Source organism: Cobetia sp. MM1IDA2H-1 (genome assembly GCF_002916775.2).
GTDB classification, from domain to species: Bacteria; Pseudomonadota; Gammaproteobacteria; order Pseudomonadales; family Halomonadaceae; genus Cobetia; species Cobetia marina.
On record NZ_CM133225.1, the window covers coordinates 2761255 to 3684000 of the forward strand.

723 protein-coding genes, 28 tRNA genes, 3 rRNA genes, 1 other RNA gene, 3 pseudogenes and 2 riboswitches (1 of these 760 only partly in view) are annotated in these 922746 nt (G+C 63.0%); of the genes and pseudogenes, 302 read left to right on the plus strand and 456 right to left on the minus strand.

Translation table 11 applies throughout. The annotated features are described in order from the left end of the window. The 4 genes from parC to pgi (BOH68_RS11680) all read right to left on the minus strand — a co-directional run. Window positions 1-452: the beginning of a DNA topoisomerase IV subunit A gene (gene parC, locus BOH68_RS11665; protein WP_077374245.1), read on the minus strand. 1825 nt of this gene lie to the left of the window's left edge; the window shows 452 of its 2277 coding nt (coding positions 1-452); the start codon lies at window positions 450-452; its stop codon lies beyond the left edge, outside the window. 161 nt (window positions 453-613) lie between these two features. Continuing rightward, window positions 614-2494, minus strand: a complete 1881-nt coding sequence (gene parE / locus BOH68_RS11670) for a DNA topoisomerase IV subunit B (RefSeq protein WP_077374248.1) — start codon at window positions 2492-2494, stop codon at window positions 614-616. A 154-nt stretch (window positions 2495-2648) separates the two neighbouring features. Next, window positions 2649-3395, minus strand: a complete 747-nt coding sequence (locus tag BOH68_RS11675) for a YqiA/YcfP family alpha/beta fold hydrolase (RefSeq protein WP_077374251.1) — start codon at window positions 3393-3395, stop codon at window positions 2649-2651. 139 nt (window positions 3396-3534) lie between these two features. Beyond that, entirely contained in the window at window positions 3535-5238 is a 1704-nt protein-coding gene (gene pgi, locus BOH68_RS11680; protein WP_077374254.1) for a glucose-6-phosphate isomerase, read from the minus strand. A 204-nt stretch (window positions 5239-5442) separates the two neighbouring features. Between pgi (BOH68_RS11680) and cmoA the strand changes: the two genes are divergently transcribed. Beyond that, window positions 5443-6189 (plus strand): carboxy-S-adenosyl-L-methionine synthase CmoA, encoded by a 747-nt coding sequence (cmoA, locus tag BOH68_RS11685; protein WP_077374257.1) that lies wholly within the window; start codon window positions 5443-5445, stop codon window positions 6187-6189. Window positions 6190-6220: 31 nt separating this feature from the next. Further along, a complete protein-coding gene (cmoB, locus tag BOH68_RS11690) occupies window positions 6221-7249 on the plus strand; it encodes a tRNA 5-methoxyuridine(34)/uridine 5-oxyacetic acid(34) synthase CmoB (protein WP_077374260.1) in 1029 nt (342 codons plus the stop codon). A gap of 469 nt (window positions 7250-7718) precedes the next feature. On the opposite strand, the pseudogene BOH68_RS11695 reads toward cmoB, so the two are convergent. Then, window positions 7719-8849 (minus strand): annotated as a pseudogene (locus tag BOH68_RS11695) (sigma 54-interacting transcriptional regulator); the annotation flags it as partial. A gap of 530 nt (window positions 8850-9379) precedes the next feature. Here BOH68_RS11695 and BOH68_RS11700 point away from each other — a divergent pair. Further along, the gene (locus BOH68_RS11700) at window positions 9380-10597 is read left to right on the plus strand and encodes a globin domain-containing protein (protein ID WP_077374267.1); all 1218 of its coding nucleotides are present in this window, start codon (window positions 9380-9382) and stop codon (window positions 10595-10597) included. Window positions 10598-10842: 245 nt separating this feature from the next. Here BOH68_RS11700 and cysN read toward each other — a convergent pair whose 3' ends face one another. The 6 genes from cysN to BOH68_RS11730 form a co-directional block, all read right to left on the minus strand. Next, complete coding sequence (cysN, locus tag BOH68_RS11705; protein ID WP_077374270.1) at window positions 10843-12294, minus strand: sulfate adenylyltransferase subunit CysN; 1452 nt, start codon at window positions 12292-12294, stop codon at window positions 10843-10845. Between the two features lie 178 nt (window positions 12295-12472). Further along, window positions 12473-13384, minus strand: a complete 912-nt coding sequence (cysD, locus tag BOH68_RS11710) for a sulfate adenylyltransferase subunit CysD (RefSeq protein ID WP_077374273.1) — start codon at window positions 13382-13384, stop codon at window positions 12473-12475. Between the two features lie 278 nt (window positions 13385-13662). Further along, complete coding sequence (locus tag BOH68_RS11715; RefSeq protein WP_077374276.1) at window positions 13663-14397, minus strand: metallophosphoesterase; 735 nt, start codon at window positions 14395-14397, stop codon at window positions 13663-13665. A 220-nt stretch (window positions 14398-14617) separates the two neighbouring features. Beyond that, a complete protein-coding gene (locus BOH68_RS11720) occupies window positions 14618-15064 on the minus strand; it encodes a DUF1249 domain-containing protein (protein ID WP_077374279.1) in 447 nt (148 codons plus the stop codon). A 268-nt stretch (window positions 15065-15332) separates the two neighbouring features. Next, window positions 15333-15971, minus strand: coding sequence for an NUDIX domain-containing protein (locus BOH68_RS11725; RefSeq protein ID WP_077374282.1), 639 nt, complete (start codon window positions 15969-15971; stop codon window positions 15333-15335). A gap of 152 nt (window positions 15972-16123) precedes the next feature. After that, window positions 16124-16813 carry a tetratricopeptide repeat protein gene (locus BOH68_RS11730; RefSeq protein ID WP_077374285.1) on the minus strand — a complete coding sequence of 230 codons (690 nt, stop codon included), beginning with the start codon at window positions 16811-16813 and terminating at the stop codon, window positions 16124-16126. A 242-nt stretch (window positions 16814-17055) separates the two neighbouring features. On the opposite strand from BOH68_RS11730, the gene BOH68_RS11735 reads away from it, so the two are divergent. After that, complete coding sequence (locus tag BOH68_RS11735) at window positions 17056-17595, plus strand: GreA/GreB family elongation factor (protein WP_077374288.1); 540 nt, start codon at window positions 17056-17058, stop codon at window positions 17593-17595. Window positions 17596-17640: 45 nt separating this feature from the next. Here BOH68_RS11735 and BOH68_RS11740 read toward each other — a convergent pair whose 3' ends face one another. Further along, complete coding sequence (locus tag BOH68_RS11740) at window positions 17641-18696, minus strand: methyltransferase (RefSeq protein WP_077374291.1); 1056 nt, start codon at window positions 18694-18696, stop codon at window positions 17641-17643. A 72-nt stretch (window positions 18697-18768) separates the two neighbouring features. Further along, a complete protein-coding gene (locus tag BOH68_RS11745; RefSeq protein WP_077375576.1) occupies window positions 18769-19626 on the minus strand; it encodes a methyltransferase domain-containing protein in 858 nt (285 codons plus the stop codon). A 326-nt stretch (window positions 19627-19952) separates the two neighbouring features. On the opposite strand from BOH68_RS11745, the gene BOH68_RS11750 reads away from it, so the two are divergent. The 4 genes from BOH68_RS11750 (at window position 19953) to BOH68_RS11765 (ending at window position 25930) form a co-directional block, all read left to right on the plus strand. Next, window positions 19953-21122: a glycosyltransferase gene (locus BOH68_RS11750; protein ID WP_164850279.1), complete on the plus strand. Its 1170-nt coding sequence runs from the start codon at window positions 19953-19955 to the stop codon at window positions 21120-21122. 873 nt (window positions 21123-21995) lie between these two features. Next, complete coding sequence (locus BOH68_RS11755) at window positions 21996-22361, plus strand: nucleotide pyrophosphohydrolase (RefSeq protein ID WP_077374298.1); 366 nt, start codon at window positions 21996-21998, stop codon at window positions 22359-22361. Between the two features lie 104 nt (window positions 22362-22465). Next, window positions 22466-24238, plus strand: coding sequence for a DNA/RNA helicase domain-containing protein (locus BOH68_RS11760; RefSeq protein WP_077374301.1), 1773 nt, complete (start codon window positions 22466-22468; stop codon window positions 24236-24238). Between the two features lie 324 nt (window positions 24239-24562). Beyond that, a complete protein-coding gene (locus tag BOH68_RS11765) occupies window positions 24563-25930 on the plus strand; it encodes a PIN-like domain-containing protein (protein ID WP_103751401.1) in 1368 nt (455 codons plus the stop codon). 104 nt (window positions 25931-26034) lie between these two features. On the opposite strand, the gene BOH68_RS11770 is transcribed toward BOH68_RS11765, so the two are convergent. After that, the gene (locus tag BOH68_RS11770) at window positions 26035-26256 is read right to left on the minus strand and encodes a hypothetical protein (protein ID WP_077374307.1); all 222 of its coding nucleotides are present in this window, start codon (window positions 26254-26256) and stop codon (window positions 26035-26037) included. Window positions 26257-26451: 195 nt separating this feature from the next. On the opposite strand from BOH68_RS11770, the gene BOH68_RS11775 reads away from it, so the two are divergent. Further along, window positions 26452-27333 (plus strand): DUF2971 domain-containing protein, encoded by an 882-nt coding sequence (locus BOH68_RS11775; RefSeq protein ID WP_077374311.1) that lies wholly within the window; start codon window positions 26452-26454, stop codon window positions 27331-27333. A 115-nt stretch (window positions 27334-27448) separates the two neighbouring features. Here the strand turns inward: BOH68_RS11775 and BOH68_RS11780 are convergent, their stop codons facing one another. The 19 genes from BOH68_RS11780 to BOH68_RS11870 form a co-directional block, all read right to left on the minus strand. Next, window positions 27449-29515, minus strand: a complete 2067-nt coding sequence (locus tag BOH68_RS11780; protein ID WP_077374314.1) for a hypothetical protein — start codon at window positions 29513-29515, stop codon at window positions 27449-27451. 23 nt (window positions 29516-29538) lie between these two features. Next, the gene (locus tag BOH68_RS11785) at window positions 29539-29940 is read right to left on the minus strand and encodes a hypothetical protein (RefSeq protein WP_077374317.1); all 402 of its coding nucleotides are present in this window, start codon (window positions 29938-29940) and stop codon (window positions 29539-29541) included. Then, entirely contained in the window at window positions 29937-30419 is a 483-nt protein-coding gene (locus BOH68_RS11790) for a carboxypeptidase-like regulatory domain-containing protein (RefSeq protein WP_103751402.1), read from the minus strand. Before BOH68_RS11790 ends, BOH68_RS11785 begins: the two co-directional genes overlap by 4 nt. Further along, window positions 30416-31660, minus strand: coding sequence for a hypothetical protein (locus BOH68_RS11795; RefSeq protein ID WP_077374323.1), 1245 nt, complete (start codon window positions 31658-31660; stop codon window positions 30416-30418). Before BOH68_RS11795 ends, BOH68_RS11790 begins: the two co-directional genes overlap by 4 nt. 86 nt (window positions 31661-31746) lie before the next feature. After that, complete coding sequence (locus BOH68_RS11800) at window positions 31747-35124, minus strand: hypothetical protein (protein WP_077374326.1); 3378 nt, start codon at window positions 35122-35124, stop codon at window positions 31747-31749. Window positions 35125-35153: 29 nt separating this feature from the next. Continuing rightward, complete coding sequence (locus BOH68_RS11805) at window positions 35154-35552, minus strand: hypothetical protein (RefSeq protein WP_077374329.1); 399 nt, start codon at window positions 35550-35552, stop codon at window positions 35154-35156. 25 nt (window positions 35553-35577) lie between these two features. Continuing rightward, complete coding sequence (locus BOH68_RS11810) at window positions 35578-39060, minus strand: hypothetical protein (protein ID WP_077374332.1); 3483 nt, start codon at window positions 39058-39060, stop codon at window positions 35578-35580. A 51-nt stretch (window positions 39061-39111) separates the two neighbouring features. Then, window positions 39112-39804 carry a hypothetical protein gene (locus BOH68_RS11815; protein ID WP_077374335.1) on the minus strand — a complete coding sequence of 231 codons (693 nt, stop codon included), beginning with the start codon at window positions 39802-39804 and terminating at the stop codon, window positions 39112-39114. 60 nt (window positions 39805-39864) lie between these two features. After that, complete coding sequence (locus BOH68_RS11820; RefSeq protein WP_077374338.1) at window positions 39865-40617, minus strand: phage tail tube protein; 753 nt, start codon at window positions 40615-40617, stop codon at window positions 39865-39867. Between the two features lie 52 nt (window positions 40618-40669). Further along, window positions 40670-41164 (minus strand): hypothetical protein, encoded by a 495-nt coding sequence (locus BOH68_RS11825; protein ID WP_077374341.1) that lies wholly within the window; start codon window positions 41162-41164, stop codon window positions 40670-40672. 30 nt (window positions 41165-41194) lie between these two features. After that, complete coding sequence (locus tag BOH68_RS11830; RefSeq protein WP_077374343.1) at window positions 41195-41797, minus strand: phage tail protein; 603 nt, start codon at window positions 41795-41797, stop codon at window positions 41195-41197. A 3-nt stretch (window positions 41798-41800) separates the two neighbouring features. Further along, the gene (locus BOH68_RS11835; protein WP_077374346.1) at window positions 41801-42118 is read right to left on the minus strand and encodes a hypothetical protein; all 318 of its coding nucleotides are present in this window, start codon (window positions 42116-42118) and stop codon (window positions 41801-41803) included. Window positions 42119-42122: 4 nt separating this feature from the next. Then, a complete protein-coding gene (locus BOH68_RS11840) occupies window positions 42123-43118 on the minus strand; it encodes a major capsid protein (RefSeq protein ID WP_077374349.1) in 996 nt (331 codons plus the stop codon). Window positions 43119-43217: 99 nt separating this feature from the next. Then, complete coding sequence (locus BOH68_RS11845) at window positions 43218-43649, minus strand: head decoration protein (protein ID WP_077374352.1); 432 nt, start codon at window positions 43647-43649, stop codon at window positions 43218-43220. Window positions 43650-43670: 21 nt separating this feature from the next. After that, a complete protein-coding gene (locus BOH68_RS11850) occupies window positions 43671-44729 on the minus strand; it encodes a head maturation protease, ClpP-related (protein WP_077374355.1) in 1059 nt (352 codons plus the stop codon). A 9-nt stretch (window positions 44730-44738) separates the two neighbouring features. Then, entirely contained in the window at window positions 44739-46226 is a 1488-nt protein-coding gene (locus BOH68_RS11855; RefSeq protein WP_077374359.1) for a phage portal protein, read from the minus strand. A 1-nt stretch (window position 46227) separates the two neighbouring features. After that, entirely contained in the window at window positions 46228-46467 is a 240-nt protein-coding gene (locus tag BOH68_RS11860; protein WP_077374362.1) for a phage tail protein, read from the minus strand. A gap of 32 nt (window positions 46468-46499) precedes the next feature. Beyond that, entirely contained in the window at window positions 46500-48563 is a 2064-nt protein-coding gene (locus BOH68_RS11865; protein ID WP_077374365.1) for a phage terminase large subunit family protein, read from the minus strand. Further along, complete coding sequence (locus BOH68_RS11870) at window positions 48556-49056, minus strand: DUF1441 family protein (RefSeq protein WP_077374368.1); 501 nt, start codon at window positions 49054-49056, stop codon at window positions 48556-48558. Before BOH68_RS11870 ends, BOH68_RS11865 begins: the two co-directional genes overlap by 8 nt. 297 nt (window positions 49057-49353) lie before the next feature. On the opposite strand from BOH68_RS11870, the gene BOH68_RS11875 reads away from it, so the two are divergent. Then, on the plus strand, window positions 49354-50001 hold the full coding sequence (locus BOH68_RS11875) for a hypothetical protein (RefSeq protein ID WP_139345444.1): 648 nt from the start codon (window positions 49354-49356) through the stop codon (window positions 49999-50001). A gap of 171 nt (window positions 50002-50172) precedes the next feature. On the opposite strand, the gene BOH68_RS11880 is transcribed toward BOH68_RS11875, so the two are convergent. The 6 genes from BOH68_RS11880 to BOH68_RS11905 form a co-directional block, all read right to left on the minus strand. Next, window positions 50173-50598 carry a hypothetical protein gene (locus BOH68_RS11880; protein ID WP_077374371.1) on the minus strand — a complete coding sequence of 142 codons (426 nt, stop codon included), beginning with the start codon at window positions 50596-50598 and terminating at the stop codon, window positions 50173-50175. Further along, complete coding sequence (locus BOH68_RS11885) at window positions 50586-50939, minus strand: phage holin, lambda family (protein ID WP_077374374.1); 354 nt, start codon at window positions 50937-50939, stop codon at window positions 50586-50588. Before BOH68_RS11885 ends, BOH68_RS11880 begins: the two co-directional genes overlap by 13 nt. Window positions 50940-50983: 44 nt before the next feature. Then, window positions 50984-51514 (minus strand): glycoside hydrolase family 24 protein, encoded by a 531-nt coding sequence (locus BOH68_RS11890; protein ID WP_077374377.1) that lies wholly within the window; start codon window positions 51512-51514, stop codon window positions 50984-50986. 676 nt (window positions 51515-52190) lie between these two features. Further along, a complete protein-coding gene (locus BOH68_RS11895) occupies window positions 52191-52748 on the minus strand; it encodes a hypothetical protein (RefSeq protein WP_077374380.1) in 558 nt (185 codons plus the stop codon). A 35-nt stretch (window positions 52749-52783) separates the two neighbouring features. Beyond that, entirely contained in the window at window positions 52784-53320 is a 537-nt protein-coding gene (locus BOH68_RS11900; RefSeq protein ID WP_077374383.1) for a VRR-NUC domain-containing protein, read from the minus strand. Further along, window positions 53317-53601 (minus strand): hypothetical protein, encoded by a 285-nt coding sequence (locus BOH68_RS11905; RefSeq protein ID WP_077374385.1) that lies wholly within the window; start codon window positions 53599-53601, stop codon window positions 53317-53319. The genes BOH68_RS11900 and BOH68_RS11905 overlap by 4 nt, the downstream gene beginning before the upstream one ends. 247 nt (window positions 53602-53848) lie before the next feature. Here BOH68_RS11905 and BOH68_RS11910 point away from each other — a divergent pair, with 247 nt between their 5' ends. Further along, on the plus strand, window positions 53849-54001 hold the full coding sequence (locus BOH68_RS11910) for a hypothetical protein (protein WP_170877384.1): 153 nt from the start codon (window positions 53849-53851) through the stop codon (window positions 53999-54001). 130 nt (window positions 54002-54131) lie between these two features. Here BOH68_RS11910 and BOH68_RS11915 read toward each other — a convergent pair whose 3' ends face one another. The 6 genes from BOH68_RS11915 to BOH68_RS11940 form a co-directional block, all read right to left on the minus strand. Continuing rightward, a complete protein-coding gene (locus BOH68_RS11915; RefSeq protein ID WP_077374391.1) occupies window positions 54132-54833 on the minus strand; it encodes a replication protein P in 702 nt (233 codons plus the stop codon). Continuing rightward, window positions 54817-55707: a DnaT-like ssDNA-binding domain-containing protein gene (locus BOH68_RS11920; RefSeq protein ID WP_077374394.1), complete on the minus strand. Its 891-nt coding sequence runs from the start codon at window positions 55705-55707 to the stop codon at window positions 54817-54819. Before BOH68_RS11920 ends, BOH68_RS11915 begins: the two co-directional genes overlap by 17 nt. Next, window positions 55704-55964: a hypothetical protein gene (locus tag BOH68_RS11925; protein ID WP_139345445.1), complete on the minus strand. Its 261-nt coding sequence runs from the start codon at window positions 55962-55964 to the stop codon at window positions 55704-55706. Before BOH68_RS11925 ends, BOH68_RS11920 begins: the two co-directional genes overlap by 4 nt. After that, on the minus strand, window positions 55961-56281 hold the full coding sequence (locus tag BOH68_RS11930; protein ID WP_077374400.1) for a hypothetical protein: 321 nt from the start codon (window positions 56279-56281) through the stop codon (window positions 55961-55963). Before BOH68_RS11930 ends, BOH68_RS11925 begins: the two co-directional genes overlap by 4 nt. 78 nt (window positions 56282-56359) lie before the next feature. Beyond that, a complete protein-coding gene (locus BOH68_RS11935; RefSeq protein ID WP_077374403.1) occupies window positions 56360-56824 on the minus strand; it encodes a phage regulatory CII family protein in 465 nt (154 codons plus the stop codon). A gap of 92 nt (window positions 56825-56916) precedes the next feature. Continuing rightward, window positions 56917-57147: a Cro/CI family transcriptional regulator gene (locus BOH68_RS11940; protein WP_077375579.1), complete on the minus strand. Its 231-nt coding sequence runs from the start codon at window positions 57145-57147 to the stop codon at window positions 56917-56919. Here BOH68_RS11940 and BOH68_RS11945 point away from each other — a divergent pair. From BOH68_RS11945 to BOH68_RS11955, 3 genes are all read left to right on the plus strand, one after another. After that, window positions 57037-57945 carry an XRE family transcriptional regulator gene (locus tag BOH68_RS11945; RefSeq protein WP_258038214.1) on the plus strand — a complete coding sequence of 303 codons (909 nt, stop codon included), beginning with the start codon at window positions 57037-57039 and terminating at the stop codon, window positions 57943-57945. The genes BOH68_RS11940 and BOH68_RS11945 overlap by 111 nt on opposite strands. Before the next feature lie 258 nt (window positions 57946-58203). Then, the gene (locus tag BOH68_RS11950; RefSeq protein WP_077374412.1) at window positions 58204-58668 is read left to right on the plus strand and encodes a hypothetical protein; all 465 of its coding nucleotides are present in this window, start codon (window positions 58204-58206) and stop codon (window positions 58666-58668) included. 180 nt (window positions 58669-58848) lie between these two features. Continuing rightward, window positions 58849-59124: a hypothetical protein gene (locus BOH68_RS11955; protein WP_077374415.1), complete on the plus strand. Its 276-nt coding sequence runs from the start codon at window positions 58849-58851 to the stop codon at window positions 59122-59124. 360 nt (window positions 59125-59484) lie between these two features. On the opposite strand, the gene BOH68_RS11960 is transcribed toward BOH68_RS11955, so the two are convergent. Next, window positions 59485-60375, minus strand: coding sequence for a DUF6694 family lipoprotein (locus tag BOH68_RS11960; RefSeq protein WP_077374418.1), 891 nt, complete (start codon window positions 60373-60375; stop codon window positions 59485-59487). A 689-nt stretch (window positions 60376-61064) separates the two neighbouring features. On the opposite strand from BOH68_RS11960, the gene BOH68_RS11965 reads away from it, so the two are divergent. The 4 genes from BOH68_RS11965 (at window position 61065) to BOH68_RS11980 (ending at window position 63168) form a co-directional block, all read left to right on the plus strand. Continuing rightward, window positions 61065-61676, plus strand: a complete 612-nt coding sequence (locus tag BOH68_RS11965) for a hypothetical protein (RefSeq protein WP_077374421.1) — start codon at window positions 61065-61067, stop codon at window positions 61674-61676. Next, window positions 61673-62587, plus strand: a complete 915-nt coding sequence (locus BOH68_RS11970) for a DNA cytosine methyltransferase (RefSeq protein WP_077374423.1) — start codon at window positions 61673-61675, stop codon at window positions 62585-62587. The genes BOH68_RS11965 and BOH68_RS11970 overlap by 4 nt, the downstream gene beginning before the upstream one ends. A 184-nt stretch (window positions 62588-62771) precedes the next feature. After that, entirely contained in the window at window positions 62772-62921 is a 150-nt protein-coding gene (locus BOH68_RS11975) for a hypothetical protein (protein ID WP_170877385.1), read from the plus strand. A gap of 13 nt (window positions 62922-62934) precedes the next feature. Further along, the gene (locus BOH68_RS11980) at window positions 62935-63168 is read left to right on the plus strand and encodes a helix-turn-helix transcriptional regulator (protein ID WP_165873902.1); all 234 of its coding nucleotides are present in this window, start codon (window positions 62935-62937) and stop codon (window positions 63166-63168) included. Here BOH68_RS11980 and BOH68_RS11985 read toward each other — a convergent pair. The 5 genes from BOH68_RS11985 to trpB form a co-directional block, all read right to left on the minus strand. Next, window positions 63137-64381, minus strand: coding sequence for a tyrosine-type recombinase/integrase (locus BOH68_RS11985; RefSeq protein WP_054555156.1), 1245 nt, complete (start codon window positions 64379-64381; stop codon window positions 63137-63139). The genes BOH68_RS11980 and BOH68_RS11985 overlap by 32 nt on opposite strands. A 161-nt stretch (window positions 64382-64542) precedes the next feature. Then, window positions 64543-64619, minus strand: a tRNA-Arg gene (locus BOH68_RS11990). Between the two features lie 96 nt (window positions 64620-64715). Beyond that, entirely contained in the window at window positions 64716-67091 is a 2376-nt protein-coding gene (locus tag BOH68_RS11995; protein WP_170877386.1) for a sensor domain-containing protein, read from the minus strand. 470 nt (window positions 67092-67561) lie between these two features. After that, the gene (gene trpA / locus BOH68_RS12000) at window positions 67562-68401 is read right to left on the minus strand and encodes a tryptophan synthase subunit alpha (RefSeq protein ID WP_077374432.1); all 840 of its coding nucleotides are present in this window, start codon (window positions 68399-68401) and stop codon (window positions 67562-67564) included. 125 nt (window positions 68402-68526) lie between these two features. Next, window positions 68527-69762, minus strand: coding sequence for a tryptophan synthase subunit beta (trpB, locus tag BOH68_RS12005; protein WP_077374435.1), 1236 nt, complete (start codon window positions 69760-69762; stop codon window positions 68527-68529). 181 nt (window positions 69763-69943) lie between these two features. Here trpB and BOH68_RS12010 point away from each other — a divergent pair, with 181 nt between their 5' ends. Beyond that, entirely contained in the window at window positions 69944-70912 is a 969-nt protein-coding gene (locus tag BOH68_RS12010) for a LysR family transcriptional regulator (RefSeq protein WP_077374533.1), read from the plus strand. 117 nt (window positions 70913-71029) lie between these two features. Here BOH68_RS12010 and purU read toward each other — a convergent pair whose 3' ends face one another. Continuing rightward, window positions 71030-71884 carry a formyltetrahydrofolate deformylase gene (gene purU, locus BOH68_RS12015; protein WP_077374535.1) on the minus strand — a complete coding sequence of 285 codons (855 nt, stop codon included), beginning with the start codon at window positions 71882-71884 and terminating at the stop codon, window positions 71030-71032. Window positions 71885-72247: 363 nt separating this feature from the next. Here purU and BOH68_RS12020 point away from each other — a divergent pair, with 363 nt between their 5' ends. Further along, window positions 72248-73828 (plus strand): ribonuclease J, encoded by a 1581-nt coding sequence (locus tag BOH68_RS12020; RefSeq protein ID WP_077375582.1) that lies wholly within the window; start codon window positions 72248-72250, stop codon window positions 73826-73828. Between the two features lie 214 nt (window positions 73829-74042). On the opposite strand, the gene BOH68_RS12025 is transcribed toward BOH68_RS12020, so the two are convergent. The 10 genes from BOH68_RS12025 to BOH68_RS12070 all read right to left on the minus strand — a co-directional run bounded on the left by BOH68_RS12025 (window position 74043) and on the right by BOH68_RS12070 (window position 82959). Continuing rightward, window positions 74043-74330, minus strand: coding sequence for an H-NS family histone-like protein (locus BOH68_RS12025; RefSeq protein WP_077374537.1), 288 nt, complete (start codon window positions 74328-74330; stop codon window positions 74043-74045). A 238-nt stretch (window positions 74331-74568) separates the two neighbouring features. Then, window positions 74569-75555: a GTP 3',8-cyclase MoaA gene (moaA, locus tag BOH68_RS12030; protein WP_169477207.1), complete on the minus strand. Its 987-nt coding sequence runs from the start codon at window positions 75553-75555 to the stop codon at window positions 74569-74571. Beyond that, a complete protein-coding gene (locus BOH68_RS12035) occupies window positions 75555-76118 on the minus strand; it encodes a molybdenum cofactor biosynthesis protein MoaE (RefSeq protein ID WP_077374541.1) in 564 nt (187 codons plus the stop codon). Before BOH68_RS12035 ends, moaA begins: the two co-directional genes overlap by 1 nt. Before the next feature lies 1 nt (window position 76119). After that, window positions 76120-76935, minus strand: coding sequence for a cyclic pyranopterin monophosphate synthase MoaC (moaC, locus tag BOH68_RS12040; RefSeq protein WP_077374543.1), 816 nt, complete (start codon window positions 76933-76935; stop codon window positions 76120-76122). A gap of 167 nt (window positions 76936-77102) precedes the next feature. Further along, window positions 77103-78473 (minus strand): molybdopterin molybdotransferase MoeA, encoded by a 1371-nt coding sequence (moeA, locus tag BOH68_RS12045; protein WP_258038215.1) that lies wholly within the window; start codon window positions 78471-78473, stop codon window positions 77103-77105. A gap of 35 nt (window positions 78474-78508) precedes the next feature. Beyond that, window positions 78509-79132, minus strand: coding sequence for a molybdopterin-guanine dinucleotide biosynthesis protein B (gene mobB / locus BOH68_RS12050; protein ID WP_077375585.1), 624 nt, complete (start codon window positions 79130-79132; stop codon window positions 78509-78511). 470 nt (window positions 79133-79602) lie between these two features. Further along, entirely contained in the window at window positions 79603-80352 is a 750-nt protein-coding gene (mobA, locus tag BOH68_RS12055; RefSeq protein ID WP_077374547.1) for a molybdenum cofactor guanylyltransferase MobA, read from the minus strand. Window positions 80353-80447: 95 nt separating this feature from the next. Further along, window positions 80448-81140, minus strand: a complete 693-nt coding sequence (locus BOH68_RS12060; RefSeq protein ID WP_170877387.1) for an ABC transporter ATP-binding protein — start codon at window positions 81138-81140, stop codon at window positions 80448-80450. 188 nt (window positions 81141-81328) lie between these two features. Then, window positions 81329-82003 (minus strand): ABC transporter permease, encoded by a 675-nt coding sequence (locus tag BOH68_RS12065; protein ID WP_205632739.1) that lies wholly within the window; start codon window positions 82001-82003, stop codon window positions 81329-81331. A 26-nt stretch (window positions 82004-82029) separates the two neighbouring features. Beyond that, a complete protein-coding gene (locus BOH68_RS12070) occupies window positions 82030-82959 on the minus strand; it encodes a substrate-binding domain-containing protein (RefSeq protein ID WP_077374553.1) in 930 nt (309 codons plus the stop codon). 546 nt (window positions 82960-83505) lie between these two features. On the opposite strand from BOH68_RS12070, the gene BOH68_RS12075 reads away from it, so the two are divergent. The 3 genes from BOH68_RS12075 to BOH68_RS12085 are packed head-to-tail and all read left to right on the plus strand — an operon-like array spanning window position 83506 to window position 88023. After that, complete coding sequence (locus BOH68_RS12075) at window positions 83506-85038, plus strand: sigma-54-dependent transcriptional regulator (protein ID WP_077374557.1); 1533 nt, start codon at window positions 83506-83508, stop codon at window positions 85036-85038. Then, window positions 85035-87296 (plus strand): HAMP domain-containing histidine kinase, encoded by a 2262-nt coding sequence (locus BOH68_RS12080; RefSeq protein ID WP_077374559.1) that lies wholly within the window; start codon window positions 85035-85037, stop codon window positions 87294-87296. The genes BOH68_RS12075 and BOH68_RS12080 overlap by 4 nt, the downstream gene beginning before the upstream one ends. Before the next feature lie 40 nt (window positions 87297-87336). Continuing rightward, on the plus strand, window positions 87337-88023 hold the full coding sequence (locus BOH68_RS12085) for a helix-turn-helix domain-containing protein (protein ID WP_077374561.1): 687 nt from the start codon (window positions 87337-87339) through the stop codon (window positions 88021-88023). A gap of 145 nt (window positions 88024-88168) precedes the next feature. On the opposite strand, the gene BOH68_RS12090 is transcribed toward BOH68_RS12085, so the two are convergent. From BOH68_RS12090 to BOH68_RS12105, 4 genes are all read right to left on the minus strand, one after another. After that, a complete protein-coding gene (locus tag BOH68_RS12090) occupies window positions 88169-89449 on the minus strand; it encodes a uracil-xanthine permease family protein (protein WP_077374563.1) in 1281 nt (426 codons plus the stop codon). A gap of 122 nt (window positions 89450-89571) precedes the next feature. Next, complete coding sequence (gene upp, locus BOH68_RS12095) at window positions 89572-90201, minus strand: uracil phosphoribosyltransferase (RefSeq protein WP_077374565.1); 630 nt, start codon at window positions 90199-90201, stop codon at window positions 89572-89574. Between the two features lie 124 nt (window positions 90202-90325). After that, window positions 90326-91534, minus strand: a complete 1209-nt coding sequence (locus BOH68_RS12100) for a glycosyltransferase family 4 protein (protein WP_077374567.1) — start codon at window positions 91532-91534, stop codon at window positions 90326-90328. A 148-nt stretch (window positions 91535-91682) separates the two neighbouring features. Then, window positions 91683-92303, minus strand: a complete 621-nt coding sequence (locus BOH68_RS12105; protein ID WP_170877388.1) for a sulfotransferase family 2 domain-containing protein — start codon at window positions 92301-92303, stop codon at window positions 91683-91685. A gap of 165 nt (window positions 92304-92468) precedes the next feature. On the opposite strand from BOH68_RS12105, the gene BOH68_RS12110 reads away from it, so the two are divergent. After that, complete coding sequence (locus tag BOH68_RS12110) at window positions 92469-93404, plus strand: glycosyltransferase family 8 protein (RefSeq protein WP_077374571.1); 936 nt, start codon at window positions 92469-92471, stop codon at window positions 93402-93404. A gap of 63 nt (window positions 93405-93467) precedes the next feature. On the opposite strand, the gene BOH68_RS12115 is transcribed toward BOH68_RS12110, so the two are convergent. The 6 genes from BOH68_RS12115 to BOH68_RS12140 all read right to left on the minus strand — a co-directional run bounded on the left by BOH68_RS12115 (window position 93468) and on the right by BOH68_RS12140 (window position 98837). Beyond that, window positions 93468-94658, minus strand: coding sequence for a glycosyltransferase family 4 protein (locus BOH68_RS12115; protein WP_077374574.1), 1191 nt, complete (start codon window positions 94656-94658; stop codon window positions 93468-93470). Between the two features lie 36 nt (window positions 94659-94694). Continuing rightward, window positions 94695-95408, minus strand: a complete 714-nt coding sequence (gene ung, locus BOH68_RS12120; RefSeq protein ID WP_077374577.1) for a uracil-DNA glycosylase — start codon at window positions 95406-95408, stop codon at window positions 94695-94697. Between the two features lies 1 nt (window position 95409). Next, on the minus strand, window positions 95410-95907 hold the full coding sequence (gpt, locus tag BOH68_RS12125; protein WP_077374580.1) for a xanthine phosphoribosyltransferase: 498 nt from the start codon (window positions 95905-95907) through the stop codon (window positions 95410-95412). Window positions 95908-96078: 171 nt separating this feature from the next. Then, window positions 96079-96624 (minus strand): adenine phosphoribosyltransferase, encoded by a 546-nt coding sequence (locus BOH68_RS12130; RefSeq protein ID WP_077374582.1) that lies wholly within the window; start codon window positions 96622-96624, stop codon window positions 96079-96081. Continuing rightward, complete coding sequence (locus tag BOH68_RS12135) at window positions 96624-97925, minus strand: NCS2 family permease (RefSeq protein ID WP_077374584.1); 1302 nt, start codon at window positions 97923-97925, stop codon at window positions 96624-96626. Before BOH68_RS12135 ends, BOH68_RS12130 begins: the two co-directional genes overlap by 1 nt. 300 nt (window positions 97926-98225) lie before the next feature. Further along, window positions 98226-98837: a riboflavin synthase subunit alpha gene (locus BOH68_RS12140; protein ID WP_077374587.1), complete on the minus strand. Its 612-nt coding sequence runs from the start codon at window positions 98835-98837 to the stop codon at window positions 98226-98228. A gap of 633 nt (window positions 98838-99470) precedes the next feature. Between BOH68_RS12140 and BOH68_RS12145 the strand changes: the two genes are divergently transcribed. From BOH68_RS12145 to BOH68_RS12165, 5 genes are all read left to right on the plus strand, one after another. Beyond that, window positions 99471-100514 carry a methionine ABC transporter ATP-binding protein gene (locus BOH68_RS12145; protein WP_077374589.1) on the plus strand — a complete coding sequence of 348 codons (1044 nt, stop codon included), beginning with the start codon at window positions 99471-99473 and terminating at the stop codon, window positions 100512-100514. Further along, window positions 100495-101148: a methionine ABC transporter permease gene (locus BOH68_RS12150; protein WP_077374591.1), complete on the plus strand. Its 654-nt coding sequence runs from the start codon at window positions 100495-100497 to the stop codon at window positions 101146-101148. The genes BOH68_RS12145 and BOH68_RS12150 overlap by 20 nt, the downstream gene beginning before the upstream one ends. 160 nt (window positions 101149-101308) lie before the next feature. Further along, window positions 101309-102127 (plus strand): MetQ/NlpA family ABC transporter substrate-binding protein, encoded by an 819-nt coding sequence (locus BOH68_RS12155; protein ID WP_077375588.1) that lies wholly within the window; start codon window positions 101309-101311, stop codon window positions 102125-102127. A 204-nt stretch (window positions 102128-102331) separates the two neighbouring features. Further along, the gene (locus tag BOH68_RS12160) at window positions 102332-102820 is read left to right on the plus strand and encodes a GAF domain-containing protein (RefSeq protein ID WP_077374593.1); all 489 of its coding nucleotides are present in this window, start codon (window positions 102332-102334) and stop codon (window positions 102818-102820) included. A 183-nt stretch (window positions 102821-103003) separates the two neighbouring features. Next, on the plus strand, window positions 103004-104035 hold the full coding sequence (locus BOH68_RS12165; protein ID WP_077374595.1) for an alpha/beta hydrolase: 1032 nt from the start codon (window positions 103004-103006) through the stop codon (window positions 104033-104035). Between the two features lie 90 nt (window positions 104036-104125). On the opposite strand, the gene BOH68_RS12170 is transcribed toward BOH68_RS12165, so the two are convergent. The 7 genes from BOH68_RS12170 to glpT form a co-directional block, all read right to left on the minus strand. Beyond that, a tRNA-Val gene (locus BOH68_RS12170) sits at window positions 104126-104202 on the minus strand. Between the two features lie 40 nt (window positions 104203-104242). After that, window positions 104243-104319: transfer RNA gene (locus tag BOH68_RS12175), tRNA-Val, on the minus strand. Window positions 104320-104356: 37 nt separating this feature from the next. Next, window positions 104357-104433, minus strand: a tRNA-Val gene (locus BOH68_RS12180). Between the two features lie 302 nt (window positions 104434-104735). Then, window positions 104736-105458, minus strand: a complete 723-nt coding sequence (locus BOH68_RS12185; protein WP_077374597.1) for an MIP/aquaporin family protein — start codon at window positions 105456-105458, stop codon at window positions 104736-104738. Window positions 105459-105656: 198 nt separating this feature from the next. Then, window positions 105657-106379, minus strand: coding sequence for an MIP/aquaporin family protein (locus BOH68_RS12190; protein WP_077374599.1), 723 nt, complete (start codon window positions 106377-106379; stop codon window positions 105657-105659). 1 nt (window position 106380) lies between these two features. Then, a complete protein-coding gene (gene glpK, locus BOH68_RS12195) occupies window positions 106381-107874 on the minus strand; it encodes a glycerol kinase GlpK (protein ID WP_077374601.1) in 1494 nt (497 codons plus the stop codon). Window positions 107875-107962: 88 nt separating this feature from the next. Beyond that, window positions 107963-109306 (minus strand): glycerol-3-phosphate transporter, encoded by a 1344-nt coding sequence (gene glpT, locus BOH68_RS12200; RefSeq protein WP_077374603.1) that lies wholly within the window; start codon window positions 109304-109306, stop codon window positions 107963-107965. A gap of 419 nt (window positions 109307-109725) precedes the next feature. Between glpT and BOH68_RS12205 the strand changes: the two genes are divergently transcribed. Then, on the plus strand, window positions 109726-110508 hold the full coding sequence (locus BOH68_RS12205; protein ID WP_077374605.1) for a DeoR/GlpR family transcriptional regulator: 783 nt from the start codon (window positions 109726-109728) through the stop codon (window positions 110506-110508). 92 nt (window positions 110509-110600) lie between these two features. Here the strand turns inward: BOH68_RS12205 and BOH68_RS12210 are convergent, their stop codons facing one another. Further along, window positions 110601-110888, minus strand: a complete 288-nt coding sequence (locus tag BOH68_RS12210; protein WP_077374607.1) for a hypothetical protein — start codon at window positions 110886-110888, stop codon at window positions 110601-110603. A gap of 187 nt (window positions 110889-111075) precedes the next feature. Here BOH68_RS12210 and glpD point away from each other — a divergent pair, with 187 nt between their 5' ends. Continuing rightward, window positions 111076-112578 carry a glycerol-3-phosphate dehydrogenase gene (gene glpD, locus BOH68_RS12215; RefSeq protein WP_077374609.1) on the plus strand — a complete coding sequence of 501 codons (1503 nt, stop codon included), beginning with the start codon at window positions 111076-111078 and terminating at the stop codon, window positions 112576-112578. Window positions 112579-112732: 154 nt separating this feature from the next. Here glpD and BOH68_RS12220 read toward each other — a convergent pair whose 3' ends face one another. Continuing rightward, on the minus strand, window positions 112733-114130 hold the full coding sequence (locus tag BOH68_RS12220; protein ID WP_077374611.1) for a class II fumarate hydratase: 1398 nt from the start codon (window positions 114128-114130) through the stop codon (window positions 112733-112735). A 440-nt stretch (window positions 114131-114570) separates the two neighbouring features. Between BOH68_RS12220 and BOH68_RS12225 the strand changes: the two genes are divergently transcribed. After that, entirely contained in the window at window positions 114571-115839 is a 1269-nt protein-coding gene (locus BOH68_RS12225; RefSeq protein ID WP_077374613.1) for an FUSC family protein, read from the plus strand. Continuing rightward, window positions 115836-117569: an L-aspartate oxidase gene (gene nadB, locus BOH68_RS12230; protein WP_077374615.1), complete on the plus strand. Its 1734-nt coding sequence runs from the start codon at window positions 115836-115838 to the stop codon at window positions 117567-117569. Before BOH68_RS12225 ends, nadB begins: the two co-directional genes overlap by 4 nt. On the opposite strand, the gene BOH68_RS12235 is transcribed toward nadB, so the two are convergent. Together BOH68_RS12235 and BOH68_RS12240 are read right to left on the minus strand one after the other, a co-directional pair. Beyond that, a complete protein-coding gene (locus BOH68_RS12235) occupies window positions 117570-118364 on the minus strand; it encodes a hypothetical protein (protein ID WP_077374617.1) in 795 nt (264 codons plus the stop codon). Next, window positions 118324-118599 (minus strand): FAD assembly factor SdhE, encoded by a 276-nt coding sequence (locus BOH68_RS12240; protein WP_077374619.1) that lies wholly within the window; start codon window positions 118597-118599, stop codon window positions 118324-118326. The genes BOH68_RS12235 and BOH68_RS12240 overlap by 41 nt, the downstream gene beginning before the upstream one ends. Window positions 118600-118867: 268 nt before the next feature. Between BOH68_RS12240 and BOH68_RS12245 the strand changes: the two genes are divergently transcribed. The 3 genes from BOH68_RS12245 to lapB all read left to right on the plus strand — a co-directional run bounded on the left by BOH68_RS12245 (window position 118868) and on the right by lapB (window position 120768). Further along, the gene (locus BOH68_RS12245; protein WP_077374621.1) at window positions 118868-119164 is read left to right on the plus strand and encodes an integration host factor subunit beta; all 297 of its coding nucleotides are present in this window, start codon (window positions 118868-118870) and stop codon (window positions 119162-119164) included. A gap of 119 nt (window positions 119165-119283) precedes the next feature. Then, a complete protein-coding gene (locus BOH68_RS12250; RefSeq protein WP_077374623.1) occupies window positions 119284-119589 on the plus strand; it encodes a lipopolysaccharide assembly protein LapA domain-containing protein in 306 nt (101 codons plus the stop codon). Then, complete coding sequence (gene lapB / locus BOH68_RS12255) at window positions 119590-120768, plus strand: lipopolysaccharide assembly protein LapB (protein WP_077374625.1); 1179 nt, start codon at window positions 119590-119592, stop codon at window positions 120766-120768. It abuts the gene before it with no gap. Between the two features lie 169 nt (window positions 120769-120937). Here lapB and BOH68_RS12260 read toward each other — a convergent pair whose 3' ends face one another. Then, window positions 120938-122395, minus strand: a complete 1458-nt coding sequence (locus BOH68_RS12260; RefSeq protein WP_077374627.1) for a sodium-dependent transporter — start codon at window positions 122393-122395, stop codon at window positions 120938-120940. A gap of 408 nt (window positions 122396-122803) precedes the next feature. Between BOH68_RS12260 and BOH68_RS12265 the strand changes: the two genes are divergently transcribed. After that, window positions 122804-123457, plus strand: coding sequence for a potassium channel family protein (locus BOH68_RS12265; protein WP_077374629.1), 654 nt, complete (start codon window positions 122804-122806; stop codon window positions 123455-123457). Then, the gene (locus BOH68_RS12270; protein ID WP_077374631.1) at window positions 123454-124848 is read left to right on the plus strand and encodes a TrkH family potassium uptake protein; all 1395 of its coding nucleotides are present in this window, start codon (window positions 123454-123456) and stop codon (window positions 124846-124848) included. Before BOH68_RS12265 ends, BOH68_RS12270 begins: the two co-directional genes overlap by 4 nt. A 138-nt stretch (window positions 124849-124986) precedes the next feature. On the opposite strand, the gene ihfA is transcribed toward BOH68_RS12270, so the two are convergent. From ihfA to galE, 15 genes are all read right to left on the minus strand, one after another. Then, window positions 124987-125349 (minus strand): integration host factor subunit alpha, encoded by a 363-nt coding sequence (gene ihfA, locus BOH68_RS12275; RefSeq protein WP_103751403.1) that lies wholly within the window; start codon window positions 125347-125349, stop codon window positions 124987-124989. Between the two features lie 26 nt (window positions 125350-125375). Next, window positions 125376-127760: a phenylalanine--tRNA ligase subunit beta gene (gene pheT, locus BOH68_RS12280; RefSeq protein WP_077374633.1), complete on the minus strand. Its 2385-nt coding sequence runs from the start codon at window positions 127758-127760 to the stop codon at window positions 125376-125378. A gap of 56 nt (window positions 127761-127816) precedes the next feature. After that, entirely contained in the window at window positions 127817-128836 is a 1020-nt protein-coding gene (gene pheS / locus BOH68_RS12285) for a phenylalanine--tRNA ligase subunit alpha (RefSeq protein WP_077374636.1), read from the minus strand. A 358-nt stretch (window positions 128837-129194) separates the two neighbouring features. Further along, complete coding sequence (gene rplT / locus BOH68_RS12290) at window positions 129195-129548, minus strand: 50S ribosomal protein L20 (RefSeq protein WP_043335644.1); 354 nt, start codon at window positions 129546-129548, stop codon at window positions 129195-129197. Between the two features lie 45 nt (window positions 129549-129593). Then, window positions 129594-129788, minus strand: a complete 195-nt coding sequence (gene rpmI / locus BOH68_RS12295) for a 50S ribosomal protein L35 (RefSeq protein WP_043335648.1) — start codon at window positions 129786-129788, stop codon at window positions 129594-129596. Window positions 129789-129888: 100 nt separating this feature from the next. Beyond that, the gene (infC, locus tag BOH68_RS12300) at window positions 129889-130428 is read right to left on the minus strand and encodes a translation initiation factor IF-3 (protein WP_077374638.1); all 540 of its coding nucleotides are present in this window, start codon (window positions 130426-130428) and stop codon (window positions 129889-129891) included. A 34-nt stretch (window positions 130429-130462) separates the two neighbouring features. Next, window positions 130463-132361 carry a threonine--tRNA ligase gene (thrS, locus tag BOH68_RS12305; protein WP_077374640.1) on the minus strand — a complete coding sequence of 633 codons (1899 nt, stop codon included), beginning with the start codon at window positions 132359-132361 and terminating at the stop codon, window positions 130463-130465. Window positions 132362-132706: 345 nt separating this feature from the next. Then, window positions 132707-133582, minus strand: a complete 876-nt coding sequence (locus BOH68_RS12310; protein ID WP_065392602.1) for an OmpA family protein — start codon at window positions 133580-133582, stop codon at window positions 132707-132709. Between the two features lie 278 nt (window positions 133583-133860). Further along, window positions 133861-135015 (minus strand): amidohydrolase, encoded by a 1155-nt coding sequence (locus BOH68_RS12315; protein WP_077374642.1) that lies wholly within the window; start codon window positions 135013-135015, stop codon window positions 133861-133863. A 111-nt stretch (window positions 135016-135126) separates the two neighbouring features. Further along, entirely contained in the window at window positions 135127-135639 is a 513-nt protein-coding gene (locus tag BOH68_RS12320) for a DUF2489 domain-containing protein (protein WP_077374644.1), read from the minus strand. Between the two features lie 155 nt (window positions 135640-135794). Further along, complete coding sequence (locus tag BOH68_RS12325) at window positions 135795-136937, minus strand: glycosyltransferase family 4 protein (RefSeq protein ID WP_077374646.1); 1143 nt, start codon at window positions 136935-136937, stop codon at window positions 135795-135797. Continuing rightward, a complete protein-coding gene (locus tag BOH68_RS12330) occupies window positions 136934-138286 on the minus strand; it encodes a UDP-glucose dehydrogenase family protein (RefSeq protein ID WP_077374648.1) in 1353 nt (450 codons plus the stop codon). The genes BOH68_RS12325 and BOH68_RS12330 overlap by 4 nt, the downstream gene beginning before the upstream one ends. Window position 138287: 1 nt before the next feature. Further along, complete coding sequence (locus BOH68_RS12335) at window positions 138288-140183, minus strand: phosphoethanolamine transferase (RefSeq protein WP_077374654.1); 1896 nt, start codon at window positions 140181-140183, stop codon at window positions 138288-138290. 25 nt (window positions 140184-140208) lie between these two features. Beyond that, window positions 140209-141039, minus strand: coding sequence for a 3'(2'),5'-bisphosphate nucleotidase CysQ (cysQ, locus tag BOH68_RS12340; protein WP_077374657.1), 831 nt, complete (start codon window positions 141037-141039; stop codon window positions 140209-140211). Between the two features lie 167 nt (window positions 141040-141206). Beyond that, window positions 141207-142226: a UDP-glucose 4-epimerase GalE gene (galE, locus tag BOH68_RS12345; RefSeq protein ID WP_077374660.1), complete on the minus strand. Its 1020-nt coding sequence runs from the start codon at window positions 142224-142226 to the stop codon at window positions 141207-141209. 526 nt (window positions 142227-142752) lie between these two features. Between galE and BOH68_RS12350 the strand changes: the two genes are divergently transcribed. Continuing rightward, a complete protein-coding gene (locus BOH68_RS12350; protein WP_077374662.1) occupies window positions 142753-144249 on the plus strand; it encodes an SLC13 family permease in 1497 nt (498 codons plus the stop codon). Between the two features lie 144 nt (window positions 144250-144393). Here the strand turns inward: BOH68_RS12350 and gltS are convergent, their stop codons facing one another. Beyond that, window positions 144394-145584, minus strand: coding sequence for a sodium/glutamate symporter (gltS, locus tag BOH68_RS12355; protein WP_077374665.1), 1191 nt, complete (start codon window positions 145582-145584; stop codon window positions 144394-144396). Window positions 145585-146042: 458 nt separating this feature from the next. After that, window positions 146043-147767 carry a 2-isopropylmalate synthase gene (leuA, locus tag BOH68_RS12360; protein WP_077374668.1) on the minus strand — a complete coding sequence of 575 codons (1725 nt, stop codon included), beginning with the start codon at window positions 147765-147767 and terminating at the stop codon, window positions 146043-146045. Window positions 147768-148278: 511 nt separating this feature from the next. Here leuA and BOH68_RS12365 point away from each other — a divergent pair. Further along, window positions 148279-148764 (plus strand): Lrp/AsnC family transcriptional regulator, encoded by a 486-nt coding sequence (locus BOH68_RS12365; RefSeq protein WP_077374671.1) that lies wholly within the window; start codon window positions 148279-148281, stop codon window positions 148762-148764. 170 nt (window positions 148765-148934) lie between these two features. On the opposite strand, the gene hppD is transcribed toward BOH68_RS12365, so the two are convergent. Further along, window positions 148935-150017, minus strand: coding sequence for a 4-hydroxyphenylpyruvate dioxygenase (gene hppD / locus BOH68_RS12370; protein WP_077374674.1), 1083 nt, complete (start codon window positions 150015-150017; stop codon window positions 148935-148937). Window positions 150018-150372: 355 nt separating this feature from the next. Further along, window positions 150373-150978: a LysE/ArgO family amino acid transporter gene (locus BOH68_RS12375; protein ID WP_077374677.1), complete on the minus strand. Its 606-nt coding sequence runs from the start codon at window positions 150976-150978 to the stop codon at window positions 150373-150375. 161 nt (window positions 150979-151139) lie between these two features. On the opposite strand from BOH68_RS12375, the gene BOH68_RS12380 reads away from it, so the two are divergent. Next, window positions 151140-152078 carry a LysR family transcriptional regulator ArgP gene (locus tag BOH68_RS12380; protein ID WP_077374680.1) on the plus strand — a complete coding sequence of 313 codons (939 nt, stop codon included), beginning with the start codon at window positions 151140-151142 and terminating at the stop codon, window positions 152076-152078. Window positions 152079-152124: 46 nt separating this feature from the next. Here the strand turns inward: BOH68_RS12380 and argE (BOH68_RS12385) are convergent, their stop codons facing one another. Then, window positions 152125-153363, minus strand: coding sequence for an acetylornithine deacetylase (argE, locus tag BOH68_RS12385; protein WP_308457328.1), 1239 nt, complete (start codon window positions 153361-153363; stop codon window positions 152125-152127). 140 nt (window positions 153364-153503) lie between these two features. Beyond that, window positions 153504-154382 (minus strand): EamA family transporter, encoded by an 879-nt coding sequence (locus BOH68_RS12390; protein ID WP_077374683.1) that lies wholly within the window; start codon window positions 154380-154382, stop codon window positions 153504-153506. 166 nt (window positions 154383-154548) lie between these two features. Between BOH68_RS12390 and BOH68_RS12395 the strand changes: the two genes are divergently transcribed. Continuing rightward, entirely contained in the window at window positions 154549-155925 is a 1377-nt protein-coding gene (locus BOH68_RS12395; RefSeq protein WP_077374686.1) for an aminotransferase-like domain-containing protein, read from the plus strand. 126 nt (window positions 155926-156051) lie between these two features. Here the strand turns inward: BOH68_RS12395 and fdhA are convergent, their stop codons facing one another. Then, complete coding sequence (gene fdhA / locus BOH68_RS12400) at window positions 156052-157260, minus strand: formaldehyde dehydrogenase, glutathione-independent (RefSeq protein ID WP_077374689.1); 1209 nt, start codon at window positions 157258-157260, stop codon at window positions 156052-156054. Between the two features lie 419 nt (window positions 157261-157679). On the opposite strand from fdhA, the gene BOH68_RS12405 reads away from it, so the two are divergent. Both BOH68_RS12405 and cfa read left to right on the plus strand, forming a co-directional pair. Continuing rightward, on the plus strand, window positions 157680-158057 hold the full coding sequence (locus BOH68_RS12405; RefSeq protein ID WP_077374692.1) for a hypothetical protein: 378 nt from the start codon (window positions 157680-157682) through the stop codon (window positions 158055-158057). Window positions 158058-158507: 450 nt separating this feature from the next. Further along, window positions 158508-159686: a cyclopropane fatty acyl phospholipid synthase gene (gene cfa / locus BOH68_RS12410; protein ID WP_077374696.1), complete on the plus strand. Its 1179-nt coding sequence runs from the start codon at window positions 158508-158510 to the stop codon at window positions 159684-159686. 92 nt (window positions 159687-159778) lie between these two features. Here the strand turns inward: cfa and BOH68_RS12415 are convergent, their stop codons facing one another. Further along, window positions 159779-160378, minus strand: a complete 600-nt coding sequence (locus tag BOH68_RS12415; protein ID WP_258038216.1) for a MarR family transcriptional regulator — start codon at window positions 160376-160378, stop codon at window positions 159779-159781. Between the two features lie 232 nt (window positions 160379-160610). After that, a complete protein-coding gene (locus BOH68_RS12420) occupies window positions 160611-162170 on the minus strand; it encodes a sigma-54-dependent transcriptional regulator (RefSeq protein ID WP_077374699.1) in 1560 nt (519 codons plus the stop codon). 462 nt (window positions 162171-162632) lie between these two features. Between BOH68_RS12420 and phhA the strand changes: the two genes are divergently transcribed. The 3 genes from phhA (at window position 162633) to BOH68_RS12435 (ending at window position 165114) form a co-directional block, all read left to right on the plus strand. Next, window positions 162633-163514, plus strand: coding sequence for a phenylalanine 4-monooxygenase (gene phhA, locus BOH68_RS12425; RefSeq protein ID WP_077374701.1), 882 nt, complete (start codon window positions 162633-162635; stop codon window positions 163512-163514). Window positions 163515-163580: 66 nt separating this feature from the next. Further along, on the plus strand, window positions 163581-163919 hold the full coding sequence (locus BOH68_RS12430) for a 4a-hydroxytetrahydrobiopterin dehydratase (protein WP_077374704.1): 339 nt from the start codon (window positions 163581-163583) through the stop codon (window positions 163917-163919). A gap of 1 nt (window position 163920) precedes the next feature. Then, window positions 163921-165114: an amino acid aminotransferase gene (locus BOH68_RS12435; RefSeq protein WP_077374706.1), complete on the plus strand. Its 1194-nt coding sequence runs from the start codon at window positions 163921-163923 to the stop codon at window positions 165112-165114. Window positions 165115-165230: 116 nt separating this feature from the next. Here BOH68_RS12435 and BOH68_RS12440 read toward each other — a convergent pair whose 3' ends face one another. The 4 genes from BOH68_RS12440 to BOH68_RS12455 form a co-directional block, all read right to left on the minus strand. After that, window positions 165231-166481: a LysR family transcriptional regulator gene (locus tag BOH68_RS12440; RefSeq protein WP_077374709.1), complete on the minus strand. Its 1251-nt coding sequence runs from the start codon at window positions 166479-166481 to the stop codon at window positions 165231-165233. 262 nt (window positions 166482-166743) lie between these two features. Further along, the gene (locus BOH68_RS12445) at window positions 166744-167127 is read right to left on the minus strand and encodes a RidA family protein (RefSeq protein ID WP_077374712.1); all 384 of its coding nucleotides are present in this window, start codon (window positions 167125-167127) and stop codon (window positions 166744-166746) included. Between the two features lie 160 nt (window positions 167128-167287). Continuing rightward, window positions 167288-168547 carry a D-amino acid dehydrogenase gene (locus BOH68_RS12450; RefSeq protein WP_077374715.1) on the minus strand — a complete coding sequence of 420 codons (1260 nt, stop codon included), beginning with the start codon at window positions 168545-168547 and terminating at the stop codon, window positions 167288-167290. Window positions 168548-168869: 322 nt separating this feature from the next. Continuing rightward, complete coding sequence (locus BOH68_RS12455) at window positions 168870-170201, minus strand: MATE family efflux transporter (protein ID WP_103751404.1); 1332 nt, start codon at window positions 170199-170201, stop codon at window positions 168870-168872. A 436-nt stretch (window positions 170202-170637) separates the two neighbouring features. On the opposite strand from BOH68_RS12455, the gene BOH68_RS12460 reads away from it, so the two are divergent. Next, window positions 170638-171597 (plus strand): LysR family transcriptional regulator, encoded by a 960-nt coding sequence (locus tag BOH68_RS12460; protein ID WP_077374722.1) that lies wholly within the window; start codon window positions 170638-170640, stop codon window positions 171595-171597. 131 nt (window positions 171598-171728) lie between these two features. On the opposite strand, the gene BOH68_RS12465 is transcribed toward BOH68_RS12460, so the two are convergent. Beyond that, window positions 171729-173453 (minus strand): putative bifunctional diguanylate cyclase/phosphodiesterase, encoded by a 1725-nt coding sequence (locus BOH68_RS12465; RefSeq protein ID WP_139345447.1) that lies wholly within the window; start codon window positions 173451-173453, stop codon window positions 171729-171731. A 442-nt stretch (window positions 173454-173895) separates the two neighbouring features. Between BOH68_RS12465 and queC the strand changes: the two genes are divergently transcribed. The 4 genes from queC to BOH68_RS12485 are packed head-to-tail and all read left to right on the plus strand — an operon-like array spanning window position 173896 to window position 176523. After that, window positions 173896-174639: a 7-cyano-7-deazaguanine synthase QueC gene (gene queC / locus BOH68_RS12470; protein WP_077374729.1), complete on the plus strand. Its 744-nt coding sequence runs from the start codon at window positions 173896-173898 to the stop codon at window positions 174637-174639. Next, entirely contained in the window at window positions 174639-175331 is a 693-nt protein-coding gene (queE, locus tag BOH68_RS12475; protein WP_077374732.1) for a 7-carboxy-7-deazaguanine synthase, read from the plus strand. The genes queC and queE overlap by 1 nt, the downstream gene beginning before the upstream one ends. Before the next feature lie 8 nt (window positions 175332-175339). Next, window positions 175340-176239 carry a 6-carboxytetrahydropterin synthase gene (locus tag BOH68_RS12480; RefSeq protein ID WP_077374735.1) on the plus strand — a complete coding sequence of 300 codons (900 nt, stop codon included), beginning with the start codon at window positions 175340-175342 and terminating at the stop codon, window positions 176237-176239. Next, complete coding sequence (locus BOH68_RS12485; RefSeq protein ID WP_077374738.1) at window positions 176236-176523, plus strand: YkgJ family cysteine cluster protein; 288 nt, start codon at window positions 176236-176238, stop codon at window positions 176521-176523. Before BOH68_RS12480 ends, BOH68_RS12485 begins: the two co-directional genes overlap by 4 nt. 29 nt (window positions 176524-176552) lie before the next feature. Here BOH68_RS12485 and BOH68_RS12490 read toward each other — a convergent pair whose 3' ends face one another. The 3 genes from BOH68_RS12490 to BOH68_RS12500 all read right to left on the minus strand — a co-directional run bounded on the left by BOH68_RS12490 (window position 176553) and on the right by BOH68_RS12500 (window position 180552). Then, on the minus strand, window positions 176553-177809 hold the full coding sequence (locus tag BOH68_RS12490; protein ID WP_077374741.1) for a CobW family GTP-binding protein: 1257 nt from the start codon (window positions 177807-177809) through the stop codon (window positions 176553-176555). 212 nt (window positions 177810-178021) lie between these two features. Next, entirely contained in the window at window positions 178022-179173 is a 1152-nt protein-coding gene (locus tag BOH68_RS12495) for an iron-containing alcohol dehydrogenase (protein WP_077374744.1), read from the minus strand. 380 nt (window positions 179174-179553) lie between these two features. Continuing rightward, window positions 179554-180552, minus strand: a complete 999-nt coding sequence (locus BOH68_RS12500) for an NADP-dependent oxidoreductase (protein WP_077374747.1) — start codon at window positions 180550-180552, stop codon at window positions 179554-179556. A 263-nt stretch (window positions 180553-180815) separates the two neighbouring features. Between BOH68_RS12500 and BOH68_RS12505 the strand changes: the two genes are divergently transcribed. Further along, window positions 180816-181772 (plus strand): LysR family transcriptional regulator, encoded by a 957-nt coding sequence (locus tag BOH68_RS12505; protein WP_167592974.1) that lies wholly within the window; start codon window positions 180816-180818, stop codon window positions 181770-181772. Between the two features lie 191 nt (window positions 181773-181963). Here the strand turns inward: BOH68_RS12505 and BOH68_RS12510 are convergent, their stop codons facing one another. The 11 genes from BOH68_RS12510 to BOH68_RS12560 all read right to left on the minus strand — a co-directional run bounded on the left by BOH68_RS12510 (window position 181964) and on the right by BOH68_RS12560 (window position 191853). Next, complete coding sequence (locus tag BOH68_RS12510) at window positions 181964-183778, minus strand: SurA N-terminal domain-containing protein (RefSeq protein ID WP_077374753.1); 1815 nt, start codon at window positions 183776-183778, stop codon at window positions 181964-181966. Window positions 183779-184037: 259 nt separating this feature from the next. Next, a complete protein-coding gene (locus BOH68_RS12515) occupies window positions 184038-184310 on the minus strand; it encodes an HU family DNA-binding protein (RefSeq protein WP_065392603.1) in 273 nt (90 codons plus the stop codon). A gap of 178 nt (window positions 184311-184488) precedes the next feature. Next, window positions 184489-186897 (minus strand): endopeptidase La, encoded by a 2409-nt coding sequence (gene lon / locus BOH68_RS12520; protein ID WP_077374759.1) that lies wholly within the window; start codon window positions 186895-186897, stop codon window positions 184489-184491. A 234-nt stretch (window positions 186898-187131) separates the two neighbouring features. Beyond that, entirely contained in the window at window positions 187132-188424 is a 1293-nt protein-coding gene (gene clpX, locus BOH68_RS12525; RefSeq protein WP_077374762.1) for an ATP-dependent Clp protease ATP-binding subunit ClpX, read from the minus strand. Window positions 188425-188508: 84 nt separating this feature from the next. Beyond that, on the minus strand, window positions 188509-189129 hold the full coding sequence (gene clpP / locus BOH68_RS12530) for an ATP-dependent Clp endopeptidase proteolytic subunit ClpP (protein ID WP_065392597.1): 621 nt from the start codon (window positions 189127-189129) through the stop codon (window positions 188509-188511). Window positions 189130-189265: 136 nt separating this feature from the next. Next, a complete protein-coding gene (gene tig / locus BOH68_RS12535; protein ID WP_077374765.1) occupies window positions 189266-190615 on the minus strand; it encodes a trigger factor in 1350 nt (449 codons plus the stop codon). A 314-nt stretch (window positions 190616-190929) separates the two neighbouring features. Next, window positions 190930-191004: transfer RNA gene (locus BOH68_RS12540), tRNA-His, on the minus strand. Between the two features lie 68 nt (window positions 191005-191072). Further along, window positions 191073-191147: transfer RNA gene (locus BOH68_RS12545), tRNA-His, on the minus strand. A 93-nt stretch (window positions 191148-191240) separates the two neighbouring features. Next, a tRNA-Arg gene (locus BOH68_RS12550) sits at window positions 191241-191317 on the minus strand. Between the two features lie 87 nt (window positions 191318-191404). Continuing rightward, a tRNA-Pro gene (locus tag BOH68_RS12555) sits at window positions 191405-191481 on the minus strand. A 228-nt stretch (window positions 191482-191709) separates the two neighbouring features. Then, window positions 191710-191853 (minus strand): hypothetical protein, encoded by a 144-nt coding sequence (locus BOH68_RS12560; protein WP_456821150.1) that lies wholly within the window; start codon window positions 191851-191853, stop codon window positions 191710-191712. Between the two features lie 376 nt (window positions 191854-192229). Here BOH68_RS12560 and folD point away from each other — a divergent pair, with 376 nt between their 5' ends. Together folD and mtnN are read left to right on the plus strand one after the other, a co-directional pair. Further along, a complete protein-coding gene (gene folD, locus BOH68_RS12565; RefSeq protein ID WP_077374768.1) occupies window positions 192230-193099 on the plus strand; it encodes a bifunctional methylenetetrahydrofolate dehydrogenase/methenyltetrahydrofolate cyclohydrolase FolD in 870 nt (289 codons plus the stop codon). Between the two features lie 79 nt (window positions 193100-193178). After that, on the plus strand, window positions 193179-193889 hold the full coding sequence (gene mtnN, locus BOH68_RS12570) for a 5'-methylthioadenosine/S-adenosylhomocysteine nucleosidase (RefSeq protein WP_077375597.1): 711 nt from the start codon (window positions 193179-193181) through the stop codon (window positions 193887-193889). Between the two features lie 104 nt (window positions 193890-193993). On the opposite strand, the gene cysS is transcribed toward mtnN, so the two are convergent. Beyond that, a complete protein-coding gene (cysS, locus tag BOH68_RS12575) occupies window positions 193994-195376 on the minus strand; it encodes a cysteine--tRNA ligase (protein WP_077375600.1) in 1383 nt (460 codons plus the stop codon). A 202-nt stretch (window positions 195377-195578) separates the two neighbouring features. Further along, window positions 195579-197258: a glutamine--tRNA ligase/YqeY domain fusion protein gene (locus BOH68_RS12580; RefSeq protein ID WP_077374771.1), complete on the minus strand. Its 1680-nt coding sequence runs from the start codon at window positions 197256-197258 to the stop codon at window positions 195579-195581. A 236-nt stretch (window positions 197259-197494) separates the two neighbouring features. Here BOH68_RS12580 and BOH68_RS12585 point away from each other — a divergent pair, with 236 nt between their 5' ends. Together BOH68_RS12585 and BOH68_RS12590 are read left to right on the plus strand one after the other, a co-directional pair. Continuing rightward, window positions 197495-197989: a peptidylprolyl isomerase gene (locus BOH68_RS12585; RefSeq protein WP_043331309.1), complete on the plus strand. Its 495-nt coding sequence runs from the start codon at window positions 197495-197497 to the stop codon at window positions 197987-197989. A gap of 156 nt (window positions 197990-198145) precedes the next feature. Beyond that, window positions 198146-198913, plus strand: coding sequence for a UDP-2,3-diacylglucosamine diphosphatase (locus BOH68_RS12590; protein WP_077375603.1), 768 nt, complete (start codon window positions 198146-198148; stop codon window positions 198911-198913). Window positions 198914-199044: 131 nt separating this feature from the next. Here the strand turns inward: BOH68_RS12590 and BOH68_RS12595 are convergent, their stop codons facing one another. The 3 genes from BOH68_RS12595 to BOH68_RS12605 form a co-directional block, all read right to left on the minus strand. Beyond that, window positions 199045-202959 carry an AAA family ATPase gene (locus BOH68_RS12595; RefSeq protein WP_077374774.1) on the minus strand — a complete coding sequence of 1305 codons (3915 nt, stop codon included), beginning with the start codon at window positions 202957-202959 and terminating at the stop codon, window positions 199045-199047. Between the two features lie 94 nt (window positions 202960-203053). Next, window positions 203054-203755, minus strand: a complete 702-nt coding sequence (miaE, locus tag BOH68_RS12600; RefSeq protein WP_077375606.1) for a tRNA-(ms[2]io[6]A)-hydroxylase — start codon at window positions 203753-203755, stop codon at window positions 203054-203056. A gap of 70 nt (window positions 203756-203825) precedes the next feature. After that, a complete protein-coding gene (locus BOH68_RS12605; protein WP_077374777.1) occupies window positions 203826-204314 on the minus strand; it encodes a DUF1289 domain-containing protein in 489 nt (162 codons plus the stop codon). Window positions 204315-204719: 405 nt separating this feature from the next. Here BOH68_RS12605 and acnB point away from each other — a divergent pair, with 405 nt between their 5' ends. Continuing rightward, window positions 204720-207323 (plus strand): bifunctional aconitate hydratase 2/2-methylisocitrate dehydratase, encoded by a 2604-nt coding sequence (gene acnB / locus BOH68_RS12610; protein WP_077375609.1) that lies wholly within the window; start codon window positions 204720-204722, stop codon window positions 207321-207323. Window positions 207324-207495: 172 nt separating this feature from the next. Here acnB and BOH68_RS12615 read toward each other — a convergent pair whose 3' ends face one another. After that, a complete protein-coding gene (locus BOH68_RS12615; protein WP_077374780.1) occupies window positions 207496-208116 on the minus strand; it encodes a porin family protein in 621 nt (206 codons plus the stop codon). Window positions 208117-208448: 332 nt separating this feature from the next. On the opposite strand from BOH68_RS12615, the gene rraA reads away from it, so the two are divergent. Continuing rightward, a complete protein-coding gene (gene rraA / locus BOH68_RS12620) occupies window positions 208449-208949 on the plus strand; it encodes a ribonuclease E activity regulator RraA (RefSeq protein ID WP_077374783.1) in 501 nt (166 codons plus the stop codon). 99 nt (window positions 208950-209048) lie between these two features. On the opposite strand, the gene BOH68_RS12625 is transcribed toward rraA, so the two are convergent. Together BOH68_RS12625 and ppsA are read right to left on the minus strand one after the other, a co-directional pair. Continuing rightward, window positions 209049-210314: a dicarboxylate/amino acid:cation symporter gene (locus BOH68_RS12625; protein WP_205632738.1), complete on the minus strand. Its 1266-nt coding sequence runs from the start codon at window positions 210312-210314 to the stop codon at window positions 209049-209051. Between the two features lie 445 nt (window positions 210315-210759). Next, window positions 210760-213147 (minus strand): phosphoenolpyruvate synthase, encoded by a 2388-nt coding sequence (gene ppsA, locus BOH68_RS12630; protein ID WP_258038219.1) that lies wholly within the window; start codon window positions 213145-213147, stop codon window positions 210760-210762. 394 nt (window positions 213148-213541) lie between these two features. Between ppsA and ppsR the strand changes: the two genes are divergently transcribed. Then, window positions 213542-214375: a posphoenolpyruvate synthetase regulatory kinase/phosphorylase PpsR gene (gene ppsR, locus BOH68_RS12635; RefSeq protein WP_077374789.1), complete on the plus strand. Its 834-nt coding sequence runs from the start codon at window positions 213542-213544 to the stop codon at window positions 214373-214375. A 77-nt stretch (window positions 214376-214452) separates the two neighbouring features. After that, entirely contained in the window at window positions 214453-214740 is a 288-nt protein-coding gene (ppnP, locus tag BOH68_RS12640; RefSeq protein ID WP_077374792.1) for a pyrimidine/purine nucleoside phosphorylase, read from the plus strand. A 110-nt stretch (window positions 214741-214850) separates the two neighbouring features. On the opposite strand, the gene BOH68_RS12645 is transcribed toward ppnP, so the two are convergent. From BOH68_RS12645 to BOH68_RS12675, 7 genes are all read right to left on the minus strand, one after another. Beyond that, on the minus strand, window positions 214851-216242 hold the full coding sequence (locus BOH68_RS12645) for an MATE family efflux transporter (RefSeq protein ID WP_077374795.1): 1392 nt from the start codon (window positions 216240-216242) through the stop codon (window positions 214851-214853). A gap of 167 nt (window positions 216243-216409) precedes the next feature. After that, window positions 216410-216823: a rhodanese-like domain-containing protein gene (locus BOH68_RS12650; protein ID WP_077375616.1), complete on the minus strand. Its 414-nt coding sequence runs from the start codon at window positions 216821-216823 to the stop codon at window positions 216410-216412. A gap of 63 nt (window positions 216824-216886) precedes the next feature. After that, on the minus strand, window positions 216887-217801 hold the full coding sequence (gene mmsB, locus BOH68_RS12655; RefSeq protein WP_077374798.1) for a 3-hydroxyisobutyrate dehydrogenase: 915 nt from the start codon (window positions 217799-217801) through the stop codon (window positions 216887-216889). A gap of 85 nt (window positions 217802-217886) precedes the next feature. Continuing rightward, window positions 217887-219071 carry an enoyl-CoA hydratase/isomerase family protein gene (locus BOH68_RS12660; RefSeq protein ID WP_077374801.1) on the minus strand — a complete coding sequence of 395 codons (1185 nt, stop codon included), beginning with the start codon at window positions 219069-219071 and terminating at the stop codon, window positions 217887-217889. Beyond that, a complete protein-coding gene (locus tag BOH68_RS12665; protein WP_077374805.1) occupies window positions 219068-219886 on the minus strand; it encodes an enoyl-CoA hydratase in 819 nt (272 codons plus the stop codon). The genes BOH68_RS12660 and BOH68_RS12665 overlap by 4 nt, the downstream gene beginning before the upstream one ends. A 53-nt stretch (window positions 219887-219939) precedes the next feature. Beyond that, window positions 219940-221106 (minus strand): acyl-CoA dehydrogenase family protein, encoded by a 1167-nt coding sequence (locus BOH68_RS12670; protein ID WP_077374808.1) that lies wholly within the window; start codon window positions 221104-221106, stop codon window positions 219940-219942. Between the two features lie 136 nt (window positions 221107-221242). Beyond that, on the minus strand, window positions 221243-222823 hold the full coding sequence (locus BOH68_RS12675) for a CoA-acylating methylmalonate-semialdehyde dehydrogenase (protein WP_077374811.1): 1581 nt from the start codon (window positions 222821-222823) through the stop codon (window positions 221243-221245). Between the two features lie 355 nt (window positions 222824-223178). Between BOH68_RS12675 and BOH68_RS12680 the strand changes: the two genes are divergently transcribed. The 3 genes from BOH68_RS12680 to BOH68_RS12690 all read left to right on the plus strand — a co-directional run bounded on the left by BOH68_RS12680 (window position 223179) and on the right by BOH68_RS12690 (window position 226516). Beyond that, the gene (locus BOH68_RS12680; protein ID WP_077375619.1) at window positions 223179-223616 is read left to right on the plus strand and encodes a MerR family transcriptional regulator; all 438 of its coding nucleotides are present in this window, start codon (window positions 223179-223181) and stop codon (window positions 223614-223616) included. 181 nt (window positions 223617-223797) lie between these two features. After that, the gene (locus BOH68_RS12685) at window positions 223798-225507 is read left to right on the plus strand and encodes an AMP-binding protein (protein WP_077374814.1); all 1710 of its coding nucleotides are present in this window, start codon (window positions 223798-223800) and stop codon (window positions 225505-225507) included. A gap of 34 nt (window positions 225508-225541) precedes the next feature. Then, on the plus strand, window positions 225542-226516 hold the full coding sequence (locus BOH68_RS12690) for an SAM-dependent methyltransferase (RefSeq protein ID WP_077374817.1): 975 nt from the start codon (window positions 225542-225544) through the stop codon (window positions 226514-226516). A 482-nt stretch (window positions 226517-226998) separates the two neighbouring features. On the opposite strand, the gene BOH68_RS12695 is transcribed toward BOH68_RS12690, so the two are convergent. From BOH68_RS12695 to BOH68_RS12705, 3 genes are read right to left on the minus strand one after another with little or no spacing between them, the layout of a single operon-like run. Next, window positions 226999-227964 carry a 5-oxoprolinase subunit C family protein gene (locus tag BOH68_RS12695; protein ID WP_218015148.1) on the minus strand — a complete coding sequence of 322 codons (966 nt, stop codon included), beginning with the start codon at window positions 227962-227964 and terminating at the stop codon, window positions 226999-227001. Next, window positions 227961-228707, minus strand: coding sequence for a 5-oxoprolinase subunit B family protein (locus BOH68_RS12700; RefSeq protein ID WP_077374820.1), 747 nt, complete (start codon window positions 228705-228707; stop codon window positions 227961-227963). Before BOH68_RS12700 ends, BOH68_RS12695 begins: the two co-directional genes overlap by 4 nt. Further along, window positions 228707-229474 carry a 5-oxoprolinase subunit PxpA gene (locus BOH68_RS12705; protein ID WP_077374824.1) on the minus strand — a complete coding sequence of 256 codons (768 nt, stop codon included), beginning with the start codon at window positions 229472-229474 and terminating at the stop codon, window positions 228707-228709. Before BOH68_RS12705 ends, BOH68_RS12700 begins: the two co-directional genes overlap by 1 nt. 290 nt (window positions 229475-229764) lie before the next feature. Between BOH68_RS12705 and BOH68_RS12710 the strand changes: the two genes are divergently transcribed. The 7 genes from BOH68_RS12710 (at window position 229765) to BOH68_RS12740 (ending at window position 236651) form a co-directional block, all read left to right on the plus strand. Further along, entirely contained in the window at window positions 229765-230205 is a 441-nt protein-coding gene (locus tag BOH68_RS12710; protein WP_077374827.1) for a VOC family protein, read from the plus strand. 109 nt (window positions 230206-230314) lie between these two features. After that, window positions 230315-231226, plus strand: a complete 912-nt coding sequence (locus tag BOH68_RS12715; RefSeq protein ID WP_077374830.1) for a LysR family transcriptional regulator — start codon at window positions 230315-230317, stop codon at window positions 231224-231226. 213 nt (window positions 231227-231439) lie between these two features. Beyond that, the gene (locus BOH68_RS12720; protein WP_077374833.1) at window positions 231440-232459 is read left to right on the plus strand and encodes a TRAP transporter substrate-binding protein; all 1020 of its coding nucleotides are present in this window, start codon (window positions 231440-231442) and stop codon (window positions 232457-232459) included. A gap of 185 nt (window positions 232460-232644) precedes the next feature. After that, window positions 232645-233202 carry a TRAP transporter small permease gene (locus BOH68_RS12725; protein ID WP_077374836.1) on the plus strand — a complete coding sequence of 186 codons (558 nt, stop codon included), beginning with the start codon at window positions 232645-232647 and terminating at the stop codon, window positions 233200-233202. A 1-nt stretch (window position 233203) separates the two neighbouring features. Next, on the plus strand, window positions 233204-234508 hold the full coding sequence (locus BOH68_RS12730) for a TRAP transporter large permease (protein ID WP_077374839.1): 1305 nt from the start codon (window positions 233204-233206) through the stop codon (window positions 234506-234508). 197 nt (window positions 234509-234705) lie between these two features. Beyond that, window positions 234706-235797: a FecCD family ABC transporter permease gene (locus tag BOH68_RS12735; protein WP_170877390.1), complete on the plus strand. Its 1092-nt coding sequence runs from the start codon at window positions 234706-234708 to the stop codon at window positions 235795-235797. Beyond that, a complete protein-coding gene (locus BOH68_RS12740) occupies window positions 235794-236651 on the plus strand; it encodes an ABC transporter ATP-binding protein (RefSeq protein ID WP_077374842.1) in 858 nt (285 codons plus the stop codon). Before BOH68_RS12735 ends, BOH68_RS12740 begins: the two co-directional genes overlap by 4 nt. Before the next feature lie 125 nt (window positions 236652-236776). Here BOH68_RS12740 and BOH68_RS12745 read toward each other — a convergent pair whose 3' ends face one another. The 3 genes from BOH68_RS12745 to BOH68_RS12755 form a co-directional block, all read right to left on the minus strand. Then, window positions 236777-236941 carry a hypothetical protein gene (locus BOH68_RS12745; RefSeq protein WP_167592973.1) on the minus strand — a complete coding sequence of 55 codons (165 nt, stop codon included), beginning with the start codon at window positions 236939-236941 and terminating at the stop codon, window positions 236777-236779. A 181-nt stretch (window positions 236942-237122) separates the two neighbouring features. Beyond that, window positions 237123-238700, minus strand: a complete 1578-nt coding sequence (locus tag BOH68_RS12750) for a glycine betaine ABC transporter substrate-binding protein (RefSeq protein ID WP_219815781.1) — start codon at window positions 238698-238700, stop codon at window positions 237123-237125. Then, window positions 238697-239437: an ATP-binding cassette domain-containing protein gene (locus BOH68_RS12755; RefSeq protein WP_077374845.1), complete on the minus strand. Its 741-nt coding sequence runs from the start codon at window positions 239435-239437 to the stop codon at window positions 238697-238699. The genes BOH68_RS12750 and BOH68_RS12755 overlap by 4 nt, the downstream gene beginning before the upstream one ends. A 419-nt stretch (window positions 239438-239856) precedes the next feature. Here BOH68_RS12755 and BOH68_RS12760 point away from each other — a divergent pair, with 419 nt between their 5' ends. The 6 genes from BOH68_RS12760 (at window position 239857) to BOH68_RS12785 (ending at window position 247413) form a co-directional block, all read left to right on the plus strand. Further along, the gene (locus BOH68_RS12760) at window positions 239857-241026 is read left to right on the plus strand and encodes an isovaleryl-CoA dehydrogenase (RefSeq protein WP_077374848.1); all 1170 of its coding nucleotides are present in this window, start codon (window positions 239857-239859) and stop codon (window positions 241024-241026) included. 42 nt (window positions 241027-241068) lie between these two features. Then, complete coding sequence (locus BOH68_RS12765) at window positions 241069-242676, plus strand: carboxyl transferase domain-containing protein (RefSeq protein WP_077374851.1); 1608 nt, start codon at window positions 241069-241071, stop codon at window positions 242674-242676. An 83-nt stretch (window positions 242677-242759) separates the two neighbouring features. Further along, complete coding sequence (locus BOH68_RS12770; RefSeq protein WP_077374854.1) at window positions 242760-243578, plus strand: enoyl-CoA hydratase-related protein; 819 nt, start codon at window positions 242760-242762, stop codon at window positions 243576-243578. A 106-nt stretch (window positions 243579-243684) separates the two neighbouring features. Further along, on the plus strand, window positions 243685-245946 hold the full coding sequence (locus BOH68_RS12775) for an acetyl/propionyl/methylcrotonyl-CoA carboxylase subunit alpha (protein WP_077374857.1): 2262 nt from the start codon (window positions 243685-243687) through the stop codon (window positions 245944-245946). 6 nt (window positions 245947-245952) lie between these two features. Beyond that, entirely contained in the window at window positions 245953-246864 is a 912-nt protein-coding gene (locus BOH68_RS12780) for a hydroxymethylglutaryl-CoA lyase (RefSeq protein ID WP_077374860.1), read from the plus strand. A 213-nt stretch (window positions 246865-247077) separates the two neighbouring features. Continuing rightward, window positions 247078-247413, plus strand: a complete 336-nt coding sequence (locus BOH68_RS12785; RefSeq protein WP_077374863.1) for a zinc ribbon domain-containing protein YjdM — start codon at window positions 247078-247080, stop codon at window positions 247411-247413. A 150-nt stretch (window positions 247414-247563) separates the two neighbouring features. Here BOH68_RS12785 and BOH68_RS12790 read toward each other — a convergent pair whose 3' ends face one another. Beyond that, the gene (locus BOH68_RS12790; protein WP_077374866.1) at window positions 247564-247929 is read right to left on the minus strand and encodes a hypothetical protein; all 366 of its coding nucleotides are present in this window, start codon (window positions 247927-247929) and stop codon (window positions 247564-247566) included. 467 nt (window positions 247930-248396) lie between these two features. Here BOH68_RS12790 and BOH68_RS12795 point away from each other — a divergent pair, with 467 nt between their 5' ends. Beyond that, window positions 248397-249167 carry an SDR family oxidoreductase gene (locus BOH68_RS12795; RefSeq protein WP_077374869.1) on the plus strand — a complete coding sequence of 257 codons (771 nt, stop codon included), beginning with the start codon at window positions 248397-248399 and terminating at the stop codon, window positions 249165-249167. Between the two features lie 123 nt (window positions 249168-249290). Here BOH68_RS12795 and trxC read toward each other — a convergent pair whose 3' ends face one another. The 3 genes from trxC to BOH68_RS12810 form a co-directional block, all read right to left on the minus strand. After that, window positions 249291-249728 (minus strand): thioredoxin TrxC, encoded by a 438-nt coding sequence (gene trxC / locus BOH68_RS12800; RefSeq protein WP_077374872.1) that lies wholly within the window; start codon window positions 249726-249728, stop codon window positions 249291-249293. A 256-nt stretch (window positions 249729-249984) separates the two neighbouring features. Further along, a complete protein-coding gene (locus BOH68_RS12805; RefSeq protein WP_255303127.1) occupies window positions 249985-250974 on the minus strand; it encodes a YeiH family protein in 990 nt (329 codons plus the stop codon). Window positions 250975-251129: 155 nt separating this feature from the next. Beyond that, a complete protein-coding gene (locus BOH68_RS12810; protein ID WP_077374875.1) occupies window positions 251130-252773 on the minus strand; it encodes a GMC family oxidoreductase in 1644 nt (547 codons plus the stop codon). Window positions 252774-253212: 439 nt separating this feature from the next. On the opposite strand from BOH68_RS12810, the gene BOH68_RS12815 reads away from it, so the two are divergent. From BOH68_RS12815 to BOH68_RS12830, 4 genes are all read left to right on the plus strand, one after another. Continuing rightward, window positions 253213-254439 (plus strand): TRAP transporter substrate-binding protein, encoded by a 1227-nt coding sequence (locus BOH68_RS12815; RefSeq protein ID WP_170877391.1) that lies wholly within the window; start codon window positions 253213-253215, stop codon window positions 254437-254439. Then, window positions 254439-255020, plus strand: a complete 582-nt coding sequence (locus BOH68_RS12820; protein WP_077374878.1) for a TRAP transporter small permease — start codon at window positions 254439-254441, stop codon at window positions 255018-255020. The genes BOH68_RS12815 and BOH68_RS12820 overlap by 1 nt, the downstream gene beginning before the upstream one ends. Window positions 255021-255030: 10 nt before the next feature. Continuing rightward, on the plus strand, window positions 255031-256308 hold the full coding sequence (locus BOH68_RS12825) for a TRAP transporter large permease (protein ID WP_077374881.1): 1278 nt from the start codon (window positions 255031-255033) through the stop codon (window positions 256306-256308). 181 nt (window positions 256309-256489) lie between these two features. Further along, window positions 256490-257248 carry an IclR family transcriptional regulator gene (locus BOH68_RS12830; RefSeq protein WP_077374884.1) on the plus strand — a complete coding sequence of 253 codons (759 nt, stop codon included), beginning with the start codon at window positions 256490-256492 and terminating at the stop codon, window positions 257246-257248. 244 nt (window positions 257249-257492) lie between these two features. Here the strand turns inward: BOH68_RS12830 and BOH68_RS12835 are convergent, their stop codons facing one another. From BOH68_RS12835 to BOH68_RS12850, 4 genes are all read right to left on the minus strand, one after another. After that, on the minus strand, window positions 257493-257969 hold the full coding sequence (locus BOH68_RS12835) for a universal stress protein (protein ID WP_077374887.1): 477 nt from the start codon (window positions 257967-257969) through the stop codon (window positions 257493-257495). Window positions 257970-258017: 48 nt separating this feature from the next. Further along, window positions 258018-259361: a TRAP transporter large permease gene (locus BOH68_RS12840; RefSeq protein WP_205632734.1), complete on the minus strand. Its 1344-nt coding sequence runs from the start codon at window positions 259359-259361 to the stop codon at window positions 258018-258020. Beyond that, entirely contained in the window at window positions 259358-259924 is a 567-nt protein-coding gene (locus BOH68_RS12845) for a TRAP transporter small permease (protein ID WP_077374890.1), read from the minus strand. The genes BOH68_RS12840 and BOH68_RS12845 overlap by 4 nt, the downstream gene beginning before the upstream one ends. Window positions 259925-260042: 118 nt before the next feature. Continuing rightward, the gene (locus BOH68_RS12850) at window positions 260043-261107 is read right to left on the minus strand and encodes a TRAP transporter substrate-binding protein (RefSeq protein WP_254696541.1); all 1065 of its coding nucleotides are present in this window, start codon (window positions 261105-261107) and stop codon (window positions 260043-260045) included. Window positions 261108-261558: 451 nt separating this feature from the next. On the opposite strand from BOH68_RS12850, the gene pdxR reads away from it, so the two are divergent. After that, the gene (pdxR, locus tag BOH68_RS12855; protein WP_077374893.1) at window positions 261559-263061 is read left to right on the plus strand and encodes a MocR-like pyridoxine biosynthesis transcription factor PdxR; all 1503 of its coding nucleotides are present in this window, start codon (window positions 261559-261561) and stop codon (window positions 263059-263061) included. Window positions 263062-263180: 119 nt separating this feature from the next. Here the strand turns inward: pdxR and BOH68_RS12860 are convergent, their stop codons facing one another. The 3 genes from BOH68_RS12860 to thiO form a co-directional block, all read right to left on the minus strand. After that, on the minus strand, window positions 263181-264644 hold the full coding sequence (locus BOH68_RS12860; RefSeq protein WP_077374895.1) for an NAD(P)/FAD-dependent oxidoreductase: 1464 nt from the start codon (window positions 264642-264644) through the stop codon (window positions 263181-263183). A gap of 117 nt (window positions 264645-264761) precedes the next feature. Next, a complete protein-coding gene (locus BOH68_RS12865; RefSeq protein WP_077374898.1) occupies window positions 264762-265148 on the minus strand; it encodes a nuclear transport factor 2 family protein in 387 nt (128 codons plus the stop codon). A gap of 219 nt (window positions 265149-265367) precedes the next feature. Then, window positions 265368-266507 carry a glycine oxidase ThiO gene (gene thiO, locus BOH68_RS12870; RefSeq protein ID WP_077374901.1) on the minus strand — a complete coding sequence of 380 codons (1140 nt, stop codon included), beginning with the start codon at window positions 266505-266507 and terminating at the stop codon, window positions 265368-265370. Window positions 266508-266701: 194 nt separating this feature from the next. On the opposite strand from thiO, the gene BOH68_RS12875 reads away from it, so the two are divergent. Continuing rightward, the gene (locus BOH68_RS12875) at window positions 266702-267787 is read left to right on the plus strand and encodes an AAA family ATPase (RefSeq protein ID WP_258038220.1); all 1086 of its coding nucleotides are present in this window, start codon (window positions 266702-266704) and stop codon (window positions 267785-267787) included. Further along, window positions 267784-269532, plus strand: a complete 1749-nt coding sequence (locus tag BOH68_RS12880) for a cobaltochelatase CobT-related protein (RefSeq protein WP_077374904.1) — start codon at window positions 267784-267786, stop codon at window positions 269530-269532. Before BOH68_RS12875 ends, BOH68_RS12880 begins: the two co-directional genes overlap by 4 nt. 16 nt (window positions 269533-269548) lie before the next feature. Here BOH68_RS12880 and BOH68_RS12885 read toward each other — a convergent pair whose 3' ends face one another. From BOH68_RS12885 to xsc, 4 genes are all read right to left on the minus strand, one after another. After that, complete coding sequence (locus BOH68_RS12885; RefSeq protein ID WP_139345448.1) at window positions 269549-270394, minus strand: hypothetical protein; 846 nt, start codon at window positions 270392-270394, stop codon at window positions 269549-269551. Between the two features lie 17 nt (window positions 270395-270411). Then, on the minus strand, window positions 270412-271344 hold the full coding sequence (locus BOH68_RS12890; protein WP_077374907.1) for a 5'-nucleotidase: 933 nt from the start codon (window positions 271342-271344) through the stop codon (window positions 270412-270414). A 146-nt stretch (window positions 271345-271490) separates the two neighbouring features. Then, the gene (gene pta, locus BOH68_RS12895; RefSeq protein ID WP_077374911.1) at window positions 271491-272510 is read right to left on the minus strand and encodes a phosphate acetyltransferase; all 1020 of its coding nucleotides are present in this window, start codon (window positions 272508-272510) and stop codon (window positions 271491-271493) included. Window positions 272511-272663: 153 nt separating this feature from the next. After that, on the minus strand, window positions 272664-274484 hold the full coding sequence (xsc, locus tag BOH68_RS12900) for a sulfoacetaldehyde acetyltransferase (RefSeq protein WP_233593319.1): 1821 nt from the start codon (window positions 274482-274484) through the stop codon (window positions 272664-272666). Window positions 274485-274737: 253 nt separating this feature from the next. On the opposite strand from xsc, the gene BOH68_RS12905 reads away from it, so the two are divergent. Then, complete coding sequence (locus BOH68_RS12905) at window positions 274738-275589, plus strand: IclR family transcriptional regulator (RefSeq protein WP_077374914.1); 852 nt, start codon at window positions 274738-274740, stop codon at window positions 275587-275589. Window positions 275590-275741: 152 nt separating this feature from the next. Continuing rightward, window positions 275742-276626, plus strand: coding sequence for a DMT family transporter (locus BOH68_RS12910; RefSeq protein WP_077374917.1), 885 nt, complete (start codon window positions 275742-275744; stop codon window positions 276624-276626). Between the two features lie 119 nt (window positions 276627-276745). Here the strand turns inward: BOH68_RS12910 and BOH68_RS12915 are convergent, their stop codons facing one another. From BOH68_RS12915 to BOH68_RS12935, 5 genes are all read right to left on the minus strand, one after another. Continuing rightward, entirely contained in the window at window positions 276746-278635 is a 1890-nt protein-coding gene (locus BOH68_RS12915; RefSeq protein ID WP_077374920.1) for a dihydroxyacetone kinase subunit DhaK, read from the minus strand. Between the two features lie 253 nt (window positions 278636-278888). After that, a complete protein-coding gene (locus BOH68_RS12920; protein WP_077374923.1) occupies window positions 278889-280076 on the minus strand; it encodes a diguanylate cyclase domain-containing protein in 1188 nt (395 codons plus the stop codon). Between the two features lie 260 nt (window positions 280077-280336). Further along, window positions 280337-281041, minus strand: a complete 705-nt coding sequence (locus BOH68_RS12925; protein ID WP_077374926.1) for a glutathione S-transferase — start codon at window positions 281039-281041, stop codon at window positions 280337-280339. An 85-nt stretch (window positions 281042-281126) separates the two neighbouring features. Continuing rightward, window positions 281127-281414 (minus strand): HlyU family transcriptional regulator, encoded by a 288-nt coding sequence (locus BOH68_RS12930; RefSeq protein WP_307722815.1) that lies wholly within the window; start codon window positions 281412-281414, stop codon window positions 281127-281129. A 342-nt stretch (window positions 281415-281756) separates the two neighbouring features. Then, window positions 281757-283019, minus strand: a complete 1263-nt coding sequence (locus tag BOH68_RS12935; protein ID WP_255303132.1) for an argininosuccinate synthase — start codon at window positions 283017-283019, stop codon at window positions 281757-281759. 302 nt (window positions 283020-283321) lie between these two features. Here BOH68_RS12935 and rnt point away from each other — a divergent pair, with 302 nt between their 5' ends. Then, window positions 283322-284017, plus strand: coding sequence for a ribonuclease T (rnt, locus tag BOH68_RS12940; RefSeq protein WP_077375652.1), 696 nt, complete (start codon window positions 283322-283324; stop codon window positions 284015-284017). 142 nt (window positions 284018-284159) lie between these two features. On the opposite strand, the gene grxD is transcribed toward rnt, so the two are convergent. Further along, window positions 284160-284492, minus strand: coding sequence for a Grx4 family monothiol glutaredoxin (gene grxD, locus BOH68_RS12945; RefSeq protein WP_077374932.1), 333 nt, complete (start codon window positions 284490-284492; stop codon window positions 284160-284162). A 350-nt stretch (window positions 284493-284842) separates the two neighbouring features. Between grxD and argF the strand changes: the two genes are divergently transcribed. Together argF and BOH68_RS12955 are read left to right on the plus strand one after the other, a co-directional pair. After that, complete coding sequence (argF, locus tag BOH68_RS12950) at window positions 284843-285760, plus strand: ornithine carbamoyltransferase (RefSeq protein WP_077374935.1); 918 nt, start codon at window positions 284843-284845, stop codon at window positions 285758-285760. 149 nt (window positions 285761-285909) lie between these two features. Beyond that, window positions 285910-286989 (plus strand): ABC transporter ATP-binding protein, encoded by a 1080-nt coding sequence (locus BOH68_RS12955; protein WP_219815783.1) that lies wholly within the window; start codon window positions 285910-285912, stop codon window positions 286987-286989. Between the two features lie 170 nt (window positions 286990-287159). Here the strand turns inward: BOH68_RS12955 and BOH68_RS12960 are convergent. Beyond that, window positions 287160-287235, minus strand: a tRNA-Ala gene (locus BOH68_RS12960). A gap of 73 nt (window positions 287236-287308) precedes the next feature. Further along, window positions 287309-287384, minus strand: a tRNA-Ala gene (locus BOH68_RS12965). 221 nt (window positions 287385-287605) lie between these two features. On the opposite strand from BOH68_RS12965, the gene uvrY reads away from it, so the two are divergent. The 8 genes from uvrY (at window position 287606) to BOH68_RS13005 (ending at window position 294130) form a co-directional block, all read left to right on the plus strand. Then, complete coding sequence (gene uvrY / locus BOH68_RS12970) at window positions 287606-288271, plus strand: UvrY/SirA/GacA family response regulator transcription factor (RefSeq protein ID WP_077374938.1); 666 nt, start codon at window positions 287606-287608, stop codon at window positions 288269-288271. 427 nt (window positions 288272-288698) lie between these two features. After that, window positions 288699-290651 carry an excinuclease ABC subunit UvrC gene (uvrC, locus tag BOH68_RS12975; RefSeq protein WP_077374942.1) on the plus strand — a complete coding sequence of 651 codons (1953 nt, stop codon included), beginning with the start codon at window positions 288699-288701 and terminating at the stop codon, window positions 290649-290651. Window positions 290652-290895: 244 nt separating this feature from the next. After that, window positions 290896-291444: a CDP-diacylglycerol--glycerol-3-phosphate 3-phosphatidyltransferase gene (gene pgsA, locus BOH68_RS12980; protein ID WP_077374945.1), complete on the plus strand. Its 549-nt coding sequence runs from the start codon at window positions 290896-290898 to the stop codon at window positions 291442-291444. Between the two features lie 221 nt (window positions 291445-291665). Further along, window positions 291666-291740, plus strand: a tRNA-Gly gene (locus tag BOH68_RS12985). 109 nt (window positions 291741-291849) lie between these two features. Continuing rightward, a tRNA-Cys gene (locus BOH68_RS12990) sits at window positions 291850-291923 on the plus strand. Window positions 291924-292308: 385 nt separating this feature from the next. Next, window positions 292309-292393, plus strand: a tRNA-Leu gene (locus tag BOH68_RS12995). A 316-nt stretch (window positions 292394-292709) separates the two neighbouring features. Beyond that, the gene (locus BOH68_RS13000; RefSeq protein WP_170877392.1) at window positions 292710-293540 is read left to right on the plus strand and encodes a formate/nitrite transporter family protein; all 831 of its coding nucleotides are present in this window, start codon (window positions 292710-292712) and stop codon (window positions 293538-293540) included. 158 nt (window positions 293541-293698) lie between these two features. Next, a complete protein-coding gene (locus BOH68_RS13005) occupies window positions 293699-294130 on the plus strand; it encodes a SpoIIAA family protein (protein ID WP_170877393.1) in 432 nt (143 codons plus the stop codon). Between the two features lie 40 nt (window positions 294131-294170). Here BOH68_RS13005 and BOH68_RS13010 read toward each other — a convergent pair whose 3' ends face one another. Then, complete coding sequence (locus BOH68_RS13010; protein WP_077374954.1) at window positions 294171-295601, minus strand: Dol-P-Glc:Glc(2)Man(9)GlcNAc(2)-PP-Dol alpha-1,2-glucosyltransferase; 1431 nt, start codon at window positions 295599-295601, stop codon at window positions 294171-294173. 293 nt (window positions 295602-295894) lie between these two features. Here BOH68_RS13010 and BOH68_RS13015 point away from each other — a divergent pair, with 293 nt between their 5' ends. Together BOH68_RS13015 and BOH68_RS13020 are read left to right on the plus strand one after the other, a co-directional pair. Continuing rightward, entirely contained in the window at window positions 295895-297625 is a 1731-nt protein-coding gene (locus BOH68_RS13015; RefSeq protein ID WP_077374956.1) for a proline--tRNA ligase, read from the plus strand. 166 nt (window positions 297626-297791) lie between these two features. Then, window positions 297792-298661 (plus strand): lytic transglycosylase domain-containing protein, encoded by an 870-nt coding sequence (locus tag BOH68_RS13020; protein ID WP_308457329.1) that lies wholly within the window; start codon window positions 297792-297794, stop codon window positions 298659-298661. A gap of 121 nt (window positions 298662-298782) precedes the next feature. Here the strand turns inward: BOH68_RS13020 and BOH68_RS13025 are convergent, their stop codons facing one another. The 4 genes from BOH68_RS13025 to BOH68_RS13040 form a co-directional block, all read right to left on the minus strand. Continuing rightward, window positions 298783-300342, minus strand: coding sequence for a phosphoenolpyruvate carboxykinase (locus BOH68_RS13025; protein WP_077374959.1), 1560 nt, complete (start codon window positions 300340-300342; stop codon window positions 298783-298785). 502 nt (window positions 300343-300844) lie between these two features. Further along, window positions 300845-301771: an Hsp33 family molecular chaperone HslO gene (hslO, locus tag BOH68_RS13030; RefSeq protein ID WP_077375661.1), complete on the minus strand. Its 927-nt coding sequence runs from the start codon at window positions 301769-301771 to the stop codon at window positions 300845-300847. 210 nt (window positions 301772-301981) lie between these two features. Next, complete coding sequence (locus BOH68_RS13035) at window positions 301982-302374, minus strand: RNA-binding S4 domain-containing protein (RefSeq protein WP_077374962.1); 393 nt, start codon at window positions 302372-302374, stop codon at window positions 301982-301984. Continuing rightward, window positions 302374-303063, minus strand: coding sequence for an HAD-IA family hydrolase (locus BOH68_RS13040; RefSeq protein WP_077374965.1), 690 nt, complete (start codon window positions 303061-303063; stop codon window positions 302374-302376). The genes BOH68_RS13035 and BOH68_RS13040 overlap by 1 nt, the downstream gene beginning before the upstream one ends. Before the next feature lie 215 nt (window positions 303064-303278). Here BOH68_RS13040 and nudE point away from each other — a divergent pair, with 215 nt between their 5' ends. After that, a complete protein-coding gene (nudE, locus tag BOH68_RS13045) occupies window positions 303279-303908 on the plus strand; it encodes an ADP compounds hydrolase NudE (protein WP_077374968.1) in 630 nt (209 codons plus the stop codon). A gap of 181 nt (window positions 303909-304089) precedes the next feature. Here the strand turns inward: nudE and BOH68_RS13050 are convergent, their stop codons facing one another. Beyond that, window positions 304090-304449 (minus strand): hypothetical protein, encoded by a 360-nt coding sequence (locus tag BOH68_RS13050; RefSeq protein WP_065392586.1) that lies wholly within the window; start codon window positions 304447-304449, stop codon window positions 304090-304092. A 637-nt stretch (window positions 304450-305086) separates the two neighbouring features. On the opposite strand from BOH68_RS13050, the gene BOH68_RS13055 reads away from it, so the two are divergent. Continuing rightward, entirely contained in the window at window positions 305087-306682 is a 1596-nt protein-coding gene (locus tag BOH68_RS13055; protein WP_077374971.1) for a helicase HerA-like domain-containing protein, read from the plus strand. A 650-nt stretch (window positions 306683-307332) separates the two neighbouring features. Further along, a complete protein-coding gene (locus tag BOH68_RS13060) occupies window positions 307333-308898 on the plus strand; it encodes a sensor domain-containing diguanylate cyclase (protein ID WP_077374974.1) in 1566 nt (521 codons plus the stop codon). Between the two features lie 191 nt (window positions 308899-309089). On the opposite strand, the gene ilvD is transcribed toward BOH68_RS13060, so the two are convergent. Then, window positions 309090-310934, minus strand: coding sequence for a dihydroxy-acid dehydratase (ilvD, locus tag BOH68_RS13065; protein WP_077374977.1), 1845 nt, complete (start codon window positions 310932-310934; stop codon window positions 309090-309092). Window positions 310935-311336: 402 nt separating this feature from the next. On the opposite strand from ilvD, the gene BOH68_RS13070 reads away from it, so the two are divergent. After that, on the plus strand, window positions 311337-311678 hold the full coding sequence (locus tag BOH68_RS13070; protein WP_077374980.1) for a YegP family protein: 342 nt from the start codon (window positions 311337-311339) through the stop codon (window positions 311676-311678). A gap of 119 nt (window positions 311679-311797) precedes the next feature. On the opposite strand, the gene lon (BOH68_RS13075) is transcribed toward BOH68_RS13070, so the two are convergent. From lon (BOH68_RS13075) to nrdR, 9 genes are all read right to left on the minus strand, one after another. Continuing rightward, a complete protein-coding gene (gene lon, locus BOH68_RS13075; protein WP_077374983.1) occupies window positions 311798-314248 on the minus strand; it encodes an endopeptidase La in 2451 nt (816 codons plus the stop codon). Window positions 314249-314555: 307 nt separating this feature from the next. Next, complete coding sequence (locus tag BOH68_RS13080; protein WP_077374986.1) at window positions 314556-315836, minus strand: DUF945 family protein; 1281 nt, start codon at window positions 315834-315836, stop codon at window positions 314556-314558. Window positions 315837-315901: 65 nt separating this feature from the next. Beyond that, entirely contained in the window at window positions 315902-316375 is a 474-nt protein-coding gene (locus tag BOH68_RS13085) for a phosphatidylglycerophosphatase A family protein (protein ID WP_077374989.1), read from the minus strand. Next, on the minus strand, window positions 316372-317400 hold the full coding sequence (thiL, locus tag BOH68_RS13090) for a thiamine-phosphate kinase (protein WP_077374992.1): 1029 nt from the start codon (window positions 317398-317400) through the stop codon (window positions 316372-316374). Before thiL ends, BOH68_RS13085 begins: the two co-directional genes overlap by 4 nt. A 1-nt stretch (window position 317401) precedes the next feature. Continuing rightward, window positions 317402-317917 (minus strand): transcription antitermination factor NusB, encoded by a 516-nt coding sequence (gene nusB, locus BOH68_RS13095; protein ID WP_077374995.1) that lies wholly within the window; start codon window positions 317915-317917, stop codon window positions 317402-317404. Beyond that, complete coding sequence (ribH, locus tag BOH68_RS13100) at window positions 317914-318396, minus strand: 6,7-dimethyl-8-ribityllumazine synthase (protein WP_043331374.1); 483 nt, start codon at window positions 318394-318396, stop codon at window positions 317914-317916. Before ribH ends, nusB begins: the two co-directional genes overlap by 4 nt. Window positions 318397-318507: 111 nt before the next feature. Beyond that, on the minus strand, window positions 318508-319656 hold the full coding sequence (gene ribBA, locus BOH68_RS13105; protein ID WP_077374998.1) for a bifunctional 3,4-dihydroxy-2-butanone-4-phosphate synthase/GTP cyclohydrolase II: 1149 nt from the start codon (window positions 319654-319656) through the stop codon (window positions 318508-318510). Between the two features lie 169 nt (window positions 319657-319825). Further along, the gene (gene ribD, locus BOH68_RS13110; protein ID WP_077375001.1) at window positions 319826-321028 is read right to left on the minus strand and encodes a bifunctional diaminohydroxyphosphoribosylaminopyrimidine deaminase/5-amino-6-(5-phosphoribosylamino)uracil reductase RibD; all 1203 of its coding nucleotides are present in this window, start codon (window positions 321026-321028) and stop codon (window positions 319826-319828) included. A gap of 77 nt (window positions 321029-321105) precedes the next feature. Further along, the gene (gene nrdR / locus BOH68_RS13115) at window positions 321106-321594 is read right to left on the minus strand and encodes a transcriptional regulator NrdR (protein ID WP_077375003.1); all 489 of its coding nucleotides are present in this window, start codon (window positions 321592-321594) and stop codon (window positions 321106-321108) included. Window positions 321595-321900: 306 nt separating this feature from the next. On the opposite strand from nrdR, the gene BOH68_RS13120 reads away from it, so the two are divergent. Both BOH68_RS13120 and BOH68_RS13125 read left to right on the plus strand, forming a co-directional pair. Further along, entirely contained in the window at window positions 321901-322149 is a 249-nt protein-coding gene (locus BOH68_RS13120; protein ID WP_077375006.1) for a GlsB/YeaQ/YmgE family stress response membrane protein, read from the plus strand. A 218-nt stretch (window positions 322150-322367) separates the two neighbouring features. Then, the gene (locus tag BOH68_RS13125; RefSeq protein WP_254696543.1) at window positions 322368-324242 is read left to right on the plus strand and encodes a sugar phosphorylase; all 1875 of its coding nucleotides are present in this window, start codon (window positions 322368-322370) and stop codon (window positions 324240-324242) included. Window positions 324243-324360: 118 nt separating this feature from the next. Here BOH68_RS13125 and BOH68_RS13130 read toward each other — a convergent pair whose 3' ends face one another. From BOH68_RS13130 to BOH68_RS13175, 10 genes are all read right to left on the minus strand, one after another. Next, complete coding sequence (locus BOH68_RS13130; RefSeq protein ID WP_077375009.1) at window positions 324361-325572, minus strand: glycosyltransferase family protein; 1212 nt, start codon at window positions 325570-325572, stop codon at window positions 324361-324363. Window positions 325573-325613: 41 nt separating this feature from the next. Next, window positions 325614-326510: an HAD-IIB family hydrolase gene (locus BOH68_RS13135; protein WP_170877394.1), complete on the minus strand. Its 897-nt coding sequence runs from the start codon at window positions 326508-326510 to the stop codon at window positions 325614-325616. Between the two features lie 303 nt (window positions 326511-326813). Further along, window positions 326814-328115 carry a TRAP transporter large permease gene (locus tag BOH68_RS13140; protein ID WP_077375014.1) on the minus strand — a complete coding sequence of 434 codons (1302 nt, stop codon included), beginning with the start codon at window positions 328113-328115 and terminating at the stop codon, window positions 326814-326816. Then, window positions 328115-328756: a TRAP transporter small permease subunit gene (locus tag BOH68_RS13145; protein ID WP_077375017.1), complete on the minus strand. Its 642-nt coding sequence runs from the start codon at window positions 328754-328756 to the stop codon at window positions 328115-328117. The genes BOH68_RS13140 and BOH68_RS13145 overlap by 1 nt, the downstream gene beginning before the upstream one ends. Before the next feature lie 155 nt (window positions 328757-328911). Then, complete coding sequence (locus BOH68_RS13150) at window positions 328912-329976, minus strand: TRAP transporter substrate-binding protein (protein WP_077375020.1); 1065 nt, start codon at window positions 329974-329976, stop codon at window positions 328912-328914. A gap of 99 nt (window positions 329977-330075) precedes the next feature. Next, window positions 330076-330963, minus strand: coding sequence for a FadR/GntR family transcriptional regulator (locus BOH68_RS13155; RefSeq protein ID WP_077375023.1), 888 nt, complete (start codon window positions 330961-330963; stop codon window positions 330076-330078). A gap of 221 nt (window positions 330964-331184) precedes the next feature. After that, window positions 331185-331478, minus strand: coding sequence for a hypothetical protein (locus tag BOH68_RS13160; protein ID WP_077375026.1), 294 nt, complete (start codon window positions 331476-331478; stop codon window positions 331185-331187). 252 nt (window positions 331479-331730) lie between these two features. Next, window positions 331731-332993: a serine hydroxymethyltransferase gene (gene glyA, locus BOH68_RS13165; protein ID WP_077375029.1), complete on the minus strand. Its 1263-nt coding sequence runs from the start codon at window positions 332991-332993 to the stop codon at window positions 331731-331733. Between the two features lie 219 nt (window positions 332994-333212). Further along, complete coding sequence (locus tag BOH68_RS13170; protein ID WP_456821151.1) at window positions 333213-335987, minus strand: ABC transporter permease; 2775 nt, start codon at window positions 335985-335987, stop codon at window positions 333213-333215. Continuing rightward, the gene (locus BOH68_RS13175) at window positions 335980-336792 is read right to left on the minus strand and encodes an ABC transporter ATP-binding protein (protein WP_077375032.1); all 813 of its coding nucleotides are present in this window, start codon (window positions 336790-336792) and stop codon (window positions 335980-335982) included. Before BOH68_RS13175 ends, BOH68_RS13170 begins: the two co-directional genes overlap by 8 nt. 92 nt (window positions 336793-336884) lie before the next feature. On the opposite strand from BOH68_RS13175, the gene BOH68_RS13180 reads away from it, so the two are divergent. Both BOH68_RS13180 and ppk2 read left to right on the plus strand, forming a co-directional pair. Next, a complete protein-coding gene (locus BOH68_RS13180; RefSeq protein WP_077375035.1) occupies window positions 336885-337628 on the plus strand; it encodes an arylesterase in 744 nt (247 codons plus the stop codon). A gap of 232 nt (window positions 337629-337860) precedes the next feature. Beyond that, window positions 337861-338760, plus strand: coding sequence for a polyphosphate kinase 2 (ppk2, locus tag BOH68_RS13185; protein ID WP_077375038.1), 900 nt, complete (start codon window positions 337861-337863; stop codon window positions 338758-338760). 36 nt (window positions 338761-338796) lie between these two features. On the opposite strand, the gene BOH68_RS13190 is transcribed toward ppk2, so the two are convergent. Beyond that, window positions 338797-339717, minus strand: a complete 921-nt coding sequence (locus tag BOH68_RS13190) for a DMT family transporter (RefSeq protein WP_077375041.1) — start codon at window positions 339715-339717, stop codon at window positions 338797-338799. Window positions 339718-339856: 139 nt separating this feature from the next. On the opposite strand from BOH68_RS13190, the gene BOH68_RS13195 reads away from it, so the two are divergent. Further along, a complete protein-coding gene (locus BOH68_RS13195) occupies window positions 339857-340876 on the plus strand; it encodes a zinc transporter ZntB (RefSeq protein ID WP_077375044.1) in 1020 nt (339 codons plus the stop codon). Between the two features lie 18 nt (window positions 340877-340894). On the opposite strand, the gene BOH68_RS13200 is transcribed toward BOH68_RS13195, so the two are convergent. After that, complete coding sequence (locus BOH68_RS13200) at window positions 340895-341227, minus strand: SelT/SelW/SelH family protein (protein ID WP_077375047.1); 333 nt, start codon at window positions 341225-341227, stop codon at window positions 340895-340897. Window positions 341228-341599: 372 nt separating this feature from the next. Here BOH68_RS13200 and BOH68_RS13205 point away from each other — a divergent pair, with 372 nt between their 5' ends. From BOH68_RS13205 to BOH68_RS13225, 5 genes are all read left to right on the plus strand, one after another. After that, window positions 341600-342901 carry an MFS transporter gene (locus tag BOH68_RS13205; RefSeq protein WP_077375050.1) on the plus strand — a complete coding sequence of 434 codons (1302 nt, stop codon included), beginning with the start codon at window positions 341600-341602 and terminating at the stop codon, window positions 342899-342901. Between the two features lie 219 nt (window positions 342902-343120). Next, on the plus strand, window positions 343121-343561 hold the full coding sequence (locus BOH68_RS13210; RefSeq protein ID WP_077375053.1) for a PAS domain-containing protein: 441 nt from the start codon (window positions 343121-343123) through the stop codon (window positions 343559-343561). 244 nt (window positions 343562-343805) lie between these two features. After that, the gene (locus tag BOH68_RS13215) at window positions 343806-344051 is read left to right on the plus strand and encodes a PA3496 family putative envelope integrity protein (RefSeq protein WP_077375056.1); all 246 of its coding nucleotides are present in this window, start codon (window positions 343806-343808) and stop codon (window positions 344049-344051) included. 213 nt (window positions 344052-344264) lie between these two features. Next, window positions 344265-345926 carry an energy-dependent translational throttle protein EttA gene (ettA, locus tag BOH68_RS13220; RefSeq protein WP_077375059.1) on the plus strand — a complete coding sequence of 554 codons (1662 nt, stop codon included), beginning with the start codon at window positions 344265-344267 and terminating at the stop codon, window positions 345924-345926. A 217-nt stretch (window positions 345927-346143) separates the two neighbouring features. Continuing rightward, window positions 346144-347520: a DUF2254 domain-containing protein gene (locus BOH68_RS13225; protein ID WP_127734649.1), complete on the plus strand. Its 1377-nt coding sequence runs from the start codon at window positions 346144-346146 to the stop codon at window positions 347518-347520. Window positions 347521-347670: 150 nt separating this feature from the next. Here BOH68_RS13225 and BOH68_RS13230 read toward each other — a convergent pair whose 3' ends face one another. The 14 genes from BOH68_RS13230 to ftsB form a co-directional block, all read right to left on the minus strand. Next, complete coding sequence (locus BOH68_RS13230) at window positions 347671-347832, minus strand: DUF1328 domain-containing protein (RefSeq protein WP_077375065.1); 162 nt, start codon at window positions 347830-347832, stop codon at window positions 347671-347673. A 472-nt stretch (window positions 347833-348304) separates the two neighbouring features. Then, window positions 348305-348688, minus strand: a complete 384-nt coding sequence (locus BOH68_RS13235) for a TlpA family protein disulfide reductase (protein WP_077375069.1) — start codon at window positions 348686-348688, stop codon at window positions 348305-348307. 8 nt (window positions 348689-348696) lie between these two features. Continuing rightward, window positions 348697-349614: an LpxL/LpxP family Kdo(2)-lipid IV(A) lauroyl/palmitoleoyl acyltransferase gene (gene lpxL, locus BOH68_RS13240; RefSeq protein WP_077375072.1), complete on the minus strand. Its 918-nt coding sequence runs from the start codon at window positions 349612-349614 to the stop codon at window positions 348697-348699. A 60-nt stretch (window positions 349615-349674) separates the two neighbouring features. After that, the gene (gene alr / locus BOH68_RS13245) at window positions 349675-350808 is read right to left on the minus strand and encodes an alanine racemase (RefSeq protein WP_077375075.1); all 1134 of its coding nucleotides are present in this window, start codon (window positions 350806-350808) and stop codon (window positions 349675-349677) included. 378 nt (window positions 350809-351186) lie between these two features. Next, window positions 351187-352557, minus strand: coding sequence for a TolC family outer membrane protein (locus tag BOH68_RS13250; RefSeq protein WP_077375077.1), 1371 nt, complete (start codon window positions 352555-352557; stop codon window positions 351187-351189). Window positions 352558-352991: 434 nt separating this feature from the next. After that, a complete protein-coding gene (gene rpoS, locus BOH68_RS13255) occupies window positions 352992-353966 on the minus strand; it encodes an RNA polymerase sigma factor RpoS (RefSeq protein WP_077375080.1) in 975 nt (324 codons plus the stop codon). A 61-nt stretch (window positions 353967-354027) separates the two neighbouring features. Next, window positions 354028-355275 (minus strand): peptidoglycan DD-metalloendopeptidase family protein, encoded by a 1248-nt coding sequence (locus BOH68_RS13260; RefSeq protein ID WP_258038224.1) that lies wholly within the window; start codon window positions 355273-355275, stop codon window positions 354028-354030. Beyond that, window positions 355268-356221 carry a DUF368 domain-containing protein gene (locus BOH68_RS13265; protein WP_240499669.1) on the minus strand — a complete coding sequence of 318 codons (954 nt, stop codon included), beginning with the start codon at window positions 356219-356221 and terminating at the stop codon, window positions 355268-355270. Before BOH68_RS13265 ends, BOH68_RS13260 begins: the two co-directional genes overlap by 8 nt. Continuing rightward, entirely contained in the window at window positions 356218-356952 is a 735-nt protein-coding gene (locus BOH68_RS13270) for a protein-L-isoaspartate(D-aspartate) O-methyltransferase (RefSeq protein ID WP_077375673.1), read from the minus strand. Before BOH68_RS13270 ends, BOH68_RS13265 begins: the two co-directional genes overlap by 4 nt. A 194-nt stretch (window positions 356953-357146) precedes the next feature. Continuing rightward, the gene (gene surE, locus BOH68_RS13275; RefSeq protein WP_077375086.1) at window positions 357147-357893 is read right to left on the minus strand and encodes a 5'/3'-nucleotidase SurE; all 747 of its coding nucleotides are present in this window, start codon (window positions 357891-357893) and stop codon (window positions 357147-357149) included. 58 nt (window positions 357894-357951) lie between these two features. Then, on the minus strand, window positions 357952-359127 hold the full coding sequence (gene truD, locus BOH68_RS13280; protein ID WP_308457330.1) for a tRNA pseudouridine(13) synthase TruD: 1176 nt from the start codon (window positions 359125-359127) through the stop codon (window positions 357952-357954). Beyond that, on the minus strand, window positions 359120-359626 hold the full coding sequence (gene ispF / locus BOH68_RS13285) for a 2-C-methyl-D-erythritol 2,4-cyclodiphosphate synthase (protein ID WP_169477230.1): 507 nt from the start codon (window positions 359624-359626) through the stop codon (window positions 359120-359122). The genes truD and ispF overlap by 8 nt, the downstream gene beginning before the upstream one ends. A gap of 73 nt (window positions 359627-359699) precedes the next feature. Next, complete coding sequence (gene ispD, locus BOH68_RS13290; protein ID WP_077375089.1) at window positions 359700-360482, minus strand: 2-C-methyl-D-erythritol 4-phosphate cytidylyltransferase; 783 nt, start codon at window positions 360480-360482, stop codon at window positions 359700-359702. After that, window positions 360479-360853 carry a cell division protein FtsB gene (gene ftsB, locus BOH68_RS13295; protein WP_077375092.1) on the minus strand — a complete coding sequence of 125 codons (375 nt, stop codon included), beginning with the start codon at window positions 360851-360853 and terminating at the stop codon, window positions 360479-360481. Before ftsB ends, ispD begins: the two co-directional genes overlap by 4 nt. A gap of 160 nt (window positions 360854-361013) precedes the next feature. Here ftsB and BOH68_RS13300 point away from each other — a divergent pair, with 160 nt between their 5' ends. Next, window positions 361014-361325, plus strand: a complete 312-nt coding sequence (locus BOH68_RS13300; RefSeq protein ID WP_077375094.1) for an NGG1p interacting factor NIF3 — start codon at window positions 361014-361016, stop codon at window positions 361323-361325. A 72-nt stretch (window positions 361326-361397) separates the two neighbouring features. On the opposite strand, the gene BOH68_RS13305 is transcribed toward BOH68_RS13300, so the two are convergent. Further along, window positions 361398-361982: an NUDIX hydrolase gene (locus tag BOH68_RS13305; protein ID WP_077375096.1), complete on the minus strand. Its 585-nt coding sequence runs from the start codon at window positions 361980-361982 to the stop codon at window positions 361398-361400. A gap of 140 nt (window positions 361983-362122) precedes the next feature. On the opposite strand from BOH68_RS13305, the gene BOH68_RS13310 reads away from it, so the two are divergent. Beyond that, window positions 362123-362752 carry a CoA pyrophosphatase gene (locus tag BOH68_RS13310; protein WP_077375099.1) on the plus strand — a complete coding sequence of 210 codons (630 nt, stop codon included), beginning with the start codon at window positions 362123-362125 and terminating at the stop codon, window positions 362750-362752. Between the two features lie 132 nt (window positions 362753-362884). Then, the gene (locus tag BOH68_RS13315) at window positions 362885-363544 is read left to right on the plus strand and encodes a 2OG-Fe(II) oxygenase (RefSeq protein ID WP_077375102.1); all 660 of its coding nucleotides are present in this window, start codon (window positions 362885-362887) and stop codon (window positions 363542-363544) included. 69 nt (window positions 363545-363613) lie between these two features. Here the strand turns inward: BOH68_RS13315 and BOH68_RS13320 are convergent, their stop codons facing one another. Together BOH68_RS13320 and BOH68_RS13325 are read right to left on the minus strand one after the other, a co-directional pair. Further along, entirely contained in the window at window positions 363614-365044 is a 1431-nt protein-coding gene (locus BOH68_RS13320; RefSeq protein WP_077375105.1) for an MFS transporter, read from the minus strand. A gap of 287 nt (window positions 365045-365331) precedes the next feature. Continuing rightward, complete coding sequence (locus BOH68_RS13325; protein ID WP_077375108.1) at window positions 365332-366078, minus strand: class I SAM-dependent methyltransferase; 747 nt, start codon at window positions 366076-366078, stop codon at window positions 365332-365334. A 401-nt stretch (window positions 366079-366479) separates the two neighbouring features. Between BOH68_RS13325 and BOH68_RS13330 the strand changes: the two genes are divergently transcribed. The 6 genes from BOH68_RS13330 (at window position 366480) to thiC (ending at window position 374193) form a co-directional block, all read left to right on the plus strand. Beyond that, a complete protein-coding gene (locus tag BOH68_RS13330) occupies window positions 366480-367514 on the plus strand; it encodes a lysophospholipid acyltransferase family protein (protein WP_258038225.1) in 1035 nt (344 codons plus the stop codon). A 125-nt stretch (window positions 367515-367639) separates the two neighbouring features. After that, window positions 367640-368944, plus strand: a complete 1305-nt coding sequence (locus BOH68_RS13335) for a PQQ-dependent sugar dehydrogenase (RefSeq protein ID WP_103751406.1) — start codon at window positions 367640-367642, stop codon at window positions 368942-368944. Window positions 368945-369086: 142 nt separating this feature from the next. Continuing rightward, entirely contained in the window at window positions 369087-369896 is an 810-nt protein-coding gene (locus tag BOH68_RS13340; RefSeq protein WP_077375114.1) for a TIGR04283 family arsenosugar biosynthesis glycosyltransferase, read from the plus strand. A gap of 43 nt (window positions 369897-369939) precedes the next feature. After that, window positions 369940-370632 carry a TIGR04282 family arsenosugar biosynthesis glycosyltransferase gene (locus BOH68_RS13345; RefSeq protein ID WP_170877395.1) on the plus strand — a complete coding sequence of 231 codons (693 nt, stop codon included), beginning with the start codon at window positions 369940-369942 and terminating at the stop codon, window positions 370630-370632. A gap of 152 nt (window positions 370633-370784) precedes the next feature. Continuing rightward, window positions 370785-370923: riboswitch (TPP riboswitch) on the plus strand. 143 nt (window positions 370924-371066) lie between these two features. Next, window positions 371067-371726 carry a thiaminase II gene (gene tenA, locus BOH68_RS13350; RefSeq protein ID WP_077375119.1) on the plus strand — a complete coding sequence of 220 codons (660 nt, stop codon included), beginning with the start codon at window positions 371067-371069 and terminating at the stop codon, window positions 371724-371726. A gap of 190 nt (window positions 371727-371916) precedes the next feature. After that, window positions 371917-372057: riboswitch (TPP riboswitch) on the plus strand. Window positions 372058-372183: 126 nt separating this feature from the next. Beyond that, entirely contained in the window at window positions 372184-374193 is a 2010-nt protein-coding gene (gene thiC, locus BOH68_RS13355; RefSeq protein WP_077375122.1) for a phosphomethylpyrimidine synthase ThiC, read from the plus strand. A 130-nt stretch (window positions 374194-374323) separates the two neighbouring features. On the opposite strand, the gene BOH68_RS13360 is transcribed toward thiC, so the two are convergent. The 5 genes from BOH68_RS13360 to BOH68_RS13380 all read right to left on the minus strand — a co-directional run bounded on the left by BOH68_RS13360 (window position 374324) and on the right by BOH68_RS13380 (window position 378983). After that, complete coding sequence (locus BOH68_RS13360) at window positions 374324-374602, minus strand: peptidylprolyl isomerase (protein WP_043331408.1); 279 nt, start codon at window positions 374600-374602, stop codon at window positions 374324-374326. Window positions 374603-374689: 87 nt separating this feature from the next. Continuing rightward, window positions 374690-375196 carry a hypothetical protein gene (locus tag BOH68_RS13365; RefSeq protein ID WP_139345449.1) on the minus strand — a complete coding sequence of 169 codons (507 nt, stop codon included), beginning with the start codon at window positions 375194-375196 and terminating at the stop codon, window positions 374690-374692. Between the two features lie 321 nt (window positions 375197-375517). Beyond that, the gene (locus tag BOH68_RS13370; RefSeq protein ID WP_077375127.1) at window positions 375518-375886 is read right to left on the minus strand and encodes a phasin family protein; all 369 of its coding nucleotides are present in this window, start codon (window positions 375884-375886) and stop codon (window positions 375518-375520) included. Window positions 375887-376168: 282 nt separating this feature from the next. Next, entirely contained in the window at window positions 376169-377506 is a 1338-nt protein-coding gene (locus BOH68_RS13375; RefSeq protein WP_077375130.1) for a nuclease-related domain-containing protein, read from the minus strand. A gap of 187 nt (window positions 377507-377693) precedes the next feature. Continuing rightward, the gene (locus tag BOH68_RS13380; RefSeq protein WP_258038226.1) at window positions 377694-378983 is read right to left on the minus strand and encodes a GNAT family N-acetyltransferase; all 1290 of its coding nucleotides are present in this window, start codon (window positions 378981-378983) and stop codon (window positions 377694-377696) included. A 101-nt stretch (window positions 378984-379084) separates the two neighbouring features. Between BOH68_RS13380 and BOH68_RS13385 the strand changes: the two genes are divergently transcribed. Both BOH68_RS13385 and pncB read left to right on the plus strand, forming a co-directional pair. Beyond that, a complete protein-coding gene (locus tag BOH68_RS13385) occupies window positions 379085-379441 on the plus strand; it encodes a DUF4190 domain-containing protein (protein ID WP_240499666.1) in 357 nt (118 codons plus the stop codon). A gap of 132 nt (window positions 379442-379573) precedes the next feature. Then, window positions 379574-380758, plus strand: coding sequence for a nicotinate phosphoribosyltransferase (gene pncB / locus BOH68_RS13390; protein ID WP_077375136.1), 1185 nt, complete (start codon window positions 379574-379576; stop codon window positions 380756-380758). A gap of 107 nt (window positions 380759-380865) precedes the next feature. Here pncB and BOH68_RS13395 read toward each other — a convergent pair whose 3' ends face one another. From BOH68_RS13395 to gap, 4 genes are all read right to left on the minus strand, one after another. Beyond that, window positions 380866-381732 (minus strand): dienelactone hydrolase family protein, encoded by an 867-nt coding sequence (locus BOH68_RS13395; RefSeq protein ID WP_136938791.1) that lies wholly within the window; start codon window positions 381730-381732, stop codon window positions 380866-380868. Between the two features lie 65 nt (window positions 381733-381797). After that, window positions 381798-384218 carry a diguanylate cyclase gene (locus tag BOH68_RS13400; RefSeq protein WP_077375139.1) on the minus strand — a complete coding sequence of 807 codons (2421 nt, stop codon included), beginning with the start codon at window positions 384216-384218 and terminating at the stop codon, window positions 381798-381800. 213 nt (window positions 384219-384431) lie between these two features. Further along, window positions 384432-384830: a hypothetical protein gene (locus BOH68_RS13405; protein ID WP_077375142.1), complete on the minus strand. Its 399-nt coding sequence runs from the start codon at window positions 384828-384830 to the stop codon at window positions 384432-384434. A 696-nt stretch (window positions 384831-385526) separates the two neighbouring features. Then, entirely contained in the window at window positions 385527-386531 is a 1005-nt protein-coding gene (gene gap, locus BOH68_RS13410) for a type I glyceraldehyde-3-phosphate dehydrogenase (RefSeq protein ID WP_077375144.1), read from the minus strand. 376 nt (window positions 386532-386907) lie between these two features. Here gap and edd point away from each other — a divergent pair, with 376 nt between their 5' ends. The 5 genes from edd to BOH68_RS13435 all read left to right on the plus strand — a co-directional run bounded on the left by edd (window position 386908) and on the right by BOH68_RS13435 (window position 393610). Further along, window positions 386908-388764 carry a phosphogluconate dehydratase gene (edd, locus tag BOH68_RS13415; protein ID WP_077375147.1) on the plus strand — a complete coding sequence of 619 codons (1857 nt, stop codon included), beginning with the start codon at window positions 386908-386910 and terminating at the stop codon, window positions 388762-388764. A gap of 33 nt (window positions 388765-388797) precedes the next feature. Further along, the gene (glk, locus tag BOH68_RS13420) at window positions 388798-389814 is read left to right on the plus strand and encodes a glucokinase (RefSeq protein WP_077375150.1); all 1017 of its coding nucleotides are present in this window, start codon (window positions 388798-388800) and stop codon (window positions 389812-389814) included. 45 nt (window positions 389815-389859) lie between these two features. Continuing rightward, the gene (locus BOH68_RS13425) at window positions 389860-390729 is read left to right on the plus strand and encodes a D-hexose-6-phosphate mutarotase (RefSeq protein WP_077375153.1); all 870 of its coding nucleotides are present in this window, start codon (window positions 389860-389862) and stop codon (window positions 390727-390729) included. Between the two features lie 215 nt (window positions 390730-390944). Then, window positions 390945-392627 (plus strand): glucose-6-phosphate isomerase, encoded by a 1683-nt coding sequence (pgi, locus tag BOH68_RS13430; RefSeq protein WP_077375156.1) that lies wholly within the window; start codon window positions 390945-390947, stop codon window positions 392625-392627. Further along, window positions 392627-393610 (plus strand): carbohydrate kinase family protein, encoded by a 984-nt coding sequence (locus BOH68_RS13435; protein ID WP_077375159.1) that lies wholly within the window; start codon window positions 392627-392629, stop codon window positions 393608-393610. The genes pgi (BOH68_RS13430) and BOH68_RS13435 overlap by 1 nt, the downstream gene beginning before the upstream one ends. Before the next feature lie 354 nt (window positions 393611-393964). Here BOH68_RS13435 and BOH68_RS13440 read toward each other — a convergent pair whose 3' ends face one another. The 10 genes from BOH68_RS13440 to BOH68_RS13485 form a co-directional block, all read right to left on the minus strand. Then, window positions 393965-394993: a porin gene (locus tag BOH68_RS13440; protein ID WP_065392466.1), complete on the minus strand. Its 1029-nt coding sequence runs from the start codon at window positions 394991-394993 to the stop codon at window positions 393965-393967. A 753-nt stretch (window positions 394994-395746) separates the two neighbouring features. Beyond that, window positions 395747-397132: a TRAP transporter large permease gene (locus tag BOH68_RS13445; RefSeq protein WP_077375166.1), complete on the minus strand. Its 1386-nt coding sequence runs from the start codon at window positions 397130-397132 to the stop codon at window positions 395747-395749. Continuing rightward, on the minus strand, window positions 397129-397722 hold the full coding sequence (locus BOH68_RS13450) for a TRAP transporter small permease (protein WP_077375691.1): 594 nt from the start codon (window positions 397720-397722) through the stop codon (window positions 397129-397131). Before BOH68_RS13450 ends, BOH68_RS13445 begins: the two co-directional genes overlap by 4 nt. 97 nt (window positions 397723-397819) lie before the next feature. After that, window positions 397820-398809, minus strand: a complete 990-nt coding sequence (locus tag BOH68_RS13455) for a TRAP transporter substrate-binding protein (protein ID WP_077375169.1) — start codon at window positions 398807-398809, stop codon at window positions 397820-397822. A gap of 378 nt (window positions 398810-399187) precedes the next feature. After that, a complete protein-coding gene (locus tag BOH68_RS13460; RefSeq protein ID WP_077375172.1) occupies window positions 399188-400003 on the minus strand; it encodes a ProQ/FINO family protein in 816 nt (271 codons plus the stop codon). A gap of 103 nt (window positions 400004-400106) precedes the next feature. After that, window positions 400107-400658 carry a dihydrofolate reductase gene (locus tag BOH68_RS13465; RefSeq protein ID WP_077375174.1) on the minus strand — a complete coding sequence of 184 codons (552 nt, stop codon included), beginning with the start codon at window positions 400656-400658 and terminating at the stop codon, window positions 400107-400109. Then, on the minus strand, window positions 400655-401449 hold the full coding sequence (locus BOH68_RS13470) for a thymidylate synthase (RefSeq protein WP_077375177.1): 795 nt from the start codon (window positions 401447-401449) through the stop codon (window positions 400655-400657). Before BOH68_RS13470 ends, BOH68_RS13465 begins: the two co-directional genes overlap by 4 nt. Window positions 401450-401666: 217 nt before the next feature. After that, entirely contained in the window at window positions 401667-402470 is an 804-nt protein-coding gene (lgt, locus tag BOH68_RS13475) for a prolipoprotein diacylglyceryl transferase (RefSeq protein WP_077375180.1), read from the minus strand. 157 nt (window positions 402471-402627) lie between these two features. Beyond that, window positions 402628-403410 (minus strand): sulfite exporter TauE/SafE family protein, encoded by a 783-nt coding sequence (locus BOH68_RS13480; protein ID WP_077375183.1) that lies wholly within the window; start codon window positions 403408-403410, stop codon window positions 402628-402630. 93 nt (window positions 403411-403503) lie between these two features. Further along, window positions 403504-406389 carry a response regulator gene (locus BOH68_RS13485; RefSeq protein ID WP_170877396.1) on the minus strand — a complete coding sequence of 962 codons (2886 nt, stop codon included), beginning with the start codon at window positions 406387-406389 and terminating at the stop codon, window positions 403504-403506. A 269-nt stretch (window positions 406390-406658) separates the two neighbouring features. Between BOH68_RS13485 and BOH68_RS13490 the strand changes: the two genes are divergently transcribed. Next, window positions 406659-407552 (plus strand): NRDE family protein, encoded by an 894-nt coding sequence (locus tag BOH68_RS13490; protein ID WP_077375189.1) that lies wholly within the window; start codon window positions 406659-406661, stop codon window positions 407550-407552. Between the two features lie 91 nt (window positions 407553-407643). On the opposite strand, the gene ptsP (BOH68_RS13495) is transcribed toward BOH68_RS13490, so the two are convergent. Then, complete coding sequence (ptsP, locus tag BOH68_RS13495) at window positions 407644-409947, minus strand: phosphoenolpyruvate--protein phosphotransferase (protein ID WP_077375192.1); 2304 nt, start codon at window positions 409945-409947, stop codon at window positions 407644-407646. A gap of 193 nt (window positions 409948-410140) precedes the next feature. After that, window positions 410141-410614: pseudogene (locus BOH68_RS13500) on the minus strand (RNA pyrophosphohydrolase); the annotation flags it as partial. Window positions 410615-410873: 259 nt separating this feature from the next. Between BOH68_RS13500 and BOH68_RS13505 the strand changes: the two are divergent. Then, window positions 410874-411530, plus strand: a complete 657-nt coding sequence (locus BOH68_RS13505) for a histidinol-phosphatase (RefSeq protein WP_077375196.1) — start codon at window positions 410874-410876, stop codon at window positions 411528-411530. Between the two features lie 254 nt (window positions 411531-411784). Beyond that, the gene (locus BOH68_RS13510) at window positions 411785-413176 is read left to right on the plus strand and encodes an FAD-dependent oxidoreductase (RefSeq protein WP_077375199.1); all 1392 of its coding nucleotides are present in this window, start codon (window positions 411785-411787) and stop codon (window positions 413174-413176) included. Between the two features lie 196 nt (window positions 413177-413372). On the opposite strand, the gene rsd is transcribed toward BOH68_RS13510, so the two are convergent. From rsd to BOH68_RS13540, 6 genes are all read right to left on the minus strand, one after another. Beyond that, window positions 413373-413867, minus strand: a complete 495-nt coding sequence (gene rsd / locus BOH68_RS13515; protein WP_077375202.1) for a sigma D regulator — start codon at window positions 413865-413867, stop codon at window positions 413373-413375. A gap of 125 nt (window positions 413868-413992) precedes the next feature. Beyond that, window positions 413993-414553 (minus strand): disulfide bond formation protein B, encoded by a 561-nt coding sequence (locus tag BOH68_RS13520; protein WP_077375205.1) that lies wholly within the window; start codon window positions 414551-414553, stop codon window positions 413993-413995. 260 nt (window positions 414554-414813) lie between these two features. Beyond that, complete coding sequence (gshA, locus tag BOH68_RS13525; protein ID WP_077375208.1) at window positions 414814-416412, minus strand: glutamate--cysteine ligase; 1599 nt, start codon at window positions 416410-416412, stop codon at window positions 414814-414816. 163 nt (window positions 416413-416575) lie between these two features. Then, window positions 416576-418999, minus strand: a complete 2424-nt coding sequence (locus BOH68_RS13530) for a Tex family protein (RefSeq protein ID WP_077375211.1) — start codon at window positions 418997-418999, stop codon at window positions 416576-416578. 139 nt (window positions 419000-419138) lie between these two features. Further along, the gene (gene msrB / locus BOH68_RS13535) at window positions 419139-419636 is read right to left on the minus strand and encodes a peptide-methionine (R)-S-oxide reductase MsrB (RefSeq protein ID WP_077375214.1); all 498 of its coding nucleotides are present in this window, start codon (window positions 419634-419636) and stop codon (window positions 419139-419141) included. A gap of 195 nt (window positions 419637-419831) precedes the next feature. After that, complete coding sequence (locus tag BOH68_RS13540; protein WP_077375217.1) at window positions 419832-420593, minus strand: SDR family oxidoreductase; 762 nt, start codon at window positions 420591-420593, stop codon at window positions 419832-419834. 565 nt (window positions 420594-421158) lie between these two features. On the opposite strand from BOH68_RS13540, the gene BOH68_RS13545 reads away from it, so the two are divergent. The 5 genes from BOH68_RS13545 to BOH68_RS13565 all read left to right on the plus strand — a co-directional run bounded on the left by BOH68_RS13545 (window position 421159) and on the right by BOH68_RS13565 (window position 425864). Further along, on the plus strand, window positions 421159-421701 hold the full coding sequence (locus tag BOH68_RS13545) for an FxsA family protein (protein ID WP_077375219.1): 543 nt from the start codon (window positions 421159-421161) through the stop codon (window positions 421699-421701). A 496-nt stretch (window positions 421702-422197) separates the two neighbouring features. Further along, on the plus strand, window positions 422198-422491 hold the full coding sequence (locus BOH68_RS13550) for a co-chaperone GroES (protein WP_043331438.1): 294 nt from the start codon (window positions 422198-422200) through the stop codon (window positions 422489-422491). Window positions 422492-422547: 56 nt separating this feature from the next. Then, a complete protein-coding gene (groL, locus tag BOH68_RS13555; protein ID WP_065392449.1) occupies window positions 422548-424197 on the plus strand; it encodes a chaperonin GroEL in 1650 nt (549 codons plus the stop codon). Window positions 424198-424510: 313 nt separating this feature from the next. After that, window positions 424511-425320 carry an RNA methyltransferase gene (locus tag BOH68_RS13560; protein WP_077375224.1) on the plus strand — a complete coding sequence of 270 codons (810 nt, stop codon included), beginning with the start codon at window positions 424511-424513 and terminating at the stop codon, window positions 425318-425320. Between the two features lie 334 nt (window positions 425321-425654). Beyond that, window positions 425655-425864, plus strand: coding sequence for a hypothetical protein (locus tag BOH68_RS13565; protein ID WP_077375227.1), 210 nt, complete (start codon window positions 425655-425657; stop codon window positions 425862-425864). A 276-nt stretch (window positions 425865-426140) separates the two neighbouring features. On the opposite strand, the gene rpsA is transcribed toward BOH68_RS13565, so the two are convergent. The 8 genes from rpsA to BOH68_RS13605 form a co-directional block, all read right to left on the minus strand. Further along, complete coding sequence (gene rpsA / locus BOH68_RS13570; protein ID WP_077375230.1) at window positions 426141-427820, minus strand: 30S ribosomal protein S1; 1680 nt, start codon at window positions 427818-427820, stop codon at window positions 426141-426143. A 334-nt stretch (window positions 427821-428154) separates the two neighbouring features. After that, a complete protein-coding gene (gene cmk, locus BOH68_RS13575; protein WP_077375232.1) occupies window positions 428155-428874 on the minus strand; it encodes a (d)CMP kinase in 720 nt (239 codons plus the stop codon). Further along, window positions 428871-431120 carry a bifunctional prephenate dehydrogenase/3-phosphoshikimate 1-carboxyvinyltransferase gene (locus tag BOH68_RS13580; RefSeq protein ID WP_077375235.1) on the minus strand — a complete coding sequence of 750 codons (2250 nt, stop codon included), beginning with the start codon at window positions 431118-431120 and terminating at the stop codon, window positions 428871-428873. Before BOH68_RS13580 ends, cmk begins: the two co-directional genes overlap by 4 nt. A 38-nt stretch (window positions 431121-431158) precedes the next feature. Beyond that, window positions 431159-432298: a prephenate dehydratase gene (gene pheA, locus BOH68_RS13585; RefSeq protein ID WP_371861094.1), complete on the minus strand. Its 1140-nt coding sequence runs from the start codon at window positions 432296-432298 to the stop codon at window positions 431159-431161. Window positions 432299-432310: 12 nt separating this feature from the next. Then, window positions 432311-433405 carry a 3-phosphoserine/phosphohydroxythreonine transaminase gene (gene serC, locus BOH68_RS13590; RefSeq protein ID WP_077375238.1) on the minus strand — a complete coding sequence of 365 codons (1095 nt, stop codon included), beginning with the start codon at window positions 433403-433405 and terminating at the stop codon, window positions 432311-432313. Window positions 433406-433463: 58 nt separating this feature from the next. Continuing rightward, the gene (gene gyrA / locus BOH68_RS13595) at window positions 433464-436277 is read right to left on the minus strand and encodes a DNA gyrase subunit A (protein ID WP_077375241.1); all 2814 of its coding nucleotides are present in this window, start codon (window positions 436275-436277) and stop codon (window positions 433464-433466) included. Between the two features lie 282 nt (window positions 436278-436559). Beyond that, window positions 436560-437051, minus strand: coding sequence for an acyl-CoA thioesterase (locus BOH68_RS13600; RefSeq protein WP_077375244.1), 492 nt, complete (start codon window positions 437049-437051; stop codon window positions 436560-436562). Window positions 437052-437231: 180 nt separating this feature from the next. Then, window positions 437232-438359 carry a YHYH protein gene (locus BOH68_RS13605; protein ID WP_170877397.1) on the minus strand — a complete coding sequence of 376 codons (1128 nt, stop codon included), beginning with the start codon at window positions 438357-438359 and terminating at the stop codon, window positions 437232-437234. A gap of 330 nt (window positions 438360-438689) precedes the next feature. On the opposite strand from BOH68_RS13605, the gene BOH68_RS13610 reads away from it, so the two are divergent. Both BOH68_RS13610 and BOH68_RS13615 read left to right on the plus strand, forming a co-directional pair. Then, window positions 438690-439610: a recombination-associated protein RdgC gene (locus BOH68_RS13610; protein ID WP_077375250.1), complete on the plus strand. Its 921-nt coding sequence runs from the start codon at window positions 438690-438692 to the stop codon at window positions 439608-439610. 54 nt (window positions 439611-439664) lie between these two features. Then, the gene (locus BOH68_RS13615) at window positions 439665-440921 is read left to right on the plus strand and encodes a 1-acyl-sn-glycerol-3-phosphate acyltransferase (RefSeq protein WP_077375253.1); all 1257 of its coding nucleotides are present in this window, start codon (window positions 439665-439667) and stop codon (window positions 440919-440921) included. Between the two features lie 102 nt (window positions 440922-441023). Here the strand turns inward: BOH68_RS13615 and BOH68_RS13620 are convergent, their stop codons facing one another. Continuing rightward, window positions 441024-442487 (minus strand): TrkH family potassium uptake protein, encoded by a 1464-nt coding sequence (locus BOH68_RS13620; protein WP_103751408.1) that lies wholly within the window; start codon window positions 442485-442487, stop codon window positions 441024-441026. Between the two features lie 429 nt (window positions 442488-442916). Between BOH68_RS13620 and BOH68_RS13625 the strand changes: the two genes are divergently transcribed. The 18 genes from BOH68_RS13625 to BOH68_RS13710 all read left to right on the plus strand — a co-directional run bounded on the left by BOH68_RS13625 (window position 442917) and on the right by BOH68_RS13710 (window position 461994). Then, window positions 442917-443624, plus strand: a complete 708-nt coding sequence (locus tag BOH68_RS13625) for a beta-ketoacyl synthase chain length factor (protein WP_170877398.1) — start codon at window positions 442917-442919, stop codon at window positions 443622-443624. Then, a complete protein-coding gene (locus tag BOH68_RS13630) occupies window positions 443624-444469 on the plus strand; it encodes a lysophospholipid acyltransferase family protein (protein ID WP_077375260.1) in 846 nt (281 codons plus the stop codon). Before BOH68_RS13625 ends, BOH68_RS13630 begins: the two co-directional genes overlap by 1 nt. A 160-nt stretch (window positions 444470-444629) precedes the next feature. Then, entirely contained in the window at window positions 444630-444899 is a 270-nt protein-coding gene (locus BOH68_RS13635; protein WP_077375262.1) for a phosphopantetheine-binding protein, read from the plus strand. Next, entirely contained in the window at window positions 444889-445161 is a 273-nt protein-coding gene (locus tag BOH68_RS13640; RefSeq protein ID WP_240499665.1) for an acyl carrier protein, read from the plus strand. The genes BOH68_RS13635 and BOH68_RS13640 overlap by 11 nt, the downstream gene beginning before the upstream one ends. Beyond that, window positions 445158-445769: a COG4648 family protein gene (locus tag BOH68_RS13645; RefSeq protein ID WP_077375266.1), complete on the plus strand. Its 612-nt coding sequence runs from the start codon at window positions 445158-445160 to the stop codon at window positions 445767-445769. The genes BOH68_RS13640 and BOH68_RS13645 overlap by 4 nt, the downstream gene beginning before the upstream one ends. Further along, complete coding sequence (locus BOH68_RS13650; protein WP_170877399.1) at window positions 445769-447760, plus strand: AMP-binding protein; 1992 nt, start codon at window positions 445769-445771, stop codon at window positions 447758-447760. Before BOH68_RS13645 ends, BOH68_RS13650 begins: the two co-directional genes overlap by 1 nt. After that, the gene (locus tag BOH68_RS13655) at window positions 447757-449706 is read left to right on the plus strand and encodes a glycosyltransferase family 2 protein (RefSeq protein WP_077375268.1); all 1950 of its coding nucleotides are present in this window, start codon (window positions 447757-447759) and stop codon (window positions 449704-449706) included. Before BOH68_RS13650 ends, BOH68_RS13655 begins: the two co-directional genes overlap by 4 nt. Window positions 449707-449837: 131 nt before the next feature. Further along, the gene (locus BOH68_RS13660; protein ID WP_077375270.1) at window positions 449838-451445 is read left to right on the plus strand and encodes an HAL/PAL/TAL family ammonia-lyase; all 1608 of its coding nucleotides are present in this window, start codon (window positions 449838-449840) and stop codon (window positions 451443-451445) included. Next, window positions 451442-451990, plus strand: coding sequence for an acyl-CoA thioesterase (locus BOH68_RS13665; RefSeq protein ID WP_258038228.1), 549 nt, complete (start codon window positions 451442-451444; stop codon window positions 451988-451990). Before BOH68_RS13660 ends, BOH68_RS13665 begins: the two co-directional genes overlap by 4 nt. Then, window positions 451990-452565: a LolA family protein gene (locus BOH68_RS13670; protein WP_077375274.1), complete on the plus strand. Its 576-nt coding sequence runs from the start codon at window positions 451990-451992 to the stop codon at window positions 452563-452565. Before BOH68_RS13665 ends, BOH68_RS13670 begins: the two co-directional genes overlap by 1 nt. Beyond that, on the plus strand, window positions 452562-455021 hold the full coding sequence (locus tag BOH68_RS13675; protein ID WP_456821160.1) for an MMPL family transporter: 2460 nt from the start codon (window positions 452562-452564) through the stop codon (window positions 455019-455021). Before BOH68_RS13670 ends, BOH68_RS13675 begins: the two co-directional genes overlap by 4 nt. An 84-nt stretch (window positions 455022-455105) precedes the next feature. Beyond that, entirely contained in the window at window positions 455106-456506 is a 1401-nt protein-coding gene (locus tag BOH68_RS13680; RefSeq protein ID WP_077375280.1) for an NAD(P)/FAD-dependent oxidoreductase, read from the plus strand. Window positions 456507-456694: 188 nt separating this feature from the next. After that, a complete protein-coding gene (locus BOH68_RS13685) occupies window positions 456695-457237 on the plus strand; it encodes a DUF3261 domain-containing protein (protein ID WP_170877400.1) in 543 nt (180 codons plus the stop codon). Between the two features lie 23 nt (window positions 457238-457260). Then, a complete protein-coding gene (locus BOH68_RS13690) occupies window positions 457261-458562 on the plus strand; it encodes a beta-ketoacyl-ACP synthase (protein WP_077375286.1) in 1302 nt (433 codons plus the stop codon). After that, window positions 458556-459212, plus strand: a complete 657-nt coding sequence (locus BOH68_RS13695; RefSeq protein WP_181013919.1) for an ApeP family dehydratase — start codon at window positions 458556-458558, stop codon at window positions 459210-459212. Before BOH68_RS13690 ends, BOH68_RS13695 begins: the two co-directional genes overlap by 7 nt. Next, on the plus strand, window positions 459212-460006 hold the full coding sequence (gene fabG, locus BOH68_RS13700) for a 3-oxoacyl-ACP reductase FabG (RefSeq protein ID WP_077375288.1): 795 nt from the start codon (window positions 459212-459214) through the stop codon (window positions 460004-460006). The genes BOH68_RS13695 and fabG overlap by 1 nt, the downstream gene beginning before the upstream one ends. Continuing rightward, a complete protein-coding gene (locus BOH68_RS13705) occupies window positions 460006-461262 on the plus strand; it encodes a beta-ketoacyl-ACP synthase (RefSeq protein ID WP_077375291.1) in 1257 nt (418 codons plus the stop codon). Before fabG ends, BOH68_RS13705 begins: the two co-directional genes overlap by 1 nt. Window positions 461263-461454: 192 nt before the next feature. Beyond that, the gene (locus tag BOH68_RS13710; protein WP_255303144.1) at window positions 461455-461994 is read left to right on the plus strand and encodes a heavy metal-binding domain-containing protein; all 540 of its coding nucleotides are present in this window, start codon (window positions 461455-461457) and stop codon (window positions 461992-461994) included. Between the two features lie 7 nt (window positions 461995-462001). Here the strand turns inward: BOH68_RS13710 and BOH68_RS13715 are convergent, their stop codons facing one another. Next, complete coding sequence (locus BOH68_RS13715) at window positions 462002-462250, minus strand: hypothetical protein (RefSeq protein ID WP_181013920.1); 249 nt, start codon at window positions 462248-462250, stop codon at window positions 462002-462004. Between the two features lie 26 nt (window positions 462251-462276). On the opposite strand from BOH68_RS13715, the gene BOH68_RS13720 reads away from it, so the two are divergent. Then, entirely contained in the window at window positions 462277-462963 is a 687-nt protein-coding gene (locus tag BOH68_RS13720; protein ID WP_181013921.1) for a 4'-phosphopantetheinyl transferase family protein, read from the plus strand. 11 nt (window positions 462964-462974) lie between these two features. On the opposite strand, the gene BOH68_RS13725 is transcribed toward BOH68_RS13720, so the two are convergent. The 12 genes from BOH68_RS13725 to BOH68_RS13780 form a co-directional block, all read right to left on the minus strand. Further along, the gene (locus BOH68_RS13725; RefSeq protein WP_139345451.1) at window positions 462975-464210 is read right to left on the minus strand and encodes a radical SAM family protein; all 1236 of its coding nucleotides are present in this window, start codon (window positions 464208-464210) and stop codon (window positions 462975-462977) included. Next, on the minus strand, window positions 464197-464919 hold the full coding sequence (locus BOH68_RS13730; RefSeq protein WP_139345452.1) for a hypothetical protein: 723 nt from the start codon (window positions 464917-464919) through the stop codon (window positions 464197-464199). Before BOH68_RS13730 ends, BOH68_RS13725 begins: the two co-directional genes overlap by 14 nt. Before the next feature lie 137 nt (window positions 464920-465056). Beyond that, entirely contained in the window at window positions 465057-465416 is a 360-nt protein-coding gene (locus tag BOH68_RS13735; protein WP_077375298.1) for a RidA family protein, read from the minus strand. Window positions 465417-465704: 288 nt separating this feature from the next. Next, on the minus strand, window positions 465705-466595 hold the full coding sequence (locus BOH68_RS13740) for a universal stress protein (RefSeq protein WP_077375301.1): 891 nt from the start codon (window positions 466593-466595) through the stop codon (window positions 465705-465707). A 244-nt stretch (window positions 466596-466839) separates the two neighbouring features. Further along, window positions 466840-468327 carry a SulP family inorganic anion transporter gene (locus BOH68_RS13745; RefSeq protein ID WP_077375304.1) on the minus strand — a complete coding sequence of 496 codons (1488 nt, stop codon included), beginning with the start codon at window positions 468325-468327 and terminating at the stop codon, window positions 466840-466842. A 264-nt stretch (window positions 468328-468591) separates the two neighbouring features. Further along, complete coding sequence (locus tag BOH68_RS13750; RefSeq protein ID WP_077375307.1) at window positions 468592-469602, minus strand: DMT family transporter; 1011 nt, start codon at window positions 469600-469602, stop codon at window positions 468592-468594. Between the two features lie 4 nt (window positions 469603-469606). Further along, entirely contained in the window at window positions 469607-470470 is an 864-nt protein-coding gene (locus BOH68_RS13755) for an HAD family hydrolase (RefSeq protein WP_077375310.1), read from the minus strand. 156 nt (window positions 470471-470626) lie between these two features. Continuing rightward, window positions 470627-471616: a cyclodeaminase gene (locus BOH68_RS13760; RefSeq protein WP_240704243.1), complete on the minus strand. Its 990-nt coding sequence runs from the start codon at window positions 471614-471616 to the stop codon at window positions 470627-470629. A gap of 135 nt (window positions 471617-471751) precedes the next feature. Further along, on the minus strand, window positions 471752-472876 hold the full coding sequence (locus BOH68_RS13765; RefSeq protein WP_077375313.1) for a pyridoxal-phosphate dependent enzyme: 1125 nt from the start codon (window positions 472874-472876) through the stop codon (window positions 471752-471754). 3 nt (window positions 472877-472879) lie between these two features. Then, a complete protein-coding gene (locus BOH68_RS13770) occupies window positions 472880-474370 on the minus strand; it encodes an aminotransferase (protein ID WP_077375316.1) in 1491 nt (496 codons plus the stop codon). Window positions 474371-474445: 75 nt separating this feature from the next. Beyond that, window positions 474446-475963: an NAD-dependent succinate-semialdehyde dehydrogenase gene (locus BOH68_RS13775; protein WP_373996122.1), complete on the minus strand. Its 1518-nt coding sequence runs from the start codon at window positions 475961-475963 to the stop codon at window positions 474446-474448. Window positions 475964-476289: 326 nt separating this feature from the next. Next, window positions 476290-476838: a hemerythrin domain-containing protein gene (locus tag BOH68_RS13780; RefSeq protein ID WP_077375707.1), complete on the minus strand. Its 549-nt coding sequence runs from the start codon at window positions 476836-476838 to the stop codon at window positions 476290-476292. Window positions 476839-477150: 312 nt separating this feature from the next. Here BOH68_RS13780 and BOH68_RS13785 point away from each other — a divergent pair, with 312 nt between their 5' ends. Further along, the gene (locus tag BOH68_RS13785) at window positions 477151-478518 is read left to right on the plus strand and encodes a replication-associated recombination protein A (RefSeq protein ID WP_077375319.1); all 1368 of its coding nucleotides are present in this window, start codon (window positions 477151-477153) and stop codon (window positions 478516-478518) included. 73 nt (window positions 478519-478591) lie between these two features. On the opposite strand, the gene lolA is transcribed toward BOH68_RS13785, so the two are convergent. Beyond that, entirely contained in the window at window positions 478592-479260 is a 669-nt protein-coding gene (lolA, locus tag BOH68_RS13790; RefSeq protein ID WP_077375322.1) for an outer membrane lipoprotein chaperone LolA, read from the minus strand. Between the two features lie 196 nt (window positions 479261-479456). Further along, on the minus strand, window positions 479457-483227 hold the full coding sequence (locus tag BOH68_RS13795; RefSeq protein WP_170877401.1) for a DNA translocase FtsK: 3771 nt from the start codon (window positions 483225-483227) through the stop codon (window positions 479457-479459). A gap of 400 nt (window positions 483228-483627) precedes the next feature. Here BOH68_RS13795 and aat point away from each other — a divergent pair, with 400 nt between their 5' ends. The 3 genes from aat to infA all read left to right on the plus strand — a co-directional run bounded on the left by aat (window position 483628) and on the right by infA (window position 485843). Continuing rightward, window positions 483628-484350, plus strand: a complete 723-nt coding sequence (gene aat / locus BOH68_RS13800; protein WP_077375328.1) for a leucyl/phenylalanyl-tRNA--protein transferase — start codon at window positions 483628-483630, stop codon at window positions 484348-484350. A 120-nt stretch (window positions 484351-484470) separates the two neighbouring features. Further along, window positions 484471-485274, plus strand: a complete 804-nt coding sequence (locus BOH68_RS13805; RefSeq protein ID WP_077375331.1) for an arginyltransferase — start codon at window positions 484471-484473, stop codon at window positions 485272-485274. Window positions 485275-485624: 350 nt separating this feature from the next. Further along, window positions 485625-485843, plus strand: coding sequence for a translation initiation factor IF-1 (gene infA, locus BOH68_RS13810; RefSeq protein ID WP_024953359.1), 219 nt, complete (start codon window positions 485625-485627; stop codon window positions 485841-485843). A gap of 658 nt (window positions 485844-486501) precedes the next feature. On the opposite strand, the gene clpA is transcribed toward infA, so the two are convergent. The 3 genes from clpA to icd form a co-directional block, all read right to left on the minus strand. Next, window positions 486502-488766 carry an ATP-dependent Clp protease ATP-binding subunit ClpA gene (gene clpA, locus BOH68_RS13815; protein WP_077375333.1) on the minus strand — a complete coding sequence of 755 codons (2265 nt, stop codon included), beginning with the start codon at window positions 488764-488766 and terminating at the stop codon, window positions 486502-486504. A 33-nt stretch (window positions 488767-488799) separates the two neighbouring features. Beyond that, complete coding sequence (clpS, locus tag BOH68_RS13820; protein ID WP_077375336.1) at window positions 488800-489201, minus strand: ATP-dependent Clp protease adapter ClpS; 402 nt, start codon at window positions 489199-489201, stop codon at window positions 488800-488802. A 316-nt stretch (window positions 489202-489517) separates the two neighbouring features. Further along, window positions 489518-490780, minus strand: a complete 1263-nt coding sequence (gene icd / locus BOH68_RS13825; protein WP_065392420.1) for an NADP-dependent isocitrate dehydrogenase — start codon at window positions 490778-490780, stop codon at window positions 489518-489520. A gap of 100 nt (window positions 490781-490880) precedes the next feature. Here icd and BOH68_RS13830 point away from each other — a divergent pair. The 11 genes and pseudogenes from BOH68_RS13830 to BOH68_RS13880 form a co-directional block, all read left to right on the plus strand. Then, window positions 490881-491468: pseudogene (locus BOH68_RS13830) on the plus strand (pseudouridine synthase); the annotation flags it as partial. A 218-nt stretch (window positions 491469-491686) separates the two neighbouring features. Continuing rightward, on the plus strand, window positions 491687-492136 hold the full coding sequence (locus BOH68_RS13835) for an NUDIX hydrolase (RefSeq protein WP_077375342.1): 450 nt from the start codon (window positions 491687-491689) through the stop codon (window positions 492134-492136). Window positions 492137-492309: 173 nt separating this feature from the next. After that, the gene (gene mnmA, locus BOH68_RS13840) at window positions 492310-493491 is read left to right on the plus strand and encodes a tRNA 2-thiouridine(34) synthase MnmA (RefSeq protein WP_077375345.1); all 1182 of its coding nucleotides are present in this window, start codon (window positions 492310-492312) and stop codon (window positions 493489-493491) included. Continuing rightward, window positions 493488-494123, plus strand: a complete 636-nt coding sequence (hflD, locus tag BOH68_RS13845) for a high frequency lysogenization protein HflD (RefSeq protein WP_077375348.1) — start codon at window positions 493488-493490, stop codon at window positions 494121-494123. The genes mnmA and hflD overlap by 4 nt, the downstream gene beginning before the upstream one ends. A 149-nt stretch (window positions 494124-494272) precedes the next feature. Then, complete coding sequence (gene purB, locus BOH68_RS13850) at window positions 494273-495640, plus strand: adenylosuccinate lyase (protein ID WP_077375351.1); 1368 nt, start codon at window positions 494273-494275, stop codon at window positions 495638-495640. 334 nt (window positions 495641-495974) lie between these two features. Continuing rightward, complete coding sequence (locus tag BOH68_RS13855; protein ID WP_077375354.1) at window positions 495975-497228, plus strand: cupin domain-containing protein; 1254 nt, start codon at window positions 495975-495977, stop codon at window positions 497226-497228. Continuing rightward, the gene (locus BOH68_RS13860; protein ID WP_077375356.1) at window positions 497225-497656 is read left to right on the plus strand and encodes a GNAT family N-acetyltransferase; all 432 of its coding nucleotides are present in this window, start codon (window positions 497225-497227) and stop codon (window positions 497654-497656) included. The genes BOH68_RS13855 and BOH68_RS13860 overlap by 4 nt, the downstream gene beginning before the upstream one ends. Before the next feature lie 365 nt (window positions 497657-498021). Continuing rightward, window positions 498022-498795, plus strand: coding sequence for a hypothetical protein (locus tag BOH68_RS13865; RefSeq protein WP_077375359.1), 774 nt, complete (start codon window positions 498022-498024; stop codon window positions 498793-498795). Between the two features lie 192 nt (window positions 498796-498987). After that, the gene (aceA, locus tag BOH68_RS13870; protein ID WP_077375362.1) at window positions 498988-500298 is read left to right on the plus strand and encodes an isocitrate lyase; all 1311 of its coding nucleotides are present in this window, start codon (window positions 498988-498990) and stop codon (window positions 500296-500298) included. Window positions 500299-500693: 395 nt separating this feature from the next. Next, a complete protein-coding gene (locus BOH68_RS13875) occupies window positions 500694-501206 on the plus strand; it encodes an outer membrane lipoprotein (RefSeq protein WP_077375365.1) in 513 nt (170 codons plus the stop codon). A gap of 532 nt (window positions 501207-501738) precedes the next feature. Further along, on the plus strand, window positions 501739-502749 hold the full coding sequence (locus tag BOH68_RS13880) for a lipid A deacylase LpxR family protein (RefSeq protein WP_077375368.1): 1011 nt from the start codon (window positions 501739-501741) through the stop codon (window positions 502747-502749). Between the two features lie 138 nt (window positions 502750-502887). On the opposite strand, the gene BOH68_RS13885 is transcribed toward BOH68_RS13880, so the two are convergent. Further along, window positions 502888-503172, minus strand: coding sequence for a hypothetical protein (locus tag BOH68_RS13885; RefSeq protein ID WP_077375371.1), 285 nt, complete (start codon window positions 503170-503172; stop codon window positions 502888-502890). A gap of 624 nt (window positions 503173-503796) precedes the next feature. On the opposite strand from BOH68_RS13885, the gene BOH68_RS13890 reads away from it, so the two are divergent. Further along, complete coding sequence (locus BOH68_RS13890) at window positions 503797-504279, plus strand: FKBP-type peptidyl-prolyl cis-trans isomerase (RefSeq protein WP_065392558.1); 483 nt, start codon at window positions 503797-503799, stop codon at window positions 504277-504279. A gap of 219 nt (window positions 504280-504498) precedes the next feature. Here BOH68_RS13890 and BOH68_RS13895 read toward each other — a convergent pair whose 3' ends face one another. The 5 genes from BOH68_RS13895 to BOH68_RS13915 all read right to left on the minus strand — a co-directional run bounded on the left by BOH68_RS13895 (window position 504499) and on the right by BOH68_RS13915 (window position 511277). Further along, complete coding sequence (locus tag BOH68_RS13895) at window positions 504499-505197, minus strand: DUF3047 domain-containing protein (protein ID WP_258038231.1); 699 nt, start codon at window positions 505195-505197, stop codon at window positions 504499-504501. Between the two features lie 89 nt (window positions 505198-505286). Then, a complete protein-coding gene (locus BOH68_RS13900; protein ID WP_077375377.1) occupies window positions 505287-505934 on the minus strand; it encodes a CDP-alcohol phosphatidyltransferase family protein in 648 nt (215 codons plus the stop codon). 44 nt (window positions 505935-505978) lie between these two features. Continuing rightward, complete coding sequence (locus tag BOH68_RS13905) at window positions 505979-507730, minus strand: ABC transporter permease (RefSeq protein ID WP_077375380.1); 1752 nt, start codon at window positions 507728-507730, stop codon at window positions 505979-505981. Beyond that, a complete protein-coding gene (locus BOH68_RS13910) occupies window positions 507706-508989 on the minus strand; it encodes an ABC transporter substrate-binding protein (protein WP_258038232.1) in 1284 nt (427 codons plus the stop codon). The genes BOH68_RS13905 and BOH68_RS13910 overlap by 25 nt, the downstream gene beginning before the upstream one ends. A 65-nt stretch (window positions 508990-509054) precedes the next feature. Further along, a complete protein-coding gene (locus BOH68_RS13915; RefSeq protein ID WP_077375383.1) occupies window positions 509055-511277 on the minus strand; it encodes an FAD-dependent oxidoreductase in 2223 nt (740 codons plus the stop codon). Between the two features lie 299 nt (window positions 511278-511576). On the opposite strand from BOH68_RS13915, the gene msrA reads away from it, so the two are divergent. Then, the gene (msrA, locus tag BOH68_RS13920; protein WP_077375386.1) at window positions 511577-512254 is read left to right on the plus strand and encodes a peptide-methionine (S)-S-oxide reductase MsrA; all 678 of its coding nucleotides are present in this window, start codon (window positions 511577-511579) and stop codon (window positions 512252-512254) included. A 96-nt stretch (window positions 512255-512350) separates the two neighbouring features. Here the strand turns inward: msrA and BOH68_RS13925 are convergent, their stop codons facing one another. Continuing rightward, window positions 512351-513691 carry an MFS transporter gene (locus BOH68_RS13925; protein WP_077375389.1) on the minus strand — a complete coding sequence of 447 codons (1341 nt, stop codon included), beginning with the start codon at window positions 513689-513691 and terminating at the stop codon, window positions 512351-512353. 265 nt (window positions 513692-513956) lie between these two features. On the opposite strand from BOH68_RS13925, the gene BOH68_RS13930 reads away from it, so the two are divergent. Further along, entirely contained in the window at window positions 513957-514874 is a 918-nt protein-coding gene (locus BOH68_RS13930; protein ID WP_077375392.1) for a LysR family transcriptional regulator, read from the plus strand. Between the two features lie 94 nt (window positions 514875-514968). Here BOH68_RS13930 and BOH68_RS13935 read toward each other — a convergent pair whose 3' ends face one another. The 13 genes from BOH68_RS13935 to BOH68_RS13995 all read right to left on the minus strand — a co-directional run bounded on the left by BOH68_RS13935 (window position 514969) and on the right by BOH68_RS13995 (window position 531457). Continuing rightward, window positions 514969-515484 (minus strand): C40 family peptidase, encoded by a 516-nt coding sequence (locus tag BOH68_RS13935; RefSeq protein ID WP_205632728.1) that lies wholly within the window; start codon window positions 515482-515484, stop codon window positions 514969-514971. 354 nt (window positions 515485-515838) lie between these two features. Further along, the gene (locus BOH68_RS13940) at window positions 515839-518469 is read right to left on the minus strand and encodes a DUF1266 domain-containing protein (RefSeq protein ID WP_077375417.1); all 2631 of its coding nucleotides are present in this window, start codon (window positions 518467-518469) and stop codon (window positions 515839-515841) included. A 236-nt stretch (window positions 518470-518705) separates the two neighbouring features. Beyond that, window positions 518706-521783, minus strand: coding sequence for an efflux RND transporter permease subunit (locus BOH68_RS13945; RefSeq protein ID WP_077375420.1), 3078 nt, complete (start codon window positions 521781-521783; stop codon window positions 518706-518708). A gap of 3 nt (window positions 521784-521786) precedes the next feature. Beyond that, entirely contained in the window at window positions 521787-522995 is a 1209-nt protein-coding gene (locus tag BOH68_RS13950; RefSeq protein ID WP_077375422.1) for an efflux RND transporter periplasmic adaptor subunit, read from the minus strand. 80 nt (window positions 522996-523075) lie between these two features. Further along, window positions 523076-523714: a TetR/AcrR family transcriptional regulator gene (locus tag BOH68_RS13955; RefSeq protein ID WP_077375426.1), complete on the minus strand. Its 639-nt coding sequence runs from the start codon at window positions 523712-523714 to the stop codon at window positions 523076-523078. Window positions 523715-523980: 266 nt separating this feature from the next. Then, entirely contained in the window at window positions 523981-524460 is a 480-nt protein-coding gene (locus BOH68_RS13960; protein WP_077375429.1) for a YcgN family cysteine cluster protein, read from the minus strand. A gap of 67 nt (window positions 524461-524527) precedes the next feature. Next, window positions 524528-524824, minus strand: coding sequence for a YcgL domain-containing protein (locus tag BOH68_RS13965; protein ID WP_077375431.1), 297 nt, complete (start codon window positions 524822-524824; stop codon window positions 524528-524530). Between the two features lie 124 nt (window positions 524825-524948). Beyond that, window positions 524949-526136, minus strand: coding sequence for a ribonuclease D (rnd, locus tag BOH68_RS13970; protein ID WP_077375434.1), 1188 nt, complete (start codon window positions 526134-526136; stop codon window positions 524949-524951). A 207-nt stretch (window positions 526137-526343) separates the two neighbouring features. Further along, window positions 526344-526970 (minus strand): recombination mediator RecR, encoded by a 627-nt coding sequence (gene recR / locus BOH68_RS13975; protein WP_077375437.1) that lies wholly within the window; start codon window positions 526968-526970, stop codon window positions 526344-526346. After that, a complete protein-coding gene (locus BOH68_RS13980; protein ID WP_077375440.1) occupies window positions 526970-527302 on the minus strand; it encodes a YbaB/EbfC family nucleoid-associated protein in 333 nt (110 codons plus the stop codon). Before BOH68_RS13980 ends, recR begins: the two co-directional genes overlap by 1 nt. 157 nt (window positions 527303-527459) lie before the next feature. Next, window positions 527460-529673, minus strand: a complete 2214-nt coding sequence (gene dnaX / locus BOH68_RS13985; protein ID WP_077375443.1) for a DNA polymerase III subunit gamma/tau — start codon at window positions 529671-529673, stop codon at window positions 527460-527462. A gap of 496 nt (window positions 529674-530169) precedes the next feature. Beyond that, an RNA gene (ffs, locus tag BOH68_RS13990) (signal recognition particle sRNA small type) lies at window positions 530170-530266 on the minus strand. A 129-nt stretch (window positions 530267-530395) separates the two neighbouring features. Next, window positions 530396-531457: an AbrB family transcriptional regulator gene (locus BOH68_RS13995; RefSeq protein WP_258038233.1), complete on the minus strand. Its 1062-nt coding sequence runs from the start codon at window positions 531455-531457 to the stop codon at window positions 530396-530398. A 196-nt stretch (window positions 531458-531653) separates the two neighbouring features. Between BOH68_RS13995 and BOH68_RS14000 the strand changes: the two genes are divergently transcribed. From BOH68_RS14000 to BOH68_RS14010, 3 genes are read left to right on the plus strand one after another with little or no spacing between them, the layout of a single operon-like run. After that, window positions 531654-532427, plus strand: coding sequence for a response regulator transcription factor (locus tag BOH68_RS14000; protein WP_077375448.1), 774 nt, complete (start codon window positions 531654-531656; stop codon window positions 532425-532427). Continuing rightward, on the plus strand, window positions 532424-534091 hold the full coding sequence (locus BOH68_RS14005) for a sensor histidine kinase (protein ID WP_077375451.1): 1668 nt from the start codon (window positions 532424-532426) through the stop codon (window positions 534089-534091). Before BOH68_RS14000 ends, BOH68_RS14005 begins: the two co-directional genes overlap by 4 nt. Next, complete coding sequence (locus tag BOH68_RS14010) at window positions 534085-535320, plus strand: ABC transporter substrate-binding protein (RefSeq protein WP_077375454.1); 1236 nt, start codon at window positions 534085-534087, stop codon at window positions 535318-535320. The genes BOH68_RS14005 and BOH68_RS14010 overlap by 7 nt, the downstream gene beginning before the upstream one ends. A gap of 56 nt (window positions 535321-535376) precedes the next feature. Here BOH68_RS14010 and mscK read toward each other — a convergent pair whose 3' ends face one another. After that, the gene (gene mscK / locus BOH68_RS14015) at window positions 535377-538913 is read right to left on the minus strand and encodes a mechanosensitive channel MscK (protein WP_077375713.1); all 3537 of its coding nucleotides are present in this window, start codon (window positions 538911-538913) and stop codon (window positions 535377-535379) included. Window positions 538914-539189: 276 nt separating this feature from the next. Here mscK and BOH68_RS14020 point away from each other — a divergent pair, with 276 nt between their 5' ends. From BOH68_RS14020 to BOH68_RS14035, 4 genes are all read left to right on the plus strand, one after another. Then, window positions 539190-540335 carry a phospholipase A gene (locus tag BOH68_RS14020; protein ID WP_240499659.1) on the plus strand — a complete coding sequence of 382 codons (1146 nt, stop codon included), beginning with the start codon at window positions 539190-539192 and terminating at the stop codon, window positions 540333-540335. A 381-nt stretch (window positions 540336-540716) separates the two neighbouring features. After that, window positions 540717-541058 (plus strand): DUF883 family protein, encoded by a 342-nt coding sequence (locus tag BOH68_RS14025; RefSeq protein WP_065392495.1) that lies wholly within the window; start codon window positions 540717-540719, stop codon window positions 541056-541058. Then, a complete protein-coding gene (locus BOH68_RS14030) occupies window positions 541058-541480 on the plus strand; it encodes a phage holin family protein (protein WP_077375460.1) in 423 nt (140 codons plus the stop codon). Before BOH68_RS14025 ends, BOH68_RS14030 begins: the two co-directional genes overlap by 1 nt. Window positions 541481-541516: 36 nt before the next feature. Continuing rightward, window positions 541517-541867 carry a YqjK-like family protein gene (locus BOH68_RS14035; RefSeq protein ID WP_077375463.1) on the plus strand — a complete coding sequence of 117 codons (351 nt, stop codon included), beginning with the start codon at window positions 541517-541519 and terminating at the stop codon, window positions 541865-541867. 101 nt (window positions 541868-541968) lie between these two features. Here the strand turns inward: BOH68_RS14035 and BOH68_RS14040 are convergent, their stop codons facing one another. Continuing rightward, window positions 541969-543165 carry an MFS transporter gene (locus BOH68_RS14040; protein WP_077375466.1) on the minus strand — a complete coding sequence of 399 codons (1197 nt, stop codon included), beginning with the start codon at window positions 543163-543165 and terminating at the stop codon, window positions 541969-541971. Window positions 543166-543383: 218 nt separating this feature from the next. Between BOH68_RS14040 and BOH68_RS14045 the strand changes: the two genes are divergently transcribed. Beyond that, the gene (locus tag BOH68_RS14045) at window positions 543384-544292 is read left to right on the plus strand and encodes a LysR family transcriptional regulator (protein WP_170877402.1); all 909 of its coding nucleotides are present in this window, start codon (window positions 543384-543386) and stop codon (window positions 544290-544292) included. A gap of 28 nt (window positions 544293-544320) precedes the next feature. On the opposite strand, the gene BOH68_RS14050 is transcribed toward BOH68_RS14045, so the two are convergent. The 5 genes from BOH68_RS14050 to BOH68_RS14070 form a co-directional block, all read right to left on the minus strand. After that, window positions 544321-545517, minus strand: a complete 1197-nt coding sequence (locus BOH68_RS14050) for a BaiN/RdsA family NAD(P)/FAD-dependent oxidoreductase (protein WP_077375472.1) — start codon at window positions 545515-545517, stop codon at window positions 544321-544323. A gap of 340 nt (window positions 545518-545857) precedes the next feature. Further along, window positions 545858-546856 (minus strand): PepSY domain-containing protein, encoded by a 999-nt coding sequence (locus BOH68_RS14055; RefSeq protein WP_077375476.1) that lies wholly within the window; start codon window positions 546854-546856, stop codon window positions 545858-545860. A 241-nt stretch (window positions 546857-547097) separates the two neighbouring features. Further along, the gene (locus tag BOH68_RS14060) at window positions 547098-548687 is read right to left on the minus strand and encodes an ABC-F family ATPase (protein WP_077375479.1); all 1590 of its coding nucleotides are present in this window, start codon (window positions 548685-548687) and stop codon (window positions 547098-547100) included. A gap of 95 nt (window positions 548688-548782) precedes the next feature. Beyond that, window positions 548783-549064: a peptidylprolyl isomerase gene (locus BOH68_RS14065; protein ID WP_077375482.1), complete on the minus strand. Its 282-nt coding sequence runs from the start codon at window positions 549062-549064 to the stop codon at window positions 548783-548785. Window positions 549065-549563: 499 nt separating this feature from the next. Further along, window positions 549564-563174 (minus strand): carbohydrate-binding protein, encoded by a 13611-nt coding sequence (locus BOH68_RS14070; RefSeq protein ID WP_258038235.1) that lies wholly within the window; start codon window positions 563172-563174, stop codon window positions 549564-549566. An 859-nt stretch (window positions 563175-564033) separates the two neighbouring features. Here BOH68_RS14070 and BOH68_RS14075 point away from each other — a divergent pair. After that, a complete protein-coding gene (locus tag BOH68_RS14075; protein ID WP_077375485.1) occupies window positions 564034-565815 on the plus strand; it encodes a type I secretion system permease/ATPase in 1782 nt (593 codons plus the stop codon). Next, window positions 565812-567140, plus strand: a complete 1329-nt coding sequence (locus BOH68_RS14080; protein ID WP_077375488.1) for an HlyD family type I secretion periplasmic adaptor subunit — start codon at window positions 565812-565814, stop codon at window positions 567138-567140. The genes BOH68_RS14075 and BOH68_RS14080 overlap by 4 nt, the downstream gene beginning before the upstream one ends. Before the next feature lie 127 nt (window positions 567141-567267). Here BOH68_RS14080 and BOH68_RS14085 read toward each other — a convergent pair. From BOH68_RS14085 to BOH68_RS14150, 14 genes are all read right to left on the minus strand, one after another. Then, window positions 567268-567355 (minus strand) — tRNA-Ser (locus tag BOH68_RS14085). A gap of 176 nt (window positions 567356-567531) precedes the next feature. Next, complete coding sequence (locus tag BOH68_RS14090) at window positions 567532-568107, minus strand: YiiD C-terminal domain-containing protein (protein WP_077375491.1); 576 nt, start codon at window positions 568105-568107, stop codon at window positions 567532-567534. 8 nt (window positions 568108-568115) lie between these two features. Next, the gene (locus tag BOH68_RS14095) at window positions 568116-568676 is read right to left on the minus strand and encodes an NAD(P)H nitroreductase (RefSeq protein WP_077375494.1); all 561 of its coding nucleotides are present in this window, start codon (window positions 568674-568676) and stop codon (window positions 568116-568118) included. 128 nt (window positions 568677-568804) lie between these two features. Continuing rightward, on the minus strand, window positions 568805-569683 hold the full coding sequence (queF, locus tag BOH68_RS14100; protein WP_077375497.1) for an NADPH-dependent 7-cyano-7-deazaguanine reductase QueF: 879 nt from the start codon (window positions 569681-569683) through the stop codon (window positions 568805-568807). A 133-nt stretch (window positions 569684-569816) separates the two neighbouring features. Further along, window positions 569817-570590 carry an ABC transporter permease gene (locus BOH68_RS14105; protein WP_077375500.1) on the minus strand — a complete coding sequence of 258 codons (774 nt, stop codon included), beginning with the start codon at window positions 570588-570590 and terminating at the stop codon, window positions 569817-569819. Continuing rightward, the gene (locus BOH68_RS14110) at window positions 570587-571555 is read right to left on the minus strand and encodes an ABC transporter ATP-binding protein (RefSeq protein WP_077375503.1); all 969 of its coding nucleotides are present in this window, start codon (window positions 571553-571555) and stop codon (window positions 570587-570589) included. Before BOH68_RS14110 ends, BOH68_RS14105 begins: the two co-directional genes overlap by 4 nt. Window positions 571556-572006: 451 nt before the next feature. Continuing rightward, a tRNA-Gly gene (locus BOH68_RS14115) sits at window positions 572007-572081 on the minus strand. A 34-nt stretch (window positions 572082-572115) separates the two neighbouring features. Further along, window positions 572116-572191 (minus strand) — tRNA-Glu (locus tag BOH68_RS14120). 142 nt (window positions 572192-572333) lie between these two features. Continuing rightward, window positions 572334-572408 (minus strand) — tRNA-Gly (locus BOH68_RS14125). A gap of 70 nt (window positions 572409-572478) precedes the next feature. Continuing rightward, a tRNA-Glu gene (locus BOH68_RS14130) sits at window positions 572479-572554 on the minus strand. A 4-nt stretch (window positions 572555-572558) separates the two neighbouring features. Then, window positions 572559-572633, minus strand: a tRNA-Gly gene (locus BOH68_RS14135). Between the two features lie 37 nt (window positions 572634-572670). Then, window positions 572671-572746, minus strand: a tRNA-Glu gene (locus BOH68_RS14140). Between the two features lie 73 nt (window positions 572747-572819). After that, window positions 572820-572894 (minus strand) — tRNA-Gly (locus tag BOH68_RS14145). Window positions 572895-572919: 25 nt separating this feature from the next. Further along, window positions 572920-572995: transfer RNA gene (locus BOH68_RS14150), tRNA-Glu, on the minus strand. 264 nt (window positions 572996-573259) lie between these two features. On the opposite strand from BOH68_RS14150, the gene msrB (BOH68_RS14155) reads away from it, so the two are divergent. The 5 genes from msrB (BOH68_RS14155) to argE (BOH68_RS14175) all read left to right on the plus strand — a co-directional run bounded on the left by msrB (BOH68_RS14155) (window position 573260) and on the right by argE (BOH68_RS14175) (window position 578910). Then, the gene (gene msrB, locus BOH68_RS14155) at window positions 573260-573682 is read left to right on the plus strand and encodes a peptide-methionine (R)-S-oxide reductase MsrB (protein ID WP_077378468.1); all 423 of its coding nucleotides are present in this window, start codon (window positions 573260-573262) and stop codon (window positions 573680-573682) included. Window positions 573683-573887: 205 nt separating this feature from the next. Next, a complete protein-coding gene (ylqF, locus tag BOH68_RS14160) occupies window positions 573888-574874 on the plus strand; it encodes a ribosome biogenesis GTPase YlqF (RefSeq protein WP_077378465.1) in 987 nt (328 codons plus the stop codon). A gap of 238 nt (window positions 574875-575112) precedes the next feature. Then, window positions 575113-576351 (plus strand): pyridoxal phosphate-dependent aminotransferase, encoded by a 1239-nt coding sequence (locus BOH68_RS14165; RefSeq protein WP_077378462.1) that lies wholly within the window; start codon window positions 575113-575115, stop codon window positions 576349-576351. Between the two features lie 225 nt (window positions 576352-576576). Then, on the plus strand, window positions 576577-577476 hold the full coding sequence (gene htpX / locus BOH68_RS14170; protein WP_077378460.1) for a protease HtpX: 900 nt from the start codon (window positions 576577-576579) through the stop codon (window positions 577474-577476). 279 nt (window positions 577477-577755) lie between these two features. After that, window positions 577756-578910: an acetylornithine deacetylase gene (gene argE / locus BOH68_RS14175; RefSeq protein WP_219815846.1), complete on the plus strand. Its 1155-nt coding sequence runs from the start codon at window positions 577756-577758 to the stop codon at window positions 578908-578910. Between the two features lie 90 nt (window positions 578911-579000). On the opposite strand, the gene nhaC is transcribed toward argE (BOH68_RS14175), so the two are convergent. Next, window positions 579001-580557, minus strand: coding sequence for a Na+/H+ antiporter NhaC (gene nhaC / locus BOH68_RS14180; RefSeq protein WP_077378455.1), 1557 nt, complete (start codon window positions 580555-580557; stop codon window positions 579001-579003). 372 nt (window positions 580558-580929) lie between these two features. Continuing rightward, complete coding sequence (gene pdxB, locus BOH68_RS14185) at window positions 580930-582108, minus strand: 4-phosphoerythronate dehydrogenase PdxB (protein WP_077378452.1); 1179 nt, start codon at window positions 582106-582108, stop codon at window positions 580930-580932. Window positions 582109-582332: 224 nt separating this feature from the next. Here pdxB and BOH68_RS14190 point away from each other — a divergent pair, with 224 nt between their 5' ends. After that, window positions 582333-582611 carry a WGR domain-containing protein gene (locus BOH68_RS14190; RefSeq protein ID WP_077378449.1) on the plus strand — a complete coding sequence of 93 codons (279 nt, stop codon included), beginning with the start codon at window positions 582333-582335 and terminating at the stop codon, window positions 582609-582611. An 85-nt stretch (window positions 582612-582696) separates the two neighbouring features. Here the strand turns inward: BOH68_RS14190 and BOH68_RS14195 are convergent, their stop codons facing one another. Together BOH68_RS14195 and rlmKL are read right to left on the minus strand one after the other, a co-directional pair. Then, a complete protein-coding gene (locus BOH68_RS14195; RefSeq protein WP_077378446.1) occupies window positions 582697-583035 on the minus strand; it encodes a glutaredoxin family protein in 339 nt (112 codons plus the stop codon). A gap of 3 nt (window positions 583036-583038) precedes the next feature. Further along, complete coding sequence (rlmKL, locus tag BOH68_RS14200) at window positions 583039-585255, minus strand: bifunctional 23S rRNA (guanine(2069)-N(7))-methyltransferase RlmK/23S rRNA (guanine(2445)-N(2))-methyltransferase RlmL (RefSeq protein WP_077378443.1); 2217 nt, start codon at window positions 585253-585255, stop codon at window positions 583039-583041. A gap of 529 nt (window positions 585256-585784) precedes the next feature. Here rlmKL and rmf point away from each other — a divergent pair. Next, entirely contained in the window at window positions 585785-585994 is a 210-nt protein-coding gene (gene rmf / locus BOH68_RS14205) for a ribosome modulation factor (RefSeq protein WP_043334308.1), read from the plus strand. 781 nt (window positions 585995-586775) lie between these two features. Here rmf and BOH68_RS14210 read toward each other — a convergent pair. The 8 genes from BOH68_RS14210 to doeA form a co-directional block, all read right to left on the minus strand. Beyond that, window positions 586776-587819 (minus strand): quinone-dependent dihydroorotate dehydrogenase, encoded by a 1044-nt coding sequence (locus BOH68_RS14210; protein WP_077378440.1) that lies wholly within the window; start codon window positions 587817-587819, stop codon window positions 586776-586778. Window positions 587820-588074: 255 nt separating this feature from the next. Continuing rightward, window positions 588075-589208: a hypothetical protein gene (locus BOH68_RS14215; protein ID WP_077378437.1), complete on the minus strand. Its 1134-nt coding sequence runs from the start codon at window positions 589206-589208 to the stop codon at window positions 588075-588077. A 260-nt stretch (window positions 589209-589468) separates the two neighbouring features. Then, window positions 589469-594307 (minus strand): NAD-glutamate dehydrogenase, encoded by a 4839-nt coding sequence (locus BOH68_RS14220; protein ID WP_077378435.1) that lies wholly within the window; start codon window positions 594305-594307, stop codon window positions 589469-589471. A 385-nt stretch (window positions 594308-594692) separates the two neighbouring features. Then, on the minus strand, window positions 594693-595823 hold the full coding sequence (gene trmA / locus BOH68_RS14225) for a tRNA (uridine(54)-C5)-methyltransferase TrmA (RefSeq protein WP_077378432.1): 1131 nt from the start codon (window positions 595821-595823) through the stop codon (window positions 594693-594695). Between the two features lie 173 nt (window positions 595824-595996). Continuing rightward, entirely contained in the window at window positions 595997-596926 is a 930-nt protein-coding gene (gene murI / locus BOH68_RS14230; RefSeq protein ID WP_077378429.1) for a glutamate racemase, read from the minus strand. Between the two features lie 50 nt (window positions 596927-596976). Continuing rightward, entirely contained in the window at window positions 596977-597477 is a 501-nt protein-coding gene (locus tag BOH68_RS14235) for an Lrp/AsnC family transcriptional regulator (protein WP_255303153.1), read from the minus strand. Further along, window positions 597474-598559 carry a N(2)-acetyl-L-2,4-diaminobutanoate deacetylase DoeB gene (gene doeB, locus BOH68_RS14240; protein ID WP_077378423.1) on the minus strand — a complete coding sequence of 362 codons (1086 nt, stop codon included), beginning with the start codon at window positions 598557-598559 and terminating at the stop codon, window positions 597474-597476. The genes BOH68_RS14235 and doeB overlap by 4 nt, the downstream gene beginning before the upstream one ends. A 76-nt stretch (window positions 598560-598635) precedes the next feature. Further along, window positions 598636-599862: an ectoine hydrolase DoeA gene (gene doeA, locus BOH68_RS14245; RefSeq protein ID WP_077378504.1), complete on the minus strand. Its 1227-nt coding sequence runs from the start codon at window positions 599860-599862 to the stop codon at window positions 598636-598638. 341 nt (window positions 599863-600203) lie between these two features. On the opposite strand from doeA, the gene BOH68_RS14250 reads away from it, so the two are divergent. Continuing rightward, window positions 600204-601160 (plus strand): 2-hydroxyacid dehydrogenase, encoded by a 957-nt coding sequence (locus BOH68_RS14250; protein WP_308457346.1) that lies wholly within the window; start codon window positions 600204-600206, stop codon window positions 601158-601160. Between the two features lie 10 nt (window positions 601161-601170). On the opposite strand, the gene BOH68_RS14255 is transcribed toward BOH68_RS14250, so the two are convergent. Further along, the gene (locus tag BOH68_RS14255) at window positions 601171-601638 is read right to left on the minus strand and encodes an Lrp/AsnC family transcriptional regulator (RefSeq protein WP_077378421.1); all 468 of its coding nucleotides are present in this window, start codon (window positions 601636-601638) and stop codon (window positions 601171-601173) included. A gap of 119 nt (window positions 601639-601757) precedes the next feature. On the opposite strand from BOH68_RS14255, the gene BOH68_RS14260 reads away from it, so the two are divergent. Then, window positions 601758-602987, plus strand: a complete 1230-nt coding sequence (locus BOH68_RS14260; RefSeq protein ID WP_077378418.1) for a PLP-dependent cysteine synthase family protein — start codon at window positions 601758-601760, stop codon at window positions 602985-602987. A gap of 122 nt (window positions 602988-603109) precedes the next feature. Here BOH68_RS14260 and BOH68_RS14265 read toward each other — a convergent pair whose 3' ends face one another. Further along, on the minus strand, window positions 603110-603670 hold the full coding sequence (locus BOH68_RS14265) for a DJ-1/PfpI family protein (RefSeq protein WP_077378415.1): 561 nt from the start codon (window positions 603668-603670) through the stop codon (window positions 603110-603112). Window positions 603671-604021: 351 nt separating this feature from the next. On the opposite strand from BOH68_RS14265, the gene BOH68_RS14270 reads away from it, so the two are divergent. From BOH68_RS14270 to BOH68_RS14280, 3 genes are all read left to right on the plus strand, one after another. Beyond that, complete coding sequence (locus BOH68_RS14270; RefSeq protein WP_139345491.1) at window positions 604022-604819, plus strand: hypothetical protein; 798 nt, start codon at window positions 604022-604024, stop codon at window positions 604817-604819. A gap of 225 nt (window positions 604820-605044) precedes the next feature. After that, window positions 605045-605971, plus strand: coding sequence for a lysine exporter LysO family protein (locus tag BOH68_RS14275; protein ID WP_077378410.1), 927 nt, complete (start codon window positions 605045-605047; stop codon window positions 605969-605971). A 73-nt stretch (window positions 605972-606044) separates the two neighbouring features. Beyond that, window positions 606045-607085 carry a LacI family DNA-binding transcriptional regulator gene (locus BOH68_RS14280; RefSeq protein ID WP_077378407.1) on the plus strand — a complete coding sequence of 347 codons (1041 nt, stop codon included), beginning with the start codon at window positions 606045-606047 and terminating at the stop codon, window positions 607083-607085. Here the strand turns inward: BOH68_RS14280 and BOH68_RS14285 are convergent. After that, entirely contained in the window at window positions 607048-607698 is a 651-nt protein-coding gene (locus tag BOH68_RS14285; RefSeq protein WP_308457345.1) for a gluconokinase, read from the minus strand. The genes BOH68_RS14280 and BOH68_RS14285 overlap by 38 nt on opposite strands. A gap of 387 nt (window positions 607699-608085) precedes the next feature. On the opposite strand from BOH68_RS14285, the gene BOH68_RS14290 reads away from it, so the two are divergent. The 8 genes from BOH68_RS14290 to betT all read left to right on the plus strand — a co-directional run bounded on the left by BOH68_RS14290 (window position 608086) and on the right by betT (window position 621343). Next, window positions 608086-609444 (plus strand): GntT/GntP/DsdX family permease, encoded by a 1359-nt coding sequence (locus BOH68_RS14290; RefSeq protein ID WP_077378405.1) that lies wholly within the window; start codon window positions 608086-608088, stop codon window positions 609442-609444. Between the two features lie 260 nt (window positions 609445-609704). Then, window positions 609705-611105 (plus strand): efflux RND transporter periplasmic adaptor subunit, encoded by a 1401-nt coding sequence (locus BOH68_RS14295; RefSeq protein ID WP_077378402.1) that lies wholly within the window; start codon window positions 609705-609707, stop codon window positions 611103-611105. Beyond that, window positions 611102-614227, plus strand: coding sequence for an efflux RND transporter permease subunit (locus BOH68_RS14300; RefSeq protein ID WP_077378399.1), 3126 nt, complete (start codon window positions 611102-611104; stop codon window positions 614225-614227). Before BOH68_RS14295 ends, BOH68_RS14300 begins: the two co-directional genes overlap by 4 nt. Beyond that, on the plus strand, window positions 614224-615786 hold the full coding sequence (locus BOH68_RS14305) for a HAMP domain-containing histidine kinase (RefSeq protein WP_077378395.1): 1563 nt from the start codon (window positions 614224-614226) through the stop codon (window positions 615784-615786). Before BOH68_RS14300 ends, BOH68_RS14305 begins: the two co-directional genes overlap by 4 nt. 35 nt (window positions 615787-615821) lie before the next feature. After that, window positions 615822-616565: a response regulator gene (locus BOH68_RS14310; RefSeq protein ID WP_077378392.1), complete on the plus strand. Its 744-nt coding sequence runs from the start codon at window positions 615822-615824 to the stop codon at window positions 616563-616565. 200 nt (window positions 616566-616765) lie between these two features. Beyond that, entirely contained in the window at window positions 616766-617143 is a 378-nt protein-coding gene (locus BOH68_RS14315) for a hypothetical protein (RefSeq protein WP_077378389.1), read from the plus strand. Window positions 617144-617298: 155 nt separating this feature from the next. Then, window positions 617299-618429, plus strand: coding sequence for a Spy/CpxP family protein refolding chaperone (locus BOH68_RS14320; RefSeq protein WP_077378386.1), 1131 nt, complete (start codon window positions 617299-617301; stop codon window positions 618427-618429). Window positions 618430-619300: 871 nt separating this feature from the next. After that, a complete protein-coding gene (gene betT, locus BOH68_RS14325; RefSeq protein WP_077378383.1) occupies window positions 619301-621343 on the plus strand; it encodes a choline BCCT transporter BetT in 2043 nt (680 codons plus the stop codon). Between the two features lie 120 nt (window positions 621344-621463). Here betT and BOH68_RS14330 read toward each other — a convergent pair whose 3' ends face one another. Genes BOH68_RS14330 through ptsP (BOH68_RS14340) form a run of 3 tightly spaced genes read right to left on the minus strand, consistent with a single transcriptional unit; the run spans window position 621464 to window position 627263 of the window. Beyond that, the gene (locus tag BOH68_RS14330; protein WP_077378380.1) at window positions 621464-623245 is read right to left on the minus strand and encodes a PTS fructose-like transporter subunit IIB; all 1782 of its coding nucleotides are present in this window, start codon (window positions 623243-623245) and stop codon (window positions 621464-621466) included. Next, window positions 623242-624294, minus strand: coding sequence for a 1-phosphofructokinase family hexose kinase (locus BOH68_RS14335; RefSeq protein ID WP_077378377.1), 1053 nt, complete (start codon window positions 624292-624294; stop codon window positions 623242-623244). The genes BOH68_RS14330 and BOH68_RS14335 overlap by 4 nt, the downstream gene beginning before the upstream one ends. Beyond that, window positions 624294-627263 (minus strand): phosphoenolpyruvate--protein phosphotransferase, encoded by a 2970-nt coding sequence (gene ptsP / locus BOH68_RS14340; protein ID WP_077378373.1) that lies wholly within the window; start codon window positions 627261-627263, stop codon window positions 624294-624296. The genes BOH68_RS14335 and ptsP (BOH68_RS14340) overlap by 1 nt, the downstream gene beginning before the upstream one ends. A 387-nt stretch (window positions 627264-627650) precedes the next feature. Here ptsP (BOH68_RS14340) and cra point away from each other — a divergent pair, with 387 nt between their 5' ends. Continuing rightward, entirely contained in the window at window positions 627651-628643 is a 993-nt protein-coding gene (cra, locus tag BOH68_RS14345; RefSeq protein WP_077378370.1) for a catabolite repressor/activator, read from the plus strand. A gap of 38 nt (window positions 628644-628681) precedes the next feature. Here the strand turns inward: cra and BOH68_RS14350 are convergent, their stop codons facing one another. Both BOH68_RS14350 and BOH68_RS14355 read right to left on the minus strand, forming a co-directional pair. Next, complete coding sequence (locus tag BOH68_RS14350) at window positions 628682-631195, minus strand: hybrid sensor histidine kinase/response regulator (RefSeq protein ID WP_139345490.1); 2514 nt, start codon at window positions 631193-631195, stop codon at window positions 628682-628684. A gap of 118 nt (window positions 631196-631313) precedes the next feature. Next, a complete protein-coding gene (locus BOH68_RS14355) occupies window positions 631314-631985 on the minus strand; it encodes a molybdopterin-dependent oxidoreductase (RefSeq protein ID WP_219815845.1) in 672 nt (223 codons plus the stop codon). 321 nt (window positions 631986-632306) lie between these two features. Here BOH68_RS14355 and BOH68_RS14360 point away from each other — a divergent pair, with 321 nt between their 5' ends. Next, the gene (locus BOH68_RS14360) at window positions 632307-634334 is read left to right on the plus strand and encodes a metallophosphoesterase family protein (RefSeq protein ID WP_255303155.1); all 2028 of its coding nucleotides are present in this window, start codon (window positions 632307-632309) and stop codon (window positions 634332-634334) included. Continuing rightward, the gene (locus BOH68_RS14365; RefSeq protein ID WP_258038323.1) at window positions 634318-635292 is read left to right on the plus strand and encodes a histone deacetylase family protein; all 975 of its coding nucleotides are present in this window, start codon (window positions 634318-634320) and stop codon (window positions 635290-635292) included. Before BOH68_RS14360 ends, BOH68_RS14365 begins: the two co-directional genes overlap by 17 nt. Before the next feature lie 37 nt (window positions 635293-635329). Here BOH68_RS14365 and BOH68_RS14370 read toward each other — a convergent pair whose 3' ends face one another. The 4 genes from BOH68_RS14370 to modA form a co-directional block, all read right to left on the minus strand. Further along, a complete protein-coding gene (locus BOH68_RS14370) occupies window positions 635330-636145 on the minus strand; it encodes an MOSC domain-containing protein (RefSeq protein WP_258038322.1) in 816 nt (271 codons plus the stop codon). A 90-nt stretch (window positions 636146-636235) separates the two neighbouring features. Next, window positions 636236-637408 (minus strand): molybdenum ABC transporter ATP-binding protein, encoded by a 1173-nt coding sequence (gene modC / locus BOH68_RS14375; RefSeq protein WP_077378352.1) that lies wholly within the window; start codon window positions 637406-637408, stop codon window positions 636236-636238. Continuing rightward, a complete protein-coding gene (modB, locus tag BOH68_RS14380; RefSeq protein ID WP_077378349.1) occupies window positions 637401-638093 on the minus strand; it encodes a molybdate ABC transporter permease subunit in 693 nt (230 codons plus the stop codon). The genes modC and modB overlap by 8 nt, the downstream gene beginning before the upstream one ends. Window positions 638094-638281: 188 nt before the next feature. Beyond that, window positions 638282-639184, minus strand: a complete 903-nt coding sequence (gene modA, locus BOH68_RS14385; protein WP_258038321.1) for a molybdate ABC transporter substrate-binding protein — start codon at window positions 639182-639184, stop codon at window positions 638282-638284. Window positions 639185-639538: 354 nt separating this feature from the next. Between modA and BOH68_RS14390 the strand changes: the two genes are divergently transcribed. After that, a complete protein-coding gene (locus tag BOH68_RS14390) occupies window positions 639539-640456 on the plus strand; it encodes a LysR family transcriptional regulator (RefSeq protein WP_077378346.1) in 918 nt (305 codons plus the stop codon). 28 nt (window positions 640457-640484) lie between these two features. Here the strand turns inward: BOH68_RS14390 and BOH68_RS14395 are convergent, their stop codons facing one another. Then, complete coding sequence (locus BOH68_RS14395; protein WP_077378343.1) at window positions 640485-641174, minus strand: glutathione S-transferase C-terminal domain-containing protein; 690 nt, start codon at window positions 641172-641174, stop codon at window positions 640485-640487. A gap of 92 nt (window positions 641175-641266) precedes the next feature. Continuing rightward, the gene (locus BOH68_RS14400) at window positions 641267-641986 is read right to left on the minus strand and encodes a glutathione S-transferase N-terminal domain-containing protein (protein WP_077378486.1); all 720 of its coding nucleotides are present in this window, start codon (window positions 641984-641986) and stop codon (window positions 641267-641269) included. Between the two features lie 338 nt (window positions 641987-642324). Between BOH68_RS14400 and BOH68_RS14405 the strand changes: the two genes are divergently transcribed. Continuing rightward, on the plus strand, window positions 642325-643884 hold the full coding sequence (locus BOH68_RS14405; protein WP_077378340.1) for a carbon-nitrogen hydrolase family protein: 1560 nt from the start codon (window positions 642325-642327) through the stop codon (window positions 643882-643884). A gap of 4 nt (window positions 643885-643888) precedes the next feature. Continuing rightward, complete coding sequence (locus BOH68_RS14410) at window positions 643889-644716, plus strand: M90 family metallopeptidase (protein WP_077378337.1); 828 nt, start codon at window positions 643889-643891, stop codon at window positions 644714-644716. 99 nt (window positions 644717-644815) lie between these two features. Here BOH68_RS14410 and BOH68_RS14415 read toward each other — a convergent pair whose 3' ends face one another. After that, window positions 644816-645823 carry a LysR substrate-binding domain-containing protein gene (locus BOH68_RS14415; RefSeq protein ID WP_077378334.1) on the minus strand — a complete coding sequence of 336 codons (1008 nt, stop codon included), beginning with the start codon at window positions 645821-645823 and terminating at the stop codon, window positions 644816-644818. A gap of 160 nt (window positions 645824-645983) precedes the next feature. Between BOH68_RS14415 and BOH68_RS14420 the strand changes: the two genes are divergently transcribed. The 13 genes from BOH68_RS14420 (at window position 645984) to BOH68_RS14480 (ending at window position 661523) form a co-directional block, all read left to right on the plus strand. Continuing rightward, a complete protein-coding gene (locus BOH68_RS14420) occupies window positions 645984-647300 on the plus strand; it encodes a TauD/TfdA family dioxygenase (protein ID WP_077378331.1) in 1317 nt (438 codons plus the stop codon). 106 nt (window positions 647301-647406) lie between these two features. After that, on the plus strand, window positions 647407-648582 hold the full coding sequence (locus tag BOH68_RS14425; RefSeq protein ID WP_141392307.1) for a GGDEF domain-containing protein: 1176 nt from the start codon (window positions 647407-647409) through the stop codon (window positions 648580-648582). Window positions 648583-648723: 141 nt separating this feature from the next. Continuing rightward, entirely contained in the window at window positions 648724-649278 is a 555-nt protein-coding gene (locus BOH68_RS14430) for a lipocalin family protein (RefSeq protein ID WP_077378325.1), read from the plus strand. Window positions 649279-649539: 261 nt separating this feature from the next. Continuing rightward, window positions 649540-650388, plus strand: coding sequence for a DUF1338 domain-containing protein (locus BOH68_RS14435; RefSeq protein WP_077378322.1), 849 nt, complete (start codon window positions 649540-649542; stop codon window positions 650386-650388). Further along, the gene (locus tag BOH68_RS14440) at window positions 650385-651446 is read left to right on the plus strand and encodes a succinylglutamate desuccinylase (protein ID WP_077378319.1); all 1062 of its coding nucleotides are present in this window, start codon (window positions 650385-650387) and stop codon (window positions 651444-651446) included. The genes BOH68_RS14435 and BOH68_RS14440 overlap by 4 nt, the downstream gene beginning before the upstream one ends. A 453-nt stretch (window positions 651447-651899) precedes the next feature. Next, window positions 651900-652700 (plus strand): ABC transporter ATP-binding protein, encoded by an 801-nt coding sequence (locus tag BOH68_RS14445; RefSeq protein ID WP_077378316.1) that lies wholly within the window; start codon window positions 651900-651902, stop codon window positions 652698-652700. A 164-nt stretch (window positions 652701-652864) separates the two neighbouring features. Beyond that, window positions 652865-653683 carry a transporter substrate-binding domain-containing protein gene (locus BOH68_RS14450; protein WP_077378313.1) on the plus strand — a complete coding sequence of 273 codons (819 nt, stop codon included), beginning with the start codon at window positions 652865-652867 and terminating at the stop codon, window positions 653681-653683. A 41-nt stretch (window positions 653684-653724) separates the two neighbouring features. Beyond that, the gene (locus BOH68_RS14455; protein WP_077378310.1) at window positions 653725-654441 is read left to right on the plus strand and encodes an ABC transporter permease; all 717 of its coding nucleotides are present in this window, start codon (window positions 653725-653727) and stop codon (window positions 654439-654441) included. A gap of 41 nt (window positions 654442-654482) precedes the next feature. Further along, window positions 654483-655235 (plus strand): ABC transporter permease, encoded by a 753-nt coding sequence (locus BOH68_RS14460; protein ID WP_077378483.1) that lies wholly within the window; start codon window positions 654483-654485, stop codon window positions 655233-655235. 251 nt (window positions 655236-655486) lie between these two features. Then, entirely contained in the window at window positions 655487-656251 is a 765-nt protein-coding gene (locus BOH68_RS14465; protein ID WP_077378307.1) for a transporter substrate-binding domain-containing protein, read from the plus strand. 310 nt (window positions 656252-656561) lie between these two features. Beyond that, entirely contained in the window at window positions 656562-657848 is a 1287-nt protein-coding gene (locus BOH68_RS14470; RefSeq protein ID WP_077378304.1) for an efflux RND transporter periplasmic adaptor subunit, read from the plus strand. Beyond that, window positions 657845-660982 (plus strand): efflux RND transporter permease subunit, encoded by a 3138-nt coding sequence (locus BOH68_RS14475; RefSeq protein ID WP_077378301.1) that lies wholly within the window; start codon window positions 657845-657847, stop codon window positions 660980-660982. Before BOH68_RS14470 ends, BOH68_RS14475 begins: the two co-directional genes overlap by 4 nt. A 130-nt stretch (window positions 660983-661112) precedes the next feature. Next, window positions 661113-661523: a hypothetical protein gene (locus BOH68_RS14480; RefSeq protein WP_077378298.1), complete on the plus strand. Its 411-nt coding sequence runs from the start codon at window positions 661113-661115 to the stop codon at window positions 661521-661523. 92 nt (window positions 661524-661615) lie between these two features. Here the strand turns inward: BOH68_RS14480 and BOH68_RS14485 are convergent, their stop codons facing one another. The 4 genes from BOH68_RS14485 to BOH68_RS14500 form a co-directional block, all read right to left on the minus strand. Then, the gene (locus BOH68_RS14485; RefSeq protein ID WP_077378295.1) at window positions 661616-662251 is read right to left on the minus strand and encodes a nucleotidyltransferase family protein; all 636 of its coding nucleotides are present in this window, start codon (window positions 662249-662251) and stop codon (window positions 661616-661618) included. An 8-nt stretch (window positions 662252-662259) separates the two neighbouring features. Next, complete coding sequence (locus BOH68_RS14490; RefSeq protein WP_077378292.1) at window positions 662260-663285, minus strand: XdhC family protein; 1026 nt, start codon at window positions 663283-663285, stop codon at window positions 662260-662262. A gap of 103 nt (window positions 663286-663388) precedes the next feature. Further along, window positions 663389-665770: a xanthine dehydrogenase family protein molybdopterin-binding subunit gene (locus tag BOH68_RS14495; RefSeq protein ID WP_077378289.1), complete on the minus strand. Its 2382-nt coding sequence runs from the start codon at window positions 665768-665770 to the stop codon at window positions 663389-663391. Further along, complete coding sequence (locus BOH68_RS14500; protein WP_103751465.1) at window positions 665757-666350, minus strand: (2Fe-2S)-binding protein; 594 nt, start codon at window positions 666348-666350, stop codon at window positions 665757-665759. The genes BOH68_RS14495 and BOH68_RS14500 overlap by 14 nt, the downstream gene beginning before the upstream one ends. Window positions 666351-666946: 596 nt before the next feature. Between BOH68_RS14500 and BOH68_RS14505 the strand changes: the two genes are divergently transcribed. Then, window positions 666947-668137 (plus strand): MFS transporter, encoded by a 1191-nt coding sequence (locus BOH68_RS14505; protein WP_077378283.1) that lies wholly within the window; start codon window positions 666947-666949, stop codon window positions 668135-668137. Between the two features lie 109 nt (window positions 668138-668246). Here the strand turns inward: BOH68_RS14505 and astB are convergent, their stop codons facing one another. The 7 genes from astB to fabV form a co-directional block, all read right to left on the minus strand. Next, complete coding sequence (gene astB, locus BOH68_RS14510) at window positions 668247-669593, minus strand: N-succinylarginine dihydrolase (RefSeq protein ID WP_077378280.1); 1347 nt, start codon at window positions 669591-669593, stop codon at window positions 668247-668249. A gap of 100 nt (window positions 669594-669693) precedes the next feature. Then, entirely contained in the window at window positions 669694-671193 is a 1500-nt protein-coding gene (astD, locus tag BOH68_RS14515) for a succinylglutamate-semialdehyde dehydrogenase (RefSeq protein WP_077378277.1), read from the minus strand. A 152-nt stretch (window positions 671194-671345) separates the two neighbouring features. After that, complete coding sequence (gene astA / locus BOH68_RS14520) at window positions 671346-672377, minus strand: arginine N-succinyltransferase (RefSeq protein WP_077378274.1); 1032 nt, start codon at window positions 672375-672377, stop codon at window positions 671346-671348. Further along, window positions 672377-673438 (minus strand): arginine N-succinyltransferase, encoded by a 1062-nt coding sequence (locus tag BOH68_RS14525; RefSeq protein WP_077378480.1) that lies wholly within the window; start codon window positions 673436-673438, stop codon window positions 672377-672379. Before BOH68_RS14525 ends, astA begins: the two co-directional genes overlap by 1 nt. 23 nt (window positions 673439-673461) lie before the next feature. After that, on the minus strand, window positions 673462-674682 hold the full coding sequence (locus BOH68_RS14530) for an aspartate aminotransferase family protein (RefSeq protein ID WP_077378271.1): 1221 nt from the start codon (window positions 674680-674682) through the stop codon (window positions 673462-673464). A gap of 155 nt (window positions 674683-674837) precedes the next feature. After that, the gene (locus tag BOH68_RS14535) at window positions 674838-675839 is read right to left on the minus strand and encodes a GlxA family transcriptional regulator (protein ID WP_169477227.1); all 1002 of its coding nucleotides are present in this window, start codon (window positions 675837-675839) and stop codon (window positions 674838-674840) included. A 219-nt stretch (window positions 675840-676058) separates the two neighbouring features. Beyond that, the gene (gene fabV, locus BOH68_RS14540) at window positions 676059-677261 is read right to left on the minus strand and encodes an enoyl-ACP reductase FabV (RefSeq protein WP_077378268.1); all 1203 of its coding nucleotides are present in this window, start codon (window positions 677259-677261) and stop codon (window positions 676059-676061) included. A 363-nt stretch (window positions 677262-677624) separates the two neighbouring features. Between fabV and BOH68_RS14545 the strand changes: the two genes are divergently transcribed. After that, entirely contained in the window at window positions 677625-678038 is a 414-nt protein-coding gene (locus tag BOH68_RS14545; RefSeq protein ID WP_077378265.1) for a DUF7079 family protein, read from the plus strand. Window positions 678039-678139: 101 nt separating this feature from the next. Here BOH68_RS14545 and BOH68_RS14550 read toward each other — a convergent pair whose 3' ends face one another. From BOH68_RS14550 to BOH68_RS14595, 10 genes are all read right to left on the minus strand, one after another. Beyond that, on the minus strand, window positions 678140-678808 hold the full coding sequence (locus tag BOH68_RS14550; protein ID WP_077378262.1) for a transglutaminase-like cysteine peptidase: 669 nt from the start codon (window positions 678806-678808) through the stop codon (window positions 678140-678142). 23 nt (window positions 678809-678831) lie between these two features. Beyond that, a complete protein-coding gene (locus tag BOH68_RS14555) occupies window positions 678832-680757 on the minus strand; it encodes a bifunctional diguanylate cyclase/phosphodiesterase (protein ID WP_077378259.1) in 1926 nt (641 codons plus the stop codon). 63 nt (window positions 680758-680820) lie between these two features. Next, a complete protein-coding gene (locus BOH68_RS14560; protein WP_077378256.1) occupies window positions 680821-682125 on the minus strand; it encodes a TolC family outer membrane protein in 1305 nt (434 codons plus the stop codon). A 33-nt stretch (window positions 682126-682158) separates the two neighbouring features. Further along, window positions 682159-683541, minus strand: coding sequence for an HlyD family type I secretion periplasmic adaptor subunit (locus tag BOH68_RS14565; RefSeq protein WP_077378253.1), 1383 nt, complete (start codon window positions 683539-683541; stop codon window positions 682159-682161). Further along, a complete protein-coding gene (locus tag BOH68_RS14570) occupies window positions 683534-685708 on the minus strand; it encodes a type I secretion system permease/ATPase (RefSeq protein WP_258038320.1) in 2175 nt (724 codons plus the stop codon). The genes BOH68_RS14565 and BOH68_RS14570 overlap by 8 nt, the downstream gene beginning before the upstream one ends. A 97-nt stretch (window positions 685709-685805) precedes the next feature. Next, window positions 685806-713309, minus strand: coding sequence for a VCBS domain-containing protein (locus BOH68_RS14575; protein ID WP_456821152.1), 27504 nt, complete (start codon window positions 713307-713309; stop codon window positions 685806-685808). A 295-nt stretch (window positions 713310-713604) separates the two neighbouring features. After that, the gene (locus tag BOH68_RS14580) at window positions 713605-715683 is read right to left on the minus strand and encodes a transglutaminase TgpA family protein (protein WP_077380027.1); all 2079 of its coding nucleotides are present in this window, start codon (window positions 715681-715683) and stop codon (window positions 713605-713607) included. After that, window positions 715680-716678 carry a DUF58 domain-containing protein gene (locus BOH68_RS14585; protein ID WP_077380029.1) on the minus strand — a complete coding sequence of 333 codons (999 nt, stop codon included), beginning with the start codon at window positions 716676-716678 and terminating at the stop codon, window positions 715680-715682. Before BOH68_RS14585 ends, BOH68_RS14580 begins: the two co-directional genes overlap by 4 nt. After that, a complete protein-coding gene (locus BOH68_RS14590) occupies window positions 716675-717604 on the minus strand; it encodes an AAA family ATPase (RefSeq protein WP_077380031.1) in 930 nt (309 codons plus the stop codon). Before BOH68_RS14590 ends, BOH68_RS14585 begins: the two co-directional genes overlap by 4 nt. Window positions 717605-717704: 100 nt before the next feature. After that, window positions 717705-718217, minus strand: a complete 513-nt coding sequence (locus BOH68_RS14595; RefSeq protein ID WP_254696562.1) for an NUDIX hydrolase — start codon at window positions 718215-718217, stop codon at window positions 717705-717707. A 153-nt stretch (window positions 718218-718370) separates the two neighbouring features. Between BOH68_RS14595 and BOH68_RS14600 the strand changes: the two genes are divergently transcribed. Beyond that, the gene (locus BOH68_RS14600; RefSeq protein ID WP_077380033.1) at window positions 718371-720065 is read left to right on the plus strand and encodes an acyl-CoA dehydrogenase family protein; all 1695 of its coding nucleotides are present in this window, start codon (window positions 718371-718373) and stop codon (window positions 720063-720065) included. A 22-nt stretch (window positions 720066-720087) separates the two neighbouring features. Beyond that, window positions 720088-720597: a copper chaperone PCu(A)C gene (locus BOH68_RS14605; protein WP_170877500.1), complete on the plus strand. Its 510-nt coding sequence runs from the start codon at window positions 720088-720090 to the stop codon at window positions 720595-720597. A gap of 124 nt (window positions 720598-720721) precedes the next feature. Here the strand turns inward: BOH68_RS14605 and BOH68_RS14610 are convergent, their stop codons facing one another. Both BOH68_RS14610 and BOH68_RS14615 read right to left on the minus strand, forming a co-directional pair. Continuing rightward, window positions 720722-721333: a LysE family translocator gene (locus tag BOH68_RS14610; protein ID WP_077380202.1), complete on the minus strand. Its 612-nt coding sequence runs from the start codon at window positions 721331-721333 to the stop codon at window positions 720722-720724. A 1182-nt stretch (window positions 721334-722515) separates the two neighbouring features. Continuing rightward, a tRNA-Leu gene (locus BOH68_RS14615) sits at window positions 722516-722601 on the minus strand. A gap of 334 nt (window positions 722602-722935) precedes the next feature. Between BOH68_RS14615 and queA the strand changes: the two genes are divergently transcribed. From queA to secF, 5 genes are all read left to right on the plus strand, one after another. Further along, the gene (gene queA, locus BOH68_RS14620) at window positions 722936-724027 is read left to right on the plus strand and encodes a tRNA preQ1(34) S-adenosylmethionine ribosyltransferase-isomerase QueA (RefSeq protein ID WP_077380204.1); all 1092 of its coding nucleotides are present in this window, start codon (window positions 722936-722938) and stop codon (window positions 724025-724027) included. A 130-nt stretch (window positions 724028-724157) separates the two neighbouring features. Then, window positions 724158-725276 carry a tRNA guanosine(34) transglycosylase Tgt gene (gene tgt / locus BOH68_RS14625; RefSeq protein ID WP_441303119.1) on the plus strand — a complete coding sequence of 373 codons (1119 nt, stop codon included), beginning with the start codon at window positions 724158-724160 and terminating at the stop codon, window positions 725274-725276. A 131-nt stretch (window positions 725277-725407) separates the two neighbouring features. Next, on the plus strand, window positions 725408-725743 hold the full coding sequence (yajC, locus tag BOH68_RS14630) for a preprotein translocase subunit YajC (protein ID WP_077380041.1): 336 nt from the start codon (window positions 725408-725410) through the stop codon (window positions 725741-725743). Between the two features lie 73 nt (window positions 725744-725816). Next, complete coding sequence (gene secD / locus BOH68_RS14635; RefSeq protein WP_077380043.1) at window positions 725817-727667, plus strand: protein translocase subunit SecD; 1851 nt, start codon at window positions 725817-725819, stop codon at window positions 727665-727667. Between the two features lie 12 nt (window positions 727668-727679). Continuing rightward, window positions 727680-728585: a protein translocase subunit SecF gene (secF, locus tag BOH68_RS14640; protein ID WP_077380045.1), complete on the plus strand. Its 906-nt coding sequence runs from the start codon at window positions 727680-727682 to the stop codon at window positions 728583-728585. Window positions 728586-728707: 122 nt separating this feature from the next. Here the strand turns inward: secF and BOH68_RS14645 are convergent, their stop codons facing one another. After that, a complete protein-coding gene (locus tag BOH68_RS14645) occupies window positions 728708-729502 on the minus strand; it encodes an inositol monophosphatase family protein (RefSeq protein ID WP_077380047.1) in 795 nt (264 codons plus the stop codon). A 363-nt stretch (window positions 729503-729865) separates the two neighbouring features. Here BOH68_RS14645 and trmJ point away from each other — a divergent pair, with 363 nt between their 5' ends. The 14 genes from trmJ to der all read left to right on the plus strand — a co-directional run bounded on the left by trmJ (window position 729866) and on the right by der (window position 744584). Further along, window positions 729866-730663 carry a tRNA (cytosine(32)/uridine(32)-2'-O)-methyltransferase TrmJ gene (trmJ, locus tag BOH68_RS14650; protein ID WP_077380049.1) on the plus strand — a complete coding sequence of 266 codons (798 nt, stop codon included), beginning with the start codon at window positions 729866-729868 and terminating at the stop codon, window positions 730661-730663. A gap of 9 nt (window positions 730664-730672) precedes the next feature. Beyond that, on the plus strand, window positions 730673-731569 hold the full coding sequence (cysE, locus tag BOH68_RS14655; protein WP_077380051.1) for a serine O-acetyltransferase: 897 nt from the start codon (window positions 730673-730675) through the stop codon (window positions 731567-731569). Window positions 731570-731711: 142 nt separating this feature from the next. Next, a complete protein-coding gene (gene iscR, locus BOH68_RS14660) occupies window positions 731712-732185 on the plus strand; it encodes a Fe-S cluster assembly transcriptional regulator IscR (RefSeq protein WP_077380053.1) in 474 nt (157 codons plus the stop codon). Window positions 732186-732215: 30 nt separating this feature from the next. Further along, window positions 732216-733364 carry an aminotransferase class V-fold PLP-dependent enzyme gene (locus BOH68_RS14665; protein WP_077380055.1) on the plus strand — a complete coding sequence of 383 codons (1149 nt, stop codon included), beginning with the start codon at window positions 732216-732218 and terminating at the stop codon, window positions 733362-733364. 15 nt (window positions 733365-733379) lie between these two features. Beyond that, window positions 733380-733706 (plus strand): HesB/IscA family protein, encoded by a 327-nt coding sequence (locus BOH68_RS14670; protein WP_077380057.1) that lies wholly within the window; start codon window positions 733380-733382, stop codon window positions 733704-733706. Between the two features lie 242 nt (window positions 733707-733948). Next, window positions 733949-734374 carry a nucleoside-diphosphate kinase gene (gene ndk / locus BOH68_RS14675; RefSeq protein ID WP_043333812.1) on the plus strand — a complete coding sequence of 142 codons (426 nt, stop codon included), beginning with the start codon at window positions 733949-733951 and terminating at the stop codon, window positions 734372-734374. Window positions 734375-734731: 357 nt separating this feature from the next. Next, window positions 734732-735889 (plus strand): 23S rRNA (adenine(2503)-C(2))-methyltransferase RlmN, encoded by a 1158-nt coding sequence (gene rlmN / locus BOH68_RS14680; protein WP_077380059.1) that lies wholly within the window; start codon window positions 734732-734734, stop codon window positions 735887-735889. Between the two features lie 269 nt (window positions 735890-736158). Then, window positions 736159-736968 carry a type IV pilus biogenesis/stability protein PilW gene (pilW, locus tag BOH68_RS14685; protein WP_077380061.1) on the plus strand — a complete coding sequence of 270 codons (810 nt, stop codon included), beginning with the start codon at window positions 736159-736161 and terminating at the stop codon, window positions 736966-736968. Window positions 736969-737330: 362 nt separating this feature from the next. After that, on the plus strand, window positions 737331-738335 hold the full coding sequence (locus BOH68_RS14690; protein ID WP_077380063.1) for a RodZ domain-containing protein: 1005 nt from the start codon (window positions 737331-737333) through the stop codon (window positions 738333-738335). Between the two features lie 11 nt (window positions 738336-738346). After that, window positions 738347-739462, plus strand: coding sequence for a flavodoxin-dependent (E)-4-hydroxy-3-methylbut-2-enyl-diphosphate synthase (gene ispG / locus BOH68_RS14695; protein WP_077380065.1), 1116 nt, complete (start codon window positions 738347-738349; stop codon window positions 739460-739462). A 113-nt stretch (window positions 739463-739575) separates the two neighbouring features. Beyond that, a complete protein-coding gene (gene hisS, locus BOH68_RS14700; protein WP_258038383.1) occupies window positions 739576-740859 on the plus strand; it encodes a histidine--tRNA ligase in 1284 nt (427 codons plus the stop codon). Between the two features lie 87 nt (window positions 740860-740946). Then, the gene (locus BOH68_RS14705) at window positions 740947-741603 is read left to right on the plus strand and encodes a YfgM family protein (RefSeq protein ID WP_077380069.1); all 657 of its coding nucleotides are present in this window, start codon (window positions 740947-740949) and stop codon (window positions 741601-741603) included. Further along, window positions 741600-742760, plus strand: coding sequence for an outer membrane protein assembly factor BamB (bamB, locus tag BOH68_RS14710; protein ID WP_077380072.1), 1161 nt, complete (start codon window positions 741600-741602; stop codon window positions 742758-742760). The genes BOH68_RS14705 and bamB overlap by 4 nt, the downstream gene beginning before the upstream one ends. A gap of 399 nt (window positions 742761-743159) precedes the next feature. Then, window positions 743160-744584 carry a ribosome biogenesis GTPase Der gene (gene der, locus BOH68_RS14715; protein ID WP_077380074.1) on the plus strand — a complete coding sequence of 475 codons (1425 nt, stop codon included), beginning with the start codon at window positions 743160-743162 and terminating at the stop codon, window positions 744582-744584. A 142-nt stretch (window positions 744585-744726) separates the two neighbouring features. Here the strand turns inward: der and BOH68_RS14720 are convergent, their stop codons facing one another. Further along, window positions 744727-745590 (minus strand): ATP-binding protein, encoded by an 864-nt coding sequence (locus tag BOH68_RS14720; protein ID WP_077380076.1) that lies wholly within the window; start codon window positions 745588-745590, stop codon window positions 744727-744729. Between the two features lie 239 nt (window positions 745591-745829). Between BOH68_RS14720 and BOH68_RS14725 the strand changes: the two genes are divergently transcribed. Both BOH68_RS14725 and BOH68_RS14730 read left to right on the plus strand, forming a co-directional pair. Then, window positions 745830-746669 carry a M48 family metallopeptidase gene (locus BOH68_RS14725; protein WP_170877501.1) on the plus strand — a complete coding sequence of 280 codons (840 nt, stop codon included), beginning with the start codon at window positions 745830-745832 and terminating at the stop codon, window positions 746667-746669. A gap of 284 nt (window positions 746670-746953) precedes the next feature. Then, on the plus strand, window positions 746954-748141 hold the full coding sequence (locus BOH68_RS14730) for an EAL domain-containing response regulator (protein WP_164850252.1): 1188 nt from the start codon (window positions 746954-746956) through the stop codon (window positions 748139-748141). 240 nt (window positions 748142-748381) lie between these two features. Here the strand turns inward: BOH68_RS14730 and BOH68_RS14735 are convergent, their stop codons facing one another. Then, entirely contained in the window at window positions 748382-750793 is a 2412-nt protein-coding gene (locus tag BOH68_RS14735) for an ATP-binding protein (protein WP_077380080.1), read from the minus strand. 48 nt (window positions 750794-750841) lie between these two features. Next, entirely contained in the window at window positions 750842-751381 is a 540-nt protein-coding gene (locus BOH68_RS14740; protein ID WP_258038384.1) for a hypothetical protein, read from the minus strand. Between the two features lie 230 nt (window positions 751382-751611). On the opposite strand from BOH68_RS14740, the gene BOH68_RS14745 reads away from it, so the two are divergent. Beyond that, a complete protein-coding gene (locus BOH68_RS14745; protein ID WP_077380082.1) occupies window positions 751612-752337 on the plus strand; it encodes a response regulator transcription factor in 726 nt (241 codons plus the stop codon). A gap of 144 nt (window positions 752338-752481) precedes the next feature. Here BOH68_RS14745 and aroE read toward each other — a convergent pair whose 3' ends face one another. The 3 genes from aroE to BOH68_RS14760 all read right to left on the minus strand — a co-directional run bounded on the left by aroE (window position 752482) and on the right by BOH68_RS14760 (window position 755017). Continuing rightward, window positions 752482-753315, minus strand: a complete 834-nt coding sequence (gene aroE / locus BOH68_RS14750) for a shikimate dehydrogenase (RefSeq protein WP_103751502.1) — start codon at window positions 753313-753315, stop codon at window positions 752482-752484. A gap of 45 nt (window positions 753316-753360) precedes the next feature. After that, window positions 753361-754281 (minus strand): oxygen-dependent coproporphyrinogen oxidase, encoded by a 921-nt coding sequence (gene hemF, locus BOH68_RS14755; RefSeq protein ID WP_077380086.1) that lies wholly within the window; start codon window positions 754279-754281, stop codon window positions 753361-753363. 154 nt (window positions 754282-754435) lie between these two features. Then, a complete protein-coding gene (locus BOH68_RS14760) occupies window positions 754436-755017 on the minus strand; it encodes an L-threonylcarbamoyladenylate synthase (protein ID WP_077380089.1) in 582 nt (193 codons plus the stop codon). A 255-nt stretch (window positions 755018-755272) separates the two neighbouring features. Here BOH68_RS14760 and BOH68_RS14765 point away from each other — a divergent pair, with 255 nt between their 5' ends. Further along, complete coding sequence (locus BOH68_RS14765; protein WP_170877502.1) at window positions 755273-756166, plus strand: 5'-nucleotidase, lipoprotein e(P4) family; 894 nt, start codon at window positions 755273-755275, stop codon at window positions 756164-756166. A gap of 190 nt (window positions 756167-756356) precedes the next feature. Here the strand turns inward: BOH68_RS14765 and dprA are convergent, their stop codons facing one another. Both dprA and BOH68_RS14775 read right to left on the minus strand, forming a co-directional pair. Beyond that, window positions 756357-757616 carry a DNA-processing protein DprA gene (gene dprA / locus BOH68_RS14770; protein ID WP_258038385.1) on the minus strand — a complete coding sequence of 420 codons (1260 nt, stop codon included), beginning with the start codon at window positions 757614-757616 and terminating at the stop codon, window positions 756357-756359. A gap of 56 nt (window positions 757617-757672) precedes the next feature. After that, on the minus strand, window positions 757673-758725 hold the full coding sequence (locus BOH68_RS14775) for a LysM peptidoglycan-binding domain-containing protein (protein WP_218015102.1): 1053 nt from the start codon (window positions 758723-758725) through the stop codon (window positions 757673-757675). Between the two features lie 239 nt (window positions 758726-758964). On the opposite strand from BOH68_RS14775, the gene def reads away from it, so the two are divergent. From def to BOH68_RS14800, 5 genes are all read left to right on the plus strand, one after another. After that, window positions 758965-759474 carry a peptide deformylase gene (gene def, locus BOH68_RS14780; protein ID WP_077380095.1) on the plus strand — a complete coding sequence of 170 codons (510 nt, stop codon included), beginning with the start codon at window positions 758965-758967 and terminating at the stop codon, window positions 759472-759474. A gap of 175 nt (window positions 759475-759649) precedes the next feature. After that, window positions 759650-760654, plus strand: coding sequence for a methionyl-tRNA formyltransferase (fmt, locus tag BOH68_RS14785; RefSeq protein ID WP_077380097.1), 1005 nt, complete (start codon window positions 759650-759652; stop codon window positions 760652-760654). Further along, window positions 760651-762102, plus strand: coding sequence for a 16S rRNA (cytosine(967)-C(5))-methyltransferase RsmB (rsmB, locus tag BOH68_RS14790; protein WP_077380099.1), 1452 nt, complete (start codon window positions 760651-760653; stop codon window positions 762100-762102). Before fmt ends, rsmB begins: the two co-directional genes overlap by 4 nt. A 160-nt stretch (window positions 762103-762262) precedes the next feature. Next, window positions 762263-763636 carry a Trk system potassium transporter TrkA gene (gene trkA / locus BOH68_RS14795; RefSeq protein ID WP_077380101.1) on the plus strand — a complete coding sequence of 458 codons (1374 nt, stop codon included), beginning with the start codon at window positions 762263-762265 and terminating at the stop codon, window positions 763634-763636. Between the two features lie 82 nt (window positions 763637-763718). Further along, the gene (locus BOH68_RS14800; RefSeq protein WP_077380103.1) at window positions 763719-765167 is read left to right on the plus strand and encodes a TrkH family potassium uptake protein; all 1449 of its coding nucleotides are present in this window, start codon (window positions 763719-763721) and stop codon (window positions 765165-765167) included. 106 nt (window positions 765168-765273) lie between these two features. Here BOH68_RS14800 and BOH68_RS14805 read toward each other — a convergent pair whose 3' ends face one another. The 10 genes from BOH68_RS14805 to BOH68_RS14850 form a co-directional block, all read right to left on the minus strand. Further along, window positions 765274-766146, minus strand: a complete 873-nt coding sequence (locus tag BOH68_RS14805; RefSeq protein ID WP_077380105.1) for a tRNA-uridine aminocarboxypropyltransferase — start codon at window positions 766144-766146, stop codon at window positions 765274-765276. 110 nt (window positions 766147-766256) lie between these two features. Continuing rightward, window positions 766257-767201: a bile acid:sodium symporter family protein gene (locus BOH68_RS14810; RefSeq protein ID WP_077380107.1), complete on the minus strand. Its 945-nt coding sequence runs from the start codon at window positions 767199-767201 to the stop codon at window positions 766257-766259. An 80-nt stretch (window positions 767202-767281) separates the two neighbouring features. Further along, window positions 767282-768031, minus strand: a complete 750-nt coding sequence (locus tag BOH68_RS14815; RefSeq protein WP_077380110.1) for an SIR2 family NAD-dependent protein deacylase — start codon at window positions 768029-768031, stop codon at window positions 767282-767284. 81 nt (window positions 768032-768112) lie between these two features. Beyond that, window positions 768113-769885 carry a bifunctional isocitrate dehydrogenase kinase/phosphatase gene (aceK, locus tag BOH68_RS14820; RefSeq protein WP_077380112.1) on the minus strand — a complete coding sequence of 591 codons (1773 nt, stop codon included), beginning with the start codon at window positions 769883-769885 and terminating at the stop codon, window positions 768113-768115. 231 nt (window positions 769886-770116) lie between these two features. Beyond that, window positions 770117-771082, minus strand: coding sequence for a tRNA 2-thiocytidine(32) synthetase TtcA (ttcA, locus tag BOH68_RS14825; protein ID WP_077380114.1), 966 nt, complete (start codon window positions 771080-771082; stop codon window positions 770117-770119). 143 nt (window positions 771083-771225) lie between these two features. Continuing rightward, entirely contained in the window at window positions 771226-771447 is a 222-nt protein-coding gene (locus BOH68_RS14830) for a hypothetical protein (RefSeq protein ID WP_077380116.1), read from the minus strand. 546 nt (window positions 771448-771993) lie between these two features. Further along, window positions 771994-772650 carry a 3'-5' exonuclease gene (locus tag BOH68_RS14835; RefSeq protein ID WP_077380118.1) on the minus strand — a complete coding sequence of 219 codons (657 nt, stop codon included), beginning with the start codon at window positions 772648-772650 and terminating at the stop codon, window positions 771994-771996. 29 nt (window positions 772651-772679) lie between these two features. Next, a complete protein-coding gene (locus tag BOH68_RS14840; protein WP_077380120.1) occupies window positions 772680-774635 on the minus strand; it encodes a DUF294 nucleotidyltransferase-like domain-containing protein in 1956 nt (651 codons plus the stop codon). A 147-nt stretch (window positions 774636-774782) separates the two neighbouring features. Beyond that, a complete protein-coding gene (locus tag BOH68_RS14845; RefSeq protein ID WP_077380122.1) occupies window positions 774783-776585 on the minus strand; it encodes a sodium:solute symporter family protein in 1803 nt (600 codons plus the stop codon). Window positions 776586-776714: 129 nt separating this feature from the next. Continuing rightward, on the minus strand, window positions 776715-776972 hold the full coding sequence (locus BOH68_RS14850) for a DUF4212 domain-containing protein (RefSeq protein WP_077380124.1): 258 nt from the start codon (window positions 776970-776972) through the stop codon (window positions 776715-776717). Between the two features lie 550 nt (window positions 776973-777522). Between BOH68_RS14850 and BOH68_RS14855 the strand changes: the two genes are divergently transcribed. Beyond that, window positions 777523-781521 carry a hybrid sensor histidine kinase/response regulator gene (locus BOH68_RS14855; protein ID WP_077380126.1) on the plus strand — a complete coding sequence of 1333 codons (3999 nt, stop codon included), beginning with the start codon at window positions 777523-777525 and terminating at the stop codon, window positions 781519-781521. Between the two features lie 148 nt (window positions 781522-781669). On the opposite strand, the gene BOH68_RS14860 is transcribed toward BOH68_RS14855, so the two are convergent. The 4 genes from BOH68_RS14860 to BOH68_RS14875 form a co-directional block, all read right to left on the minus strand. Continuing rightward, a complete protein-coding gene (locus tag BOH68_RS14860) occupies window positions 781670-782332 on the minus strand; it encodes a response regulator (protein WP_077380128.1) in 663 nt (220 codons plus the stop codon). Between the two features lie 228 nt (window positions 782333-782560). Further along, window positions 782561-783523, minus strand: coding sequence for a DMT family transporter (locus BOH68_RS14865; RefSeq protein WP_258038386.1), 963 nt, complete (start codon window positions 783521-783523; stop codon window positions 782561-782563). Window positions 783524-783798: 275 nt separating this feature from the next. After that, window positions 783799-785745 carry an acetate--CoA ligase gene (gene acs / locus BOH68_RS14870; RefSeq protein WP_077380130.1) on the minus strand — a complete coding sequence of 649 codons (1947 nt, stop codon included), beginning with the start codon at window positions 785743-785745 and terminating at the stop codon, window positions 783799-783801. A 294-nt stretch (window positions 785746-786039) separates the two neighbouring features. After that, a complete protein-coding gene (locus BOH68_RS14875) occupies window positions 786040-786690 on the minus strand; it encodes a SprT family zinc-dependent metalloprotease (RefSeq protein WP_170877503.1) in 651 nt (216 codons plus the stop codon). Between the two features lie 181 nt (window positions 786691-786871). Between BOH68_RS14875 and BOH68_RS14880 the strand changes: the two genes are divergently transcribed. Then, window positions 786872-787603, plus strand: coding sequence for a YecA/YgfB family protein (locus BOH68_RS14880; protein WP_077380132.1), 732 nt, complete (start codon window positions 786872-786874; stop codon window positions 787601-787603). Window positions 787604-787719: 116 nt separating this feature from the next. Here BOH68_RS14880 and BOH68_RS14885 read toward each other — a convergent pair whose 3' ends face one another. After that, window positions 787720-788844, minus strand: a complete 1125-nt coding sequence (locus tag BOH68_RS14885) for a phospholipase D-like domain-containing protein (protein ID WP_077380134.1) — start codon at window positions 788842-788844, stop codon at window positions 787720-787722. A gap of 212 nt (window positions 788845-789056) precedes the next feature. On the opposite strand from BOH68_RS14885, the gene plsB reads away from it, so the two are divergent. After that, on the plus strand, window positions 789057-791588 hold the full coding sequence (gene plsB, locus BOH68_RS14890; RefSeq protein ID WP_077380136.1) for a glycerol-3-phosphate 1-O-acyltransferase PlsB: 2532 nt from the start codon (window positions 789057-789059) through the stop codon (window positions 791586-791588). Window positions 791589-791709: 121 nt separating this feature from the next. On the opposite strand, the gene BOH68_RS14895 is transcribed toward plsB, so the two are convergent. From BOH68_RS14895 to ampD, 8 genes are all read right to left on the minus strand, one after another. Beyond that, the gene (locus BOH68_RS14895; RefSeq protein ID WP_077380216.1) at window positions 791710-792453 is read right to left on the minus strand and encodes a class I SAM-dependent methyltransferase; all 744 of its coding nucleotides are present in this window, start codon (window positions 792451-792453) and stop codon (window positions 791710-791712) included. Window positions 792454-792704: 251 nt separating this feature from the next. Continuing rightward, window positions 792705-793520 carry an undecaprenyl-diphosphate phosphatase gene (locus BOH68_RS14900; protein ID WP_077380138.1) on the minus strand — a complete coding sequence of 272 codons (816 nt, stop codon included), beginning with the start codon at window positions 793518-793520 and terminating at the stop codon, window positions 792705-792707. A 208-nt stretch (window positions 793521-793728) separates the two neighbouring features. After that, window positions 793729-794424: a tRNA (adenosine(37)-N6)-threonylcarbamoyltransferase complex dimerization subunit type 1 TsaB gene (tsaB, locus tag BOH68_RS14905; protein ID WP_077380140.1), complete on the minus strand. Its 696-nt coding sequence runs from the start codon at window positions 794422-794424 to the stop codon at window positions 793729-793731. Window positions 794425-794712: 288 nt separating this feature from the next. Beyond that, complete coding sequence (adk, locus tag BOH68_RS14910; RefSeq protein ID WP_077380142.1) at window positions 794713-795369, minus strand: adenylate kinase; 657 nt, start codon at window positions 795367-795369, stop codon at window positions 794713-794715. Window positions 795370-795906: 537 nt separating this feature from the next. Next, complete coding sequence (locus tag BOH68_RS14915) at window positions 795907-796668, minus strand: TerC family protein (RefSeq protein ID WP_077380144.1); 762 nt, start codon at window positions 796666-796668, stop codon at window positions 795907-795909. A gap of 224 nt (window positions 796669-796892) precedes the next feature. Continuing rightward, a complete protein-coding gene (gene aceF / locus BOH68_RS14920; protein ID WP_077380146.1) occupies window positions 796893-798953 on the minus strand; it encodes a dihydrolipoyllysine-residue acetyltransferase in 2061 nt (686 codons plus the stop codon). Between the two features lie 105 nt (window positions 798954-799058). Next, window positions 799059-801734 (minus strand): pyruvate dehydrogenase (acetyl-transferring), homodimeric type, encoded by a 2676-nt coding sequence (gene aceE / locus BOH68_RS14925; protein WP_077380148.1) that lies wholly within the window; start codon window positions 801732-801734, stop codon window positions 799059-799061. A gap of 447 nt (window positions 801735-802181) precedes the next feature. Next, entirely contained in the window at window positions 802182-802793 is a 612-nt protein-coding gene (gene ampD, locus BOH68_RS14930; protein WP_077380150.1) for a 1,6-anhydro-N-acetylmuramyl-L-alanine amidase AmpD, read from the minus strand. A gap of 254 nt (window positions 802794-803047) precedes the next feature. Between ampD and nadC the strand changes: the two genes are divergently transcribed. The 3 genes from nadC (at window position 803048) to BOH68_RS14945 (ending at window position 805636) form a co-directional block, all read left to right on the plus strand. Next, a complete protein-coding gene (gene nadC / locus BOH68_RS14935; RefSeq protein ID WP_077380152.1) occupies window positions 803048-803911 on the plus strand; it encodes a carboxylating nicotinate-nucleotide diphosphorylase in 864 nt (287 codons plus the stop codon). A 110-nt stretch (window positions 803912-804021) separates the two neighbouring features. Continuing rightward, a complete protein-coding gene (locus BOH68_RS14940) occupies window positions 804022-804681 on the plus strand; it encodes a class I SAM-dependent methyltransferase (RefSeq protein WP_077380154.1) in 660 nt (219 codons plus the stop codon). A 160-nt stretch (window positions 804682-804841) separates the two neighbouring features. After that, window positions 804842-805636: an SDR family NAD(P)-dependent oxidoreductase gene (locus BOH68_RS14945; RefSeq protein ID WP_077380156.1), complete on the plus strand. Its 795-nt coding sequence runs from the start codon at window positions 804842-804844 to the stop codon at window positions 805634-805636. Between the two features lie 96 nt (window positions 805637-805732). Here the strand turns inward: BOH68_RS14945 and BOH68_RS14950 are convergent, their stop codons facing one another. The 4 genes from BOH68_RS14950 to BOH68_RS14965 all read right to left on the minus strand — a co-directional run bounded on the left by BOH68_RS14950 (window position 805733) and on the right by BOH68_RS14965 (window position 808297). After that, complete coding sequence (locus BOH68_RS14950) at window positions 805733-806251, minus strand: GNAT family N-acetyltransferase (RefSeq protein WP_240499645.1); 519 nt, start codon at window positions 806249-806251, stop codon at window positions 805733-805735. 107 nt (window positions 806252-806358) lie between these two features. Next, window positions 806359-807039 carry an acireductone synthase gene (mtnC, locus tag BOH68_RS14955; RefSeq protein WP_077380158.1) on the minus strand — a complete coding sequence of 227 codons (681 nt, stop codon included), beginning with the start codon at window positions 807037-807039 and terminating at the stop codon, window positions 806359-806361. Further along, on the minus strand, window positions 807036-807632 hold the full coding sequence (locus BOH68_RS14960) for a 1,2-dihydroxy-3-keto-5-methylthiopentene dioxygenase (RefSeq protein WP_077380160.1): 597 nt from the start codon (window positions 807630-807632) through the stop codon (window positions 807036-807038). The genes mtnC and BOH68_RS14960 overlap by 4 nt, the downstream gene beginning before the upstream one ends. After that, window positions 807629-808297, minus strand: coding sequence for a methylthioribulose 1-phosphate dehydratase (locus BOH68_RS14965; RefSeq protein WP_077380220.1), 669 nt, complete (start codon window positions 808295-808297; stop codon window positions 807629-807631). Before BOH68_RS14965 ends, BOH68_RS14960 begins: the two co-directional genes overlap by 4 nt. 215 nt (window positions 808298-808512) lie before the next feature. Here BOH68_RS14965 and tsaA point away from each other — a divergent pair, with 215 nt between their 5' ends. Together tsaA and BOH68_RS14975 are read left to right on the plus strand one after the other, a co-directional pair. Beyond that, window positions 808513-809361, plus strand: coding sequence for a tRNA (N6-threonylcarbamoyladenosine(37)-N6)-methyltransferase TrmO (gene tsaA, locus BOH68_RS14970; RefSeq protein ID WP_374700438.1), 849 nt, complete (start codon window positions 808513-808515; stop codon window positions 809359-809361). 118 nt (window positions 809362-809479) lie between these two features. Then, window positions 809480-810058, plus strand: coding sequence for an NADPH-dependent FMN reductase (locus tag BOH68_RS14975; protein WP_077380162.1), 579 nt, complete (start codon window positions 809480-809482; stop codon window positions 810056-810058). 141 nt (window positions 810059-810199) lie between these two features. Here BOH68_RS14975 and purC read toward each other — a convergent pair whose 3' ends face one another. From purC to dapA, 4 genes are all read right to left on the minus strand, one after another. Then, a complete protein-coding gene (purC, locus tag BOH68_RS14980; RefSeq protein WP_077380164.1) occupies window positions 810200-810916 on the minus strand; it encodes a phosphoribosylaminoimidazolesuccinocarboxamide synthase in 717 nt (238 codons plus the stop codon). A 194-nt stretch (window positions 810917-811110) separates the two neighbouring features. Then, a complete protein-coding gene (locus BOH68_RS14985) occupies window positions 811111-811893 on the minus strand; it encodes an MBL fold metallo-hydrolase (protein ID WP_077380224.1) in 783 nt (260 codons plus the stop codon). An 86-nt stretch (window positions 811894-811979) separates the two neighbouring features. After that, window positions 811980-812918: a hypothetical protein gene (locus BOH68_RS14990; RefSeq protein ID WP_077380166.1), complete on the minus strand. Its 939-nt coding sequence runs from the start codon at window positions 812916-812918 to the stop codon at window positions 811980-811982. Then, complete coding sequence (dapA, locus tag BOH68_RS14995; RefSeq protein ID WP_077380168.1) at window positions 812918-813802, minus strand: 4-hydroxy-tetrahydrodipicolinate synthase; 885 nt, start codon at window positions 813800-813802, stop codon at window positions 812918-812920. The genes BOH68_RS14990 and dapA overlap by 1 nt, the downstream gene beginning before the upstream one ends. 447 nt (window positions 813803-814249) lie before the next feature. Between dapA and BOH68_RS15000 the strand changes: the two genes are divergently transcribed. Then, the gene (locus BOH68_RS15000) at window positions 814250-814726 is read left to right on the plus strand and encodes a peroxiredoxin (protein ID WP_077380170.1); all 477 of its coding nucleotides are present in this window, start codon (window positions 814250-814252) and stop codon (window positions 814724-814726) included. Window positions 814727-814892: 166 nt separating this feature from the next. Here BOH68_RS15000 and BOH68_RS15005 read toward each other — a convergent pair whose 3' ends face one another. Beyond that, window positions 814893-815987, minus strand: coding sequence for an AI-2E family transporter (locus BOH68_RS15005; RefSeq protein ID WP_077380172.1), 1095 nt, complete (start codon window positions 815985-815987; stop codon window positions 814893-814895). Further along, a complete protein-coding gene (locus BOH68_RS15010; protein ID WP_077380174.1) occupies window positions 815984-816289 on the minus strand; it encodes a sulfurtransferase TusA family protein in 306 nt (101 codons plus the stop codon). The genes BOH68_RS15005 and BOH68_RS15010 overlap by 4 nt, the downstream gene beginning before the upstream one ends. A gap of 199 nt (window positions 816290-816488) precedes the next feature. Between BOH68_RS15010 and BOH68_RS15015 the strand changes: the two genes are divergently transcribed. Further along, window positions 816489-817991 carry a M48 family metalloprotease gene (locus tag BOH68_RS15015; RefSeq protein WP_077380176.1) on the plus strand — a complete coding sequence of 501 codons (1503 nt, stop codon included), beginning with the start codon at window positions 816489-816491 and terminating at the stop codon, window positions 817989-817991. A 111-nt stretch (window positions 817992-818102) separates the two neighbouring features. On the opposite strand, the gene nadA is transcribed toward BOH68_RS15015, so the two are convergent. The 12 genes from nadA to purL all read right to left on the minus strand — a co-directional run bounded on the left by nadA (window position 818103) and on the right by purL (window position 833759). Next, window positions 818103-819161: a quinolinate synthase NadA gene (gene nadA, locus BOH68_RS15020; RefSeq protein ID WP_077380226.1), complete on the minus strand. Its 1059-nt coding sequence runs from the start codon at window positions 819159-819161 to the stop codon at window positions 818103-818105. A gap of 360 nt (window positions 819162-819521) precedes the next feature. Continuing rightward, window positions 819522-819596: transfer RNA gene (locus BOH68_RS15025), tRNA-Lys, on the minus strand. Between the two features lie 16 nt (window positions 819597-819612). Beyond that, window positions 819613-819687: transfer RNA gene (locus BOH68_RS15030), tRNA-Lys, on the minus strand. 36 nt (window positions 819688-819723) lie between these two features. Continuing rightward, window positions 819724-819798 (minus strand) — tRNA-Lys (locus BOH68_RS15035). Between the two features lie 258 nt (window positions 819799-820056). After that, on the minus strand, window positions 820057-820917 hold the full coding sequence (rluB, locus tag BOH68_RS15040) for a 23S rRNA pseudouridine(2605) synthase RluB (protein WP_240499734.1): 861 nt from the start codon (window positions 820915-820917) through the stop codon (window positions 820057-820059). Between the two features lie 290 nt (window positions 820918-821207). After that, window positions 821208-822266, minus strand: coding sequence for an SMC-Scp complex subunit ScpB (scpB, locus tag BOH68_RS15045; RefSeq protein ID WP_077380178.1), 1059 nt, complete (start codon window positions 822264-822266; stop codon window positions 821208-821210). Then, window positions 822263-823315 carry a segregation and condensation protein A gene (locus BOH68_RS15050; RefSeq protein ID WP_077380180.1) on the minus strand — a complete coding sequence of 351 codons (1053 nt, stop codon included), beginning with the start codon at window positions 823313-823315 and terminating at the stop codon, window positions 822263-822265. The genes scpB and BOH68_RS15050 overlap by 4 nt, the downstream gene beginning before the upstream one ends. Before the next feature lie 251 nt (window positions 823316-823566). Continuing rightward, a complete protein-coding gene (locus BOH68_RS15055; protein ID WP_169477286.1) occupies window positions 823567-824781 on the minus strand; it encodes a nucleotidyl transferase family protein in 1215 nt (404 codons plus the stop codon). 120 nt (window positions 824782-824901) lie between these two features. Then, window positions 824902-826677, minus strand: coding sequence for a DEAD/DEAH box helicase (locus BOH68_RS15060; protein ID WP_077380184.1), 1776 nt, complete (start codon window positions 826675-826677; stop codon window positions 824902-824904). A gap of 234 nt (window positions 826678-826911) precedes the next feature. After that, window positions 826912-827733, minus strand: coding sequence for a crotonase/enoyl-CoA hydratase family protein (locus BOH68_RS15065; RefSeq protein ID WP_077380186.1), 822 nt, complete (start codon window positions 827731-827733; stop codon window positions 826912-826914). Between the two features lie 225 nt (window positions 827734-827958). After that, complete coding sequence (locus tag BOH68_RS15070; protein ID WP_077380188.1) at window positions 827959-829605, minus strand: FMN-binding glutamate synthase family protein; 1647 nt, start codon at window positions 829603-829605, stop codon at window positions 827959-827961. A gap of 239 nt (window positions 829606-829844) precedes the next feature. Next, window positions 829845-833759, minus strand: coding sequence for a phosphoribosylformylglycinamidine synthase (gene purL, locus BOH68_RS15075; protein WP_077380230.1), 3915 nt, complete (start codon window positions 833757-833759; stop codon window positions 829845-829847). 172 nt (window positions 833760-833931) lie between these two features. Here purL and mltF point away from each other — a divergent pair, with 172 nt between their 5' ends. Both mltF and BOH68_RS15085 read left to right on the plus strand, forming a co-directional pair. Then, entirely contained in the window at window positions 833932-835425 is a 1494-nt protein-coding gene (mltF, locus tag BOH68_RS15080) for a membrane-bound lytic murein transglycosylase MltF (RefSeq protein WP_077380190.1), read from the plus strand. Between the two features lie 97 nt (window positions 835426-835522). Continuing rightward, window positions 835523-837478, plus strand: coding sequence for a GGDEF domain-containing protein (locus BOH68_RS15085; protein WP_077380192.1), 1956 nt, complete (start codon window positions 835523-835525; stop codon window positions 837476-837478). A gap of 56 nt (window positions 837479-837534) precedes the next feature. Here BOH68_RS15085 and tadA read toward each other — a convergent pair whose 3' ends face one another. After that, window positions 837535-838020 carry a tRNA adenosine(34) deaminase TadA gene (tadA, locus tag BOH68_RS15090; protein WP_083730713.1) on the minus strand — a complete coding sequence of 162 codons (486 nt, stop codon included), beginning with the start codon at window positions 838018-838020 and terminating at the stop codon, window positions 837535-837537. A gap of 154 nt (window positions 838021-838174) precedes the next feature. On the opposite strand from tadA, the gene BOH68_RS15095 reads away from it, so the two are divergent. Continuing rightward, complete coding sequence (locus BOH68_RS15095) at window positions 838175-839020, plus strand: acyl-CoA thioesterase (RefSeq protein WP_077380196.1); 846 nt, start codon at window positions 838175-838177, stop codon at window positions 839018-839020. 115 nt (window positions 839021-839135) lie between these two features. On the opposite strand, the gene BOH68_RS15100 is transcribed toward BOH68_RS15095, so the two are convergent. From BOH68_RS15100 to BOH68_RS15135, 8 genes are all read right to left on the minus strand, one after another. Continuing rightward, window positions 839136-839414 carry a hypothetical protein gene (locus BOH68_RS15100; RefSeq protein ID WP_077380198.1) on the minus strand — a complete coding sequence of 93 codons (279 nt, stop codon included), beginning with the start codon at window positions 839412-839414 and terminating at the stop codon, window positions 839136-839138. A gap of 342 nt (window positions 839415-839756) precedes the next feature. Further along, a 5S ribosomal RNA gene (rrf, locus tag BOH68_RS15105) occupies window positions 839757-839872 on the minus strand. Window positions 839873-840010: 138 nt separating this feature from the next. Beyond that, window positions 840011-842899, minus strand: a 23S ribosomal RNA gene (locus BOH68_RS15110). A 231-nt stretch (window positions 842900-843130) separates the two neighbouring features. Continuing rightward, window positions 843131-843206 (minus strand) — tRNA-Ala (locus tag BOH68_RS15115). A gap of 39 nt (window positions 843207-843245) precedes the next feature. Continuing rightward, window positions 843246-843322: transfer RNA gene (locus BOH68_RS15120), tRNA-Ile, on the minus strand. Window positions 843323-843398: 76 nt separating this feature from the next. Further along, a 16S ribosomal RNA gene (locus tag BOH68_RS15125) occupies window positions 843399-844939 on the minus strand. Together the 16S, 23S and 5S rRNA genes with 2 tRNA genes alongside form the textbook arrangement of a ribosomal RNA operon. A gap of 547 nt (window positions 844940-845486) precedes the next feature. Beyond that, window positions 845487-846455, minus strand: a complete 969-nt coding sequence (gene cobA / locus BOH68_RS15130; protein WP_258038317.1) for a uroporphyrinogen-III C-methyltransferase — start codon at window positions 846453-846455, stop codon at window positions 845487-845489. Beyond that, window positions 846424-849273: a nitrate reductase gene (locus BOH68_RS15135; RefSeq protein WP_077378153.1), complete on the minus strand. Its 2850-nt coding sequence runs from the start codon at window positions 849271-849273 to the stop codon at window positions 846424-846426. Before BOH68_RS15135 ends, cobA begins: the two co-directional genes overlap by 32 nt. A gap of 791 nt (window positions 849274-850064) precedes the next feature. On the opposite strand from BOH68_RS15135, the gene BOH68_RS15140 reads away from it, so the two are divergent. From BOH68_RS15140 to nirD, 3 genes are read left to right on the plus strand one after another with little or no spacing between them, the layout of a single operon-like run. Beyond that, entirely contained in the window at window positions 850065-851477 is a 1413-nt protein-coding gene (locus BOH68_RS15140; protein ID WP_077378150.1) for an NAD(P)/FAD-dependent oxidoreductase, read from the plus strand. After that, window positions 851474-854128, plus strand: a complete 2655-nt coding sequence (gene nirB / locus BOH68_RS15145; RefSeq protein WP_077378147.1) for a nitrite reductase large subunit NirB — start codon at window positions 851474-851476, stop codon at window positions 854126-854128. The genes BOH68_RS15140 and nirB overlap by 4 nt, the downstream gene beginning before the upstream one ends. Further along, window positions 854125-854571 carry a nitrite reductase small subunit NirD gene (nirD, locus tag BOH68_RS15150; RefSeq protein ID WP_077378144.1) on the plus strand — a complete coding sequence of 149 codons (447 nt, stop codon included), beginning with the start codon at window positions 854125-854127 and terminating at the stop codon, window positions 854569-854571. Before nirB ends, nirD begins: the two co-directional genes overlap by 4 nt. 462 nt (window positions 854572-855033) lie before the next feature. Here the strand turns inward: nirD and BOH68_RS15155 are convergent, their stop codons facing one another. From BOH68_RS15155 to BOH68_RS15180, 6 genes are all read right to left on the minus strand, one after another. Next, on the minus strand, window positions 855034-855963 hold the full coding sequence (locus BOH68_RS15155) for a branched-chain amino acid ABC transporter permease (protein WP_219815839.1): 930 nt from the start codon (window positions 855961-855963) through the stop codon (window positions 855034-855036). A gap of 73 nt (window positions 855964-856036) precedes the next feature. Beyond that, complete coding sequence (locus BOH68_RS15160) at window positions 856037-856924, minus strand: branched-chain amino acid ABC transporter permease (protein WP_077378138.1); 888 nt, start codon at window positions 856922-856924, stop codon at window positions 856037-856039. 107 nt (window positions 856925-857031) lie between these two features. Continuing rightward, complete coding sequence (locus tag BOH68_RS15165; protein WP_103751461.1) at window positions 857032-858213, minus strand: ABC transporter substrate-binding protein; 1182 nt, start codon at window positions 858211-858213, stop codon at window positions 857032-857034. Window positions 858214-858441: 228 nt separating this feature from the next. Further along, window positions 858442-859257 (minus strand): ABC transporter ATP-binding protein, encoded by an 816-nt coding sequence (locus tag BOH68_RS15170; RefSeq protein ID WP_077378131.1) that lies wholly within the window; start codon window positions 859255-859257, stop codon window positions 858442-858444. Continuing rightward, complete coding sequence (locus BOH68_RS15175) at window positions 859254-860087, minus strand: ABC transporter ATP-binding protein (protein ID WP_077378128.1); 834 nt, start codon at window positions 860085-860087, stop codon at window positions 859254-859256. The genes BOH68_RS15170 and BOH68_RS15175 overlap by 4 nt, the downstream gene beginning before the upstream one ends. A 478-nt stretch (window positions 860088-860565) precedes the next feature. Continuing rightward, window positions 860566-861948, minus strand: a complete 1383-nt coding sequence (locus tag BOH68_RS15180) for an L-serine ammonia-lyase (protein WP_077378125.1) — start codon at window positions 861946-861948, stop codon at window positions 860566-860568. A 216-nt stretch (window positions 861949-862164) separates the two neighbouring features. On the opposite strand from BOH68_RS15180, the gene BOH68_RS15185 reads away from it, so the two are divergent. The 3 genes from BOH68_RS15185 (at window position 862165) to BOH68_RS15195 (ending at window position 864623) form a co-directional block, all read left to right on the plus strand. After that, the gene (locus tag BOH68_RS15185) at window positions 862165-863139 is read left to right on the plus strand and encodes a LysR substrate-binding domain-containing protein (RefSeq protein WP_077378122.1); all 975 of its coding nucleotides are present in this window, start codon (window positions 862165-862167) and stop codon (window positions 863137-863139) included. Window positions 863140-863286: 147 nt separating this feature from the next. Beyond that, on the plus strand, window positions 863287-864021 hold the full coding sequence (locus BOH68_RS15190) for a hypothetical protein (RefSeq protein ID WP_103751455.1): 735 nt from the start codon (window positions 863287-863289) through the stop codon (window positions 864019-864021). A 275-nt stretch (window positions 864022-864296) separates the two neighbouring features. Then, a complete protein-coding gene (locus BOH68_RS15195) occupies window positions 864297-864623 on the plus strand; it encodes a S24/S26 family peptidase (RefSeq protein WP_077378119.1) in 327 nt (108 codons plus the stop codon). A gap of 162 nt (window positions 864624-864785) precedes the next feature. Here the strand turns inward: BOH68_RS15195 and rpoD are convergent, their stop codons facing one another. The 3 genes from rpoD to rpsU form a co-directional block, all read right to left on the minus strand. Next, entirely contained in the window at window positions 864786-866624 is a 1839-nt protein-coding gene (gene rpoD / locus BOH68_RS15200; RefSeq protein ID WP_077378116.1) for an RNA polymerase sigma factor RpoD, read from the minus strand. A gap of 309 nt (window positions 866625-866933) precedes the next feature. Beyond that, window positions 866934-868988, minus strand: coding sequence for a DNA primase (dnaG, locus tag BOH68_RS15205; protein WP_077378113.1), 2055 nt, complete (start codon window positions 868986-868988; stop codon window positions 866934-866936). 245 nt (window positions 868989-869233) lie between these two features. Next, on the minus strand, window positions 869234-869449 hold the full coding sequence (rpsU, locus tag BOH68_RS15210; protein ID WP_024951433.1) for a 30S ribosomal protein S21: 216 nt from the start codon (window positions 869447-869449) through the stop codon (window positions 869234-869236). 425 nt (window positions 869450-869874) lie between these two features. On the opposite strand from rpsU, the gene tsaD reads away from it, so the two are divergent. Continuing rightward, complete coding sequence (tsaD, locus tag BOH68_RS15215) at window positions 869875-870915, plus strand: tRNA (adenosine(37)-N6)-threonylcarbamoyltransferase complex transferase subunit TsaD (protein ID WP_077378110.1); 1041 nt, start codon at window positions 869875-869877, stop codon at window positions 870913-870915. Window positions 870916-871111: 196 nt separating this feature from the next. On the opposite strand, the gene folK is transcribed toward tsaD, so the two are convergent. Beyond that, window positions 871112-871651: a 2-amino-4-hydroxy-6-hydroxymethyldihydropteridine diphosphokinase gene (gene folK, locus BOH68_RS15220; RefSeq protein WP_077378107.1), complete on the minus strand. Its 540-nt coding sequence runs from the start codon at window positions 871649-871651 to the stop codon at window positions 871112-871114. After that, window positions 871648-872016, minus strand: a complete 369-nt coding sequence (folB, locus tag BOH68_RS15225) for a dihydroneopterin aldolase (RefSeq protein WP_077378104.1) — start codon at window positions 872014-872016, stop codon at window positions 871648-871650. The genes folK and folB overlap by 4 nt, the downstream gene beginning before the upstream one ends. 115 nt (window positions 872017-872131) lie before the next feature. Between folB and BOH68_RS15230 the strand changes: the two genes are divergently transcribed. Continuing rightward, entirely contained in the window at window positions 872132-872812 is a 681-nt protein-coding gene (locus BOH68_RS15230; RefSeq protein WP_240499643.1) for a glycerol-3-phosphate acyltransferase, read from the plus strand. A 46-nt stretch (window positions 872813-872858) separates the two neighbouring features. Here BOH68_RS15230 and BOH68_RS15235 read toward each other — a convergent pair whose 3' ends face one another. The 8 genes from BOH68_RS15235 to BOH68_RS15270 all read right to left on the minus strand — a co-directional run bounded on the left by BOH68_RS15235 (window position 872859) and on the right by BOH68_RS15270 (window position 881758). Next, on the minus strand, window positions 872859-874103 hold the full coding sequence (locus BOH68_RS15235) for a polynucleotide adenylyltransferase (RefSeq protein ID WP_077378101.1): 1245 nt from the start codon (window positions 874101-874103) through the stop codon (window positions 872859-872861). Between the two features lie 48 nt (window positions 874104-874151). Next, window positions 874152-874478, minus strand: coding sequence for a thiosulfate sulfurtransferase GlpE (gene glpE, locus BOH68_RS15240; RefSeq protein WP_077378098.1), 327 nt, complete (start codon window positions 874476-874478; stop codon window positions 874152-874154). A 67-nt stretch (window positions 874479-874545) separates the two neighbouring features. Further along, a complete protein-coding gene (locus BOH68_RS15245; RefSeq protein ID WP_077378095.1) occupies window positions 874546-875388 on the minus strand; it encodes a symmetrical bis(5'-nucleosyl)-tetraphosphatase in 843 nt (280 codons plus the stop codon). 115 nt (window positions 875389-875503) lie between these two features. Continuing rightward, a complete protein-coding gene (gene apaG, locus BOH68_RS15250) occupies window positions 875504-875884 on the minus strand; it encodes a Co2+/Mg2+ efflux protein ApaG (RefSeq protein ID WP_077378092.1) in 381 nt (126 codons plus the stop codon). Beyond that, window positions 875881-876789: a 16S rRNA (adenine(1518)-N(6)/adenine(1519)-N(6))-dimethyltransferase RsmA gene (gene rsmA / locus BOH68_RS15255; RefSeq protein WP_077378089.1), complete on the minus strand. Its 909-nt coding sequence runs from the start codon at window positions 876787-876789 to the stop codon at window positions 875881-875883. Before rsmA ends, apaG begins: the two co-directional genes overlap by 4 nt. Before the next feature lie 210 nt (window positions 876790-876999). After that, window positions 877000-877998 carry a 4-hydroxythreonine-4-phosphate dehydrogenase PdxA gene (pdxA, locus tag BOH68_RS15260; RefSeq protein ID WP_077378086.1) on the minus strand — a complete coding sequence of 333 codons (999 nt, stop codon included), beginning with the start codon at window positions 877996-877998 and terminating at the stop codon, window positions 877000-877002. 7 nt (window positions 877999-878005) lie between these two features. Then, window positions 878006-879289: a peptidylprolyl isomerase gene (locus BOH68_RS15265; RefSeq protein WP_077378083.1), complete on the minus strand. Its 1284-nt coding sequence runs from the start codon at window positions 879287-879289 to the stop codon at window positions 878006-878008. A gap of 84 nt (window positions 879290-879373) precedes the next feature. Next, window positions 879374-881758, minus strand: a complete 2385-nt coding sequence (locus BOH68_RS15270) for an LPS-assembly protein LptD (protein WP_077378215.1) — start codon at window positions 881756-881758, stop codon at window positions 879374-879376. Between the two features lie 360 nt (window positions 881759-882118). On the opposite strand from BOH68_RS15270, the gene BOH68_RS15275 reads away from it, so the two are divergent. The 4 genes from BOH68_RS15275 to speD all read left to right on the plus strand — a co-directional run bounded on the left by BOH68_RS15275 (window position 882119) and on the right by speD (window position 885823). Then, window positions 882119-883318 (plus strand): aminoglycoside phosphotransferase family protein, encoded by a 1200-nt coding sequence (locus tag BOH68_RS15275; protein WP_077378080.1) that lies wholly within the window; start codon window positions 882119-882121, stop codon window positions 883316-883318. Continuing rightward, a complete protein-coding gene (locus BOH68_RS15280; protein ID WP_077378077.1) occupies window positions 883318-884151 on the plus strand; it encodes a nucleotidyltransferase family protein in 834 nt (277 codons plus the stop codon). Before BOH68_RS15275 ends, BOH68_RS15280 begins: the two co-directional genes overlap by 1 nt. A 146-nt stretch (window positions 884152-884297) precedes the next feature. After that, window positions 884298-884723, plus strand: a complete 426-nt coding sequence (locus BOH68_RS15285) for an OsmC family protein (protein WP_077378074.1) — start codon at window positions 884298-884300, stop codon at window positions 884721-884723. A gap of 305 nt (window positions 884724-885028) precedes the next feature. Continuing rightward, window positions 885029-885823 carry an adenosylmethionine decarboxylase gene (speD, locus tag BOH68_RS15290; RefSeq protein WP_077378071.1) on the plus strand — a complete coding sequence of 265 codons (795 nt, stop codon included), beginning with the start codon at window positions 885029-885031 and terminating at the stop codon, window positions 885821-885823. 77 nt (window positions 885824-885900) lie between these two features. Here speD and BOH68_RS15295 read toward each other — a convergent pair whose 3' ends face one another. The 4 genes from BOH68_RS15295 to BOH68_RS15310 all read right to left on the minus strand — a co-directional run bounded on the left by BOH68_RS15295 (window position 885901) and on the right by BOH68_RS15310 (window position 891475). Beyond that, window positions 885901-886800: an ion transporter gene (locus tag BOH68_RS15295; protein ID WP_077378068.1), complete on the minus strand. Its 900-nt coding sequence runs from the start codon at window positions 886798-886800 to the stop codon at window positions 885901-885903. A gap of 214 nt (window positions 886801-887014) precedes the next feature. Next, window positions 887015-887785, minus strand: coding sequence for a hypothetical protein (locus BOH68_RS15300; protein WP_077378065.1), 771 nt, complete (start codon window positions 887783-887785; stop codon window positions 887015-887017). 148 nt (window positions 887786-887933) lie between these two features. After that, window positions 887934-891023, minus strand: a complete 3090-nt coding sequence (glnE, locus tag BOH68_RS15305; RefSeq protein WP_077378062.1) for a bifunctional [glutamate--ammonia ligase]-adenylyl-L-tyrosine phosphorylase/[glutamate--ammonia-ligase] adenylyltransferase — start codon at window positions 891021-891023, stop codon at window positions 887934-887936. Between the two features lie 80 nt (window positions 891024-891103). Further along, on the minus strand, window positions 891104-891475 hold the full coding sequence (locus BOH68_RS15310) for a diacylglycerol kinase (protein ID WP_077378057.1): 372 nt from the start codon (window positions 891473-891475) through the stop codon (window positions 891104-891106). A 292-nt stretch (window positions 891476-891767) separates the two neighbouring features. Here BOH68_RS15310 and nhaB point away from each other — a divergent pair, with 292 nt between their 5' ends. Together nhaB and BOH68_RS15320 are read left to right on the plus strand one after the other, a co-directional pair. Continuing rightward, entirely contained in the window at window positions 891768-893300 is a 1533-nt protein-coding gene (nhaB, locus tag BOH68_RS15315) for a sodium/proton antiporter NhaB (protein WP_077378054.1), read from the plus strand. A gap of 163 nt (window positions 893301-893463) precedes the next feature. After that, on the plus strand, window positions 893464-894441 hold the full coding sequence (locus BOH68_RS15320; protein WP_077378051.1) for an MDR family oxidoreductase: 978 nt from the start codon (window positions 893464-893466) through the stop codon (window positions 894439-894441). A 316-nt stretch (window positions 894442-894757) separates the two neighbouring features. Here the strand turns inward: BOH68_RS15320 and dacB are convergent, their stop codons facing one another. The 3 genes from dacB to BOH68_RS15335 form a co-directional block, all read right to left on the minus strand. Continuing rightward, window positions 894758-896212 (minus strand): D-alanyl-D-alanine carboxypeptidase/D-alanyl-D-alanine endopeptidase, encoded by a 1455-nt coding sequence (gene dacB / locus BOH68_RS15325; protein WP_077378049.1) that lies wholly within the window; start codon window positions 896210-896212, stop codon window positions 894758-894760. 179 nt (window positions 896213-896391) lie between these two features. Continuing rightward, on the minus strand, window positions 896392-896721 hold the full coding sequence (locus tag BOH68_RS15330; RefSeq protein ID WP_077378046.1) for a DMT family transporter: 330 nt from the start codon (window positions 896719-896721) through the stop codon (window positions 896392-896394). A gap of 4 nt (window positions 896722-896725) precedes the next feature. Continuing rightward, window positions 896726-897178, minus strand: a complete 453-nt coding sequence (locus BOH68_RS15335) for a PACE efflux transporter (RefSeq protein WP_077378043.1) — start codon at window positions 897176-897178, stop codon at window positions 896726-896728. 142 nt (window positions 897179-897320) lie between these two features. On the opposite strand from BOH68_RS15335, the gene BOH68_RS15340 reads away from it, so the two are divergent. Further along, complete coding sequence (locus tag BOH68_RS15340) at window positions 897321-898247, plus strand: LysR family transcriptional regulator (protein WP_077378039.1); 927 nt, start codon at window positions 897321-897323, stop codon at window positions 898245-898247. A 6-nt stretch (window positions 898248-898253) separates the two neighbouring features. On the opposite strand, the gene trmB is transcribed toward BOH68_RS15340, so the two are convergent. Then, entirely contained in the window at window positions 898254-898943 is a 690-nt protein-coding gene (gene trmB / locus BOH68_RS15345) for a tRNA (guanine(46)-N(7))-methyltransferase TrmB (protein ID WP_077378036.1), read from the minus strand. A gap of 466 nt (window positions 898944-899409) precedes the next feature. On the opposite strand from trmB, the gene BOH68_RS15350 reads away from it, so the two are divergent. The 4 genes from BOH68_RS15350 (at window position 899410) to BOH68_RS15365 (ending at window position 905663) form a co-directional block, all read left to right on the plus strand. Beyond that, window positions 899410-901284, plus strand: coding sequence for a beta-ketoacyl synthase (locus BOH68_RS15350; RefSeq protein ID WP_077378033.1), 1875 nt, complete (start codon window positions 899410-899412; stop codon window positions 901282-901284). Between the two features lie 209 nt (window positions 901285-901493). Continuing rightward, a complete protein-coding gene (gene coaD, locus BOH68_RS15355) occupies window positions 901494-902003 on the plus strand; it encodes a pantetheine-phosphate adenylyltransferase (RefSeq protein ID WP_077378212.1) in 510 nt (169 codons plus the stop codon). Between the two features lie 10 nt (window positions 902004-902013). Beyond that, the gene (locus tag BOH68_RS15360) at window positions 902014-902271 is read left to right on the plus strand and encodes a YfhL family 4Fe-4S dicluster ferredoxin (protein ID WP_077378030.1); all 258 of its coding nucleotides are present in this window, start codon (window positions 902014-902016) and stop codon (window positions 902269-902271) included. A gap of 461 nt (window positions 902272-902732) precedes the next feature. Next, window positions 902733-905663, plus strand: coding sequence for a sensor domain-containing diguanylate cyclase (locus BOH68_RS15365; protein ID WP_170877462.1), 2931 nt, complete (start codon window positions 902733-902735; stop codon window positions 905661-905663). A gap of 143 nt (window positions 905664-905806) precedes the next feature. Here the strand turns inward: BOH68_RS15365 and BOH68_RS15370 are convergent, their stop codons facing one another. Next, complete coding sequence (locus BOH68_RS15370) at window positions 905807-906139, minus strand: hypothetical protein (RefSeq protein ID WP_205700539.1); 333 nt, start codon at window positions 906137-906139, stop codon at window positions 905807-905809. Window positions 906140-906409: 270 nt separating this feature from the next. Here BOH68_RS15370 and BOH68_RS15375 point away from each other — a divergent pair, with 270 nt between their 5' ends. From BOH68_RS15375 to BOH68_RS15395, 5 genes are all read left to right on the plus strand, one after another. After that, window positions 906410-907003 carry an outer membrane beta-barrel protein gene (locus BOH68_RS15375; protein ID WP_077378025.1) on the plus strand — a complete coding sequence of 198 codons (594 nt, stop codon included), beginning with the start codon at window positions 906410-906412 and terminating at the stop codon, window positions 907001-907003. Window positions 907004-907158: 155 nt separating this feature from the next. Beyond that, window positions 907159-908505, plus strand: coding sequence for an MATE family efflux transporter (locus tag BOH68_RS15380; protein ID WP_077378022.1), 1347 nt, complete (start codon window positions 907159-907161; stop codon window positions 908503-908505). Between the two features lie 169 nt (window positions 908506-908674). Then, on the plus strand, window positions 908675-909985 hold the full coding sequence (locus BOH68_RS15385) for a short-chain fatty acid transporter (protein ID WP_077378019.1): 1311 nt from the start codon (window positions 908675-908677) through the stop codon (window positions 909983-909985). Window positions 909986-910247: 262 nt separating this feature from the next. Further along, window positions 910248-910772 carry an acyl-CoA thioesterase gene (locus BOH68_RS15390; RefSeq protein ID WP_077378016.1) on the plus strand — a complete coding sequence of 175 codons (525 nt, stop codon included), beginning with the start codon at window positions 910248-910250 and terminating at the stop codon, window positions 910770-910772. A 93-nt stretch (window positions 910773-910865) separates the two neighbouring features. Further along, window positions 910866-912002 carry a bifunctional transcriptional activator/DNA repair enzyme AdaA gene (locus BOH68_RS15395; protein WP_077378013.1) on the plus strand — a complete coding sequence of 379 codons (1137 nt, stop codon included), beginning with the start codon at window positions 910866-910868 and terminating at the stop codon, window positions 912000-912002. Window positions 912003-912022: 20 nt separating this feature from the next. On the opposite strand, the gene BOH68_RS15400 is transcribed toward BOH68_RS15395, so the two are convergent. Continuing rightward, window positions 912023-913474, minus strand: coding sequence for an aminotransferase-like domain-containing protein (locus BOH68_RS15400; RefSeq protein ID WP_077378010.1), 1452 nt, complete (start codon window positions 913472-913474; stop codon window positions 912023-912025). 157 nt (window positions 913475-913631) lie between these two features. Here BOH68_RS15400 and BOH68_RS15405 point away from each other — a divergent pair, with 157 nt between their 5' ends. From BOH68_RS15405 to BOH68_RS15430, 6 genes are all read left to right on the plus strand, one after another. Continuing rightward, entirely contained in the window at window positions 913632-914234 is a 603-nt protein-coding gene (locus BOH68_RS15405; protein WP_077378007.1) for a LysE family translocator, read from the plus strand. 131 nt (window positions 914235-914365) lie between these two features. Next, window positions 914366-914971: a glutathione S-transferase family protein gene (locus tag BOH68_RS15410; protein WP_077378004.1), complete on the plus strand. Its 606-nt coding sequence runs from the start codon at window positions 914366-914368 to the stop codon at window positions 914969-914971. Between the two features lie 60 nt (window positions 914972-915031). Then, window positions 915032-915475: a GNAT family N-acetyltransferase gene (locus tag BOH68_RS15415; RefSeq protein WP_205632723.1), complete on the plus strand. Its 444-nt coding sequence runs from the start codon at window positions 915032-915034 to the stop codon at window positions 915473-915475. 48 nt (window positions 915476-915523) lie between these two features. Further along, a complete protein-coding gene (locus BOH68_RS15420) occupies window positions 915524-915928 on the plus strand; it encodes a DoxX family protein (RefSeq protein WP_077378001.1) in 405 nt (134 codons plus the stop codon). Then, the gene (locus BOH68_RS15425) at window positions 915928-916512 is read left to right on the plus strand and encodes a DNA-3-methyladenine glycosylase I (RefSeq protein ID WP_077377998.1); all 585 of its coding nucleotides are present in this window, start codon (window positions 915928-915930) and stop codon (window positions 916510-916512) included. The genes BOH68_RS15420 and BOH68_RS15425 overlap by 1 nt, the downstream gene beginning before the upstream one ends. A gap of 50 nt (window positions 916513-916562) precedes the next feature. After that, a complete protein-coding gene (locus BOH68_RS15430) occupies window positions 916563-917678 on the plus strand; it encodes a metal-dependent hydrolase (RefSeq protein WP_077377995.1) in 1116 nt (371 codons plus the stop codon). An 85-nt stretch (window positions 917679-917763) separates the two neighbouring features. Here BOH68_RS15430 and BOH68_RS15435 read toward each other — a convergent pair whose 3' ends face one another. The 3 genes from BOH68_RS15435 to BOH68_RS15445 form a co-directional block, all read right to left on the minus strand. After that, window positions 917764-919083 (minus strand): sodium ion-translocating decarboxylase subunit beta, encoded by a 1320-nt coding sequence (locus tag BOH68_RS15435; RefSeq protein WP_077377992.1) that lies wholly within the window; start codon window positions 919081-919083, stop codon window positions 917764-917766. Window positions 919084-919153: 70 nt separating this feature from the next. Beyond that, window positions 919154-920983 (minus strand): sodium-extruding oxaloacetate decarboxylase subunit alpha, encoded by a 1830-nt coding sequence (gene oadA, locus BOH68_RS15440; RefSeq protein ID WP_077377989.1) that lies wholly within the window; start codon window positions 920981-920983, stop codon window positions 919154-919156. A 204-nt stretch (window positions 920984-921187) separates the two neighbouring features. Continuing rightward, complete coding sequence (locus BOH68_RS15445; RefSeq protein ID WP_077377985.1) at window positions 921188-921454, minus strand: OadG family protein; 267 nt, start codon at window positions 921452-921454, stop codon at window positions 921188-921190. A 254-nt stretch (window positions 921455-921708) separates the two neighbouring features. Between BOH68_RS15445 and BOH68_RS15450 the strand changes: the two genes are divergently transcribed. After that, complete coding sequence (locus BOH68_RS15450) at window positions 921709-922731, plus strand: tRNA dihydrouridine synthase (protein WP_077378204.1); 1023 nt, start codon at window positions 921709-921711, stop codon at window positions 922729-922731. Window positions 922732-922746 lie beyond the last annotated feature (15 nt).

The window sequence follows — 922746 nt, forward strand, 5'->3', positions numbered from 1 at the left end:
ACCCAGTCGACGGTGCCCTGGGAGAGCTCGGACAGCAGCACCTCGGAATATTTCGACAGACGCGATTCGGTGTAACGCATGGCCGCGAAGGACTTAGGGTCATCCTGGCTACCCCAGTTGCCCTGTCCATCCACCAGCGGATAGCGATAGCTGAACGGCTGCGCCATCAGCACCATGGCCTCGTAACAGGCGCTGTCACCATGCGGGTGGAACTTGCCCAGCACATCGCCGACGGTACGCGCCGACTTCTTGTACTTGGCGTTGGCCGTCAGGGACAGCTCGCGCATGGCGTAGACGATGCGGCGCTGTACCGGCTTCATGCCATCACCGACATGCGGCAGGGCGCGGTCGAGAATCACGTACATCGAGTAGTCGAGGTACGCCTTTTCGGTGTAGTCACGCAGGGCCAGACGTTCGACGTCACCCTCCGCGACCTGGATATCCATGCTCATGGGCACTTGACCTTGATTACGAGCGTAAAACCGGGGAGCGCCTGACTGTGGCGCTCCCGAAAGAATGCTGTCGCGCAGCTTGTCTGGCTTTCGAAGTTCAACTGCTATCGAAGCCCAGTTGGCTTTCGAAGTTCAAATGGCTGTGAAAGCTCAACCGATGATCAGACCTCGATGTCAGCCATGTTGCCGTAGTCCTCGAGCCAGCTCTTGCGATCACTGGCGCGCTTCTTGGCCAGCAGCATGTCGAGCATCTCGTGGGTGCCGTCATCCGCACTGCGCGTCAGCTGCACCAGGCGGCGAGTGTCCGGTGCCATGGTGGTCTCGCGCAGCTGCAGCGGGTTCATCTCACCCAGCCCCTTGAAGCGCTGCACGTTGGGCGTGCCACGCTTGCTCTCGAGCTGCTTGAGGATGTGCGCCTTCTCGCTCTCGTCCAGGGCGTAATGGACTTCCTTGCCCAGGTCGATGCGATACAGCGGCGGCATGGCGACGAAGACGCGCCCGGCATCCACCAGCGCCGGGAAGTGCCGCACGAACAGCGCGCACAGCAGCGTGGCGATGTGCAGGCCATCGGAGTCGGCATCCGCCAGGATGCAGACCTTGTGGTAGCGCAGCTTGGTGAGGTCATCCGAGCCCGGGTCCAGCCCGATGGCGACCGCGATGTCGTGGACTTCCTGGGAGGAGTAGATGTCATGCGACTCGACTTCCCAGGTATTGAGGATCTTGCCGCGCAGCGGCAGGATCGCCTGTGTCTCGCGGTTGCGACCCTGCTTGGCACTGCCGCCAGCCGAGTCCCCCTCGACCAGAAACAGCTCACTGTCGGCGGGGTCGGAGCTAGAGCAGTCCGAGAGCTTGCCCGGTAGCGCAGGCCCGGAAGTGACCTTCTTGCGCGCGACCTTCTTGGCGCTTTTCAGACGGCGCTGGGCCGCCGAGATCACCAGTTCCGCCAGCGCTTCGGCCTGGTCGACATGATGATTGAGCCACAGCGAGAAGGCGTCCTTGACCACGCCGGAGACGAAGGCCGCGACACTGCGCGAGGACAGGCGCTCCTTGGTCTGACCGGCGAACTGTGGATCGAGCATCTTCACCGACAGCACGAAGGCGGCGCGCTCCCACAGGTCATCCGCACTCAGCTTGACGCCACGCGGCAGCAGACTGCGGTAGTCACAGAATTCCTTGAGCGCCTCGAGCAGGCCGGAACGCAGGCCATTGACGTGGGTGCCGCCCAGCGGCGTGGGGATCAGATTGACGTAGGGCTCCTGCACCAGCTCGCCGCCTTCCGGCAGCCACTGGATGGCCCAGTCGACGCCATGCTCCTCATCCTCGAAATGACCGACGAACGGCGATTCCGGCAGTCGCTCGAAACCATCGGTGGCACCGAGCAGATAGTCGCGCAGGCCATCCTCGTAGTGCCAGGCCGTCTCGCTGCCATCCGTCTCGGTCAGCACGACCTTGAGCCCCGGGCACAATACCGCCTTGGCGCGCAGCAGGTGACGCAGGCGTGCCATCGCCAGACGCGGACTGTCGAAGTAGCTCTCGTCCGGCCAGAAACGTACCAGAGTGCCGGTATTGCGCTTGCCGACGGTACCGATCTGACTCAGCTCCTCGACCTTCTCGCCATTCTCGAAGGCAATGCGCTGACGCAGACCCTCACGGCAGACTTCCACCTCAAGGCGTGTCGACAGGGCGTTGACCACCGAGACCCCCACGCCGTGCAGGCCGCCCGAGAAGCGATAGCTGTCCTGGGAGAACTTGCCCCCCGCGTGCAGCTTGGTGAGGATCAGCTCGATCCCGGTCACACCATGCTCGGGGTGGATGTCAGTGGGCATGCCACGACCATCATCCGCCACCTCGATACCGCCGTCTTCCAGCAGCTTCACGCGTACTTCCTTCGCGTGACCCGCCAGCGCCTCATCGACGGAGTTGTCGATGACTTCCTGGACCAGGTGGTTGGGCCGAGTGGTATCGGTATACATGCCGGGCCGCTTGCGGACCGGTTCGAGGCCGGAGAGAACCTCGATGGAACTGGCGCTGTACTGACTCATCGCAGCCTTGTGTCCTTGGTGTTGACGTCCGGCAGACGCATCACGGATGGCGATGCCTCTGCCTGATTTTCTGAAGAGAGTCGCCGCTGGCCGAACGATCCGATGACGGATTCATCTTCCTGTCCGGCCCGCACGCCCAACCGTCCTCGACACGTTAGCAGGGTGCGACGTGGAAGGATGTCGCAAGCGACGGGGCCAGACGATGGCCGGCATGCGCCATGATGGCAGGCAGGTACTCCGCCAGTCTGGCAAATCCATGATCCCCTCCCGGCGTGAGGATCAGCCGGCAATCCTGATAGAGGCTTGCGGCATCGTTGACGTCCAATGTCTCGTCCGCCGTGGCAAGCAGCACGAGGGTGCGCTGCGGCGTGACGGGGATCGCTTCCAGTGCGGCCAGCGCCGGACCGAATGCTTCGGTGACGGTGAAGGACTCGCCGGTATAGGGGTTGGCGTGGGTCGACCCCAGCCATGCCGTGACAAGCCTGACCGGGCGCACGGCTGGATTGATCAATACCGTGCGCGGCCCCTGACGCCATACGCTCTGCTCGCGGCCCTGGGGTCCATCGAGTCGCGCAGCCTCACGCGCGGCAAGCCAGGTGCTCAGAAAGCCACCCATGGAGCTGCCGATCACCACGATGGCGTCGTCACAGGCAGGGTCAGCCGGGTCGAGATCCAACTGCGCGCAGAGCGCCTGGTAGGCCTCCTCCACCACCGCCTGCCCGGCAGCGGGTTGAGGTGGGATGTCAGGCGCGACGCAGGGCAGACCGAATTCGGCGGCCGCACGCTTCATCAACTGCGCCTTGGGCGAGCAACTGGCCGAGTTGAAACCATGCAGGTACAACACGCCCCTGACCGGAGGAACGACAACGCCTGCCTGCGCAGGGTAATGGGGACGGCTCATCAGCGCTCCCGACACGCGCGAACCGAACGGCTCACGCTCGGTTCGCGGCAAGGTGTCTAGTGTAAACGATTGATTCCCATATAGGATAGCGAGAATACTGTATAAATCAACAGAGGATGATCGCCTGCGTGATCCCCCGTCAGCGCGGGTCCTGCCCCTGGGCGGCCCACACGGACTCGATCAAGGCACGACTGGAAGCGTCCAGCTGCTCGAAGCCTTCTCCCGTGGTCATGGTCGCTTCCGTCGCGGTGGCGATCTGCTTGCCCAGCTCCACGCCCCACTGATCGAACGGATTGATGTCCCAGATGGTGGCCTGGACGAAGACCTTCTGCTCGTAGAGCGCGATCAGGGCCCCCAGGGTTTCCGGCGTCAGCGCTTCCAGCAGCAAGGTGGTCGAGGGCTGATTGCCACGATAACGCTTGTGATTCGGCTGGGCCTCGTCACCCGGTATCGCGTCATCGCCCAGCATCAGCACGCGCGACTGGGCAAAGCAGTTGGCCAGTGTCAGACGGTGCTGCGCCTTGAGGTGGGCACGGGTCTCGGCGTCCTCGACATGGTCATAGCGACGCATCGGCGCGATGAAGTCACATTCCACTGCCTGGGTACCCTGATGCAGCAGCTGATAGAAGGCATGCTGGGCGTTCGGGCCCAGCTGGCCCCACAGCACCGGGCAGGTGGAGTAATCGACCATCTCGCCATCGTTGGTGACCGACTTGCCGTTGGATTCCATTTCCAGCTGCTCGAGGTAGCTGGCGAAGTATTCCAGGCGGCCGTCGTAGGGCAGGATGGAGTGGGCGCGAATATCGAGGAAGTTGTTGTTCCAGATACCCGCCAGCGCCAGCAATACCGGCAGATTGTCTTCCAGCGGTGCGGTGCGGAAATGCTCATCCAACTCATGCGCCCCCGCCAGCAGGCGACGGAAGTTGTCCATGCCGACATTGAGCGCGATGGGCAGTCCGATGGTGCCCCACAGCGAGTAGCGCCCGCCGACCCAGTCCCAGAACAGCAGCTGATGTTCCGGCGCGATCCCCCACTCGCTCATCTTCTCCGGCTTGGCGGATGCGCCGATGAAGTGCTGGCGATTGATCAGTCCTTCCAGACGGCCTTGCGGGTCAAGGCGCGACTTCAGCCAGTCACGCGCGGTGCGCGCATTGGAGAGCGTGTCGATGGTGGAGAATGACTTGGACGACAGGATGAACAAGGTGGTTTCCGGACTGAATGACTGCAGGTAGTCCGCCAGCTGTGAGCCATCCATGGTCGAGGCGAAGTGTACGCCGACCTCATGGACACCCTTGGGACGACAATCGCTCAGCGCGCTCGAGACCATCAGCGGCCCCAGGTCCGAGCCACCGACCCCCAGATTGACCACATCGGTGATCGGCTTTCCGGTGGCACCACGCCACTGCCCGCTATGGAAGGTCTCGACCATCTCGGCGAGCCGCTCGAGGCTCTCGTGGATGGCAGGTACCACATCCTCGCCATCCACCTCGAGACTTGCTGAGCGTGGCAGACGCAGGGCCGCGTGCAGGGCCGGGCGATCTTCCGAGCGATTGACGTGCTCACCGGCCAGCAGACGCTTGATGCCCTGCTCGACACCGGTTTCCCGCGCCAGCTCCAGCAGCAGCTCCAGGGTCTCCTGCTTGAGCCGCTGCTTGGAGAGATCCAGGCGCAGGCCCGCGGCAGAACGGGTGAAGGTCGTCACTCGATCGCGCCCTTGCGCCGCATTTTCGGCGAACAGGTCCTTCAGGTGCACATCGGCCATCTGCTCCTGATGATGACGCGCGAGGGCCTGCCAGGCCTGACTGTTACGGCGGGCAGAACGTGCAGACGATGGAGTGGACATGGCCACCTCTCTCCTTGAAGTGTCGCGACCGGCCCTGCGTGGCCCGGTCAGAAATCGGTTGATGGAGGCATCATCGGTAAGCCGCGGCGGGTGCGTCAGGCACCTCGAATGCGTAGAATGGCGGGCCCAGCAGGGCACTCAGCCCAGCCGCTCCCCGGCCAATGGCATGTCGCCCAGGCCCTCTGCCCGATGAAGCCTTGATCCATGAGTGATGCATCTTACCGTGACGCGATATTTACGACACCCCTTGACCGTGTTGCCAGCTTCTCCTTCGACGAACAGGTCGTCAGCTGCTTCCCGGACATGCTGCGCCGTTCGGTGCCGGGGTACGGTCAGATCATCGCCATGCTGGGGCTGATGGCCCGCGCTCACCTGCGCCCTGGCGCACGCGTCTATGATCTGGGCTGCTCGCTGGGGGCTGCCAGCATGGCATTGGCACGTGAGATGGCGGCCCAGGACATCGAGATCGAAGCCGTCGATCTGTCCCGGCCGATGGTCGAGCGCGCCAGCCGCGAGCTCGCCGACGCCTTCCCGGACCATCGCATCAACGTCAGTGAAGCCGATATCCGCACCCTGGAGTACCAGCCTGCCGGAATGATCGTGGTCAACTTCACCCTGCAGTTTCTGCCGCCGCAGGACCGCGACGCCGTGATCGACAAGCTGTTTGCGGCGCTGGAGCCCGGCGGCGTGCTGATCCTGTCCGAGAAGATCATCAGCGACGACCCGGTCGAGAACGCCTGGTTGATCGAGCGCTATCACGACTTCAAGCGCGCCAACGGCTACTCCGACCTCGAGATCTCGCAGAAACGCGAAGCGCTGGAGGACGTGATGAAGCCCGACAGTCTCACCACTCACCATGCGCGCCTGGCACGCGCCGGCTTCGCGCGCAGCCACACCTGGCTGCAATACCTGAACTTTGCCTCGATGGTCGCTTTCAAAGCCGCCGAATGACCGCTACGCCTGCACGGACCCGACCCAGCGCATGAGCATTTCCCCCTACGATCGTGATCTTTACCGCGCCTTCACCGAGCTTGCCTGTGAGCCAGGCGCCGTCGGTGACGGCTTCGCCCGCTGGCTGGGCGCCCTGCCCGAGCAACTGGCCAAGGGTCTGGACCGCAAGCGCCATGCTGACCTCAAGGCCTGGCATGGCGCGCTGGAGAAGCTGCCGACGCTACCTGACGAGCGCGAGGTGCAGCTGGACGCCGACCGTGTGGGCGCTCGCTTCCCGACAGGCCTGAGCACGGGCCAGCAACGCCAGAGCGAGAATCTGCTGCGTGCGATGATGCCGTGGCGCAAGGGCCCCTATCAGCTCGACGAGATCCATATCGATACCGAATGGCGCTCCGACTGGAAGTGGCAGCGCCTCGCGCCGCATCTGTCGGATCTCACTCACCGTCGCGTGCTGGATGTCGGGGGCGGCAATGGTTACCACGGCTGGCGCATGGTCGGCGCTGGTGCCGCCTTCACGCTGGTGATCGACCCTTCCCCGCGCTTCTACTGCCAGTTCCATGCCGTGCGTCACTTCATCGGCGCGGATCACCCTCAGGGGCGCAATCTGCACTTCCTGCCGGTGGGCATCGAGGACGTCCCCGCGAAGATGGCCGCCTTCGACACCGTGTTCTCGATGGGGGTGCTCTATCATCGCCCCTCGCCGATGGACCACCTCTTCCAGCTGCGCGATGCCCTGCGCCCCGGCGGCGAACTGGTGCTGGAAACCCTGGTGGTGGAAGGTGACGTGACGATGGTACTGATGCCCGGCGAGCGCTACGCCGCGATGCCCAACGTCTACTTCCTGCCGTCCTCCCGGGCGCTGGCCCACTGGTGTGAGCGCGCCGGTTTCAAGGACGTGCGCATCGTCGATGAAGCGGTGACCACGCTGGATGAGCAACGCTCGACCGACTGGATGACCTATCACTCGCTGAGCGACTTCCTCGACCCTGACGACCCACGCCTGACCCGTGAAGGCCATCCGGCACCACGGCGTGCGGTGCTGATCGCCACGCGCGCCTGATCTGCGCAGCACCTTCTCTCCCAGCGGTGTCTGCGCCGGGGCAGACAAAGACGGCGGCGCTCATCGAGCACCGCCGTCTTCGTCTCTCGTGTCATACGATGCCCAACCGCCGGGCCTGTCGATACAGATTGCCGCGATCGACCTTGAGCCTGCGCGCGGCCTCTGCCCAGTTGCGATCACTCGCCAGCCAGACCCGCGAGATGTGCTCGCGCTGAAACGCCTCGGTGGCATCACGCAGCCCCAGCGCTTCATCGATGTCCTGCAGGACATGACGCTGCGCCGGGTTCGCTCTCCCCGCCTGAATCGTGCCATGCCCCTCCTGTGCGGCGTGGAGGGCAATGCCACCGGCCTGCTCGTGCGCCACCTCGGCACTCGCCTCCAGCCCCAGCAACTCCGGCGTGATCACCACCAGCTGACGCCCATCGGCGCGCAGGCGCGTCGGATGAGCCCCCTGCGCCAGCCGCGCATGCAGGGCGGCACGACTCAGGCAGTGCTCCAGCTCACGCACGTTGCCGGGCCACGGGTAGTCACACAGCAGACGCTCCGCCGCCGGCGTCAGGCGCAGGTTGCCCAGCCCGAGGCGCGTGCGGTTGTGCTCGAGAAAGGTTCCCGCCAGCGCCAGCAGATCCGCTCGTCCGCGCTCACGCAGCGGCGGTACCCTGAGCGGATAGACGCTCAGGCGGTGGTAGAGATCTTCGCGGAAATGCCCGGCGGCGACTTCGGCCTCGAGGTCACGATTGGTCGCCGCGATGACGCGCACGTCCACGCTGACCACGCGATCGCTGCCCAACGGCTGCAATTCACCTTCCTGCAGCACCCGCAGCAGCTTGGGCTGTAACGCCAGTGGCAGCTCACCGATCTCGTCCAGCAGCAGGGTGCCGCCATCGGCCATCACGAAATGACCACGGTGATCATGGGACGCACCGGAGAAGGCCCCTCGCCGATGCCCGAACAGCGCACTCTCGACCAGTTCCGGTGCCAGCGCGGCACAGTTGATGCGCACCAGAGGCCGACTGGCGCGACGCGACGCATCGTGCAACCGCTGGACCACGCCCTCCTTGCCCACCCCGGTCTCGCCCGTCACCAGCACCGTCATGTCGGTATCGGCTACCGCTTCCAGCTGTGCCTCCAGTCTCGCCATCGCTGGCCCGCGCTGCGGACAGGTCCTCTGGGCCTGCGGTGTCATGCCCGGCGCAAGCGCTGCCATGCCGGTCAGCGGAGCGGCCCCACGCTCAAGCCGTGATGCCAGCGCCAGACAGCAGGTGGGCAGCGTCAGCAGGTCATGAAGCTCCTGATGCTCCTGATGCTCCTGATGCTCCTGATGCTCCTGATGCTCCTGATGCTCCTGCGCCAGGACGTCTGCCAGCTCGGCATCGCCGACCTGCCGTACCTCCAGCGCTTCCAGCGGGGCCAACACGCCGGGTGTCAGCGCATCGAAGGTCATCACGCCCAGCAACCTGTCCCCTTCGCGCAGCGCGATACCCGCACAGTCGTGCACCAGCAGATCCGGCCCATGCACTTCCCCCAACAGGCCATCGAAGGGGTCCGGCAGGTCACTGTCCACCGCGAAGCGATAGACACCGGTGTGCTCGGCAATCGCCTTGAGCCGCGGATGCTCTGACAACGCAAAGCGCCGGCCGCGCACCTCGGCAGGTAGCCCATGCGTGGCCAGCGGCAGCAACTCGTCACGCTCCGGCAGATAGCGCATCAGCGTCGCGGCCTCGCCGGGCAGACGCTGCATGATCACGGCCAGCAGACGGGTCCATGGCAAGGCACGCCGCTTGCCGCCCTCCTCTTCCGTCAACCAGGCAGCAAGCCAGGCGTTCAGGGCGGCAAGGGGCGTATCATTGCGTGGCAAGGGAGTCTCGGGCATGCGGGATTCCTGACGTCAGTCAACCGGAAATGGCGGGCGAGGTACTGGATGATGAGCACGCGGCTCACGCGACGGCGTGTCGCAAGACATCGTCATGGTGACAGATGATGTCATCATGACACGCAAGATGTCATCTTGACACATTCTCACGTCGTGTATTTTTCACATCACCGCTCTCGAGGGCGCATGGATACTGGCCTGACGAGTTGGCATGGCCCTTGCTATCTTCATGGCGACATTCATCACGAGGTATCGTCATGCTGACCAACGCCCAGGAAGACCTGATCGCCGCCACCGCTCCCGTCGTCGCCGAGCACCTCAACGCCATTACCGCGCGCTTCTATCCGCTGATGTTCGAGCGCTATCCCGAAGTGAAGCCGCTGTTCAATCAGACGCACCAGGCCAGTGGTGGTCAAGCCCGTGCACTGGCCGGCGCCGTGCTCGCCTATGTCGGCGCACGCCACTCGCGTGAAGCGGTGGACCGCCTGCTCGCGCCCGTGGTCAGCAAGCACGTCTCGCTCAATATCCTGCCCGAGCACTACCCCATCGTCGGCGAGTGCCTGATGGCCGCCATCGGTGAGGTGCTGGGAGACGCCGTCACGCCGGAGATCGCCGACGCCTGGGGCGCCCTCTACGGAGAGCTGGCCGCCGTGCTGATCGCCGCCGAGCAGGGCCGCTACGACAGCTTCGCTGCCACCCGCGGCGGCTGGCAGGGGCTGCGCCGCTTTCGCATCGTGCGCACGGAGGACGAGAGCCGCGAGATTCGCTCGCTGTACCTGGCGCCAGTGGAAGGTCCGATGTTCTCCTTCCTGCCGGGCCAGTACATCGGCATGCGCCTGACGACACCGCAGGGCGTGATCCACCGTCATTACAGCCTGTCACACGCGCCGGACGAGCGCTTCTGCCGCATCTCGGTCAAGCGTGAAGACCACGGCCAGTCCAGCCAGTATCTGCATGCGCTGAATGTGGGTGACGAGATCGATCTGCTGCCGCCGGCCGGCGAGCTGACCTTCGAGCATGCCGCGCCCCAGAGCCCCGAGGCCCCGGTACTGCTGCTGTCTGCCGGCGTCGGCCAGACACCGATGCTCTCGCTGCTGGAGGCAGCGCTCGCGGCGGGCCGTCAGGTGATCTATCTGCATGCGGCCCGCAATCCCGAGGTACATGCCTTCGACACCACGCTGCAATCACTGGTCGCGCAGTATCCCGAGCAGCTGCATTATCAGGTCTGCTACGAGAAGGCTGACACTCTGCCGACGCATGCGCACCTGGGCATCATCGAGCGCGACTGGCTGGCACGTCAGATTGCCGCGACAGGTGCCAGTGCCGAGTCCCTGCAGGCCTTCGTGATCGGTCCGCATGGCTTCATGCAGAGCATGATCCAGCACCTCAATCGCATCGGCGTACCGCTCACCCAGTGCCATCATGAGCACTTCGGCCCCTCCACACCGCTTGCCATCGACGCCGCTGCCGCCTGATGCGCTGACGTGACCCGCACCATGCAAAAAGCCCCCATCGCCTTGCGGCCATGGGGGCTTCTGCGTTCTCCGGCTTCATATCCAGCAGGCCGTGTTGTTATCGCGTGTCCAGCGTTGTTGTTATCGGGTCATGCGACGGAGTCGACCGTGCCGGCTCGACTCCGTTACCGCGACTCATGTTGCCAAGGCTCAGTTGCCACGGCTCAGTTGCCAAGACTCTGTTGCAAAGGCTCTGTTGCAAAGACTCAGCTGCCACGGCCCAGCAGCTCACGCACGTCGCGGGCTTCCCAGTGCGGGAAGTGCTTGCGTACCAGCGCGTTGAGATCGGCTTCAAACGCGGCCCAATCGGTCTGCTGCGTGGTTGCCTGCGTGCCGGAGCGGCCCACGCCACGAATCATGCCCGCGCCGACGGTCACGTTGCTCAGACGATCGATGACGATGAAGCTGCCGGTGCCCGGGCTTGAACGGTAGTCGTCCACCGGCACCGACTGGGTCAGCTCGAGCTGGACGCGGCCGATGGCGTTCAGTGCCAGGCTGTCGCCCTCGTGATGTTCCAGCGTGTTGACGTCGTAGAGGTAATCGATGGCACTGACCTGCCCGGTCAGATCACGGGTCGCCAGCTTGATATCGTACTGACGGCCCGGTTGCAGCGGCTTCTCGTGCATCCAGACGACATCTGCTTCCAGCGCATTGGAGAGCGGCAGTTCGGCGTCTGCCGCCACCAGCCAGTCACCGCGCGAGATGTCGATCTCGTCGTCAAGCGTCAGCGTGATGGCCTGGCCCGGATAGGCGATCTCGAGGTCGCCATCGAAGGTGACGATGCGCTCGATGGTCGAGATCTTGCCGGACGGCAGCACCTTGACGCTGTCACCCGGACGCACGACACCGGCCGCCAGCGTGCCGCAGTAGCCACGGAAATCCAGATTGGGACGATTGACGTACTGCACCGGGAAGCGCAGATCGCTGAGGTTCTGATCGCGAGTCAGCTCGACGGTTTCCAGCACCTCCAGCAGCGACGGTCCGGCCTGACCATCGACGGTGTACCAGTCAAGTGACGGGCTGCGATTGACGACGTTGTCGCCCTTGAGCGCGGACATCGGCACGAAGCGGATATCCGGTGCATTCAACTTGTCGGCGAATTCCTGATACTCGGCGACGATCTCGTTGAAGCGCGCCTCGGAGTAGTCGACCAGATCCATCTTGTTGACCGCGATCACCAGATGCTGGATCCCCAGCAGGTCGGCGATGAAGCTGTGACGACGGGTCTGGGTCTGCACGCCGTAGCGCGCATCGATCAGAATGATCGCCAGGCTCGCGGACGAGGCACCGGTGGCCATGTTGCGGGTGTACTGCTCATGCCCCGGGGTATCGGCGATGATGAACTTGCGCTTGTCGGTCGAGAAGAAGCGATAGGCGACATCGATGGTGATGCCCTGCTCGCGCTCGGACTGCAGGCCATCGACCAGCAGGGCCAGATCGACTTCATCACCGGTGGTGCCACTGGTCTTGGAGGCCTGGGTGATGGAGGCCAGCTGATCTTCATAGATCAGCTTGGAATCGAACAGCAGACGACCGATCAGGGTCGACTTGCCGTCATCGACGCTACCGCAGGTGATGAAGCGCAGCAGGTCCTTGCGCTCGTGTTCTTGCAGGTAGGCTTCGATATCCGCGGAAATCTTGTCTGACGCGTGGGACACACTCTTCTCCTTGCCGCTGTCATGGGCCTGATGAGCTGGCGAGCCAGTATCACGAGCCAGTGCCTCGTGAGGCTGCGAGCCGATTCATCAGGCGAATTGTTCGTTCAGGTCATCAAGCACGAGGCGGAATCAACAGGATGGGGCCTCGTGAGGAAATGGGCCTAGCGAGAATTGGCGACTAGAAATACCCTTCGCGCTTCTTCTTCTCCATCGAGCCTGCCTGATCGTGATCGATGGCACGCCCAGAGCGCTCGCTGGTACGGGTCAGCAGCATTTCCTGGATGATTTCCGGCAGGGTCGCGGCGGTGGATTCCACGGCGCCGGTCAGCGGGTAGCACCCCAGGGTGCGGAAGCGCACGGACTTCATCTCCGGCACTTCGCCTTCCTTGAGCGGCAGACGGTCGTCGTCGACCATGATGTCGAGGCCATCACGCTTCACCACCGGACGCACGGCAGAGTAGTAGAGCGGCACGATCTTGATGGACTCGAGGTAGATGTACTGCCAGATGTCCAGCTCGGTCCAGTTGGAGAGCGGGAAGACGCGGATGGACTCGCCCTTGTTGATCTTGGAGTTGTAGATGTTCCACAGCTCCGGACGCTGATTCTTGGGGTCCCAGCGGTGGTACTGGTCACGGAAGGAGTAGACGCGTTCCTTGGCCCGCGAGGCTTCCTCGTCACGACGCGCACCGCCGAAGGCCGCATCGAAACCATGCTTGTCCAGCGCCTGCTTCAGCGACTGGGTCTTCATGATGTCGGTGTACTTGGCGCTGCCGTGCTCGAACGGATTGATGTTCGCCTCGACGCCTTCCTGATTGATGTGCTCGATCAGTTCCATGCCGACTTCCGCGGCCATCTCATCGCGGAACTTGATCATCTCCTGGAATTTCCAGGTGGTGTTGACGTGCATCAGGGGGAACGGCGGCACGCCCGGCGCGAAGGCCTTGCGCGCCAGATGCAGCATCACGGCGGAGTCCTTGCCGATGGAGTAGAGCATGACCGGATTGGAGAACTCGGCCGCCACTTCACGAATGATGTGGATGGACTCGGCCTCGAGCTGCTTGAGGTGGGTCTGACGTTCGGGGGTAAGCATCGCGTGCGGCAACCTCGTGAGCGCTGGGAGTCGCCCTGGAAGGCGGCCCGTGACAATCAGTGGGCGTGCCCGCGGGTCGTGTCGATCGAGATGACTCTCACTCTCTCACCCCCCACGGAGCATGCTGGATACCGATACGGTACCCGCGCCGCCTTGATAACGTCAAAGAATCAGAAAATATCTTTTAAGATCAAAAATGAATACCTGACTCCCGCAGCCCCGGGACACGTCAGCCCCACGCCGATGGCGAAACGCCGCGAGCGGGAGCGCGAAGGCGCTCACAGGCTGACACGCTCCACCCAGGTCTCGAGGCACTCTCCGTCGAGATCCACGACCCTGAAGCCTGGCCGCGCCGCTTCATCGACGGCGAAATCATGGCTGAGCGGCGCGAACTGGTCTGACGTGGAGGGCACGCCATAGACGGCGACACTGCCCTGCCCGCTCGGGCGCCGGGTGGCGAAAGCCTGATGGATATGGCCGCACAGGATGGCCCGCACCTGCGAGTGATGACTCAGGGTGTCCCACAGGGCATCACGGTCGGCCAGGCCCAGCTGATCCATCCAGTCCGAGTCGATCGGCACTGGATGATGATGCATCGCCAGCAGCGTCGGCCTCGTATCCTCCTCGAGCGACAGCGACAGCGCCGCCAGCTGCTCGCGGCCAAGCTCGCCCCCTGCCTGTCCAGAGATGCGCGAGTCCAGACACAGCAGACGCCAGTCACCAAGATCAAGCTCTTGATGGAAAGGACGCAGCTCCTGCATGAAATCCGGGTGGTCATGATTGCCGGCGAACCAGAACCACGGACACCCCAGGGCATCGAACAGCTCCCCCGCCAGACGGTAGGAGGCAGGGCTCTCATCCTGGCTGACATCCCCGGTCACCAGCAGGATGTCGGGACGCAGGCTTGAGGCGTGCGCCATCACGGCCTCCAGCTGACGCAAGGGGAAGCCCAGTCGTGAGCGCGCGTCAGGGTCGGCACGCAGATGACAGTCACTTATCTGGATCAGTCGCATGGGTCTCTCGAACAGCGGAAAAAAGAACAGAACCGCGATGGCCGGGCCATCGCGGTTCTTTCAGGCAGTCAAGCGGACAGCCGGTCAGGTGTGGAATCCGCAACGCGAATTCTCTTTCTGATCATGACGCTGGCGCTGCCCTCACTCCCCCATCCCGGCGGGCCTCACGACAGCCTCGTCACGGCAATCGCGTCACGGCAGCCTCGTCACGAGAACCTCGTCATGGCAACTCGGGCACATCGGCTTGCCCGAAAGCCTGAGCATGGCTCAACCACTCGCCGAGAAAACGATTGAGCTGAAGCTTTTCATCCGGCTGGTGCATGCGAGGGTTCGGATAGCGGTTGCGCCCCGAGAAATGCCGTTGACGCTGGAAGTCGGTGACTTCGGCCATGCGTACATCGTGATAGAGATGCACGCTCATCCGCGGGGAATCGATGATGTGATCCAGCACGCCAGTCTGGGCAACCGTGACCATGGTGGTATAGGGCGCGCACTCGACCACCTCGAGCAACAGGGTACCGAAGTGGCCCTGATTGCCCGCCAGGGGAAAGGCGAAGCTGTCCCCCGCCTCGGCCTTGCCGAGGATGCGCGTGAGGCGCAGATAATTGGACCCGCACTCGGCATGGAGTGCTTTTAGGTCGGCCACATAGGCTTTCTTGACCTGCATGGGCAAACTCCTTGCGAATCTCAGAACATTGGCGTGCTGTCTAGCAGGGCACACCCTGTATCGTGCATGGCATGATGCGGGCAAAGCGCGACAGATCAAGCGCCGTGAGAGCGCCCGGCAGCGGGGTTTCGGCGCTCGGCACTGACGCAGGCATTGATCGACTGCCGGCCTGCCGGTGGCAGCAAGCCTCTAGAATAGCAGTTCTGGTGGGCAGGTTGAGGAACCCTGCGTGAGCCACGGGGGATTGCCAAGCAACGCCTTCGCTGTCTCAGGCGTGCATCACCCGCAGTGCAGCACGCTCCCGCAACAGCCACTGCATGGCCATGATCGCCATGGCATTGCCAAGCCTGCCCTGCTCCAGAAGCGACAGGGCCGCCTGGAAATCGAGCACATGCACGCGAATATCCTCGTTCTCTTCTGCCAGCCCATGCACCCCGCCCAGTCCGCTGCTGTCGCATAGCCCGATGAACAGGGTGACCTCTTCGGTGCAGGCGCCGGGGCTGGGGTAATAGCGGTAGAGCTCGATCAGCTCCTTCAACTCGCAACCGGCCTCCTCGACCGCCTCACGCCGCGCGACCTCCGCCGCACTTTCCTGCTTGTCCACCAGGCCGGCGATGGGCTCCAGACTCCAGGGGGTGCGCTCGTCCTCGAGCATGCCGGCCCGGATCTGCTCGACGAAGACCACACGATCCGTCACCGGGTCATAGGGCAGCACACCGACGGCATCATGGCGAACATGCACCTCGCGCTGGATCACATCACTCCAGCCACCGTTGAAACGCCGATGGCGAAGCTCGCGCTGCTCCAGGCGAAAGAAACCGTCCTGCAGCACCCTGGTCTCGACCCGTTCGACATCGTCATGCGCAAAGACCTGCTGCCCTGCCACGTGCTCTGGTGTATCGCTCATGCATCCTCCTTGGCTGAAGTCGCATTATCCCGACCTCGCCCTGCGCTGGCCAGCCCGCCCACTGGACGTGAAAGCGGCACTGTCCGAAGGAAGTGCCCCTCGTCCAGTGCCGCCGAACGGTCACCGTTGTCCTGAAGCCGCGTGCGCGACACTCACTCCAGTCGTGTGATCAGTGCCTTGATCTCGCGCTTCAGCTCCTGATCGGCCAGCTCACGATTGGGCCGAGCCGGGCCCTTGAGCGCGAGCCGTGCATGCTTGAGTGCCTCGGCCTTCCTGCCCTCGGAGGCCAGATAGTCGGCATAGTAGAAATTGGTATCCATGCCCTGAGGATTGACGGCCAGCCCCTGACGCAGCACCTCCCCCGCCTTGTCATCATCGCCAAAGCCGACCGGCCAACCCGGCGCCTTGTCATACAGCGCCCCGAGCGTCACGTAGGCAGAGGCATTGTCGCCCCGGGGGTCAAGCTTGATGGCCTGCTCCAGGGTGGCCTTGGCTTCCTTGGCCAGATCCAGCGCTCCCAGTCCCCCTCGCGCCTTGGCCCACGACGCCAGGATGATACCCTCCCAGGTCAGCACATGGGCGTTGTCCGGGTATTGGTCCGCCAGCGCGCGCACTTCCTTGCCCAAGGCCTCCATGCCGGTTTCCTGAGCGTCCCCGGAGGATTGATAGTTGACCTGGGCCCAGCGTTTCATGAGTCCGAAGACGGCATCATCTCCTTCGGCGGCCTGGACGCCGGTCATGCCGGCCAGCGTGATGCCCAGCGCCATGCCTCCTGAGAGCATCAGCTGGTAGACACGATGCGTGGCGCGACGAGTACGGCGTAGCGATGACGGGATTGGCATGGACAGCTCCCTGAAATTCATTATTGTTGGCGGGATGATACGGCAATGCCCTTGAGACCTGCGCCTTGGCAGGCGTGCTGGTGAATTGCCGCAATGGCGATATCACGAGAACGTGAACGGCATGCCAAGACTGTAACGAACGTTTGAATCTGCCGCCAACCCCCCTTGGTCGCAGGCCTCAACGCAAGACAGCGCCCTTTGCGGGCGCTTGCCCTTCATTTTCGCAGGCTGTGGAGAAAGACATGCAAGGTCGTAACATGACGCGCTGGCGCGATCCCAAGACCGATCCTCGTCAGGAAAAGAAGAGCAACGTGATCACCCCGCAGGGCCACGCGAAGATGAAGGCGCTGGCCGACCACCTGAGGCGCGTCAGGCGACCGGAGCTGTCGCGCAAGACGGGCGAGGCCGCCGCCATGGGGGATCGCAGCGAGAATGCGGATTACACCTACAACAAGAAGGCACTGAATCAGACCATCGCCAAGATCGCCTATCTGGAAAAGCGTCTGGATGAACTGACCATCGTCGACCGCCTGCCCGCGGATCTGGAGCGCGTGTATTTCGCGGCCTTCGTGACGCTGGAGGATGAACAGGGAGAGGAGATGGAGATACGCATCGTCGGCCCTGATGAGACCGACAACGCGCGCCGCTGGATCAGCGTCGATGCCCCCCTCGCCCGGGCACTGCTGGGCAAGGGGCTGGATGATGACGTGAGCGTGGCAGCGCCGGGCGGCGAGACCACCTACATCATCACGGCCATCCGCTATCAGTCGCCGGAGGCGTAAGCGGCGGGCTGGGCATCAGGTCGCAGGGAATCAGTCCACAGAGGATCAGCGCGCCTTGCGTGCACGATAGACCTTGAACTGGCGCGTTTCGGCCAGCACCTCGAATTCGCCGAAGGCCGCCTGCAACAGATCCGGATAGGGCAGGAAGGCATTGGCCACCAGCGTCAGGGTACCGCCCGGCACCAGGTGATCCGGCGCCTGGCTGATCAGACGCGCCGCCGGTCCGTAATCGATATCGCGCTCATGATGGAACGGCGGATTGGCCACGATGGCCTCGAACCGCTCGCCCTCGAACGCCGCGAAGACATCGCTCAGGCGTACGTCCGCCTCAAGCCCGTTGAGCGCCAGACTGCGACGGGTCGCCTCCACCGCGAAGGCACTGACATCGCCTGCCATCACGCGCGCACCGTGACGCGCCAGCCAGCAGCTGATGATGCCGTCGCCCGCCCCGATATCCAGCGCCCGCTTGTAGCCACGGGTCGGCAGGTTCTCCAGCAGCAGCGCGGTACCCGGATCCAGCTTGGCATTGCCGTAAAGGCCCGGATGGCTGGTCAGGCGCAGCTCCAGCGCCTCGAATTCGCCCCAGCCTTCTGTCCATTCTCCAGCCACTGCCAGTGGCGATTCACTGCTGGCGGCCTGTTCGGCCGTCAACTCACGCGTGGCGGATGACCACAGCTGGCAACGACGCGCGGTATCGTCCTTGCGGGCCGTCATTCCCAGTGCCTTGAGGATGCGCTCAGCGCGCTTGATGCCACCGTTGACCTCGCCCACCACCTTGATCGGCGTACCTGTCGGCAATACATGGCACAGCGCCACCAGCCACCACTCGCCCAGCGCATGCGCCTTGGGCCAGAACAGCAAGGCACCCGCCGCCTCGCCAATCGTGGTATCCGCGCGGGCTTCGGCAAAGGCCACCGCATGGCTGACCCGGTGCCCGGCCTCCCGCGCGGCATTCACGATGCCGGTGTCATGCCCCCAGACACGCCGCTGGCGGTCCGATGACAGCCACCAGTCATCACGCGGTGCAGCGACCCACAGCCAATCACGGAAATCACTGTCCTGGCGTTCAAGCAACTGGCAGGCGGGGGTTTGAGCAGACATGAAGACTCCGAAAAGATAGGAAACGGCAGATGATGAACAGCAAGACGGCGCAGAAGCCTGCGCCGTGACACCTCAGGCAGGGCGCACCAGCTCATAGTGCAGATAGCGTCCGAGATGGACGAAGGGGGGCGTGCGCCAGTGCTGGCACTCGAGGGCCAGCAGTTTCTGCATGTCCCCCTCACTCAGCGGGTCGCGCGAGCGCAGATAATCATGGAAGACTCGCAGCCCTGTCAGCTCGCGCACCTCAAGCCCGGCCTCCTCGGCCCACTGGCGAATCTCGACATCACGCAGCGGCGAGATGGGCGTCAGACGCTTGCCCGTCCCCCATCCGGCCAACCGCCCGTCCAGCACCTTGTCGAAGTTGCCCTTGGTGACGTTGGAGAATGCCAGCGCGTCGCGATTGAAGACGCTCAATGACATCACGCCACCCGGTGCCAGCAGCTGTGCCAACAGCAGAAACCCTTCACGCGGAGAGACCAGCCATTCAAGAACGGCATGGCAGACCACCACCGGCCATTGTCGGTGGGCCGCGGCGGCGAACCCCTGCAGATCACGTCCATCCCAGGTCAGGCGCTCTGTCAGGGTGGCCTGCGTCAGCGGGGCCGCATCCTCCTCTGGAGAGGACAGTCGCTGCATGGCGCGCTCACGCATCTCACCGGAAGGCTCGACCAGCGTCAGCTGATGGCCACGCGACAACCACCAGTGCGCCATCTGACCAAGTCCGGCCCCGATCTCGAGCACCTGGGTGGCCGGCAGATGGGCGAAACGCTCCTCCATCAACTGGCGAGTCAGCGCCAGACGCACCCTGCCACGCTCGGTGGTATAGAAACCGCGCTCGAACTTTTCCGCCAGCCCATCGAAATGACGATCCGCCGTGGCACGACGGACACGGGACTCCCCTCGGAAAGGCGGGTTGGAAGCATCAGACATGGCAGACAGGATCTCGAACGTGAAGGAATCGGAGGTCACGACTGGACGACAGTCGGCAGTGCAGACGCCGAAAGGCGCCGCGCGGGACAAGGCGGCAGGTAGGCTACTCCATCAAAGCCAGAATGCAAGCAGACTGCGGCGCAGAGCCCTGACATCCGGCCGGGCAGGCGGCATTCCCCCGCTCATTGAATCCACGTAACATGGCACCCTCCGCTCATCCCGCTCCCCTTGCCTCAGACCGAGCGCCGGATCCCCGGCAGTCTTCCGTCACTGGCACCGCTGGGAGTTGATGGCTCATCCCACATCTTTACGGACAGATGGCCACCATGAAACAACGCGTCCTGCTTGTGGTACGCAAGCTCAACATCGGCGGGATCCAGCGAAACACCGTCAATCTGGCCAATGTCCTGTGCCGCGAAGGTCACGAGGTGCATGTGCTCGTGCTCAAGGGTGAACTCGAACTCATCCCGGACCCGGGCGTACATGTCCACCAGATCGACTTCGACAAGGCATTCCGCAAGACCGGCATTGGCCTGGTGTATGACCTCTTCACCCGCGCAGTGCTCAACCCTCTGATCAAGGGCTCTGGATTCGTCTGGCGCGGCTATTACGGTGGCGCCTACCTGCGGCGATTCATCCGTACCCTGGAAACACGCCATGGCCCCGTCGACCGGGTGATCATGCGCGGCCAGGGCGCCTTCGAGACGGTCTGGTCACTCAAGGACCCGCGCCTGTGGCAGGTCACCGTGTCCTGGCCCGGTGACATCCGCCAGGGCTGGCGTCAGAAATTCCTGCTCAAGCGCCTGTACGCCGACAAGCAGATCATCTGCAATACCGACAATGTCCGCGAGCAACTCGAGCGACTGCTCTCGCAACACGCTGTCACGCCTCGACGCCTCGCCACCATCGGCAACGTCTGCGATCTCGATGCCATCGCGCAGATGGCGGATGAGCCCGTGGAGCTGCCATCACGTCCCTATGTCGTGCAGGTATGTCGCCTGTCGGACGTGAAGCGCCAGGATGTCCTGATCAAGGCCTATCTCGCCGCGGATATCGAGGAAGACCTGGTCATCGTCGGCGATGGGCCCAAGCGCGAGAGTGTGGAGAACCTGATTCGCGAGCTCGGGGTGGGCGACCGGGTCCATCTCATCGGCAGCCGGGTCAATCCCTACCCTTGGATGAAGCATGCCCGTCTGTTCATTCTCAGCTCGCGCAGTGAAGCCTTCGGAATCGTGCTGGTGGAAAGCATGTGCTGCGGCACGCCATGCGTCGCGCCGGATGTCCCCGGTGGGGTCCGCAATGTGCTGATCCATGATCAGGCGCGGCTGATCTCCGAGAACAGCATTGAAGGCCTGGCAGCCAAGATCCGCGAAGGGCTCGAGAACCCGCCGTCACTCGCCGAGGATCCGGAGTTGATCGAACGTTTCCGCGACACCCGTATCATGCAGGAATTTCTGGCCCTGCCAACGGATGCCGAGGCAGCACATCGCGACTGAACACAACGCGATGGAATGACGAGATGCCCTGCCCCGCCCGGCACGACTGCCATTCTCCGGGCAACAGGTCAGGGCATCATAAATGACGTGCCATGCATGAGGCGCCGTGCTGCTCAAGCCGGGGTCCGGCTCACCCTGAAAGCTGCTGGCGCATGGGCGCGCAGGATGTGACCCGGCCCGGAAGCCAGAGGGCAGGCAAGCGAGAGACAGCAGAAAGACACCCTGTACAGAGAGTGACGAGAGATGCAGGAAAGAATGATGCGGGGATGAATGAAGGGCTGGCGCCCCCTGCAGGAGTCTAATAGCCCAGATACCACAGGGCCTAGGAGGATATTATTGCTCCTACCATACACGCCACCATACAAAAAAATTGATTCTGGAATAGGTTTCGATGGTACGCCACCGAGAGAAGGTAAGCGCACCAATTTAGGAACCACGGTCACCACATCTCGATCACCGCCAGTAAGCTCGGTGCCTCGCCGATGATCTGCCCTCTCCACCTAGACCAAGCAGCCCACCTCGACATTGCTTAGGCAGATACGCTCTTTATCGCCGATGAGACCAGTATGCATGCCCGTCCCGGGACTTCCGATCACCTCGCCTTCCCTACCCCCATTAGTGGGAGCATATTGCCCGACCTGACATCTCGACTTTCTTGAGACAGCCCACCTTTCGAGCCAGCGATATAACTCATTCGATTGACGGCTACTGACACATGGAAGGCTTCGGAGCTTTCCATTGCACTGCAACTATTCTAACTGTTATTCAGACCAGATCAGCAAAAATGACTTTTCACTCTTAACTTAGGTAGTCGCGAGGCATAGAATCATCATACTTCTTGTTATCCACTACCCAAGAGCAGGTGAGTTCGTCATGTCAGACCCGTTCAAGCAACTACACGATGCCATGAATAAGTTCTCCATCGAGCGTGACTGGGACCAATTTCACTCGCCCAAGAACCTTGCCATGGCACTGACCGTTGAGTCAGCAGAGCTGCAAGAGTGCTTCCAGTGGCTGACAGAGACACAGTCCCAAGAGCTGGATGAGAAACAACTGGCAGCCGTTCGCGATGAAATAGCTGACATTCAGCTCTACCTGGTGCGCTTGGCTGGAAAGCTGAACGTGGACATCGAATCGGCTTGCTTGGCAAAGATGGAGAAAAATGCGGAAAAATACCCTGTCAAACAAGTGAAAGGAAGCGCGAAAAAGTACACACAATATGAGGATAGAGAAACCTAGTACTGGAATGTACTACAGGAGAAAAACAACGAACACAGTGATTTATCCTGATACAAGATCACTGTTTGGATTACATCGATCGACTGAAAAAAAGGAATGTAAAAATGTCGGGAATGCTTCAAATGCCTCTGCGAGAATTCCGAAAACAAGCTGAAACAGATCAGTTGAAGAATAGGCTCGAGCAGGCGTACATAGAGCGTTTCCCGGATGATATCTTGAATGACTCGGAACGGTCATCTTGGCGCAAGTCTCTGTGTGCCTTGGCAAGATTTCTAGAATATATCGATGCTCCTCTTGAGTGCGATATCCTTATCGAATATCTCATGCCGATTGGTAACAGACGCGCCGACTGTATTCTCGTTGGTGAAGATAAATCTTCACCTCACATCATTATCATCGAGCTGAAGCAGTGGTCTGCGGATAGAGTAGACTACGATGAGATATATGGGTCCGGGTGGCTGAGAGTCAATGACGGTCGCAAAGGTTATCTATCTGAACATCCCTGCCAGCAGATACGGGAATATCATAGACTTCTCTCAGGTGCGCTTGATTTTGGTGAAGAGACTCCAAGAATTTCGACGATGGTGTTCCTGCATAATTATATCGAAGCTACGTCGAATGATATTCTTCGGGACGAATCCTATAAAGAGTTCTTGTCAGACACATTACTTGTCACCAGGCATAATGGTCACAAGCAAGCTAAAGAACTTCTATCCACGCTGCTCGCACCATCTATATCGATAGTAAATCATCTACAAAACCCTGTACTGCGCTACTCAGACTCGTTCATCACTTCTTTCAGAAATGGGTTGCAAGCTAGTAGACTTTTCAAAGCCTCAAGTGAGCAGGAAAAAGCGTTCAAGGGCATGCTTGGACATATCAATCAAGCTACTGGTAAGCCAACCTGTGTAATCGTTGAAGGCATTGTTGGAACAGGGAAAACTGTACTGGCAATGAAACTTGTAGACTTCCTGATGCAGCAGAAAAAAAACCCTGCTTACTTTGTCAGATCCAAGGCTATCGGGAATTGTGTTGACCATCTCGGGTTTTGCAAAATTGCGATAGGACGTACATCCCACGCTGTAGTAGATGAAGCACACCGTCTTCTTCCAGGCTCTCTATCGGGATATTTCAAGAATAAAGAGTTGGTGGTTTTCTTCATCGACGACAATCAGTGGCTTCTCCCTCATGAAACCTGTCGAGTGGAAACTTTGGAGAACGAAGCGAAACGGCATGGTCTTCAGTTGGTGCATCTTAGCTTGACTGAACAATTGCGCTGCCAAGGAGCTTCTGCATACATGACCTGGGTAGATGACATTTTATTTAAGCATAAGGCTCCTAGACTTGAGCCGTCCGAGCAATTCACTGTCACTGTCGTTGATGATCCTACTGAGATGGAAAGTGATCTCCGAAAATATGCCGAGAAGGAGCGTGTCACAACACGTATCGTTGCTGGATTCTGTTGGGATTGGGCGACACGAAATACTCCCAGCGGAGGTTCTGACATTACCATCGGCTCATGGTCTGCTCGCTGGAACAGCTTTGGAAAATACCGGGAGTGGAACGAAGCATCGGGGTTTTACGATGAAGTTGGTGCCATCTATACCGTTCAAGGTTTCGAGTATGGTTACGTTGGAGTGTTACTGGGCCCTGACCTGAAGCTACATGATGGCCGTCTGGTAGTAAGTACTGACGAATGTGTTGATCCGGGCCTTAAAAAGCACATAAAGGGGCAGAATAATGATGCATCAAGCGCATATATGGTCGATCAGGCCATCAGAAATATTTACTACATTTTGATGACACGTGCAAAATATGGGGTTTATCTTTATGCATTTGACCCTGAAGTTCAGCGCTGGCTAAAATCACTTATTTAAAAACATCGCGAGAGCAGCAGTTTTTCCTTCAGTTGCATGATGTATCGCTTGGTAAAAACATTGGGATAACACTACTCTTGATCTTCCGAAGATTGACTGATGAACTTATAGGCTTTGACAGTGAATTCAACAGCTAAACGTCTAATTTTCTCTGCATCTATAGAAACAAGCTATTAGCTTGATTAAAATCGTAAAATATATTAAACGACAACCAAGGCGTGTTAAAGCTCAAAAACCATAGCACTTGATATTTATCCATCTTTCTCCTAGTATAGGATAGTTAGCAAAATAATTTTATAAACAAATAGTAACCAAGGAAGATTTATGAGAAAGTTGTTCCCCGGCTATTTTAAAACTAGCAAAGAGGTAATCAAGGAAGATTGGAACAATTTTATTTTTGTCTTTGACACTAATGTACTCTTAAATATATATCGCTACTCAGAATCTACTCAAGTTGAGTACCTACGCCTACTAGACAAAATAAAAGACCGTTCTTGGTTGCCTAACAGAGTAGTTGAAGAATACTTAGAGAATAGGCTTCCAACTATTGAAAAACAAGAAAAAGCTTATGATGACATGCTAAATAGTATAAGTTCATTAAAGACAAAACTTGATAATAGTAGGCAGCACCCGTTCGCCAGTCAAGAAACAATGGCATCTGTAGATACTGCTTTTGATAAGCTAACAGCTGAATTTACCAAAAACAAAAGTTCTTATACTAAGAAAATTCATGATGACGATATACAAGAAAAATATTTAAATATGTACGACGAGCGTGTAGGGGAATCATTTGATCTTGAAGAACTGAAAGCTATATTTACCGAGGGTGAAGAAAGATATAAAAACCTCGTTCCGCCTGGCTATAAGGATACAAAAAAACAAGGTACCGAAGGAAGAGTTGTTGATTTTAAGAGAAAATTTGGTGATTTAATTATTTGGAAGGAGGTACTTAATTACTCTTCATCAAATGACAAAGGTATAATTTTTGTTACTGATGACAGAAAAGAGGACTGGTGGAATATATTTAATGGGAAAACTATAGGTCCAAGATTCGAACTGATTAAAGAGTTCGAGGAAGTCACAAACAACAGAATTCATATTTATACATCTGATAGATTTTTAGAATTAGCAAGAACAAATTTAGGTCAAACAGTTAGCTCATCTATTTTGGATGAGATACGAGAGTCCCATATCCAAGAAACAATTAATAATGTTCAATTCAATCTCAAGGATATCGATCATCAAGACATACCCCATCAAGATATATTATATAATAAATTTGATACGCTGACAGAAAATGAACTCGATACATTGATTGAAAATAATTTTGAAGAGCTGTCAGATAAGGGGGGTAATGATATAAATCAGAACATAACTTATACCTCTTATCCAAATTATTCAATAAATGAACAATTATACTTACTATGCAATGAATTAATGAAAGAAAAGAAAATCAATAAAGAAATATACTGGAAAAAACAAGAAGCTATAGACAACAACAATGAACTAGAAAACAAATACAAAAGCGAGGGTATCAAAAATCTTGCCAGATTAACCAGCAAAAACCGCATCAAACAATTACACATCCAAGATGCTACAAATAAAGCAAAAATCAATGCTTTGCAGGAAGAAATAATCGCACTCAAAAATACAAAAAAACATCTTGATGAAATAAGAGATATTAATAATTAACCACTATCCATTCGATTGTATAATGCTTGCCGTCACAAAACGGCAAGCATTATATCAGCATCTAACAAAAATATTAACTACACAAGCATATATAAATAGTAAGGCTATATTTCGACCACCACCACCGGCAGGCTCGGAGCCTCACCGACTATATGATCTCCCTCCACGTAGACCATGCCACCCACCTGGGCATCGCCCTGGCAGGTGCGCACCCCACCCCCTACCAGATCCACGCGAACGCGCGAGCCGCTGGCGCTGATCACCTCGCCTACTTGGCGCGGCGTGGTCGGCAGCAACGCCAGCAGGCGGCGATATGGATTGGCCATGCTAATTTCTCCTTATTTATATATTAAGAGATATATTTATAGAACACCCTTCATTATAATCCTGAAAAGATGTCGCTCTAACATTTATACTTAAAAAAATCATGGCAAGATTCAGCTAAATATAATACTTTTGAATAATTTACTATACGATAAAAATACAACAACATCTGATCCTTTGATAACCAAGAGATATTTATGAACATAAACGAGATAATAATCGAAAAGTTACTACCAGTAAAAAGACCACAAGAAGAAGATATAGAAAAATCTTTCACCTTCAAAGATGTTAATTTACCGACGCACATATATAGATACACCAATCTCAATAAAATTGAGAGGGTAATAAATGACTTAGAGAGACAAAGAATTCACATTACCAAACCTACTGAGTTCAACGACCCTTATGATAGTATTTGCAAAATAAACTTACTATCATTGACGATAAACTCAAATCAAATGCATAAACTTACATACGTAAAGAGATACAACTCATCATTCAACAGCATCACCTTATGCAAGAGGAATATTATATCTCCTGTTTGGCCATACTCATTTCAAAGCAATAAAGACCAAAAAAACCAGAGAATTATCAGTGGGCTAAATAATTTCAGGCATTGTATTAAAGTAGCATGTTTTACTGAGAACCCAGGGTCTGTATTAATGTGGGCCCATTACACTGGGAATCATACTGGAATCTGCATAGAGTATGAAATTTCAGAAATAGAAAAAAGCAATAACTTTCGTCGCGACCTATACCCAGTCATATACAACAGCCAAACAGCTGATTTAACTTCAATATTCTCTTTATCTATTGAAGGGGCTCCTTACAACAATTTATTTCCTATCAAGAGTGCCGTTTACAAAAATCCTGAATGGCAATACGAGCAGGAGTGGCGCATAATCATGCATAATTTCAAGCCTGAGTATATTTCTACGCCAAAACCGAAGAGGATACTTCTAGGAACTAAAATCAGCAACGAAAATGAAGACATGGTAAAAAGCTTTTGCCGCAACAGGGGCATAGATGTTTTTAAAGTAAAGCATTCAAAATACAAACATGAAATAATAACATCCTAGTTGACTCCATGAAAATATCATCAATGGTCATTAACATAAATTAAGTGCTGATAGGCCCAATATCAGCAGCTAATTGCAATAATTGGCTCTCGTCATCTAATACCCATCTCGCACCTCACAGATGGAATCTCTGCAGCTCGATAGACTGGCGCACGCTCAGGGCACGCCCCTGCAGGCTGGCGCTGACGCTCACGCCACGCGAGACACCACGCCAGTCATCGCACTCGATCATCATGCCAGGCAGCAGCAGGCCGCCCAGAGAGGCCGCCAGGGGCATCTGCAGGCTCTCGGTGCTCTGGCGTAGGGTAGCGGCCAGCTCAGCGATCCCGCGTGCCTGCGCCGGTGCCTGATCGGTGATCAGGGCATCCACCACGGTGGGCGCAAGCTGATCGCCGGCGGTGCCCTGTCGGATGATCTGGGCCTGGATGCCGCCAGTGTCGCCATGCAGCCAGATGCCATTGCGGGCATCACCTGGCTGCTGATCGCTGCCCAGCTGGGTGATGATGTCACGCGGCACCGCCAGATCAGCCTCGACCTCAGCCCAGCGCCAGGGCGCTGCCTCGAAGCGGGGCGCGACGATGATGGTCTGATACCGCTGGTGGGCCTGTACATAGCCGCCGGCCGCTTGGGCGATCCGCGAGATGGCATCGATGGGCGCGAGGCTGTCATAACTCCACACACCTGCAGGCACCACCCAGTCAGTCATGCGCCAGTCCAGTGACCAGCCCTCTGGCAGCTCAGCACGGGCGAGCTGCGAGGCGGTGGCCTGGCTGTCCTCGGTGTAGCTGCGCGCGGTGGCGTAGGGAGCGCCCAGGTACGCCGCAAGCGAGCGCCCGCTGATGGTCACGCTATGGCTCTGCCAGCTCTCGGAGCGGCGCCAGCCATCCACCAGGCACCGCCACTGCTGCCCGTTGATCTCGGCCATCACCTCCACCGGCTGGCCATCGGTGCCGGTCACCAGCGCTTGAGCGTCACGCCCAGCCAGGCCGGCAGAGAATGACCATGCCCAGCTGTCAGCATCGATGCTGAGCGTCATCTGGGTGGCCGGCAGCTCCAGGCCATCGGATAGGCGCACCAGGCGCGCGGAGTTTTGCACGATATAGAGCCTTTTGACGGGAATGGTCGGGGTGGGTATCTCACACGTCAGACCGAACTGCAGCACCCACGGGGCGCTCGGCATGGTGTGGCAGAATTGCAGGGTGGTGCTGCCCTCCACCGGCTCGAGCACCGGCGGCTCGAGTGACGGCGGCAAGTCGATGCCAGGCGGTGGCCAGCGGGCTTGCTCCCAGGGCACCAGCCAATCATCGCCAGTGGTACGCCCCTGCTGATAGGGCACATCCGTCGTCACCGGCTCGAGGGTGCGGGCCTCCTCATAGCGCGAGCGCCGGCGGGTATCATTGCGGGGCGGATGCTGGTAGCCGCTCGAGCGCGCGGCGGCGATGCCCTGCCCTTGCTCCCATACCGGCCGAGATGCGCGGCGGACACGCGGCAGCTGCAGCCACTGGCTCCCGCTGAGGGTGCCCAGGATGCGCTCGGCCTGCTCCCACCGCGAGCCACTGATGGCATCGGTGCGAGGGCGTGCCGACCACTGGCCGCCCTGGCTGGCCGCAAGCATTGCCCCCTGCTCGAAGCCTGACGCGGTGGCCCCATAGGGTCGTGACGGCCGCTGCCAGCGGGCACAGCCCTGGGCCTCGAGCGGGACCGCGTTCTCGAAACGCGAGGCGGCATTATCGGCAGGACCACGAAACACGTTGATCGCGCGGGTCAGCGCGACATCGACTACCGCTGGCGCACCCAGCGTGGCCACCAGCGAGATGTCGATGCCGTGCTCGACGCGGATCTCTGCCGTCACCGGCGGTGCGATCACCTCCAGGCTGAGCGACTGGATCAGCTCGAGCTGCGCACGCACGGTAGCCACTGGCATCACCAGGCTGGCCGCGATCTCGATGGCGCCACCCTGGGCGAGTCGTGCATCGACAGTCGGCGGCGGCAGCTGAGCATCGAGCACCAGCTCGCGCGGCAGCTCCACCACCTCAGTGGCACCCCCGAAGCCAAGCACGACATTGCCACCCGCCGGCGGTGCATAGTCACCGGCGAACAGCAGCAGCAAACCAGGATCACCCCCCAGGCGCAGCTCGAGCGCGCGCGCATTCCAGGGCGCGAGCCCCTGGACAAACTGCAACCTGATCTCTCTCACGGTGCCCCCTAGCCCTCAGCGAATACCATGCGGCTGATCCGCGTCAGTATCCCGCGATAAATCGTTGTCGAGCTGATGGTCACGTCAGCGCCTGAGCCCTCGATGCCGACATCCAGATCCATCACCCAGGCACCGGCGCCATCGACCAGACGCGACCAGGTAGCCTCGCCATCGGCATCGGCCATCACCTCCTCAAAGGCTGCCCCCGTCAGGACACCACCGGCGAGATCCGCGGCGAATGGCTGGGGCACCTCCAGCGTGGCCAGGGCCACCTGATCGGTGACGGCAGCACCAGGTGATGGGCGGGTGCCGGAGTACACAACGAATGACGCCGGCGAATCGCCGGCATCAATCGCACCGGCGATGGCCGCCAGGCGCGCATTTTTCACGCTTGTCGAGAAGCTGATCACGGGGTGTCCTCCACCTCAGAATGCACATTGTCGGAAACGACAGCGTTTTGCTGCAGGGTGTGATCGAAGGCCATCACGTAGAACGCGCGGCGCGGGTCGAGGTCCGTGAAACGGTATTTGCCATCGGCATCGCTCCACGTCTCGCGCACGATGTGGCCAGTGGTGCGATCATGCACTCGCACCCGCCGGCTGACGGGCTGGGCCTGGATGTCCAGCACGGTGCCGGCAATGACGCCCATGCGGGCCTTGTCGCGCAAAGTCCCTTTTGTGGTGCCGTTATAGCCAGAGCCATACATCTGATCGAAGGCAAACAGATCGAAGGTGGCGGAGTGCGTGGCGACAACATGGCCGCTAGTGCCGGTGACAGTGTTGGCGATATTGTGGAGGGCTGGCGTCAATGCGCCGCCTTCTCGATAAACAGGCGGGCGCTGCGTAAACGGGATGATAAAAACAGGGTTGCCATCAGGGGTGTCGCTCACTGGTATGCCCTCCACATATCAAGACGGAATCCCAGCAGGCCAGCACCATTCACCGACTCATGAGTGTTATACCCGCCCTCATCATCATAAGCGCTAAGCCATAGCAGCACCGGCACGCCCTCCAGGCCAGGCAAGTCATCTAGCAGTGCCTTGTGATAGACCAGAGCCGTCTGTAGCGGCTGCACGAATCCAGGCAGATACCCGCGCAGCATATTGCCGCTGCCCTCGATTTCCTCCTCCACCATGATCGGTCCACTATGTACATAGAACCCGTAACTAGCTGGATTGGGGTATTGATGCATGATGCCAAAGGCATACCCTAGCCCGCGTTTGCTCCATAGCGTTTCAGCATCGGTGGGCATCTGGTGATAAGGACGTGCGAGATAATGATCCTTCGTGTCTCCAAACCTGGCGAACTCTGCATAGTTGTCATCGTTGTAATCGTCCCAGTCAGCTCTGGTGCCGTAGGGTATGCCCTGCAGAACGGTGCCAAAAGCATCGCCCTCGATCACGCTATCGAACTCCCCGAATGTCACAGTTGAACGCTGATTCTGCCTGGCATAGCGGCTGGTGTAATAGAACAGGCGGTCATCCCCCACCAGTGACCACTCTCGCCCATCTGGCGCATAATCCCAGCCAATCGGCCAGCGAGCCTCAGCCAGCGCGAGATAAGTGTCGATGTCTATATGCTCGGTAACAATCTTTACCTTTGCCCCGCGCTGAGGATAGCTGCTGCCCGATGCATCACTCCAGTTGTCATAAGGACCATCATCCCAGTGGTCATTTTGAACATGAAGCATCAGCCCATTGCTGCGCGGGTTGGTCGAACGCAGCATGATGCGGTTGCGCTCGCTGTCCTCGATCACTACCTCCCACCCACCAATCGGGGCGGCTTTGATCTCGATCAGATTCCCAGTGGCGGTGGCCGAGATGGGCGCGGCATCGGGAGCAAAAGTCGCCCAGGTGCTGCCCACCTCAGTGATGCGAAACTCGCCATTGAACTGATTCTGATCAGCACCGCTTATGCTGATCACCTGATGTTTCAGGAAGCCATGCCCCTGGCCGATCTCAGCGGTCACCAGGCCGGTGCTGCTATCGAAGGCGAGCGAGATCAGCGGCGAGGTATTGAATCCAGTGATCAAGCACGCCTTGAGCAGATCAATCAACGCACCAGCGTCATCGCTACCGCTCGGGCTGCCGCCCATGTCACTGCTGAACCACTTCACGGGAAAATCGGCCATCTTGAACGTCTCCAGAAACAAGGCCGCCCAGCGAGTGGCTGGGCGGTTGAGGGATAGGGGTAGAGGGTTGCGCCAGCCGCATGCGGTCAGGCGTTGGCGTTGCCACGGATCTGCAGCCTAAAGCTGTCTTGCTGGCCGCTGGCCGGCCCCTGCAGGATCACGCGCGCCAGCCACATCGGGAAGGATGCGCCGATGGTCGAGAAGCGAATCACGTTGCCATTCACCCAGCCGGCCCCGAAGCCGCCCGCCTTGAGCGTCCAATAGGGTACGCTTTGATTCGGGTTGGTAGGCGAGGTGTCTTCATTGATGCTACCCACGCCGATCTCGCCCACGGTGCGGCCGATGATGCGGAACGTGCTTGAGCTGGTGAAGATCAGTGCCCAATCCTCAGTGATGGCCCCACGGTTGGTGATGATCGGCGGGTAGGTGGTCACGTTGTACTCGGCCAGCGTGCCATCTGCGCCACCGTTGTCGTCTTTACTCCAGTCTCGATCCCAGCTCGAGAGATCGAAAAAGTCCGCCACGCGCGCTTGCAGATCGCCGGCCACCATCGCGGCGCTGACCAGCGTATCGCCGGCGGGGTAGTCATGGCTCAAATTGCCCTTGAGGGTCAGCGCTCCCGACAGATCCACATCACCCACCAGCAGCATGTCCTCGACGCGGTGCAAGGCATACCAGGGCTCGGGGTGGGTGGCCGTGTCAGGCGCGGCGAGCTGCACGGTGCCGGCATCGAGGTCTGCACTGTACTGGGTGGCCGGCACCTCCTCGCCGGTGGCGTCCTCCACCACCAGGCTCGCCAGCCGCGAGCGGCCGACATCCAGCGTGGTGCCACCACCAATCCCCAACGGGAACGGGGCGCGGCCGGTGTGATGCACCACCACCACGCCGCCGGCGCGATAGATGGGCACGCGGCCATCGCTGGGCAGACGCACGGGGTCGATGCCGATCAGCTCGGCCTCGAGCGGCAGCGTGGTCAGAATGACAGCATTGAAACGCGCAGTGCTCGGGATCACCTGGGTGGGCCGCCAGATCATGCCGGCGTCATCCACGGCAGTGGCGTCGTACCAGGATTCGGCGCGCTCGGCAGAGCTCAGGCTGTCATTGCTGACCAGCTGGCCAAAGGTCACGCGCACCACCCCCGTCTCGAAGCTGGCAGAGCCCGACATCTCGTCACCCTCGATCTCGCCAGAGAGTGCCGCCTGGCCGGTGATCGAGCGGCCGTCGAGCGTCGTGGCCTGGATCAGTAGACCACCCACCTGCAGCGGCGAGCCTGGCGTGCGGAAAAATGCCTCATCGAGTGTCCAGGTGCCGAAGGTGCTCACCAGCGTTTTGACGGTGATCGTGGCGCTGGTGCCGCTCGGCCAGTCAGTGATGCGAGCATCGCCGGTGCCATAGTCGATGGTCCCCGCGAGAACGCCGGCCCCGTTGCTGGCGACGCTGCGATAGAGACTCCCCTGGCGGTCGATGAACGTATCACCTCGGAAAATGAAACTGAGGGTGCCTGGCACGACGCTATCTTGCAGCAGGGGCATCAGCTCGACATCGAGCGGGGCGAGATCCTGGGTGATGGTGTGGGTGGTCGGGGCGGCGCTGTCCAGCTGACTGGTCAGCCAGACACTCGAGCCATTATCGAAAACATCGCGTTTCTCCTTGGTGCCCCAGTCCCGCCCCTGGGGGCGGTCATCATCCCACTCCTTGACCTCGCGGACCTTCTCGACCTCGAAGGTCACGGCGCCGGTGGCATAGTCGATGCTGCCCTCCCATCCACCATTGAAGCCGCCACGGCCGTCATCGGTGATGGTGTAGGTGACATCTGCCTCGCCCCCGTTCTGCTCCACCCATTCGACGGTGCCGGTGCGGGCACTGGTGCGCGACTCGCTCTCGCTGCTCGACCAGGTGCGCACCACCGACCAGGTGATGGCCACGCTACCAGGACGCACCGGCGAGTCACTGATGCTGAGGCTGACCAGGCCGGCCCCATTGGCGGACGGCAGGAATTGCTCGATTTTCGGAGCCCCGTAGTCATATGCGATCTCGACCTGGGTGCTGGCATCTGGGAAGGCATCGCCATTGAACTCGATATAAGCCTCGCCAGGCTGAGGCGTGCCACTGCCGTCGGCATAGCCATAGACCACACGGCCGGTGGCTGCGCCGCTGAGACTCCCCAGCCCATCATCGGTGGCCGTCTTCTCGCTGCCGCCAGAGATCCAGCGCACGGTAACGCTGCCAGGCATCACGCCGGCATGGTCCAGCACGAACGTCATCCAGGGTTTGTCGATGGTGGCCTGGCCGGCGCGGTCCTCATAGTGGGCCGGCGTGCCCCAGCTGAACAGCACCGAACTGCCGACATCGGGCAGGCCACCCAGCGTCACGCTGACGGAGCCGGTGGCGTAGTCCACGCGCCCCGCACCGCTGCCACTGAGATCGCCATTGGCGTCATCGTCGCGCAGCTCATACCACTTGCCCAGCGAGCGATAAGCGATCACCACGCTGCCAGGTGCCGGCAGCGGGTCCAGGCGGCTGACATAGGTGAAGCCGCGATTATTCAGCTCGACAGCGATCTGGGTGGTGCTGGCGATCTGCGCCACCTCGAAGGTCGAGCCGGCGCTGCTGACGCTGATGGTGGCAGTGCCGCCCACCTGCACATCGGTCACCGCCTGCTCGGTGGTGGTCGCCGGCACAAGCGGCGCATAGGTGCTGGCCACGGTGACGCCATTGGCCCCGAAGGCGGCCGGCTGGGTCAGGGTGCTGACGCCATAGTAACGGGCGGCATCCGTGCTCTGCCCCTCGCGTATCACGGTGTTAGGGGTGACGCTGCCAGGCTTGGGCTGCACGCCATAGACGCGCTGGCGCAGCGCGGTCGAGATCCCCAGCGTCAGCACGCGGCGCTCGAACGTCTGCACGCTGCTGCCATTCATGTACTCGAATGCGCGGATCTCGTGATCGATCTCTGAGATGCGCACATATTGAACCTCGCCGGCGGCATCGCCATGCTCGGTCATCATCGCCAACACATCGCCCAGGTCGGGCAGCGGAGCCTCTGGCATCTGGAAAGTGATGATGCTGCGCTGGCCGGCCAGCTGATCGCCCAGCAGCGTCATGCGCGAGGTCGCGCCGGCGGTCACATAGCTCTCGACATAATCGCGGGACTCGGCACGCTCATCAGATGGCGAGCCGGTATCGAACATCACCACGCTGACATTAGGATCAGCCGGCACCTGGTCAATGATCGCGTGCGCGCCGAAATACTGGGCGGTGTTGTCGGTCAGCACGCCGGTCCCCACCTTGCGCAGCGAGGTGCGCCCCGCTGCACGATCGAGGTCAGAGATGTCATCAAAGATGTCATTGCTCGCGCCATCGACCACGGGGCGGCCAGTCAGCCGGCCACCGCCATCGGCGTTGTCGGTCATGCGCTCGGACTGCAGGATGCGGATGTCGCCGCTATGGATTGTTTCGTCGGCCATTGGGCTGGCTCCAGCAAGGTGATGGGATGTCAGATGGTGATCAGGCGCAGGGTGATGGTGTAAGGGTGATCAGCATTCTGGCGGCCAGCCGCAAGGCGCAGCACCTCAGTCGCTGACACCGCCTCGCCGGCGGCATGATCGAACACGCAATCGAAGGTCCGGCCATCACCCCACACCAGCACCATCGGGGTGTCATCAGGGCGCGGCGTGGCGGCCAGCTCGGATAGTGCCAGCACGGTGGAGCGCGTCACCCAGGCGCCGCCACCGCTGGCCAGCGTGATGGATCTGCCGGCTGCCTGGGCGCTCTCCTCGACCACCAGCGCGCCGGTCAGCGTTGGGGTCTGCACTTGCCCCACCCCGTGGCTGACCATCTCGTCAGTCCACTGGATGTCATCAGGCAGGGTGATGCCCTCTAGTATCACCGGCATGGGTGTCTCTCTCGGTTATGGGTGGTCATCTGACGGCGGTGCGCGAGGCGCGCGAGAGGGTGTCGAGGAAAGCATCAGCCTCGCTCTCGTCCACCCCGTTGAGCGTCACCTGCTGGCCGCCGATATTGAGATCCACGGCGACACGGCGCTGAGCCTGCAGAGAGGTGGTCAGCTGAGTGGTGCGCCCCTGGGCGCTGGTGTTGTTCTCGCGCTGCGTGACCTCATTGGCCTGCACCTGACGCTGCAGATCCGCCTCAGCCTGCAGAGCCTCCTGGCGTTCCTGCTCGGTCTGGGTCTGGATGTCTGCCAGGCGAAGGTCGTGCGCTTGCGACGCGAGGCGCAATGCCTCCTGGGCATCGCTGATCGTCTGGGCGTCACCCAGTGCGCGCGCTTGGTTGAGAGAGGTCTGCAGCTCGAGCTGCTGCTCTTGATAGCGCAGCGCCTCCACCTGGGTGCTGTCACCCTGCAGGCTGGCCAGCTCAGAGCGCAGGCTAGAGAGCGTGTCGCTCACGCTGTCAGAGAGCGAGTCCACCTGGCTGCGCACTGACTGGATGGCGCTTTCGAGACTGGAAAACGATGCGTCATCGAGCAGGTCAAACTGCCGGCGCAGATCCTCGCTCGACATCCTCAGCAGCTGGGTGGCGCTGACAGCCTGGCCGGTGTCGTTTGCCAGATTGCGCAGGCCAGCACCCGGGTCGCTGCTGGATACCTTGCCCAGCGCCTCGACCAGCTCAGTGGCCGCAAGCTGCTGCTTGCGGAATTGCAGCTCGACTAGCCCACTATTTGCCGCCACCTTGGCCAGATACTTATTGACACCCATCGGGTCAGCGCGGGTTTTCCATGCCACAAAGGCATTGCCCACGGACTCCTCGAGCTGAGCGATCTTGTCGCGCAGCAGATCCACGGTGCCGGTGACGCCACTGCTGCCGGTCATGGCGGACTTGAACGCTGAGCCCGCGCGAGCGCTGAGCGCCTGGGTGGCGTTGGCCGCCTTGTTATAGATGGCAGCCAGCCCGCCGCCGATGACACTGGCGCGAGCCTCCACATTGCTGACGGCCGACTGGGTGGCAGCCGCATCCTCTGCCTGGGCTGCCTGCCGCGCGTTCTGGATGATGCGCAGATTCTTGACTGCCTCGGCCTGGGTCGCGGCATCCTGGGCGCGCTGCTCCTCGAGCGCGATGGTCGTTTGGTCAATGCTCGCCTTGTACTCGGTCCAGACGCCGCGCAGAGCACCCGCCCCCGTGACGCCATCAGCCACCAAGCCGGTCAGCGTATCGCGGATGGCATCGAGCGCCTTGTCGCCATCCAGCTGCGTCAGTGCCTCGCCCAGCGCCTCAGCCAGCTGCTTGCCGGTCAGATCACCCTGACGCGCCAGGGTGTCGAAGGATGCGATCACCTTGGTCTCAGCCTTGCTGATGCCGGTGGTCAGATCCTCCAGCGAGAGGCCCAGTGCATCAGCGGCAGCCTGGCCGGTCAGCTTGAGGCGCTGCTCGAGCAATTCGGCACCGGCGACACCGGAACTGACCAGCTCATCGAGTAGCGCACGGAACGCCGCCAGCCCCTTCTCTGAGCTGATCTCGCCCATGGCTGCCTCGAAGGCAGTCGCCACCTGGCCGGCACTGACCTGAGAGTTATTGGCGAGGCGGTCGAACGCATCGATTGCCTCAGCCTCGCTGTCGCTGATGCCGGTGCTCAGCTCATTGAGCGAGGTGCCCAATGCCTCGGCGGCTGCCTCTGCTGCCTTGCCTTGAGCGCGGGTCGCATCAGCCTGGCGCTGCTGGGTTTCGGTCAGCGATAGCATCTTGCCATCGACAACATCGGCACCCTCTGCCAGCTTGTCGAGCTGATCGGCAGTGATGCCGGCCGCCTTGGCTTGCTCCTCCACCGCCTCGGTGGAGTTATCAAAGGCGTTGGCCGCTGCCTTGCCGGCCTCCTTGGCTTGATTGAAATAGCGCGCCGCGTCTGCGTTGAGGTCGGCCAGCGTGGCCTCTGCCGCCTGGGCCTTGGCCTGAGCGTTGGCAACCTCCTGATCAGATGCAATGCCGACTTTATTCAGCAGCTCGAGCGACTTGGCGTTGAGCTGCAGAATGCCAGTGCCCAGCGCCGCGACACCGGCGGTCACGCCAGCGGCGGCTGACTGCACCAGCCGGAACGATGCGACCAGGCCATTGCCCATCAGCTGGCCAACATCGATCAGCGATTGCATCGAGGCCGCGATCTGCTCGCGGTTGTCGATAAAGCTGCGCGCCCAGTCGGTGCCGATCTTGATCAGCCCAGTGATGGCGGTGGCCATCTCATCGACCAATCCAGAGTTATCGCCCAGCGCGTCATCGAAGGCATCGGCCATGTCCTCCACGGCCGGCGAGAGTTTCGAGAGCAGCTGAGTCGAGATGCCCTGCAGGCGGGTCTGCAGCCCGTTGATAGCCTCGTCAGTCTTGAGCAGATTCGCGATCTGCTCGGGCGACATGATCAGCCCCAGCTCGCTGGCCTGATCGCCCAGCTGGCGCAGCATCTCGGCATTGTTGGCGAGCAGCGGTTGCAAGCGCGAGGCGTTGCTGGCCAGAGACTCGAGGAATGTGATCTGGCTCGCCTGGGGTAGATCCTTCATGGCGGCCGCCAGGCGCAGAAACATCTCATCAGGGGCGAGGCCGATCAGATCCTGGGCTGCCACACCAACGCGGTCGAGCGCATCCATGGCGTCGCCGCCGCCATTCTCGAAGGCGTCGCCAATCTTGTCGGCCACGTCTTGGAAGATGTCGCCGGCTTCGTCAGCATCCAGCCCCGCGCGCTCGAAGGCGTAGCGGTACTTTTGCAGGGCAACGATACCCACGCCGGTGCGCTGACTTACGTTGTCCAGCTCGCGCGCCAGCTCAGATTGCTGGGCGGTCAGGCGTGCAGCGAATCCGACTACCAGCGCACTGCCGGCAACAGCGGCACCGGCGGCTGCCTTGCTCCAATCGTTGAGCGCCTGGCGGGCACGCTGCAGTCCCGTGCTGCCCTCCTCTGCCTGATCGCCTGCCTGGGCGGCTGAGCTGCCCATGCCATTGAGTGCGTTCTGGGCCTCGCGGGCCTCACGCGCCAGCCGCAGCTGCTCCTCGGAGAGATTGCCGGTATCGATGCCGGCGTCAGTCAGGCTCTGCCCCAGCTGCGCCGCTTGGGCCGCTTGCTGCGCGTAGGCGTCACCGGCGCGCGTGGCAACAGCACGGGCAGCCTCGAGGCGATTCTGCTGCGCGATGCTCGCCTGGCCACTGGCCTCGATCTCCTGCTCGAGCGCGCGCACCTTGTCGGTGGCTTTGTCCCACTCCTTTTGCGCCTTGCCGGTGGCAGTGGTGGCCTGCTCGAAGGCACGCACCAGGGCGCGCTGATCCTCGAGCTGATCCAGCGTATCTCGCAACGCGGCAGCCTCTGCCGAGAGGTTGCCGACACTATCGGCCGCTGCATCGGTGCTCGGAGAAATCAGGTTTTTTGCCTTGAGCACCAGCTCGGCGGCGAGATCCGATAGAGCCATAGTTTTCTCCAGGCGTAAAAAAACCCGCCAAGACGGGTTATTTAATTTTTATCAAGCTAGGTTTTTGTGTTTTATCGAGGTACTCATCAATAAAATCTTATGCGTATAACATACTGAAGCTAACACCAAAAAAAACAATGCCGTAGAGAATCTTGGAGCTCCGTCAATATTAAAAAACAGTCCAACCAAGGAACAAATAATAACCAACATGGCTGTATAAGTAGCATAAAGCATATTGCCGTAGAAAACCTTCTTATATTTAGTATATATACTCTCTCTACGGAACATATACAATTGACTCTTACCTGCAATATTTTCTTTTCTACTATACAACGCTTCTGCTGCATAGACCGCGGCTACTAGTGCGGCTCCAAGAGTGGTGCAAGCTACATAAAAATTGCTTAGATCTATTTCTATCCTGATCGCCAGAATATTAGATATAAAGCCTGCGAGCCAAGACGTACCGAGAGGTTTTAAAAAATATGTCAATATATTATTTTCCCGAATTATATCAACAAAAACATAAATCACAATCATAACAAACAATCGGGTAGATGGTTTATCATCAATAGCAACAAGCTTATCTTTTACTAACTTATAAAATATACTCATCTTGTGCCGAACCAACTTCAAAAACCATTGGAATTCTGGGTGCGACAAAAACAATAATACAATAAGAATCTCAATATATACAAATAAAAAAACAACCCACTCAGAAGTTAATAAGCTTAATAAGCAGTCCATATAGACGTCCTTGTCCGCATGTTTTTTAATAACAAATGGTTTATTCTATATATACAGGCTTTATCTTGCCATGGCGACCTTGAAGTAGCGCGACACGCCGGCACCGACCTTGCCAGAATCGACCAGCAGGCTGCCATCGAGCGACAGATCACCAAAGTCATCACCGATCAGCGCCAGCCCAGTGGTCGGGCTGAACTTGACGCGGTGCGCGGTGACGGTCACGGGGCGGTCGCTCTCGGCTTCGTTCAAACCATCGAACACCAATTCGTATTCGTCGCCGCTGCCGGTCATGGCCTCGATCACGTCCGCCATGGCGCTGGTGTAGTCGATGGCCACCACGTCGCCCTCAGAGATGGCACCGCCCTCGGTCACATAGACGCCCGCGCCGGTGATCTCGTAATCGACATCCTTGATGGCCTCATCACCCGCACCATCAGGGTCGATAGTGACGGTGATGCTCTGGGTGCGGTCAGGCGTCTTGCTGAGTGCCAGCAGGGTGCCAGGGTAGGCGGTGTGACGCTCGCCGGTGACGGGTGCGCTCTGCACCTCGGAGCGAGTGCCGCGCAGCGCCATCGCCACGTTTTCGGGGCGCAGCTCCAGCATGGTGATGCTGGCGCCCACGCTGCTGACACGCTGGATCTCATTGGCGTTGCCGCCACCGGCCTGGGTGTAGTCGGCCTGGGTCAGCGTATCCGTCTCGACAGAGAACTCGAGGGCGCTGCAGTTGCCCACTTGCTTGAGGCCGCCACCGCTTGAGCGGTTGCGCAGATACACCATGCCTTTGCCGAGATAGCTATAGGTTTTCGTGGCCATGTTGTGGCTCTCCAAATATGCGGGGTGGTGGGTGTCGTGCGGTGATGCGCGATCAGGTGTACTGCTCGACGCACTCCATGGTCACTGGCATGGATGCCAGGGCGTAGCGGGAATCCTCGGCCAGTGCGTACTCGGCCGCGCCCAGGGTCATGCCGTTGTGCTTGAGCACGCGCGTCAGATCATCGCTTTGATCCATCAGCAGGCACCGGCGCAGATCGGCCAGCCCTGCCTCGATTGCCGTCTCGCCGGCGGTCGCATCATCCTCAGTGCGCGGCAGTGCATCGACCACCAGCACCAGGCGCGCGTCAGTGCTGAGCTTGGCGCGATTTTGCCGCGTGTCGGTGGGACGCTCGGTATCGGACTGCAGCGCCAGAATCGGCACATGCTGGCGAGCACTCAGCGCCAGAATCCAGAATCCCCGCCAGATGCTCAGGCCGAGATCGGTGTGATAGCCATTGGCGCGCGTGATACTGGCCAGCCTGGCCTGCAGCGCGCGCATGGCTTGTGTGGTGATGGGCAGCTCTGGCGCTGCCAGTGATTCGGGCATGGTGGCCTCGCGAGATGGTAGGGGCGGTGATCAGATCAAGCGGTCGAATTGGCGGATAAACTCGGTGCGGGCATGCTCCATCGCCTCGGGGGCAATAGTGTTGCGCACGTCAGACCACACCTGATGCACACTGGGGCCGTGCATCACGCGGTAGTCGCTGCGCCCATCGCCGGTACGCACTGCCGGTGCCCACTGGCCGGTGCCGGCCAGGCGGACCCAGAACGCGCCCTCGATTCGCTTGGTGCTGCTGCCAGCCTTCATCCTGACGCCCTTCACGCCGGCTGCCTTGCGACCTGCAGCGATGCCCCGTGCTGGGTCACCCTTGAGGCCGCGCCGGCTGGTGGCAGCCACGGTGCGCATCTTGGCCCCGTAGCGCGTCAGCAGGACTGCGCGAGGATTGGCCGCGATTCGCGTTGTGAGATCGCTCGAGGTGGCAAAGCTGCGCACCTTGAGATTGTCGTTTACATAGGTGGCAGAGAGCGCCACCTGCTGCCGGACCGCAGCGCTGCCCAAAGTGCGGGCCCGCCGCGCCGCTGAATTGAGCGCAAGCTGCGTGGCCTTTTGCGCTGCCTGGGGTGCCAAGCGAAAGGCATCAGCGACTTGCTGCAGGTCGTGCAGATCAGTACTCGCCATGAGTCAGATCCTCGTGGCCGTCCAGCGTTGCTCGAATCCGTCATCGCCTATTGGCTCGATCAACATCCAGCGGTCATCGGGTTTGCCGGTATCGATCACGGCGCCTCGCTCCACCCGCCCCACCGCCTCGGTCAGCACGCCCACCTCACACCGCGATTCCAGCACGATGCCGTAATCGTCGGTGATGGTGGCGTCACGATCGATGATGATGCTGGTAGAGATAGACGTGCCGCCACGCGGGGTAACGGTGGCGGGCACGCTGAGGCCGCCGACACCGAACAGCCGCCGGTTGGCGGCTGCCTCGATCTCGTCGATACTCATTGGCTCAGGCCGTCTCGACCAAACGGATGCACGCGCCCGGGCGAGTGTTGAGAATGATCGGGTTTGACTGCGCCTCCAGCTCCACACCCTTGCCGTGCTTGAGGCGGTCGGTGCTGGAGTAGAACGGCAGGCCGATGGTGTTCACAGCCTCGACATAATCGGCCGGCGCGTAGTGCGCGATGAACATATCCGGCACGCCCATCGGGATCACGACAGCCTCGCCGGTGGCGACAAAGGGCTGGCCGGCGACATTGCCCACGGCGCGCTCCCAGGTGATGCCACCAAACTCGAAGGCGTCGCGGCCATCGCCGCGCAGCTTCTCGCTCTGCTGGTTGAGATACGCCTCACGCACGCTTGCATTGCTGATCAGCTTGCGCCAGAAGCTGCGCCCACAGAACGCATGCGCGCCGGTGAAAGGCAGCATCTTGAGTGAGTCCTCGACGCCCTCGAGCACGTCCAGCGCCTTGCCCTGCACGCTGGTGCTGTCAGAGTTGAGCGCCATTTTCACGGTCTTTTGCTGGATGCCGAATGCACCATAGAGATCCGTGATCACGGTGCTGCCGTCAGCGTCCAGAATCTTGCCTTTCAGAGCACCCATGCGCTGCCACTCGAGGGTCGCGTCGATGCGGCGCGCCATCTTGCCCAGCTTCTTATCGACCACCTGCTGCACGCCCTCGAGCTGATCCTCGCTGCCGAAGGCGCGCACGTTCTGCACCTCGTCTGCGAGGATGGTTTCAGTCACCGGAAGGTGAACGGCATTGAAGGTGACGCCGGTGCGCTTGTTGCGTCCCAGCGGGGTGGCCGGTGCGCCACGCTCGCCAGCCGGCACCAGCGCCAGGGTGTCGCCATCCTTCTCGACGGTGGCGCTGGTAGTGGCAATGCCGGTTTCTTCAAAGATGCCCAGTTGGCCCAGGCGGGACGGCACATAATCGGCCTCGTTGATCGAGGCCGTCAGGCTGCCGATAGAGAAGATGTCAGAGGAGAAAATATCAGCGGGCATGTCGCCCTCCTTGAGATATCGGGTACGGTCGGGGTCGTGCGTTAGAAACGACAACGCCGCCCAGTGGGCGGCGCATTAGACGGTGTGAGTGCGGATCAGTTATTCGTCGGGAATGTCATCAAGGTCGCCAATATCAATCATCGTTCCCACCGGCAGCTCAACGCCACGCAGGATGATGCCGATAGCGGAAAGATCAGCGGCCATGTCAGCCAGCTGCCCATCATTCATTCCCTCTGCCCAGGTGACGGCAGTGCCATTCACCTCGCAATCGCGCACATGCGCGACAGCAGGCACCGGCCCCTTGGTGGCGTCTGCCGGTCCATAGAGAATGCCAGCAGCGATGCCAGTCGAGCCATCGTCCTCGGGGTCGTGGGCGACATAATTGCCGAGATGGTTTTTAGCCAGCACGGTGCCGGCGGCCAATACCGCGCCGGCGGCAATCCAGATCGACTCGCGCGAGCGGGAGCCGGCAGCCTCGGACAGTACGTGCTCGCCGGTGCGGGCCGGCTCGGTGTGTTGAATCGGGGTCATGATGCTCTCCAGGTAGTGCGGTTAGGATGCGCTGCGCGCGCGGCGGCGGGCATAGATGCCCTGGGTGTCGATGCCGGCACGCTGGCCACCCTCGGGCGAGTGGCTGGAATGCACGCCGGCGCTCGAGGCAGCAGCCACGTCGAAAACGTATTCGCGGGCGGTGTCGGTCTGCATGTCGCTGCCGACCAGCTTGGCGAGCAGCTGGTGCTGGCCAGTGGTGGTGCAGGTGTCGATGATGGCGACCACGCGCTCGCGCTCAGCCGCGACAGCCTCGCGCTGCAGGGCAGCGGTATCGGCGGCCGGCGCGGTGGCCGGCTTGTCACGCCAGGCGAGGATCTGATCGCCCAGCTCAGCGGCGCGGGCCTCGGCCTGCTCGGGCTCGATACCAAAGGCCAGCGCCAACACATCGGCGGCGCTCATGGCGCTGGGTGCAGACTGCGCCGGTGCGCGCTGCTGCTCGAGGTGATGCTGGGCAGAGCGGCCGGCAGCGGCCAGGGCGCGGGAGTAATCGCCAATCGAGGCGGCCGCCTTGAGGTCAGTATCCACGGCGTCGATCAATCCCAGCGCCATGGCGTCCTCGCCGGTCATCCAGGTTTCTGCGCGCATCGCCTCTTGGATCTCGACGCGGCGCGGCTCGCCGGCACGCGCGACGAATAGCTCAAGGATGCCATTGCGGATGGTGTCGAGATCATCCGCGAGCTTGCGCATCTCGGTGGCGTTGCCCATGGCGACGGTCCACGGGTCGTGGATCATCAGCAGCGAGCCGGTGGCCATCTCGCGGCGGTCACCGCCCATGGCGATGGTCGCGGCGATAGAGGCAGCGATGCCCTCCACGCGCGTGGTCACCTGGGCCTTGTGGCCGCGCAGATAATTGGCGATGGCGATGCCATCGGCCACGTCGCCGCCTGGCGAGTTGATATGCACGGTCAGTGCCTCGACATCGCCCAGCGACGCGATGGCGTTGATAAACGCGCTGGCCGTGGTGCCGTCACCACTCCACCAGTCGATGCCGATCTGGTCATTGATCCACACGTCAGCGTGACGGCCATCGTCGGCCGCCTGTACTTCAAACCATTTCATGGTGATTCCTCATTGGTCGGGGTCGGCGTCAGGGTCTGGGTCGTTCGCTTGCGCGGTGCCATTCTTGGCCACGCGGCGCGGGTCGGAATCGAGCACCAGCCCCTGGTCATCTGCGCTCACGTTGCCGCGCGCGATCTCCTTGTCGAGCTGATCGAGCGACCAGCCGCGCTCTGCTGCCGCCTCGCCGCGAGGCTTGAAGCCGGCGCGCACCTCCATCAGATCGGCGGTGACCTCCTTCACGGGGTCCACCCATTGCCACTTGGGCGCGATCCAGTCGATGGCCAGCAGATCCGCGCGGCGGCGTGCGTAGTCAGGAATGACCAGCGCCCCGCTGCTCACGGCCGTGTCGAGCCACTTGGCCGCGATGGGGCGGCACCACTTGTGGATCACCAGATCGGCCTGCAGCATCTCAGCCCGCCGGCGGAACTCCAGCAGCCCCGCGCGTATCGAGGAATAGTTGACGCCCTGCAGATCGCCGGTCAGCTGCTCATGCGTCAGGCCGGCGCCGCGTGCCACCGCGTGCATCTCGGTGCGCAGCCAGTTGGTGTAGCTGCTGCCAATGTCGGGCGGGTCGGAGAATGTCACCTCCTCGCCATCCTCCAGGTAGTGGATGCCACCTGGCGAAAACTCCTCCAGTCCCTCGCCAGGCTCGCCGCCCTCCACATGAGTGCCAAAGAATGGCACGTCCTCCTCGGGGTCAGCGTCAGCCTTGCGCTTGACGAATGCCCCGAACAGCTGCGCCAGTTTCTGGCGTGCCAAGGTGGCATCCTGCATGGCGTCGATTTCATAGAGCCGCACGATCACGCTGGTCAGCTCAGGCACCCCGCGCAGCTGACCAGGGCGGGTGCGCCGGTAAAGGTGCAGCACCTGATCGGCCGGCACTGGCACGCGAGCATTGATCTGCGCGGTCAGCTTCTCAGCGGGGTGGTAGCGCCAGAGATGGTAGGCGCGACGCTGGCCAATGCCGTCCATCTCGATGCCCATTTTGATCACGCGGCCGGTCATCGTGGTGGAATAGCTGGCGTCCAGATGATCGGCCTCGAGCACCTGCAGCTGCAGCGGAACGCTCAGCCCATCGGTCAGGCGGCGATAGCGGAAGCGCCCCAGCACCTCGCCGGCCTCGAACTGACTGCCCAGCGCAAGCGCCTGCAGGCCATAGAAGCTATCCATGCCATCGGCGTCTGCCTCGCCTGCCCAGCGATCCCACAGTGTCTGGATCTCGGGATCAGCCCACTGGGGTCTGATACCGGTGCCCACCAGATTGGCCACGTAGCTCTCGCGCGCGCCGCTGGCGTATGCGTTATTGCGCACCGCGTGGCGACTGCGCGACTTGAGCAGCGGCAGCGAGTGGGCGATGGCGGCATTGGGGCCGGTGGTGGTCACGCCACGCCCTGCCATACGCCGGCCTTGGCTGGCGCCTTCATAGGCGCTCGCCTTGATCCCCATGCTCGAGGCAGCGCGGCGCATGCCTCGCGATAGGCTGCTGATCAATCCCATGTCACAGCCCCTTTGATGTCGTGGTGTAGCGGGTGCGAGAGCGCGGGCGGCGACCTACGCGCGAGGCAGCCAGCACATCGGCGGAGATGGTGCGTTCCAGCTCGCGTAGCTTGTCGATGTCGGCATCTGCATAGCTCAGCGTTTTACCGTTGGCCGTGCGAAACGATGTCACCCGCTGGCCGGTGGCCAGGTCGAGCACCGCCTGGCGAACGCGGGCGAGATCAGCGGCGGTATATGCCATGGGGAAAGCTCCAGGATTGCAGCCGGCCAAGTTTACAGGCGCGACTTGACCACCCGCCGGCGCTTGCGCGCGGCCGGTGGCTTGGGTTGTGTGGCGGCGGGTGGGGCGTCTGGCGACTGTGAGATCAGCGCGTTGTCATCCCAGGCGGCTGCCCAGGGCGGCGGCGCGCTCCATTCGATGCGCTCGCCTTTCATCAGGATGAACAGCGCCAGGTTGTACACGCACAGATCAAATGCCTCATTGGGGCGCTTGCCTGGTTTGCGCCATTTGCCGCTCGCGGGGTCGCGGATCTCATACGTCAATTCGTCGTACCACCAGCGCCCCAGCCAGCTGGGTGTATGCAGGTAGCCCGCGCCGGCGTTGTCGCGGTCCATCATGGCGGCGACGGCATCTTTCAGCAGATCGGTGCCCAGCAGGTAGAGCGGGACATCACCGCGCGCGGTGGATTGGCGCGACTTGCGGCTAGTGTTGTCCGGCCATGTCTTGCGCACCCGCGAGCTGCCGCGCGTGCTCGAGCCTTTGACCAGGAACGCGCGGGACTGCAGGCCATCGCGGCGCAGCCGCCGGTGCCAGTCATACGCCTGGCTTGTCACGCTCTCCTCGCCATCACCCTCGCCGCCGGTGTCCACCGCGATGGATGCCACGGGCATGCGCCGGCCGCTGCCATCGTCGAGCTTGTAGCTGCGCAGCAGCACGTCACGGGTCAACAGATCCCAATCCTCTGGCTGGGTGGCCGGCGAGATGGGGCGCGGCGCCTGATCGTTGTCGGGGCCGCGATCCTCCTTGATGTTGAAACGGTCGATCACCCAACACTCGCGGTGCGCGCCCCAGCCCTGGATCTGCACGACAAAGCGGCGATCCTTGCCGCCCTGTACATCCACGGCGGCGGTCAGGAAGCGCACGCCCTGGGGTACGGTGCGGCGCTGGTAATCCTCGGAGCGATCAGCCAGACGCTCGCTCGAGCGTTGCGTGGCTGCGCGCCGGCGCAGATAGGGCCGGCCCCAATCGGTATTTATCACCGCCTTGAGCGTTTCCTGGCTGTCAGTCTGCTGGTAAGTCTCCTCGGCACGCCGGAGCTTTTCATTCAGCGACGCCCAGGACTGGAAGGCCGCGGCCGGCCCCTCCATCCAGAATGAGGCGATACGCGAGCGCCGCGGGGTGCCGATCATCTCGCCGGCCTCATCGAGCTGGGCACCCTCGGGCACCCAGCGGCCGGCCAGGTTTAACTGACGCTTTGCCGCGGGGTCGATCTCGGTGCCGCAATGCGGGCAGAACACGCACCCCGCCTGCCGCGAGAAATTGTCCATCACCGGCGGGAACCACTGCCGGCAGTGCGCCTCGGGGCATTGCCAGTACCAGATCCGGCGGTCACCGGCGTTATAGAGATCCAGAATGCCGGTGGTTGGTGGGGCCATGTGCGGCGCGTCATCTGGCCTGCGCCAGTCGGGGTCGGTGATCTCTCGTCCCGGCGAAGACTCGGCCAGCGTCATGCCGGTGGAGCCGAATGTCTGAGTTCGCTTGCTGGCGAGCAGGAACGCACTACCCTCTCCATCCACGTCATCGGGAAGGCGGTCGAAATCGGTGATCAGTACGAACTGGTAATCACTCGAGGCGAGAACGTTCTTTGATGGCCATTTGATGCCCAGGTAGTTACCGGCACGGAACGTCTTGTCATGCACGTTGTTATCGTGCCCGCGCGGACTCATGCGGCCGACCAGACGAGGCGAGTTGACCAGCATGCGATCGATGCGCTTCTTGCTGAACTCGCGCGCCTTCTCCTCACTGATCTGAACGATCAAGCCGTCGCCGGGGTCGCACTCGATCTTGTAGGCGACGTAACCATCCACCAAGGCGTTGGTCTTGCCGGTACGCGCGGGACCGACAAAGATCACGGCGTCGTACAGCCGTGATCCCATGCAATCCAGCGGCTCACGCATATACGGGGTGGTGTCGGCGCTCCAATCGCGCACGGTGCCATCACCGCTGACCACCTTCATCGCCTCGGCCGCTGCCTCACTGGGCTGGATGCGGCGCGGCGGGCGAATCAGCTCGGCCACATCACGCCGGATAGAAGCGGCACTGGCGGTGCTAGTCATCGTCGGCCTCTCCGTCGTCAGCGATCACGGCCTGATACATCTGCTCGCGCAGCGCATCGGTCACCTGCTCCACCAGCTGGATGCTCTCGGGCGCCAGGCCGGCGTCGCGCTCCAGCATGTCGGCCAGCGAATCCAGGCCACTGGCCACCGCCTTGGCGAGCCGGCTCATCTCGCGGTGCGCATCCTCCACCGGCACCAGCAGGCGCAGCTGCTGCTCGAGCTTCACGCGCTCGGTTTCAGACTGATACCACGCCTTGCGATCCTGGGGCGGCAGATCATCGGGGTCAGTGCCGGCCGCCCCGATCATGTCGGAGTAAAGCGCGGGGCCGACATCCGCCAGGGCGTAGACACTGGCCCCGCCACGCTGGCCGGCCGGCACTACGCCAGCGGCGCGCAGCCGCTTGCGCACGGTGTCGCGGTGTAATCCGAAGGCGTCAGCAATGCGGGTGATATTCCAGTGGTACGCCTCTTGTAGTGCGCTGATGTCTGCCATGCGCTGGCCACCCTCTGCTGATCACGTCACTGCCGAAGCATCGGCACCATCGGCACCTCGAAAGTCAATAGCCATGCGGGATTGCATGAGGTGCTGCTGCCGACGCTAGAAACTCGAAAAAATGCCGAGATCCGCGAGTCTGCGCCCCCGTGGTCACTCTGGAAGCTCTCAAAAGGACCCAGTAATTACTTCGACGAAAATAACTGATACCCTATTATCGTAAAATTAACATCCTTGATGTTGATGTTATTTAAATATCGCATTACTAGTACAACAAGTGAAAGGAAGATTTAGGAAATGGAATTCATATCTTTTACCTGTCAATTCATACTGCCCCTCTTAGCACTATGTGCCACGGTAAAATATGGTAGTCATCAAAGGAGAAAATCTTCTAGAGAAGATCTTAGAGATTTATTCTCTCTAATCAACATCAACAGCAACACAAGAACTACCGAAGAACTAGATTTAATAAAAAATCAATTTACATACATATTTAACTTTGAGATCAGAACAGAAACACTGGATCTCATCACAGTAAAGAAAAATGACTATAAATTTCTTAACTATTGTCTAAAAAACAAAAAATTATTGAGAACCTCTGACTGCCTGATAACATTCTCAAACATTGAATATAAAACTAGAGCCTCTGTTTTTATATGGCTTGCAATTTTAACATTGAATTATATAGTCTTTGCAATATTATCTTCCAGCTTAAAGTCTGAAACAGTAGAAATAGTTACTAAATTATTATCATTACAGGCTTCCTCCGAATTCCTAAAATCAATAGTTTTCTTTTCTGCGATGGTAGTAGCCTATATAGTTGGTCGAAAAATAATAAAAGCCACGTTTTACAGACAGCTTTTACTTCGAAAAAAATACATCGATACCCCTGTAGTATCTCAAGTTGAAAGAAATAAAATATTGAAAGAAATCAAAAAGTTCTAAAGTCACTCGTTAATGATACTACTCAAGTAAAGTCGATCGCGATTAAAATGCCTGCGCTGTGATTCATAGTCGGCCAGCAAGCTAAGCAGATCACGATTGGTTGTCACCAACCGATCAGGGGCGGGTAGTGGATCGAGCAGATAGCTCGGCACCTCAAGTGTGCACTGCCACTCAGTGGGCATCACCACTGACTTGCTCTCGAAGGCGCTGCAGCCACTCAGCAGCAGCGTCAGGCACAGGCCGGTCAGCCCACTCAGCAGTCGTCGCATCGTCTCTCTCCATCCGGCCAGCAGCTGCTCGGGCAGCCATGATTGAACGATCATCGAAGGCGCGACGGGCTTCGCGTGCCTCCAGTGCGACGGACAATCGCTTCATCTGATTGCCGTAGTGCAGCGCCATCATCTCGAGGCCGCGGTTGACCGCCTTCTCGGTGGATAGCTCAGCCTTGAGATCATTGGCATGCTGCTCGGCCTTGGTCGCCTCATAGGTCTTCATCGCACCCCAGCCCAGCACCACCGCCATCAGGATGACCTCGATCTTCACGCCTGATATCAGCTTGCGGCCCCATGCCCATGCGGTCGTGATCAACGCAACCATCGCCCCACCACCTTGTCGAATAAGGCATCAGACTTGGCACGCAGCCACTCGACACCGAGGAAAGCAATCGCAGCCCCGATGGCCACGGCCATGTCCTGATCCAAGCCACCCCAGTCCAGCAGCGGCTTGAGTGCCAATGTCAGGCCACCCACCAAGGTCGCCTCGAGCAATGACTTGTAGAAGCGGCCGCCGGCATGCAGGCCGCGCAGTAGCGCGATCACGAATGACAGCCCCGCTGCATAGAGGTTGGCTTGATACGGCTGCAGCCACTCCAACAGCATCTGCCATGTGGATGGATCGCGGTGTGGCATATCGGCGGGCTCGTGGTCGTCATTCTGCATATGGCCTCCTGAGTCGGTAGGCCCTGCGTAGTTCGTTATTATCGTTATGCGATGTGGCCGCCAGCACGCACGTACACGCCCAGCAGCTCATCGGTATCAAGCTCACGCTGCCCATATCCTGCACCTGGCAGGCTCGCCCAGATGCGCCGACACGCATGGATGGCCTCAGCGATGCGGCCGTCATACACCATGCCCAATGCCCGACACTGCCGGATCAACTGCTTGGCAGCCTCATCCTGCGAGGCAGGCGAGAAGTCCGGCAGGTGGAAGCGGTTGGCCAGGTCATCCCAGGTACGCACGAGGAACTGATACCGGCCCGCCGCTGTACTGTGGATGTTGTACGACTTCAGCCATACCGACTGGCGGGGATGATCATCGAAGCCGTCGAAGGTATTGCCGCCCACCAGCACGTCATAGCCCTCAATCGAACTGAAACGCGGCGTGCCCTCGGCATAGGCAATAGTGTCCAGGAAGGCCGCCAGATTGCTGGCATCGTCAGCCGCCGGATCAACAGGCGCATCGAAGCCCACCAGCTCGACCTCATCGAGCCAGTGCGCGGGGGCATGTGCAGGCATGGGCATCACCGGTAGTCAGATACGAAAAAGCCCCGCCGGATGGCAGGGCTCGCAAATCACATGGAACACACTACGAATATCGTCTGCGGGAACGACCGTGAATCAGTGATGCTTCAGCAAGTTCATGTGTAAGCCGTGTGAACTCGCTTTCATCGAGCATTATTCACTCCATGAGGCTTGAGGCGGGGAAAGCGCGTTCGGAGAATCTGCTATTGGAGAATACACTTCTCAGCGTCTGACGGGCCTCCAAGTGCTTCTGATTTTGACGTTCTCTATTACACGCCCGCAAGGCCAGCTCACGTGTGAGACCTTGATGTCGGAAACGCTCGACAAGCTCACGAAGAGTCAAGTGCTCAACCTCTATGACTCGATTGAGCGCTTGCCCTAGTTGCAAAACACCACCTTTTTCCCCATTTGAGATTAGCTCTCGAGTGATATTTCTCATGACATTTGTGTCCATTCGGTAATTTTCGTAAAAAATGTATCTACACAGTAGCGTTTACGATTCAACGGAACGGAATCCTGTCATTGTTGATTCTTAGTCAATTTCATGAGCCCACAACCAAAAAGCCCCGCCAGATGGCAGGGCCTTGAAATGAGTGGTGATCCAGAGACGCAAGAATCACACAATAGCTGGATCGTACCCTCTCGCGGCCACTTTTGCAACATGTGGTAGTCAGGCGGCCATTTCTGCCTGAGAAAGTACCATATACAGTAGCGAGTCACGGCCGTGCGCTGCTGCTTTTCGAAGCGATGTAGATGACTTGAACGGCTCCACCTTCACTGCCCCGGGTACCCATCCCAGTCGCGCCAGAATCGCCACCTGAGCCGCCACGGCCTGCGATTGGGTCATCATGCGCGGTGACTGGCAATGCTGTACCGGCGGGATCGCATAGGCCGCCAGCAGTACCGCCATGCGCTGACGATCGGTCAGGCGTGACAGCAGCGCCGCTGCCATCGTTCGCCACTGGCTTTCCTGCTGATAGCGCTCTGCTGCCTTGCCGACGTGATCCACCAACCCTGTGCAATCGCCACGCCCTTCTCCCATGCCGCCCACCGATGATACTTGATGCCACCCGGCATTCTGATGGCGCAGCCCGGTGCGATACTCGATCTCCTCCTCGAGCAGCTCATCCAGAGCATGTGCCAATGCCTGCTGACGCCTCACGCCCTCCGGCAGCTTCTCGATCAGGCGGAAGACCTCCGCCAGCCCCATATCCTCGATCCGCTGCATGTCCTGCCCTCCTGCTCCGGGTTACTACGTGAGCGCTATGCCGTTGCCTTGCGCCACTCACTGCCATGCGGCATCACCTCCGGCTCGCCGGCCACCACCGTCTCGGGCCAGCTTGCATAGGCCACCAGCACCGCCTTGGCCTCATCCACGCCCTTGGCCAGCACTGCCAGATAGCCATTGCCCTCCATCTTCTCAAGCCATTCGCGCTGGCTGGCCGAAAAATCGGCATTGTGAGGCGGTGCTGCTTTGAACTCGATATAGAGGCCATGCCACCCGCCTCGCGCTGAGGCAACCACTAGATCACTGACACCGGCACGAACGCCCTGGGCCTTGAGGTCGGCAGCCGTTTTCTTGTTGCGCTTGCCGCCATTGGGGATGTGATAGGTGACATCCTCTAGCAGCACCCCCACCTGCTCCCCGCGTCGCTGCTCGCCTTTGAGCCAACGGATCAGTACCTTTTGCTCGTTGCCCTCGCGGTCGATGCGTGGCGCCGACTTGCGGGCTTGGCCGGCGGTACGGTTCGGCGACTTGCGGGCCGCCATCTTGGCGGAAGGATGTGTTGCCCAACTCATTCAGGTCTCCTTTGCGCTGACTGCCAACGTCGGAAGTTGGCGATGATTCGTGGCAGCATCTGGCCAGATCGCTTGCTCTTGTCCATCTCGGCCAGGGACGTAACACCACACGCCTTACAGAGGAAATCCACGCCATCCTCATATTGATGAGTCCCATCCGGAATGGTGTTCTCGTCAAGCTTGTAGCGATGCCGTTTGGCGTGATCCAGAAACATCAAGAACCCCTCAGCAGCCAACAGCATCTCGGCCATCTGGGCATACTTACCCTCTATGCTTGCCATCACTCTGCTCCCCCTATCCGGCCACCCTTGGCGTTGTAGTGTGGCCTACCCAGGGCAATGCAGTGCTTGCACGTCCCCAGGCATCCCGCCAGTTGATGGACGGTCACGCGCCTGCCGCAAGCAAAGCAGAGACGCAGGGCTGAACGATTCGGGCGCTTGAAGCTGCCAGCGGGGCGATAGCTCACTGCAACATCCCCAACATATCCGGCTGACCTCTCACCGGCGCCAAGCGGATCAGGCGGTATTCATGCGCAGCACTGTCTCCACGTCGGCGGCTCTCCACGATCAATCCATGCTGGCGACGCAGATCTCGCAAGCGCGCACTGATGGCAGCTTCACTATCCAGACGGTCGAAGCGGGCAAGGATCTCCGCGGCCAGCTCATGCAGCATCAGCCATGAGCGCGATTCACTGAGCGCTAGATAGGTACGACCTAACTGACTTGCGGGATTGTCCAGCGTCGCCCGTCGTGGCCGTGGGGCTCCGCCAACATTGGCACCGGTAGTGGTTGTGAGTGCTTGATGCTCATGATTACCCATGCGCTAACCCTCCCCGCATCATCTTCAGTGCTTGTATCGGTGTGATGCCTGCCAGATCTCCCGCTGCTTGGCGTGCTTTGTCTTCCCCCGCCATGACGGCACGTTCCGCTGGTGACAGTTGGCCGTCATGACCAATAGCAGCTTGCAGCTTGAGGTCTTCGCCGCGGGCAAAGCGCTCTACCACCTGCTGGTAGTACACACGAAAGGCACGTTCGTGCTTGTCCATACGCTGATAGGTGGCAAACGCCATACCGTGAAGATCCATGTGCTCACCTGCCGCGGCGATAGCTTCATGCGAATACGGCTTGCCGGTGAAGGCGTGATCCTGCAGTGCCTGCCACGCGGTATCGAAGTCCGGCAACCCAAGCCCCTCGGGGGTCATCTGACATAGCTCGGCAAACTGCATGGCACTATCCGGCGGGAAGGCGTTGCCGCGCTGCCGAAGCGACTTGGCCGTGCGGGCCTTCTCGGCCTGCAAGCCACAGCGCAAGTGCTGGGCGCTTAAGTGGCTCAGGGCTGCCAGCCACTCACCTTCCGCATCACAGCTCACCCACTGACCATTCTCTTCAGTGCCCCACCCCATCTCACGGCAGCGGCGGTGCCAATGGGCGCCATGCAGTTGGGCCAAGCGATCGAACAGCGCATCCACCGCCTTCTGGCTCACCCGTGGCAGGTCATCACAACCACTCGCCATCGATGAGGTCGCCGGACGGCGGCTGGCCTTCGGCTTGCTCGCGGCGGCGCTTCTCAATGAGTGCACGCCCTTCAGCGGCCGAGAGCCTCGAGTTACGGATTGGACCAGTTGAGCAATGGCTTCCATAGATGCCTCCAGCGTTGCGAGTATTGTTGTTCGATGAAGTGTTGGTGTTCTGGCTCATGCGGGCCTGACGGGACGCTTCTCGCTTGCGGTTATCACTCACCCAGCGCACGAACTTGGCGCACCAGGCATGAAGCGAGTACGTCCGGCCCGGCTGATCCGCAAAGTGCGCGGTGAAGTCCGCCAGCTCGCCCTGATCCCATGTCAGACTCGGGTCACCGCGGCGTAGTGCTTCTGCCTGCCAATGGGTGGCATCCGGCCGCCAATCCAACGTCATTGATATCTGGCGAGCCGTAGCAATCGCTTGCGGCTCGCCGCTGTCAGTCTGCTGAGCGACATTGGCAAAGATCGGGTGCTCAGCAATGGCGGCAGCAGGCCTGGCAGACACTTCTTCTTCATCACTACCGGCCATCAGTGCCTCAAGCTCTTCCGGTGACGGCTCATCGGCGGCTTGCTGTTGCTGAGTCACGCCCATGGCGAGACGGTAGAAATTCGAGGTCTGGCGGCCGGTCTTCGTCTGACGTGGCACCACTTCCATCAATTCCTGCTCGACCAACGCCTCAATCGAGCGCTGCACCGTACGCATCGAGCACGCCATCTCGGCTGACAGCCGACGGATGGACGGCCAGCACACACCCTGCTCATTCGCGTAATCAGCCATCAGCATCAGCAATAATCGTGGCCCCGCCTTGATCGCTACCGGCAGCGTGGGCATCGCCTCGCGAGCCCATGCCATCGCTTGAAGACTCATGCCCCACCTCCTGCCAACTTCACGTGACGTGCCGCATGCGCCCGATGCCACTTCATGCCGCCCAGCTCATCGCCCTTGTCCCCGCGGCGGGCAGCGAGAATGGCATTGCACTTGTGCCAAGTGGCATAAGCTTCGTGATACTCACGGGCCCGCACCGGCTGCTCATGACGGATATCTTCACGCTGAGCGATATGACGACCCGCGCGAGCCATCTCGGCTTCAATACGTACCGTGCTCATGCTTGTCGTTATGGTCATGCCGTTACCTCGTCACCCTTGGCAGCCATCCCCAGCGACAAACGCTCAAAGCGTCCTGCCTCGCTCATGTGGTGGTCGATCGACAGGGTCCGGCGAGCATCTGCATTGGTCGTCTCACCCTGCCCCTTGCCACACTCCAGCAGGGCCACCACAGCCAGGTGGTGTTGCATGCTCATGCGCAAATCAAGCACGCCACCCACACGCTCACGTTTCTCTATGGCCACCGCCAGTCGATAGGTTTCCTGCCTGAGTTCCTCGCAGCTCCAATCTCGATAGCTCAGTAACATGCCTCTGGCTTCACTCGTCTTGATCGTCATGCCATACTTCCTTGGCGTAGTTGAGATGCCCCGTCATGGTTTGGTCGCCGTCGGGGCTTCTTTGCATCTATCGTTTCGTTACTTGCCTACCACCTTCAGCGGCTTGCGCATCGCCTGTAGTTGGCCCATCAAGGTGCTCATCTGCTGCTCGATGGCCTTATGCTGCGCTTCCAGCTGTGCAGCCTCTTTGTCATCTATCTCATCGTCCGCAATCGCCGCCTGAATCAGCGCCGCCATCGCGCCCTGGCCCTGCTGTGCCTTCAGCACAGACGCGAACACGTCCCCACGACTCACCTCGCCATGCGCACAACGCGGCACCGCAACCACCCCCAAGCAATCCAGAAACGGGGCGAGCAGACGCATCTGATGCTCGCGGTCCACGTTCCAGAAGATCCCCACGAAATCGATCAAGCGCATCGGCATCGGGTCGTCTTCTGCCAAGCGGCGATATAGCGACTTCACCGACATGCCGATATCACTCGCCAGCGTCTTCGGATGGCAATCGAAGGCCACGTCATGTACCGCGTCCAGATAGGTATCCATGTCCCGCTCAGGGACTGTATGGCTATCCATGGTGAATCTCTCCGTGTTCGTTCCGTTTAGGCCGTGATGGGCGGCGGCCTATGCTGTGATTGTCAGGCGGTCTTCTTGTTAGCGGTTCGCAAGCAGTGGCCCAGCGACGGGCATAGCTTCTTAGCCTTGAACTTGCCCCTAGTTAATTTCTCTGCACGGAGAGCCAGAACTGGAGACATCCCATGCTTTCCGCGAACCCATCCAGAAACAGTCCCTTGGTAGACCCCAAGCTCCTCAGCAGCCTTGGCCTGAGTCCCAAAGTGATCGACCAAACGTTCGAATATATTCTTCATAGCGCCGCTCCATACGGGTATACCCGTAATCATAAATACGGGAATATCCATTTGCAAGAGTATGGGTGCGCCCATGATAATTACTCTATGGAATTCAAAGATCGCCTTAAAGCCGCCCGAAAATACGCCAAGCTCACCCAAGTGCAGCTTGCTGAACGAGTGGGCATAGATCAGACCAGCGTTTCCGACCTTGAACGGGGTAAGTCCCGCAAGACTGGGTATGCGGCTGAAATTGCTCATGTACTAGGTGTGAGTGCGAGGTGGCTTACGACTGGCGAAGGCGAGATGCTTGAATCAGGGCCTGTCCACCGTGGCGATGCCAGCGAGCTGGTGCTACATGAAACTGAGGTCGTGGACGGGGATGAGCCTCTGAGAGATGACGAGGTCGAGATCCCATATTTCCGCGAGGTCGAGATGGCAGCGGGCGATGGTCGCACTCAAGTCATCGAGAACCACGGCGCCTACATGCGCTTCAGTCTGCCGCGATTGATGAAGGCCGGTGTAGACCCATCGCTTGCGGCATGCGCCACCGTTACTGGCGACTCGATGGAGCCGGTAATAGTAGATGGCTCACCAATCGGCATCGACAAGGGGTGCCGACAGATTCTGGACGGCAAGGTCTACGCACTGGACCATTGCGGTATGCTGCGCGTGAAGCGTCTCTACCGACTTCCGCCGGGGCGCATGCGTGTGGTCAGCGATAACCACATCGAGTATCCGGAAGAGATCTACACCCTGGGCGACCCGGATGCCCCGAAGATCATCGGACGCGTCTTCTGGTGGGAAACATTTGCCTGACGAAATCCTCGCGCCCGTGTATCCAGAGAGAGGGGATCTAATAGGTAGGTTCTAGGCATGACACTGGTGTCACCCTCCCCCTGCCACTGATGTCGCTCTCCCCCTGACACCGATGTCACCCTCCCTAATTTTTCAGGACAGCCAACCTTCATTAAAAACCCGCCCATAGTGGCGGGTTTTTAGTGCTTTCACCGTCTACCAACAGTGCTAGTCTTAGCAAACCTCATCACTCTGCATGACTCGCAAGGAGGCGAACTCATGTCTGCTGCATTGATAATTTTTTTGACGCTTTCCGTTTTCCTGCTGCCCTGGCTAGCCGTAATGCATGCCGCGTACTACAAGGGGGTAGATGTCCTCTCGGCGGGCGCAGTGGGATTCTTCGGCACACCGTTGATGGGCATCCTCTATGTTATCGCTATGCCGGCAGACCCAGCGAAGCTCAAGCGCCGCCGTCTGCGTAGCGCCAAGGCCACTGACAAGGAATGCCCGCACTGCCTCTCACTTATCCCCAAGCAGGCCAGTATCTGCCACCAATGTGGACGCAATAGCGCCCTGACCGCCAGCAAGCCCGCGCACGGTGTGGAACCCTCAATTACTCCCCAACCACAAACGCGGGGGCCAGCCCCCATACCGGCCGGTAGCTTCGATTACGCTGAACACGGCGGCACGGATACTCAGGCCGCCGAGGCGTATAAACGGCGCATCGAGAACACCGACCACTAAGCGTCCTGCAAGCCGTCTAACCCGCCCACAGTGGCGGGTTTTTTATTGCCTACAACATGGGCGGAAATGTCTAATCTTGAAAAATACGGGCAAAACCTTGACCAGAGATACGGACATACCCATAATTATCTGCGCAGAGACGGCACATCGCCATCGTCACTAAGTGGATTGGAGCAGCCCATGACCGACACAGCCCGCAAGCATCGCTCAGCCATCACCCTCGCCGTCATCGTCGGCGGTCTGGTCACGCTCGCCAGCCTCACTCAGCAGAACGATGGCACCCGCCAGCTGTCCGCCAGCGAAGCCGAATACTGCGAAATGACTGCCATGTGGCAGGAAGATGCCAAGGCCGGCTTCGTCGAATCCCAGCGCCGCGGCTGGCCGGACTTCCATGGCAATGCCGCCAGCCTCTGCTCCCCTCAGATTACGCATGGTCAGCAGCTTGCCAGTCGCTGATCGGACCTCGCCCCAAGGCCAGCAGGTGGTGCTAGTGGGATTGCGAGCATAACCACCCGCAGGTAAGGCGCCGGTGCCAACCCTTCACTAGCGGCCTTACCCCCGACACCTGGGCGAGTGGTGTGACAGCTGGAGAGACAGCGCTTATCAGAGGGCATCGGCACTGCCGGTATCGCCTGATGAGCCAACCAAGCCGCTGGTATAGGTGGCCGACGCGATGACCAGGCGAAGGAGCCTGAGAGCCGAGGGCGAACTGGACATGACGCCAGTAGCCGAGCCGACGATATACCTCTTAATGAGAGGGCACCGTCAAGCCTTTATCTAGCATGATGGCTTGACGGTGTCTTTTAAAAAGCATGATCATTCAGAGAATTCAATATCTACAACCTGAGCTACGGCTTTACCTTCAGCCCAATCAGTTAAAGGTGTATCAAGAGTATAGTACTTATCTTGCTCCATTTCTTTTACATAACCTGCTTTCAAAGGCTTGTTGCTATCTCCATATGAATATTTACTCACCAAAACAGGATTGTATTCCTCTTCGAAAATAGTAACTCCTTTTTCATTTTTAAAATAGACCACTATTTTTACACGATCTAAGCTCTTATTTCCTGTGTTTTTGATAGACAACCTCACAGCGGGCACACTTTTTTTAGTGTAAGTGTCAATTCTTTTGGCTTCAAACTCAGTTATTACGACTTTATCCATGTAGTTATTTTTCTCGGTAAATTCATGCATTTCTTCCTTAACATTTTCAATTCCAGCCTGCGCATACCTCACACCGGCAGGCACTTGGTTCATTTCTTCATATTTTTCTAATGCTTTCTTGAATTTTCTACTATCGAGTAGCTGCTCGGCCTCTTTTTTTAACGCAGAAACTTTTCTTTCTTCCTGCTTTCGCTTTTCATCAATAATCTTATCTCTTTCAATTTCGGCTTGGTGTTTAGAGATAACCTCATCCCCAGTCAATCCATCGATAACTTGCAGATTTAGATTAAACTGAGCCTCATTTGACATACCAACAGCATCGCCGCTAAATGCTCTTTTCATAATAGAAGAAATACCAGACTTTCCGCCAATGCTAAAGTACATCAGAGCTTTCTGAAACTCCTTCTTTTTTCCAGATGAGAGCTCTTGCATTATCTCTTGCGAGGACTCTTTGATTGTATTTTCATTAGTTGCATCAAACTTCTCAGGACCAAAGCACCCAGAGAGAAAGACAAGCAAAGAGAGAACAATGATTTTTTTCATAAACACCTCTTCCTTAAAATTTTAACCTATTTACAACACTTAATTTATCAGAATCCAACTTCACTATATAAGGAAAGGCTAGCAAATCAAACAAGTTATTTCCCGTAAAAATATTACCTAATGCTCCCCTACAGCGCTTATCGCTTCCCATCACTTCCATGACGGAGCCTTTTGGCACACTCCTTTTTCATCGTGTCTCTCAGCACGCCTTGCTCACCCCAACCGGTGAGCCTTTTTGTGCTCACACGCCAGTCTCTTCTAGGGGCTGACCTGTGCGCTCAATCATTACTTGTCAGGAGGTCTTCATGCAGCTTTGTCTTCGGTCCCGGGTCACCATCGATGGCATCACCGCGACGATGGCTGAACATGCAGAGCGGCGCGGTATCGGCCAGGGCACGCTCCTGTCACGCATGACGCGAGCAGGACGGCATGACGCCCTGCTACTGCTGGAACCAGCAACAAAGTCTCGCAAACCAGTACCGGCTCCCAGTCGGCAAGAAGTCATCAGGGACTTGATGCGCACCCCTGCCGGCCTGTTGGCAACTGCCAAGCGGCTGGGCGACTACGCATCACTGACACAGACATCGCCATGATTCTCCCGCTACTCATCGCCGCCACTTGCCTGGCGGATTTCTTTTGCCTGCTCACCGGTGGCTGGCTCGACACATTGCTCACCAAGGATGACTGATATGACCCGCGATCAACTGATGGACAGCCTGCTACATCTCCCTCATCCGTGGCCGCGGCCCGAGACGGACTGCAACCTGCCGACCGAGAACGCCCACGGTGACTTCGAGGGATGGATCAAGGGCCCGACCAACAACGAATGGCATTACGCATGGATAGGCGCCCATGAGCGACGCATCGTCATTACCCGGGAACAATGGGAAGAGGCGCTGCTGGCACACGTCCAACATCCCGAGCGACCAGTCAGCGATACAGTCGCAGCCACCTCAGCAGATGAAGTCGATCCAAGGGCTTGGAACGGCGAAGGCCTGCCACCGGTGGGGAGCAAAGTGACGCTCGATTCAGATCACGGCGGACACGCAGAAGTCAGAGTGATCGGCCATACACTGCGCGGCGACAATGTCGTGATCGAAGGCAAGCGTCGTGGCGTTGAAGTCTGCGCTCGGTCTGAGCTACACCCCATCCGCTCCGATCGAGAGAAGGCGATTGGGGACATGAAGGAGATAACCAAGGCCGCTGCTGACGCTCATAAGCGTGAGCTGCACGGGGCACTGCCGGAAGAGTACCTGCTGGGTGCGCTCTACGACGCAGGCCATCGCAAGGTGAAGTCATGAACGTCATCGACCTATTCGCCGGCGCAGGTGGATTCAGCACCGGTGCCAGCATGGCAGGCTGCAACGTGGCCTGGGCAGCCAACCACTGGCCGGATGCTGTCGAATGGCACAGCCGCAACCATCCGGACGCAGCGCACATCTGCCAGGACCTGCATCAGGCGGATTGGAGTCAGGTGCCCGCTCATGACCTGATGCTGGCGTCACCCTGCTGTCAGGGCCATAGCAAGGCGCGAGGCAAGGCCAGTGGAAACCCTCAGCACGATGCCAGCCGCTCGACTGCTTGGGCAGTGGTATCAGCTGCCGAGTATCACCGACCACCAGCCATCCTCGTGGAGAACGTCCCCGAGTTCCTCGATTGGCAGCTCTACCGCCCCTGGGTGCTGGCCATGCAGGCGCTGGGCTATGCCGTCAGCCCGCATGTAGTAGACGCCGCGGATCTCGGCGCCCCGCAGAACCGCATCCGCATGTTCCTGGTGCTCACCCAGTCCGCTCAGCCGCTCAAGCTGAACCTGCCGACACTCGATCACCTGCCGGCCGACAGCTTCATCGACTTTGAGGCAGGCCGTTGGCAGCCCATCGAAAAACCCGGGCGAGCCGCCGCCACTCTGGAGCGAGTCCGCGCTGGACGAGCCACCCACGGGGACCGCTTCCTGATCAGCTACTACGGCAACACCAAGACAGGGCGCTCGCTGGATCGCCCTGTCGGAACCATCACCACGCGCGACCGCTGGGCCATTGTCGATGGCGACCGCATGCGCATGCTCAGCCGGTGGGAATGTCGATCGGCCATGAGCTTCCCCGACACCTATCAGCTACCGGATAACCACCGACTGGCCGTGCATCTGCTCGGCAACGCGGTCTGCCCTACCCCGGTCAGCCACATCATCAAGGCGCTGCAGAAGGCAGCATGAGTATGAGGAGTCTATGCGCCAGGTATCGCAATCAACGTGGGTGCCGCCAGCACATGGTTCGTGCCCGCAATGCGGTGGCAGCGGCACATTTCGAGGCGTCTTCCATACCTCCCCATGCGCCCATTGTCACGGTACCGGGTACGCCGCAGAGGATGGTGAATCACTGCCACTGGAAGACCTGATCGTGATGATCAGCCAACGACGAGATCACTGGCGCCGCAAGTACACATTGATGATGCAGGTGCCCGGTGTGCAAGACGCGATGGCCAATCATGCCGCCGTACAAGAAGAGCAGGCCCTGGGCTACAGCTCGGGCCGTTATCAAGGTGACTAGACAGGAGATGACCATGACAGACACAGCCACTCATCAGCCGCTGCGCTTCCTCCGCACCCGTGAAGTCTGCGAGAAGATAGGCCGCAGCCGCTCATCACTCGAGAAGCTGCTGGTAAAAGACCCCAACTTTCCGCGCCCAATCAAGGATGGCATTGGCCGGGCATCGACCAACTATTGGTACGAACACGAGATTGAAGCATGGATGAGCCAATGGGCTATGCAGTTACGTCCCGCTGACGACGCTTGAACTTGTCTCGCTTGGCCTTGGTCATGCCGACTTCCAATGCCTCAAGGTAGTCGGCATACCACTGCATCATCTTCCGCCTCTGCTCAAGGTACGACGCCTGGTTGTACACGCCCTCCAACCCGATCGGCTTGTGCGCAAGCTGCATCTCCGTCCACTGTAACGGCCACCCATGCTCACTCAGCAGTGTCTTGGCCGTATGACGGGCTCCATGCCCCGTCATCCTCTCCTTATAGCCTGCATTCGAGAAGCAGCGATTGATCGCAGCATCCGACAGGACAGGTAGCTTTGCCCCCTCCCCAGTGAATACATACCTCGACCGTCCAGAAAGAGGACGCATCTCTTCAAGCGCTTGCAGTGCTTGACGGCAAAGTGGCACGACATGATCGCGGCGCATCTTCATCTTCTCCGCGGGGATGTGCCACGACTTGCCCTTGATCTCGCTCCACTCCATCCATCGCACCATGCCTGGCCGCGAGGCTGTCCACACGACCATCCAAGCAGCCAAGCGAGTAGACCGGCGGCTGGTTGTCATACGCAGTGCACGCAGAAAGTCTGGTAGATCTTCTTCCAGTAGATGAGGGCGAGGCTTGGAGACAGGTGCCGGCGCCGCAACGTCCAGCAGGTTCGAAGCTGGGTTGTTCTCGCAATAGCCGTGAGCAATGGCGAAGTCGAAGATCCGGCGCAGAAAAGCCCGGGACTTCTCGGCAATATTGAAAGCCTTGCGGGCCTCAATACCTTTCTGAACGCGCACGCAGTCAGCCCGTGACACATCAGCAACTGCCATATCTCCCAGTGCAGGCAACGCATCATTATCGAGCCAATGCCTCATCTTGGTCAGCGTCTTAGCTGACCTCCCCTGCATCTGCTTGTGCTCGTACCACTGCTCCGCGACCACCCCAAAGGTCCGGACACCACCGCCCCCTCTAAGATGCTCCCGGGGATCAATGCCGTCGGCTACCAGCTCGGCAATCTGGATAGCTTGAGCTCGCGCTTTCTTGGCCTTGGTGTCCGGGTAACCCCCTACTCCCATGAACGACCACTTTTGCGTGATCGGGTGTTTGTAGCGAACCTCCCAGCGCTTGCGGCCAGTTGGCGACACGACGAAGTAGAGACGGTCCAGGCCATAGGCCTCGCGATACTCACGCGCTTCTGGCTCGAGGGTAGACAACACGGTGTCTGCAAGCGGTCGCCGCTTGATAGCATCACGCTTCATGTATGGTGCCCATGTATGGTGGAACCTCACCATACACCACACCATACATGGGCCTCTAGAGTGAATGCATGTATAAATATACAGTATTATGGACGCAAGAAAGGTAAAACAAGGAGTTACGAGAATATAAGAGGAGGGTAAAGCAGGGAAAAAGAGGGGCTTGGTGCCCCCTGCAGGAGTCGAACCTGCGACCTGCCCCTTAGGAGGGGGCCGCTCTATCCAGCTGAGCTAAGGGGGCGTAGCGCTGCGCAGTATAAGCCATTGAAGTGGCAAGATAAACCCGTTCGGCCCGCGCGTGCCGCCCTCCTCACGCCAGGCAAGAGCATCATCGGCCTCATGCGCCGAGCACTCCGGCTTCGATCTCATCGAGCACGTCCTTCATGGGACGGGGGCGCCCCAACAGATAGCCCTGGACACGCTGACAGCCCAGCTGACGCAGCACCTCGAACTGCTCGGAGGTCTCCACTCCCTCGGCCACCACTTCCAGCGACAGGGCACGCGCCATCACCAGCATCGCACGCACGATCTCGTTGGCATGGCAGACTTCCTGTCCGGGAGTCTCGCCAGGTGCAGGCGCTGTCAGCCCGTCGTCATCGATGAGACGCAGATCCTTGATGAAGCTGCGGTCGATCTTCAGCTCACTGAGCGGCATGCGGCGCAGGCGTGCAAGATTGGAGTAGCCGATCCCGAAATCGTCGATGGAGAACGTCAGCCCCAGCGCCGCCAGCTGGTCGACCTTCTCCAACATGTCGGCCTCATCTTCCGCCGCCAGGCTCTCGGTGATCTCCATGCGCAACATGTCCGGCGCGAAGGCATGGCGCTTGAGCAGGGCTGCGACCTGCGGCACGAATTCCGCGCTGCGAAACTGTACCTGACTGACATTCACCGCGATCGGCAGCTGATGTCCGCGTGTCGCCATGTCTTCCAACACCGCACAGGCTTGCCCCAGCACCCAATGGCCCAGCTCGACGATCAGCCCTGATTCTTCCGCGATCGGGATGAAGGTCGCGGGCGAGACATTCCCCAGCAGCGGGTCATTCCAGCGCAGCAACGCCTCAAGACCACAGAGCCTGGGCAGCTGATGCTCAAGCGAGGCATCCGACTGCAGGGAGAATTGCGGTTGGAGATGGACTTCCAGATGCTGACGGGAAAGCGCACTGCGCAGGGATTGCTCCATCTGGGTGGCGGCGATGATGCGATTGCGCATGTCCGGTGAGAAGAAGCACATGCGTGCACGCCCGGCCCCCTTGCTCTCATAGAGCGCGATGTCCGCCTCGTGCAGCAGATGGCCCCAATCGTCTCCCTCGTCTTCTGCCGCCCCGGAAAGCGTCTGATACCCCTCGTCCGCCTCATCCGGACGCGGATACAGCGTGATGCCCAGTGAGCCGGACAGCTGATGCGCACGCCCTTCCAGCTCAACCGGTACCCGCAGACGTGCCAGCAATCCCTCGCCGACGTGCATCGCTCGGGCCCTGGCGTCCTCCATGCCACCGAAGCGAGGCGCCAGCAGCACGATGAACTCATCCCCGCCCTGGCGCGCGAGCACATCGCCCGGCTCCAGCAACTGCTCCAGCCGGGCGGCGATCTGGATCAGGGCACGATCTCCCGCGTCATGCCCCAGTACATCGTTCAGGCGCTTGAAATGATCCAGATCCAGGAACATCAACGCCCCGACGCGCGCTTCTTCCAGAGCGAGGTCCGCGAAGGCTGCGAGCTTGCGACGCAACAGCCGACGATTGGGCAGGCCCGTCAATGCATCATGCAGCGCCTGATAGGTGAGCTGCTCATCACGCCGATGGCGTTCGATCGCCAATCGAGCCACGTTGACGGCGACCTTCAGCAAGCCGAGATGGCTATCGTTGAAGACATCGCCGGACGTGGCATAGAAGGCGAAACTTCCCAGCGGATTGCCTGCATCATCGAGGATGGGCATGGAGAGACAGGCATCCAGTCCCAGCGCGTGGGGATGCTGACGGAAGCCCTCCCAGGCGGGGTCCTCGCCGATGGCGGGGGTCAGCACCTGCTCACGCCGCCACATCGCCGTACCACAGGTGCCCACCCCCTCCCCGATACGCAGGCCGGAGGTGAACTGCATGAAGCTGGGGGGCAGGCTCGGCGCCTTCCCTCCGATGATTCGTGTGCCTGTCTCATCCAGAAGCAGCAGCGAGGAACGCACGCGAGTCGCGACGGCCTCGATGGCCTGACACAGGTCCAGCAGGGTCTTGTCCAGCGGCTGGCCAGCCGTGACGGACTCAAGCAATCTGAGCTGGGAATGGCTGAGCTCCAGCGCCAGATGCGCCTGGGTCACATCGGTATGCACGCCGAGATAACCGGTCAGGGTGCCGTCGGCGGCCATGAGCGGTATGCAGCGCAGACGAAGGCGCAGCGGTCGTCCATTCGCATCGTGATGGAGCAGCTCCTCGTCACTGGGCTCACCCAGCTCGCACTGCTGATGCATTCTGGCGATCACCGTCCTGTCGGAATCCTCACCCGTCAGAAATTCACTGAGCACCTGACCGGCCAGGTCTTCTGCCCGGTATCCCGTCAGCTCCTCGAAGGCCGGATTGACCCACTGCACACGCCCTTGAAGGTCGTATCCACACACTCCATTGGAAGTATGCTGCAACAGCTGATGCAAGCAATTGCTGCCTTCCAGGCCGTCAACTGAAGCAGCGGAGGTGGCCGCGGCGGAGGACGCTGATGGATTCATGGACATGTCGTTTCAATCTCCCTGCCGATGCTACCTGAAGGTTCATGGCTTCTGGCACAGTCAGCATGTCGGTCGCACTCGATCTTTCCTTCCTGAAGTGCCGGGCGCCTTGGCACCGACTCCCCTCTCATCCTGCTGGTCAAGTGTCACTTGTCCTTGAGTATAAGTAACCCTCAATCTGCGTTGAATGAAGGCAAAATCTCACGAATCCTCTGCCTCGAGCGCGAGGCAGGCACTGCCATGTCGAGCCTTCGCGGCAGGATGGTCTTCTCTGGCGTGGTGGGATCCGAGAGCGCGCGAGACCCTCCCGCGCAATGCTCGAAGGACAGCACAACGTGATGACACAGCCGGACAGATACGACCGAACGAAAACAGACGAACGAAAACAGCCACGCCCCGACCAGAGGTCGAGGCGTGGCTGTGTCACTACCCGAGGGCAAGAGGCGAGCTGGCTACCCCTGAGCGAATCCTCAGTGGCGCGCCGTCTTCAGCGCATCCGCCAGTTCACGGGTCAAGGCATGTACCGCTTGGGTGCCCTGCTCCGGTGTCTCGGCGTTGGCCTGCAGATCGATCAGGGCCGAGCCGACCACGACTCCATCGGCGAAACGACCGATACGCGCCGCCTGCTCTGCGGTACGGATACCGAAACCGACCGCGACGGGAATCTCGGTGTGCTCCCGGATACGGCCCACTTCGGCCTCGACCTTCTCGGCCGTCGGTGCAGCGCCACCGGTCACGCCATTGCTGGAGACGTAGTAGAGGAAGCCTGAGGTATTGGCCAGCACGCCCGGCAGGCGCGCGCTGTCAGTCGTCGGTGTCGCGAGGCGAATGAAGCTGATACCGGCAGCATTGGCCGGCTCACACAGCTCATCGTCGTGCTCCGGCGGCAGGTCGACCACGATCAGGCCATCGACACCGGCCTGGCTTGCCTGCTCGAGGAAGGTGGCCACACCGCGACGATAGATCGGGTTGTAGTAACCCATCAGCACGATGGGCGTGTCCTGGTCGCGCTTGCGGAATTCCGTGACCATCGCCAGGGTACGGTCCATCGTCTGGCCGGCCTTCAGGGCACGCTGGGTGGCATGCTGGATCGCCAGACCATCGGCCATCGGGTCGGTGAACGGCATGCCCAGCTCGATGACATCGGCACCGGCCTCGGCCATGCCGAGGAAGGTCGCGAGGCTGGCATCATAGCCGGGGTCACCCGCGGTGATGTAGGTCACCAGCGCTGCGCGATTCTCGCTGCGTACGGCAGCGAAACGGCGGTCAAGACGGCTGCTGTAAGTGGTGTCAGTAGCGGAAGTGCTCATCAATAGACTCCGAATTTGCTGACCTGCAGGCAGCGATTCACCTGCAGGCGAAGAAGACATGGGGCGGATGGACCCGGTCAGCGTCTGACCCCTCCATCGCCGGGCATTGCGCGACAGGCGCGGCGTTACTCGCCGTCAGGATTCAGGCCCAGCTCGTCCGCCAGATGATGGGTAACGGTGGCCATGTCCTTGTCACCGCGGCCGCTCAGATTGACCACCATCAGATGGTCCTTCGGCAGGCCCGGTGCACGCTTGATGACTTCCGCCAGCGCGTGGGAAGACTCCAGCGCCGGAATGATGCCTTCCAGGCGACACAGCATCTTGAAGGCGTCCAGTGCTTCCTGGTCGGTCGCGGCGACATACTCGGCACGCTTGATGTCGTGCAACCAGGCGTGTTCCGGGCCGATACCCGGATAGTCGAGCCCTGCGGAGATGGAGTGCGCATCACCGATCTGCCCCTCGTCATCCTGCAGCAGGAAGGTGCGGTTACCGTGCAGCACGCCCGGCAGGCCACCCTTGAGACTGGCGGCGTGGCGCGGCGTGTCCAGACCTTCACCGGCAGCCTCGACCCCGATGATCTCGACGCTTTGCTCGTCCAGGAACGGATGGAACAACCCCATGGCGTTGGACCCCCCGCCGATGCAGGCGACCAGCGAGTCCGGCAGACGGCCTTCCTTCTCCTGCAGCTGGACGCGGGTTTCCTGACCGATGATGGACTGGAAGTCACGCACCAGCTGCGGATACGGATGTGGGCCCGCGACAGTACCGATGATGTAGAAGGTATCGTCGACGTTGGTGACCCAGTCACGCAGCGCCTCGTTCATGGCATCCTTCAACGTGCCATCACCGGCAGTGACTGGGATCACCTTGGCGCCCAGCAACTGCATGCGCTGAACGTTGGGCTGCTGACGGTGAATGTCGGTGGAGCCCATGTAGATCACGCAGTCCAGACCGAAACGCGCCGCCACGGTGGCCGTCGCCACGCCGTGCATGCCGGCACCGGTCTCGGCGATGATGCGCTGCTTGCCCATGCGGCGTGCCAGCAGCACCTGGCCCAACGCATTGTTGATCTTGTGAGCGCCGGTGTGCATCAGATCTTCCCGCTTGAGATAGACCTTGGCACCTCCGAGATGCTCAGTCAGACGCTCGGCGTAATACAGCGGGCTCTGACGCCCGACATAATCCGCGGAGAGACCGGCCAGTTCCTCGGCGAAGGCCGGATCCTGCTTGGCGGCTTCATACTCGCGCTGCAGGTGCAGAATCAGCGGCATCAGCGTCTCGGCGACGAATCGGCCGCCGAAGTCACCAAAGAAGCCCTTGGCATCCGGGCCTTGACGCAGGGTAGCAGTCGACTGGCTCATGCAAATCTCCTCGAAGTCATGTCAGTGGCGGGGCACGCTGGTGCGGCGTCTGCGTTCTTGGCCTGCGTGGTGCACCCGACAGTATGCTGACCATCCTAGCGCTCGGCACGCGGGATGAAAAACGATATATTCGCCAAGATGTGTGAGTTTATCTCACAGGACACTCAGCAGGAGACATCCGATGGCCCGCCTGACTCCGCCCGATTCATCCTCTCCCGCCTCTCTGGAGGCATTGCCCTCGCTGAATGCCTTGCGCGCCTTCGATGTGGCGGCTCGCTTCGAGAGCGCGTCGCGTGCCGCCGAGGCGCTGCACGTGACCCACGGCGCCGTCAGTCGTCAGATTCGCCAGCTTGAGGAAACGCTGGGGACACAGCTGTTCGACCGTGCTGGCCGCGGGCTGAAGCTGACGCCGGCGGGTCATGAGCTGGCGGCCGCCACACGCCATCACTTGAGCGGCCTGGCACGGGTCTGTGCGGACCTTTCCCGCAGTGATGCCCGCGCGCCCTTCGTGCTCAGCTGCCCGGGCTCCTTCCTCGCCCGCTGGTTCATTCCGCGGCTGGGTGCCCTCAAGGCAGCCCTTCCGGAGCTTGAACTGCATCTGACTGCCAGTGACGACAACGAAGGCCTGCGCTCTGGCGTGGATGGCGTACTGCGCTTTCAGACTCCCCCCTTCACCCAGGCTGAGCATCAGGAAACGCGAATTCTCGGCACGGAGCGCATCGGCCCGGTGCTGCGTCCGGACACTGACTGGCTGGGCGAGACCACCGCGACTCCCGCACCACAGACTCTGCTGACCTTGCCGCTGCTGCACACCCGCTCGCGCCCGCAGGCCTGGCCGGACTGGTGCTCACGCCAGGGCCTGTCCAGCGATCAACTGCACTACGCGCAAGGCTTCGAGCACCTCAACTATCTGCTGGAAGCGACGCTGGTGGGATTGGGCGTGGGCATCACGCCGGATTATCTGGTCGAGGAGGACCTGCGCAGCAGACGCCTGATCGCGCCGTGGGGCTTCGTCGAGACACGCGCCTGCCTGACGCTGACGCTGCCCGAGAGCGGTCGCACACGGGCACGACACCCTCATGCAAAAGCCCTCGCCGACTGGCTGGCACGGGAGCTGAATACTCCGCCTGTCACCTCTCGCAACCCATGACAGGCACCTGCGCCACGCCGTCCTGCGGGCAGGCGCAGGAAACAAGAAGACCGGCACCCTTTCAGGTACCGGTCTCGGTTCAGCCGCTTGGCTCAGGCAGTCAGCCCAGAGCGCGGATCAGGCAAAGACGATGGTCTTGTTGCCATGGATCAGCACGCGGTCTTCCAGGTGCCAGCGCAGGCCACGCGACAGTACCTTCTGCTCCACGTCACGCCCGATGCGCACCAGGTCTTCCGCGGTGTGGCAATGGGTGACTCGATGGATGTCCTGCTCGATGATCGGGCCGGCATCCAGCTCCTCGGTCACGTAGTGACAGGTAGCGCCGATCAGCTTCACGCCGCGGCCGAAGGCCTGATGGTACGGCTTGGCACCGATGAAGGACGGCAGGAAGCTGTGGTGGATGTTGATCAGGCGGCCGGCATAGCGCTCGCAGAGGCTCGGCGGGATGATCTGCATGTAACGCGCCAACACGATGCTGTCGGCCTCGGCCTCTTCCACCAGTCGTTCGACCTCGGCAAATGCCGGCGCCTTGTCATTCTTGTCCACCGGCACATGGTGGAACGGAATGCCGTGCCATTCGACCAGTGAGCGCATGTCTTCGTGATTGGAGATGACACAGGGGATATCGCATTCCAGATCCCCCGACTGCCAGCGGTGCAACAGGTCCACCAGGCAATGGGAATCCTTGGACACCATCAGCACGACCCGCTTGCGAGCGGCCGTGTCATGCACCCGCCACTCCATTCCGAACTCTTCCCCGATCGGCGCGAAGCGCTTGCTGAGTTCAGCGGCGCTGAGGCCGATGGACTCGGGGTTGATCTCATAGCGCATGAAGAATCGACCCGCACCCAGATCGGAATGCTGATTGGCTTCGGTGATCCAACCGCCTTGCTCGGCGATGAAGGTAGAGACTCGGGCAACAATTCCCACCTGATCAGGGCAGGACACCACCAGGCGATAGGCGTGTGACATCGTATGTTCAACCATTGTGAAAGCGGGGAATGATATTCAGCCGGTAACGACTACCGACACGCTCGGGAGTCCGGCCATCGACGCCATGGCTCCCGGCAAAAGGTGCGCCATTGTAGCCGATCACACGCGACGAAGCAGCGCCCTTCAACGAGAGTGAATGAATTGTCAATTCGACCTCGGTTTCGCCCCTCGGGGTGGCCGACGAGAAGTGCCGTCATTTGTGGCGCTTTGCGGGATTCCCGTATAGTTGAGTGACATTTTACTGATGGCATGACATCCATGTTGAAACCCCGCGTTCAAGTCCGTCAGAGACAACGTCCACCGCTGCATCTTCTGCCGCTGGGCGGCTGTGGCGAGATCGGCATGAATCTGACGCTATATGGTTACCAGGATCACTGGATCGCCGTGGATTGCGGCATGATGATTCGCCAGGATCTTCCTGAAGGCCCCTTGCAGGTACCCGACACCGAATCGCTGGCAAGCCTGGGCATCTGCCCGGAGATGCTGGTGATTACCCATGGTCACGAAGACCATATCGGTGCCGTTGCCTGGCTGTGGCCGAAATGGCGCTGTCCGATCATCGCCACACCACTGGCCGCGGGCCTGCTGCGGGCCAAGTTCGCGGAACGCGAACTCGAGACGTCCAGCCTGCAGATCATCGAGGTCGATGAAGGCTTCGAGTCCGGGCCCTTCGCCTTGCGCCTGCTGCCGTTGACCCACTCGATACCCGAGAGCTGCTCGCTGCTGATCGTCACGCCGGAATATCGCGTGATGCACACCGGTGACTGGAAGCTGGACCCGGAGCCGCTGATCGGTGAACCCACTGACCCGGAGCGCTATCAGGCGCTGGCGCCGGTCGATCTCGTGGTCGGCGACTCCACCAATGCCCCTCTGCCCGGCCACTCACGCAGTGAGGGCGAGGTGGCGCGTGCACTGGAGAAGACGCTGGCCGGCTGCCGTGGGCGGGTCGTGGTGACCTGCTTCGCGAGCAACCTGGCGCGCATCCTGGCACTGGGTCGTGCGGCGGCTCGCAATGGCCGTCGGGTCACGCTGCTGGGCCGCTCGATGGAACGCATGGTGCGGGTGGCACGCGGACTGGGCTATCTGGAAGATTTCCCGCCGCTGGTGCCGGTAAAGGACCTGGGCTATCTGCCGCCGGAAGAGGTGATGGTGATCGCGACCGGCAGCCAGGGCGAGCCACGCGCGGCACTCTCACGCCTGGCCAACTCGCGCCACCCTGATTTCGAGCTGGCGGCGGGCGACACGGTCATCTTCTCCTCCAAGGCCATACCCGGCAATGAACTGGCGATCGGCAAGCTGCACAATGCCCTGACTCGCCTGGGCGTCGGCATCATGGAAGAGAAGCAGTTCCCGGATCTGCATGCCTCAGGCCATCCCGCCCAAGAGGAGCTGCGCACCTTCTACGGCTGGCTGAAACCCACGCGGTTGCTGCCGGTGCACGGCGAATACCGTCACCAGCTGGCGCACACCCAGGTAGCACAGTCCCTGGGCATCGAGGCACCGCTGATTCCCGTCAATGGTGACGTGATTCGTCTCGATGCTCAGGGGCTGTCCGTGGAAAAGCGTCTGACGTTGCAGGAGCGGATCATCGAGCACGACAAGGTGCGGCCACTTGACTCGATGGACCGTCGTGCACGAGCGCGTCTCGGACGCCATGGCAGCGTATCGCTCGCCTTGCCCCTGACGCTGCAGGAAGCCGGTTGGGTGCGTATCGGCCGCCTGATGCTGGACGTCAGTGGTACGGCCAGACTATATGAAGACAGCTTCGCCGAGTGGCTCGATGACACCCTGGCCGGACTCGAGACCACCGACATCGACACCGTGAAACAGCAATTGAACAGCAGAATCAATCGCTGGCTACGCAATCATCTGCGTCACGAGCCGGTGCTCTTTCTGCATGTGATGACCATGGGTGACAGCTGAAGACGCCATGACAGGCAAGCCTGTCAGGCTACTGCGATTCCCCCGGCCTTTCACCTGCCTTGAAGCATGAAAAAGCCCGATCGAAAAAATACCGATCGGGCTTTTTCATGCCTGAATGCACGCTGGAACATCCATCAGCAGAGATGTCCCACTCTACCGTCATGACCGCCAGTGCGATCCACCTCATCCACTGGGGCCCCGTGCCGGGCTACGCTTACTGTGCTGACTTGTTCTTCGGCGGACGACCGCGACGCTTCGGCTGGTCACTGACCAGATCATCGACGGAAAGACCCGCTTCGATCATCGCATCACGAATCTCGGCAAGCTTGCGCTCCTTGGCGATTTCTTCTTCGCGACGCTGTTCATCTTCCTCGGCTTTCTGCTCAATGACTTCATTGATGACTTCAGAAAGCTTGTGCAGTTGTTCCATGGACAACTGGCGTGCCGCTGCACGTGCGACATTCTTGTTGCGAGCGATCTTTTCCAGGGATTCTGCGGTCATCTTGCTACCTCCACCATGCGGGCGAAACTGGAATCCAATGAGGGACACGATAGTTGATTGGATGTTGCAGCAAAGTATAAGCCTTAATTGAAAGCTGACAAGCCTTGTCAAAAGCAAGGCAGTGTTGCCACAGCACCGCCCAACAAGAACCCTGCTCGAAGGCAGGGTTCTGGTGAAGGTTCATCGTGTTGTCGAGTGGATATCCCAAGCCAGCCAAGAGATTCAGATGGCGATTTCGTCAGCCACCGGTCATGTTCATGAAGCGAACGATCTGGACATCACCATCGGTCGTGAAGTGGTGACGCTCCGGCTTGAGATGCATCGCCTCGATGATGGCCGCCTTGAGAGGTTCGATATTGCCGGGGTCGCGGCGCATGATGGCACGCAGATCCAGCGAGTGCTCATTGCCCAGACATAGCAGCAGACGCCCTTCTACCGTCACTCGAACACGATTGCAGGTCGAGCAGAAGTTGTGACTGTGCGGCGAGATGAAGCCTACGCGCGTTTCACTGTCTGCCATGCGGAAATACCGGGCCGGTCCCAGACTGTCTTCCAGCGTCGGTATGAGCGCGTGATGCTCCTCTATCCGTGCCTGCACTTCATCGCTGGAACAGAACGTCTCCTCACGCCCGTGATCGGACACCTGCCCAAGCGGCATTTCCTCGATGAAGCTGATATCCAGCCCTTCCTGGCGCGCGAAGTCGACCAGAGAAACGACCTCATGATCATTGCGCCCCTTGAGCACGACAGCATTGAGCTTGATGCGAAAGCCTTCTGCCCGCGCGGCCCGGATACCGGCGATCACCTTGTCGAGATCCCCCGTACGCGTCAGGGCCTTGAAGCGCTCAGGGTCCAGAGAATCAAGACTGATGTTGAGGCGCTGCATGCCGGCGGCCTTGAGACGAGCGGCATGCTTGACCAGGCCCGCCCCATTGGTGGTCATGGAGAAATCCTTCAGCCCGTCAAGCGCGCCGATATCTTCCACCAGAGTACCGATATCGCGTCTGACCAATGGCTCACCACCGGTCAGGCGAATCTTTTCGACCCCAAGCTCCACGAAGGCGCGTGCCAGCAGGGCGATTTCCTCGAGACTCAATACCTCGTCTCGCGGTAGAAATGTCATCTCCTCGCTCATGCAATAGACACAGCGAAAGTCACAGCGATCCGTCACGGAGAGACGCACATAGCGAATGCGACGCCCGAAATCATCGACCAGGGTTTCCATCAACCATCTCCCAGGGTCTGAGGTGTCACAGGAGTCAGGGAATCCTGCTTGGCAGAGTGTGTCCGAGCGCCTTCTGCCGAAGAGTGCCAGCGCTCCAGAGCATCGCGATCACTGGAGCGCTCCTGCACCCAGTAATCGCCAGAGGCGGTATGCTCCTTTTTCCAGAAAGGCGCACGCGACTTGAGGTTGTCCATCAGAAAGTCACAACCGGCAAAGGCGGCCTGACGATGCGCGCTCGCCACCAGCACCAGCACGATATTGTCCATGGGCGCCAGGCGCCCGATGCGATGGATGATACGCGCCCCTGTCAGCGCGAAACGTTCCTGCGCTTCCACCAGCAACGCCTGCAAGCTGCGCTCCGTCATGCCGGGATAATGCTCCAGTGTCAGTGCCTGGACATCGGGGCGTTCATTGAAATCACGCACCAGCCCGGTAAAGGTCACCACCGCACCGATATCCCCCCGAGCATGGGTGAGGGCCGCCTGCTCGGCGCGAATATCGAAATCCGCTGACTGGATGCTGACCGAAAAGGCCCGATCGGCAGTCGCAAGGGGTGTCGTCATCTCAGCCTCCCGTGACGGGCGGGAAGAAAGCGACTTCATCACCGGCCTTCAGAGGATGATCATCACGCACCATGTCCTGGTTCACGGCGCACAGCACGCGCGAGTCATTGAGCGCTTCCAGCTGCGGATCACGCAGTGCCAGGGTGCGCTTGAGCCCACCGACCGTGGCATCGGCCAGGGTGGCAGGGTTGAGCGAGAGTGACTCAAGGTCGAGACGCTCACGCAGCTCGGCCAGAAACAGGATGCGCAGATTGCCGTTCACCGCCGTGACAGGCGACACGTCCTCGGATGCGACTGCCAGGGCGGCCGGCACTCCCGTCGGGGCTGGCGCCTCCTCCTGCATGGCCTCACGCTGCCAGTCACCGCTCTTGCCACCCGTCTTGGTTTCCAGCTGGATGTCGCCGATCACGATGCCCTTGTCCACCGCCTTGCACATGTCATACAGGGTCAGTGCTGCCACGGAGGCAGCCGTCAGCGCTTCCATCTCGACACCTGTGCGCCCGTTGAGGCGACAGAACACCTGTATCTCGACACAGCTGTTCACTTCATCCAGCGTGAAATCGACCGTGACTTTGGAGAGCATCAAGGCATGGCAGAGCGGGATCAGCTCATGGGTGCGCTTGGCTGCCTGGATGCCGGCGATACGCGCCGTGGCCAGCACATCTCCCTTGGGCAGGCCGCCCTCCGCCAACAAGGCCAGCGTGGCAGGCAGCATGCTGACCCGCGCACTGGCACGGGCCTCGCGCCGGGTTTCCTGCTTGTCCGCGACATCGACCATATGGGCTTCGCCGCGGGCGTTGAGATGGGTAAGGCTCATTAGCTGTCTCGTATCCGTATCAGGTCCGCCGGGGGTGGCGGTTACCTCTGTAAGCATGGGCGGTCGTCACGACAGCCCGGTAGATCCTGTTCCGTGGTCTGTCGGCGGCCCGAGGATGTCGGACGACGCGCCGAACTCTGCGTTCGATCGCTCGGCCTGGCAGGCCATCAGGACAGGCCACGCGTCCCCAGCCATTGCACCATGACCGGGTCGCCGGTCTGAAGGGAGGCGCAGCCTGCCGGGATCTCGATCAGACACTGCGCGGCCAGCATCGAAGTCAGAATCCCCGATCCCTGACGGCCAGTGGTAGTCACGACCTGACGCCCCTGGTCATCGAGCGTCACCCGGCCGCGATGATAATCGACTCGTTCAGGGCGTGAGCGCAGCGTCTCGCCTGCCACCATCTGCAGACGCGGTGACTGCCAGCATGCCAGGGTCCCCGGATGGTCTGCCGGTGCCGGGCTCAGCGGCCCCAGCCCCCCCAGCATGCGCAACGCCGGCAGCACGAACTGCAGATAGGTCACCATGGTGGCGACCGGATTGCCGGGCAGACCGAAGAACGGCACCTGCCGGCCTTCCTCTGCCGCAAGTGCGCCAAAGGCCAGAGGGCGCCCAGGACGCATGGCAATCCGCCACAGCGCCAGCTGGCCACAGGCCTCCAGCGCGCTGCGCACATGATCTGCCTCGCCGACCGACACGCCGCCGGAAGTGATCACCAGATCCGCCCGCGCCGCGGCATCTCGCAGGGCAATGCTCAACGCCTCGCGCTGGTCACGCAGAATGCCGAGATCCAGCACCTCGACTCCCTCGGCATGCAAGGCAGCCGTGAGGCTGAAACGGTTGGCATCATAGATGCCGCCGGCCGGCAAGGGCTCTCCCGGCGCCGTCACTTCATCACCGGTCGAGAAGATCGCCACACGCAGCGGACGATGAACGGTGAGTTCGGCCAGCCCCAGCGATGCAAGTACCCCGATGGCCGCCGGCGACAGCCATTGCCCCGCCGAGATCACGTCACTACCACGGGCGATATCCTCGCCGGCCTGACGCACATTCTGCCCTGCGCGAACGCTGCTGGCGCCGTCAATCACGACCTGCTCGGCAGTCTCGGCGTCACCCGCCTGGCTATCGGCATCAAGCATTGAATCAGGCGAGGCGTCGGGCGTGAAATAGTCGAGCTGCTCCTGCATGACCACACTGTCAGCCCCCGCCGGCATGGCCGCACCGGTCGTGATGCGCAATGCCTCCCCCGGAGCCAGGGCACGCCCCGTCCAGGGGTGCCCTGCCAGCGAGCTGCCGATGACTCGGAGCTGGCATCGATCCCCCTCATCCAGCGCGCCGGCAGCCAGCGACGCGTGGGCCAGCGCGATACCGTCCATCGCGGCATTTGTCTGGGCAGGCACGTCCAATGGCGATATCACCGGCTCAGCCAGAACATGTCCAACGGCCTGGGCGAGTGGCACGCGCTGGGTGGGCCGTGTCGCCGCGAGCTTCGCCAGACTGCCTCCCAGCACTGCAAGCGCCTCGTCGACACTCAGCATCCGCTCACCGAATCTTGGGTCAAAGCACGACAGACTCAAGAGGCCACCTCCTGACGGGGCTGGCCGCCATTCAATCGCCATTGCACCGGCCAGGCCGCCACCCAGGCCGCCAAGGCATCGATATCATCGAGGTCCAGCCGCGTCAGATCCGCGGGAAGCGCCACCGGGAACTCGCCATCGGGCTCATCAACTGGCTCATCCATTGAACCTGGCACGGCAAGTACCCGTATCCAGGGATCATGCAAGGCCCGCAGCGGCTTGCCGACGGCCGCGCGATGCAGCTCAAGCTTGGGCAATGGCCACTGCTTGAACCCCTCGACGAGAATCAGATCCACCGCCAGCCCATCGAGCTGCGCGACAAGCTGCTCCAGATCTGCCTCCTCTTGATCGGGCGTCTCCATCATCAGCGCAAAGCGCCGGGCAGAGGCAACCAGCATGGGAGTTGCCCCCGCCGAGCGCAGGCGATGACTGTCCTTGCCCGGCGTATCCACATCAAAGGCATGATGAGCGTGCTTGATGACGGCGACTCGCAGACCACGCTCACGCAAGGCCGGCAGCAACTGTTCCAGCAAGGTGGTCTTGCCCGTGCCGCTCCAGGCGGCGATGCCCAGCAGCGGACAGGCCGAGGCGGCAAGTCTCGCCGCCCAACCGGGTGACATCGTCTCGCCGCCGGTATCAGCGGAAGAGCAAGAATGAGAGACAGTGGACGCTTCGCGCCCCATGGCATCAGTGGGCAACTCGGGCATGACGATTCTCTTGAGGTTTCCGGCGTGCTCACGACGTGATGGCCGATACGATTCGATGATTCTGATGGCATCGACCCACATGTCGGGCCCTTTTCTCTCAGCGCCGCTCATGAGGAGCGCTGGCGACATGATGAAAAAAGGGTGGCCTGCCACAACAGGCTTGCCTGTAAATCTGCAAGTCCAAGGCCAGGCATGCCTGCCGCGGCAGGACAATACGCCGCTGAATTCCAACATGTACGGCAGGTGAGCACTGACCGTGGATCATTATGACTCGCCTGGCCAGCGGAGTGGGGTCGGATGACACGCCTTGAATGTCCTGCGGCTCAGGCTCAGGCTCAGGCTCGGCAGCGGCCGCGCCGCAATGGCAATCGATGTGGGCAGTCTCAGCGGGGACCGGATTCCATCGCTCTGCACTCATCCAGCGTATTGAGATTGGCGAAGTCTTCGGCCTTGCCCGCTTGCACCGTCAGCCAGACATGTTGCGCGAACCAGCGGTCGATCTTGCGCTCACCTGCCGCCAGAGCGGCTTCCAGTGATGGCAAAAGGCCACGGTGCAGGAGGCAGATGACGGGGTGATAGCGCTCGTCATCGGCGGCCACCGCCAGCAGCGCCGGCTCAGCCGAGGTGTCATCTCCCTGCACACGGTAGCCGGCCAGCCTGTCACCGTTGGCGTGATCTATCAGCGCCACGCTCAGGGTATCCACGAGGTCATTGGGCAGATGCGGCACGTCGCAGGCCACCACCATCACCCACTCGGTATGCGCGGCGGCCAGCGCACTGGCCATGCCCATCAGAGGGCCGTGATAGCCCGCCTCACGGTCTTCCACCAGCGGATGACCATAGGCGGCATATTCCTGATGCGAGCGATTGGCATTGATCAGCAGCTCACCGACCTGGGGTGTGAGGCGTGCCAGCACATGCGCGATCAAGGGCACCTCATTGAGCATGACCAGCCCCTTGTCGACACCGCCCATGCGCCGGGCCTGGCCGCCGGCCAGGATCACACCGGTGATGTTGGCCGGCGTCAGCGAGGCCGCCAGCTGTTCACCACTGGCCGGCAGAGGTGTCACGCCGGGATTGGTTTGGCCATCACGAGAGGGGCCGGAGTTGGCATCAGAGTGGGGTCTGGACATGCGAGAGGGTCTCGATGCAGGCGCGGCGGACGCGCGAGAAAATTCCTCTGATCACGCAAGACACGGGAACCGACGATACCTTTCCCGTGTCGGGCTCAACCAGGCATGCGCTCAGTGTGCAGGCTAGCTTCCGCCAACGTCCAGCGTGCCGTACAGCCATGACTCAGCGCGTTGTCCTGATGCGAGGACAGAATCACCGCGCAGCCCGCCTGGGACATCTGCTCGAGACGGATGGCCAGCTGCTCCACGGCGGCCTGGTCGAGATTGGCCGCTGGCTCATCCAGCAGCAGGACGGGAGGACGCGACAGCCAGGCGCGCGCCAGTGCCAGACGTGCACGCTCGCCACCGGACAGCGAGCGTGCCGGCTGACGGGCATGCTCGCTCAGACCGCTCCACTCCAGCATGGCCTCGACCTGATCGCGCTGCTCGCCGGCAGAGCGCCGTTGCGGCTGCCAGCGCGCCGCCAGCACCAGGTTGCCGGCCACGCTGGTATCAAAGAGATAGGGTTGCTGGTGCAGATAGCGTATCTGGCCGGCGGCCCCCTTCTGCCAGCGAAGCTCTCCACCACTGGCAGGCTGCATGCCGGCCAGCACCCTGAGCAAGGTGGTCTTGCCACTGCCATTGTCTCCGCTCAGATGCACCCAGCCGCGCCCCGGGTCTGGCGTCCACTCCAGAGAGGGTACCTGCCACAGCAAGCGGCCAGGGCTCGTGGGAGCGTCAGGCAGACGATACTGCAGGTCACGCACCCACAGCAGGCTTTCCTCGGCGACGGCTCGGGGCTCTGACATAGGCTCTGGCACAGACTCTGCCACGGGTTCTGGCATAGCGTCTGGCACAGCGTCTGACGACGAGGTCAGCACGGCCTCATGGGGAGATTCGCCCGGCGAGGAGGATGAGGGCGAAGAGTTGAGGGGGGACATCGAAACTCCAGACGACAATTCAGACTTGCGCGATGCGGTGATCCACGGCACGCCACTCAGACCTGTACGGCCAGCTGACCACGGCCACGCAGCAGCCCCAGCAGCAGATTGAGCACCAGGGCCAATACCAGCAGCACCATGCCCAGGGCGACCCCCTGAGCGTATTCTCCCTTGAGGGTCTCCAGGGCGATCGCGGTCGTGATGTTGCGGGTAAAGCCGGCAATGTTACCACCCACCATCATGGCGCAACCCACTTCCGCGATGATTCTACCAAACGCCGCCACCAACGCGGCCATCACCCCGAAGCGCGCCTCCATCACCAACCGCCACAACGCCGCAGGCCGGGATGCCCCCAGTTGCAATGCGGTTTCCCAGGCACGCCTGTCCACGCCAGCCAGTGCTGCATGCAGCATCACCACCAATATCGGCAGCGCCAGCAGAATCTGGCCCAGAATCATCGCTGGCTGGGTGAACAGCAGATGCCAATCCCCCAGAGGGCCTGCCCGTGACAGCAGAATGAACAGCAGCAGCCCCACCACCACGGTGGGCACGGCCATCAGGGTATTCACCAGCGAGATCAACAGCCAGCGCCCCGGGAAGGCGCAACGCACCAGCACGAAGGCGATCAGCAGAGCCGGCGGTACAGCCACCAGCATGGCCATCAGCGAGACCCGGAAAGAGACGCCGATGATTTCCCAGAGTGCGGCGTCCATGCTCAGCAGGAGGCCCATGGCCTCCTGCGTGGTATGCCAGAGCGTCACGAACGCGGCGCCGCCTGCTGGGTGGCAGTCTCACCGCCGGCTGCCTGACCTGCACCACTGCCATCCGCTGTCTTCTGGGCATCGAAACCGGTTTCACCGTGGCTGGCATGGAACAGCGCCTGCCCCTTGAGACGGAAGTCATCGATCGCCTGCTGACCCTCACGGGAAATCAGCCACTGAGCCAGCGCACGGGCGCCTTCGGTGTTCAGACCTTCATGATTGGCCGGGTTGACCAGAATCACCTGGTAGGGATTGAACAGGCGCGCATCTCCCTCCACCAGCACGGAAAGGTCGAGCTTGTCCTGCATGGCAAGCCAGGTGCCGCGGTCACTCAGGGTGTAATCCTGCAGCTCGCTGGCCATGCTCAGCACCTTGCCCATCCCCTGCCCCACGGCCTTGTATGCCGAGAAATCGGGGACGACATCGGCGCTCGCCCACAGCGACAACTCCTTCTTGTGAGTCCCGGAGTCATCACCGCGTGACACGAAGCCGGCATTGCTCTCGGCAATTCTGGCCAGGGCCGCGTCCACGTCGGACATTCCCTCGACATTGGCCGGATCCGCCTTGGGCCCCAGCAGCACGAAGTCGTTGTACATCACGCCATGTGGCTCAATGCCATACCCGGCATCGACGAACTTGCGCTCCGCGCCCGGCGCATGCGTCATCACCAGATCCACATCGCCATCCTGCCCCATGCGCAATGCCTTGCCGGTCCCTACGGCGATCACCTGGACAGTGACATCGTTGGCCTGTTCGTATGCCGGCAACAGATTGTCCAGCAGGCCGGAATTGTAGGTACTGGTGGTGGTCGCGAGGCGGATGATGTCATCCGCGGCCTGAGCGGGCTGCAGGCTCAGCGCGCCGAGAGACAGACCGGCGATGGCACCCAGCAGATGGCGGGCGGAGAGGATGTGGCGATGCGGCATGAGGTAGCTCCCTGGCGTGTCATTATCGGGGTGATTCACGAGGGAGATGATCCTCCAGCGATGGCTGGCCATCTCCCCGCGGCAAGACATTGCAAGCAGCGTGCCCGCAAGGCCACGCTCTCGCCATTCACCTGGTTGCTTGTCCTGCACATGGCCCGCTGGCAATGCCTGGATGCCCGGGTGAGCGCCGGCGAGAATACTGACAGGATATCGCCGCCCTGCCACAAGCGGGTCATCTTGACCCACCCGTGCGCCTGCGCGGGACGACACGATACACTGTTCCTTCGCGCTGGCCACCCGCTCGCGGCCCTGACTCTCGCTGCTGCGATGGCGCCATGCGCGGGCTTCTGAACCTCGCTTCACCCGGCTCCGTGGTGACTGTGCCCGCGCCGGGCGGAAGCGAATGCCGAGAGAATGGCGAGATCGAGAGAATGGCTAGATAAAGTACCGTGCGCCGCGCGACAATGAGCGAACGAACGCCACCCTGACACGCCATACCCGAATGACCATCGCCCCGATGCACGCCACGCATGATAGAGGAACGCCATGACCGTCCACGCCACCTCTCCCGCACGGGAGGCGCGTCGCGCCACGCACGACCAGGCTTTGCCGACCGCATCGGTCCTGATCGTCGATGACGAGCCGGGCATGCGGCGTTACCTGAAAAAGGCGCTGGCATCCCGCTTCGCGATGATCGAAGCCGTCGAAAGCGTCGAGCAGGCCGAGTCGCTGCGCTCGCGCCTGCATTTTGATCTCATCCTGCTCGACATCCGCCTGCCGGGACGTGATGGCCTTGAGTGGGAGGAAGCCCTGTCACCGTCATCGGTCAGCGACGTCATCTTCATGACGGCCTATGCCGATCTCGATACCGCCGTACGTGCCCTGCGCGCAGGTGCCAGTGATTTCATCATCAAGCCGTTCCGCCTCGAACAGCTGCACGCCGCGATAGACCGCTGCCTCGAACGCCGCCAGCTGGCACGTGAGAACTTCCTGCTGCGTCGTGACAATGCACGCCACCAGGGTGAGGAGGCCAGCCTGCAGGGCGAGACCCCCGGCATGCAGGAACTCGCGCAGATCATCGCGCGCGTCGCGCCGGCCCCCTCTCCCGTGCTGATACTCGGGGAATCCGGCACCGGCAAGGAGCTGGCGGCACGCGACCTGCACCGCCTCTCCGGACGGCGCGGTGCCTTCGTACCGGTCAACTGTGGCGCCATCAGTCCGGAACTTCTGGAGAGCGAGCTTTTCGGTCACCTCAAGGGGGCCTTCACCGGCGCCCACCGCGGACGTGATGGGCTGTTCAGCTTCGCCGATGGCGGCACCCTGTTCCTGGATGAAATCGGCGAGATGCCGCTGACCATGCAGTCCAGGCTGTTGCGGGTACTGGAAACCCGACGCGTGCGCCCAGTGGGCGGTGAGCAGGAGCAGGCCGTCGATGTGCGCATCGTGGCCGCCACCCATCGCACGCTCGAGACGGAGGTCGCGGCGGGTCGCTTCCGGGAAGACCTCTACTACCGCTTGAACGTGCTCAGCTTGCGGCTGCCGGCGCTGCGGGATCGCCCCGCGGACATTCCTGCCCTGGCCCTGCATTTCTCTCGACAGCTGTCGCGCGAACTGGGACTGCCCGAGGTCCCCTGGGATCACACCGACCTTGCACGCCTGTGTCGCTATGCCTGGCCCGGCAACGTGCGTGAATTGAAGAATGTCATCGAGCGCGCGCTGCTGCTGGGACGCCTGCCCGGCGATGCCCTCCCGGCCTCCGGCACCTCTCTCACATCTGGCCATGCCGCGATGCCCGGCGCTTCGGATGCACCAGGCGACGCTGCAGCTCCCCATGCGGGGGGGGAGGCCGACAGCGAGGCTTCACACGGCTATCCGCTGGTGTGGTCGCTGGATCGTGTGGAGCAAGCGCATCTGCGTGCAGTACTGGAGCATCACGCCAACAACAAGTCCGCTGCCGCACGTCAGCTGGGCATCTCGCGCAAGACGCTGGATCGCAAGCTGACCCACTGGCGCGCCGAGGCCGAGAGCGCCATGCCTGACCGCGACTCGTCTCACCGCTCGGCTGATGACCCTGCATGATCCAGCGCCTGCGCCATTACCTTGCCGGCTCGCTGCGCCGCCGCTTGCTGGTGCTGACGCTGGCCCCGCTGCTGCTGTTGCTGCTGGCGCTGGTCGGCCTGACCGCCTATTGGACCACCGCCTACACCGACCGCCAGCTGTACATGAACGTGCGCAGCGACCTCGATGTGGCAAGCCGCACGCTGCAACGTCAGCACCAGCGACTTCGTGACGGCCTGGAAACCCTGCGCCGCAACCTGCGCCAGTCCACCACGCTGCCAGGCTCGACCTCACCATCGACCGAGACACTGGCGCCTCGTCTGAAGGCGCTGCGTGAGACCCTCAACGCCGATTGGCTCCGCTGGCTGCCAGCGGAGCAGCTCGGACAGACGCCCGGTGTCGCCGCCCTGGTTCCGCGCCTTCGCCAGGGCGAGAGCCTGGATGGCCTCGACATGCTCAGCGCCGATTCACTGGCATCCCTCGACCCCTTGCTGGCAGAGCGGGCCCGCCTGGCCCTGCGCCGGACCCCCCATGCACAACCCAGCGCGCGGCGTGAGGAAACGCGCGGCATGCTGCTGCGTGCGCTGGTGCCGATCATGGATTCACGCGGGACGCTCGTGGGCGTGCTTGATGCCGGGCGGCTGCTCAATCGTGACCCGAACCTGGTGGATGAGATCCGCGATCTCCTCTACGGCCCGGGGACGCTGCCGCTGGATGGCACAGGCACCATCACCCTGTTTCTGGACGATGTCCGAATTGCCACCAACGTGACTGACAGCACCGGTGAACGCGCACTCGGCACGCAGGCCTCGCTCGAAGTGACCCGTCAGGTCATCGGTGAGGGGCAGCGCTACGTCAATCGCGCCTTCGTGGTACGCGACTGGTTCGTTGCCGCCTATGCGCCTCTGGATTCTCTGGACGGCCAGCGGATCGGCATGATCTACGCAGGCTACCCCCAGGCACCCTATGTGCGACTCTACCGGGAGACATTGGTCCACATCAGTCTGGTACTGCTGGCGGTCAGCCTGTTGGGAGTTCTGCTGGTCTGGGGCGGGGTCGAGCGCCTGATGCGCCCCATTCGCCAGATACGCCATGTGGTGCATGCCGTTCGCGATGCACCCTCCAGTGATGGGCTGCGCATCGGGCCGCTTGCCTCGCTTGGGCCAGAACAGCGTCGTGGTGATGAGCTGGATGAGCTGGCGCAGGAATTCGATACCATGCTGGCGCGGCTGGAGGCGCACCGCAGCGAGATTCAGGCGGCCGCCAATACCCTGGAAGCCCAGGTCGAGGACCGCACGCGTGACTTGAGCGCACAGACGAACACGCTGCGCGAGCGCAGCCAGGCACTGGAGGAGCATGTCCGCCTGTTGCGCGAAGCACGCGCGAAGCTGTTGACCCGCGAGAAGCTGGCAGCACTCGGGGAACTCACGGCAGGCATCGGGCATGAGATCAACAATCCCGCCGCCGTCATCCTCGGGCATGTCGAGTTGATCGAAGTCATTCTCGGCGACCAGGCAGACCCCGTACGCGAGGAAATCGCGACCATCATCCATCAGGTGGAACGGATTCGCGCGCTGGTCGACAACCTGCGCCAATATGCACGTGACCCACATCAGGCGAGCCACCACGGCGCACAGGCAGAGTTGCCTGACCTGCCGGGCGAGACGCTCCCCACCACGCTGAGCCCCCCGAACCTCAGCCAGATTCATCCAGATGAGGCCATCCATAGCGTCGAAGTACTGGTACGCCATGCGCTGGATCATCACGGACACAGCTTGACGCATGAGCTCTCGGCGACACGTCAGATCGAGGCCGACCGCGCCCAGCTGACACAGGTGCTGGTCAACCTGCTCATCAATGCCATCGAGATGGCACCCGGACAGGACACGCTATGCATCACCAGCGCTGATCGCGACGCGACGCTCGCCGGTGTGGAGGAGGATCATTCGCCGGTGATGACAGGAGACCCCGGCGGTGAGGTCGTGGCCGGCATCGAGATCCGGATCATCGATCACGGCAATGGCGTCCCGGAACACCTCAGGGAGCGCATCTTCATCCCTTTCTTCACCACGCGCGCCAACGGCTCCGGCATCGGTCTGTCGGTCTCGTCCGGGTTGATCACGCAACTGGGCGGACGACTGTGGCTGGAAGAGACGCCCGGGGGCGGCGCGACCTTCTGCCTGTGGCTGCCTTGCATCGCGCGGCGTCACCACGAAGACAACCAGGGCCGACACCTGCTCGAGACCCTGAGCGCCGGTGGCAGCAGCCGTGCCAGTTGATCCCCCTGCCCTGCCATCCACTGACCGGAGCCTTTGCCATATGCCATCGGCCAATTCGACTCCCTCTCCAGCCCGCCAGACCTCGACGGCATCCCCCGATGAGCCACAAGCCCGTCACGCGAACACCTCGCCGACGCTTGGCCAGCGCCTGCGCATCCTGCGCACCCGCCACGGCCTGTCTCAACGCGAACTCGCCAAGCGCGCCAACGTGACCAACTCGACCATTTCCCAGGTCGAACAGGATGCCGTCAGCCCCTCTGTCAGCTCGCTCAACAAGATACTCGATGTCTTCCCCGTCTCGCTCAGTCACTTCTTCAGCGACGAGATCCCCGAGGCGCCTGCGCGAGTGCTGCGCCGTGAGGAGCATGCACCATGCGAGGAAAGCCCCGCTGACACGCGACTGCGCAAGATTCCCGACTGGCCTGATGCCTCAGGGCAGCGTCGTCAGAAACCGCAGGTCACGCTGGGGAGGCTTGAAGTCCAGGACAGCGTCAGCCTGCAGGCAAGCCATGACAGCCTCTTGCTCGTCACCCGCGGGCGACTGCGCATCGAGCTGCCGGCAGAAGCGCTCGATATCCACCTCAGATCCGGAGATGCCGTGCGGCTGCAGGCCGGAGAGCGCTACCGACTCCACCATGCCCAGGCGCAAGATGCTGATGGGTCTGAACCACTGGACGAGGAAACCCTGACAGCCTGTCACTGGTCATGCATCGCCAGCGCGGGATAAACCGAAGGAGCCCCCTTTCTTCCCAGCGAGCCACGCATCAATCAAGAATGCCCCTCTTTCCTGCCAGTACCGCGACACGAAAGAGGGGCATTCATCAGAACCGCGATTCACCTGGGCGTCCGCTCACTCGACAGGCCGAGAGGGTTCACTCCCCCTCTTTCGCCGGGGGCAGCACCAGATTGAGCACGATCCCCAGAATGGCCGCCAGGCTGACGCCCTGCAGCGTGAACTGGCCACCACCAACCTGCATGCCGCCAATCCCGAAGACCAGAATCAAGGACGCGATCACCAGATTGCGCGGCGCGGTAAGCGAATCACCGGCACGCACCAGGGTGTTCATCCCCACCACGGCGATCGACCCGAACAGCAGGCACATGATGCCACCCATGACAGGGGTGGGAATCGTCTGCAGTACCGCCCCCACCTTGCCGATGAAGGCAAGCGAGATGGCCACGCAGGCCGCGACGGTCATGACACGCGGATTGAAATTGCGCGTCAGCATGACGGCGCCCGTCACTTCCGAGTATGTCGTGTTGGGCGGTCCACCGAACAATGAGGCCGCGCTGGTGGCCAGGCCATCTCCCAGCAGTGTCCGATGCAGCCCCGGCTTCTTCAGATAGTTCTGACGCGTCACGGAGCCGATGGCCACCATGTCACCGATATGCTCCACGGCCGGCGCGATGGCGACCGGAATCATGAACAGGATGGCGGAGAACTCGAAGGTAGGAGCGGTGAAGCTTGGCAAGGCCAGCCACGCCGCCTCCGCCACAGGCGACAGGTCGATCACCCCCATGGCCAGTCCCAGCAGATAGCCGGTGATGATCCCGCCGAGAATCGGGATGAGGCGCCACAGTCCGTGACCGAAGATCGACAGTACCAGGGTGACGGCAAGACTCACCAGCGAGAGGGTCAGTGCCTGCCCATGAGAAATGGTGTCACTGAATTCCCCCGTGGCCATCTGGACGGCGGTCGGTGCCAGCGCCAGTCCGATCACCATGATGACAGGCCCCACCACCACGGCAGGCAACAGGCGATGCACGATGCCGACGCCCTTGAGACGAATGCACTGCGCCAGCAGCACATAGACCAGTCCGGCAACGAACAATCCCCCCATGGTGGCGGGAATGCCGAAGTTGGCGACCGAACTCTGGATGGGAGCGATGAAGGCGAATGACGAGGCGAGGAAAACCGGCACGCTCGCCTTGGTGACGCTCTGGAAGACCAGCGTCCCGACCCCTGCCGTGAACAGCGCGACGTTGGGATCAAGGCCAGTCAGCAACGGCACCAGCACCAGCGCACCGAAGGCCACGAAGAGCATCTGTGCTCCCGTGATCAGCGTCGCCAGCGTGAAAGGCTCCTTCTCAGGAATCTGGTGAGCATCGTGAGAGGCAGAGGAAGCGGAGTCCGGGGCTTGAGAAGACGACATGGCGGAAGATTCTATTCAATGAACTGACGAAGGAAGGCCTCAACCTGACTGCTCAGACAGGTAAGGCAGATACAAAAACGCCCCACGCAAGGCGTAGGGCGTCGAGAGCTCAGGCGAGGCGCTTAGCGCGTGCCGAAGATCTTGTCACCGGCGTCACCAAGACCCGGGACGATGTAGCCATTCTCATCAAGACGATCATCGACGGAAGCCGTGAAGATCTCGATGTCAGGATAGGACTCCTGCACCTTGGCGATGCCTTCCGGTGCCGCGACCAGCACGATCACCTTGATCTGCTGGCAGCCCTTGGCCTTCAGCATGTCCAGCGTGGCGATCATGGAACCGCCTGTCGCCAGCATCGGGTCGATGACGATCGCCAGACGCTCATCGAGATCCGAGACGAACTTCTCGAAGTACGGTACCGGCTCGAGGGTTTCCTCATCACGGTACAGTCCCACCACGCTGATGCGCGCGCTGGGAATCAGGTCCGTCACCCCTTCCAGCATGCCGAGACCGGCACGCAGGATCGGCACGATGGTCACTTTCTTGCCCTTGATGCTCTGGACGTCCAGCTCGTTGCCGCTCCAGGCGTCAATGGTGGTAGTTTCCAGCTCAAGGTCCTGGGTTGCCTCATAGGTCAACAGCTTGGCGACCTCACTGGCCAGCTCACGGAAGCTCTTGGTGCTGATGCCTGCTGCACGCATCAGGCCGAGCTTGTGCTGGACCAGTGGATGATTGATGGCATGGACGCTCATGGAAATACCTCTTGGGACAGAAGATGGTGCTCATGATTGCGCAGCACTACCCCGCCAGCGAGGGACGATGGCAGGCAGAGAGGCTGGCAAATTGGGCGTATTCTAGCCGAGCAGGACTTTGATGTTAAGCGCACCCGACATCGTCACGGGCGAGGCGGTCAAGAAAATCGCCGACGGCTGAACAGTAATCAGGGTAATCGAAGCGCTCAGCCAGAATCTGACGCGCACGTCGGCCCATTTCACACCGAAGCTCAGGACTGGCGATCCATTTATCAAGCACTTCTGCTGCTGCCACTGGCGATATCACCCTGGCCGCAACGATGGCATCCTCGTCAGGCGAATAGACCCTGACCTCTGGCCCGACGAAAGCGAGATCATGCTCTGCAAGTTCACCTATGGATCTGATGGTGGGAAGCACGGCGCCATTCTCTCCCGCGATGACCTGCTCCGGCAGCCCATCGACATTGCCGACGATGGTCGGCACGCCATGCGCCAAGGCTTCCTGCACCACGTTACCGAATGGCTCACGCCAGGAAGGGCAGATGAAAGCATCCAGCGTGCAATAGAATTCCGACATCTCCTTGACCGCGCCATGAAACGTCACGACATCGGCCAGCCCCCACCTTGTCACCAGTGCTTGCAAGGGGGGTCGCAAAGGCCCGTCTCCCGCGATATGCAGCTCCACATTCGCATGGGTTTCCCGCAGCAATCTGATGGTCTCGAGCGCCACGACAGGCGCCTTGAGTGCCGTCAGCCGACCGGCAAACCCCAACCGGAAGACGTCGCCGTCATGGGTTGCCGTCACCTGCGGTAGCGACATGGCATTGCGTGCCACAAGCGCCGGGCACTCCTCTGATAGACCTAGCTTCAGCTGGAGCATGCGCAGTGATGCATGGGAATTGCAGATGACGCCGGACCAGCGTTCCACGTAGCGCTGGATATCGGGAGCCGGCTCGATGAACCAGGCGCTGCCTCTCTCGAAATGCACGATGGGTACGTCATTTGGGAGAGCAATGGGGAAGTTGCGATATTTATTCCAGATGACCAACTGCTCAAGCGTCAATGATTTCAGCAATTTCCGCTGATACGTAGAACGCAACCATGGAATCTGCCTGGGAAGATTGATGCCACGAGGTCCCTTGACGGAATGAATTCGCCAGAAATGATCACTCAATTCTTCTTGTACGATAGGGTGGATTCGATCGGTTATCGGAAGGACATGATAATCATTTCCGGCTTCCAGCATGGTAGTGAAGAAGCGTGAAAAGTGACGTTCCACTCCGCCCAGATTTCTCAGGCTGACGAGATGACCTATCTTCGGCTGACTTCCCATGGCGCTCCTTCTATGTGAATGCGTCCCTATCGGAAGCCAACATTATCACAACGGAAACATCAGCACCGCGCCATGCCTGACATCCCCGATGACTCACCTGCCCTCTCATGAGAGGATGAGTCCACACCCAACCTCCGACAATCATTGCTCAAGAAGGATACCCAAAATTGGCAAAGTCCTGTGCATATAGGATGGCCAACTTCTCTCGCGTGGCAGACGCCATACTTTCCTGAGCCACACGACAGCGGACATCCCCCTTGTTGCGATGAGCAATGGAGGAATCGATACCCAGCTTCTCAGCGACAATCTTGAAGTCCTGATCCAGCGTCTCGAAATGTCCCAGGAAATCCACCATCAACCTGTCATCTGCCGACATGATGAAAGAAGATTGAGAGTGGAATAACAGATGACTGCGAAAAGCACCTTGCCAGAGCCCGTTTTCCACAAAGTCATCAAAGCCACGATACTTTGCGAGTGAGGCTGCCACGCGACTGTCCTCAGGCCCCTGATTCCCACCCTTCAATATATAATGGTATGCGGAAAAAGCGCGATCATAGGGATTTCGCACAAAGGAGAACTTGAAGTAATTATTGAATTTCTTGCTATCTACTTTTTTATAAGTTTGCCAGGAAACATGATCTCGGCCTTTTTCACTCTTCTTTCCCAATGCGGCTAGAACCGAGGTCCCGGCGGCCTTGGGAATATGTATGAAAATACATTTGTTGCGATCAAAGTGTTTACGATAAGGGAATTCGTGCTTCAACCACATGACAAGCCTCATACATAGATTGCGAATGATCCATCACCTTGCCGCAAGAGTAGGCAAACAATACGCATTTTTCGTGTACATACCGTCAAAAAAAGGAAGAAGTAGATCATGCGCCAGCGCAATGTTACAGTACATGGAAATAGACTTACGGTGTAACCATCAGCCATGCTCCATATTTTTATATCGTGCGATGAAAACTATGCGCCTCATCTAGCCACGACTATCATGTCCATACTTGATAACTGTCAAAAGCCAGAAGCGCTGAGCTTCATCATTGGTGATGGAGGACTGTCGTCCGACACCATTTCCAGATTGCACGCAATGATCGCGCCCTACCAGTCACAGATCACCTTTACTTACCTGCACGAGAGCAAGTTTGAAGGACTGGAGGTCAAACGTTACGGGCTTTCCATCTATTTCAGATTATATCTGAGTGAGGTCATCGACCCTTCCATTCAACATATCGTATGCATTGATTGCGATACTATCGTCGTGGGCGATATCACGACGATCATGGATGACCTGCCGACTCAGGACTTCACGCTGGCCGCTGTGGAGAATATTGGCCGATCTCCTTATAAATCATTGGGCCTGGAGAAAGGCAAATACTTCAACTGCGGCTTGATGTTGATCAACATGCCTCGCTGGAAGGAATATAATATTGGCGAGAGGGCATTATATTTCTTGAGAAAACACCCCGAACTCTGTCTATATCCTGAACAATCCGCACTGAATAAAATTCTCGACGGCCAATGGACACAATTACCGTTGGTCTGGAATGCTCAACGTCCTGCTTACAAGATTCTTGAGAAAAGAATGGATGAACAGCATAGAGCGGAACATGAATTCCTGGAGTCCATCGAGAAACCCAAGATGATTCACTACATGGGAAAAGGCAGCAAGCCTTGGGAATATGGCTCACTGCATCCATTGAAGGATGTTTACTTTTATTATAGAGCCAAGACGCCATGGGCCTCTGGCAATATCGTCAACAACAAGACACTCAAGAAATCCATTCTGTCTTATATTGAATTGCAGAAGTTATACAAGTACCACAAGAGAAGATCCATGAGCCAGGAGTTGCTTGACGCTCATCGATAACGATTTCCTTGAATGGCATCTCTCGGAGATGCCATTCAATTCATCATCATGGCCGCCTCTTGATTACCGCTTGTCCACTACCTCGGCAATGAAGTCACCAATCCCCTGGCAGTACCGTTGCTGACAGAAATCTCGTGCGATGATCTCGCGGGCGACCGTCCCCATCTCTCTCCGCTGCTCCGGGCTTTCCGCCCAACGCTGCAGGACATCGGCAATGGCGGCCGAGTCCAGGACATGCGCCTGCACGATGGCATCGCGCTCGGGTGAATAGACTCTGTCCGGCCCCTGGACGAAGTCTTCTCCATAACGGGCGAGCTCACCCTTCGGGCGTCCGGGTGTCAGCACCTCACCATTGAGGCCGGAGGTGATCTGCTCCGGCAATCCATCGACATTGCCGACGATCGCAGGCACTCCATGCGCCAGGGCTTCCTGCACCACATTGCCGAACGGCTCGCGCCAGGAAGGACAGATGAAGGCATCGAGGGAAGAATAGAATTCACTCATGTCACTGAGCAGGCCACAGAAGCGGACACTATCTTCAAGCCCCCACTCGATGACCAATGACTTGAGAGCCGCCTCCAGCGTCCCCGTACCAGCGATCCAAAGCTCAGCATGGGGCACACTGACCTTGAGATCTCGCAGCGCCTCGATGGCAATCACTGGCGCCTTGAGGCCGGTCAGGCGTCCTGCAAAACCGATTCTGAATCGCGAAGCCGGATGCGTGGAGGCCTTCTCGGGCAGCACGATGGAATTGCGCACCACCTTGCAGGGCAAGGTGTCACGGATGCCGAGCGACAATTTCAACATGCGACTGGCGGCATGGGAGTTGCAGATGATGCCATCGAGCCTCGAGAGGTAATCCTCGACCTCGGGGGTAGGCTCCACGAACCAGGCAGCGCCATGCTCGTAATGGATGAGGCTGATGTGCTCAGGAAAATGCAGAGGATGGTGACGCAACTTGTTCCACACCACGATTGCCTGCATCTCTTCATCATCGAGCAATCGCGCCTGGCAGTTATCCCGCAGCCAGGGGAGCTGACGCGGGATCTTGATACCGAGATAGCGCTTTATATCGTGCACGCGACCTGGGAAGTCCGCATAGACGGACTGCAGCATCGGATGAATCTCGGGGGTCTGCAACAGCACATGATGATCACGCTCATTGGCGGCCATGCGATAGAAATTGGTGAAGGTGCGCTCGGCCCCTCCCAGGTTCTTGAGACTGATCAGATGACCCGCGCGAGGTCCTTGCAATGTCGGATGCGTCAATGTGGTTTCTCGTCTTCACTCTCAGGTATCAAGCAGTGGCAGCTGCCAATCTATCGGCACATCGCCACGTGCCTCCAGCCAGGCATTGGCCTGTGAGAAGTGACGAGAACCGAAGAATCCGCGGTGCGCTGCGAGAGGCGACGGATGCGGAGCGTGGAGTACCAGATGCTTCTGGCGATCCACGGCCCCCGCCTTCTTCTGGGCATGACTGCCCCAGAGCAGGAAGACGACACCCTCGCAGTGCTGGTTGATCACGTCGATGGCGCGGTCGGTGAACTGCTCCCAACCTTGCTTCTGATGCGAGGCGGCCTTGCCCTGCTCGACCGTCAGCACGCTATTGAGCAGCAACACCCCTTGCTCCGCCCAGCTTTCGAGGAAGCCGTGATCCACGGGTTCGACCCCGACATCGACAGCCAGTTCCTTGTAGATGTTCTTCAGTGAGGGCGGCGGGCGCACGCCGGGGCGTACCGAGAAGCACAGACCATGTGCCTGGTCCGGCCCGTGATAGGGGTCCTGCCCCAGGATCACGACCTTGACGTTGCTCAGCGGGGTCAGCCAGAAGGCGCGAAACCAGTCCTGCGAGTGCGGGTAGATCACCTTGCCGGCATCTTTCTCGACGCGCAGGAAGGCCTTGAGCCGCTGCATGTACTCGGCATGGAATTCCTGCCCGAGATGCGCCTGCCAGTCGGCAGGCAGCACCTGGGAGCTACCGGAGGTGGCAGTCTCCAACGGCATGTCAGCTGTCGCTCTCTTGCTTCTTGAGCTGCTCGGAGATCGGTTCGACGTAGGCGATTCCCATGTCCCACGGGAACTGGATCCAGCAGTTCTGCGGCACTTCGGTGATGAAATCATCGACCAGCGGACGGCCTTCCGGCTTGGCGTAGACGGTCACGAAATGGGCCTTGGGCAACATGTCGCGCACGGCACGTGCGGTGTTGCCGGTGTCGACGAGGTCATCGACCAGCAGCCAGCCGTCACCGTCATGATCGACGCCCTTGACCACTTCCAGACCACCCTGCTCCATGTGGTCGTGGTAGCTCTTGATGCACACGGTGTCGATATGGCGGATGCCCAGCTCACGGGCGATCAGGCCAGCCGGGATCAACCCACCACGGGTGATGGCGATGATGCCCTTGTAGTCACGACCGATCAGGTCATGACAGAGCGCGCGCACGTCGCGGTGCAGCTGGTCCCAGGAGACGATGAAATGGTCGTGATAGCGTTCGGAAGACATGTGGGTCACTCGCAATGACGGAACAGGAACAAAGCATGGTGGCTGGCGTGCCACCCTACAAGGGACAGATCGCGCCGGTGTGAAACGACACTGCCGGCGACGACGATATCGGACGTTGTCTGCAACGACGATGGCCCTGCCAGAAGACAGGGCCATCGTCGTTGCGCAGGCTTACTCGGCTTCGGTAAAGCTGCAGGCGGCGAAGACGCTGTGGCCTTCTTCGCGGATCTTGGCGGAACCGCCCAGCTCCGGCAGGTCGATGATCGCGGCGGTCTCCACCACGATACCGCCGGTGCGCTCGATCAGCTTGCAGGCCGCCAGCATGGTGCCACCGGTGGCGATCAGGTCATCCATCACCAGAATGCGATCGCCTTCACGGAAGGCATCGGAATGCAGTTCGACGGTGGACTCACCGTATTCCAGCGTGTAGGTCTCGCTGATGGTCTTGAACGGCAGCTTGCCCTTCTTGCGCACCGGCACGAAGCTGCAGCCCAGCTCATAGGCCAGCGGTGCACCGATGATGAAGCCGCGTGCATCGATGGCGGCGATGGCATCGATCTCCATCTCCTGATAGCGGTGCACGAAGGAGTCGATCAGCTTGCGGAACGCGGCGGAATTCTGCAGCACCGGCGTGATGTCGCGGAAGTTGACACCCGGCTGGGGCCAATCCGGCACGGTGCGGATGACAGACTTGATGTAGTCGCTGTAGATGCTCATTAAAGGGCTCCGTCGAGGAACAGGTATTTGCAGGCGAACAGGACGGCGAGAATCACCAGCCCCGGGCTCAGATCACGATAGCGGCCAGAGAACAGCTTGATCACGGCGTAGCTGATGAAGCCCAGTGCGATCCCGTTGGCAATCGAGTAGGTCAGTGGCATCACCAGGGTGGCAATCACCACTGGCGCGGCTTCGGTAATGTCATTCCAGTCGATGCGCGCCAGGCCACCTGTCATCAGGCAGGCGACATAGAGCAGCGCACCCGCGGTGGCAAAGGCGGGGATGGAGGTGGCCAGCGGTGACAGGAACAGGCTGACGAGAAACAGTCCCGCCACGACCACCGCGGTCAGTCCTGTGCGTCCGCCTGCCGCCACACCGGTGGCAGATTCGATATAGCTGGTGACATTCGAGGTCCCCATCACCGAACCGGCCATGGTCGCGCTGGAGTCTGCCATCAGGGCACGGCCGAGACGCGGCAGGTGGCCACGCTCGTTGGTGAGTCCCGCCTGCTGGGACACGGCGATCAACGTGCCCGAGGTATCGAACAGATCGACGAACAGGAACGCGAAGATGATCGACACCATGCCCAGGTTGAAGGCGCCGGCGATGTCGAGCTGTGAGAATGTCGGCAGCATGCTCGGCGGCATCGAGGCAAGACCATGGAAGTCATTGTTGCCGGTCAGGGTCGCCAGCAGCGTCACCACCAGGATGCCGATCATCACGGCGCCGATCACCTTGCGGTAGGACAGCGCGACGATCAGGAAGAATGACAGCAGCGCATACAGGGCTGCCGGCGAGGACAGATCACCCAACGTGACCAGGGTGCCCGGTGCATCAACGACGATGCCGCTGCCCTGCAGCGCGATGATCGCCATGAACAGGCCGATGCCCGCGGCGATGCCCGTCTTCAGTGAGGCCGGAATGGCGTTGATGATCCACTCCCGGATCTTGAAGGCGGAGAGCAGGAAGAAACTCACCCCGGACAGGAAAACCGCACCCAGCGCGATCTGCCAGGGAACGCCCATTTGCCCCGCCACCGTATAGGTGAAGAAGGCCGTCAGGCCCATGCCGGGTGCCAGCGCGATCGGGTAGTTGGCGTAGAGCCCCATGATCAGGCAGCCAAGAGCAGCTGCCAGACAGGTCGCCACGAAGACAGCGCCGTGATCCATGCCGGTGGAGGCCAGCATCGAGGGGGCAACGAAGATGATATAGGCCATCGCCAGGAAGGAAGTGAATCCGGCGATGACTTCGGTACGCACATTGGTACCGTGCTCCGAGAGCTTGAAGAGACGTTCCAGCATGAGGGAAACCCTTATCCTTGAGCAGTGCCTGTCCGGCAAGCCGCAGTGGTCAATGACGTTCGGGAACAGCGGATCAACACGAACTCACTCGGACAGGTATGCTGCACAGGGGTCAACCATGGCTTCCCCCTCGTTCAGCCTGCCTGAACCACGATGCCCTGCCGGTGGCAGGGCATCGAAAGGCGCAACATGGTACCCAAAGGTCTGCAGCGAATCGAGCATTGCAGGCATATTTCCTGACCGGTCAGACGGGTTCTGGCGTCCTGCCAGCGAATTGACCCCGCAGGAAGCCTGCAAGCCTCATGCCAGCCGTGAGGCCATGACTCGCTCCACCGTCTCGACGATGGCCTGGGTCTGGGGGTCCACCTCGAGATTGACCCGATCCCCCACCGCGCGCTCACCCATCAGGGTGCGCTCAAGGGTTTCCGGTATCAGATTGACGCAGAAACGCGTGCCCTGGACCTCCCCGATGGTCAGACTGACACCGTCAAGTCCCACATAGCCCTTGTCGAACAGGAAACGCATCAGCTCAGCGGGAGCCTGGAACCAGATCCGGCGATTGTCAGCCGTGGCTTCAATGGCATCGAGGGTGACCATCGCCATGACGTGACCGGACATGGAGTGGCCACCGATTTCATCCCCGAAGCGCGCTGCCCGCTCGATGTTGACCCGACTGCCCACCTTGAGCTCGCCGAGGTTGGTCAGTCGCAGTGTCTCACGCATCAGATCGAAACTGGCCAGCTGACCCTCGAGTGCCGTCACGGTCAGGCAGCAACCGTTGTGCGCCACTGACGCCCCGGTTTCCAGCCCCTGCTCCGACCCCTGCGGCAACCGGACCTGATGGGTACGAAACTCCGGACGCTCTTCAATGGCGACCACTTCCGCCATGCCTTGCACGATACCGGTGAACATGCGCTTCCTTATCCTTGCACTGCTTCCCGCAGAGCGGGAACCCATGAATATGATGACAGGCCATGACACCCGGGCACTGATGACACCACGAGATCCGACATGCCGATGGGAAATCCTAGCATGCCGGACTCGATGCCGGCAGCCATCACGCCTCCTTCACGCCTCCTTCACGCCATCGAGCGAAGAGAAGATGAGCAGGCCTGCTGTCAAGGGTTGGCCTTGCGCCACGGGGCTGGCAAGGCACCCCGCGTGTAAGACATCTCTGACAGCGAGTATCGGCAAATTGCCATATCGAACGCCAGTTCGAATAAACCGTCAACGCCAGACCAAAGTCGTTGACACCCCGAGGGTGACTGATAGAATGCGCCTCAAATCTGTTTGGCGCCGATTTGTACCCGGATTGCGGGCGCCCACTTCGAGAGTCTGTCTCCCGGGGTGCAAGTTCTGCTAAAAGGGTGTGTCCAGCGTTGATGGCCACCCATCTTGGGTGGTCTTTTTTTCCTCTCTGGATCACTCTCCTCTTGCCAGGCGTGCCTTGCCCTTCTCGGCGCAGTGCACGACACACGCAGAACAGGCGGCTTGCCGCAGACCTTCGCCCGCATTCCGGTTGGTGCCTTAACCATTCGGACCCCCATGATCACACTCAAGAACGTCTCCAAGACTTACGGCAGTGGTGACAAGGCCGTGGTCGCGCTCAAGGATGCCAGTCTCACGGTTCCCCAGGGCGCCATTACCGGTGTCATCGGCCTGTCCGGTGCCGGAAAATCGACCCTGATTCGCTGCGTCAATCTGCTCGAACGCCCCACCGAGGGCAGTGTCGTGGTCGATGGTCAGGAGCTGACCGCACTCGACGACAGCGCCCTGCGTCGTGCTCGCCACCAGATCGGCATGATCTTCCAGCACTTCAACCTGCTGTCCTCGCGCACCGTCTTCGCCAACGTGGCCTTGCCACTGGAACTGGCCGGAATCTCCAAGGCCGAGATCAGCCAGCGCGTCGAGCCACTGCTGGAACTGACCGGCCTGAGCGACAAGGCAAGCCAGTATCCTGCCCAGCTGTCCGGCGGACAGAAGCAGCGCGTTGCCATCGCTCGCGCACTCGCCAGCCGCCCCAAGGTGCTGCTGTGCGATGAAGCCACCTCGGCGCTCGACCCCCAGACCACTGCCTCCATTCTCGAGCTGCTCAAGGACATCAATGCCAAGCTGGGCCTGACCATCCTGCTGATCACCCATGAAATGGAAGTGGTCAAGAGCATCTGTGATCAGGTCGCATTGATCAGCGGCGGCGAGCTGGTGGAAGTGGCAGCGGTCGGCGACTTCTTCACTGCCCCGCAGACCCGCCTGGGCCGCGAATTCCTCAATGAATTCCTGGAACTCGAACCACCGCGCGCACTGGTCGAGCGCCTGGAGGCGACTCCCGGCCCGCACACCCATCCAGTGGTCCGTCTGGCCTTCAGTGGCGACGCCGTCTCCACGCCGCTGATCTCGCGCCTTGCGCGTGAGTGTCAGGTGGACGTCAGCATCCTGCAGGCCAAGGTGGAATCCATTCAGGACCGCACTCTGGGCCTGATGATCGCCGAACTGATGGGCGACAGCGCCCAGACCCAGCAGGCGCTGGACTATCTCGAATCCCACGACCTGAAAGTGGAGGTGCTCGGCCATGTCACCCGCACTGCTTGAACTCGTCCTGTCTTCCACCCTCGAGACCCTCTACATGGTCGCGGTGGCAGGCCTGATCTCCGCGGCACTCGGTATTCCGCTGGGCGTGGCACTCTACACCTCGCGCCCGGGCCAGATTCTCGCGCGCCCGGTACTCAACAGCGTGCTGAGCATCATCACCAACATCGGCCGCTCGGTGCCCTTCATCATCCTGATGGTGGCGATCATCCCGCTGACACGCCTGATCGCCGGCAGCTCGATCGGCACCAATGCCGCCATCGTGCCGCTGACCATCGCCTCGATTCCCTTCGTCGCCCGTCTGATCGAAGGCGCCTTGAACGAAGTCGGCCCGGGGCTGGTCGAGGCCGCACAGGCCATGGGTGCCACGCCGATGCAGATCATCACCAAGGTCCTGCTGCCGGAAGCACGTGGCGGCATCATCAATGGTCTGACCATCACCGTGGTCACCTTGATCAGCTATTCCGCCATGGCCGGTACCGTCGGTGGCGGCGGCCTGGGGGATCTCGGCATCCGCTACGGCTACAACCGCTTCGACCCGATGGTGATGCTGGTGACCGTGGTCATCCTCGTCGTCATGGTGCAAGGCTTCCAGAGCCTGGGCGACCATCTGGTGCGCAAGTCGAACCACAAGTAAGCCTCGCTCCATGAGCGGCGACTGATCCACCAGGGGCGTTCGATCTACAAATCACACGGCTTTCGGTATCGTGACGGCTCATCACAATGAGCCGTCACTCATAACATCCCGCGGACCCCGCCGGTCACGTCGGATCACAAGGAGAACATCGATGCGCAACATGCTGACCACGCTTTCTTCCCCGCTGCGCCTTGCCGGTGCTGCCACCCTGCTCGGCGCCACCCTGCTGGCAGGCTGCGGCAACGACGCGTCCGACGAGAACACCCTCAAGATGGGTACCGTCGCAGGTCCGGAAACCGAGGTGATGAAGGTCGCGGCCGAGATCGCCAAGGAAAAGTACGACCTGAACGTCGAGATCACCGAGTTCACCGACTACGTGTCTCCCAACGCCGCTCTGGCCGATGGCTCGCTGGATGCCAACGCCTACCAGCACCAGCCGTACATGGAATCCATGGTGCGTGAGCGCGGCTACAAGTTCGCCAGCGCCGGCAAGACCTTCGTGTACCCGATCGGTGCCTATTCCGAGAAGTACGAAGACATCAGCGAACTGCCGGACGGCGCGACCATCGCACTGCCGAACGATCCGTCCAACGAAGGCCGCTCCCTGATCCTGATGCACGACCTGGGCATGATCGAGCTGACCGACAAGGACAACCTCGAAGCGACCCCGATCGACGTCGCCAAGAACCCGCATGACTACCAGTTCAAGGAAATCGAGGCTGCCCAGCTGCCGCGCATCCTGCCGGACGTCGACCTGGCCTTCATCAACAACACCTTCGCTCAGCCGGCTGGCCTGAAACCGGAAGACGCCCTGATCCGTGAAGGCGCCGAGTCCCCGTACGTCAACCTGATCGTCGTGCGCCAGGGCGATGAAGACAGCGAGAAGGTGCAGAAGCTGGTCAAGGCCTACCAGACACCGGAAGTCGAAGCCAAGGCCGAAGAGCTGTTCAAGGGCGCTGCGGTACCGGGCTGGAAATAAGCCTTCGAGCGCAAGCTGACAGCCGCATGACGCAAAGCGCCGACCCTGAGGTCGGCGCTTTTGCATCTGATTGATGAATCCCCCCATCACGTCCAGATGCCGACGCGGCGCAAGAGCGCGCGCGCAGGGCGTGCTTGAAACAGGCGACCCGCGACCGCATCCCTGCGTCACCGGCATCAACCCGCCATCCACTCAGGAGCCAACATGGCCACTCGTCCCGACTACTCACTGCTGGCCCGCCAGCTGGACGCCACGCTCGACACTCGCGACTGGCTGACCAACGCCTCCCAGACGGCTGCCTTCATCAACATGACGGTGGCGGACCTCAACTGGGCAGGCTTCTATGTGCAACGTCAGCCGCAGATCCTGCACCTGGGACCATTCCAGGGTCAGCCGGCCTGCCACCCGATCCCCTTCACCAAGGGCGTGTGTGGCGCCGCCGCGACCCAGCGCACCACTCAGCGCATCGCGGATGTGCATGCCTTCCCGGGCCATATCGCCTGTGACGCCGCGTCGCGCAGCGAGCTGGTCATCCCCGTTCTCATCGAGCAGAACGGCCAGCAAGTGCTGTGGGGCGTGCTGGACCTGGATAGCCCCAGCCCCGAGCGCTTCGATGAAGAGGATCAAGCCGGCATCGAACGCCTGGTCGAGATCTTCATCGCCTCCAGCGATTTCGACAGCGTGCCCGCCTGATACGCCCATCAGGTGCTGACATCATGTCCTGCCGCCCGCCATGCCTCCTGCATGGCGGGCGGTCTGCGTTGCGGCGGGTCAGGCCTTTCTTGCATAGCCCTCGCACAGCCCCTTGCAAAGCCCCTTGCACAGCCCCTGGCGAGATGACACGTTAAGAGCTCTCTGACCCGACAGGAGCAGAACATGTCATCCCAGTCAACATCACATGACGCGTCTTCCTCAGCGCCTTCCTCATCTTCATCGACCGCTCATCCTGCCCCGCATGCGCAAGGCTCTCTCCAGAATCACGATGACGCCCACGCAGGGCTCGAGCAGGTCATCGCGCATCTCGAGCGCCTCAAGGCCTTCACGGCACGTACCGGCAATGACCTGGGCGCCAAGCGCACCCTGCTGGAAGGCTACTTCGCCGCCGATGCCAGCATTCTCGACACCGGCGTGACGCCACGCCTCGAGATGCTGCCGGGAGGAAACGGCGAGCGCCTCTGTGAGGTATTGCCCGCACCAGACGGCGCACCGACACCTGCTCGCCGCCTGCTGTACGTGCATGGGGGTAGCTGGATCGCCGGCTCCCCCGCCGGCCATCGCCCGCTGGCCAGTCGTCTGGGCCGCACGGCGCGCGCCGAGACCTACACGCTGGATTATCGCCTCGCCCCTGAGGCGCCCTTCCCGGCAGGCCTGGAAGACGTATTGGCCGCATGGCACTGGCTGTGCCGCGAGTTTCCGGATGACCACCTGCTGCTGGCCGGAGACAGCGCGGGCGGCAACCTCACGCTCTCGACCCTCAACGCGCTCAAGAGCGCAGGCGAGCGACTGCCGGACGCGGTGATCGCCTTCTCGCCCGCCACTGACCTCAGCTGGGGCAGCGCCTCGCTGTCGCGCAAGGCCGAGGTAGACCCGATCCTCGACCCCAATCTGCTGCCCTTCGTGAGCATGGCCTATGTGCAGGACGGTACCGACATGAGCGATCCACGCATCTCGCCGCTGGAGGGGAATCTGTTTGACCTGCCACCGACGCTGATCCAATGCGGCGAGGCGGAAATCCTGCTCGATGACAGTCGTCGCTACGCCGCGCAGGCACAGGATTGCGGCTCACCTGTCACGCTCAGCCTGTGGCCGGACATGCCGCATGTGTTCGTCGGCTTCGCACCGCTGCTCAGCGCTGCCAACGCCGCCCTCAAGGAAGCCGGTGACTTCCTCGACACCACGCTTGCCTGACAGCACGGCCAGCGCCAGCGCTTCTCGACAGGCGTGTCTGACGCGCACACGAAAACGCCCGACTCGATGAGCCGGGCGTTTTCTGGAATCTGGTAGGACCAGGCGGATTTGAACCGCCGACCTCCACGATGTCAACGTGGCGCTCTAACCAACTGAGCTATGGTCCTGGATGAGGCTGATGGATCACTGTCACTTGAAGTTTCTGCTTGGTAGGACCAGGCGGATTTGAACCGCCGACCTCCACGATGTCAACGTGGCGCTCTAACCAACTGAGCTATGGTCCTGTATCAAGTGGCGCGATGTTGCCATCGATGCCGATGCTGGTAGGACCAGGCGGATTTGAACCGCCGACCTCCACGATGTCAACGTGGCGCTCTAACCAACTGAGCTATGGTCCTGTGTCAGCAGCTGAATGAGGGAAGCGTTTGTGGTGCGAAGCGCTTTGCCCTGTCAGCGAGGACGTATTCTACTTATCTTCCGTTTTGATGCAACCCCCTGATGATAAAAAAATTTCTCGCCTGAGTAGCATCGCGATACTCGCCGTATGCGCCTTCTTTCAGGCGTCTCACCGGGGTCACCGATCCTCCCCCGAGAACGCGCGAGGCGGTGCCAGCCCATGCCGGCACCGCCTCACTTCTTTACGCCCTCACGTCTTCACGCCCTCAGCGCCGCGCAAGCGACATCACAAGGCAACGGGGCGTCAAAACAATACCCATCGCAGTCCCGCGGCCACAGCCGCCCCCAGCAAGGGGCCGGCGATCGGCACCCAGGCATACCCCCAGTCAGAACTGCCCTTGCCCGGAATCGGCAGAAGCCAATGCGCGACACGTGGCGCAAGATCGCGCGCCGGGTTCATCGCATTGCCGGTCGGGCCACCCAGTGACAGACCGATGGCCCATACCAGCGCCCCGATGAGATACGGCAATACCCGGTCAGTGATCAGCTCGCTGTTGACCATGCTGCCGATCGCGAAGACGAGTACCACCGTCGCGATCGCCTCACTGACGACATTTGCCAATCGGGAATCGACTGCCGGATCGGTACAGAAGACCGCACGCTTGCGCAGCGGGTCACGGGTCACCTTCCAGTGGGGATAATACGCCGCCCACACCAGCACGGCCCCGGTGAAGCATCCCAGCATCTCCGCCAGCATCATCTTGGCCACCTCGAGCACGCTTGCATGCACGCCCAGCAGATACTTGGCGAGGGTGACCGCTGGATTGAGATCTCCGTAGGGAGAGCCTGTCGAGGTCGACACCAGCACCCCGACCATCACCGCAAAGCCCCAGCCGGCATTTATCATCAACCAGCTGGAACCGGCTCCCTTGGTCTTGCGCAGCATCGCATTGGCGACGACTCCGCCGCCCAGCAGGATCATGAGCGTGGTACCCAGAAATTCGCCCGTCATGACGTCAGTCCACATGCCAGATGACCTCCGTCACTTGTCCCCATCCACCACCCACTGTGTCTTCCAGCCCCGAGAGAGGTCGCGGCATCGCTCCCCCAGACAGGAATGTCGGCACACGGGCACAAAGACTTCGCCCCGTCGAGTGACGGGGCGAAGGAGGCGTTACATTGCCACAGCTGACGAGGTGGCTCCAGCCACTTGCGACAGAAGGGCTTACAGCAGCAGATTCCACATGCTGGCCGCGATCAATGCCCCCGCCAGCGGGCCGGCGATGGGCACCCAGGCATATCCCCACCCGGAGGCACCCTTGCCATGGATCGGCAGCAGCGAGTGCGCGATGCGAGGACCAAGATCACGTGCCGGATTGATGGCATAGCCAGTGGCGCCACCCAGCGACAGACCGATGGCCCACACCAGCATGCCGACCAGATATGGCAGCAGGCCGGCACTGATCTTGCCGGAGCCGACGATGGCGCCGATACCGAAGATCAGCACCACGGTGCCGATCACCTCACTGAGCATGTTGCCCAACCGGCACTCGACCGCGGGGTCAGTACAGAACACCGCACGCTTGAGGCCAGCATCGCCGGTACGCTTCCAATGCGGCAGATAGGCCAGCCACACCATCACCGCACCGGCGAAGCAGCCCAGCATCTGGGCGATGACATGACGCGCCACATCGATGAGGGTGGCATGCACCCCGAGCAGGTACTTGGCGAGGGTCACCGCCGGATTGAGGTCCGCCTGGGGCGAGCCGGTGGAAACGGCCACGAACACGCCGATCATCACCGCAAATCCCCAGCCGGTGGTGATCACGATCCACCCGGAGCCGTTGCCCTTGGTATCCGCGAGTACCACGTTGGCGACCACACCGCCGCCGAAGAGGATCAGGAACAGGCAACCGAGAAACTCGCCCGTCATGACGTCAGTCCACATGTCAGTGACCTCCGTCGCTCTTCACCCGTTCGACGGCTTCCAGCCAACCGGCATAGAGGCGCTCACGCTGCTCTTCCGCCATCTCCGGCGCGAAGGTGCGCTCGCAGTGCCACAGCTCGCTGATCTCCTCCAGGCTTTCATACCAACCGATATGCAGGCCGGCCAGATACGCCACACCCAGCGCCGTGGTTTCCAGCACGCGCGGGCGATCCACCTTCACGCCCAGCATGTCGGAGAGGAACTGCATCACCCAGTTGTTGCTGACCATGCCGCCATCCACGCGCAGATTCGCGCAATTGATGGTGACGTCATCCAGCATGCACTCCTGCAGATCTCGGGTCTGATAGCACACCGATTGCAGGCCGGCCGCGACGATGTCGGTGATGCCGGTACCTCGGGTCAGCCCCAGTATCGCGCCGCGTGCCTGCGGGTCCCAGTGTGGCGCTCCCAGGCCGGTGAAGGCCGGCACCATGTAGACGCCGTGATCGGCGCTGGCCGCACGTGCCAGCGGCTCGGTCTCGGAGGCGTCGGAGAACAGCTTCAGGCCATCACGCAGCCACTGCACGGTGGCGCCGGCCACGAAGATGCTGCCTTCCATGGCGAAGGTCGGCTTGCCGTTGAGGCGATAACCGACGGTGGTGAGCAGACGGTTCCTGGACAGCTCCATCTTCTCGCCGGTGTTCATGATCATGAAGCAGCCCGTGCCATAGGTGCTCTTGCTCATGCCCGGCGTGAAACAGGCCTGCCCGACCAGCGCCGCCTGCTGATCGCCCGCCACGCCACGGATCGGCATTGCCGCCCCGAACAGCTGCGGATCGGTGGTGCCAAAATCATCACTGGAATCCAGCACTTCCGGCAGCAGGCATTCCGGGATGCCGAACAGCGCCAGAAGCTCGCTATCCCAGCACTGATCAACGATGTTGAACAGGCAGGTGCGCGAGGCATTGGTGGCATCGGTCACGTGACGGGCCCCACCGGTCAGCTTCCAGATCAGATAGCTGTCGACGGTTCCGAAGGCCAGTTCGCCCTTCTCGGCGCGCGCACGCACGCCTTCTACGTTCTCGAGAATCCAGCGCAGCTTGGTCGCGGAGAAGTACGGGTCAATCAGCAGGCCGGTCTTGCGCTGAATCATCTCGCCATGGCCGGCATCGGAAAGCTCACGGCAGTACTCGTGGGTCCGGCGGTCCTGCCAGACGATGGCGTTGTAGACCGGCACGCCGGTCTTGCGGTCCCAGACGATCGTGGTCTCACGCTGGTTGGTGATCCCGATGGCCGCGACCTGCTCAGCGCCGATATTGGTATTGATCAGCGCCTGATGCACGGTGCGCTTCACCGATCCCCAGATATCATCGACGTGATGCTCGACCCAGCCGCTGTTCGGAAAGTGTTGCGCAAATTCTTCTTGTGCCAGTCCGGTCACCGCGCCTTCACGATCGAAGAGGATGGCGCGCGAGCTGGTGGTTCCCTGGTCAATGGACAGAATGTGGTTGGTCATCGTCAATATCTCCCGGTAGTCCGTTACATGATGGCCCGCCCATGCCACGTTCAGCGGGCCATTTGAATGATCATGTTTCCGCTGGGAATCAGCTGGCGGTGCGTGCCGACATGCGAGCGCTCTCGAAGATCGTCAATGACAACAGGACGACCGCCATCACGCACGAGCCAATCAACAACATGAAACCACCATCCCATCCATAGGCATCTACCGTATAGCCTACCAAGGCACTGGCAGCGACAGAGCCGCCCAGGTAACCGAACAGGCCGGTGAAGCCAGCCGCGGTCCCTGCCGCCTTCTTGGGTACCAGCTCAAGCGCCTGCAGACCGATCAGCATGACCGGGCCATAGATCAGGAAGCCGATGGCGACCAGACACAGCATGTCGATTCCCGGATTACCGGCAGGATTCAACCAATAGACAGTGGTGAAGACGGCGACCAGCGCCATGAAACACACCCCTGTCGCACCGCGGTTGCCCCGGAACAGCTTGTCGGACAACCAACCACACAGCAGCGTGCCGGGAATACCGGCCCACTCATACAGGAAATACGCCCAGGAGGACTTGTCGACGCTGAAGCTCTTGGCTTCCTGCAGGTAGGTCGGCGCCCAGTCGAGGACCCCGTAACGCAGCAGATACACGAAGACATTCGCCAGCGCGATGTACCAGAGCATGCGATTCTTGAACACGTACTTGACCAGGATCTCCCGCGTGGAGAATTCCTGCTCGTGGCTTTCATCGTATCCCGGCGGATAGTCATTCTTGTGCTTCTCGATGGGAGGCAAACCACAGCTCTGCGGCGTGTCTCGCATGGTCAGCAGGGCGAAGATCGCCACGAAGACGGCCAGCGCGGCAGGCACATAGAACGCGGACTGCCAGTCGTTGAACCAGGCCATGCCAAGAATGAACAGCGGACCGACAAGACCGCCGCCGACGTTATGGGCCACGTTCCACACCGAGACGATCTGGCCACGCTCACTCTGTGACCACCAGTGCACCATGGTGCGACCGCAGGGCGGCCATCCCATGCCCTGCACCCACCCATTGAGGAACAGCAGCACGAACATGATGCCGATGCTGGAGGTTGCCCAGTCAGTGAAACCGAACAGGAACATGATGCCGGCAGACATCAGAAGACCGGCAGGAAGGAAGTAACGCGGGTTGGAGCGGTCAGAGACAGCCCCCATCACGAACTTGGAGATACCATAGGCGATCGACACGCCGGCAAAGGCCAGACCAAGATCACCACGGGAATAGCCCTGCTCCACCAGGGAAGGCATGGCCAGGGAGAAGTTCTTGCGTACCAGATAGTAGCCGGCATAGCCTAGAAAGATACCGAGAAAGATCTGCCATCTCAGTCGCTTATAGGTGTCGTCTACCTTGGCGTCGTGAAGCGGTGTGGCGTGCACCGCGGATTTGAATAAACCGTACATTCTGCTGCTCGCTCCTGATTTTACGACACCGACCTCTACACGGGCATAGCGACGCCTTGACAGACGCGCTTGGTGTTCGAATGCGAAAGTACAGGCTTCACATCGGTGTCACAATGCGAAAAGCACCGATATTCGCTAGACCTTTGTCTACACGAGCATGACAATCCTTGCTATTCAGTAAGTTATGCATGATTTCGTATAACTTCAACGGCTTGCGCCCACCAGGTCAATCAGTGCGACCACTGGCGTCACCGCGAGCATGTATCAAAAAGAACATCAAACGAACATTCTGGATGGCACACTGCCCCGCCTCACCATCACGGGGCACCTGGTCGAGCAGCAACCGCACGCAGGATCACGTTGCCTGCGCGACGGTTCAGAGCAGACGTCTTTTCACCGGACATGAGCAAGAGGACAGGATGATGCAGTCCAAGCGCCACCGCGCCATCGTCGAACTGATCACGCGTCAGGGCTATGCCTCCATCGAGCAGCTGGCGAGTCACTTCAAGGTCACGCCGCAGACCATTCGCCGTGATCTCAACCAGCTCTCGGAAGCCGGTGCCCTAAAGCGTGTCCATGGGGGGGCGGGACTTGAATCCAGCACGGTGAACACTGCCTACAGCACGCGCAAGACCCTGAACCTGGAAGCCAAGCGGCGCATCGCTCGCACCCTCGCCAACGAGATACCGGATCACGCCTCGCTGTTCATCAACATCGGCACCAGCAATGAGATGGTCGCCGAGGCGCTGTGTGATCATCACGGACTGGAAGTCATCACCAACAACCTCAACGTGGCAGCCATTCTCCAGCACAAGGAGGATTTCAATGTCATCGTCGCCGGTGGCATGGTGCGCTCCCGCGATGGCGGCATCATCGGCGAGGCCACCATCGACTTCATCAATCAGTTCAAGGTGGATTACGGCATCATCGGCATCAGCGGCATCGATGAAGATGGCTCGCTGCTGGAGTTCGACTATCAGGAAGTGCGTGTCGCCCAGGCGATCATCCACAACTCGCGCCAGGTATTCCTGATCGCGGATCACTCCAAGTTCCAGCGCAATGCCGTGGTGCGTCAGGGCAACCTGAGCCAGCTGGATGCGCTGTTCACGGATATCCAGCCTCCGGAAAACATTATGAGACTGATGCACCAGCATGAAGTGGCCCTGCATGTTGCGGTATCCGACGAGGCCGGGAACGCCTGATCCACGGCGCAGAGCGCCCAGCCACGCGGAACGCCTGTCGTCTCGCCATCCCCTTCCTCATCGTTGAGTCATTTCCCACGTCAAGCCGTGCGTCATGCCGTGGCGTGGGTTGCCGCTCTTCTTCTCTTCTTCTCTTCTTCTCTTCTTCTCTTCTTCTCTTCTTCTCTTCTTCTAGCCTCCTCCTCGGCTCTCTTCTCATCCTCCTGCTCAGCAAGCTCCCCTTGCATCGGGCATCTCGCCTTGCGGTGCGCCGGCAGGCTGCAGAAACCCCCGTCGGTCAGTGCCCCGAGCGCATGGGCGAAGAGGCAGATCTTCATCCGACTGTCATATCCCGCCTCGACACTGTGAAAAATGTTCAGGCAGGACAACAGGTTGAACATGGTGCAATGCCGGGTCGCTTGTTCGAGCCCATTATGCGCACTTTCGAAAATCGAGATGCCACAAGAATCACCTTGATGTTCGACTTTCACTAAGCTATGTTCACTTTCGAAACTTATCACGCGCACCGAACCGGTGCCGCCCCATCTCGATCTCCCCGGTAGCGCCGGGCACGTGCAGGAGCAGCCCATGTCCCGCGACAACGACGCACTTATCGACCTCTTCATCATCGGCGGTGGCATCAATGGTGCCGGTATCGCCAATGACGCCAGCGGGCGCGGCCTGAGCGTGGCACTGTGCGAGCAGAATGATCTGGCCAGCGCCACCTCTTCCGCCAGCAGCAAGCTGATCCATGGCGGCCTGCGCTACCTGGAACACTACGAGTTCCGGCTGGTACGTGAAGCCCTGCAGGAGCGTGAAGTGCTGCTCAAGAAGGCACCGCACATCATCTGGCCCCTGCGCTTCATCCTGCCGCACCAGCCACATCTGCGTCCGGCCTGGATGATCCGCGCCGGCCTGTTCCTGTATGACCACATCGGCAAGCGCGAGACCCTGCCAGCCTCCAAGGGGCTCAAGTTCGGTGAGCAGAGCCCCTTGGTCAGCGAGATCACCCAGGGCTTCGAATATTCCGACTGCTGGGTGGATGATGCGCGTCTGGTCATCACCAACGCGCTTCAGGCTCAGGAGCAAGGCGCGGAGATCATGACGCGCACTCGCTGCGTCGGGGCACGCGACGTGAACGGGCATTGGGAGCTGACGCTGGAGAACATCGACAGCGGTGAGACCTTCACCCGCCACGCCCGCACATTGGTGAATGCCGCCGGACCGTGGGTGGAGTCCTTCATCAAGGGTGCCACCGAGCGCACGCCGCGCTACGGCATCCGCATGATCCAGGGCAGCCACCTGATCGTGCCGCGCCTCAATACCGATGATCGCGCCTTCATCCTGCAGAACAAGGACAAGCGCATCGTCTTCGTGCTGCCCTATCAGGAAGACTTCAGCCTGGTCGGCACTACGGACGTGCGCTACAAGGGAGACCCCTCCGAGGTGGCCTGCTCCAGCGATGAAACCGACTACATGCTCGAGGTGGTCAACCATCACTTCAAGCGCAAGCTGAGCCGCGATGACGTCATCTCCTCCTTCTCCGGCGTACGCCCGCTGTGTGATGACGAGTCAGCCGACCCGTCAGCGATGACCCGCGACTACACCTTGCACCTGGATGACAGCGGCGCGCCGATGCTGTCCATCTTCGGTGGCAAGATCACCACCTATCGCAAGCTGGCCGAATCCGCGCTGGAAGATCTGAAGCCGCTGCTGCCCAACATGGGTGAGCCTTGGACCCACGAGAAGGCCTTGCCGGGGGGAGACATCGAGAGCCGCGCAGCCTTCACTCGCCAGCTGATCCGCGACTTCCCGTTCCTGGGAGAGGCTCGCGCCAGACGCCTGGCTTCCAGCTATGGCAGCCTGTGCCTGCACTTCCTCGAGGGCAAGAAGAGCGAAGCCGAGCTTGGCGAAGACTTCGGTGCCGGCCTGAGCGCCGCCGAGATCGATTACTTGGTCGAGCGTGAGTGGGCACATGAGGTACAGGATGTAGTGTGGCGGCGTACCAAGCTGACCCTGCGCCTGAGCGATGAGCAGAAGGCCCGTATCGGCGAGTACCTCAAGGAACGCCTGATGGCGCACGCCGCCTGACGCTTCGCTGATCCATCTGCTCGCGACATCAGAAAGCCCGCCCTCCTGACTGGAGGGCGGGCTTTCTGTCGTTTACTCGCAGACTCTTGCGTGCTGTCTCTTGCCTGCTGTCTCTTGCCTGCTGACGCTTGCTGTCAGCCTTGCGGGGGCACGCTTACTGGATGCCGCCCTCGGTCAGCTTGGCCGGGTCCAGCAGACGCTCCAGCGTCTCACGGTCGAGATCCGTCTCCTCCTCGGCCACCTCGAGGATCGGCCGGCCGGCCTGATAGGCCACCTTGGCGATACGTGCGGCCTCGTTGTAACCGATCACCGGATTGAGTGCCGTGACCAGAATAGGGTTCCTGGCCAGCGGCGCTTCGATGTTGTCCCGCCGCACCGTGAAGGTGGCAATGGCCTTGTCCGCCAGCAGGCGGCTGACATTGGCGCTCAGCGTGATCGAGGACAGCAGATTGTTGGCGATCAACGGCAGCATGACATTGAGCTGGAAGTTGCCGCTCTGACCGGCGATGCCGATGGTGGCATCGTTGCCCATCACCTGGGCAGCCACCTGGGCGGCGGCTTCCGGAATCACCGGATTGACCTTGCCCGGCATGATGGAGCTGCCCGGCTGCAAGGCCTCAAGCTCGATCTCGCCCAGCCCGGCCAGCGGCCCGGAGTTCATCCAGCGCAGGTCATTGCTGATCTTCATCATCGCCACGGCGTAGGTCCGCAGGTGGCCGGAAAGCTCGACCGCGGAATCCTGACAAGACAGCGCCGCGAAGAAGCTGTCGGCCGGACGGAAGGCGTGCCCGGTCTGAAGCGAAAGGCGCTTGGCCATGCGTTCGGCAAACTCGGGATGCGCATTGATGCCACTGCCGACGGCCGTGCCGCCCTGGGCGAGACGCTCGAGACGCGGCAGCGACTCCTCGATGCGCTCGATGGCCTGTGCCACCTGGGATTGCCATGCCCCCAGCTCCTGACTCAGACGAATCGGCATCGCGTCCATCAGGTGAGTGCGGCCGGTCTTGACGACATCATCGACCTCCGCCGCCTTGCTCGCGATCACGTCATGCAGATGACGCAGCGCAGGCAGCAAGGTATCGGTGACGGCAATGACCGCCGACAGGTGAATCGCCGTCGGGATGACATCGTTGCTGGACTGCCCCATGTTGACGTGATCATTGGCGCCGACCTTGAGGTCGCTGTTCTCGCTTTCCAGCTGGGCATTGGCCAGATGCGTCAGCACTTCATTGACGTTCATGTTGGTCGAGGTGCCGGAACCGGTCTGGAAGACATCGACCGGGAACTGATCCGCATGCTCGCCATCGATGATCTGGCGCGCCGCCTTGACGATGGCGCCGGCACGCGCCTCATCCAGCAACTCGAGGTCGAGATTGACCTCTGCCGCGGCAAGCTTGATGCGCGCCACCGCCTGGATGAACGGTGCCGGCAAGGGCTGGCCGCTGACCGGGAAGTTGTCCACCGCACGCTGGGTCTGCGCCCCGTAGAGTGCACTGACCGGCACCTCGAGTTCGCCCATGCTGTCCTGTTCGCGACGGGTCTGGCTGCTCATGCAATGACTCCCTGTGATGACACCAGGCAGCGGCTCGTGTGACTGGCGCTGCCGGTAGGCGTGAATGGATTGCCCCCATGATCACGTGGGGCCTTGGGGGAATCCAATCAAGCCACTTGATGGTAGTGATTATCAATAACAATCATCAGATTTCCGCGTTGCCCTTCACGACCCGCCACTAACCTGCTGATGACAACGTGATTCTGGCATGCCAAGCGCTGTGACGAGCTCGTGGGGGTCGGTTACACTGTGCGGCGATTCGGTGGTCCGCCGCGCCCTGCCTGCACCGGTGCGCGGCGGCATCGCTCACGACATCCTCTTCCATTCTCTGTCGACGGAATCTCCTGGCACCCGATGTCCACTTCTCTGCTGCTGATGCCCGCCATGTCTGCGACTCGCCTGCTCACTCCCGGTCTTGTCATTCGCGAGGGGGAATCGGCATGAACTGGCTATCGCACAATCCCTACTTCACCTATCTGCACCGCCAGCGCCTGCATATCCTGCGGGTCACCGTCGCCCTGACGCTCTGTTTCAGCATCATCGAGCTGTTCGATCTGCCGCACAGCTCCTGGGCACTGGTCAGCACCGTGATGGTGATGGGCAATCTGCCCCACGTCGGCGGCGTGCTCGACAAGGGCTCGCAGCGCCTGCTCGGCACGCTGCTGGGGGGACTCTGGGGGCTGATCCTGATACTGGTCGCGGACCCGCTGCCCGGCGTGGTGCCCATCTGGAGCATGGTCGGCATCGCGCTGGCGCTCAATGCCACCTTCAGCAATCGCTATGGCTACAGCTCGCTGCTGTTCTGCGTCACCCTGCTGATGGTGGTGGGCGATGGCAATCATGATCTCGGTATCGCCCTGTGGCGCGTCTTCAACGTGGTACTGGGCACCTTGATCAGTATTGTGGTCAGCCTGGTCCTGCTGCCCCAGAAGGCGACGGATGTCTTCCGCTTCCTGCTGGCCGACAACCTCGACAAGCTGGCGCGGCTCTATCACAACCACACCAATGCAGAGCGTTCCAGCATCGAGGAAACGCTCAATCTGGTGCGCGCCACCTCCGCCCAGCTGGTCAAGCAGCGTGGACTGGTGGATGCCGTGGTGCGTGAAGGCCGGATCCAGCGCGGTGATATCGAGGAGATCCTGTCGTTCGAGCGGCGCATGATCTCGACCATCGAGCTGCTGCAGGAAACCCACTGGAACACGCGAGAAGGTCATGAGTTCATCGAAGGACTCGAGGGCCTGCGCGATGCCCAGCACCGACTGGCTCGTGCCCTCGGCACGCTGGCCTTCCAGGTGCGTACCGGCCAGCACATCGAGCTGACGGTCACCCCGTTCGACCTGCAGCGCTATGCCGAGGTACGCAATGTCGAGAGCCGCAAAGGACGTGCCCTGTTCAGTCCGGCAGGCTATCTGTGGCTGAATCGTGAACTCGCGCGCCTGACGGAAGCCCTCGGGGAGCGGCTGTCCCTGCTGGAACGTCTGCCCAGCGAGCGCCTGCAACGGCGCCTGCCGGGCCATGGCCTGATCAGTGATGCCCGCCGGATCTTCCTGCCGGAGGACCCGACCCCGGGCGAGACAGCCGTCCCCAAGGACTCTGACAGCGACGGCACGCCCCCGACACCCGAGGCGAAGTCACCTGACACCCGGGATGACGCTCATTCCCGCTCGCCCTCAGCCACGCCCGGTGACACGCCAAGGAAAGACGCATGAGCACAGCGCATGACATCACTGCCACCAGTGACCACGATGTCCTGATCGTGGGCGGCGGTGCGGCCGGCCTGACCCTTGCGCTCAGCCTGGCCAATCAGCCCTCATCCGCGTCGCGCTCGCGCCGCGTGACGCTGCTGCGTCCGGCGCGGGAGGCCCAGGGGGCCAGCCGCTGGGCTCAGGGCGGCATCGCGGCGGTACTGGCCCCGGAGGATGACGTGGAATCGCATGTCGCCGATACGCTGATCGCGGGGGACGGCCTGTGCAACGAGCGAGCGGTGCGCTTTACCGTCGGACATTCCCGCGAGGCCATCGAGTGGTTGATCGGGCTTGGCGTCCCCTTCACGCCAGCCGAAGCCGATGCCAGCTATCCCTATCACCTCACCCGGGAAGGCGGCCACGGCCGGCGACGCATCATCCATGCGGCCGACGCCACGGGGCGGGCGCTGCTGGATACGCTCAGTCAGCATGTCGAGTCACATCCTGCCATCGAGGTGCTCGATGACCTGCTCGCCGTGGACATCGAGGTGAAGGGGGCCCAGGTCGCGGGACTGCGGGTCATCGATGGCACCGGCCAGCAACGCTTGCTGACGGTACGCGACCTGGTATTGGCCACGGGCGGTGCCAGCGGCCTGTTTGCGCATGCCACCAGCCCCAGCGCCAGCGTCGGGGATGGCATGGCGATGGCCGTGCGTGCCGGTGCCAGCCTGATGAATCTGGAGTTCCAGCAGTTTCACCCCACCTGTCTGTACGACCCGGCCGGAACGCCGTTCCTGATCTCGGAAGCCGTGCGCGGCGAAGGTGGCCTGTTGAAGCGCCCCGATGGCCATCGCTTCATGCTGGATCACGACCCTCGCCTGGAGCTGGCACCACGCGACGTGGTGGCGCGCGCCATCCTCGCCGAGATGCGCGCTCACGGGCTGGATCACGTCCATCTCGATATCAATGCGCTGGGATCCGCGGCCATCCATCATCACTTCCCGACCATCCTGGCGCATTGCCGGGAGCGTGGCATCGACATCACCCGAGCCCCGATTCCCGTGGTACCGGCAGCACATTACAGCTGCGGCGGAATCGCCACCGAATTGAATGGCGCGAGTGATCTGGCAGGACTGTGGGCCATCGGCGAAGTGGCCTGTACAGGGCTTCACGGGGCCAACCGCATGGCCAGCAACTCATTGCTGGAATGCCTGGTGCAGGCGCGCGCCTGCGGCGAGGCGCTCACCGAGCGCGAATCGGCGCCCGACACCTGGCCAGTGGCGCAGGCGCTCACAACGAGCATGCTGCCTGAACGAGGACAGGTGCCTCCCCGCCAGCAGGCACTATTGACCCGGCTGAAAGACAGGCATGCACTCTGGCAGCACGTGATGTGCCTGGAGAATCGCGAAGCGGATGAGTGGCTCACGGCGTTGCGGCGCCTGATGAGCCTGCAGGCGGGCATCGAGCGTAGCCAGCAGGGACTGGAAGCGGCACTGGATCAGATGGCGGCCTGGCTGGCCTGTGAGCCCCCTCATTCGTCAGAGCGCGCTCATTCCTCTGAACTCTCCCGGCAAGGCAGGCACTCAGGGGCCAGCGCAGGTGTCACTCACCTGGCCCTGTATCAGGCGCTGACTCTGGCGCCGCTGTTGTTGATCAGCGCTCACCAACGTCATGAATCACGCGGGCTCCACTTCGTGCGCGATTACCCCATGCCGGCACCGCGCGCGCGTGACAGCGTGATTCACCTCAGATGATCATTGGCGGCGATCAGTCGCGATACGGGCCATCAGCGGCTCGATGGCAGGCGGCTGTCGTGGCATGTCGTGGGCGAGAGGTGGCCACAGCAGCCACAGTCGCAGCCGATGCAGCTGGGCTGGAGGTGCGCTGTCTGGCCATAGCCACAGAGTACGTGAGCGCTCACCGGGGCACGTGAGGCGCAGGCCCACCAGTCGCGGCGAACACCACAGGCGCGTGACGCCGACTCGCTGCCAGCCACCGGAGTTCGCGTCCGCCCACCACCAGCAAAGGCGCATCTCGGGGTGCCGCCTGCGCGTCTCGTCGAGTGATGCCGGTGAGCGAGGACTTTCCTCTTCGGCTTCGTCGTGCGCCAGTTCGCCCTCCTCACCTGTCTCCGTCTCTGCCTCTGCCTCTGGCATGGCGGCCAGCCCCGAGCGCTCCGCCCCTTCCCCCACGGGCTCCGCCCCGAGCGCCAGCCACCATACCTCCCGATGCCGGTCACGGCGATGCCACCACCACCAGGCTTCCACCCCCTGCAAGACCCCGCCTGTGGTCAGCATGGCCATGACGGCCGAATGGATGTTCAAAGGCGGCATCATGCCCCAGAAAGCACAATGCTCCGCCTCGAAAGGCAGAGCATCATGGGTGCGGCAGGCCCACCAGGCATCCAGGCCGGAAGGTCCTGCCAGGCGAGCGAACAGCCACGTCATCAGCACGAGGCTGCACGCCAGCAGTATCAGGCGCAGAATCGCCTGAGCATGCAGGGCCTGTTCAGAGGCCCTTGAACTGATCGCGTTCGCCATGTTCTGCATTGGCGATCACCATGTCGATCAGGCGCTGATAGTCCTCATTGCCACACGGATCCCGCTTCATCAGCCACACGAAGAGATCCTGATCCTCTTCCGCGAGCAGTTCCACGTAGAGGGCCTTGTCCTGCTCACTCAACGCATCGAAGCGCTGCTCGAGAAAAGGCAACAGCAGCAGATCGAGTTCCCACATGCCGCGGCGGGAGTGCCAGTGAAGGCGCTTGCGAATCATCTCATCCATTGCCCGAACCTCAGTCGTCACATCAATGCCGGCAGTATACCCGAGGGGGAGTCTGACAGCATCCGTTGACCCTTTGCCACGACAGGAATTGGCAATCCATGTCGTGATGGGCAATGATGTTCGTAGTGCGTTGTTTTCTCAGGATTTGCCCATTATGCTGAGGAGATAACAATCACGAGGATGCGGGGGTCCGTCAGACGACAAGAGGTCATCTGACAGCCGCATCACGATCACCCTTCCCGCAAGGGTGCAGGCATGGAGAGATCCGATGACCAAGTCCGAGCTGATCGAACAGATAGCCATGCGACAGCCTGAGTTGTCGCTCAAGGATGTAGAAGCCGCCGTTCGCATCATCCTCGATGATGTCACTGATGCGCTGGCCCACGGGGGGCGCGTGGAGATTCGGGGGTTCGGCAGCTTCTCGCTGCACTACCGTGAGCCGCGTCTGGGACGCAACCCGAAGACCGGAGAGCCCGTCCAGCTGGACGGCAAGTTCGTCCCGCACTTCAAACCGGGCAAGGAACTGCGCGAACAGGTCGATGCCAGCCGCGCGCTCGGCTACTGAGCCCACAAGGCATCGGCCTGGCCTCAGGCCGCACGGCTGACGTCGAGACTCACGGCTTGCCCGGTGATACACTCGCCAAGCGATGATTCACGACTGCATTTCATGACAAGGAAACCGTTATGCGCTGGCTAAAAGGTCTCGTTCTGGCCGTGATCCTGCTGATCGTTCTGCTGGTCGGCATCCTGTTTGCCGTTCACAACCAGCAAACCGTGCCTCTCGACCTCATCTGGCTCGAGCTGCCGGCTGCCTCACTTTCCATGTGGCTGCTGTTTTCACTGGCCATCGGCGTCGTGCTCGGCATGATCGCCATGACCGGCATGTATCTGCGCCTGCGCACGCTGTTGACCCGCGCGCAGCGCCGCAACCAGCAGCAACGCAAGGAACTGGACCAGCTGCGCATCCAGGAGATCAAGGAAGTGGCATAAATGCCTGACCTGATACTGCTGGGACTGCTGATGGCCGCCATTGCCATCGGGTTCTGGCTGGGGCGACGTGATCGTCGCCCCATTACGCAAACTCCCGCCCCTGCCACCTTGTCCCGCGACTATTTCGTTGGCCTCAATCATCTGCTCAACGAGCAGCCTGATCGCGCCATCGAAACCTTCGTACAGGCCTTGGAAGTCAACAGCGACACGGTCGATACCCACATCGCGCTGGGTAACCTGTACCGCAGTCGCGGGGAGGTCGACCGCGCCGTCAAGATCCACCAGAATCTGCTGGCACGCCCGGCCCTCGACAGCGAGCAGGGCGAACGCGTACAGCTGGAACTGGCCCGCGACTTCATGCGCAGCGGTGTCTACGACCGCGCCGAGAAGCTGCTGGAAACCCTCCTCAAGCAGGCCCAGCACGATGACCATCGTCGCGCTGGCCGACGCCTCCTGATCGATCTGCTCGAGCGTGAGCGAGAATGGGAGGCTGCCCTCGAGGTCGCGCACCCCATCCTGCGTCAGGAAGGTGGCATCCGACGCGCCGCCGCCCACTGGCACTGCGAACTGGCGGCCCTCGATATCCTCGAAGGCAGTCAGGCGGTGGCGCGCAAGCGCCTCAAGCAGGCACTCTCCACGGATGAGAAGTGTGTGCGCGCCAACTGGATGCTGGCCGAGATCGAATACGAGCATGCCAACTACAAGCAGAGCATTCGCCTGCTGCAGCGCATTCCGCGTCAGGACACCGGTTTCACTCCCATCATTCTCGAACCGCTCGGCAAGGCATTCCACATGCTGGACGACGAAAGCGGACTGGTGCGCTATCTGCAGCAGGAAGTCGAGCGCGGCCCCTATACCACCACGGTGGTCAGTCTCGCCCAGTTGATCGAGCGCCGGGAAGGAGTCGAGGCCGCCGTCAGCTTCGCCAGCGAGCAATTGCATCGTCACCCCAGCCTGCGGGGTGTCGACTATCTGCTCGACCTGTACCTGCTGGATGCCGATGAGCGCGAGACCCAGCGCTTCAGCCTGCTCAAGCGCCATACCCAGCAGCTGATCGAGGCACGCCCTCGCCATCGCTGCCACCGCTGCGGATTCGAGGCCTCGATGCTGCTGTGGCAATGCCCGAAATGTCGCCACTGGGGTACCGTCAAGCCGATCACCGGACTGGAGGGCGAATGAGCCCCCGCATTCCGTGACTCGCTCATCTGGACCAGCCCGTCAGCTCAGCCCGTCAGACCAAGCACGCCAGACCAAGTGCGCCCGAGCAGAAGGCAAGACGCCCCCGCCGCTTTCGCGACGGGGGCGTCTCGTCATTCCAGGGCCTGAAAGCCCTCGACTCTCCAGCTTGTCAGGCGACGCGAGGCCCACGCAGACGCGGTGACAGCGTCTCTCCCGCCCCGCAGGCCAGCACGATGGCCCCCAGGAAATACGGCCAGTCCTCTAGACTCAGGGCCGCCACGCCAAGCGCATCAATGAAGATCGCCACGATGCAGATCGGGCTGACATAGCGAATCATGAACAGCCAGATACGGTAGCCTCCCTCACTCAGATCCAGCTCATCGCGCAACATGCTGCTCTTGAAGACGAAGCCGGCCAGCAGCGCCATGGCGATGCCACCGATCGGCATCATCCAGCGCGAGGTCAGGTAATCCAGCCAGTCGAAGAAGTGCTTGCCGGCCAGGGTCCAGTCCGCGCCCAGATTGAAGGACAGCATCGCGAACATCGCGACCAGCCACAACACGCTTCCGGCAAGCCACGATGCCTTGGTGCGACTCATGTTGCGGTTCTCGCTCAGCCAGGCGACGGTGGCCTCGATCATCGAGATCGCGGACGTCAAGGCGGCAATGGAGAGCATGGCGAAGAACAGTACCCCGAACAGCTGACCGAAGGGCATCTGGTTGAAGGCCACCGGCAGGCTCATGAAGATCAGCCCCGGACCGGAGGACGGGTCCATGCCATTGGCGAAGATGATCGGGAAGATCGCGAGTCCCGCCATCAGCGCCACCAGCGTATCGGCGATCGCGACCGTGAAGGTGGTGCGAGCGATGGAGGTCCCTGACGGCAGATAGGAGCCGTAGGTCAGGATGGCGCCGGAGGCCAGCGACAGGGTGAAGAAGGCATGCCCCAGCGCGGCCAGCACGCCCTCACTGCTCAATCGGGAGACATCGAAGTCGAACAGGAAGTGGAAGCCTGCCGAGAAGTTGCCGGAGGTCAGGGCGTAGCCGATCATGATCAACAGCATGATCACCATGCCCGGCATCATCCAGCGCACGCTCTTCTCGACCCCCTCCTGCACGCCACGCCCGACGATCAGCATCGTCACTACCGTCACCAGCGTCGCCCAGCCACCCAGTGCCCAGGGATTGGCGTTGCCAGCCTCGAAGATACCGCCCAGCTCAGCGACGCCATGTCCGGACAGCGACCCGCTGGCCATCTTCCACAGGTAGCTGAAGGACCACCCCGCGACCACGACATAGAACGACAGGATCATGAAGCCGGCCAGCATCGCCATCCAACCGAAGACCTTCCACAGCGGGCTGGCCCCCGCTTCCCGGGCCAGGTTGGCGATCGCCTCGATGGGGCTGCCGCGACCACGACGCCCGAAGGCGATCTCCGCCATCATCACGGGCACGCCCACGGCGAGAATGCAGGCCAGATACACCAGCACGAAGGCGCCTCCGCCATATTCACCGGTGATATAGGGAAACTTCCAGATATTGCCCAGCCCTACCGCGGAACCGGTAGCTGCAAGGATGAACCCCCAGCGACTGATCCAGAGATTCTTGGGTTGCTGTCTTGCCGTCATGGAATACCTTACGAGTTATTGTTGTGAGCCAGTGGTGATCGATGCAACGCCTTGCCGTCTCGGGTGCTCACGCAGACCATTTTACTGATAAGAAGGATGTTCGTCCGCGATTCCTGTGGAAAATCCCCACACGCACCTCGCAAAACGTCTGCGATAGCGCCATTACCAAGCGACGCCATTCACTCTACATCAGCCACTGCTAATTGGTAACATTTGAAACGACCATCAGAGCAGGCGCTTGGCAAGGGAAATCCCTGTCGGGCGAGGTTCGGTGCGGAAGCCGACATCGACGAGTCACTGGAGTAAGCTCATCCATGAGCGCACCTGAAAGCGCTAGCGGCAGAGCCTCGGAATTCGCTGAGCTGACAGGTCTCTCGCCCTCTCAAGCAGCGCAGACAAGGAGTCGTCATGCATCGTCAATTCGCGGTGATCGGACTGGGGTATTTCGGCAGTACCGTCGCGCGGGAGCTCAGGCGCCACGACCATGAAGTGCTCGGCGTGGATCTCGATGAGAAACGTCTCAATGCCATGGCGGACCTGCTCAATCAGGCCGTCATTGCCGACCCGACCGATGAGCATGCCCTGCGTGAGCTTGGCCTCGAACAGTTCGACGCCGTGTTGATCGATCTGGCCGACTCGATGGAGCAGAGCCTGATCTGCGCGCTGCTGGCCAAGGAACTCGGTGCCAGGGAACTGTGGGTCAAGGCGACCTCGGATGCGCATCACAAGCTGCTCAGCCGTCTGGGCGTGGATCACATCGTGCACCCGGAGTACGACCTGGGCGTGCGGGTGGCGGAAAGCCTCGCCTATCACGCCATGGTCGACTTCATCCACCTGGGCGATCACCAGTTCGTGGTCGAGCTGGAGGTCAGCGAGCGTCTGTGCGATGACTGCCAACAGCTCGATCAGCTCCCCATCGATGAGGACATCAGCGTGATCGCCTTGCGCAAGGGCGCGACACTCGATCGCAAGCCTTCCGGCAGTACGCAGTTGTCCGCTGGCGATCATCTGGTACTGATCGGCGAACTGAGCGCGCTGCGCAAGCTGGGGGCGCATCTGTGAGGCAGCGCTACAGACGCTATCTTCGCCCCCTGACCCGTGGCCCACGCGGACCCATCATCCACCTGTCGCCTCCGGAGATCCTGCTGGGCGGCTTTCTGGGACTCAGCATGCTGGGGGCCTGCCTGCTGAAACTGCCAGGCATGCATCAGGAGGGCCTCAGCTGGCTGTCGGCACTGTTTACCGCCACCTCGGCGGTGACCGTCACCGGGCTTTCCGTCACCCCGCTCAGCGAGTTCACCTTCGCCGGGCAGGCCGTCGTGCTGGTATTGATCCAGCTTGGCGGCCTCGGTTTCATGACCATCGCCGCCCTGTCACTGGTGATGCTGGGGCAACGACTGCCGATGCATCAGACCAGCCTGCTGCGTGAAGCGCTCAACCGCAGCAGCTCACGCGAGATCGGCCGACTGCTCAGGGTCATCACCGCCTTTGCGGTGACACTTGAACTGGGCGGCGCTCTGCTGCTGGCGCTCGAATGGGTGCCACGCCATGGTTGGGGACGCGGCATGTGGCTGAGCCTCTTCCACTCGGTCTCGGCCTTCAACAATGCCGGCTTCACCCTGTGGCCGGACAGCCTGTTGCGCGAATCCCGCAACCCGCTGGTCGCAAGCGTCATCAGCCTGCTCTTCATGACGGGTGGCATCGGCTTTGCCGTGATCGGCGAACTGCGCGAGCGCAGGCGTGAGCATGGGTGGCGCGTGCTGCTGCACCCCTCACGCTTCTCCGTACAGACACGCCTGGTGCTGGAAGCCACCATCGCACTCAACCTGTTGAGCCTGGTGGTGATACTGGCGCTTGAATGGGGCAACCCCGATACCCTGGCAGGCATGCGTGAACATGGCGAACGCTTCATCTCGGCAGCCTTCATGGCAGTGACGCCCCGTACCGCCGGCTTCAGCATGTTCGATACCTCCGCGATGACACAGGCCTCGACCCTCTGGACCATGGCGATGATGTTCATCGGTGGCGGGAGTGGCTCGACGGCCAGTGGCATCAAGATCACCACCTTCGTGGTGCTGCTGCTGACCACTCGCGCCTTCCTGCGCCAGAGACACTCACCGACCCTGCATGGCCGCCGTATCGGAGACGAGACTGTCTTCAAGGCCATCGCCGTGGCCTTGGCCGGCATGCTGTTGATCTTCAGCATGCTGTTCGGGCTGACCATCACCGACCCCGACCACGACTTCCGGTCGTTGGCCTTCGAGACGGTCTCGGCGTTCGGCACCGTGGGACTGAGCCTGGGGGTGACGCCGGAGCTTTCCGCTCCCGGACAGTGGTTGATCATCATCACCATGTTGCTGGGACGCACCGGCCCGCTGGCACTGGGTTACCTGCTGGCGACCCGCAGCCGTCCCGGCGTCAGCTATGCACGCACCGAACTCTCCATCGGCTAGGCAGCACGACTTGTCTGACGCACTTTCTCTCCCCCTGAACGACGAAAGCCCCGATGCAGGGCATCGGGGCTTTTCACTCGAACGACAGGAGCGGCGAAGCTGTCAATGGCTCAACGGCAACGGCTTCGACCAGCGACCTCAGTGATCATCGTCATCATGATGATCATCGTGGTCGTCATGCTCCTCAAGGCGCTGATGGGTATGGCCTTCGCCATCGTACTCATCCACCCGAGCCTTGAGTTTCTGGCCAGGACGGAAGGTCACCACGCGACGCGCGGAGATCGGAATCTCCTCGCCTGTCTTGGGATTGCGCCCCGGACGCTCGCGTTTGTCACGCAGATCGAAGTTGCCGAAACCGGACAGCTTCACCTGTTCGTTCTCACGCAGGCAGCCACGAATCTCATCGAAGAAGACTTCGACCATCGACTTGGCTTCGCGCTTGGACATGCCAAGCTCTGCATGGAGATGCTCGGCGAGTTCCGCCTTGGTCAACGCTCCCATGTCCGCTCCCTCGTTCAAGTGGCGACTCATGCTCTCAGCGCCGCCCCGAAACGTGTGTGGCCATCGGCGACGATCGCATCGACTAACTGATTGATTTCCTCATCATTCAGCGTGCGCGAAGGATGCTGCCAGGTCAAGCCCAGAGCGAGCGACTTGTGACCATCGGCTACCCCCTGGCCCTGATAGACGTCAAACAGGCGCAGATCCGTCAGCCATTCCCCGGCTTGCGAGCGGATGGCGTCGAGCAGCGATTGCACGTGCACGCCCTCTTCGACCACGAAGGCCAGGTCACGACGCACTTCCGGATACCTGGAGAGCGGTGTAAAGCGCGGCAGACGGCCCGCACAGGCAGCGGCCAGCGTGATCTCGAACACGAACACCTCGACCTTCAGGCCGAGTTCGGCACGCGCCGCCGGGTGCAAAGCCCCCATCCAGCCTGCCGGCTCGCCGTTGTAGAACAGCTGAGCGGACTGACCCGGATGAAGCGCCGGATGCTCGGCAGCCTCGAAACGCCAGGCATCCAGGTTGCCGCCCAGTGCCAGCAGTGCCTCGACATCGCCCTTGAGATCGAAGAAGTCGACCTTGTCACGACCGCCATTCCAGCCTTCCGGCAGACGTGCACCGGTGATCAGGCCACCGATCATCGGTGTCTGCTCGAGGGAGTCCAGCTCACCACGGAACACAAGCCCGGTCTCGAACAGGCGCACGCGCGACTGCTGACGATTGAGGTTGTGACTCAGTGCCTTGACCAGCCCCGGCAGCAGCGAGCTGCGCATCACGGCCATGTCGCTGGAAATCGGGTTGGCCAGTGCCGGCGCGACTCCGTGCGGGTCCAGCGTCTTCTGCAGCTCAGGCGCCACGAAGCTGTAGCTGATCGCTTCCTGATAGCCCCGCGCCACCAGCTGACGACGCAGGCTGGTCAGCGGCTGGGTGGTCTCATTGGCCACGGCCGGTGCCAGGCGCGCGTTCGGGCGGCTGACCGGCAGATTGTTGTAGCCATGGATGCGCGCCAGCTCCTCGATCAGGTCAGCCTCGATGCTGACATCGAAACGCCAGCTCGGCACCGTCACCTGCCACTGGCTCTCGCCATCGGCCACGACCTGCATGCCCAGACGCTCGAGGATCTCGACGATCTCGGCATCCGGCAATGCCATGCCCAGCGTGCGCTCGACACTGGCGCCGCTCAGGCTGACGACGGCGGCCTTGGGCAGCGCTGCGTCGCTTGCGACCTCGATGATCGGGCCCGGCTTGCCACCGGTGATCTCGAGCAGCAGAGCCGTCGCCCGCTCGATGGCATCACGCTGCAGCTGCGCGTCCACACCCCGCTCGAAACGATGCGAGCTGTCGGTGTGCAGGCCATAGCTGCGCGCCTTGCCAGCCACGCTCAACGGCGCGAAGAAGGCCGACTCGAAGAAGATGTCGCGCGTCTCGCCGTTCACGCCACTGCCTTCGCCGCCCATCACGCCAGCGATGGCCAGCGGGCCCTTCTCGTCGGCGATGACCAGGGTGTCGTCACGTAGCGCGACTTCCTGACCGTCGAGCAGCGTCAGCGGCTCTTCAGCGGCCGCCATGCGCACCTCGATGCCACCGTTCAGGCGCGCCAGATCGAAGGCGTGCATTGGCTGGCCGAGCTCGAGCAGCACATAGTTGGTCACGTCGACGACGGGGTCGATGCTGCGGATACCACTGCGACGTAGACGCTCTTCAAGCCACAGCGGAGAGGTCGCGGCAACATTGACGTCACGCACGACCCGCCCCAGATAGCGAGGGCACGCCTGGGAGGCGCTGACGGTGACAGGGAAGGTATCGTCGATCTGGGCGGCGACCGGCTCGATGCTCGGCGCCGTGACGGCCAGACGGTTGAGCACGCCGACTTCGCGCGCCAGACCCTTGACGCTCAGGCAGTCGCCACGGTTCGGGGTCAGATCGACCTCGATGGCATTGTCATCAAGGTTGAGGAAGGCGCGAGCATCGTCACCGACCGGAGCATCAGCAGCCAGCACCATGATGCCGTCAGAGGCTTCGGCTTCCAGACCCAACTCGGAGGCACCGCAGATCATGCCGCGGGATTCGACACCGCGCAGCTTGGCCTTGCGAATCTTGAAGTCGCCCGGAAGCTTCGCGCCGACTCGAGCGAAAAGCACCTTCTGGCCGGCGGCAACGTTCGGCGCGCCACACACGACCTGCACCAGCTCACCAGAGCCATCATCCACCTGGCAGACATTGAGGCGATCAGCCTCCGGATGCGGTTGCTTGTCCTTGACCTCGGCCACGACCACACCGGTGAACTCACCGGCAACCGGCTCGATACCATCGACTTCCAGACCGGCCATGGTGACCTGATCGGCCAGCTGCTGGGTGTTCAGTTCCGGCGACACCCACTCACGCAGCCACTGTTCGGAAAATTTCATCTTGCTGTCCTGTTCCGTAAGTTCACGCCCTCACGGCGCGATACGTGAATGAGTGCCTAGCTGAACTGGCGAAGGAAACGCAGGTCATTCTCGAAGAACAACCGCAGGTCATTGACGCCATAACGCAGCATCGCCAGACGCTCCACGCCCATGCCGAAGGCGAAGCCGCGGAAGCGTTCGCTATCGATACCGGAGTGACGGAAGACTTCCGGATGCACCATGCCGCAGCCCATCACCTCGAGCCAGCCGGTGTGGGAGCAGACACGACAGCCGTCACCGGCACACATCACGCACTGGATGTCGACTTCGGCAGACGGCTCGGTGAACGGGAAGTAGGACGGACGGAAACGGACTTCCAGATCATCGCGCTCGAAGAAGGCATGCAGGAACTCTTCGACGGTGCCCTTGAGGTCAGCGAAGCTGACGTTCTCATCTACCAGCAGACCCTCGACCTGATGGAACATCGGGGTATGGGTCAGGTCAGAGTCGCAGCGATAGACACGACCCGGGCAGACGATGCGCAGCGGCGGTTCACTGGCCTTCATGCTGCGCACCTGCACCGGCGAGGTATGCGTACGCAGCAGACGCGTGGCGTCGAAGTAGAACGTATCGTGCATCGCACGTGCCGGGTGATGCGACGGGATGTTCAGCGCTTCGAAGTTGTGGTGGTCATCTTCGATCTCCGGGCCTTCGGCAACCCCGTAGCCGATGTGCGCGAAGAAGCTCTCGATGCGCTCAAGCGTGCGCGTCACCGGGTGCAGGCCACCCACTGGTTCGCCGCGTCCCGGCAAGGTGACGTCGACGCGTTCAGCAGCCAGTCGTGCATTGAGCGCTGCCGTTTCCAGCGTATTGCGACGTGCATCCAACTCGCCACTCAGCAGCTGCTTGGCTTCGTTGATGGTCTCACCGGCCTTGGGACGCTCTTCGGGGGACAGCTTGCCGAGGCCCTTGAGCAGTGCGGTGATCTCGCCCTTCTTGCCGAGAAAACGTACCCGTACCTCGTCGAGGGTCTGGACGTCTTCGGCCGCCTGGATCGCGGTGCGTGCTTCGTCCACCAGGGTGGAAAGATGTTCCATCCGTTCAGCTCCGATCGCTTGAGTCACTGGCGCGGCAATGTCCGCCACCAATGGAAGTCGCGCCGACCCGAGGGTCGGCAGGGAGAGCGCTCCGCCTGCGGTGAGTCACACAGACGGTCGCGCCCTTGCCAGAGACCGGCCCACAACGCGGCCAATCCCGTTCATGTCACTGCTGACCCACCGCCGATTCTCTGACGGCAGGCCAAACAAAAACAGGGGAAGAGCGGCTGCTCTTCCCCTGTGACGTAACACGTCATCTCGATACCGCCTGAGTTGCCCAATGCAAGCATTCGACAGTCACGCCTCGACTCACCACTCGCGTGGCTGGCCGGTGCCGGGCGACATCTGATCCGGTCACTTACTGAGCAGCCTTGGCCTTCTCGACGATGGCAGCAAAGGCAGCTTTTTCGTGAACCGCGATATCGGCGAGGACCTTGCGGTCGATCTCGATATTGGCCTTCTTCAGGCCAGCGATGAAGCGGCTGTAAGACATGCCATTGATGCGGGCCGCAGCGTTGATACGCGCGATCCACAGGGCACGGAACTGACGCTTGCGGACACGACGGTCACGGTAAGCGTACTGGCCGGCCTTGATGACAGCCTGCTTGGCTACGCGGAAGACGCGTGAACGCGCTCCGTAGTAACCCTTGGCCTGCTTCATGATCTTCTTGTGACGGCGACGTGCGACGACGCCACGCTTGACGCGGGACATAGCGTACTCCTGATATTAAGAAAGTTGGACCGAGGTAAGGACGGCTTACAGGTTCGGCAGCATGCGCTGGATCAGCGCCTTGTCTGCAGCGTGAACCTGCTTCATGCCACGCAGCTGACGCTTACGCTTGGTCGACTTCTTGGTCAGGATGTGGCTACGGAAGGACTGCTTGTGCTTGAAGCCGTTGGCAGTCTTCTTGAAGCGCTTGGCAGCGCCGCGGTTAGTCTTGATCTTCGGCATGAGTATTAACTCCGCTCGGTTTCTTGAGAAAATCCAAGGCCGACAAAAAGAGCCACGCCCGCAAGCGTGACCCTGATATGTCCGTTCTACTGCCTGTGGATCACTTCTTTTTCGGCGCGAGAATCATGATCATCTGACGGCCTTCCATTTTCGGGAAGGACTCGACGGTCACGAGTTCACCGAGGTCGCCGGCGATACGTTCCATCAGCTTGCGGCCGATGTCCTGATGCGCCATTTCACGACCACGGAAGCGCAAGGTAACCTTGCCCTTGTCTCCGCCTTCGATGAAGCGAGTCAGGTTACGCAGCTTGACCTGATAATCGCCTTCATCGGTACCAGGACGGAATTTGACTTCCTTGACCTGGATTTGCTTCTGCTTCTTCTTCTGAAGATTCTTCTGTTTCTTCTCATCGAAAAGAAACTTGCCGTAATCCATGATCTTGCAGACGATGGGATCGGCATTGGAAATCTGGACGAGGTCGAGCCCTGCCTCTTCGGCCTTGGTGAGCGCTTCTTTCGTCGGCACTACGCCGACCTGCTCTCCATCTGCGTCGATGAGGCGGACTTCGTCCGCACGAATACGGTCATTGATGGGAGCCCGCTTTTCCTGGGGGCGTCCGCGCTGATTATTCCGCTTGATCGTTGCGTCTCCGTTTGGCTGAAATTCGTTACTGTCAGACCTGTTCTTCCTTCAGGCGTTCCATGAATTCTGAAACTTTCATGGTGCCGAGGTCTTCACCGGAACGGGTTCTGACAGCTACTGCATCAGCTTCCACTTCCTTGTCGCCGACGACGATGAGGTAAGGAACCTTCTGCAGAGTATGCTCACGGATTTTAAAGCCGATCTTCTCGTTCCTCAAGTCTGCTTTGACACGGATGTCATGTTTCTCGAGGCGAGAGACCAGATCCTTGGCATATTCTGCCTGGGAATCCGTGATGTTCATCACGACAATCTGCTCCGGGGCGAGCCAGAAAGGCATCGCGCCAGCGTGGTGCTCGATCAGTATGCCGAGGAAGCGCTCGAAGGAGCCGAGAATCGCACGGTGCAACATGACCGGAGTGCGACGCTCACCGCTTTCATCGACGAACTGGGCACTGAGACGCTCAGGCAGATTGAAGTCGAGCTGTAGCGTACCACATTGCCAGACACGATTCAGGCAATCTCGCAGGGAGAATTCAATCTTTGGTCCATAGAAGGCGCCTTCGCCCGGCTGAAGCTCCCACGACAGGCCGGTCGCATCCAGTGCCGCCTGCAGGCCAGCCTCGGCCTTGTCCCAGGCTTCCGGCTCACCGATGAACGACTCGGGGCGTGTCGAGAGCTTGAGCTCGACATCCTCGAAGCCGAACTGACGATAGACTTCCAGCGTCAGTCGGATGAAGTCTTCCGCCTCGGACTGCACCTGATCATCGGTACAGAAGATGTGAGCATCGTCCTGAGTGAAACCACGCACACGCATCAGGCCGTGCAGAGAGCCTGAAGGCTCGTTGCGATGACAGGAGCCGAACTCGGCCAGACGCAGCGGCAGATCGCGGTAGCTCTTGAGCCCCTGATTGAAGACCTGGACGTGGCACGGGCAGTTCATCGGTTTGACGGCGTACTCACGCTTCTCGGACTCGGTGGTGAACATCAGCTCGTTGTAATGCCCCCAGTGCCCGGACTTCTTCCAGAGCGAAAGATCGACGACCTGAGGGGTCTTGATCTCCTGATAGCCGTTGGCTCGCTGTATCCGGCGCATGTACTGCTCGAGCACCTGATACATGGTCCAGCCATTCGGGTGCCAGAACACCATGCCCGGTGCCTCTTCCTGCATGTGGAAGAGATCCAGCTTCTTGGCCAGCTTGCGGTGGTCGCGCTTCTCGGCTTCCTCGAGACGCTTGAGGTAGGCCTTGAGCTGCTTCTTGTCCGGCCAGGCGGTGCCATAGATACGCGTCAGCATTGGCTTGGTGGAATCACCACGCCAGTAGGCACCTGCCAGCTTGAGCAGCTGGAAGTGCTTCAGGTGACGCGTGTTCGGCACGTGCGGGCCACGGCACATGTCGGTGTATTCTTCATGGTGATACAGGCGGATGGTATCGCTCTCACCGATGCCTTCGATGATTTCCTGCTTGTACGGCTCTTCACGCTTCTCGAAAGCGGCCATGGCCTCGTCACGCGAGACGTACTCGCGGACCACGTCGTACTCGCTGTCGATCAGCTGCTTCATGCGCTTCTCGATGGACTCGAGGTCTTCCGGCGTCACGGAGCGACCGAAATCGATGTCGTAATAGAAACCGTCATCGATGACCGGACCGATGGCCATCTTGGCATCCGGATAGAGCTGCTTGACGGCATGACCGATCAAGTGGGCGCAGGAGTGACGGATCACGTCCAGGCCTTCGGCATCACGGGCCGTGAGAATGGCGACGTCAGCATCTTCGGTGATCATGTCGGCGGCATCGACTTCGACGCCGTTGATCTTGCCGGCGACACACGCCTTGGCAAGGCCGGGACCGATGGATTCGGCCAGCTGCATCACGGAAATCGGAGTATCGAAGGTACGCTGGCTGCCGTCAGGCAGGGTAACGATAGGCATGAAGGAGTCCTTGCATTCAGTGGTGGCCCTTACCAAGGGTCACGTGAAGCGAATTTAGCCGAGCGCCTGGGGCGTCGGCTCGATGGGGTGGTACGGATCATGGACGGAACGGTTGCCGTCCCCGGCCTACGATGCCAGGGGAAGCTGCCGTGATGGCGCAGAGCGCTGACGCGCCGGCCACACATCACGGACGCACGGACCGATGGCCCATGATCGAGACAAGACCTTAGCAGCCCACTCAAATAGCGTAAAGACACACCCATGAGCAGGTACATGAACCTGAAGGGGGAAACGCAGACGGGGCGCCCGAAGGCGCCCCGTCTGATTCAGCTTACCGCGATGGGCTTACTTGACTTCAGCAAGCTCGACGCGACGGTTTTCAGCACGACCTGCAGCGGTGTCGTTGCTGGCAACCGGCTGCTCTTCACCGTAACCCATGGTTTCCATGCGGTTGGAACCGACACCTTCAGAGGCCAGGTACGCCTTGACGGAGTCAGCACGCTTCTGGGAGAGCTGCTTGTTGTAGGAGTCAGAACCCACGGAATCAGTGTGACCTTCGATACGGACACGAACGTTCTCGTTGGACACCAGCTTGGCAGCCACACCGTTCAGCACTTGCTCAGCGCCGGAGGTCAGCTTGGCGGAGTCGAACTCGAAGTTCACGTCGCGCAGCACGAGGTCAGCGACACAGCCCAGGGCGTTGACCTTGGCACCTGCCGGAGTGTTCGGGCACTGGTCCTGGTAGTCCGGCACGCCGTCACCATCGGAATCCAGCGGGCAGCCTTTCGCGTCAACAGTGACGCCGGCCGGGGTACCCGGGCACTGGTCCTTGTAGTCAGCAACGCCGTCACCGTCGGTGTCCAGCGGGCAGCCTTTCGCATCGACTGCGACGCCTGCCGGAGTACCCGGGCATTCGTCACGATCGTTCGGCACGCCATCGCCGTCGTCGTCCATGGACTTCGGAGCGTCGTCAGCACACAGCAGTGCACCGGCAGTCGCGCCGCCCACGGCACCCAGAGAAGCGCCGGTGTCTTCGTCGCTGTCGCCAGAGACGCCGTAACCAATCCCCCCACCGATCAGGCCACCGGCCAGACCGCAGACGAACGGCTGGCTGTACCACGGCTTCTCAGCGGATGAGGACTGGGAAGCAGAGCTTGCACAGCCAGACAGGCCAACAACCAATGCAGACCCCAGAACCAGGCCAGTCGTAGATCTTTTCATGTAAGACTCCTTCTTTACACAGCGCTATTTGTAACGGGGTGTTACGCAGCGGCTCCGAGTATAAGAGCCGAACTCGTTACGGTGAAAGGAATTTTATATACCTCATCCCTTTAGAAGAAAGCACATCTGAGTGCGTCCTTCCAGCTCTGATCGGGTCTGTTTCCCTTGAAAACGGTACCGATCCTCATGCATACGTTGAAGGAAAACAGTGTTTTTTGCAACGTCGAAAAACTTTGACACTACCTGTATCATTTAAGAGACGCTGTAAAAGTCACGATTCATGCACCGTTCAGGTGGTGACGAACCAGTCCCTCGAAGAGCGCGACACCCGGCATGATCAGGTCATCCGGGAAATCATAGCGGGGATGATGGAGTCCCGGGAGCGCTTCACCGGCCCCCAGCGTGAACATGGCGGCATGGCATTCTCGCCCCAGCACTCCGAAATCTTCCGACCAACGATGTGCCTGATCCAGCTCATGACAGGGCTGCCCCACCTGCGCCGCCACGCGACGAATCACCGCGTTCGCCTCAGCCGAATTCCAGGTCGCCTCAAAGGCATCGCACCAGTCCACCTCGATGCCGAGATGATCCTCCTCCGCCTCACTGCGAGCCAATGAGACCGCCGCCTCGGCGAGGGCCTTCATCATGTCGTTGCTTTCCGTGCGCAGGGTCGCCATCACCTCAGCATCCCCCGGCGCGGTGCCGAAGGCGACCTCCCCCAGCCGCGCGTGCACCAGAGTGACCATGGCAAGCCCCGTCTCGTCCGCGAACTGCAGCGACAGTCGAGAGAGTCCCTGCATGATGCGACACATGGCCATGGCGGGACTGCGCCCATTCTCGGGATGGGCTGCATGGGCGCACAGTCCGGAAAGCCGCACGATCATGCCCCGCGAGGCACAGGTGAAGGCGTCATCACGGACGCTGACCTCTCCCAGCGGCCGCCCCGGCAGATTGTGGCAGGCATAGAGGAAATCCGGCTTGATGGTCTCGAAGGCCTTGGTGCGTACCACCGCACGCGCACCCTCTCCCGTCTCCTCGGCGGGCTGGAACAGCAATACCACCTCGCCCCTGGCTACCGGGCGCCTGGCCAGGCGCTGCGCCACTCCCAGCAGCCACGTCATGTGCCCATCGTGACCACAGAGATGGCCGACATGCTGATGACAGGATGACCAGTCTCCCCGCGGCACCTCATCGATGGGCAACGCATCGAGCTCACAGCGCAACATGACCCGCGGACCGGGCGCGGCGCCGCGGAAGATGGCCGCCAGGCCATGCCCTCCCAATCCCGTGACCACCTCGGCGCCTGCCTCTTCCATCCAGCCGGCGATCAGGGCCGAGGTAGCTTCCTCCTGCCCGGACAGCTCCGGTGCCCGATGCAGCGCATGGCGCAGCTCGATCAGTTCAGTTCCCAGCAGCGGGAGCGTATTGTTCATGCCAGCCTCTCAATGGCCTGATACCACCCGAATTCACACGATGCCTTGCGGCTCGTGACCCGCGGGTCCGAAGCGAATGCTCTCCCCGCCCGTGCGCAGCACCCGATGCCGCTATAGCGCCTGACCCAGATCCGTCGGTGCCACGGGCCGTTCACGTCCCAGGTACTCGCGATACCACACCGGCATGCTTTCCAGCACGCATTGCGCTGCCTGCTGAAGAGGCTTGGCCATCTCTTCCTCGACGGCGATGCGCTCCTTGTCCTCTGCCAGCCGCTCACGCGGGCTCAGTGCCTTGCGTGCCGAGTGGGTATGCAGGTGGGACACTCGCCCGTGCAGGGTGCCAAAGGCCCCCAGGACGTCATCCTCTGCCAGCGAGGTATCCAGTATCTCGATCAACACCTTGCAGCGCAGCCCCCCTTCCACGAGGTCCACCTGGCCGGCCTGCATGGCACGGGCAATCGCTTCAAGACTCTCCAGGCAATTGGCGCGTGCACGCGTCAACTCCTCTGCACGCAACGCCTCGCGCTTCCTCACCTCACGGCGCAACTTGAGCGCATACGCCGTCAGACCGGCGATGATGATGAGTGCAATGACGATCAGAATGATGCTGGTACTCAGGGACATGCGATTCTCCTGCCGAAATCAAGTGACGAGTATAGGGACTGCGGACGGGACACCCAAGGCGGCGCGATGCCCCAGGGACCCCCGCGCGATGCCTGACAGAAAAAAAGCCCCGTATCCAGCGGAATACAGGGCTTTCTGATCAGCAGGTGATTCGCTCAGCGCCCCGCCATCAATGCCTCGAAACTGGCCTTGAGCTTGAGGTTCTGGGCCTGATGGGAGTAGCCCGTGGCAAGTGCGGCCAGGGTTCTGCTCAGCGCATCGGAGTCGCTCTCCAGCAGATGGGTACAGCGCTCGGCCCACTGCGTCGGGCTGGATTGCGCGGCCATCACCAGCGAGGGGTGATCGTCGAGCAACTCGGCCGAGCCGACACGCGCATTGAGCAGTACCGGCGTACCACAGGCCATGGCTTCCAGCGCGACACGTCCGAATTCCTCGATATGTGCCGGCAGAACGAACAGGTCCAGCGCACCATAGAGCGTTTCGACCTCGGCGATGGTCGAACGCCAGATCATGCGCTCAGCCACGCCGGCCACCTGCGCCTGCTGCTGGTAGGGCGCAGCATCATCCTTGCCCACCACCAGAAAACGATAGCGTCCGGGGCTGGCCTGCTCCATCAGCGCGGCCATGGCGACGAATCCGGCCACATTGCGCTTGGTGAAGTTCCCTGAGGTCACCAGCCCGATCAACTGCTCTTCCCCACTGACGCCAAGCGCCTCACGCTGGGCTTCACGGCCGGCACGTGCACGCTCGGGCGTGAACTGCACCGGGTCATAGCCCGGGTAGCTGATCTCGATCTTGTCCGGCGAGATCGCGTAGCGCTCGACGAGATCATCGCCCATCATGCGCGAATTGACCGCCACCTGACGGAACTTGCCACCGTTGAGCACGTGATCATGGATCGCGGCCACTTCATGATTCTCAGGCAGATCACGGCCATGGATGCACTGTGACGCCAGATGCACGCAGTTGTGCAGATAGACGGTATCCGGGCTCTCGCAATCCCCATGGCTGACCAGCAGGTCCGGCGTGTGGCGACGGGCCCATGCCTGAACCCGACGATTGAACCAGAAGCGCCGATAGGCCCCCTTGAACGGCCAGCGCCACAGACGCACCAGCTCCGCGCCATGCTCCCGCGCCAGCTCAGGCTTGCCACGTTCGGCGAGAATCACCACGCGATACCCCAGCGCGGTCAGGGCGTCCGCCTGCTCGAAGGCGTTGCGACTGGCACCGGTGCTCTTCTCGACCTGACGAATGGCAATCGCGGCCAGCTTTTCTGACCTCGCGAGACCCGCGCTCACGAGGCCTCCGGAGCTTGATGCATGGAATCACCACGGCCGACCGCGTAATACATCAGGCCGGCAGACTTCATGGCGGACGGCTCGAAGAGGTTGCGGCCATCCACCACCACCGGGAAGGCCAGCTGCTGCTTCAACCACTCGCCATCCAGCGTGCGGAATTCCTTCCACTCGGTGCACACCACCAGCGCATCCGCACCCTTGACCGCCTGGATGCGATCCGCGACCAGCACCAGGTCATCGCGCTCACCGTAGATACGACGGCATTCCTTCATCGCTTCCGGGTCATAGGCCTGCACCTTGGCACCCGCCGCCCACAGCGCTTCCATCAGCGTGCGGCTCGGCGCATCGCGCATGTCATCGGTGTTCGGCTTGAAGGCCAGCCCCCAGACGGCGATGGTCTTGCCGGCGAGATCGCCATCGAAGGCGCGTGACAGCTTCTCGAACAGCGTGACCTTCTGACGCTTGTTGACGGATTCCACCGCGGTGAGCAGCTCGGCCTCATAGCCTACCTGACTGGCGGTACGTGCCAGTGCCTGGACATCCTTCGGGAAGCAGGAGCCACCGTAGCCACAGCCCGGGTAGATGAAGTGGTAGCCGATGCGCGGATCACTGCCGATCCCGCGGCGCACTTCCTCGATATCCGCGCCCAGGCGCTCGGCCAGGTTGGAGATCTCGTTCATGAAGCTGATCTTGGTGGCCAGCATCGCGTTGGCGGCGTACTTGGTCAGCTCGGCGGCGCGCACATCCATGAACATCAGCTTTTCATGGTTGCGGTTGTAGGGGGCGTAGCATTCGCGCATGCGCTCGCGCACCGCCTCGGAATCGGTGCCGACCACGATGCGGGCACCGCGCGTGAAGTCCTCCAGCGCCGCGCCCTCCTTGAGGAATTCCGGGTTGGAGCAGACATCGAACGCAACACTCACGCCGCGGTGCTTGAGCACCTCTGCCACGCGGGCATGTACGCGATCCGCGGTGCCCACCGGCACGGTGGACTTGTCGATGATGACCTTGTAGTCATCCATGTGCTCACCGATGGTGCCCGCCACGGCCAGCACGTACTTGAGATCGGCACTGCCGTCTTCATCCGGCGGCGTGCCCACGGCGATGAACTGCAGCACGCCGTGCGCGACGGCCTCGCGGGCGTCGGTGGTGAAGTTGAGACGCCCTGCCTCCACGTTGCGCGTCACCATGCTCTCGAGCCCCGGCTCGAAGATGGGGATCTCACCCTGCTTGAGGCGCTCGATCTTGGCGGCGTCCACGTCCATGCAGATCACGTCATGGCCAACATCCGCCAGACAGGTGCCGGTGACCAGACCTACGTAACCTGTTCCGAAGACAGTGATTTTCATGTCAGTCCTTGGGTGTCTCTGAGGGTAGTGAAGGGGGTGACAGGGTGATCGGCGCGGAGGTTTCCCTCGCCGTCACGCCAGAAGATTGTGCACGAGCGGATGACGCGCCATCCGAAGCGCTGTCGAGCAAGCCATCCGGACTTTCCAGCAGACGCGTCGTGGCCTCCACGGCCTCTTCCAGTTCTTCGGCACCGGGGGCCAGCGGCCGGGCAAGAAAGTCCGACGGCAGATCCTCGAAGAAGTTCAGACGCCCCAGTTGATCCAGCACCGGATGGCGCTCGCGCGGCTGATAGCAGGCCGACCAGGGTGACAGACATGGCTTGTCCCCCGAGAAGTGGATTCCCATCCAGTCACTGGCCAGATAGGGAAGATCAAAACTGGCGAACGGCTGACGGGCATGCTCGCGCAGATGCACCATCTCACGCTCGGGATTGGGACCACGCCCCGCCTGCCACAGCCACAGGGGAATGCGATAAGGCGCCTGGCTGGGGCGATCACCGCCATGCACGTAAGCATCGCTGAGCGGATCATGCTCAAGACCATGATCGGAAAGGTAGAGCACGCCGGCATGGCGACCCTCGAGACGTTGGAAGACGCCCTCCAGCACCTGGTCCGTGAAGCGGATACTGTCGTCATAGGCATCGGTCAGCGGCGAGGTACTGTCCGGTGTCAGGAAGTAACGCAGCGAGTCGGGGTACTGCAGGCTGGCCGGCGGATGGCTGCCGTACAGATGCAGCACGATCAGTCGCGGCCCCTTGACCTTGCGCGCCAGTGCCTCATCGAGTGCATCCAGCAGTCCGTCGTCGTACTCCGTCATGATGGTTCTGGCGACGTCGGCACGCTGGGCGATGGCGGTGATCCAGGTGCGCTCGGAGGTGATATCGAGCCCCTGACGCGACAGCCACTCCGTATGCATGCCGGCCTGATTGGCCAGTGAAATCAGGTTGGCATCCAGATAGCGCGGCGAGAAGGTGCGCGGGTCCATCAGACTGGAAAGCATCGGCACCGCCAGCACCGTCTGCGGCGCCGGCGCGATGGCCTGGTCAAAGACCACCAGCTGATCACGACGGGCGTCGAGATTGGGCGTGGTCGGACGCGAATACCCGTAGAGCGACAGCTGATCACGCCGCTGGGACTCACCGATCACCAGCACGAAGACCGCATCATCCGGCACTTCAGGGCTGAGCGTGACCTTGCCGAAATCGTAGTCATCCGCCATCAGTGCCTTGAAACGCTCCTTTTCCCACCAGGCATGTGAGGTGGTGGCCAGGTTCCAGCCCGGCGATACCGACAGCGTGGTGATGGCCAGCGGCACGCTGGCACGCCCCCACTGCCAGCTACCTGCCAGCAGCATCAGCATCCAGAGCACGAAGGCGATTCCGCTGCGCCCCCCCAGCCGGGCGCGAGCCAACCCCGCCCCATGGCGATTGGCCAATGACAGGGCCAGCAGGAAGAACCCCAGCGGCACGATGAGTGCCAGCGGGAACTTGAACAGCATCGCCATCGACTCGCTGCGACTGGTATCCAGCGAACTCAGCGCGAAGGCCAGGCCATAGCGCGAATCGTAATAGACGGCGCTGACCACACTGGCCGAGAGATTGACGCCCAGTGCGGCCATCAGACCAAGTGCCGGCCAGCGCCAGCGTGGGCGATGGGCTGCCGCCAGCAGACACGGCCACAGCAGCAGGTTGCCGATAAGGATCAGACCGCCCTCGAGCAGCCCGTGGTAGATCAATGGCACCAGACTGGCCAGCGATGACAGCAGCACGGCGCTGATCAGCCCACCGGCGACACCGCCATCGGCGCGTCTGGCAAAGAGAGCACGCCCCGCGCGGCGCAGCATGCCTTCGCCACCACCGGCCCCGGGCCGCTCATTGTCATGGGTTTCACGCATCATGAGTCATCTCGCTCAGGCGCAAGCGTCAGCACTCCAGCACCTGGCGCCAGCGGCCGTCAGACTGGCCACAGGCAATGAAGAAAGGATTTCTGAGGGTGTCACGCGCGTTGTAACGCAGGACATCCGGCTGACCATCGGTCAGGCTCTGCGCATCGAAGACACACCCGCCCGCCGCTTCCAGCACGGCCTGCGCCGCGGCGGTGTCCCACTCGCAGGTCGGGGCATAGCGCGGGTAGAGATCCGCGTCGCCTTCCGCGATACGACAGAATTTCAGCGAACTGCCGCAGCTGACGGTCTCGACCGGCGTCAGACGCTCGATCAGCGCCGCCGTCTGCGCATCGAGATGCGACTTGCTGGCCACGACTCTCAACACCTCGGGCTCCGGGCTGACGCGAATGGCCGTTCGTCCATTGGCATCCTCGCGAAACGCGCCCACGCCATCAAGCCCGCTCCAGGTCGCCCTGAGCACCGGCGCATCCACCACGCCCAGCACGCTGCGCGTCCCCTGGATCAAGGCGACATTGACGGTGTATTCGCCACTGCCGTTGACGAACTCGCGGGTGCCATCCAGCGGGTCCACCAGCCAGAAGGTCTGCCAGTCACGGCGCGCCACGATATCCGCCTTGTCGCTTTCCTCGGAGAGCACCGGAATCTGCGGCGTCAGGCGGGCCAGCCCCTCCACCAGCACACGGTGTGCCGCAAGATCCGCGGCCGTCACCGGACTGTCATCGGCCTTGGCGCGTGTCTCGAGATCGCCGCCCTGCGCAACGGCGAGTATCGCCTGCCCCGCTTCACGGCAGAGCGTCTCGATGGCCGTCAGAAGTTCAAGATCAGGGGTGACATCAGACTGATTCATGGAAGTCTCGCAGATAATTCAAGGGAGTCAGCACGCGGCTTTCAGCTCGGGGCCATCATACGCAAAAGCGGCCGCGGATTCTGCCCACGGCCGCTTCCAGGAAGCCATTGATGACGGGGTGCGAGCTTACTCGCACGCCCATCTCAATCGGTGCTGCTATGCCTGCTTCAGTTGCTGCGATAGCCATTGGGGTTGCGTGACTGCCAACGCCAGCTGTCAGCCATCATGCGATCCAGCCCCAGCTCCGCCTTCCACTTCAATTCCTTGAAGGCCTTGTCCGGCTCCGCCCAGCATTCGGCGATATCACCGGAACGCCGCGGCGCGATGCGATAAGGCACCGGGCGACCGCTGGCCTTCTCGAAGGCCTTGACCATGTCCAGCACGCTATAGCCAGTGCCGGTGCCCAGGTTGTAGGTGTGGACGCCATCACGCGCTTCACCGGCCAGATAGTCCAGCGCCTTGAGGTGGCCATCGGCCAGGTCGACGACGTGGATGTAGTCACGCACCCCGGTGCCATCCGGCGTCGGATAGTCATCGCCGAACACGGCCAGCTCTTCAAGGCGACCCACCGCCACCTGGCTGATATAGGGCACCAGGTTGTTAGGGATGCCGTTGGGGTCCTCACCGATGGTACCGGACTCGTGGGCACCCACCGGATTGAAATAGCGCAGCAGCGCGATGCGCCAGCTGTCATCTGCCACGGACAGGTCACGCAGCACTTCCTCGACCATCAGCTTGGAGCGGCCGTAGGGGTTGGTCGCGGACGTAGGGAAGTCTTCACGGATCGGCGTGGACGCCGGATCGCCATACACGGTGGCGGAGGAAGAGAACACGATACGCTTGACGCCGGCCCGCGCCATGGCATCACACAGCACCAGGGTGCCATTGACGTTGTTGTCGTAGTAGGCCAGCGGCTTGGCGACGCTCTCGCCCACCGCCTTGAGCCCGGCGAAGTGGACCACGGCCTCGATATCATGACGCTCGAACAGGCTGTCGAGCAGCGCGCCGTTGCGGATATCCCCTTCGACGAACGGCACTTCGCGTCCGGCAAGCGTCGCCACACGCGCGAGGGAGGCTTCGCTGGCATTGGACAGGTTGTCCAGCACCAGCACCTGATGGCCGGCCTCCATGAGCGCCAATACCGTATGAGACCCGATGTAGCCTGCACCACCCGTGACCAGAATCATCCATCATCTTCCTTGTGAAAGTAACGCGACAGTGGGCCGCGCAGTTGACCTGCGCCGGCCCCGTTCATGGCTGCTAACCCTACCTTCCAGCCCTTGCGCTCACAAGTCCACAGCCAACGACAGCGTCTGTCGCCAGACAGCAACCTGACCCGTGCAGGATGGCGTCACGCAAGGCCTCGCACGCGACCTGAGCGCCTCGGATCGAGCGTCGCGCTTGCGCGGCGTCAAGGTTTCACCCACGGGAGTTTCGAAACAGGCAATGAAGGCTATTGAGCCGTGGCGCAATGCTGAGACAATGGCGCCGCCTGCCGGCCCGAAAGCCCCACCTGACCGACTCTCGGCGGCGATCGACCGACGCAGGCAGCATGACACGACGTGCATGACCTCCCGTTCAGGAACGAATGCATGCCGTGCAGTGAACAACGCCAACACGACAACGTGCCATCACCTACCATGACCCATACCAACAACACGATGACCAACATGATGAGGAAGCCTGTCGCCAGCGGGCTTCTCTGGAGTCGACATGCCTGAGCAACCTACCGATCACGTCGTTGATCAATCCTCCACGCCGCCACAAGCGCCACTTGCGGCGCGTATCGGTCTGATACTCGGTCCGCTCCTGCTGCTGCTGACCTGGCTGACCCCTGCCCCGGGCGACATGCCGGACACCGCCTGGCTTTGCGTGGGCCTGGCGCTGTTGATGGCGACCTGGTGGGCCACCGAAGCATTGCCGATACCGGTGACATCGCTGTTGCCCATCGTGCTGGTGCCCGCACTTGGCATCGACGACATCAAGAGCACCACGGCAGCCTATGCCAATCCGACTATCTACCTGTTCCTCGGTGGCTTCCTGCTCGGGATCGCCATGCAGCGCTGGGACCTGCATCGCCGCGTGGCCCTGCATACGCTGAAGCTTGCCGGCCATTCACCCCGCCGTCAGATCGCCGGTTTCATGATCGCCACCGGCTTCATCAGCATGTGGGTATCCAATACCGCGACCAGCATCATGATGCTGCCCATCGGCATGTCAGTGGTCAGCCTGATGTCCAGTGGCCGGGATGAGCGCGACAGCGACGACCCGGAGCTGAAGCGCTACGCCGCCGCCCTGCTGCTGGCCATCGCCTACTCCGCCAGCCTTGGCGGTATCGCGACACTGATCGGTACGCCGCCGAATGCCCTGCTGGCGGGTTACCTGTCCAGTGACCAGGGCATCGAGATCGGCTTCGCCCAGTGGATGGTCGTCGGCCTGCCGGTGGCCATCGCGATGTGCACCATCACCTGGTGGTGGTTGACGCGCACGCCCTTCTCCTTCGCATCCGAGACTTCGGACAGTGGCGAGATGATAAAGCGTGAGCTCAAGGCACTGGGTGTCATGAGCAGCGCCGAGAAACGTGTCGGCATCGCCTTCCTGGTAGCCGCCCTGCTGTGGATGTTCCGCCCGCTGATCAATCAGAGCGGCCTTGAGTGGCTGTCGGATACCGGCATCGCCATGGCCATCGGCGTCGGACTGTTCGCGATTCCCTCCGGCACCTCACGCGGTCGTCGCCTGCTGGTGTGGGAAGACGCGCGTGACCTGCCCTGGGGCGTATTGCTGCTGTTCGGGGGGGGACTGGCACTGGCGGGCGTCATCAAGAGCTCGGGTCTGGCGGAGTGGATCGCCGGACAGCTGTCGATGTTCAGCGTGCTGCCGCTCATCGGGCTCGTGGGCATCGTGGTACTGGTGATCATCTTCCTGACCGAGGTCACATCCAATACCGCGACGGCCGCCGCCTTCCTGCCCCTGCTGGGCGCGCTTGCGCTGTCGCTGGACATCGACCCGCTGCTGATCACCGTGCCGGCGGCCATCGCGGCCAGCTGCGCCTTCATGATGCCGGTGGCCACGCCACCCAATGCCATCGTGTTCGCCACCGGGCACCTCAAGATCCAGACCATGATGCGCGCCGGCTTCTTCCTGAACCTGGCAGGCACCGTGGTGGTCACGCTGCTGGCCTATGGCCTGATCGTGGCACTGTGGAGCTGATTCCCTGACAGCGTGACGTGACCCATCACTCGCGCCGCAAGGGGGATTCCCCGAAACGACAACGCCGGACTCCCATGGAGTCCGGCGTTGTCGTTCATGCCAGGCAGATTCTGCGACATCTCATCATGACACCTGCTGTCATGTTCAGAAGAAGCCGAGGAAGCCCTTGATGATCAGCGAGTTGGCGATATCGATCAGGAAGCCACCCACCACCGGCACGATGATGAAGGCCAGACGCGACGGCCCGTGGTGCTGCGTGACCGCCTGCATGTTGGCGATCGCCGTCGGCGTGGCGCCCATGCCGAAACCACAGTTACCCGCGACCAGCACCGCAGCGTCGTAGTTCTTGCCCATCAGGCGGAAGGTGACCTGGGTGGTGTAGAGGAACACCAGCGCGACCTGTGCCAGCAGGATGGCCAGAATCGGCAGTGCCAGATTGGCCAGATCCCAGAGCTTGAGCGTCATCAGTGCCAGTGCCAGGAAGATGGACAGACTGATGTTGCCCAGCACATCCACGGCATGGGTATTGAGGTGCTTGTCGCCGAAGGCGCGCACCACGTTGCCGATGACGATACAGCTGAACAGCACCCACACGAAGGTCGGCAGCGAGAAGGCCGTATCCGCCGTGAGTGCCTGCAGCTGCTGACCGCTGACGACCCCGAGCAGCAACATGAAGAGCGTTTTCAGAGCATTGGCAGTATTCAGCGGGTGCTGGACTTCCGTCTCGTCATACTCGGAATCGCTGACCTGGGCATTGATGTCCTGTCCTTCACGCTTCATGCGATTGATCAGGAAACGTGCCGTCGGCCCACCGATCAGCGACCCGAACACCAGCCCGAAGGTGGCACAGGCCATCGCGACTTCCATCGCGCCATTGATGCCATATTCGTCGGCGAAGACGTTGGCCCAGGCAGCCCCTGTACCGTGACCACCGGACATGGTGATGGAACCGCCGAGCAGCCCCAGTACCGGGTCGAGGCCAAACAGGCTGGCAACACCGACACCCAGCAGGTTCTGCAGGATGAGCAGGCCGATGACCAGCACGAGGAACAGGATCAGCTTGCTGCCGCCGGCACGAATCATGCGGACGTCCGCCGACAGGCCGACCGAGCCGAAGAACAGCAACATGAAGGGGGTCTGGAGACCGGCGAAGAACTGGAACTCGTAGCCCAGGCCACGCAGGCCGGTGACGATGAGGGTGGCGATGAGACCGCCGACCACAGGTTCGGGGATGTTGAACTCGCGCAGCACGCGTACGCGCTCGACAATCAGATGACCGACGACGAGGACAAGCGCCGCCAGCAGCAGGGTAGTGATAGCATCAAGTTGAATCATGCGATACCGATGAGTAGTTGTGGGTTGTTCTAGCGGACCTCCTGAACGAGAGGTGCACCGGCGAATCCCGACCGACGAGGGGATGGGGACACATCCATTGTCTCGTCACTCAGGGGGGTTGCCCTTGCACCGCTTGGAATTGTTGTGCTCTCGAATCCGTTGTACCACCAGATCGTTATCATTTACGCGGATGCAGCGATGATACGCAGGGATGGCACCGGTGCAAGTCCGGATATTGACTCGTCAGACAACTTCCGACAAAAGTCTATATCCGCTCGCCATGCCAAGGCCGGGGTTATCAGCTACTGACATTGCGCTCATCCCTTGCCATGACTGGGCTGGGGAGTGATCGGCCTTGAGAAACGACGAAGCCCTCGCCGCAAGGGGCGAGGGCTTCGTGGACCGTCACTGCAAGCAGGATTTCCGCCTTTCGTGGACGCTCGTGTCGCTCATTGCCGTCAGACGGCGACGGGACCCGCCTCTTCGGCACGTTCCGCTTCACTGCGTGCACTGCTTTCCAGGCCGCGATTGACCGCCGACAGCACCGCCTTGAGTGACGCGCTCACGGTGTCACCATCCTCGGCCATGCCGCAGACGCGCTTGCCATCGAGATTGAGCATCACGAAGGCCACCGCTACGGCGTCACTGCCTTCCCCGAGCGCATGCTCGCCGTAGTCCACCACGCTGACGGTGGCACCGGTGTGACGCTGCCAGGCATCCATGAAGGCGGAGATGGCACCGTTGCCTTCACCGGCCAGGGCAATCTGCTCACCCTTCTCGTCAATCAGTGTCGCGGTGAGCTGCTCGGCCCCCTCACGATCCAGTCGATAGCCCTTGAGACTCAGCGGTGCCTCGCGCTTGAAGCTGGCATCGAGAATCGCGCGGATCTGGTTGCTGGACAGCTCACCACTGACCTGCTCGCTGGCCTTCTGCACGTGCGGGGCGAGCTCGAGGCTCATCCAGCGCGGCAGGCTGATGCCGTGATCGCGTTCGAGCAGGAAGGCCATGCCGCCCTTGCCGGACTGGCTGTTGACGCGAATCACCGCCTGGAAGTCGCGACCCAGATCCTGCGGGTCGATGGGCAGATAGGCGACCTGCCACGGCTCGTCCGCCTGCTGCTTCTTGAGGCACTTGCGAATCGCGTCCTGATGGCTGCCGGAGAAGGCGGTGTAGACCAGCTCCCCGACCCACGGGTGGCGCGGATGCACCGGCAGGTTGGTGCACTCGGTATAGACCTGGATGATCTCGTCCGGGTTGGAGAGATCCAGCTCCGGGTCGATCCCCTGGCTGTAGAGATTCATCGCCAGGGTGATCAGGTCCATGTTGCCGGTACGCTCACCATTGCCCAGCAAGGTCCCTTCGATGCGGTCCGCCCCGGCCAGCAGGCCGAGCTCGGCAGCGGCAGCGGCACCGCCCCGGTCATTGTGGGTATGCAGCGAGATGATCGCGCAGTCACGACGGCTCAAGTGCTTGATGAAGTACTCGACCTGATCCGCGAAGTGATTGGGCGGGCCCACTTCCACCGTGGCCGGCAGGTTGAGGATGCAGCGATTGTCCGGTGTCGGCTGCCAGACATCCATCACCGCTTCACAGACCTCGACGGCGTAATCCATCTCGGTGGAAGTGAAGCTCTCCGGCGAGTACTGGAACACCCAGTGGGTGTCCGGGTAACGCGCAGCGTAGTCCTTGACCAGCTGCGCACCTTCGACGGCGATGGCCTTGATGCCCTCACGATCCATCTCGAACACCCGCTCGCGCTGAACGGTGGAGGTGGAGTTGTAGACGTGCACCACGGCATCGCGCGCCCCGACCAGTGACTCGAAGGTACGGGCGATCAAGTGCTCACGCGCCTGCACCAGCACCTGGATGCTGACACCCTCCGGCACCTGGTCTTCCTCGATCAACCAGCGCACGAAGTCGAAATCGAGCTGACTGGCGGACGGGAAACCGACTTCGATCTCCTTGAGGCCGATCTTGACCAGCAGCTTCCACATCAGCTTCTTCTGCTCGACCGTCATCGGCTCAAGCAGCGCCTGGTTGCCATCGCGCAGGTCGACACTGGCCCATAGCGGCGCCTGGGTCACGGTACGCGACGGCCATTGGCGGTCGGTCAGCGCGACAGGCGTGACGGGGCGATATTTGGTGTGGTCGAAGGCAGCACTTGGCGTGGATGCAGCAGTCATGGTCGTGTCCTTGGCGTGGTGGGCGTGGAAAGCAACGTTCGACATCCGGAGGCGGATTCGATGGCACCTTTCCCGCTCAACAGTGTCCCAATCGGGGCGCCTGAGTAAATGTGAGATGACGAGGGCATCAAGGCCCTCGCATCCGAAAGCTTGCCGCCAGCGCGACAGGCAAGCAAGTCGGAGGTAGAGAACATGGCCGCTACCTGCGACAGGACGTGGCTCCGGATCACGGTTGCCAGCGCGGAAGGAGAGATCGCGGGATCACCGTCGAATGCCTCTCAGCGGCCTCGCATCGATCAGAAGCGAGCCGGGTTCCGCAGGAAGCGGGCTGGACAGGGTGGCCAGTCCACCTGCTCGCACGACCCTGATGGTCGAACATCTGAATCGCTGAACAGTGATTACAGTATATGCTTCATATCGGGGCGCATGATTGCGAAAAACCCACTAAACCGCCATCTTGAAAGCATTTTATTTCATAATTCACACCTTCACCGCCAATGGATTGCGAAAAATGAGCCAGAACATTTCTCTCCCGACACTGGACCGCTTCGATCGACGGATTCTTGACGAACTCCAGCAGTCGGGACGCATCAGCAATCAGGAGCTCGCCGAGCGCATTGGCCTGTCACCGTCACCTTGCCTGCGCCGGGTACGTGCCCTGGAAGAAAGCGGCATGATCACGGGGTATCGGGCACAGGTCGATGCCCGCAAGCTGGGCCTGAGCCTGATGGCGCTGCTGCATATCTCGATGGACCGCCATACCCCGGAGCGCTTCGCCAACTTCGAGGAAACCATCGCGGCGCTGCCCCAGGTGATGGAGTGCCTGCTGATCACCGGTCAGGAAGCCGACTACCAGCTCAAGGTGGTCGTCAATGACATGGATGACTATCACGACCTGCTGCTCAAGCAGATCACCCGTATCGAGGGCGTCACCGGCGTGCATTCAAGCTTCGTGCTGCGTCAGGTGATCGACCATCAGCGCGTGCCGACGATGTGATGACGCCATGAAGGCCAGTTGACCAAACGACGACGCCCCGCCGAATCTCGGCGGGGCGTCGTCGTTTCAAGGCGGAAGGTTCATCAGGCGGAAGGTTCAGGCTGACGGCCACGCTAGCTGGTCACTCCGGCGGGCCAGCTCTGGTGAGCGCCCGCTGCTCGCGATGAAGCTCACCGCTCGCCCTCCAGCACCCCGCGACGAATCTGGTCTTCCTCGATGGATTCGAACAGCGCCTTGAAATTACCTTCACCGAAACCGTCATTGCCCTTGCGCTGGATGATCTCGAAGAAGATCGGCCCGATCACCGTCTCGGTGAAGATCTGCAACAGGATTCCTTCACCCGGTGCGCCATCCACCAGCAGGCTCAAGGCCTTGAGATCCTCGACGTTCTCTTCATGGTTGGGCACCCGTGCATCAACCTTTTCATAATAGGGTTCGGGTGTGGTCAGGAACTTGACGCCATTGGCCTTGAGCGCCTTGACGGTGGCATAGATGTCATCCGTCGCCATCGCCAGATGCTGGATGCCTTCCCCGTTGTAATCCCGGATGAATTCCGCGATCTGGGAGTTGTCGTCGGCGGACTCGTTGATGGGGATGTGCATCTTGCCGCAGGGCGCTGTCATGGCTCGCGAGAAGAGCCCGGTCATCTTGCCCTCGATATCGAAATAACGGATCTCGCGGAAGTTGGCGATACGGGCATAGAAGTCCGCCCACACATCCATCTGGCCGCGTCCGACATTGTGCGTCAGATGATCCAGCGTATGCAGGCCGACGCTGTTGGCATTCTCCACCGCCCCCTCGATGGCGACGAAGTCGGTGTCGTAGATCGAGCGTTCCCGGTGATGATCCACGAAATACAGCACCGAGCCGCCAATCCCCTCCACCGCCGGGATACCGACCTCGCCCGGGCCGACAGGGTGCTCGACACTGCGTGCGCCGTGCGCCAGCGCGTAGCGATGCGCCTGCTCGGCATCTGCCACGCGCCAGGCCATCGCACAGGCACTCGGGCCATGAATCGCCGCGAAGCGTGCCGCGGGGCTGTTCGGCTCGGCGTTGAGCACCACATTGATGCCATGCTGCTGGAACAGGAACACCTGCTTGGAGCGATGACGCCGCATCTCGGTAAAGCCAAGCTGGCAGAACAGCCCACGCAGGGCAGCGATCCCGGCGGCATCCGGTGCCGTGAACTCGACGAACTCGAAGCCGTCCGTGCCGATGGGATTGTGCTGTTCGATACGCGCCGGTGCGTTCATGAGGTACTCCTGAGTCAGGCTGCCGACAAGGCAGGCAAGGTAGAGAAAGGCGGGCGACATCCTTCATGACAGGCGAACGCGCCGCACATCACCTGTGATGTCCCGATTCCGTTATCGGGAATCTATGCCTTGCCTGCCGCCCTGCCCATGCACCTTGCGCCCTCATTGGTGCCGTATCCTGCCTCCCCCCACGCCAGACATGTAACGAAACTCTGCCATAGTGCTGACGGCCATCTCGACACTGCTCACCCGGGGCGCTCTCACTGCCGCGAGCGCCTGACACTGCGTCATGCTTTCTTTACACCTATCGGCGCGTCGCGCCTGCGACTGCCACATGCCCGTCTTGCGTTGGCCGCTAGAGCCAGGCGCCACTGCCCAGCTGCCAGGCGACGGCCAGCAGAATGGCCGCGATGAAGGCTTCGATGACCTGCCAGGCACGCGGACTGGTCAGGCGGGGTGCCAGCCAGCCAGCACAGGCCACCAGCCCGAAGAACCAGACCATCGAGGCCAGGCTGGCTCCGGCGATGAAGCCCGCCGGCGAGCTCTGTTGTGCCCCGATGGCACCCAGCATCACCAGGGTATCCAGATAGACCTGCGGATTGAGCAAGGTCACCGCCAGCGTCGCCATCAGCACCTTGCCAAGGCTCGCCTTGAGCGCCGTACTCGCCGTGAGCTGCCCACCACTGCGCATGCGCCCCAGCGCCTTGACCGCTTGCCAGAGCAGGAAGGCGACACCTCCCCAACGCGCGATGCTCATCAACATGGGGGATTGCTGCATCAAGGCCCCCAGCCCCAAGACCCCCGCCACGATCAGCAGCCAATCACACAGCGCACAGAGCCCCGCGACCCACCATTGATGTTCGCGCTTGAGCCCCTGACCCAGCACGAAGGCATTCTGGGCGCCGATGGCGATGATCAGCCCGGCCCCGACACCTGCTCCATTGAACACTGACCACCACATGACACTGCCCTTCCCTTGCATGATTCTCGGATTCAGCGCGTTGCGCCCCTGTCTGTCTTCGGCGCGCTTCCGGACTTCCCGGCGCTGCAGCCGCAGGCAGAGTACGCTAGGATGAATACATCATGGAAATTGATTCAGGGAATGGCTCATAAGGATTTCTGATGCTGGACTACAAACTGCTGGAGGCGCTGGCCGCCGTCATCGACCAGGCAGGTTTCGAGCGCGGGGCACGCGCGCTGGGCCTGACACAATCAGCGGTCTCGCAGCGCATCAAGCTGCTGGAGGCCCGTCTGGGCCAGCCGGTACTGGTGCGCACGCCACGCCTGGGGCCGACTCCGCTGGGGCGGCGTCTGCTCAATCATGTGCAGCAGGTGCGCCTGCTGGAGCATGACCTGCTGGATCAGATTCCCGCTCTCGGTGACAGCGAGCAGCGCCTGCGCATCGCCATCAATGCCGACTCGCTGGCCACCTGGTGGCCACAGGTCACCGGTGCCTTCTGTCAGACGCACGAGCTGCTGCTGGACATGCTGGTGGAAGATCAGGAGGTCGCCCTCAAGCGCATGCGCGATGGCGAGGTGGCGGGCTGCATCTGCTCGACCCCACGCCCGGTCCAGGGGGCTCGCTCACATCCGCTGGGCAGCATGCGGTATCGCGCATTGGCCAGCCCGGATTTCGTGCGCCGCCACATCGCCGGAGAGGATGGCGTCATCCCGTCACGTCTGCCTGCCGAGAAACTGCGCAGCATGCCCGCCATCGTCTATGGCCGGGATGACCGTCTGCAGCATCGGCTACTGGCCGAGATGGGCTTCGACGAGCCTTTCCCGCATCACCTCTGTCCCTCCTCAGAAGGCTTCGTTCACCTGGCCTTGAGTGGCATGGGCTATGGGATGATTCCCGAGCAGCAGGCGCGCCACCTGCTGGACAGCGGTGAACTGGTCGATATCGCGCCGGACCACGCGCTGGACATCCCGCTCTACTGGCATCACTGGCGCCATGGCGGCAGCACCCTCGAACAGCTCACTGATCACCTGCTGCGTCACTGCAGCGCCATGCTGCTGCCCATACCGGAGCAGCAACCGCCACGCCCGGGGACCCTGTGATCCTGTGAGCTCATGACCCTGTCCGCATCACGCCAGCCCCTCGCACTCAGCTCGTCTGCTGCTCACGCACCAGCTGAGCGAGAAAGCGATCACAGGCCGCCAGCTGGCGGATGTCGATGTACTCGTTGGCCTGATGGGCCACGCTGATGGAGCCGGGCCCGCAGACCACCGTCGGCCAGCCTTCGCGCTGGAACTGGCCCGCTTCGGTGGCATAGGTCACCGCCTGACTGGCACGCGCCTCCCCCAGCAGACGCTGACAGAGATGGATCGCCGGATCACGTTCGCCCTGCCCCAGCGCCGGCACCGTCTCCACCGTGCGCTCACTGTGAATCGCCACCTCGGGCGCCCGCTCGCGATAGGGCACGAGCAGACGCTCCGCGTAGGCATCGATCTCCGCCAGCATCGCCTCGACATCCTCGCCCGGCAGATGGCGCAACTCCCAATCGAAGATGCACTGCCCTGCGGTGATGTTGACGGCCGTGCCGCCTTCGATGCGCCCGACATGCAGGCTGGCATGCGGCACCTCGAAACGCTCGTCGAGTTGCCCACAATCGATGCGCGCCTGCATGCGGTCCTCGATGAAGGTGACCATGCGTGCCGCCAGATGAATCGCGCTGACCCCCAGATTGACCTGACTGGAATGCGACGGCTTGCCGGTCACCGTGGTGCGGATGACCGTGATGCCCTTGTGGGCATCGACGACGCTCATCAAGGTCGGCTCCCCCACCAGCACCGCCGCCGGGCGCGGCAGGCGATCACGCAGACGCGCAATCATGCGCGGCGCGCCGAGACAGCCGATTTCTTCATCATACGAGAAGGCGAAAATCACAGGCCTTTCAAGCTTGCCATCACGCGCTGCACTCACCAGCGCCGGCACCGCCGCCATGCAGCAGGCGATGAAGCCCTTCATGTCGGATGAGCCCCGCCCATACAGGCGGCCATCGGCCTCGCGCAGCGTGAAGGGATCACTGTCCCAGGCCTGCCCCTCCACCGGCACCACATCGGTATGCCCGGACAGCACCACACCGCCCTCCACGTCAGGGCCGATCACCGCGAGCAGATTGGCCTTGTCACCGCCATCATCATGAATGATCTCGGCGCTGACACCGGCCACTTCCAGAGCATCACGCAGGCAATGGATCAACGCCAGATTCGAGTCACGTGACACGGTCGCGAAATGGATCAGATGCGCCAGCCATTCACGGCTGTTCGGCCAATCGGAGAAGTCGGCGTGCTGAGGCATCAGGCTGGCGGTATCGACGGCGCTGGTGGCGGAAGCGTGCATGGGGGCATTCCTGTTCGGGGACATCTGAGCGGAGAGCACCATGCGCAACGCGCTGGCCTCATGTGCTCACCGGTATAGCGCAGCGCACCTTTGACAACAAGCGCCAGGCCACGACAGAAACCGGGCCAGGAGTGCCGCGATCAGCCACAGGCCGCAAGCGCCTTGCGACGCGGGGGATAGAGCACCAGCGCGATCCCGAACAGGAAGATGCTGCACGAGAGCCACTGTGCCAGCGACAACTGCTCATCAAAGATGGCGTAACCACTGAGCAACGCGAACACCGAGACCAGCAAGGTCATGGGGGCCAGTTGACTCATCGGATACTTGAGCAGCATCCGGTTCCAGACCCAGTAACCAAAGAGGGTCGTCGGATAGGCCTGGAACAGCACCGAGACCCAGGCATCCATCCCCCACTGTTGATAGGTGGCACTCAGCACCCCCCAGCCATTCATCGCGACGCTCAACGCCATCAGCGGTAGCGGCGCAAACAGCATGCCCCAGAGGTTGAAGGCGAAAGGTGTGCGCGTGCCGGAGCTGCGCAGAATCACGCCAGCCAGGGGCCAGCAGATCGCCGCCAGCAGGATGAAGGCAAGTCCCGCCAGGGTCACGTTGCCGTTGGTGGTGAAGACGGAGACCACCAGCCCCACCAGCGAGACCAGAATGCCTGCCGCCATGCGCGGCGAGATGATCTCCCGGTAGAGCAGCACGCCGACCAGCACCGTGGTCAGCACATCGGTCTGCAACAGGACCGCCGCCATGCCAGAGGACAGCCCGAAGGTGATCGAGCATGAGGCCATGCCCCAGATACCGGTACCGAACACCAGCCCGTAGGCCATCAGGTAGCGCCACGGCACCTGCGGCTTGCGGATGAAGAAGATGAGCGGAAAGGTGGCACACGCGAAGCGCGCCGCGGCGATCAGCAAGGGATCCATGTCACTGACCCCCAGCTTGATCATCGAGAAGTTGAAGCCCCAGATTGCCATCACGCTGGTGATGAGCAATAGATCGCGTCCCTGCATGGCGTGTCTCCTGATCGAGGTTCCCTTGACGACGGGCAATGACCGCCGCTGTCCACGACCGTGGAACATCACGGTAATGACGTGCGGCATACGAGGGCCAGTCTCGCTTGCCGCACCATGGCCGTACAGATACAGTTTCTGGACATTCCACCAGTACAGTTCGCTCATGGCACGCTATCGACAGCTGGCAGAGAAGTGCATTCAGGATATTCAGGCCGGCAGACTCAGCACCGGGGATCGCATGCTGTCGCTGCGCCAGTTTGCTCGCCAGCACGGCATCAGCGTGTCGACGGCGGTCAGCTGTTATGCGGAGCTGGAATCGCAGGGCTGGCTGATGGCTCGCCCACAATCGGGGTTCTTCATCGCCGAGCCCTCACGTGTCATGCCCGCGCCCACCTGGCAGTCCTTCGAGAGCCGAGTCATCACGCCCGCCACGCATCGCCATCGCACGCAGAGGTGGTGCGGGCCGCTGGGCACTGCGCATCTGGCGCTGGACAAGGCGACCCGGCAGGCACTGGATCGCAGCCTGCGCCGCGCCATGAAGCGGGCCGTGCATACCCTCACCCAGTATCCCGCCGCGCAAGGCGAACCCGCACTGTTGAGCGCCCTGGCGAGCCATTTCACCCAGGCCGGCTTTGTGCTGGGCAGTGAGGAGCTGGTCATCACTCACGGCTGCATGGATGCGGTCAGGACGGCGCTTGAGGTCTGCACGCAACCCGGCGACACGGTGGCAGTCAGCTCACCGTGCTACAACGGCCTGCTGGATCTACTCTCGCAGCTATCCCTCGACGTGATCGAGATTCCCTCGAGTGCACAAGGCATCGATCTCGATCAGTTCGAACAGCATCTCGCCAACGGTCAGCTGCAGGCCGGGCTGTTCTGCACCACTCACATGAATCCCCAGGGCATCACCCTCACTCCCGCGCAGAAACAGCGCCTGGCCAGGCTTGCCAATCACTACCGCGTGCCGGTGATCGAGGATGATGTCTATCTCGAGCTCACCCATCGCGAAGCGCCGCCACTGCCAACGGCCTGCCACGACGAAGGCGGCTTCGTCATCTGGTGTGGTTCGGTCTCCAAGACCCTGTCACCGAGCTACCGACTGGGCTGGTGTCGGCCCGGCCGATTCCTTCCGCCGTATCTCAAGCGCGCGCGGGGCGTGCCGACGCTGGTACAGTGCGCCGTCGCGGACTTCATCGATTCCGGCGCCTATGCCAGTCACCTGAAACGTGTCCGTCACCAGCTCAGCCAGCACAAGGCCCACTACCTCAACTATCTGAGTCAGCATCTGCCCGAGGGCAGTCGCGTGACGCAACCACAAGGTGGCCTGGTGCTGTGGATCGAGGTGCCCGGCCTCGATGCCAGGGCCCTCGGCAAGGCCGCCGAGCAGGCACAGCTTGATATCCGGATCGGCCCCTGGTTTACCGAATCTGCGCGCTATCGCAATTGTCTGCGTCTCAATATCGGCCTTGCACCGGATGAGCGGATCGAGCAGGAACTCGCCCGCCTGATGACGTTGATCGCGAATCACTGCAAACGCTGAAGGTTGTCGTGCTCACATGCGCCTGTCAGACAATGCAGACGACGCTGCCACGCCCCGGTCAACAGGGCGTGGCAGCGTCGTCTGTAGCGAAAGCCTCCTGTCACGAAGGGTCTCTCATGCCCGATATCAGGCAGCGCGCCCGTTGCGCACCATGGCATGGGGGTCGATGACGAATTTCTTGGCAGCGCCACCGTCGAAGTCCGCGTAGCCCTGCGGCGCTTCTTCCAGACTGATGACCTGCACGTTGACCGCATCCGCGATATTGACGCGCCCGAACAGGATCGCCTGCATCAGCGGGCGGTGATACTTCATCACCGGACACTGCCCCGTGTGCAACGAGTGAGACTTGGCCCAGCCCAGTCCGAAGCGCATGGAGAGTGCACCGACCTTGGCGGCCTCATCCTCGGCGCCCGGGTCTTCGGTGACATAGAGGCCGGGAATGCCGATCTGGCCGCCGGCACGCGTCAACGCCATTGCCGAGTTGAGCACCGTCGCCGGCTGCTCACGTCCATGATCACACCCACAGCCATGCGCCTCGAAGCCGACACAATCGACGAAGCAATCCACTTCGCGCTCGCCGAGAATCGCCTCGACCTTGTCCTCCATCGAGCCTTCCTGACGCAGGTCGATGGTCTCGCAGCCGAAGCTCTCGGCCTGCTGCAAACGCTCGGGAATCATGTCGCCGACGATGACGCAGGCCGCCCCCAGCAGCTGGGCAGACACCGCCGCCGTCAGCCCGACCGGCCCGGCACCCGCGATGTAGACCGTGGCGCCCGGCCCGACCCCTGCAGTCACGCAGCCATGGAAGCCTGTCGGGAAGATGTCGGAGAGCAGCGTCAGGTCACGGATCTTCTCCATCGCCTGATCGGCATCCGGGAACTTGAGCAGGTTGAAGTCGGCATACGGCACCATGACGTAATCCGTCTGACCGCCAGTCCAGCCGCCCATGTCGACATAGCCATAGGCTGCGCCGGGACGCGCCGGATTGACGTTCAGACAGATCCCCGTCTTGCCTTCCTTGCAGTTGCGGCAGCGCCCGCAAGCGATGTTGAACGGGACCGAGACGATGTCGCCGACCTTGATGAATTCCACGTCGCGGCCAGCCTCGACGACCAGTCCGGTGATCTCATGGCCCAGCACCAGGCCCTGGGGTGCCGTGGTCCGGCCACGCACCATGTGCTGATCGCTACCACAGATATTGGTCGAGACGACCTTGAGAATGACGCCGTGTTCACACTTGCGATTTCCCAGCGCCAGGGTCGGATAGTCCAGTGATTCGACACTCACCTTCCCCGCTCCCTGGTAGACGACTCCGCGATTGGCATTGGCTGACATGACGTGCTCCTGCTGGCATGGAATTTGGTGCATGGACGGCGTCAGACAGGCACGCTGACGACATCTCCCGTCACTTGCCGATACGCCGACCACCCGCCCCCTGTCGGTGGCGTCCGACCTGAAGGGCCCCTGCAGACTAGGCCACTTGCCACGGGTGAGCTGTCCAGATGAGGCATCGACATGCCCATGCGAGACATGCCACGACCAAAGTGGCAGTGCGCATGACCGAGGTCGTCGCGCCTGGCCGACAGGATGCGTCGATGCATCGCCACACTTGAAGCCAGTGACACTGCCCCCACGTCAATCAGCAGAGCACGATGGGTAACCCATTTCGCCATGGCAATCGCTCGCGCCAGCCCTCGCTCCGTGAGCGGCGTCTCGCTGCGAGCCATTGGCCTGATTCATTCCAAGGAGAGACCATGACCATGACATCCAACGCCCTGCGCACCGCCTGCATGACCGTCGCCATCGCCGGAACCGCCTTCATTGCGGGCTGTGGCAACACCAGCGTGATCGAGAAGCAGGACACGCGTTACGAGGTCAGCGCCGTCGATGAGGACCGTGACGATGCCATCGCTCAGGTCAAGGAACGCGCTCTGGAAGTCTGCGAGGAGCAGGATCGCGACAAGTACGACGTGCTTGATTCCCGTGTCTTCGGCCCGCAGGACAGCATGTCCAAGGCAGCCGAAGGCAACGATCAGCTGGAAGGCGGCACCATCAATGAAGATACCGAAATGGCCGCCGCCACCCACGAAGGTGAAGGCTACAAGGTCGCCTGGACCATCCGCTGCCGCTGAGGCGCCTTCCCGTCAGCCAGCCCGAGCTGACAGCAAGGCCATGTGCATGAATGCAAGAGCGCATGAGCACAAGAGCGCATGAACGCAAGAAAGCCGCCCCTGAGGGCGGCTTTCTTGCGTTCATGCATCACGAAACCCCGGAGACGGACGGCCGTTCGGAACGCGCAACCTCGGGTTGCCGCCCACGACGGGATATTGCAGCGCCGCATTAGACGACTCTTGACTATGCTGAGACGAAAGCGCTCGCCAGTTCGGCGCCTGCCATCCCCCCAGGACAGCGCAGCACGCGGGAGCGGAGGCGAAGCTTTTGCGTACCAGACAGCCGTGACACCCGAGCATTGCCATGCGAGACGCTCGACTACCCAACGCCCGGGGCGGTCGATCACTGCCATTTGCCATGACGAATCCATCAGGACTCTACGCGCCCAGCGCCGTCAAGGAGGCTTTTCCATGAGTATCGAACAACGCCTGGCCCCCGTTGCACTACCCGAAAACCGTCAACGACAGATCGTCGAGCGCCTGCTCTCTGGCTCCGGGGTCAGTCTGAATGGCCCTGACCCCTGGGATATCTGCGTCCGCCATCCGGATCTGTTCCGGCGGGTGCTGAATCAGGGCAGTCTGGGGCTGGGTGAGGCTTACATGGAAGGCTGGTGGGATTGCGAACGGATCGACGAGATGATCCATCGCCTGCTCAAGCATGGGCTGGGGGAGCGAGCCCACACCTTTGGTGAGCGCATCGCCTACCGCCTCCAGGCGGGAGTCATCAATCTGCAGAGCCGTCGTCGTGCCGAGGTGGTGGGCAAGGTGCATTACGACTTCGGCAATGACCTCTTCACCCGCATGCTGGACCCGACCCTGTGCTACAGCTGCGGATACTGGAAAGGATTGCCGATCGCGCCGGAGAACCTGGAGCAGGCCCAGCAGGCCAAGCTGGATCTCGCCTGTCGCAAGCTCGGGCTGACACCCGGCATGCGCGTGCTGGACATCGGCTGTGGCTGGGGAAGCTTCGCCGCCTACGCCGCGCGCCACTATGGCGTGGAAGTCGTCGGCATCACCATTTCCGCCGAGCAGGCGGCGCTGGCGCGGGAACATTGCCATGGCCTGCCAGTGGAGATCCTGCTCAAGGATTACCGTGACGAGCAATTCCGTCACGAGGTCGGCACCTTCGATGCCATCGTGTCCATCGGCATGTTCGAGCACGTCGGCCACAAGAACTACGCGACCTACTTCACCCGTGTCGCGCAGCTGCTGCGCCCCGGCGGACGCTTCGTGCTGCACACCATCGGCTCCAACCTGAGCGACATCTCCGCGGACCCCTGGGTCAATCGCTACATCTTCCCCAACGGCGTGCTGCCCAGTGCCAGTCAACTGATCCAGGCCAGCGAGCATCACCTGATCATGGAGGACTGGCAGAATTTCGGTGCCGACTACGACCCGACGCTGATGGCATGGCGTGCCAACCTCGATGCCAGATGGCATGAACTGGCCGACACCTACACGACGCGGGACAAGCGCATGTTCGAGTATTATCTGGGTGCCTGTGCCGGGGCCTTCCGCGCCCGCCAGCTTCAGCTCTGGCAGGTGGTCTTCACCCACGGCAATCCGGGGCGTTACGACGCACCACGCTGATCCGCTTGCGCCCTCCGTGCGCCTGGCACTCTCCAGCCGTGCCAGGCGTCCGGCAAGGCGACTCACCAGGGGACGACTCGCCCCTTGATGACTCATGACTCACGATGCGTCGCCGGTGACCGGGAGCGCGTCCCTCTGGCACCTGTCCGTGATGCCGGGGCATTGCCTGCCGACTCGGCCTGCGAGCGGGAGATGCTGTGCCTGGCATTGCGCTCCAGCGCCTGAAGCATGCCGGCCAGCTGATCCAGCGATTCATCCTCGAAGCCGACATACAGCTCCGCGCGGACTCGCGCGATGCGCTCACCCAATTGCACAAGGCATTCATAGCCCGCCTCGGTGAACCACAGACAGCGAGCACGACGATCCGTGGCATGGGGTTCGCGACGAATCAGCTGCTGACACTCGAGCTGATTGAGCGTGCGCGTCAACGACGGCATCTCGATTCCCAGCTCGCTGGCCAGCATCTGCTGGGTACAGCCCTCGCCAAGCTTCTCCAGATGCACCATCACCGTCCAGCGGGCTTCCGTCATCCCCAATGGCTCGACCGCGGTCGTGATCGAGGTACGCCACAGGCGGTGGACACGCCCGAGCAGGCCTCCCAGGGAGGGCTTGATGGTCTCGTGAAGGGGTTGAGCATCATCACAAGCTTTCATCGCCTGCAGCGCCACTTCGTCGTCAGTGCCTTGTTGCATGATGATTCTCCGTCTCCACGCCACGGGGCTCACCCCCTGGATGAGCCCCGCGATGCCAACGTCAATTTAGCTTGCTAATGAATGGCGGAATCATACGCTTTATTAGCGGGCAAATCAAAACACGCGTGACGGGACGCGCTCGGCAGCATCCTGCCACTCCCCTTTCCGATGGCGCGCTGGCCTGTTTGCGTGCCTGAGCGCCCGCGTGAGCGTTCGCGTGATCCTCGCGCGGCTAGTCCGCCTCCGAGCCGATCCCGTGGCGCTTGAGCTTGTTGGCAATGGTGGTGTGCGAGACGCCAAGACGCTTGGCCAGCAGTCGGCTGGAGGGGAACTCCGGATAAAGACGCGCCAGCACGCGCCGCTCCACCTCGTCGTGGATATCGCCGAGGCTGCCTGCCAGATCGATGCTGTCCAGACCTTCATCGCGCACCTCGCCAATCAGGCGCAGATGCTGCGCCTCGATCACCTCGCCCTCGCACAGCGAGACCGCCTGGAACAGCACGTTTTCCAGCTGGCGCACGTTGCCGGGCCAGTGATAGCCGCGCAGGCGTGCCATCGCCTCCGGTGAGAGAGTGCGAACACGCGCTCCGATCTGGCGCACGGCACGTTCGAGAAAGTGATGTGCCAGCTCCTCCAGTCCATCCAGGCATTCCCTGAGTGGCGGAATCTGCACGCACAGCACATTGAGACGATGGAAGAGGTCGTGGCGGAAGCGCCCTTCGCTGCTCAGCGCCGGCAGGTCCTGCTGGGTCGCGCAGATGACGCGCACATCCAGAAAGGTCTCTTCATCGCTGCCGACACGCCTGAAGCCACCATCCTGCAGAAAGCGCAGCAGCTTGACCTGCATGCGCGGGCTCATCTCGCCGACCTCATCGAGGAAGATGGTGCCACCACTGGTCAGCTCCAGCAGACCCAGCTTGCCTTCCGGCCGTGCCCCCTCGAAGGCGCCCGGGGCATAACCGAACAGCTCCGTCTCGGCCATTGACTCCGGCAGGCCCGCACAGTTGAGCGCCATGAACGGTGCCTGCCCGCGTGGACTGGCCAGATGGCAGGCGCGCGCCAGCAATTCCTTGCCGGTGCCGGTCTCGCCCTCGATCAACAGCGGAGCATCCAGCGGCGCCATGCGCCTGGCCTCCTTGACCACGGCGGACAGCTGACGGCTTGCCTGGAAGATGGCCTCGAACCCCCGCACCTCGGTACGCTGGATCTGATAGATACGCGAGCCCAGACGGTCCGCACGATGCAGGGTGACCACGGCCCCCGCCAGCGAGGCCACGTCCTCGTTCTCGGTATGCAGCGGCGCGATGTCGGCCAGGAAGGTTTCCTCTCCGACACGCAGACGCAGGCCGTTGACGCGGGCATTGTTGCGCCGGATCAGCTCCGGCAGGTCGACATCCTGGATGTGACGCGTCAGTGCCAGCCCCGGCACCTCATCGATGCGGACGCCCAAGAGCTTGCCGGCCGCACGATTGGCCGCCACCACGCGTCCCTCCATGTCGATGGACATCACCGGATCAGACAGTGATGACAACAGCGCATTGAGCTCCAGATGACGCCGCTCGGTGGGCATCAGGCTGACCCGGGTGACCTTGAAGACCCCGGGAATTTCCTCCAGTGCTGGCTTCAGGGTGGAGAGCTGCATACGCAGCATGTTGGGAACATGCAGATAGATGGAATTGTTGGCCTCCCCACCGACCTCACCACGCAACACGTTGAGGCCGTAATCGGCAAAGAGGGCCAGGATGTCGCGCAGAATCCCGATCCGGTTCTGACAGGTCAGTTTGAGGCGCATGGCATTCTCGGCATTGTCGTTGGCATATCGCCGCTGTCAGAGTGGCTCTGACGGCACGGCTCTGAGGGTCAGGCGCTTGAGGATCACAAGCGTGTAGGGGAAACGCTGATGACCCGAGGACATCATTCGGGCTACCGCAGGGCAATGCGGCCCATTGAATGACGTTAACGTAAGCGTTATCAAAAACCTCGTAAAGCATTCCTTACAATAGACGGTATTGCCGGCACGCAAAACTGCCCGAATGGCACTGATCGAGGCCATCAGCCGCACAGGTGTCAGGATTATGTGACAAGAGACGGGGCATCGCACCGCTATCTGCCGCGCAAAAGCAGGCCGTGGCACTGGTCAAGGCTGTCCGACAAGGCCTAGCGTAGTCATCGACATGCAGGGACTGACATGTCCGCCATGATGACAATACGGCAGCCTGCCCACGCAGCGCCGCCATACCGTTCGGGAGGTTGCATGAACGCACCGCAGGGTCGTGACTGGCCACAGGCATCCCAGGTATCTGCGCCCGGCTCGCAGGCTCAGGCCAAGGGCACCCGCTACGTGGCGCATGAACCGGATAGCCGGGGCAGGATCCGTTACAGCGATCAGGAGCACGCCACCTGGCAGACGCTGATGACGCGCCAGCTGGCGCTGGTCGAGGGACGTGTCTGCCGCGAGTACCTGCAAGGGCTTGAACATCTTGACCTGCCCCGGGATCGCATCCCCCAGCTGGATGAGATCGACCGGGTGCTCGAGGCGGCCACCGGCTGGCGAACCGCACGAGTACCAGCCTTGATCCCCTTCACCCGCTTCTTCGAACTGCTCGCCGAGCGGCGCTTCCCGGTTGCCACCTTCATTCGCCGTCCCGAAGAACTCGATTACCTGCAGGAACCGGACATCTTCCACGAGATCTTCGGTCACTGCCCGATGCTTACCCACCCCGCCTTCGCGGAATTCACCGCCACCTACGGTCGACTCGGTCTCGCCGCCAGCAAGGAAGAGCGCGTCTACCTGGCCCGCCTCTACTGGATGACGGTGGAATTCGGCATGCTGCGCGAGGTTCAACCCGATGGCAGTCGTGCGCTGCGCCTCTACGGCGGCGGCATCATTTCCTCGCCACGCGAGACCTGCTATGCACTGGGCGAGCTCGAAGACAGTCTCGAGCGCCCCGAGCACCTGCCCTTCGATGCCGTCGAGGCACTGCGCACCCCGTATCGCATCGACATCCTGCAGCCGCTCTACTATGTCCTGGAGTCACTGGACGATCTGCATGAACTCGCCAGTCGCGACATCATGGCGCTGGTGCACGAGGCCATGGCGCTCGGTCTCAAGACGCCGCGCTTCGCACCACGCTGATCGCACCGGCGCCTTGCGCTTCTTTTCACCCGCCCCACCCTCTTTCCTCAAGCCGGAGATAGTGACATGACCGAACTCGCCAGACAGTCCTGTGAAGCCTGCAGTTTCGATGCCCCCAAGGTCAGCGACAGCGACATCGAGACGCTCAAGACCGCCATTCCCGAGTGGCAGTTGCTCAATCGCGATGGCATCATGCAATTGGAGCGATGCTTTAAGTTCCGCAACTTCAAGCAGGCACTGGCATTCACCAATCGCGTAGGCGAGATTGCCGAGGACGTCGGGCATCACCCGGCACTTCTCACCGAGTGGGGCAAGGTCACCGTGACCTGGTGGTCCCACGAGATGAAGGGTCTGCACAAGAACGATTTCATCATGGCCGCCAGAACCGACGAGGTAGCGAAATAAGATGTTCGAGCAGATTGCGCGTGTACCCGGGGATGCCATCCTCGGCCTGATCGAAGCCTTCAACAAGGACACCAACCCGCAGAAGGTCGACCTCGGCGTGGGCGTCTATCGCGATGCCAACGGCAATACGCCGGTCATGCGTGCGGTCAAGCAGGCCGAGGACCGCCTGGTCGAGAGCGAAGTCACCAAGACCTACATCGGCTCCCACGGTGACCCGCGCTTCGGCAAGGTCGTGCTGCCGATGGTGCTGGGCGCCGAGTCGCCGGTGCTGGCTGCCAACCGTGCCAGCGCCACTCAGGCGCCCGGCGGTACCGGTGCCCTGCGTCTGGCGGCAGACTTCATCGCCAGCAACCTCAAGGGCCGTGATATCTGGCTGTCCACTCCGACCTGGCCGAATCACCTGGGCATCTTCGATGCCGCAGGCGTGACGCGTCACAGCTACCCGTATGTCGACGAGAACAATCGCCTCGACTTCGACGGCATGCTGGCGACCCTCAAGACGATTCCGGAAGGCGATGTGGTGCTACTGCACGCCTGCTGCCACAACCCGACCGGGTTCGACCTGAGCCGCGAGCAGTGGGACCAGGTGCTGGAAGTCGTCCAGTCACGCAAGCTGCTGCCGCTGATCGACTTCGCCTATCAGGGCTTCGGTGATGGTCTGGAAGAAGATGCCTACGGCGTGCGCCTGCTGGCCGAGAATGTCGATGAAGCCATCATCACCAGCTCCTGCTCCAAGAACTTCGGCATCTACTGCGAGCGTACCGGCTGCCTGATCCTGATAGCCAAGGACGAGGACAGCATGCTGGACGTGCGCTCCCAGGCCGCGATCACCGCGCGTGAGAACTACTCCAATCCGCCGGCACATGGCGGTGCGGTAGTCATCGACATTCTCGAGGACGAGACGCTGCGCGCGGAGTGGAAGAGCGAGCTGACCGAGATGCGCGAGCGCATCAATGGCCTGCGTCGTGAGTTCGTCGAGGCGCTCAAGCCGTATGGCCTGGATGAGCAGTTCGCCTTCATCGCCGAGCAGCGCGGCATGTTCTCCTACACCGGCCTGACACCGGAGCAGGTCGATCGCCTGCGTGACGAGTTCGGCATCTACATGGTGCGCTCCGGACGCGCCAACGTGGCCGGCTTCTCCAGCGAGAATCTGCCCTACGTCGCCAAGGCCATCGCGACCGTCGTCAAGGGCTGAGCCTGACCGAACGCTTCGTGAAAGATGAAAAACCCGCCGATTGGCGGGTTTTTCATTGCTGGAACGAGACATTGTCAGGCGCCCTCAGTCGGTAGCCTTCGCTGTCACCGCGACCGTCATTCCTCGCGCTCGACAGGCAGCGTCGCGAGACTCGCCGCCACCGCCTCTTCCAGCAGGCTGACCAGCAAGGCCTGCACCTCATGCAGCGGTTCATCGTCCTGCGCTGCCTGCCACTGCCACTTGAGCGCCAGATAGCGCTCGCTGCGCATCGAGAGCGGCATGCCGATCAGGTCGCCTCCGGCATCCTCGAGTACCTGATGCGCCGACAGGGCATCGATGATGGTGGCAGCACTGCCTGAGCGCGCCAGACGCCCGGCGCTGGCAGGCGTGGCCACCTCCACCAGACTCGCCGGCGTCACGCGCTCTCGCTTGAGAAGTCCACGGACCAGCCGCCCCTGACTGCTGCTTTCCGGCAGCTCCACGAACGGCCGCTCATTGAGGCGTTCCACCGTCAGCGGCTTGTCGAGCAGTGGCCAGCGTGAAGGCCACAGCAATATCAGTGGCAGCTTGAGCGCAGTCTGGCCTGCAGCGTCGCGCTGCTCGTCGGCAGCCTCGACGGGAGGCTGTGCCGCCGCTGTCGTGTCGTCCAGAGAGGACAGCAGATCATCCTGGCGAGTGATACCGACCTCCGACAATGCGGCATCGTCTCCCAGCTCCGGCATGCCTGAGGAGATGCCCTGCGCCGCAGGGATGCCGGCGCCCTCCTCGGCGCCCTCCACCAGCACGGTCTCCTCACGGGCCCGTGCGCGCAGACTCTGCTTGAGTTCGCGCGCGCGTGCGGCCGCTGTCCTGGCACGCTTGCCGCCCTGAGGCTCCTCCGGCGCTTCCAGCGTGACGGCCATGTGTATCCGCCCCTCGGCCAGCGCCGCGGCATGCGTCGAGGCTTCCATCACCTCAAGGCTCGGCAGCCAATCACTCAACGACTCGCTGGCCGCGATGCGCTCAAGCCATCCGGTGCTGAAGGCTTCCAGAGACGGCGTCACTGCCAGTACCAGGCGCGGGCGCTTGCCACTGCCCGGCCCGAAGGCCAGTCGCCTGAGCTCGGACTGCGCGGTGAACATCCGGGCCAGTGACGGGGTCAGGCGTTCGGCTTCCGGCGTGGGCACCAGCCGGCCACCTTCACGCAGGAACAACGAATAGCCCAGCGTCTGCTCAAGCTGTGCCAAGCCCCGCGAGACCACCGGCACGCTGATGCCCAGCTGCGCCGCGCCACCCTTCATCGATCCGCACTCGATCACCGCCCACAGCATTTCCAGCTGACGCAGCCGTATGCCGGGTTCACGTGTGCCTGTGTCTGACTGCGCCATGATATTGCTCCTTGAAGGGGTTCGTCCGCGATGCTCCGAGAGCCAGCAGTGGGCGCCAGCTCATTTAGCCTTACGCTAATCATGCTGGCGCCAAATGTCACGCTTCACCAGCCTTCAAGACGTCATGCCCCTGAAACGACACTCCCCCCGCTGATGAATCAGCGAGGGGAGTGAGGGACAAGGCATCGATGCGCCAGTCATTCGTTCAGACCGGCCACTCGTTCAGGCCGGTCATTCCTTCAGACCGGCAATGGGCGAGCCATCACGAGAGTGCCAGTACGCCTTCTGCTTCAAACAGCACGCCCTTGGGCAGCTCCTTGACGCCGACGGCAGCACGCGCCGGATACGGCTGGCTGAAGTACTGCTCCATCAAGGTGTTGACCACGCCGAAATTGCTGAGATCGGTCAGGAACAGGTTGACCTTGACCAGCTGATCCAGGCTACCGCCTGCCGCTTCACACACCGCCTTGAGATTGCGGAACACCTGATCGGCCTGAGCCTCGAATCCGCCCTCCACCACGTCCATGGTGGCCGGGTCCAGCGGGATCTGGCCGGACAGGAACACCAGGTTACCGGTACGCACCGCCTGGGAATAGGGACCGATGGCGGCAGGTGCGGCGTCAGTGGAGATGATCTGCTTGGTCATGCGGGCTTCCTTGTATCGAGTGATGAAAGAGAGGTCTTGAAGCGTGTGGGAGACGCGTCACCTGACGGCGTGCTCAGCGACTCCCTGATGACACGAGACGAGAAACGGGAGCGATCCGGGCCCGCCGACACCGGCAGGCCCTGACGACGGCACATGACATTCAGGCAGCGTAACGACCGAGGTTCAGCCCGTTCGGGTCGATGCCGGGCGTACGCCCGCCGACCAGGTCCGCCAGCAGGCTGGCGCTGCCACAGCTCATGGTCCAGCCGAGCGTGCCGTGTCCGGTGTTCAGCCACAGGTTGTCATACTTGGTGCCACCGATGATCGGCGTGGAATCCGGGGTCATCGGACGCAGGCCGGCCCAGAATTCCGCCTTGGCATAGTCGCCCGCTTCCGGGAAGACATCACGCACCACCATGTTGATGGTCGCACGGCGCTTCTCGAGCAGGGACAGGTCGAAGGACGCAAGCTCCGCCGTACCGCCCACGCGGATGCGATCATCGAAGCGCGTCAGCGCGACCTTGAAGGTCTCGTCCATCACCGTGGACTGCGGCGCGGCATCGGCATTGATGATCGGCACGGTCAGGCTGTAGCCCTTGACCGGGTAGATCGGCAGATCCAGATCCAGATCACGTGCCAGGAAGGGCGAGTAGCTGCCCAGACACATCACATAGCTGTCGGCGCTCATCTCGCCGCGGTCGGTGATCACCTTCTCGATCCGGCTACCAGTACGCTGGATGCGCTGGATCGTGGTATTGAAGACGAACGTGACGCCCAGGGTGTCACGGCAGTAATCCGCCAGCCGGTTGGTGAACAGATGGCAATCACCGGTCTGATCGTCCGGCAGGTGCAGCCCGGCGATGAACTTGCCCGGCACGCGCGCCAGGGCCGGCTCGACGGCGGCGCAGGCCTCGGCATCCAGCAGCTGGTGACGCACGCCACATCCGGCCAGTACCTTCATGTCCTTCTGCACGGCCTTGACCTGGGCCTCGTTGCGGAACAGCTGCAGCAGGCCCTTCTGACGGTCCTCGTAGCGCAGCCCCGTCTCTTCACGCAGCGAATTGATGCACAGACGACTGTATTCCGCGACGCGAACCATGCGCTCCTTGTTCACGGCATAACGGTCCGCATTGCAGTTGGCGAACATCTTGACCATGAACTTGGCCATCTGGGGGTCCATGCGCGGCTGGATCTTGAGAGGCGCGTGCTCCTGGAACATCCACTTGACGGCTTTCTGCGGAATGCCCGGTGCCGCCCAGGGAGAGGAAAAACCGAAGGACACCTGGCCGGCATTGCCGTAGCTGGTTTCCATCGCCGGACTGGCCTGACGATCCACGACCGTGACCTCATGGCCCTGACGCGCCAGATAGTAGGCACTGGTCACGCCGACGACACCGCTTCCGAGCACAAGAATCTTCATGTTGTTCTACTCCGTGACTGCAACCGCGCTCGGCGGTGGAAGAAAGGGGGGTTCCGTGCGCCGCGCACGAAACGTATCGCTTGATCCAGCCCCGAGCAGCAGCGCCGCCTTCAGTGGCTTGACCTCAATTACCCCAGTATAAGAGTGAAATCCGTCACGAATATTCTGTTATTGGCCTCCAATACAGATGATTGATAGCTAATTTTGCCAACCTACCAGCAATTACGCACAAAAAAGCGGCCATTTTTAGAATGGCCGCTTTTGCGCTACGTCAAGGACTCGTCCTGGCAGTCTCACCCTCTCGAACACCCCCTCATCGGCATCACGCGGTGGCGCTCTCGACAGGCCCTCGGGAGGGCTTGCCCAGCCCACCGATCGCCTGACGATAGAGACGCCAGGCCACGATACCGGCCAGCAGATTGCCGATGGCCGCCCCGATCGCGACGCCGCGCAGACCATCGAGCTCAGCGCCCAGCCAGACGGCTGGCAGGAAGCACACGAAGAGACGCAGGAAGGACAGGAGCGTGGCCCGTAGCGGCCAACCCAGCGCATTGGCGGCCGAGACCACCAGCATGCAGATTCCCAGGAAGGCATAGCTTGGCAGCATCCAGGGGATCAGCAGGACCAGCGCCGCGCCGACCTCCTCATTGCCGACCAGCAACCGGGACAAGGGGACGGCGAGGAGCGCTACCACCACGCCCAGCACCAGCTGCCAGATGATCACGATCCTGGCGACCAGATTCATCAGTCGGCGCACTTCCTGCCAGCGACCTGCGCCGTAGCACCGCCCCAACCAGGGGGGCAATGACATGGTGAGCGCCAGCACCACGATCAAGGAAAAGGTCTCGAGCCGGCAGGCGATCCCCCAGGCGGCCACCTGGGTCTGACCCAGCGTCGCCACGATGGCCGTGACCAGCATGGCGGACACGGCCGGCATCATCTGAGAAAGGATGGCCGGTGCCGCGATCCCCGTCAGCTGACGCCAGGAGTCCCGCCATTCCTGAACCAACCCCTGCACCGCGATCCACTCTTCCTGCAACAGCTTGAAGGTCGTCACCATCAGGCCGATCACGAAGGCGATCAGCGTCGCCCAGGCAGCCCCCGCCAATCCGAACCCCGGCACGGGGCCGAGACCGAAGATCAGCAGAGGGTCCAGCGCCAGATTGAGCAGACTGGTCACCAGCATCATCACGCCGGGCAGCCGCGTGTTGCCGTGGGCACGAAACAGGCTGTAGAGCACATAGGCCATGGCGCCCACCCAGCTGGCCACCAGCCAGGGGCCCCAGTACTGCTCGATCAGCGAGAGCTCCTGGTCATTGGCGCCCAGCAGATGGAAGGCCGGCGCACGTATCAGCCATAGTCCTACCATCAACAGTGCCAGCAATCCGCCGGAGACCAGCACCACCACACTGCCGAGCCGCCGGGCACGAGCGTCCTCCCCTGCCCCCAGCGTGCGTGACACGATGGCGGCAATGGCGATGCCCATGCCGACCTGGACCCCGATGATCAGGAAGGTCAGCGGGAAGGTGAAGGACTGAGCCGCCAGTGGCGCCGTTCCCAGGCGCGACACGAAGGCGGCATCCACCAGATTGAAGCCCAGCAATCCCATGATGCCGATGGTCATCGGCAGTGTGGAACGCCAGAGACGGGACATCAGCTCGCCGGTACTCGGACAGGATGAAGGCGAGGATGTCGAAGAAGTACGAGTTGAAGACATGCAATCACTCCCAGGATGCCAGGCATCGCTGGTCTGAAGAAGAGAACGAGGGCGCTTGAGCTACGCGACGACAGCGCTTGAACGTTGATTCTAGGGATTCCGCCGTCAGGCAGATACTGCCAGCCAGACATGTCTTTGATGCAGTAACGGCAACACGAAGGCGAGAAAATCCGTTGATGCGTAGTATTAGCGGAAACATTGGGCGTGCTAAGCTTCGCCTGTTGACGATGCTGACCCGCTGGGCGACCGGTCTGTCCCTACCGATTGTCCTGCCATCTGCGGGCGGCGTCCCTGTCTGCTGAAGCGCGCCGCAACCCTGAAGAGCAGGACGGCTGCGTGAGCCTTTTCCTGTTGCATCACGAGAGGTCATACCGTGGATAAAGCATCCCGCTTGTTGCTGTTTCTGGATGTCGTGGAAGCACAGAGCTTCTCCAAGGCAGCCGATCATCGTCAGGTCAACCGCTCGGTGGTTTCCAAGCAGATCAGTCGTCTGGAAGAAGAGTTGCAGATTCGTCTCTTCAACCGCTCGACCCGCTCGCTGGCCCTGACCGATGCCGGCCGCGAGATCCATCAGCATGCCTTGCGGCTGCGCGAAGTGCTGGAAGACACCGATGATGTCGCGGGCGCCTACCAGGACGGGCCACGAGGGGTGCTCAAGATCACCAGCCCCAGCCACTTCGGTCGCACCTACGTGGCTCAGGCGGTGCGCCTCTACATGGAGCGCTATCCGGACACCCAGGTGGAAGTCCGTCTGGAAGACCACCTGACCGACCTGATCGGTGGCGGCTATGATCTCGCCATCCGCATGTCGGAACTGGAAGACTCCAACCTGATCGCGCGTCCCCTGGCCGCGCATCGCCATCTGATCTGCGCATCGCCTGCCTTCATCGAACGCCACGGCATGCCGAAGACCCCCGCGGACCTCTCGGGGCTGCCGGCGGCCGTCTATTCACGCGATGGCTTCATTCTCGACCGCCTGCGGGTGTGCAGTGAAAGTGGCGTCGAGGAAAAGGTGGCGCTGGATTCTCGCCTCAAGGTCAATGATGCCGACGTGCTGATCGGAGCCATCAAGTCCGGTGCCTGCTATGGCATGATCTCCGCCATCAACATCAAGGATGAGGTACTGAATGGCGAGCTGGTCCCGTTGCTTACCGACGTGCCGATGAAGCCGCTGCCATCCATCCATCTGGTCTACCCGCATCGCCAGTATCTCCCCCAGAAGACGCGTCGCTTCAGTGATTGCCTGCAGGAAGTCGTCGGGACTCCGCCGGTGTGGGAGCAGCGCATTCCGGGCTTCGAGAACATGTACGGCTACGGCAAGACCTGCAGCTGAGCGCGTCACTTGCCTGTCTGGCGCCCGCTTCTGCTGCATGAAGCACCGAAGGAAAAACGAAAACGCCCGTCATGCGACTGCATGACGGGCGTTTTCGTTTCCTGTGCCAGACAGGGCTTGCACCCGTCAGCTCAGGCGGCCCCGGGACAGGGGCGAATGCAGGGCTTGTTGCCAAGCCACTGCTTGAGCTCCGGCAGGCGCTTGGGCCGCGCGTAACGGAAGCCCTGCACCAGATGGCAACCCATCTCCACCAGCAGGCGTTCCTGCTCCACCGTCTCGACGCCCTCGGCCAGCACTTCCATGCCGAGGCTATCGGCCAACGAGATGGCATGCGAGACGATGGCGCGGTCACGCGCATCATGATCCAGGCTACGGACGAACTGCTGGTCCACCTTGAGGCGACAGGCGCGTAGATCCCGGACATAGAGCAGCGAGGCAAAGCCGGTCCCGAAGTCATCGATGGCAAGCCTGACACCTCGGTCGATCAGACCGGTCAAGCGCTCGACGACGCGATCCAGATCCGGCACCCGTGAGGACTCGGTGATTTCCAGCTCCAGCCGCTCGGGGGCGAAGTCGTGCAAGGCGAGCGCCTGTGAGACTCGCTCGGGAAAGCCGGGGTCACGAAATTCCTGGGCCGAGACGTTGATCGCCACCGACAGCGGCTTGCCGTCCGGGGTCACCAGATCCCGCGTCGCCTTGAGAGCAGCATCCATCACACGAGCCCCGACGGTACCGATCAAGCCGTACTGCTCCGCCAGCGGAATGAAGCGCCCAGGCCCGATGGTCCCGAGCTCCGGATGGTCCCAGCGCACCAGCACCTCCACGCCGACCGCCTGACCACTGACCAGATCGAACTGGGGCTGGAAGGCAAGATCGAGCTCTTCGAGATGCTCGCGCAGGTCACTGGTCAGTCGGTAATCGTTGAGGTGACGCATGTGGGCACCGGGCGAGAAGACATGCCAGGCCCCGCAGACATCGATATCGTCCTGCTCGCCATGCAGCATGGCCAGTTCAGCCAGGTGCAGCAGCCGATGCGCGCGACGCGCGTGCTGAGGCGCCAGGCTGATGCCCACCCGCGCGGTGACGGGCAAGGACTTGCCATCCAGGCGCATCAGCGTGACCAGCTGCTCGCACAGCTCGCTGGCCCGCGCGATCAGGGCGACTTCATCGCCGGTGAAGAACAGCGCGAAGGCATTGCCCAGCGGACGACAGACCAGTGCATCGCGGTATTGCAACGACATCGCTTCCGCCACGCGCTCCAGCAGCGGGTCGATACGCTCCGCGCCATGCGCCGAGTTGATGATCTCCAGATGGGTCAGCGAGAGATAGATGATGCCGCCATCGACCGCCTCACCGGACAGCAGCTCGTCCACCTGGGCATTGAAGCGATCACGCGACAGCAGGTTGATCGGCTGCAGTCGACGCAGCGCGATCAGCACCTTGTCGTCCAGACCGGCAGCGCGCGCTTCGGCCAGACCCGAGAACGGCGCCTTGAGGCGCACGCGGCGCTCACTGACCGGTTCAAGCCGCGGGCGCGCCTCACCGAACAGCTCCTTCCAGCCACAGGTATAGGCGACGAGTCGTTCTTCATCGAACACCGCCATTCGCCAGGGAAGGTTGGCCTGCTGCACCAGCAGCCAGTGGCCCAGCTCCCCGTCGATCCCCATCATCCACATCCCCGGCTGGCCGCTGAGCCCACAGGGCTCCGGCAGATGCGACAGGGTTCTCGGCAGTTCAGGCTGGTGTTCTGCCTGACGGGCACGGGGTGAGCTCCAGGCGAGCTGGCCGAAGCGGTCGAAGATCCACAGCGGCTCTTCGATGGAGGACAACAACTTGATCAGAATATCGAGAGGCACGCTCACCCCACTGCAGTCACAATGAATAAGGGTCTTGCTATCCCGCCCGCTGACGGTGCAACCGTTACCGCCATCGAGCTCACCTCCGGTCCTTCACATGCCATGTCTCACTTCAACGGCATGTCCTGCACTTTCACCATTACTGCAATCTTTCGCTAATACACTGAGTCTATGTCAGGGCATGGGGCAGGTACCAAGGCTATTTTCTCGCCCCATCAACGCTTGCGATGTCTCGACGCTTTTCCTGAGCCAATGCGGTACGCGCCTCCCGGCCATCCAGAATGTCCTGCTGGCCTCAAAGTGTCCTGGTGGGCATCAAAGTGTCCTGGTGGCCTCAAAGCGTCCTGGTGGCATCAACACCGCGGGAAGAGTAGGATAGGCGCCCGTTTCGCCCGGACCGGATCCCGGGCGCCGAATCCATCGGTCAAAGAAATTCTCCGTCATGACTCTCAACGTCCCGAATTCCGCTGTATCCGCTCCTGCCTCCTCTGCAGAGCGCCCCCGCGCCGTCGTCATCTACTCCGGTGGCATGGACTCCTACACCGTCCTGCACCAGGCGCTGAAGGAAGGCTTCGAGGTACACGCCCTCTCCTTCCATTACGGCCAGCGCCACTCGCGTGAGCTCGACGTCGCACGCCAGGTCTGCGAGTCACTGGGCGTCGCCCACGAAGTCGTCGACATTCGCGCCATCCATGGACTGATCGACAACTCCGCGCTGACCAACAGTGACCAGGCGATGCCCAAGGCCGACTACGACGAGGACTCCATGACCTCGACCGTGGTGCCCAATCGCAACATGATCCTGCTGTCCCTGGCGATCGCCAAGGCCGTCAATATCGAGGCTGGCGTGTGCTTCTATGGTGCCCACGGCGGAGATCACGTGCTCTACCCGGATTGCCGTCCGGAATTCGTCGAGAAGATGAATGCCGTCGCCGCGATCGCCAACTTCTCGCCGGTGGAGATTCGCGCGCCCTTCCTGCACGCCAGCAAGGACGAGATTCTGGCCGCCGGCATCGCCATGCAGCTCGATTACGCCCAGACCTGGACCTGCTATGAAGGCCGTGAACTGGCCTGTGGGGAATGCGGCAGCTGCCGTGAGCGCCTCGCTGCCTTTGCCGCCCATGGGCTGAGCGATCCGCTCGGGTATGACACGGCCGATTCGGCCAAGGGCGCAGGCACTCTCTGATGTATACGGTAAAGGAAGCGTTCTACACCCTGCAGGGCGAAGGTGCTCGCGCAGGGCGCGCCAGCGTGTTCTGCCGCTTTGCGGGCTGCAATCTGTGGAGTGGTCGTGAGCAGGACCGCGACACCTCGGTCTGTCGCTTCTGCGACACCGATTTCGTCGGCACCAACGGCCAGAATGGCGGCAAGTTCCGCACCGCAAGCGAGCTGGCGGACTTCCTGGCCAGCCTGTGGCCGGAACACTCCGGCATCGCCACGCCCTATGTGGTCTTCACCGGCGGTGAGCCACTGTTGCAGCTCGACCGCGAACTGGTGGACGCGATGCACGCCCGCGGCTTCGAGATCGCGGTGGAGACCAACGGCACCGTCACGCCGCCCGCCGGCATCGACTGGCTATGCGTCAGCCCCAAGGGTGCCAGCGAGCTGGTCCTCACCGGCGGCGATGAGCTCAAGCTCGTCTACCCGCAGCCGGAGGCGCTGCCGGAGCGCTTCGTCAGTCTGGACTTCGCGCACTTCTATCTGCAGCCACTGGATACCGCCGCCCTGGATGCCCTGCCCGCGCCAGCCGCCGCTCGCGAGCATTATCGCGAGGTACTGGCGACGGATACGCCGATGAACCAGTGCGTCAGTTACTGCATGGCCAATCCCCAGTGGCAGCTATCGCTGCAGACTCACAAGATCAGTGGTATCGATTGATGACGGCAATGACTTCCAAGACCCTGTTCGTCAGGGCCCTCACCGCGGTGGATGCCTCGGTGTGGAGCAATACTCGCGGCCTGCATGGCATCAGTCAGCATCTGGACCTGGAGCTGGACGGCGCCGTCGGCCATGACGGCATGCTGTTCGACTTCGGCGACGTCAAGCCGTGGGCCAAGCGCATGATCGACCAGGACGCCGATCACACCTTGATCGTGCCCAGTCAGGCCGACGGCGTGAGCGTCACGGACTGCCCGGAAGGACTGTGTCTGCGCTTCACCCAGCCCTATGCCATGGAAGTGCGCGGCCCGCGCCAGGCCTTCTGCCTGCTGCCGGTGGCCGAGGTCACCACCGTGGTGCTGGCCAACCACTTCGAGAAGCTGCTGACGCGCCGCCTGCCGCCGCGCGTCGAGGCGCTGCGCGTGCGCCTGCGCGATGAGTGCATCGAGGGTGCCGCCTACACCTACAGTCATGGCCTGCGTCATCACAGCGGCAACTGTCAGCGTATCGCGCATGGTCACCGCTCCCCGCTGGTCATCGAACGCAATGGGCTGCGGGACACGGCGCTGGAAGCCGAGTGGGCCGAGAAGCTCAATGACCGCTACCTGGCCGAAGAAGGCGATCTGATCGACCGTCCCGGCCGTGAGCTGGTATTCAGCTATGAGGCACCGCAGGGCAGATTCCGCATTCGCCTGCCGCGCAAGCAGGTCTGGTTGCTGCCGACACCGACCACCATCGAGTGGATCGCCGACTGGCTGGCGCGCCAGATCGCTCTCGACAGCGGCGACAGCATTCGCGTCGAAGCCTATGAAGGGATCAACAAGGGCGCCATCGCGCGGCACACGCCAGAGACCGCCCGCCAGCCGCTGGTGCTGCCTGAGCATGAGGAAATGCCCGCCACATCATGACGCAGACCGCCCACCACCTCGCGGCCACTCCCGCATCCGGCTGCCGCGCCGGCTGCGGGGGGTGCTGCATCGCGCCTTCCATCTCGAGCCCGATTCCCGGCATGCCCAATGGCAAGCCGGCAGGCGTGCGCTGCGTGCAATTGGATGACGAGAATCTGTGCAAGCTGTTCGGAACGCCACAACGACCGGCCGTGTGTGGCAACTTCGACTTCGATATCGAGCTGTGTGGCAATTCAAGCGAAGAGGCCCTGCGCCTGATCGGCGAGTGGGAGCGCCTGACGTGAGAGACGCCCCCTGAGGGATAGATCTCAGCTCACTCGCCGAAGAAATTGAAGGGCCTGGCGGCACCCTCGCTGCGACAGGCCAGCAAGGCGGCATTCAGCTGACGGGAATCCGCCAGCGGCAACGCAGTCGCCCTCCCCTCCTGCCCCTGCTGCTCCAGCGGCGCGATCAACTCGAGTCTTGAGTCCTCGCGCCAGCTGGAAGGCGCAAGTTCGGCTCGTCCCTTGGCACGGTTATAGCTGCGCCAGCCTTCCGTCGTGTGAAAGATGCCCTTCACCCGCCAGTCGCGCGGCAGTCCATCCAGCCACCGGGTCAGCTGATCAAGATCGAACACCTCGCCCGCCACGATTCGCCATCCCAGACTGGCATGCTCAAGCCCTTCGGCCTGCTCGATCACCGGTGCGCCGGGCAATGGCATCACGCCTGAGGCTGACGTCTTTTCACTGGTGGAAGTCTCCTGCGCCAGACGCGCCCTATCCCGCGCAGCGCGATGGGCAGCCGGCATGCTGATCTCGGGCTGGTTCTCACGATCTTCGCTGACGTGATGGGAGTCGCTGGCGTGCAAGCCGCCCTGGCGATGGGATTCACGCCCTGCTGGCAGCAGCCAATCGATCAGCGCGACCTCCTGACCGTCCATGCGTGCCTGGGCCGGCTGACTTTCGCCGTCGGCTCTGCCCAGCTCACCCACCCAGCGCTTGCGCGGCCACATCCCTTCCAGAAACTCATGCGCGGCCGCCAGCTGCTCATCAGTCGCCAGATCCCGCTTGCTGAGCACCACGCCCCCCGCCAGCGTCAGCTGATCCTGGAAAGTGCCATGCTCACGCGTACGGGTATCGTCCAGTGCACGCGGGTCCAGCAGGGTGATGACTTCCTCGAGCTCAAGCGCGGAGGCCAGCCCTTCACTGCGCAGCACATCGATCAACCCTGCGGGATGGCCCAGCCCCGAGGGCTCGATGATCAGACGATCAGGCCGGGTCTGATGGATCAGGCTGACCAGTCCCGCCTGCAGCACGAAGGCCAGCTGACAGCACAGGCACCCGCCGGGCAGCCCCTTGACGCTGACATCCTCGCGTCCGGCAAACAGTGCCTGATCGATGCCTACCTGCCCGAATTCATTGACCAGGATCGCCCAATGCTCATCCGCCGGCTTGGCCGCGACCAGTGCCTGGATGAAGCTGCTCTTGCCGGTTCCCAGAAAGCCGGTGATCAGATGCACCGGTATCCGCGTGTGACGTGCTAAATCCGTCGAGGCGTCGCCGGTATCGGCGCCGCGTGAAGCCAGAGACATGCTGAATTCTCCGCAGGATGAAGGGCGTGCAAAAGGTTATAGAGTAACAAAATAAGCCCGGCGACGACGTCTCGTGAAGCGAATCCTGCCTTGCGACATGACGCAATCCGGCAATCGGCAAGCCGCCGCCAAGGGGACATACGCAAAACCCCTCGCCACCAGAGGTGACGAGGGGTTTCAGGCTTGCCTTGCGACCTGACTGACGTGCGTGATCAGGCAGCGCGGGTCAGGATACGACGCGCCACATCCGGCGTGATGTCACCGTGCTCGCCGATGGCAGTGAAGCCATGACGTGCCAGGTTGTCGACCAGCAGGTCGATGCTGTCGGCACCGATGCCGGCTTCGCTCAACGATACCGGCGCGCCCATGCGGGTGAAGAATTCACGCGTCTTGTCGATGGCAGCGCGGGCGACGCTTTCATCATCACCGTCCAGCGCCCAGACACGACGACCATACTGCGCCAGCTTGGCACGCTTGGCCTCGAACATTTCTTCCCACAGCGCCGGCATCACGATGGTCAGGGTGCGGCCATGATCGACACCGTGCAGTGCGGTGATCTCGTGACCGATCATGTGCGTGGCCCAGTCCTGCGGCACACCACGCCCGATCAGACCGTTGAGGCCCAGGTTGGCGGCCCACATGATGTTGGCGCGCACGGCCAGGTCATCCGGCTGGCTCAGTACCTTGGGGCCTTCCTCGATCAAGGTCAGCAACAGACCCTCGGAGAAGCGATCCTGGACCGGCGCGTTGACCGGGTAGGTCAAATACTGCTCGCTGACGTGCACGAAGGCATCGACGACACCGTTGACGCTCTGGCGCTCCGGCAGGGTCAGGGTGGTGGCCGGGTCCAGCACCGCGAAGCGCGGGTAGGCCAGTTCGCTGAACATCGGCAGCTTGTCGTGGGTCTCGTAATTGGTGACCACGGCATTGCCGTTGGACTCGGAGCCAGTGGCCGGCAGGGTCAGCACCACGCCCAGCGGCAATGCCGTCTCGGGATGCTTGCCTTCGGCGAGAATCTCCCACGGATCACCGGCGTGACAGGCGGCCAGCGCGAGGAACTTGCTGCCATCGGCGACGCTGCCTCCCCCGACTGCCAGCAGATAATCGACCTTCTCGCGCTTGATGACCTCCAGCGCTTCCAGCAGGGTGTGATAGCTCGGATTCGGCTCGATGCCGCCGAAGCTCCACCACTGATGGCCCTCCAGTGCCGCTTCCACCTGATCCATCACGCCGTTCTTCTTGATGGAGCCACCCCCATAGGTGACCAGCACGCGGGCATCGGCGGGAATCTCGTCACGCACCTTGGCGATCTGGCCGGCACCGAAGTGCACGCGGGTCGGGTTCTGATAGGTAAAGTCCTGCATGATGCTCTCCTCGCAGAGTCAGGGGCGGCACGGCGGCAATGCAGAACGCCGCCATGACCAGGCGCCACCTGACACAGGGTGTCGCGTGAGGGCCTGGTGACACGAAAACGAAATGAAGACGTCACCACCCCACGAATGTTGCGCACATTCTAGAGCAGCATCTACGACGAAAGTAGAGCACAGTGCGCACGTCTTTGGTTCGTGTGAATCACCAATCGCGTCGCGACGTGACAGCTTCTCACCAAAGCGAATGGCGCTCACCCACGCGAATGCCTTTCACCAACGCGAAAGGCTCGCCGTGGCGAGCCTTTCGTGAATGCCTGAGCACCGCGCGTACGCGAGGCGTCAGGTGTTCGGGGCTTCAGTGCTGCCGTCTCAGGTTACAGACGTACCAGCATCTTGCCCTTGTTGGCGCCTGTGAACAGCTTGAGGAAGGCGTCCGGCGTCTGTTCCAGTCCCTCTTCCACCGTCTCTTCGTAGTCGATATCGCCCTTGGCGACCTGCGGCCCTACCTCTTCGAGGAAGCGGCTGTAGTTGTCCCAGTGGTCAAAGACGATGAAGCCCTGCATGCGCGCCCGGCGAATCAGGATCATCGAGATATTGGAGGGGCCCGCCGCCACCTCGGTATCGTTGTAGCTGGAGATCATGCCGCAGACGGCGATGCGTGCACCGACGTTCAGGTTGTTGAGCGCCGCCACCAGGCAGTCACCACCGACGTTCTCGTAGTAGACATCGAAACCGTCCGGGCAGGCCTCCTTGAGCGCTTTCGTCAGCTGCTCAGCATCCTTGCCCTTGTAGCTGACCGCCTTGACGCCGCGCGCCTCCAGCCAATCCAGTTTCTCCTGGCTGCCGGCGATGCCGACGACAGTCCCGCCCTTGGCCTTGGCCAGCTGCACGGCGAGCGAGCCGACCGCACCGGAGGCCGCGCTGACCAGCACGTTGTCGCCCTCTTTCATCTCGGCGATGATGTTCAGACCGGTCCAGGCAGTCATGCCCGGCATGCCCAGCACGCCCAGGTAGGCCTGCTCCGGCACGTCGATGCTCGGCAGCGGCTCGACCTGGTCGCCAGACAGCTGCGCGATATCACGCCAGCCGCCCATGTGACGCACCTTGTCGCCGGTCTTGAAGCGAGAGTCGCGTGACTCGATCACCTCACCGACTGCCGCACCCTGCAGCGGCTCATTGAGCTCGAAGGGGTCAATATAGGTCTTGGCGCCACTCATGCGGCCACGCATGTAGGGATCGACGGACAACCAGCGGTTGCGAATGCGCACTTCCCCTTCGCCAAGCTCGCTCAGCGCCTCTTCACGCAAGGTGAACAGGTCGCGTTCCGGAGTGCCTTTCGGATAGTCGGTGATCGTGTAATAGCGTGTCTGCATGAAATGCTCCTTGCGAATGATCTGGTCAAACGTCACGTGATCAGAATCGTCATCAGGCAGGTGGCCCGAGGCCTTGACCGTGTGACGACAGGTCGCCGCAATCGTTCCCCGGCGACGAAGTCCCACCAGATTACTCGCGCTCCCGATATCACACCAATGACAGAAACTGAATTCCGGTATGCATGAGACTGATATCATGCGTGGTTGAAAATACGCACCTTCATCCCCGTCCGGGGCCTCTTCACCACCGGAAACTTCCCGCCATGCATCTGGCTGAACTCGCTCGCCATGACCTCAACACGCTGGTCGCGCTGCATGCGCTGCTGGAAACGCGCAGCGTGTCTCGGGCCGCGGAGCGCCTCAACCTGAGTCAACCTGCCGTTTCACGTACCCTGGCTCGGCTGCGCGAGGCCTTTGACGATCCCCTGTTCGTTCGTGCGCAACGCGGCCTGCGCCCCACGGCACGTGCCGAGGCGCTCAGACAGCCTCTCGCGCGCCTGCTCCAGGAGCTGGGCGCACTGCTGGCACCCCCCGAATTCTCGCCAGCCGACAGCCAACGCCGCTTCCAGCTGGCCACCACCGACTATGGCATGCACGCCTTCGTGGCACCGCAGATAGCACCGCTGCATGACCAGGCGCCCGGCATCCGTCTGGACATCCAGGCCTATGGGGGCAATGTCGAACAACAGCTGGAGGAAGGGGGGCCGGAGCTTGCGATGTGCGTGCCCACCGCCAAGGTGCCGGCCGGCGTGCATGGGCGCGAGATCGGGGATGACCAGTTCGTCTGCGTGATGCGCAAGGACCATCCGCTGGCAGCGAAGGAGACATTGAGTCTGGAGGACTTCGTCGCCGCCAGCCATCAATTGATCAGCATGGGCGGTGATGAGCGTGGTGCGGTGGATCTCAAGCTGGCGGAGCTGGGCTTGAGTCGGCAGGTCGTCATGCGCCAGCCCCACTTCCTGGCCGCCTTCAGTGTCACCTGCCATAGCGATCTGCTGCTATGCGTTCCGGGCTGCCTGGCCATCAGCATGCTGGATCAGCTACCGCTGGTGCTGCGCCCGCTGCCCATCGCCATCAACCGCTTCTCCTACTGGCTGGTGTGGCACGAACGCCTGCATCATGACGCCGGGCATCGCTGGCTGCGTCAATCTCTCTCGACAGGTATTCAAGCCCGCCACCGCGAACTCTCCCATCGGCTGCGTCAGCGCCTCACGCCGTGACACTGTCGTGACTGCGGGAATGTGCGCAGGATTGACTCGACACTGCACCAGAAATTGCTCCGACACTGAACCAAAAAAAGACCGCCACCCCATGGGGTGGCGGTCTCTGGTGGCAGAGGTCAGGACGTGATTCTCAAGGGAGGCGATGCCTCGAATGAGACGTGACGGTACTCACGACCGTTGCTCCTTGCTCACTTGCGCTCGATATCGGCACTCTCGCGCAAGGATTCCTGCAGCCCCTCGACGGCTGACTGGGCCTGCAGGCGCATCGCCAGACGCGACAGGAACTGGTCCATGTCGCCCGGCTCGGCCTCTCCTACATCGGTCAACGCGATCAGGGCGATGCCGCCCTTGAGGGCTGCCTTGCCATACACCGGCTGGTCTGCCTCAGGATGCGGCAGCGCGAAGGCCTGCTTGACCAGATTCTCAGGCAGCTGGGAATCTCCCTGACGGCTGACGTCGTCTGCGTCGCGCCAGTCGATCCCTTCCAGCGACTTGCCTTCACGCAGCGCCTCGATGCGCGTCTGTGCCAATGCCTCAAGCGCCTTGGCGGTCTTGTCCGCCTTGGCTTCACGCTGCACCTGCTGCTTGACCTCGTCGAGGGCCAGCGTGGTGGCCGGACGCTGCTCGAGCACGCGCAGCACCAGACGGCGACTGTCGTCGAGTTCGATCACATCGCTGTTGTAGCCTTCCTTGAGCACTTCGTCATCGAAGGCAGCCGCCATCACACCCGGCTCGGACAGCAGTTCGTCGTCATTGTCCTGTGCCACCCAGTCGGTCTTCTCCAGCGGAAGATCCAGATCCTCGGCAACGCTGGCCAGATCATCCGCCGCGAAGCTTTCATCCTTGAGCTGCTGCGCCTTCTCATTGAAGGTGTCACGCGAGGCTGACTTGCGCGCCTGGGTGAGCAGTTCATCACGCATTTCGTCGAACGGCGCGATATCGAGCCCGGTCACCTTGATCAGGTGCAGGCTGTCGCCGGTATCGACGATGTCCGAGACCTGCCCTTCATCCAGCGCGAAGGCAGCGTCATCGAAGTCTTCGCCGAAGATACCGCGGGTGATCACGCCCAGCTCACCGCCATCCCCGGCCGTGGAGCTGTCTTCGGAGACCTCGGCCGCCACCTTGGCGAAGTCTTCGCCGTTGGCGAGTGCGTCACGTGCACCTTCGAGCTTGGCACGTGCAGCCGCCACATCATCGCCCTTCTCGACCATGATGTGCGCGATCTCGCGCGGTGCATCGGCACGCTTGGCGGCATATTCGGCCTTGAGCGTGTCTTCACTGATCTCGCCACCGTCGGCCAGCTCATTCTGATCCAGCAGCACATAGGCCAGCTTGACCTGGGCCGGACGCCGATAGTTGTCCTGATGGCTGTCATACCAGGCGGTCAGCTCATCCTCGCTCAAGGTGACCGGCGACTCGAGGTCGGCCTGACTCAGGGTGGCGTAACGGAAACTGCGCGTCTGACGCTGAAGCTGGCTGAGCTTCTCTTCTTCGCCCGGCAGCACGAAGGCACTGGCGGCAAAACCATCGGTCAGCTGCTGACGCAGGGTGTCGCTGCGCAACTGCTCGCGGAAGGACGTCGGCGAGTAGCCGGCGCTGGCCAGACGATTGCGGAAGACGTCGGCGTCAAAGCGGCCCTGGTCGTCCTGGAATTCCGGGAAGCTGACGATCAGTTGATCGAGCTGTTGTTCTGAGAGGTGCAATCCACCCTCTTCGGCGTACTGGTCCAGCAGACGGGAATCGATCATCTGGGTGATGATCTGATTGCGTGCCTCACGCTCCTGTTCGGGAGCGACCTGTCCGGAACGGATGGCACGTTGCACTTCGGTCTCAACTGACTGACGGCTGATCTTGTCGCCATTGACGCTGGCGATCTCGTCACTGCTGCCAGTGAAGGCACCAATGATCGACTCAACGCCGAAGAAGGCAAAGGTGACGACGATAAAGCCAACGATCGTCTTGGCCACCCAGCCATGCGACCGGTCTCGAATTCGTTGCAGCATGCGGGCCTCGAGCTACAGGGAAGGAAATGGCCTCTAGGGCCGCGAATCAGTGACTGTTGATTATACGCATGACGCCGACAGATGCAGGTGCCTTTGGTAGCGGCAGAAGCAGGGTCACCGCAGATTGCCCATGATATCAGTCACAAAAAAAGCGCATCGCCAGGCGATGCGCTTCGATTTCCTGGTGCCGACCTGACAGACAACGACGTCCTGACAGGGCGGCACCACGTCACCGGGTACCTGCAAGAGCAGGCAGACCTCAGTTGACGGCGTCTTTCAGTGCCTTGCCAGCCTTGAAGCTCGGCACCTTGGCAGCACTGATTTCGATCGGATCGCCAGTCTGCGGGTTACGGCCAGTACGAGCAGCGCGCTCCTTGACAGTAAAGGTGCCGAACCCGACCAGTGCCACGGTCTCACCTTTCTTCAGGCTATCAGTGACGGTGTCGACCATCGCATCGAGTGCACGGCTAGCTGCTGCTTTCGGAATATCGGCAGATGCAGCAATGGCTTCGATCAGCTCGGATTTATTCACTCTTCACCCCTTGAATTTGCAAAAAAATTACCAGAAATCAGCGCGAAAATTACGGGTGCTAAACGCGATCGCGACGAAGCGGAGTTTATAGCAACGCCCTCAAACGACTGTCAAGCAACCTCACGCGCAAAACCGCACCACGCCGCCGTTTCGACAACGGCATGGCCAGAAATATCCATCAATGTGTACTGATGACTGACTGACGACCACTGGCATCGTCCTGTCGAGATTCATCCGGCTCACTTGAAGACTTTTCCGCCAGAGCCACCTCAAGAACTTCATCGATCCAACGCACGGGGCGAATGTCCAATGCATCCTTGATGGTGTCCGGGACCTCCTTGAGATCACGGCGATTCTCTTCGGGAATCAATACGAGCTTTATACCACCGCGTCGCGCTGCCAGCAATTTCTCCTTGAGGCCGCCGATCGGCATGACTTCGCCGCGCAGGTTGACCTCACCGGTCATCGCCACATCACAGCGCACGGGGCGCCCACAGTAAGCGGACACCATCGCGGTGACCATGGCAGCCCCCGCACTGGGGCCGTCCTTCGGCGTGGCACCTTCCGGCACGTGAATGTGCAGGTCTTCCTTCTCGAAGCGTTCAGCCTCGATACCGAAGGACTCGGCGCGTGCGCGCACGACGGTATGCGCTGCACTGACCGACTCCTTCATCACGTCGCCCAGCGAGCCCGTCTTGCTGACACGGCCCTTGCCGGGCGTGACCACCGACTCGATGGTCAGCAGCTCACCGCCGACGGACGTCCAGGCCAGACCCGTCACGCGCCCGATCTGGTCCTCGGCATCCGCGAGACCGAAGCTGTACTTGCGGACACCCGCGTAATGCTCGACCTGCTCGGCCTCGAGGTGCATGGAAGACAGCGCACCTTCCCTGGCCTCGGCGACCACGCGCTCGCGCACGATCTTGCGGCAGACCTTGGCGATCTGGCGTTCCAGCTCACGCACACCGGCTTCACGCGAATAGTAACGAATCAGCTCGAGCACGGAGGCTTCACTGAAGGTCAGCTCGCCCGGCTTCAGGCCATTGGCCTTGAGCTGCTTGGGGGCCAGGTAGCGCATCGCGATGGCCAGCTTCTCGTCCTCGGTGTACCCCGGCAGACGGATGATCTCCATGCGATCACGCAGCGGCCCCGGAATGTTCATCGAGTTCGAGGTACAGATGAACAGGGTCTCGGACAGATCGTAATCCAGTTCGAGGTAGTGATCGGCGAACTTGTCGTTCTGCTCCGGGTCCAGCACCTCAAGCAGCGCCGAGGCCGGATCACCACGGTGATCCATGCCCAGCTTGTCGATCTCGTCGAGCAGCACCAGCGGATTCTTGACGCCGGTCTTGGTCATGCGCTGGATGATCTTGCCCGGCAAGGCGCCGATGTAGGTGCGACGGTGGCCACGGATCTCGGATTCATCCCGCACGCCACCCAGCGCCATGCGAGTGTACTGGCGATTGGTGGCGCGAGCGATGGACTTGCCCAGCGACGTCTTGCCGACACCCGGCGGCCCTACCAGACACAGCACCGGCCCCTTGAGCTTCTTGACGCGCTTCTGCACGGCGAGATACTCGAGGATGCGTTCCTTGACCTCGTCGAGACCGTAGTGGTCCTCATCGAGCACCCTGGCGGCGTGATCAATGTCGTGACGCACGCGGGTGCGCTTCTTCCACGGCACGTCGCACAGCCAGTCCAGGTAGGTGCGCACCACGGTCGCCTCGGCGGACGTCGGGCCCATCATCTTGAGCTTGTTGAGCTCCTGATTGGCCTTTTCCTCGGCGTCCTTGGGCATGCCGGCATCCTTGATGCGACGCTCATACTGCTCGACCTCATTGGGCACGTCATCCAGCTCACCCATCTCCTTCTGGATGGCCTTCATCTGCTCATTGAGATAGTACTCGCGCTGCGACTTCTCCATCTGCTCCTTGACGCGGGTACGAATGCGCTTCTCGACCTGCAGCAGGTCGATCTCGGCTTCGATCAGCGTCATCAGGTGCTCGATGCGGTCGCGCACCTTGTCCATCTCGAGCAGCGCCTGCTTGTCATCGATGCCCAGTGACAGGTGGGCACTGATGGTATCCACCAGGCGACTCGGGTCCTCGATGCCCTGCAGGCTGCCCAGCACTTCATTGGGCACCTTCTTGGACAGCTTGACGTACTGCTCGAACTGGTTGAGCAGAACGCGTACCAGGGTCTCCTGCTCGCGCTCGGACAGCGGCTGGCTGTCACGCAGCACGACATCGGCGATGCTGTGACCGTCGTCATGCAGACGAATCGCCTGGATATCGGCGCGTGAGCTGCCCTCGATGAGCACCTTGACGGTGCCATCGGGAAGCTTGAGCAACTGCATGATGTCGGCGACGGTCCCGATCGCGAAGAGATCCTCGGCAGTCGGGTCGTCCTGGCTGGCTTCACGCTGTGCCGCAAGCAGGATCTTCTTGTCGCCTTCCATGGCCACTTCGAGGGCCTGGATCGACTTTTCCCGGCCGACGAACAGCGGAATCACCATCTGGGGATAGACCACCACATCCCGCAGCGGCAGCAGCGGAAGTGTCAGGGTCTGATCATCGTTCTGCTCCATGGCAGACGTTCCTCGGTATTCTGTGGGTGGGCCGCCTCACACGGCTCTCTGATACAGAGACCATGGGGGCAAGGTCATGATTTTGCAATGATCCTGAGACGCATGGGCGGTAACTCAACGCTGAATGAAGCCGCACGCGAGTCATGAGGAACATTGCCAGAGAGGCGAGTGACGAAGGCAAACGCAACGGGGGGCCTTGCGGCCCCCCGTTGGTGCGACTCAGGCCTGGACGCTTCAGCCGTCCTTGCCGGCCACCTTGCCCTGACTCTTCTCTTCGCTCTGGGAGTAGATCAGCAGCGGCTTGCTGTCGCCGGCAATCACTGACTCATCCACTACCACCTTGCTGACATTCTCTTCCGAGGGAATGTCATACATGGTATCGAGCAGCACGCCCTCGAGAATCGAGCGCAGACCACGTGCGCCGGTACGACGCTCGATGGCCTTGCGAGCCACGGCACGCAGTGCGTCTTCACGCAGGTCCAGCTCGACATCTTCCATCTCGAACAGGCGCGAGTACTGCTTGACCAGCGAGTTCTTCGGCTCGGTCAGGATCTGTACCAGCGCGTCCTCGTCCAGCTCGGTCAATGTCGCGATGACCGGCAGACGCCCGACGAACTCGGGGATGAGACCGAACTTGACCAGATCGCTCGGCTCGACATCCGCCAGTACGCGACCAACCGTCTTCTCGTCCTGCTTGCTCTTGACCTCGGCATTGAAGCCGATGCCACCCTTCTCGGCGCGCTCACGGATCACCTTGTCCAGACCGGCGAATGCACCGCCGACGATGAACAGGATGTTGGCCGTGTTGACCTGCAGGAACTCCTGCTGAGGATGCTTGCGCCCGCCCTGCGGCGGCACCGAGGCAGTGGTGCCCTCGATCAGCTTCAGCAGTGCCTGCTGCACACCTTCACCCGAGACATCACGGGTGATGGAAGGGTTGTCAGACTTGCGGGAGATCTTGTCGATCTCATCGATGTAGACAATGCCGCGTTCGGCCTTCTCGACATCGTAATCGCACTTCTGCAACAGCTTCTGGATGATGTTCTCGACATCCTCACCGACGTAACCCGCTTCGGTCAGGGTGGTCGCATCCGCGATGGTGAAGGGAACGTTCAACAGGCGTGCCAGCGTCTCGGCCAGCAGCGTCTTGCCGCTACCGGTCGGGCCGATGAGCAGAATGTTGGACTTGCCCAGCTCCACTTCGTCCGCTGCCTTCTGACCGGCACGCAGACGCTTGTAGTGGTTGTACACCGCGACGGACAACACGCGCTTGGCGCGGTCCTGACCGATCACGTAGTCGTCGAGAGTCGAGCGAATCTCACGCGGCGCCGGCAGGCGATCATCATCACCTTCGGCGTCGGCTTCGAGGACCTCTTCGCGAATGATGTCATTGCACAGATCGACACATTCGTCGCAGATGTAGACGGAAGGTCCCGCGATCAGCTTGCGCACTTCATTCTGATTCTTGCCACAGAAGGAGCAGTACAGCAGTTTGCCGTTCTCGTCCTTGCCTTTGCCGTCAGCCATTCGCGTACCTCTCAATGGCGGTGACTCCCCGGGGAGTCACCGGAAATGCATGTTTACCGACGTCAGGTCAGCCGTGTGCGTGGATCATTCCACGTCCGGACGGCGTTCCAGCACGGCGTCGATCAGGCCGTACTCCATCGCCTGATTGGCGGCCATGAAGTTGTCACGGTCCGTATCGTTGGCGATGGTGTCGAAGTCCTGACCCGTATGGTGCGCGAGAATGCGATTCAGCTTCTCGCGAATGGTCAGGATTTCCTTGGTGTGGATCTCGATGTCCGTTGCCTGGCCCTGGTAGCCACCCAGCGGCTGGTGAATCATCACACGAGAATTGGGCAGCGCGTAACGCTTGTCAGCGGCACCGCCTGCCAGCAACAGTGCCCCCATGCTGGCCGCCTGGCCGATGCATACGGTGGACACGTCGGGCTTGATGAACTGCATGGTGTCGTAGATCGCCATCCCTGCAGTCACGGAGCCACCCGGCGAGTTGATGTACAGATGGATGTCCTTGTCCGGGTTTTCAGACTCGAGGAACAACAGCTGAGCCACGACCAGATTGGCCATGTAATCCTCAACCGGGCCCACAAGGAAGATCACCCGTTCCTTCAGCAGGCGGGAATAGATGTCATAGGCCCGTTCGCCGCGAGCATTCTGCTCGACAACCATCGGAACCAGACCGCCTGCATTCTTGATGTCGAAGTCGTTCATGGGGGCTTCCTTCATCCGATGACATTGATATCCATTGAGCATGCCACTTTACCCTGCCCACTGACCAGAGACCCGGCCGTAGCCGGGTCCTGGAATCACATGCAGAAAGTCAGCACGCTAGGTCAGCAGACAGGTATCAGGCCTGCTCTTCTGCTTCTGCCGCTTCTTCTTCGGCTTCTTCCTGCTGCTGTGCTGCCTGCAGGGCTTCCTGGTAGGACATGGTAACGTCCTTAACCTGAGCCTGTGTCAGCAGCTTGTCAACGGCCTTCTCTTCGAGCAGGACGGACTTGAGCTGGTTGCGAGCCTGTTCGTTGGAACCATAGTACTCGGTGACCTGAGCCGGGTCCTGGTACTGCTGAGCCATTTCTTCAACGCGAGCATTCAGCTCTTCGTCGCTGACATCCATCTCGTTGCTGCTGACGACTTCGCTGAGCAGCAGGCCAGTCTTGACGCGCTGGACCGCCTGGTCCTGGAACAGCTCGCCTGGCAGCTGGGAGACGTCGAAGTCTTCGCCCAGACCGAACTGCTGTGCAGCCTGACGCTTCAGACCGTCGATTTCCTGATCCGCCAGTGCCTGCGGAACGAGGATGTCATTGGCCTTGGTCAGCTCAGCCAGCACCTGCTGCTTGACGCGATTCTCGATCGCGTTCTTCAGCTCGCGCTGCATGTTCTTCTTCACTTCCACCTTGAAGCTTTCGACATCGGCAGCTTCCAGGCCGAACTGGGCGATGAACTCTTCGTTCACTTCCGGCAGTTCCTGAGCCTTGACGGCGTGGACCTTGACCTTGAAGGTCGCTTCCTGACCGGCGAGGTGCTCGGCCTGGTAGTCAGCCGGGAAGGAAACCTTGATTTCCTTGTCGTCGCCAGCAGAAGCACCGACCAGCTGCTCTTCGAAGCCCGGGATGAAGCTGTTGGAACCCAGCACCAGCTCGTGGCCTTCAGCGCTGCCGCCTTCGAAGGCTTCTTCACCGAGGAAGCCTTCGAAATCGATCTTGACCTGGTCGCCGTCAGCGGCAGCGCGCTCGACGTCGGTCCAGGAGGCATTCTGCTTGCGCAGGGTCTCGATCATCTCTTCGACGTCGGCGTCGGTCACTTCGGCCTGCGGACGCTCGATTTCAGCGCCTTCGATCGGCTTCAGTTCGATTTCCGGGTAGATTTCCAGAGTCGCGACGAACTCCAGATCCTTGCCGGCTTCATCGACGGTGGCATCGATCTTCGGCCAGCCAGCCGGGTTCAGTTCGTTTTCGGTGACGGCGGTCACGTAATGCTGGCGCATGATCTCGCCAACGATCTCGTTGCGCACGTCCTTGCCGTAACGCTGTTGCACCACTGCCATCGGCACGTGGCCCTTGCGGAAGCCGTTCAGACGAACGGTCTTGGCGGTTTCCAGAAGACGGGCGTTGACGGCCTGGTCGACTTCAGAAGCCGGCACCGTGATGGTGACCTTGCGCTCGATCGGAGAAGTCGTTGCGACAGAAGCTTGCATGAAAGTTCCTCTACCCACTGGTGGCGTTCGAATCATAAAGGCGAAGATTGTAGAAACCCCGCCACGCGCTGGCAAGCGCGGATATGACCTGCCATATGGTGCCTTGGTCCAAGATATTCAAGGAGCCAGGCCTTTTTCTGCTCCGTCCTCCCGCCTGACAGGCGCATGGAGCGCCCGTCAACCCGGTCAGATCGCAGACGAAGCAGTGCGAAAAAACACGAAAAAAGGGGGAGAAAGCCATTGGCCTTCTCCCCCTTTTGCGGCATGCCGCCCGCCCAAGCGGGACAGGCAGCATCCTGATATTCATCGAGACGTGGGGTGGATGATGGGGTTCGAACCCACGACCACCGGAGTCACAATCCGGGGCTCTACCACTGAGCTACACCCACCACTTCTGGAGATTGGACAGAAAGCCTGCCGTCTCCATCTCGTTGATACTGCTCAAGCTGACATGCAATGGGGTGGATGATGGGGTTCGAACCCACGACCACCGGAGTCACAATCCGGGGCTCTACCACTGAGCTACACCCACCACTGCATGAACACCTTCACATCGTCTGGTCGCCATCATCAGGCTCAATGAAGAGTAATCCGATTCCCATCATGACAACAATCGTTATCGTGATGGCACGCCCAGCAGGACTCGAACCTGCAACCTACGGCTTAGAAGGCCGTTGCTCTATCCGGTTGAGCTATAGGCGCAGAAACTGATGCTGCGAGTCAACCTCCGGACAAAGCCTTGAATGCGTGTCTCGAAAGACCGAAGTCTTGCGAGGTGCTGCATTCAAATGGTCGGGATAGAGGGATTCGAACCCCCGACATCCTGCTCCCAAAGCAGGCGCGCTACCAGACTGCGCTATATCCCGAAACCGTCCTCAACCGACCGTCGAACCCCGTCGATGCGAGGCGTATTCTACCGAACTTTCGTCTGCGGTCAAGCCCTTACGTGAATTCTTTCCAAAAGAATCGTTTCCCTTCCTGCTGTCACGCCACTGTCATGTCAGCATCCAGTGATACACGCGGGGTGCGCTCCCACCGCCATACGGGCACCTCACTCTCGCCCCTACCCTGGCACCGGGCGAATCAGTGACGACTCACTTCCACTGAGCGGCATCCGTGGCCCGACCATCGGGTCTGAGCTTCTCCTTCTCCTTCTCCTTCTCCTTCTCCTTCTCCTTCTCCTTCTCCTTCTCCTTCTCCTTCTCCTTCTCCTTCTCCTTCTCCTCGAAGCTGATCACGTCGATCGCCCTTTCTACCTCTACCTCTTTCTTTTTCTCTTTCTATTTCTCTTCTTCGATCAGGCATCTCGCGAACGCCTCGTCTGACGGATCCTTGGAAAACTGACAGAAAGGTCTGACAGAGAGAACTGGCTGAGAGAACTGGCTGAGAGAACCGGCTGAGAGAACCGACAGCTGTGGTCTCATGACGTCGAGTTCCAGACTCGTGGGCAATCAGCACCGCTGCCTGCCCACGAGACGCCTCCAAAAGAGGCGATACTTGCATCTGCTTTCGACCAAGGTCGTCATTCGGCGTTGACTGCCAGACAGGGCATGCGAAAATTGTCCCCGGTTTCTCCCCTCCTGCATTTTTGCCTATGAGAAGGAATGATCGCTGATGGCAGCACAACTGATTGATGGCAAGGCCATTGCCGAACGCGTACGCCAACAGGTCGGCCGCCAGGTCGAAGCGCGCCGCGATGCCGGTGAACGAATCCCGGGGCTTGCCGTCGTGCTGGTCGGCGAAGACGCGGCATCCGAGGTCTATGTCCGCAACAAGCACCGCGCTTGCGAGAAGGCAGGCATCCTCTCCACCCAGCACCGTCTGCCTGCTGACACGACCCAACAGGAACTTGAGGCACTGGTCGACTCGCTGAATGACGATGCCAGCATTGATGGCATCCTGGTCCAGCTGCCGCTGCCGGAGCACCTCGACTCACGCCCGATCCTCGAACGGATCCGCACCGACAAGGATGTGGACGGCTTCCATCCCTATAACCTCGGTCGTCTGGCACAGCGCCTGCCGGTGATGCGTCCCTGCACGCCCAAGGGCATCATGACGCTGCTGTCCGAGAGCGGCCTGCAGGTGCGCGGCATGGACGCCACCATCGTCGGCGCGTCCAACATCGTCGGCCGTCCGATGGCGCTGGAGCTGATGCTGGCTGGCTGCACCACCACCGTCTGCCACCGCTTCACCAAGGACCTTGAGAGCAAGGTTCGCCAGGCGGATCTGGTCGTGGTCGGCGTGGGCAAGCCGGGCCTGGTCAAGGGGGAGTGGATCAAGGACGGCGCCATCGTCATCGATGTGGGCATCAATCGTCTCGAGGACGGTTCGCTGGTCGGCGATGTGGAATTCGCGCCAGCCGCGGAGCGCGCCGGCTGGATCACGCCGGTCCCCGGCGGGGTAGGCCCGATGACCGTGGCCTCGCTGCTGGAGAACACCCTGTTCGCCGCCGAGCTGCACGACGCGCGCCTCACCGCCGAGTAACCCCCTCGCCCTTCTCTCTAGCTCGTGATGGAGGCCCGACATGAACGGGCCTTCATCGCGTCTGACTCAGGATCGCATCATGACCCTCAAGACTCTTGGCATCATCGGCGCCATGGCCGAGGAAGTGGCCATTCTCGCCGAGCGCCTGGAAGACAGCACCACCAGCACCCACGCCGGCTCCACCTTCCATGTCGGCCAGCTGCACGGAATGAAGATCGTGCTGCTGCAATCCGGTATCGGCAAGGTGAATGCCGCCGTCGGTGCCTGCCAGATGATCGAGCGCTACCAGCCGGATGCCATCATCAATACCGGCTCGGCCGGTGGTTTCGCGTCTGATCTCGAGATCGGCGATGTGGTCATCTCCAGTGAAGTGCGCCATCACGATGTCGATGCCGTGGTCTTCGGCTATGAGCACGGACAGGTGCCACAGATGCCGGCGGCCTACCCGTCAGCCCCTGAGCTGGTCAAGGTCGCGCGCGAGTGCGTCGAGGCTCAGGGAGAGATCAAGGCGCGTGAAGGCCTGATCTGTACCGGCGACATCTTCATGTCCGACCCGGAACTGGTCGCGCTGACCCGCTCACGCTTCCCGAGCATGCTGGCCGCCGAGATGGAAGCCGCCGCCATCGCCCAGACCTGCTACCTCTACGACATGCCGTTCGTGGTCATCCGTGCGCTGTCCGACATCGCCGGCAAGGACAACAACAGCCAGTCCTTCGAGGAATTCCTGCACGTGGCCGCACGCCAGTCCTCGCGCATGGTCGATGCCATGGTCAAGCGACTCGCCAGCTGATCGCAGACGGCTCGAAAGCGGTGCTGGTCGACAGCGCACAAAAAACCGCCGCCCCTCATGGGACGGCGGTTTTTTCATGCTGACATCGCATCACGCCAGTGACATCAGCCTTCCAGCACCCAGGTCGTCCCCTCACGGGAGTCCTTGAGGATGATGCCCTGTGCGGCCAGCTCGTCACGGATGCGATCCGCCCCCGCGAAATCCTTGGCCTTCTTGGCGGCGGCACGCGCCTCGATCTGCGCCTGGATCTCGTCTTCAGACAACGCCAGTGCCGCAGTATCGCCCTTGAGGAAGACTGCCGGGTCCTGCCCGAAAAGACCCAGCAGACCGCCCAGCGAGATCAGCTCGAAGGCCAGCGCCGGCGCCTGCTGCGGTGCTTCCTTCTTGGCACGGTTCAGCTCGCGTGCCAGCTCGAACAGCACCGACAGCGCACCCGCCGTATTGAAGTCGTCATCCATGGCGGCCACGAAGCGTGCCCGCCAATCGCCTGACACCTCGCCTTGCTCGGGCGTGACAGTCTCGAGCGCATTGTAGAAGCGCTCCAGCGAGCGACGCGCCTCATCCAGCGAGTTGGCTTCATAGCTGATCGCGCTGCGATAGTGGCTGGCCACCAGCAGGTAACGCACCACTTCCGGGTTGTGCTGCTCCAGCACGTCACGAATGGTGAAGAAGTTGCCCAGCGACTTGGACATCTTGTCCTGACCGACACGCACCGCGCCGGCATGCATCCACACGTTGGCGTACTGCTGGCCCGTGGCGGCCTCGGACTGGGCGATCTCGTTCTCGTGATGGGGGAAGGTCAGGTCCGGCCCGCCGCCGTGGATATCGAAGGTGTTGCCCAGGCAGCAGGTCGACATCGCGGAGCACTCGATGTGCCAGCCAGGACGCCCCTCCCCCCAGGGCGACGGCCAGCTGGCCTCGCCCGGCTTGGCAGCCTTCCACAGCACGAAGTCGAGCGGATCTTCCTTGGCTTCCTCGACCTCCACCCGCGCACCGGACTGCATGTCGTCCAGCTGACGGTTGTTGAGCTTGCCGTAGCCCTCGAAGCGGCGCACACGGTAGTAGACATCACCGTTGCTGGCCGCGTAGGCAAAGCCCTTGTCGATCAGCGTCTCGGTCATCGCGATGATGTCAGCGATGTGCGCGGTGGCACGCGGCTCGAGATCAGGACGCAGAATCCCCAGGCGCCCTTCATCTTCATGCATCGCCTGGATCATGCGCTCGGTGAGCGCATCGAAGGCTTCGCCATTCTCGTCGGCGCGCTTGAGGATCTTGTCGTCGATGTCGGTGATGTTGCGCACGTAGGTGACGTCATACCCGCGCGCACGCAGGTAGCGCGTGATGACATCGAAGGCCACCATCACACGCGCATGCCCGATGTGACAGAGGTCATAGACCGTCACGCCACAGACGTACATGCGCACCTTGTTGCCTTCCAGTGGCACGAAAGGTGCCTTGGTCCGGCTCAGGGTACTGTAGATGGACAGTGTGCTCGCGGCATCTTCGAGTGGAATCATTCAGTCATCGCCCTTGGCTACTTTGCTGACAGAAAGCTGTCAGCCTTTCAAAATGGAACGGCCCGCAGGCCGGTCATGCAACTTCGTCACAGAAGGTACAGGATCAGACTGCGGGCCGTGAAGCAGGTCACGAAAGCGTGACGACAGGGCTCCCGCGGGAGCCCGCCGACCATCACCCCTTCTTCTGTGCCTTGGCCCAACCGTCCTTCAGGCTGACGGTGCGGTTGAATACCAGCGCGCCATCGACGCAGTCATGACGATCCGCCACGAAGTAGCCGATACGCTCGAACTGGTAGCGCGTTTCCGGCGCGGCATCGCGCAGACTCGGCTCACCGAAGCCCTTGACGATGCTCAGCGACTGCGGATTGAGGTGCTCAAGGAAATCGACATCCTTGTCACGGTCCGGCTCGGCTTCCAGGAACAGATTCTCGTACTGACGCACCTCGACCGGCACTGCATGCTCGGCGCTGACCCAATGGATGACACCCTTGACCTTGCGGCCTTCCGGGTTCTTGCCGAGGGTATCGAGGTCGACACTGCACCGCAGCTCGACGATCTCGCCGGCGTCATCCTTGATCACTTCATCACAGCGGATGACGTAACCGTTGCGCAGACGCACTTCCTTCTCGGGCGCGAGACGGAAGAACTTCTTCGGCGCGTCTTCCATGAAGTCATCCGCGTCGATCCACAGCTCACGGGTCAGCGGAATCTGACGCGTGCCCATGTCATCACGCGCCGGATGGCCGGGGACCTCGAACACTTCCTCATGGCCTTCCGGCAGGTTGGTCAGCACCACCTTGAGCGGGTTGAGCACGCACATGGCACGCAGCGCGTTGTCTTCCAGGTCAGAGCGAATGGCGTGGTGCAGCATGCCGATCTCGACCATGCCGCCGTCAGCACGGCTCACGCCGATCATGTCGCAGAACTTGCGGATGGAAGCCGCGGTATAGCCACGACGACGCATGCCGGAGATGGTCGGCATGCGCGGATCATCCCAGCCATCGACCACGCCTTCATCCACCAGCAGCTTCAGCTTGCGCTTGGAAGTGACGGTGTAATCCAGGTTCAGACGCGCGAACTCGATCTGACGGGGCGTGCTCGGCACCGGCAGATTGGCGAGGAACCACTCGTACAGCGGGCGATGGTCTTCAAACTCCAGCGTACAGATGGAGTGCGTCACGCCTTCCAGTGCATCGGATTGACCGTGGGTGAAATCATAGGACGGATAGATCTTCCACTTGTCGCCGGTCTGATGGTGGCTGGCATGACGGATGCGGTAGAGGATCGGGTCGCGCAGATTGATGTTGGGCGCGGCCATGTCGATGCGCGCACGCAGCACCTTCTCGCTCTCGCCGAACTCGCCCTTCTTCATGCGCTCGAGGAGATCGAGATTCTCCTCGGGGCTACGCTCACGATACGGGCTGGGACGTCCCGGCTCCTTGAGCGTGCCACGGTATTCACGGATCTCGTCCGGCGAGAGGTCATCGACATAGGCCTTGCCTTCGCGCACCAGGTGCTGGGCCCAGGCATAGAGCTGATCAAAATAATCGGAGGCGAAGCGCACCTTGCCGGCCCACTCGAAGCCCAACCACTCGACGTCTTCCTTGATGGCGTCGATATAGGCCTGCTCTTCCTTGGCCGGGTTGGTGTCATCGAAGCGCAGGTGACAGTCGCCACCCAGCTGTTGCGCCAGACCGAAGTTCAGACAGATCGACTTGGCGTGCCCGATGTGCAGGAAGCCGTTGGGCTCCGGCGGGAAACGCGTGACAACCTTTTCGGCGCGGCCGGCGTCGAGTTCTTCGCGGATCTGGTTCAACACGAAGTTCGGGGCGCTCTGGGTCTCGGTACTCATGAAGTTTCGCTGCACCTCTGTGTGGTTCTTGGGCGTCGTGTTCCGGGACGTCACGGGGACTGGCACTGGGTAGCAGGCGATCGTGACGCGCGCTGGCGTGCGTCTCCGGGGCCTGCCGCCCCCTCAGGCTTTCGTCTCAGGATACAAAGCCGCTATTATAGCGCGACGCCCGCAGGCGATGCCATGAGGCCCCGCCTGCCTGACACTTGAGCAAGACAGATGACCGGGAAATTCGCATGATCGTTCTTCACACCAACTACGGCGACATCACCCTCGAACTCAACCACGAGAAGGCCCCGAAGACTGCGGCCAACTTCGAGCAATACGTGCGTGAAGGCCACTACAGCAACGTCCTTTTCCACCGCGTCATCCCGGGTTTCATGGTTCAGGGCGGTGGCTTTGACACCGACTTCAACCAGAAGCCGACCAACGGCGTGATCGAGAACGAAGCCGACAATGGCCTCAAGAACGACCGCGGCACCGTGGCCATGGCACGTACCATGGATCCTCACTCCGCCAGCGCCCAGTTCTTCATCAACGTCAATGACAACGACTTCCTGAACTTCACCAGCAAGACCAGCCAGGGCTGGGGTTACTGCGTGTTCGGCAAGGTCGTCGAAGGCATGGACGTGGTCGAGAAGATCGAGGCGGTCAAGACCACGCGTCGCGACGGCCACGCCGACGTGCCGGCAGAAGACGTGATCATCACCAGCGCCGAAATCACCGAATAAGCGATTTCCGCTGATCGCGCCTCACCGCGTACCTGCCGCCCGGCCTTGCCTCGTGATATCGAGCGTCAGGCCGGGCGGTTTGCGTTGCTCTCTCACTCGGCCTCTTCCGTCGCCTGCTGCGCATGACGACACCCGCCCCGACCCGTGGACCTGACCATGACTGCCACCACTCTGTTCATCTCCGACCTGCACCTGCAGCCCGAGACTCCCGAGATCGCCCAGGGCTTTCTCGACTACATGGCGCGCCTGGCGACCTGCGAACCTGCGGTGGATCGCCTCTACCTGCTGGGGGATATCTTCGAGGTATGGGTCGGCGATGATTATCGCGACGACTTCATCCAGCGCATGAGCGAGGCCATGCAGCGCGTCTCGGCCCGCGGCACCAGGCTCTACTTCATGCACGGCAATCGCGACTTCCTCATCGGCGAGACCTTCGCGGCCGAGGCCGGCGTGACCCTGCTGCCCGACCCGAGCGTGATCGAGCTCGACGGCGAGCGCGTGCTGCTGATGCATGGCGACAGCATGTGTACCCGCGATGAGGCTTACATGAAGTTTCGTGCCATGACGCGCGACCCTCAGTGGCAGGCACAGATTCTGGCCATGCCGCTGGAGCAACGACTGGCGCTGGCCCAGTCACTGCGCATGCAGTCCGGCGAGACCAATAGCGAGAAGGATGAGGCGATCATGGACGTCACGCCCGAGGAAGTGGTTCGCGAGATGCGCGAGCACGGCGTGCGCACCCTGATCCACGGCCACACCCATCGCCCGGCGGTACATGAACTCGAGATCGATGGCGAAGCGGCGCGCCGCATCGTGCTGGGCGACTGGCGCCCCGATACCGCCTTCGACATCATTGCCTGCGGCCAGGGACCGACCCTGCGGGAATTCGCATTGCCACTGAGTGATGCGATCACCCACGGCTGATCGCTCGCAACGCCCATGAAAAGCCCCCGTTGCCTTGAGTGGCAACGGGGGCTTTTCCTTGTCCAGCCTCGGCTTGCGAAGCGACTGGCGCCGTTCAGAGTCTGCTCAGCCCGGAGCGCCGGGCGTGCGCGTCAGGCCGGCGAGGACGCCTTGCGACGCGCACGCCCTTCCACCGCCTCCACCAGCTGATGCCACCCCAGTACCGCGGGTGCATCCGTTGCCGGCAGCTCATCCAGCAGTGCCTTGAGGCGCTCGCAGCGCTCGGCATCCTGCGCATCGACCAGCCTCAACCAGGCAGCGAGTCCCATTGCTTCATGATGCGGATTTTCCTGCTCGATGGAGTAGGCCAGGCCCTGCTCGATCAAGGAACGCACCTTCTCGCTCGGCAGACCTTGAGCGGCACGCAACGCGGCCACCAGGTAGCTGACCTCTGCCAGATAGAAGGAATTGCGCTCCTGAGCCACCAGCAGCACCTTCTCCATGTACTCTTCGGCCGCCGAATGCTCACCCAGCGCCATCACGGCATCCATGTACCAGAGATTGGGCCGCTGATGCCGCTCACGCCCGGTCAGCTCGGCGAACTCGTTGATGCTGGACTGCAGCATCGCGAGCCCGTCGCGGTCGCCGTTCATCGCCCGCGCCCAGCCAAGCACGCCATGCGCCGCCATGTGCCAGAGGTGCAGATCCGCTGAGCGGGTCAGCTCCAGCGCCCGCTCGGCACGCTGGGTGGCCAGATGGGTATGCCCCAGCTGACGATAGAGCGAGGTGGAGAACATCAACGCCATGGCCAACGAGCCCGGCTGACCGATGGCCTCCGCCATGCGGATGGCCGCCTCGGCCTGCTGCTCGGCCTGCACGTAATCAAAGCGCAGGCAGGAAGTCCAGCTCTGCAGACATGCCGCTGCCACCTGAGGGTGATCACTGAACGGCAACCATTCGAGCACCATGGGATTGTGGACCGGATCGATCTCATCGAGATGCTCACCTGCCACGCGTACGCGACCGGCCCAGAATTCGCAGTGTGCCCGCGCATAGTCGGCCAGACGACGATAACGCCCATCCGACAGCTCTTCCGCCAGATCACTCAGGCCCGAGGCCAGCGCGAAGGCATCCGCATGCGCATGGCGCTCACTGCAACCGACCCACAGTCCCCACTTCACGATGAAGGCCTGCTCGAGATCCGGCTCATCATCTTCCAGCAGCGCCGGACTGTTGAGCAGATTGCGCGCCTGCACAAAGCTCTCGTGCGCGATGCGGGAACCATGCCCTTCCAGCGCGAAGCCGGCCTGGCCGCGCACGGTCAGCAGGCTCACCTCGCGCTCCTCCTGCCCTTCGACATGCTTGAGACACGCCAGACCACTGTCGGCCATCTTGAGCGCGGTACGGTTGGCGCTGATCTTGAGCGCTTCACGTGCCGACAGCTCGAAATAGCGCGCAGCACGACTGAAGTTCTGTGACTTGCGCAGATGGACGGCGAAATAGCCGGGGTGACGGCTGATCCAGGCAGGATGCTTGTCCTCGATGAGGGCCACGACCTGCAGGTGAATACGGCGACGCACGTCACGCGGGCAGGACAGATAGGCCGCTTCCTGGATCAGCTGGTGGGTGAACTGATAGTCGAATTCACTATCGTTGCCACAGGCCTCGATGATCTCCAGACGCTGCATGCTCTCGATGGAACGCTTGAGGCGCCCTTCCTCGAATTCGCAGCTCTGGCGCAGGAAGCTCAGCTTGAAGACACGTCCCAGCACGGCGGCGGCGTGGGCCACATCGCGGCCTTCTTCCAGCTGGTCGATACGGCTGGACAGCAGGCCGATCAAGCCCTTGGGCAGCTCGTCGAGCTGCACCGGACGCCCCTCACGGCGATCCATGTCGAGACGACGACAGATCTCCTGCAGGTAGAGCGGCACACCATCGCAGCGCTCGATGAGCTGGCTGCGCATGCGCGGGCTGAGATGCAGACGATAGCGACGCGACAGATGCGACAGCAGACGCGAGACCTGCATCGGGTCCAGGCGACCCAGCGAGATATGCTGGTCCCAGTTGAGCTTGACGGCGAGGCTGTCGCGGCCGTTGTGGCTGGCCGCCAGCATGAAGCCGATGTTGATGGGCAGGCGCGCCTGCAGTCCCGCCAGCACCTTGAGCGACGGTTCATCGAGCCACTGCAGGTCGTCGATCATCATCACCAGCGGACGCAGGCTTGCCGATTTCTCGATCACCAGATGCAGCACACGCACCACACGCTCGACCGTCTCGCTGCTCTGGATCAGGGATTCATCTTCCGAGGCCTCCTCCGCGGTCCCCAGCACCGCATGGAAGGAGCGACGCACGTCCTCGTCGAGAGCCTGCAAGGCCTCGGAGGATTCAAATACCTGTTCGACGCCATCACGATCCACATGACCATCGAGGCGCCAGCGCATCAGGGTGCGCACCACGCTGTAGGGTTCCAGCTGCGAGAGGCGAGTCGTCGGCATCCAGCACAGGCCCACGTCCTGACTCTGTTCGAGCTGCCGGAAGTTGACCATCAGGGCCGACTTGCCCATGCCGGAGTTGCCGCTGACCAGCACGCTCTGACGCAGCCCGATACTGGCACGCGCCAGCGCATCGCGCAGACGGCGCAGCTCGCCTTCACGTCCGATCAGTGTCGGCAGTGACGCCTCACGATGCCCCACGCCGCTGCTCAGGACCAACGCGCGCAGACGCACTCGTCCGTCCGCTGCCAACAGGCGTGACGTGAGACGTGGCTGCAGATCCAGTGCGGGAGGCATGTGCTGACTGGCCTCCTGGGAAATCACCAGCTCGCTGCCTTCGGCCGCCGTCATCAATTCCAGGGAATACTGGGTCACCTGGCCAAGTGGGTCGGCCAGCTGACGCTCCGGCAGATAGATGACCTGCCCGGAGTGGAGACCCGCCGACAGCGAGAAGACCGGCGGCTTGCCTTCGCCATCCCAGATCCGCTCGATCTCATCCGGCATCGCCTTGCTGCAGTGCTCATAAAGCGCCACGAGCTCTGCCAGCTGGTGGGCCGGGCCATGCGTGCCGAAGCACGCCAGGCCGACGCCACCCGTGGCACCCGGCAGCCAGAAACCGCCCAGGTGGTGGCATTGCTGCTCCAGCCAGCGCAGCAGCTCGATCTGCAGGGTCAGACTGGCGCGGGCCCAGACGCGATCGCGATGACTGTCCTTGACGCTGAGGCGAATCGCCATGACCGACAGCTGACGGTGGTCGATCTCATCTTCACGCAGCGGCGCGCTGTCCAGCGACAGCGTGCGAGAAATGGCGCCCTGCGGCGTGAGCGCGCCCATCTGCTCGCTCTTGCCATCGGACCAGTAACGCGCCAGCTGCAGGAATCCCGGATCAGGCTGCTGACCGGAGAGTGCCAGCTGTTGCAGGAAGGCATTGAACTGCTCATGCGCCGCAGCCGACTGACCATCTTCCGCGAGCTGACGTACCAGGCGTTCATGGAAGGGGCCATATCCGGAGAAGCGGCTCACCAGGGTTCGCAGCACGTCGTCCGGGACCGGCTCATCGGTCGCCAGTACTCGCTCGGCATACTGGATGACGCGCTGACGCCATTCGCCGCGCACCTTGATCATCCAGCGCTGGAATTCCGGGCACTGGGTCAGGGCAAGCTCTTCGACGAGATCGCCCCGGTAGAGTCCCAGCACCTCGTTGAGCGTCGCCACCGAGGGCGGCGCCAGCAACAGGCCGTTGAGCTCGTCGAGATCCAGCTCCCAGTAATCCGGAATCGACAGCGCGATCGTCTGACGTGAGACCGTCAGAAGATTGTCGGCCTCCTCCCCCAGGCTCTGACGCAGGCAATGCAGGGCATGGCGCAGGTTGGTGCGGCCCGAGGACAGCCCCTGATCCGGCCATAGCAGCTCTGCCAGCCCCGCCCGCGAGACGGCCTGATCATGCAGCAGAAGATGCAGCAACAGTGCCTTGACCTTGTCGTAGCTGAACTGCGTCAGCGTGTCATCGCCCAGGGTCAGCTGGAAATGTCCCAGCAGCGCCAATTGAGCTTGACCAGATGTTTCCTGCGTCATGTGTCATCCATTTCAAAGTCGCGAACGAAACGCCAGCCCAGCCATGGCGCCGGAGGTCCCCTGTTCTTGAGCCTTGCCTTGTGTCTGTACTGCCTCAACTCACCTGGCTTGAGGCGTTTTCCACCCGATTCGTGACGGGGATGCCGCTGTGGAAACGGAAGCTGACATCAGGACGTTCGATCAGCTCCTTCTCCACCGCACGCAGTACCGCAAGACGGGATTCCAATGGTTCCTTGCTGTAACGCTCGGCCAACATGAGGTAATCCTCATAATGGCGTCCCTCAGACTTAACCAAAGTGCGATAGAACTTTGCAAGCTCGGGCTCAAGATACGGGATCAGACGCGCGAATCGCTCGCAGGACCGTGCTTCGATCAATGCCCCGATCAGCAGGATATCCACCAGCCGCTGAGGGTCCTCCTTGCGCACCTGCTGACGCAGTCCTTCTGCATATCGGGAAGCCTTGATATGACGATAGACGATTCCACGCCTTTCCATCAGTCCTACCACCTGCTCGAAGTGCAGAAGCTCCTCTCGAGCCAGCTGTGACATCTTGCTCAGCAGCAAGGGGTGGTCCACATAGCGGTACATCAGACTCATCGCGGTGGAGGCCGCCTTCTTCTCGCACTGCGCGTGGTCGATCAGCAACAGCTCAGGATTGTCGAGCGCCGCCTCTACCCAGGCGTGCGGTGTACGGCAACCGAGAAAGGCCAGCAGGGAGTCCGGCAGCAGTGCATCGGTATCCTCGTTGCTCGGCCCCTGCGGCGCCTTGATGACGCGTGAAAGCTCATGGGCCATCCGAGCGTCATGCTCATCCGTCGCGAAACGCTCGCGGTCAGTCATCAGGGTCATGCCATCGTCCATCATGTCAGTCTTTTCTCTTGCCAGCGTCATCTTGCGTTGCATCAGAAGGATGACCTGCCGGACTCACTTCATTATTGGCCCGCTTTGCCGCTTCCACCATGATTTCATCGTTTATTCGCGAAAAAAGCTGTTCCGGCTCAAGTTCTTCGCCACCACTGCACGGCGTGATGCCATAGGCAGAGAGGTCACGGATCCTGGTGCGTCCCACCCGCAGAAGCTCCACCGCACGTGACAGCGCCGACTGATCCTCACGAAAACGAATCCGGTGGCGCGTCAACTGTTCCGCCAGCGCCGCCTCGTCATGCACGTACAGCCAGCGCCCGGCGACGTCACTGCGCAGCGCATCCAGCTCGCGCATACGCTGCGTGCGCTGCTCACTGTCATACCCGAACCAGTCGAGGATCTCCTGGTCATGGCGCTGGCATCCACGACAGACGTTGTCACCCACCGTGGTGGAACACACCCCGACGCAGGGAGAAAGAATACGGCTCATGCTGCCCTCGGCTTGCGGCGAAATTTCAGGAAAAAGGATAACAGCATCATACCGTGCACCTGCTGAGCTCGACAGCGGTGCCCGGAGACCGTAAGGCTCGAGTCACCTCGACGCGACATCGGGCGATGCGTGCCGCGCCATGCCTGAAGCGCGACAAAGAAATGCAATATCAAGCTGTTAAGGTCGAAATGGCGCCCTGGATGACGACCAAAGTCTCAGCCCCCACACGGGGGTGCTCCTTAACATTGTCGACAAAGTTGAGTAGACTCGCGTTCGCCCCGTAGCGCCTGATTCGCTCGCAATAAGACGCTTGAATTACCCGCAAGAAGCCTCGGGATGTCTCTGCCGGTTCGCGTGACGACTGGCACACGCATCTCGACACGATTACAGATGAGGGTCTCCCACGTGCTTGAAGCCTACCGTCAACAGGTTGAAGAACGCGCCCAGCAGGGCATCCCGGCGAAGCCGCTGAATGCAGAGCAGACCGCTGATCTGGTCGAACTGCTCAAGAATCCGCAGGCCGGTGAAGAAGAGTTCATCCTCGACCTGTTCACCAATCGCATCCCGCCGGGCGTCGATGAAGCCGCTTACGTCAAGGCTGGCTTCCTGACCGCCATCGTGCGTGGCGAAGCTTCTTCACCGCTGATCGACAAGACCCACGCCACCAAGCTGCTCGGCACCATGCAGGGCGGCTACAACATCGCCACGCTGGTCGAGCTGCTGGACGACGAGTCCATGGCCAAGGAAGCCGGCGAACAGCTCAAGCACACCCTGCTGATGTTCGATGCCTTCCACGATGTCGCCGAGCGCGCCAAGGCCGGCAACACCGTCGCGCAATCCGTGCTGCAGTCCTGGGCGGACGCCGAATGGTTCCTGTCAAAGCCCGCCCTGGCGGACAAGATCACCCTGACCGTCTTCAAGGTGCCGGGCGAGACCAACACCGACGACCTATCCCCGGCACCTGACGCCTGGTCACGTCCGGACATCCCGCTGCACGCCAACGCGATGCTCAAGAACCCGCGTGATGGCATCATCCCGCAGGAAGAAGGCGTCATCGGCCCGCTGGCCCAGATCGAGGAAGTGAAGGCCAAGGGCTTCCCGGTCGCCTACGTCGGCGACGTGGTCGGTACCGGCTCCTCACGCAAGTCCGCCACCAACTCCGTGCTGTGGTTCTTCGGTGACGACATCCCGAACGTGCCCAACAAGCGCGCTGGCGGCTTCGTGTTCGGCAACAAGATCGCGCCGATCTTCTTCAACACCATGGAAGATGCCGGTGCCCTGCCGGTGGAAATGGACGTCGAGAAGATGGCCATGGGCGATGTCATCGACATCTACCCGTATGAAGGCAAGGTCTGCCGTCACGACACCGACGAAGTCATCTCCACCTTCTCCCTCAAGACGCAGGTCCTGCTGGACGAAGTGCGTGCTGGCGGCCGTATCCCGCTGATCATCGGTCGCGGTCTGACCGACAAGGCACGTACCGAGTTGGGACTGGACGCCTCTGACGTCTTCCGTCTGCCGGAGCAGCCGAAGGATACCGGCAAGGGCTTCACCCTCGCGCAGAAGATGGTCGGCAAGGCCTGCAACATGGAAGGCGTGCGTCCGGGCATGTACTGCGAGCCGAAGATGACCACCGTCGGCTCCCAGGACACCACCGGCCCGATGACTCGCGACGAGTTGAAGGATCTGGCATGTCTGGGCTTCCAGGCCGACCTGGTGATGCAGTCCTTCTGCCACACCGCCGCCTACCCGAAGCCGGTCGATGTCGAGACTCACCACACCCTGCCGGACTTCATCATGAACCGCGGCGGCGTGTCGCTGCGCCCGGGTGACGGCATCATCCACTCGTGGCTGAACCGCATGCTGCTGCCGGACACCGTCGGTACCGGTGGTGACTCCCACACCCGCTTCCCGATGGGCATCTCCTTCCCGGCAGGCTCTGGCCTGGTGGCCTTCGCCGCCGCGACTGGCGTGATGCCGCTGGACATGCCGGAATCCGTGCTGGTGCGCTTCAAGGGCAAGCGTCGCCCGGGCATCACCCTGCGTGACCTGGTCCACGCCATCCCGCTGTACGCCATCAAGCAGGGCCTGCTGACCGTCGACAAGTCCAACAAGAAGAACGCCTTCTCCGGCCGCATTCTGGAAATCGAAGGTCTGGAAGATCTCACCGCAGAGCAGGCCTTCGAGCTGTCTGACGCCTCTGCCGAGCGCTCCGCCGCGGGCTGCACCATCACGCTGTCCGACGAGAGCGTGACCGAGTACCTGACGTCCAACATCACCCTGCTTAAGTGGATGATCGCCAACGGTTACGGCGATGCCCGTACCATCGAGCGTCGTATCGCCGGCATGGAAGAGTGGCTGGCCAACCCGAGCCAGATGCGTGCCGACAAGGACGCGGAATACGCCGAGATCATCGAGATCGACCTCGACGAGATCGATCAGCCGGTGTTGTGTGCCCCGAACGACCCGGACGATGCGCGTCTGCTGTCCGACGTGGCCGGCCAGAAGATCGACGAGGTCTTCATCGGCTCGTGCATGACCAACATCGGTCACTTCCGTGCCGCCGGCAAGCTGCTCGAGAAGCAGCCGGCCGGTAGCCTGAAGACCAAGCTGTGGCTGGCACCGCCGACCAAGATGGACCAGCACCAGCTGACCGCCGAAGGCTATTACGGCATCTACGGCCGTGCCGGCGCGCGCATGGAAATGCCGGGCTGCTCACTGTGCATGGGTAACCAGGCACGTGTGGCTGCCAAGTCCACCGTGGTGTCCACCTCCACGCGCAACTTCCCGAACCGTCTGGGCGACGGCGCCAACGTCTTCCTGGCGTCTGCCGAACTGGCCGCCATCGCCGCGGTCATCGGTCGTCTGCCGAGCGTCGAGGAGTATCAGGGCTACATGGGCGAATTCGATGCCATGGCCGGCGAGATCTATCGCTACCTGAACTTCCATGAGATCGAAGAGTTCCAGAATGCCGCCTCCAACGTGATTCCGGTCACTCAGGAAGCCTGATCAGGCGAGGCGCCGGGCTCCAATGTCCGGCGCCTCTCTGGACAGCAGCCGTCACTGGTCACGCCAGAGCTGCCAGCGAGACAACGAAACGGGCCGCCCCATCAGGGACGGCCCGTTTTTTCATGCCTGGCGTTTCGCCCGCCGCCCGAGACGGCCTGACGACCTGCTCGGCCTAGAACTTGTAACCGACAGAGGCCGTGAAGGCATCTACCTGATAGTCGCTGTCGAAGTCATAACGCTCGTATTCGGCACGGATCAGGAACGGATCGAGATTGACCTGGGCACCGGCACCATAGACCGGGTCGAAGCCGTCATTGTCCTTCAGGTCGACACTGGAATCGCCCAGATTGCCATCGACATCGGTTTCCCACTTGGCCATGCCCGCCTTGGCGAACAGCGAGAAGTACTGGCCGATCGGCAGGATACCCACCACGTTGACGCCGTAGGCCTTGGACTTGAGATCGGTATTGCCGAAGTCATTGCCCTTGAGCTGAACGGTCCCGAGATCCGTATAGAAGGCTTCGGTGGCGAAGTACGGGTTGTACTGATAGCCCACGAAGGCCTTGTAGACGTTGTCGTCATCATCCACGTCGAAGTCATCACTGCCGGAGTCGATGAAATCGCCGGCCTCATCGGAATCATCGTTCTTCAGGCTGGAAAAACCGGTACCGGCACCGATATAGAGCCCTTCGGTGGCATTGCCTGCCGCCTGGGCGTGTCCACTGAGCGCCAGAGCGAGAGCGGCGAAGGAAACGGTGGCCAACGGGGCGGCCAGAAGACGTGACTTGCTCATGTGTTGCTCCTTGATCCAATGGGCGGCACAGGCGGATGCCTGCCAGAGGCAGTCTGGTTCAACGTCGCCTGCCATGGGTGCAGGAGCATCGTGGTAGATATCGAACGGTGTTTCAAGAGTGGCGTTTTCACTACTTCCCACGTCGCCAGTCAGCAACATGCCCTCGTGACCCTCCCGTCCCTCGCTTGCACGCGCCCGAGGCCCGCTTAGCCCTTCGCACAGGTGCAAAGCCTTGGCGTATCGGGCATTCTCGACGTTGTGGCATTGCAGCAATCGCCAGCGCTCCGTCCCCAAGCGACCCTCACCGGGCCGCCCAGCACAAGGAATCCGACATGACGCACTCCATCTCCACCCCCGATCTCTGCGATGAGTTCCCTGATGTGCAAGTCCTCGAGCCCCTGTTCATCAACTACGGCGGCGTCGAGTCCTTTGGTGGCGAAGTCGTGACCATCAAGTGCTTCGAGGACAACTCGCTGGTCAAGGCGGCAGTCGCGGAACCCGGTGCAGGGCGCGTGCTGGTCGTCGATGCCGGTGGCTCGATGCGCTGCGCCATGCTGGGCGACATGCTCGCCGAGCAGGCCGCCAAGAGCGGCTGGGCCGGCGTGATCATGTATGGCTGCATCCGTGATGTCGACGAGATCCACGCCACCCAGCTCGGCGTGCAGGCACTCGGCTGCTACCCGCGTCCCAGCATCAAGCGTGGCGAAGGCCAGCGCGATATCCCGGTCACCTTTGCCGGTGTCACCATCGTGCCGGGCGACTTCCTCTACGCCGACAACAACGGCATCGTCACCTCGAAGGAAGCGCTGATTCGCACCCAGCCGACGCCCTGACCGGTTCCCGACCACCGGTCGAACCGTTCAAGCCCCCAATGAAAACGCCCCCGCAACCGTTCTGGCTGCGGGGGCGTTTTCCTGTCAGTCGTGTCTGTCTCAGCGCACGCTGACCGGCTCACCTGATGCGGTGTCCTGGCGCTCGGCGACCGCATCATCGGCACGCGCAAAGCGATCCACCACGGCGGCGCAGGCCGCGTCACCGGTGATGTTGAGCGCGGTACGCGTCATGTCGAAGATACGATCCAGCGCGAACAGCAGCGGCAGGCCCTCGATGGGAATGCCGGCCGCCAGCAGCACGGCAACCACCAGGAACGACGGCCCCGGCACGCCAGCCTGACCGATGGCACCCAGGGTTGCGGTGAACACGATGGCGGCGTAGGCGGAGAAGCCGAGATCGACGTTGAAGACCTGGGCGAAGAACATCGCCACCAGCCCGTAATAGATGGCGTTGCCGCTCATGTTGATGGTCGCGCCCAGCGGCAGCACGAAGGCCGTCGTGGCGTTCTTCAGGCCCAGCTCCTTCTCGCAGACTTCCATGTTGACCGGCAGGGTCGCCATGGAGGACGCCGTGGACAGCGCGACGGCCTGCGGCTTCTTCATCACCGACAGGAAGCGACCCAGCGGCACGTCAGAGCCGAACTTGACCACCAGCGGGTAGAACACGAAACCGTAGATGAGGATGGCGCCCATGTAGACGAGGAACAGCTTCATCACCAGCGTCAGTACATCGAAGCCGAAGGTGCCGACGGCATCCGCCATCAGACCGAAGACGCCGATCGGCGCGATCAGCATCACCACATTGATCATCCACACGAAGGCCTCGATGACGGTATTCAGGCCTTCGATCAGCGGCTTGCCACGCTCGCCGGTCTTGGACAGGCCAATGCCGAGAAACAGGCAGAACACCAGAATCTGCAGGATGTTGGCATCGGTGAGTGCGCCGAAGATATTGGTCGGCACCATGCCCAGAATGGTATCCATCACGCCCGGCACGCTGCCCTTGTCGGCGTAGGCGTTGGAGAACATGCCCTTGGCGCTTTCCAGATCCACCCCACTGCCCGGCTGGAACACATGCCCCATCACCAGCGCCAGCATCACCGCCACGGCTGAGGTGAGCATGAAGAAGGCGAAGGTGGAGAGACCGATCTTGCCGGCAGAAGGGCTATCGCCCAGATTGGCGGCTCCCGACACGATGGAGACCGCGATCAGCGGTACCACCAGCATCTTGATCAGGTGAATGAAGAGCTCACCGAGTGGCGCGAACATCGCGGCGCTCTCGCCCATGTAAGCGCCTACACCAGCGCCCAGTATCATGGCGATGACTACCTGGACGCCGATGTTCTTCCATAAAGACTGTTTCACGTTACGACTACCTTGGATTGTGTCTGAAAGGTCGGTTGTTGCGTGCCACCGCATTGCTGGCTACCGGTGAGGCCTGCCGTCATGGTCACCATGGATGCATGGCCACCATGGATATTGTGGTCAGCGGGGTGGCTGGGATTATAAATGACTGCCTTTTCCACACGAGGCAGGATGATCATCATTTAGTCGCGGATTCGAGATCATTTTGTTGCTATTTGTTACGAACTGACATGCTTCTGCCGGTTTCTACACCATTGGTCTAGTGTCGCGAGCTGACCATCCATTCAGTTTTCGGGCGAGAAAATGAAAAGCGCCCACCGCACATGATGTGCAGTGGGCGCTAGATCAGCCGGCGACTGGCGCCAGCATCTGGTAGTGCGCCAGCCTAGGGCCTCTCACGGGGTCAGATACCGAGGCTGGGCATCACATCCGCTCGCGAGCGGGATCAGGCCAGTTCCTTGTCCGCCAGCATGAACCAGGTTTCCAGCACGGAATCCGGGTTGAGGGAGACGCTGTCGATGCCCTCTTCCATCAGCCACTTGGCCAGCTCCGGATGATCCGACGGCCCCTGGCCGCAGATGCCGACGTACTTGCCCTGCGCCTTGCAGGCACGGATCGCCATCGACATCAGCTGCTTGACCGCCGGGTTACGCTCATCGAAGAGGTGAGCGACGATGCCGGAGTCGCGATCCAGCCCCAGGGTCAGCTGGGTCAGGTCGTTGGAACCGATGGAGAAGCCGTCGAAGTGCTCGAGGAACTGATCCGCCAGCAGCGCGTTGGTCGGCAGTTCGCACATCATGATGACGCGCAGACCGTTCTCGCCACGCACCAGGCCATTCTCGCCCAGCAGCTTGATGACCTGTTCCGCCTCGCCGGTAGTCCGCACGAAGGGCACCATGATCTCGACGTTGGTCAGCCCCATCTCGTCACGCACACGCTTGAGCGCACGGCATTCGAGATCGAAGCAGTCGCGGAAGGTGTCGGACACGTAGCGCGAGGCGCCACGGAAGCCCAGCATCGGGTTCTCTTCGCCCGGCTCGTACATCTTGCCGCCGATCAGGTTCTCGTACTCGTTGGACTTGAAGTCCGACATGCGCACGATGACCTTCTGCGGGTGGAAGGCGGCCGCCAGGGTGGAGATGCCCTCGACCAGCTTGTCGACGTAGAAGTCGACCGGACTTGCGTAGCCGGCGGTGCGCGCATCGATGGTCTGCTGCAGGTCGATGGGCAGGGTGGCGTAGTCGAGCAGCGCCTTGGGGTGCACGCCGATCATGCGATTGATGATGAACTCGAGACGCGCCAGGCCCACACCGGCATTCGGCAGACGCGAGAAGCTGAAGGCGCGGTCCGGGTTGCCGACGTTCATCATGATCTTGAACGGAATCTCCGGCATCTCGTTGACGCTGGTGACGGTGCGATCGAAGTTGAGGATGCCGTCATAGACATGACCGGTATCGCCTTCGGCGCAGGAGACCGTCACTTCGCGGCCTTCGGCGAGCACCGAGGTCGCGTCGCCACAGCCGACGACGGCCGGAATACCCAGCTCACGCGCGATGATCGCCGCGTGGCAGGTACGGCCGCCACGATTGGTGACGATGGCGGAAGCGCGCTTCATGACCGGTTCCCAGTCCGGGTCGGTCATGTCAGTGACCAGCACGTCACCGACCTGCACCTTGTCCATCTGCTCCGGGTTGTCGATCACGCGTACCGCGCCCTGGCCGATACGCTGGCCGATGGCACGCCCCGTCACCAGGGTCCGGCCCTTCTCGCGCAGCTGGAAGCGCTCGAGATTGCCGCCCTCTTCCTGGCTGACGACCGTTTCCGGACGCGCCTGGACGATGTAGAGCTTGCCGTCATCGCCGTCACGCGCCCATTCGATGTCCATCGGACGCTGGTAGTGCTTCTCGATGATCATGGCCTGGCGCGCCAGTGCCTCGACATCGGCGTCGCTGATGCAGAAGCGATGACGCTCCGGCACCGGCACGTCGACGGTCTCCACGGAACGCCCGGCGCTGGTGTCGTCGGTGTAGACCATCTTGATCAGCTTGGAGCCCAGGTTGCGGCGCAGCACCGCCGGGCGGCCGGCGGCCAGCGTGGTCTTGTGGACGTAGAACTCGTCAGGGTTGACCGCGCCCTGTACCACGGTCTCGCCCAGGCCCCAGGAGCCGGTGACGAAGACGGCGTCGCGATAGCCGGATTCAGTGTCCAGGGTGAACATCACGCCGGAAGCGGCCGTCTCGGAGCGCACCATCTTCTGCACGCCGGCAGACAGCGCGACCAGCGAGTGATCAAAGCCCTTGTGCACGCGGTAGGAGATGGCGCGGTCGTTGAACAGTGACGCGAACACCTCGTGCACCGCACGCTTGATGTTGTCGAAACCTTCGATGTTGAGGAAGGTTTCCTGCTGACCGGCAAAGGAGGCGTCCGGCAGGTCTTCCGCGGTGGCGGAGGAGCGCACGGCGACCTTCAGGTTCGGGTGTCTGGCCTGCAGCTCGGCATAGGCACGTTCCATCTCGGCCTCGAAGGCCGGCGGCAGCGGCGTATCGATGATCCACTGACGAATCTCGGCACCGACGCGCGCCAGTTCGACCACGTCATCCACATCGAGAGCATCGAGGGCGGCATTGATACGCTTGTCGAGGCCTTCGTGAGCCAGAAACTCGCGATAGGCAAAGGAGGTAGTCGCAAAGCCGCCGGGCACGGTGACACCGGCATCGGCCAGATTGGAGATCATCTCACCGAGCGAGGCGTTCTTGCCGCCAACGCGATCAACATCGTTCATGCCGAGCTGATCGAAATCGACGACGTATTCGGATGTGGCTTGCTGTGACAAGGGAACCCCCTGGTACCAATGGATGGAAACGAATGACCGATGGAGGACGTTGAACCGCCTTCCGTTCAGCAATGACGCCACCCTAACAAGCTCTCTCTAGTATTAGCCATTGGTCTAACCGGCTAGTCAGTGGAGGAGGACTACAACCCTGAGACTGTTTCAGGCGTTCTGTCGCCATCGTCGCCGAACATGTCGACAAGCCAGAAACGGCCGCTACAGGAATGTAGTCATGGGCCGCTTTGCCGGAGAACGGGAACACGAGATTTCCCATATCGCGCCACTGGCCATCCGCCGGATATTGCAAGCACGACAGTGAACGCCGACACTTGGGACTTCACGAGACGACACCCTGCGCCGGGCTGTGTCTTCGATTCGTTCTTCACGAGTGCCCGTCATGACCCGAACCGCCTTCTTCATTTCCGATGGAACCGGTATCACCGCCGAGACACTGGGACGCAGTCTGCTGGCCCAGTTCGAGAACACCGACATCCGCATGGTGACCAAGCCCTACATCGACTCCTCCGAGAAGGCCACGGCGCTGGTCAAGGCCATCGAGAGCGCCCACGCCACGGACGGTGAGCGCCCCATCATCATCGACACCATCGTCGATCAGGACATCCGTGACATCATCTCGGAATCCTCCGGTTTCAAGGTCGATATCTTCTCCACCTTCCTCAAGCCACTGGAAGAGGAGCTGGATACCCACTCGTCCTACAGCGTCGGCAAGACCCACTCCATCGGTCAGGATGATGTCTACATGAACCGCATCGATTCGGTGCATTTTGCCCTCGACAACGATGATGGAGCGCGCACCCACCAGTACGACAAGGCCGACGTCATCCTCATCGGCGTCTCACGCTGCGGCAAGACCCCGACCTCGCTGTATCTGGCCTTGCAGTTCGGCATCCGCGCGGCCAACTACCCGCTGACCGAGGATGATCTCGACGAATCCGGCACCCTCAAGATGCCGGCGTCACTGGCGCAATATCGCCACAAGCTGTTCGGACTGACCATCGACCCGCGCCGCCTGGCTGCCATCCGTACCGAGCGTCGCCCCAACAGTCGCTACTGCTCGATCGACCAGTGTCTGCAGGAAGTCGAGCAGACCGAGGCGCTGTTCCGCCGCTCCAAGGTGCCCTACATCGATACCACGCGCTTCTCGATCGAAGAGATCTCGACGCGCATGATCGCCGAGACCGGCCTGGCACGCCGCTTCTCACCACGCTGATACCCGTCGCTACGTTACGCCCCCAACAACACACATCGACCACAACACCCCCCCCTACTCACGCAGGAAGTCTCCCCATGTTCCACACCAACCACTACTTCGACGGCCAGGTGGCCTCCATCGCCTTCCAGAGCGCAGATCTGCCTGCCACGGTCGGCGTGATGGCCATCGGCGAATTCGTGTTTTCCACCAGCCAGCGCGAATACATGACGCTGATCAGCGGCGACATGCAGGTACTGCTGCCGGGCGCGGAAGAGTGGTACCAGCTTGCCGCAGGGGAAAGCTTCATCGTCGAAGCCAACCAGAGCTTCGAGGTGCGCACCACGGTCGAGTCCGCCTATCTGTGCAAGTACGAAGACGCTTAAGGCACTGGGCAACAGCCGCCCAAGGCACTGAAAGCCAGACATGAAGAAGCCGCCGAGCCCTCAAGCACGGCGGCTTCTTTCGTCACGACGACTGCCTCTCGATATCAGGCTCAGGCGCGTCGCCTGAGCACGGAGCGCAGCGCCAGATAACTGATACCGCCCATCAGCAGATAGCTTGTCGCCACCCCGGCAAAGATACCGACCACACCGTGAAGCGTCCCCCCCAGCCAGGCCAATGGCACCAGCAGGGCGAACAGTCGCACCAGCGAGAGTGTCATCGCACGGCGTGGCTCGTGCAGCGCATTGAGGCTGGAATTGGCGAGGATGATCACGCCCTGGGCGCCGAGTGCGGCGGGAATCAGCCACAGGTAGGTGACCACCAGCTGCGCGACTTCCGGGCTTTCGGCGAAGCGCGCCGCGATCCACTCACCGCCAAGCCCCAGCCCCAGCCAGACCGCCAGCTGCCAGACGAGAATGAAGCCGAGTATGCCGTGGATGGCTCGCCATACCCGCCGGTGCTGCCCGGCACCATCGTTCTGGCTGATGAAGGGTGACAGCGTCATCGAGAGCGCCAGCACCAGAATCAGTGCCAGTGACTCGATGCGTGAACCGATGCCATAGGCCGCGACGGCGGCATGACCATGCTGACTGACGATCCGCGTGACCAGCGCCGTGGCGATCGGCGTCATCACGCTGGTCATGGCCGCAGGCAGGCCGATGGCCCCCACTTCTCGCCATGAGGTGATCAGACGTGTCAGCGACAGCTGATGCAGATCCAGCCGCGCGCGCAGCAATGGCAATGCCAGCAAGCCCAGCGTCATCGCCAGCCACGACAGCACCGTGGCCAACGCCGCCCCCGCAACGCCCATGCCCTGCCAATCTCCGATGCCGAAGATCAGCAGCGGGTCGAGCAGCGCATTGAGACCCCCTGCCGCCGCCATCACCAGCGAGGGCACCAGGGTATTGCCCTCGGCGCGCAGCACGCTGCCCAGCACGCGTGGCAGCAACACGAAGGGCGCCCCGAAATACCACACCTGCATGTAGTCCTGGATGTGCGGCATCAGGGTGTCATCGGCCCCCAGCAGCCCGAACAGCGGCCCGATGCTGACAAGCCCCGCCACGATCATCACGACGCCCAGCAGCAGCCCCAGCAGACTGGCATCCGTGGCCCGCGCCTTGACCGTCTCGAACTCGCCACGCCCGAGCCTGCGCCCCACCACGGCGGTGGTGCCGATGGACAGACCGATGGCGATGCTGATGACGGCAAAGGTCACCGGAAAGGTGAAGGTGACCGCCGCCAGCTCCGCGGTGCCCAGCTGGGCGATGAACCAGGCATCCACCAGGTTGAACAGCATCATGGTGACGATGCCGCCGATCACCGGCCCCGTCATGCGGGCAAGCGTCGAGGCGATCGGATCACGCAGCAGGTCACGCCGACCACGCGGGGACGGGCTTCTGGCAGTGGAAGAGGACGATGACGTAGGGTTGGCAGGCTCAGGCATGCAGGCTCCGGACAGTAAACGGCCCCGTCAGGCGAGCTGCCTGCGGGGCCATCGGGGGCTATCGATCGTACGATCTGTCGTGCAATCCGTCGTGCAGGACGGGCACAGTGTAAGACATCCGCGCGGCGAGAGCAGTTCCCTTGCGGCTCAGGGGGCTGCAAGCCGGACTAGTTGCCCTGCATGAAGGGCGAGATGACTTCGCCTCCCGACTCACGCCAGGCCGCGAAGCCACCCCCGAGATGGGCGACCGGCCCGAATCCCATGTCCTTGAGCGACTTGGTGGCCAGCGCCGAGCGCAGTCCGCCGGCGCAGAACAGCACATAACGTCCCTCACGGGCGAAATCGGCACGGTGATAGGGCGAAGCCGGGTCGACCCAGAACTCCAGCATGCCGCGTGGCGCATGGATGGCCCCGGGAATGCGGCCTTCCCGCTCCAGCTCACGCACATCGCGGATATCCACCAGGATCAGGGGTGTACCGCCTGCGCGAGACTCCTCCAGCGCCTGACGCAGCGCCTCAGGCGACAGGGTGTCGATCTCCTTCTCGGCCGCTGCCACCAGCTCACTGACCGGTCGAATCATGGGGTCCTCCTTGCAGATGATATCGTCCTGATGATGCATGCCACTCACCGCCTGCGTGACACCTCACACATCCGCCTCGCCGCAACGATAGAAACGCTGGATGCTCGAGAAATCGAGACGTCCCGCACCCTGGGCGGCATGCTGGGCGAACAGGTTACGCGCCTGGGAGCCCATTGGCACTGCCGATTTCGAGCCCAGCGCCATTTCCCAGGCAAGGCCGAGATCCTTGGCCATCAGGTCCACCAGGAAGCCGCCCTGATAGTCGTTGGACGCAGGTGCCGCCTCCATCACCCCGGGCCAGGGGTTGTAGACGTTGAGCGCCCAGTTGCCGCCGGAGGACTGCTTCATCACCTCCGAGAGCACGGCCGGGTCCAGTCCGTTCTTGACCCCCAGCGCCAGCGCCTCGGCGGTGCCGCTCATCAGGATGCCCAGCAGCATGTTGTTGCAGATCTTGGCGACCTGACCGCTGCCGGCCGGGCCGGCATGGAACAGATTCTTGCCCATCACTTCCAGCAGCGGCACGGCACGCGCATAGCCGTCGGCCTCGCCACCGACGATGAAGCTCAGCGTGCCGGCACGTGCGCCACCGACCCCGCCCGACACCGGGGCGTCCATGAAGGTGATGCCGCGCTCGGCGGCATGGCGAGCGACCAGACGTGCATCATCCGGCGCGATGGTCGAGGCGTCGATCACCAGTACCGAAGCGTCGAGTGTTGCCAAGAGGCCTCCCTCGCCGTCTTCCTTGTCACCCAGATAGAGCTTTCGCACGTGCTGCCCCGCCGGCAGCATGCTGATGACGACGTCAACGCCCTCTGTCGCCTGGCATGGCGACTCGGCGCGTGAGGCACCCGCCTCGACCAGCTGGCTCATGGCCGACTCGACCAGATCGAAGACCTTCACCTCATGGCCGGCCTTGACCAGATTGAGGGCCATGGGGCCGCCCATGTTGCCGAGCCCGATGAAACCGATGGATGTCATGGCAATGCTTCCTCGTGAACAGGTTCTTGTTGTCATTGGCGTCCGGCGGCATGTCCGCACCTGCCGCCCGTGCTGAACAGCGCGCTTACAGATCCATCAGCGGATGCTCGTCCTCTTCCCACAGCGGCGCGAAGAAGCCGTCGATGTATTCCTCGGAGACCTGCGCGATCGAGGCATAGGCCCACTGCGGCTGTCTGTCCTTGTCGATCAGCAGGGCGCGTACTCCTTCAGCAAGCTCGGTGCCCATGCAGCAGCGCACCGACAGGGTCAGCTCGTCGCGGAAGGCTTCCGCCAGCGAGGAGTGGCGATGGCGTGCCAGCATGCGAAATACCAGATGCGGGGAACTGGGGCAGCCGGCTTCCAGACGCTCACGATTGGCGTTCAGCCATGCATTGCAGTCACTGCGCGCCTGGGGATCATCGAGGATCCGCTGACAGGCCTTCAGCACTTCGCGCCCGGCGACCAGCTGCTGAAGATGATCAAAGAGCGGCATGACCTGTCCCGGCGGCGCCAGCTCACGGCGCTCGAACTCGCTCAGCACCTGGCTCAGATGACGCGACGGATGACGCCCGAATTCCCCCTCGCACAGCGCCTGCTTGAGCGCCTCGCGCTGCGCGTCGGGAATCAGACGTGTGGCAAGCCCGAGATCCAGCGCATCGCGGGCATTCAGCTGCGCGCCGGTCACTCCCAGATACTCGCCGATGCCACGCGGCAGGCGATTGAGCAGCCAGCTGGCCCCGACATCCGGGTACAGGCCGATGCTGACCTCCGGCATCGCCAGCCGTGAGCTTTCGGTGACCACGCGCTCGCAACCGCCGGCGAACAGCCCCATGCCGCCGCCCATCACGATGCCGCCGCCCCACACCAGCAGCGGCTTGGGGAAGGTATGCAGCCGGTGATCGAGCCGGTATTCCGCGGTGAAGTAGCGCGTGGCGAAGAAATCCTCCAGCGCTTCAAGAGGGTCTGCGCCTTCGCTGGCAGGCGCCGTGGTCATCGCCTGATAGAGCGCCACGATATCGCCACCGGCACACAACGCACGCTCGCCGGCGCCTTCCAGCCACACCATGGCGATGCTGCTGTCCAGCTCCCAGGCATCCAGCTGGGCCTCGATGCGCTCGATCATGGCCAGCGACAGCGCATTCAGCGAGCGCGGCGCATTCAGGCGCATGATGCCCAGCTGCTTGCCGTCGCGGGCGCGACGCGTCTCGAACACCACGGGCGCCTCGACATCGGTCGCGGCCTTGGCAGTGACACCTTCTATCTGGCTCATGAGCGCCCTCCTCCCTTCACCTCTTTCTGATGCGAGACCCACTGCGGTGCACGCTTCTCCAGGAAGGCACTCACGCCCTCCTTCTGGTTGGGGTCATCGAACAGCTCGACGAACAGCTCGCGTTCCATGCGCAGGCCATCGCTCATGCCGCGATGGCGAGATGACATGATCAACGCCTTGCAGCGCGCCACCGCACTCGGGCTCTGGTTGGCGACGCTCTCGGCCATCGCCAGCGCGCGCTCGAGGCTCTGGCCGGTCTCGACCACCTCTTCGGCCAGCCCGATGCGGCCGGCGGTCTCGGCATCCACCTGCTCACCACACAGGATCATGCGCTTGGCCCAGCCTTCGCCGACCAGCCACGGCAAGTGCTGGGTGCCGCCCGCGCACGGCAGCAGACCGACCTTGGCCTCCGGCAGCGCCAGTTTCGCCTGACGCTCGACGATACGGATATCGCAGGCCAGCGCGCATTCAAGCCCGCCGCCCATCGCGTAGCCGTTGACGGCGGCGATCGTCACGCCGGGGAAGTTGGCCAAGCGCTCGAAGGCCAGCCCGAAGCGGCGCGCCATGGTGGCGGCCACGCCCTTGTCACCGTCGGCGAAGGTCTTGAGATCGGCGCCGGCGGAGAAGAACCTGTCGCCCTCACCGGTAATCACCACCGCACTGACGCTGCCATCGCCCTCCAGCTCGTCGAGCAGCTGCTCCAGCTCGATCAAGGACGCCTCCGTCCAGGTGTTGGCCGGCGGATTGTTGATGGTGACACGGGCGATATGACGATCCTTCTCGAGAACGAGGCATGGCCCTTGATTGGATGACATCACGTAACTCCCTGAAAGATGGTAACCACTGACGAATTGAAGTGGAGGCGCCGTTACGCCAGCGACTCGATCATGCCCGGCGTCAGAAGACGGCGCGCGATGATCAGACGCATGATCTCGTTGGTGCCTTCCAGAATCTGGTGCACACGGGTGTCACGCACCAGCCGCTCCAACGGGTACTCGCGGATATAACCGTAGCCGCCATGCAGCTGGAGTGCCTGATTGCAGACCTCGAAGCCCATGTCGGTGGCAAAGCGCTTGGCCATCGCACAGTGGGCGCTGGCCTCGCCGTCACCCTCATCGAGCTTGAAGGCCGCCAGTCGCACCAGGGTGCGTGCGGCGGTCAGTTCGGTGGCCATGTCGGCCAGCTTGAACTGCAGGGCCTGGAACTGCGCCAGCTCGCGCCCGAACTGCTTGCGCTCGCCGAGATAATCCCGCGACAGCTCCAGCGCCTTCTGGGCCGCGCCCAGCGAGCAGGTGGCGATGTTGATGCGTCCGCCATCCAGCGCCTTCATCGCGAAACGGAAGCCCTCCCCCTCCTCGCCCAGACGATTGCCCGCCGGGACCCGCACGCGATCGAAGCTCACCAATCGGGTCGGCTGGCTGTTCCAGCCCATCTTGTCTTCCTTCTTGCCGTAGCGGATGCCGTCGGCATCCGCTGGCACCACGAAGGCCGAGATACCCGCCGCGCCGCTGTCCGGCTCGCCGGTGCGCGCCATCACCACCAGCACGTCCGTCGCCCCGGCACCGGAGATGAACATCTTGGAGCCACTCAGGTAGTAGTTTTCGCCGTCACGCTCGGCGCGGGTGCGCAGGCTGGCGGCATCACTGCCGCTGCCCGGTTCGGTCAGGCAGTAGGAGCCGAGCTTGTCGCCCGCCACCATCGCCGGCACCCACTGCTCGCGGCACTCGTCACTGGCGAAGCTCGCGATCATCCAGCCGACCATGTTGTGGATGGTGATGTAGGCGGTGGTCGAGATGCAGCCGGTGGCCAGCTGCTCGAGAATGATGGAGCTGTCCAGACGCGGCAGGCCAAGACCGCCATGCTCCTCGGGGACATAGAGCCCCATGAAGCCCGCCTCACCCGCCTTCTTCAGCGTCTCGATGGGGAAATGGGCCGTGGCGTCCCACTCGGCGGCATGCGGGGCAAGCTCGGCATCCGCGAAGGCACGCGCGCCCTCCTGCAGGGCACGCTGGTCATCGGTCAGCGAAAAGTTCATGCAGCTGCCTCCTGTTGTCCTTGTTCTTTATCTCCAGGCCCGCCGAGTCCTCGGCGGGCTTGTGAAGAGCCCTCAGCGCATCTGAAGAGCCCTCAGCGGTCTTGTGAAGAGAGCCATCAGCGCAGCTGAGGAGTCATCAGCGCATCTGAATGGAGAAGTTGGGCTGATTGCCCTCGGCCGGCGCATCATCGAACCAGCGCGCCGTCACCGTCTTGGTCTCGGTATAGAAGCGCACCGCCTGCTTGCCATAGGCATGCAGATCGCCGAAGAAACTGCCGCGCCAACCGGTGAAGGAGAAGAACGGCAGCGGCACCGGAATCGGCACGTTGATACCGACCTGGCCCACCGCGATCTCATTCTGGAAGCGGCGTGCCGCCCCGCCGGAGCGCGTGAAGATGGAGGTGCCGTTGCCGTAGGGGTTGTTGTTGATCAGCTCGATGGCCTCGGACAGATCCGCCGCCTCCATGCAGCACAGCACCGGCCCGAAGATCTCCTCGCGATAGAGCACCATTTCCGGCGTCACCTTGGAAAACAGGCACGGCCCCAGCCAGTTGCCGTCGGGATAGCCCGCCACCGAGATGCCGCGACCGTCCAGCAGCAGCTCGGCCCCTTCCTCGACGCCCTGCCCGATCCAGCCCGTCACGCGCTCCAGTGCCTGCGGCGAGATCAGCGGTCCGTAGCTGGCGCCCTTGTCATTCCAGGCACCGGGGCGCACCTCGGCCAGCGCATCACGCACCCGCGCGATCAAGGCCTTCGAATCACCGACGAAGACCGCCACCGAGATCGCCATGCAGCGCTGACCCGCCGCACCGACACTGGCCCCGACCAGCGCATTCACCACCTGGTCCGCCGGAGCGTCCGGCATGATCACCATGTGGTTCTTGGCACCCGCGAAGCACTGGGCGCGCTTGAGGTTGTCGGTGGCGGTACGATAGATGTGCTGCCCCACCGGTACCGAACCGACGAAGCTCACGGTGCGCGGTGTCTCGTGGGCCAGCAGGTGATTGACCTGATCGCGCCCGCCCTGCACCACGGTCAGGATGCCCTCGGGCGCTCCCGCTTCCATGAACAGCTCCGCCAGACGCAGCGTGGTCAGCGGTACCTGCTCGGAAGGCTTGAGCACGAAGGCATTGCCGCAGGCGATGGACAGCGGGAACATCCAAAGCGGTATCATGGCGGGGAAGTTGAACGGCGTGATGCCCAGGCAGACGCCCAGCGACTGGGTCACGGAGTAGCTGTCGATGCCGGTGGCGACGTTCTCCACCGTCTCGCCCATCAGCAGACTCGGAATGTTGGCGGCATGCTCGACCACCTCGATGCCGCGCCAGACATCGCCCTTGGCGTCCTCGAAGGTCTTGCCCAGCTCATGGGAGATGATCTCGGCCAGCTCGTCATGGTGCTGCTTGAGCAGATGCTGATAGCTGAGCATCAGACGGGCACGGGTCGGCACCGGGGTGTTGCGCCAGCGCTGGAAGGCCTGCTCGGCATGCACCAGCGCCTCGTCCAGTTCGCTGAGCGGCGTCAGTGGAACACGCGCCACTTCAGCGTTGGTGGCCGGGTTGGTCACGCTCAGGTGCTGATCGGCGGAGCTTGCGACAAACTGGCCATTGATCAGCTGTGGCAATACCAGTGGTGCGCTGTCACCGGCGACGACGGCGCGCAGTCGTGACAGCAACTCAAGCGAGCCGTTTGCGGACGTGAGGGTAGTCGAAGACATGACGTGGCATTCCTGTGTCTGTTGTTATTGGGTGAAGGACGGCGTGTCAGCAGAGCCGGAGACGTCAGCCAGAGCCATCTTGCCGAAAGCGGCAAGCCGACATTGCGATCTGACTCAACCTAGCATCTGCTTGGTTGGCTGCAAATACTATTACCCTTTACGTTAACGTAAACAATGCTAGTCTGTAGAAAATTCACGGCCAGACGCCGCTGGCATCCACTGCGCAGAGGGGCATGCCATCTCCTCGGCGCACACAGCATTCGGAGCGGCAGTGCCCATGACGGATACGATGATTACCTCAACGCCTGACACCCAGAACCCGACAGCCTCCGAGAGTCCGGACGATGGCGTCGGCATGGAAGGCCTGCTGAGTGCCACCAGCACCAGCGACGCCATTCGCCCGACCCAACGCACCTGGAGCATCGGCGAGCTGGCACGTCATTTCGACGTGACCACACGCACCATCCGCTTCTATGAGCAGGAAGGCCTGCTGCATCCTCAGCGACGCGGCCAGACGCGCATCTATCACGACAAGGACCGCGTGCGCCTCAAGCTGACGCTGCGCGGCAAGCGGCTGGGATTCTCGCTGGCCGAGATTCGCGAGGTGGTGGATCTCTACGATGCCGCGGATGGCGGCGGCGAGAAGCAGCTCACGAGGCTGCTCGACATCCTGGCCGAGAAACGTGAAGGACTGGAGCGCCAGCTGCGCGACCTCACCGCCATGCAGCGCGAGCTGGACGATGTCGAGACGCGGGCGCGGGAAGCGCTGGCACGCCTGACGACACACGGATGATGCGCGACACCCGTCACCCTCTTCCAACACCTTTGAGAGCATCACGACAGCAAGACCGATAACGACAACAAGCACCATGACATTCACGCCGCCGCCTCCTGGCGGCGTGACCGCCCGCCGGGCGGCTCCCCCTGAATACGCCTTGCCACACCAATAACAACCAGGGACACAGGACAACGCCATGTCACAGGACGCCATTGCCACACGCCAGTCTCTCAGCTATCTGAGCACCCTCTCCGACACTCCCCTGATGGGGGAAACCATCGGTGACTGTCTCGATCGCATCACCGCGCGCTGGCCCGAGCGCGACGCTCTGATCAGCCGTCATCAGGGGCTGCGCTACACCTGGGCCGAGCTGCATGCAGAGGTCGAGCGCGTGGCGCGCGGCCTGCTGGCGATGGGGATCGAGCGCGGCGACAGGGTCGGCATCTGGGCACCCAATCGCGCCGAGTGGACCTTGATCCAGTACGCCACCGCCAAGATCGGCGCGGTGCTGGTCAATCTCAACCCGAGCTATCGCGGCCATGAGCTGGCCTATGCGCTCAAGCAGTCCGGCGCGGCGACGCTGATCTTCCAGGCACGCTTCAAGGCCTCGGACTACGTCGCGATCCTCGAGGAGCTGTTCCCTGAGACCAGGGAGGCCCGCGGCCGTGATGGCATTCACAATGGCGCGCTGCCGGGCCTCAGGCGTCTGGTCTGCTTCGAGGCCGAGGAAGCCCTGCCCGGCATGCTCCACTGGCAGGATGTGCTGGGCGGCGCCGGAGAGGTCAGTCTCGAGACACTCCACGAGCTGCAGGCCAGCCTGACCTTCGATGACCCGATCAACATCCAGTACACCTCCGGCACCACCGGGGCCCCCAAGGGGGCCACGCTCTCGCATCACAACATCCTCAACAACGGCTTCTTCGTCGCCGAGCGCATGAATCTCACGGAGCACGACAAGCTGGTGATGCCGGTGCCGCTCTATCACTGCTTCGGCATGGTGATGGGCAATCTGGGCTGCCTGACCCACGGAGCGACGATCATCTACCCCGAGGCGGGTTTCGATCCGCTGGCCACGCTGCAGGCAGTCAGCGAGGAAGGCGCCACCGCGATGTTCGGCGTACCGACGATGTTCATCGCCGAACTCGAGCACCCGCGCTTTGACGAGTTTGATCTCTCCAGCCTGCGCACCGGCACCATGGCGGGTTCCATCTGCCCCATCGAGGTGATGCGCCAGGTCATCGAGCGCATGCACATGCGCGAGGTCACCATCGCCTATGGCATGACCGAGACCAGCCCGGTAAGCCTGCAGACCACCCGCGAGGCACCGCTGGACAAGCGTGTCTCCACCGTCGGCACCCTGCATCCCCATCTGGAGATCAAGATCGTCGACCCCGAGACAGGCCAGGTGGTCCCGCGCGGCGAGAAGGGCGAGCTGTGCACACGCGGTTACAGCGTGATGCTCGGCTACTGGAACAACCCGGACGCCACCGCCAAGGCCATCGACAGTGGCCGCTGGATGCATACCGGTGATCTCGCCACCCTCGATGAGGACGGTTACGTGACCATCGTCGGGCGCATCAAGGACATGATCATCCGCGGTGGCGAGAACATCTATCCCCGCGAGATAGAGGACTTCCTCTACACCCATCCTGCCGTGTCGGACGTGCAGGTGATCGGCGTGCCCGATGAGCGCTATGGCGAGGAAGTGATGGCCTGGGTCAAGCTCAAGGAAGGCGAGCAGCTGGATGCCGAAGGCCTCAAGGCGTTCTGCCAGGGCAGAATCGCCCACTTCAAGGTGCCGCGCCATATCAAGTTCGTCGAGGAATTCCCGATGACCGTCACCGGCAAGATCCAGAAATTCAAGATGCGCGAAACCGCCACCGCGGAGCTGGGTCTCAAGGCATGAGCGGACACCTCGGAGGGCCACGGAGAACAAGCGCATGAGTCACGACACGCCGAGAGGCGACGACGCCTCCTCCGCTCGCCACCTGAGCACGGCCTGTGCCCAGGTGGCGCACTACGCGCCTCCTCGGCATCACGCGGCACTGGAGGAGGCACTCGAGGCATTGATCAAGGCGCATCCTGAGCCCGTCCTGCCGCCCACGGCGCTGGCAAGGCTGGATCAGCTGCATCTGGGAGGCGCGGCCGGCAGCCGCGAGTTGCTGGCGATGGCGGCTCTCGAGACCCCCGAGGGCATGCCACTCGCGATTCTCGAGCCCGGTGCCGGGCTCGGCGGACTGGCACGCATGCTGGTCAGTCAACATGCCAGCGTCGGGCATCACGTCACCACGCTGGATCTCTCGGAGAGCCTCTGCCAGCTGGCCGTCGCGCTCAACCGTGCCACCGGCCTGCGCGAGCGTATCCGAGTGCTGGAGGGCGACGCCTGCTATCCCGAGCTGCACCCCGCCCTGACAGGGCGACATGTCGACCGCATCCTGAGCCAGCACCTGCTGGTCCATCTGAGCGACAAGACCGACGTGTTGCGTCAGTGGCATGACTGCCTCAACGATGACGGCTATCTGGTGCTGCATGAGCCGGTGCTCAGCGTCCAGGCACAAGCCTTCCATGAGCGTCCGCAGCTGCCGGTGCCCTGGGCACTGACGCCCCGCGCCGATCACCTGGCCAGCTGCGAGGAACTGCACGAGGCGATGGCCAACAGTGGTTTCGAGGTCGAGGCGCACGCCGAACTGACGCCTCAGGTGCTCGCCTGGCAGGCGCGGCGTCTGCGCACACCCTCCCCCGGCGCCTCCGGCCAGCCCCCACTCTCGCCCGCCCAGCGTGCCAGCCAGACGCTGACACCGGAGCTGATCTTCGGGCCGCATTTTCCGACGATGCAGCACAATCTGGCCGAGGCGCTGGAGGCCGGCTGGCTGGAAGTGCACCTGTGGCGACTGCGCAAGCGCCGCCATCCGTGACGGTGATGAGGCTGGAGGTTTCCCGCGTGAGGCCAGTCCGATACCGGCGTGAAAAAAATTAGAAAACACCGCTCGTAAATGACTGGCATCCACTGTCATCAACCGTTATTCTTGCCAGTACAGTCCCGTTCGGGGGATAAGCCGTTCGTTATCCGTCGTCATGCAAGAGGGTCTTCCTCACCATGATGACCGCACTGGAGCATGTCTTTCATTTCCATGTGCCAGTGCACAGTTTCCCGATGCTCGCGCACCGTTTCTCCGGGAATCTGTTCATCAAGGCGCTGATCTGATCAATCCGCGCCGACTGCATCAAAGATTCCCTCACGGGAAAACCGAAAGGGCCTCCATCTGGAGGCCCTTTTTTTGTCTGCTCGCTTTGTCTGCTCGTGCTGTCAGCTCGATTCCTGCCGGTGCGAGCCATTGATCCGACACGCCGTCCGTCAGCTCATCGGCACGGCATGGCGCACTGGATCAGCGAGCCCTCACGCCTGCCAGGCGGCCAGTGCCGCGAGGTGATCCTGGCGCGCCTGGCCCGGCGTCACGGCCGCCAGCCGCACCCTGGTGCCCGGCACGCATTGGGCGAGCTGCGCGCAGGCCAGCGGCGTCAGTGCGCCAAGGCGCGGATAGCCGCCGATGGTCTGGCGATCATTGAGCAGGATGATCGGCTGGCCATCGGCGGGCACCTGTACCGCGCCCAGCGGAATGCCTTCGGAGACCATCCCGGCACCGTCACGCTCCAGACGCGGGCCGGTCAGACGCACGCCCATGCGATCCGCGCGACCATCTACCGCCCAGTCGCGGTTGAAGGCGCGAAAGAGGCTGTCGCCGCTGAATTCGGCAATCTGGGCGCCTACCACCAGCGCCAGTTCGAGCGCCTCGCCCTCCTCGGGGGTCAGCGACTGCTGCCATGCCTGTGCCGACGCCGGCAATTCGCGCAGCGACAGCTCATTGCCGGCCGCCGTGAGCACATCGCCGCTGGCCAGTGCATGACCTTCGCCATCCAGCCCGCCCAGACCATCACGCACGGTACAGGCCGCACTGCCCAGCACCGGGGCGACATCCAGCCCACCCGGGAAGGCCAGATAGGCGCGCAGCCCGGCGACCGGACGCTCGAACTTGAGCACCTGCCCCGCCGTCACGGCGAAGGCCTGCCCGGGCAGCAACGCCTCACCATCCAGTGTCGCCGCCAGATCAGCGCCACACAGCGCCAGCGTGCCCGCCTGCCCGACCTTGAGGGTCAGGCCGCCGCCCATGGTGATCTCGAGTCCCGGCGCATCCGGGGCATTTCCCAGCAGCCAGTTGGCCCAGCCCAATGACACCCAGTCCGCCGCGCCGCCCTGGGTCACGCCCAGATGGCGGACCCCCAGGCGTCCCGCATCCTGTACCAGTGCCAGGGCACCGCTGCGCTCGACGTCGAGTCTCACGCGCTTGTCGTTGTCGGCACTCATGCGCGCTCCTCCAGCGGGGTGACATCGCCGCCCAGGCCAACGAATTCCTCTCGGCTCACGGAAACGAAACGCACGCGATCACCGGGCATGAAGCGACTGGACGGCTCACCGGCCTCGTTGCGACCGAACAGCGTGATGGGCGTGCGGCCCAGGATGTTCCAGCCACCGGGAGAGCGGGACGGGTAGATCGCGGCCTGACGGTCGGCGATACCGACGCTGCCGGGGGCGATCTTCTGGCGCGGCGTCTTGAGGCGCGGTGTGGTCAATGCCTCCTCCAGCACGCCCATGAAGGCGAAACCGGGGGCGAAGCCAAGCGCGAACACGCAGTAATCATGCGCGCCATGCCGTTCGATCAACGCCTCGACACTGATGCCGAGACGCGCGGCGATCGGCGCAAGCTCCGGGCCGACACTGTCGTCGTACCAGACGGGCACCTCGTGCAGCTGGCCCTGCTGACCGCTCTGCGGAGCGAGGTTCTCGAGGGCCGCCTGGATACGGGCACGCACCTCGCCTTCTTCCAGTGCCGCCACGTCATAGTGCAGCAGCAAGGTGGTATAGGACGGCACCAGATCCACCAGCGCTGTGCCGAAGGCCTCACGCAAGGCCCCGTCAGCGGCCAGAATCCAGGCCATGTTGGATTCCTCGATGCGGTCGAACAGCCGGATGATCAGCGAGTCCATGCCGACGGTCTCGAGGCGCAGTTGCGGTGACGAGCCACGTTCGTGGCTATTCCCCCCAGCCATCAGGCACCCGCCAGCGCATCGAAGGCGTCACGGATGGCACGCACCGCGGCCACGGACTCGGCGTTGTCACCGTGCACGCACAGGGTGTCGGCACTGAGCACCAGATCACCGCCGCTGCTGTCGGTGAGGGCTTCACCGCGCGCCAGCGTCACCGACTGGGCGATGATTACCTCGCTGTCGTGATGCACGGCGCCGGGCTCACGACGCGAGACCAGGTGACCGCGCGAGTCGTAGGCACGATCGGCGAAGGCCTCGAACCACAGTGTGATGCCCATCTCGTCGGCCAGTGCCTGCATCGGTGCCGGATTGGCGGTCGCCATCACCATCAGCGGCAGGCTGGCGTCATAGCGCACCACGGCCTGCATGACGGCGCGCAGTAGCGTCGGGTCAGCGGCCATGTCGTTGTAGAGCGCACCATGCGGCTTCACGTACTGGACGCGAGTGCCTTCGGCGCGACAGATACCGTCGAGCGCGCCGATCTGATAGAGCAGCATGTCCTCGACTTCGGCAGGCGAACAGGCCATGGAGCGACGCCCGAAACCCTGCAGATCCGGATAGGCGGGATGTGCGCCGATGCGCACGTCGTGCTTGATCGCCAGCCGCACGGTGCGGCGCATGATGGTGGGGTCAGAGGCGTGGAAGCCACAGGCGATGTTGGCGCAATCGACGTAGGGCATGACCTCGTCATCGAGGCCGATCTTCCAGTTGCCGAAGCTTTCGCCCATGTCGCAATTGAGCAGAGGGAGGGAGGGAGCGGAACGGGACATTGAGACACCTCGCAGGATGATCTTGTGTGTTGTTATCCCTCCACTCTAAGTAAGGCCATGCCTCGGTATCCAATCGTATTTTGTGATTCGTTATATCGATGAAATCTTTCATTACCAGAAGGTATGAAAGCCCAGTCAATCATCCGCTTGCCTGTCAGACCGCCACATGCTTCTGTCTGGGGCACCCCGGACAGCCACGAAAGGGCCGTCATCTCTCCGAATGCCGGCCTGACTCAGGCGACCGACGCGTCCTGTCTGGCGGAACCACCCACAACAACAGGAATTTCCACATGGCCGTCAGTGATCCGTTCCACCTCGCGATTCAAGTGCGTGACATCGCCGAAGCCCGGCGCTTCTATGGCGAATTCCTCGGCTGTCCGGAGGGACGCTCCTCGGACAGCTGGGTCGATTTCGACCTCTACGGCCACCAGTTCGTCTGCCACCTGAACCCGGCACTGGCCGACCCTGACAACCCGCTCGCCCAGCACCGCAATCCGGTCGATGGGCATGGCGTCCCGGTGCCGCACTTCGGGGTGGTACTCGAGATGGAGGCCTGGCAGGCACTGGCGGATCGTCTCACTGCCGAAGGCGTGACATTCGAGATCGCACCTCATGTGCGCTTCAAGGGCGAGCCCGGTGAACAGGCCACGATGTTCTTCCTCGACCCCACCGGCAACGCGCTGGAGTTCAAGGCCTTCAAGGACCGCGAGAGCCAGCTGTTTCGCAAGTGAAGGTCCCGCGCCCCGTCTCGTGCGGGGCATGCCCGGTGATGAAAGCTGACGCCCTGCACGGCATGCGGCAAGATGGTCGGTCTCAACGATTCATCACGGGGCATCTGTCATGTTCGATTTCAAGGAACTCGAGGCCTTTGTCTGGGTCGTGCGGCTCGGCTCGTTCCGCAAGGGCGCGACCAAGCTGCACCTCACCCAGCCCTCCATCTCGGACCGCATCAACCGTCTTGAGGCCGCCGTCGGCGAATCGCTGCTCGAGCGTGCCACCCGCCCCATCCAGCCCACCCTGCGCGGTCGGGAATTCTTCGCGCATGCCGAACGCCTGTTGAGCGGGCGCGAAGAAGCCATGCGCCTGTTTCAGGAGGAAGGCGCCTTTTCCGGCACGCTGCGTCTGGGCGTCATCGAGACCATCGCCAACAGCTGGTTCCCGGCCTTCATGCGCCAGCTGGCCGAGCGCTACCCCAAGCTGACGCTGGAAATGACCGTCGACATCTCGCCCTTTCTGCATCAGCGCCTGGCCGACAATGACCTCGACATGCTGTTCGCGATGGACAGCGCCGCCATGGGCCCCTACGCGACCCAGACACCGCTGTGCACCTTCGAGATGGGCATGTTCGCCTCGCCGACCCTCGCCGAGCAGCTGGCCCAGGACGGCGAATGCTTCGCCAGAACCCCCTTCATCTCCTTCAGCAAGCAGGCCCGTCCCTATACGGAGCTTGTCAGCTACCTCGCCGAACAGGGCATCACCCAGCCCAAGGTGCACTGCACCAGCACCCTGATGACCATTCTGCGCATGAGCAGCGAAGGACTGGGCATCGGTGTCCTGCCGGTCGCCACCGTCGAGGACGTGATCAATCACGGCGAACTGGTGCGCCTGCCACTCGAGACCCCGCTGCCGCCGATGGTCTATGAGGCCATCTGGCGCAATGCCAATTACCCCGACTTCTGCGCCAGTGTCGCGCGCCTGGGTCGCCAGTGTGCCGAGACCTACTCTCGCCAGCACGCGCCTCCCGCCGACTGATCGAAGCGTCATGCATGCGCTGAGACAGGGTTGATCGTGCGCCAGACCACGTCATACCAAGGTCTAACAATATCGCCAAAGGCTTTCATGCGACGACACGATGAAAGATTTCATCGATACTGTGAATCAGAATTAACGATTGGACGGGATGGCCTGTCACTTGAAGAATGAAATCGTCTGCCGACAACATTCAATAATAATGAGGAACTAGACATGCGTAAGCCCAGCGACTCCCTCACCCGCAAATCTGCCACCTCCAGTACCCTCATCGGACTGGCAGCCGCCGGTGCCCTGGCCTTCAGTGGCTCGGCCCTCGCGGCACAGTGGAACCTCGCCACTCCGTATGGCGATGCCAGCTTCCACACCAAGAACACCAAGCAGTTCGCCGAGGAGGTCACCGCGGCCACCGATGGCGAGCTGAGCATCACCGTGCACAGCGGCGGTTCGCTGATCTCCCACGGCGAGATCAAGCCGTCCGTGCGTCGCGGCACCGTCCAGGCCGGCGAGATCTTCCTGTCGATCCTGTCCAACGAATCGCCGGTCTACGAGCTGGACACCCTGCCGGGCGTCGCCTCCAGCTACGAGGAAGCCTTCGCTCTCTGGCAGGCCTCCAAGCCGGACATCACCGCGCTGTTCGCCAAGGAAGGCCTGATGCCGCTGTACGCGGTCGCCTGGCCGGCCCAGGGCATCTACACCGACTTCGACCTGACCGACGTCTCCCAGCTCAAGGGCCTGCGCATCCGCGCGCCCAACATCAACACCCAGCGCTTCGTCGAGAACGTCGGCGGCAAGCCCACCGAGACCGAAGAAGCCGACATCCCCACCGCCTTCAGCACCGGCCGTGTCGACGCGATGATCACCTCCAGCTCCACCGGCAAGTCCATGTCGGCCTGGGATTACGTCAAGCACTACAACGACGCCAAGCTGTGGCTGCCGAAGAACATCGTCTTCGTCAACAAGCGTGCCTTCGATCGCCTCGACGAGAGCACCCAGCAGGCCGTGCTGGACGCCGCCAAGGCCGCCGAGACCCGCGGCTGGGAAGCCAGCAAGGCCGATGCCGACGAGAGCGCCAAGGTGCTGACCGAGAATGGCTTCACCATCACCGAGCCGGACGAGAAGCTGTCCGAAGACCTCAAGGCCGCGGGTGACAAGCTGTTCCAGGACTGGAAATCACGCGCCGGCGATGAAGGCCAGCAGCTGCTCGAGCGTTATCGCGCCGATCTCGATGCCTGAGCCCCGCCTGCCAGCGCCGGGCGTTCGTCCCATCAACTGAACGCTCGGCACCTGGCCGGTATCGTCACCCCGCCACGCGATGATCACGTCGCTCCCCTGCCCGCCTCTGCCCGCTGGCAGACGCGACAGGGACTCCCCGACACGGCATCGCGTGGCCACCCTCACCTTCCCTGTGAGTGCATGTCATGACCTACTTCCTCGACAGACTCTATCGCCTCGGCGCGTGGGGTGCGGCAGCTTGCATGCTGCTGATCTGCACCCTGGTCAGCCTGCAGGTCTTCCTGCGCCTGATCGACGCCATCCTGGTGATGTTCGGTGCCGAACGTCTCGGTTTCGAGATCTCCGGCGTCTCGGAAATGGCCGCCTTCCTGCTGGTCGGCGCCACCTTCCTGAGCCTCGCCTATACCTTCACGCACCACGCGCACATCCGCGTGACGCTGGTCATCAATCGCCTGCCGCCCGCCGTGCGCGTGTGGGTCGAGAGCCTGGCGCTGCTGATCGCACTGAGCCTGAGCGTATTGATCACCCATGAACTGGTGCTGCTGGTCGGCGAGAGCCTCGAGTACCACGACATTTCCTCCGGCCTGCTGGCCCTGCCGCTGTGGATTCCGCAGAGCGTGCTGGTCGCCGGTACCGGCCTTCTGTGCCTGGCGATTCTCGAGACACTGATCGCCACGCTGCGCACCGCCTTCACCGCGCCTTCACGCTACGTGGCGCCCGAGCCCGAAGACGGAGCCGAATGACATGCTGACACTCATCCTCGTCACTCTGCTGGCCCTCGCCTTGCTGCTCGGCGGCGGCGTGTGGGTCGCGTTCTCGCTGATCGGCACCGGCTGGATCGTGCTGACCTTCTTCTCCAGCTTCGAGACCGGCCCGATCCTGGCCTCGGACTTCTGGGGTGCCAGCTACGGCTGGGACCTGACCGCCCTGCCGATGTTCGTGTGGATGGGCGAGATCCTGTTCCGCTCCGGACTCGCCGACAACATGTTCCGCGCGCTGGCACCGTGGCTCAATCGCCTGCCGGGCCGCCTGCTGCACTCCAACATCATCGGCAGCGGTCTGTTCGCCGCCGTGTGCGGCTCCTCCGCCGCCACCTGTGCCACCGTCGGCAAGATGACCCTGCCGGAGCTTGAGCGTCGCGGCTACGACAGCAACCTGGCCATCGGTACCCTCGCCAGCGCCTCGACCCTCGGTCTGCTGATTCCGCCGTCGATCATGATGATCGTCTACGGCGTGGTCACCGAGCAGTCCATCTCGCGCCTGTTCATCGCCGGTGTCCTGCCGGGCATGCTGCTGCTGGCCCTGTTCATGGGCTATCTGGCGATCTGGTCGAAGGTCGTCGGTGAGCCGCAGGGCCGCGCCGGCCATGATGAGCCGCACATGAGCTTCATGGCCAAGCTGCGCAACAGCGCCCAGTTGATTCCGCTGCTGGCACTGATCGGCGGCATCCTCGGCAGCATCTACGGTGGCCTGGCGTCACCGACGGAAGCGGCGGCGGTCGGCGTGGTGCTGTCGCTGATCATCGCGCGACTCAATGGCCACATGAGCGCCGCCACCTTCAAGGAATCGCTGTTCGCGGCGCTGCGCACCTCATGCATGATCGCCTTCATCATCGCCGGTGCCTCCTTCCTGTCCTCCGCGATGAGCTTCACCCAGATTCCGATGCAACTGGCCGAAGGCATCGCCACCCTGGGGCTGTCGCCGACCATGCTGCTGGTGGTACTGACACTGTTCCTGCTGATCCTGGGCTGCTTCCTGGATGGCATCTCGCTGATCCTGCTGGTGACCTCCATCATCATGCCGGTCATCGAAGCCGCCGGTTTCGACCTGATCTGGTTCGGGATCTACCTGATCATCGTGGTCGAGATGTCGCAGATCACCCCGCCGGTGGGCTTCAACCTGTTCGTGATCCAGAGCCTGACCGGCAAGGACATCATCACCATCACCAAGGCGACGCTGCCGTTCTTCCTGTTGATGATCTTCTCCATCGTGCTGATGCACCTCTTCCCGGAAATCGTGCTCTATCTGCCCCAGGCCATGAACGGCTGATCCGGCCCTCCACGTCCCCGACGCACTGTCACGGCAGACAGATCCCCTCCCGGGACGTCGTCCTCTTCCAGACCTCCCTTCGGGGAGGTCTTTTTCGTGGCTTCTCCTTCCCACGCCAAGTCGCTAGGCTTGTGACACGCAAGCGCTTCAGGCTGCCGCCCGTGCTTCACACTGACACGCCACCGCCGGACCTCACCGTGCCCGACTCCCTGACTTCTCCCGTCACCTCACCCATCGCCGACTGGCGCCGTCGAAAGCGCCATGGGGCCCTGTGGCTCTGGACCAGTGGCCTCGCGGTCCTGGCCGCCTGCCTGCTGGATATCAGCCAGGGCAGTGGCGAGCTGCCCTTGGCACGTCTGCTGCCCGCACTGTGGCAGAGCGAAGCGAACGATCCGCTCGCCCACGCCATCCTCTGGCAACTGCGCCTGCCCATCGCGCTGATGGCGGTGACCGTCGGCGCCTCACTGGCCATGGCCGGTGCCCAGATGCAGACCCTGCTGCACAACCCGCTGGCCGACCCCTTCACGCTGGGAGTCTCGGCGGCGGCCAGCGTCGGTGCCGGGCTTGGCCTGATCCTGCATCTCGACCTCGTGCAGCTGGTGCTGCCCTCATGGCAGAGCCTCGCAGGCGCAGGGCTTGGGGTCACGCTGAATGCCTTCCTCTTCGCGCTGGGGGCCTCGCTGGTGCTGTGGAGCGCACAGCGCCTGCCCGGCGTCGGCGTACAGACTCTGGTACTGCTGGGCATCGCGCTGATGTTCTTCTTCAATGCCCTGCTGGGCGTGCTGCAGTTCGTCGCCTCGCCCGAGGCATTGCAGCAGCTGATCTTCTGGTCGATGGGCAGCCTCGAGCGCAGCAGCTGGTCACGCCTGGCCGTGTTGAGCCTGGTGATCGCGCTGTGTGCGGTGGTCTTTCATCGTCGACGCAGCGAGCTGACCGCCCTGAGCCTGGGGGAAGCCCAGGCCCGTGCGCTGGGCGTGGACGTGCGCCGCCTGCGTCTGAGCGGCCTGATGTGCACGGCGCTTCTGACCGCCACCGCCGTCTCGTTCGTCGGCAGCATCGGCTTCATCGGCCTGGTCGCGCCCCACATCGCCCGCCTGCTGGTAGGTGAACAGCAACAGCGCCTGCTGCCCCTCTCGGCGCTGATCGGCGCCCTGCTGCTGTCGCTGACCTCGATCCTCAGCCGTTCGCTCATCCCCGGCGTGCTGCTGCCACTGGGCATGATCACCGCGTTGATCGGTCTGCCCTTCTTCGTCAGCCTGACGCTCAAGCGCCGAGGACACGACGGATGAACCAGCGACATGACGCGCCCACCGCCGAATCCGACGCGCCAGCCCGCCTCGCGCAGTCTCGCGACGAAGGCGCTCTCGATGGCCAGGGGCTCGTGCTTCAGGATCTCAGCGTCCTGCGCGGGGGGCATCCGGTGCTGGACATGCCGGGCACGCTGCGCGCTCGCCGTGGCGAGCTGACCGCCCTGCTCGGCCCGAACGGTGCCGGAAAATCGACCCTGTTGCAGACGATCGCCGGGCTGCTGCCGGCCAGCGGCCAGCTGTGTCTCGACGGGGAGGCACTGGCGTCCCTCACGCCACGCCAGCGCGCGGCACGTATCGGCTACCTGCCGCAGCTCAGTGAAGGCGGCGCGATGCTTGAGGTCTTCGAGTCGTTGCTGCTGGCGAGACGCCTGGCCGGCCATCTGGACGAGCAGGCCAATCTGCGCCACTGCGAGGCGCTGGTCAGCGCACTGGAGCTGGCCCCGCTGGCCTCCCGACGACTCGGGCAGCTTTCCGGCGGACAGCGCCAGCGTGTCGCCATCGCGCAGGCGCTGGTACGCGAGCCGGCGCTGCTGATGCTGGATGAACCCACCAGCGCCCTGGACCTGCACTTCCAGCTGGCGGTGCTCGACTGGCTTGGCCGCGATGCCCGCGACCGTCAGCGCATCGTGATCGTCGCGCTGCATGACCTGAGCCTGGCCGCGCGGCATGCCGCCCAGCTCTGGCTGCTGGATCGCGGGCGTCTGGCGGCCAGCGGCCCGCCGCGCGAGGTACTGAGCGTCGAGCGACTGCGCGAGGTCTACGCCATCGAGGCACGGGTCGACTGGCCAGAGGATGGCAGCCCGCCCGCCATCGTGGCCCTTCGCGCACTCTAGGCCTGCCAGCTCTTCCCGTTCTTCCAGCCCAGCCGCCTCTTGCCTTCTGGCGAAGACAAAAAAAACCGCCCCCGACGCATGCGTCGGAGGCGGTTCTTCACGGGGCCATCAGCCCTCACGCAGACTCAGGACAGGTGGGAGGCCTGAGAGCCGGTGTCGATCATGCCGTGCTGCTGGCCGCCACCATGACCGCCGCCGTGGCCGCCATGACCATGATCGAACAGACCACAGCCGCCGAGTGCCAGTGTGGCCGCGACCAGCGCGATCGGGAACAGATTCTTGATACGCATGAGACGTCTCCAATTCAAGGTTCGCTACACAAGACTCCCGTCAGCGAGTCTTCACTATGGCGTTCACTCTACTCACATCGGTGGCCAACGATAATCCTGCGCAACGCCTTTCCTTGATTGCTGCACACCGTGTACAACAATCGCGACGGGCCTGTCTGGGTTTTTCCGGCCCCCGTCCAGGTCAACGAGCCTTGAGCCCGCGCATATGCGCCGGAATCACCATGCGCTCGAACAACTCGAACAACAGCTCCGCGCAGATGGCCAGCAGCGCCGCCGGAATCGCGCCGTACAGCACCAGATCATAGTCGTTGAGCGAAAGCCCCGTGACGATGGGTTCGCCCAGCCCGCCCGCGCCGATGAAGGCCGCCAGGGTCGCGGTACCGATGTTGATGATGGCGGCGGTCTTGATCCCCGTCAGCAGATTGGGCGTCGCCAGCGGCAGGATGACGTGACGCAGCTGCTCACGGCGCGTCAGCCCCATCCCGCGCGCCACCTTGACCAGCAGCGGGTCCACCGTCAGCAGTGCGGTGATGGCCGCGCGGATGATCGGCAGCAGGGAGTAGACGAACAGCGCGATCACCGCCGGCACCACCCCGATCCCGAACAGCGGAATCATCAACGCCAGCAGCGCGATGGAGGGGATGGTCTGCAGCAGGCCGGTGACGTAGAGCACGACCCGCGAGACCTTCGGATTGCGGTAGACCAGCAGTGACAACGGCAGACCGACCAGACACGCCAGCAGCAGCGCGGACAGCGTCAACTGCAGATGCTCGATGAGATTGGTACCGAGCTTGTCCCACTTGGCGCCACTGACTTCGCGTTGCTCGGTGGTGATGCCCTGATCCTGAATGAAGCGGCTGGCCACCTGGGCGAAGCTCTGCTCCTCGGTGGAGACCTCGGCATTCAGCGCCTGCATGCTGTCCTCATCGAGACTGCCCGCCAGCTGATCCAGCGCCGCGACAGCCTTCTCCGGCAAGGCGGCATTCACGAAGGGCACCGCCAGATACTCGGGGAAATAGCCCTGGTCGTCGTCGAGCAGCACGAAGTCGAAGCGCTGGATGTCACCCTCGGTGGAGTAGGCATCGGTGGCGTCGATCTTGCTCTCGCGCAGCGCCTGATAGGCGATGCCGTGTTCGATGCCACGGGGCACCTGCGGCAGCGCGTAGGCATCCGCCAGCCCCGGCCAGCCATCCGAGCGCTTGATGAACTCATGCGACATCGCGATCGAGAGCTCCGGGTGATCCGCCAGATCACCGATCGTCCTGATGCCCAGCGACTCGGCCTGCTCACGCCGCATGCTCACGGCATAGGTATTGTTGAAGCCCAGTGGCTTGAGCACCCTGAGCCCCCGTTCACGACTCAGAGCATCGAGGTTGTCGAGCGGCGGCACGCTGTCCAGATTGAGGATGGCGTGCGCCAGGGTGCCGGTGTACTCGGGATAGACATCCAGCTCCCCCTCCGCCAGCCCCTGATAGGTGATGATGGTCTGCCCCAGCCCGAGACGACGCTCGACCGTGAAGCCGGCATCCTCGAGTACCTGGGCGAAGATCTCGCCGAGCAGATGGCCTTCGCGATCCGCCTTGGAGCCCACCACGATGGGCTTGTCCTCGGGCCATGCCGCGGCTTCCTCTTCCGCGCTGGCAAGCGGGCTGCTCACCAGGGCCCCCAGACTCGCCAGCGCCAGGCCGGCGATCATCAGCGCGCCGGACAGCCCGCGGCGCGAACGTTGCAGGACGGGAGTCGTCATCAGCATCTTCATGCGCGTGCCTCCAGCAGTCGGGCCACGCGCTCATCCGCAGGCGCCCTGGCGATCGTCTCGGGACTGGCAGCCTGCAGCACCACGCCGGGTGCCATCACCACCATGTGGTCGGACAGACTCAGCGCCTCATTCATGTCATGGGTCACCATCACCACGCTGCGCGGCTCTTCCTGCTGCATGCGCTGGAACTGGGCATGCACCTCGATGCGCGTGATCGGGTCCACCGCCGAGAAGGCCTCATCGAGCAGCAGCAGCGGAGGCTCCAGCATCATCGCGCGACACAGGCCGACCCGCTGCGCCTGCCCGCCGGAAATCTCATGCGGATAACGCGTCAACAGCGCCAGATCCAGGTCCATCATCTGGAATAGCCGCGTGATGCGCGCCTTGACCCTGTCCGCCGTCCAACCTTCGCGGTCCGCCAGAATGGCGATGTTGTCGCGCACGCTGAGGTGCGGAAACAGGCCGATCTGCTGGACGGCGTAGCCGATGCGTCTGCGCATGGCGGGCAGATTGGCATAGTCCACCCCCTTGCCGAAGACCTGTACCTCGCCGCTGTCCGGACGTATCAGCCCGTTGATCAGCTGCAGCAAGGTGGACTTCCCGCAGCCACTGGCACCGACCAGCGCGGTAATACGATCACGCGGCAGTTCGAGGTCGATGCCTTCGAACAATCGCTGACCCGAAAAGCCCTTGTGCAGATCGCGAAAGCGAACCGCCGGGGCGCGAGCATCACTCATCGAGAAGATCCTTCTTGCAGGTGAGAGGTGGGCAACGATGACGGCGCCTGCCCGTCGGTCAGGCCTTTTGCCTGCCATTCAGATTAACAGTGACACGCAGGTCAGGCGACTCTGGTCACGGCGTGGTGCCGGCGTGAGTGCCGGCCAGAGTATCAGCGTGAGTGCCCGCGCACTCACAAGGGCCAGCACACGTCAGCTGACACTGCCTGCGACCTTGGTCAAAGCGCATGATGATAACCTTTACGTTAACGTCAACTTTACTCTAGAGTGATTCCAGAGCCACCTCAGGCGGGCTGTCACTGACGAATCTCCCACCGCCTGCACCGGCCATGAACACTGCCTCGCCTGTCGCGTGGCTGCACGCACAGTCAAGACGCTCGAAGCGCTTCTCATCTCATCGCTGCAAAGGATGCCCGCTCATGCACAGCCTCTATACGCCGCTGGATTTCGGACTCGACGAGACACACACCCTGCTGCGTGAGCAGATCAATGCCTTTGCCCGCGACGAGATCGCACCACGCGCCGCGGAGATCGACGCCAGCAATGCCTTCCCCGATGACCTGTGGCAGAAGTTCGGCGACATGGGCCTGCTGGGCATCACCGTCCCCGAGGAAGATGGCGGCAGTGGCATGGGCTATCTGGCGCACTGCATCGCCATGGAAGAGATCTCGCGGGCCAGTGCCTCGGTGGCGCTGTCCTATGGGGCCCACTCCAACCTGTGCGTCAACCAGATCAAGCTCAACGGCAGCGCGGAGCAGAAGGCGCGCTACCTGCCCAGGCTGATGAGCGGTGAGCATGTCGGTGCCCTGGCGATGTCAGAGCCCGGCGCAGGCTCAGACGTGGTCTCGATGAAGCTCAAGGCCGAGAAGCGCGGTGACCACTACGTGCTCAACGGCAACAAGATGTGGATCACCAATGGCCCGGATGCCCATACACTGGTCGTCTATGCCAAGACCGACCCGGACGCCGGCTCCAAGGGCATCACCGCCTTCATCATCGAACGCGACTTCCCCGGCTTCTCCACCGCGCAGAAGCTCGACAAGCTGGGCATGCGCGGCTCCAACACCTGCGAACTGGTCTTCCAGGACTGTCAGGTGCCGGCCGAGAACGTGCTCGGCGAGGTCAATCGCGGCGTGAAGGTCCTGATGCGTGGACTGGACTTCGAGCGCACCGTGCTCGCCGCCGGCCCCATCGGCATCATGCAGGCCTGCATGGACATCGTGGTGCCCTATCTGCATGAGCGCCGTCAGTTCGGCCAGGCGATCGGCGAGTTCCAGCTGGTGCAGGGCAAGATTGCCGACATGTACACCACGCTGAATGCCTGCCGCGCCTATCTCTACGCCGTGGCCGGCGCCTGTGACCGCGGCCAGACCTCGCGCAAGGACGCCGCCGGCGTCATTCTCTATTGCGCCGAGAAGGCCACCCAGATGGCGCTGGATGCCATCCAGCTGCTGGGCGGCAATGGCTACATCAACGAGTACGCCACCGGCCGTCTGCTGCGCGATGCCAAGCTCTACGAGATCGGTGCCGGCACCAGCGAGATACGCCGCATGCTGATCGGCCGCGAGCTGTTCAATGAAAGCGCATGACGCCCCACACCATCCGTTTCCCTTCGCTGATGGAGCTGCCGCATGGCCATTCTGACCTCCCTGATCAACCCGCGTAGCGACCAGTTCCGTGCCAATCATGCCGCGATGCAGGCCGAGGTCGAGCGCCTGCACCAGCTGCTGGACGGCGTCGCCGCCGGTGGTGGCGACAAGGCCCGCGAACGCCACGAATCGCGCGGCAAGCTGTTCGTGCGGGAACGTATCGACCACCTCATCGATGAGGGATCACCCTTCCTGGAGCTGTCGGCGCTGGCGGCGCATGACGTCTATGACAGCCCGGTGCCCGGCGCGGGGCTGGTCACCGGCATCGGCCGCGTCAGCGGTGTGGAATGCGTCATCGTCGCCAACGATGCCACCGTCAAGGGCGGCACCTATTTTCCGCTGACGGTGAAGAAGCACCTGCGCGCCCAGGAAGTGGCCCGCAAGCATCGCCTGCCCTGCCTCTACCTGGTGGACTCCGGTGGCGCGCATCTGCCCCATCAGGACGAGGTCTTCCCGGACCGGGATCACTTCGGCCGCATCTTCTACAACCAGGCGACGCTCTCCGCCGAAGGCATTCCGCAGATCGCCGTGGTGATGGGCTCATGCACCGCCGGTGGCGCCTACGTTCCGGCGATGGCCGATGAATCCATCATCGTGCGCGAGCAAGGCACCATCTTCCTCGCCGGCCCGCCGCTGGTGAAGGCGGCCACCGGCGAGGACATCAGCGCCGAGGCACTCGGTGGTGCCGAGGTGCACTGCAAGATCAGCGGCGTGGCCGATCACTTCGCCGACAATGACGCCCACGCCCTGCAACTGGCACGGCGAGCCGTCTCGCGCCTCAACTGGCAGCGCAAGGGGCAGCTCGCGCTGCGCGAATCCCGCCCACCTCGGCTGGACCCCAACGAGCTCTACGGCATCGTCGGCACGGACCTCAAGAAGCCCTACGACGTGCGCGAAGTGATCGGTCGGCTGGTGGATGATTCGGACTTCGATGAATTCAAGCGCTACTACGGCGAGACACTGGTGACCGGCTTCGCTCACCTGCACGGCCATCCGGTGGGCATCATCGCCAACAACGGCGTGCTGTTCTCGGAAAGTGCCGTCAAGGGCGCCCACTTCATCGAGCTGTGCGCCCAGCGCAAGATTCCGCTGATCTTCCTGCAGAACATCACCGGCTTCATGGTCGGCTCACGTTACGAGCACGAGGGCATCGCCAAGCACGGTGCCAAGCTGGTGACGGCGGTGGCCTGTGCCAGGGTCCCCAAGTTCACGGTGCTGATCGGCGGCAGTTTCGGCGCCGGCAACTACGGCATGTGTGGCCGCGCCTACGACCCCAACCTGCTGTTCATGTGGCCCAACGCACGCATCTCGGTGATGGGCGGCGAGCAGGCGGCCAACGTGCTGGCCCAGGTCAAGTATGAGCAGCATGCGCGGGAGGGCCGCGACTGGCCGCAACAGGCACAGGAGGACTTCAAGGCACCGGTGCGCGAACAATACGAGCATCAGGGCCACCCCTGCTATGCCAGCGCCAGACTCTGGGACGATGGCGTGATCGACCCGCTGCAGACCCGCGACATTCTCGGCCTGTCACTGGCCGCCGCGATGAATGCCGAGATAGAGGAGAGTCGCTTCGGTGTCTTCCGCATGTGATTCGCTCAACCAGAGAGACGCCCTGACAGCCGACTCATTGGATAAATGATGATCCATTGGCTAACTGATTGGACAAGGTGACGATGACTGAATTCTGCCGACTCGAGATCGACAAGCGCGGTGTCGCCACTCTGACCCTGGCGCGCCCCGAGGTGCACAACGCCTTCGATGACCGGTTGATCAAGGCGCTGAACGGCCATCTGACGCACCTGCACGCCCTGGCGAGTCAGGGCGAGGTACGCGTGATGGTGCTGGCCTCCGAAGGCAAGAGCTTCTCGGCCGGGGCCGACCTCAAGTGGATGCAGCGCATGGTCGAGTATTCGCGCGAGGATAACCTTGCCGATTCCCGGGAGCTTGCCCGCCTGATGCAGCTGCTCGATGAACTGCCCTGCCCCAGCGTGTGCCGCGTGCAGGGGGCCACCTTCGGCGGCGCCGTGGGTCTGGCGGCCTGCTGCGACATCGTGCTGGCGGCCGAACGCGCACGCTTCTGTCTCTCCGAGGTGCGCATCGGCCTGGCACCGGCGGTGATCAGCCCCTACGTGCAGCGCGCCATCGGCATGCGCCAGATGCGCCGCTATGCACTGACCGCGGAAGTCATCGATGCCCACACCGCCCACCAGCTGGGGCTGGTGCATGACGTGTGCAGTGATGAATTGCTGGAGGCGCGCGTCGCCGACATGGTGAGCACGCTGCTGGCGACCTCGCCCGAGGCCAGCCGCGCCACCAAGGCCCTGCTCGCCGAGGTGGCCGTCGCCGACGACGACACCCGGCGTCAGACACGCTGCTGTGAGGTGATCAGTCAGCTGAGGGTCAGTGAACAGGGACAGGCTGGACTGGCGGCATTCTTCGCCGGGACTCGCCCGCCCTGGGCGCCATCCGACGACGACAGCGCATCATCATGACGCGCCCTTCATCGACTCGCGGACAACGTCCTGAGCCACCCTCGGTCTTCTGCTGAGACACGCCTTGCGACCGCCCCCTTTTTCCACTTCGCCACGGGATCTTGCCATGAACGTCAATCGCGATACTGAACAGCGACTGCCCACCGGTTGCGGTGAGATCCGCAAGCTGCTGATCGCCAACCGAGGTGAGATAGCGGTCCGCGTGATGCGCACCGCTCGCGCCATGGGCATCCAGACCGTTGCGGTCTACTCCGATGCCGATGCCAATGCCCTGCACGTGCGGGAAGCCGACGAAGCCGTGCGCCTCGGCCCTGCCAGCGCCAGGGAGAGCTATCTGGATGTCGACAAGGTCATCGCGGCAGCCCGCCAATGTGGCGCCGATGCCGTGCACCCGGGCTATGGTTTCCTGTCCGAGAATGCCGGCTTCGTACGCGCCCTGGCCGAGGCCGGACTGATCTTCGTCGGCCCGCCGGAAAGTGCCATCGCGGCCATGGGCGACAAGTCGGCCGCCAAGGCGCGCATGCAGGCCGCCAGCGTGCCGTTGGTGCCCGGCTATCACGGCGATGACCAGAGTGACGCGCTACTGCAGTCCGAAGCCGACCGCATGGGCTACCCGGTCTTGATCAAGGCCTGTGCCGGCGGTGGCGGCAAGGGCATGCGCGTGGTCGAGCAGGCTCGGGAATTCCAGGCAGCGCTGGACAGCTGCCGACGCGAATCCCGCGCGGCCTTCGGCGACGAGCGCATGCTGATCGAGAAGTATCTGACCCAGCCGCGCCATGTCGAGGTGCAGGTGTTCTGTGACAGTCATGGCAGTGGCGTCTATCTGTTCGAGCGCGATTGCAGTGTCCAGCGTCGTCACCAGAAGGTGCTGGAAGAAGCCCCGGCGCCCGGCCTGACACCGGCACTGCGCCGCGAGATGGGCGAGGCCGCGGTACGCGCCGCACGGGAAATCGGCTACGTCGGCGCCGGTACCATCGAATTCCTGCTCGATGCCCCGCAGCCCGGCAGCGAAAGCCATGGCGCCTTCTACTTCATGGAGATGAATACTCGTCTGCAGGTCGAGCACCCCGTCACCGAGATGATCACCGGCGAGGACCTGGTCGAATGGCAACTGCGCATCGCGCGTGGCGAGCCACTGCCCCGCCAGCAGGATGAGCTTGAGCTCAAGGGTCACAGCTTCGAGGCGCGGCTCTATGCCGAGGACCCCGACAACGACTTCCTGCCGGCCACCGGTCTGCTGGAACGTTTCCGACTGGATCTCATCGGCGCCGGACTTGCCGGTGCCGAGGTCGAGAGCGCGCAACAGGCCTCCGGCTCGACGGCCCTCAAGGTGCGTCTGGACAGCGGCGTCGCCGAGGGCGATGACGTCTCAATGCATTACGACCCGATGCTGGCCAAGCTGATCACCTTCGGCCCGAGCCGTGAACAGGCACTCGATGCGTTGCTGCGTGCCCTGGCGGCGCTCGAGATCCGTGGTGTCACCACCAACCGTGCCTTCCTGACGCGACTGGCGGCGCATCCGGATTTCCGCGCCGCCCATCTGGATACCCGCTTCATCGAGCGTCACCACGCCAGTCTGTTTCCGACGCCTGAGCTGGACCCCGGCACGCTGGCGACGAGTGCCTTGCTGGCCCTGGCACGCCTCAATGACAGCGATGACGCGTCTGGCTCGTCCGCGCCGACCCAGCCCGCCAGCCCCTGGCAGCGCCGCGATGGCTGGCGCAATGGCACGCCCCACCAGGTGACGTTGGCGTTCTGCCTGCCCGGGGACGCCGAATGCGAGGAACACAGCGACAAGGTGGCTCAGGTCATCGCCCGCCGCCCGCGTGCCTCGGGCGGGCCCGCGAGCGTGAACGACGCCCCTCTGCCTGCCTCGGGCTGGCAGCTGGAAGTGAGTACCCACTCTCACGGGAAGCGCCAGACGACAAGCCTTGATGGCCACCTGTCGCGTCTTGCCGGCAATGCCATCGCCGTGACGCTGGACGGGCACCGTCGTCGCTATCAGGCCAGTCACGCCCCGGCGCGTGGCGGCGAGCTGCTGGTGCTGACCTGCGCGCAGAGCAGCGACGCACTCCCGTCCGAGTCACGCCTGCTGTGGCGCCGCGCGGACGCCGTCGACCACGCGCAGCATGAGACCCAAGCGACCCTCAACGCCCCGATGAATGGCACCGTGGTCGCCCAGCTGGTCGAGGCTGGCGTCGCGGTGACGGCCGGCACGCCCTTGATGGTGATGGAGGCCATGAAGATGGAGCACACCATGAACGCGCCCGCCGATGGTCAGGTCGCGCAGTTCCACTTCCGTGCCGGCGACAGCGTCACCCAGGGTGACGTGCTGCTGGAATTCACGGCTGACGACGCCAAGGAGTGAGTGAGCATGCACTTTCCTGACAGCGTACGCATCGTCGAGGTCGGCGCGCGTGATGGCCTGCAGAACGAGCCCGCCCATGTCGATACGACGACCAAGCTGGAACTGATCCGGCGCCTTGCCGACTCGGGCCTGCGCCATGTCGAAGCCGCCAGTTTCGTCTCCCCCCGCTGGGTACCCCAGATGGCGGACCATCGCGAGATCATGCTGGCACTGGCCGAGCATGACACCCGCGGAGTGACTACTTACTCCGCCCTCACTCCCAATCTCAAGGGGCTGGACGCGGCGCTTGAGTGTGGCGTGCGTGAGGTGGCGGTGTTCGGTGCGGCCAGCGAGTCCTTCTCGCAGCGCAACATCAACTGCTCGATCGCGGAATCTCTCCAGCGCTTCGCCCCCGTGATGGCGCGTGCAGCGGCAGCCGGCGTGCGTGTGCGCGGCTACGTGTCCTGCGTGCTGGGCTGCCCCTACGAGGGCGAGATTGCCCCTGAGCAGGTCGCGGCGGTCGCGCGTGAGCTGCGTGACATGGGCTGTCATGAAGTCTCGCTGGGGGACACCATCGGCACCGGCACCCCGCTCAAGGCCAAGCAGATGCTGGAACGCGTCAGCCGCGAGGTGCCGGTCGAACGCCTCGCCGCCCACTTCCACGACACCTATGGGCAAGCGCTTGCCAACCTCTACGCGGTGATGGAAGAAGGCATCGCGGTGATCGACAGCTCAGTGGCCGGACTGGGGGGCTGTCCCTATGCCAAGGGGGCCTCGGGCAATGTCGCCACCGAGGATGTGCTCTATCTGCTGCAGGGAATGGGCATCGACACTGGCGTGGATCTGGCACGCCTGGCCGCAACCGGCGACTGGATCAGCCGCAAGCTAGGGCGCCCCAATGGCTCACGCGTCGGCCAGGCTCTGATGGCGAACGGCTGATGGCGAACGGCTGATGGCGAGCGGGGAAGGTTGCCGCCGGAATTGCGACCAAGCGCCGCAGCAGCGGGCCATCTGCCCGCAATCGGTGTAGGCTTGCCGGCTTCCGCGCACCGCTTGAGCCCGATGCGCGCCTTTCCATCGCATGTCCTTGCCTTGAGCGCCGCGCACCCCGCAGGCGCACGACACAAGCGGGACAGACTTCAGGACACCGAGATGAGCGCCCTCCCCAACTGCCCGGCCTGCAATTCCGAATTCACCTACGACGACGGCATGCAGTTCGTCTGCCCGGAGTGTGCCCACGAGTGGTCCAAGGAGGCCGTCGTCGAGGACACCGGGCCGGTCTATCGTGATGCCAACGGCAACGAGCTGGTGGATGGCGACACCGTCACCGTGATCAAGGACCTGAAGATCAAGGGCACCTCCTCCGTGGTCAAGGTCGGGACCAAGGTCAAGAACATCCGCCTGATCGAAGGGGACCACGACATCGACTGCAAGGTGGATGGCGTCGGCCCGATGAAGCTCAAGTCCATGTTCGTGAAGAAGGCCTGAGCGGTTCGAGTGCCTCTGGCGACACCAGAGAAGCGTCATGAGCCATGAACCATGAGCCATGAACCATGAAGCCCCGCCAGAGTCTGCTCTGGCGGGGCTTCATGCGCTGATGCTCCAAGACACCCGCTCTCGCCGGGGGTCCGTGAGCACTCACTGCTTGGGAGTCGGCTTGTCCAGGGGCGTGACGTTGGAAATCTCGATCAGCCGTTGCCCACCCACCTTGAATTCGAAACGACCGCTGATCTGGACTTCGCGCCCGAGATAGGCACCGATGCGTTCGGGGGGGTGCAGCTCGATACGCTGCTGCCCGGCGCCTTCCAGCCAATAGCGCTCCGGCACCTGCTCACTGCGTATCCTGCCCTGCACGGCCACCTGCTCGCCCTGCCAGGCCTCCGAGTGCTCGAGCAGCGTGGTGACACTGGCAGGGCGCGGCGCACCCAGCTCGTCACAGCCGCTCGCCAGCGCCAGCAGCATCGCCACGCCCACCATCAGTCCGCGTTGCCTGTGATCCTTCATGTTCGTTCCTCATGTCGCTGCCCATTTCCCGTGATGGGCAGCGCTCCTGAAAATTCGGGGATGGCGTCTTTCAGGCAATCCTGTCGCGCAGGGGTTCCCGTCCCCTGACACGGCCAGACGACGGATCACCACTCGCGAGGGGGTAAATGCGAAGTTCCGAATACTTCAGTGCCAAGTGTGACAGCTGTTAGACGAAGCGATAAGTCGCCAAGGCGGACAGACCAACAGAATCAGCCAGTCTCATCAGGTCGTCGCGTCTGCCACGGGGCACTCGACCAGTAGCTGGCATGATGGCAATGTCTCGTCACGTCATGCTTTCGCATGCCCCGCTTGTCATCCTCTCAATCAGGACACAGGTCAGGGTCGCCATGTCGAAGGCCGGCGCCACGTCGGAAACGACGTGGCAGACCCGGCAGGACGAGAGACCATGAAGGACATTCCCCACCCAGAACGCAAGAGACTTCACGATGATGACACGCAAAGTGGCCTATATCACCGGCGGTGCCCAGGGAATCGGACGCGGCATCAGTGACTACCTGCTCGCCCATGGCTGGCGAGTCGCGGTGGTGGATATCGACGCCCGGGCGGGCGAGCAGTATCTGGCGAGTCACGCCGCGACCCACGGCGAGCCGGACAGCCTGCGCGTCGAGGCCGTGGATGTGCGCAATGAAGACGCCGTCGCCGCCAGCATCGCGACCACCTGCCAGGCCTTCGGGCGCCTGGACGCCGTGATCAACAACGCCGCGATCGCCGACCCCTTCCAGGGCAAGCTCGAGGGACTGTCCCTTGAACGCTGGCATCAGGTACTGGATACCAGCCTGACCAGCAGCTTCCTGACCGCCAAGCACGCCGCGCGCCATCTGCGCGAGACCGGCGGCAGCATCGTCAATCTGGCCTCCAGCCGCGCCCTGCAATCCGAGCCGGATACCGAGGCCTACGCCGCCAGCAAGGGCGGAATCGTCGCCCTCACCCACGCCATGGCGATGAGCCTGGGGCCGGAGATTCGCGTCAATGCGGTCAGTCCAGGCTGGATCGATGCAAGCCACCTGCAGAAGGACGGTGAGGCGGAGTCGCTGAGTGACGAAGACCACGCCCAGCATCCCGTCGGACGCGTCGGCCATGTCGATGACATCGCCGCGCTGGTGGCCTTCCTCATCTCGGAAAAGGCCGGCTTCATCACCGGTCAGAATCATGTCGTCGATGGCGGCATGACCCGCAAGATGGTTTACGCCGACTGATACGACAAGGCCGACTGAGACGACAACGCCTGACGCGATTGCACGTCAGGCGTTGTCAGTTCTTGAGCTGCGTCCGGGTTTCCCTGAACGCTCAACTGCGGACTTCGCGCGCGCGGGCCGTGGTCACACCGCGTGCGGTGCCAGCCACTGCTTGAGCTGACCGGCCTGCATCACGCCGGATTCGCGCGCCAGCTCCTTGCCCTGCTTCATCACCAGCAGGGTCGGGATGCTGCGAATGCCGAAACGACCGGCCAGCGCCTGCTGGGCTTCGGTGTCGATCTTGGCGAAGCGCACGCGGGTACCCATCTGCGCCGCGACCTCATTGAAGATCGGCCCCATCATCTTGCACGGACCGCACCAGCTGGCCCAGAAGTCGATCACCACCGGCATCTCGCTGCGCGTGACCAGTGCCTCGAAGTTGGCGCTGGTCAGTTCCAGCGGCTCCTGGGGCAGCACGGCGGCGCTGCACTTGCCGCAGACGGGATTGTCATCCAGACGCGCGGTGGCCACACGATTGAGGGCAAGACATTGCGGACAGGCCAGCACGAGGGATTCAGACATGATCGGACTCCAGAAGAATGGGGATGCGGCGCGCTGCGCTGACGACTCAGCGTCAGACACGTACCGATAGCGCAGATCATACGACTCGTGGGCCGATAAGCAATTGAGGCATCTTATCGCCCTGATTGGCTGGCTGTATCAGCCGCTCACGGGCTGACATCTGCCCCCTCGGGATATTCCCTCATCAACGACACGGGCCCTGCCAGTCATGGCAGGGCCCGTGTCGTTCTGCCCCCGTGCGCTCCATACCGTCAGGTCACACGCTGGCCAGCCCGAACTTGATGCACAGCGTCACCAGCACCAGCAGGAAGAGGGTTTCCACCACCATCAGGATCACCGGCTTCCAGCCCACCACCGCCAGCTTCTGGAACGACGTCTTGACGCCCAGCGCGGCAATCGCCGCCACCAGACACCAGCGTGAGAGGTCGGTGAAGCCTTCCACGGCGACGCTCGGCACCCAGCCGAGGCTGTTGATCAGCACCAGAGCCACGAAGGCAATCAGGAAGGTGGGGAACATCGGCACCTTGCCCCCCTCATCGCCATTGGCCTGGCGTGCACTGCGAAACAGCAGCATGAAGACCATCACCGCCGGTACCAGCATCGCCACGCGCAGCAGCTTGACGAAGGTGGAGACATCGCCGGTGTGCTCGGAAATGATGTAGCCCGCCCCCACCACCTGGGCCACGTCGTGGATGGTGCCGCCGAGGAAGATGCCGGCCTCGGTATCCTCAAGCCCCAGCAGCCGCACGATCAGCGGATAGGTGATCATCGCCACGGTCGAGAGAGTCGTCACCCCGACCACGGTCATGATGGTGTGACGCTCACTGGTGGCGTTGCGCGGCATCACCGCCGACAGGGCCAGTGCCGCCGAGGCTCCGCAGATGGCCACCGAGCCACCGGTCAACAGCCCCATGTCACGGTCCAGCCCCATCACGCGCGCCAGCAGCGCGCCGAACACGATGGTGGCCACCACCCCGAGCACCACCGTGATCACCGGGCCAACACCGAGACTTGCGACCTGCTCCAGCGTGATGCGCACGCCCAATAGCGCCACGCCGAGGCGCAGTACCGTCTTGGAGGCGAACTCGATCCCCGCCTTGCAGGGCCCGTCCTCGGAGAGAAAGTGCAGCGACATGCCGAACAGCAAGGCATACAGCAGCGTCGGGCCGCCGTAATGATCAGCGATGAAGGTGGTCGCCAGCGCGATGAGGATGCAGATCAGCAGGCCCGGCATGATGATGCGCACGCGCCCTTCCAGATTCCGCAACAGACGGGTAGGCGGTGTCGATGTGTCGTGAAGTGATGAGCTGTCGTGATTGGCCACGCGAATATCCCATGAAAAGGCAAGCAGGATGGCAGGGCCTGAGCCCTGCCCTGGAAGATGACAGATGCCGGTACCTGCTAGCTCGCCTGCGCCATCTCGCGCTGAGCCGCCTTGATCATGTCAGCGGCCTTCTCGGCGATCATGATGGTCGGGGCATTGGTGTTTCCCGAGACGATCACCGGCATGATCGAGGCATCGACCACCCGCAACCCGTGCAGGCCATGCACTCGCAGCGCGTCATCCACCACCGCCAGCGGGTCGTGGCCCATCTTGCAGGTCCCCGCCGGGTGATAGATGGTCTGGCTGAACTGGCGCGCGGCCTCCAGCAACTCCTCGTCACTCTCGTACTGCACGCCAGGCACATACTCTTCGCTGATCACGGCGGCCAGCGGTGCCGCCCGGGCGATACGCCGCGCCACCTTGATGGCGTCCACCACCACGCGGCGATCTTCCTCGGCACTGAGGTAGTTGGGCTGGATGGAGGGATAGACGCTGGCATCCGCGCTGGTGATGCGCACATGGCCGCGGCTGTGCGGACGCAACTGGCATACGGACGAGGTGAACGCCGAGAACGGATGCACGCCATCGGCGGGCTTGTCAGCACTCAGCGGCTGCATGTGGAACTGGATATCCGGGCGTGTCAGCCCCTCGCGTGACTGGGTAAAGGCACACACCTGGCTGGCCGCCAGGGTCAGCGGGCCGGTGCGTGTGAAGAGGTACTGGGTGCCGACCGCCAGCTTCTTGATCGGGCTGCGCACTTCATCATTGAGGGTGCGGCACTGGGTCTTGAACACCAGCCGCACCTGCAGGTGGTCCTGCAGGTTTTCCCCGACCCCCGGCAGCGCATGCAGGCATTCCACCCCGACACTGGCCAGATGCTCAGGGTCCCCGATGCCGGAGCACTGCAGGATCTGCGGACTGCCGATGGCGCCGCTGGACAGCACCACTTCGCGCTCCGCCCGCGCCGAGCAGACATTGCCCTTCACCTCGTACTCGACCCCGACCGCGCGCTTGCCTTCCAGCAATACCCGACGGCAGTGAGCATGCTTGACCAGCGTCAGATTGCTGCGCGTGAGCGCCGGACGCAGGAATGCCTTGGCCGTGCTGCAGCGCAGGCCCCGATACGTGGTCTGCTGGAAATAGCCCACTCCCTCCTGACGCTCGCCATTGACGTCCTGGTTGAGCGGAATCCCCGCCTCTACCGCTGCCTGGATGAAGCGCTCGGCGATCTCTCGCTTGAGGCGCAGATCCGAGACATGCAGTGGACCATCCGCCCCATGCCACTGGTTGGCCCCCCGCGCCTGGCACTCCGACTTGCGGAAATATGGCAGGACAGACTGATAGTCCCAACCTTGATTGCCCTCGGCGGCCCAGTCGTCGTAGTCCTCGCGCTGGCCACGAATGTACAGCAGGCCATTGAGCGAACTGGACCCCCCCAGCACCTTGCCGCGCGGCCATTGCAGCCGACGACCATTGATGCCGGCATCCGGGTCGGTCAGGTAGCACCAGTCGGTGGCGGGGTTGTGCATGGTCTTGAAATACCCGACCGGCACATGGATCCACGGATTCCAGTCCGAGCCACCCGCTTCCAGCAGCAGCACCTTGATGGAAGGGTCTTCGGTGAGACGATTGGCCAGTACGCAACCGGCGGAACCCGCCCCGATCACGATGTAGTCATAGAAGGCTTTGGCGTCTGCATTGGCGTAACGTGTTGTTTTCATTATTTTCTCAACCATATTGAGACATATTGTCTCGTAATCATGGTATCGAAAGCATGTTTCGTCAAATACGAAACAAAACGTCTCGTTTATTTTGCCAAAGCACAAGAACTGCCCTACATTGAGATTTGTCTCGCGCCGGCAAGGGATGTGAAACGCCCCCCGAAGCCGAAGCGGAGCCGAAGCGGAACCGAAGCGGAACCGAAGCGGAGCCGAAGCGGAACCGAAGCGGAGCCGAAGCGGAACCGAAGCGGAGCCGAAGCGGAACCGAAGCGGAGCCGAAGCGGAACCCAGTCACACGCTCGCTTTCGTCACGTGTGAAAAGACACCACAAGAAAAAGACGCCAACAGGTGTCATGACGCCAGGGAACACCAGATTCCACTGCGTTCAGCCCAGACTGCATCCCACCACAAAAGCAAACACAACACCGGGAGCACTACCATGCCAACGCCACTCAGCAAGTTGTCACGCCGTGACTTTCTCGACATCTCGGGCCGCTTCGGTCTGACCTCGACCCTGCTGGCCGCCACCGGCCTCGGCGCAGGTCTTACCGCGTCCACGCTGGCGCGTGCCGCCGATCAGGAGCAGCAGAAACGCTACAAGACAGCGCCCAAGTTCCAGCTGCGCTTCGGTGCCTCGGGCTTCAACGAGCGCAATCTCGATATCCAGAAGTCCGGCCAGCTGTTCTTCGCGAGGGATCTGGAAGAACGCACCAACGGCGCCATCCGCGTCGAATTCATGGGCAGCAACGAGGTCTGCAACCAGCTGGACTGCGTGGCCAAGACCCAGCAGGGCATCGTCGACATCTACTCGGCCTCCACCCAGAATTCCTCGGGCAGCGCGCCCTACCTGAACGTGCTCGACTTCGCCTATCTGTTCCCCACCGTCGCCTCGATGTTCCACTTCTTCTATCACAGGAAGAGCGAGCAGCTGCTGCGTGAACCCCTGCGCCAGCGCCACAACCTGCAGTTTTTGTTCACCCACTGTGACCTGCGCGGCATCATGCTCGGCCTCAAGTGGCAGGACAAACCGCTGGTCACCAGCATCGACCAGCTCAAGGGCACCAAGAACCGCGTCACCGGCACCCAGATGGGACGGATCGCCATGGAGCAGCTGGGCCTGAATCCGGTGCCGGTCGCCTGGGAAGAGACCCTCGATGGCCTGCGTCAGGGCCTGCTGGATGGCGCCGAGACCTGGATGAGCGCCGTGGCCTACGCCGGCATGGCCCCGGTGGTCTCCCAGGCCGTCGACCTGCGCTTCTTCGCCGGCACCGAGCACACCGGCATGAGCCTGCCCAAGTTCGACAGCCTCGGCGCAGAACTGCAGGACCAGGTGATGGAGTCCGCCTACTGCGCACAGATCTTCACCCAGGGCATGAACGAGGCCGGGCGCTTCGAGATCGTCGGGGCCACCGAGCACCCCGCCCCCGGCACCGTCTTCGCCGAGAACAACGTGCGCGTGGCACCGCTGTCGGATGCCGAACGCTCACGCGCGGAGCAGATGTGCTCGCCGGAATTCAATCCCGAGCCGTGGGAGCAATGGCGTGAGCGCCTCAACAAGTGGTCCGGCGGTCTCGACATCTATCAGGAAATCCATGCCGTCGCGCGTGAGATCTCCCGCGACACTGCCGCCGTCAACGTCAAGCCGCAGCGCTGGTGGAGGGGGTAATGGGCGATACCACCATCTTCAGCCAACCGACCAAGCACCCCGCCATCAAGAAGGCCGCGCCCTGGGCGCGTCCCTTCCTGTGGCTGGATGCTCATCTGGAACAGGTCGTCATCCTGATCGCCTATTCCGGCATGGCCGGCATCATCTTCGTCGAAGTCATCCGGCGCTTCTTCTTCGGCCTGCAGGCCCCCTGGAGCACCAGCATTCCGGTGCTGCTGTTCCTGTGGCTGACCTGGTTCGGCGCCTCGCTCAACGTCAAGAAGCGCACTCACCTGAGCCTCAACGAGATCCGCATGAAGCTGCCGCGCGGTGGCCAGTTCGCCTGTCTGATTCTGGATGCCGTGCTGTGGATCGGCTTCGGGCTGATGGTGATCTACTTCACCACCACCCAGGTGACGCTGGCCTATGACAACTACGCCATCGTGCCGGGCACCGACAACGTCATGCAGTGGTGGTTCTACCTCGCCACGCCGCTGGCGTGGGTGATGATCATCTATCGCGTGCTGCAGAATCTCTACGCCGACTGGGCGCGCTATCGCCGCGGCGAGTCCTTCAACCTGCAACCGTCCATCATGGACTGAGGAGGTCATCATGACTGACAGCATCTGGATCTCCCTGATCACGGCGGGCGTGACGGCCTTCTTCCTGCTGGGGGTGCCCATCTTCCTCGTCATCGGCCTGTGGGTGGTCGGCACCAGTCTGGTGATCGACTTCACGCTGGCCAATGTCGGGGTCACCCTCTTCCAGGGCCTGAGCTTCTTCGGCCTGCTGGCGCTGCCGCTGTTCATCCTCACGGGGGACCTGATCAACGCGGCGGGGATCGCCAAGCGACTCTCCGACTTCGCCTACTCGACCCTGAGCTGGATGCGCGGCGGCATGGGCATGTCGACCCTCGGCGCCTGTGGCCTGTTCGCGGCGATTTCCGGCTCCAACGCCGGCACCACCGCCACCATCGGCTCGATCATGCAGCCCGAGATGGTCAAGAATGGCTATGACGAACGCTTCGCGGCCGCCACGGCCGCCTCCGGCGGGACCGTGGGCATCATCATTCCGCCCAGCATCATCTTCATCGTCTACGGTTTCATGATGAATCTGTCGATCAGCGACCTGTTCATCGCCGGCATGGTGCCGGGCGCCCTGATGGTCATCGCGATGATGGTCGCCTGCTATCTGGTGGCCCGCCAAAATGGCTGGGGCCAGCTGCAACCCTTCAAGGCGGGCGTCAGCGCGAGGCTGGCACGCAAGGCCTATCTGGGCTTCGCGACCATCGGCGTGGTGGTCTACGGCATCTACTCGGGCAAGTTCTCGCCGACGGAAGCCGCCGCCATCACCGTGGGCTTCACCATGATCGCGGGACTGCTGATCACACGGGAAATCAGCCTGAAGAAGCTGCCCACCATCATGCTGCGCTCAGGCCAGATCGCCGGCATGCTGGCACCGCTGATCGCCATCTCGGTGGTCATGCAGCAGCTGCTGTCGGTACTGGGAGCCGGTCAGGCGCTCAGCGACATGCTCAGCGGTATCGACAACTACTATCTGACGCTTGGCACCTGCATGCTGATCATCCTGCTGGCCGGCATGATTCTGGAAAGCCTGCCAGTGACCATCATCCTGGCGCCGATTCTCGCCCCCATCGCCCAGCAGGCCGGCGTGGACCCGATCCACTTCTCGGTCATCTTCCTGGTCGGTGCAGCCATCGGCTTCGTCACGCCCCCCTTCGGGCTCAATCTGTATGTCGCCAGCAGCATCACCGGCATCTCCTACGTCAGACTGGTGAAGTACGTGATTCCCTACTTCATCGCCCTGATGGCCTGCTGGCTGGCCATCTGTCTGATTCCGTCTCTTTCCCTGTTCCTGGTAAACCTGTAACACTAGCCTCATCGACAGCCCCGCGAGGGGCTGTCTTCGTCTCATTGCCGCTGCGGACACCCCCGTTCCCGGTTGACGTGATGAATCGATGCACTGACGCCCTGCCAACCTGCACCTGACGGCCGACATGTCCCTTGAGACCTTCCGCGACACGCACCGACAGGCAGGATGAGGACACTAGATGAGCAAGGACACTCCCACGAATTCGACGCTCTTTCGCGCGCTGGGCCTGCTGGAAGAGGTCGTCACCGCTCAGCACCCCATCAGCGCCGCGGATCTCGAGAAGCGCTTCGAGATACCCAAGCCCACCGTGCACCGTCTGCTCAAGCAGCTGGAAGAACAGCAGCTGATCAGCCGGGATCTGGATGGCCGTCACCTGTTGCCCGGCCAGCGCTTCCGGCGCATGTCGCTGGGCGCACTGGCCAATGAGGGTCTCAAGGCGCCACGCCGCGTGCTGCTGGAGAAACTGGCCGGGAAGGTCGGCGAGACCTGCAACCTGACCCTGCTGGATGGCCACGAGGTGATGTACTACGACCGCGTGGAAACCAACTGGCCGGTGCGTATCCAGCTGGCCCCCGGCTCGCACCTGCCCTTGCACTGCACCGCGAGCGGCAAGCTGTTTCTGGCACTGATGCCGCTGCACCGTCGCCGCGCGCTGCTGCAGAGTCTCGCGCTCGAGGCCCATACACCCTGCACGCTGACCTCGCGGGCTACGCTGGAAGAGGCACTCGACACCGTGGTGCGCAATCAGCTGAGCACCGACGACGAGGAGTTCATCCAGGGCATGGTGGCGATTGCCGTGCCGGTCTTCGATGATGTCGGCCAGATCCAGGCCACCCTGGCGATCCACGCGCCACGCCTGCGCCACTCCATCGAGTCCTTGCTGGAATGGGCACCACTGATGCGCCAGATCGCCACTGAACTGGAAGGTACGCTATAGACCGTGGCTTCCCCGCTGCATCGCCCGAAAGACATCGCCCGAAAGACATCGCCCGACTGGCATAGCCCGAAAGAGATCACTCGACTGGCATCGCTCGACTGGCATCGCTCGAGTTGCATGACACTCAAACAGCTCGCCCCCGCAGACAGTCTGCTGTCCTGTAGGGGCGAGCTGTTTCATATGCCGTCTTGCTGCCTCCGCCTGTTTCCAAGGCGTCTCTTCCGGGGCGTCTCTCCCACTGGGCTCAGGGCGTCGGTACCACCACCACCGGAATGCTGGCGCGCTTGATCACCCCCTTGGTGACCTTGCCCGCGTAGGAGGCCACGAAGCCGCGCTTGTTGGTGGCCATGATGATCATGTCGCAGTCATGGCGCGTGGCGTAGCGAATGATCTCCGAGGCCGGATAGCCCTCCACCACATTCAACCCGGCGATCATCGGGCGTGGATCGCCGTCGTCATGGGTGCTCCAGAAGTCCTCCATCATCTTTTCCAGGTTCTCCCTCGCCTGATCGAGCCGTTGCTGCATCAGGCCCTCCAGCGTCGGCTTGTGACGGATGTTGACCTTGAGGGTGTTCATCACGTCATCCGACAGCGCCTTCACCGCATGCAGCACATGCAGCTCGGCGCCCGTCGCGCCCGCCAACCATACCGAGCGCGCCAGTACCCGCTCACAGTCTCCGCGCAGGCCCACACAACACAGGATTCGTCTGACTGCCGGCATATCCACTCTCCTTGCCGTTGATGAGAGGCATCAGGTGCCGCTGGCCTTTCAGTAACCCATCACCCTGGGTAGCCACAGCGAGATCTCAGGCACATAGGCGATCAGGAAGATGGCCGCCACCGACCCTGCCGCGAACGGCAATGCCTTGAGCGAAATCTCCTCGATGGAGGCCCCGCCTATCCCCGAGGCCACGAAGAGGTTCTCCCCCAGCGGTGGCGTCTGGAAGCCGATGGCCAGCGCACAGACCACCACGATGCCCACGTGCACCGGGTCCATCCCCAGCATGTACATGATCGGCAGCAGCACCGGGGTGAGAATCATGATCGCGGCCAGCGTCTCCATGAACATGCCGACGAACAGCAGGAAGACGATGATCATCGCCCAGATGAGATAGAGGTTGTCGGTCATCGCCAGCATGCCCTCGGCGATATGCGCCGGCACGCGTTGCTCGACCAGCAGCCGCCCGAACACCGTCGCCGTGAACAGGATCAGCAGCACGCGACCGGTGATCCAGGTGGTGGTTTCCAGAGTGCGCAGCGTCGGCTTCCACTTGAGTTCCTTGTGCAGGAAGATGCCGACGATCAGGGTGTAGACGATGGCGACGATGGCGGATTCGGTCGGCGTGAACAGGCCGCTGTAGATGCCGCCGAGGATGATGAAGGGCGCCAGCATCGACCAGATCCCCTTCCTCAAGGTGGCGCGGATATGTGTCCACGACCAGCTGTTGGTCAGCCCGCGATAGCCGCGTTTCTTCGAGATCACGTAGTTGATCATCAGCAGGAAGCCGGCGATCACCACGCCAGGCATGACACCCGCGATGAACAGTTTCGGGATGGAGAGTGTCTGGAAATCGCCATGCAGCGCCACCGCTTCGGGAGGTGGCTGCAGCCCCATGCCGGAAATCCCGAAGATCACCATCGGGATCGAGGGCGGAATCACCACGCCCAGTCCACCGGAAGACGCCGTGACCGCCGAGGCATATCCCCGGTCATAGCCGCGCTTGGCCATCGCCGGAATCATCAGCATGCCGACCGCCGCCGTGGTGGCAGGTCCGGAGCCGGAAATCGCGCCGAAGAACATGCAGGCAAACACCGTGGCGGCGGCAAGTCCCCCCGTCACCGGGCCGGCAAAGGCCTCGGCGATATCGACAAGACGCCGCGAGATGCCGGCGGCCTCCATCAGCGCCCCGGCCAGAATGAAGGCCGGCAATGCCATCAGCGGGAAGGCGCCCACCGAGGTAAAGGCGATCTGCACGAAGGCCATCGGGTTCTCGCCGATGCTCAGGTAGGTCGCCAGTGCCGCGACCCCCAGCGAGACGGTGATCGGTGCGCCAAGCACCAGCAGCAGGAAGAAGACGCCAAACAGGATATAGATGATGGTGGAATCGATCATGGTGTCCCGCTCCCGCGCTTGTCGTCATCATTGACGGATGGTCCTGTCTGCTTCAGCTCCTGCATTGCCTGGGAATCCGGGTCCACGATGTCTTCCTTGCGCACGAACTTGAGATAGTTGGTCTGGAGAATGCGCACCGTCATGGCGGTAAAGGCCAGCGGCAGGATCAGATAGAAGTACTTCATCGGCACGCCCATCGTCTGCGACTTCCAGAACAGGTTCATCTTGTTGAACACGAAGTCGTAGCTGTAATAGATGAATACCGCATTGAAGGCGATCCAGATGATATCGGTGAGCACGCCACAGGCGGTTTCCACCCAGCGCGGCAGAAAACGGAACTGGAAGGTCACGCGGTTGTGCGCCGACATGCGGGTGGCATAGACCGCCCCGAGATAGGCAAACCACACGAAGGCATAGGTCGCCAGCTCGTCTCCCCAGGGAATCGAGTAGCTGAAAAGGTTACGCAGCATGATCTGCGCGAAGAGAATGATGACGAACACCACCAGCAGGAACTGGCAGAGATAATTCTCGAGATTGTCCAGACATTTCAGAAATATCCGCATTCAGATACGTCTCCTGACATCGATGGCATTCGCCACCCCCTGCCTGGCGCCCTTCGCAGGACGACAGACAGGGGAGTGGCGGACGGGCCGTTGAAAGCCTCAGCAGCTCAGCGCGTCATCAGGGAGCGGTGGACGGATCACGCCCGAGTGTCTCGAGCACTTCCACCAGCTTGTCGCGCCCACCGATGCTGTCGTAGAAGTCCGGCCAGATGCTGGATGCCTTGGCGATCCATTCCTTTTCGTCATTGGCGGGCTGGGTGATGGTCATGCCGTGCTCTTCCACCAGTGATTTCTTGATGGAATCCTCGGTGGCCAGCAGGTAGTCGTAGCTGTGGGACGTCGCCTCTTCACCCGCCGCCAGCACCAGCGTCTGCTGCTCTTCGCTCAAGCTCTGGAAGGTGCCTTCGCCCATGATCAGCGGTTCCATCGAGAACACGTAACAGCTGTCGGTGACATGGTTCTGCACTTCGTAGAACTTCATGGCATCGATGGTGATGTAGGGATTGTCCTGGCCATCGACGACACCCTGTTGCAGGGCGGTGAAGGTCTCGGACCACGCCAGCGGGTTGGGATTGACGCCCCAGGACTGGTAGGAGGAGATCATGATCTCGTTCTTGGGCACGCGGATGACCATGCCGGCCAGGTCCTCGGGTGAGGCGACGGCCTGCTTGGAATTGGTCAGACGACGGCAGCCGGAATAGGCCCAGCCCAGAATGCGGATACCGGAATCGCGCAGGGTATTGTCACGCAGCTCATCGCCGATCTTGCCGTGGGTCAGCGCCTTGGCATCGTCAGGGCCGTGGATGACATACGGCAGGGTCAGCACGCCGACGGTCGGCGAGAAGGGCGTCAGGTTGTTGATCGCCACCACTGACAGATCCACCAGGCCCATGCTGGCGTTGTTGACGGTGTCCTGCTCGCTGCCCAGCTGGCCGTTGGGGAAGAGGTCAACCTTGATGTCACCGCCGGACTTCTCTTCCACCAGGCTTGCGAAGGTCTTGCCCAGCTCGTACTGGGTGCCACCGGCGGCGTCCCCCAGGGCCATCTTCCAGGTCGCGGCATTGGCGCCCCCGGCCATGGCCAGACTCGCGGCCATCACCGCGACGGCCAATGACGCCTTGAGCGCGCTGGCGCCAGAGAAGTCGCGGAGGTCTGCTGATTGGGTCTGTGTCGAGTCGATCATCTTGTCTGTCCCGTCGTTATTGTTGTTGCGGGCTCCTGACGGCTGCGTGTGACCGCGAGCGTGGCACTGCACCGGCACTCGTCAATGACGCCCTCTCTGCCTCCCACCTCCAGCAGTGTCGGTCTGTCATTCACGAGGTCCATCACACACTCATCTGCAGCCCTCAAGAGAGGGAGTGGGAAGTCGCGTCGTGCTGTCACTGTGCTTGCCACTTCACTTTCTTCCCCTGCGCCAGACCTCCATAGAACCAGTCCACTCCCATCGATGGGGCCAGTCTCGCCAGGCGCTTGCCCTGCCCCGCGCCGTCTGCCTCAATGAGGGCATTCCCGACGCATGACGAGGCGATCAAGCTCACCGCTCGCCCTGGACATGACGGGACAGGCAGGTATGAAAAATGCATGAAAAACGGGGACTTCCACGAAGATCCCCGCGACAACAACAGAGAAGATGCATGAGCCACCCGCTGTTTCACCTCGATGCCTCGCGCAAGGAAAGTCTGCAGTTCCAGATACGCGAGCAGATCTCGCAAGCCATTCTCGAGGGCCATCTGCCCCGCGATGAGGCACTGCCCTCCAGCCGCAAGCTGGCCCGCGAGCTGAATGTCGCGCGCAATACCGTGATGCTGGCCTATGACCAGCTGCTGGATGACGGCTTCCTGATCGCGCGCCAGCGCAGCGGCTATTTCATCAACCCCGACATTCTCAAGGGCCGCGCCGACACGCCGGTACGCCTCAATGACATCGACGCCGACAGCCTCGACTGGGATGAGCGCCTGGCCATCAAGCCCTCCGTGCAACGTGCCATCGAGAAACCCGGCGACTGGCACCAGTACGACTACCCCTTCCTGTATGGCCAGCTGGACCCGGAATTCTTCCCCACCCAGCACTGGCGGGAATGCAGCCGGGACTCGATGAGCGTGCCGTCGATCCGCAGCTGGTCGGTGGACCACATCAATCATGATGACCCGTTGCTGGTCGAGCAGATTCACCAGCGGCTGTTGCCACGCCGGGGAGTCTGGGCAAGCCCGGAGGAGATCCTGATCACGGTGGGGGCGCAGCAGGCGCTGTGGATCAGCTGCATGCTGCTGCTCAAGCAGGGCCAGCGGTTCGCGATGGAAAACCCGGGCTACGTCGACATGTACAACATCGCGCGTACCTTCACGGACGACATCCAGCTGCTGCCCATCGACGGCAAGGGCCAGCAGCCGGTGGAATCGCTCAAGGACTGCCGGCTGGTGTTCGTCTCGCCCAGTCACCAGTCGCCCACCGGCGTGACCTTGCCGCTGGAGCGCCGCCGCCAGCTGCTGGACATGGCCGAGACGGGCAATTTCCTGATCATCGAGGACGACTACGAAAGCGAGAGCAACTACGCCGACAACCCGACGCCAGCGCTCAAGAGTCTCGACCGTCACAAGCGGGTCATCTATGTCGGCAGCCTCTCCAAGACCCTCGCCCCCGGCCTGCGCCTGGGCTACATGGTCGCGCACCCCACGCTGATTCGTGAGGCGCGTGCACTGCGCCGCCTGATGCTGCGCCATCCGCCGACCAACAATCAGCGCGCGGTGGGCCTCTTCATCGCGCGGGGCTATCACGACAGCCTGCTCAACCAGATGCATCAGGTGATGCAGCGCCGCTTCCTGGTGATGCGCGACGCCATCCTGCGTCACCTGCCGATGATGAGCACGCCCTCCACCTATGGCGGTTCCTGCTTCTGGATGCACGGGCCGGCCAGCCTGGATGCCCATCGACTGGCCGCCCTCGCCCGCCAGCAGAGCATTCTGATCGAGGTGGGCGATCTGCACTTCTTCTGCGATCGCGATCGTCATCGCCACTACTTCCGCCTCGGCTTCTCGGCGATTCCGGAATCGCGTATCGAAGCCGGCATCATGAAACTGGCCGAGCTGGTGCCACTGGCGATGCAGGCACCCGACAGGGTCACTGACATGAGCGCCTGATTCTCGACAGTCACTAATGGCAAATGATTACCCTATAGATAAAAAAGAGGCTCCCTGACTGGCCAACAAGACGTGGCAATCAGGGAGCCTCTTGTCCTTCAGGCAACCTCACTTGCAGGCTACTGCGCCTCGTCCTTCATCGCATACCAGCGATACAGGCAACGCTGGCCGGTACGGCGGAATGGCGCGAACAGCGGCGACTCCACCTTGTTGAGCACATTGGGATACGGCAGGCGCGACTGGAAGATCGGCAGCACCAGATCCGCCGCGTCCCTGGCGATCCACTGGGCGAGACGCTTGCCCGCCTGGGCGGAATACATCACGCCGTTGCCGCCATAGCCCATGGCGTAATAGACGCTCTGCTTCGGGTCCGGCTGATGGATACGCGGCATCATGTCGTGACTGACATCCACCCAGCCCCACCAGGAGTAATCGACCTCGATGCCGGTCAGCGCCGGGAACTTGCGATGCATGTCGGCGATCAGCAGCTGCTCGTATTGCGCCTTGGGCGCGTCACGGCCTGACACGGCACTGCGGCTGCCGATCTGCAGGCGGTTGTCCGGCAGCAGACGGTAGTAATGGCGCAGCACGCGAGTGTCGGTCAGCACCTGGTGGGTATGAAAGCGTGTCGCCTCGATTTCCTGCGCCGTCAGCGGGCGCGTCACCAGCGAGTTGGACAACACCGGCATCAGGCGCTTGTCGAGCTCCGGATGCAGCTTGCCGGAGGTGTAACCGCCAGTGGCCATGCCCACCGAACGCGCCTTGACCACGCCACCCGGCGTTCTCAGATAGTGCACGCCATCGCGGGTCTCCCAGCTCTCCACCGGACTTGCCGGGTGTACCTTCACCCCCAGACGTCGCGCCTTGCGCAGATAGCCGAAGGCCAACTTGCCCGGGTGCACGCCGATGCCTTCCGGCTCGTGCATCGCGCCGCAGGCCTCTTCATCCCCGACCCACTCGTTGCGCACCGTGGCGCCATCGATGATGCGGGCATCGTAGTGGAAGGTCTCGCGCAACAGGCGCGCTTCCTTCTCCAGCCCCGGCATCATGCGCTCGCGGTGGGCGATATAAAGATGGCCGCCCGGCTGCGGATCGCAATCGATGTCCTTGATCAGTTCCTTGAAATTCTCCATGCCCTCGACGCACTCGCGATGCAGGCCATGGGCGGCCTCGAGACCGTAACGCTCGATCCACTGCGAACGTTTGAGGCGACCGGTGGCGCACTGCGCCTGGCCGCCATTGCGGGTCGAGCAGCCCCAGCTGACCCGATTGGCCTCCAGCACGGTGGCCTTGATGCCGTACTTCTCGGCCAGCACGATGGCGGCGGTGAGTCCGGTGAAGCCGGAGCCGACGATCACCACATCGGCATCGATATCGCCCATCACCGGACCATCATCCTGCGGCGGCTCACCGGCGGTGGCGACCCAGTAGGTCGGCGCGTAGTCGCGTCCTTCGCCGGGGGTGGCGCTCACTAGCGGGTCATAGGCCGGGTCATACGGCTGAGAAGCCTGAGTGGCCGAGCGCTGCTCTGACTCGCTGCCCACCTCATCTGGCCGGGCGCCGTGCTGCACGATAGTTTCCATCTCGAACACCTCCTCTCACCCGCAGGGCGCGCATGCCACAACCTGACGCCATGACGTGCTGCCCAGGGGCAAAGACAGCTTCAGAAACCGCTTCCCTGATCGATGCGCCGCTGGCGCTCAGACATTGACGGGCGGACGATTCTTGCGGAAGGCGTTCTTGATCGCGATCTTGCCGTCACGCAGCGTGAAGGCATCGATCATGCGCGCTTCGCTGCGCGCGCCATCAGCGGTGGTGCCGGTGTAGGTGCTGATGACGAAGCCACGCTCGCCATCGGCGAAGATTTCCGCGTCGATCCACTGGGCATCCGGCGCGTTCTGCCAGGCAGCGGAGAGGCCCGCGCGCACTGCGTCCTGACCGGCGAAGGTCTTGCCTTCGAGTTCCGGCCCGGCGATGGCGAGGAATTCGCAGTCATCGGTCATCATCGACAGGCAATCGTCGATGTCGTGACGGTTGAGGGCATCGCAGAAGGCACTCAGCAGTTCGATGGTGGCTTGGTGGGTCATGGGTCGGGCTCCGCAGTCTTGTTGTTGGGCTTGTTGGTCGAGCGTGTCGTTTGAGCAAGGGCATCAGCGATCGCTGTGCCATGCCCCGAGACTACGCCCCTGCCATCACTGCCCTTTAGCACCAGTTGGCGGCCAGCGATTGGGCCAGTTGGCGCCATTGCGGCGTGCCTGGTGCCAACTGGTCCCATCGTCCCCGCAAGCCCGCACGAGACAGCGGGGTCAACTCGCCAGAGCGGTGGCGATCTCGACTCCCGGCGGCGTGAAGGCCTGAGCCGACATGAAGCTCTCGCGGCCCAGCAGAATGTCACTGAGCAGACGCGTGGCAGCCGGCGCCAGCACCAGGCCGTTACGGTAGTGGCCCGCATTCACGTAGAGGCCGTGAAGGCCCGGTACCGCACCGATGAAGGGCGTGCCATCCGGCGTGCCCGGGCGCAGGCCCGCCCAGTGATGCTCCGGTTCAAGCTCGCCGAGTGCTGGCAGAATGCTCGCAGCGCTGGCATGCAGTGACTCGCGTGCCTCTAAGGTGGTGGACTTGTCGAAGTCCTGATGCTCCAGGGTCGAGCCGATCAGAATCCGCCCATCGGCGCGCGGAATCACGTAGCGGCCATCGCACAGCACCACCCGCGACAGCAGCGGGTCTTCCACGCGGCAAAGCCCCGCCGCCACCGGATTGAACACCATCATCTGGCCCTTCACCGGACGCACCGGCAGCAGTACACCGGCCGCGGCCAGCAACTTGCCGCTCCAGGCGCCGCCACATACCACGACGTTGTCTGCGCTGACGGTCTCATCAACCAGCCGTGCGCCCGTGACGCGGTGATCCGCGCCGATCATCAGCTCCTGCACCTCGCAGCCTTCGCGCACCTCGACACGCACATGCGCCAGCAGACGCGCACGCAGCGCCTGTCCGAGGCGCGGATTGCGGATACTGCCCAGCGTCGGCATCCACAGCGCCTGCTGATGGCCCGCCGCCAGATGCGGCTCGCGCGCGTAGAGCGCCTCCCGCCCGATCACCTCCAACGGCTTGTGCTGGGTGTGCGCCCAGTCCAGCGCCAGTGCCTCATCCTCCACCCGCAGGTAGATCAAGCCCTTCTGGCGGTATTCGGGGTCGATGCCGGTGGCCTCCTTGAGCGCCTCGGCAAGCCTGGGGTATTCGCCTTCTGACCAGCGTGACAGCGACGAGATGGCACTCGAGTAGCGCCACGGATACAGCGGCGAGACGATGCCGCCCCCGGCCCACGACGCCTCGCGTCCGCACTGGCCGCGCTCCAGCAGCGTGACCGTCTGGCCGGCCTCGGCCAGCTGCCACGCCATCATCATGCCCATCACGCCGCCACCAATGATCAGGGTATCGCTCATCTGCCTTGCTCCTGCGGGGGAATGAACAATCACAAATCTCATATTTCGATACGATTTGCATTATTTTTAGAAACAAAGCTATATTCAAGCCATTGCCGCTGCCCGGTTTCCTGCGTCTCCGCGACAGGTCTGCCGACCTCCCCGATACAGGTCTGCCTGGCAGCCACCGACAAGAATGACGAGGGAGACACCCCGTGAGCGACGCCACCACGATGCATCATGCCAGCGCCGACCCGCGCAATGACCAGGCCAATGCCGAGCAGCCACGGCCCGCCGGTCAGTTGCAGCCCACTGAGCTGCGCGGCGTGCGCGAGCTGTTCGGCATCGACAGTGATCTCAAGGTGCCGGTCTTTCTGGAGCGCGACGCCCACGTTCCGGAAATCGATACGGCTTATCGCTTCAATCCCGATGTCACCCTCGCCATCCTCGCCGGCTTCACCAACAACCGTCGCGTGATGGTTCAGGGCCTGCATGGCACCGGCAAATCGACCCATATCGAGCAGATCGCCGCGCGCCTCAACTGGCCGTGCCTGCGCGTCAATCTCGATGGCCATGTCAGCCGGCTGGATCTGGTCGGCAAGGATGCCATCGTGATTCGCGACGGCGTGCAGGTCACCGAATTCCAGGAGGGCATCGTGCCCTGGTCACTGACCCGCCCCATCGCACTGATCTTCGATGAGTACGATGCCGGCCGCCCGGACGTGATGTTCGTCATCCAGCGCATTCTGGAGCGCGACGGCCACTTCACGCTGCTGGACCAGAACCGCGTGATTCGCCCGCACCCGCAGTTCCGGCTGTTCGCCACCGCCAATACCGTGGGGCTGGGCAATCAGGATGGGCTCTATCACGGCACCCAGCTGCTCAACCATGCGCAGATCGACCGCTGGAACATCGTCGCCAAGCTGGATTACCTGCCGCGTGATGAGGAAGTGAAGATCGTGCTGGCCCGCGTGCCCGCCAAGGACAACGAGCTTGGCCAGGCGCTGATTCGCGCGATGGTCGCGGTGGCGGACCTCACCCGCAAGGGCTTCGCCAATGGCGATCTGTCGAGCCTGATGTCGCCGCGTACCGTGATCACCTGGGCGGAGAACTGCGAGATCTTCCGCAATCCGGCGCTGGCCTTCCGCCTCTCCTACCTCAACAAGTGCGATGAGCATGAGCGCCCGCTGGTCGCCGAGTTCTATCAGCGCTGCTTCGCCAGGGAGCTTGAGGAATCCGCGGCGCTGATGGAGAGCGATCTGATGAATGAACAGGACAGCGACAAGGGAGCCCGGGCATGAGTGCGGCCCAGCAGGTACGCCGCCGTCAGCAGTATCTCGAGGAGCTTGCGGCGGCGAGTCTCGGGGCACTCAGCGGCCAGGCCGGCTGGGCCTATCGAGGGCGGCGCCTGAGTCGGCATGCTCAGGCGTTGCCATTGCGCACGCCGCATCTGCGCCTTGAGGAAGATGACTGCACGCTCGACAACTATCGCGCGGTCAGCGATGCCATCGCGCTGCGCCTGCTCCACACCGACGAGGCGCTGCATCTGGCGGCGCGTCCGGCGTTGCCGGAAACCCGCCTGATCTATGACCTGCTGGAGCAGCTGCGCGTCGAGGCGCTGGTCGATCCTGACATGCCCGGCGTGAAGGAGAATCTGGCGCGGCGCTTCACCGACTGGTGCCTGGCCTTCTATCACGCGGGCCTGACCGAGACGAGCAGCGGCATCCTGATCTACAGCGTCATCCAGTCGTGCTGGTCGCGCCTGATGGCCCGCGCGGTGATCCACGAGACGGAGGATTACATCGAGACGACGCGCGCCTCCTTCTATCAGGCGCTGGGCGCTGACATGGCGGGACTGAGACGCACGCGTTTCGATCAGGCGGCCTATCAGCAGCATGCGCTGAACATCAGCCTGTGGCTGGAGCAGGAACTGGCCGAATCGCTGGAGGAGCAGGACGGCGAAGAAGATGACGACTCGGATGCCAGACAACGCTTCGCGCTGTTTCTGGAAAACGAGGATGAGGAAGCGAGTCTGCTCGAGGAGCAGGCGGCATCGCCGCTGCCGAGTCATCGGCGTGGCGCGCCGGAGGAATTGCTGCCCTATCAGGTGTTCACCACGGCCTATGACCGCGAGCTGGAACCGGCCAGGCGCATGCGCGCCGCGCTGCTCGATGAGTATCGTCAGGCGCTGGATACGCGTCTGGCGGAGCAGAAGATCAACGTGCGGCGCCTGGCACGTCAGCTGGCGCGCCATTTCAGCTCGCCACAGCGTGAGGGGTGGCACTTCGGTGAGGAGGAAGGAATCATCGATGGGCGGCGGCTGAGTCAGGTGATTTCCTCGCCGGCCGAACGGCGGGTCTTCCAGCGCGAGCGCTGGGTGCCCGAAGCCAGTGCTCAGGTCAGTTTCCTGATCGACTGCTCCGGCTCGATGAAGGTGCATGGTGAGGCGGTGGCGATGCTGATCGAGATACTCACCCGCGCGCTGGACATGGCCGGTGTGCCCACCGAGGTGCTCGGCTTTACCACTGGCGCCTGGAATGGTGGCCGCGCCCTGAAGGACTGGCGACGCGCCGGCAAGCCCGCGCGTCCGGGCCGCCTGAATGAAGTGCAGTATCTGATCTTCAAGCCCGCCTCACTGGCGTGGCGACGTGCGCGCCGCCACTTCGGCGCCCTGCTCAAGGCCGATCTCTATCGCGAAGGTGTGGATGGTGAAGCCGTACAATGGGCCTGCTCACGTCTCGCGGACAACGCCCCTGCCGACGAAGGCGCGCGCCGTCTGCTGGTCGTCATCTCCGATGGCAGCCCCTGTGACAGCGCCACCAACATGGCCAATGACGAACACTACCTCGACAGCCACCTCAAGCATGTCGTCGCGCAACAGACCCGCTCCGGCCGCCAGGCCATCCTCGGCCTCGGCGTCGGGCTGGACCTCAGCGCCTACTACCCCAACCAGCTGATCATCGATCTTGAACGTACCCTCGACAACGCCCTCGCCGATGAAATTGTTCATCACATGGCGCTGGCGTGTCGGCATCAGGGGATGTGAAATCTATAGAAAAACCTTAACTAAGTGTAAACCTAAAGCCTGTTTCCTTGATCACATATACCGGAGAAAAATCAGCTTCACACTCCAATACACCTATTGTTATCGAACTCAAATGTTTAGCAGAATCACAAGCTGATACCAACTGATCTATATTATTTTTGATGTTCAAAAAACCTACACCCAACCTATTAACTAAAACATCTCTCGTAATTGAGGCCTTAATGGACACACCATTGGTTGTGACACCCATACCTGGAGACAAATATGTGGTTCCATCATCAACAACCACTGTAGAATTCATGTTTTTAGATCTAAGAGTTTTGTAGCTTTCTTGAGTCAATGGCTTATCTTGACCACATATTTTAAACTCAGTCAACCTGTCCGGCCAGTTGTCATGAATGACTTGTATTAGATCTACATCACACCATGAAGCATGGTCATAAATCCCCAACACTAACGCATCTTGATCAGAGAAAAATATAAAAGCTAGCTTACCTGTTCTTTTTACAAAGCCATCACGCTCCATCTTACTTCCCAAATGAAAATGATGTATTCCCCAATGCGAGAGCATATCGTCATCATAAGACAGAACCTTAATCAATCGACTTCGAAAACGTCTTAAATCTTCACCTTCAGCTATACACCTCAGCAGCTCAGTGTATACCATCTGGAACCCTGAATCACATACGAATCCTTTTGCCTCTTTAACAACTCTAGGCTTAACATCAATCATTCTATTCTGTAGCCTAAAGTATTCGTATATTGGATCTTCAAAATTCTCATTTCGAGGCCCAAACACATCATCAAGCTTATTAACACATAGCTTTTGATAATCTGAAATTACTTCATTAAAAACTTCCATGACTGTCCACCTCTAAATCAGGCATCATCTTTATTGGCGACCCCAAAAGGAACATGTACGGATGGAAGCACTGAAGCCGAAGGCTCCAAGTGATTCAACTGATCATCAAAAAAGATATGCGGCTTGAGTATATTTAGCACTTTATGTTTTTCCACCCCACCCATAAAGAAAGCTTCATTTACTAATATCCCCCACTCCCTCATAGTGTTTATTACTCGCTTATGAGATGGAGCATTTCTAGCTGTAACGATCGAGACTTTTAGAACCGGAGTATACGTAGGATCACTCTCCAACTTATCAAGCTCTAACTTCTGAATAATTGATATACGTTGCAGAAAATCCTTTAATGGCCCGGCATTGTGGGCAATATTCACTTTCTTTGATTCATGATCATGAAACTCTTCTATGGAGCCATGCTTATAAACTTCTTCAGCTTCATCATCCGCCAATATTCCATCGAAATCGAATGCTATCCTCAACTCTTTATCAAAAATATCGTCTTTAATATCACCTTCTAGAATTTTACCAGCTGGATAACCTGCTAACACTGCCTGCTTAACATCTTGCTCATTGGCTGACAAGAAGAGCTCAATATCGAAAGCAGGTATATACTTATAAGGTGATTTCCCTTGTAGGAATGCAGCTCTAGTTATTCCCAACCCATGATATCCTATAGAATTCAAGACTCTCAAACCAGTATCTGGATCATTACGGGAAAGCAGTATAACCTCAACCAAAGGATCTGAGGGTCTAAGCTCATTTAACTTAAGCAAACGACGTACAAATGGGAAAGCAACACCAGGGAGCAATGTTTTATCTTGGTTATCTCTTTGGTACTCGCGGTATTCTTGCTCACCTTTTTCTCTAAATATCTCATCTGCCTCTTGCAAATTGAACAAGGCACTAGAAGATAGTCCTACCACCAATCTTTTCTCTAATTCATATGGCATAAACACCTCGAAATATCATCTCAAACGACTAATCCATTTACTCTATAATCATAAGCCAAAACTAAACTAAAAAACAAAATAAAGGCAGGCTTTCGCCTGCCTGACCTGCTGTATATGGCTTCTTAATAAAGAACAGAGAGTAAGATTCAGTCTTGCGGGGTACGCTGCTGCGCCTGAACAACAGTGACCGCAATGACATTGAGGATGTCGGCGGTGGAGCAGCCGCGCGAGAGGTCGTTGGCGGGTTTGGCGAGGCCCTGGAGCAGCGGGCCGATGGCTTCGGCGCCGCCGATGCGTTCGGCGAGCTTGTAGCCGATATTGCCGGCTTCCAGATTGGGGAACACCAGCACATTGGAGGTGCCTTTGACGCGCGAAGTGGGCAGCTTGCGCTCGGCGATTTCCGCCACGATGGCGGCGTCGAGCTGCACGTCTTCATCGATGGCGATCTCCGGGCGTTGCGCCCGCACGCGATGCGCGGCCTGCACTACCTTGTCCACCGAGGCGTGATGCGCGCTGCCATTGGTGGAGAACGACAGCATCGCCACCCGTGGGTCTTCCCCGAGCAGGGCCTGGGCGCTGTCGGCGGCGGCCAGCGCGATCTGCGAAAGCTCTTCCGCGTCGGGGTCGATCACCAGCCCGCAGTCCGAGAAGATCATCCCGCCCTTCAGGTTGTGGAACGGCTTGCACAGCATCATCAGAAAGAAGCTGGAGACCAGCTTGCTGCCCGGCGCCAGCCCCAGCAATTGAATGGCGCTGCGCACCACATCGGCGGTGGTATTCACCGCCCCCGCCACCGAGCCATCCGCCAGCCCTTCGCGCACCAGCATGTTGGCGAACGTCAGCGGATCGCGAATCTTCTCGGCGGCCTGCTCCGCCGTCATGCCCTTGGCCGCGCGATGCGCGTGCAGCGCCTCGGCAAGCCTGGCGGTGTGCTCGGAGATGGCGGGGTCGATCAGCTCACAGCTTCCCAGCGAGCCATCCTCGAGCCCGGCTTCTCTGGCAGTGGCGGCGATGACGGTCGGGTCGCCCACCAGTATCACCTGCGCCAGGCCCTGCTCCGCCGCGCTCACCGCCGCCTGCACCACCCGCATGTCCTGCCCTTCGCAGAGCACGATACGGCGCGGGTCAGCCTTGGCCCGCGCCAGAATGTTATTGAGTGCCTTCATGTCTGTCTCCTCGCTGCCCCTGCAGGCAGCCGACACATCCAAAAAGCCCCGGACATCAGAAATGGCCGGGGCAAGGGAGAGGTTCCGTCTAGCTTGCGTGTTGCGCCATGTTCGCTTGCGCGCCTGTCCACTCAGGCGCGCAAGGGCCGGGCGTTACACGTAATCCTGATACTTCTCGAGCAGACGCACCGGCTTCTTGAGGGCGTCGCGGCGGAACGGGTCGCCCAGTTCGCGGGTACACATCACCTCGATGACGCAGGTCTTGCCTTCGTTCATCTGCATGTCGATGGCCTTCTTGAGCGCCGGGCCCACGTCTTCGAGACGGTCGACGGTGATGCCTTCGGCCCCCATGGAGCGTGCGATCTCGGCGAAGCTCTGATTGTCCAGCTCACCGGCGACGAAGCGACGGTTGTAGAACTCGACCTGGTTCTTCTTCTCGGCGCCCCACTGACGGTTGTGGAAGACGACGGCGGTGACCGGAATGTCGTGACGCACGGCGGTCATGATTTCCATCAGGCTCATGCCCCAGGCGCCGTCACCGGCGTAGGCGATGGCCGGACGTTCCGGCGCGGCGGTCTTGGCACCCATGATGGTCGGCAGAGCGTAGCCGCAGTTGCCGAAGCTCATCGGGGCGAAGAAGCTGCGCGGCTTGTCGAAGCGCAGGTAGCTGTGGGCCACGGAATTGATGTTGCCGATGTCGGTGGAGACCATGACATCTTCCGGCATCGCCTTTTCCAGCTCGCGCAGGACCTGACGCGGGTGCAGGTATTCGCCGCCGGAGAACGGCTTCTCGTCCTTGGCCTCGTCGATGGCGTCGAGGCTGAAGGCGTCCTTCTCGTGGGTCCACTCGTCAAGCTCGGCTTCCCAGGCGGCCTTCTCTTCGCGGATGGTGCTGAGGCGCGAATCCTTGGTGGCATCGCATTCGAGATTGCGACCGGACAGGCGCTCGGTCAGGGCGATGGCCGCTTCACGCGCGTCACCGCAGATGCCGACGGAGATCTTCTTCACCAGGCCCAGCATCTTGTGGTCGGCGTCGATCTGGATGATCTTCGCGTCCTTCGGCCAGTAGTCCATGCCATGCTGCGGCAGGGTACCGAACGGCCCGAGACGCGTGCCCAGCGCGATGACGACATCGGCCTGGGAGATCAGCTTCATGCCCGCCTTGGAGCCCTGATAGCCGAGCGGACCACACCACAGCGGGTGGCTGGCCGGGAAGGAATCGTTGTGCTGGTAGCTGTTGACCACCGGCGCGCCGAGACGCTCTGCCAGTGCCTTGCACTCCTCGACGCCATCCGCCATCACCACACCGCCACCGGAGACGATGACCGGGAACCTGGCGCTGGCCAGCAGCTCGGCTGCCTCATCCAGACTCTTGCTGCCACCCGGGCCACGGTCCACGCGTGCCGGCTTGGGAATCTCGCACTCGATCTCGCCGTAGAAGTAGTCACGCGGAATGTTGAGCTGGGTCGGGCCCATCTCGGACATGGCGCGGTCGAAGCAGCGACCGGTGTATTCCGCCATGCGCGACGGGTGGGTGACGTGGCCCTGGTACTTGGTGAATTCCTGGAACATCGGCAGCTGCTTGCATTCCTGGAAGCCGCCCAGGCCGATGCCGGTGGTGCCGGCTTCCGGGGTGACGATGACTACCGGGCTGTGCGCCCAGTAAGCGGCCGCGATGCCGGTGACGCAGTTGGAGATGCCCGGGCCGTTCTGGCCGATGACCATGCCATGACGACCGGAGACACGCGCATAGCCGTCGGCCATGTGAGCGGCGCCCTGCTCATGCACCACCGGGATCAGACGGATGCCGGCCGGCGCGAAGATGTCCATCGCATCCATGAAGGCGGAACCCATGATGCCGAACATGTCGGTGACGCCATTGGCGACCATGGTTTCCACGAAAGCCTCGGAGGGCGTCATCTTCTGCTTGCCCTGCACGACCTTGCGGTTGTCTGCGCTGTCTTGAGTGCTCATGGCGTCTCCAACTATCAATTTTATGTTTATTGGTACATTTAGTTCCGATTAACGAAACATGTGACCAAAATTAGCCCTCACCATGGCGCTCGTCAAGCTAGATTTCATAAAACGATAGAAAACGTGTCTTTTTTAGAAACTTCTTCCGTCCTATGGAGTACTGTTAAAGTAGGCACAGCAACGCAAGGCACTGACGGGCCGAGCGTTTCGGCGCCACACTGCCCAGCGCACGGATTGAAGGAGGGAACAGCCCATGAACAGTGCCACCCAGCCCCAGGCAAGCCTGCCGCGTGCCAGCAAGGACGCTGACAAGGACACCGGCAAGGAAGGCAGCAAGATAGAAGGCGATACGCCCGCCCAGCGTCTGCTGGCGCTGCTGGAAGTGATCGCCGCCAAGGATCAGTTCTTCACGCTGCAGGGACTGGTGGAAGAGACCGGCCTGCCCAAGCCGACGCTGCATCGCATGCTTCAGCAGCTGGAAGGCAGCGGCATGCTGCAGCGCGAGGCGGACAACCGCCATTACAGCAAGGGCAGCCGGCTGCGCCGTCTGGCGGAAAATCTGCTGCTCAACGATACCGTGCAGGGCGCGCGCCACGGCGTGCTCAGCCGGCTGATGGAAGAGGTGGGGGAAAGCTGCAACATCACCGCGCTGTCGGGCAGCGAGGTGCTGTATCTGGATCGCGTCGAGACCCAGGCGCCGCTGCGCTTCTATCTGCATCCCGGTTCACGGGTGCCGGTGCATTGCTCTGCCAGCGGCAAGCTGTTTCTGGCCCAGATGCCGCCCGCCCAGCGCCGCCGCCTGCTCAAGGGCACACCGCTGAACGCGATGACACGCAATACCCTGACCGACATCGACTCCGTCGAGGCCGAGATCGAGCAGGTCCGCCGGCAAGGCTATGCACTGGATGATGAGGAATTCCTGCCCGGGCTGGTGTGCATCGCGGTGCTGGCGCCCAATCCCGATGGGCCCTCCAACATCGGCGTGGCGATCCAGGCGCCGGTGATGCGTCAGTCGCGCGAGGACATGCTCAAGCATCTGCCGGCACTGGAACGCGCCGCCCGGGACATCGCCGCCATCCAGCGTGGGGCGATTCCGTCCTCCTGAGGCCAGCGGGCTGGGCTTGGGCTGATGCTGGCTGGGGCTAGGCTGAAGCTGGGCAGAAGCTGGACAGCGACAGATACAAGGTCGTGCTTCCCGTGATGCGCGTGAGGGGCTAGCCTAGCGGACTGCCTTCCACACGCCACGTCGAGAACACCATGTCCGCCAGCGATGCCTTGCGTCTTGTCCTGCTGTCCACCCTGTGGGGCATGTCTTTCATCTTCATGCGCGTGGCCGCGCCGGAATTCGGCCCGACCACATTGATTCTGCTGCGCATGGGCATCGGCGCGCTGGTGCTGGCCCCGCTGCTGCTGGGCGCGGGCCGCCTGAAGATGCTGTGGGAACACAAGGGCTCGCTTGCGGTGCTGGGCCTGACCAGTCAGGCACTGCCCTTCTGCCTGCTGGCGCTGGCCACCACCCAGCTGGAGGCCGGCTTTACCTCGCTGATCAACGCCACCACGCCACTGTTCACCGCGCTGCTGGGCATGGCGCTGTTCGCCACGCCGATCCAGAAGCAACAGTATCTGGGACTGGCCGTGGCCTTCAGCGGGGTCTATGTGCTGTCGAGTGACCGCCTCGATTTCCAGCTCGGCGGCGATGGCTGGTTCATCCTCGCCGCCCTGGGGGCGACCTTCTGCTACGGCTTCGCCTCCAATTTCTCGCGCCAGCGTCTGAGTCACCTGCCCTCACCGGTGCTGGCCGCGGGCAGCTCGCTGATGTCGTCCCTGCTGTTGCTGATCCCGGGCCTGTGGATGTGGCCGCAGGCCAGCGTCAGCCCGGAGGCCTGGGGCAGCGCCATCGCGCTGGCGGTACTCAGCACCAGCCTCGCCTTCCTGATCTTCTTCCGCCTGCTGGCCAGCGCCGGCGCCACCGCGACCACTTCCGTCACCTTTCTGGTGCCGGTCAGCGCCTTGCTGTGGGGCAACATGTTGCTCGATGAAGTGATCGATGCGCGCATCCTCACCGGCATGGGCATCACCCTGCTGGGCACCGCCATCGCCACGCGTCTGATTCGCCTGCCGACTCGCCAGAACGTCGTCTGACGGCTTCCGCGCAATGCCAGAAGGCCCGCCCCTGAACGTGAGGTTCATGGGCGGGCCTTTTGGTTTTAGTGCTTTGTGGATCTGGGGAGCTCAGACGCGGGTCATTCGGGTCAATCGAATCAGCCCGCCGCTTCCTCGGCGGCGTCCGCCAGCGCTTCAAAGACACGCGCCACGGCTTCCGCGCCCGGGTCGTTGTGGCCGACCAGATGGGAGGAAGGCACGTAAGCGGAGCGTCCGGCGCGTGCCTTGGTCATCTCGGCGGTGGCATCCGCTCCCTGGCGGGCGGCGCGTGCCATCGCGGCCCAGTCGATGCGCTCGCTCTGCATCGACGCCTGCTGCTCACCCTGCACCGACGCCTGCAGTGCGTCCAACGCCGGCAACAGCGCATCCAGCAGGCTGCGGTCCCCGCGCACGGCGCCGCCGTAATGCTGCATCCGCCCCACGCCGTGATCGAGCGCCTCATGCCAGCGCTGCCCCAGCGAGGCAGGTGCACGGGCGTCTGCCTCGCTGGCTTGCGTCTTCCACCGCGTCGCCGCCGCGGTGAACAGGGTCGAGAGCAGCACGCCACTGGAACCGCCCATGCCGTAGGCCAGCTGCTTGCCGATGGAGGTCATCAGCTCGCCACTGTCACCACAGGCCAGCTCACAGTCCTCCAGCGCTTCCAACACGGCACGGGCACCGCCGGCAAAGGTGGTGCCGGTATCCCCGTCCCCGCTGATGGCATCGAGACGATCGAGATCCACCTCACTGGCCAGCAGGACTTCCAGCACAGCACGCAGCCGCTGCTCGACCTGAGGGTCGCCCGGCAGCGCTACCCTCGCCCGGCCTTCCCGGGCAGCACGCGCCTGGCAATCGGCCTTGGCTCGGGCGCGCTCGGCAAGCGTGGAGGCGTCTTGAACAGCGCGCCCCCCCTCCAGACGAGGCGTGAAATGCGCCAGCGGCACCACCCGCTGAACACCGGGCCAGGCACGCGGCGCACAGCGGGCATCCAGTGCCTCTTCCAGCAAGCCGTCCAGTGGCAACAGCGTCAGCGAGAAGCCGTGCATGTCCAGTGAGGTCATCAGCGGCTGGGGTCCCACCACGGCGTGAATGCCCAGCGCCTTGAGCGACGGATGCGCCAGCGCCTCGTCGAGCAGGACCGCGCGCTCCAATGCCGAGCAGCCACCCAGATCATTGATCATCAGCAGATGGCCGGTGGCGGGCAGGTCACCCCCGGCCTCCTTGCGCGAGTGCCCCTGTATCAGCGCCGCCACTACCTGATCCATCAGGGCATGCACGTCGCAATCTCCGGCGCGGCTGCCGAACTCCAGCGTGGTGGCGCCCGGCTCGCCATGAATGCCGAGCCCCAGCTCCGGCGCGCGTGGCTCACGCGGCTTGCCGGGATGACGCCCGACATCGAGCGCCATGCCCAGGGTCGAGCAGCTGTCCGCCACCCGGCGCGCCACGGCGGTGACCTCCTCGAGATCCGCGCCGCCTGCCGCCAGTGCCCCGGCGATCTTGTGGACCAGCAAGGTGCCAGCCAGCCCGCGCGGCTGTGGGTTGTCAGGCAGCGCCACATCATCGGCAACGATGACCATCTCGACCTTGAGTCCTTCCTGACGTGCCCGTTCGGCCGCCAGACCGAAATTGAGGCGGTCTCCGGTGTAGTTCTTGACGATCAACAGGGCCCCCGCGTCACCGGTCACCTCTCTGAGCGCCGCGAGCACCGCCTCCACCGTCGGCGAGGCGAACAGCTCACCACATACCGCCGCGGTGAGCATGCCGGCCCCGACGAAGCCGGCATGCGCGGGCTCATGCCCGGAACCGCCGCCGGAAATCAGCGCGACCTGATCGCGCTGCCAGTCATCGCGCACCACCAGGCGCATGCCGCTGTCCGGCGCGGACAGACGCAGGCCGCTGCCATCGGGGTGCTGCAACTGGGCACTGCCGGAAAGCGCCGCGCCGATGATATCGCCCGACTGATGGAAGAACTGATTGACGCACTGTCGGCCTGTCTCGTTGTGACTCATCCTTCACTCCTTGAGGACCCTCGCCCTGCTGGTGACATGACGCCTGTCATCTCTCTGCCAGTGTCAGTCAACCATTGCCCATGCGGGATTGCCATCCGACATGACGATCAGTCCCGAGGCAGACAGAGACGACAGGGCGATACCGAGCTGACAGAAGCTCCGAGCTGATAGAAGCTCCGAGATGACAGAAGTTCTGAGAGGCAGTGATAGCACAAGCACATGGCAATGCGGCGTCAGCCTGCCATCCGCGCTGTCACTCGTCGATGACCGGGCGGGGGGCGGGGTCACGCGCAGGCGTGAGGGGGGTGGCGCTGTCTGCGCGTGTCGCGGCGGAGGCCTGGGCCAGAGTGTCCAGCGGCGAGGCGACGGGGATCTCGGGAGGCAGCTGCGGGGAGGTGCCGGCGGCGTGACGCGCTCTGGAGGGAGAGTCCTGCAAAGCGCTGACGCGGGGCGCCTCGCCATGCCGCAAGGGGGCATGCAGATGGTAGCCGTGCTTGCCGCTGCGCTTGACGCGATACATCGCCTGATCGGCATATTCCAGTGCGGTCGCGAAGTTGCCGTTGGCGTCTCGGCCGAAGCAGACCCCGATGCTCAGGCCGATGCTGGCCTGTCCCGTGCTGATCTCGAGGGGCTGGCCGAAGCGTGCCAGCCAGCGCCGCACGATCATCTCGATACGCGCCGGTGTCATGCGCGGCAGCTGGAACAGGAACTCATCCCCACCGAAGCGCGCGGCCAGGTGGTGATGGACGCCCAGATGATGCAGCTCTTCATTGAGACCGTGGGCGAGCAATACCAGCACTTCATCGCCAGCACGATGTCCCAGCGCATCATTGACCTGCTTGAAGCCATCCACGTCGATGAACAGCAGCGCACTGTCGTCCGCCAGCTGGCGCTTGAACCAGCCATTGATGGCCTGGCGATTGGAAAGCCCCGTCAGTGCATCGGTGCTGGCCAGGGCATTGAGGCGAGTCTCGTAATCCTTCTCGTGGCTGATGTCGGTATGGGTGCCCAGCAGCCGCAGCGCCTTGCCATTCGCGTCACGTTCGACGACTCGCCCCCTGTCCGCGACCCAGGTGATGCTGCCGTCTCGGGCCAGCATGCGATGCACCACCTGATAGACTTCGGTGCGCCCGGCGAGATGGTCCTCGAGATTGGCGAGCACCTCGTCGCGGTCTTCCGGGTGGAGGTGATCTCGCCAGACATCGAAGTGAGCGTTCAACTCGCCGGGCTGATAACCCAGCATGCGCCCCCAGCGATAGTTGAAGATGGTGAGCTTGCCGGTGGGAACTTCCAGCTGCCAGAGACGCAGGCCCGTGCCGTCGAGGGTCGACGACAACTTCTCCTCCAGACTCGCGACACGGCGCTCCAGACGTGCCTTGTCGCGCTCCATCTGCTGGATCGTGGCCTCAAGCGACTGCTCACGTAGACTCTTGCGTGTCATTCCCTCGTCCCCGGTTGACTCCCTGTCCCGCTACCCGTCACCCACCCGGATAGCCTCGCGGGGGAATCACATTCCCTATCCCCCGCGTGATGGCCCAGGCGACATCCCGATGTCGCACCACCTCGGCCTTTGCTGCCTGCATGCCGGTCTGCATGCCCTGTTCACACGCCCGGTCCACACGCCCTGTTCACATGCCCTGTTCACATGCCCTGTCTGCGCAGGGGGTGCAGGGGCGACGTGTCGCTCCGGTCGCTCGGGGATCAGAGGGCCAGTTCGCCACCCTTGTCCACGGCGCGCTGGAAGGCGGCGCGCGCCCGGATGCGCGCCAGCCAGTCCTGGATGTTCGGATGATTCTTGAGCCCCTGACGCGTATCGAGCGCCTGGATCGGGAAGCTCATCTGGATATCGGCACCGGTCAGGGCGTCACCGGCAAGCCAGGGGCGACGTTCGAGGCAGGTATCCATGTAGGTGAGGTGCGCCTTGATTTCCGGGCTGATGAACTTGTCATTGACTCCCTTGGCCAGCAGGCGGGCGATCGGACGGATCAACCACGGCACCGGTGGCTTGTCGAGACGCGAGAACACCAGCCTGAGCATCAGCGGCAACATGGCGGAGCCTTCGGCGAAGTGCAGCCAGAAACGGTAATCGCGCTCGGCCTGAGTCCCGGGGGCTGGCCTGAGGTGGGCACTCTCCCCACTGCCCTGCGAGCCATAGACATCGATGAGGTATTCGATGATGGCACCGGACTCCGCGACCACGACAGGCGCTCCCGTGTCACCGGACAGCGTGGTGTCGGTGATCACCGGCGCCTTGCCCAGCGGGTGGATGTCCTTGAGTGCCCGGGGCGCACGCATGCTCCCGGCGTCACGGGCATGGATTTCCAGGCGGTATTCCAGATTCAGCTCTTCCAACAGCCACAGAATGCGCTGCGAGCGTGAGTTTTCCAGATGGTGCACCGTGATCATGTCGTCTCCCTGAATCGTGCTTCCTGAACGCAGGCTTCGATGCCGAGTTCGACGAGGATACCCGCTGGGTACCCATCACGTCGGCTCAGCGTTCGAAGATCGTGTCGCCCAGATCATCGATGGTGCGTTTCGCCTTGAGCACGGTCAGCTCCACGGCGCCGTCTTCTCCCGGCACGGTGTCGGAGCGCTCGAAGCGATGCTCCAGCGTCTCGCCCCCTTCCAGTGGCTTGCGAATCACGCCGGAGACCCGGTACTGCCCTTCGTGCTTCTGTGGCATGGCGACGATGAGGTAACCATTGTATTCGACGGCCTCCGGTTCCTTGACCGGCGCAGGCTCGCCTGCGGAAAACAGTTTCTTGAGCATTCCCAGCATGTTGAAGGATCCTTCGGTGGCCGGCCTCTAGTGTCACCGGCATTCACCTGGAAAAAGTGAAAGAAATGAGAGTTTATGATGAGACCCTCAGCATGCCACGCCCCCGTGCCGGGGGAAATGCGACCTTCCCACCAGACACTAAGCCGCATGTCATCCGGGGCACGCGTACGGGCGTCGCGCTGGCCGCTTGCATGGCGCGGCTTGCATGGCACAGATGGCAGAACGCCGGCCCCGTCAGCAGTCCGGGGACTGCCACCAGGGCCGGCGTCTTGATGACCCGACAGACATCGTCATCAGGTCAGATGGGCAGGCGATCTCTCAGCATGCGCATCCGGTAATGCCTTACTCGATGCCACGTCCCTTGCTGGCCGCGATACGCAGGCGCAGGGAGTTCAGCTTGATGAAGCCGGCAGCGTCCTTCTGGTCGTAGGCGCCTGCATCGTCCTCGAAGGTCGCGATGGAGGCGTCGAACAGTGAATCCTCGGACTGACGACCCACGACGATGACGTTGCCCTTGTAGAGCTTGAGACGCACGACGCCGTTGACGACCTTCTGGGACTCATCGATGGCCGCCTGCAGCATGCGACGCTCCGGGCTCCACCAGTAGCCGTTGTACACCAGCTCAGCGTACTTGGGCATCATCTCGTCCTTCAGGTGAGCCGCTTCGCGGTCCAGGGTGATGGATTCGATGGCACGGTGAGCACGCATCATGATGGTGCCGCCCGGTGTTTCGTAGCAGCCACGGGACTTCATGCCGACATAACGGTTCTCGACGATGTCGAGACGGCCGATGCCGTTGGCGCCGCCGACCTTGTTCAGGTACTCGAGCACTTCGTGAGCGGCCATTTCCTTGCCATCGATGGCAGTGATGTCGCCCTTGGTGTAGGTCAGGTCGATGTAGGTCGCCTCGTTCGGCGCCTGCTCCGGGCTGACGCTCCAGCGCCACATCTCTTCTTCGCACTCGGTCCACGGGTCTTCCAGCACGCCACCTTCATAGGAGATGTGCAGAAGGTTCGCGTCCATGGAGTACGGAGACTTCTTCTTGTTCTTGGCGTAGTCGACTTCGATACCGTGCTGCTCGCAGTATTCCATCAACTTCTCGCGGGAGTTCAGGTCCCACTCACGCCACGGCGCGATGACCTGGATGCCCGGCTTCAGCGCGTAGGCGCCCAGCTCGAAACGCACCTGGTCGTTGCCCTTGCCGGTCGCACCGTGGGAGATGGCGTCAGCGCCGGTCTCGTTGGCGATCTCGACCAGGCGACGCGCGATCAGCGGACGTGCGATGGAGGTGCCCAGCAGGTACTCGCCTTCGTAGATGGCGTTGGCACGGAACATCGGGAAGACGTAATCGCGGACGAAGGTCTCGCGCAGATCCTCGATGTAGATCTCCTTCACGCCGAGGGCTTCCGCCTTGGCACGCGCCGGCTCGACTTCCTCGCCCTGACCGAGGTCAGCGGTGAAGGTCACGACTTCACAGTTGTAGGTTTCCTGCAGCCACTTGACGATGACTGAAGTGTCCAGGCCGCCGGAGTAGGCGAGAACGACCTTTTGCACGTCGGACATGCTTGACTCCTGAGTTGATGCTTGTAGTTCCCGCGATGCCACCGCCCGAGGACGGGGACGCAGGTGGGGATGGATCGTACGGTCGCGAGGAAGGCCTGCCCAGCAGGTGGCCGCCCGTTGCCACTCGAATCACGATGTGGGGCCGATTATAGCGAGGCTGGCACCTCACCGATACTGCTGACAGGCGCTGTCATGGGCAGAACGGGACCTGGCGTCCCCCTGCCGGGGCCGCCCTGACGCCTGCGCCGCGACGTGTCCGTATCGCCCTGCTACAATTGCTCTCCTTGAGCGCCGGCGAGACGCACGGCGCAGCACGAGACGCAATGACGGGATTGGAGATCTTGATGACCCAGGCGAGCGAGCGCACGCTGATGGCACAACGCTTCCGTGGCTTCCTGCCAGTGGTGGTGGACCTCGAGACAGGTGGATTCAATGCCGCCGGAGATGCACTGCTCGAGATCGCTGCCGTCACGCTGACCATGGATGACGACGGCAACATGGTGCCGGATGCCACCTACGCCTTTCACGTGGCGCCCTTTGAAGGGGCCAATATCGAGCAGTCGGCACTGGACTTCACCGGGATCGATCTGGACAACCCGGTACGCAAGCAGGTGGCCGTGGCCGAGAATCAGGCACTGGGCGAAATCTTCAGCCCGATACGCAAGGCCATCAAGGCACACGGCTGCACACGTGCGGTGCTGGTCGGTCACAACGCGGCCTTCGATCAGGGCTTCCTGAACGCGGCGGTGGAGCGTTGCGGTATCAAGCGCAATCCGTTCCACCCGTTCTCGTGCTTCGATACCGCCTCGCTTGCAGGTCTGGTCTACGGCCAGACGGTACTGGCCCGCGCCTGCCGCGCCGCCGGCATCGAGTTCGACAACGCCTCCGCCCACTCGGCGCGCTATGACACCGAGCGCACCGCGGAGCTGTTCTGCGCGATGGTCAATCGCTTCAAGGATCTGGGCGGCTGGGATCTGGCGATGAAGGAACAGGGCATGAACGACGAGGTGCCCGCCTCGCTCGAGACGCCTGCCACCTGACAGCCAGGGGCTTGCCCGGCCCGGCCGCGCAAGACACTCCTGTGAAATCGCCACACGAAAACGCCCCCGCAGCCTGGCTGCGGGGGCGTTTTGTCTGACAGGCTCCGCTCAGATCAGAACATGTCTGACCCGGGGAGACCGATCACTCGGCAGCCGCTTCCTGAGCGGCCTGCTTGATCATCGGCTCCAGCTCGCCGTTCTGGTACATCTCGACCACGATGTCGCAGCCGCCGACCAGCTCGCCGTTGATCCACAGCTGCGGGAAGGTCGGCCAGTTGGCGTACTTCGGCAGCTCCGCACGGATGTCCGGGTTGTCCAGGATGTTGACGAAGGCGAAACGCTCGCCGCACGCCATCACGGCCTGGACGGTCTGGGCGGAGAAACCGCACTGCGGCAGCTGCGGCGTGCCCTTCATGTACAGCAGGATGGGGTTCTCGCCAATCTGCTTCTCGATCGATTCGATGGTGGTGCTCATGTGCAATCCTCGGACGGTGGGCGCAAGGCCCGTGAGTGTCATTCCCTCATTCTACTGAGGGTGAGCCACGAATTCAGCCCCCGATATTGCCCCAGGGCGAGATTGGTGTCTGCAGGGCAGGCCGGCGATGTCGCTGTCGGCAGGCTGACCGGCGCACGCGCGGGGCGAGGCAAGGGCTCTCGATGCCTCGCGAGACGCCTCGGCGTTGCGCCCGCCCGCTCAGCTGGCTAGGATGGCTCTTTTGACAGGCAGCGCCAATCGGGCGCCGTGATCGTCGGCGACTTCCTTCCCTCCGACGCATGGCGCCCTTTTCGATGGTGCTGCCCGAGACCCTGACAGGAGCCCGCTCGATGGCCACCCGGCACTTTCTGACTCTGCTTGACCTTTCTCCGGAAGAACTCGATTACCTGATTCAGCGCGCCATCACCATCAAGGATGGCTTGAAGAAGGAAGGTCCGGTCTACACGCCGTTCGCCAACCGTACCCTGGCGATGATCTTCGAGAAGTCCTCCACGCGCACCCGTGTGTCCTTCGAGACGGCGATGGCCCAGTTCGGCGGCCATGCCCTGTTCCTGTCGCCGCGCGATACCCAGCTGGGCCGTGGCGAGCCGATCGGTGACACCGCGCGCGTGCTCTCCGAGATGGTGGATGGCGTGATGATCCGCACCTTCGCGCACTCCGATATCGAAGCCTTCGCCGATGCCTCCAGCGTGCCGGTCATCAATGCACTCACCGATGACTACCATCCGTGCCAGCTGCTGGCTGACGTGATGACCTGGACCGAGTGCCGTGGCTCCGTGAAGGGCAAGACAGCGGTCTGGATCGGCGATGGCAACAACATGTGCCATTCCTGGATCAATGCCGCACGCCAGTTCGACTTCATCCTGCGCATCTGCTGCCCGGAAGGCTACGAGCCGGACAGCGAGATCGTCGCGGCAGCCGGTCAGCGCGTCAGCATCCACCGCGACCCGCAGGAAGCCGTCCAGGGCGCGGATCTGGTGACCACCGATGTCTGGGCCTCCATGGGCCAGGAAGAGGAGCAGCTCAAGCGCGAAGCCGACTTCGCCGGCTACCAGGTCGATGAAGCCATGCTCGACAAGGCCGCCGATGACGTCATCTTCCTGCACTGCCTGCCGGCACACCGCGGCGAAGAGATCAGCATGGGACTGCTGGATGACCCGCGCGCCGTCGTCTGGCAGGAAGCCGGCAACCGTCTGCACGCCCAGAAGGCATTGCTCGAATTCCTGATGCTGGGTCGTCAGGACTGAATCAGCCCTGCCTGTCGCCGCCTGCATCCATGCCGGCGGCGACATCGTATGCACAGACAGGCGGGCGCGTGAGCTCAGCGCCCGCCCCTGATGCCCTCGCCGGCTGTTCCACTCGCTGCCCTTCTCGTTTTCTGGACCGACCCGCCATCATGCAACCGCTCCTGCAGATTGATTCTCTGGAATGTCGCTACGACACCACCGTGGTGACCCGTGACATCAATTTCTCTCTCAACAAGGGGGATATCGCCTGCCTGCTCGGCCCGTCCGGCTGTGGCAAGACGACCCTGCTGCGCGCGATCGCCGGCTTTGAACCGGTGGCGGTCGGCGAGATTCGCCTCGAAGGAGAAGTGCTCTCCAGCGCCACCCAGCTGACGGCGCCGGAAGAGCGGCACGTCGGCATGGTCTTTCAGGATTACGCCCTGTTTCCGCACCTGAGCGTGGCGGACAACGTGGCGTTCGGCGTACGCCGCATGCCGAAGGCCGAGCGCAATGCCAAGGTGGCGGAACTGCTGACGCTGGTCGGTCTGGGGCATCTGGGCGAGCGTTTTCCGCATGAACTCTCGGGCGGACAGCAGCAGCGCGTGGCCCTGGCACGCGCGCTGGCGCCGGAGCCACGCATCCTGCTGCTCGACGAGCCGTTCTCGAATCTGGACGTGGAGCTGCGCCGCCAGCTGAGCCAGGAGGTGCGCCGGATTCTCAAGCACCTCGGCATCAGCGCGGTACTGGTCACCCATGATCAGAATGAAGCCTTCGCGATGGCGGACCAGATCGGCGTCATCCATGCCGGGCATTTGCAGCAATGGGATACGCCGTTCAATCTGTATCACGAGCCGGCCACGCGCTTCGTCGCCAACTTCATCGGTCAGGGCTACTTCATCCCCGGCACGCTGGCGGACAACGAAAGCGTCTCCACCGAACTCGGGGTGATCCGCGGCAACCGTGCCTATCCGTATGAAGCCGGGACACCGGTGGACGTGCTGCTGCGTCCGGATGATCTGGTACTGGCTGAAGGAGAGGCGGAAACCAGTGATCTCAAGGCGCGCGTGCTCAGCGCGACCTTCGCCGGTACCAGCACCCTGTATCGCCTGGCCTTGCCGTCAGGTCGTGAGGTCGAGGCGGCCTTCAACAGCCACCATGACTATCACCCCGGGGAAGACGTCAGTCTGCGCATTCAGGCCGATCACCTGATCCTGTTCGAACGACTGGAAGACAGCGACGCGGGAATGTGAATGCTTGACCGCCATTCGCCGTGGCACTGACACGGCGAATGGCTCGGGCGAGCGCTGCTGATGCCTGCGTTACCGCAGGCGGCCGACGGCGGGGATGGCCCTGTGAAGGGCAAGAGGCAATGAACCAAAAAAAGCGGCCACCCCGAAGGATGGCCGCTTTTTCAATATTCTGGTGGAGCCTAGCGGGATCGAACCGCTGACCTCAACACTGCCAGTGTTGCGCTCTCCCAGCTGAGCTAAGGCCCCACTGCGCGCTCAAGTCGCGCGCCATACTTCGCAGAGTTGACCCTGCATGCCGGTATGCTGGCATCTCGTGACATGGTGGAGCCTAGCGGGATCGAACCGCTGACCTCAACACTGCCAGTGTTGCGCTCTCCCAGCTGAGCTAAGGCCCCGTGCTCACGATGCAGCGAATAGTACAGACCACATGACAAGCCGTCAACCCCTTATTTTTGCAGCGATTTCCCGCGTTCACCGTCACGAAGCACGCTGATGAAGGGTGGTCATCTTGCATGCGACGCACGGGATGACAGTGGCATCGACAAGCCCATGGCCAATGGGTACATTGAAAGCCATACTAACTAACACGCCTGATGACATCTTTACTGGAGCCGCCTTGATCAAGGTTCTTGTCGCTGATGACCACCACCTGGTGCGTACCAGCATCGTCCGTACCATTGAGCTAGAGGATGGGCTCAAGGTGATTGCAGAAGCCTCGGATGGCGAAACCGCGATCAAACTCTGCCGTGAGCACAGTCCGGATATCGTGCTGATGGACATTCGCATGCCCGGCGTCGATGGACTTGAAGCCACGCGCAAGATCGTTCGCAGCCTGCCGGAAGTTCGCGTGATCGTCCTGACCGCCTATCTCGAGGAATCCTTCGCCAAACGCCTGCTGGAAGCAGGGGCCTTCGGTTTCATCTCCAAGGGCACGCCCTTCGATGAAATGATTCGCGCCATTCGCCGAGTCGCCGGTGGCGAACGCTACCTGACCCCGGAGATCGCGCAACGCCTGGTGTTCTCGGGCATGGACACCGGATGCAGCAATCCCTTCGAGCAACTCTCGACCCGCGAGATGCAGGTGGCGCTGATGATCGTCAACTGTCATCGCGTCAACGAGATCTCCGACCGCCTTCACCTGAGCCCCAAGACCGTCAATACCTATCGCTATCGCATCTTCGAGAAGCTGGGCGTGACCAGTGACGTCGAGATGACGCATCTGGCCATGCGCCATCAATTGCTCGACGACTATGCTCTCGAGGCTCGGCCGCTGTCGGATTGAGCCACGCAGGCGACAGCGAAGTGATTCGCTGACGGGAAAGCCCACGGCCCGATGACACCATCCCCCAGGGGAGGCATCGTCGGGCCGTGGGCTTTTTTCCGATCGTCTTGCTGGCCTTTCCTTCTCTCCACAGGTATCTCCCACAGGTATCTCCCACGGGTATCTCTCCACTGGCATCTCTCCACGGGCATCGCTCGCCTGGCATCTCTCGATGGGCATGGCGGCGCCCGACATCGCCGGGCATCCCACCCCGTCGCGTCTCCTGCCCCCTTGCTGCGCGGGACACCCGCCCCAATCTGATCTGTTTGCCTGCCGATGCGCATTGCCCCTGAAGACAGCCACGGCACCTGAAGATGGACATGCAGCTCCCTTGATCGGGCCTTCGGCTTGTTTGATAGACTGGCGACATCTCCGAACGAGGAACCCCATGGCCAAGCAGCATCCCGATTCCACGCCACCGGAATCCGCCAACGAGTCCAACGCGAACCGCGAGCGCAGTGACGCCGCTCGGGTGTCCAGTCGTCTGATCACCAGCGATGCCTCCGCCCCGGCGGCCGAGGCGAATGATTTCGATCCGCGCCACTTCCTCAAGCATGTCAGTGATGCGCCCGGCATCTATCGCATGCTGGATACCGCCGGCGAGGTGCTCTATGTCGGCAAGGCAAAGCGCTTGAAGGCACGCCTCTCCAGCTATTTCCGCAATACCGGCCTGAATGCCAAGACCCAGGCACTGGTCGGGCGCATCGCGGATGTCCAGGTCACCATCACCCGCAGCGAAACGGAAGCGCTGCTGCTTGAGCAGACCCTGATCAAGGAGCTGCGCCCGCCGTACAACATCCTGCTGCGCGACGACAAGTCCTACCCTTACGTCTTCATCAGTCAGCATCACGACTATCCGGCGCTGGAGTTCAAGCGCGTGCGCCACAAGCGCAACGATGGCCGGTATTTCGGCCCCTATCCCAGCAGCGTGGCAGTGCGGGAATCGCTGACGTTGATGCAGAAGATCTTCCGGCTGCGCAATTGCGAGGATTCGGTATTCGCGCATCGTGAGCGTCCGTGCCTGCAATATCAGATCAACCGCTGCACTGCGCCGTGCGTCGATTACATCAGCAAGCAGGATTATCGTCGCGACATGGAACACGCGGTGATGTGCCTGAACGGCCAGAGCGATCAGGTCACCGATGAGCTGAGTCGGGCGATGGAAGATGCGGCCATGCGCCTGGAATTCGAGGAGGCGGCACGCCTGCGCGATCAGGTCGCCCAGCTGCGTCGGATGCAGGAGAAGCAATATGTCGATACCGGCACCGGCAATGCCGACATTCTGGCACTCGCCGAGCGCCCGGGTGGACTGTGCATCAGCGTACTGTCAGTCCGCCAGGGGCGCATGCTCGGAGCGCGTCATTTCTCGCCGGGCAACGGACTGGACCTCACCAGCAGCGAGCTGTTGACCGGCTTCGTCAGTCAGTACTACCTGGGCCAGGATCGCGAGATGCCCGATGAAGTGCTCACCTCACTGGCACTCGAGGATGCGCCGCTGGTGGAAGGTGCACTGAGCGAGAAAGCCGGTCGCCGCGTTCGCGTGGCGCACCAGGTACGCGGCCATCGCGCCCAGTGGCTCACGCTGGCACAGACCAACGCCGAGCAGTATCTGGCCACTCAGCTGGCCAGCCGCCAGCAGCTCTCCAATCGCTTTCTGTCATTGCGCGATGCTCTGGGACTCGCGGAAGTGCCCAAGCGCCTGGAATGCTTCGACATCTCCCACAGCCACGGCGAGGCGACCGTGGCAAGCTGCGTGGTGTTCGATCACGAGGGCCCCATCAAGTCGGATTATCGACGCTTCAACATCGAGGGAGTGACGGCCGGTGATGACTACGCCGCCATGCAGCAGGCGCTGACGCGACGTTTCAAGCGTCTGCAGGAGGGAGAAGGCAAGCGCCCTGACATCCTGCTGGTCGATGGCGGCAAGGGTCAGCTCAACATGGCGCGTGAGGTCTTCGTGTCACTCGGCGTGACCGACATCATCCTGCTCGGGGTCGCCAAGGGCACCACGCGCAAGGCCGGCCTGGAGACGCTGTTCATCGAGACGGTGCATGACACCCTGGATCTCGACAGCCATTCACCGGCGCTGCACTTGATCCAGCATATCCGTGATGAATCGCACCGCTTCGCGATTGCCGGCCACCGCGCCAAGCGTGACAAGGCGCGCCGCACCTCGAGCCTCGAGGGCATCGCGGGGGTCGGGCCCAAGCGCCGCCGGGAACTGCTCAAGTTCTTCGGGGGACTCCAGGGGGTCAAGCAGGCCTCCAAGCCGGAACTGGCGCGGGTGCCCGGCATCAGCGAATCCCTTGCCGAGGTGATCCATCAGGCACTGCACGGCTGACCGATCATGCAGCAGGGGATACATCGACACCCCACGCCGACCTCTGTCACCCTCAGCCTGCCGCACAGGCAGGGGTAACGGAAGTCGGCTTGAATATCCTGCGGTTTGGCATGGCTGAACACCTCACCGGCAGGCTAGAATAGACGACTTGTGCGGCGCTAGCGGAGCGATCTGCCCTTTCGGGGCGTCGCCCTTGATTTCGCCCAGCCACCCGACGCTTCATGCAAGGACTCGTGCCGTCACGATGAGCATTCCCAATATCCTGACTCTGATCCGCATCCTGTTCATTCCGCTGCTGGTGGTGTGCTTCTATCTGCCATATGACTGGAGCCTGCCCGTCACCGCCCTGCTGTTCGCCCTGGCGGCAGTGACCGACTGGTTCGATGGCTATCTCGCGCGACGCTGGAATCAGACGACGCCCTTCGGCGCCTTCCTGGACCCGGTGGCTGACAAGCTGATGGTCGCCGTGGCATTGGGACTGTTGATCGAACGCTACGACAGCCTGTGGATGACGATTCCCAGCTTGATCATCATCGGTCGCGAGATCGTCATCTCTGCACTGCGCGAATGGATGGCCGAGATCGGCAAGCGCGGCAGCGTGGCAGTCTCGTGGGTCGGCAAGCTGAAGACCGCTGCCCAGATGCTCGCCCTGTTCATGCTGCTGTACTTCTCCCCAGGCAGTCTCGGGGGCGATGCTGGCCTCGGCCTGCTGTATATCTCCGCTGCCTTGACGTTATGGTCGATGATCAGTTACCTGCGTGCGGCATGGCCGGAACTGATACGTTCCGTCTGACACGCGGCACATGTTCAGCACGACAAATGCTCAGCACGACGAATGTTCAGTACGACACGGGCCCAGCAAGTTGCCCGACTGGCAGAGGCCAGTTCTCGAGACGCCCACCCGCCCTTTCGGCAGGTGGGCGTCGTCGTTTCCGACCACCAGGTCTGCGAGACATTTTTTCATTAACTGTTTGACAGCATGGGAATTATCCGTATAATTCGACCTCGAGTTCAGCGGGAATAGCTCAGTGGTAGAGCACAACCTTGCCAAGGTTGGGGTCGCGAGTTCGAATCTCGTTTCCCGCTCCAATGAAACAGGTGGCCTTGACGGCACTTCGACATTGACTCAATTCTCTTGCGCAACGCGCAGAGAAACCTCGGATCAGACATCAGTTTCGACTGACATCTCGATCATTGAGGCTGGATGGCAGAGTGGTCATGCAGCGGACTGCAACTCCGTGTACGCCGGTTCGATTCCGACTCCAGCCTCCATTTCAGAACGCCTGACATCCCCTGTCCTGCACTGAAATGGACAAGACACCTTCCCTCCTGGTCGTCTTGCTTTTCTACTTTATCCATCTCGTTTCATCTGTTGAATCACTGACACTCCCTGTCGGTCTTCTCTGATTTTCGCCTTCAGTACCTGCATCATTTCCCGCTGGTCTTTTCATCCCTCATCCTTGCCTGAGCCCCTGTCGCACACGTCTTGCGCAGAGGATTCATTGCGCCTGTCCGCTCTGATGCCCGAACGCGCGTCATGTGCACCACTGCCCTCAGTGATGAGGCAAAGGGATTGCAGAACAAACAGTTAACCCTCGTATGTCACGCATTAAAGTTGACCTTGTTCTGAAATATGCTAAGTTATGCGCCAGTCTGCGCGGCCATGGTGGAATCGGTAGACACCGGAGACTTAAAATCTCCTGCCTTCGGGCGTGCCGGTTCGAGTCCGGCTGGCCGTACCATCGCTTCAGGCAGCACCACGCCAAGCAGGACAGACTCAAGCAGCATTCAAGAGCGTCGCCATGTCATGTTCATCATGTCCGGGCGGCGCTTTTTCATGCCTGTCGTCCAGAAACCTCGCCAGATGCCACCCCCTGCTGAGCTGCCATTACCTGCTCGATACTCACCGCCAGGTGCCCTGTGCGATTGAATTGGCTTCTCTGCTCTCCAAGGTCTATTTCCTCTGAGCCCACGTGAGTGTGCATCATCTCATTGCCGCATCACCTCATTGCCGCATCACCTCATTGCCGCCTCATGAAATGGCCGAAGGAACTCCCCATGTCCGACGATTCGTCCCACCGCCCTGCCGCCCAGTTCATCGCTTCCCGTGATGTGGCACAGGAAATCTGTCGAGAAGCCTGCGAACACATCCATACCCTGTCAGCCCCCCGCATTCTGGTACTGGCCATGCTGGGCGGCGCCTTCATCACCATGGGGGCGCTGTTTTCCATCCTGCTGTCGACCGGGGTCGAGACACATGGCTTGCAGCTGCTGCTTCAGGGGGTCGGGTTCTCGGTTGGCTTCTTCCTCGTCATCCTGACCGGTGCCGCCCTCTTTACCGAGGCCAATGTCATCCTGCCGGTCAGTGCGCTCAACTGCTCCCGCAGTGACATGCTGCGGCGCGGCCTGAAGTTCTGGGTACTGGCCTGGATAGGCAATCTGCTCGGCACGATGCTGACAGGCTGGGTGATCTCGGTGGCACAGGTCTACTCCCCCCAGCACTATCAGCTGCTGGCCGAACTGGTGGCGAAGAAGATGCACTATCAACAGACAGGAGGTGCCGAAGGCTGGTTCTCGCTGGTGCTGTCGGGAATGCTGGGCAACTGGATGGTCGGGATGGCGGCATTTCTCGCCGTGATGGGCAGGACCATCATCGACAAGTTCGTGCCCATCGTGCTGGCCGTCAGTCTGTTCGTGGCAGGCAACTTCCAGCACAGCCCGGCCAACATGGCCTATTTCTCGATGATCATGCCGACGGGAGAAGGCCCCGGCTGGTGGGACGCCATGCGCTGGAACATCCTGCCGGCAGGCATCGGCAACCTGCTGGGCGGCAGCCTGCTGGTCGCGCTGCCATTGTGGTACGGACTGCGTCCGAAACGGTGTGAGTGACAGGCCGGGGTACGCCGTCATGGCGCTCTCCCCGTGATGCTGGCGCGCAGATGCGCCTGCTGCGATGGCTACATGCGACTACACTGAAATGTGTCACATCGCTGTCAGAGTGGCTGTGTGACCCACTCCCCCACCACGCTCACGTGCAGGAGCCCAACATGCTGACATTGCTCAAGAGTCCCGCTGATCACGTCGTCGCCCTGCGGCTGGAAGGCAGCATCGATCAGGCGTCGCTCGCTCCCGTGATCCGCGAATGTGATGAGCGCCTCGCGCGCCATGAGCGCATCTCGTTGCTGGTGGAAATCGAGCGCTTCGGGCTGATCACGCCGGCAGCGCTGCTCAACGATATCGGCTACGCCCTGCGTCATCTTGGCGACTTCGAACGCGAGGCCATCATCAGCAAGGCCGAGTGGTTGCGTCACGTCACCGAATTCAGCAAGCATCTGGTGCGCTCCATCGAAGTCCGCCACTTCTCGCCTGCCGAGCGAGAAGCCGCCTATGCCTGGGTGGCCGAGTCACCCCGTGGCAGCACTACGAGCACCGATCCGCACGCCTCGGCAGAAGCCCGCCATCAGCACGACGAGGCCTGACAGCCTCCAGTCCGTACCTTGCTCCCTCGCCCTGCGGCTTTCAGGGCAAGGTGCGGGTCAGCACCAGTCCCGCCAGCAGCATCACTCCCATCGCCATGGCCCACAGCGTCATTGCGCGCTCCACGGCGGGACGCTCAGGCACACGCAGCAGCTGGTACACGGTGATCAACGGCAGCATGTAGCGCGTCTCGATCAATTCCCGCGTGCAGATCATCAGCGCGAGCATCACCAGCAGCAGCCCACCATGCCCCAGTCTCAACGGTGCTCTCAGCCACCAGAAGGCCACGCTGGTGGACATCAGCAGGGTGATCCAGCGCGCGACCGGGTGCTCGTTCCACCACATCAGCCAGACATTGCGAATCGTCCAGCGCTGGAAGTTGTAGTCATGGGTCAGCTCGAAGCTCATTGCCAGCACCAGCCACAGGCCGACCGCCAGCAGCAGCAACGGCATTTCTCGCCGCCATCCTTCCCGCGAACATGCACGCTTCATCCCCTGCCATTGACGCGGCAGGTCCGAAAGCCACAGCGGCAGGAACACCATGCCGATCACCGCCAGGTAATAGCCGAGATTGCCGGTGTGCCAACCGGCCTGATGGCGCGTGGTGTCTCCCATGGCGATGCCGCCATTCCAGAGAAGGAAGCCGAGAAAGGCGACCACCGGTAGCCCGAGCACCCACCACCAGTTGATGAACAGTGCCCACCAGGTGGAGAGCCGAGAGAGCGGCGCGCGCAAGGGAGTCGCCAGTCCTGCCATCCGCGCCTCGCTCACGGCCTTGTGATGGGTCAGACACAGCAGCAGGCCGCCCCACAACCCCAGCAGCACGATGCTGTCCTGACGCAACCCCAATCCCGCCATGATCAATACCAGCAGCAGCAGACGCTGTTCTCGCACCAGTGCGACGAGCTGCAACGCGACCAGCGCGATGATCCAGGGGTCGGTATACACCAGCGCCAGATAGGGAAAGATGATCGGCAGCCACAGCCACTGCCAGCACTGACGGCTGGCCTGGTGACAAGCGTCGTGCGCCTCCAGCGAAGGAGCGAGACGCCGGTAGCCCTGCGGCAATGCCCGCCAGAGGAGGAACGCCATGACGCTGAAGCCCACCAGCGAAAGACCGCGCACCCAGTCCACCGACGGCATCTGTGGCCAGCGTCCCGTCATGGTGGCTGTCGCCAGCGGCAGATTCAGCCAGTCCCCGAGCGTCTGGAGCGTCATCAGTACCAGCGCCATGCTGGCGTGATAGAGCGTCAGCGTGGTCAGCTTGGGATGCTGATGCCAGTCGCCCTCCAGAAACTGGCGGATCTGCGCGAAATGGACTCCCTCATCGACGAAGGGAATCGGCAGATGGCGGCTCACCAGCCACAGGGAAAGCCCCAGACATGACACCAGCACCATCAGCACCAGAGCGGTCCGCCACCGCGGGTGTCGTCTGACGGGCGCGCATCCTGCGTGATGATCCTGTGACGCCATGTCCACCTCTCCTTGTGCGACCCTCCCCGTCACCTGACGAGGCAGTCTTCGTCCTGCAGTGCCCTCATGCCTCTGACACAGGACGCCCTGCGCCCTGCACCAGTATCGGCAGGCCGGCGCACTTTTTTCCAGTCTGTCGCAGCACTTTGCCCCACAAAGCCTCGCGGCAGTACAATGCCCCCAGTCTGCTTCGCTGATACGCCCGCCGTTGGCGTGCCGAAGTCCTGCCTGTTCTTGCTTCGCGATTGCGAAGCGTACCGATCAAAGCGACAAGTCGAGGGATCGCTGAGCCCATGCGTGCCAGTCAACTGCTGATTTCCACTCTCAAGGAAACCCCGTCCGATGCTGAAGTCATAAGCCACCAGTTGATGCTGCGTGCCGGCTTCATTCGTCGCCTGACCTCCGGGCTCTACACCTGGATGCCGCTGGGTCTGCGCACCATGCGCAAGGTCGAGCGCATCGTCCGTGAAGAGATGGACCGCGCCGGCGGCCAGGAAGTGCTGATGCCCGCCGTGCAACCTGCCGAGCTCTGGCAGGAATCCGGTCGCTGGGAACAGTACGGCCCGGAGCTGCTGCGTGTCGTTGATCGTCATCAGCGCGACTACTGCGTCGGCCCGACCCACGAGGAAGTCATCACCGACCTCGCGCGTCGCGAGCTGAACAGCTACAAGCAGCTGCCGGCCAACTTCTATCAGATCCAGACCAAGTTCCGTGACGAGATTCGTCCGCGCTTCGGTGTGATGCGCTCCCGTGAGTTCATCATGAAGGATGCCTATTCCTTCCACCTGAGCGAAGACTCGCTGAAGGACACCTATCAGGTGATGTACGACACCTACGTGCGCATCTTCACGCGCCTGGGTCTCGACTTCCGCCCCGTCATCGCCGACAACGGCTCCATCGGTGGTACCGGCTCCCACGAATTCCACGTGCTGGCCGATTCCGGAGAAGACGCCATCGCCTTCTCTACCGGCTCCGACTTCGCTGCCAACATCGAGAAGTGCGAGGCTCTGCCCGCACCGCTGGGCGAGACGCCGCAACGCGCCGCACCGACTCAGGACATGCAGCTGGTCGATACGCCGAATGCCAAGACCATCGCCGCCCTCGTCGAGCAGCATGGCCTGGCCATCGAGAAGACCGTCAAGACGCTGATCGTCAAGGCGGCCGAAGGTGTCGAGGGAGGGCTTGTCGCGCTGATGGTACGCGGTGATCACGAGCTCAACGAGATCAAGGCCGAACACCTGCCACAGGTCGCCGAGCCGCTGACCATGGCCAGCGACGAGGAAGTGCGTGCCGCCGTCGGCGCTGGCTTCGGCTCGCTGGGTCCGGTGGGACTCGAGATGCCGATCATCATCGATCGCAGCGTCGCTCTGATGAGCGACTTCGGTGCCGGTGCCAACATCGAAGGCAAACACCACTTCGGCCTGAACTGGGAGCGCGACCTGCCGCTGCCGGAAGTCGCCGATATCCGCAATGTCGTCGCGGGTGACCCGTCACCGGACGGTCACGGCGTGATCGACATCGCGCGCGGTATCGAGGTGGGTCATATCTTCCAGCTGGGCACCAAGTACTCCGATGCCATGAACGCCACCGTGCTCGACGAGAACGGCAAGGCCAAGCCGCTGTGGATGGGCTGCTACGGCATCGGCGTGACCCGCGTGGTGGCCGCGGCCATCGAACAGGGCAACGACAAGGGCGGCATCGTGCTGCCGGAAGCCATCGCGCCCTTCCAGATCGCCATCGTGCCGATGAATGCCCACAAGTCCGTGCGCGTCAGCGAGACCTCCGAGCGTGTCTATCAGGCGCTGACCGCCGCAGGCTACGATGTCCTGCTGGATGATCGTGATCTGCGTCCGGGCAACAAGTTCGCCGATGGCGAACTGCTGGGCATTCCGCATCGTCTGGTGATCGGTGATCGCGGCCTCGACAACGGCGAGTATGAGTACAAGGGCCGCACGGACGCGGACGCGACCATGGTCCCCGTCGACAACCTGATGGACTTCCTGGCCGAGCGCAGCGGCAAGTAAGCCTCAGCTGCCGCCCAGGGTGCTCCCTTGACGCGGAGCACGACAGCCCGCCTCCCTCTCGGGGGGGCGGGCTGTCGTCGTTTCAGGCGGCTGATTGACTGGGGCATTAACGTCAACGCCGCGAACACGGCATAATGCCGGCATGACCGATACGCAGGGACTGCGCATGACCACACCACGCCCCGAAGGCGCTCGTACTCCACACCACCAACGCCTGCTCCGCCACCTGGCGGGAGCAGCCTGTCTCGTGGTGGGCAGCATGGTAGTCATGCTGCAGAGCGCGCCCCTCCATGCTGCGGCCGCCATCCCCGAGCACGGCCTCTCTCCGGCACTGCGTGAAAGCCTGAGAGAAGCGCTGGCAGAGCCTGAAGCCTTCGACGACCCCATCAATGCCCTGCACTGGGTACTGAGCATGCAGCAGCGTCTGGAGCGCTACATGCCCGATCGCGCCGCCCGGATCGACCTGCTGCGCAAGATCCGCCGCGAAGCCACCCGCACGGGGCTGGCACCGGAGCTGATTCTGGCCGTGATCCAGGTGGAAAGCGCCTTCAAGCCGACGGCGGTATCCCATGCTGGCGCACGAGGGCTGATGCAGGTGATGCCATTCTGGAAGCGCGAGATCGGCGAGCCGGGCGACAACCTGCTCGACCAGGACACCAGCCTGCGCTACGGCGCCACCATCCTCGCCCACTACCTCAAGCGTGAGAAGGGCGACATCACCGATGCACTGGCCCGCTACAATGGCAGTCTCGGCAAGACCTGGTACCCGGAGCGGGTGATGCGCGCCTGGACCACCCGCTGGTGGTATCAGGCCCCCGCTCCCTTTGTCGCCGAGCGCCTGCCAGACAGTGAAATGCCCGGAGAGAACATGCCCGAGCCTCCTGATACGGCCCACGACGAGCGCAGGATGGCACCACAGGACGCCTTGGCGACGGAGGCCATCCTGAGCGCCAATACCACCGGCAACCCGCTGTCAGACGATGAGGCGCTGGATGCGCCTGCCAGTCGCTCTCTGGCCGCCGGTGGCAGCCCCTGAGTCACGCCATGTCGCAGCCGTGATCCCAAAGCGGTGTCATCGCTGTCCGGACATGAAAACGCCTCACTCGGTCACCCGAGCGAGGCGTTTTCATCTGGCGTATCGCGAGAACGGTGGTCGATCAGACCAGCGTCGGGCCCGCCGCGATGATCGCCTCATCCACTCCGGCGAACTTCTTGAAGTTCTCGACGAACTTGGCGGACAGGTCACGCGCCTTGCTGTCATAGGCAGCGCGGTCTTCCCAGGTCTCGCGCGGGTCGAGCAGGCTGGAATCGACGCCCGGCACACGCACCGGCACATCCAGGTTGAGCACGTCGATGTGACGCGTCTCGATATCGGCGAGTGCGCCGTTCTGGATCGCGCTGATGATGCTGCGGGTGGTCGGGATGGAGAAGCGTGAGCCGCCCTCTCCGTAGGCACCACCGGTCCAGCCGGTGTTGACCAGATAGACGCGCGAGCCGAACGCCTCGATGCGCTTGATCAGCAGATCCGCGTACTCACGCGCCGGGCGCGGGAAGAACGGCGCGCCGAAGCAGGTGGAGAAGGTCGCCTCGAGACCGGCGGTGGAGCCCATCTCGGTGGAGCCGACCTTGGCGGTGTAGCCGGACAGGAAGTGATAGGCGGCCGCCTGCTTGCTGAGCACGGACACCGGGGGCAGCACACCGGACATGTCGCAGGTCAGGAAGACGATGGCATTCGGCTCACCGGCACGATTTTCCGGCACGCGCTTCTCGATGTGCTCCAGCGGGTAGGCCGCACGCGAGTTCTGGCTGAGAGTGTCGTCGCCGTAATCCGCACCGCGACGGTCATCCAGCACCACGTTTTCCAGCACGGCGCCGAACTTGATGGCATTCCAGATGACCGGCTCGTTCTTTTCGGAGAGGTCGATGCACTTGGCGTAGCAGCCCCCTTCGATGTTGAAGACGGTGCCTTCGCCCCAGCCGTGCTCGTCATCGCCGATCAGATGGCGCGCCGGATCGGCGGACAGAGTGGTCTTGCCGGTGCCGGAAAGACCGAAGAACAGCGTGGTCTCGCCGTCATCACCGACATTGGCGGAGCAATGCATCGGCAGCACGTCCTTTTCCGGCAGCAGGAAGTTCTGCACCGAGAACATGGCCTTCTTCATCTCGCCGGCATAGCGCATGCCAGCCAACAGAACGCGACGACGTGCGAAGTTGATCAGCACCACGCCATCGGAGTTGGTGCCATCGCGCTCGGGCTCACACACGAAGTGCGGCGCGTTGAGGATGGTCCACTCGCTCTTGTCCTTGGCATTGAAGCTGTCCGGGCGCACGAACATGGTACGCGCGAACAGGTTGTGCCACGCCGTTTCCGTGGTGACACGAATCGGCAGGTAATGCTCGAGATCGGCGCCGACGTGCAGTTCGGACACGAAGCTTGTCTGCGCACCGAGGTAGTCCTCGACCCGGTCCCACAGCGCGTCGAAACGCTCAGGGCTGAACGGGCGGTTGACGCTTCCCCAGTCAATGGCGTCCGAGGTGGACGGCTCATCGACGATGAAGCGGTCGTTCGGGGAGCGACCACTGCGAGCCCCCGTCTCCACGACCAGCGCGCCGTTGTCGGCCAGACGTCCTTCGCCGCGAGCCACTGCCAGCTCGATCAGCTCTGCGCTGCTGAGATTGGTGTGAGTGGTCACCGCACTGTCTTGATGCTTGCTCATTCGCGTCTCCGCGGCTCAGGGCCGCCCTCTCTCTTGATGGCTCTTGCCAGATGCCGGCGGTACATGCCGCAGGCTTATTTTGGGGTATCGAACGATGCTGCCGGAATCGACCATGGCCTAGAGGCCATGTTGCCGCAACGGAGCGTCCAGCCCCGTACTGGCAAGGCATTATGGCAAAAAGGGACTCGGGCGGAAACGCTGATTGCTGCAACGCCCGACAGCGCATTGACTGACACTCGAGACGCGAAATGTCCGACAATTTCACATCGCTCGGCTGCCCACCCTTGCCGCTGGCCTCATGATGGGCGTCCCTCCTGCACTCCTGCCCCTCCTGCCCGTCGTCGACAGCACCTGCCCATCGACAGCACCTGCCCATCGACAGCACCTGCCCATCGACAGCTGCTGCGCATCGACAGTCTCCGCCCGAGACTCCGGCCAACACTGCCCGAGCTGACGCAAGGCAGGCCAACAGGCCGCGCTGACGCCAGCGCGATTGCTGGACTCAGTGGACGATCGGGCTGCCTGCGGCCGGGTCTTCGATGATGGCTTCGACTTCCGCGGCATTGAAGGAATACCGGGTATGGCAGAAGTGGCATTGCGTGGCCAGCTCACCATGCTCGGCGACGATCTGGCGCAACTCGTCCGCGGCGATGCTGTGCAGTGCCGCGCCGAGACGCTCACGAGAACAGGTACAACCGAAACGCAGCGCCTTGGGTTCGAAGATGCGCACGGTCTCTTCGTGATAGAGACGGTGCAGCACGTCCTGCTGATCAAGCGCCAGCAGTTCTTCGGCCTTGAGGGTGTCGGCGAGATGGACGACTCGCTCCCAGGCATCGGGGTCCTTGTTGGCATCGTCGTCAGGCAGCTGCTGGAGCATCACGCCACCGGCACGCTGTGCATCGGCCATCAACCACAGACGCGTCGGCAGCTGCTCGGACTGACTGAAGTAGCTTTCCAGGCAGCCGGCGAGGCTGTCCTGATCGATCGCCACGATCCCCTGGTAACGCTTGCCGTCACGCGGGTCCAGCGTGATGACGATCTGCCCCTGCCCCACCAGAGCCTGGAGCGTGGCTTCATCGGTCGGCAGCACGTCCTCGTCACTGAGACGGGCAATGGCACGCAGCTCACCGCCGGGATTGGACTCGGCCATCAGCTGACGCACGATCCCCGTGCCACGCACTTCCAGTGTCATGGTGCCATCCAGCTTGATGGTCTCGGTCAGCAGCGCCACCGCTGCCAGCATCTCGCCCAGCTGGCGCGAGATGGCCTGGGGATAGGCATGACGATCAAGGACTTCGGCATAGGCCTTGTCCAGGGTGACGATCTCGCCGCGCACATTGGTGGCGTCGAACAGGAATCGCTGGATCTGATCGAAATTCGGCGCCGTCTCTTCGTGGGCGTCGCCGGCTTGCTTGTCAGGGTCTTGCATGTCGTGATCACTCATTGGGGGCTCCTCGAACCGAGCCATCGCGGCCATCAGCTCGTGGACCACGAGCGACGGACCGCGATGAACCTCGGCGACGACGCAGGCCTGCCTCGGCTTCGGCACCGAAGGCCGGGCCGTGCGTCATGAATTGGGTAAGTATCAACGTGACGTCCACAGGCTTTCCCCCCGCAAGGGTGGCGAGAGCCTGTGTCGTCAGCTTTCGGAATCCTGGCGCTGGAAGCGGTGGATGCTGCGCCGCTGCTTCTTGTCGGGACGTCCCACGGGCGGGCTCATGCCCTGATTGCCAAGGCGACGCACCTCGGCCTCCCGTTCGCGGCGCGCACGAGACTCCTGCGTCTCCTGATAGAGTGCCTGCGCCTGGGGCGCGCCACGGCGCTGGTCGCTGAGTGCCAGCACTTCGACCACCAGCCGATCCCAACCTTGCGGCACTTCGATCAAGGCGCCGACCTCGACGGTCTTGGACGTCTTCACCTTGCTGCCGTTGTACTGGATCTTGCCACCTTCAATGGCTTTCTTGGCCATGCCGCGCGTCTTGAAGAATCGCGCCGCCCACAGCCACTTGTCGATGCGTACCTGGTCACTCATCAAGACTCCTTGCGCTCCTCGTGTTCCAGATGAAGGCCGCCACCCGCCGTCAGCACGGCAAAGCCGTCCAGTCCGTGCACGTGCTCGAAGTCACGCGCTTCGCGCTTCGAGTCCGGCTGACGCACGCCCAGCAGATGCGCGATACCGTAGGTGCGCGCACTCTCCAGCACCTGGGGATTGTCATCGATGAACAGGGTACGTGCCGGCTCGAAGGGCTCGATCTCGTTGAGCCGATGCCAGAAGGCCTGCTCCTCCTTGGCGTGTCCGAGATCCGCCGAGGAGACGACGGCATCGAAGTAATCGCCCATGCCGGTCAGACCGAACTTGAGCTCGATCCCGTGACGGTCCGCGTTGGTCGCCAGTACCACGCGCTGCGGTTGATCCCGTAGCCAGGCGAGAAAGTCCTCTGCCTCGTGGCGATACCCGATCAGATGCTGCACCTCACGCTTGAGCGCGACGACATCCAGCTTCAGCTCGCGGCTCCAGTAATCGAGGCTGTACCAGTTGAGCGTGCCGGATTCGCTGATGATGCGCGCCTTGAGGTCCGCCTGCAGCGCGCTATCGAGACGATGCAGCTCACAGTAGCGGCGTGGCAGGTGCTCCAGCCAGAAGTGGCTGTCGAAATGCAGGTCCAGCAAGGTGCCATCCATGTCGAGCAGCACGGTGTCGATCGTGGTCCAGTCAATCATCGGTAGTCTGTCAGCCGGCGGGGAATTTGGGGTTGTATAGTGTAAAGCATGGTCCTGCGCTGCGCATGTGCCCACACGGGACATCAGCGATGCCGGCAAGCTCACGACAATTGCCCTGCCCGGCACAGCCTGCCACGATGGGCGCGACAGCTCGATGCTCGGGCATGACAGCCTGCCCGGCGCCCGCTTCTTGATCTCTGCCTTGAGGACTTCCGATGGATGATGCGCCACGCCCCGATCACTCGACCATCGGGCACTACGCCGATGGAGACGCGCTGACACCCCCCCGTATCGACTCGCGACGCGAGGTGGCTCGCTCGCGGCTGTTTACCGTCGAGGCGCTGGAACTGACCTTCTCGAATGGCGCGACGCGCAGCTTCGAACGTCTCAAGAGTGGTGGCCATGGTGCGGTGATGATCGTCGCCATGCCAGACCCGGATCACGTGCTGCTGATCCGTGAATATGCCGCCGGGCCGGAGCAGTACGTGCTGACCCTGCCCAAGGGGCTGATCGACCCCGGCGAAGACCCGGTGACCGCCGCCAACCGTGAACTGATGGAGGAGTGCGGTTTCGGCGCTCACGACATCGAGCCGCTGGCCGAACTGAGCCTGGCGCCCAACTACATGGATCACCGCATGAACGTCATGCTGGCGCGTGACCTGTACGAGAAACGTCTGCCGGGGGATGAGCCGGAACCTCTGGTCGTCGAGCGCCACCGCCTCGACGAGCTGCCGGCATTGCTGGCACGCGAGGACTTCCACGAGGCGCGGGCCATCGCCGCCCTCTTCATGGCCAGGGAACGCCTGCTGGCCGGCGAGGAGCTCCATAGCCCCGACTGGTGGTAAGGCGTCGGGCGTGCCCTGGCCCTGCCCTCTCGCGCTGTTCTTCAGACAACGACAAGCCCCCGCCAATGGCGGGGGCTTGTCGTTTCACCCGTGATATCAGTGGACGGATCGTGCTGGCGACCTGCCCGGACACACCACGAGATCATGCCGTACCCGAGTCATCCTCGGGATCAGAAGACGTTCACTCGGTCTTCATGCTGCCATCGGCAGTGTTGGCCGAGCCGGACTCCGGGCTCACACCCATGTGGTCCTCGCCTTCGTCCATCACCTTGCCGTGCTTGGCGGATTCAGACTGTGCGGTCCCGCCTTCCACCATCATGGAATCCTTCTTGGTGTTGGCAGAACCACTTTCGGTATTGCGTTCGGCATCATCTTGCACCATGCCACCTTCATGGCCAGCGGCAGTGCCACCCTCTACCTTGGTGGAGTGAGCACCGGTATTGGCGGAACCGGTGTTGCTGGATTCGTGGTGATCGGCATAGGCAGCGGCGGTCGGCAGTGCAAAGGCAGTTGCGATGAGTGCAGCAGTCAGCTTGTTCATGATCCATCCTCCAGTAGCGGTCTGTTGCAAAAGGCGAGCAGATGATTCACTCGACCGTTGCCGTTGAGCCGCGGCATGCATCGGGATCGAAGTGATCCTCTGTCATCCGGGCCAGGCAAGACGACGGGCGAGCGATTCACCTGCGTCTTGCGGATAAGGGTTGCCAAGACATCCTGTCGAAACATCGTCAGAGCTCGTGATCACTCGAAAACCGTCACTAGAGTTGTACCGTGAAAGCGTGACGAGCTGGCGAGTGATGACATTGATCTGATCGAGCGTGTTCCATCACACAGCGTCTGATGCCTAAAGATATGGAACTACTTGGGCTGAGTTTCAAGCACAGGAAGGAAAGAAAAATGATCTGCCAGAGAATTACTTGTACAAGAGTGAATTGTCGCGTCGCGTTTAATTAGCGCCTACCCCGCTCCAGGACAGCACGGCAGCAGCCTCCAGCCCGACGAAGCAGCCATCCAGTGCGATCGGATGCCCAGGATTCGCTTGCAGTATTTTACTCAACGAAACATTTTGTAACTCTGTTTGAGAAGCAAGGACACTTCCTCGCGGCCACTCGCAGTGCACAGCACCATCCTCTCTACGGGCACCGCCACCGACATGCTGACCACGACAGGAGAATCACATGCCAGATGTGCTGATAGGGGGCCGCGCGGGACAAGGTTCGGCAGGCCACATCACGCTGGACGCAGCATTGGCCAATCGCCATGGGCTGGTGGCGGGCGCGACGGGCACCGGCAAGACCATCACCCTGCAGGTACTGGCCGAGGAATTCTCGCGCATGGGGGTGCCGGTGTTCACTGCCGACATCAAGGGCGATCTCTCCGGCATCGCTGCCACCGGCACTCCCCATCCTCGCATCGATGAACGATTGGACAGCCTGGGAATCGATGATTGGCAGCCGCACGCCGCCCCCGTCAGGCTATGGGACCTCCATGGCAAGAGCGGCCACGCGGTTCGCGCAAGCGTGGCATCGATGGGGCCCGAGCTGATGGCTAGTCTGCTGGAGCTCAACGAGACCCAAGGCGGCCTGATGCATCTGGCCTTCGATCACGCCGAGCGTGAGGGTCTGGAACTGGTCGACCTAAAGGACCTGATCAGCCTGCTGAAGCACATCGAGCGCGAGCGTGACAGCTTCGAGGCGCGTTACGGCAGCGTCAGTCCGCAGAGTCTGGGGGCGATGCTGCGTCGGGTCCACGTCCTGGCCACGCAGGGCGGCGAACGCTTCTTTGCCGAACCGGCACTGGATATCCACGACATGCTGGCGACGCGCGGGCATGCAGAGCAGGCCCGTGGCTATATCAATCTGCTCGACGGTCGCGAGCTGATGCAGAGCCCTCGTCTCTACACCACCTTCCTGCTGTGGTTCCTGTCCACCCTGTTCCGCGAGCTTCCCGAGCGCGGGGATGCCGACCGGCCAGTACTGGTGTTCTTCTTCGATGAAGCGCACCTGCTGTTCGATTCAGCCCCCAAGGCACTGCTGACGCGCCTGGAGCAGACGGTCCGCCTGATTCGCTCCAAGGGCGTCGGTGTCTATTTCGTGACCCAGTCACCCGCCGACATCCCCGATGAGGTGCTCGGTCAGCTGGGCAATCGCATCCAGCATGCGCTGCGCGCCTTCACACCGCGTGACCAGAAGGCCGTCAAGACGGCCGCCGACACCTTCCGCCCCAATCCGGAACTCGATACGGCGCAGGTGATCACGGAACTGGGCGTAGGCGAAGCTCTGGTCTCGGTACTCGATGCCAACGGCACACCGACGCAGGTGGAACGCACGCTGATCGCCCCGCCGCGAGGACGCATCGGTCCATTGAGCGACGCGGAGCGTGCCACGCTGCTGGCCGACTCCTCCCTGGCCGGGCGCTACGACGAGCGCGTGGATCGTGAGTCCGCCCATGAGCGACTGGAGGCGCGACTTGCCGCCCAGGCGCAAGCCTCACATGCCACGAATCCCCGTGAGCCTGACAAGACCAGGCCCGGGGAGGCAGACCGTGATCCAAGCCAGCGTCCATCGGAAAACGTTGATTCTGAAGAAGCCCGGTCTGAAGGGGCGCAAGCCACCCGGCCGCCCGCTGCCGCCAGGCCCTCTCGGGACACCGGAGGTGGTCGCAAGCGCCAGGGCGTCATGGAAACCTTGCTGAAATCGGTGATGCGCGCGCTGGGGTCGCAGCTGGGACGCTCCCTGATTCGCAGCCTCCTTCGCTCATTCACACGTCGTTGACGCGCTGACCGGGCAAGACAATGACCGCCTCGCCCTTCCAGCTGCCACGAAGGGCTGCCCACGCTTCGGCATGGGTAGGCATACATGGTCAATGTCCTGCAGGTTTGCCTGTCTTTGACTGACATCAAGGCATCACACGATCTTCACTCGCGTCTTCCCGGAACCAGCCATACTGGAGAGTGCTGCTTACCGGCAGCACACCCATACACTCAATGGCTCGCCAACACTCTCGGGGAGGCTTCACGATGTGCATGAACGAAGAAGTGATCGATCACTGGCTTGACAGCAACTGGTTCAGTATCGAACTGGCACTGGAAGACCTGGAAGCTCAGCAGCAGCCGGCACCACCGCTGGCCGAGGCGGCCTGACTCCCGCCCACGACTCGTGAGCAGTACCAGCAGACCGCCATCAACGTCCTTGCGAAGACACGCCAACCCATGGCGAAGGCAAGGAGCCCTCATTTCGGAGCCCCTCATCGAGACCCTCGCTGAGGGGCTCTGCCCTTGTCAGCCTGTAAAGACTGCCCGCTGCGTTTGCGAAAGGTTGAGACAATCGATTTCCTCGCCTGTCACGTCTCCCGGCAAGTCGTATATTGAGGTGTGGTATGGAAAGCCCTCCCTCTCCTGCAGCATGTCAGATAAGGATATCGCATGATGCCAAGCTCATTCTCTGCCGTGCCCTTGCCTTCGGGCAACGCCGGGCACCCCCATGATTCCCTGCTGCCAGAGCACCTGCAGGCACTGCTGGCGCTCAGCCTGACACCTGAGCCCTCCCACGAACGCCACGTGGAAGCCCATCTGGATGCCGGTTGCCGTCTGCTTGGCATGACCACCGCCATCCTCGGACATGCAGAATCCAGTCGCTATGAGATCATGGCGGCGGTCAATCCCCCTGCTGGGCGAGAAGTCGGAGGCGAATGCCCACTCGAAGAGACCTGGTGTTCCAGCGTCATCGCGCAGGCTGCCTGCGTGGCTCATCGCCACATCAGCGCTGAAGAAGACACTCGCGCCCACGCTGCCTATTCCTGCATGCCCTTTGAAAGCTATGTGGCAGCGCCACTCTGGTCTGAAGGTCGCCTGACCGGCACGCTGTGCTTCGGCGATGAAACACCGCGCCAACAGGACTTCACCGCCAGTGAGCGAGCCCTGGTGGAAACGCTTGCCACGGCACTGGGCCAGCTGCTGGATGTCCAGCGCGCGAAAGAGCGCACACGCAGTGAGCTCGACAACCTGCGTCTCGCCTACCAGAAAATGGAAGGACTGTTCTCCCATTGCAGCCTGCCCATGGCCCTGATGGACTTTCATGGCCACTGGACCCGCATGAATCCGGCCTTTTCCCGACTGCTGGGCATGGAGCCAAAGGAACTGACATGCAGTGCCCTGGAAGACATCTCGCACCCACAGGACATGCTGACGTGCCGCGAGGCATTGAGCGCCATGCGGACGGGCGACATCAGCGAATATCGGCAGCCACACCGTTATCTCGGGCGTCATGGCCAGATGATCGACGTGATGCTGGAGCTGAAGGTGATCGACAGTCGCGCCGGGATCATTCTCTCCCAGCATGAAGACATCAGCGAGCGCCGTGCTCATGAAGCGAGCCTGACCAAGCTGCGCCACCAACTGGAAACTCGCTCGCCTGCCGCTGGCCGACTCCCCGGCTCGACACTCGACAAGCTGATGCCATTCGAATTGATCGAGCAACAGCTGGACAACGAGATCGCGCGCAGTGCACGCCATGGCCAGCCATTGTGCATCCTGATCCTCAGCGTGGATGACCTTGAGGATTACACGCGCGAATATGGCCACGTGGCGGGAGAACGCCCTCTGCAGCAGGTGGCATCCATCCTGCGCAACGCCAGCCGCAAGAGCGATCTCCTGTGCATGCGTGAGGACAACTCCTTGATGGCGATCCTCACCAGCACCGATGCCAGCGGCGCGATCATCCTTGCCGAACGCGTCCGCCATGCCGCCGCCGAACTGTCAGGGCTGGATCGGCCGATCACCTGCAGTGTCGGCCTGACCGGCTATCATCCGCCCCCCGATACCATGAGACTGGCCAATCGACTCGAGTTGATGGACCGTGCCCAGCAGGCGCTCAAGAAAGCCCAGCGCCAGGGATGCAACCGGGTACGGTTTCTCGACCCAGACCCGGTCATGCCGCTTGACGCCGGTACGCTGACCAACCTGCCGCCAAAGCCTGCCGGTACTGACTGACTCAGGGCCCGGGGCGGCTAAAATGCACGGCAACCACTTCGAATGCCAGACATGCAAACGGCCACCCCTCGGGGTGGCCGTTTGCATGTCATTGGCGTCCTGCCTGGTGATCAGTGCTGCCGGTCTTCAACAGGCACTGACCGCCAGCACCTTCACGGCGGCACTGGCGGACGGGGACGGAGCGGACGGAATCAATCCAGCTTGCTCAGATCACGCACGGCGCCCTTGTCAGCCGAGGTCGCCAGCAAGGCATAGGCCTTGAGCGCGGCGGAGACACGACGATTGCGCTGGATGCTCGGCTTCCAGGCATGCTTGCCGCGCGCATCCATCGCTTCACGACGCGCATGTAGCTCGCTATCGCTCAGCTGGACATTGATGGTGCGATTGGGGATGTCGATCAGGATGGTGTCACCATGCTCGACCAGGCCGATGGCGCCACCCGCCGCCGCTTCCGGAGACGCATGGCCGATGGACAGGCCAGAGGTACCGCCGGAGAAACGACCGTCGGTGAGCAGCGCGCACGCCTTGCCAAGTCCCTTGGACTTGAGATAGGACGTCGGGTAGAGCATTTCCTGCATGCCCGGACCGCCCTTCGGCCCTTCGTAGCGGATGATCACGACATCGCCTTCCTTGACCTTGTCGGCCAGGATGTCTTCCACCGCCTGATCCTGAGATTCGCAGACATAGGCACGGCCTTCGAAGACGAGGATGGAGTCATCGACGCCTGCCGTCTTCACCACGCAACCATCCAGTGCGATGTTGCCGTAGAGCACGGCCAGGCCGCCCTGAGTGGAGAAGCAGTGATCGTAATCGCGGATACAGCCTTGGGCGCGATCACCATCCAGGCTTGGCCAGCGCGCGCTCTGGGAGAAGGCGGTCTGGGTCGGGATCCCGCCCGGACCGGCACGATAGAACTCGATCACCTCATCGGTGGGCGAGCGCATGATGTCCCACTCTTCCAGCGCCGCAGACAACGAGTCGCCATAGACGGTCGGCACCGAGGTATCCAGCACGCCGGCGCGGTCCAGCTCGCCCAGAATCCCCATGATGCCACCGGCACGATGGACATCCTCGATGTGATACTTCTGGGTGTTCGGCGCCACCTTGCACATCTGCGGCACGCTGTGGGACAGCTTGTCGATGTCGGACATGGTGAAGTCGACACCGGCCTCCTGAGCGGCGGCCAGCAGGTGCAGGATGGTATTGGTCGAGCCCCCCATGGCGATATCCAGCGTCATCGCGTTGGCAAACGCCGCCCGTGAACCGATGGCACGCGGCAACAGGTGCTCTTCGTTGCCTTCGTAGTAACGGCGTGCCAGCTCGACGATACGATGCCCGGCGTTCTCGAACAGGCGACGACGATCGGAGTGAGTCGCCAGCACCGTACCGTTGCCCGGCAACGCCAGACCCAGCGCTTCCATCAGGCAGTTCATGGAGTTGGCCGTGAACATGCCCGAGCAGCTGCCACAGGTCGGGCAGGCACTGCGCTCGATCTCGGCGACCGTCTCGTCGTCGACGCTGTCATCGGCCGCGATGACCATCGCATCGACCAGGTCGAGACCGTGGTCCAGCAGCTTGGTCTTGCCGGCTTCCATCGGGCCGCCGGAGACGAAGATGACCGGGATGTTGAGGCGCATGGCGGCCATCAGCATCCCGGGGGTGATCTTGTCGCAGTTGGAGATGCACACCAGCGCATCCGCACAGTGGGCATTGACCATGTATTCGACGCTGTCGGCGATCAGGTCACGCGACGGCAGCGAATACAGCATGCCGTCGTGCCCCATCGCGATGCCATCGTCTACCGCGATGGTGTTGAATTCCTTGGCGACACCGCCGGCCTTCTCGATTTCGCGCGCTACCAGCTGCCCCATGTCCTTGAGGTGGACGTGGCCGGGCACGAACTGGGTGAAGGAGTTGGCAACGGCGATGATCGGCTTCTGGAAGTCACCATCTTTCATGCCGGTGGCGCGCCACAGGGCGCGGGCGCCGGCCATGTTACGACCTGCGGTGGTCGTACGGGAGCGATACTCTGGCATGGTGTCCTCGTCAATGATGCTTGGCCACTCTCCTGTGCAGAACGATCGACGGAGAACATCCCCTAGCGCGGGGCTTGTCCGGGTGATCCTTCGCACGGGAGTGGCTTCTGTTTTGATCAGGCTGCGCTTCGCTTGTGAAAAGACGCAGACCTGGTGTCCAGTGGAGATGCGGGACATGTGAGCCACCGCTATCTGCCTGAGCTCAATTCTGTCATGTCCCGCCCCTGCTTGCCTACCAGATAGCATCGCATGTACGCGGCGGCAGCGTGAAAGACGCCGCGATGGCTCCCGAACGTTGAATGCCGCAACTCCTAGCGTGGGTTTCCCCCGAGAGGCGCTGTTTACACTGGAAGACGACATATCAGGCAGTGTCAGACATCCCTCAAGGAACAGGAGTCACCCATGGCCGGAAAATTCGTCATCACCCGCGGCAAGGACAGCAAGTTCTATTTTGCGCTCAAGGCCGGCAACGGTGAAAAGATCCTCCAGAGCCAAGGCTATGCCGACAAGCGCGGCTGCCTGAACGGCGTGGAATCCGTGCGCAAGAACGCCGCCGAGGAAAAACGCTTCACGAAGGAAGTCGCCAAGGATGGTCGCTTCTATTTCACGCTGCTGGCCGCCAACAGCCAGCAGATCGGCCGCAGCCAGATGTACAAGTCGGAATCCGGCCGCGACAACGGCATTGCCAGTGTCGGACGCAATGCACCGGAAGCCGCCGTGCTGGAACAGCTCGATACCGCCTGAATGCCCGCGAGCGTGACGTCTGCATGCACACGACGCCCCACGGAAAAGCAGAAGCCCTGCCCATTGGCGGGGCTTCTGCTTTTCGTCGGATGTCGCCATCCATTCTGCGCCGTGCGTTGTCAGTGGCGCTGCGCGTTGTCGCTGTCAAAGACCACTCGTGCCACATCCGCGTAGCGGGCCGCGAAGTGGACGATCATGCCCTCCTTCAGATAGTCCGGCAGCTCATCATAATCCCGCTGATTGGCCTGTGGCAGGATCAGTTCGAAGATGTCACTGCGGCGTGCGGCAATAACCTTCTCACGGATACCGCCCACCGGCAGCACCTGTCCGGTCAATGTCAGCTCACCGGTCATCGCCAGCCCCTTGCGCGGCGCCTGATGCCTGGCCAACGACATCAACGCCGTGGTCATGGTCACGCCAGCGCTCGGGCCATCCTTGGGTGTCGCCCCTTCCGGCACGTGCAGGTGAATGAAGGATTCATTGAAGAAGTCAGCCTCGGCATCGTAGGCCTCAAGATTCGCCAGGGTATAGGAATAGGCGATATTGGCCGATTCCTGCATCACTTCCCCAAGCTTGCCGGTCAGCTTCAAGCCACGCGTCAGGCCGTGCACACGTGTGGCCTCGATGGGCAGGGTCGCGCCGCCCATGCTGGTCCAAGCAAGCCCGGTCACCACGCCTTCGCCGGCCAGGACCTTCTCGCGACGGAAGATCGGCGCCCCCAGGAATTCCTCGAGATTCTTGACCGAGACCTTGACCGTCGGCAGGTCCTCCTCGAGCAGCTTGACCGCCGCCTTGCGCACGATGCGGTGCAGCTGCTTCTCCAGCTGACGCACGCCCGCCTCGCGAGCATAGCCCTCGATCACCTGACGCAGCGCGGCGTCACTCAGATTGATGCGCTTCTTGGGAATGTTGTCGCGTGTCAGCAGCTTCGGCCACAGGTGATGCTTGGCGATCGCCATCTTCTCTTCGGCGATGTAACCGGAGAGGCGTATCTGCTCCATGCGGTCCAGCAGCGGCCCCGGGATGCTATCCAGCGTGTTGGCGGTACACACGAACAGCACCTTGGACAGATCGAGGCGCACGTCGAGGTAGTGATCGAGGAAGTCGACGTTCTGCTCCGGGTCCAGCACCTCGAGCAGCGCCGAGGCCGGATCGCCCTGGAAGGACTGCCCCAGCTTGTCGATCTCATCCAGCATGATCACCGGGTTCTCGACCTTGACCTCCTTGAGTGCCTGCACCAGCTTGCCGGGCATGGCACCCACGTAGGTACGGCGATGGCCCTTGATCTCCGACTCATCGCGCATGCCGCCGACCGAGAAGCGATAGAACTCGCGCCCCAGTGCCTGAGCGATGGAGCGCCCGATCGAGGTCTTGCCCACACCGGGCGGGCCCACCAGCAGCAGGATCGAGCCACCGACATCGCCCTTGAAGGTGCCTTCGGCCAGGAACTCGATGATGCGTGATTTCACGTCATCCAGCCCGTCATGGTCGCGATTGAGCACCTTGCGCGCATGGGCGAGATCCAGCTGGTCGGTGGAGGTGATGCCCCAGGGAAGCGAGGTCAGCCAGTCCAGATAGTTGCGCGTGGTGCCGTACTCCGGCGAGCCGGTCTCCAGCACCGAGAGCTTGTCGAGTTCGTCGTCGATGCGCGATTGCACCCGTTCGGGAACCTTGAGCTCATCGAGGCGTCCGCGGAAGGTATCCACATCATTCTCGCGATCATCCTTGGAGATGCCCAGTTCACGCTGGATGACCTTGAGCTGCTCACGCAGGAAGAATTCACGCTGATGCTTTTCCATCTGCGCGTTGACCTGCTGGGAGATCTCGGTCTGCAGCTGGGCGACCTCGATCTCCTTGCGCAGCAGCGGCAGTACCTTCTGCATGCGCTCCATCACCGGCAACGATTCCAGCACCTCCTGCAACTCCGGCCCCTTGGCCGAGGTGATGGCAGCGGCAAAGTCGGTCAGCGGGCCGGGTTCATGCGGGCTGAAGCGATTGAGGTACTGCTTGAGCTCTTCGCCGTACAGCGGATTGATCGGCAGCAGCTCCTTGATGCCATTGATCATCGCCATCGCGTAGGCACGCGCCTCGTCGCTCTCGGCATCCACCGGCTCGCGCGGATAGGTCACCTCGACCAGATAGGGCGGCTTGCGTGACAACCAGCGGGTGATCCGGAAGCGGCGCAACCCTTGAGCGATGAACTGGACCTGATCCTGGCCATCTTCGGGCTTGTGGACACGCACTGCCGAACCGATCTCGGGAAAATGCTCTGCCCCCATCTCGTCGACTTCGACATCACCGACGAAGGCCAGCCCCACCGCGTGGTGTGGCGTGTTGCCGACCCGCTCCATGGTCTCTGCCCAGCGCTGCTTGTTGATGACCAGCGGCTGGACCTGAGCCGGAAAGAAGGGACGATTGTGGATCGGCAGCAGGTAAAGGCGCTCAGGCAGCTGATCACCACTGGGTACCAGCCCACCAGCCCCCGGGGAATGCTCAGGCTCTTCCTGACTGGCATCTTCAAAACCGGACAGAACGTTGTCGTGATCGGAGGTATCTTCGTGACGTGACATGCAACCCTCGTGAAACCGGGCCTCGGTTGAGGCGATCATCTTCACCAATGTGGTCTGTCGGGCACTTTATCAAGTACTGTCGGGCACTTGTCTGACGGGATGCCTGTCTATCGGCACCGGTTCGCCACCTGCCGACGGATACGACAAGGCCCGCCAGAAGGCGGGCCTTGTCAGCTGTCCAGCACGATGGCAGACAGAAGGGTACGGTCAGATCCGAAGGTGGCTCAGCCACCTGTGAAAGACAGGCCGGCTCAGTCAGTCCGGCTCAGTCAGACCGACTCAATCTGACCGGCTCAGTCAGGCTGGCTCAATAGATCGGCTTGCCATTGACGAGCAGCGCATCCCCATCGATGGTCAGCACCAGGTTCTTGTCAGCGGAGTCCGGCGGGATGCCCGCCATCATCGCCAGCATCGGCGGCACATTGCGGAATTCGAAACGTCCACTCATGCGATCCAGGAAGGCACGCTGCCCTTCGATGGTCTGCAGTTCGGCGATGCTCAGATCGGTCATCCCGGCCCCATCGAGAATCAGCTGCCCCTCACCCTGCATGTCGACACCGAAGACTTCGCTGCGCGCCTTGAGGGACTCCAGCGTCAGACGAGGAGACGTGCTCAGCATGGTGAACAGCGGCGCCTCGACCTTCTCGAGCATGGCGACCTGCTGATCTTCCGTCAGCTCTTCAAACGGCTTGCCGGCTTCTTCCAGCAGGCCCTGCAGCTGAGTGATGAAATCATAGACCGCCGCGCCCTGAAGACGGTCGATCGACAGCGCCAGACTGCCGCTGGCCATCTGCTGATCACCGGCACTCACGTCCTGCACGGCCAGCTTCATCAGATAGCGAAGCTCGGTCGGGTCGAGCCGCGTCTCGCCGGAATAGCTGATATCGGTCGCCACCACCGGCGGCTGCCCCATGCCATTGTCGATGGTCAGCGTATCCAGCTCGATCTTGTCATCCTGGCGGAAGTCGTTGTCCGCACCACGATAAAGACCGTTCAGGCTCAGGGTACCGACGCTGATCTTCTCGTCACCATTGGTGATCTCGAAGGGAGAGACCTCGCCGTCGACGGTGATCTCGGGAGTATCACCGCCATCATGTGACGCCGTCAGCTCGCCGCCCTTGAAGTCGAAGCGCGTGCCGCTTTCCGGGTCCTGCCATTCAAAGACAGGCAGTGTCACCGTGGTATCACTGGCACCGCTGAAATTGTCGACGCTGCCATCGAAGGCGATGGCCTTTCCATCCCCGATGACCTCGGAAAGCACATCGCGGGCCGGTGTACCGTACTGCAGCTTGATGTTGCCCTTCATGCTGGTGGAGAGCAGGCCATGACCGGCTTCATAAGGCAGCACGACACGCACGGGCCCTTGCTGCTCCCCCGTGGCAAGCTCCATCTTGAGTCGACCGCTCGAGTCGAACCAGCCGCTCTGCACGTCATCGCGGCTGGCCTTGATGTCGGCGCTGCTGTCGAGCTCCGCCACCATTCGCGCCATCTCGTCTTCGAAACGCTGACTGGAATACGCCACGCCACCGACATAGCCGGCAGCACCGATGACGACGACAGCCGCCGCAGTTACGAGTCCCTTGCCCATCGTTGTTATCCCTTGTTTATCATTGTTGAAGCGTCACACCCACCACGCAGTGCCTCGCTTCCTGTTCAATGCAGCCACAGCCATAGATGCATGGTCGACCAGGCGAAGATGCCGGCGAAGATGTCATCGAGCATGATGCCGAATCCCCCCGCCACACGACGGTCAGCCCAGCGGATCGGCCATGGCTTGAGAATGTCGAAGACCCGGAAGACCACGAACCCCCAGAGGGCAGCCTGCCATGAAAACGGCACGGCGACCATGGTGATCCAGTAGCCGACGAATTCATCCCAGACGATGCCGGAATGATCGTGGACGCCCAGATCCTTCGAGGTGCGATCACAGATCCAGATCCCGAGAACGGAGGCGGCCACCACGATGGCGATGTAGGGCCAGAGCCCCAGTCCCGCCATCATCCAATAGAACGGAATGGCGGCCAGGGTGCCGAAGGTGCCGGGCGCAAAGGGCGCCGTGCCACTGCCGAGCCCGAAGGCCAGGAAATGGACGGGACGACGCCAGACACTGGCAGGTGCACGATTCATGAGCTCACCTCCGTGGCATCCGCCGGCGGGAAGTGCTGCCAGCTGCGTCCCGCGGCGGCCTGCTCGACCCCTTCCTGCTCGAGGATGACACGCGGCTCGCTTCCCTCCACTGCCTGCATGCGCCCGATGACGCTCAAGGACAGATTCAGGGGGCGCAGCGCGTTGATGGCGCTCTCGAGATGCTCTTCCGGCATCGTCAGCAGCAACTCGTAATCATCACCGCCATTGAGGACCGCCTCGCGCGCGCCCTGCTCGCCCAGCGCCGCCATCAGCTCCGGCGCCAGCGGCAGTTCGCCAAGCTCCAGCGCCGCCGACAGCTGACTGGCACGACAGATGTGTGCCAGGTCACCCATCACGCCATCGGAGACATCCAGGCCCGCACTGGCCAGCTGGCGCAGTGCGAGGCCCGCCTCCACACGCGGCTCCGGACGCAGATAGGCGGCCAGACACGGGTCCAGCACATCCCGCGTGCCGGACTGCCATGCCTTCAGACCGGCATGCGCCATTCCCGGTGCGCCCGTGATGACCACCAGGTCGCCTTCACGGGCACCATCACGTCGCAGGATGGGGCGGGATACGCTATCCGGATGGCCTGCATCCTCCAGCACCAGCGGCAGCTCGCCATGCACGGTGATCGTGATGGAGAGCGGGCCGCGTGTGACATCGCCCCCGACCAGGGCGATGCCATGACGTTCGGCCAGCGCATGGAAGCCGGCAGCGAAGCCATGCAGCCAGTCCTCGTCGACCTCCGGCAGCGTCAAGGCCAGCAACGCCCAGCGCGGCGTCGCCCCCATGGCGGCCAGATCGGAAAGATTGACCGCCAGGGCGCGATGCCCGATCGAGGACGCCGGAGCATCCGGCGGGAAGTGAACGCCCGCCACGGAGGTATCGACACTGATCGCCAGCTGCATGCCATCACCGGCGGCGAGGAGCGCACAGTCGTCACCCGGCCCCAGCAGCACGCCCGGTGCCCCGGACAGATCGCGCTGGAAGTAGCGGGCGATCAACTCGAATTCGCCCGGCATGTCAGCGCAGGCGGGCCTGGGTCACCTCGGCGCTGCGCAGCTTGACTGCCAGCTTGTCGAGGATCCCGTTGACGTACTTGTGACCATCGGTGGCACCGAAGGTCTTGGCCAGCTCGACCCCTTCGTTGATGGCGACACGGTACGGCACTTCCATGCGCCTGGAGAGCTCGTAGGCGCCGAGACGCAGGATGGCCAGCTCGATCTCGTCGAGATCCTGAAGACGACGATCCAGCAGCGGGCTGATGCTGGCATCCAGCTCTTTCTGGAAACGCGGCACGTTGTGCAGCAGCTCATGGAACAGCGCCTGGTCAGCGATGCGCATCACCTCGACCCAGTTCTCGTGCAGCTCGACATCGTCATCGACCTGCTGACCGCGAAACTCGGCTTCGATGGTGGTCATGCTCTTGCCGGTCATCTGCCACTGGTAGATGCCCTGGACCGCCAGCTCGCGCGCGGCACGGCGTGCCTGCTGCTGCTTGGACGGTTCACGCTCGGAACGTTGCTGACGTTCGCTCATGCATCACCTCCCATGGCCTTGAGCAGCGAGACCATTTCCATGGCGGCCATCGCGGCTTCAGTGCCCTTGTTGCCGGCCTTGGTGCCCGCACGCTCGATGGCCTGCTCGATGGAGTTGACCGTCAGCACGCCATTGGCCACCGGCGTGTCGAACTCGAGCTGCAGACGAGACAGGGCGGAGTTGCATTCACCGGCGACATATTCAAAGTGCGGTGTGCCACCACGAATCACCGCGCCCAGCGTGATGACGGCGTGCGGCTTGACCTTGGCCAGCACGGCCTTGACGGCCAGCGGGATTTCCCAGGCGCCCGGCACGTGGATCAGGTCGATGTTTTCCTCATCGACGCCGTGGCGTACGAGGGAATCGACCGCGCCTTCCACCAGGCTATCGACGACGTGGTGGTTGAAACGCCCGACGACGATGACGTAACGGCCATCGACATTGGTGAAGGTGCCTTCGAGTTGAGCAATCGGTTGCATGGTCAGTCCACAATGCTAGCGCCCCGGCGAACCGGGGCGGAGATATCAATCATACCGGGAGCGACGACCGCGACTGGTCCCCACTCCCGCCATTTGGGTAGTGCCGGGGCCTTATGCACCCACGGTGTCTGTGCCACTGGCCGCGTCATCACTGCCGATCAGCTCGACCACTTCGAGGCCGAAACCGGACAGCGCAGAGAACTTCCACGGCGAGCTGAGCAGACGCATCCGGCCAACGCCGAGATCCCTGAGGATCTGGGCACCGGTACCGGTAGTCAGATAGTTGCCCGCACCATCGGATTCGTTGGTGCGCGGCGTACGACGTCGTCCGAGGAAGACATCGAGACGTTCCTTGTAATCCTGTGAATCACTGCCGGTATCCAGCAGCACCAGCACGCCCGCATCAGCGGCAGCGACCTGTGACAGTGCATCATGGAGCGCCCAGCTGCTGCTGCCCGGCTGACGCAGGGTCAGGAGGTCACGCATCGGGTCCTCCACATGCACACGCACGGTGGTCAAGGCGTCAGGCGTCGGCGTGCCCTTGACCAGCGCCAGATGGTGACGGCCCTGGATGCGATCGCTGAAGCAGTGCAGCGTCAGCTCGCCGAAGGCCGTCTCGACCTGCTCGCTGTCCAGCACTTCCACGGTCTGTTCGTTGTGGATGCGGTATTCGATCAGGTCCGCGATGGTGCCGACCTTGAGATCATGCTCGGCGGCAAAGCGCTCGAGCTCCTCACGACGCGCCATGCTGCCGTCGTCGTTCATGACCTCACAGATCACGCCGGTCGCGCCAAAGCCCGCCATGGAGGCCAGATCACAGGCCGCCTCGGTGTGGCCGGCACGACGCAGCACGCCACCCGGCTCCGCCATCAGCGGGAAGATATGCCCCGGCTGGACGATATCCTGCGGACGGGCGTTGCGGGCGGCAGCCGCCTGCACGGTACGTGCGCGATCAGCGGCGGAGATACCGGTGGTGACGCCTTCGGTGGCTTCGATGGAGAGCGTGAACTTGGTGCCGAAGCCGGAACCGTTGGCCTGCACCATCAAGGGCAGCTGGAGCTGCTCGCAATGCTCACGCGACATCGGCATGCAGATCAAGCCACGCGCATGACGCGCCATGAAGTTGATGTGCTCGGCTGTCACGGCTTCCGCGGCGATGATGATGTCGCCTTCGTTCTCACGATCCTCGTCATCCATGAGGATGACCATCTTGCCCTGCCGGATATCCTCGACGAGTGCTGCGATGCCTGATAGCGCCATGCTTGCTCCACATTTCGGACCGCGCCGACGGTTGCCCGGCCCACGCGTGTTATCAAAAAGTCGGGCGTCAGGGTACCCCGCCACCCGGTTTTGCGCCAGCGCCCCGCGACGCCACTGTCGCCAGACAGCGGCAAGTCCTTGCGCTGGCAGGCAATTTCTCTCAGTCAGTTCAGCCGACAGGCTCGCCGTTGTCGGGCACTGCCGTAATGCGCCAGTCGCGCCCCACGGCACGAATCTCGCGGATCTCGACCCGCCGCTGCTGCGCCATGTGCTCGAGTCCAGGCAGGGCCAGCAACGGACGCGCCTCCCCGCCCAGCAGCGTCGGCGCCATGAACAGCTGCATCTCATCCACCAGTCCGGCACTGAGCATGGCACCGGCAAGCACCGCACCGGTCTCCAGCAGGACCTCATTGGCCTGCTCGTGCTCGGCCAGATGGCGCAACAGCGCCTCGAGATCCACACGTCCCTCCGGGCCCGCCGGCAACGCCAGCACCTCGGCGCCGGCCGCTTCCAACAGTCTGCGCCGTTCTGCCTGAGCCGCTGTCTCATCCGCGACACAGACCACCAGGGTTCTGCCGTCCTGCTCAAGGATTCGCGCCGCCAGTGGCAGGCGCAGATGCGTATCCACCACCACGCGCAACGGCTGACGCGCCACCAGCGCCTCGAGCCCCAGCGGATGCGCCTCCAGCCCCAGCTGCTCGGCGCGCACGTTGAGGCGCGAATCATCGAAGATGACCGACTCGATACCGCTCATCACCACGCTGGAGCGTGCGCGCAGTCGCTGAACGGCGCTGCGCGCTTCCGGGCCGGTGATCCACTGGGATTCACCGGAGGCCATCGCGGTGCGACCGTCCAGACTCATGGCCTGCTTGAGACGCACGAAGGGGCGCCCGCGCTCCATGCGCGACAGGAAGCCGGGATTGAGCGCACGCGCCTCCTGCTCCAGCACGCCCACCGTCACGGCGATGCCAGCGCCCTGAAGCATGGCGATGCCACGCCCGGCCACCTGCGGATTCGGGTCCCGCATGGCGATCACCACCCGCGAGATGCCCGCCGCGATCAAGGCGCGTGAGCATGGCCCGGTTCGCCCGGTGTGCGAGCAGGGCTCCAGCGTCACGTAGGCCACGCAGCCCAAGGCTTGCTCACCGGCGGCGGCCAAGGCGTTGACCTCGGCATGCCCTTCCCCGGCGCGCACATGAAAGCCGGTGGCGATCACCTTGTCAGTGACAGGGTCGACCAGCACGCACCCGACCCGTGGATTGGGATGGGTGGTGTAGCTTCCCAGGCGCGCAAGGCGCAAGGCATGCGCCATGTGGCGAATATCGCGACCAGGCTCCTGGTCGACTGCGGTGTCATGAGAGGTGAGGGACATGCAATACCTATCGGCGTGTGACGACAACATGGACCGGCCCGACAGTCGGACCGCAGGACGGTCGGGCGATGCGCGGATCAGGAGCGGCTGTCTTCCTCGCCGGGCAGGAAACTGGGCTCCTGGGCGAGGCGGTCGATCTCGGCACGGAATTCGTCCAGATCCTGAAACCGGCGATAGACGGAGGCAAAGCGGATATAGGCGACCTGATCCAGCCGCTTGAGCTGCTGCATCACTTCGTCGCCGATCCGGCGCGCCTCGATCTCACGCTCCCCCGTGGCGCGCAGACGCTGACGGATACGCTCGACAGCCGCCTCGATCAGCTCCGAGGAGACAGGACGCTTCTCCAGCGCGCGCAACATGCCTGCCCGCAGCTTGTGCTCATCGAAGCTCTCACGGGAACCGTCACCCTTGACCACTCGCGGCATGACCAGCTCTGCCGTCTCGTAGGTCGTGAAACGCTCGCCGCAGGCCGCGCACTGGCGACGACGACGCACCTGGTCACCCTCGACCACCAGCCGGGAATCCGTGACCTTGGTTTCATGAGTTCCACAGAAGGGACAGTGCATTGTTGGGAGCCTGCTTGAGTGCGAGGTGGCGGCGTTGCGTACTTCGGCTTCCGGTACTGCCGAGCAGCGTCGGGCCACGGCAGCACAGCCGAAAGACATGGAATGGGCGCCATTGTAACCGTTAAGACTCGTGCACGGGAGCCTATGTCAGTCAGATCCTATCTGCGTTAGCCTTGAGGAGCGGAAGAGGAATCCGCATAGACTCCCGAGAACCGAGGCCGGCGAGAAACTCCCACAAGGATGCTCGCCACATGAGTGAATGATCTTCACGACCAAGTGCTTACTAATGACGCAAGGAGACGCGACATGGGAATCATCGCCTGGATCATCTTCGGACTGATCGCCGGCATCATCGCCAAGGTCATCATGCCCGGCAAGGACCCCGGTGGCATCATCGTCACCAGCATCATCGGCATCCTGGGTGCCGTGGTAGGGGGATGGATCGGCACGCAGCTCGGCTTCGGAGATGTCACCGGCTTCAATCTGGCAAGCTTCGTCATCGCCGTGCTCGGTGCCATCATCCTGCTGATCCTGTATCGAGTCGTTCGCAGGTAGCCCGCGACCCGCTCGCAGGCACTTCGCAGGCACTTCGCGAGCACTTCGCAAGCAGTGCGGGTGGGCCTGATCGGCTCCATGGCCTGACAGGAGCTGATCACATGGCTTTCCCCGCCGGTTTCACCCGCCATGACTCGACGACGGCCAGCCTGCACCAGTGGGCTGGCCGTCGTCTTGCATGGTCAAGTCACATGCACTGATGACTTCGAGGACCGCTCATGCCCGACATGCCACCTCCCGATCCTTCCACCTCTTCCTCACACGCCGCTCGACCGGGCCCACGCTCCCTGTCACACCCGCTCTCGAACGATGCCTTCGCCCGCCACGCCGAGACGCTGCTGGCGGTGATCTATCCCGAGCGCAAGGATGAGGTGCTGCGGCGTCTCGAGACACTGATGGAGCTGCATCGTTCGCGTCTTGCCCCCCGGGTTCCCGAGGGCGAACCGCTGTGGAGCGAACGCGATCAGTGGCTGATCACCTACGGCGACAGCGTGCAACAGGAAGGCGAGGCCCCGCTGGCCACCCTGAATGACTTCCTCGCGAGCCGTCTGGGTGACTGCCTCTCCGGGGTGCACGTCCTGCCCTTCTTCCCCTGGAGCAGCGACGACGGCTTCAGCGTCATCCACTACCGTGAGGTCAATCCGGCCCTCGGCGACTGGCAGGACATCCAGCGTCTGAGCGAGCAACGTGACCTGATGGCGGACCTCGTCATCAACCACTGCTCGCGGGAATCGCTGTGGTTCGCCGATTATCTGGCCGGCGTGCAACCCGGCCGCGATTACTTCATCGAGATGGACCCGGAAACGGACGTCTCCAGCGTGGTGCGACCACGCCCCTCGGCCCTGCTCACGCCGGTGCATACCCGTCGTGGCCTGCGTCATCTGTGGGCAACCTTCTCGGATGACCAGATCGACCTCAACTTCGCCAACCCCGACGTCCTGCTGGAGTTCATCGGTATCCTGCTCTATTACCTCGAGCAGGGCGCGCGCATGATCCGCCTCGATGCCGTGGCCTTCCTGTGGAAGCGTCTGGGCACCTCCTGCGTGCATCTGCCGGAGACGCATGCCGTGGTCCGCCTGCTGCGCGCCATCGTGGATCATCTGGCCCCCGGCAGCCTGCTGATCACGGAAACCAACGTGCCCCACGCCGAGAACATGTCGTATTTCGGCCTGGATCGCCTTTCCGAGCAGGACCTGACCTCCCTCGAGGGCAGCGCCCAGGCCGATGAAGCCCACATGATCTATCAGTTCACGCTGCCGCCGCTGACTCTGCATACCCTGACCTCCGGGGATGCCAGTGCACTGACCGAGTGGGCCGCCAGCCTGCCCTCTCTGCCGGCGGGATGCAGCTACTTCAACTTCACGGCCAGCCACGATGGCATCGGCGTGCGTGCGCTGGAAGGCCTGCTGCCGGACCATGAGCGCGATACCCTCGTGCGACTGGTGCACGACTTCGGTGGCTACGTCAGCATGCGCGCCAACCCGGGACGCGCCGACACCCCCTATGAGCTGAACATCAGCTATTTCGATGCCCTCAAGGGCACGCGGCGTGGACGGGACCCGTGGCAGATCGAGCGCTTCATCGCCAGTCAGACCCTGATGCTGAGCCTGCAGGGCATTCCCGGCCTCTATCTTCATTCACTGACCGCCACCCCCAATCACCAGGAAGGGGTCGAACGCGACGGGCATCTGCGCGCCATCAACCGCCGCAAGTGGCAGCGCGATGAACTGGAAGCCCTGCTGTCCAGCCCCAACACCGCGACCCATGAGGTCTTCCATGCCTTGAAGCGTCGCATGACGCTGCGCCGCGAGGAGCCGTGCTTCCACCCCGATGCCCATCAGCAGGTGTTCGACCTGGGGCCGGACTTCTTCGTCTTCGAGCGCGTCACCCACGAGGGACGCCGCCTGCTGTTCGCTCTCAATGTCACCGACCAGCCGCGTGTGCTGCCCTTGCCGGAAAGCTGGCAGGGCCTCGCGTTGACCGACCACCTGTGTCATGACAAGGCCTTCGACCCCGCCATGGCGCGCCGCCCCTATCAGGCAGCCTGGCTGATGGAGCAGTCGGTGCGCCCACCGGCCATCGAGGTCGTCTGACCTGACGACGTGCCCGCCAACGACAACGGGGCTGCCAGTGGCAGCCCCGTTGTCGTTTTACCTTCCCGTGTCTGCCGCAACGTGCGTGACCCACGTGAGCGGTTGGTGAAAGGTGTCGTTACTGGTTGTCCAGCTCCACCGCTTCATGCATGCGCTCGAGCAGGTCCGGCACCGCGGACTGCACCCGATTCCAGCTCGGAATGAAGGGCTTGTCACGCGGGTTGTCGAGGAAGGCGCTGCCGGCATCCATGATGTTGGCGGCGAACAGCTCCACTGCCGCTTCCTCGCTGTGACGATCCACCGTCAGGCCATTCATGACGGCGTCGTTGTAATAGGTCTCGATCAGATCCAGCGCGATGCGATAGTAGGTCGCCTTGATGGTGCGGAAAGTCTCGCCATGAATCTCGACCCCCAGCGTCGCCAGCTTGCGATACATGGCCTTGGCGATATCCAGACTCATGCGATTGAGGCCGCCCAGCGCATCTTCCTCGGACAGCGGCTGATGCTTGTGATCATAGGCATCGGCGATGTCCACCTGGCACAGACGCTTGGTGGAATAGTTGCGATGCACCTCGGACAGCACGCCGATCTCCAGCCCCCAGTCGCTGGGGATGCGAATGTCCGCCAGCACGTCGGTGCGCATCGAGAACTCACCGGACAGCGGATAACGATAGCTGTCGAGATAATCCAGATACGGCAGCGGGCCATAGACCTTCTTGAGCGCACGGATCAACGGCGTGACCATCAGACGTGCCACGCGACCATTGAGCTTGCCCTGGGCGATGCGCGAATAGTAGCCCTTGCAGAATTCGTAGTTGAACTGCGGATGGGCGACCGGGTAGATCAGGCGCGCCAGCAGGCCGCGATCATAGGTGACGATATCGCAGTCATGCAGTGCCACCGCCTCGGCGATGCCTGATGACTGCACGTAACCGGAGCAATACCAGACGTTGCGCCCCTTGCCGGCCTCCATCGGTGCCAGACCATGCTCGGTCAGCTCTTCATCCAGTGCACGCAGGCGCGGCCCGTCGTTCCACAGGATACGGTGATGCTGTGGCAGGTGAGAGAAGAACTCCTTGGCATGCTCGAACTGGTCGCGGTCGGCACGATCCAGCCCGATCACGATCTCGCTGAGATACGGCACCTGCGCCAGCTCATCGACGATGTGCTTGAGCGCGGGGCCTTCCAGCTCGGAATACAGCGACGGCAGAATCAGGCTCATCGGCCGCTTGCGGGAGAAGCGCATCAGATCCGCTTCAAGGTCCTCCACCGGACGGTCGGTCAGGTTATGGAAGTTGGTGATGATGCCATTCTGGTAAAAATCGCTCATGTCAGCTCCTTGTCATACCGAAGACACGCATCAGGCAGGCGTCAGGCGCGCAGGCCTCTGGATGTCCATTCTTCCGGCTGGCCATTGGCCAGCCAGTGACGCAATCCCTCGACCCATCCCTGCGGCCCGGGGTGATTGGCGCGAAAACAGCGGCGTTCATCCGCCAGTAGCGGATACTCGGCAAGCTCCCGATCGCGCTGTGAGGTATCACCGACGCCGGGGATCAGGACAGCGTTATCGACCGCGGCCAGCAATGGCAGGTCATTGGCGCCATCACCGAAGCCCAGTGTCCAGGGACGCACCCGCTCACAGAGCCGGTAGCGCGCGATCAGATAGCGCGCCGCCACCCCCTTGTCAGTGTCGCCCGTCACATGATGGAAACGCCCGCCCCGCGTCAGCTTGAGGCCATGGCTGGCCAGGCGCGTGCGGAACTCCTCGAGGCGCTCCGGCGCGTCCTGCCATACCAGCGGTTCACTGGCATCACGCTCCCCCGCCAGCGCCGCATCCGCCTCCCCCAGCCCCGTCAGCTCGCTGATTCTTGCCACCGACATCGCGGCAAAGCCTTCAAAGGCGAACTCCTCCCTCAATCCATCCAGCACCTCGAGAATCGCGCGGCGCGGCATGGCCACCGCGATACGGCACAGGCCGTGCGCATCCGGGGCACTGGCCTCCTCCAGTGGATAGGCACTGAGCCAGGAGGCCGGCAGCGCCACGACGCCTCCGTTCTCGGCGATCCAGGGCTGACCCGCCAGCCCCAGCGAGCGCATCAAGGGCGTGAGTTCAGCCGCGGTCTTGGAGGTATTGGGCACGACCCAGGCGCCGCGAGCACGCAGGCGGGTCAGCCAGCTGCGCGCCGGACCCGGCGAGTAATCGTGATGGTCCAGCAGCGAGCCATCCAGGTCGGTCAGCAACAACAGCGGTGCTTGAGTCTCTGACATGTGAACTCTCCTCATGAAGTGCTGCAGCGTGCCAAGCATCCCCGCGGTGCGGTCTCGTTGCGCCAGGCAAGCCTGCCAAGAGCATTGCAGGGAATGTGCCAAGATGGTGCAGTCGCAATGACAGTCTGGCCTCTCAACTCTCAACTCTGATTCACCGCCGGCTTGCTTGCACCAACAATGAGCACAAATCCCCTGATGCATGTCGCGTCGCCACATTGCAGCGCAAACCTGTCGTCACGAACGACGACGCCCTCGCATCTGCGAGGGCGTCGAGTCTTCGGCCATCAGCAACATCTGTTGAGACTAGACCAGCCACAGTGACAGTTGCGGCCACAGCAGCAACATCGCCAGCACGCACAGCTGGATGGCGATGAACGGCAGCAGCGAGACGAAGATATCCTTGAGACTGATGCCTTCCGGTGCCACGCCTTTCAGATAGAAGGCGGCAGGCCCGAAGGGAGGCGACAGGAAGGACACCTGCATGTTGACCGCGAACAGCACGCCGAACCATACCGGGTCATAGCCAAGTTGGATGATGATCGGCACGAAGATCGGCAGGGTCAGCATCGCGATGCCGATCCAGTCGAGGAACAGCCCCAGCAGCAGCAGGATCGCCATCATCACCATGATGATCGCCAACGGCGGGATATCGAGGCCGAGAATCATGCTCGACACGAAGCGGTTGCCGCCCATCAGGTTGTAGACCCCGACCAGCGCCGCCGCCCCGATACCGATCCAGATGATCATGCCGCAGGTGTTCATGGTCTGGGACAGCGCACGCTGCATCAGGGTGATGGAGAATTCACCCCGCAGCATCACCGCCACCAGCACGCCGAAGCTGCCCATCGCCGCTGCCTCCGTCACCGAGGCCACCCCGCCATAGATGGAACCCAGCACCAGTCCCGCGATGATCGCCGGCACGCCGACGGCCTTGAGCAGCTCACGCTTGCTCTGGAAGCTGGCACGCCGTTCCTCCTCGGGCATCACCGGCCCCAGCGCGGGATTGCGCAGGCAGCGGATCAGCACATAGAGGATATAGCTTGCCATCAGCACGATGGCCGGGGTGATCGCCGCGGTGAACAGATCGGCAATCGACTGGTTGGCGATCAGGCCATAGATGATCAGCACGATGGAGGGCGGCATCATGGTGCCCAGCGAGCCCCCGGCACACACCACGCCGATGGCGATGTGCTTGTCATAGCCGAGCCGGAGCATCTGCGGCAGCGCCAGAATCCCCAGCAGCACGATCTCGCCGCCGATGATGCCGGACATCGCCGCCAGGAAGAACGCCACCACGATGGTCTGGATCGCCACGCCGCCGGGCAGGCGACCTGCCATCACGCGCATGGCATTGAACAGGTCCTTGGCGATGCCGGAGCGATCCAGCAGCGAGGCCATCAACACGAACATCGGCACCGCCACCAGCGAATACTCGGTGACGAAGCCATAGACACGACTGGTGACCAGCGGCAGCGCCATCGGGCCGAACCAGCCGAAGGTGTAGGCCAGCGCGACCAGGCCGGTGACGAAGGCCAGCGGCAGGCCGGTGACCAGCAGCGCGAAGATGCCGCCGACCAGCAGCATCGTAGCCGTTGCGATATCCATCAGCGCTGCTCCTTGTCTGACGTGGTACGCGTCTCTTGTGCCGGGTGGGCAGCGGCGTCACTTTCCCCTTCGGGCGGACGGGGAGAGAAGAAGGTCTGGTAGAGATGCCACAGCGCCTGCAGGGTCATCACCGCCAGTGCGAACAGGATCACGCCCTTGGTCAGCGCCGGAAACGGCGGATTCCACGAGGTGCCGGAGCGCTCCAGCTGCCATTCCCCCAGCGGGCTGTGCGAGGCGCGCCAGAACATCACCCAGCCTGCGTAACTCATCGCCATGCAGAACACGAGCGTCATCACGTCATTGAAGCAGTCCAGCACGTAGCGAAAGCGCGTGCCGACCAGGTCGTAGAGCACACGCACGCGAATATGGCGGTTGTTGGCCAGCGCCGCCGGCCCGCCCAGCGCGAAGCTGGTCGCGACCAGGAAGATCACCGTCTCGTGGACCCAGGAGGTCGGCGAGTCGAGGCCATAGCGCATCACCACCTCGAACACGCTGATCGCCATCGCCAGCAATACCAGCCACGCCGCGGCGCGCGTGCCCTTGCCTACCAGTCGGTCCAGCGGCGTGCGCGTGCCCAGATTCGGGTCGTGGTCATCCGACGCCTCCGGCAGGCCCGGCGACGCCACATCATGTTCTGCCATATCGAATTCCTTGCTAACTGGCTTGCTCAAGGAGGATCGGCGCGCCCAGTGAGCACGCCGATCATCATCTCCCGCGTCTTTCCTGATCGTCTTGATCCTGTCGACGTCTCGCCCCGGCGACTCTTGTCACGCGGCCGATGACAGCGAGTGGACGCTTACATCAGGTTGCGGTCGGTGAGGAAGGTGACCACGGACTCGTAGACCTTGCCGGTCAGCTCGTTCTTCTCGGCCCATACCTTCCATTCCTGCTGGGCGATGCGACGGAACTTGGCGCGTTCTTCCGGCGCCATGTCGATCACCTCGATATCCGGATTGGCTCGCGCCGCGCTCACCGCCTTGAGGTCACGCGCCTTGAGGGTGAAGACCATGTCGTAGGCCATCGAGTCAGTCGCGGTCTCCATGATCGCCTTGAGATCCGCCGGCAGGCCGTCCCAGATGTCCTTGTTCATCGACACCGCCACCATCGGCAGCGAGTGGAAGCCCGGATAGGACGGGTACTTGGCGAAGCTGTGCAGGCCCTGGTCATCATTGGTGGCGAACACGGTGTAATCCGCCGCGTCGATCACGCCCTTCTCGAGACCGGTGTAGACCTCGGAGCCCGGCAGGTTGACGGGGGCTGCACCGGCCTTCTGGAAGATGTTGTAGACCATGCCTTCCGGCGCACGCACCTTGAGGCCCTTGAGATCATCGACGGTACGCACCGGCTTCTTGGAGACGAAGGACTCAAGCCCGGTGGCGCCTGCGCCGATCAGATGCACGCCGTAGGGCTCGACCAGCTCGTTGTAGAGCGCCTCACCACCGCCGTGCTGCATGTACTCGAGATATTCCAGTGGATCCCCCCAGGCACCCACCAGGTTGCCTAGCATGCCGAAGGCCGGATTCTGGCCCGAGAAGTAGGACGGGTCCGTCAGGTGGCCCTGCAGGATGCCGGAGCTGACGGCGTCCAGCGTCTGGTTGGCCTGTACCACGGCATTGACCGGCAGGATCTCGATGGCGATGCGCCCATCCGACATGGTCTTGATGTTCTCGGCCCAAGCCTTCTTGACCTCGAACTGCGGCTCACCGGCCGTTTCCGAGGTCTGGAAGGTCCATTCGTACTCGGCCGCCCAGCTGGGCGCGGCCATCGCACTGGCGGCCAGCGCCGTGGAAAGGGCAAGCGCCTTGAGCGCGAAACGCCCGGAGGTGAGGGACGGACGGTGAGACGTGGTGGAATGCGGCATGGTGGAACTCCTGGCGTGTTGTTATGACGTGTTATGACGTTCTTTGGCGGAGGGAAGACGTGCAGACACTTCCCGGCGTGGCGACGCCCAGGGCGCGGGTCACTCTCTTGACAGGGGGGCGGAGAGACTGGGCAGCTGACCGAAACGACGCAGCAGCTCCAGCGGCTCCTGGGCGCGCCCGACACCGTGCGGCCCATCAGTTACCTCGGGCATGGCGAGTCCGAGATCACGCCCAGTGCGATCCAGCACATGCAGGGTTGCGGCATGGGCCGCCTCCGGCTGGCGCAGACGAATCGCCTCCATCACCGCACGATGGCGACCGAGACTGTCGCCCAGCTCCGAGGCGTTGTGGTTGGAGGTCGCCACCAGCAGGCTGATCGAGGGCTTGAGCACATGGCCGAGCTGCGCCCAGATGACGTTGTGGGTCGCGGCGAAGATGGCGTCATGGAAGGCGATGTCGGCACGATCGAATTCTTCCATGGCGCTGCCGCCATGCACCGCTGCCGCCATGCCGTCGTAGGCCTGCTCGATGGCGGACAGGTCCTGGGCGGTGGCCTCGGTGGCCGCCAGTGCGGCAACGAAGGGTTCGATGGAAATGCGGAAGGCGTAGATATCCCGTGCCAGCTGCGGATGCGGCATCGCATAGCGTGTCATCCAGCCGGTGACGCGTGGGTCGAGCAGATGCCACTCGCTGAGCGGATTGACGCGCGTGCCCTGCCCGGTGGTGCGGGTCAGGATGCCGGCATTGACCAGACTCTGGATCGCGGTGCGTACGGTGGCACGGCTCTGGGCGTGCTGATCGCAGAGATCCAGCTCACGAGGGATCAGACTGCCCGGCGGATAACGATTCTCGAAGATGGCCTGCGCCAGCCATTCCGCCACATCGACACGGGCGGTGGTCGACGATTCACTGGTGGTCGCTGACGTTGGGGATGACGTGCTGGCACGCGGGTGGCCGCCTGCAGCACTCCTGGGTGGCGTGGGCATGATCGAACGTTCCTTGATGGCGTGGCGCGTCAATTGTGGCTCGCTCACCTCCCTCGCAGGATGGGTCGCGGTGCGCTCTTGTCCGTCAAGGAATAGCCCATGTCAGACATGCCAACAAGACACCTTAGACCAAGGGTGAGACCCGACTTTGGTCACACCTTTACGCAACTCCATGTTGCGCAAGGATTATTCAACTTCACCAGACTTCGCGCCATCTTCGCTCACGTCGCGAACCGGACACGACCGATCATCACCGTTCGCTCGGCGCCGCTGTCGGCCACCACCGTTCTCACCGCGGCCTCGCCTGCCGCGCCGAAGCTTGCCGAGAGCTCGATCTGACTGACCCCCTGGACGATCAGCTCACTGACCAGTCGCTCGGCCGCCTTGAGCGAGCCCAATGTGGCGACGGAGAGTCGCATCTCCCCGCTCCCCTGGCTGCTCAGCGAGGTATTGCCACTGTGCTCGACCAGAATCAGGAAGGCATGGTGCATAACGTCGTGCGTCTTCACGGCCATGAAAGTCTCCTCACCACGAGATGGATCACGCATCAAGAAGCCTAGCGTGTCCCCGCGAGCATCAGGACTGATCTTTCTGAGCGCTTGTGGACCACGGATCAACGACATGTCGCCCCGTCTGGACGTGAGCCGGGCACAAAAAAACGCCTGCCGCTTTCGCGACAGGCGTTCTCGAGCACCTCACTCCGAACCGGTGGCCAGCTCCCTCATGATGCGAACATCATGTGTCAGCGAGCGCCATCCGTCAGGTACTCAGGCGTAGACCGGCAGACGTGCACAGACCTCGGAGACCTTGGCCTGTACCTCGGCTTCGGCAGCGGCGGAATCGCCGGCGACCATCGCCTCGAGGATGTCGCAGATCCAGCCCGCCAGATCCAGACACTCCTGCTCCTTGAAGCCGCGTGTGGTGACGGCCGGAGTGCCGATACGCAGACCGGAGGTGACGAACGGCGACTGCGGGTCACCCGGCACGGCATTCTTGTTGACGGTGATGTGGGCACGGCCCAGTGCCGCGTCAGCGTCCTTGCCGGTCAGGCCCTGCTTGACCAGTGACAGCAGGAACAGGTGATCCTCGGTGCCGCCGGAGACGACTTCGAAGCCACGCTCCAGGAACACGGATGCCATGGCCTGGGCGTTCTTGACGACCTGCTGCTGGTAGGTCTTGAAGGACGGATCCATCGCTTCCTTGAAGCAGATCGCCTTGGCCGCGATGACGTGCATCAGCGGGCCACCCTGGCCACCCGGGAAGACGGCGGAGTTCAGCTTCTTCTCGATGTCGGCATTGCCTTCGGCAGACAGGATCAGGCCGCCACGCGGACCACGCAGGGTCTTGTGCGTGGTGGTGGTGACGACGTGGGCGTGGGGCAGCGGGCTCGGGTAGACACCGGCGGCGACCAGACCGGCCACGTGGGCCATGTCGACCAGCAGATAGGCACCGACTTCGTCGGCGATCTTGCGGAACTCGGCCCAGTCGATGATCTGGGAGTAGGCGGAGAAGCCGGCGATGATCATCTTCGGCTTGTGCTCACGCGCCAGACGCGCGACTTCGGCGTAGTCGATCAGGCCGTTCTCGCCCAGACCGTACTGCACGGCGTTGTAGTGCTTGCCGGAGAAGTTCGGACGTGCACCGTGAGTCAGGTGGCCACCCGCGTCCAGGCTCATGCCCAGGATGGTGTCGCCCGGCGAGACCAGCGCCTGGAAGACGGCACTGTTGGCCTGGGAACCGGCGTGCGGCTGAACGTTGGCGTAGGTGGCACCGAACAGTTCGCAGGCACGATCGATGGCCAGCTGCTCGACCTTGTCGACGAACTCGCAACCGCCGTAGTAACGCTTGCCCGGGTAGCCTTCCGCGTACTTGTTGGTCAGCTGGGAGCCTTGCGCCTGCATGACGCGGGGGCTGGCGTAGTTCTCGGAGGCGATCAGCTCGATGTGAGCTTCCTGGCGAACGACTTCGTCGTCCATGGCGCTCAGGAGCGCATCATCAAAACCGGCAATCTGCATGTCACGGGTGAACATCGGGTGTCCTCGCCTGAAGGGTGATGACGACAGCGAATTCCGGCGCGGCCGGATCGCCATCTAGGGGTAAGATCAGGACCAGCATGATACCTCAGCCGGCGGTCCGATTCACATGAATCAGCATCATTGTTAACGCAAGATGGCCTCACGATCGACACGACGATCCCGAGGCCATCCTGCGGCGGCGTCATGCACTGCACTGATGCTGCCTTTCCGTGCTCACTGCAGGGCGCGCAGCCCTGCCATGGGCGGCTGGCGGCGCACTTCCCGCGACAGCCAGAAGCCTAGCCCGCCGACCAGCACAGCGCCGATCAGCGGCAGGCCGAGCCACAGCCACGGATGCAGCACCACCGGCAGGCCCAGCCAGCCGGAATAGAGCCCGACCGCCGCGCCTTCCGCCAGCATCGCACCCAGCAGACCGCTCAACGCCCCCAGCAGCACGAACTCGGCAGCCTGCAGGCGGGCCAGCAGGCTCTGCCCGGCACCGAATACCTTGTAGAGCGCACCTTCGTGTTCTCGTGCGGGGCGGCTGGCCACCAGGGCCGCGTAGAGCACGCTGGCACCGGCCAGCAGTACCAGACCGAGAATCAGCTCGACGGCCCGCGAGACCTGGGCGATCAGCTCCTGCACCCGCGTGAGAATCGCGTCGATGTTGATCAGGGACACGCTGGGGTAATCGCGCACCAGCGGTGCCAGCGCTCCCTCCTCCTCGAGATGAAACGCCGTCATGTAGCTGTGGGCGAAGCTCTCGAGCGCCCCGGGCGGGAAGATGACATAGAAGTTGGGCATGAAGCTGTCCCAGTCCACATGGCGCAGATTGACCACCTGCGCCTTGAGGGTCTCGCTGCCGATGGTGAACGACAGGCTATCGCCGATGGACAGTCCCATGCGCTGCGCCAGGTCTTCCTCCATCGAGACCGGCACCCCCTGCGCCTCGGCGATGGCCTGACGCCGCGAGGGTTCGGCATCCGCGAAGTCCTCGAGCGGCGCCCAGTCACCTGCCGTCACGCGGTTGTGATCAGGCAGATCACGATGCCAGGTGAGATTGAGCTCACGCTGGGGCACGCCGCGTGAGGATTCAGCCTCCCCGGTGCCTTCCTGCATGCCACCGGCCGCCTGTTGCGTGTCCGGCTGACGTTCACGGGTAGCGGCATTTTCCAGCGCCCGCTGCTGTGAGCGACCCAGCAAGGATTCGCCTTTCAGGGCGGTGATGCGCCCCCGCACCATCGGATAGAGCTCACTCAGGCCGTCTTGGGTCGACTCCGCCCCTTGCGCCTCCACGATGGCCGACAGCTCCTCGCCGAAGGCCTGCTGCTGGCCCGGCTGGATGTTGATGGCGAAGTGGTTGGGGGCATTGGCCGGAATCTGCGCCTGCCAGCGGCTGATCAGATCACCACGCACCAGCGCGATCAGTGCCACGGCCGCGAAGGTGACGGCGAAGGCCACCAGCTGACCGAGACTGGCGCCGCGACGCCGCGCCAGCAGCCCGCCCGCCAGACGGACCGGCCGACTCCAGCCGCCCTGTCCCCGCGTACGCACCACCACCTTGACCATCAGTGACAGCAGCAGCTGCCCCACCACCAGCAACAGACCCAGCCCGATGACGCCGCCGACCAGCAACCCGGCCGCCAGCATGAGATCGCCCGAGTAGAGCCACATCAAGGCGCCGAACACCAGACTGGCCATCGCCACCACCACCCAGGCCGAGGCCGGCAGCGGGGCCAGTTCACGCCGCAGCACTTTGAGCGCACTGACCTGACGCAGGCGCAGCAGCATCGGACCGGCGAAGCCGGCCAGCACCGCCAGTGCCGTCAAGATCCCCAATGCCAGCGGCAAGGGGCCCGGCGCCGGCAGCTCCAGCGGCAGGAAGCGCTCCAGCAGTGCCACCAGCCCCATCTGCCCCAGCAGCCCCAATACGGCCCCCAGGGTACTGGCCAGCAGCGCCAGCCAGCCAAGCTGAGCGGCAAACAACCGTGACAGCTGACGCTGGGAAGCCCCGAAGCAGCGCCATAGCGCGGCACTGTCCAGATGGCGTTCCACATAGCGGCGCGTCGACATCGCCACCGCGACCCCGGCCAGCAGCACCGCCACCAGCCCGGCCAGACTCAGATACTTGTCGGCACGCTCCAGTGAGCGCCCCAGTCGCGGACGATCCTCGCGCACGTCCTTGAGGCGCACCTCGGCATTGTCGGCACTCGCCAGCAGCGGCGCGATGGCATCGCGCGCCTGCTGCACCGCCGCCGGATCGCCAGCGGCCAGCAGGCGATATTCCATGCGTGAACCGGGCTGGATCAGACCGGTCGCCTCGAGATCCGCCATGTTGAACATCAGGCGCGGGCTGAATTCGGAGAAACCGCCCTGCTGGTCCGGCTCACGAGTGATCAGGCCGGTCAGGGTCAGGGTCTTGCGTCCCACGGTGAGGGTATCCCCCGGCGACACTCCCAGCGCCGTGGCCAGGCGTGGTACCAGCCAGGCCTCCCCGGGTGGCGGGATGGCGGGGCGTGTGGCGGCTCTCTCACCGTCAGCCGACCCGCCGTCGGAAAGCTTGCCGTCCGCCCCCGCGATTCGGGTCTCGGGCGTATCGGAGGCAAGCTCGATCTGCCCCATCAGCGGATACCCCGGCGAGACTGCCTTGAGGCTCGAGAGCACGAAGCTGTCGCCATGCGAGGCCATCGAGACCATGCCCAGCTGCGGCGACATCTCGAGCCCGGCCTCCTCGAAGGCCTGCCGGAAACGCGGGTCCAGTGGATTGCTGGACTCCAGCACCAGATCTCCCCCCAGCAGCTGTCCCGCCTGGCGCGTGAGGCCACGATCCAGACGATCCAGAAAGAAGCCGATCATGGTGGTCGCGGCCACCGCCAGCATCAACGCCAGAAACAGCGCCCGCACATCACTGGCACGCAGGTCCCGCAGCAGGCCACGCAACGCAAGCGGCAGACGCATGGCGCCCCCGCGCGGCGATCGCGCGTCAGATGTCATGCTGGCATCAGTCATGCTGCCCTCCTTGCGGTGTGGCCACCGCAGGTGCCGAGGCATCGTCCTGCCATTCGACCAGCTTGCCGGCTTCCAGCGTCAGACAGCGATCACAGCGTCTGGCCAGGGTCAGATCATGGGTGACCAGAATCAGCGTGGTGCCGCGCTCACGGTTGAGGGTGAACAGCAGCTCCGCGATGCGATCACCGGTAGCGGTATCCAGATTGCCGGTAGGCTCATCGGCGAACACCAGCCCCGGCCCCGCCACGAAGGCGCGGGCGATCGCCACCCGCTGCTGCTCGCCACCGGACAGATGACGCGGCAGGTGATCAAGACGCTCTCCCAGCCCCACTCGCGCCAGCCAGTCACGTGCCTTGGCCTCGATATCGCCCCGGGGCGCCAGCTCCAGCGGCATCAGCACGTTCTCCAGCGCCGTCAGGGTCGGCAGCAGCTGGAAGTTCTGGAACACGAAGCCCACCTGCCCCGCGCGCAGCGCCGCACGCCCGTCTTCATCCAATCCGGCAAGCGAGGTGCCGAATAGGCGAATATCACCTTGGGTCGGACTGTCCAGCCCCGCCAGCAACCCCAGCAGCGTGGATTTTCCGGAACCGCTGGCCCCGATGATCGCCACGCTCTCGCCGGCTGCCACGGCAAGCTCTAGATCTTCAAGAATGGTCAACTGGCCGTCACCGCTGGCGACACGCTGGGTCAGACCCGTGACATTGAGGACTGCCGTCGGCGCCTGCGGATTCGCTGCTGACGGTGCCGCGACTGACGCATGATCCGACGCAAAGGGGGCGTCGTTAATGGAGGCGTTATGTGACATCGTGTCTGCTCGCTTATGGTAGTGAACGGGATGGCCATGAACGCCAGTCCCCGAAACGGATGTGAAACGTGTGCAGATGATGGAGATGAGGAATGCAGAGATGGCTGGTGAATCGCCGTGAAACGCAACGTCTGTCCCGAGTCGCCGAACCGCGCGTCACGCGCAAGACTGCCGGACTCACGCGGCTGCGCAATGCGCTTGCCAGTTCGGCACTGACCCTCGTGGCCGTGCTGACGCCTCAGGTGGCGCTGGCAGAGGCGCCGGCTCCCTGGCTGGTGGTCGGCGACTCCCTCTCGGCCGGCTACGGCATCGACAGCAGCCGGGGTTGGGTCGCGTTGCTCGACGAGCGCCTCGAGGACACCCTGGGCAACGATGCGCCTGAGGTCATCAATGCCAGCATCAGCGGCGATACCACCGAAGGCGGCCTGAATCGCCTGCCGGCACTGCTCGACCGACACGACCCTTCGCTGGTGATGATCGAACTGGGCGGCAACGATGGCCTGCGCGGCCTTCCACCTGCGCGCATGCAATCCAATCTGGCCAGCATGATCGATGCCGTGGAAGATGCCGGCGCCCAGCCCGTGCTGCTGGGGATCGAGATCCCGCCCAACTATGGCCCGGCCTATACCGACGCCTTCCGCCAGGTCTATCGGGCGCTGGCCGACGAATACTCCGTGCCGTTGGTGCCCTTCATTCTCGAGGGCATCGCCACGGCACCGGCCGGCCAGAAACTGATGCAACAGGACCGTATCCACCCGACGGCCAAGGCCCAGCCGAGGTTGCTGGACAACATCTGGCCGACGCTCGAGCCGCTCGCGCTACCTGCCACACAATGACCCTGCACGTGTCTACCTTGCCTGAACATGACATGGGGCATCCCGGTCAGAATCAAAGGTGACGGTGGTTTCCCGAAGGGCGTGTCCTCTCGATACGCCCTCTCGATACGCCCTCTCGATACGCCCTCTCGACAAGCCCTCTTGTCATGCCCTGCCGCCACGCTTTTCATCACGCTCGTCCATCGTGCCCCGCCCGGGGCGCTTCGCCCTTCAGAGCACTGAGGATTCCACCATGAGCCAGTCCCGCAAGGCAGTCCCCGGCAAGTCCGCCCCTACAGCGACACCCGCGCATGTGGCAACCGGGCAGCCCCCGCCGGCCCCCGAGACTCCCCACATGACGCTCGGACCGGTCTCCAGCGACGCCTACCCTTACGACAAGCGGCTCAAGCGCAAGGTCTACGAGGCCGAGAAGCGGGCCCTGCAGATCGAGCTGCTCAAGGTCCAGCACTGGCTGCGTGACAGTGGCGAGCGGCTGGCCATCGTGTTCGAGGGGCGTGATGCCGCCGGCAAGGGCGGCACCATCAAGCGTTTCATGGAATATCTCAACCCGCGTTTCGCGCGCATCGTGGCACTGGACAAGCCCAACGAGACGGAGAAAGGACAGTGGTACTTCCAGCGCTACGTCTCGCGCTTTCCCACCAGTGGTGAGGTCGTGCTGTTCGATCGCAGCTGGTACAACCGTGCAGGAGTCGAGGCGGTGATGGGCTTCGCCAGCCCTGACGAGGTCGAGCGTTTTCTCATCCAGGTGCCACAGCAGGAGCGCCTGTGGGTCGAGGATGGCCTGCATCTGGTCAAGCTCTATTTCTCGGTCTCCCGGGAAGAGCAGTCCAATCGTTTCGCCAAGCGCGCCGCCGACCCGCTGACGCGCTGGAAACTGTCACCGATGGACGCCGTGGCCCAGGAGAAGTGGGACGACTACACCACCGCGGCCGAGGCGATGTTCGCGCGTACCCACAGTCGCCACGCGCCCTGGACGCTGATTCGCTCCGATGACAAGCGTCGTGCTCGCATCGGCGCACTGCGCCATGTGCTCAGCCAGCTCGACTACCCCGGCAAGGACACACGGCTGATCGGCACGCCGGACCCATTGATCGTGGTGGATGCCGGCCGTCTGATCCTGCCCACGGACTAGTACGCCCCTGAGGATGCAGGCGCGGGCGGAGCGCGCTCATGTCGTGTGTGACAGTGTCTCCGGCGCCTTCTGCAGCTGCTGCAGGCCCAGGCCTGCCAGAATCAGCACCAGCCCCGCGAGTGTCGAGGTCAGGATCGGCTCGCCGACGATGAAGTGCAGCAGCGTCAACGACACGGGGGGGGACAGGAAGATCAGATTGGAGACCTTGGCGGTACGCGACACCTTGTGGACCGCCAGCTGCCAGAGCACGAAGGCGATGCCCATCTCGCACAGGCCGACATAGAGCCCGGCCATCAGCGCCTGAGGATTGGCGTCTTCCCCGATGAAGTTGCCAAACCCCGGCCCGATGGCCACCAGCAAGGTCAGGACCGGCAAGGCGACGCTGAAGTTCTGCCACTGGGCGACCAGCGGGGCGCGGGCATCCCGCGCGTTCAGCAGCCAGTAGAGGGCCCACAGCAGGGTCGAGCCCAGCGCCAGTCCGACGCCGATGGGATCGGCGAAGGCGACATCGAACACCTGCCCGCGGGTGGCGATGGTCCACACCCCGGCGTAGGCGATCAGCCCTGCCGCGACATCGATGCGCGTCAGGCGCTGCGCGAGGATCGGCACGGCAAGAAAGGCCATCGCCAGTGCCCAGGTATAGTTGAGCGCCATGGCCTCCTGCCCCGGCAGACGTGCATAGGCGCCGAACAGCACCAGATAATAGCCGACCGGGTTCATCAGTCCGGCCCAGGCCGCTGTCCGCCAGCCGCCTTTCCAGCCGCTGGCGAGCGCCTCGCGCAGCCGACCCTGACGCCACATCAGCACGCCGATCAACAGCCAGGAGACCAGCGCTGCCAGCCACACCAGCTCCAGCGGCGACATCTGCGCCAGCGCCAGCTTGAAGGCCGTTGCCACGGTCGACCACAACCCGACCGCTCCCAGACCATAGAGCATGGCCTCCCTGTCCTGACTCATGGCATGCTTCCTCGCAATTCGGACACCGCCATCCTGGCGGTGTCGACCTGACGCCCATGCCCGCCATGCGCGTCGCAGGCTTGAGCATCGCGCGCGTGGCGTGCAGCTGCAAGCCCGTGTACGCAAAGGACGCTTTACGATGACCACCAGCCCCTCCTCGCAGCTACCGCACGCCAACCCGCAGCCCGATCCCCCCTCCACGGCGCTGGTCAGCGCCTACCGTCTCGACGGCAAGGGCAGCGCGACCCTCTTGAGCGATGATGAGCTGCGCCAGGCCTGGCAGGAGCCGGAGGCCTTGATCTGGATGCACCTCGATTACACGCGAGGCGACGTCAATGATTATCTCGCCGGCATCGCGCAGCTAGATGATCCCAGCATCGAGGCCCTCACCGAGCTGGACACACGCCCACGCGTCGCACGTTTCGGCGGCGGCATCGTCACCACCCTGCGCGGCATCAATCTCAACCCGGGTGCCGCGCCGGAAGACCTGCTGTCACTGCGCCTGTGGATGAGCCCGACTCGCCTGATCACCCTGCGCCGACGCCCCTTCCAGTCGATCACCCAGGTACGCGAGCAGCTGGAAGCCGGCCAGGGAGCCGAAAACATCTCCTGGCTGCTGGCGATGATCAGCGATGCGCTGGTCGATCGCGTCGCCGAGCTCAGCCACCGCCTTGACGATCAACTGGCGATCCTCGAGGAGGATCAGCTCAATGACGTGGAGATCGATCCCGACGACATCACGCGGCTGCGCCGCCCGTTGATCACCCTGCGGCGCTTCATGGGGCCTCAGCGCGACTGCCTGGCCCAGCTGGCTCAGGGGCCCTTGTGGATCGATGAGCAGGCGCGACTGGACCTGCGCGAGATCGCCAACCAGCTGTCGCGTTACGTGGAGGACTTTCAAGCCATGCAGGAACGCGCCCTGATCCTTCACGAGCAGCGCATGAGCGAGCACAACGAGCAGCTCAACCAGCGCATGTATCTGCTGTCGGTCATCACCGCCGTCTTCCTGCCGCTGGGCTTCCTCACCGGCCTGCTGGGCGTCAATGTCGGCGGGATTCCCGGCAGCGAGAGCCCATGGGGCTTCACGCTGTTCGTCGGCATGACGCTTGGGGTGGTCGCGATGCAGATGTGGCTGCTCAAGCGCAAGAAATGGTGGTGACGCGGATCGGGGCACTCGTCACGGTGTCGGAGTGCCCTGTTCGCGGCTGGCGCGGTCGATATGGCCGAGATCGCGCTCCGGGTCGAGCACATCACGCACGCGTTGCTTGAGGTCACGGCTGTCCGGGAAGCCGCCATCCCGCTTGCGCTCCCAGAGCACCTGCCATTCGGCGTCAGGCGCAGGCTGGCAGAGCACCTCGAAGTGCCCGCCGTGACTGGGCGCGAGAGCGACCTCATCCAGCGCTTCCCCGAAGGTGGAGAGCAGTTCCTGGGCATACCAAGCCGCGCGCAGCAGCCAGTTGCAGCCGGTGCAGTAGTGAATGCGAATCTTGAGCGTGGACGGTTGATCCATGAGAGCGAGCGTTCCAATCGTGAGTGAAGAGTTGCCGTTCCCACTTCACTGCAGCGAGGCGTCCGGGTCAATGCCGAAATGCGTGCAGGGATAAGAGCATCGACAACTGGCACTGGGCATCCCCGCACGGGCACGGAATAATGAGGATTCAGCCGCCGACCTTCGGAGCCATGCATGTCAGACCCGTCATCGTCCTCGTCCCCATCGTCTCCCTCCTCGCGCTCGGCCTCAAGGCCCTCGTCAGATGCCTCGACGGAGGCCACGACGACAGGGACGCCTGGCCCCCAGAAGGAGCACGCCACGGGACAACGCCCGGAGCAGGACCAGGTCAAGGACACCACCAGCGGCGCCCAGAGCCGCTTCTTCGAGCGCATGACCGGCGATGAAGACTCGCGCATGTGCAAGGATATCTCCGAGGATGCCTGCCATCAGCAGCCCGGCAATGTCTGGCGTCATCTGCTGGCCTCGCTGGGGACCAAGCTGGCCGACGAGCTGGCAAGCGCACGCCTGGTGCTGCCGTGGCTGCTGGGATTGATCGACGCCCCGGTGTGGATGGTGGGGCTGCTGGTGCCGATTCGTGAAGCCGGCGCCCTGCTGCCGCAACTGGTGGTGGCGGGCTTCATCCGCCCGCTCCCGCGGCGCAAATGGGTCTGGGTCGCGGGGTCCGTGCTGCAAGCTCTGATGGCCTTCAGCCTGGTGATCATCACGCTGCTCTCTCGAGGCGACGGTGACAGTGGCCTGGGCGGCAGCCTGGCCGGTGGCCTGGTGCTGGGGTGTCTGGTCGTGCTGTCACTGGGGCGTGGCGTGGCCTCCATCGCCACCAAGGACGTGCTGGGCAAGACGATCGCCAAGCAGCGCCGTGGCCGCCTGATGGGATGGAGTGGCAGCCTGGCCGGCGCCATGACGTTGCTCGCGGGGGGTGTTCTGATGCTGCTGGGCGAGCAGCCCGGTCAACAGGTGCTTGCCACCCTGATGGCGATCGCGGCACTGGGCTGGAGCCTGAATGCTTTCTGCGCGGCGCTGATCAAGGAAGATCGCGGCGCCACCAGCGGCGGTGCCAATGCCTGGGACACCGTGCGCCAGGGGTTCAGCCAGCTGCGTCATGACGCCGCCTTCCGCAATTTCAATCTGGCGCGTGCGCTGTTGCTCTCAAGTGCCCTGGCCCTCCCCTACATCGCGCTGCTGGGCCAGCAGCAGAGTGGCGAAAGCCTCGGCGGACTCGGGGTACTGGTGGTCGTGTCAGGCCTGGCGGGCATGGTCGCCAGCCCCATCTGGGGCAAGCTTGCCGATACCTCGAGTCGGCGCGTGATGCGCAACGCCGGCGCCGGTGCCGCCGTGTGCTGCGCGCTGGCCGGCAGCATGGTGTGGTGGCCCGGAGCGCTTTCCGACAGCGTCTGGAGTTATGCCGTGGTCTATGGGTTGCTGGTGATCGCACATTCCGGCATCCGTCTGGGACGCAAGACCTACGTGGTGGATCTCGCCAGCGCTGACAATCGCGCGCTCTACGTGGCTCTGTCCAACACCCTCACCGGCGTGCTGATGCTGGTGCTGGGTCTGGCCATCGGCGGTCTGGCCCAATGGCTGGGCAGCGAGTGGCTGCTGCTGATTCTGGCCGGTGTCGCCACGGCGGCCGCCCTGTGTGCGCAACGTCTACCGGAAGTGGAAGACGACTGATACCGGACAGAGCGGTCTGCCAAACCTCGCGACGGGGGCCCGGGACAGGCGCTGGCCCCCGACACATTAGCGGCTGCGATTGCATAAGCCGCGACTCCCCGCCATAGTGAAACCGATGATGGTGCTGGAATGTCCGGGCACACGGACAGGCACCCGATACCCGTACTCTCGGGCTCGGTCACAAGGGCCGGGTTCTTTAGCCGCAAGGATCAGTGCCAGATGAAAAGACCCCACATGATCAGCCCCGAGCTGCTCGAGAGAGTGGTGAATGCCTCGGACGATGGCATCGTGGTGGCCGAACAGGAAGGTGACGAGAACATCCTGATCTACGTGAATCAGGGCTTCGAGCGCCTTACCGGTTACAGCGCCGACGAGATTCTCTACCGCGATTGTCGTTTTCTGCAGAATGACGACCGTGACCAGCCACAGCTGGACAACATCCGTGCCGCGCTGCGCGACAAGCGCCCGTGCCGCGAGATACTGCGCAACTATCGCAAGGATGGCAGCCTGTTCTGGAACGAACTCTCCATGACACCGGTCTTCGACGAGCACGACAATCTCCAGTACTTCGTCGGAGTCCAGAAGGATGTCACCAGCCTGATGACCGCGCATGAGGAGCTGGAGCGCCTGCGGGAAGCCCGCAAGAGCGATGTCGAGTGATCACTGACACGCTCCCCTCCTTTCGGTCATGAACGACTCGCCAACGCCCACCACCCGGTGGGCGTTGGCGTTCGTGCGCAGACGAAAACTTCCCCACGACCCACCAGAGCATGCTTCCACGCACACAGGACTTGTCATCGAACTTCACCAGCGCTATATAGCGAAGGAGCCTTCGGCAGGTCGCCGCAGGCGGTGTCTGACGCCTCGCGTCTGGCAGACTGATTCATGATCGGGAGGTCCGCCCATGGCCCGCGAACAATTCCTCGACGATATCGATGCTACCGCCCTGGCGGAGGAAGCCACCAACGACGTGGACTTCGAACTGTCTTCCAGCTCCACCCCCGCCAGGCCCCAGCGCAGCGACTCGCGCCAGCGCCTCGAAGCCCTGCTGGAAGAACGTGCGCTGGCACGCTCCATCCGTGAAGGCTGGGACGATGAAGCGGATGATGATGACCTGCTGGACGCCAGTGACTGGGGAGAGGAGGAGTGAGCGCCTGGCGATGAGGCCGAGGCTGGCCTCGAGATGCCCCTTCAGGGAAGGTTCGCCACACCGCTTCCTGGTGAAGACCAGGGGGTTCAGCCCCGTCAGCGAACCGGCCATGGAATGGCCGCCGTCACGCCAACGATGGCCCTGACTGGTCAAGCGTGACCACGGGCACTATCATCAGCGCGTCATTCCATTCTCCAACCAAATTGGGATTCCATGGCGCAATACGTCTATACCATGAACCGGGTGGGCAAGGTCGTCCCCCCGAAGCGCGAGATTCTCAAGGACATCTCGCTGTCCTTCTTCCCGGGTGCCAAGATCGGTGTGCTCGGTCTCAACGGCTCGGGCAAGTCCTCGCTGCTGCGCATCATGGCCGGCGTGGATCAGGACTACAACGGCGAAGCGCGTCCCATGCCGGGCCTCAATGTCGGCTACCTGCCCCAGGAGCCGGAGCTCGATGATTCCAAGAACGTGCGCGAGTGCGTCGAGGAATCTCTGGCCCACATCAAGAATGCCCAGGCGGAGCTGGATGAAGTCTATGCCGCCTACGCCGAGCCGGACGCCGACTTCGACGCCCTCGCCGCGCGTCAGGCCAAGCTCGAGGACCTGATCCAGGCCTCCGACGCCCACAACCTCGAGCGCAAGCTGGAAGTGGCCGCCGAAGCGCTGCGCCTGCCGCCGTGGGATGCCAATGTCGGCGTGCTGTCCGGTGGTGAACGCCGCCGTGTCGCCCTCTGCCGCCTGCTGCTCTCGAGCCCCGACATGCTGCTGCTGGATGAGCCGACCAACCACCTGGACGCCGAGTCCGTCGCCTGGCTGGAGCGCTTCCTGCACGATTACGCCGGCACCGTGGTCGCCATCACCCACGACCGTTACTTCCTCGACAATGTCGCGGGCTGGATTCTCGAGCTCGACCGTGGCCAGGGCATTCCCTTCGAAGGCAACTATTCCTCGTGGCTGGAGCAGAAGGACGCTCGCCTGCAGCAGGAAGCCAAGCAGGAAGCCTCACGCAACAAGGCCATCCAGCAGGAGCTGGAGTGGGTTCGCCAGAATCCCAAGGGTCGTCAGGCCAAGAGCAAGGCGCGTCTAAACCGCTTCGAGGAAATGCAGTCCGGTGATTTCCAGAAGCGCAACGAGACCAACGAGATCTACATTCCGCCGGGACCGCGTCTGGGCGACAAGGTCATCGAGCTGCACAACGTCACCAAGCGTTTCGAGGACAAGCTGCTGTTCGACGACCTGTCCTTCACCATTCCCCAGGGTGCCATCGTCGGTATCGTCGGCGGCAACGGTGCGGGCAAGTCCACGCTGTTCAAGCTGGTGACCGGCAAGGAAACCCCGGACAGCGGCGAAGTGGTGCTGGGCGAGACCGTCAAGATCGCCTACGTCGAGCAGCTGCGTGATGGCCTGGAAGACAATCAGACTGTCTGGGAAGCCGTCTCCGGTGGCCAGGACATGCTCAACATCAATGGCCATGAAGTCTCCTCGCGCGCCTATGTCGGCCGCTTCAACTTCAAGGGCACGGATCAGCAGAAGCGTCTGTCTGATCTGTCCGGTGGTGAGCGTGGTCGTCTGCAGCTGGCGCAGACGCTCAAGCAGGCCGCCAACGTGCTGCTGCTGGATGAGCCGTCCAACGATCTGGACATCGAGACCCTGCGTGCACTGGAAGAGGCGCTGCTCGCCTTCCCGGGCTGTGCGCTGGTCATCTCGCACGACCGCTGGTTCCTGGATCGCATCGCGACCCACATCCTCGCCTACGAAGGGGACTCCAACGTGGTGTTCTTCGAGGGCAGCTACAGCGAGTACGAAGAGGATTACCATGCGCGTGTCGGCAACGATGCGCCCAAGCGCATGAAGTACAAGCGTATCGATGCCTGATCCGGTGATCTGAACCGCTGGATTGACCAGGACGCCCTTGCCGCTGACGCCGCAAGGGCGTCCTGCGTTTGAGGCAAGCCTCACAAGGGCGCTCCCGCGTCGCCTCTGGCACTTGCAGTCAGGCCGAACACGGGAGATAACGGAGCGAATGCTTGCCGTCACTCACGGCCGTCCGTCGCACACGCCGTCGCGCCACTCACAGGATCAGGAATTGCCCATGAATCGCTGGCTGCAACAGCCGCTGATGTGGTTACGCACCTTCACCACCAGCATCGCCTATCTGCCAAGCCTGCTGGCGACGCTCTATATCTTGCTTGGCTTGATCTCGGTGCTGCCTTCCGGCCTCCCCGAGCCACATGAACTGCCAGCCAGCGAGATGCTGAATGCCCTGACCTTCAAGGAGCACGACACGCCGCGCACCCTGCTGGCGGCACTGGTCGGCGGGCTCATTTCGCTGATGGTCTTCAGTTTCACCATGGTGATGAGCGTGCTGACCCAGGCGGGCGCACAGTTCTCCCACAAGCTGCTGCTGGGGCTGGTGACCGAGCGTCACCATCAGCTGGTGCTGGGACATTATCTGGGCAGTCTGCTGTTCCTGCTCATCAACCTGATGGTACCCAATACCGGCGATTCGCCAACGCTATGGCGCTCCATCGCGGTCTATCTGGGCGTGTTGATGATGGTCAATTGCCTGGGGATGTTCATCTACTTCATCCACCAGGCATCACAGTCCGTGCAGATCAATGCCGTGGCTCGCCGCCTGTCCGGGCGCACGCGGGTCTCGCTTGAACGACTGCGAGAGCGCAATCGCCACGACGGTTTCGGCGAGCGCCAGATCACTCGCGACACGTCACGCTGCCAGCTGCTGAGAGCAAAGCGACGCGGCTATGTGCAGCAGGTCGATTTCGCAGCCCTTCGCCAGCTGGCCATCGACCACGACATGATCGTGCACCTGGACTTCGCGCTCGGGGCCTTCATCGTCAGTGGCATGCCGCTGATGCGCATCGAATGGCCTGCGGGCCTGCCCGAAGGCGTCTCGGCGGGTGATGAGCTCGATGAGCACCATCAGGCAGGACTGATCAAGAAGCTGCGCGCAGCACTGGGCTATCTGGATGGGGAATCCGTCGATGACCTTCACGAGCACGGCCTGACCCAGCTGATGGAAGTCGCCATCAAGGCGCTGTCCCCCGGCATCAATGATCCGGGCACCGCACGCCTGTGCCTGCATCAACTCACCGAACTGCTCAGTGAGCGCATGCAGCTGCCCCTGTGCAACTGCTGCGTGGATGAGGAAGATCACATACGGGTCAGCTGGGAGATGGAGAGCTTCGACAGTCTGCTCTACCGCAGCATCTCCCCCATCCTGCACTATGGTCGTGATGACCTCTCGATCTGTCTGGCACTGCTCTCGCTGCTCAAGACACTGTCACTGCTGGGCAGCGATGACGCGCAATTGGCATTGCTGCAACAACATGCCGACAAGGTGGTGGAGGCCATCCTTGCCCAGGCACAGTTCGAGGTGGACAGGCGCTTCATCGAGCAGGGCCTCAAGGCCGGGCATCATCGTCTGACGCTGCCAGGTACCCCGTGGTAACTTGCTGGCCTGATGACTTGCTGCTGGCCTGATGACTTGATGGCTTGCTGGCCTGATGACTTGATGGCCTGAAGGCCTGATGAACACGCAAACGCCCGCAGCGGTCGCTACCGTCTGCGGGCGTTTGCGTCGTGGTGAAAGCCGTCCGTATCAGGGCTTGCGACGCCCCTTGAAGAACGACACCAGGAACAGCACCAGGAAGACGACGAACAGTACCTTGGCGATGGTGGCCGCAGTACCTGCGATACCGCCAAAGCCGAGTACGGCGGCAATCACGGCAACGACCAGAAAGATGATGGCATAGTTGAGCATGGCAATTCCTTATGTCATGGAGAACCGGTAGTGGGCGACAACCGCAGCGGCACGACGACTGCCTCTGCATGTGGCGTCTCATTCGACGCGCTCGCCCTTCGCTCATCAGGTGTGGCTGCTGACGTGATTGCCAGAGGGCGGAGTCACGACAGACCGCTTGATCACCTTGTCCATGTGAAGATGGTAATCAATACAAGTAAAGTCAAGGCCATGTCTCGAATCGGTAAAAGATTTTCCCGCGCGGGTTGAAAGCCTCCCTCATCATCCGCAGGTCTATTTTCAGGCACACGGCAGGCGGCATCCGGTTGGCCGCACGCATGCAGCTCGGACAAGTGGCGCTGCTTGTCGGGTGCCGCCTGATCTCCATCGAAAACGCCCCGTCAGGAAGTTCCTGGCGGGGCGTTTTCGATGATGCCCATGCGTGTCGCGTCACGGCAGATCTCGTCGGCTCACACATGGGCTCAAGTGACGTTTACAGCGCCGCGATCATGGCCTCGGCATAGGCGATGAGCTCCGGCTCGCTCATGACCTCGACCCGATTCAGGCCACTGTCCACGCTGGCAGGCCGCCCTTCCTTCACCAGCAGCGTACGCGGATAGCCCGCCCCACCGATGCGCTCGCTCAGCTGCGCATGTGCCTCACTCAGATAGACTCCGCGAGTCTCCTGCACGCACAGACTCACCAGCGGCAGACCACCTCGCGCCAGAGCCGCCTCGAAGGCCGGCAGCGGCGGACGCTGACGCACGGTGCAGTCCGGGCACCACTGCGCAATCTGATTGAGGACGAAGGTATCGCCGGCCGCCAGGCGTGCTTCGACATCGGCCAGAGTGGCGAGAGAAGACGTGTCATTGCTCATGGTTCACCTCAATACAGGGACGGATCGGATTTCTCTGGACGAGTCTTGAAACGGCGATGCAACCACAGGTACTGCTCGGGATGCTTGCGGATCGCCCCCTCGATGAAGGCATTGATGCGCGTGGCATCCGCGACATCATCGCCACTCGGGAAGTTGTCGAGTGCCGGGAGATACTCCAGCGTATAGGTACGATTGTCCGGATTGCGATGGAACATCAAGGGCATCACCGGCGCCCCTGTCATGCGGGCGATCTTGGCCGTCAGCTTGATGGAGGCGGCATCGATACCGAAGAACGGCGCGAAGACGCTGACGTCCCGACCGAAATCCTGATCCGGCGAATACCACACGCCATGCCCGCTCTTGATGCGGCGCACCACACCCCGCAGGTCATGACGGTCGATGGCCGTGCCGAAGATGCCATTGCGCGCGCGCGTCATGAAACGCTCGAACAGCGGGTTGTCATGCGGGCGATAGACGACATCGGCCGGGAAGAACAGCGAGTGCAGTGCGCCACCGAGATCCAGTGTCGAGAAATGGATGCCCACGATGAGCGCGCCCTTGCCCTGCGCCATGGCGCGCTCCATGTGCTCCTGACCCTTGAAGGTCACGCGGTCGCGCATGTGCTCCGGGTCTCGACACCACCCCGTGGCGGTCTCGAAGATGCCGATGCCGTTGGCATGGAAGGTCTTGCGTACCTGACGCGCACGCTCCGCTTCGCTCCATTCGGGGAAGCACAGCTTGAGATTGGTGTCCGTGATATGGCGACGACGCTTGCCGAAACGCCATGCCAGCTCACCGATGCCGCGCCCCAGCCACAGCTTGGCGCACCAGGGCAGGAAGGCCGAGGCCTTCATGGCCCCGATTCCCAGCCAGGCCGGCCAGTAACGGGGATGCGCAAAACTCTCGGGGTAGGTCTTCTTGGCCATGACTCTCTCGTTCAACGGGCAACGGCGGCCATTGTAGACCGCCCGAGCCCTGCCGTCAGGTCAGGCGCACGTATCCACTGCCTGAGAGGCCATCGGGTCCGCCTCGCGTGCCTGACCACCGTGATAATGCTTGGGAACACGCGGCAGGATCCCTGTCAGCAGGGTATAGCTGATGGTGTCACAACTGGCGGCCACGCGATTGACCTCCAACCCCTCGCCCCACAGCACCACGCGAGAACCGACGCCCGCTTCCGGCAGGTCGGTGATGTCCACCGTCAGCATGTCCATCGACACCTTGCCGGCCAGCACGGTCTCCTGGCCATCGACCAGTACGGGTGTCCCGTCCACCGCATGGCGATCGTAGCCATCCCCATAGCCACAGGCGACGACACCGATACGTGTCGGACGCGTCGCCACGAAACGTCCGGCATAGCCCACCGGCTCGCCGATGGCGATCTCGCGTACGGCAATGATGGCGGAAGACAGGGTCATCACCGGCTTCAGACGACGGCTGGCATCATTGGCCCCTTCCAGCGGGTCCGCGCCGTACAGCATGATGCCGGGACGATTCCAGGCGGCATGCGATTGCGGCCAGGCAAGCGTCGCCGGGGAGTTGGCCAGACAGAGTGGCAGGGCAAGCTCAGCGGCCAGCGCTTCCACTGCCGCCATCTGATGCTGGAAATAATCGGGCGTCAGGCTGTCGGCCGTGGCGAAATGCGTCATCAGGTGAAGGTCCTGCGCCTTGCCACTCGCCACCAGGCGTTCCTTGACCGCCCTGGCCTGCTCGGCATCGAAGCCGAGACGATGCATGCCGGAATCGAACTTGATCCAGCAGGATATCGGCCCGGGGAGCGTTGCCGCCTCCAGGGCGGCCAGCTGCCATTCACTGTGGATGGCACACCAGAAGTCATGCTGCGCCGCCAGCTGGTATTCCGATGCCTCGAAGATACCTTCGAGCAATACCACCGGATGCGTGATACCGCCTTCCCGCAGCGCGAGCGCTTCTTCGATGGTCGCGACGGCAAATGCCGGTGCCAGATCTGCCAACGCACGGGCACATGCCACGGCCCCGTGGCCATAGGCGTCAGCCTTGATCACGGCGAGCGAGCGGGAATTCGGCGCCAGCTCACAGGCCAGCTGATAATTGTGGCGCAGGGCATCCAGATCAATATCAGCACGCAACGGGCGGGACATGAGGCAACTCCAGACAATGAGAAAGAGGGACAGACACGACGAATCACGCACGGGTGACGCAGCAAGTTGGGACCTGCCAACGAGCGAGCAAGGCACGCACCATGAAAAGGAGGCGGCCAACCGGAGCAGGCGTTCTCCAGCCATCAATTATTTTCCATCATCGCGCCAAGGTCACGGTGAAAACCACCAAACATCAAGCCAACTTCTTGACGTTATCTCTGGTTTTCATCAAATCAATGGCATATTCCTCCAGACAAGCATCACAGCTGTTGTCATTCACGCTTCACGGCGAGATTTCTGCCCCCCCCGATACGCGAACACCCCCACCGGCAATGGCCGATGGGGGTGTCAGGAGAAGCCGGTCAGGCCAGTATCAGATCACTGGGCCGGACCATCCAGCTCGGTGTCGTCTTCGTCCTGCAGAACCAGTGATACCTGACGATCGCGCTTGAGGCTCTCGTTCAGATCGCGCACGGTGTTGACGTCGATGATGCCCGCCGCCTGGCGCAGGTTGAGCAGATCCAGCACGTAGGTGTAACGCGAGGAGGCATAGTCCGCCAGGGCCTGATAGAGCGCCTGCTCGGCATCCAGCACATCGACGATGTTACGGGTACCGACTTCATACCCCGAGCGCGTGGCTTCCAGCGCGCTGCGGCTGGAGACGATGGCCTGCTTGCGCGCCTTGACCGTCAGGACGTCGCTGCGGACCTGACTGTAGAGCGAACGCACGCTCTGGGTGGTGGAACGCTGCTGGTCCAGCAGGTCGTACTGGCTCTGCTCCAGCAGGTGCGTGCTCTGGCGTACCTGCGCGGATGTGCGACCACCGGTATAGATCGGCAATGACGCCTGGATACCGATCTGGTTGTATTCCTGATATCCCCCGGAGGATGCGACGTCGGTTTCATCATAGGAGTAGGTCGCGAAGGCACCGACTTCCGGCAGATGACCGGCACGCGAGGTCTTGACGTCACCCTTGGCGACATCGACACCCTTCTGCGCGGCACCGATCAAGGGATTGTTGACCAACGCCATCTCGACCCACTTGCCACGACTGGCGGGCACCGGCGCTTCGATGGCGAGATCCTCTTCCAGCCCATCGATGGAATCGTATTGCTGGCCGGTCAATTGCTGAAGTGCCTCGAAGCTGACCTGCAGGTCGGCTTCCGCGGCAATCCGCTGGGCGCGTGCGTCATCAAAGGACGCTCTGGCCTCCTGGACATCGGTGATCGCGATCAGCCCGACCTCGAACTGCTGATTGGCCTGATCCAGCTGACGGGAAAAGGCCTTCTCCTGCGCGATGCGCGCATCCAGCACATCCCGGTTGTTGAGGATGGTGAAGTATGCGGAAGCCACATCGTACAACAGCTGCTGCTGATCGGAATCCAGCAGCAGTTTCTGCTGCTCGGTACTGTCCTTGCTGGTCGCCAGCTCATACCAGTCGGCAGCGTCGAACAGCTGCTGATTCACGTTGAGCACGATGTTGCTGTCGGTGTAATCCCCTTCCACACCGCTCTGGGAATTGCCCGTGACATCGGTGCGTGACACGGTGCCGGTGGCCGAGATCTGTGGCAGCAGATCCGAAAGCTCGATCCGCTCGTTGTCCTCGACGCTCTGATACAGAGAGCGAGAGGACGACAGGCTGGCATTGTGGGTCAGCGCATCACGGGTAATGTCGAGCAGATCGGCAGCCTGGGCCTGGGTCGCGAAACCCATCGCCAGCACCAGAGGCAGTATGCGTATGTTGGCCATGTATGCGTATTCCTGATCGGTAACAGTCAGTCGTGACCTGCATGATGCGCCAAAGGCACCAAGGCAAGGGGAGATAAGGTCGTTTCACGGGCCGGCTGATGACGGCATCAGCCCCTTCGGGGGCGGGTCGTGGAAAAAGGACTCAGTCTAATCGTCGCCTTGCAAGGCGTCCAGTTAGTTGGCTAACTTCATTTGCCTTACAGCGTTTCCATCCCAGCAACAATGCAACACGGCCCCGGTGTCGAATCATATGCACCGTCATCTTTCTGCCAACCCCATAGCCTGCCAAACCAATGCTCAGAAAATATGAAAACGGCCCGCCCGCAAGCGGGGGGCCGTTTTCATGTCGTGTTGCGTCCACTATCCAGCAGGATGTCACGGATATCGGGCCAGACGATGACAGCTGCCAGCCCTGACGATGACATGTCAGCGAATCATTCGAAGATGGATTCCAGCGACAGGCCCTGTTTCTCGAGCATGCGACGCAGTTTCTTGAGCGCCTCGACCTGAATCTGACGCACTCGCTCACGCGTCAGACCGATCTCCTCGCCGACCTCCTCCAGCGTGGCGGCTTCGTGACCCCGCAGCCCGAAGCGGCGTACCACCACTTCCATCTGCTTGTCGGTCAGCTCCGCCAGCCACTCATCGACATGTGCCTTGACGTCGACATCGACCAGACTGGACTCGGGGCTGGTGTCATTTTCATCGGCGATCGTCTCGATCAACGGCTTGTCACTCTCGCCGCCCATCGGATAGTCCACCGAGGACACTCGCTCATTGAGCCCCAGCATCTTCTTGACCGTCTCCACCGGCTTGTCGAGGAAATCGGCGATTTCCTCGGCCGTCGCCTCGTGGTCAAGCTTCTGCGTCAACTGGCGAGCAGCGCGCAGATAGATGTTGAGCTCCTTCACGACATGAATCGGCAACCGGATGGTGCGCGTCTGATTCATCAACGCGCGCTCGATGGTCTGACGGATCCACCAGGTGGCGTAGGTCGAGAAGCGGAAACCGCGCTCGGGGTCGAATTTCTCCACCGCGCGTATCAGGCCCAGATTGCCCTCCTCGATCAGGTCGAGCAGTGACAATCCGCGATTCAGATAGCGCCGTGCGATCTTGACCACCAGACGCAGGTTGGATTCGATCATGCGCTGCCGACCGGCAGGGTCTCCCGCCTGCGCCAGTCGCCCGAAATAGACTTCCTCTTCGGGTTTGAGCAATGGCGAGAAGCCGATCTCGTTGAGGTAGATCTGCGTTGCATCCAGGCTCTGGTAGTGCTTGCGCTCTTCACGGTTCAGGGCGCGTTCGAATGCCGCCTCTTCCGCTTCAGCCTCAAGCGTATCGTCTTCCTCGACATCATCGAGGGACAGCTCCACCTCGGCCTGATCGATATCCTTTTCCAGCATGCTCATGTCGATACCCCGTTGTCTCTGGTCTGGTGCCAGGAACTTCTTGTTGTGGCAGCGGTGGACGTCAGCGCTTGGGCAGGAACTTCAAGGGATCCTTCGGCTGCCCATCCTCGCGGATCTCGAAATGCAGCTGCGCACGTTCGGCGTCAGTGGCTCCCAGAGTGGCGATTACCTGTCCGGCCTCGACAACATCATTCTCCGAGACGCGGAGGCTGTCGTTGTGGGCGTAGGCGCTCAGATAACGGTCATTGTGCTTGAGGATGATGAGGTTGCCGTAACCGCGCACTCCACTCCCCGCGTAGACCACAATCCCCGGCCCTGCTGCCTTGACAGGTTGCCCCTTTTGACCAGCGATATCAATGCCGCCCGTCACACTCTCGGACTCACCGAATTTGCCGATGATCTCGCCTTGCGTAGGCCACTGCCAGTCAACGTTTTTTACCGGCACATAGGTTTTCTTGGCCGGTGCCGCCTCGGGTGTGGCGCCCGCAACGTTGGTCCCCTTTTCAACCTTGTCGGAGGCACTTTTCACGTTTGCCGCCGCCTTGTCACGCTCGGCCTTGGCCGCTGCCAGCTGCTCGGCCTTCTCGCGATCCGCCTTCTCCTGCGCCGCCTTGCGAGCAGCAGCCTCGGCCTCACTCGCCCTGGCCTGGGCATTGCTGCCGGCACTCTCCAGTGCCTCGTCGGCTCGGGAAGCATCGTCCGCGGCCTGTGCACGCGCAGACTCCGCCAGCACCTCTTCACTGCCTTCCTGATACACGGGGCCCGGGCCGACGCCCGCAGCAGCAGCTGCGCCCGTGGCAGCCGCCGCGACGCCGCCGCTACCGGTGGTCAGGGACTGCGCCTGGGAAGCACGCTGCTTCTGCTGAGCAATGGCCGACTCATCCGGAGCCAGCCAGTCCGGCACCTCGCCGCCGCTGGCGATGGCGTCATCGCTGCCGCCAAGCCCGGTCGCCACCACGCCCGTGCCTGATGCCGACCCCGATGCCGTGCCGGCCGTACGGGAGTTGCCGGCATTCGCGGGCAACGGTGCCTGAGGGTCGAGGCGCAGAGTCTGCCCGGGCTGCAAGGTGTAGGGCGGGCGCAGGCCATTCATGCGCGCCACGTCACGGAAGTCCTGGCCACTCTGCCAGGCGATGCCATAGAGCGTGTCACCGCGCTGGACCGTATAGCTGTCTGCAGTGATGCGTGTCGTGCCACCACTGAGATCCTGGATCTGCGGACGCGTCGTGGCGGTACTGCACGCCGTCAGAGCGCCCAGCGCCAGACCCGCCAGCGCCAGCTTGAATCCCTTGTCCATCATGTCAGGCATGTTCCTGCTCCTTGCGGGAATCACTGGAAGAATCATCCGGTCCTGAGCGCTCACCCGCGAACCAGACCAGCAGGATACCTGCCAGCATCAGGGCAAGCGCCGCCCACAACTGGGCAGGCTCACCCGTCACGCTGGTATAGGTCTCCGGCATCATGAATTGATAATCTAGCGGTACCTGCTCCCCCTTGGGCCCCAGTCGATAATCGGTGATCGTGCGCCAGGGCCACAGCACCGGCAGCGAGCCGAGGATGAAGCCGACCAGCAGCATCAGTGTCGCGGTGTGATGGTGACGAAACAACCATGACAGTACACGCGAGAAGGTGAACAGTCCGATGGCGCAGCCACTTCCGAACAACAGGATCAGCGTCAGATCGAAGCTTTTGATGCCTGTCATCACGGTGCCGTAGAGGCCCATGGTCAACAGCAGGAAGCTGCCGGAAACGCCTGGCAGCAACATGGCACTGATGGCGATGGCCCCCCCGGCGACGATGACCCAGGGCGCATCAGTGCCCGCTGGCAGAAGGCTGGGCAGCTGACTGGCCAGTACTAGCCCCAGCACCAGCCACACCAGATACCCGACCCTGAAGCCGGTAATGCGCCGCGCCACGACCACACCGGAACACACCACCAGACCGAAGAAGAAGGCATTGAGCAGCAGCGGCTGCGCCTCCATCAGCCAGGTGACGAGGTGCGCCACGCTGATCAGGCTGGCGAGAATGCCGGCGGCAAGCGGTAGCAAGAACGCCAGATTCAAGTGCTGCCACAACGCCTTGACGCCCTGTTGACGCCAGACACCGATGGCGGAAGGTCCGAAGCGCTTGATGGTTTCGATCAATTCTTCATAGATGCCCGTCACGAAGGCTATCGTGCCTCCCGAGACGCCGGGCACGGCATCGGCAGCGCCCATGCCCGCCCCCTTGAAGAACACGCTCAATGCTCGTTTCACCTGATCACTCCCTCGAGCAACGGCACGAAGCGCACAGCCTCGAGCCGCTGAATATCCTGAGTGTCGCCGACGTGGCGCACTCGTGTCAGCCATTGACGATCACTGCCGTCTTCCGCCAATGGCACGATCATCACTCCCTCCGGTGCCAGCTGCTGGAGCAATGCCTGCGGCAAGTGCGAGGCACATGCCGTCACCACCACCAGATCAAACCCCGGCAGGGTCACCGACTCCTGGACGGCCGTCTCACGCGCCGTGGTCTGCCAGCCGTGCCCGCCATCGGCGTGACGCAGCTGGACATTGTCCAGCCCGAACCACTCAAGCCGCTGCCGGGCACGCAGATGCAACAAGGCGATACGCTCCAGCGAGGCCACCTGACCGAACAGCCGCGCCAGCAGCAGGGTCTGGTAGCCCGAACCGGTGCCGACCTCCAGCACCCGACACTGCTCGCGCGGGCGCGGTGCCGAGGCCAGAGCCAGCTCCGTCATGCGGGCATGCATGTAGGGCTGCGACAATGTCTGCCCCTGCCCCAGCGGCAGGGCGGTATCCTCATAGGCGCGATGCGCCAGCGCCTCATCGAGAAACAGATGGCGCGGTTCCGCCGCCATCAGATCCAGTACCCGCTCGTCCTGGATGCCGGCCTCTTCCAGTCGCATGACCATGCGATCACGCGTTCGTTGAGAGGTCATGCCGATACCGCTCAACTGCGCGGCATTCGGGCGCTCCAGGCGCATGGGCACCGGTGGCGATGAGGTTCGAGTGGCCGACGAATCCGCCATGGCTTGCCCACTCTCAGACTGCGCGGCGGGAAAACCGTTCTGATACACGTCCTTCATGACATCGAATTACACCCTGTCGACCGACGCGCCTGCGCCGGCTTGCTGATCGATCCCCGACACCCCTGACCGCCAGGCGGTGGCGCACGAGGTCAACTCAGTGCTTCCAGCCACTGCTCCACATCCTGACGCGCCGCATGGGAGGTCAGGTCGGTCATCAACGGCGTGATGGACACATAGCCGGCCGCGATGGCCGCGAAATCGGTGTCCTCACCATCGTCGACTCCGTCCCCGGCCAGCGCGATCCAGTACCGGGTGCGCCCGCGAGGGTCCCGCACGGCGATCGGTGCGCCCGCCGGACCACGATGCCCCTGGCGCGTGACGCGAAATCCGCGGATCTCGTGCCAGGGAACATCCGGCACATTGACGTTGAGCAGCGAACGCGGCGGCAAGGCCAGCGTCTCGGCCGCGCCGACCAGACTCGCCGCCACACGCCCTGCCGTCTCGAAATGGGTCTTGCCACACAGCGACATCGCGATCGCCGACATGCCCAGCGAGCGGCCTTCCATCGCCGCTGCCACAGTGCCGGAATACAGCACATCGTCTCCCAGGTTGGCACCGTGGTTGATGCCGGAGATCACGATATCCGGTTTCTCGTCCCAGACACCGTTGACCCCCAGATAGACGCAATCGGCAGGGGTGCCGTCGACACTGTAGAAACCGTTGTCCATCGCGGACAGCATCAGCGGGCGACTCAGGGTCAGGGAGTTGCTGGCACCCGAACGATCACGGTCCGGTGCCACCACGCGAATTCGCGCGTGATCACACAGCGCATCATGCAGGGCCTTGAGCCCGGGGGCATGTACCCCATCATCATTGGAAAGCAGAATCTTGCGCATCGTCTCACCTGTTCATGTTCATCGCGGTGTCATGTCGTGGCGCACGCTGGGCAGGCCGCTACAGCAGCGGGTGGGCAATCAGCTCACGCAACAGGCCGGTGGCGAAGCTGCCGCGCGGAAGATCGAAATGCAGCCACGCACTGGCCGCAGTCGCCTCGGCATCGGCCTGGGCCGGCGTGATGGCCCACTCCAGGCGAGCATTGGCAGGCATCAGGCGCAGTGGCCGACGCTCGGCCTTCACGCCAGCCTTCTCGAGGCCGTCACAGAGCTGGGGCCAGCTGGACGCCAGCACCTGCTCAAGCGCCGCGACCTGCGCATGGGACTCGCCACGGCCGGTGCCCCACAGCGGGCCCGTGGGGTGGATATCCCCGTCGGCAAGGCGCCGGGTCAGCGTCTCGACAGCTTCGCTGCCATCGGTGACGAAGCGCGATCCCGTCCCGTCGAGCGCGAACACCTCACCGCTCAACGCCGTCGCCCAGCAGCCTGCCTTGAGGCGCGCGGCCAGCACTTCGTTGAACAGGAAGCTGCGCGCGGTGGACAGCAGCATGCCGCTGCGATCATCACGCTTGCGCCAGCCACGTATCAGTACGGCGCGTGCACGCCCCAAGTTATGCCCCTGGTGCCCGAAACGCTGCGGACCGAAATAGTTGGGCACCCCATCGCGTATCAATGTCTGCCAGCGAGTCTCGAAATCCGGATGGGCCACGGCCTCGCCGCTCACCCGCAGCGCAAAGCGATTGCCGCGATGCACGCCCCGCTTGAGCTTGCGCGGGTGCCGCACGCTGGCCAGCACGCGGGCCCCCTTCTCGGCCAAGGCCTCACTCAGATGCTCAGGGGCTTCACGCCCCGGCAACCATACCGAGACCCACTGCTGGGTAATCGCCTGCTTGTCCTTGAGTCCCGCCACGCCGATGTCACGCGGTGCCACGTCGCAAAGACCTGCCAGTTCGCGGCACAGCTCGTCAGTGGTCAGACCGCGCTTCTCGATCCAGAGCCACTGGTGCTCCCCGTGACCTTCGGGCACGAAGTCCATCAATTCCGTGACGCGAAAGTCTTCCGGCGTGTGTCGGAAGTCACCTGCGCCCAGCGGGCCCCCATGGGCATGCGGCCAGCGCTGCATCAGCTCGGCTTCCTTGACCCATGGCTCGCTGCCGGCGGCTTCCAGTGCCGTTCGCGCCGCGACAGACAGCGCATCGGACTCGGGCGGCTCAGACATGGCATTCACTTCAGACATGCTCGGCTCCACCCGCGGCGGGCAGCCTGCCAAGCACCGCCACGGCCTCGGCGGCGATGCCTTCCTTGCGACCGGTGAAACCGAGACGCTCGGTAGTGGTGGCCTTGACGTTGACGACCGCCACCGGCACACGCAGGTCCTCGGCGATCACCTCACGCATCGCCTGGATGTGCGGCGCCATCTTGGGGGCCTGCGCCATCACGGTGAGATCGACATTGCCGACCCCGAAACCAGCGGCATTGATCAGCCCGACGACGTGGCGCAGCAGGCCGCGACTGTCCGCCCCGGACCACTCGCTGTCGGTATCCGGGAAATGCTTGCCGATGTCGCCCATCCCGCAGGCCCCGAGCAGCGCATCGCACAACGCATGCAGCAATACATCGCCATCGGAATGCGCCACGAAACCGTGTTCGTAGGGGATCTTCACGCCGCCGATCATCAAATGATCGCCGTCGCCGAAACGGTGGACATCGAAGCCATGCCCGATGCGCAGTGACATCGGGACATGCCCGGAGGTCGCGGGGGAGGTCGTGGAACTCGAAGTGTCGGGGGTCACGGGATGATCCATCATGTCAGGCAGGTGTCCGGGGTCTGTCGGCGTGATCCTCGCGGGCCGCCAGCAACAGGCGCGCCATGGCGAGGTCTTCCGGATGGGTGATCTTGAGATTGTCGCGCGCCGCGGGCACCAGCACGGGGGATCGTCCACAGGCCTCGAGTGCCGAGGCCTCATCGGTGATGCGCTCGGGCTGCTCCGCGAGGGCGGCACGCAGCGCCGTGCGCAACAGGCCCAGCGGAAATGCCTGGGGCGTGAAGGCATGCCACAGCCCTGTCCGGGATTCGGTATGCGCGATGCGCTGCGCTGAGCCCTCGGTACGTTCCACGGCATGGCTCAGTACAGCGGCCCGCTTCATGGTGTCACTGGCGGGAGCGGCCAGAATGGCGCCGTCGTCACTCTCGCGTGCCGCCTTGACCAGCGCCTGGATGTCGCTCTCGCGGACACAGGGACGCGCCACATCGTGTACCAGCACGAGGTCATCATCACTCGCCACTCGGCTCAGACACTCGAGTCCCGCCAGCACGCTGTCGGCACGCTCGCTGCCGCCATCGGCGCGCAGCCACTCCTGCCATGGCACCATCGTCGGCGTGAAATAGGCATCCTCCGCACCCAGCACCAGACACAACCCGGCCTCGGGCAATGCGCGCCTGAGGGTGGTGAGGGTCGCCTCCAGGACACTGCCGCCGGGCGTCAGTTCCAGATACTGCTTGGGACGGTCAGCCTGCATGCGGCTGCCCACGCCTGCGGCGGGTACCAGATACCAGAGACGCGGCGCCGGGGCATCATTCATGCGAGTCATGGGTTGAGCACCTTGGGCAGGCCCTCTTCCAGTCCCTTGCCTTCCAGCGCCCCTTCCGCCACTTCATCCGCGGACGAGACCTGGCGCTTGGGTACCTCGACGTTGGGCACCCACAGGAACTGCTCATCCTTGCGCACCATGCCGAGATCGTTGCGCGCACGCTCCTCGATGGCCGCCAGACCATTCTTGAGATCGACCACTTCAGCGCCCAGGCGTTGATTGCGGTTGTCCAGCTGCGCCGCTTCCCTGGAGAGCTGCTGCACGCGGGCACGGATGTCGAACAATTCGGTGACGCCATTTTCGCCCCACCACAGCCGGTACTGGAGCAGAGCCAGCAGTAGCAGCAGTGAGATATTGATCCATTTGAGCATGGCAGTGTCCTTGGCCGTTGCAGCGGGCATTATGCCATCATCAGGGGACGCCGCGCAGGCTCTGCCACGCTTGACTGCGTCCTCGCCAGCGCACGTCTTTCCCCGGGGCGATTGGCGCCCTGGCACTCATCGCCCGTCACGTCCCTCAAGGAGGCCCACCATGTACAAACTGGCATTCTTCGTTCCACACGAAGCACTGGAAGGTGTCAAGGAAGCGCTTTTCGCCACGGGTGCCGGACGCATGGGCGACTACGAGGCCTGCTGCTTCGAGACGCGCGGCACGGGGCAGTTTCGTCCGCTGGCCGGTGCCAATCCGCATATCGGCGAACGCGGCACGCTGGAACGTGTCGAGGAGGTCAAGGTCGAGATGGTGTGTGAGGACGCGCTGATTCGCACGGCAGTGGCCGCACTGCGCGAGGCGCACCCCTACGAGGAAGTGCCGATTGACTGCTGGCGACTGGAAAGCTTCTGAAGGTGCGATGCCCACCCCGGTCACGCCGTCAAGCGACGGCAGGTCCCGGGGTGAAGCCTGACCACGGCCCGCTCAGTGCTTGGGCAGATGTGTCGTCTTGAAGAAGCGCTCGCGCGTCTCGAGATCGATCTGTTCCAGATGCAACGGGAATTCGCCTTCTCCCTGGCGGGCACGACGGTCCTCGAAATAGCGCCTCAGCGTCACTTCCATGGTCGGGAAGGCCAGTGACTGCCAGGGAATCTCCTCTTCGGCGAACAGCGCCACCTCGAGACTCTCGATACCCGCGGAGATATCACTGGTCAATTCGGCGCGAAACAGCATGTAGACCTGATTGATGTGTGGCAGATCAATCAGGGTGTAGAGGCCCTGGAGATTGACCTCGGCCCCCGCTTCCTCACGCGTCTCGCGGGCAGCGGCCTCACTGGTGGTCTCCGCGTTCTCCATGAAACCGGCCGGCAGTGTCCAATACCCCAGGCGCGGTTCGATGGCGCGGCGACACAGCAGCACCTTGCCATCGCGTATCGGCAGGGTACCGGCGATGATGCGTGGATTCTGATAATGGATGGTGCCGCAGCTATCACACAGGTAGCGCAGTCGATCATCTCCTTGTGGCACCGCCAGACGCACGGTCTCACCACAATGGCTGCAGTAGTTCATTCGCTCTCCCGTGAAACTCTTGAACGCCGATGCCCGGGCTCGGCTTCTGGAAATGGTGCCGCTGACTCGGCCGGCTGTCACCTCACATCTTGACCGCCTCACATCCCACGCCACAAGATGAAGGTCAACGAGGACCCGACATGCTAGAAGCTCTGCGCCAGCGCCTGCAATCCCATCACCCCCGTATCGTGAGCAACGACCAGCCACGCGCTGCGGTACTCATCGCGTTGATCGACCGCCCGGAACCGACGCTGCTGCTCACGCAACGCGCCAGTCACCTGAGTCAGCATGCCGGCCAGGTCGCCTTCCCCGGTGGCAAGGCGGAGCCGGAGGATATCAGTCTGCTGGCCACGGCGCTGCGTGAGGCCGAGGAGGAAGTGTCCCTGCCCTCCGGCGAAGTGGAGATATACGGGCAACTGAGCGATGTGATCTCGCTGCACGGCATGACCGTGACGCCTTTCGTGGGACGCATCGCTCCCGACCTGCCGCTGCGCGCCGACCCCGGCGAGATAGCGCATATCTTCGAGATGCCACTGAGCATGCTGCTGCGCGATGAACGCGCCCACACCGACGTCATCCGCGTGGGCGATGACACCTGGTACGTGCCCGGCTATCAGGTGGCCGGGCAGCTGCTGTGGGGGCTTTCCGCGATGATGCTGGTGGAGATGATGGCCATCGGGTTCGGACACACCATCAGCCTGTCCTCCCCGCCACCGCCCGGGGCACCGTTGCGCCACCTACCACCTCGCCCCCATGCACCACGGGCATGAGCCTCTGGCGTGATTGACGCATGTCTCGCGGGCTGAGGATTGCCAGGCCTTCACTCAAGGCATTGCGCCCCTGCGCGTGCTGCTCTATAACACTGCGCCTTGATGCCTTCTGCCCTTTTTCCGGAGCGCCCGATGCCCGCTGCACCCGCCCCACTGCTGGACCCCACCGCGCTCAACCTGCTGATCGATGAACTGGTCGAGCATGGCTACAGCGTGCGCCCGGACTTTCTGCCGGCACACCTGATCCGCCATCTCAATGACGAGTTGCGGGCGCTGGAGAGCCATCAGCGACTGACGGCTGCGGGAATCGGACGCGGGCGTGAGCATGACCTTCGCCCGGACATCCGCGGGGATGCGATTCGCTGGCTGGATCGCGATTCGCGTGCCCAGCGTGCCTACCTGGAGGCGATGAATGTCCTCAAGGATGAACTCAACCGTGCCCTCTATCTGGGGCTGTTCGAGTACGAGGCGCATTTTGCCCACTATCCGGTCGGCAGCTTCTATCGCAAGCACCTGGACAGCTTCCGCGGGCGTGGCAATCGCCTGATTTCCAGCGTGCTCTATCTCAATGCCGACTGGCCGGCGGACGCCGGTGGCGAGATCGTGCTCTACGACCCCGAAGATGACAGCCGTGAAATCCGGCGTGTCACCCCCGAGGCCGGGACCTTCGTGTGCTTCCTTTCCGAACGGATCCCCCACGAGGTGCTGCCGACGAAACAGGCGCGCGCCAGCGTGACCGGCTGGTTCCGCCGCAACGCCTCGCAGGGCAACCTGGTCGACCCCTCCCGCTAGTGCGACCTACTCCTCTACCCTCACCTCCCCCCTTGCGACACACGTGAGGCATGCCGCTCACACAAGGCCTCAATCTGCGTTGCGCCCGTCGGAAGCCTCGCCATGGCGGGGCGCCTGGCGCTGGCTTTCACCCTCATGAGTCTCGATCTCCTCGAGACTATCCAGGGACGCCTCGGTGATCAGCTCCGGCATGTCGACGGCCAGCTCGCGAGTCACCTCGACCAGCGGGTCATTGACCTCGGCATCCCGCAGGTGCTCCTCGGCGGCCTCGACCAGTTCCGGCCCGACGGCAAGCTCCGTTCCCAGGGGCGTCTGTGGCGCATGGGTCTCGAAGGGGGCCAGCGGCTGCGGCGCCGGACGCATCACGCGTCGCCAGACGAAGAAGGCCAGCATGCCACCGCCCATCACCGCCAGACTCAGCGCCATGCCGGGCATGGCACCCATCTCGGCCATCGGCAGTGATACGGCCGGCGGTGACAGGGTCGAGCCCACGGCATTGATCAGCAACAATCCCTGACTCATGCGCACCAGCGCCCCGGCGGGGGCACGGTCTGCCGCATGGCTGACCGCGACCGGATAGAGCGTGAAGGCCGCGCCGCCGAGCAGGAACAACACCGTCAACTGCGCGATGCCTTCGCGTGCCGGCCCCATCAGCAAGGCGGCGAACCCGATGATGGCCACCGACAGGATGATCAATACCTGCTGACGATCATGACTGTCAGACCAGCGCCCGATGGGGTACTGCAGCAGCATGCCGCCGAGAATCACCAGCGCCATGCGCTGCCCGATCTCCGCGGTGTCCAGCACGCCGCCCTCCCCCAATGCCAAGGGCAGCAGGCTGTAGAGCACTGCCACCACCAGCCCCGAAGCCAGGCAGCCGAACACGCCGGTCGGCGTGATGCGAATCAGACGCCAGGGACTCAACGGCTCGGATTGCTCGATCAGCGGTGATACGCGCGGCAGCAGCACCAGCGGCAATACGGACGCCGCCGCCAGCATCGCCACCAGCATGAAGGCCGCCTCGAGACTCAGCATGGCGGTTACTCCCAGCAGCAGCTGCCCCAGCACGCCCGCGCCATAAAGCACGATCATGTAGAGCGCCAGCAGGCGTCCACGTACGGCGGGGTCGGCGGCACTCAGCAACCAGCTCTCGATGACCAGATAGACGCCGACCAGCGACCAGCCGATCATCATGCGCAGCAGGAACCACACCACGGGATGATCGCCCAGCCCCATGGCCAGGGCGGCGACTGCCACCAGCGAGGCGAAGCCGGCGTAGGCTCGGATGTGTCCGATGCGCAGCAGCAGGCGGTCGTTGACCAGCGCTCCCAGTCCAAGCCCCAGATAGTAGGCGGAGCTGATCAGGCCGATCGCCTCGCTCGAGACACCGGCGGCAGACAGCCGCAGGGGGACCAGCGAAGTCAGCATGGCATTGCCGATCCCCAGCAAGGCAAGGCCCAGCAAGGGCGCGAGAGACATCAACAACAGATGACGGGGCATGACCAGTTCCTCGGCCAGGCGCAGGACTGCGTTCGGCCAATGCCGCAAGGTGCGGAGAGCTACGGGAGAGGGAAGCGCCCTGCAGGAATCTCGCAAGGCGCGGGCAATATAGTGACAGTCTGCGCCAAATCCAAGTGTTTTTGCGTCAGCTTCACGTCATTTCGCGACATCGTTCATTGTCTCGCCCCGAATCTCGCGGCCAGCCCGGTCAGGCGCACGCGCGTGGGGCGGCTGGATCATGCCTCGGTAGCGGGCATCCTCCACTCCACACCCGCCACGCGAGCCCTTCAGGACATCGGAACGCGGAAGATGACGCTATCGCTCGCAATCTGCTCGAAGGCCAGGCCATGGGTCCGCGCCAGCCAGGCGAAGGTCGTCGGGCTGAACAGGCAGACATGGGTCGGGTCACGCAGATAGTGCCAACGCTTGAGCGCATCCAGATCATCCGCGGCGGGTTGCGTCATGATCCCCAGCAGGCCACCGGGTTTGAGACACCCAAGCCACTGACGGAAGACATCGCCGGGCGCGTAGAGATGCTCGATCACCTCGGTACTGACGATGAAATCATGCTGACGGGCGAGCGCTGCCGGGTTCGGGTGGTAATACAGATCATGCAATGCCATCGGGTGGCCGACTTCCTCGAACATCCGTGCCAGGGCTGGCCCCGGCCCACAACCGAAATCGAGCCCGCTGGCACCGGCCGCCAGCCGCTCGCACATCGGCGTGAACAGCCTGGACAGGAAGGTGCGATAGCGCGGGTCTGCCGGGTCGTTCTCGTGCTGGTCGTAGATGTCCTGCTCTGCGCGGGCATCCAGTCGTTGAGAGGGCGCGAGATACAGCAGATGACATTCGCCACACCGCAGGTAATCACGCTCGTCGGCAGGCGGACGCTGACCGGTCCGCGGACATGGCTTGCGTCGTTGCACCAGATGCAGCACAGGTTGACTGCCATGCGTCGCGCATAACGGGCATTGATGGTCGGATTCAGGTAATGGCTGTGCCGGGGACTCGGGGGCAATGGGGGAAGATGACATCAGGGCTCCGCGCAGGGCAAGGGACACGACAGGCACAAGACATGACAGGACGAGCACATCAGGGAAAGCGCATCAGGGAAAGCATCACCGAAAAGCACTACTGGAAAGCACGGCACACGAGAACCGCTCGGGCAGTGCCGTGGTCTGACTGTCTGACAGAGCGCCTCGGGACCACGCCAGCGACGTGATCCCGGATGTGCCGATGCCAGCATGATACTGGCAGAGCAAACGGGCCGCACGCCCCGTGCCACACACGACGAAGGTCAGTGCGTGCCCCCCGATGCCTCGAACCTGCATGACGTACGCCCCTCTGGCACAATGGGGCGCGACGGGCAGCGCAGGACTCGCCCTCTGACCAGTGCGGTATCTCACGCCAGACCACCGGAACTTCATGTGTGACGATGGAAAAGACTCTCAAGCGTTTTGAAAAGGCCATGGAACAACGCCTTTTACCTCTCAAGGCCAATGCCGTCGCCTGGCTATGGCAGCGACTCTCGGGCCTGACCACCCGCCAGCTGTGGTGGATGGCGCGCCCGGTCGCGCGTCTCGTGCAACTGCTCAATCCGCGGGAACGGCGCGTCACGCGCAGAAATCTTGGCCAGGCCTTCCCTCATCAGCCGCGTGAGACACGCGCACGCCTCGTGACCGAGAGCCTCGCCCACTCCACCGCCACCATGCTGGAGCTGGGCAAGGTATGGCTGGGTGATGAAGACGCGGTGCGCGATTCGATTCTCGAGGTGCACGGTCGCAATCTGCTCGACGAAGCCCGTGCCGAGGGACGTGGCGTGATCGTGCTGGCGCCGCACTTCGGCAACTGGGAAGTGCTCAATTTCTGGCTCTCGAGCCATTTCCCCTTCACTGCCATGTACGAGCCGCCCAAGTTCGAGCGGCTCGACCCGATCATTCGCAACGGGCGTGAGCGCATGGGGGCGAGACTGGTGCCTACCAACTCCCGCGGCGTGGCAGCGTTGCTGAAGGCGCTCAAGCGCGCCGAGGCGATCGGCATCCTGCCGGATCAGGAACCGGGACGCGGTAGCGGTGTCTTCGCCGACTTCTACGGCCGCCTCGCCTACACCGCCACTCTGCTCCCCAAGCTGGTGGCGAGAACCGACGCCCGCGTGGTGACCGGTGTCGCTCAACGCCTGGAAGATGGCCATGGCTTCGCCATCCACTTCCTTGCGGCGGATGAGGCGGTCTACGCCGAAGACGAGGTCATCTCGGCGCGGGGAGTGAATGCCTCAGTGGAAGCCGCGATCGCCCTGGCGCCCGCGCAGTATCAATGGGAATACAAGCGCTGGCGCAAGAGCCCGGAAGAACTGGACGAGCAGCCGGGCTGGCGTGAGAAGCGCTTCTATCCCCGCGACGACTCCTGGCTTTCCCTCAAGGGCTGGCGCCGCCACCTCAAGTACCGCCGCCGCAACGCGAAGCGCTCCTGACTCTCCAGGGACAGGGCAGCACTGGCGCAAACCGGCACAAGCTTCCAGACTTTCCTGCACGGCGGCGAGCGATGCCAGTCGACTTGCCGAGGCAGCCGCGACAGGCCAGGGAGGCAGTGGAGCACATGAGCAAGCGCCAACAGGAAATCCGTGGATGCGCAAGCATCAGACAGCTGATGGGGACGGCACTCATCAGCTGTCTCTGCGCGTCGTCTCCTGCCTGGAGCGAGGCAAGCAGCAACGACACCCTCGATGGCGAGACCTCTGCTCATGCCCCGACTCTGGCATTGCAGGCGGCAAGCTCGGTTCCCGAGGACGCCCCCTCCCTGAGGCTGCCACCAGGGGCCGGCATGACTCGGCTGGCATCGCTTCAGGCACCTCGCATGCTGCACCTCACCGCTCACGATGAGGTGTTGATCGGCTCGCGGGCCGGCAAGCTCTATCGAGGCCAGCTGGCCGATGATGGCAGCCTCAAGCGCATGGAAGTGCTGGTCGAGCTGGAAGGCTATCCCCACTCTGTCGTCGTCCGCGATGCGCGCCTGTATGTCGCGACCACGGACGCCCTGCTGGTCGCGGACTACCATCCCGGGATCTCCCTTGCCCCGAGCGACTTCCACCGCGTGATCGCGATTCCCGGCGGCGGCGGCCACAACTCGCGTACGCTGAGCCTGGGCCCTTACAATGGCCTGTATCTGGCGCTGGGGATCCAGGGCAACTGCTCCGATCAGTATCTGGCGGGCACCTCGCCTCGCTATCCACAGCAACAGCGCCGTGGGGGAGTGATGCGCCTTGAGGAAAGTGGCGAGCCTCCCGAGTGGCGTGCGTGGGCGAGTGGTCTGCGCAACCCCGTCGGCCTGGTCTGGCAGGCACTGGCGACAGGAGAGACGCGCCTGCTGGCCACCAACAACGGACCGGACCATTTGGGCTACGAGCATCCCCGCGAGCTTGTGGTCGCTGCCCGCGAAGGCAGCTTCCATGGCATGCCCTGGTATCAGTGGATCGATGGCCGCTGGCAGGCAGATGATTGCATCACGAGCGATTCACCGCGCGAACGTGACGAGATTGCACCGCCACTGGCCGAGATCCCCGCTCGCAGTGCGCCGATGGGTATCGCGGTGGTGCCGCCTGGGCATCCATTGGCTGCTGACATGGATGTCGTGGTGGCAGTCCACGGCAGCTGGGGCACGGCGCCCTCCGGCAAGGCGTGGGGAGACCCCGCCAGTCGTCGTGAGCCTCGCCTGCTGGGCCTCAAGCTGGCAACGCCAGACACTGAAGCACGCCTAGTGCCGGTACTGACCGGCCTGCAGGATGCCGCCAGCGGCGAGCGCTGGATACGCCCACTGGATGTAGCATTCGGCAAGGATGGCAGCCTCTACCTGACCAGCGATACCGGAGCCTCAGGACTCTATCGGATCACCTTCTCTCAGTGACCTCCAGCCGCCTCTGACTCGACACGGCGGCTCACGCGTTGATTCTTCGCCCAAGCGTTGAGCGAGCGTCTCGACGCTCTGCATCCATGGGGTGATCACATGCGTATGCTCTCAGGACGACGCCATCGCCGGAGCCTGCGCCATGACAAAGCCCTCCATCTTCTCGCCAGTTGCCAGACCTGCCCCCAGGGCTGTCCGTTCGGGCAGCGCCCTGACACGCACCCCGTGGCTGAGCATCATCATGCCAGTCCACAACGAGGCATCCGGTATCGTCTCGGCCTTGATCGCCTTGAGTCCACTGCGCGCGAGCGGGGATTGCGAGGTCATCGTGGTCGATGGCGGCTCCACGGATACTACCCGCGAGCTGGCAACGCCGCTGTGCGATCGCTGCCTGAGCAGTGATCCGGGCCGGGCAACGCAGATGAACGCCGGTGCCTCTCAGGCTCGTGGCCAATGGCTGCTGTTCCTGCATGCTGATACGCGCCTGCCGGCACATGTCCTCTCGGTACTGTCAGAGACCCTCGCCGAGCATCGCGAGTGCGACTGGGGTCGCTTCGATGTCGACATCGAAGGAGATTCTCCGCTGCTGCCCGTGATCGCCATGCTGATGAATCTGCGCTCGCGCCTGACCAGCATCAGCACGGGTGATCAGACCCAGTTCGTACGACGCTCCACCTTCGAGGCCATCGAGGGCTTTCCCGTCGTGCCCCTGATGGAGGACATCCAGCTGAGCGTCAGGCTCAAGCGACTGACCTCGCCGCTGAACCTCTCCGCCAGAGTCACCACCAGTGGAAGACGCTGGGAAACCCATGGCGTCTGTCGCACCATCCTCAAGATGTGGGGGCTGCGCCTGGCAGCCTGGGGTGGCGTATCTCCTGTCCGTCTGGCGCGCCTCTATGGATATGGTGCCGCCGCTCAGGCGTGTGAACAGCGTGGCTTGCCTCATGCCTGAAGCCTCGCTTGCTGACAGGGAAACCGACACGGCCGCGTATGACATGCGCCCGACGCTCATCATCTTCGGCCGCCTGCCACTGGCCGGACAATGCAAGACGCGGCTGATCCCTGCCCTCGGTCCCGAGGGGGCGGCACGCCTCTACTCGCGCATGCTGCGCAGAATCGTTCAGCAGGCCTGCGCCTCACGCCTCGGCAAGGTGGTCGTGATGCTGACTCCCTCCCCCGAGCACGCCCGGCAGCAACCTGAGCAGGCAGCCCTGCTGACGGAACTTGAGGATCAGTGGCGTGCAGAGAGCATGGCGGCACATGGCAGGCGGATCACGCTCGAGGCACAGCCACAGGGTGGGCTTGGGGAGCGCATGCATCAGGCCATGCTGCGCCACCTGCCCGCAGGCCCCGTGCTGCTGATGGGCTCTGACCTGCCCGCATTGGACAGTCAACGTCTGCGCGAGGCGGCGCGGTGCCTGCATGACCATGAGGCGGTGCTGCAGCCCAGCGAAGACGGGGGATACGGATTGATTGGCCTGAAAGCAGCCTGCCCGGCGGCCTTCCAGCTGGATCACTGGAGCCATGCCGACGTGAGCCGGGAGACTCTTGCACTGCTGGCTCAGGCAGGCAGAAGCGTCGGTTGCCTGCCTGTCAGCTGGGATGTCGATGAGCCTCACGATCTGGTGCGCCTGAGGCGACACTTCCCAGCCCTGATGGCGAACCTCTCCTCCTGTCAGCCTGCATGACATCTTTCCTGCAGCGCATGACACGCTTCCCGCATCGCAGGAAGCCCTTTCAGCATCGCAGATGGCCTCCCAAAGTCGCATGGGTTTTAGGGCGGCAGAGGCTTTTCCTGCACCGCAGGACTGTTACACTCGAGATATCGTGACGTCTGAGTCACAGCTTGACGGGGTGCCGGTAAGACCGGCTGAGATGTCATTCGCACTGTTCGAGGCCTTGCATCGAGGTGCGTGTATGACGATCCCGCCGAACCTGATCCGGTTAGTACCGGCGTAGGGATCAAGCGCGAAGTGTTGCCGCACATCATCTTCACCTCTTCCAGGTGAACGCCGCACCTCCCCCCGCTTTTTCCCTGCAGAATGCCGGACCTGACCACGCTCGAGCCAGACCTTTGCCACTCCATCACGGATTGGCAGCACGCTCACCGAGGGATGCGTCGATGCCCAGCTTTTCAGACCTGACCAGTGCCTGCGCCGAGGAATGGCGCGACTATCTCGAGCATGACTTCGTTCGCCAGCTCGGGGAAGGTCGTCTGCCAGAGGAGTCCTTCCGCCATTACCTGCAGCAGGACTACCTGTTCCTGATCCACTTCGCGCGCGCCTGGGCGCTGGCCGCCTACAAGAGCCGCACCCTCGCGGAGCTGCGTCAGGCCACGGCCAGTCTCGACACCATCCTCAATACCGAGCTCGACCTGCATATCGGCTACTGCAGCGAGTGGGGCATCAGCGAGGATGACCTGAGTGAGCTGCCGGAATCCCGCGCGACCCTGGCCTATACCCGTTACGTACTGGATTGCGGCCAGCGCGGCGACCTGCTCGATCTGCACGTGGCGCTCGCGCCCTGCCTGATCGGCTACGGCGAGATCGCCGAGTGGCTGCTGGACCAGGACACCACCGAGATCGAGGACAATCCGTACGCGGACTGGATCGCGATGTACTCCAGCGATGACTTCAAGGAAGCGGTGGACGCCGAACGTGAATGGCTGGACGCTCGGCTCTCGGAGGTCTCGGAGCGCCGACTGGGCGAACTGGTGGATGTCTTCCGCGATGCGACGCGTCTCGAGATCGACTTCTGGCAGATGGGCCTTGATCGCGACTGATCCGTGGCAGGCCGTCGCCTGACAGGCCGCGCCTGCGCGAACGGAAGACACACCGATTTTCATCGGCCTGGGGACGTGGTCCTCTCGCCAATCATCCAGACACACCACAGGCCATCAGAGCCTGAATGCGAGCACGATGACCTGGGCCAGCACAACGCTCAGCACAGGTCATGCCCGCATTGAATTCTGAGCACGCTTGACGGGGTGCCGGTGGAACCGGCTGAGATTCTGCATGCATCACCTCGCCGCCAAATGGGCGAGGCTGCCAGCAAGGGGTCCCGTGGAACCTGAACCGGTTAGGACCGGCGTAGGAATCAAGCTGATGGTCAGCCGCTGCCCGCGGCCGCCTCGCTCCCGGGCCACCTGTTGGCAAGGAGTCGGCGATGGCCATCCTCTCCCTGCGCACGGTCTTCCCATGATGACGTCTGCCGTGACGTCGCCCTTTGAGGAGACCTGCATGAGCACTACCCCCACGACTCAAGATCCGCAAGCCACCAACGCCGCCGAACCGTCGCTCGCCCCCCAATCTGAGGCTGCGCCGAAGGCGCGCGCACGTGCCGGTCGCAAGGATGGCAGTCGCCATCTCGCCAGCGAAGCCCGCGTCGACGCCGCCGCCATCGCGCCGCTGAGCGGCTCGCGCAAGATCTACATCGAAGGCTCTCGCCCGGACATCCGCGTGCCCATGCGCGAGATCGGCTGCTCGCCGACCCAGACCTCCAGCGGTCTGGAAGAGAATCCGCCGATCGTCGTCTACGATACCTCCGGTCCCTACACCGACCCGGCGGTCGAGATCGACATTCGTCGCGGGCTGGCGCCACTGCGCGAGAAGTGGATCGAGGAACGCGGCGATACCGAACAGCTCAATCAGCTGAGCAGCGAATATGGTCGCGTGCGCCAGGCCGACCTGCGCCTGTCGTCCCTGCGCTTCGAGCTGGACCACCGCCCGCGCCGTGCCCTGCCGGGCAAGAATGTCACCCAGCTGCACTATGCGCGCCAGGGCATCATTACGCCGGAGATGGAATACATCGCGATTCGCGAGAATCAGCGTCGTATCGCGCTGCGTGAGGAATATCAGGGCAGCGACTCCGTCGAGAGCATTCTGGGCCACCAGCACCCGGGGCACAGCTTCGGCGCCAACCTGCCCGACGAGATCACCGCCGAATTCGTGCGTGAGGAAGTCGCGCGTGGCCGCGCCATCATTCCCGCCAACATCAATCACCCGGAAAGCGAGCCGATGATCATCGGCCGCAACTTCCTGGTGAAGGTCAACGGCAACCTGGGCAACTCGGCGGTCACCTCCTCCATCGAGGAAGAGGTCGACAAGATGACCTGGGCGATCCGCTGGGGCTCCGACACCGTGATGGATCTCTCGACCGGCGCCAACATCCACGAGACCCGTGAATGGATTCTGCGCAACTCTCCCGTGCCCATCGGCACGGTGCCGATCTATCAGGCGCTGGAGAAGGTCGATGGCGTGGCCGAGAATCTCGACTGGGAGATCTTCCGCGACACGCTGATCGAGCAGGCCGAGCAAGGCGTCGACTACTTCACCATCCACGCCGGCGTCCTGCTGCGCTATGTGCCGCTGACCGCCAGCCGCGTGACCGGCATCGTCTCGCGCGGCGGCTCGATCATGGCCAAGTGGTGTCTGGCGCATCACGAGGAAAGCTTCCTCTATCGCCATTTCGAGGACATCTGCGAGATCTGCAAGGCCTACGACATCAGCCTGTCACTGGGCGATGGCCTGCGCCCGGGCTCGGTGGCCGATGCCAATGACGCCGCCCAGTTCGGCGAACTCGAGACGCTCGGCGAGCTGACGAAGATCGCCTGGCAGCACGATGTCCAGGTCATGATCGAAGGTCCGGGTCACGTGCCGATGCACCTGATCAAGGAGAACATGGACAAGCAGCTCAGCGAGTGCGACGAGGCGCCCTTCTACACCCTCGGCCCGCTGACCACCGACATCGCCCCGGGCTACGACCACATCACCTCCGGTATCGGTGCCGCGATGATCGGCTGGTTCGGCTGCGCCATGCTCTGCTACGTGACCCCCAAGGAGCACCTGGGCCTGCCCAACAAGGACGACGTCAAGACTGGCATCATCACCTACAAGATCGCCGCGCATGCCGCGGATCTGGCCAAGGGGCATCCGGGCGCGCAACGTCGTGACAATGCACTCTCCAAGGCACGCTTCGAGTTCCGCTGGGAAGACCAGTTCAATCTGGGCCTTGACCCGGACACCGCGCGCAGCTTCCACGACGAGACGCTGCCCAAGGATTCGGCCAAGGTCGCCCATTTCTGCTCCATGTGCGGGCCGAAGTTCTGCTCGATGAAGATCACCCAGGAAGTCCGCGACTACGCCAACGAACACGGCCTGACCGGTGACGCCGACAGCGTGATGGCCGGCATGCAGGAGCAGGCTGACAAGTTCAAGCGCGAAGGCAGCCAGCTCTATCAGGAGGTATAGGTAGAGAGACTGGCGCACGAAAGGCTGACGTGCTGAGCCGCACGAAAAACGCCCCGACCATCACTGGTCGGGGCGTTTTCAATGGCCTGCTGCCAACCGCTCATGACGTGTCATGAGCGTGATCCAGAGATCACGTGCGGCTGGTGACTTCCAGCAGGTGATAACCGAACTGGGTCTTCACCGGGCCCTGCACGGTGTTGATCGGTGCGCTGAACACGACTTCGTCGAATTCCTTGACCATCATGCCCGGGCCGAAGGCCCCCAGGTCACCGCCACTGCGACCGGACGGGCAGGAGGAGTGCTCGCGAGCGGCATCAGCGAAATCGCGGCCGTTCTCGATTTCGGTCTTGAGAGCTGCACACTGTTCTTCGCTGGAAACGAGAATATGACGCGCTGTGGCCTGTGCCATGTCTATCACCTGTCACTGATCGAATAAATGCCGCCGGCAATCACCGGCGGCGTGGCAGCACATTGTGGCCCAAGGCGACGCTCGCCGCTAGCGTCCGCCACAGACCCGGCGCTGATACTGGATGGCATCAAGGTCGCTGCTGCCCAGCAGCGCCGCTGTGGCAGCATTGCATTCCGCCTCTGCCAGTTGATCGGCACCTGAAGATTCAGCCCACTGGATATTGCCGATGCTGGGCTGATAGCTGACCGCCGCATGGCAGGCCATGCGCCGCGTACTGTGGTAACGCTGGGAGGGCAGGATCGGAGGATTGGCGGTCATTTCCTGACAGGTGGAAGCGAACATCTCACTGGCCGCTTGGCTGCAGCGGGTATGTGCCATGGCATTCTGCCGCTGATTGGCACACACGGAGCCATTGAGAACACGCCACTGCAAGGTATCGAAATCGATCATCTGCCCTTGATAGCGGGTCTCGACATGTTCTCGCTGAAGCCCTGCTGTCGACGTCAGATGAGACGCTACCCCCTCCCCGAATTGCCCACTCATGCCGGATACCGCGTCCATTAATGCTGCCAATGCCGCACTGACAGAATTCATCATACACTCCTTGTGTTGATGCCTCCCGACATATGCCGCCGGGGAGCCTTGCTCGATCATCCATGACCGTCACTTGCGGTGACATGATCTGGTAACGCTGCCTGATAGCGCTGCCGGATAAGACCGACCGATAGCGTCAGCGCGCTCACTGCGATATTACCCGCTCACCGCCATCATTGCCTTGACGCTCAAGGGGATGGTGCCAACGCTTCCTCCTCCCGCAACGAGCCATCAGGTTCAAGACTCCAGACGCGCGAACGCCCACCCGGAAGACCGGATGGGCGTTGTAGACGCTCGCCTGAGAGCGTCAGCAGCAGCCGCTTACTTGGCGACTTTCTGCATGGCCTCGGAGGCGGACTTGGCATTGTTCTCTGCCAGTTCCTGACCTTTCTTGGCGTATTCCTGGTTCAGCTCGACCACCTTCTGGGTGTCGTTCTGAAGCTTCTCGCCCAGAGACTTGACCGTCTCCTGCTGTTCCTTGACGAAGTTCTTCAGGCCTTCGCTGTCCTTGATCTCGAGCATGGAACGCGCCTGCGCCATGGAGGTGTCAACGTAGGACTTGGTCAGATCCATCTGAGCGCTGACCAGCTTCTCGCTGTAATCGAGGCTCAGGGCGCTGAAAGCACGCAGCGGAGCGAAGAACATGTCGTCGAACTGCTGAGTGGTCTTCTCAAGATTGGTGTTGAACATGGGGCACCCTCCAGGGTTTGGCATCACACGGAAAATGAAGCGGAGCTTTGCTCCGTTGGCTACCAGGACTGAACCAAGCTTGTGAGCCATGAGGTCGAGATCTCACTGCAAGCCAGCATTCTCGACAGGTTCCATCCTCGCTGCAGTGCAGCATAAGCCACCTCTTGCTGCACTGCAACATCAGGAGCGCAATATTGATCAACCACCTTGCCCTGCGAGTCTGCTGCCGGGCTGACTGCCCTCTTGCCTAGAGACGCCAAGCCCCTGAATGACATGAAGATTTCAGTCGCTCGCACGGCATCGCTGGCACAACATCCTGTCACCCAGCAATTCGCGCTGACCCTCGCTACGACATAACGCCACACTGGCCTTGGACAACCAGCGACGACACTCATCACAACGTGGCTGCAGGTATTGCATCTCATCATGGCCAGACGCCATGCCACGATGGCCGTGCGACACGTCAGAGGCTTTCGCGTCAGCGGAGGACACGCCCTGCAGCCTCACCTCAGAAACTGAAGGCTGCCAGTCCTGAGCCTGCAAGCCGTGGCACGTGGACGAGGGCATGGTCTGCGTCATGCCGGACATCAGTGTCTGGAAAGAGGATGAGGTGGCCTTTGGAGGAGTGGCCCGGCGAGTCTCGGAAGGTGTTGGCCCCTCCTCACGAGGCGTGACCTGAGGAGCGTCATCCCCGCTTGAAGAAGGGATGGCGTCATCACGCACGGGGGCCACCGAGGGGGAAGCGGATGGGTCCTGGGGTGGTACCCAGGCGTAGGCCGTCTGCTCATCGGGATGGATGGCCACGGTGGAATGTTCTGACAAGCCGAGTCGCGACGCCCAGTCGACCCGTGATGGGCCATGCTGCGCCAGGATGGCACGACCGAGACGCCTCAGACGACGCGGGTCGATCCGGTGGGTGAAATCACGCATGCGGGCGACGGAGGCCGCCCCGCTCCCCAGATTGAGGCATTCTTCGGACAACCCGCGCAGGTCCACCAGCGCTCGACTGTCCAGAATATCTTCGGGAGGCCGGCTGACCTGTTCCTCGGCGGCAATGACCAACCGATGCGTCAATTGTGGCTGCAGCACCATCCCGAGTCTGGAAGGCAGGAGACCTGAGCTCTCCAGCCAGCGGCGAAAGCACTGCTGCTGTTCCTTGAGTGCCAGCAGCGGTGATGGCGTCAACCGCAACTCATCACCGCTCTGAACGACCTCCCCGGTATCTTCCAATGAGCCCTGCCCGACGGAAGCGCCTTGCTCGACAGAGGGGCCTTGGTGCGCGCTCAGCTCGCCAAATGGCGAGATCGTCAGCGGGAGATCAAAGCAGGACGAATCCAGTACCCAGAATTGCATGAGGCGATTGATCAGCACGTGATCCAGCTCGATCACGCCATCATCCCCTTCCAGGCGCAGGTCATGCAGCACGACCCAGTCATCGCGCGACTCGAACAGGGTGTTCAGGAATCGGGCGAGCGAACGACGACGCTCCTGATGCGCTCGAACGCCTCGCAGCATCCTCAGAACCTGCTGGCGCTCCTGGGTGCTCAAGGTGGCATTCTGCGCCAATACCTCAAGTACCAGAACGTCATACTCCCTGGAGTCACAATCCTTGAGCAGCATGGGAGCCTCTAAATTTAGAACATTAAGATGTTTTCAGTGTAGTCATCGCAGTGCCATCTCTGCCACCTGCTACCTGTCAGGGCATCCACCAGCCAGGGGGAACAAGCAGGGGAGAAACGGGTACAGGGCAGATCTTGAGGATAGCGCTTCAGGACAGACCTTAAGAATAGCGCTTCAGGACAGACCTTCAGGATAGATCAGGCTGCTGATGATAGGGCAGCATCGCCTCCACCTGGCGTCGCGCCCCGCTCAACCAGCGCGCTTCCTCCTCAAGCGCGTCAGCCACGGCTGACTGCAGGCCGGGATGTACCAGCCAGTGCAATGACCAGGTGTCATAGGCCGAGAAGCCGCGGCTGATCTTGTGCTCACCCTGTGTGCCTGGATCAAAGCGCGTCAGTCCCCGCTCAAGGCAGAACTCCAGCCCCTGGTAATAGCAGACCTCGAAATGCAGGCAGTCCGCCTGCACTTCACTGCCCCACCAGCGCCCATAGAGGCAATCGGCACCGACAAGGCACAACGCAGCCGCCACAGGATCGCCGTGTTCATCACGCGCCTGCACCAGCAGCAGCTGTTCGGGCATGCTGCGCCTTAAGCGCTGAAAGAACGCCAGTGTCAGGTAGGGCCGTTGTCCGCGCTCCAGATAGGTCATGCAGTAACAGCGATGGAATGCTTCGAGATCGCTCTCACCGATGGCTTCACCGCTGAGGCGCGCGAGGGTGATGCCCTGCTCGAGCACCTTGCGGCGCTCGCGGCGGATCTCCTTGCGTCGCTTGGAGCGCAGACTGCCCAGCCACTCATCGAAGTCTCGCTCACCTCGCGACTGCCAGTGATACTGCATGCCACCACGCAGCATCAGCTGTGGACTGACGGCTTGCCAGTCGCGGCACTCGTCGAGATCCGCGAACAACAGATGAAAGCCACTGTGCTCAAAGCGTCGCAAGGGCCCGCCTGCGTCGACGGCGGGTGCCACGCCGGCCTGAAGCCTGGGCCACAACCAGGCAAGCAGCGCTCGACGGGAAGGGCCTCCCGTCTCCGATGAGGCCAGGACCAGCCGCGGACCAGCGCTCGGCGTGAAGGGAACTGCCGACAGCTGCTTGGGATAATAACGCCCACCGGCCTGCTCCAGCGCCTCGGCCCATTGCTGGTCAAAGACATACTCGCCCCGCGAGTGCAGCTTGAGATAGCGCAGCAAGCCGGCGACAAGCCGTCCTGACTCGTCACGCACCAGCAAGTGCGCCGGGTACCAGCCCGTAGACGCGCAGGCCGCGCCGCTGTCTTCCAGTGCACGAAGATAGGCATGTTGCAGAAAGGGATACTCTTTTCCCGCCAGCGCATCCCATTCTGCGGGCGTGACAGCGCTGATCGACGAGAGCACGTCCAGCTGCCAGTTCGCGCCACGTCTGCCAGTGGCCTCAGTCCCGATCTGCCTTCGCGACGCATCACTCTCCTGATGCCCTGCTTCCCGGTGCTCGCTCACCCTGCTCTCCTCTGAAGATGCCCACTCTGCCGCCCGGCCGATATGCCGCCTGCCCCAGGACATGCTAGTGTGTCGCCATGATGCAAGACAATGAGACTGCCATGACTGATACATCGCCTCCCGCCGACAAGCCTGAGCCCACGCGCGATACGGCGACGGCTACCGAGCGTCCCACCACTCCCTCTGCGCAGGAAACCCGCGCCGAGACCAATGCCATGGCACTGGCCTCCTTTGCCCTGAGCGTGCTGGGCTGTCTGCTGGCACCCGCGGCATTGGGTGGCATCGTCTGCGGTCATCTCGCCCGCCGACAGATTCGCCAGCGCGGTGATGCCGGCGATAGCTGGGCGCTGGCCGGCCTCATACTGGGCTACCTGCTCATCGCGTTGTCATTGGCGGGTCTGCTGATGTTCGGCGGCATGATGCTCACCATGTTCGGTATCATGGCGTTCAGCAGCTGACGCAGGACGACCCTCCTTCAGCCTGCCCCCCGATTTTCATGCCAGCGGGACACCCTGCCGCCTTGAGCACCTGGTGTGCTCCCGCCAGCGATTCCGGCTCCTGTGAGCCGCCTCATACCTGAGCGAGCCTCGATGCTGCACTCGATTCTCGATAATGATTTCTACAAGTTCACCATGCAGAACGCGGTGGTGAAACTGTTTCCCTACGCACGCACACGTTACGCCTTCATCAACCGGGGCCAGCATGCCTTCCCCCCGGGATTCGGCGAAGCACTGCGCGCGGCCGTGGATGACATGGCACGCCTGGCGCTGAGTGCTGAGGAAAAGGAGTTTCTGGAGCAGCAGTGCCCCTTCCTCGACCCCACCTATCGTGACTTTCTTGCCGGCTTTCGCTTCGATCCCGCGGAAATCACCATCACCCAGTCGGGTGAGGAGCTTGAGGTGCATATCGAGGGCTACTGGTACCGCGCCATCCTGTGGGAAGTCCCGCTGATGGCGATGATCAGTGAGCTCTGGTACCGCCTTGGTGGCGATCAGCGTGACAGCGACAAGAGCGTGCGTGACAGTACGCTGACCAAGATCGAGCACTACAAGCGTCTGGGGGTACGTGTCGCCGAGTTCGGGACGCGTCGTCGCCATTCCTATGCGGTCCATGATCAGGTAGTGGCCGCCCTCAAGGAACAGGGCCGTGGCTGCTTCATCGGCACCAGCAATGTCCACATGGCCCAGCGTCATGGCACCAAGCCCATCGGGACGCATGCTCACGAGTGGTTCATGTTTCATGCAGCGCGCTTCGGATTCAAGATGGCCAACATCCTGGCGCTGGAAAACTGGGTGAAGGTCTACCGGGGTGATCTGGGGATCGCGCTTTCAGATACCTTTACCAGTCGTGCCTTCTTCAGAAGCTTCGACAAGAAGTTCGCCAAGCTGTTTGATGGGGTACGGCACGACAGCGGTGATCCCATCGAGTTTGCCGAAGCGACCATTCGCCACTATGAGTCGCTGGGCATTGACCCCAAGACCAAGACGATCATCTTCTCGGATGGTCTGGATACCGACAAGGTTGACCGTATCGTGCGCTATTGTGCCGGTCGTATCGGCATGTCGTTCGGGATCGGCACCAATTTCACCAATGACGTCGGCCCCCAGCCGATGAACATGGTCATCAAGATGACGGAAGCCCGGCCCGAGGGTCAGGATTGGGTGCCGGTGATCAAGCTGTCGGATGTGTCCAGCAAGCATACGGGTGATCCGGACATGATCCGTCTCGCGCATCAGGTGCTCTCGCTCAAGGAGCTGGATCAGACGGCAGACTGACGCGCTCGCCCCTGACACCGTCACCCCGCAATGAAGAAGCCCGTTCAGGATGATGCCTGAACGGGCTTCTTCATGTAGGTCACGCATTCGGCGTCACGACAACCTGCTCACGTCTGCGGCTGGGTCTTCGGTGACTTGAACACGCCATTGAACAGATTGAGCATGACCTGCCAGGAGGCAGCATCCGCCGACGCATCATAGCCGAGCGGGAGGTCGTACCTGGCGGCCTTGGCATCCGACTCCGGATTGGTGAACGCATGCTTCGCCCCCGGATACTGGATCAGGGTCGTCCGCGTACCGAGGGATTCAAAGGTAGACAGCAGCGTGTCCAATCCTTGCTGCGATACCAGAGAATCCGCCTCGCCATTCTGGATCACGACGCGTCCGGCGAAGGGCTCGGGATTCTCGACGGCGATTCCAGGGCTGCCGTGGAAGCTGACGACAGCCTTGAGCGGAGCGCCGGAAAGCGCCATGTTCAACACGACACCTCCCCCGAAGCAATAGCCGATGGCCGCAAGGCGGTCACCATCCACCTCGGGGCGAGAACGCAGCACCGCCAGCGCCGAATTGAAGCTGGATTCGGCCTTCGGCCAGTCACTCATCACCGCCGACGAGAAGGCCTTGGCATCCTCGGGATGCTCCGCCGTGCGGCCTTCACCGTACATGTCTACCGCCATCACGACATAGCCGAGCCCCGCCAGCTGCTCCGCGCGCTTGCGAGCATAACTGTTGAGCCCCCACCACTCATGGACCAGCAGTATGCCGGGACGACGCCCCTTGGCCTTGGCATCACGCGCGATCAGCCCGACATGCTCCTCACCATTGGCACGATAGGTCACGACCTCGGTGACGACCTGCGGTCCTTCGAGGCGGTCGACGAGGGTGCCATCATCGGCCGCCAATGCCTGCCCCGCGGACAGCACCGATTGTGCAAACAACAGACTTCCGGCGCACCAGCCACGTAACATACGCATCGCCCACTCCTTGTGCAGATTGACAGAGTACAGAATGATGGAACGTGCCCACTGTCGTGTCGCGGTCACATCCCTTCCTCCCGATTGTCCTCGCTCACCGAGCTTGATGCCACTACCACCCGGTTACGACCACTCCGCTTGGCACTGTAAAGCGCCATGTCAGCACGATGCAGGAAGTCGTCACGGCTCTCCCCGGGCAGCGGCGTGGCGACGCCGAGACTCACGGTACACAGCAGCTCCTGCTGCATGAACGCGAAGGTCATGCCGGCAATCTTCTGACGCAGACGCTCTGCCATGCCGACAGCGGTGGCGACCCCGGCATCAGCCAGCAAGATGCCGAATTCCTCGCCCCCCAATCGCCCGAAATAGTCATTGCGCCGCAATTGCTGCTGACAGATGCCGCCCAACCCACTCAACAACTGGTCTCCGGCGGCATGACCGAAGCTGTCATTGACCCGCTTGAAGTGATCCACATCGAACAGGACCAGGGCAATCTGGTCCCGCGAGGCGGATACCAGCAACGTATCCAGCATGGAGAGGAAGCAGCTGCGGGTCATGGCACCGGTCATCGCGTCCGTCATGGCTTCATGCTCGCGCCGCTGTTCGATCAGCTTGCGTTCATTGATATTGCGCGAGACCGACAGAATCCGGAGATAGCGGCCGGTCTTGGGGTCCATCGAGGGCGTGGAGATGGATTCGAACCACAGCGTATGGCCCTGCTTGTGGAGAATTCGGAAGTCGACACGAAAGACCTCTCCAAGACAGGCGGAACGATGGACCTTCCTGGCGACGCGGTCTCTGTCATCCGGATGAATCAGCAGCTTGATCTCGCTGCCCTCGATGTCATTCACGCCAAACCCGCAAAGCCTCTCGACGGATGGACTGATGTACTGACAGATCCCGTCACTGCCTTCAATGCTGACCATGTCGCTGACGGAATCGAGAATGAATCGATAGCGCTCCTCGCTCTGACGCAGCGCCCGCTCGATGTGATGGCGCGCCGTGATGTCGTCACAGTAACCATTCCATGTCACGCTGCCATCGATGGGGTCCATCGGTTGGGGCAAGGCCACGCAGGCCAGCCGCCGGGTTTCCCCATCTGGATGCTCATAGTAGATATCCGGCTCCCAGGGCGACTGGGTTTCGGCACTGGCGCGTGCCGATTCAAGCAGTCTTTGCCGCTCCTGGTCATTGAGATGCGACAGGAAGCGCGAGGCATCCTCAAGTGTCGCGTCAACTTCCTCTCCCAGCAGTTGATGGGCGACCGGCGATAGATAGGTATAGGTGAACTCATCCTCCCGGCTGAGCCGGCATTGAAACACCATGCCCGGCATCTGCTGTATCAGATACTCCAGCTGGCGTCGATGAGCCTCGCTTTCACTGATGTCACTCAGTTGCCCCAACACCTCTCTGACGGCGCCTCCGGCCGCATAGTAGAGGTGCATGTCATCCTGCAGATAGCATTGGCGGCCATCCACATGGCGGAAGGAGTAACGCAGGCTGACGCTGGCACTGCGCGAGTCGACGGCCTCCTGAAAGCGTGCCTGACATTCCGCCAGGTCATCCTCGCAGATGCGTGACTGCCAGATTCGCGGGCTGGCCAGCAGCAGGTCCCGCGACAGGCCCGCCAGCATCTCGACGCCGGAGGAGATGGATTGCAGCTCCTCCAGTGGCCAGAGGCCTCGCGCACAATAGCGCACCCCCGGGGTGTCATTGAGCTGAGTCATCAACCGCTGACGTTGATTGACCGCCTGCTCCAACCGGTGGTGAGTCGCGCTGATGTCACGCACCATCACGGCGACTCGAGGCGAGTCTCCTTGCTGCGTCCGGCCCAGACCCACCAGCTGGACGGAAAGACGACAATCGCCACGTGGCAAGCTCAGGCTGACGTCACACTGCAAGGTCCCGGCTCCTTCCAGACAATGCATGACGTGGGAGTGATACACCCGCTCCAGGGTCTGTCCCGCATGTGCCATGGCGGCGTCATGGTAGAGGTGCCATGCCGGATTCGCCTCATGCAGGTACAGGGAGGTTCCTCTCACCTCCAGCATGGCCATGGGGTCTCTGCTGCGCATCAGCATCATGCGATATGCCTGAAGCTGCTGTCGCTCGTGGGCAAGTGCCTGTTCTCGTAGGGAGATATCGACGACTCGACCGCAGACCGGGTGATTCGCGCCGGAGCGCCAGAGTGTTTCCTCCACCAGCACGCCGTGTCCACTGCGATCCCTGATGCGATAGGTCATCGACCCGGCAGGAGCACCGGAGGCCCGGAAGTCTCTGACTCGCTGACGATCTGCCGCCACGATCAGGGAGAACCACAGTTCGGGATGCTTGAGGAAGTCGCGCTCGCCATACCCGAGCAGACGCTCCACTGCAGGATTCAGGGTAAGGAAGCGCTGGCCGTCCGCGCTCAACATGAACAGGACATCCCCTGCGACGGCATGGTAATGGTGCAGCAGGCGGGCATCTGAGAACGATTCCAGCAATGTGAGACTCCCCTTTGGGTCAGACGTCGCCCCTCAGAGTGCGTCATCACCCCGCGCAAGACCAGTGCGTCACGCCAACGCTGGAGGGCACGTCACCGTCAAGGGCAGGCAGGCCCATACCGCCTCTAGACTGACAATCTCGATGGGCAGCACGAAAACGCCCGACCCGGAACAGAGTCCGGGTCGGGCGTGAAGGGGTCAGAGCGGAAGGTGCTAGCCTTGTGCGGTACGTGCACCGACCATGGCATCAGCCTGCAGGGTATCCGGCTCGCTGACCGTGTCATGCGGGGCACCATCGCGGGCGACATCCTTGCGCACTCGGCTCGCCGCAGAGGGCGCCTTGGCTCGCCTCTGAGCCGCGCCGGTAGCGTGACGTCGCGTGGCAGCTTCCTGCCGCTCTCCACCACGGGCGCGGGAGTGCTCCAGCAATGAACGAAAGTCATCCGGCGTCATGTCAATGCGCTCTGCGGCGGCACTCTCCTGCCAGAGAACATAGATGGCCGGCTGCTCACGCCCGAGATCCATGCCGACCACGCGTCCCTGACGTTGTGTCCCGGGGTCGCGCAGCGTCGCACCGATCAGTTCGTGGGCTTCGCGAATGGCATCGTGCATCTGAGACAGCCTGCTTTGGAAGTCAAGAGATCTGCCGAGAACAGCGGCAGTGTGGCAATACCTTCCCTGCATTGCCCCAGTACATGAACATTCGCAGGACGAAAGCGTGCCTGCATGATCTGACATGCCACCCGCGCTCACGAGCGACGTACACGGCGCATGTCAAGAGTAAAGTGTAACACATGTTCATAGTTTCGCTAATCACACCGACACCACCCACAAGAAAGCGGCACATTGCCTGCCATTCGACACTTTTCACCGCACGTTATGCCGACCAACTTCAGAGAGTGTCGCCATCTTTGTAATCTCTGTCTCTCATGCCACACGCGAATGATGCCAAACGAAGACACGAATGCCTGGAGGACGAGCATCGCTAGGCAAGCCCTCATCTCGAGATTCAGGCGAAAAAAAACCTCCCATGACTGGGAGGTTCAAAGAGTGGATGACGCGATGTCATTCCGAGCAGCATCGAAGCCGGTCTTGGCGCCAACCCTGACCGACACACGATTGAGAGGGGACGAGTGACATTGCCTTGTCCGTGGAGCCTGAGCGCGACGCGAGAATCCTCGGGCCACTCGTCCTCACCTGGGGGGAGCCTGTCGAGTCTCTGACAGGGCTCCGAATTCTGAGACCTCACCTGTGCCAGCCTGAAGAGATGGCCTCTTCAGGGAACCTCAGGCGAGGCCTTGAGTCATCTTACTTGGCGGCCTGCATGGCCAGTGCGGTGTCGAGCATGCGATTGGAGAAGCCCCATTCGTTGTCGTACCACGCCATGACCTTGACCAGACGCCCTTCGCTGACGCGAGTGTGGTTGCTGTCGAAGGTGGAGGAATGCGCATCGTGGTTGAAGTCGATGGACACCAGCGGCAGCTCGTTGACGGCCAGCACGCTGGAGCCTTCGGCAGCCTTGGTCACGATGGCATTGATCTCTTCGATGGAGGTATCGCGAGAGGCCGTGAAGGTCAGATCGACCAGCGAGACATTGATCACCGGCACGCGAATCGCCAGACCGTCCAGCTTGCCATTGAGTTCCGGCAGCACCAGGCCCACGGCTGCCGCGGCACCGGTCTTGGTCGGAATCATGGAGTGCGTGGCACTGCGGGCACGGTACGGGTCGGAGTGGTAGACATCCGACAGGTTCTGATCGTTGGTGTAGGCATGGATGGTGGTCATCAGACCGTTCTCGATGCCGACTTCGTCGTTCAGCGCCTTGGCGACCGGTGCCAGGCAGTTGGTGGTGCAGGACGCGTTGGACACGACCTGATGCTCTGCCTTCAGCGTGTCTTCGTTGACACCGAACACGATGGTGGCATCGGCATCACCGCTCGGCGCGGAGATCAGCACACGCTTGGCGCCGGCTTCGATATGCTTGGCGGCAGCGGCACGCTTGGTGAACAGACCCGTGCATTCCATCACCAGGTCAACATTCAGGCTGGACCACGGCAGTTTGGCCGGATCGCGTTCCGCCAGGATACGAATCTTGTCTTCACCGACGAACAGGTTCTCTTCGTCATGAGAGACCGTCTCGGCGAAACGACCATGCACGGTGTCGCGGCTCAACAGATGAGCGTTGAGCTTCGGATCTCCCAGATCGTTGATGGCAACGACCTGAATGCGATCATTGTATTGGCCTTCATACAGCGCACGCAGCACGTTGCGACCGATGCGACCAAAACCGTTGATGGCGACGCGTAATGTCATGACTCAACTCCTGTGGCGTATGGCAGGTGCAGGTTGGCACATGGCTTCACTGCTCGGGAAGACTTGGCGCATCCCGGGCAGACCAACGTGGCTCATGAAAGTATCCTACACGCTTTTACGTTAATTTGGCCGAAAGTCGTCCAGTCTTCAAGCAGTTTTTTTGTTAAGTTTACCGAATATTTCGAACAAATGCGTTTCCTGAGCAACGTGACGCGCTACTGTAGCCTGCTCTCGGCAGGATGACCGAGACTCCAGACTTTACAGTGCCGCCGTCACTGGCTAGCGTCGCCCTAGACAGGCACGCCCGATGCACGGGAAGCCCCCATTTCTTCGCCAGCCTCGGCGCCCTGCGCCGCCTGACCCATGAGGTAAGAGCATGTCCGTCAATCCGACCGTCGAGCGCGTGACTCAGCGCATCATTGATCGCTCCAGCGAACGTCGTGCTGCCTATGAGCAACTGATGGAAAGCCAGCAACGCCGTGGCGTCCATCGTTCCGAACTCTCCTGCGGCAACCTGGCGCACGGCTTCGCTGCCTGCGGTGAGACCGACAAGAATCGCCTCAAGCTGATGAACTCGGCCAACCTCGGCATTATTTCGTCATATAACGACATGTTGTCCGCGCACCAGCCATTCGAGGATTACCCGCGCATCATCAAGGAAGCGGTTCAGGCGATGGGGTCCACGGCCCAGTTCGCCGGCGGCGTACCCGCGATGTGTGATGGCGTGACCCAGGGGCAGCCGGGCATGGAACTGTCATTGTTCTCCCGCGACCTGATCGCCATGGCCGCCGCCATCGGCCTGTCACACAACATGTTCGACGGCGCCCTGTTCCTGGGTGTCTGCGACAAGATCGTGCCGGGCCTGTTCATCGCCGCGGCGCGCTTCGGTCACCTGCCGAGCCTGTTTGTGCCCGCGGGCCCGATGCCCTCCGGCCTGCCCAACAACGAGAAGGCGCGGGTACGTCAGCTGTTCGCCGAAGGCAAGGTGGGCCGCGACGCGCTGCTGGAAGCCGAGTCCGCCTCCTACCACAGCCCGGGCACCTGCACCTTCTATGGCACCGCCAACTCCAACCAGCTGATGATCGAGTTGATGGGCCTGCACCTGCCGGGCGCCTCCTTCGTCAATCCGGGCACCCCGCTGCGCGACGCCCTGACCCGTCACGCTGCCGAGCAGACCATCCGCAACAGCGAAGTCGGTGGCGACTATCGTCCCTTCTATCGCCAGATCGACGCTCGCGCCATCGTCAACGCCATGGTCGGCCTGCTGGCCTCCGGCGGCTCCACCAACCACACCCTGCATCTGGTCGCGATGGCGGGTGCGGCAGGCGTGACCATCACCTGGGATGACTTCACCGAGCTTTCCGCCGTGGTCCCCAGCCTGACGCGCATCTATCCCAACGGTCAGGCTGACATCAACCACTTCCAGGCAGCCGGTGGCATGAGCTTCCTGATTCGCGAGCTGCTCAAGGCGGGACTGCTGCACGACATCACCACCCAGGACGGTGGCACCCTGGCCGGCTACGTGCGTGAGCCCTTCCTCGAGAACGGCAAGCTGGTCTGGAAGGATGGCCCCACCGACAGCCTCGATGAGGACGTGCTGCGTCCGGTCGCCAATCCGTTCGCGCCGACAGGCGGCCTGACCGTGCTCGAAGGCAATCTGGGGCGTGGCGTGATCAAGGTCTCCGCCGTCAAGGAAGAGCACCGCCTCGTCGAAGCCCCCGTGAAGCTGTTCAGCGATCAGGACGAGCTCAAGGCCGCCTTCGAGGCCGGCGAGCTGGAACAGGACATGGTCGCCGTGGTCCGCTATCAGGGTCCGCGCGCCAACGGCATGCCGGAACTGCACAAGCTGACGCCCTATCTCGGTATCCTGCAGGACCGTGGTTTCAAGGTCGCGCTGGTGACGGATGGCCGCATGTCCGGCGCCTCCGGCAAGGTGCCGGCCGCCATCCACATGACCCCGGAAGCGCTGGACGGTGGGCCGCTGGCACGACTGCGCGAAGGCGATGTCGTTCGTCTGGATGCCAACGCCGGCACACTGGAAGCCCTGGTCGAGGAAGGCGAATGGCAGGCTCGTGAGGCCGAAGGCATCTCCCGTGACAGCTACCACCATGGCCTGGGCCGTGAGCTGTTCTCCGGGATGCGCTCCCTGGTCGGTGGCGCCGAAGAAGGTGCCTCCAGCTTCGCAGGCTACGGCGACCAGCCCGGCAGCGGCCACGACCGCAATACCCACTGAGCAGCCACGCAAGTCGACTGAGGACGCCACACGATGACTCGTGAGACACCGAGCCGCTTTGCCTTGGTAGGCGACATTGGTGGTACCAATGCCCGGCTGGCGCTTGTCCAGCCGGGCAGCCACACCCTCCATGACATCCACACGCTGGCCTGCGCCGAGCATTCCGGACTCGTGGAGGCCGTCCAGGCCTACTACCAGAGACTGGGGCTTGCCCCTGACGAACAACCCAAGGAGGCCTGCCTCGCCTTTGCCTGCCCGGTCCATGAGGAGCAGGTCAGCATGACCAACAACCATTGGTCATTCGCCAAGAGCGACGTGCGCGAATCCTTGGGCCTGACACGCTTCAAGTGCCTCAATGACTTCACCGCCATGGCACTGGGCGTGCCGCACATCGAGCCCGATGAGCGACTGCCCATCGGTGAGGAACTCACGGAAGGAGCGGGCAATGATGCCGCCCCCCGTCTGATCATGGGCCCGGGAACAGGACTGGGTGTCGCGGGTCTGGTACATGGCACCCACAACTGGATTCCACTGGCTACCGAAGGTGGGCATGTCAGCTTTGCCCCCACCGATGCGCTCGAGGATGCGCTGCTGAAGATCTTCCGGCGCTGGCACGGCAGAGTCTCTGTGGAACGCCTGCTCTGTGGCCAGGGAATGCTCGAGATCTACCGGGCGCTGGGCGAACTGCGCGGCCTGCCGACTCCGCTCGAAAGCGCTGCGGACGTCAGCCAGGCCGCCCATGCCCGCGATGCGCTCGGGCAACCCAAGGACAGCCTGGCTTGCGATGCCGTGCTGCGCTTCATGAAGATTCTGGGAGACGTGGCCGGGGATCTTGCCCTGGCGCTCGGCGCGCGTGGCGGCGTGTATCTCTGCGGCGGCGTCCTGCCGCGCAACCTTGACCTGCTCGGGCAAAGCGATTTTCGCCGCGCCTTCGCCGACAAGAACCGCATGAGCCGTTACAATGCCGCGATCCCTACCTGGGTGGTGACCGCGCCGTGGACCGGTCTGCTGGGGGCCGCCGAGGCACTGCACAATGAAGAGGTGGCCTGACGCGATGCCGTCGGCCACGCTCCTGAACCGTCGAGGAAGCTCGAGATGATTCCTGAAAGTCTGCGCGCACTGGTGGATGCCACGAGCGGCCAACGTACCTGCGAATGGCAAGGCCGCATGCTCCTGATCCTCAACCGCGCCTGGGGCGAGCTGGTCGTCTGCCACCAGGGCGCCCAGGTGCTGCATTACCAGCCAGCATCCCAGCGCCCCTGGCTGTGGGTCACCGAGACGCCGGCGGCGCTTCCGGGCAGCATTCGTGGCGGCATTCCGCTGTGCTGGCCCTGGTTCGCTGACGAGTATCCTGAGGGCGAGACAGAGCTACATGGCCCGGCGCGCAAGGCCGAGTGGCGCATCGACGCGGTAGAGGAAGACGAGGAGGAAGGCGTCGAGATCCACGCCTCTCCGCAATCGCCCCTGCACGCGGCACTCTCACCTCGCGTCGTCATCTTCGCGGGTCGCCACTTCCTGAAGGTGGAGCTGATCACGGAAAATCGCGGCGAGGACCCGGTCAAGATGACCGGCGCCCTGCATACCTACTTTGCCGTGGAAGATGCCTTCCAGTGCCGCGTCACCGGCCTCGCCGGCGCCAGCTATCTGGACAAGCGTCAGGACTTCTCGCGTCTTGATCAGCAAGGCGAGCTGGGCATTCGCGGCCCGCTGGATCGCATCTACCAGTCAAGCCAGGTCCAGGTGCTCGAGGATGGCCAGCGCAGGCTGCGCATTGCAAAGCAAGGCTCCGACTCCACGGTCGTCTGGCACCCGGGCGATGCACCGCCGGCCGATACCAGCGTCGAGAACGCCCGTGGTTTCCTGTGTGTCGAGACTGCCTGTACCCGCCTTGACCCCGTCTGGCTGCCACCGGGCGCGCAACATCTGCTGGTACAGCACATCTCCCCTCTCGAACAGGAAGGGTGACACTCACGATCCATACACCACCTGTCAGCCTCCCACTGACAGGTGGCTACCGAGCGGCGATCAGCAGGCAATCATCGGCAGACGCCTTTCCCATGGCACTGAATCGTGTCATGCCACGCCTGCCAGCGTCATTCGTCAGCTCAAGGCGCGCTGGTCAGCGACGGAATGCAGACTGGCGACACAAGCTATCCACAACCCATACGATGGACACTTCCATGCTGCAATTGACCCGTAGTGTTTCCTGGCAGGCGCTGACCCGGCTAGGCGAGGTAACCCGCAACGACCGTATTCGCGACTACTTTGCCGCGGACCCCAAGCGCTTCGAGAAGATGAGTCTCCGGGTCGGCGGCCTGTTCCTCGACTATTCCAAGCACCACATTTCCGACGAAGTGATGAAGGCACTGATCGAGCTGGCAGACCACTCCGCCCTCGTTCAGCGTCGCTCCCAGATGTTCTCGGGTGACATCATCAACGTGACCGAGAATCGCCCCGTCCTTCACACGGCCCTGCGCAGCCAGTCCAATACGCCGGTCATCGTCGACGGCAAGGACGTGATGCCGGAGATCCACAGCACTCGCGAGCAGATCCGCGCCTTCTGCGAAAGCGTGCGCAGCGGCGAATGGAAAGGCTATGACGGACAACGCATCCGCGATGTCGTCAATATCGGCATCGGAGGCTCCGACCTCGGCCCCAACATGGCCTGCCGCGCCCTGCTCAAGCATCGTCATCCGGAGCTGAACTTCCACTTCGTCTCCAACGTGGATGGCAACCACATCCAGAAGGTGCTCAAGCGCCTCGATCCGGCCACGACCCTGTTCATCGTCTCCACCAAGACCTTCTCCACGCAGGAGACCCTGCTCAATGCGAAGTCAGCACGTCGCTGGTTCCTGGAGCAGGCAGGTCAGGATGCCGACGTCGGCGCCCACTTCGTCGCGGCCTCCACCAACCGCAAGGCGGCCAAGGAATTCGGCATCCGCGAAGAGAACGTCTTCGAATTCTGGGCCTGGGTCGGGGGCCGCTATTCCATGTGGTCATCCATCGGTCTGCCGATCGCCCTCTCCATCGGCTATGACGGCTTCATGGAACTGCTGGAAGGCGCCTATGAGATGGACCAGCACTTCATCGAAGCGCCGCTGGGCGAGAACATGCCGGTCCTGATGGCCCTCATCGGTATCTGGTACATCAACTTCATGGGTGCCGAGACCCAGGCCATCGTGCCCTACGATCAAGCCTTGCATCAGCTGCCCGCCTTCCTGCAGCAGCTCGACATGGAATCGAATGGCAAGTCGGTGGACATCTTCGGGCGTCCTGTCGACTACAAGACCGGCCCGATCGTGTGGGGCGAGACCGGTTCCAACGGTCAGCATGCCTTCTTCCAGCTGCTGCACCAGGGGACTCGCTACGTTCCCATCGACTTCATCGCTTCCCTGAAGCCGGAGCCGGGTACCGAAGAGCACCACTTCGCACTGATCACCAACATGCTGGCCCAGGCCAATGCCTTCATGGAAGGCAGCCAGGACGGCAGCAACCTCGACCCGCATTACAATTGCCCGGGCAACCGTCCCTCGAGCACGCTGCTGCTTGATGAGCTGACACCGCGCAACCTGGGGGCGCTGATCGCTCTCTATGAGCACAAGGTCTTCGTGCAGGGCGTGATCTGGAACATCAACTCCTTCGACCAGTGGGGCGTGCAGCTCGGCAAGCGCATCGCAGGCGAGATCAGCGCACGCATCGATACTGACGTCCAGGCCTTCGATCCCTCCACCCAGGGCCTGCTGGCACTGGTACGCGAGCACTTCCCGGCCGCAGGAGACAGCATGCAGCCAGAGACAGGCGTGAACAGCACCAAATCAAGCAAGAAGACCCCGACGGCCACCACCAAGGGAGCAACCTCCTGATGACTCCGGTAATCGCATTCGGCGAAGCGCTCGTCGACATGCTGTCCAACAAGCTCGGCGGCCAGGCCGTCGAGCAGGAAACCTTCACGCCCTACGCTGGTGGTGCGCCCGCCAATGTCGCCGTGGCCTGCGCACGTCTCGGGCTGCCCAGCCACTTCGTGGGCATGCTGGGCCAGGACAGCTTCGGTGACTTCCTGCACGACGAACTGGCCACCCATGGCGTACGCCTGGATCACGTCAAACGCACCAGCGAGGCACGCACCGCGCTGGCCTTCGTCTCGCGCGACGAGGACGGCGAGCGTCGCTTCGACTTCTATCGTCCGCCGGCAGCTGACCTGCTGTTTCGTCCGGAACATGCAGGCCCGGAGCTGTTCGCTCAACCCGCCATCTTCCATCTGTGCAGCAACAGCCTGACCGACGCCGGTATCGCGGACACCAGCTTCGTGCTGGCGTCTCGCGCACGTGCTGCTGGCTCCTTGGTCAGCGTGGATGCCAATCTGCGTCACAACCTGTGGCCGAATCAGCAGGTCGACGTGTCACTGGTTACTCGCCTGCTGGACAACGCCGATATCCTCAAGCTTTCCCAGGAAGAGGTCGAGGCACTCACTGACGGCCAGCAAGAGTCCGATTGGCTGCAGGCACGCCTGCAGGCCGGCGTCCGCCTGATCGTGCTGACCGACGGCCCTGGCACCATCCGTGCACTGGTGCGCAAGCAGAGCGGCGAGGCCAGGACCGTCAGCATCACGCCGCCGGTGGTCAAGGCCATCGATACCACGGCCGGCGGTGATGCCTTCATCGGCGGCTTCCTCTCGGCGCTCAGCGAAGCCGGTGTGGATGCAGCCCTGCTGCGTGACTGGTGCGAGGAGGAGAGCCATCTTCAGGCTGCGCTTGAGCGTGCAGCAGCCTGCGGTGCCTTTGCCGTGACTCGCCCTGGTGCCTATGCCGCGCTACCGACTCGAGAAGACCTCACTGCCATGCAGTGAGCGGCCCGAGTGACGTCACTGGCCACCTCAGAGCCAGCGACAATCTTGAGACGCGCACGTAAAAGCCCCGCTGATCTGATGATCAGCGGGGCTTTTGATTTTCTGAGTTCAAGTTCCTGGTTCATATTCTGAGTACATGTCTTGAGTACATGTCTTAAGTACATGTTCTACGTACACGTGCCAGGTGTCATGACAGCCCTGCGTCTTTTGGCCAAGACCAACCAACAACAAATATGCCTGCGAAGCGCGGCAGAAAGCCACGCAATTTCCGTCTCAAGTCGGCACCTATCAGACGTAAAAAAGCCGGCCCCGAGGGACCGGCTTTCGTTAGCTTGCTAGACGTTTGAGGGCGTCTTAGAAGCCGTAGTAGATGCCGACTGCAGCGCCGTCACCAGCGTCGCCAGAGCGATCGTACTGGGCGTATTCAATGTAGGTGTACATCGCGGAAGAGATGTTGTAAGTCACACCCAGGTTGAATTCGTTGAAGCTGTCGTCGCCGCCATTTTCGGAAGCCACGGTGGAAGCATCTTCAGCGTCGACGTACTGGTAGCCGCCGTAGACGTCGCCCATGCCGTAGCCGTAACGTGCGCCGATACCGTAGTAATCAACGTCGGTGTCATCTTCTTCACCCGCGAAGCGCTCAGCCTTGACGGCGATGCGCAGGGCGTCAACGGTGTACTGACCGGTGATACCGTACTGGTCGCCGATGTCACTGCCGTTGGTGGCTTCGAACTGGTCCAGGTTGTCATACACACCAGCGATGGAGAAACCGCCGACGGTGTACTTGGCACCTGCGAAGAAGGACGCCTGATTGGAATCAGTGACGTTCTCGTCTTCACCGTCGCCTTCGAAGTTGGAACCGACAGCGAACTGCAGGCCGCCCATGACCGGAGACATGTACTGCAGCTTGTTGCCTTCACGAGTCTGGCTGTCACCGTCGATCTGGGTGCTGGAATCAGTCAGGTCGAAGTATTCGTTGTTGGAGATCGGATCCTGGATCCAGTCGTCCATCAGCTGATCCCAGGAACCGATACGCGCGTCACCGAAGGAACCCTTGGCACCGACGTAGGACTGGTCGCCATCGTTCAGGCCGTTGCCGCCGCCCTTGGATTCGTCAGCATCGTATTCCCACTCGGCCTTGAAGTAACCGACGATGTCATCGTTGATCTTGTGCTCACCCTTGGCACCGAAGGTAGAACCGTTGTCGCCCAGTTCACTTTCCGGGTCACCGCCGAGCTGGTCGACATAGGAGTATGCCAGCTGAACGTTGCCGTAGATGTCCAGCTTGGTGCCGTCTTGATTGTAGACGGTTGCAGCGGAAGCGGAGGTAGCAGCCAGGGCAGCAGCGCCGGCGATGGCAGTAGCCAGAAGTGTCTTTTTCATCGCGATAGTTCCTTAACTAGCGTTAACTGTTCGATCGTGTCTGCCGGTGGCAGTGGCCGAGGTTCCGGGCGCTTGATGACGCCTCTAAAACCCTGTGGCCTTGTTATTATCCAATGCTCGCAGGGAAACCATATACCGGGCTTTCAGGATGTGCAACAGAAAAAAACACTGTTTTCGATCACTGGTCCTGAACCAATACGCCGGTCAATTGTCTGGCGTGCCAACACTCTAGAGCGGAAGAATGAAGGATTCATGACAACCATGGGTTTTCTCGAGGGTTTTGACGTTCGCTGATTTCCCGGCAGTCAGAGCGAAGACACACTTGCCTCAGCCATGACATGCAAGACAAAAGTAGCATGCACTGAGCCGATGAATTCTTTGTCATCTCACGCCATTGGAAGCTCATCATTCCCCTTGCATGCCATCGTGCAAATCTCTGGAATCGAAAGGAAACCGAGCATGGACGCGCCTCGGTGAAAAATGACATGGCAGTCAATTTTCGGTGTCTTCTTCAACGACTCACCGCTTTCCTCCGATGACCTTGACGTGATGAAACCCCGATCACTCGATGGAGTGACCGGGGTAGTCCATGGTGGCCTGACCATGATCAGGCTGAATGCCGCTGGTCAGAGCATCACTGACGGCAGTACCTCACGTCGCGACTCTGGTGAGGGATAGCGCAGGATCGACATGTCGCCTGCACGAAGTTTCCACATTCCTGTCGCCTCGTCACCGCGATGGAGCATGGCGCCATCATTGGCTTAGCCAGTTGGGCAGGAAGAGTGAGATCGACGGGACATAGGTGATCAATACCAGGAACAGCAGCAACAACGACAGCCACGGGAGTGCGGCACGAATGACCCAGGTCATCGGCTTGCCGGTGATACCCGCGGTGACGAACAGGTTGAGCCCCACTGGTGGCGTCAGCATGCCGATCTCCATGTTGACCACCATGATGATGCCGAGATGGATCGGATCGATGCCCAGCTGCGTCGCGATGGGAAACAGGATCGGGGCCATGATCAGCAGGATGGCCGAGGGCTCCATGAAGTTGCCCGCCGCCAGCAGCAGCAGATTCATCACGATCAGGAATCCCCAGGCTGGCAGCCCCCAGCCGATGATGGTCTCGGCGATGGTGTGAGGAATGCGTTCAGTGGTCAGCACATGGGCGAACAGCATCGCATTGGCGATGATGAACAGCAGCATCATCGAGACGCGCGCACCATCCAGCACCACCTTCTTGACCTCCTGGTCCGAGAATGAGCCCACCAGGCCTGCCGGCACCTGCCAGAGAGCACGCAGCCCGGCTCTGCCCCATGCTTCGTTGCCTCTGCGCCATGGCACGTCCTTCAAGGGCCCCATGTCGCGATAGCCCACCACTGCGATGAACCAGGCGTAGACCGTCGCGACCGCCGCCGCCTCGGTGGGGCTGGCCACCCCGCCGTAGATCGAGCCCAGCACGATGAAGATCAACATCAGCCCGCCCATCGCGACCAGCCCCGAGCGAGCCAGCGTCCTGAGACCCGGGAACGGCTGTGAAGGCAGTTTCTTGATTCGGGCAGCGATATAGATGGCCACCATCAGGATGCCGCCCATCAACAGCCCGGGAATCAGGCCCGCCATGAACATCTTGGCCGCCGAGACCTCCGTGGCCGCGGAGTACACCAGCATCACGATGGAGGGAGGAATCAAGATCCCCAGGGTACCGGCATTGGTGATCACCCCGGCCGCGAAGGATTCGCTGTAGCCCTGGCGCACCATCCCCGCGATCACGATGGAGCCAATCGCCGCGACCGTGGCCGGAGAGGACCCCGAGACGGCGGCAAACAGCATGCAGGCCAGCACCGAGGCCATCGCAAGCCCGCCACGGACATGACCGATGGCATCGGTCGCGAAGGTGATCAGGCGGCGCGCCACGCCTCCCGTCGAAAGGAAGGTGCTGGAAAGAATGAAGAAGGGAATCGCCAGCAAGGTGTAGTGATGCGACAGGGCTTCAAAGAGCTTGATGGCGACCGAGCCCAGCGAATCACTTGAAAACAGCAGTATCGTCGTGACACTGGAAAATCCGAGCGCGAAGGCGATCGGCATGCCGAGAAAGATGCCACCGAACAGCAGCGCGAACAGAGTGGCTATGGTCATCGTCTGGGTTCCTGATCACTGTCACGTTTACCACCGGTACCATCGGAGCTGTCACCAATGACCGAGTCAGCCGGCTGCACCAGGTGCATGCTGTCCTCGCCTTCGTCGTGAAAGCCGAAACCGCTGGCATCTCCGCGTATCACCTTCCAGCCCAATACCGCGAAGCGCAGCATCAGCAGCAGCATCGCGATGGGCAGAATCGTCAGGGCATACCACTTGGGTATCGCGATATCCTCGAGTTCGATACCGATCATCTGCATCAAGGACAGATATTCGTAACTGCCGACCAGCAGCATCACGCAGTACGCCATGCAGATGACCAGCGCGGCCAGGGTAGCCACCCGCTGCCAGATCAGTGGCAGCATCTTCACCACGACATCCACACCGATGTGCGCGCCCTGCTTGACGCCCCACGACACGCCGATCAGCACGAACCAGCCCGCCAGATAGAGAGTGGCTTCCTGGGACCAGCTGATACCGGTATTGAAGACGAAACGCAGCACCACCTCGACGAAGACCAGCAATACCATCGCCACCAGCAGCAGCGAGAACAGCGTCTCTTCTGCCTTGTGTAGCCATCCAAGTTTCATGGCAATGTCCTCATGCCCTTCATGGAGACTTGCCTCGCACGAGAGGACGGACATGTCGCGTCTCCCGGCGAGGCAAGTGATTGTCAGCCTGCGCGTCTCAGCGATTGGCATCCTGAGCGGCATCGATGATGTCCTGACCGATATCATCGGCGAATTCACCCCACACCGGCTTCATCGCATCCACCCACTGCTGGCGCTGCGCATCGTCCAGCGTGATGATCTCGCTCTGACCGGAGTCGATGATGGCCTGCTTGGCCTCGAGATTCTTGGCCTGGGACAGCTCATTGCCATAGGCGATGGCTTCATCCAGCGCTGACTTGACCTCGCCACGCACCTCCTCCGGAAGCCCATTCCAGAAGCGTGCCGAGGACACCACCATGTAATCCAGCACGCCGTGATTGGATTCGGTGATGTAAGGCTGCACTTCAAAGAACTTCTGGGAATAGATATTGGAGTAGGTATTTTCCTGACCGTCGATGGCCTTGGTCTGCAGCAGGATGAAGACTTCGGAGAACGGCTTCTTCAGCGAGACGGCATCCAGCGCATCGAACTGCGCCTCGAGCACGTCAGAGGTCATGATGCGGAATTTCTTGCCATCCGCATCATCAGGCACCGTGAGCGGTGAGGACGCGGAGAGCTGCTTCATGCCGTTGTGCAGATACCCGAGTCCGACCAGTCCCTTGGGCTCCAGCGCCGTCAGCAAGGATTGGCCTGTCTCGCTGCTCTGGAAACGCTCCACCGCTTCCATGTCCTTGAACAGGAACGGCAGATCGAAGACCTGCAGCTGATCCGTGTATTTCTGGAACTTGGAGAGTGACGGAGCCGCCAGCTGGACATCGCCCAGCAGCATGGCTTCCAGCACCTTGTCATCCCCATAGAGCTGGGAGCTGGGATAGAGCTCAACGGCCACCTGATCCCCCAGTCGCTCTGCGACCAGCTCCTGGAACTTCTTGCCCATCTGCCCCTTGGGGGTGTTTTCCGCGACGACGTGAGAGAACTTGATGGTGATGGGGTCGGCCATGACAGCGGTCGAGGCCATCAGAATGGCGGCACTCAGGGCTGTCAGGGCAGGCTTGAAAAGGCGCATGGCAGTTCCTCTCGGAATCTTGGTTGTTATTGGGGTTTGGTCATCTGTTGATCATCCCGCCTGGCGTGTGCTGCATCACGACACTCGGCATGAGCGCGAGTCGCAACGCCAGACATGAGCGCGAGCAGGGACACCTGGGTATAGCGAGTACCGCGCCATGAGCAGCACATTCCCAGTTTTTTCGATTGAATTCAGATACCTGTGGCGAAAACCCTTCTTCGCGACATGAGTGGACTTGCCGACAGCGCCGGCCCGATGTGCGGATTTCCACCCACCAACGACAGAGCCCCTGTGCGGCAATCCGCACAGGGGCTCTGAACACTGACGATCAAGGTGACAGTGCGGGCTGGCCATGGGGCCTGCCTGCACGGCACGTCGCTAGCGGTGCTTGGTCATCAATTCACTCAGCTTGTGGCTGATGCGCTGGCTGGCAGCCTGCTCCTCACGCTCCTTCTGCTGACGAGTCAGCTCCGCGAGCTGCTGACGTGCATGCAATGCCTCGTCTTCCGTGACGGCACCCACGGACTGACCTTCAAGATCGACCCGCTGCGTGCCGGCACGAACGGCCTTCAGGTAACGTGGCAAGTGGACGTAGCCCGCCAGAGCGCGGCGCACGAGCTTCTCGTCCCAGGGCTCGTTCTCCAGCAACTCGACATGGATGCCGATCTTCAAGGGACGGGTGTGGCCCTTGAAGAAGGTATCCGGATAGCGCTTGTACCATTGCTTGAGCAGCGCCTGGGGCGACGGCGGCGTTGCCTGGTCCGGTGTCTCGTCAGAGCCAGCGGATTCGACTGGCGCGTCGTTAGACATTGCTGGCGACGGTACAGACTCGGCGTCAGCGGTCTCCCCCGAGACAACATAGGGTGACTCGCTCGCGGAGGCCAGCTGCTCCGCGGCAGCTTCCACCTGCGCAGCACTGGGGCGCGCATCCTCCACCGGCTGTGACGCGGGCGACTGTGCGCTGCGTTCGCGCAACTCGCGCAGCTCGGCATCACGCGCCATCAAGGCCTCGCTCAGCCCGGTCAGCTGCGCCTGCTGCTCCTGCATCTGCTGGCGCAGCGCGGCCAGCGTCTCGCGTAGCTGGGCATTTTCCGATTCCAGCGCCAGACGAGCCTGACGCTCTCCGTCACGCTGCTGTCGCTGGGTGTCGGCTTCATGTTCAAGCGCAGAGTACAGCGCTTCGAGGCGATCCATCGTCAAGGCCTGAGCCTCCCTTGCACGCTATGGGCAGTTCCGTTTGGCACCAGTCTGTGTCAGTACCTGCTGACTGTAAAGTTCCCGCTGGCAGGCGCAAGCGCTAGTCGTCCCTGCGCTCATAGCGCACGAAGTCATAGGCAGGCAGGCCTTCACCACTTTCTCCCGGCACACGCTGAGCTTCTTCCCAGTCAGCACCAAGCTCCGGGAAGTGCGCATCGCCTTCGATCTCGACCGCTACCTCGGTCAGGTACAGACGCGTGGCGACGGGCAGTGCCTGTGCATAGATCAGTCCACCCCCGATCACCATGATCTCGTCCACACCCTCGATCATCGCATGGTGATCCGCCATGTTGAGCGCCGCCGCCAGATCGTGACAGACCCGAACGCCATCGTGGTGGAACTCGCTGTCACGCGTGACGATGATATTGAGTCGATTGGGCAGCGGCTTGCCGATGGAGGCAAAGGTCTTGCGCCCCATGATCACCGGCTTGCCCTGGGTCGCATGCTTGAAGAACTTCAGGTCTTCCGGCAGGTACCAAGGCAGATTGTTGTCGACACCAATCACGCGATTGACCGACATGGCGGCGATCATCGCCACCGGGACCACGGTCTCGGCGGCGGCACTCAGCGGAGAAAATTCCTTGTCACTCATACGGCCACCTGCGCCTTGATATGCGGATGGGATTCATAGCCTTCGATGGCGATGTCCTCGAAGGTGAAGTCGAACAGATCCGTCACGTCCGGATTCAGCTTGAGCGTCGGCAGGGCCAGCGGCTCCCGCGTCAGCTGCTCACGCGCCTGCTCCAGATGATTGCTGTAGAGGTGGGCATCGCCGAGGGTATGAATGAATTCCCCCGGCTTGAGACCACAGACCTGAGCGATCATCTGGGTCAACAGCGCATAGCTGGCGATGTTGAACGGCACGCCGAGGAAGATGTCGGCGCTACGCTGATAGAGCTGGCAGGACAGCCGACCCTCGGCGACATAGAACTGGAACAGGGCATGACACGGCGGAAGCTTCATCTGATCGATGAGCGCTGGGTTCCAGGCCGAGACCATCATGCGACGCGAATCGGGATTGGTCTTGATCTGCTCGATGACATTGGCGATCTGATCGATACCTTCTCCACTCAAGCTCGGCCAGCTGCGCCACTGGTAGCCATAGACCGGCCCGAGATCGCCATTCTCATCGGCCCACTCATCCCAGATACGCACGCCATTTTCCTTGAGGTAGGCGATGTTGGTGTCGCCTTTCAAGAACCACAGCAGCTCGTGGATGATCGAGCGCAGGTGCAGTTTCTTGGTGGTGACCAGCGGAAAGCCTTCGGCCAGATCGAAACGCATCTGGTGACCGAAGACACTCAAGGTACCGGTACCGGTGCGGTCGCCCTTTTGCGTGCCGTTTTCCAGCACGTGGCGCATCAGATCGAGATAGGGTTGCATGGGCAGCGGGTCCGTACGGCGGATCAGAGGCTGGCTCGGCGAGCGGATCCGGGGGATCGGCTCTGCACCAGCCTCTTCATGAATTCGAATCGTTCACTTGACGATATTTTACGCTGCCAGATACGCAAGAACGCGGCCCGATGGCCGCGTTCTTGCGTATCTGGCAGGGGGCCAGTTTACACCGATTGCCCCCTGTAATCACACCTGCATTCCCACCTCAGGATGCGCGAGGCAGCGGCGGCTGCGCCACGTCCTGACCACGCGACCATGCCATCAGCAGCAACCCGAACAGCACCATCGGCAGCGACAGCAGCTGACCCATGGTCAGCCAGTCGAAGGCGATGAAGCCGAGCTGGGAATCCGGTTGGCGGAAGAACTCGGTGATGAAACGGAAACTGCCGTAGCAGAGCAGGAACAGACCGGAGATCAACCCCTTCTGGCGCGGCTCTCGCGAGGCGAACCACAGGATCGCGAACAGCGCGACGCCTTCCAGCGCGAATTGATAGAGCTGAGAGGGATGGCGTGGCTCCGGCCCGTAGAGCGGATAGACCATGCCCCATGAGACATCGGTGATACGCCCCGGCAGCTCCTGGTTGATGAAGTTGCCCAAGCGCCCTGCGCCGAGGCCGATCGGTACCATCGGCGCGATGAAGTCAGTCAGCTGGAAGAAGGTCAGCTGGTGACGACGCGCGAACACCAGCATGGCGATCAACACACCCAGCAGGCCGCCATGGAAGCTCATGCCGCCATCCCAGACCTTGAAGATCCACACCGGGTCCGCCAGCAACTTGTCGAAGCCGTAGAAGAGCGCATACCCCAGGCGCCCACCCAGCACCACGCCCAACGCACCGAAGAAGATCAGGTCTCCCACGGCATCCTGACTCAGGCCGACCCGCCCGCGCCGGGCACGCGCCAGCCCCCAGGCCGCCGCGAAGCCGATCACGTACATCAATCCATACCAGTGAATCTTGAAAGGCCCCAATGCCAACGCCACGGGGTCGATCTGAGGATATTGCAACATGAGAAAACCTTGAATGAATAAGTCGGCACGACTGACGCCAGTCGCAAGTCTTTCGCCATCAATCCGATGCGCTACCGGTCAGGTGGCGAAGGATAACAGCTCGCGCATGAACGCCACCTAGCAGCCCTTCCCGGCAAAGCGGACATGCCGAGATGTCTCACGAGACGAGAAAGCGCAGCCCCACGATCACGAGAATCAACGCGAACAACCGCTTGAGCAACAGCGCCGGCAACGCATGGGCCAGCCGTGCGCCCACTCGCGCGAAGGGCACCGACACCAGCACGATGCCGAGCCAGGCAACCCAATGCACATAGCCGATGGCATGCTCCGGCAAGCCCGGGGCGTGCCAGCCCACCGCGATATTGGTCAGCGCTGCCACCAAGGCGATGGGAAACCCGGCCGCGGCCGCCGTCCCGACCGCCTCGGTCATGCGCGCCTGCCAGCTGGTCAACATCGGCACCATCACCGTCCCCCCTCCGATCCCGAAGAGCGCGGATACCACCCCGACGGTGCCACCGCCAAGAAACTGCCCGGCACGCCCCGGCGCCTGCGCCAGCTGACCCACCTTGAGATCCAGTCCCATCTTGACGGCGACCAGCAGCACGAAGCCACCGAACAGCAGCTTGAGCATCTCGCTGCTCAGTCCGCCCGCCAGCACCACCCCCAGCGCGGTTCCCACCACCAGTCCGGGCAGCAGGCGCTTGAGCCAGTCCAGACGCACGGCGCCACGCTCATGATGCGCACGCGCCGATGACAGCGAGGTCACCACGATGGTCGCCAGTGAGGTACCTATCGCCAGATGCATCAAGACATCAGTGGCGACACCTTGCAGCGCAAAGGCTGCCGCCAGCACCGGCACGATGACCAGCCCGCCACCGATACCGAACAGGCCGGCGATCAGACCCGCCACGGCCCCCAACACGGGATACCACCACCACATGCCCCACTCCTTGCACCTGTCTTCATCGAGAACCTCTGTCAAAGGGCCGGGTTGAGGCCATGAACCGATGGCTCATCGCTCACCCTTGCCAACTCAGACCCCATCACCCGTCACGCCACCTTCTGCTCCCGGTGCCTTCATCGTGGCCCGAGGCAGCCATTTGCGAACCTTGTCGATCAACGCCTGAGGACGATAGGGCTTGCCAAGATAATCATCCAGACCTGCCGCGAAGAAACGCTCGCGGTCCGCCTCGCTGGCATTGGCCGTCAGGGCAATGATCACGCTACGCCTGTCACTGCCGGCCCCGGCCTCCTGTTCGCGCCAATTCCGGGTAACGCTGACGCCATCCATGCCGGGCATGAAGATATCCATGAACACCAGGTCGTAGAAATGGCGCTCGCGCGCGGCCAGCGCATCTTCTCCACTGCTCGCCGTATCCACCACCAATCCCTGGCGGCCGAGCACCGTGCGCGCCAGCATGGCGTTCACCGGACCGTCATCGACGACCAGAATGCGAGTTTCGACAGGATTGTCCGGCCAGGACAACGGCACCAGGATCTCCAGCACCTCCTCCCCTTGCGTCTCATGCTGTCGGTAGCGCCCGCCGAGCTCCTCCACCAGACGACGAGCCATCAACAGCGAGGAAGGCGCATTGCGCCCGACATCGAGGCCACAGTGATCGTGAAGCTCAAGCCTCAGCCAGCATCGCCCCCCTGTCTCAGTGTCCCTCAGGCCAGCTCCCGTCGGGCCACCGGCCAGCGACGACGCACCCTCGGCGTCCACCACCTCGACGAACACGCGATGCCGACCCGCGCTGGCGCGTCGACAACCATCTTCCGACAGATGCTCGAAGAGCTGCGCCAGACGCCGTACATCGCCACGCAGCAATGCAGGCAGCGCGCCCAGCTGCCACTCGAAGGGCAGTCCCACGTCGTGGTAGCGCTGCTGCATGTCATTGAGCAGCGCTCCCAGCGCCTCGGCCGGCGTGAACAGATTCTCCTCCAGCGGCGTGCGCACGACATCGTCGCGCTCCGTCAGCACATTCAGCAGCTGTGCCACGCTATCGAGACGCCCCTGCAGCAGGCTCAGCTCGGCATCCTCCAGATGACGCTCGCGACGCAACTGCCCCAGCTTGCGCACCAATCCCTGCAAGGGAGGCGTCAACTCGGCGTGCAGCATGTCCAGATAGTCACTCTTGAGGCGGGCTTCCTCGCGCGCCCTGTCGCGTGCGACCAGCAACTGCTGGCTGGCCTGATCATGTTCTGATTCATCAATCATCACGCCCAGCACTTGGGCGGGGTCGTTGTTGAAACGGCACAGCTCGAGACGCATGCGCCGCATGCGGCCCTCGGCATCATGGACGCGCAATTCTCGACTGTTGGGTACGCTCGGGTTGGGCTCCAGCATCAGCAGACTCCCGACCGAGCGCCCCAGCGCTTCATGTAGCACCAGCCCGAACAGCTTCTCGAAGGCAGGATTGGCCATCGCCAGCAGGCCATGACGCATCACGAAGGCAGGCAGTGGCAAGGCATCCAGTTCGTGGCCACGACCACGGCGCAGCAGTGCCACGGCAGCACGGTGACGGCGCAGAATCTCGTCGGCCGGATACGCCTGATGGGCCGAGACGGGATACTCCTCCATGACCTGCCCCTGCTCGAGCCGCACGCTCTGGCGTGCCAACCATTCCAGTGGCTGCCCCAGGCGCTGATCAAGGCGACGCAGGCGCCATTGCAGAATCAGCATGCTCACCGCGAAGACCAGCAGCAAGGCACCGGCGCTGCCCAGCAGCAATGACAGCAATGGCATCTCGCCCGGCACGTCAAGATCGCGCCGCGCCACCAGTCGCCAGCCATTGACGGGCAAGGTGTCCCAGACGACGGCACGCGCCGCAGGTCCTGGCAGCAAGGTAGCGCCACGCAGACCGCCGTCCACCGCCTGGGCCACGTCATCGGGCAGGCGTCGCGGCCGAGGGTCACGCGTATTGCTGCTGGCCGCCCACACTTCCAGGTCCTGACCGATCAGCCAATAGGGGGCCGTGCGGCCCTGACCAGGCAGCAGCAAGCGAGATTCCATCTGGGGGACCGCGAGATCCAGCCCGACATGGACCTTCTGTCCCGCGTTGAGTTCCACCTCGACCAGCGCGGTGATCTGAGGCAGGCCCGCCGGACCGGGATGTGGCGGCAGCCAGACGACCCGCGGCGCGCCGTTGTCCGAGCTGCTGGCCAGCTGGCGCTGAGTGGCAGGTGTGACATCGGTGTAGGGAAGGAGCCTGGTGCCCGGTGAGAAGGCATCCAGCACGTTGAACCAGGGGTAGAGCATGATCATGCTGTTGTCGAGACTGACGAACAGTCGCGAGATCAATGGGTCCGTGGAATACAGATCCGACAACAGCCATTGCATCCGGATCAGGCGTCGCGCCACGTCGTGATCCTGCTCATCCAATGCGCGGTGAAACTCTCCGTACAAGGCAGCGCCGCCACGCGTGATCGGCCGGAACAGCTGACCTTCCTCGGTCAACACCAGCTCATTCAATGACGAATCCGCCTCGTCCCCGGCATGGTCGAGATGGCGACGCGTGTAGCGCGCCAGAATCTGCAGACGACGCTGCTGCGCCTCGAAGCGCTCATTCACCAAGGCAGTGGCCAGCGAATGCTGCTGGCGAAGCTCGCCCAGGGCGCTGTCCACGAGCTTGTGCCGCTCGCTGTCCCAGGTGACCCAGGCCCCGACCAGACAGCTGAGCGCCACTGCCAGCTCGGCGAGCAGCAGCGGGCCCACCGTCAGGCGACTCATGCGCCGCCATACCGATTCCAGTCCACTGGGGCTGCTCTCACTGCGGTTCCCCGCACTGCCGCCATCCTCGAGACGAGTGGCGTCGCCGGTGACGCCGGACGCTCCCGTCGGGGGAGCCTCCGCTTGGGAAGATTCAGCCTCGGGCGAGCGTGACGCTGGCTCGACAGGGGGAGGACGGCGCGAGAACATGGTCTGGGAGCATCCTGTAGATGGACCTGACAGCAAAAACCATCGGGCATGGGTGCAGCGATTCGTGACGTGGCGTGACATTGCCGCAGCAGTACGATCGGGTCGCATCGAGCCATGCTGCCCGTAGCCCGACGTCACGGCAGATCGTCGGCCCGTTCGCCACAAGACTGCAGCATACGCAAGCCACTGACAGGCGTCATGTTCCCGGCGCGACACCTGTCACATCCTGATCCCCGGGAACCTCGCCCACCCTCTTTCGGAGTCTCGCCATGTGCCTGATGGCATTCGATTGGCAGCCAGATGCCACGACAGGTCACTGCCTCACGCTGCTGGGCAACCGCGACGAGTTTCATGCCCGTGCGACCACTGGCCTGTGCCGCTGGCCGGATACCGCCCTGTGTGGTGGTCGTGATCTGGTGGCAGGAGGGGGATGGCTGGTCATGCATCGGGCCGGCGCCCTGGCGACGCTGACCAATGTCCGCCAGCTGGACCGCCCCTCCCATGCGGCCACCATCAGTCGCGGTCAGCTGGTCACGGCCGCCGTGCGACAGGCGGTGGCCAATGCCTCCACCCTGTCGCCTGGGGACTGGCTGGAGGCCCTGAGCGCTGGCGAGACCGTCATGGCAAGGCTCGCGGCGGACTCTCCCGAGCACTGCGAACCCCTGAGCTTGAGCGCACTTGACTGGTGCAATTTGCTGGTCTGCGATGGCCGGACTCTCTGGCGACTCCATCATGGGCCCGACGGCAGCCAGCTGATCCGACTCCCCCCTGGGCTGCATAGCCTGTCCAATGGTCACCCGGACAATGAATGGCCAAAGCAGCGGCGACTCAGACAGCGCCTTGCCGCGCTGAAGGCGTCTGCGGTCATGCACGATGACGATGCCTGTCTGGGTATCCTGCAGGATGGATGGCGGCCGCCGACGGCACAGTTGCCGGCCACCGGCCTGGCGCTTGAGCGGGAAGCCCTGCTGTCCAGCCCCTTCATCACCAGCCCCGAGTACGGCACCCGCGCTGCCACCCTGGTGCGCTGGCAGCGAGATGACAAGCGGGCCTCACTGACACTGCATGAGCGCCGCTTTTCACCACAAGGCCAGTGCGTCGCTCATCGCAAGGCCGTGTCGCACCTCCAGGAGGAAGCGACACGGGGATGGCATCTGAGCTGACGATTGCCTGCAGGGGACGTCTTGAAGGAAGGCCAGCGAGAGGACGCCGCCCGAGGCAGGAGCGCAGGTCTGCGATCCTGCCTGCAAGTCGCTAACGAGAGACTGCCGCCTGGGCCGCACTGGCATCCGGCGTGTGGTCACGCGGTGGCAACAGATGCGCCAGCTCCCATGCCTGCATGCGCTCCAGCAGCAGGCCATGCACCTGATTGGCCGTCGGCTGACACAGGACCTCGCTGACCAGCCCCTGGGCTGCCGCCAACGACACGCGGCGAATGGCGGCACGGACACGTGGCAGGCTGGGCGCATTCATCGATAGACCATCAAAGCCCATTCCCAGCAGCAGCAAGGCGCCGGCAGGGTCACCGGCCAGCTCACCGCAGACGCTCACCGGCATGCCCAGCGCTTTCGATTCTTCCGCCAGGCGCGCCAGCGCGCGCAATACCGCCGGGTGACACGCATCATAGAGACTCGCCACTCGTGGGTTATTGCGGTCCACCGCCAGCAGGTACTGGGTGAGGTCGTTGGACCCCACCGAGAAGAAGTCGACCTGGGTCGCGAGCGCTTCCAGCTGATAGAGGGCCGCCGGCACCTCGATCATCACGCCGACGCTGGGCCGTGAGACGTTGACACCGTCTTCCGCCAGCTCGATCAAGGCACGATTGACCAGCGCCAGCGCGGCATCCACCTCCTCGATCCCCGAGACCATCGGCAACATGATACGCAGATTGTCCAGGCCCTCGGCGGCGCGCAGCATGGCACGCAGCTGCACCATCAGGACTTCCGGGTGATCCAGTGTCACGCGTATGCCGCGCCAGCCAAGGAAGGGATTGGCCTCCTTGATGGGGAAATAGGGAAGATCCTTGTCGCCCCCGATATCCAGCGTACGCATGGTGACAGGCAGAGGGGCAAAACCGGCCAGCTGCTCACGGTAGAGTCGTGCCTGCTCCTGCTCGCTGGGGAAGCGATCATTCATCATGAAGGGCACTTCCGTGCGGTAGAGCCCCACGCCGCCAACCCGGGTCTTGAGCGAGGCCACGGCATCCAGCGCCAGGCCGGTATTGACCATCAATGGCATCACATGGCCATCAGGCGTCACGCTCGGCAGATCCTGCTCCTGCTCCAGCAGCACGCTCAGCGCCTGCTCCTCGGCGATCAGCCGCGAATAATGCACGCTGAGTTCATGCTCCGGACGCACCACCAGGCGACCGCGATGGCCATCGAGGATCACCGGCGCGCCACCCAGGCGTGACAGCGGCAGATCCACCATCCCGAGTACGGTCGGAATTCCCATGGCCCGCGCCAGGATGGCGACGTGGGAGGTGCTGGACCCGCTGACCGCCACCAGCCCCTTGAGCCGCTCCCGCGGTACCTCGCCCAGTGTCGCCGGGCTGATCTCATGGCCGATCAGGATGGTGTTCTCGGGGTACTCGATCGGGCCGCTGTCGCCCTCCTCCTGCAGATGCGCGAGCACCCGCCGGCCAAGATCGCGGATATCCGCGGCGCGCTCACGCAGATAGTCATCATCCACGCGCTCGAGATACTGAACATGCCGGCGCACGATATCGGCCAGTGCCGCAGGCGCCCACTGCCCTTCCCGGATACGCTTCTCGACCTCCTGGCCCAGCGCCGCGTCGCCCAGCATCTGCTGGTAGACCTCGAACAGCGCATGCTCCTGAGTGGAGATACGACTGGCCAGCCGCTCTGCCGCGACACGGATTTCCTCGCGCACGGCGTTGATCGCCTCCTTCAGGCGAGCGATCTCGAAGTCGATGTCGGTGGGAATGAGGTCCGGCACCGAGTCCAGATCCGCCGGCGGAGAGAGCACGAAGGCCTTGCCGATGACGACACCGGGAGACCCGGCGACTCCCTTGAAGGTCGCCTGGCCGCTGGTCCCGGCCAGCTTGCCCAGTGCCCCGGTCGCCAACGCATGCGCCAGCACACCCGCCAGCTGCGCGCCCAGCGTGACAAGAAAGGCTTCTTCGCCCTCATCGAAACGACGCTTCTCGTGCTGCTGGATGACCAGTACGCCGAGCACGCGGCGCTGATGGATGATGGGGACGCCCAGGAAGCTGGAGAAGCGCTCCTCGCCGGTTTCCTCAAAATACCGGAACTGGGGGTGCGCCGGGGCATCCTCGAGGTTGAGCGGCTCCTCTCTGAGCGCCACCATGCCCACCAGCCCTTCACCGCGCGCCATGCTGACCTGTCCCACGGAAGACGAGCGCAGGCCAATGGTGTCCTTGAGCACGAATCGGTCCGTCTCGGGCGCCAGAAGGTAGACGGAACAGACATCCGTCTTCATGGCCTTGCGAATGCGCAACACCATCGTCGCCAGCGCCGCGTCGAGTGAACGCGCGCCATTGACCTCCTGAACGATACGCCGCAATACCTCAAGCATGGTGTACCTCGAGCATGACGCGCCTCACGAGGAAACAGGGTTCCTGGCCCGGACGCGCACGTTGCAGATGATGAGCCCGACCTCAATCGGGGATGTGGCGATCATTTCCCGTCGGCCTGATGGCGACCTTGTCCTCGCTGCAGGGCATGTTGCCTTGCACCGCCGAGAGCGGCAGATTGCCCTGCGAATCCACCAGTCGTTGCAGACGCGGTGCCAGTTCACGCAACGCGCGCCGGTAGACCTCGCGCTTGAAGGCCACGACCTGACCCAGCGGATACCAGTAACTGACCCACCGCCAACCATCGAACTCCGGCTTGGGCGTGGAATCCACACTCACGCGGTTGTCCTGACAGCGGATCTGCAACAGGAACCACTTCTGTTTCTGACCGATGCAGATCGGTCGGGAGTGCGTTCTCACCATGCGTCTGGGCAACCGGTAGCGCAGCCATCCTCGGGTACAGGCCAGTATCTCGACGTCCTCGGCCTTGAGGCCGATCTCTTCCTCGAGTTCACGATACAACGCCTGTTGCGGTGTCTCGTTTGGCTTGATGCCCCCTTGCGGAAACTGCCACGCATTCTGTCCTACCCGGCGCGCCCAGAGCAGCTGGCCCTCACAGTTGGCAATGATGATGCCAACGTTGGGGCGAAAGCCGTCAGCGTCGATCACGGATGTCACCTTTGATTCGTTAATTGAAACCATTCTTCCACAAAGGCTGAAAGCGCTTCAATACGCGGTTTGGCGGTGTGAAAGGCCAGGCACGTCTGCAATAATCGACCCCTTCACCGTATTGCACTGCAACACCGCCTTCGGAAATCCTCCGTTGGCCCCCGTACACCCGCGCAAACACTGGGCCGGCGACCTTGCCGCGCCCCTCTGTCTGCGTCCGTCGCCCACGCCAACGGCTGGGCTGAGCAAGGAGTTCTCCGTGAGTCTGGCCATCTTTGATCTCGACAATACCCTGATCGCCGGGGACAGCGATCACGCCTGGGGCGAGTTCCTGGTTGAACAAGGCGCTGTCGACGCTGACACCTACCGTGAAGCCAACGAGCGCTATTTCCAGCTCTATCAGAGTGGCGAACTGGACATTCACGAGTACCTGGCCTTCTCACTCAAGCCGCTGGCCGAGAACAGTCCGGAACAACTCGCCGCCTGGCACCAGCAGTTCATGGCCGCCAAGATCGAGCCCATCATTCTGGCACGGGCAGAAGAGCTGCTGGCGCGTCACCGTGCACGCGGCGATACGCTGCTGATCATCACCGCCACCAACCGCTTCATCACTGCCCCCATCGCCGAGCGCCTTGGCGTGGATGACCTGATCGCCATCGAGCCCGAGATCATCGACGGGCGCTACACCGGCCGCGTCGACGGAGTTCCCAGCTTCCAGGGCGGCAAGGTCACTCGCCTCGAAGCCTGGCTTGCCGAGCGTGATCACACCCTGGATGGCAGCACCTTCTATAGTGACTCCATCAATGATCTTCCGCTGCTCGAGCGTGTCGATACTGCCATTGCAGTGGACCCGGATGAGCAACTGTTGGCGACCGCCCAGCAGCGCGGATGGCGCATCATCTCACTGCGTGACTGACAAGCCATTGATTTTCAAACAAATAATCGACCTATAAGGGAATGCAGCTTCATCTATAAGGTTTTCATGTGGCTACAGGCATTCACCATAAAGTCGACCTTATTTGCTGAATCATTTCGCGTCCGATGTGTCTATAATGTGTGTCCATCGAACCGTCGAGCCTGACGAGGCATGCCCCGTCACGGCAGGACGGCCCCCGGTAGCCCGGTCGGGTGCCGGGGGATGTCCCTCACCAACTCTGAGCGTGAGCAGCCATGTCCTCAACGACATACGATGTCCTGATTGTGGGTGGCGGCGTGTCCGGCACCGCCCTTCTCTATGAACTCGCCCGCTACACCGACCTCTCGTCGGTCGGCCTGGTGGAAAAATACGACCATGTCGCGATCGTCAACTCGCACGGTCGCAACAACTCCCAGACCATCCACTGCGGCGACATCGAGACCAACTACACGGTCGAGAAGGCGCGCGTGACCAAGCGCACCGCAGGCATGGTGGTCAACTTCGCCACCAAGCTCAGCGAGAGTGAGCGCGATCACATCGTCTACAAGTACCCGAAGATGGTACTGGCGGTCGGTGCCAAGGAATGCCAGTTCCTGCGCAAGCGCTTCGAGACCTTCAAGCCACTGTTCCCGAATCTGAAGCTGCTCGAGCGTGATGACATCGCCGAGCTTGAGCCGAAGGTCGTGGAAGGTCGCCGTCCGGACGAGGAAATCGTCGCGCTGGGTTCCACCGACGAATACACCGCCGTCAACTACACCACCCTGTCGGAGGCCTTCGTCAGCGAAGGCGAGAAGGCAGCGGCCGAGAAAGGCATGAACTTCGACGTTCGCCTCTCGACCGCCGTGGAAGACATCCGCAAGGAAGGTGACGTCTACAAGGTCAAGACCGACAAGGGCGAGCTCAGCGCACGCTATGTCGTGGTCAGCGCCGGTGGTCACTCCCTGCTGTTCGCCCACAAGATGGGCTACGGACTGGACAAGTCCTGCCTGCCGATGGCTGGCTCCTTCTACTTCACTCCGAAAGTGCTCAACGGCAAGGTCTACACCATCCAGAACGAGAACCTGCCGTTCGCCGCCGTCCACGGCGACCCGGACGTGCTGGTGGAAGGCAAGACCCGCTTCGGGCCGACCGCTCTGATGCTGCCGCTGCTGGAGCGCTACAACGGCAAGACCTTCTGGGAGTTCCTCAAGGTACTGCGCATGGACCGCAACGTCGTCAAGGCCCTGTGGGACCTGATGAAGGTGCGCGACATCCGCAACTACATCTTCAAGAACTTCATGTTCGAGGTGCCGGTACTGCGTGAGCGCCTGTTCCACGGCGACATCAAGAAGATCGTCCCGAGCCTGGACGTCAAGGATGTCAGCTTCGCCAAGGGCTTCGGCGGCGTGCGCCCGCAGCTGATCGACAAGAGCAAGCAGAAGCTCGTGATGGGCGAAGCCAAGATCAATCCGGGCACCGGCATCGTCTTCAACATGACGCCGTCACCGGGTGGCACCAGCTGTCTGGGCAACGCCGAGAAGGACATGTATCTCGCTCAGGAATTCCTTGGTTTCAACATCGACAAGGATGCCTTCGAGCGTGACCTGCTCACCGGCGAGATCGAGCTGACCGAACTCGAACGCCCGGAAGCCTCTTCCCTGATGTGATACGCCGCGCGGCGCCAACCGCCGCGCAGGTGAACTGAAGGAAGTCGAGCCGAACGAAAAGCCCCCGCCAGCATCTGCTGACGGGGGCTTTTTCGTGTTGCCACTGACGGCGGCTGGCACTCAGCACTCAGTACTCAGTACTCAGGACTCAGGACTCAGGACTCAGGCGGACAGCATGTCTGCCTGAGTCATTCACTCATGCCACGGGTTGCCGCGAGTGAGCCAGTGGCTCGTGTACCGCATGCAGGCGCTGAATCAGTTGATCTTCCAGCGCGAAGCGCTCCGTCAGCCCCTCCTGAAGACGGGCCAGCCACTCGGGCAAGCGTGTGCGGTAGTGCTGGCAGCGGGTCGGACTCGAGAAGTCTTCATCGAAGGACAGTACCAGCTCCGTCGAGGGCTCCAGACGCAGCATCAACTTCTCCGCAGCGGCCAGAGCCTGGGTATCCTCGAAGACACGCCCCTCTTCCTTGAGCTGAGGATAGACTTCGAAATGGCCCGCCGAGATGTAATCCATCAACAGCTCGATGAAGCGATTGACGCGTGTCATGTCGAGCTGCTCGAGATCATTGACGCAGGCCTCGTGCAAATCCATGAAGCAGACCAGCATCTCGCGTCGCTGATCCAGCCAGCGATCAACCAACTGATGAACGCCACGAAAGCGTTCCGCCGCAGTGGTGCATTCCTCCAGCATGGGCGCCTCCTCTGGCATGACCCGAACGGTGGGGCTGACATCAGGTGCTCACCCCGCTGCCAACCCACTATCCTCCATGCGACGGACGCTGCCAACCCCCCACCATGGTGGCAGGCGTCATGCCCTCAACGCCGGAAGCTGCTCCACAGCATGGCCAGCGGAACCAGTGCCAGAGCACAGAAGCCGATCAGCGACCACTGAGGGATCGAGAGACCCAGCCACTGGGCACTGATCTGCGCGCATTCACCGGAGGCATTGAGCACCTGGGTGATCACGTCCCATACCGGCAGCACTTCCAGCATGTAGTTGAGGCCCGGGCCACAGGCCGGCACCTGATCCGGCGGAAGGGATTGCAGCCAGACATGACGACCGGCCAGCACGATGGCACCCACACTGCCCGCCAGCGCACCCAGCGCGTAGACGCGGGTACCGATACGCCCCGGTCCATGCACGGCACCCAGCAGGAAGAAGACGCCTGCCACGGCCACCGCCACGCGCTGGAAGATGCACAGCGAACACGGTGCCAGACCAAAGGCAAACTGCAGCACGAAGGCGACACCGAGCAGCAACGCGCACCCCAGCGCCCCCAGCAGGCACCACTGACGACCGCTCCAGCGCGCCAGACAGGCGAGACCCCCACCCTGGCGTGTCGGCTGTTGTCCTGATTGATTGTCCGCGTGTGTCATTTGCTGTCCTTGCCGTCCGACTCCACTGGAGTCATTGGTGAGAAATGGCGCGATCACGAAGACATCTCTCCATGACCACCTCAGAGCATGCGTGGCGTCATTGCCTGGCCAGAACGCACGCATGGGCCAGAGACATCATCGGCGCCTCAAGTCTGAGGCGCCGATGATGTCGCGATGGCCGGTGTCGCCGCGATCAGCGATGGATGCCTATCATGCCGCGCAGGGATGACCTGAACATGAATCGGCGTTGCATCGACGAGTCAGGCCGGTTGCGTGGCATGCGCCGAGGCAAAGTATTCGGCCATGAAGGTATCGAAGTCCTGATGGTCGCCGGCCTCGATATCGCCCTGTTGCTGCAGGGAAGTCTCGACCAGTTGATCCAGCAGGTAGCCACGTGCACGCTCCATCGGCTCCGTCTTGAACTGCTCGGCCTGCCCCTTGGCCAGTGCCAGCACTTCATCGACGAAGTTGCTGCCGTTGTCGAGCATGCTGGTCAGCAGACGGCCCGAGGGCGTGGTCTGGGCATCGTCAAAGCGCGGCGCGAGTACCGCCAGCGCATCGCGATGCTCGCTGCCTGACTTGTGATTCTCGTCCAGCAGGCTTGCCACTTCGCCAAGCTCATCCATCACGTTGGCGGCCAGTTCACGCAGACGCCGCTCCTCACCCTTGACGTTCAGGGTCAGCTCGGGGTCACGCCCCGCCTCCACGACGCGTCGCTTGCTGTCGTCAAGGTTGGCGCATTCCTCATCATCGATCCATGGGCTCTCGGTCAGCAGACACCAGATCAGGAAGGTATCGAGGAAGCGGATCTGCGTCTCGTCGATCCCCACCGGCAGGAAGGGATTGAGATCCAGACAGCGCACCTCGATGTATTCGACACCCCGGCCTTCCAATGCCTGACTGGGCGTCTCGTTGTGCCGGGTGACACGCTTGGGACGGATGTCGGAGTAGTACTCGTTCTCGATCTGCAGGATGTTGCTGGAGAGCTGCGACCAGCTGCCATCAGCCTGCTTCACCCCCAGCTTCTCGTAGTCCTTCCACGGCGTGACGATGGCGTGACGCAGCGTCCCGACGAAGTTGTCCAGCGAGTTGAAGCAGATCTTGAGCTGCGCCTGCACCTTGTTCTGATAGCCCAGGTCCGACATGCGCAGGCTGGTGGCATAGGCCGAGACCAGACTGCGGTCGGCCTGACGCTTGAGGCGGTCATCATTGCCGCCATCCAGGAAGCTTTCGTCGATTCCCGGCGAGGCGCCGAACAGATAGAGAAGAATCCAGCTATGGCGACGGAAGTTGCGGATCAGCTCGAAGTAGCGGCGCGAGCGGAAGTCACGCGCATCCTCGCCTTCGGCATTCTCCATCTTCTGAAGCAGCGTCCAGAAATCATCCGGCAGCGAGAAGTTGTAATGGATACCGGCGATGGACTGCATGATGCGCCCGTAGCGCACATCCAGTCCCTTGCGGTAGACATGCTTCATGGTGCCGGTGTTGGAGGTGCCATAATCCGCGATCGGCACGCTGTCATTGCCGTTCAGCCTCGGCGGCATGCTGGCCGGCCAGATCAGCTCATCCCCCAGATTGCGATAGCTGAAACGATGCAGGTCCGCCAGAAACTCCAGGGAATCCTTGGGACGCGAGAAGACCGGCGTGATGTACTCGAGCAGCGACTCGGAATAATCCGTGGTGATGTACGGGTGAGTCAGCTTGGACCCCAGAGCACGCGGGTGCGGGGTCTGGCTGATGCGGCCGTCGGCGTCGACCCTGAGGCCTTCTTTCTCGATGCCACGGCGCAGACGCCCGAAGAGTCCCTGACGGGCGGGGGCCTTGAGTCGCGCAATGGCGGACGCGAGTTGCTCGGACAAGGTATTGACCCTTTCGCATGGGGAGAAGCCCAGCCTCTCCGGTCGAGTTGGATGACCATGGCCCGCGGACTGCACCGGATGCCATGCAAGACGCGAACGGCATCCACCGTTCGCGTCAGTCAGTATGCCCACATTATGGGCGCGTAAAAAATGCTTTCAAGGCTTATGATTTCGACTTGCGCGCATTGAGCAGGGCCGCTGCCATGGCATTGTTGGCGGGTGCCGCTCCGCCTCCTGCACTGGAGCCGCTGCCGCGACCGCCTCGTTCCTGACGACCACCCCCGGCCTGGGAGCGCCCTCCACGATTGCCCTCGCCCCCGCGTCGCGCCTCGCCTCCCGCGCCTTTTTCACCGGGAGTATCGCTCATGCGCATGCTCAGCGCGATGCGTCCACGCGGTATGTCGACCTCCATCACCTTGACGCTGACGATGTCACCGGCCTTCACCACCTCACGCGGGTCGGCAACATACTTTTGCGACAGAGCAGAGATGTGTACCAGGCCATCCTGATGCACACCGATGTCCACGAAGGCCCCGAAATGGGTGACGTTGGTCACGACACCTTCAAGTTTCATGCCCGGTTCGAGATCCTTGAGCGTCTCGACCCCTTCCTTGAACTCGGCGAAGCGGAATTCAGGACGCGGGTCGCGCCCCGGCTTGTCCAGCTCCCGCAGGATGTCCGTGACAGTCGGCAACCCGAAGTGTTCATCCGTGAACTCGGCAGGCTTCACGCTGCGCAGGAAGCTGCTGTCGCCCAGCAGGCTGGGCAGCTCACGGCCATGCGCTCTGGCGATACGCTCGACCAGCGGGTAGGCCTCAGGGTGAACGGCGCTGGCATCCAGCGGGTTCTCACCCTCGGCGATACGCAGGAAGCCGGCGCACTGCTCGAAGGTACGTGGCCCGAGCCGACTGACCTTCAGAAGCTCCTTGCGCGAGGCGAAGCGGCCATTGGCATCACGATGCGCGACGATGTTCTCGGCAAGCGTGGTATTCAGACCCGCGACGCGTGACAACAACGCACTGGACGCCATGTTGAGATCGACACCGACGCCATTGACGCAGTCCTCGACCACCGCCTCCAGACTGCGCCCCAGCTGCACCTGACTGACATCATGCTGATACTGGCCGACCCCGATGGACTTGGGCTCGATCTTGACCAGCTCGCCGAGCGGGTCCTGCAGGCGACGGGCAATGGAGACCGCGCCACGAATGGTCACGTCCAGATCCGGGAATTCACGCGCGGCATATTCCGAGGCGGAGTAGATGGACGCCCCTGCCTCGTTGACCATCACCTTCTGCAGGCGACGACCGGACAGGCGGGTCAGCACGTCGGCGGCCAGCTTGTCGGTCTCGCGTGATGCGGTCCCGTTGCCGATGGCGATCAGCTCGACATCATGACGCTCGACCAGCCTGACCAGCTCCGCCACCGAGGCATCCCAACGATTGTGAGGCGCATGCGGGTAGAGGGTGGCCTGATCGACATACTTGCCGGTGGCGTCCACCACCGCGACCTTGACGCCGGTACGCAGGCCCGGGTCCAGCCCCAGGGTGGCCTTGGGCCCGGCCGGGGCTGCCAGCAGCAGATCCTTCAGGTTGTCGGCGAAGACCTGGATGGCCTCCTGCTCGGCACGCTCACGCAGGCGGCCGATCAGCTCGCTTTCCAGATGGGTATAGAGCTTGACCCGCCAGGTCCAGCGCACCACCTCCTTCAACCAGCGATCCGCGGCGCGCCCCTGGTCCTCGAGGGAGAAATGCGCCGCGATGGCACCCTCCATCGGGTGCCGCGGCAACTCGTCCTCGCCTTCCAGCTTGAGCGCGAGGCTCAGCACGCCTTCATTGCGACCCCGCAGCATGGCCAGCGCGCGATGCGACGGTGCCTTGTGCAGCGGCTCGTCGTGCTCGAAGTAATCGGAGAACTTGGTGCCTTCCTGTTCCTTGCCCTTCATCACCCGGGCACTGAGGATACCGTCATCCCACAGACGCTGACGCAGACGACCGACAAGCGCGGCGTCTTCCGCGAAACGCTCCATCAGAATCTGCTTGGCCCCATCCAGTGCCGCCTTGGGGTCGGCCACGTCCTTGTCGGCATCGACGAAGCCAGCCGCCTCGTCTTCCGGCACGAGCGTCGGGTCGCCAAGCAAGGCATCCGCCAGCGGCTCAAGACCCGCCTCACGGGCAATCTGGGCCTTGGTACGACGCTTCTTGCGATACGGCAGGTAGAGGTCTTCCAGACGCTGCTTGCTGTCGGCAGCCAGCACATCGCGCTCGAGACTCGCGGTCAGCTTGCTCTGCTCGGCAATGGATTCGAGTACCACCTGACGGCGCTCTTCCAGCTCACGCAGGTAGCGCAGGCGCTCTTCCAGAAGACGCATCTGGGTGTCATCCAGCCCGCCGGTCGCCTCCTTGCGGTAACGCGAGATGAAGGGCACGGTGGCGCCGCCATCCAGCAGCTCCACCGTCGCGGTGATCTGTTCTTCACGCACGTCCAGCTCCGCCGCCAGCGCCTGCTGGATGCGGCGAGCGGTGGCAGCAGGCGACAGCGTCGGTGCAGGGCGAGCGGTAGTGGCGTCAGTTGCGGTAGCGTCCATGAAACATCGATCCCTTCACGACTATGATTCTGGTGACAAGACACAGGCGGCCCGGTCGCTGAGTCGACCGGGCCGCCTGCATCACGATGCCATCACGTTACCACAAAGCCCGTGGATTGCTTTAGCTTCACAGGCCCCCTCAGGCCGGCACGAAACGCAGCGCCACCCCATTGTTGCACCAGCGCAGTCCCGTGGGCCTGGGGCCGTCCTCGAACACGTGTCCCTGATGCCCTCCGCAGCGTGCGCAGTGATATTCGGTACGCGGCCACACCAGCCCGTAGTCCGTCTTGGTCAACAGATGCCCTTCGATATGATCGAAGAAACTCGGCCAGCCAGTGCCGGACTCGAACTTGGTACGCGAGGTGAACAGCGCAAGGTCACAACCGGCACAACGGTACTCACCGTCACGCGATTCCTTGTTGAGCGCGCTGGAGCCTGAGCGCTCGGTGCCTTCCTCGCGCAACACGCGATACTGCTCTGCACTCAGGCGTGCGCGCCACTCGTCGTCATCCAGCACGAGCTCGGCAATGTCCGGCGAGCGCTCCAGCTCAAGCTCCGGGCGAGCGGCAGCCAGTCCCGGCAGTGCCAACATCGCACCGCCACCCAATACAAGCCCCATGAATTGGCGACGTTGCATGACGAATCTCCTTTATCCGATATGAACCGCGATACCGGGATTACGCACGGCACGCCTCGTTGGATGCATGTCACCTTGGCCCTCGCACGCAAGTCGACTCTCTCGCATGCACGAAAAGCCCCCATATCGGCAGATCCGGCATGGGGGCTTGCGCATTCACAGAGGGAGGCATGACGTCAGGCAGGAGACATCGGCTCAGATACGCAGACCGCCATCACATTCGATCACGCGCCCCGTGAAGTAATCATTGTCGAAGATGAAGGCCACGCTGCCCGCGATGTCTTCCGGACGTCCCAGATCACGCATCGGGATGCCACTCTTGATCTTGTCGAGCATCTCCGGCTTCATGCCGGCGGTCATTTCAGTGGCGATGAAGCCCGGTGCCACGGCACCGACACGAATCTTGTAGCGCGCCAGCTCCTTGGCCCAGGTGACGCTCATCGCGGCGACACCCGCCTTGGCTGCGGTGTAATTGCTCTGCCCCATGTTGCCGGCGCGCGAGATGCTGGAGATGTTGACGATCACGCCCGGCTGACCGGCCTCGATCATCTGACTGGCGGCTTCACGCGTGCACAGGAAGACACCGGTCAGATTGACATCGATGACCTGCTGCCAGCTGGACAGCGACATGGTCTTCTCCACGACTCCATCACGCGCCTTGATCAGCAGACCATCTCGGGTAATGCCGGCATTGTTGACCAGACCACTCACCGGGCCCAGCGCCGCCTTGATGGCAGAGAAGGCTTGCGTGACGGAGGCCTCGTCCGCGACGTCGGTCACGAACCCCTGCGCCTTGATGCCCGCCGCTTCCAGGCTCGAGACAGCGTCATCCAGACCGCCCTGTTCGATATCCAGCAGCGCCAGCACGGCGCCCTTCTCACCCAGATGTCGCGCCATGGCCAGCCCCAGCCCACGAGCGCCGCCCGTAATCGTGATGACCTTGTCGTCAAGCTTCATGTCCCGTCTCCCAGGTTGTCTGCCGACAGCGAGAAATGCCTGCCGGGTGCGAGGCCCGCATGCCGTACGAGCGTCACGATCAATGTGTCGAGTGTCCCGCACCGCGTCCATCCGCGTGTGCCACCGTGACTGGAGCTGTCACGGATGACGAACGCTGCAGGCTCACGGTGAATCTGCATGACGCAGTGCAACAGATTGCGACGTGTCCTGCCTCAACGCTGGCCCAACCGGCCAACGCAACCGGTCGCGTCATCAACGTAGCGGCCTGCAGGCGGGTGCTGATGCGACGTGCCCGCGTCCTTTCCGGCCGCCATGGGGCCCGCCTGGTCAGGCGTATCGTTGCCACCTTCGGACACTTGAGACATCCGTCGCGCCTGACACGGTATCACTCGCTGTCATTGTGCACTGCAACATCCAGCATGGCACCGCTCTACCACCAGCGCCAGCCATCCACGTCGGCCGGCATGAGCCTTTCATGACATCGATTCGACTGTTCCCCATCCTGCTGCTGGTTTACCCTTGACGCACTGGTGCAAGCTGCCATTTACCGGATTCGGGAGAGACGATGCCCATACTGCTAGTGATTACCCTGTTCGGGTTATTGGATTTCGTGGTGCTGTTCAGTCTTGGCAGCCAGATAGGGCTGCTGCCGACGCTGGCACTGGTACTGATCACCGGCGCCGTGGGCCTGCATCTGATTCGACGCGAAGGTCGCGCGACATTGATGCGTGCCCAGGAGCGCCTGCAACGTGGCGAGATGCCCTCCGGTGAACTGATGGAAGGCGCGGCGCTGATCTTCGGTGGCGCGCTGCTCATGGCACCGGGATTTCTCTCGGATGGCCTGGGGCTGCTCTGCCTGCTGCCGGCCTCGCGTGGACTGCTGACCCGAGGCCTGAGCGGCAACAACGTCATCGCACGCTTCTTCAAGGGTCGCTTCTCCGCACAGAGTCAGTCACGTCAGACGCACTCCGGCAACTGGCAGTCCACGGATCACGGCACTGCCCAGCAGGAGGAGCCACAGCGCGAATCAGGCCGCGCCAATAGCGGTGACAAGGGTGGGCAGCCGCTGGAAGGCGATTACATCAGCCGCGATGAGCCACGTCTGTAGGCCAGCATCGCGTCTCGACAGGCAAAGAGCCCGACGAGCCCCCACTGCATGATGATGATCAAAGCCCGGTACGGGAGCCCATCTCCCCTGCCGGGCTTTTCGTTGCCATGCATGACCGCGCTTTGCATGGCAACGCTGTGCAACGCGCCTCATCGCTGACACCTAGTACCAATGGACGTCATTCACCGTCGGGCGTCCACATGCCAGAGGCGTATGGCTCAGATACACTCAACTGCTTGATTCAACTCACAGTAGTGCATCGGGATAGTCGGCACCTCAAGTGCGTGCCTTTCAGGCGACGCAGTTGATGACGAGATTTGAAATTTTTTTATGTTCGCCTACTTGAAAGCTGTCCTCTCGCCACCATAAAAGCGGTGCAATGGATAACGGCCTCGCCTCTGCGAGGCCCAACACTCGGTAGGCAACCCCATTGAACGCCAGACGTGCCGGCAAAGACCGGCAGATGGCGGGATTTACCATCAGGAGAACGTGAGCAATGAACATCCGTCCCTTGCACGATCGCGTCGTGGTCCGTCGCGTGGAAGAAGAACAGAAAACTGCAGGTGGCATCGTTCTGCCCGGCAGCGCTCAGGAAAAGCCGACGCGCGGTGAAATTCTTGCCGCCGGCAACGGCCGCATCCTCGAGAACGGTGAAGTTCGCCCGCTTGACGTGAAAGTCGGCGACACCGTCATCTTCAAGGATGGCTACGGCGTCGAGAAGCAGAAGATCGACGGCGAAGAAGTGCTGATCATGAGCGAGAGCGACATCCTCGCCGTGGTGGAAGGCTGATTTCCAGCGTTTCCGGTTTAAATGCTACGACTTACTGATTAAAGGTAGAGATAACAATGGCTGCAAAAGACGTTCGTTTCTCCGATGATGCTCGCAAGCGCATGGCGCGTGGTGTCAATGTCCTGGCGGATGCCGTCAAGACTACCCTCGGCCCGAAAGGCCGCAACGTAGTGCTGGAAAAATCCTTCGGCGCACCGACCGTGACCAAGGACGGTGTGTCCGTCGCCAAGGAAATCGAGCTGAAGGATCGCTTCGAGAACATGGGCGCCCAGATGGTCAAGGAAGTCGCTTCCAAGACTTCCGACGTCGCGGGTGACGGCACCACCACCGCCACCGTGCTGGCTCAGTCCATCGTCAATGAAGGCCTGAAGGGCGTGACCGCCGGCATGAACCCGATGGACCTGAAGCGCGGCATCGACAAGGCCGTCATCGAAGCCGTCAAGGCCGTGCGTGAGCTGTCCGTGCCGTGCACCGACACCAAGGCCATCGCCCAGGTCGGTACCATCTCCGCCAATGGCGACTCTCGCATCGGCGAGATCATCGCGGAAGCGATGGAGAAGGTCGGCAAGGAAGGCGTCATCACCGTCGATGAAGGCCGTGGCTTCGAAGACGAGCTGGAAGTCGTCGAAGGCATGCAGTTCGACCGTGGCTACCTGTCTCCGTACTTCGTCACCAACCAGGACACCATGGCGGTCGAACTCGAAGACCCGTACATCCTGCTGGTCGACAAGAAGATCTCCAACATCCGCGAACTGCTGCCGGTGCTGGAAGGCGTCGCCAAGTCCGGCAAGCCGCTGGCGATCGTCGCCGAAGACATCGAAGGTGAAGCGCTGGCGACTCTGGTCGTCAACACCATGCGCGGTATCGTCAAGGTCGCGGCCGTCAAGGCGCCGGGCTTCGGTGATCGTCGCAAGGCCATGCTGCAGGACATCGCTGTCCTGACCGGCGGCACCGTGATTTCCGAAGAAGTCGGCCTCAACCTCGAGCAGGCCAACCTGGACCACCTGGGCACCGCCAAGCGCGTGACCATGTCCAAGGAAAACACCACCATCATCGATGGCGCCGGCAACGAAGGCGACATCGAAGCTCGTGTCTCCCAGATCCGCGCGCAGATCGAGGAAACCTCCTCTGACTACGACCGCGAGAAGCTGCAGGAGCGTGTCGCCAAGTTGGCCGGCGGTGTTGCCGTCATCCGCGTCGGTGCTGCCACCGAAGTCGAGATGAAAGAGAAGAAGGCTCGCGTCGAAGACGCCCTGCACTCCACTCGTGCAGCCGTCGAGGAAGGTGTCGTGCCTGGCGGTGGTACCGCCCTGGTTCGCGTCCTCAACCAGCTGACCGAGCTGAAAGGCGACAACGAAGACCAGACTCACGGTATCGCCATCGCGCTGCGCGCCATGGAAGCGCCGCTGCGTCAGATCGTCACCAACGCTGGCGAAGAAGCCTCCGTCGTGCTGAACAACGTCAAGGCAGGTGAAGGCAACTACGGTTACAACGCCTCCACCGGTGTCTACGGCGACATGTTCGAGATGGGCGTGCTGGACCCGGCCAAGGTGACGCGTTCTGCCCTGCAGTCCGCAGCCTCCATCGGCGGCCTGATGATCACCACCGAATGCATGATCGCCGAAGACCCGGAAGACAAGGCAGCTGCCGGCGGCGGCGACATGGGTGGCATGGGCGGAATGGGTGGAATGGGCGGCATGATGTAAGCCAGCCTCACCCCACGACTCACCCGTCGTGACCCGAACCGCTCCTGCGCAAGCAGGGGCGGTTTTTTCATGCCTGACATTCACGCTCCCCGCCGTGACATGCCTCGCTTGCACGGCGCAGGCCGCTACCTGACTCCTCTCGCCCGTCACGCTACACTAGGCGCCACTTTTTTGCGGCGACCTGAGACATTGCCTCTTCGTGATGACAGTGCATGACGCTGGCAGTGCACGAGGCTGGCAGCGCATTGACGCCCACGATCAATGACGACAACCGCTCAGGCCGCGCGCCTCGCTTGCCCAGGATCTTCTTCTCATGACTGATACCTCCAGCTCTGCCTCGAGCCCAGCCACCCTCGACAACGTGCGTGTCGTGCTGGTGCAGACCTTCCATCCCGGCAATATCGGCGCCACCGCCCGCGCCATCCTGACCATGGGCATCAAGGACCTGGTACTGGTCAACCCGCGCTGCTTCCCCGATGAGGAAGCCACGCGCATGGCCAGCGGCGCCGCGGAGCTTCTGGAAAACGCCCGCGTGCTCGAGCGTCTCGAAGACGCCGTCAATGACTGCCAGCTGGTCATCGGTGCCAGCGCCCGCCTGCGCAGTCTGCCGCTGCCTCACTTCGATGAGCCGAGCGAGATGGCCGCGCGCGTCATCGATACCGCCCAGGATGGCAAGGTGGCGCTGGTGTTCGGCCGTGAACGCTTCGGGCTGACCAACGAGGAGATCGGCTGCTGCACGCACCAGGTGTCCATCCCCACCAACCCCGACTACGGCATCCTCAATGTCTCCCAGGCCGTACAGGTACTCGCCCACGAGTGTCGCAGCGCCTGGCGTCGCACCCTGGAGCCAACCAGCGAGGCTCCGGTCGCGCGTCGTGAGGATGACCAGCTGCCGACCCGCGAGCAGCTCGGCCACTTCCACGAGCACCTCGGCCGTGCCCTGCGCGGTTCCGGCTTCCTCAATCAACCGCACTCACAGACCGAAGAGCGCTTGCGTGCACTGTTTGCCCGCGCTGAACCGACCCGCCGTGAGCTGTCCATCCTGCGCGGCATGCTGGCCAACCTGGAACGCCAGACCGCGGCCGCTGAAGCCACCAAGCCCGATCAGAGCGAGAACGACTAGACCACGCAGGGCTGGGCGGGGATGGGCCAATCAAGAGACGATGGGGCCGGCAACGACTGGTGCTTGGTCTGCTGGCCCGACCCGCCAATCCCACAGGCAGACTGTCAGCTCGACGTCATCGTCCTGACATGGATCAAGGCGCACGCTTGAACATCGTCCAGACTGTAGTGGTCACGACGATGACTCGCGACGGAAGGTGGCAGGGTCACGCAGACCCCGCCGCCCCTGTCGCCACCTCAGGCAAAGACTCCCGATGAGCGCGCGACAGCTCGCCACGAGAGGCGTCACGCCTGACCCTTGCAATGATGTTCATTGAACTCAAGGAGCGCCCACCATGACTCAGACAGCCTCTCTCAGCCCTCAGCAACTGGCCCGCGACATCCAGCAGCTGGAAAAGCGCCTGCATCAGATCGACCCGACGGAGCAGCCGGCACAGTACCGCAGCCTCTACTGCACCATCTCCCTGCGCCAGATGCAGCTTCTCGCCCAGAACAGTCAGCGCGTGGACTCCGGGCATTCTCTCGCCAGCGGAATCAACCGGTAACGTCCGCACAGCGAGGACAGGGTGCACAGGCACGATCTCTGCACTTTCCAGACACGATCTCCGCACTTCCCGGACACGATCTCCGCACTTCCCGGACACGATCTCTGAACACAAAAAAACCGCCACCCCGAAGGGTGGCGGTTTTTTTCGTTCCTGCGCATGACATGCGTCGTGTGCAGGATACCGATTCGGAGACGCTGAGGTGGCAACCAGAGGCATGTCACCTCAGCGTGGATCCGGACATCCCGCCTCACGAGGAGGCGGAATGTCTCGGGATCACTCCTGACCCAGCTGCTGCTTGATCAGGTCACCGATGGTCGTCGGGCCGTTGCTCTCGACTTCCTGGGTACGCGGCTTGGCAGCATCGCGACGCGGTGCTTCCACCTGGTCCTTGGACTTGACGGACAGGTTGATCAGGCGGCTCTTGCGATCCACACCGACGATCTTGGCTTCGACAGCATCGCCGACGCTCAGGACGTTGCGTGCGTCTTCGACACGATCAGCGCTGATTTCAGACGCCTTCAGAATGGCGATGACGTCAGTGGCCAGCTCGACCTGAACTTCCTTGGCGTCGATGTCGACAACACGACCGGACACGATGGCGCCCTTGTCGTTGACGGCCAGGTATTCAGAGACCGGATCGCTCTCGAGCTGCTTGATGCCCAGAGAGATGCGCTCACGTTCCGGATCGATGGACAGGATGACCGCTTCAGCTTCTTCACCCTTCTTGTAACGACGCACGGCTTCTTCGCCAGCTTCGTTCCAGGAGATGTCAGACAGGTGAACCAGGCCGTCGATGCCGCCTTCCAGACCGATGAAGATACCGAAGTCAGTGATTGACTTGATGGTACCGGAGACACGGTCGCCCTTGTTGTGCTTGCCGCTGAAGTCTTCCCACGGGTTGGTGGTGCACTGCTTGATACCCAGGGAGATACGACGACGCTCTTCGTCGATGTCCAGAATCATCACTTCCACGTCATCGCCGACATTGACGACCTTGGACGGGTGGATGTTCTTGTTGGTCCAATCCATTTCGGACACGTGGACCAGACCTTCGACGCCCTCTTCCAGCTCGGCGAAGCAGCCGTAGTCGGTGAGGTTGGTGACGCGTGCGTTGATCTTGGCGCCTTCCGGGTAGCGAGCCTTGATGTTGACCCACGGATCTTCACCCAGCTGCTTGAGACCCAGAGACACACGGTTGCGCTCGCGGTCGAACTTCAGCACCTTGACGTTGATCTCGTCGCCGACAGCAACGATCTCGGACGGATGCTTGATGCGCTTCCAAGCCATGTCGGTGATGTGCAGCAGGCCGTCAACGCCGCCGAGGTCGACGAAGGCGCCGTAGTCGGTCAGGTTCTTGACGATACCCTGAATCTGCTGACCTTCCTGCAGAGTGGCCAGGAGGGCTTCACGCTCAGCGCTGTTCTCGGCTTCGAGGACGGCACGACGAGACACAACAACGTTGTTGCGCTTGGCGTCGAGCTTGATGACCTTGAAGTCCAGTTCCTTGTTCTCGAGGTGGGCGGTGTCGCGCACAGGGCGGACATCGACCAGAGAACCCGGCAGGAAGGCACGGATGGTGTTGATGTCGACGGTAAAGCCACCTTTGACCTTGCCGTTGATCACGCCCTTGACGATCTCGTCCTTCTCGAAGGCGGCTTCCAGCTCTTTCCACGCTTCGGCACGCTTGGCCTTCTCGCGGGACAGGCGGGTCTCACCGAAGCCATCTTCGACGGCTTCCAGCGCGACCATGACTTCGTCGCCGATGCTGATGGACAGCTGGCCACTTTCGTCACGGAACTGTTCAGACGGAATCTGACCTTCAGATTTCAGACCGGCATTGACAGTGATCCAGTCGCCATCGATATCGACGATGGTAGCGGACACGATTGCGCCCGGCTCCATGTTGATGTCCTGGAGTGACTGTTCAAATAAATCAGCAAAGCTCTCGCTCATGGTATTCCTACATGATCAACGTTTGGGGCGGCTTGCACCGCAGTCTCCGTACCACCAGCAAGCACGGGCCATATCTACATATCCCCGGGGGCGTTGACGCTGGTTCGAGATACACCGGCTTTCCGCTTGCCGCCGATGCACCCCATGACACCTGGCCGGGGGGTTGATGACACCGCAGTGTCATCTGGGTCGTGCCTTGTCCTGCGTCTCCGCTCGCAGAGCGAGCGAAGCCTGCCACTGCCCGGCCCGAAGGCCTTGATGCAGCAGCAGGCTATCAATCGATTGTCCTGACACAACAGGTACGCTTGCCGATGAAGGCCACGGACATGCCGTTTCAGCGTTCCGCCACCAGGCCATACTCGACCAGCAGCTGCTGGATGCGCTCGACCACCTGCTCGATGTCGAGATCCGTCGTATCGAGGATCACGCCATCATCTGCCGGCTTGAGCGGGGCGACTGCCCGGCCCATGTCGCGTGCATCGCGCGCCTGTATTTCTGTCAAAAGGCTCGAAATATTAGCATCCACACCCGCTTCCTGCAACTGGGCATGACGTCTGCGCGCACGTTCCTCGGCCGAGGCGGTGAGGAAGATCTTGAGCGGCGCCTCGGTGAAGACCACCGTGCCCATGTCGCGACCGTCGGCCACCAGGCCCGGCGCACGCGCGAAGGCACGCTGACGTGCCAGCAGTGCGGTGCGCACGCGCGGCTGGGCCGCGATGATGGAGGCGTTGTTGCCGACCGTCTCGAGACGGATGTCACGCGTGACGTCTTCACCCTCGAGAATCACGCGAGTGGCATCCCCCTCGGCATCGAACTGGACATCGAGGTGCTCGGCGATGGTGGCCACCGCGGACTCGTCCTCCAATGCCACACCGTGACGCTCGGCGGCCAGAGCCGTCAGGCGATACAGCGCACCGGAGTCCAGCAGGTGCCAGCCCAGGCTCGCCGCGACCAGACGGCTGATGGTGCCCTTGCCGGCCCCGCCGGGGCCATCGAGGGTCAGCACCGGATCATCGCTCACCTGGCTGTGATGCGGAGTCGCTTCACCACTCATGACGCCTCCTGTCCGGGTGCCACGGCACCGAGGTTCTCGACCTGCATGCCGACTTCACTGGCCAGCGCCACGAAGTTCGGGAAGGAGGTCGCGACATTGGCACAATCATCGATCAGGATTTCGCCCTGCGCACGCAGCGCCGCCACGCTGAAGGCCATCGCGATACGGTGGTCACCGTGACTGTCGACCAGACCGCCACCGTAGGCACCGCCACGGATGTCGATACCGTCGGCGACGACTTCGTGCTCGACACCGATCTGCGCCAGACCGTCCGCCATCACCTGGATGCGGTCGGATTCCTTGACGCGCAGCTCCTCGGCGCCACGCAGGCGGGTCATGCCCTCGGCATTGGCCGCCGCGATGAACAGCGCCGGGAATTCGTCGATGGCCAGCGGGACCTGATCTTCCGGGATGTCGATCCCCTTGAGCGGCGCATAGCGGATGTGCAGGTCCGCCACCGGCTCACCGCCGACTTCACGCTCGTTGGAGATGCTCAGATCGGCACCCATCGCCTTGAGGATGTTGATCACGCCGATGCGCGTCGGGTTGATGCCGACGTGCTCCAGCACCAGATCGGCACCCGGCGTGATGGCCGCGGCGACCAGGAAGAAGGTCGCGGAGGAGATGTCGGCCGGCACGTCGATCGGGCAGGCCTCGAGGCTGCCACCACCGGTCAGCCACGCTTCGGCGCCTTGACGCTCGACCTTGTAGCCGAAGCCGTTGAGCATGCGCTCGGTGTGATCACGCGTCGGTGCCGGCTCGATGGCGCGGGTCTCACCTTCGGCGTAGAGACCGGCCAGCAGCAGGCAGGACTTGACCTGAGCGGACGCCATCGGCATCTCGTAGCGGATCCCCTTGAGCGGCTGACCACCGTGGATACGCAGTGGCGGACGGCCATTCTCGGCGGTATCGATCACCGCGCCCATCTCGCGCAGCGGGTTGGCGACGCGGTCCATCGGGCGCTTGGTCAGCGAGGCATCCCCGGTCAGCTCGGTATCGAAGGCCTGACCGGCCAGCAGACCGGCGAACAGACGCATCGCGGTGCCGGAGTTGCCGACATACAGCGGGCCCGGCGGCTGCTTCAGGCCGTTGAGGCCCACGCCATGAATGGTCACACGACCCTGATGCGGGCCTTCGATGACCACGCCCATGTCGCGGAAGGCCTGCAGCGTGGCCAGGCTGTCTTCACCCTCGAGGAAGCCCTCGACCTCGGTCACGCCGTTCGCCAGCGCGCCCAGCATGATGGAGCGATGTGACATGGACTTGTCACCCGGCACACGAATGCGCCCCTGAACCTGCCCACCCGGCAGTGCACGGTACCGCACGTTCTGCTGTTCCATTGTCTGATAACTCGTCTGTTTCAATAGGGTATTGAAGTAGTGTCGAGCGTGGCTGGCGCGGGTGAATATCCCCAGCATCGCCTCGCCATCGCCCGCGGTCACGGCAGCACGCACTCGCGCTACCCCGGCCTCGAATTCATCCAGCGCCTCCAGCACCGCATCGCGGTTGGCCAGATAGACGTCACGCCACATCACCGGGTCACTGCCCGCGATACGCGTGAAGTCGCGGAAACCGCCCGCCGCGTAGCGGAAGATCTCCAGGCGCTCATCCTGACGCGCCAGACTGTCCACCAGCGAGAACGCCAGCAGATGCGGCAGATGGCTGGTGCGTGCCAGGACCTCGTCGTGGCGTGCCACGCTCATGTCCAGCAGCTGAGCACCACACACCGACCACATGGCGGCCACGCGTGCCACGGCCTCGGGGTCACTGTCCGGTTCCGGCGTCAGAATCACCTTGTGATCGCGATAGAGCTCGGGATTGGACGCCGCCACCCCGCTCTTCTCGGAACCGGCGATCGGATGCCCGAGCACCAGATTCGGCGGCATGTGACCGAACACGCCGATCGCCGCGTCGCGGATCGCGCCCTTGGTGCTGCCGACATCGGTGACCACCGCATCATCTTCCAGCAGCGGTGCGATCTCCGTCATCACGCCCTTCATCGCCATCACCGGCACGCACAGCACCACCAGCGAGGCGCCGGGCACCAGCCCAGCCAGCTGAGTACTGCCGCCATCGATCAGCTTCATGCGCTGACCGAGGCAGATCTCGTTAGAATCCCGATCACAGGCGAGAATCTCGCCGCGATGACCCGCCGCACGCAATGCGGCGGCAAGCGAGCCACCGATCAACCCCAGCCCGACCAGCAGGATACGCCGCTCGCCGGCCAGCCGCTCCGAGGACAGCATGTCCGCCGCCGCGCTAGTCACTGCCTGTTCCGACTCGCTCACAGCACACCGACCGGGTAGGACCCGAGCACCTTGACGTCCGCCGCGCACTGACGCAGCTCTTCCAGCGTCTCCGTGATGAGCGGATCATCACGGTGGCCACGGAAGTCGATGAAGAAGACATAGTTCCAGGCACCCGAGCGCGACGGCCGCGTCTCGACACGGGTCAGATCGATCTGGTGGCGGTGGAACGGTGCCAGCAGGTCATGCAGCGCGCCCGGCTGGTTGCGCATCGCCACCACGATGGACGTCTTGTCATCACCGGACGCCGGCACCGAGCTGTCGCCGATGATCAGGAAACGCGTGGAGTTGTCCGGGCTGTCCTCGATCTTCTCCTCGACCTTCTCCAGCTCATAGAGCTTGGCCGCCATGTCACCGGCAATCGCCGCACTGTGCCACTCGGTGCGCACCTGACGCGCGGCCTCGGCATTCGAGGACACCGCGATGCGCTCGGCGTGCGGGAAGTGGGCATCCAGCCACTTGCGGCACTGGGCCAGCGACTGGGCGTGGGAATAGATGCGCGAGATCTTCTCGCGACGCGTATTCGGGCCCACCAGCAGGTGATGGTGAATGCGCAGCACCACTTCGCCGGAGATCTTGAGCTGCGAGCCCATGAACGAATCCAGCGTGTGATTGATGACGCCCTCGGTGGAGTTTTCCACCGGCACCACGCCGTACTGCACCGCGCCGGCTTCCACTTCGCGGAACACCTCGTCGATGGCGGCCATCGGCTTGGTCACGGCGCTGTCACCGAAGTGCTTGAGCGCGGCCTGCTGGGTAAAGGTCCCTTCCGGGCCGAGATAGGCCAGACGAATCGGCTGCTCCAGCGCCAGACAGGCGGACATGATCTCGCGGAACAGCCGCGCCATCTCCTCGCCCTTCAGCGGGCCGGGGTTGTCGGCCATGATACGGCGCAACACCTGGGCTTCACGCTCAGGACGATAGAACTGCACCTGGCCATCCTCGCCCACGTCACCGGCCGCCATCTTGACCTCGGCCACCTGCTGCGCACAGCCCGCCCGCTCGCTGATCAGGCGCAGCAGCTCGCTGTCGATGGTATCGATGCGCTGACGTAGCTCGTCCAGCGTGACCGCCTTGGCAGCCACCTGCGGCGCAGGATTCTGCTTGGAATCCGTCATCTCACCTCTCCCTTAGCCGTGACGACGCGCAAAGTCGCCCATGAAGTCCACCAGCGCAGTGACGGCAGCTTCCGGCACGGCGTTGTAGAGACTGGCACGCATGCCACCGACACTGCGGTGACCGGCCAGGTTGAGCAGACCCGCCGCCTCGGACTCGGCAAGGAAGGTCTTGTCGAGACGATCATCGGCCAGCACGAACGGCACGTTCATGCGTGAACGGTTCTCGGTGACGATCGGATTGGAGTAGAAGTCGTTGCCGTCGATGGCCGCATAAAGTGCCTGCGCCTTGCGATCATTGATCGCATTCATGGCATCGAGACCCCCGACCTCATCCTTCAGCCACTCGAACACCAGGCCTGAGAGATACCAGGCATAGGTCGGCGGGGTGTTGAACATGGAGCCCGCCTCGGCGGCCGTCTTCCAGTTCAGCATGGTCGGGCAGTCCTTGCGCGCACGCTCGAGCAGATCTTCACGCACGATGACCAGCGTCAGACCCGCCGGACCGATGTTCTTCTGGGCACCGGCATAGATGACACCGAAACGGCTGACATCCAGCGGCCCCGACAGGATGGAAGACGACATGTCACACACCAGCGGCACGCCATCCGCTGCCACCTCGGGAATGTAGTCGAACTCGAGGCCGCCGATGGTCTCGTTGGCGGTGTAATGCAGATAGCCCACATCACCCGAGAGCTGGATCGCATTCTGACGCGGCACGGCAATCAGGCCATTGCTCTCGCTGGAGGCGGCCACATGGCTGCCCACGGCCAGATGCTCGGCTTCCTTGATCGCCTTCTTGCCCCAGATACCGGTATACAGATAGTTGGCGCTGCCGCCCTCGCCCAGCAGGTTCAGAGGCACCCCCGCGAACTGGGTGGAAGCGCCGCCCTGCATGAACAGCACGCGATAGTGGGACGGAATGTCGAGCAGTTCGCGCAGATCCGCCTCGGCCTTCTCGGCGATGGCCACGAAGTCGTCGGAGCGATGACTCATCTCCATGACGGACAGTCCGCGGCCCTGATAATCCAGCATCTCGGCGCGTGCGCGTTCCAGGACAGCGGTCGGCAGTGCAGCAGGACCGGCGCAGAAATTGAACTTGCGTGTCATGTCGTCTTAATTCCCGAAAGTGAAGCGACCGCCCCGAAGGCGGTCGCAATCCAGCGTCTTATTCCACGTCTGTCGGCGGGGTATCCGTCGACTCGGCAGCGTCTCCCGCCTGCACCTGTTCATCGGTGCTCAGCGCGTCCTTCTTGCCTTCTTCCTGACCCTCGACGTCGTGAGCGACCGTACCGTCCTCGTCGATCACCACGATATCTTCCGGCTCGTCGACACGCACCGTGGTCACCAGTCGCTCCTCTTCCGCCGTGCGGATCAGGGTCACGCCCTGAGTGTTGCGCGAGGTGATGGACACCTCGGCCACACGGGTCCGCACCAGGGTGCCGCGGTCGGTGATCAGCATCAGTTCATCGTTGTCGCTGACCTGAACCGCGCTGACCAGATCGCCGTTGCGCTCGCTGGTCTGCATCGCGATCACGCCCTGGCCACCGCGGCCACGCAGCGGGAACTCTTCCAGGCGCGTACGCTTGCCGTAGCCATTGGCCGAGGCCGTCAGGATGTAGCACTGCGGCACCTCACCGGTCGCGACGCCTTCATCCGTCGCGACATCAGTAACTGCCACATCAGCGCTCTCGACGCCATCCGCCGTCACATCCAGCGAATCATCGACGTCAGCCTCGTTGTCATCGATGGCCGTGGTGCGCGGGATGATCAGGCTGATGACCTGAGCATCGCCGATCAGACGCATGCCGCGCACACCGCGAGCGGTACGGCCCATGACACGCACGTTCTGCTCCTCGAAGCGGATCGCCTTGCCGTTGGACGACAGCAGCATGACGTGGTCGGAGCCGGAAGTGATGTCGGCGCCGATCAGACGGTCGCCTTCCTCGATGTCCAGCGCGATCAGACCGACGCTGCGCGGACGCGAGAACTGGCTCAGCGCCGTACGCTTGACCGTGCCGTTGGCCGTGGCGAAGAAGATGTAGCTGTCGGCGGCGTAATCACGCACCGGCAGGATGGTGGTCACCCACTCGCCTTCCGCCAGCGGAATCAGGTTGACCAGCGGCTTGCCACGCGAACCACGCGAGGCCTGCGGCATCTCGTAGACCTTGAGCCAGTACACCTTGCCCTTGTTGGAGAACAGCAGCACGGTGTCATGGGTCGAGGCGACCAGCAGGTGCTCGATGACATCCTCGTCCTTCATCGCGGTTGCCGACTTGCCACGGCCACCACGCTTCTGGGCCTGGTAGTCAGACAGCGGCTGCGTCTTGGCATAGCCACTGCGCGAGACCGTCACCACCATGTCTTCCTCGTTGATGAGGTCTTCGATGGTCAGGTCACGACGGCTGGTCATGATCTCGGTGCGACGCTCATCGGCGTACTGGGCGCGCACTTCACGCAGCTCTTCGCGAATGACCTCCATCAGGCGATCGGCAGAGGACAGGATCTCCATCAGCTCGGCGATGCGCTCGAGGATGGAGGAGTACTCGGCCAGCAGCTTCTCGGTCTCGAGACCGGTCAGGCGATGCAGGCGTAGCTCGAGGATGGCCTGGGCCTGGGCCGGCGACAGACGATAATGCCTGGCATCTTCAGACAGCCCCAGACCTTCCGGCAGGTCTTCCGGACGGCAGGAAGTGGCACCGGCGCGCTCGAGCATCTCGACCACCTGACCCGGCTGCCATTCACGATCGATCAGCTTTTCCTTGGCTTCCGCCGCGCTCGGCGAGCCCTTGATCAGCTCGATCACCTCATCGATGTTCGAGATCGCCACCGCCAGACCTTCAAGAATGTGGCCGCGTTCGCGCGCCTTCTTGAGTTCGAACAGCGTACGACGGGTGACGACTTCACGACGGTGACGCACGAAGGATTCCAGAATCTGCTTGAGATTCAGGATCTTCGGTTGACCTTCGTGCAGCGCGACCATGTTGATGCCGAAGACGGTCTCGAGCTGGGTCTGGGAGAAGAGGTTGTTGACGACCACTTCACCGGATTCGCCACGCTTGGTCTCGATGACCACGCGCAGACCGTCCTTGTCGGACTCGTCACGCAGCTCGGCGATGCCCTCGATCTTCTTGTCCTTGACCAGTTCGGCGATCTTCTCGATCAGACGCGCCTTGTTCACCTGGTAGGGAAGCTCGGTGATGATGATGTGGTCACGACCGCTCTTGTCGTGGTGCTCGATGGTGTGCACGGCACGCACATAGATGCGACCACGGCCGGTGCGATAGGCATCGAGGATGCCGGCACGGCCGTTGATGATGCCCGCGGTCGGGAAGTCCGGCCCCGGGATGTATTCCATCAGTTCATCGATGGTCAGGTCGCCGTTGTCGATCAGCGCCAGACAGCCATCGATGACCTCGCCCATGTTGTGCGGCGGGATGTTGGTGGCCATGCCCACGGCGATACCGGAGGAGCCGTTGACCAGCAGGTTCGGGGTCTTGGTCGGCAACACGGCAGGAATGCGCTCGGTGCCGTCATAGTTGTCGACCCAGTCGACGGTGTCCTTCTCGAGGTCGGCCAGCAGCTCGTGCGCCAGGCGCGCCATGCGCACCTCGGTGTAACGCATCGCCGCGGCGCTGTCGCCATCGATGGAACCGAAGTTTCCCTGACCATCCACCAGCACATAACGCATGGAGAAGTGCTGGGCCATGCGGACGATGGTGTCATAGACCGCACTATCACCGTGCGGGTGGTATTTACCGATCACATCGCCGACGACACGGGCGGATTTCTTGTAGGCCTTGTTCCAGTCATTGTTCAGTTCGTGCATCGCGAACAGCACGCGACGGTGAACCGGTTTGAGGCCATCGCGGACATCCGGCAAGGCACGCCCGATGATGACGCTCATCGCGTAATCGAGATACGACTGTTTGAGCTCGTCCTCGATGTTGACTGGCAGTATCTCTCTGGCGATCTCACCCATGATTCGTCAAATCCTTGAACTCAACTGTTGGCGCCACTGCGGCAGCGACAATGTTTCGGGGCAGCAACCGTATTTCGGGCAGCATCAGGTTTCGGTCGCTACTGCAGCGCGGCAGTGGCGTGAAGCGGACACGGGGTGCCAGCTCCGCGGCACCGAAGTGGCGGGATTATATCACTTGCGCGCTCACCTAGCAGCTCACACGAGCCCGCAAACGGATGTCAGTACGGTAGTACGGCCTCAAGGGCACGCGGCCCACTGCCGCGCCCCTGTCGCTGACAGCGCTCATCGCGGCTCGGGCGACAGCAATGATACCAGCAGCGTGCCGATTTCTCCCTCCAGCGGCATGGCCCGTCCGGTCTGGGTATTCATCAGCACGAAGGTGAAATCCGCGCGGGAGACCAGTGCGCCGGAGCGCGGATGCACCTCGCCCATGCGCGTCTCGCCCAGATGGATCTCCTGATGCATGATCATCTTGCGCCGCCCGACCCGAGCGAGTCGCGTGGTGATCACCAGCTCATCATGCACGGTGGCCGGATAATGCCAGTCCAGATTGACATTGACCGCCACCATCGCGATGCCCTCGCGCTTGAGGTCCGCCAGGTCCAGATGCGCGAGCATGAACTCCCAGCGCCCTTCTTCGTAGAACTCCAGATACCGGGCGTTGTTGACGTGCCCATAGCCATCCAGGTGATAACCTCGCACCGTCAGTGTCGTGCGACTGAAAGTGCCGGCGGTCTCATCGGCGGCGTCCTGTTGACGGCTGTCCTGTTGCATCCTTGCCTCCTGTGCGGGAAACGGATGAGCCTGCTCGGCCCTCGTCATCAGATCTTAGGCCGGGCACGAGCAGAAAAACAAACGCTTGGTTGAATGATGGCGCCTGCCCTGCACGCCATCCTGACAAGGCGGCGGGATCTGCCACGGACGATGCCCTTCACGTCCAGACCTGCAGGACGGCTACTCGCCGGGCGGGCCCTGCGGCGGCCTCTCGCCTCCCTCCTCGTCGAGGAAGTGCCCCTTCTCGCCCATGAAACAGCCGAAGATCTGGTTAACCCCCGGCGCGGAGGCGTGATAGTGATAGCCACGCACCGGGTCCGTCTCGCCGCCACAGTCATCCAGCTCAGCGGGAACATTGCCGTCCTTGTCCTCTCTGGCATAGATGGCATAGCCATCCAGCGCATAGCCGATCATCGGCGAATGGCCATCCTCCTGAATGCCGATCTCGGAGCAGCCGGTGGCGGTGTGATAGTGATAGCCCTCATGCGGATTGGCATGCGCGCCACAATCATCGAGCACCCCCAGGGTGTGAGAGCTCAGGATCAGCTCCAGCGGTGCCGGCGGGCCGAACAGCACGCCATTGAGCGCCACGCCGGTGTTGGCGCGGCCGGCCAGCGAGGTCGGCTCGGCGGCCGGTACCGGCACCTTGGGGATCACGACAGTCTTCTCGATGCCGCCGTCCAGTTCCTCCAGCGGACACTCGAGACAGAAATTGTCGAAGCCTTCGATGGGGTTCGGGTTCCCCGCCACCTCACAACCACGCGCGCCATCGATCACGGTGATCTCGCCCGTGTTGACGTCGTACATCTGCCACTCCTTGTCCTTGTAGAGAGTGGCAAGATTCTTGATGAACTCACCGTCCACCTGATAGAGGGTGCCCTCGCCATCCATCCAGGTGCCGCCTTCCTCCTCACCGGAGTGGATATTGGGCGGGCAGAATGGCCCCACCGGCGAGGTTTCCGGGTCCGCGGGCGCACCGGCCACACGGAACTGATAGCAGGTCGTCTGCGTGCCGCCGCTCAGGGTGCAGTCGACGGTCTCGACCTCACCGACGATCGCGCCCACGGCAAATATCTGAGGATCCAGTCCAACCGCCGCCGGGGCAGGTTCGCCGTCAGTGGCTTCCTCTGCAACGACTGTCTCTTTCGTGACCGTTGTACTGGCCGCCGCCGTGCTGGCCGCCCTGTCGTGCGCGTCGTCCTCCCCGCTGCAGCCGAACAGCAGCAGGGTCAGCGCCGCCAGCGTCAGCGGCCGTGCCCGTTTCAGCGCGCTCGCGCCCGACGCTCTGCTCTTCACAAAAGCCGCCACAACCGTCTCCTCAGCAGTCCCCACAGCAGTCTTCATAACACCGTCGTCGATCACTCTGCCGCCCTCCGCGTCTCAAATCTGATGGTCGATGCCTGCGGGTCGATATCTATCGGGCGATACCGCAAACCGCCAGACCGCGAACCGTCAGGTCGATCTCAGACTAGCGCCACAGCGTGCACACAGTATGTCTTTGCGCTCGCGCGCGATGGCCGGCAACCGCAGTGTGACGCAGGGTCACGTCCACGGCGGATGACCCGCCGCATGAGTTTCGCCATAATATGCGCCATTCAGACGGGCAGCCCCCGTTCACCGGACTCAAGGACTGGTCGCATGTGGTTCAAGAACCTGCAACTGTATCGCCTGCACGATAGCGCACCGCTGGAAGAGGGCCGTCTCGCCGACGCCCTGCCGGAGCATGTCTTCCGCCCGGTCACCGGCGTCGAAGCCAAGCGTATCGGCTGGGTGGCACCGGGCGGTCGCAACAGCGACATGCTGGTCCACGAGATCCAGGGCCATTATCTGATCAGCGCACTGCGTCAGGAACGTGTCCTGCCCACTGCCGTGGTCAAGGAAGAACTCGAGGAGCGAGTCGCCGAGCGCGAGACGGCGGAAGGTCGTCCGCTGCGTCGCCGCGAGAAGCTGACCCTCAAGGAGCAGATCTACGAGGAGCTGCTGCCACGTGCCTTCACACGCTCCTCGCGCACTGACCTGTGGTGGGACAGCCGTCGCGGGCTGATCGCCGTCAATGCCTCGAACGCCAAGCGTGCCGAGGAAGCCCTCGACCTGCTGCGCCAGACGCTGGGCTCGCTCAAGGTCACGCCGCTGGCCGTCGCCCAGCCGCCCTCCCAGGTGATGACCACCTGGCTGAAGGACGTGGCCTCGCGCCCGGATGACCTCATCGTCGGTGATCAGGTCGAGCTCAAGGCGCCGGGCGGCGAGGATGGCGTGCTGCGTGCCCGTCAGTTCGACCTCGACGGCGAGGAAATCCAGACGGCGCTCACTCTGGGCCGCGTGGTCAGCAAGCTGGCACTGGAAGTTGAGGGCCGCGTCGCGTTGATCCTCGGCGAGGACATGGCGCTCAAGAGCCTCAAGTTCGCCGATGCCGTCATCGATGAAGCCAATGCCCAGGAGGATGGTGAAGACCCCATCCTGCGACTGGAGACCGACTTCGCGCTGATGGCCCAGGTGCTCTCCGGCGTGATCGAGCAGATGACCGCCTGGCTGGGCGGCGAAGCTCAGCCGGGAAGCTGAGCGCCACCCCCTTTCTTCTCTTCTCAAGAATGACAATCCGGATGACGTGCGTCGATGACTGACACAGCAACGCCCAAGCCTGCCACGCCTGACGAACAGGACCCGTTCGCTAGGATTCGCCCCTACCACGATCACGAGGTAAGTGAGGTACTGGTGCGCCTCGAGCAGGACCGCGAACTGCTCGACACCCTGACTCGCTTCCGCCTGCCGGGACTGACCCAGCGCTTCCCGTGGCTGGCGCGCCAGATCGCTCGCCTGGCCATCAAGCGCGAGATGATGGGCGTGAAGGACGTGGCCAGTTTCCAGACCCGCATCGCCAGCTACATGGCGCGCATGATCCATACCACCACCACCAGTTTCGAGACGGTGGGACTCGAGCGGCTGTCGGAAGACACGCCGTATCTGTTCCTGTCCAATCACCGCGACATCTCGCTGGACCCGGCCTTCGTCAACTACGCGCTCTATCGTCACGGCCGCGACACGGTGCGCATCGCCATCGGCGACAACCTGCTGCAGAAGCCCTTCGTCACCGACCTGATGCGCCTCAACAAGAGCTTCATCGTGCCGCGCTCCGCCAAGGGCAAACGCGCGATGCTAGCGGCCTACCAGTCACTGTCGGGCTATATTCGTCACTCCTTGATCCACGATCGGCACTCCATCTGGCTGGCCCAGCGGGAAGGACGTGCCAAGGATGGCCGTGACGGCACCGAAAGCGCCATCATCAAGATGCTGACCATGGCGGCTCGCACCGCCGACAAGACACGCCCCTTCAGCGAGAGCGTCAGCGAGCTCAACATCGTGCCGGTGTCCATCAGCTACGAATTCGACCCCTGCGATCTACAGAAGGCGCGCGAGCTGGCGGCCATCGCCAATGAAGGGCGCTACGAGAAGGTGCAGTACGAGGACATCCAGTCGATCGCCGCCGGCATCAGCGGTCACAAGGGGCGCGTCAAGCTGGTGTTCGGCGAGCCGCTCAAGGGCGATTTCGCCACTCCGGACGACGTGGTCGCCGAAGTCGACCGCCAGGTACTCCAGCACTACACCCTCTACCCGAGCCACCAGCTGGCCCTCGAGAAGCTGGCCGCCAGCCGTCCGCAGCTGCGTGACGAGCCACGCCTGGCCGCCGCGCTGGATGTCTCCGCTATCAGTGGTGCCGAGCGCGCCGTGTTCGAGAACCGTCTCGCCGGCGTGCCGAGTGAGCTCAGGGACTGGTGGCTGGTACAGTACGCCAACCCGATCCTCAATCGTGAAGGCCTGTCCATCGATCTCGACGAGAAGCTGGACGCCGCCGAGGCCACCGCCACCGACTGATCCCGCTCACGGGATACCGCCCTGGACACGACAACGCCACCGTCCTGCGACGGTGGCGTTGTCGTGTCTGGCCGCTTCATGCAGCCTGCTGCCGGCGAGCGCCTACTTGCGCCAGAAGCTGGGCGAGAACAGCACCAGCACGGTCAGGATCTCGAGGCGCCCCATCAGCATGCCGATGCACAGCAGCCATTTGGCGCTGTCAGGCAGCGGTGCGAAGTTGCCGGCCGGGCCGATGATGTCCCCAAGCCCGGGGCCAACGTTGGTGACGGCGGTCACGGCACCGGTCACGGCGGTCACCAGATCCAGCCCGATCAATGACAGCGCCAGTGCCAGCCCGCCGATGGTGATGAAGAAGAAGAACGAGAAGGCGATGACCGCGCGCACCACTTCATCCGGCAAGGCGCGCCCGTTGTAGCGCTGGGAGAAGACCCCGTTGGCATGGATCAGCGAGCGCAGGTGATTGCCGAGCATGATCAGGCCGATCTGCAGGCGGAAGATCTTCATGCCCCCGCTGGTGGAGCCGCTGCAGCCCCCGACGAAGGTCAGATAGAAGAAGGCCACCACCGCGAAGGGCCCCCAGGTACTGTAGTCATCGCTGGCATAGCCCGTGGTGGTCACCACCGACATGACGTTGAAGGTCACCTGGGTCAGCGCCGTGAAGAGATCCTCCCCCAGCACGACGCGATAGAGCGTCAGCGCCGCGATCACCCAGCCCAGCAAACGCAGGAAGCCGCGCACCTGGGCGTCGCACCACATCACCCCGGCACTGTCCTGCCAGGCGCGGATGAACAGCACGAAGGGCAGCGCCCCCAGCAGCATGAAGGCGGAAGCCATCCACAGCAGATGCGGGCGATCGGAATAGATGCCCATCGAGCTGTCGTAGTTGGCGAACCCGCCCGTGGCCAGCGAGGTCATGCCATGCACCACGGCATCCAGCGGCAGCATGCCCCCCAGCCAGTAGCTCAGGATCGCCAGCAGCGTCAGCCCCACATAGACCAGCCCGATCGCCTTGGCGACACCCCCGGCACGTGGCAGCACCTTGTCGGACCAGTCCGAGGATTCGGTCTGGAACAGACGCATGCCACCCACCTTCAGGAACGGCAGGATCGCGATGGCCATCACGATGATGCCGATCCCCCCCACCCACTGCATCAGGCCCCGCCACAGCTTCAGGCCATCCGACAGTCCTTCGATGTGGGTCAGCACGGTCGAGCCGGTGGTGGTGATCGCCGAGACCGACTCGAAGACGGCATCGGTGACGCCCAGGTGGGTCGCGCCGAAGATCAAGGGCAGGCTCGAGTAGGCTGATACCAGCACCCAGCTCAGGGTCGTCAGCACGAACATCGCGCGGGGCTTGAGCTGCAGCTCCACCTGGTGCGAGACCAGCAGCATCACCAGAGCCGATCCCAGCGTGATGCCCAGCGATATCGCGAAGGCCCATGCATCCGCATCGCCCTCTTCCAGCAACAGCAGCAGCGGCACCAGCATCATCACCGCCACCACGCACAGCAGCAGGCCGAGCACCCGGACCACCGGCAGCCACTCCGTCACCTGCAGACGGCGCATCAAGGCGGCACCGTGGCCCCCCGCTCTCGCCTCCCTCGGCGTGCTCATGACGTTGCCTCACGCATGATCGGCTTCATTCCCCATCCTCACCCTTCGTTATGACCACCAGAAGGCATGACAGGACCGCCCGGCAGGCGCACACGCCCCCGCTGCCGGCGCTCCCATCGCCCTCAGGCCCTCGGCCTCTGGCTCGCTGAAGCGACACCTTACACCGTCATCGCGGGCAGTCCAGTGCTCATGCCCGCAAGGCGCCCAGCGCGCGGTGGTGCGAGGCGCCGGGTCCGCGACGTCTCACTCGGGCGGCACCGGGCATTTGTCCACCAGAGCGACAACGGTCGGCCTGATGGGCCGCTGGCTTGGGCTGGCCGTTTCCCCTGCGGTACACTGAGGCTCCAATATGGCAACGATGCGTTCACGGACAGGAACCTCATGCGTCTGACTGATTGGCGAGCCTGGCAGGCGAGTGCGACACGCACGACCCACGACGGTCGCACCGACATCACCCCCTCCCCGCGTGCCGAACAGGTACCGGCGATGCTGCGCCGCCGACTGAGTCCGGTCGGGCAGGCATGCTGCAAGCTGCTGTTCACCCTCGACCCTGAGGGTGATCTGCCGATCATCCACGCCTCCCGACATGGCGACACCAGCAAGATACTTGCCCTGCTCGACTCGGCCACCCAGCCGCAGGAAGCCTTGTCACCCGCACGCTTCTCGCTCTCGGTGCACAACGCCATCCTTGGCATGTACTCGATCACGCGCCAGTCCCATCAGCCGCTCGAGGCGCTCGCCGCCTGCGGTGACGAGTTCGATGCACTGATGAGCGAAGCGCTCGGCTATCTGGGGGAGCGGGAGGAAGTCATCGTGCTGTTCTCCGATATCGCCGCGCCAGAGGCCTTCCAGCACCACGGCGACTATCCCGAGCATGCCAGTGCCGTCGCCATGCGCGTGAGCCGCACCTCGCCTGAGGCCCCGCGGCTCGCCGCATTGCCAGTCGACGCCGAGGAGCCGGCCCGCCACGCCCCGACCCCCATCGAGGTGATCGAGTGGCTGGAAGCCGCCGGACAGACACCGCTCGTCTGTCGCCGGCAGGCCTGGCAACTGAACCCTCCTCCCGCCACTGACGCCGCGCTGCAGTGATGACGCCTCCTCGTGCCTTCGGGCTATCCTCCCCCCTCGGGCGCCTGTGGCGTGGCATCGCCACCGCCATCAGCTTCAGCGTCTTCGGGCTGGGTGGCCTGCTGCTGGGGGGGCTGCTGCCCCTGCTGACAGTGAGCATGCGCGATGGCGAACGCCGCCAGCGCCTGGCGCGCCGCATCATCCATCACGCCATGCGCGGCTTCCTCCAGCTGATGCGCGGCCTGGGTGTGCTCGACTACCGTCTGCACGACTGTCAGCGTCTGCAGCGCCCGGGGCTGCTGGTGCTGGCCAATCACCCCACACTGATCGACGTGGTCTTCCTGATCGCGCTGATCCCCCACGCTGACTGCGTGGTCAAGGGGCGTCTGGCCCGCAACCCGTTCACTCGCGGCCCGATCCGCGCCGCCGGCTATATCACCAACAACGAGCCACAGGGCGTGCTGGATGCCGCCCGCGAGAGCCTGGCCAAGGGCAACGCCCTGATCCTGTTCCCCGAGGGGACGCGCAGCGTACCGGGCCGCGCCCTGAAGTTCCGTCGCGGCGCCGCCAACATCGCCCTGCGCACGCCCTGTGACATCACCCCGGTGCTCATCGACTGCCAGCCCAGCACGCTGACCAAGGGCGAGCCCTGGTACCACATCCCCGCGCAGCGCGTGATGCTCAATCTCAAGGTACTGCCGGACATGGCCCCCGAGGTCTCCCGTACACAGGAGCAGGATGAGCCGGAGGCGCCGCTGTCCCGGGATGCCCGCGAACTGACCCGCCAGCTGGCGGGCACCTTCGCCACGCAGCTCGAGCGTTTCCAGCAGGCCATCGCGGAGCCTGACAGCCCCCATCAGGCATGAAAATCTGTGCAGGAAGGCCAGGAATGAGTGGCAGACATGTCACGAATGCATGCCGCAGATTCATCCAGGTGGCATATCTGCCGTTATTGAATGACTGACCCCCGACATCATCGCTGATCCATGGATCAACGACCCTGACGCGCTAGAGAGAGGATTTCCCATGAGTGATACCACCTCGCTGGAACTGGAACTCAAGCAGCTGATCATCGATACGCTGGAGCTTGAAGACATCACCCCGGACGACATCGTCGCCGATGAGCCGCTGTTCGTGGACGGCCTGGGACTGGATTCGATTGACGCCCTGGAGCTGGGCCTCGCGCTGCAGAAGCGCTACGGCATCACCCTGGATGCCGAGTCCGAGGACACCCGGGCCCACTTCGCCAGCCTCAACGCGCTGCGCGAGATGGTGGAGGCCCGTCGTGAGCGCTGATCAACCGACCCCCTCCCGCGAGGAGATCTACGCCCATGTCCGCAGCACCCTGATCGAGCTGTTCGAGATCGAGGCCGCTGACATCCACCCCGAGGCGCGCCTCTACGAGGATCTCGACATCGACAGCATCGATGCCGTGGACCTGGTGGTCGAGCTCAAGAAGTTCACCGGCCGACGCATCGACGCAAACGACTTCAAGAGCGTGCGCACGCTCAACGATGTGGTCACCGCCGTCGAACAGCTGACACAGCGCCAGGCATGACGCCGTCGTCCCCTGACAGCCGCACGCGCCCCGCACTGAGCAGGGTGCTGCTCGGCGTGCTGGGCATCGTGGCCGCTCTTGGCTGGCCACTGCTGGTCTACGCCCTGCTGTCGCGCCTCACCGCAGACAGCGGCGCGGTCAGTGGACACTCGTCGCCCTGGGTGTGGGCCTTGATCCTGTTCGGCGCCCTGCTGATCCAGCGCCTGCCGCTGCATCCGGCACTGCGCCTGGGTCTGGCCGCCCTGCTGGTGGGCATCAGCGTGGCGAGCGAGGCCGAACTCGGGCTGCGGGCCTATCCGGTACTGGTCAATCTGGCCATGCTCAGCGTCTTCGCCACCAGCCTGTGGCGCGGCATGCCGGTGATCGAGCGCCTCGCACGCCTCAAGGAACCCGACCTGCCCCCTGCCGGCGTGCGCTACACCCGCCAGGTCACCCGGGTGTGGTGTGCCTTCTTCCTCTTCAATGCCAGCATCGCCGGCTGGACGGCCCTGCATGCCGACCTGGCGACCTGGACGCTCTACAACGGCCTGATCAGCTATGTGCTGATGGGCCTCCTGTTCGGCGGTGAATGGCTGGTTCGCCGTCGCCTGCGGAGTTCACACACCTGATGCCTGACTCATCTCCCGTCAGCCCGGATACGCCGGTCACGTCGCTGTTGACGCAGCATGTCTGGCGTCAACTCGCCGAACAGTCACCCGAGACGCCGGCCTGCTGGCTGGCCATCCCCGGTCACCCACTGCGCGCATTGACGCGTGCCGAACTGATGGCGCGCGTGGACGCCTGGCACCACTGGCTGGACTGCCTGCCCGGTGATCACGACGCCCGCCAGCCCGGCGCACGCTGGGTGCTGTTCCAGCCCACCACGCTGGGCGCCTGCGTGCAGCTGCTGGCGCTGTGGGAGCGCGGCATGCGGGCGATCCTGCCGGGAGATGACCGCCCCGAGACCCTGGCACGTCTGGCGGGCGACAGCGCCGGCCAGCTCCCCGAGACCACCGCCGATGGCTGGCCACCGGGACAGCCCGACCCTGCAGGTACTGCCGCGACGGCTTCTGCACCTGCCCCTGTACGACCGGACACCACGCCCGATGCCGCACGCATCGCACTGGAGCTTTGCACCTCCGGCTCCACCGGCGAGCCACTGCGCATCGCCAAGCGCTTCGACCAGCTCGAGGCCGAACTGGCCGTGCATCGCGCGCTATGGCCGCTGGCGACAGGCCCTGATACAGCCCTGGCGTCCACGCCGGACACCGTCAGCCTCAGTCAGGTCAGCCATCAGCACATCTACGGCCTGCTGGTCTCGCTGCTGCGTCCGCTCAGCGAAGGCGTGTCGTTCCTGAGCGAAGCCTGCCACTACCCGGAGCAGCTGGCCGCCGCCATCGCTCAGCTTTCCGAGCTTGGTCATCGCTGCCAGCTGGTCAGCTCTCCGGCCCAGCTGGCGCGTCTGCCACAGAGCGATGAACAGACGCCATCCGCCGCCCCTCTGGCGGAACTCGGTCAGGTATTGCGGGTCTTTTCTTCGGGCGCTCCGCTGCCGGCCGAGGCTGCCCGTCATGCCGAGGCCAGCCTTAAGGCGCCGGTGATCGAGCTCTACGGCAGTACCGAGACGGGCGGCATCGCCCGTCGCCGCCAGCAAGAGACAGCCCACTGGACGCCGCTGCCGGCAGTGGAGATCACCTTCTCGCCGGACTTCGCGGTGCGCTCGCCATTTCTGGCAGCGCCTGATCAGTGGTGGCAGCAGGCCGACAAGGCGGCGCTGGTGGAGGACGCGGCAGAGGGTGACGACGCACGGAACGCGGCGCCACGCTTTCAGCTGCTGGGGCGCAGTGATCGGCTGGTCAAGCTGGCCGGCAAGCGGGTCTCGTTGAGCGCGGTGGAGCGCTGCCTGAGCGAGCAAGCAGAGGTGCTTGAAGTGCGTTGCCTGCCGATGCCCACGCGTGAGCATCGCCTGGGCGCAGTGGTGGTGATGGATGAGTGCGCGCTGCCGCAGGATCACGCCAGCCGCCGCGATCTGATCGCCCGCCTGCGCCGCGCGCTGATGCCGGGCTTCGAGCGCATCGCCCTGCCGCGCTACTGGCGCTTCGTCACGCGCCTGCCGCTCAATGCCCAGGGCAAGTTCACCGCGGACTCCATCGCGCGGCTGTTCGCCGATCTCGATGATCCGCGCCTGCCACGCTGGCTGGGGGACACCTCCAGCGGGCCACAGCAGAGCACCCTGGAAGCCGAGGTGCCTGATGGTCTGGTCTATCTCGACGGCCACTTCGCCGCCCAACCGCTGGTGCCGGGTGTGGTGATGCTCAAGTGGGCACGCGAGCAAGGCAGGACACTGCGGGTGAACGGCGTAGGCATGGACGATGCGCCCTTCCTGCGCCTGGAACGCCTCAAGTTCTCCAACCTGCTGCTGCCCGGCATGCGCTTCACGCTGAGCACTCACCTGCTGGAAGACGCCCAGGGCCTGCGGCTCGACTTCCGGCTGGAATCCCGCGCAGGCCTGCATGCCAGTGGACGGCTGCGTCATGGTCAGCCGCATGCTCCGGACGTCACCCGCGATGACGGGCCCGCGGCCACCCCATCCCCCCATTCCACCTCGGAGGCGTCATGAGCCAATCCCCTGCGCCTGTGAGCGACTCGCAGCACGATTCTGAGCAGCATCTCTCTCGCCAGAGCGCCCCTGAACAGAGCAACGCCCTGCGCGCCTGCGTGGTGATCCCGGTCTACGATCACCCCGCCACCATCGCCGGCGTCTGTGCGGGCCTGGCACCGCTCGGCCTGCCCATCGTGCTGGTGGATGATGGCTGCAGTGCCCCCTGCGCCGAGGTACTCGATCAGCTGGCGGCCGAGGGCCATCACCTGGTGCGTCGCACGCACAACGGCGGCAAGGGAGCGGCGGTGCGCAGTGGCCTGCAGGCTGCCGAGCAGCTCGGCTTCACCCATGCCCTGCAGGTGGACGCCGATGGCCAGCACGATGTCAGCGACCTGCCCGCCTTCCTGAAGGGCATGCAGGAAAACCCCGACTGCCTGCAGATCGGCTATCCCGAATACGATGCCAGCGTGCCGCGCATCCGCTTCTACGGTCGCTACGCCTCACATGTCTGGGTATGGATCAACACCCTGTCGCTGGCCATCCGCGACACCATGTGCGGCGTGCGCCTCTACCCGCTGGCCGCCACCAATCGCCTGTTGGCGCGCAACGACTGTGGCGATCGCATGTCCTTCGACACCGAAGTACTGGTGCGCTGGTACTGGGCCGGGGGGGAGGTGGCCAACCTGCCGGTGCGTGTCAGCTATCCCACCGGAGGCGTCAGCCACTTCCGCCCCGGCCACGACAACCTGTTGATCAGCGCCATGCATACCCGCCTGTTCTGCGGCATGCTGCTGCGCTCGCCGACACTGGCCTGGCGCACGCTGAGCCGCCGAGGCGGCAAGCGGCAAACCGCCCACGCTCAAGATGACGCACTGACAGATGGCGAAGACCGTGCAGCACAGACCGCCGACGACAGCGTCGCGCCCAATCACTGGGCCCGCCTGTCCGAAACCGGCTCATTGAGCGGCATGCGGCTGATGGTGACGATCCGCCGTCGGCTCGGGGCCTGGCCGTTTCGCATCGCGCTGTTCCCGGTGCTGATGTGGTATTTCCTGCTGCGCGGCGTAGCGCGACGTGCCTCCTTCGATTACCTCAGACGCCTGGAGCCCGGGCTTCGCGGCGTGCGCCTGTGGGCCAGAAGCTTCGCCCACTTCATGCAGTTCGGCGAGGCGATCATGGACAAGGTCTCGGCCTGGAGCGGCGAGATTCCGCTCTCCTCGCTGACCGGCACCGGTCCGGAAGACCTGCGCGATGCCGCGCTGCGTGACGAGGGCGGCATCATCCTCGTCGCCCACCACGGCAATCTGGATGTGATCAATGCCATCGGCGAGCGCCACGACATCGACCTGTGCGCGCTGGTGCACACGCGTCACGCCGAGAAGTTCAACCAGTTGCTGGAACAGGCCACCGGGCGCAAGCCGCCGCAGATGATCGAGGTCAGCGAGATCACCCCCGCCACCGCCATGGCGCTGGGTGACCGCGTCAATCGCGGTGGCTTCGTGGTCATCGCCGCGGACCGCGTGCCGATTCCCCCCGAAAGCGACGCGGCAGAACGGGAAAACGCGGGGGAAAGCGAGCGGGAGAGCGTGGAACAGAGCGCCGTCACCCGCGCCCGTGTCCAGCACTGCGACTTCATCGATCAACCTGCGCCCTTCCCCGTGGGTCCCTTCATGCTGGCGGCGCTGCTGCGCTGTCACGTCTACACCCTGAGCTGCGTGCGCGAGCAGGGCGGTGCCAATCCCCGCTTCCGGGTCGATTTCGCGTCCTTCGATGACAGCCGCGCCGTCAAGCGCAGCAGCCGCGAGGCATGGATTGAGCAGGCCATGCAGCGCCATGCCGGTCATCTCGAGGCGCGTGTCAGACGCCACCCGCTGCAATGGTTCAACTTCTTCGACTTCTGGCACCAGGCGCCCGACGTCCCGACCTCTAGCGAAGGTGCCTCGGGGACCGAGCGAGCGACCTGACGGCTGGCGCGTCGCCCCGTCTTTCTCTGTTTCAGTTTCAGATTCAGATTCAGGATCAAGCTCAGGTTCAGGTTCAGATTCAGTTGTCCGGCATTCCGTCTTTCAGGCTCTCGGCTTTCAGGTACCTCGTCATGTCATATCCCGTCTCAACCACTGCCCCGGCGCTGACGCTCGACGGCAGTGATATCACCCTCGAGCAGCTGATCGACGTCGCCGAGGGCCGGTGTGGCGTACGTCTGAGTGATGCGCTTGCCTTCCGAGCGCGCATCGAGGCAGGCCCCGCCCTGCTGGAACGCTTGCTGGAGGAGGAAGGCGTGGTCTACGGCGTCACCACCGGTTATGGCGATTCCGTGACCCGCGCCGTGCAGGGGGCAGAGGACCTCGAGGCCCTGCCACGCCACCTCTACACCTTCCACGGCTGTGGCATGGGCGCGGACCTCGATGTGGTCAGCAGCCGCGCGGTGGTGATGGTGCGCCTCGTCTCGCTGTGCCGTGGTGTCTCCGGGGTCAGCCTGGCGCTGCTGGAACGCCTTGTCTGGCTGCTCGACCACGACATCCTGCCGCGCATCCCCGAGGAAGGCTCGGTGGGCGCCAGTGGCGATCTCACTCCGCTGTCCTATGTGGCCGCCGTACTGTGTGGCGAGCGCGAGGTGTGGGTGCGCCCCGGCGCAGGTCAGCCACATGAACTGCGCCCGACCGCTGACGTCTTCGCCCAGCACGGCCTGACACCCTATGTGCTGCGCCCCAAGGAAGGCCTGGCGCTGATGAACGGCACCGCCGTGATGACGGCCCTCGCTGCACTGGCCTTCGGTCGCACCTGCTACCTCAGCCGTCTGAGTGCGCGCATCACCGCGCTCAGCGTGCAGGCGCTGGAAGGCAATCCCTACCACTTCGATGCCGACCTGTTTGCCGCCAAGCCGCATCCCGGTCAGGCCCGCGTGGCGCAGTGGCTGCGTGATGATCTGGCCCACCCGGCGGCGCCGGAGGTCGATGCCACACCGATCAACTCACCGCGCCTGCAGGACCGCTACTCGACGCGCTGCGCGCCCCACGTCATCGGCGTGGTCGAGGATAGTCTCGACTGGTGGCGCCGCTTCCTGGAGACCGAGCTCAACAGCGCCAACGACAACCCGCTGATCGATGTCGAGGCCGGCAAGATCCTCCACGGCGGCCACTTCTACGGCGGCCATGTGGCGATGGTGATGGACAGCCTCAAGACGGCGGTCGCCAACCTGGCCGACCTGCTCGACCGCCAGCTGGCCCTGCTGGTCGACAGCCGCTACAACCGTGGCCTGCCCAGCAACCTCAGCGGTGCCACGCCGGAGCGCGCGCCGCTCAATCATGGCTACAAGGCGGTGCAGATCGGCGCCTCGGCCTGGACGGCGGAAGCCCTCAAGCTGACCATGCCGGCCAGCGTCTTCTCGCGCTCCACCGAATGCCACAATCAGGACAAGGTCAGCATGGGCACCATCGCCGCGCGGGATGCCCTGCGCGTGCTGGCGCTGGTCGAGCAGGTCGCCGCCGCCACCCTGCACGCCGCCGCACAGGGCTGTGAGCAACGCGCCGCCATCGCCGGCCACAGCGCCACGCCGCCGAGCCTGGCGGCCTTCGTCAGCGAGCTGCGCGAGGACATCGCCCCGCTCGAGGAAGATCGCGGTCTGGAGGCCGATCTGCGCCTGCTGTGTGCGCGCATCCGTGAGCGCCACTGGGCCCTGAGCGCAGACGAGGCCAACGCATGAGCGAACAGACAGCCCTGAGCGAGAAAAACGCCATGAACCAGCCCGCCGAAACGCCGATGCCCAGCGCCACGGTGGAAATGGAAGTGCCCTTCCACGACGTCGACATGATGGAAGTCGCCTGGCACGGCCATTACGTGCGCTATCTCGAGATCGCCCGCTGCAAGCTGCTCGACATGCTCGACTACAACTACCCGCAGATGCGCGAGTCAGGCTATGCCTGGCCGGTGATCGACCTGCGCCTGCGCTACGCGGGCCCGGCGCGCTTCGGCCAGCGCATCGCCGTCACCGCGCGCCTGCGCGAGTGGGAAAACCGCCTCAAGCTCGATTACGTGATCCGCGATGTCGAGAGCGGCAAGCGCCTGACCCGTGGCCATAGCGTGCAGGTCGCCGTCGGACTCGCGGATGGTGAGATGCTGCTGGCCTCGCCGCCTGCGCTCAGCGAGCGGCTGGCCGCCTGGCAGGCCAGCCAGTCACAGACCAGCCCGTCACAGACAGCCGACGAGGACGCGCCTGCCACCCCGCCCCCGACACGAGGAACGCCGTGATGACGTCACGCCTTGCCATTGCCGCCACTGCCCTGCTGCTGACTGCCAGTGCCTTCGGGGCCAGCGCCGCCGAATTCGACGCCCGCGCCCTGACGCAACAGCTGGCGCGCACCGCCCCTGTCTGCGGTGATTTCCAGCAGACCCGCTGGCTCGAGGATGTCGGCGCACAGCTCAAGAGTCGTGGCCAGTTCCATCTGATCGGGGATCCGAACGCGCCCGAAGGCCTGGTGTGGGAAACCACCTCCCCCATCGAGGACCGTCTCGAGATGCGCCCGAATGCCAGCGAAGGCCCGGACGGCGAGCCGCTGCCCGCCGACCAGCAGGCGATGGCGGAGCTGTTGGTCAACTTCTTCCACGGCGACTGGCAGGCGCTCGAGGAGCACTTCACCCTGACGCTCACCGGCAGCGCGGATGACTGGCAGGCCAGCCTGACACCGCGTGATGCCCGTCTGGCCGAGGCCATCGAGCACCTCGAGATCGAGGGTGGCAGCTGGCTTGACCACCTGACCCTCACCAGCGGCGACGGTGACCGTCTCGCCCTGACCCTGACACCGCGCGATCAGTGCCCCGAATGACAGGGCGCGGCGACTCGCATGACACGGGGCTGGATCGCGCCGCCTGGCGCTGGCTGTGGGCTGGCGTGCTGCTGCTGTGCGCGGTGCTGCTGGCCGGGAAGCTCGCCCCGCAGAGCCCATGGCGAGGCGCGATCGACACCCGCATCACCGCCATGCTGCCAGCGCAGGAACGCAGCCCGTTGGCCGCGCGCGCCGAATCGCTGGAGGACACCGCCAATCGGTTGGTGATTCTGGTCGGCGCACGCGATGCCAGCGCCACGTCACTCAAGCAGCGTGACGCCGCCGCCCAGGCGCTGCGTCAGGCGCTCGCCCCCCTCGCGACGCTGGATGACGGCAAGAGCCTCGCCAGCCTGCGCCTGCCGGCCGAGGTCCAGCCGGCCCTGATCGCCCCGCGACTTGCCGAGCTGAGTGAAGAGCAGTGGCAGGCGCGCGCGCTCAGGCAGCTGTTCCAGCCCGGCGGCCAGCGCGACCTGATCCATGATCCCTTCGGTCTCGCCGGCGCCTGGCAGGACTGGCTGACACCCGCCAACCTGTCGCTGTCCGGCGGCCAGCTGTTGCTGCGCGCGCCGACGTCAAGCGGTGACCAGCCCGGCAACGCCTATCGGCTGATCAGCGCCACCCTCACCGGCAACGCCTACGCGATGGGGGATCAGCAGGCGCTGGAACAGGCCGTGGATGGCGTGAAGGCCGACTATCCCGACGTCAGGCTGCTGCGCTCCGGGCTGGTCTTCCATGCCAGTGCCGGAGCGCAGCAGGCCAGACAGGAGATGTCGACCATCGGGCTCGGCTCGCTGATCGGCGTGCTGCTGCTGCTGTGGGCGGTGTTCCGCACCCCACGGCGGCTGCCGTTGCTGCTGGTGCCTGTGGCCACGGGCGTGCTGTTCGCGCTGCCGCTGACCTGGTGGGCCTTCGGCAGCCTGCACGTGCTGACGCTGGCCTTCGGCGCCAGCCTGATCGGCATCTCCATCGATTACGTGCTGCATCTGGAATGCATGCGGCGCCTGGCGACGACGAATGGCCGTGGCGGACTCGCCGCGCTGTGGCCGGGCCTGACACTGGGCCTGTGCTCCAGCCTCGCCGCCTATCTGGCCATCACCCTGACGCCGATGCCCGGCCTGCGCCAGATGGGCATGTTCGCCGCCCTCGGCTTGCTCGGCGCCTGGCTGAGCGTGCGCCTGTGGCTGCCGCGTCTCTCGCTGCCGGCGGATGCCACCCGCGAGGATTCCCCCGCCGCCCGCGCTGCAGGATGGCTGGCACGCGTACTTCCCGGCAGGCGCAGCTGGCAGGCGCTGAGTCTGCTGCTGGTGGCCGCGCTGGCGAGCCTCTACGGACTGCGCAGCGATGACCGTCTCACTCAGCTCAACCCCTCGCCTGCGTCGCTGATCGATGAGCAACGCGAGGCACAGCGCCTGCTCGCCGAACCGGACGGCCTGCGCTACCTGATCGTGCAGGCCGAGGATGACGCCGCGCTGCTCACGCGCCTGCAGGCACTGGAAGACACCTTCCAGCAGCTGAATGCCCAGCAGCAGCTGGGGCACTGGGCGAGCCTCGCCCAGCAACTGCCGACGCTTGCCCAGCAGCAGGCCAATCTCAGCGCCATGCGTGAGCGCACCCGCACCCTGCTGCCCCAAGTGCTGAGCACCGCAGGCCTGCCCGCCGCGCTGCTCACGCGGGCCGAGCAGGCCATCGAAAACGCCCGTCCGCTGCGCCCGGCGGACTGGGTCACGCTGCCTGCCGGCGAGATGGGCCAGCGACTGTGGCTCGACTCACGCACTGCCGCCATCGGCATCGTGCGCTTTGGTGACGTCACGGCCGAGGGTAGCGCCGCCCTGGCACGCCTCGCGGCAGGCGATGACCGCCTCGAGTACGTCGATCAGGTCGCCAGGCTTTCGACGACGCTCGGCAGCATTCGCAGCGAAATGGCCTGGCTGGTCAGCGCTGCGGTGGTGGTGATCAGCCTGCTGCTGGCGCTGCGCTATCGCCGCAGCACCTGGCGCGCCCTGCTGCCGCCGCTGGGCGGACTGGTACTGACGCTCGCCGCCCTGACGCTGGCGGGCGTCGGCCTCAACCTGTTCCACCTGCTGGGCCTGCTGCTGGTACTGGGGATTGGCCTGGATGCGGGCATCTTCTGTGCCGAGCATCCTGCGCGCAGCGCAGAAAAAAGCAGTGCGGGCATCTTCTGTGCCGAGCATCCTGCGCGCAGCGCAGAAAAAAGCAGTGCGGGCATCTTCTGTGCCGAGCATCCTGCGCGCAGCGCAGAAAAAGACAGGAGCGGAGACACCGCCAGCCGCGCCTCGCAGGCCAGTCTGCTGGCGATCTCGCTGTCATGTGCCTCCAGCCTGCTAGCCTTCGGATTGTTGAGTTTCAGTCAGACACCGGCATTGGCCGCACTGGGACTGGCCTGCCTGCTGGGGCTGACGGCCACCTGGTGCCTGGTGCCCTTCGCCCGCAGTTGAGGCGATCTCGTCACGCGGGCCAGACGGAGGCGGGAACACGAATGCCGTCATGAACACATAACGACAACGACAGGGGACGATGCCATGGAATCGGCAGATCGCAGCAACAACCCACCACGCAAGGAAGTCATCATCATCGGCGCCGGACCTGCCGGGGCGGCGGCGGCGGCATGGCTGGCGCGCGCCGGCCATGCGGTACGCGTGCTGGAGCGCAGCCACTTCCCGCGCTTCTCCATCGGCGAGAGCCTGCTGCCGCGCTGCATGCAGCATCTGGAGGCCTGCGGCCTGATGGAGGCCGCCGCCGCCGGTGGCTATCAGCGCAAGACCGGTGCGGCCTTCACCCGACGCGGCGAGCATCGCGTGATCGACTTCCGCGACAAGTTCAGCGACGGCCCCGGTACCACCTGGCAGGTGGAGCGCGCCGACTTTGACCAGCGCTTGATCGAGGGCGCACGGGCGGCGGGGGCCGAGGTCGAATTCGGCGTCACCGTCACCGGTTTCACTCCCGCTCGCCCCACGCAGAGTGACACCGCTGGCCATGCTCAGGCTCAGGGGCCGCGTCTCACGTTGGCCGATGGCCGCGAGCTTCAGGCCGCCTTCGTGCTGGATGCCAGCGGCTATGGGCGCGTGCTGGCGCGGCTCGAATCGCTTGAGCGTGATCCGCGTCTGGAGCCGCGCATGGCGCTGTTCGGCCATGTCCACGATGGCATCGCCGACCTCGCGCCGCCCGCCGAGGGCTATCGTCGCGACACTATCCTGATCGCCTCACACCCGGTGCATCCCGATGTCTGGTACTGGCTGATTCCCTTCGCCAATGGCCGCGCCTCGCTGGGCGTGGTCGGCCCGCGTGAGCTGATCGAGCCTGCCGCCGGGGATGATGCGCAGACACGCCTGTGGCAGTGGGTGATGGAAGAACCGCGCCTGGCGGAGCTGCTGCGCGATGCCACGCCCGCCAATGCCGTGCAGTCGCTGGGCGGTTACAGCGCCGATGTCAGCCGCCTGCATGGCCCGGGCTATGCGCTGCTCGGCAATGCCGGCGAGTTTCTGGACCCGGTATTCTCCTCCGGCGTGACTATCGCGCTGGAATCCGCCCTGCGTGCCGCACCGCTGGTCGCGCGTGAACTGACCGCGACCCGCGATGAGCAGCGCCCGGACTGGGCCCGCGAATACGAGCTGCCATTGCGGCGTGGCATCGAGGTGTTCCGCGAGTTCGTCACCGCCTGGTACGACAGCCGCCTGACCGACATCATCTATCACCCTCGCTCGCCGGACCGCATTCGCCAGATGATCAGTTCGGTCCTCGCCGGCTACGCCTGGGACGAGGCCAATCCCTTCGTCAGCGCCAGTCGTCGTCGCCTGACCGCACTGGCCACGCTCTCGGCAGCGCAGGCGACGCAAGCGGAAACCTGCGAGCCCGCCGCAAGCGCTCTCTCAACGGCCGGCACGCGGCAGAATGACGCCAGAAAAGGTAAAGTATCGTCATGATATCCATGCGTCTCTCGCCTCATGCCATCTCAGTCGGGCGGCGATCCGTCGGGCTGCGTACAGTCGGGCGGCGATCCGTCGGACTGCGTACAGTCGGGCGGCGATCCGTCGGACTGCTGCTGGCGACCAGCCTGCTGTTGAGCGGCTGCAGCCTGCTCGTGCCCGGTCCGCTCAGCGCCGAGAGCCCGATGCCGGCCCTGACGAGCCTGCAGGAGAGCAGCACCCAACGTCTGATTCTGCGCGTTGAGCGTAACAAGAGTGAGGCCAGCGAGAATCGCGCGGCAGCAGACGCCGCTGAGGACGAGGCTCGCGACCTGCCGCCCCTCATCGGCGTGCTGCGCCAATCGCCCGAGGCCATGCGGCTGGTGCTGCTCAGCGTGCAGGGCCAGCGACTGCTGACACTGGTGCATGACGCCGATGGCAGCCGCTTCGAGAAGGCCCGCCCCGAGGTGCTCGACAAGCTGCCCTTCACCGCCGACTGGCTGGCCCGTCGCATCGCCTGGGTCCACTGGCCACAGGCCGCGATCGATGACGCCTTTGCCGGCAGCGCCTGGCAACTGGTGCAGCACGGCGAGTGGGACACGCCTCACCAGGCCGCGCAGCGCCTCATCCTGCGCGATGGCGAGCGCATGGCCGAGCTGACCCGCGACGCCGAAGGCCGCGTGGTCCTGCGGGACCCGGCCACCGAGATGCAGATGACGCTAGATCCCCTGTCTTCCCCCAGCCCCTGACGACTCACCGGAAGCTTCCCCGCATGACTGAACCCGTCACACCCGAGGCACCTGATACCCGCCATGGCCTCACCCCTCGCAGCCCATGCCGTCTGTCTCGGCCCGGTATCGTCTGTCCGCTGGGCGCCGACCACGGGCTGATCAGCAGTGCGCTGTTCAGCGCCAGTCGCGGCCTGCGCGTCAGTGATGACTTCAGTCCCGGCACGCCGCTGTCACTGGGCCGTGTCACCGCGCGGCTGGTGGATGACAGCGACTGGCCGGCCCCGCTGCGCTCACGCAACAACCGCTTGCTGGCCACCGCGCTTGAGCAGCTGACACCGGAGCTTGAGGCCCTCAAGCATCAGGGCATCGCGCCGGAGCGCATCGGCGTGGTGCTGGGCACCAGTACCTCCGGTATCGGTGAGACGGAAGCCGCGATGGACGCCCAGCGCGCCGCCGTCGCCCAGGGCACGCCGAGCGCCGACAGCTGGCCGGAGAGCTTTGAATACCGCCGTCAGGAACTGGGCGCGCCCGCCGAGTGCGTGGCCTGGTTGAGTGGCGCGCGCGGGCCGGTCTACACCCTCTCCACCGCCTGCACCTCCAGCGCCAAGGCCCTGGCCAGCGCACGGCGTCTGCTGGCCTCCGGGCAGTGTGATGCGGTGATCGCCGGTGGGGCCGACAGCCTGTGCCACATGACGGTGAAGGGCTTCATGAGTCTGGAGGCCGTCAGCCGCCAGCAAAGCCAGCCGCTGGGCGCCGCGCGCGACGGCATCAATCTGGGCGAGGCCGCGGTGCTGTTCGTGGTCACGCCGGAGCACGGCGGCGTGCAGCTGACCGGCGTCGGCGAATCCAGCGATGCCCATCACATCTCCGCGCCCTGCCCGGATGGCAGCGGTGCCGAGGCCGCGATGCGTGGCGCGCTCGCCAGCGCCGGCCGCGTCCCCGGCGAGATCGACTACATCAACCTGCACGGCACGGCCACGCCGCTCAATGACGCCATGGAAAGCCTCGCCATCAGCCGCCTGTTCGGTCCCGATGGCGACGAGGCCGCAAACCGTCCGCCCGCCGTCAGTTCCACCAAGGCCCTCACCGGCCATACGCTGGGGGCCTGCGGGGCACTGGAAGCCGCCTTCTGCTGGCTGACGCTGGAACATGGTCGCCTGCCGCCGCACGCCACCCCGCGTGAGGCGCTGGACCCGTCATTGCCCGCGCTCAACATCGTCTATCGTGACCGTCCCGAGACCCCGCCGCTCAGAGTGATGAGCAATGCCTTCGCCTTCGGCGGCAACAACATCTCGCTGATACTGGAGCGTCACGCCACCGACCCGGAGTCCTCTGCATGCTGACCCCGACCGCTACCCCCGCCACGCCGCTACCCGACGGCACGTCTTCCCGTGACGAGGGCTATCCCGTCATGCCCTGCGCCATCGGCCCCTATGTGCCACACGAGGCGGGCATGTGCCTGCTGGATGAGGTGCTGGCCTGTGACGAGCACTCGCTGAGCGCGAGCGTGCGCCCCTCGCCCGAGGATCTGTTCGCGGAGCTGGACGGCGCTGGCCAGGCCGTGATTCCCGCCTGGGTCGGGCTCGAGTGGATGGCCCAGGCCATCGCCGCCTGGTCGGGCCTGCAGGCCGCGCGCACAGGCCAGTCACCCCGCGTCGGGTTTCTGCTCGGCAGCCGCCGCTATGAGAGCGAACTGCCCGCCTTCGCCTGCGGGCAACGCTGGCAGATAGACGTGCAGCTCGACTATCGCGCCGACAACGGCTTGGGCGCCTTCAAGGCCACCCTCAGCGACGAGCACGGCACGCAGGTCGCCCGTGCCGGCGTGAATGTCTTCGAGCCGCCCGCCCAGGCCATGGCGTCTGCCGTGTCGAAGGAAGGAAGCCCTGAAGCAGTCCCACAGGGGCGCTCACCAGAACACTCACAAGAACACTCACAAGAACACTCACCCGGTCAGCAGGATGCTACCGGTGCCGCACCGCAAGGTAATGTCTGATGTCCGTCACACCCCCCGCTACTCGAACTTCCCCTGCTGACAACCAGGGTGCCGCCGCTGCCAATGAGACGCGCGAGTGGATTCTGGTCACCGGCTCCAGCCGTGGCATCGGCCGCGCCATCGCGCTGCGTCTGGCCCGCGAAGGCTACAATCTGGTGCTGCATTGCCGCTCGCGCCGTGATGCCGCCGAGGAGGTCGCGCGTGAGATCAGCGCCCTGGGCGGTGAATCGCGCATCCTGAACTTCGATGTCGCCGACCGCGAGGCCGCACGCAGCGCACTGGAGGCCGATGTCGAGGCCCACGGCTGCTACTACGGCGTCATCTGCAATGCCGGCATCCACGCCGACAACGCCTTCCCGGCGCTCACCGATGAGGACTGGGACAGCGTGATCCGCACCAACCTCGATGGCTTCTATAACGTGGTCAAGCCGCTGGCGATGCCGATGGTGCGTCGCCGCAAGCCGGGGCGCATCATCGTGATGTCCTCGGTGTCCGGCATGATGGGCAATCGCGGTCAGGTCAACTATTCCGCCGCCAAGGCGGGGCTGATCGGCGCGGTCAAGGCCCTGGCGGTGGAACTGGCCAAGCGCCGCATCACCGTGAATGCCGTCGCGCCGGGGGTCATCGCCACCGAGATGACCGAAGGGGTCGAGATGGACGAGGCGCTGAAGATGATTCCCATGCGCCGCGCGGGCGAGGCCGAGGAAGTCGCCGCCACCGTGGCCTTCCTGTGCTCGAAGGATGCCGGCTACATCACCCGCCAGACCATCGCGGTGAACGGAGGGATGTTCTGATGACAGCTCCCTCTTCCCCGCTGCGCGGCCATCGCGTCGTCGTCACCGGCATGCATGGCTTCTCGCCCATCGGCAATGACTGGCCGACCCTGCGCGCCAATCTGGCCGCGGGCCGCACCGGCATCCGCTATATCGAGGATTGGGACAAGTACGAGGGTCTCAACACGCGTCTCGGCGCGCCGGTCAGCGATTTCGAACTGCCCAAGCACTACAACCGCCGCGCGCTGCGCAGCATGGGGCGTGTGGCGCAGCTGGCGACCCGCTCCAGCGAGCTGGCGCTGGAAGCCGCGGGACTGAGTGACAGCCCGCTCAAGGAGAGCGGCCAGATGGGCATCGCCTACGGCGCGTCCGCCGGTGAGCCGGACGCGGTGGCGGACTTCGGCAACATGCTGATCAACCACTCCACCGATGGCCTCAACGCCAACTCCTACATCCGCATGATGGCGCATACCGCGCCGGTGAACATCGGCGTCTTTCTCGGCATCAAGGGGCGGATTCACACCACCTCCAGCGCCTGCACCTCCGGCAGCCAGGGCATCGGCTATGCCTATGAGGCGATTCGCTTCGGCCGCCAGATAGCGATGGTCGCCGGTGGCTGCGAGGAGCTGTCCGCCGCCGATGCCGCGGTGTTCGACACCCTGTTCGCCACCAGCACCTGCAATGACCGGCCGGACCGCTCGCCGCGACCCTTCGATGCCGAGCGCGATGGCCTGGTGATCGGCGAAGGTGCCGGCACGCTGATCCTCGAGGAGCTGGACCACGCCCTGGCGCGTGGCGCGACCATCCACGCCGAGATTCTCGGCTTCGGCACCAACTCCGATGGCCGCCACGTCACCCAGCCGGACGCCGACATGATGGAGGCCGCGATGCGCATGGCCCTTGACGATGCCGGCCTCTCGGCCAGCGAGATCGGCTATGTCAGCGCGCATGGCACCGCCACCGAGCGCGGCGACATCGCCGAGAGTCACGCCACCCATGCCGTGTTCGGGGAACGCACGCCCATCAGTGCCTTCAAGAGCTACACCGGCCATACCCTGGGGGCCTGCGGCGCGCTGGAAGCCTGGATCGCCATCGAGATGATGCGCGAAGGCTGGTTCCACGGCACCGCCAACCTCAAGGACATCGACCCGCGCTGCGCGGCGTTGGACTACCTGCGTGACGGCGGCCGCGAGATCGAGACGGATACGGTGATGAGCAACAACTTCGCCTTCGGCGGCATCAATACCTCGCTGATCCTGCGGCGCTGGCAGGGCTGACGACGCCCGCACGGCCCTCGGGGTCATCGGGCGCGTGACTGTCGCCACCAGACGACTTTGCAGCGGGTCACAACTGGCGCAAGATACGCGCCCGCTGCATGGTCTATGGTGTGATGGGCTCACGCCGTTGGCTGGATGAAGGCGATATTCCCTGGCGTCGAGCCAGTCAAACCCTGTCAGGAGAGGTGTCAGATGGCGTCATCCGTTGCTCAGTCGTTCGTTTCCTCGTCACACCCCATGGCCCACGCCAGCACGGCGCCGGTCGGCCGCCTGTCGCGGGGACGCGTGCTGGTGTCCGCCCTGGTGCTCGGCGCGGCCGGGCTGCTGGCCTCCGCGCCGGCACAGGCGCGGGACACGCAGCACTTCCTGCCCATCATGCCGGTGATGGCCAGCACTGCGGCCAGTCAACGACTGGGCAAGGATGTGGCCTTTTTCTTCGGTGACAAGCAGCCCTACGAGCGCATCGAGAAGCGTGGCTGGGCACGTGTGAACCCGAAGACCAACGCGACCAACAAGAGCGATGCCGCGGCCTGCCGCTGGGTGTTCCTGTCAGCGCTGCGCGAGCTGCAGGAAAAGGCGCGGGAATACGGGGCCAATGCCGTCATCAACATTCGCAGCGACTATGACAACGTGCCCTACTCCAGCAGCGAGAAGTACGAGTGCCACGCGGGCAATGTCGTCGCGGGCGTCGCGTTGCGCGGGGATCTGGTGATCCTGCATCCGAAGAACTGATTCGCCATCATGACGGCCAGGGAAGGCAAGGATGTGAGTGAGACAGGCGAGCCGGTCGAAGGCAGCTCGGCGCGCGCGGCGGATACTCCTGCGGCGCGCCCGACCGATCACCCCGCCTACCGTTGCGTGGTGCTGGGGCATGCGGTATCGCATGGCTCCGCTTCACTGAGCACTGGTTCGCTGAGCACTGGTTCACTGAGCACTGATTCGCTGAGCACTGATTCGCTGAGCACTGATTCGCTGAGCACTGGCTCACTGAGCACTGATTCGCTGAGCGCCGACTTGTCCAACGGCGAGCCGCTGATCTCGCATGATCCCCATGCCCTCGCCGCCGCCTTGGCGTCTGCGACTGACAGCGCTGCGCGCGATTTGCCGAATCTCTGCTCTGATTCCTTCTCTCGGCCAGCCCGCCTGTGGCTGGCCGAGGCGTGTGTGCTGCCTGCGTTTAGTGCTGTTGATCCCTCTATCAACTCCTCGGGTGAGGCTTCCAGCGGTAACTTGATGCGCCCTCGCCAGACGGATGTGGATAACGCGGACACTCCCGTGTCATCTGCAAAGGCCCGCCGTCGCCAGCAAAGAGAAGCCGAATCGCACCTCGCCCGCCTTCTGCTCGGTGAACTCGCCGCGGCCCAAGGCATTGCGCTGCCACTGGCCGACTGGTCGCCGCGTGGCCAGGCGCCCCATCACCCTGCACTGCCATCAGGCTTTCACGTCTCCATCGCCCACCGCCACGGCCATGTGCTCGTCGGCCTCGCCACCCTCCCGCTCGGGCTGGATATCGAATACCGCAACCCCCGCCACGCCCACGACCTCGACGCCCGCATCGCGGCGCTACCAACAGACGCACGCGAACGCCTCGCCGAGATATCACACCTCAGCGAGACAGAACGACTGGACGGGTTTTATCGGGAATGGGTGAGGTATGAGGCTGAAATAAAACTCGTTACTGAATGCTCATCAAAAAAGTGAAAAAACATAGCTCAATTATCAATATAACTTTCGAACCAAGTGCTCTTTCGCACATAGATTGGAAGACCACTATCATCTATTCCACTCGATCTTTCTACACCGTCAAAATAGTCAGGAGTAAAAACACCTAAATTACCTTTCCACATTTCAAGGAGGTAGTTAGCCCACTCTGGTGTAGATTGATCATTCACTATTATTCTTGACTTAGAATTTAAATAAGTTGATATCTTTTCTTTCGGCATCCAACCTGCAAGAAAATCTTCAAAAAATATTTCTTCATCAATCTTTTTACGCTTAGCTAACGAAACAATATTAGCAGAAAAAAAACCAGCATCGCGCAAATATAAGTTCGAAGCAGAGCAGCAAGAGTCACCATCTGAGTGAATCAGAAGATCATTGTCTGCAAAACCAAAGGTCATTCCTAATGATCTAGCACTACCAGCCATTTGTTTCAAATAAGAAGCTCTATAACTTAAAGGAAGAAGGTATTCTCTACCTACTTTCGTTGCGTTAAGATTTTGATAAAAACCGATAGGATCATTATTTAACAGAGCCTTTAAACTCTTCCCGAACTTTTTATTTGCATCAATCGGACATTTCAAATACTCTGCCGAAATATGCTTAACACCTGATGAATGCGCTAAATCCAAAATTTTTTTGTAAGACGACTCATGTCCAGGTATTATAGGCTGAAACCTGAATGACACAGGAATATTTAAGTCACTTAACTTTCTCGCTGCTTGGGCTATACTTTGTATACTCGGGCAACCTTTATCAACATCATACCTATTAATTTCGTTAACTATCGTTGTAGAGAAACGCACATAAACATTCCCTCCCGTCAGATAATCTAGGTAATCATCATTTGAAACAGAGATACCCTTTGTACTAATTATGACAGGATAATCATGCTTTTTAAGCACTTTTAGAAACTCAAGCGTAATTTTTTTATCATCCTCTATTTTCATAAAAGGATCTGACATTCCGCCCAGCTGAAAAGGCACACGTCTATAAATTAATTCATCGAGAGCAGATGCTATATTCCCTTCGGAAACTCTATTAAGTCTTGATAACAGAGCTTTAGGACTACTAATCTTTAGTTTTCCTTGTCTACCAAACCCTTGACGAGTTGCAGCAAAACAATATTCACACGAAAACTGACATCGGCTATACGAATCAAGCCGTAAAGGGGTGGCACAAAAACTTAACTGACTAGTTAATCCAGAGTAATACTTATATGCTTCCATTGTGCGACCCGATCCACTCTAAGATAAAACCAAATCCATTATATATATGCTGAGTAAGCACAAAAGCAAAACACAACGCACTCAATATCAAAAGAAACTGTATTATACCCCTAATAGCTTTTTTGCTTTCAGAGTATCGACCAAATATTTCGTAAAAAACATCTTTATCAGAATCAGCATTAGCATTATTGAGTACAGGCATGCCTAATTCATACATTTCGTCATCCACTTGAAAATAGAGAAAAGTCTGTATATGACATGCCTTAACTTTTCCATCTTTATATTCAGGGCTTTCAATTTTGACAATATATTGCTTATCTTCTAGCCTTCTCTTAAATTTTCTCTTCTGCTCAAGACTTATAACTTTAAGTAAATTCCTTGCTTCCCATGATAACCATCTTGAATGGTGCTGATAGCTAAGATACTCCGAATAATTATTATATTTCTTAATAAAGGCTGGACAACTAACATTATATACAACCAAGGCCAGCACAAAAAACAGAGATGACATCCACAAAACTTGCCAATGAAAAGGCAAACTCAGGCTCACTTCAAAGGCCGCTCCATCTATATTGAACTTAATAGTATCAGGCAATTTTTGTGCTAGATTAGCTAATACAGGCACAATCGAAAACCAAGCAACCAAATATTTTAAAACTATTAAGTTAAAGAAAGACTGATACTCTTCCCATCTCCAAATCTTAAGCATGACTCCCCTCCCAAACAATTAACACACCATAAATGCAGGCATCACTAAACAAGATTCTATCAAAAAACAAAATAATCACAATAAAATTAACCCCGCCAGAGAAATCTCTGACGGGGTTAGAAAAACCATGCTGCGAGTTACTTAACCGCAGCGACCACGGTAATTTCACACAACAGTTCAGGGCTGGCCATGGCGGCTTGTACGCAGGCGCGGGCGGGGGCGTGGCCTTCCGGTACCCAGGTGTCCCAGATGTCGTTGAAGGTCTTGAAGTCGTCCATTGTCTTGAGATAGACGGTCGCGGAGAGCAGGTGCTCTCGGTCGGTGCCGACTTCTTCCAGCAGCGCATCGACACGCGCGAGCATGCTGTTGGCCTGGTCCGTGATATCACTGAAGCGTTGTTCCGGCCCGGCGACCTGGCCACACAGATAGATGGTGTTGTTGTGGATGACGGCGCGGCTCATGCGTGCCTTGGTATCGTGACGTTGGATATCGCTCATGGAGAGTGTCCTTGTGCCGTTCTTCTTGGAGTGGTGAAAGACGCACCTGCGTTAGGGAAAGCCCCTCAGCGGCATGGTGCGCAATGAGGATAAGCGGCCATCAGCGTTCCAGATTCCGGCGAGCGGCGCAACGCGACCTGCGGGGTATTTTCCAGTCGTCGTGAGGGTTTCTGCCTTGCGTATCTGTGGCCACTGCCCAAGGGGCGGAAATGACGACGCCGCGCCATCCCGACATGACACGGGAAGGCGCGGCGTTCTCATTGCCCGGCAGGGCGTGTGCTGAACGTGCTAGCGCAGGATCAGCAGCGGCACCGTGGCATTGCGGATCATCTCGGTGGTGGTACTGCCGACCAGCAACTGACGGATGCGCGAGTGGCCGTAGGCGCCCATCACCAGCATGTCGATGGCGTGCTCCTTGGCGTATTCGCGCAGACAGGCTTCCACTTCACCGGCCTTGAGGCTGGCCTGCACGTTGAAGCCCGCTGACTGGAGGGTGTCACGCGCGGTCTCAAGCGGAGCCTGATGCTCCACCGAGTCCGCGCCGACCATCACCAGATGCAGCTCGGCGCCCTGCAGCAGGGGGCTGGCCGCCAGCACCTCGATGGCACGCTTGATGGTGGCGCTGCCATCGAAGGCGATCAACACGCGTGTCGGCGTCTGAAACTCGCCCGGCACTACCAGCACGGGACGATGCAGGCTGCGGATCACGCGCTCCAGATTGGAGCCGAGATGCTCACTGGCCTGCTCCGCCCCTTCCCCGCGCTTGCCGATCACCAGCAGGCGAATCTCGTCCTCAAGCTCGGCCAGTGTCTCGACCAGCTCACCATTGCGCTGGCGAGGGCGTGGTTCGGTGATACCGGCCTGGGTGGCGCGCTCACAGGCGGCTTCCAGCATCAGGCGGCCCTGCTCCTGGGCGATGCGCCCACGCTGCTCATCGAGGGTGGCGAGCTCCTCCAGCAGGTGCTCCCGCGCACCGAGACCGATGCTGCCGGAGAGATCGCCATTGGCGGGTTCGGCGCTTTCATTGCGGTCGATCACATGCAGGATGCTGAGAGGTGCCGACAGGCGCTGGCTGGCCCAGACGGCGGCGTCACACACGGGGGCGGCGAAGGCGGAGCCGTCAATGCAGGCGGTGACCTTGTCATGGCCTGTCGCGGCACTGGCAGAGGATTGGCTCATGGCGGGCTTCCTTGTGCTGACAACAAAAAGTACTGACAACGGAGATGGCGTGCCGACCGGGGCGACGCAGAAGGAGGACTGACATTCCCCCCGCGATGCCGGCGCGGCCTGTTTCGAGATTACCACTTTCCGACCCCATGAACGCAAACGGCGGGCAGCCCGTGAAGGACTGCCCGCCGTCTGACCTTGTCACGCGGCGCGATCAAGCGAAGTGCCAAGATCGCGCAGGGTCAATCGCGCGTGATCAGTGACCCATCAGTTTCTCGACCGCGTCCGGCTTGTCATGCACCGCGAAGCGATCCACCAGCGTGGCGCTGGCTTCATTGAGGCCACGTACCTCGACCTCGGTCCCCTCACGACGGAACTTGACCACCACGGTGTCCAGCGCGCCGATGGCGGTGATGTCCCAGAAGTGCGCACGACTGACGTCGATCACGACACGCTCGACGGTCTCCTTGAGGTCGAAACCGGCCTGGAACTGCTCGCTGGAGGCGAAGAACACCTGACCGACCACGCGGTATTCGCGGGTACGACCATCGGCATTCATGTCGCTGCCGATATGCAGCACCTGGCCGATCTTGTTGGCGAAGAACAGCGCCGAGAGCAGCACGCCGACCAGCACGCCGATCGCCAGGTTGTGGGTCGCGACCACCACGGCCACGGTGCCCAGCATGACGATGTTGGTGGACATCGGGTGGCTCTTGAGGTCACGGATCGACTGCCAGGAGAAGGTGCCGATGGAGACCATGATCATCACCGCGACCAGTGCGGCCATGGGAATCTGCGAGACCCACGGGCCGAGGAACACGACCAGGATCAGCAGCACGACACCCGCCACCATGGTGGAGAGACGCGTACGACCGCCGGACTTCACGTTGATCATCGTCTGACCGATCATCGCGCAACCCGCCATGCCGCCGAGGAAGCCGGTGACGACGTTGGCCGCGCCCTGGCCCTTGCACTCACGGTTCTTGTCGGACGGCGTGTCGGTCAGATCATCGACCAGCGTGGCCGTCATCAGGGATTCCAGCAGACCCACGACCGCCAGCGGCAGCGAGTACGGCAGGATGATCCACAGGGTGTCCAGATTGAAGGGGATGTCCGGAATCAGGAACACCGGCAGGCTGTCCGGCAGCTCACCCATGTCACCGACGGTGCGGATATCCAGACCGACGGCCATCGCGAAGAGGGTCAGCACGATGATGCAGACCAGCGGCGACGGCAGCAGCTTGCCGATCTTCGGCACCAGCGGCAGCAGATAGATGATGCCCAGGCCCGCGGCCGTCATGGCATAGACGTGCCAGGTGACGTTGGTCAGCTCCGGCAGCTGGGCCATGAAGATCAGGATCGCCAGTGCATTGACGAAGCCGGTGACCACCGAGCGCGAGACGAAGCGCATCAGGGAGCCGAGCTTGAAGTAACCAAAGATGACCTGGATCACGCCGGTCATCACGGTGGCGGCCAGCAGGTACTCCAGGCCGTGGTCCTTGACCAGGTCGACCATCAGCAGTGCCATGGCACCGGTGGCGGCGGAAATCATGCCCGGACGGCCACCGGCGATGGCGGTCACCACGGCGATGGAGAAGGAGGCATACAGGCCGACCTTGGGGTCGACACCGGCAATGATGGAGAAGGCGATGGCTTCGGGGATCAGGGCCAATGCCACCACCAGGCCGGACAGGATGTCGGGCCGGAGGTTGGAAAGCCACTGCTGTTTGAGGCTGCTTGTCATCGAGTCGTCCGCAACAGGTTGGGGAAGGTGGTGTGCGTGCTGAATCCTGGCGCTGTCGAGTCAGTCTGGCGTCCGGTTGTGGCAATCTTCATCGCTGCCGTCAGGGGCAGTGCCGCTCGCGCCTGGCTTGCGTCGTGATGCCGCTGTCGTTTCCGGTCGCCCTGTGGCTTTCTTCGCGCCATGAGCTATTCGCTCCGGTCGCCGTGAGGCGTCCAGAGGGCTGTCATTTGACAGTGAATAAACTCGGGGATGGGCGGGATTGTATCAGCTGCGACCGGTGGACGCATCCGCAGAACGCGCGCTCGCCGTCACCGATTGACGGTGACGACGGTCGATCAGACTCTTGATGAGCATCGCGCCCAGCACCAGTGCACCGCCCGCCCAGCCACGCGGGGTGAGCGATTCTTCCACCACCCACCACACCCACAGGATGCCGAACACGCTTTCCAGCAACATCAGCAGCGCCACTTCCGCGGAGGGCAGATAGATCGGGCCACGCTGGATCAGCGTGAAGCCCAGCGGCGAAAGCACCAGGCACAGCAGCACCAGCCAGCCGGCGCGCTGGGCGAAATCGGCACCGTGCGAAGGCCACAGCTGCGTCAGCACGTCACCGCCGCCCTGCGTCATGCTCCACAGGCACGCCAGCAGGCCGCACAGCGCGGTGACCAGCCCGGACAGTGTCAGCATCGGACTCATGTCATGCCCCGGGCGCGTGCGACACAGCGTGAAGTTGCCGGCCAGCGACAGGCTGCAGCCCAGCGCCAGCAGGTTGCCGGTGAGCGTGCCGCTGCCGGCCTCATCGAGCACCAGCAGCGTGATGCCCGCCAGCGAGGCCAGAATCGCGCCCCACACATGGCGTGGCTGACGCTCGCCCAGCCACAGGCGCGACATCAGCGCCGCGAACAGCGGACTGGCGGCGAGGATGATCAGCACATTGCCGGCGCGGGTGTATTGATTGGCGAGCACGAAACCCAGGGTGGAGCCGGTGAACAGCAGCGCGACCCACACGCCGGTACGCCCGCAGCCACGCATGCGCGCCAGGGCGCTGGCGATGCGCTGTGCGGGAGTGCCGCGCTGGAGGGCCAGCAGGAGCAGTGCAAAGCCGATGGCCGTCAGCAGACCGCGCCAGAACACCAGCGGGCCATCGGCGACATCGGCGAGTCGCAGCAGCAGCGCGTCCGGCGAGATCAACAACACCCCGCAGGCCGTCATCGCCACGCCCCGCGCCTGCCGCGAGGCGCGGGCGGCGGCTTCTCGCCCGGCCAGCGGGTTCATGACGTCAGTCCGACAGGCGCGACAGGCGCCAGTCGACCACTGGCCAGCCGCGCGCTTCGGCCAGCTGGCGCAGGGGTGCGTCCGGTTGGGTGGCGTGGGGGAAATCGACCCGCTCCAGCAGGGGCAGGTCATTGTGGGAATCGGAATAGCCCCACAGGGATTGCGGCGTGCGATGGATGCGCTCGGCACCCGCAAGCCAGTCATCCAGCGCCGCCAGCTTGCCTTCGCGGAAGGTGACGATACCGCTGGTGGCTCCGGTGAAGCAGCCCTGCTCATCAAAGGCCGGATGGGTGGCCAGCGCCCCATCGGCGGTCAGACGACTGGCGATGGGCCCGACCAGATGATGCATGGAGGCGGAGATGATCAGGGTGCGATGGCCGGCCTCACCGTGCTCGGCCAGCCGCGCGATGCCACCTTCCAGCAGTCGCGGCATGACCATTTCTTCCACGAAATCATCGACTTCGCGACGCACCTCATCACGATGCCGCCCGACGAGCGGGCTGAGCAGATGGCCGGTGTGCTCGTGGATGTCCAGAGTGCCGGCATGGTATTGCACCTGATGACGCTCGCCGATGGCCATGAAGGCATCGACATCCTTGATCCAGCCACAGGCGACCATCCAGCGCATCCACATGCCAGTGCAGTCGCCATCGAGCAGCGTATCGTCGAGATCGAACACCGCCAGCGGGGCATCCAGCGCACAGTGGTGGCGCACATGGCCCTCCTCCGGCGGCGAGAGCGGCGGCAGCAGGGTCACGGCGTCACAGTCGGCGCAGAGATCCGCCAGCGGTGTGCGGCAGATCTCGACATCGGGCGCAGCGCTCAGGGCACGCGGCCGGGCGGCAGATGAGGACGAGGTACGAGTCACGACAGGCTCCGAGTGGCAAGGGGCGTCAACGGCTTCCTGCCGTCACCTGCGTGACCCTCGCATGCGGCGACGCTGCGGGCAAGTCCGCCGCACCATTCAGGCGCTCCAGCGCTGACGCTGCCAGTACCGACGTTTTCCGTACCGACACTTCCCGTACTAACGCCGGACGAGCCGCGAGAGCGCCAGGCTGGCGATGGCCGTATCCTGCACGCCGGTACCGGTGAGATCCGCCACCGTGATGCAGGTATCTGGAGCCGACCCGCCTGAACGCAGATCACGCCCCTCGGCCAGCAGACGGCCCAGTTCATGCACGTCACGCGATCTGGCCTGCTCGGCCTCCAGCCCTTTCAGCTCGCCGTTGGTCTCGGACTGGGCGCGGGTATCACACACGAAATGATCGCACTCGAGGAGCACATCGGCTTCCAGCTCACGCTTCTCGGGACTGTCGGAGCCCATCGCGGTGACATGCACGCCCTCCGGCAGCATCGAGTAGTCCAGCAGCGGCGTTCGCGAGGGGGTGGCGGTGACGATGATATCGGCGTTCTGGCAGACCGCATGCAGGCTGTCATGACTGCGCACCGTCAGCCCCAGGCGCTCCTCCGTCTCCCGCGCGAAGGTCTCGGCACGCTGCTTGTCCCGCGCCCAGACATCGACACTCTCGATGTCGCGCACCAGCCGCAAGGCCTCCAGCTGCAGGCCGGCCTGCTCACCGGCCCCGATCAGCGCGACCCGCTTGCTGTCCGGGCGAGACAGGGCATCGGCGGCCACGGCGCCGGCCAGCGCGGTTCTCACCGCCGTCAGGTAGCCGCCATCATTGAGCAGCGCCTCGGCAAGGCCCGTCTCGGCGGAGAACACCACCATCAGGCCATTGAGACTCGGCAGGCCGCGGGCGGGATTGTTGAAGAAGCCGGGACTGATCTTGATCGCGAAGTGCTTGAGCCCCTGAATGTGGGCCGTCTTGACGTCCACTTCGCCGTTGGCCTCCTCGATGGCCATCGACAGGATCGGCGGCTGCACCACCTTGCCCTGCCCCAGCGCGATGAAGGCATCACGAATGGCCTTGAGTGCCGTGGTATCCAGCCCCACGACCTCGGCGATCTGTTCGCGTGAATAACTTTGCATGCTGTCCTGAGTCGGTTCCGTCATGCGTCCTCCTCCGGGGGTTCGGGTGTCATCGAGCGCTCTGTTGTCTTCAGGCGCTCTGTTGTCTTCAGGCGTTCTGTTGTCTTCAGGCGTTCTGGTGTCTTCAGGCGTTCTGGTGCTTCAGGCGTCCTGGTGTCTTCAGGCGTTCTGGCCTTGCCCCTGAGCGTCTGCCAGCAGCGCTCTGGCCTGATCGAGCGTTTCCAGGCTGACGCCGTTGCCGCTGATGATCAGCGCGACGCGCTGGCCACGGATCGACTCCGCGAGCGCAGGGTCGGTCTCGCCTCGCCGCGAGGCCTCGAGCGCGGCAAGCCCGACCACCGCAGCGCCCTCCACCAGAAGCTTCTCTTCCTCCAGCAGCATCAGCATGGCGCGGGCGATGGCGCGCTCGCTGACCTGATGGTGATGATCCATCACGCGATGCACCAGCGGCAGCGTGGTGTGGTTGTCCAGGCCAATGCCGCCGCCCAGTGAATCGGCGAGGCTTGCGACCTCCTCCACCTCCACCGGCTTGCCCGCCTGCAGGCTATGCCACATGGCGGCGCCCTCGGTGAGGCTGATGCCATGCACCTGGGTCTCGGGGCGAATCGCCTTGAGCGCCGCCCCGATTCCCCCGAGCAGTCCACCGCCGGAGAGCCCAATCAGCACGTGATCAAGCGACGGGCAATCCTCCAGCAGCTCCAGCCCGATGGTGCCCTGACCGGCCGCGATGAGCGGGTCATCGAAGGGGGGCACCGCCAGCATGCCCTCCTCCTCGACCAGCCGATGGACTTCCCGGAAGGCCTCGTCCTGACTGCGGCCGACACGGCGTACCTCGACGCTGCCGCCGGAGGCACCGCCCAGTTCGCCCAGCGCCTCGATGGCCCGTACCTTGTTGGCGGGTACCTGCTCGGAGAGACAGATGATGGCCTTCAAGCCACGGCGCATCGCGGCATAGGCCAGCGCCCGACCGTGATTGCCGGTGGAGGCAGTGGTCACGCCGCGCGCCAGGCGCGTCACGGCATCCCCCGACGACTGCTCGGCCACGGCCGCCAGCAGGTGGCTGGCACCACGCAGCTTGAAGGCGCCGGTGGGCTGACGGGTTTCCAGCTTGAGCAGGATCTCGGCATCGAAGCGTCGCGACAGTGCCGGGGATGGCACCAGCGCCGTACGCTCGACACCCGTGTCAGTCGATGAATGAAACAGCCGCTGGCGCGCGGCATGGATATCAGCCAGCGCCAGCGGCGTTTCCCGTGGATGCTTGAGCGGGGGCAGGGTCAATGCCATGGCTTACTTATCACCAGAAGCGGGGTCACCAGAAGCGGGGTCACCAGAGGCCAGATCACCGTTGTCGAGAAGCTCCTGATGCACCTTGTCCACGGCGCGGCGCGCGCGGGCGATGATGTCATCGATCTCCTCGGGGGTGATCACCAGCGGCGGTGCGAAGCCGAGAATGTCGCCCTGGGGCATGCCACGGGCGATCAGCCCTTCCTCGAGTGCCGCCGCCGAAATGCGCGGGCCGACCTTGAGTGCGGAATCGAACGCCTTGCGCTCTGACGGCTGCGGTGAGAACTCCAGCGCCGCCAGCAGGCCGATGCCACGCACGTCGCCGACGATGGGGTGATCGGCGAAGGCTTCCTTCATGGCCTTCTGCAGATAGGCGCCGGTATCACGGGCGTTGTCCACCAGCCCCTCACGACGGATGATCTCCAGGTTGGCGACACCTGCCGCTGCGCCCAGCGCGTGGCCGGAGTAGGTCCAGCCGTGGCCGATGGGGCCGAATTCCCCGGTGCCCTGCTCCAGCACCTTCCACACGCGGTCGCCGACGATGACCCCGGACAGCGGCTGATAGGCGCTGGTCAGGCCCTTGGCGATGGTGACCAGGTCCGGCTTGATGCCGAAGTGCTGGTAGCCGAACTGGCTGCCGATGCGCCCGAAGCCGCACACCACCTCGTCACAGATCAACAGGATGTCGTGACGCTTGAGCACGGCCTGGATGGCGTCCCAGTAGCCCTCCGGCGGCGGCACGATGCCACCGGTGCCGAGTACCGGCTCGCCGATGAAGGCGCCGACGGTCTCCGGCCCTTCGGCCTGGATCATCGCCTCGAGCTTGTCGGCACACCAGGCGGAGAATTCACGCTCGCTCATCTCGGCGCATTCCGCGGGGCGACGGTAGTAGTCCGGCGCCTCGGTGTGCAGGATGCCGGCGATCGGCAGATCGAAGTGATCATGGAAGGCCGCCAGGCCGGTCAGCGAGCCTGAGGCGATGCCGGAGCCGTGATAGCCGCGCCAGCGCGAGATGACCTTCTTCTTCTCCGGCTTGCCGATCACGTTGTGGTAGTAACGCACCAGCTTGAGCTGGGTCTCGTTGGCATCGCTGCCGGACATGCCGTAGTAGACCTTGGACATGTCAGGCCCGGCCAGTTCGAGAATCTTCTCGGACAGCGCGATCTGCGGCTCGTTCGAGTGGCCGACATAGGTGTGGTAATAGCTGAGCTTGAGGGCCTGCTCGTGAATGGCATCGGCGACTTCCGTGCGCCCGTAACCGATGTTGACGCAGTAGAGGCCGGCGAAGCCGTCGATCAGCTCACGCCCGTCGCGCTCACGGATGCGGATGCCTTCGCCGCCGGTGATCACGCGGCCCGGCAGATCGCCCTGGGCGAAATCACGCAGGTGGGTGGAGGCATGGAAGGTGACCTTGCGGTCACGGCGAATCAGCTCGTCGGTGCTGATGCTGTCATCGAAGCCGACAGACTGGCGTTGGGTGTTATCGGTGCTCATGTGACTCTCCGAATGGTCCACAAGGGGCGATCGCGCCGTGGCCCTGACCGCCCGTGACAATGAATGATGTCCGTCTCAACTCCCGGAGGCGCTTTCCATCCCACCCAGGCAGTAGTACTTGATATCCAGATATTCCTCCAGCCCCTGGCGACCCCCTTCGCGCCCGAGACCGGATTGCTTGACGCCGCCGAAGGGAATCGGCGCACCGGTCATCTTCACCGAGTTGACCGAGACCATGCCGAAGCGCAGGCCGCGCATCAGCTGCCAGACGCGGCGAATGTCGTGGGTGTAGACGTAGGCGGCCAGGCCGTATTCGGTGTCGTTGGCCATCGCGATCACCTCTTCCTCATCGTGCCAGGCCGTCACGCCGGCCACCGGCGAGAAGGTCTCCTCGCGCCAGGCGCGCATGCTCGGCGTGACATCCGCCAGCAGCACCGGCATGAAGAAGTTGGGGCCGGGAGCCATGCTCTGATCGCCGTGGATCAGCCGCGCGCCCTGCTCGACGGCGTCATCGACGATGGTCTGCGCCTTGGCCACGGCGTCACGGTGGATCAGCGGCCCCATGTCGATACCCGAGACCAGCCCATTGCCGACCTTGAGCTGCTTCATGAGGCGCACGAAGTGGCTCAGGAAATCCTCATACAGGCTGTCGTGCACCAGGATGCGATTGGCGGCGAGACAGTCCTGACCGGAGGTCTGGAACTTGGCATCGACGGCGGCACGCGCCGCCTCCTCGGGGTCCATGTCCGGCCCGACGATGAAGGGCGCATTGCCGCCCAGCTCCAGCGAGACGCGCTTGACGCTGTCGGCGCACTGGGAAAGCAGCAGACGCCCCACCCGGGTGGAACCGGTGAACGAGAGCCCGGCGACACGCGGGTCATCACACAGCTGCTTCGAGACTTCCGCGGCTTCGCCGGTGATGACACTGAAGACACCGGCGGGAATCCCGGCACGCTCGGCAAGCTCCGCCAGCGCCAGCGCCGAGAACGGGGTCTCGCCGGCGGGCTTGACCAGCACCGTGCAGCCTGCCGCCAGCGCGGCGGCGGCCTTGCGGGTGATCATCGCCAGCGGGAAGTTCCACGGCGTGATCAGCGCGGCCACGCCGATGGGTTCACGCACGGTGCCCAACGCGGCATTCGGGATATGACTGGGGATGGTCTCGCCGAAGGCACGGCTGCCCTCCTCGGCGAACCAGTGAACGAAGCTTGCGCCGTATTCCACCTCGCCACGGGCATCGTCCAGCGACTTGCCCTGCTCACGGGTCATCAGCATGGCGAGATCCTGCTTGTGGGCGCGGATGAGGTCATACCAGGCATCCAGCAGCTCGCCGCGCTGGTCCGCCCGCAGCTTGCGCCATTCCCGCTGGGCCTCATCGGCCGCGGCAATGGCAGCATCGATCTGCGTGGACTCGAGCCACGGCACCTGACCGAGGCGCTCGCCGGTGGCGGGGTCGAAGACCGCTTCCTCACGGCCTGCCTCACCATGCACCCAGCAGCCGTTCACGTAGGCAAGCTGACGAAACAGTCGCGGGTCTTCCAGTGCCATGCCATCGCTGGCGCTGGCCCACTGACGGGTAAGGGTCTGGACACTCATGGCGCTCTCCCCGGCCGAAGGGCCGTCATCTGGACACTCAGACGATCTGCCCCTTGTGGATATCGGCAAGGATGCACATCACTGAGCACTGCATGGGCAGTGTCCTTCGCGCAGCCCGAGGCCTGCGAAGGACGCGTTTCAGTGACTTCAGTGTGGGGGATGTGACGGGAGGAGACTTTCGGGAATGCCCGCCAGAGGCTTGGCGTTCTTTCTGTTGTGGCGGGCGAAATGGCGGTTTTTTCTGTCAGACGGGGTCGCGCTCCGGCGCAATGCTCTGGAGCGCGACCTCACCTTCACGAGACGACAGGGCCTTCATGTGCAGGGGATCAGGCGGTCACGACCTCACTTTCGGTCAGCTCGGCGTAGAGTTCCGGATAGGCTTCCTGCAGACGCTCAAGCTCTGCACGGGCATGCGGGATGGCGTCGGTCAGCTGCTGCCATTCCTCATCACTGAGATTGTCCCGCATCAGCGGAAACAGCTCGGTACGCTCGGCACGCAGGTAGTCACGATGCGCTTCGACATAGTCGCGCAGATCATGGATGAACTGATCCATCGGTATGATCTGATCCATCAGGATGCTGTCGAGATTGTCGGACAGCTTGGAGAGACGGCCGTGCAGAGTGTGATACTGCTGGATGAGCCGCTGACACAGGGGTGAGGCATCCTCGGAGCGCTCGCACAACATTTGCGTGCATTGACGCTCCAGCGGAATGATGAAGCCCTGCATGTAATCGAGAATGTAATCCACCACTTCCCGCATCATGCGAAAGTCCGGGCGTTCGCCACTGACCAGTGTCCTGTGGCGATGCGAGAGCACGTGCAATAGACGCGCCATGTTGGCGTGGTCCTGGCGCAGCTGAGTCACATTGGGCATGACTTCCTCCTCCTGACGGAACAGGTGGCCGATGCTGGCAGACAGCGCTGCCGCCTCGGGCATTGCTACCGAATGTAGCAATGTCGTCATCCTGAAGTGTAGGACACATCCCATGAGCGCCCGTTAGACGTTGGGCGGGATTGCCTGAATGCGCGAGGCATGCTGTCAGGAAAACATGACAGTCCGTGAAGAAGTCACGGATGGTCTGATGCCGTTGGCAGGCCGCGCCAGCCCTGCTGATTTGTACAGGCTTGCGTGATCGGCCATGATGAGCGCATTCCCCGCCCACGCCTGCCGGAGCCTGACTCGCCGATGGATCTCTTTGCCGATACCGCCTCGAATTCCCATGCGCCATTGGCCTACCGCATGCGACCGCGCACGCTGGAAGATTACATCGGCCAGGCGGCGCTGGTCGGGCCTGACATGCCGCTGCGCCAGATGGTGGAATCCGGCGTGGTGCGCTCGATGATCCTGTGGGGGCCGCCGGGCGTCGGCAAGACGACGCTGGCCGAGATACTGGCCCACGGCTGCGATGCACACCTTGAACAGCTGTCGGCGGTGATGGCGGGCGTGAAGGACATCCGCGAGGTGGTGGAGCGAGCGCGCCACCATCAGGCCAGCGAGCGCCAGACGGTGATGTTTCTCGATGAGATCCACCGCCTCAACAAGAGTCAGCAGGACGCCCTGCTGCCGCATGTGGAGTCGGGTCTGCTGACGCTGATCGGCGCGACCACCGAGAACCCGTCCTTCGAGGTCAACTCGGCACTGCTGTCGCGGGCGCGGGTCTATGTGCTCAAGGCACTGGACGAGGAGGATCTGATCGAGGTGCTGACCCGTGCCTTGCGCGATGAGGTCAATGGCCTCGGTACGCGTCAGATCGACGCCAGCCGCGAGACGCTGACCCGGATTGCGCGGGCAGCCTCGGGAGATGCGCGTCGTGCCCTGGGCCTTCTGGAAACCGCCTGCGACTTCGTGCGCCGTGAGCCAGATGCCCAGGGGGGAACGCGCGAGATACTCGAGGACAGCTCGCTGGAGGCCGTGCTGGGCCATCAGGCCTCAAGCTTCGACAAGCAGGGCGATGACTATTACGACCTGCTGTCGGCGATCCACAAGTCGGTACGCTCCTCGCGCCCCGACGCGGCGCTTCTGTACATGGCACGCTTCATGGATGGCGGCGGGGATCCGCTGGATGTGGTGCGTCGGCTGGCGGCGATTGCCTCCGAGGATGTGGGCAACGCCGACCCGCGCGCCCTGCCGCTGACCATCGCGGCCTGGGACGCCTATCTGCGCCTGGGCGACTACGAGGGCCAGCGTGCCATCGCGCATGCGGCGATCCACCTGGCCATCGCCCCCAAGAGCAACGCCATCGACACGGCGTGGAAGGAGGCCAGAGCCTTCGTGCGCCAGCAGCCGCATTTCGGGGTGCCGGTCTATCTGCGCAATGCGCCGACGACCCTGATGAAGGAGCTGGGCATGGGCGAAGGCTATCGCTATGCCCACAACGAGCCCAACGGCTATCCCGCCGGCACGGCGCACAACGCCTGGCCCGAGGAACTGCCGGTACAGCAGTTCTACCGCCCGACCCAGTATGGCGGCGAGAAGCGCTTTGCCGAGATAGAGCGCTGGCGCCGCGAGCTGGATGACCACGCCGACCGGAACACGCCTGACGCCCAGTCGTGAGCGCCAGAAACGACAACGCCCGGGCCATCTGGCCCGGGCGTTGTCGTCTGATCATCATGTCACTGCTCGCGGATCACTGCTCGCGAATGACATCCGCACCTTCAGGAATCTGGAACACGAAGCGACTGGCCTCCAGACTCGGGTTGTACTGGACATCATGGAAATCGATGGCCGTACGCTGGCCGGTGGAATCGGCCATCTGCAGCATATCGAGCTGCTCGCCGTCGAAGGTCAGCTTGAGGCTTTCAAACAGGGTGTCGGCCTGCTTGGGCGTCAGCGTGAAGGTCTCGCGGGCCCCCTGCTGCTGGCGCTCGACATCGTAGTTGGCGGTCAATTCGCTGGAACGCCCGGACAGCAGCAGTGCCGGCGTGTGCGTCACGCGCTCATCCAGCGGCTGCACGGTGACCTGCTCCAGATCCGGGTCATGCAGATAGACTTCCTTGCCGTCGGAGACCACCTCCTGGCGGTATGGCGCGTCGACGCTCCAGCGGAACTTGCCCGGACGTGACAGCCACATCTTGCCGTGGGCTTCCTGCAGACGCTGGCCCGAGGCATCGAGAATCTGCTGATCGAAGTCGGCGGTATAGGTCTTGAGGGGCTCCAGCAGGCGAGAAAGACGCTCTCCGGCGGCGTCATCGGCGTGGGCAGGCAGGCTGGCCATGCCCAGCATCAAGGCGGCGCCCAGCCCCTTGGCCAGACGGGTGGTCAATGAGGAAACGAAAGAACGTGACGGTGTATTCATGACACTCCTTGCAATGAGACGGACATGGCTGCGGCCTGAGGCCTCGACGCGCGATATCCACCTCATGTCAGCGATTCGGGTTGTGGCCTGCCAGTCTCGCCGCGAGTCTGACAGGTGATCTGACGTCTTTGACACGAAGGGGAGCCAAAAGCTCCCCTTCGTGTCTTTCATGTTTCAACTCAAACGCTTGGCTGCCCTAGCCGCTATGGTTGGGGGCGAGCACTTCCCGCGAGCCGTTGGTGCCCATCGCGGAGACGACACCGGCCATTTCCATGGCCTCGACCAGCCGCGCGGCACGGTTGTAGCCGATCTTGAAGCGCCGCTGCACGGCGGAGATGGAAGCCCGACGCGACTCGACCACATAGGCGACCGCTTCATCGTAGAGCGCATCCTGCTCGGCATCGCCGTCCTCGCCTTCGGCCTCAAGCCCGGCCAGCGCATCCGCCTGCACGCCGCCGGTGAGGATCTCCTCGATATACTCCGGCGTGCCGCGACGCTTCCAGTCATCCACCACGCGGTGCACCTCGTCATCATCGACGAAGGCGCCGTGGACACGCGTCGGCATGCCGGCACCGGCCGGCAGATAGAGCATGTCACCATGGCCCAGCAGATCTTCCGCACCGCCCTGGTCGAGAATGGTGCGCGAGTCGATCTTGGAAGAGACCTGGAAGGCCATGCGCGTCGGGATGTTGGCCTTGATCAAGCCGGTCACCACGTCCACTGATGGGCGCTGAGTGGCCAGAATCAGGTGAATCCCCGCGGCACGCGCCTTCTGGGCCAGACGTGCGATCAGCTCCTCTACCTTCTTGCCGACGATCATGAACATGTCGGCAAACTCGTCGATCACCACCACGATGTAGGGCAGCTTGGCGAGCACCGGCGGATGCTGGTGCATCTCCCAGGGCTGTGGCTCCCACAGCGGGTCAGCGATCTGGGCGCCATGCGCCTCGGCTTCATCGATCTTGGCATTGAAGCCGGCCAGGTTACGCACCCCCATGGCGGCCATCAGCTTGTAGCGACGCTCCATCTCGGCGACACACCAGCGCAGGGCATTGGCGGCCTCCTTCATGTCCGTCACCACCGGTGCCAGCAGGTGCGGGATGCCGTCATAGACCGACAGCTCCAGCATCTTGGGGTCGACCATGATCATGCGCACTTCATCTGGCGTGGCCTTGAGCAGCATCGAGATCAGCATCGAGTTGATGCCGACCGACTTGCCCGAACCAGTGGTACCGGCCACCAGCAGGTGAGGCATCTTGCCCAGATTGGCGACCACCGGTGCGCCCCCGATGTCCTGACCCAGCGCCAGCGTGACCGGCGAATCCGCCAGCTGATAGGCATCCGAGTCGAAGACTTCGCGCAGGCGGATCATGGCGCGATTGGGGTTGGGAATCTCGATGCCGACCGTGGGACGCCCCGGAATCACCTCGACTACCCGCACGCTCTTGACCAGCAGTGAGCGCGCCAGGTCAGTCGACAGGTTGGAGATCTTGGAGGCCTTGACCCCCGGCGCCGGCTGGATCTCGAAGCGCGTGATGACCGGCCCCGGCCACACATCCGCCACCTCGGCCTTCACTCCGTACTCGCGCAGACGCACCACCAGCAGCTCGGCCATCTGGTCGAGTTCTTCTTCGCTGTAGTTGGGCTTCTGCTCATCCGGGGGCGTCAGCAGGCTGAGCTGTGGCAGATCGCCCTCCGGCGCCTCTTCGTGATCCGATCCCTCGTGACGCTGACTCTGCAGGTGCTCCACGGTCCAGAGTGTCGGCCCGGAGGGATCCCGTACCGCTTCCTGCGCATCTTCCGCCGTCGCCAGTCGCCCGGCACCCGGCACCATGCCGGACTCATCGCCGTCATAGGCCCAGCTCGGACGCTCAGGCGTCGCGTTGGCGGGGGCCTGCTGCGGCTCGATCTCGTCTTCCGGCACCTGCGGCTCTGCCGGCTGCAACGGGGCGGCCGACTCACGAGCGGCCAGCTCTCGAGAAGCTGGCTCTCGGGAAACCTGCTCAGGCTCTGACGCACGTGGCGCCGGCTCCGTCGGTTCTGCCGGTGTCGGTGTCGGAGCCGAAGTTGACGTCGGGACGCCACCAGCACCGCTCGCACCAGCCGTTGCCGAACCCGATGCGGTGGGTGTGGCATCGGTGGATTTTCCGGTGGGGGCCTCGAAGGCATCATCCCAGGAGACGACGGCCTTGCGCGAGGCCGCTGCTGCCACACCGGCAGCCATCACGCCGGCACCGACCGCAGCGCCTGCCAGGGAGGACTCTCTCGGTAGCGGTGCATCCTCTTCATCACGCGGCTCAGGCGGCTGAAGCGCCGGATTGGCTGCCTTGTGAGCGCGTTCGGCTTCCTGCGCGGCGGCCTGACGGGAGGTCTCGGCCTCATGCTGGGCCTGACGTGCCGCTTCTGCTTCACGGACTGCCTTGGCTTCACGGGCTGCTTCAGCCTCACGTGCCGCTTCCGCTTCACGCGCTGCCGCTTCTGCTTCGCGGGCCGCCTCAGTCTCACGGTCTGCCTGGCTCTGCGGCGCCTTGTCAGCTTCGCGGGAGGTCGACTCTGCCTGGCGAGTGTCCTGACGCGCTGCAGGTGCGAAGGCAGACGCAGCGTCCCACTCCTTCGCTGGCCGGGAATCTGTCACCGGTGCGGTTTCGCTCACCGAGCTATCGACTGGCGGCGTGCTGCCGGACGTCAACGCCTCGGCGTCACGGGACGCCGAGGCGTGACGCTGACGCTCGGCTTCGATGGCAGAGGCATCCGGCAGGCGCGAGCGGGTCACATCGGCGCGTGAGTCTTCGGCGCTCTCGAGCGAGGCTGCCGTTCTGGGGGCCGCGGCAGCCTGGGACGCCACGGCCGCCTGCACGGCGCTGGCAAGCTCGACGCCCTCGATGTTGACCGTGGCACTCTGCACCGTCATGCGTTCGGTGTAGGCAGCCCCCGGTACCTTGGCGGAAGGCGTGGTCTCGGCTGTCTGCCAGGGGATATCCGTGCTGCGATCATTGGCGAAATCGTCGTCACCGCCAAGCGAGGGTTCCACCCGACGCTTGCCACGTGGCTCAGCCGCCAGAGTGTCGTCGGCCTGCGCTGCGCCAAGCAGTATCTCGTCACTGTCTTCTTCCCACTCGACACGCTCGTCTCGACGGCGCGGCAACAGACGCTGCCACCAGCTCAGTCGCTCATCATCACGCTCCGGCTCGTTGTCGGCATCGTTCTCGTCGTGAGTCAGCGCCTCCTCGGCATAGGTCGCCTCGTCATCGTATTCATCATCACGACGACTGTTGAGTCGCTCCTTCAGCCAGACGCCAAGGCGCATGCAGCCATTGCCCAGCTCGTCCATGACCGTCAGCCACGACATGCCGGTAAACAGCGTGAAACCACACAGGAAGCTGGCAAGCGACGCCAGCACGGTGCCGCCCATGCCGATCAAGGGCGTGAGCGCTCCTGCGATGCCCTTGCCGAGAATACCGCCGGCACCGTTGGTCAGCTGGCTGTCAGGGCTGTAGAACTGGATATCGCCGATCACGCAAGTCGCCATGATCAACAGGAAGAGCCCGCCGGCACGCACCGCGATGGTGGTCGGGTCCCACACCAGCTCGGTGCTGGGTTGACGCATCAGACGCCAGGCACCGAAACCGAGCATGGCAGGCCACCACAGGGCGCTGCCACCGAACAGGGAATACAGGACGTCGGACAACCAGGCACCGATGCTGCCCATCCAGTTGCTCGTCGTCGACTCAGGTCCGCTGTAGGACCAGCCGGGGTCCGTCGGCGCGTAGCTGAACAACGCCAGCAGCATGAAGACGCACAGGCTGAGCATGAGGATGACCACGCCTTCACGGCTGACACCCTGCAAGGTGGTCGTCAGTCGTGAAGGCGGGCGAGCCTGGGCTTCCGCGCGTCGTTCGGCACGGATGGCCTTGCGCTCCTCGCGTTCAGCCTGGCGCTCTTCACGGCGCAGGGCCGCCGCGCTCATCTCGCGCGGTTCATTCCTGCTCGTGTCCTTCTTCGCGGGCTTGCCCGAGACTCTGGGCGTCTTGCGGGGCGCGGGCTTGCTGGCCGCTGAAGCGCCCCGCAGACGAGCGAAGAAGCCTGGCGCATCCGCCTTCTGGCGGGCACGCTTTCTCGGTGTTGCTGCCGCGCGGCGGCTGCGGGTCTCCGGCTTCGCCTGATCCCGACTTGTCTTTCTGGCACTCTTGGCAGTCAAGTCGCCATCCCCCTTGCACCTTGTGGGCGATTTTCCATGTACCTTCAGCCGGTTATCATAACCATCCGATGGCAGTGACGTCACAATTGCCGATTCACGTCTGCCCATGACATCCAGGTGTCACGAGCGCATTGCACTGAGCTGTTCACGATCCAACAAGAGACTGCCCATGCTGCCCTGGCTTCCTCCTGCCCCCGTACGCTTCCCGCATGCCAGCGAAGCGCTGAGCGACCCCGATGGCCTGCTGTGCGCGGGCGGCGACCTCAGCCCCGAGTGGTTGCTGGCGGCCTACCCTCGCGGGATCTTTCCCTGGTTCAGCCCGGGTGACCCGATACTGTGGTGGTCGCCAGACCCGCGCATGGTGCTGAGACCCGAGGAGGTGCGCGTACGTCGCAGTCTGGCCAAACGCCTGCGCAATGGCGGGTTCCACTTCAGCATCGACCGCGACTTTACCGGCGTCATCGATGCCTGTGCCAGCATTTCCCGTGAGGGGCAGGCCGGCACATGGATATTGCCAGAAATGCAGCAGGCCTACATCGCTCTGCATGCCATGGGTCACGCCCACAGCGTCGAGGTCTGGCAGGGTGACAGCCTGGTAGGCGGCCTGTATGGCGTGGCCTGTGGCCGGGTCTTCTTCGGTGAGTCCATGTTCTCTCGCACCACGGATGCCTCGAAGATGGCACTGGTCGTGTTGTGCCGTGAACTTGAAGCACGCGGCTTTCCGCTGATCGATTGCCAGATGCACACCCCGCACCTGGAGAGCCTTGGGGCTTGCAGCATCGCTCGCAGCGAATTCATCAGCTATCTTGACCAGTATGCCACTGGCGAAGGGCATGAGGGCAAGTGGTCACTGACAACCGAGCCCTTGAAACACGGCAATCAAGACCTGTGAGCCATAACGCAAGGTGAAGGTCATCAGGTCCTTGGAACGATACCGCCATCCTGGCGCAGGTCATCACCGACGATGGGCTGCCAGCGTCCACACTGATGCAGTGAGGGAGATGAAGCGAAGGTGAGCAGCAATACCCCCAAACAACCGCAACGCGATCTGCGCTTCTTCCTGACCGTGCCCCATGCCTGCAGCTACCTGGAAGGACGCCAGGCGACCACGCTGTTCCTCGACCCACAGGAAGCGCCCAACTCCGGCGTCTATGATGCTCTGGCTCTGCTCGGCTTTCGTCGCAGCGGCTCACACCTCTATCGACCGCACTGCGGCGATTGCCGCGCCTGCATCTCGGTACGAGTCCCCATCGCCGACTTCACGCCCAACCGTACCCAGAAGAAATTGCTCAAGCGCAATGCCGATCTCACCATCGAGGAAGGCCCGGCACTGTTCGATCCCGAACACTATCGTCTGTATGCGCACTATATCCGTAGCCGTCACGCCGATGGCGACATGTTCCCGCCAAGCCACGAGCAATACCGTACCTTTCTGACGTCACGCGATGAATATGCACGCCTGATCAGCTTCCGGCTCGATGGCAGGCTGGTGGCGGTCGCGGCCATGGATCGCATGAGCCATGGGCTGTCCGCCATCTACACCTTCTACGACCCCGATGAAGCCTTACAGTCGCGCTCCCTCGGCACCTACGCCGTACTGTGGCAGATAGAGCAGGCGCGCCGGGAGGCTCTGGCGCATCTTTATCTGGGCTACTGGATACGGGATTGCCGCAAGATGAACTACAAGCAGCATTTTCAACCGTTGGAATACCTGGATGGCAGCCATTGGCGTCGCCGGATCCCCTTCAGCTTCCATGATACTCACCTCCCCCTGAGCCTCATCAAGACTGGTGACAGCCTGCAGCGCGACGCCTAGGGCCCGCCTTCGCCTCCCCGCTCCTGAAAGGATGGGGAACCTCATGGCAGTGCCGCTGCCCAACCTCAGTGCAGCGGGTTCTCGAGAGGGGATTCGAAAGGGAAGCTCGAGAGTGGACAGGGCAGCCCCTACCGCCGGCGGAACCTGTCGGTGGCACTGGATACGATTTTATCGCTCCTGCGGCCTGCCCACGAGCGCTCAAGGAGCGTACAATCTCGCTTCGACTTTGCCTTGCTGCCGCCCTTGCGGCACAATATCGCCTATCGAAGTCCCGAATCCGGCACTTTTCTGTGCGCGGATGGCTCGGAACCCACCGCATTACTCCCTGTATCAGATGAGGATCAGCCTATATGGCGCGTGAAGATCATATTGAAATGGAAGGCGTCATCGTCGACACCCTTCCGAACACCACTTTCCGTGTAGAACTGGAAAACGGCCACATCGTGACCGCACACATCTCCGGCAAGATGCGCAAGAACTACATCCGCATCCTGACCGGTGACAAGGTCAAGGTTGAGCTGACTCCCTACGACCTGTCCAAGGGCCGTATCGTCTACCGTTCGCGCTGAGCACGGTCTGACTGCCTTGCCGGTCACTCGACATCGAGCATCAGGCTGCGGGGGCATGGCAAATCAAGATCTGCCCTCACCCCACTTGCCAATGCTCCCTGTGACACCGGCTGGCTGAACCGGCCGTCCTGGCATTTCAGACATGGAAGCCTTTCCTGCCTGATCCCCCCGCTCGGACCCGGAACAGCGCACCACAAGCCCTTCGTGACACGACTCCTCGTGACATTGAAGGCGCGTCTCGATGGTGCGCGCCAGAGTATTCCGATGATGCCGCTTTGCCCCGTGGATGCGTCCTGAGCCCGAACGCCCGTCTGGCCTTCGCTCCCATCCCATGAGGACAAGCGGCTCATCCATGCCCCCGCCCCTGCCATGACACGCTGCCCTTGCGGCAGAGGCCTTGGCGTGGGCGCCTTTCACCTTTCCCCTTCTGCGTAATCCGTCCTCACCCCCTCTTCTTCCCTGCCCTCTTGCTTCTCTCGACTGCACCATCGGCCGTCCTTTCCGCCATGGACCCTGCTGTCGGCATTTGACCCTCGGCGGAGCGGAATCACTGCGCTGGCTCGCTTTTCAGGCAAAAGAAAACGGCCAGTGCCTGAGCACTGACCGTTCATTGTGATGATGCTGCGGGGCATCAATACATCACGAGACGCGGCGACCCTCAGGCCATTTCAGCCTCGGTCTCCAGGTGCAGTTCGCCGTTATCGACCGTGACATGCACGATACCACCGGACTCCGACAGATCACCGAACAGGATCATCTCGGCCAACGGCTTCTTGAGCTTCTCCTGAATGACGCGCGCCATCGGACGAGCCCCCATCGCCGGGTCATAGCCAAGAGTCGCCAGCAGGTCTCGCGCTTCATCCGCCACGTCCAGCTGCACGCGTTTCTCGTCAAGCTGTGCCTGCAGTTCGACCAGGAACTTGTCGACCACATTGCGCACCACGGCGAGATCCAGCGCGCCGAACTGGATGATGCCATCCAGACGGTTGCGGAATTCCGGCGAGAAGGTCTTGCGGATGACTTCCATCGCATCGGTGGAGTGATCCTGATGCTTGAAGCCGATGGAGCGACGCGCCACCTGCTCGGCACCCGCATTGGAGGTCATCACCAGGATGACGTTGCGGAAGTCCGCTTCGCGACCGTTGTTGTCGGTCAGGCGGCCGTGGTCCATCACCTGCAGCAGCAGGTTGAAGACTTCCGGGTGTGCCTTCTCGATCTCATCCAGCAACAGCACACAATGCGGCTGCTTGGTGATGGCTTCGGTCAGAAGCCCGCCCTGGTCATAACCGACATAGCCCGGCGGTGCCCCGATCAGGCGCGAGACAGTGTGACGCTCCATGTACTCGGACATGTCGAAGCGCACCAACTCGATCCCCATCAACGCTGCCAGCTGACGCGCGACCTCGGTCTTGCCGACACCTGTCGGCCCCGCGAACAGGAAGCTGCCCACTGGCTTGTCCGGCGCCTTGAGCCCGGCACGCGACAGCTTGATGGCTGCCGAAAGACCGGTGATGGCATCGTCCTGACCGAACACCAGCATCTTGAGATCACGCTCGAGATTGGACAGCAGCTTCTTGTCGGAGCTGGAGACCGTCTTCGGCGGAATGCGCGCGATGGACGCCACGATCGCCTCGACCTGCTCGGTATCGATGGTATCGACACGGATGCTCTCGGGCAGCAGACGCTGGTGAGCACCGGCTTCATCGATCACGTCGATGGCCTTGTCAGGCAGCTGACGATCGTTGATGTAGCGATCCGCCAGTCGCACTGCCGTCTCGAGCGCCGCATCGGTGTACTTGAGGGCATGGTGCTCCTCGAAGCGACCTCGCAGCCCCTTGAGGATGCGAATGGTGTCGTCCACCGACGGCTCCATGACATCGACCTTCTGGAAGCGACGTGCCAGCGCACGGTCCTTCTCGAAGATGCCGCGGAATTCCTGGAAGGTGGTGGAACCGATGCAGCGCAGCTCACCGGAAGACAGCAGCGGCTTGAGCAGATTGGAGGCATCCATCACGCCACCGGACGCCGCTCCCGCCCCGATGACGGTGTGGATCTCGTCGATGAACAGGATCGAGTTCGGTTCCTTGCGCAGCTCCGCCAGCAGAGCCTTGAGGCGCTTCTCGAAATCACCGCGGTACTTGGTACCCGCCAGCAGCGCGCCGAGATCCAGCGAGTAGACGACGGCTTCCTTGATGACTTCCGGGACGTCTTCCTCGACGATTCGCTTGGCGAGGCCTTCCGCGATGGCGGTCTTGCCGACACCGGCCTCGCCGACCAGCAGCGGGTTGTTCTTGCGACGGCGCACCAGAATCTGCACCACGCGCTCAAGTTCTTCATCACGGCCGATCAGCGGATCGATCTTGCCCAGACGTGCCTGGTCGTTGAGGTTGGTGGCGTAGTTGGTCAGCGGGCTGTTGCCGCTCTCGCTGCTGCTCTCCTCGCCTTCCTCGCTCTCGACCGACGCCTGAGGCGCCTGGGTGTGGCCCGCCACCTTGGAAATGCCGTGGGCGATGTAGTTGACCGCATCGACCCGCGCGACATTCTGCTGCTTGAGGAAGTAGACCGCCTGGCTTTCCTGCTCGGAGAAGATGGCCACCAGCACGTTGGCGCCGGTCACTTCACTCTTGCCGGAGGATTGGACATGGAAGACAGCACGCTGAAGCACGCGCTGGAAGCCCAGCGTCGGCTGCGTCTCGCGGTCTTCCTGCTCCTCAGGAATCAGCGGGGTGGTGGAGTTGATGAAGTCCTGAAGGTCGACTCGCAACTTGTCCAGATTGGCGCCACAGGCGCGCAAGACGTCCGAAGCGGAGGCATTGTCGAGCAGTGCCAGCAGGAGGTGTTCCACGGTCATGAATTCGTGGCGCTTGGAACGTGCCACGGTGAAGGCCGTGTTCAGGGTCAGTTCAAGTTCTTTGCTCAACATGGCAAGTCCCCTCTAGGCCGCGTCTTGGACGGATCACTCCGCCCGGTCGATGTCGCACAGCAGCGGATGCTGGCACTCTCGAGCATATTGATTCACTTGGTGGCATTTCGTTTCCGCGATGTCGCGGCTGAAGATGCCACAGGTTCCTTTTCCCTGATGATGGACAGCGAGCATGATCTGTACTGCCTGCTCCTGATCCTTGTTGAAGAAGGTGGTCAGCACCTCCACGACGAAATCCATCGGCGTGAAGTCATCATTGTGCAGAACGACCTTGTACATGGGCGGTGGCGCCAGTTCGGGCTCAGCGGTAGCGAACGCCAGATCGCCATCCTGATCCTCCTGGTGCGACGGCTCCTGTGCCGAGGGAGCCTGATTCCTGATCCGCAACAGCTGCGAGAAAGAGAAGCTGCTGCACGATGTGTCTGTCTTGAACATAAGGGGCTGATCCGGTGAACACAAGCAGTGGCGAAGCTGATTGCCTCAACGCGCCACGACGGAAGGCCACTTCCATCGCCGGGCATTGACGTTGATGGGATAAGGAAAAGATGAGGGCATGTCGCGCATGATGCAAGCGCCCTGCGCTCAAGTGTGCTCACGAGCGGGCGCAAAGCGCGCCGGAATGTCGTCTCCTGAAAGACGAAACGACATCTCAAGACGCAAGAAGGCCCCCGGACACGTCCGGGGGCCTTCTTCTGAGAACCCTGCACTGCCTGAAACGGAACGTCAGTCCCGGTCAGACAAGTGTCGGATCTCAGGCATCCATGTTGTCAGCGACAGCCTGACCGAACTCGGAGCACTTGAGCAGCTTGGCATCGTCCATCAGGCGATGGAAGTCATAGGTGACTTCGCCCTTGGCGATGGCCTTCTCGACGCCTTTCAGCACGAGATCCGCGGCTTCGACCCAACCCATGTGACGCAGCATCATCTCGGCGGAGAGGATGACGGAGCCCGGGTTGACCTTGTCCTGACCGGCGTACTTCGGTGCAGTACCGTGAGTCGCTTCGAACATAGCGACGGTGTCGGACAGGTTGGCACCCGGCGCGATACCGATACCACCCACTTCCGCCGCCAGAGCGTCGGACAGGTAGTCACCGTTCAGGTTCAGGGTAGCGATGACATCGTATTCCGCCGGACGCAGCAGGATCTGCTGGAGCATGGCGTCAGCGATGACGTCCTTGACCACGATGTCCTTGCCGTTGTTCGGGTTCTTGAAGGTCATCCACGGGCCGCCATCCAGCAGCTCGCCGCCGAACTCGTCCTTGACGATTTCGTAGCCCCAGTCCTTGAAGGCACCTTCGGTGAACTTCATGATGTTGCCCTTGTGCACCAGGGTCAGCGACTCACGGTCGTTGTCGATGGTGTACTGGACAGCCTGACGGACCAGACGCTTGGTACCTTCTTCGGACACCGGCTTGACGCCGATACCGCAGTTCTGCGGGAAGCGGATGTTGGTGACACCCATCTCTTCGCGCAGGAACTTGATGACCTTGTCGGCTTCCGGCGTTCCCGCTTTCCATTCGACACCTGCGTAGATGTCTTCGGAGTTTTCGCGGAAGATGACCATGTCGACGTCGGCCGGCTTCTTGACCGGACTCGGCACACCCGTGAACCAGCGCACCGGGCGCAGGCAGGTGTACAGGTCAAGCTTCTGACGCAGCGCGACGTTCAGGGAGCGAATACCACCGCCCACCGGAGTGGTCAGCGGACCCTTGATGGAAACGACGTAATCCTTGACAGCCTCGAGAGTCTCTTCCGGCAGCCAGGTGTCAGCGTCATAGACGTGAGTGGCTTTTTCACCGGCGTAGACTTCCATCCAGTGAATCTTGCGCTCACCGCCATAGGCCTTTTCGACAGCAGCGTCGATGGCAATCTTCATGGCCGGAGTCACGTCCACGCCGATACCATCGCCTTCGATGAACGGGATGATCGGATTATTCGGAACGTTGAGGGTATTGTCGGAATTTGCGGTGATCTTGGCACCGCCTTCCGGGACGACAATCTTCTGGAACCCCATTGATAACTCCCCTGTCATGGATTCAGTGGAGGCGCGAGTATAGCACCCGTGCCGCTTCTCACAGTAGGCTTATACGGCAGCCGCGACAAAAGTCTAAACCATGTCTCTCATATATCTGCTACACAAGCCCTACCGCGTTCTGACGCAGTTCACCGACCGTGATCAGGGCCGTCAGACCCTCGCGGACTTCATCGACGTGCCGGATGTCTATGCCGCCGGACGCCTCGATTACGATTCGGAAGGATTGCTGCTGCTCACCAGTGATGGCGCGCTCTCCCACCAGATCGCACATCCGAAGAAGAAGCAACCCAAGACTTACTGGGTGCAGGTGGAAGGCGCCCCTGATGAGCAGGCCATCGCCGCGCTGAGAGCCGGCGTGGAGCTCAAGGATGGCCTGACCCGACCGGCCCAGGTCAGGCTCATCGACCCACCGGCGTTGCCAGAAAGGCAACCTCCCGTGCGCTTTCGTGCCAGCATTCCCACCCACTGGCTCGAGATAATCATCAGCGAGGGTCGCAATCGACAGGTACGCCGGATGACCGCACATGTCGGTCTGCCGACACTGCGCCTTGTCCGAGCCGCCATCGGCCCCTGGAAGCTCGATGGCCTGGCACCCGGCGAGTGGCGCAGCGAGGAGGTCGAGATGCCCGTGCCGCCACGTAAGGCGCGCCCGCCCGCTCGTGGCAGGAACGTTGGCGGCCCCGGGGAGCGCAAGAACGGCTCGGGGCCGAAGCAAAGCACCAGGGGTGCCGACAAGCGCAAGCCTCGACAGTCCGACAGGCAGGCCGGCCACCATGCCGACGGCAAGCCAGCGTCGGGCAAGGCAGCCGCAGGCAAACGCAGCGGCGGATCTTCGCGTCCCTCCTCCTCGCGCCCCCCCTCCCACAAGAAAGGAAGAAAACCCTGATGGCTGCACGCTGGACCCCGAATGCCACCGTTGCCTGTGTCGTGGAACGCGCCGGGCGCTACCTGATCGTCGAAGAGGACAAGGGCGGCCCCGCGACGCTGTTCAACCAGCCGGCCGGCCACCTCGAGCCCCACGAGCGCATCATTGATGGCGTGCAGCGCGAGGTACGTGAGGAAACGGCCTGGCGTATCCTGCTGACAGGCTATCTTGGCCTGTACGTGCACGTTGCCGAGAATGGCACCCATTTCCACTCGCATGGCTTCGAGGCAGCGGCGCTGGAGCACCTGAACACGCCACTCGACCCTGACATCGTCAGGACCCACTGGCTGACTCTCGAGGAAATCGAGCAGCTGGAGGCCATGGGGCGTCTGCGCAGCCCGCTGGTGACCCGCCGTATCCGCGACAGCCTGCGTGGCAAGCGCTTCCCGCTCGACGTCATCCACGATTGACACGCGCCATCGTGACCGCTCAGGCGCCTGCCGTGCGTCAGAGGCTGCAGGCGGGGTGAATCCCACCCACGCCTTCAGGTATAATCGCGGTCAATCAAGCGGTGCCAGAATGACGTATCCGCCGCCTCCCCTGTTTGTGACGACTCGCGGCCACGCGGGTGACGAGAGAACTGATGACCGCTGAAACCGGTACCGGAACCAAGGTCATCGTCGGCATGTCCGGCGGTGTCGACTCCTCTGTCTCTGCCCTGTTGTTGATGGAGCAGGGCTATCAGGTCGAAGGCCTGTTCATGAAGAACTGGGACGAAGATGACGGCAGCGAATACTGCACCGCCATCGAAGACCTGGCCGATGCCCAGGCCGTGTGCGACAAGCTCGGCATCAAGCTGCATACCGCCAACTTCGCCGCGGAGTACTGGGACAATGTCTTCGAGCACTTCCTGGCCGAGTACAAGGCCGGTCGCACGCCGAATCCCGACATCCTTTGCAATCGGGAGATCAAGTTCAAGGTCTTCCTCGAGTATGCCGAGATGCTGGGTGCCGAGCTGATCGCCACCGGCCACTACGTGCGTGGCGGCGTGCGTGACGGTCGTGCGCGCCTGCTCAAGGGCCTGGACACCAACAAGGACCAGAGCTACTTCCTGCACGCCGTGCCGGAGTCCGCCATCGCGCGCACCCTGTTCCCGGTGGGAGAACTGGAGAAGCACGAAGTGCGGGCCATCGCCGAGAGGCATGAGCTTGTCACCGCGCGCAAGAAGGACTCCACCGGTATCTGCTTCATCGGTGAGCGACGCTTCGCCGACTTCCTCAAGCAGTACCTGCCGGCCCAGCCGGGCAAGATCGAGACGCCTGACGGCGAGGTCATCGGCGAGCACATGGGCCTGATGTACTACACCCTCGGCCAGCGCCAGGGCCTGGGCATCGGCGGACTGCGCAACCATCCGGACGCTCCCTGGTTCGTCTGTGCCAAGGATCTGGAGCGCAACGTGCTGATCGCCGTGCAGGGCAAGCACCACGAGCTGCTCTACACCCAGGTCCTGAGCACCGAGTCCGTCGACTGGGTGGCGGGCGAGCCGCCCGCGGCCGATGCCAACGGCGAACTGCGTATCCGCTGCAAGAATCGCTACCGTCAGGAAGATCAGGCCGCGACCTTGATCGTCAATGACGGCCAGCGTGTCGAGGTACGCTTCGATGAGCCACAACGTGCCGTCACGCCAGGTCAGTCAGCCGTCTTCTATCTCGGCGACATCTGTCTGGGTGGCGGCGTGATCGATGCCGCCTGGAAACTTCCGGCAGCGGCCAGCAGCATGGCCGCCGCCCCGCTCTCTGGCCCCGAGGAGTCTGCCGCGCAATGACCAGCGTGCCGATCCGTCCCGTCACTGATACCACCACCCGCCAGGCGCTTTCGCTGGCGGGCGTCTTCCAGGCGGCCGCGCTGGTCGATGAGCTCGCCCGTCATGGCCAGTGCGATGAGCGCGCCTGGGAAACCCTGGTCAACGCCACTCTGGACACCAACCCGGAAAGCTTCGAGGCCATCTACGGCGGGCATCACAACCGCCTGCGCCTGGGCATCGACACCGTGAGTGCGGTGATGGATCGGCGTCAGGTCTCCCCTGTGGTGATGCGCTATGGCTTCTCGCTGGTGATGCTGATGAGCAAGCTCAAGCAGGACCCGGACATGCTGGACAAGCTGGGGGCAGGCCTGACGCGTATTCAGGGCCAGGCCGAGCACTTCGGGCCGACCCACGAGAACGTGATCGCAAGCCTCGGCGAGCTCTACCAGCAGACCCTCTCCACCTTCCGTTACCGGATCGTGGTGCAGGGCGATCCCGGTCTGCTGCAGCAACGCATGATGCCAGAGCGCATCCGTTGCGCCCTGCTGGCCGGCGTACGCTTCGCGCTGCTGTGGGACCAGCAGGGCGGCCGTCGCTGGAAGCTGATCTTCCAGCGCTCCGCGCTCAAGAAATCCCTGCGCCAGCTGGACTGATGCCGGTTCGCCTGGCCGGCAGCACGCCCGCCAGGCAACACCGCGCACACCCCGAATTCGCTTCAACAACGCTGGAACCCGTCAAGCGGGTTCCGAGACACTTGAACTGGCAGCACGTCCTGTCCTGCCACCATCGGAAGATTCTCATCATGCAGCTGTCCGCCCTCACCGCTCTGTCTCCTGTCGATGGCCGTTATGGCGCCAAGACCGAGGCCCTGCGCGAGCACTTCAGTGAATTCGGCCTGATCCGTGCCCGTGTCACCGTCGAGGTGCGCTGGCTGCAGCGCCTGGCCGCCCACGCCGAGATCGCTGAAGTGCCGGCTTTCTCGAAGGAAGCCAACGCCGTACTGGACGCCATCGTCAGCGACTTCAGTGTCGAGGATGCCCAGCGCATCAAGGACATCGAGCGCACCACCAATCACGACGTGAAGGCGGTCGAGTACTTCCTGAAGGAGAAGGTCGAGGGCAACGCTGAGCTCAACGCCGTCACCGAATTCATCCACTTCGCCTGCACCAGTGAAGACATCAACAACCTGTCTCACGCCCTGATGCTGCGTGGCGGTCTGGACAACGTGCTGCTGCCGCAGATGCGTGAAGTGACCGAGGCCATCGTCGCACTGGCCCACCAGCACGCCGAACAGCCGATGCTGTCGCGTACCCACGGCCAGACTGCCAGCCCGACCACCCTGGGCAAGGAAATGGCCAACGTCGCCGCGCGTCTGCGTCGTCAGCTGGCCCAGATCGAACGCATCGAGATGCTCGGCAAGATCAACGGTGCCGTGGGCAACTACAACGCCCACCTGACCACCTACCCGGCCATCGACTGGGCGGCCAATGCCGAAACCTTCGTCGAGAGCCTCGGCCTGACCTTCAACCCGTACACCACCCAGATCGAGCCGCACGACTACATCGCCGAGCTGTTCGATGCCGTCTGCCGCTTCAACACCATCCTGATCGACTTCGATCGTGATGTCTGGGGCTACATCTCGCTGGGTTACTTCAAGCAGCGCACCGTGGCCGGCGAGATCGGCTCCTCCACCATGCCGCACAAGGTCAACCCGATCGACTTCGAGAACTCCGAAGGCAATCTGGGCATCGCCAACGCCGTGCTGGGCCATCTGGCACAGAAGCTGCCGATCTCCCGCTGGCAGCGTGACCTGACCGACTCCACCGTACTGCGCAATCTCGGTACCGGTCTGGCACAGGGTCTGATCGCCTACCAGGCGACCCTGAAGGGCATCAGCAAGCTGGAAGCCAACCCGGAACGCCTGAACGCGGATCTGGACAACAGCTGGGAAGTGCTGGCCGAGCCGATCCAGACCGTCATGCGTCGTTACGGCATCGAGAAGCCCTACGAGAAGCTCAAGGAGCTGACCCGTGGCAAGCGCATCGACCAGGCCGGTTTCGCCGCCTTCATCGAGACGCTGGAACTGCCGGAAGACGTCAAGACCGAGCTGAAGGCTCTGAGCCCGGCCAGCTACATCGGCAACGCCATTGCACAGGCCAAGGCGCTCTAAGCGACATTGCGCACTGCATGTCAGATGACGCCGGGGCCTCTGCTCCGGCGTCATGCATTACGCATCACGTATCACGTATCACGTATCACGTATTACACATCAGACAGCAGGCATCAGGCGACGCGCTGCATGCGGCGCTCGTTGCACGACCATGTATTCACGACCATGAATTCACGACCACTGACGTATCCACGTCAGTGCGCACGACATGTCACGCCCCACGCGGGCCGGCATGGATCGCATTGCCGCCAGCCAACCGGAAGCGGCTTCACCGACGTCATCGCGAGACACGCAGGCCCACCAAGGGCCGCGGCTCACGTTCGAGAGGTTCTGCATGAGCACATCCCCCGCCCCCCACGACACCGACACGCCACTGGCACTGTTGGGCGGCCTGAGCATCCGCGAATTCCTGCGCGACTACTGGCAGCAGAAGCCGCTGCTGATTCGCGGCGCCTTCGCGGATTTCGAGACGCCGCTGGAAGCCGATGAACTGGCGGGACTGGCCTGCGAGGACGGCATCGAGGCACGCCTGGTGGAAGAGCATGGTCCCGACAAGGCCTGGCAGGTCAGCCACGGGCCTTTCGATGACGCCACCTTTGCGCGCCTCGATGCCAAGGACGACAGCCAGTGGAGCCTGCTGGTGCAGGCAGTGGACCATTACGTCCCGGACGTCGCTGCCCTCTTCGAGCCCTTCACCTTCCTGCCGCGCTGGCGCCTCGATGACATCATGATCAGCTACGCGCCCACCGGCGGCAGCGTCGGCCCGCACCTGGACAACTACGATGTCTTCCTGCTCCAGGCGCAAGGCCAGCGTCACTGGCAGCTGGGCGGCATGCACGGTGATGACGCCGAGATCATCGATGGCATCGACCTGCGCATCCTCAAGCACTTCGAGGTCACACCGGGCGAGGATTGGGTGCTGGAGCCGGGCGACATGCTCTACGTGCCGCCGCGTCTGGCCCACCACGGCGTCAGCCAGTCCGATGACTGCATGACCATCTCGGTCGGCTTCCGTGCCCCTTCCGCCGATGAAGTCGTCACCTCCTATGCCGATTACCTGGGCGCCAGCCTGCCGGAATCGCTGCGCTACCGTGACCAGGGCATGGCACCGGTCGCCAATGCCGGCGAGCTGGACGACGCCTCGCTCGAGCGCGTACGCGAACTGTTGCTCAGCACGTTGGACAACCCGGCCCAGCTGGCCCAGTGGTTCGGTCGCTACATGACCCAACCCAAGTATCTGGAGCAGCTCGCCGCCCGTGAGCCGGCGCTCAAGACGCATGAACTGGTCGAGTATCTGGAAGATGAAGGCGTACTGGTGCGCTCGCTGGGCTCGCGCTTCGCCTTCCGTCACGGTGAGAATGACACCAGCACCCTGTTCGTCGATGGCGATGGCGTCCCCGCGACCCCGGCGCTCGCGGAAGCGCTGGCCTCCAGCGAACGCCTGACGGCGGTGTTGCTTGACTACACGACGGCCGACCTTGATCGCAAGGCCGTGGTCAGCCTGCTCACGGCGCTGGTCAATCGCGGCAGTCTGATTCTGGAATGCGACCTGCAGGACGAAGAGGACGAGGAGGAAGATGACGCATGAGTGACGCCATGATCAGTCTGGAACGCGGTGACTGGCAGACCCTCGCCGATGAGGCCAGCGAGATCCGTCGCGTGGTCTTCATCGAAGAGCAGCAGGTCCCGCAGGACGAGGAATGGGACGGCCGCGACGAGCAGTGCGTCCATTTCCTGGCACGTCTTGAAGGGCGTGCCGTCGGGACCGCTCGCCTGCTGCCGGATGGCCATGTCGGTCGCGTCGCCGTGCTCTCCCAGGCACGGGGGCTGGGGCTTGGTCTGCGCCTGATGGAGGCGGCCATTCATGCCGCTCGCCAGGCGGGTCACGCAGAGGTACTGCTCGATGCCCAGATCCACGCTCTGGAATTCTATCAACGCCTGGGCTTCACGGCCTTCGGTGAGGAATTCATCGATGCCGGGATACCGCACCGCAGCATGCGCTTGATTCTCAACTGAAAAGCGACGTTTTGTCACCAGAAACCGGCTCCCTGTGGGGGCCGGTTTTTTTATGCCTTCAAATATCTTGTAGTCTGTCTACAACGTGAAACGTGACCAAGTCATCATTCCCCAGGGCCCATGAAACCTGACATGATGATGATATTGAAAATATTAAAACACTCGTTTGTCATACGAATTATCCTCAGCGTTGAAACGGTATGAAACGGGCGTTTTAATACGACCAAGGAATGAAAGACAACGCGATGATTCACAGCGATGCTAGGAGTCATCCCCATCACGCTGCATTGCGGCATCGCCAATCAGGAGGCCTCCCCATGCATGGCATACCCTCTGCAACGCTTGCCACATCCAGCGGGAGCTCCATGGCCAACGTCAGCAGCCATGTGTTGGGACGCAGTGCCACCAGCGGCATCACGGGGAAGCCACTGGAGGAAGCCCGGAGTGAGCTGTGGCACTCCCGAGAGATGCAGGCACGCCTCGCCAGACTGGCTCGCCCGATGATCGACCTCCTGCCCAGCGTTCCACCAGAACCGACCGCTGCACAGGCACAGACGATCTGTCATCTGAGCCGTGACAAGCGCTGGCACCTGGCAGGCAACGACTGGCAATGGCAACGATTCGATGGGACCTCGCAGCCCGCGTCGACGAGACCGGAGCCGGGATTGCGCGACGACACCTGGCAGGTGGCACGTCAGGGTGACGGACTGGCGGCTGATTCACGCCTCGCGCTACCCGGGCTTGAGCAAGCCGTGAAGGGGCTCATGATCGCCGGACGCCCCCTCCCGCTGGCCTTCTGGACGCTGGCCGCCGCGCGGCATCGCGGCGAACGCCATGCCGGGCTCGATATCGCTCACATCGGCAGTGTGCGAGAAGCGCTCTGCTGGGGGGAACTCATCGCGCGCCTCAGAGCGCCGGATGGCCGCCCTCCCCGCGTCACGGCAAGACTTGCGAACTGCACGGTGCCAGTCCTGGAGGCCAGCCTCTACTTCCTGCAGCCCTGGCTCGAGCGTCTGACTCTGCAGCCTCATCCTGAGATGCGCGAGGGCTGCCATCAGGTACTGCTCGAGAGAACTCGCCTGACCGACACGACTTCAAGACCCACAACAACAAACGATGATCTCGCTATCCCACGATGACAATGACAAATGATGGATAGCGCTTGGCGGCGATGAGCGGCAGGCAGCCCGGAGGGTCTCACGACATTTCCGCACGCCAGTCTCTGACCAGGTCCCGCCCTGATTCACCAGATGACACGGCAACAGACACAAGACACCACGACATGCCAGGCGCCCTCGAGGCCCTGCGACGAAGCCATCAGGAGATGCACCATGACTCAATCACGTGCCGAACAGATTGCAGCGCTGGAAAAGGACTGGGCCGAAAATGCACGTTGGGAAGGCGTGACACGCCCGTATTCCGCAGAGGATGTGGTGCGCCTGCGCGGCTCCGTCCAGGAAGCCAACACCCTGGCGACGCGTGGTGCCGAAAAGCTCTGGAAACTGGTCAATGGTGATGCCAAGAAGGGATACGTCAATTGTCTTGGCGCCCTGACCGGTGGCCAGGCCATGCAACAGGTGAAGGCCGGTATCGAAGCCATCTACCTGTCCGGCTGGCAGGTCGCCGCTGACAACAATACCAGCGAGGCCATGTACCCGGATCAATCCCTTTACCCGGTGGATTCCGTGCCGACCGTGGTCAAGCGCATCAACAACACCTTCCGTCGCGCCGACCAGATCCAATGGCAGAAAGGGGCCAATCCGGGCGATGCCGGCTTCGTCGACTACTTCGCGCCCATCGTGGCGGATGCCGAGGCCGGCTTCGGTGGCGTACTCAACGGCTATGAGCTGATGACCGCCATGATCCGCGCGGGCGCCTCCGGCGTGCACTTCGAGGACCAGCTGGCGTCAGTCAAGAAATGTGGTCACATGGGGGGCAAGGTGCTGGTGCCGACCCAGGAAGCGGTGCAGAAGCTGGTCGCCGCGCGTCTGGCCGCTGACGTGGCCGGCGTGCCGACGCTGGTCATCGCGCGTACCGATGCCAACGCCGCTGACCTGATCACCTCTGACGTCGACGACTACGACAAGCCGTTCCTGACCGGCGAGCGCTCCGACGAAGGCTTCTATCGCGTCAATGCCGGCCTGGATCAGGCCATCGCACGCGGTCTGGCCTACGCGCCCTACGCCGACCTGATCTGGTGCGAGACGGCCAAGCCGGACCTCGAGGAAGCACGCCGCTTCGCGGAAGCGATCAAGAAGGAATACCCGGATCAGCTGCTGGCCTACAACTGCTCGCCTTCCTTCAACTGGAAGAAGAACCTCGACGACGCCACCATCGCCAAGTTCCAGCAGGAACTCTCGGACATGGGCTACAAGTACCAGTTCATCACCCTGGCCGGCATCCACAACATGTGGTTCAACATGTTCGATCTCGCCTACGACTACGCCCAGGGCGAAGGCATGAAGCACTACGTCGAGAAGGTACAGGAAGCCGAATTTGCCGCCGCCGAGAAGGGCTACACCTTCGTGGCACACCAGCAGGAAGTCGGCACCGGCTACTTCGATGACATGACCAATGTCATCCAGGGTGGCAACTCCTCCGTCACCGCCCTCACCGGCTCTACCGAGGAAGACCAGTTCTGATCGCAGCACTTCCCTGCAGGCGGCAGACAACCCTCGGCGAGACAGAGAATTGACCGAGGGTCACCATCCGAAGACACGCAAGCCCGTTCACGCGGGCTTGCGTGTCTTCGTCGTTCCAGAATTCGGTGCATGGGGCGCGACGCAACAGTGGCACGGGTGCTCCCGCCCGGGATGGCGTGCAGGGGAACCCGAGAATGGCGGCGTGGTCTATACTGTTAGGAAACAGTGTTCTTGCACTGTCACGGGGGGCATTGCCTCGGCCCTCGACAGCGCAACGACACGGTGGCGGCCAACGGACGTGCCAGCCAGCTTCTCTCATCCGTCGTCATCGGCCTCCACACCCCATGACCTCATCACAACCGAATGTTGCACCGCTTCCTGCGAGGAAATACACCATGAGCTTCCCGACCCACTCACAACGACGTCCTGACGCGAAACGCTCGGCACGCTGGTTGCCAGTGATCGCCATTGGCCTGCTGACACTGGGTGGCTGCGCGAACAGCGATATCTATTCCGGCAACGTCTACACCGGCGATCAGGCCAAGCGCGCGCAGTCCGTCAGCTACGGCACCATCACCTCGCTGCGCCCGGTGCAGATCCAGGCACAGGATGAAGGCAGTGGCGTGCTTGGCGGCCTGGGTGGCGCCGTCGTCGGCGGCCTGCTCGGCAGCCAGATCGGTGGCGGTTCCGGCCGCGCGATCGCGACCGCCGCCGGTGCCATCGGCGGTAGCGTCGCGGGCAAGTCGATCGCCGACAACGTCGACCAGATCGACGCCTATGAGATCGAGGTGCGTCGCGATGCTGGCGACAGCCTCATCGTCGTCCAGAAGGCCGATACCGCCTTCTCGGTTGGCCAGCGTGTCCGCCTGGTCGGCTACGGCGCCAACCTGAGCGTCGCCCCGTATTGATCCTCTTGATGGCTGGTGCCCTTGCCGGGTGCCAGCCATTCAGTGTCTCCCCTCCCTGAACGACTTCTGTTGCAGGCCTCTCTGCACTCAAGAGGCTCCTGCAATTTTGCGGCTTTGCTTGCTGCCCTCGCCTTCCCGCTATTCATGCGCTTGCCTGGTCCCTCGCACGCGCCTGACGCTGGCGTATCGATATTTTCCTCTCTCTTTCTCTTCCCCTTGCTCTCTCTTTCGCTTCCTCACGCATGAGCGGCGCGCCGTACGGAGTGATCCATTGGTCATCTATTGATTAACAGGCTATGAAATCGTGATTTTTTGTGCAAAGTTATACACATGCAGCTTAACTAGACTCTGTGTACAACTTTTCGTCCCAGGAGTTGCGATGCGTCCCGTCACTGCCCGTCCCACAGATTCTCTTCAGAGCGCCCGCCAGACGCCTTGCAGCGCGTCATCCTTGACCAGTTCCTCCCACGGACACCGCCGTTCTGGTGATGAGAGTCCGTGCGCGACTATCGTCACCCGCCATGTCCCACAGATGGCTCCCGCCTTCTCCACGCGACGGCTGGGGCTGGCGCTGATCATGCTCGGCGCGGTGGCGCTGGCCCCCATCGTGGAGGCTGACGAGGACGAGGGTGGCGTACTGTCTCTCAAGGTCGAGAATGACCTTCTCGCCTCCGGCGATGACGGCCACTACACCAATGGGTTTGCGCTGAGCTATACCTTCGCGACACCGGATCAGCATTGGTCTCGCGCCTTCGCCGACTGGGTGCCCGGTTTCAGCGCTGCACGTCTGGATGCCACGGCCTATCGCTTCGGACAGCAGATCTATACCCCCAACGACATCACTCGCGAGCAACCAAACGAGGATGATCGCCCCTATGCGGGCTATCTGTTCGGTGGCCTTTCGCTGTTCGCCGGTGAAGAGGGAGAGGATTGGCGACGGGTCGATACCTTCAATCTGGATCTCGGTATCGTCGGTCCCGCCTCAGGTGCCGAGAAGGCGCAGAAAGGAGTCCACGAGATCACCGGCAGTGATGACCCGCAGGGCTGGGACCATCAGCTTCACAATGAAGCCGTGGTCAATGCCGGCTGGCAGAGCCAGCTGTGGCTGCCGGCAAGCCTGGGGGGCCTGGAAATGGAGTACGGTCCCTCTGCCTCGATGGCGCTGGGCAACCTGTATACCTACGCCGGCGTGGGGGGCGGTGTGCGCATCGGCCAGGGACTGACACGCAGCTACGGCATCCCGACCGTCGCTCCCTCCCAGAGCGGGCGTCAGTATTTCGAGCCGGATGGTGAATTCGCCTGGTATCTGTTCGCCAATCTGGAAGGCCGTGCCGTGGCGCGCAACATGCTGCTGGACGGCAACAGCTTTGAGGACAGTGACTCGGTGGACCGTCGCCCGCTGGTAGGAGATGTCCAGCTCGGCTTTGCCCTGAGCTGGCAGCGCTGGCAGCTCGCCTTCGTCAACGTCTGGCGCACGCACGAATTCGAGACCCAACAGGAAAGCGATCAGTTCGGCTCCATCACGCTCTCCACCTGGCTGTGAAGACCAGAGACCGACGGTGAGAACAGGCGTGCCAGACACACGAAGGCCGGGCAGATGCCCGGCCTTCGTGTGTCCGTGGGAGGCAACGGATCAGCGCGTCACACGCGGACTGAAGCCTCCCGGGATGATAAAGGCAGATCAGTGCATCTTGACCTTGCTCATGCCCCAGCAGATCAGCTTGCCGCCGATGAAGGCGATCAGTGCCAGCATGATCAGCGCCATCAGCATGGAAATGGGGTTGACGATGAAAGTAGCGCCCAGCACGGCAAGCGCTGCGCCCCAGACATAGCGATCACCGCTGTCGATGCTCAGGGCATCCGGCAGGATGCGCTTGACGGTGGCACCCAGCGAGCCCTCCCAACGGTTCAAGCACAGCATGAAGAGCGCGGCGAAGCTCACCAGCCAGATCAGTGTCACGGTCATCGAAATTCTCTCCTGAAAGATAGGGTCGCATGGAACATGTGATTGTCGTTTCCCGCCAGCGGCCACGGGGCAGACCTTGCGAGCGGAGCCGGTAACGAAAGGCCCGCGTCAGAATTCGCAGTCTGAACAGGCAGAGTAACGGCCCCCCGATGCCCTCGCAAGCGGACAGCACCAACCATTGTCGGTCATTGATCATGAGACCGTGATTGGCGCCTGAAGTTGCCCTGCCTCGTACAGCGAAGCGCGGCCAGCTCCCCCTTTCTTCTCTCGTGTTCTCCTCTTTCTTCTCTCCTGTTCCTCCCCCTTTCCTTCTTCCCTCAATCTTCCCTCAAGCCCCTCTCTCCTCCATGCCCGTCGCCTTCCCGCCCTGGAAGCTCGCGCAGGCGTGTAGTCTCACCCGGGGCAACAGGCAAGAAAAAATTCGGGGACCGGGTTGAAAAGCCTCCTTCAGGGCGTCACCTAGTATTTCAAGACACGGTGACGTGGATGACATGCCCTGCAGGATGGCTGTTCAACAAGCTGCAAGCCACGCGATACGCGGGATTTTTCCTCGTAGCCCCCTGACAGCCACCTCAGGGTCACGTTACCATTGACCGTTCATATACCTATCGAAAGGCCCTCAACATGCAAATCGCCCAGAATGCCGTCGTATCCTTCCACTACACCCTCACCAACAACGAAGGTGAAGTGCTGGATAGCTCCGAAGGCCGTGAGCCGCTGGCCTACATCCACGGTGCCGGCAACATCGTTCCGGGCCTCGAGAAGGAACTCGATGGCAAGACTTCCGGTGACAAGCTGAAAGTCGCTGTCTCTCCGGAAGAAGGTTACGGTGATGTCCAGGAAGCGCTGGTGCAGGAAGTGCCGCGTGAAGCCTTCCAGGGCGTCGAAGAGATCGAAGCCGGCATGCAGTTCCAGGCACAGACCCAGGGTGGCCCGCTGATGGTCACCGTCACCAAGGTCGAAGGCGACACCGTCACTGTCGATGGCAATCACCCGCTGGCCGGTGAGACCCTGAACTTCGACGTCGAGATCACCAACGTGCGCGAAGCGTCCGCCGAAGAGCTGGAACACGGCCACGTTCACGGTGAAGGTGGCGTGGAGCACTAAGCTCCGCCCCTTCCCTCATCGGGTGGCCCTGTCGCCCGATGAGTGCTTCACACGAGAATGTGTGACGCCTGAACCTGAAGCCCCGCCACCGAATTCTCGGTCGCGGGGCTTTTTCATGTCTGAAACCAGGTTTTAAGGCCCAGTTCTGAGGCCCGGTTCTGAAGCCCGGTTCTGATGATGCTGTCTGTGATGAGGCTTCCCGAAGGCTCGCTCTGCAGATCAGGCGCCGCAGCTGGGCGGCGTGGCATCACTGGAAAGGCTCAGCCCACGGAACAGCGCCGTGGCGTCGCCTCCGGCATTGTCACCGTCAGCCATCAACGCAAGCCCGGCTATCTCGTCTGGCGTGCTACCGAACAGCGCCGAGTAGTCGGCACGCAGGTCGCGTACCTCGGCGACCCACTGCCCCACCTTCTGATCACCGGACTCCACCGCCAGCAGCACGGCGCGGTCGGTGAAGGCATTGTCCCAATGACTGTCCTTCGCCTCACTGCTGGACCAGACGTAATTGATGGCCTCTACCTGCCACGGCAGGATGCCGGTCTTGTTGACCACATAGAGGCGCGCCGGGTAGTCATCCCCTCCCTTGGTCTTCTCGTTTACGCCCGGATAGATGCTGTCCACCTGCCAGCACCACTTCAGATAGGGCGTCTCCTCGAGCGAGATATCTTCCTCGAGATAGCGTGCGGAGGCCTGGCCCTGAGCACGCGCCTCGAGAGCGGGCCGGCCTTCGCGCTCCACCACGCGATACGCGGTCTGGCCTTCGAAGGTCTTCTCGCCCCAGGCGAGAATCTCGGCCGGCGTGAAGGTCTTGTCAGCCGCCAGCGCCGCGGAGGGCATCGCCGCCGCCAGCAGGCCACTGGAGGCGACTGCCGCGAGCATGGGGAGGAAGCAAGACAACTGACGGGAAGTGGTTTTCATTGGCAAGACTCCGGAGCGCTTGAACAACGCGATGAAAAAAGATGACGGGACGAGTCACCTGCAGGGCCAGGTACCGCGCTTGGCACGCATCAGTCCGGGTCGGTGCCGTGCTGCTCGCTGCGGTCCTGGGCCCGCAAGGTGACATACCCTCCCCATACGCGCGTCAGCGTGGTCAGGATGCATGCCGCCGCGAAGATCCACGCCAGCCATGCGAAATGTTGCGGCATCAGACAGGCCAGCACGAAGAAGCCGATCGTCTCGGTGCCTTCTGTCAGGCCATCCAGATAATAGAAGGCCTTGCGAGTGAAATTGGGTCGCTCCAGCTGGTGCTTGGCCGCCATGATGGCAAAGGCCAGAAAGCTGGATCCCGTGCCCACGAAGGCGAACAGCAACGCCACGGCCGGCATGGCATTGGTGGCCGGGTCTGCCAGTGCAAAGCCCACCACGACAGCGGCGTAGAACAGGAAATCAAGACAGATATCCAGAAAGCCGCCGGCGTCCGAGCTCAAGCCCGCATGACGCGCCAGGGCACCATCCAGCCCATCCACCACCCGATTGATCAGGATCGCGATCAGTGCCAGTCCGAATTGCCCATAGGCCAGCAGCGGCAATGCCAGCATGCCGATGACGAAGCCAGCCAGCGTCAGTTGGTCAGGATGCAGACCGCGTTCCGCTGCGCTACGTGCCAGGCGCTTCAGGGGTGGCTGTACCCAGCGTGAGGTCCACTTGTCCAGCATGCTTCATCGACTCCAGAATGATTGAATGGGGAAGGTGTCAGGCGTCAGCCACGTATCGGTGCCAGCGCGCGCCCGGCAGGCACGGCTCTCGCCAGCAGGAAGATCAGCAACGGCAGACAGGCCTGCAGGCAGGCCGCGACCGCCGTCAGGCGAGGATCCGCCCCCGTGGCCAGCGCCAGCGTCTCGGTGGTCAGGGTGGGGACGCGTCCACCGCCCAGCACCACCGTCGGCACGTACTGCGCGATGCTGACCGCGAAGGCCACTGCCCAGCTGATGGCCAGAGGCCTGAGCATCAAGCGCAGCCGGATGCCGATCAGCACCTCAAGCCGCGAGCGCCCCAGCAGTCGTGCTGCCTGCTCGAGGCGCACATCGAAGCGGGCCCAGGGGCCGGCCAGCGTCAGCCAGGCATAGGGCAAGGCGAACAGCAGATGGCCGATCACCACCCCCACCCAGCCCGGATCCGCGCCGAGGCTCAGCCAGCCGACCTGGAAACCGAACAGGAAGCTTGCCTGAGGCAGCAGCAACGGCAGGTAGAGGCACACCACGAAGCCTCGCAGGCGACCCACCTCACGCTCACGCTCGAAGACCGCCACACTGAGCATCACCGCCAGGGTGGCGACCAGCACGGCGAGCCACAGGCTGTTGCTGAAGGCTCCACCCAGTCCTGAAAGCGCCTGTTGCCAGCTTTCCAGCCCCCAGCGAGCCGGCAGCAGTGACGGGAAGAACCAGCTTCTGGCCAGCGATTGAACGGCGATCACGGCAAAGGCCAGCAGCGAGACTGCCGTCACCGTACCAAGCAGGACGCGGATCACGCGCCCGCGCTGCCCCTTGCGTACCGCCGCCCGAGGTGCAGGATTGTCGAGCACCCAGTCACGATGGCGATTCAACAGATAACGTCCCACAGCGGCACCCAGCGCCATCACCACGATGACCAGCAGAGCCAGCAGGAGTGCCCCGACACTGGCCGGTAGACGTGAGCTCGGGTCACTGTCACGCCACAGTTCGACCAGACGCACCGCCAAGGTCGGCGTACGTGTCGGCCCCAGTACCTGAGCGACATCCACCACCGCCAGCGAATAGGCCAGCACGGCACCGATGGGCAGGGCGATGGCCCGCATCACCTGCGGCATCAGAATTCGCCAGCGCAGCTGGGGGATGCTGTAGCCGAGCGCCTGGCCCGCCTGCAGTTGCGCGGTGACCGGCAGACGCGAGAGCGCCGTCTGGGCCATCAGCATCAGAAACGGCGCTTCCTTGAGTGCCAGTCCCAGCGCCAGCGTGATGCCATGCGCGTCCGGCAGAGGGTATTGCGGGGGGACCAGCACCTCGAAGGGTGCCAGCAGCAGTCGCATCAGCACGCCGCTGGGAGCGGCCAGCCACAAGAGCCCCAGAGCCAGCGCCAGATGCGGCATCGCCAGCACCGGTGCCAGCAGACGTTCGAGGCGCTCGCCGAAACGGGTACCGGCGGCCGCGGCCAGCCAGCCCATGGTCAGCAGTACCGCCAGCAGCGTGCCGCCGATCCCGCTGACCAGGGTCAGACGCAGTCCGTCGGCCAGTCCCGGCAAGGCCCACCAGCGCTGCCAGGCGATCGCCGAGACCTCCTCGAAGCCAAGCGCCGGCCACAGCCCGAGGGCCGGTGCGACCAGTCCTGCCAGCCCCAGCGCCGTGGGGCCGAGCAACAACAGCAATACCGCCCAGCGCAGCAGGCGAGCCGGTGTCAATGCCAGGCGCCCCGCCGGGCGCTCAGCGCGCCAGCGCTCGGCAAGCCATTGCGTCAGTTGCGATAGCGTCGCGCCCACTCGGCCTCCAGTGCATCGGTCCAACTGGGATGCGGCTCGCTCAGCGGCGTGCCCAGCGCTTCGGGCGACATGCCACCCGCAAGTTCCGGCAAGGCGTCGAAGGCAGCGCGCTGTGCCGCCGGCAGGCGCGTCACGTCCAGCACCGTCTCGTCACCCCAGCGTGAGGGGTCCGCCTTGGCAGCCTGTGCCTCGGCGGACATCAACTGATTGACCCACACCAATGCGGCCGCCTTGTGAGGCGCACTGGCCGGAATCGCCAGATAGTGCACATTGCCGAGAGTGCCGCCGTCATGGATATACGGCTCAATGGTCGGTGGCAGCCGCCCTTCCTGACGGCCATTGGCCACTTCCTGGGGCACGAAGGTCAGCGCGATCCAGACACTGCGCTGAGCCAGCAGTTTCATCTGCTCCTCGGCGCCGGCTGGCTGTCGCTCGCCCTGCGCCCACATCAGCGGATGCAGTGCATCGAGATAGTCCCACAGCGGTGCGGTCACCTCAGCGAACAGAGCATCACTCGCCACCGGCGCAGCCAGCAGCTCACGCTGCTCGCCCGGCATCAACTCAAGCAACGCCTGCTTGAGAAAGGTGGTGCCATGAAAGCTCGGTGGCTGCGGATAGGTCACGCGCCCGGGGTTGGCCTTCGCCACGTCCAGCAGCGCCTGCATCGAACGTGGCGGCGATTCCAGCAAGGCACTGTCGTACATGAAGATCAGCTGGGCACGCCCCCATGGTGCCTCCATTCCCTCGGTGGCGAGCCCGAAGTCACGCGCACCGATCTCCTCGAGCAGATACTCGCTGTTGGGCAGGCGTTCGACGAAGGGTCCCCACACCAGCTCGGCCTGCTTGAGCGCGCGGAAGTTCTCGCCGTTGATCCAGATGACATCGATACTGCCATCACTGCGCCCCGCCGCCTTCTCGGCCAGCAAGGTCGAGACGCTCTCGGCGGTATCGGCAATCTTGACGTGACGCACCTCGATACCGTGCTCACGTGCCGCGATCTCTGCCTGGGCGCGCAGATAGGCGTTGGTGGCTTCACTCCCGCCCCAGGCGTGGAAGTCGATGCGCTGACCGCGTGCCTTGTCGGCGATCACGTTCCACTCCAGTGCAGCCAGCATCGGCACTGCCCGCCCCTTGGCGGCATCGGCGGCGTACGCCAGTGACGTGGCCCAGGGCATGGCACTCATGCCGGCCATCAACACCAGTGACCCACCCATCAATGCCAGTGCGCGACGTCGCCCCGGCAGACATGTCGTAGCCATGGAGGTTTCTCCTGATAGCAAGATGCCGCGACCCTGAACGAGCAGGTTCGCGGCATGGGAAAGGATCAGTGCTTGTCGACCGTCACGGGAGGGGTGGCGTCATCCGCCTGGCGTGTCTTGGTCGGCTCGAAGCGTCCATTGCGGCGCCAGGTGAAGTAACGATCCAGCACCTTGAGCACGCCTTCCGGCTTGTGGGCGTTCTTCCACATGCCTGCTGCCGCCTTGTTGGCCTCGGACAGTGTCGGATACGGATGGATGGTGGACAGGATCTTGTTGAGACCGATGCCATGCTTCATCGCCATGGTGAATTCCGCCAGCCATTCCCCCGCATAGGCACCGACCAGTGTCACGCCCAGGATACGATCGCGTCCCTTCTCGGTGAGCACCTTGACGAAGCCTTCCGTCGCACGCTCGGCCAGGGCACGGTCACTCTCGCCCATCTCGTAATGGGTCACTTCATAGTCATAGCCCTGCGCCTTGGCTTCGGTCTCGTTGAGGCCGACCCGTGCCACTTCCGGCTCGGTGTAGGTGACCATCGGCATGATGCGGTAATCGACCTTGAAGGTCTTCAATCCGCCGAACAGTGCATTGACCGCGGCGTGCCATGCCTGATGACCTGCCGCATGGGTGAACTGATAGGGGCCAGCGACATCGCCACATGCCCAGATGTTCGGCTGCAGCGTCTGCAGCGACTCGGAGACATCGATGGTGCCGCGCTCGGAGACTGCGATGCCCAGCTCTTCCAGACCGAAGCCTTCGACATTGGCTTCGCGCCCGATGGCCACCAGCAGCTCATCGAACTCGATCCAGCTCTCCTCGCCGTCGGGAGAACTCACGACCAGATGGCGCATCGGCTGACTGTCCTTGTCCTTGAGCACCTCGATGCGCGTGGCGGTGGAATTGATGCGCAGGTCGACGCCCTCACCGGCCAGCTGCTCGTGCATCAGCGCGCTGACTTCCTCGTCTTCACGCGGCATCACCCGCGGGGCACCCTCGATGATGGTGACGTGACTGCCCAGGCGCGCGAAGCTCTGCCCCAGCTCCATGCCGATCGGGCCGGAGCCCAGCACCACCAGACGCTTGGGCTGCACCCTGAGATCCCACAGATTGTCAGAGGTCAGCGGCGTGATCAGCTCGATACCGGGGATCGCAGGAACACGCGGGCGGGCACCGGTGGCGATCACCACGTTGCGCGTGGTCAGCACGCGACCATCGACTTCCACTTCCCAGGGCGTCCTGAGTCTGGCATTGCCGGTGTGGACTTCCACGCCCAGACTCTCGTAACGCTCGATGCTGTCATGCGGTTCGACACTCTCGACCACGTCCTGCACATGCCCCATCACCTTGGCGAAGTCGATTTCCGGCTCATTGGCGGTGATCCCGAAGCGCTGGGACTGACGAATCTCATGAGCCGCACGCCCGGCACGAATCAGCGCCTTGGAGGGGACGCAGCCGGTGTTGAGGCAGTCACCGCCCATCTTGTGACGCTCGATCAGCGCGACACGCGCATTGACGGCGGAGGCGATATAGCTGGTCACCAGCCCGGCGGAACCGGCACCGATGACGACCATGTCGTAGTCAAAGGTCTTCGGCTTGTCGAAGGCCGCCTGCTGCTTGCGCTTGCGCAGCACGCCGACGATCTTCTTGGCGATCAACGGGAAGAGGCCCAGCGCGATGAAGGAGGCGATCAGCCCCGGCGAGAGGATGCCGGACAGCGACTCCAGCTGACCCAGCTCGCGACCGGCATTCACGTAGATGGCGGTACCGGCGAGCATGCCCAGCTGGCTTGCCACATAGAAGGTGACCACACGCATGCGGGTCAGGCCCATCACCAGATTGACGATGAAGAACGGGAAGACCGGCACCAGACGCAGCGTGAACAGATAGAAGCCGCCTTCACGCTCGACCCCGCGATTCAGGGATTCCAGCTGACGACGGAAGCGCTTCTCGATGCTTTCGCGCAACAGCGTGCGGGAGATGAGGAAGGCCAGGGTGGCACCGATGGTACTGGCGAAGGAGATCAACAACAGACCCCAGCCAAACCCGAACAGGGCGCCGCCCAGCAGGGTGAGCAATGCCGCACCCGGCAGCGAGAGTGCCGCCATTGCCACGTAGACGACGAAGAAGGTACCCGCGACCTTGAACGGCGATTCCTCGAAGAGTGCCTGAAATTCCGACTGACTGGCCTTGAGGCTCTGCAGAGTGAAGTAGTCCTGTGCCCCACTGGCAAAGAAGACCACGATGGCAGCGACGATGGCGCCCAGAAGCAGTAACTTGCGTTTATTCACTGGCGATTTCCTTTTCGATTCCTGCCGTCATGGGCATGTCATTGGGATGTACCGTGTCCTTACGAGACGCGTTGCTGACTGGATGCACTCATCAGGTCATGATGACGCGAACGACCTCATCATGATCACGGTAACAGTACCGTTTCATACGACATCTTCGCATCCATCCCACGTTGATTCGCGTAGAACCCTGATACAGGCAGTGAGGGAATGGCAAGGCAAGCCACCTCGCGGCCCATCGAGACATGGAGATTTCCGTGTTCTCACTTCGAAGGAACGACGCCTTTCCCGGAGACACCATGACCCGATACACGCGATTCCCCTCCACTGCGCTCAAACGTCTCACACCGCTTGCCAGCCTACTTGGCGGTCTTCTGATTGCCGGCCACGCCAATGCCTTTGACCCGGAACAGGCGCCCAGAGGCGTCGCCGAGGGTGTCACTCAAGGCCAGGAGGTCGCCATCTTCGCCGGTGGCTGCTTCTGGTGCATGGAAGGCCCCTTCGACAAGCTTGACGGCGTGATCTCGACGACGTCCGGCTACACGGCAGGCGAGACGGACAATCCCACCTATAAGCAGGTCTCGGCCGGCAGGACGGGCCATACGGAGGCGGTCAAGGTGGTCTATGACCCTGAAAAGGTCAGCTATGACACCCTGCTGGAGGTCTTCTGGCACAACATCGACCCGATCGCGGTGGATCGTCAGTTCTGCGATGCCGGCACCCAATACCGCAGTGGCATCTATCCGGTGGATGAAGCGCAGCAAGACGCCGCCCGGGCGAGCCTCGACGACTTGAAGGACAGATTCCCCGAAGGCATCGCCACCGAGATCGAGGCAGCGGGCCCTTGGTATGCCGCCGAGCAATATCACCAGGACTTCTACCAGAAGAACCCGGTGCGCTATCGCTTCTATCGCGCGGGCTGTGGCCGTGATGACCGTCTCGAGGAAATCTGGGGAGATGACGCCCCGGCGCACTGAGTCTCACCGTCGAGTCGCCTCGCCTGCCACTGACACGCAAACGGCTCGCCATCTGGCGAGCCGTTTGCGTGTCAGGCAGGAATCTCACGGTGGATATCAATGCTGCGGCGTGGCCCGTCGCCAGCACAGCATCGCCAACCCCAGGGTGACAAGCAGAACGCTGACGCCACCCACCACCACCCCTGGCCACCCTGCCTGCTGCCAGAAGGGCTCCAGCCAGAAGCCGCCCAGGCTCGCCCCGAGATAGTAAGCCGTCAGGTAGAGCGCGCTGGCGCTGGCCCGCGCCCCTTCGGCATTGCGCCCGACCCAGGCCGACGCGGTGGCATGCGCCAGGAAGAAGCCGAAGGCATTCAGGCTCAGGCCGGCCAGCATGCCGATCAACGAATGGCTCAGCGTGACCAGAGTGCCGAGAATCAAGAGCGCGGTGCCCAGCATCATTGTCAGTGCCTGGGCGCGGCGTTGCGCACCATCCTGCTCCTCCTGTCGCTGCGCTCCCTGCGCGAGTGCCTGCCCCCGCCCGGCGGCCAGACGCTGTGCCAACCGGCCGGACTGCGCGGCACCGAAGGTGCCTGCCAGATAGGTCAGAAACAGCAATCCCAACCACTGACTCCCCAGTGACCAGGGGGCCGCGCTCAGGCGAAAGGTCATGTAGCTGTAGAGATTCACGAAGATGAAGAAGTTGAGTCCACCGAGCAGAAACACCGGCCACAGCCGTGGATTGCGCAGATGGCGCCCCAGCCCTGCCAGCATGCTGGCCGGATGGAAGGGCTGTGCCACGAAGCGTCGCTGACGCGGCAGCAACTGCCACAGCGCCGCCAGCAGCAACAGGCTGATACCGCCAATCACCGCGAAACTCATCTGCCAGCCCCAGTGCTCAGCCACGAAACCTCCAGCGACCCGCCCACTGATGCCGCCGAGCGAATTGGCACTGATATAGAGCCCCACCGCAGCCATCAACGCCGGCTGTTCCATCTCATCGCTCATGTAGGCGACCGCGACCGCCGGCAAGCCCCCGAGCAGAAAGCCCTGCAACGCACGTACTGCCAACAGCGACCAGAAACCTTCAGCCAGCAAGGCAAGTCCCGAGCAGGCCACCCCCCCGGCCAATGTCCAGAGCAGCAGACGTCGCCGTCCCAGTGCATCCGATAACGGACCGAAGACCAGCAACGCCAATGCCAGCGTGAGGGTGGTCACCGACAACGACAGACTCGCCTGCAGCGAGCTCAGGCCAAGGTCGGTCGCCAGCAGCGGTAACATCGGCTGCACCACATAGAGATTGATGAAGACGACGAAGGAGCCCAGACACAACGCCTGGGTCATGCGTCGCCAATCACGGCCATGCGCCTTGAGAGGGGACGGCAGCACTGGCTGCCCGGCAGTATCGTGATGCCCCGAGTCGGATGGGGCGGTGGAAGACGCACTCAGCGATGAAGCCATCAGGTACCTGCAGTCAATCATGGGGATGGCGTGAGTCTGCGCCCTCGAACACCATCAGTAAAATAGCTCGACATGATGCCAGCCATCAGCAAAAGTGATACCCATGATCCTGACCCACCGGCCTGCAGGCCTCACGCCGTCAGACCGCCTGCGCATGGTGAATGACGTCCAGGGGACTGGACGGCGTGATGGCTGCAAGGGACGCCGGTCAGGGTCGGGGACAAGGGCGACGGATGAGGATGGCGTCAGACATGAAGAGCGCGACATGAAACTGCCCTTCGATCTGCGGGCACTGGAGATCTTCGTGAGTGTCACGGAGCGCGGCAGCTTCACCGCCGCCGCCACGGCGCTGCAACTGGCCCAGTCGGCCGTCAGTCAGTCGATCGCCAACCTGGAGACCCGGCTGGGCCAGCCGCTGTTGATACGTGGCACCAAGGGCGTGAGTCTGACGCCCGCCGGTGAGACATTGCTCGTGCATGCACGCTCTCTGCTGCAACAGGCGCAGCGAGCGGCCCTGGCCATGGCCGAACTGGATGGCCTGGTCAAAGGTGAGGTACGCATCGGCGTGTCCTCGATGCTGGGGTCCTACTATTTCCCGCCCCTGTTGATGGCCTTCAAGGCGCGCCACCCTGATATCACCTTGAGCGTGATCGAGGGCGGCACCCTGAGTCTTCGCAAGATGATCGACAATGGCGAGCTGGATCTGGGCGTCATCGTCGAGGAACACCCCGGCAGCGCCACCAGCGGGCTGGTCAGCCAGCACTTCCTGCGCGAAGAGATGGTGGTCTGCCTGCCCAACGACCACCCGCTGGCGACACGGGAGCACATCAGCCTCGAAGCATTCTTCGCTGAAGAGCTGGTCGTCTTCAAGCGCGGTTATTTCCATCGCGATTTCATCGAACGTCTGGCAAGCCAGCACGGCCTGATTCCCAGTATCGCCTTCGAATCCAACCTGATCGCGCTCAACAAGGCGATCGTGTCACGCGGCTTCGGTATCACCACCTTCCTCAAGCGCGTGGTGGAGGATGACCGTGAGGAAAACAACCTCACCGCCATCTCCTTCAGTGAACCCGCCTGGCTGGACCTGTCGCTGGCCTGGCGACGTGAGCGTGGACTGTCGCGGGCCGAACAGGCCTTCGTCGACTTCGTGATCGAACATTCCGTGGTACGCGAAAGTCCATGAGGCGGGCTGCCGGACATGGCGAGGCTCGAGAATTCGCGGGCCGAAAACGACAACACCCGGCCAGGGCCGGGTGTTGTCCATCATGCGAGTGTCATCATTGACTGCGCATGGCCAGTTTCATCTGCATGGCCTCGTGGGGCATGGGCCGCCGCGACTGCCAGTAGTGCTGCGACCAGTAGACATTGTCCAGCCGCGACAGCTTCACGCCACGTGACGTGGAGGCATGCAGGAAATAGCCGTTGCCCACATACACGCCCACATGGTTGTAACGACGTGAGGGGCGGAAGAACACCAGATCCCCCGGCTTCAACTGCGACTTGTCGATACGCTTGCCCCGCTTGACCTGATCACGGGTGGTACGTGGCAGTTCGATCCCGAAACCGTCACTGAACACATGCTGCATCAGCGCAGAACAATCGATGCCCCGTGAGTTGGTGCCGCCCAGGCGATAGGGCGTTCCCGCCCAGCGATCATGCTCTTCCAGCAACACTTCCCGGATACTGGGACCCGATGCCAGCTGCGGCTCTGCCGGGCCCTGCGGTTGGCCGGCCTGCTGACGGTAACGCTTGAGCTTGGGCAATTCCGGCAGATCGACATCGTAATAGGCCATGTCACTCGGAGGCTGTGAATGGCTGGCACACCCCGCCACACCTAGCGGCAACAGTAAAAGACAACACAATAACGTGTGACGCATCCAACATTCCTCGTCGTGGGCCCGGCGCCATGAGACAAAACGTGATCAGCACTTGCGGACGGCGATAACAGGTGATGCATGACAAGACAGAAAGCCGGCAGGAATCCCGTCATCACGAGATGCCTGCATGCCTGAAACGTGAATCAACAGGATCAACGGCATGCCCTGAGACCTGTGACGCAATTGAATGCCGTTCGCAGCAGGGTAGTGCATATTGCCGCAATCCGTATGCCATCGCCTCACAAGATAGACTAAAGCATCAGAAAATACTCAATGCAGCAGACGAGCATCACCGCTCAGGGTATCCAGATGCAGCGCCGGCCAATGCCCCGGACGCGCCCCCGGGAAATCCAGACTGGCCCAGGGTCCGGCCAATGGCGGCGCCGCCGTCAGCCACTGGATCAATACATCACGGAAGCCGCGCAGGAAGCTGTCACGCTGATCGGTATCGCCCATGAAGAAGGCATAGCCGGCGAACAGCCCGCGCGCATATTCCTTCCAGCTGCCGTAGTGTGCTCGCGCCATCGCATGGGCGCTGTCCAGATAGGCCGTGAAGGTGGCCGCATCCAGCCATCCCAGCTGACGGCCGGCAATCGCCAGATCCACCAGCTGCGCGATGTCCCAGGCTGCCATGTCCAGCTCATTGCAGCGGGCCTCGTTGTCACGCACACGGCGCAGGCGATCGAGGTGCACCTGCTCATCCTCGCCGCGTTCACCGCTCTCGAGCACATCGATCTCGTTGTCCAGACGCGCACGATTGAGGGTATAGGGGCCGTAATTGATCTGATATTCGTCCCGATCCCCGGCTTCACGCAGGAAATCGAGGAAGCCGATCAGCATCTCGGCGTTGGCCAGACCATAATGACCTTCCAGCCAGCCGGTCAGTTCCTCGACTCCCCGGCCATGCTCGACCATCGGCTCGCCCCAGCAGGGCGAATTGAGCGGGCCACTGAGTGCAAGCGCCGTGAAACGATCCAGACTGGGGCGCTCGCCGGGCTCCTGCCAGTCACTGGCGCGCCAGTCAAGCCAGTGGAACAGGCTGCCGGGGTCCTCGAGATGCCAGCGGATCTCGTTGACCAGCGGGTGGTCCTCAAGTTCCGGGACCGCGGATTCCCATACCGCCCAGGCTTCCAGCAGGCGGACGGCGTCCGGATAGAAGCGGCACAGTGCGCTGCGCAGGCGCTCGGCACACTGCGCCAGCTCACCGGCATCGAAATCGCGGCTGTCCTGCACCATCAGCAGATAGAACGCGTACTTCTCCGCCATCACGATGCTGGCAGGATGACGATGACAGACTGCCAGCCGCTGTCGCCGTTCCAGCTCGGCGCTATCGGCGCGACCGAAGGGCGTCTGAGGATCAGGCAGCCCACCCCGTGCGGCATCGGCCGCCAGCTGATTGAGGTGATGGGCCTGCGCCGGCAGCCAGAAACGCGCCATGCCGGCCACGCCATCGCGGGTATCCAGGGCCAGCGTCTCGTTGAGGTACTGACGCGCCTCTTCACGCCGCGCGTCCGCCACATCCGCTGGCAGCCCCTGACGATAGAGCAGGTCCGGCTCTCGAATGCTGGCAATGGCCAGCACCCAGTGGCGGCTGTCACTGCGCCATTGACGCATGGCGGTGCGTGAGCGATCCCGGATGGCCTCCGGCAGCAACGCGTGCAGCTCGCAGCGCAGCGGCGTCACCGGTGAGGCCATCAATGGCCGCCAGTCACTGTCGGTGGAGCCGGTGAGATCCGCCCCCTCGAACAGGCTGCGTCCGCGTTGATAGGCGCACGCCACGCCCTGCCAATCCGCGTAGCGACGCACCAGCAGGTCGATACCATGCGCGGCGAAGTCCTCGCCCTCCTCACGACTCAACCAGCCGGCACACAGACCGGCAAAGGCCAGATCCACCAGCCGCAGCCAGTCCCAGGCGGCAAATTCCAGTGGCTCACCACGATCCAGATACTGGAGCAGCAGCTCCCCGTAGGCCACGGGCGACGGGCCCTGTTCGAGACCCGCAGCGGCCGCCAGCTCCGCACTGGCCGCCGCATGTGCCGGGGTGCCGGCGAGACCCTGAGCCTTGCGCTCGGCCTCCTCGGAGGCGGCGTCAGACTCCAGCTCGTCGAGCCACTTGTCACGCTCATCCTGACTGGCCGACAGCATGCGCGCGCTGTCGATGTCCCAGCCGTAGCGATGCCCTTGTGAGGCCAGCCACAACAGCAGACGGATCAATTCGTCACGAGTGCGGATCGCCCAGGTATCACGCAGCCAGCGTTGCACGTCGGGCCAGTGACCCTGCGCATCGAAACCGCTGTCACTCGCCTCGCAGAGGCCGTCATCCGTCGACGTCAGTGCCGTCCCGCCGACCCAGGGTGCAAAGATGGCGCGCGCCATCCACACCCGGTCACGCTCACCCTGCGGCCACAGCTCGGTGGCGGGTACCGGCTGACGGCCTTCCAGCGCCTCCAGCAGACGCGGCCAGGTGACGCCTGCCTCTTCCTGCTCCAGCCGGGACAGCGCGAGACTGGCCTCGAAGAAGCCGTCATCGCCGCGTGTCCAGCCAGCATCGCTGCGCGAATGCGCCAGCGCCTTGAGCCAGTCATCCAGCGAGGTGAAACGTGATGCGATGGCCATGAGCAATCGCACCAGCCAGGCACGCGTGCGCGCCTCGGACAGCCAGCCAGCCGTCCGCGCCAACGCCAGCAGCTCCAGCGCTTCCAGCTGACGCAGCGAGTCGGGCATGTCACTGGGGAACGCTTCCAGCAAGCGCCAGCCCAGCTCGCCGGCATCCGGCACTTCCAGCGCCTTGAGGCGCGCACGCGCCTCCTCGGATGTCCACACCGCTTCGGGTGTCGCACTGAAACGCCAACCGCACAACACCAGCTGCTGCCCCCACCAGGCACTCAGGGGTTCGACCAAGGCACACCTCACGACTCGACAGGTTTTGATGACGACGGGCCAGCAGCGGACCCTAAACACGCCACTGGCGGCGCATAGTGTAACGGAAAGGCGCTGTTGGCGATGCCCCCATGCGGGATCGACTGCATCGCGATGACGCGTGAGAACACCGCTGACTCGCCAACGGCAGTGCTTGCCATCAGTGGTTGGCATCACTGCATGGCGCCTTCCCGGGAGGATGGCCATGGGGGACGTGACTACGCCGCCTCGTGCTTGCCTGCCGGAATACGGAACAGTGCACAGTAGGCCACCGGCAGCACGACCAGCGTCAGCAGCGTCGCGACGCCCAGACCGAAGACGATCGCCACCGCCATGCTCGAGAAGAAGGCATCCGAGAACAGCGGAATCATGCCCAGCATGGTCGTGATCGCCGCCATCGAGACCGGCCGCACGCGGCTGACCGCCGCCAGCATCACCGCCTGGAAGCGGTCCTCCTGTTCGGTCAGCTGCACGTTGATCTCCTCCACCAGCACGATGGCGTTCTTGAGCACCATGCCGACCAGGCTCAGGGTGCCCAGCAGTGCCATGAAGGTGAATGGCGCCCCGAACACGATCAACCCGCTGACGATACCGATCAGCGTCAGCGGCACGATGGACCAGATGGCCAGCGCCTGGCGCAGGTTGGAGAACAGCAGCACCGTGATCACGAACATCCCCAACAGCCCCATCGGCAGCGAGGAGAACAGCGCCTTCTGCGCATCGGTGGACGTCTCGTATTCACCGCCCCACTCCAGATGATATCCCTCCGGCAGCTCGATGGCCTCGACCTTGGGTCGGATGCGACTCAATACACTGGCGGCCGTTTCGCCGGACAGTGGCATCGGCTCCGCATAGACCGCCAGCATGCGCTCGCGATTGCGCCGCTTGATCAGGGGATCACGCAGTTCGGCCTTGAGCGGGCCCATCACCGCCCCCGCCGGCACATAGGTTTCCTGTTCGTCGCTCCAGACGTTGAGACTGGCCAGGGTGTCGAGATCAAAGCGCTGACGCTCCTCACCGCGCAGCAGGATCGGGATCAGTTCGGAGCCCTCGCGATAGACGCCGACGCTCTCGCCATCACTGTTGATCAGCAATGCCTCATGCAATGCATCCCGCGTCACGCCGACACGCCGCGCCTGATCATCCAGGAACTCGGGCTCGATGCGATTGACGCGGTTGCGCCACGACAGGCGAATGCTGTCTGCCAGCGGCTCCTGCTCGAAGACGTCACGCACTTCGGCGGCCAGCTGGCGCAGTACCGCCGGGTCCTCGCCGTAGAGGCGCGCCTCGAGACTGGCCTTGGCGGACGGGCCGACCTGCAAGGCCTGCACCTTGTATTCCACCTGCGGATACTCGGCGCGCAACAGGCGTATCACCTCCTCCATGCGCGCTTCGCGGCTGTCGCGGTCCTCGGTCTCGACGATCAGCTGACCGAAGCTCGCGTAGCTGTCTTCCGGCGAGTAGGTCAGGGTGAAGCGCTGGGCACCGCCCCCGGTCACGCTGGTGACATGGTTGACGCGCTCCATCTTCAGCACCTGCTGCTCCAGACGCGAGACATGCCGTTCGGTCTCCAGCACATCGGTGCCTTCCGGCATCCAGACATCGACGAAGAACAGCGGTGTCGAGGCATCCGGGAAGAAGGCATTCTTGATCTGGCCAAAGCTCATCACGGCCACGACCAGCAGTGCCAGCGCCCCGCCCAAGGTCAGCCAGCGCAGACGGATCGCCCAGCCCAGCAGGGTTCGGAAGCCACGGAAGACCACGCCCCGGTAAGGGTCTTCATGCTCGGCGCCATCCTTGTCGTTGCCCGATGTCTCACGCGCTTCGCGGAAGAACATGTCGAAGAAGAACGGGGTCAGCGTCAGGGCGGTGATCCAGCTCAACAGCAACGAGTAACACAGCACCCAGAACAGCGAGCCGACGAATTCCCCGGTCGCATCCGGCGACAGACCGATGGGCGCGAAGGCGGTGATCGCGATCACCGTGGCCCCCAGCAGCGGCAGGCGATTCTGGTTGACCACCTCGAAGGCAGCCTGACGCTTGGTCTTGCCACGCTTGAGGCCGATCAGCATGCCTTCCGTGACCACGATGGCGTTGTCCACCAGCATGCCCAGCGCGATGATCAGCGCGCCCAGCGAGATCTTCTGCAGCTCGATGCCATGGATCGACATCATCACGAAGGTGCCGAGGATGGTGATCAGCAGCACCAGCCCCATCAGCACCCCGCTCTTGACGCCCATGAACAGCAGCAGCACCAGGATCACGATGCCGACGGCCTCGGCCAGATTGAGCAGGAAGCCGGAGACCGCCTCATCCACCACCTGCGGCTGGTGATAGACGGTGGTCAGCTCCATGCCCAACGGCATGCGCGATTCAAGCTCCCCCAGACGCTGGTCGACTCGCTCGCCGACCTCCACCACATTGACGCCGGAGGCAAACGAGATCCCCAGCGACAGAGCGGTCTCGCCATCGGTGTGATAGAGACGTGACGGGGATTCGGTGTACTCGCGGCTGACGGAGGCGATATCCCCGAGGCGGATCAGGCCGCCATTGCCGGGGCGACCGACCACGAGGCGCTCCAGATCCTGCACGCTCTGGAACTCCCCGCCCGGCTGCAATTCCAGCGACAGGCCGTTCTGACGGATACGACCGGCATTGCCGACCACGTTCTGGGCATTGAGCAGATTGGAGAGCTGGTCCGGCGAGATGTTCAGCGCCTGCATGCGATCACGGTCCAGCGCCACGATCACCTGCTCGCTGCGCGCGCCGACGATGGAGACCTTCTTCACGCCCTCCACCAGCGTCAGTTCGCGTTGCAGGAAATCGGCCTGATCCTCGAGATCATGCGCCGAGTAGCCCTCGCCACTCAGGTTGTAGAGCAGGCCGAACACGTCCCCGAAGTCATCATTGACCACCGAGGAGGAGCTGCCGGGTGGCAGACTCGACTGGGCATCATTGATCTTGCGCCGCAACAGATCCCAGTACTGCTGCATCTCGCCTGCGCGCACGCTGCTCTCGAGTTCCAGCGTGATCTGCGAAAGGCCTGAGCTGTTGACCGAACTGACACGCTTGAGATTGGGAATCTGCTGGATGGCCTTCTCCAGCGGCAGCGTGACCTCCTCCTCCACCTGCTTGGGGGTGGCGCCCGGATATTGGGTGATCACCACCGCATTGCGGATGGTGAACTCGGGAAACTCCAGCTGGCCAAGATTGAAGAATGACACCACGCCGCCCACCGACAGCAACAGCGTGACCATCCAGCTGATGACCTTGTGTCTCAGGAAGTAATCGACCATGGATCAGAGCCCCGCTTCCTTGACCCAGGGGCGCACAGGCTCCCCGGCTTGCATGCGGCTGGCACCCGCGGTCACCAGACGATCACCGGCATTCAACTCCCCCGTGATCACCAGCCCCTCGCCCGTGGCCTGAAGCACCTCGACGGGCACGGCTTCCACCGTCCCCTGCCCTGCCTTGTCCTTGTCCTCGACGTCCGGAGACGTCTCGGTGGCAGCAGAGCCGTCTTCCACATAACGCCACACCACGGCCTGCTGCGGGTCGGCATCGCGCATCACCACCGCTTCCACCGGCACACGCCATTGCCCCCCGGTGGCCCCCGTCAGCTGCTGCATGTCCAGCTCGACCGTCGCGCTCATGCCGGACAGCACGGTGATGTCCTGAGGCTCCGGCAGGGTCAGGGTGACCTGATAGCTCAGCGAGCCCTCACTGGCGCTGGTGTCATGCTCCTTGTAGCGCGCCGGATAGCGCTGTTCACCGCGACCGAAGCGTACCCAGGCCAGCGCTGCATCCTCCTGACGCCCGGCCATGGCACGCTCACGGTCGATGGCGCGCACCTGGCGTTCCGGCAGATTGAAGGTCACGTCGATCTGACCGGGCTGCTGGAGCACCGCGATGGTTTCCTGCGCCGTGACCACCTGATAGTTGTCCACCGGCACTCGGGCGATCACCCCGTCATAGGGGGCTTTCAGCTCGGTATAGCTGAGCTGGTCCTGCGCCTGGGAGTACTGGGCCTGTGCCGACTGGAATTCCGCCTGTGCCTCATCGAAGCGGGCACGGCTGATGGCGCCCTTCTCCACCGAGTACTTCATGCGCTTGTAGGTCGCCTGGGCGAGATTGAAGCTGGAACGGGCGTTGTTGAGCTGACTGCGGGCATCACGATCATCCAGCTGCGCGATCAGCTCACCCTGCGTGACCTCCTGGCCGGCCTGCACGTTGAGCTCACGCAGCTCACCGCCGATCCGGAACGAGAGATTGGAACGCTCGGAGGCCTCGACCACGCCGGGATAGCGCTGAATGACACCGCCCCCCTCATCCGACAATGACAGCAACTTGACCGGATGCACCTTCTGCTTCTTCAGCGGCGCCTCGGCCTCGCTGCAGGCCGAAAGCCCGAGGGCCAGCAGCAGACCGGCAAACAGCTGCAGGGCGAGGCCTCCGCGCCAGGCGGCGGGAGTACGCAGGTGTGGCTTGGCACCAGGTCGAAGTTTCATCAGCAGGCCCTTGAGTCATTGGAATGGAAAAGCACAAAACGAAGATCTGTCATCTGTCCGGCAATGCGTACGGCCATGGCTCACGGCGCTGGATGACGAAGCGCTATCGCGTCCCAGGCCATCTCGAAGGCCTGGTCGAAGCAGGCATCACTGATGGCCGGCACCTGACAGCCCGAGCCCTGCAGCAGGCTGTAGATCGAACGAAACATGAACACCTCGATGAGAGCGATGTCGATCTGTTTCAGAATGCCGGTCCGCTGGCCCTGCGCGAAGGCTTCCAGCAAGGGCGCGGCCCGCTCCTGGTTGGCCACCTTCAGGGCGTCCCGCATATGCGAGGAGTGAAGAAACTGATCATGAAACCGGAACAAGGCGGGCTGGCGGCGCCCCAGCATCACCAGGGCGTGCCACACCCGACACAGCGCTGACTTGAGCTGCCAGGCCGCGGGGGACATCGCGGGCGATGTGACCCGTGATACCTGCGCGTCCGGCTCGGCCTCGAAGGCATCAAGCGCCACCTCGATGATGCGACGGCTGACCTCGCTGAAGGTGGCCTCCAGCAAGTCGTCCTTGTCGCGATAGTAAAGATAGAGCGTTCCGGGGGACATGCCGGCAGCACGCGCGATGCGTGCCACGGAGGTCACGGCAAAACCATGCTCGGCCACCTCATGCAGAGTGGCTTCCAGCAGCGCCTGCTGCTTGTGTTCATCACGATGGCGCATGGCCTGTCTGCCTCTGGATCTGCTCAGGATGAGAATCCACACAAAATAAATGAACGTTCATTTATTTACAACCAGCCATTGCGCCAGCCGGCCCCCGCCTTGCCATGCAGACGGCGGCTCTACGCAGACACCACCAGGCCCCACCTGCCTCAGACCAGGCAAGGAAAAACAGGCAAAGAAAAACGGGCAAAGAAAAAGCGCAGCTCAAGGAGCTGCGCTTGCACGATCAAGACGGGCAGACAGGGAGACGCGAAAACGTCAGCGCCTCAGCTCTCCGGGTCGATGATCGCGATGATATGGTCTTCCAGATCCTGCTGGCGCACCGAGGCCTCGGAGACGGCGAAGCGTGACACCGCGACACCGGCACGCTTGACGCTTCTGGCATCCCCGGTCAGCAGCGGATGCCATTCTGGCAGCTCACGGCCTTCATTCAGGCGGCGATAACCACAGGTTTCCGGCAGCCAGCGCAGCTTGCCCACCGTCTCGACATCCAGCGGGATGCAGCCCGGCACGCGTGTGGCGCGATTGGGGTAATCACGGCAGCTGACCTTGCGCACATCCAGCAGGCGGCAGGCGACATCCAGTACCGCGATGTCGCCACTGTCTTCATCCTCGAATTTCAGCAGGCAGCATTGGCCACAGCCATCACACAGTGCCTCCCACTCGGCCGTGTTCAGCTCCGAAAGCGCATGTCGCTCCCAGAAACGCTCACGTTTTCCGCCGTCAGGTTGCGGAACATCACTCATCTTGCTCTCCTCGCCCTGCCGGGCAGCAGGGTCGGTCCAGTCGGTCTCGTCTGACGACGGGCAGTCGTCAGTAGTGCGTTTCCGGCGGCGTCACGCCAATCTCCTTGAGGAGATTTTCCTTGACCGGCGGCATCTGCAGGTAGAAGCCCTGCTCCCGGATCTTCTCCAGCACCGTGGTGCTGGCCACACGCGCCAGCGGCTTGTCGGCACGGATCAACAGCGTCATCAACGGCGCAGGCCTGCCGAAGATCTCCAGCAGGGACTCCGGCACATCCTTGAGACCTCGCGTCTTCTCGACGTACAGATACATCTCGTCCTTGCGGGCGCTCTTGTAGATCTCGCAGATCATCTTGTCATCAGTCATCGGGACCACCCATCACGTCATCTTGCAGCGCATGCGCGCATCAGCGTGCGCACGGGACACGAGCGCACGACGTCTCACATTGGTTACGTCATCGCCCCCGGCCATGCCGGAGGCAATCCTTGACTCATTCCGGCTGGAACGCCTTGGCGAGGCGCTCGGCCAGCAGCGCGCCGCGCCAGCCACCCGGCAACGGCAGCGGCTCACCTTCGTAGTCGGCGATCACCAGCGCTTCCATGTCGCGACGCTTGCCGAGAATCTCCGGCTTGAGGTCCTGGGCCTCGGCGACCGCGTTGACCTCACGCTTGAGGCGCTTCATGCGCGCCTTCCATTCCGGCGCCAACGGCGACGGCGGCACGCGCGGCAACTGGCTGTCATCGATCATCGCCACGTCCTTGAGAATTTCCAGCACGCTGTCGCCGATGCGCTTGATCTGCGGCGGGTGGAGCCCCTCGACCTTGGCCAGCTCGAAACGATTGACCGGCAGACGCTCGCAGATGGCGAACAGCTGGGCATCCGCCAGCAGGCGCGAGCGCGGCACGTCACGTAGACGAATCTGGGCCTCACGCCACTCGCACAGGGACTGCCAGGCGGCCAGCCCACGCGGCGTGAGCTTCCACAGGCTGCGATGGCGCTTCCAGTACTCCGGGTCCGGCGTGGCACCCCCGCTGCTGCCCGGGGCACTGCAGTCCTCTTCCAGCCAGGCCATGCGACCCAGCTGATTCAGGGCCTCACGCTGCTGTGCCCAGACCTTCGGCAGGAACAGCACGTCCAGAGCGGCATAGTCACACTGCGCCTGACTCAGCGGACGCTTGAGCCAGTTGGAGCGCGTCTCTTCCTTGGGCACCGTGATGCCGGCCACACGTTCGACCAGACGCTGATAACCCATGGAGGCCTCGCCACCCGTGAGCCCTTCGGCGATCTGGGTATCGATCAGCGGTGCCGGCGCCACGCCCGCCCAGCGCAGGAAGACTTCCATGTCCTCGCCGCAGGCATGCAGCAGCTTGAGCGGCCCCTCAGGACCCAGCAGACGCTTGAGCGCGTCACTGGCCGGCACCACCGTGGGGTCGATCAGGAAGATGCGCGGCGTCTTGCCATCCGCACCGGGCAGCTCACCATCGCGGGCCGCCATCAGCTGCACCAGTGCCGGAATCGGGAAGAAGGTGGACTCACGGATGAACTCGGTGTCCAGCGCCAACCAGTCGGCGCCCTCAAGTTCGGCACAGGCAGCGGCCAGCGCTTCGGGGGTCTCGACCCAGATGGCATCGAAGTCTAGCTCTGACAGCAGTGCGGTGGCGGCGGATTGATCACTCATCTGCAAGAATATCTCATGGTGACTGGCTTGCCCGGGCAAGCGATAAATGAAGGGTGACGGGCACTCGCCAGACACCGGGCGGAAACGACGGCGGGCGTGGTGGTTCCTGACCACCACGCCCGCAGACGTGCTGCTGTTGTTGCCTTTCGGACGCTTTGCGTCAAAGACATGCCGCTGGCGAAACGCGACCGGGCGAACCCGACACGTTCAGATCTCGCCGAGGGTAAAGGGCAATCGGCCGCTGAAGGCACGACTCAGCGTACCACCATCGACATATTCCAGCTCGCCACCCATCGGCACGCCATAGGCCAGCCGTGTCAGCTTGAGGGGCTGCCCGCCATGCGCCACATCGCGAAGCTGCTCGGCGATGTAGTGCGCGGTGGCTTCACCCTCGACCGTCGGGTTGGTGGCCAGCACCAGCTCTTCGATCTGACTCTCGCGCACGCGGGTTTCCAGCGCATCCAAGCCGATGTCCTCAGGCCCGATGCCGTCCAGCGGTGACAGGTGGCCATGCAGCACGAAGTAACGTCCCACGTAGCCACCCGCCCCTTCGATGGCAAGCTGGTCCGCGGGGGACTCCACCACGCACAGCACTCGCTCATCACGCCGAGGACTCAGGCACAGCTGACAGATCTCTTCTTCCGTCAGCGTCCGGCAGCGCGCGCAATAGCCGACACGCTCCAGCGCCTCGCCGAGTACACCGACCAGCCGGTCGGCCCCCATGCGATCACGCTCCAGCAGATGCAGCGCCATGCGCTGTGCGGTACGCGGACCGACGCCCGGCAGCACGCGCAGGGCATCCAGCAGCTGATCGACCAGCGGCGAGAATCCCATCAGAACGGCATCTTGAAGCCGGCCGGAAGGTTGAGACCCGCAGTCGCCTCTTCCATCTGCTTCTTGGAATTGACCTCGACCTTGCGCACCGCGTCGTTGACGGCAGCGGCCAGCAGGTCTTCCAGCAGTTCCTTGTCCTCTTCCATCAGGCTCGGGTCGACCTCGACGCGCGAGACGTCATGGCGCCCGTTCATGGTGATCTTGACCATGCCGGCACCGGCTTCGCCCTGGACTTCGGCCTTGGCCGCTTCTTCCTGGACCTTCTGCATGCGCTCCTGCATCTCCTGCGCCTGCTTCATGATGTTGCCCATACCGCCTTTTCCACCAAACATGGCTCACCTCATCAATGACGTGTTGTACATGAACTAACGATAAATGCTGTCTGCCAGCCGCGCCATCTGGCATGGCTGGCGTGGGGGCACATGCCCGCAAGCACGTCCCCCCCGGAATCCGGGAGCGTCACCGGTCGCGGTGACCGATGACGCTCGATCAGAAATTGTCCGGCTCGAAGGAGTTGACGCTTTCCTCGATCAAGCGCGCGCCCAATTGCTGCTCCAATGACTGGATATGCGGGTCAGCACGCAAGGCTTCAACCGCCCGCAGCTGACGCTCGCCCAGCAGACGAATGCGTCGGCTGTGAGGTGTCTCGAGACCCTCCGGCAGCGGGCCGACATTGATCTCGAGTTCCCGCACCACGCCCTGTCCTGCCAGCGCCTTGTGAATGCGCTCCCGGTGGACATCCGCCATCATCGCGGACTGGGCAGGGTCCAGCCTCAGCTTGAGGTGCGTGCCATCGTCGTGCTCGACCAGACAGTGCGCACCGATGTTGCGTGTGATGCCGCCAAGCCCCAGCGCCGGGAACAGCTCCAGCCACGCCGCGTGATTCAAGCGGCCATCACCACTCGGGGCATCGGATGGCGCAGGTGCTGATGCCTGAACCGGCGCGGGAGCCGCTGCCTCGACAGGCTCGGGCATGACCGGCTCAGACATAGCGGGCTCAGACATGGCGGGCTCAGACACGACCGGCGCAGCAGGCTCTGGTTGTGCTGGCGCTGACAGTTCAGCAGACATCGGCGCTGCTGTTTCAGCGGGCTCCGGTGCTGATGCTTCAGCGGGCTCCGGCTCCGGTTTCGGCTCCGGTTCCGGCTCCGGTTCCGGCTCCGGTTGCGCTGAACCAAAGGCGGCGCTCAGGCGTGACATCGCCGAGCTGGGCGCAGCGGCTGCCTGTGCGGGCGCAGCCACCGGCTCCGACGGCTGCGGCGCTTGCGCCCCCGTGGCAGACATCGCCGGAGCTGACTCGGCAGCCGGCACTGACCCTGTCGCGGCCGATGTCTGGGGCTCATCTTGTGTCAGGTCGCGAAAGCCGGCATCCCGGGCGTCATGGGGAACGTCCTCCGTCGCCCAGGGGGGCGGCTCATCGGCCATCGGCGGCTGTGCTTCAGTCACCGGTGCGGCAGACTGCGCCGCGGCGGGAGCCGGGGCTTGCTGAACCGGTGCTTCTTGAACAGGAGCCTGTTGAGCCGGAGCCTGCGGCGCGGACACCTGTGGTGCCGGGGCTTGAGCGGCGCCCTCCGGCTGGCCGGTCATCGGCAGCGGCGTCTGCGCCGGACGCGGCACGCCCTGCGGGCGGAAGGCCAGCATGCGCAGCAACGTCATCTCCAGCGCGGTGCGGGCATCCGGCGCATTGGCCATGTCGGCGCGCCCCTGCAAGGCGATCTGGTAATAGAGCTGCACGTCTTCGCCAGTGAAGCGGCTGGCCAGCGCCAGCAGTGCATCACGGTCACCATGGCCGTTGTCCAGCGCGCTCGGCACCATCTGGGCGATCGCCAGGCGATGGAAGACGGAGGCCATGTCATCCAGCACACCGCCGTAATCCGGGCCCTGCTCGGCCAGCGTCGCGACCTCCGCCAGCAGACTCGCGGCGTTCAATTCCGCCAGACATTCCAGCAGCGCAAGCACATGACGGTGATCCAGGGTGCCCAGCATGGCGGCGACATCTTCGCGCCGCACCTGACCATGCCCGAAGGCGATCGCCTGGTCCGTCAGACTCATGGCGTCACGCATCGAGCCATCGGCGGCCTTGCCGAGCAACCACAGCGCGTCTTCCTCGAAGCTGACTTCCTCACGCCCGAGAATGTCGGTGAGGTGCTCGACCACGCGGACCGGCGGCATGTTCTTGAGCGTGAACTGCAGACAGCGCGACAGGATGGTGACCGGCAGCTTCTGCGGGTCGGTGGTCGCGAGCAGGAACTTCACGTGGGGCGGCGGCTCTTCCAGCGTCTTGAGCAGCGCATTGAAACTGTGGGTCGACAGCATGTGCACCTCATCGATGAGGTACACCTTGTAGCGTCCCTGGGTCGGGGCGTACTGGACGTTGTCCAAAAGCTCACGCGTGTCCTCGACCTTGGTCCGCGAGGCGGCGTCGACTTCGATCAGGTCGACGAAGCGCCCCTCGTCGATCTCGCGACAGGTGCCACACACGCCGCAGGGTCTGGAGCTGACACCCTCCTCGCAGTTCAGACACTTGGCGAGAATGCGCGCCAGCGTCGTCTTGCCGACACCGCGAGTCCCGGTGAACAGATAGGCATGGTGCAGGCGCCCCTGATCGAGGGCATTGACCAGCGCACGGCTGACATGCTCCTGACCGATCAGTTCGTGAAAATTGCGCGGGCGCCACTTGCGCGCCAATACCTGATAGCTCATTGAGCGAGGCATTCCTTGGGTGATCTGAAACATGAGCGGAAAGCCTGCACGACCCGGATAAGCGTCACCACCGACAGTCGACAGACGGAGACCGATGACGCGGCCTCGCTGAGAATGCGCTCATTCTAGCGACTTGCCGAGTGGCTTCAAAGCACGTAACCACTTGTGCAACGGGATTGCTGTCTCCAGGCCCGCATGACGGGCCCGACGGCGGAACATGACAATCGAACATGACGATCAAGCATGAGGATCGCACACGGGTGTTGGTCATAGATGCCGAACACGGGTGTTGAACATAAGCGCCGAACGCGGGTGCTGGACGCAGATGTCGAACATAAGCGCCGAACAGGGGAAGCCAAAGGCACAAGACGGACACGACAAGACGCCCGACAGGGCATGGCAACGTACGAAGGAGTCGATCAGGGAACTTGCGGGGGGAACACATAGACGTGGCATTTCAGGCATGCGGATCTTTGCTGCCCTGAAATGGAGGCGGCCCCATCAGCCACATCCCGGCACACGCGTCAGCCACTACCGTTGCTCCCTTCCGGGCCTGGCGGGGTTTGCAGCCTAGCATTGCGGGAGGACCAACAGGGCCACCACAGACATGATCAATCGGTGAACTACCGAGCCAATCGCTTGAACTTCAAGCACTTGGCGTGATCAAGGCGCACACTATAACAGCGTGTTGCCGCCCTCACAAGAGGGGATGTCGCAGCGCCTCAATCCCCCTTCCTCTCATCGCACGCCTCGCCGTCAGGTACCGGCGCACGCCTCCGGAAATGGCGCACCATCAGCGGTAGCGCCAGCATCAGTACGATCATGCGCAGAAGGTGATGAAAGGCGACGAAGACGGGATCGAGATCCAGCGCCACCGCCAGCAATGCCATCTCGCCGATCCCGCCCGGTGCCAGTGCCAGAAAGGCCACATCGCGCGGCACGCCCATTGCCTGATGGATCACTTCGGCGAAGCCACCCAGTACCGCAAGCGCGATCAGTGTCGCGACACCCGATTGCCCCATCAGCCCCGCCAGTCTGGCGGGCGACAGCCCCTTGAAACGTGCCCCGATGGCGCAGCCCAGCACCAGCTGCATCACATCCGTCCCCCATATCGGGGGCGCAAAGCGCACCACCTCGGCCAATGACAACGCCATCGCCACCAGCAATGGCCCCAGCAACGCGGCATTCGGCAAGCGCAGGCGCCTGCCCAGAGGCAACAGCAACGGCAACGTCAGTACCAGCCACAGCCCGCTCACTGGCGGGTCGCCCACCCCGTCCGCTCCACCGCCACCCTCCAGCAGCCAGTAGAGCGGCGGCAGGATGAGTATCACCAGCAGCACGCGCAGCGACTGGGCCACCGCGATACGCTGGGCATCGCCGCCACTGCGCTCCCCGATGATCACCATCGCCGTCAGCACCCCGGGCACCGAGGCAAACCAGGCACTGGTGGCATCGAAGCCGCAGCGTCGATACCAGGCGGCACAGGCCAGTGTCGAGGCCAGCACGCCGAGCAACAGCAATGTCCCCGACAGCCACCAGCTGGCAAGGTGCGAGACCAGCTCCGGCGACACTCGCGCTCCCAACGTCAGACCCAGCACCCCGAGAAACAGGCTGCGCAATCGCTCCGGCACGGCGAGTGTCAGCCCGGCCATGGCACCGAGCAGATTGGCGACCAACGGCCCCAGCATCCACGCCAGCGGCATGCCGGTCAGCTGGAAGAGGCTGCCTCCCGCCACGCCCAGCGCCAGCGAGACCGCCAGCGATTTCCACTGATCGTTATCCACGGATGGAGTCCTGAAGCGCTGTCTGACAGCGCGCGCGAACGAGATGAGTGACATTCCGACATCCTTGTCAGCGGCACGAGGGGAGCCTGTGATGGTACGCTAGCCACATGGCTTGTTGCCCTGATGATCCTACCGTGAATCGTGGTGCCTTCGGCAGCCACCTGAACGGGAATACCGTGCATCTCCCGGAGCCCGGATGCCCCCCACGCAATCGACACCTTCCACACCTTCCCGACAGACGCCGTCACTGCTGCTGGTGGAGGACGACGCGCTGCTCTCCAGTACCCTGCACAGTGTCTTCATCAGCGAGGGACTCGACGTCACGCACCTGGCCGATGGCAGCGCGGCGCTGGCGCGACTCTCGCCAGGACAGCCGCACGGCTTCGCGCTGGTCGTGCTGGATCTCAACCTGCCCGGCGCCTCGGGGCTCGAGATACTGGCCGCCCTGCGTGAGCACGATCGCCATACCCCGGTCCTGATTCTCACCGCCCGCGGTGCCATCGAGGATCGCGTACGCGGACTGGATCTCGGTGCCGACGACTACCTCGCCAAACCCTTCGTGCTCGATGAACTGGAAGCCCGCGTGCGTGCTCTGCTGCGTCGTCATGCCAATCATCAAGCCAGCCAGGCCACGCATCAGGGCCGAACACTCGAACAGCGACTGGTGGTGGGCAGTCTGGCCTTCGAGCCGCTGAATGGTCGCTTCCTGCTGGCCGAGGCACCGCTGTCACTGCCCCCGCGCGAGCAGCGTCTGCTTGGCTGCCTGATCCAGCACGCCGGTGAGCCGGTGGACAAGGCCCGCCTGACCCGCGAGGCCTTCGGCGAGCAGGAGGCGGTCGGCGACAACGCCATCGAGGTCTATGTCCACCGCCTGCGCAAGCGCCTGGACGGCAGCGACGTCAGTCTGCGCACCATTCGCGGCCTCGGCTATCTGCTGGAACAGGCCCCGGCGGAGAGCCGGACTCCTTGAGCGCGCTCGACTCTCACCAGGCCACGGCATCCCCACAGCCACCACGCGATGCCCAACAGCCCGTCAGTCTCTATCGTCGTCTGCTGAGCTGGCTGCTGATCCCGCTGCTGGCCCTGGGTACCCTGTTGCTGGTGCAGGCCTTCCTGTCCGCGCGTGAAGCCGCGGACCGCGCCTATGATCGTCTGCTGGAAGCCTCGCTGGTGACCATCGCCGAGCAGGTCAAATGGCAGGATGGTCAGCTATGGCTCGACCTGCCGCCGGCAGCCCTGGAAATGCTGGCCACCGATGCCCAGGAGCGGGTCTTCTACAGCCTGGTGGACGCCGATGGCGAGCAGGTCACGGGCAACACGCGGCTGCCCGATGCACGAAGTGAGGCCGGCGCGCATGGCACGCGGGACGAGATGGCGGGACGCAGTGGCGAACTGGCCTTTCGCGACATCGCCTGGCAGGGGCAGGCACTGCGCCTGGGCACGCTCGAAACCCGCCTCGGTGGCTGGGGTGATGACCCGCGTCATGGCCAACGCTTCAGCATTCGTGTCGCCCATACCCGCGAAGGGCGCGATGCGCTGACCCAGGAGCTGTATCGTGGCTCGCTGGTGCGCCTGGCAGGCATGGCCATTCTGGCCCTGATGGTGGTGCTGGTGGGCGTGCGCATGGCGCTTGCGCCCCTCACGCGGCTGCGGCGAGCCATCCGCGAACGCGACCCGCGCAGCCTGGCGGCCTTGCAACTGACGCTGCCGCGCGAGCTTGAGGAACTCAAGCATGCCCTCAATGAGCTGCTGTCCCGCATGCGCCGGGTCCGTGCCAATCAGGAGCGCTTCATCGGCGATGCCTCCCATCAGTTGCGCACGCCCCTGGCCGGTCTCTCCGCGCATGCCGAGCTGGCCCTGCGCCAGCAGGACCCGAGCGCCTGGCACGCGGCACTGGAACAGATGCAGGCCACCGCCAGTCACACCGCCCACCTGGCCAATCAGCTGCTGTCGCTGACACGCCTCAACAATCCGGAAGTGCAACCTCCTCGGGTGCCGCTGGAGCTCTCGAGCCTGGTGCGCGACACGGTCAGCCGTCATTTCCTGCGCTGTGATCGCGCCGGTGTGGATCTCGGCCTCGAGATCGCGCCGGACATCGACCATGCCGCCTGGACGCCGGGTGTGGACTGGCAACTGCAGGAGGCGCTGGCCAACCTGATCGACAACGCCTGCAAGCATGGCGCGCGGGTAGTGACCGTGACGCTGAGCCGCGAGCACGCGATACCCGCCAGCGGAGAAGACGCGGCACGTGAATCGGCCACGCCAGGCCGTCTGCGCCTGAGCGTCGAGGATGATGGCCCGGGCATCACGCCGGAGCGGCGTCTGCTGGTGCTGCGCCCCTTTCATCGCCATGCCCGGGCAGACCAGCACCCGGCCGCCCAGCCGATGTCCGACACTTCTAGCGGCCAGACACCCGAGCAGAGTGGCGCAGGGCTCGGGCTTGCCATCGTCGATGGCATTGCCCGCCACCACGATGCCCGGCTGTCATTGGAGGCCTCCGACCCTGTCCCCGCTGATGGCGCTCGGCCGGGACTGCGCGTGAGCTTTCACCTGCTGCCCTGCCCGCCTCCCGTGACCGCCACTGCCCCAGCCTCACGCGAGGCATCGACCGGCCCCAAGGGGGATGCATGTTGAGAACGCACCGCTGCTGGGCCGCCGTGCTCACCGTCGTCGGGCTGGCCATCGCGTCGTTGTGCTCGGCACAGGACATCGCGAGCTTCGACCCGCAACTCGATGAGCATCAGGCACTCTGGCTCAAGGCAGGAGAGCCCGTGGCCGCGCAGGCTGTCCAGTCCGGGGAAGAGGCGGATCTGGTGATCCATGCGGCGCTGGATCTGCCCGAGATTCGTCCGCTGCTGCAACGTTACAGCCGCGAACACCCCGGGATGCTGCTGCATTACGTCAATCGCTCCGCGCTGGCGCTGGAAGCCCGCTATCTGGCCGCCCCCCTGACACCTCGGGCCGACCTGATGATCTCCTCGGCCATGGGCCTGCAGTACCGTCTGGCCAATGGCGGCCATGCACGCCCGCTGCAAGCCGCGAACCTGACAGGCTGGCCCGAGAGCTCACGCTGGCGCAATGAGCTGTTCGCCATGAGCTTCGAGCCCATCGTGATGGTGGCGCGCCGCGATGCGCTGAAGCGTCTGGCCGACAGCGAAGGACTGCGCGACCCTCGCGATGCCCTGCGCAGTCATCGGGATCTCTGGCATCTGCTGGAGACACGCCGGGAGCTGCTGCGCGGTCGCGTGATCACCTACGACCCGCGTCGCAGCGGCTCCGGCTTCACCTATGCCGTCTCCGATGCCCGTCAGTCGCCTCGCTACTGGACACTGGTGCGCGCCATGGGTCAGGCCGATGCACGGCTGGTGACCACCACCGGCGCCATGCTCGAGGCACTGGCCAACGGCGAGGTGGATATCGCCTACAACCTGGTCGGGCCCTATGCCATCTCCTTTGCCCGCGCGCACCCTGAGCTGCTGGTGATCGTGCCGGAAGACTACGTACTGATTCAGCGCCGACTGGCGTTCGTGCCGCGCCAGGCACCGCATGGTGATGCCGGCGAGGCATTTCTGGACTGGTGGTTGAGTCTTGAGGGCCAACAGGCGGTGGCCAGTGACAGCGATCTGGGCGCATTGCATCCCGAGGTGAGCGGTGACGGCAGCGCGCGTGATCTGCGTGAACGTCTCGGCAACGCGCTGCGCCCCATCGAGATAGGCCCCGGCCTGCTCGCCACCCTCGACAGGCTCAAGCAGGCCAGCTTCCTGAGCCGCTGGGCGCTGGAGTTTCGGGCCCCGGCGCCCGGGCCCAGGTCTGGCTCTGAGCCTGCGTCTGAGTCTGAGTCTGAGCCTGACTCTGAGTCTTAAACCAGGCCTGCGCCTGAGACTCAAGCAACACCGGCCTCACCGGCCACGCTCGACGACTAGCGGCCGCCGCCATCTCCCCCGTCGCCGTCCGTCGCGTCGGGCGCGGATTCGCGCAACCCGGCATCTTCACGGCCGCCCACGCCGGTGGTCGGCTTGCGACGAGCGATCAAGGCGCCGCCCTCACGATGTTCGCTGCTTGACGGTGCGTCTCCCGTCTCGGCTCCAACGCTTTCCGGCGAGCCGCTGGCCGCTCTGAGCGGCTCGCCCGTGGCCGCTCGCTGCTCGATGAGACGCTCGGTGCCATCCTGACGATGCAGCCAGACATCCATCTGCTGGAAGGCCACCTTGAGACCGTTCTCGCGGAAGCGTGCATCGACCCAGCGATTGATCTCGTCTGTCGCATACAGGCGGTCGGTAAGGTCGTTGACGTAGATGCGCAGCTCGAAGCCGAAGTTGTCCTTGTTGTAGCTCAGACAGAACACCAGAGGCTCCGGGTCCTTGAGCACCCGCCTGTTCTCCTGGGCGGCCTGCATCAGCAGGCGGTGCGCCAGATCCAGATCACTGCCATGGGCGACGCCGAAGTTGAGCACCACCCGCGTCACGTTGTCCGAGAGTGACCAGTTGATCAGCTGGTCGGTCACGAACACCTTGTTGGGAATGATGATCTCCTTGCGGTCGAAATCCGTCACCGTGGTGGCACGGATACGGATACGACTGACCGTCCCGTGCAGATTGCCGATGGTGATGGTGTCGCCGATGCGTACCGGGCGCTCGAACAGGATGATCAGACCCGAGATGAAGTTGGCGAAGATCTCCTGCAGACCGAAGCCCAGGCCGACACTCAACGCCGCCACCAGCCACTGCAGCTTGTCCCAGCTGACGCCCATGCTGCCCAGTGTCATCACGAAGCCCGTCGCCATGATCACGTAGGACAGCAGCGAGGTGATGGCATAGCTGGACCCCTGCTTGAGTTCGAGCCGCGACAGGATCGAGACCTCCAGCAGGCCCGGCAGGTTGCGCGCCATCATCACCGCGACTCCGAGAGTGACCAGCGCCGCGATCAGATCCGCCAGCGAGATGGGGGTCGCGGAATCTCCCTCGGCCGAGGCAGCGATCTCCCAGACCACGACGCTGTCCAGGTAGCTGAGCACATTGAGCAGATCCGCCCAGACCAGATAGAAGATGAACATGAAGCTGATGACCAGAATCAGCTTCGACAGGCGCAACGACTGGGAGTTGACCTGCTCCATGTCCAGCGGCGGCTCCTCGACCACCTCGACGCCGCCCTCCGCGCCTTCCTGCACCTGGGCTCGCCGACGCGCCACGGCACGTCGATACGCCAGACGGCGCGCCGCGACTGCCAGCCCGCGCACCACGGTGGCCTCGACCAGAATCCAGGCACCGAACAGGAACAGCGTGGTGATGAAGCGTCCACTGAGGCGCAGTGCCGTGTACTCATACCCCAGGCAGATCAGCACGCCCAGCGCCACCGGCACCATGGCCATGGCCAGCCCCAGAATCAGGCGGAACAGCTTGAGACCGAAGAACGGCACATGCGCCAGGATCAACCGCGAGAGACAGAAGCTCATCGCGCATAGCCCCGAGAACAGGATCAGCAGACCCAGTGGGCGCTCCAGCAGATTGAGATCCGCCTCGCTGATGATGTTGGTGGTCAGGATGACCGGCAGCAGCGCGCAGCCCAGCCACCACAGATGGCGGCGCAGCTCGGCCACGTAGTTGGCGGGCCACTGGAAGTGACGCTCGGCCACGCCGTCCTTGACCAGCAGGCGCCGGAAGATGGCGAAGATCCCCCATGCCAGCGCCAGCTTGAGCAGCGCCTGGCCCAGCGCCCACAGCATGACGCCCTCCCCCAGCGACAGCACGCTGCCGATCAGTGCCAGCGCGAGTGCACCGGGGATCGCCAGCATCACGTTGAGCTGGATCGCCCGCGGAGTGTGCAGCTGGGTGTCCTGCTTGAGGCGGCCTATCTGGGCATGCAGGTCCGCCAGGCGCGATCGGATGTGCGAGCGCTTCCATGTGATGAAGATCAGCAACAGCAGCCCCGGCAGCGCCACCCACAGATCATTGAGCTGGAAGCCCTTGGACAGCCCCGCCACCACGCCGCGCCATACGGTGGGCTTGAGCTCGTCCGCCAGCATTTGTGGAGTACGCGACAGCCAGTCCAGGTCCAGAGGCTTGCCGTTGGCGACCCAGAAGAGCTGCTCCTCGATGGTCTGACGCAGACGTCCGGAGACTTCGAGCAACTGCTGCTGGTTGAGCTGCAGATCAATGGCGCGCGCCAGCAGGCTGTCATATTCCTTGTCGAGCTTGTCGACCAGCTCCTTGCGGGCCTCCAGCTGGCGAGTCAGCGCCTGACGCAGCTCGGAGCTGACCGTCTGGGCATCGGCGTTGCCGCCGGGGCGCTCCAGCGCGGCGCTTTCGCTCAGCACTTCGCTTTGCAGATAGTGCGGAATGTCCGCGAGCTGTTCGCGCACCTTGTTGAGTTCGAACTGCTTGAGGCGCAGATCGGCGATCTCTTCCTTCAGGTCCTGACGCACGTCGACCTTGGGCAGATGACTCTGTTGCTCACGCAGGATACGGGCCAGCAGCACGCTGCCCTTGATGGCCTCGATCTGCTCGCTCATGGTGCGCTCGACCTGGGTGACGCGGTCCAGCTGGGTGCGCACCTCGAGACCATCGCGGATCACGGCGTTGACGCGATCCGTGATCGCCAGCAGCTGACTGCTGAGTTCACGGTTGCGACTCAAGACCTGCTGAAAGATGGGGTTGCTGGCCAGCTCGGCATTCTCGCCGCTGGTGGCCTCCGCGATGGTCTGCTCGGACTGGTCTCGTCGCTTGGCGTTGACCAGGCTCTGCACCACCTTGAGGTCCTGCTCGAGAGTCTCGATACGCCGGCTGTAGAGCGTCTTGCGTACCTGCGCCAGCTCTCGCAGCTGCGAACTGGAGTTGAGCTCGGTGTGGCTGAGCTCGCCACGTGCCTCGGCCAGGGCCAGACGCGCCTCCAGCAGGTCTCGGCCCGTGCCGGTCAGTGCCTGGCTGTCGCTGCCGGAGAGCTGGGTCTGCAGGCGCTGCACCTGCTGCTGGGCATCCGCCAGGGTCGAACGAGAGCGCTCCGGCAGACTCTGGGCATTGATGAGGCGCCGATTGGTACTCGCGAGCTTGTCCTGCAGGCTCTGGAGCTCGTCCAGGATACGCGTCATGCGCGCATCCAATGCCTCCACCGATTCCTCGGCGAGACTCGCTTCGTCGAGCTGACTGGTGCTGTCGCGAGGCAGGCTCGCCAGCGCTGCCTGGGCCTCGGCCAGATCACCCGGCGCCGTCTTCACCTCGGCCTTGATGTCCTTGAGGTTGCTGTTGGCCTCACCGAGATCATCGAGTACCGTCAGGGTTTCCTTGAGATCCGCGATCCGCTGGCGTGTCTCCGCGTCAGGCTTCTCGACGCTCTGCAGGTCCTCCAGCTGGCCCTGCACATCGCTGCGCTCCACGACGGCCTGTGCCATGCCGGGCAAGGCGCACAGCAGCACGACAAGCATCATCACGATCCATCGCGTCGTCGCTCTCAGGGAATTCATGCCTGACACATCCATCTCCTCACCCGCATCGTTACCAGAGGCAGACCTCTCGGGGTCCACGATGCCTGCATTGTCAACTGAGCCTCAGTCAGGCGCAATCGCTCCGACACCTCCCCGCCAAGCGCACCATGGGGATGTGAGCGGCAGGCGACAGAGGTGTCGTCGGTTGCCAGCTGGCACCCCACGCCTGCCAGCCAGTAGAATGGCAGACTTGTCATGATCGTTGCCCCATAATGCGCTGCTCGTCTCTTGCGGTGTTACAGACAGGATATTTCCATGCTTCTCTGCCCTACCTCCACCGGCTCTCGGCCAGTCGCGGCATGCCTGTCCGGAATGCTGGCGTCAGCGCTGCTGACCTGCGCCCCACTGGCCAGCGCAGACGTGCCCTACACCATGGACAGCCAGGGCCGCGTGGTACTGGCCAATGGCCAGCGCTTCACGCCCCGAGAACTGGGGATGACTCCGGCCCAGGCGCGTGCAGGGGCACGCAAGAGCGATCCACGTCGCACGCCGATCTATACGCAGCCCGCACGTGGCGGCGCAGAGCTGGCGGCGAGTGATGACGCCCCTGCCACCGTGGAAGGTCAGGAGAGTCAGGGGCAGGACAGCCTGGCTCAGAAACGTGCCGAGGAGCGGGTGGTGCTCGAGGACGATGCCGAGAGCAATCCCCTGGCCATCACCGCCTACAAGCGCAACTATCTGCTGCCCTGGGCCTACAACTCGACCCCGAATGAGAGCAGCTTCGCCCAGGTGACCCGCGAAGGCGAGGTGGACAACACCGAGGTGAAGTACCAGCTCAGTCTCAAGGTCGGGTTGGTGAATGACATCTTCGATGACAATGGCGACCTGTACTTCGCCTATACCCAGCGCAGCTGGTGGCAGGCCTACAACTCCGATGCCTCGGCGCCGTTCCGCGAGACCAACTACGAGCCGGAAGCCTTCCTTCAGTTCGACAATCGCTATGAACTACTGGGCTGGACCAACACGCGCAATCGCATCGGTTTCGCCCATCAGTCCAACGGGCGTTCCGACCCGCTGTCGCGCAGCTGGAACCGGGTCTATGCCGACATGATGTTCCAGAATGGCGACTGGGCCGTGGCGATCACGCCGCATTGGCGCGTGCCGGAGGAGTCCGATGAGGACGACAATCCGGACCTCTACAACTACATCGGCTACGGCGACATCACCGTGGGCTATACCGCGGATCAGCACGAGTTCACCTGGATGGTGCGCGGCAACCCCTCCAAGGGCAATTTCGGCAACCAGCTGGATTACTCCTTCCCGCTGTTCGGCAAGGTGCGCGGCTACGTGCAGTACTACCACGGCTATGGCGAGAGTCTCATCGACTACGACCACAGCGTGAACCGCCTGGGGCTGGGCTTCTCGATCAACACCTTCTTCGCCGGCCTGCCAGAGACCTGATCTTCGGCCAGCGCGCCTCTCACGGGCCGCCGAGCCATGATCCCCTCGCCACGCAACGGGCAGCCCAGGCTGCCCGTTGCGTCGTTTCAGGCCGTGCAGACAGGATTCACCCTCCCTGATCCAGATCAACGAATGCGCCTCGGCTCCCCCGATATCATCATCCAGGCATTGCCAGCCCTTGTGTTTGTTCCCGGTGGCCCCAAGGATTTGTTCATGACCAGAAAAGACGCAGCCAGACAGGAATCGCTGCGACCTGAAAAGGTCATGCCCTGCCGCCAGCGGCGCCCCAGGGAAGACTGAGTTCGAGAGTCATGCGCGCCATCTGGCGCTCACAATTCACGAAATCTGATTCGACACACGGGAAGGAGACACAACATGGCCATGCAGAAAATCGGTGATCATACGACCACAGCCAATTCAGCCACCGGTGCCAACACCGAGCAGCTGAAGGAAGACCTGCGTCATCTCTCCCAGACCGTCGAGGAACTGCTGCACGCCTCGGCCGAGGACTCCCGCGAGAGCATGAAGGAAGCGCGTGCCCGCGCCCAGACCCGCCTGGAAGCCACTCGTGCCCGACTGAGTGCCCAGGGTGACCGTCTGGCCGCCAGCGCGCGTGAATCCGCGGACTGCGCTGACCGCTACGTGCACGACAACCCGTGGACCAGTGTCGGTATCGGCGCTGCCGCCGGTGTCGTCATCGGCATGCTGCTTGGCCGTCGCTGATGCAGGAGCAAGGGCCGGTTGAACGCGTACTTGGCGCCATCCGTCGTCTAACCGCGAGCCTGGTGGAGAGTGGCGAGACGCGTCTGCGTCTCGCCGTGCTGGAGCTCGAGGAGGAACGCGAACGCTTGTTCATGATGCTGCTGCTGTCAGGTATCGCCCTGATGCTGATCTGCTTCGGTATCGGCCTGGCGATCCTGCTGGTGGTCGTGGCCTTCTGGGATACCCATCGCCTGCTTGCCATCGCCTTGAGCGGCGGTATCCTGCTGGCACTGGGCGGATTGATCGCCTGGCGAGTCAAGGTGATCGCTTCCCAGCGCAGCCTGCTGCGCTCGACGCTCAGCAATCTGAGCCGCGACAGCGACAGCCTCAAGGACGTCCGCGCCGACGCACTGGAACGCCAGCGCCAACGCGAAAACCTCTGATGCCCCCCGCCTGCCAGCCCCTGCCAAGGAGACGAGATGAGTTCTTCCAGACAGTCCCTCGCGCAGCGTGAGCCGGCACTGCCCCCCTCAGGGGGGAACGGTCGCCGGCAAGCGCATCCGCGCGATGCCAGGCGTGCGGAACTCGAAGCACGCATCAGCCAGCAGCGCCTCGACGTCAGTCATGCGATGCGTGACCTCAAGGAGGCAACCGCCCCCATCGACCGTGGTTGGGCCAAGGTGCAGCAATACCGTGGCCCGTTGGTTCTGGTGGGCGGCCTGATTGCCGCGCGGGGAGGTTTCCGGCCAAAGAAGGGCCTGAGCCTGATCAAGCGTGGCCTGATGGGCTGGGTGATGATTCGCCGCCTGAGAATACTGTTCGACAAGTGATCACGATACATACCGAAAGCCCCGCCACCTGGCACTCAGGTCGCGGGGCTTTTTTCGTCGCACGTCTCGATATGCAGCGGGCAGGCGTTGCCCGGGATGACTCAGGCGCCGCGACTGTCGCGCTTGAGCAGATGGATGCCCAGATAGAGAGCCGCGAAGATCAGGCCCAGCACGGCGCCAAAACCGAAGACATGGCGGCCATCGCCGGGCAGGAACTCCAGGAAGGAGGTCAGGAACTGGCCCAGGAAGATCGCCATCGTCAGGTAGGAGAGATTGCGTCCACGCACCAGTGCGTGGCTGCGCTCCACCGTCATGTGGTTGAGCAGCGGAATCGAGAAGCCGAAGCCCATCCCGGCCAGCACGGCACCCGCGCTCATCACCCCCATGTTCTCGGCCTGCTGGAAGACGAACAGGCTGGCGGCATACAGCACGAAGGCCAGTGCCAGCGTCGGCATCTCGCGCAAGGCACGTGAGACCTTCGGCATCCACATCGCCGCCACCACCGCGACCATCGAGATCGCCGCCAGGAAGATGCCGGTCGAGGCCTCGTTCAGCCCCAGCAGGTTCAGGCGCTTGGGCAGCATGACGATGGCGGTGAAGAACAGCGTCATGGCCATGGCCGCCGCCAGATAGACACTGGTGAGCGAAGCGGACAGCGCCTGCTGGCCAGACTTGCCAACCGTTTCATCAGGGGCTGCAGGTGACTGCCTGGGCACCATCATCCACAGCATGGCCAGCAGCAACCAGGCCAGCAGGTAGAGCAGGAAAGGCAGCTGCCAGGCGATGCCTGCCAGCACGCCACTGACGAACAGGAAGATCACGCCGCCAAGTTCGATGGACATGCCCTGCTGGGCAATCATCTTGAGTCGCGCATGGCCGTGATACCACTCGGAGATCAGCGTGGTGCCGCCCGCCATCACGACCGCGGTGACGCCCCCCAGCAGGATACGATCGGCGAACACGGCGACGGTGCCTTCCAGCAGTGCCCCGCCCGCCCCCAGCAAACCATACAGGAACAGCCCGCCAGTCAGCGCGCGATAGGCCCCGAGGCGGTCGATCATGCGTCCGGCGATAGGCGCAAACAGCACCGCACCCAGCGACGGCAGGGTGATCAGCCAGCTGGCATGGCTCTCCACCTGCAAGGCGGCCGCGATATTCAGAAGCCCCGGTGCCACCACGGTACCCACCATGATGGTCAGGCAGGCGACCGCCAGCAGCGTGAAACGCCCACCGCCAGAAAGTGATCGAGAGGTATCGCGCGTATCCTGCGCGATACCTCGGGAAGTTGATGTCGTCATATCGGCTCCACTCGGAAACAGGGCCCTCTTGCCAGCCACTGCATCGCCGCGCCCTCCTGGCTTGTGAGACACGAAAGCCGGGAGGGCGCGAGAGGAAGAAAGCTGACGGAGGGAGGCTTGGCAGGCCCCCAGACTAATGAGCGAGCATTGATAATAGAAATGACGATACTTGATATGACTTATACTTGATGGACATCAATCAACTGACGAGAGCTGCCATGGAACTGCGCACACTGAGAACCTTCGTTTCCGTGGCGACGCACCGGAGCTTCTCGGCCGCCGCCCGCGAGCTGCACACCGTTCAGCCTGCCATCAGTCGCCAGATCGCCGATCTTGAAGCCGAACTGGGCGTGAGTCTGTTGTGGCGCAATACGCGGGAAGTGCGAGTGACGGCACCCGGCGAGGCGTTGCTGGAAGAAGCGCAGCGCATGCTGGCGCTGGAGGCACAGGCACGCAAGCGCGTGGCGATGGCCGCCAGCGGCCAGACCGGCACGTTGCGCATCGGCTACATGAGCTCGGCCTGCGCAAGCTTCGTTCCCGGGCTGATGCGCGACTTCGCCGCCAGCCACCCCGAGGTCAGCCTCACCTTGCATGAGATGAGCGCCCAGCAGCAGCTGGATGCCTTCGCGCGTGACGAGATCGACCTCGGCCTGTCGCGTCCGCTGCCCATCGAGCAGCGCGATACCCTGACGGCTCTGCCGGTCTACGAGGATAGGCTGATGGCGGTCGTGCCCGAGGGCCATCGTCTGGCGCACCGCAAGCGGCTCACCCTGAGCGAGCTTGCGCAGGAGGACTTCGTGCTGTTTCAGCGCACGCAGGCGACGGGGCTATTTGACCAGATCATCAGCGCCTGCGGCGATGTCGGCTTCTCGCCGCGCCTCCAGCGCCAGCCGGCCATGATGCAGACACTGCTCAGTGAGGTCGCGGCCGGACTGGGAGTCGCCATCGCGCCCGGCTGCATCCGCCGTCTGCAGTGCGATGGCTGTCAGTTCATTCCCCTGCGTCCGGCGCTCGGGGCGGTGCCATTGGAGCTTCACTATCCGACCACACCGGGCCGACCGGTGACCGAGGCCTTCGTCGCGCTGGTCGAGCAACGCCTGCCCGCCATCCGCCAGCAGATGGCATGAGACGCGGCCAGTGGTGAGAACGTGCTGGTCAGCAGTTCAGCCCGCAGGCCACCGCCGAGGACCACGCCCACTGGAAGTTGTAGCCGCCCAGTTCGCCGGTGACATCCAGCACCTCACCGATGAAGGCCAGCTGCGGGAGATCGCGCACGCTGAAGTCCTTCTGCGAGATGGCATCGGTGACCACGCCGCCCATGGTGACCTCGGCGGTGCGCCAGCCTTCGGTGCCCGCCGGCTTGAGCTGCCAGTGGTTGAGCGCCTTGGCCAGCTGCTCGAGACGCGCGTTGGAGAGCTCGGCGAGGCTGCGCTCGCTGATGCGGCCGGCGTCGGCGTCCTGCCACTCGACCAGCGACTGGGCGAGACGCTTGGGCAGGCGCTCGCCAAGCCAGGGACCGATCTGGCGCTTGGGATGCTGCTCACGCAGAGCCAGCAGCTCGGCGTAGGCGTCCACCCCCGGCAACAGGTCGATGTCCAGTGGCTGGCCGGGCGTCCACCAGCTGGAGGCCTGCAGCATCGCCGGGCCGGAAAGCCCACGGTGGGTGATCAGCATCGGTTCGCGATACTGGCCCTTGCCGGCGGTGACGCTGACGTCACAGGCAAGCCCGGACAGCGGCGACAGGCGCTCCTTCCACTGCGAGGTCAGCGTGAACGGCACCAGCGCCGCGTAGGTCTCGGTGACCTCGAGCCCGAACTGGCGCGCGATATCATAGCCAAAGCCTGTCGCGCCCAGCGTCGGGATCGACATGCCACCGGTCGCCACTACCACCCGCCCTGCCGTATGCGTGCCGTTGCTGGTCTCGACCCGCATGCCCTCACCCGCACGCTCAAGCGAAGTGATGCGCGTGTTGAGACGAATCTCCGCCCCGGCCCACTCGCACTCCGTCATCAGGATCGCCAGCAGATCCTTGGCGGAATCCGCGCAGAACAGCTGCCCCGGCTTCTTCTCGACATGCTCCAGCCCGTGACGCTCCACCAGCTCGAGAAAGTGATGCGGCGTGTAGCGCTTGAGTGCCGAGATGCAGAAGTGCGGATTGCGCGAGAAGAAGTTGGACGGCCCGGCATCCAGGTTGGTGAAATTGCAGCGCCCGCCACCTGACATCAGGATCTTCTTGCCGGCCTTGTTGGCGTGGTCCAGCACCAGCACGCGCTTGCCCTGATAGCCCGCCGTGGCGGCACACATCAGGCCTGCCGCGCCTGCGCCGATGATGATGACGTCGTATGTGGCCATGCTGGAAACCTCGTGCAACAAGAAGAGAAAGACGGTGCTGAAACGCCGAGTGCTCGAGTAGCGGCACCGTGGTGGCCCGACTGTGCCAGACACCGGCCGCGCAGTTTACCAGAAGCCACGCCCGGTTTCGGGCTCTCGCCGTCCCCTGGCAACATGTGGAACGCGGAATGGCCATCAAAAGGAGCGCTGCGGATATCCACAGCGCTCCTTTTTATCTCGCACGTCAGCTCGCACGTCAGCTCGCACGTCAGCTCGCACGTCAGCTGACATGCCATCTCGTCAGGTTCTGTCGTGTCTCGCTGGACATGACGTCAAGCCAAGAGCCTGCTCACCTCACCTGTCACATTCCGGCATGCAGCCCCAGTCCCAGAGCCGCCGACAGACCGATACCGGCCGCCATGAGCAGGCCGCCCAGGGGGCGCCGACGTTTCATCTGCCACCACATCCACAGGCCAGTCAGCCCCCACAGCACCATCACGCAGGCCATGACATCCACGACCACGGCCCACAGCCACTCCAGCACGCTGCTCTTGTAGCCATGCTGCTTGTGCAGATGCGTCAGGGTTTCGCCAAGCCCCGCGCCGGGCTGGACCTGCCCGACGGGCTGGCCCTTCAGCTTGCCTGAATACAGGTCCAGCTGGGCAGTGAAGCGCTGGCCGCTGCCGTCCTCCAGCGTGAAGTCGAGCGTCCCCTTGCCATTGAGCGGCTGACGTTCACTGGCGCCGATCGCCTCGCGCAGACGGGCCTGCTGACTGACCAGTGGCACCGCCAGTGGCGAGGTGTCAGGAAGCGTCAGGGTCTGGCCGGCCAGCGGCATGCGAGCAGGACGAGCCGACGCATTTGCCGCTGAGGGCGTTTCCTGCATGGCGATGCGCCGCCCCTCACCGTGGGAAAGATCCACCATGTAGCGCTGACGCATGTCCGCTCCCCGGGAATCCAGCAGCAGAGACAACGGCGCCCCTTCGAGCGCCTGCGGGTCAACCAGCGTGAATTCGTGACGCCCCGAGGAGACTCGGTTCATTTCCGCCACGGTGGCCACGGCCAGAGCCTGGGCATCCACCGGGCCCAACGCGGCGCGTTGCAATGCCTCGGACGACAAGGGTGTCTGCTGGATGTCGCGATACAGACCGGGATGGTTCATCAGGAAGGCGCTCACGCCATACAACAGCACGAAGGGCACCAGCGCGACGCCGCAATACAGATGCAGAGAGCGGATCCAGGGATTGAGTCGCTGCGCCAGGGTCTTGCGCCGCCCTCGCTGACGGGGGGTGTCCTGACGCAGGGACGTGGCGCGCGAGGCGGGCCGTTGAGCGGGGGCACCGGGTGCGACATCTGACATGATGACTCTGTTCCTGGGGTGAGCGACGACAAGGTGGATGCACACGCCTTCGCGCGGGTGCGATCAAGAGGCGCAGATGATAAGACAAATACACCTCATCGGCGAATGATTCTCACATGCAGTCACATCGCGCAATCGAATGGCGCGGATCGTCGACGCCAGATGGCAGATCGCCCCCGCTGCCAGGGGCAACGGGGGCGATCAGAGCGGCGATTTCACGCCAGGGAGCAGACGTGCTCGCTCAGACGATGACGCCCTGGCTGCGCAGGTAGTCATCGTAGGTGCCGGAGAAGTCGACCACACCCTCGGCATTCAGCTCGATGATGCGCGTGGCCAACGAGCCGACGAATTCACGGTCGTGGCTGACGAAGATCAGCGTGCCCGGATAGTTTTCCAGCGCGAGGTTGAGTGCCTCGATGGACTCCATGTCCAGGTGGTTGGTCGGCTCATCCATCACCAGCACGTTGGGCTGCTTGAGGATCAACTTGCCGAACAACATGCGGCCCTGCTCACCACCGGAAAGCACCTTGACCGACTTCTGGATGTCGTCATTGGAGAACAGCATGCGCCCCAGGGTGCCACGCACGACCTGCTCGCCCCCACCGGTCCACTGCGACATCCAGTCGTAGAGGCTCATGTCGTTGGCGAAGTCATGCGCGTGGTCCTGCGCGTAGTAGCCGACTTCCGCGGCGTCGGTCCACTTCACTTCACCGGCATCCGGGTGCATCTCGCCGACCAGGGTGCGCAGCAGCGTGGTCTTGCCGATACCGTTCGGACCGATGATGGCGACACGCTCACCGGCGGCGACCGTGAAGCTGAAGTTCTCGAACAGGGTGTTGCCATCGAAGCCCTTGGCGAGCTTGTCGATCATCACCGCGTTGTTGTGGACCTTTTTGGTCTGCTCGAAGCGGATGAACGGGCTGACGCGTGAGGACGGCTTGATCTCGTTGAGCTGGATCTTGTCGATCTGCTTGGCACGCGAGGTCGCCTGCTTGGCCTTGGAGGCGTTGGCGGAGAAGCGGCTGACGAAGGACTGCAGCTCGGCGATCTGCGCCTTCTTCTTGGCGTTGTCGGCCTGCAGCTGTTCACGCGCCTGGGTGGCGGCGGTCATGTACTCGTCATAGTTGCCCGGGAACAGACGCAGCTCACCGTAATCCAGGTCCGCCATGTGGGTGCAGACACTGTTCAGGAAGTGACGGTCGTGCGAGATGATGATCATGGTGCTGGAGCGCGCGGTCAGCACGCCTTCCAACCAGCGGATGGTGTTGATGTCCAGGTGGTTGGTCGGCTCATCGAGCAGCAGGACGTCAGGATCGGAGAACAGCGCCTGCGCCAGCAGCACGCGCAGCTTCCAGCCCGGCGCGACTTCACTCATCGGCCCCAGGTGCTGCTCGATGGGGATGTCGAGGCCCATCAGCAGCTCACCGGCACGCGCTTCGGCGGTGTAGCCGTCAAGCTCGGCGAATTCGACTTCGAGGTCGGCGACCTTCATGCCGTCTTCCTCGCTCATCTCCGGCAGCGAGTAGATGCGGTCACGCTCGGCCTTGACCACCGCCAGGCGCTCGTGACCCATGATGACGGTGTCGAGCACCGTGTATTCCTCATAGGCGAACTGGTCCTGACGCAGCTTGCCCAGACGGGTGTTGGGCTCGAGCATGACGTGGCCACCGGACGGCTCAAGATCGCCGCCGAGAATCTTCATCATGGTCGACTTACCGCAGCCGTTGGCACCGATCAGGCCATAGCGATTGCCACGACCGAATTTGGCGGAGACGTCTTCAAACAGCGGCTTGGCACCGAACTGCATGGTGAGATTGGCGGTAGAGATCACGAGGGAATATCCGTTTGGAATGAAAAGGTGGGCGGTGACGAAGCGTCACGCTGGCGCCGGATGATACGGGGTCTGGAATCGCGGTCCGTCAGGCATCAGCCACGGAAGAAGACTTCCAGCAGGTGATAGCCGAACTTGCTCTTCAGCGGCCCCTGCAGGGTATTGAGCGGGCCCTTGAAGATGGCGCGATCGATGCCGCCGACCATCTGGCCGGGGCGCACTTCGCCCAGGTCACCGCCCCGCTTGCCGGAAGGACAGGTGGAGTGCTTCTTCGCCAGCTTCTCGAACGGCTGGCCGCGCTCCAGTGACTGCTTGAGACGCTGCGCCTCGGCCTCGGTCTTCACCAGAATGTGGCGTGCCATGGCAATACGAGCCATCTCATGTCCTCTTGCAAGCGAATGCGTGCCTGTCTTCTCCCGGTTCGCGTTCTGTCCCTCCGAGGTGCCGACCTGTCAGCGACGACCTGCGACAACAGGCGCATGACGAGGGAGATGGCGGGAGGCCAGACGAAAGATGAGGGAGACAACAGCCAACAAGGTGAATCTGAAGGCGGGCATGATAACAGCTCAGGAAGACAGACGCTGCAGTGCGTGTTCGCAGCCGCTTCTGACAGGCGAGCCTCCGGTAACGCCAGACGCAGGCGCGGAGATCGAGACCCGTCTCGCGCCATCAGGTGTTGCCGGGAGATCTCGGAGCGTCACACCGAAAGAAGGAGGGGGGGAACTGGCGACACGCAGATGCCTGACAGGACATGCGCGTCAGAGATTCACGCATGTCCTGCCAGGCATCTACGCGGGCCGGGAAAGGCAAGGTTCCAGCCCATGCCATGTTCCCGGCCACTTGCTCACGCCTTCCCCGTCATCTTGCGCCGTCTTTCTAGAGCAGGCCGGCCTGGACATCATCCTGTATGCCCTGAAGGCCGACATCGTCGCTCATCGGCGCCTGCTCATCATTGGAGACCGGAATCGCGTCGCCGTCCTCGAGCATGCTCATCATCGCGAGTGCATTCGGTGAGCCAGCCGGAGTCACATCCGGATCACGCGTGATCTGGAAGGACGCCAGATCCTGTGAACCGCCATTGAAGGTGATACGCAACACCTGCACCCCCTCCTCCAGGTCCAGCGTCAGCGAGGGGCCATCGACATAGACTCCCCAGGCGCCGGAATTGGGCAGCGTGCCACTGGCCTCGTCATAGAACTCGCCATTCTTCTCCACCGAGGCCGTGATGCTGCGCCCATTGTCAGGAGCGGAGGTGACGAATGACAGCGTGTGAGCGCCGGCCTGCTCGACATCGATGGTGTACTCAAGCCATTCACCATCCTCTACCCAGCCTATCGCTTCCCCCTCACCGACGATATCCACCGGTGTATCGCGATAGTTCGAGCCGAACTGAGCGCTGGAGAGCTCGTTGTAGGCCTCCCCTTGCCCGCCTTCATCAAAGTTGACGGCATCGAGGCTGAGTCCCTCATCCGCCTGCACCTGCCAGGGGATGCCTCCCGCATTGAAGGCCTGCTGACCATCAAGGGAGAGCGAGAATCCCTGCAGGTCCATGGAACCGCCATTGAAGGTCAGCCGCAGCACCTGCTCTCCAGCCTCCAGGGTCACCTGGGCGGTCTCGGTACCCACGAAACTGGTCCAGCTACCGGTCGGTGAGACCCCTACCGGTGTGGCGCTGGCGTACGGGGCGTCGGCCTCCTTGGCAAAGGTTGCGGTAATGCTGCGCTGCCCTCCCCCCGGGACTCCCAGGGAAGCCAGGAAGGCCATGTCGTAGGTACCGGCCTGTTCGACGTTCAAGGTGTACTCCACCCATTCGCCATCCTCGATCCAGCCGATGGCGCTGCCGCCGCTGGCCATGTCCACGCCCTCACCGCGAACATCGGTCCCCTCCTGCACCTCGCTGGAATCGTTGTAGGCGACATCCTGTCCGCCTTCATCGTAATTCACCGCCTCAAGGCTGAAGTCACTGCCTACCTGCCAGGGCTGACCATCGTCGGTGTACGCCTGCTGGCCATCGTCCACCGGCGCCACCAGCGTCAGATTCAGAGAGGCCAGATCCAGCTGTCCGCCGTTGAAGGTCAATCTGAGCACCTGCTCACCTTCCTCCAGCGCGAAGGTCAAGGGACCCACATCGGTGAAGTTGGTGAAACCGTCGGTGTCCGGTACCGCCACCGCCTGGCCCTCGGTATAGAAGCTGCCGTCCTGCTCGAAGGCGGCGGTGATCGACTTGCCGTCGGAAGTCGCCGAGGCGGAGAAGTTCAGTGCATAGGTGCCCGCCGTCTCGACATTCAGGGTGTACTCGAGCCACTCACCGTCGGCCACATAGCCGATGGCCAGACTGCCATTGGAGATATCCACCGCTTCGTCGGAACGGAAGCCATCGCCCTGGTGGGCCTGCGTGGTGTCGTTGTAGGCGACGCCCTGGCCACCGTTGTCGAACAGGCGCGCCTCCAGTGTCAGGCCATCGCTTCCCACCGCCCAGGCAGTCTCGCCGGCATTGAAGGCGCTCTGTCCCACCGGCTCGGGATTGTCGAGGAAGTTCGGCACACCGTCGTTGTCATCGTCGTCGTACAGATCCACTCGTCCATTGCCGTCAGCATCTTCCGCCCCTGCGGGATCGTAGGTAGTGACGTTCTCCACCAGGAAGATGTTGTCGTTGTAGTCGTAGTTCACCCCCGCGTAATCCTGGATCACGATATAGGTATCCGGGATTTCGTTGCCGGCGGCGTCCCTGGCCACATACACACGGATCAGGTGGCCATCATTCTCGTCCCAGTTGAGATTGTTGCCGGGAGTGCCGATGGCATCGACGGTGTCCTCATGGAGGTTGGCGTCGGGATCGGACCAGGAAATATAGCCCTGGCGGCCCGATATCTCAGCGAAGAAACCAAAGGGCGCATCGCGATCCAGGGTGGTGGTGGTCAGCAGATCTCCCTCATTGAGCGTGCGCGGCAGCAACGTCTGACCATCGGCCTCATCGTGGGCCAGCACCTCGTCGATATCACGGCTGTCGACGTCGTGGATGAACAGTCGTGCCACGTCGCCCTGGGTATGGTAAGCCGCCAGCTGAGTGATCTTGATCGGCGAGCCACCATCGGCGCGCTGGAAGTACGGAGACAGGATCTCATCGCCGTTGGCCTCCACCAGCCCTCCCTGGTTCATCTGCCCTTCGGCAACATTGGTCGAGTAGCCGAAGGCATCGATGATCTCCTGCACTCCCGGTTCCTGGCCGCTTTCTGAGCGATTCTGGGCCAGGCCGGCAAGCTCGATGACCTTCTCTCCCTCATCCGCATCACTTGAGGTGATGATCAGGCTGGACTCGTAGAGGCTGCCATCGTTGGGGTCGTCGGCGATGAAGCGCACGATCACATCGACTGACTCACCCGGCTCCAGCGTCACCGCAGTGAAGGCCTCCGTCAGCTCGAACAGCGTCGCATCACTGACCTCGATACGAGTGATGTCGAGACTCTCGAAGCCATCGTTTCTCAGCGTGACGGTCACCTCGTCATGCACCTCCTGCGCGGCATTGGCCGGATTCTCGATGCGCGACATCACCAGGCGATCGTTGGAAGGCACGCCGTCATTGTTGATGACCGTCAGCTCACCACCAGACACCGGTGTCACGCCCTCGATGAGGAACATGTTGTCGTTGTAGTCATAGTTGATCCCGGTGTAATCCATGATCCCCAGGTAGGTGTCGGGGATCACGTTGCCCTCGGCATCGAGAGCCCGGAACATGCGCACGGTATAGCCGCGCTCGATACCCTCGGCATCGGCCGGCGGGGTGCCGCCTCCGGTCGGGTTGAGTGACGGGTCCGTGGACAGATTGGCCACTTCGATACCGAACACGCCACTTCCGGCCCACCCGGCCGGGATATCATCGAGCCCGAAGGTCGCGGTGGCGAAGTTGCCGTTGCTCAATACCGGCAGGATCGACTGGTTATTGTCGCCCGCGTGATTGGAGAAGATCACGTCCTGCCCCTTGTCGCCGGGGTTGTGGATACCCAGCGTCGCCCCGCCACCGCCATGATAGGCCGCCAGCTGGGTGATCCTGGCCTCGCCAGCCCCCTCGGCCAGAGACCAGTAGCGCGATAGCACCTCGTCATCATTGACCGGGCGATACAGATCGAAGTCGTTGAGTACCGAATTCTCTCCGCCACCGACGGTCGACAAGCCTTCGATACGGTTACCGAAGCCGAACACCTCCCACACCTCGTTGACGTTGGGCTCCCAGCCACCCTCGTCACGCGCCTGCCAGAAGCCTGCCATGTGGATCTCGGCGATCGGAGAGTCGGCATCGTTGGTGGTGAGACGGATACGGCCCTCGAAGACCCCATCACCGGCATTGTTGGACGGCGCGGTGTAGCTGTCCCGGTCGAACAGCACCGTGACCTCGAGGGATTGCCCCGCGGCCAGCGTCAGGCCATCAAACACCCCGGGGTCCGCCAGCGTGAAGGGGCCGTCTATGTCGGCATCGAGCACTTCCAGCACATCGCTGCCGGTGTTGGAAATGGTGACCGTGGCACTTTCCTTGAAGTCACGATCGGGATTCGAACCGCTGTTGTTGTCCAGATAACTGAAGTGCAGGCGATCGGAGTAGTAGGCGGCATCACCGCTCTCTACCACGATATCGGCGTTGTCGCTGCCGGCCACCGGCATCACATCGAGATAGTCGAGATCATCGGCACCATCGGCGGTGGACACCGCACGCAGGTTGTACTCCACCCCGGCCTCGAGCTCGACATAGGTGCCCTCTTCACCAGCGTCACCCACTCCCGGATAGGCCAGCAGTTTCACCGACTGCCCGTTGAGCGTCAGGGCCAGGCCCTGGCCATCATCGGCGCCCGCATTCGCGGCCAGATCCAGACGATAGAGCCCGCTGCTGTCCACGCTGAAGTAGAAGTCGGCGGTCAGCTCGTTGAGGGTGCGTGCGCTGTCACCGCTCTCGAGCTCGATGCGCGACCCGTTCGAGACATCGGCATAGACCGGGATGAAGCTGTCGGACGGTGCATTCGGTACCTGCAGCAGATCGATGTTCGGCCCCACGGCACCCGGCGCGGTCAGGGTGATGGTGTTGCTGCCCTGCTGCAGAGCGACCAGCGTGTTCTGGAAGAACCAGTCGCTCTCGTCAGCGTTGCTCTGGCCTTCGAAGTTCAACATCCCGAGGTCGACACCATTGATCGCAAGCCCCAGGGGACGGTCATCCTTGGTCGCGGCAAGCGCGTAGCGGAAGGCGATGTCATAGCTTCCCGTCTCGGCGACATCGAGTGTCCAGGTGATGGTCTGATCACCCGTTCCCGCGAAGTCGACGTACCCATCACCGGACGCGTTGCGATCATCATCGCTTGTCAGTACCACCACGGCGCCATCGAGCACTGCCCCCTCGGCCTCGTACTCATCGACGCCAGGCGTGGTATCCGGCGCTTCCTGCAGGATCTCCAGCTGGTCGATATTGGGGCCGGTGTCGGCGGTGGCCTGCAGGCGCACCGTGTTCTGACCACTGACCAGCGTCGCTGCCACGGCCTCGGTCAACCACTCGGCCCAGGCTGCATCCCCCGTCAGGCCGTCGGGCGGACTGAAGTCAAACACCCCGACACTGACATTGTTGACGAACACTTCCAGCGGGCGATCAGCATTGCCGCCGTTGGCATAGCGCAGATGCAGCACCGAGTCGCCAGCCTGCTCGGCATCCAGCTCGAACGTGAAGGTGAGGAAGTCGGCATTGGTAGACCCGAAGTCCGCATAGCCACCTGGCGTGCCGTCGGTGTCGTCGGTATTGCCATCGAGCCCGAAGGCACCGGGGCGCAGGCCATTGGGCAGGTCCGGCTGGTTGGTCTCGGGGTTGTCGATGTCGCGAATCTGGATCTCGGCGTCCGTCCCCGTCGCGAGCGTCACGGCGGTGCCGTCGTCAGGCGTCCTGTCCTCGGCCTGAATGACCAGCAGCGAGACCAGCTCATCCGTCGGGTCGACAGGGTCCACGGGGTCGACCGGATCCACCACCCCGCCCGGTGCCGGGTCGAGGCGAATGATCTGGCTCTGGCCATTGCCGCGATTCAGGGTCAGCAGATAAAGCTGGCCGGTGACCGGATTCTCGATGATGTCCAGTGGGTCGACGTAACTGATGACGTTGCCCTCAGGATCCCGCAGTACGTCATCGCCAATCACGTTGCCGTTGGCATCCAGCGTGATCGAGCGCACGTCATCACCGCCGGAGTACTCGGTGAACAACACGTTGCCCTGCAGATTGCCGCCGAAGACATCACTGGTGTATTCCACTGCGCCGTTGGGCGAGCGATTCTCGCCGAGCGAATAGACACCCGAGATATCGTAGGTGCCCTCGGGGTTAGTGCCTGTCGGATACTTGTCGACCTGATTGGGGTCGGTGGCACTGGTCGGATTGCCGCCGTTCAGGATGTACTCGTCGCGCAGCGGGTTGGGATGCCCGTAATAGCCTCCCTCGACGATCTTGAACAGATAGTCATCCTGCTTCTCGACACTGGTGTAGCGCTCGTCCTCCGGCGTCGACGGGTCATCCGGCACGTTGCCGCCTGCCGCCGAACCGTTGGTCGGCACGTACAGGAAGCCATTGGAATGCCACACCAGGTCGTAGGCGTTGCGCGCCCCGGTGGCAAAGATCGTCAGCACCGCGTCGCTGGCGTAGGGGTCGTAGTAGGACTCGAGCACGTTGCCGGACTCGTCCTGCACCGTGGCGACACCACGCTCATCGAACACCAGGAACTCGCCATTGCCCATCGGGATCGGGTCGTCCTTGGGATGGCCATCCGGGTCATCGAAGCGAGTATTCTGGCCGTTGTCGGGAAGCGGCTCGGTAGTGACATCGAAGCCACCGGGAGGCGCATCACGGGTCGGGTCGATCTCCATCACCGCGGCATTCAACAGACGCTCCGGACGATTGCCCCAGGCGCTGTCCGGCTCGCCCATGGCAGAGTTGGAGCCCTGGATCAGATACAGCAGATGACTCGGGACATCGGGATTGGTCTCGGCGTCGTAATCCGGATTCGCCCGGAACTCCAGGCTGTTGGTCACGTGGTCGCCATTGGAGCGTGGCAGGCCAGTGATGTAGGGCTCGGCGGTGCCCGAGAACTCGCTACCGCCCTCCAGGGTGATCTTGGTGATCCGGCCACTGAAGTCAGGCACGCCGTTGTCACGGCCAGACAGCGGGATCGGATAGTTGTCGGTGATCCACAGCACGTCGGGGTCGGTGGGGTCGATCACCAGCCCGATGATCCCGCGGCGATCATTGCTGGCATCGGCCCCGTCCTGATGGAAGTAATCGCTCGGCAGCGAAAGCTCCTGGCGGTTGCCGAGGGAGCCATCGACGGGGTCGATGTCGTAGCGCAGGATCTGCCCACCAATGGTCGCGATGTACATCGTCGAGCCATCGGCGGTGATCTCCAGCGAGGTGAAACCGAAGGCGTTGTCAGAGGCACCGTCGAGTTCCACCACGTCATTGAAGGCCACATCGCGAGCGACGATCTCCGGGGCTTCGCCGGTGATGAAGGTGTTGGTGTACTTCTGGAACTCACGGGTCGGCGCGTCCAGGTCGTCGTTGGCGCCACGATCCTGGAAGCCGTCGATGATCAGCGTATAGCTGGTGAACTCCTTGAGCGTCTGGCTCGGCGAGATGGTCAGGGAATCGAAGCCACCGGTGGTGTTGGCGTTGAAGCTGACCTCCTCTCCGGTCAGCGTCTCGATCAGACGGATCGAACCGTCAGCCAGGCTCTCGAGCAGCGCCCCGCCGCGGCCGTCCACCACCGAGATGCCGACGAAGATGTCGGACGTCGGGTCGACCCCGCTCGGCAGGCCGCCGTCGTCGGGATCCAGATCGACTTCCACCTCGTTGTCACCGACCCCAGCGATGGCGCGCGCGTCAGTGAAGAAGGCGTAATCCTCGGCGGCGATGCGATCATCTTCCGGCGTCAGGTCCGGCAGTGCCTGGATCTCGAGGTACTGGATCTCGGTGTTCTCGTTGTCGAGACCCAGGGAATCCAGTGTCAGACGCCCATCGCTGACCTGCACGATGCGGGTGACCAGATCCGAGCGGAAGCCATCGGTATCATCTGACGGATTGCCGTCCGCCGGGAAATCATCGGGCCGGAACGGGGTGAAGGGATCATTGAACAGCTCGCCCTCGGCATTGAGCACGTTGCGACTGTCGTAGGGCCCGGAGGTATCCCCGATGGAGACGGTGACCTCGTAGTAGCCATCGTCCAGCTCGATCTCCCAGCCGGCGCGCACATAGGCGCTTCCCGGCTGGTCGAAGTGGGCGTAGGTGCCCTGGCGCGGGTCGAGCCCGGCGATGTCGTCAGTGCGATCATTCACCGCCACGCTGGTCAGCGCGCTGATGTCCAGCGGCTCGGTGCCGGGCTCGCCGTCGTAGATCGACGCCTCGGTGATCCAGCCGTACTGATGGGTCTGGTCGTCCACGGTCACCGATTGGGTGCCGAAGGCCTTGCCGTTGTCGGCGATGTAGCCATCCGGCACCGCGGTGCCTTCGGGCTGGAAGTTGATCTTGACCGAGAAGCGCTCGCCCGGCTCCACCGGACGCTCCGGCACCACGCCATCACGGCTCACCGTCAGGCTGTCGATGTTGGGGCCGGCGTTGCCCAGGTTGGCAAGGCGAATGGTGTTGTCGCCGGCCTCGAGCTCCACCTCGAGCGTCGTGGTGGTCCAGTTCTCCCAGCCGGCGGCGTCGGTCCCCGTGGAGGCAAAGGCCAGATTCCCCTGACTCAGCCCGTCCACCAGGATGTCCATGGGGCGATTCGCGCCGTTGGAACCGGCATTGGTATAGCGAACCTCCAGGGTGTAGGTACCGGACTCATCGACCGCCACCTGGAACTCGGCGGCGTCACCGGCGTCGGCTCCCATGTCCAGATAACCGGTGCCGGTAAAGTCATCCCACAGCCCATCTGGCCCGGAGGCGACATTGGTTTCCGGATTGTCGGCATCGCGCACCTGGGTATCACCGTCGGTATCGATGATGGTCAGCGCCTCGCCCTCGATGGCGAAGTTGAATGCAGGCGTGCCGTCGCCCTCCGCGAAGCTGACCACCTCGCTGGCGCTGGCCTCGTTGCCGGTGGCATCGGTGACGAACAGCGAGACGGCGAGATCGCCGCTCTGATCATCGAGCTGGCCGCTCAGATCCAGCGTGATGTTGCCATCGGCGTCCGGCGTCACTGCCTCACGGGTCGCGCCGCCGTCGAAGGACACGGCAACGCTGATCACGTCATCATCGATGCCGGAGACGTTGAAGACTGCCGCCGCCAGCTGACTGGCATCGAGAGTGTCGTCAGCCGCGACGATGGCGAGATCGCCGTCCTCATCGGCACTCACATCCTCCGGGATCGGGCCGCTGCCGGCATCGGTCACTTCGATGCGATCGATGTTGGGCCCGGTGGTGGCGCCAGCGGGAATCGCCAGCACGATGGCGTTGCTGCCCGCCTCCAGGCTGACGGTGAAGGTCTCGAAGACCCAGTGGTCGAAGCCTTCTTCCCCGCCGCTGCCGTCCGGGTCCGTGCTGGCCATGGCCAGCATCAGCGGATCGCCGCCATTGATCACCAGATCCAGCGGACGATCGGTATTGGTGGCGTAACGCACACTGATGTCGTACTGACCGGCCTGGGCCACCTCGATCTGCCAAGCGACGTTATCGCCAGCCGTGTCGCCGAAGTCCAGATAGCCGGTACCGGAGAAGCCCGGCCGCAGACCGTTCTCCAGATTCGCATTGTCTTCGGGATTGTCGGCATCGCGCACTACGGTATCCGTCGCGTTGGCGCCGTCATCGAAGCTCGTCACCGTGCCGTCTTCGGCCTGCAGACGCAGGGGCGAGAACGGCGCTTCATCGACATCATTCACGGTGACCGAGAGCTGCGCGGTGGTGGAGAGATCGCCGTCACTGACGCTGACCTCGACGTCATAGACGCCATCTTCGTCATCATCGACCGCCAGCTCGAAATCGCGAGCACTGGTGAAGCTCAGCACGCCGGTGGTGGCGTCAATGGTGAACAGCGGAGAGTCGGCCCCGCCAGTGATGGCGAATACCGGCGCGTTGAGGCCGAGAGTCCCCCCGTCTTCATCGACGAGCGGGATCGCGCCAATCTCGGTCAGGTTCTCATCCACTGCAAACGCGGTCTGGTCGATGGCGATGCTCTCATTGAGATCTGCCACGGTGATCAGGGTGTCCTGTGACACGCTGTCCTCGCCATCGGTCACCGTCACGGTCAGCTCGTAGATACCATCTTCATCGCTGTCGGCGGCCAGTTCCGCGTCCGGTGGATTGAGGAAGGCGATTCCTCCACTCGCCACGTCGTAGGTGAAGAGCGCGGCATCGGCACCGGACAGCGTCACCGTCAGGCTGTCGCCATCGGCATCCTCAAGCACCAGACTTGCCACGCCTGCACTGTTCTCGTCGACACTGATCGCGGCACCGAGTCCCGCCAGGGTCGGGGCAGTATTGACCGGCTCATCGATACGCTCGAATTCAAGCGAGTCGATACGCATCAGCTCGCCACCGGCACCACGCAGTTCGAGGCTTGCCAGATCACCGGCGGTGACCTCGACGGGCGTCTCGAAGACGATTTCCTTGCGGTTGCCGCTCTGGCCAGCATTTCCGCGCGCGCCACTGCCGACGAAGGTGCCGAAGTCGTCGTTCAATACCACGTCGGCGCTCAGGCTATCGGTTGTCGTGTTGCGCGCTTCAAGCACGGTGTCACCGATGGTCAGGGTCAAGGTGCCTTCACCGTCGGTTTCATCGAACACATAGAGGCGTGCGATGTACCAGCCCGGCTCCACGCCGCCCGCCGAGAGATCAGTGCCGATCATCGCCGGCGCATTGCTGGTCAGACGAATCAGCTGCTCGTTGGACGCCGACGCACTGCCGGTGACGATCAGGTTACCGGCGTCGAGATCCGTGAAATCTTCCGCCTCGATCGTGATGCTATCGCCAACCTGGGTGCCTTCGATGATGAAGCTCAGCGACTGGGTCGCTGACAGACCACTCGGGTCGGTGGCGCGCACGACAACATCGAAGGTGCCTCCTTCACTTGGCGTGCCTTGAATGACACCGTCGATCACCTCGAGTCCGGCAGGCAGATCCTCGGCCGTCAATGTCAGGCTGTCGCCATCGGCATCGGAGAACAGCGAGGCGAAGTCCGCCAGCGGAATCTGGAGGAAGCTCTCGCCCACCTCTCCAAAGTAGGGCTCGAGAGCGGCAGGCTCCGCCACCGGGGCGTCGTTGACGTTCTCGATGCTCAAGGCGAAGTCGGTATCGGTACTGGCGGTGCCATCATCGGCGGTCACCGTGATGGTGTAATCGCCCGGCACCAGACCAGCGAGGCTCCCGGACAGCACAGTGTCGCTGACACTCAGCCCGTCCACGGTGACCGGCAGGCCATCGCCATCGGTGACCTGAAAGCTGAAGGCGAGGTCATCGCCATCGTCATCGACGAAGGGCAGGTCAACCTCGAGATTCGCGCCTTCGTCGAGACTCAGGTCAGCGATGCCACCTCCCACCACGCGCGGTGCGCTGTTGGTGTCATCGACATCGGCTTCTGACAGGCTTACGCCACTGAAGCTCGCACTGCCCTTGGCGCCCACATCATCGTCGTTGACGAAGACCAGCGAATCGAGGGTGATGCCCGCATGCGCCGAGAGATCGATGGTGAAGCGCAGGGTGCCATCGCCATTGTCGATGCCCTGCCCACGCAGATCGACAAAGCCACCCTGCGTCTGGCTGCCGCCCAGCTGATAGACGCTGTTTCCGCCATTGAACGGATTGGAATCGGCATCGAAGCCGATGGCAACGATCTCGGGGACCGGCGAATCGGATATGGCCACATCCAGGGTCAGGATGCTGCCACTGGTGATCGTGTAGTCCTCCGGCAGGGCTGCCCGCTTCCAGACATTGTCGTTCAACGTCAGAGTGCCACCGTCGTCTTCCACCACCGCCCCCGTGCCAACGGAGGGATTGTCCTGGGTCGTGTTGTAGGCGCTGATCGTGGCGTCATCGAAGGTGACATCCAGCGTCACGCTGCCGACGACGGCCAGCGTGACCGCCTCCGCGACACTCGCCTCATTGCCGGCGGCATCGGTCACGATCAGGGTCACGATCACATCGCCTGGCGCCTGTGTGGAGAGATCGACCGTCAAGGTGTCGCCATCGCTGACAACGGACTGACGGGTCACACCGCCGTCGAAGCTGATCTCGAGAGTCGAGCCGTCATCGATTCCCGCGACACCGAATACCACGCTGGCGCTGTCATCCGCCTCGATGGCATCTTGCGGGCCTTCGAGTGCCAGGTCGCCCCCCTCATCGGCGGTGGTATCCAGCGTCAGCGCCAGGCTCTGTTCGGCACGGTTGCCGAAGGCATCCATGGCGATCAGCGTGACCGACAGATCGCCATCAGCGAATCCCGACAGATCCAGCGTGAAGCTGCCATCCGGGTTCGGCACCACCTCCTGGACCGTGATTCCCTCATCGAAGGTCACGCCGACGAAGGTGATGTCAGCATCCAGTCCGCTGACGCTGAAGCCCGCTTCACCGACGGTCGCGCCATTGAGGAGGGGGTCTACGGCGGTAAAGGTCAGCACAGAGGCATCGGCATCCGCCACGACATCCCCTACCGGGCCCGTGCCCGCCGTGGTGACCTCCAGGCGATCGACATTGGGCCCATTGCTGCGCCCATCAGGGATCGTCAGCGTGACGGTGTTGTCACCGACCTCCAGACTCGTCGTCAGGGTGTGGTAGCTCCAGACATCGAAGCCCTCAGGGTCGACGTTGCCAGCGTTGGGGTCAGTCCCGACAAAGGCGAGCTCGGAGGACTCGCCGTCATTGATCGAGAGAGCCAACGGACGCGCGCCATTGCTGGCATAGCGGAAGTTGAGGTCGTAGTCGCCCGCCTCGGCCACATTGACGGTGAAGGTCAGGCTATCTCCCGGCGCGCTGCCGAAATCCACGTAACCGGTGCCGGAAAAGTCCGGACGCAGTCCGACAAAGCCACCGGCCTCGGGATTCGCGGCGTCACGCACCACGGTGGCGGCCCCGTTGTCGGCGCCCAGCACGGCATCCTCTGCCTGCATCACCACTGGCGCAATCACCGGATCGACAGGCTCCACCGCATCGGCCTCCAGAAGCGCCACCTCGATCTTGTCGATGTTCGGCCCGTTGGTCGCGCCGCCCAGACGCAGGGTATTGCTGCCCGCGGCCAGCGTGATCTCCAGCGTCTCGGTCGACCAGCCCTCCCACGCGGAAGGCCCGCCATTGCCTGGCTGGTTGTCTGCGGGCACATCATCGACATCATCGGGGTAGTAATTCGGCGCAGTCACCGCTGCGAACTGGAAGGTACCAATCTGGCCTGGCGTCCCCTCATCGATGAGAAAGAGGCCAATGGGACGCGCCGAGCTGCTGGCATAGGTCACGGTGACGCTGTACGTGCCGGCGGTAGCCACTTCGAAAGTGAAGTCACCGTAGGCCTCGGCATTGCCCGATGCCCAGTCGAGATAGCTGGCGCCTTCGGCGCCGACCCGGAAGGTTTCCCTGCCATTGGTGAAGCTGGCGATATTGTCGAGAGTCACCACACGATTGGTGCCAGCGTCGGCGACATCAGACGTCGAGCCGATATCGAGATCCTCACCCTGAATGACGAAGACGTCCGGGTCCGGTGCACGCACTTCCAGATAGTCGACGTTGGGGCCACTGGCCCCATTGGAGGTGAAGGACACCGTGTTCTCGCCCGCCTGCAGCTGAACGCGAATGGTACGCTCGCCGAACTCACTGAAATCAGTGGCGTCGCCGGTCAGGGTCGTGCTCGGCAGATCAAACATTCGATCCTGAAGTTCGCCATTGACGTCCAGGCGCAATGGGCGGTTTCGATCAGACCCATCGCCATTCTGGCTGAGCGCATACCCCAGCGCGAGTTCATATTCACCGGCCTCGGTGACGCTGAAGGTGAAGGTCAGCGTCTCGCCGGTCGCGCCGCCGAAGTCCACGTAGGCAGTGCCTGATGCATTGGCGGTATTGGACGGATTATCCCCCCCTGTCACCACCTCGATACCGGCTCCACCGATGGAGGATGCATTGCCATCTCCGTCGTCATCGCTGAGGTCTTCGGCCTCGATACGAAGGGTAGTGAAGCTTTCCGGTGCGATGAGCGCCGCCGTGGCCAGAGGGGCAGGTTCGGCCAGCAAGGCTGGCCCTGTGCCCGCGGCAGGTTCATCACTACTGGTCAGTAGCGCCTGGGCGGCTTGCGGCGTGTCCTCCTGGTCACTCACCTCCTCGGCGACGACATCCGGTGACTCGACCTCGAAGCCGAACTGCTCACCAGACCCGGGCAGTACCTCGCCTCTTTCGTCCAACGCTTCGATCATCATCTTGAGCTTGCCTGATAGAGGGGTAGGCAGATGATCAAAGACAAAGGGACGCTCAAAGCGCTCAAATACCGACAGTCGATCCTGCGCATCCTCGAATGTCATTCGTATTGACTTGATGGAATCCCCCCACGCTGAGGGAAATGGCGTAACCATTATCTCGTGATCCTGGAACGTCTTTCCCTCAAGACGATCACCACTCCTGATACGTGATGCCATGGACTCAAGACGACTCGATACGAATGACATGGAATACATTTTCCCTACCCCTCGAATAATTTTTAGTGGCGATTTCTACGCCATCTTTAGACCTCACGACACGACGTCCCTCACCGGCAATGAATCCCCGATGACGTTCCACTCTCCAACGCTTTCCCAAAGAGTTCGAACATGACCGGCAAAGGCTCGTAAACCCGTCAAAAACGAGTCTAGACGCGGCCTATCGCAAGACAAGAGGTATTTCCACTCACCCTCGAAATGGCAATATGCATCAGATTCCCACATCAAAATAAATTCAATGAAAACAATACAGTGAATGCTTTGAAATAATAAAACACCACCCCTATAAACCCTCGATACGACTTGCGTGAGGAGAAAAACAATGCTGAATACCAGAGAAAATAATCTTGTCGAAATCCAGAACCTTCATACTTTTTGAAAAACGTAAACCATATGGATCTTCACCATCAGACATGAGCAAAATAAACAGCAAAAACCAGCAAAATAAAACCCGGAAAGTTTTTTATTGATCATCGAAATATTCACTTGCTCGCCGAGCATTCAGCAGCAATATTTCTACAGGCAGTCAGAGGAATAAAAAAGAATAGCCTAATAAATAGATGATCAATATTGACCACATAACCATGGCGTCTCCTCAAGACAACGTGAAATATCCGAGCTCAGGTAGCCGTCAACGACGGTGACGTGGATAAAAAGAACACCAACGACGCTAGGGAACGACACCATGGCCATCTCCCGGGAAGGTAATGACCTGCAAAAGATCCTGGACCACTGTCGGCACAGCTTTGTCTACGTCGGCCTCTTCAGCTTGTTCATCAATCTGCTGATGCTGGTGCCGCCGCTCTACATGCTGCAGGTCTATGATCGAGTCATCACGACACGTAGCCAGGAAACGCTGCTGATGCTGACCCTGGTGGTCGTGTTCCTCTTCATGGTGATGGGGGCCCTTGAACTGATTCGCTCGAGAATCCTGGTCCGAGTCGGGAATCGACTGGACGTACTGATCAGCCCGAGACTTTACAGTGCCATGTTCAAGCACTCCCTGATGACGCCGGGCAAGCCCTCCGCACAGCCGTTGAACGACCTCACCACCCTTCGCCAATTCCTTTCCGGCAACGGCCTGTTCGCCTTCTTTGACGCGCCCTGGGTGCCGATATACATCGGCGTGCTGGCACTGTTTCACCCATGGTTTGGTCTGTTCGCCCTAGGCGCGGGCCTTGTTCTGACCGTCATTGCGCTGATCAACGAGAAGACCACCAAGAAGCTGCTGAGCGATGCCAACGGCCAACATGTCCTGTCCCAGGATCTTGCCAACAGCAATCTGCGCAACGCCGAAGTGCTCCACGCCATGGGCATGCTGCCGGGCATACAGAATCGATGGGAGGCGCGCCACCGTGAGTATCTGGTGCTGCAGTCCAAGGCAAGCGACCGCGCAGGTCTCTTGACCAACACCTCCAAGGTGCTGCGCTTGATGTTCCAGTCATTGATCCTCGGTCTTGGCGCCTATCTGGTGCTGACCGGCGACCTGACGCCCGGCATGATGATTGCCGGCTCGATCCTGATGGGGCGGGCGCTGGCGCCGATCGATCAGATGATCACCGGCTGGAAAGGCTTCAGCGGTGCACGCACCTCACGAGCCCGCCTCGAGGAGCTGCTCGAGGCCGTGCCGGCCGAGGCGCCCTCGATGCCTCTGCCGGCCCCCAAGGGCCGACTGACACTGGAGGCAGTCAACGCCGCGCCGCCAGGCGAGCGTCTACCGACCCTCAAGGACATCACTCTGACACTTGCCAGGGGTGAGCACATCGCCGTGGTAGGCCCCAGCGCCGCCGGCAAATCCACCCTGGCACGGGTGATACTCGGCCTATGGCCAGTGCAGCTGGGGTGCGTACGCCTCGATGGCGTGGACGTCAGTCAGTGGAAGCGGACCGCGCTCGGGCCTCATCTTGGCTACCTGCCGCAGGATATCGAGCTGTTCGATGGCTCCATCGCCGAGAATATCGCGCGCTTTCAGGAGGTCGATGCGTCACTCGTGGTGCAAGCCGCCCAGAGCGCCGGTGTCCACGACATGATCCTTCGCCTGCCGCAAGGCTATGACACCTGGCTGTCCCACGGGGGAGCCGCCCTCTCCGCGGGTCAGCGACAGCGTATCGGCCTGGCGCGGGCACTCTATGGAAAACCGGTGCTGGTAGTGCTCGACGAACCGGACGCCAACCTGGATGAAAGTGGCGAGCAGGCGTTGGCCAAGTGTCTGATGCAACTGCGCCAGGCAGGCACCACCGCCATCATCATCACCCATCGTCAACGTCTTCTGCAGCAGGTCGACCGCATCCTCGTCCTCAAGGATGGCCAGGTGGCTTCACTGTCCCCGCCGACGCGAGGACGACCCGTTGCACGGGCCGTGGCAGGGAAAGGGCACTCGACTCCGTCCAGGAACGCACAGCGTGTCACCGAGCTGAAACCCAGTGCCAGAGGCCGCCATGAAGGCGGTGAGGAGAGCCCGAGATGACCACCTCCCACTCCATGAATGGCGGCTTTGACAGTGAGCTTCCGCTACGCGACCACAATTATCGACGCCTCGGCCTGGCCGTACTGCTCATCGCGGTCGGCGGATTCGGCAGCTGGTCAGTCATGGCGAACCTGGCAATTTCCGTGGTGGCACCGGGCTCGGTATCGGTAGAGAGCTTCACGAAGACCATCCAGCACCTCGAGGGAGGTATCGTGGAGTCGATTCGCGTGGAGGATGGCGATCATGTCGAGGCCGGCGACGTGCTCATCGTCTTCGATGACACCCAGGCACGCTCTCAGCAGAAGATCGTCGAGGCTGAATACCTGATTGCCAGAGCCAGTGAGATACGCCTGCTTGCCGAGTACAGCAACGCCGAGACCCTGACCTTCCCGGAAGCCTTGAGGCAGTCGACCAATCCTCGTGTGCGGGAGGTCCTTGAAGTACAGCAGCGGCTCTTTGACGTACGTCGTCAATCGCTGAACGGTGCCATGGCAGCCCTGGATGAGCAGGTCGTGCAGATGAACGAGCAGATTGCAGGTCTCGAGAATACCCAGGCCATCACAAGACGACGCATCAACTCTCTCAATGGTGACGTTGCCAACCATCGCAAGCTGTTCCGAAATGGTCTGATCAATAACCAGCGATTGCGTGAGATGGAGCGTGAGAGTCTCGAATACCAGAGCGACAATGCCGGCCAATTTGCCGAGGTCGCACGGCTGCGTTCCCAGATCAGCGAAAACGAGCTGCAGAAACAGATTCGCCTGCAGGAATTCCAGCAACAGATCGGCGAGTCTCTGCGTCAGGTTCAGGCAGAGGTCACCGATGCGGAAGAACGACTGGTCGCGCTCAATGACAACCTCAGACGTACCAAGGTCATCGCACCGGTGGCCGGCACCGTGGTCGGCCTGAAGGTCCATACGCTGGGCGCGGTGATTCGCAGTGGCGACCCCCTGCTCGATATCGTGCCCGCCGGCGACGGCTTCATCGTCGAGGCCAGGGTCCCGGACCATGATATTGACCACCTCTACCTCGGCCAGCCCGCAGAGATTCGCTTCAGCGCATTCAATCAGCGCTTATCCAACATCATCGATGGCGAGGTCACGCACGTGAGCGCCAACAGCTTCGAGGATGAAGCGACGCGTGCCCGCTATTACAAGGCGCGGATTCGCGTCACCCGGACCGGCCAGAGCAACATGACCGAGAGCATGCGATTGCTTTCCGGCATGCCTGCCGAAGTGATGATCCGTACCGGTGAGCGCAGCTTCGCCAGTTATGTCGGCAAGCCTGTCGTGGATATGCTGGCGCGAGCAATGAGGGAGGAATGAGGGAGGAATGACAGGAGACTGAGGCGCCAGTAGACGCAGGGGATCACGAGGGGAGCAGGCAATTCGACCAGATCCCCCCTCAGAAACGCGAAAAGCCCGCATCGTGAGATGCGGGCTTTTCTGAATCTGGTGGAGGAGGAGGGATTCGAACCCTCGAAGCCTTTCGACTTACACACTTTCCAGGCGTGCTCCTTCGACCACTCGGACACCCCTCCAGATCAGTGCTCTCATTGGTCACCCGACTGCGTCGTGTTTCCCTTGAGAACGCGGCGTATATTATCGATAACCCTTGAGGGACGCAAGCCTTTTTTCCAAAATCTTTCAGATAGATAGCGTCAGCGCCCTCACCCACCGCACTCGGGCCGAGGTCGGGCCGAGACCGTGCTCGGCATCACGGTCCGAGCACCACGTAATCGCCACGGGCCTCGAAACACAGCCTCGGGGAAGACTGCCCATCGACCTGACACCACAACTGCTGAGTCAGCGACAATCGCGCTCGCCGCCCTGCCGCCAGACGCTCGCCGACGTCGATCAGCGCAGCCATGTCATCCGGCGCACAGCGGATGTGGTAATCGCCACTGACCGGGGCCAGAAACTGCTGACTGGCACGCGACACCACGAGATCGCGCTGGATACCGCGAGCACGCAGCCACAGCGTCACCCAGCTCCAGCCACACAAGGTGGCCTCGAGACTCATGGCCCCGCCGAAGGCCGTGCCCTTGTCGTTGAGATTGGGCGGCAGATGCAGGCGCCAGCTCAGCTGACCCGTCGAGCGCTCGGGCTCTGACCACTGCATCTCGACAAGCCCCATGTGGGCAGCCAGCGGAATCGCCTGACTCAGCCAATCACGGAACCGTGACAGATCTTCACTGACCGGCGCCGCGAGAGTGCCCGACCGCCCCTGCCCGTCACGCGGCAAAGGCAGCGGTGGCCAGGCTTCACCACTCGAGCGCAACTGCTCGTTCATTCAGCGCCTCACTGCCAGCGTTCGACGAAGTCGGCACTCTCGCGGCTCGGCAAGGGCTTGAGACGTCCGCCCGGGGTGCCGAGGTAGAGGAAGCCGACCAGCTCATCCTGCTCACTCATGCCCAGTCCGGCGTGCACGGTTGGGTCGAACGCGTAGCCGCCCGTGCGCCACATGCCACCGAGCCCCTGTGCCTGAGCGGCAAACAGCATGGCGTGAGCGGCACAACCGGCACTCACCACCTGCTCGACACGCGGCACCTTGGGGTGGTCCGGCGTGACCTTGGCGATCACCGCGACGACCATCGGCGCCCGTAGCGGCTTCTTGCTGGCCGCGGCCTGGGCCGCCTCGTCACCTGCCGGCGACGTGTTGCGCTCCGCCTCGGCAAACAGCTCGCCGAGACGCTCCAGCCCGCTGCCCGTGAATTCGATGAAGCGCCAGGGCGTCAGCTCGGCGTGGTCCGGCGCGCGCAGGGCGGCCTGGTAGATGGCCTCCATCTGCGCATCGCTCGGGGCTGGCGCCATCAGCTTGCCCATGGAATTGCGTTCATGCAGTAACGTCAGCGCGTCCATCGTCTCTCCTGTCACAGACTTAAGATAAGAATGATTCTCACACTAGCATCTCGCCAGCACGCCGTCTCATCACTCGATGCTATCTGCCTGATTGGCAAGCCGATCAGACGACATGACCATAGAGAGGACTACTGACGCGAGAGACGCAGCGGCAGGCTGGCACGGGCCTCGGCCTCGAGATCTGGCGTGGCACGCCACGGGCTGATATCCAGGCCGCCACGCCGCACATAGCGCGCCATCACCAGCAGGGACTCAGGCTTCACGCGCGCCATCAGGTCGACGAACAGATGCTCGACGCAGTGCTCATGGAAATCCTGGTGCTGGCGATAGCTGATCAGATAGGCCAGCAGGCGCTCGCGATCGATACGTGGGCCGCGATAGCGGATCCAGACGCTGCCCCAGTCCGGCTGACCGGTGACCGGGCAGTTGGACTTGAGCAGATGGCTGTGCAGGTCTTCGCTGACGATATCGGCGTCATCGGCGTTGAGCAGCTCCGGCGATGGCGTGTAGTGCTCGACGGTGATCGGCAAGTCATCGAGGCATTCTCCCGGCAGGCGCCCGACGTCCAGCTCGTCATCATCCAGTCCCAGCAGACGCACCTCGACCGGCGCGCCCGCCGCGGCGGCAAGATCCCGCTCCAACGTCGCCTGCACGGCCGCCTGATCGGCGAAGCGGCTCTGATTGAGGCTGTTGAGATAGAGCTTCCAGGACTTGGACTCGATCAGATTCGGGGAAGCCGCCGGCAGGCGGAAACGGGCCACACGCACCCACGGCTTGCCGGATTCATCCAGCCAGGAGACCTCAAAGGCGTGCCATTCATCCTCACCGACGAACGGCAACGCCGCATCATCGATACCGATGGGACCACGGTTGGCCGCCCGCGCGATGGGGAACAGCAGGCTGGCATCGTAGTGCTCGGGGTAAGCGGACTCTCGCCCGAGCGGGGCATCCTTGAGAGTCTCGGGGCGCGCCTCGTCGGGCACGTTGACGGCAGTGGGGTGAGCCATGACAGCACTCCTGTGAAATAGGCCAATAACGTATCGATATCAGGGGCGCAGACAGCAGAACGCCGGCAGAAGCCGGCGTTTCGTGCACTGGCGCGATAGCGCGCATCTTACCATCATCCTCTGGGCGACATCTTCAGCTGCGGATGCCCTTGCCACGCTCCAGCAGCCACAGCGCGAAGGCGAACAGGCCGATGATGAAGGCCACGATGGCCGCCATCGCCGGGCCGACACTGATGTCCGAGACCCCCAGAATGCCGTAGCGGAAGGTGTTGACCATGTAGAGAATCGGGTTGGCCAGCGATACCGTCTGCCAGAAGTCCGGCAGCATGTGGATGGAATAGAAGACGCCACCGAGATAGGTCAGCGGGGTCAGCACGAAGGTCGGAATGATCGAGATATCGTCGAACTTGCGTGCGAACAGCGCATTGATGAAGCCACCGATGGAGAACAGCAGCGCCGTCAGCACCACGACCACGATGGTCAGGATCGGGTGATGGATATCGAGATCCGTGAACAGGAAGGCCACGGCGGTGACGATGATGCCGACACCGAGCCCGCGCACGGCGCCACCGATGATATAGCCGAGCAGGATGATCCAGGACGGCAGCGGCGAGACCATCAGCTCCTCGATGCTGCGCTGGAACTTGTTGGAGAAGAACGACGAGGCCACGTTGGAATAGGAGTTGGTGATCACCGACATCATGATCAGCCCCGGCACGATGTAATCCATGTAGCTGATGCCATCCATGGTACCGATGCGCGAGCCGATGAGATTGCCGAAGATGACGAAGTATAGCGTCATGGTGATGGACGGCGGCAGCAGCGTCTGCGGCCAGATACGCGTGAAACGACGGACTTCCTTGACGACGATGGTGACCAGAGCCACCCATAGCTGACGGGGGTTCACTGCGTGATCTCCTTGGCGACATTGGAGGCGATACCGCTTTCGGCATTGGAGCGCTCGACCAGGTCGACGAACAGCTCCTCGAGACGATTGGCGCGATTGCGCATCGACACCACGGTGATCCCGGCGCGATCCAGCGCCGCGAAGGCGGTGTTGATCGACTGGCCCTTGCGTACGGACAGCGACAGCTGCTGGGGATCGCTCAGAGAGACCTCGAATCCCTCGATGACCGGCGCGCTGGCAAGCGGCTCACGTAGATCGAGCAGGAAGGTTTCGGCGTCCAGCTCCTTGAGCAGCTCGCGCATGCTGGTGTTATGCACGATCTCGCCGTGATTGATGATGGCGATATTGCGGCACAGACTCTCGGCCTCTTCCAGATAATGCGTGGTGAGGATGATGGTAGTGCCCTCCTCACGGTTGATGCGGCGCATGAACTCCCACATCGAGCGACGCAGCTCGATATCCACCCCGGCAGTCGGCTCATCGAGAATCAGCAGACGCGGCTTGTGAATCAGCGCGCGGGCAATCATCAGACGGCGCTTCATGCCACCGGACAGCATGCGTGACGGGGTATCGCGCTTGTCCCACAGCCCGAGATCCTTGAGCAGGCGCTCGGCACGCGGGCGCGCTTCCTTCATGGGCATACCGTAATACCCTGCCTGGGTCATCACGATATCCTGCACCTTCTCGAACTGATTGAAGTTGAACTCCTGAGGGACCACACCGAGATGGTATTTGGCCTTCGAGAAATCCTTGTCGATATCGATGCCCGAGATCTCGACCTTGCCGGCGGTTTTCTGCACCAGCGAACTCACCACCCCCAGGGTCGTGGACTTGCCGGCCCCGTTGGGCCCCAGCAGTGCAAAGAAATCGCCCTCAGGGACATCGAGATCAATCCCCTTGAGCGCCTCGAAACCGTTACCGTAGACCTTGGTCAGGCCACGAATGGACAAGGCGAGTCGTGACATCGGACACCTGTAATCAAATTGGCGCTGTCAGCCAGCACAGCAGAAAAGACGCATCTGAGAACAATTGCGCAACAGTAGCGACACCGCTGAGCAGCACTCGAACATGAAAATCAGACACAAGACATTGGATGCGCATGGTAACGCATTCAGCGCTGCCACATCAGGCACGCTGCAGGAAAGGCATTAGTGCGATACGGGAAACAAGCAGGAGGGAGAAAATCAACTGGGAGGACAACACCAAGGACCGGTGCAGAACGGGCTGAGGAGGAATTTCAGGCACAAAAAAATCGCCGGTGACGTGGCACGATGATCGTGTCTGTCAGGCGATGGGGCACTGCTATTTCATCAATCACATCGTGTTCGACTGGAGCGGGAAACGAGATTCGATAGGACTGGCTTTCCAGCGGACTGGCGCTCCAGATCGCGACCCAATGACTTTCCACTTTTCGACTGGAGCGGGAAACGAGATTCGAACTCGCGACCCCAACCTTGGCAAGGTTGTGCTCTACCACTGAGCTATTCCCGCCTGTCGAAACCAAAAACTGCGCTGTCAAACAGAATGGCGTCCCATAGGGGGTTCGAACCCCTGTTACCGCCGTGAAAGGGCGGTGTCCTGGACCACTAGACGAATGGGACGTACTGGAGCGGGAAACGAGATTCGATCGGACTGGCGAACCAGCTCGCGACCTTGTCGCATTGCCTTTTCCTCTGGAGCGAGAGATGGGATTCGACCGGGCTGACGTTCAGCTCGCGACCTTGTCACACCACTTGTTCCGAATGGAGCGGGAAACGAGATTCGAACTCGCGACCCCAACCTTGGCAAGGTTGTGCTCTACCACTGAGCTATTCCCGCACCGGGTGTCATGAAGCTGTGCTCACGACATCTGTCTTACTGCTGGCTTGCCACACCATCATGCTCTGCATGGCGTCCCATAGGGGGTTCGAACCCCTGTTACCGCCGTGAAAGGGCGGTGTCCTGGACCACTAGACGAATGGGACGTACTGGAGCGGGAAACGAGATTCGAACTCGCGACCCCAACCTTGGCAAGGTTGTGCTCTACCACTGAGCTATTCCCGCAACACAAGCAGATAATGCGACCACACAAGACCGAAGATGGCGTCCCATAGGGGGTTCGAACCCCTGTTACCGCCGTGAAAGGGCGGTGTCCTGGACCACTAGACGAATGGGACACACTGGAGCGGGAAACGAGATTCGATCGGACTGGCGAACCAGCTCGCGACCTTGTCGCATTGCCTTTTCCTTTGGAGCGGGAAACGAGATTCGAACTCGCGACCCCAACCTTGGCAAGGTTGTGCTCTACCACTGAGCTATTCCCGCACTCCGATCTCTACGCTGCAAGAAGTGGCGTCCCATAGGGGGTTCGAACCCCTGTTACCGCCGTGAAAGGGCGGTGTCCTGGACCACTAGACGAATGGGACGTAACGTTCTTGCCTCGTCGAGGTGGCGCGTATATTACAAAGCCCCCTCCCCTTCGTCAACCCCCTGCTTCAACAGGATTTTTCCGGCGTTGGCCAAGTGCATCCACCACGTGCTTGTGGTCACGCCCTGACGCCCGCATTCTTGGGGTATGTACCGGGTGTCGAGTGAAGACCGGTAGCCATTGTTTCGGATTGCCGCTCACGGGAACTTGCTTGCAGGTTCGCGCGGGCGTCGATTCGAGAAACGCATAGAGAGAAGAGACCATGAGCGAGCAAGACAAGCCGACCCAGGACAAGTTGATCCGCAGTGAAGAGGAATGGCGCAAGCGTCTGACGCCGGAGCAGTATCGCGTCGCACGTGAAGCCGGTACCGAACGCCCCTTCAGTGGCGATCACGAGGTCAGCCCGACACCGGGCACCTATCACTGCATCGCCTGCGACGCGAAGCTGTTCGACAACGACACCAAGTTCGACGCCGGCTGTGGCTGGCCGAGCTTTGATCGGCCCTATGCGGATGCCGCCGTCGAAGAGCATTTCGACACCAGCCATGGTATGCGACGTGTCGAAGTGCGCTGTCGTCGTTGCGAATCCCATCTGGGACACGTCTTTCCCGACGGCCCTACCGAGACAGGGCAGCGCTATTGCATCAACTCGGTGTCGCTGCGCTTCAAGCCGGTGCGCAGCTGAGACGCCAGAGCGCGAGAAGACGATGCCAGCGTTTCTCCATGGCCGAGCGGCCTCTGGTAGAATGCGCCGCCATACGCGTCCCCTCTTCTTGCTGCCTGTCATCTATCGCCACCTCCATTGGTGAGCGACTCCTGACAGGCGGGCGAGGAGGCAGGACAAGAGGTGACAGGACAACCGTCATACCCCTGACGGCAGGAGAAGCAACATGCTGGGCTGGTACCCGGGACACATGCACAAGGCGCGTCGTCAGATAAAGGACGCGCTGCCCGAGATCGACGTGGTCATCGAAGTCCTCGATGCCCGCCTCCCCTACTCCAGCACCAATCCGGTGCTGTCCGAACTGACCCGTCACAAGCCGGTCCTCAAGCTGCTGTCACGTGCAGACCTGGCGGACCCGGCACGCACGCGTGAATGGGTCGAGTATTTCGATGCCCTGCCCGATACCCGTGCACTGGCGATCACCACGCTTGAGGCGCGTGACCTCAAGCAGATCCCGCGGCTGTGTCGCGAGATGGCCGGTCACATCCGTGTCGATCGTGATGCGCGCGTGATGGTGATGGGCATCCCCAACGTCGGAAAGTCGACGCTGATCAATGGTCTGGCGGGTCGCAAGATCGCCAAGACCGGCAACGAGCCCGCCGTCACCAAGCGTCAGCAGAAGATTCGCATCGATGGCGGCATCGCCCTGATCGACACCCCCGGGGTGATGTGGCCAAAGATCGAGGATCAGGCCAGCGCCTACCGTCTGGCCGGCAGCGGCGCGATTCGGGATACCGCCATCGACTACACCGATGTGGCGGTGGTCGTGGCGGCGGAGCTGGCCAGGCGCTATCCCGATGAGCTGATCGCTCGCTACAAGCTCAAGTCACTGCCGGCCTACAGTGCCAACCCTGACGCCGAGCGAGTCGAGAGTGATGGCCCGCGCAAGGTCGACCTGATGGCGCTCTCGGGCTTCAACGGGGTCGCGATTCTGGAAGAGATCGCCAGCAAGCGTGGCGGCCTGCGCGCCGGTGGCATCATCGATCTACATCGCGGTGCAGAGGTGCTGCTGCACGAACTGCGCGATGGCAAGCTCGGGCGCCTGACGCTGGAAACGCCGGCGGACATTCCCGCCGAGCCGGTGCCGGAAGCCAGTGGCGAGACGCAAGATGGCGCACGGATAAGCGAACCGCCTGAGTCCGCGAGCGAATAACGCTACCAGAACAGTGAGATAACGACGGTCGAATTCAGATCTCACTCGCGGACCATGCCTGCAAGCCAGTTGAAAATCCTGCCAGATAACCTCTGGCGGGATTTTTTTCTGCCTGAACATTTCAAACCGCAAATTTAACCACGCTATTGGCCCTTGGCCGTGGCGCGGCAGGCAGGCGGCGCGATATGCTGGACACTCGCCCCTACACCTTACGTGACGGAGATCTACGGAAAGCACCATGGATACCGAGCAAAGAAAGCCCCGCGAAATTCGCAAGTCACACAAGCTGGACAACGTCTGCTACGACATTCGCGGGCCGGTTCTCGAACACGCCAAGCGTCTCGAGGACGAAGGTCATCGCATTCTCAAGCTCAATATCGGCAACCCGGCGCCCTTCGGCTTCGAGGCACCGGAAGAGATCCTGCAGGACGTGATGCGCAATCTGCCGACCGCGCAGGGCTACTGTGACTCCAAGGGGCTTTACTCGGCGCGCAAGGCGATCATGCAGGAGTGTCAGCGCAAGGACATCCAGGGTGTCGGCATCGAGGACATCTACATCGGCAACGGTGTCTCGGAGCTGATCGTGCTGGCCATGCAGGCCCTGCTCGATGATGGTGACGAGCTGCTGGTACCAGCACCGGATTATCCCCTGTGGACCGCTGCCGCCAATCTGGCCGGTGGTCGTGCCGTGCACTATCTGTGTGACGAGGCGCAGGACTGGGCTCCCTCCATCGAGGACATCCGCGCCAAGGTGACCAGCCACACCAAGGGCATCGTGCTGATCAACCCGAACAACCCGACCGGCGCGGTCTACCCGCCAGCCGTCGTGAAGGACATCCTGCAGGTTGCGCGGGAATACGGCCTGGTGGTGTTCTCGGATGAGATCTACGACAAGATCCTCTATGACGATACCGAGCACGTCTCCACCGGTGCGTTGGCCGATGATCTGCTGGTCGTGACCATGAATGGCCTGTCCAAGAGCTATCGCTGCGCAGGGTTCCGCTCAGGCTGGATGATTCTCTCCGGTGACAAGCGCCCCGCCGCCGACTTCATCTCCGGTCTCGACATGCTGGCCAGCATGCGCCTGTGCGCCAATGTCCCGGCCCAGCACGCCATCCAGACGGCACTCGGCGGCTATCAGTCCATCAACGACCTGGTGCTACCGGGTGGCCGTCTGCTGGCCCAGCGTGATGCGGCCTGGAAGAAGCTCAACGAGATCCCCGGCGTCAGCTGCGTGAAGCCCAAGGGCGCGCTCTACATGTTCCCGCGTCTCGACCCGGAGATGTATCCCTTCGAGGACGACCAGCAGATGGTGCTGGAGCTGTTGCTGGAAGAGAAGATGCTGCTGGTGCAGGGCACCGCCTTCAACTGGCCGAATCCGGATCACCTGCGCATCGTCACCCTGCCCTACGCCGACCAGCTGGAAGAGGCCATCGAGCGTCTCGGTCGTTTCCTGGCGCGCCGCCGCAAGAGCTGAGACACCTCTTTCCTGCGGCAGGCTCCCGCAGCACTGAGCCTCGAGACGGCCTGACGCCACGGTGTCGATACCTGCCTCACGAAAGGTCTACGCACACCGGCACGGTGGTGATACCTTCCTGTTACGCGCCATCTGCCCGCCATGTCGCAGTGATTCATCTCACTGTCAGCATGGCGGGCAGATAATTGCGCCTTACCGATAGATTGGCATTGGAGACCTGACCCCATGATGCGGATAGCCCTCTTTCTGATCACCAACCTGGCGGTGGTGCTGCTGGCCAGTGTCACGCTGCGCCTGCTGGGCTTCGATGGCTACATGGAAGCCAACGGCATCAATTACACCGCCCTGTTGATCTTCTGCTTCATCATCGGCATGGCCGGCTCGGTGATCTCGCTGTTCCTGTCCAAGATGATGGCCAAGTCCTCGACAGGCACCGTGATCATCGAACAGCCACAGAACGATACCGAACGCTGGCTGCTGACGACCGTCGAGGAACTGTCTCGCGACGCCGGCATCAAGATGCCGGAAGTCGGCATCTTCCCGGCGCAGCAATCCAATGCCTTCGCCACCGGCTGGAACCGCAACGATGCGCTGGTCGCCGTCTCGGCCGGCCTGCTCAATCGCATGCGTCCCGAGGAAGTGCGTGCGGTACTGGCGCACGAGATCGGTCACGTGGCCAACGGCGACATGGTGACGCTGACGCTGATCCAGGGCGTGGTGAACACCTTCGTGATGTTCTTCGCGCGCATTGCCGCACATGCCATCGACGCCTTCCTGAAGCGAGATGACAACAGCGGCGGCCTGGGCTTCTTCGGCTACATGGCCGTGGTCTTCGTCCTTGAACTGGTGCTGGGCCTGGTGGCCTCGATGATCGTCGCCTGGTTCTCGCGCTGGCGCGAATATCGTGCGGATGCCGCAGGCGCGAGTCTCGCGGGCAGCGGTTCGATGATCAACGCGCTGGCACGCCTCAAGCAGGAACATGAGCTGCCGGACCAGATGCCTGACACCATGACCGCCTTCGCCATCACCACCGGCAAGAGCCGCAAGCTGATGGAGCAGCTGTTCGCCAGCCACCCGCCGCTGGATGACCGTATCGCCGCGCTCAAGGCCGCTGCCTACAAGTAAGCCTCGAGCAGCACCGCACACTTGAGCGATGCAGAAGCCCGCCACGTGAGTCACGAGGCGGGCTTCTTGCGTCAGGGCTGACCCCGCAGACTCCCAAGCATGCCTCGCGGCACATCGTGATCGGCCACGAAGTGCCACAGGGGGTTGCGGCCACGATTGACTTGGCATGCAGGCAACTGCATAAAGCAGACTCCTGCGTCCGTTCAGCGCCAATGTGATCCCCTCGGGCTTTCACACCCGGCCCCTCCCCGAACGGCGCCATGCCTCATGAGGCTCGACATGCAACGCACCCTCGACATCATCACTCGCCTGATTGCCTTCGATACCACCTCGGATCGCTCCAATCTGGCATTGATCCACTTCGTTCGCGATCTGCTGGCCGAACATGGCATCCAGGCGAGCGTGCTTTCGAATGCCGAAGGCGACAAGGCCTCGCTGCTCGCCACGATAGGGCCCGCGGTGGCCGGTGGTGTCGTGCTCTCCGGCCATACCGATACCGTGCCCGTAAGCGGCCAGAACTGGTCCCATGACCCTTATCAGGCCACGCTGAAGGAGGGTCGTCTTTACGGTCGTGGCTCGGTGGACATGAAAGGCTTCATCGGCCTGTGCCTGGCGATGGTGCCGGATTTTCTTGATGCTCCCCTCAAGCGACCACTCCACCTTGCCTTCTCCTACGATGAGGAAAGCACCTGTCTGGGCTGTCTGCCACTGATCGACCACATGCGCGACACGCTGCCCGACGTCGCCGCCGTCATCATCGGCGAACCGACGGAGGGACGCGTAGTCTCGGCGCACAAGGGGGTGCATGACTGGCGCACGGAAGTGACTGGCGTGCCGGCGCATTCGAGCCGACCGGACCTGGGTGTCTCGGCCACGTTCTACGCCGCGCGCATCATCTCGGAGCTGGAGCGCACGGCAAACGACCTGCGCACCCAGGCCTCACGGGGCGAACTGTTCGAGCCCCCGTACTCCACGCTGCACGTCAGCACCATCCAGGGCGGCAATGCGACCAACATCATTGCCAAGGATGCTCGCCTGCATTGGGAGCTGCGCAACCTGCCCGGTGATACCCCTGACGCGGTACGCGCGCGAGTCGATGACTTCACCGCCCGACTGGCCCTCGAGATGCAGGAGCACTCACCGGAGTGCGCCATCCAGACACTGGAGGACTACGCCTCGGTACCGGCGCTCACGCCAGAGCCCGACGGCAAGGCAGAGACGCTGGCCTTTGCGCTGACGGGTCAGCGTGAACGCTGCGGTGTCGGCTTCTGCTCGGAAGCGGGCTGGTTCCAGGATCGCGGTTTCTCGACTGTCGTCTGCGGGCCAGGCTCCATCACGCAGGCCCACAAGGCGGATGAGTACATCGACATCGCCGAACTGGAGCGCTATCGCGAGTTCCTGATACGCCTCACACGTCATCAGTGCACTGACTGAACGCTGGACGCCCCCCTCGAGTGCCCATGAAAAAGCCCGCCGCGTTCACCACGCGGCGGGCTTGCCTGTCTCTGTCACCCAGTACGTCAATCAGCGAGACTCTGCCGTCTCATGAGGGGTATCCAGCACCAGAGATTCGGCCAGCGGAGTCGGCTCTCCGCCATCCGCCTCGTCACCTTCGGCCAGACGCTCCAGCTTGAAGCCGACCATCGCATAGGCCACCGCCAGCACCAGATTGACCAGATTGAACAGCGCAAACGGCAGATAACTGAGAGTCGCGACCCCCAGCGTTGCCGCCATGTAGGCGCCGCAGCTGTTCCAGGGAATCAGTGGCGAGGTGATGGTGCCGGAATCTTCCAGTGCCCGCGACAGATTGACCGGCGCCAGGCGACGGCGGCGGAATTCAGCGCGATACATGCGCCCCGGCAGGATGACCGAGATGTATTGATCCCCGGTCACCACATTGGAGGCCAGGCAGGTGCCCAGCGTGGTGATGACCAGCGAACCGGCATTGCGCGTCGCGCCCAGCAGGCTCTGCACCAGACGCTCCAGCAGGCCGAGTCGTTCGATCACGCCACCGAAGGTCATCGCCGAGAGGATCAACCACACGGTGTTGAGCATGCTGCTCATGCCGCCCTTGGAGAGCAGCGAGTCGATCACCTCATCGCCGCTGTGGGAGACATAGCCATCGAACATCGACATCCATACGCCCTTGAGCAGCGCCATGGCGGTGGACATGTCAGGGACATTCGCCAGTCCCGCCACGGCCTGTGGCTGGAAGATGACCGCGAAGACACCCCCGAGCACCGCACCGATGAAGATCGCCGGGAAGGCGGGCATCTGACGCACGGCCATCACCAGCAGCACCAGCAGCGGAATCAGCAGGTGCAGGCCGATGTTGAACTGCTCACCCAGCTGGGCACGCAGGTTGGCGACCTGCTCCGGCGTCTGCAGGCTGGAGACGGAGTCGTGGCCCAGCCACAGAAAGCCTGCCAGCGCGAGCAGGATGCTGGGAACCGTCGTCCACAGCATGTGACGAATGTGCGCGAACAGCGTGGTCCCCGCCGCCGCCGGCGCCAGATTGGTGGTATCCGACAGTGGCGAGAGCTTGTCACCGAAGTAGGCCCCGGAAATCACCGCACCTGCCGTGATCGCCTCGGAAAGCCCCAGCCCATCGGCAATGCCGATCAGGCCAATACCGATGGTGCCGGCCACCGTCCAGGAGCTCCCCACCGACAGCGCCACCAGCGCGCACAGCAGACATGCCGAGGCATAGAAATACTGAGGCGCGATCACATCCAGCCCGTAGTAGATCATCGCCGGCACGGTGCCACCGAGAATCCAGGTACCGATCATCGCGCCTACCGCCAGCAGGATCAGGATCGCGCCCAGCGAGATCTGGATCCCCTTGTTGATCCCCTCTTCGATATCGCTCCAGCGATAACCGTTCTTGAGGCCGATGACTCCCGCGATCATCGCGCCAGACAGCAATGCCACCTGATTCGGCCCCCAGGAAGCATCGGCGCCGAACAGCACGACCGCCAGCACCAGCATGGCGATGACCAGCACGATGGGGATCAGAGCATCCAGCAGGGAGGGAGGGCGAAAGCCACCGCCCTCGGCTGGTCTATCAGGAGATTGTTGCATTCAGGACACCATCTTCAGGAAATGAGGACGCCGACACGCGCCGTCGTGACGGGCATGGCAGAAGGCACGAGAAACGGGGAGTACGCGGGGAGCCAGCGGGCCACACCACCCTCGGACAAGTCGCCCGGGGCGCGCCCTGACATCTGTCGTCAGCGTATTTTTGGGCGACATTATATCGACCAAGGTCGCAGTCCGAAACGTCCGAGAACCGGTTTCATCTACCGGGTCACCCGCCCCACATCCGTACCTGAGACGAGAACGCCCCTGCCAGCGAAGCTGACAGGGGCGTTCTGACTGCCTGACGATCGAGATCCGTCACTCGGCCTCGACACCTCCTGCAGGTGGATATCGCAGGAGAGATGACATGTCACATCATTTGCTGGCCAGCTTCACACGCGAGAAGCCGAAGCCTTCCAGCACTTCACGCAGCTCACGGGCGTTCTTCTTGAGTTCGACGCGCAGCGTGGAGAACTCGCGACGCAACGGATATTCACGCCGATAACGCAGGAAGCCCTCGGCGTTGCCGAAGCGGCGCTGATAGCGACGCAGACCCAAGGCATCGCGGCGCACGTCGTAACAGGCCCGAACGCAGAGACCGAGGGCCTCTTCCGGCGGCGCCCACCCCGTCAGCACCAGCTTGCGAAGCCACGGGTCCGGCTTCAACTGGCCCAGCTTGCGCCGTGCCGGCAGGCCGAAATGCCGGCAGGCCTGCTGATAGATGATCTCGGTTCCCTGCATCTTGCCATCCAGACTGTGTCCGGCGATGTGCGGCGTGGCGATATCCACCAGTGATGCGAGCTCCGCATCGATGTCCGGCTCGTTCTCCCAGACATCCAGCACGGTCAGCAGATCAGCCTGTTCCAGCAGACGCTGCTTGAGCGCGGCAGTATCCACGCAACCACCGCGTCCTGCGCTCAGCAATACGCTGCCGGGCCTCATGGCACGGATGCGCTCGGCATTGATCAGGTGATGGGTCGGGTACTCACCGCCTGTCACCATCGGGGTATGCACGCAGATGACATCACACTCGGCCACGAGATGATCGATATCGACGAAATTCAGCGCTTCTGCCGCCTCCTCTCCCGACTCCTGCGCCAGCGCGCGCGGAGGATCACAGACCAGCACCTCGGCGCCCAGCGACTCGAGACGCTTGATCAGCCTCGAGCCGACCTGACCTGCACCGACCACGCCGAAACGACGATTGAGCTGCAGATCGAAGCCTTCCTGCTCCGCCAGATGCCACAGCGAGGACAGCACGTAATCCACCACCGAATCGGCATTGCAGCCCGGCGCATTGGTGAAGTGAATCCCTGCCGACTCGAGCCATTCGAGATCGACATGATCCGTGCCGATGATCGGCGAGCCGACGAAGCGCACCCGAGTGCCCTTCAGCAATGCCTCATCCACCCTGAGCGTGGAGCGGCAGATCAGCATGTCGGCTTCCTTGAGGACGGCATTGGTGATCTCGCTGGTCGGCAGACAGATCACTTCCCCGAATTCAGAGAAGAACTCTTCTGCCAGAAGGACGTTATCATCCACGATGATGTGCATCTGTTGCCTTGTTCCTTGCTGTGCCGGTGGGTAGCGTTGCGGTCGTTGCCGCGCGCATGGCGTCTTGCAAAGCTTCTGACTTGCCGCAAGGCATGCGAAGATTACAATGGTATGATTCAGCGTTCGCCGCCGTGCCATCTTAGGCGTACGCAGCATGCGCCACAAGCCTGCAGCGCCTTGCGAGCCATCCACATGCCACCTCTGTTTCACCTCGGGAGTCACGCGTGATCATCCGCTGGGAAAGCCATCATGATTACGTCCTGGTCCATGTACATCAGGACATGTTCGGCGACTGGATCGTCAGTCGCTCCTGGGGCCAGATCGGCACCCAGTTCGGCGGACTGAAGCACGATCTGGCGGAAAGCTACGAGCAGGCCATGACCTGGGTCAGTGACCTCGCTCACATCCAGGCCTCACGTGGCTTCACCAAGGTGCTGGAGGCTACGGCTGACAGCCCCGAGGCCGAAGATGCCATGCGCCAGATGTCACTGCTGGAAGGCTAGGCCGCCGCAGGGACCCGCAGACAAGAAGACCGCCGCTACCTTGAGGTAGCGGCGGTCTTTCGTTCAGGCCCGGACATGATGCGAATCAGCGCAGAACGCGACGCCCATGGCGCATGACATGCCCCTGCGGCTCGACGCCTGAGTCACGCCTGGCAGGGGGCGTCCGATCGACGCCCTGCTCGACGCCCTGCGCGCGCAACCAGCCCGGCAAGGCCTCTTCGCCATCTGCCAGCGAGTACTCTGCACCCGATGCGCTTGCCAGCACGGGAATGCGTGTCGCGTAACGCTCGCTCAGTTGCGCGTCGAAGGCGATCTCGACCCGCGTGAGCGTGACATCGACCCCCAGCGCCTGCAGCGTGGCTTCCAGCCGAGCACACAGATGACAGCCCGCCGTGGTGTAGAGCCACAGCGGGACGCTGGCCATCGCTCAGCCCTTCACGTCGCTGGCGCGACGGATGCGGAAGACGTGGTGGATATCCGGACGGCGCTTGAAGTCCGGGTCCAGCAGCTTGCGTGACAGGTCTTCCACCACATGATGCTGGCTGACGCTGTCATCCATCACGAAGCGACGATGGTTGTTGGAGAAGATCAGCGTGCCGCCCGGGGCCAGGCTGGCCATCGCCAGGTCAATCAGGCGCGCGTGATCACGCTGGATATCCAGGGTGCCTTCCATCTTCTTGGAGTTGGAGAAGGTCGGCGGATCCAGGAAGATCAGGTCGAACTCCTCGCGGGAACGTTCCAGCCACTTCAGGCAGTCGGCACGCACCAGCTGGTGACGCTTCTCGCTGATGCCATTGAGCTTGAAGTTCTCGCGGCCCCAGTCCAGGTAGGTATTGGACATGTCGACGCTGACACTCTCGCTGGCACCGCCCAAAACCGCGTGCACGGTGGCCGTCGCGGTATAGCAGAACAGGTTGAGCACCCGCTTGCCGTCCGCTTCCTTGCCCAGCAGCTTGCGCACCGGACGGTGATCCAGGAACAGGCCGGTATCCAGGTAGTCCTTGAGGTTCACCCACAGTCTGGCGTCGCCTTCCTGCACCTCGATACGCTGACCGGAGCTGTCCTGGCGGGTGTACTGCGCCTTGCCCGCCTGACGCGTGCGTTGCTTGATATGGATATCGTTGGGCGAGCAGCCCAATACCTGCGGAATCGCCGCCAGCGCATCCATCAGACGACGCTGCGCCTGACTGGCATCCACGGACTTGGGCGGCGTGTATTCCTGCACGTGCACATGACGCCCGTAGATATCGATGGCCAGCGCGTATTCCGGCATGTCGGCATCATAGAGGCGATAACAGGTGGTACCGCTCTGCTTGAGCCAGCGAGACAGCGTCTTCTGGTTCTTCTTCAGGCGATTGGCGAACATCTGGCCGCCCTCGCTGAGTGCCGGCTGACTGCGGGCATCTTCCGCCACGCTGTCCTCGTCGACCGCTCGCTCACGCGCTGCCACGTCGATCATCAGCAACTTGCAATCCAGCTGACCGTTGCGGAAGGCGTACTGACGATGCGCACGCAGGCCCAGACGGTGACCGAGGTCCGGGTTGCCGGTGAACATGCCCAGCGTCCAGCCGCCGAAGTGACGCTTCATGCGCTCACCGAGGCTTGCATAGAGCGGCACCAATGCCGGCAGCTCACCCAGACGCTCGCCGTAGGGCGGGTTGGTCATCACCAGGCCGGTGGTGGCGCCCTCAGGACAGGTCAGCTCGGCGACGGAGGCGCCTTCCAGCTCGATCAGGGCCGGAATCCCGGCACGCATGGCGTTGGAGCGCGCGGCAGAGATCGCCTGCGGGCTATGATCACGCCCGAACAGACGCGCGGTGACCTTGCGGCGCCCGGCGATGGCACGCTGCTCCATCTCCTCGCGCAGGCCTTTCCAGATACGCTCGTCATGACGCCCCCAGTGGCGGCAGGCGAAGTCTTCATTCAGCGACTGCGGGGCGATATCCGCCGCCATCAAGGCCGCCTCGATCAGCAGCGTGCCGGAACCGCACATCGGGTCGACCAGGCTCTCACCCCGCGCCGCACGTGCCGGCCAATCGGCACGCATCAGCAGTGCTGCGGCCAGATTCTCTTTGAGTGGCGCATGGGCGAGGTCGGGGCGGTAGCCACGCTGATGCAGGCTGCGACCCACCAGGTCGATGCCCAGGGTGATGAAGCCATTGTGCAGATGCGCATAGATGCGCAGATCGGCATTCTTGCCATCGACGGTCGGCTTGTGGCGACCTTCCTCGAACATCGCCTCGACGATGCCATCCTTGACGGTCTGAGCGCCGAAGAAGGTGTGTCGAATATCTTTCCATGTTCCGTGAAAATCGACGGCGATGGAGGCACGATCCGGCAATTCCATTGCCCAGTCGACGCCGGCGCTCGCCTTGCGCAGCTGCTCGCCGGTGTCGACGCCGCCCACGCGGGTCAGCAGGCGAATGATGCGATTGGCCAGGCGTGACCACAGAATGGTGCGGTAAGCCGTCTCCTGACTTCCATTGAAGTGGACGCCGGCCACGGTGGTGCCGGTCACCTCGGCACCCAGCGACGTCAGCTCGTCAGCCAGCAAGGTCTCGAGGCCACGCGGACAGGTCGCAAACCAGGTGGAGAGCGGGTTGCTGGGGGCGCGCGGCGAAGTCGCAGAAGTCGTGTCAGTCATGAATCTCTCACCGGCAAAGGCCGGACTTATTCCTGTGAGTTGGCTTCTGGCACTAGCGATATTCCTATACGGCTGTCGACAAGCCAGAGGCAGTGTTCTAAAAACTATAGGTGTAGCTACAATTCGGAAAGGTGACACGCCAAGCGAAAAGGAGGTTCACGGAGCGAAACCCTCATTCAGGCAGCATGCCCGACTGCATCTCGGTGACCATTGCCACCGATGAAACAGGATTCTGATGACACAACCTTCAGAGCAGAGATCCGGGCCTGCAGTGACCTATCCACCATCACGCTCGAGCATGTACTGGCAAGACCCTCCATCATCTCACATCCACGGCCTTTCCCGACACGGCTGGTCAGTGGCCACTGAGGTGATGAAGCACGAGGCCGGCAGTGACCTTCGGGTCATCGGCCTACTCTCTCACTCGGCAAGCCATGCTGTATCGAGTCGCTGCCACCGGACGATGTCTCCTCGAGAGACACCACGACAGTGACTCCAATGCCGATGGGTTCTCACATAGAGGTCATCCATGAAGAGACAGAAACGTGATCGCTTTCAGCGTGCCTATGTTCACGGCTACAAGGCCGGCGTTACCGGTCGTTCCCGTGATGATTGTCCCAGTATCGATGTCAATCTACGTGAATTCTGGATGAGTGGCTGGCGCGAAGGACGTGGCGACCAATGGTCTGGCATGACCGGCGTGTCCGGCATCCACAAGAACCCCATGGTGCTGTCCTGAGCCCCAGCGGGCTCCGGCAATGGACAAACCAGGATACTCCCACCGGGATGTTGATTCCCGTCCCGATGACTTTCAGGATGCATGACGTCAAGGAGTGACACCTGAAGATGGCGCCTGGCGCCTTTCACCCCGCCCACGCAGCCTGATGCGCTGCGCAAGCGGATTCTCCGGCATCAGTCTACCGGATCGCCTGATCAATGGCGCCGGAAGGCACGTACAGAGAGGACTCGAGGTGTTCACGGTGACTCAGTCGATGCTGATGTCACCCGGAAAATCCCAAGGACGTCGCTTAGCGACATGACAAGCCACCAGGGAGGTAACGCCTTATTTCTATCTTGAAGACGCACGGCACTGTCAGGCGCGTGAAGCAGTAGGCAATGGGGCCGACTCGCTTCTCCGCTTGAAAGGCCGAGATGTTGGCGCTCGTGTCGATTCCCTCGCGACATGGCTCCAGAGAATGCGCGGCAGGCGACGGCCTGCATGAACGACGGTTCAGCGCGGAGCACGACACGGGCAAACGTTCACCTTGACTGCATCAGCAGGCTTCTTGCAGGCCTGCTATCACCATCCACGGACCCGATGAGCTCGATGGGCCAATACCCGACCGCCGTTCCTGACGGCAAAAGCGCTTCGCATCGTGCACGCTGGCTGGACATGGCAGCCAACACGGCAATGTCAGTTCACGAGACACATCGCTGACACTGCCACATCATCATTCACGCCGGTACCGAGGCCGCCTTCTGATGTCAGGAGGCGGCTCTTTCGTTGTCTGGCTGTCTGATCACAGCTTGATGAGCGTATCCGCCTTCTCCAATGCACGCGCGCACTCTCCGATCAGCGCCGGGCCGCGATAGATCAGCCCGGAATACAGCTGAACCAGATCCGCCCCCGCGGCAATCTTCTCACGTGCACTCTCGCCATCGGTGATACCGCCCACACCGATGATCGGCATGTTCGGCAGCGCTTCACGCAGGCCACGAATCACACGGGTGGAGGATTCACGCACCGGTGCGCCGGAAAGTCCGCCCGCCTCCTGCGCATGCGGACTACCCGCTACCGCCGTACGCTCGATGGTGGTGTTGGTGGCGATGACGCCATCGATGCCGTTGTCCGCCAACGCCCGCGCCACGAACAGAATCTCTTCACTGTCCATATCAGGGGCGATCTTGATCACCAGCGGGACCTTCTTGCCACGCTCGGCATCGAGTTGATCACAGCGCTCGCGCAGCCCCGCCAGCAACTGATTGAGGTGGTCCCCGAACTGCAGATTGCGCAATCCCGGCGTGTTGGGCGACGAGATGTTGGCGGTGATGTAGTCGGCGTGAGCATGCACGGCCGCGAGGCAGACCAGATAGTCGTTCAGCGCATCATCCACCGCCGTGGTCAGGTTCTTGCCGATGTTGATCCCCAACACGACACCGGAGGCACCATGCGCCTGACTGGCCTTGACCTTCGCGACCAGATGCTCAACCCCGGCATTGTTGAAGCCCATGCGGTTGATGATCGCCTGGTGCTCCGGCAGGCGGAACAGGCGCGGCTTCGGATTGCCAGCCTGCCCTTTCGGCGTCACCGTGCCGACCTCCACGAAACCGAATCCCAGGGCGGCGAGCGCATCGAGGTGATCGGCATTCTTGTCGAGACCGGCAGCCAGCCCGACACGGTTGGGGAATTCTAGGCCCATCAGCGTCACCGGGTCACGTGGTGCCTCACCGCCCAATCCACGCGCCATGCCAAGCCGATGGGCCATGTCCAGGGCGTTGAGCGTCACACCATGAGCCGTTTCCGGATCGAGCTTGAACAGAAGCGAGCGAGCAAACGAGTACATGGTGATCTCCAGGCAGCAGCGACAGGGGGCATGACGACAGCGGAACTGGGCGCGAAGTATACCCGAAGCCCGTCGCGACAGACACTCCGCCGGACGCGATTGCCTCAGGCAAGAATGACGAGGGAGAACGAAGAGAAGTGACAAAGAGAAGTGACGAAGATGAGGCACAGAGGAAGGCGGCAAGGAAGCGACACACGAAGGAAGGCGGCCCCGAGGGCCGCCTTCCTTGTCACTGTCAGGGTCTGATCGCTGGACTTATTTGACGTCCAGCTGACGCACCCGCACGGTGTAGTTGTTGACCCCTTCCATGGCAGTGCCGAACTTCTGACCGCTGACCCACACGGTGTAGCGCCCCGGTTCCAGCACGGTCTCGAGGTGGAAGTCGCCCTCGAAACCTTCGCCCTTGTCGCTGGCAACGGTATTGCCGTTCTCATCCAGCAAACGCATCTGCAGCTTGTAGGTACCTTCACTGCCCGGGAAGGTCTCGCTGTCGATGGTCACGGTGCCGCGATCTGAGACATCGAAGGTCATGACCTCGCCCTTCTCGCGAATGCGCACATCGGTGACGATCTCATCGAAACGACGGTCCGGCTCCGCTTCACTCTCGGTGACAGCAGCGCTGCCGGTCGCCGCCGCCGTAGTGGCAGACGCAGAAGAGGCAGCTTCGGCCGTGCCAGTCGCCGTGCTGGCGACGGCTTCACCGGCAGTAGCGCTACCTTCCGCGGCAGCGTTGCCGGTCTCGGCGGCCTTCTGCTCGCGCGCCGCCTGCTCAGCCGCGGCCACGGTGGCCGGCTTGATGGTCGCCACTTCATCGTCTGCATCGACGAAGGCAGTGCGGCGGCCATCACCATCGGTGTCCAGGAACACCAGACCGTCACCGGTCTCGATGCCGCTTTCCTCGGCGGAGAGCTTCTCACCGCTCTCGCTGAGGCCCGCCACGTTCACTTCATAGGTATTGCCACCCGACTTGCCGGCACCCAGCTTGTCGGCGCGTACGCGCAGCTTGTAGACCCCGGGCTCCAGCTCGACATTCATGTTCAGGCCATCCGATGCCCTGTCACCCGTGCCCGTGGCGATGATCGCACCCTGCTCGTCTTCCAGGCTGGCATTCAGGGTGTAGGGATCACTCACATCGAAGTTGGCGTTGCCGTCGATCTCATAGCGCCCGGCTTCCTTGATGGTGAACTGATGGACACTGGTACCACCGAACTGGAAGTTCTGGCTGTGGGCATCGCTGCGCGGCTTGAGAAACTTGGAGATGTCCAGCTTGCCCGCAGCGGCTTCGGCACGCTGCTGTGCAGGGCTGCCATCTGCCAGCACGGCCTGGGATGCGAAACTGGAGAGGCCGAGCGCAATGGCGCAGGCAAGGGGTAACGCACGTTGTGACATGGTGTCTCTGCCTTGTTGTACTGAAGTTCTTGAAAACGTAAGCCGACCGCTGCCATCGCGGCAACCATGCGGCTCAGGAAACAGGGGTTGCACTCGCTGCCCTCAGCATACCAGACCCTCGACGACAGTTACCTTACCCCAGCCTTGGCAATCGCGATTTTCTTGATTGCACAAAAAAACCCCCGCCATTGGCGGGGGTTTCGTTCAGCGATGACGCTTACAGATGTGCGTATCGCGGGTCAGCAGAGTTCCTGCCCGGCTCACGCCTCGCGACGGGACTCGGCCAGATCGACCAGTTCACGCAGTGCGACGGCGAACAGCGGGAAGCTCAACTGGGCACCACTCTTCATCTCGCCGAGCAGTGAGCACCAGCGGCTGACCAGTCCTTCATGGCTTGCCATCCAGTTGTCGACACGCTCATCGATCTCGCGCGGGGCATTGTCCTGCTTGAGCACGCTGACGGTCAGGGCCAGCTGCTGACGATCCAGGTCATCACGGAAGCTCTCGCGCGCCTGGGCCTGCCAGCTGTCCTGCACCTCGAGGCCGTTGATCTTGTCGCCGACCCACGGCAGCTCGAGACGATGGCCGATGCCGTAGAAGGCTTCCGCCACACGGTTGATCTTCTCGCCGGTCACCTTGGCGGCCTCGATGATGCCGAGACCGGCATACAGGCTTGAGGTCGCCGCGATGGTGCTGGCCAGCGCTTCCGGAACGCCTGCCTCGACGTAGTGGTCGCGACGAGCCTCCCAGTGCTCGCGGGCTTCGCCCTTGAGGCGCTCGCCGATGCTCTCGGACAGCTGAGCCAGACGCGGCGCGAAGTGCGAGATGCTCTCCTTGACGCCCATGCTGCTGCGCTGACGCAGGAACCAGCGGGTGGCGCGACGCATCAGGCGCATCAGATCGCTCATCATGCGGTACTGCATGTCGGCCGGCACCTGGTGATCCAGCGCCTCGATCTGGGTCCACAGCGCTTCCAGGTTGAAGCTGTCACGCGCCACGATGTAGGCACGCGCAATCTCGGCCTTGCCGGCACCGGTGGTGTCTTCCAGGCGACGCACGAAGGCGATGCCCATGTGATCCACCAGGTCATTGGCAATCTGGGTGGCGGCGATCTCACGCTTCAGACGGTGCTGATACATCTCCTCCGGGAAGCGCTCCATCAGCACGCGCGGGAAGGCACGCTCCAGATGCTGCTGCACGTAGCTGTCATCCGGCACGTCAGAGGCGATCAGGCTGGTCTTGAGATCGCTCTTGGCGTAGGACACCAGCACGGACAGTTCCGGCAGGGTCAGGGCTTCACCGGCATTGGAACGCTCGATCAGCGCCTCATCGGAGGGCAGGAACTCGAGTTCACGATCCAGGGTACCGGCCGCTTCGAGTTCATTGATGAAGCGACGGAAGACGCCCATGCCTTCCTTGGACTGCAGCTCGGAGAGCGACAGTGCCTGGGTCTGGCGATAGTTGTCCTTGATCACCAGCTCGCCGACCTCGTCGGTCATCTCGGCCAGCTGCTGGTTGCGCTGCTTGTCGGTCAGGTCACCGCGGGCGACGATGTCGTCCAGCAGGATCTTGATGTTGACCTCGTGATCCGAGCAGTTCACGCCACCGGCGTTGTCGATGAAATCGGTGTTGACGCGCACGCCACGCTTGGCTGCGGCTTCCATGCGGCCACGCTGGGTCAGCCCCAGGTTGCCGCCCTCTCCGACCACCTTGCAGCGCAGCTCGTTGCCATTGATGCGCAGACCGTCGTTGGCCTTGTCACCGACATCGGCGTGAGTCTCGGTGGAGGCCTTGACGTAGGTGCCGATACCGCCGTTCCAGATCAGATCGACCTGCGCCTTGAGTATCGCGTTGATCAGCTCGTTGGGCGCCAGGCGGTCTTCGCGGATGTCGAAGACTTCCTTCATCTGCGGCGTGATGGTGATGGTCTTGGCATCACGCGAGAACAGACCGCCACCTTCGCTGATCAGACTCTTGTCGTAGTCGTCCCAGCTGGAACGCGGCAGACGGAACAGACGCTCGCGCTCGGCGAAGCTCTTCGCGGTGTCCGGGTTCGGGTCGACGAAGATGTTGCGGTGGTTGAAGGCACCGACCAGACGGATCTTCTCGGACAGCAGCATACCGTTGCCGAAGACGTCACCGGCCATGTCACCGATACCGACCACGCTGAACTCGTCTTCCTGGATGTTGATGCCCATCTCGCGGAAGTGACGCTGCACACTGACCCAGGCGCCCTTGGCGGTGATGCCCATGCCCTTGTGGTCATAGCCGTTGGCTCCACCAGAGGCGAAGGCATCGCCCAGCCAGAAGCCGTACTCGTTGGAGATGGCATTGGCGATGTCGGAGAAGGTCGCGGTGCCCTTGTCCGCCGCGACCACCATGTAGGGGTCGTCTTCGTCATAGCGCACGACGGCGTTCGGCGGTACCACGTCACCACCGGACAGGTTGTCGGTGATGTCGAGCAGTGCGCGGATGAAGATCTGGTAGCAGACGATACCTTCCTTCTGGATCACGTCACGGTCGTTGCTTTCCGGCATGCGCTTGCAGACGAAGCCGCCCTTGGCACCCACCGGCACGATGACCGCGTTCTTGACCTGCTGCGCCTTGACCAGCCCCAGCACTTCGGTGCGGAAGTCCTCGTGACGGTCGGACCAGCGCAGACCACCGCGCGCGACCTTGCCACCGCGCAGGTGTACACCCTCGACGCGCGGCGAGTAGACGAAGATCTCGAACATCGGACGCGGCTTGGGCACGTCCGGAATCTGACGGGTATCGAGCTTGAAGCTGATGTAGTCCTTGGCCTGACCATCTTCCGCCGGCTGGAAGAAGTTGGTGCGCAGCGTGGCCATCATCAGATCCACGTAGCGACGCAGCAGACGGTCGTCGTTGAGGCTGGAGACCTGATCGAGCAGACCATTGATGCGCTCGCGGCAGGCGCTGACGTCATCCTCATCGCCCTGTCCCTGCGGGTCGAAGCGCAGGTTGAACAGCTGCACCAGCTCGCGGGTGATATCCGGATGGCTGCCCAGGGCATTGGCGATGTAGGCCTGGGAGAGGCCGAAGCGGATCTGCTTCAGGTAACGCGCGTAGGCACGCAGCATCGCCACTTCACGCCAATCAAGGCCGGAGCCGATGATCAGGCGGTTGAAGGCGTCGGATTCGGCTTCACCGGACCAGATCTTCTTGAAGGCTTCGATGAAGCTCTCGCGCACTTCGGACAGCTCGACTGCGCCCTTGCCGTGATGCTCCAGATCGAAATCGTGGATCCAGCAGGTGGCATCGCTGCGCTCGATCTCGTAAGGACGCTCGCCGATGACGCGCAGCCCCAGGTTCTCGAGAACCGGCAGCACGTCGGACAGCGGAATCGGCTGATGCTTGTGGAACAGCTTCAGGTTGACACCCGAGTTGTCATCCTCGACCAGACGATAGGTGCTCAAGGCCACGACATCGCCTTCATCCAGCGCACGCAGATGGCCCACGTCGTAGACGGCGGTGCGCGGCGAGAAGTCATCACGGTAGCTGCCCGGGAAGGCATCGCGATAACGGCTCATCAGTTCATTGGCCTGCTCTTCACCGAAGCCTTCAACCATCGCGGCATGCAGCTCGTCACGCCAGCTGCGTGCCAGCTGGGCGATCTTGTTCTCCAGCGCGCGCATGTCGTACTGGCCAGGCTCGTCACCCTTGAAGCGCAGGATGAACTGGATGCGTGTCAGCACGGACTCGGACAGATACGGCGTGAAATCACCGAAGGTGGCATCCAGCTCTTCGCAGAGCAGATTCTGGATGCGCACGCGCAGGTCGGTGGAGTAGACATCGCGCGGCACGAACACCAGCACGGAGAAGAACTTGCCGAAGCGGTCTTCACGCACGATCAGTCGCACGCGACGACGCTCACGGATATTGAGGATGCTGGTGGCGGTGCGGGTCAGCTCATCCGTGGAGATCTGGAAGAGGTCATCACGCGGATAGACTTCCAGAATCTGCAGCAGGTGCTTGCCGTTGTGGCCCTTCGGGTTGACCCCGGCGGCCTCCATGACGTCCTGCACCTTGCGACGCAGAATCGGCACGTTGCGCGGACTCTGGTTGTAGACCGTGGAGGTGTAGAGCCCCAGGAAACGACGCTCGCCGATCACGCGGCCTTCGGCATCGAAGCGCTCGACAGTGATGTAGTCCGGATAGGCCGGACGGTGCACGCGGGCGTGGAAGGCGCTCTTGGCGAAGGACAGCAGCTCCGGGATCAACACGTACTGATCGCTGTTGACGCTCTGCTGATGGCGGGACTGCTCGTGATAGCGCTCGAGGTCCAGCTTCAGGACGCCAAGCTCGGAACCCTCGACCTTGCTCAGCACGCGAGTGCCGTCGTCCTGCTCTTCGACGGTGTATTCGTCATAGCCGAGGAAGGTGAAGTGATCGTTGCCCATCCACTCCATGAACTCGCAGGCTTCCTGGTGATCCGCCTCGGACACGGTGGCAGGACGGTTGTCACGCAGCTCTCTGAGCGCCTGAGCCCCCTGGGAGCGCATGGCCTCGAAATCCGCCACGGCGACCCGCACTTCAGCCAGCACTTCACTCAGGCTGTTTTCCAGATCTTCGAGCATCTCGCCATCGTTGTGACGATCGATCTCGATGTAGATCAGTGACTCGCGCGTCTCGGGAGCGTTCTCGGCGCGCGGCGCGGTCACGCGCTCCAGCTGACCGGAGGCATCGCGCGCCACGGCCAGCACGGCATTGTGGATGGCATGCACGGTGATGCCGCGACGATTGAGCTCGATGCGCACCGAGTCCACCAGGAAGGGCATGTCCGGGTGCAGCACTTCGATGATGGTATGGGTGGACTGCCAACCATGCTTCTCGAAGTCAGGGTTGTAGGCGCGCACCTTGGGGGCAGCGTGACTCTGCAGGAAGTGCCATATGGCCAGAGTGGAGCCGTAGAGGTCATCCAGCTTGCGCTCGGCCATGTCCTCGAAGGAAGCCGTCGCATGATAATCGCGCGCAAAGGCCGCGATTTCCTGCACCTTGTCCTTGGGAAGTCGCTTGTCCAGCTGCTCTTGGAGCTGCGCAAGGAATTCCTGCTTGCCGTCCGTCGCCACGTGTAGCATCAATCACCTCGACTGACCTGATGGAAGTATCAGGAAGAATAGTCATAGAGAGCCCACGCTCGCACCCGTGACAGGATGCCAAGGCGCAGGCTCATGCAGTGCATCACAGACTAGCGCAGTCTGTGCCTCGGCCCCATGCCTGTTCCATATTGGTCATGCTGCATGACATCTGTGCATCGGGTATTGACTTGCGCCTCGCGTCATGAAACGAAAGTCTAACAAGACGTTCATCGAGACAGACACGACGAGGCCCCGCCGCCACTATCACTCCCGATGGCTCATGGAGCCGGATCTGGAGTCTAGTTGGCAACGGGGCCTCGGCTTTTCAAGCGTCGAGGCGGAAAACGCTCCGCCGTCTCTCACTTGCTGACACGCCTGCTTTCACTCACTTCCTGACGAGATAGACCCCACACTCCAGGTGATCGGTATAGGGGAACTGGTCGAACAGCGCGAAACGCTCGATGCGATGCGTGCGGCACAGCACCTCGAGATTCTCGCTCAACGTCTGCGGGTTGCAGGAGATATAGACGATGCGTTCGTAGCGCGCGGTCTGCTCGCAGCTGTCGGCATCGAGACCGGCGCGCGGCGGGTCCACCAGCACGGTGCGGAAGTCATGATTCTCGAGATCCATCTCCGCCACGCGGCGCCCCTCCTTCTCGCCGGCCAGTGCCAGCGAGAAGTCCTCGGCGGACATGCGCGCCACCTGGGCATTGTCGATGCCATTGGCCGCCAGATTGACCTGCGCCGAGGCCACCGACGTCCGCGAGATCTCGGTGGCCAGCACGCGACGGAAGTTCTCGGCCAGCGCGATGGTGAAATTGCCGTTGCCACAATAGAGCTCGACCAGATCGCCCTGCTCCCGGCCTTCCGCTCGCGCCTTGTCCGGATGGGTCACGTCGCGCGCCCAGCTGAGCATGGAGCGGCAGATCTCGGCGTTGGGCTGGGTGAAGCTGTTCTCGACCTGCTGATAGACATATTCACGTCCATCGACCTCGAGACGCTCGAAGACGTGATCGCGCGTCAGCACGAGGTGCTGCTTGCGTGAACGCCCGATGATCATGATGTCGAGTTCCTGCTCCAGCGCGCGCGCCTCGGCTTCCCAGTCCTCTTCCAGCTTGCGGTGATAGATCAGCGTGACCAGTGCCTCGCCACTCAGGGTGGTGAGGAATTCACACTGGAACAGACGCTCACGCAGCACCGGACTGGCCTTGAGCCGCTCACGCAGCAGCGGCATCAGCGTATTGATGCGCTGGCTGGCCACCGGGAAGTCGTCCATGCGCACGACCGTCTTCTTCTTGTTGCCCTCATCGTCGAATTCCACCTCGAACATCGCATAGTAGAGGTCGTCATCCTCATGCCAGATACGAAATTCGCAGCGCATGCGGTAATGACTGGGCGGCGAGGGAAACACCTCGAGCTCCGGCGCATCGAAGGCGGCGAAACGGGCGCGGGTCTGCTCGGCCTTCTCGGCAAGCTGCTGTTCATACTGACTGGGATCGACGACGGCGATGGCCACACTGACTCCTGCCTGCGGGCATACCGCAGCACTGAAACGATGAGCAAAGGGACGCGGATGAGGTCATGGAGAGCCATGCCGATCACGTCCATTCAAAGGTTGGGCGCGCTAGCCTACCACCGGCAGCGCGAAGCTCAAGCACGGGTTGGTGACTCATGCAGCGACAGGGGCCGTCAGGGGCCGAGCGCGAGTCCTCGAGGGGCGGCAAACCCCTGGCTTTCAAGTGCAGTGGCAAGGCCGGGCTGACGGGCGTCCGTCGCCAGGGCGATGCCTGCGCCAGACACCTCGTCTTGCGCCAGCGTGGCCTGCGCCGTGCGGGCCGGCAACTCCAGCACCTGGGCCACGCGCCGTGCGATCGCCGCACCGGAATCCACCAACGCCAGCGGTGGTTCACCCGGCGCATTCCTGCCCAGGGCGCTGGCGATATCCGCGCTGAGCAGCGGGAAGTGGGTACAGCCGAGAATCACCACCTCCAGCCCCGGCACCGCCGCGAGATCCGCCAGACTCGCCGCGACCACCTCGGGGCGAGCATCCTCGCCACGCAGACGGCGCTCGGCCTCGGCGACCAGCGGGTCCGCCGCGACGCGAATCACCTGGCAATCCGCCGCGAAATCATGGATCAACTGCTCGGTATAGGCACGCCTCACCGTGGCGGAGGTGGCCAGCAAGCCGAACACTGGCGGCTCGCCCTGTGCGCGGCGCACCGCGCTCTGACGGCTGCGCGCCAGCAGCGCGGCAGGCTTGATCGCCGGTACGGTACCGATCACCGGAATCGACAACGTCTCGCGCAATGCCTGCAGCGCCAGCGTGCTGGCGGTATTGCACGCCACCACCAGGGCACGCGCTACACTTGCCTCGACCGCCGCCGCACACACCTGCGCGATGCGCGTCACCAGCCAGTCATCGGCCTTGGTGCCGTAGGGGAGCGCGGCGTTGTCACACACATAGGCCAGCGGCAACGTCGGCCATTGGCGGCGAATCTCCGCCGCCACCGAGAGTCCTCCGACCCCCGAATCGAAGATCAGCACCGGCGCGTCAGGCGCGTCAGATAGGACATGGGACTGGCTGACAACGGAGCCTGAAGGGGCGATGGAAGGCGCCATGATGATGATATCTCGCGCTGCGAAAGAGGAAGGTCGGCTGCAATGGCGCGCTATTTTACCTGCTTGGTGACGATGTAGGTGAAGTAACGATCGATCCCAAGCTCGGAGACCAGCCAGCGGTCGATCAATCGCTGGTAGGCATCGATGCTCGCCGTCTCGAGACGCAGCAGATAATCCACGCCGCCGCCGACCGCCACGCACTCGATCACCTCGTCCGCCTCGCGCATGGCGCGCTCGAAGCGCTGGAAGCTCTCGGCATCGTGATGCTTGAGGTGTATCTCCACCCATACCGGCGTGCGCGGGGCTGCCACCACGCCACCGCCGCGCTGCGCCTCGAGCAGCGCCTGATTGATGCGCGCCGAATAGCCCTCGATGATGCCGGCCTGCTCAAGGCGCTTGACCCGCTCCCAGCACGGGCTGACCGACAGATTGATCTCCTCGGCCAGCCGCGACTTGGTAATGCGACCATCGCGCTCGAGGATCGCCAGAATCTTCAGATCGAAGGCATCAAGCCTGGGCGCGGGCATCGCGCGCGCAGCGCCTGAACTCATGAGGCATCTCGCGCCAGATCGTCCACCACCTCGGCGATCACCGCCAGCGTATCGCCGAGACTGACCTGCGCCGGGAAACGCCGGGCTACCAGCACGCCGTCGCGCTCGGCACGATATTCCACCGCCGGCTGACCGGCCCGCCCCAGCGGGTAGACCCGAGCCACGCACTGCCCCGCGCTGACCTGCTCACCCAGCGCCACGCACAGTTCCAGCAGGCCTTCATGCTCACTCTGCACGTAGCAGCTGGCGTCCGGCATGTCGATCAGCAGCGGCCTGGCCGCCTGGTCGGCATGGCGTCGCTCGACATCGCCCTCCAGGTCGGCACGACTGCGTTCGCGCAGCACGCCACTGAAGGCGAGGAAGTTGTCGACGCCACGGTCGGCGATCGCCTGGCGCTCAGGCGTGGTGGAACCGCCGCCCCCCAGCTCCGTGGTGACGAAGACCTTGCCCTGGCGTTCCACGGCAGTGTCGTAGAGCGCCTCGGCATCCAGCTCGAACATCATCATCGCCGAAGGCGCACCGAAGGCCAGCGCACCGGCCAGACTCTCGGCTTCCTGATGACGGCACTGCTCCACGCCCAGCGACGCCTCGAGATAGTCCAGGCGGTGCGCGGCCGCGAACGGCAGGATATCCAGGGTGCGACCACCGGAATGCAGGTCCAGCGCGTAGTCACACTGCGGTACCAGCACCCGGGTGAAATAGTCGGCGATCTGCTCGGTAGGTCCCCCCTCGGGATCGCCGGGGAAGCTGCGATTGAGATTGCCGCCATCAAGTGGCGAGCAGCGCCGGCCGGCCTTGGCCGCCAGCGCATTCATGGTCGGCACGATGATGACACGCCCCTGCACGTCCTCGGGCGTGAGGCGGGCCGCCAGCTTGTAGAGCGCGGTGATGCCCTCGTACTCGTCACCGTGATTGCCGCCGGTGAGCAGCACCGTGGGGCCTTCACCGTTGGCGATCACGCTGATCGGGGTCATCACGGCACCCCAGGCAGACTCATCGGTGGAAATCGGCAACTTGAAGAAGCCGTGTTGAAGGCCATCGGCGTTCAGGTCAATGGTCAGGCTGACGGGAGATTCACGCATGACAGGCCTCCTTGGCCGGACGAACTCACAACAACAAAGGCGTATGGCATCGCATCACTGACGAACGGCCAGCCCGTCACTTGACGAACAGCTGGCGGGGCACGTCACACAATGGCTCGGCACCATTCTCGGTGATCAGGATCGACTCGGTGATCTCGAGCCCCCAGTCATCCATCCACATGCCGGGCATGAAGTGGAAGGTCATGCCCGGTTCCAGCACCGTCTCGTCACTGGGGCGCAGACTCATGGTGCGCTCGCCCCAATCCGGCGGATAGCTGATGCCGATGGGATAGCCGCAACGTGCGCCCCCCCGGTCGAAGCCGTACTTGTCCATCGCCGCGCCCAGCGCCAGCGCGATGTCGCAGCAACGATTGCCCGGTCTGGCGATGGCCAGGCCGCTTTCGATGCCTTCCAGCAGGGCGGACTCGCCACGCACGAAATCGCGCGGCGGCCGACCGAGAAACACGGTGCGCGAGAGCGGCGCGTGATAGCGCTTGTAGCAGCCGGCGATCTCGAAGAAGGTGCCCTCGCCCTCGCGAAACGGCGTGTCATCCCAGGTCAGGTGAGGGGCAGCGGCATCACTGCCGGTCGGCAGCAATGGCACGATGGCCGGATAGTCGCCGCCGAGAATCTCACCATTCGGCCCGACCACACCCTCGACCCCGACACGATAGATCTCGGCGACCAGTGCGCTCTTGGGCAGGCCCGGCTCGATCATCTCGAGGATGCGCGAGTGCATGCGCTCGACGATGCGCCCCGCCACGCGCATGTAGGCGATCTCCTGCTCGGACTTGATCGCCCGACACCAGTTGACCAGCGAGTTGGCGTCCACCAGTCGCGCGTGGGGCAACTCCTTGACCAGCGCCAGATGGGCACGTGCCGAGTAGTAGTAGTTGTCGAGTTCGACCCCCACCACGCCGTCGTGCCAGCCGCGCTGCGGCAGGATCGACTGGGCGAGAAACTCCATCGGATGCATGTCCGGATTCTGCACGTAGTAATCCGGATACCACAGGATGTTGTCCTCGCCCATCCAGCAGGTACGCAGCGCGCCGTTGCCGTCCTGACGGCGTCCGTACCAGACTGGCTCACCGCTCAGACCCAGCAGTACACATTGGTGCACATAGAAGGACCAGCCGTCATAACCGGTCAACCAGGCCATGTTGGAGGGGTCGGAAATCACCATCACATCGATGCCGGCACGCGCCATCGCTTCCCGGACACGCTGGATACGGGCGTGATATTCCCCGATGGTGAAGGCCTGGCGTCCGGCCGACAGTGGCCGCGGTACCCAGTTGTCGGGCATCGCCTGCGCTTCGCCATTCGGCAAGTTGTTGAGCCCCGCGAATGGAGGCTGGGCAATAGGCGGATGCGACGGGAATTGGCTCATGCAGCGCTCCTGTTCAATCAGGCCTTGAGGCAAGCAGCACGTCGGGGCGGAGCCTTACGCGCGCCTCTGGTGCCCAGAGCCGTCAACGTATATGCGAACATCCGAATTCCCCTCTTGATTCGAGTCTGTCACTCTGCCGACAGCGGGTCAAAGGCGACTCTGGCACTGTCGCCCTTCCCTTCGGCCCTTGCAAGGGCCGCGCCATCATCACGACATCACCGGGAAATACTCCAGGACCTTTCAGGAGACTCTTTCAGATGAGCCACATGCGAATTCTGGTACATCACGAGCGGGCAGAACGCTGGTGCGAGGCACTGCGTGAGCGTCTGGACAGCAGCGACATCGAGATCCTCGCCGATGACGGCGAGACCCTGGGCCACATCCTGGTGGTGTGGGCACCCCCGGCGGCACTGTTCGAGCGGCATCGCGATCACGACGTGAAGGCGATTCTCAATCTGGGTGCCGGCGTGGACAGCCTGCTGGCCAATCCCGCCCTGCCTCGAGAGGTGCCGGTGCTCAAGCTGCGCGATGCCGGCATGGCCAGCCACATGCTCGATTACGTGCGCTACGGCCTGCTGCACTTCCGACGTGACTTCGATCGCTACGCTGTCCAGCAGTCAGAGCGTCACTGGGCGCCACATCGCGTGGTGCGCGCCAGGCATTATCCGGTCGCGGTGCTCGGCCTGGGTGCCATCGGCCGGCAGATCGCCGAGGCGCTGGCGGCAGACGGCTACCCCGTGCATGGCTTCAGCCGCAGCGCCCACACCCTGGAGGGCGTGACCTGCCACCATGAACAGGGGGAAGGCGGTCGCTCGCTCAAGGCAGTGCTGGGAGATGAAACGCTTGGCCTCAAGGCGGTGATCAACCTGCTGCCCAACACCACCGCCACTCGCGACGTGCTGAATGCAGAGGTCTTCGCGGCCCTGCCCGATGACGCCGTGCTGATCAATCCCGGCCGCGGCAGCAGCGTGGTCGAGGAGGATCTGCTCGCGGCGCTGGAGAAGGATCAGTTGCGCGGCGCGCTGCTGGATGTCTTCCAGCATGAGCCGCTCGCCGGCGACAGCCCGCTGTGGCAGCACCCGAAGGTGATCATCACCCCGCACGCCGCCGCCCCGACCCCGGTCTCCGAGGCCGCCGACCAGCTGGCGGAGAACATCCGTCGCGTGCAGCGCGGTGAGTCCCTGACGGGCATCAGTCTGGAACACGGCTACTGAGACGTGCGTTTCACACCGGAAGCGCAGTGGTCGACTTGAGACACTCCATCGCGAAGCGTGCCGAGACATCGGTGAGGTCATCGAGGGTATTGACCAGCTGCTTGTAGACGCGGTCGTAGGCATTCATGTCCGCGACCTGAACCTTGAGCAGGTAGTCATAGTCGCCCGCCATGCGATAGAACTCGGTGACCTCCTCGATCTCCTCGATCACCGCCACGAACCGCTCGAACCAGGCCCGCGAATGATCGCGGGTCTTGAGTTGCACGAAGGCGGTCAGCCCCAGCCCGACCCGCTCGGCATCCAGCAGCGCCACCCGCGCGGTGATCACCCCGCATTCCTCCAGCCGCTTGAGGCGCTTCCAGCAGGGTGAGGTGGTCAGATGCACCGACTCCGCCAGTGCCGCCAATGACAGGCTGGCATCACGCTGCAACAGCCGCAGCAGCGCGCGGTCCGTGGCATCGAGCACAATTTTCTCCATACTCCCTCCTCACGACAAAATCTTGCTACAGAACATGGCCTACGCCATGACAACTGGCAAGTTTTGCCTGACAGCCGGTCGTACCATGAAGGCTCCTCCCCGCGACAGGAACCGCTGCCATGCCGACCACTGCCTTTCCCCCTCGCTCGCCGTGTGCGCCCTCTTCACTCGCCACTCCCTCGGAGGGCTTGCTGTACAGGACGCCTCTGGAAGCATGGCGACAGGAGTGCCTGGCACAGCTGGCCGCCTTGAAGGCAGCCACGCCCGTCACTCCGCTCAGGGAGCTTGCGCTTTGCGGGCTTGGCGAGGCGCGCGTGCTGATCAAGGACGAGCGCGCCCACGCCAGTGGTTCACTCAAGCATCGACTGGCCATGGCGTTGTTCGAGCAGGCCTTGAAGCAAGGCTGGCTCAGTCCCGGACGCCCGGTCATCGACGCCTCGTCAGGCTCCACGGCGGTCTCTGAAGCGTGGCTGGCACGCCGCCTGGGACTGGAATTCATCGCCGTGGTACCCAAGGGCACCGCATGTGACAAGCTGAAGGCGATTCGTGACGAGGGCGGGCGTGTCGTGGAGATCGAGAATGCCGTCCACCTTTGCCAGTCCGCCCAGGCGCTGGCCGAGGACAGCGGCGGCCACTTCCTCAACCAGTTCCAGCATGCCGCCACGGCCAGCGACTGGCAGAGCGAGACAAGCCTGCCGGGCGAGTGCCTGGCACAGATCGCCGAACGCGAGCTGCCGGAGCTTGAAGCGGTCTTTCTCGGCGCTGGCACCGGCGGCAGCGCCGCCACCTTCGCGCGCCATCTGCGTCACAAGGGTCTTCTTCGCCACTCGGGGCCTCTACACCACACGGGGCCTTTTCACCACTCGGGGCCTCTACACCACAGGGGCCATGGCGCTCGCGTGATCGGCGTGGACCCCGAACACTCCGTCTATCATGCCTGCTGGCAGCACCATCACACCCATGGCACCCGCATGACCTCACTGCCCGCGCCTCAGGCACCCAACCCCATCGAGGGCATTGGCCGCCCCTGTGTACTGGAGGCGTTCGACCCCGTGCACTTCGATGATTATCGACGCATCGCGGATGCCCGCAGCCAGGCGGCGGCACTATGGCTGGCAGAGCATGCCGGGCTTGCCGTCGGGCCCTCCACCGGCACCGCCTTCGCGGGCCTGCTGGAAACCCTCGAGCTCAAGCACGCCCGCGGCGAGGCGCTGACGGGTAGCTGGCTGCTGCTGGCCTGTGATCATGCCAGCCGCTACGCCAGCACCCTGGGCGACCCCGTCTGGCGGGCGGAACACCAGTCACGCCTCGCCCCGCATCGCGCCTGGATCGAGAGACTCACCGCCTGAAACGACGACACCCCGCCAAGGGCGGGGTGTCGTCGTCGAGCATCACGAGGCGCGATGGCAGCTCGTGCCACGGCTCATGTCAGTCGCAATGCATGTCAGCCGCAATGGAGGTCAGTCACGCCTCATGCCAGCAGGGCATTGAACTGACGCAGCCACTCCGGGTGGGCCGGCCAGGCCGGCGCGGTCACCAGCTTGCCGGAGGTCACGGCATCGGTGACTTCCAGTGACACGAATTCGCCACCTGCCAGCTTGACCTCCGGCGCGCAGGCCGGATAGGCGCTGACGCGATGGCCTTCCAGCGACATGGCAGCCGCCAGCAGCTGCGGGCCATGGCAGACGGCGGCGATGGGCTTGTCGGCCTCGACGAAGTGACGCACCAGGTTCAGCACACGCTCGTCCAGACGCAGGTACTCGGGAGCGCGGCCACCGGGGATCAGCAGCGCATCGTAGTCTTCCGCCTTGAGGTCGGCGAAGCTCGCGTTGAGCGCGAAGTTGTGACCCGGCTTCTCGGTATAGGTCTGATCGCCTTCGAAGTCGTGGATCGCCGTCTTGACGATATCGCCTTCACGCTTGTCCGGGCATACCACATCGACCCGATGACCCATCGCCTGCAGCGCCTGGAACGGCACCATCAGCTCATAGTCTTCCACAAAATCTCCGGCAATGATGACAATGCTGGCCATGATGATCTCCTGATTGAACAAACGGGGTTGGCATCACTGCATCGCGCTCGCCTGACATCACCTCTGCCTGACATGTCGGGAAGCCTGCAGCTCACGCACAAGGCGTTCCCAGAGTACCTGTCCGGCGCGCATGAGCAAGCGCTGAAATAGCGTCCTGTGCCTGATGCGCCTGTCATCGGGGCCATCGCCAGCGGGCCCTCATGCGTCATCCACGACTGGCAGGAGAGGTGCGCCAGCGCGAGGGAACCTTGCATGCGGCCACGCTGCCCAATCATCATGCTCTCGCCCCGAACGACACCACTCCCCAAGGGCGACCCCATTTGCGGACAGAAAGCTTCGACAGGAGTCACCATGCTTGCCCTTGTACCACGACGAATCCACTGGACACGCCTGCGACGGATACCCTCGCCTCGCCGCCTGAACGGCTGGCTTGGCGCGATGCTGCTGGGATCAGCCCTGTTGAGCACGGCGCAACAGGCGAGCGCTGACGTGAGCAGCGCGGAGTCTCCCGTGCCCTTCACCGCTCAATACACCCTGGTGCTGGACGGCTGGCCGGATGTGCCCATCACGCAGCGCATCAGCCAGAGCGGGGAGCTTTACATCGCCAGCATGGAGGCCTCCATCAAGGTGGCCAGCGGCTACGAGCAGGGACGCTTCCTCCTCAAGGAAGGCCAGCTGCAGCCGGCCGGGTATCGTTCCGGTTATCGTCTGGCGGGTATCGGCAAGGACTACAGCCGCGAGGCACCCGAGCCTGACGAGACGCTCCTCCCCGACCGCCAGACCCTGCTGGTACTGCTGAGCCAGCAGGCCGATGCCCAGTGGGCCGCGGGAAGTTGCCTGACGGGAGCCCCCTGTGCGCTGGAATATCTGGATCACAAGGGGCGCACCCGGACACTGATGTATGAGATCCAGGCCCAGGAATCCCGCGTGGCCGCCGGTCAGACCTTCCGCACCCTGCGGCTGGACACCTGGCGCAAGCATCGTGATCAGAAGCACTACCGCCTGTGGCTGGCCCCCCGCTGGCCGGGCCTGATGGTGGCTCTCGACTACCTCGACTACGAGGACAGCCCCGCAGGTGAAGTCCCCGAGCGCTCCGCACATCTGACCCTCGACCGGCTCAGCAGCTCGCGGCGCCAGGCCAGTCCGTGACCCGTCGTGAGGCTCGGTGTCCGGTGCTCTGAGTCCAGAACTCAGTGTCCAGGCCGCGGCATAAGCCGCGCTGATCCCCCATCAGCAGTTATCGCGCAGGATCCACTCCCGGGGATACCCTCTGTCCCCGGCAATCGTTACAGTAACCCTTCCCAGTGATACTCACTGACAATCAATCGCTTACGTCGCTCTGGTCCTGTCGACGGCCAATGACAAGGAAGGGTCATGCTCTCGGGTCTCATCTTCATCCTGCTGCCGCTGATTCTCGGCTATCTGGTGCGTATCGAGCAGCCCGCACGTCTGGCGGTCGTCAATCAGCTGGTGAATGCCTCGATCTACGTCATCCTGTTCCTGATGGGCATGGGGCTTGCCGGGCTGGAGCAACTCGGCGCCGGCATGGCCGCCATGAGCGGGCAGGCGGTGATTCTGTTCGCCATCATCACGCCATTGAATCTGCTGGCACTGTGGGCGCTGTCACGCCGCAGTGCACTGCGTGCGGATGCCTCACGCGTGGTGGAGGGAGCGCCGATGACCCGCTGGGAAGCGCTGTCCGGCTCCCTGACACTGGCGGCGGCGGTCGCGCTGGGCGTCGCGGCGGGCGTCGTGCTGGGACTGATGGAGATCTCGCTCGACACCGACACCCTGGCCGAGTGGGCACTCTATGCCCTGCTGGCGCTGATCGGCTGCCAGCTGAGAAGCTCCGGCATGAGCCTGCGCCAGATCCTGCTCAACCGCCATGGCCTGTTCATCGCGCTGACGGTGATGGCGAGCTCGCTGCTGGGCGGACTGCTGGCGGCACCGCTTCTGGCACTCGACTGGAATCAGGGCATGGCGATGTCAGCCGGTTTCGGCTGGTATTCGCTGTCAGGCATCCTGATCGGTGATCAGCTCGGGCCGATTCTGGGTGGCGCAGCCTTCTTCAATGACCTGAGCCGCGAACTGCTCGCCTTCCTGTTGATCCCACTGACCATCCAACGCTTCACGCCGCTGGCCATCGGCTTCGGCGGCGCGACCTCGATGGACTTCACTCTGCCAGTCATCCAGCAGACCGGCGGTGTTGCCTGCGTGCCCGTGGCCGTCGTATCCGGCTTTCTGCTCTCGCTGGCCTCGCCGCCGATGATCCTGTTCCTGCTCTCGCTCAGCCACGTCTGACGTCGTGGTCCTTGCCGATGACACCCCGGAACGGTGACACTCGGCCTCTCTCTTTCCAGCGCCTGACATTGCCATGCCGCCTCTGCATCACACTCCACCGCGCCCCAGACGCGTGACGCTCGCCGACATCGCCGCTCGCCTGGGCGTGACCAAGGTCACGGTCTCGCGCGCGCTCAACCAGCCCGAAAAGGTCTCCACCGCCATGCGCGAGCGGGTACGGGAGTGCGCCCGCGAACTGGGTTACATGCCCAACCGCCAGGCCGGCAGCCTCGCCAGTGGTCGCTCCCGGCTGATCGCGCTGCTGATCCCGTCACTGTCCAATGCCGTGTTCTCGGAACTGCACCGGGGACTTGAGGCACCGCTGGCCGCCGCCGGCTATCAGCTGCTGATCGGCCATACCGGCTATTCGATGGAAGAAGAGGAGCGCCTGATCGAGACTTGGCTCTCGTTCGGCGTGGACGGTCTGGTGCTGTGCGGCAGCCGCCACAGCGAACGCGTCACCGAGATGATCGCGCGCTCCGGCTGTGCCGTGGTGGAGTGCATGGAAAAGCGTGAGGCGCCACTGGACATGGCAGTGGGGCTGGATCAGCACGCCGCCGGCCGCGCCATGGCGGAGGCGATGATCGAGAGCGGCCGCCGGCACATCGGCTTTCTGGCCGCGCGCATGGACCGCCGCGTCGAGCAGCGTCTGGCGGGCTGGCGCGCCGCCGTCGAGGCCGCCGGCCTGTCACAGGAGTACCTGATGACCACTCCGGCACCCTCAAGCGTCAAGCTGGGCGGCGAATTGCTGGACGAGATGCTGACTCGGTGGCCGAATCTCGACGCCGTCTTCTGCTGCAACGACGACCTGGCCGCCGGTGCACTGTTCGAGTGTCAGCGTCGCGGCCTGGAAGTGCCGGCACGGCTGGCGCTGGCCGGCTTCAATGGTCTGGAGATGACCCGTGGCACCTGGCCTGCGCTTGCCAGCGTGGTCACGCCGCGCCGAGAGATCGGCGAACGCACCGCCGCCCTGCTGCTGGCACGCCTGAGCGGCGACCACGCCTCCACGCCGCGTGGCCTGTGGGAAGACCTGGGCTTCAGCCTGCAGAGAGGCGGGAGTCTGCCCCGGGCGTGAGCGCTTTCGAGGATGCGTGCTGCGCCGTCAGCTGCTGACACATCTGTTCGACCAACGCCTGCGGTGTGGCACTGATGTCGAGGGTATAGACGCGCTCCGTCTCACGCTCAGGCACCTCCAGGGTCGCCAGCTGGTCATCGAGCATGGCGGCGCCCTTGAAGAAGTGATCGGTGCGCGCCTCCAGGCGCTCCAGCAACAGCTCGCGCATGCCTTCCAGGAACACGAAGCCCAGCGCCGCATCCCCGCCACGCAGCTGATCGCGATAGCGTCGCTTCAGCGAGGAACAGGCCAGCACCAGACTGCGTCCCTCGCGGCGCGCCTCATCGATCAGCTCGACCAGGCGGGCCAGCCAGCCATGGCGGTCTTCATCATTGAGCGGGATGCCGCGCGCCATCTTGGCCACGTTGGCCTCGCCATGATAGTCATCACCGTCGATGAACTGCGCCCCCAGACATGCCGCCAACGCCTGGCCGACATGCGACTTCCCGCACCCGGACACGCCCATCACCACCAGTCGCACCCCACCCTCGGGCAAGGTGACGCTCTCGTCGTCCAGCGCGACGCTGCCCTGAGCGGACGCCGTGGATGACACCCCTTCTGCCTGCTGCTGCATGACACCCCTTCCCCTTGAAGAATATCCGTGTTGTCTGTCGTCCCACCTTGCCACCCGGGCCGGCCACGGCGAACCCTGTGTGGCGAGCCCATGAGCGGCGGCGCTGCGCAGGATACCCCGCGCAGTATCATCCATGTCGTGGCGACCCGGCGACATGCACCTTTCGGATCATTGCACAGACGCTTATGTTACCGGTAACTTTCATCCTGCACGAAGCAACAGGTCTTGCACAACAGGTCTTGCACAACAGGTCTTGCACAACAGGTCTGCACAACAGGTCTGGCAAAACCGGCCCTGCACCACAGGCCTCACACGACACGCCTCACACCATACGCCCAAGGCCGTGGCAGATCGCACCGCCACCGCCAGCCGCAAGAGTTCGCCATCATGTCCCCAGATAGCACCCTCGTCCTTGCCGCCCTCGGCGGTATCCTGCTGCTGCTGTACCTCGTCATGCGTCTGCGCCTGCACGCCTTCGTCGCCCTGCTGGTGGTGAGTCTGGGGGTCGGGCTGGCCACCGGCATGCAGCCCGACGCCATCATCGATTCCGTCACCAACGGCATGGGCAACACCCTGGGCTTCGTGGCCACCGTGGTCGGGCTCGGCGCGATGTTCGGCAAGATGCTGGAAGTGTCCGGCGGCGTCGACCGCATGGCCAATACCCTGCTGGGGCGCTTCGGGACCTCACGTTCCCAGTGGGCGCTGGCGCTGACCGGCTTCCTGGTCGCGATTCCGGTATTCCTGGATGTGGCCTTCATCATCCTGGTGCCGCTGGTCTATGCGCTGGCACGCCGCAGCGGCCGCTCGCTGCTCTATTACGGCATTCCGCTGCTGGCCGGCCTGGCCGTCACCCACTCCTTCATTCCGCCGACCCCGGGGCCGATCGCGGTCGCCAAGCTGATCGGTGCCGACCTCGGCTACGTGATCCTGTTCGGGGCGCTGTGCGGTCTGCCGGCGATGATCGTCGCGGGCCCGATCTTCGGTCGCTTCATCGCCAAGCGTATCGATGCCAAGATCCCGGAGTACATGGAAAATGCCGGCAGCGTGATGAGCGATGAAGAGGTCAATCAGCGCGCCCCGGGCTTCGGGTTGATCCTGTCCATCGTGCTGCTGCCGCTGGCGCTGATCGTGCTCAACACCGTCTCCGGCTTCCTGTTCGGTGACGACAGTCCGCTGGTCGGCTGGCTGGGCTTTCTTGGCCATCCCTTCGTGGCGCTGAGTCTGGCCACGCTGATGGCCTTCACCCTGCTGGGCACGCGTCGCGGCATGACGCGTGAACAGGTGATGGAAGTCGCCACCAAGGCACTCGAGCCGGCCGGCATCATCATTCTGGTCACCGGGGCTGGCGGTGTCTTCAAGCAGATGCTGATCGACTCCGGCGTCGGTGACGTGCTCGGCACCCTGATGGCCGACAGCAATCTGCCACCGATCCTGCTCGCCTTCCTGATCGCCACCGCGGTGCGTGTCATCCAGGGCTCGGCTACCGTGGCGATGATCACCGCCGCCGGCCTGATGGCGCCGGTCATCGATACGCTGGCGCTGTCCGGCCCGGTGCTGGGGCTGGTGGTGATCGCCATCGCCAGTGGCGCCACCGTGCTCAGCCACGTCAATGACTCCGGCTTCTGGCTGGTCAGCCGCTACTTCGGCCTGACCGAGAAGGACACCCTGAAAAGCTGGACGGTGATGGAGACGTTGATCGGCGTGATCGGCGTCAGCATGGCGCTGCTGATCGGGCTGTTCCTCTAGACACCCGCGACCCGGAGCGCTGACGAAAAGCTGCCACGGCGTGTGGCAGCTTTTTTTGTGCCTGGCAAATGCCAGAATTCCCTATCACGCCGTCTTGCACGCTATTTCCCACTTTTGCATTGCGCCTGCATGACATCATGCGATCATCCACCCTTTCGTCCGCCATTCTGGCCCATGATCCTACGTCTCTGCCCGGCGCTCTCGCGACTGGTCAGAGGGCGTTGCGCATCAGGGCCTGACATCTTTCGTCCGGAGTCCGCATGGACAACAGCCCTGAGTCGCCAACCCCGGCATCGCCACCCTCCGCCACTGGCAGCAAGCCACCCTCCTCCCGCCGTCTGATCTGGATGCGCCTGCTGGCGCTGATCATTCTCGCGCTGGCGATAGCGCTGGCGGCCTGGTGGATGACCCACCGCCCCGGCGCCCCCAAGCGCGCGCCCAGTGACGCCCCGGTTCCCAGCGTGGAAGTGGTGACGGTCAGCCATACGGCCAGTGCACCGACACTGGAAGGCTACGGCCGCGTGATCGCCGATCGCCAGACGACCGTATCCACCCGGGTCAGCGGTCAACTGGCGCCCTTCCCCGAGGGCATCGAGGCGGGCCGTGAAGTCCGCGCGAACCAGCTGCTGGCGAGCCTCGACCAACTGGATTACCAGCTGGCGCTGCGTCAGGCCGAGGCGGATCTCGCCACGGCAGAAGCCAGCCTCGCCTCGGAAAAGGGCGAGCAGATCCGCGCGGCCTCGGAATACAAGACCTTCGGTCGCAACCTGCCGGCGGCGCAGAAAGCGCTGGTGCTGCGCGAGCCTCAGCTCAAGTCGGCTCAGGCCGCGGTGGACAGTGCCCGCGCCAGCCGCGACCAGGCCAGACTCAATCTGGAACGTACCGAGATCCGCGCGCCCTATGACGGCCTGATCAGCGAGCGTCTGGTCGGCGAAGGCAGTGACCTCAACGCCTTCACCGACCTGCTGACGCTGGTGGCCACCGACCGCTTCTGGGTGCGTCTCAATCTCCCGCAGGCCGACATGGAATGGCTCTCGACCCATGCCCGTGACGGACAGGGCACGCCGGTCCTGCTGTCCAGCAAGGCATGGCCGGAGGGCCAGCATCGGCGCGGCGAAGTGTGGAGCGTCCTGCCGTCCCTGGAGGACAACGGCCTGCTGACTCAGGTGATGGTGGCAGTGGAAGACCCATTGGCGCTCGACGTCTCCGAGGAGGCGCGCGCCAGCACGCCGGCCCTGCGTCTGGGCGATGTGGTGGAAGCGACTCTGACACCTCAGCGCACCGCATCGCTGATCGAGCTGCCGGTCAGCGCCCTGCGCAGTGGCCAGCAGGTCTGGGTGCTGACGGAGGATGGCTATCTGGAGAAACGTGCGGTGGGCGTGCGCCATCTGGGCAACGACACCCTGCTGATCGCCGGAGGCTTGGGCGATGGCGAGCGGGTCATCGTGAGTGCCTTGAGCAATGTCGAGGCCGGCATGGCGCTGCGTGCCCGCGGTGATGCGCCGACGCCGACCACCAGGACCCCTGATAACAAGGCGGCTGACGACAAGACGACGGCTGGCGACAAGAGCACCGCGACAGTTGAGCAGGACACCGCGACTGGTGACAAGACCGCCACGGTTGCCGACAAGAGCGCCACGACCACCGGAAGTGACTCATGACGGCACCATCGCGCCTCAAGGGCCCCATCCGCTGGATGCATGATCATGGTGTCGCCGCCAACCTGCTGATGCTGTGTCTGATTCTCGGCGGTCTGCTGATGTCCAGCCAGATCAAGAAGGAGGTCTTCCCCTCCTTCGAGCTCGAGATCATCAACGTCAGCGTCAGCTATTCCGGCGCGACCCCCGATGAAGTGTCCGAGAGTCTGTTGCAGGCCATGGAATCCGCGGTGCAGGACGTGGAGGGGATCGAGGAGATCACCGCCACGGCCGAGGAAGGCCTCGGCTCACTGTCCATCGAGCTTCAGGATGGCGTCGAGACCATGCGCGCCTACCAGGACATCCAGCAGGCCATCGACAGCATCACCACCCTGCCCGATGAGTCCGACCCGCCCGTCTACTCGCTGGCAGGTCGCTCGCGCAGCGTGATGGAACTCAAGCTGCACGGCCAGACGGATGACCAGACCCTGCGCAACGTCGCCGAGCGTCTGCGCCTGAGCCTGCTGGACAGCAACGACATCACCAAGGTGGAGCTGACCGGCATCCGTGACCGGGAAGTGCACGTGTCACTGGAGGAAGGAGCGCTGCGCCGTTACGGCCTCTCGCATCAGGATGTGGCCAGCCTGATCGGCAATCAGGCGCTCAACCTGGCCGGCGGCAGCCTGGACACCCAGCAGGGCGAGTACCTGGTGCGCTACGAGGCGCGGCGCGACGGTGCCGCCGAGTTCGCGCAGCTGCCGGTGATCTCCAGTCAGGAAGGCAATGTCATCCGCCTGGGCGATATCGCCACCGTCACCGACGGTTTCGCCGACAGTGACAAGGAAGTGCTCTATGACGGTGAACCGGCGATCGGCCTGGACATCTATCAGGTCGGCTCCCAGACACCCAACGAGCTGTCCGCCGCGACCATGGCGATGCTGCCGGAGCTGTCCGCCAGCCTGCCGCGCGGCCTGACGCTGAGTGTCGAGGACGATGATTCGCTGGTCTACCAGGACCGTCTGGAACTGTTGCTCAAGAACGCCTGGATGGGGCTGGTGCTGGTACTGGTGCTGCTGGGCCTGTTCCTGGAGGCGCGCCTCGCCTTCTGGGTCACCCTGGGCATCCCCACGGCCTTCCTGGGCGCGATGCTGTTCCTGCCGCTGGTCGGCGTGTCCATCAACATGATCTCGATGTTCGCCTTCATCATCGCGCTGGGCATCGTGGTGGATGACGCCATCATCGTCGGCGAGAACATCCACTCGCATCGCGAGCGCGGCGCCAGCATGCGCGAAGCCGCCATCCTCGGCGCACGCGAGATCGCGGTGCCACTGGCGTTCTCGATCCTGTCCAACATCGTGGCCTTCATTCCGCTGCTGTTCCTGCCCGGCTTCCTCGGGCTGATATTCGGCATCATCCCGCTGGTGGTGATCAGCATCTTCGCGCTGAGCTGGATCGAGGCGATCTTCATCCTGCCCGCGCACCTGGGACACACCAGCGAAAAGCCGATTCGCTGGCTGGCACCGCTGGACCGCGTGCGTCACGGCGTCCAGCACGGACTGGAGCGCTTCACGCGTCAGCGCTTCCAGCCCTTCCTCGAGGGGTGTCTGAACTACCGTGGTCTGACCGCCATCTGTGGCCTGGCGCTGCTGGTGCTGGCGATGGCCTGGATGGCCAGTGGCCGTCTCGGCTTCTCGCTGATGCCACGAGTGGAATCCAACCGCGCCGGCGTCACCGCCAATCTGCCGGTGGGCAGCCCGATCAGCCAGGACCGCGAAGTGCGCACCCTGCTGCTGGCGGCGCTGGACCGCGTACGCGAGCGCGAAGCCGACCTGGCGGTCTTTTCCACCAGCGCCGAGATAGAAGGCAACTCGCTGAGCATCATCGCCAATCTGGACACCACGGTGGAGAACAACTGGTCGCCCTCGCAGCTGATCAAGGCCTGGCGTGAGGAAGCGGGCACCATCGCCAATACCGAATCGCTGCTGTTCGAATCCGATATCGGCGGGCCGGGACGCGGCGCGGGCCTCACCATTCGACTGTCATCCTCCGACAGTGCCGCGCTGATGGCGGCCGCCGCGACCCTGGCGACCTCGCTTGAGGATTACAGCTCGCTGTCGGATATCGACAGCGGCCTGGATGACGGCAAGCGCGAGCTCTATCTGCAGCTCAATGCCTATGGACGCTCGCTGGGACTGGACGGCGCGACGCTGGCCAACCAGCTGCGCGGACCGCTGTCCGGCGCCACGGCACTCAAGCAGCAGCAGGGTCGCAATGAGGTCGAGGTCAAGGTGCTGTTGCCCGAAGCCCAGCGCGCGAGTCTGGCCCAGCTGGAGAATTTCGGCGTGCAGACGGCCGACGGCGTCAGCGTGCCGCTGGGACTGGTAGCCGACATCCAACAGGGGCGCGCCGCCTCCAGCATCCTGCGCATCGATGGTCGCCGCGTGATCGAGGTCACCGCCAACGTCACGCCGTCCGATGCGGTCAGTCAGGTGATCACCAGTCTGGAAAGCGATGTCTATCCCGAGCTGAAGAGTCAGTATCCAACTCTGAGCATCGGCTATGGCGGGCGTCAGGAGGAGACCGCCGACAATCTGGGGTCCCTGCAGGTCTCATTGCTGCTGACCCTGGCGGCGCTCTATCTGCTGCTGGCCCTGCCCTTCAGAAGCTATCTGCAGCCGCTGCTGGTGATGACGGCGATCCCCTTCGGCCTGATCGGCGCGGTGATCGGCCATCAACTGATGGGCTACGGGCTATCGGTGATCAGCCTGATGGGCATGCTGGCGCTGTCGGGCATCGTCATCAACGATGCGCTGGTCCTCATCGACTATGCCAACCGCCAGCGGCTGGCCGGAGCCAGTGCGCGTGAGGCGATCATCATGGCCGCCACGCGACGTCTGCGCCCGATCCTGTTGACCACGCTGACCACCTTCTTCGGTCTCGCGCCGATGATCTTCGAGACCTCGCGCCAGGCTCGCTTCATGATCCCGATGGCCGTTTCCATCGGCTTCGGCATCCTGTTCGCGACGGTCATCCTGCTGATCCTGGTGCCGTCGCTCTATCTGCTGCTGGAAGACCTGCAGCACAGCCTGCGTCGCCTGCTGGGACTGCCGCCCCGCACCCCGTCTCAGGAGGAACGTGCGTCATGATCCAACCCGTGACCGCCCTGCGCTCGAGACTTTCGGTCCGCCTGTTCGTGATCCTGCTGCTGACCAATGTCGTGATCGGCGGCAGCATCTACCTGTTCATTTCCAAGAGCATGGACAAGGGCTTCGCCGAGTACCTGCAGCAGACCCAGCAGGAGCGCGTCGAGATGATCTCGACGGACCTGATCAGCGCCTATGCCGCCGAGGGCAGTTGGCAATGGCTCAAGAGTCGGCGCAACTGGGGGCGTATCGTGCACTCCCGCCCGCCGAGCGAAGAGGACGGCATGATGCCCGGGCCCGGCATGTCACCGCCGCCAGGCCGGGAGGACAGCATGATGCCCGGCCCCGGCATGTCGCGCCCGCCGGGACGGGAGGACAGCATGATGCCCGGCCCCGGCATGTCGCGCCCGCCGGTCGGAGAGCAGGCCATGCTGCTGGGGCCCAACATGACGCGCCCACAGGATTACATGCTGCGTGATGCCGATGGCCAGCGTCTCAATGGGGCACCGCGCCCCATTCCCGGCATGCAGTTCAAGGACCTGATGCTTGATGGCAGCAAGATCGGAGAACTCGGCTATCTGCCGGTAAGCGAGATGCTGAAGCGCGGCAAGGACCAGTATCTGGAACGTCAGTCGCGCGATCTGGCCATCATCATGCTCTCATCCGCCTTCGCCTCGCTGCTGGCGGCCGCCGGGATCGCCTGGTGGCTGGGGCACCGCGTCCGTGACCTGGCCTCTGGTGCCAATCGCCTGTCGAGTGGCGACTATGCCACCCGTCTGCCGGTCCGCGGGCAGGATGAGCTGTCGCGGCTGGCCGAGGACTTCAATGCCCTGGCGGCGACACTGGAGAGCAATCGCGATTCCCGCCAGCGCTGGGTCAGCGACATCTCCCACGAGTTGCGGACTCCCCTGGCGGTGCTCAAGGGCGAGATTGAAGCCATGCAGGATGGCTTCCGCCCGATGAGCCATTCAAGCCTCGGCTCGCTGGCCCAGGAGGTGGACGCCCTCAATCGCCTGGTGGCGGACCTGCGCCTGCTGGCACAGAGCGATGCCGGTACGCTGGAAGCCTGGCGCGAGCCGCTGGCGCTGGATACCCAGCTCCGTGACAGCCTGGACGACCTGCGCGGCTGGCTGGCGGATGCCGGGATCGCACTGGAGACCGACATCCCGCTGCCGCTGCGGGTGCTGGGCGACACGCAACGCCTGCATCAGCTGTGGAGCAACCTGGCCAGCAACACCCGTGCCTATACCGATGCACCGGGCAGGCTCAAGGTCAGTCTGCTGCACGAAGCCGCCAGCCCCGCCCAGGGAGCCGGCCACCCCGGCTGGGCGATCGTGCGCTGGGAGGATTCCAGCCCCGGCGTGCCGGACGCCGAGCTTGCCCACCTCACAGAGCGACTGTATCGCGTCGAGAACTCGCGCAATCGCTCAAGCGGTGGCAGCGGGCTGGGGCTGGCCATCGCCAGCGCGCTAGTGAGTGCCCATGAAGGCGAGCTGGTGCCGGGGCACTCCACACTGGGCGGGCTGCGATGGGACATTCGCCTGCCGCTGTTGTCTACTTGAGACTGACTCTTTTTCATCCGCAAGGACTCTTGACCATGAGCGACATTCACGCCGACCACTCCGATGACCAGGCACAATCTCGCAAGCCACTGATTCTGGTGGTCGAGGATGAGCCCAAGATCGCCAGCCTGCTGTGCGATTATCTGAATGGCAGCGGTTATCGCACCCGCCACGTGGATGATGGCAATGCCGTCATCGCCGCGGTCAATGACGAGAGACCGGCACTGGTCCTGCTCGACCTGATGCTGCCGGGCACCGATGGCCTCACCCTGTGCCGTCAGCTGCGCGCTGAAGACGGCCTGCTGCCCATCGTGATGCTGACCGCGCGCGTCGAGGAAGTGGATCGCCTGCTGGGGCTGGAGCTGGGCGCCGATGACTACATCTGCAAACCCTTCAGCCCGCGCGAGGTGGTCGCCCGCATCAAGGCCGTGCTGCGTCGCAGTCAGGCACTCGACCAGACGCTCTCGCAAAGCTCCGCCAAGGGCCAGCTGACGCTCAACGAAGAAGGCTGGCAGGCCCTGGCGGATGGCCATGACCTGGGGCTGACCGCCGTCGAGTTCCAGCTGCTCAAGGTGATGATGCAATCACCGGGGCGCATCTTCTCCCGCGATCAGCTGATGGACCACATGTACCGGGATCACCGCATCGTCTCGGAGCGCACCGTGGATTCCCACGTCAAGAAGCTTCGCCGCAAGATCGCCAGTGCCTGGCCGGAGCGCGACGTGATCCGCTCCATCTATGGCGTCGGCTACAAGTTCGAGCCTGACGTGCTGGACTGACTCCCCGCCTCTCCCCGGGCCCGCGAACCTTTCAGCAACATGACAACCGCCGTCTGTGACCACAGACGGCGGTTGCGTTTTTGTTGCACCCGCGGTGCTAACTTGCTGTCCAACTGCGACGGATACTGTCATCACTGCCTGAGTACGCGACATCGACTGCCGCATGAGCTCGGGCTCACGCCACAAGTGAGGTATTCGCCATGTCCCACCGTCCTGCCAAGCGTGCGCGTCCTCGCACTCGTCTGATCAGTGCCGGCATGCTGAGCGTCATGCTGATGGTGTCACCGCTGACCGTGAGCAGCGCCAGCGCCGCCGATGTCTCCCTGAGCGTATTGCTGGATGGCATCAGCCTGAACGTCAGTCAGCGCGACACCCTCGACACGCAATATCGTCACTACCGCCAGCAGCGTCAGGCGGCCGAGAGCCACCACGATGCAAAGGCGCTGGCCAAGGCCCGTCAGGACTATCTGGCCAAGGTCGACAGAATCCTGAACGCCGAGCAGACAAGCCGTTTTCATCAGCACTTCGATCGCCACTACCCCGACAAGGCCAGCACGGGCAAGCAAGCCCGGCACTGACGGCCTCGTGGCAGGCTGCCGCGACAGCGTTGCAGATCCTGACATGACACATTGCACACTTACCCGCGAGTACTTGCACAATCCCGGCACATTCGCCGCCGATACTCGCTATATCGCACGAACGCAGTTCTTTATCTCGACATACGGAGTACGCCATGAACCGCATTTCTCGCAAGCTCATCGTTTCCGGTCTGCTGACCGCCCTGGCACTGCCGATGACCGCCATGGCCGCCAGCGGCGTCAAGCAACAGGAACAGCACGACGGTGCCGCCGGCCGCCAGGCAGGCCTGGACAAGATTCTCGCCAGCTGGCACCTCAGCGATGCTCAGAAACAGAAGCTCGAAACGCTGAAGCAGCAGCAGATGGAAAGCCGCAAGCAGCTCAAGGAACAGTCCTTCGACTCTCGCGAAGCACGTCGTGATGCCATCAAGGCCCAGCGTGACCAGCACAAGGCGGCCCTCGCCGAGATTCTCGACGACAACCAGGTCAAGGTGCTTGAAGCCTACTGGGCCGCAGGCAAGCCGATGCATGGCAAGCATGATGCCAAGCGCCCTGATGGGGCCGACAAGCATGGCGACAAGCCGATGGCCATGAAGGACAAGCCGGCCGGCGGCAAGCACATGGGACGCGATGGCGATCAGCGCATGGCACTGATGGGCGCCCTGTTCGACAGCTGGAACCTGGATGAGGACCAGCGTGCGTCCCTCAAGGATTCCTTCGATGCCATGCGCGGCGACATGAAGTCGCTCAAGGAAACCGACTTCGAATCGCGTGAAGCGCGCAAGGCCGCCTTCAAGGAACTGCGCGAGACGCAGCACGAGCGCCTCGCCAAGGTGCTCAACGATGACCAGATCAAGGTGCTGGACATGATGCACCAGCGCGACAAGCGCGGCCCGAAGATGGCGGAGCGTCAGCAGCGCGAAGGCATGAAGGCCCTGCTGGCAAGCTGGAATCTGAGCGATGATCAGATGCAGGCGCTCAAGGAAGTCCGCAAGGAAATGCGTGACGAGATGCATGACAGCATGAAAGAGATGCACGACGACATGCGGGATGCCATGAAGGATGCCGACACCAGACAGGAGCGTGTCGCGGCCCGTCAGGAAATGCGCAAGGAGATGAAGGAGCAGCGCCTGGAACTGCGTCAGGAAGGCCGCGAGAAACTGGCTGATGTCCTGTCCGCCGAACAGCTGGACGCGCTGGAGGCCTTCATGGCCAATGGCATGCGTCATGGCGGCCCGCACGGTGGTCCGCAGGAGGGACCGGGCGAGCCGGCTCCGCAGGCCTGATGCGCGGCACCTGAGAGGCGACTCCCCTTTTCAGGTGCCAGCCAGACACGCCCCATGAAGTGACCCTGATCGGTCTTGTGGGGAAGAAAACGCGAAAACGATGCCGCCCCGGCCGCCTTCTGGTGGTCGGGGCGGTGTCGTTTTCGTCCATTGGCGACAGAAATGTCTCTCTCCGCGACATTCCTGACGGGAGGCTCTGGCATGAGGGCTCGCGCCCGACGGATCGCGACAGGTTCATAAGAGAAAGCGACAGTCCCCCTGTCTTTTTGGGTAATGGGGGTTATATTTTTATTGAACAATCAATTAAAATAATTTTGCGAGGCCTTGAGCATTACATGGCGTGATGATGAGAGTCGTGCTTTCCTGACTGCTGAGCTCCCCCGTCCGAGGGTTCTCTCGAACGACAGGGCATTGAGCAACGGTGTCCATGACAGAAGCCACCGCAGGGGGATGCCTGCAACCGTCAGCGGAAAGCGGACCCGGCACTGACCGCGAAGGAATTCGCGCCGCGCAGATGTCGGAGTCAGAGATCTTGGCAAGACAGTCTCTGACGTCCAGCAGCGCCCTGTGAACGTTCACCATGATGAAGGTCGCGAGACAGTCGCCAGGCATGCCGTTGCCGAGGCGCCCGCCGACCGACCTTCGTGAATCGCCTTGAGGCCGTTCTCGCCTGCTGCCTGCGGATGGACCTGCCATTCCTCCGCCTGCCAGTCGACACTGCCACCGCTTCAGCGCTACCCATGACGGGTGCTGAGCGAGGCCCGTGCCGTTCGTGTCCGTCTTTGCTGACACCCTGCCGTTGCCCCCACAGCCGCAGGCTGTCAGCAAAGCACTACGCACGAGTGAAACTTCCCCATGACAGGAGTTCCTCATGCAGAAACCCGCTTCCTCCGAGAGCGCTGCGCCGACCTCGAGTCGCATCAATCCGACGGTCTTCTACGGATCGATCATCGGTATCGTGGCGTTCCTCGCCTTCGCGATGCTGTTCACCGAACTGGCTGACCAGTGGATCGGCAATGCCCTGAGCTGGACCATCGATACCTTCGGCTGGTTCTACATGCTGGCCATCGTGGCCTATCTGGTCTTCGGTGTGCTGATCGCCTGCTCACGCTTCGGGCGCATCCGCCTGGGACCGGACGACTCGCGTCCTGAATTCTCGCTGATGTCCTGGGCCGCGATGCTGTTCGCCGCCGGTATCGGCATCGACATCCTGTTCTACTGCATCGCCGAGCCGCTGTCCCACTATGTGGCACCGGTCACGGGGGACCCCGAGACCCAGGCGGCGATCCGCAACGCCATGGTGGAAACCTTCTTCCACTGGGGGCTCTCCGGCTGGGGCATCTATGTGCTCGCCGGCATGTCGCTTGCGTACTTCAGCTATCGCCACCGCCTGCCGCTGGCCATCCGCTCGGCCTTCTATCCGCTGCTGGGCAACCGCATCAATGGCCCGATCGGCAACGCCGTGGATATCTTCGCCATCATCTCCACCGTGTTCGGGATCGCCACCTCACTGGGCATCGGCGTCATCCAGCTGAACTACGGTCTCAAGTTCATGCTGGGCGTGCCCGAGAACCTCGCCGTGCAAGCGGCACTGATCATCGGCGTGATGATTCTGGCGACGATTTCCGTCATCACCGGTGTCGAGAAGGGCATCCGCCTGCTGTCCGAATTCAACATGCTGCTGGCCACCGCCCTGCTGATCTTCGTGCTGGCCGTCAGCGACACCTCCCAGCTGCTCAACGCGCTGGTGCTCAACATCGGTGACTACCTGACCCAGTTCACCGCCAAGAGCTTCGATACCTATGCCTACACGCCGGGTACCGATGAATGGATGAGCGGCTGGACCCTGTTCTTCTGGGGCTGGTGGATCGCCTGGACCCCGTTCGTGGGCCTGTTCCTCGCGCGCATCTCACGTGGCCGCACCATCCGTCAGTTCGTGTTCGGTGCGCTGCTGATCCCGCTGAGCTTCATGATGGTATGGATGAGCGTCTTCGGTAACTCGGCCATCGACATGGTCGCCAACCAGGGCGTCAGCGCACTGGCCACCGAAGCCCTGAACGCACCGCAGAACACCATCTATACCTTCCTGGAGCAGCTGCCGTACTCCACCATCACCACCGCCGTGGTGGCGATTCTGGGGATCGTGTTCTTCGTGACCTCCGCCGACTCCGGCGCGCTGGTACTGGCCAACTTCACGTCCATCCTCAAGGACGTCAACCACGATGCACCGATCTGGCTGCGCATCTTCTGGTCCGCCATCATCGGCCTGCTGACGCTGGCTCTGCTGATGGTCGGGGGGCTGAGCGCGCTGCAAAGCGCCGTGGTGATCACCGCCGTGCCCTTCTCCATCGTGCTGATCTTCATGATGATCGGCATGTACAAGGCGCTGATGATCGAGGACCGCAAGGAGAACGTGCGTCAGGACAACAGCTGCGTCTACGAGGGTGTCGACTGGCACGAGCGTCTGGATCACGTGCTCGACTTCGCCAAGAGCGGCAGTGCCGAGGCAACGCTGAAGCGCTCCATTCGTCCGGCACTCAATCAGCTGGCCGAAGAGCTCAACCGTCGCGGCCAGGTCTCCTCGGTCAGTGAAGAGACGGCAGAGGGCGAGCCGCTGCCGCGCGTGACACTGGAAGTCGAGTTCGAGGATGCCTCCAACTTCGTCTACCAGGTGCGTTCGGTGCGTCACCAGACGCCGAGCTTCATCGATGCCAACGATGACTACTACCTGCGTCTGGCCGTCCACCTCTCCGAGGGTGGCAGCGGTCAGGAGCTCAACGGCCTGTCGCGTGCTCAGGTGCTCGATGAAGTGGTCACCGCCTATCAGCAGCATCTGGCCTTCGTGCGCAACGATACGGTCAATGAAGCCCCGGTGATGCCAGGCGTGATCGGCAAGCAGACCGACATCGACTGAGTCGTCATCCGGTGCCGAGCCTACGCTCGGCCTGCAACGCAAAAGCCCCCGCCGGTCTCCCGGCGGGGGCTTTTCCATGTCTGCGCCATCACGTCACGGGTGCCCGAGGCACCGGACATCTCAGGTCGCGGCGACGGTCTCGACCTGCTGTGCGCCCTTCTTGATCATCGCATAGCTGATTGCGGTCACCAGAGTGCCGGCGACGATGGCGCCCAGATACATCAGCGGCACGTTGATGGCATTGGGGATCAGCAGCACGAACAGGCCACCGTGCGGCGCCAGCAGCTTGGCACCCACCAGCATCGACAGGGCACCGGTCACGGCGCCACCGACCATGCAGGTGGGAATCACGCGCAGCGGGTCCTTGGCGGCAAAGGGAATCGCGCCCTCGGAGATGAAGCACAGCCCGAGAATGAAGCTGGCCTTGCCGGCCTCACGCTCCGGCTCGGCGAACTTGGAACGTGCGATGAAGCTTGCCAGCCCCATGCCCAGCGCCGGCACCATGCCCGCGGCCATGATCGCGGCCATCGGCGCGTAGGTCTCGCTGGCCAGCAGGCCGACCCCGAAGGCATAGGCGGCCTTGTTGACCGGCCCACCCAGATCAAAGCACATCATCGCGCCGAGCAGAATGCCCAGCAGGACCGCGTTGGCCGAGCCCATGGACTCGAGGAACTCGGTCAGCGCCGTCATCAGCCCCGCCACCGGCGTGCCGACCACGTAGATCATCACCAGCCCGGTGACCATGCTCGCCACCAGCGGGATGATCAGGATCGGCTTGAGCGACTCGATGGACTGCGGCAGCTTCACGTAGCGACTGAGCCCAGAGGCCGTGTACCCCGCGAGGAAGCCGGCGATGATGCCACCCAGGAACCCGGCATCCAGTGTCGCGGCCAGCCAGCCCCCGATCATGCCCGGCGTGATCCCCGGGCGGTCCGCGATCGAGTAGGCGATGTAGCCCGCCAGTACCGGAATCATCAGCTTGAAGGCCGAGCCACCACCGATCTGCATCAGCGCCGCCGCCAGCGTGCCCTCCTCCTCGAAGGCCTTGATGCCGAACACGAAGGACAGCGCGATCATCAGGCCGCCTGCCACCACCATCGGCAACATGAAGGACACCCCGGTCAGCAGGTGCTTGTAGGGACCGCGCTTCTCGCCCTTCTGCTGGCCGCTCTGACCGCCAGAGGCCGTGGCGGATTCCACCTCAGCACCTTCCAGCGCCTGCTCGATGGTGTCGCGCGGCTTCTTGAGCGCGGTACCGGTGGAGGTGCGCCAGACGCGCTTGCCGGCGAAGCGGGTCGGGTCGACCTCGATGTCACAGGCCAGAATCACTACCTCGGCCTCGGCGATCTCCTGTTCGGTCAGCGCATCCTGGGCACCGACCGAGCCCTGGGTCTCGACACGGGTCGGATAGCCCAGCGTCCGCCCGGCCTCGCTCAGTGCCTCGGCGGCCATGAAGGTATGCGCCACACCGGTGGGACAGGCCGTGACCGCCACGATGGACGGCCCCCGGGACGACGTGACGGGTGTCTCACCGGCAGCAGACGCGGGTGCGGCCGAGTCCGTGAGGGCCGCGATGTCCTTGCGCTCCAGCACCCGGGCACGCGAGTCGGCCAGCTCCAGAAAGGCCTGCGGGTCCGGCAGCGCATCCTCGATGGGGGCCAGATGCACCCGCTTGCCGAGAAAGTCGTCCAGCGCCACGCTGGCCAGCGGCGATGCGGCGATCAGCACCAGCTCCGCCTCCGCCAGCTGCGCCTCGCTGAGGGTGATCTCGGGTTCGATGCGCGAGCGCATGTCGATGATCGGATTCCAGCCACGACGACGCGCGGCCTGCTCCAGGCGGCGCGCCGCCAGGAAGGTGGTCGCCATGCCACTCGGGCAGGCGGTGACGATGATGACGTTCATTGGCGTGGCTCTCCGGCTGTCTCGACATCGGCAGACGCCAATGTCTCGATGCTGGTGTGTTGTTGGAGGGTCTTGAGTGTGGTGGCAAGCGGATTGCCGGGACCGGGATGGGTCACGGCCTCGGCGGAGAGTGCGGTGGCATGGCGCAGAATCCGCTTGCGATCTTCGGGTGAGGCATCGGGCTGACAGAGCACGCCATGCAGCATGGCGGCCAGCAGGGTATCGCCGGCGCAGACGGTACTGACGACCTGCATGCGCGGCGGCCGAGCGCGCAGCATGGCGGCGCCGGGGCTGGCCCACAGCACGCCTTCCGGCCCGGCGGAGATCAGCGCCTGCTCGATGCCGTGATCGATCAGACGCCTGAGCGCACGCTCGCGGGCCGCATCACTGTCCAGCGGCTCCCCGGCCCACAGCGCCAGCTCCTGTTCATTGGGCTTCACCGCCGTGGGCGGCACCGCCAGCCCCGCTTCCAGCGCGGCACCGCTGGTATCGAGCCAGCAGGCGACATGGCGTTCGCGCACGCGACTCACCAGTGCTGCCAGCTGGGCATGGCTGATCCCCGGCGGCAGACTGCCGGCGATCACCACCGCACAACGTGGCAGATTGCCCTCGGCCTGCTGGCGGTCGATCCAGTCATCGATGCGCGCTTCCAGGCGCGCCAGGGCGTCCTCGTCCACCCGCATGCCGGTACCGTTCACGTCGGTGACCCGGCCACTGGCCTCGCCAAGCTTGACGTTGATGCGCGTCGCACCGGCCACTCGCTCGAAGGCGTCCACCAGTCCCCAGTCGGCAAAGGCCACGGTGAAATCGGCCTGATTGTCGGCCCCCAGAAAGCCGCTCAAGGTCACCGGGTGGCCCAGCGTCGCCAGCACGCGCGCCACGTTGATGCCCTTGCCCGCGGCTTCCAGATGATGACTGCGTGCACGGTTGACCGTTCCCAGCGTCAGACTGTCCAGCCCGATGCTCAGATCCAGCGCAGGATTGAGCGTCACGCACAGCACGGGACAGTCAGCGGCCGGGTGTGATGGCGAGTGATGGGAAGCTGTCATCACACCTGCTCCTCCTGCCGGGGATGGGGTTGGGCGTTCTGTTCGATCAGGCTGTCCAGCGCACTGCGCACGTCTTCCGACGTCGGCTGCGCCAGGGCGACGCGTGCCTGTTCGCGCGCCATGGTCAGATCCAGCTCACGCACCCGCGCCTTGACCAGCGGAATCTGGCGACTGGAGACGGACAGTTCATCCACCCCCAGGCCGACCAGCACACCCACGGCCTGATCATCACTGGCCAGCTCACCGCAGACGCCGACCCAGGCACCATGGGCATGCGCGGCCGCCACCGTCATCTCGATCAGACGCAGCACTGCCGGATGCAGCCCGTCGGCCTGTGCGGAGAGCGTGGCATGGCCGCGGTCGATGGCCAGGGTGTACTGGGTAAGATCGTTGGTGCCCACCGAGAAGAAATCGACTTCGGGGGCGATGCTGGCGGCCGTCAGCGCCGCCGAGGGAATCTCGATCATCACGCCGACCTGCACGTCACGCACCAGCGGCTGGCCGTGCTCGGCTTCATGGGCGGCGTCCAGCTCGCTGCGTACGCGCTCGACGATGGCACGTGCAGCGCGCAGTTCGGCAAGGTCCTTGACCATCGGGAACATCAGGCGGATCGGGCGGGAGCCTGCCGCCATCAGCAGTGCCCTGACCTGAGTCTCAAGCACTTCCGGACGCGTCAGCGCCAGACGGATGCCACGCAGCCCGAGGAAGGGATTGTCCTCTCGCGGCAGCGGCCAGTACGGCAGCGGCTTGTCACCGCCGACATCCAGGGTGCGTGCCACCAGCGGGCGGCCATCCAGCGCATCGAGTGCCTCACCGTACTGGGCGGTCTGGGTGGCGAGATCCGGTGCCTGCGGATGGGCCATGAACACGAATTCGGTCCGCAGCAGGCCGACCCCTTCGGCACCGCGCTCGACGGCGTCGCCGGCATGCGCGGTATTGCCCAGGTTGGCCACCACCTCGACCTGATGGCCATCCCGGGTGATGGCTGGCGCCATGCGGGTTTCCCAGGCCGCGGCCTGACGCTGTTCATGGCCGGCGATCGCCTCTTCGGCCCGGGCGCGACGACTGGCGGAAGGCATCACGCTGACACGCCCGCGCTCACCATCGACGATCAACTCGCTGCCATCGGCGATCGCCAGCACGCTCGGGCCAGCCCCGACCACCGCCGGAATGCCCAGTGAACGCGCCAGAATCGCGCTGTGCGAGGTGGCCCCGCCCAGGGCCGTGACCAGTCCACGCACCCGGGAGGTATCCAGACGCGCCACATCCGACGGGCCGATATCCTCGGTCACCAGCACATGCGGCGTCTCGGGGGCGCTGGGCAGCGGCGTGTCGGTGAGCACGCCGAGCACACGGCGCCCGACGTCGCGCAGGTCAGCGGCGCGCTCGGCCAGCAGACGGTCCGCGAGGTTTTCCTGGGCACGCGCGGCGCTGTCGATGGCGGACCACCAGGCAGCCTCGGCACTGTGGCCTTCCTCGAGACTCTCGCGCGCCGCGGCAAACAGCTCCGGGTCGCCGAGCATCTCTTCGTGCATGGAGAGAATCTCGGCCATCTCGGCGCCTTCGGCCCGATTGACCAGCTCCTGAAGCTGCTCACGCGCCGTCTGGATGCCGCTCGCCAGTCGCTGGGCCTCGTGCTCGGCGCCCGCATCGCTGCGCGCCTCATAGAGAAAGCGCGGCTGATACATCACCCAGCAGGGCGCGATGGCCATGCCCGGCGAGGCCGCCACCGCCGGCACGACACTGTCGGCCTCGGGGGCTGCCACCTTGTCGGAAGCCGGCTGGGCATCCGGCGCACTGGCCTCGGGACGCTGGTCCATCAGCGGCTCCACGGACTCGCCAAGTCCTGCCTTGACCGCCGCGACCATGGCATCCAGCGCGGCCTGATTGGCCCGGGCATCCTCGCCGTTGGCACTGAAGACCAGCGTCTGGCCACGACGTGCTCCCAGCCCCAGCACCTTGGTGAGGCTGGCGGCACTGACGATACCGCCTTCCCCCTGCTCGAGGCGCAGCGAGGGAATGATGCCGAAACTCTCGCCGGCGTCCCGCGCGGCCTGCACCAGCTGCTTGGCGGGACGGGCATGCAGGCCATGTGCATTGAGCAGCGTCACGCTCGCCAGCTGTGCCGTGGAGGACTCCCCCAGCAGCCGAGCCAGCAGAGCAGAGGTGGACAGCCCCGGCAGGCGCTCGCCTGCGCCATCTTCCAGCAGCGTCAGCAGACGCTCCAGCAACACGCGGTGCTGCCCGCCATCAGCGTCCAGTGCCAGACAGGCCACGGCGTTGATGCGCCCGTGACGGGTATCCAGCGCCTTCTCGGGCGTGACCACGGACAGCGCCGGCTGGCTCACGTCCTGTCGGGACTGCACCAGCCAGATGCCCTGGCCCAGAGCGTTCGGCTCGGTCTGGAGCATCGCGGTGAGAAAGCCGTCCCCGACGCAACCGGCCTGACGCAATCGCGCCGCGCCTGCCAGCACCAGCTCATCGCGGTCGCGTGCCGGGAAGCCACACAGCACGGTATCGGCATCCAGACGTGGCGGAATCACCTCGCGGCCAAGCTCGGCGAGAATCTGCTCCGCGGTCGTCGCGGATGCCAGGCGCTCACTGACGCCTTCGCGGTCCAGCACACGCGTCAGGGAACGCAGGATATCGAGGTGCTCATCGGACTGCGCCGCGATGGTCACCACCAGAAAGACACGGTTGCCATCGTGCCACTCCACCCCCTGCGGGAATTGCAGGACACGCACGCCGGTGGCCAGCACGGCCTCACGACTGTCGGGTGTCCCGTGGGGAATCGCGATGCCCTGCCCCAGGTAGGTGGAAGACTGCGCTTCGCGAGCCAGCAGACCTTCACGATAGGCCGGCGTGGCGCGCCCACCGGCGACCAGGGCATCAGCGGCCTGATTCAGGGCATCGCGCCAGTCATTGGCGTGGGCGGCGAGGAGGACATCCTCATGAGCAAGGCTGAGCATGGCGGGCTCCTTGAGGCCCCTCTCTGGCAAGAGGCCTGGATGTGTGACGTGCGGCGCGGGCGTGACATCTGACGCACCGGCACTTCATCGGGCGAGTACCACAAGGGTAGCGGCGGCGTGGCGTGATGACGAATACTGCTGAATCGTGTCACCTCAATGGATTCATGCTGGCCGTTTTCTTGCGCGTGATCAAGTGAATGCCATGCAGATGCGCGGTTTTCCTGACTAGACATTGGGCGTAGAGCCGCCTGTGGTGCGGGGTTGCGAGGGGTTGGTCGAGGGATACCGTCATCAGTGAGGATTTGCACCTCAGGCCACAAGTGAGCATCATTCCTCGCACATGGAGCTCGCAGGTCCCGTTCTCCCTCTTCCAGCAAGGACAGTGGCATGACCCTGGCAGAAATCGCGCGTCTTGCAGGCGTTTCACGTACCACCGCCAGTTATGTGGTCAATGGGCAGGCACAGGCACGACGTATCAGCCCACAGACGGTCGAGCGCGTGATGGCGGTGGTGCAACGCCATCACTACCGGATCGATGCCCAGGCAGCCGCCCTGCGCCGTGGGGAAAGCCGGACACTGGGGTTCATGCTGCCCGATCTGGAGAATGCCAGTTACGCACGCCTCGCCAAGCTGCTGGAACGCGGTGCCCGCGAGCGCGACTATCAGCTGTTCATCGTCTGCTCCGACGACATCCCCGACACGGAGCGCGAACTGGCCCGCATGCTCAAGGCTCGCAGGGTCGATGCCTTGATCACCGCCAGCTGTCTGGCACCGGATGATCCCTTCTACCGCGAACTGACGCTGGATGGCTTCCCGGTGATCGGGGTGGACCGCGCACTGGACACGCGCCACTTCGCCAGCGTGGTCAGCAACAATGCCGATGCCGCCAGCCAGCTGACCCGTGCGGTGCTTGAGCATTCACCACGAGACCTGCTGTGGCTGGATGCCTTGCCGGAACTCGAGATATCGCGGGAACGTGCCCAGGGCATGCGCTCGGCGCTCGAGACCCATCAGAGCCAGACGCCGCTTGAGGCGACGACACTGCACGCCGCCCGCTATGAGCGCGCCGCCGGTGCCGAGGCACTGCGCGGATACCTCGCGCACTCGCCCATGCCGGAGGCGATCGTGACCGCCTCCTACACCTTGATGGATGGCGTGCTGGACGTGCTGTTCTCGAAGGGCCCACCTGTCAACGCCCCCAGGGCGATGGCCAGCTTCGGCGATGATCGCCTGCTCGACTTCCTGCCGTTGCCGATCCACTCGCTGCCCCAGTGCCACCAGCGCATCGCGGATACCACCCTCACCCTGGCGCTCGCCGCCATCCAGAGCGATATCACGCCGGGCCTGACCCTGGTGGAACGCGAGTTGCGTCGCCGCTAGACGCCTCACGCGCCGTCGGGCCCGGCCCCGCGACCGGTTCAGCTATCCTGCCCGCCCACCGTGGCACGATGCTCACGTATTTCCGCCAGCAGCGCATCCACGGCGGCCTCGATACGTCCCTGGGGTGCCTGCCGGGCGAGGTGCTGTTCAAGCAGCTCCGCGGCATCGCTCAGCAGGTCATGCTCCAGCGCTGCGGCACTGCCCTTGAGCAGATGCGCCTCATGGGTGAGCTGCGCCAGATCCCCTTGCGCCAGCGCACGGGTCAGACGTTGATGCTGCTCCGTCAGCTGAGCATCGAAGGCCTTCTCGAGCTCGGCGATGCTGGCGGTGTCCAGCTCATCGCGCAAGCTGGAGGGGGATGGGCTCGCCAGATGACGGGCTTGTGGTGCCGGCCCTGGGCGGCCTGGCGTCTCGGCGCATGCTCCCGGCGATGCTTTCCCTTGAGCATCACGCTGAGCCTCACCCCCGGCGTCGCCGCGAAGGCGGATCCCCGGCTCGCCCCCCCAGTCCGGTTCCGCCTCACTCTGATGCCAGCCAGCCAGGCCTCCGTCCCGCAGCTGCCAGCGCGCCAGCATGGTGGCGACCTGGTGACGGCGCATCGGCTTGGAGAGGAAGTCATTCATGCCGGCCGCGAGACAGCGCGCCCGTTCACCGGCCTCCACATTGGCGGTCATCGCCACGATCAAGCTGGCGGTGCGTCCGTCGCGCCGCTCCAGAGCCCTCAAGCCTCGTGCCACGGCGAAACCATCCATCCGCGGCATGCGCAGATCCAGCAACACCAGCACGATATCGTCGTTTTCCGTACACCAGTCCAGCGCCGCCTGACCGCTCTCGACCACCGTCACCGCATAGCCGAGACTGCAGAGCATGGCGCGCGCCACTTCACGATTGATGTGGTTGTCATCCACCACCAGCACCTTCTCTCCACGGCTGAGCGGCAGAGGCGCGTGGGAGTCGGTCTGCGGCGGGCTCATGGGGGCAAGCGGCAGCGGCAACTCGCACCAGAAACAGGCGCCTTCACCCTCGCGGGAGTTCATGCCCAGACGCCCCCCCATCAGCTCCACCAGGCGGCGCGCGATGGCCAGTCCCAGTCCGGTGCCGCCGAAGCGCCGTGCGATCGAGGCATCCCCCTGGGTGAAGGGCTCGAACAGGCGCTCGGCCTGCATCTCGCTGATGCCGATACCGGTGTCATTGACCTCGAAACGGACTCGCCCCGCCGGCAGCGGATGCACCATCAGGGTGATCCTGCCGTGCCGGGTGAACTTGAAGGCGTTCGACAACAGGTTGAGCAGCACCTGACGCAGGCGAACGGAGTCTCCCATGACCCAGCGTGGCAGCTGGGCCGAGCGATGATCGACGAAGGCCACACGGGTACTGTCCAGTTGCGGCAGCAACAGATCGATGACGCCATCGACGGCCTGCTGGAGATCGAAGGGTCGCCGCTCGACGGTCAACTTGCCGGCCTCGATCTTCGAGAAGTCCAGCACGTCATCCACCAGCCCCATCAACACCTCCCCGCTGTCACGCAGGCTGGTGGCATACCGGTGTGCGCTGTTGTCCAGCGGCTCGGCCAGCAGCAGCTCGCTCATGCCGATGACACCGTTGAGCGGCGTGCGAATCTCATGACTCATGGTGGCGAGGAATTCGGACTTGGCACGGCTGGCCTGCTCGGCGCGTTCGGCTTCATGCTTGAGGGCCGTGGACAGGCTCAGCAGCTGTTGGCGGGCCTGCTCCCGCGCACGGGCCTGCAGCCAGACCTGGCGACTGACCAGCAGGGTCGTCAGTACCATCAGCCCGAGCAGCAACAGCATCCAATGCACGAGTCGATCGCGCTGCTGGCGTTCCTGGGTGGACTCCTCGGCAAGCTGGGCTCTCACCCGCAGCAGCAACGTCTGGGTGACGTCACTGATCTCGTCGCTCAGCGTCTGCAGCCTCGCGACAGAGGCGGCGTCCGGCAACTCTCTGCCCTCACGCCACTTTGCCTCCTTCCGCCACTCCCCCTCTTCCCGCCATACGCCCAGTCGGATGTCGAGGTAGTCGATCTGGCTCATCACCTCATCGGCCAGCATGGGCACCGAGGCCAGGCTCATCAGATGATGACGGAAGTCGCCGCGCCGGAAGATGAAGGTCCGGCTGTAGAGCAGCTCGAAATCCTCCAGCACCTCCTGCCAGGCCGTACCACGCTTCACGCCCTGCGCCTGGGCATAGCGCGCGAGGGAATTGGTGAGGGTGATGGCCTCGCGGTCCAGCTGATAGACCGTCCAGACGGCATCATCGCGAGTGCGATTCTCGAGCTTTACCTGGTTGTGGAGGATGACACCGCCCACTCCCACGGCCGCCAGCAGCAAGGCGATGATGATGGCCATGCCGACCCACAGCGGCCAGCGTGTCCGTGGCGCCTGGGCCAGAGCATGCATGGCGTGCGAGTCTGCCTCGCCGCCCGGCACCTCATCCCGTGATGCAGGGGAGCCCGCCACCGACGAGGGGGAAGACGGCTCACCATCATGTGGGTTGCCGGGCGTGGACGAGGGAGACGAGAAGATCCGATTCAAGCGCGAGCCAGAGGGTACCTGAGGAAGGGGGGCCCCAGGACGAGGATGCCCGGGACGACGGCGCCCGAAGGCGACTTGACGACATCCGTCATCGCAGCCTTGGTCATCGCAGCCTTGGTCATCGCAGCACCAGCCCGTTGACCTGCCAGACGCTACGGAAGCGAATCTCTTCCGTCATCAGTTCCGGATGGGCATCGAAGGGATAGAGGATGAACAAGGGACCGAAATCCCGTACCGGCATCGGCTCGCCATCGCGGCGCGTCGCCAGCAACACCTCGTATCGCGTGATATCCGACATCGGGATATCGGCGGAAAAGTCATTGATGGCCTTCACGCTCACCGTCGAGACATCCTGCGCCACCCGCTGGATCAGCTCGCGCAGCAAGGGCCCGCTGAAGCGGACGACTCCCTGGGTCCATGGCGTGTGGGTGGCATTCACGCGCGAGGGCAGCGCCTCCAGCATCGGCATGTCAAAGCGAGCCAATGGCGACGTCTCACTGCCGGCATTGCCACACGTCACCACGCCGCTGATGGTCAGTACGACCTTGCCCTTGGGCGCCGGCAGGCATTCGTTGGCCCTGAGCGGGTGAGACTCCCTTGCAGGGGGCACTGACGCGTGCGCCGCCAAGGCTGACGGGGCAAGGCCTGCCGCCAACAGAGCGAGGCACAGCGAGGAGACCCGCCGCGCCCCACGCCATGCGCGAATCGCCACGGCTGTCTTCCCGGTCTTGTCAGGCGCCACCAGAGTGCTTTCTGCCTCTGTCCAGATGGCCTTGAAGCGGCCTGCCATGCACTCTTTCATCCTGCTGTCCCATGCTATCCTGCCAACGCCACGTCCGCAGAGAGCCACAACTCTACGTCAGCCACCCTGTGCTTTGCGAGCCTGCGACAAGGCGTGCCTGACGACTCGGCTGCCTTTGAAGGCCTGCATCCGGCCCCGCTCTGAACGCTAGGCGTCGCGTCGTGTCGCCTGACCGGGGGCCCACACCATGCTGCCGGCCGCGATCTGCAGCGCTGCCCATTTTCACCCGTCGAGTCCGTTTCGTTCATGACTGATTGCCCAGCGTCCCCCGAGCCTTCCTCTCTCCTGCCACGCGTTCTCGCGGGTCCGATGCTCAGGCGCGTCACGCCAGACAGCATCGTACTGTGGCTGGTGACCTCGCGCCCTCAACAAGCCCGCGTGTGGCTACTGCCGGAAGACGAGAGCCGCCCACCGCTCGCGGGGCTCCCAGATACGCCACCTGCCCGACTGACGGAGCATCTGGCCATCCCTCTGGGCACCCATGCCTGGCTGATGCTGCTGGAGGCCCATGCCGAGTCTCCCCTGCCCGCCGATTGCGCCATCGCCTACGAGCTGGCACTGAGCGAGCGCGAGGACACCGCTGACAGTAGCGCCGCGCCGCAGGACGGCGACTGGCATGGCATCGCCGAGTGGGGCCCAGAGATCTGCTACCCCGGCGAGCCTCTGCCACGTTTCCGTCTGCCGGCGAAGCTGACCCGCATCGCGCATGGCAGCTGCCGCAAGCCGCATCACGGCCTGAGTGACAAGGAGGCCGAACGCGTCTGCGCCAACGCCAGTGACAGTGCTCCTGAAGGCCCGGCCGGCGATGGTCTGGTCGCACTGGATCACTGGCTGAGTGAGCGGCGCACCACACCGCTGGAATGGCCGGAAGTGATGCTGTTCACGGGCGATCAGATCTACGCCGATGACGTCGCCGGCCCCATGCTGGGGGCCATCGATCAGGTGATCGAGCGCCTGGGGCTGCCGGAAGAGACCTTGCTGGGCGCCGAGGTCTCCGACAGCCGCGAACTGCGCCAGCACCCGTCGCACCTCTATCATCGCCCGCAGTTGCTGCCGGACATGCCAGCCAATGAGGGACTGGCCGCCAGTTTCTTCGGCGCCAAGCGCAAGCCCATCTTCACCTCCACCGGGGCTGACAATCACCTGATCGGCCTGTCGGAAGTCGTCGCGATGTACCTGCTGGTGTGGTCCGACGTGCCGTGGGCGGCCCTCGGGGTCGAACTGGAAGACCCGTCAGCGCTCGAAGGCCACGACGAGGCCACCCGCGAGCGCCATGCCCGCGAGGCACGCCATCTGGCACGTTTCCGCGCCGGGCTCGGTCAGGTGCGCCGCCTGCTGGCCAACGTCTCCAGCCTGATGATCTTCGATGACCACGACGTCACCGATGACTGGAATCTGAGTGCCGCCTGGGAAAAAGCCGCCTACGGCAATCCCTTCTCGCGGCGCATCATCGGCAATGCGCTGACCGGCTACCTGCTGTGTCAGGGCGCGGGCAACGCACCTCGGGCGCTCGGTGAGCTGCTGGAGCAGGCCAGCGAGCTGTTCACCGATGCGCATGCCGACACCGAGACCGCGCCGGAGGGCCATTTCGACGTCGAGCGTCAGGAGGCGTTGATCGCCCGGCTCGAGCGCTGCGAGCGCTGGGACTATCAGCTCGAGACCACGCCGGCCCTGATCGTGGCGGACACCCGCACTCGCCGCTGGCGCAGTGAGCGCAAGCTGTCGCACCCCTCGGGTCTGATGGACTGGGAGGCGCTGTGTGAACTCCAGCAACGTCTGGTGGAGCAGCACGCGGTGGTACTGGTGTCTCCGGCTCCCGTATTCGGGGTCAAGCTGATCGAGACGATCCAGAAGCTCTTCACCTTCGCCGGCAAGCCGCTGATGGTGGACGCCGAGAACTGGATGGCCCACCAGGGCGCCGCCAGCGTGATGCTCAACATCTTCCGCCATTCGCGCACGCCACAGCATTTCGTGATTCTGTCCGGCGATGTGCACTACTCCTTCGCCTACGATGTGCGCCTCAGGCACCGCCGGTCCAGCCCGCACATCTGGCAGATCACCAGCAGCGGCATCCGCAACCGCTTCCCGGTGGGATTGCTTGACGTGCTGGATCGCCTCAATCGCTGGCTGTACGCCCCACGCTCACCGCTCAACCTGCTGACACGGCGTCGCAACATGCGCATCACGCCACGTCGTCACGATGCCGCAAGTCACGGCGAACGCCTGCTGAATGCCTGCGGTATCGGACTGGTGGATCTCGATGCAAAGGGCCGCCCCATCGCCATTCGTCAGCTGACCACCGAGGGCCGGGAGGTGCACTTTGTCCCACGTCGCTGAGGCTGCCTGCCCGCCACTGGCGCTGATCCATCACCCCGGCTATCGCATCGCGCTGCCCGAGAAGCATCCGTTTCCGATGGACAAGTTCAGCGTGCTCAAACGGCTGCTGGACCGCCAGTTGGTCGACTGCGCCTGGGCCGTCGAGTGGGTGATGCCCCAGCCCGCCGAGGAGGAAGACCTGCTCAGCGTGCACACCCGCCGCTACGTGCATGAATTTCTCAGTGGCACCTTGAGTCATCAGGCCCAGCGTCGCAGCGGTTTCGTGTGGAGCGAGGCCCTGCGCGAGCGCAGCGTGCTGGCGGTGGGCGGCACGCTGACCACCGTGCGCGAAGCCCTCACGCGCGGCCTGGCCTGCAATACCGCCGGGGGTACCCATCACGCCCATCCCGAGGCGGCCAGCGGATATTGTCTGCTCAACGACATCGGCGTGGCGGCGCATCAGGCACTGGAAGATGGCGTGACGCGGGTGCTGATCGTCGATCTCGACGTCCATCAGGGCGATGGCACCGCGTTGATCTTCGCTGACGAGCCACGGGTCTTCACGCTCTCGCTGCATGCCGAGAGCAACTTCCCGGCCCGCAAGCAGAAGAGTGATCTGGATGTGCCCCTGCCGAAAGGCATGGGCGATGAGGACTATCTGGCGGTGCTGGAGCGCACGCTGGAGGCGGTGCTGACGCGGGTGCAGCCGGAACTCGTGATCTTCGATGCCGGGGTCGACCCGAACGCCGCCGACAGGCTCGGCCATCTCGAACTGAGCGACCGCGGCCTCTACCGGCGCGAGCGCCACGTGATCGAGCGCTGTCGCGCGGCAGGCGCGGCCGTGGCCTGCGTGATCGGCGGCGGCTATGACCGTGATATCGAGGCGCTGGCGTGGCGACACAGTCAGCTGCACCGTGCAGCGCTGGATGTCTGGCGTGAGGCACATGGTCAGCCTGCCCTGTTCGGGCCGCCGGACTGAGCCTTGCCAACCGCCCCCTGAACGCAGACGCGAGGCGTCACTTGAAGGCCGTGACCTCGACAGGATCACCGACCCGCAGCGGCTGGTGGCGCGTCGGGTCCACCGCCACCAGGTTGTAGCCGAAGTGCACCTGGCCATCCTCGAAACGGCGCACCCGCGCCAGTGTCGTCAGCGGCTCCCTGTCACCACGCTTCTCGCCGGTGGCCGGGTCGACATTGACCATCGCGCAGCGCGTGCAGGATGACACCAGGCGGAAACGTACCTCGCCGATCATCACCTCCTGCCAACCATCCTCGGCCCAGGCCTCGGCACCGCTGATCACGAGATTCGGCCGGAACTGGTTCATGCCGTGATCCGCCGTCGGCGTCTCGCGATTGAGCGCTTCCAGCGAGGCCTCGTTGGCCAGCAGCAGCGGGAAGCCGTCCGCGGCACTCACGCGCTGTCGGATGATCTCGCGATAGCGCTCGGAGCGCTCGCCCAGCCAGCACAGCCGCACCGGCATGCCGAGCTGCTCGCTCAACCAGGCATCCGCCTCGTCACTGACGCTCAGGGCGCTGAACTGGTCTGCCCACACCTGGATGTCGAGACGCTCGGCCTCATCACGGGTCGCGAAGCTCACCTCACCGCAGGCCGGGCGGTCCAGCTGCCATAGCCGCCAGTGGCCCGGCGACTGCTCGCGCAGTGCCAGACGCTGCATCTGCGGATGCGTGCGTGCGGTGACGAACTTGCCGCGTGCCGCGACCACCACGAAACGGCGGTCCTGCGTCAGGCCTTCCTCGCCGACAGTCGTGCTCTCAAGTGCCTCGGCGGCGCCTGACTTCAAGGGGTAGCGCCACAGGTGGGTCAGCTGCATCAGGGTCTTCCTTGTCGATGGATACCGAGCGAGGCACATTACCAGAATGCCCGGCCCGAGGGGGCTCAGGGGAGCGGGATCGCGGGAGACTCAGGGAGACGTCGTCTCGCTGGTGCCGGCCGCCTCATCCTGCTGCGCGGCCTCGTCTCCGACATCGAGACTGATCACGTCCGGGCCGGAGAGCGCGACGCTCGAGATCAATGCCTTGACGCCAAGGCCGACCTTGAGCCCCAGCTCCTCGCAGGCCAGCCGGTCCACGCGCGCTCTGAGCCGCTGGCCGGCGATGCCCAGCACCAGTTCCGCACTGGCGTGGCCGCGCTCGCTCTCGATCTCGTGAATCACGGCGGGCAGCGTATTGCGCAGGCTGGTATTCAGCGGGGTTTCCAGCGCGATGCTGACATCACGGGCGCGCAGTCGCAGGCGTACCCGACGCCCGACCGGCATCGCCAGGCGCGCCAGCTTGAGACTCAATCCCGCCCCGAGCCCCAGACGGGTCAGCTGATGCGCCTCATCGTGCGAGAGCACCTCGGCGCTGAGCAGTGAGCCGGCTTCGAAACGCCCGGTCTGCGGGGCCAGATCAAGACGTGACAGCATGTCGCCGATCTCGCCGCTGGCGGTGATGCGCCCGTTGTCGACCAGCGCGAGGCGGTCCGCGACGGCGAACAGCTCCCGGGTATCGTGACTGACGAACAGGATCGGAATCTCGATCTCGCGAGCCAGACGGCTGATGTAGTGCAGGAGTTCCTGCTTGCGGGCGCCATCAAGGCCGGTCAACGGCTCATCCAGCAACAACATGCGTGGGCGTGACAGCAGGGCGCGCCCGATGGCGACACGCCGCGCCTCGCCACCCGACAGCTGACCCGGCATGCGCGTCAGCAGGTCCTCGATGCCCAGCAGCGCGACGATCTCGTGCAGGTGGTCACGGTTGCGCTGGCGTTGAGCACGCGTCAGTGCCAGCGGCATGCCGTAGCAGAGATTGCCGCGCACGCTGTAGTGCGGAAACAGACGAGGCTCCTGGAAGACCACGCCCAGATTGCGCCGATGGGCAGGCACCCAGTGATCATGCTCGCCGCCGATCAGACACTCGCCCGTGAGACGCAGATGGCCATGATCCGGGCGGTCGAGCCCTGCGATCATGCGCAGGATGCTGGTCTTGCCGCTGCCGGAACGTCCGAACAGCGCCGTGACCCCGCGTGCCGGCACCTTGAGTTCGGCATCGAGATGGAAGGCGCCCAGCGTGCGGCAAAGGTGGAAATCAAGCATCACGCCCCTCCATCCGGAGTCGGGCCCGGCGCGCCAGCCATTCGGAAGACAACAGCGAGAGCATCGCGATCACCACCGCGATCAGACACAGACGCGCGGCCGCGCCCTCCTCGCCCGGCGTCTGGATCAGGGTATAGAGCGCCAGGGGCAAGGTACGGGTCTCGCCGGGGATGTTGGCCGCAAAGGTGATGGTCGCGCCGAATTCCGACAGCGCGCGCGCGAAGGCCAGCATGCCGCCGGTCAGAATGCCGGGCAGCGCCAGCGGCATCGTCACCGTGAACAGCACCCGCAGCGGGTTGGCCCCCAAGGTACGAGCCGCGGCCTCCAGCCCCGGGTCAATGGCCTCCAGCGACAGGCGCATGGCACGCACCATCAGCGGAAAGGCCATGACCGCTGCCGCGACGGCGGCGCCCTGCCAGGTGAAGGGCAACACGATATCGATCTTCGCCAGCCACTGACCGATGACGCCGTTGCGTCCGAAGGTGACCAGCAGCAGATAGCCGACCACCACCGGTGGCAGCACCAGTGGCAGATGCAACAGGCCATCCACCAGCGCCTTGCCACGAAACTCGCGTCGCGCCAGCCACCAGGCCGCGGCGAAGCCGGGAATCAGACTGAAGCCGACGGCCACGCAGGCGACCTTGAGACTCAGGCTCAGGGCTTCCCATTCCAGTGCGCTCAGCATGCACTCTCCTCGAACAAGATCAGGTGGCGCAGGGCAGCGCGATCACGAGACGACTCGCGCCCATGGCATCGCCATGGCCCGCTCGATGATTCGCTCTGCCAGCCACGTCATTGCCGCAATGATGCCACGGAAAACCTCCAGTGTAGCGGCCCGCGTGCCTCCGGGACATGCCGGCCGCCGGGGCGCTCTCACTGGCTGTCAGCGGTGGCGGGTGCAGCCTGGGTCCCAAGGGTGGTGAACCCGAAGCGATGGAAGATGGCCCCTGCCTCATTGCTGGACAGCCAGTGGGCGAAGGTTTCCGCTGCCTCGTCGGACGCATCCCCGCCCCGCGTGATCAAGGCGGCAGGATAGTGGATGGGGTCGTGGCTGCTCTCGGGCAGCAGGCCGATCTGATGAACGCGATGACTGACGGAGGCATCCGTCGAGTAGACGATGCCCAGTGGGGCTTCACCGTGCTCGACCAGCGCCAGCGCCGCACGCACATCCTCGGCACTGGCCAGATGCGAGCGCAGTGCCTGCCACTGACCCAGCGATTCCAGCGATTGACGTGCATAGATGCCCGCCGGCACGTGATCCGGGTCCCCCACCGCCAGCCGGGAGGCGTCGCCCGTCGCGGCCAGTCTCTTGGCCACGTCCGTCACGTCCCGGGCATTGCTGACGCCGGCATCCAGAGAACTTACCCCGGCGGCTACCAGCGCCAGACGATTGCCCAGCAGATCATGACGCCCTGTCACCACCACGCCGGGCTGCTGCTCGAGCCAGTCCATCCAGCGCTCGTTGGCCGACAGATACAGCTGGGCTGGAGCACCATTGGCCAGCTGACGCGCCAGGGTCGAGGACGAGGCGTAGACCGGCAGGATATCCACGTTGGCGAGGCGCTCGTAGCGGGCCTCGATGGCATCCATCGCATCATGCAGCGAGGCGGCGGCCATGACGCGAATCCGGGTGGGTTCGTTGGCCTGCACCGGTGCCGCCAGCAGCGCCACCAACGTCATCAGCAGTGTCGAGCGGGCCGTCAGAGAGGTGCGTCTCAGGCAGGCGGATTCCTGGCATGAGCGAAAGTGAGCGCGCAAGCGCGTGGCGAGTGACATCACGAGGTCCTTTGTCAGGCCGCGAAAGGGCCTTGGAAGAGTGAAACGCAGCGACAGCGCGTGCCACTGCTGCATGCCATGATGCCGCGCCCACCCGCCACATGCATCCCGCTCGGGCGCGGATGGGCGTCAACGAGCTGAAATCGTGAGCCCCATTATCTGAACGCGCCCGCCAGCAGAGAACGCGAATCACTTTCATGCATGCCACTCCCCCCGCCAAATCGGCTACAATGCTGGCCAAATCGGCAACTCGCCACTGGCCCTTGCGCCAGATCCGCGGCGCACTCTGCCTCCACGCTCTCTTTCATGCCATCGGCTGCCCGAGTGGCAGACAGTCTCAGGTGCCACCAATCCATGCCTCCCGTACTTGACGAATTTCAGGGCCTCAGTGCCTTCGATGCCATCATGCGCCATGGCAACCTGGGCGCCGGCGCCGAACACCTCGGTATCTCCAAGTCCACGCTCAGCCGTCGGATCAGTCATCTCGAGTATCAGCTTGGTCAGCCGCTGCTGCATCGCCAGGCCAACCGCCTGATTCCCACCGAGGCCGGCACGCTGTTCCATCAGTATTGCCAGCAGATGCTGTCGCTGGGCGAGCGCTCGCAGATGGCACTGGACGAGCTGCGCGAGGAGGTGAGCGGTGATCTCAGCATCAGCGTCCACCCGCATTTCCTGCGTGGCTGGTTCAATCGTCTGCTTACCGAGTTCATCGAGGAGTATCCGGGCATTCGCCTGACGCTGACTTCAAACCTGCAGCCTCCGACACGTGAGGATGATCAGGTCATGCTGTGGCTGTGGGAAGGACCGACCCGTGACAGCGGCCTGCGTGACGAGGTGCTGGGCCACCAGCGTCAGCATCTGTATGCCCACCCGGACTATCTGCGTCAGCATGGCCATCCGCAGCATCCCGGCGAGCTTGCCTCCCACGACTGGGTCAACCTGATCGACCGCCATCATCCCGATCTGGTGCTCCACCATCCGGAACAGGGCGAGTACCGAGTGAGCCTGCCGCCCTCACGCTTCACGGTCGACAATGTCGTGGTACATGCCGACCACATCGCGCATGGCGCCGGTATCGGCCTGCTGCCGGACCACCACGTGCGCACCCGCTCCGTGGCACATCCCGGCCAGTTCGAGGCCTGTCTGCCCGAGTGGCAAGGACCCTCGATTCCGGTCAGCCTGCACTATCCCTTCGGGCACCCGCCGCGCAAGCTGGGCGCGCTGCTGGATCGTATCCGGCGCCATGTGCCCAAGGACTGGGGGCAGCCCTAGCCACGCAGGCCTCACGTACCAGCGCGACTCAGCGGCCCTGGCCAAACAGGTGGCGACGCGCCTCTTCATCCATCGCCACATTGGCCGCCGGATTGATGTCGTCGATGCGCGCCATCGCCCGCCTGACACCATCACGCTCGGCCATGCGAGTGCGGTAGGCAGCCACCGCCGGGAAGCGGGCCAGATCGATCTCCTGCTTCTCGGCCTTCAGCCACGGCCAGATGGCCATGTCGGCGATGCTCAACTCGTCCCCCGCCACGAAGTCACGCCCCGCAAGCTGGCGCTCCAGAACGCCGTAGAGGCGCTCGCCTTCCTTGTGATAGCGCTCGATGGCGTACTCCACCGGTTCTGGCGCGTAGTGCTTGAAGTGGTGCACCTGACCGAGCATCGGCCCCAGGCCGCCCATCTGCCAATGCAGCCACTGCAGCACATCATTGCGTGGGCGCGTCTCGCGCGGCAGGAACTGGCCGGTCTTGTCGGCCAGATATTCCAGAATCGCGCCGGATTCGAACACGGAAATCGGCTCGCCACCATCGGCCGGCGCATGATCGACGATCGCCGGCATGCGATTGTTGGGCGAGATGGCCAGAAACGCTGGCGCGAACTGCTCGCCCTTGCTGATGTTGACCGGAATGAGTCGGTACTCGAGGCCGGCCTCTTCCAGAAAGATCGTGATCTTGTGGCCGTTGGGCGTGGTCCAGTAATACAGGTCAATCATCGTGAGCACCTTTTCGAGGGCAAGACGACATGGCCCGAACGCCTGGAAGCGTTCGAGCCATCAGGAAGCGCATCGCTGACGCGATCGAGGGATTACTGCGGGATCTCGCTGGCACGCGGCGACTTGCGTGCCATGCCGTCATGGAGATCCATCATGCGCTCGCGCCACTGCACCAGCGGATCAGCGGGGTCTTCCGTCTCGCCGAAGGGCGAGGTGTCGGAGACGATGTGGGCCCAGATGAAGAAGCCGAAGATCAGGTAATCCGCCGCCGCCGGTGACTCGCCATCCATGAAGGGCTGATTGCCCAGCAGGCCACGCAACGGCTTGAAGGCGCTGTCGAGAATGCCACGGGCGATCTCGACATCGTGGAACTCCTCGAACGACATGCCGAAGCGGGCTTCTCGGGCGCTCTGGAAGTATTCACGGTCATCCGGGTGAATGGCCTGCACCAGATCCAGCGCCACCAGGCGGAAGAAACCGACGGCCATGACCTGCTCGGCATAGACCTTGACGAAATTCAGGCGCGCCCTTGCCAGTGCATCGCCGATCAGCGGGCCATGGCCTGCATCCGGATAATGCTCGTCCAGGTGCTGGAAGATGTCGTAGCTGTCCATCGACACGCCGAAATCATCCTTGAGTACCGGCACCGTGGTGGAATCGCAGAAGTCGATCGGGCTCTTGTCGGTGAACAGCATGGGAACGAGTTCCGCCTCGATGCCCTTGTGGGCCAGGGCCAGCCGCGCGCGCCAGCAGAACGGCGAGAAACGCAGACGGTCATCACGGCCTCGCAATTCATAGAGTACTGGGGTCATGCAGGTATCCTCCGGTGTCATTCAAGCTCAAGATGTTCGGCATGACGTCGCCGTGGGCGTCTTGCCCATGGCAATGTTTTGGACGTTGTGCCGCGCAAATGCAAGCAAAATGAGCATTCGTTCAATATCCCGCTGATACGCCGCTCGCCGTGCTTCCACCCGCTCACCCTTGCAGTGGCGCGAGGTTGGACCCATTGAGGAGGGATTCGCGACACGCGCCGGTCATTGACCAAAGGATATTGATGACACTCGGCCTCGACAGCGCGAATAATGGATCCAAGCTGTCGCACCCGCCGCGTCTCGCCCTGCTCTCATCACTCATTTCCCAAGGAGTCTCGATGTCCGTCGAAGACCTGCACCTTAACCTGCGCAACCTGCAGGAATCCGACTACCCCCAGCTGAAACGCCTGATGGACGGCATCTACGACGACATCGGCGGCGCCTGGCCGGAACACACCATCAATCGCCTGGTCGCGGAATTCCCCGATGGTCAGATCGTGATCGAGGACGGCGAGATGCTGGTCGGGGTCGCGCTGACGGCGCTGGTGGATTACGACGCCTTCTCGAACCCGCACAAGTACGATGATCTGATCGGCCAGCGCGAAGTCATCCTCAACAACCCCGAGGGAGATGCGCTCTATGGCCTGGATGTCCTGATCGACCCCAACTACCGGGGCTATCGTCTCGGCCGCCGCCTGTATGAAGCGCGCAAGGAACTGTGTCGCTCCATGAATCTGCGCTCGATTCTGGCCGGTGGGCGCATTCCCCAGTATCACGAGTATGCCGCGGAGCTGTCCGCGACCGACTACATCGACAAGGTCGAGCGACGCGAGATCTACGACCCCATCCTGTCCTTCCAGCTGGCCAATGGATTTCTGGTCAAGCGCCTGATGCGCCAGTATCTGCCGGAAGACGAGAGCTCACAGGGCTATGCCACCTTGCTCGAGTGGAACAACATCCTCTTCGAGCCGGTCGAGCGTGTGCTGGAAAGCCGCAAGACGATGATTCGCGTCGGCGCCGTCCAATGGCAGATGCGCAAGTTCGATTGTGTCGAATCCGTGCTGCAGCAGGTGGAATATTACGTCGATGCCCTCTCGGACTATCAGAGCGACTTCGCCGTCTTCCCGGAGCTGTTCAATACGCCGCTGATCGGCCTGCTGGAAGACCAGAGTGACCCGGTGCGCTGCATCCGCTTCCTCGCCGGCTTCACCGAGCGCTTCAAGCAGGAAATCTCGCGCATGGCGGTGGCCTACAACATCAACATCGTGGCCGGGTCCATGGTGGAGGTCGGTGATGACAACGAGCTCTACAACGTCACCTATCTCTGTCACCGCGATGGCGAGATCGACCGTCAGGCCAAGCTGCACATCACGCCTCAGGAGCGCCGTGACTGGATCATCAAGGGCGGCGACGAGCTGGCCGTATTCGAGACCGATGCCGGCCGCATCGGCATGCTGATCTGCTACGACGTGGAGTTCCCGGAGCTGTCACGCCTGCTGGCCGACCAGGACATGGACATCCTGATGGTGCCGTTCTGGACCGACACCAAGAACAGCTACCTGCGCGTCCGCCACTGCGCCCAGGCACGCGCCATCGAGAACGAGTGCTATGTGGTGGTCTGCGGCAGTGTCGGCAACCTGCCGTCCATCGAGAGTCTGGACATCCAGTACGCCCAGTCAGCGGTATTCTCGCCCTCTGACTTCTCCTTCCCGCATGATGCGGTGATGGCCGAGACGACCCCGAACACCGAGATGATCATGTTCTCGGATCTCGATCTGGAACGTCTCAAGGTCGTGCGCAGCGAAGGCTCGGTGACCAACCTCAAGGACCGTCGCAAGGACCTCTTCGACCTGCGCCTGCGCGACTGGTCCTGGAAGTCCGGCAGTCGTCAGGACTGACTCGATGCCCCCCTGGTGGCAACGACTGTGGCAGCGATCCGAGCGCCACGGCCATGATGCCGATGCCTCAGCCCCCTTCTCTTCCCAGACCCAGGAGGGGGACACCCTGTGGCAATCCGTCCGCGAGCGTCTGCCGATCCTCGAGGGACTCGACGCCGAGGCGCTCACGCGTCTCGAGCGCCGCGCCCGGCGGCAACTGCATGACTGGAAGCTGACCAGCGCCGAGCCTCTCGAGGAGGTCGAGGCGCTGGCATTGGCGGCTCAGGCGATGCTGTTGCTCAATGGTTGGGCGCATGCCGAGCGCTGGCAGGATGCCGGCGCTCGCGTCCATGAGATCATGCTGCCGCTCGAGGCCATCCGCCGTGAAGTGGAAGAGATGGATGAGGCAGGCGTGGTGCATGTCTTCCAGGACACCCGTGCCGGTGAGACCTGGTACCAGGGGCCGGTGGTGGTCACGCAGCAGGACCTGGCCGCCAGCGGTGACTGGAGCGGCTTCAATGTGGTCATCCACGAATTCGCCCACAAGCTCGACATGGCCAACGCCACCGATGCCGATGGCTTTCCGCCTCTGCCTGTCCACATCAGCGCTCAGGAATGGCACGCCATCTTCACCGCCGTCTGGGATGACCTGAGCGAGCGCCTGGCACACGGCATTCCCACGCCGATCGATGACTACGCCGCCAGTCACCCCGCCGAATGCTTCGCCGTGTGCTGCGAGTATTTCTTTACCGCACCGGACACCCTCGAAGCCGCCTATCCCGAGCTTTATGCCCTGCTGGAACGCTTCTTCCATCAATCGCCATTGCCACGCTGCCCGACGGCTCACGACTGATCGCCTGACAGCCAGGCAGGCAGACGGGCAGACAAGAAGATCCGGATAATGAATAGCGACCGCTCCCCCCCTCAACCACCGGCTCAAGCTAACGGTATATCAATCAGGGTGTGCCGCGGCGGGCCCGCCGTTGCGATTCCCCGATGCATCAAGAGCAGTACCTGAGTCGGTCACTGCTGACTTTTCCACCAGGTAATCCCAGACACGCTGGGCCGTGGGTCGCATGGGACGTTGGGAGGAACGTACCAGCCAGAAATGCTGCTCGGCAGGAATCGCCAGCGGGAAGGCCTGCTCCAGTCCGCCATTGCCGGAGGCCATCCATTGCTGAAAATGGCCTTCATGCACCAGCGCCACGCCCATGCCGAGACGCGCCATTTCCAGTGTCATGACCTGGGTGTCACAACTGATGGTGGACGTCGTCTTCTCCAGTCCCAGCTGACCAGCCGCGACCAGCCAGCGACGCCAGCCCACCGCGAATCCCGCCGCATGCAGCAGCGTCATTCCGGTCAGATCCGCCGCCGTGCTCAACCGGGCGCTCAGTGCCGAGCTTGCCACGACGATCATCCGCTCCTGCTCCGCTCCCACCTTGATCGCCTCGACCTGCGGCCAGTCCCCCTGGCCATAGCGCAGTTCGATATCCACTTCCTCGCCATCGAAATCACGCGCCCAGAAGGCACTCACCAGCCGCAGGGCGATCTCGGGTTGATCTCGATGAAAGCTGGCCAGACGCGGCAACAACCAGGCCTGCTGGCTCATCGGCGTCGCACGCAGACTCACCGGCGCGGCGCGCGAGGGTCCGAAGACTTCCAGCGTGCCCTCCTGCAGACGCTGGAAGCCATCCTGCAGCGCCGGCAGCCAGGCCTGCCCGGCCGGTGTCAGATTCAGACTGCGAGCATGGCGCACGAACAGCGGCTGGCCGAGCCGACCCTCCAGCTGGCGGATACGCTGACTGATGGCGGACTGGGTGACGCTCAGCTCATCGGCCGCCCGCGTGAAACTCATCAGGCGTGCCGCCGCCTCGAAGGCCTGCAGCCAGGCCAGGGGTGGCAACGGGCTGGACAAGGAAACGGGCAAGACACTCGGCGGCGAGGAAGGTGAGTCGTGCATGGCAATCTCGTGGCGGACAATGGAGGAGCATGACCACACATTAGCTCAGCTAAGCCATGGGCGTCATATTTCGCGTTGGTCAGCCCTCATGACACGCAAGACAATAGACTCACTCTCAGCACAAGACTCACCGACACCGACAGAGACAAGGAAGGCGCCCATGGAGACTCTCACCGCATCTGATTCCGACACTTTCGGTACCAGCGACACTGATGGTATTGGCGACACTAGCGTGACGAACGACACTATCGATACGAACGACACTATCGACACTATCGACACTATCGACACTACCGACACGGCAGCGACGGATGCCGGCACGCGTCATCAGTGGGACATGAAGGAATATCAGCCCCATCATCGCGGCACTCCCCTGATTCAGGCGACCCATGACGAGGCACTGGCGACTCTGAGCTGGGCCGATGGGGATCAGGCACGCTTTCCGCTGATCTGGCTGCGTGATCACTGCGCCTGCGACGCCTGCCGTCATCCGCAGACCTTCGAGCGCACCTTCATGCTCATGGATGATGCGGCCCTGACGGTGCATCAGTTGCGTGTCGAGCAAGGCAATCTCGTCGTCATCTGGCAGGACGGCCACACCAGTCGTTTCGATGCCGGTTGGTTGCTGCAACGTCGCCCGAGTGATGCGCCGCCAGCCACGCCGGTCCCCTCAAGCCGCGCCTGGCAGCAGGGCCATCAGCCTCACGCTACCGCCTTTGCCGACTACATGGCCGGTGGACAGGCACGACTTGGCTGGTTGGAAGCGCTGTGCCGCGACGGCTTCGCGATTCTGGACGGCGGCACCTGTGAAGGCGGTGAGATCGATGCCATCGCGGCCACCATCGGCCCCATCCGTGCCACCAACTTCGGCGGGCGCTTCGAGGTCTTCTCCAAGCAGGCGCCCAACAATGCCGCCTACACGCCCATCGCGCTGGAACTGCACACGGATCTGCCCAACTGGCGCCAGCCGCCGGACATCCAGATGCTCTATTGCCTGGTCAATGACGCCGAGGGCGGTGAGTCGATCTTCGGTGACGGCATGGCCGTCGCCGAGGAACTGCGCCGGCGTGACCCTGCCGCCTTCCGCCTGCTGGCCGAGACGCCGGTGGACTTTCGCTTCGCGGATGAGCAGACCGACCTCGTGGTGCGCGAACCGGTCATCCATCTGGATGCCAGCGGCAAGGTCATCGAGGTGCGTTTCAACAACTGGATCCGCGATAGCCTGCGCCTGCCGCTGGAACGGATTCAGGCCTGGTACGACGCCTACCGCCACTACTGGAGCATCCTGCGCGAACCGGACTTCCGCCTGCACCTCAAGCTCGAGGCCGGTCAGATGGTGGCCTTCGACAACCGCCGCGTGATGCATGGGCGCCGGTCCTTCGACCCGACCACCGGGCGCCGGCACCTGCAAGGCTGCTACGTCGATTACGACATGGTGGAATCGGCATTGCGCGTCACAGCGCGCCAGCTGGACTGACGACGGCCCGCGAGCGTTGAAGCTCAGTGATTCAATTCGCCCAGTCCCGGCAGCAGACCACGCAAGGCGATGGCATCCTGAGACTCTGGCTACTCAGGTACCGCCCATGAATCCCATGACGCTCTGCTTTGCGGATGACACCCTGGAACGACGCTATCGTCGACAACAGATCGAGACCTCACACAAGCTCAGCCGGTTCACCATCCCGCTGAGCTGTGTGATGTTCGCGTCCTATGCGCTGATCGAGATAAGTCTTACCCACCATTTCGAGAGCCTGCTGCTGCTGCGCGCCGGCATTCTCGTCAGTGTCCTGAGCCTGTTCCTGCTGTCACGCCATGCGCGATACAGACACCGGGTCAATGGCCTGCTGTGCCTGGCCTCCCTGAGCGCGGCGCTGGGCACGCTGGCCATGTTCCATCTCGGCAATGACCACGCAGTGGATCACCATGAGATGCATGAGGGTGAATTCCCGGCCTATTTCGTCAGTCTGCTATTGCTGGTGTTCTGGACCTACACCCTGCTGGGGCTGCAGTTCATCTATGCACTGGCCTGCGGATTGCTGATCTGGATGGGCTGCACCGCCAGCTGCGCGATCCTGCACAGTGGTACCGGCGTGCTGGTGGAAGCCAACGAAGCCTTCTTCATGATGTCCGCCAACCTGCTGGCCGGCATGAGCGCCTACTCGCGAGAGCGACAGAGCCGCCTGCTGTTCCTGCGCGAATGTCACGTCACCGACGAGCGAGACAATCTGCGTGACCACGCGACCCGCGACTCGCTCACCGGACTGCTCAATCGACGCGCCCTGATGGAGCATCTCGATCAGGTGCTCGACATCCAGGCACCCGGCGTCATACAGGCTGCGCTGTTCATCGACCTGGATGGCTTCAAGCCCATCAATGACCGCCATGGTCACCACATCGGCGACCAGGTCCTGAGCATCATCGGCGAACGACTCGGAGACACCCTGCGTGGCAACGATATCGTCGGCCGCCTGGGAGGCGATGAATTTCTCGTGCTGATCAGTCGTGAAGGCGATAGCCGCCAGGGCCCGGAAACACTGGCCAATCGTCTGGTGGACGCGATCAGCAGGCCCATCCACCTCGAGGTCGACGGCGAGCCGCTGATCATCGGTGTCAGCGCCAGCGTGGGCGTCTGTCTGTTCCCCTTCTCCGGTGCCACGCCGGAAACCATCATAGCGCGTGCGGACGGTGCCATGTATGAAGCCAAGCAACGTGGCCGCGGGCGAGTGGTCGCGGCCAACCCGCTGCGCCTGGTGCTGTGAGCCTCCACCACGAATGATGCCCCCTCCCTCTTGAGACAACCGCAGACGCCCCAATGAGAGAAGGATGCCTGTGCAGCCTTTCATCACGTAACGACGCCCCGCGACGATTCGCCGGGGCGTCCTGTCTCATGGAGCCCGCCAATGACACGCCTGCCGCATCTCGCCCTCTCGCTCGCTGGCCTCAGCCTCCTTGGCGGCTGTGCCGGTGTCCCGTCCGGCACCCAGCCCGTCGGGGACTTCCAGCTCGAACGCTACTACGGGCAATGGCACGAGATCGCCCGCCTGCCCAACAGCTTCGAGGAGGGACTGAGCTGCGTCACCGCCGATTACTCGCCCCGCGAGGACGGCGGCGTGCGCGTCATCAATCGCGGCCTTGATGCCGACAAGGGCGAATGGAGTCAGGCCGAAGGGCGGGCCTACTTCACGCAGGGCAGCGAGACCGCGGCCCTCAAGGTCAGCTTCTTCGGCCCCTTCTATGGTGGCTACAACGTGCTGGCACTGGATGATGACTATCAGTGGTCGCTGGTGGCCGGTGCCGATCGCGACTACCTGTGGATACTGGCGCGCGAGCCGCAGCTGGATGACGGCACCTATCAGGCGCTGGTCGATCAGGCCGCCGAGCTCGGCTTCGCCACCGATTCACTGATCAAGGTCGAGCAGGGTGAGACATGTCCCGTCGCTGACGGCGAGAGCTGATGACGCAGGCGCTTGCTCACGGCGCAGGCTCCACCCAAGGTCTAAACCGACACGTGACGTTTACATGGTGCGGACAGCCGCTTTCATCCAACCGACCTTGCCTCTTGCCACGCGCCAGCGGCTCGCCAATGGTGAGCTGACAATCTGCCGAGGCAGCGTCTCGCCGAGTGCGCTGCCCTGCTGCCAATCGCCACATGCCGTCGCCCAGTGTCAGTGACACCTCGCTGCACTGGGCAACTCAGTTCAGAGGGAGCTCGTGCCATGGATATCCAGCAGTTCTTCAGCGCCCTATGGGATGATTACGTCGCCATGACGCCCCAGGCCCAACAGATCCAAGATGCCTTCGTGGCCGACGGCGAGACCATCGTCAACGACCACGTGGCCTTCCGGACCTTCGACCGCGGGCCGATCACCCTGAGCGCGCTGGAACCTCATCTGCTGGCGCTCGGCTACACCCGCTTCGCCCCCTATGACTTCGCTGAGAAGAAACTGCGCGCCTTCGGCTATCTGCCGCCGTCTCCCGACATGCCGCGCGTCTTCCTCTCCGAGCTGAAATGTCATGAGCTTTCCGAGCGCGCCCAGTCGATCATCGATGGTCTGGTCAGCCAGATCTCGCCGGATGCCGCCACCCAGCCCTCCGTGCTGTGGTCAGGTCGCCTGTGGGACGCGCCGACCTTCGAGCAGTATCAGCGTCTGATGGAGGAGAGCGAATACGCGGCCTGGCTGTCGATCATCGGCCTGCGTGCCAATCACTTCACCATCAGCGTCAATGCACTTACCCGTCATGACACGCTCGACAAGGTACTGACGCGCGTCGAAGCACTTGGCCTGGGCATCAATCCGGCCGGCGGACGCATCAAGGGCTCACCCGAGGTCCTGCTGGAGCAGGCCTCCACCCTCGCCGACCGCCAGACCTTCACTTTCGCCGGCGGCGAGCAGCACGAGATCGCGACCTGCTACTACGAGTTCGCCCGTCGCTATCCGGATGCCGACGGCAAGCTGTATCAGGGTTTCGTGGCCGCCAGTGCCGACAAGATCTTCGAATCCACCCACCTGACCGAATCCTCCGATACCGGTCAGGACAGCCCAAGGGAGCACTCCACCCCGTGATTGCCGACTGGCTTGACCTGACACTCGAAGGCCACGCCAGCGCGCGTGGCATGGGACGCATCCCCGGTGGGCGCTATGAGATCGTCGCCCCCGGCGTGCTGGAGATCTGTCCGGACACCCAAGGGCCTGCGGCTCGCCCCTGCGTGCTCTCGGCGGGAATTCACGGCAACGAGACGGCGCCCATCGAACTGCTGGGTGAGCTGATCGCCGGTCTCGAGAGCGGCCACCTGATCGCCGGTGCCCCGCTGCTGCTGATTCTGGGCAACCTGCCCGCCATCCGCACCGGTGAGCGCTTCCATGCGACCAACCTCAATCGGCTGTTCCGACGTACCGAGACGGCGACCGCCATCTCGGTGGACGCCGGCAACGCGGCTGCCGGCAAGGCCAATGACTGTCCAGCCGATGATGAGCCGGCACGCGCCCGCCAGCTGATGGCGGCAGTGGATGACTTCTACGCCCGCTTCCCGCCGGCCGATGGCACGCGACACCTGCACTACGACATGCATACCGCGATCCGCGACAGTCACTACCCGCGCTTTGCCGTGGTGCCCTTCAGCGAGGGAGAGGCCATCAGTCCCTCACAGTGGTCGATATTGAGCGCTGCCGGCCTCCAGGCCGTGCTGCATCAACATCAGCACAGCTGGACCTTCTCGCACTACTCGCGCCACTACCATGATGCCGATGCCTTCACGCTGGAGCTGGGCCAGGTGCGTCCATTCGGCGCCAATGACATGGCGGCACTGGCGCCGATGTCCCGCCTGCTCGCGGCTCTAGCCACTGGAACGCCGCCGGATGAGTCTGATCCCGGTGCCATGGATTACTTCAAGGTGGAAGTGGAGCTGATGCGCCACTCCGCAGACTTCGCGCTGTGCTTCAGCGAGGACGTCGCCAACTTCACCCGCTTCGCCCCCGGCACGCTGATCGCCCGGGATGCGCAGGCGGGCCCCTGCATCATCGGGGACACGCCGCTGAGCGTGGTATTCCCCAATGCCAGTGTCGAGATCGGCGCTCGCGCCGCCTTGCTGCTGGCCAGCTGTGCTCCCCCCGAGACAGCCTGATCATGAAATGCGCCCCACCCGCAGCCACCGCCGTACTGCCCCACGCAGCACGGCGCATCGGCAGGGTGGGCGCCCCCAATAATGACAACAAGGTCCCCACTCATGACGCATTCCTGCCGTTCTGTCCCTCCTGTCGCCAGCCAGCGACTCTTGCCGACACGCGCTCAACCAAAGTCGTATCCGGCGACGCTCCAAGGAAGCAGTTAACCCAGCGTTGAGCTGGTAGAATCTGCCCCCTTTCACGATCACGACCGTGATACCACTCGAGCGGCTGCGACGACATGGCCAGCTGCCAGCGAGATTCAGTCTCGCCTGGCGACGTCATGCACCCTGTGCCGCCGTGTCGACAACGCACAAGTTCCCACGGGTCCGTGCCGCCCTGCGGCAGACTCAGGACGCGCCCGCGCCGCCTGGCAAGGCAGCGATGCGCTGCGTCTGGATCGGAGTAACGGCATGACCAAGACATCCCCCGGGATCGAGACCCCGAACCGCGAGGTGCTGCCCCTCGAGGTTCGCGACATCACCAAGTCCTTCGGCAGCAATCAGGTGCTCAAGGGCCTGTCGCTCAAGGCACGCAAGGGCGACGTCATCACGCTGATCGGTGCCTCTGGCTCCGGCAAGAGTACCTTTCTGCGATGCATGAACCTGCTGGAACAGCCGGACGGTGGCGACATCTTCGTCCATGGCGAGCAGATCGGCTTCAAGGACACCCGCCGCGGTCGCGAGCCGATGGACTGGCGTCAGGTCGAGCGCATGCGCGCGCGCCTGTCGATGGTCTTCCAGGGTTTCAACCTGTGGTCACACATGACCCTGCTGGAAAACGTCATCGAGGCGCCGATCCACGTGCTCGGCAAGCCAAAGAAAGAAGCCATCGCGCACGCGCGCAGCCTGCTGGATCGCGTCGGCCTGCTCGAACGCGCCGACTACTACCCGGCCCAGATGTCGGGGGGCCAGCAGCAGCGTGGTGCCATCGCGCGCGCCCTGGCGATGGAGCCGGAAGTGATGCTGTTCGACGAGCCGACCTCGGCACTCGACCCGGAACTGGTCGGTGACGTGCTCAAGGTGATGCGCGACCTGGCCGAGGAAGGCCGCACCATGGTGGTGGTGACCCACGAGATGAGCTTCGCGCGCGACGTCTCGAGTCAGGTGGTCTACCTGCATCAGGGTCTGGTCGAGGAAGCCGGCGATCCGGCTGAGGTACTGGGCAATCCCCAGTCAGAGCGACTCAAGCAGTTCCTGGCGCCCAAGTACTGACAGGCAGGACTGATGAACAGGACTGACGGACGGCTCTGATCAACCGCTCGCTCCGCCGGCGCTTCCCCCGGCACGGTGATCCCGTGTCCGGCACATGATTCAGCACCGCGAGCGCCATGCCATCGGCAGGCCTCGAGGCGCAAGAGATTTCAGGAATGAAAGTGATGAAACAGTTCGCGACACGCGCCCTGATGGGCCTCACCCTCGGCCTCTCCACTCTCGCCATCTCGGCAGGCGCCGTGCAGGCCGCCGATGTACCGGACCCGCTGCGCCTCGGCATCGACGTGCCCTACGCGCCCTTCGGCTACAAGCTGCCGAGCGGTGAGCTGACCGGCTTCGAGATCGAGCTGGGCAATGCCATCTGCGAGCAGCTCGCCACTCGCTGCGAGTGGGTCGAGCAGGACTTCGACGGCATCATCCCGGGCCTGATGGCACGCAAGTACGACGTCATCATGTCCGCGCTGACCATCAACCCGGAGCGTGAACGTCAGGTGCTGTTCTCCGCGCCCTACTTCACGCCGCCGTCCGGCTGGTTCGTCAAGGCGGACAGCCCGCTGGCCGGCGCGGACAGCCTCGATGCCGAGGCCCTCAAGGGCAAGGTGATCGGTGTCCAGCGCGGCAACCTGCAGGATCATTACGTCACCGACCTCTACGCCAGCGTGGCCGAGGTGCGTCGCTATACCAAGCTGGATGACCTGGTGCTGGACATGGACAGCGGTCGCGTCGATGTCGCCTTCCTTGATCTGCCGGTCGGGCAGGACACCCTGGTCGAGGCCAATGATGGCAATTTCGTCAATACCGGCAGCGCCATCAGCGAACCGAAGAAGTACTTCGGTGACGGCTTCGGCATCGCCATGAAGCAGCGCGATCGTGATCTCAAGAAATCCATCGACGAGGCACTGGACACGCTGAAGGCCGACGGCACGCTCGAGCGTCTCAACGCCAAGTATTTCGCCAGCGCCGCGACCGCCAACAGCCAGTAAACCGCTGAGCGGTTTGCACGGCGCTTCACGGGAGGATTCCCATGATCGACCTACAAGGCTACGGGCCAAGTCTGCTGGAGGGTGCCTGGGTCACGGTGCAGCTGGCCGTGCTGGCCCAGCTGCTGGCCATCGCCCTCGGGCTGATGACAGCGACCACCAAGATGTCGCGTTCCACGCCATTGCGCTGGATCGCGACGCTCTACACCACCATCATCCGTGGCGTACCGGATATCGTGTTGATGCTGCTGCTGTTCTTCGGTGGTCAGATCGGCATCAACATGGTCACCGACTGGCTGTATGACCGCTATGACATCGATGTCTTCGTCAACGTCGACGAATTCACCGCGGGCGTCATCACCATCGGCTTCATCTTCGGCGCCTACATGGGTGAGACCTTCCGCGGTGCCTTCATGGCAGTGGATGCCGGCCAGATCGAGGCCGGACGCGCCTATGGCATGAGCAACTGGAAGGTCTTCAAACGCATTCGCTTCCCGCTGATGATGCGTCACGCCCTGCCGGGGCTGGGCAACAACTGGATGGTACTGCTCAAGACCACCGCCCTGGTGTCGGTGATCGGGCTGGTCGACATGGTGCGTGTCGCCAGCGAGGCCGCCAAGGCGACCCATGAGCCCTTCACCTTCCTGTTGCCGGTCGCGGCGGGCTATCTGCTGATCGCCACCGTGTCCGAATGGGGGCTTTCGCGCCTCAAGAAGCGCTACAACACCGGATTCGGGGAGGCCAGCGCATGGAACAACTGAACGATGCGGGCCCGACAGGCATCATCGCCCAGCTTGGCCAAATGCTCGATGATGTGCTGAGCGACAACTACATCTTCACCGCCACCACTCTCTGGCACTACTGGGAGGGGCTGGTCACCACGGTGCAGCTGGTGTTCCTGTCGCTGATCATCGGGCTGGTGCTGGCCGTGCCATTGGCGATCCTGCGCGGCTCGCGCCGCCGCTGGATCAAGATGCCGGTCTACCTGTACACCTATGTCTTCCGTGGTACCCCTCTGCTGATCCAGCTTTACCTGATCTACTACGGAGTGGTGTTCTTCGATGGCTTCGACATCTCGTTGGGAATCACCAGCGTGCATGTCCCCAGCATTCAGGACACCTGGCTGTGGGAGTACTTCCGTGACCCCTTCGTCCCGGCGCTGCTGGCCTTCGTGCTCAATACCGCGGCCTATACCACCGAGATCTTCCATGGTGCCATCCAGTCCACGCCCAAGGGCGAGATGGAAGCTGCACGCGCCTATGGCATGTCGCGGGGCAAGATGATGCGTCGCATCATTCTGCCCAGTGCCTTCCGACGTGCACTGCCGGCCTACGGCAATGAAGTCATCTTCATGCTGCATGCCAGCGCCATCTGCAGCGTGGTGACGCTACTGGATCTCACCGGGGCGGCGCGTGACATCTATGCACGCTTCTATGCCCCCTTCGAAGCCTTCCTGTTCGTCGCCGCCATCTATCTGTGTCTGACCTTCACCATCATTGCCATCTTCAGGCAGCTGGAGAAACGTCTGCTGGCACACTTGAAACCATTGAATTGAACTGAAAGAAGCGCCTCTTGCCGGGCGCTTCTTTCGTTTTTCACTCCTGATCCAGCAATGCATCTCGTTTAACGAACGTTTGAATCCGACCATTTTCCCCCTTCACCACAGCGCAGGACTGGGCTAGTGTGGAGAACAATGGCTGACGACAGTCCTGTCTTCATCGGCGCAGACGCCTGATACCTTTTCAGGGAGCGTCTGGTGTCGCTGACACGTCAGCTCGACCAACAACAACGAGGAACGGGAACGACATGAAGAAGCTTCTGGGAATTTCCCTGCTGGGTGCAGCACTGATGGCCGGTGGCGCACAGGCCGCCGAGACACTGCGCATCGGCGTCGATGTGCCTTATGAGCCGATGGAATACAAGACACCGGACGGCGAGCTGACCGGCTTCGACATCGAGCTGGGCAATGCCATCTGCGCGAAGATCAACCGCGACTGCGAGTGGGTCATCCAGGCATGGGACGGCATCATCCCCGGCCTGATGGCACGCAAGTACGACGCCATCATGTCCTCGATGACCATCAACGAAGAACGCCGTGAGAAGGTGCTGTTCTCCGACACCTACATCACGCCGCCGTCTGCCTGGTTCGCGCCGTCCGACAGCGCGTTGAGCGCCACCTCCACCGAGGCCCTGGCGGGCAAGGCCATCGGCGTGCAGCGCGGCACCCTGCAGGACAACTACGTCACGGATCTCTACGCCAAGAATGCCGAGGTCAAGCGCTACACCACCGCCGATGACCTGGTGCTGGACATGGATGCGGGTCGCCTCGACATCGCCTTCCTCGACTTCCCGGTCGGCAAGTCCACCCTCATCGATGGCGGCAACGGCAACTACAAGGCCGTGGGGGAAGTGGTCACCGAGCCCAAGAAATACTTCGGCGACGGCTTCGGTATCGCCATGCGCAAGCGTGACAAGGACCTGGCCGAGCAGATCAACGGCGCACTGGCGGAACTGAAGGCCGATGGTACCTACGACACCATCCACACCAAGTACTTCGGCGAGAAGAAGTAAGATCGCCTCCCATGTCATGACGCGCGCGAACTGACAGGCGCAAGTGACACGCAAGACAACACGTCCCGCTGGCATCTGCCGCGGGACTTTTACGTTGAGACAGGGTCATTCCCGACCCAGCCCCTTCATCAGCGCCGCCGGGGAATGAGAGCAAGCCCCCGCCACGCCTGAGCCAGATGCCAAGTCATCGCGTCCCCTTGCACAATTGGTGCAAATTGAGAACCAAAGCAGTGTGGCTGAGAGGGCTTATCCCGTCTGCCCGGCCTCTCTAGGATGCCCAGCATCCCACTCCTGCAACGGTAGCTCCCCCATGTCGAGACATCCTTCACGTCCGGCGCGCCTTTCTCGTATCGCCTCTTCCCTGCTGTTGACCCTTGGCGGTCTCCTTGCGCTCAGCGCCTGCAGTGAAGGCGATGACGAGGCTGCCGCTGGCGCCCAGCCGACACCTCCCACGATGGAAGTCGTCGCGGCCAAGGCTCAGCCGGTCGCGGCCTGGCACACTTACACCACCCGCCTGGAATCTCCGCAGAGCGTACAGCTGCGCCCGCGCGTGAGCGGTGAAATCGAAGAGGTCCTGTTCACCGAAGGCAGTCAGGTGAGCGCCGGCACCCCGCTGGCCCGCCTCGATCAGCGCCCCTTCAAGGCCGAGGTTGATCGTCTGGAAGCCGAGGTGGCTCGCGTCAAGGCAGAACTGGCCAACGCCCGCAGTGAATCCGGACGCGCGGCCAGCCTGGTCAAGCGCAACCTGATCTCCCGCGAGGAAGCCGATTCACGCAGCACCAGCGTCTCCGGTCTCAACGCCCAGCTCAAGGCCGCCATCGCCCAGCTCGAGCGCGCCCGTCTGGATCTCGACTACGCCACGGTGCGTGCCCCGATCGATGGCCGACTGTCCAATGCCCGCATCACGCGCGGCAATACCGTTCAAGCCGGTCAGAGCGTGTTGACCACCCTGGTGGAAACCCGCCAGCTGGACGCCTATATCGACATCAGCGAGCTGACCTGGAATCAGGACTTTGCCGACGTCTCCGCCGAGGATCATCTGCCGGTGGAACTGCAGCTGGCAGGCCAGCAGGACTTCCCGTTCCAGGGCGAGCTCGACTTCATCGACAACAGCGTCGATATCGATACCGGTACCCTGCGCATTGGCGCCACCTTCACCGCAGAGGACCCTGCCCTGCGGCCGGGCGCCTTTGCGCGCCTGCGCATCGCCTCCCCCGAGATTCGCGACGCCGTGCTGATCCCGGAGCGTGCCATCGGCACCGATCTGGATCGTCAGTTCGTGCTGGTGATCGGCGAAGATGACACCCTCGCCTACCGTGGCATCACCACTGGCCCGCGCTTTGGCCCGCTGCGTGCCGTCACCGATGGCCTGGCCGCCGGTGATCGCGTGCTGGCCGCCGGCCCCGCCAAGGCAGGCCCGGGCATGCCGATCACGCCCAAGCTGGTTGAGATGTCCGACAATGGTGCCCTCAAGGCCCTCGCCGAGCGTGTCGCTCGCCTGACGCAACACCAGAAGGATCAGCCGTCGCACGACAAAGATCAGGATGCCGCGGCGCTGGCCGAGGCCGACCGCCAGGCAGCAGGAGGCCGTACGTGAACGTCTCCAGCTTCTTCATCAAGCGCCCGGTCTTCGCCGCGGTGCTGTCGATCCTGATCGTCATCTCGGGGCTGCTGTCACTGTTCCAGCTGCCCATCTCCGAGTATCCAGAAGTCGTGCCACCTACCGTGGTGGTGCGCGCCAACTACCCGGGCGCCAACCCGGAAGTCATCGGTTCGACCGTCGCCACGCCGCTGGAGCAGGAAATCACCGGCGTCGAAGGCATGCTGTACATGGACTCCCAGGCGACCTCCGACGGTAACCTGACCCTGACCGCGACCTTTGCACTGGGTACCGATCTGGACAAGGCCCAGGTGCAGGTGCAGAACCGTGTGGCACGTGCCACGCCACGCCTGCCGCAGGAGGTGCAGCAGCTTGGCATCACCACCGAGAAGGCCTCGCCCAACCTGACGATGGTGGTCCACCTGACCTCTCCGGATGGCCGCTATGACCAGCTGTGGCTATCCAACTACGCGCGCCTGAATCTCAAGGACAACCTCGCCCGTCTCGACGGCGTCGGTGACGTGCGCCTGTTCGGTGCTGGCGAGTATTCCATGCGTGTATGGCTGGACCCGGACGCCGTGGCGGCGCGTGGACTGTCTGCCGGTGACGTGATTAGTGCGCTGCGCGCCCAGAACCAGCAGGTCGCCGCCGGTTCCGTCGGTGCCCAGCCCGCCCCGGATGACAACCAGTTCCAGCGCCTGCTCAATGTGCGCGGACGTCTCGAGAGCACGCAGGAATTCGAGAACATCGTCATCCGTGTCGATGAGGATGGCCGCCTGACGCGCCTGAAGGATGTCGCACGTGTCGAACTGGGTGCCGACAGCTACTCGCTGCGCGCGCAACTCGACGGCAAGGATGCGGTGGCGATGCCGATCTTCCAGCGCCCCGGTTCGAATGCCATCGCGCTGTCGGATGCGGTCCGCGAGCGCATGAGCGAGATGTCCGATGCCTTCCCCGATGGCGTCAGCTACGACATCGTCTACGACCCCACCGTCTTCGTGCGCGGCTCCATCGAGGCGGTCATCGACACCCTGTTCGAGGCCATCCTGCTGGTCGTGATCGTGGTGATCCTGTTCCTGCAGACCTGGCGCGCCTCGATCATCCCGCTGATCGCGGTGCCGGTCTCGCTGATCGGCACCTTCGCGGTCATGCAGCTGATGGGTGTCTCGATCAATACGCTGTCGCTGTTCGGACTGGTACTGGCCATCGGTATCGTGGTCGATGACGCCATCGTGGTGGTGGAGAATGTCGAGCGAAACATCGAGCTGGGCCACTCCCCCATCGAAGCGACCCAGATCGCCATGCGCGAGGTGACCGGCCCGATCATCGCCATCGCGCTGGTGCTGACGGCGGTCTTCGTGCCCACCGCCTTCATCAGCGGCCTGAGCGGCCAGTTCTACAAGCAGTTCGCGCTGACCATCACCATCTCGACGCTGATCTCGGCCTTCAACTCACTGACCCTGTCGCCGGCGCTCTCGGCCCTGCTGCTCAAGCCGCACGGTGCCAAGCCGGACTGGCTGACACGCCTCATCGATGGCCTGTTCGGACGCTGGCTGTTCGCGCCGTTCAACCGGGCCTTCAATGCCATGTCCAACGGCTACACCGGCCTGATCAAGAAGCTGCTGCGCTTCGGTGTCATCGTCGGCGTGATCTATCTGGCCCTGCTCGGCGCCACCGGCAAGCTGTTCGACAGCGTGCCCGGCGGCTTCATCCCGGGACAGGACAAGCAGTATCTGGTCGCGATGGCTCAGCTGCCGGACGCGGCAAGCCTTGATCGCACCACCGAGGTCATCAACGAGATGCAGAAGCTGGCACTCGAGACACCGGGGGTCGCCCATACCGTGGCCTTCCCGGGGCTGTCGGTGAACGGCTTCGTCAATGCCTCCAATTCCGGCATCCTGTTCACGCCGCTGGATGACTTCGAGGATCGCCAGTCGCCCCAGCTCTCCGGCCAGGCGATCGCCGCCGAGCTCAACCGCAAGTTTGCCGGCATCGACGAAGCCTTCGTCGCCGTCTTCCCGCCGCCGCCGATTCTGGGTCTGGGGACCACGGGCGGCTTCAAGTTGCAGCTGCAGGACCGCGGCAACCAGGGCTTCGATCAGCTGTTCGCCGCCGTGCAGACCATCACCGCCAAGGGCAATGCCGACCCGCGCCTGAGCAGCGTCTATTCCAGCTTCCGCATCCAGGTGCCGCAGTACGACATCGATGTGGACCGCGAGCAGGCGATGATCATGGGCGTCCCGGTGGAACGCGCCTTCGAGACCCTGCAGATCTACATGGGCTCGCTGTACGTCAATGACTTCAACCGCTTCGGGCGTACCTATCAGGTACGCGCCCAGGCCGAGCAGTCAGCGCGTCTCGACCCGGATGACATCCGCAATCTCAAGGTGCGCAGCGACAACGGGCGCATGATTCCGCTGGGCAGCTTCGTCAAGGTGACGCCGACCACCGGGCCGGACCGCGTGATGCACTACAACACCTATGTCAGCGCCGACATCAACGGCTCGCCGGCACCGGGTGTCTCCAGTGATCAGGCCAAGGCCGCCATCGAGGAAGTGCTGGCAGCCAATCTACCCCAGGGCATCGGCTACGAGTGGACGGAGGTGACCTACCAGCAGGTGCTGGCCGGCAACACCATGATCTATATCTTCCCGCTGGTGGTGCTGCTGGTGTTCCTGGTGCTGGCTGCCCAGTACGAGAGCTGGTCGCTGCCGCTGGCGATCATCCTGATCGTGCCGATGACGCTGCTGTCGGCACTGGCTGGCGTGTGGCTGACGGGAGGCGACAACAACATCTTCACGCGGATCGGGTTGATCGTGCTGGTGGCGCTGGCCTGCAAGAACGCCATCCTGCTGGTCGAGTTCGCCCGTGAGCAGCAGCATGAAGGTCAGAGTCGCCTGGATGCCGTGCTGACGGCCTGTCGCCTGCGGCTGCGGCCCATCCTGATGACCTCGGTGGCCTTCACCGCCGGCGTGGTGCCGCTGGTACTGGCCACCGGTGCCGGCAGCGAGATGCGCCAGGCGATGGGCGTGGCGGTGTTCTCCGGCATGATCGGCGTCACCGTGTTCGGCCTGTTGCTGACGCCACTGTTCTATGTCGGCATCCGCAGGATGGTCGAGAAGCGTACCTAGAGAAGCCGGGGCTTCACGGACCACACCGCCAGTGCGGCGACGCGAGATGATTCGCCGCACTGGCTTGCCTCGCCGCATCGTCTCGGCACACCGCCGAACCTACATTGTTCAATACTCGGGAGCGGGTAGCATGTACGCCGATACCTTCAATGATCTGGCCCTTGAGGCTGAACTCGAGAACTTCGCGCATCGCTGGTTCTCTCTGCTCAACCGCCTGGCGCCGTCCCTCGAGCTGGCCGAGCTGCTGGGAGACGATGCCGTGATCCAGCTGCTGGATGAGACGCTCACTGGCAGCGAATTCCTGACCAATTGGGAACAGCGCCGTGATGATCTGCTGATCAACAGTCATGCACTGGGCTGGGTACGTGCCCGACGCGAGAGTCTCGACACGGCCACCCTGCGCATGGGCGGCGAGCACCGCGCCGCGCATCACGACGGCAGCGTGCTGCACACGCATTTCGATGCCGAGTGGGTGCTGGATCTGAGCTGGGGTGAGCCACGCATCCAGCGCATCAAGCTGCTGGACGTGCGCACGCTGTAGAATGCGGATGAGCAGACACAAGGACGCCCCGTCACCTGAAGGTGACGGGGCGTCCTTGTGTCTGGCGCGATGGCTTGCCGCCCAACGCTTGCTCAGGCATTTGGGGGTGGGAGACTTCGCCGCCTTTCCGCCAGCATCGCCGGTGTATCGATATCGTCGAGAATGCCGGCATCGCTGACGACCACCTCACGCAAGGCATCACGATGTCGAAGGATCACTTCCCGCGCACCCTCACCGCCCTCAAGCGCTGCCAGCTCACGCCATAGCGTCCGCCCGAACAGCACCGGATGCCCGGGCCTGCCCTTCTCGCCTGTCAGTACCGGCCGCACCACATGCTCCGCACTCGCCTCACGGTGCAAGGCGTGAAAGGTCTGCGGCGTGATCCGCGCCATGTCCGCCAGCCATACCGCCGCCACCTGCACATGCGCCAGGGTGGCGTCCTCACTCAGCTGACGGAAGGCATCGCCGAGACTGGCGCCGAGGCCGTTGCCCGCCTGCGGCGCACGCCAGATTCGCCGGGCATGCTCACGCGCGAAGTCATCTCCCAGCAGTGCGGCGGGATCATCGTCCTCACGCAACAGCAGACGCCAGTCCACCTCACAGGACATGACCTGCGAAAGCGTCGCCATCAACAGTGTCTGGCCATCCGCCAGACAAGCCTGACGCTTGTCACTGCCAAAACGGCGACTCTGACCGGCCGCCATCACCAGAATGATCGTCTCACTCATGTCGGGTCTCACAGACTTTCCCGAGCGCGCCCACGCCGGATGCGCACGATATCGGCCATCACCGCCAGCGCGATCTCGGCCGGTGTCTTGCTGCCCAGATTCAGCCCGATCGGCATCACGATACGCGCAATCTCCTCGGCGCTGAGCCCACCGCTGCGTGCCAGCCGCTCGGCGCGCGCCTGAGAGGTACGCTGCGAGCCCATCACGCCAATGTAGAACGCGGGCTGGCGTACCGCCTCGATCATCGCGAGATCATCAATGCGTGGATCATGGGTCAGCGCCACCACGGCAGTGGCGGCATGGCAGCCCCCCGCCGCGATGAAGCGCGAGGGCAGCTCACGACGCAGGGTGACACCGGCGAGCGGCGTCTTGCGGGCATCCCAGTCCGCCAGCACTTCCTCGCGTGGCTCGCAGATGATCACCTCGAAGCCGAGGCTGACGGCGAAGGCAGCGCAGGCTTCCGCCACCGGCGAGAGTCCCGCCAAGAGCAGACGCGCCACCGGCCCGACCCTGAGCTGATAGCCGTACGCCTCGCCCTCATGGCCCTTGAGTGGCTCGACCCGCTCCCCCAGCCCGCTGTCCTGCTGAAGCGCACGCGCCCCATCCCCCGCCAGCATGACCTGACGCAGACGCGGCGTCTGACCCTCGAGTGCCTCGCGCAGTGCCTTGAGATGCGCGATGTCCGCCTCGCTGGCCGTGAAGCGCTCGACCAGCACGTCCAGCAAGCCACCGCACGGCAAGGCGATCCCCGCGCCCTGATGGCCGCCCTCGCCATAGCGGATCACCTGGGCGCTCGCGGTGAATTCGCCTCCCGCCAGGCGCGCCAGGAAGTCCTCCTCGACACAGCCACCGGACAACGAGCCACGATGCTGGCCATCGGCACGCGCCACCAGCCAGGCACCCGGCTCACGCGGTGAGGAGCCGAAGGTGGACAGCACCGTACACAGCCAGATCGGGCTGTCAGGCCGCGTGCCATCTGACGGCGCCAGCCAGTCGATCGCCTGACAGATCACTTCAAGATCAAGATGTTGCATCAAAAATCTCTCATATCGGAAGCCGGCTCCCAGCCAGAAGACACGAAACCCGCCACCCGGGCATGCCGGAGTGGCGGGTATCAGACGCATTCATCGGTGAGGATCAGGCCTCGCTGAGCGCGGCCTTGAGCGCCGCCGGGCGCATCGGCAGATCACGCAGGCGAACGCCTACGGCATGATGGATGGCATTGGCCACCGCCGGTGCGACCACCGTGGTACCCGGCTCGCCAAGACCGACAGGCATCTCGGTACTGTCAACGAACTCGAGATCCATCTGCGGCACCTGATGCATGCGCAGCGGCTGGTAGGCGCCCAGATTCTGCGCCACCGGGCCACCCTCGCGGTATTCGGTGCCTTCGTGCAGCGCCATCGAGACGCCCCACAAAAGCGAGCCCTCCAGCTGCGCCATGGCGCCATCCGGGTGTGCGAGGGTACCGGCATCGACGACACTGGTCAGCTTCTCGATCTTGACCTCGCCAGTGGCGCGATCGACCTTGACCCGTGCCACGCAGGCCACCCAGGTCGGCATGCTGCGTTCCTGACCGAAGCTCAGCGCCACGCCCATGCCGGTATCTTCCGGCAGGCTGTCACGCTCGCTCCAACCGGACTTCTCCATCACGCGCGTGAGCACGTTGCGCAGACGTTCCGCCCCGCCCGTGCTGACCGGCGCCTTGCCGGCATTGCGGCCTTCGGCGTCCAGCAGCGAGAGGCGGAATTCGGCCGGATCCTGCTCGGCTGCCTGCGCCAGCTCATCGATGTGCTGCTCGACCGCCCATAGCGTCCAGCCCGGTGCGACGGAGCGCAGATACCCCGGCACGAAGGCCTCATGAGCGACCTCGTTCTGCTGCGCCCAGACACGCTGGGTGCCGACGTTGTACCAGTGGTCCGCGCCACTGATGGAGAAGGAATCCAGCTTGCCACCGCCTTCCACGGCTTCGGCGAGGAAGCTCGGCATCAGCGCGGCAGTCGGCCAGCCTGCCGCGGCGGCGTGCTCGGAGGCCACGACACGGCCATCGGCATCCAGACCGGAACGCACACGCTGCACCGAGGGCGAGCGCACGCAATCGAAACGGCTATCGTCCGGGCGCGTGAAGATCATCTTGACCGGACGTCCCACGGCCTTGGCCGCCAGTGCCGCCGGCACGGCGTAGTCACCGTGGAGACGACGCCCGAAGCCACCGCCCAGATACAGCTGGTGGTGAGTGATCTTGCCATCCCCGACGTCCAGCGCCTTGGCGACGAGGGGAATCAGCAATGACTGCTGCTGGTTGCCACAGTGGACATGCCAATGCCCCTCCTCCTCATAGGCCAGTGCATTGGCCGGCTCCAGAGTGAAGTGCAGCACGCTTGAGGTGGTGAAGGTGGACTCCACCGTGGTCGCCGCACCTTCGATCAGCGCGGAAGGGTCACCCTGATCCACCATCAGCGAGCCATTGTCACGACTCGGGGCGCTGACCAGTCGCTGGCCTTCTGCCTGGATCGCCGCCTCATCGACGTGATAGCTGTCGCCCTTGCTCCATTCCACCTTGAGCAGGTCGGTGGCACGCATGGCCGCCGAGAAGTTGTCGGCGATGACCGCAAGCCACCCCTGACACATGCCGGACGGATCCTTGAGCTCAATGGTCTGGCGATAGCCGATGACCTTCTGGGCTTCGCTGTCATCCACGGCCGTGACCTTGCAGCCGAAGCGACTCGGCGGCAACACCGGGCGCGCATGCAGCGTCTTGCCGACACGGGCTTCCACCTCGGCAGGCAGGGTGTAATCGATGCCGTAGACCGCCTGACCGTTGGTCTTGGCCGGCACGTCCAGCGCATTGCCCTTGGTGCCGAGCACGCGGCGCTCGGAGGCCGGCTTGAGCTCGATGGCCGCCAGCTCATCTTCCGTGAAGCTGCGCTCAAGGCCTGCCGCGACGATCTCGCCATAGCCCAGTGACTGATCGCCACTGATGACACGGCCCTTGCGCGCCTTGCAGCTCTCGACGGACACGCCCATCTGTCTGGCGCCCGCTTCGATCAACGCGATACGCCCGGCAGCCCCCGCCTGCGACAGCGGCTGGTAGCTGTGATTCACCGACCAGCTGCCGCCGGTGATCATGTAGCCCCACTTGGGATCGCTGTCGACGTAGACGATCTCGACGGAGGCCAGATCGGCCTCGAGCTCCTCGATGACCAGACGCGCCAGGCTGGTGGCGACGTGCTGTCCCATCTCGGCCTTGGTGATATGGATGGTGATGGTGCCGTCAGTGCCGATGGCATACCACATGGTCGGCTCGAAGGCGCCGGCGGACAGCGTCTCGCTGGCAGAGCGGCCGTCATCGGCGCCGCTAGCCAGGGCTGCGCCGGAGACCCCGAACGCCAGCATCGCGGAACCCGCGACACTGCCGATCAAAAAACCACGCCGCGTGATGCCGTGCTGGCTCGAGGGGTGACAAGTGGCTGCCTGAGCGCGCTGATGCCGGCCCAGCGTATCTTCAAACCTTGCCATGAGATGTCTCCTCGGCAGCAGAATGGCTCACGGCATCTGCCGTGGCACGCGGATCGAATGTGCCGACACCGGCAGTCGCGGCGGTGGCCTCGGTCTGCTGGCCCATCACCTGCGCCGTGTCGCGCTCACTGGCGATCGCGGCGGCACGCTTCACCGCACGATGGATACGCACGTACGCCATGCAACGACACAGGTTGCCCGCCATGGCGGCAGTGACCTGCTCATCGGTGGGGTTCGGTGTGTGCTTGAGGAAGTCAGCGGCCTGCATGATCTGGCCGGACTGGCAGTAACCGCACTGCGGCACCTGCTCCTCGACCCAGGCTTGCTGTAGCGGGTGGTCATCGTTCTCGGCCAGCCCCTCGATGGTGACGATGTCACCACCCTCGGCGGCCAGTACCGGCAGGACACAGGTGCGCGCCGCGGTGCCGTTCAGGTGCACGGTGCAGGCGCCGCACTGGGCGATTCCGCAACCGAACTTGGTACCGGTCAGGCCCAGGTGTTCACGCAGCACCCAAAGCAACGGGGTTTGCGGATCGACCTCGAGACTGACGGCCTTGCCGTTCAGAGTGAAGTTGGCCAAGGGGCTTCTCCTCAGGAGCATGAAGCAGGGGGACAGGGTTCGGACAACGCGTGCAGGGTGTCGCGGCCAGCCATGGCGTCATCTGACTGACGTGGCGTGGGTTCGGCGTCAGGGACCGACCCCAGGCTTTGAGGCCTGGCACGATTCGAATCGGTGAATTCTACAGGTCACGATTCGGCACCACGGTGCCAAAAAGGAAACAGTGTGATGTCACTGGGCTCATCATGGCCATGCAGATGCTGTCTCGCATGCCACACAGTATAGCGTTTCACGCCTTGTCATCGGCAGATGTTTGCATGACATCGGTCCGCCTCGGGACTGGGCCGGTAGCGGTCGAGAATGATGGCGGCGCACCGGAGCGAGGACTCCCGCGAAGCCATGTGACTGCCTGGTATGGACGAGAGTGTCGCAGACGCGTCTGACAGTGGCGTATCCGGCATCTGTACTTTTATGAGAATAAAGTGAAATGTAGCGAGAGTCCTCATGGAGGATGTTCCGCCCATGGCCAGCACCGGGCGCAGGGACCGCAAGAACTGCAAGAACTGCAAGAACTGCAAGAACAACGACAATAACGATTCCCGGCATGAGGATCTGACATGCAACTCAACTGGAAGGCGGCGATCGCGCTGGCAGCGCTGATACTCGCCATCAATACCGGCGCGCGCCAGGCGATGGGCTTCATGCTGCCACCGATGGCCAGCGAGCTTGCCTGGGGCATGGGCAGCCTGTCATTTGCCCTCGCCATCCAGAATCTGGTCTTCGGGCTGGCCGCGCCCATCGCCAGCAAGCTGTCGGATCGCTTCGGCACGCTCAGCGTCTTCCTGGTCGGCAGCCTGTGCTATGCGGTCGGCATGGGCGTCACCGCCCTCTGGCCGACTCCGACGGTGTGGATGCTGGGCGCCGGCGTGCTGGCCGGCATCGGTATCGGGGCGACCACCTTCCCGCTGGTGCTGGCCGCCGTCACGCGCGTGGTTCCCCTCCAGCATCGTGGCATCGGCCTGGGCATCGCCTCGGCCGGCGGCTCCTTCGGGCAGCTAGTCTACTCGGTCGCGACCCCGATGCTGGTGCTGATCGACTGGAAGATCGCCATGCTGGCGCTCGGCGCCAGCTGTCTGCTGCTGATTCCCATGGCCCTGCCCTTGCTGCGTCGCCCGCCGGCCGGCAGTGAAACACAGGCAGAGGATGTCCCGAGCCAGGGCCCGCTGCTGCAGGACCGGCGCTTTCTGGCGCTGGCCGGCGGCTTCTTCGTCTGCGGCGTGCACGTCGCCTTCATCGCCACCCACCTGCCCAATTTCGTGGTCGCCTGCGGTCTGCCCCTGAACGTGGCCGGCAACACGCTGGCGATCATCGGCGCGCTCAATATCGCCGGCACCATCCTGTTCGGTGCCTGGGGCGGCCGCCGTCACCCGCCGCAGCTGTTGATGCTGATCTATCTGTGCCGCGCCGCACTAGTGATGGCGATGGTGGTCATCCCGCCCAGCAGCATGCTGCTCTACGCCTTCGGCGCGATCATGGGCGTGCTGTGGCTGTCGACGGTGCCACTGACCAGCCAGGCCGTCGCGCTCTACTTCGGCCAGAAGCGTCAGGCCTTCGTGTTCGGCATGGTGCTGGCCGCGCATCAGGTCGGCGCCTTCCTGGGGGCCTGGGGCGGTGGTGTGGTCTATCAGCTGACCGGCAGCTACGACCTGCTGTGGATCGCCAGCGGCATCTTCGGTCTGCTGGCCGCGCTCGTGCACTGGCCGGTGCGCCGCGAGCCCAAGCGCATGGTGCAGCCACAACTGGCCTGAGTCGCGCCACGGCATCTGATTCTCAAATGTCAGACCACACCTCCACAACGACACAGCCCCCATCGGCGAACCCGATGGGGGCTGTGTCGTATGGGCTCGGGCCAGGCGATCAACGCTGGAAGGCGTAGACATTGCCGACCTTCAACAGCCGCGTCAGCTCATCCAGCGCCGCCAGTGTCTCCTCGGCCAGCTGCGGGTCGGCGAGATCCGCCGGCGTCAGGCTGTCACGATAGTGACGCTTGACCCAGTCACCCAGCTCGCCGTGCAGCTGATCCGTCATCATCACACGCCCGGACAGCGCGGCGCGCTCGGCGTCACTCAGTACCACGCGCAGACGCAGGCAGGCCGGGCCACCGCCATTGCGCATGCTCTGCTTGACGTCCTTGACCAGCACTTCCCCGATCGGGTTCGGGCCGGCCAGAATCGCATTCTGCAGCGCATTCCATACCGCCTCGTTCTCCTGACACTCGCCCGGCACCACCAGCGTCATGCTGCCATCGTCATTGGAGAGCAACTGCGAGTTGAAGAGGTAGGAGGAGACGGCATCCTCGAGGCTGACGGCTTCCAGCGGCACGCGGATCGGGATCAGCGGTGTGGACAGTTTCGCGCGAATTTCGTTGAGCACCGCCTCCTCATCGCGGAAGGCCAGCTCGTGATAGAACAGCACCGGGCCATTGCCCACCGCGATGACATCGTTGTGGAAGACACCGGCATCGATGGCCTCCGGATGCTGCTGGGCGAACACCACCTGATCCTCGCTCAGGCCATGCTGACGCGCGACGGCCTGACTGGCTTCCAGTGTCTGACGCGCCGGATAGCGACGCGGTTCGACGCCGTCACCGCCGAAGGCCTGACGGCCATAGACGTAGAGATGCACGCCCGGCCCGCCGTGGCCATCACACAGCCGCGTATGATTGGCCGCACCTTCATCGGAGAAGGCCGGCGTCGCGGGCAGCGCAGGATGATGCGCGAAATGGGCATCGTCGGCGAAGATGGCACCGAGGATGCGTCCGGTGGTCGCGGGCTCCAGGTAGCGGTGGAAACTGGATTGCAGGTTGGCCGGCGTGAAGTGCACGCGGCCATCACCGCTGTCGCGCGAGGGCGTGACGGTGGCGGCGTTCGCCGTCCACATGCTGGAGGCGGAACACACCGCGCGCAGAAGCTGCGGTGCCTGCTCGCTGGCCGCCTTCAACACCTGGGCATTGCTGCCGGTGAAGCCGAGATCACGCAGTGCGCCAAGGTCCGGGCGCTGCTGCGGCAGCAGAATCCCCTGTGCATAACCCAGATCCGCCAGCGACTTCATCTTGTCGAGGCCCTGCAACGCGGCTTCGCGCGGGTTGGAGGCCAGCCCGCCGTGACGCATCGAGGCCACGTTGCCATGCGCCAGACCGGCGTAGTTGTGGGTCGGGCCGACCAGGCCATCGAAATTGATCTCTTGATACGGAGTATCGGACATGAAGGTCTCCTGCCACGACGCCTTGGCACCTCAGGGAGCAGGCACGGCGAGCGTCGTGGTCAACAATGGGTAAGCGGCAGCGGTGCCCGAACGGACGGCCTTACAGACGGATACCGGCCGGCAGGGTCGCGGGCAGCGCCAGCGCCTCGGCTTCCATCGAGGCGACCGGATAGCTGACATAGTCGGCCGCGTAATAGGCGCTGGGACGGTGGTTGCCGCTGTCGCCGATGCCACCGAAGGGCGCGTCGCCGGAGGCGCCGGTGGTCTGGCGGTTCCAGTTGACGATGCCGGCGCGAATGCGCAGCAGGAAGTCGTCCCAGTCAGCACGCTCACCGCCGATCAGCCCGGCCGAGAGACCGTAGCGGGTGTCATTGGCCAGCGCGATGGCCTCGTCCCAGTCGGTGTAGCGATGGATCTTGAGCAGCGGACCGAAGAATTCCTCGTCCTCGAGCGCAAGGCCGGTGACATCGATCAGCGCCGGGCTGAGCAGACTGGTGCCCTCTTCAAGCTGCTGCATGCGCACGAGGACATTGCCGCCCAGCGCTTCGAGATCATCCTGCGCCTTGAGCAGGCCCTCGGCCGCCGCGACACTGGCCAAGCCGCCATAGAAGGGCGCGTCCTGCTCGAACTGCCCCGCCACGCGCAACTCGCGCAGCGCCGTGGCCAGCGCCTCGATCAGACGATCACCGACCTCGCCCTGCGGCACCATCAGGCGGCGCGCACAGGTGCAGCGCTGACCGCCCGAGGCGAAGGCCGACTGGATGATCGCCAGCACCGCGGCGGTTTCATCCTGCACATCACGCACCACCAGCGGATTGTTGCCGCCCAGTTCCAGCGCCAGCAGCTTGCCGACCTGACCGGCGAACTGACGGTGAAGCAGCTTGCCGACCTTGGCACTGCCGGTGAACAGCAGCCCATCGATGCCCTCGGACTGGGACAGGGCCTGACCGACGTCCGCCGCGCCCTGCACCAGATTGATCACGCCGGCCGGCAGGCCCGCGGCCTCCCAGCATTGCAGGGTGAGATCGGCGGTGGCCGGAGTCAGCTCGGAGGGCTTGAACACGCAGGCATTGCCCGCCAGCAGCGCCGGTACCATGTGGCCGTTGGGCAGGTGCCCCGGGAAGTTGTAGGGGCCAAAGACGGCCATCACACCATGCGGGCGGTGGCGCAGGACCGCCTGGGTGCCCGCGACATCCTTGGCGCGCTCGCCGGTACGCTCGTGATAGGCCTTCACCGAGATCGCGATCTTGCCGATCATCGCGCCGACCTCGGTACGCGCTTCCCACAGCGGCTTGCCGGTTTCACTGGCGATGCAGATCGCCAGCGCTTCACGATGCTGCTCCAGCTGATCGCGGAAACGCTCCACCACCGCCAGACGTGCCTCGAAGCCCAGACGCGCCCAGGTCGGGAATGCCTGACGCGCTGCCGCGACGGCCTGCTCGACCTGCTCGGCAGTGGCCGAGGCGCCCTGCCACAGGCGTGCCTGGGAGACGGGGTCGGTCTTGGTGAAGGATTCGGCCTCCCCCGCTTGCCACGCGCCGTCGATGAAGAGCTGTTGACGCACGTTGAGTGTGGCGGGAGTCGGAGTCGTAGTGGTCATGGCATGCCTCATCGAAAGGGCGCGCCGCGTAAGCGACGCTGAACAAGGAGATAACGGGGCAGTTGGCGATCTGCCCCGCTGATGGCAAAAGGACGCAAGGCGACATGGGCCTGCGAGATGGCGCAAAGAAGCGGATGCCCGGGGCGAATGCTTCAGCTGGCCAGCACGCGTAGCGTGTCACCGCCGGTGACGCCGAGGCGTTCGGCCTCATCACGGTGAAGGCGCACATGGCAGGCACCCGCGTCGTCCCGCGTGACAGCATGGCTGATCCAGCTGGCGCGGAAGTCCGCCATACCGGTGGTGGCGGCCATCACGGCGGGACGCTCACAGGCCGGGGCATCAGACGCGATCACCTCGACACATGCCAGCTGGCTGTCACGGACGCCGCGCACGTCATCGATATAGGCCTCGACCGTCGGGCCGCCATCGAAGATGTCGACATAGCCTTCCCAGCGCAGCCCTTCCTTCTTGAGCATCGCCACCGCCGGGCGGGTGTGCTCGTGCACCTGCCCGATGGCGGCACGCGCCTGCTCGGAGAGAAACGGCGTGTAGATCGGGAACTTGGGCATCAGCTCGCCGATGAAGCTCTTCTGGCCCATGCCGGTGAGGCGGTCGGCCTCATTGAAGTCCATCGGAAAGAAGTGGCTGCCCAGACACTCCCAGAACGGGCTGCGCCCCTCGGGCGTGAAGACACCGCGCATCTCGGCCAGCACCTTGTCGGGGAAGGCCTCGCGGAACTGGGCCATGAACAGCCAGCGCACCTTGGAGAGCAGCGCACCGTTGCGGTCCTTGCGCCAGCCCTCACGCAGGAACAGCGAGCAGACCTCGGCATCGCCGGTGTGATCGGAGCACAGCGTCAGCGTATCCAGGGTGCGATGCAGATCGAGCTGCACCGAGGAATGCGCCAGCGAGCCGAGCCGGTAGTGATAGAACGGCGCATCGGTGCCCACACAGGCCTCGATGGCGCAGCAGCCCGCGATGCTGCCGTCGCGCTCATCCTCGAGCACGAAGAAGTACAGGCGATCATCGCCGGGTTCCCAGCCTTCGAAGGCGGCCAGGGTGCGCTCGATCTTGGCGCTGAGAAATTCATGATTGTCCGGCAGTGAGGTGAAGCCGACGCCGGTTTCCCGCGCCAGCACCTTGAGGCCTTCGATATCGTGACGAGCGATAGGACGAATACGCATTACAGCTCTCCCTCATCGACCGCCGGCAAGGGCATCGGCACGGCAAGCACCGCACGCCCTTCTTCCACCCCCAGTACCTCGGCCTGCTGCGGCGTCAGCATCAGCTGGCCGGTCGGCGTCAGTGCATAGCGCGCCAGCACGCAGCGGAAATCGCCGAGCCGCTGGTTGGCGACCATCGCCGGCACCGCGTCCGGCAGGCTTTCCTGCGGACGGATACGCACCGGGTGCCAGCCGCACTGCTTGAAGGTGTGCAGACGTTCGCACTCCGCCAGCAGCAAGGGGCCCGCATCGAAGATGTCGACGTGGCGCGAGCGCGAGAAGCCTTCGGCGAGCATCTCCTGCATGGCGTACTCGTGGCGCGGATTCTCGCGCCCGATGGCAGCGCGCGCCTGGGGCGTGAGAAGCGGCAGATAGAGCGGGAACGGCGGCATCACCTCGGCGATGAAGCTCTTGGAGCGCACCCCCGCCATCTGGTTGATGTCATTGAAATCACGATCAAAGAAGTGCTGGCCGACGCTGTCCCAGAACGGGCTGACCTGACGCTCGTCGCGCGTTTCCAGATAGCCCGGGAAGGCCACCGCCAGTTCATTGGCGAAGCGTTCCGGGTACTGGGCGATGAACATCATGCGTGCACGACGCAGCAGGCTGTCCGCATCCGTCTCGCGGTAGCGGGCATCCAGCGACAGCGCGCACAGCAGCGTGGCATCCGACACCTCATGCGACAGCGACAGCGTCTGCACTTCATGGCGCACGTTGAGCTGCTGCGAGGCGTGGATCAGCGTTTCCTGACGATAGGTGTAGTAGGCCTCCCGCGCGCCAGCCTCGGCGCGCAGCGAGGCGGTACCGACCACTTCCCCGCTATCGAGATCCTCGAGCACGAAGCAGTAGATCTCGTCACCGGGAAAATCGATCTCGGCACGCAGGCTGCGCTGGGAGCGCGTGATGCGCTCCTCGAGGCGGTCACGATGTGCCGGCAGATTGGTCAGGCGTGGCGTGGCCGAGGCCGCGAGCCGCTCGAGGGCGAGCAGATCGCGGCTTTCGGCAGGCCGCACCACCAGCATCGGGGCACTGCTCATGGCGCTGCTCATGCAGATGCAGAGGCGGCGACGAAGCTCGCCACGGCACGGTCGAGCTTGTCGAGACCGCTCTGGAGCTCGGCTTCACTGATCACCAGCGACGGTGCCAGACGCAGCACGTCAGGCCCGGCGACCAGCACCATCAGACCTTCTTCCATCGCCAGATTGAGAATGTCCTTGGCACGGCCCGCATAGTCCGGCGCCATCTGGGCACCGATCAACAGGCCCATGCCACGCACTTCCTTGAAGACACCGTGACGCTTGGCGATGCCTTCCAGGCCATTGCGCAGCAGTTGGTGGCGATGCGCGACGCCCTCGAGCACTTCCGGCGTGTCGATGGTCTCGAGCGCCGCCAGCCCCACCGCACATGCCAGCGGGTTGCCGCCGTAGGTGGAACCGTGAGTGCCGATGGCCATGGCCGGCGCGATGCGATCCGTGGTCAGCATGGCGCCCAACGGGAAACCGCCACCGATGCCCTTGGCGGTGGTCAGGATGTCCGGCACCACGCCGAAGTGCTGGTAGGCGTAGAGGTGGCCGGTCCGCCCGGCACCGCTCTGGACTTCATCGAAGATCAAGAGCGCATCGTGCTGGTCGCACAGCTCACGCAGCCCCTCGAGGAAGGCCTGCTCCCCCGGAATGATGCCGCCCTCGCCCTGCAGCGGCTCGACGATGATCGCGCAGGTGTCATCGCCCATCAGCTCGCGCACGGAGTCGAGGTTGTTGAATTCGGCGTGCTGGATCCCGCCCGGAATCGGCCCGAAGCCCTGGGAATACTTGGGCTGACCACCGACGCTGACGGTGAAGAAGGTGCGGCCATGGAAGGACTGACGGAAGGAGATGATCTTGTCCTTCTTCTCGCCATGGGTGTCGTGGGCGAAACGACGTGCCAGCTTGAGCGCGGCTTCGTTGGCCTCACCACCGGAGGAGCAGAAGTAGACCTTGTCGGCGAAGGTGCGCTCGGTCAGCGCCTTGGCCAGCGCCAGGGCCGGCTCGTTGGTGTAGACGTTGGACAGGTGCCAGACCTTGTCGGCCTGATCCTTGAGCGCCTTGACCAGTGCCGGGTGGCAGTGACCCAGCGAGGTGACGGCGATGCCGCCGGCGAAGTCGATGTACTCACGACCTTCCTGATCCCACAGACGGCTGCCCTCGCCGCGTACCGGAATGGCAGCCTGGGGTGCGTAGTTGGGCACCATGGCATGGTCGAAATCGGCACGGGTCAGCTGGGTCATCGTCTCTTCCTCATCGCGGGGCGTTGCGTGGCAGGCCGATGATCGGCGAGCCACGGGTCATGACTCCCGAGTATAGGGAGGCGAGATGACAAAGACTTTCAGCGAAAGGACGACGACTTATGTCAGGAGGCGACTTTTGTCACCGATGCGACATTTCAGGCCTGCAGCATGAGACGTTCGTCGCGGGGGCTGCGCCCGAAATGGTTGCGGAACGCCGTGGAGAAGTGAGCGGCGCTGGAAAAGCCGGTGGCCAGCGCGATCTCGCCGATGGGCTGATCACTCTCGCGCAAGAGCTGACGTGAGCGTGCCAGACGCAGATCCAGATAGTAGCGGCTGGGCACCGCCTGCAGATGCTTCTTGAACAGCCGCTCCAGCTGACGCCGCGAGATCCCGAGGTGCTCGCCGATCTCGTGGGTGGACAGCGGCTCCTCGATATTGGCTTCCATCAGGGTCACGGCCTCCACCAGCGGCTGGGGCGCATGGGCGAAACGGTTCTTGAGCGGCACGTGCTGTGGCTCATCCGCCAGCCGGATACGCTCGCAGACGAAGTGCTCGGAGACCTTCTCGGCCAGCGCACGACCATGCTGCTGGGCGATCAACGTCATCATCATGTCCATCGCCGCGGTACCCCCACCGCAGGTGACACGATCACGGTCCAGCTCATACAGCTGATGGGAGACGTTGACCTGCGGGAAGTCGCGACGGAACGACTCGGCACGCTGCCAGTGGATCGTCGCACGATAGCCATCAAGCAGCCCGGCGCGAGCCAGCTCACGGGTGCCGGTGGAGATACCGCCCAGCATCACGCCACGCTCGGCCAGACGCTTGAGCCAGGCCAGCAGCGCGGGATTCGAGGCCACCTCCTGCAGGCCCGCCTCGCCCGCGGGCTGAGCACCGCACACGAACAGGGCGTCCAGATGGCGCGAATCACTGGCGACCAGGCTGTCCGGTGACAGGTTCAAGCCCGCAGCGGACGCCACACCGCGCCCGTCCAGCGCAAAGGTGACGGCCCGATAGAGTGTCTGCCCCGCGAGCTGATTGGCCACCTGCAGGGGCTCCAGCGCACAGGCCTGGGACAATAACGAGAAGCCGGGCAACAGCACAAAGCCGATCTGGCGTTGCTGGGCCTGGGGGGAAACCAGTGAATCCACGGGCATGGGTGTGAGTCGAGGTCCATCGCGTGAGGGTGGGGAAAACCTGCCGGCATATTGTGCCATGCCTCTGGCACTTGTGCCTGGCCCGGACTGGCATGACGCTCAAGATGAGGCCGCCACATACGACGACGCCACCCCGAAGGGTGGCGTCGTCATCGCTCAGCGGGCAGCGGTCAGCTGGCAGCGCTCGCTACCCTGACCTCTGCGCTTGCTGAAGCGCTCTTACATCTGCACGACATCGAATTCGACGTCGGTGGCGACGTCGGCATCGTAATCGACATCATCACGCGTGAAGCCGAACAGCTTGAGGAATTCCTGCTTGTAGCTGGCGTAGTCGGTGATATCGAACAGGTTGTCGCTGGTGACCTGCGGCCACAGTTCCTGACAGGCCTGCTGGACGTCGTCCTTGAGCTCCCAGTCGTCGAGACGCAGACGGCCGGACTCGTCGGTGACGATCTCGCCTTCACCATAGAAGCGCTCGGCGTAGAAGCGGTTGAGCTGCTCGATGGTGCCTTCGTGCAGGCCCTTCTCCTTCATGATCTTGTAGACCATGGAGATGTAGAGCGGCATGACCGGAATCGCGGCGCTGGCCTGGGTGACCACGGACTTGAGCACGGCCACGTGGGCACGACCGCCCTTGGCGGACAGCTTCTCGTGGATGCTGCCGGCGGCGCGGTCCAGATCTTCCTTGGCGCGACCCAGCGCACCGTGCCAGTAGATCGGCCAGGTGATCTCGGTACCGATGTAGCTGAAGGCCACGGAGCGGGCGCCATCCGCCAGCACGCCGGCGTCGTCCAGCGCTTGCATCCACAGCTCCCAATCCTGACCACCCATCACGGTGACGGTATCTTCGATTTCCTGCTCGGTGGCCGGCTCGACCTCCGCTTCGATGATGGTGTCCTTGTTGGTGTCGATGGCGGTCGCCCGGTAGGTCTCGCCGATCGGCTTGAGCACGGAGCGCTTCACTTCACCACTGTCCGGCAGCTTGCGCACCGGAGAGGCCAGCGAGTAGACCACGAGATCGACTTCGCCCATGTTGGCCTTGATCAGCTCGATGGCCTTGGCGCGCGTCTCGTGCGAGAAGGCGTCGCCATTGATGGCCTGGCTGTAGAGGCCTTCCTGCTTGGCGAACTTGTCGAAGGCGGCAGAGTTGTACCAGCCTGCGGTACCGGCCTTCTTCTCGGTGCCCGGCTTCTCGAAGAAGACACCCAGGGTGTCCGCGCCGTAACCGAAGGCTGCCGTGATACGCGCCGCGAGGCCATAGCCGCTGGAAGCACCGATCACCAGCACCTTCTTCGGGCCACCGTCGCGCTTGTCACCGACCGTCTTGCGGGTGATGGCGATCTGCTCGGCAACATTCTGCTCGCAGCCCTTGGGATGAGTCGTGGTGCAGATGAAGCCGCGAACCTTGGGTTTGATGATCACGTAAGAACCTCGTTTGCTGTTGGCCCGGCGTGTACCCGCCGATGCTGATGCCCGATTCCAGTATGCAATGACCACGGCGCACGCTGCGCGACCGGTGCCTTGCTCTGAAAACGTCTGGTGAGTCTGGCTGTCGAATCAGGACATGCAGGCGTGTGTGCCTGCTGCTGGCCGCTATTCTAGCGGCTGTCGGCGACGCTGTCCGCCCCGGCGGGCCAACCCGCGCTGATGTCACGTTACTGGAGCCCTCCATGACGACTGCCGTATCATGTGACGCATTCAGCGCACCGCCATCACACCGCTGTCCTGCTTCGCGCCATCCGTTGATGGTGTGTCTGTCTGACAGCCTTCGCTCGGGATCTCTCCATGAACGACCAGAACGCTCACCTCGCCCCCGATGTGGCCGCCCTGCTCGAACGCCGCCAGGAGGTCTGGCTGGCGCTGGCGCCTCTCTGGGAGGAGCGTGACCCCCGCGAGGCGGAGTATCAGCACATGGCCGAAGTGGTCGAGGCACACGGCCTGAGCTTCCGGGAACTCGAAACGCTGTATCGACTCGAAATGGCCCCGGTGCTGGTGCGTGAGCAGGTCAGCATGGCCCCGAGCTACAAGGAGCGCGACGAGAACCGCCTGCTGTCGCGCCTGCTGCAGCATACGCATCAGCTCACTCGCGGGAAGCGCCTCTTCTGGCTGCTGTTCTCCGGCCTGGCGACCATGCCCAGCCGTCACCGTTACGGCAACCTGCTCGAAGTGCTCCATCTGCGCGGCAACACGCCGGAATGAAGCGATCCGACACCGCATGAAGCAGAACGCCCCGTGGCGGTCCGGCCACGGGGCGTTCTGCTCGATACCTGTCGCGCTTCGACGCTGAACTGCCCCTCGCCTCAGGGGCGCTTGCGCAGGGGAGCTTTCAGGACACCGTCCTTGTAGCGTCGTTGCCAGTCCGTGAGACTCGACAGCCCTCGGCTGTCGCTGATGCGCTCTCCCCCCTCCAGCCGCTTGCTCATCCACAACGCGTTGCCATTGAAGCTGTAGATCGGCAGGAGATCGGTGCGCTCACTGGCCGGCAGGATGGAGCTGTTGAGGTTGTCCAGCACATCAGGCATCGACATGCCCGCGCCCTGATAGGTGACGACCATGTGGAACTGATTGAGCCTCAATGCCTTGACGTAGTGCAGGCGCAAGGAACTCTCCGGCACGCCCAGCTGACGCAATGTCAGATACTTGGCCATGGCGAAATCATCGCAGTCCCCTGCGCCGGCCCCCAGGAACTCAAGCGGGGTCGCCCAGTAATCCTCCTTCCCCCAGACGCGCATGTCATCGGTGAAATGCATCCGGTTGAAGAAATCATTGACCTCACTGAGCTGACGCCTGGCCGGCTGCCCGTCGAGATCCACGAGCAGCTGCTCCCATTGCTGGACTCTCGCCCACCCCGGTTGACCATAGACCTCGATGAAACGTTGTGCCTGCGTATCGCGGGCCAGTACGGAACCGACCGTGAACAGCATCAATACCCAGGCGATCAGCCAGCTGAAGCAGCGTCTCTGCCACATGGCGACCAGCCCCTGGCTGTCTATCAGGGCTTCCTCGCCATGACATCGACGGCCGGTGCCACATAGCCCTGATAGCCGTCGGCGCCAAGGGACATCACGCGCGCCTGGTCCTGTTCGGATTCGACCCGTGTCACGATCACCAGAGACTCGACCTGATGCGCCGTCATGCACAGGCTTTGCAACAGCTCGGTGTCCACATCGTCACGCTTGAAGAACGCCTGATCGATCTTGACGTAGTCCGGACGCAGCGCCTCCAGATAACTGAGCTCCTTCAGCTCACGTGCAAAACGGTCAATGCCTCCACGCGCGCCCAGCCGGCGTGCACGCCGGAACAGCAGCTTGACGCGCTCCAGATGGCGAAGCGCGATGCTTTCCGACACTTCTATATCCAGACGCTTGCAGAGACGCGGATGGACTCCCAACCAGCTGATGAGTCCCGAGAAGCTCGCCTCATCATCCAGCGTCTCCTCGGTGAGGTTGAGCGCCAGACGTGGGGCCTCGATGCCATCGACATGGGCAGCCAGCCACTCCAGCGCATGCAGGTCGAAGCGTGCTCCCAGACGGAAATGGCGCACGACCGGCAGGAAATCGCCGGCTCGGTGCAGCTGGTCCCCTTCACGCAGACGCGCGAACAGCTCCCGGTGCAGCTCACTGCCATCATTGAACAGCACGGGCTGCGCCACGAAATCGAGCCCATCAGGGCGCTCCAGCGACTGCTCGATGACCTCTCGCCATTCGCCGCGTGGACGCGCCTGATCCCCTTCCTCGGCAAGCGCGACGCTGCTGCCATGCTCGATGGCCTGCAGCAAGGTCGTGTCCGCCACCGTGAACAACTGGGTGCGGGTCATGCCCGGCTCTCGCCTTGCCGCCCCGATGACACAGCCGATCGGGCGGCTGTTCGCCATGGGATTGGCATCCAGCAGTCGATCGATGTCTTCGGTGATGCCCTTCAAGAAGGCCTGCAGCGCGGACTCATCGGCTTCTGGCAACAGCAAGCCGAAGTCATGATTGGCCAATCGCCCTGCCACGATGGGCTCCCCGGCCAGCTCACGCTGCTCAAGCCGCTGGGCGATGGCGCGCAGCAGTGCATCGCGTCCCTTGTAGCCCTGCTCCTGATAGACGACTTCAAGCTGCGCGACCCGCAACAGTGCGAAGCTGCCTCCCAGAGGCTCACTCAACCATTCATCCACTGCACGATTGAGGTAACCACGGTTGCCAAGCCCCGAGACAGCGTCCTGTTCTGCCTGGCGCTGCAGGCGCGCCAACTGCGCCGCCTGAGCCTCGAACTGGGTATGCAGACGCTGCCCGAGTCGATTGACCGCCGACGTGATGCCACGCAGCTCCTTGACACTGGTTTCCTCCAGAGGCGCGTCGAAACGCTGTGTCTCCATCTCGTTGAGACGTGCGGAGAGGCGGTCCAGAGGGCGCAGCAGACGACGCATGACCAGCGAGGCCACCAGCAGGGTCAACAAGCCCCCCAACAGCAACCAGAGTCCGAGCCGTTTGGCGAGCTTCCAGAGGTCATCGTGACCCTGGGCCGGCTCTCCCGTCAGCGCGATCGTCCCCAGAGAGGCCCACCCACCCGGCAATTCACGCCTGACCGTTTCTACCGGCATGGGAATCATCTGCTGAAACCACTCGGGTGCCTGGCTTTCTCGTGTGATGTCAAACGCGATGGGGGCCGGGAGCGCGACGCTTTCCAGCTGGATATCCCGGACATATCCACCATCCAGGGTGGCGCGAATCAGGGTTTCCGCGCTGGCAGCATCACCAAGCTCGACATGCGGCACCAGTGCAAGACTCAGGCTCTGGGCGAGATTCGAGAGCTCGACACGCTGTCGTTCGGCCAGTGAATCACGGGTATTGTTGACCTGAATGAAGAAGATACCGAAGGAAAACACCAACAGCACCAACAACATCAAGGTAAACAGGCGGCGCGAAAGACTCATCTGATTTCCTCATCAGCCGTCAGTATGACCACGGCACCACTTCCTGGTGGTGCCGTGAGCGACTCAACCCTGTCGGGTCGGTACGGCAACGTTCATTGAATCCAGCAATGCACCTGTCGCGGACAACAAGCGATAGTTGGCCGTTTCCAGGTCAAAACGTGCACGAATCAGATTCTGCTGCGAAGTGAACAGCTCACTTTCGCTGTCCAGCAGATCCAGCAGCGTCCTGCGGCCGATATCGAACTGCTTGCGATAACTTTCGCGCGTATCCGTCGCGGCACGCACATAGCTTTCCAGATAATCGATCTGACGCTTGAGGTTCTCGCGTGCATTCCAGGCCAGTCGGATCTCGTCACGCACATCGCGCATCACGCGATCATTGTCATGCTCGACGGTTTCCAGCGCCGCCTGGCGTCCGCGAATCTCGGCCTGATCCCGCCCACCGCGATACAGGTTGTAGCGCATGACCAGCTCGACGCTCCAGTCATCGGAGCTGCTCTCGTCCTGATCATAATCGTCCGTCAGCGTGCGATTGCCCTCGATGCTGAATTCCGGGTAGTTGTCACCCTTCTCAGCGTTCACCTCATGACGAGCCGCATCAATGGACACCCGTGCCGCTGCCAGCAGGGGGTTGCGCTGATTGGCCTGGACATAGGCACTCTCCACATCGGCACTGATCAGATCGGTATCGAGGCTGGGGAGGTTCAGATCCGTGGGCAGCTCACCGACCAGACGCAGATACGCCGAGCGGGAATCCTCGAGGTTGTTCCGGGCGGACAGCACGCTGGCCTCGGCATTGGCCAGACGACCATCCACCTGACGCACGTCACTGCGTGCACCGAGACCGGACTCTGCACGACGCCCGATATCACTGGAAATACGACGGTGCGCATCGAGATTGGCCTGCGCATATTTGAGAATCAGCTCATCACGCATGACATCCAGATAGGCCCCGGCCGTATCCAACGCGACATCATTGGCTTCGGCGGCCGTCTGCAGGCGCTGATAGTCAGCTTCGGTCTCTGCCTGACGGATGCGCTCGATCGTGGTGTCACCGTCCCAGAGCAGCTGGCGAATGGTGAGATCCAACCGACGATAATCGTGCCAGTCATCCTCGTCATTGACCCCATCATCCTCGGAGTCGAACTTGCCATAGCCCAGTCGTCCGGTCAGATCGACCGTCGGGCGATAGGCTCCACGCTGGACTTCCGCTTCTTCCAGACGCTGGATATGACGGGTCACCTGCAAGCGGGTACGCGGATTTTCCATCACTGCCTTGGAAACGGCTTCTTCCAATGACTGCGCAGAGGCGGAGAAACTGGAACTCATCCCCGCCATCACGCTCAATGCCAAGAGTGTCTTTTTCATTATGGGTTGCCCTTGAATACTTCATGTCCATGATCAACGTTCACGCAAGGCACCTTGCCTGGCGCGCAGAATCGGCTTCATCAGGTACTGCAGGATGGTCTGCTCACCGGTGATGACATCCACGCTGGCCTGCATGCCCGGGATGATCGTGAGCGGGTCTGAGTCACTTCCAAGGTGGTTCTGCTCCGTGAGCACCTTGATTTCATAAAAGCTGTTGCCTTCTTCATCCTGAACGGTATCGGCACTGATCTGCTCCACCTCGCCTTCGAGCCCTCCATAGATGGTGAAGTCGTAGGCGGACAGCTTGACCACGGCAGGCTGGCCAATACGCAGGAAGCCGATGTCCTTGGGTGCCACCCGGGCCTGGACCAGCAGCTGATCTTCGATGGGAACGATCTCCATCAGATCTTCGCCAGGCTCGATGACCCCGCCTATGGTATTGATATTCAAGGTCTTGATGGCCCCCTGAACGGGAGACGTCACCAAAGTACGGTCAAGACGGTCCTGAAGACTGGTACGCCCCTCACGCAATCGCCCGAGATCCGCCTGGGTCTTGGCCAGCTCGTCTGCTGCACGCGAACGAAATTCCTGGGCAACACCGACACGATTCGAGATGGCCTCATCCAGCTCCGACTGCTTGCCAGGCACTGCCAGTCGCGCCGACTCCAGATCCCCCCGCAGATCATTCACCTCACGCTGGATCTTGAGCAGATCGACTTGCGATACCACGCCTTCACGTACCAGCGGTGCTGTCATGTTGAGCTCACGACGTGACAGCTGGTAGCTGCGCTCCAGGCTATTGATGCGTGACTTCAGCTCTCTCAGCTCCTGCTCCTTCTGCAGAATCTGCTCACGAGAGCCATTCAAGCCACTGTTCAACTGGTTGAGGTGGGTGCGATAGGCAGTCATCGCACGCGCGACAAGTGCAGGACTGCGAGTCTTGAACTCCTCATCGAAAGGCAGGGGGACGCGGGACATGACGACCTGGTCCTTCCAGTCATCGGCAGAGGCGTCCACCGCGATGGAATCCAGCTCGGTGTCGTACAGGATGATGGTGGCCTGCAGGCCATCCAGAGTCGAGACACGCTCGCGCAGGTCGGAACCGGCGCTGGTGTCATCAATGCGCAGCAAGGGCTCTCCGGGCGACACGATCTGCCCTTCCTTGATGTAGATCTCGCGCACGATCCCCCCTTCCAGATTCTGCACGACCTGAAGGTGGGTGGAGGGCACCACCTTGCCGGAACCTCGCGTCACGACCTCCAGGCTCGCCTGGCTGGCCCAGATGACGAACACCACAATGAAGGCCAGCACCATCCAGATCAGGATGCGTGACTTCCAGGGGGTCGCCAGCAGAACGGCTGAGCTGACGTCATCCAGGTGGTGAAGATCGCGCTGTTCAATCGGTGCCTTAGCCACGTTGAGCCTCCTGCTTGCGCCCGGACACACGCCCTTCATTCAAGGCATTCAATACCTTGTCCTTGGGACCGTCAGCGACGATACGCCCACCTTCCATCACGATAACGCGGTCTACCACTTCCAGCATGCTGCTCTTGTGCGTCACCAGCACCATGGTCTGGGTACGCGGCAATGACTTGAGCATACGCCTCAGGCGCAGCTCGGCACGATTGTCCATGTGCGAACCGGGCTCATCGAGCAACAGCAGCGGCGGTCGCATCAGAAGCGCCCGAGCCATCAGGACCGTCTGACGTTGGCCACTGGACAGCATCCGTCCCCCCTCCCCGACCTGGCGATCAAGCCCCTCCGGGTGATGGCGAGTGAACTCGGTCACGCCGGCAGCATCGGCCGCAAGTTCAATCTGGGTATCACTGGCATGCGGCTGCCCCAGGGTGATGTTGTCGCGGATAGAGCCGAAGAACAGCGCACTGTCCTGACCGGCATGCCCGATATGACGCCGGACATCGGCGGGATGGATCTGGTTGAGGTCAAGACCATCGACTCGCACGCTGCCGGCGGTAGCACGGTAGAGTCCGCAGATCAGGCGCTGCAGGGTGCTCTTGCCGGCACCGATACGGCCGATGATGGCCACTCGCTCGCCTGGCTCGATGGTCAACGAGATATCGGTCACCGCCGGCGGCGTGTTGGCCGCATAGGCGAAGCCGACACGATCGAACTCGATCCGCATCTGCAGTGTCTCGCGATGCACGTACCGACGATCTTCTGCCTCTTCAGGCAACGCCATGATCTGCTCAAGCGCACTCATGGCACTGCGCGTCTGCCCGATACGGGTAATCAGCAGCGCCAGTTGCCCCAGGGGCTGAAGCGCGCGCCCGGAAAGCATGACCGCGGCAATCAACCCACCCACCGAGAGTCGTGCATCCGCGATCAGATAGACCCCGAACACGACCAGTGCCACCGTGGTGGCCTGCGTCAATGACATGCTCAGCGAGCTGACGGATGTCGTCAGATTGCGGCTCTTCACCCCCCAATGAGCGATCTGACCCACCGCACGCTCATAGCGGCGCTGGGTCTCTCCCTGAGCATTGGCCAGCTTGAGGCTCTCGAGCCCCGAGACCGCTTCCACGAGACGCGCATTGCGCTCGGTCGCCAGCCGCGAGCCCTTCTCGATGCTGTTGCGCAGCGGTCTCTGTATCGCCAGGCTGTAGATCAGCAGGATGACAAGAGCTATCAGGGGCACAAGTACCAGGGGCCCGGCGACGATCCAGATGATGGCGAGAAACAGCAGCGCAAACGGCAGGTCGACGAGCGTGGTCAACGTCGCTGACGTGAAGAACTCGCGAATGGAATCGAATTCCTGGAGATGCTTCACATAGCCGCCCACGGAGCCGGGGCGCGACTCCATGCGCAGATTCATGGTCTTGGCAAACAGCTTGGAAGTCAGCAGCACCTCGGACTTCTTGCCGGCGGTATCCATGAAATAGGCACGCGTCTGCCGCATCACGAAATCGAATACCATGATGATCGCCATGCCCGTCGCCATGACCCACAAGGTGTTGAACGCCAGATTGGGCACCACCTTGTCATAGGCATTCATCACGAACAGTGGCGATGCCACAGCAAACAGATTGATCAGGACAGAGGCCAGAATCACGTCACGATAGATAGGCGTCGAGAGCTTCAGCGTCGACCAGAACCAGTGGCCATCGCTCTGTTCCAGCGTTTCCGGGGCGCGCTCATCGAAACGGTGTTCCTGCTTCAGGTAGACCACTCGTCCATCATGGCGTGCCGTCAGCGTTTCCAGTTCGATCCATGCATCGCCTTCCGCTTCCGGTTGGTGGATTCGCGCCTTTTCTGTCTTGGCATCCACTTCCAGCAGCACGACAGCGCGCCCTTCATTCAACATCAGAATGCAGGGCATCAACAGATCGCTGATCGCGGTGATCTGTTGATTGACCAGTTTGGCGCTCAGATTGGCACGCGCGGCTGCACGGCTGACAAGCGCCAGAGGCAAACGCCCGTCCTCCATCGGCAGCCCGTCCGTCAGCACGGCGGCTGACCGGGGATTGCCGTGGTAACGCGCCATGAACACCAGCGCATTCAGCAGAGGGTCGCCCTCTCTTTCGCCGACCGGCTCTGGTCTCAATGGCGTGGGTTGATCGCTCAACCTGTCCTCCTTAGTGGGGCACTTCGCAGACATTCATTCGGTGAAGTCTAATGCAATAAAAGGGAGATGGCCTAAGCCATCTCCCTTATCTTTTGCATCAACCGTCAACGTTGGTCTTGAGGCTATTGCTATCCAGCAGCGACTGGATGATCTGGGCATCGGAATCACCGCCCGATGTCAGATCCACATCCTGCAGAGTGATCTCCTGGGTGACATTGCTGCCCGCAGAGCCGTCCATACTGATCTCGATGGTGGTACCGCCGTCCCCATCTGACTCGAAGTGCAGGAAGCTCGAGAGCGCATCGGCGTCCCCATTGGACTGAAGGAGATCCGAAAGATCGATGACGTCGCCATCCGCCACACTGAAGTCGGTGATGGTATCCGTCGCCATGCCGCCTTCGCTGTTGACGTCATCACCACTCATCCACTGGAAGGTGTCTGCCCCATCGCCGCCAGTGAGGATGTCGTTGCCGGAGCCACCCACCAGAAGGTCATCGCCCTCGCCACCGGACAGGATATCGTTGCCGGTACCACCTCTCAGCGTATCGTTGCCGCTACCGCCTTCCAGACGATCGCTGCCCACACCGCCAGTCAAGATGTCATCGCCGCCCTGGCCGATCAGATAATCGGCATAGAAAGGCCCGTCACCATCACCTGTCAAAGTATCGTTACCGGAAGTCCCGATCACGACAGCCAACTTGTCGACATCAATGCTGACGCTGGAAGTGTTGGTATCCCCGTCGTTGTCGACCGTGACGTAATCGAAGCTGTCCGTGGAACGCTCACTGACATTGTCCGGCGGCGTATAGGAGAAATCACCGGTCCCCAGATTGAACAGCATGCTGCCGCCCAGATCCGTCGAGATGGTCAACTCCAGGCTGTCTGCATCGTAGCTGCTGTTGTCGGTGCCAGTGGCAGAAACAGCATTGGTATCCGGATCATAGCTGTAGGTCGTGCCATCCACAGTGACCGACTGCAGATAACCGCCATCTGCTCCCAACAGACTGCCATCCACGGAACTGCCTGATACCAGCTGACCACTGACGGGTGATTGCACAGTCGCTGCCAAGCTATCATCTAGATCCTCAAAACTAGTAACCACTGTCGCATCAATATTCTCATTCGCCGAGCCATCGAAGGCAATCGGATTTAGATTACTCTCGTTGACAGAGCCACCTAAACCAATTGAGTAAGACTTAATCGAATTATCGGTCAAGAATTGTTGCCATTCGACTTCTTCATCAGCTGAAATCCCAGCACTTCCAGTGGGACGATTAGGTATACCATCTGAGAAGAAATAAGACACATTCTGTGCCGATTCAAGAGCACCATCTACATTGAAATTCTGCATTGCCGTATCCAGAGCAGCATCATAATTGGTAGCACCGCCGGCTTGCAGTGTGTCCAACAATAGTGAAGCTCTTTCAACTGTTATCCAACCAGGCGCATACGATGAGTACGATTGGAAGACGACAAGGTTGACCAGTACATCACCGAAATCATCGTAAGAATCTAGAAGAACTTTGACCGAATCAATAGCACTCTGGAGACGAGTGCTACCATCAACTCCATCCCTCGTATTCATCGAGCCCGAGATATCCAGCATAATTGTGACGTTAGTATCCACCAAGGTCGAGGAGAAGCTCTGTGCTTCCTGCTGCTCGGGGGCATCATCCTCGATGCCGATGGTCAGCGTGCCGGCGGAGCTTGCGCCTTCGCTATCCGTTGCGAGCACACCGAAGTCCAGAGACAGGACATCTTCCCCATCACCCGAGTGATCAACCGCCTGACTCAGAGTGAAGGTATAGGCACCGCTGTCATCGATGGTCACCGTCGCGACTTCATTGCCCTCGGCATCGGTTGCCACCATTGACTGGGTACCGCTGCCGGACCAGGTCACCGCACTGCCACCGGATGTGATGGCCGTGGCAGGCGCCGTCAGCACCAACGAGACACTGTCACTGTCGACATCCGTGACCGAAACCGTACCGGTGACGATGGTGGCATCGGTAGTATCCGTGAAGCCATCAGCCGCATCACTGTCGGCGATACCGCCTTCGAGCCCTTCTTCGCTGACGCGGCCTTCAGTCGCAGTCACCACCGGAGCGTCATTCGTCCCCTGGATGGTAATGGTGACATCCTGGGTAGCTGTCGCTCCCGCCGTATCCGTGACAGTGACGGTGTAGGTCAGGACCAGTGACTCGCCTGCAGACAGGTAGTCGAAGCTTTCCCCGGCAGCACTGCTGTCGAAGGTCCAGTTGAGCGTCCCTTCAGTGTTCTCGTCATCGATGATGGCGCCGGTGTCCACCCCCAGCAGCGCAAGCAGATCATCGTTGTCCAGCGCGCCAGTATCACCATTGCTGGAGACACTGGTCACGCTTGGCGTCACGCTATTGCTGAGATCCACATCCGTCACCGACAGCGTACCGCTGGTGCTCAGCGCGGAGTCCGTTTCCGTCAGGCTGGCGGAGGCGCTATCACCAATGTTGACGCTGATCGCCGGGCCGTCGTTGCGACCATTGATGGTGATCGTCAGGGTAGTACTGGAGGTATCACCGTCAGCATCCCTGATCACGTAGGTATAGACATCCGTGACCGACTCACCCGCCGCAAGGAACTGCAGATCTTCGCGTGCTGACTGGTAGCTGTAGGAGCCATCCGCTTCAAGCGTCAGCTCGCCATGAGCACCAGTGATCACAGCCGCCGCGCCATCGCTCACCGCGACGGTTTCTGATCCGGAAGTGACGGCGGTGACGGTGACCGCATCGGCCCCCAGGGTGTCCGCCGTCGCAGATGAGCCGTCCACCACATTGCCGGTAACGGCAGCACTGCGATTCTCGTTCATGCTGCGGGTATCAGCATTGGCTATCGGCGCGGTGTCCAGAACGGTGACATCCAGACTGGATGTGGTGCTCTGACCGGCAAGATCCGTCACCACGACAGCGAAGTCGTCAACGACACTGTCATCGCCACCGGAATGATCAGCCGCAGTGCCATCTTCCACATAGCTGTAGGAGACCACCCCGGTGTCGGCATCATAGCCAGTGACGGTCAGCGTCCCTTCGCCATCTGGATTGGAGATCACTACCGGTGAGGTGTTGGCATCCGTGATATCCACACCAGCGATCGTCACTGCCGCAATACCTGCCGCAGCTTTCACGGTAAAGGTATCGGTGACCGTACTTCCTGTCGCTTCGGTGACGGACTGATCTTCCAGTGAATTGATGACCGGCAGTGCATCATCAGTACCGGTGATCACGATATCCACTGTCGTGGTGGAACCATCGCTGAGCGTGACGGTGTACTGCTCGACAATCTCGTCTTCAGACGTCAGCCCCTGAACAGCAGCTGTGTCGTTGTCGAGCGTATAGGTCCAGCTACCGTCAGCATTGACAGTGAAGCTGCCGTAGTCACTGCTGTCATCGGTCGCGGCCACGAATGTCGGCGCAACACTATCGACATCGGTCGCGGTCAGCGTACCCGACGCTTGTGTCACACCATCTTCGGCAACAGCGCCATCATCGGCACTGATGACAACAGGGTCATCGACCGCCGTGACATCCTGGAAGCTGAGAATGGCTTCATCGAACTCGGTACCATCCGTGATCACATAGGTGGTATCAGGCACCGGACCGTTGTAGTTCTCGCCGGGCGTGAAGGTGAAGGTACCATCGGCATTGATAAGTAGCGTGCCGACTTCGCCAAGATCCGCCGTCTCGCCCGGGTCGTAGGTATCGCCGTCAACAGTGAAGCTGAAGACGCTCAACTCATCACCATCGGCATCAACATCGTTGCTCAGGACGTTGCCGCTGACCGGAGTATCTTCCTCGACCAGAATCGGGCCATCGTCATAGGCCACCGGCTTGTCGTTCAAGCCCTGGACATTGATGGTGATGACAGCGGTATCCGAATCCCCATCCGCATCAAGAATGGTGTACTCGAACTCCTCCTTGACCAGATCACCCGCTCCCAATGCCTGGGCACGTACATCGTCCAGGTCATAACTGAAGCTGCCATCGGTATTGAGGGTCAGGCTGCCATAGCTGCCATCGACGGTAACACTACCCCCGTTGTCTGCCAGCAAGATGCCGTCCAGTTTCGTGATGGTCACGGCGTCGGCACCAAGCTCATCCTGACCACGACCCAAAACACTCGTGATGACATTGGTACTGATCACCGGCTCACCATCAGGGGAAGTATCGTCCTCACGAATGGTGTAGGTGTCATCATTGGCGACAGGCGCGGTATCCAGAACCGTGACGTCGAGGCTGTCGGTGGCTGTTGCACCGGTAACATCCGTCACCACCACGGTGAAGCTATCGACAACGCTGTCATCGCCGCCAGAGTGATCAGCGGCAGTACCATCTTCCACATAGCGGTAAGAGACGGTGCCCGTGTCGGCATCGTAGCCAGTGACGGTCAACGTACCTTCATCACCATCCGTGCTAGGAATCGCGACCGGATTGTCTGCAGTCGCGCCGGTGATATCGGTGCCGTTGATGGTGACGGTAGCGATGCCAGTATCAGCCTGGACATTGAAGGTATCGGTGACGGTCGCACCCTCACCCTCGATGACTGACTGATCTTCCAACGAGTCGATGGTCGGCTCACCATCATCAGCACCGGTAATAATGATATCGACGGTAGTGCTGGTGCCATCCGACAGGCTCACGATGTATTGCTCGGTGACGGTCTGTCCTTCAATCAGGCCTTGTACGTCTGCACTGTCGTTATCAAGCGTGTAGGTCCAGCTGCCGTCGGCGGCGACCTCGAAGCTGCCGTAGATACTGCTGTCATCGGTGGCGGCGACGAAGGTCGGAGCGATGCCGTCCACGTCGGTAGCCGTCAGCGCACCAGTGGCACTCAGTACGTCGTCCTCACTCACGGCACCAGTGTCTGCGGTAAGTACCGGCAGATCGTCAGACCCCGTGATGTTGATGGTCAGCGTGGTGGTAGACGTATCACCATCACTGTCCTCCAGGACATAAGTGAAGACATCTTCCGCCTGCACACCATCAGCCAGCGACTGCGTCTTGGTGGTATCCAATACGTAGGTATAGCTGCCGTCACTATTGAGTGTCAGCGTGCCATAGTCGCCGGTGACGGTCGCACTGCCGCCGTCGGCAATCCCTTTGTCGTCCAGTTTGCAGACCATGAACGGCGTATCGGCGCCCAGCGTATCGGCGGTGTCATTGATACCGTCAATCACGTTGCCAGTCAGTTCATCCGTCGCATCTTCCTCGATGGTGCGTTCATCAGGGTTGGCAACCGGCGCGGTATCCAGAATCTTGACGTCAAGGCTGTCGCTCGTGCTCTGTCCTGCCAAGTCAGTGACGACCACGGCGAAGTTGTCGAACACGCTATTGTCACCAGCCGTGTGATCCGCAGCCGTGCCATCCTCCACATAGGTGTAGGACACAGTGCCGGAATCGTAGCCCGTGATAGTCAGCGTCCCTTCGTCATCAGTCGCGCCCGGAATCACGATGGGGCTATCCACTGACGCCGAAGTGATATCCGTGCCATTGATGGTGACGCTGGCGATGCCGGCATCCGCCTCGACCTGGAAGGTGTCAGTGACAGTGGCACCCGTGGCCTCGGTCACTTCCTTGTCAGCCAGCGTGATGGTCGGCGCGGCATCGGTCGCGCCGGTGATGGTGATGTCGACCGTGGTGGTCGTCCCATCGGTCAGCGTGACGGTGTACTGCTCGCTGATGGTGTCATCTGGCGTCAGGCTCTGCACCGCAGCCGACTCGTTGTCGAGGGTGTAGGTCCAGCTGCCGTCGGCGGCGACCTCGAAGCTGCCGTAGACACTGCTGTCATCGGTGGCGGCGACGAAGGCCAGATCCGGGTTGTCGGCATCCGTGGCCGTCAGCGTACCGCTGGCTTCCAGGGTGGTGTCTTCGGTGACTTCACCGCTGTCATCGGAGATCACGGCGCCGTCGTCCACGCCGGTGATGACGATGTCGACCGTGGTGGTCGAGTCATCGCTCAGCGTGACGGTATAGGTCTCGGTGACGGTCTCGCCCGCGGCCAGTGCCTGGGTCTCGGCGGCGTCATTGTCGAGGGTGTAGGTCCAGCTGCCGTCGGCGGCGACCTCGAAGCTGCCGTAGACACTGCTGTCATCGGTGGCGGCGACGAAGGCCAGATCCGGGTTGTCGGCATCCGTGGCCGTCAGCGTGCCAGTGGCTTCCAGGGTGCCGTCTTCTTCCACGGCGCCAGAATCGGCCGTGATGACCGGCAGGTCGTCGGTACCGGTGATGACGATGTCGACCGTGGTGGTCGAGTCATCGCTCAGCGTGACGGTGTAGGTCTCGGTGACGGTCTCGCCGGCAGCCAGTGCCTGGGTCTCGGCGGCGTCATTGTCGAGGGTGTAGGTCCAGCTGCCGTCGGCGGCGACCTCGAAGCTGCCGTAGACACTGCTGTCATCGGTGGCGGCGACGAAGGCCAGATCCGGGTTGTCGGCATCCGTGGCCGTCAGCGTGCCGCTGGCTTCCAGGGTGCCGTCTTCTTCCACGGCGCCAGAATCGGCCGTGATGACCGGCAGGTCGTCGGTACCGGTGATGACGATGTCGACCGTGGTGGTCGAGTCATCGCTCAGCGTGACGGTGTAGGTCTCGGTGACGGTCTCGCCGGCAGCCAGTGCCTGGGTCTCGGTGGCGTCATTGTCGAGGGTGTAGGTCCAGCTGCCGTCGGCGGCGACCTCGAAGCTGCCGTAGACACTGCTGTCATCGGTGGCGGCGACGAAGGCCAGATCCGGGTTGTCGGCATCCGTGGCCGTCAGCGTACCGCTGGCTTCCAGGGTGGTGTCTTCGGTGACTTCACCGCTGTCATCGGAGATCACGGCGCCGTCGTCCACGCCGGTGATGACGATGTCGACCGTGGTGGTCGAGTCATCGCTCAGCGTGACGGTGTAGGTCTCGGTGACGGTCTCGCCGGCAGCCAGTGCCTGGGTCTCGGTGGCGTCATTGTCGAGGGTGTAGGTCCAGCTGCCATCGGCGGCGACCTCGAAGCTGCCGTAGACACTGCTGTCATCGGTGGCGGCGACGAAGGCCAGATCCGGGTTGTCGGCATCCGTGGCCGTCAGCGTGCCGCTGGCTTCCAAGGTGCCGTCTTCTTCCACGGCGCCAGAATCGGCCGTGATGACCGGCAGGTCGTCGGTACCGGTGATAACGATGTCGACCGTGGTGGTCGAGTCATCGCTCAGCGTGACGGTGTAGGTCTCGGTGACGGTCTCGCCGGCAGCCAGTGCCTGGGTCTCGGTGGCGTCATTGTCGAGGGTGTAGGTCCAGCTGCCATCGGCGGCGACCTCGAAGCTGCCGTAGACACTGCTGTCATCGATGGCGGCGACGAAGGCCAGATCCGGGTTGTCGGCATCCGTGGCCGTCAGCGTGCCAGTGGCTTCCAAGGTGCCGTCTTCTTCCACGGCGCCAGAATCGGCCGTGATGACCGGCAGGTCGTCGGTACCGGTGATAACGATGTCGACCGTGGTGGTCGAGTCATCGCTCAGCGTGACGGTGTAGGTCTCGGTGACGGTCTCGCCGGCAGCCAGTGCCTGGGTCTCGGTGGCGTCATTGTCGAGGGTGTAGGTCCAGCTGCCATCGGCGGCGACCTCGAAGCTGCCGTAGACACTGCTGTCATCGATGGCGGCGACGAAGGCCAGATCCGGGTTGTCGGCATCCGTGGCCGTCAGCGTACCGCTGGCTTCCAGGGTGGTGTCTTCGGTGACTACACCGCTGTCATCGGAGATCACGGCGCCGTCGTCCACGCCGGTGATGACGATGTTGACCGTGGTGGTCGAGTCATCGCTCAGCGTGACGGTGTAGGTCTCGGTGACGGTCTCGCCGGCAGCCAGTGCCTGGGTCTCGGCGGCGTCATTGTCGAGGGTGTAGGTCCAGCTGCCGTCGGCGGCGACCTCGAAGCTGCCGTAGACACTGCTGTCATCGGTGGCGGCGACGAAGGCCAGATCCGGGTTGTCGGCATCCGTGGCCGTCAGCGTGCCAGTGGCTTCCAGGGTGCCGTCTTCTTCCACGGCGCCAGAATCGGCCGTGATGACCGGCAGGTCGTCGGTACCGGTGATGACGATGTCGACCGTGGTGGTCGAGTCATCGCTCAGCGTGACGGTGTAGGTCTCGGTGACGGTCTCGCCGGCAGCCAGTGCCTGGGTCTCGGCGGCGTCATTGTCGAGGGTGTAGGTCCAGCTGCCGTCGGCGGCGACCTCGAAGCTGCCGTAGACACTGCTGTCATCGGTGGCGGCGACGAAGGCCAGATCCGGGTTGTCGGCATCCGTGGCCGTCAGCGTGCCGCTGGCTTCCAGGGTGCCGTCTTCTTCCACGGCGCCAGAATCGGCCGTGATGACCGGCAGGTCGTCGGTACCGGTGATGACGATGTCGACCGTGGTGGTCGAGTCATCGCTCAGCGTGACGGTGTAGGTCTCGGTGACGGTCTCGCCGGCAGCCAGTGCCTGGGTCTCGGTGGCGTCATTGTCGAGGGTGTAGGTCCAGCTGCCGTCGGCGGCGACCTCGAAGCTGCCGTAGACACTGCTGTCATCGGTGGCGGCGACGAAGGCCAGATCCGGGTTGTCGGCATCCGTGGCCGTCAGCGTGCCAGTGGCTTCCAGGGTGCCGTCTTCTTCCACGGCGCCAGAATCGGCCGTGATGACCGGCAGGTCGTCGGTACCGGTGATGACGATGTCGACCGTGGTGGTCGAGTCATCGCTCAGCGTGACGGTGTAGGTCTCGGTGACGGTCTCGCCGGCAGCCAGTGCCTGGGTCTCGGCGGCGTCATTGTCGAGGGTGTAGGTCCAGCTGCCGTCGGCGGCGACCTCGAAGCTGCCGTAGACACTGCTGTCATCGGTGGCGGCGACGAAGGCCAGATCCGGGTTGTCGGCATCCGTGGCCGTCAGCGTGCCGCTGGCTTCCAGGGTGCCGTCTTCTTCCACGGCGCCAGAATCGGCCGTGATGACCGGCAGGTCGTCGGTACCGGTGATGACGATGTCGACCGTGGTGGTCGAGTCATCGCTCAGCGTGACGGTGTAGGTCTCGGTGACGGTCTCGCCGGCAGCCAGTGCCTGGGTCTCGGTGGCGTCATTGTCGAGGGTGTAGGTCCAGCTGCCGTCGGCGGCGACCTCGAAGCTGCCGTAGACACTGCTGTCATCGGTGGCGGCGACGAAGGCCAGATCCGGGTTGTCGGCATCCGTGGCCGTCAGCGTACCGCTGGCTTCCAGGGTGGTGTCTTCGGTGACTTCACCGCTGTCATCGGAGATCACGGCGCCGTCGTCCACGCCGGTGATGACGATGTTGACCGTGGTGGTCGAGTCATCGCTCAGCGTGACGGTGTAGGTCTCGGTGACGGTCTCGCCCGCGGCCAGTGCCTGGGTTTCGGCGGCGTCATTGTCGAGGGTGTAGGTCCAGCTGCCGTCGGCGGCGACCTCGAAGCTGCCGTAGACACTGCTGTCATCGGTGGCGGCGACGAAGGCCAGATCCGGGTTGTCGGCGTCCGTGGCCGTCAGCGTACCGCTGGCTTCCAGGGTGCCGTCTTCTTCCACGGCGCCAGAATCGGCCGTGATGACCGGCAGGTCGTCGGTACCGGTGATGACGATGTTGACCGTGGTGGTCGAGTCATCGCTCAGCGTGACGGTGTAGGTCTCGGTGACGGTCTCGCCCGCGGCCAGTGCCTGGGTCTCGGCGGCGTCATTGTCGAGGGTGTAGGTCCAGCTGCCGTCGGCGGCGACCTCGAAGCTGCCGTAGACACTGCTGTCATCGGTGGCGGCGACGAAGGCCAGATCCGGGTTGTCGGCATCCGTGGCGGTCAGCGTACCGCTGGCTTCCAGGGTGGTGTCTTCGGTGACTTCACCGCTGTCATCGGAGATCACGGCGCCGTCGTCCACGCCGGTGATGACGATGTTGACCGTGGTGGTCGAGTCATCGCTCAGCGTGACGGTGTAGGTCTCGGTGACGGTCTCGCCGGCAGCCAGTGCCTGGGTTTCCGTCGCGTCATTGTCGAGGGTGTAGGTCCAGCTGCCATCGGCGGCGACCTCGAAGCTGCCGTAGACACTACTGTCATCGGTGGCGGCGACGAAGGCCAGATCCGGGTTGTCGGCATCCGTGGCGGTCAGCGTGCCAGTGGCTTCCAGAGTGCCGTCTTCTTCCACGGCGCCAGAATCGGCCGTGATGACCGGCAGGTCGTCGGTGCCGGTGATGACGATGTCGACCGTGGTGGTCGAGTCATCGCTCAGCGTGACGGTGTAGGTCTCGGTGACGGTCTCGCCCGCGGCCAGTGCCTGGGTTTCGGCGGCGTCATTGTCGAGGGTGTAGGTCCAGCTGCCGTCGGCGGCGACCTCGAAGCTGCCGTAGACACTGCTGTCATCGGTGGCGGCGACGAAGGCCAGATCCGGGTTGTCGGCATCCGTGGCCGTCAGCGTACCGCTGGCTTCCAGGGTGGTGTCTTCGGTGACTTCACCGCTGTCATCGGAGATCACGGCGCCGTCGTCCACGCCGGTGATGACGATGTTGACCGTGGTGGTCGAGTCATCGCTCAGCGTGACGGTGTAGGTCTCGGTGACGGTCTCGCCCGCGGCCAGTGCCTGGGTTTCGGCGGCGTCATTGTCGAGGGTGTAGGTCCAGCTGCCGTCGGCGGCGACCTCGAAGCTGCCGTAGACACTGCTGTCATCGGTGGCGGCGACGAAGGCCAGATCCGGGTTGTCGGCATCCGTGGCCGTCAGCGTACCGCTGGCTTCCAGGGTGGTGTCTTCGGTGACTTCACCGCTGTCATCGGAGATCACGGCGCCGTCGTCCACGCCGGTGATGACGATGTCGACCGTGGTGGTCGAGTCATCGCTCAGCGTGACGGTGTAGGTCTCGGTGACGGTCTCGCCCGCGGCCAGTGCCTGGGTCTCGGTGGCGTCATTGTCGAGGGTGTAGGTCCAGCTGCCATCGGCGGCGACCTCGAAGCTGCCGTAGACACTGCTGTCATCGGTGGCGGCGACGAAGGCCAGATCCGGGTTGTCGGCATCCGTGGCGGTCAGCGTACCGCTGGCTTCCAGGGTGGTGTCTTCGGTGACTTCACCGCTGTCATCGGAGATCACGGCGCCGTCGTCCACGCCGGTGATGACGATGTCGACCGTGGTGGTCGAGTCATCGCTCAGCGTGACGGTGTAGGTCTCGGTGACGGTCTCGCCCGCGGCCAGTGCCTGGGTCTCGGTGGCGTCATTGTCGAGGGTGTAGGTCCAGCTGCCATCGGCGGCGACCTCGAAGCTGCCGTAGACACTGCTGTCATCGGTGGCGGCGACGAAGGCCAGATCCGGGTTGTCGGCATCCGTGGCCGTCAGCGTACCGCTGGCTTCCAGGGTGCCGTCTTCTTCCACGGCGCCAGAATCGGCCGTGATGACCGGCAGGTCGTCGGTACCGGTGATGACGATGTCGACCGTGGTGGTCGAGTCATCGCTCAGCGTGACGGTGTAGGTCTCGGTGACGGTCTCGCCGGCAGCCAGTGCCTGGGTCTCGGTGGCGTCATTGTCGAGGGTGTAGGTCCAGCTGCCGTCGGCGGCGACCTCGAAGCTGCCGTAGACACTGCTGTCATCGGTGGCGGCGACGAAGGCCAGATCCGGGTTGTCGGCATCCGTGGCCGTCAGCGTACCGCTGGCTTCCAGGGTGGTGTCTTCGGTGACTTCACCGCTGTCATCGGAGATCACGGCGCCGTCGTCCACGCCGGTGATGACGATGTTGACCGTGGTGGTCGAGTCATCGCTCAGCGTGACGGTGTAGGTCTCGGTGACGGTCTCGCCCGCGGCCAGTGCCTGGGTTTCGGCGGCGTCATTGTCGAGGGTGTAGGTCCAGCTGCCGTCGGCGGCGACCTCGAAGCTGCCGTAGACACTGCTGTCATCGGTGGCGGCGACGAAGGCCAGATCCGGGTTGTCGGCGTCCGTGGCCGTCAGCGTACCGCTGGCTTCCAGGGTGCCGTCTTCTTCCACGGCGCCAGAATCGGCCGTGATGACCGGCAGGTCGTCGGTACCGGTGATGACGATGTTGACCGTGGTGGTCGAGTCATCGCTCAGCGTGACGGTGTAGGTCTCGGTGACGGTCTCGCCCGCGGCCAGTGCCTGGGTCTCGGCGGCGTCATTGTCGAGGGTGTAGGTCCAGCTGCCGTCGGCGGCGACCTCGAAGCTGCCGTAGACACTGCTGTCATCGGTGGCGGCGACGAAGGCCAGATCCGGGTTGTCGGCATCCGTGGCGGTCAGCGTACCGCTGGCTTCCAGGGTGGTGTCTTCGGTGACTTCACCGCTGTCATCGGAGATCACGGCGCCGTCGTCCACGCCGGTGATGACGATGTTGACCGTGGTGGTCGAGTCATCGCTCAGCGTGACGGTGTAGGTCTCGGTGACGGTCTCGCCGGCAGCCAGTGCCTGGGTTTCCGTCGCGTCATTGTCGAGGGTGTAGGTCCAGCTGCCATCGGCGGCGACCTCGAAGCTGCCGTAGACACTACTGTCATCGGTGGCGGCGACGAAGGCCAGATCCGGGTTGTCGGCATCCGTGGCGGTCAGCGTGCCAGTGGCTTCCAGAGTGCCGTCTTCTTCCACGGCGCCAGAATCGGCCGTGATGACCGGCAGGTCGTCGGTGCCGGTGATGACGATGTCGACCGTGGTGGTCGAGTCATCGCTCAGCGTGACGGTGTAGGTCTCGGTGACGGTCTCGCCCGCGGCCAGTGCCTGGGTTTCGGCGGCGTCATTGTCGAGGGTGTAGGTCCAGCTGCCGTCGGCGGCGACCTCGAAGCTGCCGTAGACACTGCTGTCATCGGTGGCGGCGACGAAGGCCAGATCCGGGTTGTCGGCATCCGTGGCCGTCAGCGTACCGCTGGCTTCCAGGGTGGTGTCTTCGGTGACTTCACCGCTGTCATCGGAGATCACGGCGCCGTCGTCCACGCCGGTGATGACGATGTTGACCGTGGTGGTCGAGTCATCGCTCAGCGTGACGGTGTAGGTCTCGGTGACGGTCTCGCCCGCGGCCAGTGCCTGGGTTTCGGCGGCGTCATTGTCGAGGGTGTAGGTCCAGCTGCCGTCGGCGGCGACCTCGAAGCTGCCGTAGACACTGCTGTCATCGGTGGCGGCGACGAAGGCCAGATCCGGGTTGTCGGCATCCGTGGCCGTCAGCGTACCGCTGGCTTCCAGGGTGGTGTCTTCGGTGACTTCACCGCTGTCATCGGAGATCACGGCGCCGTCGTCCACGCCGGTGATGACGATGTCGACCGTGGTGGTCGAGTCATCGCTCAGCGTGACGGTGTAGGTCTCGGTGACGGTCTCGCCCGCGGCCAGTGCCTGGGTCTCGGTGGCGTCATTGTCGAGGGTGTAGGTCCAGCTGCCATCGGCGGCGACCTCGAAGCTGCCGTAGACACTGCTGTCATCGGTGGCGGCGACGAAGGCCAGATCCGGGTTGTCGGCATCCGTGGCGGTCAGCGTACCGCTGGCTTCCAGGGTGGTGTCTTCGGTGACTTCACCGCTGTCATCGGAGATCACGGCGCCGTCGTCCACGCCGGTGATGACGATGTCGACCGTGGTGGTCGAGTCATCGCTCAGCGTGACGGTGTAGGTCTCGGTGACGGTCTCGCCCGCGGCCAGTGCCTGGGTCTCGGTGGCGTCATTGTCGAGGGTGTAGGTCCAGCTGCCATCGGCGGCGACCTCGAAGCTGCCGTAGACACTGCTGTCATCGGTGGCGGCGACGAAGGCCAGATCCGGGTTGTCGGCATCCGTGGCCGTCAGCGTACCGCTGGCTTCCAGGGTGCCGTCTTCTTCCACGGCGCCAGAATCGGCCGTGATGACCGGCAGGTCGTCGGTACCGGTGATGACGATGTCGACCGTGGTGGTCGAGTCATCGCTCAGCGTGACGGTGTAGGTCTCGGTGACGGTCTCGCCGGCAGCCAGTGCCTGGGTCTCGGTGGCGTCATTGTCGAGGGTGTAGGTCCAGCTGCCGTCGGCGGCGACCTCGAAGCTGCCGTAGACACTGCTGTCATCGGTGGCGGCGACGAAGGCCAGATCCGGGTTGTCGGCATCCGTGGCCGTCAGCGTACCGCTGGCTTCCAGGGTGGTGTCTTCGGTGACTTCACCGCTGTCATCGGAGATCACGGCGCCGTCGTCCACGCCGGTGATGACGATGTTGACCGTGGTGGTCGAGTCATCGCTCAGCGTGACGGTGTAGGTCTCGGTGACGGTCTCGCCCGCGGCCAGTGCCTGGGTTTCGGCGGCGTCATTGTCGAGGGTGTAGGTCCAGCTGCCGTCGGCGGCGACCTCGAAGCTGCCGTAGACACTGCTGTCATCGGTGGCGGCGACGAAGGCCAGATCCGGGTTGTCGGCGTCCGTGGCCGTCAGCGTACCGCTGGCTTCCAGGGTGCCGTCTTCTTCCACGGCGCCAGAATCGGCCGTGATGACCGGCAGGTCGTCGGTACCGGTGATGACGATGTTGACCGTGGTGGTCGAGTCATCGCTCAGCGTGACGGTGTAGGTCTCGGTGACGGTCTCGCCCGCGGCCAGTGCCTGGGTCTCGGCGGCGTCATTGTCGAGGGTGTAGGTCCAGCTGCCGTCGGCGGCGACCTCGAAGCTGCCGTAGACACTGCTGTCATCGGTGGCGGCGACGAAGGCCAGATCCGGGTTGTCGGCATCCGTGGCGGTCAGCGTACCGCTGGCTTCCAGGGTGGTGTCTTCGGTGACTTCACCGCTGTCATCGGAGATCACGGCGCCGTCGTCCACGCCGGTGATGACGATGTTGACCGTGGTGGTCGAGTCATCGCTCAGCGTGACGGTGTAGGTCTCGGTGACGGTCTCGCCGGCAGCCAGTGCCTGGGTTTCCGTCGCGTCATTGTCGAGGGTGTAGGTCCAGCTGCCATCGGCGGCGACCTCGAAGCTGCCGTAGACACTACTGTCATCGGTGGCGGCGACGAAGGCCAGATCCGGGTTGTCGGCATCCGTGGCGGTCAGCGTGCCAGTGGCTTCCAGAGTGCCGTCTTCTTCCACGGCGCCAGAATCGGCCGTGATGACCGGCAGGTCGTCGGTGCCGGTGATGACGATGTCGACCGTGGTGGTCGAGTCATCGCTCAGCGTGACGGTGTAGGTCTCGGTGACGGTCTCGCCCGCGGCCAGTGCCTGGGTTTCGGCGGCGTCATTGTCGAGGGTGTAGGTCCAGCTGCCGTCGGCGGCGACCTCGAAGCTGCCGTAGACACTGCTGTCATCGGTGGCGGCGACGAAGGCCAGATCCGGGTTGTCGGCATCCGTGGCCGTCAGCGTACCGCTGGCTTCCAGGGTGGTGTCTTCGGTGACTTCACCGCTGTCATCGGAGATCACGGCGCCGTCGTCCACGCCGGTGATGACGATGTTGACCGTGGTGGTCGAGTCATCGCTCAGCGTGACGGTGTAGGTCTCGGTGACGGTCTCGCCCGCGGCCAGTGCCTGGGTTTCGGCGGCGTCATTGTCGAGGGTGTAGGTCCAGCTGCCGTCGGCGGCGACCTCGAAGCTGCCGTAGACACTGCTGTCATCGGTGGCGGCGACGAAGGCCAGATCCGGGTTGTCGGCATCCGTGGCCGTCAGCGTACCGCTGGCTTCCAGGGTGGTGTCTTCGGTGACTTCACCGCTGTCATCGGAGATCACGGCGCCGTCGTCCACGCCGGTGATGACGATGTCGACCGTGGTGGTCGAGTCATCGCTCAGCGTGACGGTGTAGGTCTCGGTGACGGTCTCGCCCGCGGCCAGTGCCTGGGTCTCGGTGGCGTCATTGTCGAGGGTGTAGGTCCAGCTGCCATCGGCGGCGACCTCGAAGCTGCCGTAGACACTGCTGTCATCGGTGGCGGCGACGAAGGCCAGATCCGGGTTGTCGGCATCCGTGGCGGTCAGCGTACCGCTGGCTTCCAGGGTGGTGTCTTCGGTGACTTCACCGCTGTCATCGGAGATCACGGCGCCGTCGTCCACGCCGGTGATGACGATGTCGACCGTGGTGGTCGAGTCATCGCTCAGCGTGACGGTGTAGGTCTCGGTGACGGTCTCGCCCGCGGCCAGTGCCTGGGTCTCGGTGGCGTCATTGTCGAGGGTGTAGGTCCAGCTGCCATCGGCGGCGACCTCGAAGCTGCCGTAGACACTGCTGTCATCGGTGGCGGCGACGAAGGCCAGATCCGGGTTGTCGGCATCCGTGGCCGTCAGCGTACCGCTGGCTTCCAGGGTGCCGTCTTCTTCCACGGCGCCAGAATCGGCCGTGATGACCGGCAGGTCGTCGGTACCGGTGATAACGATGTCGACCGTGGTGGTCGAGTCATCGCTCAGCGTGACGGTGTAGGTCTCGGTGACGGTCTCGCCGGCAGCCAGTGCCTGGGTCTCGGTGGCGTCATTGTCGAGGGTGTAGGTCCAGCTGCCGTCGGCGGCGACCTCGAAGCTGCCGTAGACACTGCTGTCATCGGTGGCGGCGACGAAGGCCAGATCCGGGTTGTCGGCATCCGTGGCCGTCAGCGTACCGCTGGCTTCCAGGGTGGTGTCTTCGGTGACTTCACCGCTGTCATCGGAGATCACGGCGCCGTCGTCCACGCCGGTGATGACGATGTTGACCGTGGTGGTCGAGTCATCGCTCAGCGTGACGGTGTAGGTCTCGGTGACGGTCTCGCCCGCGGCCAGTGCCTGGGTTTCGGCGGCGTCATTGTCGAGGGTGTAGGTCCAGCTGCCGTCGGCGGCGACCTCGAAGCTGCCGTAGACACTGCTGTCATCGGTGGCGGCGACGAAGGCCAGATCCGGGTTGTCGGCGTCCGTGGCCGTCAGCGTACCGCTGGCTTCCAGGGTGCCGTCTTCTTCCACGGCGCCAGAATCGGCCGTGATGACCGGCAGGTCGTCGGTACCGGTGATGACGATGTTGACCGTGGTGGTCGAGTCATCGCTCAGCGTGACGGTGTAGGTCTCGGTGACGGTCTCGCCCGCGGCCAGTGCCTGGGTCTCGGCGGCGTCATTGTCGAGGGTGTAGGTCCAGCTGCCGTCGGCGGCGACCTCGAAGCTGCCGTAGACACTGCTGTCATCGGTGGCGGCGACGAAGGCCAGATCCGGGTTGTCGGCATCCGTGGCGGTCAGCGTACCGCTGGCTTCCAGGGTGGTGTCTTCGGTGACTTCACCGCTGTCATCGGAGATCACGGCGCCGTCGTCCACGCCGGTGATGACGATGTTGACCGTGGTGGTCGAGTCATCGCTCAGCGTGACGGTGTAGGTCTCGGTGACGGTCTCGCCGGCAGCCAGTGCCTGGGTTTCCGTCGCGTCATTGTCGAGGGTGTAGGTCCAGCTGCCATCGGCGGCGACCTCGAAGCTGCCGTAGACACTACTGTCATCGGTGGCGGCGACGAAGGCCAGATCCGGGTTGTCGGCATCCGTGGCGGTCAGCGTGCCAGTGGCTTCCAGAGTGCCGTCTTCTTCCACGGCGCCAGAATCGGCCGTGATGACCGGCAGGTCGTCGGTGCCGGTGATGACGATGTCGACCGTGGTGGTCGAGTCATCGCTCAGCGTGACGGTGTAGGTCTCGGTGACGGTCTCGCCCGCGGCCAGTGCCTGGGTTTCGGCGGCGTCATTGTCGAGGGTGTAGGTCCAGCTGCCGTCGGCGGCGACCTCGAAGCTGCCGTAGACACTGCTGTCATCGGTGGCGGCGACGAAGGCCAGATCCGGGTTGTCGGCATCCGTGGCCGTCAGCGTACCGCTGGCTTCCAGGGTGGTGTCTTCGGTGACTTCACCGCTGTCATCGGAGATCACGGCGCCGTCGTCCACGCCGGTGATGACGATGTTGACCGTGGTGGTCGAGTCATCGCTCAGCGTGACGGTGTAGGTCTCGGTGACGGTCTCGCCCGCGGCCAGTGCCTGGGTTTCGGCGGCGTCATTGTCGAGGGTGTAGGTCCAGCTGCCGTCGGCGGCGACCTCGAAGCTGCCGTAGACACTGCTGTCATCGGTGGCGGCGACGAAGGCCAGATCCGGGTTGTCGGCATCCGTGGCCGTCAGCGTACCGCTGGCTTCCAGGGTGGTGTCTTCGGTGACTTCACCGCTGTCATCGGAGATCACGGCGCCGTCGTCCACGCCGGTGATGACGATGTCGACCGTGGTGGTCGAGTCATCGCTCAGCGTGACGGTGTAGGTCTCGGTGACGGTCTCGCCCGCGGCCAGTGCCTGGGTCTCGGTGGCGTCATTGTCGAGGGTGTAGGTCCAGCTGCCATCGGCGGCGACCTCGAAGCTGCCGTAGACACTGCTGTCATCGGTGGCGGCGACGAAGGCCAGATCCGGGTTGTCGGCATCCGTGGCGGTCAGCGTACCGCTGGCTTCCAGGGTGGTGTCTTCGGTGACTTCACCGCTGTCATCGGAGATCACGGCGCCGTCGTCCACGCCGGTGATGACGATGTCGACCGTGGTGGTCGAGTCATCGCTCAGCGTGACGGTGTAGGTCTCGGTGACGGTCTCGCCCGCGGCCAGTGCCTGGGTCTCGGTGGCGTCATTGTCGAGGGTGTAGGTCCAGCTGCCATCGGCGGCGACCTCGAAGCTGCCGTAGACACTGCTGTCATCGGTGGCGGCGACGAAGGCCAGATCCGGGTTGTCGGCATCCGTGGCCGTCAGCGTACCGCTGGCTTCCAGGGTGCCGTCTTCTTCCACGGCGCCAGAATCGGCCGTGATGACCGGCAGGTCGTCGGTACCGGTGATAACGATGTCGACCGTGGTGGTCGAGTCATCGCTCAGCGTGACGGTGTAGGTCTCGGTGACGGTCTCGCCGGCAGCCAGTGCCTGGGTCTCGGTGGCGTCATTGTCGAGGGTGTAGGTCCAGCTGCCGTCGGCGGCGACCTCGAAGCTGCCGTAGACACTGCTGTCATCGGTGGCGGCGACGAAGGCCAGATCCGGGTTGTCGGCATCCGTGGCCGTCAGCGTACCGCTGGCTTCCAGGGTGGTGTCTTCGGTGACTTCACCGCTGTCATCGGAGATCACGGCGCCGTCGTCCACGCCGGTGATGACGATGTTGACCGTGGTGGTCGAGTCATCGCTCAGCGTGACGGTGTAGGTCTCGGTGACGGTCTCGCCCGCGGCCAGTGCCTGGGTTTCGGCGGCGTCATTGTCGAGGGTGTAGGTCCAGCTGCCGTCGGCGGCGACCTCGAAGCTGCCGTAGACACTGCTGTCATCGGTGGCGGCGACGAAGGCCAGATCCGGGTTGTCGGCGTCCGTGGCCGTCAGCGTACCGCTGGCTTCCAGGGTGCCGTCTTCTTCCACGGCGCCAGAATCGGCCGTGATGACCGGCAGGTCGTCGGTACCGGTGATGACGATGTTGACCGTGGTGGTCGAGTCATCGCTCAGCGTGACGGTGTAGGTCTCGGTGACGGTCTCGCCCGCGGCCAGTGCCTGGGTCTCGGCGGCGTCATTGTCGAGGGTGTAGGTCCAGCTGCCGTCGGCGGCGACCTCGAAGCTGCCGTAGACACTGCTGTCATCGGTGGCGGCGACGAAGGCCAGATCCGGGTTGTCGGCATCCGTGGCGGTCAGCGTACCGCTGGCTTCCAGGGTGGTGTCTTCGGTGACTTCACCGCTGTCATCGGAGATCACGGCGCCGTCGTCCACGCCGGTGATGACGATGTTGACCGTGGTGGTCGAGTCATCGCTCAGCGTGACGGTGTAGGTCTCGGTGACGGTCTCGCCGGCAGCCAGTGCCTGGGTTTCCGTCGCGTCATTGTCGAGGGTGTAGGTCCAGCTGCCATCGGCGGCGACCTCGAAGCTGCCGTAGACACTACTGTCATCGGTGGCGGCGACGAAGGCCAGATCCGGGTTGTCGGCATCCGTGGCGGTCAGCGTGCCAGTGGCTTCCAGAGTGCCGTCTTCTTCCACGGCGCCAGAATCGGCCGTGATGACCGGCAGGTCGTCGGTGCCGGTGATGACGATGTCGACCGTGGTGGTCGAGTCATCGCTCAGCGTGACGGTGTAGGTCTCGGTGACGGTCTCGCCCGCGGCCAGTGCCTGGGTTTCGGCGGCGTCATTGTCGAGGGTGTAGGTCCAGCTGCCGTCGGCGGCGACCTCGAAGCTGCCGTAGACACTGCTGTCATCGGTGGCGGCGACGAAGGCCAGATCCGGGTTGTCGGCATCCGTGGCCGTCAGCGTACCGCTGGCTTCCAGGGTGGTGTCTTCGGTGACTTCACCGCTGTCATCGGAGATCACGGCGCCGTCGTCCACGCCGGTGATGACGATGTTGACCGTGGTGGTCGAGTCATCGCTCAGCGTGACGGTGTAGGTCTCGGTGACGGTCTCGCCCGCGGCCAGTGCCTGGGTTTCGGCGGCGTCATTGTCGAGGGTGTAGGTCCAGCTGCCGTCGGCGGCGACCTCGAAGCTGCCGTAGACACTGCTGTCATCGGTGGCGGCGACGAAGGCCAGATCCGGGTTGTCGGCATCCGTGGCCGTCAGCGTACCGCTGGCTTCCAGGGTGGTGTCTTCGGTGACTTCACCGCTGTCATCGGAGATCACGGCGCCGTCGTCCACGCCGGTGATGACGATGTCGACCGTGGTGGTCGAGTCATCGCTCAGCGTGACGGTGTAGGTCTCGGTGACGGTCTCGCCGGCAGCCAGTGCCTGGGTCTCGGTGGCGTCATTGTCGAGGGTGTAGGTCCAGCTGCCGTCGGCGGCGACCTCGAAGCTGCCGTAGACACTGCTGTCATCGGTGGCGGCGACGAAGGCCAGATCCGGGTTGTCGGCATCCGTGGCGGTCAGCGTACCGCTGGCTTCCAGGGTGGTGTCTTCGGTGACTTCACCGCTGTCATCGGAGATCACGGCGCCGTCGTCCACGCCGGTGATGACGATGTCGACCGTGGTGGTCGAGTCATCGCTCAGCGTGACGGTGTAGGTCTCGGTGACGGTCTCGCCCGCGGCCAGTGCCTGGGTCTCGGTGGCGTCATTGTCGAGGGTGTAGGTCCAGCTGCCATCGGCGGCGACCTCGAAGCTGCCGTAGACACTGCTGTCATCGGTGGCGGCGACGAAGGCCAGATCCGGGTTGTCGGCATCCGTGGCCGTCAGCGTACCGCTGGCTTCCAGGGTGCCGTCTTCTTCCACGGCGCCAGAATCGGCCGTGATGACCGGCAGGTCGTCGGTACCGGTGATAACGATGTCGACCGTGGTGGTCGAGTCATCGCTCAGCGTGACGGTGTAGGTCTCGGTGACGGTCTCGCCGGCAGCCAGTGCCTGGGTCTCGGTGGCGTCATTGTCGAGGGTGTAGGTCCAGCTGCCGTCGGCGGCGACCTCGAAGCTGCCGTAGACACTGCTGTCATCGGTGGCGGCGACGAAGGCCAGATCCGGGTTGTCGGCATCCGTGGCCGTCAGCGTACCGCTGGCTTCCAGGGTGGTGTCTTCGGTGACTTCACCGCTGTCATCGGAGATCACGGCGCCGTCGTCCACGCCGGTGATGACGATGTTGACCGTGGTGGTCGAGTCATCGCTCAGCGTGACGGTGTAGGTCTCGGTGACGGTCTCGCCGGCAGCCAGTGCCTGGGTCTCGGTGGCGTCATTGTCGAGGGTGTAGGTCCAGCTGCCGTCGGCGGCGACCTCGAAGCTGCCGTAGACACTGCTGTCATCGGTGGCGGCGACGAAGGCCAGATCCGGGTTGTCGGCATCCGTGGCCGTCAGCGTACCGCTGGCTTCCAGGGTGGTGTCTTCGGTGACTTCACCGCTGTCATCGGAGATCACGGCGCCGTCGTCCACGCCGGTGATGACGATGTTGACCGTGGTGGTCGAGTCATCGCTCAGCGTGACGGTGTAGGTCTCGGTGACGGTCTCGCCCGCGGCCAGTGCCTGGGTTTCGGCGGCGTCATTGTCGAGGGTGTAGGTCCAGCTGCCGTCGGCGGCGACCTCGAAGCTGCCGTAGACACTGCTGTCATCGGTGGCGGCGACGAAGGCCAGATCCGGGTTGTCGGCGTCCGTGGCCGTCAGCGTACCGCTGGCTTCCAGGGTGCCGTCTTCTTCCACGGCGCCAGAATCGGCCGTGATGACCGGCAGGTCGTCGGTACCGGTGATGACGATGTTGACCGTGGTGGTCGAGTCATCGCTCAGCGTGACGGTGTAGGTCTCGGTGACGGTCTCGCCCGCGGCCAGTGCCTGGGTCTCGGCGGCGTCATTGTCGAGGGTGTAGGTCCAGCTGCCGTCGGCGGCGACCTCGAAGCTGCCGTAGACACTGCTGTCATCGGTGGCGGCGACGAAGGCCAGATCCGGGTTGTCGGCATCCGTGGCGGTCAGCGTACCGCTGGCTTCCAGGGTGGTGTCTTCGGTGACTACACCGCTGTCATCGGAGATCACGGCGCCGTCGTCCACGCCGGTGATGACGATGTTGACCGTGGTGGTCGAGTCATCGCTCAGCGTGACGGTGTAGGTCTCGGTGACGGTCTCGCCGGCAGCCAGTGCCTGGGTCTCGGTGGCGTCATTGTCGAGGGTGTAGGTCCAGCTGCCGTCGGCGGCGACCTCGAAGCTGCCGTAGACACTGCTGTCATCGGTGGCGGCGACGAAGGCCAGATCCGGGTTGTCGGCATCCGTGGCGGTCAGCGTGCCAGTGGCTTCCAGAGTGCCGTCTTCTTCCACGGCGCCAGAATCGGCCGTGATGACCGGCAGGTCGTCGGTGCCGGTGATGACGATGTCGACCGTGGTAGTCGAGTCATCGCTCAGCGTGACGGTGTAGGTCTCGGTGACGGTCTCGCCGGCAGCCAGTGCCTGGGTCTCGGTGGCGTCATTGTCGAGGGTGTAGGTCCAGCTGCCGTCGGCGGCGACCTCGAAGCTGCCGTAGACACTGCTGTCATCGGTGGCGGCGACGAAGGCCAGATCCGGGTTGTCGGCATCCGTGGCCGTCAGCGTACCGCTGGCTTCCAGGGTGGTGTCTTCGGTGACTTCACCGCTGTCATCGGAGATCACGGCGCCGTCGTCCACGCCGGTGATGGTGATGTCGACCGTGGTGGTCGTCCCATCGGTCAGCGTGACGGTGTACTGCTCGCTGATGGTGTCATCTGGCGTCAGGCTCTGCACCGCGGCCGACTCGTTGTCGAGGGTGTAGGTCCAGCTGCCGTCGGCGGCGACCTCGAAGCTGCCGTAGACACTGCTGTCATCGGTGGCGGCGACGAAGGCCAGATCCGGGTTGTCGGCATCCGTGGCCGTCAGCGTGCCAGTGGCTTCCAGAGTGCCGTCTTCTTCCACGGCGCCAGAATCGGCCGTGATGACCGGCAGGTCGTCGGTGCCGGTGATGACGATGTTGACCGTGGTGGTCGAGTCATCGCTCAGCGTGACGGTGTAGGTCTCGGTGACGGTCTCGCCGGCAGCCAGTGCCTGGGTCTCGGCGGCGTCATTGTCGAGGGTGTAGGTCCAGCTGCCGTCGGCGGCGACCTCGAAGCTGCCGTAGACACTGCTGTCATCGGTGGCGGCGACGAAGGCCAGATCCGGGTTGTCGGCATCCGTGGCCGTCAGCGTACCGCTGGCTTCCAGGGTGGTGTCTTCGGTGACTTCACCGCTGTCATCGGAGATCACGGCGCCGTCGTCCACGCCGGTGATGACGATGTCGACCGTGGTGGTCGAGTCATCGCTCAGCGTGACGGTGTAGGTCTCGGTGACGGTCTCGCCGGCAGCCAGTGCCTGGGTCTCGGCGGCGTCATTGTCGAGGGTGTAGGTCCAGCTGCCGTCGGCGGCGACCTCGAAGCTGCCGTAGACACTGCTGTCATCGGTGGCGGCGACGAAGGCCAGATCCGGGTTGTCGGCATCCGTGGCGGTCAGCGTGCCAGTGGCTTCCAGAGTGCCGTCTTCTTCCACGGCGCCAGAATCGGCCGTGATGACCGGCAGGTCGTCGGTGCCGGTGATGACGATGTTGACCGTGGTGGTCGAGTCATCGCTCAGCGTGACGGTGTAGGTCTCGGTGACGGTCTCGCCGGCAGCCAGTGCCTGGGTCTCGGCGGCGTCATTGTCGAGGGTGTAGGTCCAGCTGCCGTCGGCGGCGACCTCGAAGCTGCCGTAGACACTGCTGTCATCGGTGGCGGCGACGAAGGCCAGATCCGGGTTGTCGGCATCCGTGGCCGTCAGCGTACCGCTGGCTTCCAGGGTGGTGTCTTCGGTGACTTCACCGCTGTCATCGGAGATCACGGCGCCGTCGTCCACGCCGGTGATGACGATGTCGACCGTGGTGGTCGAGTCATCGCTCAGCGTGACGGTGTAGGTCTCGGTGACGGTCTCGCCGGCAGCCAGTGCCTGGGTCTCGGCGGCGTCATTGTCGAGGGTGTAGGTCCAGCTGCCGTCGGCGGCGACCTCGAAGCTGCCGTAGACACTGCTGTCATCGGTGGCGGCGACGAAGGCCAGATCCGGGTTGTCGGCATCCGTGGCCGTCAGCGTACCGCTGGCTTCCAGGGTGGTGTCTTCGGTGACTTCACCGCTGTCATCGGAGATCACGGCGCCGTCGTCCACGCCGGTGATGACGATGTTGACCGTGGTGGTCGAGTCATCGCTCAGCGTGACGGTGTAGGTCTCGGTGACGGTCTCGCCGGCAGCCAGTGCCTGGGTCTCGGCGGCGTCATTGTCGAGGGTGTAGGTCCAGCTGCCGTCGGCGGCGACCTCGAAGCTGCCGTAGACACTGCTGTCATCGGTGGCGGCGACGAAGGCCAGATCCGGGTTGTCGGCATCCGTGGCCGTCAGCGTGCCAGTGGCTTCCAGAGTGCCGTCTTCTTCCACGGCGCCAGAATCGGCCGTGATGACCGGCAGGTCGTCGGTGCCGGTGATGACGATGTCGACCGTGGTGGTCGTCCCATCGCTCAGCTCGACCACACATGACTGGCTGACAGTATCGCCTGCATCCAGCCCCTGGACGGCAGCGGCTTCGTTATCGAGCGTGTAGGTCCACTCACCTGACTCATTGATGCTGAAAGTGCCGTAATCATCGCTTTGGGAGCCAGCGACCACATCGGTGCTTTCAACATCGACAAGCGTGCCGGAAGCTTCGGTAACGCCATCCTCTGTTACCGCGCCAGAATCACTGCCAACCAGTGTGCCCACGTCATTGCTGGTCGCGGTGTTGCCGGCCGGGTCGGTGACAGTGGCCTCGACGCTGTACTCGCCTTCGCTCAGCGGCGTCTCGGCATCGACGCTGTAGGTGCCGTTCTCGACGGTCGCGGTGACGGTCTGCTCGTTGCCCTCACTGTCGGTGATGAGCAGCGTGACGGTGCTGCCGTCTTCGGCATCGGTGGTACCGACGATGGTCGGTGTGGTGTCGGAGGTCAGCGCCGGCGCATCGACGGTCAGTGCAGGAGCGGACAGATCGATCTCACCCACGTCATTGCTGGTCGCGGTGTTGCCGGCCGGGTCGGTGACGGTGGCTTCGACGCTGTATTCGCCTTCGCTCAGCGGCGTCTCGGCGTCGACGCTGTAGGTGCCATTCTCGACGGTCGCGGTGACGGTCTGCTCGTTGCCTTCACTGTCGGTGATGAGCAGCGTGACGGTGCTGCCGTCTTCGGCATCGGTGGTGCCGACGATGGTCGGTGTGGTGTCGGAGGTCAGCGCCGGCGCATCGACGGTCAGCGCCGGCGCGCTTGCGTCGATCTCACCCACGTCATTGCTGGTCGCGGTGTTGCCGGCCGGGTCGGTGACGGTGGCTTCGACGCTGTACTCGCCTTCGCTCAGCGGCGTCTCGGCATCGACGCTGTAGGTGCCATTCTCGACGGTGGCGGTGACGGTCTGCTCGTTGCCGTCACTGTCAGTGATGACCAGGGTCACGGTGCTGCCGTCTTCGGCGTCGGTGGTACCGACGATGGTCGGCGTGGTGTCGGAGGTCAGCGCCGGCGCATCGACGGTCAGCGCCGGCGCGCTTGCGTCGATCTCACCCACGTCATTGCTGGTCGCGGTGTTGCCGGCCGGGTCGGTGACGGTGGCTTCGACGCTGTACTCGCCTTCGCTCAGCGGGGTCTCGGCGTCAACCGTATAGGTGCCGTTCTCGACGGTCGCGGTAACGGTCTGCTCGTTGCCTTCACTGTCGGTGATGAGCAGCGTTACGGTGCTGCCATCTTCGGCATCGGTGGTACCGACGATGGTCGGCGTGGTGTCGGAGGTCAGCGCCGGCGCATCGACGGTCAGTGCCGGGGCGGACAGATCGATCTCGCCCACGTCATTGCTGGTCGCGGTGTTGCCGGCCGGGTCGGTGACGGTGGCTTCGACGCTATATTCGCCTTCGCTCAGCGGCGTCTCGGCATCGACGCTGTAGGTGCCGTTCTCGACGGTCGCGGTGACGGTCTGCTCGTTGCCGTCACTGTCGGTGATGAGCAGCGTGACGGTGCTGCCGTCTTCGGCATCGGTGGTGCCGATGATGGTCGGTGTGGTGTCGGAGGTCAGCGCCGGGGCATCGACGGTCAGAGCCGGAGCGGACAGATCGATCTCGCCCACGTCATTGCTGGTCGCGGTGTTGCCGGCCGGGTCGGTGACGGTGGCTTCGACGCTGTACTCGCCTTCGCTCAGCGGGGTCTCGGCGTCAACCGTATAGGTGCCGTTATCGACGGTCGCGGTAACGGTCTGCTCGTTGCCTTCACTGTCGGTGATGAGCAGCGTGACGGTGCTGCCGTCTTCGGCATCGGTGGTGCCGACGATGGTCGGCGTGGTGTCGGAGGTCAGCGCCGGCGCATCGACGGTCAGAGCCGGCGCGGACAGATCGATCTCACCCACGTCATTGCTGGTCGCGGTGTTGCCGGCCGGGTCGGTGACAGTGGCCTCGACGCTGTATTCGCCTTCGCTCAGCGGCGTCTCGGCGTCGACGCTGTAGGTGCCATTCTCGACGGTCGCGGTGACGGTCTGCTCGTTGCCTTCACTGTCGGTGATGACCAAGGTCACGGTGCTGCCGTCTTCGGCATCGGTGGTGCCAACGATGGTCGGCGTGGTGTCGGAGGTCAGCGCCGGCGCATCGACGGTCAGGCTCGGCGCGCTTGCGTCGATCTCGCCTACATCATTGCTGGTCGCGGTGTTGCCGGCCGGATCGGTGACCGAGGCCTCGACGCTGTACTCGCCTTCGCTCAGCGGCGTCTCTGCGTCGACCGTATAGGTGCCGTTCTCGACGGTAGCGGTGACGGTCTGTTCGTTGCCGTCGCTGTCAGTGATGACCAGGGTGACGGTGCTGCCGTCTTCGGCATCGGTGGTACCGACGATGGTCGGCGTGGTGTCGGAGGTCAGTGCCGGGGCATCGACGGTCAAGGCCAGGTCGGTTTCCGTCGACTCAGGATCCAACCCGAGGCCATCTTCGTCTTCATCGGTATAGGTGGGATCGGTGAACCCACCTTCATATTCGTAGGAAGTGCGCTCGACACGGCCATCCCGACCGACGCCAGAGGCATCCAGGAAGCCACTGCGACTGCTGCCCGGAGACCCTGCATTTTCCCCCGCTGCCGGTGCCTCCTGGATGGCCGTCGGGTCTTCGCCTCGGGCAATCGCTTCGCGCAATGCTTCTACCGTCGGGTCGACAGGTGCGTCATCGCGAGACTCTGCGAGCAGTACCTCGATACCGATCGGGGCCCCTTGCGGCACCACCAACCGAGAACCATCTTCCAGCACGATGATCGCTCCCTGCGGCGCGATCAGGGTGGCAGTAGGTTCAAGCGTCATTCCATTGACGACACGCTGCGACTCGTTAGTGGCGGAAACAACAAGTACTGTGCCTTCTGTGCGAATGACCTGAACCATGGGGACTTACTCCTGCTGGGGAAAGGTGCTGCATCATGCTGCGAAGGGCGCAATGGCATGATCGACAAAATCAGATGGTTACATTTTGATACACAAAAACACTTACCGCAACCTAGCAATTTTCCGTAGTGGTGCCACGCAACGAGACTGAGATACCTAATCTCGAAAAATACCCAGAAAACAAGGAATCACACACCACCACAATGGAAAACGTGGCCTATGTCAACTTACGGCATAACGCTGACCACTGGCGACGCATGCTACGAGAAGACGAGCCGCCGGCATGAGAAGCGCCCTCTTGCGCGTCATCATTGTAAATCCATTGTTCAACGACTTCCGACAACTGTAACAATTCTTTAACATTATCCGGCTGCAGCCGTGCGACACGCCGCAGGTGACTGCCGGGCGCCTCACCCGGGCCAGGGCCAAGCCCGGAGCGCTCCAGACGCTTCGCCAGACGACGGTAGGCTCTGACACCGGCATGTGTCGTTACCTCACGGCCAGACCAGAGCACCAGCACCGCCCCTACCAGTACCACACAGGTCAGCAATCCGAGTACCCCCCAGACCAGCCACTCCCAGCGAAACTCGCCGAACATCCGCTGCCACAGACTACGCTGCTGTTCCAGGCGGAACCCCACGACACTTCGCTGCCAGCGGTACTCGAAACGCTCCCACTGACGCCTCAGATCACGAAGCATGGAATTATTCAGCGTGAAGGCGCGCAGACCGGCATCTGCCATGAAACCCGGCTGACCTTGCAGACTGAGCGCCCCCTGGGCAATACGCTCGGGAGCCACCGCCGCCGTCGGGTCGAACCGGTGCCAGCGCCCCCCATGGAACACCTCGACCCAGGCATGGGCGTCGTACTGTCGAATGCTCAACTCACGCTCACCGCTCGCGGCGCCACCCTGCGCCTCTCCACCGAGATAGCCCGCCACCATGCGCGCCGGAATTCCTGCTGCCCGCGCCAGAAAGACGGTAGTCGATGCGTAATGCGTGCAATACCCCTGCAGGCTATCAAACAGGAAATCGTCCACACGATTCATGCCCTCAAGACGCGGGGGCGTGAGGGTGTAGTGGTAAGGCTGACGATGGAAATGCTGGAACAGGAGGCGAAGGAAGCCCTGGGGGTCTCCACCCGCCTGATGCATCAGATCACGAGCGAATGCGCGAGCACGGAGGTTGCCATCCTCAGGCAACAGCAGATCCAGACGCTGCATCCATTGTGGTGCCGCCAAGGGAGGCTGACCGGAGGAACTCAATTTCAGCAATGCACGGGTGTTGAGTGACGACATCCCTTCCAGAGTGCCGTCCACCAGATAACGCGCCTCCTGATCACTCGACAACGGAGCGCCGAGGCTTGGCCGCCAAGGGCGCGGGTCCGGCTCCAGCAACAGCTCATAACGGTGCCGGGGGCTGCCGCCGCCCACGCCCCTGCCACGCACGGCATAGCGCGACGCCGGCCCACCCAACGCACTCTGCAGCCTATCAGGGGAGGCACGTGACCAGCGCACGCCATCAAACAGACTCAAGGTATAGACACGCCAGTAGCGCTCTGAAGCTGCCGGCAAGGCACCGTCGAAACGGGCTCGGAAAGCCAGCTCGTCACTGCGCCCCAGCGCTGCGATATCACCGGGCGATACGCTATCCGTCAGACCGGTCGTGGCCTCTTCCAGCTGAGGAACGTTCCAGAGTGGCGGCAGACGGGGAAACAGCACGAACAATCCCAGCATCAGCGGCAATGACAAGCCCATCAACCAGCAAGTCTCACGCAGTGCCTCACCACTGCGGCGCGCTCCGGCGATCAGGACCAGACCACCGATCAGCCAGCCAGCGGCCAGAATCGCTGCAGCTGCCATCACCGGCCCCTGATCATGCAGGAAGGCGGAGGCCAGCACGACAAACCCCAGCCCACAGACCACGCGACCATCACGCAGGCTGTCAGTTTCCAGCAGCTTGAGCAGATAGATTCCCACCAGCAGGCCGATCATCGCCTCCAGGCGCAACATCTGCCCGTATTCCAGAAACAGCCCTGCTGCCACCAGACATACCGCCGCCAGCCGCAGCAGAATGCCGGCACGCGGCACGCGGGCGCGCAATTGCTGAAACCGCCATAGCGCCGCCAGCAGCGCAGGGAGTGCAAGCCAGATCGGCATCCACAACAGATGCAGCGCCAGCACGAGACACTGGCCAATGAACAGGTGGCGCAGTTCAAGCCAGCCAAGCGCCTGATCAGGCGTCAGAGGTTTGCGTTGCCACCAGCGGCGAGAGACATTGCCATGTGCTCGCGTCATGTCTTTGCCCTCCCGGCCAGCTCTCGAGACGCCACGGCCTGCTGCTGAACCTCCCAGGGCAGCACCGTCTCTCCTCCAAACAAGGCCAGCGCTTCCAGTACGCGTCGCCGATGCGCCCCACCACTGGCGATGGCCAGCGTCTGGCCCGGCAGGCGCAGCCCATAGGTCGCCTGTGACTTCTCCGCCGCCAGCACGCGTGCCGTCAATTCGCCGAGACGCTGTTCCATGTCGCCATGGCACGCCTCGTAGTCCAGCCACAAGGAGGGGCGTGCCGGCGTCTCGAAACGCTTGGTGACCAGCTCACCGCTGCGCCCCCAGTGCTTCCAGGCCACATGCGCCGGTGGATCACCGGCCACATAGCGACGCAGGCCGGCGAAGTCGCCCTGCTCGACCTGTTCCAGCGTATTGCGACTGCCCTGCGGTGCGGCCGGCATCTGCGGACAGGGGTGGATCATCACCGGCATCTCGATCGCGACCCAGGACCACAGACGCACCAGCCCCAGCGGCCAGCGAGACTCCAGCGTCAATGGCGGCAAGGTGAACTGCCCACGAAGAGCGACCGGCAGCCCCATAGGCGCACTGCCCTCTCCGGCATGAATCTCGAGACGCTGACGACTATTCCCGAGACGCACATCGATGGCGCGCGCCCGCGCCCGCCCGCTCAGCCGGACCAGCAGGCGCAACTCACCGCCTGCGTAGGCCTCGCCATCCGCGATCAACTGGACGCGCACACCGGCAAGATTGCGCCAGCTTCGAAAGATGCTGATCACTGCCAGCGAGAACAACCAGAATGCGAGCGCATGCGCGAGGGAATTCTCGTAGTTGATCCCCAGCAGCAGCAGCATGCACACCAGCACTGCCCAGAACAGGCCGAAGGGCGTGGGCAGGATCATCAGACGGGCATGATGGAGCGCCTCACCGCCGGCGATGGACATCCTGCGCAACATGCGCGCCTTGAGTCGGCCCCATGGTCCGACACTGGCCGCTCGTGTCATGCAGGCACCACCGCCACCTGCCCCAGCAGATGGCGAGCCACGGCATCTCCCTCCGCGACACTGCCCTCGCTCAGTCGATGGCCGACCACCGGCGCCCAGACGGCCTGGACATCCTCTGGCAGCACGTAGTCACGCCCCGCGAGCAACGCCCAGCCACGCGAGGCGTTGGCCAATGCCAGCACGCCTCGCGTCGACAGGCCGTAAGGCACTTCCGGCGACGACCGTGTGGCAGCGACCAGTGCCTGCAGGTAATCCAGCAGCGGTTCAGAGAGACGCACGCGCGTCACGGATGCCTGCCACTCACGCAGTACCTCGAGCGGCAACAGGGGACGCAGCGCCTCGATGTGCTGGCGACCGGCATTGCCTCTCAGTATCTCTCGCTCAGCCGCAGGCTCTGGATATCCCAACGAAAGACGCATCAGAAAGCGATCCAGCTGGGACTCAGGCAACGGGAAGGTACCGGATTGCTGAAGCGGGTTCTGAGTGGCGATGACGAAGAAAGGCTCCGGCAGACGACGCGTCTCGCCCTCCACGGTCACCTGGCGCTCTTCCATGGCCTCCAGCAGCGCACTCTGGGTCTTGGGCGTGGCACGATTGATCTCATCCGCCAGCACCAGCGAGTGAAAGACGGGGCCCGGATGGAAATGGAAGGCGCTCTCGCGAGGGTCGAAGACCGACACGCCGAGAATGTCGGCGGGCAGCAGATCACTGGTGAACTGGACGCGCTGCATGTCGGTGCCGATCAGACGCGCCAGTCCCTGGGCCAGCGTCGTCTTGCCAAGCCCGGGCAGATCCTCGATCAGCACGTGGCCCTGACACAGCAGGCAGCACAGAGCGAGCCGGATCTGATGCGGCTTGCCCGCCAGCACGCTCGACAGTGCAACCTCCACCTCTTCCAGCTGTTGGGGCGATACCTTGGCATTCATGCGCAGACTCCAGCACAGAGAGTGGTAGGGAGAGTGGGACAGAGAAAGCACATGCAGGCGCGTGCAGGGTCATGGCGCGCCGCCGACAGGCCATCATTGCCTACTCTTCCATGGCAGAGACGAGAAAGCCCTCACGAATGAGGCGTTCAAGCGCCATACGGCTGTCCGGCGTTGAAGGATGCAATTCCAGCGCCTGTTGCGGTGTCACCCAGAAGGCGTCAGCCACCTCCTCGGCCTGAAGCGTCAAGGGACCGTCATAACGTGCGAGGTAGGCGCTGCCATAGACATGATTGGTGGCATCGCGATAGCAGAAATCGAAGCAATGTCTGAGCGCGACGCCCCGGGCACCGATCTCCTCCTCCAGCTCGCGTCGTGCGGCCACGTGGACCGCTTCGCCCGCGCCGACCACACCTCCGCTGGCGAGGTCGAAATACCCTGGAAAGACTTCCTTGCTCATGGTGCGTTTCTGAATGCACAGCTCTCCACTGGCATTGAGCACGAAGGCATAGGTCGCTCGATGCCAGTAGCGATAACGTCGCATCTGGCGACGAGGAGCCGTACCGCATGGGCGATTGCGTGCATCAACCAATTGAATGATTTCGTCCTGGATCACCGTACCCTGTCCTTTCCCTGTGCTGATCGTCGCGATGCCACGCACCGACTGATGCCCCCACGGTAGCAGAATGCGACGCAGCTGCCTTCCACTCCGCCAGCAGGCCGCAGGTGTTCTACGCTCAAGGCATACCTCTCATGACAGGACCCCACGATGCCCGACTCGCTGCCTGCGTCCTCGACTGAGCACTCTCGTGAAGAGGAGCGGCCTGCTCCATGGCGCGATGAGGTGCTCAATCAATCGGCACCACCGCTGCGCCATGCCTTCGTCGATGACCTCCCCTTGCGTGAGGCGCTGCGCTGCCACGCGCCTGGGCTCTCGGCGGACCTGCTCACTCGCCTGGCCGACCTCGGGGCGCAGGTGGGCACGCTAGAGACCCGCGCGATGGGGTTTGCCGTCAATGCGCATCCGCCGGTCCTCCACACCCATGACCCACAAGGGCGGCGGCGGGATGACGTCGAGTATCACCCCGACTATCACCGGCTGATGCGCATCGCTCTGGAAGGTGGCTGGCACAGTGTCGCCTGGGAGGCGGAAGGCTGCGGAGGACATCAGGCCCATGTCGCCGCCCTTTACCTGCTCACCCAGGCCGAACCCGGTTTCTGCTGCCCGATCACCATGACCCATGCCGCCTGGCCCGCGCTGCGTCAGGATGAATCTCTGGCCGCCTTCTGGGGCCCTCGCCTGCGGGCCCGCAGCCACGACCCGAGAACCTGTGCCCCTCGCGACAAGCACTGCGCGACCTTCGGCATGGCCATGACGGAACGTCAGGGCGGCAGCGACGTCCGTAGCAACCTGACACAGGCACACGCTGAGGGTGAAGGCTATCGCCTCAACGGTCACAAGTGGTTCATGAGTGCCCCGATGTCAGATGCCTTTCTGACTCTGGCGCAGCTCGAGGAAGGGCTGACCTGCTTCGTGGTACCGAGGCGACGGGAGGATGGCAGCCACAATGGCCTGCAACTGCAACGCCTCAAGGACAAGTGCGGCAATCGCGCCAACGCCTCAGGCGAAGTCCGGCTGGTCGATGCGCGAGGGCAGCGCCTTGGTGAGCCGGGACGTGGCATCACCACCATTCTCGAGATGGTCCACCAGACCCGACTGGATGCTGCCACCGCGCCGGTGGCACTGATGCGCCAGGCACTGGTCGAGGCACTGCACCACTGCCAGCAACGTCATGCCTTCGGCAAGCCGCTGGCCAGGCAACCTTTGATGCAGCAGGTGCTGGCAGACATCGCACTGGAAGTCGAAGCCGGCATCGCACTGTGTCTGCGCATTGCGCGACAGTTCGATGACGCCACACGGGAACCGGATGCGCGCCCCCTGGCCCGCCTTGCGCCGGCGATCGCCAAGTACTGGCACAATCGTCGTGCACCGGCACTGCTGGCAGAGGCCATGGAATGCCTGGGCGGCAATGGCTACATAGAGGAACACCTGACAGCGCGCCTGTATCGCGAAGCCCCTGTCAACGCCATCTGGGAAGGTTCTGGAAACGTGCTGTGTCTGGATGTCCTGCGCACTCTGGCCCGTCACCCCGACGCAGGCGAGGCGCTGCTCAGCGAGCTCAGGGACGCCCGGGGGCAGAGTCCTCGCTATGACGCCGCACTGGCCACCTTCGAACGCGGCAACCTCCTTCATCACGCCGAGGAAGCCCGAGCCCGGCAACTGGTCCAGTCACTGGCCGTGCTATGGCAGGCTGCCCTGCTGATTCGCCATGCCCCTGCCGACGTGGCCGAGGCCTTCTGCGCCACTCGACTGGCAGGCACCGACATCCCCGGCGCCACTGGCGTACATGGGCTGCCGCCGGGCATGTCACCGCGCCATCTGTTGGCACGGGTACTGCCATGAGAGGCCAAGGAGACGACACCACGTGACACGACTCTCACGCGCGAGCCTGATGCTGGCAATCGCCATGAGCGGCATCCTGTGGATGCGCACCGATGCAAGCGCCGCGACGCCCCCCGTGGCGACAGACCCCATACTAGAAAATCCCGTGCTGGAAAATCCCGTACTGGAAGATGCCTTCGCACTACCAACGCCTCCGGGCGCGACGACCGCTGCACTCTATATCACGCTCTCGCTCCCCCGAGGCAAGGTCACGCTGACAGGCGCCAGCTCTCCCATGGCGCAGAGCATCGAGCTGCACGAGATGCAGATGCACGAAGGCCGGATGCACATGCGCCAGCTGGGGCACCTGCCCCTCTCCCCCAAGTCCCCACTGAAGATGCGGCCGGGAGGTGGGCCCCATCTGATGCTGACAGGGCTGACTCAGCCCATCTCGTCAGGCGATGAAATCCCCGTGACCCTGCACTTTCAGGCACGTCCGGATCAGCAGATCAGGGTTCCCGTGAAGGATTACTCCGACATCTTCACTCCGTGATCTTCCGGCTCCACCAGCCACCCCCTGCAATGCAACGCGGCCCTGACATCACCTGTCAGGGCCGCCGTCTTCTACCAGGCAATCTCATTCCTCAACGGCGCATGTCACTCCCGGCATGCGCCGGTCAGACACCCCATACGACCCGCAGCGCCAACGCCAGCAACACGATACCGGTCAGGCGATTGATCCATACCGCCCGCGCCTGAAGCCAGGGCAGCACCCGAGAGTGCGACAGTACCATCGCCACCAGCACATACCAGGCACCGTCGATGCCCATCGCCGTCACGACCACCAGCCACTTGCCCATCTCGCTCATCTCCGGCGTGATCAGCTGACTGAGCAGCGCCACGAAGAACAGGATCAGCTTGGGATTGGCCAGCGCCACCATGAAGCCATCGCGAAACGCCATGGAACGGGATGTGGTGACGGCCTGCGCCTCCAGCGCCCCGCCACGGCCCGCCCGCAATGCCTTGACGCCCAACCAGGCCAGATAGGCCGCCCCCAGAATCATGATCGCCTGGAACATGCCCGGATAATGAACGATCAAGGCACCAAGTCCCCAGGCGGTGAGCGCGGCATACAACCCGACCCCCAATGCATGGCTGATACCGGCGGCGACTCCCGCACTTCTGCCACCTCCCAGCGTGTGGCGAAGCACCATCGCCAGACTCGGACCGGGCGACATCGCCCCCATGGCGCACAGCGCAACCAGTGACAACCACAGATTCAGTGGCATCCAATGCATGACAGTCTTTCCATGTTCCATGGCAGTTCGTGAAAGCGATGCTTGAACAGCGGTTCGCCGCCAGGCGCCCCTCGAGCATCACGCGAGTTCCATTCAAGTTCAGTACAGGTTCTGAATCCCCTGCCCGCGATGGCTGACGGGATGAGAGCGCTTTCCGTGTTCAGCCTTCCCCTCTGCAGCTCCAGCGGATACGCCCGATTGTACCAAGCGTCAGACTGGCCCGGCAGCGACATCACCATGTCATGTAGGCGACATTGGTCTTGCACATGACGTGGACCATCAAGCGCGCCGGACAGCGTCGCCAGCGAATCAGAATGATCGAACGCCACATTACATGAGAACATCTTGATATGAGACTATCTTGAAGTACACGATCTTACATACCTGAAAACTTGTGCAACAAATTAACTCTTGTACAAGTTTTCAATAATCAGTAATTTCTTAATCGCTGCTCAGGGAGAGCGGCGAGTTCAGCGTAGTGATGGGCTAAGTGCACAGGCAAGTGCAGCCAGGGAAAGGCCCTGTCAGAGGATGACTCGCGAGTGTGGGGGCTATGCCACGCGGCCAGAAAGATCCGTAAGCCTGAGCTGGTGGGCTTACGAATCTTGATGACTGGCAAGCTCGCGAACTCAAGGAAATGAGACCACTACGCTGAACCTCACCGAATTCAGTCGAATGCTGAGAGGGAGAGGAGAAATGAAAGGGAAAGCTCGAGCGGCTCTGTGTTGTCCGGTATGTTCCGGCCTCAAGATGGACTATCAATACCATGCACCATCCGCCGACCATCTCGTAAACTGCCAGGATTGCCGCGAGTTCATCGGCATGTGGTCTACCCTGCGCCAGGAACTCGCGATACAGAGCACGCGCATTGCACTCCTTGACCCTTCCCTCGCAAGCAACAGCATCTACCGACGCGTCAAGAGCGTTCCACATCAGGCGTGAATCGCCGGCAGATGCGCCAGAGACAAGTAAGCCCCGACATCCGTTCGGGGCTTTTTTATGCCTCAGACACCCAGACCATCATCTGGCAAGAGCGCGAAGAAAGGACAGAGAGGAGAGAGGAAATAGAAAGAAGAGTGCTCTGGGATCACAAGGCAATGAAGTTGAGAGCAATGAATCTGAGGCGAAGGCCAGAAACGCAAACAGCCGCTCGTAAGCGACTGTTTTCAAAGGTGGTGCCGGTGGTCGGACTCGAACCGACACGCCTATTAAGCGGCGGATTTTGAATCCGCTGCGTCTACCAATTCCGCCACACCGGCAATGGAGCGAAATTATACGGAAGCCTACGCCGAGGTCAACGAGTTTTCACGCCAGATCAGACACATGCAACGCATCCCAGCGACGGATTCACGCACTGAGCGGGACAGGTCGTTCGAAAACGGGACTTCGCGGGAGCCATGCCATTCGGTATCATGAGCCACCTTTTTCGCCTGCCCAGGCTCGCCAGTCCATCCTGCGTATCGCCCCTGACCACTGCCTCTCGAGAGCGGGCAGACAGACAGACGCGCTAACGGCATGAACGCCTGCGAGCAGGGTATCTCCATTGCAGCGGAGCGCCTTCTGCGCGCCGTGCCACCAGAGTTTCCGTTGGCCATGTCACGAATCGATTCCGGCGATGCCTCTGGCGTTGCCCCCTCCGCTTCCGAGCGCCCGCTCCAGCGCAGTGATTATGATTTCAGTCTGCCGGATGAGCTGATTGCCCGCTACCCTTCCGAGCAGCGCAGTGATTGCCGTCTGCTGCACCTGGACGGCAAGAGCGGCGAGATCGTGCATCGCCACTTTCCTGACCTGCTCGAGCAGCTGGAACCCGGCGATGTCGTGGTCTTCAATGACACCCGCGTGATCCCCGCGCGCCTGCACGGCCAGAAGGCCTCCGGCGGCAAGATCGAGATGCTGCTGGAGCGTCCGCTGGATGCACACCGTGGTCTGGCGCACATTCGCTCCAGCAAGTCGCCGAAGCCGGGCACCGAGCTGATCTTCGAAGGCGGCATCACCGCCGTGGTCGAAGGTCGGCAGGACGCGCTGTTCGAGCTGCGCTTCCACGGCGAGACGCCGATGATCGAGCTGCTCAACCAGCATGGCCACATGCCGTTGCCGCCCTATATCACCCGCGATGACGAGCTGTCGGACCGCGAGCGCTACCAGACGGTCTATGCCAGGCGCGATGGCGCCGTGGCCGCACCGACGGCTGGCCTGCACTTCGATGAGCCGATCATGGCCGCCATGGCCGAGAAAGGCATCGAGACCGCCTTCGTCACCCTGCACGTCGGTGCCGGCACCTTCCAGCCGGTGCGTGTCGACAGCATTCTCGAGCACCACATGCACAGCGAGTGGATCGAGGTCGGTCAGGAAGCCTGTGACACGATTGCGCGTGCTCGTGCGGCCGGCCGTCGCGTGGTCGCTGTCGGCACCACCAGCGTGCGCTGCCTTGAAAGTGCTGCCAAGGCCCACGGTGGCGAGCTGGCACCTTACTCCGGTGACACCGACATCTTCATCTACCCCGGTTATGAATGGCAGGTGGTGGATCTGCTGATCACCAACTTTCATCTGCCGGAATCGACCCTGCTGATGCTGGTCTCGGCCTTCGCCGGGTACGAGCACACCATGGCCGCCTACCAGGCTGCCGTGCAGGAGCGCTACCAGTTCTTCAGCTATGGCGATGCCATGCTGCTGGAACGCGCCTGACCCGAGCGACACCTCATCACATGAGCCACGTCATGCGCAGTTAACACGACGTGGCTTACGCTAGCCCCACACCCGCTGCGGCCTGTTTCGCCGCCAAGCCTTAGAGAGAACCATGCGCAAAGAATGCTTCATGAGCTTTGAGAAGCTCGCCACCGATGGTCGCGCGCGACGCGGCCGCATGACCTTCCCGCGCGGCACGGTGGAAACCCCGGCCTTCATGCCGGTCGGCACCTACGGCACCGTGAAGGGCATGACACCGGAATCCATCAAGGAGATCGGCGCCGAGATCATCCTCGGCAACACCTTCCACCTGTGGCTGCGCCCGGGCACGGAAGTCATCGAAGCGCATGGTGACCTGCATGATTTCGCGCAATGGGACAAGCCGATCCTGACCGATTCCGGCGGCTTCCAGGTCTTCTCGCTGGGCAAGACGCGCAAGATTACCGAACAGGGCGTTCACTTCCGCTCACCGGTGGATGGCTCCAAGGTTTTCATGGGCCCGGAAGAGTCGATGGCCGTCCAGCGCTCGCTGGGGTCCGACATCGTGATGATCTTCGATGAGTGCACGCCGTATCCGGCCACACATGACGAAGCCCGCAAGTCGATGGAGATGTCACTGCGCTGGGCCCAGCGCTCCCGCGATGCCCATGGCGATTCCCCCTCGGCACTGTTCGGCATCATCCAGGGCGGCATGTATCCGGACCTGCGCGAGAAATCCCTCGAGGGCCTGAAGAAGATCGACTTCGATGGCTACGCCATCGGTGGCCTGTCCGTGGGCGAACCCAAGGACGAGATGATCAAGGTGCTCGACTACCTCCCCGAGTGGATGCCGGAGGACAAACCGCGCTACCTGATGGGTGTCGGCAAGCCGGAGGATCTCGTGGAAGGCGTGCGCCGTGGTGTCGACATGTTCGATTGCGTGATGCCGACCCGCAACGCGCGCAACGGCCACCTGTTCACGCCGACCGGTACGGTCAAGATCCGCAATGCCGTCCACAAGCACGATACGTCACCGCTGGACCCGAACTGCGATTGCTACACCTGCACCAACTTCTCACGCGGCTACCTGCATCACCTTGATCGCTGTGGAGAAATGCTCGGTTCCATGCTCAACACCATCCACAATCTGCGCTACTACCAGACCGTGATGGCTGGTTTGCGCGGTGCAATTGAAGCGGGTACATTGCAGGACTTCGTGGAACAGTTCTATGCCGCGCGCGGCCTGCCGGTGCCGCCGCTGGCCGACTGATCGAATCGAAGCGCGACCGGAGAGCAACCCGCTCCGGTCGCCTTGGTATCTGACTCGAGACAGGCGTGAAGCAGCGCTCGAATCACGCTCATTGCATAACAACAGTTCACTCGTAACCTCTGGAGATACACATGCTGGAATTCCTGATTCCTGCCGCACACGCGGAAGCCGAAGCGGCTGTCGCCGGCGGCGGCGCCATCGGCCAGATCGTCATGCTGGTCGGCTTCGTGGTCATTTTCTATTTCCTGCTCTGGCGTCCGCAGTCCAAGCGCGCCAAGGAACACAAGAACCTGATCAGCAACCTGGCCAAGGGTGACGAGATCGTCATCGGTGGTGGCCTGGTCGGCCGCATCACCAAGGTCAGCGAGCAGTTCATCACCATGGAGCTGAACGAAGGCAACGAAGTCAACGTGCAGAAGTCCGCCGTGGCTGCGGTCCTGCCGAAGGGCACCATCAAGTCCATCTGATCTCCCTCCTGCTGCCGGCCCCTGTGCCGGCAGCATGCTATTTCTCTCCCGCTCCACCAAGGACAGGGCTGCCATGCTCAACCGCTATCCGCTTTGGAAGTACCTGGTGATCTGCCTGGTACTTGCCGTCGGCGTGATCTACGCATTGCCGAATCTCTACCCCGAAGACCCGGCCGTGCAGATCAGTGCCGCCAGCGGCGCCGATGCCATCGACCAGCAAGATCTCGATCGCGCCACCAGCGCCCTCGAAAACGCCGGCATCACGCCCAAATCCGAGGAACTCAATGGTTCCACCGGCCTGATTCGCCTCACCAGCAACGACCAGCAGCTGCGTGCCAAGGAACTGATCAGCGACACCCTTGGCGATGACGCCATCGTCGCGCTGAATCTGGCTGATGCCACGCCGTCGTGGCTTTCCAGTCTCGGCGCCTCGCCGATGAAGCTGGGGCTTGATCTGCGCGGCGGGGTCCACTTCCAGCTGGAAGTCGACATGGACGCCGCGGTCAAGCAACGCCTGGAAGTCAACGCCAGCGCCATCAAGGAAACCCTGCGCGAGGAGCGTATCCGCTACCGCGGCAGTGAGGTCAACGATGGCACGCTGAGCCTGACCTTCTCCGACGACGAAGACCGCTCGAAGGCACGTTCACTGGTCTCGCGCGACTTCCAGAACTTCGAATACGATGAGCGCGATGTCGATCGTGGGGCCGTACTGGATCTCACTCTGACGACCGCCGCCATCAAGGAGATTCAGGATTACGCGGTCAATCAGAACCTGACGACGATCCGCAATCGCGTCAACGAGCTGGGCGTCTCCGAGCCGCTGGTGCAGCGTCAGGGCCCGAACCGCATCGTGGTCGAGCTGCCGGGCGTGCAGGACACGGCCGCTGCCAAGCGCGTACTGGGTGCCACCGCCAACCTCGAGTTCCGTCTCGAAGCGGCCAGCGACACGCCCTCCAGCGAGATGGAAACCTTCGCCTTCCGCAACCAGCCGGGGCGCACCGCCAACATCATGAAGGACGTGATCATCAGCGGTGACAGTGTCTCCAGCGCCAGCACCAGCTTCGATGAAAGTGGCCGTCCGCAGGTCAACATCAACCTGGATGGCACCGGTGGCTCGATCATGAACCGCGTCACGCGTGCTGCCATCGGCCGCAACATGGCGGTGCTGTTCATCGAGCACAAGACCCGCACGCGCACCGTGATGGAGGATGGCGAGGAAGTCGAGAAGCGCATCCCCTACACCGAGAAGGGCCTGATCAGTCTGGCGACCATCCAGAGCGCGCTGGGCAACAGCTTCCGCATCACCGGTCTGGATTCCCCGACCGAGGCGAAGGAGCTGTCGCTGCTGCTGCGTTCCGGCTCGCTGGCCGCGCCGATCTACTTCGTGCAGGAACGCACCATCGGCCCGAGCCTGGGTGCCGAGAACATCTCGCGCGGCATCCTGTCCGTCGAGCTGGGCCTGCTGCTGGTCGTGCTGTTCATGCTGGCCCGCTACAAGGCCTTCGGTGTCGTCGCCAACGTGGCCCTGACCGCCAACCTGGCGATCCTGATCGCCGCGATGTCGATGCTGGGCGCTACCCTGACCCTGCCGGGCATTGCCGGTATCGTGCTGACGCTGGGCATGGCGGTGGATGCCAACGTGCTGATCTTCGAGCGTATCCGCGAGGAAATGCGCTCCAAGATGCCGCTGCACCAGGCCGTGCATACCGGCTTCGAACGCGCCTTCACCTCCATCGTCGATGCGAACATCACCACCCTGCTGGTCGCGGTGATCCTGTTCTCCATCGGCAGTGGCCCGGTCAAGGGCTTCGCGGTCACGCTGTCCATCGGCATCCTGACGTCAATGTTCACGGCGATCATGGTCTCGCGCGGCATCATCAATCTTGCCATTGGCGGCAAGACACTCAAGAAACTCTGGATCTGAGGGGCCATCGTGATGCGACAGTTTGACTTCATGAGCAAGCGGCGCGCGGCCTTCATCGTCTCCATCGTGCTGACGATCGTGGCCATTGGCGCCCTTGTGATTCACGGCCTGAACCTGGGCCTCGACTTTACCGGCGGCACCCTGGTGGAAGTGCAATACCAGGCGGCGCCGGCGCTGGACAGCGTACGCCAGACACTGGAAGCCGCCGGCTACAAGGACGTCTCGGTCCAGACCTTCGGTGCCAGCAACGAGATTCTGGTGCGTCTGCAGCAGAGCTTCGAGGCCGGCATCGGCAATGACATCGTGGCGCACCTGCAGGCCACCGGCGATAGCGTCAACCTGATCCGTGCCGAGTTCGTCGGTGCTCAGGTCGGTGATCAGCTGCGTGACCAGTCTGGTCTCGGCATGCTGCTCGCCCTGGCCGTGGTGATGGTCTACGTGGCCTTCCGCTTCCAGTACAAGTTCGCCCTCGGCGCTCTCATCTCGCTGGGTCACGACGTCATCATCCTGCTGGGCATCTTCGCCCTGTTCGGACTCGACTTCGACCTGACGGTACTGGCCGCGGTGCTGGCCGTGATCGGCTACTCATTGAACGACACCATCATCGTCTACGACCGCATTCGCGAGAACATTCGCAAATCACGTACCGATGACATGCCGTCGATCTTCAATGACGCGATCAACGCGACGCTGTCACGCACGCTGTCCACCTCCGGCACCACCTTGCTGGTGCTGCTGGCGCTGTTCTTCCTGGGCGGCGACATGATCCACAACTTCGCCATCGCGCTGATCATCGGCGTGGTCGCGGGGACCTTCTCGTCCATCTACGTGGCAGCGGCGCTGTTGCTGGTGGTCGGCCTGAAGCGCGTGGATCTGATTCCCCCGCCCAAGGAGCAGTTCGAGGACGGCGCGCCGTAAGCGCCTCGCTCGACCGCCCGGCACGGATCGCCAGGCACAAAAAAACCCCACCTCGCATGAGGTGGGGTTTTTTTCGTTCTCCGCGTCGCCCTGCGGCTGGCAGGACTGCGAATCACGGCATCTTACAGGTGCGGCTGCATGGTCTGCGCCAGCGCCTTGTACAGGCGGGCACCCGCGGCCATCAGCGTGCCTTCCGCCACGACAACCGGCGTACCATCGGCGCTGCCGGCCAGTGCGCCACATTCCTTCAGGAACAGGCTGACGATCTCGCTATCACCGGCTTCCAGACCCAGCACGTAGACGGCATCGACACGGCCGGCGGCCAGTTCGAGCACATCCAGCAGTGCACAGCCATTGGCACGCAGGGTATCGAGCTGCGGGCCGACCTGCTGGACGATGGACAGGTAGGTGGCCAGGTGACGCGGACGCTGCCAGCTTTCCGGCAGACCCATCGCCAGACGCGCACCTTCGATGGAGGTGGCATTGGTCACGCGGATACGGTGGCCGGAATGCTGGGCGCCACGACCACGGCTGACGATGTACTCTTCGTCGGTGAACGGCGCGATGACCACGGCGTGCTCGGCACGCCCCTTGAACAGGCAGACCACGGACAGCGCGAAGCCGGAAGAGGCGGATGCGAGGTTGGAATACCCGTGCACCGGCTCGATGCGCCAGTGGTAGTCAGCGCCCTGGCCTTCGCCATCACGATGGTCGGTGTAACGGCCGGAGAGGCCGTGCTGCGGATAGCCGCGTTCCAGCTGACGCACGATGTGCGCTTCGGCGCGGCGTGCGGTGTCAGCGATGAAGGTATCGAGATCGTTGTCGTTGCGCGCGACTTCGATACGTTCACGAACACGGACGAACTGCTCTGCGGCGCCGCGTGCAGCACGCAGCGCAAATTGGACCATCGGATGCATGATCAAGGCCTTGACGAGTCGGAAGCTGTTAAAGAACGGTGTGTAACGCAGTAAGGCGGCTGGCCCGGAAATCTGCCAGCGGGTGCAACGGCCACGCTCATGACACCTGCCGGACACGGGGGGTCGGCAATGCAGGAGAGCGAATACGCTACAACAGGACGGCGAAGTCTAGCAGATGCGACGCCCGGCTGCCATCGCCATCCCCGACCTTCGGCGAAGAGAGCCGGCCTGATCGGTCAGCGCCTGACTGCTCCCCGCGCCGGCTTCATGCTAGGATATCGGGTCCTGACGCACATCCCGCCCTGCCCGGTGCCCGGGCCGCGTCGATTGCCCCGCCCTTCAATCGCTATCCTGGAAGTCCTCATGCTTGAACGTCTGCGCATTGTCCTGATCGGTACCAGCCATCCCGGCAACATCGGTGGTGCAGCCCGCGCCATGCTCAACATGGGTCTGGCCGACCTCGCTCTGGTCGCGCCGCGCTGTCAGGTGCAATGTCAGGAGTCCGCCTCACGCGCCTCCGGCGCCGATACTCTGGTCGCCAATGCCCACGTGCATGAGACGCTGGAAGAGGCCGTGGCGGACTGCAGTCTGGTGGTCGGGTGCAGCGCACGCTCCCGCAATCTGCCATGGCCGATGATCACGCCGCGCGCCTTCGGCGCCACCCTGGCCGATGAGACCCGCCTGCCGGAGGCCCGCGTGGCCATCGTGTTCGGGCGCGAGGACTCCGGGCTCTCCAATGAAGAGCTGCAGCGCTGCCATCGTCACGTCCACATCCCGACCAATCCGGACTTCAGCTCGCTGAATCTGGCCGCGGCCGTGCAGGTGCTGGCCTACGAGTGCCGCCAGGCATGGCTGGCTGATCAGGAAGCCGCCGGCGAGACCCCGCGGGCCGAGGATGACCAGCCATTCGGCATCGACTGGGACAGTCCGTTGGCCAGCCACGCAGACCTCGAGCGCCTGTTCGAGCATCTGGAAAAGACGCTGATCAGCATCGATTTCCTGGACCCGGAACAACCGCGCCAGCTGATGGCACGCCTGCGCAGACTGTACCTGCGCGCCCGCCCCGACAGCATGGAAATCAACATCCTGCGCGGGATTCTCTCGTCAGTCGACAAGCAGGTCCGCCTGGCACAGACCGACGCGGCAAACCGCACTCTTTGAGGACACGCCATGTTCACTCGACTGCGTGAAGACATCAACAGCGTCTTTGCTCGCGACCCGGCGGCACGCAATTTCTTTGAAGTCCTGACCAACTATCCGGGTCTGCACGCCCTGCTGGCGCATCGCATCAATCATTGGTTGTGGCGTCACAACGCCAAGTGGCTGGCGCGCACCGGTTCGACCCTGATGCGCTGGCTGACGGGCATCGAGATCCACCCCGGTGCCACCATCGGACGCCGCTTCTTCATCGACCACGGCATGGGCGTCGTGATCGGCGAGACGGCGCTGATCGGTGATGACGTGACCCTCTATCACGGCGTCACCCTCGGCGGCACCACCTGGAATGCCGGCAAGCGTCACCCGACCCTCGGCGATGGCGTCATCGTCGGGGCCGGCGCCAAGATTCTCGGCCCGTTCACGGTCGGCGCCGGGGCCAAGGTCGGCTCCAACGCCGTGGTCACACGCGAAGTCCCGGCCGGTGCCACCGTGGTCGGGATTCCCGGCAAGATCGTCAAGCGCGCCGAACCGGACGTGGCGGAGGAGCCGCCCGTCGATCCGGAAAGCCGCGAAGCCATGAAGGAGAAGTTCGGCTTCGATGCCTACGGCATGGGCCAGGACATGCCCGACCCGGTCGCGCGCTCCATGCACGCGATGCTCGATCACATGCATGCGGTGGACAAGCGGATCGAACAGATGTGCGGCACGCTGCGCAAGCTGGATGCCAGCTATCGCGCCGGCCACCTTCCCGAGCTGGACGATGCCGATTTCGCGCAGCTGATCGATGAGCTGGGCCCCTGTGGTGGTGAGCCCGCGGACAAGCGTCCGCAGGCCCGGCCGGTCACCCGCGAAGCCGACGCCACACCCAGCGCCTCCGGTCATGGCGAGTCCGAGCGCCAGCACGGATAAAGTTGACCAAATCAGTCGGGATTGACCCCCTCGCCGCGTCTCACCATAATGGACAGTCTGATGCGCCGTCTGCCTGCAGACGGCGCCGACACTGCGGCCCTGTCGCCGATGCCATTCGCTCCACCAGCTCACGAGTTCCGCCATGCGCCTGACCACCAAGGGACGCTACGCCGTCACCGCGATGCTCGATCTGGCGCTTCATGCCAGTTGTGGTCCGACCTGCCTTGCCGACATCTCCGTGCGCCAAGGCATTTCCCTGTCCTATCTCGAGCAGCTGTTCGCTCGCCTGCGCCGTGCCGGGCTGGTCAAGAGCGTACGCGGCCCGGGTGGTGGCTACTTGCTGGACGTCGAGCTGGAAAGCACCTCCGTGGCGCGCATCATCGATGCCGTGAATGAATCGGTGGATGCCACCCGCTGCCAGGGACTCTCGGACTGTCAGGCAGGCGACACCTGCCTCACGCACCATCTGTGGTGTGACCTGTCCGATGAGATCCATGGCTTTCTCGATGGCATCAGCCTGGCGGACCTGGTCGCACGTGAGGAGGTTCGCCAGATTGCCAGTCGTCAGCGCAAGGCCTGCGAGCCGACACCGATCACCGTCATGCCCGGCAGCTGAACCCGTTCGTCATGTCTTCAGGAAGTCACCATGTCCCAGCCGATCTACCTTGACTATGCTGCCACCACGCCCGTCGACCCACGCGTCGCCGAGCTGATGATGCGTCACCTGACGCAGGACGGCACCTTCGCCAACCCGGCCTCGCGCAGTCACATGCCGGGCTGGCTGGCCGAGCAGGCGGTCGAGGGCGCGCGTCGTCAGGTAGCCGACGCCATCGGCGCCGACCCGCGCGAGATCGTCTGGACCAGCGGTGCCACCGAAGCCGACAACCTGGCGCTGACCGGCTACATGCGCGCCAATGCCGAGCGTGGGCGTCACCTGATCACCTCGACCATCGAGCACAAGGCGATTCTGGATACCGCCAGTGCGCTGGAAGCCGAGGGCTTCGAGGTCACGCGTATCGCACCGCAGCCGGATGGCCGCATCAGCCCCCAGAGCCTGCGTGACGCTCTGCGCGCCGACACGATCCTGGTATCGCTGATGGCAGTGAACAATGAGCTGGGCAGCCTGAATGATCTCGATGCCCTCGGCGATATCGCCCGCTCGCATGGCGCGGCCTTCCATGTCGATGCCGCCCAGGCTCCCGGCAAGGTGCAGCTCGATGTCGGCCGACAGCCCATCGACATGCTGTCGCTGTCCGCGCACAAGGCCTACGGCCCCAAGGGGGTTGGCGCACTGTACGTGCGACGTCAGCCGCAGATCAAGGTCGAGGCCCTGATCCACGGCGGCGGGCATGAGCGCGGCATGCGCTCCGGCACCCTGCCCACCCATCAGATCGTCGGCATGGGCGAGGCCTACCGCCTGTGCGCCGAACAGTTCGATGCCGACCACCAGCACCTGATCACGCTGCGCCAGCAATTCGTCGCCGGACTATCCGGCCTTGAAGGCGTGCATTTCAATACCGATATAGACGTCAGCGCCCCCGGCATCCTCAACCTCGCCTTCGAAGGCGTGGACGGTGAGGCGATGCTGATGGCACTGCGCGGCATCGCGATTTCCACCGGTTCGGCCTGCAATTCCGCCAGTGTCGAACCGTCCTTCGTACTCACCGGCATCGGGGTGCCCCGTCCACTGGCGCTGGCGTCACTGCGCTTCAGCTTCGGACGATTCACCACCGCCGCCGACATTGAATCCGCGCTCGGCGAGCTCAGGCATGCCCTGACCTCGCTGCGCGCCTGACCCGGGAGACTGCTCATGGCACACCTGTCGATTTCCCCCTCCGCCGCCGACCAGATCCGTGTCGTGCTGGCCGAGCGCGGCCACGGCCTTGGCCTGCGCGTCTCGGTCAAGCCCAGCGGCTGCTCCGGCTACAGCTACGTGCTCGACTTCGCCGATGAGGCCAACGAGGAAGATGTCGTCTTCGTCGATCACGGCGCGACTGTCTATGTCGACAGCGAAGCGCTGGCCGTGCTCGACGGCTCCGAAGTGGACTACGTCAAGGACGGTCTGAACCGCTACTTCCGCTTCAACAACCCCAACGTCAAGGACGAGTGTGGTTGTGGCGAGAGCTTCAGCGTGTAGATCCAGCTTCAGCGTGTAGATCCAGCGTCAGCGTGTAGAGCTGGCTCAGCGCGTAGAGCGTCATTGCAGACAAGACGCCTGCCATCCGCGCGTCATCCAGTATCCGCATGATGGATGCAGTGGATGACGCGAGCAGCTATAATGCCGCCCACTTTTGTCGAGCCCTGCGTCGACAGAGCCCTTTTTCCGCCGCAAGGCCCCAGGCCGTGCGGCTCTTCAAAGCTTGTCTCAGGAGATTCACCATGACCCAGCGTACTCTGTCCATCATCAAGCCGGACGCCGTCGCCAAGAACGTGATCGGCGAGATCTACTCTCGCTTCGAGAAGGCCGGTCTGCAGATCGTCGCTTCCAAGATGGTTCACCTGTCCAAGGAACAGGCCGAAGGCTTCTACGCTGAGCACAGCGAACGTGGCTTCTTCGGTGAGCTGGTCGGCTTCATGACCTCCGGCCCGGTCATGATCCAGGTGCTGGAAGGCGAAGACGCCATCACCAAGAACCGCGACCTGATGGGCGCTACCAACCCGAAGGAAGCAGAAGCTGGCACCATCCGTGCAGACTTCGCCACTTCCATCGACGCCAACGCCGTTCACGGTTCTGACGCGCCGGAATCCGCTGCTCGCGAAATCGCCTACTTCTTCGGCGACAACGAAATCTGCCCGCGCGGTTGATTTCGCCTTGTGCGCCTGATGATGTCTGTCCCTTGCGGGCGTGATATCACCAGCCGTGCATGACTCGACGGCCCTGCCTGCGTGGCGGGGCCGTCGTGGTATCGGACGTGCTGAAGCGTCGTGCGCCAACCTGCATTCCCTGAAGCAGATTCGACGCTTGAGCAGGTCCGATACGCTTTTCTTGAAGCCCTGCAGCTACCTCCGCCAGTGCCGTGCGGCCATTCCCTGCCCATTGCCTGACTGCGAGTGTCCATTGAGGTCCGCGATTCATCGCCACCTCCGCTGACAGCGCCACCCTGCAGACGTCTATCCTTGTAGCTGACGCCTGCCCATCCCTGACACGACCGGCCCGAGACCATGACTGATACCACTGCAACCGCTACCGATGCCGCGGCACCTGCCGACGTGAAGCTCACCAACCTGCTTGGCCTGCCGCGCCCGGCGATGGAAGCCTTCTTCGAGAGCATCGGCGAGAAGAAATTCCGCGCCACCCAGGTGATGAAATGGATTCACCAGGAAGGCGTCGACAGCTTCGACGAGATGACCAATCTCGCCAAGCCCCTGCGCGAACGCCTCAAGCAGGTCGCCGAGATTCGCGCGCCGGGCATCGTCTATGAAGGCGAGTCCAAGGACGGTACCCGCAAGTGGGTGCTGGAAGTCAGCGACGGCAGCTATGTCGAGACCGTGCTGATTCCGTCCGAGAACGGCAATCGTCGCACCCTGTGCGTGTCTTCCCAGGTCGGCTGCTCGCTGGACTGCAGCTTCTGCTCCACCGGCAAGCAGGGCTTCGAGCGTGACCTGACCGCCGCCGAGATCATCGGCCAGGTGTGGGTCGCCACCCGTGGCGCCGAAGACCGCAAGGACACCCGCAAGCGTCCGGTCACCAACGTGGTGATGATGGGCATGGGCGAGCCGCTGATGAACTACGACAACGTCGTGCCGGCAATGAAGCTGATGCTGGACGACAACGCCTACGGCCTGTCCAAGCGTCGCGTCACCCTCTCCACCTCCGGTGTGGTGCCCAAGCTGGACCAGCTCGGCGACGAGATGGACGTCAGCCTGGCGATCTCGCTGCACGCGGCCAACGATGAACTGCGCAACGTGCTGGTGCCGATCAACCGCAAGTGGAACATCCGCGCGCTGCTCGACTCCTGCCATCGCTACCTGGCCAAGTGTGACGACGCGCGTATCGTCACCATCGAGTACACCCTGATCAAGGACGTCAACGACCAGATCCAGCACGCCGAGGAACTGGCCGCGCTGCTCGACGAGCTGCCGTGCAAGATCAACCTGATCCCGTTCAACCCGTTCCCGCATTCCGGTTACGAGAAGCCGTCACGCAATCAGGTGATGCGCTTCCAGCAGCGTCTCTATGAGCTGGGCTACACCGCCCCGGTGCGCGCGACACGTGGCGATGACATCGACGCCGCCTGTGGCCAGCTGGTCGGTCAGGTCAAGGACCGCACCCGTCGCGCCGAGCGTTACATCAACGCCATCCAGCTCGACGCCGACTGAGCCAGAGCACTTGTCGGGGCCAGATACCTGAGGCCACCACGGTGACTCCCAGCGCCAGCCATGAGCTTTTCATGGCTGGCGTTTTCGCGCGGGGAAGCCGCAAATGGCCCATGGGGATGCCTTCCGCGCGACTGTGACGACCCCCACCGCCCTGCCTGACAAACCCGCCTTGACTTGTCTGGAGTGCAGCGCTTTGATGGAGGCGCTTCTGTTGCCTGCAGCGATCCTCGCCCGCAGGCAGATCACGAGCCTTATCTCGCGAGGATTGCATGTCGAGTCGTCTGCCACTTCATCGCTTTTCCCGCCGCGGCGCCACGGCGCGAGTTCGCGGCATGCTGCTGTGCCTGAGTCTTGCCGGCCTGACCCTGTCGGGCTGCGCGACGCGCGTGGAAACCAATGACCCTTACGCGGCCCCCGATGACAACAAGGCATCGACGGCCTATGTGGAACTTGGCGAGGCCTATCTGAGTCGTAATCAGTTGCAACGCGCGGACAATGCCTTCCAGAAGGCACTCAAGCTGCAGCAGGGGAATGCCGAAGCCAAGGCCGGGCTGGCGATGATCTATCAGCGTCAGGGCGAGAACGTGCTGGCAGATGACTACTTCAAGCAGTCCATCGCCAGTGACCCCTCGTTCACGCGGGCACGCAACAACTATGCGGCATTCCTGTACTCGCGCGGGGAATATGTCGCCGCCTGCGAGCAGCTGGAAAAAGCCACGCAGGATCTGACCTATGACAACCGCGGCCAGCTCTACACCAACCTGGGGCGCTGTCAGCTGCAGCTGGGCAAGACGAGCGAGGCACGGGCGAACTTCGATCGTGCCGTCAAGATCAACCCGCGGGAGGCCGAGGCGTGGCTCGCCAAGGCGCGCATGGAACATGAAGCCGGTGACGATGACGCTGCCCAGCAGGCGCTGAGTCGATATTTCCGACTGAACGGCACCGACAGTGACAGTCTGGAACTGGCCGTGGATGTCGCCGTGGCACGCGGTGATGCACGTCTGGCGGACCTCTACGGCCGACAGCTGGAGCAGATTAGAACACGCGAGGCCGGACGCGCGGTCATCCGCACACCATGAAACCGGGGCTCGGGCGTGGCGTGACGCGGGAAACGCCCTGCGCGCCCGGCTCACCGGGCGTCACTCGGCGACAGGTTGCTTCGTTGAGGCACCGGAAGACCGAAATGCCGGTGAAAATTCTGGCCCGGCCTTGGTATAGTGCCGACGTCAACATGGCATGACGGCTTGCCATCGCCGACGAGGTCACGTCACCGTCGTGGCATGTCAGCTCGACAGCCGGAGCGGATGGTCACTCCTGTTGGCAGTCACCCGTTTTCACGACCATCGTTCACAGCAGTTGTTTACAGTAACTGTTCACAGCAATACCGGAAGAGTGCCCGGACAGGTATCCGGTCGTCCGTTCTTCCCTACAAGGATGCGCCATGAGCGAACATCAGCCCTCCCCTGACATGTCCGTCAGCGACACACTGCCTGGCAAGCTTCTCAAGGCTGAGCGGGAGCATCAGGGGCTGTCACGTGATGAAGTGGCAACACAGCTCAACCTGCGCCCCAGTCTGGTCGATGACCTGGAACGCGACCACTACGACCAGATCCCCATCGCGGCCTACCGCCGCGGTTACCTACGCGCCTATGCCCGCTTGCTGGGCATGGATGAGAAAGCGGTCGTCGGCCAGTACAATGCCCAGTTCGGCACCACCGAGGTGGAGCGCCATCCTCCTGCGATGAGCCCCTCGGTGCGCCCGCCCGGCAAGCTGGGCAAGTACCTGTTTCGACTCGTCAGCCTGCTGGTCATCGCCGGACTGATCGGCCTCAGCTACGTCTGGTGGCAGAGCGGAGACTACGGACGCACCTCACCGTCAGAGACGTCCGACGCCGCCCCCCTCAGCGAAGGCGCGACCGACGATGGTTCACCGGTCGTCAACGCCGATGGCTCGATCGAGCTGACCCTCTCCCAGACGGCAGCAGCGCCTGCCGATGACGATGCCGGGGAGGCCAGCACCGGCGAATCCGTCGCGACGACACCCGGCGCGACTCCGGCCACGACTGGCGGCGACGTCAGCGAAACCGGCACCACGCCGGCGGATGCCAGCCTCGCGGCGGACACCGCAAGCGACACCGTGGCTGCCGGCGCAGAGGACACGACAGAACCGCAAGCGGTACAGGAAGCTACCGCCCCTGCCGCTGACCCGCGCAAGCTGACACTGACCTTCAATACGGATTCCTGGACCGACATCCGTGATGCTGATGGCAAGAAACTGCTCTACGGCACCAACCCGCCAGGCAGCAGCAAGACGCTGGAAGGCAAGCCGCCGTTCAAGCTCACCATCGGCAAATCCGCGGGCGTCGTCCTTGAATACATGAACGAGCCGGTTGATCTGAAAAGCGCCACACGCGGCACCGTCGCCAAACTCACACTCGGTGAATGATCCGGAATCCCATGCATAGTCACTCCCCCATCAAGCGCCGCGTCTCGCGCAAGATTCATGTCGGCAACGTCGCCGTCGGCGGCGATGCACCGATTTCCGTGCAGAGCATGACCAATACCGACACCAACGATGTCGCCGCCACCGTCGCGCAGATCAAGCGCCTCGAGGATGCCGGTGCCGATATCGTGCGTGTCAGCGTGCCGGACATGGATGCCGCTGAAGCCTTCGGTCGCATCAAGCAGCAGAGCAACATCCCGCTGGTGGCCGATATCCACTTCGACTACAAGATCGCCCTGCGCGTCGCCGAGCTCGGCGTGGATTGCCTGCGCATCAACCCGGGCAACATCGGCCGTGAAGACCGTGTGCGTGCCGTGGTCAGTGCCGCGCGTGACAACGGTATCCCGATCCGCATCGGCGTCAACGCGGGCTCCCTGGAAAAGGACCTCCAGAAGAAATACGGCGAACCGACGCCGGCCGCGCTGGTCGAATCCGCCATGCGCCACATCGATCACCTCGATCGCCTCGATTTCCAGGAATACAAGGTCAGCGTCAAGGCCAGCGACATCTTCATGGCCGTCGCCGCCTATCGTGATCTGGCCACGCGCATCGAACAGCCGCTGCACCTGGGGATCACCGAAGCCGGCGGTCTGCGTTCCGGTACCGTGAAATCCTCCATCGGCCTCGGTATGCTGCTGATGGACGGCATCGGCGACACCATTCGTGTCTCGCTGGCCGCGGACCCGGTCGAGGAGATCAAGGTCGGCTTCGACATGCTCAAGAGTCTCAAGCTGCGTGCCAAGGGCATCAACTTCATTGCCTGCCCCAGCTGCTCACGTCAGAACTTCGACGTCATCAAGACCATGAACGAGCTGGAGAATCGCCTCGAGGACGTGCTGACGCCGCTGAACGTCTCGGTGATCGGCTGTGTCGTCAACGGCCCCGGTGAAGCCAAGGAGACCGATGTCGGTCTGACCGGCGGCAGCCCGGCGAATCTGGTCTATCTGGACGGCAAGCCGGCCAGCAAGCTGACTAACGACACGCTCGTCGATGATCTGGAACGTCTGATTCGAGACAAGGTCGCCGAAAAAGAGGCCCGTGAGGCCGATACCATCATCCGCCAGGGCTGAGCACGTCTCAGTCGGCTTGCGCATCATCACGATGCGCCTTCGTCTCCCCGCCTGACGTCATGCTGTTGCATGCCGCTGCCGCGGGGAGATGCGCAAGGATTCAGGAGAGAACGTTGAGCACCAAGATCCAGGCCATCCGTGGCATGAACGACCTGCTGCCGGACCAGTCACCGGTATGGCAATACTTCGAACGCCAGGTGCAGACCCTGATGGGCCAGTACGGCTATCGCGAGATTCGCACGCCCATCGTCGAGCAGACGGCGCTGTTCAAGCGCTCCATCGGCGAGGTGACCGACATCGTCGAGAAGGAGATGTACACCTTCGAGGATCGCAACGGCGACAGCCTGACCCTGCGGCCGGAAGGTACGGCCAGCTGCGTGCGCATGGCGATGGAGAACGGTCTGGTCCACAACCAGATCCAGCGCCTGTGGTATGCCGGCCCCATGTTCCGCCACGAGCGCCCGCAGAAAGGCCGTTATCGTCAGTTCCATCAGGTGGGTGTCGAAGCCTACGGCATGGATGGCCCGGACATCGATGCCGAGATGATCCTGATCTCGGCACGCCTGTGGCGTCAGCTGGGCCTGCTGGAGCACGTCACGCTCGAACTGAACTCACTGGGCAGCCTGGAAGCACGTGCTGCCTATCGTGACCTGCTGATCGAATACTTCGAGCAGCATCTGGATGTGCTCGACGAGGACGCCAAGCGTCGCCTGCACAGCAATCCGCTGCGCATTCTCGATACCAAGAACCCGGACATGGCCGCCGTCGTCGATGCCGCGCCGCGTCTCGGCGATCATCTGGATGAAGCCTCCCGCGTGCACTTCGAGGGCCTCAAGGCACGTCTCGATGCGGCGGGCATCCAGTACGTCATCAATCCGCGCCTGGTACGTGGCCTGGATTACTATTCGCGCAGCGTGTTCGAGTGGACCACCACCGCACTGGGCAGCCAGGGCACCGTGTGTGCCGGTGGCCGCTATGACAGCCTGTTCGAACAGCTGGGCGGCAAGCCGGTACCGGCGGTCGGCTTCGCCATGGGTGTCGAGCGCCTGATCCTGCTGCTCGAGACACTGAAACTGGTCCCGGAGGCCGTGCGTGAGACCGTCGATGTCTATCTGATGTCGATGGGCGAGCAGGCCGAAGCCGAATCCATGCGTCTGGCCGAAGATCTGCGCAGCGCCCTGCCCGACCTGCGCCTCGTGCAGCATTGCGGCGGCGGCAGCTTCAAGAGCCAGATGAAGAAGGCCGACAAGAGCGGCGCACGCGTGGCATTGATTCTCGGTGAGAATGAAGTCATCGAAGGGACCGTGGGACTCAAGTTCCTGCGCGAGGAGCGTGATCAGGAAACCCTGAATCAGCGCGCCCTCGGCGAGCGTCTCGCGAGTGTCTTCAGCGCCTGAGACGGCCAGTGAATATCCGGCGGGGCCAGTGCGCCCCGCCTCCCGAATGCATGTGCCGGCGTACCGGCCAGGTCAAGGAGACCGCCCGTGGCGGAAGAGCTCAGAAGCGAAGAAGAACAGCTTGAGGCCATCAAGCGCTGGTGGAGCGAGAACGGCAAGTCACTGATCGCCGGTGTCGTGCTGGCCGGTGCCGGCATCTTTGCCTTCAAGGCCTGGCAGAATTACGAGGCCAGTCAGTCCGAGGCAGCCTCCATGCGCTATCAGCAGCTGATCAGCCTCGTCAGTCAGCCCACGCTGGAAGATGCGGGTGTCCAGCGGGCACGCAACCTGATCAGTGAGCTGGAAAGCGAGCACGCCGACAGTCTCTATACCCAGATGGCCCATCTGCTGGATGCCAGCATGTCGGTGAAGGCCAATGACCTCGACGCTGCCGCCAAGGCACTGCAGAGCGTGGTGGACAGCGACGCCGACAGCTATCTCAAGGGGCTGGCCAGCCTGCGTCTGGCCCGACTCCATGTGGAGCTCGGCGAGCAGGACAAGGCCTTGAGCCTGCTGGCGAACCCGCCCACGACCCTCGCGGCACAGGCCGCCGCCGTGCGCGGGGATGCACTGGTGGCACAAGGCAAGCGTGATGAAGCCGTCGCGGCCTATCAAGAAGCCAGCCGCCTGTCCGAGCAGAGCGGCCAGCCGGTCTACGGGCTGGATCTGAAACTCGCCGACCTCGCCGTGGAGAGCCCGTCATGAAACTGAATCACCGCCTGTCGCTGCCTGTGTCACTGCTGACCGTCAGCCTGTTGGCCGGTTGCGCCAGCAGTGCCCAGCCAGAGTATGCCCCCAAGGAACTCGTCGACTTCGATGCCACGGTGGCGCTGGATTCCGCCTGGAGCGAATCGGTCGGTAACGGCCTGGGTCGCGCTCACTACCCGTTGGCCCCCATCGTGGCCAATGACCGGCTGTTCGTGGCTGCTGAAGAGGGTGAGCTGGAAGCCTTCGATGCCAAGACCGGCGACGAGGTCTGGCAGATCACCCTGCCGGCCGGCATCACCAGTGCATTGAATGCCGACCCGTCTCGTCTGTATGTCGGTACCCGCGATGGCAAGGTCAGCGCCATTGACCAGCAGGACGGCAGCATCGAATGGAGCACGCGAGTCTCCAGCGAAGTGCTGGCCGCACCTCAGTACAACGAGGAGCTGATCGTGGTGCAGAGCGTCGATGGCAGCGTGACCGCACTGGATCGCTTCACCGGCGAGGAACAGTGGGTCTATTCCGCGACCATCCCCGCGTTGACGCTGCGCGGCACCGGCGCACCGCGCGTCATCCAGCCGGTCACCTTCGCCGGCTTCGCCAATGGCAAGCTCGTGACCCTGGACAACCGCTCGGGTCAGGAGCTGTGGGACCTGCGGGTCGCGGTGCCCTCCGGGCGTACCGAAGTGGATCAGCTGGTGGATCTGGATGGCCAGCCGGTGCTGACCCGTGACGGTCGCCTGTACGTCACCAGCTACAACGGCCGCCTGATCGCGCTGGATGCTCGCAATGGCGAGCCGCTGTGGGACAAGCCTTCCTCCAGCTACCTGACACCGATCGTCGTGGGTGACTACCTGTTCAGCATCGACAACGCCAGCCACATCCTGGCGATGGATGCCAACACCGGCAACGTGCTGTGGAAATCGGAAGACCTCGAGGGTCGCTGGCTGACCTCACCCGCCTTCATCGATGGCAAGCTGGTGGTGGGAGATTATGAAGGCTACGTGCACCTGATCGATGCCCAGAGTGGGGAAATGGCTGGCCGCTACGACGTCGGTGGCGACGGCATCAGCATCACGCCGCTCACCGAAGGCAAGCGCATCTTCGTCTACACCAATGATGGCGAGCTGACCGCACTGGATCTCGAAGCTCCCTGAGTCCGGTCGGGAAGCCTCTGCAACGCATCAACGGCAGCCCCAGTGCTGCCGTTGATGCGTTGTGGGCACGCAATGCCGTCTACGCCATTGGTAGCGTCATGCTCGCAGTGCTAGAATACCGCCCCCGCTGACCACACGAGTCGGCTGACGCGCCAAGGTGTCGGCAGATTCGCTGAACTCAGCCCCGAGATCATTTCCGCAGAGAGTGCCAAGGCCCACTCTGCGGGCCATACTGGAGACACGCCTCGTCAGGCGCCTGCCGACGACGCCCTTCAGTGACCCAAGTCCGATATCATCGCTATCGCCCTGCCTGCACAAGGTGCTTTCCAGCCGTCATGGTTCGAAGCAGACCGCCCGGGGCCGGCATCGATGCTATCCCTGCGAATGCTGTGAGATTTCATGAACCCCGTGATCGCCCTGGTCGGCCGCCCGAATGTCGGCAAGTCGACGCTATTCAATCGCCTCACCAAGACCCGTGATGCCCTGGTCGCCGACTTCCCGGGCCTGACCCGTGACCGCAAGTACGGCACCGGCAAGGTCGGTGGCAAGCCCTACACTGTCATCGACACCGGCGGCATCAGCGGTGACGAGGAAGGTATCGACCTGATGATGGCGGGCCAGTCGCTGGCCGCCATCGATGAGGCCGACATCGTGCTGTTCATGGTCGACGCGCGCGCCGGCCTGAACATGGCCGATGAAGCCATCGCCAACCACCTGCGCATCAACCAGAAGAAGACCTGGCTGGTGGTCAACAAGACCGACGGCATGGACGAGGAAATCGGCAAGTCCGACTTCTGGACCCTGGGTCTGGGTGACCCGCGCGCCATCGCCGCCGAGCATGGTCGCAACGTCACCACGCTGCTGGAAGAGGTACTCTCGCCCTACCCGGAAGTCGAGGAAGGCGAAGACGAGGACCTGCATCCGGAGCTGGATGACCGCGGCGTGCGCATCGGCATCATCGGTCGCCCGAACGTCGGCAAGTCGACGCTGGTCAACCGCCTGCTGGGCGAGGAGCGCGTGGTCGTCTTTGACCAGGCCGGCACCACCACCGACGCCGTGGAGATTCCCTTCGAGCGTCGTGGCAAGCCGTATCTGCTGGTCGATACCGCCGGGATCCGTCGCCGCAAGAACGTGCGCGAAGTGGTGGAGAAGTTCTCCATCATCAAGACCCTGGAAGCGATCAAGAAGTGCAACGTCGCCGTGATGGTGCTCGATGCCCGTCAGGGCCTGGTCGAGCAGGATCTCCACCTGTTGGACTTCGTGCTGACCAGCGGTCGCGCTCTGGTGCTGGTGGTCAACAAGTGGGATGGTCTGGAAAGCGAAGCCAAGGAGAAGATGCGTTCCGAGATCAAGCGTCGTCTGGGCTTTGCCGACTACGCCGACCTGCATTTCATCTCCGCACTGCACGGTACGGCGGTGGGTGACCTCTACCCGTCCATCGACCGCGCCTTCGAGAGTGCCGTGGCCCGCTGGTCGACCAAGCGCCTGACCACCCTGCTGCAGGATGCCACTCAGGCGCACCAGCCGCCGATGGTCAACGGCCGTCGCATCAAGCTGCGCATGGCACACCAGGGCGGCGCCAATCCGCCGCTGATCGTGGTGCACGGCAACCAGACCAACAAGCTGCCGGAAGCCTACAAGCGCTATCTGACCAACACCTTCCGCAAGGTGCTCAAGGTCAAGGGCACGCCGATGCGCTTTGAGTTCCGCTCAGGCGACAACCCCTTCGACGGTGCCCAGGGCAGCGATGACCGCGAGCGCGCGAAAGAGCGTTCACTGGCGCGCACCAAGGAAGCCCGCAAGGAACGCAAGCAACGCCGCTGATCACAGCCGCCGCGCATGCTCTGAACAGGTTCCGCACCTGAACGACGCCGCCCCCGCAGATGACTGCAGGGGCGGCGTCTTCGTCTGGGCGCATTGCCTCAGGCCAGTGGCCGGTGCTGCACACCCCGGTCACATGATGGCATCAGGCTTCCAGCGTCTTCTGTCCCGCCCACAGGTTGGCGAACTGCCAGGCAGCACGCCCGCTGCGCACCCCGCGCTGAGTGGCGTAACGCAACGCCTCGGCACGCGCCGCCTCGTCGAAGCTGCCCGCGCCGAGACGCCATTCCACCCAGTGCTGACAGGTCTCCAGGTAGGCATCCTGATTGAAGGGATGGAAGGCCAGCCACAGGCCGAAGCGGTCCGACAGCGAGATCTTCTCTTCCACCGCATCGCCATGATGCAGCTCGCCATCGACGATATGGGTGTCGTGATTGTCGCTCATGTGCTCCGGCAGCAGATGACGACGGTTGGACGTGGCGTACAGCAGCACGTTCTCCGGCGGGCCCGTCAGGGTGCCATCCAGCACGCTCTTGAGCGCCTTGTAGGCGTCATCGCTACCCTCGAAGGACAGGTCATCACAATAGACGATGAAGCGGTGCGGCTGTTGTGCCAGCTCGGCGACCAGCCCCGGCAGCGCCGGCAGGTCGTGACGGTCTATCTGGATCAACCGCAGGCCTTCACTGCCCAGGGTGTTGAGCAGCGCACGTACCAGCGATGACTTGCCGGTGCCACGCGCGCCCCACAGCAGCGCGTGGTTGGCCGGCCGACCCGCCAGGAAGGCGCGGGTATTGGCCAGCAGCTCGCGCTTCTGACGGGCGATGCCGAGCAGATCCTCGAGCGTCAGGGCATCACGCGGCGCGATCGGGGTCAGGCGGCCGCCCAGGGGGTGGCGGGTCCACAAGGCGGCGACGTCTCGTGTCCAGTCCACCTCGACAGCCGTCGGCGGCAGCATCGGCTCCAGACGGTCCAGCAACTGCGAGAGGCGGTGTTCAAACTCTGGTGACATGATGACTCCCTGTCAGGTACATGGGGCAAGGGCCGTGGCAGGCCCATGAGATCGCGCCCAGTATCTCATGCCCGGCGAGCCCGTCTGGCCTGACGTTGCTGTGATCTCAGCAACGTATCATTTCGCTGACTGCACCACTGCGCCTATCCGGTTATGCTGTCTGCACGTTTCTTGCACGTTCAGCACCGCCTTGCCGTGCACTCGAAGGTTGTCATCGTCACCATTGCCAGGAGGCCTCAATGCCAGGATTGCTCGATCACTCATCTCCCCGCGCCCTGCGCCGTCTGCTCCCGCTGGCGGCTCTTGCGGCGTCCGTCACCCTGAGTGCCTGCGCCAGTTCTCCTCTGGGCCGAAGCCAATTGACGCTCTATTCGGATCAGGAGCTGGAGAAGATGGGAGAAGCCAGCTTCAGCAAGTACCAACAGGAGCTGCCGGTGGTGGAAGGCCGCCAGGATGCCTATGTCAGCTGCGTGGCAGATGCCGTGACCGCCAAGGTGCCCGCCAGCTATGGCATCAGCGAGTGGCAGGTCAAGGTATTCGAGGATGACTCTGCCAATGCCTTCGCACTGCCGGGCGGCTACATCGGCGTCAACACCGGTCTGCTGGAAGTCGCCGAGAATCAGGATCAGCTGGCGACCGTCATCGGCCATGAGATCGCCCACGTGCTGGCCCGCCATGCCAATGAGCGCGTCTCGACCCAATCCCTGACGTCCGCAGGTCTTTCCCTGACCCAGGCACTGGCCGGACTGGAAGGCACCGGCGGTGACCAGCTCATGGGATTGCTGGGCATGGGCGCGGAATATGGCGTGCTCAAGCCGTTCTCGCGTTCACATGAGTCCGAGGCCGACCTGCTGGGGCTGGACCTGATGGCCGAAGCCGGCTTTGACCCACGTGCCAGCATCAAGCTGTGGGCCAACATGAACGCCTCCGGTGGCGCTCAGCCCCCGGTCTGGATGTCCACTCATCCCAGTGACGAGCAGCGCATGACCGCGCTCAACGAGCGCCTCGAGACCGCATTGCCGACCTACCAGCAGGCACGGGCCGCCGGCGAGAAGCCCAACTGCGACAGGCTGCGCTGAGCCGGCTTACGCAGGAGAACGTCCCCGTCTTCCAGAGGCGCCTGTCGGGCGCCTCTGGCATCTCTGCCGCGCATTCATCGATCTCGCGCCCCGACGTCTCACCGCCGTGCGCCACTCTGAATCCGGACGACTCCACCAGGCGCATGAATGTAAAAAGGTGGCGCCAAATGTGTCGATATACGCGTTGTGAGTGGCGACGTTGCTAGTCTTTAGACATGCGCTCACCTACCCCTCGAGAAATGTCACCGTGAGCGTCCTCTCGCCCCCAGCCAAGGATGTATCACATGACGCGACATGCACTCATCATCGACGATGATCCGGACTTTCGTGAGCTGATCGCCGGACTGCTTTCCACCTTCGGATTCAGCTGCATGGAAAGTGAGGGACTGCAGGACATCGCCTGTGACCCTTCCTCTCTGCAGGCAGACCTCATCCTGGTGGATTATGAACTGGGGGACTTCACCGGTGCTGATGTTCTCAGCTATCTGCGTGAGCGCAATGTCGAGGCGGGCATCATTCTGATGAGCGCCTGTCACGATGACGACATGCAGGCGATGATCAATCAGGGCCGACGCAGTGGCCTGGACATGCTGGGACAGCTCAGCAAGCCGTTCGATCTCAAGCATCTGGCGTCCATGCTCAATGATCTCGATGAACACCATAATCCGCTGACGCTCGCGGAGCTGGATGAGGCCCTGGCCCAGCAGCAGCTGCATCTCGTCTATCAACCCAAGATCGATCTTGCCAGTGGCCAGCTGAGTGGTGCCGAGGCCCTCGTGCGTTGGCAGCACCCTCTGCGCGGCATGGTCATGCCCAACCAGTTCATCGCCCTGGCGGAGCGCAGCAATCGCATCGAATCGCTTACCTGGCAGGTCATCAATCAGGGATTCGGTCAGCAGCAGGAGTGGCAATCACAGGGCCTCACGCTGAATCTGGCGCTCAATCTTTCCCCACAACTGCTTCGCTCGCGCGACATGCTGAAGAAGCTTGATGCACTTGCCAGCCAGCATCAGGTCGACCCCCATACGATCACCCTGGAGCTCACGGAAAGTTGCGGCATAGACTGTCTGACCTACGCCCGCCATCTCCTGAACGCCATTCGCGAGCGCGGTTATCGCCTGGCACTGGATGACTTCGGTACCGGCTTCTCCTCGATGATGCAGCTCTACAATCTGCCCTTTGACGAACTGAAGATCGACCAGTGCTTCGTCGGGCGCAGCGATAGCCACCCCGAAGCCCGTGCCATCACGCGCACCATCGTCGAGCTTGGCCAGCGACTCAATCTCGCTGTCGTCGGGGAAGGCATCGAGACGACACAGCAACGCGACTACCTCTGCGATACTCGCTGCAATCTCGGCCAGGGCTATCTCTTCGCGCGGCCCATGACAGTCACCGACTTCAATGCCTGGAGCCACTGCCCACCCACTGCCGTCAGCGCCCTCATCCAGCGCCATGCGCCTTCCGTTCACTGACGGACAGGCTTCCCATCAACGCATGCCCGGATCAAGAAAGCCGACTCGAGCAAGCGAATGCTCCTTCAAGACAGAAACGCCACTCATGTCACCATGGGTGGCGTTTCTGTCTTGCGAGCCCTGCACTTCCTGCACTCCCTGCACTTCCTGCACTCTTTCTCTTCCGCTTCACTTCCCTTCGCTCGCCTATCGCCCTCACATGAGGGCTCCTGCAAAAGGCACTTCAGGAGAAAAAGCCCTTCAGGAGAGCAGATATCCCTGCTCGAGAAGACTGTCGCGCGTCGGCACACTCAAGGCGCGCAGCGTGGCGACATGATGATGGGCCCGGGTCATGTCTTCGGAGATCGCGGCCTCCTCCAACGCCCTGGCACCGCTGGCGATACCGCTGCATCCCAACGAAGCAGAGGCCCCTTTCAGGGAATGCGCTTCCCGCTTGAGCTCCCCGAGATCTCTCTGCTGCAGCAGGGTCAACATCACGTCGACTCGCCCCTCGAGGCGCGCCAGGTAATTGCTCAAGAGTCGTGAGTAAGCCTCGCGACTCAGGGTGGCAAGCAGCTCCTGACAGGTCGCCTGCTGAAGCAGCGATGACGGGTTGCCCTGCAGGTCACACTGATCAGAGGCCGGATCGGCGCCAGCATGTGTCTCATCTGATGACGGCTCCGTACCGAGCGGCGCCGCTTGCTCATCCGCCAACGGCACGTTGACGCCACTGGCGGAGGGCTCCTCCGCCAGGCTCGCCATGGCGAGGACTTCCATGCCAGATTTCGCGTCAGACTCCGCGCCAGAGCCCACGCCAGCGTCCACGGGAATCTCCTGCTGGCGGGACGTCAGATATTGGTGCAGCACCTGCTGCAGGTCATCACGAGTGAAGGGCTTGTGCAGGACACCGTCCATTCCGGCCTCGATGCAACGGCGTGCATCTTCCTGCATCACGTTGGCTGTCATCGCGATGATCGGCAGGCGGGTCGCGGACGTCTCGGCTTCCCGTTGACGCCAGCGTCGTGTCGTCTCCAGACCATCCAGCACTGGCATCTGCATGTCCATGAAGATCAGATCAACCTCATGGTCCGCCTGCGACAGCCAGGCCAGCGCCTGCTCCCCCTCCTCGACGATCGTGACCTGCTGCCCCAGATATTCCAGCATTGCGCGAGCCAGCGACTGATTGACCTCGTTGTCTTCCACCACCAGAACGCGGGCCTCGGGCAAGGGGGCTTCCCTCGCCGTCTGCTGGGGGCAGGCCTCGGAGGCCGTCAGCACCGGCAACGGCACGCGACACCAGAATCGACTGCCGAGGCCAAGATGACTCTCCACGCCGATCTCTCCACCCATCGCCTCCACCAGCCGCTTGCAGATGGCCAACCCCAGCCCGGTCCCTTCATGGCGACGTGCCATCGAGGTATCCACCTGGGTGAAGGGGGCAAACAGCTGACTCACCTGGTCAGAGGCGATACCGCAACCGCTGTCGTGGATCTCGAAATGAAGGGTCTCGTCCTCTTGCGATGACACCCGCAACCGGATGGTCCCCTGGGGACAGAACTTGAACGCGTTGTTGAGCAGGTTGGTCAGCACCTGGCGCAGACGATTGACGTCTCCCTCGACCCAGACCGGCAGGTCATCGGCACGCTCCTCCAGGAAGATGCGCGAGCCCCCCTTGCCGGCACCGTCTACCTGACGGGTGTAATGCGCGGACAATGACTCGAGAAAGTCGGGCAGCGAGAAGCAGCGCCGGTCCAGCTCCAGCTTGCCGGCCTCGATCTTGGAATAATCCAGCACGTCATTGATGACGGCCTGCAGACTCTCGGCACTCTGACGCAGCATCACCAGATATTGCTGCCCACGCTGGGTCGAGACTTCCTCACCGATGAGGTCCGATACGCCGACCATGCCGTTGAGAGGCGTGCGTATCTCATGACTCATGATCGCCATGAATTCCGACTTGGCACGACTGGCGGCCTGCGCCAGCTGCACCATACCATCCAGCTCCTGAGTACGCTCCTCCAGCTTGCGGGTCTTGGAGGCCCGCCCGCGACTCTCGACGATCAGAGCGACCACCAGGACAGTGCCGCTGAGGGTCATCAGCAGGACCAGTGACAGCGCGAGTGCATACAGATTGAGAAGCTCCGTACGCTCCTTCGTGCGCTGCAAGGCAGCCTCCGCGTTGATATCCAGCAGCAGCTTGCCTGTCTGCTCCTGAAGAGAGACCAGGCGACTGAGCAGCTGCGCGTAGAGTGCCTCTTCACGCTGCTGACGACTCGCAAGCTCCATGATGCCGTTGTCCAGCACCTCGATTCTGGGCAGCATCGCCAGCAGCTGGACATGCAGTTCCGGCATCCCCGCCAGCATGCTGCCGAGTTGACCGTTCTGCAGCAGCTGTACCCGGCTGTACAGGATGTCCAGACGCAACAGCAGCTCACTGTCATCCATCAGTTCCGGTGGCGTGGGAGACTGCTGCTCCTCGGCCACCACCATGCGCAGCTCGCGTACCTCCCTGTCGAACTGATAGACCGCCCAGATCAGGTTCTCGCGCAGCTTGTGCTCAAGGGCCTGCTGGCGTTGGTAGACCAACACGCCAGTCACCAGTGCCGAGACGAAAAACAGCGTCGCGGCAATGGCGATGGCGGTCCTGAAATGCAGAGAACGAAGAGGATTCATGCACAGGCATCCTGCCAGAGCTCATCAGACGGAGCGGAGAATGTGGGCTCAGCGTTCGATGACGATCCGCTTCACCTGCCAGACAGAGCGAGTCATGATTTCCTCGTTGAGGAGATCCGGCTGCTCGCTGAAGGGATAGATGATGAAGATCGGGCCATTGTCGCGTACCCGAAGACGCTTGCCCTCGGCCTGCATGGCCAGTATCACCGGGTAGTCGAAGTAATCCTGCACCGGGGCATTGGCCGCGTAGTCATTGAGCGCGACGATGCGCATGGTGCCACTGTCAACGCCCACCGCCTCCATCAGCGCCGAACCGAGCGGTCCGCTGAAGCTGACTTCACCGTCATGCCATGGCGTGGTGGTCACGGTTTCCCGCTGTGGCAGCGCTTGTAGCATCGCGCGATCGAAATGTGCCTCATCACCGGCATTGACGTGACGGATATCACCCGTGACGCGCAGCACGACCGGCCCTTGCGGTGCTTCCAGCGCCAGGGCGAAGGGTGAGAGCGACAACGCCATCAGCAGGAGCCAGTGGCGCATGCGACGTGACGCCAGAATGCAGCGGCGTGAGAGTACGAGAAGAGGCATGAGGGAGACTCCTGTGGATCATGGGTAGCCATTGATCACGGCCAGTGATTCACCGTCGCGAGGCATCATCGCCAATCACGAGCCACCATGAGCAGAGGTGCACGACAGCAAGAGAGCAGCTGGGAACGAGTATAAGCCGCCATCGTCGGGCCAAACGTGAACCATTGTGACGCGGTCTCACGCAAGGGGCGCGTAGACTGCTGGTCATACCCACGCAGGGAGGCAACGACATGCATATCGGCATTCTCGAAGATGACCATGATCAACGTGATTATCTGACCCTGTGTCTCGAGTCCCAGGGGCATGAAGTGGCAGGATTCGAACGCGCGAGCCAACTGTTGCGCGCATTGCGTGAACGCAGCTTCGATCTGCTGATCATCGACTGGCAGCTGCCGGATGCCTGCGGCATGGAACTGACGCGTACGCTGCGCAATGAACACGGCTGGCAGGGGTTGATCCTGTTCATCACCGCAAGCCAGGGAGAGGAGGATGTCGTGCATGCCTTGCAGCATGGTGCCGACGACTTCCTGAGCAAACCCATCAATCCCAGAGAGCTGTCAGCCCGGGTGTCCGCGCTGGGACGACGCCTTGCCAACAGCAAGGCCAGCAATGGATCGCAGGAAGTGGAAGCGCTCCCCGGCCAGTACCGGATCGAACAGGATGAGCACACCATCTGGTGCGGCGAACATCCCGTCAATCTGACGCAGCGCGAATACCGGCTTGCCGTGCTGCTGTTGCGTCATGTTGGAGAGCTGTTCTCGCGGGCTTACCTGCTCGAGATGGTCTGGGGGATCAATGGCGACATCTCCACCCGCACCGTCGACACCCATATCAGTCGCCTGCGCCGCAAGCTGGAACTCGACGGTCGGCGTGGCCTGCGCCTAAAGAGCGTGTATCAACATGGCTATCGTCTGGAAACCTGCACGCCATCGGCGCTGTCCGCTGCCAGCGCTTGAGAATCGTACCCACCTCCTCGGTATCCACTTCCTTCTCTGCCCCGCAACGCAAGAAGCCGGAACGTCGTTGAACGAAGTGCCGGCTCCTGCATGCATCCCGAACACCCGGGCTGCAGTCACTGACTGACCTGCCTCAGCGACCTGTCAGCCGCTGACCAGCATCTTGCGCAGCATGTCCGCCACGGGTGCCGTATCCGGGCGCTTGTGGCGCCACAGGAAGTAGGACTCGGCCGCCTGCTCCACCAGCATGCCGAGACCATCCTCGCCCCGTGCCCCCTGCTCGCTGGCCCAGCGCATGAAGACGGTCGGCTCGGCGGCATACATCATGTCGTAGGCCAGCGCCTGCGATGAGAACAACGAATCCGGCAACGGCGGCAACTCACCGCCCAGCGATGCGCTGGTGCCATTGATGACCAGATCGAACTGACCCTCGATGGCCTCGTAGCTGCCACCGGAGAGCTGACAGCCATCTCCCGCCAGGTCCGCGAAGTCCTCGGCCAGCGCGCTGGCCTTGGCAGCGGTGCGATTGGCGATCACCAATGCCGCAGGCTGCTTGGCCAACAGAGGCTCCAGCACGCCACGCACGGCGCCGCCAGCGCCAAGAATCAGGATACGCGCGTCCGTGAGCGGGGCCTCGAGACGCTCGAGGTCACGGGTCAGCCCGACGCCATCGGTGGTATCGCCATACAGCTGGCCATTCTTGCCCAGCAGCAGAGTATTCACGGCACCGGCGCGACGAGCGCGCGGACTCAATACCTCGACCAGCCGATAGGCCTGCTCCTTGAAGGGCATGGTGACATTCGCCCCCTGCCCGCCTTCAGCGACGAACTCGGCCCAGCCAGCCGCGAAGTCATCCACCGGCGCCAGTCGCGCCTCGTAGCTCAGGGAGTCCTTGAGCTGCTCAGCGAAGGCACGATGAATCAGCGGGGATTTCGAGTGGGCAATCGGGTTGCCGAATACAGCGTAGCGGGACATCAGGACTCCGGTGACAATCACAGTGAAACATCAGGGCCAATGACGCGATCAGGCCTCTTCGCCCAGCCAGTCGCGGGCATGCAGGAAGTCACGATAGAGCGCGGCTTCGGGACTGCCTTCCTCGGGCTGGTAACCATACTCCCAGTGGACCACCGGCGGCATCGACATCAGGATGGACTCGGTGCGTCCGCCGCTCTGCAGGCCGAACAGGGTGCCACGGTCCCAGACCAGATTGAATTCCACGTAGCGCCCGCGACGATAGAGCTGGAAGTTGCGTTCACGCTCGCCATGGGCCGTATCACGACGGCGCTCGACGATGGGCAGATAGGCATCGAGGAAGCTGTCTCCCACTGACTGCTGGAAGGCGAAGCAACGCTCGAAACCCCACTCGTTGAGATCATCGAAGAACAGGCCGCCGATGCCACGCGTCTCACCGCGATGCTTGAGATAGAAATACTCGTCACACCAGGCCTTGTAGCGAGGATAGACATCGCTGCCGAAGGCGATGCAGGCATCGTGCGCGGTCTGGTGCCAATGACGGGCATCTTCCAGCACCGGATAGAACGGCGTCAGGTCGTAACCGCCTCCGAACCACCAGACCGGCTCCTCGCCTTCCTTCTCGGCGATGAAGAAGCGCACGTTGCCATGACTGGTCGGGACATGCGGATTATGGGGATGCAACACCCAGCTGACCCCCACCGCGTGGAAACTGCGGCCCGCCAGCTCAGGGCGAACGGCAGTCGCCGAGGCCGGCAGCTCGTGACCGAAGACATGCGAGAAATTGACGCCGCCCTTCTCGAAGACACCGCCATTCTCGATGACTCGTGAGCGGCCGCCGCCACCTTCGGCACGCTCCCAGCTGTCTTCCCGAAAGTCAGCCTTGCCATCGCAGGCTTGCAATGCATCACACAGGCGGTCCTGCAGGTCGAGCAGGTAGACCTTCACGTCTTCAAGATTGGCGTGTGCCACGATGCCTCCGGTGAATCGAAAAATGAAAGATGTCAAAGCGACGATAACGTCGCTGCGCTTGCCGAGGAAAACGAAAGCGCCAGCATACCCCTCCCGCGCGGGCCGGGCAGACGAACTCGTCTGCGTGCCTGACCTGCATCAAGAAAGTGAACGCTCAGGCCCGCAGGACCTCGCCGGTCACCAGATCACGAATGGTACTGGGGCGAGGATTGCCGCCCAGCGGCCCCGTCAGAATCACGTCATCCGCCAGCGCCTCACCGAAGGCAGCCTGCACTTCGGCAGCCGTCATCGCCGGAGCGTCTCCCGCACGATTGGCCGAGGTGGATACCAGCGGGCCATCCAGCGCCGCACACAGCGCCTGGACCAGAGGATGATCACTGACACGTACCGCCAGACTCACGTGCTCTCCCTTGAGCAGCGGATGGGCGCGACCATTGTCAGGCACCAGCCAGGTGAAGGGGCCGGGCCAGCTGGCCATCAACCGTTCACGTTGCTGCTCGGAGATCCCTTCAAGCCAGGGCTCGATCTGCGTCACGTCGCCGGCGATCAGGATCAGTCCCTTGGACGGATCGCGCTCCTTGAGCCGGATCAGGCGCGACAGCGCCTCGCCATCGTCGGGGTCACATCCCAACCCCCACACGGCTTCGGTGGGATAGGCGACGATGCCGCCACCACGCACATGCTCGGCAGCCGCCGCTACCGCGGAAAGATCGAACGAAACAGCACTGGCATTCATGATCCGCACGGACTCCTGGAAATGGACACTGGCAGAGAGGATACGGCGAGGCGGCTTGCCTGTCGCCGCATCGACAGTCGGCGGATTCTACCACGCCACTCAGCGCGAGGCCGACGCAACGCTGAGTCGCGCAGGCATGACTTATGATGGCACCGACATCACGTCATCATCCCGCAATCGCATCATCCCTGGATCACGATGACCGCAGGTCACCACGAATCCACCCTCTCCTCCCGAACAAGGAAACCCTGCCTCATGCGCCGTCTTGCGACCCTCGGTACGTCTGCCGCCCTCCTGTTGACGATGGCCGGCTGTGCCAGCTCTGGAGCCCCGACAGCGGAACAGACGCCTTCCCTGAATTCCACCGAAGGTGGGGCCCCCGCCGCCGCCCAGGCCGCTCCACTCAGCGACCAGGCCATGCTGGCGACCCTCTGGATACAACGCAGTGCTGAATTCCATGGTCTGTCGCTGCAGGCCTTCAATGTGGCGCATGATCGTCTGAATCTGGCACTCGCGCGCCGCAGTGCCGAGGACAAGCCACTCGCGGTGGTCGTGGATGTCGATGATACCGTGCTCGACACCACCAGCTATGGTGGCTGGGCGCTGCGCGAAGGCCGTACCTACGACAGCCAGAGCTGGGCGGACTGGGTAGACGACGCCGTCTCCACCGCCTCCCCGGGCGCCGTCGACTTCCTCAACTACGCCCACGACAGCGGTGTCGATGTCTACTACATCACCAATCGCAAGGCGGTCGGCAAGCAGGCCACCATCGACAATCTCGCCGCACTGGGCTTCCCGCAGGCGAATGCCGAGCACGTGATGCCGCGTACCGACAGCTCCGACAAGACCGCACGCCGCGCCAGCGTCACGGCCGAGCACGACATCGTCATCCTGATGGGTGACAACCTGGGGGACTTCGATCAGGCCTTCCAGCAAGCCACCAGCGCGGCACGCCACGCGGAAGTCGAGAAGCAGGCCGGTGAATTCGGACGCCGCTTCATCATGCTGCCCAACCCGACCTACGGCGAATGGGAAGGTGTCGTCTATGACGGCAACTGGGGAGCAAGCGATGCAGAGAAGCGTGCCATGCGCGAGGCGGCACTGAATGTCTGGCAACCCGAGAGCGGCAGCGTCAGCCAAGGCAAGTGAGTTCACGTTGCCGGCCATGCATGGCCGGCAACGCCCTCAGGCGAGCGTGACTCGCCTGAGGGTTGCAGAAAACAGGAACGCCCTTCAGATGCCGCCGAGGCAGCGCTGAAGGGCGTTTTGATGTCTAGAGACGGCTCGCTGCGCAAGCTTGCGTGAAACACGACGGGCCATGACGGGATGTCTGAACGGCTTACAGGCGTTTCCAGCCTCCCGGCGCCTGCACCACACGCCCTTCCAGCTCCAGCTCCAGAAGCTGCATGCTCAGGACACTCACATGCGTCCCCGAGAGCTCCACCAGTTGATCCAGTGCCAGTGGCATCGCACTCAGATAACACAGCGGGGCAGGCACAGGTGACGTCTCCGCGACAGGCCTGTCCCCCTCCAGCAGCGGCAGATTCTCGGGTAGCGCATTGCCGCGCGCCCCCGTCGGCACGGAACGGGAGGAGGAGACGCGAGGCGTGGATGGCGAGTCAACGACACCTCGAGGGCTGGCCAAGGGGCGACGCTGCTCCGTCGGCATCAGATGGCTCAGCTCGGCGAGCATGTCATCGACATCACGCACCAAGGTAGCCCCCTGACGGATCAGCTCCAGACATCCGCTGGAGGCGATGTCATCGATCCGCCCGGGCAATGCGAAGACCTCGCGGTTCTGCTCCATCGCCAGACGCGCGCTGACCAACGAGCCGCTGCGCAGCGTGGCCTCCACCACCAGCACGCCATGCGAGAGGCCGGTGATCAGACGATTGCGACGCGGGAAATGACGGGCATGCGCCCCGGTACCAGGCGGATGCTCCGACAGCAGCAGGCCTCCGCTCTCCAGCAGCCGGAGCCGCAACTGATGGTGCTGGGCAGGATAGGTCACGTCGACGCCACACCCGAGCACGGCGAGAGTCGAGGGTGGCGCGGGATAGGCATCGGCTTCCAGGCGCAGCGCAGCATTCAAGGCCCCCTGATGCGCTGCGGCATCGATGCCCAGCGCCAGGCCACTGGCAACGCTCCAGCCCCGGGAGACCAGCTCGGCGGCCAGGTCATGCGCATGCGTCATGCCAGCGGGGCTCGCCTTGCGGGCACCGACGATGGCCAGCATGGGCTGCTCGAGCAGGGAGCGCCTGCCCAGGGCCCACAGCGCGATGGGCGGATCTGGCAACAGCGCCAGCATGGCAGGCCAGTCGGCATCGGCGGGGGTCAGCAGATGACGCCCCTGCTCTGGCGCATGCCAGGCAAGATCCGTCATCACCTGCTGATGAAGCGGTGAAGATGCGGGTCGCTGACACCACAGCCGCACAGGCGCGGCAAGGCGCGACGGCAGTGCCGCCAGCCACCCCTGTGGCCAGTCAGCTCGTTCAAGCAGCTTGGCCACGGTGTGCGTACCGATACCCGGAAGACGCGCCAGAAAGACGAAATCCGCCCGCGAGGGGCGGCGCTGCTCGACATCACCATCGATCGACACGCCACACCTCCCGAGCGGATGCTCACAGTTGCGGATCAAATACCGGGCATGTCTGCTCAGCCATGCGGCTCCAGCAGCTTGTCTCCGACACTCAGCGGGCGCTCCGCCCTCATCACCAGGGCATAGCTGACCTTGTCATAGATACGGAAGACCATGAGCAGGCCGCCCTCTTCACCCGGCAGAGTGATCGGCTCCCCTGTCTTGGGGTCGGTGATCGTCTCGCCCTGACGCTCGACACCGAACACGAAGCCCGGCTCCACGCCATCCCGGCTCCCGCGGTTGAGCGCCACGATGTCATTGCGACCGATGTTGCGCAGTCCGTCCGGTGCCGCGAGGATCTCGCCGCCCGACACCTCGACGGGAGGCTGTGGCTGGAAGCTGGTGCTGATGGCCCCGCCATCGGCCGGCAACAGCAGATCACCGTTGAGAATCTCGCGATTGGCCGAGACCACATGCATCACGCCGATGTCGCCCTCGCGACGCTCCAGCTGGACATCCCCGATACTGATCATCTCCAGGCCCAGGAATTCCTGGGTGACAGGGTCCAGGTAACGCTGCCCCGTCCGGTAGATGCTGAAGGTGTCATAGGCCGGCCACTGACCACGCGCATAGACGGTATCCCCGGCACCACTGATCAGACGCGTGTCGTCACCGGCCACCACGTAGGGCGCATTCTCGAGCAGGCCAGGATCGACCACGCGGTGGTCCTTGAGGAAGGCGGAGATCTTCTCGAGCGGGATCGGTGGCACGGCCTCGCGCTTGGGAATCTTGCGAATCTTGGGCGAGAGCTTGACCACGCCGCCCTGGCCACGCTCTAGGCGCAGACGAGGCTCGCCGTTCTCGTAATAGAGCGAGATGCGATCTCCCGGATAGATCAGGTGTGGATTCTTGATCTGCGGATTGGCACGCCAGACTTCCGGCCACAGCCAGGGCTCACGCAGAAAGCGTCCCGAGATGTCCCACAGCGTGTCGCCGCGCACCACCACATAGGTGGAGGGTACGTCATCACGTACGGTTGCTGCCTGCGCCAGCGACGTCCCTGCGCTTGCCCCCAGTGTCGCCATGCCAAGGAGTGCCGTGAACACGGCGTTGCCGACCAGTCGTTTCATGCCCATTCCTGCGTCCCTTGCGTTGATGCCACCTGTTGTTGTCGGTGGTGATGGCCTGTCTCAAACCCGCGCCGAGCGCGTGCCGCCCAGCCTTGCCCCTGCCTGACGGAACTCGCGATCAATCATGACTATTGCCGCGATAGTAGCAGCATTGAAGGCCATCGGTTCCGTTCCTCGGCTGTGCACACTACAATATCAGGCAAATCTCCACTGACAGCACAACGGTAATTACACCAGTCATGGCCAAGCGCGAAATTCTTGAATTCCCCGATGAGCGTCTGCGCAATGTTGCCGCCCCGATCGATACCTTCGACGCGGAACTGCAGACCCTGATCGACGACATGATCGAGACCATGTATGACGCGCGTGGCATTGGCCTCGCCGCTACCCAGGTCGACGTGCATCGTCGTCTGATCGTCATCGACGTCAGCGAAGATCAATCCCAGCCCTTGGTATTGGTCAATCCCGAATACACGCCCATCGGCGAAGCGCAGGAGCCGATGCAGGAAGGCTGCCTGTCGATCCCGGAATACTACGCCGAAGTGCCGCGCTATCTGAAAGTACGGCTCAACGCTCAGGATCGCAACGGTGAGGCCTACGAACTCGAGGCCGAAGGCCTGCTGGCACATTGCATCCAGCACGAGAACGACCACCTCGAAGGCAAGCTGTTCGTCGACTACCTCTCCCCGCTCAAGCGTGATCGGGTGATGAAGAAGATGCAGAAGCGCCACAAGCTGCAGGAAGCGTGATCCGCGCGCCGGAGGGGACTCCGGTGCGCCATGTCACATCGCAGGGAGGCCGGGGGATTTCCTCTGGCCTCCCTGCTTGTTGATGAGTGATTCACCGGCACCGCCTGAATCCCTCCTTTACCGTCAGCACCTTGAGCCTGGCCCTCGGCCGCGCTCCCCATATGAGAGCTCTTGCATGTCGAAAGCCCTGCGCATCGCCTTTGCCGGCACCCCCGATTTCGCCGCCGAATGTCTCGCCGCGCTGCTCGAAAGCCGCCATGAGATCGTCAGTGTCCATACCCAGCCTGACCGCCCTTCCGGGCGCGGCCGCAAGCTGACCCCCGGCCCCGTCAAGCAGCTGGCACTCCAGCACGACCTTCCCGTCCATCAGCCGCTCAACTTCAAGGACGAGGCCGATCGCCAGATCCTGCGCGATCTCGAGGCCGACATCATGGTGGTGGTGGCCTACGGGCTGATCCTGCCGCAGGCCGTGCTCGACATCCCGCGCCTCGGTTGCCTGAACATCCATGCCTCCCTGCTGCCACGCTGGCGCGGTGCCGCGCCGATCCAGCGCGCCATCGAGGCCGGCGACAGCGAATCCGGTGTCACCATCATGCAGATGGATGCCGGCCTGGACACCGGCGACATGCTGCTGATCCGTCGCACCCCGATCACCGCCAGCACCACTGGCGGCGAGCTGCATGATGCCCTGGCGGCACAGGGCGGCGAGGCCATCGTCACGGCCCTCGACGCCATCGCCGATGGCGATCTTCCGGCGACCCGACAGCCCGAGGAAGGTGTCACCTACGCCGCCAAGCTCTCCAAGGCCGAGGCGGAACTCGACTTCACCCGTCCCGCCGCCGAGCTGGACGCGCGCATTCGCGCCTTCAACCCGTGGCCGGTGGCCTGGACACGCCTGGACGGCGAGCCGCTACGCCTGTGGATGTCGCGCACGGGCGAGCAGCGCCTCGCAGACTTCGTGTCACCCGGCACTCTGCTGGCGCCCGGCAATGATTGCCTGCGCATCGCCTGCGGTGATGGCCATCAGGTGCTGGAGATCACCCGTGCCCAGCTGCCCGGTGCCAAGCCGCTGTCCGTCAAGGACCTGCTCAACTCACGTGCCGCGCGCTTCCCCGAGGGCCTTGTCCTCGGCGCCGACCACGCCCCTGATTCCGATTCACAGACCGAGACTTCCGCATGAGCCAGTCAGACAACCCGTCCTCCAAGGGCAACGGCAAGAAGCGCAACTCCCTGCCGCCGGCCCGCAGCAAGGGCGGTGGTTCGAAGCACGGTGGTGCGCGCCGCAAGCCTGACAATGCCCCGGCCTCACCGGGCGCTGCCGTCCGGGTTGCCGCTGCGCGCACCCTGGCGCCGGTACTGGCGGCAAAGACCTCTCTGAATCTGGACGGCCTGCCGTCTGGCGTCGCCGGGCGTGACCAGGGCCTCTACAAGGCACTGTGCTTCGGTGTCTGCCGCCAGCTGCCGCGTCTGGACGCACTCGCGGGCAAGCTTTTGAAATCGTCCTTCAAGGCGCAGGACCAGGATATCCACGCCCTGCTGCTGCTCGGCCTCTACCAGCTGCTGTACATGCGCATCGCGCCGCATGCGGCCGTCGGTGAGACCGCTGGCGCCGCACGCGGCCTGGGCAAGGGCTGGGCGACGGGCGTGCTCAATGCCTGCCTGCGTCGTTTCCAGCGTGAGCAGGAAGCACTGGAAGCCGAGGTCGACAAGGACCCCGCCGTGGCGCTTTCCCACCCGCAGTGGCTGCTGGACACCTTCCAGCGCAACTGGCCGGACGACTGGGAAGCCATCGCCGCCGCCAACAACGCCCAGGCCCCGATGACATTGCGCGTCAACGTCGCCGCCATCAGCCGCGAGGACTACCTCGCCCAGCTGGCCGACGCCGAGATCGACGCCGTGGCCTGCCCCTTCGCCGAGCACGGCATCACCCTGGCCAGCGCCTGCGACGTCAGTGCCCTGCCGGGCTTCGAGGAAGGCCTGGTCAGCGTGCAGGATGAGGCCGCCCAGCTGGCCGGTCAGCTGCTGGCCCCCGCCGTGACGGCCATCGACCCCGAAGGGGAAGGCGTGCGCCTGCTGGATGCCTGCACCGCGCCGGGCGGCAAGCTGGCGGACATGCTGGAGCGCTTCCCCGCGCTGGACGCCACTGCCATCGACATCGACGGCGAGCGTCTCGAACGCGTGGAAGAGACGCTGGAGCGTCTGGAACTGGGCGCCGGCGTCGTGTGCGCCGATGCCAGCGAGCGCGACTGGTGGGACGGCGAAGCCTTCGATGTCATCCTGCTCGACGCGCCCTGCTCCGGCAGTGGCGTCATCCGCCGTCACCCGGACATCAAGCTGCTGCGTCGCCCGAACGACATCGGGGACCTGGCACGCCTGCAGGGCAAGCTGCTGGAGAACCTGTGGGGCATGCTCAAGCCCGGCGGCACCCTGGTCTACGGCACCTGCTCCATCATCACCCAGGAAAACGCCCGGGTGATGGATCGCTTCCTGGCCGCCACGCCGGATGCCAAGGCCGAGACCATCAAGGCCGACTGGGGCCGTGTCTCCGGTGCCGGTCGTCAGATGCTGCCGCAGGTCAATGGCCACGATGGCTTCTATCTGGCGCACATCACCAAGGCCGGCGCCTGACGCTCGGCAGGATCACCGGACAGGCGTACCGCATCCCGGCTTGCGAGATGACGCGCCTGGCACATCAGGACAGCCGTGCCCCGACTCCCGGGGCACGGCTGTCTTCCGTCATGGCACTGGTTTATCCTGTGCCGACTGAGCAACAGCGGACGAGCCGGACATGAAAATCATCATTCTGGGGGCAGGTCAGGTCGGCGGCACACTCGCCGAACACCTGGCCCATGAAGAAAATGACATCACGGTCGTGGACACCGACACCGAGCGGCTGCGCGAGCTGCACAACCGTCTCGATATCCGCACCGTCACCGGCGCGGCCAGCTATCCCCAGGTGCTGCGTCAGGCCGGCGGCGAAGATGCCGACATGCTGATCGCGGTGACCAATTCTGACGAGGTCAACATGATTGCCTGTCAGATCGCCCACAGCCTGTTCCATACCCCGACCAAGATCGCGCGGGTGCGCTCCACCGCCTACCTGACTCGCAAGGGCCTGTTCTCCCACGATGCCATCCCGGTGGATGTGCTGATCAGTCCCGAGCAGGTGGTGACGGATCACATCCGCCGCCTGATCGAGTATCCCGGCGCCCTGCAGGTGCTGGACTTCGCCAATGGCGTCGCCCAGCTGGTAGCGGTAAAGGCCTACTATGGCGGTCCGCTGGTCGGTCAGGAACTCGGTTTCCTGCGTCGTCACATGCCCAACGTGGATACTCGCGTGGCAGCCATCTACCGGCGCAATCGTCCGATCATCCCGCGTGGCGATACCGTGATCGAGGCCGATGACGAGGTGTTCTTCATCGCGGCGCGCAAGGATATCCGCACCGTGATGGGTGAACTGCGCCGCGTGGACCGCAACTTCCGCCGCGTGGTGATCGCCGGTGGCGGCCACATCGGTGAGCGCCTGGCCGAGACGCTGGAGCACACCCATCAGGTCAAGATCATCGAGCACTCGCTGGCCCGATGCACCGACCTGTCCGAGCGCCTCGACCGCACCGTGGTCCTGCACGGCAGCGCCACCTCCAAGCGCCTGTTGCTGGAGGAGAACATCGAGGACTGCGACATCTTCTGCGCGCTGACCAACGATGACGAGGTCAACATCATGTCCTCGATGCTGGCCAAGCGACTCGGCGCCAAGAAGGTACTGACGCTGATCAACAACGCGGCCTACGTGGACCTGGTGCAAGGTGGCGAGATCGATATCGCCATCTCGCCGCAGCAGGCCACCATCGGCGGTCTGCTGACGCATGTGCGCAAGGGCGACATCGTCAACGTGCACTCTCTCAGGCGCGGCGCGGCAGAAGCCATCGAGGCCATCGCCCACGGCGATGAGCGCTCCTCCAAGGTGGTGGGCCGGCGCATCGAGGACATCAATCTGCCCGAGGGTGCCACCATCGGTGCCGTGGTGCGTGGCAAGGAAGTGCTGGTCGCGCATCACGATCTGGTGGTGGAATCCAACGACCACGTCATCCTGTTCGTGGTCGACAAGCGCCGTATCCGGGAAGTCGAGCGCCTGTTCCAGGTCGGGCTGACCTTCTTCTGATGATGGCCGCCACGATGTCTCTCGCAAGCCGGGCTCGCTGCATGGGCCGCCACATTCGCGTCATGATGCGTGGGGGTCGTGCATGAGCCTGCGCGTCATCTATCGCATCCTCGGCATTCTGCTGATGCTGTTCAGCCTGACGCTGGTCCCGCCGATGCTCATCTCGCTGGCCTTCGAGGACCATACCCTCAGCGCCTTTGCCATCGCCCTCGGCATCACCCTGCTGACCGGCTTCGCGCTGTTCTATCCCAACCGGCATGCCCGCAAGGAGTTGCGCAACCGCGATGGCTTCTTGATCACGGTACTGTTCTGGACGGTGCTGGGTGCGTTCGGGTCGCTGCCCTTCCTGCTCGCCGAGGACCCGAACCTGTCGATCATCGACGCCATGTTCGAGTCGTTCTCGGGACTTACCACCACCGGGGCGACGGTGATGACGGGGCTCGATCTGCTGCCCCACTCCATCCTCTACTATCGCCAGCAGCTGCAGTGGCTGGGCGGCATGGGGATCGTGGTACTGGCGGTGGCGATCCTGCCGACTCTCGGTATCGGCGGCATGCAGCTCTATCGCACCGAGATCCCCGGGCCGCTGAAGGACTCCAAGCTGACGCCGCGCATCACCGAGACGGCCAAGGCGCTCTGGTACATCTACGCCGCCCTGACCCTGGTGTGCTTCGCCAGCTACTGGGCCGCCGGCATGAGCTGGTTCGATGCCCTCGGCCACAGCTTCTCCACCGTCGCGGTGGGCGGCTTCTCGACCCACGATGCCAGCATCGGCTACTTCGATTCCGCCACCATCGAGATGATCTGCGTGTTCTTCATGGTGGTGTCCTCGATCAGTTTCGGCCTGCACTTCGCCGCCTGGCGCGAGGGGCGGATCAGTCATTATCTGCGCGATCCCGAGACCCGCTTCTTCCTGATCCTGCTGCTGATCCTGACCTGCGTGACCATCGCCGGCCTGCTGCTCACCGGCAGCTACGATGACAGCAAGGCGCTGCGCCATGGCCTGTTCGAGGCCGTCTCGGTGGCCACCACCACCGGCTTCGGCGTCGCCGACTTCACCGGCTGGCCGGGCGTATTGCCGATGATGCTGTTCATCGCCGCCTTCATCGGCGCGTGCTCCGGGTCCGCCGGCGGCGGCATGAAGGTCATCCGTATCCTGCTGATTCTCAAGCAGGGCGTGCGTGAGGTGCATCGTCTGATCCACCCCAACGCCATCCTCTCGGTCAAGGTGGGCAAGATGCGCATCTCCGAAGGGGTCGCGGAGGCAGTATGGGGCTTCTTCTCCGTCTACCTGCTGCTGTTCGTGCTGATGATGCTGGGCATGCTGGCCACCGGACTGGATCAGGTCACGGCCTGGTCGGCGGTCGGCTCTGCGCTCAACAACCTGGGGCCGGGACTCGGTGAGGTCGCGACCCACTACGGCGATATCCCGGGGGCGGCCAAGGGCATCCTGATTCTGGCGATGCTGCTGGGACGCCTGGAGATCTTCACGGTTCTGGTTCTGTTCACGCCGGCCTTCTGGCGACGCTGAGTCCTGCCCGTCGAGCAGGCGGAGCGGACAAGCTCCTGCCCGCCCCTGAACGCGAACGCCCCCGCCGGATGGCTCCGACGGGGGCGTTCTCACTTCTGTGTCACGGCTATTCGCCGGCCTTGGCCTCACGGCGAGCCAACAGCCGACGCATCGGTGCGGTCGGCTCCAGCACATAGTGAATCCGGCTGGCGCGATAGCAGTCGTTGAAGGCGTCGAAGTAATCATCCAGCACGTTGGCCGCCTCCTCCTCCCCCGCTTGACGCAGCAGCTCCGCCGCCACCTCCGCCGTGCACAGATGTGACTGGGACGCCGGCTTGCGCAGGTGATAGCGCGTCAGACGCGTGGTGTGCAGCGGCAGCACCGGCAGACCATCCAGATAAGGGCTCTTGCGGAAGATGCGACGCGCCTGACGCCAGGTCCCGTCCAGCAGGATGAAGACCGGAATGCGCTCCTCGCCACTGGCGGTATGCGTCGCCACCTCGGGCCCGACACCGGCGATGGCGTTCACGTCGACCACGCGATCAGCGTAGTCCGGCTGATCGTCCGGGAAGATGATGAACGGCTGATAGCGCTCATCTTCCAGCAGCGCCAGCAGGCGGGGGTCCGGCTCGACACGATACCAGCTGAAGACCTCGGTGCCCGCCAGCACATCCGCGATCAGGCGCCCGGTATTGGTGGGCTTGTAGTGCTCCAGCGGGTGGGTGATCAACCAGAACGTGATCCGTGATTGCGCGCTGACCTGATACGGGCACAGGCAATTGAGCCTGGGCAGACGGCAGGCCTCGCAACGAATCACCTGGCTGCCACGCGCCTTGAATTCCCGTCGCGGGTGGCGTCCGTGCCACTCATCCGGCTCGCCACTGGGAAGCGTCGTGATACCGCTGGCCTCGCCCGGCTCGGTCGACTCCGGGGCGGAGGAAGCGGCTTGATCAACGCTGGCGGGATGACCAGCGGCCGGCGTAAGACGGGAATCACACATGATGGGTGGTCAGTACCAAAGAAAAAGGGACGCGCATTCTAGCATGCGTGTCCCTTTCTCATGTTGCCGTCTCGTGTCGCCGAGCGTGGTTCACTCAGCGAGTGTCGCGGCTATACCTCGTAGCGGTGCTTGCCGCCGGTCACGAACTTCGGCGGCCGACGCTTCCAGTAACCGGCCAGCAACGAGCCGGAGACGTTGTGCCAGATGGAGAAGATCGCTCCCGGCAACGCCGCCGTGGCGGAGAAGAACTGGCTGGCCAGTGACGCCGCCAGTCCGGAGTTCTGCATGCCGACCTCGATGGCGATGGTGCGCGAGGTACGCTCATCCAGTCCGAACAGGCGCGACAGGCCATAGCCGGCGCTCAGGCCGATGGCGTTGTGCGCCACGACGGCCAATGCCACCAGCGGGCCCAGCGTGGCCAGGCGACCGACATTGAGCGACACCACGATGGCGATGATCAGCACGATCGCCAGCATGGCCAGACTCGCCAGCGCCGATTCCCACTCGCGGATGGCGTCACGCGCGAAGTGATGCACGATGACACCCAGCACGATGGGCGCCACCACCAGCTTGGCGATGCTCAGCAGCATGCCGCTCACCGGCACGTCGATGTCCGTCCCCAGCAGCCACCAGGTCAACAGCGGCGTCATCACGATGGAGAGCAGTGTCGAGGCCATGGTCATCGAGACGGACAGGGCCACGTGACCACCGGCGAGCCAGGTCATCACGTTGGAGGAGGTCCCCCCCGCAGTGGCCCCCACCAGCACCATGCCGACCGTCAGCGCGGGGTCCAGCCCCAGCAGCCGCGCGATCAGGAAGGCAGCCAGCGGCATCACGCTGTATTGCAGCAGCAGGCCCAGCGCGATGGGCCCCGGACGACGTGCGACACGCATGAAATCCTCACGCGACAGCGTCAGTCCCATGGCGAACATGATCAGGGCCAGCAGCGGCTGGATGACATCCTTGAGGGCCACGAAAGGCGCCGGCGCCAGCACGGCGAGGCCGGCGAACAACAGGGCCCACAGCGGGAAGAAACGATTCAGCGTCTCAAACATGCTTTCAATTTCCGGTCACCGAAGGTTGCTTGCCTCCGGGATTGCTGGCCCACCGCCCATGGCAGGCCTGAAGCCGCGCATCATAACGTATCAGGCAGGCCCAGGTGTCCCTGATACAACCAATGGCGCACAAGACGTGGCACTGCCTGCCCGGCGCTTTCCGCCAGGGGATGCACGCCGGGCTCCGCCAGCTCATGGGCATTCGGGTCCACCAGCACGATGGGGGCATCCAACGGTGCCGCTGCATAGAGATTCGAGGCCGGCATCACCTTGAGCGAGGTCCCCACGATCAGCAGCAGATCCGCTTCCGCCGCGATGCCTTCGGCGACGCCGTAAAGTGGCACTGCCTCACCGAACCACACCACGTCCGGGCGCAACTGACTGCCCTTGTCACACAGATCTCCCAGCCGAATGCCACCGCGCGGCAGCGGGTAGCGCAAGCCGTGGTCGACGCTCGAGCGTGCCTTGAGAATCTCGCCATGCAGATGCATGACCTCGCGCGAGCCGGCGCGCTCGTGCAGATCATCGATATTCTGGGTAATCACCGAGACACGAAAACCGGCCTGTTCAAGTTCTGCCAGTGCCTTGTGCGCCGCGTTGGGCCTGGCCCGCCGGACCTGGGCACGGCGATCATCATAGAAGCGCAGCACCTTCTGCGGATCACGCCGAAATGCCTGCGGAGTGGCGATCTCCTCCAGACGGTGCTCTTCCCACAGGCCATCTTCCGCACGGAAGGTGCGCAGACCGCTTTCCGCGCTGATGCCTGCGCCACTGAGCACGACCAGATGCCGACCATGGCGCGCGCCAGGATCCCTGAAACCTTCACTCATCCAACACTCTCTCTCGCTGTGAACTTGATCGTGACGTCCCATTGCCGAGCCTGGGGGCGCTTCCTGTCCAAACGCAAGCCTTCAGTCATCGATGAAGTCCTGGCTGCGATCGACCCCAAAACGTCGCTTGTTGCGATAGGGGTAGACATCGATCACCCGTCCCGCCGTGATAGCATCCTGCAGCCCCTTCCACCAGCTGGCCTGGAAGATTTCCGGATGCAGCTCGTAGAACAGCTTGCGCAGCCCAAGATCCGCGAACAGGAAGGGGCCGAATTCTTCCGGGAAGATGTCGTTCGGTCCCACGGAATACCAGGGTTCGCTGGCCATCTCCTGCTCAGGGTAGAGCGCTTCGGGAATCTCGCGGAAATTGCACTCGGTGAGATAGTTGATCTCGTCGTAATCGTAGAAGACCACCCGACCATGACGGGTCACGCCGAAGTTCTTCAGCAGCATGTCGCCGGGGAAGATGTTGGCCGCGGCCAGCTGCTTGATCGCATTGCCGTAGTCATTGAGCACGGCGCGCGTCTCATCCTCATCACACTGCTCGAGATAGAGATTGAGCGGCGTCATCATGCGTTCGGTATAACAATGCCGAATCAATACCTTGTTGCCGCGCAGCGTGATGGAGGAGCTGCAGACCTCCAGCAGCTCGGCCAGGCAGTCGGGATCGAAATGATCGCGTCCGACGGCGAAATTGGAGAACTCCTGGGTGTCCGCCAGACGGCCGACGCGGTCGTGGCGCTTGACCAGACGATACTTCTGGCGCACCTGGTCGCGGCTCATGTCCTTGCTGGGCGCAAAGCGATCCTTGATCAGCTTGAAGACCAGTCGATAGCTGGGCAGCACGAAGACCGCCATCACCATGCCTCGCACGCCCGGCGCGATGATGAATCGGTCGGTGCGACTGGCGACATGGTCGTTGAGGCCACGGAAAAGTTCGGTCTTGCCGTGCTTGTAGAACCCGATGGCAGCGTAGAGCTCGCCGATGGGCTTGTCGGGCATCAGTGTCTGCAGGAAGCCCACCACCTCACCGGGCACCTCGATCTCGACCTGGAAGTAGGCGCGGGTGAAGGAGAAGATGATCGAGACTTCCTCGGGCTCGATGATCACGGTATCGAGATAGACGCCGTCGCGTTCGGTATGCAGTACCGGCAGCACCAGCGGCAGCGTCTGCCCGCCGCCCTCGATGCGTCCGATGAGGTAGGCCCCCTTGTTGCGATAGAAGACGCTGCGCAGCACCTCGAAGGTGGCATCGGAGGCCTCACGCACCTCGGGTGGCAACACCTCGAGCAGCATCTCGGCGCCCAATGTCACGTCGCGCCCCTGATGTTCGAAGGCGATCCCCAGCGGGGCCTCGCTCAATACCGTGTCCAGCGCCCCTGCCCAATCACCCTCGACCGGCACACGGTGGCTGATGCTCATCCCGGAGTGGCGAGCTGGCGCCTGCCGGGAGGATGACACGAACATCCAGTCGTCCCGGATATGACGGTGGGAAAAGACACTGCAGAAGATGGAGTTGTAGAAGGTCTCGGCCAGCTTGTAGTCCAGGCGCTGATCGATCAGCGTCATGTAATGGCGTCGGGCCTCGCCCCACAGGGTGCATTCGCTCAGACGCTCAGGCTCGAAGGCGCGCGCCAGACGCTCCATGGTCGCGGCGACCTTCTCGTCATAGAGATTGATGCGTGCCGCCGAGGCCTGCTGTGCCTCACGCCAGTCGGCCTCGATGAAACGCCGTCTGGCATCGCTGGAAATCTGCTTGAAGCGCGAGCGGTACTCATCAAAGCCATGCAGCACCGTCGCCGCCAGACGTTGGCCCTGCTGACCATTGCCACGTTCATCGACATCATTGTCCATCACCGCCCCCCTGCCCTTGGGTCATCCGACATCCTCAGAGCATGCGGACAGTTGCCCCGTCAGGCGAGACGACAATGGTCGCGGGCCGTCAACTGTCGATGACGTTCCACTCACGCACGCCAGCGCTGTCCCATCTTGCCATTTGAGGATTACCGGCCATGAAACGCACGACGCCACCTCGCGACAGGCGAGATGGCGTCGGGGATTCGCGGATGTCAGCAGGATCCGGGCTTAGAGCTCCCGGCCCAATGAGGCCGCAGTCTCGGAGGCAGTCTGAACACGGCGCTCGGCTTCGAAGAGGTCTTCTGCCATGCCGGCCTGCTCCGAGTCCATGTCCAGCGCATCGATACGCGTGGCCTGGAAGCGATCGCGCTTCTCATCCAGCCCCGCGAAGTCGAACAGCTCACGGTCCGCCAGGTGCGAGGGTGCCACGGAAGTGACGGCACGGAACATGGTCTCGAGCCGCCCGGGATGCTGCGTCTCCCAGTCCTGCAGCATCTCCTTGACCACCTGACGCTGCAGGTTCTCCTGGGAGCCACACAGGTTGCAGGGAATGATCGGGAACTGACGCGCCGTGGAATAGGCTTCGATGTCCGATTCGCGGCAATAGGCCAGCGGACGAATGACGATATGCCGCTGATCATCCGACAGCAGCTTGGGCGGCATCGTCTTGAGCTTGCCACCGAAGAACATGTTCAAAAACAGCGTCTCGAGAATGTCATCGCGGTGATGGCCAAGGGCGATCTTGGTCGCCCCTATCTCGGTGGCAAAGCCGTACAGCGAGCCACGCCGCAAGCGTGAGCACAGCCCGCAGGTCGTCTTGCCCTCGGGCACCTTCTCCTTGACGATGGAATAGGTGTCACGCTCGAGAATGTGGTATTCCACGCCCACTGACTCAAGCCATGCCGGCAGCACGTGCTCCGGGAAACCGGGCTGTTTCTGATCCAGATTCACCGCCACCAGACTGAACTGGACCGGCGCATTGCGCTGCAGGTTCATCAGGATGTCCAGCATGGTGTAGGAGTCCTTGCCACCTGACAGGCACACCATCACCTTGTCGCCATCGCGGATCATGCCGTAATCCGTGATGGCGGTGCCGACATTGCGGCGCAGCCGCTTCTGCAGCTTGTTCAGCTCATGCTTGGCATCCGCTGCGTCATGCGTGCGGGAGGTGGCGTCAGTTTCAGGTGTGAACATGGGGCATCAGACAGGCAGTTTGGGAGGGCACACAGTCTAGCATCGGCCAGTGTCACGTCACAGAGGCGGACGGCCTGCCGCAATACGCAAGACGCCCGCAGTCAGCGGGCGTGGGGGGGATTCTTGCAGATGACGGGAAGCGATCAGAACAGCCGCAGGACTTCCAGATAGCGGATGACCACTCCGCCCAGCATCACCATGATGCCGAATCGCTGCAGTCGGAATTCGAGCGCGGTGAGCGCCAGCTTGCGAGACCAGAACATCAGTACTCCCCGGACATCCTGGGTACGACGGATGTAGAGGGAATAGGCAAACAGAACGATGGCAAGGCCAATGATCAATAACGTGTTGGTCGCGATCAGCATGTCGCACCTCGTGGGCAAGAACCCTGAATAGGCAAGAAAGGCAACAACGCGTGGTGCCCAATCTGAAACCGGGCCTCAGGCAGGTGCCCAAGGCCCGGTGCCATCACCTGGCGTAGTGATGGCGATCCCGAGAGTGCATCCGTCATCGCGCAGGGCGAAGCGTTCACATCCCTCGGGCCTGACTGGGGCTGGCTGACAGCAGGTCTTCGTCGATCATGACCTCTGCACGCTGTCGCTACCCCGTTATGATTATCAAGCTGCTCGGTAATGCATCCTGCATGGCTGACCGTGTTGCTGGTCGGTACTGCACTGGCGTGTAATCCGGTTCGACAAGGGCTCGCGCATGCCTGTCACGATGAGGAAAAGCAGCGTGGCGTCGTCGTATGGGGCCAGTGTGGCCAAGCGGGTGATGTCTTGCCATTGGACATTCCGGCAACAGACCTTGGTTTATTAGCCAAGAGGTTTAACAACGACAGGGCCATCAATCGCAGGGCCATCAACCACAGGCTCGTCGCCCGGGCGACGCATGGACCAGGTGGTTCAGGCTCATGAGCCTGAACAGGCATCGTGGCGTGGCACGACTTGAGTGACCGGCAGCATCAGGCGCTGCGCCATCATGGCGCTGGTCACGGCATCCCCCAGCGCAGTGTGCCGCCCGATCACCGGCACCTGCAGCGCCTCGGCCATGGCCTCGAAGCGCAGGTCCGGCGCGGCCTCGGGCTGAGCGTGACGACAGCGCTTCAGGTAGTCGCGCGCGAGATCATGACGCAGATTGGGCAGGTCGAAGCCGAAACGTGGGCGCAGGTGGCGATTGATCACCGCGACATCAAAATCGATGCACCACCCCACCAGCGGGCGATTGCCGATGAAGGCCAGCAACTGGTGCAAGGCGTCGCCGAGCGCCTCGCCACCATGCAGGTCGATTCCGCGCAGGCGATGAATCCGGATGGAGTCACCGCGCAGGCCTTCCGGGCACTGGAGCTGCAACGACAGCGCGCTGGCCGTCCTCACCCGGCGCGCATCGAAACGTACCGCCGCCAGCGAGACCAGCTCGGCACGCTCGACATCGAGACTGGTGGTCTCGCAATCCAGTGCCACCCGCTCTCCCTCATGTTCACTGGCGTGCCAGGGTCTGAACAGCTCGGCAAACTCGCCATGCCCATGGCGGCGGCGGTCTGCCGCACGACGTAGCTGCTGGAACATGCCATCTCCTTGCGGCGCTCGGCCGCGCGTCAGTAATCCAGGTGATAACGATGGGTCAGGCGCTGCTTGAAATCCTTGACCCGACTCAAGGCATCGCGCAGCAGGTCCCGCTCCAGCGAAGACAACGACTGGGTGATGATGAGATTGGCACTGGCAGTGCTGGCGTTACCCCGTGCCTCGGACAGCTCTTGCTCAGCGTGTCTGCCAGCGTTGGCCGGCGCCTCCTCGAGATGCCGCAACTGCTGACGCAGACGCAGTTCGGAGAACAGCGACAGGGCCTCAGACAGATCTTCGCTGTCGCTGGCCTCGATACGCCCCTCCTCTACCAGCGCCTCAAGACGCGCAAAGGTGCCGGTCGCCATCACGCCACGCTCCAGCGCCATGGTGCGTACCCCATGCACGATGGGAAAGATGCCGCCCTTCTTGATGTCGATGCCATGGCGGGGTGAGCGCAGTGAGCCGAACAGCGTCAACGGCGTCGAGAACCGCAATGCCGGGCGCGCGAAGTGCGACAGCAGCAATTCATCACGTCGGGCATGCTGCACCAGGTGTCCGCGCAGACTGTCGACCAGCTCGGCATTGCCACCGCTGGCGCGTGCATCGAAGACGATGGCTAGATTCATCAGCGCCTCCCCATCGCGTCCGGCACACCAGCGCGCCACCTTGCCGCGCCAGCGGGATTCGGTCGCGACCCACTCTGGATTGGAGACCATGATGTTGCCCGGACACGGCGGATAGCCGAGGCGTGCCAGGGTAGCGCTGAAGGTCTGCATGGCGTCGCTGCAGTCTGGCCATTGATGTCCATCAGCGAGAATCAGCCCGTTGTCCTGGTCGGTCTTGAGCATCTGCTCGCCACGCCCCTCACTGCCCATCAGCATCAGACAGCAGGAGACTCGGTGCTGCTCTTCCACCAGCAGGGCGAAGGTGCGGTCGATCAGACGTCCATTGAGGGCGCTGAGCAGTGCCATGGCATGGCGCAGATGCGCGCCCTGGAGAACCAGCGCGCGGACCAGCTCCGGCAGGCGAGCACTGGCCAGCGCCAGCGCCTCCAGATCCGCCGCGCGCTCGATCTCGAGACTGACCAGCTGGCTACGATTGGAGAAGAAGCCCAGCACATCGGTCAGCTCGATGACTCCGACCACCTTGGCATCGGCAGCGAGCGATTCCTGCACCACCACGCGGGCGACCCGATGACGCGTCATCTGGACCAGTGCCTGAAACAGATAATCCTCGGCGGTGACCGCCACCAGCGCGAAGGTGCCCAGAGGGGCGAGACGATGCGTGGCAGGGAGTCCCTCCAGCACCAGTGCGTTGAGCAGATCGGTGCGCGTGACCACGCCACAACGGCCCTGTACCTCGATGATCAGACTGTCAGCACCAGCCTCTCCCATGGCCTTCACGCCTGCCTCGATGCTGCTGCTGGCTGGCATCACCAGTGGCGGACGCATGCAATCCATCACCCTCGCCAGCATGAAGCCTGTCTGGTCCCGGCTGCTGCCGAGTCGGGTGTCCCGATACGCCGCGAGCAGTCGGGCCTTGTCACGCAGGCTGTGCTGGAAATACTCCTCAAACCCGGGATTGTCTTCACACAGCTGACGGAAGTGGTCGGCCGGCAATTGATAGCAGAGCGTTTCCTGCTCGCAGACGAAGCGTGTCCGGCATTCGCCGTTGAGCAGGGTCAAGGCCCCGAACAGATCTCCCTTGCTGTAATGCCCGATGCGCAGACTCAGCCAGGCGTCGTGACCCTCACGTCGCGCCTGCTCCAGGGTGGCGGTGTCCGGCAATGGCGTTTCTGCCGCCAGCTCGACCACCTCGCCCTTGTGGATGATGAAGAGCGCCTCTCCCACCGCTCCCGGTATCAGCGGTTGCTCCAGGGCCGCGAAGTACTGCAGGTCGACGTTCTCGGCCAGGCGTGCCCGGCTGCGCTCATCCAGCAGGCTGAACGGCGGCTCGCCGAACGGAATTTCGACTAATGTGGCTTGCATGACACGACTCCACTGGCTCCCCGCCCCGAAGGGCACGGATCATCAAGCCATGAGGCCCCGCCTGCGAATGCACGACGGGGCCTCGGGATATGTAGGGCCTGACCCGCAGACCGAGAGGTCAAGCGGGCCAGGCGCTGTCGTCAGGGATCAGTGATCCACTGCCGTTCCTGCCCCGCGCGGCACGCGGATGTCCTCGACGATATGCTGGATGTGCTCGGGCGGCGGCGGTGTCACCTTGCAGACGACGACCGCGACGACGAAGTTGAGCACCATGCCCAGCGAGCCGATCCCCTCCGGCGACACGCCCAGCAGCCAGTACTCCGCCGTGTTGAGCTCCGGCGAGATGAACTTGAAGTAGACGATGTAGCTGAAGGTGAACACCAGCCCGACCAGCATGCCCGCGATGGCGCCTTCCTTGTTCATGCGCTTGGAGAAGATCCCCAGCAGGATGACCGGGAAGAAGCTCGAGGCCGCGAGACCGAAGGCAAAGGCCACCACCTGCGCCACGAAGCCTGGCGGATTGATGCCGAAGTAACCGGCGATCACGATGGCCACCGCTGCCGCCATGCGAGCTGCCATCAACTCCTGTTTCTCGGTGATGTCTGGCTTGAAGGTCTTCTTGAGCAGGTCATGCGAGATGGCCGAGGAGATGACCAGCAACAGCCCCGCTGCCGTCGAGAGCGCCGCCGCCACGCCACCTGCCGCCACCAGCGCGATGACCCATGCCGGCAGGTTGCCGATTTCCGGGTTGGCCAGCACGATGATGTCGCGGTCGATGTAGACCTCGCTCTCGTTGTCGGTGGGCGTGTTGCTCACCAGACGCTGACCATACTCACCACGAGCGGCCTGGCTGTCGGCGTCGCCTTCATAGCTCGGCTTGCCCGCGAAGGGGTCACCGCCGCGCATCTGGATGATGCCGTCGCCATTCTTGTCGACCCAGCCGATCAGACCAGTGTTCTCCCAGTTGTAGAACCAGCCCGGCAGTTCCTCATAGGCTGTCTCGTTGACGGTCTCGACCAGGTTCACCCGCGCAAAGGCACCCACGGCCGGCGCAGTGGTATAGAGCAGTGCGATGAAGAACAGCGCCCAGCCAGCGGAGATACGTGCATCCCTGACGGTCGGTACCGTGAAGAAGCGCACGATGACGTGCGGCAGACCCGCGGTCCCGCACATCAGTGCCGCCGTGATGAAGAAGACATCGATGGTGGATTTGGAGCCTTCGGTGTACTCGCGGAAGCCGAGGTCAGTCACGACCTGATCCAGCTTCTGCAGCAGATAGACGCCGGTATCGTTGCCCTGTGCATCCACCAGCGTGCCGCCGAAGCCGGTCTGAGGTAGCACGTGTCCGGTCATCATGATCGACAGGAAGACGGCCGGTACCAGGAAGGCGAAGATCAACACGCAGTACTGCGCCACCTGGGTATAGGTGATCCCCTTCATGCCACCCAGAACGGCATAGAAGAAGACGATCGCCATGCCGATGACGACACCGACGTTCACGTCCACTTCAAGGAAGCGCGCGAAGACGATGCCGGTGCCGCGCATCTGACCCGCGACATAGGTGAAGGAAATGAAGATGACACAGACCACCGCCACGGTACGTGCGACGCTCGAGTAATAACGGTCACCGACGAAATCCGGCACCGTGAACTTGCCGAACTTGCGCAGATACGGTGCCAGCAACATCGCCAGCAACACATAGCCACCCGTCCAGCCCATCAGATAGACGGAGGCGTCATAGCCCACATAGGCGATGATGCCCGCCATGGAGATGAAGGAGGCGGCAGACATCCAGTCCGCAGCGGTGGCGGCCCCGTTGGCGATGGGATGGACCCCTCCGCCCGCCACGTAGAATTCCTTGGTAGAGCCGGCACGCGACCACACCGCAATGCCGATGTAGAGCGCGAACGAGGCGCCCACGAAAAGGTACGTCAGTAATTGAACATCCATTGGCGTTGTCCTTGGCGATATCGATCATCTTGTTGTCGTGAGAGATGAAACGCTCAGTCCTGTTCCTTTCCTGCAGAACCGTTGCTGGAATTCATCGCAGACCTGCCCACGGAAGCGGTTCAACACCGCTCATTGCTCGTGGAGGTCGAAGCGTTCATCCAGCTTGTTCATCGAACGGGCGTACAAGATGATCAGCGCGAGGAAGAAATAGATCGCCCCTTGCTGAGCAAACCAGAAACCGAGTTTGAAACCGAAGAACTGGATATTGTTGAGGACATCCACCAACAGGATTCCGCATCCATAGGACACGACAAACCAGATCACGAGATACCCCATGATCAGTCTGATATTGGCGGCCCAATACGCCTTGGCATTCTCTTCCTTCATGACGGAGTTCTCGCATTGTTATTGTGATTGGCGAGAGACCCATCGGCGATGAACCGATGAATGGTCTCCATTGACTGAATCATTCGTCCTCATGGAGTGAGTGATATTCCCTGCGTCTTGCGTTGCTTATCAGGAAACTTGGCGACTCGCTTCTGACAGTAGCCAAGGGGCCAGCTCATCGCAGGCTGACTTTAGTCGAGAGCATGAGCATCCGCTTGAAGACCTCATGACGCCTCTCATCAATTCCTTAAATAACAGATACTTGAAAGATAAACTAAAGACGCACTCCCTTGGTCTATTGGCCAAATGAGTAACGAAACACTCTCATGACGCGTCGGCAATGATGGCGAGACGGCCCCGCTCTTTCGTCATGTCACTGAAAGAAAGCGGCGCAATTTTCTGCCGGAGACACCTCAGGCCGGGTGAGAACGGACGAGCGAGAGCAGACATCTTGTCGTCTGATGGACAGGAGGAAGCCCCGAGCGGCCTGCAAAGCTTGGGACTCATGGCCGGGCCTGCGTAGAATGGCGCTTCCAGAGAGGAGAGCAACATGTTCCAGGGGTGGTGGCTAATCGCAGTGGCGCTGGGCTATATCGCGGTACTGTTCATGATTGCGTGGCGAGGGGATCGCAACGCCAAGAAGCACGGGTCTGCCAGTCGCCGACCGGCAGTCTACAGTCTGGGGCTTGCGGTCTACTGCACCAGCTGGACCTTTTACGGCAGTGTCGGCCAGGCCGCGACCAGTGGCTGGAGCTACCTGAGCATCTTCATCGGGCCGATCCTGACCTGTCTGCTGTTCTGGCCGATCCTCTTGAAGATGATTCGCGTCGCCAAGCGACAGAACATCACCTCGATCGCCGATTTCATCGCCTCGCGCTACGGCAAGACGCAGTCACTGGCCGTGTTTGCCTCGCTGGTGGCACTGGTCGGCACCCTGCCCTACATCGCCCTGCAGCTGAAGGCGGTGTCGAGTGCCTATCAGGTACTGACCGACACCAGTGACGTCACGCGCACTGCCTGGCTGGGGGATACCGCCTTCTATGTCGCGGCGGTGATGGCGATATTCGCCATCCTGTTCGGCACGCGGCATACCGATGCCACCGAGCACCATGTCGGCCTGTTGCAGGCCATCGCCTTCGAATCTCTGGTCAAGCTGATCGCCTTTTTGACGCTGGGCGCCTATGTCACCTGGGGCATGTTCAATGGCCTGGGGGATCTTTTCACCAAGGCGGACACCTATCTGGAGCTCCAGCAACAGCTCGAGAACCAGACCTTCGGCTCCGGCTTCTGGGCCCAGACATTGCTGGCGATGCTGGCCATCTTCTGCCTGCCGCGCCAGTTCCATGTCGCGGTGGTCGAGAACACCCACCACTCGGATGCCCGCCGCGCCCGCTGGCTGTTCCCGATCTATCTGATCGCCATCTCCTTCTTCGTGCTGCCCATCGCCGCCGCCGGCCTGACGATGTTCCCGGATGGCTCGGTATCACCGGACAGCTTCGTGCTGGCACTGCCGATGGCGGCAGATCAGACCTGGTTGACCCTGCTGACCTTCATCGGGGGCTTCTCGGCCGCGACCGGCATGGTCATCGTCGCGGCGGTCGCGGTCTCGATCATGATCTCCAACGAGATCGTCATCCCGCTGCTGTTCCGTTTGCGCTGGTTCGATACCGAAGCCCGCGACTACAGTCATATCGTGCTGCTGGCCCGCCGCCTGACCATCGTGATGATTCTCGGCCTGGCCTACGGCTTCTATCTGCTGATCGCCGAATACAGCACGCTGTCAGCCATCGGGCTGCTGTCATTCGCCGCCGTGGCCCAGTTCGCGCCCTCTCTGCTGGGCGGGCTCTACTGGAAGCGTGGCAATCGCCTGGGGGTCATCGTCGGCCTCAACCTCGGCTTCGCCGTCTGGGCCTGGACCCTGCTGGTTCCGGCACTGGCCCAGGCAGGCCTGATGCCCGCCGACATGGTCAATTACGGTCCGCTCGGCATCGACTGGCTCTCGCCGCATGGCCTGTTCGGCTTCCGCTTCAGTGACCCGCTGACCCATGGCGTGATGCTGTCTCTCGGCCTCAACCTGTTCGGCTATATCTTCGTCTCGCAGATGACGCCGCAACGCGTGGTCGAGCGCATCCAGGCATCCTTGTTCGTCGATAGCGTCGAGACGCGTCAGACCAGCGTCTCGCGCCCGTGGACCGGCTCCACCTCCGTCTCGGACCTGCGCGTACTCTGTGAGCGCTTCCTGAGCCATGAGCAGGTCGAACGCGCCTTCGAAGATTACGCACGCCGCAGCGGCCAGCCGCTGGAACTGCACGGGCGCGCGTCAATCGACCTGATACAGTTCACCGAGCGCTTCCTGGCTTCCGTGCTCGGTGCCTCCTCGGCGCGGATCGTGGTCAACTCCGCCCTGCAGGGACGCGGCATCGGTATCTCGGATGTCATCTCCATCGTCGATGAAGCCTCACAGGTGCTGGAATTCAACCGCGCCCTGCTGCAGGCCACCATCGAGAACATCCACCAGGGCATCAGCGTGGTCGACCAGCACATGCGCCTGGTGGTGTGGAATCAGCGCTATCTGGACATGTTCCGCTTCCCTGACAACCTGATCCGTGTCGGCGCCCCGATCGATCGCATCTTCCGCTACAACGCGCACAATGGTGAATATGGTCCGGGCGACCCGGAAGAGCATGTCGATCAGCTGCTGGACGCCATCCGTGACGGCGAGCCGCATCGCTACGTGCGCTATCGCCAGGACGGCACCGTGATGGAGATCCAGGGCAACCCGATGCCCGGCGGCGGCTTCGTCTATACCTACCAGGACATCACCCAGCAGAAGCGCACCGAAGAGGCGTTGATCCGCTCGGAAAACAACATCCGCATATACACCGACAACGTGCCGGCGCTGATCGCCTACTTCGACAAGGAGTGTCGTTACCTCTTCACCAACCGCGCCTATGAAGCGGTGATGGGCATCGACCGTACCGCCGTCATCGGCGAGCCGGCCGAGGCGGCGATGCCTGAAGACATCTATCGCCAACGCGCCCCCTGGATGACGCGCGCCCTGGCGGGGGAACGCGTCTCCTTCGAGATCTCGCTGGAAGCCCCCGAGGGCGGTGTGCGTTACATGCTGGTGACCTATACGCCGCACTTCAGCGGCAAGGGCAACATCCTCGGCTTCTTCGCGCTCTATCAGGACATCACCGAACGCCGCCTGGCCGAGATTGCCCTCAAGGAAACCAACGAGAATCTGGAAGAACGCGTTCGCGTGCGTACCCAGGAGCTGTCACAGGTCAACGAGGCATTGCGTACCGAGAACCGTGTACGTGCGGAAGCCGAGCAGGCACTGCGTCAGGCCAAGCAGCTGGCCGAGGATGCCAACGCCTCCAAGACGCGCTTTCTGGCCGCGGCCAGTCATGACCTGCTGCAACCCCTGAATGCCGCGCGCCTGTTCACCTCCGCTCTCGCCCAGCAGGTGGAAGGCGAGATGAAGACCACCACCAATCACATCGACAACTCGCTGCAGGCCGCCGAGGAGCTGCTCAGCACCCTGCTCGACATCTCCAAGCTCGATGCCGGCGCGCTGGCGCCACGTCGCAGCGTGTTCCGCCTGTCGGATATTCTCAAGCCGCTGAAGGCCGAGTTCGAGGTGATGGCGGAAGACCGAGGGCTGGACCTGAAGGTGGTGATGACCCAGCTGGCGGTGGATTCTGACGGCCAGATGCTGCGGCGCATCGTGCAGAACTTCCTGTCCAACGCCGTGCGTTACACCCGTCAGGGCCACGTACTGCTGGGCTGTCGCCGCCTGGGGGATCGCATTCGCATCGAAGTCTGGGACACCGGCCCCGGCATCCCCGAGTCCAAGCTGACCGAGATCTTCCAGGAATTCCGGCGTCTCGATCAGAGCGAGCGTCACAAAGAGAGCGAGAAGGGGCTGGGGCTGGGGCTGTCGATCGCCGAGCGCATGAGTCGCGTGCTCGATCACCCGATCACGGTGCGCAGCTGGGTCGGTGTGGGGACGGTCTTCGCGGTCAGCGTCCCGATCAGCAAGACACTGCCGGCCGCTGAACAGCCGGATGCCGTCCCGGCCCGCAAGCGCGCCGGCAACAAGCTGACCGGTACCCGCGTGCTGTGCATCGACAACGAGAGCCTGATTCTGGAAGGCATGAAGGCGATGCTGTCCGGCTGGGGCTGCGAAGTCTTCACCGCCACGTCCATCGGTGGTGCCAAATCCGTGATTCGCAATCTGGATGGTGATCCGGATGCCATCCTCGCCGATTATCACCTCGACAATGAAGTGACCGGTCTGATGGCGCTGGATGCTCTGGATGAACGCCTGGCAGGCTCCGTGCCCGGCATCGTCATCACCGCGGATCGCACTGACGAAGTCGCCGAGGAGGTACGCCGTGCCGGCTATCACCTGCTGCTCAAGCCGGTGCGTCCGGCGGCGCTGCGCGCACTGCTGACGCGTACCCTGCAGGCCAATCGTGCCGAGAAGCATGCCAGCGGTACCTCGGATGAGACAGGCGGAGCCCCGGAGAACGGCGATGGCTGATCGCGGGTGAATCGCGCAGCGCCTGTGAACGAGCAGGCGCTGTATCCGCAAAAAGCCCACCCTGTCAGTGACAGGGCGGGCTTTTGTCTTTCCGAAGCAGGATCATGCTCATCGAACGGGATGCATCATCCCGTCAATCACAGCCACTTCAGGAGCGAACCTTCGGCGGCTCGACTTCCAGACGCTGCGCCGCGATGACGGCCTGGGTGCGGGAATGCACGCCAAGCTTGCGCAGAATGGCGGTCACGTGCGCCTTGATGGTGGCCTCGGACACATTCAGCTCATAGGCGATCTGCTTGTTGAGCAGGCCTTCCGTCAGCATGTTGAGCACGCGGAACTGCTGTGGCGTCAGCGAGGCGATCGCTTCGGCAAAGCGGGACTCATCTTCGCTGGACTCGCCCATGGCTTCGGCGATGTCCGTCGGCAGCCAGACTTCGCCTTCGAGAATCTCGCCGATCGCCTCGGCGATCACATCCAGACTTGCGGACTTGGGGATGAAACCGGAAGCGCCATAATCGATGGCGCGGCGCACCACGTAGGGCTCCTCGCTACCGGATACAACGGCGACCGGGATATCCGGCGTCTGACCACGCAGCTGGATCAGGCCTGAGAAGCCATGGGCTCCCGGCATGTGCAGGTCCAGCAGGATCAGATCAGCATCGGGGTGGCGGGCAACGATATCGTTGGTCGCGTCCATGCTGTCGGCTTCGACAATCTCTGCCTGTGAGGCCACTTGCCTGAGTGCCTGCGTCAGTGCGGCACGAAAGAGCGGATGATCGTCTGCAACGATGAACTTCTGGGCAAAGGCCATTGAGTCTCCTCCAAAACCCCGATGGTGATCATCACCGACCTTCCTGGCCGGTCAATGATCGCCGTTATTTTCTGGCATGTTACCCCATGGAACGCGCGTTTAACAAAGCAGCCCACCATCGGGAGACATACTGATGTTTCGCTCGGGGAACACGAGTATCGCACGGATTGCCCAATGATGAGTGGATAATGCACAAGTGAATTCTGACAGCATCCTGCGGATGGAGAGTCAGACCACCCTAACCGCAACGCGACTCGCATGCCAACCGACCAGTGCCACACCGGCAATCAGCAGGAAACCCATGAGGCTGGCAGCGTCCGGCACTTCCCCCCAGATCGCCCAGCCGGCCAATGCGGAGAACACGATGGTGAGATAGGAATAGATCGACACCTCCCCCGCGGGCGCCAGCCGATAGGCCGTGGTCATCAGGATCTGGCCACCGGCCGCGAAGACCCCGATCCCCAACAGGGCCAGTGCCTGTGGCGCACTGGGCATCACCGGATTCATCAGCATCGGCACCAGGGTGACGATGCTGGAGACCAGCGAGAAATGTAACACGATTGTCGCGGAAGCCTCACGCCCTCGCAGCGCCCGAATCAGTGTGTAGGCAGCGCCGGCCAACATGGCCGAGCCCAATCCGACCAGCGCCGGAAACAGTGCATCCACACCTCCCTCGGCGAACGCCAGCTGCGGCTTGATGACCAGAGTCGCCCCCACGAAGGCAATCAGCATGCCTACCAGCCGCCAGCCGCCCAGGCGCTCTGCCAGAAACATGCCGGCAAACAGCATCACGAAAAACGGCGACAGCTTGTTTAGGATAGTCGCATCCGCAAGCAGCAGGTGATCGATGGCGTAGAAAAAGCTCATCACGCCGCCAAGCCCGATCAGCGAGCGCGCCAGCAGCAACGGCTGATGGTGCCAGTGTCCCAGCAGACGAGCACCCGCCATGCGTACCATCACGACGGCAACCACCAGGCTTACGAGGTTGCGCACGAAGACCTTCTCGAACAGCGGCAAGTCACCGCTCAACTTGACCATCGCACCCATCAACGCGAAGGAGATCGCCGACAGGCACATCAGCACGACAGCGCGTGGACGGTTCTCGCCCTCGGTGGATGACGATGATGCAACCTGTGAGGAAGTGGCGGGCTGAGGCGTGGCGCAGGATGCATCCGACTTGCCTGCTGACATGGGGGCTGCCTTGATCATGAAGTGAATGAGGAAATGCTCAGGGAGGCCATCAGGCCCACCTGTCGCATGCGGGTTGTCGCATCATTATCAAGCCTGCCGCTCATCGATGGCCAACCTTTCCTGCTTCAGACACGGCCAGGATGTGCACGAGACAGGCACTCACGAAACAGGAGCGCATGACCCGGACGCACACGAAAAAAGCGCGGGAGCCAGGCTCCCGCGCTTCGATGTCGCGACGTGTCTCGTCAGGCCTGCATGGTCGCCATCCGACGAGTTCAGCGGTTGGCGCGATGCTCGATCAGATCATCCACCACCGTCGGGTCCGCCAGCGTCGAGGTATCCCCAAGACCGTCGGTCTCGTTGGCGGCGATCTTGCGCAGGATACGCCGCATGATCTTGCCGGAACGCGTCTTGGGCAGTCCCGGTGCCCACTGGATGACATCAGGTGACGCGATCGGCCCGATGTCCTTGCGCACCCACTGGGTCAGGGTCTTCTTGAGCTCATCGCTTGGCTCGATGCCATCATTGAGCGTCACGTAGATGTAGATCCCCTGCCCCTTGATGTCGTGGGGATAACCGACCACCGCGGCTTCGGCGACCGCCTCATGCGCGACCAGCGATGACTCGATCTCGGCCGTGCCCATGCGGTGCCCGGAAACGTTGAGCACGTCGTCGACGCGTCCGGTGATCCAGTAATACCCATCCTCGTCACGGCGGCAGCCATCGCCGGTGAAGTACATGCCGGCATAGGTGGAGAAATAGGTCTGCACGTAACGCTCATGGTTGCCCCAGATGGAGCGCGCCTGCCCCGGCCAGCTGTCGAGAATCACCAGATTGCCTTCGGTGGCTCCCTCGAGAATGTTGCCCTCGTTGTCGACCAGCGCCGGCTGCACGCCAAAGAACGGCAAGGTGGCGGAACCCGGCTTGAGATCCGTGGCACCCGGCAGCGGCGCGATCATGATGCCGCCGGTCTCGGTCTGCCACCAGGTATCCACCAGCGGGCAGTTGCCCTTGCCGATCACGCGGTGGAACCACTCCCAGGCCTCAGGATTGATCGGCTCACCCACCGAGCCGAGCAGGCGCAGGCTGTCGCGGGAACTGGAGTCCATCACGCCATCACCGTGTGCCATCAGCGCGCGCACGGCAGTCGGGGCCGTGTAGAGAATATTGACCTGATGCTTGTCGACGATCTCCCCCATGCGCCCGTGAGTCGGATAGCTGGGCACCCCCTCGAACATCAGCGTGGTCGCGCCGTTGGCCAGCGGTCCATAGACGATGTAGCTGTGCCCTGTCACCCAGCCGACATCCGCCGTGCACCAGTAGATGTCGCCATCGTGGTAGTCGAAGACGTAACGATGGGTCATGGCCGCATAGAGCAGATAGCCGCCCGTGGTGTGCTTCAGCCCCTTGGGCGTGCCGGTGGAGCCGGAGGTGTAGAGAATGAACAGCGGATCTTCCGCGCCCATCGCTTCTGCCGGGCAGTCGCTGGACTGACGGTCGACCAGCTCGTGGAACCACAGATCACGACTCCCCCAGTGCACGTCACCCCCGGTACGCCGCACCACCAGCACGTGGTCGACGCAGTCGGTGCCATCGCGCTCCAGCGCATCGTCGACATTCTCCTTGAGCGGCACTCGCTTGCCACCGCGCAGCGATTCATCGGCGGTGATCACGATACGCGAGCTGGAATCGGCGATCCGTCCTGCCAGCGCGTCCGGCGAGAAGCCCCCGAAGACCACCGAGTGCACCGCGCCAATGCGGGTACAGGCCAGCATCGCCATGGCCGCTTCGGGGATCATCGGCATGTAAAGGGTGACCACGTCACCACGCCCCACACCCAGTTCCTTGAGGCCATTGGCGAACTGGCTGACGCGCGCATGCAGCTCGCGATAGGTGATCGACTGGGACTCGCTGGGGTCATCCCCTTCCCAGATGATCGCCACCTGGTCGCCACGCTCCTCGAGATGACGATCCAGACAGTTGTGGGCCACGTTGAGCTGACCATCCTCGAACCAGCGCACATCGACATTCTCAGGGCCGAAGTCGGTACTGCGTATCACCGAGGGCGCCTTGAACCAGTCCAGCGACTGCGCCTGCTCGGCCCAGAAATCCTCGGGTGCCTCGACAGACTGCTGATACATGGCCTGATAGCGCTCACGATCTACCCATGCACGGGCGGCAACATCAGGCTTGACCGGGTGGACCTTGGCATCTTCGCTCATTGTTGTTCGACCTCTGGAAGTTGGCGGGCGACACGCCTCGGGCTGCCTCATACGACACGGGTACGCTGCGGACGAGTCATGGCTAGTCCGTTTCAGCTTAAACCCAAGCATGGGGGGGCCACACACTAGACCTTGGTAGACAATTTTTTCCCAATAATTTCAACTATTTATCAACAAATAACACCAAGGTCACAGCGACTTTCGCCGCAGAAAACCCGCACTCCAGAGGGACTGAGCGCGCCACGGCGGCATTGAAAACGGGAGGCAGGACAGCACGGAAGGCGATGGCAGGCATCAGGAATCGCTCAATGGCCCCTTGAGCGCTTTCCCGCACTGCCGGCATCGGTAACGCTGCCCACGAAGCGCATTGGCATGTCGACGATGACTCAGATAGTGCGGTGTCTCGCAATCGCATCCGTAGGCCCAGGGCATCGGACTCGCGCGGGAAACATCCATGCGGTGGGTCACCTCAGGTGCGACACCATAGAGATTCGTCATGACCTGCTGCCACTCCGGGCCATGCGGCTTGACCCGCTGGCCGCGCGCGCGCTCCACCACTTCCATCACCACCCAGTGCGCCACCTCATGAGGGACGGTCTGGCTCAGGAAGTGATGGCGGTTCTCGCACAGCAATTGCCAGTTGAAGCGCAGGCGCTGGCGCGCCGGTTCGGCTGTCCCGGCAGTGCGTCCTCTGAGACGACAGGACACGGCGGGCATGCGCATCTCGGGATAGTGCGCACGTGCGCGCGCCAGACAGGCCAGCACACGGGATTGCAGCATGGCATGCAGTTGCGGCTCGCTGAGGGCATCCAGTGTCTGCTCATCGGCCAACGGCAGGGGGTCGGCGACCGCATCACCGAGACACGCCAGCACATGGTCGACGGGAAAGCGATATCGACTGACGACACCGCCATCCACGGCGTGCGCGACACGGGAACAAGACATGAGACGACCCCTTGATGCCAGACGATCGAGGTGAACGGCAACCGCTGAAGAAAGTGGAGAATTCGACGATTCAGGGGCTTTCGTGGCGACGAAAACCCCTGCCACGAGATGATACACTAGCCACATTCGCAGTGGCCGCGACGCCCTGCCCGACTTCTATCCCGCATGTGAGACCTTCCCCATGGCCGAGCCTGTCCAGACCCAGCCGTTGCTGGATGATGAATCCCTCGACATCCTCGATGAGTTCCTTGAATCCGACCTGGTCGGCCCGGAAGCCCTCGACATCATCAGCGCGCATGGCTTCATGCTGGCACTGGCCATCGCACCACGCGAAGTGCCTTCCAGCCTGTGGCTGCCGGAGCTGTTCCAGGGGCAGCCCGCCTATGAAAGCCCCGAGCAGGAAGCCCAGGTGGTCGCGCTGTTCGAGCAGATGCGCGCCAATGCCATCGACGCCCTCGAGCACGGCATCCTGCCTGAGCTGCTGTTCGAGCTGGAACTCGGTGGCCTCGACCCCGTCGAGACGCCGATCGGTGACTGGTGTGCAGGCTTCATGGAAGGTGTCTTCATGGACGAGGAAGCCTGGTTCGGGACCCAGGAAGAGACCGCGGCCGAGCTGCTGCTGCCCTTCATGGCCATCTCGGGCGTATTCGACGATGAAGACCCGGAGATCGGCGAGCTGATCGCCGACCCCGTCGGTGCCCAGCGCTTCGTCAACCAGCTGCCGGAACTGCTGCTGGATCTCTACCTGCTCTATCGCGTGCCGCCGGAAAGCCCCAAGCCATCACCGCGCCGCAAGGGAGCCGCAACGCCGGGCGCCGCGGGCATTCCGCGTGGCAAGCATGCGGGCGGCAAGGGCAGTGGCAAGGGCGGCGCGAAGAAGCCTGCTGGCAAGGGTGGCGGCAAGAAGCGCTGAGCCCCCGCCATCCCCCTCTTTGCGCCGCGCAGCGCCAGACACGACAACGCCGGACGCCCCTTGGGGTCGTCCGGCGTTGTCGTGTCACGAAGCAGTGTCTGACATCCGTGAACTGGCTAGCGCAGCCGCGTCACCAGGCTATCCAGGGTGCCATAGCCCCACTCGCGACAGCGTTGCGCCAGAGAGCGTCGCTGCCAGGCAGCCCGGGTGATCTCGACGCTGCGCGCGAAATGCTGCTCGAACAGCGCCGCCACCTCCGCCGCGAAGCGATGGTCCTGCACCTCCTGATTGGCCTCCAGATTCCATTGCAGGCTCCAGTGATCGAAGTTGCATGACCCCAGCGTGACCCAGTCATCCGCCAGCGAGAACTTGGCATGCAGAAAGCGCGGCTGGAATTCATGGATCCGCACGCCCGCCTTGAGGAGACTCGCATAGAAACGCTGCCCCGCAGAACGCACGCCGGGATGGTCGTGATGCTGTCCCGCGATCAACAGCTGCACATCGACGCCGCGCCGAGCGGCGCGCTTGAGGCGTCGACGCATGCTGAAGGTCGGCACGAAGTAAGGCGTGCAGATCCACAGCCGCTTGCGGGTGCTGCTGGCCTGATGCTGGAGCGAGTGGCGAATCGCCTGATAACGAAATCCATGGCCCCAGACGACACGCCCGCGCATCCCCAGATATCCCGTGACGACGTTGACCGCATTGATGTTGACGCTGCGCACGGCCTCACGACGCCCCTGCCCCTCGCTGGCAGCGGAATCCCAGACCCGCGCGAACAGCCTGACCCAGTCACGGATACAGGGCCCCTCGATGCGTATCGCCACTTCTGACCAGGCCTCGGCAAACTCATCGACCGCGCCGAAACCGCCGGTGAAGCCCACCTCGCCATCCACGACCAGCAGCTTGCGGTGATCCCGCGTCAGGTTGCGACCGAACCGCCACCAGCGAATCGGGTTGTAGAAGCGCAGGGCGATGCCGGCCTCGGTCATGCGCTGGCGATCCGCCCCCTCGAGCCCCAGCGAGCCGAAACCATCCAGCAGCACCAGTACATTGACGCCACGCTGGCACGCAGCGCTCAAAGCCTCGATCAGGACCCGACTGAGGTGACCGCTTTCGGCCAGATACAGTTCGAGCAGTATCGAGTGACGTGCGCCTTCCACCGCCTCCAGCATGCTGGGCAGAAAGCGCGCCCCCTCCGGCAGCAGGGTAAATCGATTGCCTGAACGCCACATTCCGAGCATGACATGCCTCCCGTCGCTCCCGCACTGGGCAATGACAGCCGATATCGGCGTCATCGAACAGAATGCGTATAATGATCAATATCATGCATGCGGCGACCCAACGTCGATATCCTCGGATCGCCACTCCCGCATCCTGTGAGTCAACGCAAACGATCCTGCTTGTGACAGCGTCTCACCATCGAACTTTTCGAGTACACCTGCGAGGCTCCGCCATGTCGCCCGTCACCCTGTTATTGCGCCCTCTGCGCAACCTCAGCCGCCGTCTGCTGGACAAATGGGTGGAGCTGCGCGCGGTGGAACCCGACATCAACGCGCTGGACCACAGTGCCCTGAATCTCGACCCTGACCTGCCGGTGGTCTACGTCTTCCCCTATCAGGCGCTCTCCGATGAACTGGTGATCGAGCAGCTTTGCGAGGGGCGTGGCCTGCCGTCTCCCACTCTGCCCTTGAGCATAGGCGACATGCGCCTGAGTCACTCGCGGTTGCGCCTGCTGCGTCACTCACGCAAGGGCAAGGGCCTGCTCTCCCGACGACTCGCGCAGCTGATCGAGGCACTGGAGAACGCCCCGGATGAGGTCGAGGTCCAGCTGGTACCGGTCAGCGTGTTCTGGGGGCGTGCGCCGGGCAAGGAATTCGGCTTCTGGAAGTTCATCTCCGCTGACAGCTGGCGTGTCACCGGGGTATTGCGTCGCGCCATCGCCATCCTCGTGCATGGTCGCTCGGTGGATGTGCACTTCGGCCAGCCGCTCAAGCTCCACGAGGTGCTGCGCGAAGGTCCCGAGGATCAGGCGCTGGCGCGCCGGCGCATCGCTCGTCTGCTGCGCGTGCACTTTCGTCGCGTGCGCACCCGACTGCTGGGGCCGGACCTCTCGCATCGCCACACCATGATCCGCAATCTGCAGAAGGCGCCCGCCGTACAGGACGTGATCAGCGAGCTGGCCCGCGACCAGAACCAGCGTCCCGCGCGTCTCGAGAAGCGCGCGTTGAGATACGGCCGCGAGATCGCCTCCAACATGGGCTATCCCGTGCAGCGCTTCCTGGCTCACGCCCTCAAGCGCTTGTGGCACAAGCTGTATGACGGCATCGAGATCCGCGGCATGTCGCGCGTCAAGGCGATCGCCGGTGACTGCGAGCTGATCTATGTTCCCTGCCATCGCAGCCATATCGATTATCTGCTGCTGTCCTACGTGCTGTTTCACGAAGGGCTGATGACGCCGCACGTGGCAGCCGGCAAGAATCTCGACATGCCGGTGATCGGCCCGATCCTCCGGCGTGGCGGTGCCTTCTTCCTGCGCCGCAGCTTCCGAGACAATCGCCTCTATGGCGCGGTCTTCGATGAATATGTCCACCAGCTGATCACCCGCGGGCACCCGGTGGAATACTTCATCGAGGGTGGACGCTCACGCACGGGACGCATGTTGCCGCCACGTCCGGGCATGCTGGCGATGACGCTGCGTTCCTTCCTGCGTGACACGCGCCGCGAGGTCGCCTTCGTCCCGGTCTACATCGGCTACGAGAAGGTCTTCGAGAGCCTCAGCTATCAGCGTGAACTGTCGGGCGCCAGCAAGAAGAAGGAGTCGCCGCTGGATCTGATTCGCGTGCTGGGGCAGCTCAAGCAGCCCTTCGGCAAGGTCTATCTCAACATTGGCGAGCCGCTCAAGCTGGGAGCCTGGCTGGACGAGACCACTCCCGAGTGGCAGGCCAGTCGCCACCAGCGGCGCCCGGAATGGCTGACCAGTGCCGTGCCGCGACTGGGCAACGAGATCGCCACGCGCATCAATGCCGCCGCGGCCCTCAACCCTGTCTCGCTGTCGGCGCTGGTACTGCTTTCCACCGCACACCACGCCATCGAGTCCAGTCTGATGCAGCGCCAGCTGGCCATGCTGGTGCGGCTGGCCGGCAAGCTGCCTGGCCGGCAGGACCACAGCCTGCCCGAAGGCACGCCGGAAGAATGGATCGCGCACTGTGCGCACCTGGGGCTGGTCACCCTGCGCCCCCAGCACCTCGGTGAGCTGGTGATCGCCACACCGGAACAGGCCAGCCTGCTGACCTGGTACCGCAACAACGTCCTGCATCTGCTGGCGCTGCCGGCGCTGATCGCCTTCGCCTTCCGCAACACCGCCCAGTACACCCTGCAGGCGCTGGATGAGCAGATCAGCCCGGCCTGGCCCGTACTGGTACGTGAACTGTTCGTGCCGGAAGCCCCGGAGCTGAAAGGCGATATCGCCGCCACCCTCGCGCTGCTCAGCGACGAGGGCCTGCTGGAGCACCAGCCGGCAACCGAGAACACGCCCGAACGCTGGTCGCGTCCGGTCGCAAGCCAGGAATCCTCCGAGCAGCTGCGGCTGCTGGCCCAGCCGGTCCAGCCGACGCTGGAGCGCGGCTACCTGCTGATCGCGGCCTTGCTGCAACACGGCAGCGGCACGCTGGATCGCGAAGCCCTCGAGACCCACTCCGGCGCGCTGGCAGAGCGGCTGACGCTGCTCTCGGGCCTCAACGCGCCCGAGTTCTTCGACAAGCGACTGTTCCGCGGCCTGCTGGATACCCTGCTGGAGCTGGACTTCATCTGGCTGGACGACAACCGCCTGTGCTTCGGCGAAGCGCTGGAAGACCTGCAGACCCGTGGGCGCGACCTGTTCGACCCGGCATTGCGCCATCGCTTGCAGCATGTGCGCCTGCGCGATACGCCGGACACGCCGGACACGCCAGAGGACAATGCTGACTCGGCTGACGAGCCACGCTGACAACGGTGCCACGCCATCCCTTCGCATGAACGACAGGACCCCGCTCGCGGCAGACGCGAGCGGGGTCCTGTCATCTTCAGAGCGGTCATGCACGTCAGGGTGCATCACCCGGCCTTCGCGGCTAGCGCAGCGCCTGCTTGACGTAGACGTCGTAGCGGCTGGTCTTCTCCTCCACCACATGACTCGGCGCGATGCCGCCGATCGGCTCAGCCTTGCGTGGACGCTTGACCACCACCCGATGGGTCGCGACCTCCAGTGCCGAATCCAGCAAGGCCGGCGCATCCGCGTCATCCCCCGCCAGGGCACGGAAGAGCCGCATCTCCTTCTTCACCAGCGCAGACTTGTCACGGTGCGGGTACATCGGATCCAGATGCACCACCTGCGGCGGCTGATCCCACAGCGCGACGAGCTCTCCCAGATCACGCGAGGCATCCCCCTGCAGCGCCTGCATGCGTAGCGCGATCTCGCGTATTTCATCGTCTGCACAGCCCTGCGCGCGGGTCAGGCCATCGACCAGGATCGCCGCCGTCGCGGCGACACGCTCGATCATCAGCACCGGCGATCCGAGACTGGCCAGCACGAAGGCATCGCGCCCCAGCCCGGCGGTGGCATCGACGATGCTTGGCAGCACGCCGCGATTCAGGCCACAGGCCCGCGCGATCAGCTGATTGCGCCCCCCGCCGAAACGCCGGCGGTGGTCCGCCCGACCAGCGACGAAATCCACATGCAGCGGTTTGCCGTACTCGCGCTCGTCACCGGCGATCACGACCCGCGGTACGCCCTGCTCGTCCTGCGCCACCTCGAGCCGCAGAGCCGGCAACGCATCATCGTCCCGGATGGCGATCCCGAAGTGCGCCGCCAGCATGGCGAGCTCCGAATGCACCGCCAGCTGCGAACGAGCGATGGCGATCACGGGGGTCGCGTCAGCGGCGTCAGAGGAAGGAGCGAGGGGATCGGATGGCAGCATGAACGGGCTCTATGGAAATGAAGAGACACTGGGACTCGCGAAAGACCAGCACAAAGGCGACATGATAAGCGCAAGCAAGGCTGACAGAAACGCCGACGGCGCCGCAAGAGCGACGCCGTCGGAGAAAGACTGAACTTGCCGTACGCGACTTACAGCAACAGCATGCCGAACAGCAGCACGCCCAGCAGCAGACGGTAGATGACGAAGGGCAACATGCCGATGCTGTCGATGGCCTTGAGGAACAGCTTGATGCACACCAGCGCCGAGACGAAGGACAGCACCACACCCAGTCCGACATCGAACAGCTGGGCTTCACTGCCGGTCTCGATCAGCTCCAGCCCCTTGAGTGAGCCCGCCGCGAGAATCAGCGGAATCGACAGCAGGAAGGAGAAGCGTGCCGCACTCTGACGCTCGAAGCCCAGCAGCAGCGCGGCAGTGATGGTGATGCCCGAGCGCGAGGTGCCCGGAATCAGTGCCAATGCCTGGAACAGACCGATGATCAACGCCCCCTTGAGCGTGAGCGTCGCCAGATCCCGCGTGCGCGTGCCCTTGGCATCCGCCCACCACAGCAGCAGACCGAAGACGATGGTGGTCGTGCCGATCACGGCAGTCGAACGCCCGGCCGTTTCCACCACATCGCCCAACAGGCCACCGAAGACGACGGCCGGCAGCGTCGCCAGCAATACCGCCCAGCCCAGACGGCTGTCGTCGGTCTGACGCGCCGCAAGCCCGCCAGAACCGCTGAACTGTCCGAACCAGCCAGCGAGGATATTGACGACATCCTTGCGAAAGGCCATCACCACGGCCAGCAGAGTACCGACATGGACCGCGACATCGAAGGCCAGTCCCTGGTCCGGCCAGCCAAGCACCTGGGAGGGCAGGATCAGGTGAGCGGAGGAGGAAATCGGCAGAAATTCGGTCAGACCTTGAATGACGGCCAACGCCACCACGTGCATGAGTTCCATGAAACATCCTTTTAAGAGTAACGGGCCTCAATGGCCCACACGGACGACAGACATCGCCTGTGGCACTGCGAGGTGCGGTGATGACAGAACGGTTCCCTGTCAGCCGATGCGCGACCGACATCAGGGGGCCGCAGTGTGATGCTGAAACCTTACGGCAGCCTTGGCAGACCACCTGACTGACGCGAGAGGATGGCGATCCCTGGCGCCATCAGCGCCATGCCACCTCGTTACGCAGATAGACAGGCTGCGCCTCGACGGCAGCGACTGCCTCGCCGCGCGCAAAGGCCTGCGCCGCCAGGATGACCATGTCCTCGGCATCCGGCTGCGGTGCCTCCAGGCGCTGCACGATGCTGGCGCGCAAGGCTTCCGGCAGCGCATCGTGCATGACCAGCCCGGAACCGATGGCCAGCCAGTCGTGCTCACGAAGCTCCTGGGGCAACTCCACGAGTCCCGGCGCCACGACCTGCTCGGGCAGCAGCTGGCTGACCTCGACCTCACCTTCGGCGGAGGTCGCCACACGATAGGCGCCGGTGTAAAGCTCGCCCATGCGGGCATCCAGCATCGGCAACACGAAACGGGCGTGGTGATGGCGATGGGCCTGCAGCGCCAGCGCCGCCAGGGTCGAGACACCGATCACCGGCACCTCAAGCCCGAAGGCCAGTCCCTGGATGGTGCCAGCCGCGATGCGCAGGCCCGTGAAGGAACCCGGGCCGTGGCCATAGGCCAGCGCGTCCAGATCCTTCAACGTCAGCTGGGCATCTGCCAGCAGCGTCTCGATCATCGGCATCATCAGCTGGGTATGCTGACGGGGAGCTTCACAGCGCTCGGCAGTAACAACGCCGTCCTGCCACAGGGCAACGGAACAGGCGGAGGAGGATGCATCAATGGCCAGAAGCGTGGTCATGGGCGGTTCATCATCAGAAAAATGTGACGCGATTCTACCCGTCCCCCGCTAGCAGCAAAAGACGCAGGGTGTCCACGGCAGGTGTCGGCGCTGTGCGTCAGTCGTGCCACAGGCCGCGAACCTGCGCTGGAGAAGGGGTCTGTCGCAACACGCCATTTCGCTTTCGCGACCAAAGAAAACGCCCGCAGACGAAGCCTGCGGGCGTTTTCAAGGCGCTTGATACCGAAAGAGCGCATCATGCGGGCCATGACGGCGCCATAGTCCTCATGCCGTCTCAGGCAACGCGACTCACTGCTCCAGCGCGCTGACCAACTGGGCACGAATGTCATCGACGGAGCCGATGCCTTCGATGCGATGGTAGGCCGGTGCCTGGGCATCGCCAGTGGCGGACCAGCTGGAGTAGTACTCGACCAGCGGCTCGGTCTGCTCATGGTAGACGGACAGACGGTTGCGCACCGTGGCTTCACGGTCATCTTCACGCTGGATCAAGGCTTCGCCAGTGACGTCGTCCTTGCCTTCCTCGCGCGGCGGGTTGTACTCGATGTGATAGACACGACCGGAATCCGGGTGCACACGACGACCGGACAGACGCTTGACGATTTCCTCGTCCGCCACGGCGATCTCGACCACGTGGTCCAGCTTCACGCCCGCTTCCTTCATGGCGTCAGCCTGCGGAATGGTGCGCGGGAAGCCATCGAACAGGAAGCCGTTCTCGCAGTCGGGCTGGCTGATGCGTTCCTTGACCAGAGCGATGATGATCTCGTCGGACACCAGCCCGCCGGTATTCATGATCTCCTTGACCTTGAGCCCCAGCTCGCTGCCGGCCTTGACCGCTGCACGCAACATGTCTCCGGTGGAAATCTGCGGGATGTTGAAACGCTCGCAGATGAACTGGGCCTGAGTGCCCTTGCCGGCGCCGGGGGCGCCCAACAGGATCAAACGCATCGGTACTGCTCCTTGAGTGTGCAAATGAAAAGCGTGAAACGGGTGTAAATGGGTCATCCGGGCTTGTGTGCCCTGCCCTCGACGGCAGATGGCCATCCGAGGCGCTCTGGCCGCCGAGCGCTCAAGACGACTCGGCTCACGCGCTGACCTGCGCAGTGTCTCCCCATCGACATGACAGTGAAGTAGACAACTACGGGGCCTCGAGCGGCTTGCGACCAGGATGAAACAGGAAGCGGACCGACTGGTGGCGTGACGAACACTCTCCACGCACTGACGATCTCATTATGTCATCGCTATGCAACGCAAGGGCTGACGATACCGCTCACACGGCCATCGCACAAGCACACCAAAGGCGCGCATGACGCCCCTTGGCACTGTTTTGGCTCATTGATGACGGACGAGGCGATCGGCGCGTGCAGCGCCTCGTGATCCAGCCTCACGATGGCATGACGCCCCCGCGGCACTCGGTCGCAGGGGCGTCGTGGCAGGGTTCCACTCATTTCAGGGTTCAGGCGTCATGGCCTGGGGGTCATGACCTCACTCGGCGACCTCTTCCGCCTGGCTGCTGCGACGTAGCCGCACCGCCTTGGCCCGCTTGCCGCGCAGCCGGATGTTGAGCATTTCCACCGCCAGCGAGAAGGCCATCGCCACGTAGATGTAGCCCTTGGGCACATGGACGCCGAAGCCTTCGACCATCAACATCATGCCGACCATGATCAGGAAGGACAGGGCCAGCATCTTGATGGTCGGGTGGCGATCGACGAAATCACCGATCGGCTTGGCCGCCACCATCATGATGCCCACCGAGATGACGATCGCGATGATCATCACCGTCAGATGGTCGACCATGCCCACCGCCGTGATCACCGAATCCAGCGAGAAGACGATATCGATCAACGCGATCTGGACCATGATCGCCATGAAGCTGGCACCGCCCTTCTTCGCGCCCTCTTCCGCCGGGTCCTCACCCTCGAGGTTGGCATGGATCTCATGGGTGCTCTTGCCGAGCAGGAACAGCCCCCCGAAGACCAGGATCAGATCCCGCCCGGAGAAGCTGAAATCCAGCACGCTGAACAACGGTGTCGTCAATGACATCAGCCACGACAACGACATCAACAGCACGATGCGCATGCCCATCGCCAGGCCGAGACCGATCATGCGGCCACGTTGGCGCTGAGCCTCGGGCAGGCGCGCGACCAGAATCGACAGGAAGATGATGTTGTCGATGCCCAGCACGATCTCAAGCGCGGTCAGGGTCGCCAGAGCCACCCATGCCGAAGGGTCCATCAACCATTCCATTGTCTTGCTCCTTGTGTGTTGCGAGAACCGGCCTTCCCGGGTAGTGCCAGCACGATGCGGCAGATCGCGGCAGGTTGGCGTGAAGCATCGCATGTTGTGCAGGGCAGCAACAGCTGTCGCCGCCCTGCCACGCCAACGGACATGCACAAAAAAAACGGCCTCCCGAAGGAGGCCGTTCTGTCGACAGGCCATCTGGCACCTGCCCTTGTCATGCAAGGTACGGATCAGAGCAGCAGACGACGCACGTCGGTCAGCACCTGAGCCAGATACGCCGTGAAGCGTGCCGCATCCGCCCCGTTCACCGCCCGGTGATCGTAGGACAGTGACAGCGGCATCATCAGACGCGGCTGGAAGGCAGCGCCATCCCACACCGGCTTCATCTGCGCCTTGGAGACACCCAGGATGGCGACTTCCGGCGTGTTGACGATCGGCGTGAAGGCAGTACCCCCAATGGAGCCAAGGCTCGAGATGGTGAAACAACCACCGGTCATCTCTTCGCGCTTGAGCTTCTTGGTCTGCGCCTTCTTGGCCAGCTCCACGGATTCGCGGGCCAGCTCCAGCAGGCTCTTCTGATCCGCATTGCGGATCACCGGCACCATCAGGCCGTCCGGCGTATCCACCGCGATACCGATGTGCACGTATTTCTTGTGCACCAGGGTCTCGCCGTCAGACTTGAGGCTGACGTTGAACTGCGGATACTTGGCCAGCGCGTGGGCAGCCGCCTTGATCATGAACGGCAGCGGCGTGAGCTTGGCGCCTGCCGCTTCTGCCTCGGCCTTCATGGACTTGCGGAAGGCCTCGAGCTCGGTGATGTCGGCTTCATCGAACTGGGTCACGTGCGGGACGTTGAGCCAGCTGCGATGCAGGTTGGTGGCACCCGCCTTCATCAGGCGGCCCATCTTCGACTCTTCGATCTCACCGAACTGGCTGAAGTCCTGATCCGGCACCTGCGGGATACCGGCACCGCCGGTGGCCTGCGCGGCAGGGGCTGCCGGTGCGGACTTGGCCTTCTGCATCATCTGCTTGACGTAGGCCTGGACATCTTCCTTCACCACACGGCCCTTCGGACCGCTGCCGGAGACGTCCGCCAGATCGACACCGAACTCACGCGCCAGCAGGCGAACCGCAGGCCCTGCGTGGACCTTGGCACCCTTGCTCGGCTTGTGGGCCGCCATCTGGGCTTCCGGGCTCGGCGTACCGGCCGGTGTCGGCTCAGGCTTCTGCTCGGCCTTGTCTGCCTTGGGCGCGGCCGGAGCCTCCGCCTTGGCAGCCTTCGGCGCAGGCTTGGCACCGGCGACCTCGAGGTAACCGATCAGGTCGCCCTCGGACACGGTGTCGCCTTCCTTGACGGAAAGCTCCACCACCTTGCCCTTGTAGGGGCTCGGGATGTCCATGGTCGCCTTGTCGGATTCCAGCGTGATCAGCGCGTCTTCCTCGTTGACCTCATCACCGACGGCCACGGCCATCTCGATGATCGGCACGCTGTCGCTGCCGGAGAGATCCGGGACACGCAATTCCTTGCGCTCCGGCTCACCGGAGGCTGGCTCACCGGAGGCCGGCTCTTCTTCGGCAGCCGGCGCTTCAGCGGCGGTCTCTTCAGACTCAGTCTCAGACGCAGACGCAGACGCGGAGGATTCTTCCGCCGGCGCTGATTCCGCCGCACTGTCACCGCCTTCACCGGCGATTTCCATCTGACCGATGACATCACCGGACGCGACGTTGTCGCCTTCCTTGACGGTCAGCTTGACGATCTTGCCCTTGTGCGGGCTCGGGACGTCCATGCTGGCCTTGTCGGATTCCAGCGTGATCAGCGCATCCTCGGCGTCGACTTCGTCGCCTTCGGAGACCGCCATCTCGATGATCGGCACGGCCTCGGAGTCGCCCAGGTCCGGCACGACGATGTCGACGGTCCGGGTACCACCGGAAGCGGCCTTCGGTGCAGCAGCGGCCTCTTTCGGCGCCTGCTGCTCAGACGCTTCCTGCTTGGGAGCCTCTTCCTTCGGCGCTTCCTGCTCGTCAGAAGCGTCAGAGGAGGTGTCACCACCGCCTTCCGCTTCCAGCTCCAGGATGTCGTCGCCTTCGGAGACGGTGTCGCCTTCCTTGACGAGAATCTTCACCACCTTGCCGCCCTTCGGTGCCGGCACATCCATGCTGGCCTTGTCGGACTCAAGAGTGATCATGGTGTCTTCGGCGGAGATGACATCTCCGACCGCCACCGGTATCTCGATGATCTCGACATCGGAACTACCGCCAATGTCGGGAACCTTGATGATTTCGCTGCTCAAGATCGTGCTCCTTCCAAAACGTGCACGGGGAGCGACACCCGAATCACCTTCGCATCATCTTGATGTCGAGGATGGAGTGCCGCTCGCCTGTTCCGCGATCTCCGCTCAGACGCTCAGCGGATTCGGCTTGTTGGGGTCGATGCCGTAGGTCTTGATCGCTTCCGCGACCACCTTGCGGTCGATCTCACCACGATCCGCCAGCGCCTTCAGAGCCTGGACGGTGACGAAGTTGCGGTCGACTTCGAAGAAGTGACGCAGCTTCTCGCGGGTATCGGAACGACCGAAACCATCGGTACCGAGCACGTGATAGTCAGCCGGCACCCAGGCGCGAACCTGGTCAGCAAACAGCTTCATGTAGTCAGTGGCCGCCACGACCGGGCCGTCACGTCCTTCCAGGCACTGGGTGATGTGCGGCTTGGCCGGGGTCTCTTCCGGCTTGAGGAAGGCCTGACGATCCAGTTCCAGCGCTTCACGACGCAGCTCGTTGAAGCTGGTGACGCTCCAGATGTCGGCATCGACACCGTAGTCGTCCTTCAGCATCACGGCAGCGGCTTCGACTTCACGCAGGATGGTGCCGGAACCCAGCAGCTGAACGCGTGCCTTGCCGTCCTTCGCGCCTTCCTTGAGCAGGTACATGCCCTTGATGATGTCGTCTGCGGGCACCGTTTCAAGCTCCGGCTGCTCGTAGTTCTCGTTCATCACCGCCAGGTAGTAGAAGACCGGCTCGTGCTGCTCGAACATGCGCTTCATGCCGTCCTGCACGATGACCGCCACTTCGTGAGCGTAGGTCGGGTCGTAGGTGCGGCAGTTCGGGATGGTCGAGGCCAGGATATGGCTGTGGCCATCCTGGTGCTGCAGACCTTCACCGTTCAGGGTAGTACGTCCGGCGGTCCCGCCGACCAGGAAGCCACGTGCCTGCAGATCGCCCGCGGCCCACGCCAGATCACCGATGCGCTGGAAGCCGAACATCGAGTAGTAGACGTAGAACGGCATCAGCGGCAGGTTGTGGTTGGCGTAGGACGTTGCCGCCGCCACCCACGCGGACATGGCGCCCGCTTCGGAGATACCTTCCTCGAGAACCTGACCTTTCTGGTCCTCGCGGTAATACATGATCTGCCCCTTGTCGACCGGCTCGTACTTCTGGCCTGCCGCGGTGTAGATGCCCAGCTGACGGAACATGCCTTCCATGCCGAAGGTACGCGCTTCGTCAGGAATGATCGGCACGACACGCTCGCCGAGGGTCTTGTGCTTGACCAGACCGTTGAGCACGCGCACGAAGGCCATGGTGGTGGACACTTCGCGACCGTTGGAGCCCTTGAGCTGGGACGCGAAGATCTTGTCGTCCAGCGGCGGGATTTCCAGCGTTTCATACTCGGTGCGACGCTGCGGCAGGTAGCCGTTGAGACGTTCGCGCATGAGGTGCATGTACTTCATTTCCGGGCTGTCGTCCGCCGGCTTGTAGTACGGCACTTCCTCGAGCTGCTCGTCGGTCAGCGGGATACCGAAGCGATCACGGAAGGTCTTGAGCGCTTCGTGCTCCATGGTCTTGACCTGGTGGGCTTCGTTGGCCGCTTCGCCATCGCCCATGCCCATGCCGTACCCCTTGACGGTGTGCGCCAGGATGACGGTCGGACGACCATTGGCGTTGTTGACCGCCTCGTGATACGCCGCGTAGACCTTGTACGGGTCGTGGCCACCACGGTTCAGACGCCAGATGTCGTCGTCTGACATGTCCTTGACCAGATCGGCCGTCTCCGGGTACTTGCCGAAGAAGTGCTCACGCGTGTACGCGCCGCCATTGGCCTTGTAGTTCTGGTAGTCACCGTCGACCGCCTCGTCCATGCGCTTCTGCAGGATGCCTTTCTTGTCCTGCTCGAACAGCGGATCCCAGAAGCGACCCCAGGTGACCTTGAGCACGTTCCAGTCGGCACCACGGAAGACGCCTTCCAGCTCGTCCATGATGCGGCCGTTGCCGCGCACCGGACCATCAAGACGCTGCAGGTTGCAGTTGATGACGAAGATCAGGTTGTCGAGGTTCTCGCGACCCGCCAGCGAGATGGCACCCAGGGATTCCGGCTCGTCACACTCGCCGTCACCCATGAAGCACCACACCTTGCGGTCGTACATGGACTTCAACTCACGCGAGTTGAGGTACTTCATGACGTGCGCCTGGTAGATCGCCTGGATCGGGCCCAGACCCATGGAGACGGTCGGGAACTGCCAGTAATCCGGCATCAGCCACGGGTGCGGATAGGAGGACAGGCCATTGCCGTCGACTTCCTGACGGAAGCTGTCCATCTGCTCCTGGCTGAGACGACCTTCCAGGAAGGAACGTGCATAGATACCCGGTGCCACGTGGCCCTGGATATACAGCAGGTCGCCTTCGAAATCGCCTTCCGGTGCACGGAAGAAGTGGTTGAAACCTACATCATAAAGCGTCGCACTGGACATGAAGCTCGAGATGTGACCGCCCAGGCCCTTGTGGGCACGGTTGTTGCGGATCACCTGAGCGATGGCGTTGTAGCGGATAAGCGAACGGATACGACGCTCCATGAACAGGTCGCCCGGCATGCGCGCTTCGCGGTGCACGGGGATACTGTTGCGATGGGGCGTGGTCACCGAGAAGGGTACTTGATGGCCATCACGACGCAGGCGGTCGGCCAGGCGTGACATCAGGTACTGGGCACGATCCTCACCCTCACGATCCAGAACCGATTCCAGGGAGTCCAACCATTCCGTGGTTTCGATCGGATCGAGATCTTCTCTTGCCTCCAGACTCATAGACGTCTCTCCGAGTGAAGAAATTTTTTGTCAGTTGTTCCGACGAAATGCTACATCGGAACCAGTGGCGCTCTTCAGTGTGGGCACAGCCTTCTGAGTGGGCCGCGTCTCCGATAAAACCGCGGCAACCGGAGACTCCGGCTGCCAGATGCGTTGTGCTTCGTGCGTCAAAGCAGGGCACAAGATGCAGTCATTTGGCGTGAAAGATACCGCAAACACCCCCCCGTGCCAATTCGGTGCGCATGGCCGCGCAGCCGTGCGCCATGGACTGGCACCGCCGTGGCCGTGCGGGTCTCGGCCAGTGCCGAGCGGGATTTCCCGCCGCATGCCAGCCGTCGCCTGGAGCACGTCTTGTAATAAAACTACCAACGCGCCCCGTGGCTACGCTCCCTGACCGGAATCCGGCCCCTGCATGCTGCATTGCACCATCGCGAGGCACTTGCGACCTTAGTCCTGAATGTCGTCCAGCAGGCGATCGAAGTAAGCCCAGTCAAAGGCGGGACCAGGATCCGTCTTGCGCAACGGCGCAATCCGCGCATGCGAGGTGATGCGCTCACGGGTCAGCGCCGGGTAGCGGGCAATCAGGCCGGCGACCGTCCGTGCCAGCGTCCGGTACTGCACCTCGCGGTAGGGGTGCACCTCATCGCCCTCGAGCTCGATGCCGATGCTGAAGTCATTGAGCTCCACGCGCTCACGCGCTCCGTCATGCCAGCGCGACCGCCCCGCATGCCAGGCACGACGATCGAAGGGCACGAACTGCACCAGACGACCATCACGCTGGATCAGCACATGCGCCGAGACGCGCAGATGATGGATGTCGGCAAAGTAGGGATGGGCACCGGGGTCGAGCTGATTGGTGAACAGCTGCTCGATGGCCGGCCCCCCGAAGCGCCCCGGTGGCAGGCTGATGGAATGCAGCACCAATGCCGACACTTCGCCCTCGGGACGCGCATTGTGGTTGGGCGACGGCACCTGACGGGCATTTTCCAGCCAGTGCTCAGGGGTGACGGCCAGTCGCGCCAGCTGGCCCGACCATGGGGAGGAAGACGAGGGGGGCATCGATGACTCCAGACGGGAACGACATTGCACGCGGGGCGTGAGTTTCATGACGGCCTGATCGTGATCCTGCCGGCCCGGTGCACCGTCAGGCGAGATATCGCACCGGTATCGCACACAGGGACTGACCGCCCGCGCGACTTTTCCTATAATGGCGCACATTATGGCATGCTCGGCAGCCATGGGTCTGTGTCGGGGGGCTTCCTGCGGCGCGATACCAGCTCCGGCAGCACTTCTTGCACAAGGATCAGACGCGCATGAACTTCCACGACGCCCTCGCCGAGGATATCCGCACCAGCGCCGCCCGCCTGCTCGCCGAAGATGTTGGCGGTGGCGACATCACCGCCGAGCTGATTCCCGAAAGACAGTGGGCCAAGGCCCGGGTGATCAGCCGTGAGGCGGCCATTCTGTGCGGCGTGCCCTGGGTGGATGAGCTCTTTCGTCGCCTCGACTCGCGTGTCAGTCTCAAGTGGCTGGCCAGCGATGGTGACCGACTCGAGGCCGACACGCCCTTCCTTGAGCTGGAAGGCCCCGCTCGTTCGCTGCTGACCGGAGAGCGCGCAGCACTCAATCTGCTGCAGACGCTGTCCGGCACCGCGACCCGCGCCCACCACTACGCTTCACTCGTGGAAGGCAGCGGCGTGCGTCTGTTGGATACCCGCAAGACGCTGCCCGGCATGCGAGTGTCCCAGAAATACGCCGTCAGCTGCGGGGGCGGCCACAATCATCGCATCGGCCTGTATGACGCCTTCCTGATCAAGGAAAACCATATCGCCGCCTGTGGCAGCATCGCGGCCGCCGTCCGTGAGGCACGCGATATCGCCTCGGACCTGACCTGCGAAGTGGAAGTCGAGAATTTCGCGGAGCTGGAACAGGCGCTGGATGCCGGTGCCGACGTCATCATGCTCGACAACTTCAACAACGATCAGCTCATCGAGGCCGTCGCGCGCAACAAGGCGCATGCCCAGCCAGCCGTGCTGGAAGCCTCGGGCAACGTCAACGAGAGCACCCTGGCCGGCATCGCCGCCACCGGCGTGGATTGCATCTCGATCGGCGCGCTGACCAAGGACGTGACGGCCATCGACCTGTCGATGCGCATCTACACTGTCGAGACCCGCTAGCCAGATGACAGGTGAGTGCCTTCCTGCTGGTCAGCTCCTGTCCTGCTGATGCCACCGGTGACGCCGGCCCATCTTCATGACGCCTTGCCATACCGCCAGGGAGGCGCCCCATGTCCTCGCCATCTCCTCATCAGCGTCCGCCTGCCGCCTCCACGGTGTCAGGCGGACGCTGGCAGACCCGCCGCTGGAGCCTCTACGCACCGATCTACGACCGCGTGGCAGCGCGTGTCCTGCGCTCGGCACGCCGAGACGCCATCGCGACACTGGACCTGAAAGCCGGGACTCGCGTGCTGCTGCTCGGCGGCGGTACCGGGCTCGACCTGCCCTTCCTGCCCCGTGACATCGAGCTTGAGGTGGTCGATGCCTCGCCCGCCATGCTGCGCCGCTGCCGCGAGCGCGCCGAGGCGCTGGGCTTCGATGCCAACGTCAAGCTGGGCGATGCCATGGCACTCGACTTTCCCGATGGCCACTTTGACGTCGTGATCGCCCACCTGATCTTCGCGGTCGTGCCAGAACCGCAGACAGCCTTCGATGAAGCATTGCGCGTGCTGGCATCAGACGGCGAGATGTCCCTGCTCGACAAGGGCTTGCGCGGTCAACAGCCAGCCGGGGTGATCCGGCGGCTGCTCAATCCGCTGGCCCGCCTGCTGGCCACCAATCTCAGCGTGCCTCTCGATGGCCTGCTGGAAGGGCATGCCATACAGCGCATGGAAGACCGCGACCTCGGGCCTGGCGGCCTGTTGCGTCACATGCACCTTCGCAAGATCTGATCCGCACCGGCGCTGCCCCTTGCATTGCGCGCCCGGCACCGCCACGCAACAAGGACATCCAGATGACAGCAGCGAGCCGATTCGTGACCGTTGTCCCGGCACTCACCCAGGTGCCAGGCCATCGTGTGCGAACGCCGTCGCTTGCCGTGAAGGAGGTTGCATGCAGATTGATCTACACGGACGCAGCGCCATCATCAGTGGTTCCACCGCCGGCATCGGCCTTGCCATCGCGACGGGACTCGCCCGCGCGGGTGCCAGCGTCACCCTGACCGGCCGTACCCAGGCACGTGTCGATGACGCCATCGCCCAGCTCAAGCGTGATGTCCCTGACAGCAAGGTACAGGGCGTGGCCGCGGACCTGGGCTCGCGCGAAGGCTGCGACACGCTGATCCAGACCGTCCCGGACACCGACATCCTGATCAACAATGTCGGCATCTTCGCCCCACAGGACTTCTTCGAGACCGACGACGACACCTGGGAGCAGTTCTTCCAGGTCAACGTGATGTCGGCGGTACGCCTGTCCCGCCACTATGCGCGCGGCATGAAGGAGCGCGACTGGGGGCGCATCCAGTTCCTGTCCAGCGAGTCGGCGCTCAACATCCCCAGCGAGATGGTCCATTACGGCATGACCAAGTCCGCCGTCCAGTCCGTCTCACGCGGGCTCGCCAAGGTGCTGTCCGGCACGCAGGTCACCGTCAACGCCATCCTGCCGGGGCCGACCCGCTCCGAGGGCGTGCTCGAGATGCTCAAGAAGAACGCCGAGGAGCAAGGCAGGACGCTTGAGGAGGTCGAGGCTGACTTCGTCCAGCAGACCCGCCCCACCTCCATCCTCCAGCGCATGGCAAGCCCCGAGGAAGTCGCCAACATGAGCGTCTACGCGGCCTCCGAGCAGGCCAGTGCCACGACAGGTGCCGCGCTGCGGGTGGAAGGCGGTATCGTCGATACCATGGCCTGATCGCCAGCCAGGTCCGTTACCCTGTCGAACGCAAGACGCCCCCACCGGGTGACCGGTGGGGGCGTCTTCATGTCCGATATCACCGTGACGCACGCGTCACTCGTCGAGACGTTTCTCGAAGCGCTCGCGCTTGAGGCAGATGCCGCCTCGCTTGACGTGCTCAAGCCCCAGACTCTCCCAGCCGCGGCGTGCAAGCCCTGGCGACAGCATCAGACTGGCCTCCAGACTCACCACCCGCACCTTGCGTCGGCGAAGGTCCTGTTCGGCCTCCTCCAGCAAGCGGGTGCCTATCCCCTGCCCGGTCAGCCCCGGGTAGACGTAGAGCATCTCGATCCGGGCCAGCGGCCATTCAGGGGCATACTCGCAGAAGGCGATGCAGCGCCCGTCCCGTTCGGCCACCAGCACTTCGAAGCGATGCTGGCGCGCCGCCCAGCGCTCGGCATCTCTGGGCACACGGGACGCCCATTGCTGGCGTTGCGCCAGATCATAGTGACTGGCTGCCCCCTGCATCACGGCCTGATAGAACACCTCGGCCTGATCCGCGGCGTGGCGCGGCTGCGCGGTCACGATGCTGATGCGCGAGGCTGCTGCGCGGCTATCGGTCTGGCTGTGCAATCGTAGGTCCTCCTTGTGCCCCGGGACGGGGCGATTCGCTTTCGGGAATGCGGCTGACTCGCGGTGGCTCAGAGGGTGTCGAGAGACGCCTGATCAGCGACTACCTCTCACCCGCTGAAGGACACTTCATCGAAGCGACTGGCCTGAGGGTGATCCCCCGTGACCATGCCGGGCTCACGGACCAGCTGCCAGGTCTGGAAGCCGGCGGCCGCGGCGGCATCGAGCTCAGCCACCACATCGGACAGGAACAGGATCTCGGCACCCGGCAGGCCCAGTTGCGCGGCAATCCGACGATAACTCTCGGCCTCCTGCTTCGGCCCTGTCGTGGTATCGAAGTAGCCCGCGAACAGCGGTGTGAGATCCCCGGCATCCGAGTGACCGAACAGCAGCTTCTGCGCCTGAATCGAGCCTGAAGAATAGACATGCAGGGACAGCCCGCGTTCCTTCCAGTCACGCAATCCCTTCACGGCATCGGGATACACATGGCCGGTGAAGTCGCCGTCCGCGTAGCCCTTCGCCCAGACCATGCCTTGCAGGGCCTTGAGTGGCGTGGCCTTGCGATCGGCATCGATCCAGCCTTCCAGGATGCCGATCACGGTTTCGAGGTCCGCCTCGGGCGCCTCGGCCAGCTCACGGGTGGCTGCCAGCTGCTCGGCGACATCATCGCGCTCGGCATTGGCGCGCAGGAAATCGCCCAGATTGGCGCGCGCATAGGGGAACAGCACCTGATGCACGAAGCGAATCGAGCCGGTGGTGCCCTCGATGTCAGTGACGATGGCGCGAATCATGCGGACTCCTGGGAATGCGGGGCGGCAGTCTGGGTGAAGTGTTCCGCCAGCGCTTCATGACGCGGGAAGCGGGCGGCGATGTCGTTGTCGGTGAAGTTGGCGACCCAGCCCTCCGGATTGGTGAACAGGCGGATGGCGGTGAAGTCCGGCGTCGGTCCCATGTCGAACCAGTGCGCGGTACCGGCCGGCACGGCGATCAGGTCATCCTTCTCGCAACCGACCGCCAGCACCCGCTCACCCAGATGCAGGTAGAAGATGCCGCTGCCGCGCACGAAGAAGCGCACCTCGTGCTCCGCGTGGCGATGCTCATCGAGGAACTTGCCCCGCAGCGCTTCCCGCTCGGGGTGATCCGGCGTCAGACCGATCACGTCGGCGGTCACGAAGCCGTTTTCCAGCTTGAGACGCGCGACATCGTCGGCGTAGGCCGCCAGCACCTGAGCCTGGTCGGTGGGATCACGCAACTCGCAGCCCGCCGTCCAGCGCTCGAAGCGGATGCCTTCGGCCTCGAGTTCGCTGGCGATCCGCGCGCCATCGGTCGTGATCAACTGCGGACGCGAGGCGTCCTGTTCGGCGTAGATGGCCAGAAAGCTCATCGCTGTCTCCTCAGTTCCAGTTCACAGCCCATCAGGAAATCGAGCGCTTCGACATGCTGGCGGCAGGCCGTCATGCTGCTGGCCCAGGTATAGAGGCCATGACCACGGATCAGGTAGCCATGCAGGCCGGCATCCGCCTTGAGGCGGGCCCGCACGTCCAGCGCCAGTGCATCGATGTCCTGAGTATTGTCGAACACCGCCAGACGTACTGGCGTCTCATGGCTCTTGATACCTTCCAGGGCCTTGTTGAGCTCGAAGCCCTCTAGGTTCAGGGTGTCGCCCTCATGACACAGCGACAGCACGGTGGCGGCCCTGGAGTGGGTATGCAGAATCGCCTGCGCCTGCGGCAGATCCTCGTAGAGCTGGCCATGCAGGCGTGCTTCGTCCGAGGCCTTGCGTGAGGTGCCCAGCAATCTGACGGCGAAATCGCTGACCAGGATATCGCCACTGGTCAGGCGGCCCTTGTGGCAGCCCGAGGCAGTCACCGCCATCAGGCGATCACTGAGGCGACAGGAGAAGTTGCCGCCCGTGGCGGGCACCTGACCGGCAGCGTCCAGTGCGCGCCCGGCCTCGATCAACTGCTGGCTCGCCTGCGCCAGATGATCAAGATCCAGCGTCGGCTGCAGGCCATCGGCGGTGGCGGCAATGGCGATGGGGTCTGACATGGTCTGATTGGCCCTCAAGAATCGCGTGGAGCGCTCTCGCTCCGACGCCAGCATCACGACTCAGTGCCGCTGGGCACTGCTCTCGCGGCAGACTACACAAGCCAGCCCGGCGAGACCAGTCATGCCGTACGACGACGAGCATGGCATCATGGCGGCCCGGGATGTCACACGACACCCTGCCCCGTCATCACTTCAGCCTCTGCCACGGTCTTGCCATGTCCTCTTCCGATCAGCCCGCCAGCCCCCATCCGACCGCCGACACGACCGAGCGCCCGATGAGCGATGCCGCACTGGCCAGACGCATGCCGCTGCTGCCCCCTCATCTGCGTGAGCAGGCCATGACACTGGGGCAACAGACCATGCAGCCGGTGGGCATCATCGAGAGCTGCTACCCGGACAAGTTCGGCATTCCCCGCCAGCCGGGTCTGGCACGCCATGCCACCGCCATCCTGCACCTGCTGCCGCCCTTCGATGACCCGGACTGCGTGCGCGACATCGACGGCTTCAGCCACCTGTGGATCCACTTCCTGTTCCACGCCAGCCCCACACGCTGGACGCCGCTGATCCGCCCGCCACGCCTGGGTGGCAATGCACGCACCGGCGTGTTCGCCTCGCGCAGTACCCATCGTCCCAACCGACTGGGCCAGTCGGTAGTCGAGCTTGCAGGCGTCGAGACAGGCGCCAGCGGCGTGCGTCTGCTGCTGCGCGGCCATGACCTGCTGGATGGCACGCCGGTGATGGACATCAAGCCCTATCTGCCGTGGGTCGATGCCGTGCCCCAGGCACGTGCCGGTTACGCGCCTGCCCCGCCGCCACGCCATGCCGTCATGTTCAGTGACGAGGCCGAGCAGCAGCTTGAACAGCGCTCCGACAGTGCCACGCTGCGCGCGCTGATCGAGGAAGTGCTCGCCCAGGACCCGCGCCCCGCCTACCACGCAGCCAAGACTGCCGATGGCAAGCGTCAATATGGCGTGCAGCTGGTGGACGTGGATGTGCGCTTCACGGCGTACACCCAACCCGACGGCAGTCTGACGATGCAGGTCGCCGCCATCGTGGCCAGCTGAACGAGAGAGCGGCGCCAGATCAGGACAATGCCAGATTGCATTGGCGAACCGTCACGACTCCTGACCATACTGGGCGTGCATTCCAGCATCTTCACGTGTTCCACCGGGAGTCCGCCGCATGAGTATTCGTCTACTTGCCTTTGCCGCCAGTACCCGCAAGGCCTCCGTCAATCGGCGCCTGATCACTCGCCTCGCCCATCTGGCCGGCGATCAGGGAGCCGAGATCAACCTGCTCGACCTCAACGACTTCCCGATGCCGCTCTACGATGGGGACAGCGAAGAAGCCAACGGGCGTCCTGCCAGTGCAGACCGTCTGCAGGCCCTGTTTGCCAGCCATCAGGGGCTGTTGCTGGCCACCCCGGAATACAATGGCTTCTTCAGCCCATTGCTCAAGAACACCTTTGACTGGCTGTCGCGTCCGGACACCGAAGGCCAGAGCGGCATGGATGCCTTGCGCGGCATGCCGGTCGGCATCGTCTCGGCGTCCCCGGGCGGGATGGGCGGCATGCGCGCCCTGCCGTTCGTGCGACTCTATCTGAACAACCTCGGCATGCTGGTCGCTCCCCAGCAGATCGCGGTATCCCGGGCAGGCAGTGCCTTTCGCGAGGATGGCAGCCTGGATGACGAAGGTCAGGATCACGCGCTGGCGAGTGTCGCACAGCAGGTGATCGAACTGGCGAGACTGCGCCACGGGTAACGCCTCCATACCGCTTCACCTCTGCACATGCGAACCTCTGCACATGCAAACCTCTGACACGAGACGACCCTCCTGCCACTGGCAGGAGGGTCGTCTCGTTCATGCGTGCATCGTGAGTGAGGCGGCGGCCTCACGCCATGCTCACGCCGTGAAATCGATCCCGATACGACGGCCGACTTCCTCGTAGGCTTCGATCACGCCGCCCAGCCCCTGACGGAAGCGGTCCTTGTCGAGCTTCTCGCGCGTCTCGGCATCCCACAGACGGCAGCCGTCCGGCGAGAATTCGTCACCCAGCACGACCTCACCCTTGAAGACACCGAACTCGAGCTTGTAGTCGACCAGCAGGATGCCGCCATCGAGGAACAGCTGCTTGAGGATGTCGTTGACCTGGAAGGTCAGTTCCTTGGCGCGCGCCAGGTGCTTGGGCTCTGCCCAGCCGAAGGTCTCGACCAACGATTCGTTGATCATCGGGTCGCCCTTCTCGTCGTTCTTGAGGAACAGCTCGAAGGTCGGCGGATTGAGCTCGAGGCCTTCCTCGACACCCAGACGACGCACCAGTGAGCCGGCGGAGATGTTACGCACCACGCACTCCACCGCCATCATGTCGAGACGCTTGACCAGACACTCGTTGTCGCTGACCAGACGCTCGAAGTGGGTCGGGATACCGGCCGCCTTGAGCTTCTCCATGATGAAGGCATTGAACTTGTTGTTGACCATGCCCTTGCGGTCCAGCTGCTCGATACGCTTGCCGTCGAAGGCACTGGTATCGTCGCGGAATTCCAGCAGCAGAAGATCCGGATCGTCGGTGACGAAGACGGATTTGGCCTTGCCAGCGTAGAGCTCTTCACGCTTTTCCATGAGATTCCCCCTGATGACGCTAGTCGCGTCGAGTGTTGAGGCGGTCGACGATGAATCGATCACGCTTGAGTCTGTCACGCCCAGTCGAGAAGGACCGTGGCGTTGGTGTATGGCGTGATTCGAGAGCTGTCCATCTGGTCAGCTCATCCAGAATCACAAACGCCCGATCGCGAAGCGACCGGGCGTCATGAGTATCAGGCGATGGCCTGCCAGCCAAAGCCACTGTCCTGCGCGGAGATGATCAGGCGGCTATCGTCATCCGCAAGCCAGGGGGCCAGTGCCTCCCGGGCCAATGACGGATGATTGTTGCTCTCCGACAGGTGCGAGGCGACCAGCCGCTGCAGGCGCTCCAGCCCCAGATACGGCAGCGCGGCACAGGCCTGGGCGTTGGCCAGATGGCCGAGCCGTCCACCGACCCGCCGCTTGAGGCTGGGCGGATAAGGGCCACTGGCCAGCATCTGCGGGTCGTGGTTGAACTCCAGCACCAGACCATCGCAGTCGGCAAAGCAGCTCAGCACGTGCTCGCTGACGTGACCGAGGTCCGTCAGCACGCCCAGACGCCGCGTGGCCGTCTCGCCACGTCGGCTGAACACGAACTGCACCGGCTCACGTGCATCATGCGGCACGGTCACCGGCAGGATCTCGAGATCCTTGATCGCGAATTCCTGCTGCGGCGTGATCAGATGACGGCTCGGCAACGTGCCCAGCTTCTTCGCGCGGCCGGCAAGCCAGGTGCCCGTGGTCAGATGCACCGGCACACCATGACGGCGCGCCAGCGGCCCGATGCCTCCCAGATGGTCACCATGTTCATGGGTGACCAGCACGGCATCCAGCTGCGAAGGATGCACCCCGAGCCGCGCCAGACGCGCCTCGCTCTCCTTGAGCGTGAAGCCACAGTCCACCAGCACCAGCGCCTCGCGCGTGCGTATCAGCGTGCCGTTGCCCTTGCTGCCACTGCCCAGCGAGGCCATCGACATCACGCCGCTGCGGGCCGGCGCCGAGAACGCAGCCGCCTCATCCGACGCAAGGTCGAATGAGGCGGCAGACGCATCAAGCAGCATGCTCAGCGCAGCGTCGACGCCACGGCGTCGAGTAGCTCGCGGGCCAGTGCAGGCGTGGTCTCTTCACCGTCGGCGCGCTTGGCTGTGACCAGCGTATGATCCTGCTCGCCACGCAGCGTGAGCACCATCGGCAGCGGCTCGCCATCCCCGCCGATCCCCAGCCAGCCACCGTCGCGATCTTCCCGCGGGATGTAGTTGACCATGAATTCGCCACGTGAGCGGTTCTGATCCACCAGCTTCTGGTAGTCGGTGTTGAAGTTCTTCTGCAGCTGGTAGAGCAGCTCGGCCCAGCTGCGCTCGGTATCCAGTGCCAGGTCGATCTGCCAGGTACCGTCACGGCCTTCCAGACGTACCCGGTCGTCACGGCTGAGCGACTGCGCCGCCAGCGAGACACCGCTGTCTGCAGGCGAGGCGGCCAGATAGCCACGCAGCGCGTTCAGGCAGCTGCCGGAGACGTCACCGCCCTGCTGACAACGCACTTCAGAGGCGTCGGCACGCAGGCCCTGATTGACGCTGATCACGCCCTGGCTGGTGGTGATCTCGCCCTTGCCGGCATCGATGCTCTGCACGTCCAGCTGCTGGTCACGCGCGAAGGTCTGCAGGCGCGTCCAGACCGCCGCAGGCGCGGCATTCACCGCCAGCCAGCGGGCATCGCCACTTTGACGCAGGGCGACGAATTCACGCTGTCCTTTCTCGCTGGTCGCCAGCGGCTGCGGACGCGGCGCCTCGAAGTCATCGCTGGCCAGGAAATCGCTGCTGGCCTGTGGCACCGGCATCGAGTCCTGATATTCGGCGCGATTGCGTGTCTCGGGCAGCTCGAGCGGCGGCGCGATGCTGGCGTCCGCATACTCGCTGTTGCGGTCATAGTAATAACCATCACTGGAGCAGCCGGCGACCGCGAGAGCCGTCAGCAGGGCCAGTGGCACAAGACGCTGACTCATCAGTTGAGCACCTCGGCCAGTTGCAGCGCTTCATCGACCGTGGAGTGATACTGCTCGGACAGCCAGGTCAGCGGCAGACGCACGCCAGCTTCCGGTGCCAGCGCCATGCGATGCATGGCGTACTTGACCGGAATCGGGTTGGATTCGACGCCCATCGCGGAGTGCAGCGGCATCAGGCGCGTGTTGATCTGGTGAGCACGCTCGGCATCGCCGGCGACGGCGGCGGCGCACATCTCGTGCATCAGGCGCGGTGCGACGTTGGCCGTCACGGAGATGTCACCGTGGCCGCCCATCAGGATGAAGTCGCAGGCCGTGGGGTCATCACCGGAGTAGAGCGCGAAATCGGTGCCCTTGAGGCGGTCGATCAGCTCCTGACCACGCTCCAGATTGCCGGTGGCATCCTTGAGGCCGACGATGTTGTCGAGCTCGGCGAGGCGGAAGACCGTCTCGTTGTAGATATCGGAGCAGGTACGACCCGGCACGTTGTAGAGAATGACCGGAATGCCGGCCTGCTCGGCGACGGCCTTGAAGTGCTGATAGAGCCCTTCCTGGGTCGGCTTGTTGTAGTACGGCGCCACGGAGAGGCAGTAATCCGCACCGACTTCCTTGGCATAACGGGCAAGCTCGACGGCTTCGGAGGTGGCGTTGGCGCCAGTCCCGGCGATGACCGGAATCTTGCCGGCGACCGTCTCGACCACACAGCGGATCACATCGAAGTGCTCCGCGAAGGACATGGTGGTCGGCTCGCCGGTAGTGCCGGCGGCGACGATGGCATCGGTGCCATTTTCGAGGTGGAAGGCGACCAGCTGGCGCAGGGCGTCCCAGTCGATCTCGCCGGTGGCCTTCATCGGGGTCGCCAGTGCGACAATGCTACCTGTGATCATCCCTCGAATTCTCCTCTGGTGCCTGATGCGCCAGGCGTGTCCCTGTGCTGTTGAAACAGCAGATCCCGGGGACAGACATCTGACATAGATTGGTTGACGCAGGACTCTGATTGCGTGGGCACGCCGACACGCGAGTCGCGCCAAGGGTGATGATGTTACAAAGACCATCGAAGCCTGTACAGACGCCATCTGCACCGGTTGTGCAAAGCGATGGATTCCCTCGCCTGTCCACGGGACAGATGCACGCCGGACGGGCCCGATGACGCCGGTCGCCAAGGCGGTGAAACACAAGAGTTCTGCCCCGTCTTTGACAAGTTCGGGCGCCCTGCGTGTAATGCAGGACATACCGCAGAACCGGGCAAGCGCGATGCCCATGACTGCCGGTTTTTTTCCTCATTCCATACTGTCAGCCGCCACATGGCCGTCAGTCATCGCCAGGAGAGCACGATGAGCGTCAGCCTCGGTCAGCCAATTCCCGATTTTACCGCACAAGCCACCAGTGACACCGAAGTCACCCCGGCGAGCCTCAAGGGCAAGCAAGCCGTCATCTATTTCTACCCGAAGGACCACACGCCGGGCTGTACCACCGAAGGCGGTGACTTCCGCGACCACCTCAAGGAATTCGAAGCGGCCAACACCGTGATTCTCGGCGTCTCCCGCGACAGCCTGCGCACCCACGAGAACTTCCGGGCCAAGCAGGGCTACCCGTTCGAGCTGATCAGCGACCCGGACGAGACCCTGTGCAAGATCTTTGACGTCATTCACATGAAGAAATTCATGGGCAAGGAAAGTCTCGGCGTGGTGCGCTCCACCTTCCTGATCGACGCCGACGGCAATCTGGCGCGCGAATGGCGTGGCGTGAAGGTCAAGGGCCATGTCGAGGAAGTGCTGGACGCCGCCCGCGAGCTCGACGCCGGCAAGTGATGCTCGCCGGAAGGCTGCCAGCCCCGAGCGTCAAGGCCTGCCTGTGCGCAAGGGTCCTGCTGGAGGGCCATGGCGGTGAAACGCCGCCACTCGCCCATGAAAAAGCCCCGCCGATCGGCGGGGCTTTTTCATGCAGGCGACACGGGACGAGGCCCGGGACATGCGCTCAGCTCTGCACTTCTTCTTCGGGCAGGCCTGCCTCGGCGCGGGAACGACGCGGCCAGGCGTAGAGCAGCGACTTCATCAGCGTGGCCAGCGGGATGGCGAAGAACACGCCCCAGAAGCCCCAGATCCCGCCGAAGAACAGCACGGCCAGAATGATCGCCACCGGGTGCAGATTGACCGCCTCCGAGAACAGCAACGGCACCAGCACGTTGCCGTCCAGCGCCTGGATGATGCCGTAGGCGATCATCACGTACATGAAGGTATCGCCCAGCCCGAAATGGAAACCGGCCACGGCGGCCACCGGCAGGGTCGCCCCCGCCGCCCCGATGTAGGGAATCAGCACCGAGAAACCGACCACGATGGCCAGCAGCGCCGAGTACGGCAATCCGAAGATGACGAAGGTGACGTAGCTGACGCCACCGACGATGACGATCTCGATCACCTTGCCGCGCACGAAGTTGGCGATCTGGTCATCCATCTCGTTCCACACCCGACTCATCAGCAGGCGCTTGCGCGGCAGCAATGCCAGCGTGAACTCCACCAGCCGCTCGCGATCCTTGAGCATGAAGAACACCAGGATCGGCACCAGCACCAGATAGATCACCACGCCCATCAGGTTGCCGAGCGACGCCAGCGACAGGGACACCGCACGTTGCCCGAACTGGGTCAGCTCACGCCCGGCGGCGCCGACCCACTGCTGGACCTGCTCCGGCGTGATCAGGCCGGGGAAGCGCTGCTGCAACTCGCCCAGCCAGCGCTGACCCGAGGCGAACATGCCGGGAATCTCCTGGATCAGATTGGCCAGCTGATGCCAGACCAGCGGCAACAGGATCAGCGCACTGGCCAGCATGATGCCCATGAACACCAGCGTCATCAGACTGACGGCGGCCAGACGCGGCAAGCCGAACCGCTCCAGAAAGCTCACGCCGCTCTGCAGCAGGAAGGCGACGATCAAGGCCGTGAAGAATGGCGCCAGCATGCTGCCCAGCCAGATGACGGCCGCGAAGACCAGCACCAGCACCAGAAACAGCACCACCGCCTCCTCATCGGAGAAATAGCGCTCCAACCAGCCACGCAACAGGGTCTTCATGGTCATGAGGGGTCATCCTCCGTGAGCGCCTTGATCACGAAGCGATAATCACCCGCGGCCGTCTCTTCACGCGAGACCAGCGCGTGATCGCTCAGCGCCAGATAGGCGGGGATGTCACCCCAGGCGCCGGCGTCGCTGGCGAGGACCTCGAGTTGCTCGCCGGCACTCATGCCAGCCAGTGCCAGCTTGGTGCGCAGCAGCGGCAACGGACAGTGCAGGCCGCGCGCATCGAGCGTTGTCAGGTGGGTATCGGCCGTGGAATCAGCCGTCGGATTCGCAGTCTCAGCGCCAGGTCGTTCGAATGCCATCTGCCCTTCCGTTCTCGTTATGATGTTCTGCCACACGCATGAAGGGTGCAGCTTGAAAACGCCCCGATTTAAGGGCACCTTGCCTGACAAAGCAACTTTCCGCCCCGCCACCCCCTGAGAGTGAGGGGGCGCCAGGTCAGTCCGGCTCACTTCATGTGTCGTGCGGGCCGACTGTGCCTTATTGAAGAGGATTGCCTGCATGTCGTTGCTGTCCCCCTTGAGCGGTCGCGTTCGTCACGCACGCACCACACGCGTCACCCTGTCCAGCCTGCTGCTCAGCCTGACGCTGATGGGTGCCTCCCTGGCCAGCCCCCCCGCCGTGGCGCAGAACGACTATGGACTGCCGGACCTGGGCAGCGCCAGCGGCGGCATTTCCAGCAACGATGAATATCGTATCGGACGCGCCTGGCTGCGCCAGTTCCGCGCCCACGTGCGTGAATGGGATGACCCTATCACGCTGGACTGGATCAATGGCATCGTTCGCAAGCTGGCGCCCTGGAGTGAGCTGGACCGCAATGACTTCATCATCACCCTGGTGGCCAGCAGTCAGCTGAACGCCTTCGCCGTGCCCGGCGGCGTGGTCGGCGTCAATACGGGGCTGTTCGCCTTCGCGCCGGACCGCGACGCCTTCGCCTCGGTGCTCGCCCACGAGCTGGGCCACCTCTCCCAGCATCACTTTGCCCGCAACATGGAACGTCAGGCTGAAACTCGCCTGCCGACACTGGCCGGTTTTCTCGCCGGCATGGTGATCGCGGCCGGCGGTGGCGGCTCGGCCGGTCTCGCGACCATGGCCGGCACTCAGGCGGCGGCGATCTCGGATCAGCTGGCCTACTCACGCCGCTTCGAACAGGAGGCCGACCGTGTCGGCATCGAGGCGCTGGCGCGTGCCGGCTTTGACCCCGAGGCCATGCCCCGCATGTTTCGCGCCATGCAGCGCATGGCCAGCCTGCAGGGCAGCAACGCGCCGGAATTCCTGCTGACGCACCCGGTCACCGAAGCACGTATCGGTGACACCCAGGCGCGTGCCGATGCTCTGGAGACCGCGACTCCTGATCCGCTGGGCACGCTGGCCTACGAGATGATACGCGCCCGCGCCCTGCTGGCGCTCAACCTGAGCCAGCCCTCCCAGGGGCTGGTGACCTTGCGTGAGGATTCAGCCGATCCGGATGCCATCGCCTACTACCAGGCACTGGCGGCCGCCGAGAATCACGAGATCGACAGCGCCCTCGCGGCGCTGGACCGCCTGCACGACAAGCATCCCGACCTCACCCTGATCAGCGCCAGTGCCATCGAGGTCGCCCGGGATGCACGTCGCTATGACGAGGCCACGCAACGCGCCAGACGCCTGCTGCGCCTGCAGCCGGATTACCTGCCGACACGCCTGGCACTTGCCGAGGTCAGGCTGCAGCAGGACCCCGCCAGCGCACGCCAACAGCTGGAAGACATGCGCCGCGAACATCCCGATGATCCCAAGGTCTGGAATCTGGCGGCCGAGGCCAGTGGCCGCAGCGGGCATCAGGCCGAAGCCTTCCTGTACCGGGCGGAATTCGAGCAGCTCGAGGGACGCATGGACAGTGCCTTCGCCCAGCTGAAACTGGCCGATGAGGCGGCGCGCAAGGCAGACGACTTCGCGCTGGCCAATCGCATCAATGCGCGGCGTGAGGACTTCAAGGACTATCGCAACGCCATCGAAGCGTTCTGATCTCCCCCGCCCCTTCACGCCGACAATGAGAAACCGCCGCCCCGACTCCTCGGGTGCGGCGGTTTGCGTCGCCTGCCTGCAGCGCCTCTCGTCGATCAGGCGTCGGCGTGATCAGCCACGATTGAACTCCAGCATGCGGGTCAGCGGCTTGAGCGCGCGCTCACGCAGGCTGTCGTCGACGAAGATTTCCTCGCCGTTGGCCTCGGCGGGATCACGGCGCAGCACCGCGGCCAGATTCTCGAGACCATTCATCGCCATCCACGGGCAGTGCGCACAGCTCTTGCAGGTCGCGCCATTGCCGGCGGTCGGCGCCTCGAACAACTGCTTGCCCGGTGCTGCCTGCTGCATCTTGAAGAAGATGCCGCGGTCGGTGGCGACGATCATCTGCTCGTGAGGCAGCTCGACGGCGGCCTTGATCAGCTGGGACGTGGACCCCACCACGTCGGCAAGCTCCACCACCGACTGCGGCGATTCCGGGTGCACCAGCACCGCGGCGTCCGGGTGGACCTTGAGCAGGTCGGTGATGCCCTGGGCGCGGAACTCGTCATGCACGATGCAGGCACCATCCCACAGCAGCATGTCAGCGCCGGTCTGCTTCTGCACATAGGCGCCCAGATGCTTGTCCGGGGCCCAGATCAGCTTCTCGCCCTTCGCGTGGAGGTGCTCGATCACGTCAACGGCGATGGAGGAGGTCACCACCCAGTCGGCACGCGCCTTCACCGCCGCCGAAGTGTTGGCGTAGACGACCACGGTACGATCGGGATGGGCATCACAGAAGGCGGCGAATTCGTCTTCCGGGCAGCCCAGATCCAGCGAGCAGGTCGCCTCCAGCGTCGGCATCAGCACGCGCTTCTCCGGGGAGAGGATCTTGGAGGTCTCACCCATGAAGCGCACGCCGGCGACGATCAACGTCGAGGCGTCATGACGGGCGCCGAAGCGCGCCATCTCGAGGGAATCCGCGACACAGCCGCCGGTGTCCTCGGCAAGCTGCTGAATGGCGTCATCGCAATAGTAATGGGCGACCAGCACGGCATCACGCTTGACGAGCAGCTGCTTGATCTCGGCGATCAGCGCGGCATCCCCTGCCGCGGGGCGGGTCGGGCAGTACGCACGGGCGAGGTGCTCTCGCACCTGCTCGCGGACGCTATCGTGGGCCTCACGACCCGGCATGGCATTTGTCAGGCTGTTCATGTGTCTCTCACCTAGCCCACAGGGGCTCCCCCTGTGCTGAGTGGGTCAGGGCCCGGCCATGAGCACGAACGGCGCGTGGCGGCCCTCCCTTGCGCTGCAGCTGGGCTCCCCAGACTGCAACTGGTGCCTTGGGCGTCTATCGCCCTTGGCGGTGTCCTGTCGAGCGTCATCCTCTGAAGGACATGAGCCGTGGCTCGCGCACAAGGATACGCCTGCCACGCTCCCCGCTCCAGTCGACCTCACGCCAGGTACCCGGGCGTGAGGTCGAGGCAACGCCGCGGAATCTTTCTGACGCATAACAAAAATTGCCCCGCGCCAATGAAGGCACGGGGCAAGATCTGGTGGGTCGTGAGGGATTCGAACCTTCGACCAATTGGTTAAAAGCCAACTGCTCTACCACTGAGCTAACGACCCAAAACTGGGTGGCGGATGGTGGGTCGTGAGGGATTCGAACCTTCGACCAATTGGTTAAAAGCCAACTGCTCTACCACTGAGCTAACGACCCGCCGCCGGGTGCTTTGCAAGAGACCATTTCGAGAAATGGTGGGTCGTGAGGGATTCGAACCTTCGACCAATTGGTTAAAAGCCAACTGCTCTACCACTGAGCTAACGACCCTTGCGAAGCGGGGCGTAAGATACCGCCATTCCTGAGACGACGCAAGTCTTTTGCAAAAAAACTTCAAGCAAATGACCAGCTTGACCGCTCATGGCGCCCCGAGAGCCCCACGCCATCCACCGTCCAGATGCACGCAAGCCCGCGACAGGCGCGGGCTTGCGAGACTTGCCGACGGCATGGCGAGACTGACATGCACGTCAGGCCCACGGAAGGCCAGCCGGAGATGGCGGGCGCAAGGCACGCGATCTCCGCAGAGCCTCAGCGCGGCTTGCGTGTGCGCTGCGGCGGCTTCTTCATGGCGCGCACTGGACGACGCTTCTGCTTGTCGCGGCTCCAGCGGTTCTGCTCGTCCGGCGTCAGGGCCGGCGCCTTGCGGTGCTCGAGACCTGCCAGCGTGGACAGTTCATCGATCTCGCTCTGCTCCATCTCCACCCACTCGCCGGCGCGAGCGCGCTTGTCGAGGAAGATGTTGCCGTAGCGCACGCGCTTCAGGCGGCTGACGGTCAGCCCCTGGGAGTCCCACAGACGACGAACCTCACGGTTGCGGCCTTCCATGATCACCACGTGGAACCAGCTGTTGATGCCTTCGCCGCCGAATTCCTGCACGTCGGTGAAACGCGCCGGGCCATCTTCCAGCATGACGCCATTGACCATGTTGACGACGTGCTCGCGCTTGACCTCACCCATGACACGCACGGCGTATTCACGCTCGATCTGAGTCGACGGGTGCATCAGACGGTTGGCCAGCTCACCATCGGTGGTGAACAGCAACAGACCGCTGGTGTTGATGTCCAGACGACCGATGGCGATCCAGCGCTCACCTTTCAGGCGCGGCAGACGCTCGAAGACGGTACGACGGCCTTCCGGGTCCTTGCGCGTGCACAGCTCGCCTTCCGGCTTGTTGTACATGATGACGCGGCGCGCACTTTCCTCGGCGCCCTTGAGGTTCTGCGGGCGATCATCGAGGCTGACCTGGTCGTTGGGGCCGACGCGGTCTCCCAGCTGGGCGACCTTGCCGTTGACCTTGACGCGGCCAGCGCTGATCGCGACTTCCATCTCACGGCGTGAGCCGAGACCGGAGCGCGCCAGCACCTTCTGCAGCTTCTCGTCGTCGGCCAGCTTGTCGCCCTTGGCCTGCGGCGGCAGCGGACGCAATTCCGGGGCTTCGGCGGCGGCCGGCTTCTTGCCGGCATTGGCCTTGCTGCCACGGGTGGACTTGCCCATGTCGCGACGCGGCTGTGCGCCGTCCTTGCTGGCAGCGTGCTTGCCAGCCGCCTTGCTGTCCGTCGCCTTGCCGCCCGCGAAGGCCTTGCCAGTGGTCGACTTGCCGTCGTTCTGGCGTGATGCCTTGCGCTTATCAGTGTCTGTCTTGCTCATGACATGAACCATTTCATCAATAGGAATTTCGCTTACGCAGGGTCGTCATCATCGACGGTCCCGGCAGCGGAGGAGTCATTGGGTGGCGTATCGCCAGCCCCGTCCTCATCTTCTGCACCGCGCAAACGTTGGCTGAGGCGCGCTTCGATCGTGGCGAAGTCGAACCCCGAGCCGGTGGACGCCATCCCGGCGTGATCATGTTCCGCCTGTGAGGCGGAGGGTCCTGCGGTATTCGGTGAATCATCCGCGACATCGAGCGCGCGCGCCTTCAGCGCCTCCTCCAGCTGCTCGGCGGTGATCTCCGGCGGCTGCCAGTCGGCGGGCACCTGAGCCCCCGTCGTCTCTGACGATGTCTCGTTTGAAGAAGTCTCGTCCGAGGAAGTCTCGGCTGACGGCGCATCAGCGGCTGTCGCATCGGGACCTGACGGAGCGGAATCCGGCGCATCATCGGCCGATGCCCCCCCGTCGCCCTCGCCATCCGGATCTTCCGGCAGCGGCAAGGTCTGTGAGGGCGGCACATCATACAGCTCCGCTTCCAGCTGTTCGAGTCCTTCGAAGCCTTTCAGTTCATGCACCGGCGGCAGCTCTTCCAATGTCTTGAGCCCGAAGTCGTCAAGAAACTGGCGCGTGGTGGCGAAGACCGCCGGCCGCCCCGGCACGTCACGGTGCCCGACCACCCGCACCCAGCCGCGCTCGACCAGGGTACGCATGATGGAAGAGCTGACCGTCACGCCACGCACCTGCTCAATATCACCACGGGTCACCGGTTGACGATAGGCCACCAGCGCCAGCGTCTCCAGCAGAGCGCGAGAATAGCGCTGCGGGCGTTCTTCCCACAGCCGTGACACCCAGGGAGAGAACTGCTGGCGAACACGCAGCCGCCAGCCACTGGCGGTCTCGATCAGTTCCAACGCACTGGCGTCGGCCGGATGGCGCTCTCCCAGCCGGCCCAGTGCCTCACGCAGCGCAGGCTTGGTGGGGCTTGAATATTCATCGAACAATCCCGCCAGACGCTCCAGCGTCAGCGGTTCACCGGCAGCCAGCAGCGCCGCTTCGATGATCTGGTCGAGGGGGGCATCGCGCGAACTCATGACGGCGCGTTCTCCTGCTCGTCGGATGGGGGGAAGGAAGGTGACGTCTGCGCATCCTCGAACGCCGCGTCATCGAACGCCGCGTCATCGTACGCTGCGTCATCGAACGCCCCCTGGTCGGCCGCCACCTCGTCTTCGTCGGCGAATTCCAGTGCCAGCCAGTCCTCGTCGTCCTCGCTGTCAGGCTCCGGCGTACGAGCACGCACGTGAATGGGCGACAGCGGCGCATTCTGCACGACCTCGATCAGCGCCTCCTTGGCCAGCTCCAGAATCGCCATGAAGCTGACCACCACGCCGGCACGCCCCTCTTCGAGGGTGAACAATCTCTCGAAGGGCGTGAAGTGCTCGTGGCTCAGCAGATTCATGATCGCCAGCATGCGCTCACGGGTCGACATCACCTCACGCGAGATGGTGTGCGCCTGGACGAGATCCGCCTGACGCAGGAGACCGGACAGCGCGCCGAGCAGCTCCGAGAGGTCCACTTCAGGGTGGACGACACGCGTCTCCAGCTCCGGCAGCTCCGCCGTGGCGACGAACCAGTCACGCCCCTGGCGTGGCATCTCGTCCAGCCCTTCGGCGGCCAGCTTGGTCTGCTCGTACTCCTGCAGACGCCGGATCAGCTCGGCGCGCGGGTCCTCTTCCTCGTCATCATCACTCTCCTTCGGCTGGCGCGGCAGCAGGCTGCGCGACTTGATCTCCGCCAGCATGGCGGCCATCAGCAGATATTCCCCGGCAAGGTCGATCTGCATGGCGTGCATCAGCTCGACGTACTCGATGTACTGATGCGTGATGGCCGCGACGTTGATGGCGAGGATGTCGAGGTTCTGACGACGGATGAGATACAGCAGCAGATCCAGCGGCCCCTCGAAGGTCTCGAGAAAGACCCGCAGCGCCTCAGGCGGGATGTAGAGATCCTGCGGCATCTCGGTGAGCGGCGTGTCGTTGACGCGCGCCAGCACGGCCGATCCCACTGCAGGTACGGTGATCAGCGGTGCGGGCTGATGCCCATCGGTCAGGGAAAAGCTGGCGCCATCGAGCAGGTCGCTCATGAAGTCTCCTGCAGGAGGCTGAAGTCGGGAGAACCAGGGCGGAGGATGCACCGGGTCGTCGGAGGCACCATCGAGCCGTACGGCGACCGGGGGACGGGCATTCTAGCCGTTCAGGGCCCATCCCCCAAGTCATGATGGTACCGAGAGCATGATGGTACCGAGAGTCATGATGGTACCGAGAGTCGCGATGAGGTCGAAGGTCATGGTGGCGCGGGGACCTGCCGGATTCGCGACGCCCTGTGCAAGACGGATCACCGATAGGTGAGGCCGATCACGCGTCGCAGCTCATCCAGAGTATCGCGAACGGTGTCCCGGGCACGCTCGGCACCCTCGGTCATCATGGTACGTACCTTGCCATGCTCGCCTTCCAGCGCCTCGGCGCGATCGCGGATCGGCGTCAGGGTGGCATCGATATGCTCGACCAGACAGCCCTTGCAGTCCAGGCAGCCGATACTGGCCTCACGACAGCCTGCGGCCGCCCACTTGCGGTCCGCTTCGGGAGTGAAGCTTTCATGCAGACTCCACAGCGGGCAACGCTCAGGGTCGCCCGGATCACTGCGCCGCACCCGCGCGGGGTCGGTGGGCATCTCGCGCACGCTGGCGTCTATCTCGGCACGCCCACTGCGCAGGAAGATGGCCTCCTCATGCGACGATAGCCGGGTCTTGAGCTCCATGCCCAGCAGCGGCTGGCTGTCCCCCTGCCAGTGTTCCGGCTCACCGAGGATGCGACGCCCGCCGCCTTCCAGATAGCCGAGCAGGCGCTCCTGCTGATTGCGGTTGAGCTTGCTGGTCTCGGCCAGCAGTCCACGCGCGCGCTCGAAGGCCTCAAGATCCCCCTCTTCCTGATAGTCACTCAGCCATTCGCGATACAGGCGACCACTCTTCTTGCCGAGTCGCGCGATGGCCCGCTCCGCCTGCTCCTCGAAGCCGGCGTCGCGTCCATAACGATGGTTGAAGCGCCTCGCCACCTCGCGGGTGAACTCGATGTGCGCACGCTGTTCCGGTCCGGCGGGCACGACCTCGCCCCGCAGCGCCAGGATGTCGGCCGCCTGCATCAGAGGGGCACCCAGCATCGCGAAACTGGCCCCCTGCTGCTCACCGAGTCCCGCCACCATCTCACGATAGCTGGGCAGACGCTCCAGCCATGCCTTGGGCGTCACGCTGGACAGGATCATGTGCACGTCGGTCAGCTCCGGCACCCACGACTGGATGAACAGGGTGGCGACCTTGGGGTTGATCCCACAGGCAAGGCAATCGATGACCATGGCCCAGCTGTACTGCTCGATTTCATGGGGCGCATGCCCACTGACCGCCAGCGCGTTCCAGTCGGCGATCAGAAAATAGGCATCGTGGTGGTACTGCAGCTCGGTCCAGCGTCGGATCACGGCATGATAGTGTCCGAGCGTCAGGTGTCCGCTGGGGCGTAAGCCGGACACCAGCCTGGCCGAGGTATCGGTGGCACTCACCTTGTGAGTTCTCCCTGAAACGTATGAAGCGGCCAGTCTAACAATCCCGGCCCCCGATCAGCATCCCCGTGACGTCGTGTCTCGTACGGGAGGCGTCATGCTCTGCGTCACGCAGACGACTCACCCCGCCGCGATGCCGGTGCGATAGCGCCCGGCGTAATCGAACAGCTTGTCACGGATCTGCCAGTAGCGGCCGCTCTTGCGCCCGATGACGAAGTCAGGGGCCTTGAGGCGCTCCTCACCGGCCAATACCTCGGCGATGTCCTTCGGCGCCCAGTCACTGCCCGGCGCCCGCAGGTGCCGGGCGAGAAAACTCAGGCGAAAGGCATGGCGCTGAGCGGACGTCTCGAGCGCGAACCACTCTGACAGATCGGTGCCATCCTCGTCGTAATAGGTCACTTTCAGACGCGGCAGTCCCCGCCCGTTGCGCGTCTCCTCCAGCTGCCAGCCGCTGACGCGCAGCACCCGTGCATCACGCAGCTTGAGCGCATCGCGCAGCTTGTCATCCGGGTCCACCAGCCGCGCCTGACAGGCGTGACAATGACGGGCGGCGATGTCATTGGCCTCGCCACACTGCGGACAGGCCTTGGCGCGATAGCGGAAATCACACTGCACCAGCGGCTTGCCCTCGCCGTCGGGCGACTCCACCAGCCCCTGGCAACGCCGCCCGAAGTGCTCCACCACCAGCTCTCCATCCTTGCGCCCCCAGAACAGATTGGCATTGCCGCACACGGGACACTCGACCTGCACGATCTCGGTATCCCCTGCCGGTTTGGGTGTGGTGACTTCCGGCGCGTAGAGATCCCAGGGATTGCCGGCGTAATCGAGAATCAGGCAGTCCGTCTTGCCGGGACTCAGGCGCAGCCCACGCCCGACGATCTGCTGATAGAGACTGACGGACTCGGTGGGCCGCAGGATGGCGATCAGGTCCACGTGCGGGGCATCGAAGCCGGTGGTGAGCACCGCCACGTTGACCAGATACTTGAGCTGCTGCGCCTTGAAGGCATGGATCAGGCGCTCGCGCTCATCGCCGGGCGTCTCACCGGTGATCAACGCCGCCTCACCCTTGGGCAGGAGCCCCGTGACCTCCTCGGCATGCTCGACGGTGGAGCAGAACACCATCACCCCACGTCGCTCGCGTGCCTGGGCGACGATATCCAGCACGATGCCTGGCGTCGCGCGTGAGCCCTGCACCACCTCGTTGAGCTCGGCCTCCTGGAAGCTGCCGCCGATCCCCGGTGCCAGCTGCGAGAAGTCATAGCGCGCCACGGCGACATCGACACGCCGCGGCTCGCTCAAAAAGCCCTGGCGCACCATCAGGCGCAACGGTTGCTCGAACACGCAGTCACGGAAGAAGCAGTCGTCATCACCGCGTACCATGCCGTGATAATGACGATGGAAGATGAAGCCCTGCCCGAGGCGATACGGCGTCGCCGTCAGCCCCAGCACCTTGAGGCGTGGATTTTGCTCACGCAGATGATGGATGACCTTGCGATAGCTGGCATCCTTCTCCAGCGAGACCCGGTGACACTCGTCGATCACCAGCAGCGTGAACGCACCTGTCTGCTCACCTGGCGTGAAGGCCGCGAGATTGCGCACCACCGACTGCACCGAGCCGAACACCACCTGACGCGCGGCCTGCTTGCGCTTGAGGCCGGCACTGAAGATGTCGGCCTCCTTGCCATAGGATTCGTACTTGGCGTGATTCTGCTCGACCAGCTCGCGCACATGCGCCAGCACCAGCACGCGCCCGCGCGCGATACGCGCAAGCTCCGCGATCACCAGTGACTTGCCGCTACCGGTGGGTAGCACGACCACCGCCGCCTCGTCACTCTTGCGGAAATGCTCCACGGTGCGCCGGACGGCTTCCTGCTGATAGGGACGTAGCTCAAACATGCCGGCTGTTCCCTGCAAGGACACGTGGGCCGGCCATGGGCAGCGGCATGATCAGAAAGAGTGGTGCAGACATGAGAGCTCGCCGGGTCACGGAAAAGGGGCACAGGTTGAGGGGCAATGGCCGCCCATGAGGGGTGAGGCAGCCATCCACCTGCAGAAGACCCATTATCCTGATCCCGCCCCCCGGCGGTAAAGCGACCGGGTGTGGATAACCCGAATGAAGGTCAGGTGCGCTCAGAAGCGCGGCGTGCGGCCTTCAAGCCTGGCGCCAACACATTCCATGTGCTCCGGCTGGCCGAGCAAGCCGGATTGCAGCCTGGCCTCCAGGGCAAGTGCCTCGCCCTCCGGTGCCGCCAGCGCCTCGGCATACAGCCGGGTGATGCAGCGAATCGCCCGGGGAGAACGTGTCGCGATCTCCCGCGCCAGCGCCAGTGCCTCTTCCCGCGGATTGGAGACCAGGCGCGTCACGAGCCCGGCTTCCTGGGCCTCGCGGGCGGCAACCTTGCGGCCGCTCCAGCTCAGTTCATGCAACCAGTCAGGACGCACTCCACGTGCCGTGACGCTGATGCCCATGTCAGGAATGATGCCCCAGTCGATCTCGAGCACCGCCAGGCGCGCATCCGGATCACACAGCCGGACATCCGCTCCCAGCGCGATCTGCAACCCGCCCCCGAAGACATTGCCCTGCAGGGCCGCGATCACCGGTACGCCGGCATCCCGCCAGCCCAGTGCCAGCTGCTGAACGGTATTGCGCTCAGGCGTGCAGCCATTGGCCCCCGCGACGAGCAACTGCGGCACCCGCGATGCCTCTCCCATGATGGCGGCCATGTCGAGCCCCGCGCAGAAACTGGCGCCTTCTCCGGATAGCACGATGGCTCGCAGCCCTCCCTCCTCGGCACGCGCCCGCAACTCTGCCTGGGCACCGAGGATGGCATCGATCATCGCCCAGTCGAGTCCATTGTGCTTGTCGGGTCGATTGAGGCGCACATCGGCGACATGCTCATTGATCATCACTGTCACGCGGCGTGCGGACGGGCACTTTGCGGCATCACTCATGGCGGCTCCCTCGAACGGCGAATGAAACGGCGGTCAGCGATTGCTCACGAGACACAACGGGCAGCCAATGCCCATGTCGACATCAGGTATCTGCGAGGCAAATGACAGATAGCGCAATCTCGAGGTCCAGTGTGGCTGTCCGCACGCCATCATGAAACGGTCGTTTGGTCGCAGAAGGTCCACACCCGGCCAATCGACATCACACGGCACCCTCTTGCATGACGTCTATTCGCGCTTGGCACCCGAGACGTCTGCCAGCGAGCGTGACTGGAAGCTGTCCGCCTGAGCCATCGCCCACACGCGGCGATAGAAGGGGAAATCATCCGCTTCCTTGAGCAAGGCGCCGGGCGTCAGGAAGGGGTGCAGGTGCGAGAAAAGACGCACCTCATTCTCCGACACGCGATGCACGAGATGGTCCGGAGTGATCTGCCACGGCGTCGAGAGCCCCGAGGCCGCGATGATTTCCGCCAGCGCATGCAGGGTGTTGTGATGGAAGTGCCGGACCTGCTCGGCCTTGTCTTCCACCACCAGCGACTTCTGTCGCAAATCATCCTGGGTGGCGATGCCCGTCGGACACTTGTTGGTATGACAGCTCAGCGACTGGATGCAGCCCAGGGCGAACATGTAACCGCGCGCGGCATTGACCCAATCCGCCCCCAAAGCCAGCACGCAGGCGATATCGAAGGCACTGATGATCTTGCCACTGGCGCCGATGCGCACGTCATCACGCAGCCCCGCGCCCACCAGGGTGTTGTGGACGAACAGCAGCCCTTCGCGCAGCGGTGTCCCGAGGTGATCGGTGAATTCCGTCGGCGCGGCTCCGGTGCCGCCCTCGCTGCCATCCACCACGATGAAGTCCGGCACGATTCCCGTTTCGCGCATTGCCTTGACGATGGCCATGAACTCCCAGGGCTGGCCCAGACACATCTTGAACCCGACCGGCTTGCCACCGGACAGCTCTCTCAGCCGCTGGATGAACTCCAGCAACTCGACAGGGGTACTGAAGGCACTGTGACTGGCCGGCGAGATGCAGTCCTCGCCCATCGGAATGTCCCGCGTCTCGGCGATCTCGCGGCTGATCTTGCTGGCTGGCAGCACACCGCCATGCCCCGGCTTGGCTCCCTGGCTCAGCTTTATCTCGATCATCTTCACTTGCTCGCTGGCCGCCTGACGGGCGAACTTCTCGGCATCGAAGCCCCCCTGCGCGGTGCGGCAGCCGAAATAGCCACTGCCCAGCTCCCAGATCAGATCGCCGGCGAATTCCCGATGGTAGGGGCTGATGCTGCCCTCGCCGGTATCGTGCGCGAATCCTCCCAGCATCGCGCCCTTGTTGAGCGCACGGATGGCATTGCCACTCAGCGAACCGAAACTCATCGCCGAGATGTTGAACAGCGAGGCACTGTAGGGCTGCGCACACTGCGTATTGCCGATCGTCAGACGGAAGTCACGAAAGTCAGGCACTTCGGAGGTCTGCATCGAGTGTCCGATGAATTCGTAACTGTCGGAGTAGACATCCAGCAAGGTACCGAAGGGCTGCGAGGAATTGCGCTGGCGTCCGCGGGCATAGACCAGCTCACGTTGCTTGTGGGAGAACGGTAGCTGGTCGGTATCCGACTCGAACAGGTACTGACGCATCTCCGGGCGCAGCGCCTTGAACAGATAGCGCATGTTGCCGATCACCGGGTAGTTGCGCCGCACGGCGTAATCCGACTGCCGCATGTCGTTGATGCCGACGGCGACCAACAGCAGAAAGATCACGGCCAGCGGCCACACCCAGGGGGTCTGCATCGTCAGAAGCAGACAGACGAGAGCCCCCAGCACACAGAGCAGAAAGACGGAATAACGCGGCAACAGCGACCATTTCAGCTTCATCACGACATCCTTGTAATGTGTCAGGCAGGGATTCGTGCCCCAGACCTCGAGGCATCCCCCACCTTAAGCCACCCGGCGTCCGACACCCAGCTCACGACGTGGAACGCCACGTTGAGGGAGCCAGATGCCGCCAGCCAATCGGCTCGCGCGTCAGTCAGAACGCAAGACGCCCCCATGGCGTTCACCATGGGGGCGTCGGTCAGGCAATCATCACCTGTGCATTGCGCACTCTCGCGGGATCAATCGACCCAACGACGTGCATTGCGGAACATGCGCAACCAGGCGCCATCCTGCTCCCAGTCATCCGGACGCCAGGAGTTGGTGACGGCGCGCGCCACACGCTCCGGGTGCGGCATCATGATGGTGACGCGCCCGTCGTTGGTGGTGAGACCAGTGATACCGGACGGCGAGCCGTTCGGGTTGGCCGGATAACGCGTGGTGGTCTGGCCATAGTTGTCGACGTAGCGCAGTGCCACCTGGCCGCTGCTCTGCATCTTGCGCAGGTGAGCGCTGTCGCGGAACTCGGCACGCCCTTCACCATGCGCGATGGCGATCGGCAGGCGCGAGCCTTCCATGCCATCGAGGAACAGCGAGGCACTCTTCTCGACCTCGACCATCGCGACACGCGCCTCGAACTGCTCGGACTCGTTGCGCACAAAGCGCGGCCAGGCCTCGGCCCCCGGGATCAGCTCCTTGAGCTGGGAGAGCATCTGGCAACCGTTGCAGACGCCCAGCGCGAAGCTGTCGTCACGCTGGAAGAAGCGCTCGAACTGTTCACGCGCACGCGCATTGAACAGCACCGACTTGGCCCAGCCGCCGCCGGCGCCCAGCACGTCACCGTAGGAGAAGCCGCCACAGGCGACCAGACCCCGCATGGTGTCCAGATCGACACGTCCTTCAAGGATGTCGCTCATGTGGACGTCCACCGCCTCGAAGCCGGCGCGGTCGAAGCTTGCCGCCATCTCGAGCTGACCATTGACGCCCTGCTCACGCAGGATCGCCATGCGCGGACGTGCACCGGTGTTCAAGTACGGCGCCGCGATGTCCTCGTTGACGTCGAAGGTGGCCTGGACGGAGAGACCCGGATCACGCACGTCGTTGATGGACTCGAATTCGCTCTTGGCACAATCGGCGTTGTCACGCGCGGCCTGCATGCGATAGCTGGTCTCGGCCCACAGACGCTCGGCACTGGCACGCGTGGTGGAGAGCAGGTTCTGGCCCAGCAGCGTGATGTTGATCTGCTCATCATGACGCGGCGTGGCGATCACGCCACTGTGCTCGAGACCCACGGCCTTGAGCTCGGCGAGAATGGACTCGGTGTGCTCGCGACGCACCTGCACCACGGCACCCAGCTCTTCCGCGAACAGCGCGCCGGTGGCCTGACCCGGCTCGGCGGCGGTCCAGTCGAGGGAGATGTCGAGACCGACACGTCCCGCGAAGGACATTTCCATCAGGGTGGTCAACAGGCCGCCGTCGCTGCGGTCGTGATAGGCCAGCAGCTTGCCTTCGACATTGAAGCGCTGGATGGCCTCGAAGAAGTGCTTGAGGTCTTCCGGCTTGGCAAGATCCGGCGCGTCATTGCCGACCTGTCCATAGACCTGCGCCAGCGCTGAGCCACCGAGACGGTGAGCGCCATGGCCGAGATCGATCAGGATCAGGTCCGTCTCCACGGCCTCGCCATTCAGCGTGCGACGCAGCTGCGGCGTGAGGGTACGCATGGCGTCGGTGACCGGCGCGAAGCCTGTCATCACCAGCGACAGCGGCGCGGTGATCGACTTGTCTTCGCCGTTCTCGTCCTGCCAGGCGGTACGCATGGACATCGAGTCCTTGCCGACCGGAATGGTCAGATCCAGCGCCGGGCACAGTTCCATGCCGACGGCGTGGACGGCATCAAACAGCGCCTGATTCTCGCCGGTGTGATCGGCAGCGCTCATCCAGTTGGCGGAGAGCTTGATGTCAGACAGCTTGGCGATCGGCGCGGCGGCGAGGTTGGTGATCACCTCGGCCACGGCCAGACGCGCGGAGGCGGCCGGCGAGATCAGCGCGACCGGCGTGCGCTCGCCCATCGCCATCGCTTCACCGACGTGGCTGTCGAGGGAGCTGGTGGTGACGGCGCAATCCGCCACCGGCACCTGCCACGGACCGACCATCTGGTCACGCGCAACCATGCCGGTGATCGAGCGGTCACCGATGGTGATCAGGAATTTCTTGGAGGCGACGGTGGGCAGCTGCAGCACACGGGTCATCGCTTCACGCGGGTCGAGGTTGTCCAGTGCCAGTGCCGGCAGTTCCAGCGCCTGACGTTCGAAGCTGCGTGACATCTTGGGCGGCTTGCCGAACAGCACGTCCATCGGCAGGTCGACCGGACGCGTATCGAAGTGACCATCCTTGACGATCAGCTCATGCTCTTCCAGTGCTTCCCCGACCACGGCGTAGAGGCAGCGCTCACGCTCGCACAGCGCTTCGAAGGTGGCCAGATTCTCCGGCGCCACCGCCAGCACGTAGCGCTCCTGGGATTCGTTGCACCAGATTTCCAGCGGACTCATGCCGGATTCGGCGCTCGGCACGGCGCGCAGATCGAACAGACCACCGCGACCGCCATCCTTGACCAGCTCCGGCAGTGCGTTGGACAGACCGCCCGCGCCGACATCGTGGATGAAGCAGATCGGGTTCTTGTCATCCAGCGCCCAGCAGCGATCGATGACTTCCTGCACGCGACGCTCCATCTCGGCGTTGTCACGCTGCACGGAGGCGAAGTCGAGGTCTTCGCTGGAGCTGCCGGAGGCCATGGAAGAGGCGGCACCGCCACCCAGACCGATCAGCATCGCCGGGCCACCCATCACGATCAACTTGGCACCGACCGGAATGTCGCCCTTCTCGACGTGCTGACTGCGGATGTTGCCGTAACCGCCCGCCAGCATGATCGGCTTGTGATAGCCGCGACGCTCGATACCACCGGCGCCGAAGGCATCCTGCTCATAGGTACGGAAGTAGCCGTTGAGATTGGGGCGGCCGAATTCGTTGTTGAAGGCAGCGCCACCGATCGGACCTTCGAGCATGATGTCGTAGGCGGTCTTGATGCGCTCCGGCTTGCCGTAGTCGTGCTCCCACGGCTGCTCGAAGCCCGGAATACGCAGGTTGGAGACGCTGAAGCCGGTCAGACCCGCTTTCGGCTTGGAGCCGACACCGGTCGCGCCTTCATCACGAATCTCGCCACCGGCACCGGTCGCGGCGCCCGGATAGGGGGCGATGGCGGTCGGGTGGTTGTGAGTCTCGACCTTCATCAGGATGTTGATCGGTTCCTGATGATAGGTATAGATGTGGCCTTCGCCTGTCGGGAAGTAACGCCCTGCGGTCGGGCCTGCCATGACGGCGGCATTGTCACTGTAGGCGGACAGCACGCCATCCGGATGATGCTGGTAGGTGTTCTTGATCATCTTGAACAGCGAGTGCGACTGCGCTTCGCCGTCGATGGTCCAGTCCGCATTGAAGATCTTGTGGCGGCAATGCTCGGAGTTCGCCTGGGCGAACATCATCAGTTCGATGTCGGCAGGATTGCGGCCCAGAGTCTTGAAGGACTCGACCAGATAATCGATCTCGTCATCCGCCAGTGCCAGGCCCAGAGAGCCATTGGCCTGCACCAGTGCGTCACGACCACCGCCGAGGATGTCGACATGGGCAAGCTTTGCCGGGGCCTGATGCTGGAAGAGGCGCGCCGCGTCCTGAGTACGCGTCAGCACCGTTTCGGTCATGCGGTCGTGCAGGCGGGAAGACAGCGTGGCGAAGAGTTCTTCGCTCAGAGGGGCGTCGAGCTTGATGCGATAGGCGATGCCACGTTCGAGGCGGCGGACTTGCGGGAGACCACAGTTGGCAGCGATGTCGGTGGCCTTGGAAGACCAGGGCGACAGCGTGCCGAGGCGGGGAACGACGAGGAAGAGATGACCTTCGGGAGAACTCTCGTCGCGACTGGGGCCGTAGTCCAGCAGACGCTCGAGCGTGGTCCGGTCGGTACTGCTCAGTTCACCATCGACCTCGGCCAGATGCAGGTACTCGGCATGAAGGGATTCCACCTCCGGCACCAGCTCGCGCAATGCAGCCAGTAGACGGGAGTGACGGAAGGCGGAAAGGGCAGGCGCGCCTCGCAGTTCGAGCATGGTCAGGGAAAGCCTCTGAAGCAGCGTGAACGGACAACCGCCGAGCGGCGGCAGCAAGCGCATATCATACGTGAAAGCCGCCCGTGAACGAAGCCCGACAGTCACATGCGTTGGATGACAGTGTGAAGCGCTGTCGGTATGGTGAAACCCCTGCCGTGAATGATGCTGACGCATGCTCAAGACCTCGCTTTCCTCCCTCATCACGCCCCTGCAAGCACTGCTGCGCCATTCGCGCCGGTGGCTTGCGCTCGTGGTGATGGCGCTGGCCCTGCTGTTGCCGGAAAAGACCCTGATCGCCCCGCCCTCCCGGCTTGACGATGTTCGCACGCGCGACTTCCTTCAGGTGGTGACTCGCAACAGCCCGACCACCTACTACCGTGGCCGTCAGGGCCCCACCGGTTTCGAGTATGAGCTGGCGCGAGACTTTGCCGACTACCTCGGCGTCAGCCTGTCGATGGATGCAGAACACAATATCGAATCCCTCACCCGAAGCGTGCGTGATGATCAGGCCGATTTTGCCGCCGCCACCCTCCCTCTTGACCTGTCAGAGCAGGGGCTGCGCTTCACTCGCCCGATTCTCGAACTGCAGGCGATGGTGGTCTATCGACGCGGAATGCAACCGCCCAGAGAGCTTGAAGATCTGGTCGGCAAGCGGATCGGCGTCATCAAGGGAGCCGGTACCAGCCTGATTCTGCATGAGCTTCAACAGCAGCTTCCCGAGCTCAGCTGGAAGGAAACCGGCGAACTCGAGGTGGCCGACCTCCTGCAGCGCATCGAGGAAGACAGCCTGGACGTGGCGGTCGTCTACGCCCACCAGTTCAAGCTCAATCGGCTGTTCTTCCCCAATGTGGAGAACGGCTTCACCGTGGGGGACCCATTGACTCTGGCCTGGGCCTTCCCGGCGCAGGGAGATATCTCCTTGCTGAGCGCTGCCAACGATTTTCTCGAGACACGCAGCGAGGATGGCACCCTGGACCAGCTGGTCGACCAGTACTTCGGGCATGATGACTATCTGGAATATGTGGGCGCACGTACCTTCATCCGCCAGGCACGAGAGCGGCTCCCGCGCTACATCGATACCTTCAAGCAAGCCGCTCGCGATACCGGCATCGATTGGAAACTGCTGGCGGCGGTGGGGTACCAGGAATCCCATTGGCAACCGAAAGCGACGTCACCTACCGGGGTACGTGGGCTGATGATGCTGACCAACGCCACCGCCCGCGAGATGAACGTGGCCAATCGTTTGGACCCCGTCCAGAGTATCGATGGCGGGTCACGCTATCTTGTGAGTATAAAGGGACGTCTTCCCGAAGGGATTCAGGAGCCGGACCGGACCTGGATGACATTGGCAGCCTACAATGTCGGTCTCGGGCACCTGCTGGATGCCAGGCGCATCGTGCGCATGAAAGGTGGCAACCCCGATCACTGGAAGGATGTGCGCGAGGCATTGCCTCTGCTGCAGAAACGCCAATGGTATCAACAGGTACGTTATGGCTATGCCCGCGGTGGTGAGCCTGTCATCTATGTACGCAACATCCGGCGGTATTATGAAATACTCAACTATGTTTACCGCAGTCAGCAGCAGTTCTATCAGCTGAATGAGCGCCAGATAACCGATGATGAAGGGGACAACAATCCCTTCGATACCGTCCCCCCGATCCTGTGATCCATGAACAAGGTAGTGGGAAACCTGTCGGCGACTCGTGACAGGCGAGAAAAGCGCGCACGGGGCGTGGTGCATCAGGAGCTTCTAAGGACAGGGAATGACACGCAGATTCATCTTGATGTTGCTTGGCCTGCTTGCCTTCGGCGTCGCCTTGCTGGGCCTCTGGCCTCGCGCCGGCCACGAAGCCAATGCACTGCTGTTGATCATGCTGACATTGCAGGCGGCAGGGCAGACTGCGTGGCACTGGCGAAACCTGTTCCTCAGTCCACTGTTTCTCGGCATGTCCCTGCTCATCAACCTGGTGCTTACCTGCACCTTTCTCTTGCCGGAAAGCTGGGTCGGTGTCGATCATTGGGGCGCGTTGCTGACCGCCCTGCCCGGTGACTGGCATGTCGCCAACATTCGCCCTCCGATTCTGATTCTGCTGGCATGCCTGGGGCTCAACTGCTGTTCTCTCTTGCGGATGCGCCTGGGCTTCGGCGCCACGATACAGCTGGCGCAGACGACTCTCATACTGATCTTCGCCATCATCGCCGACCCGAGTCTCTCCGTGGCCAGCATGCCGCTGGTAGGGGTGGAGCGAACCACGCTGCTTGCCTTCCTGGGCTTGCTTCTGGCTGCACAATGGCTGGATCTGCTGCCAGCGCTCACTCGCATGTGGCGACGCAACGTGCTACCCCTGGCCATCTCTGCCTCCATCACGCTCGTCTGTCTTCTGGCGTGGCAACAGCAGACCAAGGATGAGAACAACCGCATCAACCAGGCGACCTATGTACTGGGCGACAAGATCGCGACACAGCTGTCACGCGAGATCGATGATCAACTCAATGCCATGCGGCGCTTCGCCGGCTTCTGGAGCCTGATGGGGCAGACACCTTCACGGGGTGAATGGCAACGTCTGGCACGAAATTATTACAATGATTTCAATTACTTCCAGAATATCGCCTTCATTGATCCCGACAGCGTGGTGACTCTGGTATTCCCCGACAAGGGCGGCAACCATGATCTGCTGGGCGTGAGGCTATTTGATGCCCAGCCAGATACCCCCCTGCGCAATCCGCTGGAGCTGGGCATTGAAGGCCACACCGGCATCATCGATCTCCTGCAGGGCGGCAAGGGCATGGTGTCCTACCTGCCTGTACGCAATCCGCGTGATGGAGACATCCTCGGCGCCATCGCCATGGTGGTAGATCTGGCACCGCTGCTGGACCAGGCACTGGATGCCGCCCGCAATGATGCCTTTGCCATCACGTTGTCAGAACGCAGCAATGTCTACATTCATGTAGGCCCGGAAAGCCGTCTTGCTCCCTGGGGGCATCGAATCCCCATCGAACTTCCCGCCACGGACCTGACGCTGGGCTTGCAGCCGACGCAGCATTACCTCGCAGCAAGCCGTGGCCGCCTGCCAGAAGTCACGCTCCTGACCGGCATCATGCTCTCGTATCTGCTCTTCCTGGTGGTCTACATGTACCGCCGCGTCTCCCAGGAGCATGGCATCGTCAAGCAAGCCAACGATGCCCTGAAGGAAGAGATGACGCGCCGAGAGCGACTGCAGAACGAGATACAATGGCTGGCACGTCATGATGAGCTGACCCAGCTCCCCAATCGCCGTTATTTCCTCGAACAGGTGCAGACCTTCAATGGCCAGATGCCACTGACGGTGATGATACTGGACATCGATTTCTTCAAATCGATCAACGACAAGCTGGGGCACCTCGAGGGCGATCGCTACCTGCAGAAGATAGCCTCGGTATCGCGAGCGCCTGTCGAGGCAGCGGGAGGGATTCTGGCACGTTTCGGCGGCGAGGAATTCGTCGTCTGCATCCCCGAATGCCCCCGTGCTGTCGGCCGGACGCTCGCGGAAGAGCTACGTCGTGCCGTACAGGCGGCAGGCCTCCCCCAGCCTGCCACGGACAGTGTCGTCACCGTCTCGGTTGGCATGGCCTGCGTGGCCAGAGCACCTCTGCGACTGGAAGCACTGCTTCAGGCTGCGGATGAGGCGCTGTATCGCGCCAAGTCCAGTGGGCGCAATCAGGTCCAGGTCGCCGCCTGAAGCCTCATGCTCCCTTGAAGCACCGGCTTCATCGCAGGGTCATGGCAAGCGCCGAGTCAGGGTGACGCATCGGTTGGCAACGCGGCAGCGCGCCGCTCGGCGAAGAACTGCTTGAGCAGGCGTTTCGCCTGGGCAGCCAGCACCCCACCTTCTATCTGTACCTGATGGTTATGCCACGGCTGCACGAAGAGGTTGGCCCGAGACTCCACCATCCCCGTCTTCGGCTCAGCGGCACCATATACCACGCGCGCCACACGGGCATGGATCAGGGCACCACTGCACATCATGCAGGGCTCGAGGGTGACATAGAGCGTGCAGTCATCAAGCCGATAGTTGCCAAGCCGGGCCGCTGCTGAACGCAGTGCCTGAATCTCGGCGTGTGCCGTCGGATCCGGAGTCCCCACCGGGGCATTGAACCCGCTCCCGATGATCTCCCCCTGTGGGTTCACCACGACGGCCCCCACCGGCACCTCTCCGGCCTCCAATGCCAGCCGCGCCTGATCCAGGGCGCGGTGCATGTAGTACTGATCCTTGCGAGGCATCGCCGCCTCAGACCTCACGCTCTCGTCGCTCACCGTCATTCTCCGGTATCCTGATGTCATTGGCGCAAGCGACATGATACCGACTAATGCCAACCCGCTCATTTGCTCGTATCAAAGCCGCTTGCCGTGACTCTTTTTCCTGAAGGATGGGACGATGACCGACGCTTCACCGACACCGCTTGAATCACTCGTCACCTTGCTGGGGCTGGAAACTCTGGAAGAGAATCTCTTCCGGGGTCACAGCCAGGATCTCGGCTTTCCACAACTGTTCGGGGGGCAGGTACTTGGCCAAGCGTTGTCCGCCGCGACACGCACCGTCCCCTCGGAACGGAAGGTGCATTCGCTGCATGGCTACTTTCTTCGCCCGGGGGATGCTCACAAGCCAGTCGTCTACCAGGTCGATGGCGTACGTGATGGCGGCAGCTTCACGACCCGGCGCATCAGCGCCATCCAGAACGGCAAGACCATCTTCTTCTGCAGCGCCTCCTTCCATGGCAAGGAAGAGGGCTTCACGCATCAGCTCGCCATGCCCGATATCGAATCCCCTGAGCAGTTGATCGAACAGGGGGCACGCATCGAACGTTACGAGGGCCATCCCATCGAGTTCCTGCGCATGAAGGCCCCGGCTACGACAAGCGAGGGCGCGTCATCAGCGCCACCTCGTCAGCGCCTCTGGTTCCGTCTTTCAGGCGAGCTGCCGGAAGATGATGCTCTGCACCGTTATCTCCTGACCTACAGCTCCGACTTCAACCTGCTGGCCACTGCGCTGGGAGGACACGGTGTACGCTTCGGCTCCCCGGAGCTGCAGATGGCCAGCCTGGATCACTCACTCTGGTTCCACCAGGATGTTCGCGTCAACGACTGGTTGCTGTACGAGATGGATAGCCCGTGGGCAGGCGGCGCTCGCAGCTTCTCACGCGGCAGCCTCTACAATCGCCATGGCGAATTGGTCGCGTCAAGCGCTCAGGAAGGGCTGACGCGCCTGCGCCAACGCTCCTGAACGATCGATGGAACGACGATGCCCCTCTTGAGAAGCACTCTTGAGGGGCATCGTTTGTTCTGACTTGCAGCCAAGGGGTCGTGCTGCAACCACCGCCATTGCCACGAGATGCTGATCACTTCAGTGCCGTTCGGACCCGCGTACAGTTCTCGTCCCGATAACGCTGCTTGTAGTCATTGCGCTGAGACTGCCAACTACGCATCTGGCTTGAAGACCCACCGCCACGACGCATGGCGGTATAATATTCGATCTTGTTCTTGATGAACTGGCAACGTTTTATCTTCTCTTCACGCTCACCAGCAGATGCTGCTCCTGAAGCCGTCAGACCTATCAAGAGCACCATCAACGCTGCCAGCAATGACCTTGATGGGATAAATGAAAAGTATTTCGACATGCCGCCTCCTTGCGCGCGTTCACGAATAGTCCCGTGCGTGGTATTCAATGACATCGCAATCATCGATCAGGTTCTGCAGTAGAGAGAATATCCCCCGAGAACGTGGAATGCCTGCCCATGAGACTGATCATCAGCAGAGTACTGCCGTACTTCACCCTCCGTACTGATCAATAAACAAGAAAGCCGCTATCACGAAAATGATAGCGGCTTCTTGAGTCAATGTTTCAGCGGGCTTCGCTTATCCATGGCCCTCTCTCGCACAACCTTCTGAGAGCACGACTTTTCTCACTCACAAAGAGAACCGCCCCTGCAGCTGGGCTGCAGGGGCGGTTCAGTATAAGTGCCTGACGATGACCTACTCTCACATGGAGAAACTCCACACTACCATCGGCGCTAAGCGGTTTCACTTCCGAGTTCGGCATGGGATCGGGTGGTTCACGCTCGCTATGGTCGTCAGGCGAAACGGTGGCATCTTGCGATGCCTGAGTCCCGAGGCTTGTGGCCTCGCGACTCGCAATATGAATCATGCTGACCGATATGTCGTCGATCCTGTCGCAATCCCGGCGGTTTGCCTGCGCAAACCCCTTGGGTGTTATATGGTCAAGCCTCACGGGCAATTAGTACTGGTTAGCTCAACACATTGCTGTGCTTCCACACCCAGCCTATCAACCTTGTAGTCTTCAAGGGCCCTTCAGGAGGCGCAAGGCCTCAGGGAAGTCTCATCTTGAAGGGGGCTTCCCGCTTAGATGCTTTCAGCGGTTATCCCGTCCGAACGTAGCTACCGGGCAATGCCATTGGCATGACAACCCGAACACCAGAGGTTCGTCCACTCCGGTCCTCTCGTACTAGGAGCAGCTCTTCTCAAACTTCCGACGCCCACGGCAGATAGGGACCGAACTGTCTCACGACGTTCTAAACCCAGCTCGCGTACCACTTTAAATGGCGAACAGCCATACCCTTGGGACCGACTTCAGCCCCAGGATGTGATGAGCCGACATCGAGGTGCCAAACACCGCCGTCGATGTGAACTCTTGGGCGGTATCAGCCTGTTATCCCCGGAGTACCTTTTATCCGTTGAGCGATGGCCCTTCCATACAGAACCACCGGATCACTAGAACCTACTTTCGTACCTGCTCGACGTGTCTGTCTCGCAGTCAAGCACCCTTATGCTCTTGCACTCAATGCACGATTTCCAACCGTGCTGAGGGTACCTTCGTGCTCCTCCGTTACTCTTTAGGAGGAGACCGCCCCAGTCAAACTACCCACCATACACTGTCCTCGATCCGGATAACGGACCTGAGTTAGAACGCCAATGATGTCAGGCTGGTATTTCAAGGTTGGCTCCACCGCATCTGGCGACGTGGTTTCAAAGCCTCCCAGCTATCCTACACAGACAACATCAGCATCCAGTGTAAAGCTATAGTAAAGGTTCACGGGGTCTTTCCGTCTAGCCGCGGGTACACAGCATCTTCACTGCGATTTCAATTTCACTGAGTCTCGGGTGGAGACAGCGTGGCCATCATTACGCCATTCGTGCAGGTCGGAACTTACCCGACAAGGAATTTCGCTACCTTAGGACCGTTATAGTTACGGCCGCCGTTTACCGGGGCTTCGATCAAGAGCTTCGGACGAATCCTAACCCCATCAATTAACCTTCCGGCACCGGGCAGGCGTCACACCCTATACGTCCGCTTGCGCGTTTGCAGAGTGCTGTGTTTTTAATAAACAGTTGCAGCCACCTGGTATCTTCGACCGGTAAGAGCTTACGGAGCAAGTCCTTCACTCGAACCGGTGCACCTTCTCCCGAAGTTACGGTGCCATTTTGCCTAGTTCCTTCACCCGAGTTCTCTCAAGCGCCTTGGTATTCTCTACCTGACCACCTGTGTCGGTTTGGGGTACGGTCGCATGTGATCTGAAGCTTAGAGGCTTTTCCTGGAAGCGTGGCATCGATGACTTCCTGACCGTAGTCAGTTCGTCTCGCATCTCGACCTCAGAGGAACCGGATTTGCCTGATTCCTCGGCCTACATGCTTTCACCAGGACAACCAACGCCTGGCTCACCTAGCCTTCTTCGTCCCCCCATCGCAACCACATCCGGTACGGGAATATTAACCCGTTTCCCATCGACTACGCGTTTCCGCCTCGCCTTAGGGGCCGACTCACTCTGCTCCGATTAACGTAGAACAGAAAACCTTGGTCTTCCGGCGGGGGAGTTTTTCACTCCCCTTATCGTTACTCATGTCAGCATTCGCACTCGTGATACCTCCAGCAGACTTCTCAATCCACCTTCATTGGCTTACACGACGCTCCTCTACCGCTCATCCATAAGGATGAACCCGTAGCTTCGGTACCTGATTTAGCCCCGTTATATCTTCCGCGCAGGCCGACTCGACTAGTGAGCTATTACGCTTTCTTTAAAGGATGGCTGCTTCTAAGCCAACCTCCTAGCTGTCTGAGCCTTCCCACATCGTTTCCCACTTAATCAGGATTTTGGGACCTTAGCTGACGGTCTGGGTTGTTTCCCTTTTCACAACGGACGTTAGCACCCGCTGTGTGTCTCCCACGCTGCACTCACTGGTATTCGGAGTTTGCCTCGGGTTGGTAAGTCGGGATGACCCCCTAGCCGAAACAGTGCTCTACCCCCAGCGGTGATACGTGAGGCGCTACCTAAATAGCTTTCGAGGAGAACCAGCTATCTCCGGGCTTGATTAGCCTTTCACTCCGATCCACAGCTCATCCCAGCATTTTTCAACATACTTGGGTTCGGGCCTCCAATTGATGTTACTCAATCTTCACCCTGGCCATGGATAGATCGCCCGGTTTCGGGTCTATACCCTGCGACTGGTCGCCCAGTTAAGACTCGCTTTCGCTACGCCTCCCCTATACGGTTAAGCTCGCCACAGAATATAAGTCGCTGACCCATTATACAAAAGGTACGCGGTCACACCATGAAGGTGCTCCCACTGCTTGTACGCATACGGTTTCAGGATCTATTTCACTCCCCTCGCCGGGGTTCTTTTCGCCTTTCCCTCACGGTACTGGTTCACTATCGGTCAGCCAGGAGTATTTAGCCTTGGAGGATGGTCCCCCCATGTTCAGTCAAGGTTTCTCGTGCCCCGACCTACTCGATTTCACGATACTCAGACTTCGACTACGGGACTATCACCCTGTATCGTCAAGCTTCCCAGCTTGTTCGTCTGTCAGTTGTATCGCTTAAGGGCTGGTCCCCGTTCGCTCGCCGCTACTTGGGGAATCTCGGTTGATTTCTTTTCCTCCGGGTACTTAGATGTTTCAGTTCCCCGGGTTTGCCTCTATAGGTTATGTATTGGCCTATAGATACTCACCTGATGGTGAGTGGGTTTCCCCATTCGGAAATCGTTGGGTCGCAGGGTATTTGCCACCTCGCCAACGCTTATCGCAGGCTATCACGTCCTTCATCGCCTCTGGCTGCCAAGGCATCCACCGTATGCGCTTAATCGCTTGACCATATAACCCCAAGGGGTCTGTCAAGGATTACGAATCTGTCGGACCTCTCCGACATATCGTTTGATGGAGATGTGCTTGGCGCACATTCCATCGTCAGCATGATTCACATTGTTAAAGAGCGGCTGTTCAGAGAACAGTGAGAAGTCACACAACCTTCTCGAGGAAGGCAATATGCTTGTCACTGTGAACTGTCAGCGTTATCAGGCAGTAGAAGCTTGAACCGGAACTTGATGGTGGAGCCAAGCGGGATCGAACCGCTGACCTCCTGCGTGCAAGGCAGGCGCTCTCCCAGCTGAGCTATGGCCCCAAAAGTCGGCAAACCGTGTCGACAAAAGCACGAAGCTTTTGGTGGGTCTGGGCAGATTTGAACTGCCGACCTCACCCTTATCAGGGGTGCGCTCTAACCAACTGAGCTACAGACCCGACACTACTACTCGATAAACTAACTTGATCAGGTAATTCGTTGTGAGCACTTGCCGCGAGCAGTAGACAGTGTCGATAAGGAGGTGATCCAGCCCCAGGTTCCCCTAGGGCTACCTTGTTACGACTTCACCCCAGTCATGAACCACACCGTGGTGATCGCCCTCCCGAAGGTTAGGCTAACCACTTCTGGTGCAGTCCACTCCCATGGTGTGACGGGCGGTGTGTACAAGGCCCGGGAACGTATTCACCGTGGCATTCTGATCCACGATTACTAGCGATTCCGACTTCATGGAGTCGAGTTGCAGACTCCAATCCGGACTGAGGCAAGCTTTATGGGATTGGCTCCACGTCGCCGTATTGCAACCCTTTGTACTTGCCATTGTAGCACGTGTGTAGCCCTACCCGTAAGGGCCATGATGACTTGACGTCGTCCCCACCTTCCTCCGGTTTGTCACCGGCAGTCTCCTTAGAGTTCCCGACATTACTCGCTGGCAAATAAGGATAGGGGTTGCGCTCGTTACGGGACTTAACCCAACATTTCACAACACGAGCTGACGACAGCCATGCAGCACCTGTCTCAGAGTTCCCGAAGGCACCAATCCATCTCTGGAAAGTCCTCTGGATGTCAAGGGTAGGTAAGGTTCTTCGCGTTGCATCGAATTAAACCACATGCTCCACCGCTTGTGCGGGCCCCCGTCAATTCATTTGAGTTTTAACCTTGCGGCCGTACTCCCCAGGCGGTCAACTTATTGCGTTAGCTGCGCCACTAAGTCCTCAAGGGACCCAACGGCTAGTTGACATCGTTTACGGCGTGGACTACCAGGGTATCTAATCCTGTTTGCTACCCACGCTTTCGCACCTCAGTGTCAGTGTCAGTCCAGAAGGCCGCCTTCGCCACTGGTATTCCTCCCGATCTCTACGCATTTCACCGCTACACCGGGAATTCTACCTTCCTCTCCTGCACTCTAGCCAAGCAGTTCCAGATGCCGTTCCCAGGTTGAGCCCGGGGCTTTCACACCTGGCTGACTTAGCCACCTACGCGCGCTTTACGCCCAGTAATTCCGATTAACGCTTGCACCCTCCGTATTACCGCGGCTGCTGGCACGGAGTTAGCCGGTGCTTCTTCTGCGAGTGATGTCTTTCCTCGGGAGTATTAATCCCGAAGCGTTCTTCCTCGCTGAAAGTGCTTTACAACCCGAAGGCCTTCTTCACACACGCGGCATGGCTGGATCAGGCTTTCGCCCATTGTCCAATATTCCCCACTGCTGCCTCCCGTAGGAGTCTGGGCCGTGTCTCAGTCCCAGTGTGGCTGATCATCCTCTCAGACCAGCTACGGATCGTCGCCTTGGTGAGCCGTTACCTCACCAACAAGCTAATCCGACATGGGCTCATCCGATAGCGCAAGGTCCGAAGATCCCCTGCTTTCTCCCGTAGGACGTATGCGGTATTAGCCTGAGTTTCCCCAGGTTGTCCCCCACTATCGGGCAGATTCCCATGCATTACTCACCCGTCCGCCGCTCGACGCCTTCTAGCAAGCTAGAATCGTTTCCGCTCGACTTGCATGTGTTAAGCCTGCCGCCAGCGTTCAATCTGAGCCATGATCAAACTCTTCAGTTGAAAGCTTGATAGTCTGTTAAGCAGACCAAACTTGGTTCAGAGTCAAACTTCTCGTGAGAGGCTTGCTCCGATATTTGGTGACCTTGTCACCACTCATCGGCAAGCGCTCACACGAATTACCTGATCAAATTTTTAAAGAGCGTCGCTGTTAAGCGAGGAGGCATATTCTATCCGGAACGCTTGAGAAGTCAAGCACTTGATGATGAGTCAGTCGACTGCCTCTAAGCATCATCCAGCGGTGAGGAGCGTTGCTCGATCACCTGTTCCGTAAGGAGTGCGGCGTATTCTAGCGAATCGCCCGAGATTGTCAATCGATGATTTGGAAGCGGACTTCAAAAACATCAAACAAAACAATCACCTGCAAACCTCTTTCACCGCTGGTAACGCCATGCGTCCCCGGCAGCGGATGCGTACTTTACGCACGAACCGGCCTGGTTTCAAGGCCTTGTGGATAAAAGATTCATCCACATGCCCTCCAGAACGACTCCCCTTCTGACCCCGTGACAAGACTGGCCACCTTGCAGCCGCCTCGGCGCGGCTGATCTTGTCAGGCGACACACGCTTCGCGCTCTGAGGAATGTGCCATGGCCGCAGCCATCACGAGGTCTCGCCCCGCTGCCATCTCGCATACGCTGCCCACGATGATCAGGCAGGGTGTCGGCAGCGGGCGTTCTGCCAGACGAGCCACCATGTCACCCAGGGTGCCGTGCAAGGCCTGCTGCTCGGGGAGGCTCGCATTGGCCACCAGCATCATCGGCCAGTCTGACGGCAGACCATGGCGCTGCAGCTCATCACAGATGGTGTCGAGGCGATTCAGCCCCATATAGAAGAGCAACGTTTCATCCCGGCGTGCCAGCTGCTGCCATTCGGGCTGGTCATTCCGGTTGCACAGCTGGGCGGTCACGAATCGCAGCCGCTGAGCATGAGCCCTGTCGGTGAGCGGCATGCCCAGCGAAGCTGCCGCACCGGCGGCCGCGGTGATGCCGGGAACGACATGACGGGTGATGCCAGCCTCATCAAGTGCCGCCAGCTCTTCTCCCATGCGACCGAAGATACCGGGATCCCCGCCCTTGAGCCTGACCACACGCATACCCTCCTTGGCCAGACGCACCATCAGCGCGCCGATCTCGTCCTGGGGTACGCTGTGATTGCCGCAGGCCTTGCCGACGTAATAGCGCTCACAGTGCATCGGGAGCTGAGCCAGAATCTCGTCACCGACCAGGCGATCATAGACCACGGCATCCGCTGCATTGAGCATTCTCCAGGCCTTGAGCGTCATCAGATCCGGATCCCCCGGGCCGGCTCCTACCAACGCGACCTGCCCCGGAAGAAGCCCGTCCCAGGCAGGCGTGATGGCCCCGGCATCAGCCCGTGATGGTGCCTGTCCGCCAATGGCACGCCACTCGCGACGCGACAGCAAGCTTTCCGTCAGCCGTGCCATGGAGATGCCGAGGGTTGCTGAATTGATGCTCGATGCCATCAGATCACGCCATTTCCAACGAATCAGTCCGCTCATCGGATCGCTCCTCTTCCACAAGACGTTTGAGTTCAGGCAGGCAGGAGCCACAGCGAGTGCCGCAGGCCAATCGCGCCCCCAATGCTTCCACGCAACGGTCACCCGACTGGATAGCCAGCCGAATCGTGAGTTCGCCGACCTGATGGCAGGCGCATACCATCGTCCCGACATCCGCCTGACCAGAGAGGCGTCCGGCGAGGAGACTGCGACGCTCAAGTGCAGAAAGCTGGTCAGAGGCGAAACATTCCCCCAGCCAGGCAATGTTGGGCTGTCGGTCGGAGTGTGCCGCGCCAGCGGTGACCTTCAACCACCAGATCAGCCGTCCCTCACGAAAACCTGCGGCACTGATGCCTCCCTGTGCCACATCCTGTGCCCAGAGCCCCGCCTGAACACTCAGATGCCTTTCACACCAGAGCGCCCAATCCGGCTGCCCTTCTCCTGCCAGCTGACAGCGCACCAATGTCGCCTGCGGGATGCGCGCCCAATAGCATCCCTCGAGCTCTGTCATCGCGCCTGCAAGATCTTCATGCCCACCCCATACGCCAGGGGCGATCAGCAAGGTGGCCTGCCATTCACAGGGCAATGGCATGACATCGACCGCGCCATGCTTGGATTCCGGCTGACCGGAGAGAGGATCGACCAGGCCGGCCAGCAACGCCCCGGCGCGCCCGTGACTGGCGAAGTGATCATTCCAGTGCATGGGGATGAACACCTCACCCTGACGCTGGCCATGACTGATACGCACACGCGCACGATAGTCGCCACGCACGCTCCCCTGCTCATCACGCCCTGCAAGCTGCGCCAGAGCCCCCTCCTGCAGACCGCGAGCCGCGGCATCCTGCGGGTGAAGCTCCACGAAGGGTTCGGCGCGATGATTCATCAGGCGCGCGCTGCGCGCAGTCCGTGTCATGGTGTGCCACTGATCACGAATGCGACCGGTATTGAGGCGCAGCGGTACCGCATCACTCAGCGCCTGATGCGGCAATTGCGGGGTCACGGGCACCAGCCGTGCGCGACCATTGGGCGTATTGAAGGTGGCATCCTCGAACAACCGCAATGTGCCGATGAGCTCCCCCTTCTCACCACGCCGTACCGGCCATTGAATCGGTCTGAGCGCGTCATAGCCCTCGCGATCCAGCTCGGCCAGCGGCGCGATGTTGAACAGCCGCCTGATCGAGGAAGCCGCCAGAGGCTTGCTGCCCGCCTTGTGACATGGCGCGACGTTGCGGAAGCCGGACAACCTGGCGTGCTCACGGAAGATCGCGTGGGGCCCCGAGTAGCCAAATGCCGCCTGGTACCCCATGCGCTTGCCGACCTCCGCCAGCTGCCACCAGTCGTGACGTGCCTCGCCCGGCGGTGCGAGCAACCCACGCTGACGCGAGATGCAGCGCTCGGAATTGGTGACGGTGCCATCCTTCTCGCTCCAGCTGCTGGCCGGCAACACCACATCGGCATACGCCAGGGTGTCGCTGTCCGCCATGCACTCGGAGACGATCACCAGCGGACAGGCCGCCAGCGCCGCACGTACGCGCGTACTGTCCGGCAGACTGACCGCCGGATTGGTCGCCATGATCCATAGCGCCTGTATCTCTCCACGCTCGATCGCCGCGAACAGTTCGACCGCCTTGTGCCCCGGCCCCTGAGGGATATTCGGGGCGTTCCAGAATTCACCGACCAGCTCCCGCGCGCCCGGCGTCTCGTAGTCCATGTGTGCCGCCAGCTGATTGGCCAGTCCACCGACTTCCCGGCCGCCCATCGCGTTGGGCTGTCCGGTGATCGAGAACGGTCCCGCCCCCGGCAGCCCGAGCTTGCCCCCGGCCAGATGGCAATTGATGATCGCATTGCCCTTGTCGGTACCGCTGGTCGATTGGTTCACACCCTGGGAGAACAGCGTCACCACATGCAACTGGGTCGCGAACCAGTAATAGAAAGTCTCGAGACGCTCCACATCGACATCACAGTCACGCGCGATTGCCGCCAGCGAGCAGTCTTCCCGCCTTGCCGCCTTGAGCGCCGCATCGAAGCCCTGGGTGTGCGCCTTCAGATAGAGGCGATCCAGGCGTCCGCGATCTGCCATGTAGGCCAGCAGACCATTGAAGAGACGCGCATCACTGCCGGGACGCAGGCCAATATAGAGATCGGCTATCTCGCAGCTGTCGGTCACCCGGGGGTCGATCACCACGATTCGCAGCAATGGATTGTCGATACGCGCCTGCTTGAGCCGCTGAAACAGCACCGGATGGTTCCAGGCCAGATTGCTGCCGACCAGCACGACCAGCTCGGCACGCTCGAGGTCCTCGTAACTGCAGGGCACGGCGTCCGCTCCGAAGGCACGCTTGTGAGCCACGACGGCCGAGGCCATGCACAGTCGCGAATTGGTATCCAGATGAGGGGTACCGATGAAGCCCTTGAACAGCTTGTTGGCGACGTAATAGTCCTCGGTCAGCAGCTGCCCCGAGAGATAGGCGGCGATGCTTTCTCCGCCATGCGTCCTGCTCAGATCAGCAAAGCGTGCGGCGATCAGGTCCAGCGCCGTCTCCCAGCTCACCTCTCGCAATACCCCGGCCTCATCACGCACCTGCGGCATCGTCAGACGCCCATCGGCCGACAGCGTCTCGGCAAGCGCGGAGCCCTTGACGCAGAGCCGGCCATGGTTGGCCGGATGCGCGACATCACCACTCAACGACACGATGCGCACACTGTCCTGGTCCTGCTCAAGCTCGACCGCCACACCACATCCGACACCGCAATACGGGCAGGTGGTGGTGGCACGACATCTAGCAGGTTGCGGGGCGTCTGGGGGATTCCTGACTTGCATCGACATCACTCCCTGGTGCATTGAGCACAGAACGTTGACCACGAAAAAGGCGCCTGACGACCGAGCACGAAGCGTGCGGTCATCAGGCGCCTTTGCCTGTTGCTGATATCTGTTCACTGACTAGGTATCTGACCCGGTTCGGGTCATCGCGCGGGCTGACTGATCAAGCCGCCATTGGCCGGATGTAATGCCCGACGTCATTGCTGACGCGAACATGGATCCCTCAGTCATGTCTGCACATGAATGCGGTAAAAGAGGCAGATACCAGACCAACCATTTCTCTTTCTCTTTGATAACAGCAACTTGCACAATTCAGCCTCACCAGTCTGTCGACAGGAGCCGCAAGACCCTGCCGCTCACTCCGCCTTGTCGCACCAGCCCTGTGCATCCTTGAGACTTCCTGCACCATTCCCTCACGACAGGCGACTCCCATGGCGCCTCCAGCCACTCGAAAACACCTGACCCTCGACATCGAAATACTCACAAACCAATGAAAGTTGGTGGTTTTTCGTCAGGCGGCACCAAATTCGCTGTATTCCTGACAGGTTGGGTCAATGACGACCCCGAATCGCAGGTCTCGCCGCGCATCCATGTGGATGCACGGCAGCCAACGGTCCGTCAGACCTGCCGCAGTCCCGAGTGACAGCCGTATCGTCGCGCAGCACTGCAACTCGCTATCCAATGCTTAGCCCTCATCTTCCAGGCAAAGGCGCCTGCTTGACGTCGTGAACTTCACGGCGGCAAGCAGGCGCTTTTTTTTTGCACTCGATATCCCAACGCAAGGAGGCAGCATGCATCCGTCATCTTCCACCGGCGACACGACCCCGTCCCTGATCATCATCGGTCATGGCATGGCGGCGCAGAAGCTGCTGGAGCAACTGGTCGCGCTGTCACCTGATCGCCAGCTCCCCTGGGCAGTCACGGTGATCGGTGAAGAGCCTCACCTGCCCTACAACCGCATTCAGCTCTCCCCACTATTGGCGGGCGAGACGCAAGCCGATGACCTGATCAGCCAGCAGGCCGACTGGTTCTCGCTGCATGGCATCACACGGATCAGCGGTGATCCCGCCTGTCAGATCGACCGCGCCGCCCGCTGTGTCGAGACCGCCAGCGGTCGCCGCATTCCCTATCAGCGTCTGGTGATCGCCACGGGGTCACGCCCGGCGCTGCCACTGCCGCTCCCCGCTCACCTGCCTCAGGCACTCGATGCCAACGACTGGCCACCGGGACTGATGGGCTTTCGTGACCTCAGGGATGTCGAGCAGATGCAGGCCGCCTGTCGCACCAGAGCCGGTCACGACGGCAATGCCCTGGTGATCGGCGGCGGCCTGCTGGGGCTCGAAGCCGCCGAGGGCCTGCGCAAGGGTGGCCTTGAGGTGACGCTACTACAGCGCAGCGAGCGCCTGATGAACCGTCAGCTGGATGACGTGGCCGCTGGCTTGCTGGAGCAGGAGCTGAGCGAGCGCGGTCTCGAGATCATCACCGACGCGCATCTTGAGCAATGGCTCGAGACGCCGGAGGGCCGCATCACTGGCGTGCGTCTCAAGGATGGCCGTGAACTGCACGCCGGACTGACCATCGCCGCCACTGGCATCCGCCCCGAGATCACGCTTGCGCGTGCTGCCGGCCTGGCCTGCCAGCGCGCTGTCCAGGTCGATGGCCACCTGCTCACGAGCGATCCGCACATTCACGCGCTGGGCGAATGCTGTGAGGTGGAGGGCGAGACCTTCGGTCTGATCGAGCCCATCTGGGCACAGATCGAGGTGCTCGCACGCCATCTTCTTGAGCAAGCGACCCCGCCCTATCGCAATGCCCCCCTGGCGACGCGTCTCAAGGTCAGCGGTATCGACCTCTACAGCTGCGGCGAGCTGATGCCACATCCCACTGACGAGGTGCTGGTCTATCAGGACCACGCCCTGGGTGACTATCGCCGCCTGCTGCTGCGCGATGAGCGTCTGGTCGGGGTGGTGCTCTACGGCGATGTCAGTGCCGGCAACGCGCTGTTCGAAGCCCTCAAGGCAGGCACGCCACTGACAGCGATTCGTGACGACCTGCTGCTCATGCCCGCACAAGCGCTGGCACAACTGGACGAGACACCCTCTGGCCCACCGAATGACCCCGGCGGCAGAGCGACCCACCAGAACACTGCATCTCAACATCCTGATCGCGACACCACCCCTGACACCTTCGAGGAGGCCGCATGAAACACCTGATCATCATCGGCAATGGCATGGTAGGCCATCATTGCGTCGAGCAGCTGATCGCGCTGGGCGCCACCGCGCACTACCAGATTCATGTCTTCGGCGAAGAGCGCCACATCGCCTACGACCGCGTACATCTCTCGGAGTACTTCACCGGACGCGATGCCGATTCTCTCGCGCTCGGCAGCGTGGAGGATTACGCCAGCGCCGGTATCACGCTGCACCTCGACGAGTGCGTCACGGCGATCGATCGCGACGGCGGCCATGTCATCACTCCCCAAGGGCGCTATCCCTACGACAGCCTGGTGCTGGCCACCGGCTCCACGCCTTTCGTGCCGCCCATCCAGGGCCTTGGCGAGCCAGGCAGCGAGGCTGCCGCCAGCAATCGGCTGGTCTACCGCACCCTGGAAGACCTCGACCAGATACGCGCCGCTGCCGACGGCAAGACGCGTGGCGTGGTGGTCGGTGGCGGCCTGCTGGGACTTGAGGCCGCCAACGCCCTCAAGTCACTCGGTCTGGAGGCGCATGTGGTCGAATTCGCGCCGCGCCTGATGCCGGTGCAGCTGGATGAGGATGGCGGCCTGGCACTCAAGCAACACATCACTGCGCTGGGCGTGGGAGTGCACCTCAATCGCGCCACCACCGACATCGTGCCCGGCGAGGAGTACCAGTGGCGGATGAATTTCTCCGACGGTGAGCATCTGGAAGCGGATCTGATCGTCTTCTCCGCCGGCATCCGTCCTCAGGATGCACTGGCACGTAGCGCCAGCCTCGAGATCGGCGAGCGCGGCGGCATCATCATCGATGACGAATGCCGCACCTCGGACCCGGAAATCTTCGCCATCGGCGAGTGCGCCCTGTGGCAATCGCGCATCTTCGGGCTGGTCGCGCCCGGCTATCAGATGGCACGCGGCGTGGCGTCCCTGCTGGCCGCCAGCACAGGCGATGCCACAAGCGATGCGCAGGAGCGCTTCCGCTTCCAGGGCGCCGACATGTCCACCAAGCTCAAGCTGCTGGGGGTGGATGTCGGCTCCATCGGTGACGCCCACGGCAAGAGCGAAGGCGCGATCAGCTATCGTTACTGTGACGAGGCCGACGGCGTCTATCGACGCCTTGTCGTCTCGCAGGACCGCAAGCAGGTACTGGGCGCGGTGCTGATCGGTGACAACTCGCGCTACGACACCCTGCTGCAGTACGTCACCAATGGCATCGCGGCGCCCAAGGACCCGGCGGCACTGATCCTGCCGGATGCCAGTGGCGAGTCCATCACCCTGGGCGCGGATGCCCTGCCTGACAGCGCCACCCTGTGCTCCTGCCACAACGTTTCCAAGGGAGATGTGTGCAGCGCCATCGACGCCGGCAACAGCGATCTGGGCGCCATCAAGGCCTGCACCAAGGCCAGTACCGGCTGCGGGGGCTGTGCGGCGCTGCTCAAGAAGGTGGTGGATGCCGAGCTGGAAAGTCGTGGCGTCGAGGTCGATCGCTCGCTGTGCGAGCACTTCGCGCATACCCGTCAGGAGCTCTACTCGCTGGTGCGCGTCGAAGGCATCCAGACTTTCGCCGAGCTGATGGCCAGCCACGGTCGCCATCCCGATGCCCTGGGCTGTGAGGTCTGCAAGCCCGCGGTGGGCTCGATTCTGGCCTCGTGCTGGAATGCGCCGATCACCGAGGCCTCGCACATTCCGCTGCAGGACACCAATGACACCTTCATGGCCAACATGCAGAAGAACGGCACCTACTCCGTGGTGCCACGCATTCCCGGCGGCGAGATCACGCCGGACAAGCTGATCGCCATCGGCGAGATCGGCAAGCGCTACAACCTCTATACCAAGATCACCGGCGGGCAACGCATCGACCTCTTCGGCGCCCAGCTGCATGAACTGCCGGATATCTGGGGTGAATTGATCGCCGCCGGCTTCGAGACCGGCCACGCCTACGGCAAGTCCACCCGCACGGTGAAATCCTGCATCGGCAGCACCTGGTGTCGCTATGGCGTGCAGGACAGCATGGCGATGGCGCTGACGCTGGAAGACCGCTACAAGGGCCTGCGTTCACCGCACAAGCTCAAGTTCGCCGTCTCCGGCTGTACCCGTGAATGCGCCGAGGCCCAGAGCAAGGATGTCGGCGTGATCGCCACCGAGAACGGCTGGAACCTCTACGTCTGCGGCAACGGCGGCATGCGCCCGCGTCACGCCGAGCTGTTCGCGACCGATCTGGATGACGAGACACTGATCCGCACCATCGACCGCTTCCTGATGTTCTACATTCGCACCGCCGATCGCCTGCAGCGCACCTCTGTCTGGCGCGAGGGCCTCGAAGGCGGGCTCGACTATCTGAAGGAGGTGATTCTCGAGGACAGTCTGGGGCTTGGCGAGACCCTCGAGGAGCAGATGCAACAGGTGGTGGACCGCTACGAGTGCGAATGGGCCAATGCCCTCAAGAGTCCCGAGAAGCTCAAGCGCTTCCGCCACTACGTGAATGACCAGCGACCCGACCCGGCCGTGGTCAACATCATCGAGCGTGACCAGATACGCCCGGCAAGCCGCGGCGAGCTGATCACCAGTGACGGCGGCTCTCTCGATGAGGGAACGGACTCAGGCATCAGCCTGGCAACAGAACTGACGGCCAACCTGGCCACGGAGGTGCGCTCATGACATCGCCTGCACTCGCTTCCACACCGCTCTCCACAGCGTGCCACACGGCACAGGACACGGCACCTGACACCTCAACCAAGGAGGAGTCGCCACTTCGCTGGGTGACACTCTGTCAGCGCGGGGACCTGGTGCCGGGCTCCGGGGTGGCCGCCTGGCTGGAACAGGCCGGCCAGGACTTCCAGATCGCGCTGTTCACGCTACCCTCCAGCGCGGACAGCGACGCCCTCACGCTGTTCGCCATCGACCATCATGATCCGGTATCCGGCGCCAACGTGATCGCCCGCGGTCTGCTGGGCGATCATGCCGGTGAGCCACTGGTGATCTCGCCGCTCTACAAGCAGCGCTATCGACTCAAAGATGGCCAATGCCTGGATGACGAGACGCTCTCGCTTCAGGTGTGGCCGGTTCGCCTCGAGGGGGATGCCGTGCAGATACAGTGCTAGCGGACAGGCCGATGCCTGAAAAGCACATAAGCTATTGATGACGTACGGATATGCTCGAAAAATGGCACATATTTGGTGCACAACCATGCTGCAACGCACCATGATCCGCCCGGCAATGCGCACGCCTCGACTCGCCTGACCGCTACCTGGCAGGCATCTGGCGAAGAGAAAACACTCAAGCTATTGTTTTTGAATGACTTGCTAGAAAGCTGGCACCAGGTATGCAATCTATAAAGCGAGATGGCAAATGGCGGCTATCTCGCATGGCGTGCTCATTGCTGAGTCGAGGATCCGGGACCGGCGTATCCCCCTCGATATACAATGGCATTTAAGTCCACCCACTTGGGTGGACTTTTTTTATGCCTGAAGTCATCGGCAAGCCATTGATTTTCTTTGCTTAAGAGTAAAACGCGCCACCCGCACCTTCTTGCTGACCTCGCTTCTCATCCCTACCCTCGCCGCTCATTTTTCTTCCCGCTGCTGACGACGCGCGATCCAGCGTTGGCATTCACCGATGATGCCACTGCGGAAGCTGAGCACGCAGATCACGAAGATGGCGCCCAGTATCACGCTGACCCAATCCCCCAGCGCGGACTGCGCCAGCTGATGCTGAAGCCCGATGACCAGCCCGGAACCCACCAGCGGCCCGAGCAGCGTGCCGACGCCGCCCAGCAATGTCATCAGGATCACCTCCCCCGACATGTGCCAGCTGGCATCGCCCAGCGAGGCGAGCTGGAACACCAGCGTCTTGGTCGCTCCCGCAAGGCCCGCCAGCCCCGCCGACAGCACGAAGGCGACCAGCTTGTAGGCATCGGTGTGATAGCCCAGCGAGATGGCACGCGGCTCGTTCTCGCGAATCGCCTTCAGCACCTGACCGAAGGGGGAATGCACCACACGGCGGATCAGGGCAAAGGCCGCCACGAAGATCGCGAACACGACGTAATAGAGCGTGTGGTTGTCCGCCAGATCGAACACGCCGAACAGCTCACCGCGCGGCACGCCATGCAGGCCATCTTCCCCATGGGTGAACGGCGCCTGGATGAAGAAGAAGAACATCATCTGTGCCAGGGCCAGCGTGATCATCGCGAAGTAGATGCCCTGCCGCCGAATGGCCAGCGCGCCGAACAGCGTGCCGAGCACCACGGCCCCCAAGGTGCCGGCCACGATGCCCAGCGCGGGGCTCAGGCCCGGATACTCCGCGAGCAGAAAGCCGGTGATATAGGCGCCCGTGGCCAGGAAGGCGGCATGCCCGAAGGACAGCAGCCCCACGAAGCCGAGCAGCAGATTGAAGGCGCTCGCGAACAGCGCGAAGCACAGAATCTTCATCAGAAAGACGGGATAGGCGACCCAGGGCGCCAGCAACCCGAGCAGGAACAGCACGAGATACAGCATGCCCAGCGGGGTGATTCTGCGCGGCGCGCTGCCTGCACGCGCGGCCTGGTGGTCCTGTTGCAGTACGGCCATGTCAGGCCTCCTTTCCGAACAGCCCGGCGGGGCGAAGCATCAAGACCATCACCATCACCACGAAGATCACGGTATTGGCGGCCTCGGGATAGAACACCTTGGTCAGCCCCTCGATCAGCCCCATCGCGAGCCCGGTGAGGATGGCACCGAGAATCGAGCCCATTCCACCGATGACCACCACCGCGAACACCACGATCAGCAGGCTCGAGCCCATGGTCGGCGAGACGGGATACAAGGGTGCGGCCAGCACGCCGGCGAAGGCGGCCAGCGCCACGCCCAGTCCGTAGGTCAGTGACACCATCAAGGGCACATTGATGCCGAAGGCCTGCACCAGCTCAGGATTCTCGGTTCCCGCGCGCAGATAGGCACCGAGACGCGTGCGCTCGATCAGGAACCAGACTCCGAAGCAGACCACCAGTGCCGCCACCAGCACCCAGGCGCGATAGGTGGGCAGGAACATGAAGCTCAGCTTGAAGCCGCCACTCAGCGCCTCGGGAATCGGGTAGCTCGACCCCGAGACACCGAACAGATTCACCAGCGTGCCCTCGAGGATCAGCGCTAGACCGAAGGTCAGCAGCAGGCCATAGAGGTGATCAAGATGCTGGATGCGGCGCAGCAGGAAGCGCTCGACAACAATGCCCAGCGCACCCACCACCAGCGGCACCACGATCAGCGCCGTCCAGTAGTTGAGCCCCAGATATTGCGCTCCCAGCAGCGCCGCGAAGGCGCCCAGCATGTACTGGGCACCATGCGCGAAGTTGATGATGCGCAACAGACCGAAGATCACCGCCAGCCCAAGACTCAGCAATGCATAGAAGGCACCGTTGATCAGCCCCAGCATCAGCTGACCGAACAGCACCATCAGGGGTATTCCAAGAATCATCGTCATCCGCTCAGTCCTTTTCAGCGCCCACTTGCGTCAGCCGTTCGGCGCTGCCGATCCCGTGATCAGCAGCGCCATGCCATACGTCTCAGCGACTCGACTGACGTTCGGCTTCAGCCCTTGACCAGCTCGCACTGGCTGTCCGCCAGCGGTCGGTAGGCCTCAGCGCCGGGAATGGTGCGGATCACGTCATAGACGTCCCACTCGCCTTGGGACTCGGCGGGCGTCTTGACCTTGACCAGGTACATGTCGTGCACCATGCGCCCATCGGCACGGATGGTGCCGTTGTTGGCGAACATGTCATTGACCGGCGTCTCGCCCATCTTCGCCCGTACGGTGGCGGTGTCATCACTGCCGGTGGCTGCCACCGCATTCAGGTAATGCAGGGTGCTTGAGTAGATGCCGGCCTGGACCATGGTCGGCATGCGCGCATTGCGCTCGTGATAGCGCTGGGACCAGGCACGCGTCTCGTCATTGAGGTCCCAGTACCAGCCGGTGGTGAGCTGCAGCCCCTGCGCGACCTCAAGCCCCAGCGCGTGCACGTCGTTGAGGAAGATCAACAGCCCGGCCAGCGACTGCCCCGACTGCACCACGCCGAACTGACTCGCCGTGGTCAACGCATTGACGGTGTCCGCCCCGGCGTTGGCCAGCCCGACGATCTTGGCGCCGGAACCCTGCGCCTGCAGGATGTAGGAGGAGAAATCACTGGTCGGGAACGGATGACGCACCTTGCCGACGATGCTCCCGCCGTTCTCGGTCACCACCTTTTCCACATCCCCTTCCAGGGCATGACCGAAGGCATAATCCGCAGTCAGCAGGAACCAGCTGTCGCCGCCTTCATCGACGATGGCCTTGGCCGTGCCGTGCGCCAGCGGATAGGTGTCATACACCCAGTGGACATGATTGGGCGTGCAATGCTCATTGGTGATGCTGGAGGCCGCCGAGCCGGAGACGATTCCCAGCGTGTCCTGTTCGGCGAGAATCCGCGTCACCGCGATACTTACCGATGAGGCCACCAGGCCTGCGACCATGTCGACATTCTGCTGATCGATCCAGCCGCGCACCGTATTGGCACCGACATCGGCGCTGTTGCGGTCATCGGCACTCAATACCTCGATCGGCATGCCGTTGACGCTGCCGCCGAAGTCCTCGACCGCCATCTTGAGCGCATCCAGGCCGCCCGGGCCTGCCAGGTCACGATAGGTACCCGACATGTCGGCCAGATAGCCGATCTTGATCACGCCGTCACTGATATCGGCCTGCGCGATTCCCGCCGACAGCAGTGACCCCATCATGAGCGCGGACAGCGGCCACAGGCGCCGGCGTGTGGCCGCCGTGATGCGGCGTGACAACGGTGATGCGACAGGGGTGGCGTTGGATGAAACGGTGGCGTGCATGACATCTCCAGACCGGTTTACCCGGCAATATTGTGATTGTTGTGGTGAGACGTACGGACTTCAGATTGGCGAGCGCAACGGCGGTGCATGGCGGCAAGCCCGGTGCAGCTCAGCCCGACCGGGAGTTCAGACCCCCAGTACCTTGTGCAGATATTCGTGGCGTGCCGGCAGCTCAGCGGCGGAGATCTCCTCAAGAATGGTGCCGTGCTCCATCAGGTAATGGCGGTCGGCCAGTGGTGCGGCAAAGCGGAAATTCTGCTCGACCAGCACGATGGTCATGCCGCGCGCCTTCAGCAGCATCAGCACCTCACCCAGCTTCTGATTGATGACCGGCGCGAGACCCTCGGTGATCTCATCCAGCAACAGCAGGTCGGCCCCGGTTCTCAGGATGCGCGCCAGCGCCAGCATCTGCTGCTCGCCACCGGAGAGGCGCGTGCCCTGGCTGTTGCGCCGCTCATGCAGATTGGGAAACAGCGCGTAGAGCTCATCCAGCGACATGCCCTGATTCTGACCCTGACCCTGACCTTGACGCTGGCTCTGGCTCTGGCCATGCCCTGCGCCCTTGACCATCGGTGGCAACAGCAGGTTTTCCTCGACGCTCAGACTCGAGAAGATGCCACGCTCCTCGGGGCAGTAGCCCACACCGAGATGGGCGATGTGATGCGGGGCCAGCTTCATGGTGTCGCGACCCTTGAGAAAGATCCCGCCACTGCGCCGGCCGACCATGTTCATGATCGCGCGCAGCGTGCTGCTGCGGCCGGCACCATTGCGACCCAGCAAGGTCACCAGCTCGCCGCGCCGCACCGTCATGTTGACGCCATGCAGCACATGGGACTCGCCATACCAGGCGTTCAGCTCGCGCAGACAGAGCTGCTCTTGCGGCGTGGCGGAGTCACTCGCAGAGGCCTGACGCTTGGCCGGGCTTTCCAGAATCTCGGTCATGAAACTTCCTCGCGCTGATCCGCTGTGACATCGGTCACCTCGCTGCCCAGATACGCCTCGCGCACCTCGGGGTCGGCCGATACGCTGGCGTAGTCGCCTTCCGCCAGCACGCGTCCGCGCGCCAGCACACTGATGCGGTCACACAGACGACTGACCACGCTCAGGTTGTGCTCGACCATCAGCACCGTGCGCCCACGTGCCGCGACGCGAATCAGCTCGACCACACGGTCTACATCCTCGGCGCCCATGCCCTGGGTCGGTTCATCCAGCAGCATCACCGTCGGCTCCAGTGCCAGCGTGGTGGCGAGCTCCAGCGCACGCTTGCGGCCATAGGGCAGACTGGCCGTCACTCGGTTGGCGTCCTCGCGCAGCCCCACCTCTTCCAGCAGATGCAGCGCCTGCTCATTGAGGCTGTCGAGGCTGCGCTCGGACTTCCAGAAGTGAAACGAGGTGCCCTGTGAGCGCTGCAGTGCCACCCGCACATTCTCGAGCACCGTCATCTGCGCGAAGACCGCGGATATCTGGAAGGAACGCACCAGCCCGAGACGCGCGATCTCATGCGAGCGCATGCGGGTGATCGACTTGCCACGATAGAGAATCTCGCCACGGGTCGCGGGCAGGAACCGGGTCAGCAGGTTGAAGACCGTGGTCTTGCCTGCGCCATTCGGTCCGATGAGCGCATGGATGTGGCCTTCCTGAATCTGCAGATCGACATCATCGACGGCGGTGAAACCACGAAAACCCTTGCTCAGGCCACGTGTCTCGAGAATGGGCGCCGTGGCAGAGGCACCTCCACTGGCGCGCGGTCCCTGAATGGGAGGTGATGGCATGTCGGGTCTCCGTCCCTGTCCGGCAAGCCGGCAGTGTCTGTGCGACAAGGCTGAGTGAAGTGGCGCTGGCGCCGCCCGACAGGGGCGTTGCACTTAGCGCAATTAACGTTAACGTAAACTAGAACACTGCCACTCACGCTGCCAGCCTCATCCCACGTCACTCGACCAATAGCCGATATATCAGTTTCTGCTTGATCATCGACAGGCGCGAAATATCGGGCATGGCGATGCCAGCGGCAGGTGATTGCCGCCAGGGCACGCGCAAGGGGACGATTCCTTGCCAGATATCAGGCGTCGGGTGGTGACGGTCGGTGAAAGAGACGCACAAAAAAGACGCCATCCCGGTCACGGAAATCCGTGCCGAGAGGCGTCAATGAGGGTTGCCGAGCACATGATCTCTGGCCGGAGACCATGCGTTAGCCTCCGAAGATGGCAAGACTTCAGAAGAGAAAAGAGAGCGTCGGAACAGGGAGCCGCATCAGCACTCGATGGCGTTGACGGCGAGCCCGCCCTTGGAGGTTTCCTTGTACTTGTCCTGCATGTCGCGGCCGGTGTCGCGCATGGTGCGGATCGCCTTGTCCAGCGAGACGAAATGATCCCCATCGCCACACATCGCCATCTGGGCGGCGTTGATCGCCTTGACCGAGGCAATCGCATTGCGCTCGATGCAGGGAATCTGCACCAGGCCGCCGATCGGGTCACAGGTCAGCCCCAGGTTATGCTCGAGACCGATTTCCGCGGCGTTCTCGACCTGCTCCGGCGTCGCGCCCATCAGCTCGGCAAGGCCGGCCGCCGCCATCGCGCAGGCGGAGCCCACCTCGCCCTGACAGCCGACTTCCGCTCCGGAGATGGACGCGTTCTTCTTGCACAGGATGCCCACCGAGGCCGCCGTGAGCAGGAAGTCGACCACATCCTCCTCGCGCGCATCCTCCTGGAATTTCATGTAATAGCTGAGCACCGCCGGAATGATGCCCGCCGCGCCATTGGTCGGCGCGGTGACCATGCGACCACCAGCGGCATTCTCTTCATTGACCGCCAGCGCGAACAGGTTGACCCAATCCATCGCCGAGAAGGTCGAGGTGATGATCGACTTGCTGGATTCCACATCCAGAAGACGCGCGTGTAGCCGCTTGGCACGCCGCTTGACGTTGAGCCCACCGGGCAGAATGCCCTCATGGCTGAGGCCGTTGTCGATGCATTCGTTCATCACCTCCCAGATGCGCCACAGACCGCGACGCACCTGAGCTTCGCTGCGCAACGAGCACTCATTGGCCATCATCAGCTCACTGATGCGCATCTTGTGCATGCGACACAGCGCCAGCAGCTCATTGGCGGTATTGAACTCATAGGGAAGGCGCAGGGTTTCGTCTTCCAGCAACGGATCACGCGCCGCTTCCACCTCATCGACCACGAAGCCGCCGCCTACCGAGTAGTAGACATTGCGGTACAGCTCCTCACGGTAGCCATGCGCCACCAGACGCATGGCATTCGGGTGATAGGGCAAGGGCTCGTCGTGCCACTGCATGTCGCGCACCCACACGAAGGGCACCGCGATGCGGTTGTCGAGCAGCAGCGTCTGGGATTCCAGCAGCTCCTCGACGCAGGGCTCGATGATGGTCGGGTCGATGGTCTCGGGCAGCTCGCCCATCAACCCGAGGATGGCAGCCTTGTCGGTGCCATGCCCGACACCGGTCGCGGACAGCGAGCCATGCAGCTGCACCTCGATGCGCGCCACACGCTCGAGCAGATCCCTTGCGCGCAGCGTTTCCACGAATTGTGCGGCAGCGCGCATCGGGCCCACGGTATGCGAGCTGGACGGACCGACACCGACCTTGAAGAGATCAAATACGCTGATGGACATGACGACACCTCATCTCGAGTTCCCGCCGAGCCAGTGGCCGTGCGAGTGAATGACGCCATGATGAGGGAGGGGGACCACAGTCACAAACCATAAAAATTGCCCATGGCTTTAGTTTTACTAAACCATACGAGACAAAAACGGCGTAGACTGTGTCATAAGCGTCATCCCTGTTCAGTCAGCATCCATCTGTCGTCTCTTGCCAGCACGAGTTCCAGCATGCCCAAGCCCTCCGACTCGCCACTCGCCACGCCTCACCCCATCAGCCCACGCCATCTCAATGGCCAGACCCACGCCTGGCTTCAGGTATTCGCCTGCGCGGCGCGCCACGCCTCCTTCACGCGTGCCGCCGAGGAACTGCATGTCACCACGGGTGCAGTCAGCCAGCAGATCAAGCAACTGGAGGAGCGGCTGGGCTTCAAGCTGTTTCTACGCCGTTCACGCGGGCTGGAACTGACGGGGGAAGGTGCGCGTCTGGCACGCGTGGTGGAGCAGTCCTACGGCGCAGTGGGGCTGGAGGTCAAGCGGCTGCGCAGCGGCCTGATGAGCGGCGTGCTGCGCTTGCGCTCGGTGCCGTCTTTCCTCTCGAAATGGCTGGCACCACGCCTGCCCCGCCTGCAGGCACGCTTCCCGGACATCGAGCTGCACGTACGTGCCGAGGACAGTGACTCACCCTTGCGCGAGGGGGATTTCGAGCTGGCGGTCGACCTCAACGATGGCCACTACCCCGGCATGCAGGTCACGGAGCTGATGGAAGAAGAGATCTTCCCCGTCTGCCACCCCGGCCTGATGCGCGGCCGCCCCCCACTGCGCAATGCTCAGGATCTCGCCTGGTACCCCCTCCTGCATGACGTTACTGCGTGGCGCGGCAGCCACGACCATGCCGAATGGGAATTCTACCTGGCGAGCATCGGCGCACCGGAGGTCAACGTTCAGCGTGGCTATACCTTCAATCGCAATCATCTCTCGATGGAAGCGGCCATCGCCGGCATGGGCGTCGCCATGGCAAGACGCACCCTGATCACCCATGAACTGAACAGCGGCATCCTGATTGCCCCGTTCGCGGAGCGCGTGCTGACCGGCAAGCGTTACGTCATCGTCCATCCCCACGGCACTCTGGACGATGGCCGTATCCAGGCCGTGCATGACTGGATCGTCGAAGAGGCCGAGCGCGACCGACTGAGACAGGGATGAGTGATTGATGACGCGACATCGATGCTCAAATGGCACCTCACAGTTTTCTTAAGGCAATATTAACCCGCCACCTTTGCATCGTTATAATGAGCAGGCAAACGACACCCTCACCCTGACAGGCAGTCCATGGACTGTCCGGAGAGTCCCTTGTCTCGCCTGACCTCACAGACACGACACCACCATACCGTCCCGCTGCCCATCAGCGCCGAACAGCCTCTTTATGGTCGCAAGCCGACCTCGCTGTTCATGCAGGCCTGCCTGCGCCTGGCCATCTATGCCCCCGTGGTGGCAGCGATGATGTCGCTGGTAATGCATGATGCCCATCACTTCGGCGATGTCGGCTTCAGCGAAGCCAGCTGGACGGAACACATGCAGAGCACCCTGCTGGCGCTGAGTGCCGCCACCATGTGGCTGGTACATTCACGCCTGCCGGATCTGCGCACCGTCAGCCTGCTGCTGTTCGGCCTGTTCGCAGCGTCATTGATCCGTGAACAGGACGCCATGCTCGATGGCATGCTCGGTGATGGCAGCTGGCAGATCCTGGTCAGCGTGGTCGCGATTCCGGTCATCATCGGCGTATGGCGCCATCGCACCCGCTTCGTGGCCGAGTTCGAACACTTCGGTCGCAGCTTCGCCTTCGGATTGTTTGGCGCCGGCTTCCTGGCCACCTATGTCTTCTCGCGCCTCTATGGTCGCTCGGAGTTCTGGGAAACCCTGATGGGCAGCGCCTACCTGCGCTCGGTCAAGAATGCTGCCGAGGAAGTCACCGAACTGTTCGGCTACACCTTGATGGCGATCGCCGTGGCCGAAATCGTGCTGCTGGCCATTCGCATGGGTCGCCAGCGCCGTGCCCGACTGCGCGAACTCGACGCCGCACTCTGACGCACATCGCTCGAGTCCCTCTCCAGCGCCGCTGGAACCCCGAGAATCCCGCACGTTCGTGATACCGAAGAAGCCGCTGCTCACCATGAGCCGCGGCTTTTTTTTCGGCCCTTGCCCGGCACCATCCCTCCGTCCGGGGATGAGAATGCCTGGACATCAAATGAGAATGATTATATTTTACTAAGCAGTGGATATCCTACAACTATCACCACTGCTCAGGAAAGACACCGACAAGACCCCGACCGTGTCATGCCCTCACCTTCAAGGAGCCTCACATGCGCTGGTTCAACAGCTACCGCCTGCACGGTCATAGTCTTGCCCCCCGCCTCCCGCAGCACAGTCTGGTCATCAGCATGCGCTGGCCTGGACACTGGCCCTTGGCACCGGGTACCACCATCGTGGTGGAACACCCGACGCTGGGACGGCTGATCAAGCATGTAGATCGCATCGACCACCACGGCCGCCTCTGGCTGTACGGAGAGCACCCCGATGGCTTGAGCAGTGAGCAGATGGGCCCGGTGTCCCGCCAGTGCGTCAAGGGACGCGTCATCTTCAGCGTGGCCGCGACCTCATCCTCGCATCAGCTGGGGCATGGAGCCTGACGGCACCACCACTCAGCGCATCGCAAGACGATCATGTCCGCCTGCCATCCACGCCATTCACTCGCGACCAGAAACGACAACGCCCGCCTCCCATTCGCATGGGGGCGGGCGTTGTGCTGTCAGCGGGGCCAGCGGCTGAACCGTGGCTCCGAACGCTTCAGATCACTCTTCCATGAAGGAACGCAGTGACTCGGAGCGTGACGGGTGACGCAGCTTGCGCAGCGCTTTCGCTTCGATCTGACGGATACGCTCACGGGTGACATCGAACTGCTTGCCGACTTCCTCGAGGGTGTGGTCGGTGTTCATGTCGATACCGAAACGCATGCGCAGCACCTTGGCTTCACGTGCGGTCAGGCCGGACAGGATGCCGCGGGTCGCTTCGATCAGACCTTCGCCGGTGGCGGAGTCGATCGGCGAGACCATGGTGCCGTCCTCGATGAAGTCACCCAGGTGCGAATCATCGTCGTCACCGATCGGCGTCTCCATGGAGATGGGCTCCTTGGCGATCTTGAGCACGCGACGCACCTTGTCTTCCGGCATCTCGAGGCGTTCACCCAGCTCTTCCGGCGTCGGCTCGCGACCCATTTCCTGCAGCATCTGACGCGAGACACGGTTCAGCTTGTTGATGGTCTCGATCATGTGCACCGGAATACGGATGGTGCGCGCCTGATCCGCGATGGAGCGCGTGATCGCCTGACGGATCCACCAGGTGGCGTAGGTCGAGAACTTGTAACCACGACGGTACTCGAACTTGTCCACGGCCTTCATCAGGCCGATGTTGCCTTCCTGGATGAGATCCAGGAACTGCAGGCCACGATTGGTGTACTTCTTGGCGATGGAGATGACCAGACGCAGGTTGGCCTCGACCATTTCCTTCTTGGCACGCCGCGCCTTGGCTTCACCGATCGACAGGCGACGATTGACTTCCTTGAGCTCGCTGACCGGCAGCTGGACCATGTCCTGCTCGAAGGCGATCTTGCGCTGGGCACGCAGCACGTCGGCACGGAACGGCTCGAGCTTGTCGGCGTACTTCTTGCTGCCGCCGATGAAGCTGTCGAACCAATCCATGTCGGACTCGTGGCCCGGGAAGGCCTTGATGAAGCTCTTGCGAGGCACCTTGCCGCGCTTGACGAAGATCTGCAGGATGACCTTTTCCTGCTCGCGCACCTGCTCGACGGACACGCGAACCTGACCGACGAGGCGCTCGAAGTGCTTGGGCACCAGCTTGATCGGCGAGAACAGCTCGGCAAGACGCTCCTGCTCGGCCTTGGCCTCAGGAGAACCTGAACCGTACTTCTCGATGGCGGCCTTGGTCAGATCATTCTGCTCGCGAATCTGCTCGAAGCGCACGCGTGCAAGCTCAGGGTCCGGACCACCCTCGGAAGCGGAGTCGTCCTCGTCGTCGTCCTCGCCTTCAGACTCCTCGCCTTCCTCGACTTCCTCGACTTCCTCGACCTCGACTTCAGCGACACCCGGTACGCCTTCATCCGGATCGATGAAACCGGAGAACAGGTCGGACAGACGTCCGCCGTCCTCGCCGAGCGTGCCATCGTAGGCTTCGAGAATGGAGTCGACCGCTCCCGGCAGGAAGGCCAGAGACGACATGACCTCACGCGTGCCTTCCTCGATCCGCTTGGCGATCTTGATCTCGCCTTCACGGGTCAGGAGTTCGACGGTACCCATTTCACGCATGTACATGCGGACCGGGTCGGTCGTGCGTCCCACATCGCTTTCCACCGCGGCGAGAGCAGCGACGGCTTCTTCGGCGGCGGACTCGTCAGTGGAGGAATCAGACATCATCAAGGTATCGGCATCAGGCGCTTCTTCAGCGACCTTGATGCCCATATCGTTGATCATGCTGATGATGTCTTCCACCTGTTCTGGATCAGCGATATCCTCGGGCAGGTGATCGTTGACCTCGGCATAGGTCAGGTAACCCTGTTCCTTGCCGCGCGCGATCAACTCCTTGAGACGCGACTGCTGCTGCGCATTACCAGCCATAGAACCCCTAATCTCGACGAAGAAGAATGAAGCACCTGGACGCGACGCTGCTCAGCGAGTAAGCGCCGGTTAGGGACGAAGAGAGCATCAAGCGCACCAGTATAGCGTGCCATCGGGAGATGCTGCCAGCGGCGTATTTGCCGGACCATCCAGGTGTGTTAGCGTTATCGGTTACGTTGCGGCAGTCCGCATCGGGAACTACCCCATTAGATAGTGTGTGTGAGAGCGTCTTTCAAGGTCAGCCAACGCTTTTTCATCCGCGAGGACGGCCCATCTCCCACATGCGGTCACCGAAAGGCTCCGTGAGCTTCAGCGCCGCGTTGCCAGCTGCATCAGCAGGGCCATCAGCCGCTGCTTCTCCTCAGCCGACAGCTTCTCGCCCTGCTTTTCCTTGGCCAGCAAGGCCTGGTATTCCGCCTCGGGTGACGTGCGCGCCAGCTGATGCTGGCAATGCTCCACCAGCCCCTTCAGCTCCTCGCTGCGCACTTCACGCGGGATGAGCAGCTCACGCGCGGCCAACTGCTCGAGGCGCGGCCCCTGAGCAGTGCCCAGAAAGTGCGCCAGCAGCACCTGAGGCGAACGATACTGGCCAGCCTTGAGCAATCTCACCACCTCGACCAGCAGACGGACATCCTCACTGTCTGCCGGCTCGCCGGCGCCTTCGATCCATTCATCGCTGGCCGGCAGCTCCGCCACCAGCTGCGGCTCATGCACCAGAAGGTGCAGCAGGCGCGTCAGCATGCTGACCGAGTGACGCGGTGACGTCTTGCGCGCCGCGCCATGCGAGGCAGCGCCCGGACGAGACCGCCCACCCGAGGCACCACCAGCCTCCGGGGGTGGCGCCCAGTCCTCCGGCTGCCAGCCCTCTGCATCCTGCTCACCGAAGCCGGCATCTGCCATCGCATCCAGCGATGACCAGTCGCCACCCTGCGGTTCATTCAGACTGCCACCTTCCAGGCGATTCCCCGCCGGAGCGGCGGAGTGCGACTGGCGCAGCTGCTGATGCTGCCGGAGACGCGCCTGCTGGGCATCACGCGCCGCGGCACGCTCCACCAGCATGGCATCCAGCCGCTCACGCTCCAGGCCACTGCGGCGCTCCAGCTCCTTGAGCAGCAGTGAACGCAGCACCCCCTCGGGCACCCGGGAGATCCATTCCAGCGCCTGGGTCACGAAGCGCTCCAGCTGCTCCATGCGCTTGAGGTCGCGCCCTTCCGCCGCCTGCTCGAACAGGAATTCGGAGAGCCCCGAGGCGCAGGTCACCCGCTTCTCGAAGGCTTCCTGCCCTTCACTGCGCACCAGCGAATCCGGGTCTTCACCCTCAGGCAGGAACAGGAAACGTGCCTGGCGGCCATCGATCATAACGTCCAGCACCGTCTCCAGTGCCCGGCGCGCGGCCTGACGGCCAGCCTTGTCACCGTCGAAGCAGAACACCACTTCATCGACCAGCCGATAGAGGCGCTTGAGGTGCTCCTCACTGGTCGCGGTGCCCAGGGTGGCGCAGGCATTGCGAATGCCATACTGCGCCAGCGCCACGACGTCCATGTAGCCCTCGACGATCAGCATGCGCTCAAGCTTGCGATTCGCCTCGCGGGCCTCATACAGGCCGTAGAGCTCACGCCCCTTGTGGAAGACAGGCGTCTCGGGGGAATTCAGGTATTTGGGTTTCGCATCGCCCATCACGCGACCACCGAAGGCGATGGTGCGCCCCTTCCAGTCACGGATCGGGAACATCACGCGATCGCGGAAGCGGTCATAGCGCCGCCCACTCTCCTCGTGATGGATCAGCAGGCCGTACTCGATCTGCACCTCTTCGCTGACACCCAGCTTGCTCAGATGGTGCTTGAGATGTTCCCAGCCCTGGGGCGCAAAGCCGATACCGAAATCGCGCATCACCTCACGCGACAGCCCACGCCCCTCAAGATACTCACGGGCGGGCTGTGCGGCAGGTTCCGTCAGGCGCTGGCGATAGAAGTCAGCCGCCGCCTCAAGCAGATTGACACCCTCTTCACGGGCCTGCTCGCGGCGCTGGCGCTCACGACGTTCATGGGGGCTCTGATTGCCGCCTTCACGGGGCACCTCGAGCGCCAGACGCGAGGCAAGCTGCTCGACCGCTTCCGGAAACGGCAGACGATCGAATTCCATCAGAAACTTGAGGGCACTGCCGCTCGCCCCGCATCCGAAGCAGTGATAGAACTGCTTGTCCGGAATGACGTTGAACGAGGGAGAGTTTTCCTGATGGAAGGGGCACAGGCCGACATAGCTCTTGCCAGCCTTCTTCAACTGGACACGCTCACCTACCACCTCGACCACATCGGTACGGGCCAGCAGATCGTCTATGAAGCCTTGCGGGATGAGACCAGCCATGGTTCGCCAGAAGTCATGGAAAAACGGACTGACCCCAACGCAGTGAGTCGACATCACGCCAACGGGCGATCACATCGACGACAGCGCTCGGGTCAGGCCATCCCTCGAGAAACAGCAACGTGTGCAGTGAACTGACACACGACTCGGGAACAAACGGATCACCAGAGACAAAAACAAGCGGCCACCGTGAGGCAGCCGCTTGGTGTCCTTCCAGAGAGCAGTGGATCACTCCCCAAAAGTACGGATCAGTAGAGACGCTCGAAACGCTTGCGCTCACGCTGAACCTTCTTGGCGTGGCGCTTTACAGCGGCCGCCTGCTGACGCTTGCGAACAGCGGTCGGCTTCTCGTAGTGCTCACGACGACGCACTTCGGAAAGAACACCGGCTTTTTCGCAGGAGCGCTTGAAACGGCGCAGGGCGACGTCGAACGGCTCGTTGTCACGTACTTTAACTGAAGGCATTAAACACTCACCTACCTTGAGATCATGAGTTCGGTTTGAACGCACATCCGGTGCAGCCACTCCTCAGGAGCCACCAGCCAGCGACGGTAAACCGCCACCTGCAGGTCGATCCAGCATCAATCAGTCGCCTGCGACACCACCGGTGAGGGTAGCCGTCGCTGGCTGGAATCATGATTCGGGGAGCTTTTGCGGGGTGGTCGGATGCACGACCCAGTCTTGCAGAGTGCCATATTCTAGACACCCGTCCCCGCCTTTGCAAACGCGGAAACCGGAAATCGTCTCTCGCATAACGCCAGCTGGCGCGACACCCGTGCTCACAGCCAGTAGAATATCGCGCATTCACGGCACCCTCGCCTCTCGGGCTCGCTCAGGCAGCCTCGCTGGCCGTGCCGCCCTCTACTTCTGATATTTCCTGAGAGTCAGCCATGCGTGTGCTCGGCATCGAGACTTCCTGCGACGAGACCGGCGTCGCCATCTACGACACGGACCAGGGCCTGCTTGCAGACGCCCTCTACAGCCAGATCGCCATGCACGCCGAATTCGGCGGTGTGGTGCCGGAGCTGGCCTCTCGCGATCATACCCGCAAGTTGCTGCCGTTGATCCAGCAGGTGATGGACGAGGCGAATCTGAAAGCCGCTGACATCGATGCCATCACCTATACCGCAGGCCCGGGGCTGGTGGGCGCCTTGATGGTCGGCGCCTCGACGGCCCATGGCCTGGCCAGAGCCTGGCAGATTCCGGTGCTCGGGGTGCATCACATGGAAGGCCACCTGCTGGCCCCGATGCTGGAAGACGACGCACCGGAATTCCCCTTCGTGGCGCTGCTGGTCTCCGGTGGTCACACACAGCTGGTGGCGGTACGCGGGCTGGGCGAGTACGAGCTGCTGGGCGAGTCCGTGGATGATGCCGCAGGCGAGGCCTTCGACAAGGCCGCCAAGATGCTGGAACTGCCCTACCCCGGCGGCCCGCAGGTTGCCAAGCTGGCCGAGCAGGGCGATCCGAAGCGCTACCGCTTCCCGCGCCCGATGACGGATCGCCCCGGACTGGATTTCAGCTTCTCGGGCCTCAAGACCCACACCATGGTCACCCTCAAGAAGGCAAAGGCCAGTGGCGAGCCGGACGAACAGCATCGCGCCGACATCGCGCGCGCCTTCGAGGAAGCCGTGGTCGACACCCTGGTCATCAAGTGCCGCCGCGCGCTGGATCAGACCGGTCTCAAGCGTCTGGTCGTGGCGGGCGGCGTCAGTGCCAATACCCGCCTGCGCGAGCGCCTGAGCCATGAACTGGCCAAGCGCAACGCCCGCGCCTACTATCCGCGCGGTCGCTTCTGTACCGACAATGGCGCCATGATCGCCTACGTGGGTGCACAACGACTGAACGCCGGTGAGCAGGACACTGGCCCGATGAAGGCCGTACCACGCTGGCCTCTCGATAGCCTGTCCGCGCCGCAGGGGCATCACGACTGATCACTGCCGCTCCCGGCGCGTCTCGGCGGCCGTGAAAAGGCGTAGCTGCGATGAAACGGCTACGATGAAAACGGCTCCGATGAAAACAGCAACGCCCTGCCGGGCTACCCGGCAGGGCGTTCGTGCTTCATGTGGCGCAGGTCATGGCTCGAGCGTCATTCAGCGCCGTGATCAGACCGCGCAGAGTGCCGCCTCATCACGGCGCGACGCCGGTGCGGGAGATCCTCCGACAACGCCAGCTGAACTCCACCGGCCACAAGGGCTGCGACTCGGCATGCCCATGCTCGACGAATGACTGCCACAGGCTGGCATAGTCGACCCCACGCACCGGGTGGCGCTGCTCGGCGAAGGCTTCCGCCAGTGGCAGCAGCACGAAGGCATTGCGATCAACTTCCTCGCGCGGCAGCAGGACACCGTCGATCTCGCCGGTCAGCTCACCGACCGTCAGGATGTCGATATCCAGCGTACGCGGACTGAACTTGGGGCTGCCCTCGAGGCGTCCGTTGGCGAACTCGACCTGCTTGCACCAGGCTTGCAGCTCACCGACGCTCCAGTCACTGTGGAATCCCGCCACCAGATTGTAGAAATTGCGCCCGTCGACGAACCCCACCGGCTCGCTTTCGTAGACGGAAGACAGCGTGAGCTCCCCGAAGGTCGCCTCCAGGGCATCCAGGCAGACTCGCACGTGATGATCACGCTCGATGTTGCTGCCGATGGAGACAAGCACCAGGGTCATGCGCTGACATCCACGAGCGTGCCACGCTCGATGCGCACGCCCACCGCTTGCGCCTCCGGGACCGCCCCCGGCTTGCGCACCGTCATCCTGAGCCAGGGAATCCCGAATTCTTCCCGCAGCAGCGCGGCGAGACGCTCAGCGAAGGTCTCCACCAGCTCGAACTGGCTGTCGTCTGCGTAGGTCTGGATCCGAGCGCTGATGGCAGCATAATCAAGGGTATGCGTCAGATCATCCCCGGCCGCGGCAGGACGGATGTCCGTCGCCATCTCCAGATCGATCACCAGACGCTGGCGAATGGTACGCTCCCAGTCATAGACTCCTATCACGGTCTCAACTGCCAGAGCCTCGATCAGCACACGATCCATGGCGTTACCTCTATGCTTGTCGGATGAACCAGTAAAACGACGCTGCCAAAGGCCCCGCCATCATGCCCGAGATTCTACTGCACCCAGCCCCTGCTTGGCCAAACCGAGCCGCGCGATGCGCCTGTCCGCAAGCGACATGGCTGACGGCGCGCAGCGGGTCATGTGCGGGGGAGGCATGCTGAGCGACATCATCGGCTGGGTGGCCACGCTGGCACACTGGCAGCAGCTGAGCCTGCTGCTGGCACTGGCCTATGGGGGAGGGTCGGTTCTGGGAGCGGTGTGGATCTGCCAGCGCCTGGGCCTGACCGACCCGCGGCTGGCCGGCTCCTTCAATCCGGGCTTCTCGAATGTACTGCGACTGCACGGTGCCATGCCTGCCGCGCTGGTCCTGGCCTTCGATGCCACCAAGGGCATGCCTGCCCTGTGGCTGGGTGGCGAGATCGCCCTGCCCGCCTGGGCACTGGGACTGATCGGGCTGGCGGTGCTGATCGGCCACAGCCTGCCGCTATGGCATCGTGGACATCGAGGCGGCAAGGCTGTCGCTGCCGCCTTCGGCGTGCTGTTGATGCTGGCACCGGGCGTGGCCCTGAGCTGTGCTGCCCTGTGGATCGGACTGGCGTGGCGCCTGCGCACCGCCGCCATTGCCTCACTCGTCTCAGGGCTTGCCGCCCCGCTCTTCAGCCTGTGGCTGGCGCCGGAAATGAGCGGCGTGATACTCGTCTTCGCCAGTCTGATCGTGGTGCGTCACGCGCTCAATCTGCGCCGCCTGAGCGATGGCAGCGAACCGCGCCTGTAGACCCTCACTCCGCAGCCCGGCCCTTGCCTCTGCGTGCATCGTCCTCTCAGTGAGCGTGGCCACAACCACAGTGCGGCGCATGGACCTCTGGCGTGGCTCGCCACTCATCCAACGCCTCGGCAATCGCCTGCTGACGCTGCTCGCCCATCGCCCGCCCGATCTCGGCACCCTTAAGCCCCTGAGCGACCAGGGATTGCGGCGAGACCGCCGTCGCGGCCTGCCAGGCGGCATTGCCCAGCCGTGCCAGCCCCTTGTCTTCCACCGCCAGCAAGGCCACCAGCACCGACTGGCGCTCACCACGACGCCACGCATCGACGCCATCCAGCCAGACCTTGAGATCTTCCGCCTGCACGCCACCCTCACGATGCGACGCATCATTCAGCTCTCGGCACAGACGCGCCTGCTGAGCCGCATCGCGCACGGCACTGGGCAGACGCAGCTCCTGCGCCAGGGTATCGATCTCCTCACGCGACAGGTGCTCCACCAGCCGTGCCATGCGCCAGCAGACCATCTCCGCCTCATCGACCAGCTGTCGCGGCAGTCGATCCAGCCGCTCCAGCGCTGACTCAAGCGCACGGGCCTCCCTCGCCAGTGCCGGCATCAGCACGCTCAGGGCACCCAGCTCATCCAGCAGCTGGAAGTAGGCCTCAGGACTGGCTTCCCCCAGCGCCTTCTCGGTTTCCTTCCAGACACGCTCAGCGACCAGATGCGAGACTTCGCCGCTCTCGACCATCCCCTGCATCAACGCGCGAGTCTCCTCGGCGACCGTGAAACCCAGCCCCTGATAACGTGCCAGGAAGCGTGCCACGCGCAGCACGCGTAGCGGGTCTTCACTGAAGGCGTCGGAGACGTGGCGCAACAGTCGTGCCTCGAGATCCGCAAGTCCGCCGTAGGGGTCCACCAGTTCGCCCTCGCCGGGCGGACTGTCCAGCGGCTCGGCCATGGCATTGATGGTCAGATCACGACGCACGAGATCCTCTTCCAGGGTCACGTCGGGGCTGGCATGCACGCTGAAGCCAACGTAGCCATGTCCGGACTTGCGCTCGGTGCGTGCCAGCGCATATTCCTCCTGCGTCTGAGGGTGCAGGAAGACCGGAAAGTCGCGCCCCACCGGGCGGAAACCACGCGCCTGCATGTCCTCGACCGTCGCGCCCACCACCACGAAATCGCACTCATGCCATGGCCAGCCCAGGCGCGCATCGCGCACGGCGCCCCCTACCCGATAGACCTCGAGCCCTTGCAGCAGGCGGTCCGATGACGCATCAAGTCGATGAGGGGCACTACGAGTCATGGGGACTCCTTGGCAGAAGGGAGATGAGACAATCAGGCAAAGGTAGGATCAGCTACCGCTTTCGACATCGTCGCCATGGGTGAGCTGATACTGGGTGAAACCGCCATCGAGAGAGTAGACCTTCTCGAAGCCCTGCCCGGCAAGCCAGGCCGCTGCCTGCTGACTGGAGTGGCCGTGATAGCACACCACTACCAGCGGTGTGTCACGCGGTGTCTCTTCCAGGATCGCCCCCGCACTGGCGTTGTCCAGATGCCGGCTGCCGGGAATGCGCCCCTGGGTGAAGCTGAGCGGATCACGGATGTCCAGCAGCACGAAGGGTTGTTCGCCGTCGCGCCATTGCGCCAGTGACGCCAGATCAAGATGTTCGAAACTCATGGGAACTCCGCTGAAGATAGGGACAGGAAAATGGACGTGCGCCGCGCAGGGGAGGCGCCTTGCAGAGTCAGTCGCGCGATGTCACCGCCGGTTCGAACACGCGCTGCCCCGTCTCGAGATCGAGCGCTGTCAGCCCGCCACCCCATACACAGCCGGTATCCAGTGCCGCGACATCCTGGCCCGCCGCTGGAGTCTCGCCTTCCAGCGCCGCCCAATGGCCGAACAGCAGGCGCGGAGAGTCATCCCAGGCCCCCTCGGGACGCGGAAACTGGAACCAGGGACGATAGCCCTCGGGCGCGGAATCCAGCCCCTCCTTGGCCGCAAAGTCCATGCGACCCTCGCGGTCCACGAAACGCATGCGGGTGAAGACATTCACGATGCAACGCAGCCGCGCGATGCCGCTGAGATCCTCCCGCCAGAGATCGGGCGTGTCGCCATACATCTCGCCGAGAAACTCGCGATAGGCGTCCCCCGCCAGTGCAGCTTCCGCCTCGCGGGCCAGCGCTGCCGCCTGATTCAAGGTCCAGCCGGGCAGAACGCCGGCATGCGTCATCACCGTGCGCCGCGCATCGATGGTCTCTTCCACCATCAACGGCTGGCGACGCAGCCAGTCAAGCAGCTCGTCGCGATCCGGCGCGTCCAGAATGGGCTGAAGCGTATCGGAACGCTTGAGGCGCCCGAAGCCATGCGCGACCGCCAGCAGATGCAGATCATGGTTGCCCAGCACGATGCGCGCACTGTCCCCGAGAGCCTTGGCATGGCGCAGGCATTCAAGCGAGCCCGGCCCGCGATTGACCAGATCTCCGGCCAACCACATCACATCACGTCCGGGCGTGAACTCCAGACGCTGCAACAGGCGTTCGAACTCAACGTGACATCCCTGCAGATCGCCAATCGCCCACTGCGTCATGCTGCTCCCCCGGCCGCTTGGCGGCCTGCTACGTGAATGACTTGCTGATGATTTCGTTCAGGACGGCGACAGACCGATGGGCCATGTCCCGACCTGGCCCGAGACTCGGCAGGCATCAATGCACCTGATGCGGCCCGGCCAGACGAAATGGCGCGATGGCGACTTCGAAGGTGCGCGCATGGGTGGCATCGGAGAAGGTATAGGCCCCCTGCATCACGCCGACCGGCATGTCGAGGACGGCCCGCGAGGTATAGCGGAAGCTTTCCCCCGGGGCGATCAGCGGCTGCTTGCCGACCACCCCCTTGCCGCGGACTTCCTGCTCGTTGCCGCTTCCCTGGGTGATCTTCCAGTAACGCGCCAGCAGCTGGATCGTCTCGTCGCTGCCATTGTGCACCGTGATGGTGTAGCGGAACACGAAGCGGTTCTCGCTCGGACGACTCTCGTCGGCGCAGTACTCCGGTACGGCGTCGACATGAATGTCCGCCACGCCGCTCATGCGTCGTGATCGCTGTCAGTGGCGGCCTGCGAGGTCGTGACCTCACCGTGACCGACATTGCTGCGGGGGCGCTTGCGGGGCGCGCTGTCCGCCTGACTGGCGGTCATGCCCTGGGCGCTCAGATGGTTGGTGATCATCACCAGCTCCGCGACCGTCAGCGTCTGCGGGCGACGCGAGGGATCAATGCCCAGCGCCGTCAGCTGTTCGGCATCGATACGCCCCTTGAAGTTGTTGCGCAGGGTCTTGCGACGCTGAGAGAAGGCTTCCCGCACGATGATGGCCAGCAGCTTCTCGTCAGTCGCCGGATGCGGCAGCTCGGCATGCGGCACCAGACGCACGATGGCCGAGTCCACCTTTGGCGCCGGGAAGAAGGCACTGGGCGGCACCAGGAAGAGGTTCTCGACCGCACAGTAATACTGGGTCATCACCGACAGACGGCCCCAGTCCGTACCACCCGGCTCAGCCGCCAGACGCTCGACCACTTCCTTCTGCAGCATGAAGTGCATGTCGGCAATCGCGCCACGCGCTTCCAGCAGGTGGAAGATCAGTGGCGTGGAGATGTTGTACGGCAGGTTGCCGACCACGCGCAGTGCCGGACCATCGCCCACCAGCGCCGGAAAATCGAAGCGCAGGGCATCGCCCTCGTGGATGACGAAATCGGGATAGTTGAAGAACTGCACGCGCAGCCCGGGGATCAGGTCACGGTCCAGCTCGATGACCTCCAGCTTGCCCGCCGCTTCCAGCAACGGACCGGTCAGCGCCCCCTGCCCCGGACCGATCTCGACCAGCCGCTCCCCCTCTGCCGGACGAATGGCCCTGACGATACGGGAGATGACGCCAAGATCCTGCAGGAAGTTCTGGCCGAAACGCTTGCGCGCACGATGCGCCGGGAAATGTTGGGACATGGGACTGACTTTCCTCCGGGGAGCCCTGTGGACTCCCGACAACAAGACGCCATCCTTCACCTGTGGAATCGATGCAGAGGCATCGAGGGACATGGAAAGGACGGCGAGACCATCCTGGATGGTCGAATGACTGGGGTAGCGGCGACGCCTGCTTGAGGTGCGCGCTCGGCGTGCCGCATGGACGGCCACGCCAGATGATGGGGGATTATCTCAGGCTCGCGCGGCGGCTGCCATCTCGATGGCCACCTGCACGGCCTGCACGAGACTTCCGACATCGGCCCGACCCGTGCCCGCGAGATCCAGCGCGGTACCGTGATCGACCGAGGTACGCACGATGGGCAGGCCCAGCGTGATGTTGGCCGCCTGACCGAATCCGGCGTACTTGAGCACCGGCAGCCCCTGATCGTGATACATCGCCAGCACGGCATCCACGCCATCGAGATGACGTGGCGTGAACAGGGTATCCGCCGGCAGCGGCCCCGCCAGCTGCATGCCCGTGGCGCGCAGTGCCTCGAGCGTCGGTGAGATCACCTCGATCTCCTCGACGCCGAGATGCCCACCTTCGCCGGCATGGGGGTTGAGTCCGCACACCGCGATGCGCGGCGTCTCACGCCCGAAGTAGCGTTTGAGATCTTCCGCCAGGATAGTGAGCACTCGTGTCAGCCCCTGCGGCGTGATGGCGTCGGCCACCTCACGCAGCGGCAGATGGGTGGTGGCCAGCGCGACACGCAGTCCCGGGCACGCCAGCATCATGACCACTTCCTCGACACCGCAGACGTCGCGCAGATACTCGGTATGCCCCGTGAAACCGGCGTGGCCGGCCTCGATCACGGCCGCCTTGGATAGCGGCGCCGTCACCATGGCACTGGCGTGTCCGGCCTGACAGGCGGCGATGGCCACGTCGAGCATCTGCAGGACATGATCACCGTTGCGCGCATCGATCACACCCGGCTCACTGGGCACCGCCAGCGGCACCGGCCATACGGCCAGATGACCATTGCGGGCCGGTGGCAGGGGGGCGCCGGGGCTCAGCTCATGCAATTCAAGCGAAAGCCCCAGCAGCCGGGCACGACTGGCCAGCAGGTCGGGATCGGCGACCGCGACCAGCTGCGCCGGGAAGTCCTCGGCCTGAGCCGCCAGCATCACCAGCAGCTCGGGACCGATGCCCGCCGGCTCCCCGGCGGTCAGCGCGATCACCTCGGACGACATGGCGCGCTCACTGCTCATCAAGGCGGTTGTCGACATAGGCCTCGGCGCGGATCTGCTGCTGCCAGGCTTCCAGTTCGTCATTGAGCTTGCGCTGGAACAGGGTCTTGCGGACCTTGTCACGCTGGCTGGAATTGGTGACATCCTGCTGACGACGATTCTCGACCTCGATGATGTGATAACCGAAGCGCGTCTTGATGGGCTGGCTGACCTCCCCCACCTTCAGGGCGTTCATGGCAGTCTCGAAGGACGACACCGTCTGCCCCGGGCTGACCCACCCCAGCTCGCCACCCTTGAGAGAGCTGCCCTTGTCGTCGCTGAACTCCTGGGCCAGCGCGGCGAAGTCCTCGCCTCCCAGCACGCGACGGCGGATGGACTCGGCACGCTCAAGCGCCTGCTGATCACTCATGTTCGGGTTGGGCTGGATCAGGATGTGACGCGCCTGAGTCTGGGAAATCAATGACTTGCCTGCGCCACGCTTCTCGATCAGCTTGACCAGGTGATAGCCGCTGGCACTGCGCAACGGCTGGGACACCTCACCTGCCTGCATGTCCGGCACCACATCGGCGAATACGCTCGGCAGCTCACCGCCGGCGCGCCAGCCGAGATCCCCGCCACTCAGCGCCTGGCTGCCAGCTGATTCCGCCGCTGCCACCTGGGCGAAGTCCGTCCCATCGGCGATCTGCTGACGCAGACCATCGGCACGCTCGCGCGCCGCCTTGACCTGAGCCGGTGTCGGCTCCTGCGGCAGGGCGACCAGCAGGTGCGCCAGGTGATACTGGATATCACTGCCGACGTCCTGCTGGTTGAGATACCGGTCGATCTCGCGATCGGAGATGCGCACCTTGCTGGCCACGCGACGCTGCTGGATCTGTTGCACCAGCAGTTCACGACGCACCTGATCACGCACATCGGCCAGCGACATGCCATCCTGCTCGAGCTTGTCGGCAAAGGCCTCCAGGCTAAGACCATTGTCCTTGGCGATTCCCCGCAGGGTGGCATTGAGCTGGGTGTCATCGATGCTCAGATTGGCCTGCTCCGCCATCTGCAGCTGAATCTGCTCATTGACCATGCGGTCGAGCACCTGGCGCTCCAGCACATTGCGCGGCGGCAAATTGATACCGCGACTCTGCAGCTGTTGGCTGGCCTGGGAGACACGCCGCTCCATGTCGCTTTGCATGATGGCGTCCTTGTTGACCACGGCAACCACACGGTCGAGCAACTCGGCGGCACTCACCGGCAGGCTTGCCAGCGCGAATGCCAGCCCCAGCGGGGCAATCAGGGTCTTGCGCATCGGGTGTTCTCTCGACGTAAAAATGTTGATGGCGCCGCCTTGCAGCGACGCCCTGTCGTCAGCGTGCGTGACGCATCCCGGGGGTCAGAAACCGGCGTTGCGATAGCCCGGCACCGCCTGCTCCAGATAGCTGTCCGCGCTCTGGCCGACGCCACCCAGTCCCTTGAACTCGAAGGTCAGGAAGATACCGTTCTTCTCTTCATCATCCGAGATGGTATTGGCGGTGTCGTTGTCATCCTGCCATTCCCGCCAGGTGACCTGGACGCCATAGCAGCAGTCGTTGTACTGGACACCCAGCACCTTCTCCAGCGAGCGGGAATTGGTGCTGTCGTACTGATAGCGGCCCAGCAGCGACCAGCTTGCGCTGACCGGCGTCGCGAACGAGAAATCCCACTCGTTGCGGGTATAGCCCAGCACGTCTTCATCGTCCTCATCATCGTAAGGCACGAACCCTTCGATCTCACGATTGAAGCCAAAGTTCAGTACCGTGCCCTGTTTGGCGCGATAACGCAGTGATGTCTGGGCGCTTTCGGTGACACCGCGATCGAAGTCCTGGAACACGGCCTGGGTCGCGGTCCACTGGTCGTTGAGGACCACATCGGCCTGGAAGACCACCGGCGAGCGGTCACGCGTCGCCCGATAGTAATCGGAGTAGCTGTCGAAGTCGGAGCGCGACGTCTTGTCCGGGTCCCCATCCATGTCGATGTTGCGATCCGACAGGTAGCTGGACTGGCCAACGCCCAGCTTGAGGCGTTCGCGACCGCTCTCGTCACTGATGAAGCGCGAGGAGACGCCGTAGGAAATCTTGTTGGTGTCGCCCACTCGGTCGCCACCGCTGAAGCGGTAGGGAGACCACAGCTGATTCCAGCTGAAGGCATCCTCGGAGGTGTCGAAGTCCGGGAAGTCGGACTGATCGACCTCAGGGACATAGGCGTAGTACAGACGCGGCTCCAGCGTCTGCTTGTAACCTTCGCCGAACCACTCGGTATCACGGTCGAAGATCAAGCCGCTGTCCAGTGACAGCACCGGAATGGTCGCCGAGGTACTGCTGTCACGATCGGTCTCGCGATCCCCGTAGTCCAGGTCGTAGCTCAGACTGATCAGCTGGGCACGCGGCTCGATGAAGCTCCAGCTCTGATCGCTGCGCCAGCCCACGGCCGGTGCCAGACGCAGACGGGTGCCGTTGGCGGCTTCATCGTCGTCGATGTCCGTGTCGGTCTCGTCCACATCACGCCAGAAGTAGGTGGCGTTGGAATTCCATTCTTCATAGAAGCCGCTGGTCTGGCTCCAGCGCGCGTTGGCAGTCAGGCTCGGCAGGCGATAGAACGGCTTGTCCTCGTCATCCAGCGGAAAGTCCATCCGCTGATACCCCTGCGCCTTGAACTCGAGATCCCAGACGTCGCCACGGTAATTCAGTCGCGCGAGACGCTCGAGGCTGTCCGTCTCGGTCTCGCCGAAGTTGCGCCCGAAGTCATCGAAGTAATTGCCGTCGGATGCCGCGCCATACTTGAGCTGATAGGCCGTGCGCGCGTCATAGCGACCAGAGTGCTGGTAATTGATGTACCAGCGATCCTCGCCGATGAGATCCTCTTCATCGTCATCCGGATCACTGCCGCCATCGTCATCGGCCAACCAGGCGCCTTCCAGCGTGCCTTCGTCGCCACGCGGCAGCAGATAACGGAACTCACCTTCCAGCATCTCACCGCGCTCTGAAATGTAGCGAGGCGTGATGGTGGCATCGTAATTCGGGGCCAGGTTCAGATAGATGGGCTGGGCATAATCGAAGCCGCTGGAGCTGGTGTAGCTGAGCTGCGGCCACAGCAACCCGGTGTGGCGGCGGTCATCGACCGGGAAACGCACATAGGGCCAATAGAAGACCGGCACGCCGCCCATTTCCATGCGCGCGTGGGTCGCCTCCCCCCAACCGGACTCCCGGTCGATGGTGATATCGCTGCCGACCAGACGCCACAGGCTGTTGCCCGGCTCACAGGAGGTGAAGCTGGCATCCTTCAGGCGATAACGGCCATCTTCCAGACGCGCCAACTGCACCGCATCCCCCCGGATACGCTGCTTGTGGAAGACGTAGTGACCATTGTCGACGCTGGCCGCGTCGCTGTTGAGCGAGACGCGGGCATCATCTCCGCGCAGCAGCACGCCGGGCTGACGGTAGGTCACCGGGCCCTTGGCCGTCGCGGTGTCTCGCGCCTCGTTGACGCTGACCTCAGGCGATTCCAGCTGGGAATCACCCCGTCTGAGCACTACCTCGCCCATCAGGGTCGCGACGCCGTCATTGCCATAATTGGCCTTGTCGGCGGAGGTCGCGACCTGCTCGGGCGTGTCACCCGCATCGATCCGGTAGGCCGGTGTCACGTAGCGACCGCTGCACAGCTGCCCCTGCGGCACCTCATCATAAGGCTGCCAGTCGAGCTGGCTTGCCGACAGCGGCTCCGGCGGGGCGGCTTGCGCCATCAGCGGCGCGCCAGCGGCCAGCGGGGCCAGCGTCCACAGGAGACGCAGCACCAGCGGCTTGAGCCGCCATGTCGCCGGCTGGCTGACGGGGAGACGCGTCGCCGTCGTGGAAGACGCAAGACGACGATGCGGCCGCCCGAGGGCGGACACCGGCTTGCCCGTGTGTATTGAATGGCTGCGCTGGGCCATGGCTGCTCTGTGTCCTTGGCTGGGGGAATCGGTATTATACAGGCCCAGCAACCGGCCTTCCTGCTTGCCGGTTCCGCCTGTCCTGTGGTCACCACACCCCAGCATGCGGGGCCGCGGCACAGGCGTCAACTGACAGCCGGCCCCCGTATCCGCCGACAGGAGCCCCGCCCCATGACATCCGACGCCCGCCGTCAGGCCCTCCACGCCTGGGCTGCCGCACGCCACGACCTCACCCCCGACACCGTCCGCATGAGCGCGGTGGCCGACGACGCCAGCTTTCGTCGCTACTTCCGCCTGCATCTCGATGAGAGCGTCCCCGGCATGTCGCCCCGCATCCTGATGGATGCACCGCCGGAAAAGGAGGACAGCCATGGCTTCGTCGCCATCGCTCGCCAGTGGCGGGAAGCCGGCCTGCCCCTGCCCGAGGTCTTCGCCTTCGATGACGCCCGAGGCTTTCTGGAGCTTGAGGATCTCGGTGATACGCCACTGATGACGGCCCTGACCAGCACCGAACACGCTGACCACTACTATGGCGAGGCCATCGGCCTGCTCGAGCAGCTGCATGAACTGCCGCTGGCCGACCTGCCCGCCTATGACGATGCGCGTCTCAAGGCCGAGATGGACCTCTTCCCCGAATGGTGTCTGGGGCAGCTGCTCGACATGCCGCATGACCGCCGCTACGCCGCCTGGGAAACGCTCTGCGGACAGCTGCTGACGGCCGCGCGCGCGCAACCTCTCGTCACCGTGCACCGCGACTTCCATGCCCAGAACCTGTTCCTGCATGCCGATGCCGGCCAGTCGCGGGAGACGCTGTGGATCATCGACTTCCAGGATGCCGTCATCGGTCCCGAGAACTACGACCTGATCTCGCTGCTGCGTGACCGCCACTGGCGCTGGCCGGAGCCCGCCATGGCGCGCTGGATCGAACAGGCCCGCCTTGCCGCCCTGCCACGCTATGACGCCGCTGGCCTGCCGGCCCCCAGCCCGCTCGAGTATCGTCAGAGCGTCGAGCGCATGGGCGTGCAGCGCAATCTCAAGATTCTCGGCATCTTCGCGCGCCTGACCCTGCGCGACGCCAAGCCACGCTATCTGACGCTGATGCCACGCTTCCTCGGCCATCTGCGTGAAGGTCTGGCCTTCTGCCCCGAACTGATCTCCTTCACCCACTGGCTGGATGAGGTGCTGACCCCGGCGCTGTCACTGCGTCTGGCCTCCGAGTGCGAGGCACGAGGCCTGCGACTGGCCAATGGCGAGACGCCGGAGATCAACCTTGACGACTACGATGAGCTGGCTGCACTGGCCGATCGCGCGGCACGCCTGATGCGCAACGCCGAGGCACGTCAGACAGATGTCACGCAGGAGAAAGGCTGATGCGCGCGATGATTCTGGCCGCGGGCTTCGGGACTCGCATGCGTCCATTGACTGACCACACGCCCAAGCCGCTGCTGAACGTCGCAGGACGCCCGCTGCTGGAGCATCACCTGCTCAGGCTGGAAGCCGCAGGCGTGGATGACATCGTCATCAACGTCGGCCATCTTGCGCAGAAGATCCTGGAGCATTTCGCCGCTGCTCGCTCTCCCTGCGGCTTGCTGCAGGCACGCTGGCAGGGCCGCAGGCGCGAACTGACACTGACGTTCTCCCATGAGACGACGCCACTGGAGACCGGTGGCGGCATCGCACGCGCGCTGACACTGCCCGGCGCTCTGACGGCCGATGACGCCGACGAGACGCCCTTCCTGCTGATCAATGGCGACGTCTGGTGCGATGTGGATCTCGGGGCGCTGATGGCCCAGGCACTGGCCAGCCAGACTCAGTGCCTGCCGCCAAGGCCGTTGGCGGGCCTGGTACTGGTGGACAACCCGCCACACCATCCGAGCGGCGACTTCCTGCTGATGCAGGATGGCGAAGTCCGCGACGGCCCCGTGAATGGAACGGACGAGCGCATGGACAACGCAGACCGCCTGACCTTCTCCGGCGTGTCATGGCTGTCCCCACGCCTGATCCGGCGCGCCCTGCACGAGACGCCGGCTCTGCGAGAGGGTGATGGCGTGTTCAAGCTGGCACCGCTGCTGCGCGATGCCATGCAGCGCGGGGAGGCACGCGGACTGCATCACCGTGGCGAATGGATCGACGTCGGAACGCCGGAAAGACTGGACGAGCTGGACAGGCTGCTCAGCGATCGCCCGGCACATCCGGAGGCATGAGCTCGCAGGCATAAGCTCAGCGCCGGACGTTCCTCCGGCCGCGGGCGCGGCAATGCTATTCTGTGCGCCTTCGTGCGGTCCCGCCTGCGCACCGGTGCACCTCACTGACTCATTGATTCACCGAAGGGAGAGAATTCGTCATGGCAATGAACACCAGCATCAAGTGGACCGATGGTCGCCAGTTCCTCGCGGAATCCGGCAGCGGCCACAGCGTCGTCATGGATGGCAATCCGGAAAATGGCGGACGCAACACCGGCCCGCGCCCGATGGAGATGCTGCTGATGGGGCTGGGCGGCTGCACCAGCTTTGACGTCATCCAGATTCTCGAGAAGGCCCGCCAGCAGGTCACGGACTGCCGCGCAGACCTCACGGCCGAGCGCGCCGATGGCGTGCCCAGCGTCTTCACCAGCATTCACGTCAACTTCGTGGTCACGGGCTACAACCTCAAGGAAGCACAGGTAAAACGCGCCGTGGAGCTGTCCGCCGAAAAGTACTGCAGCGCGTCATTGATGCTCAGCGCCGGTGGCGTCGAGATCACGCACTCCTACGAAGTCATCGACAGCGCCGCCTGATCATCTCCCGGCACTCCCCCTCTGCCACCCGCCGCCATGAGCGATCTGACGGCGGGTGGCAGAGGGGGGACTCACGCCAGCGAGCGACGCTCGACGGGAATTGACGCTGGCGTGTCAGCCCTGCCTGTGCATAATACGCCCCTCAAACCGGTTGTCTTCCCGGTCGCTCCTCGGCCATCGGCCACGAAACGAGCGCCGCAGGACACCTTCTTCGGCCCGATGTTCACCCCTGGATGGCAACGCCACACGGGCGTGATAGAGGCATCGGATGTCATACCACCCTCCCATCTCAAGGAGGCCTGGACGTGAGCGATCAACTCCGCCTTCACGGGTTCAACAACCTCACCAGTTCGTTGAGCTTCAATATCTACGACATCTGCTACGCGCAGACCGAAGAACAGCGTACGGCGTATATCGATTATATCGATGAACTCTACAACGCCGAGCGCCTGACCCAGATACTCAAGGATGTCACCAACATCATCGGTGCCCACGTGCTGAACATCGCACGTCAGGACTACGAGCCGCATGGTGCCAGCGTGACCATCCTGATCGCCGAGCATGAGCTGGAAGAGACGGACCCCGCCCAGACGGAGCCGGGTCCTGGCCCGCTGCCCGAGACGGTCGTCGGCCATCTGGACAAGTCACACGTCACGGTGCACACCTACCCTGAGTCCCACCCGGACAACGGCATCAGCACCTTCCGTCTGGATATCGATGTCTCGACCTGTGGCATGATCAGCCCGCTGAAGGCGCTGAACTACCTGATCCACAGTTTCGACTCCGACATCGTGACCATGGATTACCGCGTGCGCGGCTTCACCCGCGACGTGGATGGCAAGAAGCTGTTCATCGATCACGACATCACCTCGATCCAGGATTACCTGGCGGAAGACACCAAGTGTGCCTACCAGATGGTCGATGTGAACGTGTATCAGGAAAACATGTTCCACACCAAGATGCTGCTCAAGGACTTCGAGCTGGACAACTACCTCTTCGGCACCTCGCGTCGCGAGCTGACCTTCGAGGAAGCCACCAACATCGAAAGCCGCCTGCGTCGCGAAATGCTCGAGATCTTCTACTCGCGCAACTTCGACTGAGCCGGGCACGCCTCGAGGCATGCAAAAGCCCCTGACACCTTTGGGTGTCAGGGGCTTTTTTCTGGCCCGATCACGGCTCAACGCTTTCCGTCAGGCCCGGGGTCCGTCTTGCGTTGCGGCGCAGTGGTGCCGGCCTCGTCCAGACGCCGGGCCATCTCGTCATTGACCTCACGCTGGAGCGCCTCACGGCGCTGTTCGCGCTCCGCCAGCGACTCCCCCTGCATCACCGCCACTTCATCAAGCCGGGTGCGCAATTCACGCACCTCGGTCGTCAGCTCGCTGATCTGGTGGTAGAGCGCGCGGGTCATGTCGCGCTGGGCACGCGCCGCGCGCGCCTCCTGCTCACTGTCATCCTCGATGAAGATCGAACTGATGTAGGCCGCGAAGCTCCCGAACAACCCCACGCCTCCCACCATCAACAGCACGGCCACGACCCGCCCCAGAGTGGTGATGGGATAATAGTCCCCATAGCCGACGGTGGTCACCGTCACGACGGCCCACCACAGCGCCTCCTCGGCAGTGTTGATGGGGCTGTCGGGGTTGGGAGTCTCCACCATCAGCATGGTGAGTGCGCCGAAGACCACCAGCAGCACCGTGGCAGTGGCCGCAGAGGCGAACACCCCCTCGGCGCGATTGCGGAACAGCAGCTTCCAGATCATCTCCATCGACTTGATGGCGCGCAGCACCCGCAGTATCTGCACCACGCGAAACAGCCTCGCCCCCTGGAAGAGGCCTGCCGGAATACAGGCCAGCAGGTCGATCCAGCCCCACTTCATGTACTCACGCTTGCTCTTCGCACTGGCGAACCGCTTGCAGAAATCGACGAAGAAGAACAGGCAGACCACGTAGTCCATGTACTGCAGCAGTCGCTGGACCGGGGGCGACAGTTCGAAGATCAGATCCACGACCATCGCACCGATGACATACAGTGACAGCACCAGAATGAACAGCTGAAAGGGCGTGACGCGTTCCTGCATCCGAGGATCTCCGTAAATGGGGCTCAGGAAAGCCTACCCCATCCTCGACGCCCTGACAGTGTGAAGACACCGCTGTCGTGCTTGCGATGATTCATGCGCCCGGTGATTCATGCGTCCGGTGGTTCATGCGTCCGGTGATTCATGCGTCCAGTAGTTCATGCGTCCGGTGATTCATGCGTCCGGTGATTCATGCGTTAGCCTCATGCGCCCGCGCTCATGACGTCTTGTCGCGCGACTCATCGTCACTCGGGGGCTGGAAGGTAGACTGCTCGCTGATGTCTTCCCCACTGATGCGATTCAGAAGCTTGCGCAACTTGTGACGCTGGCGGCGTGATGACAGGCGATTGGAATCCCAGCGCTCCGGTACCAGCGCACATTCTCCATTGGCATCGTGCAGACGGAAGGCACGCTCGACGCCGATCGGGTGGTCTTCACTGCCATAGATGCCGATGATGCTCAGCGTCAGGCGCTGGAATTTCAGCTGCTCATTGCTGGGCCAGTGACCGTCGAGCGAGATGCCATTGCGGCGCGCCATGCGCTCGATGACTTCAGAGAACGTCCCGATATGCAGGAAGTCGCCCGAGCCCAGCGGCCCCTGACGCGTGGTATCGGAGATACGCCATTCACTGCTGCTGGAAGCCTCCTTCGCGGACTGTTCGCTGTCGCCGTCCTGCTGATTGTCACTCTGCTCGTCACCTTCCTGATAGCTGCGTTCGAACTCGGTGACATCCATCAGCAGGCTGCCATGACTGGTATCCAGCCGGGCGATGATGTGCTCGATGAAGATCGATTCGGCACTCATGTTGCTGACGATGCACAGGCTGTCGATCCCCTTGGACTTGCCGCGATTGATCAGCACGCGCGGGCGCCGCTGGCGACGGAAGTTGTGATACAGCAGCTGTGCGTAGACCAGCCAGATGAAGAACGAGCCGATACTGGCAATCGCCGAGATGGTTTTCGAGTGATTCGCGATCCACTCCATCATGCTGACCTCCCCTGTCAACGTTGTCTGGTGCACCCTTTCTTGGGGATGGCGACAGGGGATTGCGAGCATTGATATGGCGTTTAATCACGCCGTGCGAATCATCGGGACAGGAAATGCCTGAGCCGGACACGAAATGTCTGAGTCAAGATCACTCCCCCAGCAAGGATTGCCAGATGCTGATGACACGCTCGCGGTGCATGGCGATGAGCGGCACCTGCTCGAGATTGATGAGGCTGCCACGCTTTTCCAGCGCGAGGCGGTGGCTGGTATTGCGATAGGCCAGATAGGCCTCGCGCAGTTCACTGGCCTGTTCCCCCGGCAGGCGCCCACAGGCCTCCAGCGTCTCGAGCAGTCGCATGTTGTCACTCCATCTCAGAAGCTCCGGCTCCTGATGACTCATCGACAACACGCAGTACTGGGCCAGAAACTCGATATCGACGATGCCTCCCGCATCCTGCTTGAGGTGGAACTGGCCTGCATCCCGGTCCTTGGCGGAACTCCCCAGGTGATCCCGCATCTTGTGGCGCATGGCGACGACTTCCTTGCCCAGGACATCGGCCTCTCGGGCCTGCCCCAGCACCTCCCGACGTGTCTGCTCAAACGCCAGCGCCAGCGCCGGATCCCCCGCCACGGCACGTGCCCGCACCAGCGCCTGATGCTCCCAGGTCCAGGCCTGGGAAAGCTGGTAATCACGGAAGGAAGCCAGGCTCGAGACCAGCAGTCCGGAGTTGCCGGAAGGCCGCAGGCGCATGTCGACTTCGTAGAGGGCACCGGCCGGAGTCACCGCGGTCAGCAGATGAATGATGCGCTGACCCAGCCGGGTGAAGAACAGCGGGTTGTCGAGGGGGCGCGGGCCATCCGTCTGGCCCTTGCTGGCGGCATCGTGCAGGAAGACCAGATCCAGATCCGAGCCATAGCCCAGCTCGATGCCCCCCAGCTTGCCGTAGCCGACGATCACGAAGCAGCCGCTCAGACTGTCCCCGGTGATCGGCTGGCCATCCCGCCCCAGCGGAAAGCCGTGCTTGCGGGTCAGGGTCTTCCAGGCCATCGCCAGCACCTGCTCGAGGATCACCTCGGCGATGAAGGTCAGATAATCGCTCACCTTCATCAGCGGGCGCGCCCCCGCGATGTCGGAGGCCGCGACGTGCAGCACCTGGGCGTGACGGAAGACGCGCAGCGCCTCGAGCAACGCCTCTTCATCCTCTTCGGGGATGCGTGACAGCGCGATGCGCAGCTCATCGGCCAGACGCACCTTGTCGGCGGGCGAGTAGAGATTGTGCGGGTGCAGCAGCTCGTCCAGCAGCACCGGATAGCGCGCCAGCTGCTCGGCAATCCAGGGGCTCGCCGCACACAGGCGCATCAACTGCGTCAGTGCATCAGGATTCTCGCGCAGCAGCGCCAGGTAGGCCGTGCGACGCAACACGGCCTCGATCAGCGGCAGCACACGCTCCAGCACGCGACTGGCATCATGCTCGCCGGGCTTTTCCGGATCGCCCGCCGCCGAGCCCAGCGCCTGCAGCAGTGAGGGCATCAAGGCATCCAGACGACCAAAACCGATGCGCTGCATCCCCTGCACTGCCCGTGAGCGACGCAGGCTGTTCAGGCGCCGCAGACTCTCGTCGGGTGCCTCGAATCCGCTTTCGGCGAGCAGCTCCCGCCCCTCTTCCACCGTCAGCTCATCACGCCACAGGGCACGCCACTCATCGAGTGCCTGCTGCCCTTCGGGCGGTTCGGTTTCCTCGTCTTCCGGCGCGGCGATCACGTTGTCGAAGTGCAGCCGGATGCGAGCGCGCACCTCTTCGAGTCGCTCGGTGAGCGCCTCCCAGTCCGGCAGCTGCATCGCCAGGGCGAGACGCTCGCGCCCCAGCGGGTCCAGCGGCAATGTCTGGGTCTGGCGGTCGGCCTGCGCCTGCAGGGCATGCTCAAGATCACGCAGGAAGACGTAATCCGGCACCAGCTCATCCACGACCGCCTGTGGCAGCAAGCCAAGCTCGGGCAGTCGCGCGAAGGCTGTCTTGAGTGAGGTGACCTGCAGTTCCGACTCGCGGCCACCGCGGATCAACTGGAAGGCCTGGACGACGAATTCCACTTCGCGAATGCCACCGGACCCCAGCTTGATGTTGTCAGAGAGCCCGCGGCGCTTGACCTCGCGATTGATCATCCCCTTCATCTCGCGTAGAGATTCGATGGCGCCGAAGTCCAGATACTTGCGGTAGACGAAGGGTCGCAGATGCGCGATCAGTCGCTCGCCCGCGGTGATGCTGCCGGCCACTGGACGCGCCTTGAGCATCGCGTAGCGCTCCCATTCACGCCCCTGATCCTGGTAGTAGCTGGCCAGCATCGAGAAGCTGCCCACCAGTGGACCGCCGTCCCCCAGCGGCCGCAGGCGCATGTCGACGCGGAACACGAAGCCATCGGCGGTCATCGCATCCAGCGCCGCGATCAACTTCTGGCCCAGCCGCGTGAAATATTCCTGGTGATCCAGCGACTTGCGCCCGCCCGTCGTCTCGCCCTTGTCGGGGAAGGCGAAGATCAAGTCGATATCGGAGGACAGGTTGAGCTCTCCGGCCCCCAGCTTGCCCATGCCGAGCACCACCAACCGCTGCGGCTCTCCGAAGCGATCCGCTGCCGGGCGGCCATAGCGCGGTTCAAGAAAGGCCTCCAGCCATCCCAGCGCACCTTCAAGCGAGACCTCGGCCAGTCGCGAGACCGCGCCCGCCGTGTCCCACATGCCCGTGCCATTGAGGTCACGCCAGATGATGCCCAGCATACGCAGCTGGCGGAAACGCCGCAGCACCTGCTGCATCGCCTTTTCATCCTCGGCGGCCGACAGCCCCTCCGTCAGCCGTACGCTCAATTCCCGTGGCGGCAAGGCGCGTTCAAGCTCGCCGCTCTCGATCAGTTCGGCCAGAAGCTCAGGGCGACGGCACAGGGTATCGAGAGCGAAGTCCGACAGCGTGACCAGACGGGCGAGCTCGAGACGTTGCTGCGCCCCCAGCGCCAGAAACGTCGCCACGGGCGAGCTGGCATCGCCGCGCATCTCGCTGAGACTCCGGGCCTGCATCAGGCTCTCGTTCAGACGCTCCCGTGCGGCGCCGGCAGCCTCCTCCAGTGTCTGGCGACTGTGCTCGGATTGCTGGCCGAGCAGCGACTCCAGCGGCAGGAAGTCTGCCGGCAGCGGGAGATCCGCTGACGGGCGGGAAGAGTGGGGTGATGAGGCGGGGGCGTTGTCGGGCATGGTCGTCTCCTTCGATCCGACCTTCAGCATAACGGAGGCAGAGGGGACATGACACGGCCATGCCCCACAGGCGATATGCCCTATCCGAACAGCTTGTCGTAGAGCAGCGTGCCCCAGGTCAGGCCCGCGAAGATCAGACCGAGCATCACCGCTGCCGAGCCCATGTCCTTGGCGCGCCCGGACAGTTCATGAAACTCCGGACCGATGCGATCGATCGCGCACTCCACCGCGGAATTGAGCAGCTCGACCATCAACACGATCAGGATGGAGCCGACCAGCAGCAGCCACTCGATGTGCGATTCTCCGATCCACCAGGCGAACGGCAAGAGTAGCGCGCACAGGATCAACTCCTGGCGGAAGGCTTCTTCATTGCGCCAGGCCGCCTTGAGCCCCTTGAGAGAGTAACGCGCGGAGTGCTTGAGGTGGGTCAGGCCGGTATGCCGTGATTTCATCTTCGGGTCTCGTGCAGACGCAGCACGGTGGCTGCAGAGGCCGATCTTTCAATCGGACGATGACGTTTACCAGAAACACGTCTCGGGAAGAGCTGCCAGCACACCGGCTGGCGACCTCGCAGCGCTAGCTGCGCGGTTTTCACGACCAAAGGCTACCCGAGACCTCATCACCGAGCATGCTCTAATACCGCCAGGCGCTCGATGACGGCGGCGATGATAGCAAAGCCCGCGATGTTGCGGCATTGCCGATACTGTCATCCAACAACAACAAGTCAACGCCCGGGAACTGCCCATGCCTTCCTCATCTCACGACACACGCCAGACACTCGGCCACGGACTGGCGCGCAACTTCCTCGGCCAATCGCCGCGCTGGTACAAGCAGTTGATGTGCCTGTTCCTGATCACCAATCCGCTGCTGCTGTGGTTCAGCGGCCCTCAGGGTGGGGTGATCGTCGGCTGGCTGTTGCTGGGCGAGTTCATCTTCACGCTGGCCATGGCGCTCAAGTGCTACCCGCTGCAACCCGGCGGCCTGCTGGCGATCGAGGCCGTCGCCATCGGCATGGCCTCCCCGGATGCCATCATGCAGGAGATGGAGCGCAATCTGCCGGTGATTCTGCTGTTGATGTTCATGGTGGCAGGCATCTACTTCATGAAGCCGTTGCTGCTCTATACCTTCACCAAGATCATTCTCGGCGTCCGCTCCAAGACCTGGCTGTCGCTGATGTTCTGTCTGGCCAGCGCCCTGCTGTCCGCCTTCCTGGATGCCTTGACCGTGACCGCGGTGATCATCGGTATCGCGGTGGGCTTCTACTCCGTGTATCACAAGGTGGCATCAGGCAAGAATTTCGATACCCAGCATGATCACGCCAACGACATCAGTGTCGAGGCGATCCACAGCGAAGATCTCGAGGACTTCCGCGGCTTCCTGCGCTCGCTGTTGATGCATGGTGCCGTCGGTACCGCGCTGGGGGGCGTCAGCACCATGATCGGCGAGCCGCAGAATCTGGTGATCGCCAAGGCCGCCGAGTGGGATTTCCTGTCCTTCTTCCTGCAGATGGCCCCCGTCACCCTTCCCACCTTCTTCGCCGGACTTGCGCTATGCGTGCTGCTGGAACGCGGCCGCTGGTTCGGCTATGGCCAACGCCTGCCTGCCAGCGTCCGCCGGATTCTCGAGGACTATGATCGCCATCAGGATGCGCGCCGCACCCCGCGCGAGCGCGCAGCGTTGATCGTGCAGGGGGTGGTGGCCATCCTGCTGGTCCTGTCACTGGCGCTGCATCTGGCCGAGGTCGGGCTGATCGGGCTGGCGGTGATCATCCTGTTGACCGCCGGCAACGGCATCACCGATGAGCATCAGATCGGACGCGCCTTCCAGGAAGCGCTGCCCTTCACGTCACTGCTGGTAGTGTTCTTCACCATCGTCGCCGTCATCCACGAGCAGCATCTGTTCCAGCCCTTCATCCAATGGGTGCTCAGTCTGCCGATGGAGGACCAGGCGGGGGCGCTGTTCCTCGCCAACGGACTGCTGTCCGCCATCTCGGACAATGTCTTCGTGGCGACGGTATACATCACTCAGGTAAAGAACGAGTACCTGGCAGGCAACATCAGTCGTGAGCATTTCCATGCGCTGGCGGTGGCGGTCAACACCGGCACCAACCTGCCAAGCGTGGCGACCCCCAATGGTCAGGCGGCGTTCCTGTTCCTGCTCACCTCGGCCATCGCCCCGCTGGTCCGGCTGTCCTACGGGCGCATGGTATGGATGGCGCTGCCCTATACCGTGCTGATGACCCTGGTCGGCCTGGCCACCGTGCGCAGCTTCATCTGATCAGCGGCCCCGGTTGCGTCAGTCTCATCCCAATGTCGAGGTCTCGGGACTTCCCCGCGGCGTCGCTTGCAGGCACTGTGAGACCGAGCGTCTCACGCCAGACGCCCTGACACCTTCACGCAGGAAGAGCGCCAACACCAACGCCAATCACGAGGAGACTGCCATGTCCCGCGCACTGATGCTGCACGATGAGACCCCACGCGCCCGAGTCGTCGAACTCTCCGATGATCAGCTACCCGACCTGCCTGTCACGGTGGCCATCGAGCGTTCCGGCCTCAACTACAAGGATGCGCTGGCCATCACCGGCCGTGGCAAGATCGTGCGCGAGCTGCCCTTCGTGCCGGGCATCGATTTCGCGGGACGTGTCGAGGCCTCCGATTCGCCGGACTTCCAGCCAGGCGACGAGGTCATCCTGACCGGCTGGGGCGTGGGCGAGCGTCATTGGGGCGGACTGGCCGAGCGCATGCGCGTCAAGCCCGAGTGGCTGGTCAAGCGCCCCGCGAACCTGAGTGCCGAACAGGCCATGGCCTTCGGCACGGCGGGCCTGACTGCCATGCTGTGCGTGATGCGTCTCGAAGAGGCCGGCCTGACGCCCCAGCAAGGCCCGGTGATCGTCACCGGTGCCACTGGCGGGGTCGGCAGCTGGGCAGTGCAGATGCTGGCCGAGCAGGGCTTCGAGGTCCACGCGGTCAGCGGCAAGGCCGAGCAGCGTGAGTGGCTCGAGTCACTGGGTGCGAGCGAGGTCCATCTGCGCAGCGATTTCGAGGAGAAGGGCCGTCCGCTGGAGAAGAGCCGCTGGGCCGGTGCCGTGGATACCGCCGGTGGCCAGGTACTGGCCAACCTGCTGGCGCAGATGCATTACGATGGCAAGGTGGCGGCCGTGGGACTCGCGGCGGGCGCGGACCTGCCCACCAGCGTGATGCCATTCATCCTGCGCGGCGTCTCATTGCTCGGCGTCGACAGCGTGATGATCAATGCCGAGCGTCGCCAGCAGGTGTGGCAACGCCTGGCCGAGGTCTCCAGCGAGCTGCACGCGCGGATGCAGCTGGAGACGGTGGGACTGGATGACATCGCGGCACGTGCCGAGGCCATGATCGACGGCAACATCAGTGGCCGCGTACTGCTGGATCCCGCCCGCTGACATGCCAGCGCGCACCACGAATCGCAGCCGATCACGGAAAAAATGCGCCATTGCCTCGAAAATTGCGCCAAGTCATTGATTGTTGCGGTGCAATACGCTGTTTGAGGTTAGCCAAGGCGGCCTCACGACGCTATGCTCTAGGCATCTCGTTACGCCCTGTCGAGCGTCCCGAGTGCCCTCCCCTCAGCCATGCCGGGCGTGTGGAGGATCACCCCGCCTTCGGGCGGGGTTTTTTGTGCCTGTCACACAGGCCATGAAGACGAAAGCCCCCGCCAGCTGGCGGGGGCTTTCGTGTCATGCAGTCACGGCCGATGGATCAATTGCGCTCGATCATCGCGGTCAGGTCCTCCGCGACCGGATCCAGCACCTGCGGCCAGGAAAGATACGGTACGGCGGCACGCCCGTTGACCATCACGGCAAAGGCTCCCCAGCGGCCTGTCTGGGTGCGGAAGTAGCCCGAGATGGCGCGCACCGGCACAGGATTGTTGAGCGTTCCCGTCTTGACCATCACGTGGTTGCGGAAGGTCTCGCTGCCGCGCCGAATGAAGCGCATCGGACCATTGGCCGGTGCCTGAAGCCCAGCAACGAAAGTGGGGAACAGGGCCGGACGGTGGTACATGCTGTCGAGCAACGCGATCAGACCATTGACGCTGGTACGGTTCTGCGATGTCAGACCACTGCCTGAATACAGCGTCAGCGGACCGTGACCCGGAATCGCGCTGGCGAAGGTCTCAAGCTTGGCGCCTCCCTGACGCAGCGTGGCCTGACTGCCACCGACCAGTGCCAATGTCAGCTGGTCGGCCATGAAGTTGTTGGAGTAGTTGAGCATCCGCGTCAACAGCTCCTGCATCGGCTTGCCCTCGACACTCCCCAGCTGTACCGCACTGGAAGGCGGTGCCGTGGTGGTGATGTCCACGCCGCCCGTGACCGCGATGCCGGCACGCGCCAGCATGTCGCGCATCAGCTCGCCGGTATACAGCGCCGGATTGGACACGGCACGGTAGATGCTGCGCGGCTGGCTGTCGGCGGCGATGGTGCCACTGACGACCAGTGTATCGCGCCCGTTGCTGGTGGTACGCCGCGCATTGAGGGCATTCTTTCCGCCGGCCGCGACGGTGGTGACCTGATTGTCGAAGATCTCGGTGGGCTGGGTCGTGTCACAGCTGGCAAGTCGCGCCGGCGCCTGACTGCCCGCCCCCGGCATCACCTTCACGCACCAGCTGGCATAGTTGCTGGCCGCGGACGACAGCAGCGCATCGTAGGCGTTGCTCGAGCGACGCGAGGCATTGCAGCGATCGGTACTGATGCATGGCACCGGCCCGAAACGCCACTGACTGACCAGCAGGCGTCCCTCGATACGCCGGATGCCCCTGAAGCGCAGCTCTTCGGTCAGACGCCACAGTTCTTCACTGGTCAATGCCGGGTCACCACTGCCCTCGAGCACCAGATCGCCGGTCAACACGCCGTCATTGATCGAGCCCGTGCTGCGCAGACGTGTGGAGAAGCGATACTGCGGCCCGAAACGGTCCAGCGCCGCGCCGGCGATATAGAGCTTGGACAGCGAAGCCGGCGTCAGTTGCTGGTCGGGATTGACCGAGGCCAGCGTCTCGCCGGTGTCCAGCATGCGAGCCTGGGCACTGACGATGAAGCCCTTGTCAGCCAGGCGAGTGAGGTTGTCGAACCCGGCTGCCTGCGCCGGCCCAGTCGCTACCAGGGTAGCGCCGGCGGCGATGGCCAGTCCGCGCAGCGAGCGCGTGAAGCGCAGCGGCATTCCCGACACCGCGGGGTGTGCCGCTGCCTTGAACGGGCGAAGCAGCGAAGAGAGCAACGTGGGCAGCAACGCAGGTCGCGCAGAGGTTGGTGCAGTGCGAAGTAGAGGCATGAGGCATCCAGTGACGTCGTCGGTGAGCATCCATGTCACAGCCGGATTGGCGCCGTGATGCCTCTAGCTTAATGAGGAGTGGCGCTGGAAAACAGATGCAGGACGGCAACTCCCCCCACGATCATCGCCAGACCCAGGATCGCCGGCAGGTCCGGCATCTCGCGATAGACCACCGCGCCGAACAGGGTGACCAGCACGATCCCCAGTCCAGACCACACCGCATAGGTGACGCCCAGCGGCAGGTCCCGCAGCACCAGCGTCAGAAGATAGAAGGCGATGCCGTACCCCACCACCACGATCAGGCTGGGGCCGAGTCGCGAAAAGGACTCGGAGGCCTTGAGCGCACTGGTCGCGATGACCTCTGCCAGTATTGCCAGCGCCAGAAAGACATAACTCATCGACTCACCTCATGGAATGTGGTGACGGGTGCTTCCGCTCACGGGCAGCCTTGCGTGCCAGCAGGCGGGTCATGACCGCGTCGAACAGTGGATTGAAGATCATGGCCCAGACAAGGAAGAAGGCCACGAAACCAAGGTCCAGCAACAGTGCCTGCCATAGCCCGATCTCCAGCCAGGCCGCGACGAGGAAGACCGTCACCAGCACCAGCCCCAGCTCGAAGCCGAGTGCCTGGGTGATGCGCTGAAGCATATTGCGCTGGCGAGTCGGTACCCAGCGGTCGAACATCCAGTTCCAGACCGTACTCCAGATCACGGCCAGCGTGGACATCACCACGGCCAGGCTCCCCATGCTCGCCAGATCATGCCCCGTCAACATGGCGGACAGCGGGGCCACGATCAGAATGCCGCCCAGCTCCAGCAACCCAGCCTGTGCCAATCGCTCTTTGTTGGAACGCATCACCGAGACTCCTGCTCAGACTTCGCACATGATGCCGTGCGGCTGTGCGAGGTGGATATGTCAGGCATTCTAGAGGTCATGGAGATGGATGAAAGTTAGTATCCATCTAGTATTCAGATGGATCGAGGCAAGAGGAAAGGCAATGAACTGGACACTGGAACAGCTGACGACGCTGCGTTGCGTGGCGGAAACGGGGTCTTTCTCTGCCGCGGCACGTCGTCTGGGCCGTGCGCAGTCCGCCGTCAGCACCGCCATCGCCAATCTGGAGATGGACCTGGGCTGCGAACTGTTCGATCGCACCCCGCGTACCCCCATCCTGACACCTGCAGGCAAGGCACTGCTGCACGAAGCCAATAGCGTACTGGTGCAATGCCAACGCCTGGAGGCCCGCGCACGCACCCTCAGCGAGGGCCTGGAAGCCAGCCTGACTTTGGCGATCGATGAAGCGCTGGTGGAGATGCCACCCGTGATGGAAGTACTGGAAAAGATGGCGGTGCAGTATCCGACACTGACACTGAATCTGCTCAATGGGGCTCAGGATGAAGTGGCGCGCTGGGTGGAGCAGCACGAGGCCAACCTCGGCATCCTGTTCTGCCAGCCGCTCTGTGCCATGGCACTGGAGCGGGAGGCACTGGGACGACTGGAGCAGGTGCTGATCGTCGCCCGCGACCATCCCCTGGCACAGCTCGAGAGCCCGACCCACAGCGATCTGGCGGATCACCGTCAATTGATGATCGGTCAGCGTCAGCAGCTGGGCCCCGGCCAGGAAGCTCCTCGTTCACAGCGTTTCTGGCAGCTCAACAGCTTCTATGCCATGGCGGAACTGACGACACGTGGCCTGGGCTGGGCACAGGTGCCACGCCACATCGCCCATTACCCGCCCTTCCAGAAGCGGCTGACGATACTGGACCTGAGTGCACTGGGCGCCACCGCCGATATCGATATCGAATTGATCTCGCGACGTGACAGCCCCCGCGGCCCTGCCGCCAGCTGGCTGCGCCAATCACTGCGCGACACCTTCCGTGACAGTCACGCCGCCATCGCCAACCAGAACCTGCCGCCGGCATGACACGCCTCACACCTGCAGGGGGTAACGCTCAGGCGTGTGCTCGAGCTGGCATTCAAGGCGCCACAGCGCCTGACCGGACTCATAATACTTGCGCTCGAAGTGGGTCAGATAATCGCCGTGCGGGACAAAGGCCTCTGCCGTCACCTCGACACCGGTGGCATGACCGATGGCCTGAGCGAATTCCAGTGCGTAGATCTGCCAATTGGTGCGCAACTCGAGCCGACCGCCCAATGCCATGATGATCGGAAATACCGGATGGCCTTGCCAGCGCATCTTGAGGTGGCGCGCCTTGGGATAGGGATTGGGATACAGCAGGGTGTGATGAGCCGGCGCCCAGCCTGCCGCCAGTGCGAGACGCCAGAAATCAACGAGATCAGCACGTACCAGCAACGCGTTGTCCGGAAGCTCGCCGTGCTTGCGAGTGAGGCGGTCCTCGCTGCGATCGACCCCGATCACCGCATGATCCGGATGGGCCAGTGCCAGCAGGCGGGTCGAGCGCCCGACGCCACAGCCGCTGTCCAGCCACAAGGGCTTGTCCTGTTCCGCCAGCCAGCGTTGCGCCTGTTCAAACGCCTCACGCGTGTGCTCCGCGACTGGCTTGCGAAGCGGATGTGCCATCGCACGGCGTACGCGCCGCTCGATGTCCTCGTGGGGGCCGGTCTGGGGAGAGTCGATCTGACGGGAGTTGGCGTACATCGGAATTCCGGTGGCAGGCGAGCAGAAAATGGACGAGGGAATTCTAGCAGATTCCTCTTTCGGGAATCCGCCGCGCCCCGCTCGGTCTGGCGGCAAGCGCCGGCAGGCAATGCACAAAAAAAGGCGCATGCCTCTCGGCACGCGCCTACACCAACTCTAGCGACTCAAACAGCCCCTGAAGCATCTCATCCGTCACGCCCATAATCAAACAAACGATTGATCTTTTTTCGTGACCCAGGACCTCGGTGGAATGGCCTACCCTGCAACGCAGGATATCGCACAGTGTTCGCAGCGAGTCCTCGCTAGCGCCGCAGCCTGAGAGCAGGGTGCATGACGCCTGTATTGAGGGGGTGTTATCATCGCGGCATCATTTGGACGAATGCCCGCAGAGGCGTCGCCCAGACCAACGACTCACAGCATTTTTCACGAGGAAAGCGGCTTGTCACACTTACCGGTGATCGTCGGCATGGGCGGAGTCAACGCCGCCGGCAGGACTTCGGGTCATCAAGCCTTCCGGCGCACGGTGCTCGAGACTCTGTCGGAGACGGACCGCCAGGAGACCCTGCTGGGCCTTGCATCGCTCATGAATCTCGCCCGCTGCGACGAGCAGGGTCAGTGGTTCGATGCCGAAGGCCAGCCCGCCGAGGCACAGGCACTCGCGGCTCGTCTGGAAGAGCGGGTACTGGCACATTCCCTGATTCGTCGCATCGAAGACGAACGCTTCAATGACGCCGGGATTCCCGCCAACCGCCAGTCACGCCTGACGTTGACCGAGGACCTGAGCTTCACCCTGCGCAGCCGCCAGCTGCCGGAGCAGCCACCCGCCGCGTGGCAGATCCGCGAGCTGGACAATCGTCGCGTCGAAGTCACGGTGCCGGCAGGCGAATTCGATGTTCTTCTGCCGGACAACCGCAGGGCACTGGTCCGCGCCGCCGGTCAGCTGCCCAGCGGCTTCGCGCCGGAGCAGCTCTACCGCAGCGTGCATCACCCTCGCGGCCTGTCGATGACCATCTTCGGCGCCAGTGATTGCCTCGGCGACAGCGGACTTGACTGGGACTCGCTGCGCGACAGCCTCGACCCCGACGACATTGCCGTCTATGCCGGCAACTCGATCGGCCAGATGGACACTGAAGGCTGGGGCGGACTAATGAAGTCCTTCGTGGCCGGCGAGCGCGCCACCTCCAAGCAGATGCCGCTGGGCTATGCCCAGATGCCGGCCGACTTCCTGAATGCCTATGTGCTTGGCAATGTCGGGGGAGCCGGTGCCGCGATGGGTGCCTGCGCCAGTTTCCTCTACAACCTGAAGCTGGGCCTGAATGACATCCGCAGCGGACGTCGTCGCGTGGTGATGGTAGGCACGGCGGATGCGCCCATCACGCCGGAAGTCATTGAAGGGTTCCGCAGCATGGGAGCACTGGCCGATGACGAGAGCCTCAAGGCCCTCGATGCGCTGGAAGTCCTCACTGACAGCGATTACCAGAAAGCCTGCCGTCCCTTTGCGCGCAACTGCGGTTTCACCATCGCCGAAGCGACCCAGTTCGTGATTCTGATGGCGGATGAGCTGGCGCTGGAGACCGGCGCTCGCATCCTGGGCAGTGTCCCGGATGTCTTCGTCAATGCGGATGGCTGGAAGCGGTCCATCTCGGCACCGGGCGTCGGCAATTACATCACGCTGAGCAAGGCGGTGGCGCTGGCGCGAGATATCGTCGGTGATGAAGGCGTACGCCAGCGCAGTTTCGTGCATGCACACGCCACCTCCACACCGAAGAACCGCACGACCGAATCCCATGTGCTCAACGAGGTGGCGCGGGCCAACGGTATCGAAGCATGGCCTGTCGTGGCGGTGAAGACCTTCGTCGGCCACAGCCAGGGCAGCGCGGCGGGTGATCAGACGGTCTCGGCACTCGGCAGCATGACCACCGGCATTCTGCCGGGCATTCCGACGCTGGATGCCATCGCCGAAGACGTGCATCACAGCCATCTCGACATCCGACGCGAAGCTCGCGAATTCTCGGCCGATGTCGCCTTCATCAATGCCAAGGGATTCGGTGGCAACAACGCCAGCGGCGTGGTGCTGTCGGCCGATGTCACGCTGAAGCTGCTGACAGCGCGACATGGTGACGACGCCCTGGCGGCCTGGCGTGAGCGCAGCGGCCTCTGTGAGCAACGTCGGGCGGACTATCTGGACAAGGCGCAGCGCGGTGAATTCACGCCGACCTACCGCTTCGGCGAGGGTGTGCTGGAAGGGCCGGAGCTTGAGATCACTGATCGCGAGATCCGCATTCCGGGATACGCGAAAGCCGTCTCTCTCAAGGTCGACAACCCCTTCGGGTCACTCTAGCGACACCTCGTGAGCGACTGCCGTGAAGAGCGCTCCCCCAGCCTGCTGGCCACAGCAAGGCTGGGGGTTCTACACTCGGACTGGCCACCAGCTTTCGCTCGTTGCCCGCAGGCGTCTTGCACCAAGACCAGAGCGCAGGCTTCTCATCCTTCGTCGTCCATTGCAGCAAGGCCGTCCGCGATGGCCCGCTGACAGAGCACGAGTTCGTCATGCCCAAGAACATTGCCGTCTACCCTGGCACCTTCGATCCGATCACCAATGGCCATACCGACCTGATCGAGCGTGGTGCTCGCCTGTTCGACAAGGTCATCGTCGCGGTCGCCTACAGCCCGAGCAAGCAACCCGCCCTTCCACTGGAACTGCGCATCGAGCTTGCCCGACAGATTCTCTCGCATCTCGACAATGTCGAGGTCATCGGTTTCAGTTGTCTGCTGACGGAGCTGCTGGAACAGCAGAATGCGCGTATCATTCTGCGCGGCCTGCGCGCGGTATCCGACTTCGAGTACGAGCTGCAGCTGGCCAACATGAACCGGGCACAGGCGCCGCACGTCGACAGCCTGTTCCTGACCCCGGAACTGCAGAACTCCTATATTTCATCGACCATCGTGCGCGAAATCTCGCGACACGGGGGTGATGTGTCGCGTCTGGTGCACCCGATAGTGGCCGAGGCTCTTGCCAGCCACTTCAATCCGCCCGGCGCCGACACCGCCACAAGCTGAGGACACCACCATGGCCCTGATCATCACTGATGAGTGCATCAACTGCGACGTCTGCGAGCCGGAATGTCCCAATGGCGCCATCTCGCCGGGTGAAGAGATCTATGTCATCGACCCGGACCTGTGCACCGAGTGCGTCGGCCACTTCGATGAGCCGCAATGCCAGCAGGTCTGCCCGGTTGACTGCATCCCGCTCGACCCGGCCAACAAGGAAAGCCAGGAAGAGTTGATGGAGAAGTACCAGATCATCACGGCAGCGCTGGGCAACTGACCTGCACCTGCCCGCCACCACGTGCGCCTGCCCCTGTCAGGCGCTCGTGGTGGCCTGGCACTCCTGCAACGCCGGTAGAAGCCATGTCCTGACTCCCTCCTTGGCAGCGTTCCTCTCCCTCCTGTCCTGTCGCCTCTCCTTTCTCCTCCCACTTGCTCGTCTCTCTTCTATTGTTTTCTCTCTTCTCTATTCTCTCTTTTCAACCTCTTCCATCCTGCGTGCTTCGCGATGCGCGATGACCGCACGAGTCTCAGTGCCAACGGTCAGCCGCTGACACCGTGCAGGACGGCTCGGCTTGCGCGACTCCCCGGGAGGCAGGCGCCTCGCACTTTCATCAGCGATAAAGAATATGATGGTGGATAGCGCGACGATAGGTTAATTTCTGTTAGTACACAGTAACAGAAGTATTCTATCCTGTAGGGATACAGTCACCGATCGCCCTTCACGCGCACGGAATGCACATGTCATCACGCCAACTGCCGTCAGCCCTGAAAATGCCAGCCTTCAAAGCCCATACTCCACTTCCCGCCTCGGGATTGATCGGTCTGGCCGGAATGCTGGTCTTGATGGTGCTGCTGATCCTGCTGCCACGCCCCGATATCTTCACGTCAGTCGCGCAATACCTCATCCCTCATTCACTGCTTGAGATCGGTGCGGTACTGGTCGCCTCGATGGCGGCCATCTCCATCTTCCAGGGCCATCGCAGCACGGTCCCCGTCAGCTTCGTGGTGATGGGCTGTGCCTTTCTGCTCTCGGCCTTCTTCGACCTGATTCATATCTTCAGCTATGACGGCATGCCGAACTTCGTCAGTGATGCGTCGGTACAGAAAGCCATCCACTTCTGGCTGGCGGGGCGGACGGCCTTCGTCGTGGCGCTGCTGGCACCCTGCCTGATCACCTCACGCCCGATGACGCGCCGCCGGCTGCCACTGGCATTCGTCTTGACGCTTGTCATTGGCCTGCTGGTCAGCTGGGTAGGGCTCTATCATCTTGACTACCTCCCCGCGACCTTCATCCCCGGAAGCGGCCTGACGGCGTGGAAGATCGGTTACGAATGGGTACTGGCGATCGGATCCCTGATCGCCGCGATCCTGCTGCTCAGCTCCCGACGTCTGCCCGAGGGCACCAACATCAGCTGGCTGGCCGTCGCCGCGCTTGCCACTGGCCTCTCGGAGCTCTGCTTCACCCTGTATGCCACTGCCCACGACGTCTTCAATCTCCTGGGGCACCTGTACAAGGTGGCCGCCTACGGCATGCTCTACCACGCCATCTATTCCTCACGCCTGGTCTACCCCTACCAGCGACTCAAGGACATGAGCAGTGCGCTGGCAGAAGCGGAACAGCGCTGGCAGTTCGCGCTGGAAGGTTCAGGCGCCGGTGTCTGGGACTGGAAGCAGGACAGCGATCAGGTCTTCTACTCTCCGCAGTGGAAAGCGACGCTGGGCTATGAAGAAGAGGACATCGGCAGCAGCTTCGACGAATGGAAATCGCGCATACACCCTGACGACATGCAGCGGACGCTGGAAGACCTCAAGCAACACTTCGAGGGGCACAGCGTCGAGTACCGCAACGAGCATCGCATGCTGACCCGCAGCGGCGAATGGAAGTGGATTCTGGATCAGGGAAGAGTCGTCGAACGCTCACCGGACGGTCGACCATTGCGCATGATCGGCACTCACAGCGATATCGACTGGATCAAGGAACAGCAGCAACGCCTGATCACCAGTCGGGCACGGCTGCGCTCCATCTACCATTCGGCCCCCGTGGGCATCATCGTGGCAGATTGCAGCGGCACCATCGTCGATGCCAACTCCGCCATGCACAACCTGCTGGGCAGAGGTGAAGCCGAGCTCTTCCAGCAGTCCCTCTGGGGGCTGTTCTCCCTCGAGGAAGTCAGTCGCCTGAAGCGTGCCTGGGGGCAACTCCAGCGCGAGGGCGGCAACTTCCAGGACGAATACCACATGCAGACCGCGCGCGGGCATCTGTTCTGGGCGGAAGTCACCCTTACTCCGCTTGAAGGCGAGGATCGCACCCTGGTGCTGGTCAACAACATCGAGGATCGTCGCCGCGCCATCGAATTGCTGGAGGAGAACGCGACGCTCTATCAGGAAGTCTTCAGTACCGGCAACGCCATCAAGCTGCTGATCGATCCGGAACTGGCTGAAATCATCGATGCCAACCCGGTCGCCGCCGATTTCTACGGCTACAGCATCGGTGAGATGTGTGGCATGCCCCTGGGACGCATCAACGTGCTGGCAAGCCAGACGCTCTCGAAGCGCATCCGTTCGGTAGTCAACCGTACTGACAACCACTTTGAGGCCAGCCATCAGCTGGCCAACGGCGAACTGCGTGACGTCGAGATCTTCACAGGCCCGGTTGACCTCAATGGCCGCACCCTGCTGTTTTCGATCGTGCACGACATCACGGATCGCAAACGCGCGCAACGAGACCTCCAGATCGCCAATCTCAAGCTGTCACGCCTCTCGGAAAGCCGCACCCAGATCCATCATCTTTCGGAACGTCTGCTGACCTGCTCACGACTGGACGAGATCGTCACCCAGCTCAATGTGCGCCTGCCCAGCCTGTTCGCCGGCTGCGAGGGCACGCTGCAGCTGGCAGATCCGGCGGATCACCAGCAGAAGACACATATCCAGTGGGGGACGGCTCCCACGGAAGTCTGCGTACTCAATCACTCACTGAGCGTCGGGGATACGGTGATCGGCAACTTCACGCTGCAGATCCCCTCTGACAGCGAGAGTCAGGAGCACCTCCGCCCGCTGGCAGAGGACGTCTGTCAATTGATCATGCTGGCGCTGGCTGACCTGCAACTGAAACAGGGGCTGGCCCATGAGGCACGTCGGGACACCCTCACTCGACTCTACAATCGCCGGCATCTGGATGAAGTGCTGCCACAGAAACTGGCAGAAGCCAGCATCGGCAACCCCCTTTCACTGGTAGTTCTGGATCTGGACAACTTCAAACAGGTCAACGATACCTACGGTCATGAGATGGGGGACCAGGTTCTGTCTCGCCTCGCCAGCATCATCCGCGAGTCGCTGCGCAGCTCGGATGAAGCCTGCCGTTATGGTGGGGAAGAGTTCGTCATTCTGATGCCGGGGGCCAGCGCTGCCGTGACACGCGCACGCGTCGAAGCCATCCTTGAAGCCTTCCGGGAAGAAAGTTTCGAGCATGACACCCTGGGACAGCTGACAGGGCTGAGCTTCTCCGCCGGCGTCGCCAATGCTCCCCACGACAGTCAGTCGACCGACACGTTGTTCAGCATGGCCGACAACGCGCTCTATCAGGCCAAGCGCTCGGGCCGTCAACGCGTTCTGTGCTTCAACAATCTGCCCCCCACCGAAGACCGTCGAGTCACGTCCTCTCCCAGATGAGGCCTCGTGATATTGCAGCGCTCGAGTTCAGCCTCTTTCCGCTGACCTCAAAGACGACACCGCCGGCCATGATGGCCGGCGGTGTCGTGTGCGGGGTCATTGCTTCATGGCACGACTCTCCTTGCACCATGCCAAGGCAGATCTCACATTTCCTCGGCCCGCCGACTCATCTCACATCCCAGACAGCGTCGGAACGTAGCTTCGGCTGGCGTCTTGACCAACGTCTCTGCAGTGGCGTCCAGATTGCCCCCGAGAGCCGCAAAAGGCGCTGACACCAAGAAGACTGCCGTACCCGCGACTGTCGTCAACAACAACAGAGGACGCCCGATCAAGGCATCTGCCACCATGGCTCCGGCTCCGGGGCCTGACTGCTCCGGCTCGCCAGGCAGGTCCAGCGCCTGAGCGGGCATGGCCATGGCAAGGGTCATCACCCCACCCGCCACGAGTCCCAACCACCCTTCTTGTCTTGTTTTCATTCCCCTAACTCCCTGTAGGCTGCATGGATGCACTCGCGTCCCCACCAGGATGGTGGCCTGTAGGCGCACGACTCCACTCAAGTGTATCAGGTGAAGACATTCCGACTGGAGAGTGTGCATTCCGGGTGGTCAACGTTGATGGTGCGTCGCATCAAGGATACTGTTGCGAGAATGCTTATAATACAATATGACGATATATTAGACCTGCGGTGATATTATATAACTCGTACGAAACCATCATAATCAATAACACGTGCAAGGATAACGATCATGTTTGCAAGGATGCTATTCACCGGTGCTCTGCTTTTCTCGGCAACACAGGCTCATGCCGCTGGCGATACCACACCATCTGACAAGTTCTATCTGGGTGGGGGCGCCGGTCAGGCTGTCTATCACAGTGACACTCTCGATGATATCGATGACATCGAGGGCGCCAATGTTGATGAAAGGGATGCCGCTTATACGCTGTTCGGCGGTTATCGATTCAACCCGAATTTCAGCATGGAAGTCGCCTACGTCAACCTGGGGGAGGCAACGGGCAAGGTCAGCGGCGTTGGTCAGGTCGCGTCTTTCGAGGTCGATGGCGTATCGGCTTCATTGCTGGGTCGCTTGCCAATCGACGGAGGCTTGAGCGTAATCGGACGCATCGGCGCCATCAAATGGGACTCCGAGGCCAAGCTTCTCAACGACAAGGAAAAGGACAACGGTACTGACCCCATTTTCGGTGGCGGCCTTGAGTACAGCAATCAATCCCTTTTCGCCCGTGCTGAATACACGCGTTATATGCTCGATGTAGACAGTGGCAGCTCCGACGAAGATGTCGACATTGACCTTTGGAGCTTGAGTGCTGGCATGTATTTCTAAACGGCGCTTCCTTTTCTTCAAATAGTCATTCAAGAATCATCGCCTGTTGCTGATGCCCTGCAGAGTTTTTGCAGGGCATCATCATATCCAGAGCTCCTCAAAGCCATTGACGACTTCTTTCGCAAGGGTAGGCTTGTACCACCTGAGGAGCGCCAATGACCGATTCTTCACGACAAGCCGACCCCTCTTCTCCATCGGCCGCTCGCACCGACCGCCATCTCTGGCAGCTCGCCTGGCCGATCATCCTTTCCAATATCTCGGTGCCGATGCTCGGACTGGTGGATACCGCCGTGGTCGGGCATCTGGAAGATGCGATCTATCTGGGTGCCGTCACGCTGGGCGCGGTGCTGTTCAGCTTCCTTTACTGGGGCTTCGGCTTCCTGCGCATGGGCACGACCGGCATGACGGCCCAGGCACATGGCCGTGGTGATCACGACCGGCTGCGAACGCTGCTCGGACAGGGCATTCTGCTGGCACTGGCCATCGGCATGCTTCTGATGCTGCTCGGCTCACCGCTCATTTCGCTGGGCCTGGGCTTGATGGAGGCCAGCGAGACCACTCGCGCACTGGCCCATGACTACGCCAGCATTCGCCTGTGGTCGGCACCCGCCGTACTGATCAATTACGTGATACTGGGCTGGTTTCTGGGCCTGGGGAATTCACGGGTGACGCTGGGTATCCTGGTGCTGACCAATGTGCTCAATATCGTGCTGGATCTCGCCTTCGTCCCAGGCCTGGGGATGACCAGTGATGGCGTGGCCCTGGCCAGTGTGATCGCGGATTACTGCGGGTTGGCGGCCGGCCTGTGGCTGGTGTCACGTCAACTCTCCCGCATGCCGGGTCACAGTGATCGCGCCGCCCTGTTGTCACTGTCCGCCTGGAGCGTACTGATCCGCGTCAATCAGCACCTCTTCGTGCGCACCCTGTGTCTATTGGGCGCCACGGCCTATTTCACGTCCCAGGGAGCCAGCTTCGGGGACGAGACTCTGGCGGCCAATGCCGTGCTGCTGCAATTCGTGATGATCACGTCCTACGGGCTCGATGGTTTCGCGCAGGCTGCTGAATCTGAGGTCGGCCGCGCCATGGGACAGGGAGACTGGCAGCGCTTCACCCGCAGCGTCAGGGCGGCTACGCGCTTCTCGTTGGTCACTGCCGCCGCCGCAAGCCTGCTGCTATGGCTCCTTGGCCCGCAGATGATCGCCCTGCTGACGGACCTGCCCGAGGTACGACAACTGGCAATCACCTATCTGCCCTGGATGGTCGCCATGCCGTTGGTGGCCGTATGGAGCTACCTGCTGGACGGGATCTTCATCGGTGCCACGGCGACACGTGAAATGCGCAATACGCTGGTGGTCTCCCTGCTGGCATTCATCGGACTGTGGCCCCTGCTCGAGAGCTTCGGAAATCATGGCCTGTGGCTGGCGTTCCTGCTGTTTACCAGCGTTCGTTCTGTCGTGCTCGGCGGCTACTATCTGCATCATCGCCGTCACCACTGGCGCTGAACCCTATCGAGCAGAGCACGCCCTGGGTTGATCCAGCGATGAAGTGCTCGCCAGGCGCATCGGAGCCCTACCCCTCGACCATCGCGCGATACTCTACTGCTATCGGATAGACTAATGTGAGCATGCCAACCCAACTCCCATACCGATAAAAAGCCACAGGGAGCATCACATGCTGCAATCGCTATCCCGGCCAGCCGTCAAGCTGGTCGAGCGCTATCTACCTGACCCCTATATCTTCGTATTGCTGTTGACCGTCGTCGCGGCCGCAGCCGCCATGCTGATCGAGCAACGCTCCCCCGCCGAGGTAATGCGCTACTGGGGCGATGGCTTCTGGAATCTGCTGACCTTCTCCATGCAGATGCTGCTGGTATTGATCTCGGGGTTCATGCTCGCCAATACGCCGCCGGTGAAGAAGGGCCTGGCCAGCATCGCCTCGCTGGCCAGAACGCCTGGCAGTGCCATCATGCTGGTCACCTTCGTCTCGCTGATCGCCAGCTGGATCAACTGGGGCTTCGGACTGGTGATCGGTGCATTATTCGCCAAGCAGCTGGCCAAGATGATCAAGGTGGATTACCGGCTGCTGATCGCCAGCGCCTACTCAGGTTTCGTGATCTGGCATGCGGGCATCTCGGGCTCGATTCCGCTGACCATCGCCACCGCGGGCCACTTCACCGAGGAGAGCATCGGCATCGTGCCCACCTCGGACACCATCTTTGCCTTCTTCAATATCGCCATCGTCGCGGCGCTGCTGATCATCATGCCGCTGGTCAATCGCGCCATGATGCCCTTCGAGAAGGAAAGCGTGTACGTGGATCCGGCCCTGCTGGAGGAAAAGCCCACCGAGATCAGCGACCAGCCTCGTCCCGCCGAGCGTCTCGAGAACTCACCGATCCTCGCCTGGGTCGTGGGGCTGTTCGGCCTCGCCTGGCTGGTGGATCACTTCGTGATTCGTGGCGGTGGCCTGAATCTCAACGTGATCAACTTCAGCTTCCTGTTCCTGGCCATCGTGCTGCATGGCACACCGCGCAAGCTGCTGGACAGTCTGAACGAGGCCATCAAGGGCGGCGCCGGTATCGTCATCCAGTTCCCCTTCTATGCCGGCATCATGGCCATCATGGTGCAGTCCGGACTGGCGACTACCCTCTCCGAGGGATTCGTGTCGATCGCCAGCGCCGAGAGCCTGCCGTTCTGGTCCTTCATCAGTGCCGGTATCGTCAATCTGTTCGTACCTTCCGGTGGTGGGCAGTGGGCGGTTCAGGCACCGGTCATGATTCCTGCCGCCCAGGCATTGGGCGCCGACCTGCCACGCGTCGCGATGGCCGTCGCCTGGGGCGATGCCTGGACCAACATGCTGCAGCCTTTCTGGGCACTGCCTGTCCTGGCCATCGCGGGCCTGAAGGCCAAGGACATCATGGGGTTCTGTCTGGTGCAGCTGCTGGTGACCGGTATCATCATCTCACTGGGGCTGACCCTTCTATGAGAAGGTCGCCGTGACGAAATATCTCTGACGAGACGTTCGAACGCCACGACTCCCGGCCCCTCGCAACGTCATGCCACCTGGCCCCCGGGGAGTGATTCTTCGGGGGCCAGGTCGTTCAGAGAGTGCTGATATGCCGCTCACAGGGTGCCAAGTGACGCCGAATCCCTCAGACTGTCAGGGACAAGAATCATCCCGCTCCGATACCCGTCCCCAGGGTCACTCGAGCCTTTCTGACCCTGACTCGCTCATCAAGGATTCCTGCATGAATGACACCCAGCCTGATCAGGCCACCCTCAATGACGCCCTCCCCGGTCAGCACCAGTTGATCATGACCGAGTTGATGACACCGGACATGGCCAACTTCAGCGGCAAGGTGCACGGTGGCGCCATTCTCAAGAAGCTGGATGAAGTCGCCTACGCCTGTGCCAGCCGCTACAGCGGCAGCTACGTCGTCACTCTGTCGGTGGACCAGGTGCGCTTCAAGCAGCCGATTCACGTCGGCGAGCTGGTGACCTTCCTGGCCTCCGTCAATCATGTCGGCCGCTCCTCGATGGAAATCGGCATCAAGGTCGTCGCCGAGTCCATCCAGGGTCGCCTGATTCGTCATACCAACAGCTGCTACCTGACCATGGTCGCGGTGGATCCGGACGGCAATCCGGTTCCGGTGCCGCCACTGAACCTGGAAACCCAGGAGCAGAAACTGCGCTTCCACAAGGCCGCGATTCGCAAGAAGCTGCGCAAGCAGGCCGAGGAAGAGGAAAAGCGCCAGGAATCGATGGAATTCTGAGACACCGATCTCGAAAGCCAGTGCAAGATGCGGAGTGCGAAGTAGTCGCCACGTGGCGATACTGGGCGGAACTCCGTCACCGCGAGACGAACGATGACTCCTTCACGAGCGGCACAAGACGCCATCTGGCAACGCCTGCTGGCTCGCCAGTCGATTGCCGGTGAGTCACTGCGCTATGGCGTGATCACCACCGGCATCTTCTGTCGTATCGGCTGTCCCTCACCGCCTCCACGGCGTGACAATGTCAGGTTCTTCCCTGACACCCGCGCCGCGCATGCAGCCGGGCTGCGCGCGTGCCGTCGCTGTCACCCAGAGACGGATTCATCCTCGGACAACCGCGAGATCCCCGACATGCCACACTGGCTCATCGCCGTCTGTCGGCAACTGGAAGCCGCCGTCGCCGAGAGCCGGCCGACACCGTCACTGAGCCGTCTGGCCATCCTCACGGGCCTTGGCAGCTCTCACCTTCAGCGCCGCTTCAAGGCCTGGCTCGGCCTGTCGCCCAGCGACTATGCCAGCGGACTGCGCCAGCTGCGCTTTCATGATCTGCTCGAACAAGGGCGCGATGTCACCGACGCCATCCTCACGGCAGGCTATCGCTCCACCAGCCGTGCCCATGCACGCGCCGGCGGCATGACACCCAGCGCTCGTTCGAAAGGAGGCAGTGGCGAGACACTATTGGCGATGCACTGGCCATGCAGTTTCGGTATGCCCGAGCATCACTGCTGGCTGAGCGCCGCGCTCAGTGAACGTGGAGTGGTGGCCATCCAGCTGACGGATAGCCGTGATGCTGGGCAGAGTGCTCTGGAAGCTCGTCTGCCAGAGGCTGACTGGCAACAGGTGACACCCGACGACGAGGCAGGGCAATCACTGCATGCAATGCTCGGTGCGCGCCTGCTGGCACTCTGCGAGACTCCACAGACGAGCCAGGCGCTCTTCATCGAGCTGCCGCTGGATGTCCGCGGTACCGCATTTCAGCTGCGTGTCTGGCAGCAACTGAATACCACCCTGAGCGGCGAGACCCTGACCTACCGGCAACTGGCTGAAGCTCTGGGGCGACCCACTGCCAGCCGCGCCGTCGCCAATGCCTGCGGCGCCAACCCCCTCGCCCTGCTGACGCCCTGCCACCGTGTGGTGCGTGGCGATGGTGGTCTCGGTGGCTATCGCTGGGGAGTGGAACTCAAGCAGGCAAGGCTGGCTCAGGAGGCCGAATCCTCCGACAGATCATGAGGCTCGCCAGCGCACAGCGGCTAGAGCGTTGTGCAACGCAACGGCGGCGGGGCATGCAGCACCTCACGGACGATCTCCAGGGCCCGCGTCAGGACCTCACGACTCTCGGCGGCACTCAGGCACAGCCGCAATGCCTGTGGTGGAGGTTCATTGCCGACACAGAAAGGCTCGGCACTGGTGACATGTACCCCGCGCCGAGCCAATGACTCGACCACAGCCTGGCTACGCTGCCCTTCGGGTAGCACCAGCCACAGATCGAACGATGAAGGCCGCGAAGAGAGCGTCCACTCCCCCAGCAGAGTACGTGCCAGTCGCTGGCGCGCCCGCATCTCCTCCACCTGCCAGTCCACCAGTTGTGTCGCATTGCCACTGGTCAGCCAGGCGCAGACCGTTTCCATCAGCAGCGGTGCCACCATCCAGCTGTGACTGCGCAGCACCGCGCCAATCCGGGACAGCACTTCCACCGGGGCGCGCAATACGCCCAGACGCAGACCGCCAGCCAGCAGTTTGGAGGTACTGAAGACATACAGGGTGCGCTCAGGAGCCATCTGATAGAGCCGCGTGCCGCACTCCTCGTTGGGCAGATATTGCACCCCATCTTCCAGAATCCAGAAGTCATGATGGCGCGCGAGGGCGACCAGGGCCTCGCGCCGTGCATGAGACAACTGCGCCGCGCCCGGATTGTTCTGCTCGGCCATCACGTAGACCATCCTGGGCACCTGCTGGCGACACAGCCGCGCCAGAGCCTCGACATCCATGCCCTCCTCATCCAGCGGTACTCGCAGCAGCTTCAGGCCCCGCTCAGCACTCGCGGCGATCAGTCCGGGGTAGGTCAGCGCTCCCGTGACCACCGCCTCTCCGGGGGCCAGCAAGGCCGACAGCGCGAGAGTAATGCCATTCTGCCCTCCCTGCGTCAGCATCAGCTCCTCGGGCTCGACCGGCATGCCGAGCTCGCTCATCCAGCTCGCCAGCAATTGGCGATGACTGCCCACCCCGAATTCATTCTGGTATTCGACACTCCGCACCAATGCCTCGGGGGAGTGGCTGATCGCGGTCAGCGCCGCCGCCATCCCCTGCTGCCGCGCCGGATGCGGCGGTGGCAGGCTCATGGTGAGATCCATCACACCAGAGGATGCCGAAAGGGAGTCATCCGACTCCGCCGCGATCCCGAATGATGGCCTGGCATGCAAGGCATGTCCGAAGCGCCTGTCGGGCACAGGCCCCGCGCTGACCGGCGCATTGACGTAGGTTCCGCTCCCCACACGCGCCCTGACCAACCCATGTCGCTCGGCCTCGGCATAGCCGCGTGTCACGGTACCGATCGTCACGCCCAGCGCATCCGCAAGTCGGCGTTGCGGCGGCAGTCGCTCATCCTCCTTGAGCAGGCCTGAGGCGATATCGAGGCGGATGGCCTCCGCCAGCGCACGATAGCGCGGCAGGGTGGGATCAAGTGTCGGAGTCCATATTGTCATGGTGACAAAAAACCTGTTGACGGTAATTGTCATCAGATTATGCTCAAAACATGGCACCAACAAGCCATAAAATGCTGGAACGTGCCGACATCCATCACAATTGCACCCATACAATAATGCGGAATCACGCTAACGCCCCATACGCTGAAGGACACCCATGGAATCCCTCGCCTTTCTTGCCCCAGCCACGCTCTACATGCTGTCGATGACCCTGACACCGGGGCCCAACAACGTCATGCTGACGGCTTCCGGAGCCAATCATGGCTATTGGCGCACCCTGCCGCATATCTTCGGCATCATGATCGGCTGCCTGGTGCTGTTCATCGGCATCGCGCTGGGACTGGGACTGGTCTTCGAGCGCTACCCCATCGTGCAGACACTGCTCAAGGTGTTGGGGAGTGGCTATCTGCTCTATCTGGCCTGGAAGATTGCCATGGCCCCACCACCCGACCTGTCGAGCCGACAGGATGCACGGCCGATGAGCTTTCTGGCAGCCGCGCTGTTCCAGTTCGCCAACCCCAAGGCCTGGGTCATGGGTATCGCGCTGATGGCGGGCTTTCTCCCGGAAGACGGGCCGGTGTGGCTCAACGCGATCCTGCTGGCGAGCTTCGCGGAACTGGTGGCGCTGCCCTGCATCTCCCTGTGGGCAGGCTTCGGCACCGCCATCGGGCGTCTGCTGAATACCGATCGCGCCTGGAGGATCTTCAACCGCGTGATGGGGGCACTGACGGCCTCCTGTGTCATCTTCATCCTGGGCTGATCGTCGCTGGCCTGCGAGGGACGGCAGTACATCACGGATATCGAACACTGTTCGCATCACCACTGTTTTCCCTCGCGATGTTCGCTAGACTGTCAGGACGCTTTTTACACGCCTGCACAGGATGCTCCTCCATGCTGACGCTCTATGGTGATCGCCGCTCCGGTAACTGCTACAAGGTCGAGCTGCTGCTGCACCTTCTCGAACGCCATCACCATTACATCGAAGTCGACATTCTGGCCGGCGATACTCGCACGCCGGAATTCCTGACCCGCAACGTCAATGGCAAGATCCCGCTGCTGGAGCTGCATCGCGGTGAGACACTGTCAGAGTCCAACGCCATCCTGAACTACCTCGCCGATGGCAGCGATTATCTGCCGAGTGACCCCTTCCTGCGTGCCAAGGTGCTGCAGTGGCAGTTCTTCGAGCAATACAGCCATGAGCCCTACATCGCCACTGCCCGCTTCATCAATCGCTACCTCGGCCTGCCCGAGGAACGCCGTGACGAGTACGCCGCCAAGCAGGAGGGCGGCAAGCGTGCCCTGCGGGTGATGGAGCACCATCTCGCCGAACATGACTGGCTGGTAGGGGATCAGTTCACGATCGCCGACATTTCCCTTTATGCTTATACGCATGTCGCTGATGAAGGCGGTTTCGCGCTGGATGATTATCCTGCCATACAGGCGTGGCTGGCACGTGTCGCGGCGCGCCCGGGCCATTTCGATATCCCGCGCGACTGATATCTTCTCCAGCTGGCAGCCCCAGCGACCACCGGCTCACCTTCCATGACAGGCTCGTCGATGCTACCCGTCACCTATCGCCCCATGACACCCGCCGACCACTCGGCCTTCATGCACATGATGGAGGCCACCCCGGGGGTGGTGATCCGCAAGGCGGATGAGTATGCCGCCGTCGAGCGCTATCTGATCCGCAACCCCGGCATGAGCCACTTGGCCTTCTCCGGCGTGCGGCTGGTGGGATGTGCCATGTCCGGGCATGATGGCAAGCGCGGCTACCTGCAACATGTGATGACGGCCCCGGACATGCGAGGCCAGGGGATCGCGAGAACATTGGTCGAGCGCTGCCTGGACGCCCTGGCACAGGAAGGCATCGACAAGGTGCACCTGGATACCCTGCATGACAATCATGAGGCCCACCGCTTCTGGGAGCGTCTGGGCTGGGCGAATCGCAATGCCGAGATCGTGCGCTTCTCGCGCCTGCTGGTGGACGACCCCAACGCCTGACCTCTCTCGCTGATTTCCCGCAACCCTCGCTGAGCAAGGAGCTCTGACGTGCAATTTCTCGAAAATGATGACCTCGGCAAGTTGATCCTGCGCCTGACTCTGGGACTGCTGTTGCTGTTCCACGGCCTCTCGAAACTGCTCGGTGATGGCGGCACGCTGAGCTGGATCGCCGGCGAGCTGGAGAAGATGGGGATTCCAGGCGTGGTGGCCTATGGGGTCTACATCGGCGAGATCATTGCGCCCATCATGCTCATCCTCGGCGTGCACGCCCGCATCGCCGGCCTGATCGTCGTCGCCAACATGCTGTTCGCCATTGCGGTGGCTCACATGGGGCAGCTGCTGAGCCTGTCATCGTCCGGTGGCTGGGCATTGGAACTGCAAGGCTTCTTCCTCGCCAGCGCACTGGCCGTCGTCTTTCTCGGCAGTGGCCGCTTCGCGGTGCAGGAGGACTGATGGCCGACGTCGTCACTGCCAGCACCTATTGCGAGAATGCTCCCCAGCACCCGATTCATGGTCCCTATCATGATCACGAATACGGCTTCCCGGTCAGCGATGACCGGGTACTGTTCGAGCGTTTCGTGCTGGAGATCAACCAGGCCGGCCTTTCCTGGCTGACGGTACTCAAGAAGCGCGAGGCCTTTCGCGAGGCCTACGAGAATTACGATATCGCGCGTATCGCCGCCTATGGAGATGAAGAGCGCGCGCGTCTGTTGAGCGATGCCGGCATCATCCGCAACCGCCTCAAGGTCAATGCCGTGATCCACAACGCGGGCGTGGTACTGCAGATGAAGGACTCGCACGGCAGCTTTCTCCAGTGGCTGGATGCCCATCATCCGCAACCCTTGCCCGCCTGGGTCAAGCTGTTCAAGAAGACCTTCCGCTTCACTGGTCCCGAGATCGTCAACGAGCTGCTGATGAGCTGCGGCTATCTGCCGGGCTGTCATCGTGACGACTGTCCGGTACAGGCTCGCGTGCTGGACGCCGGCCCGCGCTGGGCCGAGCCGGGTGCCCTGGAGGCGATCCATGCGGATGCCTGACACCAGCTCGTCCTCTTCACTCCCCCTTCCCTCTCGCAGGTAGCCCGCCGATGGACTCCCTTACCCAGATCTGCCTCGGAGCCGCCGTGGGCGGTGCCGTCATGGCGCCCGCCATCCGACGCTTGCCCGTCGAAAGACGCGGCGCTGCCATCCGTCGTGCATTGCTCGGTGGAGCGGCACTCGGCACCCTGCCCGATCTCGACGTAATGATTGATTACGGCGATGCCGTCGCCAATTACACCCATCATCGCGGCTTCAGCCATTCCCTGCCGGTGCTGGGGCTGCTGGGCATTCTGCTCGGCTGGCTGCTCGCCCGTCTTCCACGCCTGGCACCATTGGGGCATGGCCGCCTGATCGCCTACTGCCTGCTGTGCCTGGTCACGCACCCGCTGCTGGATGCCTTCACCACCTATGGCACCCAGCTGCTGTGGCCATGGCCAAGCCGACCGGTGAGCCTGGCCAGCATCTTCATCATCGACCCGCTCTACACCCTGCCGCTGCTGATCACCGGCCTGTGGGTCGCCATACGCGGCCATGCGGGACGATTGCTGGCCACTGGCCTGATGCTCTCGAGCCTCTATCTTGGCTGGGGGCTGGCCGCCAAGAGCTGGGTGGAACATCGCATGGCGCCGGTATTGGCCAGTCAGGGGTTCACGAACGCCCCACGCATGGTGCAGCCCACGCCCTTCAACAGCCTGCTATGGCGGGTCAGCGTGGTCACGCCACTGGCAGATCACGAATGGATGGTCGGCGTCTTCGATTCCGACGAGCAACTGATGGCACTGGCGCGACGGGATTTCCCGCGCCAGCCAGCGCTGCATGCCGAGGTCGGGAAGCTTGAGGATGGACAGCGTCTGCGCTGGTTCGCCGCGCCCTACCTGCGGGCGAGCCGCGAGCGGACATCAGAGGGCGAGACGCTGCTGGCGGTGACCGATACCCGCCTGGGCTCGCCCGGCTATCACCCCTTCCGTTTCGCGCTGGCCCGCCAGACCAGCACACGTGAATGGCATTCTCTGGACGACAGCCAGCGACTGCCCAGTCAGCGTGTCGATCGCGCTGCCTTGCTGAGCCTCTGGCAAGCCATCCATGACCCGGCATCTCGCATGCAGCCAAGCCAGCGCACCGTCTCTGCCACGCCCTCCAGCCCCTCGGCCGAGACAAGATAAAGCGCCGCTGATGAAGGCCCGAGAGACGACAACGCCCGCCATGGAAGCCATGGCGGGCGTTATCGTCTCAGTACTGCGGACAGGATCAGCCGAGGTACTTGATCATCACCCCAGCGGCCACCGCCGAGCCGATCACACCGGCCACGTTCGGCCCCATCGCATGCATCAGCAGGAAGTTGTGCGGGTTGTACTCAAGCCCGACCTTGTTGGAGACACGTGCCGCCATCGGTACCGCCGAGACACCGGCCGACCCGATCAGCGGATTGATCGGCGTCTTCGAGACCTTGTTCATCAGCTTGGCCATCAAGACACCGCAGGCCGTGCCGATGCCGAAGGCGACCACGCCGAGGGCCAGAATGCCCAGCGTCTCCACCGCCAGAAACTTGTCGGCCTGCAGCTTGGAGCCCACCGACAGTCCCAGGAAGATGGTAGTGATGTTGATCAGCGCGTTCTGGGCGGTATCCGACAGACGCTCCACCACACCGCACTCGCGCATCAGGTTACCGAAGCAGAACATGCCCAGCAGCGGTGCGGCGTCCGGCAGCAGCATCGCCACCATGATCAACAGCACCAGCGGGAACAAGATCTTCTCGGTCTTGGAGACCGGACGCAGCTGCGTCATCACCAGGCTGCGTTCCTTGGCGGTGGTCAGCGCGCGCATGATCGGCGGCTGGATCATCGGCACCAGTGCCATGTAGGAGTAGGACGCCACGGCGATCGCCCCCAGCAGCTCCGGCGCCAGCAGACTGGCGACGTAGATGGAGGTCGGGCCGTCCGCACCACCGATGATGCCGATGGCCGCCGATTGCTGCAGGCTGAAGTCCATCAGCCCCATCGAGGTCAACGCCACCGCGCCCAACAGCGTCGCGAAGATGCCGAACTGCGCCGCCGCCCCGAGGAACAGGGTCTTGGGGTTGGCCAGCAACGGACCGAAATCCGTCATCGCCCCAACGCCCATGAAGATCACCAACGGCGCGATGCCGGAAGCGATCGCCACGCTGTAGAAGCTGTACAGCATGCCGTTGGAGAAGCCACCATCCAGCGCCATGTTGCTGGCCTGCTGTTTGAGCACTGCGGGAATCTCGCCATGCAGTGCCTGCTCCACCGCGTGGCGCGCCTCATCCAGCGGCAGGCTGGCGATGTTGACGTTGAGCAGATTGGCCATCGAAGCCAGCAGCTCCGGCTTGCCGAGATGCGCCGCCTGCTCGGCAGCAGACAGCGCCAGTCCGGCTTCCGGAATGTTGGCCAGAATGCCACCGAAGCCGATCGGCACCAGCAGCAGGGGTTCGAAGTTCTTGCGGATCGCCAGATAAAGCAGGCCAAGGCCGATGACGATCATCGCCAGCTGGCCGAAGCTCATGTTGTAGAGCCCCGAGCCGTGCCAGAGGTTGAGTATCTTGTCCATGTCGTGTCGCCTTGCAGAGGAGCATCACCGACCGGCCCGTCGTGCATGCCGACGGGCCGGACACACCGGCTCAGAGGGTGATCAGAACGTCGCCGACACTGACACTGTCGCCTTCCTTGACCTTCACCGCGGAGACGGTACCGGCCTGGTGGGCACGGATCTCGGTCTCCATCTTCATGGCCTCGAGAATGATCACGACATCTCCTTCCGCCACGCTGTCACCGACGGCGACATTGACCTTGAAGATGTTGCCCGCCAGCGGCGCATTCACCGGCTCACCGGAGGCGGCCTGGGCGGCAGGTGCCGCGGCTGCCGGAGCCGATGCCGCAGGCTCGCTGGCCTGCACCTGGGTGATGTCTCCGCCTTCGGCAACCTCGACGACATACTGCTTGCCGTTGACGTTCAGGGTGTAGGTCTGCGGGCCGCTCGACGCGCCTTGAGCACTGACGGCCGGAGCACCAGAGACCGGCGCTGCGGCGGCCTTGGATGCCTTGTCATCGACAGCCTGCGGGGCGGGCTCGAAGGCATCCGGGTTGCCACGGTTGCGCAGGAACTTGAGGCCGATCTGCGGGAAGAGTGCATAGGTCAGCACGTCATCGGTCTCGCGTTCGCCGCTCTCCAGCGCGATACCTTCCTCCCTGGCCTTGCCCTTGAGCTCCTCACGCAGACGCTCCATCTCCGGCGTCAGGTTGTCTGCCGGGCGGCAGGTGATCGGCTCGGCGCCTTCCAGCACGCGGGACTGAAGTTCGCTGTCGAAGGGTGCCGGCGCCGCGCCATATTCCCCCTTGAGCAACGCCTGCACTTCCTTGGAGATCGACTTGTAGCGCTCGCCCATCATCACGTTCATCACCGACTGGGTGCCGACGATCTGTGAGGTTGGGGTCACCAGCGGGATGTAGCCCAGGTCCTTGCGTACGCGCGGAATCTCGGCGAGCACGTCATCCAGCTTGTCACCGGCGCCCTGCTCCTTGAGCTGGCCTTCCATGTTGGTGAGCATGCCACCCGGCACCTGGGCGACCAGAATGCGCGAATCGATACCGCGCAGACTGCCCTCGAATGCCGCGTATTTCTTGCGCACTTCGCGGAAGTAGGCCGCGATATCCTCGAGCTTCTCGAGGTCCAGTCCGGTATCGCGCTCGGTGCCTGCCAGCATCGCGACGACCGATTCGGTCGGGCTGTGGCCGTAGGTCATCGACATCGAGGAGATGGAGGTGTCGACGTTGTCGATGCCCGCCTCGATGGCCTTGAGAGCCGTGGCGGTGGAAAGCCCGGTGGTGGCATGGCACTGCATGTGGATCGGGATCGACAGGCTCGCCTTGAGGCGCGAGACCAGCTCGAAGGCGGTATACGGCGTCAGCAGGCCCGCCATGTCCTTGATCGCCAGCGACTGGGCCCCCATGGACTCGATCTTCTGCGCCAGCTCCACCCACATCTCCAGCGTGTGCACGGGGCTCACGGTGTAGGAGATGGTGCCCTGGGCATGCTTGCCCTGATCCAGCACTGCCTTGAGCGGACGCTCGAGGTTGCGCGGGTCATTCATCGCGTCGAAGACACGGAAGACATCGACACCGCTGGTCGCGGCACGCTTGACGAAGGCATCCACCACGTCATCGGCGTAATGACGATAGCCGAGCAGGTTCTGGGCGCGCAGCAGCATCTGCTGCTGAGTCTTGGGCATCGCTTCCTTCAAGGCACGTATGCGCGCCCAGGGGTCTTCGCCCAGGTAGCGAATGCAGGCGTCGAAGGTCGCGCCGCCCCAGCTCTCCAGCGACCAGAAGCCGATGTCGTCCAGCTTGGCGGCGATCGGCAGCATGTCATCGAGGCGCATGCGCGTGGCCAGCAATGACTGATGCGCGTCGCGCAGTACCACATCCGTGATGCCCAGCGGTTGCTTGTCCATGAGTGATCCCTTGTTCTTTATAATGTGGATATCGGGTTCTGCCGTGGTGGCAGGCTTGCCTTTCACCGCGCCTGCCACACAGAATATTGCACTCGAGAGGTGGTCTCCCCACCGGACGGCTCATGATAGAATCGCCGCTTTCTCGCTGCGGTGTCGCTCCGGCGCTCCGAGAGTACCAGCAGCACCGACGACTTCCGCGAGATCTCAGTGCTTGTGATGATCCTGGCGAAAGCGGTGAATCGCCGCCGCCATGACAGCCGTCAGTTCGCTGTCATCCTCTGCTGCAGAGGCCGCCGAGACAGGCGCGCGCGTCGTGCGCGGTGCAGCCGGTAGCGGCGCGGGCGCAAAACGGTCCACCAGCTTGGCCATCGCCATCATGGCGACTACCAGCAGACTTAGAAACACGAACACGAACCCCATCCCGAACACCATCAGGTTCAAGCCTTCACCGAGCAGATCATTCTCTTGCATGCCAGTGTCCTCGAGTCATTCTCGTCATCGCGCCAATCAGGGTGCGGCATGAGCGATGATTGCCCATGCCTTCGATGATGCTCGACACGTCCAAGCGTTCACGCCGTTGCGTCGCTGGCCACTGTCGACACCCCATGCAGCGGCATTCAGTGCTTGTTGATCGCTTTAAAGTGCCTGATTCCACGGCAATTGCAATGACACCATCGTTGACCCCACAAGCCCTCGCGCGGGCTGGCCGCATCGGCATCGCGCCGATGGAAGGCGTGATTGATGACATCACGCGCGAATGTCTCACCGGCCTTGGCGGCTATGACTGGTGTGTGACGGAATTCGTGCGCGTGACGCATGTCAAGCTACCGCCTCGCGTCTTCAAGCGTATCTGCCCGGAGCTGCTGGAAGCCTCCCCGACACGGACGGCACGCACACGACACGACACACCGGTCGCATTGCAGCTGTTGGGTGCCGACCCCGAGGCGCTGGGCATCAACGCTCGCGTCGCGGCACGCCTGGGGGCACCCAGCGTCGACATCAACTTCGGCTGCCCGGCCAAGACCGTCAACCGTCACGACGGAGGCGCAGCCCTGCTGCGCTCGCCGGACCGCGTCTTTCGTGCGGTGGAGGGCGTGCGCGATGCCCTCAAGGGCACCGGGGTACCCGTCACGGCCAAGATTCGCCTCGGCTTCAACGACCGTCGCCTGGCACTGGCATGCGCTCAGGCAGCCCAGGCCGGGGGCGCCACGCAGCTGGTCGTGCATGGGCGCACCAAACAGGAAGGCTATCGTCCGCCAGCGCACTGGGAATGGATCGGCAAGATCACGTCCGAACTCTCCATTCCGGTCGTTGCCAATGGGGACATCTGGGACATGCCCTGCTATTGGCGGGCTCGCTCACTGTCCGGCTGTCGCGATGTGATGCTGGGGCGTGCCGCCCTGGCCGACCCCTTCCTCGCGGCGCGCATCAAGCACTGGCAGATGACCGGGGAGTTGCTGCCCGAGACGGACTGGACACAGCGTGCACAGGTGCTGCTCTCCCACGCCGAACGCTGCGCCCATCTGCCTGACAAGGTGATGGTGCCGCTGCTCAAGCAGTGGATGAACATGATGCGCCAGAGCGGCAACGAGGAAGCGGAACGTCGCTTCCAGGCCATCAAGCGCCACAAGGGGCGCGCCGAATTCTTCACCGGTCTGGTTGCAGGTACCTCGCTGGCATTGGCGCCGAGTCTGTTGACATCGGTGACCCGCATGCCGGAATCCGCCGACTTGCCCGCCCTCGCCTGATCCGTCCGAAACAAA

What these genes read in the sequence shown, in the direction of transcription:
- parE (WP_077374248.1), bottom strand. Translation starts at nt 2,494, where the DNA reads ATGAGTCAGTACAGCGCCAGTTCCATCGAGGTTCTCTCCGGCCTCGAA.
- BOH68_RS11675 (WP_077374251.1), bottom strand. Translation starts at nt 3,395, where the DNA reads ATGAGCCGTCCCCATTACCCTGCGCAGGCAGGCGTTGTCGTTCCTCCG.
- pgi (WP_077374254.1), bottom strand. Translation starts at nt 5,238, where the DNA reads ATGTCCACTCCATCGTCTGCACGTTCTGCCCGCCGTAACAGTCAGGCC.
- cmoA (WP_077374257.1), top strand. Translation starts at nt 5,443, where the DNA reads ATGAGTGATGCATCTTACCGTGACGCGATATTTACGACACCCCTTGAC.
- cmoB (WP_077374260.1), top strand. Translation starts at nt 6,221, where the DNA reads ATGAGCATTTCCCCCTACGATCGTGATCTTTACCGCGCCTTCACCGAG.
- BOH68_RS11700 (WP_077374267.1), top strand. Translation starts at nt 9,380, where the DNA reads ATGCTGACCAACGCCCAGGAAGACCTGATCGCCGCCACCGCTCCCGTC.
- cysD (WP_077374273.1), bottom strand. Translation starts at nt 13,384, where the DNA reads ATGCTTACCCCCGAACGTCAGACCCACCTCAAGCAGCTCGAGGCCGAG.
- BOH68_RS11715 (WP_077374276.1), bottom strand. Translation starts at nt 14,397, where the DNA reads ATGCGACTGATCCAGATAAGTGACTGTCATCTGCGTGCCGACCCTGAC.
- BOH68_RS11720 (WP_077374279.1), bottom strand. Translation starts at nt 15,064, where the DNA reads ATGCAGGTCAAGAAAGCCTATGTGGCCGACCTAAAAGCACTCCATGCC.
- BOH68_RS11725 (WP_077374282.1), bottom strand. Translation starts at nt 15,971, where the DNA reads ATGAGCGATACACCAGAGCACGTGGCAGGGCAGCAGGTCTTTGCGCAT.
- BOH68_RS11730 (WP_077374285.1), bottom strand. Translation starts at nt 16,813, where the DNA reads ATGCCAATCCCGTCATCGCTACGCCGTACTCGTCGCGCCACGCATCGT.
- BOH68_RS11735 (WP_077374288.1), top strand. Translation starts at nt 17,056, where the DNA reads ATGCAAGGTCGTAACATGACGCGCTGGCGCGATCCCAAGACCGATCCT.
- BOH68_RS11740 (WP_077374291.1), bottom strand. Translation starts at nt 18,696, where the DNA reads ATGTCTGCTCAAACCCCCGCCTGCCAGTTGCTTGAACGCCAGGACAGT.
- BOH68_RS11745 (WP_077375576.1), bottom strand. Translation starts at nt 19,626, where the DNA reads ATGTCTGATGCTTCCAACCCGCCTTTCCGAGGGGAGTCCCGTGTCCGT.
- BOH68_RS11750 (WP_164850279.1), top strand. Translation starts at nt 19,953, where the DNA reads ATGAAACAACGCGTCCTGCTTGTGGTACGCAAGCTCAACATCGGCGGG.
- BOH68_RS11755 (WP_077374298.1), top strand. Translation starts at nt 21,996, where the DNA reads ATGTCAGACCCGTTCAAGCAACTACACGATGCCATGAATAAGTTCTCC.
- BOH68_RS11760 (WP_077374301.1), top strand. Translation starts at nt 22,466, where the DNA reads ATGTCGGGAATGCTTCAAATGCCTCTGCGAGAATTCCGAAAACAAGCT.
- BOH68_RS11765 (WP_103751401.1), top strand. Translation starts at nt 24,563, where the DNA reads ATGAGAAAGTTGTTCCCCGGCTATTTTAAAACTAGCAAAGAGGTAATC.
- BOH68_RS11770 (WP_077374307.1), bottom strand. Translation starts at nt 26,256, where the DNA reads ATGGCCAATCCATATCGCCGCCTGCTGGCGTTGCTGCCGACCACGCCG.
- BOH68_RS11775 (WP_077374311.1), top strand. Translation starts at nt 26,452, where the DNA reads ATGAACATAAACGAGATAATAATCGAAAAGTTACTACCAGTAAAAAGA.
- BOH68_RS11795 (WP_077374323.1), bottom strand. Translation starts at nt 31,660, where the DNA reads ATGGCCGATTTTCCCGTGAAGTGGTTCAGCAGTGACATGGGCGGCAGC.
- BOH68_RS11800 (WP_077374326.1), bottom strand. Translation starts at nt 35,124, where the DNA reads ATGGCCGACGAAACAATCCATAGCGGCGACATCCGCATCCTGCAGTCC.
- BOH68_RS11805 (WP_077374329.1), bottom strand. Translation starts at nt 35,552, where the DNA reads ATGCCGGTGATACTAGAGGGCATCACCCTGCCTGATGACATCCAGTGG.
- BOH68_RS11810 (WP_077374332.1), bottom strand. Translation starts at nt 39,060, where the DNA reads ATGGCTCTATCGGATCTCGCCGCCGAGCTGGTGCTCAAGGCAAAAAAC.
- BOH68_RS11815 (WP_077374335.1), bottom strand. Translation starts at nt 39,804, where the DNA reads ATGGACTGCTTATTAAGCTTATTAACTTCTGAGTGGGTTGTTTTTTTA.
- BOH68_RS11820 (WP_077374338.1), bottom strand. Translation starts at nt 40,617, where the DNA reads ATGGCCACGAAAACCTATAGCTATCTCGGCAAAGGCATGGTGTATCTG.
- BOH68_RS11825 (WP_077374341.1), bottom strand. Translation starts at nt 41,164, where the DNA reads ATGCCCGAATCACTGGCAGCGCCAGAGCTGCCCATCACCACACAAGCC.
- BOH68_RS11830 (WP_077374343.1), bottom strand. Translation starts at nt 41,797, where the DNA reads ATGGCGAGTACTGATCTGCACGACCTGCAGCAAGTCGCTGATGCCTTT.
- BOH68_RS11835 (WP_077374346.1), bottom strand. Translation starts at nt 42,118, where the DNA reads ATGAGTATCGACGAGATCGAGGCAGCCGCCAACCGGCGGCTGTTCGGT.
- BOH68_RS11840 (WP_077374349.1), bottom strand. Translation starts at nt 43,118, where the DNA reads ATGCCCGCTGATATTTTCTCCTCTGACATCTTCTCTATCGGCAGCCTG.
- BOH68_RS11845 (WP_077374352.1), bottom strand. Translation starts at nt 43,649, where the DNA reads ATGACCCCGATTCAACACACCGAGCCGGCCCGCACCGGCGAGCACGTA.
- BOH68_RS11850 (WP_077374355.1), bottom strand. Translation starts at nt 44,729, where the DNA reads ATGAAATGGTTTGAAGTACAGGCGGCCGACGATGGCCGTCACGCTGAC.
- BOH68_RS11855 (WP_077374359.1), bottom strand. Translation starts at nt 46,226, where the DNA reads ATGGGATTGATCAGCAGCCTATCGCGAGGCATGCGCCGCGCTGCCTCG.
- BOH68_RS11860 (WP_077374362.1), bottom strand. Translation starts at nt 46,467, where the DNA reads ATGGCATATACCGCCGCTGATCTCGCCCGCGTTCGCCAGGCGGTGCTC.
- BOH68_RS11865 (WP_077374365.1), bottom strand. Translation starts at nt 48,563, where the DNA reads ATGACTAGCACCGCCAGTGCCGCTTCTATCCGGCGTGATGTGGCCGAG.
- BOH68_RS11870 (WP_077374368.1), bottom strand. Translation starts at nt 49,056, where the DNA reads ATGGCAGACATCAGCGCACTACAAGAGGCGTACCACTGGAATATCACC.
- BOH68_RS11875 (WP_139345444.1), top strand. Translation starts at nt 49,354, where the DNA reads ATGGAATTCATATCTTTTACCTGTCAATTCATACTGCCCCTCTTAGCA.
- BOH68_RS11880 (WP_077374371.1), bottom strand. Translation starts at nt 50,598, where the DNA reads ATGGTTGCGTTGATCACGACCGCATGGGCATGGGGCCGCAAGCTGATA.
- BOH68_RS11885 (WP_077374374.1), bottom strand. Translation starts at nt 50,939, where the DNA reads ATGCAGAATGACGACCACGAGCCCGCCGATATGCCACACCGCGATCCA.
- BOH68_RS11890 (WP_077374377.1), bottom strand. Translation starts at nt 51,514, where the DNA reads ATGCCTGCACATGCCCCCGCGCACTGGCTCGATGAGGTCGAGCTGGTG.
- BOH68_RS11895 (WP_077374380.1), bottom strand. Translation starts at nt 52,748, where the DNA reads ATGCAGCGGATCGAGGATATGGGGCTGGCGGAGGTCTTCCGCCTGATC.
- BOH68_RS11900 (WP_077374383.1), bottom strand. Translation starts at nt 53,320, where the DNA reads ATGAGTTGGGCAACACATCCTTCCGCCAAGATGGCGGCCCGCAAGTCG.
- BOH68_RS11905 (WP_077374385.1), bottom strand. Translation starts at nt 53,601, where the DNA reads ATGGCAAGCATAGAGGGTAAGTATGCCCAGATGGCCGAGATGCTGTTG.
- BOH68_RS11910 (WP_170877384.1), top strand. Translation starts at nt 53,849, where the DNA reads ATGCGCAGCACTGTCTCCACGTCGGCGGCTCTCCACGATCAATCCATG.
- BOH68_RS11915 (WP_077374391.1), bottom strand. Translation starts at nt 54,833, where the DNA reads ATGGCGAGTGGTTGTGATGACCTGCCACGGGTGAGCCAGAAGGCGGTG.
- BOH68_RS11920 (WP_077374394.1), bottom strand. Translation starts at nt 55,707, where the DNA reads ATGAGTCTTCAAGCGATGGCATGGGCTCGCGAGGCGATGCCCACGCTG.
- BOH68_RS11925 (WP_139345445.1), bottom strand. Translation starts at nt 55,964, where the DNA reads ATGACCATAACGACAAGCATGAGCACGGTACGTATTGAAGCCGAGATG.
- BOH68_RS11930 (WP_077374400.1), bottom strand. Translation starts at nt 56,281, where the DNA reads ATGACGATCAAGACGAGTGAAGCCAGAGGCATGTTACTGAGCTATCGA.
- BOH68_RS11935 (WP_077374403.1), bottom strand. Translation starts at nt 56,824, where the DNA reads ATGGATACCTATCTGGACGCGGTACATGACGTGGCCTTCGATTGCCAT.
- BOH68_RS11945 (WP_258038214.1), top strand. Translation starts at nt 57,037, where the DNA reads ATGCTTTCCGCGAACCCATCCAGAAACAGTCCCTTGGTAGACCCCAAG.
- BOH68_RS11940 (WP_077375579.1), bottom strand. Translation starts at nt 57,147, where the DNA reads ATGAAGAATATATTCGAACGTTTGGTCGATCACTTTGGGACTCAGGCC.
- BOH68_RS11950 (WP_077374412.1), top strand. Translation starts at nt 58,204, where the DNA reads ATGTCTGCTGCATTGATAATTTTTTTGACGCTTTCCGTTTTCCTGCTG.
- BOH68_RS11955 (WP_077374415.1), top strand. Translation starts at nt 58,849, where the DNA reads ATGACCGACACAGCCCGCAAGCATCGCTCAGCCATCACCCTCGCCGTC.
- BOH68_RS11960 (WP_077374418.1), bottom strand. Translation starts at nt 60,375, where the DNA reads ATGAAAAAAATCATTGTTCTCTCTTTGCTTGTCTTTCTCTCTGGGTGC.
- BOH68_RS11965 (WP_077374421.1), top strand. Translation starts at nt 61,065, where the DNA reads ATGACCCGCGATCAACTGATGGACAGCCTGCTACATCTCCCTCATCCG.
- BOH68_RS11970 (WP_077374423.1), top strand. Translation starts at nt 61,673, where the DNA reads ATGAACGTCATCGACCTATTCGCCGGCGCAGGTGGATTCAGCACCGGT.
- BOH68_RS11980 (WP_165873902.1), top strand. Translation starts at nt 62,935, where the DNA reads ATGACAGACACAGCCACTCATCAGCCGCTGCGCTTCCTCCGCACCCGT.
- BOH68_RS11985 (WP_054555156.1), bottom strand. Translation starts at nt 64,381, where the DNA reads ATGAAGCGTGATGCTATCAAGCGGCGACCGCTTGCAGACACCGTGTTG.
- BOH68_RS11995 (WP_170877386.1), bottom strand. Translation starts at nt 67,091, where the DNA reads ATGAATCCATCAGCGTCCTCCGCCGCGGCCACCTCCGCTGCTTCAGTT.
- trpA (WP_077374432.1), bottom strand. Translation starts at nt 68,401, where the DNA reads ATGAGCACTTCCGCTACTGACACCACTTACAGCAGCCGTCTTGACCGC.
- trpB (WP_077374435.1), bottom strand. Translation starts at nt 69,762, where the DNA reads ATGAGCCAGTCGACTGCTACCCTGCGTCAAGGCCCGGATGCCAAGGGC.
- BOH68_RS12010 (WP_077374533.1), top strand. Translation starts at nt 69,944, where the DNA reads ATGGCCCGCCTGACTCCGCCCGATTCATCCTCTCCCGCCTCTCTGGAG.
- purU (WP_077374535.1), bottom strand. Translation starts at nt 71,884, where the DNA reads ATGTCACACGCCTATCGCCTGGTGGTGTCCTGCCCTGATCAGGTGGGA.
- BOH68_RS12020 (WP_077375582.1), top strand. Translation starts at nt 72,248, where the DNA reads ATGAATCTGACGCTATATGGTTACCAGGATCACTGGATCGCCGTGGAT.
- BOH68_RS12025 (WP_077374537.1), bottom strand. Translation starts at nt 74,330, where the DNA reads ATGACCGCAGAATCCCTGGAAAAGATCGCTCGCAACAAGAATGTCGCA.
- moaA (WP_169477207.1), bottom strand. Translation starts at nt 75,555, where the DNA reads ATGGAAACCCTGGTCGATGATTTCGGGCGTCGCATTCGCTATGTGCGT.
- BOH68_RS12035 (WP_077374541.1), bottom strand. Translation starts at nt 76,118, where the DNA reads ATGACGACACCCCTTGCGACTGCCGATCGGGCCTTTTCGGTCAGCATC.
- moaC (WP_077374543.1), bottom strand. Translation starts at nt 76,935, where the DNA reads ATGAGCCTTACCCATCTCAACGCCCGCGGCGAAGCCCATATGGTCGAT.
- moeA (WP_258038215.1), bottom strand. Translation starts at nt 78,473, where the DNA reads ATGCTGAGTGTCGACGAGGCGCTTGCAGTGCTGGGAGGCAGTCTGGCG.
- mobB (WP_077375585.1), bottom strand. Translation starts at nt 79,132, where the DNA reads ATGTCACCCGGTTGGGCGGCGAGACTTGCCGCCTCGGCCTGTCCGCTG.
- mobA (WP_077374547.1), bottom strand. Translation starts at nt 80,352, where the DNA reads ATGTCCAGACCCCACTCTGATGCCAACTCCGGCCCCTCTCGTGATGGC.
- BOH68_RS12060 (WP_170877387.1), bottom strand. Translation starts at nt 81,140, where the DNA reads ATGTCAGAGCCCCGAGCCGTCGCCGAGGAAAGCCTGCTGTGGGTGCGT.
- BOH68_RS12065 (WP_205632739.1), bottom strand. Translation starts at nt 82,003, where the DNA reads ATGGGCCTCCTGCTGAGCATGGACGCCGCACTCTGGGAAATCATCGGC.
- BOH68_RS12070 (WP_077374553.1), bottom strand. Translation starts at nt 82,959, where the DNA reads ATGCCGCATCGCCACATCCTCTCCGCCCGCCATCTGCTGGGTGCCATC.
- BOH68_RS12075 (WP_077374557.1), top strand. Translation starts at nt 83,506, where the DNA reads ATGACCGTCCACGCCACCTCTCCCGCACGGGAGGCGCGTCGCGCCACG.
- BOH68_RS12080 (WP_077374559.1), top strand. Translation starts at nt 85,035, where the DNA reads ATGATCCAGCGCCTGCGCCATTACCTTGCCGGCTCGCTGCGCCGCCGC.
- BOH68_RS12085 (WP_077374561.1), top strand. Translation starts at nt 87,337, where the DNA reads ATGCCATCGGCCAATTCGACTCCCTCTCCAGCCCGCCAGACCTCGACG.
- BOH68_RS12090 (WP_077374563.1), bottom strand. Translation starts at nt 89,449, where the DNA reads ATGTCGTCTTCTCAAGCCCCGGACTCCGCTTCCTCTGCCTCTCACGAT.
- upp (WP_077374565.1), bottom strand. Translation starts at nt 90,201, where the DNA reads ATGAGCGTCCATGCCATCAATCATCCACTGGTCCAGCACAAGCTCGGC.
- BOH68_RS12100 (WP_077374567.1), bottom strand. Translation starts at nt 91,534, where the DNA reads ATGGGAAGTCAGCCGAAGATAGGTCATCTCGTCAGCCTGAGAAATCTG.
- BOH68_RS12105 (WP_170877388.1), bottom strand. Translation starts at nt 92,303, where the DNA reads ATGTGGTTGAAGCACGAATTCCCTTATCGTAAACACTTTGATCGCAAC.
- BOH68_RS12110 (WP_077374571.1), top strand. Translation starts at nt 92,469, where the DNA reads ATGCTCCATATTTTTATATCGTGCGATGAAAACTATGCGCCTCATCTA.
- ung (WP_077374577.1), bottom strand. Translation starts at nt 95,408, where the DNA reads ATGCCGTTGGAGACTGCCACCTCCGGTAGCTCCCAGGTGCTGCCTGCC.
- gpt (WP_077374580.1), bottom strand. Translation starts at nt 95,907, where the DNA reads ATGTCTTCCGAACGCTATCACGACCATTTCATCGTCTCCTGGGACCAG.
- BOH68_RS12130 (WP_077374582.1), bottom strand. Translation starts at nt 96,624, where the DNA reads ATGAGCATCTACAGCGACTACATCAAGTCTGTCATCCGCACCGTGCCG.
- BOH68_RS12135 (WP_077374584.1), bottom strand. Translation starts at nt 97,925, where the DNA reads ATGCTGGAACGTCTCTTCAAGCTCTCGGAGCACGGTACCAATGTGCGT.
- BOH68_RS12140 (WP_077374587.1), bottom strand. Translation starts at nt 98,837, where the DNA reads ATGTTCACCGGTATCGTGCAAGGCATGGCGGAAGTGGTCGCCATTGAA.
- BOH68_RS12145 (WP_077374589.1), top strand. Translation starts at nt 99,471, where the DNA reads ATGATCACACTCAAGAACGTCTCCAAGACTTACGGCAGTGGTGACAAG.
- BOH68_RS12150 (WP_077374591.1), top strand. Translation starts at nt 100,495, where the DNA reads ATGTCACCCGCACTGCTTGAACTCGTCCTGTCTTCCACCCTCGAGACC.
- BOH68_RS12155 (WP_077375588.1), top strand. Translation starts at nt 101,309, where the DNA reads ATGCTGACCACGCTTTCTTCCCCGCTGCGCCTTGCCGGTGCTGCCACC.
- BOH68_RS12160 (WP_077374593.1), top strand. Translation starts at nt 102,332, where the DNA reads ATGGCCACTCGTCCCGACTACTCACTGCTGGCCCGCCAGCTGGACGCC.
- BOH68_RS12165 (WP_077374595.1), top strand. Translation starts at nt 103,004, where the DNA reads ATGTCATCCCAGTCAACATCACATGACGCGTCTTCCTCAGCGCCTTCC.
- BOH68_RS12185 (WP_077374597.1), bottom strand. Translation starts at nt 105,458, where the DNA reads ATGTGGACTGACGTCATGACGGGCGAATTTCTGGGTACCACGCTCATG.
- BOH68_RS12190 (WP_077374599.1), bottom strand. Translation starts at nt 106,379, where the DNA reads ATGTGGACTGACGTCATGACGGGCGAGTTTCTCGGTTGCCTGTTCCTG.
- glpK (WP_077374601.1), bottom strand. Translation starts at nt 107,874, where the DNA reads ATGACCAACCACATTCTGTCCATTGACCAGGGAACCACCAGCTCGCGC.
- glpT (WP_077374603.1), bottom strand. Translation starts at nt 109,306, where the DNA reads ATGTACGGTTTATTCAAATCCGCGGTGCACGCCACACCGCTTCACGAC.
- BOH68_RS12205 (WP_077374605.1), top strand. Translation starts at nt 109,726, where the DNA reads ATGATGCAGTCCAAGCGCCACCGCGCCATCGTCGAACTGATCACGCGT.
- BOH68_RS12210 (WP_077374607.1), bottom strand. Translation starts at nt 110,888, where the DNA reads ATGTTCAACCTGTTGTCCTGCCTGAACATTTTTCACAGTGTCGAGGCG.
- glpD (WP_077374609.1), top strand. Translation starts at nt 111,076, where the DNA reads ATGTCCCGCGACAACGACGCACTTATCGACCTCTTCATCATCGGCGGT.
- BOH68_RS12220 (WP_077374611.1), bottom strand. Translation starts at nt 114,130, where the DNA reads ATGAGCAGCCAGACCCGTCGCGAACAGGACAGCATGGGCGAACTCGAG.
- BOH68_RS12225 (WP_077374613.1), top strand. Translation starts at nt 114,571, where the DNA reads ATGAACTGGCTATCGCACAATCCCTACTTCACCTATCTGCACCGCCAG.
- nadB (WP_077374615.1), top strand. Translation starts at nt 115,836, where the DNA reads ATGAGCACAGCGCATGACATCACTGCCACCAGTGACCACGATGTCCTG.
- BOH68_RS12235 (WP_077374617.1), bottom strand. Translation starts at nt 118,364, where the DNA reads ATGCAGAACATGGCGAACGCGATCAGTTCAAGGGCCTCTGAACAGGCC.
- BOH68_RS12240 (WP_077374619.1), bottom strand. Translation starts at nt 118,599, where the DNA reads ATGGATGAGATGATTCGCAAGCGCCTTCACTGGCACTCCCGCCGCGGC.
- BOH68_RS12245 (WP_077374621.1), top strand. Translation starts at nt 118,868, where the DNA reads ATGACCAAGTCCGAGCTGATCGAACAGATAGCCATGCGACAGCCTGAG.
- BOH68_RS12250 (WP_077374623.1), top strand. Translation starts at nt 119,284, where the DNA reads ATGCGCTGGCTAAAAGGTCTCGTTCTGGCCGTGATCCTGCTGATCGTT.
- lapB (WP_077374625.1), top strand. Translation starts at nt 119,590, where the DNA reads ATGCCTGACCTGATACTGCTGGGACTGCTGATGGCCGCCATTGCCATC.
- BOH68_RS12260 (WP_077374627.1), bottom strand. Translation starts at nt 122,395, where the DNA reads ATGACGGCAAGACAGCAACCCAAGAATCTCTGGATCAGTCGCTGGGGG.
- BOH68_RS12265 (WP_077374629.1), top strand. Translation starts at nt 122,804, where the DNA reads ATGCATCGTCAATTCGCGGTGATCGGACTGGGGTATTTCGGCAGTACC.
- ihfA (WP_103751403.1), bottom strand. Translation starts at nt 125,349, where the DNA reads ATGGGAGCGTTGACCAAGGCGGAACTCGCCGAGCATCTCCATGCAGAG.
- pheT (WP_077374633.1), bottom strand. Translation starts at nt 127,760, where the DNA reads ATGAAATTTTCCGAACAGTGGCTGCGTGAGTGGGTGTCGCCGGAACTG.
- pheS (WP_077374636.1), bottom strand. Translation starts at nt 128,836, where the DNA reads ATGGAACATCTTTCCACCCTGGTGGACGAAGCACGCACCGCGATCCAG.
- rplT (WP_043335644.1), bottom strand. Translation starts at nt 129,548, where the DNA reads ATGTCCCGCGTCAAGCGTGGCGTCGTCGCACGTCGCCGTCACAAGAAG.
- rpmI (WP_043335648.1), bottom strand. Translation starts at nt 129,788, where the DNA reads ATGCCGAAGATCAAGACTAACCGCGGCGCTGCCAAGCGCTTCAAGAAG.
- thrS (WP_077374640.1), bottom strand. Translation starts at nt 132,361, where the DNA reads ATGCCTATCGTTACCCTGCCTGACGGCAGCCAGCGTACCTTCGATACT.
- BOH68_RS12310 (WP_065392602.1), bottom strand. Translation starts at nt 133,582, where the DNA reads ATGAAAAGATCTACGACTGGCCTGGTTCTGGGGTCTGCATTGGTTGTT.
- BOH68_RS12315 (WP_077374642.1), bottom strand. Translation starts at nt 135,015, where the DNA reads ATGAACAATACGCTCCCGCTGCTGGGAACTGAACTGATCGAGCTGCGC.
- BOH68_RS12320 (WP_077374644.1), bottom strand. Translation starts at nt 135,639, where the DNA reads ATGTCCCTGAGTACCAGCATCATTCTGATCGTCATTGCACTCATCATC.
- BOH68_RS12330 (WP_077374648.1), bottom strand. Translation starts at nt 138,286, where the DNA reads ATGAAAATCACTGTCTTCGGAACAGGTTACGTAGGTCTGGTCACCGGC.
- BOH68_RS12335 (WP_077374654.1), bottom strand. Translation starts at nt 140,183, where the DNA reads ATGATGCGTGAAACCCATGACAATGAGCGGCCCGGGGCCGGTGGTGGC.
- cysQ (WP_077374657.1), bottom strand. Translation starts at nt 141,039, where the DNA reads ATGAATCAGTCTGATGTCACCCCTGATCTTGAACTTCTGACGGCCATC.
- galE (WP_077374660.1), bottom strand. Translation starts at nt 142,226, where the DNA reads ATGATTCTGGTCACGGGTGGTGCAGGCTACATCGGGTCTCATACGGTA.
- BOH68_RS12350 (WP_077374662.1), top strand. Translation starts at nt 142,753, where the DNA reads ATGCCTGAGCAACCTACCGATCACGTCGTTGATCAATCCTCCACGCCG.
- gltS (WP_077374665.1), bottom strand. Translation starts at nt 145,584, where the DNA reads ATGATTCAACTTGATGCTATCACTACCCTGCTGCTGGCGGCGCTTGTC.
- leuA (WP_077374668.1), bottom strand. Translation starts at nt 147,767, where the DNA reads ATGACTGCTGCATCCACGCCAAGTGCTGCCTTCGACCACACCAAATAT.
- BOH68_RS12365 (WP_077374671.1), top strand. Translation starts at nt 148,279, where the DNA reads ATGAGCCAGAACATTTCTCTCCCGACACTGGACCGCTTCGATCGACGG.
- hppD (WP_077374674.1), bottom strand. Translation starts at nt 150,017, where the DNA reads ATGAACGCACCGGCGCGTATCGAACAGCACAATCCCATCGGCACGGAC.
- BOH68_RS12375 (WP_077374677.1), bottom strand. Translation starts at nt 150,978, where the DNA reads ATGTGGTGGTCAGTGTTCAATGGAGCAGGTGTCGGGGCCGGGCTGATC.
- BOH68_RS12380 (WP_077374680.1), top strand. Translation starts at nt 151,140, where the DNA reads ATGCTGGACTACAAACTGCTGGAGGCGCTGGCCGCCGTCATCGACCAG.
- argE (WP_308457328.1), bottom strand. Translation starts at nt 153,363, where the DNA reads ATGCACGCTTCCGCCACCAGCGCCGTCGATACCGCCAGCCTGATGCCT.
- BOH68_RS12390 (WP_077374683.1), bottom strand. Translation starts at nt 154,382, where the DNA reads ATGCAGGGACGCGATCTATTGCTCATCACCAGCGTGATGGCAATCTGG.
- BOH68_RS12395 (WP_077374686.1), top strand. Translation starts at nt 154,549, where the DNA reads ATGGCACGCTATCGACAGCTGGCAGAGAAGTGCATTCAGGATATTCAG.
- fdhA (WP_077374689.1), bottom strand. Translation starts at nt 157,260, where the DNA reads ATGTCAGCCAATGCCAATCGCGGAGTCGTCTACCAGGGAGCGGGGAAG.
- BOH68_RS12405 (WP_077374692.1), top strand. Translation starts at nt 157,680, where the DNA reads ATGACCATGACATCCAACGCCCTGCGCACCGCCTGCATGACCGTCGCC.
- cfa (WP_077374696.1), top strand. Translation starts at nt 158,508, where the DNA reads ATGAGTATCGAACAACGCCTGGCCCCCGTTGCACTACCCGAAAACCGT.
- BOH68_RS12415 (WP_258038216.1), bottom strand. Translation starts at nt 160,378, where the DNA reads ATGCAACAAGGCACTGACGACGAAGTGGCGCTGCAGGCGATGAAAGCT.
- BOH68_RS12420 (WP_077374699.1), bottom strand. Translation starts at nt 162,170, where the DNA reads ATGCGCCTCAAACTGACCTGTCAGAACCGGATCGGGATTCTGCGCGAC.
- phhA (WP_077374701.1), top strand. Translation starts at nt 162,633, where the DNA reads ATGAACGCACCGCAGGGTCGTGACTGGCCACAGGCATCCCAGGTATCT.
- BOH68_RS12430 (WP_077374704.1), top strand. Translation starts at nt 163,581, where the DNA reads ATGACCGAACTCGCCAGACAGTCCTGTGAAGCCTGCAGTTTCGATGCC.
- BOH68_RS12435 (WP_077374706.1), top strand. Translation starts at nt 163,921, where the DNA reads ATGTTCGAGCAGATTGCGCGTGTACCCGGGGATGCCATCCTCGGCCTG.
- BOH68_RS12440 (WP_077374709.1), bottom strand. Translation starts at nt 166,481, where the DNA reads ATGGCGCAGTCAGACACAGGCACACGTGAACCCGGCATACGGCTGCGT.
- BOH68_RS12445 (WP_077374712.1), bottom strand. Translation starts at nt 167,127, where the DNA reads ATGACCAAGCAGATCATCTCCACTGACGCCGCACCTGCCGCCATCGGT.
- BOH68_RS12450 (WP_077374715.1), bottom strand. Translation starts at nt 168,547, where the DNA reads ATGAAGATTCTTGTGCTCGGAAGCGGTGTCGTCGGCGTGACCAGTGCC.
- BOH68_RS12455 (WP_103751404.1), bottom strand. Translation starts at nt 170,201, where the DNA reads ATGTCCCGTCTCTGGCGTTCCACACTGCCGATGACCATCGGCATCATG.
- queC (WP_077374729.1), top strand. Translation starts at nt 173,896, where the DNA reads ATGACTCTCAACGTCCCGAATTCCGCTGTATCCGCTCCTGCCTCCTCT.
- queE (WP_077374732.1), top strand. Translation starts at nt 174,639, where the DNA reads ATGTATACGGTAAAGGAAGCGTTCTACACCCTGCAGGGCGAAGGTGCT.
- BOH68_RS12480 (WP_077374735.1), top strand. Translation starts at nt 175,340, where the DNA reads ATGACTTCCAAGACCCTGTTCGTCAGGGCCCTCACCGCGGTGGATGCC.
- BOH68_RS12485 (WP_077374738.1), top strand. Translation starts at nt 176,236, where the DNA reads ATGACGCAGACCGCCCACCACCTCGCGGCCACTCCCGCATCCGGCTGC.
- BOH68_RS12490 (WP_077374741.1), bottom strand. Translation starts at nt 177,809, where the DNA reads ATGTCTCTGGCTTCACGCGGCGCCGATACCGGCGACGCCTCGACGGAT.
- BOH68_RS12495 (WP_077374744.1), bottom strand. Translation starts at nt 179,173, where the DNA reads ATGCAGGACTTTACCTATCAGAACCCGACCCGCGTGCACTTCGGTGCC.
- BOH68_RS12500 (WP_077374747.1), bottom strand. Translation starts at nt 180,552, where the DNA reads ATGCAGACACGCTATTACACGATCACCGACTATCCGAAAGGCACTCCG.
- BOH68_RS12505 (WP_167592974.1), top strand. Translation starts at nt 180,816, where the DNA reads ATGCATCTGGCTGAACTCGCTCGCCATGACCTCAACACGCTGGTCGCG.
- BOH68_RS12510 (WP_077374753.1), bottom strand. Translation starts at nt 183,778, where the DNA reads ATGCTGCAACGAATTCGAGACCGGTCGCATGGCTGGGTGGCCAAGACG.
- lon (WP_077374759.1), bottom strand. Translation starts at nt 186,897, where the DNA reads ATGGAGCAGAACGATGATCAGACCCTGACACTTCCGCTGCTGCCGCTG.
- clpX (WP_077374762.1), bottom strand. Translation starts at nt 188,424, where the DNA reads ATGGCTGACGGCAAAGGCAAGGACGAGAACGGCAAACTGCTGTACTGC.
- clpP (WP_065392597.1), bottom strand. Translation starts at nt 189,129, where the DNA reads ATGAACGACTTCGACATCAAGAATGCAGGCGGTCTGGTTCCGATGGTT.
- tig (WP_077374765.1), bottom strand. Translation starts at nt 190,615, where the DNA reads ATGCAAGCTTCTGTCGCAACGACTTCTCCGATCGAGCGCAAGGTCACC.
- folD (WP_077374768.1), top strand. Translation starts at nt 192,230, where the DNA reads ATGGCAGCACAACTGATTGATGGCAAGGCCATTGCCGAACGCGTACGC.
- mtnN (WP_077375597.1), top strand. Translation starts at nt 193,179, where the DNA reads ATGACCCTCAAGACTCTTGGCATCATCGGCGCCATGGCCGAGGAAGTG.
- BOH68_RS12580 (WP_077374771.1), bottom strand. Translation starts at nt 197,258, where the DNA reads ATGAGTACCGAGACCCAGAGCGCCCCGAACTTCGTGTTGAACCAGATC.
- BOH68_RS12585 (WP_043331309.1), top strand. Translation starts at nt 197,495, where the DNA reads ATGATCGTTCTTCACACCAACTACGGCGACATCACCCTCGAACTCAAC.
- BOH68_RS12590 (WP_077375603.1), top strand. Translation starts at nt 198,146, where the DNA reads ATGACTGCCACCACTCTGTTCATCTCCGACCTGCACCTGCAGCCCGAG.
- BOH68_RS12595 (WP_077374774.1), bottom strand. Translation starts at nt 202,959, where the DNA reads ATGACGCAGGAAACATCTGGTCAAGCTCAATTGGCGCTGCTGGGACAT.
- miaE (WP_077375606.1), bottom strand. Translation starts at nt 203,755, where the DNA reads ATGGCCCATGAGCTTTCACGCGTCATCAAGGCGCCGCAGGGGCCGAGC.
- BOH68_RS12605 (WP_077374777.1), bottom strand. Translation starts at nt 204,314, where the DNA reads ATGAGCCGTATTCTTTCTCCCTGCGTCGGGGTGTGTTCCACCACGGTG.
- BOH68_RS12615 (WP_077374780.1), bottom strand. Translation starts at nt 208,116, where the DNA reads ATGAGCAAGTCACGTCTTCTGGCCGCCCCGTTGGCCACCGTTTCCTTC.
- rraA (WP_077374783.1), top strand. Translation starts at nt 208,449, where the DNA reads ATGACGCACTCCATCTCCACCCCCGATCTCTGCGATGAGTTCCCTGAT.
- ppsR (WP_077374789.1), top strand. Translation starts at nt 213,542, where the DNA reads ATGACCCGAACCGCCTTCTTCATTTCCGATGGAACCGGTATCACCGCC.
- ppnP (WP_077374792.1), top strand. Translation starts at nt 214,453, where the DNA reads ATGTTCCACACCAACCACTACTTCGACGGCCAGGTGGCCTCCATCGCC.
- BOH68_RS12645 (WP_077374795.1), bottom strand. Translation starts at nt 216,242, where the DNA reads ATGCCTGAGCCTGCCAACCCTACGTCATCGTCCTCTTCCACTGCCAGA.
- BOH68_RS12650 (WP_077375616.1), bottom strand. Translation starts at nt 216,823, where the DNA reads ATGATTCGACCGGTCAGTGAGCTGGTGGCAGCGGCCGAGAAGGAGATC.
- mmsB (WP_077374798.1), bottom strand. Translation starts at nt 217,801, where the DNA reads ATGACATCCATCGGTTTCATCGGGCTCGGCAACATGGGCGGCCCCATG.
- BOH68_RS12660 (WP_077374801.1), bottom strand. Translation starts at nt 219,071, where the DNA reads ATGAGCCAGATAGAAGGTGTCACTGCCAAGGCCGCGACCGATGTCGAG.
- BOH68_RS12665 (WP_077374805.1), bottom strand. Translation starts at nt 219,886, where the DNA reads ATGTCATCCAATCAAGGGCCATGCCTCGTTCTCGAGAAGGATCGTCAT.
- BOH68_RS12670 (WP_077374808.1), bottom strand. Translation starts at nt 221,106, where the DNA reads ATGAACTTTTCGCTGACCGATGACCAGCGTGCCCTGCAGGAGGGCGCG.
- BOH68_RS12675 (WP_077374811.1), bottom strand. Translation starts at nt 222,823, where the DNA reads ATGTCTTCGACTACCCTCACGTCCGCAAACGGCTCGCTTGAGTTGCTG.
- BOH68_RS12680 (WP_077375619.1), top strand. Translation starts at nt 223,179, where the DNA reads ATGGAAGGCCTGCTGAGTGCCACCAGCACCAGCGACGCCATTCGCCCG.
- BOH68_RS12685 (WP_077374814.1), top strand. Translation starts at nt 223,798, where the DNA reads ATGTCACAGGACGCCATTGCCACACGCCAGTCTCTCAGCTATCTGAGC.
- BOH68_RS12690 (WP_077374817.1), top strand. Translation starts at nt 225,542, where the DNA reads ATGAGTCACGACACGCCGAGAGGCGACGACGCCTCCTCCGCTCGCCAC.
- BOH68_RS12695 (WP_218015148.1), bottom strand. Translation starts at nt 227,964, where the DNA reads ATGAGTGCCGACAACGACAAGCGCGTGAGACTCGACGTCGAGCGCAGC.
- BOH68_RS12700 (WP_077374820.1), bottom strand. Translation starts at nt 228,707, where the DNA reads ATGGCTGGGGGGAATAGCCACGAACGTGGCTCGTCACCGCAACTGCGC.
- BOH68_RS12705 (WP_077374824.1), bottom strand. Translation starts at nt 229,474, where the DNA reads ATGTCCCGTTCCGCTCCCTCCCTCCCTCTGCTCAATTGCGACATGGGC.
- BOH68_RS12710 (WP_077374827.1), top strand. Translation starts at nt 229,765, where the DNA reads ATGGCCGTCAGTGATCCGTTCCACCTCGCGATTCAAGTGCGTGACATC.
- BOH68_RS12715 (WP_077374830.1), top strand. Translation starts at nt 230,315, where the DNA reads ATGTTCGATTTCAAGGAACTCGAGGCCTTTGTCTGGGTCGTGCGGCTC.
- BOH68_RS12720 (WP_077374833.1), top strand. Translation starts at nt 231,440, where the DNA reads ATGCGTAAGCCCAGCGACTCCCTCACCCGCAAATCTGCCACCTCCAGT.
- BOH68_RS12725 (WP_077374836.1), top strand. Translation starts at nt 232,645, where the DNA reads ATGACCTACTTCCTCGACAGACTCTATCGCCTCGGCGCGTGGGGTGCG.
- BOH68_RS12730 (WP_077374839.1), top strand. Translation starts at nt 233,204, where the DNA reads ATGCTGACACTCATCCTCGTCACTCTGCTGGCCCTCGCCTTGCTGCTC.
- BOH68_RS12740 (WP_077374842.1), top strand. Translation starts at nt 235,794, where the DNA reads ATGAACCAGCGACATGACGCGCCCACCGCCGAATCCGACGCGCCAGCC.
- BOH68_RS12745 (WP_167592973.1), bottom strand. Translation starts at nt 236,941, where the DNA reads ATGCGTATCAAGAATCTGTTCCCGATCGCGCTGGTCGCGGCCACACTG.
- BOH68_RS12750 (WP_219815781.1), bottom strand. Translation starts at nt 238,700, where the DNA reads ATGAAGATGCTGATGACGACTCCCGTCCTGCAACGTTCGCGCCGCGGG.
- BOH68_RS12755 (WP_077374845.1), bottom strand. Translation starts at nt 239,437, where the DNA reads ATGAGTGATGCTCGCGCCCCGGCGGTTCGCTTTCGCGATCTGCACAAG.
- BOH68_RS12760 (WP_077374848.1), top strand. Translation starts at nt 239,857, where the DNA reads ATGCACAGCCTCTATACGCCGCTGGATTTCGGACTCGACGAGACACAC.
- BOH68_RS12765 (WP_077374851.1), top strand. Translation starts at nt 241,069, where the DNA reads ATGGCCATTCTGACCTCCCTGATCAACCCGCGTAGCGACCAGTTCCGT.
- BOH68_RS12770 (WP_077374854.1), top strand. Translation starts at nt 242,760, where the DNA reads ATGACTGAATTCTGCCGACTCGAGATCGACAAGCGCGGTGTCGCCACT.
- BOH68_RS12775 (WP_077374857.1), top strand. Translation starts at nt 243,685, where the DNA reads ATGAACGTCAATCGCGATACTGAACAGCGACTGCCCACCGGTTGCGGT.
- BOH68_RS12780 (WP_077374860.1), top strand. Translation starts at nt 245,953, where the DNA reads ATGCACTTTCCTGACAGCGTACGCATCGTCGAGGTCGGCGCGCGTGAT.
- BOH68_RS12785 (WP_077374863.1), top strand. Translation starts at nt 247,078, where the DNA reads ATGAGCGCCCTCCCCAACTGCCCGGCCTGCAATTCCGAATTCACCTAC.
- BOH68_RS12790 (WP_077374866.1), bottom strand. Translation starts at nt 247,929, where the DNA reads ATGAAGGATCACAGGCAACGCGGACTGATGGTGGGCGTGGCGATGCTG.
- BOH68_RS12795 (WP_077374869.1), top strand. Translation starts at nt 248,397, where the DNA reads ATGATGACACGCAAAGTGGCCTATATCACCGGCGGTGCCCAGGGAATC.
- trxC (WP_077374872.1), bottom strand. Translation starts at nt 249,728, where the DNA reads ATGTCTGAATCCCTCGTGCTGGCCTGTCCGCAATGTCTTGCCCTCAAT.
- BOH68_RS12810 (WP_077374875.1), bottom strand. Translation starts at nt 252,773, where the DNA reads ATGAAAACAACACGTTACGCCAATGCAGACGCCAAAGCCTTCTATGAC.
- BOH68_RS12815 (WP_170877391.1), top strand. Translation starts at nt 253,213, where the DNA reads ATGCCAACGCCACTCAGCAAGTTGTCACGCCGTGACTTTCTCGACATC.
- BOH68_RS12820 (WP_077374878.1), top strand. Translation starts at nt 254,439, where the DNA reads ATGGGCGATACCACCATCTTCAGCCAACCGACCAAGCACCCCGCCATC.
- BOH68_RS12825 (WP_077374881.1), top strand. Translation starts at nt 255,031, where the DNA reads ATGACTGACAGCATCTGGATCTCCCTGATCACGGCGGGCGTGACGGCC.
- BOH68_RS12830 (WP_077374884.1), top strand. Translation starts at nt 256,490, where the DNA reads ATGAGCAAGGACACTCCCACGAATTCGACGCTCTTTCGCGCGCTGGGC.
- BOH68_RS12835 (WP_077374887.1), bottom strand. Translation starts at nt 257,969, where the DNA reads ATGCCGGCAGTCAGACGAATCCTGTGTTGTGTGGGCCTGCGCGGAGAC.
- BOH68_RS12840 (WP_205632734.1), bottom strand. Translation starts at nt 259,361, where the DNA reads ATGATCGATTCCACCATCATCTATATCCTGTTTGGCGTCTTCTTCCTG.
- BOH68_RS12845 (WP_077374890.1), bottom strand. Translation starts at nt 259,924, where the DNA reads ATGCGGATATTTCTGAAATGTCTGGACAATCTCGAGAATTATCTCTGC.
- BOH68_RS12850 (WP_254696541.1), bottom strand. Translation starts at nt 261,107, where the DNA reads ATGATCGACTCGACACAGACCCAATCAGCAGACCTCCGCGACTTCTCT.
- pdxR (WP_077374893.1), top strand. Translation starts at nt 261,559, where the DNA reads ATGAGCCACCCGCTGTTTCACCTCGATGCCTCGCGCAAGGAAAGTCTG.
- BOH68_RS12860 (WP_077374895.1), bottom strand. Translation starts at nt 264,644, where the DNA reads ATGGAAACTATCGTGCAGCACGGCGCCCGGCCAGATGAGGTGGGCAGC.
- BOH68_RS12865 (WP_077374898.1), bottom strand. Translation starts at nt 265,148, where the DNA reads ATGACCCACCAAGCCACCATCGAACTGCTGAGTGCCTTCTGCGATGCC.
- thiO (WP_077374901.1), bottom strand. Translation starts at nt 266,507, where the DNA reads ATGAGCGATACCCTGATCATTGGTGGCGGCGTGATGGGCATGATGATG.
- BOH68_RS12880 (WP_077374904.1), top strand. Translation starts at nt 267,784, where the DNA reads ATGAGTGCGGCCCAGCAGGTACGCCGCCGTCAGCAGTATCTCGAGGAG.
- BOH68_RS12885 (WP_139345448.1), bottom strand. Translation starts at nt 270,394, where the DNA reads ATGGAAGTTTTTAATGAAGTAATTTCAGATTATCAAAAGCTATGTGTT.
- BOH68_RS12890 (WP_077374907.1), bottom strand. Translation starts at nt 271,344, where the DNA reads ATGCCATATGAATTAGAGAAAAGATTGGTGGTAGGACTATCTTCTAGT.
- pta (WP_077374911.1), bottom strand. Translation starts at nt 272,510, where the DNA reads ATGAAGGCACTCAATAACATTCTGGCGCGGGCCAAGGCTGACCCGCGC.
- xsc (WP_233593319.1), bottom strand. Translation starts at nt 274,484, where the DNA reads ATGAGCACTCAAGACAGCGCAGACAACCGCAAGGTCGTGCAGGGCAAG.
- BOH68_RS12905 (WP_077374914.1), top strand. Translation starts at nt 274,738, where the DNA reads ATGAACAGTGCCACCCAGCCCCAGGCAAGCCTGCCGCGTGCCAGCAAG.
- BOH68_RS12910 (WP_077374917.1), top strand. Translation starts at nt 275,742, where the DNA reads ATGTCCGCCAGCGATGCCTTGCGTCTTGTCCTGCTGTCCACCCTGTGG.
- BOH68_RS12915 (WP_077374920.1), bottom strand. Translation starts at nt 278,635, where the DNA reads ATGAGTCACAACGAGACAGGCCGACAGTGCGTCAATCAGTTCTTCCAT.
- BOH68_RS12920 (WP_077374923.1), bottom strand. Translation starts at nt 280,076, where the DNA reads ATGACACGCAAGAGTCTACGTGAGCAGTCGCTTGAGGCCACGATCCAG.
- BOH68_RS12925 (WP_077374926.1), bottom strand. Translation starts at nt 281,041, where the DNA reads ATGATCACGGTGCACCATCTGGAAAACTCACGCTCGCAGCGCATTCTG.
- BOH68_RS12930 (WP_307722815.1), bottom strand. Translation starts at nt 281,414, where the DNA reads ATGCTGGGAATGCTCAAGAAACTGTTTTCCGCAGGCGAGCCTGCGCCG.
- rnt (WP_077375652.1), top strand. Translation starts at nt 283,322, where the DNA reads ATGACCCAGGCGAGCGAGCGCACGCTGATGGCACAACGCTTCCGTGGC.
- grxD (WP_077374932.1), bottom strand. Translation starts at nt 284,492, where the DNA reads ATGAGCACCACCATCGAATCGATCGAGAAGCAGATTGGCGAGAACCCC.
- argF (WP_077374935.1), top strand. Translation starts at nt 284,843, where the DNA reads ATGGCCACCCGGCACTTTCTGACTCTGCTTGACCTTTCTCCGGAAGAA.
- BOH68_RS12955 (WP_219815783.1), top strand. Translation starts at nt 285,910, where the DNA reads ATGCAACCGCTCCTGCAGATTGATTCTCTGGAATGTCGCTACGACACC.
- uvrC (WP_077374942.1), top strand. Translation starts at nt 288,699, where the DNA reads ATGGCCAAGCAGCATCCCGATTCCACGCCACCGGAATCCGCCAACGAG.
- pgsA (WP_077374945.1), top strand. Translation starts at nt 290,896, where the DNA reads ATGAGCATTCCCAATATCCTGACTCTGATCCGCATCCTGTTCATTCCG.
- BOH68_RS13000 (WP_170877392.1), top strand. Translation starts at nt 292,710, where the DNA reads ATGTCCGACGATTCGTCCCACCGCCCTGCCGCCCAGTTCATCGCTTCC.
- BOH68_RS13005 (WP_170877393.1), top strand. Translation starts at nt 293,699, where the DNA reads ATGCTGACATTGCTCAAGAGTCCCGCTGATCACGTCGTCGCCCTGCGG.
- BOH68_RS13010 (WP_077374954.1), bottom strand. Translation starts at nt 295,601, where the DNA reads ATGGCGTCACAGGATCATCACGCAGGATGCGCGCCCGTCAGACGACAC.
- BOH68_RS13015 (WP_077374956.1), top strand. Translation starts at nt 295,895, where the DNA reads ATGCGTGCCAGTCAACTGCTGATTTCCACTCTCAAGGAAACCCCGTCC.
- BOH68_RS13020 (WP_308457329.1), top strand. Translation starts at nt 297,792, where the DNA reads ATGACCACACCACGCCCCGAAGGCGCTCGTACTCCACACCACCAACGC.
- BOH68_RS13025 (WP_077374959.1), bottom strand. Translation starts at nt 300,342, where the DNA reads ATGAGCAAGCATCAAGACAGTGCGGTGACCACTCACACCAATCTCAGC.
- hslO (WP_077375661.1), bottom strand. Translation starts at nt 301,771, where the DNA reads ATGCAAGACCCTGACAAGCAAGCCGGCGACGCCCACGAAGAGACGGCG.
- BOH68_RS13035 (WP_077374962.1), bottom strand. Translation starts at nt 302,374, where the DNA reads ATGAGTGACCAGGTACGCATCGACAAGTGGCTGTGGGCGGCGCGATTC.
- BOH68_RS13040 (WP_077374965.1), bottom strand. Translation starts at nt 303,063, where the DNA reads ATGATTGACTGGACCACGATCGACACCGTGCTGCTCGACATGGATGGC.
- nudE (WP_077374968.1), top strand. Translation starts at nt 303,279, where the DNA reads ATGGATGATGCGCCACGCCCCGATCACTCGACCATCGGGCACTACGCC.
- BOH68_RS13050 (WP_065392586.1), bottom strand. Translation starts at nt 304,449, where the DNA reads ATGAACAAGCTGACTGCTGCACTCATCGCAACTGCCTTTGCACTGCCG.
- BOH68_RS13055 (WP_077374971.1), top strand. Translation starts at nt 305,087, where the DNA reads ATGCCAGATGTGCTGATAGGGGGCCGCGCGGGACAAGGTTCGGCAGGC.
- BOH68_RS13060 (WP_077374974.1), top strand. Translation starts at nt 307,333, where the DNA reads ATGATGCCAAGCTCATTCTCTGCCGTGCCCTTGCCTTCGGGCAACGCC.
- ilvD (WP_077374977.1), bottom strand. Translation starts at nt 310,934, where the DNA reads ATGCCAGAGTATCGCTCCCGTACGACCACCGCAGGTCGTAACATGGCC.
- BOH68_RS13070 (WP_077374980.1), top strand. Translation starts at nt 311,337, where the DNA reads ATGGCCGGAAAATTCGTCATCACCCGCGGCAAGGACAGCAAGTTCTAT.
- lon (WP_077374983.1), bottom strand. Translation starts at nt 314,248, where the DNA reads ATGTCACGTCACGAAGATACCTCCGATCACGACAACGTTCTGTCCGGT.
- BOH68_RS13080 (WP_077374986.1), bottom strand. Translation starts at nt 315,836, where the DNA reads ATGGGCAAGGGACTCGTAACTGCGGCGGCTGTCGTCGTCATCGGTGCT.
- BOH68_RS13085 (WP_077374989.1), bottom strand. Translation starts at nt 316,375, where the DNA reads ATGAATCGTGCACCTGCCAGTGTCTGGCGTCGTCCCGTCCATTTCCTG.
- thiL (WP_077374992.1), bottom strand. Translation starts at nt 317,400, where the DNA reads ATGCCGGGCGAATTCGAGTTGATCGCCCGCTACTTCCAGCGCGATCTG.
- nusB (WP_077374995.1), bottom strand. Translation starts at nt 317,917, where the DNA reads ATGAGCGAACGTCAGCAACGTTCCGAGCGTGAACCGTCCAAGCAGCAG.
- ribH (WP_043331374.1), bottom strand. Translation starts at nt 318,396, where the DNA reads ATGCAACCGATTGCTCAACTCGAAGGCACCTTCACCAATGTCGATGGC.
- ribBA (WP_077374998.1), bottom strand. Translation starts at nt 319,656, where the DNA reads ATGGCGCTATCAGGCATCGCAGCACTCGTCGAGGATATCCGGCAGGGC.
- ribD (WP_077375001.1), bottom strand. Translation starts at nt 321,028, where the DNA reads ATGTCCCTCACCTCTCATGACACCGCAGTCGACCAGGAGCCTGGTCGC.
- nrdR (WP_077375003.1), bottom strand. Translation starts at nt 321,594, where the DNA reads ATGCACTGTCCCTTCTGTGGAACTCATGAAACCAAGGTCACGGATTCC.
- BOH68_RS13120 (WP_077375006.1), top strand. Translation starts at nt 321,901, where the DNA reads ATGGGAATCATCGCCTGGATCATCTTCGGACTGATCGCCGGCATCATC.
- BOH68_RS13125 (WP_254696543.1), top strand. Translation starts at nt 322,368, where the DNA reads ATGCCCGACATGCCACCTCCCGATCCTTCCACCTCTTCCTCACACGCC.
- BOH68_RS13130 (WP_077375009.1), bottom strand. Translation starts at nt 325,572, where the DNA reads ATGAGCGATTTTTACCAGAATGGCATCATCACCAACTTCCATAACCTG.
- BOH68_RS13135 (WP_170877394.1), bottom strand. Translation starts at nt 326,510, where the DNA reads ATGTCAGAGACTCAAGCACCGCTGTTGTTGCTGACCGACCTGGATGGC.
- BOH68_RS13140 (WP_077375014.1), bottom strand. Translation starts at nt 328,115, where the DNA reads ATGGATATCGCAACGGCTACGATGCTGCTGGTCGGCGGCATCTTCGCG.
- BOH68_RS13145 (WP_077375017.1), bottom strand. Translation starts at nt 328,756, where the DNA reads ATGGCAGAACATGATGTGGCGTCGCCGGGCCTGCCGGAGGCGTCGGAT.
- BOH68_RS13150 (WP_077375020.1), bottom strand. Translation starts at nt 329,976, where the DNA reads ATGCCGCATTCCACCACGTCTCACCGTCCGTCCCTCACCTCCGGGCGT.
- BOH68_RS13155 (WP_077375023.1), bottom strand. Translation starts at nt 330,963, where the DNA reads ATGCCCACGCCACCCAGGAGTGCTGCAGGCGGCCACCCGCGTGCCAGC.
- BOH68_RS13160 (WP_077375026.1), bottom strand. Translation starts at nt 331,478, where the DNA reads ATGGCCGTGAAGACGCACGACGTTATGCACCATGCCTTCCTGATTCTG.
- glyA (WP_077375029.1), bottom strand. Translation starts at nt 332,993, where the DNA reads ATGTTCACCCGTGACATGCAGATTGCCGGTTTTGATGATGCGCTCCTG.
- BOH68_RS13170 (WP_456821151.1), bottom strand. Translation starts at nt 335,987, where the DNA reads ATGACTGATGCCAGCATGACATCTGACGCGCGATCGCCGCGCGGGGGC.
- BOH68_RS13175 (WP_077375032.1), bottom strand. Translation starts at nt 336,792, where the DNA reads ATGTCACATAACGCCTCCATTAACGACGCCCCCTTTGCGTCGGATCAT.
- BOH68_RS13180 (WP_077375035.1), top strand. Translation starts at nt 336,885, where the DNA reads ATGCAGAGATGGCTGGTGAATCGCCGTGAAACGCAACGTCTGTCCCGA.
- ppk2 (WP_077375038.1), top strand. Translation starts at nt 337,861, where the DNA reads ATGAGCCAGTCCCGCAAGGCAGTCCCCGGCAAGTCCGCCCCTACAGCG.
- BOH68_RS13190 (WP_077375041.1), bottom strand. Translation starts at nt 339,717, where the DNA reads ATGAGTCAGGACAGGGAGGCCATGCTCTATGGTCTGGGAGCGGTCGGG.
- BOH68_RS13195 (WP_077375044.1), top strand. Translation starts at nt 339,857, where the DNA reads ATGACCACCAGCCCCTCCTCGCAGCTACCGCACGCCAACCCGCAGCCC.
- BOH68_RS13200 (WP_077375047.1), bottom strand. Translation starts at nt 341,227, where the DNA reads ATGGATCAACCGTCCACGCTCAAGATTCGCATTCACTACTGCACCGGC.
- BOH68_RS13205 (WP_077375050.1), top strand. Translation starts at nt 341,600, where the DNA reads ATGACCGGCGATGAAGACTCGCGCATGTGCAAGGATATCTCCGAGGAT.
- BOH68_RS13210 (WP_077375053.1), top strand. Translation starts at nt 343,121, where the DNA reads ATGAAAAGACCCCACATGATCAGCCCCGAGCTGCTCGAGAGAGTGGTG.
- BOH68_RS13215 (WP_077375056.1), top strand. Translation starts at nt 343,806, where the DNA reads ATGGCCCGCGAACAATTCCTCGACGATATCGATGCTACCGCCCTGGCG.
- ettA (WP_077375059.1), top strand. Translation starts at nt 344,265, where the DNA reads ATGGCGCAATACGTCTATACCATGAACCGGGTGGGCAAGGTCGTCCCC.
- BOH68_RS13225 (WP_127734649.1), top strand. Translation starts at nt 346,144, where the DNA reads ATGAATCGCTGGCTGCAACAGCCGCTGATGTGGTTACGCACCTTCACC.
- BOH68_RS13230 (WP_077375065.1), bottom strand. Translation starts at nt 347,832, where the DNA reads ATGCTCAACTATGCCATCATCTTTCTGGTCGTTGCCGTGATTGCCGCC.
- BOH68_RS13235 (WP_077375069.1), bottom strand. Translation starts at nt 348,688, where the DNA reads ATGAGCAATGACACGTCTTCTCTCGCCACTCTGGCCGATGTCGAAGCA.
- lpxL (WP_077375072.1), bottom strand. Translation starts at nt 349,614, where the DNA reads ATGGCCAAGAAGACCTACCCCGAGAGTTTTGCGCATCCCCGTTACTGG.
- alr (WP_077375075.1), bottom strand. Translation starts at nt 350,808, where the DNA reads ATGTCCCGCCCGTTGCGTGCTGATATTGATCTGGATGCCCTGCGCCAC.
- BOH68_RS13250 (WP_077375077.1), bottom strand. Translation starts at nt 352,557, where the DNA reads ATGGCCAACATACGCATACTGCCTCTGGTGCTGGCGATGGGTTTCGCG.
- rpoS (WP_077375080.1), bottom strand. Translation starts at nt 353,966, where the DNA reads ATGAGCATGCTGGAAAAGGATATCGATCAGGCCGAGGTGGAGCTGTCC.
- BOH68_RS13260 (WP_258038224.1), bottom strand. Translation starts at nt 355,275, where the DNA reads ATGCCTGACATGATGGACAAGGGATTCAAGCTGGCGCTGGCGGGTCTG.
- BOH68_RS13270 (WP_077375673.1), bottom strand. Translation starts at nt 356,952, where the DNA reads ATGCGCCTGGAGCGCCCGAATGCCGCGCAGTTGAGCGGTATCGGCATG.
- surE (WP_077375086.1), bottom strand. Translation starts at nt 357,893, where the DNA reads ATGCGCAAGATTCTGCTTTCCAATGATGATGGGGTACATGCCCCCGGG.
- truD (WP_308457330.1), bottom strand. Translation starts at nt 359,127, where the DNA reads ATGTCTGAAGTGAATGCCATGTCTGAGCCGCCCGAGTCCGATGCGCTG.
- ispF (WP_169477230.1), bottom strand. Translation starts at nt 359,626, where the DNA reads ATGTCACTGCGCATCGGGCATGGCTTCGATGTCCACCGTTTCGGCGAC.
- ispD (WP_077375089.1), bottom strand. Translation starts at nt 360,482, where the DNA reads ATGACTCGCATGAATGATGCCCCGGCGCCGCGTCTCTGGTATCTGGTA.
- ftsB (WP_077375092.1), bottom strand. Translation starts at nt 360,853, where the DNA reads ATGCTCAAATGGATCAATATCTCACTGCTGCTACTGCTGGCTCTGCTC.
- BOH68_RS13300 (WP_077375094.1), top strand. Translation starts at nt 361,014, where the DNA reads ATGTACAAACTGGCATTCTTCGTTCCACACGAAGCACTGGAAGGTGTC.
- BOH68_RS13305 (WP_077375096.1), bottom strand. Translation starts at nt 361,982, where the DNA reads ATGAACTACTGCAGCCATTGTGGTGAGACCGTGCGTCTGGCGGTGCCA.
- BOH68_RS13310 (WP_077375099.1), top strand. Translation starts at nt 362,123, where the DNA reads ATGCTAGAAGCTCTGCGCCAGCGCCTGCAATCCCATCACCCCCGTATC.
- BOH68_RS13315 (WP_077375102.1), top strand. Translation starts at nt 362,885, where the DNA reads ATGCCCGCTGCACCCGCCCCACTGCTGGACCCCACCGCGCTCAACCTG.
- BOH68_RS13320 (WP_077375105.1), bottom strand. Translation starts at nt 365,044, where the DNA reads ATGCCCCGTCATCTGTTGTTGATGTCTCTCGCGCCCTTGCTGGGCCTT.
- BOH68_RS13325 (WP_077375108.1), bottom strand. Translation starts at nt 366,078, where the DNA reads ATGTCATCTTCCCCCATTGCCCCCGAGTCCCCGGCACAGCCATTACCT.
- BOH68_RS13330 (WP_258038225.1), top strand. Translation starts at nt 366,480, where the DNA reads ATGGAAAAGACTCTCAAGCGTTTTGAAAAGGCCATGGAACAACGCCTT.
- BOH68_RS13335 (WP_103751406.1), top strand. Translation starts at nt 367,640, where the DNA reads ATGAGCAAGCGCCAACAGGAAATCCGTGGATGCGCAAGCATCAGACAG.
- BOH68_RS13340 (WP_077375114.1), top strand. Translation starts at nt 369,087, where the DNA reads ATGACAAAGCCCTCCATCTTCTCGCCAGTTGCCAGACCTGCCCCCAGG.
- BOH68_RS13345 (WP_170877395.1), top strand. Translation starts at nt 369,940, where the DNA reads ATGCGCCCGACGCTCATCATCTTCGGCCGCCTGCCACTGGCCGGACAA.
- tenA (WP_077375119.1), top strand. Translation starts at nt 371,067, where the DNA reads ATGCCCAGCTTTTCAGACCTGACCAGTGCCTGCGCCGAGGAATGGCGC.
- thiC (WP_077375122.1), top strand. Translation starts at nt 372,184, where the DNA reads ATGAGCACTACCCCCACGACTCAAGATCCGCAAGCCACCAACGCCGCC.
- BOH68_RS13360 (WP_043331408.1), bottom strand. Translation starts at nt 374,602, where the DNA reads ATGGCACAGGCCACAGCGCGTCATATTCTCGTTTCCAGCGAAGAACAG.
- BOH68_RS13365 (WP_139345449.1), bottom strand. Translation starts at nt 375,196, where the DNA reads ATGAATTCTGTCAGTGCGGCATTGGCAGCATTAATGGACGCGGTATCC.
- BOH68_RS13370 (WP_077375127.1), bottom strand. Translation starts at nt 375,886, where the DNA reads ATGTTCAACACCAATCTTGAGAAGACCACTCAGCAGTTCGACGACATG.
- BOH68_RS13375 (WP_077375130.1), bottom strand. Translation starts at nt 377,506, where the DNA reads ATGCTGCTCAAGGATTGTGACTCCAGGGAGTATGACGTTCTGGTACTT.
- BOH68_RS13385 (WP_240499666.1), top strand. Translation starts at nt 379,085, where the DNA reads ATGACTGATACATCGCCTCCCGCCGACAAGCCTGAGCCCACGCGCGAT.
- pncB (WP_077375136.1), top strand. Translation starts at nt 379,574, where the DNA reads ATGCTGCACTCGATTCTCGATAATGATTTCTACAAGTTCACCATGCAG.
- BOH68_RS13395 (WP_136938791.1), bottom strand. Translation starts at nt 381,732, where the DNA reads ATGCGTATGTTACGTGGCTGGTGCGCCGGAAGTCTGTTGTTTGCACAA.
- BOH68_RS13405 (WP_077375142.1), bottom strand. Translation starts at nt 384,830, where the DNA reads ATGCACGATGCCATTCGCGAAGCCCACGAACTGATCGGTGCGACGCTG.
- gap (WP_077375144.1), bottom strand. Translation starts at nt 386,531, where the DNA reads ATGACATTACGCGTCGCCATCAACGGTTTTGGTCGCATCGGTCGCAAC.
- edd (WP_077375147.1), top strand. Translation starts at nt 386,908, where the DNA reads ATGTCCGTCAATCCGACCGTCGAGCGCGTGACTCAGCGCATCATTGAT.
- glk (WP_077375150.1), top strand. Translation starts at nt 388,798, where the DNA reads ATGACTCGTGAGACACCGAGCCGCTTTGCCTTGGTAGGCGACATTGGT.
- BOH68_RS13425 (WP_077375153.1), top strand. Translation starts at nt 389,860, where the DNA reads ATGATTCCTGAAAGTCTGCGCGCACTGGTGGATGCCACGAGCGGCCAA.
- pgi (WP_077375156.1), top strand. Translation starts at nt 390,945, where the DNA reads ATGCTGCAATTGACCCGTAGTGTTTCCTGGCAGGCGCTGACCCGGCTA.
- BOH68_RS13435 (WP_077375159.1), top strand. Translation starts at nt 392,627, where the DNA reads ATGACTCCGGTAATCGCATTCGGCGAAGCGCTCGTCGACATGCTGTCC.
- BOH68_RS13440 (WP_065392466.1), bottom strand. Translation starts at nt 394,993, where the DNA reads ATGAAAAAGACACTTCTGGCTACTGCCATCGCCGGCGCTGCTGCCCTG.
- BOH68_RS13445 (WP_077375166.1), bottom strand. Translation starts at nt 397,132, where the DNA reads ATGACCATAGCCACTCTGTTCGCGCTGCTGTTCGGTGGCATCTTTCTC.
- BOH68_RS13450 (WP_077375691.1), bottom strand. Translation starts at nt 397,722, where the DNA reads ATGAAACTTGGATGGCTACACAAGGCAGAAGAGACGCTGTTCTCGCTG.
- BOH68_RS13455 (WP_077375169.1), bottom strand. Translation starts at nt 398,809, where the DNA reads ATGCGCCTTTTCAAGCCTGCCCTGACAGCCCTGAGTGCCGCCATTCTG.
- BOH68_RS13460 (WP_077375172.1), bottom strand. Translation starts at nt 400,003, where the DNA reads ATGGATCGCCTCGAAGCGCTGTACTCTGCGCTTGAACATGAAGCCGAC.
- BOH68_RS13465 (WP_077375174.1), bottom strand. Translation starts at nt 400,658, where the DNA reads ATGAGTGACAAGGAATTTTCTCCGCTGAGTGCCGCCGCCGAGACCGTG.
- BOH68_RS13470 (WP_077375177.1), bottom strand. Translation starts at nt 401,449, where the DNA reads ATGCAACCCTATCTCGATCTGATGCGCCACGTGCTGGAAAACGGCACG.
- lgt (WP_077375180.1), bottom strand. Translation starts at nt 402,470, where the DNA reads ATGTTGCAATATCCTCAGATCGACCCCGTGGCGTTGGCATTGGGGCCT.
- BOH68_RS13480 (WP_077375183.1), bottom strand. Translation starts at nt 403,410, where the DNA reads ATGTGGTGGTGGTATCCCGTGTTGGGGGCCGTGGCGGGTCTGATCGCC.
- BOH68_RS13485 (WP_170877396.1), bottom strand. Translation starts at nt 406,389, where the DNA reads ATGTTCTCGCGCCGTCCTCCCCCTGTCGAGCCAGCGTCACGCTCGCCC.
- BOH68_RS13490 (WP_077375189.1), top strand. Translation starts at nt 406,659, where the DNA reads ATGTGCCTGATGGCATTCGATTGGCAGCCAGATGCCACGACAGGTCAC.
- ptsP (WP_077375192.1), bottom strand. Translation starts at nt 409,947, where the DNA reads ATGCTTGAGGTATTGCGGCGTATCGTTCAGGAGGTCAATGGCGCGCGT.
- BOH68_RS13510 (WP_077375199.1), top strand. Translation starts at nt 411,785, where the DNA reads ATGTCCTCAACGACATACGATGTCCTGATTGTGGGTGGCGGCGTGTCC.
- rsd (WP_077375202.1), bottom strand. Translation starts at nt 413,867, where the DNA reads ATGCTGGAGGAATGCACCACTGCGGCGGAACGCTTTCGTGGCGTTCAT.
- BOH68_RS13520 (WP_077375205.1), bottom strand. Translation starts at nt 414,553, where the DNA reads ATGACACACGCGGACAATCAATCAGGACAACAGCCGACACGCCAGGGT.
- BOH68_RS13530 (WP_077375211.1), bottom strand. Translation starts at nt 418,999, where the DNA reads ATGGACGCTACCGCAACTGACGCCACTACCGCTCGCCCTGCACCGACG.
- msrB (WP_077375214.1), bottom strand. Translation starts at nt 419,636, where the DNA reads ATGCAACGTCGCCAATTCATGGGGCTTGTATTGGGTGGCGGTGCGATG.
- BOH68_RS13540 (WP_077375217.1), bottom strand. Translation starts at nt 420,593, where the DNA reads ATGAAGCTTGACGACAAGGTCATCACGATTACGGGCGGCGCTCGTGGG.
- BOH68_RS13545 (WP_077375219.1), top strand. Translation starts at nt 421,159, where the DNA reads ATGCCCATACTGCTAGTGATTACCCTGTTCGGGTTATTGGATTTCGTG.
- BOH68_RS13550 (WP_043331438.1), top strand. Translation starts at nt 422,198, where the DNA reads ATGAACATCCGTCCCTTGCACGATCGCGTCGTGGTCCGTCGCGTGGAA.
- groL (WP_065392449.1), top strand. Translation starts at nt 422,548, where the DNA reads ATGGCTGCAAAAGACGTTCGTTTCTCCGATGATGCTCGCAAGCGCATG.
- BOH68_RS13560 (WP_077375224.1), top strand. Translation starts at nt 424,511, where the DNA reads ATGACTGATACCTCCAGCTCTGCCTCGAGCCCAGCCACCCTCGACAAC.
- BOH68_RS13565 (WP_077375227.1), top strand. Translation starts at nt 425,655, where the DNA reads ATGACTCAGACAGCCTCTCTCAGCCCTCAGCAACTGGCCCGCGACATC.
- rpsA (WP_077375230.1), bottom strand. Translation starts at nt 427,820, where the DNA reads ATGAGCGAGAGCTTTGCTGATTTATTTGAACAGTCACTCCAGGACATC.
- cmk (WP_077375232.1), bottom strand. Translation starts at nt 428,874, where the DNA reads ATGAGTGGTGAAGCGACTCCGCATCACAGCCAGGTGAGCGATGATCCG.
- BOH68_RS13580 (WP_077375235.1), bottom strand. Translation starts at nt 431,120, where the DNA reads ATGCTGTCCTCGGAGCGGCTGGCCGGCGAGCGGCGTATCCTGCTGGTC.
- pheA (WP_371861094.1), bottom strand. Translation starts at nt 432,298, where the DNA reads ATGACGGATTCCAAGCAGAATCCTGCGCCGCAGGTGGCTGCCAAGGCG.
- serC (WP_077375238.1), bottom strand. Translation starts at nt 433,405, where the DNA reads ATGACACGCAAGTTCAATTTCTGCGCCGGTCCTGCTGCACTGCCGACC.
- gyrA (WP_077375241.1), bottom strand. Translation starts at nt 436,277, where the DNA reads ATGGGTGAGATCGCCAGAGAGATACTGCCAGTCAACATCGAGGACGAG.
- BOH68_RS13600 (WP_077375244.1), bottom strand. Translation starts at nt 437,051, where the DNA reads ATGCAACAGGACAGCCGTCAACAGGACGCCGCCGATGAGACCGCCGGC.
- BOH68_RS13610 (WP_077375250.1), top strand. Translation starts at nt 438,690, where the DNA reads ATGTGGTTCAAGAACCTGCAACTGTATCGCCTGCACGATAGCGCACCG.
- BOH68_RS13615 (WP_077375253.1), top strand. Translation starts at nt 439,665, where the DNA reads ATGACTGACACAGCAACGCCCAAGCCTGCCACGCCTGACGAACAGGAC.
- BOH68_RS13620 (WP_103751408.1), bottom strand. Translation starts at nt 442,487, where the DNA reads ATGCGCCGTCTGCAGGTGACGGAGTGGCTGCCGGTGGTCCGGGTGCTC.
- BOH68_RS13625 (WP_170877398.1), top strand. Translation starts at nt 442,917, where the DNA reads ATGCGTCTGACTGATTGGCGAGCCTGGCAGGCGAGTGCGACACGCACG.
- BOH68_RS13630 (WP_077375260.1), top strand. Translation starts at nt 443,624, where the DNA reads ATGACGCCTCCTCGTGCCTTCGGGCTATCCTCCCCCCTCGGGCGCCTG.
- BOH68_RS13635 (WP_077375262.1), top strand. Translation starts at nt 444,630, where the DNA reads ATGAGTGATACCACCTCGCTGGAACTGGAACTCAAGCAGCTGATCATC.
- BOH68_RS13645 (WP_077375266.1), top strand. Translation starts at nt 445,158, where the DNA reads ATGACGCCGTCGTCCCCTGACAGCCGCACGCGCCCCGCACTGAGCAGG.
- BOH68_RS13650 (WP_170877399.1), top strand. Translation starts at nt 445,769, where the DNA reads ATGCCTGACTCATCTCCCGTCAGCCCGGATACGCCGGTCACGTCGCTG.
- BOH68_RS13655 (WP_077375268.1), top strand. Translation starts at nt 447,757, where the DNA reads ATGAGCCAATCCCCTGCGCCTGTGAGCGACTCGCAGCACGATTCTGAG.
- BOH68_RS13660 (WP_077375270.1), top strand. Translation starts at nt 449,838, where the DNA reads ATGTCATATCCCGTCTCAACCACTGCCCCGGCGCTGACGCTCGACGGC.
- BOH68_RS13665 (WP_258038228.1), top strand. Translation starts at nt 451,442, where the DNA reads ATGAGCGAACAGACAGCCCTGAGCGAGAAAAACGCCATGAACCAGCCC.
- BOH68_RS13670 (WP_077375274.1), top strand. Translation starts at nt 451,990, where the DNA reads ATGACGTCACGCCTTGCCATTGCCGCCACTGCCCTGCTGCTGACTGCC.
- BOH68_RS13675 (WP_456821160.1), top strand. Translation starts at nt 452,562, where the DNA reads ATGACAGGGCGCGGCGACTCGCATGACACGGGGCTGGATCGCGCCGCC.
- BOH68_RS13680 (WP_077375280.1), top strand. Translation starts at nt 455,106, where the DNA reads ATGGAATCGGCAGATCGCAGCAACAACCCACCACGCAAGGAAGTCATC.
- BOH68_RS13685 (WP_170877400.1), top strand. Translation starts at nt 456,695, where the DNA reads ATGCCGGCCCTGACGAGCCTGCAGGAGAGCAGCACCCAACGTCTGATT.
- BOH68_RS13690 (WP_077375286.1), top strand. Translation starts at nt 457,261, where the DNA reads ATGACTGAACCCGTCACACCCGAGGCACCTGATACCCGCCATGGCCTC.
- BOH68_RS13695 (WP_181013919.1), top strand. Translation starts at nt 458,556, where the DNA reads ATGCTGACCCCGACCGCTACCCCCGCCACGCCGCTACCCGACGGCACG.
- fabG (WP_077375288.1), top strand. Translation starts at nt 459,212, where the DNA reads ATGTCCGTCACACCCCCCGCTACTCGAACTTCCCCTGCTGACAACCAG.
- BOH68_RS13705 (WP_077375291.1), top strand. Translation starts at nt 460,006, where the DNA reads ATGACAGCTCCCTCTTCCCCGCTGCGCGGCCATCGCGTCGTCGTCACC.
- BOH68_RS13710 (WP_255303144.1), top strand. Translation starts at nt 461,455, where the DNA reads ATGGCGTCATCCGTTGCTCAGTCGTTCGTTTCCTCGTCACACCCCATG.
- BOH68_RS13725 (WP_139345451.1), bottom strand. Translation starts at nt 464,210, where the DNA reads ATGGAAGCATATAAGTATTACTCTGGATTAACTAGTCAGTTAAGTTTT.
- BOH68_RS13730 (WP_139345452.1), bottom strand. Translation starts at nt 464,919, where the DNA reads ATGCTTAAGATTTGGAGATGGGAAGAGTATCAGTCTTTCTTTAACTTA.
- BOH68_RS13735 (WP_077375298.1), bottom strand. Translation starts at nt 465,416, where the DNA reads ATGAGCGATATCCAACGTCACGATACCAAGGCACGCATGAGCCGCGCC.
- BOH68_RS13740 (WP_077375301.1), bottom strand. Translation starts at nt 466,595, where the DNA reads ATGAGCCAATCCTCTGCCAGTGCCGCGACAGGCCATGACAAGGTCACC.
- BOH68_RS13745 (WP_077375304.1), bottom strand. Translation starts at nt 468,327, where the DNA reads ATGACAAGCAGCCTCAAACAGCAGTGGCTTTCCAACCTCCGGCCCGAC.
- BOH68_RS13750 (WP_077375307.1), bottom strand. Translation starts at nt 469,602, where the DNA reads ATGAACCCGCTGGCCGGGCGAGAAGCCGCCGCCCGCGCCTCGCGGCAG.
- BOH68_RS13760 (WP_240704243.1), bottom strand. Translation starts at nt 471,616, where the DNA reads ATGACGGAACCGACTCAGGACAGCATGCAAAGTTATTCACGCGAACAG.
- BOH68_RS13765 (WP_077375313.1), bottom strand. Translation starts at nt 472,876, where the DNA reads ATGGCATTGACCCTGCCCCCGCTCAAGCATCCACGGGAAACGCCGCTG.
- BOH68_RS13770 (WP_077375316.1), bottom strand. Translation starts at nt 474,370, where the DNA reads ATGAGCACCGATAACACCCAACGCCAGTCTGTCGGCTTCGATGACAGC.
- BOH68_RS13775 (WP_373996122.1), bottom strand. Translation starts at nt 475,963, where the DNA reads ATGAGTGTCCAGACCCTTACCCGTCAGTGGGCCAGCGCCAGCGATGGC.
- BOH68_RS13780 (WP_077375707.1), bottom strand. Translation starts at nt 476,838, where the DNA reads ATGCCCAATGTGACTCAGCTGCGCCAGGACCACGCCAACATGGCGCGT.
- BOH68_RS13785 (WP_077375319.1), top strand. Translation starts at nt 477,151, where the DNA reads ATGGATCTCTTTGCCGATACCGCCTCGAATTCCCATGCGCCATTGGCC.
- lolA (WP_077375322.1), bottom strand. Translation starts at nt 479,260, where the DNA reads ATGAATACACCGTCACGTTCTTTCGTTTCCTCATTGACCACCCGTCTG.
- BOH68_RS13795 (WP_170877401.1), bottom strand. Translation starts at nt 483,227, where the DNA reads ATGAGCGCGGCGGCCCTGCGCCGTGAAGAGCGCCAGGCTGAACGCGAG.
- aat (WP_077375328.1), top strand. Translation starts at nt 483,628, where the DNA reads ATGCTGCCCTGGCTTCCTCCTGCCCCCGTACGCTTCCCGCATGCCAGC.
- infA (WP_024953359.1), top strand. Translation starts at nt 485,625, where the DNA reads ATGGCGCGTGAAGATCATATTGAAATGGAAGGCGTCATCGTCGACACC.
- clpA (WP_077375333.1), bottom strand. Translation starts at nt 488,766, where the DNA reads ATGTTGAGCAAAGAACTTGAACTGACCCTGAACACGGCCTTCACCGTG.
- clpS (WP_077375336.1), bottom strand. Translation starts at nt 489,201, where the DNA reads ATGTTCAAGACAGACACATCGTGCAGCAGCTTCTCTTTCTCGCAGCTG.
- icd (WP_065392420.1), bottom strand. Translation starts at nt 490,780, where the DNA reads ATGGGGTTCCAGAAGATTGTCGTCCCGGAAGGCGGTGCCAAGATCACC.
- BOH68_RS13835 (WP_077375342.1), top strand. Translation starts at nt 491,687, where the DNA reads ATGGCTGCACGCTGGACCCCGAATGCCACCGTTGCCTGTGTCGTGGAA.
- mnmA (WP_077375345.1), top strand. Translation starts at nt 492,310, where the DNA reads ATGACCGCTGAAACCGGTACCGGAACCAAGGTCATCGTCGGCATGTCC.
- hflD (WP_077375348.1), top strand. Translation starts at nt 493,488, where the DNA reads ATGACCAGCGTGCCGATCCGTCCCGTCACTGATACCACCACCCGCCAG.
- purB (WP_077375351.1), top strand. Translation starts at nt 494,273, where the DNA reads ATGCAGCTGTCCGCCCTCACCGCTCTGTCTCCTGTCGATGGCCGTTAT.
- BOH68_RS13855 (WP_077375354.1), top strand. Translation starts at nt 495,975, where the DNA reads ATGAGCACATCCCCCGCCCCCCACGACACCGACACGCCACTGGCACTG.
- BOH68_RS13860 (WP_077375356.1), top strand. Translation starts at nt 497,225, where the DNA reads ATGAGTGACGCCATGATCAGTCTGGAACGCGGTGACTGGCAGACCCTC.
- BOH68_RS13865 (WP_077375359.1), top strand. Translation starts at nt 498,022, where the DNA reads ATGGCCAACGTCAGCAGCCATGTGTTGGGACGCAGTGCCACCAGCGGC.
- aceA (WP_077375362.1), top strand. Translation starts at nt 498,988, where the DNA reads ATGACTCAATCACGTGCCGAACAGATTGCAGCGCTGGAAAAGGACTGG.
- BOH68_RS13875 (WP_077375365.1), top strand. Translation starts at nt 500,694, where the DNA reads ATGAGCTTCCCGACCCACTCACAACGACGTCCTGACGCGAAACGCTCG.
- BOH68_RS13880 (WP_077375368.1), top strand. Translation starts at nt 501,739, where the DNA reads ATGGCTCCCGCCTTCTCCACGCGACGGCTGGGGCTGGCGCTGATCATG.
- BOH68_RS13885 (WP_077375371.1), bottom strand. Translation starts at nt 503,172, where the DNA reads ATGACCGTGACACTGATCTGGCTGGTGAGCTTCGCCGCGCTCTTCATG.
- BOH68_RS13890 (WP_065392558.1), top strand. Translation starts at nt 503,797, where the DNA reads ATGCAAATCGCCCAGAATGCCGTCGTATCCTTCCACTACACCCTCACC.
- BOH68_RS13895 (WP_258038231.1), bottom strand. Translation starts at nt 505,197, where the DNA reads ATGAAAACCACTTCCCGTCAGTTGTCTTGCTTCCTCCCCATGCTCGCG.
- BOH68_RS13900 (WP_077375377.1), bottom strand. Translation starts at nt 505,934, where the DNA reads ATGCTGGACAAGTGGACCTCACGCTGGGTACAGCCACCCCTGAAGCGC.
- BOH68_RS13910 (WP_258038232.1), bottom strand. Translation starts at nt 508,989, where the DNA reads ATGGCTACGACATGTCTGCCGGGGCGACGTCGCGCACTGGCATTGATG.
- msrA (WP_077375386.1), top strand. Translation starts at nt 511,577, where the DNA reads ATGACCCGATACACGCGATTCCCCTCCACTGCGCTCAAACGTCTCACA.
- BOH68_RS13925 (WP_077375389.1), bottom strand. Translation starts at nt 513,691, where the DNA reads ATGGCTTCATCGCTGAGTGCGTCTTCCACCGCCCCATCCGACTCGGGG.
- BOH68_RS13930 (WP_077375392.1), top strand. Translation starts at nt 513,957, where the DNA reads ATGAAACTGCCCTTCGATCTGCGGGCACTGGAGATCTTCGTGAGTGTC.
- BOH68_RS13935 (WP_205632728.1), bottom strand. Translation starts at nt 515,484, where the DNA reads ATGGCCTATTACGATGTCGATCTGCCGGAATTGCCCAAGCTCAAGCGT.
- BOH68_RS13945 (WP_077375420.1), bottom strand. Translation starts at nt 521,783, where the DNA reads ATGGTCGATTACTTCCTGAGACACAAGGTCATCAGCTGGATGGTCACG.
- BOH68_RS13950 (WP_077375422.1), bottom strand. Translation starts at nt 522,995, where the DNA reads ATGAAACTTCGACCTGGTGCCAAGCCACACCTGCGTACTCCCGCCGCC.
- BOH68_RS13955 (WP_077375426.1), bottom strand. Translation starts at nt 523,714, where the DNA reads ATGCGCCATCGTGATGAACACAAGCAGCAGGCGCTGCTGGAAGCCACT.
- BOH68_RS13960 (WP_077375429.1), bottom strand. Translation starts at nt 524,460, where the DNA reads ATGAGTGATGTTCCGCAACCTGACGGCGGAAAACGTGAGCGTTTCTGG.
- BOH68_RS13965 (WP_077375431.1), bottom strand. Translation starts at nt 524,824, where the DNA reads ATGACTGATGACAAGATGATCTGCGAGATCTACAAGAGCGCCCGCAAG.
- rnd (WP_077375434.1), bottom strand. Translation starts at nt 526,136, where the DNA reads ATGAGTGATCAATCCGCCGCCACCGCACTGCTGTCAGAGCTAGACTTC.
- recR (WP_077375437.1), bottom strand. Translation starts at nt 526,970, where the DNA reads ATGGGATTCTCGCCGCTGGTCGATCAGCTGCTGGATGCCCTGCGCGTG.
- BOH68_RS13980 (WP_077375440.1), bottom strand. Translation starts at nt 527,302, where the DNA reads ATGTTTGGTGGAAAAGGCGGTATGGGCAACATCATGAAGCAGGCGCAG.
- dnaX (WP_077375443.1), bottom strand. Translation starts at nt 529,673, where the DNA reads ATGAGCTATCAGGTATTGGCGCGCAAGTGGCGCCCGCGCAATTTTCAC.
- BOH68_RS14000 (WP_077375448.1), top strand. Translation starts at nt 531,654, where the DNA reads ATGCCCCCCACGCAATCGACACCTTCCACACCTTCCCGACAGACGCCG.
- BOH68_RS14010 (WP_077375454.1), top strand. Translation starts at nt 534,085, where the DNA reads ATGTTGAGAACGCACCGCTGCTGGGCCGCCGTGCTCACCGTCGTCGGG.
- mscK (WP_077375713.1), bottom strand. Translation starts at nt 538,913, where the DNA reads ATGAATTCCCTGAGAGCGACGACGCGATGGATCGTGATGATGCTTGTC.
- BOH68_RS14020 (WP_240499659.1), top strand. Translation starts at nt 539,190, where the DNA reads ATGCTTCTCTGCCCTACCTCCACCGGCTCTCGGCCAGTCGCGGCATGC.
- BOH68_RS14025 (WP_065392495.1), top strand. Translation starts at nt 540,717, where the DNA reads ATGCAGAAAATCGGTGATCATACGACCACAGCCAATTCAGCCACCGGT.
- BOH68_RS14030 (WP_077375460.1), top strand. Translation starts at nt 541,058, where the DNA reads ATGCAGGAGCAAGGGCCGGTTGAACGCGTACTTGGCGCCATCCGTCGT.
- BOH68_RS14035 (WP_077375463.1), top strand. Translation starts at nt 541,517, where the DNA reads ATGAGTTCTTCCAGACAGTCCCTCGCGCAGCGTGAGCCGGCACTGCCC.
- BOH68_RS14040 (WP_077375466.1), bottom strand. Translation starts at nt 543,165, where the DNA reads ATGACGACATCAACTTCCCGAGGTATCGCGCAGGATACGCGCGATACC.
- BOH68_RS14045 (WP_170877402.1), top strand. Translation starts at nt 543,384, where the DNA reads ATGGAACTGCGCACACTGAGAACCTTCGTTTCCGTGGCGACGCACCGG.
- BOH68_RS14050 (WP_077375472.1), bottom strand. Translation starts at nt 545,517, where the DNA reads ATGGCCACATACGACGTCATCATCATCGGCGCAGGCGCGGCAGGCCTG.
- BOH68_RS14055 (WP_077375476.1), bottom strand. Translation starts at nt 546,856, where the DNA reads ATGTCAGATGTCGCACCCGGTGCCCCCGCTCAACGGCCCGCCTCGCGC.
- BOH68_RS14065 (WP_077375482.1), bottom strand. Translation starts at nt 549,064, where the DNA reads ATGGCTCGTATTGCCATGGCACGCCACATTCTGGTGAAGACCGAGGCC.
- BOH68_RS14070 (WP_258038235.1), bottom strand. Translation starts at nt 563,174, where the DNA reads ATGACATTCGAGGATGCGCAGGATCGACTGTCGGTATTTGAGCGCTTT.
- BOH68_RS14075 (WP_077375485.1), top strand. Translation starts at nt 564,034, where the DNA reads ATGGCCATCTCCCGGGAAGGTAATGACCTGCAAAAGATCCTGGACCAC.
- BOH68_RS14080 (WP_077375488.1), top strand. Translation starts at nt 565,812, where the DNA reads ATGACCACCTCCCACTCCATGAATGGCGGCTTTGACAGTGAGCTTCCG.
- BOH68_RS14090 (WP_077375491.1), bottom strand. Translation starts at nt 568,107, where the DNA reads ATGAACGAGCAGTTGCGCTCGAGTGGTGAAGCCTGGCCACCGCTGCCT.
- BOH68_RS14095 (WP_077375494.1), bottom strand. Translation starts at nt 568,676, where the DNA reads ATGGACGCGCTGACGTTACTGCATGAACGCAATTCCATGGGCAAGCTG.
- queF (WP_077375497.1), bottom strand. Translation starts at nt 569,683, where the DNA reads ATGGCTCACCCCACTGCCGTCAACGTGCCCGACGAGGCGCGCCCCGAG.
- BOH68_RS14110 (WP_077375503.1), bottom strand. Translation starts at nt 571,555, where the DNA reads ATGTCACGACTCGCCTTGTCCATTCGTGGCCTGACCAAGGTCTACGGT.
- msrB (WP_077378468.1), top strand. Translation starts at nt 573,260, where the DNA reads ATGAGCGAGCAAGACAAGCCGACCCAGGACAAGTTGATCCGCAGTGAA.
- ylqF (WP_077378465.1), top strand. Translation starts at nt 573,888, where the DNA reads ATGCTGGGCTGGTACCCGGGACACATGCACAAGGCGCGTCGTCAGATA.
- BOH68_RS14165 (WP_077378462.1), top strand. Translation starts at nt 575,113, where the DNA reads ATGGATACCGAGCAAAGAAAGCCCCGCGAAATTCGCAAGTCACACAAG.
- htpX (WP_077378460.1), top strand. Translation starts at nt 576,577, where the DNA reads ATGATGCGGATAGCCCTCTTTCTGATCACCAACCTGGCGGTGGTGCTG.
- argE (WP_219815846.1), top strand. Translation starts at nt 577,756, where the DNA reads ATGCAACGCACCCTCGACATCATCACTCGCCTGATTGCCTTCGATACC.
- nhaC (WP_077378455.1), bottom strand. Translation starts at nt 580,557, where the DNA reads ATGCAACAATCTCCTGATAGACCAGCCGAGGGCGGTGGCTTTCGCCCT.
- pdxB (WP_077378452.1), bottom strand. Translation starts at nt 582,108, where the DNA reads ATGCACATCATCGTGGATGATAACGTCCTTCTGGCAGAAGAGTTCTTC.
- BOH68_RS14195 (WP_077378446.1), bottom strand. Translation starts at nt 583,035, where the DNA reads ATGGCCAGCGTCCCGCTGTGGCTCTACACCACGGCGGGCTGTCATCTG.
- rlmKL (WP_077378443.1), bottom strand. Translation starts at nt 585,255, where the DNA reads ATGACTGACACGACTTCTGCGACTTCGCCGCGCGCCCCCAGCAACCCG.
- rmf (WP_043334308.1), top strand. Translation starts at nt 585,785, where the DNA reads ATGAAGAGACAGAAACGTGATCGCTTTCAGCGTGCCTATGTTCACGGC.
- BOH68_RS14210 (WP_077378440.1), bottom strand. Translation starts at nt 587,819, where the DNA reads ATGTACTCGTTTGCTCGCTCGCTTCTGTTCAAGCTCGATCCGGAAACG.
- BOH68_RS14215 (WP_077378437.1), bottom strand. Translation starts at nt 589,208, where the DNA reads ATGTCACAACGTGCGTTACCCCTTGCCTGCGCCATTGCGCTCGGCCTC.
- BOH68_RS14220 (WP_077378435.1), bottom strand. Translation starts at nt 594,307, where the DNA reads ATGCTACACGTGGCGACGGACGGCAAGCAGGAATTCCTTGCGCAGCTC.
- murI (WP_077378429.1), bottom strand. Translation starts at nt 596,926, where the DNA reads ATGGCGCCTTCCATCGCCCCTTCAGGCTCCGTTGTCAGCCAGTCCCAT.
- BOH68_RS14235 (WP_255303153.1), bottom strand. Translation starts at nt 597,477, where the DNA reads ATGAGTTCAGGCGCTGCGCGCGCGATGCCCGCGCCCAGGCTTGATGCC.
- doeB (WP_077378423.1), bottom strand. Translation starts at nt 598,559, where the DNA reads ATGCGTGAATCTCCCGTCAGCCTGACCATTGACCTGAACGCCGATGGC.
- doeA (WP_077378504.1), bottom strand. Translation starts at nt 599,862, where the DNA reads ATGCCCGACAACTGGGTACCGCGGCCACTGTCGGCCGGACGCCAGGCC.
- BOH68_RS14250 (WP_308457346.1), top strand. Translation starts at nt 600,204, where the DNA reads ATGAGCCACATGCGAATTCTGGTACATCACGAGCGGGCAGAACGCTGG.
- BOH68_RS14255 (WP_077378421.1), bottom strand. Translation starts at nt 601,638, where the DNA reads ATGGAGAAAATTGTGCTCGATGCCACGGACCGCGCGCTGCTGCGGCTG.
- BOH68_RS14260 (WP_077378418.1), top strand. Translation starts at nt 601,758, where the DNA reads ATGCCGACCACTGCCTTTCCCCCTCGCTCGCCGTGTGCGCCCTCTTCA.
- BOH68_RS14265 (WP_077378415.1), bottom strand. Translation starts at nt 603,670, where the DNA reads ATGGCCAGCATTGTCATCATTGCCGGAGATTTTGTGGAAGACTATGAG.
- BOH68_RS14270 (WP_139345491.1), top strand. Translation starts at nt 604,022, where the DNA reads ATGCTTGCCCTTGTACCACGACGAATCCACTGGACACGCCTGCGACGG.
- BOH68_RS14275 (WP_077378410.1), top strand. Translation starts at nt 605,045, where the DNA reads ATGCTCTCGGGTCTCATCTTCATCCTGCTGCCGCTGATTCTCGGCTAT.
- BOH68_RS14280 (WP_077378407.1), top strand. Translation starts at nt 606,045, where the DNA reads ATGCCGCCTCTGCATCACACTCCACCGCGCCCCAGACGCGTGACGCTC.
- BOH68_RS14285 (WP_308457345.1), bottom strand. Translation starts at nt 607,698, where the DNA reads ATGCAGCAGCAGGCAGAAGGGGTGTCATCCACGGCGTCCGCTCAGGGC.
- BOH68_RS14290 (WP_077378405.1), top strand. Translation starts at nt 608,086, where the DNA reads ATGTCCCCAGATAGCACCCTCGTCCTTGCCGCCCTCGGCGGTATCCTG.
- BOH68_RS14295 (WP_077378402.1), top strand. Translation starts at nt 609,705, where the DNA reads ATGGACAACAGCCCTGAGTCGCCAACCCCGGCATCGCCACCCTCCGCC.
- BOH68_RS14300 (WP_077378399.1), top strand. Translation starts at nt 611,102, where the DNA reads ATGACGGCACCATCGCGCCTCAAGGGCCCCATCCGCTGGATGCATGAT.
- BOH68_RS14305 (WP_077378395.1), top strand. Translation starts at nt 614,224, where the DNA reads ATGATCCAACCCGTGACCGCCCTGCGCTCGAGACTTTCGGTCCGCCTG.
- BOH68_RS14310 (WP_077378392.1), top strand. Translation starts at nt 615,822, where the DNA reads ATGAGCGACATTCACGCCGACCACTCCGATGACCAGGCACAATCTCGC.
- BOH68_RS14315 (WP_077378389.1), top strand. Translation starts at nt 616,766, where the DNA reads ATGTCCCACCGTCCTGCCAAGCGTGCGCGTCCTCGCACTCGTCTGATC.
- BOH68_RS14320 (WP_077378386.1), top strand. Translation starts at nt 617,299, where the DNA reads ATGAACCGCATTTCTCGCAAGCTCATCGTTTCCGGTCTGCTGACCGCC.
- betT (WP_077378383.1), top strand. Translation starts at nt 619,301, where the DNA reads ATGCAGAAACCCGCTTCCTCCGAGAGCGCTGCGCCGACCTCGAGTCGC.
- BOH68_RS14330 (WP_077378380.1), bottom strand. Translation starts at nt 623,245, where the DNA reads ATGAACGTCATCATCGTCACCGCCTGCCCGAGTGGCATGGCGACCACC.
- BOH68_RS14335 (WP_077378377.1), bottom strand. Translation starts at nt 624,294, where the DNA reads ATGACAGCTTCCCATCACTCGCCATCACACCCGGCCGCTGACTGTCCC.
- ptsP (WP_077378373.1), bottom strand. Translation starts at nt 627,263, where the DNA reads ATGCTCAGCCTTGCTCATGAGGATGTCCTCCTCGCCGCCCACGCCAAT.
- cra (WP_077378370.1), top strand. Translation starts at nt 627,651, where the DNA reads ATGACCCTGGCAGAAATCGCGCGTCTTGCAGGCGTTTCACGTACCACC.
- BOH68_RS14355 (WP_219815845.1), bottom strand. Translation starts at nt 631,985, where the DNA reads ATGGCAGGCCGCTTCAAGGCCATCTGGACAGAGGCAGAAAGCACTCTG.
- BOH68_RS14360 (WP_255303155.1), top strand. Translation starts at nt 632,307, where the DNA reads ATGCTCAGGCGCGTCACGCCAGACAGCATCGTACTGTGGCTGGTGACC.
- BOH68_RS14370 (WP_258038322.1), bottom strand. Translation starts at nt 636,145, where the DNA reads ATGCAGCTGACCCACCTGTGGCGCTACCCCTTGAAGTCAGGCGCCGCC.
- modC (WP_077378352.1), bottom strand. Translation starts at nt 637,408, where the DNA reads ATGCTTGATTTCCACCTTTGCCGCACGCTGGGCGCCTTCCATCTCGAT.
- modB (WP_077378349.1), bottom strand. Translation starts at nt 638,093, where the DNA reads ATGCTGAGCGCACTGGAATGGGAAGCCCTGAGCCTGAGTCTCAAGGTC.
- modA (WP_258038321.1), bottom strand. Translation starts at nt 639,184, where the DNA reads ATGTCACTCGCCACGCGCTTGCGCGCTCACTTTCGCTCATGCCAGGAA.
- BOH68_RS14390 (WP_077378346.1), top strand. Translation starts at nt 639,539, where the DNA reads ATGCCTCCCGTACTTGACGAATTTCAGGGCCTCAGTGCCTTCGATGCC.
- BOH68_RS14395 (WP_077378343.1), bottom strand. Translation starts at nt 641,174, where the DNA reads ATGATTGACCTGTATTACTGGACCACGCCCAACGGCCACAAGATCACG.
- BOH68_RS14400 (WP_077378486.1), bottom strand. Translation starts at nt 641,986, where the DNA reads ATGACCCCAGTACTCTATGAATTGCGAGGCCGTGATGACCGTCTGCGT.
- BOH68_RS14405 (WP_077378340.1), top strand. Translation starts at nt 642,325, where the DNA reads ATGTCCGTCGAAGACCTGCACCTTAACCTGCGCAACCTGCAGGAATCC.
- BOH68_RS14410 (WP_077378337.1), top strand. Translation starts at nt 643,889, where the DNA reads ATGCCCCCCTGGTGGCAACGACTGTGGCAGCGATCCGAGCGCCACGGC.
- BOH68_RS14415 (WP_077378334.1), bottom strand. Translation starts at nt 645,823, where the DNA reads ATGCACGACTCACCTTCCTCGCCGCCGAGTGTCTTGCCCGTTTCCTTG.
- BOH68_RS14420 (WP_077378331.1), top strand. Translation starts at nt 645,984, where the DNA reads ATGGAGACTCTCACCGCATCTGATTCCGACACTTTCGGTACCAGCGAC.
- BOH68_RS14425 (WP_141392307.1), top strand. Translation starts at nt 647,407, where the DNA reads ATGAATCCCATGACGCTCTGCTTTGCGGATGACACCCTGGAACGACGC.
- BOH68_RS14430 (WP_077378325.1), top strand. Translation starts at nt 648,724, where the DNA reads ATGACACGCCTGCCGCATCTCGCCCTCTCGCTCGCTGGCCTCAGCCTC.
- BOH68_RS14435 (WP_077378322.1), top strand. Translation starts at nt 649,540, where the DNA reads ATGGATATCCAGCAGTTCTTCAGCGCCCTATGGGATGATTACGTCGCC.
- BOH68_RS14445 (WP_077378316.1), top strand. Translation starts at nt 651,900, where the DNA reads ATGACCAAGACATCCCCCGGGATCGAGACCCCGAACCGCGAGGTGCTG.
- BOH68_RS14450 (WP_077378313.1), top strand. Translation starts at nt 652,865, where the DNA reads ATGAAACAGTTCGCGACACGCGCCCTGATGGGCCTCACCCTCGGCCTC.
- BOH68_RS14455 (WP_077378310.1), top strand. Translation starts at nt 653,725, where the DNA reads ATGATCGACCTACAAGGCTACGGGCCAAGTCTGCTGGAGGGTGCCTGG.
- BOH68_RS14460 (WP_077378483.1), top strand. Translation starts at nt 654,483, where the DNA reads ATGCTCGATGATGTGCTGAGCGACAACTACATCTTCACCGCCACCACT.
- BOH68_RS14465 (WP_077378307.1), top strand. Translation starts at nt 655,487, where the DNA reads ATGAAGAAGCTTCTGGGAATTTCCCTGCTGGGTGCAGCACTGATGGCC.
- BOH68_RS14470 (WP_077378304.1), top strand. Translation starts at nt 656,562, where the DNA reads ATGTCGAGACATCCTTCACGTCCGGCGCGCCTTTCTCGTATCGCCTCT.
- BOH68_RS14480 (WP_077378298.1), top strand. Translation starts at nt 661,113, where the DNA reads ATGTACGCCGATACCTTCAATGATCTGGCCCTTGAGGCTGAACTCGAG.
- BOH68_RS14485 (WP_077378295.1), bottom strand. Translation starts at nt 662,251, where the DNA reads ATGAGTGAGACGATCATTCTGGTGATGGCGGCCGGTCAGAGTCGCCGT.
- BOH68_RS14490 (WP_077378292.1), bottom strand. Translation starts at nt 663,285, where the DNA reads ATGCAACATCTTGATCTTGAAGTGATCTGTCAGGCGATCGACTGGCTG.
- BOH68_RS14495 (WP_077378289.1), bottom strand. Translation starts at nt 665,770, where the DNA reads ATGGCAAGGTTTGAAGATACGCTGGGCCGGCATCAGCGCGCTCAGGCA.
- BOH68_RS14505 (WP_077378283.1), top strand. Translation starts at nt 666,947, where the DNA reads ATGCAACTCAACTGGAAGGCGGCGATCGCGCTGGCAGCGCTGATACTC.
- astB (WP_077378280.1), bottom strand. Translation starts at nt 669,593, where the DNA reads ATGTCCGATACTCCGTATCAAGAGATCAATTTCGATGGCCTGGTCGGC.
- astD (WP_077378277.1), bottom strand. Translation starts at nt 671,193, where the DNA reads ATGACCACTACGACTCCGACTCCCGCCACACTCAACGTGCGTCAACAG.
- astA (WP_077378274.1), bottom strand. Translation starts at nt 672,377, where the DNA reads ATGCGTATTCGTCCTATCGCTCGTCACGATATCGAAGGCCTCAAGGTG.
- BOH68_RS14525 (WP_077378480.1), bottom strand. Translation starts at nt 673,438, where the DNA reads ATGCTGGTGGTGCGGCCTGCCGAAAGCCGCGATCTGCTCGCCCTCGAG.
- BOH68_RS14530 (WP_077378271.1), bottom strand. Translation starts at nt 674,682, where the DNA reads ATGACCCAGCTGACCCGTGCCGATTTCGACCATGCCATGGTGCCCAAC.
- BOH68_RS14535 (WP_169477227.1), bottom strand. Translation starts at nt 675,839, where the DNA reads ATGCCCGTGGATTCACTGGTTTCCCCCCAGGCCCAGCAACGCCAGATC.
- BOH68_RS14545 (WP_077378265.1), top strand. Translation starts at nt 677,625, where the DNA reads ATGAACGACCAGAACGCTCACCTCGCCCCCGATGTGGCCGCCCTGCTC.
- BOH68_RS14550 (WP_077378262.1), bottom strand. Translation starts at nt 678,808, where the DNA reads ATGTGGCAGAGACGCTGCTTCAGCTGGCTGATCGCCTGGGTATTGATG.
- BOH68_RS14555 (WP_077378259.1), bottom strand. Translation starts at nt 680,757, where the DNA reads ATGAGTCTTTCGCGCCGCCTGTTTACCTTGATGTTGTTGGTGCTGTTG.
- BOH68_RS14560 (WP_077378256.1), bottom strand. Translation starts at nt 682,125, where the DNA reads ATGAAAAAGACACTCTTGGCATTGAGCGTGATGGCGGGGATGAGTTCC.
- BOH68_RS14575 (WP_456821152.1), bottom strand. Translation starts at nt 713,309, where the DNA reads ATGACGCTTGAACCTACTGCCACCCTGATCGCGCCGCAGGGAGCGATC.
- BOH68_RS14580 (WP_077380027.1), bottom strand. Translation starts at nt 715,683, where the DNA reads ATGACGCGAGCACATGGCAATGTCTCTCGCCGCTGGTGGCAACGCAAA.
- BOH68_RS14585 (WP_077380029.1), bottom strand. Translation starts at nt 716,678, where the DNA reads ATGACACGAGCGGCCAGTGTCGGACCATGGGGCCGACTCAAGGCGCGC.
- BOH68_RS14590 (WP_077380031.1), bottom strand. Translation starts at nt 717,604, where the DNA reads ATGAATGCCAAGGTATCGCCCCAACAGCTGGAAGAGGTGGAGGTTGCA.
- BOH68_RS14600 (WP_077380033.1), top strand. Translation starts at nt 718,371, where the DNA reads ATGCCCGACTCGCTGCCTGCGTCCTCGACTGAGCACTCTCGTGAAGAG.
- BOH68_RS14610 (WP_077380202.1), bottom strand. Translation starts at nt 721,333, where the DNA reads ATGCCACTGAATCTGTGGTTGTCACTGGTTGCGCTGTGCGCCATGGGG.
- queA (WP_077380204.1), top strand. Translation starts at nt 722,936, where the DNA reads ATGTCACGAATCGATTCCGGCGATGCCTCTGGCGTTGCCCCCTCCGCT.
- tgt (WP_441303119.1), top strand. Translation starts at nt 724,158, where the DNA reads ATGAGCTTTGAGAAGCTCGCCACCGATGGTCGCGCGCGACGCGGCCGC.
- yajC (WP_077380041.1), top strand. Translation starts at nt 725,408, where the DNA reads ATGCTGGAATTCCTGATTCCTGCCGCACACGCGGAAGCCGAAGCGGCT.
- secD (WP_077380043.1), top strand. Translation starts at nt 725,817, where the DNA reads ATGCTCAACCGCTATCCGCTTTGGAAGTACCTGGTGATCTGCCTGGTA.
- secF (WP_077380045.1), top strand. Translation starts at nt 727,680, where the DNA reads ATGCGACAGTTTGACTTCATGAGCAAGCGGCGCGCGGCCTTCATCGTC.
- BOH68_RS14645 (WP_077380047.1), bottom strand. Translation starts at nt 729,502, where the DNA reads ATGCATCCGATGGTCCAATTTGCGCTGCGTGCTGCACGCGGCGCCGCA.
- trmJ (WP_077380049.1), top strand. Translation starts at nt 729,866, where the DNA reads ATGCTTGAACGTCTGCGCATTGTCCTGATCGGTACCAGCCATCCCGGC.
- cysE (WP_077380051.1), top strand. Translation starts at nt 730,673, where the DNA reads ATGTTCACTCGACTGCGTGAAGACATCAACAGCGTCTTTGCTCGCGAC.
- iscR (WP_077380053.1), top strand. Translation starts at nt 731,712, where the DNA reads ATGCGCCTGACCACCAAGGGACGCTACGCCGTCACCGCGATGCTCGAT.
- BOH68_RS14665 (WP_077380055.1), top strand. Translation starts at nt 732,216, where the DNA reads ATGTCCCAGCCGATCTACCTTGACTATGCTGCCACCACGCCCGTCGAC.
- BOH68_RS14670 (WP_077380057.1), top strand. Translation starts at nt 733,380, where the DNA reads ATGGCACACCTGTCGATTTCCCCCTCCGCCGCCGACCAGATCCGTGTC.
- ndk (WP_043333812.1), top strand. Translation starts at nt 733,949, where the DNA reads ATGACCCAGCGTACTCTGTCCATCATCAAGCCGGACGCCGTCGCCAAG.
- rlmN (WP_077380059.1), top strand. Translation starts at nt 734,732, where the DNA reads ATGACTGATACCACTGCAACCGCTACCGATGCCGCGGCACCTGCCGAC.
- pilW (WP_077380061.1), top strand. Translation starts at nt 736,159, where the DNA reads ATGTCGAGTCGTCTGCCACTTCATCGCTTTTCCCGCCGCGGCGCCACG.
- BOH68_RS14690 (WP_077380063.1), top strand. Translation starts at nt 737,331, where the DNA reads ATGAGCGAACATCAGCCCTCCCCTGACATGTCCGTCAGCGACACACTG.
- ispG (WP_077380065.1), top strand. Translation starts at nt 738,347, where the DNA reads ATGCATAGTCACTCCCCCATCAAGCGCCGCGTCTCGCGCAAGATTCAT.
- bamB (WP_077380072.1), top strand. Translation starts at nt 741,600, where the DNA reads ATGAAACTGAATCACCGCCTGTCGCTGCCTGTGTCACTGCTGACCGTC.
- der (WP_077380074.1), top strand. Translation starts at nt 743,160, where the DNA reads ATGAACCCCGTGATCGCCCTGGTCGGCCGCCCGAATGTCGGCAAGTCG.
- BOH68_RS14720 (WP_077380076.1), bottom strand. Translation starts at nt 745,590, where the DNA reads ATGTCACCAGAGTTTGAACACCGCCTCTCGCAGTTGCTGGACCGTCTG.
- BOH68_RS14725 (WP_170877501.1), top strand. Translation starts at nt 745,830, where the DNA reads ATGCCAGGATTGCTCGATCACTCATCTCCCCGCGCCCTGCGCCGTCTG.
- BOH68_RS14730 (WP_164850252.1), top strand. Translation starts at nt 746,954, where the DNA reads ATGACGCGACATGCACTCATCATCGACGATGATCCGGACTTTCGTGAG.
- BOH68_RS14735 (WP_077380080.1), bottom strand. Translation starts at nt 750,793, where the DNA reads ATGAATCCTCTTCGTTCTCTGCATTTCAGGACCGCCATCGCCATTGCC.
- BOH68_RS14740 (WP_258038384.1), bottom strand. Translation starts at nt 751,381, where the DNA reads ATGCCTCTTCTCGTACTCTCACGCCGCTGCATTCTGGCGTCACGTCGC.
- BOH68_RS14745 (WP_077380082.1), top strand. Translation starts at nt 751,612, where the DNA reads ATGCATATCGGCATTCTCGAAGATGACCATGATCAACGTGATTATCTG.
- BOH68_RS14760 (WP_077380089.1), bottom strand. Translation starts at nt 755,017, where the DNA reads ATGAATGCCAGTGCTGTTTCGTTCGATCTTTCCGCGGTAGCGGCGGCT.
- BOH68_RS14765 (WP_170877502.1), top strand. Translation starts at nt 755,273, where the DNA reads ATGCGCCGTCTTGCGACCCTCGGTACGTCTGCCGCCCTCCTGTTGACG.
- BOH68_RS14775 (WP_218015102.1), bottom strand. Translation starts at nt 758,725, where the DNA reads ATGAAACGACTGGTCGGCAACGCCGTGTTCACGGCACTCCTTGGCATG.
- def (WP_077380095.1), top strand. Translation starts at nt 758,965, where the DNA reads ATGGCCAAGCGCGAAATTCTTGAATTCCCCGATGAGCGTCTGCGCAAT.
- fmt (WP_077380097.1), top strand. Translation starts at nt 759,650, where the DNA reads ATGTCGAAAGCCCTGCGCATCGCCTTTGCCGGCACCCCCGATTTCGCC.
- rsmB (WP_077380099.1), top strand. Translation starts at nt 760,651, where the DNA reads ATGAGCCAGTCAGACAACCCGTCCTCCAAGGGCAACGGCAAGAAGCGC.
- trkA (WP_077380101.1), top strand. Translation starts at nt 762,263, where the DNA reads ATGAAAATCATCATTCTGGGGGCAGGTCAGGTCGGCGGCACACTCGCC.
- BOH68_RS14800 (WP_077380103.1), top strand. Translation starts at nt 763,719, where the DNA reads ATGAGCCTGCGCGTCATCTATCGCATCCTCGGCATTCTGCTGATGCTG.
- BOH68_RS14805 (WP_077380105.1), bottom strand. Translation starts at nt 766,146, where the DNA reads ATGTGTGATTCCCGTCTTACGCCGGCCGCTGGTCATCCCGCCAGCGTT.
- BOH68_RS14810 (WP_077380107.1), bottom strand. Translation starts at nt 767,201, where the DNA reads ATGTTTGAGACGCTGAATCGTTTCTTCCCGCTGTGGGCCCTGTTGTTC.
- BOH68_RS14815 (WP_077380110.1), bottom strand. Translation starts at nt 768,031, where the DNA reads ATGAGTGAAGGTTTCAGGGATCCTGGCGCGCGCCATGGTCGGCATCTG.
- aceK (WP_077380112.1), bottom strand. Translation starts at nt 769,885, where the DNA reads ATGGACAATGATGTCGATGAACGTGGCAATGGTCAGCAGGGCCAACGT.
- ttcA (WP_077380114.1), bottom strand. Translation starts at nt 771,082, where the DNA reads ATGTTCACACCTGAAACTGACGCCACCTCCCGCACGCATGACGCAGCG.
- BOH68_RS14830 (WP_077380116.1), bottom strand. Translation starts at nt 771,447, where the DNA reads ATGCTGATCGCGACCAACACGTTATTGATCATTGGCCTTGCCATCGTT.
- BOH68_RS14835 (WP_077380118.1), bottom strand. Translation starts at nt 772,650, where the DNA reads ATGTTCCAGCAGCTACGTCGTGCGGCAGACCGCCGCCGCCATGGGCAT.
- BOH68_RS14840 (WP_077380120.1), bottom strand. Translation starts at nt 774,635, where the DNA reads ATGCAAGCCACATTAGTCGAAATTCCGTTCGGCGAGCCGCCGTTCAGC.
- BOH68_RS14845 (WP_077380122.1), bottom strand. Translation starts at nt 776,585, where the DNA reads ATGGATGTTCAATTACTGACGTACCTTTTCGTGGGCGCCTCGTTCGCG.
- BOH68_RS14850 (WP_077380124.1), bottom strand. Translation starts at nt 776,972, where the DNA reads ATGAAGGAAGAGAATGCCAAGGCGTATTGGGCCGCCAATATCAGACTG.
- BOH68_RS14855 (WP_077380126.1), top strand. Translation starts at nt 777,523, where the DNA reads ATGTTCCAGGGGTGGTGGCTAATCGCAGTGGCGCTGGGCTATATCGCG.
- BOH68_RS14860 (WP_077380128.1), bottom strand. Translation starts at nt 782,332, where the DNA reads ATGGCCTTTGCCCAGAAGTTCATCGTTGCAGACGATCATCCGCTCTTT.
- BOH68_RS14865 (WP_258038386.1), bottom strand. Translation starts at nt 783,523, where the DNA reads ATGTCAGCAGGCAAGTCGGATGCATCCTGCGCCACGCCTCAGCCCGCC.
- acs (WP_077380130.1), bottom strand. Translation starts at nt 785,745, where the DNA reads ATGAGCGAAGATGCCAAGGTCCACCCGGTCAAGCCTGATGTTGCCGCC.
- BOH68_RS14875 (WP_170877503.1), bottom strand. Translation starts at nt 786,690, where the DNA reads ATGTCTTGTTCCCGTGTCGCGCACGCCGTGGATGGCGGTGTCGTCAGT.
- BOH68_RS14880 (WP_077380132.1), top strand. Translation starts at nt 786,872, where the DNA reads ATGGCCGAGCCTGTCCAGACCCAGCCGTTGCTGGATGATGAATCCCTC.
- BOH68_RS14885 (WP_077380134.1), bottom strand. Translation starts at nt 788,844, where the DNA reads ATGCTCGGAATGTGGCGTTCAGGCAATCGATTTACCCTGCTGCCGGAG.
- plsB (WP_077380136.1), top strand. Translation starts at nt 789,057, where the DNA reads ATGTCGCCCGTCACCCTGTTATTGCGCCCTCTGCGCAACCTCAGCCGC.
- BOH68_RS14895 (WP_077380216.1), bottom strand. Translation starts at nt 792,453, where the DNA reads ATGCTGGCGGCGCACTTCGGGATCGCCATCCGGGACGATGATGCGTTG.
- BOH68_RS14900 (WP_077380138.1), bottom strand. Translation starts at nt 793,520, where the DNA reads ATGGAACTCATGCACGTGGTGGCGTTGGCCGTCATTCAAGGTCTGACC.
- tsaB (WP_077380140.1), bottom strand. Translation starts at nt 794,424, where the DNA reads ATGACCACGCTTCTGGCCATTGATGCATCCTCCTCCGCCTGTTCCGTT.
- adk (WP_077380142.1), bottom strand. Translation starts at nt 795,369, where the DNA reads ATGCGTTTGATCCTGTTGGGCGCCCCCGGCGCCGGCAAGGGCACTCAG.
- BOH68_RS14915 (WP_077380144.1), bottom strand. Translation starts at nt 796,668, where the DNA reads ATGGAATGGTTGATGGACCCTTCGGCATGGGTGGCTCTGGCGACCCTG.
- aceE (WP_077380148.1), bottom strand. Translation starts at nt 801,734, where the DNA reads ATGAGTCTGGAGGCAAGAGAAGATCTCGATCCGATCGAAACCACGGAA.
- ampD (WP_077380150.1), bottom strand. Translation starts at nt 802,793, where the DNA reads ATGCCCCCCTCGTCTTCCTCCCCATGGTCGGGCCAGCTGGCGCGACTG.
- nadC (WP_077380152.1), top strand. Translation starts at nt 803,048, where the DNA reads ATGAACTTCCACGACGCCCTCGCCGAGGATATCCGCACCAGCGCCGCC.
- BOH68_RS14940 (WP_077380154.1), top strand. Translation starts at nt 804,022, where the DNA reads ATGTCCTCGCCATCTCCTCATCAGCGTCCGCCTGCCGCCTCCACGGTG.
- BOH68_RS14945 (WP_077380156.1), top strand. Translation starts at nt 804,842, where the DNA reads ATGCAGATTGATCTACACGGACGCAGCGCCATCATCAGTGGTTCCACC.
- mtnC (WP_077380158.1), bottom strand. Translation starts at nt 807,039, where the DNA reads ATGATTCGCGCCATCGTCACTGACATCGAGGGCACCACCGGCTCGATT.
- BOH68_RS14960 (WP_077380160.1), bottom strand. Translation starts at nt 807,632, where the DNA reads ATGAGCTTTCTGGCCATCTACGCCGAACAGGACGCCTCGCGTCCGCAG.
- BOH68_RS14965 (WP_077380220.1), bottom strand. Translation starts at nt 808,297, where the DNA reads ATGTCAGACCCCATCGCCATTGCCGCCACCGCCGATGGCCTGCAGCCG.
- tsaA (WP_374700438.1), top strand. Translation starts at nt 808,513, where the DNA reads ATGTCCTCTTCCGATCAGCCCGCCAGCCCCCATCCGACCGCCGACACG.
- BOH68_RS14975 (WP_077380162.1), top strand. Translation starts at nt 809,480, where the DNA reads ATGAGTATTCGTCTACTTGCCTTTGCCGCCAGTACCCGCAAGGCCTCC.
- purC (WP_077380164.1), bottom strand. Translation starts at nt 810,916, where the DNA reads ATGGAAAAGCGTGAAGAGCTCTACGCTGGCAAGGCCAAATCCGTCTTC.
- BOH68_RS14985 (WP_077380224.1), bottom strand. Translation starts at nt 811,893, where the DNA reads ATGTCGATGGCCTCGCTGGGCAGTGGCAGCAAGGGCAACGGCACGCTG.
- BOH68_RS14990 (WP_077380166.1), bottom strand. Translation starts at nt 812,918, where the DNA reads ATGAGTCAGCGTCTTGTGCCACTGGCCCTGCTGACGGCTCTCGCGGTC.
- dapA (WP_077380168.1), bottom strand. Translation starts at nt 813,802, where the DNA reads ATGATCACAGGTAGCATTGTCGCACTGGCGACCCCGATGAAGGCCACC.
- BOH68_RS15000 (WP_077380170.1), top strand. Translation starts at nt 814,250, where the DNA reads ATGAGCGTCAGCCTCGGTCAGCCAATTCCCGATTTTACCGCACAAGCC.
- BOH68_RS15005 (WP_077380172.1), bottom strand. Translation starts at nt 815,987, where the DNA reads ATGACCATGAAGACCCTGTTGCGTGGCTGGTTGGAGCGCTATTTCTCC.
- BOH68_RS15010 (WP_077380174.1), bottom strand. Translation starts at nt 816,289, where the DNA reads ATGGCATTCGAACGACCTGGCGCTGAGACTGCGAATCCGACGGCTGAT.
- BOH68_RS15015 (WP_077380176.1), top strand. Translation starts at nt 816,489, where the DNA reads ATGTCGTTGCTGTCCCCCTTGAGCGGTCGCGTTCGTCACGCACGCACC.
- nadA (WP_077380226.1), bottom strand. Translation starts at nt 819,161, where the DNA reads ATGCCGGGTCGTGAGGCCCACGATAGCGTCCGCGAGCAGGTGCGAGAG.
- scpB (WP_077380178.1), bottom strand. Translation starts at nt 822,266, where the DNA reads ATGAGTTCGCGCGATGCCCCCCTCGACCAGATCATCGAAGCGGCGCTG.
- BOH68_RS15050 (WP_077380180.1), bottom strand. Translation starts at nt 823,315, where the DNA reads ATGAGCGACCTGCTCGATGGCGCCAGCTTTTCCCTGACCGATGGGCAT.
- BOH68_RS15060 (WP_077380184.1), bottom strand. Translation starts at nt 826,677, where the DNA reads ATGTTTGAGCTACGTCCCTATCAGCAGGAAGCCGTCCGGCGCACCGTG.
- BOH68_RS15065 (WP_077380186.1), bottom strand. Translation starts at nt 827,733, where the DNA reads ATGAGTGATGCCGCAAAGTGCCCGTCCGCACGCCGCGTGACAGTGATG.
- BOH68_RS15070 (WP_077380188.1), bottom strand. Translation starts at nt 829,605, where the DNA reads ATGAAGCTGAAATGGTCGCTGTTGCCGCGTTATTCCGTCTTTCTGCTC.
- purL (WP_077380230.1), bottom strand. Translation starts at nt 833,759, where the DNA reads ATGCTCGAACTGCGAGGCGCGCCTGCCCTTTCCGCCTTCCGTCACTCC.
- mltF (WP_077380190.1), top strand. Translation starts at nt 833,932, where the DNA reads ATGCTCAAGACCTCGCTTTCCTCCCTCATCACGCCCCTGCAAGCACTG.
- BOH68_RS15085 (WP_077380192.1), top strand. Translation starts at nt 835,523, where the DNA reads ATGACACGCAGATTCATCTTGATGTTGCTTGGCCTGCTTGCCTTCGGC.
- tadA (WP_083730713.1), bottom strand. Translation starts at nt 838,020, where the DNA reads ATGCCTCGCAAGGATCAGTACTACATGCACCGCGCCCTGGATCAGGCG.
- BOH68_RS15095 (WP_077380196.1), top strand. Translation starts at nt 838,175, where the DNA reads ATGACCGACGCTTCACCGACACCGCTTGAATCACTCGTCACCTTGCTG.
- BOH68_RS15100 (WP_077380198.1), bottom strand. Translation starts at nt 839,414, where the DNA reads ATGTCGAAATACTTTTCATTTATCCCATCAAGGTCATTGCTGGCAGCG.
- cobA (WP_258038317.1), bottom strand. Translation starts at nt 846,455, where the DNA reads ATGAGCGGACTGATTCGTTGGAAATGGCGTGATCTGATGGCATCGAGC.
- BOH68_RS15135 (WP_077378153.1), bottom strand. Translation starts at nt 849,273, where the DNA reads ATGCAAGTCAGGAATCCCCCAGACGCCCCGCAACCTGCTAGATGTCGT.
- BOH68_RS15140 (WP_077378150.1), top strand. Translation starts at nt 850,065, where the DNA reads ATGCATCCGTCATCTTCCACCGGCGACACGACCCCGTCCCTGATCATC.
- nirB (WP_077378147.1), top strand. Translation starts at nt 851,474, where the DNA reads ATGAAACACCTGATCATCATCGGCAATGGCATGGTAGGCCATCATTGC.
- nirD (WP_077378144.1), top strand. Translation starts at nt 854,125, where the DNA reads ATGACATCGCCTGCACTCGCTTCCACACCGCTCTCCACAGCGTGCCAC.
- BOH68_RS15155 (WP_219815839.1), bottom strand. Translation starts at nt 855,963, where the DNA reads ATGCTGTATCTCGTGCTGTTCCTGCTCGGGTTGCTGGCGCCCTGGGTC.
- BOH68_RS15160 (WP_077378138.1), bottom strand. Translation starts at nt 856,924, where the DNA reads ATGACGATGATTCTTGGAATACCCCTGATGGTGCTGTTCGGTCAGCTG.
- BOH68_RS15165 (WP_103751461.1), bottom strand. Translation starts at nt 858,213, where the DNA reads ATGATGGGGTCACTGCTGTCGGCGGGAATCGCGCAGGCCGATATCAGT.
- BOH68_RS15170 (WP_077378131.1), bottom strand. Translation starts at nt 859,257, where the DNA reads ATGACCGAGATTCTGGAAAGCCCGGCCAAGCGTCAGGCCTCTGCGAGT.
- BOH68_RS15175 (WP_077378128.1), bottom strand. Translation starts at nt 860,087, where the DNA reads ATGCCATCACCTCCCATTCAGGGACCGCGCGCCAGTGGAGGTGCCTCT.
- BOH68_RS15180 (WP_077378125.1), bottom strand. Translation starts at nt 861,948, where the DNA reads ATGTCCATCAGCGTATTTGATCTCTTCAAGGTCGGTGTCGGTCCGTCC.
- BOH68_RS15185 (WP_077378122.1), top strand. Translation starts at nt 862,165, where the DNA reads ATGCCCAAGCCCTCCGACTCGCCACTCGCCACGCCTCACCCCATCAGC.
- BOH68_RS15195 (WP_077378119.1), top strand. Translation starts at nt 864,297, where the DNA reads ATGCGCTGGTTCAACAGCTACCGCCTGCACGGTCATAGTCTTGCCCCC.
- rpoD (WP_077378116.1), bottom strand. Translation starts at nt 866,624, where the DNA reads ATGGCTGGTAATGCGCAGCAGCAGTCGCGTCTCAAGGAGTTGATCGCG.
- dnaG (WP_077378113.1), bottom strand. Translation starts at nt 868,988, where the DNA reads ATGGCTGGTCTCATCCCGCAAGGCTTCATAGACGATCTGCTGGCCCGT.
- rpsU (WP_024951433.1), bottom strand. Translation starts at nt 869,449, where the DNA reads ATGCCTTCAGTTAAAGTACGTGACAACGAGCCGTTCGACGTCGCCCTG.
- tsaD (WP_077378110.1), top strand. Translation starts at nt 869,875, where the DNA reads ATGCGTGTGCTCGGCATCGAGACTTCCTGCGACGAGACCGGCGTCGCC.
- folK (WP_077378107.1), bottom strand. Translation starts at nt 871,651, where the DNA reads ATGACCCTGGTGCTTGTCTCCATCGGCAGCAACATCGAGCGTGATCAT.
- folB (WP_077378104.1), bottom strand. Translation starts at nt 872,016, where the DNA reads ATGGATCGTGTGCTGATCGAGGCTCTGGCAGTTGAGACCGTGATAGGA.
- BOH68_RS15230 (WP_240499643.1), top strand. Translation starts at nt 872,132, where the DNA reads ATGCGCCTGTCCGCAAGCGACATGGCTGACGGCGCGCAGCGGGTCATG.
- BOH68_RS15235 (WP_077378101.1), bottom strand. Translation starts at nt 874,103, where the DNA reads ATGACTCGTAGTGCCCCTCATCGACTTGATGCGTCATCGGACCGCCTG.
- glpE (WP_077378098.1), bottom strand. Translation starts at nt 874,478, where the DNA reads ATGAGTTTCGAACATCTTGATCTGGCGTCACTGGCGCAATGGCGCGAC.
- BOH68_RS15245 (WP_077378095.1), bottom strand. Translation starts at nt 875,388, where the DNA reads ATGACGCAGTGGGCGATTGGCGATCTGCAGGGATGTCACGTTGAGTTC.
- apaG (WP_077378092.1), bottom strand. Translation starts at nt 875,884, where the DNA reads ATGAGCGGCGTGGCGGACATTCATGTCGACGCCGTACCGGAGTACTGC.
- rsmA (WP_077378089.1), bottom strand. Translation starts at nt 876,789, where the DNA reads ATGTCCCAACATTTCCCGGCGCATCGTGCGCGCAAGCGTTTCGGCCAG.
- pdxA (WP_077378086.1), bottom strand. Translation starts at nt 877,998, where the DNA reads ATGTCGTCCGAGGTGATCGCGCTGACCGCCGGGGAGCCGGCGGGCATC.
- BOH68_RS15265 (WP_077378083.1), bottom strand. Translation starts at nt 879,289, where the DNA reads ATGCGCAAGACCCTGATTGCCCCGCTGGGGCTGGCATTCGCGCTGGCA.
- BOH68_RS15270 (WP_077378215.1), bottom strand. Translation starts at nt 881,758, where the DNA reads ATGGCGCAAGCCGCCCCGCCGGAGCCGCTGTCGGCAAGCCAGCTCGAC.
- BOH68_RS15275 (WP_077378080.1), top strand. Translation starts at nt 882,119, where the DNA reads ATGACATCCGACGCCCGCCGTCAGGCCCTCCACGCCTGGGCTGCCGCA.
- BOH68_RS15280 (WP_077378077.1), top strand. Translation starts at nt 883,318, where the DNA reads ATGCGCGCGATGATTCTGGCCGCGGGCTTCGGGACTCGCATGCGTCCA.
- BOH68_RS15285 (WP_077378074.1), top strand. Translation starts at nt 884,298, where the DNA reads ATGAACACCAGCATCAAGTGGACCGATGGTCGCCAGTTCCTCGCGGAA.
- BOH68_RS15295 (WP_077378068.1), bottom strand. Translation starts at nt 886,800, where the DNA reads ATGCAGGAACGCGTCACGCCCTTTCAGCTGTTCATTCTGGTGCTGTCA.
- BOH68_RS15300 (WP_077378065.1), bottom strand. Translation starts at nt 887,785, where the DNA reads ATGATGGAGTGGATCGCGAATCACTCGAAAACCATCTCGGCGATTGCC.
- glnE (WP_077378062.1), bottom strand. Translation starts at nt 891,023, where the DNA reads ATGCCCGACAACGCCCCCGCCTCATCACCCCACTCTTCCCGCCCGTCA.
- BOH68_RS15310 (WP_077378057.1), bottom strand. Translation starts at nt 891,475, where the DNA reads ATGAAATCACGGCATACCGGCCTGACCCACCTCAAGCACTCCGCGCGT.
- nhaB (WP_077378054.1), top strand. Translation starts at nt 891,768, where the DNA reads ATGCCTTCCTCATCTCACGACACACGCCAGACACTCGGCCACGGACTG.
- BOH68_RS15320 (WP_077378051.1), top strand. Translation starts at nt 893,464, where the DNA reads ATGTCCCGCGCACTGATGCTGCACGATGAGACCCCACGCGCCCGAGTC.
- dacB (WP_077378049.1), bottom strand. Translation starts at nt 896,212, where the DNA reads ATGCCGCTGCGCTTCACGCGCTCGCTGCGCGGACTGGCCATCGCCGCC.
- BOH68_RS15330 (WP_077378046.1), bottom strand. Translation starts at nt 896,721, where the DNA reads ATGAGTTATGTCTTTCTGGCGCTGGCAATACTGGCAGAGGTCATCGCG.
- BOH68_RS15335 (WP_077378043.1), bottom strand. Translation starts at nt 897,178, where the DNA reads ATGCGTTCCAACAAAGAGCGATTGGCACAGGCTGGGTTGCTGGAGCTG.
- BOH68_RS15340 (WP_077378039.1), top strand. Translation starts at nt 897,321, where the DNA reads ATGAACTGGACACTGGAACAGCTGACGACGCTGCGTTGCGTGGCGGAA.
- trmB (WP_077378036.1), bottom strand. Translation starts at nt 898,943, where the DNA reads ATGTACGCCAACTCCCGTCAGATCGACTCTCCCCAGACCGGCCCCCAC.
- BOH68_RS15350 (WP_077378033.1), top strand. Translation starts at nt 899,410, where the DNA reads ATGGGCGGAGTCAACGCCGCCGGCAGGACTTCGGGTCATCAAGCCTTC.
- coaD (WP_077378212.1), top strand. Translation starts at nt 901,494, where the DNA reads ATGCCCAAGAACATTGCCGTCTACCCTGGCACCTTCGATCCGATCACC.
- BOH68_RS15360 (WP_077378030.1), top strand. Translation starts at nt 902,014, where the DNA reads ATGGCCCTGATCATCACTGATGAGTGCATCAACTGCGACGTCTGCGAG.
- BOH68_RS15365 (WP_170877462.1), top strand. Translation starts at nt 902,733, where the DNA reads ATGTCATCACGCCAACTGCCGTCAGCCCTGAAAATGCCAGCCTTCAAA.
- BOH68_RS15370 (WP_205700539.1), bottom strand. Translation starts at nt 906,139, where the DNA reads ATGAAAACAAGACAAGAAGGGTGGTTGGGACTCGTGGCGGGTGGGGTG.
- BOH68_RS15375 (WP_077378025.1), top strand. Translation starts at nt 906,410, where the DNA reads ATGTTTGCAAGGATGCTATTCACCGGTGCTCTGCTTTTCTCGGCAACA.
- BOH68_RS15380 (WP_077378022.1), top strand. Translation starts at nt 907,159, where the DNA reads ATGACCGATTCTTCACGACAAGCCGACCCCTCTTCTCCATCGGCCGCT.
- BOH68_RS15385 (WP_077378019.1), top strand. Translation starts at nt 908,675, where the DNA reads ATGCTGCAATCGCTATCCCGGCCAGCCGTCAAGCTGGTCGAGCGCTAT.
- BOH68_RS15390 (WP_077378016.1), top strand. Translation starts at nt 910,248, where the DNA reads ATGAATGACACCCAGCCTGATCAGGCCACCCTCAATGACGCCCTCCCC.
- BOH68_RS15395 (WP_077378013.1), top strand. Translation starts at nt 910,866, where the DNA reads ATGACTCCTTCACGAGCGGCACAAGACGCCATCTGGCAACGCCTGCTG.
- BOH68_RS15400 (WP_077378010.1), bottom strand. Translation starts at nt 913,474, where the DNA reads ATGACAATATGGACTCCGACACTTGATCCCACCCTGCCGCGCTATCGT.
- BOH68_RS15405 (WP_077378007.1), top strand. Translation starts at nt 913,632, where the DNA reads ATGGAATCCCTCGCCTTTCTTGCCCCAGCCACGCTCTACATGCTGTCG.
- BOH68_RS15410 (WP_077378004.1), top strand. Translation starts at nt 914,366, where the DNA reads ATGCTGACGCTCTATGGTGATCGCCGCTCCGGTAACTGCTACAAGGTC.
- BOH68_RS15415 (WP_205632723.1), top strand. Translation starts at nt 915,032, where the DNA reads ATGCTACCCGTCACCTATCGCCCCATGACACCCGCCGACCACTCGGCC.
- BOH68_RS15425 (WP_077377998.1), top strand. Translation starts at nt 915,928, where the DNA reads ATGGCCGACGTCGTCACTGCCAGCACCTATTGCGAGAATGCTCCCCAG.
- BOH68_RS15430 (WP_077377995.1), top strand. Translation starts at nt 916,563, where the DNA reads ATGGACTCCCTTACCCAGATCTGCCTCGGAGCCGCCGTGGGCGGTGCC.
- BOH68_RS15435 (WP_077377992.1), bottom strand. Translation starts at nt 919,083, where the DNA reads ATGGACAAGATACTCAACCTCTGGCACGGCTCGGGGCTCTACAACATG.
- oadA (WP_077377989.1), bottom strand. Translation starts at nt 920,983, where the DNA reads ATGGACAAGCAACCGCTGGGCATCACGGATGTGGTACTGCGCGACGCG.
- BOH68_RS15445 (WP_077377985.1), bottom strand. Translation starts at nt 921,454, where the DNA reads ATGCAAGAGAATGATCTGCTCGGTGAAGGCTTGAACCTGATGGTGTTC.
- BOH68_RS15450 (WP_077378204.1), top strand. Translation starts at nt 921,709, where the DNA reads ATGGAAGGCGTGATTGATGACATCACGCGCGAATGTCTCACCGGCCTT.